The 714,948-nt window shown below is 67.2% G+C and carries 628 protein-coding genes, 3 tRNA genes, 3 pseudogenes and 2 riboswitches; of the genes and pseudogenes, 328 read left to right on the top strand and 306 right to left on the bottom strand.

All coding sequences use genetic code 11. The features are described from left to right. Positions 1-404 precede the first annotated feature (404 nt). The 6 genes from ACSYDW_RS06705 to ACSYDW_RS06680 all read left to right on the top strand — a co-directional run bounded on the left by ACSYDW_RS06705 (position 405) and on the right by ACSYDW_RS06680 (position 6,651). Positions 405-839 (top strand): YybH family protein, encoded by a 435-nt coding sequence (locus ACSYDW_RS06705; protein WP_438337935.1) that lies wholly within the window; start codon positions 405-407, stop codon positions 837-839. Further along, entirely contained in the window at positions 836-2,206 is a 1,371-nt protein-coding gene (locus tag ACSYDW_RS06700; RefSeq protein WP_438337934.1) for a purine-cytosine permease family protein, read from the top strand. Before ACSYDW_RS06705 ends, ACSYDW_RS06700 begins: the two co-directional genes overlap by 4 nt. Positions 2,207-3,165: 959 nt before the next feature. Further along, positions 3,166-3,672, top strand: a complete 507-nt coding sequence (gene uraD / locus ACSYDW_RS06695) for a 2-oxo-4-hydroxy-4-carboxy-5-ureidoimidazoline decarboxylase (protein WP_438337933.1) — start codon at positions 3,166-3,168, stop codon at positions 3,670-3,672. Between the two features lie 45 nt (positions 3,673-3,717). After that, the gene (uraH, locus tag ACSYDW_RS06690) at positions 3,718-4,062 is read left to right on the top strand and encodes a hydroxyisourate hydrolase (protein ID WP_438337932.1); all 345 of its coding nucleotides are present in this window, start codon (positions 3,718-3,720) and stop codon (positions 4,060-4,062) included. A gap of 4 nt (positions 4,063-4,066) precedes the next feature. Then, positions 4,067-4,993, top strand: coding sequence for a factor-independent urate hydroxylase (gene pucL / locus ACSYDW_RS06685; RefSeq protein ID WP_438337931.1), 927 nt, complete (start codon positions 4,067-4,069; stop codon positions 4,991-4,993). Between the two features lie 77 nt (positions 4,994-5,070). Next, entirely contained in the window at positions 5,071-6,651 is a 1,581-nt protein-coding gene (locus tag ACSYDW_RS06680) for a nucleobase:cation symporter-2 family protein (protein WP_438337930.1), read from the top strand. Positions 6,652-6,897: 246 nt separating this feature from the next. Here ACSYDW_RS06680 and ACSYDW_RS06675 read toward each other — a convergent pair whose 3' ends face one another. Next, positions 6,898-7,662 carry an IclR family transcriptional regulator gene (locus tag ACSYDW_RS06675; RefSeq protein ID WP_438337929.1) on the bottom strand — a complete coding sequence of 255 codons (765 nt, stop codon included), beginning with the start codon at positions 7,660-7,662 and terminating at the stop codon, positions 6,898-6,900. A 191-nt stretch (positions 7,663-7,853) separates the two neighbouring features. Here ACSYDW_RS06675 and ACSYDW_RS06670 point away from each other — a divergent pair, with 191 nt between their 5' ends. Genes ACSYDW_RS06670 through ACSYDW_RS06655 form a run of 4 tightly spaced genes read left to right on the top strand, consistent with a single transcriptional unit; the run spans position 7,854 to position 12,991 of the window. After that, positions 7,854-9,242, top strand: a complete 1,389-nt coding sequence (locus ACSYDW_RS06670; RefSeq protein WP_438337928.1) for an NAD-dependent malic enzyme — start codon at positions 7,854-7,856, stop codon at positions 9,240-9,242. Between the two features lie 20 nt (positions 9,243-9,262). After that, complete coding sequence (gene aceB / locus ACSYDW_RS06665) at positions 9,263-10,888, top strand: malate synthase A (RefSeq protein ID WP_438337927.1); 1,626 nt, start codon at positions 9,263-9,265, stop codon at positions 10,886-10,888. Then, positions 10,885-12,162: a DUF6986 family protein gene (locus ACSYDW_RS06660; RefSeq protein WP_438337926.1), complete on the top strand. Its 1,278-nt coding sequence runs from the start codon at positions 10,885-10,887 to the stop codon at positions 12,160-12,162. The genes aceB and ACSYDW_RS06660 overlap by 4 nt, the downstream gene beginning before the upstream one ends. Then, positions 12,155-12,991: a bifunctional allantoicase/(S)-ureidoglycine aminohydrolase gene (locus tag ACSYDW_RS06655; RefSeq protein WP_438337925.1), complete on the top strand. Its 837-nt coding sequence runs from the start codon at positions 12,155-12,157 to the stop codon at positions 12,989-12,991. The genes ACSYDW_RS06660 and ACSYDW_RS06655 overlap by 8 nt, the downstream gene beginning before the upstream one ends. A gap of 330 nt (positions 12,992-13,321) precedes the next feature. Here the strand turns inward: ACSYDW_RS06655 and ctlX are convergent, their stop codons facing one another. The 5 genes from ctlX to ACSYDW_RS06630 form a co-directional block, all read right to left on the bottom strand. Beyond that, on the bottom strand, positions 13,322-14,308 hold the full coding sequence (gene ctlX, locus ACSYDW_RS06650) for a citrulline utilization hydrolase CtlX (protein WP_438337924.1): 987 nt from the start codon (positions 14,306-14,308) through the stop codon (positions 13,322-13,324). A gap of 7 nt (positions 14,309-14,315) precedes the next feature. Continuing rightward, a complete protein-coding gene (gene ocd, locus ACSYDW_RS06645; RefSeq protein WP_438337923.1) occupies positions 14,316-15,347 on the bottom strand; it encodes an ornithine cyclodeaminase in 1,032 nt (343 codons plus the stop codon). Between the two features lie 173 nt (positions 15,348-15,520). Then, positions 15,521-15,952 carry an Lrp/AsnC family transcriptional regulator gene (locus ACSYDW_RS06640; protein WP_438337922.1) on the bottom strand — a complete coding sequence of 144 codons (432 nt, stop codon included), beginning with the start codon at positions 15,950-15,952 and terminating at the stop codon, positions 15,521-15,523. A 607-nt stretch (positions 15,953-16,559) separates the two neighbouring features. Beyond that, positions 16,560-17,300 (bottom strand): aspartate/glutamate racemase family protein, encoded by a 741-nt coding sequence (locus ACSYDW_RS06635; RefSeq protein ID WP_438337921.1) that lies wholly within the window; start codon positions 17,298-17,300, stop codon positions 16,560-16,562. Between the two features lie 25 nt (positions 17,301-17,325). After that, entirely contained in the window at positions 17,326-18,810 is a 1,485-nt protein-coding gene (locus ACSYDW_RS06630) for an NCS1 family nucleobase:cation symporter-1 (RefSeq protein ID WP_438337956.1), read from the bottom strand. 334 nt (positions 18,811-19,144) lie between these two features. On the opposite strand from ACSYDW_RS06630, the gene ACSYDW_RS06625 reads away from it, so the two are divergent. The 7 genes from ACSYDW_RS06625 (at position 19,145) to ACSYDW_RS06595 (ending at position 27,546) form a co-directional block, all read left to right on the top strand. After that, complete coding sequence (locus tag ACSYDW_RS06625; protein ID WP_438337920.1) at positions 19,145-19,936, top strand: hydroxypyruvate isomerase family protein; 792 nt, start codon at positions 19,145-19,147, stop codon at positions 19,934-19,936. 42 nt (positions 19,937-19,978) lie between these two features. Further along, positions 19,979-20,890 carry a 2-hydroxy-3-oxopropionate reductase gene (locus ACSYDW_RS06620; RefSeq protein WP_438337919.1) on the top strand — a complete coding sequence of 304 codons (912 nt, stop codon included), beginning with the start codon at positions 19,979-19,981 and terminating at the stop codon, positions 20,888-20,890. A gap of 160 nt (positions 20,891-21,050) precedes the next feature. Continuing rightward, a complete protein-coding gene (gene gcl, locus ACSYDW_RS06615) occupies positions 21,051-22,850 on the top strand; it encodes a glyoxylate carboligase (RefSeq protein WP_438337918.1) in 1,800 nt (599 codons plus the stop codon). A gap of 12 nt (positions 22,851-22,862) precedes the next feature. Further along, positions 22,863-24,026 carry a glycerate kinase gene (locus tag ACSYDW_RS06610; RefSeq protein ID WP_438337917.1) on the top strand — a complete coding sequence of 388 codons (1,164 nt, stop codon included), beginning with the start codon at positions 22,863-22,865 and terminating at the stop codon, positions 24,024-24,026. Positions 24,027-24,092: 66 nt separating this feature from the next. Beyond that, positions 24,093-25,490 carry an allantoinase AllB gene (gene allB, locus ACSYDW_RS06605; RefSeq protein WP_438337916.1) on the top strand — a complete coding sequence of 466 codons (1,398 nt, stop codon included), beginning with the start codon at positions 24,093-24,095 and terminating at the stop codon, positions 25,488-25,490. A 347-nt stretch (positions 25,491-25,837) separates the two neighbouring features. After that, positions 25,838-26,824, top strand: coding sequence for an ornithine cyclodeaminase family protein (locus tag ACSYDW_RS06600; protein WP_438337915.1), 987 nt, complete (start codon positions 25,838-25,840; stop codon positions 26,822-26,824). Between the two features lie 68 nt (positions 26,825-26,892). Then, the gene (locus ACSYDW_RS06595; RefSeq protein ID WP_438337914.1) at positions 26,893-27,546 is read left to right on the top strand and encodes a GntR family transcriptional regulator; all 654 of its coding nucleotides are present in this window, start codon (positions 26,893-26,895) and stop codon (positions 27,544-27,546) included. A gap of 50 nt (positions 27,547-27,596) precedes the next feature. Here the strand turns inward: ACSYDW_RS06595 and ACSYDW_RS06590 are convergent, their stop codons facing one another. Beyond that, complete coding sequence (locus ACSYDW_RS06590) at positions 27,597-28,553, bottom strand: DUF389 domain-containing protein (RefSeq protein ID WP_438337913.1); 957 nt, start codon at positions 28,551-28,553, stop codon at positions 27,597-27,599. Here ACSYDW_RS06590 and ACSYDW_RS06585 point away from each other — a divergent pair. Continuing rightward, positions 28,552-29,394, top strand: coding sequence for a GAP family protein (locus ACSYDW_RS06585; RefSeq protein ID WP_438337912.1), 843 nt, complete (start codon positions 28,552-28,554; stop codon positions 29,392-29,394). The two genes, ACSYDW_RS06590 and ACSYDW_RS06585, sit on opposite strands and share 2 nt — an antisense overlap. 100 nt (positions 29,395-29,494) lie before the next feature. On the opposite strand, the gene ACSYDW_RS06580 is transcribed toward ACSYDW_RS06585, so the two are convergent. Both ACSYDW_RS06580 and ACSYDW_RS06575 read right to left on the bottom strand, forming a co-directional pair. Beyond that, the gene (locus tag ACSYDW_RS06580) at positions 29,495-31,129 is read right to left on the bottom strand and encodes a SulP family inorganic anion transporter (protein ID WP_438337911.1); all 1,635 of its coding nucleotides are present in this window, start codon (positions 31,127-31,129) and stop codon (positions 29,495-29,497) included. 353 nt (positions 31,130-31,482) lie between these two features. After that, positions 31,483-33,828 carry an arylsulfatase gene (locus ACSYDW_RS06575; RefSeq protein WP_438337910.1) on the bottom strand — a complete coding sequence of 782 codons (2,346 nt, stop codon included), beginning with the start codon at positions 33,826-33,828 and terminating at the stop codon, positions 31,483-31,485. Positions 33,829-34,092: 264 nt separating this feature from the next. On the opposite strand from ACSYDW_RS06575, the gene ACSYDW_RS06570 reads away from it, so the two are divergent. Next, positions 34,093-34,986, top strand: coding sequence for a formylglycine-generating enzyme family protein (locus ACSYDW_RS06570; RefSeq protein WP_438337909.1), 894 nt, complete (start codon positions 34,093-34,095; stop codon positions 34,984-34,986). 43 nt (positions 34,987-35,029) lie between these two features. On the opposite strand, the gene bcp is transcribed toward ACSYDW_RS06570, so the two are convergent. Continuing rightward, entirely contained in the window at positions 35,030-35,506 is a 477-nt protein-coding gene (gene bcp, locus ACSYDW_RS06565; RefSeq protein WP_438337908.1) for a thioredoxin-dependent thiol peroxidase, read from the bottom strand. Positions 35,507-35,859: 353 nt separating this feature from the next. Here bcp and ACSYDW_RS06560 point away from each other — a divergent pair, with 353 nt between their 5' ends. Together ACSYDW_RS06560 and ACSYDW_RS06555 are read left to right on the top strand one after the other, a co-directional pair. Then, positions 35,860-37,593: an ABC transporter ATP-binding protein gene (locus ACSYDW_RS06560; protein WP_438337907.1), complete on the top strand. Its 1,734-nt coding sequence runs from the start codon at positions 35,860-35,862 to the stop codon at positions 37,591-37,593. After that, positions 37,594-39,660, top strand: coding sequence for an ABC transporter ATP-binding protein (locus tag ACSYDW_RS06555; protein ID WP_438337906.1), 2,067 nt, complete (start codon positions 37,594-37,596; stop codon positions 39,658-39,660). 178 nt (positions 39,661-39,838) lie between these two features. Here ACSYDW_RS06555 and ACSYDW_RS06550 read toward each other — a convergent pair whose 3' ends face one another. The 3 genes from ACSYDW_RS06550 to ACSYDW_RS06540 all read right to left on the bottom strand — a co-directional run bounded on the left by ACSYDW_RS06550 (position 39,839) and on the right by ACSYDW_RS06540 (position 41,713). Further along, a complete protein-coding gene (locus ACSYDW_RS06550) occupies positions 39,839-40,225 on the bottom strand; it encodes a phage holin family protein (RefSeq protein ID WP_438337905.1) in 387 nt (128 codons plus the stop codon). A gap of 144 nt (positions 40,226-40,369) precedes the next feature. Further along, the gene (locus ACSYDW_RS06545; protein ID WP_438337904.1) at positions 40,370-40,714 is read right to left on the bottom strand and encodes an SHOCT domain-containing protein; all 345 of its coding nucleotides are present in this window, start codon (positions 40,712-40,714) and stop codon (positions 40,370-40,372) included. 354 nt (positions 40,715-41,068) lie between these two features. Next, the gene (locus tag ACSYDW_RS06540) at positions 41,069-41,713 is read right to left on the bottom strand and encodes a GAP family protein (RefSeq protein WP_438337903.1); all 645 of its coding nucleotides are present in this window, start codon (positions 41,711-41,713) and stop codon (positions 41,069-41,071) included. Between the two features lie 199 nt (positions 41,714-41,912). Here ACSYDW_RS06540 and ACSYDW_RS06535 point away from each other — a divergent pair, with 199 nt between their 5' ends. The 6 genes from ACSYDW_RS06535 to ACSYDW_RS06510 all read left to right on the top strand — a co-directional run bounded on the left by ACSYDW_RS06535 (position 41,913) and on the right by ACSYDW_RS06510 (position 47,981). Next, the gene (locus tag ACSYDW_RS06535; protein WP_438337902.1) at positions 41,913-43,028 is read left to right on the top strand and encodes an AI-2E family transporter; all 1,116 of its coding nucleotides are present in this window, start codon (positions 41,913-41,915) and stop codon (positions 43,026-43,028) included. A 244-nt stretch (positions 43,029-43,272) separates the two neighbouring features. Continuing rightward, positions 43,273-43,689, top strand: coding sequence for a hypothetical protein (locus ACSYDW_RS06530; protein WP_438337901.1), 417 nt, complete (start codon positions 43,273-43,275; stop codon positions 43,687-43,689). Positions 43,690-43,867: 178 nt separating this feature from the next. Next, positions 43,868-44,497, top strand: a complete 630-nt coding sequence (locus ACSYDW_RS06525) for a pentapeptide repeat-containing protein (protein WP_438337900.1) — start codon at positions 43,868-43,870, stop codon at positions 44,495-44,497. A gap of 53 nt (positions 44,498-44,550) precedes the next feature. Continuing rightward, positions 44,551-45,318 (top strand): CPBP family intramembrane glutamic endopeptidase, encoded by a 768-nt coding sequence (locus ACSYDW_RS06520; protein WP_438337899.1) that lies wholly within the window; start codon positions 44,551-44,553, stop codon positions 45,316-45,318. 91 nt (positions 45,319-45,409) lie between these two features. Continuing rightward, positions 45,410-46,570 carry an MFS transporter gene (locus tag ACSYDW_RS06515; protein WP_438337955.1) on the top strand — a complete coding sequence of 387 codons (1,161 nt, stop codon included), beginning with the start codon at positions 45,410-45,412 and terminating at the stop codon, positions 46,568-46,570. 55 nt (positions 46,571-46,625) lie between these two features. Next, positions 46,626-47,981 carry an MATE family efflux transporter gene (locus tag ACSYDW_RS06510; RefSeq protein ID WP_438337898.1) on the top strand — a complete coding sequence of 452 codons (1,356 nt, stop codon included), beginning with the start codon at positions 46,626-46,628 and terminating at the stop codon, positions 47,979-47,981. Positions 47,982-48,019: 38 nt separating this feature from the next. On the opposite strand, the gene ACSYDW_RS06505 is transcribed toward ACSYDW_RS06510, so the two are convergent. The 3 genes from ACSYDW_RS06505 to ACSYDW_RS06495 are packed head-to-tail and all read right to left on the bottom strand — an operon-like array spanning position 48,020 to position 50,640. Continuing rightward, entirely contained in the window at positions 48,020-49,300 is a 1,281-nt protein-coding gene (locus ACSYDW_RS06505) for a sensor histidine kinase (protein ID WP_438337897.1), read from the bottom strand. A gap of 6 nt (positions 49,301-49,306) precedes the next feature. Continuing rightward, a complete protein-coding gene (locus ACSYDW_RS06500) occupies positions 49,307-50,011 on the bottom strand; it encodes a response regulator transcription factor (protein ID WP_438337896.1) in 705 nt (234 codons plus the stop codon). Then, entirely contained in the window at positions 50,011-50,640 is a 630-nt protein-coding gene (locus ACSYDW_RS06495; protein ID WP_438337895.1) for a hypothetical protein, read from the bottom strand. Before ACSYDW_RS06495 ends, ACSYDW_RS06500 begins: the two co-directional genes overlap by 1 nt. Positions 50,641-50,826: 186 nt before the next feature. On the opposite strand from ACSYDW_RS06495, the gene ACSYDW_RS06490 reads away from it, so the two are divergent. Beyond that, on the top strand, positions 50,827-52,722 hold the full coding sequence (locus tag ACSYDW_RS06490; protein WP_438337894.1) for an acyltransferase family protein: 1,896 nt from the start codon (positions 50,827-50,829) through the stop codon (positions 52,720-52,722). A gap of 91 nt (positions 52,723-52,813) precedes the next feature. Beyond that, on the top strand, positions 52,814-54,364 hold the full coding sequence (locus ACSYDW_RS06485) for a polysaccharide deacetylase family protein (protein ID WP_438337893.1): 1,551 nt from the start codon (positions 52,814-52,816) through the stop codon (positions 54,362-54,364). Positions 54,365-54,398: 34 nt separating this feature from the next. Here ACSYDW_RS06485 and ACSYDW_RS06480 read toward each other — a convergent pair whose 3' ends face one another. Further along, positions 54,399-55,058 (bottom strand): GntR family transcriptional regulator, encoded by a 660-nt coding sequence (locus tag ACSYDW_RS06480; protein WP_438337892.1) that lies wholly within the window; start codon positions 55,056-55,058, stop codon positions 54,399-54,401. Between the two features lie 263 nt (positions 55,059-55,321). On the opposite strand from ACSYDW_RS06480, the gene ACSYDW_RS06475 reads away from it, so the two are divergent. The 3 genes from ACSYDW_RS06475 to ACSYDW_RS06465 are packed head-to-tail and all read left to right on the top strand — an operon-like array spanning position 55,322 to position 57,482. Next, positions 55,322-56,563, top strand: a complete 1,242-nt coding sequence (locus tag ACSYDW_RS06475) for an alpha-hydroxy acid oxidase (protein ID WP_438337891.1) — start codon at positions 55,322-55,324, stop codon at positions 56,561-56,563. A gap of 9 nt (positions 56,564-56,572) precedes the next feature. Beyond that, positions 56,573-57,145, top strand: a complete 573-nt coding sequence (locus ACSYDW_RS06470; protein WP_438337890.1) for a hypothetical protein — start codon at positions 56,573-56,575, stop codon at positions 57,143-57,145. A 37-nt stretch (positions 57,146-57,182) separates the two neighbouring features. Next, positions 57,183-57,482, top strand: a complete 300-nt coding sequence (locus tag ACSYDW_RS06465; RefSeq protein ID WP_438337889.1) for a hypothetical protein — start codon at positions 57,183-57,185, stop codon at positions 57,480-57,482. Positions 57,483-57,563: 81 nt separating this feature from the next. On the opposite strand, the gene ACSYDW_RS06460 is transcribed toward ACSYDW_RS06465, so the two are convergent. Further along, positions 57,564-57,893, bottom strand: a complete 330-nt coding sequence (locus tag ACSYDW_RS06460; RefSeq protein ID WP_438337888.1) for a hypothetical protein — start codon at positions 57,891-57,893, stop codon at positions 57,564-57,566. A gap of 63 nt (positions 57,894-57,956) precedes the next feature. Further along, positions 57,957-58,505: a CGNR zinc finger domain-containing protein gene (locus tag ACSYDW_RS06455; RefSeq protein ID WP_438337887.1), complete on the bottom strand. Its 549-nt coding sequence runs from the start codon at positions 58,503-58,505 to the stop codon at positions 57,957-57,959. 142 nt (positions 58,506-58,647) lie between these two features. Between ACSYDW_RS06455 and ACSYDW_RS06450 the strand changes: the two genes are divergently transcribed. After that, the gene (locus ACSYDW_RS06450; RefSeq protein WP_438337886.1) at positions 58,648-59,616 is read left to right on the top strand and encodes an EamA family transporter; all 969 of its coding nucleotides are present in this window, start codon (positions 58,648-58,650) and stop codon (positions 59,614-59,616) included. 102 nt (positions 59,617-59,718) lie between these two features. Here the strand turns inward: ACSYDW_RS06450 and ACSYDW_RS06445 are convergent, their stop codons facing one another. From ACSYDW_RS06445 to ACSYDW_RS06420, 6 genes are all read right to left on the bottom strand, one after another. After that, on the bottom strand, positions 59,719-60,084 hold the full coding sequence (locus ACSYDW_RS06445) for a cupin domain-containing protein (protein WP_438337885.1): 366 nt from the start codon (positions 60,082-60,084) through the stop codon (positions 59,719-59,721). Positions 60,085-60,138: 54 nt separating this feature from the next. Continuing rightward, a complete protein-coding gene (locus ACSYDW_RS06440; protein ID WP_438337884.1) occupies positions 60,139-61,512 on the bottom strand; it encodes an NAD(P)/FAD-dependent oxidoreductase in 1,374 nt (457 codons plus the stop codon). A gap of 56 nt (positions 61,513-61,568) precedes the next feature. Further along, a complete protein-coding gene (locus ACSYDW_RS06435; RefSeq protein WP_438337883.1) occupies positions 61,569-62,177 on the bottom strand; it encodes a helix-turn-helix domain-containing protein in 609 nt (202 codons plus the stop codon). A gap of 172 nt (positions 62,178-62,349) precedes the next feature. After that, on the bottom strand, positions 62,350-64,659 hold the full coding sequence (locus ACSYDW_RS06430; protein WP_438337882.1) for a heavy metal translocating P-type ATPase: 2,310 nt from the start codon (positions 64,657-64,659) through the stop codon (positions 62,350-62,352). Positions 64,660-64,735: 76 nt separating this feature from the next. Continuing rightward, complete coding sequence (locus ACSYDW_RS06425; RefSeq protein WP_438337881.1) at positions 64,736-65,059, bottom strand: heavy-metal-associated domain-containing protein; 324 nt, start codon at positions 65,057-65,059, stop codon at positions 64,736-64,738. Positions 65,060-65,109: 50 nt separating this feature from the next. Beyond that, the gene (locus tag ACSYDW_RS06420; RefSeq protein ID WP_438337880.1) at positions 65,110-65,439 is read right to left on the bottom strand and encodes a metal-sensitive transcriptional regulator; all 330 of its coding nucleotides are present in this window, start codon (positions 65,437-65,439) and stop codon (positions 65,110-65,112) included. 94 nt (positions 65,440-65,533) lie between these two features. Here ACSYDW_RS06420 and ACSYDW_RS06415 point away from each other — a divergent pair, with 94 nt between their 5' ends. Continuing rightward, positions 65,534-66,679, top strand: a complete 1,146-nt coding sequence (locus ACSYDW_RS06415; RefSeq protein ID WP_438337879.1) for a lipid II:glycine glycyltransferase FemX — start codon at positions 65,534-65,536, stop codon at positions 66,677-66,679. Between the two features lie 51 nt (positions 66,680-66,730). Then, positions 66,731-68,011, top strand: a complete 1,281-nt coding sequence (locus ACSYDW_RS06410) for a carboxylate--amine ligase (RefSeq protein ID WP_438337878.1) — start codon at positions 66,731-66,733, stop codon at positions 68,009-68,011. Positions 68,012-68,029: 18 nt separating this feature from the next. Here ACSYDW_RS06410 and ACSYDW_RS06405 read toward each other — a convergent pair whose 3' ends face one another. Further along, entirely contained in the window at positions 68,030-69,085 is a 1,056-nt protein-coding gene (locus tag ACSYDW_RS06405; RefSeq protein ID WP_438337877.1) for a LacI family DNA-binding transcriptional regulator, read from the bottom strand. A 110-nt stretch (positions 69,086-69,195) separates the two neighbouring features. Here ACSYDW_RS06405 and ACSYDW_RS06400 point away from each other — a divergent pair, with 110 nt between their 5' ends. The 5 genes from ACSYDW_RS06400 to ACSYDW_RS06380 all read left to right on the top strand — a co-directional run bounded on the left by ACSYDW_RS06400 (position 69,196) and on the right by ACSYDW_RS06380 (position 72,960). After that, on the top strand, positions 69,196-70,074 hold the full coding sequence (locus ACSYDW_RS06400; RefSeq protein WP_438337876.1) for an ABC transporter substrate-binding protein: 879 nt from the start codon (positions 69,196-69,198) through the stop codon (positions 70,072-70,074). Next, positions 70,074-71,192: an amino acid ABC transporter permease gene (locus ACSYDW_RS06395; RefSeq protein WP_438337875.1), complete on the top strand. Its 1,119-nt coding sequence runs from the start codon at positions 70,074-70,076 to the stop codon at positions 71,190-71,192. The genes ACSYDW_RS06400 and ACSYDW_RS06395 overlap by 1 nt, the downstream gene beginning before the upstream one ends. A gap of 3 nt (positions 71,193-71,195) precedes the next feature. Then, complete coding sequence (locus tag ACSYDW_RS06390) at positions 71,196-71,939, top strand: amino acid ABC transporter ATP-binding protein (protein ID WP_438337874.1); 744 nt, start codon at positions 71,196-71,198, stop codon at positions 71,937-71,939. A 1-nt stretch (position 71,940) separates the two neighbouring features. Then, complete coding sequence (locus ACSYDW_RS06385; RefSeq protein ID WP_438337873.1) at positions 71,941-72,696, top strand: type 1 glutamine amidotransferase; 756 nt, start codon at positions 71,941-71,943, stop codon at positions 72,694-72,696. A gap of 96 nt (positions 72,697-72,792) precedes the next feature. Continuing rightward, the gene (locus ACSYDW_RS06380; RefSeq protein ID WP_438337872.1) at positions 72,793-72,960 is read left to right on the top strand and encodes a hypothetical protein; all 168 of its coding nucleotides are present in this window, start codon (positions 72,793-72,795) and stop codon (positions 72,958-72,960) included. A 152-nt stretch (positions 72,961-73,112) separates the two neighbouring features. Here ACSYDW_RS06380 and ACSYDW_RS06375 read toward each other — a convergent pair whose 3' ends face one another. Beyond that, positions 73,113-73,535, bottom strand: coding sequence for a VOC family protein (locus tag ACSYDW_RS06375; protein WP_438337871.1), 423 nt, complete (start codon positions 73,533-73,535; stop codon positions 73,113-73,115). Between the two features lie 196 nt (positions 73,536-73,731). Here ACSYDW_RS06375 and ACSYDW_RS06370 point away from each other — a divergent pair, with 196 nt between their 5' ends. Continuing rightward, positions 73,732-75,060, top strand: a complete 1,329-nt coding sequence (locus tag ACSYDW_RS06370) for a GAF domain-containing protein (RefSeq protein ID WP_438337870.1) — start codon at positions 73,732-73,734, stop codon at positions 75,058-75,060. Between the two features lie 111 nt (positions 75,061-75,171). Here ACSYDW_RS06370 and ACSYDW_RS06365 read toward each other — a convergent pair whose 3' ends face one another. Then, positions 75,172-77,475, bottom strand: coding sequence for an arylsulfatase (locus ACSYDW_RS06365; RefSeq protein ID WP_438337869.1), 2,304 nt, complete (start codon positions 77,473-77,475; stop codon positions 75,172-75,174). 232 nt (positions 77,476-77,707) lie between these two features. Further along, positions 77,708-78,373 (bottom strand): GAP family protein, encoded by a 666-nt coding sequence (locus ACSYDW_RS06360; protein WP_438337868.1) that lies wholly within the window; start codon positions 78,371-78,373, stop codon positions 77,708-77,710. A 279-nt stretch (positions 78,374-78,652) separates the two neighbouring features. On the opposite strand from ACSYDW_RS06360, the gene adh reads away from it, so the two are divergent. The 3 genes from adh to ACSYDW_RS06345 all read left to right on the top strand — a co-directional run bounded on the left by adh (position 78,653) and on the right by ACSYDW_RS06345 (position 81,940). Continuing rightward, positions 78,653-80,176, top strand: a complete 1,524-nt coding sequence (gene adh / locus ACSYDW_RS06355; protein ID WP_438337867.1) for an aldehyde dehydrogenase — start codon at positions 78,653-78,655, stop codon at positions 80,174-80,176. Positions 80,177-80,355: 179 nt separating this feature from the next. Next, entirely contained in the window at positions 80,356-81,387 is a 1,032-nt protein-coding gene (gene adhP, locus ACSYDW_RS06350; RefSeq protein ID WP_438337866.1) for an alcohol dehydrogenase AdhP, read from the top strand. Positions 81,388-81,517: 130 nt separating this feature from the next. Next, complete coding sequence (locus tag ACSYDW_RS06345; protein WP_438337865.1) at positions 81,518-81,940, top strand: DUF779 domain-containing protein; 423 nt, start codon at positions 81,518-81,520, stop codon at positions 81,938-81,940. Here the strand turns inward: ACSYDW_RS06345 and ACSYDW_RS06340 are convergent. Then, on the bottom strand, positions 81,937-82,380 hold the full coding sequence (locus ACSYDW_RS06340) for a pyrimidine dimer DNA glycosylase/endonuclease V (RefSeq protein ID WP_438337864.1): 444 nt from the start codon (positions 82,378-82,380) through the stop codon (positions 81,937-81,939). The genes ACSYDW_RS06345 and ACSYDW_RS06340 overlap by 4 nt on opposite strands. Before the next feature lie 51 nt (positions 82,381-82,431). Beyond that, the gene (locus tag ACSYDW_RS06335) at positions 82,432-83,931 is read right to left on the bottom strand and encodes a SulP family inorganic anion transporter (RefSeq protein ID WP_438337863.1); all 1,500 of its coding nucleotides are present in this window, start codon (positions 83,929-83,931) and stop codon (positions 82,432-82,434) included. Positions 83,932-84,219: 288 nt separating this feature from the next. On the opposite strand from ACSYDW_RS06335, the gene ACSYDW_RS06330 reads away from it, so the two are divergent. Beyond that, entirely contained in the window at positions 84,220-86,538 is a 2,319-nt protein-coding gene (locus tag ACSYDW_RS06330) for a helix-turn-helix transcriptional regulator (protein WP_438337862.1), read from the top strand. Between the two features lie 22 nt (positions 86,539-86,560). Here the strand turns inward: ACSYDW_RS06330 and ACSYDW_RS06325 are convergent, their stop codons facing one another. Both ACSYDW_RS06325 and ACSYDW_RS06320 read right to left on the bottom strand, forming a co-directional pair. Continuing rightward, the gene (locus tag ACSYDW_RS06325; protein WP_438337861.1) at positions 86,561-87,154 is read right to left on the bottom strand and encodes a GNAT family N-acetyltransferase; all 594 of its coding nucleotides are present in this window, start codon (positions 87,152-87,154) and stop codon (positions 86,561-86,563) included. Between the two features lie 89 nt (positions 87,155-87,243). Next, positions 87,244-88,122 (bottom strand): SDR family oxidoreductase, encoded by an 879-nt coding sequence (locus ACSYDW_RS06320; protein WP_438337860.1) that lies wholly within the window; start codon positions 88,120-88,122, stop codon positions 87,244-87,246. A gap of 103 nt (positions 88,123-88,225) precedes the next feature. On the opposite strand from ACSYDW_RS06320, the gene ACSYDW_RS06315 reads away from it, so the two are divergent. Continuing rightward, on the top strand, positions 88,226-88,597 hold the full coding sequence (locus tag ACSYDW_RS06315) for a winged helix-turn-helix transcriptional regulator (protein WP_438337859.1): 372 nt from the start codon (positions 88,226-88,228) through the stop codon (positions 88,595-88,597). A gap of 20 nt (positions 88,598-88,617) precedes the next feature. Here the strand turns inward: ACSYDW_RS06315 and ACSYDW_RS06310 are convergent, their stop codons facing one another. The 9 genes from ACSYDW_RS06310 to ACSYDW_RS06270 form a co-directional block, all read right to left on the bottom strand. Then, positions 88,618-89,577 carry a D-2-hydroxyacid dehydrogenase family protein gene (locus ACSYDW_RS06310; RefSeq protein ID WP_438337858.1) on the bottom strand — a complete coding sequence of 320 codons (960 nt, stop codon included), beginning with the start codon at positions 89,575-89,577 and terminating at the stop codon, positions 88,618-88,620. A gap of 79 nt (positions 89,578-89,656) precedes the next feature. Further along, positions 89,657-90,463, bottom strand: a complete 807-nt coding sequence (locus ACSYDW_RS06305) for an ankyrin repeat domain-containing protein (RefSeq protein ID WP_438337857.1) — start codon at positions 90,461-90,463, stop codon at positions 89,657-89,659. A gap of 132 nt (positions 90,464-90,595) precedes the next feature. Then, the gene (locus tag ACSYDW_RS06300) at positions 90,596-91,126 is read right to left on the bottom strand and encodes a DUF4822 domain-containing protein (RefSeq protein ID WP_438337856.1); all 531 of its coding nucleotides are present in this window, start codon (positions 91,124-91,126) and stop codon (positions 90,596-90,598) included. A gap of 160 nt (positions 91,127-91,286) precedes the next feature. Further along, positions 91,287-91,685 carry a 4-carboxymuconolactone decarboxylase gene (gene pcaC / locus ACSYDW_RS06295; RefSeq protein ID WP_438337855.1) on the bottom strand — a complete coding sequence of 133 codons (399 nt, stop codon included), beginning with the start codon at positions 91,683-91,685 and terminating at the stop codon, positions 91,287-91,289. Further along, on the bottom strand, positions 91,682-92,521 hold the full coding sequence (locus ACSYDW_RS06290) for an alpha/beta fold hydrolase (RefSeq protein WP_438337854.1): 840 nt from the start codon (positions 92,519-92,521) through the stop codon (positions 91,682-91,684). The genes pcaC and ACSYDW_RS06290 overlap by 4 nt, the downstream gene beginning before the upstream one ends. Further along, the gene (locus ACSYDW_RS06285) at positions 92,518-93,915 is read right to left on the bottom strand and encodes a lyase family protein (RefSeq protein ID WP_438337853.1); all 1,398 of its coding nucleotides are present in this window, start codon (positions 93,913-93,915) and stop codon (positions 92,518-92,520) included. Before ACSYDW_RS06285 ends, ACSYDW_RS06290 begins: the two co-directional genes overlap by 4 nt. 63 nt (positions 93,916-93,978) lie before the next feature. Then, positions 93,979-94,557, bottom strand: a complete 579-nt coding sequence (gene pcaG, locus ACSYDW_RS06280; RefSeq protein WP_438337852.1) for a protocatechuate 3,4-dioxygenase subunit alpha — start codon at positions 94,555-94,557, stop codon at positions 93,979-93,981. Further along, positions 94,557-95,306 (bottom strand): protocatechuate 3,4-dioxygenase subunit beta, encoded by a 750-nt coding sequence (gene pcaH, locus ACSYDW_RS06275; protein ID WP_438337954.1) that lies wholly within the window; start codon positions 95,304-95,306, stop codon positions 94,557-94,559. Before pcaH ends, pcaG begins: the two co-directional genes overlap by 1 nt. Positions 95,307-95,470: 164 nt before the next feature. Further along, positions 95,471-96,667 (bottom strand): 4-hydroxybenzoate 3-monooxygenase, encoded by a 1,197-nt coding sequence (locus tag ACSYDW_RS06270; RefSeq protein ID WP_438337851.1) that lies wholly within the window; start codon positions 96,665-96,667, stop codon positions 95,471-95,473. 207 nt (positions 96,668-96,874) lie between these two features. Between ACSYDW_RS06270 and ACSYDW_RS06265 the strand changes: the two genes are divergently transcribed. After that, positions 96,875-97,984, top strand: a complete 1,110-nt coding sequence (locus ACSYDW_RS06265; RefSeq protein ID WP_438337850.1) for a PDDEXK nuclease domain-containing protein — start codon at positions 96,875-96,877, stop codon at positions 97,982-97,984. A gap of 214 nt (positions 97,985-98,198) precedes the next feature. On the opposite strand, the gene ACSYDW_RS06260 is transcribed toward ACSYDW_RS06265, so the two are convergent. Together ACSYDW_RS06260 and ACSYDW_RS06255 are read right to left on the bottom strand one after the other, a co-directional pair. Beyond that, on the bottom strand, positions 98,199-98,948 hold the full coding sequence (locus ACSYDW_RS06260; RefSeq protein ID WP_438337849.1) for an IclR family transcriptional regulator: 750 nt from the start codon (positions 98,946-98,948) through the stop codon (positions 98,199-98,201). A 47-nt stretch (positions 98,949-98,995) separates the two neighbouring features. Then, positions 98,996-99,550 carry a CGNR zinc finger domain-containing protein gene (locus ACSYDW_RS06255; protein ID WP_438337848.1) on the bottom strand — a complete coding sequence of 185 codons (555 nt, stop codon included), beginning with the start codon at positions 99,548-99,550 and terminating at the stop codon, positions 98,996-98,998. Between the two features lie 26 nt (positions 99,551-99,576). Here ACSYDW_RS06255 and ACSYDW_RS06250 point away from each other — a divergent pair, with 26 nt between their 5' ends. The 5 genes from ACSYDW_RS06250 to ACSYDW_RS06230 all read left to right on the top strand — a co-directional run bounded on the left by ACSYDW_RS06250 (position 99,577) and on the right by ACSYDW_RS06230 (position 103,497). Next, positions 99,577-99,843 (top strand): hypothetical protein, encoded by a 267-nt coding sequence (locus tag ACSYDW_RS06250; protein ID WP_438337847.1) that lies wholly within the window; start codon positions 99,577-99,579, stop codon positions 99,841-99,843. Between the two features lie 88 nt (positions 99,844-99,931). Next, a complete protein-coding gene (locus ACSYDW_RS06245) occupies positions 99,932-101,143 on the top strand; it encodes a thiolase family protein (RefSeq protein ID WP_438337846.1) in 1,212 nt (403 codons plus the stop codon). A gap of 85 nt (positions 101,144-101,228) precedes the next feature. Beyond that, on the top strand, positions 101,229-101,900 hold the full coding sequence (locus ACSYDW_RS06240; protein WP_438337845.1) for a 3-oxoacid CoA-transferase subunit A: 672 nt from the start codon (positions 101,229-101,231) through the stop codon (positions 101,898-101,900). Continuing rightward, complete coding sequence (locus tag ACSYDW_RS06235) at positions 101,900-102,592, top strand: CoA-transferase (RefSeq protein WP_438337844.1); 693 nt, start codon at positions 101,900-101,902, stop codon at positions 102,590-102,592. Before ACSYDW_RS06240 ends, ACSYDW_RS06235 begins: the two co-directional genes overlap by 1 nt. A 107-nt stretch (positions 102,593-102,699) precedes the next feature. Next, entirely contained in the window at positions 102,700-103,497 is a 798-nt protein-coding gene (locus ACSYDW_RS06230) for an IclR family transcriptional regulator domain-containing protein (protein ID WP_438337843.1), read from the top strand. Here the strand turns inward: ACSYDW_RS06230 and ACSYDW_RS06225 are convergent. Next, a complete protein-coding gene (locus tag ACSYDW_RS06225; RefSeq protein ID WP_438337842.1) occupies positions 103,494-104,675 on the bottom strand; it encodes an FAD-dependent oxidoreductase in 1,182 nt (393 codons plus the stop codon). The two genes, ACSYDW_RS06230 and ACSYDW_RS06225, sit on opposite strands and share 4 nt — an antisense overlap. Positions 104,676-104,892: 217 nt before the next feature. Here ACSYDW_RS06225 and ACSYDW_RS06220 point away from each other — a divergent pair, with 217 nt between their 5' ends. Both ACSYDW_RS06220 and ACSYDW_RS06215 read left to right on the top strand, forming a co-directional pair. Further along, positions 104,893-105,846: a formylglycine-generating enzyme family protein gene (locus ACSYDW_RS06220; protein ID WP_438337841.1), complete on the top strand. Its 954-nt coding sequence runs from the start codon at positions 104,893-104,895 to the stop codon at positions 105,844-105,846. A 103-nt stretch (positions 105,847-105,949) separates the two neighbouring features. Further along, positions 105,950-108,565 carry a LuxR C-terminal-related transcriptional regulator gene (locus ACSYDW_RS06215; RefSeq protein ID WP_438337840.1) on the top strand — a complete coding sequence of 872 codons (2,616 nt, stop codon included), beginning with the start codon at positions 105,950-105,952 and terminating at the stop codon, positions 108,563-108,565. A 36-nt stretch (positions 108,566-108,601) separates the two neighbouring features. Here the strand turns inward: ACSYDW_RS06215 and ACSYDW_RS06210 are convergent, their stop codons facing one another. Continuing rightward, positions 108,602-109,714 (bottom strand): ATP-binding protein, encoded by a 1,113-nt coding sequence (locus ACSYDW_RS06210; RefSeq protein ID WP_438337839.1) that lies wholly within the window; start codon positions 109,712-109,714, stop codon positions 108,602-108,604. A gap of 1 nt (position 109,715) precedes the next feature. Next, a complete protein-coding gene (locus ACSYDW_RS06205; protein ID WP_438337838.1) occupies positions 109,716-111,062 on the bottom strand; it encodes a DUF1254 domain-containing protein in 1,347 nt (448 codons plus the stop codon). 268 nt (positions 111,063-111,330) lie between these two features. On the opposite strand from ACSYDW_RS06205, the gene ACSYDW_RS06200 reads away from it, so the two are divergent. From ACSYDW_RS06200 to ACSYDW_RS06175, 6 genes are all read left to right on the top strand, one after another. Beyond that, complete coding sequence (locus ACSYDW_RS06200) at positions 111,331-112,215, top strand: DUF1214 domain-containing protein (protein WP_438337837.1); 885 nt, start codon at positions 111,331-111,333, stop codon at positions 112,213-112,215. Between the two features lie 40 nt (positions 112,216-112,255). Next, positions 112,256-112,690 (top strand): DUF6325 family protein, encoded by a 435-nt coding sequence (locus tag ACSYDW_RS06195; RefSeq protein WP_438337836.1) that lies wholly within the window; start codon positions 112,256-112,258, stop codon positions 112,688-112,690. Between the two features lie 17 nt (positions 112,691-112,707). Beyond that, on the top strand, positions 112,708-113,076 hold the full coding sequence (locus tag ACSYDW_RS06190) for an SHOCT domain-containing protein (RefSeq protein ID WP_438337835.1): 369 nt from the start codon (positions 112,708-112,710) through the stop codon (positions 113,074-113,076). Positions 113,077-113,123: 47 nt separating this feature from the next. Then, positions 113,124-113,540 carry a hypothetical protein gene (locus ACSYDW_RS06185; protein WP_438337834.1) on the top strand — a complete coding sequence of 139 codons (417 nt, stop codon included), beginning with the start codon at positions 113,124-113,126 and terminating at the stop codon, positions 113,538-113,540. Positions 113,541-113,657: 117 nt separating this feature from the next. Continuing rightward, the gene (locus ACSYDW_RS06180) at positions 113,658-114,332 is read left to right on the top strand and encodes a GAP family protein (RefSeq protein ID WP_438337833.1); all 675 of its coding nucleotides are present in this window, start codon (positions 113,658-113,660) and stop codon (positions 114,330-114,332) included. A 222-nt stretch (positions 114,333-114,554) separates the two neighbouring features. Further along, on the top strand, positions 114,555-115,772 hold the full coding sequence (locus ACSYDW_RS06175) for a glycerophosphodiester phosphodiesterase family protein (RefSeq protein WP_438337832.1): 1,218 nt from the start codon (positions 114,555-114,557) through the stop codon (positions 115,770-115,772). A 113-nt stretch (positions 115,773-115,885) separates the two neighbouring features. On the opposite strand, the gene dsdA is transcribed toward ACSYDW_RS06175, so the two are convergent. Then, positions 115,886-117,259 carry a D-serine ammonia-lyase gene (dsdA, locus tag ACSYDW_RS06170; RefSeq protein WP_438337831.1) on the bottom strand — a complete coding sequence of 458 codons (1,374 nt, stop codon included), beginning with the start codon at positions 117,257-117,259 and terminating at the stop codon, positions 115,886-115,888. 43 nt (positions 117,260-117,302) lie between these two features. Beyond that, entirely contained in the window at positions 117,303-117,617 is a 315-nt protein-coding gene (locus ACSYDW_RS06165) for a hypothetical protein (protein WP_438337830.1), read from the bottom strand. On the opposite strand from ACSYDW_RS06165, the gene ACSYDW_RS06160 reads away from it, so the two are divergent. The 3 genes from ACSYDW_RS06160 (at position 117,616) to ACSYDW_RS06150 (ending at position 120,550) form a co-directional block, all read left to right on the top strand. Further along, positions 117,616-117,963, top strand: coding sequence for a cupin (locus ACSYDW_RS06160; protein WP_438337953.1), 348 nt, complete (start codon positions 117,616-117,618; stop codon positions 117,961-117,963). The two genes, ACSYDW_RS06165 and ACSYDW_RS06160, sit on opposite strands and share 2 nt — an antisense overlap. 132 nt (positions 117,964-118,095) lie before the next feature. After that, entirely contained in the window at positions 118,096-119,097 is a 1,002-nt protein-coding gene (locus ACSYDW_RS06155) for a hypothetical protein (protein ID WP_438337829.1), read from the top strand. A 1-nt stretch (position 119,098) separates the two neighbouring features. After that, positions 119,099-120,550, top strand: a complete 1,452-nt coding sequence (locus tag ACSYDW_RS06150) for a hypothetical protein (protein ID WP_438337828.1) — start codon at positions 119,099-119,101, stop codon at positions 120,548-120,550. A 173-nt stretch (positions 120,551-120,723) separates the two neighbouring features. Here the strand turns inward: ACSYDW_RS06150 and ACSYDW_RS06145 are convergent, their stop codons facing one another. From ACSYDW_RS06145 to ACSYDW_RS06090, 12 genes are all read right to left on the bottom strand, one after another. After that, a complete protein-coding gene (locus ACSYDW_RS06145; RefSeq protein ID WP_438337827.1) occupies positions 120,724-122,520 on the bottom strand; it encodes an ATP-binding protein in 1,797 nt (598 codons plus the stop codon). 216 nt (positions 122,521-122,736) lie between these two features. Then, positions 122,737-123,399: a CoA transferase subunit B gene (locus tag ACSYDW_RS06140; RefSeq protein WP_438337826.1), complete on the bottom strand. Its 663-nt coding sequence runs from the start codon at positions 123,397-123,399 to the stop codon at positions 122,737-122,739. 52 nt (positions 123,400-123,451) lie between these two features. Continuing rightward, complete coding sequence (locus ACSYDW_RS06135; protein WP_438337825.1) at positions 123,452-124,177, bottom strand: CoA transferase subunit A; 726 nt, start codon at positions 124,175-124,177, stop codon at positions 123,452-123,454. A gap of 225 nt (positions 124,178-124,402) precedes the next feature. Continuing rightward, a complete protein-coding gene (locus tag ACSYDW_RS06130; RefSeq protein WP_438337824.1) occupies positions 124,403-124,813 on the bottom strand; it encodes an SHOCT domain-containing protein in 411 nt (136 codons plus the stop codon). Positions 124,814-125,008: 195 nt separating this feature from the next. Further along, positions 125,009-125,845, bottom strand: coding sequence for an HpcH/HpaI aldolase/citrate lyase family protein (locus tag ACSYDW_RS06125; protein ID WP_438337823.1), 837 nt, complete (start codon positions 125,843-125,845; stop codon positions 125,009-125,011). Continuing rightward, positions 125,842-127,995, bottom strand: a complete 2,154-nt coding sequence (locus ACSYDW_RS06120) for an acetyl/propionyl/methylcrotonyl-CoA carboxylase subunit alpha (RefSeq protein ID WP_438337822.1) — start codon at positions 127,993-127,995, stop codon at positions 125,842-125,844. The genes ACSYDW_RS06125 and ACSYDW_RS06120 overlap by 4 nt, the downstream gene beginning before the upstream one ends. A 6-nt stretch (positions 127,996-128,001) precedes the next feature. Further along, positions 128,002-129,603: a carboxyl transferase domain-containing protein gene (locus ACSYDW_RS06115; protein WP_438337952.1), complete on the bottom strand. Its 1,602-nt coding sequence runs from the start codon at positions 129,601-129,603 to the stop codon at positions 128,002-128,004. 64 nt (positions 129,604-129,667) lie between these two features. Next, positions 129,668-130,318 carry a TetR/AcrR family transcriptional regulator gene (locus ACSYDW_RS06110; RefSeq protein ID WP_438337821.1) on the bottom strand — a complete coding sequence of 217 codons (651 nt, stop codon included), beginning with the start codon at positions 130,316-130,318 and terminating at the stop codon, positions 129,668-129,670. A gap of 139 nt (positions 130,319-130,457) precedes the next feature. After that, positions 130,458-131,435: an Lrp/AsnC family transcriptional regulator gene (locus tag ACSYDW_RS06105; protein WP_438337820.1), complete on the bottom strand. Its 978-nt coding sequence runs from the start codon at positions 131,433-131,435 to the stop codon at positions 130,458-130,460. Positions 131,436-131,479: 44 nt separating this feature from the next. After that, on the bottom strand, positions 131,480-133,072 hold the full coding sequence (locus tag ACSYDW_RS06100; protein ID WP_438337819.1) for a carboxyl transferase domain-containing protein: 1,593 nt from the start codon (positions 133,070-133,072) through the stop codon (positions 131,480-131,482). Continuing rightward, entirely contained in the window at positions 133,072-134,295 is a 1,224-nt protein-coding gene (locus tag ACSYDW_RS06095; RefSeq protein WP_438337818.1) for a CaiB/BaiF CoA transferase family protein, read from the bottom strand. The genes ACSYDW_RS06100 and ACSYDW_RS06095 overlap by 1 nt, the downstream gene beginning before the upstream one ends. Next, positions 134,292-135,752, bottom strand: a complete 1,461-nt coding sequence (locus ACSYDW_RS06090; RefSeq protein WP_438337951.1) for an amidase — start codon at positions 135,750-135,752, stop codon at positions 134,292-134,294. The genes ACSYDW_RS06095 and ACSYDW_RS06090 overlap by 4 nt, the downstream gene beginning before the upstream one ends. A gap of 240 nt (positions 135,753-135,992) precedes the next feature. Here ACSYDW_RS06090 and ACSYDW_RS06085 point away from each other — a divergent pair, with 240 nt between their 5' ends. From ACSYDW_RS06085 to ACSYDW_RS06045, 9 genes are all read left to right on the top strand, one after another. Beyond that, positions 135,993-136,736 (top strand): DUF5058 family protein, encoded by a 744-nt coding sequence (locus ACSYDW_RS06085; RefSeq protein WP_438337817.1) that lies wholly within the window; start codon positions 135,993-135,995, stop codon positions 136,734-136,736. 34 nt (positions 136,737-136,770) lie between these two features. Then, entirely contained in the window at positions 136,771-137,493 is a 723-nt protein-coding gene (locus ACSYDW_RS06080) for a hypothetical protein (RefSeq protein ID WP_438337816.1), read from the top strand. 81 nt (positions 137,494-137,574) lie between these two features. After that, positions 137,575-138,783: an amidohydrolase gene (locus tag ACSYDW_RS06075; protein WP_438337815.1), complete on the top strand. Its 1,209-nt coding sequence runs from the start codon at positions 137,575-137,577 to the stop codon at positions 138,781-138,783. Between the two features lie 240 nt (positions 138,784-139,023). Further along, positions 139,024-139,095: transfer RNA gene (locus ACSYDW_RS06070), tRNA-Gln, on the top strand. Positions 139,096-140,134: 1,039 nt separating this feature from the next. Continuing rightward, positions 140,135-141,832: a zf-HC2 domain-containing protein gene (locus tag ACSYDW_RS06065; protein WP_438337814.1), complete on the top strand. Its 1,698-nt coding sequence runs from the start codon at positions 140,135-140,137 to the stop codon at positions 141,830-141,832. Positions 141,833-142,080: 248 nt separating this feature from the next. After that, positions 142,081-142,905, top strand: a complete 825-nt coding sequence (locus ACSYDW_RS06060; protein WP_438337813.1) for a ribose-phosphate diphosphokinase — start codon at positions 142,081-142,083, stop codon at positions 142,903-142,905. A gap of 39 nt (positions 142,906-142,944) precedes the next feature. After that, on the top strand, positions 142,945-144,486 hold the full coding sequence (locus ACSYDW_RS06055) for a nicotinate phosphoribosyltransferase (protein WP_438337812.1): 1,542 nt from the start codon (positions 142,945-142,947) through the stop codon (positions 144,484-144,486). Positions 144,487-144,492: 6 nt separating this feature from the next. After that, positions 144,493-144,651: a hypothetical protein gene (locus tag ACSYDW_RS06050; RefSeq protein ID WP_438337811.1), complete on the top strand. Its 159-nt coding sequence runs from the start codon at positions 144,493-144,495 to the stop codon at positions 144,649-144,651. A gap of 10 nt (positions 144,652-144,661) precedes the next feature. After that, on the top strand, positions 144,662-145,309 hold the full coding sequence (locus tag ACSYDW_RS06045) for an NUDIX hydrolase (RefSeq protein ID WP_438337810.1): 648 nt from the start codon (positions 144,662-144,664) through the stop codon (positions 145,307-145,309). Between the two features lie 115 nt (positions 145,310-145,424). On the opposite strand, the gene ACSYDW_RS06040 is transcribed toward ACSYDW_RS06045, so the two are convergent. After that, entirely contained in the window at positions 145,425-147,986 is a 2,562-nt protein-coding gene (locus ACSYDW_RS06040) for an MMPL family transporter (RefSeq protein ID WP_438337809.1), read from the bottom strand. Between the two features lie 45 nt (positions 147,987-148,031). After that, positions 148,032-148,700 (bottom strand): TetR/AcrR family transcriptional regulator, encoded by a 669-nt coding sequence (locus ACSYDW_RS06035; RefSeq protein ID WP_438337808.1) that lies wholly within the window; start codon positions 148,698-148,700, stop codon positions 148,032-148,034. A gap of 174 nt (positions 148,701-148,874) precedes the next feature. Here ACSYDW_RS06035 and ACSYDW_RS06030 point away from each other — a divergent pair, with 174 nt between their 5' ends. Further along, positions 148,875-150,284 (top strand): MFS transporter, encoded by a 1,410-nt coding sequence (locus tag ACSYDW_RS06030; RefSeq protein ID WP_438337807.1) that lies wholly within the window; start codon positions 148,875-148,877, stop codon positions 150,282-150,284. 984 nt (positions 150,285-151,268) lie between these two features. Here the strand turns inward: ACSYDW_RS06030 and ACSYDW_RS06025 are convergent. The 6 genes from ACSYDW_RS06025 to ACSYDW_RS06000 all read right to left on the bottom strand — a co-directional run bounded on the left by ACSYDW_RS06025 (position 151,269) and on the right by ACSYDW_RS06000 (position 160,764). Continuing rightward, a complete protein-coding gene (locus ACSYDW_RS06025; RefSeq protein ID WP_438337806.1) occupies positions 151,269-152,039 on the bottom strand; it encodes a hypothetical protein in 771 nt (256 codons plus the stop codon). 181 nt (positions 152,040-152,220) lie between these two features. Further along, positions 152,221-153,408 (bottom strand): AAA family ATPase, encoded by a 1,188-nt coding sequence (locus tag ACSYDW_RS06020; protein ID WP_438337805.1) that lies wholly within the window; start codon positions 153,406-153,408, stop codon positions 152,221-152,223. Positions 153,409-153,690: 282 nt separating this feature from the next. Further along, on the bottom strand, positions 153,691-156,774 hold the full coding sequence (locus ACSYDW_RS06015) for a type I restriction endonuclease subunit R (RefSeq protein ID WP_438337804.1): 3,084 nt from the start codon (positions 156,772-156,774) through the stop codon (positions 153,691-153,693). Then, positions 156,761-158,125, bottom strand: coding sequence for a restriction endonuclease subunit S (locus ACSYDW_RS06010; protein ID WP_438337803.1), 1,365 nt, complete (start codon positions 158,123-158,125; stop codon positions 156,761-156,763). Before ACSYDW_RS06010 ends, ACSYDW_RS06015 begins: the two co-directional genes overlap by 14 nt. Continuing rightward, a complete protein-coding gene (locus ACSYDW_RS06005) occupies positions 158,122-160,083 on the bottom strand; it encodes a type I restriction-modification system subunit M (protein WP_438337802.1) in 1,962 nt (653 codons plus the stop codon). The genes ACSYDW_RS06010 and ACSYDW_RS06005 overlap by 4 nt, the downstream gene beginning before the upstream one ends. A gap of 279 nt (positions 160,084-160,362) precedes the next feature. Continuing rightward, a complete protein-coding gene (locus ACSYDW_RS06000) occupies positions 160,363-160,764 on the bottom strand; it encodes a hypothetical protein (RefSeq protein WP_438337801.1) in 402 nt (133 codons plus the stop codon). 418 nt (positions 160,765-161,182) lie between these two features. Here ACSYDW_RS06000 and ACSYDW_RS05995 point away from each other — a divergent pair, with 418 nt between their 5' ends. Together ACSYDW_RS05995 and ACSYDW_RS05990 are read left to right on the top strand one after the other, a co-directional pair. Then, positions 161,183-164,335, top strand: a complete 3,153-nt coding sequence (locus ACSYDW_RS05995; protein WP_438337800.1) for a DEAD/DEAH box helicase — start codon at positions 161,183-161,185, stop codon at positions 164,333-164,335. A 136-nt stretch (positions 164,336-164,471) separates the two neighbouring features. Beyond that, positions 164,472-165,209, top strand: a complete 738-nt coding sequence (locus ACSYDW_RS05990; RefSeq protein ID WP_438337799.1) for a VOC family protein — start codon at positions 164,472-164,474, stop codon at positions 165,207-165,209. Between the two features lie 127 nt (positions 165,210-165,336). On the opposite strand, the gene ACSYDW_RS05985 is transcribed toward ACSYDW_RS05990, so the two are convergent. Next, positions 165,337-167,736 (bottom strand): choice-of-anchor A family protein, encoded by a 2,400-nt coding sequence (locus ACSYDW_RS05985; protein WP_438337798.1) that lies wholly within the window; start codon positions 167,734-167,736, stop codon positions 165,337-165,339. A gap of 394 nt (positions 167,737-168,130) precedes the next feature. Then, a complete protein-coding gene (locus tag ACSYDW_RS05980; RefSeq protein WP_438337797.1) occupies positions 168,131-168,826 on the bottom strand; it encodes an alpha/beta hydrolase in 696 nt (231 codons plus the stop codon). 114 nt (positions 168,827-168,940) lie between these two features. On the opposite strand from ACSYDW_RS05980, the gene ACSYDW_RS05975 reads away from it, so the two are divergent. The 4 genes from ACSYDW_RS05975 to ACSYDW_RS05960 all read left to right on the top strand — a co-directional run bounded on the left by ACSYDW_RS05975 (position 168,941) and on the right by ACSYDW_RS05960 (position 173,294). Next, on the top strand, positions 168,941-169,861 hold the full coding sequence (locus tag ACSYDW_RS05975) for an AraC family transcriptional regulator (RefSeq protein ID WP_438337796.1): 921 nt from the start codon (positions 168,941-168,943) through the stop codon (positions 169,859-169,861). Between the two features lie 338 nt (positions 169,862-170,199). Further along, positions 170,200-171,402 (top strand): SfnB family sulfur acquisition oxidoreductase, encoded by a 1,203-nt coding sequence (locus ACSYDW_RS05970; RefSeq protein ID WP_438337795.1) that lies wholly within the window; start codon positions 170,200-170,202, stop codon positions 171,400-171,402. 11 nt (positions 171,403-171,413) lie between these two features. Further along, positions 171,414-172,814: an LLM class flavin-dependent oxidoreductase gene (locus tag ACSYDW_RS05965; protein WP_438337794.1), complete on the top strand. Its 1,401-nt coding sequence runs from the start codon at positions 171,414-171,416 to the stop codon at positions 172,812-172,814. Between the two features lie 114 nt (positions 172,815-172,928). Then, positions 172,929-173,294 carry a nuclear transport factor 2 family protein gene (locus ACSYDW_RS05960; RefSeq protein WP_438337793.1) on the top strand — a complete coding sequence of 122 codons (366 nt, stop codon included), beginning with the start codon at positions 172,929-172,931 and terminating at the stop codon, positions 173,292-173,294. Between the two features lie 48 nt (positions 173,295-173,342). Here the strand turns inward: ACSYDW_RS05960 and ACSYDW_RS05955 are convergent, their stop codons facing one another. Together ACSYDW_RS05955 and ACSYDW_RS05950 are read right to left on the bottom strand one after the other, a co-directional pair. Next, the gene (locus tag ACSYDW_RS05955; RefSeq protein ID WP_438337792.1) at positions 173,343-173,849 is read right to left on the bottom strand and encodes an Lrp/AsnC family transcriptional regulator; all 507 of its coding nucleotides are present in this window, start codon (positions 173,847-173,849) and stop codon (positions 173,343-173,345) included. A 157-nt stretch (positions 173,850-174,006) separates the two neighbouring features. After that, a complete protein-coding gene (locus ACSYDW_RS05950) occupies positions 174,007-175,464 on the bottom strand; it encodes an aldehyde dehydrogenase family protein (protein ID WP_438337791.1) in 1,458 nt (485 codons plus the stop codon). A 196-nt stretch (positions 175,465-175,660) separates the two neighbouring features. Here ACSYDW_RS05950 and ACSYDW_RS05945 point away from each other — a divergent pair, with 196 nt between their 5' ends. From ACSYDW_RS05945 to ACSYDW_RS05930, 4 genes are all read left to right on the top strand, one after another. Then, positions 175,661-177,094 (top strand): APC family permease, encoded by a 1,434-nt coding sequence (locus tag ACSYDW_RS05945; protein ID WP_438337790.1) that lies wholly within the window; start codon positions 175,661-175,663, stop codon positions 177,092-177,094. A 26-nt stretch (positions 177,095-177,120) separates the two neighbouring features. Beyond that, positions 177,121-177,498: a DMT family transporter gene (locus ACSYDW_RS05940; protein WP_438337789.1), complete on the top strand. Its 378-nt coding sequence runs from the start codon at positions 177,121-177,123 to the stop codon at positions 177,496-177,498. A 96-nt stretch (positions 177,499-177,594) separates the two neighbouring features. Beyond that, complete coding sequence (locus tag ACSYDW_RS05935; RefSeq protein ID WP_438337788.1) at positions 177,595-179,028, top strand: NAD(P)/FAD-dependent oxidoreductase; 1,434 nt, start codon at positions 177,595-177,597, stop codon at positions 179,026-179,028. Beyond that, positions 179,025-179,471 carry a cupin domain-containing protein gene (locus tag ACSYDW_RS05930; RefSeq protein WP_438337787.1) on the top strand — a complete coding sequence of 149 codons (447 nt, stop codon included), beginning with the start codon at positions 179,025-179,027 and terminating at the stop codon, positions 179,469-179,471. Before ACSYDW_RS05935 ends, ACSYDW_RS05930 begins: the two co-directional genes overlap by 4 nt. 84 nt (positions 179,472-179,555) lie before the next feature. Here the strand turns inward: ACSYDW_RS05930 and ACSYDW_RS05925 are convergent, their stop codons facing one another. The 3 genes from ACSYDW_RS05925 to ACSYDW_RS05915 all read right to left on the bottom strand — a co-directional run bounded on the left by ACSYDW_RS05925 (position 179,556) and on the right by ACSYDW_RS05915 (position 182,731). Beyond that, positions 179,556-180,587, bottom strand: a complete 1,032-nt coding sequence (locus tag ACSYDW_RS05925; protein ID WP_438337786.1) for an agmatine deiminase family protein — start codon at positions 180,585-180,587, stop codon at positions 179,556-179,558. A gap of 75 nt (positions 180,588-180,662) precedes the next feature. Continuing rightward, positions 180,663-181,229, bottom strand: a complete 567-nt coding sequence (locus ACSYDW_RS05920; RefSeq protein ID WP_438337785.1) for a TetR/AcrR family transcriptional regulator — start codon at positions 181,227-181,229, stop codon at positions 180,663-180,665. Between the two features lie 2 nt (positions 181,230-181,231). Continuing rightward, a complete protein-coding gene (locus ACSYDW_RS05915; RefSeq protein ID WP_438337784.1) occupies positions 181,232-182,731 on the bottom strand; it encodes a purine-cytosine permease family protein in 1,500 nt (499 codons plus the stop codon). 161 nt (positions 182,732-182,892) lie between these two features. Between ACSYDW_RS05915 and ACSYDW_RS05910 the strand changes: the two are divergent. Beyond that, positions 182,893-184,557: pseudogene (locus tag ACSYDW_RS05910) on the top strand (amidase); the annotation flags it as partial. A gap of 438 nt (positions 184,558-184,995) precedes the next feature. On the opposite strand, the gene ACSYDW_RS05905 reads toward ACSYDW_RS05910, so the two are convergent. Both ACSYDW_RS05905 and ACSYDW_RS05900 read right to left on the bottom strand, forming a co-directional pair. After that, positions 184,996-185,604, bottom strand: a complete 609-nt coding sequence (locus ACSYDW_RS05905) for an NADPH-dependent FMN reductase (protein ID WP_438337783.1) — start codon at positions 185,602-185,604, stop codon at positions 184,996-184,998. 75 nt (positions 185,605-185,679) lie between these two features. Further along, positions 185,680-186,120 carry a UPF0158 family protein gene (locus ACSYDW_RS05900; RefSeq protein WP_438337782.1) on the bottom strand — a complete coding sequence of 147 codons (441 nt, stop codon included), beginning with the start codon at positions 186,118-186,120 and terminating at the stop codon, positions 185,680-185,682. Positions 186,121-186,369: 249 nt separating this feature from the next. On the opposite strand from ACSYDW_RS05900, the gene ACSYDW_RS05895 reads away from it, so the two are divergent. Together ACSYDW_RS05895 and ACSYDW_RS05890 are read left to right on the top strand one after the other, a co-directional pair. After that, positions 186,370-186,840 (top strand): MarR family winged helix-turn-helix transcriptional regulator, encoded by a 471-nt coding sequence (locus tag ACSYDW_RS05895; RefSeq protein ID WP_438337781.1) that lies wholly within the window; start codon positions 186,370-186,372, stop codon positions 186,838-186,840. Continuing rightward, the gene (locus ACSYDW_RS05890) at positions 186,833-188,221 is read left to right on the top strand and encodes an MFS transporter (RefSeq protein ID WP_438337780.1); all 1,389 of its coding nucleotides are present in this window, start codon (positions 186,833-186,835) and stop codon (positions 188,219-188,221) included. Before ACSYDW_RS05895 ends, ACSYDW_RS05890 begins: the two co-directional genes overlap by 8 nt. A gap of 51 nt (positions 188,222-188,272) precedes the next feature. Here ACSYDW_RS05890 and ACSYDW_RS05885 read toward each other — a convergent pair whose 3' ends face one another. The 6 genes from ACSYDW_RS05885 to ACSYDW_RS05860 form a co-directional block, all read right to left on the bottom strand. Next, complete coding sequence (locus ACSYDW_RS05885) at positions 188,273-189,130, bottom strand: DUF1684 domain-containing protein (RefSeq protein ID WP_438337779.1); 858 nt, start codon at positions 189,128-189,130, stop codon at positions 188,273-188,275. A 166-nt stretch (positions 189,131-189,296) separates the two neighbouring features. Continuing rightward, positions 189,297-189,893, bottom strand: coding sequence for a dihydrofolate reductase family protein (locus tag ACSYDW_RS05880; protein WP_438337778.1), 597 nt, complete (start codon positions 189,891-189,893; stop codon positions 189,297-189,299). A 60-nt stretch (positions 189,894-189,953) separates the two neighbouring features. Beyond that, positions 189,954-190,469 (bottom strand): very short patch repair endonuclease, encoded by a 516-nt coding sequence (locus tag ACSYDW_RS05875; RefSeq protein ID WP_438337777.1) that lies wholly within the window; start codon positions 190,467-190,469, stop codon positions 189,954-189,956. Positions 190,470-191,016: 547 nt separating this feature from the next. Next, a complete protein-coding gene (gene aztD, locus ACSYDW_RS05870; protein ID WP_438337776.1) occupies positions 191,017-192,285 on the bottom strand; it encodes a zinc metallochaperone AztD in 1,269 nt (422 codons plus the stop codon). Positions 192,286-192,600: 315 nt separating this feature from the next. Next, the gene (locus tag ACSYDW_RS05865) at positions 192,601-193,278 is read right to left on the bottom strand and encodes a GNAT family N-acetyltransferase (RefSeq protein ID WP_438337775.1); all 678 of its coding nucleotides are present in this window, start codon (positions 193,276-193,278) and stop codon (positions 192,601-192,603) included. Positions 193,279-193,420: 142 nt separating this feature from the next. Continuing rightward, on the bottom strand, positions 193,421-194,116 hold the full coding sequence (locus ACSYDW_RS05860) for an HAD family hydrolase (RefSeq protein WP_438337774.1): 696 nt from the start codon (positions 194,114-194,116) through the stop codon (positions 193,421-193,423). A 191-nt stretch (positions 194,117-194,307) separates the two neighbouring features. Here ACSYDW_RS05860 and ACSYDW_RS05855 point away from each other — a divergent pair, with 191 nt between their 5' ends. The 6 genes from ACSYDW_RS05855 to ACSYDW_RS05830 all read left to right on the top strand — a co-directional run bounded on the left by ACSYDW_RS05855 (position 194,308) and on the right by ACSYDW_RS05830 (position 200,099). Continuing rightward, positions 194,308-195,060 (top strand): GntR family transcriptional regulator, encoded by a 753-nt coding sequence (locus ACSYDW_RS05855; protein ID WP_438337773.1) that lies wholly within the window; start codon positions 194,308-194,310, stop codon positions 195,058-195,060. A gap of 153 nt (positions 195,061-195,213) precedes the next feature. Beyond that, positions 195,214-196,377: an ABC transporter substrate-binding protein gene (locus tag ACSYDW_RS05850; protein WP_438337772.1), complete on the top strand. Its 1,164-nt coding sequence runs from the start codon at positions 195,214-195,216 to the stop codon at positions 196,375-196,377. A gap of 77 nt (positions 196,378-196,454) precedes the next feature. Beyond that, entirely contained in the window at positions 196,455-197,330 is an 876-nt protein-coding gene (locus ACSYDW_RS05845) for an ABC transporter permease (protein ID WP_438337771.1), read from the top strand. Then, positions 197,318-198,178 (top strand): ABC transporter permease, encoded by an 861-nt coding sequence (locus ACSYDW_RS05840; RefSeq protein ID WP_438337770.1) that lies wholly within the window; start codon positions 197,318-197,320, stop codon positions 198,176-198,178. The genes ACSYDW_RS05845 and ACSYDW_RS05840 overlap by 13 nt, the downstream gene beginning before the upstream one ends. Further along, entirely contained in the window at positions 198,175-199,233 is a 1,059-nt protein-coding gene (locus tag ACSYDW_RS05835; RefSeq protein WP_438337769.1) for an ABC transporter ATP-binding protein, read from the top strand. The genes ACSYDW_RS05840 and ACSYDW_RS05835 overlap by 4 nt, the downstream gene beginning before the upstream one ends. Continuing rightward, positions 199,230-200,099: an alkaline phosphatase family protein gene (locus ACSYDW_RS05830; RefSeq protein ID WP_438337768.1), complete on the top strand. Its 870-nt coding sequence runs from the start codon at positions 199,230-199,232 to the stop codon at positions 200,097-200,099. Before ACSYDW_RS05835 ends, ACSYDW_RS05830 begins: the two co-directional genes overlap by 4 nt. A gap of 67 nt (positions 200,100-200,166) precedes the next feature. On the opposite strand, the gene ACSYDW_RS05825 is transcribed toward ACSYDW_RS05830, so the two are convergent. After that, entirely contained in the window at positions 200,167-201,402 is a 1,236-nt protein-coding gene (locus ACSYDW_RS05825) for an MFS transporter (RefSeq protein WP_438337767.1), read from the bottom strand. 133 nt (positions 201,403-201,535) lie between these two features. Further along, the gene (locus ACSYDW_RS05820; protein WP_438337766.1) at positions 201,536-202,276 is read right to left on the bottom strand and encodes a FadR/GntR family transcriptional regulator; all 741 of its coding nucleotides are present in this window, start codon (positions 202,274-202,276) and stop codon (positions 201,536-201,538) included. Positions 202,277-202,333: 57 nt separating this feature from the next. Here ACSYDW_RS05820 and ACSYDW_RS05815 point away from each other — a divergent pair, with 57 nt between their 5' ends. Genes ACSYDW_RS05815 through ACSYDW_RS05805 form a run of 3 tightly spaced genes read left to right on the top strand, consistent with a single transcriptional unit; the run spans position 202,334 to position 205,602 of the window. Beyond that, the gene (locus ACSYDW_RS05815; protein WP_438337765.1) at positions 202,334-203,059 is read left to right on the top strand and encodes a gamma-glutamyl-gamma-aminobutyrate hydrolase family protein; all 726 of its coding nucleotides are present in this window, start codon (positions 202,334-202,336) and stop codon (positions 203,057-203,059) included. After that, entirely contained in the window at positions 203,052-204,230 is a 1,179-nt protein-coding gene (locus tag ACSYDW_RS05810; RefSeq protein ID WP_438337764.1) for a M20 family metallopeptidase, read from the top strand. The genes ACSYDW_RS05815 and ACSYDW_RS05810 overlap by 8 nt, the downstream gene beginning before the upstream one ends. Next, positions 204,166-205,602 (top strand): MFS transporter, encoded by a 1,437-nt coding sequence (locus tag ACSYDW_RS05805; RefSeq protein WP_438337763.1) that lies wholly within the window; start codon positions 204,166-204,168, stop codon positions 205,600-205,602. Before ACSYDW_RS05810 ends, ACSYDW_RS05805 begins: the two co-directional genes overlap by 65 nt. A 225-nt stretch (positions 205,603-205,827) precedes the next feature. On the opposite strand, the gene ACSYDW_RS05800 is transcribed toward ACSYDW_RS05805, so the two are convergent. Continuing rightward, positions 205,828-206,496 carry a TetR/AcrR family transcriptional regulator gene (locus ACSYDW_RS05800; protein ID WP_438337762.1) on the bottom strand — a complete coding sequence of 223 codons (669 nt, stop codon included), beginning with the start codon at positions 206,494-206,496 and terminating at the stop codon, positions 205,828-205,830. Positions 206,497-206,859: 363 nt separating this feature from the next. On the opposite strand from ACSYDW_RS05800, the gene ACSYDW_RS05795 reads away from it, so the two are divergent. Further along, positions 206,860-208,485: an ABC transporter substrate-binding protein gene (locus tag ACSYDW_RS05795; protein WP_438337761.1), complete on the top strand. Its 1,626-nt coding sequence runs from the start codon at positions 206,860-206,862 to the stop codon at positions 208,483-208,485. 162 nt (positions 208,486-208,647) lie between these two features. Here ACSYDW_RS05795 and ACSYDW_RS05790 read toward each other — a convergent pair whose 3' ends face one another. Continuing rightward, positions 208,648-209,316 (bottom strand): TetR/AcrR family transcriptional regulator, encoded by a 669-nt coding sequence (locus ACSYDW_RS05790; RefSeq protein WP_438337760.1) that lies wholly within the window; start codon positions 209,314-209,316, stop codon positions 208,648-208,650. A gap of 152 nt (positions 209,317-209,468) precedes the next feature. Here ACSYDW_RS05790 and ACSYDW_RS05785 point away from each other — a divergent pair, with 152 nt between their 5' ends. The 8 genes from ACSYDW_RS05785 (at position 209,469) to ACSYDW_RS05750 (ending at position 218,744) form a co-directional block, all read left to right on the top strand. After that, positions 209,469-211,148, top strand: coding sequence for an amidohydrolase (locus ACSYDW_RS05785; protein WP_438337759.1), 1,680 nt, complete (start codon positions 209,469-209,471; stop codon positions 211,146-211,148). Between the two features lie 13 nt (positions 211,149-211,161). After that, entirely contained in the window at positions 211,162-212,793 is a 1,632-nt protein-coding gene (locus tag ACSYDW_RS05780; RefSeq protein WP_438337758.1) for an ABC transporter substrate-binding protein, read from the top strand. Next, the gene (locus ACSYDW_RS05775) at positions 212,780-213,811 is read left to right on the top strand and encodes an ABC transporter permease (RefSeq protein ID WP_438337757.1); all 1,032 of its coding nucleotides are present in this window, start codon (positions 212,780-212,782) and stop codon (positions 213,809-213,811) included. The genes ACSYDW_RS05780 and ACSYDW_RS05775 overlap by 14 nt, the downstream gene beginning before the upstream one ends. Then, on the top strand, positions 213,808-214,665 hold the full coding sequence (locus tag ACSYDW_RS05770; protein WP_438337756.1) for an ABC transporter permease: 858 nt from the start codon (positions 213,808-213,810) through the stop codon (positions 214,663-214,665). Before ACSYDW_RS05775 ends, ACSYDW_RS05770 begins: the two co-directional genes overlap by 4 nt. Further along, positions 214,662-216,338, top strand: a complete 1,677-nt coding sequence (locus tag ACSYDW_RS05765; RefSeq protein WP_438337755.1) for a dipeptide ABC transporter ATP-binding protein — start codon at positions 214,662-214,664, stop codon at positions 216,336-216,338. Before ACSYDW_RS05770 ends, ACSYDW_RS05765 begins: the two co-directional genes overlap by 4 nt. Before the next feature lie 11 nt (positions 216,339-216,349). Beyond that, entirely contained in the window at positions 216,350-217,795 is a 1,446-nt protein-coding gene (locus ACSYDW_RS05760) for an NAD(P)/FAD-dependent oxidoreductase (RefSeq protein ID WP_438337754.1), read from the top strand. Next, positions 217,792-218,175, top strand: coding sequence for a cupin domain-containing protein (locus ACSYDW_RS05755; RefSeq protein WP_438337753.1), 384 nt, complete (start codon positions 217,792-217,794; stop codon positions 218,173-218,175). The genes ACSYDW_RS05760 and ACSYDW_RS05755 overlap by 4 nt, the downstream gene beginning before the upstream one ends. Positions 218,176-218,396: 221 nt before the next feature. Further along, positions 218,397-218,744 (top strand): hypothetical protein, encoded by a 348-nt coding sequence (locus ACSYDW_RS05750; protein ID WP_438337752.1) that lies wholly within the window; start codon positions 218,397-218,399, stop codon positions 218,742-218,744. Between the two features lie 71 nt (positions 218,745-218,815). Here the strand turns inward: ACSYDW_RS05750 and ACSYDW_RS05745 are convergent, their stop codons facing one another. The 6 genes from ACSYDW_RS05745 to ACSYDW_RS05720 form a co-directional block, all read right to left on the bottom strand. Then, a complete protein-coding gene (locus ACSYDW_RS05745) occupies positions 218,816-219,994 on the bottom strand; it encodes a low temperature requirement protein A (protein WP_438337751.1) in 1,179 nt (392 codons plus the stop codon). A gap of 196 nt (positions 219,995-220,190) precedes the next feature. Then, a complete protein-coding gene (locus ACSYDW_RS05740; protein ID WP_438337750.1) occupies positions 220,191-221,627 on the bottom strand; it encodes an amidase in 1,437 nt (478 codons plus the stop codon). 246 nt (positions 221,628-221,873) lie between these two features. After that, positions 221,874-222,677: a histidine phosphatase family protein gene (locus ACSYDW_RS05735; RefSeq protein ID WP_438337749.1), complete on the bottom strand. Its 804-nt coding sequence runs from the start codon at positions 222,675-222,677 to the stop codon at positions 221,874-221,876. Between the two features lie 79 nt (positions 222,678-222,756). Continuing rightward, on the bottom strand, positions 222,757-224,271 hold the full coding sequence (locus ACSYDW_RS05730) for a carboxylesterase/lipase family protein (protein WP_438337748.1): 1,515 nt from the start codon (positions 224,269-224,271) through the stop codon (positions 222,757-222,759). A gap of 10 nt (positions 224,272-224,281) precedes the next feature. Further along, positions 224,282-225,595 (bottom strand): MFS transporter, encoded by a 1,314-nt coding sequence (locus tag ACSYDW_RS05725; RefSeq protein ID WP_438337747.1) that lies wholly within the window; start codon positions 225,593-225,595, stop codon positions 224,282-224,284. 159 nt (positions 225,596-225,754) lie between these two features. Beyond that, positions 225,755-226,336: a TetR/AcrR family transcriptional regulator gene (locus ACSYDW_RS05720; protein WP_438337746.1), complete on the bottom strand. Its 582-nt coding sequence runs from the start codon at positions 226,334-226,336 to the stop codon at positions 225,755-225,757. 104 nt (positions 226,337-226,440) lie between these two features. Between ACSYDW_RS05720 and ACSYDW_RS05715 the strand changes: the two genes are divergently transcribed. Continuing rightward, positions 226,441-228,699, top strand: coding sequence for a glycoside hydrolase family 3 C-terminal domain-containing protein (locus tag ACSYDW_RS05715; RefSeq protein WP_438337745.1), 2,259 nt, complete (start codon positions 226,441-226,443; stop codon positions 228,697-228,699). A gap of 101 nt (positions 228,700-228,800) precedes the next feature. Here ACSYDW_RS05715 and ACSYDW_RS05710 read toward each other — a convergent pair whose 3' ends face one another. From ACSYDW_RS05710 to ACSYDW_RS05665, 10 genes are all read right to left on the bottom strand, one after another. After that, positions 228,801-229,970 (bottom strand): zinc-binding dehydrogenase, encoded by a 1,170-nt coding sequence (locus ACSYDW_RS05710; protein ID WP_438337744.1) that lies wholly within the window; start codon positions 229,968-229,970, stop codon positions 228,801-228,803. A 97-nt stretch (positions 229,971-230,067) separates the two neighbouring features. Beyond that, a complete protein-coding gene (locus ACSYDW_RS05705; protein WP_438337743.1) occupies positions 230,068-231,777 on the bottom strand; it encodes a PhnE/PtxC family ABC transporter permease in 1,710 nt (569 codons plus the stop codon). Further along, positions 231,774-232,604 (bottom strand): phosphonate ABC transporter ATP-binding protein, encoded by an 831-nt coding sequence (gene phnC / locus ACSYDW_RS05700; RefSeq protein ID WP_438337742.1) that lies wholly within the window; start codon positions 232,602-232,604, stop codon positions 231,774-231,776. The genes ACSYDW_RS05705 and phnC (ACSYDW_RS05700) overlap by 4 nt, the downstream gene beginning before the upstream one ends. 38 nt (positions 232,605-232,642) lie before the next feature. Further along, positions 232,643-233,560 (bottom strand): phosphate/phosphite/phosphonate ABC transporter substrate-binding protein, encoded by a 918-nt coding sequence (locus ACSYDW_RS05695; protein WP_438337741.1) that lies wholly within the window; start codon positions 233,558-233,560, stop codon positions 232,643-232,645. A 372-nt stretch (positions 233,561-233,932) separates the two neighbouring features. Then, entirely contained in the window at positions 233,933-234,904 is a 972-nt protein-coding gene (locus ACSYDW_RS05690; RefSeq protein WP_438337740.1) for a DMT family transporter, read from the bottom strand. Further along, on the bottom strand, positions 234,901-235,497 hold the full coding sequence (locus ACSYDW_RS05685; protein WP_438337739.1) for a TetR/AcrR family transcriptional regulator: 597 nt from the start codon (positions 235,495-235,497) through the stop codon (positions 234,901-234,903). The genes ACSYDW_RS05690 and ACSYDW_RS05685 overlap by 4 nt, the downstream gene beginning before the upstream one ends. A 160-nt stretch (positions 235,498-235,657) precedes the next feature. Further along, a complete protein-coding gene (locus ACSYDW_RS05680) occupies positions 235,658-236,158 on the bottom strand; it encodes a DUF805 domain-containing protein (RefSeq protein ID WP_438337738.1) in 501 nt (166 codons plus the stop codon). Between the two features lie 188 nt (positions 236,159-236,346). Then, the gene (locus tag ACSYDW_RS05675) at positions 236,347-236,844 is read right to left on the bottom strand and encodes a DUF805 domain-containing protein (protein ID WP_438337737.1); all 498 of its coding nucleotides are present in this window, start codon (positions 236,842-236,844) and stop codon (positions 236,347-236,349) included. A 289-nt stretch (positions 236,845-237,133) separates the two neighbouring features. Beyond that, entirely contained in the window at positions 237,134-238,651 is a 1,518-nt protein-coding gene (locus ACSYDW_RS05670; RefSeq protein WP_438337736.1) for an APC family permease, read from the bottom strand. 135 nt (positions 238,652-238,786) lie between these two features. Next, positions 238,787-239,335: a TetR/AcrR family transcriptional regulator gene (locus ACSYDW_RS05665; protein ID WP_438337735.1), complete on the bottom strand. Its 549-nt coding sequence runs from the start codon at positions 239,333-239,335 to the stop codon at positions 238,787-238,789. A 50-nt stretch (positions 239,336-239,385) separates the two neighbouring features. Between ACSYDW_RS05665 and ACSYDW_RS05660 the strand changes: the two genes are divergently transcribed. Continuing rightward, complete coding sequence (locus tag ACSYDW_RS05660) at positions 239,386-240,186, top strand: alpha/beta fold hydrolase (protein ID WP_438337734.1); 801 nt, start codon at positions 239,386-239,388, stop codon at positions 240,184-240,186. 75 nt (positions 240,187-240,261) lie between these two features. Here ACSYDW_RS05660 and ACSYDW_RS05655 read toward each other — a convergent pair whose 3' ends face one another. The 8 genes from ACSYDW_RS05655 to ACSYDW_RS05620 all read right to left on the bottom strand — a co-directional run bounded on the left by ACSYDW_RS05655 (position 240,262) and on the right by ACSYDW_RS05620 (position 248,331). Continuing rightward, positions 240,262-241,878, bottom strand: coding sequence for an SPFH domain-containing protein (locus ACSYDW_RS05655; RefSeq protein WP_438337733.1), 1,617 nt, complete (start codon positions 241,876-241,878; stop codon positions 240,262-240,264). 3 nt (positions 241,879-241,881) lie between these two features. Next, entirely contained in the window at positions 241,882-242,358 is a 477-nt protein-coding gene (locus ACSYDW_RS05650; protein WP_438337732.1) for a hypothetical protein, read from the bottom strand. Between the two features lie 170 nt (positions 242,359-242,528). Further along, a complete protein-coding gene (locus tag ACSYDW_RS05645; RefSeq protein WP_438337731.1) occupies positions 242,529-242,843 on the bottom strand; it encodes a hypothetical protein in 315 nt (104 codons plus the stop codon). 282 nt (positions 242,844-243,125) lie between these two features. Next, positions 243,126-244,457, bottom strand: coding sequence for a flavin-containing monooxygenase (locus ACSYDW_RS05640; RefSeq protein WP_438337730.1), 1,332 nt, complete (start codon positions 244,455-244,457; stop codon positions 243,126-243,128). A gap of 173 nt (positions 244,458-244,630) precedes the next feature. Continuing rightward, entirely contained in the window at positions 244,631-246,061 is a 1,431-nt protein-coding gene (locus tag ACSYDW_RS05635; protein WP_438337729.1) for an aspartate ammonia-lyase, read from the bottom strand. After that, positions 246,058-247,254: a M20 family metallopeptidase gene (locus ACSYDW_RS05630; RefSeq protein WP_438337728.1), complete on the bottom strand. Its 1,197-nt coding sequence runs from the start codon at positions 247,252-247,254 to the stop codon at positions 246,058-246,060. Before ACSYDW_RS05630 ends, ACSYDW_RS05635 begins: the two co-directional genes overlap by 4 nt. Further along, positions 247,244-247,915, bottom strand: coding sequence for a DUF1028 domain-containing protein (locus ACSYDW_RS05625; protein WP_438337727.1), 672 nt, complete (start codon positions 247,913-247,915; stop codon positions 247,244-247,246). Before ACSYDW_RS05625 ends, ACSYDW_RS05630 begins: the two co-directional genes overlap by 11 nt. After that, the gene (locus ACSYDW_RS05620) at positions 247,912-248,331 is read right to left on the bottom strand and encodes a RidA family protein (protein WP_438337726.1); all 420 of its coding nucleotides are present in this window, start codon (positions 248,329-248,331) and stop codon (positions 247,912-247,914) included. The genes ACSYDW_RS05625 and ACSYDW_RS05620 overlap by 4 nt, the downstream gene beginning before the upstream one ends. Before the next feature lie 194 nt (positions 248,332-248,525). On the opposite strand from ACSYDW_RS05620, the gene ACSYDW_RS05615 reads away from it, so the two are divergent. After that, entirely contained in the window at positions 248,526-249,458 is a 933-nt protein-coding gene (locus tag ACSYDW_RS05615; protein ID WP_438337725.1) for a LysR substrate-binding domain-containing protein, read from the top strand. Here the strand turns inward: ACSYDW_RS05615 and ACSYDW_RS05610 are convergent. Both ACSYDW_RS05610 and ACSYDW_RS05605 read right to left on the bottom strand, forming a co-directional pair. Then, entirely contained in the window at positions 249,455-250,057 is a 603-nt protein-coding gene (locus tag ACSYDW_RS05610; protein WP_438337724.1) for a TetR/AcrR family transcriptional regulator, read from the bottom strand. The genes ACSYDW_RS05615 and ACSYDW_RS05610 overlap by 4 nt on opposite strands. Positions 250,058-250,165: 108 nt before the next feature. After that, positions 250,166-252,115, bottom strand: a complete 1,950-nt coding sequence (locus tag ACSYDW_RS05605; RefSeq protein ID WP_438337723.1) for a primary-amine oxidase — start codon at positions 252,113-252,115, stop codon at positions 250,166-250,168. 134 nt (positions 252,116-252,249) lie between these two features. Between ACSYDW_RS05605 and ACSYDW_RS05600 the strand changes: the two genes are divergently transcribed. From ACSYDW_RS05600 to ACSYDW_RS05575, 6 genes are all read left to right on the top strand, one after another. Continuing rightward, entirely contained in the window at positions 252,250-252,693 is a 444-nt protein-coding gene (locus ACSYDW_RS05600) for a hypothetical protein (protein WP_438337722.1), read from the top strand. Between the two features lie 29 nt (positions 252,694-252,722). Then, positions 252,723-254,210, top strand: coding sequence for an aldehyde dehydrogenase family protein (locus ACSYDW_RS05595; protein WP_438337721.1), 1,488 nt, complete (start codon positions 252,723-252,725; stop codon positions 254,208-254,210). A 178-nt stretch (positions 254,211-254,388) separates the two neighbouring features. Then, on the top strand, positions 254,389-255,807 hold the full coding sequence (locus tag ACSYDW_RS05590; protein ID WP_438337720.1) for a purine-cytosine permease family protein: 1,419 nt from the start codon (positions 254,389-254,391) through the stop codon (positions 255,805-255,807). A gap of 5 nt (positions 255,808-255,812) precedes the next feature. Next, positions 255,813-257,453 carry an amidohydrolase gene (locus ACSYDW_RS05585; RefSeq protein ID WP_438337719.1) on the top strand — a complete coding sequence of 547 codons (1,641 nt, stop codon included), beginning with the start codon at positions 255,813-255,815 and terminating at the stop codon, positions 257,451-257,453. A 184-nt stretch (positions 257,454-257,637) separates the two neighbouring features. Next, the gene (locus tag ACSYDW_RS05580; RefSeq protein ID WP_438337718.1) at positions 257,638-259,173 is read left to right on the top strand and encodes an APC family permease; all 1,536 of its coding nucleotides are present in this window, start codon (positions 257,638-257,640) and stop codon (positions 259,171-259,173) included. 144 nt (positions 259,174-259,317) lie between these two features. Then, positions 259,318-260,460 (top strand): hypothetical protein, encoded by a 1,143-nt coding sequence (locus ACSYDW_RS05575; protein ID WP_438337717.1) that lies wholly within the window; start codon positions 259,318-259,320, stop codon positions 260,458-260,460. A gap of 33 nt (positions 260,461-260,493) precedes the next feature. On the opposite strand, the gene ACSYDW_RS05570 is transcribed toward ACSYDW_RS05575, so the two are convergent. The 3 genes from ACSYDW_RS05570 to ACSYDW_RS05560 all read right to left on the bottom strand — a co-directional run bounded on the left by ACSYDW_RS05570 (position 260,494) and on the right by ACSYDW_RS05560 (position 262,892). Then, entirely contained in the window at positions 260,494-261,147 is a 654-nt protein-coding gene (locus ACSYDW_RS05570) for a VWA domain-containing protein (protein ID WP_438337716.1), read from the bottom strand. Between the two features lie 46 nt (positions 261,148-261,193). Further along, on the bottom strand, positions 261,194-261,556 hold the full coding sequence (locus ACSYDW_RS05565; RefSeq protein ID WP_438337715.1) for a hypothetical protein: 363 nt from the start codon (positions 261,554-261,556) through the stop codon (positions 261,194-261,196). Between the two features lie 166 nt (positions 261,557-261,722). Continuing rightward, positions 261,723-262,892: an acetyl-CoA C-acyltransferase gene (locus tag ACSYDW_RS05560; protein ID WP_438337714.1), complete on the bottom strand. Its 1,170-nt coding sequence runs from the start codon at positions 262,890-262,892 to the stop codon at positions 261,723-261,725. Positions 262,893-263,072: 180 nt separating this feature from the next. Between ACSYDW_RS05560 and ACSYDW_RS05555 the strand changes: the two genes are divergently transcribed. Then, positions 263,073-263,861 carry an IclR family transcriptional regulator gene (locus tag ACSYDW_RS05555; RefSeq protein ID WP_438337713.1) on the top strand — a complete coding sequence of 263 codons (789 nt, stop codon included), beginning with the start codon at positions 263,073-263,075 and terminating at the stop codon, positions 263,859-263,861. 24 nt (positions 263,862-263,885) lie between these two features. Here the strand turns inward: ACSYDW_RS05555 and ACSYDW_RS05550 are convergent, their stop codons facing one another. Further along, positions 263,886-265,430 carry an FAD-dependent oxidoreductase gene (locus ACSYDW_RS05550; RefSeq protein WP_438337712.1) on the bottom strand — a complete coding sequence of 515 codons (1,545 nt, stop codon included), beginning with the start codon at positions 265,428-265,430 and terminating at the stop codon, positions 263,886-263,888. Between the two features lie 115 nt (positions 265,431-265,545). Further along, positions 265,546-266,220: a TetR/AcrR family transcriptional regulator gene (locus ACSYDW_RS05545; protein WP_438337711.1), complete on the bottom strand. Its 675-nt coding sequence runs from the start codon at positions 266,218-266,220 to the stop codon at positions 265,546-265,548. Positions 266,221-266,331: 111 nt separating this feature from the next. Here ACSYDW_RS05545 and ACSYDW_RS05540 point away from each other — a divergent pair, with 111 nt between their 5' ends. Together ACSYDW_RS05540 and ACSYDW_RS05535 are read left to right on the top strand one after the other, a co-directional pair. Further along, the gene (locus tag ACSYDW_RS05540; protein WP_438337710.1) at positions 266,332-267,861 is read left to right on the top strand and encodes an APC family permease; all 1,530 of its coding nucleotides are present in this window, start codon (positions 266,332-266,334) and stop codon (positions 267,859-267,861) included. Between the two features lie 2 nt (positions 267,862-267,863). Further along, positions 267,864-268,784 carry a carbon-nitrogen hydrolase family protein gene (locus ACSYDW_RS05535; RefSeq protein WP_438337709.1) on the top strand — a complete coding sequence of 307 codons (921 nt, stop codon included), beginning with the start codon at positions 267,864-267,866 and terminating at the stop codon, positions 268,782-268,784. Here the strand turns inward: ACSYDW_RS05535 and ACSYDW_RS05530 are convergent. The 8 genes from ACSYDW_RS05530 to ACSYDW_RS05495 all read right to left on the bottom strand — a co-directional run bounded on the left by ACSYDW_RS05530 (position 268,767) and on the right by ACSYDW_RS05495 (position 275,910). After that, positions 268,767-270,236 carry a cryptochrome/photolyase family protein gene (locus tag ACSYDW_RS05530; RefSeq protein WP_438337708.1) on the bottom strand — a complete coding sequence of 490 codons (1,470 nt, stop codon included), beginning with the start codon at positions 270,234-270,236 and terminating at the stop codon, positions 268,767-268,769. The genes ACSYDW_RS05535 and ACSYDW_RS05530 overlap by 18 nt on opposite strands. Before the next feature lie 73 nt (positions 270,237-270,309). Continuing rightward, positions 270,310-271,164 (bottom strand): prenyltransferase, encoded by an 855-nt coding sequence (locus ACSYDW_RS05525; protein ID WP_438337707.1) that lies wholly within the window; start codon positions 271,162-271,164, stop codon positions 270,310-270,312. After that, positions 271,161-271,487 carry a lycopene cyclase domain-containing protein gene (locus ACSYDW_RS05520; RefSeq protein WP_438337706.1) on the bottom strand — a complete coding sequence of 109 codons (327 nt, stop codon included), beginning with the start codon at positions 271,485-271,487 and terminating at the stop codon, positions 271,161-271,163. Before ACSYDW_RS05520 ends, ACSYDW_RS05525 begins: the two co-directional genes overlap by 4 nt. Further along, the gene (locus tag ACSYDW_RS05515) at positions 271,484-271,822 is read right to left on the bottom strand and encodes a lycopene cyclase domain-containing protein (RefSeq protein ID WP_438337705.1); all 339 of its coding nucleotides are present in this window, start codon (positions 271,820-271,822) and stop codon (positions 271,484-271,486) included. Before ACSYDW_RS05515 ends, ACSYDW_RS05520 begins: the two co-directional genes overlap by 4 nt. Next, positions 271,819-273,444, bottom strand: a complete 1,626-nt coding sequence (gene crtI / locus ACSYDW_RS05510) for a phytoene desaturase family protein (RefSeq protein ID WP_438337704.1) — start codon at positions 273,442-273,444, stop codon at positions 271,819-271,821. The genes ACSYDW_RS05515 and crtI overlap by 4 nt, the downstream gene beginning before the upstream one ends. Then, on the bottom strand, positions 273,441-274,319 hold the full coding sequence (locus ACSYDW_RS05505; RefSeq protein ID WP_438337703.1) for a phytoene/squalene synthase family protein: 879 nt from the start codon (positions 274,317-274,319) through the stop codon (positions 273,441-273,443). The genes crtI and ACSYDW_RS05505 overlap by 4 nt, the downstream gene beginning before the upstream one ends. A 5-nt stretch (positions 274,320-274,324) precedes the next feature. Then, complete coding sequence (locus ACSYDW_RS05500; RefSeq protein WP_438337702.1) at positions 274,325-275,416, bottom strand: polyprenyl synthetase family protein; 1,092 nt, start codon at positions 275,414-275,416, stop codon at positions 274,325-274,327. A gap of 2 nt (positions 275,417-275,418) precedes the next feature. Then, positions 275,419-275,910, bottom strand: a complete 492-nt coding sequence (locus tag ACSYDW_RS05495; protein ID WP_438337701.1) for a MarR family winged helix-turn-helix transcriptional regulator — start codon at positions 275,908-275,910, stop codon at positions 275,419-275,421. A gap of 115 nt (positions 275,911-276,025) precedes the next feature. Here ACSYDW_RS05495 and ACSYDW_RS05490 point away from each other — a divergent pair, with 115 nt between their 5' ends. Next, positions 276,026-276,841 carry a TspO-related membrane protein gene (locus tag ACSYDW_RS05490; protein ID WP_438337700.1) on the top strand — a complete coding sequence of 272 codons (816 nt, stop codon included), beginning with the start codon at positions 276,026-276,028 and terminating at the stop codon, positions 276,839-276,841. Continuing rightward, positions 276,838-278,352 (top strand): SDR family oxidoreductase, encoded by a 1,515-nt coding sequence (locus tag ACSYDW_RS05485; RefSeq protein WP_438337699.1) that lies wholly within the window; start codon positions 276,838-276,840, stop codon positions 278,350-278,352. Before ACSYDW_RS05490 ends, ACSYDW_RS05485 begins: the two co-directional genes overlap by 4 nt. On the opposite strand, the gene ACSYDW_RS05480 is transcribed toward ACSYDW_RS05485, so the two are convergent. Then, complete coding sequence (locus tag ACSYDW_RS05480) at positions 278,349-278,915, bottom strand: MarR family winged helix-turn-helix transcriptional regulator (RefSeq protein WP_438337698.1); 567 nt, start codon at positions 278,913-278,915, stop codon at positions 278,349-278,351. The genes ACSYDW_RS05485 and ACSYDW_RS05480 overlap by 4 nt on opposite strands. 298 nt (positions 278,916-279,213) lie before the next feature. On the opposite strand from ACSYDW_RS05480, the gene rlmN reads away from it, so the two are divergent. The 4 genes from rlmN to ACSYDW_RS05460 all read left to right on the top strand — a co-directional run bounded on the left by rlmN (position 279,214) and on the right by ACSYDW_RS05460 (position 283,471). Next, complete coding sequence (gene rlmN / locus ACSYDW_RS05475) at positions 279,214-280,431, top strand: dual-specificity RNA methyltransferase RlmN (protein WP_497198334.1); 1,218 nt, start codon at positions 279,214-279,216, stop codon at positions 280,429-280,431. 45 nt (positions 280,432-280,476) lie between these two features. After that, positions 280,477-280,944 carry a carboxymuconolactone decarboxylase family protein gene (locus ACSYDW_RS05470; RefSeq protein WP_438337696.1) on the top strand — a complete coding sequence of 156 codons (468 nt, stop codon included), beginning with the start codon at positions 280,477-280,479 and terminating at the stop codon, positions 280,942-280,944. Positions 280,945-281,071: 127 nt separating this feature from the next. Next, the gene (locus ACSYDW_RS05465; RefSeq protein ID WP_438337695.1) at positions 281,072-282,412 is read left to right on the top strand and encodes an anaerobic C4-dicarboxylate transporter; all 1,341 of its coding nucleotides are present in this window, start codon (positions 281,072-281,074) and stop codon (positions 282,410-282,412) included. Positions 282,413-282,856: 444 nt separating this feature from the next. Beyond that, entirely contained in the window at positions 282,857-283,471 is a 615-nt protein-coding gene (locus ACSYDW_RS05460; RefSeq protein WP_438337694.1) for a CPBP family intramembrane glutamic endopeptidase, read from the top strand. 257 nt (positions 283,472-283,728) lie between these two features. Here the strand turns inward: ACSYDW_RS05460 and ACSYDW_RS05455 are convergent, their stop codons facing one another. Then, positions 283,729-284,895 carry an N-formylglutamate amidohydrolase gene (locus ACSYDW_RS05455; protein WP_438337693.1) on the bottom strand — a complete coding sequence of 389 codons (1,167 nt, stop codon included), beginning with the start codon at positions 284,893-284,895 and terminating at the stop codon, positions 283,729-283,731. Between the two features lie 226 nt (positions 284,896-285,121). Between ACSYDW_RS05455 and ACSYDW_RS05450 the strand changes: the two genes are divergently transcribed. The 5 genes from ACSYDW_RS05450 to ACSYDW_RS05430 all read left to right on the top strand — a co-directional run bounded on the left by ACSYDW_RS05450 (position 285,122) and on the right by ACSYDW_RS05430 (position 288,510). After that, a complete protein-coding gene (locus ACSYDW_RS05450; protein WP_438337692.1) occupies positions 285,122-285,949 on the top strand; it encodes an oxygenase MpaB family protein in 828 nt (275 codons plus the stop codon). 218 nt (positions 285,950-286,167) lie between these two features. Then, positions 286,168-286,755, top strand: coding sequence for a SipW-dependent-type signal peptide-containing protein (locus ACSYDW_RS05445; protein WP_438337691.1), 588 nt, complete (start codon positions 286,168-286,170; stop codon positions 286,753-286,755). 8 nt (positions 286,756-286,763) lie between these two features. After that, positions 286,764-287,360 (top strand): SipW-dependent-type signal peptide-containing protein, encoded by a 597-nt coding sequence (locus ACSYDW_RS05440; RefSeq protein WP_438337690.1) that lies wholly within the window; start codon positions 286,764-286,766, stop codon positions 287,358-287,360. A 146-nt stretch (positions 287,361-287,506) separates the two neighbouring features. Further along, positions 287,507-287,974, top strand: coding sequence for a signal peptidase I (locus ACSYDW_RS05435; protein ID WP_438337689.1), 468 nt, complete (start codon positions 287,507-287,509; stop codon positions 287,972-287,974). Continuing rightward, positions 287,971-288,510: a hypothetical protein gene (locus tag ACSYDW_RS05430; protein WP_438337688.1), complete on the top strand. Its 540-nt coding sequence runs from the start codon at positions 287,971-287,973 to the stop codon at positions 288,508-288,510. The genes ACSYDW_RS05435 and ACSYDW_RS05430 overlap by 4 nt, the downstream gene beginning before the upstream one ends. Positions 288,511-288,598: 88 nt before the next feature. On the opposite strand, the gene ACSYDW_RS18960 is transcribed toward ACSYDW_RS05430, so the two are convergent. Then, positions 288,599-288,715 (bottom strand): DUF8730 family Cys-rich protein, encoded by a 117-nt coding sequence (locus ACSYDW_RS18960; RefSeq protein WP_497198333.1) that lies wholly within the window; start codon positions 288,713-288,715, stop codon positions 288,599-288,601. Positions 288,716-288,839: 124 nt separating this feature from the next. Here ACSYDW_RS18960 and trxA point away from each other — a divergent pair, with 124 nt between their 5' ends. From trxA to ACSYDW_RS05415, 3 genes are all read left to right on the top strand, one after another. Next, positions 288,840-289,205, top strand: coding sequence for a thioredoxin (trxA, locus tag ACSYDW_RS05425; protein ID WP_438337687.1), 366 nt, complete (start codon positions 288,840-288,842; stop codon positions 289,203-289,205). Between the two features lie 120 nt (positions 289,206-289,325). Further along, complete coding sequence (locus tag ACSYDW_RS05420; RefSeq protein ID WP_438337686.1) at positions 289,326-290,531, top strand: pyridoxal phosphate-dependent aminotransferase; 1,206 nt, start codon at positions 289,326-289,328, stop codon at positions 290,529-290,531. Between the two features lie 161 nt (positions 290,532-290,692). Next, the gene (locus tag ACSYDW_RS05415; protein WP_438337685.1) at positions 290,693-291,103 is read left to right on the top strand and encodes a DUF2695 domain-containing protein; all 411 of its coding nucleotides are present in this window, start codon (positions 290,693-290,695) and stop codon (positions 291,101-291,103) included. Positions 291,104-291,136: 33 nt separating this feature from the next. Here the strand turns inward: ACSYDW_RS05415 and ACSYDW_RS05410 are convergent, their stop codons facing one another. The 3 genes from ACSYDW_RS05410 to ACSYDW_RS05400 form a co-directional block, all read right to left on the bottom strand. Further along, complete coding sequence (locus ACSYDW_RS05410; RefSeq protein ID WP_438337684.1) at positions 291,137-291,625, bottom strand: septum formation family protein; 489 nt, start codon at positions 291,623-291,625, stop codon at positions 291,137-291,139. Between the two features lie 92 nt (positions 291,626-291,717). Next, the gene (locus ACSYDW_RS05405) at positions 291,718-292,152 is read right to left on the bottom strand and encodes an acyl-CoA thioesterase (protein WP_438337683.1); all 435 of its coding nucleotides are present in this window, start codon (positions 292,150-292,152) and stop codon (positions 291,718-291,720) included. A 95-nt stretch (positions 292,153-292,247) separates the two neighbouring features. Then, positions 292,248-292,763 (bottom strand): MarR family winged helix-turn-helix transcriptional regulator, encoded by a 516-nt coding sequence (locus tag ACSYDW_RS05400; protein WP_438337682.1) that lies wholly within the window; start codon positions 292,761-292,763, stop codon positions 292,248-292,250. 91 nt (positions 292,764-292,854) lie between these two features. On the opposite strand from ACSYDW_RS05400, the gene ACSYDW_RS05395 reads away from it, so the two are divergent. The 8 genes from ACSYDW_RS05395 (at position 292,855) to ACSYDW_RS05360 (ending at position 299,553) form a co-directional block, all read left to right on the top strand. After that, positions 292,855-293,526 carry an NADPH-dependent F420 reductase gene (locus ACSYDW_RS05395; protein WP_438337681.1) on the top strand — a complete coding sequence of 224 codons (672 nt, stop codon included), beginning with the start codon at positions 292,855-292,857 and terminating at the stop codon, positions 293,524-293,526. A gap of 42 nt (positions 293,527-293,568) precedes the next feature. Further along, on the top strand, positions 293,569-294,621 hold the full coding sequence (locus ACSYDW_RS05390; protein ID WP_438337680.1) for an LLM class flavin-dependent oxidoreductase: 1,053 nt from the start codon (positions 293,569-293,571) through the stop codon (positions 294,619-294,621). Positions 294,622-294,691: 70 nt separating this feature from the next. Continuing rightward, complete coding sequence (locus tag ACSYDW_RS05385; RefSeq protein ID WP_438337679.1) at positions 294,692-294,898, top strand: hypothetical protein; 207 nt, start codon at positions 294,692-294,694, stop codon at positions 294,896-294,898. A gap of 119 nt (positions 294,899-295,017) precedes the next feature. Next, positions 295,018-295,602 (top strand): dihydrofolate reductase family protein, encoded by a 585-nt coding sequence (locus ACSYDW_RS05380; protein WP_438337678.1) that lies wholly within the window; start codon positions 295,018-295,020, stop codon positions 295,600-295,602. 231 nt (positions 295,603-295,833) lie between these two features. Continuing rightward, positions 295,834-297,282 carry an APC family permease gene (locus ACSYDW_RS05375; protein WP_438337677.1) on the top strand — a complete coding sequence of 483 codons (1,449 nt, stop codon included), beginning with the start codon at positions 295,834-295,836 and terminating at the stop codon, positions 297,280-297,282. A 49-nt stretch (positions 297,283-297,331) separates the two neighbouring features. Then, a complete protein-coding gene (locus ACSYDW_RS05370; RefSeq protein WP_438337676.1) occupies positions 297,332-298,567 on the top strand; it encodes an acyl-CoA dehydrogenase family protein in 1,236 nt (411 codons plus the stop codon). Between the two features lie 141 nt (positions 298,568-298,708). Continuing rightward, positions 298,709-299,059: an ArsR/SmtB family transcription factor gene (locus ACSYDW_RS05365; RefSeq protein ID WP_438337675.1), complete on the top strand. Its 351-nt coding sequence runs from the start codon at positions 298,709-298,711 to the stop codon at positions 299,057-299,059. Then, the gene (locus ACSYDW_RS05360; RefSeq protein WP_438337674.1) at positions 299,056-299,553 is read left to right on the top strand and encodes an SRPBCC family protein; all 498 of its coding nucleotides are present in this window, start codon (positions 299,056-299,058) and stop codon (positions 299,551-299,553) included. The genes ACSYDW_RS05365 and ACSYDW_RS05360 overlap by 4 nt, the downstream gene beginning before the upstream one ends. A 20-nt stretch (positions 299,554-299,573) precedes the next feature. Here the strand turns inward: ACSYDW_RS05360 and ACSYDW_RS05355 are convergent, their stop codons facing one another. Then, complete coding sequence (locus ACSYDW_RS05355; protein ID WP_438337673.1) at positions 299,574-300,434, bottom strand: helix-turn-helix transcriptional regulator; 861 nt, start codon at positions 300,432-300,434, stop codon at positions 299,574-299,576. Positions 300,435-300,512: 78 nt separating this feature from the next. Here ACSYDW_RS05355 and ilvD point away from each other — a divergent pair, with 78 nt between their 5' ends. The 4 genes from ilvD (at position 300,513) to ACSYDW_RS05335 (ending at position 305,526) form a co-directional block, all read left to right on the top strand. Beyond that, positions 300,513-302,405, top strand: a complete 1,893-nt coding sequence (gene ilvD, locus ACSYDW_RS05350) for a dihydroxy-acid dehydratase (RefSeq protein WP_438337672.1) — start codon at positions 300,513-300,515, stop codon at positions 302,403-302,405. 166 nt (positions 302,406-302,571) lie between these two features. Further along, positions 302,572-303,753, top strand: coding sequence for a LolA family protein (locus ACSYDW_RS05345; RefSeq protein WP_438337671.1), 1,182 nt, complete (start codon positions 302,572-302,574; stop codon positions 303,751-303,753). Further along, positions 303,750-304,721, top strand: a complete 972-nt coding sequence (locus tag ACSYDW_RS05340) for an ABC transporter ATP-binding protein (RefSeq protein WP_438337670.1) — start codon at positions 303,750-303,752, stop codon at positions 304,719-304,721. The genes ACSYDW_RS05345 and ACSYDW_RS05340 overlap by 4 nt, the downstream gene beginning before the upstream one ends. Before the next feature lie 7 nt (positions 304,722-304,728). Beyond that, positions 304,729-305,526 carry an ABC transporter permease gene (locus ACSYDW_RS05335; RefSeq protein WP_438337950.1) on the top strand — a complete coding sequence of 266 codons (798 nt, stop codon included), beginning with the start codon at positions 304,729-304,731 and terminating at the stop codon, positions 305,524-305,526. A 43-nt stretch (positions 305,527-305,569) separates the two neighbouring features. Here ACSYDW_RS05335 and ACSYDW_RS05330 read toward each other — a convergent pair whose 3' ends face one another. From ACSYDW_RS05330 to ACSYDW_RS05300, 7 genes are all read right to left on the bottom strand, one after another. Then, positions 305,570-305,839 (bottom strand): hypothetical protein, encoded by a 270-nt coding sequence (locus tag ACSYDW_RS05330; RefSeq protein ID WP_438337669.1) that lies wholly within the window; start codon positions 305,837-305,839, stop codon positions 305,570-305,572. A gap of 120 nt (positions 305,840-305,959) precedes the next feature. After that, positions 305,960-306,931, bottom strand: coding sequence for a hypothetical protein (locus ACSYDW_RS05325; protein ID WP_438337668.1), 972 nt, complete (start codon positions 306,929-306,931; stop codon positions 305,960-305,962). Positions 306,932-307,064: 133 nt separating this feature from the next. Beyond that, the gene (locus ACSYDW_RS05320; RefSeq protein WP_438337667.1) at positions 307,065-308,585 is read right to left on the bottom strand and encodes a GMC family oxidoreductase; all 1,521 of its coding nucleotides are present in this window, start codon (positions 308,583-308,585) and stop codon (positions 307,065-307,067) included. 18 nt (positions 308,586-308,603) lie between these two features. Further along, positions 308,604-310,031, bottom strand: a complete 1,428-nt coding sequence (locus tag ACSYDW_RS05315; protein WP_438337666.1) for an aldehyde dehydrogenase family protein — start codon at positions 310,029-310,031, stop codon at positions 308,604-308,606. A 146-nt stretch (positions 310,032-310,177) separates the two neighbouring features. Continuing rightward, positions 310,178-311,122, bottom strand: a complete 945-nt coding sequence (locus tag ACSYDW_RS05310; RefSeq protein WP_438337665.1) for an AraC-like ligand-binding domain-containing protein — start codon at positions 311,120-311,122, stop codon at positions 310,178-310,180. A gap of 132 nt (positions 311,123-311,254) precedes the next feature. Beyond that, positions 311,255-312,088 carry an aldo/keto reductase gene (locus tag ACSYDW_RS05305; protein ID WP_438337664.1) on the bottom strand — a complete coding sequence of 278 codons (834 nt, stop codon included), beginning with the start codon at positions 312,086-312,088 and terminating at the stop codon, positions 311,255-311,257. Between the two features lie 48 nt (positions 312,089-312,136). Further along, the gene (locus tag ACSYDW_RS05300; RefSeq protein WP_438337663.1) at positions 312,137-313,330 is read right to left on the bottom strand and encodes an MFS transporter; all 1,194 of its coding nucleotides are present in this window, start codon (positions 313,328-313,330) and stop codon (positions 312,137-312,139) included. 155 nt (positions 313,331-313,485) lie between these two features. Between ACSYDW_RS05300 and ACSYDW_RS05295 the strand changes: the two genes are divergently transcribed. Next, the gene (locus tag ACSYDW_RS05295) at positions 313,486-313,929 is read left to right on the top strand and encodes a MarR family winged helix-turn-helix transcriptional regulator (protein ID WP_438337662.1); all 444 of its coding nucleotides are present in this window, start codon (positions 313,486-313,488) and stop codon (positions 313,927-313,929) included. 221 nt (positions 313,930-314,150) lie between these two features. After that, the gene (locus ACSYDW_RS05290; protein ID WP_438337661.1) at positions 314,151-315,404 is read left to right on the top strand and encodes an acyl-CoA dehydrogenase family protein; all 1,254 of its coding nucleotides are present in this window, start codon (positions 314,151-314,153) and stop codon (positions 315,402-315,404) included. A 62-nt stretch (positions 315,405-315,466) separates the two neighbouring features. Here the strand turns inward: ACSYDW_RS05290 and ACSYDW_RS05285 are convergent, their stop codons facing one another. Genes ACSYDW_RS05285 through ACSYDW_RS05265 form a run of 5 tightly spaced genes read right to left on the bottom strand, consistent with a single transcriptional unit; the run spans position 315,467 to position 319,483 of the window. Beyond that, on the bottom strand, positions 315,467-316,123 hold the full coding sequence (locus ACSYDW_RS05285) for a TetR-like C-terminal domain-containing protein (protein ID WP_438337660.1): 657 nt from the start codon (positions 316,121-316,123) through the stop codon (positions 315,467-315,469). After that, positions 316,116-316,889 (bottom strand): tyrosine-protein phosphatase, encoded by a 774-nt coding sequence (locus ACSYDW_RS05280; protein ID WP_438337659.1) that lies wholly within the window; start codon positions 316,887-316,889, stop codon positions 316,116-316,118. Before ACSYDW_RS05280 ends, ACSYDW_RS05285 begins: the two co-directional genes overlap by 8 nt. Next, positions 316,889-317,746: a phosphonate ABC transporter, permease protein PhnE gene (phnE, locus tag ACSYDW_RS05275; protein WP_438337658.1), complete on the bottom strand. Its 858-nt coding sequence runs from the start codon at positions 317,744-317,746 to the stop codon at positions 316,889-316,891. The genes ACSYDW_RS05280 and phnE overlap by 1 nt, the downstream gene beginning before the upstream one ends. Then, on the bottom strand, positions 317,733-318,560 hold the full coding sequence (phnC, locus tag ACSYDW_RS05270; protein ID WP_438337657.1) for a phosphonate ABC transporter ATP-binding protein: 828 nt from the start codon (positions 318,558-318,560) through the stop codon (positions 317,733-317,735). Before phnC (ACSYDW_RS05270) ends, phnE begins: the two co-directional genes overlap by 14 nt. Beyond that, entirely contained in the window at positions 318,557-319,483 is a 927-nt protein-coding gene (locus tag ACSYDW_RS05265; protein WP_438337656.1) for a phosphate/phosphite/phosphonate ABC transporter substrate-binding protein, read from the bottom strand. The genes phnC (ACSYDW_RS05270) and ACSYDW_RS05265 overlap by 4 nt, the downstream gene beginning before the upstream one ends. 258 nt (positions 319,484-319,741) lie before the next feature. On the opposite strand from ACSYDW_RS05265, the gene ACSYDW_RS05260 reads away from it, so the two are divergent. The 3 genes from ACSYDW_RS05260 to ACSYDW_RS05250 all read left to right on the top strand — a co-directional run bounded on the left by ACSYDW_RS05260 (position 319,742) and on the right by ACSYDW_RS05250 (position 324,077). Further along, positions 319,742-320,788, top strand: coding sequence for an MBL fold metallo-hydrolase (locus tag ACSYDW_RS05260; RefSeq protein ID WP_438337655.1), 1,047 nt, complete (start codon positions 319,742-319,744; stop codon positions 320,786-320,788). After that, positions 320,785-322,125 (top strand): MFS transporter, encoded by a 1,341-nt coding sequence (locus tag ACSYDW_RS05255; protein ID WP_438337654.1) that lies wholly within the window; start codon positions 320,785-320,787, stop codon positions 322,123-322,125. The genes ACSYDW_RS05260 and ACSYDW_RS05255 overlap by 4 nt, the downstream gene beginning before the upstream one ends. A gap of 497 nt (positions 322,126-322,622) precedes the next feature. Next, positions 322,623-324,077: an amino acid permease gene (locus tag ACSYDW_RS05250; RefSeq protein WP_438337653.1), complete on the top strand. Its 1,455-nt coding sequence runs from the start codon at positions 322,623-322,625 to the stop codon at positions 324,075-324,077. A gap of 112 nt (positions 324,078-324,189) precedes the next feature. Here the strand turns inward: ACSYDW_RS05250 and ACSYDW_RS05245 are convergent, their stop codons facing one another. After that, a complete protein-coding gene (locus ACSYDW_RS05245; RefSeq protein WP_438337652.1) occupies positions 324,190-325,221 on the bottom strand; it encodes a LysR family transcriptional regulator in 1,032 nt (343 codons plus the stop codon). Positions 325,222-325,823: 602 nt separating this feature from the next. On the opposite strand from ACSYDW_RS05245, the gene gad reads away from it, so the two are divergent. The 3 genes from gad (at position 325,824) to ACSYDW_RS05230 (ending at position 329,723) form a co-directional block, all read left to right on the top strand. Further along, positions 325,824-327,146, top strand: coding sequence for a glutamate decarboxylase (gad, locus tag ACSYDW_RS05240; RefSeq protein ID WP_438337949.1), 1,323 nt, complete (start codon positions 325,824-325,826; stop codon positions 327,144-327,146). Positions 327,147-327,284: 138 nt separating this feature from the next. After that, entirely contained in the window at positions 327,285-328,973 is a 1,689-nt protein-coding gene (locus ACSYDW_RS05235; protein WP_438337651.1) for an amidohydrolase, read from the top strand. Between the two features lie 156 nt (positions 328,974-329,129). After that, positions 329,130-329,723 (top strand): TetR/AcrR family transcriptional regulator, encoded by a 594-nt coding sequence (locus tag ACSYDW_RS05230; RefSeq protein WP_438337650.1) that lies wholly within the window; start codon positions 329,130-329,132, stop codon positions 329,721-329,723. A gap of 76 nt (positions 329,724-329,799) precedes the next feature. Here ACSYDW_RS05230 and ACSYDW_RS05225 read toward each other — a convergent pair whose 3' ends face one another. Continuing rightward, positions 329,800-330,804 carry a dimerization domain-containing protein gene (locus ACSYDW_RS05225; RefSeq protein WP_438337649.1) on the bottom strand — a complete coding sequence of 335 codons (1,005 nt, stop codon included), beginning with the start codon at positions 330,802-330,804 and terminating at the stop codon, positions 329,800-329,802. Positions 330,805-330,994: 190 nt separating this feature from the next. Here ACSYDW_RS05225 and ACSYDW_RS05220 point away from each other — a divergent pair, with 190 nt between their 5' ends. Continuing rightward, positions 330,995-331,747 carry an alpha/beta fold hydrolase gene (locus ACSYDW_RS05220; RefSeq protein WP_438337648.1) on the top strand — a complete coding sequence of 251 codons (753 nt, stop codon included), beginning with the start codon at positions 330,995-330,997 and terminating at the stop codon, positions 331,745-331,747. 70 nt (positions 331,748-331,817) lie between these two features. On the opposite strand, the gene ACSYDW_RS05215 is transcribed toward ACSYDW_RS05220, so the two are convergent. Then, positions 331,818-332,795, bottom strand: coding sequence for an aldo/keto reductase (locus ACSYDW_RS05215; RefSeq protein WP_438337647.1), 978 nt, complete (start codon positions 332,793-332,795; stop codon positions 331,818-331,820). Between the two features lie 112 nt (positions 332,796-332,907). Between ACSYDW_RS05215 and ACSYDW_RS05210 the strand changes: the two genes are divergently transcribed. Continuing rightward, positions 332,908-333,648 (top strand): SDR family NAD(P)-dependent oxidoreductase, encoded by a 741-nt coding sequence (locus tag ACSYDW_RS05210; RefSeq protein WP_438337646.1) that lies wholly within the window; start codon positions 332,908-332,910, stop codon positions 333,646-333,648. A gap of 40 nt (positions 333,649-333,688) precedes the next feature. Here the strand turns inward: ACSYDW_RS05210 and ACSYDW_RS05205 are convergent, their stop codons facing one another. Beyond that, positions 333,689-335,092: an amidohydrolase gene (locus ACSYDW_RS05205; RefSeq protein ID WP_438337645.1), complete on the bottom strand. Its 1,404-nt coding sequence runs from the start codon at positions 335,090-335,092 to the stop codon at positions 333,689-333,691. A gap of 135 nt (positions 335,093-335,227) precedes the next feature. Between ACSYDW_RS05205 and ACSYDW_RS05200 the strand changes: the two genes are divergently transcribed. The 5 genes from ACSYDW_RS05200 to ACSYDW_RS05180 all read left to right on the top strand — a co-directional run bounded on the left by ACSYDW_RS05200 (position 335,228) and on the right by ACSYDW_RS05180 (position 340,697). Next, a complete protein-coding gene (locus tag ACSYDW_RS05200) occupies positions 335,228-336,334 on the top strand; it encodes a zinc-binding dehydrogenase (protein ID WP_438337644.1) in 1,107 nt (368 codons plus the stop codon). A gap of 89 nt (positions 336,335-336,423) precedes the next feature. After that, entirely contained in the window at positions 336,424-337,398 is a 975-nt protein-coding gene (locus tag ACSYDW_RS05195) for an aldo/keto reductase (RefSeq protein WP_438337643.1), read from the top strand. A 56-nt stretch (positions 337,399-337,454) separates the two neighbouring features. Beyond that, entirely contained in the window at positions 337,455-338,459 is a 1,005-nt protein-coding gene (locus ACSYDW_RS05190; protein ID WP_438337642.1) for an alpha/beta hydrolase, read from the top strand. Next, positions 338,452-339,444: an alpha/beta hydrolase fold domain-containing protein gene (locus tag ACSYDW_RS05185; protein ID WP_438337641.1), complete on the top strand. Its 993-nt coding sequence runs from the start codon at positions 338,452-338,454 to the stop codon at positions 339,442-339,444. The genes ACSYDW_RS05190 and ACSYDW_RS05185 overlap by 8 nt, the downstream gene beginning before the upstream one ends. Continuing rightward, positions 339,441-340,697 (top strand): multidrug effflux MFS transporter, encoded by a 1,257-nt coding sequence (locus tag ACSYDW_RS05180; protein ID WP_438337640.1) that lies wholly within the window; start codon positions 339,441-339,443, stop codon positions 340,695-340,697. Before ACSYDW_RS05185 ends, ACSYDW_RS05180 begins: the two co-directional genes overlap by 4 nt. A gap of 326 nt (positions 340,698-341,023) precedes the next feature. Here the strand turns inward: ACSYDW_RS05180 and ACSYDW_RS05175 are convergent, their stop codons facing one another. The 4 genes from ACSYDW_RS05175 to ACSYDW_RS05160 form a co-directional block, all read right to left on the bottom strand. Next, positions 341,024-341,899, bottom strand: a complete 876-nt coding sequence (locus tag ACSYDW_RS05175) for an ATP-binding cassette domain-containing protein (protein ID WP_438337639.1) — start codon at positions 341,897-341,899, stop codon at positions 341,024-341,026. Next, positions 341,896-343,719 (bottom strand): dipeptide/oligopeptide/nickel ABC transporter permease/ATP-binding protein, encoded by a 1,824-nt coding sequence (locus ACSYDW_RS05170; RefSeq protein ID WP_438337638.1) that lies wholly within the window; start codon positions 343,717-343,719, stop codon positions 341,896-341,898. Before ACSYDW_RS05170 ends, ACSYDW_RS05175 begins: the two co-directional genes overlap by 4 nt. Next, positions 343,716-344,657: an ABC transporter permease gene (locus ACSYDW_RS05165; protein ID WP_438337637.1), complete on the bottom strand. Its 942-nt coding sequence runs from the start codon at positions 344,655-344,657 to the stop codon at positions 343,716-343,718. Before ACSYDW_RS05165 ends, ACSYDW_RS05170 begins: the two co-directional genes overlap by 4 nt. 128 nt (positions 344,658-344,785) lie before the next feature. Beyond that, positions 344,786-346,327, bottom strand: coding sequence for an ABC transporter substrate-binding protein (locus tag ACSYDW_RS05160; RefSeq protein ID WP_438337636.1), 1,542 nt, complete (start codon positions 346,325-346,327; stop codon positions 344,786-344,788). A gap of 154 nt (positions 346,328-346,481) precedes the next feature. Between ACSYDW_RS05160 and ACSYDW_RS18955 the strand changes: the two genes are divergently transcribed. The 7 genes from ACSYDW_RS18955 (at position 346,482) to ACSYDW_RS05130 (ending at position 353,239) form a co-directional block, all read left to right on the top strand. After that, a complete protein-coding gene (locus ACSYDW_RS18955; protein ID WP_497198332.1) occupies positions 346,482-346,958 on the top strand; it encodes a DUF8730 family Cys-rich protein in 477 nt (158 codons plus the stop codon). 190 nt (positions 346,959-347,148) lie between these two features. Continuing rightward, on the top strand, positions 347,149-348,543 hold the full coding sequence (locus tag ACSYDW_RS05155; protein WP_438337635.1) for a rhodanese-like domain-containing protein: 1,395 nt from the start codon (positions 347,149-347,151) through the stop codon (positions 348,541-348,543). A 110-nt stretch (positions 348,544-348,653) separates the two neighbouring features. Further along, a complete protein-coding gene (locus tag ACSYDW_RS05150; protein ID WP_438337634.1) occupies positions 348,654-349,631 on the top strand; it encodes an ABC transporter ATP-binding protein in 978 nt (325 codons plus the stop codon). After that, positions 349,628-350,383 (top strand): ABC transporter permease, encoded by a 756-nt coding sequence (locus ACSYDW_RS05145; protein ID WP_438337633.1) that lies wholly within the window; start codon positions 349,628-349,630, stop codon positions 350,381-350,383. Before ACSYDW_RS05150 ends, ACSYDW_RS05145 begins: the two co-directional genes overlap by 4 nt. After that, a complete protein-coding gene (locus ACSYDW_RS05140) occupies positions 350,380-351,474 on the top strand; it encodes a sensor histidine kinase (protein WP_438337632.1) in 1,095 nt (364 codons plus the stop codon). The genes ACSYDW_RS05145 and ACSYDW_RS05140 overlap by 4 nt, the downstream gene beginning before the upstream one ends. After that, positions 351,465-352,112, top strand: a complete 648-nt coding sequence (locus tag ACSYDW_RS05135) for a response regulator transcription factor (RefSeq protein WP_438337631.1) — start codon at positions 351,465-351,467, stop codon at positions 352,110-352,112. Before ACSYDW_RS05140 ends, ACSYDW_RS05135 begins: the two co-directional genes overlap by 10 nt. A 347-nt stretch (positions 352,113-352,459) precedes the next feature. Then, positions 352,460-353,239 (top strand): VOC family protein, encoded by a 780-nt coding sequence (locus ACSYDW_RS05130; RefSeq protein ID WP_438337630.1) that lies wholly within the window; start codon positions 352,460-352,462, stop codon positions 353,237-353,239. A gap of 109 nt (positions 353,240-353,348) precedes the next feature. Here ACSYDW_RS05130 and ACSYDW_RS05125 read toward each other — a convergent pair whose 3' ends face one another. After that, on the bottom strand, positions 353,349-353,780 hold the full coding sequence (locus ACSYDW_RS05125) for a winged helix-turn-helix transcriptional regulator (protein ID WP_438337629.1): 432 nt from the start codon (positions 353,778-353,780) through the stop codon (positions 353,349-353,351). Positions 353,781-353,905: 125 nt separating this feature from the next. Between ACSYDW_RS05125 and ACSYDW_RS05120 the strand changes: the two genes are divergently transcribed. Both ACSYDW_RS05120 and ACSYDW_RS05115 read left to right on the top strand, forming a co-directional pair. Beyond that, on the top strand, positions 353,906-354,265 hold the full coding sequence (locus ACSYDW_RS05120) for a DoxX family protein (RefSeq protein WP_438337628.1): 360 nt from the start codon (positions 353,906-353,908) through the stop codon (positions 354,263-354,265). A 54-nt stretch (positions 354,266-354,319) separates the two neighbouring features. Continuing rightward, positions 354,320-354,910, top strand: coding sequence for an NADPH-dependent FMN reductase (locus ACSYDW_RS05115; RefSeq protein WP_438337627.1), 591 nt, complete (start codon positions 354,320-354,322; stop codon positions 354,908-354,910). A gap of 66 nt (positions 354,911-354,976) precedes the next feature. Here the strand turns inward: ACSYDW_RS05115 and ACSYDW_RS05110 are convergent, their stop codons facing one another. After that, the gene (locus ACSYDW_RS05110) at positions 354,977-355,906 is read right to left on the bottom strand and encodes a LysR family transcriptional regulator (RefSeq protein ID WP_438337626.1); all 930 of its coding nucleotides are present in this window, start codon (positions 355,904-355,906) and stop codon (positions 354,977-354,979) included. Between the two features lie 130 nt (positions 355,907-356,036). On the opposite strand from ACSYDW_RS05110, the gene ACSYDW_RS05105 reads away from it, so the two are divergent. From ACSYDW_RS05105 to ACSYDW_RS05090, 4 genes are all read left to right on the top strand, one after another. Beyond that, complete coding sequence (locus ACSYDW_RS05105; RefSeq protein ID WP_438337625.1) at positions 356,037-357,392, top strand: MFS transporter; 1,356 nt, start codon at positions 356,037-356,039, stop codon at positions 357,390-357,392. A gap of 78 nt (positions 357,393-357,470) precedes the next feature. After that, positions 357,471-359,150 carry an amidohydrolase gene (locus tag ACSYDW_RS05100; protein ID WP_438337624.1) on the top strand — a complete coding sequence of 560 codons (1,680 nt, stop codon included), beginning with the start codon at positions 357,471-357,473 and terminating at the stop codon, positions 359,148-359,150. Next, positions 359,147-360,130 (top strand): CobW family GTP-binding protein, encoded by a 984-nt coding sequence (locus ACSYDW_RS05095; RefSeq protein WP_438337623.1) that lies wholly within the window; start codon positions 359,147-359,149, stop codon positions 360,128-360,130. Before ACSYDW_RS05100 ends, ACSYDW_RS05095 begins: the two co-directional genes overlap by 4 nt. Positions 360,131-360,160: 30 nt before the next feature. Next, positions 360,161-361,621 carry an amidase gene (locus ACSYDW_RS05090; RefSeq protein WP_438337622.1) on the top strand — a complete coding sequence of 487 codons (1,461 nt, stop codon included), beginning with the start codon at positions 360,161-360,163 and terminating at the stop codon, positions 361,619-361,621. Between the two features lie 74 nt (positions 361,622-361,695). Here ACSYDW_RS05090 and ACSYDW_RS05085 read toward each other — a convergent pair whose 3' ends face one another. After that, the gene (locus ACSYDW_RS05085; RefSeq protein ID WP_438337621.1) at positions 361,696-363,045 is read right to left on the bottom strand and encodes a DUF8696 domain-containing protein; all 1,350 of its coding nucleotides are present in this window, start codon (positions 363,043-363,045) and stop codon (positions 361,696-361,698) included. Positions 363,046-363,246: 201 nt separating this feature from the next. Beyond that, positions 363,247-364,656, bottom strand: coding sequence for an adenylosuccinate lyase (gene purB, locus ACSYDW_RS05080; RefSeq protein ID WP_438337620.1), 1,410 nt, complete (start codon positions 364,654-364,656; stop codon positions 363,247-363,249). Between the two features lie 199 nt (positions 364,657-364,855). Here purB and ACSYDW_RS05075 point away from each other — a divergent pair, with 199 nt between their 5' ends. Beyond that, positions 364,856-365,197: a hypothetical protein gene (locus ACSYDW_RS05075; RefSeq protein ID WP_438337619.1), complete on the top strand. Its 342-nt coding sequence runs from the start codon at positions 364,856-364,858 to the stop codon at positions 365,195-365,197. Positions 365,198-365,226: 29 nt separating this feature from the next. After that, positions 365,227-366,675 (top strand): hypothetical protein, encoded by a 1,449-nt coding sequence (locus tag ACSYDW_RS05070; RefSeq protein ID WP_438337618.1) that lies wholly within the window; start codon positions 365,227-365,229, stop codon positions 366,673-366,675. Here ACSYDW_RS05070 and ACSYDW_RS05065 read toward each other — a convergent pair. After that, positions 366,656-367,048: a phage holin family protein gene (locus ACSYDW_RS05065; RefSeq protein WP_438337617.1), complete on the bottom strand. Its 393-nt coding sequence runs from the start codon at positions 367,046-367,048 to the stop codon at positions 366,656-366,658. The two genes, ACSYDW_RS05070 and ACSYDW_RS05065, sit on opposite strands and share 20 nt — an antisense overlap. Positions 367,049-367,140: 92 nt before the next feature. On the opposite strand from ACSYDW_RS05065, the gene ACSYDW_RS05060 reads away from it, so the two are divergent. The 6 genes from ACSYDW_RS05060 to ACSYDW_RS05035 all read left to right on the top strand — a co-directional run bounded on the left by ACSYDW_RS05060 (position 367,141) and on the right by ACSYDW_RS05035 (position 373,620). Next, positions 367,141-368,262, top strand: a complete 1,122-nt coding sequence (locus tag ACSYDW_RS05060; protein WP_438337616.1) for a histidinol-phosphate transaminase — start codon at positions 367,141-367,143, stop codon at positions 368,260-368,262. 120 nt (positions 368,263-368,382) lie between these two features. Continuing rightward, positions 368,383-369,531 (top strand): pyruvate dehydrogenase (acetyl-transferring) E1 component subunit alpha, encoded by a 1,149-nt coding sequence (gene pdhA, locus ACSYDW_RS05055; protein ID WP_438337615.1) that lies wholly within the window; start codon positions 368,383-368,385, stop codon positions 369,529-369,531. Continuing rightward, a complete protein-coding gene (locus ACSYDW_RS05050) occupies positions 369,528-370,505 on the top strand; it encodes an alpha-ketoacid dehydrogenase subunit beta (RefSeq protein ID WP_438337614.1) in 978 nt (325 codons plus the stop codon). Before pdhA ends, ACSYDW_RS05050 begins: the two co-directional genes overlap by 4 nt. 72 nt (positions 370,506-370,577) lie before the next feature. Beyond that, positions 370,578-372,008, top strand: a complete 1,431-nt coding sequence (locus ACSYDW_RS05045) for a dihydrolipoamide acetyltransferase family protein (RefSeq protein ID WP_438337613.1) — start codon at positions 370,578-370,580, stop codon at positions 372,006-372,008. A 160-nt stretch (positions 372,009-372,168) separates the two neighbouring features. Continuing rightward, entirely contained in the window at positions 372,169-372,918 is a 750-nt protein-coding gene (locus ACSYDW_RS05040) for a hypothetical protein (RefSeq protein WP_438337612.1), read from the top strand. Positions 372,919-372,996: 78 nt separating this feature from the next. Beyond that, positions 372,997-373,620 carry a phosphoribosylanthranilate isomerase gene (locus ACSYDW_RS05035; RefSeq protein ID WP_438337611.1) on the top strand — a complete coding sequence of 208 codons (624 nt, stop codon included), beginning with the start codon at positions 372,997-372,999 and terminating at the stop codon, positions 373,618-373,620. An 8-nt stretch (positions 373,621-373,628) separates the two neighbouring features. On the opposite strand, the gene ACSYDW_RS05030 is transcribed toward ACSYDW_RS05035, so the two are convergent. The 6 genes from ACSYDW_RS05030 to ACSYDW_RS05005 all read right to left on the bottom strand — a co-directional run bounded on the left by ACSYDW_RS05030 (position 373,629) and on the right by ACSYDW_RS05005 (position 380,210). Beyond that, complete coding sequence (locus ACSYDW_RS05030) at positions 373,629-373,889, bottom strand: hypothetical protein (protein ID WP_438337610.1); 261 nt, start codon at positions 373,887-373,889, stop codon at positions 373,629-373,631. Positions 373,890-374,146: 257 nt separating this feature from the next. Beyond that, positions 374,147-375,799 carry a dipeptide ABC transporter ATP-binding protein gene (locus tag ACSYDW_RS05025; RefSeq protein WP_438337609.1) on the bottom strand — a complete coding sequence of 551 codons (1,653 nt, stop codon included), beginning with the start codon at positions 375,797-375,799 and terminating at the stop codon, positions 374,147-374,149. Then, a complete protein-coding gene (locus ACSYDW_RS05020; protein ID WP_438337948.1) occupies positions 375,796-376,620 on the bottom strand; it encodes an ABC transporter permease in 825 nt (274 codons plus the stop codon). The genes ACSYDW_RS05025 and ACSYDW_RS05020 overlap by 4 nt, the downstream gene beginning before the upstream one ends. A gap of 95 nt (positions 376,621-376,715) precedes the next feature. Then, on the bottom strand, positions 376,716-377,681 hold the full coding sequence (locus ACSYDW_RS05015; protein ID WP_438337608.1) for an ABC transporter permease: 966 nt from the start codon (positions 377,679-377,681) through the stop codon (positions 376,716-376,718). A 37-nt stretch (positions 377,682-377,718) separates the two neighbouring features. After that, on the bottom strand, positions 377,719-379,386 hold the full coding sequence (locus tag ACSYDW_RS05010; RefSeq protein ID WP_438337607.1) for an ABC transporter substrate-binding protein: 1,668 nt from the start codon (positions 379,384-379,386) through the stop codon (positions 377,719-377,721). 218 nt (positions 379,387-379,604) lie between these two features. Next, on the bottom strand, positions 379,605-380,210 hold the full coding sequence (locus tag ACSYDW_RS05005) for an NAD(P)-dependent oxidoreductase (RefSeq protein ID WP_438337606.1): 606 nt from the start codon (positions 380,208-380,210) through the stop codon (positions 379,605-379,607). A 108-nt stretch (positions 380,211-380,318) separates the two neighbouring features. Here ACSYDW_RS05005 and ACSYDW_RS05000 point away from each other — a divergent pair, with 108 nt between their 5' ends. Then, a complete protein-coding gene (locus tag ACSYDW_RS05000) occupies positions 380,319-380,696 on the top strand; it encodes a winged helix-turn-helix transcriptional regulator (RefSeq protein WP_438337605.1) in 378 nt (125 codons plus the stop codon). Between the two features lie 72 nt (positions 380,697-380,768). On the opposite strand, the gene ACSYDW_RS04995 is transcribed toward ACSYDW_RS05000, so the two are convergent. Then, entirely contained in the window at positions 380,769-381,539 is a 771-nt protein-coding gene (locus ACSYDW_RS04995; RefSeq protein ID WP_438337604.1) for a DUF2182 domain-containing protein, read from the bottom strand. A gap of 28 nt (positions 381,540-381,567) precedes the next feature. Continuing rightward, a complete protein-coding gene (locus ACSYDW_RS04990) occupies positions 381,568-382,173 on the bottom strand; it encodes a DUF1326 domain-containing protein (RefSeq protein WP_438337603.1) in 606 nt (201 codons plus the stop codon). A 282-nt stretch (positions 382,174-382,455) separates the two neighbouring features. On the opposite strand from ACSYDW_RS04990, the gene ACSYDW_RS04985 reads away from it, so the two are divergent. The 4 genes from ACSYDW_RS04985 (at position 382,456) to ACSYDW_RS04970 (ending at position 387,659) form a co-directional block, all read left to right on the top strand. Then, positions 382,456-384,093, top strand: coding sequence for an FAD-dependent oxidoreductase (locus ACSYDW_RS04985; protein WP_438337947.1), 1,638 nt, complete (start codon positions 382,456-382,458; stop codon positions 384,091-384,093). A 49-nt stretch (positions 384,094-384,142) separates the two neighbouring features. After that, the gene (locus ACSYDW_RS04980) at positions 384,143-385,441 is read left to right on the top strand and encodes a cytochrome P450 (protein WP_438337602.1); all 1,299 of its coding nucleotides are present in this window, start codon (positions 384,143-384,145) and stop codon (positions 385,439-385,441) included. A 124-nt stretch (positions 385,442-385,565) separates the two neighbouring features. After that, the gene (locus ACSYDW_RS04975) at positions 385,566-386,018 is read left to right on the top strand and encodes a DUF4383 domain-containing protein (protein WP_438337601.1); all 453 of its coding nucleotides are present in this window, start codon (positions 385,566-385,568) and stop codon (positions 386,016-386,018) included. 183 nt (positions 386,019-386,201) lie between these two features. Next, positions 386,202-387,659 (top strand): L-lactate permease, encoded by a 1,458-nt coding sequence (locus tag ACSYDW_RS04970; RefSeq protein WP_438337600.1) that lies wholly within the window; start codon positions 386,202-386,204, stop codon positions 387,657-387,659. A gap of 40 nt (positions 387,660-387,699) precedes the next feature. Here the strand turns inward: ACSYDW_RS04970 and ACSYDW_RS04965 are convergent, their stop codons facing one another. From ACSYDW_RS04965 to ACSYDW_RS04955, 3 genes are all read right to left on the bottom strand, one after another. Further along, positions 387,700-388,956 (bottom strand): aminotransferase-like domain-containing protein, encoded by a 1,257-nt coding sequence (locus tag ACSYDW_RS04965; RefSeq protein WP_438337599.1) that lies wholly within the window; start codon positions 388,954-388,956, stop codon positions 387,700-387,702. Between the two features lie 67 nt (positions 388,957-389,023). Next, positions 389,024-389,659: a GerMN domain-containing protein gene (locus ACSYDW_RS04960; protein ID WP_438337598.1), complete on the bottom strand. Its 636-nt coding sequence runs from the start codon at positions 389,657-389,659 to the stop codon at positions 389,024-389,026. Between the two features lie 93 nt (positions 389,660-389,752). Next, a complete protein-coding gene (locus ACSYDW_RS04955) occupies positions 389,753-390,154 on the bottom strand; it encodes a helix-turn-helix domain-containing protein (protein WP_438337597.1) in 402 nt (133 codons plus the stop codon). Between the two features lie 122 nt (positions 390,155-390,276). Between ACSYDW_RS04955 and ACSYDW_RS04950 the strand changes: the two genes are divergently transcribed. The 5 genes from ACSYDW_RS04950 to ACSYDW_RS04930 all read left to right on the top strand — a co-directional run bounded on the left by ACSYDW_RS04950 (position 390,277) and on the right by ACSYDW_RS04930 (position 395,353). Continuing rightward, positions 390,277-391,101 (top strand): helix-turn-helix transcriptional regulator, encoded by an 825-nt coding sequence (locus ACSYDW_RS04950; RefSeq protein WP_438337596.1) that lies wholly within the window; start codon positions 390,277-390,279, stop codon positions 391,099-391,101. Positions 391,102-391,269: 168 nt separating this feature from the next. Continuing rightward, entirely contained in the window at positions 391,270-392,244 is a 975-nt protein-coding gene (locus tag ACSYDW_RS04945) for an ABC transporter substrate-binding protein (RefSeq protein ID WP_438337595.1), read from the top strand. Then, positions 392,241-393,152 (top strand): siderophore-interacting protein, encoded by a 912-nt coding sequence (locus ACSYDW_RS04940; protein ID WP_438337594.1) that lies wholly within the window; start codon positions 392,241-392,243, stop codon positions 393,150-393,152. The genes ACSYDW_RS04945 and ACSYDW_RS04940 overlap by 4 nt, the downstream gene beginning before the upstream one ends. After that, the gene (locus ACSYDW_RS04935; protein ID WP_438337593.1) at positions 393,127-394,200 is read left to right on the top strand and encodes a FecCD family ABC transporter permease; all 1,074 of its coding nucleotides are present in this window, start codon (positions 393,127-393,129) and stop codon (positions 394,198-394,200) included. The genes ACSYDW_RS04940 and ACSYDW_RS04935 overlap by 26 nt, the downstream gene beginning before the upstream one ends. 7 nt (positions 394,201-394,207) lie before the next feature. Continuing rightward, a complete protein-coding gene (locus tag ACSYDW_RS04930) occupies positions 394,208-395,353 on the top strand; it encodes a FecCD family ABC transporter permease (protein WP_438337592.1) in 1,146 nt (381 codons plus the stop codon). A 159-nt stretch (positions 395,354-395,512) separates the two neighbouring features. Here ACSYDW_RS04930 and ACSYDW_RS04925 read toward each other — a convergent pair whose 3' ends face one another. Together ACSYDW_RS04925 and ACSYDW_RS04920 are read right to left on the bottom strand one after the other, a co-directional pair. After that, positions 395,513-397,273, bottom strand: coding sequence for an ABC transporter ATP-binding protein (locus ACSYDW_RS04925; RefSeq protein ID WP_438337591.1), 1,761 nt, complete (start codon positions 397,271-397,273; stop codon positions 395,513-395,515). Continuing rightward, positions 397,270-398,949, bottom strand: a complete 1,680-nt coding sequence (locus tag ACSYDW_RS04920; RefSeq protein WP_438337590.1) for an ABC transporter transmembrane domain-containing protein — start codon at positions 398,947-398,949, stop codon at positions 397,270-397,272. The genes ACSYDW_RS04925 and ACSYDW_RS04920 overlap by 4 nt, the downstream gene beginning before the upstream one ends. A 195-nt stretch (positions 398,950-399,144) precedes the next feature. Between ACSYDW_RS04920 and ACSYDW_RS04915 the strand changes: the two genes are divergently transcribed. From ACSYDW_RS04915 to ACSYDW_RS04905, 3 genes are all read left to right on the top strand, one after another. After that, on the top strand, positions 399,145-399,930 hold the full coding sequence (locus ACSYDW_RS04915) for an ABC transporter ATP-binding protein (protein WP_438337589.1): 786 nt from the start codon (positions 399,145-399,147) through the stop codon (positions 399,928-399,930). A gap of 317 nt (positions 399,931-400,247) precedes the next feature. Further along, entirely contained in the window at positions 400,248-401,423 is a 1,176-nt protein-coding gene (locus ACSYDW_RS04910; RefSeq protein ID WP_438337588.1) for an NAD(P)-dependent malic enzyme, read from the top strand. A gap of 157 nt (positions 401,424-401,580) precedes the next feature. Next, positions 401,581-402,360: a Gmad2 immunoglobulin-like domain-containing protein gene (locus tag ACSYDW_RS04905; protein WP_438337587.1), complete on the top strand. Its 780-nt coding sequence runs from the start codon at positions 401,581-401,583 to the stop codon at positions 402,358-402,360. 94 nt (positions 402,361-402,454) lie between these two features. On the opposite strand, the gene ACSYDW_RS04900 is transcribed toward ACSYDW_RS04905, so the two are convergent. After that, the gene (locus tag ACSYDW_RS04900) at positions 402,455-403,882 is read right to left on the bottom strand and encodes an amino acid permease (protein WP_438337586.1); all 1,428 of its coding nucleotides are present in this window, start codon (positions 403,880-403,882) and stop codon (positions 402,455-402,457) included. Between the two features lie 234 nt (positions 403,883-404,116). Between ACSYDW_RS04900 and ACSYDW_RS04895 the strand changes: the two genes are divergently transcribed. The 3 genes from ACSYDW_RS04895 to ACSYDW_RS04885 all read left to right on the top strand — a co-directional run bounded on the left by ACSYDW_RS04895 (position 404,117) and on the right by ACSYDW_RS04885 (position 406,301). Continuing rightward, positions 404,117-404,962 carry an HpcH/HpaI aldolase/citrate lyase family protein gene (locus ACSYDW_RS04895; protein WP_438337585.1) on the top strand — a complete coding sequence of 282 codons (846 nt, stop codon included), beginning with the start codon at positions 404,117-404,119 and terminating at the stop codon, positions 404,960-404,962. Between the two features lie 177 nt (positions 404,963-405,139). Next, complete coding sequence (locus ACSYDW_RS04890) at positions 405,140-405,673, top strand: DUF2231 domain-containing protein (RefSeq protein ID WP_438337584.1); 534 nt, start codon at positions 405,140-405,142, stop codon at positions 405,671-405,673. Between the two features lie 7 nt (positions 405,674-405,680). After that, positions 405,681-406,301 (top strand): class I SAM-dependent methyltransferase, encoded by a 621-nt coding sequence (locus ACSYDW_RS04885; protein ID WP_438337583.1) that lies wholly within the window; start codon positions 405,681-405,683, stop codon positions 406,299-406,301. Between the two features lie 34 nt (positions 406,302-406,335). Here ACSYDW_RS04885 and ACSYDW_RS04880 read toward each other — a convergent pair whose 3' ends face one another. The 5 genes from ACSYDW_RS04880 to ACSYDW_RS04860 all read right to left on the bottom strand — a co-directional run bounded on the left by ACSYDW_RS04880 (position 406,336) and on the right by ACSYDW_RS04860 (position 410,725). Next, positions 406,336-407,889 carry a long-chain-fatty-acid--CoA ligase gene (locus ACSYDW_RS04880; RefSeq protein WP_438337582.1) on the bottom strand — a complete coding sequence of 518 codons (1,554 nt, stop codon included), beginning with the start codon at positions 407,887-407,889 and terminating at the stop codon, positions 406,336-406,338. A gap of 112 nt (positions 407,890-408,001) precedes the next feature. Then, positions 408,002-408,658: an SDR family oxidoreductase gene (locus ACSYDW_RS04875; protein WP_438337581.1), complete on the bottom strand. Its 657-nt coding sequence runs from the start codon at positions 408,656-408,658 to the stop codon at positions 408,002-408,004. Between the two features lie 87 nt (positions 408,659-408,745). Further along, on the bottom strand, positions 408,746-409,210 hold the full coding sequence (gene rraA, locus ACSYDW_RS04870) for a ribonuclease E activity regulator RraA (protein ID WP_438337580.1): 465 nt from the start codon (positions 409,208-409,210) through the stop codon (positions 408,746-408,748). Between the two features lie 228 nt (positions 409,211-409,438). Next, positions 409,439-409,699, bottom strand: a complete 261-nt coding sequence (locus ACSYDW_RS04865) for a GlsB/YeaQ/YmgE family stress response membrane protein (protein WP_438337946.1) — start codon at positions 409,697-409,699, stop codon at positions 409,439-409,441. A 177-nt stretch (positions 409,700-409,876) separates the two neighbouring features. Beyond that, complete coding sequence (locus ACSYDW_RS04860) at positions 409,877-410,725, bottom strand: fumarylacetoacetate hydrolase family protein (RefSeq protein WP_438337579.1); 849 nt, start codon at positions 410,723-410,725, stop codon at positions 409,877-409,879. Positions 410,726-411,354: 629 nt separating this feature from the next. Between ACSYDW_RS04860 and ACSYDW_RS04855 the strand changes: the two genes are divergently transcribed. The 5 genes from ACSYDW_RS04855 (at position 411,355) to ACSYDW_RS04835 (ending at position 415,731) form a co-directional block, all read left to right on the top strand. After that, a complete protein-coding gene (locus ACSYDW_RS04855) occupies positions 411,355-411,996 on the top strand; it encodes an ABC transporter permease (protein ID WP_438337578.1) in 642 nt (213 codons plus the stop codon). Continuing rightward, positions 411,989-413,275, top strand: a complete 1,287-nt coding sequence (locus ACSYDW_RS04850; RefSeq protein WP_438337577.1) for an ABC transporter ATP-binding protein — start codon at positions 411,989-411,991, stop codon at positions 413,273-413,275. Before ACSYDW_RS04855 ends, ACSYDW_RS04850 begins: the two co-directional genes overlap by 8 nt. Beyond that, positions 413,268-414,050: an ABC transporter permease gene (locus ACSYDW_RS04845; protein ID WP_438337576.1), complete on the top strand. Its 783-nt coding sequence runs from the start codon at positions 413,268-413,270 to the stop codon at positions 414,048-414,050. Before ACSYDW_RS04850 ends, ACSYDW_RS04845 begins: the two co-directional genes overlap by 8 nt. A 2-nt stretch (positions 414,051-414,052) precedes the next feature. Continuing rightward, positions 414,053-415,045: a glycine betaine ABC transporter substrate-binding protein gene (locus ACSYDW_RS04840; protein ID WP_438337575.1), complete on the top strand. Its 993-nt coding sequence runs from the start codon at positions 414,053-414,055 to the stop codon at positions 415,043-415,045. Between the two features lie 71 nt (positions 415,046-415,116). Further along, positions 415,117-415,731, top strand: a complete 615-nt coding sequence (locus ACSYDW_RS04835) for a nucleotidyltransferase family protein (RefSeq protein ID WP_438337574.1) — start codon at positions 415,117-415,119, stop codon at positions 415,729-415,731. Here the strand turns inward: ACSYDW_RS04835 and ACSYDW_RS04830 are convergent. The 6 genes from ACSYDW_RS04830 to ACSYDW_RS04805 form a co-directional block, all read right to left on the bottom strand. Next, positions 415,690-418,536, bottom strand: coding sequence for a molybdopterin-dependent oxidoreductase (locus tag ACSYDW_RS04830; protein ID WP_438337573.1), 2,847 nt, complete (start codon positions 418,534-418,536; stop codon positions 415,690-415,692). The genes ACSYDW_RS04835 and ACSYDW_RS04830 overlap by 42 nt on opposite strands. Positions 418,537-418,541: 5 nt before the next feature. After that, positions 418,542-419,390, bottom strand: a complete 849-nt coding sequence (locus tag ACSYDW_RS04825; RefSeq protein WP_438337572.1) for an FAD binding domain-containing protein — start codon at positions 419,388-419,390, stop codon at positions 418,542-418,544. Continuing rightward, on the bottom strand, positions 419,381-420,589 hold the full coding sequence (locus ACSYDW_RS04820) for an XdhC family protein (RefSeq protein ID WP_438337571.1): 1,209 nt from the start codon (positions 420,587-420,589) through the stop codon (positions 419,381-419,383). Before ACSYDW_RS04820 ends, ACSYDW_RS04825 begins: the two co-directional genes overlap by 10 nt. Before the next feature lie 45 nt (positions 420,590-420,634). Next, positions 420,635-422,131, bottom strand: coding sequence for an NCS2 family permease (locus tag ACSYDW_RS04815; RefSeq protein WP_438337570.1), 1,497 nt, complete (start codon positions 422,129-422,131; stop codon positions 420,635-420,637). A 14-nt stretch (positions 422,132-422,145) separates the two neighbouring features. Then, entirely contained in the window at positions 422,146-422,637 is a 492-nt protein-coding gene (locus ACSYDW_RS04810) for a nucleoside deaminase (protein WP_438337569.1), read from the bottom strand. A gap of 408 nt (positions 422,638-423,045) precedes the next feature. Continuing rightward, the gene (locus tag ACSYDW_RS04805; protein WP_438337568.1) at positions 423,046-423,867 is read right to left on the bottom strand and encodes a DUF4184 family protein; all 822 of its coding nucleotides are present in this window, start codon (positions 423,865-423,867) and stop codon (positions 423,046-423,048) included. Positions 423,868-424,151: 284 nt separating this feature from the next. Between ACSYDW_RS04805 and ACSYDW_RS04800 the strand changes: the two genes are divergently transcribed. Next, positions 424,152-425,639: an ABC transporter permease gene (locus ACSYDW_RS04800; RefSeq protein WP_438337567.1), complete on the top strand. Its 1,488-nt coding sequence runs from the start codon at positions 424,152-424,154 to the stop codon at positions 425,637-425,639. 79 nt (positions 425,640-425,718) lie between these two features. Then, positions 425,719-426,387: an ABC transporter ATP-binding protein gene (locus tag ACSYDW_RS04795; RefSeq protein ID WP_438337945.1), complete on the top strand. Its 669-nt coding sequence runs from the start codon at positions 425,719-425,721 to the stop codon at positions 426,385-426,387. A gap of 83 nt (positions 426,388-426,470) precedes the next feature. On the opposite strand, the gene ACSYDW_RS04790 is transcribed toward ACSYDW_RS04795, so the two are convergent. Beyond that, complete coding sequence (locus ACSYDW_RS04790) at positions 426,471-427,412, bottom strand: LysR family transcriptional regulator (RefSeq protein ID WP_438337566.1); 942 nt, start codon at positions 427,410-427,412, stop codon at positions 426,471-426,473. 78 nt (positions 427,413-427,490) lie between these two features. On the opposite strand from ACSYDW_RS04790, the gene ACSYDW_RS04785 reads away from it, so the two are divergent. The 3 genes from ACSYDW_RS04785 to ACSYDW_RS04775 all read left to right on the top strand — a co-directional run bounded on the left by ACSYDW_RS04785 (position 427,491) and on the right by ACSYDW_RS04775 (position 430,965). Continuing rightward, on the top strand, positions 427,491-429,230 hold the full coding sequence (locus ACSYDW_RS04785) for an L-aspartate oxidase (protein ID WP_438337565.1): 1,740 nt from the start codon (positions 427,491-427,493) through the stop codon (positions 429,228-429,230). Positions 429,231-429,517: 287 nt separating this feature from the next. Then, entirely contained in the window at positions 429,518-430,075 is a 558-nt protein-coding gene (locus ACSYDW_RS04780; protein ID WP_438337564.1) for a hypothetical protein, read from the top strand. Between the two features lie 293 nt (positions 430,076-430,368). Next, entirely contained in the window at positions 430,369-430,965 is a 597-nt protein-coding gene (locus tag ACSYDW_RS04775; protein WP_438337563.1) for a hypothetical protein, read from the top strand. 94 nt (positions 430,966-431,059) lie between these two features. On the opposite strand, the gene ACSYDW_RS04770 is transcribed toward ACSYDW_RS04775, so the two are convergent. From ACSYDW_RS04770 to ACSYDW_RS04760, 3 genes are read right to left on the bottom strand one after another with little or no spacing between them, the layout of a single operon-like run. Further along, positions 431,060-431,698, bottom strand: a complete 639-nt coding sequence (locus ACSYDW_RS04770; RefSeq protein ID WP_438337562.1) for a LutC/YkgG family protein — start codon at positions 431,696-431,698, stop codon at positions 431,060-431,062. 3 nt (positions 431,699-431,701) lie between these two features. Continuing rightward, on the bottom strand, positions 431,702-433,207 hold the full coding sequence (locus tag ACSYDW_RS04765) for a LutB/LldF family L-lactate oxidation iron-sulfur protein (protein ID WP_438337561.1): 1,506 nt from the start codon (positions 433,205-433,207) through the stop codon (positions 431,702-431,704). Beyond that, entirely contained in the window at positions 433,208-434,005 is a 798-nt protein-coding gene (locus ACSYDW_RS04760; protein WP_438337560.1) for a (Fe-S)-binding protein, read from the bottom strand. It lies immediately after the preceding gene. Positions 434,006-434,162: 157 nt separating this feature from the next. Between ACSYDW_RS04760 and ACSYDW_RS04755 the strand changes: the two genes are divergently transcribed. After that, a complete protein-coding gene (locus ACSYDW_RS04755) occupies positions 434,163-434,900 on the top strand; it encodes a FadR/GntR family transcriptional regulator (RefSeq protein ID WP_438337559.1) in 738 nt (245 codons plus the stop codon). 68 nt (positions 434,901-434,968) lie between these two features. On the opposite strand, the gene ACSYDW_RS04750 is transcribed toward ACSYDW_RS04755, so the two are convergent. After that, positions 434,969-435,979, bottom strand: coding sequence for an NADP-dependent oxidoreductase (locus ACSYDW_RS04750; protein WP_438337558.1), 1,011 nt, complete (start codon positions 435,977-435,979; stop codon positions 434,969-434,971). Positions 435,980-436,023: 44 nt separating this feature from the next. After that, positions 436,024-436,413: a DUF1304 domain-containing protein gene (locus ACSYDW_RS04745; protein WP_438337557.1), complete on the bottom strand. Its 390-nt coding sequence runs from the start codon at positions 436,411-436,413 to the stop codon at positions 436,024-436,026. A gap of 59 nt (positions 436,414-436,472) precedes the next feature. Between ACSYDW_RS04745 and ACSYDW_RS04740 the strand changes: the two genes are divergently transcribed. The 5 genes from ACSYDW_RS04740 (at position 436,473) to ACSYDW_RS04720 (ending at position 441,025) form a co-directional block, all read left to right on the top strand. Beyond that, positions 436,473-437,111 carry a TetR/AcrR family transcriptional regulator gene (locus tag ACSYDW_RS04740; protein ID WP_438337556.1) on the top strand — a complete coding sequence of 213 codons (639 nt, stop codon included), beginning with the start codon at positions 436,473-436,475 and terminating at the stop codon, positions 437,109-437,111. A 169-nt stretch (positions 437,112-437,280) separates the two neighbouring features. Next, on the top strand, positions 437,281-437,931 hold the full coding sequence (locus ACSYDW_RS04735; protein ID WP_438337555.1) for a TetR/AcrR family transcriptional regulator: 651 nt from the start codon (positions 437,281-437,283) through the stop codon (positions 437,929-437,931). Next, positions 437,932-438,894, top strand: coding sequence for an ABC transporter ATP-binding protein (locus ACSYDW_RS04730; RefSeq protein ID WP_438337554.1), 963 nt, complete (start codon positions 437,932-437,934; stop codon positions 438,892-438,894). Beyond that, on the top strand, positions 438,891-439,697 hold the full coding sequence (locus ACSYDW_RS04725) for an ABC transporter permease subunit (RefSeq protein WP_438337553.1): 807 nt from the start codon (positions 438,891-438,893) through the stop codon (positions 439,695-439,697). Before ACSYDW_RS04730 ends, ACSYDW_RS04725 begins: the two co-directional genes overlap by 4 nt. A 104-nt stretch (positions 439,698-439,801) precedes the next feature. Then, positions 439,802-441,025, top strand: a complete 1,224-nt coding sequence (locus ACSYDW_RS04720; RefSeq protein ID WP_438337552.1) for an MFS transporter — start codon at positions 439,802-439,804, stop codon at positions 441,023-441,025. Positions 441,026-441,133: 108 nt separating this feature from the next. Here ACSYDW_RS04720 and ACSYDW_RS04715 read toward each other — a convergent pair whose 3' ends face one another. From ACSYDW_RS04715 to ACSYDW_RS04685, 7 genes are all read right to left on the bottom strand, one after another. Continuing rightward, on the bottom strand, positions 441,134-442,681 hold the full coding sequence (locus ACSYDW_RS04715; RefSeq protein WP_438337551.1) for an amino acid permease: 1,548 nt from the start codon (positions 442,679-442,681) through the stop codon (positions 441,134-441,136). Positions 442,682-443,257: 576 nt separating this feature from the next. Beyond that, a complete protein-coding gene (locus ACSYDW_RS04710; RefSeq protein ID WP_438337550.1) occupies positions 443,258-443,803 on the bottom strand; it encodes an OsmC family protein in 546 nt (181 codons plus the stop codon). A gap of 39 nt (positions 443,804-443,842) precedes the next feature. Continuing rightward, positions 443,843-443,961, bottom strand: a riboswitch (SAM riboswitch). Positions 443,962-444,105: 144 nt separating this feature from the next. Continuing rightward, positions 444,106-444,444, bottom strand: coding sequence for a hypothetical protein (locus ACSYDW_RS04705; protein WP_438337549.1), 339 nt, complete (start codon positions 444,442-444,444; stop codon positions 444,106-444,108). 181 nt (positions 444,445-444,625) lie between these two features. Next, positions 444,626-444,883: a DUF4190 domain-containing protein gene (locus ACSYDW_RS04700; RefSeq protein WP_438337548.1), complete on the bottom strand. Its 258-nt coding sequence runs from the start codon at positions 444,881-444,883 to the stop codon at positions 444,626-444,628. Positions 444,884-444,925: 42 nt separating this feature from the next. Beyond that, positions 444,926-445,420, bottom strand: a complete 495-nt coding sequence (locus tag ACSYDW_RS04695; RefSeq protein WP_438337547.1) for a MarR family winged helix-turn-helix transcriptional regulator — start codon at positions 445,418-445,420, stop codon at positions 444,926-444,928. A 122-nt stretch (positions 445,421-445,542) separates the two neighbouring features. Next, complete coding sequence (locus ACSYDW_RS04690) at positions 445,543-446,055, bottom strand: MarR family winged helix-turn-helix transcriptional regulator (protein ID WP_438337546.1); 513 nt, start codon at positions 446,053-446,055, stop codon at positions 445,543-445,545. 1 nt (position 446,056) lies between these two features. Then, positions 446,057-447,718, bottom strand: a complete 1,662-nt coding sequence (locus ACSYDW_RS04685) for an MDR family MFS transporter (RefSeq protein WP_438337944.1) — start codon at positions 447,716-447,718, stop codon at positions 446,057-446,059. 257 nt (positions 447,719-447,975) lie between these two features. On the opposite strand from ACSYDW_RS04685, the gene ACSYDW_RS04680 reads away from it, so the two are divergent. After that, on the top strand, positions 447,976-448,407 hold the full coding sequence (locus tag ACSYDW_RS04680) for a VOC family protein (protein ID WP_438337545.1): 432 nt from the start codon (positions 447,976-447,978) through the stop codon (positions 448,405-448,407). Positions 448,408-448,443: 36 nt separating this feature from the next. Here the strand turns inward: ACSYDW_RS04680 and ACSYDW_RS04675 are convergent, their stop codons facing one another. From ACSYDW_RS04675 to ACSYDW_RS04665, 3 genes are all read right to left on the bottom strand, one after another. After that, on the bottom strand, positions 448,444-449,274 hold the full coding sequence (locus tag ACSYDW_RS04675) for an SDR family NAD(P)-dependent oxidoreductase (protein ID WP_438337544.1): 831 nt from the start codon (positions 449,272-449,274) through the stop codon (positions 448,444-448,446). Positions 449,275-449,320: 46 nt separating this feature from the next. Next, complete coding sequence (locus ACSYDW_RS04670) at positions 449,321-450,037, bottom strand: helix-turn-helix transcriptional regulator (protein WP_438337543.1); 717 nt, start codon at positions 450,035-450,037, stop codon at positions 449,321-449,323. Between the two features lie 65 nt (positions 450,038-450,102). Next, positions 450,103-451,263, bottom strand: a complete 1,161-nt coding sequence (locus tag ACSYDW_RS04665) for a proline racemase family protein (RefSeq protein ID WP_438337943.1) — start codon at positions 451,261-451,263, stop codon at positions 450,103-450,105. 457 nt (positions 451,264-451,720) lie between these two features. Here ACSYDW_RS04665 and ACSYDW_RS04660 point away from each other — a divergent pair, with 457 nt between their 5' ends. From ACSYDW_RS04660 to ACSYDW_RS04635, 6 genes are read left to right on the top strand one after another with little or no spacing between them, the layout of a single operon-like run. Continuing rightward, positions 451,721-453,415, top strand: a complete 1,695-nt coding sequence (locus ACSYDW_RS04660) for an ABC transporter substrate-binding protein (RefSeq protein ID WP_438337542.1) — start codon at positions 451,721-451,723, stop codon at positions 453,413-453,415. Positions 453,416-453,425: 10 nt separating this feature from the next. Further along, entirely contained in the window at positions 453,426-454,406 is a 981-nt protein-coding gene (locus ACSYDW_RS04655) for an ABC transporter permease (protein WP_438337541.1), read from the top strand. Further along, positions 454,403-455,398, top strand: coding sequence for an ABC transporter permease (locus ACSYDW_RS04650; protein WP_438337540.1), 996 nt, complete (start codon positions 454,403-454,405; stop codon positions 455,396-455,398). Before ACSYDW_RS04655 ends, ACSYDW_RS04650 begins: the two co-directional genes overlap by 4 nt. Next, positions 455,395-456,255 carry an ABC transporter ATP-binding protein gene (locus tag ACSYDW_RS04645; RefSeq protein ID WP_438337539.1) on the top strand — a complete coding sequence of 287 codons (861 nt, stop codon included), beginning with the start codon at positions 455,395-455,397 and terminating at the stop codon, positions 456,253-456,255. The genes ACSYDW_RS04650 and ACSYDW_RS04645 overlap by 4 nt, the downstream gene beginning before the upstream one ends. Beyond that, entirely contained in the window at positions 456,252-457,112 is an 861-nt protein-coding gene (locus ACSYDW_RS04640) for an ABC transporter ATP-binding protein (RefSeq protein ID WP_438337538.1), read from the top strand. Before ACSYDW_RS04645 ends, ACSYDW_RS04640 begins: the two co-directional genes overlap by 4 nt. Beyond that, positions 457,109-458,398 (top strand): alpha/beta fold hydrolase, encoded by a 1,290-nt coding sequence (locus ACSYDW_RS04635; RefSeq protein WP_438337537.1) that lies wholly within the window; start codon positions 457,109-457,111, stop codon positions 458,396-458,398. Before ACSYDW_RS04640 ends, ACSYDW_RS04635 begins: the two co-directional genes overlap by 4 nt. Positions 458,399-458,685: 287 nt before the next feature. Here ACSYDW_RS04635 and ACSYDW_RS04630 read toward each other — a convergent pair whose 3' ends face one another. The 8 genes from ACSYDW_RS04630 to ACSYDW_RS04595 all read right to left on the bottom strand — a co-directional run bounded on the left by ACSYDW_RS04630 (position 458,686) and on the right by ACSYDW_RS04595 (position 465,390). Next, positions 458,686-459,006: a hypothetical protein gene (locus ACSYDW_RS04630; RefSeq protein ID WP_438337536.1), complete on the bottom strand. Its 321-nt coding sequence runs from the start codon at positions 459,004-459,006 to the stop codon at positions 458,686-458,688. A 249-nt stretch (positions 459,007-459,255) separates the two neighbouring features. Next, positions 459,256-459,942 (bottom strand): hypothetical protein, encoded by a 687-nt coding sequence (locus tag ACSYDW_RS04625; protein ID WP_438337535.1) that lies wholly within the window; start codon positions 459,940-459,942, stop codon positions 459,256-459,258. A 414-nt stretch (positions 459,943-460,356) separates the two neighbouring features. After that, positions 460,357-460,998: an NAD(P)-dependent oxidoreductase gene (locus ACSYDW_RS04620; protein WP_438337534.1), complete on the bottom strand. Its 642-nt coding sequence runs from the start codon at positions 460,996-460,998 to the stop codon at positions 460,357-460,359. 49 nt (positions 460,999-461,047) lie between these two features. Then, positions 461,048-461,617 carry a TetR/AcrR family transcriptional regulator gene (locus ACSYDW_RS04615; RefSeq protein WP_438337533.1) on the bottom strand — a complete coding sequence of 190 codons (570 nt, stop codon included), beginning with the start codon at positions 461,615-461,617 and terminating at the stop codon, positions 461,048-461,050. Between the two features lie 764 nt (positions 461,618-462,381). Then, on the bottom strand, positions 462,382-463,257 hold the full coding sequence (locus tag ACSYDW_RS04610) for a substrate-binding periplasmic protein (RefSeq protein ID WP_438337532.1): 876 nt from the start codon (positions 463,255-463,257) through the stop codon (positions 462,382-462,384). A gap of 51 nt (positions 463,258-463,308) precedes the next feature. Then, positions 463,309-463,962 carry an amino acid ABC transporter permease gene (locus tag ACSYDW_RS04605; RefSeq protein WP_438337531.1) on the bottom strand — a complete coding sequence of 218 codons (654 nt, stop codon included), beginning with the start codon at positions 463,960-463,962 and terminating at the stop codon, positions 463,309-463,311. Beyond that, entirely contained in the window at positions 463,959-464,603 is a 645-nt protein-coding gene (locus ACSYDW_RS04600) for an amino acid ABC transporter permease (RefSeq protein WP_438337530.1), read from the bottom strand. The genes ACSYDW_RS04605 and ACSYDW_RS04600 overlap by 4 nt, the downstream gene beginning before the upstream one ends. A gap of 1 nt (position 464,604) precedes the next feature. After that, complete coding sequence (locus tag ACSYDW_RS04595; RefSeq protein ID WP_438337529.1) at positions 464,605-465,390, bottom strand: amino acid ABC transporter ATP-binding protein; 786 nt, start codon at positions 465,388-465,390, stop codon at positions 464,605-464,607. A gap of 430 nt (positions 465,391-465,820) precedes the next feature. Here ACSYDW_RS04595 and ACSYDW_RS04590 point away from each other — a divergent pair, with 430 nt between their 5' ends. The 9 genes from ACSYDW_RS04590 to ACSYDW_RS04550 all read left to right on the top strand — a co-directional run bounded on the left by ACSYDW_RS04590 (position 465,821) and on the right by ACSYDW_RS04550 (position 474,436). Beyond that, positions 465,821-466,726, top strand: coding sequence for a dihydrodipicolinate synthase family protein (locus tag ACSYDW_RS04590; RefSeq protein WP_438337528.1), 906 nt, complete (start codon positions 465,821-465,823; stop codon positions 466,724-466,726). 95 nt (positions 466,727-466,821) lie between these two features. Further along, positions 466,822-467,823, top strand: coding sequence for a proline racemase family protein (locus tag ACSYDW_RS04585; protein WP_438337527.1), 1,002 nt, complete (start codon positions 466,822-466,824; stop codon positions 467,821-467,823). Continuing rightward, positions 467,820-468,773: an ornithine cyclodeaminase family protein gene (locus ACSYDW_RS04580; RefSeq protein ID WP_438337526.1), complete on the top strand. Its 954-nt coding sequence runs from the start codon at positions 467,820-467,822 to the stop codon at positions 468,771-468,773. Before ACSYDW_RS04585 ends, ACSYDW_RS04580 begins: the two co-directional genes overlap by 4 nt. Then, positions 468,770-469,516 (top strand): GntR family transcriptional regulator, encoded by a 747-nt coding sequence (locus tag ACSYDW_RS04575; RefSeq protein ID WP_438337525.1) that lies wholly within the window; start codon positions 468,770-468,772, stop codon positions 469,514-469,516. Before ACSYDW_RS04580 ends, ACSYDW_RS04575 begins: the two co-directional genes overlap by 4 nt. 12 nt (positions 469,517-469,528) lie before the next feature. Next, positions 469,529-470,710, top strand: coding sequence for an NAD(P)/FAD-dependent oxidoreductase (locus ACSYDW_RS04570; protein ID WP_438337524.1), 1,182 nt, complete (start codon positions 469,529-469,531; stop codon positions 470,708-470,710). Further along, entirely contained in the window at positions 470,707-470,985 is a 279-nt protein-coding gene (locus ACSYDW_RS04565) for a (2Fe-2S)-binding protein (RefSeq protein ID WP_438337523.1), read from the top strand. Before ACSYDW_RS04570 ends, ACSYDW_RS04565 begins: the two co-directional genes overlap by 4 nt. Continuing rightward, on the top strand, positions 470,982-472,433 hold the full coding sequence (locus ACSYDW_RS04560; RefSeq protein ID WP_438337522.1) for an FAD-dependent oxidoreductase: 1,452 nt from the start codon (positions 470,982-470,984) through the stop codon (positions 472,431-472,433). Before ACSYDW_RS04565 ends, ACSYDW_RS04560 begins: the two co-directional genes overlap by 4 nt. A 79-nt stretch (positions 472,434-472,512) precedes the next feature. After that, entirely contained in the window at positions 472,513-473,976 is a 1,464-nt protein-coding gene (locus tag ACSYDW_RS04555) for an aldehyde dehydrogenase (NADP(+)) (RefSeq protein ID WP_438337521.1), read from the top strand. A gap of 49 nt (positions 473,977-474,025) precedes the next feature. Continuing rightward, entirely contained in the window at positions 474,026-474,436 is a 411-nt protein-coding gene (locus tag ACSYDW_RS04550; RefSeq protein ID WP_438337520.1) for a hypothetical protein, read from the top strand. Here the strand turns inward: ACSYDW_RS04550 and ACSYDW_RS04545 are convergent. Beyond that, the gene (locus ACSYDW_RS04545; RefSeq protein ID WP_438337519.1) at positions 474,433-475,533 is read right to left on the bottom strand and encodes a PQQ-dependent sugar dehydrogenase; all 1,101 of its coding nucleotides are present in this window, start codon (positions 475,531-475,533) and stop codon (positions 474,433-474,435) included. The genes ACSYDW_RS04550 and ACSYDW_RS04545 overlap by 4 nt on opposite strands. Before the next feature lie 177 nt (positions 475,534-475,710). Between ACSYDW_RS04545 and ACSYDW_RS04540 the strand changes: the two genes are divergently transcribed. Beyond that, positions 475,711-476,049: a bifunctional 3-phenylpropionate/cinnamic acid dioxygenase ferredoxin subunit gene (locus tag ACSYDW_RS04540; protein WP_438337518.1), complete on the top strand. Its 339-nt coding sequence runs from the start codon at positions 475,711-475,713 to the stop codon at positions 476,047-476,049. A gap of 55 nt (positions 476,050-476,104) precedes the next feature. Further along, positions 476,105-477,328 (top strand): NAD(P)/FAD-dependent oxidoreductase, encoded by a 1,224-nt coding sequence (locus ACSYDW_RS04535; protein ID WP_438337517.1) that lies wholly within the window; start codon positions 476,105-476,107, stop codon positions 477,326-477,328. On the opposite strand, the gene ACSYDW_RS04530 is transcribed toward ACSYDW_RS04535, so the two are convergent. Continuing rightward, complete coding sequence (locus tag ACSYDW_RS04530) at positions 477,325-478,200, bottom strand: hypothetical protein (RefSeq protein WP_438337516.1); 876 nt, start codon at positions 478,198-478,200, stop codon at positions 477,325-477,327. The genes ACSYDW_RS04535 and ACSYDW_RS04530 overlap by 4 nt on opposite strands. A 200-nt stretch (positions 478,201-478,400) precedes the next feature. Here ACSYDW_RS04530 and ACSYDW_RS04525 point away from each other — a divergent pair, with 200 nt between their 5' ends. The 3 genes from ACSYDW_RS04525 to ACSYDW_RS04515 all read left to right on the top strand — a co-directional run bounded on the left by ACSYDW_RS04525 (position 478,401) and on the right by ACSYDW_RS04515 (position 480,854). Further along, positions 478,401-479,663, top strand: a complete 1,263-nt coding sequence (locus ACSYDW_RS04525) for an MFS transporter (RefSeq protein ID WP_438337515.1) — start codon at positions 478,401-478,403, stop codon at positions 479,661-479,663. A gap of 140 nt (positions 479,664-479,803) precedes the next feature. After that, positions 479,804-480,256 carry a DedA family protein gene (locus ACSYDW_RS04520; protein WP_438337514.1) on the top strand — a complete coding sequence of 151 codons (453 nt, stop codon included), beginning with the start codon at positions 479,804-479,806 and terminating at the stop codon, positions 480,254-480,256. 103 nt (positions 480,257-480,359) lie between these two features. Then, a complete protein-coding gene (locus ACSYDW_RS04515; protein WP_438337513.1) occupies positions 480,360-480,854 on the top strand; it encodes an Lrp/AsnC family transcriptional regulator in 495 nt (164 codons plus the stop codon). Positions 480,855-480,874: 20 nt separating this feature from the next. On the opposite strand, the gene ACSYDW_RS04510 is transcribed toward ACSYDW_RS04515, so the two are convergent. Beyond that, the gene (locus ACSYDW_RS04510) at positions 480,875-482,332 is read right to left on the bottom strand and encodes a GuaB1 family IMP dehydrogenase-related protein (protein WP_438337512.1); all 1,458 of its coding nucleotides are present in this window, start codon (positions 482,330-482,332) and stop codon (positions 480,875-480,877) included. 198 nt (positions 482,333-482,530) lie between these two features. Between ACSYDW_RS04510 and ACSYDW_RS04505 the strand changes: the two genes are divergently transcribed. The 3 genes from ACSYDW_RS04505 (at position 482,531) to ACSYDW_RS04495 (ending at position 485,213) form a co-directional block, all read left to right on the top strand. Next, positions 482,531-482,824, top strand: a complete 294-nt coding sequence (locus ACSYDW_RS04505; protein ID WP_438337511.1) for a DUF1540 domain-containing protein — start codon at positions 482,531-482,533, stop codon at positions 482,822-482,824. Between the two features lie 321 nt (positions 482,825-483,145). After that, the gene (locus ACSYDW_RS04500) at positions 483,146-484,363 is read left to right on the top strand and encodes an NRAMP family divalent metal transporter (RefSeq protein ID WP_438337510.1); all 1,218 of its coding nucleotides are present in this window, start codon (positions 483,146-483,148) and stop codon (positions 484,361-484,363) included. Positions 484,364-484,403: 40 nt separating this feature from the next. Next, positions 484,404-485,213 carry a putative hydro-lyase gene (locus ACSYDW_RS04495; RefSeq protein ID WP_438337509.1) on the top strand — a complete coding sequence of 270 codons (810 nt, stop codon included), beginning with the start codon at positions 484,404-484,406 and terminating at the stop codon, positions 485,211-485,213. Positions 485,214-485,306: 93 nt separating this feature from the next. Here the strand turns inward: ACSYDW_RS04495 and ACSYDW_RS04490 are convergent, their stop codons facing one another. Together ACSYDW_RS04490 and ACSYDW_RS04485 are read right to left on the bottom strand one after the other, a co-directional pair. Next, on the bottom strand, positions 485,307-486,299 hold the full coding sequence (locus ACSYDW_RS04490) for an adenosine deaminase (RefSeq protein WP_438337508.1): 993 nt from the start codon (positions 486,297-486,299) through the stop codon (positions 485,307-485,309). After that, the gene (locus tag ACSYDW_RS04485) at positions 486,296-487,285 is read right to left on the bottom strand and encodes a nucleoside hydrolase (RefSeq protein WP_438337507.1); all 990 of its coding nucleotides are present in this window, start codon (positions 487,283-487,285) and stop codon (positions 486,296-486,298) included. The genes ACSYDW_RS04490 and ACSYDW_RS04485 overlap by 4 nt, the downstream gene beginning before the upstream one ends. A gap of 137 nt (positions 487,286-487,422) precedes the next feature. On the opposite strand from ACSYDW_RS04485, the pseudogene ACSYDW_RS04480 reads away from it, so the two are divergent. Then, positions 487,423-488,697, top strand: a pseudogene (locus tag ACSYDW_RS04480) (MFS transporter); the annotation flags it as partial. Here ACSYDW_RS04480 and ACSYDW_RS04475 read toward each other — a convergent pair. The 8 genes from ACSYDW_RS04475 to ACSYDW_RS04440 all read right to left on the bottom strand — a co-directional run bounded on the left by ACSYDW_RS04475 (position 488,649) and on the right by ACSYDW_RS04440 (position 497,196). Then, on the bottom strand, positions 488,649-489,356 hold the full coding sequence (locus ACSYDW_RS04475; RefSeq protein ID WP_438337506.1) for a response regulator: 708 nt from the start codon (positions 489,354-489,356) through the stop codon (positions 488,649-488,651). The pseudogene ACSYDW_RS04480 and the gene ACSYDW_RS04475 sit on opposite strands and share 49 nt — an antisense overlap. After that, positions 489,353-491,857 carry a DUF4118 domain-containing protein gene (locus ACSYDW_RS04470; RefSeq protein ID WP_438337505.1) on the bottom strand — a complete coding sequence of 835 codons (2,505 nt, stop codon included), beginning with the start codon at positions 491,855-491,857 and terminating at the stop codon, positions 489,353-489,355. The genes ACSYDW_RS04475 and ACSYDW_RS04470 overlap by 4 nt, the downstream gene beginning before the upstream one ends. A 3-nt stretch (positions 491,858-491,860) precedes the next feature. Then, on the bottom strand, positions 491,861-492,472 hold the full coding sequence (kdpC, locus tag ACSYDW_RS04465; protein ID WP_438337504.1) for a K(+)-transporting ATPase subunit C: 612 nt from the start codon (positions 492,470-492,472) through the stop codon (positions 491,861-491,863). 58 nt (positions 492,473-492,530) lie between these two features. Continuing rightward, positions 492,531-494,684, bottom strand: a complete 2,154-nt coding sequence (gene kdpB, locus ACSYDW_RS04460) for a potassium-transporting ATPase subunit KdpB (RefSeq protein ID WP_438337503.1) — start codon at positions 494,682-494,684, stop codon at positions 492,531-492,533. Between the two features lie 6 nt (positions 494,685-494,690). Next, a complete protein-coding gene (kdpA, locus tag ACSYDW_RS04455; protein ID WP_438337502.1) occupies positions 494,691-496,358 on the bottom strand; it encodes a potassium-transporting ATPase subunit KdpA in 1,668 nt (555 codons plus the stop codon). Then, positions 496,358-496,447, bottom strand: coding sequence for a K(+)-transporting ATPase subunit F (gene kdpF, locus ACSYDW_RS04450; protein ID WP_438337501.1), 90 nt, complete (start codon positions 496,445-496,447; stop codon positions 496,358-496,360). The genes kdpA and kdpF overlap by 1 nt, the downstream gene beginning before the upstream one ends. Next, positions 496,444-496,572, bottom strand: a complete 129-nt coding sequence (locus ACSYDW_RS04445; RefSeq protein ID WP_438337500.1) for a hypothetical protein — start codon at positions 496,570-496,572, stop codon at positions 496,444-496,446. Before ACSYDW_RS04445 ends, kdpF begins: the two co-directional genes overlap by 4 nt. 111 nt (positions 496,573-496,683) lie before the next feature. Then, a complete protein-coding gene (locus ACSYDW_RS04440) occupies positions 496,684-497,196 on the bottom strand; it encodes a hypothetical protein (RefSeq protein ID WP_438337499.1) in 513 nt (170 codons plus the stop codon). A gap of 170 nt (positions 497,197-497,366) precedes the next feature. On the opposite strand from ACSYDW_RS04440, the gene ACSYDW_RS04435 reads away from it, so the two are divergent. Further along, positions 497,367-498,122 (top strand): SurA N-terminal domain-containing protein, encoded by a 756-nt coding sequence (locus ACSYDW_RS04435; protein WP_438337498.1) that lies wholly within the window; start codon positions 497,367-497,369, stop codon positions 498,120-498,122. Positions 498,123-498,130: 8 nt separating this feature from the next. Here the strand turns inward: ACSYDW_RS04435 and ACSYDW_RS04430 are convergent, their stop codons facing one another. The 4 genes from ACSYDW_RS04430 to ACSYDW_RS04415 are packed head-to-tail and all read right to left on the bottom strand — an operon-like array spanning position 498,131 to position 502,988. Then, entirely contained in the window at positions 498,131-498,811 is a 681-nt protein-coding gene (locus tag ACSYDW_RS04430) for a GntR family transcriptional regulator (protein ID WP_438337497.1), read from the bottom strand. A gap of 41 nt (positions 498,812-498,852) precedes the next feature. Beyond that, a complete protein-coding gene (locus tag ACSYDW_RS04425) occupies positions 498,853-500,595 on the bottom strand; it encodes an acetyl/propionyl/methylcrotonyl-CoA carboxylase subunit alpha (RefSeq protein ID WP_438337496.1) in 1,743 nt (580 codons plus the stop codon). A 12-nt stretch (positions 500,596-500,607) separates the two neighbouring features. Further along, positions 500,608-502,233, bottom strand: coding sequence for a 5-oxoprolinase subunit B/C family protein (locus ACSYDW_RS04420; protein WP_438337495.1), 1,626 nt, complete (start codon positions 502,231-502,233; stop codon positions 500,608-500,610). Further along, positions 502,230-502,988: a LamB/YcsF family protein gene (locus ACSYDW_RS04415; RefSeq protein ID WP_438337494.1), complete on the bottom strand. Its 759-nt coding sequence runs from the start codon at positions 502,986-502,988 to the stop codon at positions 502,230-502,232. The genes ACSYDW_RS04420 and ACSYDW_RS04415 overlap by 4 nt, the downstream gene beginning before the upstream one ends. A 202-nt stretch (positions 502,989-503,190) precedes the next feature. Between ACSYDW_RS04415 and ACSYDW_RS04410 the strand changes: the two genes are divergently transcribed. Then, positions 503,191-503,379, top strand: coding sequence for a hypothetical protein (locus tag ACSYDW_RS04410; RefSeq protein ID WP_438337493.1), 189 nt, complete (start codon positions 503,191-503,193; stop codon positions 503,377-503,379). 35 nt (positions 503,380-503,414) lie between these two features. Here the strand turns inward: ACSYDW_RS04410 and ACSYDW_RS04405 are convergent, their stop codons facing one another. Beyond that, positions 503,415-504,557: a D-alanyl-D-alanine carboxypeptidase family protein gene (locus ACSYDW_RS04405; protein ID WP_438337492.1), complete on the bottom strand. Its 1,143-nt coding sequence runs from the start codon at positions 504,555-504,557 to the stop codon at positions 503,415-503,417. Positions 504,558-504,953: 396 nt separating this feature from the next. On the opposite strand from ACSYDW_RS04405, the gene ACSYDW_RS04400 reads away from it, so the two are divergent. Together ACSYDW_RS04400 and ACSYDW_RS04395 are read left to right on the top strand one after the other, a co-directional pair. Then, complete coding sequence (locus ACSYDW_RS04400; RefSeq protein ID WP_438337491.1) at positions 504,954-505,454, top strand: DUF456 domain-containing protein; 501 nt, start codon at positions 504,954-504,956, stop codon at positions 505,452-505,454. A 184-nt stretch (positions 505,455-505,638) separates the two neighbouring features. Further along, complete coding sequence (locus ACSYDW_RS04395) at positions 505,639-506,022, top strand: hypothetical protein (RefSeq protein ID WP_438337490.1); 384 nt, start codon at positions 505,639-505,641, stop codon at positions 506,020-506,022. Between the two features lie 27 nt (positions 506,023-506,049). Here the strand turns inward: ACSYDW_RS04395 and ACSYDW_RS04390 are convergent, their stop codons facing one another. Together ACSYDW_RS04390 and ACSYDW_RS04385 are read right to left on the bottom strand one after the other, a co-directional pair. Beyond that, positions 506,050-506,289: a LapA family protein gene (locus tag ACSYDW_RS04390; RefSeq protein WP_438337489.1), complete on the bottom strand. Its 240-nt coding sequence runs from the start codon at positions 506,287-506,289 to the stop codon at positions 506,050-506,052. A 73-nt stretch (positions 506,290-506,362) separates the two neighbouring features. Further along, positions 506,363-507,034, bottom strand: a complete 672-nt coding sequence (locus tag ACSYDW_RS04385; RefSeq protein ID WP_438337488.1) for a TetR/AcrR family transcriptional regulator — start codon at positions 507,032-507,034, stop codon at positions 506,363-506,365. A gap of 109 nt (positions 507,035-507,143) precedes the next feature. On the opposite strand from ACSYDW_RS04385, the gene ACSYDW_RS04380 reads away from it, so the two are divergent. The 8 genes from ACSYDW_RS04380 to ACSYDW_RS04345 all read left to right on the top strand — a co-directional run bounded on the left by ACSYDW_RS04380 (position 507,144) and on the right by ACSYDW_RS04345 (position 515,798). Further along, positions 507,144-508,568: a flavin monoamine oxidase family protein gene (locus ACSYDW_RS04380; protein ID WP_438337487.1), complete on the top strand. Its 1,425-nt coding sequence runs from the start codon at positions 507,144-507,146 to the stop codon at positions 508,566-508,568. A gap of 4 nt (positions 508,569-508,572) precedes the next feature. After that, a complete protein-coding gene (locus ACSYDW_RS04375; protein WP_438337486.1) occupies positions 508,573-509,451 on the top strand; it encodes a universal stress protein in 879 nt (292 codons plus the stop codon). A 92-nt stretch (positions 509,452-509,543) separates the two neighbouring features. Further along, complete coding sequence (locus ACSYDW_RS04370; RefSeq protein ID WP_438337485.1) at positions 509,544-511,073, top strand: APC family permease; 1,530 nt, start codon at positions 509,544-509,546, stop codon at positions 511,071-511,073. Between the two features lie 175 nt (positions 511,074-511,248). Next, positions 511,249-511,773 (top strand): isopentenyl-diphosphate Delta-isomerase, encoded by a 525-nt coding sequence (gene idi / locus ACSYDW_RS04365; RefSeq protein ID WP_438337484.1) that lies wholly within the window; start codon positions 511,249-511,251, stop codon positions 511,771-511,773. 112 nt (positions 511,774-511,885) lie between these two features. Next, the gene (locus ACSYDW_RS04360) at positions 511,886-512,650 is read left to right on the top strand and encodes an electron transfer flavoprotein subunit beta/FixA family protein (RefSeq protein ID WP_438337483.1); all 765 of its coding nucleotides are present in this window, start codon (positions 511,886-511,888) and stop codon (positions 512,648-512,650) included. A 13-nt stretch (positions 512,651-512,663) separates the two neighbouring features. Continuing rightward, on the top strand, positions 512,664-513,632 hold the full coding sequence (locus ACSYDW_RS04355; RefSeq protein WP_438337482.1) for an electron transfer flavoprotein subunit alpha/FixB family protein: 969 nt from the start codon (positions 512,664-512,666) through the stop codon (positions 513,630-513,632). 36 nt (positions 513,633-513,668) lie between these two features. Continuing rightward, entirely contained in the window at positions 513,669-514,613 is a 945-nt protein-coding gene (locus ACSYDW_RS04350) for a cytochrome b/b6 domain-containing protein (protein WP_438337942.1), read from the top strand. A gap of 48 nt (positions 514,614-514,661) precedes the next feature. Next, positions 514,662-515,798 carry an acyl-CoA dehydrogenase family protein gene (locus ACSYDW_RS04345; RefSeq protein ID WP_438337481.1) on the top strand — a complete coding sequence of 379 codons (1,137 nt, stop codon included), beginning with the start codon at positions 514,662-514,664 and terminating at the stop codon, positions 515,796-515,798. Positions 515,799-515,848: 50 nt separating this feature from the next. On the opposite strand, the gene ACSYDW_RS04340 is transcribed toward ACSYDW_RS04345, so the two are convergent. Genes ACSYDW_RS04340 through ACSYDW_RS04320 form a run of 5 tightly spaced genes read right to left on the bottom strand, consistent with a single transcriptional unit; the run spans position 515,849 to position 520,264 of the window. Continuing rightward, the gene (locus tag ACSYDW_RS04340) at positions 515,849-516,265 is read right to left on the bottom strand and encodes a RidA family protein (RefSeq protein ID WP_438337480.1); all 417 of its coding nucleotides are present in this window, start codon (positions 516,263-516,265) and stop codon (positions 515,849-515,851) included. A 60-nt stretch (positions 516,266-516,325) separates the two neighbouring features. After that, on the bottom strand, positions 516,326-517,090 hold the full coding sequence (locus ACSYDW_RS04335; RefSeq protein ID WP_438337479.1) for an amino acid ABC transporter ATP-binding protein: 765 nt from the start codon (positions 517,088-517,090) through the stop codon (positions 516,326-516,328). After that, positions 517,087-518,007, bottom strand: a complete 921-nt coding sequence (locus ACSYDW_RS04330) for an amino acid ABC transporter permease (protein ID WP_438337478.1) — start codon at positions 518,005-518,007, stop codon at positions 517,087-517,089. The genes ACSYDW_RS04335 and ACSYDW_RS04330 overlap by 4 nt, the downstream gene beginning before the upstream one ends. 17 nt (positions 518,008-518,024) lie before the next feature. After that, positions 518,025-518,966 carry an ABC transporter substrate-binding protein gene (locus ACSYDW_RS04325; RefSeq protein WP_438337477.1) on the bottom strand — a complete coding sequence of 314 codons (942 nt, stop codon included), beginning with the start codon at positions 518,964-518,966 and terminating at the stop codon, positions 518,025-518,027. Positions 518,967-518,968: 2 nt separating this feature from the next. Continuing rightward, on the bottom strand, positions 518,969-520,264 hold the full coding sequence (locus ACSYDW_RS04320) for an alpha-hydroxy acid oxidase (RefSeq protein ID WP_438337476.1): 1,296 nt from the start codon (positions 520,262-520,264) through the stop codon (positions 518,969-518,971). 128 nt (positions 520,265-520,392) lie between these two features. On the opposite strand from ACSYDW_RS04320, the gene ACSYDW_RS04315 reads away from it, so the two are divergent. After that, positions 520,393-522,093, top strand: coding sequence for a PucR family transcriptional regulator (locus ACSYDW_RS04315; RefSeq protein WP_438337475.1), 1,701 nt, complete (start codon positions 520,393-520,395; stop codon positions 522,091-522,093). 89 nt (positions 522,094-522,182) lie between these two features. Here the strand turns inward: ACSYDW_RS04315 and ACSYDW_RS04310 are convergent, their stop codons facing one another. Together ACSYDW_RS04310 and ACSYDW_RS04305 are read right to left on the bottom strand one after the other, a co-directional pair. Beyond that, a complete protein-coding gene (locus tag ACSYDW_RS04310; protein WP_438337474.1) occupies positions 522,183-522,581 on the bottom strand; it encodes a RidA family protein in 399 nt (132 codons plus the stop codon). A 130-nt stretch (positions 522,582-522,711) separates the two neighbouring features. Beyond that, positions 522,712-523,188: an Lrp/AsnC family transcriptional regulator gene (locus ACSYDW_RS04305; RefSeq protein WP_438337473.1), complete on the bottom strand. Its 477-nt coding sequence runs from the start codon at positions 523,186-523,188 to the stop codon at positions 522,712-522,714. Positions 523,189-523,567: 379 nt separating this feature from the next. Between ACSYDW_RS04305 and ACSYDW_RS04300 the strand changes: the two genes are divergently transcribed. Beyond that, on the top strand, positions 523,568-523,780 hold the full coding sequence (locus ACSYDW_RS04300) for a helix-turn-helix domain-containing protein (RefSeq protein ID WP_438337472.1): 213 nt from the start codon (positions 523,568-523,570) through the stop codon (positions 523,778-523,780). A gap of 81 nt (positions 523,781-523,861) precedes the next feature. Beyond that, a tRNA-Ala gene (locus ACSYDW_RS04295) sits at positions 523,862-523,934 on the top strand. Between the two features lie 219 nt (positions 523,935-524,153). On the opposite strand, the gene ACSYDW_RS04290 is transcribed toward ACSYDW_RS04295, so the two are convergent. After that, the gene (locus tag ACSYDW_RS04290) at positions 524,154-525,404 is read right to left on the bottom strand and encodes an amidohydrolase (protein WP_438337471.1); all 1,251 of its coding nucleotides are present in this window, start codon (positions 525,402-525,404) and stop codon (positions 524,154-524,156) included. Positions 525,405-525,446: 42 nt separating this feature from the next. Then, the gene (locus tag ACSYDW_RS04285) at positions 525,447-526,880 is read right to left on the bottom strand and encodes an MFS transporter (RefSeq protein ID WP_438337470.1); all 1,434 of its coding nucleotides are present in this window, start codon (positions 526,878-526,880) and stop codon (positions 525,447-525,449) included. A 163-nt stretch (positions 526,881-527,043) separates the two neighbouring features. On the opposite strand from ACSYDW_RS04285, the gene ACSYDW_RS04280 reads away from it, so the two are divergent. Together ACSYDW_RS04280 and ACSYDW_RS04275 are read left to right on the top strand one after the other, a co-directional pair. Further along, complete coding sequence (locus tag ACSYDW_RS04280) at positions 527,044-528,075, top strand: Lrp/AsnC family transcriptional regulator (protein WP_438337469.1); 1,032 nt, start codon at positions 527,044-527,046, stop codon at positions 528,073-528,075. 687 nt (positions 528,076-528,762) lie between these two features. After that, entirely contained in the window at positions 528,763-531,975 is a 3,213-nt protein-coding gene (locus tag ACSYDW_RS04275) for a glycosyl hydrolase family 95 catalytic domain-containing protein (RefSeq protein WP_438337468.1), read from the top strand. Between the two features lie 70 nt (positions 531,976-532,045). Here ACSYDW_RS04275 and ACSYDW_RS04270 read toward each other — a convergent pair whose 3' ends face one another. Beyond that, positions 532,046-533,275, bottom strand: a complete 1,230-nt coding sequence (locus ACSYDW_RS04270; RefSeq protein ID WP_438337467.1) for a cobalamin-independent methionine synthase II family protein — start codon at positions 533,273-533,275, stop codon at positions 532,046-532,048. Between the two features lie 14 nt (positions 533,276-533,289). Next, a riboswitch (SAM riboswitch) is annotated at positions 533,290-533,397 on the bottom strand. Between the two features lie 146 nt (positions 533,398-533,543). Between ACSYDW_RS04270 and ACSYDW_RS04265 the strand changes: the two genes are divergently transcribed. Beyond that, complete coding sequence (locus tag ACSYDW_RS04265; RefSeq protein WP_438337466.1) at positions 533,544-534,215, top strand: alpha-ketoglutarate-dependent dioxygenase AlkB family protein; 672 nt, start codon at positions 533,544-533,546, stop codon at positions 534,213-534,215. A gap of 2 nt (positions 534,216-534,217) precedes the next feature. Here ACSYDW_RS04265 and ACSYDW_RS04260 read toward each other — a convergent pair whose 3' ends face one another. Beyond that, a complete protein-coding gene (locus ACSYDW_RS04260; protein WP_438337465.1) occupies positions 534,218-535,204 on the bottom strand; it encodes an endonuclease/exonuclease/phosphatase family protein in 987 nt (328 codons plus the stop codon). A 204-nt stretch (positions 535,205-535,408) separates the two neighbouring features. Here ACSYDW_RS04260 and ACSYDW_RS04255 point away from each other — a divergent pair, with 204 nt between their 5' ends. Beyond that, positions 535,409-536,662: an NAD(P)/FAD-dependent oxidoreductase gene (locus tag ACSYDW_RS04255; RefSeq protein ID WP_438337464.1), complete on the top strand. Its 1,254-nt coding sequence runs from the start codon at positions 535,409-535,411 to the stop codon at positions 536,660-536,662. A gap of 843 nt (positions 536,663-537,505) precedes the next feature. Continuing rightward, positions 537,506-538,645, top strand: coding sequence for an MFS transporter (locus tag ACSYDW_RS04250; protein ID WP_438337941.1), 1,140 nt, complete (start codon positions 537,506-537,508; stop codon positions 538,643-538,645). 13 nt (positions 538,646-538,658) lie between these two features. Here ACSYDW_RS04250 and ACSYDW_RS04245 read toward each other — a convergent pair whose 3' ends face one another. Continuing rightward, positions 538,659-539,264: a TetR/AcrR family transcriptional regulator gene (locus ACSYDW_RS04245; RefSeq protein WP_438337463.1), complete on the bottom strand. Its 606-nt coding sequence runs from the start codon at positions 539,262-539,264 to the stop codon at positions 538,659-538,661. Positions 539,265-539,760: 496 nt separating this feature from the next. Here ACSYDW_RS04245 and ACSYDW_RS04240 point away from each other — a divergent pair. Beyond that, a tRNA-Ala gene (locus ACSYDW_RS04240) sits at positions 539,761-539,833 on the top strand. Between the two features lie 65 nt (positions 539,834-539,898). Here the strand turns inward: ACSYDW_RS04240 and ACSYDW_RS04235 are convergent. From ACSYDW_RS04235 to ACSYDW_RS04225, 3 genes are all read right to left on the bottom strand, one after another. Further along, complete coding sequence (locus ACSYDW_RS04235; RefSeq protein ID WP_438337462.1) at positions 539,899-540,258, bottom strand: VOC family protein; 360 nt, start codon at positions 540,256-540,258, stop codon at positions 539,899-539,901. A gap of 96 nt (positions 540,259-540,354) precedes the next feature. Beyond that, positions 540,355-541,272, bottom strand: coding sequence for an N-acetylglucosamine kinase (locus ACSYDW_RS04230; protein WP_438337461.1), 918 nt, complete (start codon positions 541,270-541,272; stop codon positions 540,355-540,357). Then, positions 541,269-544,295, bottom strand: a complete 3,027-nt coding sequence (locus tag ACSYDW_RS04225) for an alpha-mannosidase (RefSeq protein WP_438337460.1) — start codon at positions 544,293-544,295, stop codon at positions 541,269-541,271. Before ACSYDW_RS04225 ends, ACSYDW_RS04230 begins: the two co-directional genes overlap by 4 nt. 130 nt (positions 544,296-544,425) lie before the next feature. Between ACSYDW_RS04225 and ACSYDW_RS04220 the strand changes: the two genes are divergently transcribed. Then, positions 544,426-545,238 (top strand): aminoglycoside 3'-phosphotransferase, encoded by an 813-nt coding sequence (locus tag ACSYDW_RS04220; protein ID WP_438337459.1) that lies wholly within the window; start codon positions 544,426-544,428, stop codon positions 545,236-545,238. A gap of 13 nt (positions 545,239-545,251) precedes the next feature. Here ACSYDW_RS04220 and ACSYDW_RS04215 read toward each other — a convergent pair whose 3' ends face one another. Beyond that, positions 545,252-545,668, bottom strand: coding sequence for a hypothetical protein (locus tag ACSYDW_RS04215; protein ID WP_438337458.1), 417 nt, complete (start codon positions 545,666-545,668; stop codon positions 545,252-545,254). 271 nt (positions 545,669-545,939) lie between these two features. Between ACSYDW_RS04215 and ACSYDW_RS04210 the strand changes: the two genes are divergently transcribed. Then, positions 545,940-546,950, top strand: coding sequence for an SH3 domain-containing protein (locus tag ACSYDW_RS04210; RefSeq protein ID WP_438337457.1), 1,011 nt, complete (start codon positions 545,940-545,942; stop codon positions 546,948-546,950). 17 nt (positions 546,951-546,967) lie between these two features. Here ACSYDW_RS04210 and galK read toward each other — a convergent pair whose 3' ends face one another. Next, positions 546,968-548,140: a galactokinase gene (gene galK / locus ACSYDW_RS04205; protein ID WP_438337456.1), complete on the bottom strand. Its 1,173-nt coding sequence runs from the start codon at positions 548,138-548,140 to the stop codon at positions 546,968-546,970. Then, the gene (gene galT / locus ACSYDW_RS04200; protein ID WP_438337455.1) at positions 548,137-549,264 is read right to left on the bottom strand and encodes a galactose-1-phosphate uridylyltransferase; all 1,128 of its coding nucleotides are present in this window, start codon (positions 549,262-549,264) and stop codon (positions 548,137-548,139) included. Before galT ends, galK begins: the two co-directional genes overlap by 4 nt. A 212-nt stretch (positions 549,265-549,476) precedes the next feature. Here galT and ACSYDW_RS04195 point away from each other — a divergent pair, with 212 nt between their 5' ends. After that, positions 549,477-550,253: a DeoR/GlpR family DNA-binding transcription regulator gene (locus ACSYDW_RS04195; protein ID WP_438337454.1), complete on the top strand. Its 777-nt coding sequence runs from the start codon at positions 549,477-549,479 to the stop codon at positions 550,251-550,253. 1 nt (position 550,254) lies between these two features. Here ACSYDW_RS04195 and ACSYDW_RS04190 read toward each other — a convergent pair whose 3' ends face one another. The 6 genes from ACSYDW_RS04190 to ACSYDW_RS04165 all read right to left on the bottom strand — a co-directional run bounded on the left by ACSYDW_RS04190 (position 550,255) and on the right by ACSYDW_RS04165 (position 557,070). Further along, entirely contained in the window at positions 550,255-550,782 is a 528-nt protein-coding gene (locus ACSYDW_RS04190) for a methylated-DNA--[protein]-cysteine S-methyltransferase (RefSeq protein ID WP_438337453.1), read from the bottom strand. Then, positions 550,775-552,175: a DUF1731 domain-containing protein gene (locus ACSYDW_RS04185; protein WP_438337452.1), complete on the bottom strand. Its 1,401-nt coding sequence runs from the start codon at positions 552,173-552,175 to the stop codon at positions 550,775-550,777. The genes ACSYDW_RS04190 and ACSYDW_RS04185 overlap by 8 nt, the downstream gene beginning before the upstream one ends. Before the next feature lie 23 nt (positions 552,176-552,198). Next, positions 552,199-553,722, bottom strand: a complete 1,524-nt coding sequence (locus ACSYDW_RS04180; protein WP_438337451.1) for a S10 family peptidase — start codon at positions 553,720-553,722, stop codon at positions 552,199-552,201. A 158-nt stretch (positions 553,723-553,880) separates the two neighbouring features. Next, the gene (locus ACSYDW_RS04175) at positions 553,881-554,270 is read right to left on the bottom strand and encodes a DUF4282 domain-containing protein (RefSeq protein WP_438337450.1); all 390 of its coding nucleotides are present in this window, start codon (positions 554,268-554,270) and stop codon (positions 553,881-553,883) included. 169 nt (positions 554,271-554,439) lie between these two features. Beyond that, the gene (putP, locus tag ACSYDW_RS04170) at positions 554,440-555,963 is read right to left on the bottom strand and encodes a sodium/proline symporter PutP (protein WP_438337449.1); all 1,524 of its coding nucleotides are present in this window, start codon (positions 555,961-555,963) and stop codon (positions 554,440-554,442) included. A gap of 165 nt (positions 555,964-556,128) precedes the next feature. Continuing rightward, positions 556,129-557,070, bottom strand: coding sequence for a LysR substrate-binding domain-containing protein (locus tag ACSYDW_RS04165; protein ID WP_438337448.1), 942 nt, complete (start codon positions 557,068-557,070; stop codon positions 556,129-556,131). Positions 557,071-557,283: 213 nt separating this feature from the next. Here ACSYDW_RS04165 and ACSYDW_RS04160 point away from each other — a divergent pair, with 213 nt between their 5' ends. The 3 genes from ACSYDW_RS04160 to ACSYDW_RS04150 all read left to right on the top strand — a co-directional run bounded on the left by ACSYDW_RS04160 (position 557,284) and on the right by ACSYDW_RS04150 (position 563,144). Next, positions 557,284-560,820 (top strand): proline dehydrogenase family protein, encoded by a 3,537-nt coding sequence (locus ACSYDW_RS04160; RefSeq protein WP_438337447.1) that lies wholly within the window; start codon positions 557,284-557,286, stop codon positions 560,818-560,820. 105 nt (positions 560,821-560,925) lie between these two features. Further along, positions 560,926-562,758, top strand: coding sequence for a glycoside hydrolase family 15 protein (locus tag ACSYDW_RS04155; RefSeq protein ID WP_438337446.1), 1,833 nt, complete (start codon positions 560,926-560,928; stop codon positions 562,756-562,758). A gap of 11 nt (positions 562,759-562,769) precedes the next feature. Further along, positions 562,770-563,144 carry a VOC family protein gene (locus ACSYDW_RS04150; RefSeq protein WP_438337445.1) on the top strand — a complete coding sequence of 125 codons (375 nt, stop codon included), beginning with the start codon at positions 562,770-562,772 and terminating at the stop codon, positions 563,142-563,144. Here ACSYDW_RS04150 and ACSYDW_RS04145 read toward each other — a convergent pair. After that, positions 563,141-564,430, bottom strand: coding sequence for an MFS transporter (locus ACSYDW_RS04145; RefSeq protein WP_438337940.1), 1,290 nt, complete (start codon positions 564,428-564,430; stop codon positions 563,141-563,143). The genes ACSYDW_RS04150 and ACSYDW_RS04145 overlap by 4 nt on opposite strands. A gap of 142 nt (positions 564,431-564,572) precedes the next feature. Between ACSYDW_RS04145 and ACSYDW_RS04140 the strand changes: the two genes are divergently transcribed. Beyond that, positions 564,573-565,121 carry an acyl-CoA thioesterase gene (locus tag ACSYDW_RS04140; RefSeq protein WP_438337444.1) on the top strand — a complete coding sequence of 183 codons (549 nt, stop codon included), beginning with the start codon at positions 564,573-564,575 and terminating at the stop codon, positions 565,119-565,121. A gap of 183 nt (positions 565,122-565,304) precedes the next feature. Next, a complete protein-coding gene (locus ACSYDW_RS04135) occupies positions 565,305-566,969 on the top strand; it encodes an ATP-binding cassette domain-containing protein (protein ID WP_438337443.1) in 1,665 nt (554 codons plus the stop codon). On the opposite strand, the gene ACSYDW_RS04130 is transcribed toward ACSYDW_RS04135, so the two are convergent. From ACSYDW_RS04130 to ACSYDW_RS04095, 8 genes are all read right to left on the bottom strand, one after another. Next, the gene (locus ACSYDW_RS04130; protein WP_438337442.1) at positions 566,966-567,334 is read right to left on the bottom strand and encodes an antitoxin Xre/MbcA/ParS toxin-binding domain-containing protein; all 369 of its coding nucleotides are present in this window, start codon (positions 567,332-567,334) and stop codon (positions 566,966-566,968) included. The genes ACSYDW_RS04135 and ACSYDW_RS04130 overlap by 4 nt on opposite strands. 40 nt (positions 567,335-567,374) lie before the next feature. Beyond that, complete coding sequence (locus ACSYDW_RS04125; protein WP_438337441.1) at positions 567,375-568,073, bottom strand: potassium channel family protein; 699 nt, start codon at positions 568,071-568,073, stop codon at positions 567,375-567,377. After that, entirely contained in the window at positions 568,066-569,433 is a 1,368-nt protein-coding gene (locus ACSYDW_RS04120; RefSeq protein WP_438337440.1) for a TrkH family potassium uptake protein, read from the bottom strand. Before ACSYDW_RS04120 ends, ACSYDW_RS04125 begins: the two co-directional genes overlap by 8 nt. Before the next feature lie 35 nt (positions 569,434-569,468). Next, entirely contained in the window at positions 569,469-569,933 is a 465-nt protein-coding gene (locus tag ACSYDW_RS04115) for a mycothiol transferase (protein ID WP_438337439.1), read from the bottom strand. Between the two features lie 10 nt (positions 569,934-569,943). After that, positions 569,944-571,230, bottom strand: coding sequence for a M20 family metallo-hydrolase (locus ACSYDW_RS04110; RefSeq protein WP_438337438.1), 1,287 nt, complete (start codon positions 571,228-571,230; stop codon positions 569,944-569,946). 24 nt (positions 571,231-571,254) lie between these two features. Next, positions 571,255-572,922 carry an amidohydrolase gene (locus tag ACSYDW_RS04105; RefSeq protein ID WP_438337437.1) on the bottom strand — a complete coding sequence of 556 codons (1,668 nt, stop codon included), beginning with the start codon at positions 572,920-572,922 and terminating at the stop codon, positions 571,255-571,257. Then, positions 572,919-574,559, bottom strand: coding sequence for a thiamine pyrophosphate-dependent enzyme (locus ACSYDW_RS04100; RefSeq protein ID WP_438337436.1), 1,641 nt, complete (start codon positions 574,557-574,559; stop codon positions 572,919-572,921). Before ACSYDW_RS04100 ends, ACSYDW_RS04105 begins: the two co-directional genes overlap by 4 nt. Before the next feature lie 104 nt (positions 574,560-574,663). Further along, entirely contained in the window at positions 574,664-575,986 is a 1,323-nt protein-coding gene (locus tag ACSYDW_RS04095; RefSeq protein WP_438337435.1) for an MFS transporter, read from the bottom strand. 195 nt (positions 575,987-576,181) lie between these two features. Between ACSYDW_RS04095 and ACSYDW_RS04090 the strand changes: the two genes are divergently transcribed. The 5 genes from ACSYDW_RS04090 to cydC all read left to right on the top strand — a co-directional run bounded on the left by ACSYDW_RS04090 (position 576,182) and on the right by cydC (position 583,212). Next, complete coding sequence (locus tag ACSYDW_RS04090) at positions 576,182-577,330, top strand: RsbRD N-terminal domain-containing protein (RefSeq protein WP_438337434.1); 1,149 nt, start codon at positions 576,182-576,184, stop codon at positions 577,328-577,330. Between the two features lie 27 nt (positions 577,331-577,357). Continuing rightward, a complete protein-coding gene (locus ACSYDW_RS04085) occupies positions 577,358-577,930 on the top strand; it encodes an antibiotic biosynthesis monooxygenase (RefSeq protein ID WP_438337433.1) in 573 nt (190 codons plus the stop codon). A gap of 127 nt (positions 577,931-578,057) precedes the next feature. Further along, positions 578,058-579,497, top strand: coding sequence for an HNH endonuclease (locus ACSYDW_RS04080; protein WP_438337432.1), 1,440 nt, complete (start codon positions 578,058-578,060; stop codon positions 579,495-579,497). Positions 579,498-579,733: 236 nt separating this feature from the next. Further along, a complete protein-coding gene (locus ACSYDW_RS04075) occupies positions 579,734-581,443 on the top strand; it encodes an ABC transporter ATP-binding protein/permease (protein ID WP_438337431.1) in 1,710 nt (569 codons plus the stop codon). Further along, complete coding sequence (gene cydC / locus ACSYDW_RS04070) at positions 581,440-583,212, top strand: thiol reductant ABC exporter subunit CydC (protein ID WP_438337430.1); 1,773 nt, start codon at positions 581,440-581,442, stop codon at positions 583,210-583,212. The genes ACSYDW_RS04075 and cydC overlap by 4 nt, the downstream gene beginning before the upstream one ends. A gap of 37 nt (positions 583,213-583,249) precedes the next feature. On the opposite strand, the gene ACSYDW_RS04065 is transcribed toward cydC, so the two are convergent. After that, positions 583,250-585,658, bottom strand: a complete 2,409-nt coding sequence (locus ACSYDW_RS04065) for a hypothetical protein (RefSeq protein ID WP_438337429.1) — start codon at positions 585,656-585,658, stop codon at positions 583,250-583,252. A gap of 337 nt (positions 585,659-585,995) precedes the next feature. On the opposite strand from ACSYDW_RS04065, the gene ACSYDW_RS04060 reads away from it, so the two are divergent. Further along, on the top strand, positions 585,996-586,787 hold the full coding sequence (locus ACSYDW_RS04060; protein WP_438337428.1) for a carbon-nitrogen hydrolase family protein: 792 nt from the start codon (positions 585,996-585,998) through the stop codon (positions 586,785-586,787). Positions 586,788-586,799: 12 nt separating this feature from the next. Here the strand turns inward: ACSYDW_RS04060 and ACSYDW_RS04055 are convergent, their stop codons facing one another. Next, positions 586,800-588,407: a PucR family transcriptional regulator gene (locus ACSYDW_RS04055; RefSeq protein ID WP_438337427.1), complete on the bottom strand. Its 1,608-nt coding sequence runs from the start codon at positions 588,405-588,407 to the stop codon at positions 586,800-586,802. Between the two features lie 103 nt (positions 588,408-588,510). On the opposite strand from ACSYDW_RS04055, the gene ACSYDW_RS04050 reads away from it, so the two are divergent. The 4 genes from ACSYDW_RS04050 to ACSYDW_RS04035 are packed head-to-tail and all read left to right on the top strand — an operon-like array spanning position 588,511 to position 594,737. Next, a complete protein-coding gene (locus tag ACSYDW_RS04050) occupies positions 588,511-589,992 on the top strand; it encodes an APC family permease (protein ID WP_438337426.1) in 1,482 nt (493 codons plus the stop codon). Positions 589,993-590,025: 33 nt separating this feature from the next. Next, positions 590,026-591,729, top strand: coding sequence for a flavin monoamine oxidase family protein (locus tag ACSYDW_RS04045; protein WP_438337425.1), 1,704 nt, complete (start codon positions 590,026-590,028; stop codon positions 591,727-591,729). A gap of 9 nt (positions 591,730-591,738) precedes the next feature. After that, positions 591,739-593,490: an FMN-binding glutamate synthase family protein gene (locus ACSYDW_RS04040; protein WP_438337424.1), complete on the top strand. Its 1,752-nt coding sequence runs from the start codon at positions 591,739-591,741 to the stop codon at positions 593,488-593,490. A 53-nt stretch (positions 593,491-593,543) separates the two neighbouring features. Then, a complete protein-coding gene (locus ACSYDW_RS04035) occupies positions 593,544-594,737 on the top strand; it encodes an MFS transporter (protein ID WP_438337423.1) in 1,194 nt (397 codons plus the stop codon). Here the strand turns inward: ACSYDW_RS04035 and ACSYDW_RS04030 are convergent. Beyond that, positions 594,734-595,756, bottom strand: coding sequence for an enoyl-CoA hydratase/isomerase family protein (locus tag ACSYDW_RS04030; RefSeq protein WP_438337939.1), 1,023 nt, complete (start codon positions 595,754-595,756; stop codon positions 594,734-594,736). The two genes, ACSYDW_RS04035 and ACSYDW_RS04030, sit on opposite strands and share 4 nt — an antisense overlap. Before the next feature lie 175 nt (positions 595,757-595,931). Between ACSYDW_RS04030 and ACSYDW_RS04025 the strand changes: the two genes are divergently transcribed. The 3 genes from ACSYDW_RS04025 to ACSYDW_RS04015 all read left to right on the top strand — a co-directional run bounded on the left by ACSYDW_RS04025 (position 595,932) and on the right by ACSYDW_RS04015 (position 599,284). Continuing rightward, on the top strand, positions 595,932-596,321 hold the full coding sequence (locus ACSYDW_RS04025) for a YidH family protein (RefSeq protein WP_438337422.1): 390 nt from the start codon (positions 595,932-595,934) through the stop codon (positions 596,319-596,321). Beyond that, positions 596,318-596,644, top strand: a complete 327-nt coding sequence (locus tag ACSYDW_RS04020) for a DUF202 domain-containing protein (protein WP_438337421.1) — start codon at positions 596,318-596,320, stop codon at positions 596,642-596,644. Before ACSYDW_RS04025 ends, ACSYDW_RS04020 begins: the two co-directional genes overlap by 4 nt. 123 nt (positions 596,645-596,767) lie before the next feature. Continuing rightward, positions 596,768-599,284: a SpoIID/LytB domain-containing protein gene (locus ACSYDW_RS04015; RefSeq protein ID WP_438337420.1), complete on the top strand. Its 2,517-nt coding sequence runs from the start codon at positions 596,768-596,770 to the stop codon at positions 599,282-599,284. Positions 599,285-599,288: 4 nt separating this feature from the next. Here ACSYDW_RS04015 and ACSYDW_RS04010 read toward each other — a convergent pair whose 3' ends face one another. The 3 genes from ACSYDW_RS04010 to ACSYDW_RS04000 form a co-directional block, all read right to left on the bottom strand. Continuing rightward, positions 599,289-600,224, bottom strand: coding sequence for a LysR family transcriptional regulator (locus ACSYDW_RS04010; RefSeq protein ID WP_438337419.1), 936 nt, complete (start codon positions 600,222-600,224; stop codon positions 599,289-599,291). A gap of 55 nt (positions 600,225-600,279) precedes the next feature. Then, entirely contained in the window at positions 600,280-600,549 is a 270-nt protein-coding gene (locus tag ACSYDW_RS04005; protein WP_438337418.1) for a hypothetical protein, read from the bottom strand. Positions 600,550-600,729: 180 nt separating this feature from the next. Next, on the bottom strand, positions 600,730-601,722 hold the full coding sequence (locus ACSYDW_RS04000) for an LLM class flavin-dependent oxidoreductase (RefSeq protein ID WP_438337417.1): 993 nt from the start codon (positions 601,720-601,722) through the stop codon (positions 600,730-600,732). Between the two features lie 148 nt (positions 601,723-601,870). Here ACSYDW_RS04000 and ACSYDW_RS03995 point away from each other — a divergent pair, with 148 nt between their 5' ends. Next, entirely contained in the window at positions 601,871-602,467 is a 597-nt protein-coding gene (locus ACSYDW_RS03995; protein ID WP_438337416.1) for a hypothetical protein, read from the top strand. A 107-nt stretch (positions 602,468-602,574) separates the two neighbouring features. Here ACSYDW_RS03995 and cspE read toward each other — a convergent pair whose 3' ends face one another. After that, the gene (gene cspE / locus ACSYDW_RS03990; RefSeq protein ID WP_007271190.1) at positions 602,575-602,778 is read right to left on the bottom strand and encodes a transcription antiterminator/RNA stability regulator CspE; all 204 of its coding nucleotides are present in this window, start codon (positions 602,776-602,778) and stop codon (positions 602,575-602,577) included. Between the two features lie 354 nt (positions 602,779-603,132). Then, positions 603,133-604,716, bottom strand: a complete 1,584-nt coding sequence (locus ACSYDW_RS03985) for an MFS transporter (RefSeq protein WP_438337415.1) — start codon at positions 604,714-604,716, stop codon at positions 603,133-603,135. A 109-nt stretch (positions 604,717-604,825) separates the two neighbouring features. On the opposite strand from ACSYDW_RS03985, the gene ACSYDW_RS03980 reads away from it, so the two are divergent. Together ACSYDW_RS03980 and ACSYDW_RS03975 are read left to right on the top strand one after the other, a co-directional pair. After that, positions 604,826-605,368 (top strand): TetR/AcrR family transcriptional regulator, encoded by a 543-nt coding sequence (locus tag ACSYDW_RS03980; protein WP_438337414.1) that lies wholly within the window; start codon positions 604,826-604,828, stop codon positions 605,366-605,368. Between the two features lie 5 nt (positions 605,369-605,373). Beyond that, positions 605,374-606,633, top strand: a complete 1,260-nt coding sequence (locus tag ACSYDW_RS03975; protein ID WP_438337413.1) for an MFS transporter — start codon at positions 605,374-605,376, stop codon at positions 606,631-606,633. A gap of 7 nt (positions 606,634-606,640) precedes the next feature. Here ACSYDW_RS03975 and ACSYDW_RS03970 read toward each other — a convergent pair whose 3' ends face one another. Beyond that, complete coding sequence (locus tag ACSYDW_RS03970; protein ID WP_438337938.1) at positions 606,641-607,264, bottom strand: trimeric intracellular cation channel family protein; 624 nt, start codon at positions 607,262-607,264, stop codon at positions 606,641-606,643. A 94-nt stretch (positions 607,265-607,358) separates the two neighbouring features. Continuing rightward, positions 607,359-607,913 (bottom strand): DUF1697 domain-containing protein, encoded by a 555-nt coding sequence (locus ACSYDW_RS03965; RefSeq protein ID WP_438337412.1) that lies wholly within the window; start codon positions 607,911-607,913, stop codon positions 607,359-607,361. Positions 607,914-608,003: 90 nt separating this feature from the next. On the opposite strand from ACSYDW_RS03965, the gene ACSYDW_RS03960 reads away from it, so the two are divergent. Further along, on the top strand, positions 608,004-609,965 hold the full coding sequence (locus ACSYDW_RS03960) for a S9 family peptidase (protein ID WP_438337411.1): 1,962 nt from the start codon (positions 608,004-608,006) through the stop codon (positions 609,963-609,965). A 62-nt stretch (positions 609,966-610,027) separates the two neighbouring features. Here the strand turns inward: ACSYDW_RS03960 and ACSYDW_RS03955 are convergent, their stop codons facing one another. Next, positions 610,028-611,371: an MFS transporter gene (locus ACSYDW_RS03955; protein WP_438337410.1), complete on the bottom strand. Its 1,344-nt coding sequence runs from the start codon at positions 611,369-611,371 to the stop codon at positions 610,028-610,030. Positions 611,372-611,482: 111 nt separating this feature from the next. Between ACSYDW_RS03955 and ACSYDW_RS03950 the strand changes: the two genes are divergently transcribed. Then, a complete protein-coding gene (locus tag ACSYDW_RS03950; protein ID WP_438337409.1) occupies positions 611,483-611,962 on the top strand; it encodes an acyl-CoA thioesterase in 480 nt (159 codons plus the stop codon). Positions 611,963-611,966: 4 nt separating this feature from the next. On the opposite strand, the gene ACSYDW_RS03945 is transcribed toward ACSYDW_RS03950, so the two are convergent. After that, positions 611,967-612,986 carry an AraC family transcriptional regulator gene (locus ACSYDW_RS03945; protein WP_438337408.1) on the bottom strand — a complete coding sequence of 340 codons (1,020 nt, stop codon included), beginning with the start codon at positions 612,984-612,986 and terminating at the stop codon, positions 611,967-611,969. Positions 612,987-613,136: 150 nt separating this feature from the next. Here ACSYDW_RS03945 and ACSYDW_RS03940 point away from each other — a divergent pair, with 150 nt between their 5' ends. The 6 genes from ACSYDW_RS03940 (at position 613,137) to ACSYDW_RS03915 (ending at position 621,193) form a co-directional block, all read left to right on the top strand. Then, entirely contained in the window at positions 613,137-613,925 is a 789-nt protein-coding gene (locus ACSYDW_RS03940) for an SDR family oxidoreductase (protein WP_438337407.1), read from the top strand. Between the two features lie 49 nt (positions 613,926-613,974). Further along, complete coding sequence (locus ACSYDW_RS03935; protein ID WP_438337406.1) at positions 613,975-615,210, top strand: styrene monooxygenase/indole monooxygenase family protein; 1,236 nt, start codon at positions 613,975-613,977, stop codon at positions 615,208-615,210. A gap of 39 nt (positions 615,211-615,249) precedes the next feature. Beyond that, entirely contained in the window at positions 615,250-616,983 is a 1,734-nt protein-coding gene (locus tag ACSYDW_RS03930) for a flavin reductase (protein ID WP_438337405.1), read from the top strand. Positions 616,984-616,998: 15 nt separating this feature from the next. Next, positions 616,999-618,609, top strand: coding sequence for a phytoene desaturase family protein (locus tag ACSYDW_RS03925; protein ID WP_438337404.1), 1,611 nt, complete (start codon positions 616,999-617,001; stop codon positions 618,607-618,609). Between the two features lie 146 nt (positions 618,610-618,755). Next, the gene (locus ACSYDW_RS03920) at positions 618,756-619,532 is read left to right on the top strand and encodes a cyclase family protein (protein ID WP_438337403.1); all 777 of its coding nucleotides are present in this window, start codon (positions 618,756-618,758) and stop codon (positions 619,530-619,532) included. 2 nt (positions 619,533-619,534) lie between these two features. Then, on the top strand, positions 619,535-621,193 hold the full coding sequence (locus ACSYDW_RS03915; RefSeq protein ID WP_438337402.1) for a thiamine pyrophosphate-binding protein: 1,659 nt from the start codon (positions 619,535-619,537) through the stop codon (positions 621,191-621,193). Positions 621,194-621,257: 64 nt separating this feature from the next. Here the strand turns inward: ACSYDW_RS03915 and ACSYDW_RS03910 are convergent, their stop codons facing one another. Then, entirely contained in the window at positions 621,258-622,136 is an 879-nt protein-coding gene (locus tag ACSYDW_RS03910; RefSeq protein WP_438337401.1) for an ArsR/SmtB family transcription factor, read from the bottom strand. 248 nt (positions 622,137-622,384) lie between these two features. On the opposite strand from ACSYDW_RS03910, the gene ACSYDW_RS03905 reads away from it, so the two are divergent. Both ACSYDW_RS03905 and ACSYDW_RS03900 read left to right on the top strand, forming a co-directional pair. Then, positions 622,385-623,647 carry an MFS transporter gene (locus ACSYDW_RS03905; RefSeq protein ID WP_438337400.1) on the top strand — a complete coding sequence of 421 codons (1,263 nt, stop codon included), beginning with the start codon at positions 622,385-622,387 and terminating at the stop codon, positions 623,645-623,647. A 208-nt stretch (positions 623,648-623,855) separates the two neighbouring features. Further along, a complete protein-coding gene (locus tag ACSYDW_RS03900) occupies positions 623,856-624,845 on the top strand; it encodes a hypothetical protein (protein ID WP_438337399.1) in 990 nt (329 codons plus the stop codon). Between the two features lie 100 nt (positions 624,846-624,945). Here the strand turns inward: ACSYDW_RS03900 and ACSYDW_RS03895 are convergent, their stop codons facing one another. Genes ACSYDW_RS03895 through ACSYDW_RS03875 form a run of 5 tightly spaced genes read right to left on the bottom strand, consistent with a single transcriptional unit; the run spans position 624,946 to position 631,309 of the window. Beyond that, positions 624,946-627,342 carry a bifunctional salicylyl-CoA 5-hydroxylase/oxidoreductase gene (locus ACSYDW_RS03895; protein ID WP_438337398.1) on the bottom strand — a complete coding sequence of 799 codons (2,397 nt, stop codon included), beginning with the start codon at positions 627,340-627,342 and terminating at the stop codon, positions 624,946-624,948. A 44-nt stretch (positions 627,343-627,386) separates the two neighbouring features. Then, positions 627,387-629,018 (bottom strand): AMP-binding protein, encoded by a 1,632-nt coding sequence (locus ACSYDW_RS03890; protein ID WP_438337397.1) that lies wholly within the window; start codon positions 629,016-629,018, stop codon positions 627,387-627,389. A 51-nt stretch (positions 629,019-629,069) separates the two neighbouring features. Further along, a complete protein-coding gene (locus tag ACSYDW_RS03885; RefSeq protein WP_438337396.1) occupies positions 629,070-629,939 on the bottom strand; it encodes an acyl-CoA thioesterase in 870 nt (289 codons plus the stop codon). Then, on the bottom strand, positions 629,936-630,418 hold the full coding sequence (locus ACSYDW_RS03880; protein ID WP_438337395.1) for a cupin domain-containing protein: 483 nt from the start codon (positions 630,416-630,418) through the stop codon (positions 629,936-629,938). The genes ACSYDW_RS03885 and ACSYDW_RS03880 overlap by 4 nt, the downstream gene beginning before the upstream one ends. Positions 630,419-630,457: 39 nt before the next feature. Further along, positions 630,458-631,309 (bottom strand): fumarylacetoacetate hydrolase family protein, encoded by an 852-nt coding sequence (locus ACSYDW_RS03875; RefSeq protein ID WP_438337394.1) that lies wholly within the window; start codon positions 631,307-631,309, stop codon positions 630,458-630,460. Between the two features lie 142 nt (positions 631,310-631,451). Here ACSYDW_RS03875 and ACSYDW_RS03870 point away from each other — a divergent pair, with 142 nt between their 5' ends. After that, positions 631,452-631,874 carry a RidA family protein gene (locus tag ACSYDW_RS03870; RefSeq protein WP_438337393.1) on the top strand — a complete coding sequence of 141 codons (423 nt, stop codon included), beginning with the start codon at positions 631,452-631,454 and terminating at the stop codon, positions 631,872-631,874. A gap of 91 nt (positions 631,875-631,965) precedes the next feature. Here ACSYDW_RS03870 and ACSYDW_RS03865 read toward each other — a convergent pair whose 3' ends face one another. After that, positions 631,966-632,847, bottom strand: coding sequence for a PaaX family transcriptional regulator (locus ACSYDW_RS03865; RefSeq protein ID WP_438337392.1), 882 nt, complete (start codon positions 632,845-632,847; stop codon positions 631,966-631,968). Positions 632,848-632,989: 142 nt separating this feature from the next. Here ACSYDW_RS03865 and ACSYDW_RS03860 point away from each other — a divergent pair, with 142 nt between their 5' ends. Beyond that, the gene (locus tag ACSYDW_RS03860; protein WP_438337391.1) at positions 632,990-634,006 is read left to right on the top strand and encodes a D-2-hydroxyacid dehydrogenase; all 1,017 of its coding nucleotides are present in this window, start codon (positions 632,990-632,992) and stop codon (positions 634,004-634,006) included. Positions 634,007-634,029: 23 nt separating this feature from the next. Here ACSYDW_RS03860 and ACSYDW_RS03855 read toward each other — a convergent pair whose 3' ends face one another. Further along, positions 634,030-634,263, bottom strand: a complete 234-nt coding sequence (locus ACSYDW_RS03855) for a PLD nuclease N-terminal domain-containing protein (protein ID WP_438337390.1) — start codon at positions 634,261-634,263, stop codon at positions 634,030-634,032. Positions 634,264-634,345: 82 nt separating this feature from the next. Beyond that, positions 634,346-634,732 carry an RNA-binding S4 domain-containing protein gene (locus ACSYDW_RS03850; protein ID WP_438337937.1) on the bottom strand — a complete coding sequence of 129 codons (387 nt, stop codon included), beginning with the start codon at positions 634,730-634,732 and terminating at the stop codon, positions 634,346-634,348. A 294-nt stretch (positions 634,733-635,026) separates the two neighbouring features. Here ACSYDW_RS03850 and ACSYDW_RS03845 point away from each other — a divergent pair, with 294 nt between their 5' ends. From ACSYDW_RS03845 to ACSYDW_RS03835, 3 genes are all read left to right on the top strand, one after another. Continuing rightward, entirely contained in the window at positions 635,027-635,977 is a 951-nt protein-coding gene (locus ACSYDW_RS03845; protein ID WP_438337389.1) for a helix-turn-helix domain-containing protein, read from the top strand. A gap of 393 nt (positions 635,978-636,370) precedes the next feature. Continuing rightward, a complete protein-coding gene (locus ACSYDW_RS03840) occupies positions 636,371-642,775 on the top strand; it encodes a DUF5979 domain-containing protein (RefSeq protein WP_438337388.1) in 6,405 nt (2,134 codons plus the stop codon). 315 nt (positions 642,776-643,090) lie between these two features. Further along, on the top strand, positions 643,091-650,602 hold the full coding sequence (locus ACSYDW_RS03835; RefSeq protein ID WP_438337387.1) for an SdrD B-like domain-containing protein: 7,512 nt from the start codon (positions 643,091-643,093) through the stop codon (positions 650,600-650,602). Positions 650,603-651,019: 417 nt separating this feature from the next. Here the strand turns inward: ACSYDW_RS03835 and ACSYDW_RS03830 are convergent, their stop codons facing one another. Next, positions 651,020-651,733 carry a LuxR C-terminal-related transcriptional regulator gene (locus ACSYDW_RS03830; RefSeq protein WP_438337386.1) on the bottom strand — a complete coding sequence of 238 codons (714 nt, stop codon included), beginning with the start codon at positions 651,731-651,733 and terminating at the stop codon, positions 651,020-651,022. Positions 651,734-652,110: 377 nt separating this feature from the next. On the opposite strand from ACSYDW_RS03830, the gene ACSYDW_RS03825 reads away from it, so the two are divergent. The 3 genes from ACSYDW_RS03825 (at position 652,111) to ACSYDW_RS03815 (ending at position 657,479) form a co-directional block, all read left to right on the top strand. Continuing rightward, positions 652,111-655,521, top strand: coding sequence for a choice-of-anchor G family protein (locus ACSYDW_RS03825; RefSeq protein ID WP_438337385.1), 3,411 nt, complete (start codon positions 652,111-652,113; stop codon positions 655,519-655,521). A 108-nt stretch (positions 655,522-655,629) separates the two neighbouring features. Then, positions 655,630-656,385: a DUF5819 family protein gene (locus ACSYDW_RS03820; RefSeq protein WP_438337384.1), complete on the top strand. Its 756-nt coding sequence runs from the start codon at positions 655,630-655,632 to the stop codon at positions 656,383-656,385. A gap of 89 nt (positions 656,386-656,474) precedes the next feature. Next, positions 656,475-657,479 carry an HTTM domain-containing protein gene (locus ACSYDW_RS03815; protein WP_438337383.1) on the top strand — a complete coding sequence of 335 codons (1,005 nt, stop codon included), beginning with the start codon at positions 656,475-656,477 and terminating at the stop codon, positions 657,477-657,479. Between the two features lie 154 nt (positions 657,480-657,633). Here ACSYDW_RS03815 and ACSYDW_RS03810 read toward each other — a convergent pair whose 3' ends face one another. The 4 genes from ACSYDW_RS03810 to ACSYDW_RS03795 form a co-directional block, all read right to left on the bottom strand. Beyond that, entirely contained in the window at positions 657,634-658,164 is a 531-nt protein-coding gene (locus ACSYDW_RS03810) for a thermonuclease family protein (RefSeq protein ID WP_438337382.1), read from the bottom strand. Between the two features lie 14 nt (positions 658,165-658,178). Beyond that, on the bottom strand, positions 658,179-658,538 hold the full coding sequence (locus tag ACSYDW_RS03805; protein WP_438337381.1) for a hypothetical protein: 360 nt from the start codon (positions 658,536-658,538) through the stop codon (positions 658,179-658,181). Positions 658,539-658,635: 97 nt separating this feature from the next. Next, complete coding sequence (locus ACSYDW_RS03800) at positions 658,636-659,835, bottom strand: metal-dependent hydrolase family protein (RefSeq protein ID WP_438337380.1); 1,200 nt, start codon at positions 659,833-659,835, stop codon at positions 658,636-658,638. Further along, the gene (locus ACSYDW_RS03795; protein ID WP_438337379.1) at positions 659,832-661,289 is read right to left on the bottom strand and encodes an aminopeptidase P family protein; all 1,458 of its coding nucleotides are present in this window, start codon (positions 661,287-661,289) and stop codon (positions 659,832-659,834) included. Before ACSYDW_RS03795 ends, ACSYDW_RS03800 begins: the two co-directional genes overlap by 4 nt. 84 nt (positions 661,290-661,373) lie before the next feature. Between ACSYDW_RS03795 and ACSYDW_RS03790 the strand changes: the two genes are divergently transcribed. The 4 genes from ACSYDW_RS03790 (at position 661,374) to ACSYDW_RS03775 (ending at position 666,318) form a co-directional block, all read left to right on the top strand. Next, entirely contained in the window at positions 661,374-663,800 is a 2,427-nt protein-coding gene (locus ACSYDW_RS03790) for a Tex family protein (RefSeq protein WP_438337378.1), read from the top strand. A gap of 78 nt (positions 663,801-663,878) precedes the next feature. Further along, positions 663,879-664,262: an SdpI family protein gene (locus tag ACSYDW_RS03785; protein WP_438337377.1), complete on the top strand. Its 384-nt coding sequence runs from the start codon at positions 663,879-663,881 to the stop codon at positions 664,260-664,262. Between the two features lie 111 nt (positions 664,263-664,373). Further along, a complete protein-coding gene (locus tag ACSYDW_RS03780; protein ID WP_438337376.1) occupies positions 664,374-664,868 on the top strand; it encodes a ferritin in 495 nt (164 codons plus the stop codon). Positions 664,869-665,364: 496 nt separating this feature from the next. Next, complete coding sequence (locus tag ACSYDW_RS03775) at positions 665,365-666,318, top strand: SH3 domain-containing protein (protein WP_438337375.1); 954 nt, start codon at positions 665,365-665,367, stop codon at positions 666,316-666,318. A gap of 167 nt (positions 666,319-666,485) precedes the next feature. Here ACSYDW_RS03775 and ACSYDW_RS03770 read toward each other — a convergent pair whose 3' ends face one another. Next, positions 666,486-667,655 carry an AI-2E family transporter gene (locus tag ACSYDW_RS03770; protein ID WP_438337374.1) on the bottom strand — a complete coding sequence of 390 codons (1,170 nt, stop codon included), beginning with the start codon at positions 667,653-667,655 and terminating at the stop codon, positions 666,486-666,488. A 418-nt stretch (positions 667,656-668,073) separates the two neighbouring features. On the opposite strand from ACSYDW_RS03770, the gene ACSYDW_RS03765 reads away from it, so the two are divergent. Continuing rightward, complete coding sequence (locus ACSYDW_RS03765; protein WP_438337373.1) at positions 668,074-668,436, top strand: META domain-containing protein; 363 nt, start codon at positions 668,074-668,076, stop codon at positions 668,434-668,436. Positions 668,437-668,654: 218 nt separating this feature from the next. Here the strand turns inward: ACSYDW_RS03765 and ACSYDW_RS03760 are convergent, their stop codons facing one another. From ACSYDW_RS03760 to ACSYDW_RS03745, 4 genes are all read right to left on the bottom strand, one after another. Beyond that, positions 668,655-670,064 (bottom strand): NAD-dependent succinate-semialdehyde dehydrogenase, encoded by a 1,410-nt coding sequence (locus tag ACSYDW_RS03760; protein WP_438337372.1) that lies wholly within the window; start codon positions 670,062-670,064, stop codon positions 668,655-668,657. A 212-nt stretch (positions 670,065-670,276) separates the two neighbouring features. After that, entirely contained in the window at positions 670,277-671,341 is a 1,065-nt protein-coding gene (locus ACSYDW_RS03755; RefSeq protein WP_438337936.1) for an aldo/keto reductase, read from the bottom strand. A 339-nt stretch (positions 671,342-671,680) separates the two neighbouring features. Then, a complete protein-coding gene (locus tag ACSYDW_RS03750) occupies positions 671,681-671,815 on the bottom strand; it encodes a hypothetical protein (RefSeq protein WP_438337371.1) in 135 nt (44 codons plus the stop codon). 259 nt (positions 671,816-672,074) lie between these two features. Further along, the gene (locus ACSYDW_RS03745) at positions 672,075-673,262 is read right to left on the bottom strand and encodes an acetyl-CoA C-acyltransferase (RefSeq protein WP_438337370.1); all 1,188 of its coding nucleotides are present in this window, start codon (positions 673,260-673,262) and stop codon (positions 672,075-672,077) included. Between the two features lie 108 nt (positions 673,263-673,370). Between ACSYDW_RS03745 and ACSYDW_RS03740 the strand changes: the two genes are divergently transcribed. The 7 genes from ACSYDW_RS03740 (at position 673,371) to ACSYDW_RS03710 (ending at position 681,189) form a co-directional block, all read left to right on the top strand. Beyond that, positions 673,371-674,111, top strand: a complete 741-nt coding sequence (locus tag ACSYDW_RS03740) for an alpha/beta fold hydrolase (RefSeq protein ID WP_438337369.1) — start codon at positions 673,371-673,373, stop codon at positions 674,109-674,111. 66 nt (positions 674,112-674,177) lie between these two features. Then, on the top strand, positions 674,178-674,951 hold the full coding sequence (locus ACSYDW_RS03735; RefSeq protein ID WP_438337368.1) for an ABC transporter ATP-binding protein: 774 nt from the start codon (positions 674,178-674,180) through the stop codon (positions 674,949-674,951). Next, positions 674,948-675,682, top strand: coding sequence for an ABC transporter permease (locus ACSYDW_RS03730; protein ID WP_438337367.1), 735 nt, complete (start codon positions 674,948-674,950; stop codon positions 675,680-675,682). The genes ACSYDW_RS03735 and ACSYDW_RS03730 overlap by 4 nt, the downstream gene beginning before the upstream one ends. Before the next feature lie 26 nt (positions 675,683-675,708). After that, positions 675,709-678,363 carry an ATP-dependent helicase HrpB gene (gene hrpB / locus ACSYDW_RS03725; protein ID WP_438337366.1) on the top strand — a complete coding sequence of 885 codons (2,655 nt, stop codon included), beginning with the start codon at positions 675,709-675,711 and terminating at the stop codon, positions 678,361-678,363. A gap of 84 nt (positions 678,364-678,447) precedes the next feature. After that, positions 678,448-679,056, top strand: a complete 609-nt coding sequence (locus tag ACSYDW_RS03720) for an RNA polymerase sigma factor (RefSeq protein ID WP_438337365.1) — start codon at positions 678,448-678,450, stop codon at positions 679,054-679,056. After that, entirely contained in the window at positions 679,053-679,997 is a 945-nt protein-coding gene (locus ACSYDW_RS03715; protein WP_438337364.1) for a CU044_5270 family protein, read from the top strand. The genes ACSYDW_RS03720 and ACSYDW_RS03715 overlap by 4 nt, the downstream gene beginning before the upstream one ends. Positions 679,998-680,211: 214 nt before the next feature. Continuing rightward, positions 680,212-681,189: an intradiol ring-cleavage dioxygenase gene (locus tag ACSYDW_RS03710; protein ID WP_438337363.1), complete on the top strand. Its 978-nt coding sequence runs from the start codon at positions 680,212-680,214 to the stop codon at positions 681,187-681,189. A gap of 69 nt (positions 681,190-681,258) precedes the next feature. On the opposite strand, the gene ACSYDW_RS03705 is transcribed toward ACSYDW_RS03710, so the two are convergent. The 3 genes from ACSYDW_RS03705 to ACSYDW_RS03695 all read right to left on the bottom strand — a co-directional run bounded on the left by ACSYDW_RS03705 (position 681,259) and on the right by ACSYDW_RS03695 (position 683,924). Further along, entirely contained in the window at positions 681,259-681,780 is a 522-nt protein-coding gene (locus tag ACSYDW_RS03705; RefSeq protein WP_438337362.1) for an NINE protein, read from the bottom strand. A 158-nt stretch (positions 681,781-681,938) separates the two neighbouring features. Then, positions 681,939-683,171: an acyl-CoA dehydrogenase family protein gene (locus ACSYDW_RS03700; RefSeq protein ID WP_438337361.1), complete on the bottom strand. Its 1,233-nt coding sequence runs from the start codon at positions 683,169-683,171 to the stop codon at positions 681,939-681,941. 66 nt (positions 683,172-683,237) lie between these two features. Continuing rightward, positions 683,238-683,924 (bottom strand): TetR/AcrR family transcriptional regulator, encoded by a 687-nt coding sequence (locus ACSYDW_RS03695; protein WP_438337360.1) that lies wholly within the window; start codon positions 683,922-683,924, stop codon positions 683,238-683,240. A 187-nt stretch (positions 683,925-684,111) separates the two neighbouring features. Here ACSYDW_RS03695 and ACSYDW_RS03690 point away from each other — a divergent pair, with 187 nt between their 5' ends. Beyond that, the gene (locus ACSYDW_RS03690) at positions 684,112-684,570 is read left to right on the top strand and encodes a hypothetical protein (protein ID WP_438337359.1); all 459 of its coding nucleotides are present in this window, start codon (positions 684,112-684,114) and stop codon (positions 684,568-684,570) included. A 78-nt stretch (positions 684,571-684,648) separates the two neighbouring features. Here ACSYDW_RS03690 and ACSYDW_RS03685 read toward each other — a convergent pair whose 3' ends face one another. The 3 genes from ACSYDW_RS03685 to ACSYDW_RS03675 form a co-directional block, all read right to left on the bottom strand. Further along, entirely contained in the window at positions 684,649-686,190 is a 1,542-nt protein-coding gene (locus tag ACSYDW_RS03685) for a DHA2 family efflux MFS transporter permease subunit (RefSeq protein WP_438337358.1), read from the bottom strand. A 101-nt stretch (positions 686,191-686,291) separates the two neighbouring features. Next, entirely contained in the window at positions 686,292-687,287 is a 996-nt protein-coding gene (locus ACSYDW_RS03680) for a PhzF family phenazine biosynthesis protein (protein ID WP_438337357.1), read from the bottom strand. A 60-nt stretch (positions 687,288-687,347) separates the two neighbouring features. Then, positions 687,348-687,905 (bottom strand): AMIN-like domain-containing (lipo)protein, encoded by a 558-nt coding sequence (locus ACSYDW_RS03675; RefSeq protein WP_438337356.1) that lies wholly within the window; start codon positions 687,903-687,905, stop codon positions 687,348-687,350. Positions 687,906-688,080: 175 nt separating this feature from the next. Between ACSYDW_RS03675 and ACSYDW_RS03670 the strand changes: the two genes are divergently transcribed. The 4 genes from ACSYDW_RS03670 to ACSYDW_RS03655 all read left to right on the top strand — a co-directional run bounded on the left by ACSYDW_RS03670 (position 688,081) and on the right by ACSYDW_RS03655 (position 691,834). Further along, complete coding sequence (locus ACSYDW_RS03670; RefSeq protein WP_438337355.1) at positions 688,081-689,187, top strand: mechanosensitive ion channel family protein; 1,107 nt, start codon at positions 688,081-688,083, stop codon at positions 689,185-689,187. Positions 689,188-689,310: 123 nt separating this feature from the next. Beyond that, entirely contained in the window at positions 689,311-689,832 is a 522-nt protein-coding gene (locus ACSYDW_RS03665) for a hypothetical protein (protein ID WP_438337354.1), read from the top strand. Beyond that, the gene (locus ACSYDW_RS03660; RefSeq protein ID WP_438337353.1) at positions 689,829-690,539 is read left to right on the top strand and encodes a response regulator transcription factor; all 711 of its coding nucleotides are present in this window, start codon (positions 689,829-689,831) and stop codon (positions 690,537-690,539) included. Before ACSYDW_RS03665 ends, ACSYDW_RS03660 begins: the two co-directional genes overlap by 4 nt. Then, positions 690,536-691,834, top strand: a complete 1,299-nt coding sequence (locus tag ACSYDW_RS03655; protein WP_438337352.1) for an ATP-binding protein — start codon at positions 690,536-690,538, stop codon at positions 691,832-691,834. The genes ACSYDW_RS03660 and ACSYDW_RS03655 overlap by 4 nt, the downstream gene beginning before the upstream one ends. A gap of 5 nt (positions 691,835-691,839) precedes the next feature. Here ACSYDW_RS03655 and ACSYDW_RS03650 read toward each other — a convergent pair whose 3' ends face one another. After that, positions 691,840-692,490: a YqaJ viral recombinase family protein gene (locus tag ACSYDW_RS03650; protein WP_438337351.1), complete on the bottom strand. Its 651-nt coding sequence runs from the start codon at positions 692,488-692,490 to the stop codon at positions 691,840-691,842. Positions 692,491-692,694: 204 nt separating this feature from the next. Here ACSYDW_RS03650 and ACSYDW_RS03645 point away from each other — a divergent pair, with 204 nt between their 5' ends. From ACSYDW_RS03645 to ACSYDW_RS03615, 7 genes are all read left to right on the top strand, one after another. Continuing rightward, entirely contained in the window at positions 692,695-693,561 is an 867-nt protein-coding gene (locus ACSYDW_RS03645) for a sugar phosphate isomerase/epimerase family protein (RefSeq protein WP_438337350.1), read from the top strand. Between the two features lie 107 nt (positions 693,562-693,668). Next, entirely contained in the window at positions 693,669-694,442 is a 774-nt protein-coding gene (locus tag ACSYDW_RS03640) for an ABC transporter ATP-binding protein (protein WP_438337349.1), read from the top strand. Further along, positions 694,442-695,770, top strand: a complete 1,329-nt coding sequence (locus tag ACSYDW_RS03635; RefSeq protein ID WP_438337348.1) for a permease — start codon at positions 694,442-694,444, stop codon at positions 695,768-695,770. Before ACSYDW_RS03640 ends, ACSYDW_RS03635 begins: the two co-directional genes overlap by 1 nt. 202 nt (positions 695,771-695,972) lie before the next feature. Then, positions 695,973-696,956: a siderophore ABC transporter substrate-binding protein gene (locus ACSYDW_RS03630; protein ID WP_438337347.1), complete on the top strand. Its 984-nt coding sequence runs from the start codon at positions 695,973-695,975 to the stop codon at positions 696,954-696,956. A 103-nt stretch (positions 696,957-697,059) separates the two neighbouring features. Continuing rightward, positions 697,060-698,040 (top strand): ABC transporter permease, encoded by a 981-nt coding sequence (locus ACSYDW_RS03625; protein WP_438337346.1) that lies wholly within the window; start codon positions 697,060-697,062, stop codon positions 698,038-698,040. Further along, positions 698,033-699,106, top strand: a complete 1,074-nt coding sequence (locus ACSYDW_RS03620; protein WP_438337345.1) for an iron chelate uptake ABC transporter family permease subunit — start codon at positions 698,033-698,035, stop codon at positions 699,104-699,106. Before ACSYDW_RS03625 ends, ACSYDW_RS03620 begins: the two co-directional genes overlap by 8 nt. Beyond that, positions 699,103-699,858 (top strand): iron ABC transporter ATP-binding protein, encoded by a 756-nt coding sequence (locus tag ACSYDW_RS03615; protein ID WP_438337344.1) that lies wholly within the window; start codon positions 699,103-699,105, stop codon positions 699,856-699,858. The genes ACSYDW_RS03620 and ACSYDW_RS03615 overlap by 4 nt, the downstream gene beginning before the upstream one ends. A 172-nt stretch (positions 699,859-700,030) precedes the next feature. Here the strand turns inward: ACSYDW_RS03615 and ACSYDW_RS03610 are convergent, their stop codons facing one another. The 3 genes from ACSYDW_RS03610 to ACSYDW_RS03600 all read right to left on the bottom strand — a co-directional run bounded on the left by ACSYDW_RS03610 (position 700,031) and on the right by ACSYDW_RS03600 (position 702,336). Next, a complete protein-coding gene (locus ACSYDW_RS03610; RefSeq protein WP_438337343.1) occupies positions 700,031-701,497 on the bottom strand; it encodes an amino acid permease in 1,467 nt (488 codons plus the stop codon). Positions 701,498-701,826: 329 nt separating this feature from the next. After that, positions 701,827-702,153 (bottom strand): hypothetical protein, encoded by a 327-nt coding sequence (locus ACSYDW_RS03605; RefSeq protein ID WP_438337342.1) that lies wholly within the window; start codon positions 702,151-702,153, stop codon positions 701,827-701,829. Further along, positions 702,154-702,336 (bottom strand): hypothetical protein, encoded by a 183-nt coding sequence (locus ACSYDW_RS03600; protein WP_438337341.1) that lies wholly within the window; start codon positions 702,334-702,336, stop codon positions 702,154-702,156. A 641-nt stretch (positions 702,337-702,977) separates the two neighbouring features. Between ACSYDW_RS03600 and ACSYDW_RS03595 the strand changes: the two genes are divergently transcribed. After that, complete coding sequence (locus tag ACSYDW_RS03595; RefSeq protein WP_438337340.1) at positions 702,978-704,024, top strand: ABC transporter substrate-binding protein; 1,047 nt, start codon at positions 702,978-702,980, stop codon at positions 704,022-704,024. A 98-nt stretch (positions 704,025-704,122) separates the two neighbouring features. Here ACSYDW_RS03595 and ACSYDW_RS03590 read toward each other — a convergent pair whose 3' ends face one another. Continuing rightward, positions 704,123-704,974 carry an MBL fold metallo-hydrolase gene (locus tag ACSYDW_RS03590; protein WP_438337339.1) on the bottom strand — a complete coding sequence of 284 codons (852 nt, stop codon included), beginning with the start codon at positions 704,972-704,974 and terminating at the stop codon, positions 704,123-704,125. 113 nt (positions 704,975-705,087) lie between these two features. Here ACSYDW_RS03590 and ACSYDW_RS03585 point away from each other — a divergent pair, with 113 nt between their 5' ends. Genes ACSYDW_RS03585 through ACSYDW_RS03575 form a run of 3 tightly spaced genes read left to right on the top strand, consistent with a single transcriptional unit; the run spans position 705,088 to position 709,279 of the window. Further along, on the top strand, positions 705,088-706,152 hold the full coding sequence (locus tag ACSYDW_RS03585) for a FecCD family ABC transporter permease (RefSeq protein WP_438337338.1): 1,065 nt from the start codon (positions 705,088-705,090) through the stop codon (positions 706,150-706,152). Continuing rightward, on the top strand, positions 706,149-707,261 hold the full coding sequence (locus ACSYDW_RS03580) for a FecCD family ABC transporter permease (protein ID WP_438337337.1): 1,113 nt from the start codon (positions 706,149-706,151) through the stop codon (positions 707,259-707,261). The genes ACSYDW_RS03585 and ACSYDW_RS03580 overlap by 4 nt, the downstream gene beginning before the upstream one ends. Before the next feature lie 8 nt (positions 707,262-707,269). Continuing rightward, positions 707,270-709,279: an SIP domain-containing protein gene (locus tag ACSYDW_RS03575; RefSeq protein ID WP_438337336.1), complete on the top strand. Its 2,010-nt coding sequence runs from the start codon at positions 707,270-707,272 to the stop codon at positions 709,277-709,279. A 191-nt stretch (positions 709,280-709,470) separates the two neighbouring features. Here the strand turns inward: ACSYDW_RS03575 and ACSYDW_RS03570 are convergent, their stop codons facing one another. Next, positions 709,471-709,923, bottom strand: a complete 453-nt coding sequence (locus ACSYDW_RS03570) for a MarR family winged helix-turn-helix transcriptional regulator (protein WP_438337335.1) — start codon at positions 709,921-709,923, stop codon at positions 709,471-709,473. A 106-nt stretch (positions 709,924-710,029) separates the two neighbouring features. On the opposite strand from ACSYDW_RS03570, the pseudogene ACSYDW_RS03565 reads away from it, so the two are divergent. Continuing rightward, positions 710,030-712,012: pseudogene (locus ACSYDW_RS03565) on the top strand (ABC transporter ATP-binding protein). A gap of 4 nt (positions 712,013-712,016) precedes the next feature. Here ACSYDW_RS03565 and ACSYDW_RS03560 read toward each other — a convergent pair. Beyond that, positions 712,017-713,627, bottom strand: coding sequence for an HNH endonuclease signature motif containing protein (locus tag ACSYDW_RS03560; RefSeq protein WP_438337334.1), 1,611 nt, complete (start codon positions 713,625-713,627; stop codon positions 712,017-712,019). A 99-nt stretch (positions 713,628-713,726) separates the two neighbouring features. Beyond that, the gene (locus ACSYDW_RS03555; protein ID WP_438337333.1) at positions 713,727-714,194 is read right to left on the bottom strand and encodes a MarR family winged helix-turn-helix transcriptional regulator; all 468 of its coding nucleotides are present in this window, start codon (positions 714,192-714,194) and stop codon (positions 713,727-713,729) included. A 127-nt stretch (positions 714,195-714,321) separates the two neighbouring features. Here ACSYDW_RS03555 and ACSYDW_RS03550 point away from each other — a divergent pair, with 127 nt between their 5' ends. Continuing rightward, positions 714,322-714,897 carry an NADPH-dependent FMN reductase gene (locus tag ACSYDW_RS03550; RefSeq protein WP_438337332.1) on the top strand — a complete coding sequence of 192 codons (576 nt, stop codon included), beginning with the start codon at positions 714,322-714,324 and terminating at the stop codon, positions 714,895-714,897. The last annotated feature ends 51 nt before the right edge of the window (positions 714,898-714,948 follow it).

Below are 714,948 nucleotides of genomic sequence, written 5' to 3'. Positions count from 1 at the left end.
AGGCGGCGACGCCTAGCCCGGTAGGGTTTGGGCGGCCGCCGCAGGTGGCTGGCAGGCAGCGGCTGTAAGCCAGACGCTCGGCAGGGATGTCCCTGCCGAGCGTCTTGCGTTAACGTGGATGCAGTTTTCCCGTGGAAGGGACCATTTGAAGTTGGCCGGAGGTTTCCCGGCGGGTGGGACCTTTCCCCCTGGGGGTAGATGCTGAGCCCTGAAGTTCCTACCGGGTAGGGCATTGGCCAAAAAACGAACCAGGCATTGGATTTCCGACCGTGCGGATGGATTCGACCCATCATCAAGATCACCATGAGTAAACAGTTGTTGCCTAGGGGTAATCTTATGATATACATCTATGTGCGTCACTTCACAGTGTCCGGGTCCGGATGCTCAGCCCACGGAGATTCCCCATGAATACAGTTACCCCGCTCGAGCACGAGGTCCTCGCGGCCGCAGCCAGGATCGTCGATGCGTTCACCGCGACCGACACCGAGCGATACTTCGGGGCCTTTGCTCCGGATGCGTCGTTCATTTTCCATACGGAACCCAACAGGCTGGAAGACCGTGCCAGCTACGAGGTGCTGTGGGCCGGCTGGATCGCCGATGGATGGCGCGTCACGAGCTGCATCTCGAGCAACCAGCAGGTCAACCTCTTTCCTGGGGGCGCAGTCTTTGCCCACGACGTCTCCACGAGCATCGAAGTGGGAACCGAACCCGGCGAGATCACCACGGATTCATACATGGAGCGGGAAACCATAGTCTTCAGCAGGGCTGCGGACGGCACCCTGGTAGCGGTTCACGAACACCTGTCGCCAGCACCGGCAGCTGTAGCGAGCGCCCAGTGAACGTCTATCGGAGGCTTGAGCAGCGGCTTGAGGGCGATTCAGAAGGTTTCGGCGCCATCAAGGGCACCCTTGGCGCCCGCCGGATCGGCATGATCTGGCTTGCGGCAAACCTCGTCGTGACGACGATGCTGACCGGCACATTTTTCATCCCGGGTCTGTCGTTCGGCCCCGTGCTGGGGCTGATTCTGGCCGGCACGATCCTGGGCTCCGTGGTCCTGGTCCTGATTGGCAACATCGGCACGCGCACCGGACTGCCAACCATGGCCATCACCCGAGGCGCATTCGGCATTCGAGGGAGCCTGTTGCCGGTGGCGGCGAACGTCGTCGTGCTGATGGGCTGGAGCTGGGTGCAGGCCATGCTGGCCGGCGTCACGGTCAACTACCTCGTCGAATCGCTCACGGGATTCTCGAATCCGATCCTCTTCGCAGTGCTCTGCCAGACGCTGGTGGTCGCACTCGCCATGTTCGGACATTCCGGGATCGCCCGCGTGGAGCCGTGGCTGGCTGTGCTCATCCTGGGCATCATGGCCTACGTCTTCTTCGTGGCTTTCGGGGCCTACAGCCCTGCCGAATTCAACGCGATTCCAGTTGACGCTTCGCTCGGGTACACGCCAATCACCGTTCTGGATATCGTGATCTCCACGGCCATTTCCTGGACCGTTCTGTCTGCGGATTTCAACCGCCTGGCCCGCGACGGTCGTTCCGGAATGCTGGGTTCAGGCATTGGGTACACGATTTCCACAGTGTTGTCGATGGCCCTCGGCGCCACCGCCATCGGCTACGTGATTCTCACCGGGGGAGAAGCAGCTGAGTTCGATCCCACCGTTGTTGTCGCCGCGTTCGGGGCTCCACTGGCGATCGTGATCTTCCTGTCGGTCATGGCCACGAACTCGATGGTCGTCTATGGCATGGTCACCTCGGTCGTCAACGCCCAGTCGCGGCGGAAACTGCCGTTCCTGGGAACGGCGCTTGTCGTGGGGGCGGTGTCGATCATCGGTGCCACGTGGCTGGCACTCCTGGACCAGTTCACCGACTTCCTGGTCCTGATCGGCGCCTTCTTTGTCCCGGTCTTCGCGATCATGATCGTCGACTACTACCTGCTCAAGCGCCGCAACTACACGAGCGACATCCTTCGGCAAGACGGCGGATCGTACTGGTACGTCGCCGGTGTCAACTGGCTGGCCGTGGCCGTGTGGGTTGTCGGGGCGGGAGTCTCCTATGCGCTGACGTACCTGGTCCCAAGCCCGCTCGGGGCAACGATCCCGGCGTTTGCTGCGAGTTTCCTTTTGTACCTCGGGCTGTCGTGGAGGCAGCGGGGACGGATTGCGGCTGCCCCGCAAATCCACCTGGCGGACGCACAGTCCTGACCCCAACACCCCGCCCGCCCAGCGCACCTGCCGCTGGGCGGGTTTTTGGCATCCACGAACCATGCGTGGTCATGGGCGTGGTACTGCGGCGGATAGCCGTTGGCACAGGTGCCGAGCGCAGGCGGGCCGGCCATCCGCTGGACCTTAAGATGCCCGGGATCGCCCCGGGGCCATTGGATGTGACGGAGGCTCGTGCCGGAAGCGGCCGGTCGTTGGATCCAGGAGGGCGCTTTCCGGCGGTTTCCCACCGTCGCCCGGCGGCAAACCGCCCTTCGACTGTCGATTGCCGATCACGAAGCGCCACTGCCAGGGCCATCATGGAGCATCTGCCACCCGGGCGAGCAGCGCTGTTTTCGGGCAGCAAAACGAGGGGATGTCATGGCGCCTCCAATGACATCCCCTCGTGGTCTTGTGGGGCGGTGGTGCTGGCCAACCGCTTGAGGGCCCTAGCTGCGTGCCTTGTTCCGGTGCAACCACGACCACCATGGCCCGGGTTCCCGGGGCGTTGTCTTTCGTGGGCCGAAATCGGGGTCCAAGCCCTGGATGGGGTCGAACATGCCCGTGCAGGGGGCGGCGGGCGATTTCGTGTCCAGTGGCACGCCATGCCCCTTGGGTGATTCGGCTGCCGAGCGAACGGTGTTCATGCTACCCCCTTCGGGTCTAAGTTTTCATATTGCGGAATCTAACTTTTGTAGTACGGAATAATTATCATCACACTCGAGTCCCGTCCGCAAGGGTTTCGGCGAAACTCCTCGGGTGCACGAGGCGTGCTTTCGGGCATCTGCGACGCAATGAAACTTTTTTGGTTCAACCCTTGACGCGGACACTGTGATGCCGCTTACATTGAACGAAAGAAAGTTTCCACGATTCAAAAACATCGAGTCGAAGCCGGCCCCGCCGGTGGTAAGGGTGTTCAGCGTTTGGGCGTGGCAAGAATGATTCGAAAGAGCTGATCACCCATGGATTTGTCGATTTTCAACACCCTCGACGCACCGGCCGCGGCCGGCGTCCTGCGACCGTGCCTGGACGTTGAGCGATGGATCGATTCCATCGTCGAAAACAGGCCGTTCAGCTCCGTTGAAGACCTCGCAACCCATGCGGAAAACGCCGCGTTTCCATTCGCGGAAACCGAAATCGCGTCGGCCCTGGCGCACCATCCTCGCATCGGAGAACGCGCCGAAGGCGGGTCCACTGAGGCAACGCTGAGCCGTGGCGAACAAGCGGCGCTCAACCTCGACGACGACATCAAGTCGGCGCTGCTCGCGGGAAACCAAGCCTACGAACGGCGTTTTGACCGGGTGTTCCTGATCCGCGCCGCGGGCCGGAGCAGCGAAGAAATCCTGGCCGAGCTGAACCGCCGCATGTCGAACGATGCCGGCACCGAAGTCCGCGAGGTGGGCCAGCAGCTGCGCGAGATCGCCTTGCTTCGCCTGGAAGCCCTTTTCGAACCAGTACACGCGCGCTAGGCGCATCCACCACATTCCTTCTCGAGGAGCTCTGAGAGCACAGCTATGACCACTCGTAGCCACATCACAACCCACGTTCTCGACACCGGGACCGGGAGGCCTTCCTCCGGTGTCAAGGCCACGCTGGAAGCCAAGACGGCATCCGGTTGGCAAGAAATCGGATCCGGGGTGACCGACAGTGATGGTCGGATCGCAAACCTTGGACCGGTGCAGGTTGAGGCAGGTGAATACCGCGTTTCGTTTGAGACCGGTGCCTACTTCGGGTCGAAGGGTACGGAAACCTTCTTCCCCGGGGTGACGATCAATTTCCTGGTGAGCAACACCGCTGATCATTACCACGTACCCCTTCTTATCAGCCCGTTTGCATTTTCCACGTACCGAGGGAGCTAATACAATGACTGCCACAACTACCGATACCGCGGTTTCGACCAAGATCGTTCTGGGCAAGAACCAGTACGGCAAGGCCGAAGTCCGACTGGTGAAGATCACCCGCGACACCGACCGCCACGAGATCGAAGACCTCAACGTGACGTCCCAGTTGCACGGCGACTTCACCAAGGCCCACATCGATGGCGACAACGGCCTGGTGGTCCCGACCGATACGCAGAAGAACACCGTTTACGGCCTGGCGCGTGATGGCGTCGGTGCTGTCGAGGATTTCCTGGTTCGGCTCGGAAGCCACTTCACCGGCGAGTTCGACTGGATCACCGGCGGGCGCTGGGCTGCCGAGCAGTACTTCTGGGACCGCATCAACGACCACGACCACGCGTTCTCCCGCAACAAGTCCGAGGTTCGTACCGCGGTCCTGGAGATCGTCAACGGTGAAAAGAACCTGCTGGCCGGGATCCAGGACCTGACGGTCCTGAAGTCCACGGGCAGCGAGTTCAACGGTTTCCCGGTTGACCGTTTCACCACCCTGCAGGAAACCTCGGACCGCATCCTGGCGACCGACGTGACTGCCCGCTGGCGCTACAACACGGCGGCTGTCAACGCCGGCGGCCTCGACTTCGACGCCATCTACGCCTCGGTTCGTTCGCACCTTCTGTCGGAGTTCGCAAACAACCACTCGTACGCACTGCAGCAGACCATGTTTGAAATGGGCCGCGCGGTACTCGAAGCGCATCCCGAGATCGACGAGATCAAGATGTCGCTGCCAAACAAGCACCACTTCCTGGTCGACCTCACTCCGTTCGGCCAAGACAACCCGAATGAAGTCTTCTTCGCGGCCGACCGCCCGTACGGACTCATTGAAGCAACCATCACGCGTGAGGGAGTCCCCTCCACGCATTCGATCTGGGAAAACACGCCCGGCTTTTGCTAAGCGATGAATAACAAGGGTGTGCCGGTGTAGTAGCACCGGCACACCCTCCATCGCAGCAACCGACTAGGAGGTCAGTTGTGAACGCTACGCAAGTCAAAAATACCAAACTTCGGCCGGAGGACGAGCGTCTTCCGTTGGGGCGGACCGTCGCCTACGGCCTGCAGCACGTGCTGACCATGTACGGCGGCATCATTGCGCCGCCGTTGATCATCGGCGGTGCCGCGGGCCTGTCTTCCGAGGAGGTCGGCGTGCTGATTGCCAGCTGCCTCTTCGTCGGCGGCCTGGCCACCATCCTGCAAACCGTCGGCATTCCGTTCTTCGGGTGCCAGCTCCCGCTGGTGCAGGGCACCTCGTTCGCCTCAGTGGCCACCATGGTGGCGATCGTTAACGGCGGCGGAGGGATCCAGGCGGTCTTCGGGGCCGTGCTTGCGGCCTCGGTCATCGGATTCCTGATAGCTCCCTTCTTTGCCCGCATCGTGCGGTTCTTCCCGCCGGTGGTCACCGGCGTGGTCATCACCATGATCGGCATTTCGCTCACGCCCGTTGCGGCGAACTGGGCCATGGGCGGCAACGCCAAGGCCGAAAACTACGGAAGCCTGCAGAACATCGGACTTGCCGGCGCCACGCTCCTGATTGCGTTGCTGCTCTCCAAGCTGGGGAATGCCGCAATCTCACGACTTTCCATCCTCCTGGCGATGGTGCTGGGTACCGTGCTGGCCGTGCTGTTGGGCATGGCAGACTTCTCCAAGGTGGGCCAAGGTGCGATCTTCGCCTTCCCGCAGCCGTTGGCCTTCGGCTGGCCGGTCTTCGAACTGGGCGGCATCATCTCCATGGTGATCGTGGTCCTGGTGATCCTCACCGAAACCACCGCAGACATCCTGGCCGTGGGCGAAATCGCGGGCACGAAGGTCGACTCGCGGCGCATCGCCGACGGCCTGCGCGCCGACATGGCCTCCAGCATCGTAGCTCCGTTCCTTAACACCTTCACCCAGAGCGCCTTCGCGCAGAACGTCGGGCTGGTCGCGATCACGGGCGTCAAGAGCCGCTTCGTGGTGACCGCCGGCGGCGCAATCCTGGTGATCCTCGGCCTGTTGCCGGTCCTCGGCCGCGTCGTGGCAGCGGTTCCCACCGCGGTTTTGGGCGGCGCCGGGATCGTCCTGTTCGGCACCGTCGCCGCATCGGGCATCCGGACACTGAGCAAGGTGAAGTACGAAGGCAACCTCAACCTGGTCATTGTTGCCACCTCGATCGCCTTCGGCTGCCTCCCGATCGTCAAGCCGGACTTCTACGACGCGTTCCCGACGTGGTTCGGCACGATCTTCCACTCGGGCATCAGCTCCTCGGCCGTCATGGCAATCCTGCTCAACCTGCTGTTCAACGAGCTGAAGTTCGGCACCCCGAAGAAGAACGCGTCGGTGTTTGTTGCGGCCCCGCCGCGCATGGTACGCGAGGAAGAAATCCGCGGCCTGCTGGACGGCGACCACTACGAGGCAGGCAAGCTCATCGACGCCGACGGCGAGGAAGTGCCGGTGGTGAGCGAGGAGGAATACAAGCAGGTGATCGAGCAACACCACCAAGAACTTGCGAAGCCCGGGGCGAAGCTGCCCGGGGAGTCCATCGGCCGGCGAACAAAGGGGAGCGAATTCAAACACGCATAAAGTGATGGGATAGGACTGCTGTCCGCCGTTTGCGGCGGGCCGGCGGGTGATCGGTGTGATGGGCACTGAGATCACCCGCCTTTCCCTGTTTGAGCGGCAAACGAGTGCCGCTGCCTGGGTTGCGTCGGGTGGGGCGGTGGACACGCGTCGCCCGGTTCCGCACGGGGCACCTTAAAAACCCGGGCGCCGGGATCCATGCGGAGTGCAAGGATCCCGGCGCCCGTTTCTGGGGGTGCGCGTTCTTCCCTAGTCCACGCGCACCGCAAGCGAATCAGAGAGCTGCTGGGCCGCGCTGCGCAGCTGCGGGACGGCACGCTCGGCGAACTCGTCGGTCACCCGGGTGACGGGCCCGGAAATGGAGATGGCCATCGGGGTGGGGGCCCCGGGAACGGCCATGGCCAGGCAGCGCACACCGAGCTCCTGCTCCTCTTCGTCGATCGCGTAGCCGCGGCCGCGAATGAGTTCCAGCTCGGAGAACAGGCGGCTCATGGTGACGATGGTGTTGGGGGTGGCCACGGCCATGCCGGCCTGGTCGACCAGCCTGCGCACGCGGTCGTCGTCCAGGACGGAGAGGATGGCCTTGCCAACGCCCGTGCCGTGAAGGGTCGACCGGCGCCCCACTTCGGTGATCATGCGCATCGAGTGCGGCGACTGCGCCTGGGCGATGTAGGTGACCATGTCGCCGTCGAGCACCGCGATGTTCGCCGATTCGCCAAGGCTGTTCACCAGGGACTTGAGGACCGGGGTGGCCAGCGCGCCAAGCTGGCGGTTTGCGACTTCGCCGAGGCGAATCAGGCGCGGGCCCAGGGAATAGCGGCGGTTCGAGAGCTGACGCACGTATCCGATGCCGACCAGGGTGCGCAGCAGCCGGTGGATCGTGGGCAGGGGCAGGGGAGTGTCTGCCGCAAGTTCGCTGAGCGCCGCCTCGCCGCCGGCGCGAGCTATGACTTCCAGCAGCTCAAAGGCGCGCTCAACGGATTGGACGCCGGATGACGCTTTGGGCTCGGGCATGGCGAGGCTCCTTGTAGTGGGGGCAGCGATGAATCGTTCTGCTACATAACTTACCGGAGCGTGCCGGAATTTTTCCGCGATCCGGAACCCGCGACCGGGATTCTATGAGCCAGGCCACAAAATAGGCTTGTATTTTCATCCTGTAGATAATAGTATCCACTATACGGAAAACTTTTCTCGAGGAGGAACTCATGGCTGTCCCTAGCCCCGGTTATTCATTGACCCTGCGGGTCGAAACCCCAGCAACGATTACTGCAACGAGTGAACTCGCCGTTGCCGTGGGTAATGCCGGCGGTTCCATCACCGCTCTGGACGTCGCCGAATCCGGCCACGAAACCGTCGTCGTCGACGTCAGCTGCAACACCACCGACGCGGCCCACGGCCAGCTCATCCGCGAAGCGCTCGAGGCCCTCGAAGGCGTCAGCGTGCGCAACGTTTCGGACCGCACCTTCCTCATGCACCTCGGCGGCAAGCTCGAGGTAGTGCCCAAGGTGGCGCTGCGCAACCGCGACGACCTCTCCCGCGCCTACACCCCGGGCGTCGCCCGTGTCTGCATGGCGATCGCCGAGAACCCGGCGGACGCACGCAACCTCACCATCAAGCGCAACACCATCGCCGTGGTCACCGACGGTTCGGCCGTCCTGGGCCTGGGCAACATCGGCCCGGCCGCCGCACTTCCCGTCATGGAAGGCAAGGCCGCGCTGTTCAAGCAGTTCGCCAACGTCGACGCGTGGCCGGTCTGCCTGGACACCCAGGACACCGAGGAAATCATCAAGATCGTCAAGGCCCTCGCCCCGGTCTACGGTGGCGTCAACCTCGAAGACATCGCGGCTCCGCGTTGCTTCGAGATCGAGGCCCGCCTGCGCGAGGAACTCGACATCCCCGTCTTCCACGACGACCAGCACGGCACGGCAATCGTGACCCTGGCCGCCCTCACCAACGCGCTGCTGGTGGTCGGCAAGCAGATCGACGACGTGAAGATCGTCATCTCCGGCGTCGGCGCTGCCGGCAACGCCATCATCCAGCTGCTTGCCGCACGCGGGGCCAAGAACATCATTGCCTGCGGACGCAACGGCGCCATCAGCAGTGCCGATGTCTCCAGCGACCCGCACCGCAACTGGCTGGCGGAGAACACCAACCCGGAGAACTTCACCGGCACCCTCCACGAGGCGATCGCCGGCGCCGACGTCTTCATCGGCGTCTCGGCACCGAACATCCTGGCCGAGGATCACATCGCCTCCATGAACAAGGACGCCATCGTCTTCGCCATGGCGAACCCGGACCCGGAGGTGGACCCGGTGGCTGCCGGCCGCCACGCGGCAATCGTCGCCACGGGCCGCTCCGACTTCCCCAACCAGATCAACAACGTGCTGGCCTTCCCCGGGTTCTTCCGCGGCCTGCTCGACGCCCGCGTCTCGGACATCACCGATGCCATGCTGCTTGCCGCAGCCGACGCCATCTCGGCCCGCGTCAGCCAGGACGAGCTGAACCCCGGATTCATCATCCCCTCGGTCTTCGACCCGCACGTGGCCGGCGACGTCGCCGAGGCCGTCGCCAACGCGGCCACCAAGAACAAGTAGCAAGAAGGAACACGCCGATCATGACCATCACCGTGACCCACTACCCGGCCGTCGCACAGGCCGAAACCATCCTGTCCGCCGAGGCGCTGGAATTCGTGCGGAAGCTGCACGCGAACTTCGCGGCGACCCGCAACACGTTGCTCGAGGCGCGCACCGTTGCGCGCGCGCAGGCTGCCAAGACCGGGCGCCTGGAATTCGACCCGGCCACCGAAGGGATCCGCAACGGCGACTGGACCGTCGCACCGGCCCCGGCGGCACTGCAGGACCGCCGCGTGGAAATCACCGGCCCCGCCACCCCGGCGAAAATGGCCATCAACGCCCTGAACTCCGGCGCCAAGGTCTGGCTCGCCGACCTCGAGGACGCCTCCACCCCCACCTGGCACAACGTCATCGATGCGCTGGCCAACCTCGGCGCCGCGGCACGCGGCACCCTGAAGTTCGTCTCGCCCGAGGGCAAGGCCTACAAGCTGCGCACCGACGCACCGCTGGCCACCGTGGTGGTCCGCCCGCGCGGCTGGCACCTCCCGGAGGCCAACGTGCTGATCGACGGGGAGTCCGCCGTGGGCGCGCTCGTCGACTTCGGCCTGCACTTCTTCCACAACGCCAAGGTGCTCAGCGAATCCGGACAGGGCCCGTTTTACTACCTGCCCAAGATGGAGTCCCACCTCGAGTCGCGCCTGTGGAACGAGGTCTTCTCGTTCGCCGAGGCCGAACTGGGGATCGAGCACGGCACGATCCGCGCCACCATGCTCATCGAGACCATCCCGGCCGCCTTCCAGATGGACGAGATGCTCTACGAGCTGCGCGACTACGCCTCCGGGCTGAACGCGGGACGCTGGGACTACCTCTTCTCCATCATCAAGTACTTCCGCGAGGCCGGGGACAAGTTCATCATGCCGGACCGCGCCGACGTGGCGATGACCGCCCCGATGATGCGCGCCTACACCGAGCTGCTGGTGCAGACCTGCCACAAGCGCGGGGCCTTCGCGATGGGCGGCATGGCTGCTGTCATCCCGAACCGCCGCGAACCCGAGGTCACCGCCGCGGCCTTCGAGAAGGTCCGCAACGACAAGACCCGCGAGGCCAACGACGGATTCGACGGCTCCTGGGTGGCACACCCGGACCTCGTCGCAGTCTGCCGCCAGGTCTTCGACACGGTGCTCGGCCAGAAGCCCAACCAGCTCGACCGCCAGCGCCCCGAGGTCGCCGTCACCGCGGACCAGCTGCTCGACGTGGCCTCCGCGCCCGGCTCCGTCACCGAGGCCGGCGTCAACGCCAACCTCTACGTCGCCGTCGCCTACACCGCGGTGTGGCTCTCCGGCTCCGGCGCCGTGGCGATCCACAACCTCATGGAGGACGCCGCCACCGCGGAGATCTCCCGCTCACAGATCTGGCAGCAGATCAACAACAAGGTGGTGGCCGCCGACTCGGGCAACACCATCACCGCCGAGCTTGTCGCCGCCGCCCTGGAAACCCAGGTGGAGAAGCTGCGCGGCGAGATCAACGACGAGGCGCTCTTCGAGGCCTACTACGTCCCGGCCGCGGAACTCATCGGCCGCCTGGTGTCCGGCCGCGAGGAGGACTTCGAGGACTTCCTCACGCTCCCGGCCTACCGCTTGCTGAGCACCGAGCTGGTGGCCCAGTGAGTGCCTTCCCGGCGCTCGGGCCGGTGGCCCTGGCCGCCATCGACGCGCAGCTTGCCGGCACCGACGCGCTGCTGGCCAACGGGTACCCGGGCGACGACGGACGACGCCAGCCGGTCCACACCGCCTACGTGGCGGCGGACAGGTTCACCACCACCCTTGCAGCAAGCTGGGGCGCCGAGGCGCTCGAGGCAGCCGGCGGGGTGGCCGGGCTGGCGACCCTTGCCGGGTCGCTCGGGCTGCAGGATCCCGGCGCGCTGGCCGAGCTGGTGGCGGCGAAGCTGCGCACCGAACCCATCGAGGACCTCCGGCTGGACTTCGAGGACGGGTTCGGGGACCGAGGCGACGACGAGGAGGACGCGGCGGTGCTCGTCGCAGCGCGGCGCGTCCAGGCTGCGGTTGCCGACGGCACGGCACCTCCGTTCATCGGCATCCGCTTCAAGTGCTTCGAGGCGCCCACCCGCGCCCGGGCCCTGCGCACCCTCGACCTGTTCATCGCCGAGCTGCTGGAGCACGGGCCGCTGCCCGAGGGCCTGGTGCTGACCCTCCCGAAGGTCACCACCATCGACCAGGTGAAGGCCATGGTCTCGGTGTGCGAGAAGCTCGAGGAGGCGCATTCGCTGCCCGCCGGGCGGCTGCGCTTCGAGGTCCAGATGGAGACCCCGCAGCTGATCCTCTCCCACGAGGGCACTGTCCCCTCCGCCGGGCTGATCCACGCGGGCCGCGGCAGGGTTTCCTCCCTGCACTACGGCACCTACGACTACTCGGCCTCGCTGGGGATCGCCGCCGCCTACCAGTCGATGGAGCACCCGGCCGCCGACTACGCGAAGAACGTCATGCAGGTGGCCGTCGCCGGCACCGGCGTGCACCTCTCCGACGGCTCGACGAACATCCTGCCGCTGGGCGATCCCGAGGCAAGGCACGCGGCCTGGGCGCTGCACGCGCGGCTGGTGCGCCGGCACCTGGAACGCGGCATCTACCAGGGCTGGGACCTGCACCAGAACCAGCTCGCGACCCGCTACCTGGCCACCTACGCGTTCTACCGCGAGGGCTTCGACGCGGCGGCCGCGCGCCTGCGAAACTATGTGCACCGGATCGAGTCCTCGATCATGGACGAGCCGGCCACCGCCAAGGCGCTGGCCAACTTCATCCGCCGCGGCCTGGTCTGCGGCGCGATCACCCCGGCCGAGGTCACCGCCGCCGCGGAGATCTCCCTGAACACCCTTGAATCGATCGCCCTGGCGCGAGCAAACCAGACGGAGGAATCACATGCCTGACATCCGGACCCGTGCCGATGCCAACTACTACGCCAACTACGGCGGGCACCCGCCGCAGACCGACCTGCTGACGGACCGCGCCATCGTCACCGAGGCCTACACCGTGATCCCGCGCGGCGTGCTGCGCGACATTGTGACCTCGGTGTTCCCGGAGTGGAGCGGAACCCGCGCCTGGGTGCTGAACCGCCCGGTGGCCGGCGGTTCCACCACCTTCGCCCAGTCGATCGTCGAGGTAGCCCCCGGCGGCGGCTCGCAGCACCCCGAGCCGCAGGCGGAGGTGCAGTCCTTCATCTTCGTCGTCTCCGGCGTGCTGAGCCTGAACATCAACGCGACGGCCCACACCCTGGAGGAGGGCGGGTTCGCCTACGTCCCGGCCGGCGCGGACTGGTCGGCGCTGAACAACGGCGTGGACACCGCGACGTTCCACTGGATCCGCAAGCGCTACGAGCCGCTGGCCGGGGTCGCGGCCCCGGAGCCGGTGGTCGGCAACGAGAAGGACATCGTCCCGGGCGCCATGCCGGACACCGAGGGCAAGTGGCGCACCACGCGCATGCTTGACCCGGAGGACGTGGCATTCGACTTCGGCGTGAACATCGTGACGTTCGAACCCGGCGCCTCGATCCCGTTCGCCGAGACTCACGTGATGGAGCACGGCCTGTACGTGCTCGAGGGCAAGGCCGTCTACCGGCTGAACGCCGACTGGGTCGAGGTGGAGGCCGGCGACTACATGTCGCTGCGCGCCTTCTGCCCGCAGGCCTGCTACGCCGGCGGACCGTCGAACTTCCGCTACCTGCTGTACAAGGACCAGAACCGCCAGATCGCCTTGTAGGCACCCCGAGCCAAGCCGGGTGTGCGCGGACCCAATCTTCCTGGGTCAGCGCACACCCGGCTTTTTGCGTCGCGACCGATCACTGCCGTCGGGTGCCGTCGCCGAGCACCCACTCGCCGCCTTCCCCGGCCGCCGGGGCCATGCCCGGGTCGCCCGTGGCTCGCATGATGCGCACCGCAGCCACCACGGCGTTGAGCGGCGACTCCTGGCCGGTCTCCGTGGCGGCCAGGTCGATGGGCTGGGCCGGCGCGCGGTCGGTGGAGGTGGGCTGCCGATGACGCAGACACGGCTCCGTCCCGCGCGCAGGGACGGAGACCGCTCCCCACGTTGTCAGGCAGGCACGGCTTCGGACCCGAGCGCCGGAGTCCCGTTCACGGTGGGCAACGTGGGGCCCAGGGTTCCCCGGGGGTTCAGATGGACGCCGGCGATCATGCACCGGACCGAGCCGCCGGCGAGTTCAATCGTCGGCACGTCGACGGGAAGCAGCGTGCAGCTGCGTTGCATGATCTCCTTCTGGGCGTGGGTAAGGCTCCGGTATGCCCGTTGGGACAGCGCCAGCACGAGACCGCGACTGCCTCGCAACTCCATCGCATTCCCCGCAAATTCCCGGATCTGGGACGGGGCCAGGTCGATGACGGTGCGTCCCGATGAAACCAGACGTTGCACCACCTCCCGGCGGCGGGCCTGTGACCTGATCAGATCCAGCCCCACCAGCGCAAACTCGGTCGCCACGCACATCATGACATTCGTGTGGTAGATGGCAGTACCGTCCGAGTCGGTCGCGTCGAACAGCATGGGTTCGTAACCGAAGTTCGTGCAAAACCGTTCCAGGGCCACCGGGTCCGCCCGGTGGGACCTGGCGACGTAAGCCACTCGCTCCTGGTGGTCCAGGACCATGGCGCCGGTGCCTTCCAGGAACAGGCCGTCCGGCTCCAGCCCCGAATAGTCGATGACGTCCTGCACCCGATAGCGGCTTTTCAGGAGTTCGATGATGTCCGACCGGCGCTCGTGCCGACGGTTCGGGGTGTACATCGGGAAGAGTGCGACGTGGCCGCCGGAATGCGTGGACAGCCAGTTGTTCGGGAACACACTGTCCGGGCGGGTGTGGTCGGGATCGTCGAACAGGTGCACCGTGACGCCGGCGGCCTCAAGTGCCTGGGCCAAACGGGTTACCTCTTCATATGCGGCAGTTGCAAGCCTGCCGGTGTCCAAGTGCTCACCGGAGGCCTGGAAGGCATTGTCTGCTCCGGTGTCCGGGTTGGGCGTAAACCTGTGGGGCCGGACGAGGATCGCGGCGGAAGGGGCCTGGACCGACAATGCGGGCCTAGGATTCGACCGGAGAGAGCGAACCCACAAGACCGAAGAGGTTCTTCGGGTCCTCCGGGTTTGCGACGAGGTCGATCTCAACAAAGAAGTCGGAATCTTCCACGGCATCACGGACGTAGCGAAGGGCGGAGAAGTCCTCGATGGCGAAGCCAACGGAGTCGAAGATGGTGACCTGCTCGGACGTGGTGCGCCCCGGCATCCGGTTGTCCAAGACCTGCCAAAACTCGGTCACCGAGAAATCTGCCGGCATCTGCTGGATCTCACCTTCGATCCGTGTCTGCGGGGTGTACTCCACGAAAACATCGCCCAGTTCCAGGATGGCGGCGTCAAGTTCGGTCTTCCCGGGGCAATCCCCGCCGATGGCGTTGATGTGTACGCCGGGGGCGATGAGGTCCGCCGTGAGGATCGTGGCATTGGTCTTGTCCGCGGTGCATGTGGTGATGACATCCGCGCCGCGGACGGCGTCGGCCGCCGAGGTCGCAACGGTGATGTCAAAGCCCAGCTGCGCGATGTTGCGTACAAACTTCTCCATCGCGGCCGGGTCGGTGTCCCAGACCCGGAGCGTGGTGATCCCGAGGGCCGCTTTGAACGCCAGTGCCTGGAACTCAGACTGGCTACCCGTTCCAATCATGGCCATCACGGCGGAATCGGGCCGGGCAAGCTTCTTCGCGACCATCCCGGAGGTCGCCGCAGTCCGTAGGGCTGTCAGCAAGGTCATCTCGCTCAGGAATGTTGGGTATCCATTGTGGACATTGGCCAGAACGCCGAACGCAGTCACCGTCTGGAAACCACGGGCGGGGTTCGACGGATGCCCATTGACGTACTTGAATCCGTAGGTCTCTTGATCGCTGGTGGGCATCAGTTCGATGACACCGAACGGGGTGTGGCTGGCCACCCGGGGCGTTTTATCGAAGAGTTCCCAGCGGCGGAAGTCATCCTCCAGGTAGGCCATCATCCGGGAGATGATGGATTCGGCTCCCTGGCGGCCGACCCATCGCACCATGTTCTGAACATCGACAAAACGCGTCATTGGCGTCTCTCTTTCCATCTAAGAAGGTTGATGTCCCCAAGGTATGTCGCCCCGATATTCGTGCACAATGAACGAAGAGATTACTTTTTGACGAGAATCTGATCAAAATGATGCGCCCGCCTTAGCATTTCGCTATATCGGCCTCCCCAAGCGCTGCAGGCGGATCCCGGCAATTACCTCAGTACCGAGCTGAGCAGGAGGCTCGTTTCGCTGTTGACGACGCCTTCCACGGATCGGATCCTGCCCAGCACATTGTCGAAGCCGCTGAGGTTTTCGGTGGCCAGTTCGGCCACGAGGTCCCAGCCGCCGTTGGTGGTGTGGAGTGCCCGGATTTCAGGAAAGCCCCTGAGCTCCCGAATTACCTTGTTGGCCGATCTGCCCTCAACTCCGATGAGGGTGATGGCTCGAATGGCCAGCGGATCCACCTCGTCACGGACCCTGACCGTGAAGCCCACGATGGTTCCGGATGCGAGAAGGCGGTCGAGCCGGCTGTTCACTGTTGCCCGGGCAACACCTAGTTTGCGCGCAAGACTGGCCACTGAGGCGCGGCCATCCTCGCGGAGGGCCGAGAGGAGCTGACGGTCAAGATCTGTGAGGTCGGTCATGTGCATAATGTACAACTTGCTTCGGTGATCTGTGCATTCTTTGAAGAAGAAGCGAGCGTTTTGACAGTTGAGCTGGCAGATCACTCACCCGCTCCGTGAATACACCAGTGGCGGCCAACGGCAATCCGGCGGCGCGAGTACGTGCGGCCGCCACTGTTGCACCTCTGCCTCAAGGACCGGTGCCGCGCCCCCGGGCGAGACCACGGGTCTTCGCCCTTCAACCATCGCGATCTACGTGCCGCAGTTGCGTGCATTGGATGGGTTCACGGTCCAGGTCGAGGAGTTCGTCGGGCATATGAAAAATACCTAGCTCGGGGCCGGGACAGAAACCATTTCGCGTCCCTGGAGAAGAAGCATCGCTGCGGACAAGTACCCCGCGGACCGTCCCATCTCGGAGAACCCGGCACCAAGGGAAGCACCGGCACGAATTGCGGCCAAGCCGAAGCCGGACATGCCGACAGGCGCATCGTAGGCCGGAGGCGCGGTACGGCAGGGGCCCGTCCACACGAAACCGTAGGACTCCGACGAAAGGGCAGGGGGTGGTCGCCGGCTTTCAAACCGGCAACCACCCCCTGCCCTCTAGTGGAATTGCACGTTGTCGCCCGCGTCAGCCGGCGTTGACCGAAGCCTTGGTGATCGGCCAGCCGGTCACGACCTTGGGGCGCGGCGTCGCATAGGTGCGCACCTTGGAGGTTTTCAGGCCCATGCGGACCAGGGACTCTGCGATCGTGACGGCGGCGCGTACCCCGTCCACGATGGGCACGCCGGTGGCCGCGGCGACCTTCGACTCGAGTTCGGCCATGCCGCCGCAGCCGAGCACTATGACCTCGGCCTTGTCGTGTTCCACGGCCTGGCGGGACTGCTCGACGATGGCGGCGACGGCACGCCCGGGGTCCGACTCGAGCTCGAGCACCCCCAGGCCGCTGGCGCGCACCGAGGCGCAGCGGTCGGTGAGCCCGGCCAGTTTCAGCCGGTCCTCGATCAGCGGGACGGCGCGGTCCAGCGTTGTCACCACGGAGTACTTGTGGCCCAGGAACTGGGCCGTGGAGGCCGCTGCCTCGGTGATGTCCACGACCGGCACGTCGAGCAGTTCCTGCAGCCCCTCGCGGCCGTGCTCGCCGTACCCGGCCTGGATGACGGCGTCGAAGGGCTCGGGGTAGTTCACTACCTTGTCCATCACGGCGATGGCGGCCAGGTAGCTCTCGAAGTTCCCCTCGCAGGAATCGGCGCCGAAGTTCGGCGTGAGCTCGATGATCTCGGTGCCGGGGGAGGCCACCGAGCGGGCCGAGTCGCCGATGGCACGGGTCATGGAGGCGGTGGTGTTGACGTTGAGGACCAGAATGCGCATGGTCGTTCTCCTGGGGTTGGGGGCGTTAGTGGGTCGGGGCGACGGCGATGTCCTCGCCGCTGACGTCCGCGTAACCGGTTCCGCGCTTGGCGACGGCCAGGTAGACGACGGCGCCGAGGCCGGAGCCGATGAACCATGCGAACGACGAGAGGTGCGCAAAGGCCGGCGAGAAGGCAAGGAACAGGGCCGCGACGGAGGACACGGCAAGTGCCGTGACGGCGCGCAGGTTCACGCCGCGGGTGAAGAAGTAGGTGCCGTTCGGATCGATGCGGTACAGGTCCGGCACGTTCACCTTTGAGCGGCGCAGGATCCAGTAGTCGGCCATGATGATGCCGAAGAGCGGGCCCAGCAGGGCGCCCAGGCCGCCGAGGAAGTAGGTGATCACGGCGGGGGAGTTGTAGAGGTTCCAGGGCAGGATCAGCAGGCCTATCACCCCGGAGATCAGCCCGGCGCTGCGGAAGTTCAGGCGCTTCGGGAACAGGTTGGTCAGTGCGTAGATCGGTGCCACGAAGTTGGCCATGAGGTTCACCGCGATCGTGAGCACCAGCAGCGCCAGCGAGGCCATGATCAGCAGGAAGGTGTTGGGGATCGCCTCGACGACGTCGGAGGGGCTCTGGATGACTGTCCCGTCGATCTTGAACTGCGCGCCTGTCATCACCACGACGATGACGCCGAAGAGCAGCATGTTCAGGGGGATGCCGTAGAAGTTGCCGCGCACGATGGCCCGCTTGGACACGGCGCTGCGGGTGAAGTCGCAGAAGTTCAGGACGAAGGTGCCGTAGATGGAGACCCACAACGCGCCGCCGCCGAGGATTCCCAGCCACATGTCAATGCCGGTCTTCGTCTCGCCCGTCGACCAGGCGATGGACCCGCCGGCCTGGATGAACATCCACAGCGCGAGTGCGCCCATGGTGAAGAGGATGACGGGGCCGGCGAAGGCCTCGTACTTGCGGATCATTTCCATGCCGTAGCTGACGATGACCAGCTGGATGGCCCAGAGGGACACGAAGCAGATCCAGCCCAGGGTGGAGAGCCCCAGGATGTCGTTCCCGTTGATGGCCGCGGCCGACGGCACCAGGGCCAGGACCATGACCACCAGGACCACGGAGGCCAGGTAGGTCTGGATGCCGAACCAGGCGATGGCCACGGCGCCGCGCAGCAGTGCGGGGATCTGGGCGCCGCGGATGCCGAAGGCGATGCGGCTCATGACGGGGAACGGGACACCTGTCTTTTCGCCCATGAACCCAGAGAAGTTCAGGAGCGCGAAGAGCAGGACGGCGCCGAAGCCGAGGGCAAGCAGGATCTGCCAGCCACCGAGGCCGAGGGCGAACAGGCCGATCGCGAAGGCGTAGTTGCCCAGGGAGTGTACGTCGTTGGCCCACAGGGTGAAGATGCTGTAGCTGGACCAGGTCCGGCCCTTCTTGGTGGTGGGAGCCAGGTCGTTGTTGTAGAGCGTGGGGCTCAGGCCATGGGGGTTCAGGTCGGCGGCGGAGTGGCCCGCCGGTGTCATGGATTGTTGCGTGCTCACGTCGGGAGAGGTCATGGGAGTGCGCCTTTCGGCCAAGCGGTGTGATGGGGGTTACAGCTGCTGGAAATGATGATGGCATGATTCCACAAAAAAGAAAAGCATTATCGTATCGTGGAAAACTGATGAAAATCGGTGATGCTCGAAGTGCGCGCCGAGCCCTTGGTGGCCGCAGTATCGGCTGGCGCAATTGCCCGCCCCGCCGCCGTGCCGGGTGGCGCGTAAGGCTCTTGACAGTGACCGAAGCCACTCACTAGAGTTCTCGTAAAGCAAAAATCATATTTCGCTCTGCGGAAATTATCCTGTGAGGGAGTCGAAGATGTCCTACACCGTTAACTGCTCGATCCTGCTGACCGAACTTCCCGTGCTCGAGCGTGCGGAAGCCGCCAAGGCCGCAGGGTTCGACAGCGTCGAATTCTGGTGGCCGTTCGCCACCGCCGTGCCCGCGGACTCCGAGGTCGACGCCTTCGTCGCCTCCATCAAGAACGCCGGCGTGCAGCTCGCGGGACTGAACTTCTTCGCCGGTGACATGCCCGCCGGCGACCGCGGCCTCGTCTCCTGGAAGGGCCGCTGCTCAGAGTTCAAGGACAACGTGGCCGTCGTGGCCGCCATCGGCGAGGCAACCGGCTGCAAGGCCTTCAACGCGCTCTACGGAAACCGCCAGGAGGAATTCACCCCGGAGGAGCAGGACGAACTGGCCCTCAAGAACCTGCTGGCGGCAACCGCCGGCGTGGCGTCCATCGGCGGCACGGTGCTCATCGAACCCGTCTCCGGCACCCCCGCCTACCCCCTGAAGACCGCCGCGGACGCGCTGGGCGTCGTCAACAAGGTCAAGGCCGCCGGGGGATCGAACATCGCCCTGCTGGCCGACTTCTACCACCTGGCGGTCAACGGCGAGGACGTCGCGGCGGTCATCGAGCAGCACGCCCACGAGTTCGGCCACGTGCAGATCGCCGACGCACCGGGCCGCGGCGCACCGGGCACCGGCGAGCTTCCGCTGGGCGAATGGATCACCCGCTCGCGGGAGCTCGGCTACACCGGCGGCATCGCCCTGGAATACAAGCAGGAACGCGAAACCGCATTCAACTGGCTCATCCGCCAGAACGCCTAAGCCGCACCGCCCCACATCCCACGAACTCCCCAGGAGCACACCATGCCTAACAACCACAAGATCGCCTTCATCGGACTGGGCATCATGGGCCTTCCCATGGCCATCAACCTCACCAAGGCCGGCTTCGATGTCACAGGCTACAACCGCAGCCCCGAAAAGGTCGCGGCACTCGTCGCCGCCGGAGGCACCGGAGCGGCAAACATCGCCGAGGCCGTGACGGGCGCCGACGTCATCATCACCATGGTTCCGGACTCCGCCGACGTCGAGGGCGTCGTCACCGGCGAACAGGGTGCCTTCAAGCACGCCACCCCGGGTGCCCTCTGGATCGATGCCTCCTCCATCCGCCCCGACGTCGCAGCACGCCTGGCCGTCGAGGCCCGTGCCGCAGGCGTCCGCCCGCTGGATGCCCCGGTCTCCGGCGGTGAGGCCGGCGCCATCGACGCGGTGCTCTCCATCATGGTCGGCGGCGACAGCGCAGACTTCGCCGACGCCGAAGCAGTGCTCGGCGCGGTGGGCAAGACCATCGTGCACGTGGGTCCCTCGGGCTCGGGCCAGACCGTCAAGGCCGCCAACCAGCTGATCGTCGCCGCAAACATCCAGGCACTCAGCGAGGCAGTGGTCTTCCTTGAGGCCTACGGCGTGGACACCGACGCGGCGCTGAAGGTACTCGGCGGCGGCCTGGCCGGTTCCAAGGTGCTGGACCAGAAGGGCCAGAAGATCCTGGACCGCAACTTCGACCCCGGCTTCCGCCTGGCCCTGCACCACAAGGACATGGGCATCGTCACCTCGGCGGCCCGCGAGGCCGGCGTGATCCTCCCGCTGGGCGCCGTCGTGGCCCAGCTGGTGGCCTCCACCGTCGCCAGCGGCGACGGATCGCTCGACCACTCAGGCCTCTTCCGCGGCGTCGAGCGCCTCTCGGGCAAGGCCGAGGTCGCGGCACTCGCGGCCTCCTAAAGACTCGGGTCCCCGCGCGCCCTCGCCAACCTCCTGGAGAAGAACGCGGGGACCCGGCACGAATCGGTCGCCGGCATGCGTTCCCTGACGTCCACCGGCGACCGTACACACTTCCACCCCCGTCTCCCGCACGGATGACACACCAAGAACGAGGACCACCATGCCAAAGATGCGCGCAGTAGACGCCATTGCCCTGATCCTGGAGAAGGAAGGCGCCACCGAAGCCTTCGGCCTCCCGGGTGCCGCCATCAACCCGCTGTACTCGGCCATGAAGGCCCACGGCGGAATCCGCCACACGCTGGCCCGCCACGTCGAAGGCGCAAGCCACATGGCCGACGGGTACTCCCGCGCCACAGGCAAGATCGGCCTGTGCCTGGGCACCTCCGGCCCCGCCGGCACCGACATGATCACCGGGCTGTACGCGGCCATCGCCGACTCCATCCCGATGCTGTGCATCACCGGCCAGGCGCCCACGGACAAGCTGCACAAGGAAGACTTCCAGGCAGTGGACATCGAGTCCATCGCCAAGCCCGTCACCAAGTTCGCCTCGACGATCCTGGAGCCGGGACTGGTCCCGGGCACCTTCGCCAAGGCCTTCCAGGTCATGCGCTCCGCACGCCCGGGCCCGGTCCTGCTGGATTTGCCGATCAACGTGCAGCTGGCCGAGATCGAATTCGACATCGACGCCTACGAGCCGCTAACCCCGGACAAGCCCGCGGCAACCCGCGGCCAGGCCGAGAAGGCCCTGGACCTGCTTGTCGCGTCCGAGCGCCCGATCATCATCTCCGGCGGCGGCGTCATCAACGCCAACGCCTCCGCACAGCTGGTGGAACTCGCCGAGCTGCTGAACATCCCGGTCTCCCCGACCCTGATGGGCTGGGGCTCGATCCCGGACGACCACCGCCTGCAGTCGGGCATGGTCGGCATCCAGACCCACACCCGCTACGGCAACGTCTCCTTCCTGGCCTCCGACTTCGTGCTGGGCATCGGCAACCGCTGGGCCAACCGCCACACCGGCGGCCTGGACACCTACCGCAAGGGCCGCACGTTCGTGCACATCGACATCGAGGGCACCCAGATCGGCCGCGTCTTCTCGCCGGACTTGGGCATCATCTCCGATGCCGGGGCAGCGCTGGAGCAGCTGCTGGCCGTCGCTCGCGAGCGCAAGGCCGCCGGCACCCTGCCGGACTACTCGGCCTGGGCCGACGAGTGCACCGCCCGCAAGGGCACGCTGCACCGCAAGACCAACTTCGAGAACGTGCCGATCAAGCCGCAGCGCGTCTACCAGGAGATGAACGAGGCCTTCGGCCGCGACACCACCTACGTCTCCACCATCGGCCTCTCGCAGATCGCCGGCGCGCAGATGCTGCACGTCTACGGCCCGCGCCAGTGGATCAACGCCGGCCAGGCAGGACCGCTGGGCTGGACCGGCCCGGCTGCCCTGGGCGTGGCCCGCGCCAAGCCCGGGTCGACTGTCGTTGCGCTCTCCGGCGACTACGACTTCCAGTTCATGATCGAGGAACTGGCCGTCGGCGCGCAGTTCAAGCTGCCCTACATCCACGTCGTGGTGAACAACTCCTACCTGGGCCTGATCCGCCAGTCGCAGCGCCCGTTCGAGATGGACTACCACGTGTCGCTGGGCTTCGACAACATCAACTCCCCGGAGACCAACGGCTACGGCGTGGACCACGTCAAGGTTGCCGAGGGCCTGGGTTGCAAGGCAGTTCGCGTGGAGGACCCGGCCAAGCTGGCCGAGGGCTTCGCCGAGGCCGGGCGCCTTGCCGCGGAGTTCCAGGTGCCGGTCGTCGTCGAGGTTATCCTTGAAAAGGTGACGAACATCGCCATGGGCGCCGAGCTGGACGCCGTCAACGAGTTCGAGGACCTGGCCGAAGCCGCCGAGGACGCCCCGAGCGCGCTGGTGCCGCTGGGTGCCGCAGTGGCCGTCGGCGCCTCCGCCTAAAGGAAAGCCATCATGCTGGTAGTCATCGCCTCAGACAAATTCAAGGGTTCCCTGACCGGGGCCGAGGTGGCCCGCGCCGTGGCCACCGGCCTGGGACGGCACATCCCCGAGCTGCTCACCCGCGTGGTGCCGGTCGCCGACGGGGGAGAGGGCACGCTCAACGCGGCCCTGGAGGCCGGGTTCCGTGCCCGCGAGGTGGAGGTCTCCGGCCCCACAGGGGCGCGGGTGCGCGGCTCGATCGGGTTGCGCGGGGACACCGCGGTTGTCGAGTTGGCGACCTCCTCGGGCCTTGACCTGCTGCCCGGGGGCCTGAAGGACCCGCTGGGGGCTACCAGCCTTGGCACCGGTGAACTCATCGGTGCGGCACTCGACGCCGGGGCACGCGAGATCGTGCTGGGTGTCGGTGGAAGTGCCTGCACCGATGGCGGAGCAGGAATGCTCCAGGCTCTGGGGGCCCGCTTCCTGGATGCGGCGGGCCACGAGCTGCCACTCGGCGGCGGGGCACTCGAGCGGTTGGCCGGCGTGGATTTGAACGGGCTTGATCCACGCCTGGCCGGCTGCACGGTGGTCCTCGCCGCCGATGTGGACAACCCGCTGACCGGTCCCAACGGCGCCGCAGCGGTGTTCGGGCCGCAGAAAGGCGCCACCGCGGCACAGGTCGAACACCTCGACGCGGCCCTGGGCACCTTCGCCCGGGTGCTCGGCGACGCGCTCGACGCGGATGCCGTTGCGGCCCAGGCCGTGGCACCGGGCGCCGGAGCCGCGGGCGGGGTGGGTTTCGCGGCCCTCGCCGTGCTCGGCGCGACCCGCCGCCGCGGCATCGACGTGGTGCTTGAACTCACCGGCCTGGCCGACGCGCTGGTCGGAGCGGACGCCGTTGTCACAGGGGAGGGAAGCCTCGATTCGCAATCCCTCGAGGGCAAGACCCCGATCGGCGTGGCGGAGCTGGCCCGGGCCCACGGGGTGCCGGTGTTTGCCGTCTGCGGGCGCACCTTGCTGGATGCGCAGACGCTCAGGACCGCTGGCTTCGAGAAAGTCGTGGCACTGCAGGACCTCGAACCCGACGCCAACCGCAGCATGAAGAACGCCGCGGCCCTGGTACAGCAGGCGGCAGAATCCCTGGCGCCGCTGCTGCTGGGGGTCGCCGGAACGGGCGTACCGTCCCCCGTCGCCTAGCGGCCGCCACGGCCGCCACAGCCCCCTCATTCTCTTTCCCCCATCACAACGTTAGGAACGAATCCCATGAGCAACACCGAGCTCGCCGAGGCAACGACGCCTCGCGAAGAATCCCACCCGGCCGCGGGAAGCGACTACGACCTGGTCATCCGCGGTGCGCAGGTCCTCACCACCGCGGGCACCGTCGCCCGCGAGGTGGGCGTGCGCAACGGCAAGATCGTGGCGATCGAACCGCTGGGCAACAACCTCTCCGGCGCCCAGGTGATCGAGCTCGACGAGTCCGAGGTGCTGATTCCGGGCCTCGTGGACACCCACGTGCACGTGAACGAGCCGGGGCGCACCGAATGGGAGGGCTTCGAGTCCGCCACCAAGGCCGCCGCGGCCGGCGGCGTGACAACCATCGTCGACATGCCGCTGAACTCCATCCCGCCCACCGTGAACCTCGAGGCGCTGGAGATCAAGCAGGACGCCGCGCGCCGCAAGGCCTTCGTGGACGTCGGTTTCTGGGGCGGAGCCGTGCCGGGCAACAAGGCCGACCTGCGCACCCTGCACGATGCCGGCGTGTTCGGCTTCAAGTGTTTCCTGCTGCACTCGGGCGTCGAGGAATTCCCGTACCTGGAGCCGGACGAGATGGAGGAGGACATGGCCGAGCTGGCCTCGTTCGACTCGCTGATGCTGGTCCACGCGGAGGACTCGCGAGCCATCGACCGCGCCCCGAACGCCGAGGGCGACCACTACGACCGCTTCCTGGCCTCCCGCCCGCGCGGCGCCGAAAACGTCGCCGTCGCCGAGGTCATCGAGCGCGCCCGCTGGACCGGGGCCCGCGCGCACATCCTGCACCTGTCCTCCTCCGACGCGCTGGCCATGATCGCCAGCGCCAAGCGCGACGGGGTGAAGCTGACTGTCGAGACGTGCCCGCACTACCTCACGCTGCTCGCCGAGGAGATCCCCAACGGCGCCACCGCCTACAAGTGCTGCCCGCCGATCCGCGAGGCCTCGAACCGCGAACTGCTCTGGAAGGGGCTCGAGGACGGCGTCATCGACTGCATCGTCTCGGACCACTCACCGTCGACGCTGGACCTGAAGGACCTGGAGAACGGGGACTTCGGCGTGGCCTGGGGCGGTGTCGCCTCCCTGCAGCTGGGGCTTTCGCTGGTTTGGACCGAGGCCCAGCGCCGCGGCATCAAGCTCGAGACGGTGCTGAACTGGATGTCCAAGCGTCCGGCGGAGATCGCCGGGCTGCACCACAAGGGCGCCATCGCGCTGGGCAACGACGCCGACTTCGCGTTCTTCGCCCCGGGCGACAGCTACGTGGTCGATGTGAACAAGCTGCACCACAAGAACCCGATCTCCCCGTACCAGGGCAAGGCGCTGGCCGGCCGGGTCCGCCGCACCTTCGTGCGCGGCACCGAGGTCGACTTCCAGACCCCGAAGGGCCAGCTGATCCGCCGCGGCGAAATCTAGGCCCGCGGCACCCCGGAAAAACAACTTCCCCCGAGACGGCGCCAACCTCTCATTCCAGTAATCACCGGCGCCGGCTCGGGGGTTTTCCCATGCCCGGGGAATGCCGCGGCGAACCGGTTGCCGGAAATTTGGTATACCTATCGACCATCGACGGGCGGCTGCGGCCTGGCGGGCTGCGTGGCTCGCGGGATGCGCAAAATTCCGTTCTTCGTCGTCGAATCGAAGGTCTTGCGGGGGCGGAAAAGGCTTCACGTGCTCCGCTTGGGTGGCGAGTCCTATTGCTTTTGGGATACCAAAGTAGAATACTCGGAGGAAAGCAGCCATCTGATACCGGAAAGAAGCCGAACATGACGATCATCTTGAATGCCTCCAGCCTGGAGAATGTCCTGGACATGCCCTCAACCGTTGAAGCGGTCGAAGGCATCTTCCGGGAAGCCGGACTGGGCACCGCGGTGCAGCCCAGCCCGATCGCCATGGGCGTTGAACCCGCCGATTCCAGCTTCATCATCATGCCGGGCGTATCCTCCGGCACGGCGTTGGCTTCCGTCAAGCTGCTGGCGGACATCCCCTCCAACGCCGGGCGCAGCCTGCCGACGCAGCGGTCGCTGATCCTGCTCTCCGACCAGGTCACCGGCGAACCCCTGGCCATCCTCGACGGCAGGGTGCCCACCCGGATCCGCACGGCGGCGGCCAGCGCGGTGGCCAGCCGCCACCTGGCCCGCCCGGAATCCTCCACCCTGGGGCTGGTGGGGGCCGGGGCCCTTGCCGTCGCGCACGTCCACGCCCTGCTCTGTGTGCTGCCTATCAAGCGCGTGGTGGTGTGGTCGCGGACCGCGAAGCGCACCGACGCGTTCCTGGAAGCCGTCGCGGATCTCGGGTTGCAGGTCGAGGTGGCCGGCAGCATCGAGGAGGTATTCGCCGAAAGCGACGTCGTATGCACCTTGACCCCGTCGGTCGAGCCGCTGGTGCGGGGCGAGTGGTTCCGCCCCGGACAGCACATCAATGCCGTCGGGTCCAGGCCGCGCCCGGGCGAGCGGGAAATCGACTCCGCCGGGATGGCGCGGGCCACCCTCGTCGTGGATCACCGGGGCACGGCCGAGGCGAAGTCCGGCGAGTACCTCCTGGCCCTTGCGGAGGGCGCGATCACGCCGGAAGACATCGCCGCGGAACTCGGCGAGGTTGTTGCCGGACGCGTTCCGGGCCGAGTATCGGCCGAGGACATCACGCTCTTCAATTCCGTGGGCGTGGGCCTGCAGGACCTGGCCATCGGGCGCCTGGCCTACGACCGTGCGGTGGCACAAGGCCAGGGCCAGCGGGTCGACCTGGCGTTGTAGCCCGGGCAAGCGCATAGAATCAAAGCGCAAAACAAAACTTCATGAGGCACGACGGGAAGGCCTGACAGGTGTCAGAAAAGCCAGGGTTCGAACCGGAATCGGTTCGCGTAACCGACCAGCTCCGCGATCAGATCATCGACGGCGTCCGCCTGCCGGGCAGCAAGCTGGTCGAACGTGACCTCGCGGAGGAGCTGGGTGTCAGCCGCCTGCCCATCCGGGACGCGCTCAAGACGCTGGTGACCGAGGGAATGGTGACGCCCCGTCCGCGCACCTGGGCGGTGGTTCGCGAATTCACCGCATCGGACATCGCGGACCTGAGCGAGGTGCGTGCTTCCCTGGAGTTGCTGACGTTCAAGCTTGCCGCGCAGCGAAACACTCGTGAAGGGCTGGCCGAGCTGCGCCGGGTGCTGGACGAGGAGCATGCCGGGGCGGCTGCGGGGGACGCCGTCGGCGCCCGCCGTGCCGGGGCACGCTTCCACGAAACCGTCACCAAGCTCGCCGGAAACGACCTGCTGGTCGAGCTGCAGGGCACGCTTTCATCGAGGATGCGCTGGCTGCTGTCCCAGCACGACGACCTCGAGGCCATGGCCGCCGAACACGAGCTCTTGTTCGACGCGATCGCCCGGCGCGACGTGGAAAGCATGGACGAACTCGTGCTGGGCCACCTCGAAACCAGCAAGCTCCGCGCCGCAGCCAAGGCCGGCCAGGAGTCCGACCTGTAGCAGGCTGCCGTGTCGGTGCGGCGGGCGTCCCGGCCTGGTCCGGGAATGCCCTATTCGTCCCCGAGGTGGGCCGTGTAGGAGGGCACCATGTCGACCTCGATCAGCTTCGGGTCGAGGCCCGCCTCGCTGATCAGCTTCTCGAGGTCTCCGGTTTCCGGCAGCGGCATCGGCCCGGTGACCCGAACCACCACCTCTCCCTGGACCGTGTCGACTTCCAGCAGGTCCCACCCGGACTTCTTCGCCCAGGCTTCCGCGGCATCCCGGACGTGGCTTTCCCGAAGCGCCTCCGAGCTGGTCTTGTAGCTGGAGATCGACAGCGGTGCGCCGACCACCAGGACCATGGCGACGATGACCAGGATGGCATGGCGCTTGTTCACAGGCCGCCCCGCAACCTCGCCGTAGATCGCGGGAATGCGGTGCACGCCGTAGACCGCCATCACCACGATGCCGGTGGCCAGGATGGCCGTCACGTTCGTGACAAAGAGCAGCAGCGCCCCCATCGACTGCCCCACCTCGCCGGCTTCCAGCGTCAGGCCGGCGACCACCAGGGGAGGGACAAGCGAGATGGCGATGGCTACCCCGGGAAGCGTGTCGGAGATGTCCTTGCGGATCAGGGCGATGGCGCCGACGACGCCCGTTCCGAGGGCGGCCAACAGGTCGATGAGACCGGGATGTACGCGGCTTGCGACCTGTGTCCGGGTTTCGGCGACGATGTCGTTGACGATCACCAAGCCCACCAGATATCCGATGATGATGGCGGCCGCGGCCCCGGCGACGACCAGGGCGACGGAACGGACCAGGTTCTTGCGATCTCCCAGGACGGTGGCCAGCACCGTTCCCTGGATGGGCATCAGCATCGGGGCGACGATCATCGCCCCGATCACTGTCGCGGTGGAGTCGGCAACCACACCCGCCGTGGCAATGATGGCCGAAAGCGTCAGGAGGATCCAAAAGCGGCTCAGGCGTTGGCCGCTCGCGGGTCCCTCAAAGAACACCGCATCGCGCATGACGGAAACATCATTCCGGATCGACGTGCTGCTTTTTTCCATGGGTCCTCCTGCGAAGGGTCAACTGGCCATTATCGGGCGGGAGACCTGCCCTAAAGATTGCTTCGGCGCGTTTGGATCGAACTCCAATGACGCTCCGACCAGTTGCGATAGCATCCAAGTTATGTTCTGGGAATCATTAGGGGAAATCATTCCGTTGGCTTTTGGCATCATCGTATCGCCAATGCCTATTGTGGCCGTCATTGCGCTGCTATTGGGCAGCAAAGGAAAAGTCAATGCGGTGATTTTCACTGCGGTATTCACCGCCACAACGCTGCTGTTGACCCTGGTCTTCGCTTCGGGTGCCAAGAACACCGCACCTTCGGGATCGCTGTTTGCCACGGTCTTGCACATTGTCTTGGGCCTGGCATTCGCGGGGCTGTTCTTCTTCCTCGCCTGGAAAAGCTGGAAGGGGCGCCCCCGCAACGGGCATAGTGCGGCCGAGCCGAAGTGGCTGGCGGCCATCGATTCGTTTGGCCCGGGCAAAGCCGTGGGTCTTGCCTTGTTCATGACGGTGGCCAACCTCAAGAACATTCCGATCATGATCGCCGCCGGGGCTTCGATCGGTACCGCCCAACTCACGTGGCCGCTGGTGTTTGTCGCGGCGCTGATCTTCACACTCATTTCATGCCTCGGGCTCATAGTTCCGACAGTCATCGGCGGCAGCGGTTCAGCGCAGGTCAAGGACTTCCTTACCTCGACCAAGGCAACGCTCACCGAGCACAATGCCATGATCATGACGGTGCTCTTCTTCATCCTTGGTGCCATGCAGCTGGGGAAGGCCATCGGTTCGTTCTCGTAGACGACGAAACGTCAGGGTCGCCAGCCGACTGCTGCAAGAGCATGGTTCCGGGATGGCGGGAGACCGGCGGTTACCGGTTCTGCCGACGGCTGAGCAGTGCCTAGCCGAGATCGTCCAAGGCGCTGCGGTTGCTTGTGTGCACGCGTGCATTGCTTAACAACCCCAGCGTCTCAAGCCGCTCGCGCAATGGTTGTCGAACACGGCTGAATCCCAGCTCTACCTGTCGTCCTGTCAACCATGCGTGGAGCGACTCAATCGTCTCGGCGGCCGTCACGTCGACATCCGTGACAGCACGTAGGTCTATGACCACGTGGCGTATCGGTTCGGTTGATTCGGCGACAGCCCGGCGAACCGCCGCGTCGAGGGCTGCGGCGTTGGCGAAGAACAAGGGGGCGGAGAACCTCACGACGAGGATTCCGGGAGCCGTTTCCTTGATGGGCAGCTCGGGATCGAGGAGGGAAACAGTAGCCTCGCCGTCAGCGCCAACAATGTCGATCGATGGAGTCGAGGCGCTGCGCGCCAAATTCACCAAGGCCAGCGTAAAGGCGATGAGAATTCCGGGGATGGCACCGATGAAGAGGGTGCCCAAGAAGCAGGCCGCCCCGATGACAAACTCAAAGCGGTCCTTGTCCCAAATTTGCCGAAGCTCAACGAATCCCAACAGGGGCATGATGGCTACCGCGACGATCGCCCCGATTGCAGGGGCGGGGATGTTCTCAAGCAATCCAGTGCCGAACAACAGCAACGCCAAGGTTCCCACTGCTGCAACAATCGCCGGCCATTGCGTGCGTGAGCCAGCTTGGTCCATTGCCGCGGTGCGGGAAGTGGAGGAACCAACTGCAAAGCCGCCGGTGACGCCCGATGAGATATTGGCCAGCCCAAAGGCCATCAGGTCGCGATTGGGGCGGGTGCCGTACCCGTGCTTCTCTGCATAGCTCCTGGAAACGAGCAGCCCCTCGGCGGTGGTGACCATGGTGAGGGCAATGGCCGAGGGAACAAGCGCGAGCCACGTGCGGAGGTCGAGGTCTGGCCACCCGATAGCGGGGGCTCCGGACTCGACATGTCCCAGGACCGAAACGCCTGAACTCTCCAGCCCGCTGAGGACCAGGAGAATGGTGGTCACGATGAGGACGAGCAATGCCCACGGTACATAGGGGGCCAATCGTTTGCCGATGACCAGAATGGAAACGGACAGGGCGGCGATGAGGATCGACCACGGATTTGCGGTGCCGAGCCCGGACACCAGACCGACAAGTTTGGTCGTGAACTCTCCACCTGACTCGATGGAGACACCAAGCATCTTGGCGATCTGGCTGACCATGATGTCCAGGGCCAGACCTCCTACAAACCCGATCAAGATGGGTTTGGAGAGGAAATTCGCCAGAAAGCCGAGCCTGAAATACGAAGCAAGCAGGAAAAGCACACCGGAGATGATGGCCTGGGCCACGGCCATGGTGGCGTAGGCCCCGGAGCCGGCAACGGCAAGGCCCCCCACCGAGGAAGCAACGAGTGCCGCGGCGGCCGCATCCGGGGAGGCCACCACCTGACGGGATGAGACTGTCAGTGCATAGATGATTGACGGCAGGATCATCGCGTACAGGCCTGCGGTAGGTGGCAGGCCCGCGATCTGGGCGTACCCGATGTTCAGCGGTACCGCGATGGCCAGCAAGGTAACCCCGGCAAGTGATTCGCGGATGATGTTCTGGCGCGACAGGCCACTCAGAGGTTTGTACATGGCAGGTGCCTTCCCGGCCACGTGCTCCGGGGCCAAATCCTGGGTGGACGGGGTGCAGTCAGGCACGCTCGCCCAGAATCACTATCTACTCTTTCTTAAATGCATTCTTGAAGTCGGGCAATCGGAACATTTTCCGAATATCGTTTCGTATGTCCTCGTCGAGCGCTTCCACGGAGAATGCCGCAAAACTCGGTTTGTGGTGAGGAAGGAAAGCCTGAATGAATCTCTGAACCGAGCCTTCTTCAATAGGTTGGCAACCGGTGTTGCTTTTCAATAGGTTGGCAACCGGTGTTGCTTGCCAACCGTGTAGGTGGGGCGGTTCCGAGACACGACCCACCTACACGATGTAGGACCTACTGGCGGCGGTACTTCGCCTGAAGCACCAGATCTTCGTCGTGGAATGATTCCGGTGCGATGTTCAACGTGACGTATTCAATGGCTCCGTTGAACGTTCCCTTCGGGGTTTTGTAGTCGGGAACCACAGGGTCGAGGCTGTCCAAACCGACATCAAGCCCTTCGTCGAAGGAGAACAAGGCGGGGACGGTTTTTTCAATTCGGCCGGAGCCAACCACCTGGCCGTCGCAGCGCAACTGCACGTTGCCGCCCCTGCCTGCTCCGCCTCCGTCGTACTCGAAGGTCATCTCCACGACGTGGTTTCCACGCTCAATCGGGGTATCGGACCGAACGCTCATGATCTCCATCCCGACGAAGTTGTGCGCATAGGTGAGCAAACCGTCCACGAAGTAGAAGGACCACCCTCCGAATCCGCCGCCTTGGGCGATGATGGCGCCTTGTGCCGACTCGTCCGCCACTGTCACGCCGGCAGTCACGCTGAAGGAGGTGTTCTTTACGTTGAGCACTGTGTTTTCGTTGAGTCGGGTCATGCCTGGGCGCAGCGTCAGGCTTGTCCTTCCCTGCATGAGATCCGGCCGGCCCGCGATCTTGGGGTCGAAGCGTTCTCGCTGCCTATCGTCCAAGGGGAGGACCTTGTACTTGGTGGCCTCTATGAGGAACCGACCCTTGAGCTCTTCAAGCTTTTCTGGCATTTCGGTGGCCAGGTCATTGGCCTGGGTCCAGTCATCCGGGCCGTAAAGCTCCCACTTGTCCTTGTCGAGGGGCGGGATGTGGTCGTTGGGATCCGGCCAGGGCAGCAGATGCTTCGTAACGGCAGTCCATCCCTCGTGATAGATGCCGCGGTTTCCAGCGATCTCGAAGTACTGCGTGAAGTGTTGCTCTTCGGCATCTGCCGCGTCTTCGCCAAAGGTGTAGGCAAAGCTTGTTCCATCAAGCGGTTTCTGTTCCACGCCGTTGACCTGCTGCGGGGCGGGGAGCCCCGTCATCTCGAGGATTGTCGGTACGATGTCGATCACGTGGGTGAACTGCGGGCGAATCGCACCTGCCGCAACGTGTCCCGGGTACCTGGTAATCATGCCGGTCCTTGTACCGCCCCAGTGCGAGGCGACGATCTTGCTCCACTGGTACGGGGCGTTCATCGCATGCGCCCAGCCCGAAGGCATGTGGCTGAAGGACTTGGGTCCGCCCACTTCGTCCAGATGGGGCTTGATGTCCTCGGTGGTCATGAGGACATTGTTTTGGTAGGCCATTTCATTGAACGTCCCAAACGGGCCGGCCTCGGCCGACGCTCCGTTGTCGCCCAGGATGTAGAAAACAAGCGTGTCGTCCAGGACTTCGATTTCCTCCAGGAAATCCATCAACCGCGTCACTTGGTCGTCAGTGTGGGCCGCCATGGCGGCATAAGCCTCAAAGAGGCGCGTCCCGACCATTCGGTCGTCGTCGCCGAGCTCGTCCCACGACGGGATCAGCGAATTGGGTTCGGTCAGAACCGCTTCTTCAGGGAGGATCCCAAGCTCTTTTTGCCTCTTGAACGTACGTTCGCGCTGTTCGTCGTAGCCGTAGTCGAACGTGCCGCGAACGGCATCAAGATACTGTTGCGGAACGTGATGCGGTGCATGCGTTGCGCCGAATGACAGGTAGGTGAACCACGGCTTGTCCGGAGTCAAGGAATTGAGGTTGCCGAGCCAGGAAATGGCCTGATCGACGAGGTCCTCCGAGAGGTGGTACCCCTCCTCGGGCGTTTTTGGGGGCTCGATATGCTTCGTGCCCTCCACAAGTGCCGGCACCCACTGGCTGGTGTCGCCGCCGAGGAACCCGTAGAACTTCTCGAATCCTTCCCCGGTGGGCCAGCGGTCGAAAGGCCCCGACGGGCTGGTTTCCCACGGCGGGGTTTGATGCATCTTGCCGAACATTCCGGTGGAGTAGCCGTTGAGCCGCAGGGTCTGCGCAATTGTTCCGCAGTCGTCAGGGAGTATCCCGGTGTAGCCGGGGAACGAGGTGGCAACTTCGGCCAGTGCACCCATCTCGGCGTTGTGGTGGTTGCGGCCGGTCATCAGTGCCTGGCGGGTCGGGGAGCACAGCGCCGTCGTGTGGAAACGTGTGTAACTGGTGCCTTCGGCCGCCATCCGTTCGGCCTGAGGCATTCTTGCAGGACCGCCAAATGCGCTGCTTACGCCGAATCCCATGTCATCAACCAAGATCAGCAGCACATTGGGTGCTCCCTTGGGCGGACGCAGCGCGGCTTTGATTGCAGGTTTGCGAGCATGGCGGGCGTCCATTGGCGTGTCTGCGCGAACAGCAGGTTCGACGATCGGCAAACGGAAACGATTGATTGATTCAGCCATGGCACATCCTGTTGGTGGTATTAGTTTCTGCGCTGATATGGGAAGTTGTCATCGTGTGACGGAGTGAGCTACTCGTTTTCACCCTAGCTCCCGGGTGCCGACGGCGGCCAGCAAATTCTCCGTGTCGTTGCCGTGATTCTCTCTACATGGCCTGGAAACAGGCAGATCAGGATTTCGCCGTGAGCGCGGAAGGCCATGAGGGCGAGTTCTGATGCGTACGGGTAGGCTGCCGTGCCGCAGTGGGGCAGTTGTTAGAGTTCAGGTATGCAGATGGTTCGGATTGACGGCGGCGAATTTTCCATGGGTGATGCCCGTTTCTACCGCGACGAACAACCGATCCATCGAAGAACAGTCGAGTCATTTGAACTTGATGTCCACCCGGTAACAGTGGCCCAGTTTGCAGAATTTGTCCGGGAGGCCGGATACGTGACGGTCGCCGAACGCGAAATGGACCCGACTCTCTTCCCCGGGGCGAATCCGGCAGACCTGGTTCCCGGTTCCATGGTTTTCACCCCCACCTCGGGCCCTGTGAACCTTGCTGACTGGCGCGCCTGGTGGCGCTGGGTTCCCGGAGCCTCGTGGCGGAACCCGTGGGGCCCCGGTACTGGAATCGACGGCCTGTTGGAACACCCGGTGACCCAGGTTTCGTTCGAGGACGCAAATGCCTATGCAGCGTGGGCGGGAAAGCGGCTGCCGACGGAAGCCGAATTCGAATACGCTGCCCGCGGGGGCTTGGATGGAACACGCTACGCATGGGGCGATGAACTCACCCCCGGCGGCCGGTTGATGGCCAATACCTGGCAAGGCCGTTTCCCGTATCAAAACACCGGGGCGGCCGGCTGGGTGGGAACCTCGCCCGTCGGCTCGTTCCCAGCCAACGGATATGGGCTGCGGGATGTCATCGGAAATGTCTGGGAGTGGACGAGCGATGAGTACCACCCGTTCCACATTGATCCGGAAGCAGCCTTCGCCGAAGCGGGGGGACGGCCCAACCTGCTGGGGGACCCCGAACCCGCACCGCAACGTCGCGTGCTCAAGGGTGGCTCCCACCTATGCTCCCCGGACTATTGCCTGCGCTATCGCCCAGCCGCCAGGTCGCCGCAAAGCGACGATTCGGCAACGACGCACATCGGTTTCAGGTGTGCCAAGGACCTGTAGGGCATCGCAAGGGCGGATGCCCCTGCGATGCCCTACAGGCGTGCTAGATGCCTAGTTCGTCACGCAGCCGTGCAACGTGGCCGCTGGCGTCCACGTTGTATTCCGCCAGCGAGATGTTTCCCTGGGTGTCCACAACCACCGTGCTGCGCAGGGTTCCGTTGAAGCGTTGGCCGTTGATTTCCTTGGGCCCGAAGGCGCCAAAGCTGATGGCGACTGAATGGTCCGGATCGGAAAGCAGCGGGAAGTTCAGGGATTCTGCTTCTGAGAAGGCAGCCAGCGCCTCGTTCCCGTCGGGGGATATGCCGAGGACTTCGTAGCCGGCCGCACGCAGCGAGTTCAGGTTGTCGCGGAAGTCGCATGCTTCGGTTGTGCATCCTGGCGTTGCCGCCTTCGGGTAGAAGTAGACGACAACGTTCTTTCCGGCGTAGTCGGCCAAGGCGATCGAACGCCCCTGGGAGTCGTTGAGCGTAAACTGCGGTGCTTGCTCTCCGACGGCCAGCTTGGTTGAGAGATCAGGCATGGGCACTCCTTTAATTTCGTATTGTGGTAATTGAATTTCATTCTAGGGCAGCCGAATCAATTGCAACAGGGGGCCGGCGCCTGTCTGCGAACATTGCCGGCGAACCGACCGTCGAAGGTGCTTCAAGACCGCGCGGATATCGCCCCCTGCCGCACCGCTTCGTGGTGCGCCCGCACCCCCTGATATGCGAGCTTTTCGCCCTCCGGGGAAGGGCAAAAATACTCCTGTGGGAGGGTCAAAGTGTCGGCGATCGAGTGTAAAGTGACCAATGCTTCCGCCGAAAACCATCGTCGAGCCATTCCCTCAAAGGCGCCATCAGGCGCCTTGTGGGGCATACACCGAGGACTCCCTAGATGCTCTTAAAACTCATTCTCCGATACTCAAAGCCCTACAAGTGGTGGATCCTGGCCGTGCTGTTCTTCCAGCTGGCAACCACGATCGCCACGTTGTACCTTCCAAGCCTCAACGCACGCATCATTGACACCGGCGTGGTTAAAGGGGACACGGACTTCATCTGGCGCACCGGCGCGGTCATGCTCGCAGTCGCCTTCGTGCAGGTCCTCACCGCCATCGCCGCAGTCTACTTCGGGGCCAAGACGGCCATGGCGATCGGCCGGGACCTGCGTCATTCGGTCTTCGACTCCGTCACCTCCTTCTCCGCACAGGACGTCAACAAATTTGGTGCCGCAACGTTGATCACGCGCGGCACCAACGACGTGCAGCAAGTGCAGATGCTCGTTCTCATGGGACTGAACTTCATGGTCTCGGCACCAATCATGTGCATTGGCGGCATCATCATGGCACTGCGCGAAGACGCCGGACTGTCGTGGCTGGTGTGGGTCTCCGTGCCCGTGCTCATTGCCGTGGTCGGCGTGCTGGTGTTCTTCCTGATGCCGCTCTTCCGCCAGATGCAGGACCGAATCGATGGGATCAACGGGGTGCTGCGCGAGCAGATTACCGGCATCCGGGTCGTTCGCGCCTTCGTGCGCGAGCCGCATGAAACCGAGCGCTTCGAGGACGCCAACGCCAAGCTGACCCGCGTGGGCGTCAGGGTCGGCAACCTCTTTGTCTTGATGTTCCCGTTGATCGGCATGATCCTGCACATCGCCACGGCTTCCGTGCTCTGGTTCGGCGGTGCCCGCGTTGAATCCGGCGACATGCAGATCGGCGCACTCACCGCATTCCTGCAGTACCTGCTGCAGATCCTCATGGCTGTCATGATGGGAACCTTCATGGCCATGATGATCCCGCGCGCCATCGTCTGTGCCGAGCGCATCACCGAGGTCATCACCCTGGAGCCGACGCTCGTCGACCAAACGGAGCGCACTGTCGAGATGACGGAGCCCGGCACCGTCGAGTTCCGCAATGTCACCTTCGGTTACCCCGGTGCCGAGGCCCCGGTGCTCAACGACGTGTCCTTCACCGCCAAGCGCAGTGAAACCACTGCCATCATCGGATCGACGGGTGCGGGAAAGTCCACACTGTTGAACCTGATCCCGCGTCTCTACGACGCAGGGGAGGGCCAGGTACTGGTCGGTGGGGCACCGGTCACGGACCTGACCCGCGCGCAGCTTTCCGCAAGCGTTGCCACGGTCCCGCAGCGGCCCTACCTGTTCTCCGGAACGGTGGCCAGCAACCTGCGCTTCGGCGCCGATGGGGCCACCGACGAGGAGCTCTGGGAAGCGCTCGATGTGGCACAGGCCCATGAATTCGTCACGGCACGCGAGGACGGCCTTGAGGGTCGCATCTCGCAGGGCGGCACCAACGTCTCCGGCGGCCAGCGCCAACGCCTGTGTATTGCCCGCGCGCTCGCGGCCAAGCCGGAGATCTACCTGTTCGACGATTCCTTCTCGGCGCTCGACGTCGCCACCGACGCCCGTTTGCGCTCCGCGCTCAGGGAACCGACCCGGGACGCGGCGGTCATCATCGTCGCCCAGCGTGTCTCGACCATCACCGGTGCCGACCAGATCCTGGTGCTCGACCACGGCGAAATCGTTGCCCGGGGAACCCACGAGGAACTGCTTGAATCCTCGGAGACCTACCAAGAAATCGTGACATCGCAGCTGGCAGCGGAGGAGGTGGCCTAAATGGCGAAACGTACCAAGGAAAACACCGCACCAGCGGTCGAGGTGAACGATGACATCGACGAGTTCGACACCGCCGGGTCATCCGACATGTTCGGCGACTCGGTGCCCGTGCGCAAGGCCAAGCACTTCTGGCCGTCGGCCAAGCGCCTGATCGGCCTGCTGGCCCCCCAAAAGGTCGGCATGAGCCTGGTCCTGCTCCTCGTCACGGCCGGCGTGGTGCTCTCGGTCATTGCCCCGAAGATCCTGGGCAAGGCCATGGACGTCATCTTCGCCGGCTTCTTCAGCAAGCAGATGCCGACGGACGTCCCGGTCGAGCAGATCATCGAGGGACTGCGCGCATCCGGCCAAACCGACCAGGCCGACATGATGGCCACCATGAACCTGGTGCCCGGACAGGGGATCGACTTCCCGCTGCTGAGCCGCTACATCCTGATCGTGCTTGCCATGTACTTCGTGGCATCGCTGTTCATGTGGGCGCAGGGCTGGCTGCTGAACCGGCTGGTCATGAAGGTCGTCTACAAGTTGCGCAAGGACGTCGAGGACAAGCTCAACAAACTCCCGTTGAACTACTTCGACACCCGCCAGCGCGGCGACCTGCTCTCCCGCGTGACGAACGACGTGGACAACATCCAGAACGCGTTGCAGCAGGCTGTCAGCCAGCTGGTCCAGTCGCTGCTCACTGTCATCGGCATCGTGATCATGATGTTCATCGTCTCGTGGCAAATGGCGCTCATCGCGTTGATCGCGTTGCCGCTCTCCGCCGTTGCCGCGGGCGTCATCGGATCACGTGCACAAGGACTGTTCACCGCACAGTGGAAGAACACCGGTGCGCTGAACGGGCAGATCGAGGAATCCTTCTCCGGCCACGACCTGATGAAGGTCTTCGGGCGTGAGAAAGACATGCTCGATCGCTTCCACGAGAAGAACGACGAGCTCTACAAGGCGTCCTTCGGTGCCCAGTTCGTGTCGGGCATGATCTTCCCGGTCATGACCTTCGTTTCCTACCTGGCCTATGTGGGGATTGCCGTCGTCGGCGGTCTGCGCGTGGCATCGGGCCAGATGAGCCTGGGCGACGCGACGGCGTTCATCCAGTACTCACGCGAATTCACGCAACCGCTCGGACAGATGGCCGGCATGGCCAACATGTTGCAGTCGGGCGTGGCTTCCGCGGAGCGGACCTTCGAGCTTCTTGACGCCGAGGAGCAGGACGCCGACACCGTCACCGACAAGCTGCCGGCACGCACGGACGGGCACGTCGAGTTCGAGAACGTCAGCTTCTCCTACTCCCCGGACAAGCCGCTGATCGAGAACCTTTCCTTCGAGGCGCACCCGGGCCACACCGTGGCCATCGTCGGTCCCACCGGCGCGGGCAAGACCACGCTAGTCAACCTGGTGATGCGCTTCTACGAGCTCAACTCCGGCCGCATCACCCTCGACGGGGTCGACATCACCGCCATCTCGCGGGCCGACCTGCGCTCGAAGGTCGGAATGGTGTTGCAGGACGCCTGGCTGTTCGGCGGGTCCATCATGGAAAACATCCGCTACGGACGGCTCGAGGCTACCGACGAGGAGGTCATGGCCGCGGCCAAGGCCACCTTCGTCGACAGGTTCGTCCGCGCCCTGCCCGACGGCTACGAGACGGTCATCGACGAGGAAGGCACCAACGTGTCGGCCGGTGAGAAGCAGCTGATCACGATCGCCCGCGCGTTCGTGGCCAACCCCTCGTTGCTGATCCTGGACGAGGCAACCTCGAGCGTCGACACGCGCACCGAGCTGTTGGTGCAGCACGCCATGGCGGCGCTGCGCAGCGACAGGACCAGCTTCGTGATTGCGCACCGACTCTCAACGATCCGCGATGCCGACACCATCCTGGTGATGGAGGAAGGCAAGATCGTCGAACAGGGCAGCCACCACGAACTGCTCGAAGTTCGCGGTGCCTACTACCGCCTGTACCAGTCCCAGTTCGCCGGACCGGTGGAGGACGACGCGGTGTCGGCAGGTGGGGGAGCACCCCTGGAGGGAGTGCCTGCGCCGGAGGACGAACCGGAGTCCGGAGCCACAAGCTAGCGCCAGCTGGTCTGCCCGAAGAAGGAGGGGCCGAACGCCGGCGGTACATGGGACAGTGTCCCGCATACCGCAAGCGTTCGGCCCCTTTCTTTGGAGTCGGTTTGCCCACTGACGCATCCAGTGGCGTACGGCGGTTCGGCCGTGCCCGGCGGGTTGGCTGGCTGTGCGTGCCGGCCGATTATCGTTTTGTCGCCTTCACGCGCTTTTTGAGAAACACGAGTGGCAGCAACCATGCGCCAAGCGTTGTGGTTGCCAACACCACGAGCGGGGCAAGAAGCCAGGTCTCGAGCCCATGGATCCGCAGGCCGCCATGGAAGAGCTGGGCGATAAAGAGCGCAGCAAACGTGGAGAACAGGCCGACGCCCGCGGAAGCCAGCGGCGCGAACCTTGAGGTTGTCCATGACCCCACGTGCGCCAGCACCGAGTGGGTCACGGCGAACACCGTGACGGCGACGAGGAACCCGCCGGCCGTGAGCGTGAACCCTGGCAGCACCCAGGAGGTAATCAGCAAGCCCAGCGCCGAGGTTCCGAGGTAGATGCAGATTCGAATCAGGAAAGTTTTCATGGTGCCGATCGTTTGGTGCTGGCTGGGCCGCGTGGGGGAGCCGGCGGCTCGGGTTGAGAGAGGTGTCGCTGGAACCCCGCGACCCAAAAAGGCTGGCCGGATGCCTGGGGCATCCGGCCAGCCGGAGTGGCAACGATACTTCCGCTATGCCTGTGGCTGCGTCGTGTGGAGGTTGCCGAGGGCACGCACCTTGAGGTGCTCGTATTCCTCCGCGGTGATGGTTCCGCTGTCGAGAAGCGCCTTGGCCTTGGCGATTTCGTCGCTCGGGCTGACCTGCGCCACGTTGCGGATGTAGTCCTCGGCGGCGACGGTGCTGTCGACGGCGGCCTTGTGGCTGCGTTCGGCCATGTTCTTGCCGCGGAAAATCAGGTAGGCAAGGGCCGTAAGGAACGGGACGAAGATCAAGGCAACGAGCCACAATGCCTTCCACCACCCATTGAGTTCACGATCGCGGAACAGGTCGGTGACGATCGAGAAGATCGCGATCAAGTAGGCAATGAAAACAAAAGACCAAACGAAAAACCAGATTATGTTCCAAAATGATGACCAAAATTCCACGGTCGTTCTCCTAATGGCTGTGGAGCTTTCGACAGCCCCGAGAATGGAAATACTGCATGGTTGCAAATATTGCAGTTTCAGTCTTGGACATTGGATTCGATCTTGTCAACATGCACTTAATATGGGTATGCAATTCCAATGCCGGTGCTTCCCAAACCAACTGCCCGCATGTGGGTACCGGGATTGGGAAGCGGCCCGCTAAGGTCTGATCGGTGCACAGAATGACCCGGTCCGGGCAGTTCGGGCCAAGACATGATCGGGGACCGTCCCGTCCGGGACCCGCGATTAGAGGAGGGTCAAGCCGTTGCCAAGGATGACGAACCCAATGACGACCATGACCAAGATCGTGATGATGCGGTTGTTCTGGAGAATCCAATCCCGCACCACTTCCAGCCGGGGCTGGGCGCTCGCGGGATTCACTATCGCATAGAGCACGGGAATACCGATCGTTGATGCGGAAATCACCGTGTACACGACCAGCGCAACGGCCCAGCTTCCTGCAGTGAGTGGCTGGGCAGTCAGTACCACGCCCGCCGCGGCGCTGAGCAGCAGTGCCTTGGGCCGCAGGTTCAGGGCAAAGGCGAAACCAAAGGCCTGCCACGGCCGTACGGCGCCGACGACCCGCAACCACTTGGGCATTTCCTGGGTGGCGTTGCGGTCCGATCGCCGCCACAGCGCCAGCGCGAACGCCTCGAGGGAAATGCCGATGACGATTTGGGCGAGAGCGAAGGTGAAATCGGGATGGCGCTTTTCGGTCGCGGGGAAGGCGGCCGCGCCGGCCGAGAAGGCCACCGCCAGCGCGGCGATGCCGAGAACCCAGCCTGCCAGGTAGGCGATGGACGAATTACGTGGTGTCGGGGAAAGCAGGATCAGCAGAACCGCCATGATGGGCACCGAACTGATCGCCACTGCCACGGCCAGGGGCAGCAAATGCCCAATGGCTTGGAGAATCATGCAGGTGTACCCTCTCGTGCGCCGACAAACATGCAACAATCATATGAGCGTCCTCCCGGTGCCTCCCCACCCGGAGACGATGACGTCGGGGACCAATCGTCCCAAAACCTGAACGACACCCCCTTCCCGGTCTTTCCGGAGGGGGCGGTGCATCATCGGCCGAAAGGGACGGACCGTGAAAGGCTCCCATCGAGGGACAATGATCCTGGTGGCGCTGGCCGCCGCAACCGTAGCTGCCATGGGAATGCATGCGATCGGCGGCATCCTGGCCCCGGTCCTGCTCACCCTGGTCCTGACGATCTGCGCGCACCCAGTGCGGGTGGCGCTGGAGCGCTGGGGAGTGCCGCACGGGCTGGCGACGGGTTCCGTGATCCTGGTGGTGTTCCTGCTGCTGGCGGGATTCATCTTCACACTCATCATCGCCTTCGCACAGTTCGCCACGATGCTCCCGCAATATTCCGGGCAGCTCGCCCAGCTCGGCACGGTGATCGGGCAGTGGCTGGCCTCCATCGGGATCGGACCCGAGCAGATCCAGGGCATCCTCAAGGGGATTAACCCGGGCAGCATCGTGGGCTTCGTGACGGGCTTCTTCGGAAGCCTGCTCGGGATCACCGGATCCCTGGTGGTCATCCTGACGATGCTGATCCTGATGGCCGCCGACGCCATGTACGTCCCGACGATCCTGCGCCAACTGCGTGCCAAGCAGCCTGACCTGGTAGTCGCGCTAACCGACTACGCCACGGGCGTGCGCCGCTACATGGTTGTCACCACGGCGCTGGGCATCGCCCAGGGCGTCCTCAACAGCCTCGTGCTCTTCATCCTGCATGTTCCGGCCGCGATCCTGTGGGGGTTGCTGGCGTTCCTGTGCAGCTTCATTCCGAACGTCGGATATTTCCTTGCGATAATTCCGCCGCTGGCATTCGGGTACTTCGTGGGCGGGTGGCCCACCGTGATCGCCGTGGTGATCACGTACGGTCTGATCAACGCTGTTGTGCAGTCCATCATCCAGCCCCGCGTCGTCGGAAACGCCGTGGCGCTGAGCCAGACCCTGACGTTCTTCTCGGTGTTGTTCTGGGCGCTCGTGCTCGGGCCCGTGGGTGCCATCCTGGCCATCCCGTTGACGTTGTTCGTCCGCGCCCTGCTGGTGGACTCCAACCCGAACGCGCGGCACTGGCGTCCGGCCCTGGGAGACGTCACCGAAACCCGCCAACTGCTCCTTAAGGACGACGCCGAGGCGAAGGCGGCGCGGCGCTCGAAGCGCGGGCAACACGGCGAGCACGCCGCAACCTGAACCGGCGGAACGCCGTGCCGCGACCAGTGGCCGCAAAGCTGGTCCGCTCTCGCGGCGGGACACCCCGAAAAACCTCTAAGCGCCAAGGATCCGGACCCGACTCGGTAATGTAGGGTTCGCATTAGCTGGGTGGTGCCTGCACGGTTCCTGACCCGGAACCGGGCGGGAAACAGCGCCTGGCCCGGGCGGCGCCGGAGCGGTCGCCGCCGGAAGACATCAACGCCACCTTCACAAGGAAACAATCATGCGCAAGACCGCAAAGCTTTTCACCTCGCTCACCTTGACCGCCGTGCTGGGCGCCTCCCTGGCCGCATGCAGCTCCACCCCGGAGGAAAACACCGCCGCGGCGTGCGACTCCTACGCGGCATTCGTCGGTGCCGTCGCCGAAGTGAAGACCTCGCTGACCAGCGCCCCGACCGTCGGCGAAATCAAGGAAGCCCGCGACAAGGTCGCCTCCAGCTACGCAGATCTGCAGAAGTCGCTGGAAAAGGTCGAGGCGGACCGCAAGGATGCCCTTGACGCCGCCTGGAAGAACCTCGACAAGGCCGTTTCCGACGTGGATTCGGACATGACGGTCCCGCAGGCCAAGGACTCTGTCTCGGACGACATCGCCGGCGTCGAGACCGCACAGAAGGGCATCAGCGAAGCACTCAAGTGCTAACGCTGTAGCCGGGCGGCGCCCGGACGCGGAAACACCTCCGCAGCCGTGCGCCGGCGTGACGCGGCACAGCCGCGTCAAGCCGGGACCGGGTGAGAATGCCAACGCGTTGCGCCGTCGGTGCGCGGTCCCAATGCGGCATAAACTATTGGCCATGTCTTCACCGGTTAAAGCCCCCCGCATGCCTGCCTTCACGGAACCCACCACCCAAGGCTCGGGGGACCTGACCGGGCTCGATCTCGACGGCCGGGCCGAGGGGCTGCTCTTTGAATCCGACGACGCCGACGGCGTCGACCTGGAGGACGCGGTCTTCACCGAGTGCATCTTCCGTTCGGTCGCGCTGCAGGGCGCCCCGATGGCCAGGGTGACCTTCGGGGACTGCCGCCTCGAGGAGGTCAACGCCCCGGTGCTCGAGGCCCCGGATTCGGGATGGTGGAACACCGCCGTTGTCGGCGGGCGCATCGGGTCGGCCGAACTCTACGGGGCGACGTTCCGCTCGGTGCTTTTCGAGCGCGCGAAGCTCGGCTACCTGAACCTGCGCCGCGCCAAGATCAAGGACGTGGTCTTCCGCGACGTGCACATCGAGGAACTCGACGCCGGCACCGCAAACCTGGAGCGCGTCTCCTTCATCGACTGCACCGTCGACACGCTGGTGCTCAACGGCGCCAAGCTCAAGGACGTGGACCTGCGCGGGGCCCGGCTGCGCGCGATCTCGGGCATCTCCTCGTTGAAGGGCGCCACCGTCACCTACGAGCAGCTCATGGACCTGGCCCCGATCCTGGCCGCCGAACTGGGCCTGCGCGTCGAATAGAACCGCGGCGCCGGTGGAGCACCCGCCCAGCTTGGCTCGATAGGGTAGGGGTTATGCAGCAACCGCACCCCCAGCAGTACTACGTGCCGCCCCTGCCGCGGCCGCGCCAGCCAGTCTTCGACCCCGGCCGGATGCGCCGTGGGGACTGGGTGGTCCTCGGGCTCTACCTGGGGCTTTTCATCCTGGGCGGGGCAGGACTGATCACCCTGGTCCCGGGGTTCACCGGGGCCTTCAAGGACCAGGAATCGGCGGCCTTCGCGGTGAACCTCATCGCCTACGTCGTGCTCTTCACCGGCGCCATGATCATGGGTTTCGACGCCTTGCGCAGCTCCTTTGCGACATTCAGGCACCAACCGTGGGTCAAGGTCCCGATGATCCCCGGGGCCTGGTTCGCCACGCTGGTGGTCGGGGCGATTGCCATGGCGCTGGTCGGCAACCCGGTGAAGAGCGAGAACCAGCTGGCCCTCGAGGGCATGACGCGATCGGTGCCGTTCGCGACGATGTACGTTGTCACGGCGCTGCTGGGGCCGTTCGTGGAGGAGTACGTCTTCCGGCACCTGCTGATCGGCAAACTGAGCCGCAGGATCAACGTGTGGGTGTGCGTGGCGCTGTCCGCCGTCCTGTTCACCGGCCTGCACTTCGTCGGCGCCGGGTCCTTCGACGTCACCTCGGCGATCCCCTACACGACGCTGGGCATCATGATGTCCGTGGCCTATGTCCTCACCGGCAAGTCGCTGGCCTACTCCTACATCCTGCACGTCTTCAACAACTCGGTGGCGCTTGTCATTTCCTACACGCTGCTGCCGCTTTTCCAGCAGTAGGCCGGAGGCACCGGAACACGTGACGGGCATCCAGGGGGACGGAGGGACTCCGTGGCAGGGGCACCTGCACGGCAGCAGCGGCTACAGGCGCATGATCCTGGCGCTCTTCGCCGCCGGCGTTGCCACGTTCTCGCAGCTGTACTCGGTCCAGGGCGTGCTGCCCGAGCTCTCGCGCGACCTGGGCATCGGCCAGTCGCAGGCGGCCCTCGCCGTTTCCGCGGCAACCCTGGGCCTTGCCTGCTCGGTGCTGGGGTGGTCGCTGCTGGCCGACCGCATGGGCCGGCTGCGCACCATGACGATCGCCGTGGTGTGCGCGGTGGTGCTGGGGCTGGCGGTGCCGTTCTCCCCGGGCTTCGAATGGCTGCTGGCCCTGCGCTTCGTCGAGGGTCTGGCGCTGGGCGGCATCCCGGCCGTCGCGCTGGCCTACCTGGCCGAGGAGGTCTCCCACCTGCATGCGGCGGTGGCCGCCGGGACCTACATTTCCGGCACGAGCCTCGGAGGGCTCTCCGGCCGCCTTGTCGCAGGTCCGCTGAGCGAGTTCTGGAACTGGCGGGTGGGCACGCTGGTGGTCAGCGTGCTGGCGGCCATCGCCGCGACGGTGTTCATTGCCGTGGCCCCGAAGCCGAGGGGTTTCACCCCGGTTCCCTGGTCCAGCCCGCACGCTGTCCCGCTGTGGAAAAAGCTGTGGATGAACCTGCGCGGGGGCAAGCTGCCGGTGCTCTACGCCCAGGGTTTCCTGCTCATGGGCGGGTTCGTGGCGGTGTTCAACTACCTGGGCTTCCGGCTGGAGGCGCCGCCGTTCCTGATCCCCGCGTCGCTGGCCTCGCTGGTGTTCATTGCCTACCTCTCCGGCACCTGGTCCTCGCGTGCCTCCGGGGCGCTCGTGGGGCGCTTCGCCCGGCTGCCGGTGCTGCTCGGGTCCACCGGGGTGATGCTCGCCGGGCTGCTTGTCACGCTCGTCGACTGGCTCCCGACGGTGGTGGCCGGCATGCTGCTGTTCACCGCAGGGTTCTTTGCCGCCCACGCGGTCGCCAGCGGGTGGATCCCGCTGGTGGCGGTCGGCGGGCGGGCGCAGGCCGCAAGCCTGTACAACCTTGCCTACTACGGCGGTTCCTCGCTCTTCGGCTGGGCCATAGGCCTGGCCTTCGACGCCGGAGGATGGCCCGCGCTGTGCCTTGCCGTCTCCGCGCTGCTGGTGGCGGCGGCGGCGCTGGCGCTGCTGGGGTTGCGGCACGCGGAACCCGTGGCCTAGCGGGCGGGGCCCGGGCCGTACGCGTTCCGACGGGGTACGCCGGTAGGCTTGGCCCGTGAGTTCAGCAGCTGGAAACAAGGTTTCACCGCACGAGTCGTCCCGGGGACTGGGCCGCACCATCCTGGCGCTCGCCGTTCCGGCGCTGGGCGCGCTGATCGCCGAACCGCTCTTCCTGCTGGCCGACACCGCCATCATCGGGCACCTGGGCATCAACGAACTGGCCGGCGCGGGCCTGGGGACCACGGTGCTGCAGACGGCGGTGGGCCTCATGGTCTTCCTGGCCTATTCGACAACCCCGGCGGTGGCCCGCTCGATAGGTGCCGGGGAGACCGGCAAGGCCATGGCGGCGGGCCGCGACGGCATCTGGCTGGCGCTGGGCCTGGGCGTGATCCTTGCGGTGGCGGGTTTCCTGGGTGCCGAGCCGCTGGCCGCGGCCATGGGTGCCGAGGGCCCCGTGCTCGGCTTCGCCGTCGACTACATCAGGTACTCGACCTTCGGGATCCCGGCGATGCTGCTGGTGCTCGCCGCGACGGGCGTGCTGCGAGGCATGCAGGACACCAAGACCCCGCTCTACGTTGCCGGCATCGGGTTCGGCGTCAACGTCGTGCTGAACTTCGTCCTGGTGTACCCGCTGGGAATGTCCGTGGCCGGTGCGGCGCTGGGCACCTCGATCGCCCAGTGGGGCATGGCCGCGGTGTACCTGTGGATGCTGGTGCCGCGGATCCGCGCGGCCGGCCAGTCGCTGGCCCCGCACGGGCGCGGGGTGCTGGGCACCGGGCAGGTGGGCTCTTGGCTCATGCTGCGCACGCTGAGCCTGCGTCTGGCCCTGATTGCGACGGTGTGGGTGGCCACCGGGCAGGGGGCGCTCACGCTCGCGGCGCACCAGCTGGTGTTCACGGTCTTCACGTTCATGGCCTTCGCCCTCGACGCGCTGGCGATCGCCGCCCAGGCGCTGATCGGCAAGGAGCTCGGCGCCGCCAACGAACAGCGGGCGCGGCTGCTGACGCGGACCATGTGCCGCTGGGGCGTGTACTTCGGGCTGGCCACCGGCGCGGTGCTGGCCGTGGCCGCGCCGTTTGCCGGGGCGCTGTTCACCACCGACGACTCGGTGCACCAGGCGACGATGGCGGGGATCTGGGTGCTTGCCGCCGCGCAGCCGCTGTGCGGGCTGGTCTTCGTGCTCGACGGGGTGCTGATCGGCGCCGGGGACGCCCGCTACCTGGCAGTTGTCGGGATGGTGAACCTGGTGGTGTACCTTCCCATGCTCTACGCCGTCACGCGCTTCGAGCACCACGGGGTTTCGGCAGTGGTGTGGATCTGGGTGGCCTTCGGGCTCGGCTTCATGGCCTCGCGCGCGGCGACGCTCTCCTGGAGAGTGCGCAACGACGCCTGGATGCGGCTGGGCGTTTGAACTTCACGGGCCCGGCACAGCGCGTCTGAACCCCGAACCTACGCCATTGACGCCGGGTGGCCCGGCCGGGGGACAGGGCGCGGGCGTGCCGCGTCGGCGAAGTCCAGTGTGATCCGGGCGCCGGGGCCGTTGGAGAGCTGTACCCGGGCACCCATGGCCGCGGCCTGGCCGCAGGCGATGGTCAGGCCCAGCCCGATCCCGCCGCCCTTTGACACGTAGCGCTCCGGGCCCGTCGCCAGGATGAAGGAGGGGAAGCCGGGGCCCTGGTCGAAGACCTCAAGGCGCCCCGGGGAGCTGCGCAGCACCACCGGCCCGGCGCCGTGGGTGAGCGCGTTGCGGACCAGGTTCTCCAGGATCCGCTCCAGGCGGCGCGGCTCCAGCCACACGGTGGAATCCGGTGCCTCGAGCTCCAGCACCAGCGACGTCCCCTGGTTCGGGCAGTGGTCCCTGACGCGGGAGACGATGCCGCCGACGCAGGCATCCAGCCCGGTGGCCACCAGGTCGATGGCCTCGGTGCCGGATTCGAGCCGCGAGACCTCCAGCAGGTCCTCGATCAGCGTGCGCAGCTTGGCCACCCGGTCCTGGACCAGTTCGGTGGGCCGGGAGTCCGGAAGCAGGCTGGCCGCCGTGACAAGGCCCGTCAGGGGGGTGCGCAGCTCGTGGGCCAGGTCGGCGGTGAAGCGCTGCTCCGCGGCGATCTTCGCTGTGAGCTCCGCCGCCATGACGTCCACCGCCGCGGCGAACTCGTCGACCTCGTCCCGGCCGACGAAGGGCGGGCCGATGGCCTCTTCCACGACGATCTGCCGCTGCCCGGCGGCGATGGCCCGGGCCGCGTGCGCCCCGTGCGCCAGGCGCCGCACCAGGCTGGAGGCGACAAGGATGCCCAGCGCGGAGACGACGAAGAGCGTGGCGATGCCGGCCCAGAACAACGCGGTGTCCATCTGCGTGCGCACCTGCAGGCTTCCGGCCTGGGAGACGGAGAGCGAGAGGATCGCGGGCTGGGAGCCGAGCTCCACGGGGGCGGCGGCGAAGATCACCGGCATCCCCTCCAGCGTGCCCCGGTAGGTCACCAGGTCCCCGGCGCGTGCCGCCTCCCGGGCCTGTTGCGGCAGGGCCGGGTCGTTGACGGTGGCGCCCAGCACGCTGATGCCAGTCTCGCCCAGGATCTTCACCGCCTGCTGCAGCGAGGCGGTGGCCTCCTCGCGCAGCCGCTGTTCCTCGGAGGTGTTGATCATCTGGCGCACCAGCAGTGCGGAGACCAGCAGCGCCATGAACACCGACACCGTTGTGACAAGCGTGATCTTCCAGCGCAGGCTCATGCGCGCTCACCCATGGAGGCGGTACCCGAAGCCGCGCACGGTCTCCACGCGCGCCGCCCCGATCTTGCGGCGCAGGCGCTGCACGTGGACGTCGATGACGCGGTGGTCGCTGTCCCAGCCGTGGCCCCAGACCTCCGTGAGGATCTCCGTGCGGGAGACCACCCCGCCCGGGTCCGCGCCCAGGACCAGCAGGATGCGCATCTCGGTGGGGGTCAGGTGCACTTCCTTCCCGTCCAGCGTGACGCTGAGCCGGTGCGGGTCGATGTCCAGCCCCGTCGCCGGGACCTGCGGCGCCTCGGCGGCGGCCACCGGTGCGGGAACGGGTTCGCGGGTGCGGCGCAGCACCGCGCGCAGCCGCGCATCGAGGACCTGCAGGTCGAAGGGCTTGGCCAGGTAGTCGTCGGCCCCGGCATCCAGTCCGTTGACCATGTCGATGCCGTCCCCGCGCGCGGAGACCATGATCACCGGGACGGTGCTGAACTCGCGCAGCGCGCGGCAAACCTGGGTGCCGTTCATGGTGGGCAGCATGACATCGAGCAGCACGGCATCCACCGGGTCGGTGGCCTGCTGCGCCTTAAGCCACTGGAGGCCCTCCAGCCCGTCGCCGATGCCCTCCACCCGGTAGCCGAGCCGGGAGAGCCCCAGTGTCGTGGCCTCGCGGATGACCTCGTCGTCCTCGATCATGAGCAACCGGATTCCCGGGGTCTGCATCACATCTCTCCTTCGGGGCCCGCGTAGTCGACGGGGCTCTTGAACGTGTCTCCCTCGATGAACCTGCCGTCCTGGTAGCGGAAGAGCCGCACCGACCAGCCCGAGGGGCAGCACATGGGGTCCTGCGGTTCGTAGATCGCTTCCTGCGCCACCAGGCTGCCGTCGCTGCCGGAGGTCAGGTAGATGTCCGAGCCGCCCACCGCCAGCACGATCCTCGGGGTCCCGGCGTCGTTGCGGATGACGAAGGACGCGAAGCTGTAGCTGTCCCCGGCGGTGCTCACCGAATAGACCTGGAAGCGCTCGCCGGCGGCCTCGTGGCTGGGCAGGGCTATCACGCAGCGGGCGCAGGTGCTGAGGTATTCGTGGATCTCGGCCGGATCCGCTCCGTCGGCGCGCAGGCCGCTGAGGTCGGTTTCCAGCAGCAGGCTGCGGACCTGCGCGGGGGTGAACGGCTTTTCCCAGGCCGCGGGCTCCTCGGGGTTGGGGGTCTGCCGTGTTGCCGCCGACTCCGGGGACGAGGCACCGGCGGAGGGCACCTCCACGCGCAAGGCGCTGCCCGTGGAACAGGCACCAAGCATCACGCAGATGACCATGGCCAGGACAATGCCCGGGCCGCGGCGCAGTGCCATGGCGTTCCTTTCGGAGGGAGTGCGGACCCCGGCGCATTTTCGGGGGTCAGTGCCATTATGCCCGGTTGCCTGCGAAGGAATCGTGAAGAAATGCGGTTCCCACCTGTCGATTGCGTAACAACTTCGTGTGTTGTTCGAGACGTCCCCGGCCGGGAACCGTTGCGGGCTTGCGGAAACATGGGGGCAGTGAAATCCAGCACCGCCCCGCTCGCAGATCCCGCACCGACGGCTGCCGCAGTCGCTGCCCCGGTCCGCAATCCGGCCCTTGACGGCCTGCGCGGCATCGCCGTGGTGGCGGTCGTCGCCTACCACCTGTGGCCGCAGGTGCTGCCCGGGGGATTCCTCGGCGTCGACCTGTTCTTTGTGCTCAGCGGCTACCTGATCACCGGCGGGCTGCTGCGGCGCATCGACGGCGGGTTGTCCGTGGGCCTGGGCGGATTCTGGATCCGCAGGGCCCGGCGGCTGCTGCCGGCCATGCTCCTGATGCTGCTGGGCGCCACGGCGTTGGCGGTCCTTGCCGGCGGCGCGATGCCCGCGAACCTGCGTGCGCAGTGGCTGGGGGCGCTGACCTACACCAGCAACTGGATGCAGGTCGCGGCGGGGGACAGCTACTTCGCCGCCGCCGAACCACCCTATTTCCAGCACCTGTGGTCGCTGGCCATCGAGGAGCAGTTCTACCTGCTCTGGCCGGTGTTGCTGGTCCTGCTGGCGGTGGTGCTGCGCACGAAGAAGCGGCTGCTGGCCGCAGTGGCCATCTTGGGGGTTGCCGCTGCGGCAAGCATGGCGTGGGCCTTCGTCCCGGGCCAGGATGCGAGCGCGCTCTACTTCGGCACCTGGACCCACGGATTCGGGCTGCTGATCGGCGCCGCCGCGGCAATCCACGCAAGCTCCCGCACGAGTCCGCTCGCGGCAGGGGTCCTGCCGCTGGCAGGCCGCGCCGGGAACCTGTCGATCGGTGCGCTGCTCGCTGCAATGCTGGCTGCCATGTTCCTGCTGCCCGACACCTCGGCTGCGACCTACCGCGGGGGCATGGCCCTGTTCTGCGTGGCAGCCGCCGGGCTGGTGCTGTCCCTCGGACAGCGGCACACGCTGGTGCGCGGGTTGCTGACCCAGCAGCACCTGCGGTGGATGGGCAACCGCAGCTACGGGCTCTACCTGTGGCACTGGCCACTGCTGGTGCTGGCCGGGCTGCTCTTCCCCCCGGAGGCAGCCACCGCCGCGGACCTCTGCGTCCTCGCCGCCACCTTCCTTGCCGCAGCCGCATCGTGGCACCTGGTGGAACGCCCGGTCATGCGCGACGGTTTCAGGGCAACCCTGGGTGCCTGGCGGACGGGTATTGCCGGGCGGATCGCTGCGCTGAAGTCGGGCGCCGCCGGACGGCGCGCCCGGATCCTTCCGCTGGCGGGGTTGCTGCTTGTCGCGGTGTGCGCCGCCACCGCGCTGGTGGCCTCGCCGGCGCAGAGCAGCCTGGAACGCCAGCTGGCGGAGGCCCAGGAGATGCTCGGACGGCAGGCGGAGGCCCCCGGCACCGCGCCGGCGGCCGACCCGCAGGCCGCACCGGCCACAGGCAAGGAATCCGGGAAGGCACAGGGGTCGGCCAAGGGGCGCCGTGCCGCGGGCTCCGAGGTCACGGCGCTGGGCGACTCGGTCATGCTCGCCTCCTCGCAGGCCCTGTTGAAGGAACTGCCCGGCATCTCCATCCACGCGACGGTGGGCGCCCAGGTCTGGGAAGCCCCGGAGAAGCTCCAGCGGCTGGGGGATGAAAACCGGTTGCGCAGGGTCGTCGTGCTGGGCCTGGGAACCAACGGGGACCTTCCGGCCGGAACCATCGAGAAGGTGCGCGGCATCATCGGCCCGGACCGTGAGCTGGTGCTTGTCACAGTGCACGCCCCGCGACCGTGGGCCGGCTCGGTCAACGAGAAGTACCGCAGCGCCGCCGGGAAATACCCGAACGTGCACCTTGCCGACTGGGCCTCGGTGGCGCCGGAACTCGACGACTTCGCGCGGGACGGCATCCACCCCGGAGTCGACGGGGCCCGCGCATACGCGCAGCTTGTCTCTGGCGCGCTGCGGCGTTCCTGAACCCGCGGTGTCCGCCGCTTTCCCCTCCGGACCGTCACAACCCACACACCCCGGGCCGCCGCTTCGCGGCCACAGACTGAAAGGCAACATCTTGTCCATCGCGCATCCGCAATCCCGCCGCAGGGTCCTGGTCCACCGCATCACGGGGCTGGTGGTGGCGGCCGCCCTGTTGAGCGGGTGCGCGCCGGCGGGCGCGCCGGGGACGCCCGTCCCCGGGAGTGTCGAGACCTCCGCACCGGAACCGTCCGCCGTCAGATACTCCCCGCGCCAGGGGCTCTCCCTCGAGCTTGTCCCGGGAATCCACCAGCAGGCGCGCACCGACGAGGTGAACCGTGTCTTCGCGCAGTGGCTGGAGGTTCCGGGCCATCAGGAGGTGGGGGACGCGCAACGGGCGGCCGTCGATGCACAGGTCGCCGCCTACCTTGCGGCGCTGGGCGGGCAGACCGCCGGGGAGGCACCGGCCCACGAACTGGGCATCGACCCGGAACTGACGGCATCATCGCGCACGATGCTCGGCATCAGGTCGAGCACCACCACGGTGCTCGGCGGCGAGGCCTCCAGGGGCTACCTGACGCAGTGGTTCGACCTGGAGGCGGGACGGAAGCTGGACACCAAGGAGCTCTTTGCCGGTGCTGCGGCCCTCGAACGCCTTGCCGAGCTCGTGGACGAGGGCCTGGGCCGGCACCCTGGATTCGATGAAGCCGCCGCCTCCACGCCCGACCCGCGGCAGCCGGCCTCGATCAACTTCGACGCCAGCGGCGACATGCTCGTGGAATTCGGCGAGAACACCGTTGCGGCGCACGGCGAGGGCGACGTGGTCCTCAAGCTGTCCGGCGGCGAGGTCTCGCCACTGCTCAGCGCCCGCGGCCGGCGGGCCCGGGAGGCCGGCATGCGGCCCACCGGCCTGCCGGCGCCGGAACCCTCGCCCTCGCCCTCTCCGACGGAAGCGGGCGGCAACGCCGGAGCCAAGGAGCCCGGTGGGGGAACCGTCGATGCTTCAGGGCCGGCAACTGACTGCCGCAAGGTCAAGTGCGTGGCCCTGACCTTTGACGACGGCCCGGGGCCCAAGACGGGTCAGTTGCTGGATGCGCTGAAGCAGGCGGACGCCGCGGCAACGTTCTTCGTGGTCGGCCCCAACGCCGAGGCCCGGCCGCAGATGCTGGCGCGCATGCTGGCCGAGGGGCACGAAATCGGGAACCACACCTGGAACCACCGCGTGCTCACCTCGCTGTCCCCGGGCAGCGTGTCCCGGGAGATCGGAACGGTCTCCGAGGTGGTCGAGGACGCGACGGGCGTGGCGCCGACTCTCCTGCGCCCGCCGTACGGTGCGACAAACAAGACGGTCAAGAAGGTTGCCGGGGCTCCGGTCATCCTCTGGGACGTCGACACGCTGGACTGGAAGGTGCGTGATGCGAAGAAGGTCGTGTCCAACACGCTGCGCGACACCAAACCCGGATCGATAGTGCTGATGCACGACATCCATTCCAGCACCGTAGAGGCAGTTCCGGCGATCCTGAAGGGACTCGCGGCCAAGGGATACCACTTTGTCACGGTCTCCGAGCTGCTGGCCTCGGTCAACCCGCAGGACGGAGCCGTCTACGGCCGGGGCCCGGCCCCGGTCAAGGCGAAGCCGAAGGGCTAGGCGAACCGGATCACCTGCCCGGCCTCCAGGGATCTCAGGCCCAGAGGCTTCCGGGGTCGTTGAACTGCTGGGCCATCGTGGCGCGGATGGACCGCAGGTGGACCCGCATGGCGTCCTCGGCGGCGTGCGCATCGGCACCGGCAATGGCCTCATAGATCGCCTCGTGTTCGGCCTGCTCCGCTGGCGCACTCATGTAGCGCTGGAGGCCCGGAAGGACGTGGTGCGCGCGCGCCGTCTCGTTGAAACAATGGCGCAGGGTGTCCGCCAGCCGTGTGTTGCGCGAGGCATCCGCGATGCACTGGTGGAAGCGCTGCGCTGCCTCCATGGCGGCCAGCGGGCTTTGGGCGGATGCCTCGGCCTGCGCATCGAGGTTCTGGCGCAATTGCGCGACGAGCGCCGGGGAGAGGAAACCCGCAGCGGATGCCGCTGCGTGGGGTTCCAACAGCATCCGGAGGTCAAGTGTTTCCTGGACGTCGTTGAGCCCCATGGTCCTGACCAGGTAGCCCTTCTTGGGAAGCACGGTGAGCAGTCCCTGCGTGGTCAGGATCCGGAGGGCCTCGCGCACGGGCGTCTTCGAGACCGAGTATTCCTCGGCCAGGCGCGGTTCGACCACGATGCTTCCGGGTGCCAGTTCGCCGGTGAGGATCGCCGAGCGTAACTGGACGACCAAGCCGTCCGTCAGCGATGTTCCCATGCAGCCTCCTGGGGGTGGGCGCCCGCGGGGGGAGCGTCATATTGGTCAAGTGCGGACCGATTTCTTGTAAAAGATCTTACCCGTCCGATAGAAATATATTTCAGGGATTTTTCACCGTCGAACTCCTGGGAGATGACGGGGCCCGGCCGTTCCGGGTGGTGAACCCCTGGCATGCCTTACCTGGCCTCGGTGATCGCCGGGGCCGCATCCACCGACACCCCAGCCCTGTTTCCGGCAGGCGAACCACGTGAAGGAACCCAACGATGAAGCGACACCTCCCACAGATCTCAGAACTGCGTTCGCTGATGAAGTTCGAGCCGATCAACCTTGACCGCCGCGCTGCACGTCTGGCCAAGGCCGCCGACGTGTGGGACATCCGCGCCATCGCCAAACGGCGCACCCCGACGCCCGCCTTCGACTACGTCGACGGGGCAGCCCAGCGCGAACTGACCTACCGCCGCGCTCGCGAGGTCTTCGACTCCGTCGAGCTGATCCCCCGGATCCTGCACGGAACCGCCACCGCCGACCTCTCCACGGACATCGCCGGGGAACGCTCCGCGCTGCCCTTCGGCATCGCCCCGACGGGTTTCACGCGTTTCATGCACGCCGAAGGGGAAACCGGCGCCGTCCGGGCCGCGGCCCGCGCCGGGATCCCGTTCTCACTCTCGACAATGGGCACCCGTTCCCTGGAGGAGGTCGCCGAGGCCGCGCCCGATTCCCGCCGCTGGTTCCAGCTCTACCTGTGGAAGGACCGCGAGAAGTCGCGGGAGCTGCTGCAGCGCGCCCGCGACTCTGGCTACGACACGTTGCTCGTCACCGTCGACACGCCCGTTGCCGGACAGCGCCTGCGCGACGCCCGCAACGGCATGGTGATCCCGCCGAAGCTGAACCTCAAGACGGTGCTCGACGCCTCCTACCGCCCCGAATGGTGGTTCAACTTCCTCACCACGGATTCGCTGAAGTTCGCATCGCTGTCCAACACCAGCACCGACCTGCCGACGCTTATCAACTCGATGTTCGACCCGACGCTTTCCTTCGCCGACCTGGAGTGGATCCGTTCGATCTGGCCCGGGAAGCTCTTCGTCAAGGGCGTACTGACTGCCGAGGACGCCCGCAAGTCGGTCGACGCCGGCGCCGACGGGCTGGTCGTCTCCAACCACGGCGGCCGCCAGCTCGACCGCGCCCCGGTCTCCTTCGAGGCGCTGGCCGAGGTCCGTGCGGAAGTCGGCAGCGAGGTGGAGATCATCTTGGACTCGGGCATCATGTCCGGGGCAGACATCGTCGCATCGCTCTGTGCGGGCGCCGACTTCGTGCTGATCGGTCGCGCCTACCTCTACGGGCTCATGGCTGGCGGCGAGGCCGGAGTGGAACGCGTCATCGAACTGCTGGCAGAGGAGATCCGCGTCAACATGCAGTTGATGGGTGCCGCTAGCATCGCCGACCTCGGTCCGGAGCTCATGCGCCGCAGGGTCCCCGAATTCAGGGGACAGCTGGAGCGCCGTTAGACTCGAAGGGTGCCTGCCGTAAAAATCCCCGCCGCCATTGCCGCCGAAGCTGCGACCCCCGTCATGGGACGTGCCATCACGGCTGCCGGCTTCGCGCTCCTTTCGATCTTCTGGCCCAGTGCCAGCAACCAGTTCCTCGCCTACGGCCTTGCCGCGTTCATGGTGGCCAGTGCCAAGTTCATGTGGGACTACGCCAAGGCACCCAGCGCGCCGAAGGCTGCGCAGGGCTACTACGCCGGTGCCGCTGTGTCGATGATCCTGGCCGGCGTGGTCATGGCACTACGTCCCGAGGTGCTGGTCATCGGCATTGCCGGGGCCGTCGCCTTCATGATTGCCGGCATCCTGGAAATCGTGGTCTTTTTCCGCCTCCGCGCCGACTTCGTGCCCTTCAAGGACCAGCTGGTCACGGGCTTTGTCGGGCTGGGTGTTGGTGCAGCGCTGTTGATGGGCCTGAACATGGATGCCCACGCGTTGCTTGGCCTGGCAGGTGGCGGTGCGATCATCCTTGCCGTCTTCGAACTGATCTCGGCCTTCGGGTTGCGGCATGATGCCAAGGAAAGCCAAGCCGGCCTTTGGGGCTAGACTGGACGTTGAACCAAACCTGTAGGAGGGCCTTAACGTGGGCAACAACCCTGTTGAGAAGAAAAAATCCTGGCAGCAGAGCATCAAGGCGCCACTGTCCTTCTCGCTTGTCATGGCATTGATCGCTGGCGTCGTAGCCACGATTTCGGCGACCGGCGGCTCGGAGAATCCGCTGCGTTTGGACATCGGGCTTGTGGCCTTCGGTGTCGCGTTCGTGGCCTGCCTGCTGGTCATCTCCGTGATGACCATGGCCGGCAAGGAAAACCCCGAGGACCTTGGCACCGGATCCGGCGTCAACCGCTCCTCGGCGAACCCGGACAAGAAGCCGGGACACTAAGGGAACTTAAACGAAAGCCACCGAGATTCGAATCTCGGTGGCTTTCGTTTTTCCGTTTCCGGGACCCGGCCGGAAGGTGTCCTAGGAGGCGTGTTCTTCGTTGTCCGCGGCGCTCCAGCGGTCCAGGAATTCCTCGGCGGTGAGCTCTTCCAGGTCCGAGCGAACCATGGCCACGAGGGATTCCGCCTCTTCGATGCTGCCGGTGTTGATGCGGATGACCTCGGAGTGGTCCTCGAGTTTGTGGACAACAACTGCTGCGCCCACGACATCGGAGCCGTCTCCGCCGAAGAAACCTTCAACGAGGCCCGCGGCCCAGCGGGTGGCAGCGCGAAGGGGGCTTTCGTTGGCCTTTTCCAGGTCCACGTCGAAATCGTCAGAAGCGTGCTTCTGGGGTGCCTGTTCGTTGCTCACTGCTGCTCCTCGAGTCGAATGATCGGAGGTATCTCCGCCATGAGTCCATTCTAATGGTGGGGACTACAGTTTTTGCGCTGATTGGCGTTGGCGGTAGGCGCGGACGTGTTCGCGGTTCGCACAGTTGCCGGTGTCGCAATAGCGCTTGGAGCGGTTCTTTGACGAATCCAGCAGGACCGCGTCGCAGTCGGATGCTGCGCAGGTGCGCAGCCTGTCGCATTCACCGGAACGTATGACATCGACCAGCGCCATGGCTGCCTCCACGGCCATGCGCTCGCTCAACGGTGCCTGCTGGGTAGTGGCGTGGATGTGGTAGCCGTAGCCGTCGTGCTTGACCAGCTGCGGAAGGGCCCTGGCGTTGCGGAGGATGAAGTTGACCTGCTCGACGGCCTCGTCCTCGGCGGCCAGCCAGATCTCACGCAATTGGGTACGCAGCTGGCGCACCGAGCGAAGCTCGGCATCACTGTGGGTGCGCGAACCGGAATAGCGCTGCTCGGTGATGAACTGGTCGAGATCCGCCAGGGTCAGCAGGGCGTCGGGCTCCCCGGATGTGGTGTTGAGGAGGTCGACAACCGACGCCAGAGCCGCTTCTGTGTCAGGGGCAAAGATCATTATGACTCCTGTGGTGCCTTGTGGATTGACGGAATATCGCCTCGGGATCTAGTGTCATGAGCATACATTCATTTACCCCTGACAGTCGATCTGGTGGTGCGAGAGCACCACTACGACTGAATCCCGATGCCGAGGAGTGAGCATGCCGTTGGAGAAGGTTTCATCCGAGTTGGCCGGCGCGCCGGCGCCCACGATCCAGCAAGGACGACACCGCATCGGCGGGGTAGGTATTGCGCTGTTTTCCTCGGCGCTCTTTGGGCTTTCAGGGTCGTTCGCCAAGTCCCTGCTCGACGCCGGCTGGTCGCCGGCCGCGGCCGTGACTGTGCGGATGTCCGTTGCCGCGCTGGTGCTCACCATCCCCACGCTGGTGGTGATGCGAGGGAAATGGAGCCTTGCCGCGCACAACTGGAAATCGATAGTGCTCTTCGGGCTCTTTGGCGTGGCGGCGTGCCAGTTCTTCTACTTCCAGGCCGTCGAGCGGCTCGATGTAGGCGTGGCGTTGCTCCTCGAGTACCTGGCTCCGGTGCTCATCGTGTTCTTCCTGTGGATTCGGCACCGCAAGCGCCCGACGATGCTCACCATCGGCGGGACAGTGCTTTCCCTGATCGGCCTGGTCGCGGTGCTCGACTTGACCGGCAGCAACCGGGTTGACCCTATCGGCGTGCTGTGGGGCCTCGGCGCGGCGGTCGGCCTGGTCGTCTACTTCTTTGTCAGTGCACGTGCGGACGGGGCCCTTCCGCCCCTGGTGCTTGCCACCGGCGGCTTGTACGTGGGCTCCGCGACCATGGGTCTGGTTGCCGCGTTCGGGCTCCTGGAGCTGCGCGTGGCGTTCGTGCCGGTTCAACTTGCCCAGTGGGAAACCCAGTGGTGGGTGGCGCTGGGCGGGTTGATTCTCTGCTCCACCGTCATCTCCTACGTCACCGGCATCATGGCTGCCCGCGAACTGGGATCCAAGCTTGCCTCCTTCATTTCCTTGACGGAGGTGCTCTTTGCCGTGGTGTGGGCGTGGCTGCTGCTCGGGCAGCTCCCGGCCGGCATCCAGCTCTTCGGCGGCGCGTTGATCGTCGGCGGTGTGCTGCTGGTGCGGGCCGATGAAATGCGCAGCCCGTAGGCACACGAGCACGCCGATCCGAGGTCTTGGCCCAGGGGGTGCGGCAGTGCCGGGCAGGCGTTGCCCCACCCCCTGTGTTGCATTGGTTGGCGGCCGATCCGGCTACGCGGGGTTGCCCACGCCGGAAAGGACCACGTAGGTTTTCCTGACGGTTTCGTGGATCTCCCACAACCCCATCCAGCCCGCAGGCATCACCACCGTGTCGCCGGCCCCGACCCGCACGGCGCTGCCACCCTCCGGGGTGATCGTCACCGACCCGGAGAGGATCTGGCAGACCTCGTGGTAGCCGTCGCGGACGGCGGAGAATGTGCCAGGCGTTGCTTCCCACACCCCCACCTCAAGGGAGTCGGCGGACCAGAGCTCCAGCGTGGCTTCCGCCATGCCCTCGGTGAGGGCCGTGGCCTTGGGGGCGAATGCGCCCAGCCCGGCATGGCCGGCGGCGGGCAAGTGTATCAACGATGGTGCCATGTCTTGCACGGGCCTTTCGGTCGAGGTGTTGGTCTGGGCGGGCTCCGGAACGGATCAGGCGCGGCCGGAAACGAGGTCGGCGATGTGTGCGATCTTCGACGTCGCCGAACGCCCGGTCTTCTCCGCCTGGTCGGCAATGCCGTACGCCTTGTAAAGCGACTGGACGGCGATCCACCGGGCCGGCTCGACCTCCCAGCGCCGCACCTTGCGGTTCACCCACGGCATCCGCACCAGTTCACTGCCCGGATCCAGGATCAGGTCCCGCAGGGTGCGCCCGGCAAGGTTGGTGGCGGTGACGCCGGTGCCGACGTAGCCGCCGGCCCAGCCGATGCCCGTTTCCTTGTCCAGGCCCACCGTGGCCTTCCAGTCGCGGGGCACGCCCAGCACCCCTGCCCAGGCGTGGTCGATCGCCGCGCCGCGGGTTGCCGGGAACATGTCGTGCAGGATGTCGGTGAGCAGCTTGATGGTGGCGGGCTGGGTGGCCCCGTCGGTGTCGGTCCTGGAACCGTAGCGGTAGGGCACCCCGCGCCCGCCCAGGGCGATGCGCCCGTCCTCGGTGCGCTGCGCGTACATGTAGGCGTGGGCCATGTCCCCGACGGTGTCGCGCTCGTTCCACCCGATTTCCTCCCAGACCGAATCCGGCAGGGGGGCGGTGGCGATCATCGAGGAGTTCATCGGCAGCCACTCGCGGTGCGATCCCTTGAGGTTCGCGGTGAAACCCTCGGTGGCGCGCAGGACATAGGTCGCCTCGACCGTCCCGTAGGCGGTGACGGCCTTGCGCGGGAGGATCTCGGTGACGGCGGTGCCCTCGTAGATCCTCACGCCCAGGCGTTCGCACGCCTCGGCCAGTCCACGCACCAGCCTGGCCGGGTGGATGCGTGCCGCGTGCGGCTGGTGGATCGATCCAAGCGCACCGGCGATGTTGACCCGTTCGGCGGTCTGGCGTGCGTCGAGAAGCCGGGCGCCCGCCTCAGGCCACGCTTCCTCGGCCGCGGCGGCCTCCTTGAGGCGGGCCAGCTGCGCCTCGTTGCGGGCGACGTTCAACTCCCCGCCCTTGTGGAAATGCGCGTCGATGCCCTCCGCGCCCGCGGTGGCGATGACCTCGTCGACCGTCTCGTTCAGCAATTCCTGGAAGCGGCCGACCACCTGGCGCCCGTGGGTCTTGACGTACTGGCCGCGGCCGCCGGTGATCGAATTGGTCAGCCAGCCGCCGTTGCGCCCGGAGGCGCCGAACCCGGCGAAGCGGCTCTCGAGCACCACGACATCCAGCGACGGGTCGGCCTTCTTCAGGTAGTACGCGGTCCACAGCCCGGTGTAGCCCGCGCCGACGATCGCCACGTCGGCCGTGGTGTCCCCGGTCAGGGGTGTCCGCTGGCCGGGAATGCCGTCGGCGGCGTACCAGAACGAAACATTGCCGTTCACTGTCATGGGGTTGCTCCTGGTTGTTCTTCGTGGTGGATGTGACGGGTTGGTCGGAGGGCGGGTCAGGTGGTGGGCGGGGAGATGACCCAGAGGACCTCGGCGTCGGTGTCCCCGATGTTGCGCAGTCCGTGCTCGACGCTGGTGCGGTACTCGATGCTGTCGCCGGCGTCGAGGATGTGGATTTCCTCCCCGACGGACAGCTCGATCCGGCCCTCGAGGCACATCACGAACTCCTGCGCGTTTCCGTGGCTGTAGTGCCCTTCCCCGGTGCTGCCGCCGGGTTCGAGGCGGCCCGAGTAGATTTCGAGGTTGCGCAGCGGGGCCCGGCTCAGGCTGAACTTGGTCAGCCCGTCGGCCATGTGGATGCGCGGGCGCCGGGCCTTGCGCAGCACGCCCTGCGATTCCCGCGGTGTCCCGTCGATCAGTTCGGCGGCGCTCACGCCCAGTGCCGAGGCGATGTTCCTGAGGCTTGCGACGCTCGCGTTGGACCTGTCGTTCTCCAGCTGGCTGATGAACCCGGGGCTCAGGCCGGTGGTGGAGGCCAGTCGGCGCAGGGTGAGTCCGCGCAGTTCCCGCGCTGAACGCACACGGGCACCGAGGGTCCCTGCGTCGTCCGTTGCCGTCACGGTTGCACCCTGCTTCCCGGAATCAAGCATTCCGTTTTGAGCCACTAAACACTTTGTTCACTACAGACTGTAGGTGCATGTGACGCGCGGCACAATGAAAACCGTTGTGTGACAGGTGTGTGGGGGGGTGGAGCGGTGGCGGGTGCCCGCAGCACGACGAAGGCCCGGCATTCCCCTGCGGGAACGCCGGGCCTTCGTGCCGGGCCGGGTCGATGGATCAGCCGCGTCTGCCGAAACCGCGCAGGCGCAGGGAGTTCGCGACAACCAGCACCGAGCTGGCGGCCATGGCGGCGCCGGCGATCATCGGGTTCAGGAACCCGAGGGCCGCGATCGGGATGCCCGCGGTGTTGTAGGCGAAGGCCCAGAACAGGTTCATCTTGATGGTGCCCAGGGTCTTGCGGGAGAGCTCGATGGACTGCGCCACCTGGTTCAGGTCGTTGCCCATGATGGTCAGGTCCGCCGCCTCGATGGCGACGTCGGTGCCCGAGCCCATGGCGATGCCGAGGTCGGCCTGGGCGAGCGCCGGGGCGTCGTTCACGCCGTCGCCGACCATGGCCACGACCCGCCCACTGCCCTGGAGTTCGCGCACGGCCTGCGCCTTGCCGTCGGGGAAGACGTCGGCGTAGACATCCTCGGGGGCGATGCCCACCGCGGCGGCGACCTGCGTGGCCACGGCCTTGTTGTCGCCGGTGAGCAGCACCGGGCGCAGCCCCAGTTCCTTCAGCCGGGCTATCGCGGCCGCCGAGGATTCCTTGATGGTGTCGCCCAGGTTCACCAGTCCCGCGAAGGTCCCGTCGATGCCCACCATGATGGAGGTTGCCCCGGACTGCTGCGCCCGGGCCAGCGCCGCGCGGTGCCCGTCGCGCAGCTCGATCCCGTTCTCACGGAGCCAGCTTTCCCGTCCCACGACGACCGTGCGGCTGCCCACGGTGGCACGGACGCCGCCGCCGGGGGCGGAGGTGAAGGCCGCGGCCGGGGCCAGCGGGGCGATGGCCCGTGCGGCCCTGACGATGGCGTGGGCGATCGGGTGCTCGGAGCCGGATTCGGCGGCACCGGCCAGGGCCAGCAGCCCGGCCTCGTCGAAGCCGGGTTCCGGGGTGGCCGAGGTGACGGCGAGGTTGCCCTCGGTGATGGTGCCGGTCTTGTCCAGCAGCACCGTGTCGATCTTCCGGGTGTCCTCGAGCACCTGCGGCCCGCGGATCAGGATGCCCAACTGGGCGCCGCGGCCCGTGCCGACCAGCAGGCCGATGGGGGTTGCAAGGCCCAGGGCGCACGGGCAGGCGATGACCAGCACCGCGACGGCCGCTGCGAACGCCGAGTCCAGGTCCCCGGTGGACACCAGCCACAGCACGAAGGTGAGCACCGCGATGGCCAGCACGATCGGCACGAACACGGCAGAGATGCGGTCGGCCAGCCGGGCTATGGGCGCTTTGCCGGTCTGCGCCTCGGAGACCAGGCGGCCCATCTGGGCCAGCGTGGTGTCTGCCCCGACGCGCGTGGCGCGCACCAGCAGGGCCCCGGAGGTGTTGATGGTGGCGCCTGTGACGGTGTCGTCCGGGCCCACCTCGACGGGCACGGATTCACCTGTGACAAGTGCTGTGTCGATGGCGGAGTGGCCCGTGACAACGAATCCGTCGGTGGCGATCTTCTCGCCGGGGCGGACCACGAACTCGTCGCCCGGGGCCAGCTCGGAGGCTGCGATCTTGGTTTCGACGCCGTCGCGCAGCACCGTCGCGTCCTTGGCGCCGAGATCCAGCAGGGTCTTCAACGCGTCCCCGGCCCGGGACTTGGCCCGTGCCTCCAGGTAGCGGCCGAGCAGCAGGAACGTCGCCACGACGCCGGCCGTCTCGAAGTACAGTGCGTGGTCGCTCATCGACATGCCGACGTGGGCCGTGATGTTGGGGTCCGTGACGAGCTGCCAGAGGGAGAAGAAGTATGCCGCGAGCACGCCGATCGAGACCAGCGTGTCCATGGTCGAGGCGAAGTGGCGGGCGTTGATGGCCGCGGCGCGGTGGAACGGCCATGCGGACCAGAACACCACGGGAGTTGCCAGTGCCAGTGCGACCCATCCCCAGTGCGGGAATTGCGCGGCGGGAACCATGGAAATGACGAACAGCGGCGCGGTGAAGATCGCGGCGACGACCAGGCGCTTCTTGAGGTCGTTGCCCGTGGGTTCACCGGCGTGGTTCATGCCCGGCATCGAGTGCGGTTCGTCGGCGCCGGGGGCGTCGACGTTGGGTCCTGCCGCGGCGTGGGCGTGTGCCGCAGGGGCCGCGGGGGCGTACCGGTCGGCCTTCACGTTGGCCTGGTACCCGGCGGACTGGACGGTGGCGATGAGTTGCTCGTCGCTGACGTCTTCGGGGACCGTGATGCGTGCCGATTCCAGCGGGAGGTTCACCGAGGCCTCGACGCCCTCGATCTTTCCAAGTTTGCGTTCGACCCGGCCGACACACGATGCGCAGGTCATGCCCTGGATGTCCAGTTCGACGATGCGTTGGTTGGCGGGGAACGGGATGTCGTTGCTCATGGTTCCATTCTTTTCTCAAGCCTCGCGGTGTGTCCGGGCGCCGGGCCCGGACACACCGCGGGCGAGTGGTGGATGCCTAGTCGTCCACGGAAACCAGCGTGTAGCCGGCCTCCGTGACCGCTGCGTCGAGAACGGCGTTCTCCAGCGGTGCGTTGGTGGTGAGGGTGGCGGTTGAGGTGCCGCCGGCGGAGAGGAAGACCTCGACGTTGCTGACGCCGGGAACCGCGGTGAGTTCCTCGGTGACCGAGGAAACGCAGTGGCCGCAGGTCATGCCGTCGATCTTCAGCGTGATGTTGGTGCTCATGGTGTCCTCGGTGGGTCGTGAAGTGATGGTCAGTCCTTCGTTGGAGCTGCTTCCGCAGCCGCAACCGCCGCAACCGCAGCTTGATTCGTTGCCCATGTTTCTCCTTGGGTGGTGATTGGGGGTGCTGGAAAATGGGTGTGCCGCGCCTAGCGCAGCAGCCGGCCAATGGCGGTGGTGACCTCTGCGACCTTGTCGGCCACGATGGAATCGTCGCCGGTCTCGATGGACTGCGCCGCGGCGTTGACCACGCAGTGGGAAACGTGGTCCTCCACCAGGCCGAGGCTGACCTTGTGCAAGGCCGCGTTGATGGCCGAGATCTGGGTGAGGATGTCGATGCAGTATTTTTCCTCGTCAACCATGCGGGTGACGCCGCGCACCTGGCCTTCGATGCGGCGTAGCCGCTTCAGCAGGGCCTCCTTGTTGGCGGTGTAGGCATGGTTTACATGTTCATCGACGGGAGCTGCAACGTTTTCCATAGTGCCAATAATACCCCCAAGGGGTATGTTGTCAAGTACCCCCTGGGGGTATCTTGAATGGGGTGTGTCAAGGCATCGTTGCTATGCTGGCTCGGTGCCACAGACCCAGCTTTCGATTGCCCCCATCACCTCAACCGAGCATTCTTCGTTCCTTAACGCACGCAACGGCGTCAGTTTCCTGCAACGCCCGGAATGGGCCAAGGTCAAGGGCGGCTGGGCACCGGAATCCATCGGATGGTTCGCCGGGGGCGAGATTGTGGGAGTCGCCTTGGTGCTGCACCGCGCGGCCCCGGTCGTTGGGCGAACCCTCGCCTACCTGCCCGACGGTCCCGTCATCGACTGGGCAAATTACTCCCTGGATGCGGTGCTGGACCCGATGGTCAAGCACTTCCGCTCCAAAAAGGTGTTCCTGGTGCGCATGGGCCCGGGACTGATGCGCAACACCTGGGCGGCAAACGATGTCCGCAGGGCACTTTCCGGCGGCACGAACAAACTCATGCCGGAACTGGAAGTTTCCCGGCATGGTGAGGCCGCCGAGGTGCTGGCCGCCGGTCTGTCCAGCGCGGGGTGGACCAAGCAGGAGGTCAGCGAGGACTTCGCTGCCGGACAGCCGGAATTCGTGGCACGTATTCCGTTGGTCGATGCGCAGGGCGCACCCCTCGACATCGACGGGGTGCTGGCCCAGTTTGCGCAGACCGCGCGCAACGAAACCCGCAAGGGGGCCCGCGGTCCGCTGGATATCCAGCTGGGTACCGCCAACGACATGGACCGTTTCCACGCCCTGTACAAGGAAACCGCGGACCGCAACGAATTCTCGGGTCGCCCCTCCAGCTACTTCACCACCATGTTCACGGAACTCAATGCCGCGGTCCCGGGATCCTGCACCCTGTACTTCGCCTCCCACGAGGGGCAGGACCTGGCATCGGCAATTCGCGTGCGCAGCGGGAACCTCGCCTGGTACGTCTACGGCGCCTCCAGCTCGGCCGAACGCAAGCTCTTTGCGCCAAAGGCGCTGGTGCACCGCATGATCACCGATTCCCTCGAGGAAGGGTGCATCTACCTGGACCAGGGCGGTGTTTCGGCAACCCTCGACAAGGGCCACCACCTGTCGGGGCTCACCCACTTCAAGACATCCATGGGCTGTGACATCGTGCAAACCCTTGGCGAATGGGACCTGCCGTTGAACAAGCCGCTGGCCTGGGGCTTCAACAAATACATGGCGATGCGCGACCGCCACTGACCATACGGCCCGAGACCCGCGCGGCATGGCCGGTGCGATAGGTTTGGACTCATGAGTATTCCCGTTTCACAGTCCTTCGTCCCGGTCATCCTTGGAGGGGACATCGGAACGTACTCGTTGGCCCGCGAATTCCACGAGGCCTACGGGGTCACCAGCGTCGGCGTGCCGGCCGGCGGCAACGGCATCATCGAGAACTCCGTGGCCCTGGACTTGCGCCCGGCCGGCAGCATCCTCGACGAGGACAACGTCGTCGCGCACCTGCTGGCCCTGGGGCGGGAACTGACCTCCGAGGGCCGGAACCCGCGCCCGCTGCTGCTGTGCGGATCCCTTGACCTGCACGTCATGCTGATCACCCGGCGCCGCGAAGAACTCGAGGCCTACTTCACGATTCCCTACGTGGAGCTCGAGACCATGGAATCCGCGGCGCTGAAGGAGAACTTCTACGCACTGTGCCAGCAGCTGGGGATCCCGCACCCGGTGACGGTGGCCTACGATCCGGCTACCGACCCGGCGTCGCTGCCCGGGGACCTGCCCTTCCCGCTGATCGGCAAGCCCTCGGATTCCTCGGCGTGGATCAGCGCGAAATTTGAGGGCAAGCAAAAAATCCACACCATCAACAGCCGCGCCGAGCTTGACGACCTGCTGGGCAAGATCCAGGCCAGCGGCTACGGCGAAAGCTACGTCCTGCAGGAGCTGATCGCCGGCGGCGACAGCAACATGCGCCTGTGCACCTTCTTCAGCTCCCAGGAGGGCCGTGTCGAGTTCGCCGGATATGGGGAGGTCGTCGTTGAGGAGCACTCTCCGCTGGTGCTGGGCAATTCGGCCGCCATCGTTACGGCCGTCGATGACACAGTCATCGAGCACGGTCGCCGCCTGCTCGAACACCTGGGCTGGACGGGCTTCTCGATGTTCGATGCGAAACTCGACCCGCGGGACGGGGTCATCAAGTTCTTCGAGCTCAACCCGCGCCTGGGACGCAACCACTACTACCTCACCGCCGCGGGCGCCAACGCCGCGCGCTTCTACGTGCGCGAATACCTGGGTGCCGAATTCGACAACACTGTCCTTGATCCGAGCATCGTCGACACGAACGAGCACGGGGTCAAGGTCCTGAACGTCGAACACCTCTACACGGTGCTCCCGCATGCGCTGCTGCGCCGTTTCCTCGGAACTGAGGTCGGCGCCAAGGCCGCGGCGCTCCTCAAGGCGGGCAAGGTATCCAACCCACTGCGCTACAGGGCCGAGAAGCACCCCAAGCGCCAACTCTTCCTTCTGCTCAACGCGGTGAACCACTACCGCAAGTACAAGGCGTTCCCGCCGCGCCAGCCCTAGGGGCGCAGGTTCCCCCGGCTACATTTCCCGCCCGGCCGCGCCCAGGCGGGCCGGGCGCAGCCGGTATTCCGTGGTCGAATCCTCTGCCGACCCTGTCTCCAGGAAGTTGACGAGCGTCCTGACCGCCAACTTTCCGGGGCTGGCTTCATCCGTGGACTCGACGTAGTTCACGCGCGGATCCTGCTTGGCCTGTGTGGAGGTGGCCGCCGAGGAGAGGACCACGTCCTCGGGGATCCGCAGTCCCAGCGCGGCCGCGGCGTCGATGACCGCTGTCGAATAGCTCTCGTTGAGGCAGTAGAGCGCCTCGGGCCGGTCTTCGGCAAGAATGCGCCGGGCGATGTCGTTGACGTCGTCCCCCGGGGTGACCGCGGTGGAACGCGGGATGACCCGGTTTTCCCCGCACCACTCGGTGAAAACCCTGCCGGTGTCCGCGGTGTACCTGTCGATGACGGAGCCGGTGAACAACCGGATGTCCGAAAGGTTCCGACCCGTGCGTGCCTGGAACTGGCGTGCCGTCTCGTCGAGGATCTCCCGGAGGTAGACCTCGACGTTGCCGCGGATGGAGATCTGCTTCTCGCCGCGCTTCTCGCCGACAAACCCGCCGTCGGCGACCAGCGGGACACCCCGGGCCGCGCAATATTCGACGATGGCGTCGTCTTGAACCGGGTCGACTACGATCGCCCCGTCGAGGTTGGCGAAGGCCCCTTCGAGGTCGCGCTTGCCGGGGGCGGCGGCGGCCACGGAGTACCCGTGTTCCATGGCTTCGATGGCCGCGTCGGCGATGATCTCGCGGTAGTAGGGGAGGTAGGTTTCCTGCCACACGGGGGAGTCGCGGTAGCTGACAAGGACGCCAAGAATCCGACTCTGACCTGTGCGAAGTGCTCGGCCAAGCGGGTTGGCCCGGTAGCCGAGATTCCGCCCGGTCTCCAGGACCTTCTTGCGCGTTTCCTGGGCAACTTCGCCCTTGTTGTTGTAGACGAGAGACACCGTCGCCGGCGAAACCCCTGCCGCCGAAGCCACGTCCTTGATGCGGACAACCTGGTTCCGCGGGGGTGAGTCTTTTGTATCCGGCATGTGCTCGAGGTCTCTCCCTTGTGTGACGTACTTGACACAATCCTAGCGATGCATCGTACAATTCCATCCTAGTCGCCTAAATCGATTTAGGTAATGTTGAAAGGATCCACATGCGCCACACTCGCTTTGTCGCCACTGCCGGAGTACTTGCCCTGGCCATGGGTTTGACCGCCTGCGGTTCGGGCGGCACCGAAGCCCCCGCCGCGAAGGCCCAGGCCGCACCCTTCGGGGACTGCGAGATCACGGGTGCAGCAGGCAGCCACCCGCTGGAACTCATCAAGGACGGGGTCGTCACGGTCAAGGCCGACCTCCCGTCCCCGGGCTGGTACAACGGCGACACCGTCGAGAGCATCAAGAGCGGATTCGACTACTGCCTGCTGGCCAACATTGCCCACCGCGGTGGGGCCAAGGGCCTGGAGCTGCAGAACTCCTCCTTTGACGGCCTGGTCGCCGGCAAGGCCGGGTCCTTCGACCTCACCCTGAACCAAATCACCATCACCCCCGAGCGCACAAAGGTGATGGACTTCTCGAAGCCGTACTACGAGTCGACGGCGGGAGTCATGGTCAAGAAGGGCACCGCGCTGGCCCAGGCCGACCTCGTCAATGCGCACCTTGGCGTGAAGCAGGGAACCGTGGGCCAGATGCTTGTGGCGGATACCCTCAAGCCGGCCCAGGCGCCGTCGGTGTTCCCGGGGGACCCCGAGCAGCAGGCCGCCGTGGCGGCCGGCCGCATCGATGCAGGAATCCAGGACCTGAGCATCGTGCTCGGTGCCGCGGCCAAGTCGAAGGGTGCACTTGAGGTGGTCGGCCAGATTCCCACCGACGAATCCTATGGCGTCATGATGCCCAAGGGGTCGGCCAACCTCGAGGCCGTCAACGCGATGCTTGACGAAATGAAGAAGGACGGCACCCTGGAGAAGCTCGGCTCGACCTACCTGACGGACGCCTACGGCATCGACCCGACCACCATCCCGGTGTGGAACTTCTGATGGCGGACCTTCTCACCACCCGCCCGCCTCGGCCGGTCAGCGGCAAGCCGAACGCCGGCGAACATGCCGACGCAACCAAGACGGTGCTCCTTGCCGCAACCATCGTCTTCGCCCTCACCCTGGGCCTGACGAGCTACACCGGCGCCCTGCTCATCGCCGCGGCCAACCCCGGCGTGTGGACCATCGTGCTGGGCGCCGTGGCCGTGGTGCTGGTGCTCCTGTCGCTGGGCACGGCCGTTCCGCTCGCCAAGGGATTCAAGAACGCCCGCGCGGGGGAGGAGGCGCTCAAGGCAGGAGACACCGTCGGAAGCCGACGCCTGCGCTTCCGCGCCGCGAACTCCGGTTGGGTCACGCTGGGCTCCTCGCTGCCGATCACCATCCTCGCGGTGTTCGTCCTCTTCCTGCTGGCCAACAACCACGCGGTGCAGACCACGTTCTTCGACGTGTCCTTCATGGCCCAGAGCCTGGGGGATGTGGCGAAGGCCTTCACCAACAACATCATCATCGCCGTCACGGCGGAGCTCTTCGTGCTGGTGTTCGGCCTGGTCATTGCGATTGCACGCATGGCGCCGGGCGCCGCCGGCAGGCCGATCCGCTGGCTTGCCACGACCTACGTGGACATCTTCCGCGCGGTTCCCTCGATCATCGTGATCTACCTGGTGGGCTTTGGCCTGCCGCTGGCAAACGTGCCTGTCCTCAGCGAGATGAGCCCGATGTGGGCGGCCATCTTCGCCCTGACGCTGACCTACAGCGCCTATGTCGCGGAGGTCTACCGGGCCGGGATCTCCAGCATCCACTGGTCCCAGGTCTCGGCCGCACGCTCCCTGGGGCTCAGCTACGGCAAGACGATGCGCTACGTGGTGGTGCCACAGGCGTTCCGCCGTGTTTCCCCGCCCCTGCTCAACGACTTCATCGGCCTGCAAAAGGACACCGCACTGGTGACCATCATCGGAACCGTCGACGCATTCACGCAAGCCAAGACGTACGCGAGCAACTACTTCAACCTCTCCTCGGTTACCGTCGTGGCACTCCTGTTCATCCTGATCACGATTCCGCAGACCAGGTTCGTGGACCGGCTGCTGGAGAACGACGAGAAGAAGCAAAGGCTACAAGGCTAAAACATGTCATTTCTTGAACTGAACAACGTGACAAAGTCCTACGGATCGAACACTGTCCTGCGCGGCATCGACTTGCACGTTGAAAAGCACGAGGTTCTCTGCCTCATCGGGGCCTCCGGCTGCGGCAAGTCGACGCTGCTGCGCACCGTCAACGCACTGGAGCCGATAAACGGCGGGGACATCCGTCTGGAGGGCGACGTCGTTTCCGGCGAGGGCGTCAACGTCAACGCGTTGAGGCAAAAGGTCGGGATCGTTTTCCAGAGCTTCAACCTCTTCCCCCACATGACGGTCCTCCAGAACGTCACCCTCTCGCCCACGAAGGTCCTCGGCGTTGCCCCGGCCGAGGCAGAGGAACGCGCGATGGCGTTGCTCAGGCGGGTGGGACTCGACCACAAGGCCGGTGCATTCCCCGACCAGCTCTCCGGCGGGCAGCAGCAGCGCGTGGCAATCGTGCGCGCTTTGGCCATGAACCCCGAGGTGCTGCTGCTGGACGAGATCACCTCCGCGCTTGACCCGGAACTGGTGGCCGAGGTCCTGAACATCGTGCGCGAGCTGGCGCAGGAGGGCCTGACCATCCTCATGGCCACCCACGAAATGTCCTTTGCACGCGAGGTCTCGAACCGCGTCGCGTTCCTCCACGAGGGCCGCGTGCTGGAAATCGGTGCGCCGGAGCAGATCTTCGGCGACCCGCAGGAGGAACGAACCCAAGAGTTTCTCCAGAAGATCGTCGCGGCGGGAAGGCTCTGAGGTGGAACCGAACAACGAAGATGCAGGATTGCGGGTCCTCGTCGTCGAGCACGAACGCACGGCCGACGCCGCGCTGGTCGGAGAGCAGCTTACGGCAGCAGGCGTCGATTACACCGTGGTCGGGCCGGAGATCGGCGTCCGGGTACCTGGCTCTCTCGACGGGTTCGACGGGCTGGTGGTGCTTGGCGGGTCGCCCGGGCCCATGGAAGACGAACTGGCCCCGTGGCTGCCCGGGGTGCGGGAACTTATTGCACAGGCACTGGAGGAACGGACGCCGTACCTCGGGATCTGCCTGGGGGCCCAGATGCTGGCACATGTCGCGGGCGGAAACGTGGAAACCATGGAGTCCGGCCCGGAGGTCGGTGTGGTGGAAATGCAGCTGACCGAGGCGGGGCGCCGGGACGAACTGCTCGGCGGGCTGGACGGGGACCTGTCGGCGCTCCAGTGGCACTGGCTTGAGGTGGTCTCCCTTCCCGCTGGCTCCGTGTCCCTGTGTTCCAGCGAGGCTTGCGCAAACCAGGCGTTCAAGGTCGGTCCGAATGCCTGGGGCGTGCAGTTCCACATGGAAGCGGTGACCCGCACCGCGCGGCAGTGGTGCGACGAGAGCGTCGAACGGCTTGCCGAGCTGCAGATCGATCCCGAAACGGAGATCATCGAGCGCTTCGAAGACCTGGAGCCCAGCCTGAAGAGCCGCTGGTCGCTTGTCACGAACCGCTGGATCGACGTGGTCAGGGAAAACTCCCGGGTCCTTGCCTAGCTGAACTGCTCCCCGGAGCCGGACGGGACCCTAGAGTTCGCCCGATGCCCCGGCGTAGAGTGTTGCTACCGCACTCGGGAACCCGAAGGAGACGCCATGGGCGAGTACAAGCTGTACACGGATGCACAGAAGGCCACCTACATGGCCCCTGCCTGCGAAAGCTGCGGACAGCACCGGCATATTGTGTGGGAGGACCGCGGCGAGGGCGAGGCCCACTGGTCTCCGCGGGACGCGGGTTGCTCCAACGAAGCCTGCGATTTCTGAGGGCGCCGAAAGCCTCGGACGCCAGGGTGCGCCGGTGGGATCCTAAGTCATGGATCCCACCGGCGCACCGTTGCTTCACGGGTGCTTCACCGTTGTCTCACGGGCAGGCAGCACGAACCATTTCTGCCGCGCGGGGATGGGTTCCCCTTGCGCTACTCCTTGTCGGCGCCTAGGGCCGACATGTCCATCCATCCGACTTCCCACTCGTGGCCGTCAGGATCCAGGAACGCCACCGAGTACATGCCCGGGAACTCCTCGGCGGCTTCCCGGTAGATTGTGCCCCCGTGTGCCAAGGCAAGCCTGGCGAATTCGTCGACCTCGGCGCGGCTCTCGCCGCTCAGCGCATTGAGCACTTCGCGCCCTCCGGCCCCGTAGGCGGGCTTGTCGCCGTTGCGCAGGAAGGATTCGTAGAACTCGGTCTTAAGCACCATGATCCAGCTGGTTTCCGTGATCATCCACGCGCTGGCCACCTCGTTGGAAAAATCGTCGTTCTTCTTGAAGCCCAACCCTGAATAGAAGGCATCCGAAGCTTCAAGATCCTTTGTCGGTAGATTGATGAAAACCATGCGGTCCATGCGGCGCGTCCTTTTCTTCGGGTGTTTGCCGGGCCGGGCATCTGTCGGCCCGAGACCAACTGTTGCATGCGGGGACACAGGTGCAAAGGGTTCAAAAGGATTTGGATCTCGCCTAAGCTGAATTAAGCATTTCGATGGAGACGTGCAGCCCGCCTCTCTTAGTCACCGCCATGAGCCCTGCCTCGAAAGGTAGAGAATGCCTCTGACTTCACCGGCTTCGCCGTCGCACCAGCGGCGGGCGCTAAAGGCCCATGAGATCCTCGGTGCGACTGACCTTCGAAGCTCGGTGCTCCAGCTGCGCGACGTCGTCCGCGATTCCTGGCTCCGGTCGATCGGGTTCCAGGCCAACGCCATCTCCAACGAGCACACCGTCCTGCCGGATGCGGAACTGCACCAACTGCGCAGCGATTCGCCGTTGCGGCTGGTGCTCCCGGTCTTCGACAAGCTGCTCCTGGATCCCGCCCGCGACACCGGGCTGATCCTGGCCATCGGTGACAGGTCCGGCCGCCTGCTCTGGGTTAAGGGTGACCAGCAGGTGCTGCGGCAGGCCGAGGCCATGGCCTTTGTCCCGGGCGCAGATTGGTCCGAACGGACTGTGGGAACCTCGGCCCCCGGCACGGCCTTGGCCACCGGCGCCGGGGTGCAGGTCTCGGGCGCCGAGCACTTCAACTCGATAGCACACCAATGGAGCTGTTCGGCGGTGCCGATCCACGCGCCGGGAACGGGTGAAGTCATCGGCGTGGTCGACCTGACCGGCGGAGAAAGCGCCGTGGCCCCGTATTCGTTGGCCCTGCTCAAGGCGGCTGTCGCCGCAGCCGAATCCGAGCTGCGCTGGCAATACAACGACGGGAAAGTAAACCCACGCGCAACCTTCCCCGTACCCGAACGGCGCCAAACGCCGGGGATCGAATCGTCGCTCAGGTTGATGCCGCCGAACGGACCCGTCCTGGTGCGCGGGGGGCAACGGCTTGAACTCAGCACGCGGCACGCAGAATTGCTCACGCTGCTGAGTTGGCATCCACGTGGACTCAACGGCGAAGAAATGGTGGACCTGCTCCACGCAAATCCGGATGCCGCGGACCTGGGCACTCTTCGCGCCGAACTTGTTCGGCTGCGCAAGGTCTTGGCGGGGTTCGATTCCTCCTTGATACCGCTGTCGCGGCCATACCGGTTGGCGCAAACGCCGCCGAACGATGCACGCGAGATGCTCGATGCGATCGAGGCCGGAGATCTCGATGCGGCATTGGAGCACTACGGCGGGCCGGTGCTTGAACGCTCGAACGCCCCAGGCGTCGAGGAGATCCGTGCCGAAGTTTATGGAGTCTTGCGACAGGCCATGTTGCAAGACGGTACCGAGACGCAACTCATGCGTTTCCTGCAGTCGCCCGAAACGCATGACGATGAGGAATTGCTGGGCACAACACTGCAGGTACTGGCTGCCCGATCGCCTCACCGGGCAGGGATAGTCGCCGCACTGGAACGTATCGAATTGGCCGGGCGACCGGCAGCCCTGCGGGCCAGATAGGCGCAGAACCGGATTCGCTTGCGGGTGGACACTCCTTGCGGCAAGAGGAAAGGTGGTTCTCGCGGTAAAACCCGCGACAACCACCTTTCCTGTTGACTGATCCAGCCTCCGTTATTGCTGGACTCGGTTGAATGCGTCGACGAGCGGGCTGCCGACCAGATCCACCGTCAGGTGCCGCAGCGTTCCAGTGAACTCGAAGGGGAGCTCGTAGGTGAAATCAACGGGCGACCCGCGGTCTATGCCCACATCGATGCCGTCGAAGGAAGAGTAGGCCACGGGGACCGTGCGTTCCAGGCGTCCACCGCCGACCTGATGTCCATCGCAGTACAACCGAACTTCGGCGCCCTTCCCGATTCCGCCGCCGTCGTAGTCAAACTCGGCACGGAGTACACGGTCCCCCAGCGGGAGCAGATCTTCGGTGACGAAACGGGTGCGAGTCGTGAAGAAGTTGTAGCTGAAAACCAGCCTTCCATCTTGGACGTACAACGCCAGTCCCGCGGTGTATCCACCGATCGTGAAGAGCATTCCCTCGGTTTTGGCGTCGTTCAGGACAACGTTGGCAGTGAGCGCAAAAGATGTATTGGTCATCGTCGGCGCTGCACCTTCCGTAATGCCACCGGCGCCGGCCCGGTAAGTGATGGAGCTGTGGCCCTTCGATGGATTTGGGAATTGTTCTGGAACGATTCGTTCGACCATGGAACGGGCATCTACCGGAAGTACGTTGTTTCGTTTGGCTTCCGACCACCACAGATCCTGCAGTTCCTTCAACTTCTCAGGGAACTGCTCGGCAAGGTTGTTTGCCTCGGAAAAGTCCTCGTCGATGTTGTAGAGTTCCCACGGAATTTCATCCACATCGACCGTCTCGGCATGTTGAACCCACGGTACGTTGGCTATTGCGGCCGCCACCCAACCTTCGTGGTAAATTGCCCGATTCGCGTAGATTTCAAAGTACTGGGTCTTTCGACGTTCGGCAGCTTCGATGTCGTCGAAGCTATAGAGCATGCTCATACCTTCGATGGGTTCTTGTTCAACGCCATTGAGAGTATCTGGTGGTGTGATTCCGGTGGCCTCGTAGATAGTCGGCGCGATGTCGACCACGTGGTGGAATTGCTGGCGCAAGGCACCGCTGTCGCTGATGCGTGCTGGCCAAGAGACGACCATTGGATTGCGGGTACCACCGAAGTGGGACGCAACCTGTTTGGTCCACTGGAAAGGCGTGTTCATAGCCCATGCCCAAGCCACCGGATAGTGGTTGTGAAGCGTGCGAGTGCCCAGCTCATCGAGGTGTTCAAGGGTGGTTTCCAAAGGCAAACCGATGCCGTTGTAGTAGCTAACTTCGTCGATGGTACCTTCGAGGCCGCCCTCAGCGCTGGCTCCGTTGTCGCCTACAAGGTAGAAGACCAAGGTGTTGTCCCAGCCCGGACGCTCGCGAAGGGCATCGAGGAAGCGGCCCACCTCGTGGTCGGTGTGAGCCGTGAACCCGGCGAAGGTTTCCATCATCCGGGTCGCGACCAATTTCTGGTCTTCCGACAGTGAATCCCATGCCGGGACTTCGTCCGGACGTGGGGTAAGCAAGGCGTCTTGAGGAATAACGCCGAGATTCTTCTGCCGTTCAAACGTCTGTTCGCGATAGACATCCCAACCCTCATCGAACTGCCCGCGGAATGGCTCGATCCACTCAGGCGGAGCCTGGTGAGGTGCATGAGTGGCGCCGGGCGCGAGGTAGAGGAAGTACGGGCTATCCGGGATTGCCTGTACGTCGTCAACCCACGAAATCGCATGGTCCACAAGATCGGAAGTGAGGTGGTAGTCGGGGTCGCTTGAACGCGGGACGAGGCTGTGGTTCTCAAAGAGCATCGGGTCAAACTGGCTGGTCTGGCCACCGTTAAAGCCATAGAAGTAGTCGAATCCCCAGGCGCTGGGCCAGTTGCCGAACGGCCCGCGCGGAGTCAGCTCCCACGGGGGCGTGTTGTGGTTCTTACCGAACCACGAGGTTGCATAGCCGTTCTGCCGCAGGACCTCGGCGACCATGCCGGTTCGTTTGGGGATCGTCGCAATGTAGCCGTCGTATCCGGATGCGGATTCTGCGACACCACCAAAGCCGGCAACATGGTGGTTCCGCCCTGTGAGCAGGGCCGCCCGCGTAGGGGAACAGATGGCTGTGGTGTGGAAGCGGTTGTAGCGAAGCCCCTGCTCCGCCAAGGTATCGAGGGCAGGGGTAGGAACAGCGCCGCCGAAGGTGCCGAACTGGCCGAATCCTACGTCGTCGAGGATCACCACCACGATGTTCGGAGAGTCGGCGGGTGCCCGTACAGGTTGAGGAAGGGTGGCCGGATCCGAGTCAGCCACTGTGCGACCGACTTTCCCCTGGAAGTGGTAGTCGGGGCGCGGCAGTACTCGGTCGGTTGAGGTCATGATCTTCCTTTCCCAAAGATACTCACAAGTTATCCCGTGAGTTTGGATTTACTCAAGTCTGGTCAGCGACCACTCGGTTGTGAGCGGGGGCAATTGCCAGGGGTGGTGGACGGTGCGAATCATTCCATGTCAGAGCCTGGTCGGTGAGCTTCGAAGAGGACAGCCCTGCAGGGCTCCCTGGCCGTGAGTGCGGTAACCGCGGCGGGCAGCTGCCAGGTTGCGGAGAATGGGGTCATAGGTAGCTCAGGCCGTCGCTGACCAGGACGACGCCCAGTGCCAGCAGAACCGCGCCAACCAGCGTCGACTGGTGTCGCAACAGCCACGCCTGAATCGAACCCAAGGTGCTCCGGGCGCGGCCGGGGGAGACCAGGTGCAAAATGACAGGGGCCATGACGCTGGTACCGGACAGTGCCGTGTAAATCAGTGCGAGGGCGACGATGGCCCCCGGTTGTTGGTGGGCGGCGCCGATGGAGATCGCGGCACCCAGGGTGAAGGCCAATTCCTTCGGGTTCAGGGCGGTCACCATGAGGGCCATGCCGAAGGCGCGCGGTGCGGATGCTGTCTCCAGGCTCGACATCCAGCCGGGCGATTGGGGTTCGGTATCCCCCGTGGGCCGCTTGCGCCACTTCAGCAGGGCCACAAGGACGAGCCCCAGGCCGAGTCCGATTTTCAACAGGCCTCCAAACACCGTGGCCTCCCGCGACTCCGGCAGGGCCTCTGCCGCGACCGTCATGACGGTGAGCACCAGTGCTATCCCGAAAAGCCGCCCTGCCATGAATCCCAGGCTGCGTGCCGTCCCGTTGGGTGAGAGCACCAGAAAGACGATGGCGATCAGCGGTAGCGGGCTGAGCGCCATGCCCAGGGCGAGGGGCAGGAATTCGCCGATTGCGGTGAGCATGCGCGGCACTTCGCTTTCGATGGTTGTCGTGACGTGGGCTCTTCTGAAGGACTCCCAAGGGAATTTGAACACAATCTGCACGTTAAAGCGGCTTTGGACGACGGGAAGAACTCGGGGCAATGACGCCCGCCGGGACCGCCGGTGCCCTGCTCCGGGACCGCCAAACACTGTCCGTGGGGGTTGCAACGTTGCCCAGGGGCGCATGCAACGTTGCCGCAACCTTGGTGTGAGTAGGCTCACATATGGTAGCGAAAAACCCTCGAAATCCAAGGAGACACCATGACTGTCTACGCAAGCCCGAACACCGAAGGATCCCTCGTAAACTTCAAGACCCGCTATGACCACTACATCGGCGGGCAGTGGGTAGCCCCGATCAAGGGGCAGTATTTCGAAAACGTCACCCCGGTCACCGGCAAGGGGTTCTGCGAGGTGGGCCGCGGCACCGCCGAGGACATCGAGGCCGCACTCGACGCCGCCGAGGCAGCCGCGGGCCCGTGGGGCAAGACCAGTCCGGCCGCCCGCGCGGTGATCCTGAACAAGATCGCGGACCGCATCGAGGAAAACCTCGAAATGCTCGCCGTCGCCGAAACCTGGGACAACGGCAAGGCGGTACGCGAGACCATCAACGCCGACCTCCCGCTGGCCATCGACCACTTCCGCTACTTCGCCGGTGCGATCCGCGCCCAGGAGGGCGGCCTCTCGCAGCTGGACGACAACACCACCTCGTACCACTTCCACGAGCCGCTCGGCGTGGTCGGGCAGATCATCCCGTGGAACTTCCCGATCCTGATGGCCGTGTGGAAGCTCGCCCCGGCCCTCGCGGCGGGAAACGCCGTCGTCCTGAAGCCGGCCGAGCAGACCCCGGTCTCCATCCTGGTGCTCTTCGAGCTCATCGGGGACCTGCTGCCTGCCGGCGTCGTCAACATCGTCAACGGCTTTGGTGTGGAGGCCGGCAAGCCGCTGGCCTCCAACAAGCGCATCCGCAAGATCGCTTTCACCGGCGAAACCACCACCGGCCGCCTGATCATGCAGTACGCCTCCGAGAACCTCATCCCCGTCACCCTGGAGCTCGGCGGAAAGTCCCCGAACATCTTCTTCGAGGACATCGCCGCCAAGGACGACGCCTTCTACGACAAGGCCCAGGAGGGCTTCACCATGTTCGCGCTGAACCAGGGCGAGGTCTGCACCTGCCCCTCGCGCGCCCTGGTGCAGGACTCCATCTACGACACCTTCCTGCCGGATGTCATCAAGCGCACCGAGGCCATCAAGCAGGGCAACCCGCTGGACACCGACACCATGATGGGCGCGCAGGCCTCCAACGACCAGCTGGAGAAGATCCTCTCCTACCTGGACATCGGCAAGGCCGAGGGCGCCAAGGTGCTCACCGGCGGCGGCCGCGCGGAGCTCGGCGGGGACCTCGAGGGCGGCTTCTACGTGCAGCCGACCATCTTCGAGGGCCACAACAAGATGCGCATCTTCCAGGAGGAGATCTTCGGCCCCGTCGTCTCGGTGGCGCGCTTCTCCGACTACGCCGATGCCATCGAGATCGCCAACGACACCCTCTACGGGCTGGGCTCGGGCGTGTGGAGCCGCAACGGCAACACCGCCTACCGCGCGGGCCGCGACATCCAGGCCGGCCGCGTCTGGGTCAACCAGTACCACGCCTACCCGGCGCACTCCGCGTTCGGCGGCTACAAGTCCTCGGGCATCGGACGCGAGAACCACAAGATGATGCTGGACCACTACCAGCAGACAAAGAACCTGCTGGTCTCCTACTCCGAGGACAAGCTCGGTTTCTTCTAACCCGAAATTTTCCCCGGGGCGCAGGCCGTCAACCTCATCCCTTGCTTGTCGGCGTCCCGGGGGAGCACCACCCACTTTCCACCAACACCCCCATGCACCACCGGGCGCGCCGCAGGCGCGACGACGCTTCCTCCGGCGCGCCCGCAAACCGACAACGACTCGAGCAAAGGAACATCCATATGGGCACCATGCGAGCAGCCATCGTCAACACGTTCGGCGAAGACCTTGAAATCGGCACCGCGCCGATCCCGGAGCCGGGCCCCGGCCAGGCACTGGTCAAGGTCATCGCCTCCGGCGTCTGCCACACGGACCTGCACGCCGCGCACGGCGACTGGCCGGTCAAGCCGACCCTCCCGCTGATCCCGGGCCACGAGGGCGTGGGCCACGTGGTAAAGGTCGGGGAGGGCGTCACCGAGGTGGGAATCGGCGACCTGGTGGGCAACGCCTGGCTGGCCAGCGCCTGCGGCAACTGCGAATTCTGCCGCACCGGCTGGGAAACCCTCTGCGAATCCCAGCAGAACGGCGGCTACTCGGTCAACGGCTCCTTCGGCGAGTACATGCTTGTCGACGCGAAGTTCGCCGCCCACATCCCCGAGGGGGCGGACCCGTACGAGATAGCCCCGGTGCTCTGCGCCGGCGTGACGGTCTACAAGGGGCTGAAGCAGACGGAGGTGAAGCCGGGCCAGTGGGTCGTCATCTCCGGCATCGGCGGCCTGGGCCACATCGCCGTGCAGTATGCGGTGGCGATGGGCATGCGCGTCGCTGCCGTCGACGTCGCCGACGAGAAACTGGACCTGGCCCGCACCCACGGCGCCGAGGTCACTGTCAACGCCTTCGCCGAGGACCCCGCACAGGCCATCCAGGAGGCTACGGGCGGCGCCCACGGCGTGCTTGTCACGGCCGTGCACCCGGCGGCGTTCGGGCAGGCCATCGGCATGACCCGGCGCGGCGGGACCATTGTGTTCAACGGCCTGCCCCCGGGCGAGTTCCCGGCGCCGATCTTCGACATCGTGCTCAAGGGCCTGACCATCCGCGGCTCGATCGTCGGCACCCGCCAGGACATGATCGAGGCGCTGGACTTCTACGCGGTGGGCAAGATCAAGCCGACCTTCCACACCCGCCCGCTGGAGGACATGAACGCCGTCTTCGACGAGATGGCCCACGCGAAGATCGACGGCCGCGTGGTCATCGACTACGTCGGGCAAAAGTAGGACACTTGGCCTGAATGCGGGCCAGGCCAACCAGGCCGGCAGCGGGGCCCGGCACCACCGTCATGGAGCGGTGCCGGGCCCCGCTGCCCCGGCCGGACGTTCCGCCGCGGCGGACGGAAGGGAACATGCGATGGACACCGTCATCGAATCCAGGGCGGCCATTGCGGGGGAGAACTTCTCCCGGGTGGCGATGACCGAGGAAGCCGCGGACCTGCTGCGCCTGCTGTGGCACCGGCACGGGCCGCTGATGTTCCACCAGTCCGGCGGCTGCTGCGACGGATCGTCGCCCATGTGCTTCCCGGCCGGCGAATTCAGGACCGGGGACTCGGACATCCTGCTGGGCGTCTTCACGCTGCCCGACGCCGGTTCCGGCACCCTGGGAACCCTGGATTTCTGGATGAGCAAGGAGCAGTTCGAGTACTGGAAGCACACCAAGCTGACCATCGACGTGGTTACCGGGCGCGGGTCGGGTTTCTCCGTGGAGGCCCCGGAGGGCAAGCGCTTCCTGATCCGCAGCGAGATCATCGAGTTCCCGTCGGCCGGCCGTAGCTAGCCGGCGGGCCGCTCCCAGGACTCGATGCCGCCGGGAACCGCCACGAAGAGCGGATGCAGGTTCGGCGGGTCCGCGGCGGCCAGCAGTCCACGGCGTTGCGGGTCGCGCACGGCCAGCTTGGCCAGCAGGTGTTCGCGCTCGTAGGCCACCTGTCCGGCGGCCACGGTCCGCGGGGGCACCTCGCTCCCGGCCGGCGGGCGCAGGATGAGGCCCCGGTTGAAGTTGTAGCCGCGCGCATCGGCTTCGAGCGCCAGCTGGTCCAGGTAGCTGCCGACGCTCGCGAGCGGGTCGTCGGCGGACCTGAAGCGTTCAAGTTGCGGGTGGTTCCTGTAGCCGGAGGTCTTCCCGTCCAGCACCTTCTGGGCCAGCAGCGTCTCGCGCCAGCAGGCCAGCAGGCCCTTGGTGTCCAGGTATCGCGGGTGCAGGCTCCACAGTCGCATGCCACCCAGCCTAGCGGGACGGCCCGGAACGCCCGGACGTCCGCGGCCGGATCAGCCCAGGTGCCCGGCGATGCGTTCGTGCATGGCGGCACTTGCCTCGTTCAGCCCGACGATCTCGACCTTCGCGCCGCGGCCCTCGTACTTCGCCGTGACGGCCTCCAGCGCGGCGATCGCCGAGACGTCCCACAGGTGGGAGGCACCCATGTCGATCACCACGTGTGCCGGGTCCAGCGCGTACTCGAACTGCGTGTAGAGGTCGTTGGAGGAGGCGAAGAACAGCTCGCCGTGGATCGTGTAGGTGACGTAGTCCCCGTCCGGATCCACCCGGCGCTCCACCGTGGCCACGTGGGCGACCCGCCGGGCGAAGAGCACCATCGCGGACAGCACGCCCAGGCCCACGCCGACCGCCAGGTTGTGGGAGAGGACGGTTGCCACCACGGTGATGACCATGACCGCTGTTTCGCTCTTGGGCATGCGGCGCAGCGTGGAGGGTCGGATGCCGTGCCAGTCGAAGGTCGCCACCGACACGAAGATCATCACTGCCACTAGCGCGGCCATCGGGATCAGCGAGACGACGTCGCCGAACACCACCACGAGCACCAGCAGGAAGACGCCGGCCAGGAACGTGGAGATGCGCGTCCGGGCGCCCGAGCCCTTCACGTTCACCATGGTCTGGCCGATCATCGCGCAACCGCCCATGCCGCCGAAGAGCCCCGTGACAAGGTTCGCGATGCCCTGGCCCCAGGCCTCGCGGGTCTTGTTCGAGCGGGTGTCCGTCACGTCGTCCACGAGCTTTGCCGTCATCAGGGATTCCAGCAGCCCCACGAACGCCACGGCCAGCGCATAGGGGGCGATGACCCGGAGGGTCTCGAGGTTGAGCGGGACCTGCGGCAGGAACAGCGTGGGCAGGCTGTCCGGCAGCGCCCCCTTGTCCCCGACGGTGGGGACCACGGCGCCGCTGAGCACCGTGAGGAGCGTGAGCACCACGATCGCCACCAGCGGCGCGGGGACAGCGGTGGTGAGCCTCGGCAGCCCGAAGATGATGGCCAACGCCAGGGCCAGCAGCGGGTAGACAAGCCACGGGACCCCCACCAGCTCGGGCAGCTGGGCGATGAACACCAGGATCGCCAGCGCGTTCACGAACCCGACCATGACCTGGCGCGGGATGAAGCGCATGAGCCTGGCGACGCCGAGCACCGCCAGCAGCACCTGGAACACCCCGGCCAGCAGGATGGCGGCCACCAGGTAGTGGATGCCGTGGCTTGCCACCAGCGGGGCGATGACCAGGGCGACGGCGCCGGTGGCGGCGGAGATCATCGCGGGGCGCCCGCCGGTGAACGCAATGGTCACGGCCATGGTGAACGCGGAGAACAGGCCCACCCGGGGGTCCACCCCGGCGATGACGGAAAACGCAATGGCCTCCGGGATCAGCGCGAGCGCCACCACCAGGCCGCCCAGGACCTCGATGCCCAGCAGCCGGGGCCGGCGCAGCGTGAGCAGCACCGACTGGCGCTGCTCGGGGGTCGGTGCTGTGGTGCTCGGGGAAGGCATGGGGGCGTCCGTTCGGGATTCGGTGCGGCACGGGGGAGGGGCCCGGAACGGGGCCGGGAGGAGCCGCGGGGACCACGCCCAGTCTACGGGGAACGGGTTGCCCCGCGGGTGGTTCCGCATGCCGGACGGAACCCGCCGAACCATGTTGAAACGCCGGCGTGTCGCTTAGGATGGGGGTGCAATTCGCCCGATGCCGCATGGTGCGGGCGCAGTCCCCGCGGGATGCCGGAACGCATCCGGGTTCCCGCACGGGGGGAACGTGCATCGGCACCAGGAGAAGGGGGCGGCGTGGGGGACGCATCCGGCCGGCAGGCCAACCACCCGGCCGTGGCACGATTCCTGGCGTGGGACGACGGAAGCAGCCGGCTGCTGTTCATCCGCTCCGCGGCCGGCACCGGCCGCACCAGCTTTGCCCGCTCGTGGATCGGCGACAGGCCGGGGGAGGTGCTCGACTGGTCCGGCAACGGAATCGACGCACCGGCCGAGGTCGAGCTGCTGTTGGGCCGGCTGCGCGCCGATGCCGGGTTGCACCTGGCCGTCATCCTGGCGCCGGATGCCGCCCTCTGGGACCTGGCCTCCCGCACCCCCTGCCTGGTGGCCCGCCACCGCGACCTCTTGCTGGATGCCGGGGAGACCGCCGGCCTGCTCGGATCCCCGACGCGCCCGAACCAGGAGGAGGCCCGCCGCATCCACGAGCTCTCCGGCGGCTGGCTCGATGCCGCCCGGGCGCTGGCCGCGGACCCCGGCACCCACACCCAGGCCCAGCACATCATCCGCACCGGCCTGGCGGTCTGGCTGGCCCACCGCGACCCCGACGGCTCGCTCTCCCGGGCCGGCTTCCTGCCGGTGTTCGACGCGCGCACGGTGGAGTCCTTCTACGGCGAGGTCTCGCCCGTGGCGCACACCCTGGAGGAACTCGCGGAGGCGGGCCTGGTGCGTGAGGACGGCCTGGGCGGCTGGATGATGCCGGCGATGGTGCGGCGGGTGCTGGTGGAACGGACCACCATGCGCGGGCCCGAATCCGTCGCGGCCCTGGAACAGGCAGCCATCAACGCCGTGGCCGCGACCCACGGGGTGCGCGAGGCAGTGGACTCGGCCGTGGCGCGCCGCAGCTGGCCCGCGCTGCTGAACCTGCTGCTCGAGCACTGGGCGGACATCTTCCTCGACGGCCCGCGCCAACTGGGCGCGCTGGTGGCCAGGGTCCCGCGTTTCCTGGCCCGGCAGACCGAGTACATGGGCATCGGGATGCAGCTGCTCGGGCAGGTGGATGCGCAGGGCGTGGCCCTGCAGCTGCCGGGGTTCGAGCCGGAGTACGCCACAAACCAGACGGCGCTGCGCCTGCACCGCGACGCGGAGCGCCTTTACGCCAGGCCCAACACCCACGCCCTGACCGTGGGCGTGCTCCAGGTGCTCCACCTGCGCACCGCCGGGCTCTACCCGGAGGCCGCGGCAGCCGCCGAACGACTCCGCGGGGTGCTGCACCGCGCCCTGGACGCCCAGCGGATCAACCCGACCCTTGCGGCGCTTGTCGAATTGCAAGCCGGCATTTCCCTGTACCTGGCAGGGCACGACGACGCGGCCCGCCGTGCCTGCGAACGGGGCTTCCACTGGGCGCAGGTCTCCGGCCGCCCGTTCCTGCTCGCGGACACGGCCGGCAAGCTGGCCCTCATGGAGATCCTGGACGGCGACGCCGTCGCGGCGCGGCACTGGCTGCGGGCGCACGATGCGGCGATCGGCGAGGTCGGCTGGGGAAAGGCCATGGTGGGGCGCTGCGTGCTGATGGCCAAGGCCTACCTGGCGCTCTCCGGGCTCGACTACCCCGCGTTCGACGAGGCAGTGGCGGCGCTGCCGCCCCAGCCCGACAACGACGAGTTCTGGTCCGTGCATGCGCACCTGCTGGTGCTGCGGGCCGTCAACGCCGGGAACTTCGACGCGGCGCGGGCCCAGGTCGCCGCGCTGCGCCGGGAGCGCCGGCACGCGGCAGCCGCACCCCTGGCCCGGCGGATGCTCGATGACATCCTGCTCTTCGCCGAGATCCTCGAACGCGGCAGCCTGCAGACAGGGGCCGGGGACGACGCCCGGGACCCGATGGTGCTGGCGCTCGGGCACCTGCTCAACGGCGCACCCGACGCGGCGCTTGCCGCCCTGCAGGACCTCGGGCACACCGGGGGCCTGCGGCGCGGGGGCAACGTGGCGCTGTACCTGGAGCTTGCCGCACGCAACCCGCAGGGCCCGACGCCGGAGATCCTGCGGCGCATGCGGGTGCTGCACCGGGACACCGGGGTGCTCTACGACCTCGCGATCCTGGGCATGGTGCCGGGATGGTCACAGGTGGGCGGGTCCCTGGACCTGGCGCCGGAGGAGCTCCGGCTGCTCGGCATCGTGCTGGACCAGGCACCCGCGACGCTGCCGCGGCGCCCGGTGCTCAGCGTGCGCGAGCAGGAGGTGCTGCGGCAACTGCGCGAGGGCATGACCCGGCGCCAGATCGCCGAGGCCGGGTTCCGCTCGGAGAACACCGTGAAGTCCCAGATGCGCAGCCTCTACCGGAAGCTGGAGGCCTCGGACATGGAGCAGGCGCTGGAGAACGCGCGGTCCTGGGGGCTCTGACCCCGGGGGCGGGTAACCCGGGTCAGAGCTCGCGGCGCATGGCTAGCCGGGGCATCCGGCTTGCCACCGCGTCGGTCGTCCCGATGACGCGGAACCCGGCGCGCTCGAACATGGCGCGGGTTCCGACGAACGCCATCGTGGTGTCCATGCGCCCCTCCGGGTCCACGGGGTGTGCCTCGACGGCCGGCGCCCCGCGGGATGCCGCATAGCGGACGGCCCCCTCGAGCAGTTGGTCGGTGACGCCCTGCCTGCGGTGCCCGCTGCGCACCACCACGCAGATGATGCTCCACACCGGCACCTCGTCCACCGGCCTGATGAGTTTCGAGGCCGCCAGGCGCGGGATCTCGGAGCGCGGGCCGATGCTGCACCATCCCAGAGGAACACCGTCGTGGTAGGTGATAACCCCGGGAGGGTTGTCGCGCTCGCAGAGCCTGCGCATGGCTTCCTCGCGGATGCCGTGGCCGAGTTCCTCGATGTCGCTGGCGCCCAGGCGGTGGGACAGGCACCAGCAATGGGTGTCCCGCCGCGTCGGGTTGACGACGTCCGCGAAGTCCTCGAACCGGTCCGGGGTGACGGGGTGGGTCTGCCATGTGGCGCCCGGGGCGTTCTGGGTCATTGACCCATTCTGCCTCCGGGCGCCGGTGCGGGCCAGCATCGGTGCGGGCCAGTGTCGGGGCCGGCCCGCGCCGAGCGCGGCAGCGGCGCTCAGGCGTCCTGCGGAGCCAGCTTGCCCGCTGCCGCCCGGACGGCCTCGGCAAGCGTTGTCGCGGGGCGCCCGAGGGCATCCGCCAGGTCGTTGCCCTGCACCAGGAGTTCGCCGCGGGAGATGCCGCGGTCGCTGTCGGCAAGGATCCGGGCGAAGGGTTCGGGCATCCCGGCTCCCGCCAGCAGCCGGGCGAAGTCCTCCTCCGCCAGGTCCTGGTAGGTCACCTGCTGGCCTGTCGCGGCGCCGACCTCGCGGGCCAGGTCCTCCAGGGACATCGCCTCGCCACCCAGCTCGTGGACGGTGCCTGCCTGGCCGTCGGCCAGCAGGATCGCCGCGGCCGCCTCGGCCAGGTCCGCCCGGGTCGCGGCGCTGAGCCGCCCCTCGCCCGCGCTGCCGAAGACCGAACCGTGCTTCAGGTAGCTTCCGAGCTGGTCCGTGTAGTTTTCCAGGTACCAGCCGTTGCGCAGCATGGTGAAGGGGACGCCGGAGTCGCGCAGCGCATGCTCCGTCGCCTGGTGGTCGACGGCCAGGGCCAGCGTGCTGGTGTCCGCGTTGGCGATGCTGGTGTAGGCCAGCAACTCGACGCCGGCATCCTTGGCGGCCTCGATGACGTTCAGATGCTGGGGCAACCGCTGCGGGCCCGGTTCGTTGCCGGAGACCAGCAGCACCTTTTCGACGCCGGCCATCGCCTCGCGCAGGGAGACCGGGTCGGAGAAGTCGATCGCACGGATCTGGACGCCCAGCCCGGCAAGTTCCTTGAGCTTGGCGGTGTTTCGGCCCGCCGCCACGATCTGCCCTGCGGGGACGTTGCGCTCCAGCAGGGATTCGACGACGAGTCGGCCGAGCTGGCCGGTGGCACCTGTCACGAGGATGGTCATGGGTATTCCTTTCGAGGATGAACTGAACTTCTTCCCATCACAACCGGGCATCGATTCGATTACTTCCCAAAAGAGAGTACGCACTTTAAAGTAAGCTACTTCCATGTCGCCAGCACCCAGCCCCCAGGCCCCGGAACGCCAGGCCCCGCCAGCGGTTTTCGAGGCCGGTTGCCCGAGCCGGGTCGTCCTCGACCACGTCACAAGCAAGTGGGGTGTCCTGATCCTCGTGTCGCTGGAGAAAGGTCCGCTGCGCTGGAGCGAATTGCGGCGCCGGGCCGAGGGAATCAGCGAAAAGATGCTTGCGCAGACGCTGAAGACCTTGGAATCCGACGGTTTCATCCACCGCGAGGCCCAGCCCGTGATTCCGCCGCGCGTCGACTACAGCCTCACTGAGCTGGGACAAGGATTGGTGCAACAACTGCTGCCGTTGGTCCGCTGGATCAGCGAGCACGCCGACGACATCGTCAACGGGTAGGTCCGCTCCGGAACGCCGGCTCAGGCCAAGACGTTCACCGGTGTCCCGGCCGACCACGCGGCGATGTCCTCGACCGCACCGGTGTAGAAAACCCGGAACTGGTCCTCGGTGACGTAGCCCAAGTGCGGGGTGGCAATCACCCCGGGGACCTGCAACAGGCGGTGGTCCTCCGGCAGCGGCTCGACGTCGAAGACGTCAAGGGCTGCCAGCAACGGGGCACCGGTGCCGAGGGCAGCCACCAGCGCATCCTCGTCGATGATCGCGCTGCGCGAGGTGTTGACCAGGATCGAGCCGGGTTTCATCAATGCCAGCTGGCCGGCGCCGACAACTTGGGTAGTGCGTTCGGAGAGTTTCAGGTGGATGGAGAGCACGTCGCTCTCGGCGAAAAGCCTGTCACGGTCCACCCGTTCGACGCCGACCTCGGCGGCGCGCTCCGGCGTCAGGTTCCGGCTGTGGGCGATGACCCGCATGCCGAAGGCCTGCCCGATGCGGGCTACCTGGCTGCCGAGGTTGCCCAGGCCGTAGACGCCGAGCGTCTTTCCCGAGAGCCCGGTGCCGAGGGTCTGCTGCCACGGCCGGGAGGCGGTACGCGGCCGGGAGGATGCGAAAAGTTCAACGTCGAGGCGTCGGGCAGCTGCCAGGATCAGCGCCCAGGTGTGTTCGGCGGCGGCCGTCGGGCTTCCCGCGGTGCCGCACACGGTGATGCCCAACTCCCGCGCCGCGGCCAGGTCGATCGACGCGTTGCGCATGCCGGTTGTGACAAGCAGCTTGAGGTTCGGCAGGTTCCGCAGCCTGCGGGCGGTGAACGGCGTGCGTTCGCGCATTGCCACGATGACGTCGAAGTCCTGCAGGGCGCGGCAGACGGCGTCGTCGTCATGCCCGAGGAAGTCCGTGAAGAACGTTGCCTGCCCGGGCAGCGAGTCCCAGTCGGCCAGGGAGCGGGCGGCCTGCTGGTAGTCGTCGAGGATCGCTGTGCGCATTGCTTCATCCTAGGAGCTTGGCCGCGTACGGTTCGGGATCGGGCCGTTTCATGACGGCCCGGCGGATGCCGTTGCCGGGCTACAGGTATGAATCCAGTACCTCGACGATGCGGGTGTAGCCGTGGCCCTCGGCGAGTTCGCGCGGGGAGGTGCCGTTGCCGTCGGGGATCGTGGGGTCGGCGCCGCCCTCGAGCAGGAGCCGGACCGCCTCGACCTGGTCCGGCCCGCCGTCGCCCAGGGTGATGGCCTCGTGCAGGGCCGTCCAGCCGAGGTTGTTGATGTGGTCGACGGGAACCCCGGCGGCCAGCAGCAGCTTGATGGTTTCGGTGTGGCCGTGTTCGCTGGCCGGGATCAGCGCCGTCCCTCCGTAGCGGTTGGTGCTGCGCACGTCGGCGCCGTGGGACAGGGTTGCCTTGAGGATCCCGTTGAGTCCCTCGGCCCCGGCGTAGAGGTAGGCCGAGTCCTCGATGTTGTCCTTGGCGTTGACGTCTGCCCCGGCGTCGATGAGCAGCAGGGCCACGGCGGTGTCCTGGTTCTTGGTGGCCCTCACCAGCGCCGTGGCGCCGGCGGCGTCCCGGACCTCGAGGTCGGCGCCGGCGGCCACGGCCCGGGCTGCGGCGTCCGGGTCCCGGGAGTCGATCGCGGCGGACAATGCCTCGGTGGCCTGGGCGTTGGTCATGATGGTTCCTTCCGGCGTTGATGCGGTCGGGGACGATGCTACAGGCGGCGAGGCCACCGATGACGATGCCGCCGCGGCCGAGGTGGTTGGCGTGGGGCCGGTCGGGGGCGCTGCGGTACATCCGGTGAGGACCAGCCCGGCCGTCAACGCCATGAGGAGCGCAGCGCGGGAGGTGCTGGGGATGCGTGCCGTGGTGCGGGGGATCATGGGGTTCCTTGGGCGTGCCGGTGAGGTTTTCGGTGCTGCTTGTCCGTGCGCTGTCTCGATCGTCGCACGGAAGGCCCGATCGTGCCGGGCGGCGGCCCCGGATGGGCAGGGCCGCCGTCCGGACGGCGGGTGCTACTTGGCGGGTTCGGCGTGGGTGGTGGGGGTGTGGATGATGTCCACGTAGTTGCCCTCGGTGTCCTGCGACGGCACGCGGTAGGTGAACTCCGCGCCGGTCAGCGTGGTGATCTGCGAGTCGCGCTGGAAGAGTTCCTTGCCTGCATCGTCCTTGGCGACGATGTGGCGGGTCTTGCCGTCAGGGGTCACGCTCCAGTCGCCCTGCATCTTGGGGTTGTCATCCACGGTGTACATGGTGAAGGTGCCGTTGTCCTTGAAGTAGGCGAAGCCGACGAAGTTCGCGGCGCGCTCGTCGGCCAGTTCGACCTTGTTGCCGTCCTGGTCCACGGCGCCGGTGGTCTCCCACGCTGTCGAGGAAAGCACCTGGGATGGGGGCTGCGCGGCGGATTCGGTGGCCGCGGACCCTGTGGCGGCCGCGGAGGAATTGGTAGTGGTCGCCGGGCTGCTGCAGGCTGCCAGCAGGCCCACGGCCAGGGCGGCTGAGCCGATGGCGGTCAGGGTGCGGGTGAACGTGGAACGGTGCGTCATGGTGTTTCCTCTGGGCTGTGTGGAACATGGATTGCCTTCCCCCGAAGGGGATGGTTCCATCCTTCCCGCCGGCCCGTGACGCGGGCATCGGGTGGGCGGCCACCAAAAAATAGCCGATTGGGGGAGTGCCGGTTCGTGCGCCCGCCCCTGCCGCCCGGTTCTAGGCGGCGTCGTATTCGGCGAGCACCTTCTGTCCGATCTTGAACGCGGTGTTTGCCGCGGGCACCGAGCAGTAGATGGCCGACTGCAGGAAGACCTCCTTGATCTCCTCCGCGCTCATGCCGTTGCGCAGGGCTGCGTGCACGTGCATTTCCAGCTCCTCCCAGTAGCCGCCGGCGATCAGCGCGGTCAGCGTGATGGCGCTGCGGGTGCTGCGCGGCAGCCCGTCGCGGGTCCAGATGGTGCCCCAGGCGAAGCGGGTGATCATTTCCTGGAACTCGTCGGTGAAGTCGGTGGAGTTCGCGGTGGCGCGGGCGACGTGGTCGGTGCCGAGGACCTGTTTGCGGACCTCGAGTCCGGCATCGTACGTGTCGCCGGGCCGGCGCGGGGAATCGGTCATGCGGGGTTCTCCTGGGAAAAGTGGGCGGCGGGTGAAGGTGAAACGGCGGTGAAGAATTCAACGAGCAGGGCGGCGGTTGCCGCGGGGTCCTCGGCAGGGGCCAGGTGCGCGACGGATTCGATGACCGCGGCACGGGCGCCGGGTGCGTGCGCGGCGATGAACGCTGCATCGGCCGGCGGGCACACCGCATCATGGGCCCCGGCGATCGCCAGGATCGGGTCGTTCATGCCGCCGAGGGCCTCGCGCACGTCGAAGCCTCCCAGCGCGCCGCAGGCGTGGACGTAGGAGAAGCGGTCGGCGTCCTGCAAGTTGTGCAGCAGGTTGGTGGCGGCCACCGGGTGTGCCTCGATGAAGCCGGGGGCGAACCAGCGCTCGGCCGAGCCGGTCATCACCACGGGGGTGCCGGCCCTGGCGACGAGTTCGGCGCGCTCGGCCCAGCCCTCCGGGGTGCCGATCTTGGCCGCCGAGCAGATGACCGCCAGCCCGGCGAAGTTGCCCGGGAAGTCCGTGGCCAGCTGCAGCGCCGTGGCGCCGCCGATGGAAACGCCGGCATAGAGGAATGTTGAATCATCCGCGATGACGCCGTCGACGCGCAGTGCCCGGATCATCGAGATGACACCCGCGGCCAGCTCTCCCATGGAGAAGGGCTCGGTGGACGGCGCGGATTCCCCGTGGCCGGGCAGGTCCCAGGCCACGAGCTGGAAGTGGTCCCTGAGGTGGGGGACCGCCGGGCCCCAGAGCGCCAGGGCCGCGGTGCCCAGTGAGGGGCCCAGAATGAGCGTCGGCAATTGCGGTGCGGCGTGGAACAGGGACGGGGTCAGCACGGGGATGCTCATGATTCCTTCCAGGTGGTGAAGTCGGCGCAGATGCGGTTGATGATGCTGCCCGTGGCACCCAGGTATTCGCCGGGGTCAAGCAGCGAGTCCAGGCCGGCGTCGTAGAAGTCCCCGGCGGGCAGCGCGGCGCGCAACAGGGATCGCAGTGGTTCCCCGGTCTCCAGCGAGGAGCGCACCAGCGATTGGATCCGCTCCTTGCCCAGGCGTGGGGCCAGCACCGCAGAGATGCGTTCGGAGAGCAGCAGGTCCCCGGACAGTGACGTGTTCCGGGCCAGCGCGTCCGGGTGGACCCGCAGGCCCTCGGTGAGCGTTGCCGCGTGTGCGGTGGCGCCCCCGGCAAGCCGGAGCAGTTCGCGCAGGGCGGCCCATTCGGTGTGCCAGCCGCCGTCCGGGCGTTCGTCCACGGCGGTGCCGGCCGCCAGGAAGAGGGAAGACACCTGCGCCGGTGCGGCGAGTGCGGCGTTGCGCAGCAGCACCGAGAGCACGGGGTTCTGTTTCTGCGGCATGGCCGAGGAAACGCCGGTGCCCTCGCTTCGCGGTTCGGAGACCTCCGCGATCTCCGGGCGGGAGGCGGTGAGCACGTCGGCGCCCATGGAACCGAGTGCCGCGACGAGCGCGCCGAGCGTGGAACCGAGTTCCACCACAGGGGTGCGGTTGGTATGCCACGGTGCGACGGGGTCCGCGAGCCCGAGTTCTGCGGCAAGGTCCGTGGTGAGCGCGTGGACTTTCGCGTCGAGTTCGGCGCCCGTGGCCCGCGGGTGCAGTTCGCCGAGGTGCTGCTTCAGGGATGCCAGGGTGCCGGCGGCGCCGCCCCACTGCACGGGCAGGGAGAGCTGTTCGAGCCGGCGGGCGGATGCGGTGAGCGCGGCAAGCCAGTTCGCCGCACGCAGCCCGAACGTTGTGGGCAGCGCATGCTGGGTCAACGAGCGTGCGACGGCCGGGGTCATGGCGTGTTCTGTGGCCAGCCGGGCGAGCGCGGTGCCGGTGCGGCGCGCATCGGCTAGGACCAGCGTGCGGGTTCGGGCAGCCATCAGCTGCAGGGCACTGTCTATCACGTCCTGGCTGGTGGCCCCCCGGTGAAGTGCCGCGCTCGCCGAGGTCGGTGCTCCGGAAGGGGCAAGCTGCGTGCGCACCATGCCCAGCAGCGGGATCAGTGCGTTGGCGCCGTCAGGTACGCGTCGGGCCAGCGCGGCCGGGTCGTAGAGTTCGGCACGCGCGATCGCGGTGATGGCCGCGGCGTCCTGGCCGGTGCAGAGGCCGGCATTGGCCTGGACGCGCGCCCACGCGGCCTCGACATCCAGCATGGCCTGCACGAAGGCCGCGTCGGAGGCGGCTTCCGCGGCGGGCGTCGCGGACCAGACGGGGTTCAGGAGGCCGAAGTCGGGCTGCTGCATGGGGTGGGGTTGTCCCTTCGGTGGGGAGTGAGGTGGGGAACGTGTGGGGGATTGATGGGGTGGCTACGATTCTCGGGGGTAGGAGAGGAAGACCGTCTCGTGCTCTCCCTGCAGCGACACATCGAAGCGCAGCGACCCGTCGGACTCGCGGGTGGCGACCAGCGTCCGGCGTCGGTCCGCCGGCAGTGAGGCCAGCAGCGGGTCGTTGGCCAGCGCTTGCGTGTCCTCCGGCAGGTAGATGCGGGTGAACAGCCGGTTCAGCAGCCCGCGGGCGAAGACCGTGAGCATGATGAACGGGGCCTTGCCGGGCTCGGCGGCCCCGGGGTTCAGCGTGGTGAAGGTGTAGTGCCCGACGTTGTCCACCGCGGTGCGGCCCCAGCCGGTGAAGGTGTAGCCGTCGCGATCCAGCGAACCGTCCTGGGAGACGACGTTGCCGGCCTCGTCGGCCTGCCAGATTTCCACCAGGGCGTCGGGGATGACCGCGCCGTTCCCGTCTGTGACGACCCCGTGCAGGCGGATGGAACCGGGGCGGGCCTGGTTGACCAGCTCGTTGTCCTTCTCGAAGGGCAGCGCGTAGCCGTAGAACGGGCCGATGGTCTGCCCAGGGGTCGGGGTGAGCTTCAGTGCTGGGGCATTCGACATTAGTTCTCTCCCTCTTCGTCTTCCATCCAGGTGCGGTTGGACCCGGTGAGCACGATGTCCCAGTTGTAGCCGGTGGCCCATTCGTGGCTGGTGATTGAGTGGTCGTAGGTGGCCACCAAGCGGTCGCGGGCTTCCTGGTCCGTGATCGCCTGGTAGATGGGGTCCAGGGAGAACAGCGGGTCGCCCGGGAAGTACATCTGGGTGATCATGCGCTGGGTGAAGTCGGTGCCGAAGAGCGAGAAGTGGATGTGCGCCGGGCGCCAGGCGTTGTGGTGGTTCTTCCACGGGTACGGCGCCGGCTTGATGGTGGTGAAGCGGTACTCGCCGTTCGGCCCGGTGATGGCGCGGCCCACCCCGGTGAAGTTCGGGTCGATCGGTGCCGGGTGCTGGTCGCGTTTGTGGATGTAGCGGCCGGCGGCGTTGGCCTGCCAGATCTCGACCAGCTGCCCGGCGACCGGGCGGCCGTCGCCGTCGAGTACGCGCCCGGCCACCACGATGCGCTCGCCGATCGGGTCGCCGTGGTGCTGGATGGTCAAATCCGATTCCAGGGCGTGCACGTCGCGCTCGCCGAAGGCGGGGGAGTGCAGCTCGATGGTTTCCGGGTCCGTGTGGTGCAGCGACTTGGTGGGGTGGCGCAGCAGCGAGGAACGGTACGGTGCGAAGTCGATGCGCGGCTGCGTCTCGGCGCGCTTGCCGTCGATGACCGACTGGCGGTAGGCGGTGTGGATGTCGGCGATCTCGGCGCTGATGGACTCCTGCGAGTCGGCGGTTGCCGCGGGGTCAAGCGCGTGGGTGGTTTCGCGCGACTCGGGTGCGGCGCCGGCGGCCGTTTCGAGGGCGGTGTCGGTGTTCACGGACGGCTCCTTTCGGTGAAGTGTGTGGTGGGGCGGATGCGGTGCGGGGCCGGCGGGCCTCAGGAGTGCGGCCAGCCGGTGTAGGACTCGGCCAGGTATTGCTGCCCGAAGCGCGAGGAGGTCACTGTCTCAAGTTCGCCCAGCGCGCGCTTGGCCATGAACGGGTCCCCGCCCACCGGGGTGTGCAGCATGGAGGTCATCCAGTAGGAGAAGTTCTGTGCCTTCCACACGCGCTTGAGTGCGGTGTCCGAGTAGCCGTGCAACAGCGCGTCGTTCCGGGTGGCGTAGAAGGAGTCGATTGCCTCGAAGAGGACCTTGACGTCGGCGAAGGCGAGGTTCAGACCCTTGGCGCCGGTGGGCGGGACGGTGTGCCCGGCGTCGCCGACCAGGAAGAGCCGGCCGTGGGAGAGCGGTTCGCGCACGAACGAGCGGAACTTCAGCACGCTCTTGTCGAAGATCGGGCCGGTCTTGAGCTCGAAGCCGTCGGGCCCGTCGACGCGGCGCTGTAGTTCGGTCCAGATGCGGTCCTCGGACCAGTTGTTGGTGTCCTCGTTGGGGTCGCACTGGAAGTACATGCGCTGGACGGTTTCGGAACGCTGGGAGATCAGCGCGAATCCGTGCGGGGAGTTCGCGTAGATGAGTTCGGGTGCGGACTTCGGGGCCTCGGTGAGTATGCCGAACCAGGCGAACGGGTACTCGATGGTGAAGTCCTGCCGGTTGGTCTCCGGGATCTGCCGGCGGCAGGAGGAACGCGATCCGTCGGCGCCCACGAGCACGTCGCAGTGCACCTCGAACTCGGTGCCCGCGGCGTCGGTGAAGCGGAATTTCGGGGTGTCGGTCTCAAGGTCCAGCAGCTCGGTGACCTCTGCGGAGAAACGCACGTCGCCGCCGTCGCGCTCGCGGGCCGCGGCCAGGTCGACGAAGACCTCGTTCTGGGCGTAGAGCGTGACGGTGGCGTCCACCAGTTCGGTGAAGTCCAGCGGGTGCGATTCGCCGTTGAAGCGAAGGTCGATCCCGGCGTGCTCGTCGCCGTGGGAGAGCACGCGGCCGTTGACATCGGATCCGGCCAGCATCTGCACGGCCTGCGCTTCGAGGATGCCGGCCCGGTGGGTGTTGCGGATCGTCTCGTGGTCGCGCATTTCCACGACCAGGTTCTCGATCCCGGTCTTGGCGAGCAGGTGGGAGAGCATCAGGCCGGCGGGGCCGCCGCCGACGATGCCGACCTGGGTCTTGAGGATGGTGCGGGCAGCGGTCATGGAGGGCCGGTCCTTGGTTCTGGGCGGGAATCGGAAATCTCGAACCAGTGTGTGGTGGCGACCACCTCGAACGCGCGCAGGTTCTTATTGATTGATAATTCCGTGAATGGATGGTGCTTGGGGTCGCAACCTGAGCCCGGCAACGTTCTCCACAGGATCGCGGGCCGCGCCATCCTGCGGGACGTGAGGGAGGATAGGCTGGCGGCCATGTCAACAAACGGTTCCCCCGTTCCCGACGGCTACGCCCAATTCCTCACCGACCTGAAGCACCACGTCCGCTCGGCGCGCGTGCAGGCCCAACGGATCGTGAACACCGCCCTCATCGACCTGTACTGGAATATTGGGAACCGGATCCTGGCAGAGCAGGAACGCCAAGGGTGGGGAAGTTCCGTCATCACCAGACTCGCGGAGGACCTGCGTCGGGAGTTTCCGGAGATGACAGGGCTGTCCCGCAGCAACCTGCAGTACATGCGCGCGTTTGCAGCCGCCTGGCCGGACTGGGACCCAAATGTCCCACAGCCTGTGGGACATTTGCCGTGGGGACACATCCGGGTCCTGCTGGACAAGAACCTCGCCCTGAGTTCCCGCGATTGGTACGCCGGTGCGGCCGTGGAACACGGCTGGTCCCGGAACGTCCTGATGAACATGATCATGAACAACACGCTCGAACGGACCGGTGCTGCGCCGTCCAACTTCGAGCGACACCTCGCAAGACCGGAGCCGGAACTGGTGCAGCAAATGGCCAAGGACCCCTATGCCCTGGAATTTTTGGGCCTCGCCGGGGCGGTTGACGAGCGGGACCTCGAGCAAGCCCTCATGGACCGCATCGTGGAGACCCTGCGCGAACTCGGCCCCGGATTCGCGTTCGTCGGCCGGCAGGTCCATTTCGAGGTGGACGGTGATGACTTCCATCTCGACTTGCTGTTCTTCCACGTGGAGCAGCTGCGCTATGTGGTCATCGAGCTCAAGACCGGGAAGTTCCAACCCGAGTTCGCAGGCAAGCTCCAGTTCTACATCGCCCTGGTCGATGACCAGCTGCGCCGGGCTGCCCATGCGCCAACCGTGGGTATCCTGATCTGCGGCAGCCGCAACGAGCGCACGGTCAGGTATGCGCTGAACCAGTCCAACACCCCATGGCCGTTTCCACCTATACCTACGAGACGCTGCCTGCCGCGGAGCAACAGGCACTCCCCGACGCCGAGGATCTCGCCGCAGCCTTGGACGGGACGGAAGCGACTCCGGGTTCCGCCACGAATCCAACATCGACTCAGTAGGAAACGCTGCAACTCGACGGAACTCGCGCTGGGAGCTTTTTAGGGCTTGAAGAATCATGCACCGCTACACAAGAGTTGAATGTACGATCCGGACATTTGCCCACTTCATGGGCGTTTTTCCTTTGTGGTCAAGATGCCGGCCTATGTAAGTTGACGAATGCCTGAACCTCGAAAGTGCGGTTTCGAAAGCTCCACCAGGTCGTTGCGCCGGTACATGGTCTCTATTGGTTGTGGTGCGGCGGGCTGTGCCCCGCGAATTAGTTGCCCGTGCCCTGGCCCAGCGCGCGTGCGATGCCGCGGGCCGCTGTGCGCAGCGCCATGACCGCCGCAGGCAGGATTTCCGAACCGCGAGGAACCACCACGGACAACACCGCGATCGCGTGGCCGCGGGAATCGAGGATCGGAACGGCCGCGCCCGTCGATTCCGTGTCGATGAATCCGTCGAACGTCGCATAGCCATGCCGGCGGATCTCGGCCAATTCGTGGCGCAGCTGCGGGTGGGTGGCGTTCATTGTCGCGGCATGCCGCTCGAGGAAGCCCTCGAGCACCGGTGCGGGGGAGAACGCCAGCAGGGCCATGCCCATGGAGGTGCGGTGCACCGGCATGCGGCCCGCCACGTTGGCCTGGTTGACCACGGCGCCGGGACGGGAAAGCCGCTCGATGACCAGGACCTCATCCTCGTGCAGCAACGCCAGCTGGGTGTTGTGGCCCACCAGTTGGTTCACATCCTCCATGAAGGGCAGTGCCGCCCGGCGCAGGTCCAGAGTTGCCGCGCTGCGGTTCGCCAGTTCCCACAACCGCACGCCCAGCCGCACCTGCCGGTCGGCGTCGCGGGCCAGCAGGCCGTGGGCCACGAGGTCATCGACGAGTCGGTAGGCGGTGGCCTGCGGGACATCCGCACGGTGCGCGAGGTCGCCCACCGACAGGGTCGGGTTGCGGGCGTCGAAGGAGTCGAGGATCCGCACCAGGCGGTCAAGCATCGAGTCCCCGCTGGGGGAATTGGCCATGGATCCACTGTAGGGCAAGCGAAAATGCGGTCGGGGAATGCGGGGGTTCAGCGCCTGGGGATGCCGTCCCGACCGGTTCGTGAGCGGTGCCGCCGGACGGCTGCGCGGTTGGCGCAACGCACCGAGCAATAGCGTTGCCGGCCGTTGCGGGTGACGTCGACGACGACGGCCCTGCAGGGATCGCCGGGTTCCTCTCCGGCCGCGCAGCGGCCCAGCCGGTGCATGCCCCGGGTGGTCAGGTGCAGGGCGGTGCCGACGCTGAAGATGGCGCGGAAAACGTGCGACAAGCTTTGGTTTGTGTCGCGGTAGTGCAGGTGCCATCCCTCGTCGTCGTGGTCGACCAGACGGGGGTAGGCCGCGGCAGCGGCCATCTGTTGGTTCAGGAGGGCCGCGCGCTCCTGCGGGTCCGTGGCGTCGACGACGCGCAGCCAGTCCTCGAGCACGAGGCGGACCAGTTCATGGTCATCGGGGGCGGGGACGAAGTCCATGGTCATCCCGAAGTCGCGCGCCCGTTCCTCGATGCCGTCGCGGTCCGCGGGCATGTCGTTGGCCAGCGATGCCGCGAGCAGCACCGCGTACTCTCCGTAAGGGTTGAGATGCATAAGGCCATTACAGCAGAGTGGGTCGCATGATGCATACAACCACCGGAAACACCGTCCAGCCCGCCGCGGAACAGGCCCTCCATGAGCACGCCTGGGTGCTCGAATCCGCGCACAACACTTCCGAGGGGCGAGTGCTCTACGTGCGCTGCGCCAGGGAATGCGGGGCCCGCCGCATCGACCTGCAGGGCGTGCGGGACATCGTGCCGAGTGCCGCGAGCATCGCGCTCCCGAGCCGGCGGGGCGTGCCCGGGGGAGTCCGGGCCGTCGAGGGCGGCCTCCCGGGAAACCCTTGAATCCCCTTCGCTCCTGCTGATAAAGTTCATTCAGTGAACGCAAGTTCACGATGCGAACACTTTTGATCAGGAAGTCGGACCCCACACCATGCAGCAGGCGTACCTCTACGACGCGATCCGCACGCCCTTCGGCAAGATCGGCGGAAGCCTCTCCGCGCATCGCCCCGACGACCTTGCGGCCCACGTGGTCCGCGAACTCGTGGCCCGCGCCCCGGAGCTGGACCCGGCCACCATCGACGAATCGATCTTCGGCAACGCCAACGGTGCCGGCGAGGAAAACCGCAACGTCGCCCGCATGGCCACCCTGCTGGCCGGCCTGCCGACCTCGCTCCCCGGCACCACCATGAACCGCCTGTGCGGCTCCTCGCTGGATGCCGCCATCGCCGCCGCCCGCCAGGTCAACGTGCGGGACGCGGACCTGGTGCTTGTCGGCGGAGTCGAATCCATGAGCCGCGCCCCGTGGGTGCTGCCCAAGACCGACCGTCCCTTCCCGATGGCCAACCTGGAGCTGGCGAACACCACACTGGGGTGGCGCCTGGTCAACCCCGCAATGCCTGCGCAGTGGACGGTGTCCCTGGGCGAAGCCACCGAACAGCTGCGCGAGAAATACGGGATCAACCGCGAGGACCAGGACCGGTTCGCCGCGTTGTCGCACCGCCTGGCGGCGGAGGCTTGGGACAATGACAAGTACAACGACCTCGTGGTCGCCGTGCCGCCGTCCGGCAAGCGCGGCGCCGAGACCGCCAGGGACGAGACAATCCGCCCCGATTCCACGGCCGGAACGCTGGCCGGCTTGCGCACCGTCTTCCGCGACGCGGCCACCGGAACCGTGACGGCAGGCAACGCCTCGCCGATGTCCGACGGTGCCTCGGCGGCCTTCATCGGTTCCGAGCGAGGGGGCGAGCTGCTGGGTGCTGCGCCGATTGCGCGCATCGCGGGCCGGGCCGCATCGGCCCTGGACCCACAGTTCTTCGGCTTCGCCCCGGTGGACGCCGCAAACAAGGCGCTGGCCAAGGCCGGAATTGGCTGGTCCGACGTTGCGGCGGTGGAGCTCAACGAGGCCTTCGCCGCACAATCACTGGCCTGCATCCGCGCCTGGGACATCGACCCGGCCATCGTCAACGCCTGGGGCGGTGCCATCGCCATCGGCCACCCGCTGGGGGCCTCCGGGCTGCGCATCCTGGGCACACTGGCCCGCCGGCTGCAGGAAGGCAACCAGCGTTGGGGCGTCGCGGCGATCTGCATCGGCGTCGGCCAGGGCCTGGCCGTCGTGCTGGAAAACCCGAACGCCACCCACTGACCTGCAAGCCATAAGAGGCATGGGGGATTTGAACCCCCGAGGGAGCACAGGACGAGACTTCAGAAAACTTAGGAGAGCACCCATTATGGCACCACGCATTGCCGCCACCGCCGCCGAGGCTGTGGAGAACATCCACGACGGCGCGACAGTCCTGATCGGCGGGTTCGGCAACGCCGGCCAGCCGATGGAGCTCATCGACGCGCTGCTGGCCCACGGCGCCACGGACCTCACGGTCGTGAACAACAACGCCGGCCAAGCGGACGCCGGGCTTGCCCTGCTGATCAAGGAACGCCGCGTCAAGAAGGTCATCTGCTCCTTCCCTCGCCAGTCCGATTCCTGGCACTTCGATACGGCCTACCGCGCCGGGGAGATCGAGCTCGAGCTGGTCCCGCAGGGCAACTTGGCCGAACGCATCCGTGCCGCCGGTGCCGGCATCGGCGGGTTCTTCACGCCCACCGGGTACGGGACCGAGCTGGCCCGGGGCAAGGAAACCCGCGTGATCGACGGGCGCGGCTACGTGCTCGAACCCCCCCTCCACGCCGACTTCGCGCTCATCAAGGCGCTGCGCGCCGACACCCGCGGCAACCTTGAATACCGCAAGACCGCCCGCAACTTCGGCCCCATCATGGCCGCCGCCGCCCGGCAGGCAATCGTCCAGGTCGACGACGTCGTTCCCGCCGGCGGCATCGACCCGGAGGTCGTGGTGACCCCCGGCATCTACGTCAACACCCTCGTCGCACTCGGAGGCAACAACTGATGGACACCGAAACCACCACCTTCACCGCCACGGCATTCACCACGACGGCCGCGCCACTGACCCGCGACGAACTTGCCGCGATGGTCGCCGCCGACATCCCGGTCGGCGCTTTCGTGAACCTGGGCATCGGGCAGCCGACGAACGTCTCCAACTTCCTGGATGCCGGGCAGGACGTCACCCTGCATACCGAGAACGGCATGCTGGGCATGGGCCCGGTGGCCTCGGGGGACGAGGTCGACGGAGACCTGATCAATGCCGGAAAGATCCCCGTCACCGAGCTGCCCGGCGCCAGCTACTTCCACCATGCCGATTCCTTCGCGATGATGCGCGGCGGCCACCTTGATGTCTGCGTGCTCGGCGCGTTCCAGGTCTCGGGATCCGGCGACCTGGCCAACTGGCACACCGGGGCACCCGGGGCCATCCCGGCCGTGGGCGGGGCCATGGACCTGGCCATCGGCGCCAAGGCCACCTGGGTCATGATGTCGCTGTTCACCCGGGACGGCGCGTCGAAGCTGGTCGGGGAGCTCAGCTACCCGGTCACCGGCCTGGGCTGCGTCTCGCGCATCTACACCGAGTCGGCGGTCTTCGAACTCGCCGACGGTACGGTGTTCGTGCGTTCCGCCCACGGGATCCCCTTCGAGGAGCTGGCAGCCCGCCTGCCGGTTGACCTCGTTCGCGGCATCCGGCGGTAGATTTGATGGGGTGCGGCAGCCGCGGGACACCCGGCCCGCCGCCCGCCCGCACCACGGAGCCGTCCGCGGGCCAAGCCAACACGACACATACAGGGGAGCCGCACGCGATGAGCCAGGATGCAGGAACCACAGCCGCCGGCGGCTCCACCTCGGTCCAGTCCCTGGCCCGCGGGCTCGAGGTGATCACCTCGTTCGACGCCGAGCACCCCTCCATGACGCTCTCCGAGGTCGCCAAGCGCACCGGGCTCTCGCGCGCCACGGCCCGCCGCTTCCTGCTCACCCTGCAGGAGCTCGGCTACGTGCGCGGCGACGGCAAGTTCTTCGAGCTCACCAGCAAGGTCCTGCAGCTGGGGTACTCGTACCTTTCCAGCGCCACGCTGCCCCAGTTGATGGAACCGGTGCTCGAGGACCTCTCCACGGAAGTGCACGAGTCGGCTTCCGCGTCGGTCCTGGACGGGCGAGACATCCTCTACATTGCCCGCGTCCACACCCGCTCGATCATGCGCGTGGGCATCTCGGTGGGCACCCGCTTCCCGGCCGCGAACACGTCCATGGGGCGGGTGTTGCTGGCCTACCAGGCGCCCGGGGTGCTTGATGCCCTGCTGGCCGACGGGGTGCACCCGGCCACCGGCCTGGGCATCGACAACGTGGCGGACCTGCGCGCGGAGCTGGAAAAGGTCCGCGCGCTGGGCCATGCGATAGTCGACCAGGAACTGGAGATCGGCCTGCGCTCGGTCGCGGTGCCGGTGTTCAACGCGGACGGCAGCATCGCCGCGGCCATGAATGTGTCCATGGGCGTGCGCCAGCAGGCCCCGGTCGGTGCCGAGGAAGCCGCACGGGAAGTGCTTCCGGCGCTCCTGCGCGCCGCCGCCCAGGTGCAGGAAGCGCTGGCCGCGAGCCGTTAGGCGCTGCCCAGCGGCAGTCGCGCGCGCCGGTCGGAGAACGGGGTGCCGGTGATCTTCCGCGCGGCCGCGAACCGTGCCGGTGCCGGCCGGCTGCCGTCGACGAGGTCGGCGAGGATCCGCCCGACCACCGGCGTGAACTTGAAGCCATGCCCGGAGAAACCGGCGCCGAAGACCACCGGGCCCACGCGGTCCAGGATGAAGTCCTCGTCCTCGGTGTTGGTGTAGGTGCAGCTGATTTCCGTGAAGGAATCGGCGTCCACACCCGGCAGCCAGGTGCGCGCGTAGTCCTGCAGCGCGCGGCGTTGGGCCGGCTCGGAGGCGAAGCTTCGCCGGTCGGGGTCGGTAACGGCGCCGGTTCCGTGCCAGCCGGCCTTGATGCCCTCGCCCGGGGTGAGCATTCCGTAGACGGGGGAGTAGGCGTTCTCGAATCCCGGGGAGCCGGGAACCAGCGTGTGGTTGAAGCCGGGCCACACGGCGCCGGGATCCGCCGGGGCGAAGTGCAGCGGCTGCTCCTGTGTGACGGTCAGCGACGGCATGGATATGAAATCTCCTAGTAGATTTGTCGTCCATGCGCCTGCCGTGACGACAACGCGCCGCGCGTCGACGGTCTCGGTCCCCGCCGCGGATTCAAGCACCAACCGGACCTCGTCGTCGCCGCGGACCTGGAGCTCCACCAGCCGGACGCCGTGCCTGATCTCCGCCCCGGCCCCGTGCGCCACCTGCTGGAAGCCCGGCAGCGCCAGCTCGGGGTTCAGCTGCCCGCCGTCGGGCAGGTGCAGTGCCGGGCCATCGAACCTGATGCCGCGCCAGCGCTCGGAAGCCTCCGCCGCGGAAACCTCCTCCGCGCGGATGCCCACCGCAGCCAGTGCGCGCAGCGTACGGGTCTGGGCCGCGGGGTCGCCGTGGTTGACGGTTCCGGTGCGGGCCACCTGCTCGGTGCCGCTCTGTTCGCCCAGCAGCGCCCACAGCTCCAGCGCCTCGGCCAGCATCGCCACGTAGGTGGGCTCCGCATAGCCGAGGTTCAGGTTGCGCGTGGTGCCATGGGAGGCACCGAGTGCGTGCCCGGGTTCGAACTGCTCCAGCAGCATGACCTCGCGACCTCGCCCCGCCAGCGCCCAGGCTGCCGCCGAACCCATCGCCCCGCCGCCGACGACGACCGTATCCATCCGTGCAACCATGATCCGTTTGCCCCTTCACCGCGTTTCCGACGAGTCTATCCGGGGCCCTCCGGGCACGGGCGGCGTGTGACGCTTCGTATTACGGGCCCTTCGGACCTGCGGTGGTTGCGGGTCTCGCCGTGGACTTTCGGGGCGCAATTCATCAGTTGGTGATGATCCGTCCAGGCGTGTGACAAGGCAGGCTCGAATGCAGCGGCCGCAACGTAGGAGTGGAACGATGACCAGCAACGGGATCCGGGGCGCGTCACCCGAACAATTGTGGGTGCGCCTGCCGGGAGGGCGTTTTTCAATGGGCTCCTACGACTTCTACCCTGACGAAGCCCCGGTGCACCAGCGAACGCTCGCGCCGTTCGATATGATGCGCGGGCCGGTGACGAACGCCCAGTATGGCGTCTTTGTCGGGGAAACCGGCTACGTGACACTCGCCGAGCGTGGGCTCGACGAGGCTGCCTTTGCGCACCTGCCTGCAGAGGAACGTGGTCCCGGGTCGTTGGTCTTCGTGCCAACCGGAGGCCCCGTGGACCTCCGTGACTGGCGCGCCTGGTGGGCATGGGTCCCCGGTGCGCAATGGCGGCATCCGCTCGGTCCCGACAGCGATCTGACCGGCAAGGAGAACCACCCGGTGGTGCAGATCGCCCACGGGGACGCGCTCGCCTACGCGCGGTGGCTCGGTGCCCGGCTTCCCACCGAGGCGGAACACGAATTCGCGGCAGGCGGTGGGCTTGCGCCGAATCCCTATGCCTGGGGCAGGGACCGGGACCCCGCGGGGGTGGCGATGGCCAACACCTGGCACGGGCGGTTTCCCTACCTGAACTCGGGGGCCGGGGGTTGGGTCGGCACCTCCCCGGTGGGGGCGTTTCCGCCGAACGGGTTCGGCCTTGAGGACTGCATCGGAAACGTGTGGGAGTGGACCGGCGACCACTACACCGAATCGCATGCGCTGGCAGCGGGTGTCGAATGGTCGCGGGGAGTCGAACCCGGAGGTGTCCACGGCGGCCTGGGGGCGGAAGACAACGCCGGAAGCGGTGTTCCCCGGCGTGTCCTCAAGGGCGGATCGCACCTTTCCGCCCCGGAGTATTGCCTGCGCTACCGGCCCGCGGCGCGCTGGGCCCAGGCGGAGGACTCCGCCACGAACCACATAGGGTTTCGCTGCGTTCGGGACCTCTGCTGACGTGGCGGCCCGGGACCGGGTAAAAGTACATATTCTGGAGAAAGTCGGAGTGTTTGCTGGGTAGCTCCCACTCAACCGGCTTTTTCCTTGTAGGCTCTGCCTCATGGACGCATCCCCCATCACGGACTGGGCCCCACAACCCTGGTTCCTGGTCTCGGCGCCGCGCACCAGTGCCATGATGCCGAGGCGAGCGCGGATTGAGGCGTTGCTCGACGATTTGTCGTCCCGCCATCCCGTCACCCTCGTGGCAGCGCCATCCGGGTACGCAAAGACCTCGGCGCTTGCCGCGTGGGCGCAGCATGGTGCCTCGCCCAAGGCGTGGCTGACGCTGACCCCTGCCAGCGGGGCCGGCGACGAGCAACTGCTCCATGGGCTGATCAGCGCCCTTCACAGGATCGCCCCGGACACCGATGTCCGCGACTCGATGGCCATCGGAGCGCTTCGTCCCGACCCGGCCGGAACCGAGGCCACTGTCGAACGGATCGCCGTGATGGCCATGTCACTGACGGAACCGTTGGTGGTGGTCATTGACGACGCGCACCACGGCGGGCAGGGATTGGCCGAAGGGCCGTTGGGCATCCTTGCCGAGCACTGCGGCGGGATGCTGCGTTTCGTGCTCTCCGGCGCCGTTGACCTGGCAACCTGGTTCAACCGATTCCTTGCAGCGGGCATTGCCGGGCGCCTGGGTCCCGCGGAGCTCGCACTCACTGCCGAAGACATCGCAGCCGAAATGGCCGAGGGGCGGAAACCAACCGCTGCCGAGTACGAAGCATCCGAGAAGATCCACGCCGACACCGGAGGATGGCCGGTCGCCGTCCAAGTGACGCGGATGGGATCCGGCCACGGGAGCCTGGCGAATGCCGAGGCCGGCGAGGTGCTGACCGAGTATGTGGAATCCTCTGTGTTGGGCCGGCTGCGGCCCGAACTTGCAGATTTCATCCTTGCCGCGACCACCTGCCAACACCTCGACAGCAACCTGGCCATGGCCCTGACCGGGAACCGGGACAGCGCCGCATTGCTTGAGGAATGCGCGCGACAGGGCATCTTCGTTGACCGCTACGTACGGGAGGACGCCACCACCGTTTACCGGTGGCAACACCGTTTCGCCAAGCAATGCCGCATCCTGCTGGGCCGGACCGACGCCGCGCGTGCGCGCACCCTGAACCGCGCGGCGGCCGCGGCACTTGCCGAAAGCTACCCACTGGAGGCGATCAAGCACGCCATGGCCGGTGGGGAGCGCGAGTTGGCGATGGGCATCCTGCGGGGCGCCTGGCTGAGGATCGTTATCGAATCCGGGGCGGCGGCGCTGCATGCGCTGTGCCTGCGCCTGGACACCGAAATGGGTCCCTGCCCCGAGGTGCTTCTGGTGCGCGCCTGCTGCCTCGACGCGATGGGCGACACCCAGGGTTCCGCGCTGCTGCTGGAGCGGGCGCGCACTGCCGACCGGGAAGCGGATCCGGGCAAACGCGCACCGGCGGGGACATGGGCCTTCGCCGAACTGTTTCTGTCGCACGACCAGCAGGAACTTGCCGCGGCATCCGACGCCGCGCAGACTGCCATGCGGGAGGAACACGTTGATTCCGTCTCGCACGCCTACCGGCAGTTCTACGTTGGTTGGACGGAGCTGCGCCTGCGGCGCAATCCCGCGGAGGCCGTCAGGCAGCTGCGCACGGCCCTGCGCGACTCGGAGAACGCCGGGCTGAAGACCCTGGCTTCCCGGGTCCGGGCAAACCTCGTCTTTGCGCTGGCCTTCGGCGGAAACCTGACGGCGGCCCGGACGTTGATGGACTCCTCCGGCGATGCCCTGCCGCAGGAACCGGGCACCGAGTGGACCCACTACGACGGCGGGATCGAGATCTTCGCGCGCGGCTACACGGACTACTGGCAGGACCGGATCCCCGAAGCCAAACGCTCTTTCCAGGAACTGGCCCGGCGCGGTGGGCACCGGAATTCCTATACCGCGCTGGCCCGCGTGTACCTGGCCCTGTGCGCCGCGGCCACCGGGAACGCGCTCGAGATCAGTGAGGCGGAGACGCACCTGGACGGCATCGGCCGGTGCACGGTGCACGGGGTGCCCTGGGACATCTACGGAACGCTGGCCGCGGCGAGCCTGCGCGTCGCGGCGGGGGACGAAGCGGCCGGGCTGGCCCTGCTGGCCGGGATCCACGCGCACCTGAACATCCCGGTGGTCCTTGTCCACAGCGCCGAGCTCCACCGGCTGGCCGGGAAGCACACCGAGGCCATGGCGATGCTCGCCGGCATTGAACAGCCGGCCATGGTCTCCTACGTGGCAGCCAGCGCCCTGGTGACCTCCGCCGTCATCCTGCGCGAGAGCGGGGACCGCGAGGAAGCGCACCGCCGCCTGGAAAAGGCCCTTGACGTGGCAGTCCCGCAATCGATAGGCAGGCCGTTCGCCGGAACCGACGAGGGCCTTGCCGGGTTGCTGACAGAGCACGCGGCGTGGGGCACGGCGCACGAGGGGTTCCTGGCGGCGCGGATCGCCCACGCCGACGAGGGCGTCTCCCGGCACTCGATCCTCGGCTCCCGGCTGACCTCCCGCGAACTGGAGATCTTCGGCTACCTGCGCACCACCATGACGGCCGAGGAGATCGCCGCGGCGCTGTTCGTCTCGGTGAACACCGTGCGGACCCACCAGCGCTCGATCTACCGCAAGCTGGGGGTCGGCACCCGCCGCGAGGCCATCAAGTTCAGGCCCTGAGCAACGGCGCCGGCCACCGGCGGCCCGGCGGGGGCCTCAGCTTCCGCCGCGGAGCGGGACCTTGACGTCGGAGCCGCCCTCGAGGGTTACCCGGTTGCGCATCTGCGCCAGCGTGGCCTGCTCGATGAACCCGCCGGCGAACAACCCCTGGCCCTGCACGAAGTCCTTGGAACGGTTGACAAGTTCCCGGGGCACATAGCCGAAGACGCCGGCAAGTTCCTCGAGTTCGCGCGGCGAGTTGATGCGCATGAGCCCCAGGTTGTCGCATTGCGAGAGCACGTTGGGGTGGATCTTTCCGGGGCGCTGGGTCGAGAGGAAAAGCCACAGCCCGAACTTCCGGCCCTCGGCCGCGATCTGGATGAGCTGCTCGGTCAGGGCCCGCTCCACCGGGGTTGCAGGGTTCGGGGAGCACAGGTTGTGCGCCTCGTCGATCACTATCAACACCGGGCGGCGTTCGGCGCGGGTGGCCCACAGGTGCTCGAGCACCGCCAGGGCCGCGACCTTCGGCTCGGCCGGGTCGTTGAACCCGCCCAGCTCCATGACCGTGGCACGCGGCCTGCCGTCGATGATGTCCGTGACCGATTCGCCGCCGCGGGACCAGAGGTCCCAGTCGAGCACCTGCAGGTTCTCGATCCGGGTGGCCAACTGTGCCTGCCCCGGGTTCCCCGAGGAACGCAGCGAGGCGATGTAGTTGGCGCCGTCGAAGGTGCTGCCGTCGAAGGTCCCGCCGTCGGCGCCCGTGTCGAAGTTCAGCAGCACGTTGAATTCCCCGGCGTCACGCACCGGATCCAGTTGCAGCACCGCGGCCTTGGAGGCCACCGAGAGGTCGGTGAACCGGGTGCGCACGCGGTTGTCCGACCCGGGCCCGGAGTGCAGGATGCGCATGTCCGTTCCGCCGATCCCGGTGCCCTCGGCCGGGTCCGCCTCCGGGCGCGGTTCGTTGAGGTGGACGAAGTCGGCGTTCGGGTCAAGCACCAGCAGCGGCAGCTCGGTGTGCAGCAGCAACTGTTCCAGCAGCACGCCCAGCGCGTAGGTCTTGCCGGACCCGCTTTGCCCGCACCAGAAGGTGTGGCGGTTGAACTTGGAAGCCAGCAACTCGACGCTCCCGCCCGGGGCATCGACCCGGGAACCGATGGACAGGTAGGTCACCTCAGGCTCGCTTTCCTTCAAGGCGCACGATGGCGGGGATCTCGTAGCTGCCGTCGATGACCTCGGGGCCGGGTTCGTACATGCGCATCATCGGGCGGAAATCGCCACGGGGCGCCGGCAGCCAGTTCGCGGCCCGGTGCGGATCGGCCGGGGGCGTGGCTCCCAGGTAGATGTTCAGCGACCCGTCGGCCTCGTACACCAGCCCCGGGGTCCTGTCTCCCAGCGAGAACCTGCCGATTTCGTTCTCGACAAGGTGGAAATCGGGGACCGAGTACATGGTCAGCGACCAGAACGCCTTCACCGGCGGGACGGGGGAGAGTCGCAGCACGTAGTCGTTCGCGCCGTTGAGTTGCCGGCCCTCGGAATCCACGTAGACCGGGGCGTAGGCGGCCTCGTAGGCGTGGTTTCCCCACAGGCCGCCCAGGGCCGCGGCGGCCCGGCGCACGTAGCGTTCGGTGGGTTCCATGCCGGTGTAGGCGGGTTCGTTGAGCGTCCCGACCTCGAAGAAGTCCTGGTTGTAGTCGAATGCGTGGAACGGCAGCTGCCAGCCGTTGGACATCGGCACCTCGCCCTCGCGCAGGAACCTCACGAGCTTTTCCTGCGCCGCGGCGATCGCGGCACCCAGGGACCGGGCCTGCTCCGGATCCATCGAGCCGTACCGTCCGGCGCCCGCGTCCCTGAGACCCAGCGGGGCCAGTGCCTCGAGGGCGGGCAGGTCCCGTGCCGCCGGCGGGTAGGCCCGGGAGTAGAGGCGCAGCTTTTCCAGGAACTGCAGTTCGGGGGCGATGCCGGAATCGATCGCCGGCAGGCCGCGGGGAACCGCCGCGGCGTCGAGCTGGGCCAGGTAGGTGGCGTCCTGCAGCGCATGGACGGCCGGCAGGTCCTCCGGGCCGCTGCAGGCCCAGCGGCCCACTATCGAGACGACAAGCGTGGGCGCGGTGATGAGCGTGGTGCCCTCCGGGACCTCGCCGCCCCATCCGGGGGGAACAATGAGGAAACTGCCCGCCGCCGTGCCCGTGGCGCGGTGCCCCACGTAGGCAAAGTTGTTGGTCCATGCGTCGACGAACTGCAGGACATAGTAGCGCCCGCCGGTGTCCGGGACTTCGAGCAGCACCGGGCCGACGCCCAGGTCCAGCTGGGCCATCGAGTACAGGGTGTCGTTGTTGATCGACACGAAGGTGTCGGCCGGGCCGGCCAGCGTGCGCGCATGGCTGAAGGTGTTGAAGGCTGCCGCGGGGTTCGCGCCGATGCCGTGCTCGACGTAGCGCTGCACCTGGTCGAGGTTGAAGGTCAGGGGGATGCCGTAGGCAAATGCCGCATCCGCCAGGGCGGAAGGTTCTGGGTTCACGGAGGGAGCCTCATTTCATGTGGGAGCGCCGGCAGGACCCCCGGCGGGGGCGTCCACAAGCGACGATTCCACAAGAACGCCGGGTACTCCATGGTTCGCCCCGCATTGGTGCAGGTGGTGGGTGCTAAATCATCAACCATGGATGATGCACCAGCCGTCGAACCTGCAGAGGATTGATCCTGAAACCGAGTGACTAGGGAAAGCTGGTTCCGCAGTGACCGCAATACATGTAAATGCCGACAATTTTGTCCGCGCCGAATCCGACCGCATGTTCGCAGCCATTGCGCAGCAAGTCGGTGGCACCGGGGTGTGGAGCCACGGCAGGGTCCCCACGGCCATCGACAACCAGCCCATCATCCGCATGAACCGGGACACGCTCTACAGCGCCGCGGTCGTGGACATCAGCGAGGGCGCGGTGCTGGGCATCCCGGAGGTGGGGGACCGCTACGTTTCGGTGATGGTCGTCAACCAGGACCACTACATCAACCGGGTCTTCCACACGCCCGGGGACCACAAACTCACCGTCGAGGAATTCGGCACCGGCTTTGCCATGGTCGCCGCCCGGATCCTGGTGGACCCGGAAGACCCGGCTGACGTGGCCGAGGTCAACGCGCTGCAGGATGCGCTGCGCATCTCCTCGACAAGCACCCGGCAGTTCCGGCTTCCCCCTTACGACGAGGCTTCCGTCACCGCCACGCGAAACGCGTTGCTCGAACTGGCCAAGGGGCTGGGCGGGCTCGAGCGCTGCTTCGGCACCAAGCAGGAGGTAGACCCGGTGCGCCACCTGATCGGCGCCGCCGTGGGATGGGGCGGTTTGCCGGAATCCGAGGCCTCCTACATCAACGTTGCCCCGGATCTGCCGGCCGACAGGTACTCGCTGACCGTCAAGGAGGTGCCGGTTGACGGTTTCTGGTCGTTGTCGCTCTACAACGCCGAGGGTTACTTCGAGGAAAACCCGGAGGCCGCCTACAGCGTCAACAACATCACCGGGGTGCCGAACGCCGACGGGTCCATCACCATCAACTTCGGCGGTTCCGCGGACGAACCCAATGCCCTGCCGATCATGGAGGGCTGGAACTACCTGGTCCGCCTGTACCGCCCGCGGGCCGAAGTACGTGAGGGACGCTGGTCGTTCCCCGGGATCACCAACTAGACAACCGTTGAGGCAAGGACCGGAAGGAGCGGGGTTACCCATGGAAGGTTTTGAATACGGGCCGGTGGAGATTTTCGTTGTCGAGTTCGAGGGGGCCGGCCTCGACGCCGCCGTCCTGGATTCGGTGCTCGCCGCAACCGCAACAGGAGCGGTGCGCCTGCTGGACCTGGTCGTCGCCGCGCGTGCCGCGGACGGCACCGTCAGCTACACCGAGGTCGTCGGGGATGACGACGGCCTCGGGGTCGAGCCACTGGCCCTCGAGGTGCAGGGACTGCTGGGCGAGGACGACCTGGCCGAGGCGGCGGCCTCGATAGCACCGGGTTTCGGTGTCGCACTGGTGGCCCTGGAAATGTGCTGGGCGACCGAACTGGCCGGGCGCCTCGCCGCAGCCCGCGGCACTGTAGTGCGCTCCGAACGCATTCCCGCAGCAGCCGTCAACCAGCTCGTCGCCGAACAAGCAGTTCTCGAAGCCTAGGAAAGGAAGAAACCACCATGCCTCTACTCAGACGAGCAGGTCGGCCCGGACTCCTTGGCATGGCTGCGCGCACCGCAGTCGTTGCCGGAACAGCCACGGCAGTCAGCGGGGCCGTCCAGCGGCACCAGGTCAACAAGGCCGAGGCGGCGCAGCAGGAAGCCATGCTGCAGCGCCAGGCCATCGAGGAAACCGCCATCGCCGCAGTCTCCGGGTATGCGGCTCCTGCCGCCGTTCAGCAGCCGGCGGCTCCCGTCCCGCCGGCCCCCTCCGCGGCACCGGCGACGGACCTGGTGTCACAGCTGCAGCGGCTCGGGGAACTCAAACAGCAGGGTCTGCTCACCGACGCGGAATTCGACCAGGCCAAGAAGCAACTCATGGGCCTCTAGGCCCGCCCTGCACGCTGCACGAAACCACAGATTCTTAGGAGCACCACATGCGCAAGAGCACCAAACTATTCACCTCCATGGCGGTGATAGCTGCCCTCGGCCTCCCACTGTCCGCCTGCAGCTCCTCTCCCCAGGAAAACGCCTCGGCCGCCTGCGATTCCTATGCGGCGCTGGTGGGCGCGGTTGCCGAGGTCAAGACCACGCTGAGCAGCGGATCCTCGATCGGCGAGATCCAGGCAGCCCGCGACAAGGTCAAGGCGGCCTACACGGACCTGGAGAAGTCGTTGGACAAGGTCGGCGCCGACCGGAAGGAAGCCGTCGACGCTGCAGTGAAGGACTTTGACAAGGCCGTCTCCGACGTCGACAAGAACCTGACGGTGCCACAGGCCAAGGAAGCACTGTCCGACGATATTGCCAAGGTCGAGGCCGCGCAGGCGGACCTCAAGAAGGACCTTGCCTGCTAGCCACGCCATGGTCAGCTGCGTCGGGGTTCCCCTGCGGAACCCCGACGCATTTCAGCGTCACCCCCCTGCAGGCTTCCCGGCCGGGAAGCCCGCGTTCCACCAGCGGAGAACAAACACATGATCCACGTCCTGGGTGAAACCCTGCCCTATGCCATCACCATAGCCATCAGCCCGGTGCCCATCATCGCGACAATCCTGATGCTCATGTCCCCGCGTCCGAAGCCGCTGGGCCTCGGGTTCCTGCTCGGGTGGGTGGTGGGAATCTGCGTGGCCACGGGCATCTTTACGCTTCTTGCAGGGGTGATCCCGGAACCCGGCGACAGCACCGGCCCGCAGCCTGTCGCGGGGACCATCCAGCTTCTGTTCGGCGTGGCGTTGCTGGCGATGTCGCTGAAGCAATGGCGCTCGCGCCCGAAGCCCGGCGAGGAAACCTCGCTGCCCAAGTGGATGGCGGCGATCGACACCATGAAGCCGCCGGCGGCGCTCGGCCTCGGTTTCCTGCTCGCCGCGGTCAACCCGAAAAACATGCTCGTGGCTGCCGCGGCGGGCATGGCCTTCGGCCGTGCCGCGTTGGGTGCCGGGCAGGTCGTGGCGGCAGTCGTTGTCTTCACCGCGATCGCCGCGCTCAGCGTGCTGCTGCCGGTGCTGCTCTACCTCGTGGCCCCGGCCAAAGCCGCAGGTCTCCTGGACAACATCAGGACCTGGCTGACCGCGAACAACGCCACCATCATGATGGTTGTGCTTCTGGTGCTCGGTACCCAACTGCTGGGCAAGGGCCTGGGCAGCTTCTGAAACCAGCTCCCTCGGGAATCGTGGCCCCGGAACCGTCCCGGTTCCGGGGCCACCTCGTGTCACGGGCGCTGGTTCCCCGGGCTTCGAGCGCACCCTGCCACCGTGCCGGGTTCGGCCGCGGTGGAGATCTTAAGGCCCGGTTCATGTCCTCTTTCCCGGGAGGCCGCCTGGCCGCGGCAACGTGTGCGGTGTGTTCACCCCCGAGACCGAAAGCAGCCACACATGAAGCTTCGCACCATCGCCCTGGGAACGCTGACCGCCTGCATGCTCGCCGGATTGGCGGCACCGGCCGTTGCCGCGCCGGCGGCCCCTGCCGTGGCAAAGAAGTACGACGCGCCGATCCTGGTCGGGCACCGCGGTGCCGCGGGCGTCGCCCCGGAAAACACCGTGGCAGCCGTCAAGGCCGGCAGCCGCTCCGGCGCCGACTTCATCGAGATCGACGTGCAGCTCAGCCGCGACGGAGTCCCGTTCATCTTCCACGACGACACCCCGGCACGCACCACCAACGTCGAGGAGGTGTTCCCGGAGCGCGCGAACGACCCGATCACGTCCTTCACCTGGAAGGAACTGCGCCGCATCGACGCTGGGTCCTACTTTTCCGCCGGGTATGCAGGAGAGAAGATCCCGCACTTCGACGAGGTCGCCGCGGCCCTGACCGGCACCACGGGGGTGTTCATCGAGATCAAGTCCCCGGCCAAGTCCCCGGGCGTGGAGAAGGTCGTCGCCGATGCCCTGGCCAACGACGCCGCGTGGAGCGCGCTGAACCGCGCCGGGCGGATCGAGGTGCTCGGCTTCGACGTCGCCTCGAACAAGAAGTTCGCGGCGCTGGCGCCGGAGGTGCCGCTGCAGCAGCTCACCGGCAGCGTGCCGGGTGCCGCGGTGCTGGCCGACTACGCACGCTACGCCGATTCCTTCGGCACCAGCTACAGGAGCCTGGATGCCGCGGGTGCGGCCCGCGTCAAGGAGGCGGGACTGGAGCTGGGCGTCTACACCGTGAACTCCACCGGGGCCGTCGACGAGTCGCTGGCCCTGGGCGCCGGGCGCATCACCGGCGATTTCCCGCAGCAGATGGACCGGCACCTCACGGGCCGCAAGCCCTTCCCGTCCAACGAGGGGGTGGCCATCTCCGGAGCGGTCAACGACGTGCCGGGCGACGACCTGCAGCCGGAAACCGGGGAACACGTCATCCTCGCCAACACCGGCAAGCGCACCATCGACGTCGGAGGGTACCTGCTGCGCGACGCGGCGAACAACGTGATGCGCATCGGGGAGGGCTACACGCTGAAGCCGGGTGCCGAGCTGCGCATCTACCCAGGTCCGGGCACCAACCACGCCGGGGCGTACTACCTGGGCGGCAGCGTCGGGATCCTGAACAACGGGGGCGATTCGCTGGGCCTCTGGAACGCCAAGGGCAAGCTCATGGACACCTTCGCGAACTGACAGGCTTCCCGGACCGACCGTGTTCGATGGCCGACCGGGGATCCTTCCCCCGAAGCCGCCGATGGCGGTGCCCCACGTGTGGGGCACCGCCATCGGCGTTCCGGTTGGTCGGGCTAAACCCAGTCGACCTCGCCGGCCAGGCGTCGGCCCTCGGCCACGTAGCCGGCCATCTCCTGGGCGGGGACCATGGACCCGCCGGTCGCCCAGACGACATGCGTCGCATGGGCCAGGCGGTCCTCGTCCAGCCCGAACGCCGCGCGGTAGGCCGGGTCCCCGAGGATGCGCCACGGGCCGGCGAAGCCCGCCGCCGCGGAGGGTTCGATGTCGATGCCCTCGGTCTCGTGCAGCAGGCCCTGGAACGCCTTCATGCGCTCGTCGGTGACCGTCACGAAGCCGTCGATGAGCTGCTGCAGGTGCTCGCCGACCAGGCGCGAGGGGCGTCCCACGGCCAGGCCGTCGGCGGCGGTCAGCCCGTCGAGCCCGATGTCCTGCACGCTTATCGCATCGTGCAGGCCGGTGCGCACGCCCAGGGACATGCAGGGGGAGTGGGTCGGCTCGGCGAAGACGCAGTGCACGGCGTCGCCGAAGGCCAGTTTGAGCCCGAACGTCACGCCGCCCGGGCCGCCGCCCACGCCGCATGGCAGGTGCACGATGAGCGGGTGCTCCGCATCGACGAGGACGTCCATCGCCTTCAGCTGCCCGGCCAGCCGCGCGCCGGCCACGGCGTAGCCGGAGAAGAGCATGAGCGACGCCTCGTCGTCGACGAACCACACACTGGGGTCCTCCTGCGCGCTGCGGCGCCCGGCCTCGACAGCGTCGGAGAAGTTGCCGGCGTGCTCCACCACCTCGACGCCGCGGGAGCGCAGCAGGTCCTTCTTCCAGGCGCGCGCGTCGAGCGACATGTGCACGGTGGTCCGGAAGCCGAGCTCGGAGGCGACGATCCCGATCGACAGCCCCAGGTTGCCGGTGGAGCCCACGGCGATGCCGTGCTTCGAGAGCACCTCCTGCACGGCGGGGGTCATCAGCACGCGCGCGTCGTCCTCGGGCGCCATGAGCCCGGCCTCGACGGCCAGGCGCTCGGCGACCTGCAGCACCTCGTGGATGCCACCGCGGGCCTTGATCGAGCCGCTGACCGGAAGCAAGTCGTCACGCTTGACCCACAGCTTGCCCGGCAGCTGGGCAGCGAAGCGCCTGCCCAGTTCCGCCTGCATGTCCGGGACGCCGACCAGCGGGGACTCGAGGATGCCGTGCGTGGCGCGGGTGTCCGCAAAACGCTCGGCGAACCACGGCGCAAAGCGCCGGAAGCGTGCCTGTGCGTCGGCGACGATGGCGGGATCGATGCCCGAGGCCTCGATGCCGGCAGCCGTTTCCGTGGGGGACGCGGTGAACCATGCGTTTTCCTCGGCGCGGGCCAGGGCCGTGACGACCGGATCGGTGAGGAGCTGCTCGAGGTCGATGGTCTGGTTCGTCACTGCGGGGTTCTCCATGCTGTCGGGTCTGTCTTGCCTCCTAATCTAGGGCAACGAATTCCTACCGGCGAGTCGGTGGCCACAGCCGCGCCCCGGGATTCGGCAGATGCGGCACACCGGAAGACAGTGCCAAGCTTCCGGCTGACCCCGGGTCCGCGACCTTGCCGCCGACGTTGCGATCCAGCATGTCTTGCTTGATCGTCGGCGGAAACAGGCCTTTGTAGGCCAGTGCCCGATCGGATCGGTCAGCCACCTGAAACTTGGACTCCTCTCGGGTCGAAGCCAGCCGTGTGAGTGCCGGCAGCGCGAAACTGGCGAGCGCGATGGTCAAAGGAGAGTCAGTACCTAAGACGAAGGGCGTCACGGTGGAGATCATGGTTACCGTCGACCTCGGCCCCGAGACCCAGGGCATGGCGGGGAGCCAGCATCGGATGCGCAGGGTGACCCTCGAGCCCGAGGGCCGCCTCGGCCCGATCCACGGCCACATGGACGGGCCGGGTCTCGTCCACATCCTGCAGGAAGCGATCACCGACCACCGGGACGGGGTCGCTACTGACTACGGGCCGGGCGTGGGCTGGCCCGAGGACCGGAATACCCTGCGTTGGCTGGAGAGCCGGGGGACGGTTCTTGCGGTGGAGATATCTGTCGATATCGTGATGCTGGAGTGGCGACCAGTTAGCTTGAGCTTTAACTGCTTCCTAGCTCACCTAGGTACTGCTTGACTTGAAAGATTCCGATTCAACGGGCTGCCACTGGCGCCAACAGAATGACTGTGGTCTCCGATAATGTTTCTTCACAGACAGCGCCCAACCTCAATATGGCTGGGCTTGAACCCACGAGGTTTGGAGATCGCGATGGTTGGACCTCTCAATAGCGATAATGCCAAAGAGGGCACCGGTAAGACTACTGAAGGGCGTGGCAGGGTCACCGAGAATATCCGTAAGGTCACCCGAGCTGCGTCGACGCATGTTGCTGGCCAGGCGAGCAGCGCCAAAAAGAAGATGGAGGAGCTTACCGTAAAAGCACCTGATCTTTACGATGAAGCTGTAGCCGAATACAACGGTGTGTTTACAGAGATGAACGATAAGGGTGTGTCACTCTTACGCCAACGAGATCGTTCAACAGATTTGATTGAACTAGTCGAAATGCTGGTGAACAGTATTGCGAACGCTCCAAAGTCTTTCGAGACCGACTTCGGCGAAATTTCCTTGCTTAAGAAGGAATTTTTGCAATCTGAGGAGTTCGCTCAGAAGGACCTCGAGGCAGCACGGCAATCTGCTGCGGGGGCTGGGGTCGGTTTCACCACAGGTGCTGCTGTTGCCAGCATGGCGCCGACGGCAGCAATATGGGTCGCGACCACCTTTGGTACCGCTTCCACCGGTACTGCTATCTCTACCCTTTCTGGAGCAGCGGCCACCAACGCCACCCTGGCATGGCTCGGCGGCGGAGCACTTGCCGCTGGCGGAGGTGGTACCGCTGCTGGGAGTGCATTGCTCGCGCTGGCTGGCCCCATCGGGTGGACGATCGCCGGTGCAACCCTGCTGACGTCAATCGTGCTATTTACCAAAAAGAAATTTGAGAACAGAGAGGCAAAAGAGGAGGCGCTAACTGCAGTGAAACAAAACACCGCTGTCATTAAGCGCATGGATGCCCAGATTGCTACTCTCTTAAAAGAAACCACCTCACTTCGTGAATCGCTGGTGCCTCTCTATGGCGAGTGCATCATGTACTTCAACGCTGATTTCACGTCGCTACCTGATTCTCATCAATCAAAACTTGCAACGTTGGTCAACAACACGAAGTCGTGTGCTGCGTTGCTGCGCAAACGCATCATGCAGGACGCCGCAGGTGAGTGACATGGAGAAACTCGTCAAGTCGAATCAGGAGCAGGCAGTTGCTTCCTGGGTGAACTACCTCAACCAACTCCGGATTGATACCCTCCTGAGCACATTCTCGAGTCAGGATGTGAACCTCCGGAATGCAATCACCAGTATCGATGAAGCCCTTCGGAAGATTGACCTCGAAATCGTCGCAACAAATCGTGGCGGTTCAAAGGGAATGCACGGTTTCATCGCTGAGGTCGCCGAAGTCGGGATTGGTAACGCTAGAGAGCAGATTATTGGTCAGGAAGCCGTCTATGAATGGGTGAACGACAACGGACCGGTGGACATGGTGCGCAACGGAATAGACATCCAACAGAAATTTGTCGCTGCCGGGGGCCGCTTTTCGCTGGCCGCCGTGGCAGAACATCTTCGAAAGTATCCCGACTATGTCGAGAACGGCGGAAGGTATCAGATTCCCCGTGACCATTTGGAGACGATTCAAATGCTGCGTTCCATGTCTCCGGAGGAAGCCGGAATACGGCTATCCCGAAGCGGGGAGAGTGCGTCGTATAAAGACTGGCAGCGCGTCGACAAGTTCTTCAGTGAGGGGTCGATCGGAATGGAATCGCTCGAACCCTCGAAACTCGAGTATCACGAAGTGCAGAAAGGCCTGTATGAGTTGACCTTAGAGGCAGAGAAGGACTCGCTTAGGTCCACCGATCAGTCGGTGCGCGACACGGCCTACCAGAGGAGCCGCCCGAAATTCCAGGAAGGCGCAGAAGCCACCGTGGTTGCCGCCGTCATTGAAGGTGGAACCACTTTTGTTCTGGGGGTAACTGCCAAACGCAGGGAAGGCAAGCGATTCAAAGAGTTCAGTGACGAAGACTGGTCCGAGATCCTTGGGGAGACCGGCATTGGGATCGCCAAAGGCGGGGTCAGAGGCTTGAGCATTTACTCGCTCACGAACTTCACCGCTACATCTGCGGCAGTTGCAAGTTCAATCGTCACCGCCGCATTCAGTATCGCGGCACAAGCACACAAGTTCCGCAATGGCGAGATTGGTGAGCTCGAATTCATTGAGAATGCCGAGATTGCTTGCTTGGAAGCCGCCGTGGGTGCTTTGTCATCTTTCATCGGACAAGCATTGATTCCGGTGCCCGTTCTCGGCGCTGTTATTGGTAACACGGTTGGCGCCGTCATGTATCAGGCCGTTGCTTCCTCCCTCTCTACGACGGAAGCGGAACTGATCAATCGCTACCTCGCGGATCAGCATGTGCTCGATGAAGCGCTTGCCGCTAAGTACAACGATCTCATCGAGAAGCTAGACGTGAGTATGTCTCGCTACCTCACAGTGCTAGAACGAGCGTTCTCTCCCGACCTGAACGTCGCGCTGCTTGGCTCGGTTGAACTTGCACGAGACCTGGGTGTGACTACCGAGGAGATACTCGACACCAAGGACAAGGTTCGCTCCTACTTTCTCGACTAGCTTGCCATTACAAACCGCAAATCGCGCCACTCAAAGACCGATTGAGTGACACCCAAACGATCACATATCACCGCTACGAAGCGCTGAACTGCATAGCCCGGAGCCTCAAGAGCGTAAATCATTACGCGACTTAGTGTGGTGGGAGACCGACTAGCCTCGCAATTTCTTGCGGGCTACGAACCTGCCCGGCTGTAAGTGGTCACCTTATGTCCCTGTCCGCCCTCACGGACGACGACTCCCGAGGTCAGCAGCGGGGAGAGCGCGTAGCGGATCTGATTCGCGGTCAGTCCCGTCTTCGCGGAAATGTCTGCAACCTCCACGGGAACCGAGCCAAGTTCCCGCAGAATCGCCGCGGCATTCTTCGATGTTTTCATCGGCTCGGGGGCGCGCAGTGCGGGTGCCGCAGTCGAGACAGAGGTGTCATGCTCAATCGGCTCGCCGACGGACAAACCGGTAGTAGGGGAGCGATCGATAGGACTTGCCGCAACCGCAACGCCTGCCGGAACCAGTGTCGGCGCAATGGCAAACGAGTTGCCCTTGCCGGTTGCCGCGGCCAGGCCGGCGGCGACAATTCCCCGCAACGCCGCCACTGCCACGGCGGGGTCGACGAGGCCGAACTCGTCGTTGACCATTTGGCCGGTCCACGTCTGGCCATGGTGCATCGAAACCAGCAGCTGCTTCTGAAGTTCGGAAAGTTCCGAATCGGTGCGCAGTTCGCCCAGCCATTGGCGGTCCGCAGAAGTTAGCGGTGTGCCGCGCGGAATCGACGCGGTGAACCTGACTCCGTTGTCGTTGAACCCCGGGCGGCGCAGCCCGGCATCCCGGAGGGCCAGCCGGACCTCGCGCAGGCCCCCGCCCTCACCCTCGACCACGCGGTGGGAGGATGCGGTGCGCGTGAGCTTGCAGATTTCGTAGAGGAACTCGTTGACCGAGGACTTGGCGCCGGGCCAGCCCAGCTGGTCTTGGCTCAGCCCCCAGAGGCCGCCGGGGCTGGAAACCACCAGTTGGTCGCCGGTCAACCGGATCTGGACGTTCTTGCCTGTGGTGTGTGGCCCCAGGTCGCGGTGGACCAGGGCATTGGCGAGGAGCTCGCGCACTGCGACCATCGGCATTTCGGTTTCGTCCTGCCCGTGCCCGTTGGAACCGAAGCGGACCTCGGTGCGGGTGTTGCGCTGGACCCACTCGACGGCGCGGTCCAGCAGCTCGGGCAGCGGGCCGTCGAACTCGACGCGGGCGAGGTTGCGGACCTCGCCGCGCGTGGCGGGCTCCGCAACGGCGGTGATGGAAAGGTGCGGTTCGAACTGCTGCGGGTACCGTCCCAGCGCGTAGAGGCCGGCCAACGTCAACCTGTTGCCCTGCGGTTCGACCACACGCTTGAAGCGCAGCACCTCCTCGTCGGACACCTCGCTCAGGCGGCGGGACGTGGACCGGGCCACGGCAATGAAGTTCTCGCGCAGCGCGGGGTCCAGGTCCGCGATCGACGTCTCGTCGACCGGGCGGGTGTCGTGGCGGGGGCGGGTGCCTGCGGCCACGAGCTGCTGGACCTCCTGATCCGAGATCCGGTACTGGCCGTCGGGCTGGCGGAGGTAGGCGAGGTTGCCCTGCACGGTGCGGCAGGGGCGTGCCTCAGGGGCAAGGCCTGCGACCTTGGCCATGACCACTGTTTCGCCGTCGAGGACCACGCGTTCGAAGGAAACCTGGACCTCGGGCGACACGGCGGTGCGTGCCTGCGAAGCGACGAGTGTCTCGAGTGCGGCAGGGTCCTCGATGCCTGTCGGGGTGTACCCGTTCGAGGCATCCAGGCCGAGGATGACGGTGCCGCCACCGGGCATGTTGCCGAAGGCGCTGAGCGTCTCCTTGAGATCCGGGCACCCCTTGGAGGCCCCTCGGACTTCGGTGTCGGTGAAGTCCCCGGCGTTCGAGCGACGTCGGGCCAGGAGGAGCTGAAGGTTCTCGGGAGTCCATGCCATGTCCTCAGCTTAGGCAGTAATGTCTAAACATTCAATATGTGGACGCCAACCTTCAAAGTTAGATCTGCGCCACACTGTCAATCTATACGCACTAGTCAACTGTCATTTAAAATGTTGAACAATCCTGGGCGCCCCTCGTTTCCCCGAGGTTCACGTGGATGTTTCAAACATTAATGTTTGAAACATCCAAACTTTGCCTGACGGTTGCAGGGAAGATCAATGTTTGGTTGCCGCGTCGTGGACTGCGAACTCGGCCTCGGTTTTCCCGCGCAGCTCCTCGACGGTGACACCGGGTGCCATCTGCGCCAGGACCAGTCCCGGGCCTGCTTCGCCGTCGACGATGTCGAAGACCGCGAGGTCGCTGATGATCTTGTTGACCACCCTGACGCCCGTCAGCGGGAGGGTGCATTCGCGCAGGATCTTCGGCGAGCCGTCCTTGGCCACGTGCTCGGTCAGCACGATCACGTGCGGGGTTCCAGCGACCAGGTCCATGGCCCCTCCCATGCCCTTGACCATCTTGCCGGGGATCGTCCAGTTGGCCAGGTCGCCGGCGCCGGAGACCTGCATGGCGCCCAGGATGGCCACCTTCACGTGGCCGCCGCGGATCATGCCGAAGGAGGTTGCCGAATCGAAAACGCTGGCCCCGGGCAGCATGGTGACGGTCTGCTTGCCGGCGTTGATCAGGTCCGCATCCTCCTCTCCCTCGTAGGGGAACGGGCCCATGCCCAGCAACCCGTTTTCGCTCTGCAGCACCACGCGCACGCCCTCCGGGAGGTGGTTGGCGACAAGCGTGGGGATGCCGATGCCGAGGTTGACATAGTCCCCGTCGTTCAGTTCCGCCGCCGCGATCGAGGCCATCTCGTCCCTGCTCCAGCCCATGGTGGATGCTCCTTGCTCTAGGTTCCGCTTGTGGTGGTTGCCGGTGGTGGAATCAGCGGTCGGCGGGCCGCGGGCGGACCGTGCGCTGCTCGATGTCCTTGGTCTTTTCGATGGCGCGCACCACGTGCTGGACATAGACGCCCGGGGTGACGACGTGGTTCGGGTCGATGCCGCCGAGCGGGACGATCACCTCGGCCTCCGCGATGGTGACCTTCCCGGCGGTGGCCACGACCGGGTTGAAGTTCCGTGCGGTGTGCCGGTAGACAAGGTTCCCGTCGGTGTCCGAGGTGTGTGCGTGGACCAGGGCGAGGTCGGCGACGATGCCGCGCTCGCGCACGTAGGTCTCGCCGTCGAACTCCTCGAGGGGCTTGCCCTCGGCCACCAGGGTCCCGACCCCGGTCTTGGTGTAGAAGGCGGGGATGCCGGCGCCGCCGGCCCGGAGCCGCTCGGCGAGCGTGCCCTGCGGGACGAACTCGACCTCGAGCTGCCCGGAGAGGTATTCCTCGGCGAAGCGCTTGTTCTCGCCCACGTAGGAGGCCAGCACCTTGCGCACCTGGCCGGAGTCGATGAGGATGCCCAGCCCCTTGCCGTCGACGCCCATGTTGTTCGAGACGATCGTCAGGTCCGTGGCCCCTGAATCGCGCACCGCATGGATCAGGTCGACGGGGATTCCGCTGAGCCCGAAGCCGCCCACCGCGATGGTGATGCCGTCGGCGAGCACCCCCGCCATGGCTTCGGCGGCGCTGTTGCGCAGCTTTCCCTGGGGCATTGCTTCCATGTGCACGTCCTCGCTGAATCACGGGCGGATCCCAGCGGCTGTGCCGGAGCCCGTGCTGGTCTCCTGCCCTGTACGCTATGGGGTTGGACCGCACCGCGCAAGCCCCCGGCGTCGCGGCGCATTGCGCCAACGGAATCGGATGATGCCTTGTCGGAGGCACAAAAAACGCCGGTTCCCGTGAAGGGAACCGGCGCCATGTGGCGTCTGCGCCGAGGGCGCGGATCGTTAGGCCGAGGCCGGGGCCTCGGTGGTGCCCAGCGCGCGGCGCTTGAGGTGCTCGTACTCCTCGGCCGTGATGGAGCCGGCATCCAGGAGCGACTTGGCCTTGGCGATCTCGTCGCTGGGGCTCACGTGGGCCACGGTGCGGATGTAGTCCTCGGTGGCGCGTGCGGAGGCTTCGATGTTCTTGCGGCCGCGTTCGGCCATGCCCCGTCCGCGCACGATCAGGTAGACAAGTGCCGCGGGCAGCGAGACGAAGATCAGTGCGACGAACCAGAGGGCCTTCCACCAGCCGTTGAGCTCGCGGTCGCGGAACAGGTCGGTGATGATGCTGAACAGTGCGATCAGGTACGCGATGAAGACGAAAGCCGATACGAAGTACCAGATGATGTTCCAAAATTCTGACCAGAATTCCATGAGTGTCCCTCCTTGTGGCCGGATCGACCCTCATGGGGCGGTCGGGCCAGGTCCATTACGCGCCACCGGTTGGTGACAGTTACATTCTCGGTGATCAGGCTCTGCTTTTCCCGGCTTTTGTGTAGAATGCGGCGCGTCTCACGAGGGTGCCGTCACGGCGGGCAACATCCGCGGGCGGCGGGGTTGGCGGTGGGGTCACCCCGGCGGCTGTGCCCCCTGTTGCGGATCCAGCGACCCGGCGATGACCGATCGCGCGTGCCGCAGCAGCGGCTCGTCCACCATCTGCCCCTCGAAGGCGAAGACTCCGGGCTGCCCGGCAGCGGCCTCCAGCAGCCGCTGCGCGCGTTCCACCTGCGCTGGGGTGGGGGCGAAGCCCCTGCGGATGACCGGCATCTGCCCGGGGTGGATGGAGGCCTTGGCGCCGAAGCCCGAGGCCCGGGCGTCGAGCGACTCGGCCAGCAGCCCGTCGTGGTCGCCGATATCCAGGTATACCGAATCGATGGCAACCTTCCCGTGGGCCCCGGCGGCGAGCAGCACCCGCGAGCGGGCATGGAGGGCCACGTCCCGGTAGCCGCCGGAATCATGGCGCGAGGACGAGCCGCCCAAGGATGCGACAAGGTCCTCGGCGCCCCACATCAGGGCCGCCACGTTGGGTGCCGCCGCGATCTCCGGGGCATTGAGCACCCCGAGCGCCGTCTCGCAGAGGGCCACGACCGAGAACCCGGACAGCTGTGCGGCGTGGGCCGCGGATTCGGTCTTGGCCAGCATGAGCGTGCGGTAGTTGGTGTGGCCCAGGGCGGCCAGGTCCGCCGCGAAGTCGGCGCTTCCCACGGGGTTGACCCGCACGATGGTGCGCTCGGGATCCTGCGGGTTGGCCACGAGGGCCGCGCGGGCCGCCTCCCGGTTCGCCGGGGCCACGGCGTCCTCGAGGTCGATGATGACTGCGTCGGCCCGTTCGAGCGCCTTGGCGTAGCGCTCGGGCCGGTCCGCCGGGCAGAACAGGATAGCGGGACCCAGGGTGAAGTCGTTCACGAGGGCATCCTCGCTTCCTCGGCGGCTGCGGGATTCACGGTCCCGGCCGGCTCCTCCTGGTCGGGGTGCTCCGGCATGGCATCTGCGGTGACGGTGGCAACCACTTGCCGGGCCTTGACCAGGTCGCCGACCTTCAGCCGGCCGATCCGCACGATGCCGTCCCCCGGGGAGCGCATGGGGTGTTCCATCTTCATGGCCTCGATGGTCACCAGCACCTCGCCCTCGGCCACCCGCTGGCCGTCGACGACACCGACCGCGATCACGGTACCGGGCATAGGGGACTTTACATCGGGTGACTTGTCTCCCTCTTTGACCTGCCGCGATGCCAGGGCCCGCTCCAGCTCCTCGGCCCGGTCGACGACCCTCAGGCAGGAGACCCAGCCGTCGCGGCTGAGCCACAGCGTGGAATCCTCCCCGAATGCCGTGGCCATGCGCTGCCGGATCCCGTCGACGGCATGGCCGCCGGAACCCAGCGCCGTGAAGGCATGGAACGCCTCCCCGAGGGTGAAGATGCGGGAACCGCCCTCCGGGGACGAGGCATCGGGGACCGAGTGCAGGACGCGCAGCTGCCCGTCGACCTCCAGCACGCTCCGGGTGCGCGCCGGCCCGCCGATGCGCCATGAATCGCGCGCCCGCCAGGTCCCGCCGGAGCCCGGGCGCCGGTCCAGGGCCAGTCCGGCGGCGAGCACCAGCTCCGTGTCATCGAGCTGGTGGAACGCCATGGCGGGCATCTTGCGTTCGATCAGCGTTGTATCAAGGTGCCCGGCGCGGACGTCTGGATCGGCCAGCAGCAGCCGCAGGTACTCGATGTTTGTCAGCACGCCCAGGACCACCGTCCTGCCCAATGCGGCATCCAGCCGGTGCAGCGCCGCGGCCCGCTCCGGGCCCCAGGCGATGACCTTGGCCAGCATTGGGTCGTAGTGCGGGGACACCGCAAGGCCCTCCACCAGGCAGGAATCCACCCGCACGTTCTCGCCCGCGGGCTCCTCCACCGCCAGCAGCGTTCCGGTCGAGGGCAGAAAGTCGCGGGCCGGGTCCTCCGCGTAGACGCGCGCCTCCACTGCGTGGCCCACCAGCGTGACGTCCTCCTGGGTGAAGCCCAGCGGCTGGCCCGCGGCGATGCGCACCTGCGCCTCCACCAGGTCGATCCGTCCACCGCGGATCCGCACGACCTCCTCGGTGACCGGGTGCTCGACCTGCAGCCGGGTGTTCATCTCCATGAAGAAGAACTCGCCCGGCGACTCGTCGGAGACCAGGAACTCGACGGTACCGGCCCCCACGTAGTTCACCGACTTCGCCGCGGACACAGCGGCGGCCCCGAGCTCCGCGCGGATGCGCGCGCCGTCGGCCTGCTGCTCCAGCAGCGGGGAGGGGGCCTCCTCGATGACTTTCTGGTGGCGGCGCTGCAGCGAGCATTCCCGCTCGCCCAGGTGCACGGTGTTGCCGTGGGTGTCGGCGAGCACCTGCACCTCGATGTGCCGGGGGCTGCGCACCAGGCGCTCCAGGAAGAGCGTGTCGTCCCCGAAGGCGGCCAGCGCGGTGCGGCGGGCGCTGGCCAGTGCGGCGGGCAGCGCCTCGGGGGAGTCCACCGCCACCATGCCCTTGCCGCCGCCCCCGGCCGAGGGCTTGATCAGCACCGGGAAGCCGATCTCCGCCGCGGCGTCGACGAGTTCCTCGTCGCCGAGCTCGGGTTCGGCGATGCCCGGGGTGACCGGGACGTCGTGGGCTGCGACGTGGTTCTTCGAGCGGATCTTGTCGCCCATCAGCAGCAGCGCGTCGATGCCGGGCCCGATGAACACGACCCCTGCGTTCTTCAGCTCCCGGGCAAAGCCGACGTTCTCGGAGAGGAAGCCGTAGCCGGGGTGCACGGCCTGCGCGCCGCTGCGCCGGCAGGCCTCGATGACCGCGGCGGCGTCCAGGTAGCTTTCGGCGGCGGGAGCGGTGCCCACGTGGACTGCAACATCGGCCTCGCGCACGTGCAGGGCCCCGGCGTCGGCATCGGAGTAGATGGCCACCGAGCGGATGCCCAGGCGCTTGAGCGTGCGGATGACGCGCACGGCGATCTCCCCGCGGTTTGCCACAAGCACGGTGTCAAAAAGGGATGTGTCATGGAGCGCGGCGTTGTTCGTGGTCATGTTCTGGGTGTACATGGTGCATCACATCCTGAAGAGGCCGAAGGAGGTTTCGGGCAGTGGCTGGGAGGCGCAGACATCCAGCGCCAGGCCCAGGACCCGCCGGGTGTCCAGCGGGTCGATGACCCCGTCGTCCCAGAGCCGGGCCGTGGAATAGTACGGGTTGCCCTGGTCCTCATATTGCCGCCGGAGCGGTTCCTTGAAGGCGGCCTCCTCCTCGGCGCTCCAGGTGGAACCCGCCGCCTCGAGCGCATCGCGCTTGACGGTGGCGAGCACGCTGGAGGCCTGCGCCCCGCCCATCACGGAGATCCGCGCGGCGGGCCACATCCACAGGAAGCGCGGGCCGTAGGCCCTCCCGCACATCGAGTAGTTGCCGGCCCCGAAGGAGCCGCCGATGATGACCGTCAGCTTGGGTACGCGCGCGGTGGCCACGGCGGTGACCATCTTGGCCCCGTGCTTGGCGATGCCGCCGGCCTCGTAGTCGCGGCCCACCATGAAGCCGGAGAGGTTCTGCAGGAAGATGAGCGGGATGCCGCGCTGGTCGCAGAGCTCGATGAAGTGCGCACCCTTGAGCGCGGACTCGGAGAAGAGCACCCCGTTGTTGGCGACGATGCCCACGCGGTGCCCGTGCAGGCGCGCGAACCCCGTGACAAGCGTGGTGCCGTAGCCGGCCTTGAACTCGTGGAACTCGCTGGAATCGACGATGCGGGCTATCACCTCGCGCACGTCGTAGGGTGCGTTGACGTCCACCGGCACCGCGCCGTAGATCCCCTCCGGGTCCTCTGCGGGGTCGGCCGGTTCCGGGAGGATGTCCCAGGCGGGCTCGGGGGCGGGCGGCAGGGACTGGACGATGTCGCGCAGGATGCGGATCGCGTGGGCGTCGTTTTCCGCCAGGTGGTCCACGACGCCGGAGACGCCCGCGTGCAGCTCGCCGCCGCCGAGTTCCTCCGCCGTGACCACCTCGCCGATCGCGGCCTTCACCAGCGGCGGGCCGCCCAGGAAGATGGTCCCCTGGTTGCGCACTATCACCGTCTCGTCGCTCATCGCCGGGACGTAGGCGCCGCCGGCCGTGCAGGAGCCGAGCACCGCGGCGAGCTGCGGGATCTTGGCGGCGGAGAGGTTCGCTTGGTTGTAGAAGATGCGCCCGAAGTGCTCGCGGTCCGGGAACACCTCGTCCTGCAGGGGCAGGAAGGCGCCGCCGGAGTCGACGAGGTAGATGCAGGGCAGGGAGTTCTCCAGCGCGATTTCCTGGGCGCGCAGGTGCTTCTTGACCGTCATCGGGAAGTAGGTGCCGCCCTTGACCGTGGGGTCGTTGCACACCACCATCACGTGCCGCCCGTGGACCAGTCCGATCCCGGTGACCATCCCGGCCCCGGGGGAGTCCCCGCCGTACATTCCCTCCGCCGCCAGCGGTGCGATCTCCAGGAAGGGCGAGCCCTCATCCAACAGCGCATCGACGCGGTCCCGGGGCAGCAGCTTGCCGCGCTCCACGTGGCGGGCCCGGGATTTCTCCGGGCCGCCCAGTGCCGCGGCGGCCAGGCGCCGGCGCAGCTCGGCGACAAGTTCCCGCTGTTCGGCAGCGTTCCTGAGGAAGCCGGGGTCTGCGGTGTCGATGCTGCTTGTCAGTCGTTGCACGTGTCCTCGTTTCTGGCGGGCGGGAAGCTTTCCGGGGAAGTCCGGGCGGGTGGAGCTAGGCAGGGAGCCTGGCGGGACCCGGGGGTGGTTCGCTGCCCAGCAGTTCGGGTGGGCGGATGTATTCGGCGCCCTCGAGCGGGGCGGGGTCGGCCGCGAGGATCCTGCAGGCCATGTTCACGAAGTTGTGCTGCACCTGCGCGAGCGTGAGGCGGCCGTCGGGCCTGTACCAGTGGGCCACGCCGGTTCCCATTTCCATCAGGGCGAGCCGCGCCATGGTGGCGTCGTCGGCCGTGAATTCCCCGACGCGCAGCCCCCGCTGGACCACCTGGGCGAAGAGGGACTCGTACTCGTCGCGCAGGTGCTGCATGGCGCGGCGGTTTTCGGTTCCCAGTGCGCGCATCTCGTGCTCGGCGACGCGCGAGGTGAGCGGGTTGGTGGCGGTGAAGCCCACATGCGAGGAGACGAGTGCCGCCAGCTGGAGGGTGGGTTCGGGGCTGGTGCGCAGTGCCGCGGAGCCGGAGTCGATCATGGCGTCCAGGCAGGAGCGCATGATGCCGACGAGCAGCTCTTCCTTGCTGCCGGCGTAGTGGTAGAGCGTGGCGGAGTTGATGCCGGCCGCGGCGCCGAGCTCGCGGATACCCGTGGCGGCGAACCCGCGCGCGGCAAAACACGCCACCGCCGCCTGCTGCACCCTGCCACGATCCATGCGTTCTCCCCGGAGAAGGCCAAGCGTGATTCCCGATCGGTTGATCGGGATCCTGCCACCAGCCAACACCGTGATGCCCGTCACTGTCAATCAATTGATTGGGTGAGGGGCGGGGAGTCCCGGCCGCCGGGGCGGGGCGCTAGATCAATTGCCCGCCGCGTTTGCGGGCCTGCATCACCATGGTGGTCTGCATGTTGGTCATCGACGTGCTCCAGGAGGAGTCTGCCAGGAACTGGTAGAGCTGGGCCGGGTTGGCCACCGTCACGTCCACCACCAGCTGGCAGTCCCCGGCGACGGCCGCCGCGTAGCGGACCTCCGGCCGCTTGGCCAGGGCCGTGCCGAGGGCCTCCACGTTGTTCGGTGCCGTGTGGATCCACAGCAGCGCCTCGGTGCGCAGGCCCAGCGCGTCGGGCTCCACCAGGGTGCGGATGGCCAGGTGCGAGTTGCGGATCAGCCAGTCGATGCGGCGGGACACCGTCGATTCGGAGAGCCGCACCTGCCGGGCGATGGCCTCAACGCTCGCCCGGCCGTCGCGCTGCAGGGCCTGGGCAATCAACTCGTCGTTCTCCGTCAGGCGCCCGCCGCCCTCGCGCACGTTCCCTTCGCGCACCCCCTGCTGGCGGGTGTCGTCCCGGGTGAGCTCGGTGGACATGGCAAGTTCCTCGGCGGCCGTGAGGACACCGACCCGCCAGCCCCTGATGGTGCGGAAGTACTTCAGCACCGGGTAGGTGGCGCAGGAGGTCAGCCCGGGGGTGGAGGGAAGCTGCAGGTTGAGGATCTCGTTGAGCTCGTTCCCCTCGTAGGCGACCTCCGAGACCACGTCGCCCACGCCCGTGACAAGGTAGCTGAAGGAGGTGTCCTGCCGCTGGGCCATGGATTCGCAGGCCAGCCGGGCCGTGCCCGGGTTGCAGGTCATGCGCATGATGACCGCCGATTCCCGGGTGCGGATCGCGGCCACCGTGATGGTCTTGGCGGCCAGCATCTCCGCGCCCTGCCGCGCCACGGTGCGCTCGTGCTCGTCCAGGACCTGGGCGATCTTGCGCCAGGTGGCGCGTCCGTCGACCTGCAGCGCACCGATGATGCGCCGCTGCAACGTCGTGAGCCCGTCCTGGGCCATGAAGCACCACCTCTTTCCCTGTCCGTGGACGCGCTCGCCGGTGATCAGCCGATCGCCGCGTACTTGGCGACCCTCGCCGGCACCAGCGTATCCAACCCGGCACCGGCCAGCTCCTCCAGCGCGTTCTCCAGCGCGGCGGCGATCGAGGCGATGAACTCGCGCGGCTGCCGCTCGCTGTGCTCGGGTTCGGGAACCAGCACGTCCACGATGCCGCGCCGGCGCAGCGAGTAGGCGTCGACGCCCTGGGCGTGGGCCAGTTCCGCGGCCCGGTCCGTGGTGCGGTGCATGATGGCGCTGGCCCCTTCCGGGGGAAGCGGGCTCAGCCACGCGCGCGAGGCGGCAATGGTGCGGTCCGCCGGGACAAGTGCCAGCGCCCCGCCGCCGGTGCCCTGGCCCAGCAGCACCGAGACGGTGGGGGTGCGCAGCCCGATCAGCCCGGAGATGGACCTGGCGATCTCCGCGGCCATGCCGCCCTCCTCCGCCGCCCGGGACAGGGCCGCGCCCTCGGTGTCGATGACACTGACCAGGGGGATGCCCAGGGACTCGGCAAGCGCCATGCCGCGCTGGGCCTCGCGCAGGAAGGCCGGGCCCAGCGGTTCGGCGTCCCCGGCGGCCCGGTCCTGGCCCACGAGGACGCAGGCCGAGTTCCCGAACCTTGCCAGCGCCAGGTAGGTGCGCGCGTCGCGCTGGCCGCCGCCGGTGCCCGAGAGCTGCAGGACATCCGCAGCCCCGTACTTGATCAGGTGCCGCACCGTGGGCCGGCGCGGGTGGCGGGTCGCCAGGATGGAGGCCCACACCTGCTCGCGGTCCAGCACCCGGTCCTCCACCTCGGCGGCCGGAACGCCTTCCGCCGCTGCCCCGGTCTCCGGGTCCGTCGACGGGAAGCGGGGCCCGCCTCCGTGGCCCAGGATGTCCAACGCGCGGGTGAGCACCCCGGCAAGTTCCTCGACAGGGACCACGGCATCGATCAGCCCGAGCCGGTGCAGGTTCTCCGCGACCTGCACCCCCGCGGGGAACGGTTCGCCGTAGATGGCCTGGTAGACCCGGGGGCCCAGGAAGCCCAGCAGCGCCCCGGGCTCGGCCACCGTGATGTGGCCCAGCGAGCCCCAGGAGGCCATGACGCCACCGGTGGTGGGGTGGCGCAGGTACACCAGGTAGGGCTGGCGGGTGGCGCGATGGGCCCGGACGGCCGCGGCGATCTTCACCATTCCCACGAACGCCGGGGTGCCCTCCTGCATGCGGGTCCCGCCGGAGGCCGGGCTGGCGAGCACCGGCAGCCCCTCGGCGGTGGCGCGCTCGAAGGCGCGCACCAGCCGGTCCGCGGCGAAACGGCCGATCGACCCGCCCAGGAACGCGAACTCGTTGGCTATCACCGCCACGCGCCGCCCGTTGATCAGGCCCTCGCCGGTGATGATCGACTCGTCGACGCCGCTGCGTTCGGCGGCGGCCAGCAATTCCTCCCGGTAGCCGGGCTCCGCGGCGGCATAGTCGGCCGGAACGTCCCAGGATCTGAAGGAGCCGGGGTCAAGGACGGTGTCCACCAGGTCGCGGGCGTTGCGGCGCACGGGGCGGCCCGGTGGCGGCGCCGCCTCGGCTGCCGAGGCGGGAGCCAGCGCGACAGCCGCGGTTCCCGTCATCACCGCTCCTCCAGCCAGGACCTGATGGCGTTGCCGTGCTGGTTCAGCAGGGGAGGCGCCTGGTGGTTGGTGTTGGTGTGCTCGGTGCCGTCCGGGGCGAAGAAGCGCAGCGGCGCCCCGGGAAGGGTGATCGAACCCAGCAATGGGTGCTCGACGTCAATCAGCAGCCCCTGGGAGGCCACTTGGTCCCAGGCGTAGACCTCGTCAAGGGTGCGCACGATGCCCGCGGGAACCCCGGCGCCCTCCAGCTTGGCCAGCAATTCCGACGTGGTGAAGCGGCCGAAGCGCTCCTCGATGATCTCGATCAGTTCGGTGCGGCGGCGCACCCGGTCGGCGTTCGCTTCGAAACCCTCCAACCCCTCCAGTCCGAATTCGGCGGCGAAGGACTGCCACAGCTTGGCGCTTCCCACGGAGATCTGCACGAAGCCGTCTTTGCTGCGGAACAGTCCGTAGGGGGCGATCGAGGGGTGGTGGTTTCCCTGGGCGCGCGGCGTTTCGGCGGCCACGGTGCTGCGGGTTCCCTGGAAGGCGTGGACGCCGATGACAGCTGCAAGCAGCGAGGTGCGGACCACCTGGCCGGTGCCCGTGAGCTCGCGTTCGCGCAGGGCAGCCAGCACGCCGTAGGCGCCGTACATCCCGGAGAGCAGGTCGGCGATCGGCACTCCCACCCGCTGCGGGTCCTCGGGGGAGGAACCGGTCAGCGACATCAGCCCGGCCTCTCCCTGCAGGATCTGGTCGTAGCCGCTGCGTTGGGCCTCGGGCCCGTCGTGGCCGAACCCGCTGATGGACAGCACCACCAGGCGCGGGTTGAGGGAGGCCATGGTCTCGGTGTCGAAGCCCAGCCGGTCAAGCACGCCGGGGCGGAAGTTCTCGATCAGCACGTCCGCGTTGGCGATCAGCGCGCGCAGCGTTTCCACGCCGTCGTGGCTCTTCAAATCCAGGCCTATCGATTCCTTGTTGCGGTTGCAGGAGAGGAAATAGGTGGATTGGCTATCGTCCTCCGGGCCGACGAAGGGCGGGCCCCAGGAGCGGGTGTCGTCCCCGGCTGCGGCGTTCTCCACCTTGATGACCCGTGCCCCGAGGTCCCCGAGCATCATGCCCGCGTGCGGGCCGGCCAGAGCGCGGCTGAGGTCCACGACGGTGATCCCGCGCAGCGGGCCACCGGCGGATGCCGCGGGGGCTGGAACCGAGGTCGGTGCGGGGGTTGTCGTGGTGGTGCTCATCGGATGTCCTGTGGGGTCTTGGCGGCGGCGACGGGGGATGCCGTGGCCAGGGCGGGCGCCTGCTCGGCGTAGCGGGTGCGCCGCTCGAAGTCCTGGGCGAAGGCCAGCAGGGAGGCGTCCGAGTAGTGGTTGCTCGCCATCTGCAGGCCGACCGGCACGCCGGACGTGGTGAAGCCGGCGGGCATCGAGAGCACCGGCAGGGAAGTGGCCGAAAGCAGGCAGGCCGAGCGCATCCAATCCAGGTACGTGGTGGAGGGGACCCCGGCGATCTCCCGGGGGTAGCGCCAGCCGGCGTCGAAGGGCAGCACCTGGGTGGCCGGGCTCAGGAAGAGGTCGTAGCGGGCGAAGAACGCCTGGACTGCGATCTCCAGGCGGGTGCGCGCTGCAGTGGTGTCTATCAAATCCTGCGCGCCCAGTGCCCAGCCCTTCTCGACGTTCCAGATCACCTCGGGTTTGATCAGCTCCCGCTGGGTGCGCACCAGGTCCCCGAGCCCGGTGGCGAAGTCGTAGGCGCGGGTGTTGCCGAAGACCAGGTCGGCGTCGCGCAGGTCGATGCTTGCCTCCTCCACGTGCGCGCCGGCGGCCTCGAAGTGGGCGATCTGGGCGTCAAGCACGGCAAGGATTTCCGGTTCGACAGGCACGCCGATCCCGAAGTCCCTGCTGTAGCCGATGCGGATCCCGCGCAGCGCGTTCTCCGGCAGGTTCTTGAAGTCGTTCCCTGTGAGCGTGTTGGGGGTAGCGACCCGCGGGCTGTCCCCGGCGGTGGCGCCCATGAACAGCGCGATGTCATCGACGCTGCGGGCCATCGGGCCGCCGCGGGCCAGCCAGGCCCACGAGTTGGAGGCGGCGGGCATGGGGATCACGCCGTAGGAGGGACGGAACCCCACCACATTGCAGAACGCGGCCGGGATGCGCAGCGAGCCGCCCATGTCCGACCCGTCGCCGAGGGGCTGGATGTGCGAGGCGATGGCTGCGGCGACCCCGCCCGAGGATCCGCCGGCGCTCAACGTGGTGTCGTACGGGTTGGTGGTGGTGCCGAAGAGTTCGTTGAAGGTGTGGGAGCCGGCGCCGAATTCGGGGACGTTGGTCTTGCCGGTGCGGATGACCCCGGCCTCGGTGAGGCGGCCGATCAGCAGGTCGTCGGTGGCGGGCACGTGGTCGCGCAGCGTCAGCGAGCCCTGGGTGCTGCGCAGCCCGGCGGTGTTGTAGGTGTCCTTGTGGGTCATGGGCAGTCCGTGCAGCGCCCCGGTGGCGGTGCCACGTGAAGTGGCCTCGTCGGCCGCAGCGGCAAGGGTTTCAGCGCGTTCGAAGTCGGTGGTGATGACCGCATTGATGGGCTCGTTGACCCGGTGGATCTGGTCGATGTGGCTCTGCAGCGCCTCGCGTGCCGAGAGTTCGCGTCGCCGGATGGCCTCGGTCATCTCCCGGGCCCCCATGTTCTGGATGCCGTCCATGATTCACGTCCTTTGGTGGTTGCTCGGTCAGGCGCCGAGGGGTGGTGGTGATCACAGTGTGTCGATTTCCGCCACGCGCTGGGAAGTGTGGACGAATAATTTGTGCCAAATGGGGGATATGGACAAATTTCTGACGAATTCCTCCATTGGTTGCCAAGCGCGCGGGCGAGGCGGAACGTTGGTGAAAAGAGACGCGGCTCACACCGGTGGGGTGGCGTCCCCGAACCCCCGAGGAGTTCTCCCGTGACACACATCAGCCCGACCCTGGCCAACCCCGCATCGACGGATATCTGGGCGGTGGCGAATTCACCGTTCCTCTGGATTTGCGCACTCGGCGTCTTCGCCGTGATCTTCGTGCAGACCTTCCTCTACATCAAGGCCGCCCGCCGGGCGGCCCCACACATCGACATGCCCGTGCAGGAACTGAAGGAGTCCTTCCGGGCCGGCGCCGTGGCGTCGATCGGTCCCTCGCTGGCCGTGGTCCTGGTGGCCATCGCGTTGCTGGCGCTCTTCGGCACCCCCGCGGTGCTGGTGCGCATCGGGCTGATCGGCTCGGCCTCCACGGAAACCGCCTCCGCGTCGCTTGCCGCCACCTCCATGGGGTCGATGCTCGGCGGGCCGGAATACACGCAACAGGTCTTCGCTGTCGCCTTCATGGCGATGTCGCTTTCGGGCGGCATGTGGATGCTCTCGACGCTGATCCTCACCCCGATCCTCAAGCGCGGCGGCAAGAAGCTCGCCAAGACCAATCCGGCGATCATGGCACTGATCCCTTCGGCCGCCCTGCTCGGTGCCTTCTCGATGCTGGCCATCGCCGAACTCCCGAAATCAAACGTCCACGCCATCACGCTGCTCATTTCCGCGGCCACCATGGCACTGTGCCTCTTTGTTGCCAAGAAGCTGGAACTGAGGTGGCTCAAGGAATGGGCCCTGGGTTTTGCAATCATGGTGGCGATCGTCGCCGCCTACCTCACGCACACGGCCTGACTCGAAACGCACCCCGAGAAAGAAAGCGAAAACGATGACTACTACAGTGACCTCCCACGCCGACGCCTCCATGGCCCGCTTCGAATCCGAAACAACCCGCTACGGCTCGCTCACCATGATCGCCGGGCTGATCTTCTCCCTCCTGGGCCCCATCTACCTGGTCTTCTTCTCGGGCCTGGAAATCACGGCATCCATGATCTGGATTTCGTTCGTGGCGGTGGCCGCGACGTTCGGGATCTTCTGGTTCGTCGAGCCCCTGACATACTTCCCGATCCTCGGCTCGGCCGCCATGTACCAGGCCTTCATGATCGGCAACATTTCCAACAAGCTGCTCCCGGCGGCCATCGTCGCCCAGTCCAGCATCAACGCCAAGCCCGGAACCCGGCGCGGTGACCTGGCGGCCGTCATGGCCATCGGCGGCGCCGCCACCGTCCACCTGACCAGCCTGCTCGTCTTCGTGGGGCTGCTGGGAACCTGGCTGGTCTCCCTGGTGCCCGCCGAGGTCATCGAGGTGGCCCGCCTCTACATCCTCCCCTCGCTCATGGGTGCCGTCCTGGTCCAGGCGATCGTGAGCATGCGGCGCCTGCGTTCCACTGTCATTGCCGTGGCCCTCGCGCTGCTTTTCCAGTTCATCGTCATCCCCGCCGCCCCCAAGGTGGCGCTGTTCTCCACGGCGCTCGTGGTGGTCCTCTCGATCGTCTTGTCCTGGGTCCTCCGGGACCGCAAGGAAGTCCACACCGCGGCCGAGGTCGACTGACCTCCGCCAATTCGCCACACCGGTACCACCACCACGACGACGCGCACCAAGACTCCACACGACAGGAAGGCAACACCCCTCATGACCACCGAATCCCCAAGCCTCACCCAGCTGGACACCGACTGGCTGAACGAAACCTACCTGCACCTGCACCGCAACCCCGAACTTTCCATGCAGGAACACGCCACCGCGGCGTTCATCGAGGAACAGCTCACGGCGCTGGGCATCGAAAACTTCCGCTGCGGCGGCACAGGGGTGGTCGGCCTCATGCGCAACGGCGAGGGCCCCACCATTGCCTTCCGTGCCGACACCGACGGACTACCCATCAAGGAGGACACGGGGGCCGACTATGCCTCGCAGGCCACGGGGCACCTGCCCGACGGCACCGAGGTCCCGGTGATGCATGGCTGCGGCCACGACACCCACGTGGCCGTGCTCCTGGCCGCCGCACGCGTGCTGTGGGAAAACAGGCAGGGCTGGGCCGGCACGCTGGTGCTGCTCTTCCAGCCGGGGGAGGAGACCGGTGCGGGGGCCCGGGCCATGGTCGCCGACGGGCTCTGGGGCCGCGCGCCGCGGCCCGAGGTTGTACTGGGACAACACGTGTTCCCCTACGCCGCCGGAACCGTTCATATCTCCTCGGGAACCGCGATGGCGCTGGCCGACGCCCTGAAGGTGACCCTGCACGGGCGCCAGTCCCACGGTTCGCAGCCGCAGGATTCGGTGGACCCGATCGTGCTCGGCGCGCACATCATCACCCGGCTGCAGGGCATCGTGTCCCGCGAACTCGCACCGACCACGCCCGCGGTTGTCACGGCGGGAACGTTCCATGCCGGCCTGAAGGAAAACATCATTCCCGACCGCGCCGAGTTCACGCTGAACATCCGGACCCTGACCCCGGAGGTGCGCGCCACGGTACTTGACGCCGTCACCCGGATTGTCAACGCCGAAGCCCAGGCCTCCCGCGCTCCGCAGCCGGAGATCGAGCACATCTACGACTTCCCGCGCTGCTACAACGACCCGGACCACACGCGTTCGGTGGTTGCCGCGTTGCGAGCCGAACTGGGGGAGGAGCAAGTCGTGCTGGCGCCGCCGGTCATGGGCAGCGAGGATGTCGGCTGGCTCGGCGACTCGATCGGAGTCCCCACGGTGTACTGGTTCTTCGGCGGATTCCCCGCGGATGAGGAGAACCCGCCCGTGAACCATTCGCCGTACTTCCTGCCCATCATGGAACCCACGCTCACCAGCGGCGTGCGCGCCGCGCTGGCGGCAATTTCAAGGTACCTGGCCTAGGCTTTTCGGGTGCGGGTCACCGGCCAAGTAACCCGCACCCGTGACCTATTGCTCCGGAACAATCGCGTGGCAGTCCTAGTCCCGCTGTGTACAGCTCGTTCCCGGGTGCAGCCAGGGAGCTCCGGCAGTGGGATGGCCAAAATTGCGATTCACGTCGGAGTTGGGTACTGTTTGTGCTCGAGTTGCGCTTCTAATTCATGCCTTTGGCAAGCCGTCGAATCATGAATTCATCGCAATTTTTGGGATATGGTGTAATTGGCAACACAACGGTTTCTGGTACCGTCATTCTAGGTTCGAGTCCTGGTATCCCAGCTCCTTTTATTGATGCAATCTTCATGATTATTTCGGTGGATTCACCCCTCTGGAGAAATTGCGTCTTTTCCTGCGCGGACGATACGGTCCGTGAATCATAATCAATCCAAATGCCAGCGGCTTAGGTATTGAACCCTCCGGTAGCTGCTCCGAGATCCAACTTTCTCTTCGGGCCGTGGCATTTATCTGCCGGTCGCTGCCGCGGTGGCCAAAACCATGGTGGGGGAGTAAATCTCCAAGCCGTCGTGGTTCAGCAGGAGGAAGTGTAGGGCGTCCTTCGATACGGGGAACTACAAGCGGCGCGTTGCAGATCTTCCCTTGAGTCCTTGCTGGATCCCGAAACGTCGAGGGACCCTGCGGTAAATCCGCCGGGTCCCTAAAACGCTGCCGCCATGCCGACTAGCGAAAGCCGATGTGGACAGCGGTCTACCGCGTCCACTCCCCCAAGAAGGGACGCGATATCTAGTGGCCGGTGTCTCGAAAGTGACAGCACGATGGAGCGCGGCCGTACGGAGAGGACTGCTTTCGTCCTCTGCGCTTCACAAGTACAGAGAGCCACGGCCAGGTTTCGTGACGGCAAAACGCCAAAAGAATTTCCTTGATCGGCAAATCCACCAAAATCACCCGATTCATGGCGATGTGTCAATGACGCGTCTTTCCCCGCGTGTAGCCTGCTGTGCTTGGGCCGTGACCCAAGTTGCAACCGAGTATCTCGCGCGGTGCAGGGGATTCGGGGTACCTCCAACCGATGGCTCTCACCAAGGTTCCCAAGCTTGGTGAAGACTCGTCGGAGTCCTGCCTCCACCCAGCCAAGGGAAGCGTTCCCGCCACAGGGCAAGCACGGTACTGATCCCGGGATCGCGATCAGGGGATCGTAGGAGCCGGCTCGTGGCAACCTTGATGATCGTCGTTAAAGGGGGGACCCAACTTCTCCATTCAAAAAAGTCATTGCTTGTTGGGCCATACTTAGATCTGTCTCTGCTCGTTGCCATGTGGGCGGGACTTTTCGCGAACGCGAAGAGCAAGCTAGGGGGATAGCATGAAAACGCTCCACGATTCGGATGAAGCATCGGCAGGGCTTGACGATGCGAATCTCATCGCCATGGTTCGCATGGGGGATGCCCAGGCGCAAGAGATTCTCTATGCCCGGCACTACAGTGCGGCGCTGGCGACCGCGTACCGCCACTCGAACAGTGTTTCCGAGGTTGAGGACTTGGTGGCTGGCGGCTTTGAGAAAGTCTTTGCGATCATCAGTTCCGGAGGGGGCCCCGATGTCTTCTTCCGCGCCTATCTCTGCAAGGCAGTCTCGAACCTCGCTTTCGCATACAACGCCCATGAGAAGCGACAGTCCCTGACGGACGAGTTCGAAGTTTTTGACCAAGCGCACGAACACGCCGATCCCGTCATGAGCCAGTTTGAATCCGGCGTCGTTGCTGATGCCTTCCGTTCCCTGCCCGAACGGTGGCAAGCGGTTCTCTGGTACCTCGAAGTCGATGACATGAAGCCGGCGGACGTGGCTCCACTGCTTGGATTGGCCCCCAACGGCGTTTCCGCGTTGGGTGTGCGCGCCCGTGAGGGTCTGCGGCAGGCCTACCTGCAGTGCCATCTCCGCAATGGTTCCGAAGAAGCGTGCACGTTTGCCTCGTCGCACTTGGGCGCCTATATCCGTGGCAGGCTCTCGTCGCGTGGTGAAGCAAAAGTGGAGCGTCACCTTTCGGAATGTTCCGATTGCACGGCGGCGCTGCTCCAGCTTGATGAAGTCAACTCTTCCATGCGCGGCATCGTTGCGCCGCTCTTCCTGGGCGGAATCACCGCATTGGGGATTCCGGCAGCAGCCACGTCGGGCGCGATCCCGGCGGTCGTCGCTGCCGCATATTCGGGCGGGCTCGCCACGGGGTTGGGTGGTGCCAAGGCTGCGACAGTCCTGGGCAAGGCCGGAGGATCGGCTGTTGCCGTTCCCACGACCGTTTTGGCCGGGGGCACCGCTATCGCGCTCACTGTCGTGGCCACCATCGCAGTCGCCGCCAGCACCATCGTCGGCAATGCATCGAACGACATCGGCGCGTTGCCCGAGAGTGCCGTCGAGAGCCCGCAGGGGTTCCCCGGCATGACGGGCCAATCCCGGGCGCCGGAAACCAGTGGAACTGACTTGACCGAAACGGGATCGGGCACGCCAGCGGTGGACGGGAAGACTGAACCAAGTCAGCCGGTGAGGCTTTATGGTTCCTTGGAATCCCCGGTTTCTGGCGGGGTCAAGCCATGGATGGTGGATGTAAATCGCCTGCCGGTAGCAGCTCCGCAGGTTTCTCAGGAACACGATCCGACGCCGCCGTCGGATGAAGAACTCCGGGTACCTGAACCCAAGCCTACGGCCACGGTTCCCGTGGCGACCGCGCCGTCGGGGGAGAAGGAATCGCCGGAGGCAACCGCACCGCCAGAAGAGACTGTTCCGCCAGTGGAGAGCGCACCGCCCATGGAATCTGGTACGCCGGAAGAGTCCGAGCCGCCGCTCGAATCTGTTCCGCCGGCGGAGTCTGAGTCGCCTGGGGGATCTTTGCCTCCTGAGGAATCCGAATCACCCGAGGAATCTGTCCCGCCGGAGGAGACCACACCGCCAGAAAGTACCGGGCCCTCGAGGCCGCCAGGGTGGGAGTGGTGCTGGATCATCTTGGAGATTGGTGGCCCCGATGCCGAGCATCTGTATGAAATGTGCTTGGCGGAATTTGCACGCCCCTAGCCATCGAGAAGAAGCCAGCTTGCCTGTAGGCGGCGCTCTGCCGTGCCCGTCAGCTTCAAGCTGCCAAGGGGTGACCAGATGACGGTAGGTGGCTGAGCGGCAACGACCGACGCGGCGCTTCACTGCAAACCTGTGACGTTGCCGGAGGGTAGTTGATCAGGCGGGATGTGAGCGTCGCTTTGGAGTTTCCTCTCGACGGGATTCACAAATAAACATCACATGATGTTTATTTGTGTTACTGTGGATCCATGATCAAGGCATTCGCAACCGTCCCGGCAGGATTCACCGTTTTCTCCAACGCAACGAACATGATGTTCCCGGCGGGGGAGCAGCACCTCAAGACCTCAGAGAACAGCACGCAGACACCATCGCACGTGCTGGTCTCGGGTGCGGATGCCAACGATTTCATCTCCGCGGCGATGTGGATCGACCATGCCCACCAGGGCGGCCACAAGGTCACCGCGCAGGTGCCGTATCTCCCCGGCGCGCGCCAGGACCGCGGCACCCCGTTCGGCGCGAAGGTCTACGCAAACCTGATCAACGCCATGGGCGCCGACCGCGTGGTTTGCTTCGACCCGCACTCTCCCGTGATGCCGGAGCTGGTGGAGAACCTCACGGTGGTCCACTCTGACTCCGTCATCGCGGCCAGCCTTCCGGCACATGAGCGCGGCTACGTCGGGGTGATCGCCCCCGACGCGGGCGCGGTCGACCGCGCCCGCCGCGCAGCCGAGGCCTTGGGGCTGCCGCTGTACAGGGCCACCAAGGTGCGGGACTTCGAAACCGGCAAGCTTTCCTCGTTCCAGTGTGAGGACCTCCCGGATACTGGCAGGCTGCTGGTCGTCGACGACATCTGCGACGGGGGAGGCACGTTCATGGGCCTGGCCCAGTCAACCGGCCTCACCAAGGAACGCCTCGACCTGTGGGTAAGCCACGGCGTGTTCTCCGGACGCACCGCACAACTCACGCAAGCCTACGGCCGGATCTTCACCACCGACTCGCACCCCGGCCACCGAAACCCGGACGTCGCGGCCACTGTCATTCCCCTGGCGGCCTTCCTCGCCCCCACCAACTAACACCGCCAACCAACACCGCCACCGAAAGGGACAAAGACCATGAGCACGCACACGAACACCCTCACCCAGGCCGCTGTTACCGCACCTCTCTTCGAGACCGACGCCTACAAGCTCGGCCACCGCGGGCTGTACCCGGCCGGAACCACGCAGGTGCTGGTTAACTTCACCAACCGCGCCTCGCGCATCGACGGTGTGGACAAGGTGGTCCACTTCGGCCTCCAGGCCTTCCTGCAGTCCTACTGCATCGAGGCATTCGCGCCGTTCTTCGCCGCGGACGAGGATGCGGCGGTGAACGAGTACCTGGACACGCTCACCGGTGTCCTTGGTCCGAACCACGGCATCGATGCCGACCACATTCGTGCCCTGCACCGCCGTGGCTACCTGCCGCTGATGGTCCGTGCCCTGCCGGAAGGCACCCGCGTTCCGTTGCGGGTTCCGTCCATCACCATCGAGAACACCGAACCCGAGTTCTTCTGGCTTCCCAACTACATCGAGACGGTCCTCTCGGCGGCGATCTGGCAGCCCTCCACCTCGGCAACGATCGCCAACGAGTTCCGCACCATCCTCGATGACGCGGCGGAGCGGACCGGCGGGGACGCTGCCTTCGTGAACTGGCAGCTGCACGACTTCTCCTTCCGCGGCATGGCGGGCACCGCGGCGGCTGCCGCATCCGGTGCCGGCCACCTGCTCAGCTTCACCGGCTCCGACTCGTTGGCCACCATCGACTGGGTCCGCCGCTACTACCCCTCGGACTTCGGCACCGACAACGGCCAGGTGCTCGGCTCCATCCCTGCCACCGAGCACTCGGTGATGTGCGCGGGCATCAGCGAATCCTCGGAACTCGAGACCTTCAAGCGCATCCTGGACGTGCACCCGAACGGCAACGTCTCGATCGTCGCCGACACCTTCGACTTCTGGAACGTGCTGCTGGAAATCCTCCCGGCGCTCAAGGGACAGATCATGACGCGCGACGGCAAGGTCGTCATCCGCCCGGATTCCGGGGATCCCGCCGACATCCTGTGCGGCACCCGGAGCAACCCGGGGATCGTCCACGGCACCGCTCCCGCCACCGTCGCCGAGGACCCCGCCTACTTCGGCGCCGTGCAGATCCTCTGGGAACTGGCCGGCGGCACCGTGAACGAGGCCGGCTACAAGGTCATCGACGGGCACTTCGGGCTGATCTACGGTGACTCGATCACCATGGACCGCGCCCGCGACATCACCGGGCGCCTCGAGGCCCTGGGCTTCGCCGCGGAAAACGTGGTCTTCGGCGTGGGCTCCTACACCTACCAGTACGTCACCCGCGACACCTTCTCCTCGGCCATCAAGGCCACCTGGGCAATGATCAACGGGGAGGAACACAACCTGCTCAAGGACCCCGTCACGGACAGCGGCATGAAGAAGTCGGCAACCGGACGCCTCGCGGTGGCCCGGGACGCCTTCGGTGAGCTGGTGCTCATCGAGAAGGCGACGCCGCAGCAGGAAGCCGACTCCCTGCTGGAGCCCGTCTGGGCCGACGGCCGGTTCCTGCGCACCCAGTCCTTCAACGACGTCCGTGCGGTACTCGGGAACCTGCGGTGATGCGCCATGGGGAAACGAACCCTTGAGGAACGGCTCGAGGCCGCGGAGCGGGAGCTGGCGGACTTCGAGCACCAACCGCCGCTGGGGTGGCGCGCCTACCAACGCGGCCGCAACGAGCGGATGGGCATCATCCTGGAACTGAGGCGGCAGCTTGAAGATGGGTAGTATCGATTCCATGCCTACCCAGCCCCTGGTCTCCATCGACGCCGTGCCCCTGATCCTGCGCGGGGGATCGTTGCACCTGGTGCTCGGTGTCCGTGCCCTCGACCCGTTCGCCGGGCGTGCGGCACTGCCGGGGGTCCTGCTCAACGCCCACGAGCGCCTGGCCGAGGCCGTTGAGCGGGCCCTGTTGAGCAAGGTTGGGGTGGAGGCAGACGCCATCCTGGCCAGCGTCGAGGCCGGGGTGTTCGACGATTTCGAGCGTGACGAGCGCGGCCCGACGCTCTCGATCGCCCGCGCGGTCATCCTGGATGAAAAGACCCCAATGGTCGATGAGCGGGTCAGGCTCGAACCCCTGGCGGACCTTCCGGAGCTTCCCTTCGACCACCGGGCGATCGTGGCCAAGGCCGCCACGGTGCTTCTCGATTCGCTGTGGATCAACCCGGGCACCACCCGGGCGCTGCTCGGGGACACCTTCGACACCGCCGAGCTGATCTCCCGCATGAAGGAACTCGCCGCGGCCGCGGGGCTGCCGGTTCCCGAGACCGCGAACCTCGGCCGCGCCCTGGGCTCGAACAAGCTGCTCGAGCGGGCCGCCCCGGAGGCTGCAGCGTCCCCTGCCGCGGGCCGCGGCAGGCCGCCCGCCCGCTGGAGATGGGTCTAGCGGTGCCGGTCCGGGGCAGGACCACGGCGCTTAAAAGCCTGCGGGTGCGGCCACCGCATCGGTGGCCGCACCCGCAGGCTTCAGGCATTGCGCAGGCTTCAAGCGTTGCGCAGGGTCAGCCGCGCGCTGCCGGCTCCGTGGCGAGGGTGCCCTCGGCGGCCTGATCCTCGGCGTGCGGGTGGCGGCGCTCCAGCGAGGCCCCCTCGACGTCGATGTCCGGAAGGATCCGGTTCAGCCACTTCGGCAGCCACCAGGCCTTGTCGCCGGCCAGGTGCATCAGCGCCGGGATCAGCAGCATGCGCACCACAAAGGCATCCACCAGCACGCCGAAGGCCAGGGCAAAGCCGATGGGCCGGATCATCGCGCTGTGCGAGAACACGAACCCGCCGAACACCGAGATCATGATGATGGCGGCCGCGGAAACCACGGCGCGTCCCGCGCGCACGCCCTTGACCACGGCCAGCCGCGCCGGGGCCCCGTGCACATACGCCTCGCGCATGCCCGAGCCGATGAACAGCTGGTAGTCCATGGCCAACCCGAAGAGGATGCCGACCAGCAGCGTGGGCAGGAAGTTCAGGATCGGGCCCGGGGTGTCCACGCCGAAGACCGGGGCCAGCCAGCCCCACTGGTAGATCGCCACGACGCCGCCCAGTGCCGCGTAGTAGGACAGGATGAAGCCCAGCGTGGCCACCACCGGCACGAAGATCGAGCGGAACACCAGGATGAGGATCAGCATGGACAGGCCCACCACCACGCCCAGGTAGATCGGCAGGGCCTGGGCAAGCTTCTCGGAGATGTCGACGTTGCCGCTGGCCGCGCCGGCCACGCCGATCTCGAAGGTGCCATCCAGCGGGGAGAGCCCGCGCAGGTGGTGGACGAGTTCCTCGGTGGAAACACTCGTGGGCCCCTCGGCGGGGATGACCTGGAAGGCCGCCACGGAGCGGTCCGCGGAGGTGCCCGCCGGGGCCACTGCCACCACGTCCTCCTGGGCGAAGAGGGCCTCGGCGATCGTGCGCTGGTGGGCCAGCGCCGCGTCGTCGTCGGCCGTGGGCGGCAGGTCGGCAACCACCAGCAGCGGCCCGTTCATGCCCTCGCCGAAGCGCTCGGAGATCGTGGAGTAGGCCCGGTACTGGGTGGTGTCGTGCGCCTCGGAGGAGCCGTCGGGCAGGTTCAGGCGCAGGTCGAGCGCCGGGACCGCCAGCACCAGCAGCACGGCGATCGATGCGACGGCGGTGCCCACCGCGCCGCGGGTGGACATGGCCCGGGGCGCCCGCGCCGCGGGGGCCGAGGTGCTGCGCACCGGTGCGTCGCCGGCCAGGGCGGCGCGCTCCTTGCGGGAAAGGATCCGCGTGCCCACCAGGGAAAGCAGGGCGGGGGTCAGGGTGATGGCCACCAGCACGGCAATCAGCACGCTGGCCGCACCCACGCTGCCCATGAGTCCCAGGAACGGGATGCGGGTGACATTCAGGGCCAGCAACGCAATGAAGACCGTGGCGCCGGCGAAGACGACGGCGTTGCCGGAGGTCCCGTTGGCCAGCGCTATCGACTCGCGCACCGTGTACCCTTCCTTGAGCTGGTGGCGGTGGCGGTTGATGATGAACAGCGAGTAGTCGATGCCCACGGCCAGGCCGAGCATCAGGCCGAGCATCGGGGTCACCGAGGACATCTCAAGCACGCTCGAGAGCGACATGGCCCCCAGGGCGCCGATGGCCACGCCCACCAGGGCGGTCAGCAGCGGCAGCCCGGCGCCGATGAGGGTCCCGAGCATCACGACCAGCACGATGCCGGCCACGACCAGGCCTATCACCTCGCCGAGCCCGAATACGCTCGGGATGCCCTGGGAGACCTCGGAGGAGTAGTCCACGGCAACGCCCTGGACGGGGTGGTCCTCGAAGGCCGCCACCAGGGCGTCCTTGGTTTCCTGGGCGATGTCCATCTGCGCCTCGGTGAAGACCACCGTGGCCACGGCGGCGGCCCCGTCCGCGGAAACGGTGCGGATTTCCCGGGCCATCTGCAGCAGCGAGGCACCCTGTTCGCGGATGGCGTCCTGTTCCTCGAGCGTGGCGGTGTTCTCCTGGATCACCGTGCGCTGCTTGTCCAGTTCGGCGGCGCCGGCCTCCAGCTGGGCTTCCTGCGCGTCGAACTGGGCCTTGGCCGCGTCGTAGGCGCCAGCGGCCTTCGCCTGGGCAATGGCCGACTCCAGCTGGGTGCGTCCTGCCTCGAGCTTGGCCTCCGCGGCGTCAAGCTGCGCGGTCCCGTCCTTGAGCTTGGTGCGGGCGTCGGCGATTTGTTCCTTGCCGTCCTCGAGGGCCTTGGCCTGCTTGGCGCGCTCGGCCTCCGTGGCGAACGGGTCAACCACGGTTTCCACGCCGTCGATGGTGCCGGCCTGCTCGATGATGGCGCTGAGCGCGTCTTCCTGGGCCGGGGTGAAGGCCTTGCCGTCGCGTGTCTGCACCACGATGCTTCCGGTGCCGCCGGAGGCCTCGGGGAACTTCTCGGCCAGCTTCTCGGTGACTTGCGCCGTGGGGGTGCCGGGGATGGACATGGCATTGGACAGCGTTCCGCCACCCAGGGCAAAGGCCACGCCCACGGCCAGGAGCACCGCAAACCAGGCGGCGAGGATTATTCGTGCATGGCGGGCCGAGCCGCGTCCAAGACGATACAGAAATTCAGCCATTGTTCCTTCGCATTGCGTGTTGAAAATCGGTGGGGTGCCCCGGCGCTAGCTGGCGCCGAAACCGGTACGGAGGGTCGCGATGAGGCGCTCGAGCAGCTGGGCCCAGAGTTCCCGCGACCCGGGTGAATCGGTCAGGCCGGTGGCGGTGACCCAGTGGGTGTACATGACGAACAACCCGTTGGTCATGGTGCTCACCAGCAGGCCGACGGCCAGGGCATCGGCCCCGGGATGCCGCTGGTGCATCTCGTGGCCCAGGCGGGTGTTGATCTCGGAGAACGCGCGCATTGACAGGCGCGACTGGCGGGAGGTGGGTTGCGGGTCATCGCTGCCCAGCACCCGGGTCAGGTAGACCATGGGGGAGATGAGGTCGGTCCTCCGGAAGGCGTCGGCCAGCTCGTCGAACATGGAGCCGGTCCCGGGTGCTGTCGGCTGTTCGGTCGGCTGCCCGGTGGGTACTGCAGGCGGCACGGAGGTGAGCTGCTCGAGCAGGATCCCCAGTTCGTTGGCAAACACCTCGATCACCACGTCGTCCATCGAGGCGAAGTGGTTGAAGACTGTGCGGCGCGAGACATCCGCCTGGCGGGCCAACTCGTCAACCGAGAATTCGCTGCTCATGGTGCTGCGCATGATGGATGCCGCGGCATCGATGATGGATCGACGGTGCCTGGCCTTGATCTCTGTGCGGCGGTCCGGCGCCGGGCGAGAAGTGTTCATCTCTTTACACTAAGTGCATCGTTGCATTCAGTGCAATTTGATGACCAGGAATGTGTCGGGGTTCTCGTGCGGGAAGGCTGGATGGTCCGGGCCTACGTTGCAAGCGGCTGCAGACTGAGGAGGGTCGGGGCCTTCCCCTACCGAAGGGTGGGGACCTGGATCTAGGCTTGAAGCATGCCACGGGAAGGCAAACCCCCAGTTGGAGACGAGACGACAGGCGTTGAACCTGCCGCAGGCACGGGGGTGCCCGATACCGGGCACCGTGCCTTCCTGCATGTGCTGGTCAATACGGCCGTCGCGAACGTTGTCACAAGCTTCCTCTGGTTCGCCCTGACCTTCTGGGTGTACCTGGAAACACGGTCCGTGCTGGCCACCGGGCTTATCGGCGGCGCCTACATGCTGCTGGTTTCGGTCTTCGGCCTGTTCTTCGGCGTGATCGTGGACCGGTACCGCAAGCACGCAGTCATGCTCGGTTCAACGCTGTTCACCCTGCTGTTCTTCGGGCTCGCCGGCACGATGTTCCTGCTGGTCCCGGAAGCGGAATTGCTTGATATCTCACAGGTCTGGTTCTGGCTCTTTGCCGTGGTGATGCTGATCGGCGCCGTCGTGGAACAGCTGCGCAACATCGCACTCTCCACCACCGTGACCTTGCTGGTTCCTGCGGAGAAGCGGGCGAATGCCAACGGGTTGGTGGGTGCGGTGCAGGGCATCGCATTCCTGGTGACCAGCGTCTTCAGCGGCCTGGCCATCGGCATGCTCGGCATGGGCGGCACCATCATCATCGCGCTGGTCGCGATCGTGGCGGTGCTGGTTCACCTGCTGACCATTCGCATTCCCGAACCGCGGATCCTGAGGGAGGGCGGGCACACGGGCCTGTCCGAAATGAAGGCAGGCATCGCGGCGGTCAGGGCCACGCAGGGCCTCTTCGCGCTGATCCTCTTCACCACGTTCAACAACCTCACCGGCGGGGTGTTCATGGCGCTCATGGACCCTTACGGCCTGACACTCTTCCCGGTGGAGATCTGGGGTGTTGTGCTGGGTGTGACGGCCACCGGCTTCATCATCGGCGGAGGATTGGTGGCCAAGTTCGGCCTCGGCAAGAACCCGATCCGCACCATGCTGATCCTGGTGGCCATCACCGGAGTGCTGGGTGCCACCTTCACGATCCGCGAGTGGTGGTGGCTCTACCTGGTGGGGATCTGGTTGTTCATGATCCTGATGCCCGCAGTGGAAGCCGCGGAGCAGACGGTGATCCAGCGGGTCGTACCGTTCGAGACCCAGGGGAGGGTCTTCGGGTTCGCCATGACGTTCGAGGCGGCGGCGGCCCCGATCACCGCGTTCATCATTGCGCCGCTGGCGGAGTTCTGGATCATCCCATATATGGATTCCCGGACAGGTCAGGACGACTGGGGCTGGCTGCTCGGAGAAGGGGATGCGCGCGGGATCGCGCTGGTGTTCCTGGCGTCCGGGATAGTCTCACTGCTGCTGGCGCTCGGGGCGCTGTGTACGCGGTCCTACCGACGGCTATCACTCGCCTATGCTTTGGCGCCGAGGAGGGCGCCAACAACCGAGGAGGGCATCTAGCCCGACGTTTTCATTGAAGCGGATCGCCTACGAAAAGCCGCACTACCAGTTGGATACGGTCGGCTGACAGGCTCGAAGCCCTGGGTGCACACGGTGTCATCGATGTCGTGAGTTTTGGTGTCAACGATGTGCTGACACCGTGTGTAAAGGAAGTGCCCAGCGTGTGTGTATACGATGTGGTGAGTTAGGTTGTAAACAAAGAAGCGAGTGTTCACATAGCGTCTCTGGGTAGTGGCGTTCTGGCGACTTGGTGTGGCGACTTGGTAGCACTCCCGCCGGGCAGCCGGTGTGGCGACTTGGAACGGAAGTACCAACAAGCCGGAACAGGATACCTCCTAACGCTATTTATCAGCTTAGGAAGAAAAGGCCTTCGTTGCACGATAGCAAGCACAGGCCCACAAATGGGAAAAGTCGTCAAGCGCCCCCGTCCCACCTGGCAGTCGGCCAGTTTTGACAGACTCCAGGTGGAAAACGGCAGGTACTAATCGGCCGGGCCTCAGGACGATCTTGCTAACTTCATCTTGTTGCCGGTCACTGACGTCGCAGGACGCAGATCGGCATCCCTGGGAGACAACGAGTCGAATCGGTGGTTGTTGAAGATGTGCAGCGCTGGCGGTGCCCGACACCAGATCACCATCGAACCCAACCCACGCCACACGATTTACAGCAACCGGGCGTCCTCACCCTATTTAGTTTTCTCATGCCACTACGGAGGGTGACAGTGCAACTCACTCGGAATAGCGGAAACCCGCCTGTCCTGCCTGAGAACAAAGCACGACGCACGCAACCAGAAATGGCCCGACCCGTCAGCTGACACAAGCAAACTTTGCAATCCGTGGCACTATCTCTAGCACTACCAGCTGGTTGAATCGAAAACCACTGGTGGGTAGCATCTATCGAGAATGCCGAGACCAACAAACCAGACTATCGGAGCCCCTCAGGAATACGTGCCAACCGGTAGAAGAACTTGCTATGATAGCAATTTTAATTAAGAAAAGGTTTTTCAAATTTTATTTTATAATACTTGGACCAGTCGGCATCGTAAGTTAAAGCAGACGAAAACGCCGTAAGGCAATTTGATTGAACTCGAGAAGTTTTGACATTACAGAGGTTTGGAAGGACGTACCCAAAGTACTTCGGATACCATTTACCCTTCACCAATGACGACCTACCATGATCTTCAACGAGCTTCGATAGACGCGCTCGAGCTTCTCGCTTCTTTATCTCAAGTTGATTTCTAGAACCAAGTTTTTCAATAAGTTTCGATTCAAATAATGATTTTTTATCAGATTCGACTCTGCCAAACGCATTTTCGTTTATTAGCGATAGTTCCGACCAGGTGACGCCAGGTGGTGCGGACGGTAGATTGACCGCAACCATACTAAGAACCATCCAGTCTTTCCAACGCTTTGTCAGATCGATCCGCCAATCACCCAAACCATTCACGATTTTTGTTGCATCGACCGAGTCTTTCGAGACCAAGTGTTGAATTGCGAGGACAGTGTCAGCATTATGAATGATTTCTGCTTCGACGTCTCGCTGCTGAGTAACTACAAAGTGATCGTCATGTTCGAACGGCAGATGTGTGTCCGTAAAATCTCTGTCCACGCAAAACATGATGGACTTCTTGCTTGACGCCTGACCGTACGAGAAAGCATGAAAGTTCTTTGTGGCCTCATAGGCGCGAATAACTGAAACCTTTCCAGGGTTTCCTTTCAAGCTCTTGTCATGCTCTGGGCGGGTAATTTGGCCCACAGGGTAGACCTTTACTGATTGAACTAATGGATTCGAGCTCGACTTCGCAATTCTATCGTAGAAGTAAGAGTCTCCATCTGTGCCTTCAGTTATGACAAAGAGATTAAATTTATTTGATGTCTTTACTCGACCGTGAAATCCTGTCAGGGTCCAGCTAGGGGGAATAGACGCAGTGGTCGCACTAGGCTTCAATCAAGCGCCCTTCATTACCCAGGGCACCAACAATTTCCGGGGAATGGGATGCTATCACAAGCTGCGCGTCGGGGTTGATATAATGCATTTTTTCCAACAAATAGCCGTGCCAGTCGACATGAAGGGAGATCTCTGGTTCATCCACAATAACGGGGGAAGAGCCGGCAACGAGCGTTTCAAGCAGAATTCGCATGACTTGTTTTTCGCCGCTGGAAAGACCTTCGATGGGTATCGGACGCTTAGTTCTTCCCAGTGTCACGGATAAGCGTCTTGGCCCCGAAGTGTCCACGGCTTTATTTGGAGCGTACAATTCATTTAGCACTTCAGTAAATCTTTTTTCTGGAGCAAGCTCAAATTCAATTTGTTTTTGTACTTCACTGACCGTTCTGACAACTCTATTCATTAACGGATTCACTTCATAATCGCTGATGACTTTATCAACTTTAACGTGTCTGCCGAGACTCCTGTTGGCCCTGAAGAACTCCTCGACCAATCGCCGGGCGTCTTCAATCGGCACTTGGGCGGTCTCTGACTCAGCGACTCTGCCGTCATCTCCCGCAAGAACCGCCCCTAGGATGCGATTGATGGCATCTTGCTGAGCAAATCTCGTATGCGATAGAGCCATCGAGCGGAACTCGCTCCAAAGCGATTGAATTTGCTCGGCAAAGACGCGGTCATATTCCACCTCGTCAAGGACCTCGCCAAGGCCGCCTCTATTGCGTCGTCCCTGACGGTTTCGAAAATCGAATATTCGTGAAATTGGTAGATATCGATGTGACAGGTACCCCTCTTCATCGATACCACCATCAGAATGCCAGCGAAGCGTGCGAGCATCCTCAATGAGTTCATATCGCTCGAGATCCGGATCCCTTGTGAAATTCTCGAAAACGGGAGAGTCTGTGAAATCGAACAAAGCTGCCCGGTGTGATTCGCGTCGACTGAGTGTTCGAATGATTCTTCGACCGCGCCCGTCGGTGAACTCGACTTTGGCGGAGGTGAAACTAAGCCTAAGTAGCGGCGCCGTTTCACCTGTCATGGCGCTGTGGATGATTTTTAGAACTGTTGTCTTTCCAGAACCGTTCGATCCCCAGATCACATTGATGTTGTCATCGAAAGATGCTTTAAATTTCTTCCTTCTCCCGGTTAGTCCGTCGATTTCAATAGAAGATATTCTCATGTGCGACTCCAATGTGAATTGTTGTTAAAGTTTATATTTTGTGAATGTAAGTATTATCATGTCCAACTGCAGACTGTGGTGGAATCACCGCGACTGCATATCCATTCTTGACGGCATGGAACAGCCTTGTCCTTCTCCGTGTCGAGGTAGGATCACGAATGCGCAACCTTAATCTAAGGGTAGTAGCTCGGATTTTTCATGAGGCTCCTGAACCCGGGGCGTGATTTATCGGGGTCGATGTCTACATGTCTACATGTCCAGCTCCTACGGGAGACCCTGTGCCTAGTTATTCAGCATGGCGTCTATCTGGGCTCGTTGCCGCAATCTGTCCTGCAGTCCGGCCGCGAGGAGGACCTCGACGATCTTCTCGGGTCCGCCCAGTTCAAGGAGTACGTTGATGGCCTTCTGGTGACCCTCGCCCGCGGTGTAGATGATTTCCTCTACAGTTTCCGACAGCGTGGGGGAGGAATTGAAGTCCGCGGTGCCGTTGGCGACCGCCTCGCGCTGCAGCTGCTCATGGGATTCGGCGTGGCGCAAGACCGACTCGAACACGTTGATCTGGTCCTCGTCGCTGATGCCGGTGCCTTCGAAGAGCTTGTTGATCTGCTCGATCAGCCCCTCGAACGTACCCAGGGTTTTCTCACGCACCACCCCGGAGCCCACGGCCGTCACGCCCTTGAGCCCCTTGCCCTGCCCGTCGACCAGCTTGAGGTCCTTGGCTTCCTGCTTTTTCAGCGCGTAGTGGGTGAGCACCACATCGCTGAGGTCCAGGGAGTTACCCGTGGCGCTGGTTTGCAATGCCTTGGCCAGCAGCTTCAGATAGATCGCGAGTTTCTCGATGCGGGTGTTCCCGTAGTCGATGATCTGCGAGAAGAAGTCGTAGGACTTGTTGAACGCCCCGGCCGTCTTCCGGAACTCGTCGAGCTGCTCGAGTTCCAGCGTGTTGTAGGTCAATGTGGCTTGCTTGCGACGGTCGTGGAACAAGTCGATGGCCGGCTGCAGGTGAGAGACCAGCCCATTGTGGTTGCGTTGTTCCACCCACTTCGCGGCGACCAGGTCGACGTCCCGGTCGTTGTAGATCCCCGTCGAGTCCAGCTTCATGATCATGTCGTGGATGATGTCCGGGTTGGACGCCTCCTGGATGGACGCGTCCTCGTAATAGGTCTGGAACGCCTCGAGGATGGTGTTCGTGTCGTTGGCGAAATCCAGGACAAAAGTCTTGTCCTTGCCGGGGATCACCCGGTTGAGCCGGGACAGTGTTTGCACCGCGGCGATGCCCGAGAGCTTCTTGTCCACGTACATGCCCACCAGCAGCGGCTGGTCGAACCCGGTCTGGAACTTGTTGGCCACCAGCATGATTTGGAATTCGTCCGTGCCGAACGCTTTGGTCAGCGAGCGGCCTTTCAGCCCCGGGTTCATAGTGTGTTCGGTGAACGCATCCGGCCCGGATGCGGAATCGGTCACCTCGCCGGAGAACGCGACCAGGGCCGCGAGCTCGGTCTGGTATCCCTTGAGCTGCAGGTACTTGTCGATCGCCAGCTTGTAGCGGACCGCTTCCTTGCGCGACGAAGTGACGATCATGGCCTTGGCTCGGCCGGCCAGATGGTGGGCGACGTTTTCGCGGAAGTGCTCCACGATGATCGCGACCTTCTGGGCGATGTTGTGCGGGTGCAGCCTCACCCATTGCATCAGCTGCTTGGCGCCTTGGTCGCGGTCCACCTCAAGCTCGGCGGCGTCCTGGTCGGCCTGGGCGATCCTGGCGGCCATCTCGTAGGTGGTGTAGTTCTGCAGCACGTCGAGGATGAAACCCTCCTCGATGGCCTGCTTCATCGAGTAGAGGTCGAAGACCTCCATGTTCCCGTTCGCGTCCGGTCGACCGAAGAGCTCGATGGTCTTCGCCTTTGGGGTGGCAGTGAACGCGAAGAACGACAGGTTCATGGTGCCGCCGGCGCGGGCAGCCATTTCGGCGGCCAGCACGTCCTCGGTGCTGATGTCCTCGCCTTCCTCCAGGCCGATGGCGGTGAGGACCTTCTTCAGCGACTTGGCTGCGTCCCCGGACTGCGAGGAGTGGGCCTCGTCGGCAATGATCGCATAGTTGCGCCCCTTCAGGCCCTTGTTCTTGCGGATTTCCTCCATGGCGTGCGGGAAAGTCTGGAGGGTCACGCCGATGATCTGCCGTCCCTTGAGCAGCGCCTCGGCCAGCTGCTTGGACTTGGAGCCCTCGGAGCCGTGGGTGATCGGGGCGAACACCCCGGCGACGGTCTCGAGCTGCTCAATGGCCTTTTGAAGTTGCCCGTCCAAGACGGTTCGGTCGCTGATGACGATGACCCCGTCGAAGAGCTTGGACCCGTCGTTGCGGTGCAGGGAGGCCAGCCGGTAGGCGATCCAAGCGATCGAATCGGTCTTCCCGGAACCGGCCGAATGCTGGATCAGGTAGGTGTGTCCCGGGCCCTCGGACAGGGCCGTGCCTGCCAGGGCGTTGACGGCACGCCACTGGTGGTAGCGAGGGAACCGGGTCGAAGCCTTGAAGGATTTCTTTCCGGTGATCGGGTGGGTGTCTTCCTCGAAGCGGTAGTGGATGAACTTGCCCAGGATGGTCAGCCACGCCTCGGGCTCCAGCAGGTCTTCCCAGAAGTACGCGGTCGGGGAGGTGCCTTCCCGGGGCGTATTACCGGCACCGTTGTTCCTGCCGGCGTTGAACGGCAGGAACCGGGTCGAGGGTCCTTCCAGCTTCGTGGTCATGTGCACTTCCTGGTTGGACACCACAAAGTGCACCAGCGCCCCGCGGCCATAGGACAGCAGAGGCTCGCCCTTGGGGTTGCGGTCCTGCTTGTACTGCTTCAGTGCGGCCTCGGCGTCCTGTGTCAGGTCCGTCTTCAGCTCGACCGTTGCCACCGGGATCCCGTTGAGGAAGAAGACCAAATCCAAGGACTTGTTGCTGGTCTTGGAGTAGTGGACCTGCCGCATGACCCGCAACCGGTTGAGCCCGTAGCGTTTCACGGTGGCCGAGTTCAGCCCGTCAGCAGGCTTGGGCTGGAACATCCGCAACGACGCCGGGGTCACCCCGATCGGCTTCTTGATGGCGTTCAGCGTTCCGCCGCCATTGGACGGATCGGCAACCATCACCGACACCAGGCGATTGAGCACCCGGAGCTTCGCCTTCGCCCTCATCGTCGGGTTCAAGCCTGGCTTGAGGACCTTCGCCAGCTCGTCCGGCGCGGTGTCTTCCAGCCAACCGAAAACGTCCTCCGGGAAGAGGCCCCGCTCGCGGTCGTAGCCATCATCGGTGGGGGAATAGAGCCAACCATGGGTGGCCAGGTGGTTGCAGATGCTGTTCTCGAACTCGATCTCGTTATGCAACGCCAACGGTATCAACCCCCACCATATTTGCCGCCGTGGCCAAGGCTCTGCGGACATCAATTTTCCCTGTCACCGCGGCACTAATCACTGCGGCACGACGCTCCTTCGAGAAGGTAATAGCCTCTCGCGCTTCCGCGATCGTCGCGTCAATCTCTGCTATCTCGTGGTCGATGAATTCGGCGATCGACCGCTGCTCGCCGATGTCGGGGAGCGGGATCGTGAGTGCCCGCAGTTTCTCCGCGGTCAGATGCATGATCGTAGAACCGTTACAGATGACCTCAAACACCTCCGCATCTCTGAACATGCGGATCAGGTGCCCCAAATACTTGGTATCTGCTGATCCTAGGGATCTAACGCGATTCACGGTCTTCTGGAAGCTCCAGCCATCCATGGCGGAGTCCAGATAATGTACGGTGCCGACCGAACCGCCTTCTACTACAAGGAGATCTTTAGCAATGAGGTTCAAACGTTCGGCTTCGTAGGAGGTAAATGCCATTTCATTCACGTCGGATAGATCAAGTCCTGTGTCTTGAATGTTGCCGGCGCGAACGTAAGGGAGTTTTCGCGCCCCCAAAGGTGGTTCTTTGGCTCCATCGAGCATCTTACCGAGCACGACCTCATAGTGGTGTCCAAGTTTTGAGAGGCGCCAGTGCTCTGGCACTTCACCAATCCATGTCAGGCCGCTGTCCTTCATCGCTGCGTTCGGATCGAGGCCCTTAGTGACAGCTCGGGTGAGAGTTGCCGTACGACGTTCTCCTAAAAGCTTGATGAGCTTTTCCTGGTCGACGATGAACGCATCAATCTCTGCTGTCTCAAAATCCAGATAGGCAGAAATCTTGCGTTGAAGTTCGATTGGGGGGACGGGTATCTGAATACTCATCAGTGTGCTGGTGCTTAGCTCCAGAAACGTGGTCCCTTGACCACGTGAAGTCAATTCAATCTTGGCCGACAGAAGTACATACACAAGAAATTTAGAATCGATAGTACCAATATGTGGAATCAACCCTTTGCACCCCTGATTAAAAGCTGTCGCTGAGGCTGCCCGGGCGACATATCCGATAGGAGCTCGTGTAGAGAGAACGACACTTCCTTCTGGAACAATCGAAGATCCGCTCAAAAGACCCTGAGATGTCAGTGTCCTCAGGGTGGAAGTAATCTGCTTTCCATCGAAGTGGTTTAGGTCCACCGGAGTCGCCCAGGGAACAGTCCCTCCCCAATTTTCCTCGTGAGGAGTTGGCGTCCCGCCATTTACGACAGACGCAATTCGCCTTAGCGGTAGGACAGGCCATTCCGCAGGAACAGCATCGATCCACTCAACGCCGCTTTTTCTGTATTCGGGGTAGGGCTTCAGGCTCATGCTTTGACCTGCTCGAGTCGTACGCGGATGCGGCCGAGGACGGCGTCGAGGTCCGCGTCGATATCTTCCAACGGCCGCGGAGGGACGTACTGGTAGAAGTAGCGGGTGAAGGGGATGTCGCAGCCGACCTTGGTTTTGTCTTCGTCGATCCATGCGTCGGGGACGAAGGGTTTCACTTCGCGTTCGAAGTAGGCATGGATGGCTTCGTTCCAGGGAACGTTTTCGGAGTCGCGCAGTTCGGCGTCGGCTTCGATCTTGCCTTTGGTGCTGGTGCACACGTCGGCTGTATCGTCGCGCTCGGACAATCCGGCGATGAGAGCCTTCAGCTGGGTCGCGCTCAGCTCGGTGCCGGCGACTTTGAGCTGTTTCTTCAGGATCTTGGCGAACTCGTCGCGGTTCTTCCACAGCATTCTTGCATCGATGGTCTCCAACGCCGTGCGCAGGCCAGCCAATATATCGGCAGTGAGCTTGCCGAGGGCCTTGGCTGCCAGAGCGGCCTCGATGCGGTCGCTGGTGGTGGCAAAGTTCAGCTTCAGCGGGCGTTCGACGGTGATGGTGCGGTAAAAGAAATCGGTGGTGTTGAAGATCTTCGATTGGTCGTTCGCCGCGAATTCGCCGTAGAGCTTCACGATTGCCTGGATGTCCTCGGGGCCGAGTTCGTTGCGCTTGGATCCCAGTCCCTTGCGCATCTTGCGGAACAGCTTGGAACCGTCAACCAGCTGCACCTTGTTGCGGCGCTCCGGGGACTTCTCCTTGGAGAGCACCCAGACGTAGGTGCTGATGCCGGTGTTGTAGAACATGTCGGTCGGCAGGGCGATGATCGCTTCGAGGTAATCGCGTTCCATCACCCACTGGCGGATATTCGATTCGCCGGACCCGGCGCCGCCGGTGAACAAGGGGGAGCCGTTCAGGACGATGGCCGCGCGTCCGCCGGTGGAGTCCTTGGCCGGTTCGCGCATCTTGGAGATCAGGTGCAGCAGGAAAAGCATGGAGCCGTCGGAGACGCGGGGCAGGCCCGGGCCGAAGCGGCCGGCGAAGCCCCTCTCCGCGTGTTCTTCCCGGACGGCCTTTTCCTGCTTCTTCCAGTCCACGCCGAAGGGCGGGTTGGACAAGCAGTAGTTGAACGTGGTGCCGGCGTGCCCGTCATACAGCAGGGTGTCGTCGTTGACGATGGAGTCGACGGACTGGCCCTTGATGACCATGTCGGCCTTGCAGATGGCGTACGACTGGGCGTTGAGTTCCTGGCCGGCGAGGGTGAGCCGGGCCTTGGGGTTCATGTCGGTGAGGTGGTCCTCGGCGACCGAGAGCATGCCGCCGGTGCCGGCCGTGGGGTCGTACACCGACCGGACAATGTCGCCGTCGCGCAGGGCCTCATCGTCATTCTCGAACAGCAGGTCGACCATGAGTTCGATGACTTCGCGCGGGGTGAAGTGCTCACCGGCGGTTTCGTTGGAGGCTTCGGCGAACTTGCGGATGAGTTCCTCGAAGATGTGGCCCATCTCTGCGTTGGAGACATGCTCCGGGTGCAGGTCGACCTCGGCGAAGCGCTGAACGACCAGCAGAAGCAGGTTGTTGTCCTCGAGTTCCCCGATGCGATCCTCGATCTTGTACTTCACGAAGATGTCACGCACGTTCTCGGAGAACGCGTTCAGGTAGGCCAGCAGGTTCTCACGGAGGTTCTCCGCATCCCCGACGAGGGTGCCCAAGTCGTAGCGGCTGGTGTTGTAGAACGAGTGCTGGTGGCCCGCCTTGGTCTTCAGGAGCACCGGGCGGACTGGTAGGCCCTTGGCCTCTGCCTCGGCAACGACCTCCAGCACCTTCGACTTGGTGTCGGCCAGGACCGAGTCCAGCCGGCGCAGGACGGTGAACGGGAGGATGAAGTCGCCGTACTGGTGGGCCTTGAAGTTGCCCCGCAGCAGGTCGGCGATACCCCAAATGAATGTTGCGTGGTTGCTCAAGTCGTCTCAAACCCCTACTAGATGTTCCTCACCAGCTCGCTAACGATGTAGAACCGGTATGTCTTGCCTTCTATTCAACCCCGAGTAAGCGACTATTCGGTTCACTTTGAAGACGCCTGACGTTGTGTCACTGTCAGTTGCTGGCAGCCAACCCATGTCTCGCGGCTCTGCACCGTGCCAGATCCAGCGAACTGGAGCGCGGTGTTTGCATTTAGAGCAATTGCAATCAGAGTTGGCATGGCGGGGTCGCCCGGACTGATGCGGCGATCAAGGGGCCGGTTATAGGCCAGAATTTGCGGAGCGGCGGTGTTGAAGGCAGGGAGCGGGGCGGTTGTTTACCAGTAATTCGTATCCTGCGTGGTCAACGATACAAATATGGTTTCCCTGAGCTGCTTGTTTGTCGATATTGATCAGCGTCTGACTACGTACATTCGCTTTGTCGACGACGACATCTGGATGCAGACCTCCGAGGATTAGTAGCGTCGTCCGTCTGTTACTTTTACCTTTTTGTGGGAAGCCGCCGCGAAAGCGAATGTCATGCATTACGTCGTCGCGTTGTCGGTGTTCGCCTCTGTAGAACGTCTTGCCGGTGAACGAGACTACTTGTCCGCGCAACGATTTCACGGTTCCATCACAATCATGGTTGTTTTCCACGATGTAAGGTCTCGAGCTAATCGACATGTGGTGCTGCCTTTCTCCAGGACGAAACTAACCGCAGACTACCGGTGATATGGACTAGTTGCTCTGGATCTAATAATTATGACGAAGCAGTAGCTGACTGCTATCGGTATGAACCGGTTGACTCTTTTGGGATGTCTTTCTCAGACAATGGCGACGTGGACGGAACGCTCGAGTGCTCCCGTAGGTTCTTCGCTTCACGCAATGGTGGTCACGACGAGTCCAAGAAGTGCGACATCGCAAGCGATCGCACCCGCTCATGTAGTTTGGTAATCGTCTAAGTGTGGAGCGGGCCTGTCGGCCATGAGGTAAACAATAACGTTGAGGCGCAGATCAGCGACACCGGAATCAATGCGCTCTGGCGTCCTTCAAGTACCGTTATGATCCCGAAGTGATGACCCCATTCGAGTAGCCTGTCCAGATGGACAACCATGGCGTAAAAAGCACTTTCGACTTGGGCGTAGGAATCTTCGAGAGTCTGATCACCGATCATCTGGCTGGGCGACTGCAGTCATTGACTGGCTACAAGCTGTCGGTAGAAGCAATCGCGGTCGAGAACGCCCCGGGGGAGCTGGCGGGATTCCTGGGACGGGCGATTGAGGCACGGTTGGGTGCGCTGGATGCGGGACAGATGATCACACTTACAAACCAGCTCCTTGATCTTGTTGGGCACACCGAAGGTGTGCTTCCAGGGCCCCAAAAACTCATCGAACTGCAACGCGACAACAGCATTCGTACTCGGTCATTCAAGCGTCCGCAAACATCATTGAGCGCAGCAGCCTTGCTCACGAACAGCCGAGAAGACCCGCAGCTGGCCGCCGAGCTAAGAGCCGAACTTTCCTCAGCGGATCGTGTTGACCTGTTGTGCGCCTTCATCAAGTGGGAAGGTTTGAGGCTTCTTTCTGAATCCCTCGAAGCGCTCAAAGACCACGGCATCCCGATACGCGTCATCACCACGACCTACATGGGCGCCACCCAACGTCACGCCATCGATGAATTGGTTCGCCGTTTCGGTGCCGAAGTCCGTATCAACTACGAGACCAACGCGACGAGGCTTCATGCGAAGGCCTGGATGTTCCACCGAAATTCGGGATTTGACACTGCGTACGTTGGAAGCTCCAACCTCAGCAGGCCGGCACTGCTTGACGGGCTCGAATGGAATGTCCGGCTTTCGGGTGTGGCAACCCCCGGGCTTTTGCAAAAGTTCGCGTTGACCTTTGACAGTTATTGGGAAGACGATGCCTTTGTTCCCTACGATCCCGATACGGATGCCGAGCGACTTGATGCGGCGTTAAAACGTGCCGGAGGAACAACGGCGGAACGCATGCTCGGATCCACAGGTTTGGAAGTGCATCCGTTGCTGCACCAGAAGGAAATGCTTGAAGAACTCGATGCGGCCCGTACCAACCGCAACGAGCATCAAAACCTGGTGGTTGCCGCGACAGGGACCGGCAAGACCGTCCTGGCAGCCCTGGACTACAAGCTGCTCTGCGAAGCTGCAGGTCGGGAACTCACACTATTGTTCGTGGCACACCGCAAGGAAATTCTTGAGCAATCGCTGACAACGTATCGCAAGGTCCTGGGCAAGGGTGTCTATGGCGAATTGTTTGTCGATGGGCAAAAGCCAGTCGCATGGAAACACGTGTTTGCCAGTGTCCAGTCTCTGGCTGCCTTTGGGCTCGACAAGATCGACCCACGCGCATTTGACGTCATGGTGATCGACGAATTCCACCATGCCGAGGCAACCTCGTACCGCAGGCTCATTGAACACCTGAAACCCAACGAATTACTGGGACTCACCGCAACACCCGAACGCAGTGACGGCGTCAATGTCGCAGACACATACTTCGATGGACGGATTGCCTCTGAGCTGCGGTTGTGGGATGCCCTGGACGCAGACTTGTTGGTTCCCTTCCACTACTTCGGGGTGGCGGATGACGTCGATCTCAGCGCTATCGAATGGAAGCGAGGGTCCTACGACCTGGAACAGCTGAGCAACGTATACACCGGCAACGACATGCGTGCCCTGAAGATCATTAACGAACTGCGGGACAAGGTGCTCAGCACGTCCATGATGCGTGCGCTGGGATTCTGTGTCTCAGTCCAGCACGCGAACTACATGGCCAAAGTATTCAACGAGGCTGGCATCCCTTCGGTTGCGGTATCGGGAAATTCAAGCACCGAGGAACGTGAGGGGGCGCTGGACAAGCTGCGTGCCCGCGAACTGAACTGCATCTTCGCCGTCGACCTCTTTAACGAGGGACTCGACGTGCCGGAGATCGACACGATCCTCCTGCTGCGTCCCACCCAGAGTTCGACCATCTTCCTCCAGCAACTTGGACGTGGACTGCGTCGTGCCGACGACAAGGCGGTGCTCACCGTGCTGGACTTCATTGGCCAGCAACGCCGGGAATTCCGCTTCGACGTCAAGTACCGCGCCCTGCTGGATGTTCCGCGCAAGAAGCTGGAACGGATCATTGACGACGGCGCACCGGGACTGCCTTCGGGCTGCCAGCTCATGCTGGACCGAGTGGCGCGCACCATCGTGCTGGATAACGTTCGCTCCCAACTCAAACTCAACAAGCCGGCACTGGTTCGTGAAATTAGGTCCCATGGGTTGCTTGGGCTGGATGACTATCTCGAAGAGTCGGGCCGGGACGTTAGGGACATCTACCGCAAGACGGGGGATTCATGGACGGACCTGATCCGCCGGGCAGGGCTGATCTCAGCGCGTTCTCCATGGGAGGAAAGCCTGGTTGAGTTTGACGTCGCTCAGCAGGATGAAGAGCGGGAGTTGCTCAAACGGGTGACGCGATTCCTCCACGTTGATGATGCCGAGCGCGCCGAAGCGTATTCCGAACTGCTTTCCATGGACGCTCCACGCTATGCGGAACTGGGGGAGCGAAATCAGATATTTGCCCGCATGCTGTTCTTCACGTTCTGGGACAACGGCGGTGGGTTTGCCACCTACGACGATGGGCTGGATCGTATCCGTGCCAACGGCTTCCTGGTTCAGGAGCTGCTGGCTGCATTCGCTCGTGGCGTGGCTCGAAGCCCACATGCGCCGAAGGGTCTGCCGCTGGAACTCCAGCAGATTCCTCTCTACTCCCACGCCACGTATTGGCGATCCGAGGTGCTCGCGGCCCTTGATTATGGTTCCTTGGAACATGGCAAGGGCGTAAACCACCGCGAGGGCGTTGCTTGGTGCCCACAGACAGATGCCGATGCCCTCTTCGTGACGCTGGACAAGGACGAGGCCGTCCACAATCCCAACACGCTCTACAAGGACTACGCGATCAGCCCACGTCTTTTCCATTGGGAGTCGCAGAACGCAACGGCGCCAACCAGCCCGACGGGTCGGCGCTACCTAAACCGCAAGGATCATGGATCGCACATCCTGCTTTTCACCCGCGACGTCGCAAAAGATATAGACGGGATGGTCGTGCCGTTCACTTGCTTGGGCGCCGTCGACTACGTCAAGCACCAAGGTTCCAAACCGATCGCCATCACGTGGAAGCTACAGCGTGAGATGCCGGTGAGTGTCTTTACGTCGGCGAATGCAGTAGCGCGCTAACGCATGCTTCATAAGCTTGGTAATCAAATCTTCGGGGCTAGTGCCACGCCGTCCCGCTTACTTTAGGAAATACGACGGGCGAACCACCGCAAGGTGTCCCCAAGTCGTTTGCCTCCCAGGTATAAGATCTGGCGGTATGGCACTGCGACTTGTACAGGTGAATTTCAAGGCCCATGACGATGCGGCGCTCGGCCAATTCTGGGCTGATGCGCTCGGCTGGGGCGTTTCCAGCGAGGGGCCCGGCGTGACCAACGTCGAGCCTCCGGACTTCACCTGGCCGGACCCGACCGCCGTGTGCATTGACGTCGTCACCGTCCCGGATCCAGAGACGGTCAAATACCGCACGCACATTGACCTGGCCACCACCTCGCTGGCCCACCAAGAGGAACTGGTCGCGCACCTTCTGGAACTCGGTGCGACGCAGGCCGACATTGGCCAAGGCGACGTGCCGTGGGTCGTTCTGGCTGACCCGGAGGGCAACCTGTTCTGCGTGCTGGAACCGCGGGAGCTTTATGCGGACACCGGGCCGATCGCCACGGTGGTGGTCAACTGCACGGATCCGCGGGCCATGGCAGCGTTCTGGAACGATGCGATGGACTGGACCCTGGGCGAGGTGACCGATGACCATGCGAGGCTACGTTCATCGGCAGGTGTGGGGCCGTATCTGGAATTCCTTCGCACGCTCGATCCGGACAGTGCCTGCGGCCGCGTCCACCTCGACGTGTTGCCTTACGGCGGAGATGACCATGCGGCGGAAATCGAACGGTTGCGGGCCCTGGGTGCCACCGATGTCGACCTCGGCCAGGGTGACGTGCCATGGGCGTGCCTCGCAGACCCGGAAGGCAACGACTTCTGCGTACTGGCGCCGCGCTGAACCTGGGGACGACGTATCTGACGCAACAACCCCGGTTCGCGGGGGCCGTGGCTCGGGAGGGCAAAAGCGGTGGCCGGGCTTCGCAACAAGCCCGGCCGCCGTTCAATTCCTGGTTCGATCCGTCGAACTAGGCGTTGTTGCCTCGCCGACGGAAGACGACAAGTCCCGTGCCGATCAGCAGCAGGATCAAGCCGCCGGCAACCAGCGGAATCGCCGAGGCGCCCGTTGCGGCCAAGACGTTCTCCTTGGTTTCCGTGGTGCTTTCGGCCTGCTCGCCCGAAGCTCCCTCGGACGATTCTCCCGAGGCTTCCCCGGATTCATCGACGGATCCGCCCGGCACCGTGGTGGGCTCGATCGGGGTCGACGGCTCGGTTGGCTCCGTGGGATCGACCGGAGTGGTCGGTTCCGTGGGTTCCACCGGGGTGGTGGTTTCGCACTCGGGGGTCGCGAGGACAATCTCCCGGGTTGCCGTTGCCCGGTCTTCGGAGATTACCCAGCCGTCAACCTTGGCAGGGAAGCTGGTTGCCTCGTCAGCGGTTGCGGTGACCGTCACGGTGTTTCCGGCGGCTACGGTACCCGACACGGAGTAGCTGATGCCCTCGGTGACAGCTGGTGTCACGGTCGGATCCGTGGTGCCATCGCTGGAGCAGGTGGCCTGCTCCACGACAGGTGCCACCGGGGTGACGATTGCCGGTTCCACGGGCTCGGGTTCGCACTCGACGCTCGTGAGTACGATCTCCTGGGTGGCGGTTGCGCGGTCCTCGGAGACAGTCCAGCCCTCAACGGTTACCGGGAAGACATAACCGTCCTGAGCGGTTGCGGTGACGGTGACCGTCTTGCCTGATGCGACTTCACCTTCGAGAACGTACGTCATGCCGTCGGTCTCAGGCAGGTCGATCGTTGGGACCGTGGTTTCGCCATCGAGGCAGGTTGCCTGTGCCACTGACGGGGCGACGGGGGTGACTTCCACCGTCTCCTCGGGGGTGGTTTCGCACTCGGGAGTGGTGAGCAAGATGTCCTTGGTGGCGGTCGTCCGGTCCTCGGAGATCGTCCAGTCCTCAAGGGAGGCTGGGAAGAGGTGGTCCTTGTCGGCGGTTGCTGTGACGGTGACGGTGTTTCCGGCGACGATGTCACCGGTGATCTTGACGGTGATGCCCTCGGCCTCGATCGCCTCGACGATCGGACGGGTCGCTTCGCCGTCAAGGCAGGTTGCCTGGGAAACTTCGGGGGCCACCGGGGTGACAACGAGCGGTTCCACCGGCTCGGGTTCACACTCCGGGGTGGTGAGCACGATGTCCTTGGTGGCGCTCAGACGGTCTTCGGAGACCACCCAACCGTCAATGGTTGCCGGGAAGATGGTGCCCGCATCGGCCGTGGCCTTGACGGTGACGGTGCTGCCCGCTGCGATGTCGCCCTCGACGGTGTAGGTGATTCCCTCGGTGAGGTCAGTCTCCACCGTCGGCTCGGTGGGCTCACCGAGATCGCACGTCGCCTGGACGACGTGCGGTTCCACGGGAGTGACGAGCATCGGCTCCGTTGGATCGACCGGGTCGGTAGGCGTGGGTGGTTCCTCGCAGCCGGCCTCGGGATCACCGATGAACGGGAAGTTGTGGAACTCCGATCCGGCGCGGTCCTGGGTGAGGTCACCCGCTACCCAGATGCGGCCGTTGGTGCCCGCTGCGGCGTTCGTGGTCTTCGAGCCCGCGGTGGGAACCACCACCGTGCCGGGGAACTGCGCGCCGGCGAGCGTCACGTCCGTGGCGTCCGGGAAGGTCCAGAGGATCTGCGAGGCCATCTGGCCGAAGCGCTCGCTCTGCATGAGCACCGGAGTATTCGCGGCGAGGGTGTCCTGGATTTCGACCTTTGCCGTCGAGCCTGTCATACGAATGACGACTGGCTCGGTCGGGTCGATGTTGGCACCCAGGTTCAAGACGAAGGGCTTGTTCAGGGTTGCGGCATCAAACTCGAACAGGTGGCGGCTTGCCCCGGGGTCGCCGGTCAACGTCAGTGTTCCCCACTCGAGGGCGTGGGAGCCCTTCACCGTTCCGGCGGCAGTCTCGTTGCGCTCGGCGACATCGCGAAGTATCGAGAAGTCGTTCGCCGGCCAGTCAGAGAACGACGGCGATCCCAGGGCCGCCGTGCGGCCGATCCCTGATTTGACGGTTCCGTCGTTCCCGACATCGAAGGTGCCGGTGCCGGTCTGCGCCCCACCGATCTTCACGTGTCCGGGAAGCACGGTTCCTGCGTCGTCCCTGGTGGCAACGACAATCCGCGATACGTCGCCGATTTCCAGGTCGCCACCAACCATGATCATGTCTGTGCCGCCCACGGGGTTGATTCCCGAACCGGCGCCCACCGAACCCATGCTGTACCCGTTGCCGCCTGAGAAGGAAGCATTGCCGTCCACAACCAGCCGGCCTTCGAGCTCGGAACCCACAGTGCGGGTAAAGTTGCCGCCGACGTAGACGCTGACGTTCTTGTCCGTGGCCTGTGGTTTCTCCGGATTTGCCGGGTCAACGACACCCACGCCATTCGAAGGTGCGCATTTCCCGATGGTTGGTGTTGCCGGTGCGGCCGCGACGGCGGGTGCAATTGGTGCAGTGAGCCCGCCGACGGCAACCAGTGCCGCGAGCGTACAGCCCACCCAATTTCTAAGTCTCAAGTTTCCCCCAAGTTGGAATTTTGTGGCTTTGACCGTGCCGAATCGCGGCACGCAATTTTCAACCCTAACAAGAATCGAGCTGGGTTAGTAAGGATTGCTAACTATTAATTTCGACACGTCAAAAGGGGGAATGAGGGAGAGTCTGGCGGGAAGGCGCCCGGGCTTGATGTTGCGGGGACGCACAAAAGGTCGCTGCCGCGCACAATGTGCGCGGCAGCGACCCCATGTTCTTGGCCCGAGAGCCGGTGCGTGGTTTTCCTTAGGTGGCGAGCGCGTTCACGGCATCGTCGATCAGGTCGCAGATGGCGCCCGGTTGCGAGGCCAGGGATGCGTGGCTTGCGTCAAGTTCGATGGTCTTGCGCGCTTCCATGCGCTCGGCCATGCGGCGCTGGTTGTCCGGGTGGATCATGTGGTCCTGCGTGGAGACCTGGTACCAGCTCGGCTTCACACGCCAGGCCGGTGCCGTCACGTTGTCACCGAAGGTGGATGCCAGCGGCGCCTTCTGGGCCACCGCCATGACCAGTGCCTCGTCGGCGCCGAGGTCCTGGCAGAAGCTCTCGTGGTACTTGTCCTGCTTGACCCACAGGTACCCGTCGGAGTCCGGCGCGAGGTTCTCGATGGCCGCCGGCGGATGTTCCTGGCTGATGCCGCCCGGGCTTTCCCCGGCATCGGGTGCGAAGGCCGCAACAAAGACCAGCCCCACCACGTTGGGCAGGTCGCCGGCCTCGCTCAGCACGGCACCACCGTAGGAGTGGCCCACCAACAGCACCGGACCATCAACCTGCTTCACCATCTTGCGCGTGCGCTCGGCGTCATCGGCAAGCGACGTCAGCGGGTTCTCGACGGCAAGGAGCGAGTCATAGCCGCGGTTGCGCAGCTCCACGATGACCTTGGCCCAGTGGGCGGCACCGCCCCAGAATCCGTGCACCAGAACGATCGTTGGTTTTTCGCCCATTTCAGTCTCCGTATCTGTCGAGGAAATCGATCCGACCCGCAGAAGGTTCCCTCTTTACAAGCGAGGTCCGCTGAGTCAGGCTTTGAGCCTATTGAAGATAAAGGGTCAAAAACCATGACCGTAGAACCTACAAACTTTGCCCAAACGCCATACTTGACCGGGCCGGGGCATGAGCTTGGCGCGGACCTTGACGCACTGTCCGAAATACTCGACGTGATCCACCTGCGCGGGGACAATGTGCGTCACCGTCGCAGTGAGGAAGCGGAACGTGTCGGGTATCCGGGCGGGACGCGGCTGCTCCACCTGGTGGAACAGGGGAGCCTGCGACTGAGCCGGGGCAACGATACGGATCCACACGTGCTGTCCGCGGGTGACCTCGTCTTGGTGCCGCACGGCGAGGCCCATCAACTGGAATCCAACGATGCCGCATCCTGGGTGACGGGGACATTCCTTGTCGATGACACGGTGGCCGACCCGCTGCTTTCGGTGCTGCCGGCAACGATCGTGGTGCACGGATCGGGGAACGGCAACGGGTGGCTGCGGTTGAGCCTGGACCTGTTGCTTGCCGAGGTGGCCGAGGGACGGCCCGGCGCCCAGGTGATGGTCTCCCGCATCCTGGACTTGTTGTTCATCCATGCGCTGCGGGCGTGGGCCACCGAGGGCAAGGCGCCGCCCGGGTGGCTGACCGCGGCCATGGACAGTTCGCTGGGGCCGGTGCTGAGCGCCATTCACCGGGATCCCGGGCAGGAATGGCGCGTGGAGGATCTCGCCCGGAGGGCGAACCTCTCGCGCTCGGCCTTCGCCGGCAGATTCACCCGGCTCCTGGGGACCACTCCGGCCGCCTACATCACCGAACGCAGGCTGGGCCGTGCCGCCTACCTGCTGAAATCAACCGCCGATCCGGTGGGCCAGATCGCCGCCCAAGTGGGATACACCTCGGAGGCCGCGTTCAGCCGCGCGTTCCGACGCCGCTTCGGCGTTCCGCCACGGCGCTGGGGCGCCTCTGCATTGTCCGGCCATGACGGGTCCCCGTAGGCCGAAGGCCACGCGATATGGCGGATGCGGATTCCGGACCCGACCTCGGAGAATGGCCCTGGTCGGGTACTGTCTTGCGACCTGGCCAATTGTGGGAAAAGGACGAAAACGCGGCGTTCCGAGGACCGAAAGCGCCCAGTTGTGTGACGACATCATGACGCGGGCGAGCCGCCCGAGGGCGTCACGAACCGTCATGAAGCGGGCCTATATGACGCCGCGTTTCCCCGCGCGACAGCCAGGCGGGGATTGTGACGCGCGGGATGCCGCCGCATGACGGAAACGGGGAAAATTTCCACAGTCGATTCCCCCGACGCCCGTCACGAAAGGTCCGAGTCACCATGAACGCCTTGTCCGTCTCCCATACTGCCAGAACACTGGCCAGTGAAGCCGAAGCCCTGGAAATCGCCGCCGAACTCGCCGAGGAATTCGGTGCCCACGGCGCCGCGATCGATGCCGCCGCGAAGATTCCCGACGAGGTCGTGGACAGGTTCTCCGGCAGCGGGCTCTGGGCCGTGACAGTGCCGCAGGAATTCGGCGGCCTCGGAGCCTCCACCTCCACCCTGGTGGAAATCATCGCCCGCATCTCCGCGGCCGAACCATCCGTGGGGCAGATCCCGCAGAACCACTTCTGCCTGGTCGAAGACATCCGCCTGTCAGGAACCGCGGAGCAACAGAAGTTCTTCTTCGACCTCGCGCTCTCCGGCGCCCGCTTTGCCAACGCCTTCTCCGAGGCCGGAGGCAAGACCGCCGCGGAGATCTCCACGCGCATCGAACCCACCGAGTCCGGCGACTACCTGGTGAACGGACGCAAGTTCTACGCCACCGGCACCGCCTACGCCCACTGGATCCCGGTGCTGGCCGTGGACCCGGATGGCAAGGAATTGCTCGCCTTCGTGCCGCGCGATGCCGAGGGCCTGCACGTGGTGGGGGACTGGGACGCCTTCGGGCAGCGTGCCACGGCTTCCGGCTCCGTGGTGCTCACCGACCTGAGGGTTCCCGCGGACCGCGTCTTCCCGATGTACCGCGAATACGAGAACCCCACGATCGCCGGCCCGCTGGCCCAGATCACCACCGCCGCCATCGACCTTGGCATCGCCCGCGGCGCCTTCGCCGCGACGCTTGAAGCGGTGCGCGCCTCGCGCCCGTGGATCGACTCCGGCCTCTCCAGCGCCACCGAGGACCCGCTGACCCTGCACGAGCTCGGCCGGCTGGACACCGACATCCACGCGGCAAACGCCCTGCTGCAGCTGGCCGCGCAGAGCGTCGATGCGGCAAAGGCCGCCCAGAACGCCGAGAGTGTCGCCGCGGCCTCCGTGGCCGTGGCGCGCGCCAAGATCCTCACCACCGAGGTTGCCCTGGCCGCCTCCTCCAAGCTGAATGAGCTCGGCGGCACCCGTTCGGTGGTCGGCGGCAAGCGTCTTGACCGCTTCTGGCGCAACGCGCGCGTCCACACGCTGCACGATCCGGTGCGCTGGAAGTTCCACCTGATCGGCAACTACGCGCTCAACGGCGTGCTGCCGGCCCGCCACTCCTGGAACTAGGCGGCACGGGAATGAACAGCACACCCGCGGGCAGGGAACTGATCCTCAACGCGTTCACCATGAACACGCCAAACCACCTCTCCCCGGGGCAGTGGCGCCACCCGCGCGACGAGTCGCGCCGTTACCTGGACATCGACTACTGGGTGGATCTGGCCCGGACCGCGGAGGCAGGGTTCCTGGACGCCGTCTTCCTGGCCGACGTGCTCGGCGTGTACGACGTATACGGCGGCGGTCCCGATGCGGCGCTCACCGGCGGCATCCAGTTCCCGGTGAACGACCCCATGCAGGTGGTGCCGCTGATGGCGGCCGCCACCGAGCACCTCGGGTTCGGCATCACCGCCTCGGTCTCCTTTGAGCACCCGTTCCCGTTTGCCCGCCGCATGTCCACCCTTGACCACCTCACCAAGGGGCGCATCGGCTGGAACGTGGTCACCAGCTACCTTTCCTCCGGCGCCCTGAACCTGGGCCTCGACGGACAGGAGGCGCACGGGCGCCGCTACGACATCGCCGACGAGTACCTTGAGGTCTGCTACAAGCTCTGGGAAACCAGCTGGGAGGACGGGGCCCTGGCCCTGGATGCCGCCGGCGGCACCTACCTCGATCCCTCCAAGGTGCACGACATCGGGCACCGCGGCGAGTTCTTCAACGTGCCGGGCAAGCACCTGGCCGAACCCTCGGCCCAGCGCACCCCCTACATCTTCCAGGCCGGCGCCTCGCCGCGCGGGCTGAAGTTTGCCGCACGGCATGCCGAATCGGTGTTTGTCGCAGCGCCCAGCAAGCGGGTGCTGGCCAAGCAGGTGCGCGCCCTGCGCGAGGCAGTGGGCGCGGCGGGCCGCGACGGCTCGGCAGTGTCGATCCTGAACCAGCAATTGGTGATCGTGGGGGAGACCGACGCGCAGGCCAAGGCCATGCTCGATTCCCACTTGGAGGTCGCCGACCCGACGGGCGCGCTGGTGCTGATGTCCGGCTGGACCGGAATCGACTTCAGCGCCCTGGATCCCGACGAGGTCCTGACCTTCCAGGAATCCAACGCGCTCTCCTCCGTGGTCTCCGCCTTCACCGAGGCGGACCCGGAGCGGGACTGGACCATCCGTGAGATCGCCGAGTACGCCAAGCTCGGCGGTGACGGACCGGTGATCTGGGGTTCGGCGGAGAAGGTCGCCGACGAACTCGAGGCCTGGGTGGAGGAGACGGGCGTGGACGGCTTCAACCTTGCCGCGGCCACGGTGCCCGACACCTTTGCCAACATCTCCCACCTGCTGGTGCCGGAGCTGCAGAAGCGCGGCCGCTTCAAGAAGCAGTACCGCGAGGGGACCCTGCGCGAGAAGCTCGGCCAGGGTTCGGCGCGCGTGGATCCCGCCCACGCCGCCGGGCTGGTCCGCGATGCCGCGGCACCGGTGCGCCTGGGCTAGACGCGGGTTTTCCCGGGCAACGGCCCGCGGGCACCGACAGGCCTTCTGTTGGCGCCCGCGGGCCGTTAGCCTTTCAGGCAGTGTTCGGTTTGTCGAAGCGCCGGGAGGGTGGCCATGTCCGCAAACAAGGAGACCGTCAGGAAGTACATCGACGGGTTCAACAGGAACGACCATGCCCAAATATTGTCCTGCCTGACCGAGGACATCGAATGGACGGTGTTCGGGTACTTCCACCTGGTGGGGAAGGAAGCCTACGACCAGGCGATCGACGGCCCGGCCTTCGCTGGCCCGCCGGTGCTGGAAATCGTCCGGCTGGTCGAGGAGGGTGACCAGGTGATGGCCGAGATCGCGGGGCAGGTGCCCCGGCCCGACGGCGGAACCACGCGCATGGTCATGGCCGAGGTGTTCGTGATGCGCGACGCCCTGATCTGCGAGCGGCGGGCCTTCGTGATCGAACTCAAGGAGAACGAGTACAAGTAGGGGAAGTCCCCTCGGCGCGACGTTTGCCGCGGGATCGGGTGCGGGCGATCAGGATTCTTCGCCCGGCTTGATCCCCATATGGTGCCGGCTCAGCTCCGCCGGGGTTCCCACGCCCCACCCGTAGGCGAGCTTGTGCGCCTCGAGGACAAAGAAGGTCTCGGTGGCCACGACGCCGTCGATGAGTTGAAGCCTGTCGTAGAGCAGCTCGGTGTAGTGCTCGAGGTCCCGGCAGACAACCTCGACCATGACGTCGTAGCTGCCGGTGGTCAGCACCACGTAGCTGGATTCGGTGAGCTCGGCCATGTCCTTGCAGACGCTCCTGGCCTTGCCCGGCGCGCAGCGCACCCCGATCAGCGCAAGCCTGTCGAAACCGATCGAGAGCGGGTTGGCGATGCCCACGATCTGCAGCGTCCCGGAATCCTCGAGGCGCTGCACGCGGTAGCGCACGGAGGAGGCGGGGATGCCGGTTTCCTCGGCGATTTCCTTGAAGGACTTTCGGCCGTTGAGCTGCAGCGCGGCAATGAGCTGGCGGTCAATGTCATCGAGTTCGGTCATCGGGTTCCTTCGCTGCAACGTCCACCGGCGCCGTTCGGGGTGAATATCGGTCAGGCGCCCGGAGGGGCGGGACTGCCGCGGCGCCGTTGGCTCCTTGTTAAGTGCGTACGGCTGTGGCGATACTTCCGTATCGCCACAGCCGTACCTGTCTTTTACCTTAGCCGAGGTGGATGACGCCCGTGCGGAGGTCGGTCATGTCCAGCAGCGTGTGCACGCCGCCGATGCGGCCCCAGCCGGTGCCCTTGCCGCCGGCGCCGCCGAACGGCATGTTGATGTCCCACCAGCCGTTGGAGTCGTTGACGACGACCTGGCCGGTCTGCATCTCCTCCATGAAGCGGAAGGCAGTCTTCATGTTCTGCGTGAAGACCGCGGACTGCAGGCCCAGCGCGTCGGAGTTGGCGATGCGCAGGATGTCGTCGTCGTCCTGGCCCACGATGATCGGCAGTACCGGGCCGAAGGACTCCTCGCGGCTGAGCAGGCTGTCCTCGCTCACGTTGTCCACCACGGTGAATTCGTAGTAGAGGTCGGTGGGGAAGTCGGTGCTGCGCTTCCCGCCCAGCAGGATGTCGAGGCCACGCTCGCGGGCGTCGGCCATGTGCGCATCCATCTTGACGGCGACCGTCTCGTTGTTCAGCGGGCCCAGGTTGGTGCCCTCGGCGAACGGGTCGCCGAGCTTCACGGTGGCCTTGGCGTACTCCAGGACCTCCTTGACGAAGGCCTCGTGGATGTCCTTGTGGACGATCACGCGCTCGGTGGCGCAGCAGACCTGGCCGGCGCAGAAGAATGCGCCGTCCACAGCGGCCTTGGCGGCGCGCTTGAGGTCGGCGTCGGCCAGCACGACGACCGGGCCGTTGCCGGAGGCCTCCATGATGGAGCGCTTGAAGCCCGCGGTCTTCTGGATCTTGGCGGCGGTGGCCGAGGAGCCGATGAAGCCGATCGCGTCGATGCCCTCGTGGGAGACCAGCTTGGCGCCGAAGTCGCCCTCGCCCGGAAGGATGGAGACCAGGCCGGCGGGGACGCCCGCCTCGATCAGGCACTCCATGGCCGCGAGCACGGTCAGCGAGGTGTTGGACGGCGGCTTCACCACGTGGGCGTTGCCGGTGGCGAGGCCCGGTGCGACGAACTCCGCGAACATCAGCAGCGGGAAGTTCCATGGGGTGATGATGCCCCAGACGCCCACGGCGGCGCGGAAGGTGAACATGCGCTTGTCGGTGTCGGAGGACGGGATGGTTTCGCCGTTGAGGCGGATGGCGTCCTCGGCGTGCAGGTGGAAGAGCTGGGCGGCTTCGGTGATGTCGGCGATGGACTCGGCAAGCGGCTTGCCCTGCTCCATGGACTGCAGGCGGGCGAGCTCGTCGATGCGTGCCTCGAGTGCGTTGCCGATCTTGTGGCAGATCTCGGCGCGCTTGAAGACGCCGAGCTTCTGCCAGGCGCCCTTGGCCTCGTGGGCCTTGGCAACGGCCAACTCCAGGTCTGCCTCGGTCGGCACGGGAATCGAGGCGATGAATTCACCGGTGGAGGGGCTGAGGACATCGTAGCGATCCTCGCCACTTCCATCGGAGTACTCGCCGGCGATAAAGAGTTGCGTGCGTGTCGGCACGGAGACAGCAGTCATGGGATCCGTTTTCCTTTCGAGGGGAAACCTCGGTTGATGATGTAGATCACTATAGTCCTCTGAGAATTGCCGTCAAGAGCAGTTTTCAATGCGCGTTTGTTGTGAGAGCAATTTAGTGTCCAGCTATTGACTTTCCCGCTAACTTTGACAAGCTTCTGTTTGTCCTACTGACGGTGACCGATTTGGAGAAGCACTAATGGCCGAGCAGACAGCGCTCCCCGAGAGCGACGAGCAACTACCCAAGAAGATGCGATGGTTCGACGGGTTCGCAATGTCCATGACCATGCCGGCCGCGCTGATCGCGACCCTCGGTGCCACCATCGCGGACCTCGGCGGCTGGGGCGCTGCCTTCCTGTGGGCCGTGTCGATGGTCATCGCCATGGGCGTGAACTGGATCTACACCGAACTTGCGACGATGTTCCCGGATTCCTCCGGCGGCATCACGCACTACGCCGCCGAGGCGTGGAAGAAGCGGGCCCCGTGGGTCGCACCGCTGGCGAGCGTCGGCTACTGGTTCCCCTGGGGCACCAACCTCGCCACCTACGGCGCGGTGACCGGCGCCCTGATCACGGCGCAGTGGTTCCCGGACTCCGCCTGGTCCCTGAACATCGGGCCCATTGAAATCACCCTGCCGATCCTGATCGGCATTGGCGTCATCCTCTTCATGTACCTGATCAACGTGGTCGGTGTCCGCCTGACCATGGCCTTCGTGTATATCACCGCGGGCATCCTGATGATCCCGCTCTTCGCCTTCATCGTCCTGCCGCTCTTCAGCGGCCAGTGGGCACCGGGCGAACTGACCTGGAACCTGCACGGTCTGGACGGCCTGCACCGGGCACTGGTCTGGCTCTACATCATGGCCTGGACGACGTTCGGCATCGAGGTGTGCGCAACGTTCGCCCCCGAATACCGCGACTCGGTCAAGGACACCACCAAGGCCATCAAAGCAGCAGTGCTCTTCTGCATGGGCGTCTTCTTCCTCATCCCGATCACCCTGGGCGGCTACGCCGGCGAGGCCGCCATCCAGGAGGACCCTGCAACCTTCTTCATCTCCAGCTTCGCGTCCCTGGTGGGCGGCGCTTCCGACCTCATGGTCCTGTGCCTGATCGCCTCGCTGCTGCTGATCATGACCACCTCCGTGGCCGACGCCTCCCGCGTGCTGTTCAACATGGGCAAGTCGGGCATCACCGTGCGGGCCGTGGGCAAGCTGAACAAGCGCGGCATCCCGTTGCGCGCACTGAACGTCATGCTTGTCATGAACATCCTGGTGCTGGTGGTCCTGCAGTCCCCGCTGGCCATCATCGTGACGGGCAACCTCGGCTACATCCTCACCCACATCTTCGCGGTCTCCGGCTTCTTCCTGCTGCGCAAGGACCGCCCTGACGCCGCGCGCCCGATCAAGCTCGCCCCGTTCTTCGTCCCGCTCTCGATCGTGCTGACGGTGTTCATGGTGCTGATCCTTGTCGTCGGCGCCACCGGCTTCTCGGTCACCGGATACGGCGGGTTCAAGGAACTGGCCATCGCCCTGGGCGTGCTCGCTTCCGGCGTGGTGATCTGGGTGTTCGTGCAGAAGAACGATGCACGCAAGCGGGTCGCGGAGTCCGTCTCCGAACCCACGAACGCCAGCTAGCCGCCCGAGAAGGGAGTGTCGCGACCATGCACTGGTTCCTCCTGGCGGTGGCCATCGCCGCGGAAATCCTCGCCACCTCGCTGCTGAAGCTCTCGGCGGGATTCACCAAACCCCTGGCGAGCATCGGCACGGTGCTGTGCTACGCGGCCTCCTTCTACACGCTGAGCCTCGTGCTGCGGTACGTCCCGCTGAGCGTGGCCTATGCGATCTGGTCCGCCGCGGGCACCATGGCGATCGCCCTGATCGGTGTGGTCTTCTTCGCCGAACGGCTCACCGCCCTCCAAATCGCAGGCATCCTCCTGGCCGTCGCCGGGGTGGCCATGATCAACGTGGGCGCCGCCCCTGCGGCATCCGCGTCCTTCGCCCCCGCAGGCCTGACCGGGACCGAACACCAACAACACTGAGGTCCCCTGCACCAAGGTGCCGCGGGAGCGCCGTGGCCGGCTTCGCCGCCGGCCACGGCCCTCCCGCGGCACGAAAACCGGAAATGAAAGTACAACATGAGCATCTACGAAAACGTGGCCGAATCCTACGAGGCATCGGCGATCGATGCCGCCCTGCACGGGGTCAGCCACGTGCCCTACTGGCTTGACGACCCGGAACGTCCCGCGGCCCTGCCCGCCCTGGAGGGGACAGTGGAAACCGACCTGTTGGTGGTCGGCGGCGGGTACTCGGGCCTCTGGACGGCGCTGATGGCCAAGGAACGCGATCCCGGGCGCAGCGTCACGCTGATCGAAGGCCAGCGCATCGGCTGGGCGGCGTCGGGGCGCAACGGCGGGTTCTGCGAGGCCTCGCTGGTGCACGGAGATTCCAACGGCCGCCAGCACCTGCCGCAGGAAAACGACCTGCTGCGCGAGCTTGGCCTGGAGAACCTGCGCGAACTTGCCGATGCCGTGGAGCGCTACGGCATCGACTGCGAGTTCACCTTCTCCGGCGTCCTCAAGCTGGCCACCGAGGACCACCAGGTGCAGTGGCTGCGCGATGAAACCAAACGCTACCCGGAACTCGAGTTCCTGGACCGCGACGAGGTCCGGGCCAGCGTGCACTCGCCGGTCTACAAGGCGGGCCTGTGGGACAAGGAGGGGACGGCGATGGTCAACCCGGCCAAGCTGGCCTGGGGTCTGCGGCGCGCCTGCCTGGAATTGGGCGTGCAGATTTTCGAGAACACGCAGGCAACCTCGATCGACGACACCCCGGAATCGGTCGTTGTGGCAACGAGTGCAGGGATTGTCTCCGCGCAGCGCGTCGCACTGGCCACCAACGTGTTCCCGTCGCTGCTCAAGCGCCACCGCCTGCACATCATCCCGGTCTACGACTACGCGCTGATGACCGAACCGCTCACGGAGGAACAGTTCGATTCGCTGGGGTGGAAGGACAAGCAGGGACTTGCGGACCTGAACAACAGGTTCCACTACTACCGGATGACCCGCGACGCCAACGGCGCCGTGCGCATCCTCTTCGGCGGCTACGACGCCGAGTACTACTTCGGCGGCAAGGTCAGCCCCGAATACGACCAGAACACCGAGACCTTCCGCAAGCTCGTCACCCACTTCTACTTCACCTTCCCGCAGCTCGAGGGCGTGAAGTTCTCCCACGCCTGGGGCGGCGCCATCGACTCCTGCAGCAGGTTCTTCGCCTTCTTCGACACCTCGCACAACGGGCGCGTCGCCTACACCGCCGGGTTCACCGGCCTGGGCGTGGGGGCAACCCGCTTCGCCGCAAACGTCATGCTCGACCTGCTCTCCGGGGAAAAGACGCAGCGCACGGAACTGGACATGGTGAAGAAGAAGCCGATCCCGTTCCCGCCCGAGCCGGTGGCCTGGATGGGCGTCAAGCTCATGACCGGGGAACTGGCCCGCGCGGACCGCAACCAGGGCAAGCGGGGACTCTTCCTGAAGACCATGGACGCACTGGGAATGGGGTTTGATTCATGAGCAACGCAGCACGCGGCACGGCCGGGGAAAACACCGCAACGTCAACCGATTTCCGGCTGGAAGCCCTGCGCGGAGGCGAGAGCGTCGAGGTTTCGGCCTTGGAGCTTGTCCACGAGGCCGTGGCACCCGAGCAGGACGGCGGGGACAGTCCCACGACCGGCTCCATCGGGTTGGGTTCGCTGGCCGGGGTCGAATTCGGTGTCTGGGAAATGAGCACCGGGAACATGTTCGACGTCGAAGCCGAGGAAATCTTCGTTGTCACCGCCGGGCGCGGCACCGTGGTGATCGGGCCCTTCGAGGGACGGCCGGCACGGAGCGTCGAGCTGTCCCCGGGATCGTTCATGCGCCTGAGCGCGGGCATGAAGACCATCTGGACAGTGACCGAGACCCTGCGCAAGGTCTACGTGACACCGGGTGCCTCGGTGCCGGAAGGCAACGGGTAGCGGGCCGCCGGCCGCTTTCCGGCGCGACAAAACGCGCGGGTGGTTCGCATTCCCGAGGGATGCGAACCACCCGCTTCTGTGTGCCTACTTCCTGACGGCCTTCGGCTGGTGCTGGGTGATGCAGTGGATGCCGCCGCCGTAGGCGAAGATGTTGCGGGCATCGACGCTGACGACCTTGCGGCCCGGGTAGACCTTGGCCAGGACCTCTGCCGCCGCGGCGTCGTTCTCGTCGTTGAAGGAGCAGGCGATCACCCCGCCGTTGACCACCAGGTGGTTGACGTAGCTGTAGTCGACCCAGCCCTCCTCGTCCGTGAGCGTGGCCGGTGCGTGGATGTCCACGATGTTCCACGGGTTTCCGTCGGGGGCGCTGGATTCCTCGAGGGCGGCGCGGTGCACGTCGTAGAGGAAGTAGTCCGGGTGCGTGGGGTCCATCTGGCGGTGCAACAGGATGGTGCCGGAGCTGGGGATTGTCGCAACGATGTCGACGTGGCCGCGGGTGCCGAAGCGCTGGGAGTCGCGGTACAAGCCGCGCGGCAGCCAGACGGCGCGCTGGGCGCCGATGGTGCGCTTGAGTTCCGCCTCGATCTGGTTGCGCGACATGTCCGGGTTGCGGAAGCGGTCGAGCTGGACGGTGTCGGTCAGCAGGACGGTGCCCTCGCCGTCGACGTGGATGCCGCCGCCCTCGTTAACCATGTCGGAGTCGATGAGCTGCGCGCCGGCGAGGTTGGCGACGAAGGCGCCGAGCTTGGCGTCCTTCTCCCAGCGGGCCCATTCCTGCTGGCCCCAGCCGTTGAACACCCAGTCGACGGCGCCGAGTTCGCCGGCCTCGTTAAGCACGAAGGTCGGCCCGGAGTCGCGCAGCCAGGCGTCATCCAGCGAGGCGGTGATCACCTCGATGTCGGGGTGCAGCATCTGGCGGGCCAGCGCGGCGTCGCTCGGGTCGGCGATCACCGTGACGGGCTCGAACTCGAGGATCGCGTGGGCGACGGCCACCCAGGCGGCGCGCGCGTCGGCACTGGCTTCCGCGCTTTCCCCGAAGCTCTCGCCGTGCGGCGGGAAGCTCATCCAGATCTTTTCCTGCGGGTCGCATTCGCTGGGCATCGTCCAGGTGCTCATGAGGGGGTGTTCTCCTTTAGGTTGCCGGTGGAACCCTTCCACCGGGAAACAGGTTTTCTTTCATGTTCGCGCTGCTCAGTGCCGGGGGACCAGTGCTTCGATCCCGGCATCGAGGGCGGCCTGCGCTTGTTCCGTCGTGATCTGGCCCGAGAGCCAGCGTCCCGACAACCCCTCGACGAGGGTGGTCAGCAGCAGGGAGATTTGTTGTGCGGCGGGTTCGTCCATGGGCCGGTGTGCCCGGACCAGGTCCGCGACGAAGCTCTGCCACGCAGCGGTCGAGGCTTCGAGGTGCTCGGCCAGCGCGGGTTCGAAGACGGCTATCGCACGGATCTCGTTCCAGACGATCGAGTTGGCCTTGACCGTATCCACGTCCTCGATCTCGGCCAGCAGGTGCCTGCGGATTTCGGCGTAGCTTTCGTCGGTCCTGGCCTCGAGGCCGTGGCGCCGGCTCAGCGAGGAATCGTTGACATACCGCAGGGTTGCCGCCAGCAGCCCGTCGCGATCGGTGAAGTGGTAGTAGAGGAGCCCCGAGGAAACCCCCGCTTCCTTTGCCACGTCCTGCACCCGCATTCCCCGCACGCCGTTCTCCGATATGCGCCTGGCGCATGCCTCGAGAATGCGTGTTTGGTTGTCAACCGCCATGCCTACCCCTTCAGGTGTTGTTGTCGTGGCACCGTTCCCGATGCCACGTGCTCCGGCCACAACCGTAGCGAGAGGGCATAGAGTGCGCCAGTCACCAGTGCGGCGGCGGGCAGGCTGATGTCGATTCCGCCGGCGATGTTTGCCCAGGGTGCCGCGTAGAACTTGTTGGAGACGATCATGAGTCCGACGAGCGAGCCGATGGCGAAGGGGATGACCGCCCGCAGGTTCCAGCCGCCGGTGAACCAGTACTTGCCGCCGGTCTTGCCGTCCCCGAAGCGCTGCAGGTCCTCCGGGTCGTAGATGCCCTTGCGTGCCACGAGGAAGCCGACGATGTTCACTGCCAGCCAGGAACCGGCGACGGCGTTGAGCACCACCGTCATCCCGGTGATCGAGTCGATGGCGTTCACCGAGACCACCCCGATGTACATGACGACCACGGCGATTCCGGAGGTGATCAGCGTGGTTTGCGTGCGGGTCAGGCGCGGGATGATGGATTCGAGGTCCAGCCCGCTGGCGTAGATGTTGATGACGCCCTGGCCCAGGCCGCCGGCCAGGGCAATGAGGATGATCGGGACGACGTACCAGGACGGTGCGTAGTTGATCAGGTCCGCCACGTAGGAGGGTGAAAGCTCGACGAAGGAGGAGGCGGTGAAGGCGCCGAAGACCGCTGCGGCGAACAGGCCCAGGAAGATCCCGGCGCAGGAGGCCAGCGCGATGTGCCTGTCGCTGAAGCGCTTGCGGGAGATCCGGCGCGTGTAGTCGCCGACCGCCGGGGCGTAGGAGATCGGGCCGCCCATGGAGATGGTGACGGCGAAGAGCCAGGTCGGCCAGAAGTCGCCCATCAGGTACTCGGCCCGCACCGCCGTGGGGTCGAAACCCGGGGCGAAGGCGAAGACACCGATCAGCAGGAGGACGAGCGCCACGGGGATCACGTACTTCTGCATTGTCACGACGGTCCCGTGGCCGAAGAGGGCGATCAGGATGATCTCGGCCGCGATGATCGCGTAGCCGACCATCATGGCGTTCTGCCCGTCGGGTGTCCCGAACAGGCGGTTGAGTCCGACCACAAGGGCCTCGCCCGAGGTCCAGACGGCGATTGCCGCGTAGGCGATGGCGAACATGAGCGTCACGGCGGAGCCGATGAGCCGTCCGCGGACCCCGAAGTGGGCGCCGCTGGAGACGGGGTTGTTCGTTCCGGTCCGGGGTCCGAGCAGCGTCATCGGGTAGACCATCAGCAACCCGAGGACCAGCCCGACGAGGCTTGCCGAAACGGCCTGGAACCAGTTCAACCCGAAGGTGATGGGCAGCCAGCCGAAAATGATGACGGAGAACGCGAGGTTTCCGCCCACGAAGACGGCGAAGACGTTCCGGGGCGTCGAGTCGCGCTGCTCTTCGGGAATCAGTTCGACGCCGGCGCGTTCGACGCGGCCGAACTTGTCCGGACGTGCCGCTATCAGTTCGTCCCGGCTTGGTGCTTGCATCTGTTGCTGTCCGCTCTCCATGGGCTTGCCCGCCTCGTTTTTTGCTGGTTCAGGGTTGTTGTGCGGATCACAAACTAGCATTAACTGAAAATCCAGTCAATAATGTTTGAAGGCCCGCATTCCGCACCGTGGAACCCGCCGGATGGGGCGCGATCCGCCAGCAAAACAAAGGAAAAGACCCCATGGGAACACCGTTTACCCTCATTGAAGCCAGCGTCGATGAGATCCTCGAAGCGCTCGAAAACGGCTCGACAACCTCCGTCGAACTGGTCGGGGCGTACCTGGCGCGCATCGGTGGCTACGACCGCTCGGGAGTCCGCCTGAACGCCGTGCCGATCCTGAACCCCGAGGCCTTTGCCGAGGCCGAGGCCTCGGACGAGCGCCGCCGCAGCGGTGTGGCCGGGCCGCTGGAGGGAGTGCCCTTCACCGTCAAGGACAGCTACATGGTGAAAGGCCTGACGGTGGCCGGTGGCTCGCCGGCATTCAAGGACCTCGTCGCCCAGGACGACGCCTTCACCGTGGCCCGCATCCGCGAGGCCGGCGGGGTCCTGCTGGGCAAGACCAACATGCCGCCCATGGCCGACGGCGGTATGCAGCGCGGGGTCTACGGGCGCGCGGAAAGCCCCTACAACACCACCTACCTGGCCGCGGCCTACGCCTCGGGCTCCTCCAACGGGTCGGCGGTTGCCACAGCCGCGAACCTCTGCGCCTTCGGGATGGGGGAGGAGACCGTGTCCTCGGGCCGCAGCCCGGCCTCCAACAATGCGATCTGCGCCTACACCCCCTCGCGCGGGGTCATCTCCATCCGCGGCAACTGGCCGCTGTTCCCCACCCGCGACGTGGTGGTCCCGCACACCCGGAGCGTCGCGGACATGCTGCGCGTCCTGGACGTCATTGTCGCCGAGGATGCGAACACCACAGGGGATTTCTGGCGAGACCAGGTTGCCGTCGCGCTGCCGTCCGTCGCCGAGGTCCGCCCCGCGAGCTACAGGTCCCTGGAAAACCCCAACGCGCTGGAGGGCAAGCGCTTCGGCGTGCCGGCGATGTACCTGGGCCAGGATCCGTCCTTCCCGATCGAGGTCCGCCCGTCCATCCTCGCTCTGTGGGCGGATGCCCGGGCGAAGCTTGAGGCCCTGGGTGCCACGGTCATCGAGGTCGGCCTGCCGGTGGTGGAGAAGTACGAGGGCGATACCCCGGGCGGGGAGCGGCTCGACGCGCTCGGCATCCTGCCAGCGGGGTGGATGGATACGGAGTTCACCGAGTTGATCGCCCACGGCTGGGACACGTTCCTGCGCGCCAACAACGACCCGGCACTCAACCTGCTGGCCGACGTCGACCACACGCAGATCTTCCCGACGCCCGCCGGGTCGCTGCCGGACCGCTACATCGAGGTCGAGGACTACGAGAACCGCTACCGCGATGTGGTGCGCCTTGCGGCGGACGGCATGGGCGACGTCGCCTCCCTGTCCGGGTTCCACGATGCCCTGAGCGCCCTCGAAACCATGCGCAAGGAACACTTCGAGGACTGGCTTGCCGCGGAGGGTCTCGACGGCATCGTCTTCCCGGCCAACTCCGACGTGGCCCTCGCGGATGCCGACCTCAATGTGGCCTCCGCCGACGAGGCCTGGAAGAACGGCGTGTTCTACTCCAACGGCAACTACGTCCTGCGCCACCTGGGCATCCCCAGCGTCACGGTGCCCATGGGCACCATGGAGGACACGGGCATGCCGGTGGGCATGACCTTTGCCGGAGCCGCCTACGACGACGACAACCTGCTGGCCTTCGGCTACGCCTTCGAAGTGGCCGCCGCGCTGCGCACCGCGCCGCAGCTGGCCCCGGCGCTCACCGGGGACACGATCGCCCGGACTGCGCCCGCGGTCTTTGGTTCCGCGCACGGGCAGCCGGCCATCACGGTGCGGGCCGCTATCGACCCGACGAGCTACCACGAGGGTGCACGGCGGATTCAGGTCAGCGGCACCATTGACGCGCAGACCGGGGACGCTATCACCCTGACCGTCAACGGTGCCCCGGCGGCGGTCCGCCGCACGGGTGGCACCTGGGAGGCCACAGCCATGCTGCCCGCCGAGGTCATCCCGGCAGCTGTCGGTGGCAACCCCGTCCCGAGCCAGGCGCTGGTTGTTGCCCACGTGGTGAGCGCCGACGGCCTTGCGGCGGGGGCCTTCGTCGAGATTTAGGCCCCGGGCAAACGGCATCGAACCCTGCGTGCAGCCTCACCTGGCGGCACGCAGAGTTCGAGGTGGTTGAAACGGGGGCTGTGCGCGCGGCTACTTCTCGACCTTCACCACCGGGTCGGGGTCGCCGATGTGCCCCTCGGCGTTGGCGTCCAGCACGCGCTGGACGAACGCGGCATACTCGCGCATGTAGTGGGCCAGGAAGTCGGCCGTCGACTCGTCCTTGATGGTGCCGTCTTCACCGAAGACGTTGGGCTTGAAGTTGATGTAGGCCTCGGGGGAGTTCAGCTGCGGGGCGTCAAGGAAGCTGAGCACGCTGCGCATGGAGGACTGCATGACGGCGGTGCCGATGGCGCCCACGGAGGCGCCGATGATGCCGGTGGGCTTGCGGGCGAAGGAGTTGGTGCCCCACGGGCGCGAACCCCAGTCGATGGCGTTCTTCAGCGCGCCCGGGATGGAGCGGTTGTACTCGGGGGAGATGAAGAGCAGGCCGTCGGACGCGGCGATCGACTCCTTCAGGGCCAGCCCCGCGGGCGGGTAGTCGGCGTCGTAGTCGTAGCTGTAGAGCGGGAGGTCCTTGATGGGGATCTCGGTGAACTGCAGGCACTCGGGTGCCACGCTGATCAGTGCCTTGGAGAGGATGCGGTTGATGGAGCCGGTGGCCAGGGACCCGACGAAGTAGCCGATGTTGTAGGTAGACATGGGGCCAGTCCAGCACGGCGGCCGCGGCACCGTCCAGAGGTTTTGGCTGCGTTTTTGGTGAACTCCGCGGGCGGTCTACATGTCTCCGGATTCGAAGCCGGGCCCGGGGTCTTCGATCGCCTCGATGTGGACCAGCCACCGCACGATGACCACGCGCATTGCCGCGTCCTTGAACCCGAACCAGGCCTCGCGTTCATCGGGGAAATTCTCAAGGACGTCCGTGAAGTGCCGGAAGGGTGTGCTGCGGATCAGCGTTTGCTCGAGTGCCCTGCGTGCCGGCCCGTCGGGCAGTGCGACGGTGAAATCCTCCATGTGCTGGTAGGACTCGTAGGCTTCGATGCGGTCGATGTAGGCGTAGTTGCCGGCCTCGATGTCCTCCATGCCCAGGTCTTCCTCGAAACCGGGAACCACCACATCGCCGGTGTCCAGGTCCAGGTAGAACTCGGTTCCCAGGGAGCCGTCGTCCTGCATGGCCCTGCCGATCCGTTTCAGGTCGAGGTCTTCAAGTTTCAGCATTCTGTGTCCTTGCCGCGGGTCGGTGCGCTGTCACCTCCAGCCTTGCGCCCTCTGGCTCGTTGCGCAAGCGAGGGACGGCGTCGAGTCATCGTGCGAAAACGCGCACGCCCCGGGTGGGCGGGATGCCCCGGTGTATCCATTGTTGACATGGGGTCTTGTCAGGGTGTGTTCGATGGTCGCGTGCAGGGTGTCGTCATGGACGGAAATAATGATCAATTAACTTGATCAAGTTGGTTGTATGATTTGTGGATGACCTCCCAGCACCCAACCTCCGAACGCACAACCTCCGAACGCACCGTCGACCCCGAATCCGCTAGGGAACTACTGGATGCCCTGCAGCCCCTCGCGCGCAGGATGCGCGCCGAACGCGGCCTCTCCCCGGGCAAGATGGGCATCCTGCAGCACCTCGCGCAGCACGGCCGGGCGACGGGCAAGGAACTGGCGGCGGCAATACGGGTCAGCCCGCAGGCCATCTCCCTGGCCACGCCGGAACTCGAATCCCTGGGATACATCGAACGGGTACCCGATGCCGGGGACCGCCGCAGGACCTGGATCGAGCTCACCGAGGCGGGACGCACCAAACTTGCGGACGAGGTCCGCGCCGGGGAGCGCTGGATTGCCCAGTCAATCCTCGACCGGCTGACCGAAGGCGAACGCGCGATCCTCAAGGCGGCCATCCCGGTGCTTCGGAAGATCGGTACGGAGGAACCGCGTGGCTGAAACCCGCTCCGCCATGGTGCCCGCGCTGATCTACGCGGCACTCTCCACCGCCATCGTCAGCTCGCTGGGCATGCTGCTGGTGCCCTCGATCTCCCAGGAGATGGGGGTACCGGTCAGCACCGCGCAATGGATGCTGACCCTGAACTTGCTGGCCGGGGCCATCGCCACCCCGGTGATGGGCCGGCTCAGCGACGGCCCGCACAAGAAGAAGCTGCTGCTGGTGTCCCTGGCGATCATCCTCGCCGGGTCCGTCATTGCCGCACTGGCCCCGAACTTCACGGTGTTCCTGATCGGGCGCACGCTCCAGGGACTGACCTACGGGGTTGTCGCTGTGACGATCTCGCTGGCCCGGCGCTACGTGGAGGCAGACAAGGTGCGCGCGGCCATTTCCGGCCTTTCGGTCACCGTGGCCACGGGCATCGGGATCGGCTACCCGCTGACCGGGATCATCGCCGGGTTCGCCGGCTTCCGGTGGGCCTTCTGGTTCGCCGCGCTCTTTGTGCTCAGCGCGATCGTCGTTGTCATCCGCGTGATTCCCGACGGCCCCGACGAGCAGGCGGCGAAGCTCCCCTTCGACACCCTGGGTGCGACGCTGCTGGGCTTGGGGCTCGGCACCTTGCTGCTGGGGATCAGCGAGGGTCCGCGTTGGGGTTGGGGCTCGCCGTGGACGCTGGGCGCGCTGGCTGTTGCCGCGGTGCTGCTGTCCCTGTGGGTGTGGACCGAGCTGCGCAGCGACCACCCGCTGATCAACCTGCACGTCTTCAGGAACGGGGAGGTGCTGCTGGCCAACCTCACGGCGATCGGGCTGGGCGCCGCTCTGTACATCGGGTTGTCGATGGGCAGCCTCGTGGCGCAGGCGCCGGAGAGCACCGGCTACGGCCTGGCGCTGCCCGTGGTCTGGGCCGGGTTCGTGATGTTCCCGCTGTCCGTGGGAAGCTTCGTGGCAAACCGGCTGGTGCACCGGCTGGTGCGCAGGTTCTCCCTGGCCACGCTGCTGCCGATCGGGGCCGCACTGATGGCAGTCGCCGGCTCCCTGCTGTGGCTGGCGCACTCCGAGCTCTGGGAAATCCTGCTGGGCATGCTGCTCTTCGGGCTGGGCCTGGGTTCCGCCTACGCGGCAATGCCGGCGCTGATCGCCCGCAGCGTGGCGAGTGAGGAACTGGGCAGCTCGGTGAGCTTCAACCAGGTCCTGCGCACCATCGGCAGTTCCTTCGGCACCGCGATCTCCGGTGCCGTCATCGCGGCGCACACTTCCGCCGACCACCACGCCACCGCCGTCGGAATCAACCTCACGTTCGAGGTCGGGGCGCTGCTCTGCCTGCTGGTGTTCGTGTCCCTGGCCGTCCACGGGTTCGCCACGCGCTTCCGCTCCGCGACGTAGCGGCCGGGCCCGGCGTTCGCCCGGCGCATCGCGCTCGCCGGGCGAACCGGGTCAGCGGGTGGCGCGTTCGAAAGGGATCCGTTCCCCGGCCTCGATGGCCACGGCCAGGCGGTTCTCGGCGGGAGGCAGCGGGCAGGTGGCAAGGTCCGTGAAGGCGCACGGCAGGTTCACAGCCCTGTTGAAGTCCAGCACGACGGTGCCGTCCGGGGCCGGGGCGGCCACGGTGAGCGACCGGTTCGCCGCATAGGTGGTTTTTCCCGAGGTCTCGTCGGTGAACAGGATGTTCAAGGTCCCCTCGGCGTGGCCGTTGAAGGCGGTGAGGGTGTGGGTTGCCCCGTCGATTTCGAACACGACTTCGCCCGGTGCTTCGTAGACGTGCTCGATGCCCTCCACCGCTGCACCGACCGTTGTTTCACGTGGTGTTCCGAAGCTGCGGTAGGAGCCCGTGAGTCGCCAGCGCGCATCGGGTGCGTAGGCCGGAACGCCGTTGAAGTCCTGCAGCAGCGGGTTCTGCGGATGGCGCGGGCGCAGGAGGTACCTGCCGCCGCGCTTGGCAGCCTCGATCACGGTTTCCCCGTAGCCCAGGTCGAACCCCTCGCGCTCGGGGATGCTGCCCAGCTTCCGCAGCCCCGACACCGTGTGGCCGTTGAGCTGCAGGCTTTCGCCGTCGGCCAGCTCCACGTAGAGCCAGTCGTCGGCGACCCACCACTGTCCGGGGATGCCCTCGAAGTGTGTCGGGTCTTCCGTGAGCCAGTGCAGGTCGGTGACAGCGAGGAACCCGTGCGGTGCGGAGAGCGCCTGCAGGCGATGCTGGTGCCAGCTGCGCCACTCGGCGGCGAAGTCCGCGGCGTCGCTCCGGCCGGCGTTGGTCCCTTCGGTGGCGTTCGTGGCTGGCGCGGGTGCTGGCATGGGATCCTCGTTTCCGTCGCGTGCAGGGGCCCGTGGGTGTCCGGGATTGCGCGCGGCTGCTTGGCGGTTCTGGGTGCGTGGGCGCACCGTGCGGCGCCCACCGGCATCAATATATGCAGGGGGTTCGCGGGATTTCGAGCATGCCGAAACGCTGGGTCATCCGCCTTTACATGGGGTCATCTACGAATCCCGGCGTCGGCTTGAAACTCGTGATCGAGTTTCCTCGCCCAAAGACGATGCTGTCGTCCATGGTGAACTGCCTGGGCTCGAAGTCCGTGCCGAACGGGCGGATGCCATCGCCAATGAACACCGGGTACCGCTTGATGATGATCTCGTCGATCTCCGGCAGCAAGGCACCGGCCAGCTGTCCGCCGCCGGCCAGGTAGATGTCCAGTTGGGAGTCCGCCTGCTTCAGTGCGCGGATGGTGGCGACGGGGTCCGCATCGGTGACCAGGACCGCGGGATCCGTTGCGGGGAGGCTTCGTGAAAAGACGATCTGGCGCAGGTGCGGGTACGGGCTGGTGATGCCGATCTGCAAGGCCGGATCGTAGGTGCGCCGACCCATCACCACGGTGTCGAACCGGGTCAGCGGCGCCTTCCCGATGCCCAGGTGCTCGCGTCCGTGCTGGGGCAGGGTGTCGGAGTATTTCTCGATCATGTGCTGCGTGTAGTCTTCGGAGCCTTCGAAGAAGTCGACCTCGTCCCCCGGGCCGGCAATGAAGCCGTCGAGGGTGAGGGCAATGTAGTAGACCAAGTGGCGCATGTAGGGTCCTCCCGTAGTCGACTGGTTCGACCCCACGCTATGTGGAAGTGCGTCCGTTGGCTAGGTGCGTTGGACGGATGCCGGCGCCGCATTCGTGGCTTCCACCCGCGGCCCCAGGAATCCCGAGAGGCGGTCGAGGACCGTGGGCGGGTCGCCGAGCTCGCACTCCCACAGCACCAGGGATTCCCAGCCGAGTTCCGCGAGGGCTGCCAGCGTGCGCCTGTCGCGTTCGCGCGTCGCGGTGCGTTTGGCTTCCCAGAATTCCGCATTGGTCTGGGGAGCGTGTTGCCCGGTGGGGCATTCGTGCAGGTGCCAGAAGCACCCGTTGACAAAGACCACCTTTCGGCGCGCTGAAAAGACGATGTCGGGACGTCCCGGGAGCTTGCCGCCGGGCAGGTGCGCTTGCGGGTGGTCCCGGGGAATCTGCACCATCGTTGAACGCGGGATGCTGCCCTGAAGTCGGTAGCGGTACCCGGCGGCGTGCAGCAACCTGCGCACGATCAGTTCGGGCTTGGTGTCCTTGCCCCTGATCTTCGACATGAGCGCGGAACGCTGCTGGGCGGACAGGGTGTCCATGTTTCGATTGTGCACCCTCGGCACGTGGCGGGCGCCCGTCCCCCGACTGGGTCGGTCCGGGGCGGAAAAATCTGGTTAAAAATTCGAGCACCGGCCGGAACCAAGAAGCGGGGGAATGCAACTTGGATCCAGCCGGTGCTCTCATCACTCGCACCTTCATGAGGTACTTACGACTCTAGGAGAAGAGTCTATGGATTTCATGTGTCGGGGCATCACGTTGCATGTGAAACAGGCATTGAGTGCCCGGGGTGAGCCACAGGGGTGGTGGTCAGATGGCCTCATCCTGCCCGGAATCCGCAGCCCCGGCCATGTTGATGCCGGTCCGCCGGTTAACGAGTCGAGCACCGGCCAGAACCAAGAAATGGGGGAAAGTTCTTGGTTCCGGCCGGTGCTCTCATCACTCGCACCTCCATGAGGTACTAATGACTTTAGGCGGTGAGTCTATGGATTCCATGTGCCAGGGCAAGGGGTTCCATGTGTATGTAAGTGCTCCGGTGCAACCATGCGGTCCGGACCCGTTTGCGGGGTATTGACGCTCGGTGCCCTCTTAGTTGGATGCAGCTGCCAGTTCGTTCGGGGTTTCGGGCAGGGCGATGCTCCGGGTGACCTTGCCCTGTGTGAGGTCGACGGTGTGCAGTTCCTTGCTGGCCGGATCCGTGACAAAGGCCGTGCTGCCTTCCACCAGCAATGCGGGCCGGGGTTCCTGCCAATCCAGCGGTTCCTCCCATGCGCCGACAACCTCGACGGCGGATTTTTCCTTGCCCGTCGACGGGTCGTAGACATGGAGTTTGCCGTCCGTGCCGAGCACGAGGGCATCACCCGACGCGCTGCGCCCCAGCGAGCGGAAAGAGTACGAATAGTCGGTCTCGACCAACCGAATCTTGTTGGTTGCGGTGTCCGTGAGTGAGAACGTCGTGGGGCGTTCCAGCTCTGCGTCCTTGTCCTTCTTGTAGTCGCCCAGGACCACGGAGGATTCCTCGCTGCCCGACTGGTTGCCGATCCGCCCGTAGGTGTCGGGCGACGGAACCTTGGTGATCTTTCCGTCCTTCACCACGAGCAAACCGTCTTGGCACCCGACCACGATGGACTCGTCACGGGCCGTGGCTTCACCGTGCACCCCGGGGCAGTCCTTGCTCGTGGTGATGGTGCTTCTGGTGCCGCCGGCTTGCGGCCTATCCAGCAGGCTGATGCCGGAACGGGATTCGCTGTCTCCCTCCGTGACAAGCAGGCGCCCGCCATCAAGCGCCACTGCGACGCCGTGGTGCGCGTGCGGCGTCGTGTGGTTTTCGGTTTGAGGCAAGGTTCCCTTGGACAGGTCCTTGGGGTCGAAGAGCTGGATGGTTCCCGTTGCGTCGTCAAAGAGCGCGGTTTGTCCCGCGTGGTGGACCGCATGTCCGGGTTTCTCCGCCGGGAATTTTTGGTCCTTGAGCATCGGGTCGGAGACGAAGTGGTGGGAATGGTCGCCGTGGGCTTCGGACCACGATCCGGTGTCCAAGACCTGGAATCCGCCGGCGGTGGACACCAGGACGTGCCGCCCATCGCCGGCGGGGTTCACGCGGTTGAAGCCGTCCAGCGGGAAGTCGGCGACGACTTTCCCGTCGGTGGCGCCCAGTACGAGGACGCCGCCGTCGTAGGTGACGGCCAGGCGGGGCTGGGCCTTCCGGGATTCGGTGGCGGGGGAAGCCTCGGCCGTGTCCGCGCCGTGTTCGGGATGCTGACTTGGGGACGTCGGAGTTCCCGGGGCGGCGCCGGGCGTCGGGGAAACCGCGCACGATGCGAGCAGCAACATCGAAGCGAAAGCGGTGGTCGTCGCCAAGGTCCGGCGTGCCCGGCGATCCGGATGGCACGTTTTGACATGGGTTTTTTCGGAGTGGATGGGTTTCATGATCGACAGCGTATTCTAAATAAGAATCATTCGCAATAATGAGGAAGAGGTGGGCCGTTACCTTCCGCGGCGCTGTTCCACTGATCGAACGGGCCGGCATGACCACGCGATCTGCAAGCGCGGGCGGCATCGCGGAACCGGGGAATTTGGTGTCAAACGTTCACGCCGACGTGCGGACGAAGGGGGCGTGGGGTAGGGAGCCGCGGGCATCCACGTGGCGTTGTCCCGCGAAGCGGCGGTGCATCCTCAGCGCGCCCTGCCGGCCTGCGGCTCGGGCGTGAAGTTGATGCGCATGACCATCCGCCGCGGGGTGGGGTGGCTGACCTCGGTGAAGCCGGCGTCGGCGAAGATGTTGCGGCTGCCGACAAACATTTCACCCCAGACCGCCTGCTTTCCCGGCGGCAGCACCATCGGGTAGCCCTCCAGTGCACGGGCACCCCGTTCCCGGGCGAAATCCACAGCGGCTGCCGCCAGCGCGCGCGAAACGCCTTGGCGGCGGAATCCGGTGCGCGTGACAAAACAGACCAACGCCCAGACCCCGGAATCCTCGCGGTCCTCGTCGCGCCCGCTCCAGGGAACCCGGTTTCCGAGAAGGCGCGGATAGGCGGTGCGCGGTTCAACGGCGCACCAACCCACCGCGGTGTCGCCCAGGTAGGCAACGAGTCCGCTGGTTCGCCCGGCGCCGGGGTTGCCACAGGCCGTCTGGTCTTGCAGGCGACTCTCGCGAACCTCGTCGGAGAGCTCGCGGAAGCTGCGGCCCGGATTCTGGAACCACTGGCATTGGCACGTGGAGGGATCGCCACGCGTGCCGAAAACCTCCCGAAGGTCCTCCCAGCTGGCCTCGTTGGCCGGAACCACGCGGAGGACGCCCGCCCGGGGTGATGCTGGCACACCGTTGCCCGTGGCGCCCGCAAGCTGTTCCATCAACACCCTCCGATCCGCCGGCGGCCCGGTTCCGCGCCGACCCGTGTGGACACGAGACTGCCAGCGTCGACCGCGGGGGTCAAGGAAGCTCGCCTGTCCCGCCCCGCAGCAGCGGGGCGGGACAGGCCTGGCGCGTCCGCTCCTAGCTGAGGTCCAGGTCCAGGCAGGCGGTGCTGATCTCCGGAACGATGATCAGCGCGTGCCGTTCCAACTCCTCGGTCGGGTGGGTGCCTTCGACGCAGATGGCGATCATGCCGGCCGCGGCGACGGCGCCAAGACCCGGGACGGAATCCTCGAACGCGGCAACCCGTGTGGGGTCGTTCAGCCCGAGCTCGGCGGCCGCGCGCTGGAAGCCCTCCGGGTGGGGCTTGCCGTTGACGACGTCCTCGTCGGTGACGACCACGCCGAAGAGGTCCAGCAGTCCCGCGCGCTCCAGCGCGGGGACAACCTGCAACCGGCTCGCGCCGGTGACGACGCCCAGCTTGAGGCCCGCCGCGTGCAGAGCGCGGACCAGGTCCCGGGTGGCCGGGCGGATCAGGTCCTCGCGTTCGATGCGTGCCGCGTATTCGGCGTCGATCAGCGGCAGGTACTTTTCCACGGGTCCGGCATCGACAGGGGCCAGGGCGAGGATGTCGGTCATGATCTCGCGGTCGCTGCGGCCGGCCAGGATCTCCTGGTACTGCCGGGCGGTTAGTGTCACCGAGCAGTGCTCTGCGGCCAGGTCGATGAACAAGTCCCGCAGGATGCCCTCGTCGTCGGAAAGGGTTCCGTTGAAATCGAAGAGTACGCCGTCAAGGTCCGTGAGCGTCAGGGTGGCATTGGTGGAGGAGGCGCGCATGGTGCGTATCCCATCTTGTAGTGTTGAGTGATGACACCCATAGGTCTAGACCCATGGGTGAGCGAGAGACCAAACTAGCGAGCCGACATGTCCCCGACCGCCGCTTTGGGTGGACCGCAGCAGGGCTGCGGGTTAACGGAACGTGAATCCGGCGGGCCAACGAGAGCGAGCCGAACATCAATACCGACGAATTGCTTGACCACGTCCGGACGCTTGTCCTTGACCCGGGCCTGCCGGCCCACCAGTCGATCAGCCGGTGGCTGGAGGGAATCATTGCCGACGGAGTGCTTCCGGCCGGCACCAAGCTTCCGGCCGAGCGGCAGTTTGCCCAGGGCATGGGTGTAAGCCGCATGACCCTGCGCCAGGCCCTCGACACCCTGGTCCACGAGGGGAGGATCGTGCGCGCGGTGGGTAGTCGTGGCGGTTCGTTCGTGGCCGAACCGCGGGTTCCCGTCGACATTTCCAATCTGATGGGACTCAGTGCACAGCTGCTCAAAAGCGTGCATAGTGCCTCGTCAAGTGTCCTTTCTGCGGCAACTATCCCGGCGGACAGGGCCGTGGCGGAGGCCTTGCAACTCCCGGTGGGCGATCCCGTGCACCGGATCCACCGGATCCGCTTTGCCGCCTCGACGCCCGTGGTGCTTGAAGAGACGTTCCTGCCCGCGGAGCTGTTTCCCGGGCTGCCGGAGCGCGACCTGACGGGATCGATCTACGCGGTGATGGGGGAGGGGTACGGCCTGGCGCCGTTCTCCTCGATCGAGGAACTGAATCCCGCTGTGGCGGGCGAGGAGAATGCCGGGCACCTGGAAATCGGGCCAACGACAGCCGTGCTTGGCATCAAGCGCACCGGCCTGTCCCGTGACGGGCGTCCTGTCGAGTACTCGGAGGACCTGGTGCGGACCGACCGGTTGAAGATCGTGGTTTCGGGGCGCGCGGACGGGTGAGGTGGCGCGCCGGGGAATGGTTCATTCGGTCTAGACCATTGTTCATCTCCGGGACACCTTGACGTCGCTGCGCGTCAAACTGGCGTCATTAGGTTTGTCTCTGCAAGCAGGCCTTCCCGGGCCTCCTCACTCACACGGAGAGCAACCCCCGCCATGAATCCTTCATTCGTCCCGGCAGCCATGCGTTCGATGAAAACCACCCGCCGCACCGTGCTCCGCTCGGTCGCCGGAATCGCCCTGCTGGCCACCGTCGGCGGTTCGCTCGCCGGCTGCAGCCAGGAGCCAACCGCAGCTGCAACGATCGGAACCACCACCAGCGAGCTCGCCGAGCTGGCCAAGGCAGAGGGCACGGTCCAGCTGATCGCGGTTCCGGCCGACTGGGCCAACTACGGTGGCCAGTTCGCCGCCTTCAAGGAAAAGTACGGGGTGGACACCCCCGTGGCGACACCTGATGCCTCGAGCGCGGATGAGATCACCGCGGTGAAGAACCTGCGCGGCCAGAAGACGCAGCCGGATGTGATCGACATCGGCTACTCCTTCACCAAGAAGGCGGGCGACGAGAAGCTGATCGCCCCCTACAAGCCGAGCAACTTCGATGCCATCCCTGCCGACTTGAAGGACCCGAACGGCATGTGGGTGGGCGCCTACTACGGCGTGGTCCAGGTGGGCACCAACACCTCGGTGGTCGAGGCCCCGAAGACCTGGGACGACCTGTTGGACCCGAAGTACAAGGGCAAGGTGGCCCTGCCGGGCGACCCGCGCAAGGGCGCCTCCTCGATCGCGGCTGTCTTCGCCGCGTCGCTGGCCCACGGCGGTTCCCTGGACAACATCCAGCCCGGCATCGACTTCTTCGAGAAGCTCGCCAAGTCCGGAAACCTGGTTTCCATCACCTCCCCGGTCTCCGCACTGAGCACCGGCCAGGCCGCTGTGGTTCTCGACTGGAACTACAACTTCCTGGGCATGGAAGAGGAACTGAAGAAGTCCAACGTCACCCTGGAAACCAAGACCTTCGACGAAGGCGTCTTCGGCAACTACTACGCGCAGCCGGTGGTTGCGGACTCGCCGCACCCCAACAGCGCGCGACTCTGGGTCGACTGGCTCACCAGCGACGAGGGCTCCGAGCTCTTCGCACGCGGCGGCGGCATCCCGGCACGCTACCTGGAGCTGAAGGAAGCAGGCAAGCTCTCCGAGGAAGCCCTCTCCAAGCTGCCTGAGGCCGAGGTGATCGAGAAGATCAAGTTCCCGACCGTCGAGCAGGGTGAAATCGCCGGCAAGATGATCGTCGACCAGTGGGGCCAGAAGGTCGCCGCGCAGTGACGAGCGAGCTCAAGGCGCAGGCCAAGCGGCGGGGGCCGGTGCAGGCACCGGCCCCGCGCAAGGTCCCAACCAAGACAATGACTACTACAAAACGCGGGAAAACCCGCAAGGCGCCGGGCACGGTGGCCGGTTGGCTCGGAGCGTTGCCGCTGCTGGCCTTCCTCTCGGTGTTCCTGATCGCCCCCATCGCGACGAACGTCGCCACCAGCTTCACGGTCGACGGACAGTTCTCCCTGGAATCCATGGCGAAGCTTTTCGAACCGCAGTACCGCGACGCGTTCCTGCAGACCACCAACCTGTCCCTGTTGACGGCGGCGGTCGGCGGGGTGCTCGGATTCATCCTGGCCTGGGCGCTGGCCACCGGCGAAAAGCCGGGCTGGCTGCGGAACCTCGTGCTTTCCTTCTCCGCGGTGGCCTCGCAGATGGGCGGCGTGGCCCTGGCCTTCGCGTTCATCGCGACCCTCGGCGTGCAGGGCCTGGCCACCCGCATCATCCTGTCCCTGACGGGCTGGGACCTCAGCGGGGACATCCAGCTGGCGTCGTTCGCGGGCCTGGCCCTGGTGTACCTGTACTTCCAGGTCCCGCTGATGGCCATCCTCATGCTGCCGGCCTTCGGCTCGCTGAAGAAGCAGTGGCCCGAGGCCGCCTACTCGCTGGGCGCCAGCCGCTTCCGCTACCTCAAGGACGTGGCCTTGCCCATCATGTGGCCGCCGATCGTCGGGGCCCTGCTGCTGCTCTTCGCCAACTCGTTCAGCGCCTACGCCACCGCCTACGCGCTGGCCGGCGGCCGGGTGAACCTGGTGCCGATACTTATCGGCTTCTTCATCTCGGGGGACGTCATGGCGGACGAAAGCTTCGCGGCGGCACTTGTCACAGGAATGATCGTGGTCGTGGTCGCGGCCATGGGCCTGCGCACCCTGCTTGAAAGAAGGACAAACAAATGGCTGCGCTAGACACCGCACCCCACAGTCTCCGGGGCGGCGGCACGGCGCCGCGGCCACGTGCCGCCGGGCCGAAGCTGCAGGAAGCGGCGCGGACCGCGGTCTTCGTTGCGGCGCTCATCCTGTTCTTTATCCCGCTGGTGGCCTCGGCCGCCTTCGGCTTCACACTGCCGGGCACCGGCTTCACGCTCGAGCCGCTCACCGATGCCCTGGAAGGTACCGACTTTGCCGCGCAGCTGCTGACCACCCTGAAACTGGCGGTGCTCAGCACGCTGGGATCCCTGGTGCTGCTGGTGCCGACGCTGCTCTTCCTGCACGTGAAGGCGCCGCGGATGCTGAAGCTGACCGAATGGCTCTCGGTAGTGCCCTACGTGGTGCCGGCCATCGCGCTGGTGGGCGGGGCCAACCTGTTCTTCCGCAACGTGGCGCCCGGTTTCCTGGTCAGCACGTACTCGCTGGTGCCCTTCTACATGGTGCTCACGCTGCCGCTGGTGTATCGGAGCCTGGACGCGGGAATCCGCGCCCTGGATGTGCGGACGCTGTTCGCCGCGAGCGCCAGCCTGGGCGCCAACCCCTGGCAGACGCTGCTGCACGTGGTGCTGCCGAACATGCGGCCGGCCCTGTTGGGTTCCGCGCTGCTCTCCAGCGCCATGGTGCTGGGGGAGTACGCACTGGCCAGCCTGCTGCTGCACTCGACCTTCCCGGTCTTCATGGTGCAGGTCGGCATGAACCAGCCGCGCGCCGCCGCGGCCCTGTCCTTCCTCACCATCCTTGCCACCTGGCTGCTGCTGGCCTCCCTGTCCGGGGTGACGGCGCGGCGCGCCACCAAGAAAACCACCACGAAAGGGGGATCCCGATGAAACGGGATTCTGCTGAAGTATCATTGACCGGCATCACCAAGGCCTTCGGCGGCCGCACGGTGCTTGACGGCCTCGACCTGGATCTCTCCGGCGGCGAATTGCTGGCCCTGCTGGGCCCCTCGGGCTGCGGCAAGACCACCATCCTGCGCGTGCTGGCCGGCCTGGAAACCCCGGACGCCGGCGCCGTGTCCATCGCCGGGCAGGACATGACCCGGGTCCCGGTGCGCGGGCGCGGCATAGGGATCGTCTTCCAGGCCTACAGCCTCTTCCCGCACATGAGTGCCGCGGAAAACGTCGCCTACGGGCTGAAGATCGCCGGGACGAGCGCCTCCAAGCGCACCGCCCGGGCCAAGGAACTGCTGGAAACCGTGGGTCTGGGCGAGCACGGCGCCAAGTTCCCGGCCCAGCTTTCCGGCGGCCAGGCCCAGCGCGTGGCGCTGGCCCGCGCGCTGGCGATCGAGCCGCGCGTGCTGCTGCTCGACGAGCCGCTGTCCGCCCTCGATGCGCAGGTGCGCGTGCACCTGCGCGAGGAGATCCGGCGCATCCAGACGCAGTCCGGGACCACCACGCTGCTTGTCACCCACGACCAGGAGGAAGCGCTGACCGTCGCTGACCGGGTGGGCGTGATGCTCAACGGGCGGATCGAACAACTCGGTTCCCCGCAGGAGATCTACCAGCGCCCGCGCACGGCCTTCATCTCCGAGTTTGTCGGGGCCGTGAACCGGATCCCCGCGACGGCAACCAGCGGCGGGGTCTCGGTGCTGGGCCGCATCCTGCCGATCTCCAACCCGGCCTCCGCGCCGGTGGCGGCCTCGGGCCTCGAGGCGCTGATCCGGCCGGAGGACCTGAGCCTGCAGGCGCACGAGGGTGGCGAGGGGACTGTGAGTTCCATGGTGCTGCGCGGACCGACGACCAGCGTTGTCGTCGAGCACGCCGGCTCCAGCCTGCGCGTGGATATGCCCTCGCACGAGGCCGCCGGGTTCGCCCTGGCCCAGCGCGTCGAGGTCCGCACCCGCCGCTCCTCCGTGCTCGTGGATGCGGAGCGTGCGGCATGAGCGCGCCGAGCCCAACACCACTGAACCCAATCCCGCAGGACCCAAGCCCGGGGGCCACACGGCCGAAGATCGCGCTGGTGGGGATCGACGGGCTGCGCATCGACCTGGCGCGCGGCACCGGAAGGATGCCGACGCTCGACGCCGTGGCGGAGGAGGGAGTGTTCAACGACCTGGTCATGGAGGTGCCCACGCTCTCCGGGCCCGGCTGGTCCACGCTGCTCACCGGCAGCACCCACGCCGAGCACGGGGTCAAGGACAACAAGTTCATCGGCCACACGCTGCTGCACCGGCCGGACCTGTTGAGCCGGGCCTACTTCGCCGACCAGTCGACAACCACCATGGCCGCGGCCGGCTGGCCGCCGCTGGTCGACCCGGCCGACGCCGGACCGGTGCTCTGGGAGCGGCGCGAACAGCAGCGCTCCGGGCACCACCGGGTGATTTCCCGCGACGGGGAAACCTACGGCTACCAGAAGGTCGACGCGCAGATCGCAGACCACGCCATCGACGCCATTGCCTCCAAGGGGCCCGATGTTTCCTTCATCTACTTCTGCGACGCCGACGACGAGGGTCACGTCTACGGTCCGCACAGCCCCCAGTACGCCGCGGCAATGGATCGTGTCGAAGGGCACCTGGCCCGCATCAAGCAGGCCATCGCCCGCCGCGTGGAAGAACTCGGGGAGGACTGGTACCTGGTGCTGACCACCGACCACGGGCACGTCGACGCCGGCGGCCACGGGGCCGGCAGCGCCGTGGAACGTGCCTCGTTCGTTGCGGCAACCCGCTTCGGCGCCTCGCTGGAGCACTGGCCGGAAGACCTCGCACCGGAAGAGCTCACCCCGCTGCTGCTCGAGTGCCGCAACGGCTGACCGGCGTTCCCGCCAAGCCCCGGGCAGGATTTTCCTGTCCGGGGCTTGGTGTTTCCGGCGGTGCGTCCTAACGGTGCGCGAAGCGCAAACCCAGCCGCCGCTCGCTCAGGGCGAGCGAGAGCAGGATGCCGAGGGCTGCAAAGCCGCAGGTCATCCACCAGGTGGAGGACCAGCCGCCGGTGGCCGTCGCCAGCGCCGCCACGATCATCGGGCCGGCGAAGTTCCCGGTGTTGAAGATCTGCTGCATCAGGCCCATGGCCGCGGGCGCCGATCCGCCCTCGGGGGCCAGATCGACGGCCATGCGGGTCAGTGTCGTGGGGACCATCGCGCCGGTCAGCGAAAAGAGCGCCACGCACGCCACCTGCCACCCCAGGCCGTGGGGGACCGCGGACCAGTCGACGGCGAAGGTCGCGACGCTCGTGGCACCCATCAACATGAAGGCCAGGTTCAGCAGCAGGCGGGGAGGCGCCCCGCGCTGCAGCAACGCACCGGTGGCCAGCGCGCCCGCCGCGTTCAGGCCGCCGACCAGGCCGGTGAGCACGCCGGGACCCACCCCGGTGAGGCCGGCGTCCGCATAGACGGTGGGCAGGAACCCGACCACCGCCATCCACTGGATGGTGTAGCAGCCAAAGACGATGCCGGCGATCCACACCCGGGCCGAGCGCGCGGTGATGCCGATCCGGGCCATCGCCGGGCGCACCCCGCCGCGGCCCGCCCCGTGGTCGGCCGGAACGAAGCGCGCAACCAGCGGGATCGGCAGCAGGCTGAGCCCGGCCATCATCCACCACAGGGCCTGCCAGGTTCCCACCTGCAGGAAGAACGCGCTGGCCAGCAGGCCCAGCAGGGTTGCCGTGCCCTGGTAGGCGCTCCAGCAACCCACCGCCAGGTTGACCCGCGGCGCGGGCGCGTGGAACCGGATCAATCCGGGTCCCACCACCGTTGCCACAATGAAGCCGATGCCCTCGATGGCGCGGGAAGACAGCAGCATCCCGGCCCCGGGGGAGAGCGCGCCCAGCACCGAGCCCAGGCTGAGGAACAGCAGGCCCAGCAGCAGGGTCCGGCGTGCGCCGATGACCTCGGCCAACAGCGAGACCGCCAGCCCGCCCACCATGCCGGCCAGCTGGACGATGCCCAGCAGCACGCCGGCCGTTAGCAGCGAGATCCCCAGGTCATCCTGGATCAGCGGCAGCGCGGCCGGCAGCTTCCAGATGTGCAGCGCCGCGGTGATTCCCGCGATGACCACCGTGATCCATGCGGCGTTCCCGCCCCGGGTCTTGGGGAGGCGTACTTGGGCTGTGGTCACCGGGTCGGTCCTTCGTTTGGAGGTTCCTCGCATTCTGCCACGGCCCCGGCGGCCGGTTCCACGATGTGTCGGCGGCTGCCCGGCGGCTGCCCGGCGGGTGGCCGGCACGGCGCTGGCCCGGTGTCGGAACGGGTCAGTTGGGGCGTAGCGCGTGCAGTCCAACCATGAGGTCAAGTGTCGATTGAACATGGTGGGACAGCTGCCTGCGGGCTTCCTCCGCATCGCCGCCGACAATGGCGAGAACCAGGGGCGCGTGCGACTGTCCCGTGAGCGTGTCGACGTTCGGGGGATGGACCATGTGGCGCAAGGTCCGGGTGAGCTGCCACTGGATCGAGCGTTCTGCCTCGAGGAGCATCGTCGAGCCGGACAGCTCGGCAATGTACAGGTGCAATTCGGCGTCGGCGAAGCGGAATGTTTCGGGGGAGAGCCCGTGGGCGTGGCTGGCATCCGCAAGTTCCAGGAGCCGCAGGCGTTCGGTATCCGTGATGGTTCCATCGGCGAAGCGCCGGGCAAGCCTGGCGGAAGCCTCTCCCGAGACGGCGCTGCGCCAGATGGTGAAGTCCTCGAATTCACCCAGCGTGGGGAGCTCTGCGTCCAAAAAATAGGGGGCCCGCACGGCGTCGGCGCGTACGAAGGTGCCCCCGCCGCGGCCGCGGCGGGTTTCGATCATGTCGTGCTCTCGCAGAGCCTGCAAGGCTGCACGCACCGTCATTGGTGCGACGCTGAAGGCCGTAGCGAGTTCCGTCTCCGTGGGAAGGCGGTCGCCGGGCCGCAACTCGCCCGAACCGATCAGCTCGCCGATGCGGCGAACGATGGCCTCGCTGACACCTGCTGCCACCACAGGCGAAAAAAGTTCCGTCAGGGTCTTGCGCAATGAAAACTCTATTCTCTATAGTTCATAACATTCTAGCTCAACAACGGAGGAAAACCCATGCCGATCCCAGCTATCGCGATTGCTGGCAGACTTTCAGAAGGTGCCGACACCGACCCCAGAGTAGTCGGTGCGAACCGCATTTTCCATGATGTGGTTGCGCTGGTAGCGGCAAGCGGACTCAGCCCGGTCGTTGTCACCGATCCCGGCGTCGACCTGGCGGAATTTGCCGGATTGGTGCTTCCCGGGGGCGGTGACCTGGACCCCGCGCTGTATGGCGGGGAGTCGTCACCGGCGGTGTATGACATCAACCCGGTCCAAGACGAGCTCGATCTGGGCCTGGCCAAGCTGGCCCTGGATCTTGGCATCCCGGTCCTGGGCATTTGCCGGGGTGCGCAAGTGCTGAATGTCGCGTGCGGCGGCACCCTGGTTGCCGACCTTGAACCGAGCTGCGTGGAGCACTACCACCAGCCCGGGCCTGGTGAGGACCTTGAATTCCTGTGGCACCCGGTGCGGCTTGCGGAAGGCTCAGCGATTCGCGCGGAGTTCGGCGCGGCCGAGATGAACGTTGCCTCGGGACACCACCAGGGTATCGACCGTCTGGGGGAGGGGCTGAGGGCCGTTGCCGTGGCGGCGGACGGGCTGGTCGAAGCGTTCGAAGACGAATCCGGGCGGTTCCTCGGCGTCCAATGGCACCCCGAAGCCGTTGATACGCCGAGCGCCGTGCAAAACGTGCCGTTCAAGATCTTTGCCCGCCACGTATCGGGGAGTGTCGTCCGTGCCTGAACTCGACATGCGGGGGGCGAAGCGCGCGGCCGGTGGAAACCTCGCCGCCATCAAGGACGAAGTGGTTGGAGTCTCCAGGCATCTGCATGCCAACCCGGAGACGGGTCTGGCGGAAGTGCGCTCGGCCGGATACCTGCTCGAGTCGGTGGAAAGGCTGACCGGGATTGGCGGCACCTTGGGATTGGGCAGCCTGCCGACGGCATTCCGCGTCGAAGCGGGAAACGGCGACTTGGTCATCACGCTGTGTGCCGAATACGACGCACTGCCGGACATCGGCCATGGTTGCGGCCACAACATCATCGCCGCCGCCGCAGTGGGTGCTTTCGCCGCCTTGGCGCCGATTGCCGATTCCTTGGGCATGACGGTGCGACTTCTGGGAACGCCGGCCGAGGAGAACGCGGGCGGAAAGGTGACGCTGCTCGAGGAAGGCTACTTTGACGGAACCCACGCAGCACTGATGGTCCACCCGGGGCCGTTCGACTCCGTCCGGATGGATCCGCTGGCGTCCGGTGCCATCGAAGTCGAGTTCTCGGGCCGTCCGGCCCACGCCAGCGCCTCACCCCATGAGGGGGTCAACGCACTGGACGCCTTGACCATCATGCTGACGGCCATCGGGTTGGCGCGCCAACAGCTCGAGCCGTTCCAGCAAATCCATGGGTTTGTCCGGCACGCCGGTACGGCACCCAACGTGATTCCCGGTGCGGCGGGCGGGACCTGGATGGCCCGGGGTGCCACGGCAGAGTCCCTGGGTCGCGTCATGGAGGTCATCCGCCGTTGTGCGGAGGCCGGCGCGCATGCCACGCAGGCCACCGTCACCTTCAGGGAAGGGTCGTTCCAGTACCACGATCTGATTCCGCATGACGCGCTTGATGGCGCCTATGAGGCAAACCTGAACGACCTTGGCCGTACGAGTTCGCCTTTCCCGAAGGGCGGGTCAACGGACATGGGCAACGTCTCTCACCGCTTCCCCAGCATTCACCCCATGATCGGTCTCGGGCAACCAGCGGCGGTCATCCACACCGAGGAGTTTGCCCGCCTGGCAGGATCCGAGACGGGCGACCAGGCGGCCATTGACGGCGCATTCCTGCTGGCAATGACTGCCGTCGATGCGGCATTGGATCCCGCATTGCGGGCTCGGCTTTTGTCTGAAACTTCAACCAGCGTCGATTGACGTTTTCGAAAGGTCCCACATGACACACGAACAAACGCAACTACCAAGAACAGCCAACACCAAGCCGCCTGTCCGACAGGTAGTCGTCGGCGTTGTCGGTATGATGCTTGAGATGTACGACTGGCAGGTCTATGGCTTCATGGCTGTCTACCTTGGTGCGCAGATATTCAACCCCCACGATCCGTTTGCCGGCCTCCTGAGCGCGCTGCTCACCTACGCCGTTGGGTTCTTCGTCCGACCCATTGGTGGTGCACTCATTGGTGCGTACACCGACCGCTTCGGGCGCAAGGCGGGAATGATCGTCGGCATGCTCATGCTTGGATTCGGCTCGCTCGTCATAGCGCTCATGCCCACCTACGCCCAAGTCGGTGTGTGGGCCGGAATCATTCTTGTCGTGGCACGCCTGATTCAGGGACTTGGCACCGGCGGCGAACAAGGGGCAGCGGTTTCGTACCTCAGTGAAATCGCGCCCGAGGGCAAGCGCGCCCTGTACAACGCGTTCGGCTACATCGCGAGCTCGGTTTCTGTCATTTTTGCGCTCCTGCTGGCGGCATTGCTGCCAAGGATCCTGGGGACCGAAGCGATGTCCGCTTGGGGATGGCGCATTCCGTTCATCCTCGGGGCCCTATTCACGGTCTTTGCCGTGGTGATGCGCCGTACGATGAACGAAACAACACATTTTACCGAGGCAAAGCAGGCCCGGTCGGGCCGGCGGAGTCCCCTGCGGGACCTGCTGACGACGTACCGCAAGCAGTCCCTGCTGGCGGCCTTGTTCATCGCCGGGGGCACGTTTGTGTACTACGTATTCGTGCTGCAGTACTCGACCTTCGTCAACCTGGTCACGGACATCGAGCTTTCCCAAGCCCAGCTTTTGACGACGGTCGTGATCATCGTGTTCGCGGCCTTGCAACCCGTTTTCGGCTGGCTTTCAGACCGAATCGGGCGCAAACGCATTCTCCTGGCGTCATCGTTCGGCATGCTCGTGACGATCTGGCCCGGTTTTTTGTCGGTCACCGACAATCCAGCCGTGGTTATCTCGCTGCAGATGCTGGCAGTGGTCCCCGCGGCGGCGTCGGCTTCCGTGGGAAACACCGCGCTGGCCGAGTTGTTCCCCACCGAGGTCCGGGCCATCGGGGTTGCCTTTCCGTATGCAATCTCCGTGGCGCTATTCGGTGGAACGGCGCCATACATCATGGCAGCCGCGGCCGGGAGCGGAAACGTTGTATGGCTGGCTGTCTACGGCTCGGTGCTCGTCCTTGGCACGCTCGTCGCCGTGATTCTCATGCCGGATCGGGCCAATGAACCGCTGCATTCGGCACCGATTGCCGCCGGCGCACAGGCGCACCGGATCCACCACGCACCCAGCGAATAGGGGGTTTCGGCGCAAGGCAAAGTTTGTGCCACACGGGTGGCAACGAATGCAAAGGCCTCCGGGCGAGGTGGATCCGAATTGATGATCACCATGCCCGGGGGCATTGCCGTGGTTGCTGCGTGCAAGGCTCCCGGAAACGGCAATCCCCGTGTTTCGGCGTGCATGGCGCGGTCCGGATGTCGTCATTGCCCGGAGCCAGAAACCGTTGTGGGTGCACGCGGGCCTTTAGGGGGCGGCCTTGGCCTTTGACGCTTCGATGATTTGCTTGACGCCGGCCAGGAATATTTCCCGGTGGTCCAGGGCGAGGATCTCTTCGCGGAGCGATGAGACCAGCGGATTGCGCGACGGGTCGGCCAGCAACGGGCCTGTGAACCACTCCTGGGAGTCCTGGTCTTCGGACTCGGCCAGGTCGCGGGCCAGCCCGGCCGCACCGGCCAGCACGTAGGCGCCGAAAATCGCGTACTGCTCGGCCAACTCGCGCCCGCGCAGGCCCGCTTCCGAGAAGCACTCGAGCATGTGCTCGATGCTGTCTAGTTCACCCTGCCCGCCGGTCGTCAGCGAGGTGGCAGTCACCGCGATGGCCGGGTACTCCAGGAACGTGTCAAGGGTCAAGGATGCAAACTCGGCCAGCGAGTCTTCCCACTGGGCCGTCGGGATGGTCCGCCTGGCGTGGGCCATCTTGAAGAGCCTGTCCAGCAGCTCCTGCATGAGGCTTTCCTTGCTCTGGAAGTGTCGGTAGATCGCCGTGGGGTCGACCCCCACTTCCTTGCCGAGGTCGCGGTAGGTCATGGTCAGCGTGTGGGGACGCGAAGCCAGGCGAAAAGCGGCTTCGACAAAGACTTCGCGATCCAGCGGCACCTTGGTGGATCTGCCGGTGGATGATTTGCCTGACACGCGGGCCTCCGTTCTGCCCGCCGGTGAGGGGGCTGTTGGTTTCTCCGATCATCCTACATTCGAGGCTGACAACATCTTTGTCAACATCATTGACAGCTACATTGACGACACCTATGGTCATAGCTAGCACTCCAAGGAGACGGGGGTCACACATGTCGGGGGTCTTGGCGGGTGGAGTTTTCAGCGGGGAATTTTCGGGGAAAGCGCCCTGTCATGGTGCCGACCCGGCCGGAACCGCGCCCGCGCGCATCGGGTTTCCCGCCAAGGAATGACGACCCCGTCGCGGTCCCGCGCCTCCGGGAACCAGCCGAGGTGATCGCACGCATCCCACTGAACCGTTCCACCCGAGCAAGGAGCCCGAAAATGATGAGAAAACCCCTCAAACTTGCGATAGCCACCGGTGCCGTGCTGGCATTGGCGGCCTGCTCGGCTTCCCCTGGCGGCGGCGAAGCCGTCAAGCCGAATTTCGAACTGACGGCCGAGACCCCGGCGCCGGCCGGCGAGCTCGGGAAGCTGGTTTGGTCCACGTACGCCGAACCGTACTCGCTGGACTACGTCTACGCCTTTGACTACGCGGACAACCAAATCCTGTCGAACGTCTGCGAATCGCTGGTCCGCCTGAATGAGGACATGTCGATCTCGCCGGGCCTGGCCACGAAGTACGAGAACCGGACGCCAACGACCTGGGTCTACACCATCCGCGAGGGCGTGAAATTCCATGACGGAACCACGCTCACCGCCGACGACGTGGTTGCCTCCATGAAGCGGCACCTCGATCCCAAGATCGGTTCCTTCTGGTTCACCGCCTATGACAAGGTCGCGAGCATCGAGAAAACCGGTGCCAACGAAGTCACCGTGACCACCAAGGTTCCGGATGCCCTCTTCAACGAATCGATGTCCGGTGCCGCCGGTGTCATCGGCTCGGCCGCGACCTTCAAGAAGCTCGGGGCCGACTACGGAAATTCCACCGGCGGCGTGAACTGCACCGGGCCGTTCGAGCTCAAGAAGTGGCAGAGCGGCGAGAAGCTCAGCCTCTCGCGTTTCGACGGGTACTGGGACGCCGACCTGAAGGCCAAGGCCAAGGAACTCGACTTCGTGATCATGACCGATCCCGTGGCGCGCGTCAACGCCATGAAGTCCGGCGAGGTGGACGGCGGCTGGCTGGTCCCCACCAATGCCGTGGGCGAGCTCAACGCCTCGGGCGCCGGGGACGTCTTCTTCGGCCTGAACACCGGCGTGAACTCGCTGGTGGTCTCCAACCTCGAGGGCCCGCTGGGCAACCCCGAGGTCCGGAAGGCGCTGTTGATGGCCATCGACCGCACGGGGCTGGCGCAGGCCGCCGAGGCCGGGTTCGCCAACCGCACCAATTCGCTGACCACCGAATCGGTGTGGAGCCGGGCGGACGGGGCAACCAAGGAAGCGGCGTTCAATGGCCTGGTCGACTACCCCTACGATGTCGAGGCTGCCGCCAAGATCATCAAGGAGCAGGGCATGGAGGGCAAGGAACTCACGCTGACCACGGCCCCCATGGGAGTCAACTTCTCCGTCGTGGCCCAGGCCACCGCGGCCGCCGCCGAGTCGATCGGCCTGAAGATGAAGATCAACACCGTGACCCCGAACGCCTACACCACCCTCTTCTCCGACCCGGAGGCGCGCAAGGGCACGGACCTGTACATGACCAGCTGGTACCTGTCGATCGGCGACCCCCTGGAAATGTTCAGCGTCCTGCGCACCGGCGACTTCTCCAACTACGGCAACTGGTCCAACCCCGAGTACGACAAGATCGTCAACGAGGCCATGGAAACGATGGATGCGACAGAGCGGTTCACCAAGTCCCTGGAGGCGCAGAAGATCGTCAATGCCGAACTGCCGTGGCTGCCACTGTACGCGGGCCCGAACGTCTTGTGGATGAACAAGAAGATCACCGGGGCCTCGCCGTCGGTCAACTTCATGTACTTCCCCTGGGCTGCGAAGATCGGCGCCAAGTAGCAGCGGCCGGCTGCCCCGGAAGGTATGCCCTGCATGATGGGAGGATGCCCCGCGACCCGAAGTTCGTTTCGGGTCGCGGGGCATTTTTCGGTGTCCATGGCGGGTGCCCGCTGCGGTGCCCGCTGCGGTGCCCGTGCGGCACTGCGGCACTGCGGCTCGAACCTACGCCGCGGCCGCTTGCCTTGCCGCGGTGATGAATTGCTCGACCCCGGAGAGGAAGAGGGCCCGCTGTTCCAGGGCCAGGATGTCTTCGCGGCTCGAGACGGCCAGGGGGTGGCGTTCGGGCTCGGCCACCATCGGCCCGGCGAACCACTCGTAGGATGCCGTGCCTTCTGGGTCTGCTTGGTCCCTGGCCAATCCCGCGGCCCCGGCCAACACGTAGGAACCGAAGACCGCGTATTGTTCGGCCAGCTGCCGGCCGCGCAGTCCTGCCTCGGCGAAGCAGCCGAGCATGAGCTCCATGCTGTCCATTTCGCCTTGCCCGTTGGTGGTCAGGGATGTTGCCGTCACCGCGATGGCGGGGTATTCCAGGAATGTGTCGAGGGTTGCCGTCGCGAATTCTACAAGCCGCCTGTCCCAGTCCTCCGGCGGGTTTTGCACCCGCGAGATGGCGATGCGGAGCAGCCGGTCCAGCAGCTCCTGCATGAGGTTTTCCTTGCTTTGGAAATGCCGGTAGATCGCCGTGGGGTCCACCTCGAGCTCCTGACCCAGGTCGCGGTAGGTCAGTGACAGGGTGCGCGGGCGCGCCGCGATGCGCAGGGCTGCCTCGATGAAGACGTCGCGGTCAAGGGGTGCCTTGGAAGGTCTTGACCTTGGCGGTGCGCCTGCCACGTGGGCCTCCGTTCTCCCCGCTGCGGCGGGCCTTGGTGGTTTCTCCAACAAGCCTACAATCAACGATGACAACAGATCTGTCAACATCATTGACAGGCTAGTTGACCTCCCTTAGTGTTCTACCCAACAGACTATGGAGATGAGGGTCACACATGCAGGAGATTGCGGAGATCGCATTTCGCGGGGGCAGCGTTTTTACAGGCTCCGGCGCACCCGTCACGGGGCAGGCAGTACTGGTTCGTGACGGCCGCATCGCGGCGCTCGTGCCCGAGGACGAGGCCGGGGCATACATCGGTCCCGACACCGAAGTAGTGGACCTGGGCGGAGCACTGCTGCTGCCCGGTTTCCAAGACGCCCACATCCACCCGACCGGCGGCGGAACCGAGCTGCTCCAGTGCAACCTGTCCGAAGCCGAAAGCGCCGAGGAAGCCGTGGCGGCCATCGCCGCCTACGCCGCGGCCAACCCCGAGGTCCCCTGGATCCAGGGCGGCGGCTGGTCGATGGACCACTACGAGGGCGGCGCGCCACTGGCCTCGCTCATCGACGCCGTTGTCCCCGACCGCCCGGTCTCGCTGGCCAGCCGCGACCACCACTCCATGTGGGCCAACACCGCGGCATTCCGCGCGGCGGGACTGGACGCCAGCACCCCCGACCCCTCCGACGGACGCATCGAGCGGCTGGCCGACGGCACTCCGGCGGGCACCCTGCACGAGGGTGCCATGGGCCTTGTCGAGGAGCACGCACCGGCGGCAACCCTCGACCTCCTGGTCGCTGGGCTCGCGCGGGCGCAGGACGAACTGATCGCCCAGGGCATCACCGGATGGCAGGACGCCATGGTCGGGACGGGATCCGGCATCGCGGATCCCACGGACGCCTACTACCGCCTGATCTCCGACGGCAAGCTGAAGGTCCGCGTCCGCGGCTCGCAGTGGTGGAAGCGCGACGCCGGCCTGGAACAGGTCGAGGCGATGGTCGCAGCGCGCGCCGAAGCCGAAGCCCTGGGCTTGCCCGAACGTTTCAGCCTGGGCACCGTGAAGATCATGGTGGACGGCATCGCCGAGAACTTCACCGCCTCCATGATCGATTCCTACCGGGACAAGTGCGGGCACAGCACGCACAACAACGGCCTGTCCTTCATCTCCGCCGAGGACCTCGCCGTCTACGTGACGGCGCTGGACGCCGCGGGGTTCCAGTGCCACTTCCATGCCCTGGGCGACCGCGCGGTGCGCGATGCCCTGGATGCCCTCGAAGCGGCACGCGCGGCCAACGGACCCAGCAACCTGCGCCACCACCTGGCGCACCTGCAGGTCGTCTCGGAGGCCGACGCCGCACGCTTCGCCTCACTCGGCGCCACCGCAAACCTGCAGCCGCTCTGGGCCTGCCACGAGGACCAGCTCGATGAACTGACGCTGCCGTTCATGCCCGAATCCGCGCAGGACCGCCAGTACCCGTTCGGGGACCTGTTCAACGGGGGCGCCAGGCTGGCCGCCGGCAGCGACTGGCCCGTCTCCAGCGCCGACCCGATCGCCGGGGCGCACATCGCGGTGAACCGCATTTCACCCGAGAACGACAGCCGGCCGCTCGGCGGCGAACACCAGCGCCTGGACCTGGCAGTGATCCTTGCCGCCTACACCTCCGGCACCGCCTACGTGAACCACCGCGACGATTCCACCGGCAGCATCGCGCCGGGGTACTTCGCGGATCTTGCGGTGGTGTCCCCGAACCCGTTCGAGGTAGCCCCGGAAGACATCTTCCGCAGCCGCGTCGTTTCCACCTGGATCGATGGCACGTGCGTCTACTCCGCCGCCAACGTCTCCGCTACGTCCAAGTAAGGCCCCGAGGAACATGTTCACCAAGTCACTGAAAACCGCACTGGCGGCCGGAGCCGTGCTGGCCCTTGCCGCATGCTCGGCCGGCCCCGGCGGCGACAGCGCGACTGCCGCGAAGCCCGCCTACGAGCTCACCGATAAGACCCCGGCCCCGTCGGGCGAGATCGACAAGCTCACCTGGTCCACCTACGCCGAACCCTACTCGCTGGACTACGCCTACGCCTTCGACTACGCGGACAACCAGGTACTGGCCAACGTGTGCGAGTCCCTGCTGCGGCTCAACCCTGACATGAGCGTTTCCCCGGGGCTCGCCTCCGCGTTCGAGAACCCGACACCGAGAACCTGGGTCTACACGATCCGCGAGGGTGTCAGCTTCCACGACGGAACCACGCTCACCGCCGACGACGTTGTCGCATCCATGAACCGCCACCTCGACCCCGCTGTCGGGTCCTTCTGGTTCTCCGCCTACGCGAACGTCGAGAGCATCAAGAAGACGGGCCCCAACCAGGTCACCGTGACCACCAAGATCCCCGACGCGCTCTTCAACGACTCGATGTCCGGTGCGGCCGGCGTCATCGAGTCCGCGGCAACCCTGGCCAAGGCCGGTGGCGACTACGGAAACCCCACGGGCGGAGTGAACTGCACCGGTCCGTTCGAGTTCAAGGGCTGGCGGAGCGGCGAGACGATCAACCTCGCACGTTTCGACGGGTACTGGGACGCCGAGCTGAAGGCCAAGGCGAAGGAGCTCGAATTCGTCATCCAGACCGACCCCGTGGCACGCGTCAACGCCCTGAAGTCCGGCGAGATCGACGGCGGTTGGATGCTGCCGGCCAACGCCATCGGGGACCTCAACGCCTCGGGCGCCGGCCAGGTCTTCTTCGGGCTGAACTCCTCGGTGAACTCGCTTGTCGTCTCCAATGGCAAGGGCCCGCTGGGCAACGCCGAGGTGCGCAAGGCCCTGCTGATGGCCATCGACCGCAACGGCCTGGTGCAGGCGGCGGAGGCCGGCTACGCCACCAGGACCAACGCGCTGACGACCGCATCGGTCTGGGGGTCGGCCGATGCCGCAACCAAGGAAGCCGCGTTCAAGGACCTCGCCGACTACCCCTACGACCTGGAGGCAGCCAGCAGGATCATCCAGGAGCAGGGCGTCGCGGGCCAGGAAATCACCATCACCACCGCGCCCATGGGCAACAACTTCACGGTGACCGCCCAGGCCACCGCGGCCGCGGCGGAGTCGATCGGCCTGAAGGCCAAGATCAACACCGTCACCCCGAACGCCTACACCGCGCTCTTCTCCGACCCCGCGGCCCGCGAGGGAACCGACCTGTTCTTCACCAACTGGTACCTCTCCGTGGGCAACCCGCTGGAAATGTTCGGCATCCTGCGCACCGGGGACTTCTCCAACTACGGCGAATGGTCAAACAAGGACTTCGACAAGGTTGTCAACGAGGCCCTCGAGGAGACCGACCCGGAGAAGAGCCTCGCCACGTCGCTTGAGGCGCAGAGGATCCTCAACGCCGAGCTTCCCTGGCTGCCGCTGTACGAAACCCCCACCACGCTGTGGATGAACAACAAGATCACGGGTGCCTCACCGTCGGTGAACTACCTGTACTACCCCTGGGCGGCCCACATTGGCTCAAAGTAACCCCGCAACCGCAACCGCGACCCCGCAGGCACCCGGGGGCAGCGGCCCCCGGCGCCCCGGCGCCGCCGGGTTGAAGCTCGCCGCCGGCAAGATCGGCGCGTTCCTCTTCACCGTGTTCGTCTCCTCGGTGATCGTCTTCTTCTCCCGCTGGCTGGTGCCAGGGGACCCGATCAGCTTCCTGCTGCGCGGGCGCAGCCCCAACCCGGAGGCCATCGCGGAAGTCACGGCGATCTACGGCCTGGACAAGCCGCCGCTGGAACAGTACTGGCACTGGATCACCGGCGTCGTCCAGGGCGACTTCGGCCGCTCCTTGCAGTACCGGCAGGACGTCACCGAGGTGATCCTCGGCCGCCTGCCCGTCACGCTGGGCCTGGTGGTCATGGCCGGGCTGATGATCGCTGTGCTCGGGCTTGCCGCGGGCATTGCCGCCTCGCTGTTGCGCGGTACCTGGGCCGACCGGGCGATCGTCGCCTCCATGTCCGCGCTCGCGGCCATCCCGTCGTTCGTCGGGTCGATAGTCCTGATCGCGGTCTTCGCCGTGCAGCTGGGCATGTTCCCGTCCTTCGGCTCCGGCACGGGGTTCTGGGACACGGTCTACCACCTGGTCCTGCCGTCGCTGGCGCTGGCGATCTCGTTCATCGCCGTCGTCGGACGGGTGACCCGCTCGGCCATGGTGGAGCAGTTCGCCCGCGAACACGTCGAGGTGGCACGCTCCCGCGGCGTCACCCCGGTGGCCGTTGTCGTCCGCCACGTGCTGCGCAACGCCACGGCCCCGATCCTCACGGTCAGCGGCCTGCTGGTGGCCGGGCTGCTGGTGTCCTCCTCGATCGTGGAGCAGGCCTTCGGCCTGGCCGGCCTGGGCTCGCTGCTTGTCTCCTCCGTGGACCGGCTCGACTTCCCCGTGGTGCAGGCGATAGTGCTGATCGTCGTCACCGCCTTCGTCGCCATCAACACCCTGGTTGACCTCCTGGGTCCCGTCATCGATCCGCGCCTCAAGGCCGGGGAGGGAGCACGATGAGCATCCAAGCTGCTCCGCGTTTGCCCATCAAACACCTGAGCCTGAAGAACCGACGCTGGGGGCTGGCCCTGGCCGCGGCCTTCCTGGTGGTCGTGCTGCTCGCGGCGGTGTTCGCGCCCCTGGTGGCACCGTACCCGCCGGCGGCCGTGGACCTGCTGCGCGTGAATTCCGGGCCGACGCCCGCGCACCTGTTGGGTACCGACGCCTTGGGCCGCGACATCCTCTCCCGCATGGTCCACGGCGCGCGCACCGCGCTGGCCGGCCCGGCGTTCGTGGTGTTGCTCTCCACCGTCCTGGGCCTGCTGCTGGGCCTGTGGGCCGGGTGGGCCGGCGGCAAGGTCGACGCCGTGATGAGCCGCGTCTTCGACATCGTGCTGGCCTTCCCCGCACTGCTGCTGGCGATCCTCGCCGTGGCGCTCTTCGGCAAGGGGCTGGTGGCCCCGGTGCTCGCCATGTCTATTGCCTACACCCCGTACATCGGGCGGCTGACCCGCCAGCTGGTGGCCACGGAGAAGAACCGGCAGTACGTCTCCGCCTACAAGGTGCAGGGCTTCTCGGCGCCGTGGATCGCCACGCGCGCGGTGATGCCCAACGTGCTGGGCGTCGTCGGCTCGCAGGCCACGCAGAACTTCGGGTACGTGCTCGTGGAACTCGCCGCCCTGTCCTTCCTGGGGCTGGGCATCCAGGCCCCGCAGGCCGACTGGGGCAGCATGATCAACGAGGGCCAGGCCGCCCTGGTCAGCGGCAACTTCCTGCCGGCATTGATCCCGTCGGTGGCCGTGGTGCTCGTGGTCGTGGCCGTGAACACCGTCGGCGGCTGGCTTTCCGACAAACTGGGAGATCCGTTCGCATGAACCTCTTGAACATCAACGACCTGAGCATCGAGATCAACCAGCCGGGGGGTTCCAGCCTGCTGCTGGATGCGGTGTCCCTGCACATCGCCGCCGGCGAGACGGTGGCCCTAGTGGGCGAGTCGGGATCCGGCAAGTCGCTCACGGCCCGCGCCGTGCTGGGCCTGCTGCCCTCCTCGGCCGAGGTGAGCGGGACCATCGAACTCGGGGGCGTCCAGGTGCTCGGCGCCTCGCCGGCGGAACTGCGCGCCCTGCGCCGCACCCGCGCGGCAATGGTCTTCCAGGACCCGCGCTCGTCGATCAACCCGGTGCGCACGCTCGGTGCGCACCTCATCGAACCGATGATGCAGGTGCCCGGCGCCAACAAGGCGGCACTCGAGGCCCGCGCCAGGGAACTGCTCGGATCCATGGGGCTGAGCAACCCCGAAGCCCGCATGAAGCAGTACCCGCACGAGCTCTCCGGCGGCATGCTGCAGCGCGTGATGATCGCCGGTGCCCTGATGAACGACCCGGAGCTGCTGATCTGCGACGAGTCGACGACGGCACTTGACGTGACAACCCAGGCCGCGGTGATCCAGCTGCTCTCCGACGCGGTGCGCGAACGCTCCATGGGCATGCTCTTCATCACCCACGACCTGGCGCTTGCCGCATCGATAGCGGACCGCACCTACGTGCTGCGCCACGGCGTGGTGCAGGAGCACGGCGAGACCCGACAGGTCTTCGAACGCCCCGCCGCGGAGTACACCCGGAAGCTTGTCGCGGCGACGCCCAGCATGCAGGGTGCCCCGAAAACCGGTGCCCGCCGGGCCGAATCCACCGAAGCCCCGGTGCTGAGCGTGGAAAGCGTCTCAAAGACCTACCACCTGCACGGGCAGCCGCCGGTCCAGGCGCTGAAGTCCGTCTCGCTGGCCATCCCGGCCGGAGGCGGCCTGGCGGTCGTCGGCGAGTCCGGCTCCGGCAAGTCGACGCTCGGCCGCATCGTCGCCGGCCTCGAACACGCGGATGCCGGCGAGCTGGCCATGGCCGGCGGCGAGGTCGCGGGGACCAGCGCCAAGGAACGCCGGCTGAAGACGGCATCGCGCGTCCAGATGGTGTTCCAGGATCCGTACCAGTCCCTGGACTCCCGGCTCACCCCGGCCAGGGCGCTGGAAACGGTCCTGAAGCTGCACTACAAGCTCGATGCCAAGGCCATGAAGGCGCGCATCAAGGAGCTCCTCGAGTCCGTGGGCCTCGAGGAAAAGCACGCGAACCTCTACCCGCGCAAGCTTTCCGGCGGCCAGCGACAGCGGGTGGCCATCGCCAAGGCCATGGCGTTGGAACCGCGGCTGCTGGTGCTTGACGAGGCCACCAGTGCGCTCGATGTCTCGGTCCAGGCGCAGGTGCTGGAACTTGTCAACAAGCTGCGCAGGGAAAGCGGCGTCTCGGTGCTGTTCATCAGCCACGACCTGGCCATCGTCGGCGAAATCTGCGAGGAACTGCTCGTGGTCCAGTCCGGCGAGATCGTGGAAAGCGGGCCCACCAAGGACGTGCTGGGCAACCCGCAGCACCCCTACACCCAGACGCTGCTGGCCTCGGTGCCGCGCCCGCGCTGGGAAACCACCGGCGGCGCCGGCGCTCCGGAGGACCCGGGTTCCCTCGACGGGAACCTGGAACCTGCGCAGAACAACCGCCACTAGGGAAAAAGACAATGACTACATCAACTCCGACATTCTTCGAGAATGCCGAAAAAACCATCGACCCCGCGCTGTGTGCGGCCTCCCTGCGCGACACCAAGCGTGCCGTGTACTGGCTCGATTCCCCGCAGCGCCCGGGCGTGCGCGAACCGCTGCGCACCTCCACCACCTGCGACCTGCTGGTGGTCGGCGGCGGCTACACCGGGTTGTGGACCGCGCTGCAGGCCAAGGAACGCAACCCGGAAACCGACGTGGTTCTCCTTGAGGCCGGCTGGATCGGCTCCGAGGCCTCGGGCCGCAACGGCGGTTTCTGCGAGGCATCGCTGGTCCACGGCGAATCCAACGGCGAGGCGCACCTGCCCAAGGAAAACGCGCGGCTGACCGAGCTCGGCAACGAGAACCTCGCCGGGCTGATCGAGACCATCGAACGCTACGGCATCGACTGCGACCTGCTGCGCGAGGGTGCCCTGGCGGTGGCCACCGAACCGCACCAGGACGCCTGGCTGCGCGAGGAGGCCGACGGGGAGGAAACCCTCTACCTGGACCGCGAGGAGACCTCGAAGATGATCGCCTCCGATGCGTTCATTTCCGGGGCCTGGAGCAAGACCGACACCGTGCTGGTGAACCCCGCGAAGCTGGCCTGGGGCCTGCTGGCGGCCTGCGAGAAGCTCGGCGTGCGGGTCTTCGAGCAGTCAAGGGTCACCGAACTGGAGGATGCCAACGGCACTGTCGTCGCGAAGACGGCCGCCGGACAGGTCGCCGCCTCCAGGGTCGCACTGGCCACCAATGTCTTCCCCTCCCTGCTCAAGCGCAACGCACTGATGACCGTCCCGGTCTACGACTACGTGCTTGTCACCGAGCCGCTGACGGAGGTGCAGCGCAAGGCCATCGGCTGGGAAACCCTGCACGGGCTGGTGGACCTGAACAACCGCTTCCACTACTCGCGCCCGATCATCGATGCGAACGGGGACTTCCGCATCCTCTACGGCGGCTACGACGCGATCTACCGCTTCGGCGGCAAGGTCAACCCGGAGTTCTACGACAGCGAAACCACCTACCGGAAGCTCGCCGCGCACTTCTTCGCCACCTTCCCGGAACTGCAGGAGCTGAAGTTCTCGCATGCCTGGGGCGGGGCCATCGACTCCTGCAGCCGTTTCTTCTCCTTCTTCGACCTGGCTTACAAGGGCAAGGTCGCCTCATGCGCCGGCTTCACCGGCCTGGGTGTGGGTGCCTCGCGCTTCGGTGCGCGCGTCATGCTCGATTTGCTCGAGGGCAAGGACAACGAGATCACCAACCTGGAGATGGTCAGGAAGAAGCCGCTGCCGTTCCCGCCGGAACCGGCGGCCTGGATCGGCGTGAAGATGATGACAGCGGCCCTGGCCCGCGCCGACCGCCACGAGGGCGAGCGCGGGCTGTTCCTGAAGACCATGGATGCCGTGGGCATGGGGTTCGACTCGTGAGTATCATCGAAAACATGAACATGACAAGCATCAACAACCCCACGGTCCATGCCCCCTCCGCGGCGCTGGAACACGAGCTGGTTCCGGCCGACCAGTCGGTGGCGGGGGATCCCACCACCGCCGCAGAGCGGCTCGGTGAGGTCTTCGGCGTGGAGTTCGGCCTCTGGGAAATGAGCGCCGGGATCATGACCGACGTCGAGGCCGAGGAACTCTTCGTGGTGCTCAGCGGGAAGGCCACCGTGCAGGTCCACGAGGCCAACGGCTACGCCGCGGAGGTGTTGCAGTTGGAACCGGGCACCGTCTGCCGCCTGGGCGAGGGCATGCGCACCACCTGGATCCTGGACGAGCCGCTGCGCAAGTTGTACCTGACGCAGTCCTAACGGATCGGCATCCGAATGCACAAGGCACAGGCCGAGGGAACGGGACCCTCGGCCTGTGCCGTGTGAGTTCCTTCCACCGGCTTCCGCGACCGGCCCGGTGCACTCCGGCTGGCCGTTGAATGCCGTAGCTCGCGGATTTATGCTGGTCGGGTCAATCACACTGGCGGCACGGCGTCCCGACCCTGCATCGAGTTTGGCGTGCCCGAAGAATGGAGCAAGCCATGAGCGATGACCAGGTGGACCGCAACCTCAAGGGTATGGATGACCTCGACTTCGACGGGTGGAACAACGCCGACTGGAACGGCGTGTTCGCCCACCACCACACCGAGGACGTGCTCGTGGACTGGAAGGGCCAGGCCCCCACGAACGGCGTTGGCGAGCACATCGACGCGATGAGGGCATTCGTCGATTCGGTCGGGGGAACCCCGCCGCAGATCACCTCCCACCCGATCGCCTTCGGCTCCGGCGAGTGGACCTGTGTCATCGGCGAGTTCGAGGACGGCAGCCGCATGGTGACCGTCGCGAAGTGGCGGGATGGGGCGATCGCCGAGGAATACATCTGGGCCTAGGACGCATCGGACCGCTCGAAGGCCGTTCCCCGCGGGGGAGCGGCCTTCATGCCGCCGGGGCACCTCCCCGGTCAGTCGAGCAGCTGGACGGGTTCTTCCGCGTCGGCCGGTTGCCGCCAGACAAGCACCGTGACGACTCCGACGAGGATCACCGTGGTGAGCGCGAACGGCACCGGGATCAGTGGATCGAGAAGGACGAGCAGGCTCGCCAAAGGAACCACGGTGTTGACCAGCCGGTCGGCGTACGGCCTGATCGCCAGCGCCCAGACCCCCATGATGAAAACGGCAATGGGAATGGTGAACGCGAACGACGCGAACGGCGCGGTGAGCTCGCTGTGGTGGGTGATGACGTCGATCTCCGCTTCGATGCCCGCGGACAGGGCCCCGGCTGCCGCGAAGATGAAGAAGTGCCCGTACCCGTAGGCGAGGGACTTGCCCAGGCCCTGGATGGCGCGGTGGTGCGGCGGCCAGAAGTAGATCCACCACAGGCCGGCGGTGGCCACCAGGGTCAGCACGGCGATGGCAATCAGCGGGCCCAGTGATTCGGCGTCGTGCAGTGCCTCGATGATGGCGTTGGCGGAGGCGAGCAGGCTTTCACCGAGCAGGATCAGCGCGAACAGCCCGTAGCGCTCGGTGATGTGGTGCGGGTGCCACGGGGTGTTTCCGTGGCGCTCGGCGATGATCGGTACCGCCAATTCGGCGATGATCAGGGCGATCAGCGCGCCGGTAAACCACTGGGCGGGAAGCATCAGGGCGCCCAGCCAGAGCACCTGGACAAGCGTGATGCCGGCGGCGTACAGGATCGTCGAGCGCCTGGTGGCGCCTCCCGAGCGCGAGGCGCGCAGCCACTGGGCGACCAGCGCCAGACGGATGACGATGTAGGCGAGGATCAGCACCGTGTAGTCGTGCTTCTCGAAGGCCGGGGCGATGCCGGAGGCGAGCACCAGCACGCCGCTCATCTGGATGATGGTCAGCACCCGGTACAGCCAGTCGTCGGTGTCGAAGGAGGTGGCGAACCACGTGAAGTTCATCCAGGCCCACCAGATCCCGAAGAACACGATTCCGTAGCTGGCGATCCCGTCAAGCACGTGGCCCTCGGACAGGGAATGGTGCAGCTGGGCCGCGGCAATGCCCACGGCGATCACGAAGACCAGGTCGAAGAACAGTTCCAGCGAGGACGCGCTGCGCCCGGACTCCTGGGGGTCGCGCGGCCGCATGGGCACGAGCCTGAAGCGGGAGGCATCTGTCATGTCGTCATGTCCTTCTGTGCAGGTTGCGGTGCATGAGGTGACGAAAGTATAGGTCAGGGGGAGCGCATGTGGGGCCGGAATGCACGGAGAACCGCCGGTGCCCGACCCCCGGTTGCCCCGTGCACACCGTATGCCCTGCCGACGGCCGGCAGGGCATACGGTGTGGCGTGCTGTTGCTCCGGGTCCGGATCCGGGACTAGACGGCTGCTTCCGCGGTGTTCATGGCCGGCCACCAGCTCGACCGGGTCCACAGGTCAAGGGCTTCCTCGAGCGCCTGGCCCAGGGTGAAGACCGTCGCGTCGTCGTAGGTGCGCCCGACGATCTGCACGCCGGTGGGCAGGCCGTTGGGTGCCACGCCGGAGGGCAGCGCCAGGACCGGAACGCGGCCGATCACGTTGAACGGCACGGTCAGGGCCGCCTCGATCCAGGACACGGAGGCCCCTCCCACGTCGATGAGCCCGGCCGGGTCGGCGAAGTCGGCGGCCATGCCCTGGGTGGCAAGGGTCGGGCAGAGCAGTGCGTCGTAGGTTTCGAAGACCTTGCCCAGCGGCTCGTAGACGGCGGCCTCGGCCACCAGACCCTCTGCGAAGGAACCGGCCTGCGCGGCGCGCTTGGCGAAGTCCAATGTGTAGGGCATCAGCAGGTCCGAATCGGCACCGGCTACCTCGGTGATGAAGGGCCCCATGATGCCGCCGAAGTGCGCCCAGGCGGCCTCGACGATCTGCTTGCGGGTCCACGGCAGGGAGATCTCCTCGACGATGACGCCGGCGCCGCGCAGGGCCTCGGCGGCGGCGCGGGTGTTGGCCTCGATGACCGGGTCCACGATGTAGTCGCCGAGGTTCACGCACAGCGCCACGCGCATGCCCGCGGCCGCCGCGGCGTTCGGTGTCGGCAGCGTGTATGCGGGGCGCAGCGACGCCTGGTCGACGCGGTGCGGCCCGGCGATCACGTTCTGCAGCATCGCGACGTCGGCGACGCTGCGGCCCATGGGGCCGTCGGCGCAGTAAGTGTCCTGGTTGAAGGGCGGCAGGCCCGGGACGCGGCCGAACGGCGGCTTGAACCCGACGATGCCGGAGAAGGAGGACGGGATGCGGATGGAGCCGCCGATGTCCGACCCGGTGGCCAGGATGGATTCGCCCGCGGCCAGTGCGGCGCCCGAACCTCCCGAGGATCCGCCCGGGGTCAGCTCCGTGTTCCAGGGGTTGCGGGTGACGCCCCACAGCTTGGAGTGCGTGTACGGGGCGCAGCAGAACTCCGGGGTGGTGGTGCGGCCGTGGACCACGGCGCCCGCGTTGAAGATCCGGTCGACGATCGGGTGGCTGACCTCGGCGATGGTGCCTTTCTCGGTCAGCGAGCCTTCCTCGGCCAGACGGCCGGCGATCGGCTGCTCCTCCTTGAGCAGCAGCGGGATGCCCTCCAGGGCGCCGAGCCGCGTGCCGCCGGCCGCGAAGCGTTCCTGCGAGGTGCGGGCCGCGGCGTAGGCGTCGTCGAGCATCTCCTCGGTCAGCGCGTTGATGCCCGGTTCGACCGCGGCGGTGCGGGCCACCACCGCGTCGAGCAGCTCGACGGGGGAGAGCTCCTTGCGCTCGAAAAGTTCGTGGGCCTTGGTGGCGGTCAGGTGGTGTAGCTCCATGCGGGGATTGCTCCAATCGGTTCGAATCCCGGTGCCGCGCGCAGGGTCGGGCCGGCGGTGGACGGGGTCGGGAAAGTCATTGCTGGAATTGAGACTAGGCTCACAACGGCAGGAAGTCAACGGCGCTGTCATCAATGTTGACAGGAAGTTTCGGGCCGCCCGGTCGTGGGCGTGCAAACGGCGCCCGGAACGTCGGTGCGGTGTCCCGCTCCGACGTTCCGGGCGCCGTTTCCCTTTGCTCCCCGGCTAGTGGGCGTAGCTGGTGTCGTTGACCGACTTCACCGTCCACGTCCCGTTCCTGTACTGCAATTCGTTCACCGCGCCGTTTTCGATGGGCCCGTCCGGCAGGGTGCCGCCGAGCTCGTCGATGACGCAGGAGATCGACATGCCGCTGCTGACGGCCAGCACCTTGGTCTGCCCCGACCGCGTGGCCTTCCGCGCGATCTCGTCCAGGGACTCCTGCATGCGCGGCCCCGCGACCGAGCAACCTTCGGCCGGCAGCTCCGGGTTCGGGTTGGCGGCGGCGATCGCGTCGGTGATTTCCGGAAGGGTGTAGTTCATCAGCAGCTCGTCCATGGACCCGACGTTCAACTGCCTGGCCGCGGCGGCAAACAGGTCCTTCCCCGGGCCGCCCTCGAACCCGCCGAAGGCAAGTTCGCGCAGGCGCCGGTCCCGGGTCACCTCGAGGCGCGGGCTGATCTGTTTGGCCATCAGGGACGCCGTCTCGAAATGCCGGACCATGTCCGCCGAATACACGGCATCCACCGTGCCGACCTTCTTTTTCAGCCCCTTGCCGACGGCCGTGGCGATCTCCCGGCCCTCCTCCGTCAACGGGGAATCGCTCCAGCCCTGGGCGCGACCCAGGGCGTTGAGCATCGTCTCCCCGTGCCGGGTCAGATAGACGGTCACCGAGCGGTTCGAGGCCGTCACCGCGGTCATGCCGGTCCCCGCGGCGGCCTGCGGTGCGGGGGACTGGGCGCACCCGGATGTGCCGATGGCGGCGAGGGCCAGGATCGATGCTGCCACGTAACGCTTGGGTGTTGCTTTCATGACGACTCCTCAGGTCAGGCAGGGGTAAGGGCGGGTGGTGCGGTTGACAAGCCGGGCGCGGGTGCCCGGAGTCGGGTTCCTAGCGTGTCGCTGCGGCCAGCGCTGCCGGCCGCAGCGCCGCCACGCCGGCATACCCGTCGTGCACGGGTTCCGAGCGCGGGTGGTCGAAGACCATGGTGGTCTTCCCTGGCAGGTAGGGCTCCCAGCCGGGATCCCCGGTGGTGATGAAGCGCAGGGCGGCGGCGTGGACCGTGTCCGCCAGTTCCTGGGGTGGGTTCTCCCCGGCCAGCGGGGCCACTTTTTCGGAGTCAAGGCAGTCGAAGAAGAACGGCACGTCGATGCAGTGCACGGCGGCGTTGAAGACGGGCGAGCGCCAGCTGAAGCGGGAGACCCAGGTCGGCGCGTCTCCGCGGTGGGCGACGGCCTCCGCCAGGCCGACCTTGAAGAACTTGTCGCTGATGTAGCGGCCCAGCACCGACTTGGTGCCGCGTCCGTGTGCATCAGGGTTTGCCGCCAACCAGTCGCGGCGCGTCCTGCGTCCCGCGCCCATGCGCGCGAGCATGAACCCCGCGGGGAGCACGTTCAGGAAGCCCGGCGCTTCGGCAAAGACCATGCCGAACTCGTCGTCCGCCGCATTGATCAGCAGCGGGACGTCGGATTTTTCCCCGGCCGCCAGCGACTCCAAGGTGGGGCGCGGGATCAGGTCCCCGTCGATCGTGGGGCCCAGTGCCAGCCCGTCGTCCATCATCTTGAGCATGGCCTTGGACGAAGCAATGTCGGTGGCCTCCTTCTGGAACCCGAGCAGTGCCTCCTCGGTGAGCGAGGAGAAGCCCGCCCTGTCGCAACTGACGCCCGCCGCGGCGGCGATCTTCCGCGACAGTTCCGCGGCGCGGTCGGGGCCCACGTCCCCGACCGCGCTGGAGAGCGCTATTGCCTGCTGGAAAAGACCGCGTGCCGCGGGCATCCCCAGCAGCGTGAGCACAGCGCCGCCGCCGGCGGACTGCCCGGCAAGGGTGACGCGGTTCGGGTCCCCGCCGAAGGAAGCGACGTGCTCGCGCACCCATTCCAGGGCGCACAGCCAGTCGCGGACGCCGCGGTTGGAGGGGGCGCCGGGGATGTGGCCGAACCCGTCAAAGCCCAGGCGGTAGGAAACCACCACCGTGACGACGCCGTCCCGGGCAAAGGCGGGGCTGGAATACCAGGGGCTCGCGGGAGAGCCGGCAAAGTAGCCGCCGCCGTGGATCCACACGAGCACCGGCAGCCCCGCGCCGGGGTCGCCGGCCGCGGGGGTGACCACGTTGACGTTCAGCGTGGCCTCGCCGGGAATGCTGGGTTCGGGGATCAGGGTGACGCCGGGGTCCCCGCGCTGTGCGGTGGGCCCGAAGTCCAGGGCGTCCAGCACCCCGGCCCACGGCTCGACGGGCGCCGGTGCGGCGAAACGCAATTCGCCGACCGGCGCCTGGGCGAAGGGGATTCCCTTGAAGGTGGCAACAGCTTTCGACGCGCCCGCCGGGACGGCGAACCTTCCGCGGACCTTTCCCGAGGGGGTGTCGATGACGACGGTGTCGTCCAAGGTGATGTCGGGGGATGGCATGGGGACGGTCCTATCTGACGTTCTTGATGGGTGCAACGGCGATGGCCGCGAGGACCACAACGATCATGCCAAAGACGAAGAGCGCCGGGTATCCTCCCGCTGTGGCGATGATGAGTCCGGCAATGGCCGGGCTCATGGCCTGGGGGATGTTGGTGGCGACGTTCAGGATGCCCAGGTCCTTGCCGGCGGCTATGCCCTGACCCGGGAGCACCTCGTTCATCAACGCGGTGTCCGCCGACATGTAGAAACCGAAACCGATGCCGTTGACGACGGCGGAGGCGACCATGCCTCCCAGCGTCGGGCTGGCCAGCGGGATCGCCAGGGAGGCGACCATGATGAGCGTCGCCGCGTAGATGAAGACCTTGCGCCTGCCGATCTTGTCGCTCCACCAGCCGGCCAGCATGATTGTCGCGAGCGTCGGAACCGTGGCGGCCAGGGCGATGGTGCCGATCGCGACCTGCGCCTCGACGAGCGACATCTTGATGTAGTCGGTGAGGATGTAGAGCTGGAAGGCGGCGACAACGAAATAGCCGAGGATGAAGAGGAACCTGGCCGTGAACGCCCAGGCGAAGTCGGGGTTCTTGCGGGGGTCGATCCAGAAGTCCTTGAGGAACCTGCCCCAGCTCCACGCCGGGACGACGGAGTCCTTGGAGGACCAGTCGCGGTTCGCCAGGACAAAGAGCAGGGTGGTGGCGATGACGGCGACGCCGAAAACCGAGTAGGCGACACCCAGCGTCCCGGCCAGGGCGCCGGCACCGATGACGCCGAGCGTGCCGCCGATCTGCATGCCGACGCCGGACATGGCGCTGGCCATGCCGAGCTTGTTCTTCGGGAAGCGGTCCGGGGTGATGGCGCTGAGCGGGCCCTGCAGGGCGTTTAGTGCCACCTGGATCAGCACCCAGAACACCGTGATCCACAGCAGGGACGTGAAGGACCCGAGTCCGAGCATCAGGATCCCGCCGACGAGTGCGCCGAGGATCATCCAGGGCGCGCGCCGGCCGAGCCTCGAGCGGGTGCGGTCGCTGAGGGCGCCGACGATCGGCTGGGCAAAGAGCGTGAAGACGAATGACACGGTGGTGACGATCGCGAAGTTCGCGACCTTGTTTTCCTCGTCGATCAGTGCGATCTGGGACGGGAGCAGCACGGCGATCAGGCCCGCGTAGGTGGCGAAGAGCGTCATGGAGGCGACAAGGATGCCGGGCAGCAGTCGCTTGGTCGGCGGCGGGCTCGCCGGGGCGCTACCCGCCGGTGGCTGGGTGGTGGCGGGCGGTGTCTCGAGCGGCACGGCAAGTGCGGGATGGGTGCCTGAAGGCTCTTGGCTCACGGGTTGTCCTCGACGTTGAGTGTGTGCGGCCGGCGCGCTCGACCGAATACCGAGCGGTATTCGGTATAAGTGTGCAAGCTCACGTCGGGCCCGTCAAGGGTGTTTGTGGATTGGTTTGAGCGCCCCCGGCAGGGTGCCCGGGGTTGCCCCGGGGAGGCTTCAGGCGTTGCTGCGCCAGGCGTCGATGGCCTCGACGATGTGCGCCGCCATGTCGAAGTCGGGATCCAGGAGCCACTGGGTCTGCAGGCCATCGGCCAGCGCCAGCAGGGCGCGGGCGGCGGAGTCGGGGTGGACCGAGGCCATCATCTCGCCGCTCTCCTGGCCCTGGCGGATCTCCGCGGCGATCTCCCGGCGGAAGCGTTCGAAGCGTTCGGTGAAGAAGTCCCGGGCGAAGTGTCCGGGGGCCGTGGCCTCGGCGGAGAAGCTCACGTAGAGCTGGACGAGTCCGGGGACCTCGGCATTGTGCCTGACCACCTGTGGGAAGATTTCGAGGATGCCGGCCTCGGGGCTGCTTGCGGCGAGGGCAGTGTCCACCTCGTCGCGCAGGCGCAGGATTTCGGTGAACAATTCGTCCTTGGAGGCGAAGTGGTGCATGAGCCCGGCTTGGCTCAGTCCCGCGGCGGCGGCGATTTCCTTGACCGACGTCCCCCGGCACCCCTCGCGGGCCACCACCTCCAGGGCTGCGGTGAGGATCTCCTCGCGCTTGGCGACACCCTTTGCATACGATCCTCGACGAGCCATGTGGCAAGTGTATCCGGTGGCGGATTGCCTCTTGCCATGCAATACCGAGTGACATACGGTATTGGCGGGTGGATCAACCCGCAGAGCCGTCCAAGGGAGAAGCCATGACCGATTACGCGCCAGCCGACCTGGGCGTTGAAGAACGCGCACGGCTCGTCACGGGCAAGAATTTCTGGAGCACCAGCGGGGTGGAGCGCGCCGGGATCCCTCCGGTGACCATGACCGACGGGCCGCACGGGCTGCGCCTGCAGACCGGGGACGCCGACCACCTGGGCCTCGCGGATTCCGTCCCGGCCACCTGCTTCCCGCCCGCCGTCACCCTGGGGTCCACCTTCGACACGGACCTGGCCGGACGGATCGGGGCCGCGATTGCGCGGGAGGCGTTGGCCCACCACGTGGGCGTGGTGCTGGGCCCGGGCATCAACGTCAAGCGCTCGCCGTTGTGCGGGCGCAACTTCGAGTACTTCTCCGAGGACCCGCTGGTTTCCGGCATGCTCGGAGCCTCGCTGGTACGCGGCCTGCAGTCGCAGGGGGTGGGTGCCTCGGTCAAGCACTTCGCGGTGAACAACCAGGAACACGACCGCATGCGCGTCTCCGCCGACGTCGCGGCCCGCCCGCTGCGCGAGATCTACCTGCGCGGATTCGAACGCGTGGTGCGCACCGCCGCCCCGTGGACCGTCATGTGCTCCTACAACAAGGTCAACGGCGTGCTGGCCTCCGAAAACCACTGGCTGCTCACCGAGGTGCTGCGCGGGGAGTGGGGATTCGACGGGATCGTCGTCTCCGACTGGGGCGCCGTCGCCGACCGGGTGCGCGCCCTGCAGGCCGGGCTGGACCTGGAAATGCCGGGCAACCCGGGCCACTCCATCCCGCGAGTCACCCGGGCGCTGGAATCCGGCGAACTCGACAGGGCGGTGCTGGATGCCAGCACCGAACGCCTGGCCGACTTCGCGCGGCGCACGCTCAACCCGGAGTCCGGCACCCCTGCCGACCTGGATGCCAACCACGCCCTGGCCCGCGAGGCGGCGGGGCGCGGGGTGGTGCTGCTGAAGAACGAGGGGGACCTGCTGCCGGTCCGCGCGGGCCAACGACTGGCCGTCATCGGCGAATTCGCCAGGACCCCGCGCTACCAGGGGGCCGGATCCTCGCTGGTGAACCCGACCCGCGTGGAAAACTTGCTCGATGAGCTGCGCGCTATCCACGGCGGGGAGCTGGTGGACTTCGCGGCGGGCTACGGGCTTGACGCCGACTCGGCACAGGACGCCGCCCTTTCAGCCGAGGCCGTCGCCGCCGCGGCTGCCGCCCAGACGGTGCTGGTGGTGCTCGGCCTGCCGAACTCCGCCGAATCCGAGGGCTTCGACCGAACCCACCTGAAGCTGCCGGCCGCGCAACTGGCCCTGCTGGAAGAGGTGCGCACCGCCAACGCCAACGTGGTGGTGGCCGTGGTGGGCGGCGGCGTGGTGGAGCTGCCCTTCGCCGATGATGTTCCGGCGCTGCTCTCCGCCTGGCTGGGTGGCCAGGGTGGTGGTGGCGGGTTGGCCGACGTCGTCACGGGCCGGGTCAACCCCTCGGGCCGGTTGGCGGAGACGATTCCGCTGCGCCTGGCGGACACCCCCGCGGCGCTGGATTTCCCCGGCGAGCACGGACACGTGGTCTACGGGGAGGGCATCCACGTGGGGTACCGCTGGTACGACGCGCGCGAGATGGCGGTGCGCTACCCGTTCGGGCACGGGCTGTCCTACACCGGCTTCGCCTACTCCGACCTGGTGGTGGCCGAGCACGGCGACGGACTGCGGGCCACGCTGAGGGTCACCAACACCGGGGACGTGGCGGGCCGCGAGATCGTGCAGCTCTATGTGGGCCGGGCGGACTCCGCGGTGGCCCGCCCTCCGCTCGGCCTTGCCGCGTTCGCCGCCACGCCGGAGCTCGAGCCGGGGGAGGGGTGCGAGGTGGAACTTCTGGTTGACCGCAGCGAACTTGCCTACTGGGACGTGCGCGTCGATGAATGGGCGCTGGAACCGGGGTGCTACGGGCTCTCCGTCGGCGCCTCCAGCCGCGACGTGCGCGCCACCGCCGCGATCGAGCTGGCCGGCGACGCGGTGGAAATCCCGCTGACCGCGGAGTCGACAGTGGGCGAGGTGATGGCCCACCCGGCGGCGGCCGGGCTGCTGGGCGAGGCGCTTGCCGCGTTGGTGCCCGCCTCCTCCGGGGACGCGCCCGGCGCCGCGGATGACACGATGTCCGCCATGATGGCTTCCTTCCCGATCGGCCGGCTGCCGAACTTCCCGGATGTGCCGCTCACCCACGAACAGCTGGCCGGGTTGCTGGCCAGGCTTGGGGCATCGGCAGACGTGCCCGGCTAGGGCCGAACCCGGATCTACGCCGACGGCGGCGCGCCGCGCATTTCCCGTGGGGGATGAATGCGCGGGGCGCCGCCGCCTGGGCGATGCAACCTGTCGCGGAGCTAGCCGGCGGCTCCGCCGGGCTGGATCCCCACGCGGACATCGGCGCCGGTCCGTGCCGCGTCGAGCGCCGCGTCGAGTTCGTGCAGGAAGTACCGCGGGCCCACGAGCTCGGCGAAGGGCATGGTGTCCCAGGTGGCGGAGATGAAAGCCACTGCCGTTTCCAGGTCCTCCGCCGCGTAGTTGTGCACGCCGGTGATCGTCTTCAGCCCCCGCACGATGGCCTCCGGGTCGATCCCCACCGCCGGGCCGGGCGAGACGCTGCCCACCAGCACCGCGATCCCGCCGATGCCCAGCGCGTCGATGGCGGTTCCCACGGCGGCCGGGGCACCGGAGGCCTCGAAGCAGGCCAGCGGTGCGGGAAGGTGCGCCGCGGTGAGCGCGTCGCCCAGGGCCGTCCGGCCCGGTGCCGGAGCCTCCGGCGCCGCCGGGACCACGGCCCGGGGATCCAGCGCCCGGGGATCCAGTGCCAGCACGGCGCCGAACTTCAGGGCCATGGCGCGGCGTTCCGCGGCCGGGTCCAGCACCACCACGTTGGCGCCGGCGGTCACCGCCATCGCGGTGATGCTCAGGCCCACCATGCCGGCCCCCGAGACAAGGACCGTGGTCCCGGCGAGCGGGTGGTGGCCGGCGGCCGCGCGCAGGGCCGCCGCGGCCGTGGCCGTCGCGCAGGAGACCGGTGCCAGGATGGCCGCGGGGACCTCCTCGGGCACCCGGGTGATCCCGGACCCGGCCTTCACGTGCACGTGGGTGGCAAACCCCCCGTTGAGTTCCCAGCCGCGGACGATGCGCTCGTGCCCGTACTTGAGGATCGCCTCGCACTTCTGCCCCAGTCCGCGTGCGCAGGTGGCGCAGCGCCCGCAGCTGACGGTGACGGTCCAGACCACCCTGTCCCCGGGGGCCAGCGGCGTGCCGTCGTGCAGCACGGCCTCCGGCGTCGCGGCCACCACGCGGCCCACCTGCTCGTGGCCCAGCACCAGGGGCGGGGCGGCGCTGCGGTGGCCGGAGACGGTGTGGATGTCCGACCCGCAGATCGTCGCGTACTCGATTTCCACCAGGGCGTCGCCCGCGCCCAGGTCGATGTGCGGAACCGCGATGGTCTCGTGCGGCAGTCCCGGTCCCTTCCACGCCATGGCGGTGGGTGCGGGGGTGCGGCTGGTTGTCGGTGGCATGGGGCTCCTGGGCTCTGTTCTGTCTGGGTCTTGTCGGGTGGGTGTGCCGGCGGGCGGTGCCGGCGGCGGGGCAGGTGCTGTCGGCGCCGCGGCGGGGCTAGCGCAGGACCTTGCGGACCCACATAGCCAGGCCCTCGACGGCGAGCACCGTCACCAGGATCATCAGCACAATGGAGGTGACAAGCGGGTAGTTGGACCCCTGCCCGGCATTGAGCAGGTAGTAGCCGATGCCGCCGCCGCCGACGATGCCCAGGATCGTTGCCGCACGGATGTTGGTGTCCAGCAGGTAGAAGCTGTGGCCGATGATGGCGCGGGCGCCCTGCGGCAGCGTCGCCGAGGCGTAGGTCTGCAGGCGGGTGGCGCCGCTGGCCGTGAGGGCGCGCTGCGGTCCGGTCTGCACCTCCTCGAGGGAGTCGGCGATCAGCTTGCCCAGCAGGCCCACGCCGCCGAAGGCCAGGGCGATGATGCCGGCCTGGCTGCCCAGCCCGGTGACGACGATCAGCAGGATCGCCAGGATGACCTCGGGGACGCCGCGGATGACCACCAGGGCCAGCCGCGAGCCGGTGCGCACCGAGTCGTTGGGCGCCACGTTTCGCGCCGCGAAGGAGCCGAGCAGCAGGGAGAAGGCCAGCGCCAGGATCACCGCGGCCAGCGCGATGGACAGCGTCTTGCCCATCGCCGAGGCCATCGTCGCGAAGTCGTAGGAGCCGAAGTTCGGCGGCCAGAACTGGGCCATGATGGCCGGGAGCTTGGGCCAGACCTCGACCAGGTCCATCCACTTGATGTCGCAGACCCACACGCCAGCCAGCGCAACGGCCACGGCGCCCCAGCCCCAGAGGAGGTTGCGCACGCGTGCCGGGGTCCACGGCCGCGGCGAGTGCGGCGTCAACGGGGCTGCCGAGTGTGCGGCGGTGCGCGCGGCACGGCGGGCCGCCGCGCCCCGGCCACCGCGCGGGGATGCCGCTGCATGGCCCAGCAGCACCTTGCGGATGGCGCCGGAGACAAGTTCCATGGCCACGCAGAGCACGAACATCACCAGCGCGATGCCCACGCCAAGCGAGTAGTTCAGCGACTTGAACGCGTGGGACATTTCCAGCCCCAGGCCCACCACTCCCACGTAGCCCAGGATGACCGAGCCGCGCAGGTTGATGTCGTTGCGGTGCAGCACCGTGGCGATCCACGAGGGCAGCACCTGCGGCAGCACCCCGGAGATGAACTCCTGGGTCCGGGACCCGCCGGAGGCCCGGATGGCCAGCCGCGGCCCCTCGTCGATCTGCTCGATGGCGTCGGCGAAGAGCTTGGAGATCATGCCGATCGAGTGCAGCCCGATGGCCAGGATGCCCGGCAGCGCCCCGATCGAGAACACCAGGATGAAGACCATGGCGAAGACGACGTCGGGGATGGCGCGGGTGAAGACGGTGATGAAGCGGCCGACGGCCTGGAAGGCGGGGCCGGGGGTGGTGTTTGCTGCGGCGATGTAGGCCACCGGCACGGAGAGTGCGGCGGCCAGCAGCGTGCCGGTCAGCACCAGGCCCAGGGTCAGTGCCGTGAGTTCGAGCAGTTCCGCCATGGGCGGGAACTTCACGGTGCCGACGCGGGCCAGGAAACGTTCGGCGTTCTCGATGCTCCCGAGCATGTTGGCGATCGAGATCTCGGCCTGCGCCAGCGAGTAGAGGGACACTCCCACCAGGGCCAGCAGGGTCAGTACCACCGCTGTGCGTTCGGGGGTCGGCCGCGGCAGGGCGCCGGGCCAGCCCGCTGCCGCCGCCGGGGAGGGTCGTGCGGGGATCCGGGTGTCGAGGCTCATCGGGCGGATGCCCCGCTGACGGCCAGGGATGCTGCGTGCACCGGGTGCTGCGGCGCCTCGGGCGCCGCGGCGGCCTCGACGGAGACCTTCCCGTAGATTTCCATGACCTCGGCGCGGCCCAGCCCGGCGGTCGGGGTGTCCAGGACCACTGCGCCCTCGCGCAGCCCGATGATCCGGTCGGCCCAGGAGAGGGCCAGGTCCACTTGGTGCAGCGAGCACAGTACCGTGAGGTTGCGTTCGCGGGCGATGTCGCGGATCAGCGACATGACCACCCGGCTCGATTCGGGGTCAAGCGAGGCGACGGGTTCGTCGGCCAGCAGGATCTCGGGTTCCTGCATGAGGGCGCGGGCGATCGCGACGCGCTGCTGCTGCCCGCCGGAGAGGGTGTCGGCGCGGGCGTAGGCACGCTCCAGCAGGCCCACCCGCTCGAGGGTTTCAAGCGCCTTCACGCGCAGGCGGCGCGGGTAGGTGGCAAGGCCCAGGCGCGGGCCGCGGAGCGTGGCCAGGGTGCCGGTCAGCACGTTTTCGAGTGCCGTCAGGGATGGAACAAGCTCGAACTGCTGGAACACGAAGCCGACCCGGGAGCGCAGCTGGCGCATCTCCCGGCCCGAGAGCGTGGAGAGGTCCCGGCCCAGCACGTTCAGCGTGCCGCTGGTCGGGGTTTCCAGCCCGTCCACGTGGCGCAGGAAGGTCGACTTCCCGGAACCCGAAAGGCCCAGCAGCACCACCATTTCCCCGGGCTCCACGGCGAGGTCGACGCCCTTGAGGGCCGTCTTGTCGCCGAAGACCTTGACCACGTTCGTGGCCGTGATTGCGTGTCCAGTCATCTTCTCCACCTGTTCCATCCCTTCGATCTACGTGTTGGCTACTGGCACTGCGAGGCGTTGGTGCTCTTGCAGATGTCGCGGATGGTGTTGTAGTAGGCGTCGTCCACCGGCTTGGTCTCGAAGAAGACGGCCTTGAAGCCCTCGGAGTCGGCGCCCTTGATGCCGGCCGCGGCGATCTCGTCGATGCTCAGTTCCTTCATCAGCCCTGCGACCTCGGTGCGCAGGTCCTCCGGCAGGTTGTTGGAGACAACGATCGGTGCACCGGGAACCATGGTCTGGTCGATGACCTTGACCTTGTCGCTCTTGGCCACCTCGCTGTCCTCGGCGAAGCCTGCCTCGCACTCCTTGCCCTCGCCGACCTTCGTCACGGAGACGTCGTGCTTTCCGGCGAAGACCTTCTCGATGTCCGCCTCGACGTTGATGCCGGCCTTGCCCAGGTTGTAGGACGGGAAGAGGTAGCCGGAGGTGGAGGACGGGTCCACGAAGCAGACCTTCTTGCCCTTCATGTCGGCGATGGTCTTGATGTCGCTGTCCACCGGCACGATGGCCTGGGAGTAGTAGCCCGGCTCCTGGCCCTCGGCGGTGACGATGGAGGACACCGGGGTGAGCTTGGCGCCGTTGTTGGTGGCCGTCACGTACGTGAAGCCGGAGAAGGAGGCGACGTCGATCTTGCCGGCGATGGAGGCCTCGATGAGCGCTGCGTAGTCGGTGGACTCGTGGTACTCGACGGTCTTGCCGGTTTCCTTGGCCAGGTAGTCCATCAGCGGCTGGTAGTTGGTCTCGGTGTCGACGGAGTCCGGGACGACGCCGAACACCAGGGTGTTGGCGTCCTTGGCGAAGCCGGCTGCGGCTTCCGGGGTCTGTGCGTTGCCCGCGGGGGTGGACGAGCAGGCCGCCAGGGAGACGCTGGCGAGCAGGGCGAGGGTGAGGGCCGAAATCTTGGTGCGAGTAGACACGGTGCTGGTTCCTTCGGAAGTCATCATCTTGTGTGCACAGGATCCTGTGCCGAACGACGACGCTATGCACCGACTTCAACCACAAACCACCAAATCCGTGAACTGACGGTGAACGGACACTGCATTTCTGGTGTTGGGATTCCGGCGCGCGTTGAACCGCTGACCTGTAGCGGTGCGGTTAACGGGAGGTGAGCCGCCTGTCGCGTGGCCCGCGGTGCGGGAGCCGGGGCCGGTTGTGCAGGTGCGGGGGGAGTTGACCAGACAACTCGGCTGCCGCCCCGGTCCGCGGGCGCTGAAATGCTGCGCCGAAGAGCCCCGGCGAGGTCCTGTGGCGGCCGCCGCAAAGGGTGCAAGGAAGGCAGCGACCGGCGGTCAGCTACCGAGGGTGCGGCTTCCGGTGGGAGCGACGGAAACCGGCTGGACCCCGCGCCGCCGGGGCATCGCTTCGGGCGCGGCGGCTTGGGCCGGGGCCAGGGCGAGCACCGCAAGGGCCGCGCCGATGACGGCCAGCCCGACCCAGCCAAGGGGGCCAAGGGTTTCCCCGACAACGAGCACCGCAAGCAGCGCTGCAACGGCCGGCTCGCTCAGAGTGATGGTGGTGGCCGTGCCGGCGCCCAGGCGCGCCAGGCCGTACCCGAACAGCACGTAGCCCAGGAACATCGGAACCAGGGCCATGTAGGTGGCCACGGCGAACGCCTGCTGGCTGGCGAGCAGCGGTGCGCCGGTCACCACGAGCACCGGAAGCAGCAGGAGGCCTCCGGCGCCGAACACCGCGCCCATCGAGGCGGAGCGTTCGACGCCCCGGTCCATAAGTCGGCGGGCGCACCACGAATAGCAGGCGTAGGTGGCGCCGGCGACGAGCCCGAGCGCCATCCCGGCCAGGGTGTTTCCGGCATCGCCGGACCCGCCGCCCATCTTGGACAGGCAGAGCAGGACGCTGCCGGTGATGCCGAGCCCCGCCGCAACCATCCACCAGGTGCCCAGCGGTGTGCGCTGCACGAACCGCTCGAGCAGCCCGGAGGCAAGCGGTGCGGAGGCCAGCGACACCACGGTGCCCAGCGCCACCCCGGCCAGGTGCATGGAGCTGTAGAACGCCAGGGGGTAGATCGCCACGGCCAGCGCGCCCAGGGCCACCAGCGGCAGGTTGGCGCGCAACAGGGATCGGTGGGCCAGCAGAGCGGGGACCGCGATCAGGGCCTGCAGGATGCCGCCGATCCCCAGGGCTGCTGCACCGATCGCCAGCGGCCCGGCGGCCGGTGCGAAGGTTGCCGCGGTTCCCGTGGTGCCCCACAGGACCGAGGTCACGGTGACGGCCCCGATGGCCAGCAACCGCCCGCGGTTCATGCGGCGCCCGCCAGCGCACCGTCCACGAGCGCCGCGGCCATGGTACGGGCGCGGACCAGGCGTTCGGCAGTGCCTTCCAGGCCGGCGCGGGCCACGGCCCCTTCGAGCAGGAACGAGAGCTGCTCGGCCGTTTCGGCAGCTCGTTCGGCGCCGAGGTCCTCGGCCAGTGCCGCGGCAAGGAGGGACTCGACCTCTTCCTTGTGCTCGCGCACCGACTCCCGCCCGGGCGCACCGGCGGGCAGCTCGGCCGCGGCGTTGAGCAGGCCGCACCCGCGGAAGCCGTGGGAGTATGCGGATTCGGCGTGGTCGATGTAGGCGTCGAATACCGCGAGCACCAGCTCCCGTGCCGTGCGCGCGCCGGCTGCGCGTTGCCGGTGGAGCTCCAGCCACTCGAGGTGCCGCTCGGTGAGGTAGGTGAGTACCAGCTCGTCCTTGGACGCGAAGTTGTTGTAGAGGCTCTTGCGCGCGACGCCGGCCTGAGCCGTGACGGCGTCGATTCCCGTCGCGGCGATTCCCTGCGCGTAGAACAAGTCGGCCGCGGCCCTGAGCAACCGTTCCCGCGCCGGGCGCTGCCGGCCTGCCGATTCACCCATTGCATCCCAACTTTCAGTAGGTAGACCAGTCTACCTACTGAAAGTGAATGCTGTCACGGATTGGTTTGGCACGGTTCCCGGCGGCCACGGTGTCGCACCATGAACAATGCCCCTGCCACCGGATCCGGTGGCAGGGGCATTGTTTGCTCAAGTGGCGAGGTCAGGGCGCGGGGTAACCCGCCGGCCAGGCCTGGCCCTTGTCGAAGCGCGCACCTGCCGGGTTCGAGGGCATCAGCACGAAGACCAGGACGACGATCGACCCGAAGAAGGGGACGAATGCGAGCAGGTAGAGCCAGCCGCTGAAGTTGGCGTCGTGGAAGCGGCGCACCACCAGTGCCAGGCTGGGGATGAATGTGGCAAGGCCGTAGAGGCTCAGCAGCAGGACGCCGGGGATGGCGCCCGGAGGCATCTCGCCGGCAGTGGCCGGTTCGTTGAAGCCGCCGCCGATGGCCACGATGGCCAGTGCCGCGAACCCGACCAGCGCGTTGAACAGCTGGACCCACCAGTATTCGCTGCGGCTGGCGCGGCCGCTGAATGTCGCGTACTTGGTGAAGTACCGCTTGACGGCCTGGCCCAAGCTGGCCCCATACAGGGGAAGGTCCAGGCTGTCCTGGGGAGTCGAAGGGGCTGGGGCCCCATAGGGGTTTGGCGGGTATGACATGGTGTGTTCCTCCATCGAAGTGATCGTTCGCCATACTACTCGACGCACCGCCCGGGATTCGCGGGCCGTTGGATGCCGGACGACGGATCCGCCGGGTGCTGAGTCGCGCACGCGGCCTGATATGTGCTCGGAGGTCGTAAGGACGCACTGCTGTCACACATGTGTTGCCGACGTCGTTTGCCTCGTGGCTACTGCTCCGGCTGCTCCGTTGGCGGGACCCAGCCTTTGTCGAATCGTACGCCCGCCGAGTCGGACGGCTTCAGGGCAAGGAATAGGGCGATGGGCAACCCGACGTACGGCGTCATGCAGATCAGGTAGGGCACGTCGATGTTGGCGTCGTGGAAGCGGCGGGTTCCCAGGGCCCAATTCGGGAACAGCGTGGCGAGGTAGTAGGCCAGCCACAGCAGCAGCCAGAAAGTCGCAACATCAGGCATCTCGGTGGATGTCCGGTCGAAGATGTTCTTGCCGCCCGCCACCATGAGGGCAAGGCAAGCGACCGTGACGAGGGTATTGAGCAACATGATCCACCAGTACTCGCTGCGGCTGGCACGGCCCTCGAAGGTTCCGTATTTCTTGAAGAACAGTGCGACGGCTTCGCCGAACGTGGCTCCGTAGCGGGGCAGGTCCAGGTCATCCGGTGCGGGGAGTGCTGAGGGGGACTGGTTGGGGCCCACGGGGTGTGGCATCGAGCTTGTTCCTCCATGGAAGTGATCTTCCGCCATGCTACTCGAACTTCTTTCCGGTGCAATGGCGGGGTTTCGTGACCTTGGAGGACGGCCGCGCGTCCGGTGGCGGCGGAATCCGTGCGCCAGCTGAACGGGAAACCCCAGCGGGCGCCGGCCTTGGAAAGGGTCCTCTACCAAGCGTTTGGGTGCACCAAGCGATGGAGGGCCCGCCGTACGGCGGGCCCTCCATCGGTTCTCATGCTTCGGCGGCCGGGTTCGCGGGTGCGTTCCCGGCGGCAGGAGTCAGGGCCTACTCGGGGGCTAGGACCGAGGAGTCCTTGTTGATGGTTTCCCGGCGGAAGAACGGCTTGGACTCGGGGAACATCGACCAGAGGAACATTGCCACCAGGCCCAGCGCCAGTGAGCCGAAGCCGATCACGAAGGTCGAGCCGATCCCGGCGATGGTTGCGTACCCGTAGTCCGGGTCGGCCATGTCGAACGCCGACTGGATGAATGCCCAGGCCATGAAGACGCCGCCCAGCAGCGGGAAGAAGAAGCGGTAGAAGAAGTTCCGGGCCGAGGTGAAGAGGGTGGCGCGGAAGAACCAGATGCAGGCGAAGGATGCGATCCCGTAGAACAGTGCGATCGCCAGGCCGATCGAAAGGATCGAGTCCTGCAGCAGGTTGTTGCTGACCATGCTCATGCCCACGAAGTAGGCGATGGAGATGATGCCCATCAACATGGTGGAGAACGTCGGTGTCTGGGACTTCTCGCTGACCTTGGCGAAGCGGGCCGGCAGGGCCTTGTAGATGCCCATGGCGAAGGTGCCGCGAGCCGTGGGAAGGATGGTGGTCTGCGAGGAGGACAGTGCGGAGATTGCCACGGCGATGACCAGGAACCAGCCCAGCGGGCCCATGGCCTGGGATGCCAGGCCGAAGAAGACGTCGTCGGCGTTCTCCGCGTTGGCCAGGCCCGTGCCTTCCTCGCCGATGCCCGCGTACATCATGACCGCGATGGTGATGCCGACGTATGTGACAAGCAGCAGCAGGGTGGAGAGCAGGGCCGCGCGGCCAGGGGTCTTCTGCGGGTCCTTGGTTTCCTCGCTCAGGGCCAGGCAGGTGTCCCAGCCCCAGTAGATGAACAGGGCAAGCATGACGGCCTGGACCATGCCGGACTTGTCGGCAAGCATCGGGTTGAACCAGTCGATGGACATCGGCGTGGCATCCGGGGCGTTGCCGCTGAAGAAGCCGATGAGGCAGCCGATGACGAACGCGGCCATGGCGGCGTATTGGATGGCCAACAGTGCCACCTGGACCTTTTCGCCCAGTTCCACACCGCGCATCGACACGTAGGTCATGGCGGCGATGGTGGCGGCGCCAAGGGACACGACAACGACGCGGTTTTCGGCCAACGAGCCGTCGCCGACCAGGTGCAGGACGTAGACGGCGGAGATCTCGGCGAGGTTCGCCATGACGAAGATGCCTGCCACCGCCAGCGCCCAACCGGAGAACCAGCCGGTGCGCGGGCCGAAGGCCTTCGCGGCCCAGGTGAAGACCGTACCGCAGTCGGGGATCGCGCTGTTGAGCTCGCGGTAGGCGAAGGCCGTGAACATCATGGGGACGAACGCAATGATGAAGGCGATGGGAGCCTGTGCCCCGACGGCCAGCACCACGTAGCCCAGGGTCGCGGCAAGCGAGAAGAGGGGGGCCGTGGAGGCGAGGCCGATCACGGTGGAGCCGGCGATGCCGAGCTTGCCCGTGGCAAGGCCCTTGCCCTGGGCGACCGGTGGTGCTTGCTGAATGACGGGGCTTTGCGTTGCGGTGTCCATTCGTGCCCTTCCACGGACGTGTGATCCACCTCACGGGTGGCTAGGGGCAAAAACCTACCACCTGGTTGGTAGGTCGACAAGTGGTTCGCGACACATTCGCGTGGGGCGTGTCATGTCCCCACGTCAGGAGGCTTGTCAGGCCGCGGCGCGGATTCGCTCGACGAGGCCGAGCATGTCGGTGGCGGTCGAGGCGTCAAGGAACGACTCCGGCTCGCCGTCCACGCTGAGCAGCACGTTGTGGGTGATGCCGTAGCCGGTGAAAAGGACCAGCTTGGCTAAGGTTGCATCTCCCAGCGCCAGCAGCAGGGCCTCGTACCAGCCCTTGCGGCAGGTGCGCAGCACGGCGCCGGCGACCTCGTCGCCGGTCTGCGCGAGCCGGTGCACCGCCTCGATCAGGCGCTCCAGCAGACTGTCGTGGTCAAGGGATGAGACCAGGTAGTAGGTGGTGGCGTTCGGCAGGTCGGCAAGCATCTTGTTGGCATCCTCCGCGGCCTGCGCCTCGAGTTCGGCGAAGATCGCCTGCCGGAGGGCGCCCATGGAGGAAAAGTGGTGCAGCACCCCGGCCTTCGACAGCCGGCATGCGGAGCCGACGGCATCGAGGGTCGCAGCGCGGGTCCCCTGGTCCACGAGCAGGTTCAGGTATGCGGTGAGGATGGTCTCCCGCTTTCCGTCTTGGGTCAGCATGCGCTCAATCCTACGCAGGCACCGGGTCCCCGCGGGGTTAAGGTTGCACCGTGAACGCGGAAAAGACGTTGCGGGCCGTGTTGCCCGACGGCACCGGGCTCTCCTATGCGATGGCCGGCCCGGAGGGAGGCAGGCCCGTCCTGTTGCTGCACGCCTGGGGCGAAACACGCCGATCCTTTGACAGGCTCCTGCCGTTGCTTCCCGCCTCGGTGCGTGTGGCGGCCGTCGACCAGCGGGGCCACGGGCAGTCGGAGAAGCCGTCGGCGGGGTACTCGCTGGGCGCGATGGCCGCGGACGTCGTGGGGTTCATCGATGCCATCGGATTCGAATCGGCAGTCGTGGTGGGATCGTCGAGCGGGGGCTACGTCGCCCAGCAGGTTGCGGTTGCCGCGCCGGATCGAGTGGCTGCCCTGGTGCTGGTCGGTTCCCCGCTCAGCCTGCGGGGCCGGCCGGACTTTGCCGGCGAGGTCGAGTCCCTCGGTGATCCCGTGGATCCCGGATGGGTTCGCAAGTCCCTTTCCTGGTTCCCCTGTGCCACCCCGGTTCCGCAGTGGTACCTCGAGGACCGGATCCGGGACGGTGCCAACATCCCCGCCCAGGTCTGGGGCGGGACCCTCGACGGGCTCTGCGGCGCGATGCCGCCGACAGAAGCCGGGAGCATCGAGTGCCCCACGCTCATCCTGTGGGGCGAGCGGGACGGAGTCCTGCCGCGGGCCCAGCAGGACGGGCTGGCGGCGGCGATCCCCGGTTCGCGGCTCGTGGTCTACGCGAACACCGGACACCTGGTCCTCTGGGAACAGCCCGGGCGTGTCGCCGAGGACATTGCGGCGTTCCTGCAGACCCTGGGCTAGCTTGCGGCCGGCTCCGGGTCCGCAGGAACACACGACGCCCGGCCGGAAACCCGGCCGGGCGTCGTGTATTGCCGGCTAGTTCTGCTCGAAGACAGGGGTTTCGAGCTTGGTGTCGCCCTGGGGCTCTGCTGCGGCAACCGGCGTGTCGTTCGCCGGGGCGACGGGCTTCGCTCCGCCGCCGAGCAGACCCGACAGCATCTCGCCGAGGTCCACGCCGGAGCCGGCCTTGATCATGGCCAGGCCTTCGGTGACGACGCGGTTCGCCTGTTTGACGGCATCCGAGGCGCCGTCCGAGCTGATGACCGTGTAGTTGTCGATGCCCGACATCGCATCCGAGCTGGCCTTGACGACCTCCGGGAGTGCGCTGATCGCCAGGAACGCCAGGCTGGCCTGGGTGTGGCCGGTCAGTGCCGTGGCCTTTGCATCCTCCGCCGAGGCGGTTGCCGCGCCGATGGCGGCGATGGACGCGCCCTCGGCCTCGCCGCGCAGGCGGATGGCGTCGGCCTCGGCCTTGGCGTTGTACTCAACGGCCGTCGCTTCGGCCTTGGCGTTCAGTTCCACGGCGGTGGCCTGGCCCTGGGCGCGGAACACCTCGGCGTTCTTCGAGGCTTCTGCCTCCACCGTCTGGGCTGCCGCGCGGGCCTCGGCATCGGCGATGGATGCGCGCTTGGCGCCGTCGGCCTCGATGGCCTTGGACTCGGAACGGGCCGTTGCGTTGAAGACGTCGGCATCGCGCTTGGCCTGCGCCTCGGTGCGCAGCTTGTACGCCTGGGCGTCGGCCGGCTTGTGGACCTCGATGTCCAGGCGTTCCTGCTCCACGAGGGCCTTTTCGGCCAGTGCCTTGCGTTCGAGCTCCGCCACCAGGACGTCCTGCTCCGCCTTGGCCAGCTCGTGGGCCGAGCTGGCGATGGCCGCGGCGCGGTCCTCCTCGGCCTTGAACTCGGACTTCTTGATGGCGAGGTCGCGGGCCAGGGCGGCCGTTGCGGCTTCCTGCTCGATGCGGGCGGCTTCGGATTCCTGGAAGGCCTTGGACGTGGCGATGCGGGCCTCGCGCTTGGCGCGCTCCAGGCCCGGCTTGCCGACTTCCTCCAGGTAGTCGATGGTGGTCGGCTTGTTGTCCGGGCCGACCACGGTGCGCGACGGGGTGCTGACCGAAGAGATGTTGAAGGCATCGATCTGGATGCCCTGCTCGGCGAACTGGGTGACGGCGGACTCCAGGGACTGGTCCTGGAATTCCTTGCGGTTGTTGTTTGCGTCCTCGACCGACATGGCCGAGACGATGCCGCGCAGCACGCCTTCGGCAGACTTCGTCACCGAGGCGTTCAGGTCCTCCTTGGAGTGAGTGAGGAAGCGCTGGACGGCCTTGCTCATGCCCTCGACCGAGTCGTCGAACTTGAAGTTCAGGCTGGCCGTCACCGAGGTGGTGATGAAGTTCTTGTCAACGCCTTCCACGGCGAGTTCAACCTGGCGCTGTTCAAGGGACATCACGTACTTCTGGTGGATGACCGGCAGGAAAAGCACAATGCCCTTGGTGAAGATCTGCACCTGGCCCTTCGCGCCCTTGCCCGCGCGAATGACCGCCTGGTTGGGGGCCACCGTGACAAGGCGGGTGGTGGCGTACCAGACGAGGGCAATGAGGACGGCGAGGATCGCTGCGACGGCGATGACCGTTCCGTTTGCGGCAAAATCCATGGGTTAGGCTCCGTTCAGTTCAGAGGTGGATGCGACCCTGATGCGGTCCCCGACAATGGCGACGACGGCAATGGGTGTGCCCCGCTCGATGGGGCTGGTTGAGAATGCGAGGCGCTGGTTGATTTCATCGGGGTGGTTCAGCTGGACCTTTCCGATGACGTCGTTGATGTCCGTGGTGGCGACGCCCAGGAGCCCGATGACCTCGTGGGGCTGCGCGTTCGAAATGCTGGCCATCTTCCGGGCAAGCAGTGCCACGCACACGATGGCGATGGCCCCCAGGACGGAGCCGGCGATGTAGGCCAGGAACAGGGGGCCGTCGTTGAGCAGCACTATCGCGCCCGCGGCCCCGAAGAGCGTGGCGGCCGCACCGACCGCGGTGGTGGAGATGAACCCGTCGAAGAGGTCGAACATCTCTCCCAGGGTCATGGAAAGGATCAGGAGCAGGAGGCCGATGCCTCCGATCACTGCGAATGCGAGCATCGGGCTTTCTTTCCGTCGAAGGGATTAACTATTCAGCCTACTGGGGAAAGTGAGGGGTGCACGGCATTTGCTGTTCCCGCAATGTTCCACGTCGACCCGCGGAAGCACTGTTGGTCAAGGCCTTTGAGTTAGCGCCGGGCCGCAGCATGGTCGTACCGGCGGCGGCCCGCCTACGCGTAGAACGGGGAGCTGTGGCCGGGGCAGGTGCAGTGGATTTCGTACATGGGCAGGCCCGCGGGGGCCCCTCCGTGCCCGGTGGAAACCAGGTGCTCCTCGGCGAACATGAACATCGGGTACTCGTGGCTGGCGTGGGGGTTGTAGGGGGTCGGGTAGACCCAGTGCCCGACGATTTCGTAGCTGGGCAGCGCGTACGGGTCGCGCTGGTTGTGTGCGCTCGGGTAGAACTCGGTGCCGACCAGGTAGTGGCTGGCCACGCCATACTCGTGTTCCTGGTTGATGTGCGTCGGGAACAAGATGGCTTCCATCGGGTACTTCCTGATCTAGTGAGGAGGCCGGCGGAGGGACCACTGCGAAAGCCCCGTCCGCCGGCCTAACGCCAGCAAAGCGATGAAGTAAGGCTAACCTAAGATATTTACCTTGTCGATCGGTTACGTTATTTGAATCGCCCGGTGCTTCGTGTGCGACGGAAACGTTGGCCTGTGTGTTCGAGGCCGAAACGCAGAAGCACCACGCCGCAGGGCTGCCCCCGGCGGGGGTGCGCTGTGGCGTGGTGCCTCGGGCGGGACGTTGACGGCGCCGCCGGATCCTCAGACCGCCTGGGGTACCGCGGCGCCCTCATCGAGGGGGTCGGCGGCGGGGCCGGAGGCGAGCTGTCCGGGACGCAGCGGCTCATCGGCCAGGTGTTTCAGATAGCCGCGCTGGATGGTGATCTGCTCGGCCAGGTACTTGGCGTCGTGCCAGACTCCCCAGATGAAGCTCGATCCGCGGTGTGACTGCCAGGGCAGGCCCAGGAAGTAGATCCCGGTTTCCGTGGACACCCCGCGCTGGTGCCTGGGCCGCCCGTTGGCGTCGACGGCGTCGGCCGGCAACCAGCCGTAGTCGAGGGCGAATCCGGTGGCCCAGACGATGGAGGTGATTCCGGCTTCCGCAAGGTCGAGCGCAAGGGTGGGGTCCGTCAGGTCGGCCGGGTCGTCGGCCAGGATCCTGGCCTCCGGTTCCTCCGGGAAGTCCAGGCCGTTGCGGAGGATGTAGGCGTCAGCCTCGTCCAGCACCGAAAGGTAGTTGGCGTCGCCGTTGGCGATGTTCCGCGCCAGGTCCGGCGCGAAGGCCATGGTTCCGTCCGCGTACGACTCGGTGCGGCCGACCAGCTTGATGCCGCGCGCGGCGAGGGCCCGGAAATCCACGGTGTGCCCGCCGTTGGCGCCGCTGACGGCGATGGTGACGTGTTCGGCTCCCTTGGGAGGCGCCGAGGCCGACCACTTGTCCAGGACCCCGAGCCACCAGCAGAAGTCCTTGCCGCGGTACTGGCGCGGCGGGCGGTCGTGCGGCCCGACCGAGAGGACGACGGGCCGGCCCGAGCGGCGAAGTTCCTCGGCGATCTGCACCCCGGAGGATCCGGCGCCGACCACCATGACACCGCCCTCCGGCAGCTGCTGCGGATTGCGGTAGGAGCTGGAGTGCAGCTGCACCAACCCGGAGTCGTCCGGGACGACCGCGGGAACCAGCGGCCGCTGGAAGGGACCCGTCGCGGCCACCACGTAGCGGGCGTTGATGGTTCCGTCGGTGGTTTCGACGTGGAAACCGGGCTTTCCGGTGTTCCGGCGCACGTTTGTCACCTCGACGCCGCAACGGATGGGGGCATCGAACTTCGCGGCGTAGGCCTCGAAGTACTCCGCGACGCGGTCCTTGGGGGCGAACCCGTCGGGGGACACGTCGTCGAACTCCATGCCGGGGAAGCGGTCGTGCCAGGCAGGCCCGTTGGCCACCAGGGAGTCCCATCGCCCGGTGCGCCAGCGTTCGGCGATGCGGTCCCGTTCCAGGACGAGGTGCGGGATGCCTCGCGCGCCCAGGTGCTCGCTCATGGCCACTCCGGCCTGGCCTGCGCCGACAATCAAGACCTCGGTCTCTTGGTTCGACATGCCAACCTCCATTGTTCTAGGTAGTCTTGTCCGCTGCGATGCGGCAGGTGTTTTGTCCATCGGAATACATTCACGAAACCGCATTTCGCGGCATCGTTCAAACATTTGTTCTCGTTCGATTGCATCGATTTTTTAGATATGAATCGGCAGGGCACGGTGGGTCCCGCCGCAGGCTACGGGGATGCGGGGGCGGGCAGTCCCGCCAGCACCGCGGGGGAGAGCAGGGCGTCCAGCCTGTCTGCCCCGAGGAGCCCGCGGTCGAGAACGAGCTCCCTGACGCTGCGCCCGGTGGCCAGGGATTCCTTGGCCAGCATGGCGGCCGCGGCGTAGCCGATGAGCGGCGCCATGCCCGTGACGACGCTGACCGATTCCTCCATGCGCCTGGCCAGCACGGGCTCGTTGGCCTCGATGCCGTCGACGCACCTGGTGCGCAGCGTGTGGCAGGCCGCGGTGAGCCACTGCATGGATTCGAGCAGGCAATCGGCCATCACCGGTTCGAAGGCATTGAGTTGCAGCTGCCCCGCCTCGGCCGCCATGGTGACGGTTGCATCGGCACCGACGACCCGGAACGCCACTTGGTTCACGACCTCCGGGATCACCGGGTTGACCTTCCCGGGCATGATCGAGGAGCCGGCCTGGACCGCGGGCAGGATGATCTCGTTGAAACCGGCCTGCGGCCCCGAGGACAGCAGCCTCAGGTCGTTGCAGATCTTCGAGAGCTTGATGGCCGAGCGTTTCAGCACGCCGGAAAGGAGCATGAACACACCGGTGTCGGAGGTTGCCTCGATCAGGTCCTTCGCGGAGACCAGTTCCAGCCCCGTCAGCCGGCCCAGCTCCCGGACGGCAAGCGCGCGGTACTCCGGGTGGGCGGTGATGCCGGTGCCGATGGCCGTGGCGCCGAGGTTGATTTCCAGCAGGTGCGGCACGAGTTCGGCCAGCCGCTGCAGGTCCTCGCGCAGCGTCTCGGCGAACGCCGCGAACTCCTGGCCCAGCGTCATCGGCACGGCATCCTGCAGTTGGGTCCGCCCGACCTTCACGATCCCCGCGAAGCGGGTTCCCCGGGCGGCGAAGGAGTCCGCCAGGAGCCGGTGCTCGGTGCGGTAGTCCTCCAGCGCCGAGAGCAGGGAGATCTTCACGGCTGTCGGGTAGGTGTCGTTGGTGCTTTGGCTGCGGTTGACGTGGTCGATCGGGTCCAGCTCGCGGTAGTCGCCCTTGGCGAAGCCGAGGATCTCCAGGGCCCGGTTGGCAATGACCTCGTTGACGTTCATGTTGGTGCTGGTGCCGGCCCCGCCCTGGATGCGGTCGACGGGGAAATGCTCGTCCAGCGCGCCGTCGCGCACCTCCAGGGCCGCCAGTTCGATGGCGGCCGCCCGTGGCGGATCAAGCAGGCCCAGGGCGGCGTTGGCCCTGGCCGCGGCGCACTTGAGGGCGCCGAAGGCGCTGACCAGCGAGCGCAGGCTGCCCACCGGGCGGCCGCTGACCGGGAAGTTCTCGATGGCCCGGAGCGTGCTGATGCCCCAGTAGGCGTCGGCCGGAACCTCCCGTTCGCCCAGGGAATCGCGCTCCAGGCGGGTGCCGGCGGTGCCTTTCGGGTGCTGGTTCATGGCGTGTCCACTCGTTTCCTGGGGTCTTCCGGGGCCCCGACGTAGTCCAACGCGGTCAGCGCGAGGGCCGCGGCGCCGTCGTGGATGGCGAGGTTTGCTGCGTCCCCGACGCAGTGTGCGGCGAATTCGGGTTGGTGGTTGGCCGCGGGGAAGCAGCCGAGCCCGATGTAGGGGTGGATCGCGGGGACCACCTGGGACACGTTGCCCATGTCGGTCGAGGCGCGGTTCATGGTGGCCTGTTCGGGCGGGGCATCGAAGGTGCGGCCCAGTGCGAGGGCGTGGCGCCGGTAGATCCCCAGCGCGCGTTCGTCGGTCCGGAACTCCGAGTAGGGCTCGGACTCGGCGGTGATCTCCAACTCGCAGCCCGTGGCCAGGGCGCCGGCCTCGAAGCACCTGTTGACCCGCTCGTTCAGCGGGCCCAGTTCGGCAAGCGTCTCGGCGCGGACGTACCAGCGGCCCCGGGTGGTTTCCGGGATGGCGTTGGGTGCCTCCCCGCCGCGGGTCTGCACCCCGTGGACCCGGCTTTCGGCGGGAAGCTGCTGGCGCAGCATGCCGAGGGCCACCTGGGCGATGACGAAGGCGTCGTTGGCGTTGATTCCCTGCTCCGGGTAGGCGGCGGCGTGCGCCGACTTCCCGCGGTACTCCACGTGCTGGTGCGCGACGGCGAACGGGTTTGCCTCCGCGGAGTCGACGGGGCTGGGGTGGACCATCATCGCGAGGTCCAGGCCGGCGAAGGCACCGCGCTTGAGCATCTCGATCTTGCCGCCGCCGCCCTCCTCCGCGGGCGTCCCGTAGAGCTCGATGGACAGGTCGTACTCCCGGGCGAAGCCGGCCAGGGCGCAGGCCGCACCCACGGAGGCGGCGGCAATGATGTTGTGGCCGCAGGCGTGCCCGAGCCCGGGCAGCGCGTCGTACTCCGCCATCAGCCCGATGCGCCGGCGGCCGGTGCCCAGCACGGCGCGCAGCGCCGTGGGGAACCCGAGGTACCCGCGTTCGACGGCGAACCCGCGGGCCTCGAGGTAGTTGGCGGTCCAGGCCGCGGCGCGGTGTTCCTCCCAGCCTGTTTCCGGGTTGGCATGGATGGTTTCGGAGAGCTCCACCAGCGCGCGGTGCTCAGCGCGGACGGCCTCGAGGACCCGCCCGCGGGCGGTGCCCGCCGTGCGTGCCGGGGGCAGCAGGGTGCTATCTGTCATCGCCGGGCACCCCGTAACCCTCGGACGCGACGGGGTCCAGCCCCCGGGTCACATAGGCCTGGCGCTGCGGCAGCCAGATCCCCAGCAGCCTGCCCAGCTCGGCGACGGGGTCCCCGTGCCAGTCAACGCGCAGGTCGGTGTCCCTCCAGCCGTGGCCCGAGACGACGGACAGGCCTGCCGAGTGCACGGGGCCCGCTTCGCCACCGGCGGCCAGGGCCCCGCGCAACCCGGCCAGCAGCCGTTCCTCGAGCTCGCCGCCGGCCGACTCGAAAGCGTCGCAGGCCGCCTGCGCCACCGAGGCGGAGGCCAGCATGTTGCCGGCCCCCGCGCTGGCCGGCCCGCGGCCGTGGCCGTGGATCCCCAGGGTCCGGGCGCCGCTGTAAAGGGCGGATCCGCCGTGCGAATCCAGGACCACGAGCTGCCGGAAGTCGATGTCCGGCGCCGCGGCGACGACGGCGTCAAGTGCCTGCCGGGCATCCTCGCCGGCCTCGAGGCGGTCGAGCAGCGCCGGGCCCAGCCGCGGGTCAGTGATGTTCTGGGAGCTGACGGCGCCCACGCCGTCGCGCAGGTGGATGCAGCGTGCCGCAACCGCGGGGGAGGAGGAGGCGACGGCCAGGCCGAACCGACCGTTGCCGTCCGTGCCGGCGATGCTGAAGGTCATTTCGCGTCCCCCGACAGCACTGCTGTGGCATCGATCTCCACGAGCCATTCGGGGCGGGCCAGGGCAGAGACGACGAGCCCGGTGGAGACGGGGAAGACGCCCTTGAGCCAGCGGCCCATGGTGCGGTACACGGTTTCGCGGTAGCGCGGGTCGATCAGGTAGACGGTCACCTTGACGATGTCCTCCAGGGTGCCCCCGGCCTCCTCCAGCAGCATCTTGATGTTGGCCATGGCCTTCTCCGTCTGGGCCTCCACGTCGCCGATGCCCACAGATTCGCGGGTGTCCAGGTCCTGGCCGATCTGCCCGCGCAGGTAGACGACGCCGCCGGCGACAACCGCCTGGCAGAGGTCGTTGTCCAGGTTTTGCTCCGGGTAGGTGTCCTTGGTGTTGAAGGTGCGGATGCGGGTGTGTTTCACGGTCCTGCCGCCTTTCCTGTGGCCGGGCCTGCCGGCGGTCGGTCTGTTCTGGGGGTGGGCCGCCATCCCGGGCGGGTGCCCGCTCCGGGACGCGGGTGCGTGAGTCAAGCATTCAACGCACCAGCACATCTGTCTAACAGTTTTTTTAGAGAAGATGCATCTGAATTTCAGATGCAATGGTCTATGCTCGGGGGATGGACGTGACGTTGACGCAAATGAGGTACTTCGCCGAGGCCGCCGCGCGGCTGTCGATGACGGGGGCCGCCGAGCGGCTGAACGTCGCGCAGTCCGCGGTGTCAAGTGCCGTGGCCCAGCTCGAGCGCCAGATCGGCTCGCAGTTCTTCATCCGCCAGCGTTCCAAGGGGCTGGTGCTCACCCCCGCGGGCGAGCTGTTCCTGCGCGACGCGCTGGCCGTGCTGGCCCACGTCGAGGAGGCCGTCGACCACGCCCGCGGCGAGCAGGCCAGCCTCGCCGGGCGCGTGCGGCTTGCCTGCTTCAGCACGCTGGCCCCGTTCCTGCTTCCCGGACTGCTCAGCCGGATGCGCCTGGAGCACCCGGACCTCGAACTGGAGGTGGTGGAGGCCGACGCGGCGGGCTGTTCCGCGGCCCTGCTCAACGGCCAGGTGGACCTGGCGCTCTGCTACGACCTGGGACTGCCCGAGGAGGTCGCCGCCACGGCGGTGCACGGCGCCCGCCCGTACCTCGCGCTGCCGCCCGAACACCGTTTCGCCCAGCGCGCGGAGGTGGACCTGGCGGAGATGCGGGACGAGCCGTTCGTGCTGCTGGACCTGCCGCACACCCGCGAGCTGATGCTCTCGATCCTCTCCGAGGCCGGTCTGGAGCCCAACGTGCGTTTCCGCTCCGGCAGCTACGAGACGGTGCGCACCTTCGTGGCCAACGGGCACGGGTATTCGATCCTGCACCAGCGTCCGCAGCATGATTTCACGTACGACGGCGGGCGCGTGGTGCCCGTGGCGATCAAGGGACGCGTCCCGGAACTGCAGACGGTGATCGCCCGGCTGCGCATCCAGCGCCCCACCGCCAGGACGCGCGCCGTGGCGCAGGCGGTGCGCATGCAGGTGGAGGGGCTCGCGGCGCGGTCGCGGGACCGGGAGGCCCGGGGCTAGACCAGGGCCAGCGAGATCCGCTCGAGCATGCCGTCGAGCAGCCGGCGCTGGCGCGAGCCGGTCATGGCCCCGGGGTCGAGCATCGCGGTGATGTGCAGCCCCATCATGGTGTTCAGCAGCTCGTCGGCCACCAGGTCCGGGTCCGCGGGTCCGTGCGCCCCGGTGTCGGCGCGTTCCTGCGCGAGGCACGACATGATCGCCGCGTGCCAGAATGCGAGGGCGTCGCGCCCCACCCGGCGCAGCTCGGTGTCGCTTTGCGCCCGCTGCCAGAAGGACACCGCGACCCGCGCCTCCACGGCGGTCAGGTCCTCCGCCGGGATGATCTCCAGGCAGAGGGTGCGCAGCGCGGCGAGCCCCCGCTTGCCCGCGGTGGAGGCGGCGATGCGCTCGTTGGTCCGTTGGCAGATCAGTTCGTAGGAGGCCAGCAGCAGGGCGTCCTTGTTGGGGAAGTAGTGCGCCAGGATCCCGGGGGCCGCGTAGCCGCACTCGCGGGCGATGTCGCGCATGCTGGCATTCTCGATGCCGCGCTCGGCAATGACCTTCCAGGTGGTTTCGATGATGGCGCTGCGGCGTTCGGCGTGGTCGACCAACCGGGGCATGGGGGTTCTTCCTCCTGGAAAGACGGGTGACGGGCGGGGTCCCGCGGGAGCCCGCCCGTCGTCACTGTACCACCGCGGCCGGATCGCCGCGGCGGGGTCCGGAGCCGGCTACTTGCCGCCCTCGCAGCCGCCGGGCGCGCAGTGGCCGGCGGTCGACGCGGGCAGGTTCAGCGTCGGGTTCTGGTCGAAGAAACCGTGCGGCTTGAGCTTGAATCCGGTGGTGTCCACCGGCATGATCGGCCAGTCCTCCGGGCGCGGGAAGTGGGTGAGCCCGAAGGAGTGCCAGAGCACCAGGTCCTCGCCGTCGAGCCCGCGGTCCCGGGCGACGAAGGCCGGCAGGCCGGCGCCGCCGGGGTGCTGGTTGACGAAGTCGCCCGCGGCGTAGAGCTCGTCCGCGGCGAACCGGGTCACCCACAGGTGGTGCCGGGCGAAGGCGGCCCGGGAGGCGATGGAGGAGTCGTCGGCCATCGCCAGGGTGGGGGCGGCCTCCGGGTAGAGCGTGTAGCCGACGGGCTCGCCCATCTTGTTCAGCGACCCCGGGTTGCTGATGTGCCAGACCCGGCCCACGGTGCCGTCGGCGTCGCGGACGGCCTGAGCCTCGGAGGCCAGGACGGTGCGCTGCTGCGTGAAGGCGTTTCCGTGGGGGTTGCCCTCTCCCTTGGGCAGGCGCTTGAGGTCCAGTTCCTCGACGCGGTTGGTGCTGCCGTCGACCATCATGTCCATGCGGGCGCTGAAGAGGTGCTGGTGGTACGGGGCGCCCAGGCCCGGGGCGATCTCCGAGGCGTAGGCGTAGCCCTTGTGCGGCAGGGCCGCGGTGAAGACGATGCCGGTCGCTTTGGCCTCGAACTCGATGGTGCCGTCCAGGTAGAGGTACCAGTAGAAGCCGTAGTCGTAGTTGCCGACGGTCGTGAAGAAGGAGACGACGAGCCGGCGGTTGCGGCGGACCTCGTTGGACCCCGCCCATTCGTCGGTGTGCTTCCAGGCGATCCCGGCGTCCTCCTCGTGGATGCAGATGCCATTGGGGATGGTGCGCGGGTTGCCGAAGTCGTCGGCCACCACGGGGGAGAGATAGGTGATCTCGCCCAGGCAGTCGCACCCGAGTTTCAGCGAGTTCGCATCCCGGCCCACCAGGTATTCCCCGGAGTCGAAGTAGTTCTGCCAGCTGCGGTAGGGGGCGGGGTCGCCGTAGGGGACGACCATTTCCGAGATCGCGGCGCGGTGGATGACGGGGCGCCGCCGACCGTCGAGCGTGTGGTGCAGCTGGTGCAGGACGAGTCCCTCCCGGGCGTCGAAGCCAACGCGCAGGTCCCAGCCCAGCCAGGACAGGTGGTTGCCCTCGAGGGTGAAGCTGGCTCCCTCGGGCTGGATGACCTCGATCGGCTTGAGGTCGGTGCGCAGCTCCCCGTGGATGGCCGGGTCCGTGTAGTTGCCGTTGACGTCCGGGACGGGGACCGGGCCGTCGTCGATGAGGTGGTTGACGCGCCGCTTCTCCACATCCACGAAGGCCACGAGCCCGTCGATCGGGTGCGCCCAGGCGTGGTCTGCCGGGTGGTCCTGGCGGAAACCGAGCCCGCGAAGCAGGCGCTTGCCCGTCTCGTCCTCGTAGTCGAAGACCCCCGCCGAGAGCGGGGCGACGCGGACCTGGGCGGTGGTCAGCCCGCGGGATGCCAGCGCGGCGATCCACTGTTCGTCCGCCGCCAGGATTTGTTCGATGATCTCGAATTCCTCGAGCAGCACCGGAAGTTGTCCGTCGACCGCCGGGTCCAGCTCGCGCAGGCTGAGCACGCTGCGGCTGGCGAGGGACACCGTGAGGTCCAGGGAGCGGGAGAGCGCCGCGTCCCAGAGCATGACCCGCACACGCCGGTCGGTGCCCGGGGAAACCTCCGGGTAGAGCTCGTCCTTGGACGGCTCCAGCAGGCCGACGTAGGCAAACCGGGTGGTCTCCGGCACGAGCCCGGCGGTGTCCAGGATGGAGCGCACGGCACTGAATTCGTCGGTGGTCAGCTGGTCCAGGGGGTGCGCGGTCTGCGTGGCCCGGCGGTCGGTTTGGAGAGTCATGGGTCTTCCTCAAGCTGGGGTTTTGGTGATACAACTGTTCAATCAACAATTCGATGTTACCCACATCACCGGCGCCCGTAAAGGGTGTTTTGGCGGGGCATCGTTCCAAGCACCGGTGGAAGGGCTGCAAAGCGATGGAAGAGGAACCGGGTTTCCCCGAGGCCGGCGCACGCGCCATGTCGTGGCTGCTGCGCGGTGTCGTGCTGCTGGTTTCGGCCGCCCACCTGCTGGCCGCGCTCGGATCCGAGGGCGTATCGGCGCTGGCCATGGGAGCCATGGGCGCGCTCTGCCTCACTTGCCTGCCCCACCTGCGGGCGGCCCGCTGCAACCTCGGGAAATCCGCGCTCCAGCTCATGCTGATGTCTGCGGCCATGGCGGTCATCCACTTGCTGTGGATCGGCATGCCCGGGATGGAAGGGCATGGGCACGGGGCACACGCGGGCCGCGGGCCCGCCGGCGAGCACGGCGCCGCCATGCTCGGCCTTGTTGCCCTCGAACTCCTGGCGCTGGCGACGGCCTCGGCCGTCCTGCGCCACAGCCATCCGGCGCGCCGGGAACCTGCCGCGGTGCGCGCCTGAGAACCACCTGCAACCAATGGAGAACACACATGACAAACCAGACCTTGGCCACATGGGATACCCTGGCCGATGCCCTGCGGATCGACGGCCGCGCCATCATCAACGGCCAACGTCGCGACGCGGCCTCCGGCCGCAGGCGCCCGACCACCAGCCCGATCGACAACCGCGAACTAGCTCTGCTCAGCGGCTGCGGCTCGGACGACGTCGATGCGGCGGTGGCCGCAGCCCGGAGGGCCTTCCCTGCATGGTCGCGCTCCGGCCCTGAGGTGCGGAAATCGGTGCTCCTGGCCTGGGCCGCCCTGATGGAAAAGCACGCCGAGGAACTGGCACTGCTGGAGAGCCTCGACAGCGGAAAGCCGATCCTGCAGGCGAGCACCGTCGATGTCCCGGGCGCCATTTCCACGCTGCGCTGGTATGCGGAGGCCATCGACAAGCAATCGGGAGAACTTCCGGCAGTGCCACCGGGTGCCACGGCGCTGGTGACCCGCGAGCCGCTGGGCGTCGTGGCTGCCATCGTGCCGTGGAACTTCCCGTTGGAGATCGCAGTCTGGAAGCTTGCCCCCGCTCTGGCTGCCGGGAACTCGGTGGTGCTGAAACCGGCCGAGCAGACCTCGCTGAGCATCCTGCGCGCCGCAGAGCTGGCGGCAGAGGCCGGAATGCCGGACGGGGTGCTCAACGTCGTGACCGGTTCCGGGCGCGAGGTCGGATCGGCGTTGGCGTTGCACATGGACGTGGATGCGTTGGCCTTCACAGGATCGACGGCCGTCTCGCGTACCTTGCTCGAAGCCTCGGGACGCAGCAACCTCAAGCGCCTGAGCCTCGAAGCCGGCGGCAAGAGCTCGAACCTGGTCTTCGCCGACACCACGGACCTGGCACTGGCCGCGGACAAGGCTGCCTTCGGGGCGTTCTACAACCAGGGGCAGGTGTGCTCCGCCAACTCGCGCATCCTGGTCCAGCGCTCCATCCACGACGAGTTCCTTTCACTGCTGGAGCGTGCGGCCGCGGCGTACGCGCCCGCCGATCCGCTGGCGGGGCTCTCCGGCAACGGGGCGCTGGTCTCTGGCGGCCACACCGATTCCGTGGAGACATGGGTCCACCGCGGACGCCGCGAGGGTGCCGTTCTCTTCGGCGGCGAACGTCTCGAGATCCGTGGGTCGAATGCCTACCTGGAACCCACGCTGCTTGGCGGACTTGATGCTGGGCACGAGGTGCACCGGGAGGAGATCTTCGGGCCCGTGGCCGTGCTGCAGCCCTTCGACACCGAGGAGGAGGCCGTTGCCATGGCCAACGCCACGGACTACGGGTTGGCGGCCTCGCTGTGGACCTCGGACCTGGGCCGCGCCCATCGCGTTGCAGCGGAGCTGGTCGCCGGTACCGTGTCGGTGAATACCGTCGATGCCCTGGGCAACACGACGCCGTTCGGCGGGTTCAAGCAGTCGGGCTTCGGGCGCGACCTCTCGCTGCAGGCTTTCGACAACTACACGGCCTCCAAGACCACGTGGATCCAGTTCGGCTAAATGGGCCGATTCACGGCGTGGCCTCCCCGGTGTGTTCGGGGAGGCCGCATCTGTTTGAGCGATGAACTGCATCGATTGAAACTTCTTTACGTGATGCGACTCACCGACCTAGCGTTGGGCACAGTCCACCGCCCGACGCCACCTCCAGCGAGGGCTTCCTCTCCCAGTCAGGAACGACATGAGCACCAACCAAAGATCCAGGCTCTTTGAAATCGAGCAGGAATCCATTGCGCCCATTCCCGAGGACGCCAGACACGGAAAAGCCACGGAACTGTTCACCATTTGGTTCGGGATGAACATGACGCCGCTGACCGTTGTTACCGGAGCCACTGCCACGACCTTGTTGGAACTTCCGTTGGTTGCCTCCATCGTCGCGATCCTTGTGGGCCACGCGTTGGGCGGGATCGGGATGGCATTGCATGCGGCGCAGGGGCCCGCGCTCGGCGTCCCGCAGATGCTGCAGGCCCGAGGGCAATTCGGATCCAAGGGTGCCAGCCTCATCGTGGCAGTGGCGATCCTGATGTTCATTGGCTACTTTTCCTCCAACCTCATCGTGTCCGCCGACTCGATCACCACCCTGGTTCCCGGCGCCAGCGGTTCCGTCCTGATCGTCGCCTGCGCCGTCCTGAGTTTCGTGATTGCCGCCTTTGGCTACAACCTGGTTCGCAAGGTCACCCAGCTCGGGGCGTACATCGTCGGAGGCCTCGTCTTGGTCTCGTTCGTGGCACTGTTCGCCAACGGGGATTTCTGGGGCAACGTTTCGGCCGGCACATTTTCCTGGCCCGGGTTCTTTGCCATGCTTGCCATCGGCATCGTGTGGCAGCTGACCTACGCCCCCTACGTTTCGGACTACTCCCGCTACATGCCGGCGAAGTCTGGCACGAAGGGCGCCTTCTGGGGGACCTACCTTGGGTGCGTCACCTCCAGCGCGCTGCTGATGGTTCTCGGCGCGGGAATCGGACTTGCCGTGACAGGGGTCGACACCATGACGGGACTGCACGGCATCCTTGGTCCGGTGATCGGATTCCTGGTGCTGACCGGTTTCGCGCTCGTTGCGGCTGCGGGGAACTCCGTGAACGCCTACTGCAGCGCTCTGTGCGCACTGACCCTTCTCGAAACCTTCCGCAGCGGATGGCGCCCCGGGGCCAAGGCCCGCTTGGCCACGTCGTTGGTGTTGCATGCTGTCGGCATCGCCCTGGCGCTGGCGGCGGCCACTAATTTTGCCTCGTCCTACTTCAGCTTCCTCAGCGTCCTGCTCTACGTGCTGATCCCGTGGTCGGCCGTGAACCTGGTGGACTACTACGTCATCCGTCACGGATCGTACGCGGTGTCAGAGTTCTACGCTGCCGACGGAGGACGCTACGGCCGCTGGAACACCGGTGCCTTGTTGGTCTTCGGCATCGGGGTCGCTGCCCAGGTCCCGTTCATGGCGACCACGTTCTACACAGGTCCGCTGGCCAGTGCCATGAACGGCGTCGACATCGCATGGTTCATCGGTCTGGCGGTCAGTGCCGTTGCCTACATCGTCATTGCCCGGGTCGCGCCGACACTTGTTCGCTTGGACCCCGCCGTTTCCCTGCCGGCTTCCGGGAAGTAGGTTCCATGTCCAGCGCAGACCTCCTGTTCAGCAACGGCCCCATCCACACCATGGACGCCTCCAACCCCCGCAGCCACGCCCTGGCGGTAAGCGACGGCAAGGTCGTGGCGCTCGGCGACGAGGCGCTCCGAATGCGCGGCGCCGCAACCGAGGTAGTCGACCTCGCCGGCAAAGCGCTGCTCCCGGGGTTCCAGGACGCCCATGTCCACCCGCTCATGGGAGGCCTCCAGATGGTGTCCTGCGATCTTTCCGAGGTCCATGCGTGGGACGACTACCGGCGCCTCATCTCCGGATATTCCCGGGCGAACCCCGGCAACGAGTGGGTGGAAGGCGGTGGTTGGTACGGGGATGTCTTCGACGGCGGTTTCCCCCACCGGGACCTGCTCGATGAATTGGTTCCGGATCGGCCGGCCTACTTCCTGAGCCATGACGCCCATGGGGCGTGGGTGAACACGCGAGCCCTGGAGCTGGCCGGCATCACGGATACGACGCCCGATCCCGACGGGGGCATCATTGCCAGGGATTCCGAGGGCCACGCGACGGGCATGCTCATCGAGCACGCCGCCGAACTCGTGTCCAGGCTCATCCCCGCACCCGGGGAAAACCACATCCGCCGCGCACTGCTGGCGGCACAGGCCTTCATGAATTCCAAGGGAATCACCGCGTGGCAGGATGCGGCCGTGGGGGATGCCCTCGGAGCCCCCGACGTCTTCGAGCACTACCTGGCCCTGGAGGAGCAGGGTTTGCTGACCGCGACGGTGACAGGCGCCCTGTGGTGGCAGCGGGACCAGGGGCTCGAGCAACTTGACCTGTTCCGCGACAGGCGTGCCCGTGCCCGGGGGCGGTTCCGGGCCACGGCCGTTAAGCTCATGCTGGACGGGGTGTGCGAGAACCTCACGGCGGCGTTGACCCGCCCCTACCGGGGACACCCGCATGAGAGGGGCATGACGCTCATCGAGCCCGAAGCCTTGGCGTTGATCACCCGAGCCCTTGACGCAGCAGGGTTCGACCTGCACCTGCATGCCGTGGGCGACCGAGCCGTCGGCGACGGTTTGGCAGCGCTGGATCTTCCGGGTCGTCCGGGATGGGATCCCCGTCACCAGCTGGCGCACCTCGACATCATTGACGGTCGTGATCTCTCGGCATTCGCCCGGATCGGTGCGATCGCAAACATCCAGCCGCTGTGGGCCCGGCAGGACCCCGTGCTGGTCGAAACCAAATTGCCGTACCTGGACGCCGGACACCGGGGGATGCACTTTGCCTTCGAATCCCTGCGCGTCGCCGGTGTCCCGCTGGCCATGGGAAGTGATTGGCCGGTTTCGAGTCCCGACCCGATGTGGGGCGTACACGTGGCGGTGAACCGCACGGCGCCCCCGGCGGACCCGCACGCCGCCGATCGGAGGTCCCAGCATGATCCCTTGCTGGCGCACGAGGGGATTGTCGTGGATGCCGCACTCCACGCGGCGACGATCGGTGCGGCACGAGCCAACCGGCTTGAGGCCGAACGGGGATTGCTTCGTGCCGGCATGGTTGCCGATCTCGTGGTCCTTGAGGCGGACCCATACGCGGTGCGGGTGGGCGAACTGGGCACGATAGGAACTGAGCAAACCTATGTGGATGGATCGTTGGTTTACCAACGCAACTAGGAGCGGGCCGCTACGCGGATATTCGCCATTAGTTGCATCTGAATATCCGATGTGGATGATCGAAAAGTATTTCTTTCCGTGATTCAGGTCACGATCTAGGGTTGGGTCTACGGCGCTACCGAGACCGTTTCCGGCCCAGGCGCTCACAACTCCCCCTCAAAGGGGCAATGACAGAGGACTGATCATGGAACACCCCGCATCATCAACGCGTCTCGCGCAGGAACAGACCAAGCATCTGCAGAAATCGCTGGGACGCATGGACATCCTCCTCTTGGTTGTCGCAGCCGTTGTCTCAATCGAGGTCCTGGGCCAGGTGTCCGGCTTCGGCGGAGAGACCTTTACCTGGACGCTCATCCTGGCCGTGACGTTCATGATTCCCTACGGGCTGATCTTCGCCGAGACCGGTGGAACGTTTATCGAAGAGGGCGGTGTCTACGTGTGGACGAAGATGGCTTTCGGCCGCGTGGTCGCCGCCATCGCGGCGCTGTTCACATGGGTGACCCAGCCGGTCTGGGTCGGCGGCGCCATGGCATTCGTCGCCGTTGAAACCTGGTCCGAGTACGTGGGCCACATCGAAGCCGGCGGGGTGGCGGACTACCTCTTCAAGCTGGGCTTCATCTGGATCACCGTCACCTCGGCGATCATCAGCCTGAAGCACGGCAAGTGGCTGCCGTCCCTCGGCGCCATCCTGAAGGTCCTGTTCCTCGGTTTCTTCCTGGTTGTCACGGTCGTCTACGGATTCCAGCACGGATTCAACGGCCTGAACCTGGAATTCTTCTCGCCCACCATGGCCGGTTTCCTCGGTGTCACCCCGCTGCTGCTCTTTTCCTTCCTGGGCTTCGAGTCCGGGAACAGTGCGGCAGGGGAGATGAAGAACCCGGCAAAGGACGTCCCGATCTCCATCGCCCGCACCTCGATGCTGGCCGCGGCGAGCTACCTCCTGCCGATCCTGGCGATCCTGCTGGTGGTTCCGCTGGACGAGATCACCGGCATCGGAGGCCTCTTCGGGGCGGTGGCCACCGTCTACACCGTCTTTGGCCCCGCCGCCGAAGCAATGCTTGCCATCTCCGCTGTGGTCTTCTGCTTCGTCCTGGTGTCCCAGGGCGCCGCGTGGATGATCATCAGCGACCGCATGCAGGCCATGGCGGCGGCCGATGGATCGTTCTTCGGAGGGTTCTTCGGGCGCTTCCACCCGAAACTCGGCACTCCGATCCGCGTGAACACCCTCTCCGGCATCGTGGCCACGGTCTTCATGCTGGCTGCCATGCAACTGACGGGGTCCAGCAGCGCCCTGTTCGGGGTTGTCCTGACAATCTCGATCTCCACTTTCCTGCTCAGCTACCTGATCGCGATCCCGGCCGCCGTCAGGCTGCGCACCAAGTACCCCTCGGTGGAGCGCCCGTTCAAGGTGCCGGTGTCGGACACGGGGTTCAAGGTCCTGGGCTGGATCTGCCTGGCCTGGATCGCCGTAGGTTCCTGGGTCGCGGTGTTCCCGGGAACCCTTGAACGGGTCTTCGGGCTCGAGTACGACTTCGACGCGATCTGGGGGCTTTCACAGGCCGCCTTCACTTCGTTCGCGCTGGGAACGCTCGGAAGCATCCTGGCCCTGGGAATCGTGGGCTACGTCTTCGGCCGAAAGGTTCGGGAGGAAACGCACCCTGGCGGCGCGATGGCCCCGCAGCCTCCCGTGGCACTGTCGGTCCGCGACGGGCAGGACTGATTCCCGCAGCGCGAAGCTGAACAGATTCCCCGCAGATGCCGTGCCGGCAGCAAGGATCCCCCGGGTCCCGCCGGCGCGGCATCTGCGCGTTCGGCGGTGGTTCTCCGTCCCGAAACGCGGGGGACCGGTGGCAGAATCGACAACATGGAGATCCAACCGGAAGGCCACCGTCCGCCGGAGCCGGCGGAGACCCGGCTGCGCGTTGAAAGCTGGGCGCTGTGGATGGGCTTGGGGTGGACCCTGGCGGGAACGGGCATCGGCCTCATTGCGTTCTCCAACTACCGCCCGAACCTGGCAGGCACCGGCTCGGTGGCCGTCTATGCGGCAGCGGTCTCGGCCTGTGCCGCGACGGCCGGAAGCCTGGCGGGCTACCTCAGGATCCTTGTCCTCACCCAACCGTGGTTGAGGGGATTCCCGCTCTACCGGCAGGTCACCAATGCCGTGGCACTGGTGATCATCCACGCGGCGATCTCCGTCATGGCCGCACTCGTCTCCTTCCGGATCTTCCAGGATTCCTTCCTGGGCCTCACCGTCGACCGCTATGCCGGAGGGCTCATGGTGGGGGTGTGCGCGGGCATCGCCGGGTATGTCGCGCTGACTTCCGCAGCGCGCCTGACGGCCCAAAGCCTTGCCACGCTCCTGGCGGTGTTCCTGGCCACCGGGGTCTTCATCAGCATGCTTGCGGCGGAGAACCCCCTGTGGTGGACCGGCATGTTCTCAACCCTGGGGACCTGGCAATCGGGGCAGACGTCCTTCTGGACATTCAACGTGACCCTGGTCGTGTCCGGGCTGGTGTTGAGCACGCTGACCGCGTTCATCGTGCGCGACCTGAGCCTCATGGCCCGCCTGCACGACGACTTCGCCAAGGTGGCGGGCCGACCGCCCGCGCGCTTCATGCGTCCCCGCCCCGCGGTGGTCAGGGTCTGCCTGCTCGGTGTGGGGATCTGCACCACGGGCATCGGGCTCGTCCCCCTGGACGTGGCCGAACCCGTGCATTCCTGGCTGGCACGGCTGGCCGTGGGGTTCATAGCGGTGCTGCTGCTGGGTGCGGCGGTGTGGCTGCCGGGATTCCCCGTGGCCTTCCACCTGTTCACCGTGGCCTGCCTGCTGGGCATCGTCGGCGCCGGGCTGTTGTGGCGCCCGCTGCGCTACTACGACCTGACGGCCTTTGAGCTGGCCATCGTGGGAACCATGATCGGCTGGCTTGCGGTCTTCGTCCGCACGACCTCCGCGGCGCTCGCCGTCGACGAGCGGGCCCTGGAACGGGCCATGGCCGGCAACGGGTAGGCGGGTGCCGCCCGTTGCCGGCGGGAACCCGGGCTAGCGGCCCGTGTCCTTGCGCTGCTCCTCCGTGAAGACCGACCCGATGAGGACCTCGTCCAGGTCCGCCCCGCGGCTGCGGGCTCGCCGGGCCGTGCTGGTCAGCGCGCTGTAGGCGTCCATGGCCTCGGCGGCGGTTTCACGCGTGTAGGTCAGCGAACGCTCCGGGGCGATCCCCAGGCTCGTGCCGACCTCCACCGCGTCCTGGTCGCAACCCATGTAGGAAATGATCCACTTGTCGACCTCCTGCTGGGTCTGGACCAAGTCGCGGATGGCGTTGCGGGAGTACTTCGTGGAGGCGTTTTCCAGCCCGTCGGTGGCGATGTTCAGGTGCACGATTCCCGGACGCTTGGCCTCTGGCATCGCGGCAATCCGCTTGCGGGTCTCGGTGATGGTCCGGGCAATCGAATCGAAAAGGGCCGTGGAGCCGCGCGGTTCCAGGGTGAAACGCGGGACCTCGTCCAGCGGCTTGTCCAGGTAGACGTCCTCGTAGACGTTGTCGAACTGGTGGAGCGAGGCCAGGGCGGTGCCCGCCTCGGCGCGCTGCTGGTCGAGGTAGGCGTTCAGGCCGCCTTCGATGTCCTCCTTGATGTCGTACATGGAGCCGGAACGGTCAAGCAGGAAGACGAGCAGGGCGGTGTCTTTGTCGGTCATGGCTGGTGCCTTTCGGGACGTGGTGCGTGGGGACCTGGGACGGCGGCTAGTTGGGGCGGCGGGGTTTGAAGGTCATGGGCTCCTTGGGTGCCGGGCGCCCGGTTTCCGAGTCGTAGCGGGCCCGCTCGATGGAGGAGCTCGACACCTTGCCCACGGCATCGGTGTAGCCGGAGAGCTGCGCGGTGCGGGCCAGCCGTGGCGGGACGGCGTTGGGCGAGAGCCCGGCGCGGACGGCCACCGAACGGATCGATGCGCCGTCGAGGGTGGCCTCGGCCATTGCCTCGTTAAGTGCCGCATCGATGAGTTCGCGGGCCTCTCCCAGCCGTTCGACGGCCGCCAGCGGGTCGGACGGTATGTCCGAGAGCATCCGGCGGGCGTCGTCGATCGGTGTCCGCTTCTTGTTGTTCATAAACACATCATGCGCAGTTTCTGCGCATGAGTCAATAGTGAGTATCAAGATATTTTGCGCATCTCTATGGCGGCCGTGGCCACTGCCCCGGCCAGGCGATGCAAAAGAGCACGTGGCCTGCATGTTCGATGCAGGCCACGTGCTCTTTTGGAGGTGGGTCGGAGTCCTAGAGTGCCCGGAGGACGATGGCGCTGCCCTGACCGCCGCCGCCGCAGATGCCCGTCGCACCGAGGGATCCGGTGCCGAGCTCGGCCAGCTGGCGGGCGAGCGTTCCGACAATGCGGGCACCGGAGGCCCCGATCGGGTGACCCAGGGCGATGGCGCCTCCCTTGGCGTTCACGATGTCCGGGTCGATGCCCAGCTTCTCGGTTGAGCGCACGCCGACAGCGGCGAAGGCTTCGTTGATTTCCACGGCCAACAGGTCTGCCGGTGCAATGCCCGTGCCCTCCAGCGCAGCGAGGATGGCGTTGGCTGGCTGCTCATGCAGCCGTACGTCCGGACCGGCGACGAGTGAGTGGGAGACGATTTCCGCCAGCGGCGTGAGCCCCAGGCGTTCTGCCGCCGCCGGGCTGACCAGCACCACTGCCGCAGCGCCGTCGGTGATTTGCGATGCGTTGCCCGCGGTGATGGTGCCTTCCTTGCTGAATGCCGGGCGCAGCTTGCCCAGGGATTCCGCTGTGGTTTCCGGGCGCACACCGTCGTCGAGCGAGACGACGGTGTCCCCGCGCCGGGAACTGATGGTGAAGGGGGCGATCTCCGCGGCATGGAACGCGGCGGATTCGGCGGCCAGGCGGTGGGAACGGGCCGAGAACTCGTCCTGCTCGGCGCGGTTGATGCCCAGGTCGCTGTTGCCGTCCTCCGTGGAGGAGCCCATCGAACGGGCCTCGAACGCATCGGTGAGGCCGTCGAACTCGAGGGTGTCGAGCAGTTCGATCGCGCCGTACTTGGTCCCGGCGCGTGCCCGCTGCACGTGCGGGGCCAGCGACATGGACTCCTGTCCGATGGCCACCACGATCTCCGCCTCGCCGGCGGCGATCATCCGCGCGCCGGCAACCACGGCCTCGGTGCCCGAGAGGCACACGGCGTTCAGGGTCAGCGCCGGGACGTTCAGGCCGATTCCGGCCCCGACCGCCGACTGCCGGGCCGGGTTCTGGCCGGCGCCCGCCTGAAGCACCTGCCCGGCGAAGACGCGCTGCACGTCCGCGGCCTGGATGCCGGCACGCTCGAGGGCGGCGGCCGCGGCATGGGCTCCGAGGTCGGTGGCGGGGACGCTGGAAAATGCACCGTTGAATCGTGCGAAGGGGGTGCGGGCGTACCCGGCGATCAATGCGTTCATGTTGTTTCCTCAAAAACCTTGTTTGCCATGCTCTTCGCAACATCGTCCATGATGTGGAATGCACGGAATTCTCCCTTCGACCGTAGTGACGCGTTGCATTGGCGGTCAACGAATCGGCAAAAGTTACAGGGCATTGCTCGACTTGTGGTGAGGTGGCGTCAAATCGACCATAATGTGGACATGAGTTCTTCGTTCCCCGGTGCCCAGATGGTCGGCAGGATGGCGGCGGTGCTGCGCGCCGTGAGCACCGCGATGCCCCGTGGCATCTCCACCTCCGAGGTGGCCAGGAGCACCGGGCTCGCGCGGCCCACGGTGCACCGGCTGCTGGGGGCCATGGCGGCCGAGGGGTTCTGCGACCACGACCACCAGGAGGGGCTCTGGATGCTGGGCCCGGAAATGTACATCATGGGCACCGTGGCAGCCGAGCGCTACGACATCACCGAGATCGCCCGGGAGCACGTTGCAGCGCTGGCCGATGCCACGGGCGAAAGCGCTTTCCTTTCGGTGCGGCGGGGCGAGGAAACGGTGTGCCTGCTGCGTGCCGACGGCGCGTTCCCGATCCGTTCCTTCGTCCTCTACGAGGGCAAGAGGTTCCCGCTCGGCGTGGCCTCCGCAGGCCTGGCCATCCTCTCGTTCCTGCCCGAGCACGCCATCGAACGCTACCTGGACGGCCACGACCTGGAACCCGGGTACGGCAGCGACCACGCACGCGAGGCCCTGGCCCTGCGCATCGCCGAAACCCGGGAACGCGGCTGGGCCGAGAACCCCGCACTGATCGTTGAGGGCAGCTGGGGGATGGGGGCCGCTGTTTTCGACGCGGCGGGCCAACCTGCCTGGGCGCTGAGCCTGACGGGGGTCGAATCCCGTTTCCTGCCCGAACGGCGTCCCGAGCTGGGCCGGCTGCTGATGCACCACGCCCACGAGCTTTCCAAGAAGCTGCGCAGCGACAAGGCCCTCACCGCCCGCTGAGGCTCACCGGGAAGGCCTGCCGGCCTACCCGGGGACCTGCTCGAAGTGCGCCACGAACATGTCAGGGCGCACCAGGACCACCGAACCCTCCGCCAGCAGGTGTTTGGGGGCTGCCGGGAAAACGTGGCAGGGCATCCCGAGTTCCCCGGCAAGCTGGTTGGCCCTCTCCGAGGCGCTGGCCCCGTATCCGTGGACCTGCCAGGTGGCGTCGTTGAGTACCTCGAAATTGTCCGGGTACTCTCCGGTCCGGAAGGGAACCCATGGCAGCCGACGACCCATCACGTCCCCGCGGCGCCGGGCCTTGGCAAAGCCGCGCGCCAGGGACGCCCTGTCGCGGGCGTGCTCGGTCATCCAGTAGTGGATCCGTATCTGGGACAGGTAGCCGAAGAAGCGCCGGCCCGAGGGGACGCGGCCGATCACGCGGATGGCCACCGGCCAGATAACCGGAAGCAGGCGGATCCGCACCGTGCGTGCGAGCCGTGAACTTGAGGTCACGGCGCTGAAGACGCGGTCCGTGGTCGAAACAAGGCGCAGGGCCACGGGGCGGCGCTCGGCCTCGTAGCGCTGCAGGTAGTCCTCGCTCATCCGCCCCGACAGCACGTCGTTGAGCTTGCACACCAGGTTGTGCACGTCCTGCAGGCCGGTGTTCATGCCCTGCGCGCCGACGGGGGAGTGGATGTGTGCGGCATCCCCGGCCAGGAAGACCCTGCCGCGGGCAAAGGAATCCGCCACGCGGTGGTGCACCCTGTAGCGGGAGAACCACTGGGCGTCGGTGTACCGGACACCGAATTCCTGGCGCAGCGCGGTGCGGGCCTGCGCCTCGTCCATCCCGATGGCATCGCTCCCGGCGGTTTCCGGCTCGCTCACGATGCCCAGCAGCCTGCGGCGTTCCCCGCCGTGGGCATCGGTGCCCATGGGGAAACCGAGCATGAAGTTGTCCTCGGCGAAACGCACGTTGATTCCCGATCCCATGCCGCTCACGCCGTTGGCGTCAAGCACGTAGAACACCTGGTCCGCGGTCTGGCCCTCGAACCGGATGCCCAGTTGCTCGCGGACGCCGGATGATGCCCCGTCGGCGGCGATCACGTAGCGCGCAGAGATCTCCAGGGGTCCGTCGGGGCCGGTGCAGCGGACCTCGACGCGTTCGCCGGCCTCCCGCAGCGAGTCGAAGCCGTGCTCCCAGAGCACCGGGCGCCCGGCCTCCCGGAGCGCGTCGGAAAGGATTTCCTCGTTGGCGCTCTGCTCCAACATGGTCAGGCCCGCGTACCGGGTCTGGGCGTACCCCAGCCGGTTGAGCTTGATGCTCGTGAAGCTCGTGGCGCCGATGCCCGGGCGCAGCTCGCCGGTGGGGATGGCGCGGCGCAGGACCTCCTCGACGAGGCCGAGCTGGCGGTAGATCTCCATGCTGCGCGCCTGCAGGGCCAGTGCGCGCGACTCCCGGGTGGGTCCCGGCTTCGCGTCGACGACCTGCGCGTCGATCCCGAACTTGTGCAGCCACGCTGCGGCCATAAGCCCGGTGGGACCTGCGCCGATGACCAACACGTCCGTCTGAAGCTGCTTGGAATCCATGGTTCTCACGCTACGCCCGAATCCTGTGCAAATCACCAGTGCCGCAGCGGCACGCCGCGTGTCCGCCCGGCGTCGGCGCGGTGCCACAGGGGAGGCCGTGGCCCGCCCGGTCAGGCTAGGGTCTGCGGGTTTCCCCGGCCGCGGCTGCTGGGTCCCGGCGGCTCGGTGCGGGAGCGGCGCTGCCCGGGCCGTCGTCCGTGAGCCTGGTTCCGACCAAGTGCTCCGCGACGCTGCAGATCAGGTTGACCACGTCCTGGCGTGCCTTGGCGCCGGTGAGGATGTCCATCACCAGCCCGTCCTCCAACGCCACCAAGGTCCATGCGAGCGCATCGGCGTCCAGCGTCGGCCGAAACGCCCCCGAGGCGGTCCCGTCCCGGATGATGCGTCCGTAGATCGCCACTTCGCGCTGGTCCAGCACCCGGTCGGCGTCGTTCATTCCTGCATCACGCAGCCCGGTGGGCCAGAACTCGTAGAGAATGCGGGAATCGTTGCTGTCCAGGCCGCCGGTCGTGCCGGCCACGATGGCGGCCCGCAGGCGGGCCTCGGGTGTTGCGGCCGTCTTGACGGCCGCTTCGATGTGCTCGATGAAGGCATCGGACGACGCAAAAACGAGTTCACGGAAGATTTCGGCCAGCCCGCCGAAATAGTAGAGCACGGCCGGCGGTTCCATCCCCGCCTGGGCGGCGATCGCCCGCAGCGTGGTGCCGGCGGCGCCGTCGCGCACCGCAACGGTCTTGGCGGCGGCGAGGATCTCGGCGCGCCGTTCGGTCTGTCGATTGGGTCGTCCCATCCTGCCATTCTGCCTTAAGCGGGCGCGGACCTTGACAGCTGCCCCGGGTGTTGTTTGAATGACGTTCAGTAATCTGAATCACATTCAGACAAAATCGAAGGAGCATCCGCCATGAACGAATCCGCCCCGCCGAGTGCCCCGCCGACGTCCGCTGCCGACAAGGGCCTCCGCCGCGATGCCATCGGGATGGTGCGGATCGTGGCCGTCGGCCTGGCCGCAGTGGCACCCGCCTACAGCCTGGCGGTGACCCTCGGATTCGTCGCCGATTCCGTGGGCGTCCACGCCCCCGCAGCCTTCCTTGTCGGGTTCCTTCCGATCCTCTGCACCGCCTTTGCCTTCCGCGACCTCAACCGCGTGATGCCCGATTGCGGCGGCGTGTTCGTCTGGATTTCCCGCGTGCTGGGCCCCGTCGCCGGATGGTTCTTCGGAGGGTGGGTTCCCCAGGTGGCAACGTTTATCGCGACGGCGGCCCTGGCGCAGGTGGCCACGGTCTACCTCCTGGACTCCGTGGGGCTGGACGCACTCGCGGCGAACCCCGTGGCCACCGTTCCGCTGGCGATCGCCCTGATCGTGGCCAGCGCCGTGGTTGCGATCCGCGGGATCGAGCTCGCGGCCTGGGTCCAGTACGCCCTCATCGGCCTCCAGGTCTTGGCCATCGGCGGGTTCTGCGTCGGAGCGTTTCTGGCGATCGGACGCGGCACCGTTCCGGCGGGCGCCGAACCGGTCAGCCTGGATTGGTTCAACCCGTTTGCCGCGGACCCCTCGGGCCTTGTCGCGGGAGTGATCCTGGCGCTGTTCATCTATTGGGGGTGGGACTCGTTGATTGCCGTCAACGAGGAAACCACCCACCGCTCCCGCACCCCGGGCCGCGCCGCCATCGTCTCGACGGTGATCCTCTTGGTCCTCTACGTCATGGCCTCCGTGGCAGCGCTGGGATTCGGCGGCGTCGACCTGCTGACCTCGGACGAGGCGATCGGCGATGTCCTCTCGGTGATCGGCCCCCTGGCGACCGGCGAGTTCTTTGGCCGAATCATCACGTTGGCGATCGGCTTCTCCGCGCTGTCCGCGCTCTTCACGGTGGCCGTCGCGTCCCCGCGTTCCTGGCTGAGCATGGCAACCTACCGGGCACTTCCCCGATCGATCGGCACCGTGGACCCCAAGAGCCGCACGCCCAAGACCGCGACGCTGTGGTGGGCGGGGCTGAGCGTACTCACCATCGTGGTGCTGTCCCTGGTCTCCCCGGACTTCGTCGGCCTGGCCATCTTGTCCATCGGTTTGCTCGTCGCCGTGTACTACGCGGCCACGGCGATCGCGGCCATTGTCTTCTTCGCTCCCCGGATGGGGGACCCGAAGACCCTCGTCCTGGCCGGCATCCTGCCGGGGCTCGGGGCCCTGATGATGGCCATCGCGTTCGTCGCAAGCGCCATCGACATGGCCCGCCCCGAGTACGCCGGAGTTTCCTGGCTCGGCATCGGGGCGGTCTTCTGGATCGGCGTCGGGACGCTGGCCATCGGACTGGTTGTCGTGTTTGCGGTCCGGCCCCTCTGGCCCGAATTTTTCAGCCGCTCCACGATTCCCGTGGGCAATGCGGACAGTACCGATTTCCAGATCATGGATCCAACCGAAGAAATGAGCCACTGACCATGCGCATCCTCAACCTCGCAGCCATCCAGACCGCCCCGGTGCCCGGCGACCTTGAAGCCACGTACGAACGGTTCCAGGCGCAGGTGCGCGCCGTGACCGCCATGCGTCCGAACCTGGACCTGGTGGTCGTCCCCGAACTGCTGCTTGCCGCGCCGAAGGCAATGCTGGATCCCGACCCCGACTTCGACGAGCGCGCGGCAACCACCGTGCCGGGTCCTCTCACCGACCGGCTGTCCGCCCTGGCCCGGGAACTGGGGATCTGGCTTGTTCCAGGGTCGCTGGTCGAGCGTTCGGGGGAACACCTCTACAACACCGCCATTGCGATAAGCCCCGACGGGGAGGTCGTTGCCCGGTACCGCAAGATCTTCCCGTGGCGGCCCTACGAGACCCTCGAACCGGGCACCGGGTTCACGACGTTCGACATCCCGGGCGTCGGGCGCATCGGCCTGGCGATCTGCTACGACGGAAGCTTCCCGGAAGTGGCCCGCCAGCTGGCCTGGCTCGGTGCCGAGGTGATCATCCAGCCCACGCTCACCACCACCCGGGACCGCGAGATGGAGCTGGTCATGGCCAGGGCCAATGCATTCACCAACCAGGTCTTCGTCGTGAACGTCAATGGATCGGGTGCTGCGGGCGTTGGTGAGAGCGTGCTCGTCGACCCCGAAGGAACCATCATGCAGCAGGCAGGTCCCGGCGAGGAAACCCTCTTCGGGGTCCTGGACCTGGACAGGGTGTCACTGGTTCGCACCCATGGAACCCACGGCATCAACAAGCCCTGGGACGAGCTGGAAAGCAAGTGCGCCAGCCTTTCCTTCCCGATGTACGGAGGGGCGCGCATGCTGCCTCCGGTCTTCCGCACCGACCCCTCACAGGAGGATGCGCACCTGCACGATGAGGTTGCCTCAGTGGTTCTCCGTTAGGTCCCCCGGCGGCGGGCGCATACCCGCACCCGCCGCCGGGGTGCCGTGCATGTGCTCCTTCATGCGGGCATAGGCCTCAAGTGCACGGGCGCGGGATTCCTTCAGGTCGATGATCGGCCCGGCTGCCACCGGGGCGAACCTGGCGACGTAGGAGCCGCGCGGATCGAACTTCCTGGCCTGCAATTCCGGATTGAAGACCCTGAAGTAGGGGGACGCGTCGGCGCCGCAGCCGGCCACCCACTGCCAGTTGGCGGGGTTTGCCGCGGCGTCGGCGTCCACGAGCGTGTCCCAGAACCACTGTTCGCCGGCCCGCCAGTGGATGCCGAGGTTCTTCACCAGCAGGCTCGCGGTGACCATGCGGACCCGGTTGTGCATCCACCCGGTGTCCCAGAGCTGTTTCATGCCGGCATCCACCAGCCCGAAGCCAGTCTCGCCGCGGCACCACGCCCGGAAGTCGCCGGTGACAGCTGCCTCGCCGGCGTCCCGGGTGTCCCCGGGAACACCGTCGGAGGGCCATGCCCACTCGAACGCGTCGAACTCCTGGCGCAGGTTTTGCTCGGCCATCCCCGGCTGGTGGTAGAGCAGGTTCCAGCAGAAGTCGCGCCAGGCCAGCTGGCGCATCATGGCGCGTGCACCCGCGGCGGCCCCGGGGTTCGCGCCGATGAGCGTGCCGAGCGACTCCCACACCTGGACGGGGCTCAGGTGGCCCCAGCGCAGGGCCGGCGACAGCCGGGCGGTGCCGTCCAGGTCCGGCCGGTCGCGGGTTTCCGCGTACCCGGCGGCAACCTCGTCCAGGACCAGCTGCAGCCGCTCGCGCGCGCCAGCTTCCCCGGGAACCCATGCCCGGGCCAACCCGTGGGACCAGTCGGGGGACACGGGCAGCAGCGCCCAGTCGGCCAGCTCGTCGCCGGCTACCGGCGGGATCCCGGCAGGTTCCCGCGGTTGCGGTTCGCCCAGTGCCGGGCGCAGCGGCAGCCGTTGCAGGGCATTGAAGAACGGCGTGAAGACCTTGAACGGCCTGCCGTCCTGGGTCAGCGGCACCCACGGTTCCTGCAGCAGCATGCCCGAAAAGCTCGTGGCAGTGGTTCCCGATGCCCGCAGGATTTCCTTGACCCGGGTGTCCACCGCGCGTTCGGGGCCGCCGTAGCGGCGGTTCCAGAAGGCGGTCCCGACGCCGGCGGCGGAAACAATGCCGGGCAGGATGCTGTCCGCCGCGCCGCGCCGCAGGAACAGGGGAACCCCGAGTGCCTCGAGGCTTGCCCGGAGCTCGACCAGCGCATGGTGCAGCCACCAGCGGGCGGCCCCGCCCAACGGGCGGATCCCCGGGGATTCCTCGTCGAGGATGTACACGGCCAGCGTGGGGCCCGCGGCCAGGGCGGCGTCGAGCGCCGGATTGTCGGCGACCCGCAGGTCGTCGCGGAACCACACCAGGTTCGTGGTGCGTGGGGCCATCGGTGCGCCTTTCAGGGAATGCGTTCGAAGGACACCGGGTTGCCGGCAGGGCCCGGTACCCGGGGAAGCGGTGTCAGCGGTCAAGGGCGTACCGGATGAGCAGCATCGTGACGAAGAACCCGGTGACGTAGTTCAGCCAGAGGAACCTGGTCCACCCCGCGTGGGCACGCTCCGACTCGGCATCCTCCAGGTTGGCGTAGGGCAGCACGTTGGCCAGGTAGGGCAGCGCGAGCAACCCGGCCACGGGTCCGGGCCAGTCGGTGGACAGCAGCAGGCCGGAGAGCAGGTAGGTGAACGCTGCACCGCGCACCGTCCATTTGGCGCCGAGCACCGTTCCGATGGAACCCAGGGATGCGGCACGGTCCGGAATGATGTCCTGCACGGCGCCGAAGGCGTGGGAGGCCATGCCCCACAGGAAGAACGCTGCAAGAACCGCCAGCAACTGCCCGTCGAAAGGCGCGCCGGCAAGCACCAGCCCGTAGAGCGCGGGGGATACGAAGTGGGTGCTGGAGGTCAGCGAATCCAGGAAGGGGCGTTCCTTGAAACGCAGCCCCGGTGCGCTGTAGGCCAGCAACGCGAACATCGACACCAGCAGCACCAGGTTCGCCGACCACGACCCGGCCAGCAGCAGGACCGCCAGGAACGGCACCGTCGCGACGGCGCAGGCCACCAGGACGCCGCGGTGCCGGGTGCGCTCCAGCACGGCGCCCTCGGCCCCGCCCTTGCGCGGGTTGAGCAGGTCCGACTCGTGGTCGAACACGTCGTTCACGCCGTACATGGCCAGGTTGTAGGGGACCAGGAAGAAGAACGTGCCAACCACCCAGAGCCAATCGATCCGCCCCGCCGCCAACAGGTAGGCGGCGGCAAAGGGGTAGGCGGTGTTCACCCAGGAAAGGGGTCGGCTTGTCAGGAGCAGTGCGCGGATCATGTGCCGTCCCTTCCCGCCGGGACGGTGCCGCCGCCCAGCCACCACAGTGCCGGCATGAACAGCACTGCCGCGAGCGGATAGCTGAAGTCCTCGATCGGGGCCAGCCCCACGCGGATCCCCAGCAGTGAAGCCTGCCCGTAGTCGAAAAGCCCGGAGGCGATCATGAGGTTGTCGAAGACCGCTGTCAGCACCAGCAGGACGGCGGCGGTCGCCCCGAGGGCCGGCGCAACGGCCCCCAGCGGGATGCGGCGCAGCCGCAGGGCCACCACGAAGAGGGCCAGGGAGCCGAGCAGGAACCATCCGGAAAGAAGTGCGAAACTCACGGGGCATCGACCCCCGCCCGCGTGGTGGCCCGGTGCGCGCGCCAGGCGAGCGCCCCGTTGAGCAGCAGCATGGTTTGGTAGCAGAGGAAGAACAGGAAGAAGGCCTCCTCCAGGGGAAGCTGCTCGCCGAGCATCGCCCCCGTCATGAGCGGGGACTCGCGGTGCAGGAAGATCCCCTGGTCGATCGCCACGACGTCCCAGGCCAGGAAGATGCAGGTGCCCAGGGTCAGCGAGGCGAGGGCAGGGAGCGGCCGGGCGAAGACGAAAAGCCGGTACCGGGCATCGAGCAGCACCAGGCACCCGATCAGGGCCAGCAGCAGGAGCAGGTAGGTCACGTGGCCACCCGTTCTTCCGGCGCATCGCCCGCCGGTTCGCCCGGGCTTCGGCACGGGGCGGGCAGGGACAAGGGGCCGGGATCCTTGATCCCGTTCACGGCCTTTGCCACGATTTCCGCGCTGATCAGGCACATGGGCACCCCGATGCCCGGACGGACCGAACTCCCGGCATAGTGCAGGCCTTCCACCCGTTGGTTCCGGTTGGAGGGCCGGAAGAAAGCACTCTGCCCCAGGGTGTGCGCCAGCCCCAGCGCACTTCCGCGCCAGGCGTTCACATTCTCCACGAAGTCCCCGGGGCCATAGCTTTGCCGGACCACAACACGTTCCGCCAAATCCGCGATGCCCGCCCAGGCCGCGAGCTGGGCCAGGGCCGCGTCCGCGACGGCTTCCACCGGCGCGCTGCCGTGCCCGTCGGCCCCGCCGGTTCCCCACTCCGGCAGCGCCGGGGCGGGGACGAGGATGAAGAGGTTCTCGTGCCCGGCCGGGGCGACCCCCGGGTCCGTGGCGCTGGGCATGCACACGTAGATGCTGGTTTCGCGTTCCAGTGCCTCCCCGCGGTGGATGCGGCCGAAGTTCTCGTCCCAGTCCCGGGTGAAGAAGAGGTTGTGGTGCAGCAGCTTCGGCAGTTTGCCGCGGATGCCCAGGCAGAGCAGCACGGCGCTGGGGCCCGGGTCGCGGCGTTTCCACGACGACTCGGAGCGGGAGCGCAGGTGCGGGGGCAGCAGCCGCGTTTCGAGGTGGTGAAGGTCGGCGGCGCCGACCACGACGTCGGCCGCGAGGCGGTGCTCCGCGCCCGCGGCGTCGCGCCAGCGCACAGACTCCACGCGGGTCCTCCTGCCGCGGCGCACGGTGCCGATGCCCTCCGCCGTGGCGCCGGTAAGGATCTCGACCCCGGCCCCCGTGCAGACCTCCGCCATGGCGTCCACGAGCCCGGCGAAGCCGCCGAGCGGGTACTTCACGCCCTGGGTCAGGTCAAGGTGGCTCATCAGGTGGTAGAGGGCGGGGATGCGCCCGGGGCTGCCGCCCAGGAAGACCGCCGGGTAGCCCAGGAGCTGGCGCAGGCGCGGGTCCTCGAAGCGCTGCGCGATGAACGATTCCAGCGGGCGGGCCAGCAGCGGGGCCATCCCGGCGGCCAGCATCGGCAGCCGGGGGTTGAGCAGGGACCTGGCGGAGGTGAAGCCGTCGTAGAGGAAGTGCCCAAGCGCCTGCCGGTGGCCGCCGGCCGCGGAGGCCAGGTACTTGTCCAGGGCGGCTCCAGCCCCGGGTTCCAGGGACTCGAAGGCCTGAACGGCGCCGCGCCCCGCGGGAATGTCCAGCGGTTCGTCGTGGCCCTCGAACCAGGTGCGGTACCCGGGGTCCAGGTCCACCAGGTCCAGTTCCGCCGCCGTGGAGGTGCCCATGAGCCCGAACCAGTGCTCGAAGACCTCCGGCATGAGGTACCAGGAGGGTCCGGTGTCGAAGCGGAAGCCGGCGCGGTCCAGTCGGCCGGCCCGGCCCCCGAGGGTGTCCTGCTTTTCCAGCAGCGTGACCCGGTGCCCGGAGGCCGCCAGCAACCCGGCGGTGGCCAGCCCGGAGAACCCGCCGCCGATGACCACGACGCTTTCGGTGGGCGGGTGCGTCATGCCGCTGCCTTCCTGCGGGTGCCGATCGCCGAGCGCAGGGCGACGAGGGCCTTGCGCCGCGCGGGGACGGAAATCCGGCGGTGCACCAGCTGTTCGGCGCCGGTGCGGTCCAGCTCGTTCACCAGCGCGCCGAAGAGCCCGTGGGCCATGCGCACCGCGCGGGCCGCGCGCGGTGCCAGGTGCGGGATGCCAAGCTCCGCCGCGTCGAGGTCGGCGCGGATATCGGCGACAAGGGCGTCCTTGTGGGCGTCGGTGAACGCGGCGGGATCCAGCCCGGGGAAGTAGCTGCGGCCCAGCTGGCCGGTGTCCTCGGCGAGGTCGCGCAGGAAGTTGACCTTCTGGAAGGCGGAGCCCAGGTGCCGGGCCGCTCTCTCCAGCTCCGCCGCGTGGCCGGCGGGGGCCTGCGGCATGGATCGGAACACCCGCAGGCACATCAGCCCCACGACCTCGGCCGACCCGTAGATGTACTGCTCGAGGGTCTCGGCGTCGTGGGTGGCCACGGAAAGGTCCGCCCGCATGGAGGCGAAGAACGGCCGGGTCAGTGCCGGGCCGATGCCCTGGTCCCGGGCCGTGCAGGCGAAGGCGTGGACTATCAGGTTGGTGCTGTAGCCGGTGCGCAGCGCCGCCTCGGTTTCGGCCTCGAGCCGGGCCAGGGCCTCGGCGACGGCGTGCGGGTCGAGTCCCGCCTCCCGGGCCACCCCGTCCACGACCTCGTCGGCCAGGCGGACCAGTGCATAGATGTTCGAGATGTGCCGGCGGGAGGCGTGGTCGAGCATCCTGCAGGCCAGCGAGAACGACGTCGAGTACCGCCTGATGACCACGCCGGCGCTGCTGCTCGCGGCCTCCGTGTAACGCTCCAATGCCGTGTGTTCCATGGTGGCTAAGCCTCCCGGTGCATGATCAGCGAGGCGAAGTCCTCCAGCGCGGCACCCACGTGCGCCGGCAGCCTCAACTGGTGGGCCGCAGCGGTGGCGCCGTGGCAGAGTTCCCCGGCAAGCTGCCGGGCGAAGGACTCGGCGCCGGTGCGCCGCAGGCTCTCGCGCAGTGCCTCCAGGTCGATCCGGTGTTCGCGGTAGAGCTGCAGGTCCCGCGCGAACCCCGGCGCCGCGGAGGCCATGGCTGTGAGGATGGTGCTCTTGCCTTCGCGCAGGTCCGACTCGATGGATTTTCCCGTGGCCCGCGGGTCCCCGAAGGTTCCGAGCACGTCGTCGATGACCTGGTAGGCAACGCCGAGCTGGCTGCCGATGTCCCCGAGCGCGGCGGCCTGGTCGGTGTCGGCCCCGGCGAGCAGCGCCCCGGCGTGCAGCGGCACCCGGAAGGAGTACGCGGCGGTCTTCAGTTCCTCCATGCGCAGCACCTCCTGGACCGTGGCCGGGGAACCGGCGAGGGAGAACAAGAGGTCCTCCAGCTCCCCGGCCCCAGCGTGGTGGATGCCCTGGTGGAACGCGTTTTCGATGGCGTCCGCCGCAGGCAGGGAAGCGGCGGCCTTGAGGGCCAACTTGATGGATGCGGCGAGCAGCAGGTCCCCGGCGATGATCGCCGCGGCGTGGCCGGCATGCTCGGCATCGGCCCGGGACTTGCCCGCGGCGAGTGCCTCGTCGCGGTAGTGCGCCGAGAGTGTGGGCCGGCCGCGGCGCGCGAAGTCCCTGTCGATCACGTCGTCGTGCATCAGCAGCGAGCCGTGGAGCAGCTCGAAGGCGCAGCCGAGCGTCACGGCGCGTGCGGTGTCCCGGCCGCCGAAGGCCTCGTGGCCCAGCATGGCCAGGCGCGGCCGGGTGAGCTTTCCGCCCGCGAGTGCCGCACCGATGCGGTCCCAGAGGAGCGCCGTCGCGGGCGAGTACCCGGCGGCGGCCCGCCGGTACCCGGCGATGACCGCATCAAGTTCGCGGCGCACCGGGTGGTTCGGGGGCGGGGTGCCGTCGATCGTCGGTGCGGCGCCGGTCCGTGTGGTGCTGTGGGTTGGCAGGCTCATCGTCATCCCTTTCGATTCCCGGTGGTGGCGTTCTCCATGGCTTCGATCTGCCCATGCATGGCCCCGCGCACCCCGTCGAGGTAGCGCACGACGGCCCGCTCATCCTCGGGGGACATGGCCAGGGTGAGTTGCTCGGCGGCGTTGAAGAGCGGGTCCAGGGCCGCAAGCGTCTGGGCCAGGGCGGCGGGGCTGGGGGAGAGCAGGAAGCTGCGGCGGTCGCTCGGGTGGGGTGTGCGCAGCACATGGCCGCGCTTTGTCATCCTGTCGATGACCGCGGTGGTTGCCGCGGTGGAAATGCGCAGGTGCGCGGCCAATTCGCTGGGGGTCAGGGAGAGCAGGCGGATGAGGTGCCGCAGGGCCTGGAAGTCTGTCGCGTTGATGTCCAGATGGCGGCATATCGCGTGTTCGAGGGCGTCGTTGAGCACCAGTACCTCTTGCAGCAACCTCGAGGCGGGGTGTGGCGCAAAGCCGTCGTCCGGTGGTACCCGAGTCATCTTTACCCCTCAAGGTTGATTGCTAGCCTGTCTAGATACATGATGGGTTAACAAGTTGCTGCTTGTCGAGTGGAACGGGCAAGTACGTGGAAAATCCCCCTGGCAGGAGGCCCGGATGAGCGCCGAAGGAAAGACCCCGTTGACGATTCCGCTGGTTGTCGCGTTGGCCGTGTTCGCGGCGATCGGCGGGGCATTCGTGGCCAGCGGTGCGCTGGGCGGAACACCAATCAAGGATGCCGCGGACGGGTGGCTGGGGGCGGATTCGACGCTGCTGGCACCCGGCACCGGCGCCTTTGCGATATGGAGCGTGATCTACCTGGGGCTGGCCGTCTATGCGGTGTGGCAGCTGGGCGCGACGGCACGCATGTCGCCGACCCAGCGGGCCCTGCGGCCGCTGGCTGCCGCCTCGGCGCTCCTGAACGCGCTCTGGCTCGCCGCGGCGCAGCTCGGCTGGCTGGGAGCCACGGTGCTGGTGATGGCGGCATTGCTTGCGGTGCTGATCTGGATCTTCATGTTTCTGGTCAGGGAACCGCTGGAGAACCCCACCGAACGCTGGATCATGTGGCTGGTCTTCGGACCCTACCTGGGGTGGGTCAGCGTTGCGACGGTGGCCAACATCGCCGCATGGCTGGCCTCGCTCGGTGTAGGCCGCGATTCCGGGTGGGTGCAGCCGCTGGCGGTGGTGCTTGTCGTTGTCGCGGCGCTTATCGGCGCGGCGACAGTGCTGTATTCGAACGGACGGGTGTCAGCTGCCTTGGCCATGGCGTGGGGCGTTGCATGGATCGGGGTGGGCCGCAGTGACGGAGGAACCACTTCGAGTGTTGTTGCCGTGGGTGCGTTTGCCTGCGCCGGCGCCCTGTTGCTTTTCACGGTGATTGCCGGGGCAGTGCTCACTTCCCGCCGGAAGCGGTTGCAGGGGGCACGGCCATGAGCATCATCGCCGTGACGGGTGCCTCGGGCTACATCGGCGGGCGGCTGGTCCCGTTGCTGCTGGAGGAAGGCCACCGGGTACGGGTGCTGACACGCCGGAAGGACGCACTGCGCGATGTTCCCTGGAGGGCTCAGGTGGACGAGGTCCACGGCGACCTCACCGACTTGCGCGCCGCACGGGAACTCTGCCGCGGGGCATCGGTCCTCTACTACCTGGTGCACTCGATGGGCGGTACCTCGGACTTCGCCCCGCTGGAGGAACGCTGCGCCAGGACCATGGTGCAGGCGGCGAGAGACGAGGGAATCGAACGCATCGTATACCTGTCGGGGCTGCATCCCGACGGGGAGCTCAGCCGCCACCTGTCCTCGCGGGTCAGGGTGGGGGAGATCCTCGAGGCCAGCGGCATCCCCGTCCTCACCCTGCAGGCGGGGCTGATCATCGGCTCCGGCTCCGCAAGCTTCGAAATGGTCAGGCACCTCACGGACGTGTTGCCGGTGATGCCCGCACCGCGCTGGGTGCTCAACAAGGTCCAACCCATCGCCGTGCGCGACGCCCTGCACTACCTCGCCCGTGCCGCGGGACTCCCGCCGGAGACCCGTGGCGCCTTCGACATCGGCGGCCCGGACGCGCACAGCTACGGCGATTTGATGCGCCTCTATGCGGAGGCGGCGCACATCCGCCGACCCGTCATCTGGCCGCTGCCGGTGCTGACCCCGTGGCTGGCGGCCCAGTGGGTCAACCTCGTGACCCCGATTCCACGCTCCCTCGCGGTACCGCTGGTGGAATCCCTGCAGCACGACTGCGTGATGCGCAACAGGGACATCGACACGGTCATTGCATCTCCGGACGGGGGACTGACGGACTACCGCAGGGCGGTGGAACTGGCGCTTGCCAAGATGGAAGCCGACACCGTCGAAACGACGTGGGCCACCGCCCACGCGCTCGAGTCCCCGGCCGAACCGCTGCCCTCCGACCCCCAATGGGCCGGGCAAACCGTCTACACTGATGTGCGCGAACGCACGACGACAGCGACGCCGGGCCAGGTCTTCGCCGTTGTCCAGGGGATCGGCGGGGAAGCGGGATACTACTCGCTTCCCGGGGCCTGGGCAGTGCGCGGATTCCTGGACAAGCTCGCCGGCGGGGTCGGCTTGCGCCGGGGCCGCCGCAACCGCAGCTCCCTGGCGCTGGGCGACGCGTTGGACTGGTGGCGCGTCGAGGAAATCGTCCCGGACGAACTGCTGCGCCTGAGGGCGGAGATGCGGGTCCCGGGCCGCGCCTGGCTGGAGCTGTCGGTCATGCCCGTTCCGGGCGGGAGCCGCTATCGGCAGCGGGCCGTCTTCTTTCCCCGCGGGCTGGCGGGCCGCCTCTACTGGTTGTCCATCCTGCCGTTCCACGGGGTGATCTTCTCCTCGATGGCGCGCCGGATCACCAAGGCTGCGGAAAATCTCGGCGGCTCGAAGGACCGGGACCGACCCGGCAGATCCGGCACGGAGCCGGGTGTGGAGGGCTAGGCGTTATTGTCCTGGCGCTCGCCGACCGAGTCGATGCTGTCCTCCAGGTCGTGCGCGGTCTCGGCCAGGAAGCGGATGACGATGTCCCGCTCCGCTGCGCTGAGCCGTGCGGCGGCGCCGAAACGGGCGGCATGGTGGCGGCCGACCTGTTCGCGGGCCGCCATATGGGTTTCCGCGGTCACCGTGACGCGAAGCGAGCGGCGGTCCGTCGGGTGGGAGGTGCGCACCACGTGGCCGGCCTGCTCGAGGCGGTCGATCAGCTTGGTCACCGAGGCGGTGGTGATCGACAGATGCTTGGCCAGCATGCCCGGCGTGACGGACCTCGAGGTGTTCTTGGCAGAGATCAGGTAGCGGATGGCCCGCATGTCCGTCTCGTTCAGGTTCATGTAGCGCTGGGAGGCACGCGAGATCTTGCGCTCGACCGCCCGCAACCGGCCCATCTCCGCCATGATGCGGTCGATCTGCGCCAGTGTTTCGCCGTCCAGCCCGGACCTGTCGATCAGTTCGCTGCGGGGGTCGCTCGCATCGAGGTTGAAGATGGTGGGAAGCTCTTCGCGTTCCATTGGCTTCCCCGCCTTCCTCGATTCACGCCGATGTAGTTGACCAATTCATGATACGGCTCTCGGGTGGCGGCCAGCCCAACCCACCGTTCGGTGTCGGCAGCACACCTCCGTCGGCTCCGGCCGCGGGCGCAAACGCGTGCCCAATCTCACCGTCGCGGTGCTGGACATGCGTGGGACAATGGTAAGGATGACTTCCCCCATTGAAACCCCAGAGACCGTGCCTGCCGAAACTGCGCCCAGCGCGCAGGACGTGGCCGAGCGCCGTGCCGCCCAGGCAAAAGCCCAAGCCGCCCAGCAAATGCGCATCTCCGAATCCCGCGCCAAGGCCGAAGGCCGCGCGCAGGTACGCCCGACCGCCGAAGGCTGGAAGCAGGCGATGGGTGAGGACGGTCGTCCGCAGCTCCAGTTCACCGCCAAGAAGCGCGTCTCGCAGCCGCCGGTGCACCTGGCCGACCTGACGCTGGCCGAGCGTGCCGAGAAGCTCAAGGAAATGGGCCTGCCCGGATTCCGCGCCAAGCAGTTGTCCGTGCACTACTTCCAGCACTACACGACCGACCCCGAGCTGATGAGCGATCTCCCCAAGGACCGCCGCGCCGAGCTGGCCGAAGCCATGTTCCCGAAGCTGCTCACCGAGGTCAAGCGACTGACCACCGACAACGGCGACACCGTGAAGTTCCTCTGGCGCCTGTTCGACGGTTCGCTGGTCGAGTCTGTGCTCATGCGCTACCCGGGCCGAGTCACCCTGTGCGTGTCCAGCCAGTGCGGCTGCGGCATGAACTGCCCGTTCTGCGCCACCGGCCAGGCCGGGCTGACCCGCAACATGTCCACCGCCGAAATCCTGGACCAGATCGTCCAGGCCAACCGTGTGATCGCGGAGGGCGGCCTGGGCGGCAAGCGCCGCGACGGGGGCCACGACGCCGAGCGCGTCACCAACATCGTCTTCATGGGCATGGGCGAACCGCTGGCCAACTACAAGCGTGTCATGGCGGCCGTGCACCGCATGGCCGCCGAGGCTCCCGAGGGCCTGGGCATGAGCGCCCGTGGCATCACCGTCTCCACCGTGGGCCTGGTCCCGGCGATCAACAAGCTGGCCGAGGAGAACATCCCTGTCACCTTCGCACTTTCGCTGCATGCCCCGGACGATGAGCTGCGCGACGAAATGATCCCGGTCAACGGGCGCTGGAAGGTCGACGAGGCCCTGGACGCCGCATTCAACTACTACGTGAAGACCGGCCGCCGCGTCTCCATCGAGTACGCGTTGATCAAGGACATGAACGACCACGGCTGGCGGGCGGACCTGCTGGCCCGCAAGCTCAACGCCCGCGGCCGCGGCTGGGTCCACGTGAACCCGATCCCGCTGAACCCGACCCCTGGCTCGGTGTGGACCGCATCGGAAAAGGACGTCACCGAGGAGTTCATCGACCGCCTCGAGTCCGCAGGCGTGCCGACCACGCTGCGCGACACACGCGGCAAGGAAATCGACGGTGCCTGCGGCCAGCTGGCCGCCGCCGAGTAGTGTTCTAGGCAAGGTAACACGCAGCGTTTTTCTGGAGGCCACACCATGTCACTGTCGGATCCGTTCTTCCTCGACAAGTCGGATCCCGACAGCTGGAAGGCGCTGAATGCCTTCGCTCTGAAGGTGAAGGCGGCGGGTGAGGCGGCGGGGCTCGAGCACCGGCTCATCGAGCTGCTGAACGTCCGCATCTCGCAGATCAACGGCTGCGCCTTCTGCCTGGACATGCATGTGCGCCAGGCACTTGAAGCGGGGGAGAGCACGCAGCGCCTGGCCGTGCTCCCCAGCTGGCGGGAAACCACGCTCTTCAGCGACCTCGAAGCCGCAGCGCTGTCCGTGGCGGAGGCGGCGACGATCCTGCCTGACACAGAATCCCGGGTTGCAGAGCTCGCCGCGGCACGCCTGGTGCTCACCGACGGGCAGTTCGCCGCCGTCCAGTGGGCAGCCATCGCGATGAACGCCTTCAACCGCGTGTCGATCCTCTCGCAGCATCCGGTGCGGGCCCGCCGGGACTGAGCCAGGGGTGGCCGCTGCGCCCGCGGACCCACAGGTTTCCGCCGCGTTTGGCTGACGTTCCTCGTCAGCGTGTTTTTTCTCGGGTATTCTTCGGCTGTTAGACAAAAGAATCCGAGGGGAACGTCTTATGGAGACAGCACGGTTCATCATCGAGTTGCTCATCGTCCTGGGTGCCATCATCATGGGTACGCGATCCAGCGGCGTGGGCCTTGGCCTGTGGGGCGGTGCAGGCGTGGTCCTGCTCGTCTTCGTCATGGGACTGCCGGTGGGGTCCCCGCCGGTTGACGCACTGCTCATTGTGCTGGCAGTGATTGTCGCCAGCTCCATGATGCAAGTCGCCGGAGGCATCGACTGGATGGTCTCGATCGCCGCCAACCTGATTTCGAAGAACCCGAAGGCCATCACCTTTGTCGCACCGGTTGTGTCATTCCTGTTTGCCGCCGGCGCCGGAACCTCCAACATCCTCTATCCGCTGCTGCCGGTGATCCAGGACCTTTCCTACCGCAACGGCGTGCGCCCTTCGCGCCCGCTCTCGCTGTCCGTGGTGGCCACCGGCGTCGCGCTTGCATGTTCGCCGGTATCCGCTGCGATGGCGGCCATGGTCACGCTGACGGCCGTGAACCCGTACAACTTCGAGCTGATCGACATCATCAAGATCACCTTCCCGGCGGCCCTGATCGGCATCGTCGCAGCGGCGTTCTTCGTCAACAAGCTCGGCAAGGAGATCGCCGACGACCCGGAGATCCAGGCAAAGATCGCCGCCGGCGAGATCCCGGCACCCGATGCCGGGGGAGCCGCAACCCAGGTCCAGGTGACTGTCACAGCGGCCGGCCGGAACGCCGCACTGGTCTTCTTTGCGGGCGTTGCGGCCATCGTGGTCTTCGGCCTGTTCAAGGACCTGCGCCCACAGGATGCCGCGGGCGAGCCGATTTCGATGACCCCGCTGATCCAGATGATCATGCTGCTGGTCGGCACGGTGATCTGGCTGGTGGCCCGCCCCGACGTCAAGGAAGTACCCGGGACCACCGTCTTCAAGGCCGGCATGGTCTCCGCGATCGCGCTCTTTGGCCTGGCCTGGCTGACCGACACGTTCCTGGGCGCCCACACCGAAATGATCGCGAACGGGGTGGGTGCCATGGTGCAGAGTGCCCCGTGGATCTTCGCGCTGGGTGTGTTCCTGGTCTGCGTGCTCACCACCAGCCAGTCGACCGCGACCCGGACCGTGGTGCCGATCGGCCTGGCCGCGGGCATGGCGCCCGGACTGCTCTCCGGTATGTGGGCGGCGGCCTTCGCCGGCATCTACCTGCTGCCGACCAACGGCTCGCAGATCGCCGCGGCGAACTTCGATTCCTCCGGTTCCACGAAGCTGGGCAGCAAGCTCTACGACCACTCGTTCTTCGTTCCGACGTTGATCCTCACGGTGACCACGATCGTGCCCGGCGCGATCCTGGGCCTGGCCCTGGGCTGATTCCGCAGTCCTCAGAAGACAGCAATGCGGGGTGCTACCCGATGCCCCTTCGGGCGACAGGTGGCACCCCGTTGGCGTGTGTCCGGTAGTTCGTCGGACCAGCTCCGGGCGGGCTGCTTGAAGCTTGGTGCAGGATCAGGGCGTGCTGGATGGAAGACCTGTCCCGCAGCAGGAACAAGACCGCATATTCCATCGACCACTAGGCATAACGTCAGGTGATCTAGTAATTTGGCTGGCAGGGTGCCGAGCGCGATGTTCGGACATATGCGTGGAGGAGACACCGTGGCGTCAGGAACCAGGCAACAAAAGAACCAGCGATTCGGTCGATTGGTCGAGCGGGCAGATGGCCGAGACTTCCCTTACTACAACGGCGAACCCATTGAAGTCGCCGGGTGGAAATGGGCAGTGATTGTCCTCGCCTGTGCTGTTGGCATTGCAACCTTAATGTTCTTTCCGGCTGCAAACGACCTTCAGTCGCTCATTCCCCGGTTCTTGTTCACCGCGATTCCCCTCGCGGTATTCATCGGCTTCACCGGACGCTACTGGAAGTCGCTGTTCAAGAAGCTGACGGGCGTCGACTACTTGAACATGGTCGTATTTTGGCTTTTGAACCTCGCCGTCACGGGTGTTGTCGGAATCTTTGTTGCTGCTGTCTTCGGTGCCAACAGCAACCCCGCCACAGGCGGCGTCCTCGAAGGTGGAGTAGCCAACACTGCCGCCTTCTACGTGGGAACAGGCATCCAGCTTCTAGGTGAAGAAATCTTTACCATCCTGCCGTTCCTGGCTGTCATGTACCTGCTCTTCACCAAGGCCAAGCTCTCAAGGAACACGTCGGTGATCCTTGCCTGGCTAATCACGGCACTGTGGTTCGGGGCCGCGCACCTGCCCACCTACGGCTGGAACTTCGCCCAGGCGTTCCTGATCATCGGGGTCGCCAGGCTCGTCCTCACCCTCGCCTACATGAGGACGAAGAACATCCTTGTCTCAACGGGTGCCCATGTGCTCAACGACTGGACGATCTTCACCTTCGCCCTCATCGCTGCCGGGGCCTCGGGCTAGTACGGATCACCAACCGGCGGAAACGGATCTGGCGACAGGTCGCACTCTTCGGCCCCCGGATTCACTGCTGGGCAGAGCCGCGTCCGGCGAGGACACCGCGAATGGCTGAAAGACAGAGGGAAGACCTCCGGGATGTCGCGTTTGCCGGAGCATTCACGACATCCGAGAGGTCTTTCCCATGTCCATGGCCCCACGCGGAGCATCCGCGGTCCCTGCATCATTGACGGGCAGCACCGGAACGGAGCCGGCGCGCCCGGCTAATCCTCCTGCGAGGTGAACCAGGCGCGGAATTCGTCCCAGCTGGCCATGCAGTGCCGACCCAGCGTCGCAGTCCACTCGGTGTCCTCCTCCGGCCATCCGGTACCCGGACGCTGCAGCGCCGCCGTTGCCGCAGGTCCCAGCAGGTATTCGCGCAGGAACTCGGCTTGCACCGCACCGAGCTGCACGGTACCCTCACCGGAGGGCAGGGCGAATGTCGAGTCGGTGAGGTTCCTGAAGCGTTCCCCCGAGGCGATGATTTCCTGGCTGCCGAGGTAGGGGGAGTTCAGGGCGACGTCGGCGTCGAAGGCCACGTCGAATCCGGTTCGGTGGCAGTCCGCCAGCGCACGCAGCGCCTCCGGGTCCATGGTGATGACGTCATCGCCGCGCCGCTCACCCCGGGCATCTCCGCGGTTCGAGAGGGCGACGACGTCGGGCAGCTGGTCGGCCGGGGCCCGCAGCACGTTCACCGCTCCGTCACGCGTCGTGGTGTGGTTCATGGTGTCGTGGAAGGAGAGGGTGGTGACCTGTGCCCGGCCTCCGTTCTTCACACGCTCGGAGGCCGCGGCGATCATGGCGTTGCGGATCGAGTTCCGCGTCGACTCGTACACGCCCAGCCCACGCTCGGCCACCGATTCGAAGGCCTTGACCATGGTCTCCAGCTCGGCCTCGGAGTCTGGCACCCGCAGCAGCGGGAAGAAGGAGAAAGTGACGGGGCGGATGGTGTCTACGCCCGTGAGATCGACCTTGTTCCAGGCGCCTGCCTCGCGCACGCGGTTGAAGGCCTCGCGCAGCTGCGCCCCGAGGTTCGCCGGCCGCGGCCGGTTCGGGTCGCGCAGCAGCCGTGGGTGCGGGTTCTCGACGTAGATGATGCGCGGATCAACCTGCGCCCAGGCGCGCACCACGGGACCGGTGGTGCGGTCGGAGTAGTCGAACTGCAGCCGCTGGGTGAACTCGGGGGCGAGGAACCCCGCAAGTTCCTCGGGCACGGCATCCCCGGAGTGCGGGCAGCTGACCAGTACGTCGGCCTCGGCGATGGCTTGTTCCAGGGTGCGCGTGCCCTGGTCCTTGAAGAACGTGATGTCCTCCGGCCTGAAGGTTGTCCCGGCAGGTATGAGCACCGGCGCGCCGGTGCGGTCCTGCGTGCTCTGATCCGACTGCGACATGCGGTTTCTCCTGTGTCGGCCCGTTCGTCCCGGGCGCTGGGCGGCTTGCTCCCGAGCATACGGCAAACGCATCGTGCGGGGTACAAACGATGTGCAAATGGCGGTTCGAGAGCCCGGAAGCTTCCGCGTGGGGCAATCGTTCAGGGTGGCCCGGCAGAATGGGAAGGCGGATGCTGGGCAGTTCCCTCACCGCATCCAGTGCAGGCGAGGCAGGGAGAAAATACGGGTGTTCGGTAAGAAGGGCGCGGCTCAGGCAGCCACGGTGATGGGCCGATATGCACCGGAAAGCGTCTACCTGCTCGGCGGTGGCCGGGCGATACTCCTGCAATTGGCGATGCCCCAGGTGGGCCACGGCGTGGCCCGGCACTCGGATTTCGCCAACAACCCGATGGGCCGTTTGCACGGAACCCTGACCTACATCTACGCGCTGAGCAACGGAACCGAGGCACAGCGTGACGCGGTGCGCGGCATCGTGCACAGGGCCCACGCCCCGGTGCGCGGATCGGCCGCAGCTGACGGATCACACCCGGCCTACTCGGCCAGGGACCCCAAACTCCAGCTCTGGGTGGCCGCCACACTCTATGACTCGGCCATGCAGATCCACGAGGCCGTCCTTCCCGCCCTTGACGACGCCACCGCCGAACAGCTGTACCGGGAATACGCCCGGCTGGGCACCGAGCTCGGCATGCCCGACGCGTACTGGCCCGCCGACCGCGCGGCATTCGCGGAGTACTGGCAGCGCACCTGCACCGATCTCGAGGTGGACCAGCGGGTTCGCGAGGTGGCGGCGGAACTCCTCGCCGCGCGAAACGCGCCGGTGTGGGTGCGCGCCGTGATGCCGCTGGCCAGGCTGGCGTCGGTTGGGCTGCTCCCGCCGGAGGTCCGCACCATGTTCGGGTTCGAGTGGAACCGTCGCCGGCAACGCCGCTTCGACCTGTTCATGGGAGCCGTCCGGGTTGCCGTCCGGCTCCTGCCACGTCAGGTCCGGCACTTCCCCATGCACTTCTACCTGCGGCGCCTCGACGCGGCGATGCGACAGGGAGCCTCCTCCTAGCCTGCCGGCGAATCCGTGTGGCCGGATGGCCAGTACGGGGGAACCCCTCGGCCAGTGGGCCCGCATCAAGGGGCCAGACATCGCTTCATGATGTTCAAGTGAACGGTTTTTGGAGGCGAACACTGCTAGCTTTCGAGTATCCGCTCCAGGGCCGTGGCCCCGGGAAGGATGCAGTGTCTGCAGTTCCACATCATTTCATCGCTACTGAGGGGGAGCGCATGGCTGGGAAAGAGACGAACCGCAAGATCAGGGCCGTCATGGCCGGCGGGCTGGTGCTGGGCGTGGGTGCAGTGGTGACGCTGGCCGCCTGGAACAGTTCCGACTTTGCCGCCGGGGTGTTTGGCACCGGCGCACTTGTCTTGGAAGGCAGCACCAACGGCACGGACTTCGCCCACCACGACGAGGCCGGCGCTGCCGTACTGGACTTCGGGTTGAGTGCGGCGAACCTCAGCCCCGGCGAAAGCGTCAGCGCGCCCTACGCCGTGCACCTGGATGCCACGAGCACCTACGACTCCACGGTGGAGATGAGCACGTCCTTCGGGAACGGCCTGTCCGGACTCAGTTACAGGGTCTATTCGACGGCGGCCTTCGGCTGCGCCGAGGCGAGCACGGGCGACGTGGTTGCCAGCACGCCACTGGTCCCGGGCACCGGCGTTGCAACATTCGACCTGGCCAAGGGCAGCTCCGGCGCAGACGGGGCCGCGAAGAACCTGTGCTTCGTCGTCACGGCCGGCGACGAAGCGACGTTGAGCAAGGGCGCGACCTCCACCGCGGTGTGGGAGTTCGCAGGAACCCAGAAGAACTAGGCAGGACCATGACCAAGCAGCGGGCGGGGACCAAGCGGAAGGTGGCCGCGGTGCTCGCCGGCGGCTTGGTGCTGGGCACCGGCGCGGTCACGACCCTTGCCGCCTGGACCGATTCCCAGAGTGCGACGGCCTCGTTCACCGCCGGGGTCTTCAAGCTCGAGAGCAGCGTCAACGGAACCAGCTGGAGCGACCACACCTCCGCAGCCCCGGCCCAGCTCGCGCTGGGCACCACGGGCATGTCACCGGGCGTCTCGAGCTTCGGCTACCTCGACGTGCGCACCACGGATGCCTCCACCTTGGGTGGCACGGTGCTGCTGCAGGCGGCCACGAAGGGGGCCTCCGATCCGCAGGACATGGTCGACTCCCTGGAGTTCCGGGCCAAGGCCCTGCCGTCCGGGCAGGCGTGCGATGCGGCGGCCCTTTCGTCCGTGGCCTTTGCCGAAATCACGTCCGTGCCGGTGGTTTCGGGAAGCCAAAGCCTGTCGCCCAACAAGGCGAACACTGTCCGCTACTGCCTTCAGGCGCGCATGAAGTCCACGGCGCCGAGCAGTGTCCAGGGCAAGAGTGCAAACCTGACCTGGACGGTCCAGGGAACCAGCACATGAGCATCCAACGATCTTCCGAACCCGTCAGCGGTTCGGGCAGCAGACGGCCGGACATCCCCAATGTCCGGCCTCCCCGCGCCGCGGGTCATGGGATCCCCCAAGTCCATGACCCGCGGCGCACCTTAGGCGTGATAGGGGGCGCTTTCATGTGGGCTGCGGCCCTCGGGGGCCTGCTCTGCATGGCGCTCGTCGTTGCAGCCCTGGTTTTCCACATCTCACTCATCATGTTCAAGACGGGGTCGATGTCCCCGACCATCCCGGCCGGTTCCGTGGCACTGGTCCGTGAAATCCCCGCAAGCGAGGCCGGGATCGGTGACGTGGTTACCGTGGACCGGCCGGGGAACCTGCCCGTGACCCACCGGGTGACGGCCGTCGAGGCCATGGACGGTGAACAGCGGCGCCTGTTCCTGAAAGGCGACGCCAACGCGCAGCCGGATCCGCTGCCGTACGAGGTCGTGACGGTGCGCCAGACGCTGGGCCACCTGCCGGGGCTGGCGCCGGTCATCGTCTGGCTGGGTTCCCCTGCCGTCATGGGTTCGTTGACCCTGGGCGCCGCGGCACTTGTCACCTGGGCTTTTTGGCCGCGCCGCACGGGACGGCACGCGGCGGCATGAACACCTCGTGGTTGGTGCGCGCGGCAGCGATCGGGATCGCCGGGATGCTGGTGGCCGGTGTTGCCGTTACCGGGGCGACTGCCGAGACCGAGGCTTCCTGGATGCACCCGCAGGCCGCCCAGGCAACCGTCGCGGCGGCGGTGGCTCCTGCTCCAGTGGGTGTCAACTGCACGTCGTCCGATTCTGCGCTCGGGGGACCGGTGGCGACGATCCGCTGGAGCGCACCGGCATCGGTCAACGGCGCAACCATCACCTATGTCGTCGCGGGCAAGCGGAATGCGGGCGATGCCGCGTGGACGAAGATCGCCGATGCTTCGGGGAATTCCTACGCCTTCGGCAATGGCCTGCTGGGCGGCCTGGTGGGCGGCATCCTGAATCTGCTCTTTGGTGGCGGAAGCGAAATCACCGTGGGGGTCATCGCCCTGCACACGTTTTCCGGTGGAGCCGTCTGGGAGTCCGTCCCGGGGCAAACCGTGAAGGTTTCAAAGGCCCAAGGGGGAGCGCTGGGGCTCCTGGACGGCTTCAAGTGCGGGTGATTCCACCTGCACAGGGGGCAGCCGCCCGGCCTGCGAAACAAGTTGGGGGCCCGGCAATATGCCGGGCCCCCAACCGGGGAAAAGCCGCTTACTTGCAGGTGCAGCGGTCGGCAACTGCGACGTCGCCGAGTGCGGCTTCGATGTGTTCGCCGCAGCCTTCCCAGGTTGGCTTGGCGCAGGTGTTGCAGGTGACCTTCTTGCACATGTGGTGACTCCTCGTTGACGGTGAAGAAACGTTCTCTCGGAATAATACCCCTGTGGGTATGGTTAGGCTATTCGAGGGCCTGTTTGGGGTCCGCCTCCGCACCTCCCGAAGGGATGAAGCACCCATGGCTTCCGTTGAACTTAATGCAGCAAACTTTGAATCGATCATCTCGGCACCGGGCACGGTACTGGTGGACTTCTGGGCGGCCTGGTGCGGACCGTGCCGCCAGTTTGCCCCCGTTTTCGAAGCCGCGAGCGAGAAGCACGGGGATATTGTCTTCGGCAAGATCGACACCGAGGCCGAGCAACAGCTGGCCGCCGCCGCAAACATCACCTCCATCCCGACGCTGATGGCATTCCGCGACGGGATCCTCGTGTTCTCCCAGCCCGGTGCGCTTCCGGGCGAGGCGCTCGAGGATCTGATCGGCCAGATCAAGGGCCTGGACATGGAAGCCATCAAGAAGGACATCGCCGAGCGCGCCGACGCCTGATCCATGCGGCTTGTGCCGCCGTGGCCCTGACCGGATCGACATCCGGGCGGGGCCACGGCCGTTTTGTGCCCGGCCTGTGACAGGGTGGGAGGGAGCAATGACGCAACGGTTGGAGGAAACATGCAGCGCAGCCTCAAGGTCGCCGCACGGGCGAAGGTTCCGGCCTTCGAAGTCATGAGCATTCTCGACAGGGTCGCCGCCCTGCGTGCGGCAGGGCGGGACGTGGTGTCGCTGTGTGCGGGGGAGCCCGGCGAGGGGGCCCCATCGGCGGTGTCAAAGCGCGCCGCGGAGATCCACCTGGTCGGCACCCCGATGACCTACACGCCTCCCCTCGGAATCCGCGAGTTGCGCGAAGCGATCTCCGGGCACTACAAGCGTTGGTACAACATCGAGGTTCCCGCGGCCAACGTCGCCGTCACCACCGGCAGCTCAGGGGCGTTCATGCTGTTGTTCCTGGCCGCTTTCAACGCGGGGGACAAAGTCGCGCTGGCGCGTCCGGGCTACCCGGCGTACGCGAACATCCTTCGCACCCTCGGCATCGAGGTGGTGGAATTGGCCGCAGGTCCGGATTCCCGCTACCAGCCGAGCATCGACCTGCTCGAGGCCGCGTGGCAGGAACACGGAGCCCTCGACGGGCTGGTGCTGGCCTCCCCTGCCAACCCGACAGGCACCATGGTCTCCGGGACCGAGCTGGCCGAACTCGCCGCCTGGTGCCGTGAGCGCGGCGTGCGGCTGGTCAGCGACGAGATCTACCACGGAATCGACTACCCGGAATCCGGGGCCGGTTCCCGAAGGTCGGTCAGCTCGTGGGAGATCGACACCGACACCATCGTGGTTTCGAGCTTCTCCAAGTACTGGGGCATGACAGGGTGGAGGCTGGGCTGGGCACTGGTGCCCGACGACCTGATCGGCACCGTCGACGCGCTGGCCGGGAACCTCGCGCTCTGCCCGCCGGCTCCGGCGCAGTATGCGGCGCTTGCGGCGTTCGGCGAGGAGTCCTACCGGGAGGCCGAGGCCAGGGTTGACGAGTTCGCCAGGGCTCGGGGCGCACTCCTGGAGGCGTTGCCGCGCCTGGGGTGGGGGGAATGCGCCCCTGCCGACGGTGCCTTCTACCTCTACGCCGACCTGGGTGAGAAGCTCGGTTCCTTCGCGACGTCCAGCGACTACTGTGCCGCGCTTCTGGAGGCTGAGGGCGTGGCCATCGTTCCGGGCTCAGATTTCGACAAGGTCGACGGGGGACGTCGCGTCAGGTTGAGCTTTGCCGCGGGACTTGGCCCGGTCTCCGAGGCCATCGAGCGCATCGTCCGGTTCCAGTCGGGACCCTGACGCCCGCGCGTCCTGCGGGCCCGGGTCCTGTGCGGCACTTTCCCGCACCGGTTGCATCGGTGCGGTATCCGGTGCCGTTGCGTCCACAGGTTCCCCGCGGCCGGGTTCGCTCCGGGTGATGCCGGTCCATCCTTGAGGCACACCAAGCCCGGGAGGAACCGATGGAACAGTACCCCGACAAGCAGCTCGAAGACGCGTTGAAGACCGTTCGGACGCTGCTGCCCTTCCGCCACGAATGCCTGGCCTGCTACGTTTTTCGAATGCTCGCGCAGGGGTGCGACGGGCTGAAGTGGTCGCGGACATACCGTGACATGCGCGCGCCGCGGGCCACCGCGCTGGAAAGGAAGTTCCCCGAACTCGGCGGGTATTGCGACTGCGAGGTCATGGTGAACGTCTTCCATCCCATCGAGGCGATGTGGGAGCTTGACGAGGCGGGGGAGATCGACGAGACGCGCGTCCCGCAGTGCCGCGAGGTCCGGCTCGGGACCATCCGGCCGTGTGCGTTGTGGGCCATGCGCAGGGGCGTCCAATGGGGCGGCGGGGTCTACCGGAGACCGGCGAAGGCGTCCTGAGGGATGCCGCGATCCGGCGGTGCCCCGCCGGTCCTAGAGGTTGGCCCCGGCCAATGATCCGGTGGTCTTCCCTTTTTCCGGGTCACCGATCAGGCACTGCACGGTTCGGTCGCCGTCTTTCCAGCTGAGCTCGGAGGGCTCTAGCGTGGTGAAGTCCAACCGCGAGTCATCGATGTCGCGTCCGACGAAGCCCTGGAACGCTGTTTCACACTTTGGGCCGACGATCTCCAGCATGGCGTCGTCGGTCTTCGGGTATGTGGCTTCCTTGAGGGTGAATTCGTGGAATACTTCGAACTCGTGCGGCGTCGAACACGGGACCACGGGCACGCTCTCGATGTCGCCTTCCCCGGGGTCATTGAGGCAGTCGCCGTTGCGGATGGTGAAGGCGTCGGCGTCGGCTTCCTTGTTGATGGTACCGTCCTCATCCCGCGGGGCCCGTTCGGGGCCGAAGAGTGCTCCGCAGCCGCTCAGGGCCAGGGTGGCCGAGAGCAGCAGGGCCGTGGCGAGTGCAGGACGTTTCATGTTTTTCCCCCGGGATTCAGATGCGCGAATTGTCGGACAAGCGTAGCGGCATTCCACGCCGGGTCGTTAGTTGCCACGGCGGCGCCTGGGACTTAGTCCTCGGGGTGCTTGATCTTCAGGTGTTCGCCCGGGATGCGGTCCCGGTCGTAGGTGATTTCCGTGAAGCCGTGGGGAGCTGGCTGTCCGTCCTTGCCGATGTTCACGAACACGATCTTCTCGATGGTGAGGATCGACTGGCGGGTGAACATGTTGCGCACCTCGGCGCGCATGGTCAGCGAGGTGCGGCCGAAAGCCGTTGCCGTCAGCCCCATTTCGATCAGGTCGCCCTGCTGTGCGGAAGAGACGAAGTTGATTTCCGACATGTATTTGGTGACGGCGAAGCCGTTGCCCAACTGGACGATCGCGTAGATCGCCGCCTCCTCGTCGATCCAGCGCAACAGCGACCCGCCAAAGAGGGTGCCGTTGGCGTTGAGGTCTTCGGGGCGGACCCACTTGCGGGTGTGGAACGTGATATCACCGTCAGTCATGCCTCGATTCTAGGGGGCTGGCGTGCCTGGCAGCGAGAATCGGGACCAGAGGCCCTACAGGACAGGGCCGGGGGAAGAGTGAATCGGGGTGGTCGTCAGCCCAGGTGGTCCATGGCCTCGCACGGGTTGGCACCTGGCTGGGCTCGGTGAACCGACATCGAGAGCTTGCCCAGCAGGCCCGCCAGCCGTGCACTTTCGTCGGCGTCAAGGCCGGTGAGCAGCGTCTGCTCGGCGTCTGCGACGCGCTTTTCCAGCCGCTCCAGCAATTCGGTGCCCTTGTCCGTCGCGACGATCTTGCGGGCGCGGCGGTCCGTGGGTGCCGGGACCCGCTCGACAAGTTCCGCGGCGACGAGGTCGTCGATCAGGTAGGTCAGTACCGTGCGGTCGATGCCCAGATGGGCGCCGAGCGCCTGCTGGTTCGCCGGATCGTGGTGGACCACCGTGGAAAGCATCTGGTAGCCGCGCACCGAACAGGGCATCTCCTCGACCGCCTGGGCAAAGAGTGTCTGGTGGCCGCGCAGGATCATGCCCAGGTGCCAGGCAAGGTCGCCGGGGATGAATCCGGGAAGTGGCTTGTCCAGGGAAAGCTGTGTGCGCGGTGAGTTTGCCATGGCTCCATCATAGCCGAAAGCATGGTGTTGCACAGATGTTCTGTTTGGAATATGGTCTGTCTTACAACATATATTTTAGGGAGAAGGAACGATGGACATCGGCGCACAACAGCAGGTGGCAACCCGCGGGACACTTGGTGTCCTGGGTGCGGGCCGCGTGGGCACGGCCATTGCCCGGCTGGCCCTCGCCGCCGGCTACCGCGTGAAGATCGCGACCTCGAAGCCGGCGGCCGAAAATGCGCTGATCATCGAGATCGTCACCCCAGGTGCCGAAGCCGTCGACGCGGCAGAGGCCGCCGACTCCGACCTGGTCCTCGTCGCGATCCCGCTGCACAAGTACAAGGGGCTCGCCGCCGAGGCACTGGCCGGCAAGGTCGTCATCGACGCGATGAACTACTGGTCCGTCACCGACGGGGACATCGCCGACTTCGAGGCCGACAACCGTTCCTCGTCCGAGGTCGTCGCCGCCCACCTCTCCGGCTCCCGCGTGGTGAAGTCCTTCAACCACATCGGCTACCACGAGATGGAACCCGACGCCTCGGCGCCCGGAACCGCCGACCGCCGCGCGTTGGCCGTGGCCGGAGACGACGCCGAAGCCAAGGAGCTGGTTGCGGGATTCATCGACGCGCTCGGCTTCGATGCCGTCGACGCCGGCGAGCTGGCTGCGGGCAGGGCCTACGAGCCCGGAACCGACGTCTTCAACGGCCGCTTCACCTCCGGGGAGCTCTCCGCGAAACTGCGCGCCAGCCTCGTCTCCGCCTGAGCATTCCCGCATACCCACCCCAGCCTCTCGACCCAAAGAACAATGCACACCATGGAAATCGGCGCCTACAGCTTTGGCGATTCGCAGCGCAACGAGGACGGGTCGCTCCGCTCGACCACCGAGGCGGTGCAGAACCTCTTCGCCGCCATCAAGCACGCCGACGCCGTCGGCCTTGACTACTTCGGCGTCGGTGAGCACCACACCGCCACCATGCCCGCGTCCTCGCCTGGCGCCATGATCGCGGCCGCCGCGGCCGCCACCACACAGATCAAGCTGGGCAGCGCGGCAAGCATCATCGGCACGGACGACCCGGTACGCATCTTCCAGCAGTTCGCCACCGCCGACGCCATCTCCGGCGGCGGGCGCGTGGAGATCACTGCCGGCCGCGGATCCTCGGTGGAGACGTTCCCGCTTTTTGGCTACAGCCTCGAGGACTACGACGACCTCTACGCCCAGAAGCTCGACCTGCTGATGACCATCAACCGGGCACCGGCCGAGGAAGTCACCTGGTCGGGCACCGTGCGTCCGTCCATCGAGAACCTGGCCGTGGTCCCGCGCCCGGCCTCGGGCAGCCTGCCGATCTGGCTGGCCACCGGCGGCAATGCCAGCTCCTCCGCCCGCGCGGGCCAGCTCGGCCTGCCGGTGTCCTACGGTATCATCGGCGGGGCCCCGCAACGCTTCGCCCCGCTGGCCGACCTCTACCGCAAGGCCGGCGCCGCCTCGGGCCACACGCCGGATTCCCTCAAGGTCTCCGTCGGGGCACTGGGCTTCATCGCCCCGACCAAGCAGGAAGCGCTCGACCGCTTCTACCCGGGCTGGCACAACCTGAACGTGGAAATGGGCCGGCTGCGCGGCTGGCCGGCGCCCGACAAGCGCGCCTACCTGGCCCAGGCCGACGCCCCGGGAGCCTACTACGTGGGATCTCCCGACGAGGTTGCCGAGCGCATCGTGCACCTGCACGGCTACCTGGGGCACATGCGCCATTTCCTGCAGATGGACATTGGCGGCATCCCCCAGGAACAGCTGCTCGAGTCGATCACGCTGCTGGCCACCGAGGTCAAGCCGCGCGTCGAACGCCTTCTCGCACAGAAGTAGCGGGGCGCCGGTGGCGGGCGTTGGGCCCGGCCCCGGGCGCCTGTTGCCAAGGGCCGCAAGCGGTGCCACCGTGGAAGCACCAGCAACAACAGGGGAGGGTGTCGTGGGCAACCACCACCATGAGGACGAACGCTACAAGAAGTTCTACGACAGGACCCCGCACGGGGAGGTACCCGCCGACGAGCGCGTGCGCCGGGCCCGGGAAGACGGCGCCGATCCGGTCGAGGCCGACGAACAGGCCCCCTCGCCGGAACCGTCCGGGGAAGCGAAGGCCTAGCCGGACCGCATGCGGGGTACCAGGCCGTTGCCCGGCGGCCGGGCCCGGGGCTACCCTCGAGCCATGACGGCGGTGCCGGCGCCTGCCGGGCACGTGCACGACGGGAGAGGCGGCCGGACATGCGGCAACTGGCGGTTCTGGACAACCTGACCCTCGACGGGGTCATGCAGGGCCCGGGGCGCGGTGACGAGGACACCCGCCACGGGTTCCGCCACGGTGGCTGGGCTCAGCCTTATGCGGACCCGGTGCTAGGCGAGTACCTGGGCAGCGGCATGGGCGAGGCGCACGAGCTCGTGATGGGTCGGCGCACCTGGCAGGATTTCGCGGGCTTCTGGCCCACACAGCTGGGCAACCCGTTCACCGAGCTGCTGAACTCGATCACCAAGCACGTCGCCTCGCGCACGCTGCACGAACCGCTGGCCTGGGCGAACTCGAAGCTGCTGCCCGGTGACGCCGTCGAGGCCGTGGCACAGTTGCTGGAGCGGCCGGGCCCGGACCTGTTGTGCATGGGAAGTGGCAACCTGGTGCAGTCACTCATCGCCTCGGGGCTGGTGGGCGAATACACGCTCCTCATCCACCCGCTGGTGCTCGGCACAGGCGACCGCCTGTTCGCCCCCGGGCTGCCGCGCACCGAACTGAAACTTGTCGAGGCGGTCACCACGACCACCGGCGTGATTATCGCTGTGTACCGGCCGCAGGACTGAAACGCGCCGGCGTTGACAGGCGCAAGTTTGTGTCGAAGAACGTCCCGGACCGGACAAAAAATGGCGCGTTCATGTAGTTGTATGACGCGCAGGGCCGTTCCGGGGCGGTCAGGCCGCGTCATCCTCCGTCGTCAAAGGCAATGCCCGTACATGTGACGGGTCCCCGACACGAAGCGAACCTAATCTGGATCCAATTCCCATTAAGTGATCTTCCGTTCGGAGCAACCCATCATGTCCCAGCAACAGACCCTAGCACCAGCGCCCGCCGGCGCGCCGGATGCCGCAACCGCCCGTCCCCGGTTGCGCGGCAACCTCGGCGTCGCCTCCATCGTCTTCATCGTCGTCGCCGCGGCCTCGCCCCTGGGGGTCATCGGCGGCCCGGTTCCGCTCGGCATCGCCTTCGGCAACGGCGCGGGCTTCCCCTTCTCCTTCGTCATCGCCACCGTGGTGCTGCTGCTCTTCTCCGTGGGCTTCACCCAGATGACCCGCTTCGTGCCGACCGCCGGGGCGTTCTACTCCTACGTCAGCAAGGGGCTGGGTCGCGGGTTCGGCCTGGGCGCCGCCTTCGTGGCGCTGCTGGCCTACCTGGCACTCGAGGCAGGGGTCTTCGGGCTCTTCGGCCCCGGGCTGGCCGAGCTGGTCAAGTCCTACGGCGGGCCCGATCTGCCGTGGTGGGCATGGGCGGCCGTCGGCTTCGTGGCCGTGACGGCGCTGGGCTACCGGAACATCGAGCTCTCCGGAAAGCTGCTGGCCGTGCTGCTCATTGCCGAGGTAGCGATCGTGCTCGTCCTCGACGCAGTCGTGGTGTTCTCCGGCGGCGGGCCCGAGGGCTTCGCCACCGGCATCGTGACCCCCTCGGAAATCGTCTCCGGGGCACCGGGCATGGGCATCCTCTTCGCCATCCTCAGCTTCGTGGGCTTCGAGGCCACCGCGGTCTTCCGCGACGAGGCCAGGGACCCGGACCGCACCATCCCGCGGGCCACGTACATCTCGCTGATCTCCATCGGCATCTTCTACACCATCTCCAGCTGGGTGTTGATCAGCGCCAACGGCGAGAGCGACATCGTCGCCAACGCGACCGAGAACCCGGGCACCATCCTGCAGACCACCACCCAGGCCTACCTGGGCGCCGCCGGCGGACACATCGTGCAGCTGCTCTTCGTCACGAGCCTTTTCGCCTGCATCCTCTCCTTCCACAACATCGCCTCCCGCTACCTGTTCCAGCTCGGCGCCCGCGGCGTGCTGCCCGCACCGCTGGGCAGCGCCCACCGGGTCCACGGTGCACCGTCGGCCGCCTCGCTGGCGGCCTCCGGCACCGTCGCCGTGCTGGTGCTCGTCGCCGCTGTGCTCGGGCTCGACCCGATTGCCCAGTTCTACACCTGGCTCGGCGGGATTTCCTCGGTCGGCATCGTCCTGCTGCTGGCGCTGACCTCTGTCGCAGTGCTGGTCTTCTTCGGGCGCAAGGAACGCGGCGGCCCGGTCTGGCAGCGCCGCATCGCCCCGGCACTGGGGCTTGTCGGGCTGCTGGCCTTCCTTGCCATCATCCTGGTGAACCTCCCGGTGCTGGTCGGTGAGAGCAGCTACGGCCCGTTCTCCATCGGCGTGCTGGTCCTGCTGGGTGCGGCCCTTGTCGCCGGCCCCGTGGTGGCCGCGGGCCGCCGCACCGTGGTCCTCGACTAGCACCGGCACCGCCTCACCCCTTCAACCGCACGTCTTTCCAGGAGCACCCATGAGCACCGTCCTTTCACCGCAGGCCCCGGCCTCCACGAACCTCTGGTCCGGCCACGCCGACGCCGCCGAGCTGGAGCAGTGGAGCGCCGTGGCGCAGACCGTCGCCACCGAACTGGCCCGTGGCGCCCTGGAGCGCGACCGCGAAGGAACCGACCCGCTGGACGCGCTGGAACTGCTGCGCACCCACGGGCTGGCGGGCCTGGTGGTCCCGGCCGTCCACGGCGGCGCCGGTGCGCACTGGGAAACGGCCTTCCGGGTGATCCGGATCCTGGCGCGGGCCGATGCCTCGGTGGCGCAGATCCTGGGCTACCACTACCTGAACTCCTCGTGCCTCGGTTTCTACGGGGCGGGCCGCGACCAGTCGGCGTGGTTCCTGAACATCGCCGAACGGAAGGAGCTCTGGAGCGACGCGCTGAACCCCGTCGACCCGGACCTCGAACTTGTCGCAGACGGAACGGGTTACCTGTTGACCGGGCTCAAGCGTTTTGCCACGGGGGCATCGGCCACCGACGTGATCATCTCCGCGGCGCAGGCCAGCGGCGGCGTACACGACGGCCGCGTGGTCATCTTCGCCGTGGAGCGAGGGCGTGCGGGCATCGGTTTCCCGGGGGACTGGGACCACCTGGGCCAGCGCGCCTCGGCCAGTGGTTCCGTGCGCTTCGAGGCGGTCCGCGTGGAGGAGGCGGATATCGTGGGGTTCGATGACGGCAGCGCGTTCTCCACCGTGGTGACCCCGGGCGTTCAACTGCTCTTCGGGAACATCTACCTGGCTGCCGCCGAGGGCGCGCTGGACCAGGCCCGGGACCTGACACTGGCACGCCCCAACTCCTGGTTCCTCTCCGGGGTGCAGGCCTACGCCGAGGACCCGCTGGTGCACCGCACCTTCGGTGAGCTCGTGGCCAGGACCCAGGCCGTTGAGGCCCTCGCGGACAAGCTGAACCGCCGCTACGACGAGGTCATCGGCCTGGGCGGCGCTGTGACCGAAGCGGACCGCGCACGCCTCGAGGTGGAGGTGGCCGGGCTTAAGGTCGTCTCCACGGAGACGGCGCTCGAGGTCACCAGCCGCGTGTTCGAGGTGACGGGTGCGAGTTCGACAAAGCGCTCGGTGGGCCTTGACCTGTACTGGCGCAACATCCGCACCCACTCGTTGCACGATCCCGTGGACTACAAGAAGATCGAGGTCGGTGCGTACTTCCTCAACGGAACGGTGCAGCCGATCTCGCTCTACACCTAAGGATCTGTTGCCCGGTCCGGCCCGTCCCCGCACCCGGGGGCGGGCCGTCGTGCTTTGCGGGGAAAGGCAGGGGCGCACGCGGGCAAAGAGGTTCGTGAAACCCCTTGCCCAGCGGCCGGCCCCGGCGTAACCTACAACCAAATGGTTGTATATGAATTGAGCGAAACCGAGATCGACCGCATCTTCCAGGCCATGGCGGATGCGACCCGGCGCGACATCATCAAGCAGGCGATGCAACGGGAACAATCGGTCTCCGAACTGGCGAGGCACTACCGGATGAGTTTCGCGGCCGTGCAAAAGCACGTCGCGGTCCTGGAAAAGGCCTCGCTGATCACCAAGGAAAAGCGCGGAAGGGAGCAGATCGTGCACGGAAACCCGGACATGCTGCGCCGCGCGGCGCAACTGCTCGACGCCTACGGGGAGATCTGGCGGCAGCGCGCGAACCGCATCGGGGAGATCCTCTCCGAACCAGACAAGGGAACGGAACCATGACCGTCATCAGTTCACACCAGGACACCGAAAACCTCTCGCTCACCTTCGTCGCGGAATTCGCGGCGGACCTCGAGCGCGTCTGGCAGGTCTGGGAGGACCCGCGGCAGCTCGAGCGCTGGTGGGGCCCGCCGACGTGGCCCGCCACGTTCGTCCGCCACGAACTCGTCGCCGGCGGCGAATCCCGCTACTACATGACGGGCCCGGAGGGCGAGAAGTCCCGCGGCTGGTGGAAGACCACAGCCGTCCAGGCCCCCTCGTCACTCGAGTTCGACGACGGCTTCGCCGGGGACGACGGCGAGCCCAGCGGGTTCCTCGGCACCACGCACTGCACGGTGACCCTCGAGGGCGACGGCGCCACCACCCGGATGACCACCCGGAGCACCTTCGAGAGCCTGGAACAGCTCGAGGAAATGCTCAAGATGGGCATGGAGGAGGGCATGCGTGAGGCCATGGGCCAGATCGACGGGCTGTTGGCGCTGCGTTCGGGCGCCTAAGCGGCGCCGCCCCGCGCGGCTCAGCCCGCGGGGACCGTGTCCTCGTGGGGGGCGGTCCCCGCGACCAGCTCGCGGATCCGCTCCCTGGTCGGGGTACCGGCCACCGGTGCATACATGACAAGGTGCAGGTCCGGTGCGTCGGAGGGCACCAGCCGGTGTTGTTCGAAGACCAGCTCGCCGGCGAGCGGGTGCAGGAAGACCCGCTGCCGGGAGGCGAAACGCTCCACCCCGCGGTCCGCCCACAGCTTGGCGAATTGCGGGTTGGCTTCGCCCAGCCGCTTGATGAGCGCCTTGTGGGCCGCCGACCCCAGGCGGGCGCCGGCCTCGGCGCGGAACTCGGCCACGAAGTGCCGGGAGGTTTCCTCCCAGTCGGGCAGCATCTCGCGCAGGTGCGGGTCGGTGAAGATCAGCCAGAGCAGGTTCCGCTCCTGCGGCTGCGCCGTGGCGATTCGCGCATAGAGGCCCTCGTAGGCGCGGTTCCATCCGGCGATTCCCCAGTCCGGCGCGACGGCAAAGGCCGGGAAGTCGAAGGTCTCGAGCAGCCGCTGCAGGTGGTCCGGCGCCTGCTCGATCGGCACGGCCTCGGTGGCCGGAGCCGGCGTGTAGCCGCCCATGGCCAGCAGGTACGAGGTCTCCGCCGGGGTCAGGGCGAGCACCCGCGCGATCGATTCAAAGACCTGCCGCGAGGCATTGATGTCCCGGCCCTGTTCAAGCCAGGTGTACCAGGTGACGCTGACGGCGGCAAAGGAGGCAATTTCCTCCCGGCGCAGGCCCAGCGTGCGGTTGCGACCGATCGGCGGCAGTCCCAATTCGGCGCGGACCAGGTTGCCGCGCCTGTCGCGCAGGAACTGCCCCAGTTCCCGCCTGCGTTCATCGCTCATTGACCTAAATCTATCACTGCCACTACTAGTATTGGCACCGTCTTCCGGCCCGCTCGCGTTCTTTGGTTAGATGGTTCCATGCCTGAATTACGTTCACGAACAGTCACCCACGGCCGCAACATGGTCGGCGCCCGCGCCCTGCTCCGCGCCGCCGGAGTCAAGGGCTCCGACTTCGGAAAGCCGATCATCGCCGTCGCCAACAGCTTCACAGAGTTCGTGCCCGGGCACACCCACCTCCAGCCCGTGGGCCGGATCGTCTCCGACGCCATCATCGAGGCCGGCGGCATCCCGCGCGAATTCAACACCATCGCCGTCGACGACGGCATCGCCATGGGCCACGGCGGCATGCTCTACTCGCTGCCCTCCCGCGACCTGATCGCCGACTCCGTCGAGTACATGGTCAACGCCCACTGCGCCGACGCACTGATCTGCATCTCCAACTGCGACAAGATCACCCCGGGCATGATGATGGCCGCCATGCGCCTGAACATCCCCACGGTGTTCGTCTCCGGCGGCCCGATGGAGGGCGGCACCGCCGTGCTGGTGGACGGCACCGTGCGCAAGCGCCTGAACCTGATCTCCGCGATCGCCGACGCCGTCAACGACTCGGTCTCCGACGAGGACCTGCTGAACGTCGAGGAAAATGCCTGCCCCACGTGCGGTTCCTGCTCCGGCATGTTCACCGCCAACTCGATGAACTGCCTCACCGAGGCCCTGGGCCTCTCGCTGCCGGGCAACGGAACCACGCTGGCAACGCACACCGCCCGCAAGGACCTCTACGAGGACGCCGGCCGCGCGGTCGTGGAGATCACCAAGTCCTACTACTTCGACGGCGACGAGTCGGTGCTGCCGCGCGCCATCGCGGACCGCCCCGCCTTCGAGAACGCCATGACCATGGACATCGCCATGGGCGGCTCCTCCAACACCATCCTGCACCTGCTGGCCGCGGCGCAGGAGGCCGAGCTGGACTTCACGCTCGACGACATCGACGAAATCTCCCGCCGCACCCCCTGCCTGACCAAGGTCGCCCCCAACGGCGACTACCTGGTCGAGGACGTCCACCGTGCCGGCGGAATCCCCGCCATCCTGGGCGAGCTGGACCGCGGAGGCCGCCTGAACCACAACGTCCGCTCCGTGCACAGCACCGACCTGCGCAGCTGGCTCGACGACTGGGACATCCGCGGCGGCAAGGCCACCGAGACGGCGATCGAGCTGTTCCACGCGGCCCCCGGCTGCGTGCGCTCCGCCGAGGCGTTCTCCCAGTCCGAGCGCTGGGACACCCTGGACCTGGATGCCAAGAACGGCTGCATCCGCTCCATGGAACACGCCCACTCCGTCGAGGGCGGCCTGGCCGTGCTGCGCGGCAACATCTCCGCCGACGGCTGCGTGGTCAAGACCGCCGGCGTCGACGAATCGATCCTCACGTTCTCCGGCCCGGCCGTGGTCTTCGAGTCCCAGGACGACGCCGTCACCGCGATCCTGAGCAAGGAAATCGTTGCCGGCGACGTCGTGGTGATCCGCTACGAGGGCCCGCGCGGCGGCCCGGGCATGCAGGAAATGCTCTACCCGACCTCCTTCCTCAAGGGCCTGGGCCTGGGCGCCAAGTGCGCGCTGATCACCGACGGCCGCTTCTCCGGCGGCACCTCGGGACTCTCGATCGGCCACATCTCCCCGGAGGCAGCGGCCGGCGGGGCCATCGCGCTGGTGGAGAACGGGGACACCGTCTCCATCGACATCCCCTCGCGCTCCATCACCCTTGAGGTCTCGGAGGACGAGTTGGAGCGCCGCCGCGCGGTGCTCGAATCCACCATCGGCTACCAGCCGCGCGACCGCGACCGCGTGGTCTCGCCGGCGCTGCGTGCCTACGCGGCCTTCGCGCAGTCCGCTGACAAGGGTGCCGTGCGGTACGTGCCGCCGATCGGCCAGCCCATCGGCCAGCCTGCTGCCCAGCCGGTGGCAACCCTGGCCTAAGGGCCGCCGGACGCACCAGTGGCGCCTCACGGAGGACGGGATTACCCCGCCTTCCGTGCGGCGCTTTGTGCTGTTTGTGCCGGGGCGTCGCCATCGGTGTCCCGGCGGCGTACCGTGGAAGTACATGCGCGCACGTGCGCACGTACCGATGTCGGGATTGATGGCCATGAAACCCGTAGCAGCCAAGAAATGGATACCAGCGGCGGCGGCGCCCGTGCTTGTCGCCGCGATCGCCGTGGGGGCCGGTACCTCCGCCCGGGCGGAGACGGCGCTGGAGCCCAAGTCACCGCAGGAAGTCCTGGAGATGATCGCGAACTCCAAGGACACCGACTTTTCCGGGAACCTCACCGCGGCCTTCGACCTGGGCCTGCCGCAGCTGCCCGACGGAGAGGGGTTCGGCCCCTCCGATCCGGGCGCGTCCGGGGACCTGGGGGAGTCCGGCCCCGGGGAATCCGGCGCCGACAAGCTGGCCCACATGCTTTCCGCGCTGTCCGGAACCCACGAGGCACGCATCTACGCGGACAAGCCGGACAAGCTCCGGCTGCAGGTCATGGACGGCATGGACGAGCAGGACTTCATCCGCAACGGCACCGAACTGTGGCACTGGGACTCGGCGACAAACACCGCGGAGCGGGCCACCCTGCCCGAGGATGGCATGGGGCACTGGGAAGGCGGCGGCAACGGGGAATCGATGACACCGGGCGAACTTGCGCAGAAGTTCCTGGCCGACATCGACCCGAGCACCATGGTGGAGGTCAACGGGGACGTGAGGATCGCGGGCCGCGATGCCTACAGTCTGGAACTGACCCCGCGCACCGAGGACACCCTGGTGGCCGGTGTCGGCATCGACGTCGATGCCGATACCGGCGTGCCGCTGGGCGTCACCGTGGACGCGGTGGGCCAGGAGGAACCTGCCATCTCCATCGAGTTCAGCTCCTTCACCCCCGAAACCCCTGACGCGGCCCGGTTCGACTTCACCCCGCCGGAGGGCGCCACGATCCGCGAACACGACATGTCCGAACACATGCGGCAGCGGGACATGGGCCACATGGGCATGAACAACGAGGACATGAACCACAAGGACATGGGCGATGGCATGGCCAAGGACGGCATGCGCGGAAAGCCGGAAACCGTGGGAACGGGTTGGGAAACCGTGGCTGTGCTTTCCGGTGAACAGGTGCCACCGGACCTGCTGGACTCCGCAATGCTGGACCAGCTCGCCGTACCCGTCGAGGGCGGTCGGCTCCTGCACACCGCGCTGCTGAACGTCCTTGTCACAGACGACGGGGAAGTGCTCGTCGGTGCCGTACCCGAGGCCCGGCTGCAGGCCGTGGCCGACGGCCGGTGAGCGACCCGCCCCGCGACGGGGAACCCGCCATCCAGACCTTCGGGCTGGGCAAGAGCTTCGGCAAGCGCCGGGCCGTCAACAACCTCGACCTCGAGGTGCCGCACGGATCGGTCTTCGGGTTCCTGGGCCCCAACGGGTCCGGGAAGACCACCACCATCCGGATGCTGCTCGGGCTCGCCACGCCCGGCAGCGGCAGCATCAACCTGCTCTCGCGACCCATGCCCGCGGCCGCGGCCCAGGTGCTTCCCCGCGTCGGCGCCCTGATCGAGGGGCCCGCCTTCCACCCCTACCTCTCCGGGCGGGCCAACCTGGTCCGCATGGATTGCGCCGACACCACCTCGGACCCGGCGACCCGGCGTGGGCGCGTGGACTTGGCGCTGGAGAAGGTCGGCTTGTCCAAGGCCGCCAAGCTGGCCGTGCACGCCTACTCCCTGGGCATGAAACAACGCCTGGGTATCGCCAATGCGCTGTTGCGCGAACGCGACCTGCTGGTTCTCGACGAACCGACGAACGGCCTTGACCCGCAGGGCACCCGCGAGGTCAGGCACCTGATCGGGGCACTCGCGGCCGAAGGGACAACCATCTTCGTCTCCAGCCACCTGCTCAGCGAGATCGAGCAGATGTGCACCCATGTGGCGGTGATGAGCACCGGAAACCTGCTGGCCCAGGGGACGCTGGCGCAGTTGCGGTCCGGCGGGCGCAACCGGCTGGCGCTGCGCACCCCGGATGCCGCGCTCGCCTTGGGCGTGCTGGCGGGGCTGGGGCTCGAGGCAACGCTCGACCCGCAGGACCACGGCACCGATGCCATGCTGGGTTCGGTGCTTGCCGAAGGGGCTCCGGAGGCCGAGCGGATCGTGGCAGAGCTGGTGGCCGCCGGCGTGCGCGTGCGCGGCTTCGGCGTGGAACCGGCCAGCCTGGAGGAACGCTTTGTGGAGATGACGGGGGAGGGGTTCGACCTTGCTCAGTAGCGGATTGATGCGCTCGGAACTCGCGCTGCTCTTCAGGCGCCGCCGCACTTGGGCCATGCTGCTGGCGCTGGGGGCGGTGCCGGTGCTCATCGCCGTGGCCGTCAGGCTCACCTCCGGTCCGCCGTCCGGGCGCGGCCCCGCGTTCCTGGACAGGGTGGCGGGCAACGGATTGTTCGTCGCCGTCACCGGTCTGCTGGTGTGCATCCCGCTCTTCCTGCCGCTGACCGTCTCGGTGGTTGCGGGGGATTCGATCGCCGGGGAGGCTGGTGCCGGGACGCTGCGCTACCTGCTCACGGCCCCCGTTTCGCGCCCGCGGCTGCTGCTTGTCAAGTACGTGGCAGCGGTGGTCTTCTGCCTGGCCGCGGCACTCATGGTGGCGCTGTGCGGGGTGCTGGTTGGCTGGCTGCTTTTCCCCGTGGGACCGGTGACCCTGCTCTCGGGGGACACGATCGGCACCGCCGGCGCGTTGGGGCGGGTGGGTCTCATCGCCGCCTATGTGGCGCTCTCGCTGCTGGGGCTGGCGGCCGTCGGCCTGTTCATCTCCACACTCACGGACGTGCCTGTCGGTGCCATGGCGGCCACGGCGGTGCTTGCCGTCACCGCGCAGATCCTGAACCAGCTGCCGCAGCTGGACTGGTTGCACCCGTGGCTGTTCCCGCACCACTGGATGGGCTTCGCGGACATGCTCCGCGAGCCCATCCTGTGGACGTCGTTCGGCGAGAATGCCGTGCTGCAGGGCGGCTACGTGTTGGTCTTCGGGGCGCTGGCCTGGGCCAGGTTCGCCACCAAGGACGTCTTGTCCTGAGCCGCCGCCGGCATCCCGAGGGAGGCCCGGCTGTCGCTTGGGACTACTTCGTGGACATGCCCGGGCGGATCGGCACGAACTCGACGACCTTGTTGCGTGCCAGCGGCTTGCCCTTGTTGCGGTCGAAGCCCTTGGCATCCAGGTCGTTGGCCAGGCGGAATGCCTTGTTGGCTTCGGTGCGCAGTTCGTTCAGGCGTTTGCCGCTGTATTCCTCGGTGCTGCCATCGGTGAATTCGACGGTGACGCGGACGCCGGCCGGATAGATGGCGCGCATGCGGATGTTGCCGTCGGAGTCCTGCTTGAGAGTCAACATATGGGGTTTCGCCTTTGTGGGAGTGCGGTTCGGTTCCCAGCCATTTTACTGCCGGCTGCAACGCGACACCGGAAGGCCGGGGAGACGCGCCGGTCCGATCGCAGGCAGGGGGCCGTTTGGTCAGAGCCGGTTGAATGTTTGGCGCAGCAATTCATCGTACTGCTGCAGATCGAAACGATAGGACAGCCCGTGCGGGAAGAGGTGGAATGGCTCGGCGAACCCGGTGTCATGTGCCTGGAACCCGTCCCAGAGGACAGTGCGCTCAAGCCGCCTGACCCGGGCAGTGATAGCACCGCGATCGACCTTGAGGTGCTCACCGACCAACAGCGGAACCCTGCCCGGATATTCGGCAAAAGCGCGCTGGCCCAGGAGCATCTCCAGGATCTCGCCACCCGCCGGGCCGTAGGGGGTTCCGCGTTCGTGGACGGGCGAATGCACCAGGCCGGAAAGCCTTCTGCGCTCTTGCTTCGATTTCACCCGTCCCAGGGATTTCTGCAGGATCCGGGCCAGCGGCAAGCCGTCGACCGTCCATTGCAGCCCTTCCCTGGGATCGTGGAGCCGAAGGCTGCGCCGGGATACCCCGGCCCCGATGCCCAGTGCCGCGGGCTTGGGGAACGCCGTGAGGGAGTGTGCCTCGGCGAAGACCGCGCGCAGGTACACTCCGAGGTCGTCGAGGGCCTTCTTGTACGCGGCCCGCTCAAAGGTGAAGGGGCCGATGTCATCCAGCGGGTCGGGTTCGTTGTCTTCTTCGGGGTCGGGTTCGGAATCGGGGTCGTTAGTGAAGTCCGACCACACCACGACGTTCGCCGATACTGTGACCCTGACGTTGACTCCGCCGCATCCCTCGTCCAAGCACGAGGAGCAGAAATACAGCCACACGCGGTCCCCGTCCAGGTCGGCTGGGGCCTCGCCCTTGAGCCGCCGGATCTGTTCCAGCGCCGCATCGAGGTATGAGCCGCGCCGCAGCAAGGTCAGGGGGTCATGCGCGGGATTCGACGGGGCAAATACCAGCCCGCGCAGGAAACGGCCGTCGATGACGAAGTCGAAGCCACCCGTGGGGTCGGGACGAAGTTCAAACGTGTTGACGTGCACGACGCGCCTTCCTCGGGATCCGGTGGCTCGGGGTCGGGACCTTCCCCGCGGCTTCCACGATAGATCACCGGTTCGGGTGCGTCGGTGCACGTCGCGGGACCTCCAAAGGCCCGCGCCGTGCACCGAGGTTGGTTCAGGAACCGATGAGCACCGCGGCGGCGCGTTCCCCGATCATCACCGAGGGCGCATTGGTGTTTCCGGTGGGAACCAGCGGCATGATCGAGGCATCCGCGATCCGCAGGCCCGAGAGCCCGTGGACCCGGAAGGTGCCCGGGTCCACGACAGCCAGCTCGTCGACACCCATCTTGCAGGTGCCAACCTGGTGGTGGTACGTCACCACGGATTCGCGCACATACTGTTCAAGGTCGTCGTCGGAAACCTCGGGACCGGGGTAGATTTCCCGGGGCTCCCAGCCGGCCAGCGCCTGGGTGCGGCCGATCTCGCGGCATTGGCGCACCGAGGCCACCAGCGCATCGACATCGGCCTGCTCCGAGAGGGCGCCGAGGTCGATCAGGAGCGGGTCCTGCTCGCCGGGGCCGCTGAGCGTGATCTCGCCGCGGCTTTGCGGGCGGACCAGGCCGCCGAGCATCGAAAAGGCGTTGTCCGGCCCGGTCATTTCGCCCGGCCCGAATCCCTGCGAATACATCGGGACCGAGAAGAAGATCGGCTGCGTGTCGGCCACGGGAAGCCCGGGCCGGCTCTTGGCAAAGAAGTGGACCTCCGCTGGGGCCACGTCGCCCATCGGAACCGGCTTGGCGTCGGTGGCGAAGATGACGGGGGAGAGCAGATGGTCCTGGAGGTTCTTGCCGACACCGGGCAGGTCGTGCACCGGCTCGATGCCTGCCTCGCGCAGTTCGCCGGCCGGGCCGATGCCCGAGCGCAGCAGGATCTCCGGGGAGTTGATGGCCCCGGCGGCCAGCACGGTTTCCCCGGCGCGCAGCGTCTTCCGTTCGCCGTCGTGGTCGAACTCGACGCCCACCACGTGCCCGTCCTCGACGAGAAGGCGCCGCACGTGGGCGCCGGTGAGGATCGTCAGGTTGGGGTGCCCGGCCACCGGCTTGAGGTAGGCGTGCCAGGTGTTGAACCGCTTGCCGTCGCGCACGTTGAGCTGCATCCGGGAGACACCCTCCACGTCACCTGAGTTGTAGTCATCGTTCAGCGGGATCCCGGCCTCCACGGCGCCCGCCAACATGTCTTCCTGGATGGGGTTGCGTGCGAAGTCCTGCACGACGTCGAGCAGCCCGGCATCGCCGCGGGTCTGCGAGGAACCGCCGTCGAAGTTCTCGATGGCCTTGTACACGGGCAAGACATCGTCCCAGCCCCAACCGGCGCACCCCTCCTTCTCCCAGGCTTCGTAGTCCCGGCGGTCCCCGCGCACCCAAATCGTCGCGTTCAACGCGTGCGAGCCGCCCATGACCTTGCCGCGCGGCAGGTGGATGCGGCGGCCCGCGGCCCCGGCCTGTGCGGTGGTGTAGTAGTCCCAGTCCTGTTCGCTGTGCCAGAGCAGGCCGAGGGTGTAGAGCTGGGCGATGTTCGGGTTGGTGTCCGCCTCGCCTGCTTCCAGCACAGCCACGCGCTTCCCGGCATCCACCAGGCGTCGGGCTATGACGTTGCCGGCCGAGCCGGCGCCAACCACGAGGTAATCGAATTCCATGTCTGTAGTCCTGTCGTCTTAGTAGCTGATGACCTGGGGCTGGCCCAGGTGCTTGAGGCCTTCGGAGCCGAACTCCAGTCCGTATCCGGACTGCTTGGCCCCGCCGAACGGGACCCGCGGGTCAACGGCGCCGTGCTTGTTGATCCACACCGTGCCGGCCTCGATGCGGGCGGCCACCTCGCGGGCGGCATCCTTGTCGCCGGACCAGACCGAGGCGCCGAGGCCCACCTCGAGCCCGTTGGCCATCTCGATGGCCTCATCCAGGTTCGAGTACTTGATGATCGGCAGGGCCGGGCCGAACTGCTCCTGGGCGACCAGCGGGTTCGAGTTCTCGATGTCCGCGACAAGCGTCGTCGGGTAGAAGAAGCCGGGCTGGCCGGCCTCCGGGTTTCCGCCCAGCAGGATCCGGGCGCCCGCGTCCTTGGCCTGCTGCACGAGCGAGGAAACGATGTCGAACTGCGCCTTGTTCTGCAGCGGACCCAGCACGTTGTTCTCGTCCAGCCCCACGCCCATGGGCATCTGCGAGGCGACTTCCGCCAGTGCCTCGCACACCTGCTCGTAGAGGTCTTCGTGCACGTAGAGGCGCTTCAGGGCCGCGCAGGTCTGGCCGGTGTTGATGAAGGCGCCCCAGAACAGGTCCATGGCGATGGCCTTCGGGTCCGCGTCGGGCAGCACGATGCCGGCGTCGTTGCCGCCGAGCTCCAGGGTGACGCGCTTGACCGTGTCCGCGCTGGAGCGGATGATGGCCTTGCCCGTCGCTGTGGACCCGGTGAACATGATCTTGTCGATCCCCCGGTGGGTGGACAGCGCCTCGCCGACGTCGCGGCCGCCGGAGACCACCTGCAGCAGGTCCTGCGGCAGTGCGGAGTTGATGACGCGGGCGAGGGCGAGCACCGAAAGCGGGGTGTATTCGGAGGGCTTGAGCACCACGGTGTTGCCCATGCGCAGGGCCGGGGCCAGCTGCCAGACGGAGATCATCATGGGCCAGTTCCAGGGGCCGATGGCGCCGACCACGCCCAGCGGGCGGTAGTGGAGTTCGGCGCGGCCGCCCTCGTCATCCACCAGCACCTCCGGATCCAGGGCGAAGGCGGCCGTGGCACGCAGCCATGCGGCGCAGGCGCCGACCTCGAACCGGGCATTGGGCCCGTTCAGCGGCTTGCCTTGTTCGCGGGAAAGCAGCACGGCCAGTGCCTCGGCGTTGGCCTCGACGGCATCGGCGGCGCGGTTCAGCGCCTCGCTGCGTGCGGCGTGGCCCTGGGCGGCCCAGGCCGGTTGCGCCGCGCGGGCGGCGGCGACGGCCGAATCGAGGTCGGCGACGGTGTGCTCCGGTGCGCGGCCCACGGGTTCGCCGGTGGCCGGGTCGAGGATGGTCCGTCCGCCGGTTGCCGGTTCGATGGCGGCCAGCAACTCCGCGTCGGTGGCGAATACTGTAGCTTCGGTGGTCATGGCGCACTCCTTGGGGTGAAGGTCGGCCGTTGGCGTCGGCCTGAACGGTTCTCACTCCCAGTGTGTCGCGTGCCACATGTTTGTGGCTTGGCTTTCCCCGTACACTTCTTGGCTTCCCGCGCCCCGGGGCGCCCGCGGCGGGAACGCTAGTGCTGGAGGGCCGCGGGATTCCGCCGGTACTGGCTTGGCGGGAGCCCGTAGGTGGCGCGGAAGACCCGGCTGAAGTGCGCGCCGTCGGCAAGGCCCCAGCGGGCCCCGATCTCTCCCACGGAAACGTCTTCGCACAGCGGGTCGGCCAGGTCCCTGCGGCATTGCTCCATCCGGCGTTCCCGGATCCACCCCGCCACCGTGAGGCCGGCGGCGGAGAAGACCTTTTGCAGGGTCCTTGTGGCGATGTGGTGCGCCCGCGCAATGGACTCCGGGCCCAGCAGCGGGTCCGCAATGTTCGCCTCGATGTGGTGCTGGACCCGGCGCAGCATGCGTGCGTTGGTGTCCGTGGCCTGGTCGGGCCGCGAGTAGATCTCGTCGGCAAGCATGGTGGAGAGCAGGTCGACGATGTTCAACGCCAGACGGTGGCCGATGGGGCTCTTCAACCGGGGCAGTTGCGCCGCGATGTTGGCCACGAACGGCGTGACGGCCTCTGCGAGGTGGTTGCCCTTGCCCATGCGAACCGCTGTGAGCTCGGAGACGTCATCGACCGAGAGCCCGAGCAGGTGCCGGGGAAACATCAGCACCAGGGTCTCGAACGGGTCGTCGAAGGTGAGGGTGTAGGGGCGTTGGGTGTCGTAGATCGCGACGTCGCCTGGCTGCAGCACCGCTTCCCTGCCGTCCTGCAGGAGCTGTGCGTGTCCGGAGAGCTGCAGGCTCAATTTGTAGTGCCCCGTCCCGCCGCGGGCAAGGAGTTCGGGGGAGCGGAGCACCGTTTGCGGCCCGGCCTCCAGGCGCATGATGCCCACGTCGTGCATCGTGCGGCCGCTGAGTTGGCCGCTGAACGGCCCCCTGCGCACGGGTTCGGCTTCCAGCGGCACGAACGTGTTCGAGATCATCGTCTTCCACGCCGAAAACGAATCTGCCTGCTGGACCTGATACATGGAAACCCTTTCATGCGGCACTCTTCTGTAGCCTACGCCACACGGGTGCCGCCGGGCTCGGGGCGCTTCATGCGCCGGGGTCCCGCGACATGGCGATGCCCCGGCGCATGAAGCGGGCCGGCGCGTTGTCGGTCAGCCGTTGAAGGTGCCGGGGTGCGGACCGGTGCGCCCGTCGCGCTCGAGTGCATCAAGGGCCGCGACTTCCCCGCCACTGAGCTCGAACCCGAAGACGTCGAAGTTCGAGGCCATGCGCGAGGCCGTGACGGACTTGGGGATCACCACGTTGCCGCCTTGCAGGTGCCAGCGCAGGACCACCTGGGCCGGGGTCACCCCGTGCGCAGCTGCGGCATCGAGCACCGCGGGTTCGCCCAGTGCCGCGCCCTGGGCCAGCGGGCTCCACGCCTCGGTGGCGATCCCGTGGGCGCGGTTCACCGCGGAGGTTTCCCTGTTCTGCAACAGGGGGTGGAGTTCGACCTGGTTCACCGCGGGGACCGTCCCGCCCAGGGCGATGATCCGTTCGAGCTGCTCGGGAAGGAAGTTGGAGACGCCGATCGCGCGGGTCAGCCCCTCGGCCTGCAATTCCTCAAGCACCTGCCACGATTCGAGGTAGGCGTCGGTGTCGGTGCCCGGCCAGTGGATGAGGTAGAGGTCCACGTAGTCGAGCCCGAGCTTCTCCAGGCTGGCGAGCAGCGCCGCGCGGGTCTTCCCGCGGCCCAGGTCCGCGAGCCACAACTTGGTGGTCACGAACAGCTCCGCGCGGGGGATGCCGGATTCGGCCAGTGCGCGTCCTACGCCGGCCTCGTTTCCGTAGATCGCTGCGGTGTCGATGCTTCGGTACCCGGTTTCCAGGGCCTTGGCTACTGCGGCGGTGGTTTCCTCGTCGGAGACCTGGAAGACCCCGAAGCCTAGCTGGGGCATGGTGATCCCGTTGTTGAGCGTGATCGTGGGGACGGTGGTGGTGTTCATAGCGTTGGTTCCTTGGGTTGATGGTGTTTGGTGGTGGGGAACAGGTGGCTAGGGGGCCGGTACGGAAACCGGTGCCGGTTCCGGGGTGGGGGCTAATTCGCCGCCGCGCACCCGGACGGCAAGCAGCAGGACCATCAGCCCCGCGACGGTGATCGCGGCACCGGCCCACAGCGGGGACGTGTAGCCGAGTCCTGCGGCAATGGCCAGGCCGCCGACCCACGCCCCGAAGGCGTTGCCGATGTTGAAGGCAGCGATGTTGGCGCCCGAGGCCAGGGTGGGTGCGTGTGCGGCATGGTTCATGATGCGCATCTGCATCCCGGGAACCGTGGCGAACCCGACCCCGCCCATGAGCACCAGGGCGATGACGGTGGCGACCTGGTTTTCGGCGGTGAGTGCGAAGCCGGCCAGGACCACCGTGAGGACCACCAGCAGGGTGATGAGGGTTTTCGGCAGGTTCCTGTCCGCCGCGCGGCCGCCGAGGATGTTGCCGACGAACAACCCGACCCCGAAGAGGATCAGCAGCCACGGCACAGCGCCCGGGGCGAATCCGCCGACGCCGGTGAGCGTGAAGGCGATGTAGGTGAAGGCGCCGAACATGCCGCCGTAGCCCAGGATCGTGATGAGCATCGACAGCCAGACCTGCGGGTTGCGGAAGATGGTGAATTCGCCAAGGACCCCGGTGTTGGTGGAGCGGGCGAGGTTGCCCGGCACCAACAGCACGATGCCGGTCAGTGCGACGACGCCGATGGCCGTGATGGCCCAAAAGGTGGCGCGCCATCCGGCGGCCTGGCCGAGCATGGTGCCCAGGGGCACGCCCAGCACGTTGGCGATGGTGAGTCCCGCGAACATGAATGCGATGGCCCCGGCGCGCTTGGTGGCCGGCACCAGGTCGGCGGCGACGACCGAGCCGATGCCGAAGAACGCCCCGTGGCACAGTGCGGCGACGATGCGTCCGAGCATGACCAGCTCGTAGCTCGGGCCTGTGGCCGAGAGCAGGTTGCCGACGATGAACAGCACCATCAGGAACAACAGGGATTTCTTGCGGTCGAAGCGCCCCAGCAGGGCGGTGAAGATGATGGCGCCGATGGCCACGGCGAGGGCGTACCCGGAAATCAGGTACCCGGCGACGGTTTCGGTAACCCCGAAGTCGGCCGCCACCTCGGGCAGCAAGCCCATGATGACGAATTCCGTGAGGCCGATGCCGAAGCCGCCAAGGGCCAGGGCGTAAAGAGCAACAGGCATGAGAACCTTCTGTGTGGATGGGGGGAGGCGGGTGCAGCTGCGTACCGGCCGGATACGTTCGTTGCGTGTGCAACTACTGCATGAGCAATGATTGCACGCGCGGCATATCCGCGCAAGGTGGTAGTCTTGTGGTGTAGAGAACGGAAGGTTCGACCATGGGAATCAAGGACGACGCTGTACAGGTTCGCGCGCAGGGCTGGCGTACGCTTGCCGCGCTGCACAACCTCATTGAAGGCGAGCTGGAACGCGCGCTGCAGGCCAAGCACGGCCTGTCGGTGGTTGAGTTCACGGTGCTCGATGCCTTGGGGCGGCAGGACGGCTGGCACATGCGCATGGCGCAGCTCGCCCGCGCCGCGGCACTCTCCAGCAGTGCCATCACCCGCCTGGTCACGCGCCTCGAAGACCGTGGCCTGCTCACCCGCATCCTCTGCATGGACGACCGCCGCGGTATCTACACCGAACTCACTGCGGCCGGCGAGAAGCTGCTGAACGAGGCGCACCCGACCCACGACGCGGTGTTGCGCGAGGCGCTCGAAAGCGCCGCCCGGGTGCCCGAACTCCAGGACCTTGTCACCGCCGTCGCGCCCGGCGACGACTGAGGCCCGGCGCGGGTCGCGGTGCACCCGGCACGCCCGTCCGTGACGGAACAAGACCTTGCATGACGGGACGTGACATGGAAACCCGCGGAACACGACGGCCAACGGGCCGGTCCTTACCCCGCGTGAAGCGGGCGGTGTACAGCGCTTCCGCGGGTTCCTAGGGTTGCATGTATTCGTGCGAACGAAAACATGCAAACCACGCCCGGAAGGAACCGCCCAGCATGACAAGCACCGACCTCGAGGCACCGCCACGCACCCGGATCGAACGGCTCGAGGAGCGGTTCGCACCGTTGTTTGCCGCCATCGCGGCGGGGGCCGCGGAACGCGATGCCTCCCGCAGCCTGCCCCGTGAGTCGATCAGGGAACTTGCCGCCGCCGGGTTCGGTGCCCTGCGGGTGCCCGAATCCCACGGAGGCGCCGGAGCCACCCTGCCCGAGCTCTTTTCCCTGCTGACGTCCCTGGCCGCCGCCGATCCGAACATCGCCCAGGCACTGCGCGGGCACTTTGCGTTCGTGGAGGACCGGCTCGTCGCGCAGGAAGGTTCCGAGCGAGACGCTTGGCTTGAACGCTTCGCGGCCGGGGACCTCGTGGGAAACTCCTGGACCGAGGTCGGCGCCGTGGCCCTGGGCGAGGTGAACACCAAGGTGTCCCCGGACGGCAACGGCGGTTTCAGCGTGACAGGGACCAAGTACTATTCCACCGGCAGCATCTTCGCCGACTGGATCGACACCTACGCGGAGCGCACCGACACCGGGCAACGCGTCATTGCCGTCGTCAAGGCCCACCAACCGGGGGTCGCCCTGGGGGACGACTGGGACGGGTTCGGGCAACGCACCACAGGCACCGGCACCGCGACCTTTGCCGCGGCGTCGGTGGAACCGGGGAACCTCATCGACTTCGACACCCGCTTCAAGTACCAGACAGCGTTCTACCAGGTCGTGCTGCTCGCGGTGCTGGCCGGCACGGCCAAGGCCGCGGAACGCGATTTCGCCTCCGAGCTCGGTGCCCGCAAGCGCACCTTCAGCCACGGCGCAGCGGCCCTGGCCAACGAGGATCCGCAGCTGTTGCAGGTCATCGGCGAGGTGTCGTCCGCCGCGTTCGTGGCGGCCGCGGCCGTCGATTCCGCCGCAGTGGCACTGGAGGGCGCCTACCGGGCGGCGGTGGCCGTGCGTGCGGGGGAGCTGGGCGTCGATGACGAGGAAGCCGCGAACGACGCGGCCGAGCTCGCCTCGGCCCAGGCACAGGTCGCGCTGACCCCGTTGGTCACCAACGCCCTGTCGCACGCCTTCGACGCGCTGGCTGCCTCCGCCACGAGCACCTCGAAGAACCTGGACCGGCACTGGCGCAATGCGCGCACCGCCGGAAACCACAACCCCTGGGTGTTCAAGGCCCGGCTGGTCGGGGAAAACGCCGTCCACGGTTGGGCCTTGCCGCGCGTCTGGGCCATCGGGGCCTCGGGCGGCAAGCGGGCCTGAGTGCCTGAACGCCGCGGGGCGGGTGCGCGCCCGCGCACCCGCCCCGCCATGTCTGCCGCGCGTCAACGCGGGGTGGCCGGGCCCCCGGTGGCCGGCGGGCAGCCGATGCCGTCGCAGACCAGCTCGATGCCCGCGATGACCCTGTCGCGGGCGGCCTCGGACCGCCATTCGCCGCGCACCACACCCTGGTAGTAGCCGAGCCCGTTGATCAAATCCAGCACCACCTCGGGGTCCACGTCGGGGCGGATCCGCCCCTCGTCCCGGGCCTGGTGCAGCAGCCGGGCAAAGCCCTCGCGGCGCCGGCTGACGTGCCGTTCCCAGTAGGAACGCTGCAGGGAGGGGTCCCGCAGGCCCAGGATCAGCCGCTTGATGACCATGGCCAGCGTGGGTTCGTCGATGTCCGCGATGCCGGCGGAGTATCCGCGGATGAGGGTTTCGCGCAGCGACGCCGCGGCGGGCAGCGGGATCGGCTTGCGGTCCGCGTCCAGTGCCGCCACAGAGACCGCGCGCACCGAATCCCAGCGCCGGTAGATCGCGGCGCGGCTCACCCCGCTGCGTTCCACCAGCTGCGCCAGCGTGTAGTCGCCGGAGTCGTTGCTCTCGCGGATCAGGTCCCGCGCCGCGGCGACAACCTTCGCCTCGATGGCCCTGTCGCGCGGCCGCCCGGGCCGGGCGGCGGGCCGCTGCGTCCCGGGCGCCGGGGCGGAGGCGTCAGGCACCCGCGACAAGCTTCTCCCGCAGCCGCTGCTCCAGCTTAGGATCCAGCCCGGCGGCGCGCAGCACCTCCAGCGGCCCGCCGGAGTCCCCGAGCACGGCGAGCATCGATTCCATGGCCGTGGCCTCGGCGCGCAGCAGCGGGTGCGCCGGGTCGATCTCCGGGTGGTCGCTGCGCCGGCCGGTGGCCGCCAGGGAGGCGGCGATGCGCTCCATGACCGCCGGGACGTTGGCATCGGTGAGCGCGTAGTCGACAACGATGTCCGACTCCCGGGCGCCCAGCACGCTGAGCACCGCGGCGGCGAGCATGCCCGTGCGGTCCTTGCCCGCGGCGCAGTGGAAGAGCACGCCGCCGTCGGTGTCGGCGATGATCCCCAGCGCCCGCACGAACACCTCGGCCCGGGTGGCGAAGGTGTGCGCGTACCAGGCGCCGACCTTCGCGGGGGAGTCGATGGCAGCCATCGAGGCGCCGAGGGCCTGCGGGTCAGACACGTCGGGGATCACCGCGAGGTGTTCGTGCGCGATCCCCGCGTCGGCCAGGAACGGCGAGGTCGAGGTCTCCAGCTCCGCCGCCGAGCGCAGGTCGATCACCGTGCGCAGGCCGCGGACCGCCAGCTCGTCGACCTGGGCGGCGGGGCTCAGCGACACGTCGTCGCCGCGCCACAGCAGTCCCGGGGCGACGGTGCCGCCGGCCACCGGGATGCCGCCGAGGTCGCGCAGGTTGGCCAGCGGCGAGAAGGCCGCCTCGGGGAGGAAGACGGGTGTTGTCATCAGGAGAGCTTCTTTCGGATCAGTGCGCTGGCACGGTCGATGACCGTCACCAGGACGACGATGGAGATGATGATGGCGAACATGTGCCCGTAATCGTACAGGCGCATGGCGTTTGTCAGTTCGAGGCCGATGCCGCCGGCCCCGACCAGCCCGAGCACCGAGGCGCCGCGGACGTTGCCCTCGAAGAGCATCAGGGTGTAGCTGACAAGCAGCGGGGAGGCCTGCGGCAGCACGCCGTAGGCGATGACCTGGCGGCGGTTGGCTCCGGTGGATTCCAGGGCCAGCAGCGGGGCGGGTTTCACCGACTCCATGGACTCGGCGTACATCTTGCCGATCGAGCCGATGGAGCCGAGCACAATCGCCAGGATGCCGGCGAAGGGGCCCAGTCCGACGGCCGAAACGAACATCAGCGCGAAGACCAGTTCGGGGATCGAACGCAGCACGTTCAGCACCGCTCGGGTGGCGGTGTATAGCCAGCGCGGGGCGATGTTCGAGGCCGCGCCGAACGCGATGACCAGCGAGAGCAGCGCGCCGACCAGCGTGCCGACGACCGCCATCTGCAGCGTCTCGACGAGCAGCTCGATGACCACGCCGATCTTCTCGAAGTTCGGCGGCCACATGCGAGCCAGGTAGTCGCCCATCTTCGGGAGGCCCTCGAGCAGCTTCTCGAGGCTGAAGCCGGCACCCGCCATGGACCACGCGACGGCAGCGGCGGCCACCGCCAGGCCGATGACGCCGCCGGCGCCGGGTGCCTGGAAGGGGCGCGAAAGCCGGAGCCTGTCGCGCTCGTCGAGTGCCGGCGCGGCGGGTGCCGGCGCCTCCAGCAGGGTACCGCCGGGGTTCTCATGCGCGGACATTGATCGGGTCCTCTCCGTAGATGCCGGCGACCATCTCGTCGTCCAGGTCGCCGATGGCCCCGCGGTGGGTGGCCGTACCGGCGTCGAGGGCCACGAAGCGGTCGGTGTAGCGGCGAGCGAGCTCGACAACGTGAAGGCTCACCACCACGGGGATGGAATCCTCGTGGGCGATCTGCCGCATCAGCGAGAGCACCGAGCCGGCCAGCCGCGGGTCCAGCGAGGCGACGGGCTCGTCGGCCAGGATGACCTTGGGGTCCTGCATCAGGGCGCGGGCGATCGCCACGCGCTGCTGCTGGCCGCCGGAGAGCGAGTCGGCCCGGTGGGCGGCCTTGTCCGCCAAGCCCACGCGGTCCAGCAGTTCCAGGGCGCGCACGCGCTGGGCGCGCGGGAAGAGCCCGATGCGGTTCAGCGGCCCGGCCTCGTACAGCCCGCCGGTGAGCACGTTTGTCAGTGCGCTGAGCCGGGGCACCAGGTTGAAGTGCTGGAACACGTAGCCGATCTCGGAGCGGACGGCGCGCAGCCGGGCACCGGTGGCACCGGTGACCTCGGCGCCGGCCACCGAGAGCTGCGTGGCCGTGGCCGGGGCCATGCCGGTGACGGCCTTCATGAACGTCGACTTGCCGCTGCCGGAGTGTCCCAGCAGCGAGACGATTTCGCCGGGGCGCACATCAAGGGTGAAGTCCCTCAGCGCGGTGAACCCGTTGGGGTAGGTCACCGTGAGGTCCTTGACCGCCAGCACTGCCGGTTCCAGGTCCACGAGCGTTCCCGGGCCAGCGTCGCGCGCGGAGGCCAGGGGGAGTCCCGGCCGGCTCACCGCATGTCCTCAAGGTCCACGCCGACGTTCTGCGCGACCTCGAGCAGCGGCTGGTAGACCTCGATGCCCGGGTTCAGCGTGTAGCTGCCGGTCAGCGAGAGGTCCTTGAGCTTTTCGTTGCCCGTCAGCTTCTTCGGCAGTTCCTCGAGCAGCTTGGCGCGCACCGCGGGGTCCATGTCCTTGGCGACGACGATGCCCACGCCCACCGGCAGCGGCTTGGTGGCGGCGACCTGCTTGATGTCGTCGGCCTCGAAGGTTCCCGCCTCGATGAGGCGTTCGGCGATCGAGCTGCAGGCCACGTCGACGGATCCGTTGACCAGGGCCAGCATGGCGGTGTCGTGCCCGCCGGCGAAGGTCGAGGTGTAGTCGGTGCCGTCGACCATGCCGGCCTCGGTGAGCATCGACTTGGGCATGAAGTAGCCGGTGGCCGATCCCGGGTCGACGAAGGCCACCTGCTTGCCCTTGATGTCCTCGAGCGTTTCGATCCCGGAGTCGGGGCGTGAGTAGCAGTAGGACGCTGGTTTCTGTGCGTCGGCCTCCCAGACCACCAGCGGGTCGACTGAGCCGTTCTTGACGGCCAGCGCCGTGGAGAAGGGACTCATGAAGGCGACGTCGACGTGTCCCTGGCGGACGGCCTCGACCACGCCGAGGTAGTCGGCCGGCATCTCCTGCTCCACGGCCAGGCCGGTTGCGGCGGAGATGATGTTCTTGAGTTCGGTGGCAGATTCCTTGATGTCGCCGTCCTCGGGGGCCGGCGGCATGGCGAAGACCAGTGCCTCGCCTGCGGGTTCGGCCTTGGCCGGGGACTCCGCGGAGGAGCAGCCCGCCAGGGCGAGGGCGCCGATGCCGAGCAGGGCGGCCACGGCCAACGGGCGGTGGGCCGGGTGGGTGGTGCGGTGCGAGCGTGAGGTGCGGGAGAACATGTCAGGCCCTTTCGTGTGGGGTCGATGTGATGACTCCACCCTGACGTGGGTACATGACGGGCAATTTCGAGACTGACGGACTCTGAATGTCGTTTGGGTGAACAGTGGGTGTCCCGGAACGCGAAAGCGCATGTCCCCACGGCAAAACATAAGAAAAACCGGTTAAGAAGAGAGATAAAAACAGTTTTACGGATGTGATGCGGGGCACCATCCTTGAAATGGAAGACCAATAGATACCGAGCCCAAGGAGCCGTTCGCGTGAGCAGCACACCACTGAACCCCCATGTCGTGACGCTGGGGACCGCCGGCGGTCCCCGCTGGTGGACCGGCGAGAATGCCGGCAAGCGCGCGGGCATCTGCACGGCGGTGGTCGTCGGGGAGTCCGTGTACCTGGTGGACGCCGGAACGGGCGTCGGCAACCAGCTCATGAAGGCGGGGTTGGAGATGGCCAACCTGCGCGGGATCTTCCTGACCCACCTGCATTCGGACCACACCATCGACCTTGCATCGCTGGCGATCTTCGGGATGTTCACTCTCGCCCCGGGGCAGGCCCCCATCCACGTCATCGGGCCCGGCGACAGGGGCATGCTGCCCCCGGCCTCACCGCGTGCCGCGGTGCCGCCGGTTCCGCTCTACCCGGCCAACCCGACCCCGGGAACGGCGGCCATGTTCGGCCACCTCATGCAGGCGTACGCCACGGACCTGAACGACCGCGTGATCGACGCGCTGCGACCCTCCCCGCTCGAGCACTTCGCAGCCTCCGACATCCGGATCCCCGAAGGGACCGGGTACCACCCGAACGGGAACCCGACCCCGGAGGGCTTCGCCCCGTTCGAGATCTACCGCGACGAACTTGTCACCGTCACGGCGACCCTGGTCAAGCACCCCCCGATCGCCCCGGCCTTTGCCTTCCGCTTCGACACCGCCGAGGGTTCGGTGACCCTCTCCGGGGACACCGCACCGTGCGACAACCTTGTCACGCTGGCCCGCGGCACCGACCTGCTGCTGCACGAGGCCATCGACTTCGACTGGGTCGAGCGTTCCTACGGCGCCATCGACACCGAGGCGGCACGGGCCTCCATGGACCACCACCGCGCTTCCCACACCTCCGCGGCCCAGGCCATCGACCTGGCCGAGCGGGCCGGGGCCCGAACCCTGGCCCTGCACCACCTGGTTCCCGGAACGACCCCCGTCCCGGTGTGGCTGTCCCACGCCGAGGACTTCCCCGGTACCTTCCTGGTGCCGGATGACCTGGACGCGATTTCCTTCGCCACCGAACGAGCAGAAATGGTAGTCTCCCGATGACACACAACCCGGCTATCGACAAGGCCCCCGAGAAGTTGGACGTCCCGTCGCTGAACTCGCCACAGATGAGGCGCATCCTGGCCTCGTCCTTCATTGGAAGCGCCATCGAGTTCTACGACTTCATCCTCTACGCCACGGCCGCCTCGCTGGTCTTCAACAAGGTGTTCTTCGTGAACCTTGAACCCACGGTGGCGATCTTCGCCTCCTTCGCGACACTCGCGGTCGGCTACCTGGCCCGCCCGCTGGGCGGCATCGTCTTTGGCCACTTCGGCGACAAGCTCGGGCGCAAGGGCGTGCTGATCACCTCGATGGTGATGATGGGTGCCGCGTCGACCATCATCGGGCTGCTCCCGCCCACCGCGCAGGTGGGCATGGTCGCCCCTGTCGCGCTGATCGTCCTGCGCATTGTGCAGGGCCTGGCCGTGGGCGGGGAATGGGGCGGGGCCATGCTGATGGCCCTCGAGCACGCACCCAAGGAACGCCGCGGATTCGCCGCGAGCTTCGCGAACATGGGCGGCCCCGCAGGCGCCGTCCTGGCGACCCTGGCCGTCTCCGCGGTCTCGACGCTCCCCAACGACCAGTTCCTGGCCTGGGGCTGGCGCATCCCCTTCATCGCGAGCCTGGGCCTGGTGGCCATCGGCCTGGTCATCCGGCTGAAGGTCTCCGAGTCCCCGCTCTTCCTGGCCCTTGAGCACGAGGCCGAGGACAAGAAGATCCCGCTGATGCAGGTGCTGACCAAGTACCCGAAGTCGGTTCTCATGGGAACGCTGGTCGGGATGAGCTCCTACACCGTGCAGGGCATCATGACAGTCTGGGCCATCTCCTACGTGGTGGAGGCCGGTGGCATGGACCGTACCTCGGTGCTGAACATCAAGGCCGTGGGTGCCACGCTGACAGTGGTGTTCGTCTGGATCGCGGCACGCTACTCGGACCGGATCGGGCGCCGTCCGGTGATGATGGTTGGCATCCTGGCCGGGGCCGTGCTCGCGCTGCCGATCATGTGGAGCCTCCAGCTGGGGCAGCTGTGGCTCTTCGCCATCGCGTTGTTCCTGGCCAACGGCCTGATCCAGGGCATCATCTTCGGTCCATTCGGTGCCTTCACCGCGGAGTTGTTCCCCACCCGGATCCGCTACACCGGAGCCTCGCTGGTCTACCAACTGTCCTCGACGCTCGGCGCCGGATTCACGCCGATGATCGTCACGGGCCTGGTGCTCCTCGGTGGCGGATCGCTGTGGATCGCCGGGGTGGTGTGGGCCCTGACCTTCGTGGTCGCCGCACTGGCGATGCGCAGCGTGAAGGAAGGAAAGGACGCCGACTTGAGCGCCGAAAGGATGTAGCTCCCGGGGTGCTTGGCGGGGCGGGTGGTTTCTCCGGAAACCGCCCGCCCTTTCATTGTCCATCGACATCGGCCCGGTCGGGGAGCCTTGCGAAGCCAGCCGGGTGCATATCCCCTTGTCATGGCTGCTTCGGGGCTTGTCGCCGGTGGGTTTGGGGTCTTCCGGGGCCGCCGGGAGGTACGTGTTGCCCGGTGCTAGGCCGCCGGGAGGCCCTACCCCTGCCCGCGCGCGCCGGGTGGGTGCGCACCGCCGCCGGAACCTATGATCCCCATCACGGGGGTGTGGTGCCAGTGACACCCGGATGGGGTGCCGCAGCGCCCGGAAACTGGCATTTTTCCGGTTCCCCGGGGCTGGCTCCCGAGAGACCCCCGGCACACAGGGGTGCCGCGCGGAGGGGTATTGTCTCCAAGGGCGTTCCTCGCCCATGCACCAGAGCGCACTTCTGGCAGGCGGCCGAGTCGCCCAAACATCCTTGGCAAGACCCCGGAAAGTTTCACATGGCTATTAGCACTTCATCGACGGCAACGGAGCCGTCCGCCCCGGACGAGGCAGGCACCAAGCTTCGCTCGCGGCACGTCACCATGATCACCCTCGGCGGCATCATCGGCGCCAGCCTCTTCGTCGGTTCGGGCAACGTCATCCGTTCGGTCGGCCCGGCCGCCGTCATTTCCTACCTCATCGGCGGGCTCCTGGTCTTTCTGGCCATGCGCATGCTCGGCGAGATGGCCGCGGCACGCCCGGCCGTCGGTTCGTTCATGGAGTACGCCCGCCAGGGCCTGGGCAACTGGGCCGCCTACCTCGTGGGCTGGCTCTACTGGTACTTCTGGGTCGGCGTGCTGGCCTACGAATCGGTGCTCGGCGGCGAGATGCTCAACGGCTGGTTCCCCCAGCTGCCGTCGTGGCTGTTCTCCGCAGCGCTGCTTGTCCTCTTCATCTGCACCAACATCATTTCGGTGCGCACCTTCGGTGAGGTCGAGTTCTGGCTGGCCAGCATCAAGGTAGTCGCAATTGTCGTCTTCCTGGGCGTCGGCGTGCTCTTCGCGCTGGGCCTGTGGCCCGAATCCACCTTCTCCGTCGGAAACCTCTGGCAGCACGGCGGGTTCGCCCCGAATGGCGTATGGATCTCCATCACCGGCGTGGCCATCGTGATCTTCTCCTACTTCGGCACCGAGATCGCCGTCATGGCGGCCGCCGAGTCCGAGGACCCGGCCAAGGGCATCCGCCAGGCCAGCAGCACCATCATCTGGCGCATCCTGCTCTTCTTCGTGGGTGCCGTGCTGGTGATCGTGACCATCGTGCCGTGGAACCAGCTCCCGGATCCGGCCGAGATCGCGCCGTTCACCTACGTGTTCTCGCTCTTCGGCATGCCGGGCGCGGAATTGGTGATGAGCCTGATCATCTTCACCGCCGTCTGCTCGGTGCTGAACTCCGGCCTGTATTCCGCTTCGCGCATGTTTGCCGCGCTGGCAGACCAGGGCTTCGCCCCGAAGGTCATGACCAAGCGCTCGAAGAACGGCGTGCCGCTGGCCGCCCTGATCGCCTCGACCGTCGGCGGGTTCGCCGCGACGATCGTGAACTTCGCGCTGCCGGAGTCGGGCATCTTCGACTTCATCATGAACTCCGCCGGCCTGGTGGCACTGTTCGTCTACGTCTTCATCGCCGTGACCCAGATGCGTCTGCGCTCGCGCATGTCGCCGGAGGAAGTCGCCGGCCTGAAGCTGAAGATGTGGCTCTTCCCCTGGCTGAACTACCTGCTGATCGCCGGTGTTGTGGGTGTCCTGGTGATCATGCTGACCACCGAATCGGGCCGGACCCAGGTCTGGACCAGCCTGCTGGCCACGCTGGTGCTTGTCGCCTTCTGGCCGCTGGTGCGCAAGAAGCTTGCCGCCCGCGACAGCGAGGCAGGCTCCAAGGAAACCACCTCGGAGGAAACCACCCCGGTGGCTTCCTGACCCGAAAACGCATGACCCCACCCCGCCGCCCGGCCAGAACCGGAGCGCGGGGCGAGGTCACGCCAGCAGTGCCCGTCCCCGGGTTCTTCCCCGGGGACGGGCACTGCCTGCGTTAACGGGCGGAGCCGGGGCCCGGTCGGCCAGTCTCGGAATCGTCCGGGATCCCGTCCTGTTCCGCCTCCCGTTCGGCACCGGTCCGCTGGCAGAACTCGATGAAGGCGCGCAGCCGCAGGCTCGGTCGTTCCGAGGCCGTGTAGGCGACGCAGATGTCGCTGCGGCCCACCGGCCCCTCGATTTCCAGCGTCGCCAGCGGCAGGCCGTCGTAGCTCACGTTCACCGGGGGCCGCTGGACCAGCACCGTGTAGCCCAGGCCGCGGGCCACCATCCCGCGGACCGCCTCGAAGTTCGTGCTGCTCCAGGCGACCTTGGGATCGAGCCCCGACATGCGCAGGTTCACCAGCTGGTTGTCGCGCACCGAGGGGATGTCCAGGGATACGAAGTCCTCGTCGGCCAGTTCGGCCAGCCTGATGCTGCGCCGGCCGGCCATCGGGTGGCTCGCGGCCAGCAGCACGTAGGGGCTGCCGGTCATCACGGGGGTGTGCTTGACGGTGGGCAGCAGGTGCCGGGTGTGAGTGAGCACCGCGTCCAGGTATCCGTCGAGCATCCGTTCCTGCAGGGCGGCACCGTCGCCCTCGACGATCCGCACCTCAAGGCCCGGGTTCGGCTTGGTGAACTGCTCGCAGATGACCGGCAGCCAGAACGCCGAAAGGCCCGTGTAGCAGCCGATGACCAGTGGGCCGGAAAGGGTGCTTTGGCGGTCCCCGATGTTGCCCTGGACTTCCTCGGCATGGCGCACCAGGTCCTTGGCATCGCGCAGGAACTGGGCTCCCACCGCGGTGAGCGCCACTCCGCGGGCCCGTTGCCGCACCAACAGCTGCGACCCCACGATGCGTTCGAGTTCGTTGATCGCCTGCGACATGGCTGCCTGCGAAATGTGGCACGTGGCGGCGGCGCCGGAAATGGACCGGGCGTCGGCCACCGCGATGAAATACTGCAGCTGCTTGAGGGTGTAGTTGACCACACCCTCAGCGTAGGTGATGCCGCGGACGATGAAACGATCGAAGTCCCCGGAATGACGCGGCAACGGGTCGTTTCGGGTGCCGGCCGGCCGGAATCCAAGAGGCAGGACTAGAGTCCGCCCATGAGCGAGCAGACGTAGGTGCCGTTCGTGGCCTTCACCCCGATGGTGATCCCGGCCTCGGGTGAGGGCGCGAGGATCTGTGCTCCGCCGGCCGTCATCCCCTGGACACCCATCCCCGCAACAAGGTGTTCCTCTTCGGGTGAAACGGGGTGCGCCCGGTCGCCGCAGTTGTAGTCCCGCCCGGCGAACTGGACCTTTCCCGGAACCTCGCGCGGCTACAGCCTCCAGTCCCATGTCTGCTCATGCACGAACCACATCCGCAACCCCAGGGCCGCGGCCACGAGCACCAGCGCCCCCGCGCACACGACCCGCCCCGTTGTCTTCATGGACCAAGTATCCACAGGTGGCCTTCGGATATCCGCCCGCCGTGCCGTGCCGCCGGTTCCTTGCCTTCGGGTGGGCCCCGTGCCTAGGCTCGGTCATGCCGGGACAGGTCGTCGTGCACGGTCAGGCGTCCCGGCCCGAATCCACCAGGGAAGGTCCAGATCCACGTGAGCGAGAACAACATCTACGGCCCCGAAGCGCCAGCCTTCACCAGGCCGGGTATGGCAACGGCACTGAACCGGCACCGGATCCCGCAAGGTGAAATGCTTCCGGAAACCGCCTACCAAATCGTCCACGACGAAACCATGCTCGACGGAAACTCCCGTCTGAATCTTGCGACGTTTGTCAGCACCTGGATGGACGAGCACGCGAACCGCCTGTATGCGGAGTCGTTCGACAAGAACATGATCGACAAGGACGAGTACCCGGAAACAGCAGCGATCGAGGACAACTGCTGGCGCATCCTGGCGAACCTGTGGAACGCCCCGGACACTGACAACGCCATAGGGACCTCGACCATCGGCTCGTCCGAGGCCTGCATGCTCGGCGGGCTGGCCCTGAAGCGGCGCTGGCAGCACGCCCGCCGGGCCCAGGGGAAGTCCACGGAGACCCCGAACCTGGTCATGAGCAGCGCGGTGCAGGTCTGCTGGGAAAAGTTCTGCAACTACTTCGACATCGAGGCGCGCTACGTGCCGATCAGCCTGGAGCACAAGACGCTCGACGGCCACGAGATCGGGAAGTACGTCGATGAGAACACCATCGGGGTCGTCGCCATCATGGGAGTCACCTACACCGGCATGTATGAACCGGTGGACTTGATCGCCAAGGCGCTGGACGAGTTGCAGGCAACCACGGGGCTGGATGTCCCCATCCATGTCGACGGGGCCTCCGGGGCCATGGTCGCCCCGTTCCTGCAGCCGGACACCGTCTGGGACTTCCGCCTGGAGCGCGTGCATTCCATCAGCACCTCCGGGCACAAGTACGGGCTCGTGTACCCGGGGCTCGGCTGGGTGATCTGGCGCGAGAAGAAGTGGCTGCCCGAGGAGCTGGTCTTCCGGGTCAGCTACCTGGGCGGAAGCATGCCCACCTTCGCCCTGAACTTTTCCCGCCCCGGGGCGCAGGTCCTGCTGCAGTACTACCTGTTCCTGCGGCTCGGGTTCGACGGATACCGGGCGGTGCACCAGGCCTCGCAGGACGTCGCCAAGTACCTGGCCCGGGGGATTTCGGAGATCGGTGCGTTCGAGCTCTGGAACGACGGTTCCGACATCCCCGTCTTTGCGTGGCAGCTGAAGGCCGGGCACACGGAAAACTGGAACCTCTACCACCTCTCGGACAGGCTGCGGATGCGGGGCTGGCAGGTGCCGGCCTACCCGCTTCCGGACAACCTCGCGGACCGGACCGTCCAGCGCATTGTGGTGCGCGACGGGCTCAGCATGGACATCGCCGAAGACCTGCTGGGGCACATCAGGACCGAGACCGCCTACCTCGATTCGCTGCAGAGCCCCATGCCTGTCGTGGCCCCGCAGAAAGGGTTCCACCACTAGCCCGGGCATGGGCCGGAGGACCGCTCGGGTGCCGGTGTACCTGCCTCGTCAAGTCCCGTGCGCGCATAGCCAAGTCGGATGAATGTCGACGAACGTAGACTTATCAAACCCCTGTCGTCGACCAAAGGAAACAGTGCCGTGAAACCCGACCGAGCCGACCTTGTGCTGCTTAACGGCACCATCGAAACCATGGACGGCGAGGGCGGCCGCACCCATGCGCTGGCCGTCAAGGGCGGGAGGGTCCTCGCGCTCGGCGACCCCGCGCTGGAGAGCGCCGGGACCGGGACGCACGTCGTGGACCTGGAGGGCGCCTGCGTCATGCCGGGACTGCAGGACGTGCACAACCACCACATGCTTGCCGGGCAGCTGGATTTGTTCGAACTCGACGCTTCGCCGACCCTGGACCTGGACGGGTTCCTGGCCGCCGTCGCCGAGTACTCGCGGGGAATCCCGGCGGACTCCTGGGTCGTGGGCGGCAGCTGGGGATCGGGCCTGATGAACGAGCTCAATTCCGTCGATGCCCGCCGCCGGCTCGACGCCGCAACGGAGGGTCGGCCCGCGCTGTTCAAGGACGACAGCAAGCACAACAGGTGGGCGAACACCCGGGCGCTGGAACTTGCGGGGATCACCGCGGGCACCCCCGACCCCGAGGGTGGCCGGATCCTGCGCGACGGTTCCGGCCGGGCCACCGGGGTGCTGATCGAGGCCGGCGGGGTGATCGTGGAAAAGACGCTGGCAGCCATGCAGCCGACCACCACCGCGGACCTTGCAAGGGCCGCGGCGCGGGGCATCGAGATCCTTCACTCCCACGGCATCACGGCATTCCAGGACGCCGCCAGCTCGCTGCAATTGATGCAGGCCCTGAAGGAGCTGGACCGGCGGGGGGAGCTGAAGGCGTGGGTTGTCAGTTCCATGGCCGCCAACGACTTCATCTTCGGGACCAGCCCGCTGGGCGAGGGCATCATTGCCCGCCGCGAGGAAACCCGGAGCACGCACCACCGCCCCGACTTCATCAAGATCTTCCTGGACGGGGTGCCGCCGGCCGGGACGGCGGCCTTCATCGAACCGTACCTGGCCGGGGCCGGCTTCGGCGACTGCCATTGCGGCGGGACAACGATGCCCGCCGCCGAGCTGGAATCCTGGCTGTTTTCCACGGCCGAGCGGGGGATCTCGGCCAAGATCCACTGCACCGGGGACGCCTCGGTGCGCCTGGTGCTCGACACGGTGGCGAAGGTGCGCGCGGCCGGCCACCACGCCGTGCGCTACCACGTGGCCCACGGGCAGTTCGTGCACCCCGATGACGTCGCCCGCTTCGCGGCGCTTGATGTCACGGCCGACATTTCTCCGACCTTGTGGTTCCCCGGAGTCATCTCCGAGGCCATCGCGAAGGTCCTGCCGGGCGATCGTGCCCGGCGCATGCAGCCCAACCGCGACCTGCTGGATGCCGGGGCCCGGATCGCCGGCGGGTCGGACTGGCCGGTGAGCGAGTCTCCGAACGTATGGGAAGGGGTCTACGGGTTGGTCACCCGTGCCGATCCGAGCGGGCGGTTCCCCGGCACGCTGTGGCCGGAACAGGCCATCACCCTCGATGAGGCGCTGCGCATCTACACTGTCGACGCCGCCGAGGCCATGGGGCAGGCGGCGCACACCGGTTCCCTGGAGCCGGGCAAGTCGGCGGACTTCGTGGTGCTCAGCGATGATCCGCGGCAGGTCCCGGTGGACCGGATCCGTTTCATCACCGCTCGACAGACGTGGTTCGCGGGCGAGCTGGTGTTCGATGCGGCAGGGCTGCCACGGCCGGAGGAGTTGGCGGGGCCCGGTTTCTAGCTGTCCGGGTTCCGCGGTGCGCGCGGCGGGACAGGGTGGCCGGCCTCGTGTGTCGCGGGGCTCCGGGTGCCAGACAAAACGCGCCAACAATCGTAGACTCATACCTATATCTACTTGTAAGCGTTTGCTGACGTGCGCCAATTGATGGAGAGCGTAGTGCCAAGAAAAATCGACCACGAACAACGCCGAAGCGACGTCATCGCCGTGACCCGCCAGCTGATCGTCGACGGCGGCATCGAGGCCGCCACCATGCGCGAGATTGCCGCCAAGGCCGGCTTTGCCAACGGTGCCCTCAAACACTACTTCGACGGCAAGGACGACATCATCCAGGCGACCTACCAGGAGGCCTTGGGGCAGATGGCGGAGTTCCTGGGCACCGACATGGCCGGCAGGCGTGGGCTGGATGCCCTGGAAACCATGTGCCAGGCCATCATGCCCGGCGACGAGGAGCGCATCACCGCGGGCCGGGTCCTGATTTCCTTCTGGGAGAGGGCCGTCAACAAGGAGCCCATGCGTCAGACCTACCTCAAGCATCTCGAAGCCTGGCGGGGTGCCATGGCGGGCTACCTGGCAGAGGGTCGCGCGGACGGGGACGTCCTGACCGGCACTCCCGACGAGCAGCTGGTGGACGAGCTGGTCCTCCTCAACGTGGGGGCGAACGTCATGGTCCTGATGGCGCCGGAGACCTCCACCGTGGCCCTGCAGAAGGCGCACCTGGCATCGTTCTTCGAGCGGCTCGGTCGCCCGTAGATCCCCGATTTGCCGCTGAAACGAGTGTGGCCGGCCGCAATCCCGGGATCGCGGCCGGCCATGCTGCCTGCGGGAACTACACCGCCTTGGCAACAAGCAGGCGCGGGCTGCCCGGGAGGTCGATGAGCTCCATCGGCTCGAACCCTGCCCCGCGCAACCACTGGTTGACCGTTGAGGATGGGTAGACGACGGTTCCGTCGATGTTGTAGTACTCCCCGGCGTGCAGGGCGTCGATCTTGCGCTGCAGCGGGCTGTCGTCGAGGTAGAAGTCGAGCATCACCAGGGTCGCGCCCGGGGCGGCCGCGGCGCGGGCCGCGGCAATGATCGAACGGTTGGCCGCCTCGTCGAAGCGGTGCGCCACGTGGTTGAGCATCACGAGGTCGTAGTCCCCGGACGGTGCCGCCTGCTCGGTGGCGACGCCCTCGACCGAGCTGCGTCCGGCCAGGCCGGCCGCCTCAAGCGCGTCCGCGACGCTCCCGGCGAAGCCCGGGTCGACCAGGAAATCCGTGCGCAGGTTTTCATTGGCCTGCATGGCCCCGATGGCGAAGGCGGGGGAGAGGCCGCCGAAGTCCAGCGCCTTGGTGAAGGCGGAGGAATCAAAATGCCGGTTGAACATTGCCGCGTGCAGCTCGTTGTAGCGCATCACGCCGGCCATGAAGTCGGACCAGCCGGACTCGTCGAGTTCCAGGGTTCCCGCGTCGTTGGTGTCAACGGTGCTGTCGTACCCGCGCCACTGGTCGTAGCTGATCGAACCGAGGAACGCGAGGAACGGCGCAAGGTCCAGCTCCGAGCGTTCGCCGGTCAGGAATGCCGCGGCGTCCCCGCGGAGGGAGTAGTTTCCGTCCACGCGCTCCAGCAGCCCTTGGGCGCTCATGGAGTCGGCCAGGATGCGCACCTGCGCTTGCGGGGTGTTGGTGGCCAGTGCCAGCGCTTCAATCGCCAGCGGTCCATCGGAGAGCGCCGCGAACAGGCCGATGCGGCTGGCGGCAAAGAGCTGCTTGGCACCCATGAATCCGATGGCGATGTCGATGATGGCCTCGGGGGTTGCGGTGGTGGTTGCCGGGGCGGCGGAAGTTGTCATTTGCGGCTGTACCTTCTGTGGGTTCGGGAACGTGCTCCATGGTGGCGCCCAGCCCCGGAATGAAGTGGCGGGGGCCTGTGAAATCAGAGTCTACAGACGTAGACTAAAAGTGTCTAGGGTCCCATTTCCGCTTGCGGGCGGGGTGGCCGGCCCGATCCGGAACCAGCCATTTACCTGAGGGAAGATCTTCATGCCACGAGAAAACGACATTGCCGTTGTCCACCATTCGCCGGCAGGAGCGACGGGCAGGCCCGTGCTCCTGATCCACGGATTTGCCTCCGACTGGGAGTCGGACTTCGGGGCAAACGGTTGGGTGGAGGCGTTGGCCGGCTCCGGTGCCAGGGTGTCCACCGTCGACCTCCCGGGCCATGCCCGGGGTCCGGCGGTCGGGAGCGTTGAGGCCGGGGCGACCTCGAGGGTCCTCGAGTACCTGGTGGCGGCGGTGGAGGAAGTTGCCGACCACTACGGTGCCGGCGCCGTGGACGTCCTGGGCTATTCCCTGGGGGCGAGGTTGGCCTGGGAGCTTCCGGCCGCCGGTGCCCGGGTGGGCAGGTTGGTGTTGGGAGGGCTTGGCGTCCGGGAACCGTTCGCGGCTGTCGACGTGCAGGAACTGCGCAACGCCGTCGCGGGGTCGGGCGAAGTGGCCGACCCGCTGGTGGGCATGTTGTCTGCGCTGGTCGGTGCGCCGGGGAAGGACTCGGAATCCCTTGTCAACCTCGTTGGCGGACTGGGTAGCGAGCCCTTCGACCCCGATTCCGCGGCTCCCGCCACCGAGGTGCTGTTCATCGCCGGCGAGGAGGACTTCATGACAGCCGGGATCGAGGGGATCGTCGGCCTGGTGGGGTCCGGCGAGCTCCGCAAGGTGCCAGGCGACCACCATGGCGCCTTGGCGGCGCCGGAGTTCCGCGACCTGGCCACGGCGTTCCTGGGTCGGGCCGGGTAGCCGGCGGTGCGCGCGGCGCGGGCCTGTTCCCGCGCCGCGCGCATCCGCTTCCGGCGGGCGGGGAGCCCCCTCAGCCGGCCGGCCAGGTTCCGTCCGGATTCACCGCAGTGTCCAGCCACAGGCCCCTGGTGTCCTCGCGGATGCGTTCGGCCCCGATCCGCTCGAGGACCTCGAGTGCGCCGATGTTCTCCTCCAGCTGGGCAATGCTGCTCGCCCCGAAAAGCACGTTCGAGGTCGCCGGGTTCGACAGCGTGAAGGCCAGTGCCAGCTGGGTGGGGGTGGCTCCGTAACCCTCGGCCACCCGGGCCGCCTCGGGGTAGGCGGCGACGATCCCGGCGCGGATGTCACCGACGTCCGCGCCGATCTTGCGCGTGGGGAAGAGCTTCCCGGCCAGGATGCCGCCCTCAAGGACGTCCGAGGCCTGCAGTCCCAGGATTCCCTGCTCGAAGAGCGGGCCGTAGAAATCCCCCTCGGCCATGCTTCGGCGCACCAGGGAGTACTTCAGCTGGGCGAAGGTCGGCGGCGTGAGGTTGTGCTTGGCGGCGTGGTCAAGCGCCGTGCGCAGCTCCTCGATTCCCCAGTTGTTCACGCCCCACGAATCAAAGCGGCCGGCCTCGATTTCCGCTGCCGCGTCCTCGACGATGCGCCGGGCGTCGACCTGGCCGAAGTAGTCCCCGACCACCACGTGGTCGGCCTTTGCGACGTCCATGCGCTCGAGGGAGCGTTGCATCTGTTCCGCGAAGCTGGTCTGCGGGTATTCCCAGAGCCAGAGCTTGCCGCACAGCGTGTAGTCCTCGCGGCGCAGCCCTGCCTCCGCGACGGCGCGCCCGAAGATGAGGTCCGTTGTGGCGTTTTCGGCGTGCGGGCCCATGTTGTAGTGGGCGACGTCGAAGAACGCGGCCCCCAGCTCGGCGGCGCGGGCGACGAGTGCGGTGGAGGCCTCCAACCCGATCCTGTCCCAGATGTTCCAGGATCCGAGCGAAAAGACCGGAACCGCGGGGCTGTTGGGCCCCAGTGGGCGCGTGGGGACGGGACTTGTCTGGTTCATCGTTGCTCCTGGGTTCGACGTGGCGGGCATCACTGTTTTTTGTCTACAACCGTATACTATAACGCGTAGGTGGCCACCTGGAGGGTGGCCCGACGACCCCAAGGGAGAACAAATGGCTAGGCAGCGAATCGTCGTGGTGACCGGCGGTGCGGGCGGAATCGGGCGCAGCATCGGCATGGGTTTTGCGGCGCAGGGGGACAGGGTGGTGCTGGTGGACCGCGATGCCGAGGCCGTCGCGCTGGCGGCCGCGGACATCGGTGCCGGCTTCCGCGTGCTGGATTTGACCGATGCGCGGGCGGTGGAGGCGGTGTTCGAGGAGATTGCCGAGGCCGAGGGCGGCATCGACGTCCTGGTCAACAACGCGGGGCTGCTCTCGGTGCACGGGACGCTCACCGAACTGCGCCCCGAGGACTACGAGGCCATCTTGCGGGTCAACGTGCTGGGGACCTTCATGGCGACCCAGGCCGTCGCCCGCGGCATGATTGCCCGCGAAACCGCGGGGGCGATCGTCAACATCTCCTCGATCGGCTCGCGCCAGCCGACGTTCGGGATGGGCGGGTACGAGTCCTCCAAGGCCGCAGTGGACTCGCTCACCCGGTGGGCCTCGCTGGAGCTTTCGGGGCACTCGATCCGGGTCAACGCGGTGGCGCCCGGCCCCGTGCTGACCCCGATGCTGGCCCAGGGCATGCCCGAGGGCTCGGAAGCGCGGGCGGCCTGGGAATCGCGGATTCCGTTGCGCGCGCTTGCCGAAACCTCCGACGTGGCGGAGGCGGTGCTCTTCCTGGCCTCGGAGCGGGCCCGGCACATCACCGGGGTCAGCCTGCCCGTGGACGGCGGCCAGCTGCTGACCTAGGACACGCGAACGGGCCTGGGGATTCCAGGCCCGTTCGGGATCAGCCGGCGGTTTCCGTGCGGTGGTGCGGCGGGCGCGAGTAGACGACCCGTCCGTCGAAAATGGTGTGTTCGACCTCCACCGACGGCATCTGCCGGGGTTCCAGGTCGTAGGGGTTGGTGTCCAGCACGACGATGTCGGCGAGCATCCCGGGTGCGAGGGTCCCCTTGTAGTGTTCCGCGTGGTCTTGCCAGGCGGGGGTCGTGGTGTAGCAATGCAGCAGGGCGCCCATCCGCGCCCGGGGGTCGTCGGTGGGGCCCATCCAGCGGTCGGCCGCCGCAATGCCCTCCCGCCAGTCCGGCGGCAGGATCGGTGCGTCGGAGCTCAGGGCAAGCCGCACCCCGGCGCCCAGCGCTGCCTCCAGCGGCCAGGCCTGGTCGGCGCGCTCGGGTCCAAGGACCCCGGCCAGCCACTGGCTGGTGTGGGTGGCGATTCCGCTTTGGACGTTGATGCCCATGCCCAGCTCGGCGAGCCGGCCCAGGGCCTCGGTGCTCACCAGGTCCCCGTGGATCACGTAGTGGCGGTTCTCCCGCGGGTTTTCGGTGGAGGCGACGGCGTCGATGAAGGCGTCGATGCTGCGGTCCCCGGTGGCGTGCACCCCCACCTGCAGGCCGGCCTCGTGGGCCAGGGTGATCATCCGGTGCAGGGTCTCGGCCCTGGCTGCCTCGGTGGGTTCGTCGATGAGCAGCCCGCCGCGCGAGCCGTCGGGGTAGCAGTCGTGGATCCAGGCGTTCTGCATGGGGGGAATGCCGTCCGCGAAGACCTTTACCCCGGCAACGCGCAGGTGCCGGGGGTTTTCGGCGGCGCGGTCGATGGAGGCCAGCCCCGCGCGGAAATCCGCAAGCCGGCTTTCCCCGTCCAACAGCCCGTAGAGCATCAGGACGTTGACGCGCGCTGTCAGCAGGTTCTCGCGGGCCAGTGCCCGGTAGGTTGCCAGGACGTCCTGGTCGAAGCAGCCCGTGGGTCCGGCGTTTTCGCCGGGCCCCAGGCCAGGTTCGGTGTAGCTGGTGATGCCCAGCGAAGCGGCAATCCCGGCGGTGTGGAGGATCGCCGCGCGCCGGTCCGCCTCCGAATCGAGAAGCCTCGGCGTCTCCCCGTGCCCGGCCAGCGGTTCGGCGGAGCCGAAAACCGTGTGCGGCCACAGTACGCCAAGCCAGGCGCCGTGCAGGTGGGAGTCGTTGATGCCCGGCATCGCCGTTGCGCCGCAAAGGTCGATGGTTTCCGTGGCGGGCCCGCGCAGGGCCGGGTCCAGTGCCGCATCGCCCAGGGCCGTGACGGTGTTGCCGGTGATGGCCAGCGCATGGTGGACGGAGTCGTCCCCGTCCAGGGTGAGGATGGTGCCGTTGTGCAGGATGAGGTCTGCCGGCCGGTCCGCGGACCGTGCTGAATTCGGGGTGGGGACCATGGAAGCTCCTTGGCGGTGGGGGTTCTCAATTTATGTCAACGTCTGTAGACTATCCCACAATAGTGCTGCGAATCACAGCGGGCCACGGTTGCCCGGCTGCCGCCCCGTCCCGAAGAACACCACCAGGAGACCCCGATGCCACTGCCCACCTCCACCCGCGCCGCCGTGCTGACCGAGTTCGGCGGGGACCTGGAAATCCAGGACCTGCCCCTGCCCGAAACGCTGGAACCCGGTGCGGTGCTGGTGCGCATCAAGCGCACCACGCTCTGCGGCACCGACATCGAAATCTGGCAGGGGAAGATGGGATTCCCGGGCATGCTGCCGATGGTCCTCGGCCACGAAATGGTCGGAGAGGTCGTTGCCGCCGGAGAAGCGGCCCGCGACGTGCTGGGCCGCGGCCTGAACGTGGGTGACCGCATCGGCTGGTCCGAATCGACCTGCGGGGAATGCCACGGCTGCCGTGTCCTGCGCCAGCCCGTCGCCTGCTCGAAGCGCGGCTACGGTTTCCTGCAACGCAGCGACACCCCGCCCTACGCCACCGGCGGTCTGGTGGAGCTGTGCTACGTGACCCCGCGCGCGGAAAAGCTCCTGCTTCCCGAGGGCGTCGACGACACGCTCGCCGCCATGGCCGGCTGCGCGGCCAAGACCGTGCTGCGGGCCTTCGACCGCGCCGGGGCCATCCGGCCGGGGGCCTCCGTGGTCATCCAGGGTTCCGGGGCACTGGGGATCTTCGCGACGGCCGTGGCGCGCATCGCCGGGGCGGGAACCGTCATCACCATCGGGTCCCCGGCGGCCAGGCTGGCGATGGCCAAGCGCTTCGGGGCCGACCTGGTGCTCGACATCGTCGAGGGCAGCGAGGCCAACCTGGCCGCGGTGCTCGAGGCCACGGCGGGACGCGGGGCGGACTTCGTCTTCGACTTCGCCGGGGCCTCCTCCGTGGGCGCCGAGGCGGTCGCCATGGCGGCCCAGCGAGGCACGTTCGTCGTTGTCGGTTCCACTTCGCCGCATTCCGACGCGTTCGCCCTGGGCACCGTGATGGGCAAGGAACTTTCGATCGTGGGGTCCCTGAACGGGGATGTCTCCGACTACCACCACGCCATCGAGTTCTTTGCCGCCTTCGCCGACCGCATGCCGTGGCACGAGCTCTTCGATGCGCCCCTTCCGCTCTCCGGGGCAGGGGCTGCCATCCGCGCGATGGCGGCCCACGGGTCCATCAAGGCCGTCATCGACCCCTCCGCCTGACCACCCTCCGCCTGACCCCCACACCGTCCACCACCAGCGGCCCCGCCCCGGCCGGCCGCACCCACCGCACAGAGCAGGGAGAAATCACCATGAGCGCACCAACCCAAACCCGCGTCCCGCACCACCGGATCGGCGACAGCGAGCTGCGTGCATCAGCGCTGTCGCTCGGCTCCTGGCACACCTACGACCGCATGGACTTCGTCGATGCCGTCGCCATGCTGCGGCTGGCCCATGAATCGGGCATCAACCTTTTCGACGTGGGGGTCTACGGGCTCCCCGGCGTCCAGCCGCCGGTGTTCACCGACGTGATCTTCTCTGCCATGGTCCGGGCCGCAGGGCTGCGCCGGGAGGACTACCTGCTCTCCTCCAAGCTGTGGCTGGAGGGCTACGACGACGCCGGGTTCAGGCCGCAGCTGGAGAACGCGCTCTTCCGCTGCGGCGTCGAGCACGCGGACCTGGTGATCCTCGGCGACCTGCGCCGCGACGACCTCGAGCTGCGCGACCTGGTGCTGGACCTGGCAGGCCTCGAGAAGGCCGGGCTTATCCGCGCCTGGGGCGTGAACAACTGGTCCGCCCCCAACATCGCCGAGCTGCGGCGCATTGCCGCCGCCGAGGGCGTTGCGGGGCCGCAGATCGCCCAGCTGAAGTACTCGGTCTCCCGCCGCTCCATCCCCGACGGGGAACCGTTCGCGGAGCTGTTCGCCGAGGGGCTTTCCATGCAGGCCTCCGACGTGATGGAGGGCGGCATCCTGGCCGGGAACACCAACCCCGCGCGCGAGGTGGGCCGCGACCCGGGGGCCATCCGCCAGCGCATCACCGACTCCGCGGCCGAGGTCGCGGAGCTGGCCCGCGGCTTCGGGGCGACCCCGGCCCAGCTGCTCATCGCCTTCACGCTCACCCACCCGGCCACGGCCACCACGCTCTTCGGTTCCAGCCGGATCCCGCAGCTGGTGGAAAACCTCGGAGCCATCGAACTGCTCGAACGCGTGGGGGCGGCAGCACTCCGCGAGGCCTGCGCCGGGCTCTGGGCCGACCGCGAGGTCATCGACCCGGCAGGGCCCTGAGCCGGCCCGGTCCACCGCCGCAGGAAACCACAAACACCAGCCCACAGGAGCACACCATGAACACCGAAACACTCTGCCCGGTTCCCTTCGCACCGGAGATCCAGCCGGTCGTCGACGCGATGGCGCAGGCGGAACCCATGACCCTGCAGACGGTGCTGGCCATGCGCGGGGGCATGGCCAACGCCTTCCCCGCGCCGGACGCCGTCATCGGGGACCGCGCGGTGGAAAGCATCGAAGGCATCATCCCGGGCCCGGCCGGGGCCCCTGATCTGGAGATCACGATCCTGCGCCCCCGGGGGCTGGATCTTTCAACGCCGGTCCCGGGCCTCTACAACATCCACGGCGGCGGCATGGTCGTGGGCCACCGCAACTGGGAAACCGGCCGCCTGGTGGACCTCGTGGAGCGGCTGGGCGTCGTGGCGGTCAACGTGGAATACCGGCTGGCGCCGGAAAACCCGTACCCGGCAGGAGCGGAGGACTGCTACGCGGGATTCGTGTGGATGAGCGAGAACGCCGCCGAGCTCGGCGTCGACCCCGAACGGATCGTGGTCATGGGCGGCAGCGCCGGCGGCGCGTTCAGCGCGGCCGTTGCCTTGATGGCGCGGGACCGCCGCGGGCCGGCGATGGCCGGGCAGCTGCTGCTGTGCCCGATGGTGGACAACACCAACACCACCGTCTCCTCGCACCAGTACCGGTCGCTGGGCACCTGGACCCGCGAGGCCAACGAGCTGGCCTGGCCGCTGGTGCTGGGCGAGGACCTCGCCTTCAGTGCCGACGCCCCGGCCTACGCCGCGCCCGCGCGCGCCAAGGACCTTTCCGGGCTGCCCCCTGCCTTCATCGAGGTCGGGTCGGCCGAGCTCTTCCGCGACGAAGACGTCGAGTTCGCCTCCCGCATCTGGGCCGTCGGAGGCGAGGCGGAATTGCACGTCTTCTCCGGCGGTTGCCACGGCTTCGACATGTACGCACCGCAGAGCGAACTGACCCGTGCCGCGTTGGCCACCCGGGAATCCTGGCTTTGCCGCGTCCTTGACCTGCCGCTTCCGGCGACCCGCGATGTCTAGGCCCGCCCCGGTTCCCTACGACCCCGAACTGCTCGCGGGAATGGAAGGGTTCCGGGAGCTCTTTGAACCCTTCCCGCTGCGCGGGGAGACCATCCTGGCCAGCCGCGAACACGTCGAGTCGATCATTCCGCCCCTTGAAACCCAGGTGCGGGGGCGTGCGGTACTGGCCACCGAAATCACCATCCCGGCGGGCGCCGGGAACCCGGAAATCGCGGCGACCCTGGTGCGGCCCGCCACCCCGGCGGCCGGGCCGGTTCCCGGTGTGCTGGCCATCCACGGCGGCGGGATGGTGCTGGGCAACAGGTTCTTCGCCACGCCCGAGTTGATCGGGCTGGCCGAACGGTACTCGATGGTGGGGCTCTCCGTGGAGTACCGGCTCTCGCCCGAACACCCGGGGACCGCCGCCACCGAGGACTGCCACGCGGCCCTGGTGTGGCTGGCCGAGCATGCGGACGAACTGGGCGTGGACCTGGGGCGCCTGCTGGTCTCCGGTGCCAGCGCCGGCGGGGGCCTTGCCGCGGCCGTGGCCCTGATGGCCCGCGACCGATCCGGCCCCGCGATCGCCGGGCAGCTGCTGAACACCCCGATGCTTGATGACCGCAACAACACGGTCTCCAGCCACCAATACGACGGAATCGGCATCTGGGACAGGAACAACAACCACACGGGTTGGGCGGCACGGCTGGGCGCCGAACGCGGAGGAGACACGGTGAGCGCCTATTGCGCGCCGGCCCGTGCCGCAAGCCTCGCCGGCCTGCCCCCGGCCTTCATCGAGGTCGGCGCGGCCGAGGTGTTCCGCGACGAAGCCATCGACTACGCCTCGCGGATCTGGGCCGCCGGCGGCAGCGCCGAACTGCACGTCTACGCGGGTGCCTACCACGGGTTCTCGGGCTCCAGCCCGGAGGCGCTGGTGTCGCGGCGGGCCAACGCGCTGAGGGATTCCTGGATCCGCCGCACGCTCGGCGTGGAGGCCCCGGCGCCATGACGGATGCAGCCGTGCGCCCGGGAACGGCCGGGCGGTTGAAGCTCATCCTGTTGCTGGGCATGCTCGAGGCCTTCGGCCCGCTGTCCATGGACCTGTACATGCCGGTGCTTCCGGAACTGGCGCGCTCGCTGGAGACCAGCGACACCCTGGCGCAGGCGAGCATGAGCGTGTGCATGATGGGGCTGGGTTTGGGGCAATTGCTCATGGGGCCGCTCAGCGACAGGTACGGCCGGAAGAAACCGCTCTTGGTCGGCGTGGCCCTCTTTGCGGTGTTCTCCCTTGCCTGTGCGCTGGCGCCGGGCATCGAGCTGCTGCTGGTGGCCAGGGCCCTGCAGGGGCTGGCCGGCGCGGCAGGGGTGGTGATAGCGCTGGCCATCGCCCGCGACCTGTTCAGCGGCATTGAGCTTTCCAAGATGCTCTCCATGCTGGCGTTGGTGGGAGCCTCGGCGCCGGTCATCGCACCGGTGCTGGGCGGGCAACTGGCAAGGTTCATGGACTGGCGCGGCATTTTCGCCGTGCTCGCCGGGATCGGGGTCCTGCTGCTGCTCGCGGCCATGGCGCTTGGCGAAACGCTGGCCCCGGAACGGCGTTCACGCGGCGGTGCGGCCTCGACAGTGGGGGACTACGCCCGCGTCGCCAAGGACCGGCTGTTCATCGCGCTGCTGCTCACCAGCACGCTGGGCGGCATCGGGTTCTTCAGCTACCTCTCCATGTCCAGTTTCGTGGTGCAGAACCAGTTCGGCCTCACCCCGCAGGTGTTCAGCGTCGTGTTTGCCGCAAACGCCTTGGCAAACATGGGAGGGGCACAGGTCAGCCGCCTGTTGGTGGGCCGCTTCGGCCCCGCAGCAACCTACCTGGCCGGCTACGGCGCCACGGGGTTCATGGCGGTCGCACTGCTGGCGGCGGCGCTGCTGGGTACTGCCCCCGGCGTTTTTCTGGGGCTGCTTGCCGGCTACCTGATGGCCGCGGGCATCAGCGGCCCGAACACCACGACGCTGGCGTTGGACGGCCACGGGCAGCGGGCGGGAACCGCCGCGGCGCTCTTTGGCATGGGTTCCTTTGCCGTGGGTCCAGTGGTTGCCCCGCTGGCGGCCTGGGGCGGTGCCACCACCATGTCCATGGCGATTGCCATCGCCTCGGCGGTGGGCCTGGCGACGATCCTGGCGTTCTGCCTCGTGCGCCCGCGCCTCGTCGCACGCGGACTTCTTGATTCCCGTGCGCCGCGGGAGGCGAAGGAGAAGCAAACCACGTAGGACCGGGCGGCATCGCCCACGGCGCAGGGCCCCCGCAGTTCCACGTTGGTGGACGGGCGGGGGCCTTTCGCATGCCTGCGGAGTGCGGGGGAAAAGGCCGGCGGCGCTGTGCCCGGTCGACGACACGTTCGGTGAGGGCCGGGCTTTCCCTGTCCGGGGACCTTGCCACGGGACCTGTTCACGATCGTGCCCCGTGTGTCCCGTTCCCACGACCCTGCCGCGGGAAACAAGAAGGCCGGCGGCCCCGCCGGGCTTCGCCGCGGTGGAATACACCGCAGCGTGAACCCGAGGGGGACGCCGGCCCGACACCTCAAACCCGTGGATGCTCAGACTGCCACGCCGGTCCCGTCCGCGGCCTGCGCGCGCAGCTTCAGCCAGGTGGCCCTGCGTTCGGCCTGGGCCTGCGGGTGGGCGATCGGGGACGCCGCGAGAAGCCGCTTGGTGTACGGGTGGGAGGGGTTGTCGCTGACCTGTTCCCCGGTCCCGGTTTCGACGATCTCCCCGTGGTACATCACGGCGACCCTGTGGCAGACCCGTCGCACCACGCCCAGGTCGTGGGTGATGAACAGGTAGGAAACCCCGGTGTCGCGCTGCAGCTCGATGAACAGGTCCAGGATGGAGGCCTGCGTGGTCAGGTCCAGTGCGGAGACGGGCTCGTCGCAGATCACCAGGCGTGGCTTGCGCACGAGGGCCCGGGCGATGGCGATCCGCTGCCGCTGCCCGCCGGAAAACTCGTGGGGGTAGCGGTTGACCGAATCGGCGGGCAGCTTCACCCGTTCGAGCATTTCCCGGGCACGGCCCATGGCCTCGGGGTGGGAGAGCCCGGAGGTGATGAGCGGTTCGGTGAGGATCTGGCCGATCGGCATCGACGGGTTCAGGGAGCCGTAGGGGTCCTGGAACACGACCTGCAGGGAATCCGCGAGTGCCCGGCGCTTCGAACGGGCCAGCCCGGTGAGGTCCCGGCCATCGAAGTGGATCGAGCCTCCGCTGCTCTCCACGAGCCCGAGGACCGCCTTGCCGAGCGTCGATTTCCCGGAACCGGACTCGCCCACCAGCCCGACGCATTCGCCGGGGGCAATCTCCAGGTCAACCCCCTTCAGTGCCTTGAATGTCTTGCGGCGCCCTGCCATGCGGTAGTCGACGGAGAGTCCCGTGACGCTCAACAGCGGCTGCGGCCCTGTTGCCTGCTCGGTGGTGCTCATACGCTCACGCTCCTTGTGTCCCTGTCTTCGTCGAGTTCGTCCTTGCCGGCGGCCGCGATGGCCGCGGCGTCCAGTTCCGCGCGGGATTCCACGTCATCCAGGCAAGCGGCGATCAGCTCGGCCGTGTAGGGGCTGGCGGGCGCGCTGAAGACCTCCGCGACGGATCCGGCCTCTTCGACGCGTCCGTGGCGCATCACCACCACCTTGTCGCAGATGTCCGCGACGACACCGAAGTTGTGGGTCACCATGACCAGCGCCATCCCGTACTCGGCCTGGAGTTCGCGCAGCAGTTCGAGCACCTCGGCCTGGACCGTCACATCCAGCGCGGTGGTCGGTTCGTCGGCCACCAGGATGCGGGGCTTGGCTGCAATGGCCCCGGCGATCAGCACGCGTTGGGCCATGCCCCCGGAGAGCTGGTGGGGGTAGGAACCCATGACGCGTTCGGGGTCCGTGATCCCGACCCGGGCGAGCACCTCCAGGGCCCGTTGGCGCGCCTGCGACTTGGACATCTTGCTGACCGAGCGCAGCGGCTCCATGAGCTGGTAGCCCACCGTGTAGGACGGGTCCAGATTGGTCATGGGTTCCTGCGGCACGTAGCCCAGCGTGGTGCCCAGAAGCGCGCGGCGTTCCCTCGGCGCCAGGGTGTCGGCGCGGGATCCGTTGATCCACAACTCGTCGAAGCTCGCCGTGCCGGCGGCAGGCAGCAGGTCGAGGACCGAGAAAACGGTCTGCGACTTCCCCGAACCGGATTCGCCCACGATGCCCAGGACTTCGCCCGGTGCAACATCCAGGTCGATGCCGTGGACCACCTCGACGGGCGTGCCGTTGCCCGGGTAGCCGACCCTGAGGTTGCGCAGCGACACGGCGGCCAGTGCGGGTTCGAGGTCCAGGGTTCCGGTGCGTGGTTCGCCGGAGTCCGGGGCGGCCGAGCCGCGCTTGCTGCGTGCCGGGGCCGCGCTGCGCACGGCCAGGGCGTCGCCGAGGGTGGAACCCATGATGGCAAGCACAGCAATGGTGATCCCCAGTGCCAGGGAGGGCCAGAGCAGCAGCAGCGGGTCGGTGAGCATGGCCCGGAAACCCTCGTTCATCATCGCGCCCCAGCCCGGGTCCTTGGCCCCGCCGATGCCCAGGAACTGCAGGCCCGCCTGCATGCCCATGGCCATGCCGGCGGTCAGCGCCGTTTGGATGGTGATCGGTGCGTAGACGGCCTTGATGACGTGCCGGCCCAGGATGCGGGCGTCAGAGAGCCCGGAGACTATCGCGGCGTCGATGTAGGCCTCGTTGCGCACGGTCAGCACCGTGGAACGGGTCAGCCTGAAGTAGCCGGGAGCCATGAAGACGCCGACGGTGAGCATGATGACGGTGAAGTTGTTGCCGCTGCCCGCCGCCACGATCAGCAAGATGATCATGCCGGGCACGGCCTGCAGCGCGTCGGAAACCCAGGTGCAGACGCGGTCCGCCACGCCGCCGAAGTAGCCGGCGGCCAGGCCTGCCGGCACGCCGACGGCCAGGGAACACAGGATGGCGATAGCTGCGCCGACCATGGTGGAGCGCGCCCCGAAGAGCAGCCGGGAAAGGATGTCGCGGCCGTTGGAATCCCCGCCCAGCCAGTGTTCGGCACTCGGCGGGGACTTGGCGATGGACAGGTCCACGAGGTTCGGGTCGTGCGGGGCCAACAACGGTGCGAAGACCGCGGCGAGGACGATCAGCAGGAAGATGCCCAGCGAGATGGCCCCTGCGGGGCGGCGGATGAAGCGGGAGAAGACGCTGCCGTGATTCACGGCGCGGGGGTCGGGGTTTCCAGTCAACGGGGTGCTCATTTCACACGCGCCTTCGGGTTGATCCAGCCGAGCACCACGTCGAGGGCGAAGTTGACGGCGACGACGAAGATGACGGAAATGACGGTGATGCCCAGCAGGACCGGGATGTCGCCGTTCTGCGAGGAGCCGTTGGTCATGGCCCCGATGCCCGGCAGGGCGAAGACCTGTTCCACGACGATCGCCCCGCCGAGCAGGCCGACAAACATCAGGGCGAGGACCGTCAGCGAGGACGGGGCGGCATTGCGCAGCATGTGCACGACGACCCGTCCCCGACCCAGGCCGCGGCTGCGCAGCGTGCGCACGTAGTCCTGGGTGCCGACATTGATCAGCGCGTTGCGCAGTTGTTCGGCGATCATGACCACTGCCCCCAGCGCGAGGGACACCGCCGGAAGCGTGATCGAGCGTATCCAGCCGCCGGGGGAGACCGACGGTTGGATGTAGCCGACGGCCGGGAACCACTTGAGGTTGACGGCGAACCAGATCACCAGCACCAGGGAGACCCAGAACCCCGGAAGGGCGAAGAGCACGACGGAGGCGCCCTTGACGGTCCTGTCGATCGCCGAGCCGGGGTTCAGGCCCGCCAGGATGCCGAAGAGCGCGCCGAAGACTGCCGAGAGGACGATGGCGAAGGTGACCACCGAAAGGGTCACCGGCAGCTTGAGCATGATCTGCTCGTTGACCGGCTGGAAGTTTCGCCAGGAGACACCGAAGTCCCCGGTGAGTGCGTGGATGCCCCAGTCGAGGAACTGGGCGGGAAGCGGGCGGTCGATGCCGATCTTGTGGGCGAGGGCTTCCTGCTGGGCGGCCGTTGCGCTGTTGCCCAAGAGCCCCACGGTCGGGTCGCCGATGGCCAGGTGGGCCAGGAAAAAGGTCCCGGTCGACACAATGAGCAGCAGGACGATGCCCGAGAGGAGTCTCTTGAGAGTAAACCTGAGCATGGTTGGATCTTTCTGGTGTCGCACGCGCCTGGTGCCAAGCAGGCGGGGCAGGGAAACCGGCAGCGTGCCGGATCCCGTACCCCGCCGTGCGGGTGGCGCACCATCAAGGTGCGTGCGGTGGGTGGGGACTAGTTCTTTACGGAAATCTGGCGCAGCGTCGGGTACATCATGCCGGTCACCGGGGTGACCTCGATGTTCTTGGCGCTGACGTAGGCGTTGTTGGCCTGGTACCAGACGGAGAACCACGCCTTTTCGGTGACCAGCTTGTTCAGGGCCTCGATCTCGGCCAGCTGGGCATCCGGGGCAGCGGTGAGCACCTTCTCGACCTGCGCCTGAACCTCGGGGAACTTGTCCACCTGCGGGTTCGGGTTGTACCACTGCGGGGTCGACACCTGGCGAAGCACCGTGGCGACCGGGTTCGAATCCATCGAGAGGAAGGACACGAACATCGGGTAGGTCGCGGCCTTGGCCTGGTAGTCCATGTACTGCATGTCCTTCCAGGCGACCTTGATGCCGAGCTGGCCGAAGACCTGGTCGACGGAGGGCTGCCAGACCTGGAAGACCTGGCTCATGGGCATCTCGACCTCGAAGCCTTCTGCGTAGCCGGCCTCGGCCATGAGCTGCTTTGCCGTGTCGATGTTGGTGGCGTAGCGGGAGTTCAGGTCCGCCAGGTTGCCCGGCATTCCGGCGGGGAAGACCTGGTTGGTGGCCTCGCCGGCGCCCGAACCGAGGGCACCGAGGATTTCGGCGCCGTTGAACGCGTAGTTCAGGGCCTGGCGGACGCGTTCGTCGCCCAGCGGCTTGAACTTTTCGCCGGCACGGTCGGTGAACTGCAGCCCGACCCAGCCCGATACCTTCTTGGCGACGTTCCAGCCCTGTGCCGGGGCCTGGTCGATGGCCGCCTGGTCCGCATAGTTGAGGTTGACCTGGCCCGAGAGCATGGCGTTGTTGCGAGCCGTCCCGTCCTGGATCGGGAAGATGGCCAGCGGGTCGAACGCGAACTGGTCCGCGGCCCAGTGGTCGGCGACCTTGGTGAAGTGGTATTCGGCACCGGGCACGGAGTTCGCAGCCAGGGTGTAGGGGCCCGAACCGACCGGCGCGGTTGCCAGCGAGCCGGCATCGATGGCCTTGGGCGACATCATGTAGCTGCGGCCAAGACCCATGAAGTAGAGCAGGGTGTCGTCGCGTTCCTTGAGGTGGATTTCGATGGTGTCATCGTCAACCTTGGTGAAGTCCTTGACCTTCAGGTACGCCTCCTGGGAGCGCGCACCGTCCTTGAGGTAGTTCAGGGACTTGACCGCGGCGTCCGGGCCGAACGCCTCGCCGTCGCTGAACTTCGCATCGGTGCGCAGGTCCATGGTCACGGTCAGGAAGTCGTCGGAGACCTTCCATGTGGTGGCCAACGCCGGAGTGGGCTTGCCCTCCCCGTCCACGCCAAGCAGCGGGTCGTAGATGGCCGAGAGGTAGGGGCCGTCAAAGCCGATGTCGGCCAGGGACGGGTCCCAGGACGTGACGTCCGCGAATTGCCCGATGTTCAGTGCCCCGCCGGCCGCTGCGGCGCCGTCGCCACCGGTCGCGCCGGGGTTGGCGTTGGCGTTTCCCCCGCCGCCGCAGGCCGAGAGCGTCATGGCCGCGATGGCCATGACTGCGAGTGCCGAAACCTTTTTCATCTAGTGTCTCTCCGTTGCAAATCGTCGGTTGCCCGTGAAGCAAGCTTTGCGGGCGTGTAAATGCGTGAACGGTGCGCCCGAACGTGGAATCGCGAGAGTGTTTGAAGTCACATTCGCAATGTCGCTGCGGTAAGTCTACAGACGTTGACAAGAAATGCCAATGGATTTTCTACGCATGAAGATCAATGCGCCGGAAGTGGTTCGCCAAGGGGGATGGGGCCGCGAAACGCCGCGTGATTCGCGCGCCGGGTCCCGCCGTGCGGAGGGGGTTGGGCGAAAGTCTTTCGTCGGCGGGCGGGCGCCCGGACGCCTTGCGGTTCCAGCGGCCTGGCTGCGGGCGAAGGGGAATTGTGGGTGTTGGTTTTATACCCCCTGGGGTATGTGTCATACTCGAAGGCGAGGGGGTTTTGAGTATCCCCGGAATCCATTGCCGCCAATCACGAGGAGCAATCACATGTGCCGTGCAGTCAAGTGCCGCAAGTGCCAGAAAACCACCTGGGCCGGTTGCGGCCAACACGTCAAGCAGGTGATGGCCCACGTTCCGCGCACGGAGCAATGCTCCTGTGATCCGAACGCGCCGAAGGCCCCCAAGGAGTCCGGGGGATGGTTGGCACGGCTTCTGGGTCGGTAGGCCTGCTGGCGCCGGGGTTTTGCGTGGCCGTGGCCCGGTCCGACGTTCCGGTCACCGTCCTGCCTGGTCCGCTTGGCGGACCTGTTTGAAGTGTCCGCGATCTTGATTTACGACCCCAGGGGAATATCGTTGGATTCAGGCACCATACCCCCAGGGGCATCACGGGTTGATGATGCAACCAAGGAGAGACATGCTTCTAGAACGTATCTATGACGAAGACCTGGCACAGGCCAGCTACCTCGTTGGCTGCCAAGCAAAGGGCGAAGCAATCGTCGTTGACGCGCGTCGCGACATCGAGGTGTACCGAATACTCGCCGCGGCGCACGGGATGAAGATCGTGGCCGTCACCGAAACGCACATCCATGCCGACTACCTTTCCGGCACCAGGGAACTGGCGGCGGCAACAGGCGCAACGATCCACGTCTCGGGCGAAGGCGGTCCCGACTGGCAATACGGTTTCGCGGGCGAACGCCTCCACGACGGGGACACCATCACCCTGGGGAACATCACCGTCAAGGCTCTCCACACCCCGGGACATACCCCCGAGCACCTGTCGTTCCTGATCACCGACGGCGCGTTCAGCGACCAGCCCGGTTTCCTGCTTTCGGGAGATTTCGTGTTCTCCGGCGACCTGGGCCGCCCGGACCTGCTCGACGAGGCGGCGGGCGGAATCGACACACGCTTCGACGGCGCACGGGACCTGTTCGCCTCCCTGCAGCACACGTTCCTGGCGCTGCCCGACTACATCCAGGTCTACCCGGGGCACGGTGCCGGGAGTGCCTGCGGCAAGGCCTTGGGCGCGATCCCTTCCACGACGGTGGGGTACGAGCGCAACTTCGCCTGGTGGGGCGTCTACCTTGAAGCGAACGACGAAGCCGGATTCATCGAGGCTCTGCTTGACGGGCAGCCCGATGCCCATGCCTACTTCGGCCGCATGAAACGCCAGAACCGCGAAGGGCCCGCCATCATGGGCGAACGGGAACCCCTGGCCGAACTCTCACCGCAGGCCGTCGCCGATGCCCTGGCCGCCGACGAAATCGGCGTCGTCGACACCCGCCACCATTCGAAGGTCCACGCCGGCACCGTGGCCGGAGCGCTGAACATCCCCGCCGGGAGGAAGACGGCCAGCTACGGGGCCTGGGCCGTGGACCCGGAAACGGACAAGCGCCCGCTGGTGCTTCTGGCACCGGACAGCGAGAGCGCCACGGAGATGTGGGACCATCTGGTCCGCGTGGGAATCGACGCCGTGGCCGGCTACGTGAGGACGCTCGACGGCCTGCCAAGCTACACCCCGGAAACCGTGGACCCCGCAGACCTGGCCGGGTTCGGCGCGGCCATGTTGCTCGATGTGCGCAACAAGACCGAGCACGCGGCCGGGCACATCCCCGGTTCCGTCCAGCTCAATGCCGGGCGGGTGCTCTGGCACACCGACCTCCTTCCGGCCGGAGGCGCGGTCGTCAGCTACTGCCAGTCGGGGGTGCGCAATTCCGTGGCGGCCTCGGCCCTCCGCCGGGCCGGGCACCGGGTGGTCGAGCTCGAGGGCAGCTATGCGGGCTGGGAAGCCTGGAGGGGCCGCGCAGGCTAGGTTCGCCGGACAGGATCCATCCACCTCACGGGTTGGCCATGACAAGTGTCATGGCCAACCCGTGAGCTTTTGTTCTTCTGCCAGGGGCCCAAAACCAGAAGACTATGGATATGAGTGAAAGAACCGACTTGAAGACCGTGGCGGAATCCGGTCGTTCCGGCACAGCGCACGCCGGCGCAGGCCAGGCACTGGATATGCGTCAGGTACGCAAGACGTTCCGCACCGCCCACGGCCCGGTGGAGGCCGTCGCTGGAATCGACCTGAGCGTCGGCACCGGAGAGATCGTTGCCTTCCTCGGGCCCAATGGGGCAGGAAAAACCACCAGCATCGACATGATGTTGGGGTTGACGGAACCGACCTTCGGGAATATCACCGTCTTTGGCAGGAATCCACGGGTGGCCGTGGAAGCGGGCGATGTTTCCGCGGTGCTGCAAACCGGGGGCCTGTTGCGCGACCTCACAGTTCGCGAGACGGTCACCGCCATCGCCGCCCTGCACGGGGCCAAGGACCGCATCGAGGAAGTCATGGAGCGGACAAACATCGTCTCCCTGGCCCGCCGCAAGGTCTCCAAATGCTCGGGCGGCGAACAGCAACGCCTGAAATTTGCGCTTGCCCTGCTGCCCGATCCGCGCTTGCTGATCCTCGACGAACCAACGGCGGGAATGGATGTTTCCGCGCGCCGCGCGTTCTGGGACACCATGCGCCAGGACGCCCTGCAGGGACGAACCGTCCTCTTCGCCACGCACTACCTCGAGGAAGCCCAAGACTTCGCCGAACGAACAGTGCTCATCGGCGGCGGGCGGATCCTTGCGGACGGACCGACAAGTGAGCTGCGCGCCATGACCGGCGGCCGTACGGTCAGTGCCACGCTGCCGGCGGGGCACTCCCTGGACAGTGTGCGCTTGGCGCTCGAGGCCCTGCCGCACACCGGGTCGGTCCAGCTTCGGGGACGCCGGGTCGCAGTAACGGGGCCGGCATCGGATGCCGCGGCCTTGGTGCTTCTCACCAGGTTCGACGCCCAAGACCTCGAAATCACCGCACCCACGCTCGAATCCGCCTTCATGGCACTGACGGAAGCACCCTCATGAACCCCACCTATGTACGCATCGAACTGTTCCGCCAATCCCGGGACATCGGCAACATCATGTTTACTATCTGCATGCCCGCGGTCATGTACCTTCTTTTCGGCAACATGTTCGGTGGCGGGGACCAGCCGGCAGGAAACGGCAACGTGAAGTTCTACGTGATGGCATCCATGGCCGCCTACGGCGCGGCGGTGGCGACCACCTCGGTCGCAGGAACCGCCGCCACCGAATCCATGCTCGGCTGGGGAAGGCAGATTGCCTTGACTCCCATGAAGCCCTCGGGGTTCGTCGCATGCAAGCTCACCGTCTCGCTGATCGTTGCCGGAGTGAGCGCCGCGGCGGTATTCGTGATCGGCGCCGCCACGGGGGCCCGGGCCGACGAACCGTGGATCTGGGTGGCCAGCTTCCTGGCCGTCGTGCTGGGTTCCGGGGTATTCGCCCTCTACGGGATGGGCGTCGGACTCAGCTTCAAATCGGAAACGGCCATCGGCGTGGCCAGCGGCGGCATCGTGTTCTTCTCCTTCTTCGGGAACGTTTTCATGCCGCTGAGCGGCACCATGCTCGACATTGCGCGGTTCACCCCCATGTACGGGTACGCCGGACTGGTGCGGTACCCACTCACCGAGGGCACCAGCGCCTCGGCTGGCGGGGCAACAGATTCCGTGGGGCTGCTTGTCGCTAACCTTGTGGCATGGACTCTGATCTTCGCGGGCCTGGCGCTCTGGGCGGTGCGCCGTTCCCGGGCACGCCGGTGAGAAGCCCGCGCGCCGAACCCGATTCGTTCTGGCCACGCTACGGATGGCTGCTGGCAGCCGTTTGGGTGCTCTTCCTGGTCTTCCCGGTCCTCTCGATCGCCAGGTCCGATGCGCCGGTGTCCACCCAGGTGGCCGGCTACGTGTTGATAGCGGCCTTTGCCGCGGTCTACCTGTGGTCCTTCCGCACCCACAGTGCGGAACTCGGCGTCAGCGCCGAGGGGATAGCTGCCGCTCGGCTTCCCTTCGTTGTCCTGGCGCTGCTGGTGGCCGGCCTCGTCCCGGTGATCGGGCCGAACGTGCTCAGTTTCGGGCCGTTCATCGTTTCCTACGCGGCCTACCTGCTTTCGGCGCGAGCCATGTGGATCGTGAATGCCGTGGTCCTCGCGCTGTCTGTGGGAACCGCTGTGGCTTTCGGGGAATCGGGCTCCTTCATTTTCCTGCTCATCCTGCTGCCGGTCCTGATCGTGGTCAATGCCGTGGAAACCGTGCTGATCAGGCGCAGCATCGCGGCGGACGAGCTGCGACTGGACTATGCGGTGCTGGCCGAACAGGACAGGATGGCCCGGGACGTGCACGACGTGCTGGGCCATTCACTGACGGCGGTAGGGCTGAAGGCCGAGCTCGCCGAACGCCTGCTGGAATCGGACGTGGACGCGGCCCGCGCCGAACTGCGGCAGATCCGGGCGCTGACTGCCGAGGCCATGGACTCCATCCGCGCCACCGTGGGAGGTCTGCGCCGCACCCCCTTGGCCGAGGAACTCTCCTCCGTGCGCACGGCGCTGGATGACGCGCAGGTGAGGACCGTGCTGGTCGGCAACGCCCACAGCGTGGATCCGGTGCGCTCCACAGTGCTGTCCTGGATCCTGCGCGAGGCCGTCACCAACGTGCTGCGGCACGCACACGCAACCACCTGCTGGATCCGCATCTCCGCGGATGTGCTGAGCATCGAGGACGACGGGGACTCCCTGGCCGGACACCACGAGGGCCACGGCATGCGGGGCATGAGGGAAAGGGCCAGGTTGGCGGGCGCCATGTGCGAGACAGGTGTCTCCGAACACGGGGGAGCCAGGGTGGTGGTGTCATGGACATGACCGAGACCGCAACGGGCTCCCGCGTCGGCTCCCCGATCCGCGTGCTGGTGGCCGACGACCAGGCCCTGGTGCGCGGGGCGCTCGCGGCCCTGCTGAACCTGGAACCGGACATCGAGGTCGTCGCGGAGGCCGGCGACGGCACCACCGTGGTGGCCCTCGCCGAGGAACATCGCGTCCAGGTCGCACTGCTCGACATCCAGATGCCGCTCATGGGCGGGCTCGAGGCGGCCACGCGGCTCCGGGCCCGGCTGCCGGAGTGCAAGGTGCTTATGGTGACGACCTTCGACCGCCCCGGCCACCTGCGCGCGGCCTTCGATGCAGGGGCCAGCGGGTTCCTGGTCAAGGACACCCCGTCCTCCGAGCTTGCCGCGGCGGTGCGCCGGGTGCATGCTGGCGGGCGCGTGGTGGACCCGGCGCTTGCCGCCGAATCTCTGGTGGGCGGGGTGAATCCGCTCACGGACAGGGAACGCGAGGTGCTCGCGCACGCGCAGTCGGGGATGCCCGTCGCCAGGATTGCTGCGGAGCTCTGCCTGAGCGCCGGAACCGTGCGCAACCATCTCTCCGGCGCCATCGGCAAGACCGGGGCCGCGAACCGGATCGAGGCCGCGCACCTGGCCCGCGCGCAGGGCTGGATCTAGGCCGCCGGGCATGCAGCGGCAGGTCCGCTGCCGGGGCTACTGAACGCCGAGCTCCGGCGGCTTCCGGGTGAAACCCTTGGTCAGGAACGCCAGGTAGACGGCTCCGAGCACCACCCAGGCCACGCTGACGGCCAGTGCCGGTAATTGTCGGGTCTGACGGTTACGCTCGGGCCCAAGTCGCAATGTCGTCGGATCGTCAGGGAAATGGTGTGTCCGGTGACCAGGTGGCCCGCCGATTCCCGGGGCGAGAAGTTCACGGGAATGTGCACCAAAGTTCATTGCCTCGTGCCAGCCCCGGACATAGACTCGCCACTGGAGCTGACCCCCACTCATGGAACGGAATTCACATGCCCAAGCCAGACATCACTGCCGGATCGCCATGCTGGATCGACCTGATGACCGCTGATCCCCAGCGTTCGATGGATTTCTATTCGGAGCTCTTCGGGTGGACCTACGAGGTGGGGGACCAGGAGAAGTACGGCGGCTACACCATGGCGTTCAAGGACGGCCAGCCCGTCGCCGGTCTCATGAAGAACGACGGTGAGTCCGGGTACCCGGACGTTTGGTCGACCTACCTGCGCGTGGATGATATCGATGCCACGGTGGCGGCGGCCGCTGCCAACGGCGGCGCCGTCTACATGCCGCCGATGGAGGTGCCCGAGCAGGGCAAGATGGCGATGATCGGCGATGCGGGAGGCGCCAGCGTCGGCCTCTGGGAATTCGGAGGACACACGGGCTACCAGCTCGTTGCCGAATCCGGGGCGCCGGCATGGCACGAGCTTTTCACCCGCGACTTCCCGTCCGCCGTGAAGTTCTACCAGGACGTCTTTGGCTGGGACATCAACGTCGTGGGGGACACCGACGAGTTCCGCTATTCCACCCTGGGCGCCAACGAGGAGGCCAAGGCCGGAATCATGGATGCCAGTTCGTTCCTCCCGGCCGAGGCGCCGGCCAACTGGCATGTCTACTTCGCTGTCGACAGCGCGGATGAAACCATTGAAAAGACCCTGGCCCGCGGTGGCACCGTCATCCAGCCGGCCGAGGACACCCCGTTCGGGCGCAATGCGGCGCTCAGCGACGCAACAGGTGCGCCGTTCTGGATCACCCAGGAAATCAAGCAGGGCTAACCACTGGCTGACGCGGGGCCGGCCGCTTCCCGAGCAGGGGGTGCGGCCGGCCTTGTTTGTCCCAGGAACACCGGATGTTGGCTGCCGCTGCCCGCATCCGGGCTTCGGTTTAGAGCTCGGGCCCGTCGTACTCCGAGCGTGCATCGAGGATCGCGCGGTGGTTGGTTGCAGCCCAGCCCACCAGGCCAATCACCGGTTCGCTCAGGGAGCGGCCGAGCGCCGTCGTGGCGTACTCGACGCGGGGCGGGATCTCCGGGTAGCTCTTCCGGGTGACGAGACCGTCGCGCTCTAGGCTGCGCAGGGTCTGCGTGAGCATCCGGTGGGAGATCCCGTCGACGCTGCGCTGGATTTCCGTGAAGCGGCGCGGGCCGTCGTGCAGGAGCCCGATCACCAGCAGGCTCCACTTGTCGCCGACGCGGGAGAGCACCTCGCGGATCACGCGGCTGGCCCGGTTGTCGGTGCTGCACATCTCGGCGCCCTCGGTGGCGCCTGCCACGTGGACGAATCCCTGCGCCGGAGCATGCTGCGGATCGGTGTCCATGTATCTTCCCTCCCAATAGGCACCTGAAGGTGCGTAACGAACGTAAAAGTGCGGCTGTCGCTTGGGGAATATCCTAACAGTTGGTGCGTTATGCACTATCAGTAACTAATGGGATAGGAGCCCCGATGTACATCGCACTTTGGGTAATAACAGGTATCTTTGCAGCACTCTTCGCCATGGCGGGGACCATGAAGGCCGTCACGCCGTACGGCCAGGTGCGCGAGAAGATGGCGTGGGTTGAAGACGTGACCCCCGCACAGTTGAAGGGGATCGGCATCGTCGAACTGCTCGGCGCCATCGGGCTGATCCTGCCGGCCGCCACGGGCATCGCCCCGTGGCTCACCCCGGTTGCGGCACTCGGCCTGCTGGTCACGATGGTCGTTGCGACGGCCCTGCACGTGCGCCGCAAGGAACCCCTCGTTCCGAGCCTCGTACTCGGCATTGTCGCGCTGGTTGTCGCAATCGGTTGGATCGTCGTCCGCTAACACGGGCAGCAACCCGCACTCAGTACTCCAATCCGCCGAAAGGAACCACCCCGCATGTCATTCCCCACCGACCGCCCGCTCATCAAGATCGTCATCGGCAGCGTGCGTCCCGTGCGCGTCGGCGACCAGCTCGCCGCGGCACTCACTCCGCTGCTCGCCGAGGCCACGGGAGCACGCGTCGAAATCATCGACCTGGCCGAGCTGGCCCTGCCGATGCTCGACGAGCCGTTGATGCCAGCCATGGGCAACTACCAAAACGCCCACACCATCGCCTGGAGCGAGATGGTCAAGGACAGCGACGGCGTGGTCTTCCTGACCCCGCAGTACAACGGCGGCTACCCGGCGGCGCTGAAGAACGCCATCGACTACTTGCACCACGAGTGGTCCGCCAAGCCCGCGCTGATTGTCAGTTACGGCGGCCATGGGGGCTCCCAGTCGGGGGCACAGCTGCGCTCGGTGCTCGAGTTCGTCGGGCTCGACCTGGTGGATGGCAACGTTGAACTCACCCTGCCGCGCGACTCCTACGGCCCGGACTGGCGCCTGGTGGATGCGGCGCCGGTCATCGCGTCCCGCGAAACCGAGATCCGCGCCGCGGCCGGCGCGCTTGCCGAGCGGCTGCGCAGCACCGCCGACGCCACCGTCTAGGAGCCCGGCCGGGCCGCCGGATGGCCAGGCGGCCGGGGCCGGCTGTCCCACGCGGCGCGAAGGGCGCTAGCGAGGGGCGCGCGCGGCGAACTGGTCCACCACCCCGGCGAGCACCTTGAGCATGTGTTCCGTGCGGGGCAGCTGCCGGCCGGCGGTGGACGTGACGGCTGAGAGCAGCGACGGGGTCACGTCTTCCTCGATGCGCAGCGGGACCAGCCGGCGGCCGCAATGCGTTTCCTGCGTCAGGTGCTGGTGGTGCAGCAGGGAATACCCCAATCCCGAGGCGACGTACGACCGGATGACCTCGTAGCTGGGCGAGGTGTGCTTGATGTTCGGCTCGATGCCAAGCGCGCGGAAGTAGCTCATGTAGCGGTTGAATGACTGCGGGATCGAGAGGAACACTGCCGGTTCGTCAACCAATTCATGCAGCGACACCGAGGTGCGTCCCTCCCGGACCAGCCGGTGCCCCTCCGCGACAACGACGTGGGGCGAAATGGGGAGCAGCCGGACGATGCCGAATTCGGGGGTCAGTTCGTCCGCGTACATCAAGGCCACGTCGAGCTGCCGGCGGCGCAGTGCCTCGGGCAGCTCGTCCAGGTCGCCCTCGGACATCGTGAGGGTGACCCCGGGCATGAGTCTCGCCGCCTCCAGCACGATCGTTGGCGAGTAGAACGGGGCCAGGGGGGAGTAGACACCCACGCTCAGCTCGCCCCGCAAGGGGTCGTCGGTGCCGCGTGCGATGGAGCCCAGGCGCCCCACGGTGTCGAGCAAGGGTTCGACCGTCTCCAGCAGCCGGCTTCCGGCCAGTGTCGGCTCGACCCCCTTGCGGGGGATGCGCGCAAGCAGCTGGACGCGGTACTGCCGTTCCAGGCGGGCGATGGCCGTGGACAGTGTCGGCTGGGTGACGCTCAGCGACTCGGCGGCACGGGTCAGGCTTCCCAGCCGGACCACGCTGCGGAAATACTCAAGCTGGACGATGGTTGCCTCATCGAGCACCGGCGGACTCTCCTTAGTATTGATTTTGGCAATGCTAGCGCGAAAAAGCATTGATTGGACACCCTTTTTGGGATCGGCGCACACTGTGAGTGTCATCACAGCGATAGACCGAGATTCCTTGGAGGCTTTAGTGGGTCAATCACCCTCACCGCAGGCAGGCACCCGGACCGGGCGGCCCGGATCGATGCAGAAGCGGGTCCTGGCGGGCGGCGCCGTCGGCCAGTTCATCGAGTTTTACGATTTCAGCCTGTACGGGCTCAGCGCCCTGATCCTGGCGACGCACTTCTTCCCCGCCGGCTCGACGTTCACCGCCATGCTGGCAACCTTCGCGACCTTCGGCGTGGCCTTCCTGATCCGCCCGCTCGGCGGCCTGTTCTTCGGCGCGCTGGGTGACCGCATCGGCCGCCGGCCGGTACTGTTCATCACCCTGATGGGCATCGGCCTGGCGACGGTCGGCATCGGACTCATGCCGTCCTATGCCGCGATAGGTCTCGCCGCGCCGATCCTGTTGGTGTTCTTCCGGCTCGTCCAGGGCTTCTCGGCCGGCGGGGAATCCGTAGGAGCGCCGGCCTTCGTGCTGGAGCACGCACCGCTGGAACGGCGCGGCCTCTGGCTGTGCATCACCATCGCCGCTACGGCGCTTCCCGGCGTCTTCGCCGGCGGGTTGATCCTGGGCCTGAACATGGTGTTCGGCCCGGACGGCTACGAAGAGTGGGCCTGGCGTATCCCGTTCCTGCTGGCGCTGCCGCTGTCCGTGTTCGGCTTCTGGATCCGCAGCCGCACCGAGGAATCGCCGGAGTTCCAGAAAGTCCTGAAGGCCGCCGAGACCAAGGAATACAGCCCCATCCGCGAAGCCTTCAAGACAAACGGCGTGCGCATGGCACAGGTGGCACTGGTATGCGGCCTGACGGCGCTGTCCTTCTACTACCTGGCGGGCTACTTCGTCTCCTTCCTGCAGACGGCCGGCGGACTGAGCCGTGCGCAGTCGTTGGGGCTGAACGCGGTGATCATGGCGATCATGGCGGTCTCGACCCCGTTCTCCGGGTTGCTCAGCGACAAGGTGGGACGCCGGCCGATGCTGCTGGCGGGCTCCGCCGGCGTGGCCATCCTGGTGATTCCCGCGTTCCTCATGATCACCAGCGGGAACGTCTGGATCGCGCTGCTTGGCCAGCTGGTCTACATCGTGCCGCTGCTGGTCTACAGCGCGGGCAGCGCCACGATCTTCGTGGAGATCTTCCAGACCAAGACCCGCTTCACCTCCGCGGCCGTGAGCTACAACGTCGGCTACGCTCTGCTCGGCGGAACCGCCCCGCTGGTCGGCACCTGGCTGGTGGAAACCACCGGATCCGTGATCTCCCCGGGCGTGTACCTGGGCATCTACGCGGTCATCGTCTTCCTGGTGGTCCGCTTCGGCGGTGTGCCGGAAACGCACCCGCTGCTCAAGGACCGGTCCACCGCCGATCCAGTGCCGGCGGGCAGCCGGTAGCCGCGCCACACCCTCCGTCCGACCCGGCGGCTCCGCACACGCCGCAACCCCCACCCCGTGAAAGGCACGTGACCCTTGATGGAAGCGACAATTGTCTACCCCGCCCGCATGATCCGGACCATGGACCCGGCCCGGCCCGTTGCACAGGCCATCGCCGTGCGCGGGGACAGGATCCGTGCCGTGGGTACCGTGGACGAACTGGTGTCCTACCCCGGGGCCGTGGTCGACGAACGCTACGCCGACGCTGTCCTGCTTCCCGGATTCGTCGAGGCCCACGGGCACGCGGGAACCGGGAACATGTGGAACGGGACCTACGTGGGGCTGGTGGACCGCACCGACCCCCGCGGCCGCCGCTGGCCGGGCTGCCGCAGCCTCGAGGACGTGGTGGCCCGGCTCGCGGAGGCCGACGCGGAACTGGAGGACCCGGACACGCCGCTGGTTGCGTGGGGGCTCGACCCGATCTTCTTCCCCGGACAACGGCTCTCCGCCCGGGAACTGGACAGGGTGCCGGGCAAACGCCCCATCCACATCACGCACACCAGCGGCCACTCGGTCTCGGTGAACACCGCGGCGATGGAGCTCTTCGGCATCGACGCCTCGACGGCGGTGGTGGGCGTCGTCAAGGACGCCGACGGCGTTCCCACCGGCGAGCTGCAGGAGTTCGCCGCCATGGCGCTGGTCTCCCGGCTGGTGGAGGGCCGCGGGCTGATGAACATCAACGTCGACTCCATCCGCGCCTACGCCTGGGACGGGGTGAACAACGGCTCCACCACCCTCACGGACCTGGGCTCCTCGTTCGTGATGGACGACGCCGGCATCGGGATCTACAGGGAGGCCGTGGCGGGGGACTTCCCGGCCCGGCTCAACGTGTTCCACTTCGGGCTCGGCGTGGGCAAGGTGCCGGTCTCGCTGGAGGAGGCCGCCCGGCGCCTGGTGGAACTGCGCGGATGCCCGGAGGACAAGCTCCGTTTCGGCAACGTGAAGCTCATGCTCGACGGCACGGTCCAGGGCTTCACCGCCCGGCTGCTGGAACCCGGCTACTACGGGGGAGAACCGAACGGCATCTGGGCGGCCAGCCCGGAGGAGGTACATGCCGCGTTCGAGACCTTCCACAAGGCCGGGCTGCTGGTCCACGTCCACTGCAACGGCGACCAGGCCACCCAGCTCTTCCTCGACACGCTCGAATCCATCCTGGCCAAGCACCCGCGGCCCGACCACCGGCACACCGTCACGCACTCGCAGCTGAGCACCGCCGCCCAATACCGCCGCATGGCAGCGCTGGGCGTGTGCGCGAACGTCTTCGCCAACCACATCTGGGGTTGGGGCGACCAGCACATGGACCTCACCGTGGGCCCCGACCGGGCCTCGCGGATGAACGCCGCGGCCACGGCGCTGCGCCACCGGGTGCCGATCTCGCTGCATTCGGATACCCCCGTGACACCGCTCGGTGCGCTGCGGACCGTCAAGCACGCCGTCACCCGGTTGACGATGTCGGGCCGGGTCATGGGCGAGCACGAGCGGATCGGCGTGCAGCAGGCGCTGGAGGCCGTCACGATCGGGGCCGCCTACATGCTGAAGATGGACCACGAGGTCGGGTCGCTCGAGGCGGGGAAGTTCGCCGACCTCGCCGTTCTGGCCGAGGACCCGCTGGAGGTCCCGGAGCACAGCATCGGGGATATCCACGTCCTGGGCACGGTGGTCGGCGGGGTGCACCACGCCAGCCGCGTTGCGGCCCCCGTCGCGGCGAGCGCACGGTGAACGCGCGCCTGTCGATCATCGGCGGCTACCTGGGGTCCGGGAAGTCGACGATGGTCAACCGGTTGCTCGCCGGCGCGCTGCCCGGGCGCACCGCCGTGGTGGTCAACGACTTCGGCAGCGTCAACATCGACGCGGACCTGGTGGCGGCGGCGGACGGGGACACCATCGAGCTGAGCAACGGGTGCATCTGCTGCCAGCTGGGCGACGACGTCTCGCGCACCATGGCCGCGCTCGCCGAGCGGGAGGACCTGGAACACGTCATCTGCGAGGTCAGCGGCGTGGGCGACCCCGGCGAGCTCGCCGCCTGGCGCAGCTACCCCGGCTTCACCCCGGGTCCCGTGGTGGTGTGCGCCGACGCGACGGCGATCGTGCGGCGCCTGCGCGACGAATACGTCGCGGACACGGTGCGCCGGCAACTCGAGTCGGCCGGCATCGTGGTTCTGACAAAGACGGACCTGGCCTCACCCGCGGAGACCGCCGGCGCGCTGGAAGCCTGCTGGGCCGCGGCCCCGCAGGCCCTGGTCATCGAGCAGGACCCGCTGGATCCCGCCGCCACCGCGGCCAGGGTCTTTGCCGCCGGGGCGCCGGCGTCCCCGTGGGCCTGCGCGGCGGGGACACCGGCACCAGCCGGCAATCTCGCTGACCCGCGCATGGTTTCCCACACCGAGGCCCATGCCACCTGCACTGTCGACTTCGACGGACCGCTCCCGGTGGGCGCGTTGGCCCGGGTGTTGGAAGGCCACGCGGACCAGCTGGTCCGCGCCAAGGGCATCGTGCAGGATGCCGGGGCCCGCTGGCAGGAGGTGCAGTTGGCCGCGGGCCGGGTCGAGGTGCGCGAACGAGCGCCAGGTGCCCCGGAACCCGCCGGCGCCCGGCTGGTGCTCATCGCCGCGGGAGCCCTCCGGGAGGAGCACCTGGAGGCGGCACGCGCCGAACTCCTGTGCACCGCGCGCCGCCCGCACCTCGCCGCAGCTTCCTGATCCCGTTACCTCCCGAAAGGACCCACCACCATGAACCACCCACGCACCGAGACCTCGCTGTGCTTCGCCACGGCCGGAGAACTGCTGGAAGGGTACCGGCGTCGCGAGTTCAAGCCCTCCGAGGTGCTCTGCGGGCATTTCGCGCAGATCGACGACACCAACCCCGTCGACGCGCTGGGGGTCAATGCGCTCAGCGGCCAGATGCGCGAATCGGCCCTCGCCGCGGCCCTGGCCGCGGACGAGGCCTACGCCCGCGGCGGGGACCTGCCGCCGCTGCTGGGTGTCCCGCTGGTGAGCAAGGAGAAGCACGCGATCGCCGGCCTGCCCGTGACCCAGGGGCTCGGGGCATCCCGCGCGGTGGTTCCGGAGGCCAACCAGCCGATCATCCAGCGCGTGCTGGATGCAGGCGTGCTGCTGCATGCCCGGACCACCACCCCGGAATTCTCCTGCGCCTCGGTCACCCACTCGAAGCAGTGGGGAGTGACCCGCAATCCGTGGAACCTCGATGCGGGCCCGGGCGGTTCCTCGGGCGGTGCCGGTGCCGCATTGGCTGCCGGCATGAGCACGCTGGCCACCGCCAGCGACATCGGCGGGTCCACCCGCATCCCCGCCGGGTTCAACGGAGTCGTCGGCTACAAGGCACCCTACGGGCGGGTACCCGGCGCCGCGCCGCTGAGCGCCGACTGGTACCGCAGTGACGGGCCCATGGGCCGCAGCGTCGCCGACGTCGCACTCCTGCAATCGGTCATGGCAGGGCGCCACGGATCGGACCACACCTCGTGGGGCGAACACGGAAGCGACTACCTGCAGCATGTTGTGGCGGGAACCCCGGACTCCCTGCGCGGGGTGCGCATCGCCTACAGCCCCACGCTTGGCGGGTTCCCGGTGGCGGCAAGCATCACGGCGAACACGGAATTGTTGGTCTCGCGCCTGATCGCGGCCGGCGCAATCGTGGAAGTCGTCGAACCCCGCTGGAACGTCGACCAAGTGCTCGACACGATCTTCTCCCACTTTGGTTCAATCATGGGCAAGGCACTGCTGGGGCAGGTCGAGGGGGATCGGGGCCAGCTCTCGGAGTACGCACAGGTGTTCGTGGCCCAGGCGGCGGAGGCGGCGGGGCGCGGAACCCTGGTGGATTCGCTGGCCAAGGACCAGGCCATGCAGCAGGAGTTGGCACGCCTGATGGAAGGGTTCGACGTGTTGCTGACCTCGACGCAGGCCGCGGAGATGCTCCCGGCCGAGGGCAACTTCGCGGACGGCATCGACCTGGAGGGGCGCCACTTCGCGAACTACATGGCAGCGCACATGACGATGCCGTTCAACGTCGCCAACCGGTGCCCGGTGATGGCGCTCCCGACGGGGCTCTCCAGCGTGGGTGTCCCCACCAGCGTCCAGGTCGTCGGGCACCCCTTCGACGAGGCGACGGTCTTCAAGGTCTCGGCCGCGGTCGAGTCGCTGGCCGATCCGTTGGGTCGCCCCGCCGGGTGCTGAAGTGAAGAACCCCCTGGGTATCAGGCCGGTACCGGACACGGCGCCGGTCTGATACCCAGGGGCCATTGACCGGGCTAGAAACCCCTGACGTACTGGACTTCGCCGAATTCCGAATCAGTGATGCGCCACACGCCGCCCGGGACGGCATCCGCGGGAACATCCGAGAACACGACGCCGTAGCCGATGGCGTCGGTGAAGTCGTTCGTAGTCGGATCGAGGGCGCCGATGTTCAGGTAGGAATCCTCGACGTAGTACTCATCGCCGTTGTACGTGAATCCGTCGTTTCCGATGTAGTCGACGGTGAGCCATGCCCCCGGCACGAGCACCTCGTTGGAGATGTTGCCAACTGTCATGTCTGCGTAAAGGTCGACCATGCCGGCCTCGGTATCGCTGACCTGCTGGTGGGGGGAATCAAGCAGCAACAACCACGTCGACAAAGTGAATAGCTGGTCGAGCGCCATGGGATCCTGCCGCGTTGAATCAACGTAAAGGGTTGAGTCGTTGGAAGCCGTCTTGCCGGCCTTGTTGCTTGCAACCAACCGGTACGATTCCATCTCGTTCTTCGAGCGCGCCGTGAACGTATAGTTCACTTGCGTCGCGCCGGGAATCTTGGCCCAGTAGCCGCTGGTGGTTCCCTCTACCCAACGTTCCCATTGGTAGCTCAGGGAGCCACCCGTTGCAGTTCCCTTGAATGTCACCGAGCGGCCTGCATTTGCTATGACCGAACCGGGAATTGTCACTTTCGGCTTGGCGATGACTACGAGCCGCGCAGTAGTGGACATTGCTTTGCCAGCCTTGTTGCTCGCGACAACACGGAAATCAGTGGTTGACGCTCCGGACGAAGCAGTGAAAGTGTGGGTCGACTTCGTGGCCTTCGAGATGTTCGACCAGGTCGAACCCTTTTTGCTTTGCCACTGGTAGGAGATCGAGCCTCCGCTTGCCTTTGAAGAAAGGGTGACCTTCGACTTCGCCACGACGGTGTGCCCCTTGGGCTGGGTGGCGATCTTCGGCTTGGTGACAACCGTCAGCTTGGCTGACTTCGACGTCGACTTGGCCCGGGAATTTGAGGCCACCACGCGGTACTGCATCCCGTTGAGTTTTGTGCTTGCTTTGACCTTCAGCGACTTTGTCTTGGCGGAATCCCCGGAGGCCTTGACCCACTTGCTGGACTTCGGCTTCTTTGCGTACCACTGGTACTTGAGTTTGCTTCCGCTGGCCTTGACGCTGAACGTGTGGGTCTTGCCACTGGCCACCGTGGCAGACTTGGGCTGCGTCGTGATCTTGGCCTTTGACACTGCGGCGGCGATGGAGACAGCTCCAGGGACAGGCACCGAGGACGCCGCCGTGGCCGGTGTGAGCGCCGGAGCGGTCATCAAAATTGCGGCCACCGCCAGGGTTGTGGCCCGCCGTGTTATTGCTTTCAATGTTTCCCCCAAGAAATTGATACAACTAAATGTGACGTACGAATCATGAGCGTACCAGCGGCGTCGGACAGAATGAGGGCTGCCGTCGAAACCTGCGAAATACTACGGATGTAGAGGTCGAACGGCAAAAACGGATCGCCCCGACCAGATGGTCGGGGCGATCCGTTTTTGCTACAGGAGACGGAGCAATCCGCCGGACGGCTACTTCTTCAGGTGGTCGACCAGCTGCGAGGCGATGCCGTTGTAGGTGCCCGGGGTCAGCGCCAGCAGGCGTGCCTCGGCTTCTGCGGACAGACCCAGCTCGGAGACGAACTCCTGCATGCGGGCGGAGTCAACGCGCTGGCCGCGGGTCAGGTCCTTCAGGCGCTCGTACGGGTTCTCCATGCCGGCGACGCCGGCGATGGCCTCGGCGCGCATGACCATCTGGATGGCCTCGCCGAGCACCTCCCAGTTGTGGTCGAGGTCGTCGGCAAGTACGGCCTCGGCAACGTCAAGGCGGTCAAGGCCCTTGGCGACGTTGGAGATCGCCAGCAGCGAGTGGCCGAAGGCGGTGCCGATGTTGCGCTGCGAGGAGGAGTCCGTGAGGTCGCGCTGCCAGCGGCTGGTCACCAGGGTCGCGCCCAGGGTGTCGAGCAGGCCGTTGGAGATCTCCAAGTTCGCCTCGGCGTTCTCGAAGCGGATCGGGTTGACCTTGTGCGGCATGGTCGAGGATCCGGTGGCACCTGCGACGGGGATCTGCGCGAAGTAGCCGATGGAGATGTAGCTCCACACGTCGGTGCACAGGTTGTGCAGAATGCGGTTGAAGCGGGCGATGTCCGCATACAGCTCCGCCTGCCAGTCGTGCGACTCGATCTGGGTGGTCAGCGGGTTCCAGGTCAGGCCGAGGCCTTCGACGAACGTGCGCGAGACTTCCTGCCAGTCGGCGGCCGGGACCGAGGCGTAGTGGGCGGCGTAGGTGCCGGTGGCGCCGTTGATCTTGCCCAGGAACTCGGTCTTCTCGATGCGGTCCAGTTGGCGGGTCAGGCGCCAGGCCAGAACTGCAAGTTCCTTGCCCAGGGTGGTGGGGGTTGCCGGCTGGCCGTGGGTGCGCGAGAGCATCGGCACGTCGCGGGATTCCTCGGCCATGGCGGTGATCTGTGCGACAAGTGCGCGTGCGGCGGGCAGCCACACGTTCACGACGGCATCCTTCACGCCCAGGGCGTAGGAGAGGTTGTTGATGTCCTCGGAGGTGCAGCCGAAGTGCACCAGCGCGGTCAGGTCGGCGATGCCGATGGCCTCGAGGCGGCGGCCGATGTAGTATTCGACGGCCTTGACGTCGTGCACGGTGACGGCTTCGATCTCTGCCAGCTCGTTGACCGAGTCGGCGTTGAAGCCGGTGACGATGGCGCGCAACGCTGCACGCTGTTCCTCGCTCAGCGGTGCGGTGCCCGGGAGCACCGAGTTGTCGGTCAGGTGGATCAGCCACTCGACCTCCACGTGAACGCGGTCGCGGTTCAGTGCCGCTTCGGAGAGGTGGTCGACCAGCGGTGCAACGGCTGCACGGTAACGACCGTCCAGGGCACCAAGGGCGAGGGGTTCGGATGCAAGTGAAATGCGCGCGGAATCAGCCATGATGCCCATTCTTTCATGTTTTGCCTCACAGCGTCCGGGGGAGTGACGCCGCACACGCCAGCCGTCGGGCCGCCGCACCGCATCGATATCCACAATCCGGGACCCATCGCGCTTCATACGGTTTTCGTGCTTCTACCGTTGCACGCAATGGTGGCGTAACAAGGCATGCGCCGTAGGCCGAAGGGAGCGTGATCCGGGGATGTTGGAGGCGATTGCCGACGAGATGCTCATGCGCGTGGTGGCGACCCAGGCGGTGGTGTACCGGGCGAGGGAGCAGCTGGCCGAGGTGCTCAACTTGCAATGGGAGTCCCCGGCCGGAAGGGCCTTCAGGGACCGTGCGGCGGAGCTGGCGTCCAAGGTCGCGGACCTTGATGCGCGGCTGGAAACTGCGCGCGGGGAAATCTGGGCGGCCCGCGCCGATCTCGCCGCGCTGGATGCCTCCATGCTTTCCGGCCTGACAACCCTGGGACCCGTCTCGATCCCGGGCGGACTGCCAGCGGGGTTGCTGGGCGGGCCCGGACTGACCGGCGGGGGCCGGTGAGCGGGGTGGGCCATGAAAGCCGAGGGGGAGTGGCGGGGACGGAATTCTCCCTCGAGGAACTGGAACGGAGCTCTTCCATGCTGGCCGGTGCCGGGACGGACTTGCTCGAGGGGGCCGCGAAGCTGGCGCTCTCGCCGCAACCGCCCGCGGCCATGCTGCTCCTGGGGGCCGTCCTGGTGCGACAGCGAACGCTCGCCGCAGCCAACGGCGTGCTGGAGCTGGCCGCCCTCTGCTCGGCCCGGGCCGCGGAGGCCGGCGTCCTGGCGCTCAAGGTCGGTGCCGCGCGCGCGACCTATGAATACGCTGAATCGCAGGCGACCAGGCAGGTCAACGAAGCGAGGGGCACGCTCCTGCCATTGATCCTGATGTGGGACCTGGCCACGAACAAGGGCCGCCCGCGTACCGACACCATGGAGGACCTCATCAACCAGGCTCCTGCCCTGCTCGGTTCCTTGCTGCCCGGGCCGGCCGGCAGTCTTGCCTTGCTGCGGGACAAGGATCATGGCGGCCTCTTTGACACCACTGTGGCGCAGCGGCTGTATCCGCTCCTGGGGCCGGGGCTAGCCGGGCTGGGGCTGGCGCCTACCGGTCCCGTCGAGGTTGCGGCGCTGAACGGGACCCGCACCGTGGAAACGCGGGGAGCCCTGGAAACCATGCTGGACCTGCAGTCCATCGCCGAACGGGAGCCCCCGGGCAGCATCCTTGTCAGCACCGTTCAGGGCGGCGGGACTCCGGTACACATAGTCACGGTTCCCGGGACCCAGTCGGATCCGCTGCGCGAGGGCATCGAATCGGTGAAGGGCCGTGCAGGGATCCAACAGGGTGCAACGGGGATGAACCCCTGGGACACGGCCGGCATCGTCGAGGCGATGGGGTTCGGGTCGCAGCATGTCTCGGTGGCGGTCGGCGAGGCGCTGGAGCAGGCCGGGGCCAAGCCCGGCGACAAAGTGGTACTCAGCGGATACAGCCAGGGAGGGATCCACGCGGCAAACCTGGCCGGGGATACCAGGTTCACTGAAGCGTTCGACGTGTCCTACGTCTTGACGGCGGGATCGCCTGTTGGGTTGGCGGCGCTGCCGAAAACGACGAGGGCGCTTCATCTGGAAGACCGCAGGGACATGGTGCCGGGGACCGATGGTGCGCCGAACCCTGCCGGTCGCAACCGGGTGACCGTGTACTTCGACGGGCCACCGCCGTCCACGGAGCTGTCGAACTCCGGGTTCGGGCAGGCCCACAAGCTGGCCAACTACCGCGAAAACATCCGCGAACTCAAGGGCACCCCGGATCCAGGCGTTGCCGAATCGACGGGACGGCTGGCGGCCTTGCTGACCGGCAGCGGGACGCTGACCGTGCGCTCCTACCAGTTGCGGCGGTTGGTGCCTTCCGACAGCGGAACGGCCCGGACGCCCGCGGGCAGGGGGAGGCCCTTGAAGGAACAGCTCAAGGGCGCCCCATCCGTTACTTCCGGCTGGGGGTGACCCATCCGATCAACGCGGAGACCAGCGAAATGATCAGCGAGGCGATGATCGCGTCCCAGAAGAACTCGTGCACCTCCAGCCCGAACGGCATGTAGGTGGTGATCCACGAGGTCAGCATGAGCATGCCGGCGTTGATCACGATTGCAAAAAGCCCCAGCGTCAGGCAGGTGATGGGCAGCGAAAGGATCTGCACGATCGGCCGGATCAGCGCGTTGACCAAGCCGAAGATCAAGCCAATGGTGAGGTAGGCCAGAACGATGCCGAGGGTCTTGTCATGGGTGGGTGCCGGGGTGACCTCGATGCCGGGGACAATCCACGCGGCAGCGGCCAAACCAAGGGCATTGATAACCACACGGAGGAGAATCGCAGTCATGGCCCCATAATTCCACACCTTTATGTGAGTAGTCGTTGTACACGCGCACTTGCCGTCGGCTTCCCGGCTGCCCCATTCGATAGGCTGTGACCATGACCACGCAAAACCCTGTGCCCCACGATCCGGTCCAGCCCCGAACCATCATTGGGCGGATGCCGAAATACGCAGCCGGGAAGCCGCCGACCGCAGTCCCGGGGCTGGAGGCCTTCAAGCTCTCCTCCAACGAGAACCCGTTGCCCCCGATCCCCGCGGTGCTTGATGCAATCCGCGAACAGGTGTCGATCAACCGCTACCCGGACCCGCTCTCGACCAAGCTGCGCAACGCGTTGGGGGAGTTCCTTGACGTCCCGGCCGACGACATCGTCACCGGCGCAGGTTCGCTCGGTGCCTTGACACAGATCCTTGCCACCTTCGCCGGCGAGGACATCGACGGGGTCCAGGATGAAGTGGTGTATGCCTGGCGCTCCTTCGAGGCCTACCCGATCGTGGTCCAGACCGCCGGCGCCCTGCCTGTTGAGGTGCCGCTGCTGGCGGACGGACGCCACGACCTTGACGCCATGGCGGAAGCAGTCAACGAACGCACCTCGGTCATCCTGCTCTGCACCCCGAACAACCCGACAGGCCCGATCCTCACCCAGGACGAGGTGGACGCCTTCATTGCCAGGGTTCCGTCGAACGTGCTGATCGTGATCGACGAGGCCTACCAGGAATTCGTGCGTGACGAGAACGCCGTGGACGGCATCAAGACCTACCGGGAGAACCAAAACGTCGTGGTGCTGCGGACCTTCTCCAAGGCGCACGGGTTGGCCAACCTTCGGGTCGGCTACTCGGTGTCGCACCCGGAGGTCACCAACTTCCTGCGTGTCGGTGCAACCATGTTCGCGGTGTCCTCGCTGGCCGAGGACGCGGCGGTGGCCTCGTTGGCCAACTATGGGCAGGTTGTCGAAAGGGTACAAAAGATCGTCGACGAACGGACGCGCGTCGTTGCCGCGCTCAAGGACCTGGGATGGGAGATTCCACAGGCGGAGGGCAACTTCGTTTGGCTCCCGTTGGGGGCCGACACCGCCGAGTTCGTCGAGCTTGCGCAGGCGCAGGCACTTTCGGTGCGTGGATTCGCCGGTGAAGGCGTGCGGGTGAGTATCGGCGAGGTCGAAGCAAACACCCGCTTCGTGGATCTTTGTCGGAACTATCCAAAAGGTTCTTCGCTTTCCTAGGGCGAATAAGTCGTAATCAACGACCTTTCACCGATAGGCTTGAACTAATAAACCCGCTATATGCCCCATGCGGAATGCATTCCAATTGGGGCATATTTCATTTATGTAAGGACCCTCGGTATGACCCAAACCGTGCACGAGCCCTCGGACGAAACGCTGATCCAGCTGCTGACCCCCGAAGGTGAGCGTCGCTCGCATGCCGAGTTCGACAGCTACATCCAGGATGTGGACGCCGCCATGCTCCGCGACTTCTACCGCGACATGGCTCTGACCCGCCGCTTCGACCAGGAGTCCACCGCGCTTCAGCGCCAGGGCCAGCTGGCACTGTGGGTTCCGTTGCGCGGCCAAGAAGCCGCCCAGATCGGGTCCGGCCGGGCCACCCGCCCCAACGACTACATCTTCCCCACCTATAGGGAACACGGGGTCGCACTGACCCGCAACGTCGACTTCCCGCAGATGCTGCGCATCTTCCGCGGCATCTCCAACGGCGGGTGGGACCCTCGCGAAAACAACTTCCACATGTACACCATGGTGCTCGCGGCACAGATGCCGCACGCCACCGGGTACGCGATGGGTGTCCAGCGCGACCAGGCCGGCTGGGACGCCGAGCGCCTCGAAAAGGAGGGCACCGCAGTCGTGGCCTACTTCGGCGACGGTTCCTCCACCGAGGGCGAGGTGCACGAGTCCATGGTCTTCGCCGCGAGCTTCAAGGCGCCGGTGGTCTTCTTCTGCCAGAACAACCAGTGGGCGATCTCCGTGCCGTTCCACGTCCAGTCCAAGGTTCCGCTGGCCGAACGCGCCGCGGGCTACGGCTTCCCGGGCATCCGCGTGGACGGAAACGACGTCCTGGCGGTCCTCGCCGTCACCCGCTGGGCCCTGGAACGCGCCCGCCGCGGCGAGGGCCCGGCCCTGATCGAGGCGGTCACCTACCGCATGAGCGCACACACCACGGCCGACGATCCCACGAAGTACCGCATGAGCGCCGACGAGGAAGCCTGGGTCGGACGCGACCCGCTGGCTCGCCTCGAGAAGTACCTGCGCGAGAACAACCTGGCCGACGAGGCCTTCTTTGAACAGGTCATTGCCGACGGCCACGAGATGGCCAACCGGGTCCGCGAGGAAGCCATGGCGTTCCCGGAACCGGAGCTGGCACAGTCCTTCGCCAACGTGTATGCCGAGGCACACCCGCTGATCCAGGAGGAGCTCAAGTGGCACCTGGAGTACGAGGCAGGTTTCGCAGAGAACACCGAGGAAGGGGCCACCCGATGAGCACCACCATGACCCTGGCCAAGGCCATCACCGCCGGACTGGACAAGGTCCTGGCCGATAACCCGAAGTCCCTGCTGATCGGCGAGGACATCGGACGCCTCGGCGGCGTGTACCGCGTCACCGACGGGCTGATCGATACCTACGGTGCGGACCGCGTCATCGACTCCCCGCTGGGCGAGGCCGGAATCATCGGCACCTCCATCGGCATGGCAATCCGCGGCTACACCCCGATCGCCGAAATCCAGTTCGACGGCTTCGTGTTCCCGGCGTTCAACCAGATCACCACGCAGCTGGCCAAGATGCGCGCCCGCTCCGAGGGACGCTTCGGCGCCCCGGTGGTGATCCGCATCCCTTACGGCGGTGGCATCGGCTCCATCGAGCACCACTCCGAATCCCCGGAGGCGCTCTTCGCGCACACCGCAGGCCTGCGCATCATGGCGCCGTCCAACGCCCACGACGCCTACTGGATGATCCAGCAGGCCGCCGCGTGCCAGGACCCGGTGATCTTCTTCGAACCCAAGCGCCGCTACTGGCTCAAGGGCGAGGTCGACACCGAGAACCCTGCCGCGGACGCCTTCAAGGCCCAGGTCATCAGGCCCGGCGAGGACGCCACCATCGCCACTTACGGCCCGCTGGTCCCCGTGGCGCTCGCCGCGGCCGAGGCGGCACGCGAGGACGGGCGCTCCGTCGAGGTCATCGACCTGCGCTCGGTGTCCCCGATCGACTTCGACACCATCACCGAATCGGTGGAGAAGACCGGAAGGCTCATTGTCACCCACGAGGCCCCGACCTTCGGCGGCATCGGCGGCGAGATCGCGGCCCGCATCACCGAGCGCGCCTTCCTGTCGCTGGAGGCCCCGGTCATCCGCGTGGGCGGTTTCCACATGCCCTACCCTGTGGCCAAGGTCGAGGAACAGTACCTGCCGGACATCGACAAGGTCCTCGAGGCCCTCGACCGTTCCTTCGCCTACTGACCTCCGGTCGCCCACCCCACCCGGTGCGTCAATGCGCCACAGACCCATCAACGTCCCCCTAGGAGTCAGACGATGAGCACCTTCAATCTTCCCGACGTCGGCGAAGGCCTCACCGAGGCGGAAATCGTCAGCTGGAAAGTCAAGCCCGGGGACACCGTGGCCATCAACCAGGTCTTTGCCGAGATCGAGACCGCCAAGTCGCTCGTTGAGCTGCCCAGCCCCTACGCCGGCGTGGTCAAGGCGCTGCACGCGGCCGAGGGCGAGACCCTGGCCGTCGGTGCCCCGCTGTTCACCGTGGACGAGGCCGGAAGCCAGCCCGAGCCGCTGACCAACGTGCCGGACGTCGCCGACATCGCCGAGGCCGACACCCCCGTGGCCAGCGAGGAACCCGGCCCGCTGGTAGGCTCCGGCCCGAAGGCCGACGCCGTGAAGCGCCGGGCCCGCGTCTCACGCCCCGCGCCGGCCGCCTCGGGCCGCCAGACCCCGGCTGCCGCACCGGCACCGACCACCCCGGCCGCGCTGGCCGACACCATTTCCCGCCGCGCCGCCGAGATCGGCCAGGCCTCCACCCGGCTGACAGCCGCCGCAAAGCCGGCAGTCGCAGCGCTGGTGAACCGCGTGCTGGCCAAGCCGCCGGTCCGCAAGGTCGCCAAGGAACTGGGCATCGACCTGACCGAGGTCATCGGCACCGGCGGACAGGGGGAGATCACCCGCGAGGACGTGCTCTCCTACAAGGCACAGCGCGAGGCCGAACGCGACGCGGCCCCCATGTTCTGGTCCCCGAAGGACGTCGAGCTGGACCACCGCATCATCCGCACCCCGGTGCGCGGGGTCCGCAAGGCCACGGCCAAGGCCATGGTCGACTCGGCATTCACCGCACCGCATGTCTCGATCTTCGTCGACGTGGATGCCAGCCGCACCATGGAGTACGTGGCGCGCCTGAAGAAGAGCCGCGACTTCGAGGGCATCAAGGTCTCCCCGCTGCTGGTGCTGGCCAAGGCCGTCATCTGGGCCGCCGCCCGCAACCCCTCCGTCAACGCCTCCTGGGTGGAGACCGAGAACGGCGCGGAGATCCAGGTCAAGCACTTCATGAACCTGGGCATTGCCGCGGCCACCCCGCGCGGCCTGATGGTTCCGAACATCAAGGAAGCCCAGGACCTGTCCATGCGCGAGCTGGCCATCGCCCTGAACGACCTGGCCGAGACGGCCCGCGCCGGCAAGACCAGCCCGGCCGCCATGACCGGCGGAACGCTGACCGTCACCAACATCGGCGTGCTGGGCATCGACACCGGAACCCCGATCATCAACCCCGGCGAGGTGGCGATCGTCGCCTTCGGCACCATCCGCCAGAAGCCGTGGGTCGTCGACGGCCAGGTGGTCCCGCGCTGGATCACCACCCTGGGTGGTTCCTTCGACCACCGCGTGGTGGACGGGGACCTCTCGGCCCGTTTCATGGCCGACGTCGCCTCCATCATGCAGGAACCGGCGCTGCTGCTCGACTAAGGCTGCTGCCCGGCCGCGACCGTGGCGAACCCGGAGGCCGGATCCCCCCCTCCCTGGAAACAGGGAGAAGGGTCCGGTCTCTTGGCTTTAACGGGCCGATCGGGCACATTTGTGGCACACAGGTTTTCACCCACGGCATCCATGCTCTAGGAGAACGCCCATGCACGCCACCAACCACGTTCCACCCCGCCGCCGGTGCCTGGCCTGCGGCCTCGGCGCGGCCGCCGTCCTGGCCCTCGTGGCCGGCTGCGCGGCCCCGCTGGAGCCGGGATCCACCCCGGCGACTGCCAGCCAGAAGACAACGGCAGCCAACCCCGCAACCTCGCAGGCGCCGCGCGTGGACACGTCCGGGTGGAAATCGTTCGAAACCTTCGGGGTGGGGTTCAGGTACCCGGCCCATTGGAGCGTGGTGCCCAAGATGGCCTGCGAGGGATGCGAACCTTCAGGGGATCCCCGGCAGGACCCGTACGCCAAGTGGAACATCCTTGACGCGAACGGCATCCCGATCGCCGAGTTCGGCGCCAACTCGGCCGAGGACAACGCCGGGGACGCGACCTACGTGCGTACGCGGCTTGAGACCATCGAGCTGGACTCCAACATGGCCACCCCCACCGTTGTCCTCTTCGAGCATTCGCTGGCCAACACTCCCACCCGGGAGAACAACCGGACCGCGGCCCTCATGGTGGACGAGGCGGCGTTGGCCGCCGAGCGCGACGAGTTCCCGCAGCTGGCCTATTTCCGCCCGCGCAAGGACGCGGCAGCGATGCTGGAGACCACCAACGGCTTCGCCAAGAGCCTCGGGTTCACGGCGCAGGATGTCAGCCTCGGCGATGCCGTGGAGATGATGGACACCGAGGGATACAGGGACATGGTGGCGCTGATGCTCAGCGTCAGGGCGGTGGCGCAGTAGCCGACGCGGGGCACCCCGGCCGGCGCGGCTCGATACCATGGAGGTGCCAACCATGGACCTGCGACGGGACGAACACCAATGCCACAGCTGTACATCAAGATCTGCGGGCTGAGCACGCCGGATTCGGTGGCCGCCGCAGTAGCCGCCGGCGCCGACGCCGTCGGCTTCGTCTTCGCCCCGGGCAGCCCGCGCACCGTGGACGCAGAGTCGGCACGCACGCTCGGCGAGGCGGTTCCCTCGGCAATCGAGACGGTGGGCGTCTTCCGCAACCAGCCGCTGGCCGAAGTCCTGGACATCGCGACGCGCGCGGGGGTCAGCACCGTGCAGCTGCACGGGGACGAGCCGCTCGGGGACATCCTGGCGCTGCAGGACGCGGGGTTCAGGACGCTGCGCGCCTTCTCTGTGGACGCCTTCGAGGCGCTGGGGCCGGAGGAACGCGCACTGTGGGATACCGAGCGCATCCTGCTCGACGCGGTCGAGCCCGGAGCTGGAGTCACCTTCGACGCCTCCGACGTGCTGGCCCGTCCGCCGGCCGGGATGTGGCTGCTGGCCGGCGGGTTGAACCCCGGAAACGTCGCAGCGTTGGTCAAGACGCTCAATCCCGGCGGTGTCGATGTCTCAAGCGGCGTCGAATCCAGCCGCGGGGTCAAGGACAACGGGCTGATCGCCGAGTTCATCCGTGCGGCGCGCTCGGCCGAATAGCCTGCCGCTCAGCTGAAGATGAATGAGACGGCCGCGCTGAACGGCTTGATTTCGTAGTACCGCACTGCCGGCACCACGGCCGGGGCATGGTCCTCCAGGAACCTGCGCAGGTGCCACATGGCCCAGCCCAGCCGGTCCGCGGGCGGGACGGCGTTGGGGACGGTGACCACGAAGTGCGTCGCCACGGGGTCGCCCGCCAGGGTGTGCTCCGTGATGGTGGCTGTCACGTTGCCGATGGACAGGATTTCGGAAGCTGCTGGGGTGCGCATGGTGGAGTCCTTTGGGATCCTGCGGCTTATGGGGGATTCGGCCGGCGGGCCGGTGTGGCGGGTCCTGGGCTTGCTTCAAGCATCCCTTGGGGCACCGACAGTTTGCGCCCCGATCCGCCGGTTTGGAGCATCGTTTTTTGCTGGGTCGTAACGGTATTCGTAGCCGTCCGGTGCCTTGGATTGCCGCGCCGGGGAACGGTGGCAAACCGTCGCCGGGGACGCAAGGGGCCACGCAACGAGTCGGGTGCGCGGCAGGTTCAGCCGCCGGAAACGATCCGCGGTGCGGCGCTGAGCAGCGCCCGCGTGTAGGGGTGCTGCGGGTCGGCGAACAGGGCCTCGGTGTCTCCGGACTCCACCACGGTGCCGCCGCGCATGACCAGCACGTGGTCGCTCATGTGCCTGATCACGGACAGGTCGTGCGAGATGAACAGGTAGGAGAGCCCGAGCTTCCGCTGCAGGTCATCGAGAAGGTCCAGCACCTGCGCCTGGATCGAGACGTCGAGTGCGGAGACCGGCTCGTCGCAGATCAGCACGCGGGGCTCCGGGGCCAGCGCCCGGGCGATGGCCAGCCGCTGGCGTTGCCCGCCCGAGAGCGTGGCGGGGTTCCGTGGTGCCAGCGAGGCCTCCAGCCCCACCAGCCCGAGCAGCTCGTCGATGCGCGCGCTGTAACGCCGCGGGTTGCGGGTGGCCCCGGCACTCAGGGCGTCGGCCAGCAGCTTCTCCACGCTCAGGCGCGGGTCGAAGGAGGAGAGCGGGTCCTGGTAGATGGCCCCGAGCTGGGGGCGGATGGCCCGTCGCCGGGATTCGGGCAGGGAACTCCACGGCTTGCCGAAGAGTTCGACGGAGCCCGCGTCCGGGGCCAGCAGACCCAGCACCATGCGCGCGGTGGTGGTCTTGCCGGAGCCCGATTCGCCGACCACGCCCAGCGTCCGGCCGGGCAGCAGCTCGAAGCCGGCCCCGGACACCGCGATGAAGTCGGGGCGGCCGGGGGTCCTGAACGTCTTGGACAGCGCGCGGGCACTGAGCACCGGGGCGGCGGCTTCCGCGCGGGGAGGCACGGGTGCAGCCGGTGCCTCCGGGGGAGCACCGGGGGCGGTTCCCGTGGCGGGGGAGAGCCGGGTGTGGCGGGGCTTGCCGGCCGGCACCGCGCGCAGCAGCCTCCGGGTGTATTCGTGCCGCGGGTCCCCGAGGACCTGCCCGGCGGGGCCGGATTCCACGATGCGCCCGTCGCGCATGACGGCGATCGTGTCCGCCACCCGGGAGACGGCGGCCAGGTCGTGGCTGATCATCAGCATCGCCGAGCCCTGCCGGCGCAGCTCGCCCAGCAGGTCAAGCACCTGCGCGGCGATCGTGGCATCCAGCGCCGTGGTGGGTTCGTCGGCGATCACCAGCGCCGGGTCCAGGGCGATGGCGGAGGCAATGAGCGCTCGCTGGCGCATGCCGCCGGAGAGTTCCCCCGAGAGCTGCCCGGCCCGCAGCGCCGGGTCGTCGAGCCCCACGGACTCCAGCAGTTCCAGCACGCGGGCACCGCGCCGGGCGGGGGACAGCGCGGTGTGCAGGCGCAGCGCGTCGTCGATTTCCCGGCCGATCCTGCGCAGCGGGTCCAGCGAGGTCAGCGCATCCTGCAGGATGAAGCCGATGTCCTTGCCGCGCAGCCGCCGCCAGGCCCGCTGGCCCAGGGAGCGGACGTCGCGGCCGGCCAGCGCCAGGGCCTCGGCGCGCACCTCCGAGCGCGGCCCGGCCAGCCCGATCAGCGAGCGCGCCGTGACGGACTTCCCGGAGCCGGACTCGCCGACCAGCGCCAGGCAGGAGCCCCGGGCCAGGGAGAAGGACACGTCGCGCACCACGTGGCGGGTGCCGAAGGAGACGTTGAGGTTGCGCACCTCCAACGCGGGGGCGGGCCCTGTCATCGCGCACCGCCGTCCCGCTTGGGCACCCGTGAGAGCACCGTGGCGGCCGCCGCGACAAGCACTATCGCCAGTCCCGGGAAGAACGTCATCCACCAGGCCAGCGACAGGTAGGTGCGCCCGGCCGAGAGCATGGCACCCCATTCGGGGGCAGGTGGCGGGGCCCCGAGGCCCAGGAAGCTCAGCGACGCGGCCCAGAGCACCGCCTGGCCCAGGCCCAGGGTGCCGAGCACCGCGATCGGGGCCAGCGCGTTGGGCAGCAGGTGCGTGGTGAGGATCCGCGCCCGGCTGCGTCCCAGCACCGTGGCGGCCTCCACCATGGGGGAGTTGCGCAGCGCGATGAGCTGCCCGCGGATCAGCCGGGCGTAGCCGGGGGCGGTGGTCAGCCCGACGGCCACCACCGTGGTGCCGACGCCGGGACCGGCCAGCGCGATGAACACCAGCGCCAGCAGCAGTCCGGGCAGCGCGAAGAGCACCTCGAGGATGCGCCCCACCCCGGCGTCCAGCCAGCGCCCGCCGAACCCGGCCAGCGTGCCCAGCACCAGCGCCAGACCCAGCCCGATCGCCGTTGCCGCCGCGCCGATCAGCAGCGAGGGCCGGGCCCCGTGGATGATGCGTGCGTAGATGTCGCGCCCCGATTCGTCGGTGCCCAGCAGGTGGCCGGGGCCGGGGGGCGAGAACGCGTCGGCGGGGTTGATGGCCAACGGGTCGACGGGGGCCAGCCAGGAGGGGAAGGCAGCGGCCAGCACGAAGAAGCCGAGCACCAGGACCGGGAAGGCCAGCTGCAGCCAGCTGCGCCACGGGAGGGCACCGGGGCGCGGCATCCTGCGCCCGGGCACGGAAAGCACGGGGTCCCCGGGCGGGAGTTCGTGGGCCGGGCCTGCGGCGGAAGCGGCGCCCGGATCGTGGTGCGGAAGGCTCATGCGGCACGCAACCTGGGGTCGGCGAGGCGTTCGGCGGCATCGGAGCACGCCATGATCACCACGTAGGCGGCGGCCGAGAGCAGCGCGACGCCGGTGACCATGGGGATGTCGCGCGCGCTCACCGCGGAGAGCAGGCTGCGGCCCAGGCCCGGGCGGGCGAAGATCGATTCGACAACCACGGCGCCGGAGAGCAGCGAGCCGAACGCCCAGCCGGAGAGGGCGATGCCGGGAAGTGCCGCGTGGCGCAGGGCGTGGCGCAGCAGCACCCCGTTCTCGCTTTCGCCGCGCGCCCGCGCGGAAAGCGCAAAGGAGGAGGTGTGCGCGTCGAGCATCGAGTCGCGCATGACCTGGCCCAGGAAGCCGGCCAGCGGCAGGGCCAGGGTGGCCACCGGCAGGACCAGCCCGGCGGGGGTCTGCGTGCTCACCGGCGGCAGCCAGTCCAGCGTGGTGGAGAAGAGCAGGATCAGCACGCTGGCCAGCCAGAAGTGCGGGACGGCGGCGGAGACGATCTCCAGCCCGGAGGCCAGCGCGCGTCCCACCGCCCCGCTGCGGATGGAGGCGGTGGCCACGGCCAGCGCCAGCACCCAGGCCACCAACAGGGAGAGCACCGCGAGGGTGAGCGTGGGCGGCACCAGTTCGCCGAGCACCTCTGCCACAGGGACCTTCAGCGAATAGGAGGTGCCCAGGTCGCCGGTGGCCAGCTTCCACAGCTGGCCGAAGTACTGGACGGCCAGTGGTTGGTCGAGCCCGTATTCGGCACGGGCCAGGGCAAGTGCCTCGGCGGAGGCCTGGGAACCGGGGCCGCCCATGATCGCCTCGGCCGGGTCGCCCGGGATCATCCGGATCCCGAAGAAGATCGCCGTGGCAACGGCCCACAGCACAAAGATCCCGCCACCGATTTTGCCCAGCGCCCAGCCGGCGACTTTCCCAAGTCGCCGGCCGGGTCGCGGTGGCGGATTCATCGGTGGGCGGGACCTTCTCAGGGGCGTGCGGGACGTCCTACTTGCCGAGCCAGGTGTCGAAGAACGTCGGGGTGGCCACCGCGGTGGTGGTCCCCACGCCCTGGGTCTTGGCCGAGTACAGGAAGTGGTTCTGCTGATCGTACAACGGCAGCAGGTAGTAGCCCTCGAGCACCAGCTTCTGTGCCTGGGCGTAGAGGTCCTTGCGCTCGGCCTCGTCCTTGGTGGAGCCGGCGGTTTCCAGCAGCTTGTCCAGCTCCGGGTTCTTCACCTGGGAAAGGTTGGCGAAGTAGCCCGACGGGGCCGGGATCGTGGAGTCCGAGTGGAAGAGGATGCTCAGCACGCTCGGGCCCACCTTGGTGTACGGGGCGGAGACCAGGTTGTAGTTGTGCTGGAAGAGCTCGCCGTACCAGCTGGAGAGGTCCAGCAGGTTGATCTTGACCTCGATGCCCGATTCCTTGGCGGTGGCCTGCAGCTGCTCGAAGAGCGACTGCTCGGCCGGGATCGACTGGCTGGTGCTCACCGGGAAGGTGAGCGAGAGGCGCTTGCCGTCCTTCACGCGGTAGCCCTCGGCGTCGCGCTGCGTGTAGCCGGCGGCATCCAGCAGTTCGCCGGCCTTGGCCGGGTCGTAGGCGAAGAGCGATTCCTCGCTGAAGCCCAGCGGCTCGACGCTGGAGAGCGGGGAGTAGGAGCGCTTCGCGGTGCCGAAGAAGAGCGAGTCGATGCCGGCGTTGACGTTGACCGCGTGGATGAAGGCCTCGCGCACGCGCACGTCGTCGAACGGCGCCTTGGAGGAGTTCAGCTCGATGCGGTTGGAGGCGCCGGGGCGCGGGGCGTCGAGGTGCTTGAGCGTGTCGTTCTTCGCGGCGGCGGCAATGGTGTCCGGCTGCGCGTTGTCGATGATGTGGACCTCGCCGGCCTGCAGGGCGGCGTAGCGGGTTGCGGCCTCGGGGATGAAGCGCCAGGTGATTCCGTCCAGGTAGGCGGCGCCCGCGTGCGACGGGGCATCGGTCGGCTGGACGTAGCCGTCGTTGCGGACCAGGCTCACCGAGTCCTGCTTCTTCCAGGATTCGACCTTGAACGGGCCGGTGCCCACAGGGGCTGCGCAGTTCTCTTCCTGGGAGCGCTTCAGCGCGGTGGGGGACTCGATGGCAACCCACGGCATGGAGAAGGACTCGAGCAGCGAGTTGTCCGGCGTCGAGAGCTTCAGTTCCAGGGTCGAGGCGTCGAGCGCCTTCATGGTCTTGATCTTGCCCAGCGCCAGGTAGCCGGTGGAGGAGGCGGTCTTCGGGTCCAGCAAGTGCTCGAAGTTGGCCTTGACCGCGGCGGCGTCGAGCGCGGTGCCGTCGGTGAACGTGATGCCTTCGCGGATCTTCACGGTGCGGGTGAGTCCGTCCTCGGACACCGTGGAGCCGGAGGCCAGCCACGGGACGAGTTCGCCCTGGGAGTCCTTGCTGTAGAGGGTCTCCAGGTACTGGGAGGAGATGAGAGCCTGCGGGTAGTTGCCGCCGACGTGCGGGTCGAGGCAGCTGGGCTCGGCGTCGCCGGAGGCGTAGACCAGGGTGCCGCCGGTGACCGGGGTTCCGGCGTCGTTGCCGGCTCCCGGGGCGGGTGCGGGGGTGGAGGTGCAGCCGGCCAGGAGGAGGGCCGTGGCCAGCATGGCGCTCGTGGTCAGAACGCGGGGTGCCAAGGTGCGGGCGTGAATCATGGAACAACTTCCTGCATGCCGATGAGGTTGGGGTGGAGTGGGTGCGGCGCGCCGAGGTGCGCGCACCGCATCCACCTTAGAACAGTCGCCGGATGAGGGACCGGTACTGTGCGCGAGGTCATAGTCGCCCGGGCATGTCCGCGGGAGGGTTAAATGCAAGGTGCGTGTGTCGGGCCCCGTGAGCGGGCCCCGACACACGCACCTGAACCGGGTTCCGGTTAGACGCTGGCCACGGTGAAGCGGCGGTGCAGGTGCTTCGGGTCCTCGAGCTCGTCGAGGGCGGCCACGGCGAAGTCGCCGGTGCTCACCTGATCGCCGGCCGGCGAGTCGTTGCCCAGGGCGATCGAGCCGGTGGCCGGGCCCGGTGCGATGGCCGGTGCCGGTGCCAGCATGGTCCAGTCCAGACCCGAGGCGGAGGTGTAGAAGTCGAGGATGGACCCCATGGCGAGGGCCTCCGCCTTGTAGGCCTCGGGGAAGCCCGGGGCGTCAACCAGGCGCACGCCGTTGACCTCGGTGGCGCCCGCGCCGCCGACGATGAAAAGTCGTGCCGGGACGAGGGTCTCGGAGATTTCCTCGTGGGCGTCGATGAAGGCCTGGTGGTCCTCACCGGTGCGCGACGGCGGGACGGACAGGACCACGACGTCGTTCTCTGTGGCAAGCTTGCGGTAGGCGGCGATGTCGCCCAGCCCGGCGGTGGCCGCGGTGGTTCCCTCGACGGTCTTGCCGGAGTGCGAGACTGCTGTGACCTCGTGGCCACGGGTCAGTGCTTCGGCAACGATCTGGCTGCCAACCATGCCGGTTGCTCCGTATACGGCGATCTTCATGATGCGTTCCCTTCGGGTTGCTGGTGCGGGTTCTGGGGCTCCGCACTGGTTCAATGATTCCATGGTATCCACTTGATACCAAGTACCTCAACGTAATATGGTTACCACATGGATACTGAAGCCAAGGACTTCGACGTGATGACGTTCGGGTGCCCGTCGCGCGTCATCATGCAGCGGCTTGGCGACAAGTGGGCGCCCCTGGTGTTCCTGGCCCTGAAAGACGGACCGCGCCGCTTCTCCCAGTTGCGCACCGACATCGGCGGCGTCACCCCCAAGGTTCTCACCCAAACCTTGCGCACCCTGGAACGTGACGGATTGTTGAAACGGACCGTCTACCCCGAGGTGCCGGTGCGCGTGGAGTACGAACTTACCGAACTGGGCCACACGGTGCTCGGCCCGATGGACGTCCTCAGGGCCTGGGCCCAGGACCACGCAGCCCTGGTGCTGGAGGCACGCGACGCCTACGACGAACTCAACGACGCCTAGAACATTCGCGGGCACGTGCGCCCGTTGCCGGAAAACGGCAGGACTGGACAGTTGATTGATTCGGGTTAGCTGTCACATGCCCGTTCCCGGGCCCATGCCGGGATCCATGCCCGGCCCCGTGTACAGCCCCGGCAACAGTTCGGGGAAGAACGGAACCATGACGGCGAAGACGATCAGGCAGGCTCCGACGACGCGGCTGAACGCGATCCCGTGCCGCCAGGTCTTCTCCAGGAGGACCACCGCCGCAATAACGGCCATCCACGCCAGGTTCATGGTGCCGACGATGACCAGCACGAGCATCAGGCCCCAGCAACATCCGGTGCAGTAGGCCCCGTGGTAGATGCCGGCCCGCACATCCCGCAGCGGGCCCTTGTAGCCCGAAACGTGCAAAAGCAGCGTCACCGGAGACCGGCAGTGCCTCAGGCAGAAGTTCTTCAGGGGCGTGAGTTGGTAGGCGCCGGCTGCCGCCAGCAGGCCGGCACCCACCCAGGGTGCGGCCGTCGGGGCCAGAGCGGCAAGGGCGCCGCCGAGTATCGAGGCCCCGTAGGCCAGGATGCCGAACACGGCCCAGGCGGCCAGGTAGCCGACGACGAGGGCCGCGGTGCGGGCCGCCCTGACCCATGGGTTGGGCACCGACCGGAGCGAGCGGAGGTATATGCCCAGGAGCGGCGCCAGCGCCGGCAACATCATCGCCGCCATCATCAGTTCCCAGCCGGCGAGGTACCCGGCCACACCCAGGCCCATCGCGCCGGGACCCGAGGGCATGCCGGAAACAGCCAAGATCGTGAAAAACCAGGCAACGAGGGCACATGCCAGCAAGGCGAGCAGGCCGGGAAGCGGCATGGCCGCCGGGACTGCCCGCCCGGCCGTGTCAGGCTGCCCAGGCGAAGGGTGCCGAGAAGGAGTTCTTGCCGGCATTGTCCCATTCCATTCCGAAGACATCGACGGTGCCGGTGCTGCCGGTGCCTGCTGCCAAGGTGTCCGCGGGGAATCCGACGCCGCTGACCCGGACCCCGGATCCGGTGGGATCGAGCGGGGACACGAAGTCTTCGACCTCGACGTTGACGGCATCGCCGACCTGGACCCGGTGGCGGCGTCCGTCGTCGGAATAGTTGATCTCGAGTGACTGCATGCCGGCCATCTCGCCGATCAGCGGAACAAGACCCGCCATCGGCCCGCCGGCTTGGCCGCCGAACACGGAGCCGAGGGCCTCTGCCTGGCCGGGGGAGGCGTTTGCGTCCATCAGGACACCGACCTTCCAGCCGCCCTCGCTCATCATCTGCGGGGCGTCGCCGACCAGGCAAACCGTCAGCCCGCCGACGTCGATGCCGTTGATCTCCCCGGCGTCCAGGTGGAACGCCAATGCCACTTGGCAACGTGCGTAGTCGGCCGGTGCGGTAAACCCCGAGGTGGCGCAGGGGCAGATGGAATCGCAGTTGCAGTTTTCGAAGTATGTGCCTTCAATTTGCCAGCCCATGATGGGCTCCTTCCGGGTTTTCCCCCAGGTTCGCCTTCAGTTTCCTCCCGCCGGGAGGGCCGGTCAAGACGCGGAAGACCGCAGTATCCGCCGGGTTTCCGCACCCTCCTCCGGCGGCAGGGAACCGCGGCTGACAAGCTGCTTTCCGAACAGTTTTTGCCCGCCCGGGCGAGCCCGGCAGAGCCCCGGCACGGTGCTGCCGGACGGTTCCCTTTCCCCGCCGGGGTGCCGGGCTTAACATCGAGGTGATGCCCCGGGGCCGGAGCAGGGAAAGAGTTCGTGATGCGGCTCGTCGTCGACCTCACCAAATGCCAAGGCTATGCACAATGCGCGTTCCTCGCGCCCGATGTCTTCTCCATCCAGGGCGACGAAGCGCTCGTCCATGACCCGAACCCCTCCGAGGACCAGCGCCGCCGCGTGCTGCGTGCCGCTGCCGCATGCCCGGTCCAGGCCATCATGCTGGACGCGCGGGAGGGCCCGGCGGATGCGGCAGGGCCGGGTCCCCAGACCGCGGAAGAAGCCGCGGAAAATGCCGCAGACGTCAGTGACACGTTCATGCGCACCGGGCGCATCGTCATCGTCGGGGCCTCGCTGGCCGGGCTGCGGGCCGCCGAGAAGCTGCGCGGGGAGGGGTTTGCCGGTTCGCTGACCCTGGTGGGTGACGAGCCGCACGAGCCCTATGACAGACCGCCGCTGTCCAAGCAAGTCCCGGCCGGCACGGTTTCCCCCGAACACACGAAGCTGCCCCGGCAGCGCGGGATCGACGCGGACTGGAAACTGGGGGTCGCCGCCACCGGGCTGGACCTGCGGGGCAAACGGGTGTTCCTTGCCGACGGCACGGCGCTGGACTTCGACAAGCTGCTGATCGCCACGGGGGTGCGGGCCCGGCCCTGGCCCAACCCCCAGGAGGCAGCGCTGGAGGGCGTGCTGACCTTGCGCACCCGCGAGGACGGCGCCCGCCTGCGGGAGCAGCTTGCCGCATGCCCCCGCCGGGTGCTGGTCATCGGGGCCGGGTTCATCGGCTCGGAGATCGCCTCGGTGTGCGTCGAACTGGGCCTGGACGTGACGGTTGCGGAGGCCGGGCCCGCCCCGCTCGGGGCAGCACTGGGCGGGGTGGTCGGGGCCATCGCGGGGGAGATCCAGAGGGAGAACGGGGTGGACCTGCGCTGCGGGGTCAGGGTCGCGGCGCTGGAGGGCGACGATGCCGGGCACCTGCGAGCCGCCAGGCTCTCCGACGGCACAACTCTCGAGGTGGACGTCGCCGTCGCCGCCCTGGGCGTGCTGCGCAACGTCGACTGGCTGGAGGGCTCCGGGCTGGCCAGCGGCCCCTGGGGCGTCGCCTGCGACGCCGGCTGCCGCGTCATCGACGTGAACGGGCTTGTCACAGACGACGTGTTCGTCGCCGGGGACGTGGCGCGGGCCCCGCAGCCGATGTTCGGCTACCAGTTCCTGGCCATCGAACACTGGGGCAACGTGGTCACCCAGGCGGAGGTCGCGGCCCACAACATGCTCAGCGGCCAGGCGAACCGGTGGCCGCACCTGGCCGTCCCGAAGTTCTGGTCCGTCCAGTTCGGCCACGACATCAAGAGCGTGGGTGTGCCGTCGGTCGCCGACCAGGTGGTCATCACGCAGGGCTCGGTGGAGCAGCGCCGTTTCCTGGCCGTCTACGGCTACAAGGGGCGGATCGTCGCGGCCGTCGCGTTCAACCAGAACAAGTGGGTGGAGTTCTACGAACCGCTGATCGAACGGGCCGCGCCCTTCCCGCCGCCGCCCGCCCCCGTCGACGAACCCGTGCATGCGGAGCCGGTCCCCGCCGGGTTCCACGCACTGGCCAGCCCCACCCAAGACGCGACGGTCGTGGTGACCGGGCACGACCCCGCGGAGCGCCACGCCACGCTGAGGCCAGCGTCCCCGCGCTGACCTCCCCGCCCATCACGAACCACCAACCACGGACCAAGGAGTGTGCACCATGGCCGAGCCAAGCATCTGGGACCGGGTCCTGGACTACGCCAACCGGCCCGACCCGTATCCGCTGTACCGGGAAATGCGCAGGACACCGGTGAGCAGGATGCCCGACGGGGCCTACCTGGTGAGCACCTACGCGGAGATCGTTGCGCTGCTGCACGACCCGAGGGTCAGCTCCGACCTGTCCCGGAACCCCCACGCGTTGGCCATGGCCGCCGAGGCCGCGGGGGTCCGCGGTGCCGAGGAACGCCTCGAAGCCGCCGCCGCGGAACGCACGGCGGCCGAGGGTGACGGCGAAGGGCAGCAGGGCGTCTCCAAGACCTTCCTGCTGATGGACCCGCCCGAGCACGACCGGATGAGGCGGTTGGCCATGCGGCATTTCGGGCCCCCGAATTCCCCGCGGAGGATCGCGGACCTGGAACCCAAGATGCTGGAGCTTGTCACCAGGTTGATCGATGCCATGGCGGGCAAGGACCGCATCGACTTCGTCGAGGACCTTGCCTACCCCTTCCCGGTGTCGGTGATCTGCGAGCTGCTGGGGGTCCCCGATCAGGACAAGGCCCGCTTCCGCGTCTGGGTGGACATGGCCCTGCAATCCACAGACCCCGCTCTGGACCCCGAAACGCAGAAGGCCCGCGGCGAGGAGGCGGGTCGGGAACTGAACGCCTTCATGTCCGAACTCGTCGCGGCGCACCAGGAAAACCCGGGAAACGACATGCTCTCCGCCATGGCCGCCGACGACGGACCGGAGGGCCGGATGACCACCGAGGAGCTGGTCGGCGTCGGGTTGCTGCTGCTCATCGCCGGCCACGAAACCACCGTCAACCTGATCTCCAACGGCGCGCTGACCCTGCTGCGCCACCCGGAGGTGCTGCAGCGGCTGCGCCAGGACCCGGACCTAGCCATCCCCATGGTCGAGGAACTGCTGCGCTACGAACCCCCGGTGCACTTCGTGCCGTTCCGCACCGCGCTCGCCGACCTCGAGGTCGCCGGCACCACGATCCCGGAGGGCTCCGCCATCACCCTGGTCCTGGGCGCAGGGAACCGCGACCCCGCCCACATCGCGGACCCGGACAGCTTTGTCCCGGACCGCGGGAACAACCAGCACCTGGGCTTCGGCGGCGGCATCCACCTGTGCTTCGGGGCACCGCTGGCCCGGCTGGAGGCGCAGATCGCGCTCGCCGAGATGGCCCGGCGTCTGCGGAACCCGCGCCTTGTCACCGACCCGCCGCCGTACCGGGTCAGCCCGATCCTGCGCGGCCCGCTGCACCTGGCGATGGACATCGACGGCATCGACCCCTGAGGCTTCCGACCGTGCCGCCCCGGAATTCCCCGCCACCGGCCAATCCGGCGTACCGGTGGCTCCGAACACCCAGTGTCAGCAACGCAGCAAGCGTTGGAGCACCAGGCGGTTCAAGGAGTTCATCATGGTCTCAACACACGACACCGGTCACCGATCCCCGGTGCAGTACGCGGCACTGGCCGTGGGAGCGGTCTTCCTGCTGGTCGGGATCCTGGGATTCATCCCGGGGATCACCAGCAACACCGAGCACCTGGGCATGGCCGGGCACCATTCGGATTCCATGCTGCTGGGGATCTTCCAGGTTTCCGTGCTGCACAACGTCGTCCACCTGCTCTTCGGTTTTGCGGGCCTGATCCTTTGGCGCAACCCGGTGGCCGCCAAGCGTTTCCTCGTGCTCGGCGGGGTCATCTACCTGCTCCTGGCCTTCTACGGAATCTTCATCGACCAGGCAAGCGCGGCAAACTTCGTTCCGGTGAACACGGCGGACAACGTGTTGCACTTCGGCCTCGGGGTGGGCATGGCCGGTCTCGGGCTGGTCCTGGGCAGGAGTTCAACCCCCGTCCATCGCATGGCCTAGGGGATCCCCGGATCCGGGCCCGGAACCCGCAGCCTGTTCCCCGTGGACAGGCCCGAGGGTCCCGGGCACGTTGCATGGATGTGAAGCCCGCCGGAGCCCTGGAATCGGCGGGCGTCCTGGCGCACGGGTAGTCTCGGCCTCGAAGGAATCCGAACAAGCGCAACCCAAGGGGACCACCGGGACATGTTGGCCATCGCCGCAGCACTGCCGATCGCGGTGGCCCTGGTGCTGTTCCTGGCCCGCGCGAAGGCCACCACCATGGCGCTCTGTTCCCTGGCCACCGGGCTGGCCGTCGCACTGCTCTTCTTTCCCGCCGGCCCCGCCGCTTGGCTTGGCGCCGGCATGCTCTTTGGCCCGACGGTCCTGGAGGTCATGCTGATCCTTTTCGGAGGGGTGCTGCTTTCCCGCATCACCACGGAGACCGGAGCGATGTCCGCCATCTCAGGCTGGCTGGGACGCAGCGCATCAAACCCGCAGGCAGGCACGGTGCTGGTGGTGTTCGGGCTGGTGCCCTTCGCCGAATCGGTGACCGGCTTCGGGATCGGCGTGACGGTGGGAGTGCCGTTGCTGCTGCGGCTGGGCCACGACGTGCGGAGCGCCGCGCTGCTGAGCCTGCTGGGGTTGGTGGCAGTTCCCTGGGGAGCCCTGGGCCCGGGCACGCTGGTGGCCGCGGACCTGGCCGGGCTGGGCCTGCAGGAGGTCGGTGTCCGCTCCGCGTTGCTGAGCGTACCGGTCATGCTGGGGTCGGCCGTGACCTGCTGGCTGGTGTTGCGCCGGGATGCCGAACGGCCCGGCCGGATGCTGGCCCACCTGGTGGCCGCCGCACTGCTGCTCAACGGCGGAATCCTCGCCGCTAACCTGCTCATGGGAACCCCGCCGGCGGGCATTCTCGGCTCGCTGCTGGTCATCGTGGTGCACTTGGCGGTGTTCAGGTCCGCCGGCAGCCTGGCACCGGCCGGGCCGCGGGTGCTGCGCGCGCTGCTGCCCTACGGCGTGCTTGCCGCTGGCCTGTTGCTGGCCCGGCTGGCGACCTCGGGGCTTGAACCGTCGTTGGCCACGCGGGCACTGGCCAGCGGAGGTATGTGGCTGTTGGTTGCGTGCCTTGTTGCCCAGCGCGTCGCCCCGGAACCGGGTGCCGCCTCCCGGAATGCGGGCGGGCGGTTGCGGGCCGCCTACTCATCGTGGGTCCCTGTCGGGGTGACAACGGGAGCGTTCACGGTGCTCGGCGCCGTCCTGGCAGTGTCCGGCATGGGCCGCGCGCTGGGGGAGGCGTTGGCCTCGGTGGGTCCGGCATACCTGGTGCTGGGACCTGTGGCCGGAGGGTTCGCGGGTTTCATCTCCGGGTCCAACACCGGGGCGAACTCGATGCTCGCGGCCACGCAGGCGCAGGCGGCGGCGGCCATGGGGTCCTCGGTGCTGCAGCTGGTTGCCGTCACCAACGTGGCAGCCTCCATGGCCACCATGCTGGCCCCCTCGCGGATCGTCTTGGCGTACGAGATGGCCGTCATGGATCCCGGCTCCGGGCCGGATGCCGGGAGTCCCGGCGAACGTGAGGTCAGCGCGTGGGTCGCCCCGAGGATCGCTGCGTTGCTTGCGGCGGTGTGCCTTGCGCTGGGCGTGCTGACGTGGCTGGTCCACTAGCGGTGCCGGCCCCGGGAGGGACCGGCACCGCGGAAGCCTGCTAGGCGTTGGCCTCGATGGCCGCGGCGAGCACCGGCGCCAGGCGCTTGACTCCCTCGCGGATCTTCTCCTCCGGCACGGCACTGAAGGCCAGGCGCAGCCTGTGGCTCGGGGCATCGTGCGGGCTGAACGCGGCGCCCGGGATGAACACCACCCCGGCCTCGATGCCCTTGGCCAGCAGTTCGTAGGTGTCGATGCCTTCGGGCAGCGTCACCCAGATGAAGAAGCCGCCCTCCGGGCGGGTGTACTGGACTCCGGCCGGCATGTGCTCGTCGAGCGCCTCGAGCATCGCCGAGCAGCGTGCCGAGTACAGCGAGCGGTACTCGTCGATCTGTCCGCGCCAGTCGTGGCCCTTGAGGTACTCGCTGATCAGCATCTGGTTCAGCGTTGCCGGGCAGAGGGAGACGGCCTCGGCGGCAAGGTAGAAGCGGCGGAAGAGGTGCTCCGGAACCAGTGCCCAGCCGATCCGCAACCCCGGGGCCAGGATCTTGGAGAACGAACCCATGTAGATCACGTGGTCCGGGTTGCCGGCACGCAGCGGCTTGATGGGCTCGCCGGAGTAGCGCAGCATGCCGTACGGGTTGTCCTCCAGCACCAGGATGTTCTCGGCGGCGCAGATGTCCACGATTTCCTGGCGGCGCTCGGCGGCCAGCGTGATGCCGGAGGGGTTGTTGAAGTTCGGGATGGTGTAGAGGAACTTGATGTTCGCCCCGGCCGACCGGAGCTCGGCGATGCGCTGCGAGAGTGCCGCGGGGATCAGTCCGTGTTCGTCGGTGGCGACGGGTTCGGCCTGGACCTGGTAGGCCTCGAAGGTGTTCAACGCGCCCACGTAGGTGGGGTCTTCGCAGAGCACCGTGTCCCCGGGGTTGCAGAAGACCTTGCAGGCCACGTCCTGGGCGGACTGGGAACCGGTGGTGATGACGATGTTGTCCGGGTTGGCGTCGGTGATGCCTTCCTCGGCCATGACCTCGCAGATCTGCGCGCGCAGTTCCTCGGTGCCCTGGCCGCTGCCGTACTGCAGGGCGCTCATGCCCTCCTCGACGATCAGCCGGTTGGCCATCTCGCCGAGCTTCGCCAGGGGCAGCGACTGCAGGTACGGGTTGCCGCCGGCCAGTGAGACCAGCGTCGGGTCGAGCGAGAGCTCGAAGACGTCGCGCACCGCCGATTGCTTGATGTGCGACGCGCGTTCGGAGAGCAGGGTTTCGTGTCGCGACAGCGACTCTGCTCGTGCCAGTGCCAGCTCGGATTCGCTGCTCATGTCCGCTTCAGTTTGTGATCTCACACACGCACCTTATCAACATTTGTTGCCTATGAGTCAACACTTTTTACTTTTGGCTCAGGAAATCCTCGATGTCGGTTCCCTCGATGAGGATCCTCGCATTGCCGACGCCGGCTGCGACCTTGGCCGTGTATTTCAGCTGCTCGATGATGCGCGGGTCGTCGCAGGTGCCGCTCGACATGGGAACTCCGGTGAGCTTCACGGTGACCGTGTCGCCGCTGACGGTTGAGGACTGGTAGCCCAGGGTGGAATTGGCCAGGGCGTTCCTGAGCCCGGATTCTCCGTGCGTTTCCGACTTGTCCTCCAGCAATGCCTCGAGTGCGGCTTCGACCTGGTTGGTGAACGTGACGGGGCCGGTTTCGGTGGCAACCAGGGCATCACCGCAGCCGATCTTCGGGCCCGATGTGCCCTCCGGGTCGTCAACGGCCACATAGAAGAGCGTGAGCTTGGCCGTCCGGGTGCCGGTCGAGGCGGAGGCGCCGGATGAACCCGTTGGTGCCGGGGGCGCCGAAGGGCTCGGGCTGGCGGCCGGTGATGCGCTGGCGGTGGCGGCCGGCGACTGGGTGGCAGGGGCGCTTGCCGGTGACGGGGGCTCCGAGGGCGAGCATCCGCCCAGGGCCAGTCCGAGCAAGCCCGTTAGCAGGACCGCCACATGGCGTGCGGGCTTCTGGCGGATGGACATCGTGGCCTCCCGGATCGGTGGTTCGCTGGCGCTTGTGTCCACCGTAGTGACGTGCCGCCGGTGAAGTGAAGCGCAAGCAGGTTGCACTTTGGCCTACTCCGCGTTGTCTTCCCGGGGGTTGTCGCGGGTCGCCAGCCATGCCTCGACGGCCGCGGGGCGGATGCGGCGGTGCGTGCCGCGGTACTCAACCGGAATGATGCCCGAGTCGGTGAGCTTGCGCAGGTAGCTCGGCGAGATGCCGGCCAGCTGGGCCGCCTGGGACGTGTTCAGCAGCGACTCGACGGTACTGATGCTCACCTCGTCCCCGCGTGCCATCCGGTGGAGCACTTCGATGAGCGCCTCGTGGGCGCTGTCCGGCAGCTGCAACGCTGTGCCGTTGACGAAAATCGTCGTGTCTGCGGATTCGTCGAGGGCCGCCGCCAGCTTGGTGGCGAGCTTCGGTTCCAGGGCCGGGAACGATGCGGCCTTGGCGAGTGACGTGGTCGGGGATGCCATGTCTCCATCGTATCCGCCGTCGGCGGGCAAGCGCCGGACCGACGTCACCCAAGCAGTTAGGCAAACCTGCTGCTGTTAGTATCAATAACGCAACATTGTCCTTACTAAATTGGCGGTTTCCAATGGCATCAACGGCCCAGGTCGTCTTGGTCGAGCGTCAAGAACCCACCGACGCCACGCCGTCCTGCAGCGATGTCTCCTGCCCGCGGTTCTACCGCGTGCATACCAGCCTCATCACCACGCCTTCCGGGCAGGCCTGGGACTCCCATTGGCACCGGCATTCCCACGAGGTGTTGTGGGGAAGCCGGGGCGTATTGACGGTGGAGACCGGCCACGGCGTGTTCATGGTCCCCCCTGGGCTGGGCCTGCTCGTGCCGGCGGGCGAGGACCATGCCGTCCTGGCCGGGCCGCGGGCCGAGTTCCGCTGCACCTTCTTCCACGCCCAGCTCGGTGCCGCGCCCGGATCCGGGCCGACGGCGATAGCCATGCCGAGCGTCTTGCAGGAGCTCCTGCTGCACTTCGAGCGCAGCGACGACGACCTTGCGTTGCGGCGCGATGCCGAAAGCGTTGCCTTCCGCATGCTGCGCCCGACGGACCTGCGCGTGGTGGACATCGTGCTGCCGGAGGACGACCGGTTGCGGACCGTGGCCCGCGGCATCCTCGACGACCCCGCGGAGGATTGCACGCTCGAGCTGTGGGGCTTCAGGGTCGGGGCCAGCCCCCGGAACCTCTCGCGCCTCTTCATTAAGGAGACGGGCATGACCTTTGCCCAGTGGCGGCTCCAGGCCAGGCTGCGCATCGCGTTGAACCTGCTGCTCGACGGGCTTCCCGTTGGGCAGGTGGCCAGGAGGGTCGGGTACCTGTCGGTGAGTGCCTTCGTCGCGGCGTTCCGCAAGGAAGTGGGCCAGACGCCTGGCGTCGTGCGGGGCGGGCTGCTCGAAGCCTAGGTTCGGCGGAGGATGTCGGCTGCGAGCAACCGGCTGTCCGGTTCGCGATACGGCGGCGATTTACTGTGGAATCACAAGATAGGTAACCCTAACTTCCTGGTGGGCATTTTGAGTCGCCGGGGTTGCCGAATGTCTTCCCTCCAGCCTCCTCGCAGAATCGGATTCTCCATGAAAACCATCTCGACCAAGTACCTCGGTGTCGTCGCCGCCCTCGGCGCTTCGCTCCTGCTCACATCCTGCGGTGCCTCCGGCGCAGCCCAGGGCCAGACGCCGTCCCCGTCCCAGGCCCAGACGATTTCGGTCAGCAATGAACACGGCACGGCGGAGGTTCCCGCGGACCCGCAGCGGGCCCTCGGTTTCTACACCACCGACACCGACATCCTGATCACCCTGGGCATCAAGCTTGCAGACCAGCAGCCCATCCGCGGGGACTCGGGATTCACCACGTTCCCGGACTTCTTCTCGCAGGAAGCGCTGGCGAACGTGAAGCCGTTCGCGAACTACCCGGAGTTCAACTACGAGAAGGTTCTCGAAGCCAACCCCGACTTCATCCTCAACGGACTGGCCTACGACACCGAGATCCCCAAGAAGCTGAACCCGATCGCGCCGACCTACAACTACAACGGGTTCGACGGCGCGGATTGGCGTACCCACTTCAAGAAGACGGCCGAGGTGCTCAACCGCACCGAGCAGTACCAGGCCTGGGTGGACAAATACCAGGCACGCATCGACGAGGTTAAAGCCAAGATCAAGGCCGCCGGAATCGACCCGGTCGTTGCCAACATGTCCTTCTACGACGGCAAGGTCGGTGTTGACTGCTACGGCATCGCTTGCCTGGTGTTCGACGACCTCGGGCTGAAGATCACCCCGCTGGCGCGCGACAACGACGGTGCCGGAACCCAGCTGAGCCTCGAGCAGCTGGACAAGCTCGAGGGCATCGACGAGGTCTTCACCTCGATGGGCGTGGACGAGCAGCAGCCGCTGCTCCAGACCTCCGACAAGCTCAACGCCAGCAGCGTCTGGAAGGACCTGAGCTTCGTGAAGGACGGGCAGATCGCCGGCTTCAACATGGAAATGGTCTACGGCTCGCCCAGCGGCCAGATGGCCCTGGTGGACGTAGTTGAAAAGGCGCTGCTGCCATGAGCGAGGCGACGCTGAGCGAAACCAAGCTGGAGAACCGCATCTACCGTGCAGTGGTGGTGCGCACCGAGCGCCTCACCGAGGGCATGATGCGCATCGTGCTGGGCGGCCCGGACCTCGAGACCTTCATCTCCACGGGCGTCGGCGACGAATACATCAGGCTGTTCCTTCCCGAACGCGGGCAGAGCGTTCCCGTCTACCCGCACCCGGAGGGAGACTACTGGGAATACACGGAGGACCAGGTCGCGGGCCCCATGCGCACCTACACGATCCGCTCCGTCGACGAGGCGGCCGGCGAGATCGGCGTCGACTTCGTGGTTCACCCCGGCGGCATCGCCGCGGACTGGGCGCTTGCGGTCCAGGCCGGGTCCGAGGTCGGATTCAACACCCCGACGGGGCTCTACGAGCTTCCCGCGGACGCCGGGTGGCAGGTGCTGCTGGCCGATGCCACGGGCCTTCCCGCCGCGGCACGCCTGCTGGAAAACACCCCGGAGGGCCTGCACACCACGGCCATCCTGGAGGTCGCGGGCCCGGCCCACGAACAGCCGCTGGAACTGGGGGACCGGACGCAGGTCCGTTGGCTCCACGGCGGCAACGGGAACTCGCCGAGCCGGCTCGCCGAGGTGCTGCGCGGCATGGACCTCCCGGACGGGCCCGGCTACATCTGGGTTGCCGGTGAGGCCCGGGTGACCCGCGAGGCCCGCAAGTACCTGCGCCGCGAGCGCATGCTCCCGGTCACCAGCTTCAAGGTCGTCGGCTACTGGACCGACAAGTCCGAGGAGTGGAACGAACGCTACGAGGCCCTCGGCGATGACTTCAAGAAGTGGCTCGAGGAACTCTGGTCCACGGACAAGGACCCGGAAACCATCCAGGACGAAGTGGCAGATGCCTTCGACGCCCACGGTCTCTGAGGTTCCACCCCGCACCGCGCAGGAGCAGGCCGCCGCACCGGGGCTGATGCGCGTGAACTCGCGCCGCAGCGCCGGGGCGGTGGCCGCCCTTGTCCTGCTGGTCCTCGTCATGGCCGCCAGCCTGCTGCTCGGATCGCGCGAGGTCAACCCCGTGATCATCATCGAGGCGCTGGCCGGCCACGGCACCACGCCGGACCACGCGGCGATCATCGATTTCCGGGCACCGCGCACCCTGGCCGGGCTGCTGGTGGGCATCGCTCTGGGCGTCTCCGGCGCACTGATCCAAGCGCTGACCCGCAACCCGCTGGCGGACCCCGGCATCCTGGGCGTCAACTCGGGCGCGGCCTTTGCCGTGGTCATGGGCGTGGCGTTCTTCGGCGCCCGGGAGATGGGCGAGTTCGTCTTCTTCTCCTTCGCCGGTGCGCTGCTTGCCGTTTCCGTCGTCTACTTCCTGGGGTCGCGGGGACGTTCCGGCGGAACGCCGATCAAGCTCACGCTGGCGGGTATCGCCTTCGGCGCTGTGCTCTCCGGCATCACCCAGGGGTTCATCCTGCTTGACGAGTCGACCTTCAACGCCATGCGTTTCTGGGGTGCCGGGTCGCTGGCCGCGACCCCGGCGGGGGCGCTGGGCTGGCTCTCCTGGTGCGTGGTGGCCGGGGTGGCGATCTCGCTGCTGGTGTCAAGGTCGCTGAATGCCACGGCCCTGGGCGACGACCAGGCCGCGGCCATGGGCGCGAGCCTGGGCCGCACCCGCGTGCTCGTGGTCCTCGCCGTCACCCTGCTGTGCGGGGCGGCGACGGCCGCCGCCGGGCCCATCGGCTTCGTCGGGTTGATGGTCCCGCACGTCGCACGCTGGATCACCGGCCCGGACCAGCGCTGGATCCTGCTCTACACCATCCTGCTGGCCCCGTCCCTGCTGCTCGGCGCGGACATCATGGGCCGGCTGGTCATCAGCCCCGACGAGTTGCAGGTCGGCATCGTCACGGCCTTCGTCGGAGCCCCCGTGCTCATCTGGCTGGTACGCCGGAAGTCGGCGAGCACGCTGTGAACACGCAATGAAAAGGGAGAACACGCTCATGCTCACGGACCTGGCTGCGGATCCCGCCACGCGGGAGGAACGGCGGGAAGCGCCGCACCCGCCCGCGCAGGCTGCGCGGATCGACTTCGGCGAACGCGTCTGGCGGCTGCGACTGGGGGCGCACGGACCCTCACTGATGGTCCGCGCGCGGCCGGCCCTGACCGGTGCCGCCGCGGTGCTGCTCATCGGGGCGCTGGCGGTAGCCGGAATGTCCATGGGCAGCTTCGTGCTCAGCCCCTCCGAGGTCCTGCAGACGCTGCTGGGGCAGGGCACGGCCAAGACGGAGCTGGTGGTCATCGAGTGGCGACTGCCGCGCGTGCTCATGGCGATAGTGATCGGCGGGGCCCTGGGCATCAGCGGGGCGATCTTCCAGTCGCTGACCCGCAACCCGCTGGGCAGCCCCGACATCATCGGATTCAACGCCGGCGCCTACACCGGCGCGCTGGTCTCCATGCTGCTGCTCGGCGGCGGTTTCGTGTCCACCACCATCGGCGCCTTTGCCGGAGGGCTGGCCACGGCAGCTGTGGTGTACCTGCTGGCGTTCAAGCGCGGGGTGCAGGGCTTCCGGTTGATCATCGTCGGCATCGGCGTCAGTGCGATGCTCGGCTCCATCAACACGTGGCTGCTGATCAAGGCGGAACTGCACCTGGCCATGATGGCGGCGATCTGGGGATCCGGCTCGCTGAACACCGCGGGCTGGGAACGCGCTGTGCCGCTGCTGCTTGTCGCGGTGGCGCTGGTGCCGGTGCTGATGCTGCTCTCGCGGCCTCTGCAGGGCCTGGAAATGGGCGACGACGCGGCCGCTGCACAGGGCATCGGCACGGAGCCGGCCAAGCTGTGGCTGCTGGTGGTCGGCGTGTGCCTGACGGCGATCTGCACCGCCGCGGCCGGGCCCATCGCGTTCGTGGCGCTTGCGGCCCCGCAGATCGCCCGGCGCATGACCGGCAGCGGCCGCGTGTCCATGCTGTCTGCGGGTGTCTTCGGTGCCCTGCTGCTGCTGGCCAGCGACCTGATTGCCCAGCACGCGCTCTCGCCCATCCAGATGCCGGTCGGCGTTGTCACGGTGGCCTTGGGCGGGTTGTACCTGGTGTGGCTGCTCTTCCGCGAGGCCAAGCGCAGCTGACCTGAACCCGGGCCGCCACGCGGCGGCGCGATGCGGGGAACAACACGAGGGGACGCCCACCGGATGGTGGGCGTCCCCTCGTTCCTGTGTGCGTCGTGCGTGGTGGCGCCGTGTCTTTGTGTGGTGTCCTTGTGCCGTCTCCTCTGGCGCGGGGGAGGGCTAGCTTCGGGCGCTCCAGGCGGCCCACAGCGCGGCGTAGGTTCCGTCCGACTCCAGCAGTTCCGCGTGGCTGCCCTGCTCCACGATCCGCCCGTCCTCCATGACCAGGATGCGGTCCGCCCGGGCCGCCTGGGAGAGCCGGTGCGCCACCACCACGCCGGTGCGTCCGCAGGTGATGCGCGTGGCAACGCGTTCCATCAGGGCGGCGTTCGCCGACCCCGCCTCCGCCGTCGCCTCGTCGAGCACCACCAGGCCCGCCCGGTTCAGCAGCGCCCGGACCAGGGCCAGGTGCTGCGTTTGTTCCCCGGTCAGCTGCAGACCGCCGTGTCCCACCACTGTCTCCAGCCCCTCGGGCAGGGCCAGGACCCAGTGGGCCTCGGCCGCGTTCACGGCGTGGACCAGCTCCCCGGTGGTGCTGGCGGGGGCGGCCAGCAGCAGGTTCTCGGCAATCGTGCCGCTGAAGACGTGCACCTCCTGGCTGACCAGCAGGGTGCTGTGGCCCAGCCGGGGGGCGTCCCCGGCATCGAGCAGCACGGTTCCGGCGCTCGGTTCCAGGCTTCCGGCCAGCACGCGTGCCAGCGTGGTTTTCCCGGCGCCGCTCGAGCCCACCAGGGCCACCAGCTCACCCGGGGCGATGACCAGCTCGAAGTCGGTGATCACGGCCGGGGAGTCCTGGTAGCCGGCGGACAGGCCGCTGACCACCACGCCCGGTGCGGTCTGCCGCGCGGTACCCGGCACGGGGCCCTGCAGCCCGCGGTCCGAGTCGATCAGCCCGACCAGGCGGGCGAGCCCGGCCCCGGCCTTCTGCAGCTCGTCGACGTTGGCCAGCAGGGCGCCGATCGGGCCGAACAGCCGGTGGAAGAACAGTGCCGCAGCGGTCGCCGCACCAATGGTGACGGCATCGGCGCGCACCAGGAAGAACCCGGTGGTCAGGATCGCGGCCATCCCCAGCAGTTCGGCCATGTTCAGCCACCCGTAGAAACGCGTGGAAACCAGTACCGCCTTCAGCATCAGGGACACGGCGCCGCGGCTTGAGTCGGCAACCGCGGATTCGTGGTGCCGCTCGGCGCCCAGGGACCTGATGGTGTCCGCGCCGCCGGTGGCCTCGAGCAGGTGCTGGCCGCGTTCGGCCTCCGCCACGCGCATGGCCCGGTAGAGCGGGCCGCTGCGGCGCAGGAAGGTGCGCAGCGCCAACACGTGGATGGGCACACACAACAGGGTGACGGCGGCGAACCGCCAGTCGAGCACGCCCAGGCCCAGCAGCGTGAGGGCGATGGTGAACAGCGCGGAAATGAAGGTCGGCAGGATCCCGCCGATGGCCTCGTTGGTGGCGTCCACGTCGCCGGACACCCGGGACACCAGGTCGCCGCTGCCGGCGCGTTCCAGGCGTTCCTGGGGCAGCTCCATGGCGGATTCGAAGACCTCCTCGCGCAGCTGGGCCAGGCCGCTTTGGCCCAGCCGGGCCAGCAGGACCCGGGAGATGCCGGTCAGGATCCCGGTGGCTAGCGCCGCAACGAACAGCAGCCCCAGCGAATTGAGCAGCGCCTGCGAGCCGCGCCGGGCGGAGACGACGTCCACTATCACGCCCAGCAGCGCGGGAATCGCCAGCCCCGTCAGGGCAACGCACAACAGCGTGAATGCCGTCAGTGCCACCAGCCAGCGCCTGGCCCCGAAGATCCGGATGACATGTCGCCAGGTGGTCCGACCGTCGGCGATCGGCAGCCTGTCTGACGCGGGGACAAGCGTGGTGGGCTCGCTCATGGGTTTACTCCGGCCGTGTGCAGGGATGTGGTGTCGATGACGGTGTCGCAGGCCCCCAGCAGCAGCGGGGAATCCGAGATGACAAGCAGTGCCGCGTTCCGCAGGGTTCCGAGTGCCGCGGCGATGCGCGCCTCGCTGACGGAGTCCAGGGCCGTGGTCGGGTCGGTGAGTACGATGACGGGCTGGGGCTGGTGCAGGGCGCGGGCCAGCAGCAGCCGCTGGCGCTGGCCGCCGGAGAGCGCACTTCCCTGCTCGCCGACGCGTGAGTCCAGGCCCTGTGGGAGCCGGGCACAGATCCCGGCCAGGCCCGTGGCGTCCAGCACGGCGTCCAGTGGCTGGGCCGCGTGAAGGTTTTCGCGGATCGACCCGGTGAAGATCGCCGCGCCGTGGTCGGCAACGAACACCGTGGAGCGCAGCGCCGCACGGCCGCCGGCGGAAACGCCGTTGACCAGTAGCCGGGCGTCGGAGTCGTTGGTGCGACCGGCCAGCAGCCCGGTCAGCTCGCGCGCGGTGCGCGCATCGGTGCGCAGGCCCGTGATGCTTCCGGGCAGCAGCCGGATATCGGGGTGGTTCCCCCCGCCGCGGACCAGCAGCTCGCCGAAGGGCGCCGTCCCGGCGGCAGTCGGATCGGTGGACGCCGGCTGCGCGTCGGCACCGACCTCGGTGGTCAACAGCGCGGCAATGCGCTTGGCCGCGGCGCGTTTCTGGGCGAGCGCTGCCGGGTAGTAGGCCAGGGAGCTGAGTGGCTCCTGGATGAACTGGGCCAGCCCCACCACGGTGACCAGCTGGCCGATGCTGATCCCGCCGGCCAGCGTCATGGATGCGGCAACCCAGGTGATCGCGGCCAGGAACAAGGCCCCCATGCCCAGGGTGACGGTGGAGAAGAGCGCCTCGGATTTCGCCGTGCCCAGGGCCGCCTGCAGCGAGGCCCTGCTGGTTTCCTTGTAGCGTTCGGTGGCGGTGCGGGTGGCGCCCAGTCCCTGGAGCACACGCAACCCCGTGACAAGGTCGGTGGCAAGTCCCGTGGCCTCGGCGGCGCGTTCCTGTTGCAGGTGCGTGCGGCGCTCCAGCGGGGCGGTGATGAAGTGCATGAGGACCAGGAACACCACGGTGGCGACCAGCACCAACAAGCCCAGCTGCCAGGAGATCAGCAGCAGCGAGGCCGCCGCAGTGGCGAGCGCCGCGAGGCTCGCGCTCATCTGGGAGATGGTCCAGCTCAGGCCGGCGGTGATGGAGGTGTCCGAGGTGGCGATGTTCAACGTCCGCCCGGCACCGAACTGCTTTCCGGTGGCCCGCGGATCGAGCACCTTGGCGATGACCATTTGGCGCAGCGAGTGGTCGCCGAAACCGTAGACGCGGTTGGTCAGCCGGTAGCCGTGCCGCCAGCTGTAGGTCAGCGCCAAGAAGAGGCCAACCAGTCCGCCGAGGGTCCAGAACAGGGCGCCGAGGTCCGAGGGCCCGATCGCCTTGTCGATGCCCACGCCGATCAGCACCGGCACCAGGGCCTCGCAGACCTGGTGGACCATCAGCAGGACCGTGGAGGCCCCCAGTCGAAGGCCGCGGCCTTCGGCGAATGCACCATGGCGCAGGGCGTGCTTGCCTTGCGTGATGGACGAGAAATCCGGGGACACATCCGACCCGGCGGGGCGGTTTTTGTTGTTTTTTGTTGGGGCCACCCCAAGAGCCTATGCAATGCCCGTGGGCCGGGCTGGACATGCTGTGTCGCCAGACGGACACATCGGCGGAAAACGGCATGGATCGGCGGTTTTTCCTGCTTTGCTTGTGCTGTACGCAACGCCGGAAACCACAGCACGCCGGCTTCGAGCAGTCGCCCCGCAGGGGGAGTCGACCACACGTGAAAGTAACGTTCCATGGCACTTGCAGCAGAGACCATCACCCTGGGTTACGACGACCGGGTGATCTCCCGGGACCTGAGCGTCGAGATTCCCGAGGGCGCCTTCACCGTGATCGTCGGACCCAACGCGTGCGGCAAGTCGACGCTGCTGCGGGCCCTCTCGCGGCTGCTCAAGCCCCGGAACGGTTCGATAGTCCTTGACGGGCGCACGATCCATTCCTACAAGGCCAAAGAGGTCGCCCGGAAACTGGGCCTTCTCCCGCAGACTTCCACGGCACCGGACGGGATCTCGGTCGCGGACCTCGTGGCCCGCGGCCGCTACCCGCACCAGTCGATGATTCGCCAATGGTCGCGGCACGACGAGGCAGCGGTGGTGGAGGCCATGGCCGCCACGAACGTCACGGCGCTGTCCGGGCGGCAGGTCGACGAGCTCTCCGGCGGCCAACGCCAACGCGTCTGGGTTGCCATGGCGCTGGCCCAGCAGACCCCGACGCTGCTGCTTGACGAGCCGACGACCTACCTGGACATCGCCCACCAGATCGAGTTGATGGAACTCTTCAGCCGGCTCAACCGCGAAAACAACCAAACCATGGTCGCCGTCCTGCACGACCTGAACCACGCCTGCCGCTACGCCACCCACCTGATCGCGATGAAGGACGGAAATGTTGTCGCGGCGGGCAACCCCTCAGAGATCGTGACGGCGGACCTTGTCGAGGAGGTCTTCGGCCTGCCCTGCATGATCATCCCCGATCCGGTGACCCACACGCCCCTGGTGATCCCGCTGGGATCCGCAAAAAGCTAGGCCAGGTACGCCCGGAATCCGGCCGCATCCGGCGGGGGATGGCCGGCCGGCCGCCACCGGCCGCGGGCGCGCTGGAAGGCGTTGGTGAAATCTCTGGCCAACGGATGCGGCCGTGCACTAGTGTGTACGTCAAGGTCTAAAGAAAGTACTGACCAGTGCGGCACTGCCGTCAGCCCCCACCCCGGGCCGGCACACGCACAGCGAGGCGAAGAAAGAGCGTTCGGCACAACGACGTGCGGACCAGGCTCTCCAAGCCCGACGACCCAGTGGTTCGTTTCCTCGCATCCCCAACATTCAGAACTTTCAAGGAGACTTCCATGTCTGTCGACACCCCCGTTAACGCCGCCGCCACCATCACCGACGCCGAAATCTTCGACGCCCACCTCGGCGGCAAGCTGACCATCCAGAGCACCATGCCCCTGGCATCCAAGCGCGACCTTTCCATCGCCTACACCCCGGGCGTCGCCCAGGTTTCCCGCGCCATCGCGGCGGACCCTGGCATGCATGCCACCCACACCTGGGCCTCGCGGCTGGTGGTCGTCGTCTCCGACGGCACCGCGGTGCTGGGACTCGGCGACATCGGCGCCGCGGCCTCGCTGCCCGTCATGGAAGGCAAAAGCGCGCTCTTCAAGGAATTCGGCGGGCTCGACTCGATCCCGCTGGTCCTGGACACCACCAACGTGGACGAGATCATCGAGACCCTGGTGCGCCTGCGCCCCAGCTTCGGTGCCGTGAACCTCGAAGACGTCTCGGCCCCGCGCTGCTTCGAACTGGAGGAACGCCTCATCGAGGCCCTGGACTGCCCGGTCATGCATGATGACCAGCACGGCACCGCTGTCGTGGTCCTGGCCGCGCTCATCAACGCGGCGAAGGTCGCGGGCAAGACCTTCGGGCAGATGCGCGTCGTGGTCTCGGGCGCCGGTGCCGCGGGCATCGCCGTGGCCGAGATCCTCATCCGTGCCGGGGTGGGCGATGTCGTCCTTGTCGATTCCAAGGGCACCATCCACCGCGACCGCGACGACCTGAACACCATCAAGGCCAAGTACGCGTCGCTGACCAACCGGGACGGGATCATCGGCGGCATCCGCGAGGCCCTCGAAGGCGCCGACGCCGTGGTCGGGGTTTCCTCCTCCAAGTTCGCCGAGGAGGACCTGGCCCGGATGAACGAAAACGCGATAATCTTCGCCCTGTCCAACCCGGACCCGGAAGTCATGCCGGAGACCGCACGCAAGTACGCGGCTGTCGTCGCGACGGGGCGTTCGGACTTCCCGAACCAGATCAACAACGTGCTGGCGTTCCCCGGCATCTTCCGCGGCGCCCTCGATGCCGGTGCCCGCCGCATCACCCCGGAAATGAAGATCGCAGCGGCCCACGCCATCGCAGCACTGGCGCAGGACAAGCTCTCGGTGGACTACATCGTCCCCTCGCCGCTGGATCCGCGCGTCATGCCGGCCGTCGCCGCGGCGGTCGGCCAGGCCTCACGGGAGCAGTAGGCGGCACCCCGGCCTCGCGGACGGCTCCGTGCCCGGACCACCCCCAAGCGGTGTCCGGGTACGGAGCCGTCCGCGTCCAGGGCACGCCCCGAAACCACCACCGACCCGCGGCCGCCCGGGATTGTTGGAGGGCCCCGCACGGCGTTACGGTGCACCCATGAACCAAGACCCAGCACCCGTGGCCCGGGGCAGGAAAACCGTCCTGGTGCTGCTGGCCACGGCGCTCGCGGCGGTTGGTACCTGGTTCGCTATCGTGTCGATGAACAGGGACGGCGGCCCCGGCGCTGGCGGCACGGAAACCCCGGTGCCGCCCCTTGCTTCCACGGCATCACCGGGCCCCTCCGCCACCTCGGAGTCCCCGGCGCTTCCGGTGCTTCCGTCTGCCGAGGCGGCGACGGTCGTTTGGCCGGATCCCGGGGGCACGCTGCGCTACGGGACCCCGGAGTCCGCGGCCGCAGGTTTCGCGAAGGAGCTGGCCGGGTTCGCCGAGCCGGTCTATGGCACATTCATGCAGGGGGACGCCCGTTCCGGCGAGCTGGAAGTCCGCTCCAGCGAGGGCGGGGCGGTGACCACCGTGATGTTGCGGCAACTCTCCGACGGCACGTGGTACGCCATCGGGGCAACCAGCAGCGAGATCAGGCTGGATGCGCCCGCGGCCGGTGCCGTCGTCGGCTCCCCGCTGGAACTCTCCGGATCCTCGCGCGCCTTCGAAGCTGCCGTGGGGGTCGAGGTCCGTGCCCACGGGCGGCCGGTGCCGCTGGGAACCGGACTGGTGATGGGCGGGGCAGGACCGGACCTGGAGCCGTTCAGCGGGAGCCTCGAGTGGGAGAATCCCGGCAGTGGCGGCGGCACGTTGTTGCTGTTCATCGCCAGTGCCGCGGACGGAAGCGCCTGGACGGCCGCTGCGGTGCCTGTCTCGTTCGCCGCGCAACCCTGACCCTGCCCGCGGCACTCGACGGAAAGGTCCCGGCACGCAAAACGGCGGGCGGGACCCCCGTGCCGGGGTCCCGCCCGCCGTGGGGCATTGGGGGTTATGCGTCGATGCGTTCCTTCGGTGCCGCCTGCTCCGAGGCAACCTTGGTGCGGTGCTCCTCACGCAGGAGCCGGTGTGCCGGGGTGCGGCGCACCGCCAGGTAGCCGATTCCCACCAGGGCGAACCAGGCGGGGGTGATGAGCAGCGCCTGCAGCGTATCGGCCTGGGTCGTCAGCGACCACAGCACAAAGCCGAAGAACGCCAGCACCACGTACGGCATGAAGGAGCCCCCGGGAACCTTGAAGGTGCTCGCCCGGTGCAGCTCGGGGCGGCGGCGCCGGAAGACGATGTAGCTGATGAGGATGATCGACCACACGAACATGAAACACAGTGCGGAAACCGTTGTGACAAGCGTGAACGCCTGCGAGACCGAGCCTCCCGCATACAGCAGCGCCACGGCCGCCAGCAGGAACATGCAGGAGAACACCAGCGCATTGCGCGGGACCCGGCTCGCCGAGAGCTTCCGGAACGCCTTCGGGGCCGAGCCCTCGCCCGCCAGCCCGTAGACCATGCGGGAGGTCGAGTAGATGCCGGAGTTCGCGCTCGAGGCGGCGGAGGTGAGCACCACGAAGTTCACGATTCCGGCGGCCCCCGCCAGCCCGGCCAGGGCGAACATCCCCACGAACGGGGAGTTCTCCGCATCGAACCTGTCCCACGGCTGCACGGCCATGAGGATGAGAAGGGAACCCACGTAGAAGAGCAGGACCCGCACGGGGATCGAGTTGATGGCCTTGGGCAGGGTCGTTGTCGGGTCCTTGGTTTCGGCGGCGGTGGTGCCGACAAGCTCGATTCCCACGAAGGCGAAGACGGCAATCTGGAAGCCGGCAATGAAGCCCGTGACCCCTGTGGGGAACATCCCCCCGTGCTCCCACAGGTTGGCGAAGGAGGCCTGGGTGCCGTTGTGCTCGAAGCCGGTGAGGATCAGCGCCAGGCCGATGACGATCAGCGCGGCGATCGCCACGATCTTGACCAGCGAGAACCAGAACTCCGTCTCGCCGAAGGCCTTGACCGTCGGCAGGTTCAGCGCGAGCAGCAGGGCGATGGCGACAAGCGCCGGGATCCAGAGGGAGAGCCCGCCCCACCAGAAGGTGACGTAGTGGGCGATCGCGACGACGTCGGCGATGCCCGTGACGACCCAGCAGAACCAGTAGGTCCAGCCGGTGAAGAAGGCCGCCCAGGGGCCCAGGAGGTCGCCGGCGAAGTCGGAGAAGTTCTTGTAGTCGAGGTTGCTCAGGAGCAATTCACCCATCGCCCGCATGACGAAGAACAACATGAAGCCGATGATGGCGTAGACAAATATCACAGAGGGGCCGGCCACGGAAATGGTTTTTCCCGACCCCATGAACAGTCCGGTGCCGATGGCACCGCCGATGGCAATGAGCTGGATATGGCGGTTCGTAAGCCCGCGTTCTAGGTGCGGAGACATGGGCTCCGCCGTACGTGTTTCGGGCATGGTGATCGAGCTTCCTGCTGGCGGGCCGTGCTCAGATGTCCACTCTGCGGCCCTGCGGTTGGTGCACGCAATCAGCCACCGATGTGGCGTCCTGCACCAAAAGGTTACGCCCGCCGGGGATGGCGCCGGTCCCGCGGGCCCCCGGGAGCGGTCACGGAGACGCCGCCGGGTGGAAGGTTGGGCGGTGAACTCGGTAGGCTATCTGATATGGCATTCCGTAACCGTCGCGCAGCTTCCCTTCCCGCCAAACTTTCGCGCTCTTGGCTGCTCGTCAATGCCGCGAAGCCGGAAGACTTCGCGCCGGCGCTTGCCTCCGAGGCCGACTCCGTCATTTTCGACATGGAGGCGGCGGTTCCGGACGACCAGAAGGACGCGGCCCGCGAGAGCGTCGTGGAGGCCCTCTCCACCGGCATGACCGCATGGGTCCGTGTCAACGGCATCGACACCGACTTCTGGGCCAAGGACCTTGCCGCCCTCTCGAAGACCCCGGGCCTGCGTGGCGTCATGCTGGCCATGACCGAGAAGCCCGAGCAGGTCACCTACACCGCGATGCGCCTGCAGGCCGGCACCCCCGTGCTCGCACTTATCGAATCCGCCGTCGGCATCGAAAACGCGACGGCCATCGCCTCGGCCCCGGGAACCTTCCGCCTGGCCTTCGGCGTCAACGACTTCCGCAAGGACACCGGCGTCTCCGGCGACCCGCTGGCCCTGGCCTATGCGCGCGGCAAGCTGGTTGTCGCCTCCCGCGTCGGCAAGCTGCCGGGCGCCATCGACGGCCCGCCGGCACCGGGTGCCGGTGCAGAAGAGGTCCTGTCGGATGCGGCGGTCACCGCCTCCATGGGCATGACCGGAAAGCTGGCACTGTCCCGCACCCAGGTCGACGAGATCAACCTGGGCCTCTCGCCGAGCGCCGACGAGCTGCACTGGGCCCACGACCTGCTGGACGCCCACGCGGCCGGCGCCTCCGTGGGCGACGGTTCCTACCTGCCGCGCCTGGCACGTGCGCAGAAGATCGCGGACCTGGCCGACTCCTACGGACTGTGGAACGCCTAGAAAGCCACTTCGGCCCGGCTCCGGGCCACCTGCCGCGGCCTCCGCTCCGACTTTCCCCCTCCAACGGGGGCGGGCCCGGGACGGGGGCCGCGGTTTTTGCCTATCGGGGGAACCTGCCGCACGGTCAGCCGCGGTTTCCCTGTACTGGGATGGCGCACCGGCGTAGCGTACGGAAGCATGAACAACCTGTCGCTGCCGCAACGGGCGGCCCGGGCGGTGGGGGAGAACCAGTTCTCCGAGAGGGTGGCCGTCGCCCAGGAAAAAATCTACGCACCGCTGCTCGGCTGGGCCCGGCGCAGCGTGCTCCACACCGGGGTCCTGGGCCACTCGGTGCATCCCGCACTCACCGACGTGACGCTGGGGTGCTGGGTTTCCGCCTCGATCCTCGATGTGGCAGGGGGTGCGGCGTCGCGCCGGGGAGCCACGCTCCTGGTCGGGGCCGGGTTGCTGGCGGCAGGGCCGACGGCACTTGCGGGTGCCGGCGATTGGGCAGGAATGTCGGGTGACGAGCGGCGGATCGGCGCCGTGCACGCGCTCGGCACCGACGCCGCAGTTTTCTTGTTCCTGGGATCGCTGCTCGCGCGCCTGCGGGGCCGCCATGGGCTGGGTGTGCGGCTGGGCCTTGCGGGAAACGCCGTCGCCGCCGGAGCCGGGTTCCTGGGCGGGCACCTGGCGCTGAACCGTGGAACCGCACGCCGGGGCACGGGATAGCGGGCCCATGTCAACCCTTTACGAACGCCACGTGCTGCCGCGGCTCATCGCGTTTTCCTGCGGTGCCAAGACGTTGGTGCCGCTGCGCGAGCGGGTGTGCGCTTCTCTGCGCGGAAACGTGGTGGAGATCGGGTTCGGCTCGGGCAGCAACCTGGGCCGCTACCCGGAGGCGGTCCAGCGCGTGGTGGCCGTCGAACCCTCGGACGCCGCCTGGAGGATGTCGGCCCGGGCCCGCGAGGCATCGCCGGTCCCGGTGGTGCGCGGCTCGCTGGACGGACAGCACCTGGCGGAGGCCGACGGGAGCTTCGATGCCGCGCTGAGTACCTTCACGCTGTGCACGATCCCGGACCCGCTGGCGGCGCTGGCCGAGCTGCGCCGGGTGCTGAAGCCCGGCGGGGAGCTGCACTTCCTGGAGCACGGGCTGGCCCCGGACGCGGGGGTTGCGCGCTGGCAGCACCGGATCGAACCCGTGCAGCAGGCGCTGGCCGGCGGCTGCCACCTGACCCGGTCGAATGCCGAAATGCTACGCGAGGCCGGTTTCCGCATCACGAAGCTGGAAACCTTCTACCAGCCCGGCGTTCCGCGCATCGAGGGCGCTTTCAGCCTGGGCACTGCCGCGCGCGACTGAATGCGCTGCGCGCGGATTCCCGCCGGGCGGGGGCCTACGACTCCTGGTACCTGGCGACGAGCTCGCGCTTGAGGATCTTGCCGCTGGGGCCCAGCGGGAACTCGGCGAGGATCTCCACGCGGCGGGGGAACTTGTAGGCCGCGAGCCGCGATTCGCCGTAGGCGCTGATCTCCTGCCCGCTCAGCGTGCTGCCTGCCACGAGGGTCACCGCTGCGGCAACTTCCTGGCCGTGCTTCTCGTCCGGGACGCCGAAGACCGCGACGTTGACGATCTCCGGATGGGTGATGAGGGCTTCCTCGACCTCGCGCGGGTAGACGTTGTAGCCGTTGCGCAGGATCATGTCCTTCTTGCGGTCCACGATGGTGAGGTAGTCGTCCGCGTCCTTGGTGCCCAGGTCGCCGGTGCGGAACCAGCCGTCCACGACGGCCTCCGCGCTGGCCTCCGGGCGGTTGAGGTAGCCGGAGAAGAGCAGGTGCCCGCGCACCACCAATTCGCCGAGTTCCCCGCGCGGCAGCAGTTCGATGGAATCGTGCACCTCGGCGCGGGCGATCTCCACCTCGACGCCCCAGATCGGCTGGCCGATGGTGCCGGGGCGCGGGTCCTTGCCCACGTGGTTGAAGCTGGCCACAGGGGAGGTCTCGGTCAGCCCGTAGCCCTCGTGGATGAGCGCGCCGAAGCGGGCCTTGAACCCCTCGAGAACCGTCAGCGGGAGCGAGGCGCCGCCGGAGACGGCGTAGCGCAGTGCCGGGGAGGCCTCGGGGCGGGACTTTGCCGCCTCCAGGAGCCCCACGTACATGGTGGGGACGCCGGCGAAGATGTGCACGCCCTCGTCGAGCACCATGGACAGCGCGGCCTCGCCGGTGAACTTGGGCATCAGCAGCAGCTCGGCGCCGGCGCGCAGCCCCGCGTTGAGCACCACGGTCTGCCCGAAGGTGTGGAAGAGCGGCAGGCCGCCGAAGATCTTGTCGCCCACCCGGATGTCCAGGGTGTTGAGCAGGATGACGTTGACCTGTTCCACCAGCGCCAGGTGCGTGCCCAGGGCGCCCTTGGGCTTGCCGGTGGTGCCGGAGGTGTAGAGGATGGTGGCGATGTCCAGCGGGTTGCGCGGCAGGTAGGTGTCGACCGGCGTGGTGGTCGCGGCCAGGTCCTCGAGGCGCGGGAAGTCGCCCGGCTCCGGGGACAGCACCGTGAGCACCGCGGCCCCGGCGGCCTTGGCTCCGGGTGCGCCCTCGCCCAGCAGCGGGGCGGCGCAGACCATCAGCTTCACCTCGGCGTCGGTGAGCATGTACTGGATCTCGTGGCGCTTGAGCAGCGCGTGGATCGGCACTGCGACGGCCCCCAGGGACAGGACGGCGTAGTAGACGCGGGCGAAGTCGGTGACGTTGGGAATCAGCACCGCCACCCTGTCGCCCTCGCCGATCCCGGCGTCGCGCAGGACGCCCGCGTAGGCGCGCGTCTGGTCCCACAACTCCCCGTAGCTGGTGCTCACGCCGCCCAGGGTGATGGCCGGGCGGTCGGTGTGGCGACGTGCCGATTCGGCCAGGATGGCTGCGACTGACAGGGTTGCGTTTGCGGTGGGGGTGTTCACTGCTGCGACTCCAGGAGGTTGGTATGAGCTGAGTCACACCAGTCTTTCGTGGCACTCGAGTTCATGTCAAGGAACTGGGTTTCATTTCGGCGGGGCCGCGCGCCTCCCGCGCTCAGCCGCCCGTGGCGGCGAGGGCGCGGGCTACGGGAACCGTGCCGTCTGTGAAGTTGATGGTGCGCCCGACCGTCGATGGGTCATCGAGCGCCGCCACGATCGCCAGTGCGACGTTGCCCCGCGAAGTCGAGGTGTCCCCGGCGGTGTCCGGCTCCGGGTCCAGAAGCCCGCTGGGCTCGTCCAGGGTCAGCGCCCCGGGGCCCAGGATCGTGTAGTCCAGCCCGCTGGCGCGCAGGTGCTCGTCGGCGGCGATCTTGGCTGCCATGTATGGGTGGAAGGGGTCATCCAGCGGCACCAGGTACTCGAGGTCCGCCGTCAGGAACGAGACCATCACGTAGCGCCGGGTGCCAGCCAACTCGGCCGCGTTCATGGAACGGATCGCCGCGTCGCGGTCCACCGCGTAGGTGCGATCCGGGTTCCCGCCGCCGGCCCCTGCGGACCAGACGACCGCGTCGGCGCCGCCGAGGGCTTCCGCCAGCTCGGTGGCGGTGGCGCTTTCCACATCCAGTACCAGGGCAAGCGCGCCGGTGTCCGCGATGTCCGGAACATGGTCCGGGTTGCGGACGATCGAGGTGACCTCGTCCCCGCGGTCCGCCAGGATTCGTGCTGCGAGCAGGGCGATCTTGCCGTGTCCGCCGATGATCGTGACCTTCATGGTGCTGCCTGCTTTCGTTGGGGAAACCCGTTGGTCGTGCGGCGCGGAAGCCGTTGTCCGCGAAACCGCCCGCGAGATGATGACTGGTCAGGAGGTGACGAGGATTCCGTCCTCGTCGCTCCACAGCGTTGCGCCGGGGGTGAAGACGACCCCTCCGAAGTCCACGACGACGTCGACGGCGCCGACCGAGTCCTTGGCGCTCTTGCGCGGGTTGGACCCCAGGGCCTTGATGCCAAGGCTAGTTTCCGCCAGCGCCACGCGGTCCCGGATGGCCCCGTTGATGACGACCCCCGCCCAGCCATTCGCGACCGCCGCGGCGGCGATCATGTCACCCATGAGGGCAGACTCCACGGACCCTGCCCCGTCGACCACCAGGACCGCACCGGCGCCGGGGGAGTTCAAAAGGGACTTGACCAGGCCGTTGTCGCGGTAGCAACGCACCGTACGGATGGGGCCGGAGAACCGGGGATGTGCGCCGAAGTTCGAGAGCTGCAGCGAGAGCGACTGCAGTGTTTCGTCGGCATCGAGAAGATCGCAAGTAGTGAAGCTCATGAGCCCAGCCTACGATTCGGGCATCGAAAAATCCCGGGGTGTTACGCAGGATGCGCATCGCCGAGGACCCGCCGGGCGGATGCCCGCCTGGCACCGGCTCGATCGGAAATGCCGTTCCCGGGCGGACCGCGCGGTGGGACGGGGCGTCTCCGAACCGGGAACCGCCGCCGGGGGAACGCGAAGGAGGCCCCAGCCCCGAAAGGTTGAAGCCCCCTTCTCATGCATGGACTACGCCTTTTTGCGCGTCAACAATCCCCAGACCACGAGAACGATCAATGACCCACCGATGGCCAGAAGCCACGTGGAAAGGGACCAGAATTCGCTGATGTTCACGTCGAAGATCATTGAGCCGAGCCAACCACCCAGCACCGCGCCGACCACGCCCAGCAGCATCGTGGCGATCAGGCCGCCACCTTGGTCGCCCGGCTTGATGGCCTTCGCAATAGCGCCGGCAATGAGGCCCAGAACAATCCAGCCAATGAATCCCATGACTTGTCTCCGTTCGGATGAAGTTACGTCGTTCAGTTTCGGCATCGCGATCCGCGTGGAGAGCCCCGGTGGGGGCGTCTTGCCTGCGGTCCGCGACACGCCTTGGTACTGGAGAGAGTACACCTGGATGTTTCCAAAGGGCAGGTGGCGAGGTGTTCTGTCTTCCCGGGCCCGGCGCTAGAGGAAGGTGTTGCGGCTGGTGCCCAGGGATTCGATCTCCGTTTCCAGGACGTCGCCGGGCTTGAGCCACGGGTGGCGGCCCGCGTCGTTGCGGCGGCCCAGCGCCACGCCCGCGGGAGTGCCGGTGAGGATGACGTCGCCCGGGCGCAGCTCGTTGGGCACGGACAGGTATGCCACGAGCGCTGCGGGGGAGAAGACGAGGTCCGATGTCGAGTCTTCCTGGACGACCTCGCCGTTGACGCGGGTGGTGATCCTGGCACCCGGGGTGAAGTCCTCGACGCTGACAAGCCATGGGCCCAGTGGTGATGCCGCGTCCCAGCACTTTCCCTGCGTCCATTCGGTGCTGCGGCCCTGGTAGCCGCGCATCGACACGTCGTTGGACACCGCGTAGCCGGCGATGTGGTTGGCGGCCTCCGACTCGGGGATGCGGCGGCCCGCGGTGCCGATGATGATCGCCAGTTCGCCTTCCCAATCGATCCTGTGGTCCTCGGCGGGGATTTCGATGTCGTCGTTGGCGCCGGTAAGCGAGGATGCGAACTTCGTGAAAACCGTCGGGAAAGAAGGCTCCTGCTTGCCGACCTCGGCAATGTGGTTCCTGTAGTTCAGCCCGATGCAGTAGACCTTGGCGGGGTTCAGGATCAGCGGGGCGTAGTCGGCCGAGTCGAGCGGAACCGCGGTGTCGAGGGAGACCGCTGCATCGAGTGCGTCCATGCGGTCCGCTTCGGATGCGGCAAGGAACGCACCGACGTCGGCAAAACCGGCGAGTTCGAAAGCGGAATCGCCTTCGACGAGGGCGGCAAAGGTCATCTCCGTGGCACCGGCCCGGCGCAGCGTTGCAAGTTTCATGGATTCATCACATCACAGGTGTGCCGGCGCCGGGTTGAACACGGCCCGCCGTGCCACTCCGGCGTCGAGGGGCCTTCGGGGCGGGAAGGTGCGTGGCCTTCCGTCCCTGCCGGGATCCGTGGGCCTTTTCCCGCCAGTGCGGAGGAGGCGTTCCCCAGGATATTTGCAGGGTTTCAAGGTTCGATTTTGTCTCTCATGCTGAACTATTTCAAGGAAATATTAAATCAATATTTGTCTCGATTTCGAGGATTAATTCGGAAAGATTCGAGGTGTTCCACGAGGCTCTCCGCACGCTGGTGGCGGTGGGGGCGGAGGAATCCATTTCGGCACATTTGACCGGCTCCCAGGGTGCCCGGGAAGCCGTCATCCTTGCGGTTCCAGACTGCGGAATCGTGTGCCTTTTCAAGGTTTTCTTGGTGCCTTCGGCGGTGGACCCCCGATGTCCTCCCGGCCAGTGGTCAAGCAGCATCTTTTGAGAAGGCGCGGCTAAGGATTTTCATTCGTTGCGGCCGCCCGAGCGCGACCCCGGGTGGATATCTGACCTTGAATCAGGCTATGTTTGCTCAGTATCGAAGGGCCCTTGGGCCCGCGAGAGCGTGCTACGTAACCAAAGTGAAACAGGTCTTGATGTGTATGAATTTATTGGCGAAAGATATCGCCAAATACTGTTTGCCTCCTGGCAACATTTCTCCCTCGTTGTGCAGTGCCTGATCCTCGCAACGATCATCGCCGTGGGAATCGCGGCACTGGTTTACCGCAGTAAGCCCCTTTCATCCCTGGCCAACGGGGTGTCGGCCATCGGCCTGACCATTCCGTCCTTTGCGGCCATCGGCCTGCTGATCGTGCCGTTCGGATTCGGCGTGACCCCGGCGGTCATCGTCGTGGCCTTTTTCGCTGCGCTTCCCATCCTCCGCAACGCCATTGTCGGACTGGCCGGGATCTCTCCGGCGACGGTGGAATCGGCGCGCGGCATCGGCATGAGCCGCATGCGCACCCTGGCCACCGTCGAGCTGCCCATGGCCTGGCCCATCATCCTTTCGGGAATCCGGGTATCGGCCCAGATGGTCATGGGTGTCGCGGCCATTGCCGCCTACGCACTGGGCCCCGGACTCGGCGGTTTCATATTCTCGGGCCTTTCACGGCTGGGTGGAGCCAACTCGCTTGAATCCGTCCTGGTCGGAGTCGTCGGAGTCATCATTCTGGCGGTTGTCCTTGATCTCATCCTGGTCGGCATCGGCCGACTGACTACCCCGCGAGGTATCCGTGTCTGAAAACAACGGCGCCGTCACCGGCGCATCCATCCTGCTTGACGAAGTCACCAAGCAGTACCCGGGACAGGCCAAGCCGGCCGTCGGCGGGTTGACCCTGGAAATCCCCGCCGGAAGCATCGTCATGTTCGTGGGCCCCTCCGGGTGCGGCAAGACCACGACCCTGAAGATGATCAACCGCCTGATCGAACCGACGGGCGGCAAGATCGTGATCAACGGCGACGACGTCACGAAGATGGACGGCGACACGCTGCGCCGGCGCATCGGGTACGTGATCCAGGCCGGCGGCCTCTTCCCGCACATGAGCGTGGCCACCAACATCGGGATCGTTCCCAAGATGCTGGGGTGGGACAAGGCCAGGATCGCGGCCCGCGTCGACGAACTGCTCGAGCTGGTCTCCCTGGACCCCTCGGTCTACCGCGACAGGTTCCCCGGGGAGCTCTCCGGCGGCCAGCAGCAACGCGTGGGGGTGGCCCGCGCACTGGCCGCCGATCCTCCGGTGCTGCTGATGGACGAGCCCTTCGGTGCGGTGGACCCGATCACCCGCCAACGCCTGCAAGACGAGTTGCTGAACATCCAGTCCGAGGTGCAGAAGACCATCGTCATGGTCACCCACGACTTCGACGAGGCGGTGAAGCTCGGAGACTGGATCGCCGTATTCGACGAGGGGGCCCAGCTGGTCCAGTACGATTCCCCGGAACGGATCCTGGCCAACCCCGCCAACGAGTTCGTCGAGAACTTCATCGGCTCCGGCGCCGGGCTCAAGCAGCTGACGCTCACCCGGGTGAACGAGGTCGAGTTGCGCGACGCCGTGACCGCGCAACCCGGCGAGCTGGCCAGCGACGTGCTCTCGCGGGTGCAGGGGGCCGGCGCATCCCAGGCCGTGGTCCTGGACCCGCGCCGCCGCCCGATGCGGCTGCTCACCCGCCGGCAGCTCTCCCGCCTGGCGATCATCGACGAGACCCGCGATGCGGGGGTCCCGACGGTCGGCGACCAGGCGACCCTGAACGACGCCCTGGACACCATGCTGGTGGCCAGCTCCGAAATCGCTGTGGTGACGGGCCGGCGCGATGCCTACCTCGGCGTCATCAACGTGCAGACCGTCATGGCGGCGATCTCCGCGGCCCACGCCTCGGCCGAGGCGGGCGCCGGCGACGCACCGGTGGGCCTGAACTCAGGGGCCATCCCGTCAATAGCGGCGGAAAACGTCATGGCACCGCAGAACCAGGCGGCCAGGAACGCGGGCGAGGACCTGCTGCGCCCGGGGGCCAGTCATGAGTAGCACTGCGGCGGCCATCCTGCAGACCACGTCAAACGCCTCGGCGCAGCGTGCGGCACGGCCCTGGCGGGTGCTGGGCCTGCAGCTCCTGGGGATCGCTGCGGCACTCGCCGCGGTGCTGCTGTGGCTGGCGAACGCGGAGCTGAGCGACACCGAGCGGATGACCCTGGACCCGGCAACGCTCTGGGGCTACACGCTCGAACACCTGAAACTGACAATCGTCGCGGCGCTGATCGTCCTGGCCATCGCGATCCCGCTGGGCATCGTGCTGACCCGGCCCTCGATGCGCCGCTTCAGCGGACCCGTGATGGTCGTGGCGAACATGGGCCAGGCGGCGCCGGCCATCGGCCTGGTGGTCCTCCTGGCGTTTTGGCTGGGCTTCGGCTTCTGGGCGGCCATCGTCTCGCTGGTGCTCTACGCGATCCTGCCGGTGCTCTCCAACACCATGGTGGGCCTGCGGCAGGTCGACGAACGGCTGGTGGAGGCGGGCCGCGGCATGGGCATGGGCTCCCTCGCGGTGCTCTTCAAGGTCGAGTTGCCGCTGGCGGTCCCGGTGATGCTTTCGGGCATCCGCACCGCGCTGGTGCTGCTGGTCGGCACGGCAACCCTTGCCTCATTCATCAACGGCGGCGGCCTGGGCATCCTGATCACGACCGGGGTGAACCTTAACCTCACCACGGTGTTGGTCGCGGGCTCCCTGCTGGTGGCGCTGCTGGCACTGCTCGTCGACTGGCTGGGCCGCGTCGTCGAGCATGTGGCCCGACCGAAAGGACTCTGAACATGATCGCCAGGAAATTGATGGCGTCCGTTGCGCTCACGCTTTCCGCGGGCCTCCTGCTGGCCGGGTGCGGCCTGTCTCCCGCCGCCTCCTACGTCCCGGCGGCCGGCCCGGGCAGCATCCAACCCCTGCCCGGCGTGGAGGAGAACGCCTCCATGACGGTGACCAGCAAGGCATTCACCGAGCAGCTGATCCTTGGCAAGATCGCGGTGCTGGCCGGGAGGGCCGCGGGCTTCAAGGTCGAGGACCTCACCAACGTCCCCGGCAGCCAGCCGGCCCGGGAGCTGCTGCGCTCCGGCCAGGCCGGGATGATGTGGGAGTACACGGGGACCGCGTGGATGACCTACCTGGGCCACGAGGAAGGCATCGCCGACCAGAAGGAACAGTGGCAGAAGGTCCACGACCAGGACAAGGGCAACGGCGTTCTCTGGGGCGGGCCCGCACCCATGAACAACACCTACGCCATGGCGGTCCGCAGCGAGGCGGTGGAGGAGCTGGACGGCATCACCAAGCTCTCCGAGCTGAAGAAGCTGGACCCCAAGGACCTGACCTTCTGCGTCGACGCGGAGTTCAATTCGCGCCTCGACGGGCTGAACCCCATGCTGGAGCTCTACGGGCTCGAGCGCGGATCCGCCGACTCGGTCCCCGAATCGAATGTGGGTGTCTACGACACCGGTGCGATCTACAGCGCCACCGATGCCGGGGACTGCAACTTCGGCGAGGTCTTCACCACCGACGGGCGCATCCAGGCGCTGGACCTGACGGTGCTGGAGGACGACCTGGGCTACTTCCCCGCCTACAACGTGGCACCGGCCTTCAACCAGGAGTTCCTGGACAAGTACCCGGGCCTGGTGGAGGTCTTTGCACAGATCTCGCCGCTGCTCACGGACACCGAATTGCAGGCCATGAACCTGGAAGTGGACGTCAACGGCCGCGAACCGGCCGATGTGGCCTTCGACTGGATGGTCAAGCAGGGCTTCATCTCCGAGCCGTAGCGGGGATCCGCGGCCGCGTGCCGTGGCGGGGTCGCATGCACATCCCCGAAGCTGCGCCCTAGGATGGGCAGATGACCATCCCCGCCACCCGGACACCCTTCCACGGGCTCGTGCTTGCCGCGGGCTCCGGCTCCCGGCTGGGCCGCGGACCCAAGGCGCTGCTGCGCAAGGGCACCGGCGAAACGCTGCTGGACTCGGCCATCCGGGCCCTGCGTCTGGGCGGATGCGACAACGTCGCGGTGGTGCTCGGTGCCGAGGCCGAACGCGTGGCGGCGCACGTGGGTGATGCCGGGGTGAAGGTCCTTGTCAACGGGCAGTGGCCCACCGGGATGGGCTCCTCGTTCGCGCTGGGGATGGCCGCGGTCCCGCCCGGCGCCGGAGTGCTGGTGGCCCTGGTGGACCAGCCCGGTCTGGATTCCGCACTGGTCCGGAGGCTGCTGCTGGAGCACCGGGACGGCCGGATCACCGCCGCCGGCTACCGGGAGGGACACGGTCCCCTGAAGCGCGGGCACCCGGTGCTCTTCGCCGCCGAACACGTCTTGCCGGCGGCGGAATCCGCCGCCGGCGATGCGGGTGCCCGGGCCTACCTGGCGGCACACCGGGAGCTCGTGGACCTCGTCGATTGCTCGGACCTGGACACGGGCTCAGACGTTGACACCGTCCTGGACCTCCACCTGCTCGGCTAGGAGCAGCGGCGGTACCTTGCCCGCGGCCCGCAGCGCCAGGTAGATGTCGTCGCGGCGGATCGGGGTCCGGGTGAACCTGATCCCCGTGGCGTCGCGCACCGCGTTGGCGAGCGCCGGCGCCACCGGGTTGAAGGGGCTTTCGCTCATGGACTTGGCCCCGCGCGGGCCCAGCGCATCGGAGGTCGCCGCAAAGTAAACCTCGCTGCGCGGCACGTCGGCGAAGGTCGGGATGTGGTACTGCCGCAGTACCTCGGTTTCCACCCGTCCGCCCTCGTCGATGAGCACTTCCTCGTAGAGGGCGGCCCCGAGCGCCTGGGCGATGCCGCCCTCGATCTGGCCGCGGCACTGCCGGGGGTTGAGCACGACTCCCGCGTCCGCCGCCTGTACGCTCTGCAGGATGCGCAGTTCCCCGGTGCGCGCATCGATTGCCACCCGGAAGCCGTGGACGTTGAAGGCCACCGAGCGCGGCGTGCCGCCCCAGCGTCCCTCGGCCCGGTGCCGGCCCGTGGGCCCCGCCGCGGCCAGCAGCTCCGCGTGGGGAACCAGCGTTCCGGCGCAGGACACACCCGCCGGGACAAGCCTGCACTGCGCCACGGGCACCCCGGCGATGTCCGCAGCTACCTCACGCAGCTGCAGGGCCAGGGCCTGCGCCGCGGCAAAGGTCGCCTTGCCGGCCACCACCGTCCCGGCCGAGCCGAAGGCACCGGTGTCGTGCTCGGTGAGCCCGGTGTCCGACTGCCGCAGGAGCATCGATTCCGCGGCGGTGCCCAGGGCATCCGCGGCCAGCTGGGTGTGCACGGTGGAGGTCCCGTTGCCGAACTCGGCGGTGCCGACCTGCAACAGGAAACGGCCGTCGCCCAGGGACTCGACGGTCGAATGCGAATAATGCCCGCGCGGGGGAACCGTGGCGATCATGGACAGCGCGGTGCCCTCGCCGACCAGCCAGTTCCCGTCCAGCTCCCGCCCGTCGGCACCGCGTGCGGCACCGCGGGCCAGGGCGTTGCGGGCCAGCTCGACGCACTGGTCGAGCCCGTAGGACCCGTACAGCAGGTCCTCCTCCGGCTCGTCGTGGAGCGAGAGGATCGGGTCCCCCTCGCGCAGCATGGCATTGGCCCGGAACTCGAGGGGGTCAAGGCCCAGGCGCCGGGCGAGCTCGTCCAGGGCGGACTCCACGGCGAAGATCGTCTGGCTCAGGCCGTAGCCGCGGAAGGCCCCGGCCGGCACCGTGTTGGTGTACACGGCCGCGGCATCCACCTTCTTGTTGGCGGCCTTGTACACGGCGATGGACTCGGAGCAGCCGTGGAACATGACCCCGGGCGCGTGGTTGCCGTAGGCGCCGGTGTCCGTGAGGACCTCGATGGCCAGGGCCGTCAGCTCCCCGTCCCGGTTTCCACCCACGCTGACCTTGACGTTGAAGGCGTGGCGGGTGGTGGTGGCGGTCAGCACCTCCGGGCGGGTGAGCTCGAGCTGCACCGGGCGGCGCAGCCGCGCCACGGCCAGGGCGACGACGTCCTCCACCAGGACCTCCTGCTTGCCGCCGAAGCCGCCGCCGACGCGGCCCGCGACGACGCGCACCGCACCGGGGGCCAGCCCGAGGATCCGCTCGAGCGTGCGCTTGACAAGGAACGGGACCTGCGTGGAGGTGCGCACCGTGAGGACCCCCGCCTCGTCGAACCACCCGGTGGCGGCGTGCGTCTCCAGCGAGACGTGCTGCACGCGCTGGGTGTTGAAGGTTTCGGTGTAGCTGGCGTCGCTGCCGGCCAGCGCGGCCTCCACGTCGCCCATCTCGTGGTGCACCTCGGCCACGATGTTGCGCGTCGCATCGGCGATGCGCGAGGCGGCGGGCTTGTCCCCGTGGATCGCCGGGGCACCCTCGGCGATGGCCTCGAACGGGGAAAAGACCGCGGGAAGGACCTCGTAGTCGACCCGCAGCGCCTCCACCCCGGCCTCGGCGAGGGCCACGGAATCGGCAACGACGGCCGCGACGCGCTGGCCCTTGAAGCGGACCACGGAATCGAAGACGAACGAGTCGTCGGGGTCGTCCTCGATGAGCTCGTGCTGCGCTGCCGAGTAGGCAACGCCCGGGTCGTCCACGTGGCTCAGCACCGCCCGGACCCCGGGGATGGCCAGCGCCGCTGTCGCGTCGACGTGCAGGATGCGCGCGTGGGCGTGAGGGGAGCGGGCAAGTTTCATGTGCAACAGGCCCGGAAGCTCCCCGGCGGGGATGTCCAGGGCGTAGCGGGCCCGGCCCGTCACGATCGCCTGGGCGGCGGGTGCCGGGACATTGCTCCCCACGGTGCCCGCCGCGGCGGGAGTGGCGCCGTCCAGGGCGCAGCGTTCCTCCGGCGGGTGCGAACAGCCGTCCCCGTCGCGTCCCAGCACGGCGTCCTCGATGGCGCGGTAGCCGGTGCAGCGGCAGAGGTTTCCCTTGAGGTTCCGGGGCAAATCCTCCAGTTGCTGCTCGTCGAAGGTGGAGGCCGTCATGATCAGCCCGGCGGTGCAGAAGCCGCACTGGAACCCCTGGGCCCTGGCGACCTGCTCCTGCAGGGGAGCCAGCGACCCGTCGGTTCCCTGGAGGGCTGCAAGGCCCTCGATGGTGGTGACCTCGCGGCCCTCGGCGCGCACCGCGGGGTAGATGCACGAGTGCACCGGGAGTGCGTCGACGTGGACGGTGCAGGCGCCGCAGTCCCCGCCGTCGCAGCCCTTCTTCACGCCCAGTGCGCCCTCGGAGCGCAGGAAGGTGCGCAGGCACTGGCCCGGTTCGGGGATGCCGGCGGCGGGTTTCCCGTTGATGTTGATGGACATGGGACTCAACCTTCGATCGGGGTGCGGGGAACGGGCAGCAGTTCGGCCAGGACTTCCAGGCCCAGCCGGTGGGTCATCTCCTCGCGCCAGGGCGGGCGGCCGTGGATGTCGTCGTGGTAGGCCTCCGGGGCAATGCGGGACTTCAGCGCGGCCAGCAGCTCCGCCGGGCCCGGGTGCTGCCCTGCGGCAAAGCGCAGCTGGACGGGGTGCGTGGTGGAGCCGCTGACGGTGAGCGTGAAGAGCCCGTCGTCATCGACGCGTCCGATGACCATCACCCCGGTGCGGCCCAGGTTGGTCAGCGAGAGCCTGCGGAACGCCGTGCGGGCGCGCAGCGCGTGTGCCGGCACGTGCAGGGAGCGGATCAGCTCCCCGGGTGCCAGGGTGTTGGTGCCGTTTCCCGTGACAAGCTCCGCCACGGGCTGCCGGCGCACCGTGCCTGCGGGCCCGTGGATCTCCGCCACGGCGTCAAGCGCCGAGCACAGGGAAATGACGGGCCCGGCGGGCAGCGAGGTGGCGATGTTGCCGCCCATGGTGGAGAGGTTCCAGATCTTGAAGGAGGCGACGAACGAGTCGCAGGCGGGCCGCACCAGATCCAGCGCCTTCCAGTCGCCGGGCAGTGCGGGGTCTTCCGGCAGGGCATGGAGCTCGGCGATGGTGCAGGTTGCGGCGAACTCGATGCCGGACTCGGACACTGTGACGGCCTTCCACCCGGCGGCGGTGATGTCCAGCAGCCGGGTCAGTGTCCGGGAGCCGTAGGAGAAGAGCACCGTGCCGCCGGCGAGCCAGGCGTCCCCGTCGCGGTACTGGTCGGGGTCGGCGGTGGGGACCAGGGCCTCGATGGTGTTCATGTCCATGCCGGTTCCTCCTGCGTCGTGGTGTGGTGGGGGTTGCCCGCGGCCGCCTCGGGGGCGGTGCGGGTGTGGATGGACCCGGAACGGGTGTTCAGCGGGGCTGCCGTGGCGTGCGCGGAGCGGGCGGCGATGATTTCCGCGGCGATGCTGATGGCCACCTCCGCGGCGCTTGCCGCCTGCAGGTCAAGCCCGATCGGCGAATGCAGGCGGGCCAGCTCCGGTTCGGGAACCCGTTCCGCGCGCAGCGCCTCCATGCGGGCCTCGTGGCTGCTGCGCGAGCCCATGGCGCCGAGGTATGCCACGGGGTGGCGCAGGGCCAGCGACAGCAGCGGCACGTCGAATTTGGGGTCGTGCGTGAGGACGCACAGCACCGTGCGCGCATCGATGCGCCCCGCGGCGATCTCGCCCGCCAGGTACTCGTGCGGCCACAGGGTGGACACCTGGTCGGCGGTGTTGAAGCGCGGCTGCAGGGTGAACGCAGCCCGCGCGTCGCACAGCGTGCTCCGGTAGCCCAGCATCGGTGCGAGCTTGAGCAGTTCCTCCGCGAAGGTGTTGGCGCCGAAGACGACCAGGCGCGGCGGGCTGAGCCGGGACTCCACCAGCAACTCGATGGCGGTGCCGGCGCAGGAGGCCCCCTCGTTCTCCAGGCCCACGATGCCGGTGCGTCCGCCGGCCACCAGCTGGAAGCAGAGCGTGGCGGCCAGCGAGCTGGCGCCGGGGCCCACCAGCGGTACCAGGAGCCCGGCAAGGTCCTGGATGCCCAGCTGCCCCGGGTGGGGGACCAGCACGGATCCGCTGGATCCGGCATCGATGCGGCGGATCAGCGCCACGGGGTCGGTGGCGTTGAATGCCGCCAAGTGGTCCAGCACGTCGTGCATGGACGATTGGGGCGCACAGGGCGTGATGTGCACGTCGATTTCGCCTCCACAGGTCAGGCCGACGGCGAAGGCGTCGGCGGGTGAGTAGCCGTAATGTTCGCGGCGGGGGGTGCCGTCCTCGAGGGCCTCGAGCGCCGCGGCATGCACGGCGCCCTCGATGCATCCGCCCGAGAGGGAGGACGTCGTGGATCCGTCGGCATGGACCAGCATCGAGGTGCCGATGGGGTGCGGGGTGGAACCGGTGGTGCCCACGATGGTGGCCACGGCGAATGAACCGCCGGTGGCCACCCTCGCGGTGTCCAACCCCGAATGGAGATTGAGCATTGAACAGTTTCCTTTGGTGCGCTGTTGTCCTTCGGTGGCAGCCGGCTAGGCGCCCAGGAGCTGGGAGATCGGCCCGCGGGCGAAGTAGACCAGGAAGCCCGCGGAAACCACCCACATCAACGGGTGGATCTTCGACCCGCGACCGGCCAGCGTGTTGATCAGCACCCAGGAGATGAACCCGACGCCGATGCCGTTGGCTATCGAGTAGGTCAGCGGCATCGTGACAAGGGTGAGGAATGCCGGCATGCCCACGGAGAAGCGCTTGAAGTTGATGGTGCGAATCTGCCCGGCCATCATGGTGCCGACCACCACCAGGGCGGATGCTGCCACCTCGATGGGGACCACCGAGGTCAGCGGGGTCAGGAACATGGCCCCCAGGAACAGCGTGCCGGTGACCACGGAGGCCAGCCCCGTGCGTGCGCCTTCCCCGATGCCCGCCGCCGAATCGACGTAGACGGTGTTGGAGGAGGTGCTTGTCATGCCGCCGAACACGGCGCCCATTCCCTCGACGACGAAGGCCGACTTGATGCGCGGGAACGTTCCGTCCTTGCGGGCCACGTTGGCGCTCTTGGCCAGGCCGGTCATGGTGCCCATGGCGTCGAAGAAGTTGGTGAAGACCAGCGTGAAGACCAGCATTGTCGCGGCCAGCGGGCCGATCCGCGAGAACGCCCCGAAGAGGTCGAATTGCCCGACGATCGAGAAATCGGGGACGGAGAGGATCTGTCCCGAAAGCTCGGGCACGTTCAGGTGCCAGCCGCCGGGGTTCGACTCGCTGGCAGCCCCGATCTGCAGGACCTTCTCGGCGACGACGGCCAGGACAGTGGTGGCGATGATGCCGATCAGCAACCCGCCCTGCACCTTGCGGGCCACCAGCCCGCCCATGAGCACCACGCCCAGGACGAAAACGATGGTGGGGAACGCGGAGATGGATCCGTCGGTGCCCAGCTGGACCGGCGGCCCGGCCGGGGTGCGGGTGACGAAGCCGGAATCGACGAAACCGATGAAGGTGATGAACAGGCCGATGCCGACGGTGATTGCCGCCTTCAGGTCCTTGGGGATGGCCCGGAAGATGGCCGTCCGGGCACCGGTCAATGCGAAGATGACGATGGCGATGCCGTTGAGCAGGACCAGTCCCATGGCCTCGGGCCAGGTGACGTCCCCGATCACGGAGACCGCCAGGAAGGAGTTGATGCCCAGCCCGGCGGCGATCCCGAAGGGCAGGTTTGCGACAATCCCGAAGACGATGGTCAGCAGGCCCGCGGCAAGGCCGGTGGCCGCGCCGACCGCGGCGGCGGGAAGGAAGTTCCCCGCAACGTCCACGGGGGCGGCATCGGGGCTGAACCCGCCCAGGATCAGCGGGTTGAGCACCACGATGTAGGCCATGGTGAAGAAGGTGACGATGCCGCCCCTGATTTCCCGCTTGACCGTGGAGCCCCGCTGGGCGATCTTGAAGGTGCGTTCCAGCACCGAGTTGCCGTTCCGGACCGGAGGTTCGGGTGTGGCGGGCCGGGTCTGCTCGTGGTTCGAGTTGGTGATGGTCATCTGGCTCGCCCTGCCTAGTACTCGATGCGGGTGTCGAGCGTGGACCACAGCGTGAACGGTTCCAGGCGGTCGAAACCGTGCTCCGGGATGCGTTCCACCGGCATGAGCGAGGTGCGGACTGCCGGGTCCGCCTCGAAGAACTCGTAGAAGGCGGCGTCGTCGAATCCGGCGTCTGCCGCATCGTGCCGGTTTGCCGCAAAGACCACGCGCGAGACGCGCGCCCAGAGGGCGGATGCCAGACACATCGGGCATGGCTCGCAGCTCGTGTACAGGACCGCTCCGCTCAGGTCGAAGGTGCCCAGGGACGAGCAGGCATTGCGGATGGCGGTGACTTCGGCGTGGGCCGTGGGGTCGTTGTTTGCGGTGACCCGGTTGACTCCCTCGAAGCGCGATCCGTCGGCGGTGACGATCAGTGCCCCGAAGGGCCCGCCGGCATTGCGGACATTTTCCGCGGCAATGGCGATGGCTTCGGCGAGGCGTTCGGTTGAAACGGTGGTGCTGGACATGGTGGCGACTTCCTTATGCTCCAGACGAAGTGCCGGACCGGTGTCGCCAGTGGTTCGTTTCCCGAGGCGACCGTCCGCAGCTTCGAATTGGCTGATGGATGAGTAGCGCCTGGTAGATAGCTTCCCGATCGGGAGGCCCGCCTTTGGCAAGCAACAACATAGCAACATGTTGTGACCCGCACCACCATTATTGTGGAAGTTTTTATCTGCCTAGTGAAATTTCTTGGGTCGTTTCCGGCCCGTTGCGGAAGGCCCCGCGCCCGTTCGGGCGCGGGTTCCTGGCTGCCGGGCCACGTTCCCCGGGCGGGGCGCCGGCCGCGGAAGCGCCTTCTGATGTGAAGGTATGCAAAACGCCGTCGTCCCCGGATCGTGGATCCGGGGACGACGGCGAAGCGGTTTCTGCGGCGCTCAGGCCTGCTTTTCGACCTGTGCGGAAGAGCGAAGCTTTTTGGCCAGCATGACGGCGTGCCACGCGAATGCGTAGCCCGCCAGCGACACCACCGCTGCGGCTCCGCCGTGCGTGATGGTGGTCCACAGGAATGTCTCGGGCGTGAATGCCGTCCCGCTGGAAACCTCGTTCGCCACCGCAAAACCGGCGACAGCAAGGGCCGGCACGGCCAGCACGGAGAGCAACAATGCCAGGCGCGGGCCGGTGCCCTTGGCGCGCCCGTCGCGCCCGGTGGCAGCGGAGGCCTTGACGCGTTTGAGGTACCAAAGCGCCAGGATCACCGCCCCGGCGAGGGTGCTGCCGTGCTGCAGGATCCGGTAGATCGGCACGCCGGCGAACGGCTCGGACGCCAGGAACGGGAGCCGGCTGACCGTCCAGCCGTAGGAGTGGGTAAAGGAATCCCAGACGAGGTGCGTGAGGATGCCCAGGATCAGCGAGTAGAACGTCCACAGGGCAATGCGCGCGCTGCTTGGCCGGCGACCGCGCGCCGCTTCCCTCGCGGGGACCCATGCATCCGGAACCGCCCAGCGCACCGGGCGCGACACCAGCCACAAGACAGCCGCGAGCAGCAATGCCAAGGGAAACCCCACGGTCAGGATCTGCGAGAGGTCGTGCGAGTTGCTGCCGTTGACCAGCGGTTCGTACCACGCGCCGCTGCTGGTGGGGACCTTCAGGAAGTAGGGGACATCCGGGGCCATGGAACCGGCGACCAACGCGATCGGGACGAACGGCTGGCGCAGGAACGGCAGGACGGCGGCCGGGTGGGCCAGTGTGAATGGCAAGGGAAATCCTTGTGGGTCGTGCGGAGCCCACGCTGCAGGTAGGACTCGGTGCGAATGGGTTCACCGTCAAGCCTAGTGGCAGCCGCCGATGCGAGGGGCCGCATTGCCTGTTGGCAGCGCCACGTCCGCCCGCCGGCCCCCGGATCATGCAGGCACAGCCCCGGCACAGCGACGGCACAGCCCGTGCTTACCAGGGCCACAGGCCGGCCCAAGTCAGGACACAGATGCAGGCCATACCTTGAACTTCGAGCGCGGCGAGGGCCCGCGCATTGAAGGGAACAGGAATGTTCACACGCTATCTAAGACGCGAGCTTTCGGGGCGGCGGAAACAAACGGCCATCATTGCGATAGCAATGGCCCTGGCCATCGGGCTGGTGGTCATCGTCAACTCCCTGTCCGCGGGCGTCAGGGACGCGCAGGGCGCGGCACTGGCTTCGGTGTACGGGGTCGGCACCGACATCACCGTGAAGGCAACACCGACCCCGCCGGCGGAGGGCGAGGGCCGCGGCGGGCCGCGCTTCGAGTTCGACGCCGACGAGGGAACCGAAACCTCCGACGGAACCACCGAGGTGTCACAGTCGGTGCTGACGAGCGGTCGCGGATCGGCGACCTTCGACGCCTCGGCCGTTGGCACCGTCGGCGGGCAGGAGGGGGTCAAGGCAGCCTCTGGCGTGCTGGCGTTGACCAACTCCACGTTCGACGGCGAGCTGCCGCAGCGGGGCACCACCGGCTCCACCCCAGGGGAGACGGGATCCGCCCCTCCGCAGGGTGCGGGCCCGGGTGGCGGAGGGCAGTTCGACGTCAACTCCTTCAGCGTCATGGGCGTCGATTCCATGGCCTCCACGATCGGCCCACTGGCCTCCGCAACGCTGCAGGAGGGCAGGCTGCTGTCCGCAGAGGACGCGGGAAAGAACAACCTGGTGCTGGATGCGGCCTACGCGGCCACCGAGGAGCTGAAGCTCAAGGACACCGTGGAGATCGCCGGCACCAAGTTCACCGTCGTCGGCATTGTTGCCGGCTCGGGCTCCGAGGCCGAAACAGCGTCCAACACCTACATCCCGCTGGATGTGGCCCAGAAGCTCTCCGACAACGCGAAGAAGGTCAGCACGATCCACGTGCAGGCAGCCTCCGCCTCGCAGATCCCCGCCGTCAAGGCGGGGCTGCAGGCGGCCCTGCCGGAGAACACCGTCAATACCCAGGAGGACCTGGCCGCCAACGTGTCGGGCTCGTTGTCCACCGCGTCGGGACTGGTGTCCTCGCTGGGCACGTGGTTGTCGGTCGCGGTGTTGGCCGTGGCGTTCCTGCTGGCCATCCTGCTCACACTCTCCGGCGTGGCTCGCCGCACCCGCGAGTTCGGGACCCTGAAGGCCATCGGGTGGCGCAACTCGAGCATCGTGCGCCAGGTGGCCGGCGAATCGCTGGTGCAGTCGTTGCTTGGCGGGGCGCTGGGCATCCTGATCGGACTCGGCGGGATCCTCGCAGTGAACGTCATTGCCCCGACGCTCAGCGCCTCGGCTGCGGCCGCGGGACCCATGGGAGGCGGCGCAGGTGGGCCGGGAACCGGCGGGCCCGGTGCCATGCCGGGTGGTCCGGACGCGGTGGGCAACGCCGTGGGAAGCGCCGCTGACGTGGTGCTGAACCTGCCCATCACCCCGATGGTCGGGGCGCTCGCCGTGGCCATCGCCATCGCCGGCGGCCTGCTGGCGGGAATTCTCGGCGGGTGGCGCGCCGCGCGACTGCGCCCGGCCGAAGCCCTGCGCTCGGTTGCCTAGGAAACACAAGGAGCTTAAGCACATGAGTGAACAGACATTGGCCCACGAAACGAAGACCGATCTCGCATCCGAACAAACCATGTTCCGGCTCGACAAGGTGGAAAAGAAGTATGTGCAGAAATCGCGTACGGTACATGCCCTCAACGGCGTGGACCTGGTGATCCCCGCCGGGCAGCTGGTGGCCATCCAGGGGCCGACTGGCGGCGGCAAATCGACGCTGCTGCAGATGCTCGGGGCGCTTGACCGGCCCTCGGGCGGGAGCGTGGTCCTTGCAGGCAGGCCCATCTCCACACTGGGCGACGGCGCGCTGGCCGACATCAGGGCACGGGACATCGGGTTTGTCTTCCAGCACTACAACCTGATCCCCACCCTGACGGCGCAGGAAAACGTCGAGATGGGGTTGGCGCCCCTGAAACTGCCGGCGGCGGAACGCGCGGCCCGCGCGGCCGCCGCACTGGCCTCGGTGGGGCTCGGGGAGCGCGGCACCCACCTGCCCGGGGAACTCTCCGGAGGCCAGCAGCAACGCGTCGCCATCGCACGCGCCCTGGCCAAGGAACCCAAGGTGCTGCTGGCAGACGAGCCCACGGGCAACCTGGACGAGACGACCCGCGACGACATCATGGAGCTCTTCGAAAGCCTCTGGCGCGACGGGCTGACCATCGTGTTGGTCACGCACGATTCGGCCGTGGCTGCACGTGCCGAACGCCGGTTGCTCATCAAGGCCGGAAAGGTCACCGAGGCGGACTGATGCATGAGGCCCGCGGCCCCCTGGATTCCTGAGGCAGGGGGCCGCGGGCCATGGGGAAGGATTCCTGCGCGCCGCGGCCGGTGCTAGTTGGCGCGGGTGATCAGCGCGTCGGCGGCGGCGTTGGGGGTCGAGAGGACATTGGCCGTGTCGATGACCATGCGCTGCATGGCCTGGGCCGCCCGTGTCAGGGCCACGTCGTTGCGGTGCGCGAGGCTGATGGTGCGCGCCAGCCGGGGGTCGGTGAGTCGGACCGAGCGAAGCCCGGGACGATCCACCAGGACCATGGCAGGAACCACCGCGACCCCGAGCCCGCGTTCCACGCACCTGAGCACGGCATCCATTTCCGCGCCCTCGAGGACTACCCTCGGGACCAGCCTCGCATCGTGGAAGGCCTGCATGGTGGCCGCCCGCAGGTCGTAACTTTCGTGGAACGTGATCTGTGGCAGGGCCGCCAGTTCCGCAAGCGTGAGCGATTGGACGCCGTCGAGCACGGGGCTGTTGGCGGAGGAGACGACCACCAATTCCTCGGTCAGCAGCGGGAGTCGTTGCAGGCTTGCCGAGGTGGCGGCCCCGTCCTCCGAGGTGGTGATGAGCGCGAGGTCCAAGGCGCCGCCGGCCAGTTCCTCGAGCAGGCCGCGGGACCCGCGTTCTGTCAGGTGCAGGTCGATGCCGGGGTACTTCGCGTGGAACGGGATCAGGACCTCGGCTACCAGGCTGATGCACAGTGTCGGGGTGGCGCCCAGGCGAACCCGCCCCTTGTTCAGGCCGGCGAGTTCCTGCATCTCGTAGCGAACGGTTTCCGCGTCGGCGAGCATGCGCTTGGCCAGCGGGAGCAGCGCTTCCCCGGCGTGGGTCAATGTGATATTGCCCCGTGCGCGGTGGAAAAGTTCGGCACCAAGGTCCGATTCCAGCGTGGAAATCTGCCGACTGAGGGACGGCTGGGCCAGGTGGAGATGCGCGGCGGCCCGCGTGAAATGGCCGATTCGGGCGACTTCCACGAAGCTCTGGAGCTGTTCGAGGTTCATGTTCAATAGCATATCCGCATCGAAACGACTCGAATGATTCATTGGACTAATCATAGGGCCGTTCCTAGCGTTGAATGTATGAGCGAATCAAGCAAGAACGAACGACAGATTTCCACCACCGTCCTGGTGATCGGCACCGGTGGATCGGGCCTCCGGGCCGCGATCGAGCTGGCCGAAATGGGCGTCGATGTGCTCGCCGTGGGCAAGCGCCCGCGCAACGACGCACACACCTCGCTCGCCGCCGGCGGCATCAACGCCGCACTCGGCACCATGGACGAGGAAGACAGCTGGCAGCAGCACGCCGCCGACACCATCAAGGAAAGCTACTACCTGGCCAACCCCCACACCGTGGAGATCGTCGCCCGCGGAGCGGCGCAGGGAATCGCCGACCTGGAACGCTACGGGATGGGCTTTGCCCGCGAGGAAGACGGACGCATCTCCCAGCGCTTCTTCGGTGCGCACACTTTCCGCCGCACCGCCTTTGCCGGTGACTACACCGGCCTGGAAATCCAGCGCAGCCTGGTGAACCGCGCCCAGCAGCTGGACATCCCGATCCTCGACGAGGTCTACATCACCAGGCTGCTGGTGCGCGGGAACCAGGTGTTCGGCGCCTACGGCTTCGACATCAACAGCGGCCAGCGCTACCTCATCCATGCCGACTCCGTCGTCCTGGCCGCCGGCGGACACAACCGCATCTGGCGCCGCACCTCCTCGCGCCGCGACGAGAACACCGGCGACTCGTTCCGCCTGGCCGTCGACGCCGGCGCGCGACTGCGCGACCCGGAGCTCGTGCAGTTCCACCCCTCGGGCATCATCGAACCGGAAAACGCTGCCGGCACACTCGTCTCCGAGGCGGCCCGCGGCGAGGGAGGCATCCTGCGCAACGGGTTGGGGGAGCGGTTCATGGAGCGCTACGACCCGATCCGCAAGGAACTCTCGACCCGGGACCGCGTGGCGCTGGCCGCCTACACCGAGATCAAGGAAGGGCGCGGCACCGCGAACGGCGGTGTTTGGCTGGATGTCTCCCACCTGCCGCGCGAAACCATCATGTACCGGTTGCCGCGCGTCTACCAGACAATGCTGGAACTGCAGATGCTGGACATCACGCAGGAACCGATCGAGATCGCACCGACCGCGCACTACTCGATGGGCGGGGTCTGGGTTCGCCCGGAGGACCACGGGACCGACGTCGAGGGCCTCTACGCCATCGGCGAGGCCTCAAGCGGCCTGCACGGCGCGAACCGTCTGGGCGGCAACTCGCTGATCGAATTGCTGGTCTTCGGGCGCATCGTGGCGCGGGCGGCTGCCAAGTACTCGTCCTCGCTGGAATCCCAGCCGCGTTCGGCCGAGGCGCTTGCCACAGCCCGCGCGGAGCTTGACGACCTGCTGGCCGCCGACGGACATGAAAACGTCAGGGCCTTGCAGCGCGCCATCCGGAACATGATGACCGAGCACGCCGGCGTGGTGCGCGACGAGGCCGGCCTGAAGGCGGGGCTCGCCAAGCTCGACGAGATCGAGGAGCGGATGGGCAACGTGGGCATCCACCCGGACATCGCCGGCTACCAGGACCTGGCGCACGCCTTCGACCTGAAGGCCTCCGCCCTGGCGGCCCGGGCAACCCTCGAGGCGGCGATCGAACGCCGCGAGACCCGAGGCTGCCACAACCGCAGCGACTTCCCGGAGATGGATTCGTCGTTGCAGGTCAACCTGGTGTGGTCGCCAAGCGCGGGCGTGGTCCGCGAGGAGATCCCGGGGATCCCTGAGGAGATCGCGGAGCTGATCAAGGAAGTCTCGACGGCCGGCAAGCTGGTCGAGTAGCCGCACGAAGCATGGAACGGGTGTGGCCCGGCCGGGAAACCGGCCGGGCCACACTTCAGTTTTCCGCGTGTGCCTGTCTCCGGGCGAGTGGCCACAGGAACGTTCCTATGGCAGCCTCCGGCCCGGTTTCCTGTGAATGGCGGCGTTTGGGGCCGGATTGTCACAGCCCGTTGATAGCTCCCGAACAGTCCCGGCATAAAGGCGTCGCCCACTGTTGGTAGTGAGCCGGCGAGGAATGCCGGACCACCAACTGGTACCGCTCCGGGCGGCCACTGAAGGGAACACTCATGGCAATGAAGAAGAAGATGGCATTGGGAACTTCCGCCGCGGGGCTGGCGTTGGTCGCCGGGCTCGGCTTTGCGGGCGTCGCCTCCGCAGCGGACTCCGGCTCGTCCAGTTCCGCCGACTCGACCACGGGCACCACTCAGTCCGCACCGGCCGAACGCGGCGGGCCCGGCGGCCACCACGGCGGGGGCATGGACATGGCTTCCGGCCTGGCCGAGAAGCTGGGCGTCGATGAAAGCAAGCTCAGCGACGCACTGGACACGTTCAGGAAGGCCAACAAGCCGACCGAACGCCCGGAGGGCGGGGTAAAGCAGGACGGCACCAAGCCGGACCGCACCGCCATGGATTCCGCGCTCGCCAAGTCCTTGGCCGAGTCGCTGGGCATCGAGGAATCCAAGGTCACCACGGCACTGGAGGAGCTCAGGACGGAGGCCCAGGCCGAACGGGCCACCGCACTGAAGTCGAGGCTCGATGACGCAGTGGGCGACGGAACCCTCACCCAGGCCGAGGCTGACGCCGTCACCAAGGCCGTCGAGAAGGGAGTGATCGGCGGGCGATAGCCCGAAGTCACGACGCGGCATGAAAAGGAAGTGGCACCTGCGAACAACGGGTGCCACTTCCTTGCCCTCGAGTTCGACGCCACTGGTGGCGCTGGGCCTGGAGGCCAAGGTCAGCGGGCTGCGTCCACAACCGGTCGTCTGGAGCCTCGGCACACGAGTCACTGAGACTATCGTCGAAATCTGCCAGTCCCAGGGTTTTGTTGGCCGACATCAGGAGGTTAAAAGCGTAACCCCGGCGATATGGCGAACCAGTGATCTCTCCGGGGTCTTCCTTCTTAGTATAGGTGATGAAAGTGAGCAATCACCAGTTCGGGGGTCAACCGGACCTTGAAGTACTCAAACGCCTGCTAACAGCTGAACGTTTGAGTTCATACGACCCGGGTCACGGCGAAGACCTCGTCCGGATCCTTCATTTGTATGAATCAAACATGCGCGCTGCTGCTGCGGTCATGCACACCATGGGCATGATTGAAGTGCTGGTTCGGAATGCTTTGGACATGGCACTGGCTCGATGGTGGGAGCAGGAGGAGCCGACCCAGGATTGGTTGCGGTCGCGGCACTTGGATGGCAAAGCCATGCTGGACGTGAGCAAAGCGGTCTCTCGTCACAAGCCAGCATCGACAAATCCATCACACGGGCAAATCATCGCGGAGCTGCCCTTTGGGTTCTGGAGATTCCTGGTTTCCAAACGCTACCTGACCACGTTGTGGATCCCTGCAGCACATCGGGGCTTTCCTTACCTCGAGGGCAGAATGCACGAGCGTCGGGCTGCGTTGGAAGCAGCCTTGAAATCGCTGAACCTCGTCAGGAATCGTGCGGCCCACAACGAGCCAATTCACCGACGCAACCTCATGGATGACTTGGAAACGGCAATCGAGGTTGCGAACTGAATTCACCCCGTGGCGGGTGCCTGGGTTGCCACGCGGTCCATGATTCCCCATACGGAACTGGGCAGTCGATCGGCTTCATCCCAAGCACGGAATCCTACAGCCCCCTGACGATGATCACATCCAGCCGGCGCGGGCCGTGCACGCCCTCGACGCGCTCGAGCTCGATGTCGCTGGTGGCACTGGGTCCCGAGATCCAGGTCAGCGGCCGGGTGATGTCCATGCGAGGAAGTGCCTCCGGCAGCAGACGCACGATGGTGGATACGGGAACCACGCACACGTGGTGGTCCGGGACCAGGGAAATCGCACGGCGTCCCTGATCGGCGCTGCCGTCGAGCACGATGGTGCCCGACTCCGCGATCGACACCGCCGAGGAGGTCAGCACTGCGCTTGTCGCATCAAGCTCGGCAACGCCCAGCACCGAGCCCGGTGCGTCGACGCGGCGGCGGGCATCATGGACCAGTGCCGCATCCGCCAGCCATGCCTCGTCGATGCCGTGGGGAACGACGTAGCTCGCCGCGTCCCTGAGCCGTTCGGCAATGGCCGCCGAAAGACCCGCCTGCTCCACGACGTCCACATGGGCCTTGTAGTCCTCGAGGCGGTCGACCAGTAGGTCGACGAGCCCCTCCGGCGGCATGTCAGAGGTTTTCCGGTACGCGCGGGGGACCTGTTCCGGGGCAGGTGCGTCCTGCAGTGCGGAGGCGAGACGGGAGAGGATTTCTTCCTTGGCGCTCATGGTCTACTTCTCCTGCTCGTTCGTCGGGGCGAGGGGCACATGGTCCTTCTTCCACCAGTCGCGGAAGGACTGCGCGGGAGGTGCGGGAATGTCGCGGGACTGCGTCCAGCCGGCGGCGATGCCGGGCAGGGCCTTGATCTTCTTGTCGCGCCCCGCCACCAGCTTGCCCAACGGCAACCCCTTTTCCAGCAGGGCCAGGTGCTTGCCGGAGGAGAACGCCCAACCGGCGCCCTTCATCATCAGGTCCATCTGGCTCGGTAGCTTCTTCTGGCCGCGCTTGGAATCCACGTCCTCGCCGCGCAGGTGCACCAGGATCTCCGGGATGTTGATCTTCACCGGGCAGGCGTCGTAGCAGGCTCCGCACAGGGAGGAGGCGTAGGGCAGCGAGCTGTTCTCCTCAGATGTGATGCCGGTGAGCAGCGGGGTGAGGATCGCGCCGATCGGTCCCGGGTAGGTGGACCCGTAGGCGTGGCCGCCGGTGCGCTCGTACACAGGGCACACGTTCATGCATGCCGAGCAACGGATGCAGTTCAGCGCGGTGCGCCCGTACTTGTCCGCCAGCGCGGCGGTGCGCCCGTTATCCAGCAGGACCAGGTGCACGTTCTGCGGACCGTCGCCCTCGGTGACTCCGGTCCACAGGGAGGTGTAGGGGTTCATGCGCTCGCCGGTGGAGGACCGCGGCAGCAGCTGCATGAAGACCTCCAAGTCCTCCTTGCCGGGCAGCAGCTTCTCGATGCCCATCACGGTGATCAGGGTTTCGGGAAGCGTCAGGCACATGCGGCCGTTGCCCTCGGACTCGACAACGGCCAGCGTGCCGGAATCGGCGAGGGCGAAGTTGGCGCCGGAGATGGCGACCTTCGCGGAGAGGAACTTGCGGCGCAGGTGGGCGCGGGCTGCCATGGCCAGCTGGCGCGGTTCGTCGGTGAGGTCCGGGTCAACGTTTGGCATCTCCGCCAGGAAGATGTCGCGGACCTCGGATCGGTTCTTGTGGATGGCCGGGACCAGGATGTGGCTGGGCTTGTCGTGTCCCAGCTGGACGATCAGTTCCGCGAGGTCTGTCTCGAAGGCACGGATGCCGTGGTCCTCGAGGTACTCGTTGAGCCCGATCTCCTGGGTGGCCATGGACTTCACCTTGACGACCTCGGTGGCGTCCTGCTCGCGGATGAGCCCGGCGACAATGCGGTTGGCCTCCTGGGCGTCGCGCGCCCAGTGGATGGTACCGCCGCGGGCCGTGAAGTTCGTTTCGAACTCCCCAAGCAGCGCTGGCAGGTTCGCCATCACGTGGTTCTTGGTGGCGGAACCGGCATCCCGCAGGTCCTCCCAGTCGGGAAGCTCGGAAACCACCTTCAGCCGCTTGTCGCGGATGGTGTGGGTGGCGTGGCGCAGGTTGGAGCGCATCTGGGTGTTGCCCAGTTCACGGTGCGCGGCGGCCGGGAAAGGCTCGTCGATGTGCAGGTTGCCGTTCCCGAACGCGGGAAGGGCCGGCATTCCCATGAAGACGTTTCCCATTTACTTGCCGCCCTTTCCGACGAAGACCTCGCCGGTCACGGAGACCGGCTCGTCGAGGGTGCTGGCCAGGATCTCGGCGAAGTGCAGGGTTGTTGCCGCGGACTTGGTGCGCGAGAGCCCGCCGCCGATGTGCATCAGGCAGGAGGCGTCCCCGCCGGAGCACAGGGAAGCGCCGGTGGAGTTCACGTTGTTCGTCTTGTCCTCGAGCATGGCCGAGGAGACATCGGCGTTCTTCATGGAGAAGGTGCCTCCGAAGCCGCAGCACTGGTCGGCCTCGGGAAGCTCGGCCACCTCGATGCCGCCCACGGACCTGAGCAGGTCCAGCTGGCGGTCGCCCAGGCGCAGCGAACGCATGCCGTGGCAGGAGGGGTGGTAGGTGATCCTGTGAGGGAAGTGGGATCCGAGCTGTTCGGCGGCGTCGGTGACACCCAGGACGTCGACCAGCAGCTGGGACAGCTCGTACGTCTTCGCGCCAACGGCCTCCGCGCGTTCCTTGAGGGCGGAATCGCCGCAGCGCTTGGCAAGCACCGGGTGCTGGTGCTTGACGGAGGCGACGCAGGAACCGGAAGGTGCCACGGCAACGTCGTAGGTCTCTGCCTCGAAGGCCGCGACGTGGTTGGCGACCACCGGGAGGGCCTCGTCCATGTAGCCGGAGTTGATGTGCATCTGCCCGCAGCAGGCCTGGCCGGCGGGGAAGACGACCTCGTGGCCCAGGCGCTCGAGGATCTTGACCGTGGCACGCGCGGTTTGCGGATACATGGCATCGACGATGCATGTGGCGAAAAGTGCGATCTTCATTCCGGGCCCTTCCGGCGTGAACTGCCGAGGAAACGATGTGGTCTGACCATACTAGGTCCAGGGTGCCGAACCGTCCAGTGCACGGCTCCGAACATGCATCCGCGCGCGGGCGGCGGGCGTTCCCGGACCTTCGGGTGAAGCGTGGGAAACTTGTCTGGTGACCAGCAAATCAAGCGCCGCCCCGACGCCCGCCCGCGCCTACGAAACGGTGCTGCGCAGCATCGAGGCCGACCTGCGCGCCGGACGCCTCAAGCTAGGGGACCAGCTGCCGGGGGAACGGTCGCTGGCCGAAACCCACGGGATCTCCCGCGCCTCGGTGCGCGACGCGATACGCGTCCTGGACGTCATGGGCGTCGTGCGCACCTCCACCGGGTCGGGGCCCAATTCCGGCGCCGTGGTGATCTCCGAACCCGCGGCCGGGCTGTCGGCGGCACTGCGCCTGCACGTTGCCTCGCGCCAGCTCACCGTGGAAGACATTGTCGAGAGCCGCATCCTGCTCGAAACCTGGGCAGCGGAATCGGCGGGGCGCAACACCGACGCCGAACGCCGGGCCCGGGTGCTTGAGGAAACCGCCGCACTGCTGGAGGCCATGGACGCGCCGGGACTGGCACGCGAGGAATTCCATGACCTTGACGCACGCTTCCACGTGCTGTTGACCTCGCTGGCGGGCAACGCGGTGATTGAGGCGATGATGGAGTCCATGCGGCTCTCGATCAGCGACTACGTCGGCCTGTCGGTGTCCGGCGAGGAGCATTGGGACGGGCTTTCGTTGGTGCTGCGCGCCCAGCACCGCCGCATCCATGAGGCTTTCCAGATGGGGGACGGCGGTCGCGCGGCCGTGCTGTTGCGCGAACACATCGAGTGGTTCTACGCAGAAACCCAGCGGCAGCCCTAGACACCGAACTGTGGATGCGCAAGGACCCCGCGTCCCGGATGGGGAAGCGGGGTCCATGCGAGCACACGCTAGAGCTTGATGACCATCTTGCCGGTGTTTGCCCCGCGCATCAGGTCCAGGAAGCCGCCCACCGAGTTCTCCAGTCCTTCCACGACTGTCTCGTCAAAGACGATCTTGCCTTCCGTGAGCCACGCGGACATCTCGGCCTTGAATGCCGGCAGGTGCTCGACGTAGTTGCCCACGGTGAAGCCCTTCAGGTTCAGCCCGCGGGTGACCATGTTGACCATATTGTTCGGGCCCGCCGCGCGCTCCGTCGAGTTGTACGAGGAAATGGCCCCGCACAGTGCGCCGCGGCCACCGGCGTTGAATGAATCCAGCGCAGCCTCCAGGTGGTCCCCGCCGACGTTGTCGAAGTAGACATCGATGCCTTCGGGGGCCGCCTCACGCAGCTGCCCCATGACCGGGGCGTCCTTGTAGTTGAAGGCGGCGTCGTAACCGTACTTGGAGGTCAGCAGCTCGACCTTCTCGGCGCTGCCGGCCGAGCCGATGACGCGCTTGGCGCCCTTGAGCCGTGCGATCTGGCCCGCAACGCTGCCCACGGCGCCGGCGGCACCCGAGATGAAGACGGTGTCGCCCTCCGTGAGCTTGGCGATCTCCATCAGCCCTACGTAGGCGGTGAAGGCGGTCATGCCCAGGACGCCAAGGTAGACCGACAGCGGCAGCCCCGGGATCCGTTCCACCTTGGTGAACGTGGCGGCCGGTCCCTGGGCCACATCGCGCCAGCCCATCTGGTGCAGGACCGCGTCACCCTCTGCAAAGCCCTCGGCACGCGAGGCGAGCACCCGGCCGACGGACCCGCCGGTCATGACCTCGCCCAGGCCGTAGGGCGCGGCGTAGGATTTGCCGTCGTTCATGCGTCCGCGCATGTAGGGGTCGACGGAGATGAACTCGTTGGCAACGCGGATCTCGCCCGCGGCGAGCTCCGGAAGCTCGGCATTCACGGTTGAGAAGTTCTCCGCGGTCGGCCAACCCGTGGGGCGGCTGGCGAGGTGGATCTGGGTGCTGGAAACGGTTGTCATGAAGAAAGGTTCTCCTGGGGACTGGTGTTGAAGGGGGAATGTGGTTAGCCGGCCAGGGCGAGGATCCCGAAGATGATCGCCATTGCCGGGGGTGAAAACTGGATGAACGCGGCCTTGGCCAGCGTGGGGGAGGAGAGTAGCAGCACGAATCCCGCGGCAACCATGGATCCGGCCCCGGCGAAGAGCAGTGTGGCGCCGACGGTGGTGTTGCCGAGGAGGCTGAATGCCATGCCGCCGACGACCATGATGGCGAGGAACAGGTTGTAGAAGCCCTGGTTGAAGGCCATCGGCTTGGTTGACGCGGCCTCCGCGTCGCTCTCGATGCCGAACGCCTTCCGGGTCGCAGGAAGATCCCAGCGCAGGGATTCGAGGATGAAGATGTACACGTGGATTGCGGCGGCAAGGCCGGCGAAAATCATGGTGATTGGCAGCATCTGGTGTCTCCCTGGCTCGGTGCGGTGATTGTGTAACGACCGTTCCAATATATACTGGAATGACCGTTACACAAAACGAGGGGATTTCGGGACTCATGGCCAGAACGCAGGAATTCGACACCGGCAAGGCGCTCTCCGATGCCCGCCGGGTCTTTTGGGACAAGGGGTTCGAATCCACGTCCATCACCGACCTGGAAACGGCCACCGGGCTGGGTCGCTCCAGCATCTACAACGGATTCGGCTCCAAGCGGGGACTCTTCGACGCGGTGATCCAGGACTACATGGACACTGTCCTGCGTCCACGGCTGGCCCAGCTTGACGGTTCGTCACCCGCCCACGACGGCATATCGACCTATCTCCGTTCGCTGTCCACGGACCTGGCGAGGGCCTCGGTGGAGGCCGCAAGTCGCGGATGCCTGTTGATGAACACGGCCGCGGGCATCGCGGGCCACGACGAGGCCCTGAGGTTGCTGATCGACGGCTACCAGATCGAGCTGCGCGACGGCGTTGCCGCGGCCCTGGGTGCCATGGACCCGGAGCAACCCGGGGAAACTGTCCTGGCCCGGGCGCGCATCGTGGCCGGCCTGGCCATGAGCGCGCTGCTTCTGGCGCGGCTGAACCTGGCCGAGGCGCTGGCGACGCTGGAAGCGGCCGAATGGCAGGTCCGCGAGTGGATCCCGGGGATCCCTCGGGCCTGACCCGTTGCGCGAACCTCGGCGGCTCGAACGAATCCGCTTTGCCGTGGCTCGCGCCGGTCAGCCCCCGGTTGTGCCAAACCGCTGCAGGCGGCGCCCGCGGGAGAAATGATCCGCTTGTTGTTACCTTTGGCCCTTACCAAAGATTGAACAAGCGTTTAGCATCTTGAACATGCGTACAGTCAGCGAAGACCTGACCACGAGGTCCCGGATCAGGGACGCGGCCATCGGCCTTTTTAGCCGGCAGGGCTTTGCGCCCACCACCATCCGCGACATCGCCGCGGCAGCCGAGGTCAGCCCGGGGCTGGTGATCCACCACTTCGCCTCGAAGTCGGGCCTGCGGGAAGCCTGCGACAAACACATCCTGGGTACCAGCTCGCGGCGGGCCACCGACAAGGCGGACGTCGCCTCCCTGCGCGCGCTGATGGCCGAATACCTCGCCAAGCCCGACACCTACCTGGCCGAGACCGCCTACATCCGCCAGTCCATCCTTGACGACTCGGAGCTGGGCGACGCCTTCTTCGACGCGCTGGTCGGAATGACGCAGGACATGCTTGAGGCAGGAGCCGCGAACGGAAGCATGCGCCGGCTGGAGGATGCCCGGGCCGCCGCAGTGGTGCTTGCGGCAAACTCCCTGGGCATGCTGGTACTCGGCCGGCACGTGGCCCGCAGCCTCGGGCAGCAGGAATTCGGCGTCGACACTCTCAACCTCCTCGGCGTCCCCGTGATCGACCTGTACACACACCCGCTGTACACGGACGAGCGCTTCCTTGACGCCGCCCGCGATGCCATCCGCACCGCCGAGAACCCCGAGGAGCACTGAATGGATCCCGCCATCGACGTCACGGGCCTGCGCAAGAAGTTCGGCGGCAGGGAGGTTCTGCACTCCATCGATTTCAGCGTGCGCGCCGGCAGCATCTTCGGGGTCATCGGCCCCAACGGCGCCGGCAAGACCACCACCATGCGTTGCCTGCTGGACATCATCCGGCCCAGCGGCGGGCACATCGCGGTCCTCGGGCAGGACCCTGTCGCAGGAGGCCCCGGGCTGCGCCGGCGGATCGGCTACCTGCCCGGCGAGCTGGTGCTCGAAGGCCGGACCACCGGGCGGAAGATCCTCGAGCACTTTGCGGCAATCAGCGGTCCGGTGAAGCCCGGGGCCATCGAGGAGCTGGCCGGGCGGTTGGGCCTGGACCTGGACAACCAGGCCCGCCGGCTGTCCAAGGGCAACAAGCAGAAACTCGGAATCGTCCAGGCCTTCATGCACGAACCGGAGCTGCTGGTCCTGGACGAACCGACAAGCGGCCTGGACCCCCTGATGCAGCGTGAGTTCCTGGCGCTGGTCAGGGAGGCCAAGGACAGGGGCCAGACGGTGTTCCTCTCCTCGCACGTGCTCAGCGAGATCCAGCAGGCGGCCGACGAAGTGGCGATCCTGCGCGAGGGGTCGATCGCCACGGTGTCCACCGTCGAGGACCTGCGTGAAAGTGCCATCCGCCGCGTGCGGGTGCTCTTCCCGGGACACGACCCGGCCGGTGTGCGCGAGCTGTGCGCCGGCATCCCCGGGCTCCACGGGCTCGAGGTCCGGCAGGTCCACGACGGCGGGCAGCGCGGGGTCATCGAGGCGCGGGCAACCATCGCCGGCACCGTCGAACCGCTGATCTACGTGCTCTCCCGCACCAGGGTCCTGGACCTGGTCATCGAGGAACCTGACCTGGAGGAAGCGGTGCTGAAGCTGTACTCACCCGATCCCGGAACCGGTCCCGACACTGCCCGGGCGGTGCGGCCATGAAGGCCCCGCGCTTCCCGGTGCTGCGCAAGGCACTGGCGGATTCGTGGCGCTCGAGCCTCGTCTGGGGGCTGGGGCTGCTGGCCGTCATGCTGCTCTACCTGCCCCTGTACCCGAGCATCGGGGGCAACGAGCAGATGCGCGGGCTGATTGATTCCCTGCCGCAGGAAATGGTCAAGGCGCTGAACTACGACCAGATCGCCTCCGGCCCCGGCTACACCCAGGCCACGTTCTTCGGGCTCACCGGTTTCCTGCTCATGTCCATCGCCGCCATCTCCTGGGGAGCCGCGGCGATCGGCGGGGACGAGGAGGCCGGGCTGCTGGAACTCACGCTCGCCCACGGGGTGACCCGGACCCAGGTGGTGCTGGAACGGGCCGCGGCGCTGGTGATCCGGCTGCTCGCGCTGGCGCTGCTGGTGCTGGTGGTGATCCTGGCGCTCAACGGGCCCGCGCAGCTGGGCATCGAGCCGGCGAAGGTGTTCGCCGGGGTCCTGATGTTCGTGCTGCTGACGCTGCTGGCCGGAACCGGGGCGCTGCTGGCCGGTGCGCTGGGCGGGCGCAAGGTGTACGGCACCATTGCCGGTGCCGGGATCGCGGTGCTCGGATACGTCTTCAACGCGTTGGGCAACCAGGGGGAGGACCTGCGGTGGCTGCACGGACTCTCGCCCTACCACTGGGCGTACGGAAGGCCGCCGCTTCTCGAGGGGGTTCCGTGGGACGCCGCCGCGGGCCTGGCGGGGTTAAGCCTGGCGTTCGTCCTTGCCGGGGTGCTGGCGCTGCGGCACCGGGACCTCGGGGCCGCCTAGCCCCCGGTGCCCGCGGGACGCCGCATGTCACGGGGGAGAAGGCCCGTTGGCTCCCGGTCATCCCCGGCACGTAACCTGTGAACATGCCCAACAAGGAATCACCAGTGGAAGACCGCCCGATCCAGCAACCCGTTCCCGGCCCGGTGCCGCGCGGATTCATGGTGCTCTCCTTGCTGGCCGTGGTCCTGGTGGGGTTGAACCTGCGGGCCGGCATCACCAGCGCCTCGGCGCTCTACCACGACCTGCAGCAGTTCCTGGGCTACGGCCCGTTCGTCGCGGCGCTGCTTCCCTCCATCCCCACCCTGGTCTTCGCCGCGGCGGGAACCGCGACCGCGTGGGTGGCCCGCCGCCTGGGCCTGAGCGGAACCATCATGCTGGCGCTGTGCATTCTGGCCGCCGGCCTGGGGATCCGAGGCATCCCCGCCACCTGGGCGCTGCTGGCCGGAACCGTCGCCGCGATGTGCGGCATCGCGCTGTGCAACGTGGCAATGCCGTCGTTCATCCGCGAGAACTTCGCGGGGAAGACCTCGATGATGACCGGGGTCTACACCATCACCATGTCCATCGGGGCCACCGCAGCTTCCTCGCTGAGCGTGCCGCTGGCCATGGCCGCGGGGTCGCCCACGCTGGGCCTTGCCGCCTGGAGCGTGCTGGCCCTCGCGGGCGCGCTGGCCTTCATCCCGTTCATCCTGATGGCGCGCAGCGGGAAGCCGGCACCCGATGCAGGCCCGCGGGCCAGCGTGCTGGGCCTGCTGCGCACCAAGCGCGGCCTGGTGATCACCGGGCTGTTCACCGTCCAGGGCATCCTGGCCTACGCGATCATGAGCTGGCTGCCGACGATCCTGGTCTTCCGCGGCATGTCGACGGCGCAGGCCGGCATCATGCTCGGCATCCTGCAGATCACCTCGATTCCGGCGACGATGTTCGTGCTGTGGATGGCGAACCGGCTCAACAGGTTGCGCTCGGCCATGGTGGCCTGCTCGGTGGCCGCGGGAACCGGCGTGGCGGGCCTGTTGCTGTTGCCGCTGGGCCTGGCCTGGATCAGCGCGCTCGCGCTGGGCTTCGGCTTCGCGATCTTCCCGCTGGTGCTGGTGGTGATCTCCCACAGCGGGGAAACGCCGGAGGAAACCACAGCCATGAGCACGCTGGCGCAGTCGATCGGCTACCTGGTGGCCACCAGCGGCCCGTTCGGCATGGGCCTGCTCTTCGCGCTCACCGGCGCCTGGACCGTTCCCCTGGTGCTGTTGCTGGGCGTGGCAGTGCTCCAGCTGCTGCTGGGCATCGCCGCCAGCGCCAACCGGAAACCGGCCCTGAAGCGCGTGCCGTAGCGGTTTCCACGCCACGCACACGGCAGGCCGCGGCCGCGCAGCCCCCAAGGGTCGTGCGCGGCCGCGGCCTGCTGTGCAAACTGCCGTTCCGGGTATCCCTTGTGGGGGCTAGCCGACCTTGGCGGCGGCTTCCTCCTCCTCGACGTCCTCGGGGCCGGAGAGGTCCATCTCCAGCAGAGGCACGACGCGCGAGTTGGTGACCTTGCGGTGGATGATCCACAGCGCCAGGAAGATCGGCAGGCCGATGTAGGAGGAAAGGACCTCCATGCCGCGCCCTGCCAGCACCGCCTCGTAGTTCTGGCCCGCGATCACCACGATCAGCACGGCGAAGGCCAGCAGCGGGCCGATGGGGAAGAACGACGCCTTGTACGGCAGGTCGCTGACCTTGTTGCCCTGCGCCAGGAATCCACGGCGGAACCTGTAGTGGGACAGGGCGATGCCCGCCCAGACAATGAACCCGCACAGGCCCGAGACGTTCAGCAGCCAGGCGTACGCGGCACCCTGGCCGACGATGGCGCTGAGGAAGCCGAAGAGGCCGACGGCCGCGGTGGCCAGCAGTGCGTTGATCGGCACGCCGCGCGAGTTGGTGCGGCCGAAGAGCTTCGGTGCCTTGCCGTCGTGCGCCATGGCGTAGAGCATGCGGGTGGAGGCGTAGAGGCCGGAGTTGCCTGCGGAGAGGATGGCCGTGAGGATCACTGCGTTCATCAGGGCCGCGGCGAAGGCGATGCCGGCACGCTCGAACACCAGGGTGAACGGCGAGGCGGCGATGTCCGCTTCGCCGGAGGAGAGCAGGCTCGGGTCGGTGAACGGGATGAGGCAACCGATCACGAAGATGGCACCGATGTAGAAGATCATGATGCGCCAGAAGACCGAGCGGATGGCCTTGGGGACTTCCTTGCGCGGGTTCTTGGCCTCACCGGCGGCAACGCCGACCAGCTCGGTTCCCTGGAAGGAGAACCCGGCGATCATGAAGACGGAAATGATCGAGACCCAACCGCCGTGGAAGACGTCCTCGCGGTTCTGCCAGTTGCTCAGGCCCGGGGAGGTGTCACCGAGGATGCCGACGATCATCAGCACGCCGGCGATCAGGAAGACCACGACTGCCGCGACCTTGATCATCGAGAGCCAGAATTCGCTTTCGCCGAAGGCCTTGGCCGAGAGGGCGTTCACGCCGGTGAGCAGCACCAGGAACGAGCCGGCCCAGATCCAGCCGGGAACCCCCGGGAACCAGAAGTCCATGATGATGCCGGCGGCCACGAGCTCGGCGGCCACGGTGATGGCCCAGTTGAACCAGTAGTTCCAGCCGATCGCGAACCCGAAGGACGGGGAGACGAACCGCGTGGCGTAGGTCTGGAAGGAGCCCGCCACCGGGATCTTCGCGGACATCTCGCCGAGGGACTGCATCAGCAGGAAGACCATCAGGCCGACCAGCGCGTAGGCGACAAGGGCGCCGCCGGGGCCGGCCTGTGCGATGGTGCCGCCGGATGCGACGAACAGGCCGGTGCCGATGGCACCGCCGATGGCGATCATCTGGAGGTGGCGGCTGCTTAGCCCGCGCTTGAGTTCGTTGTCGTTCTTGCCGGCGCCCGCGCCGGGATCGACGGTGCCACGCTGCACCGGCGATTCATTTTCAAGTGTCACGGAAGTTCTGCTCATGGGTGTCATGCAACACCACCGAGGGGCATCGAAGCGACTTTGCTCACAAGGCCGTCGTGTGCTGCTGTCGCAACCCGGCGGGTGTCTGCTTTCTCACATGGCGCGCATCCCTGTATTTGTGCGGTTTTTTGGGAGGGAAACCGGGCCGGTGAAATATACAGAGCGTCGCCCGTGGTGGCCAATCCGAAGGCTCGAGCCACAGATGATCGAATGGATAACCTGGCCCTTGTTCGCCCCGAGGCACAGTATTGCTGATGCATTGCTAGCTTTCCGGCAGTGGTCTATCTGGATCACGACCATGCCGAAGTCGGTGATCTGGGCCCCCGGGGCCCGGAATTCTCGCTCGTTGATACCGTCCGGATGCCCGGATCCAACGACGCGACACTAACTATTATGACGGGCGTTCGTCACAAAAAGTGAATCGGGGCACCCTGTGGGGGCGCCTGAGGGATGCCCCGGCCGCGGCGGCCGGGAAGCACTGTGGTATAGGGACAAGCCGCCCGGATGCCGCACGAACAACGAAAAAGGGGGCCACCCGCAGTGTCGGCGGATGGCCCCCGGGGTGCCTGCCGGGCCCTAGCCGGCGACGACCAGCTCGACGGAGATCGGCGTGGGGTTCGCGACGATGTCGAAGACCGGGCAGTGCGCGTCGACCGCGGCCTGCAGCTCCTCGTAGCGTTCGCGGGTTTCGGGACCCGAGACCTTCACCGTGAGCCGGACAGCGCCGAAGCCGGGGCGCACGGATTCGTCGATGCCGAAGAGCCCGCGCACATCGAGGTCCGCCGCGGCGTCGATCTCCAGCGAATCGATCTTGAGCCCCAGCTGGTGGGCGTAGAGGCGGTAGACGACCACCTGGCAGGCGATCAGCGCGCCGAGCGCGTACTCGACGGGGCTCGCAGCCGCGTCGTCCCCGGCCAGGCCGACGGGCTCGTCGACCAGGAAGCGGTGCTTGCCCGCCGTCACCTCGGTGGCCACCGAGCCGACGGCCGTGCCATTCGCCGTGAACGTCAGCGACGCGTTGGCGGTGTTTGCGGCGATGCGCCCACCCCACGCGTTTCCGGCGGCATTGAGCTTCTCGGCGCGCAGGAGGTCCGGGGTGGTTTCGAGCAGGGTCTCTGACATGGGGGATCGATCCTTCCGTGGTGGCGCGTGCCAATCACGTCGCCATACTTACGCCGGTCCGGTTGGACGGCGTCGAATCTTCACCTGGAGCACCCCGCTATGACGAAGGGGGTTGCCGTCCAACCGACCAGGGTCGTGAATGGTTGGAACTCGTGATTCTGGTGTCGAGTCTTCCCGATGCCCCGCCGCGGGGCAAGCGCCCGCTTCACGGGGCGTCATGCACCGCAGGCATGCCGGTTAACGGGAAACGGCGGCCAACCAGTGAAGCACTGGGTGAACCGCCGGATCGATGCAGCAGGGGGTTACGAGAAGCTCGCGGCGCCTGCAGCGGTGGTGGTTGCGACGACCATGAGGATGATGAACCCGACGATGGAGAGCAGGGACAGGATCGTGCCGATCCAGCCCGTCACCTTGCCAACGGTGGCCGCCACGTTGAGCTGTTCGGCCTGCTTGGCCTTCGAGATCGCGATCGGGCCGAGGATGATGCCGACGACGAAGAGCGAGAGGATGCCCAGGATCATCGAGGTCTGGGCGAGCTGGGAGCCGCGCAGCTGCTCCGGGCTGTTCTGGGTGTAGGCGGGTGCACCCTGGTACGGGTTTGCACCGTTGTACTGCGGGGTGTTGTCTGCTGGCTGGGTCATATTTCCTCCATGCGAAAGAATCTGGCACAAGTGATTGGTTTCCGGGAACGGTGTCCCCGGCTCTCGAGCGTACCGGGGTTTGACCACGAACTGGGGAAAACCGCGGGTGTGTACCCTAACGAAAAGGTCACATGTTCACCGTGCGGGCCCCTCGCTGCGGCCGCCCGGCGGCCGGGCCGGCCTAGAAGGCGGCGATGAAAATGAAGGGGATCAGCAGCAGGAGCGGGATCACGGAGAGGATCCACAGGATGGTCCCGACCCAGCCCGTTACCCTGCCGACGGTGGCGTCGGCGTTGAGCTGTTCCGCCTCGTTGGCCTTGTTGATGGCGATGATGCCCAGGACGATGCCGACCAGGGGGACGAAAATGGAGAGGATGCCCAGGATCATCGAGGTCTGGGCGAGCTGCTGGCCGCGCATCGGGTCGGGGTACTGGGTCATGGGTCCTCCTGTGCTGGGACCGGGGTGTCCGGCAGGTGTGGATCAGGCGTTGGCGTCGTTGGAATTCAGGCGGGCGAGCAGGTCGGCGAAGCGCTCGATTTCCTCGGGGTCCCAGGTGGACAGCCGTTCGCGCATGAGGTCCCGGGCCCGTGCCCCGGAGGCGACCCATGATTCGCGGGCGGTTTCGGTGACGCTGACCAGCATGGCGCGCCCGTCGCTTGGGTCGGGTTCCCGTGTCACCAGCCCCTGGGCCTGCAACTGCTTGATGGTCCGGCTCATGGTTGCCTTGTCAACGTGCAGCTCCGAGGCCAGCACGATTTGCTGCTGGGCTTCCTCCCTGACCAGGATCGAGAGCACGCGGTAGCCCAGCGGCTGCAGGTCCGGGTGGATCTCCAGGGCGCGCTTCCGGATCGCGGTGCGGGCCTTGACTGCCATGATCGAAAACTGCTTCTCGACCTCTTGCATCAGCGGTTCCAGCACCTGCTGGTCGGCGGTTCGCTCGGCGTCGGGGGTCCGCTCGGGGCTGGGGGGTTCCATGTAGTCAATGATAGTGCGTTTCCCGCGGTCAGCCGGAGGAAAACCGGTGGACGACGATGGCCCCGCACCCGGTTCCCCGAAGGGGAGCGAATGCGGGGCCGGGCGCGCGGTCCTGTGCCGGGTCAGTCTTCCTGCCGCAGCACGTCGCTGACGTTGAGCCGCGAGAGCAGCTCGGAGAAAAGCTTGATTTCCTCCGGGTCCCAGGTGGCGAGGCGTTCGCGAAGCATCGAACGGGACCGCGAACCCGAGGCGGAGAAACGACTCCGCGCGGGCTCGGTGATGCTGACCAGCATGGCCCGGCCATCGGCAGGGTCGGAGACCCTTTCGACAAGGCCCTGGCACTCCAGTTGTTTGATGGTCCGGCTCATGGTCGCCTTGTCGACCTCCAGCTCCTCGGCCAGCCCGACCTGGTGTCGGGAATGCTCCCGGACCAGGATCGAGAGGACCTTGAAGCCCAGCGGCTGCAAGTCCGGGTGGATGGACAGCGCCCGCTTGCGTATTGCCGTGCGGGCCCTGATCACCAGGGTCGAGAATTCCTTTTCAACCTCGTGGATCAGGCCAACGGAATCCGGATCCGAGCCCGGCGGTTCTTGGGAGGGAACCGCCGGGAGACAGGAGGAAGACTGGCTATCCATGTCAGCGCCCGGGAGCCGACTCGGCCTTGGCCGCATCGGCGGTGGAATCCGTCGCGATGGCCTCGGCTGCGTCGGCACCTGCGGGCTGTTCCCCGGCTTCGGCGCCGGCGGTTGCCTCGGCCTCCTCGACCTTGCTGCGTTCGGTGCGGGTCATCCGGCTCAGCGGCAGGTTCGGCAGGAACGCCACGGCGAGGATGGTCAGGAAGCCCAACGGCGCGGCAATGGCGAAGACGTGGGCCACGGCATCGCCGTAGACGGATTCGATGATCTGGCGGATCGACTCTGGCAGCTGGTTCATGGCGGGCATGGTGCCCGAGGCCAGCGCCTGGCCGACGTCCTTGCCTGCGGCGCCCAGGTGGGCCAGTGCGGCGGCCATCTCGTCCTTGCGTTCGGCGAGCATCTCGGGGATCCGCAGGGCCAGGATCGAGCCGAGCGCTGCAACGCCGACGGTGCCGCCGAGCGAGCGGAAGAACGTCACGGCCGAGCTGGCCACGCCGAGTTCCTTCTGCGGAACGGCGTTCTGCACCACCAGCACCATGTTCTGCATGACCATGCCGACGCCGGAGCCCAGCAGGAACATGTAGCCGGAGAGCACCAGGAAGTTCGTGTCGTAGTGGATGGTTCCCAGGGCGAAAAGGCCCACGGTCTGCATGACCGAACCGGCGACCACGAAGGCCTTCCACTTGCCGAAGCGCGAGATCATCGCGCCGGCGATGGTGGAGATGACCAGGACGCCGGCCATCATGGGCAGGGTCATCAGCCCGGCGCTGGTGGCCGTGGCGCCGCGGGCCATGATCATGTACTGCGAAAGGAAAACGGAGGTGCCGAACATCGTCACGCCGACCGAGAGGGAGGCGATGACGGCCAGCGTGAACGTGGCGTTCTTGAAAAGGTCGAGGTTGATCAGCGGCTCGGAGGCGCGCAGTTCAACGACCACGAAGGCGATCAGCGCGAGGACCGCGCCGCCGACCATCCATGCGGTGGTGGGGGAGGCCCACTCGAAGTTGGTTCCGGCCATCGAAACCCAGATGAGCAGCAGGGAAACGCCCGCCGACAGCAGGACGATGCCGAGGTAGTCGATCTTGACCTTGCGCTTGGCAAGCTCGGGCAGGTGCAGGGTGCGCTGGATCAGCCAGATGGCCACCACGGCGATCGGCAGGGCGACGAAGAAGTTCCAGCGCCAGTTGATGGTGTCGGTGATGAAGCCGCCGATCAGCGGCCCTGCCACGGTGCCCACGGCCATGATGGCGCCGAAGAGGCCCATGTACTTGCCGCGTTCGCGCGGGGAAATGATGTCCGCCATGACGACTTGGCTCAGCGCGGCCATGCCGCCGCCGCCCAGGCCCTGGAGCACACGCATGGTGATGAGCATGTTGGTGTCCTGCGAGAAGCCGGCGATTGCCGAGGCGATCACGAAGATCGCGAGCGAGAGTTGCAGCAGGAGCTTGCGGTCGACGAGGTCGGCAAGCTTGCCCCAGATCGGGGTCGAAATGGTTGTCGCAAGCAGGGTCGCGGTGACGACCCAGGTGTAGGAGGTCTGGCTGCCGCCGAGGTCGGAAACGATGATCGGAAGCGAGCTGGCGACGACGGTGCCGGCGAGGATGGACACGAACATGCCCATCAGCAGCCCGGTCAGGGACTGCATGACCTGGCGGTGCGACATCTGCGCCGGTTCGCCGGGGTGAAGCGTGGGGGTTTTTGACACGGAGGGTCCTCAAAAGAGCCATGAATGGTTGATTTGAGTCAACTATAAAATTATTGGTTGCTGTATGTCAACCAAATTGGCGTCCGTGTGACAGAGCGCACTGCGGTGAACCCTGGGCAAACATTGCCGCCGGCTCTTCCGCGAGGCCCGGCACACACGGCAGAATGGCAACTTGTTCCACTTCTTGCCCCACTTCAACGCGTCAGGAGAACAACATGGCCACGATCCTCAACCCCTACATCAGCTTCCGCGGGGACGCCCGGGCGGCGCTGGAGTTCTACCAGTCGGTGTTCGGCGGTGAACTGGACCTGCGCCCCTTTGCCGACTTCGAATTCGCCAAGACCGACAACCCGGCCGACGACGCGAAAATCATGCACGGCCACCTGCGCGGCTTGAATGGCCTGAACATCATGGCGGCGGACACCCCGGAATCCATGGAGTGGAAGGGCGGCACCTCCATCTCGATCACGCTGAGCGGCGAGGACAAGCAGGAACTGCAGGGCTACTGGGAAAAGCTGTCCGAGGGTGCGGCCATCGGCGAGCCGCTGTCGCAGGCACCGTGGGGCGACTGGTTCGGGATGCTCACCGACAAGTTCGGGATCGACTGGATGGTCAACATCGCGGGAGCTCCGGGCGCCGGGGCATAGTCCCAACCGCATGGACCTCCGCGTGTGCATGCACTCTCAGTCCGCGCCGAGCAGTTCCTCGCTGCGGTCCCAGAGGGAGGCCGCAAGCGCGGGGTCCGTGGCCTGCCGGTTGGCGCGCGCGACCTTGCGGCGCGTGAAGTACTCGCCCGCGGGCCAGTCGGCGCGGGCCGTTCCGTGGGCCAGCCAGACCAGGGTGTCCGCGCCCTTCGCGGGTGTGGCCAGGAACCGGGAAAGCAGTTTGTTGCCGTAGACGGCTTCCATGGAGGAGCCCGGGGCGCTCGAAAAGCCCGTGGCGACCACTCCGGGGTGGAATGCCGCGGCGGAAAGGCCCTGTGCGCCGTGGCGCTTCTGCAGTTCCCGGGTGAAGAGGATCTGGGCCAGCTTGGCGTTCCCATAGGCGCGGTTGGCGCTGTAGAAGCGTTCGGCGTTGAGGTCGTGCATGTCGAGCCTTGCGTACAGGCGGTTTGCCACGCTTGAGGTGTTGAGGACGCTCGCCCGCGATTCGAGCAGCCTGTCCAGCAGGAGCCGGGTCAGCAGGAACGGTGCAAGGTAGTTGACCTGAAAGGTGAGCTCGAAGCCGTCGTCCGTCGTTTCCCGAACCGGGGAGAAGATACCGCCGGCGTTGTTGGCCAGGACGTCGATGCGCCGATGCGTCGCAAGGAGCTCGGAGGCGAGGGCACGTACCTGGGAGAGGTCCGCGAAGTCGGTGACGTGGAACTCCGCGCCCAGCGGCGCTGCGACGGCGGCGGTCTTTCCCGGGTTCCGCCCGACGACCACTACCCGGTGGCCGTGTTCCGTGAGTTGCCGTGCGGCTGCGGCACCGATGCCGTCGCTGGCCCCGGTGATGACTATGGTCTTTCCTGGCATGTGGATCCCCTTGTGGCTGAAGAATTCCCGGCTCGTGCCTGCCAGCCTACGCCGCGCTCATGACCCCGAGCTGGAAGCGGCTCGTGGCCCCGAAGCTTCTTTGGATGGCCTGGACCTTGCGCTGGACCGTCCGCAGGCTGACGCCCAGGAATCGCGCTATCGACTCGTCGGTGAGGCCTGTTGCCAGCAAACGCAGGATCTCCCGCTCCTCGGTGTCCGGCAGGTCGGGGGCTGCCACGCGTTCGGCGGGCAAGGGGAATGCGGATCCCCAGACGACCTCGAACGTGTCCTTGAGCAGGGCGGCGATCCAGGGGCTGCGGATCAGGACGCCTTGGACCTCGCTCGAGTGGTCGGCGCTGAATATGAGCGCCTCCTCCCCGTCGCGGATGACCATGCGGGCTGGAATGCTCGACGAGACGCGTGCGCAGGACGGAGGCAGCGCGGGGGCGTGTGGCCCGAGCTTGAGTGCCGGGGGGTCGTAGACCACCCGGTAGTCGATGCCGCGTTCCAGCGCGTCCCGCCTGGCCCGCCCGATGTCCGCGGCACCGGGTGCGTGGTGCGTCCCCTCGCATGCCTCGATGGACCGGCGGGCCCGGTCGTGGAGCTCCGAGAACGCGGTGGCCAGGTCGTTCTTGGTGGTGAGGGGATCGATGCCCGGGTGGGGCAACGACCGGCGGGCCGCCGGGTTGCCGGCCGGTGCCGGCGGTTCGAAGGCCAGCGCATCGAATTGCCGGGACAGTTCGTGCAGTCCGTATCCGATCATCGGAATGTCTCCATTTCGTGTAAGCGGGTCCGGGGGCCGGCGCCGCCGGCGGGAGTCCTGCGGGTCTAGAACAGGGTGAAGCCGGTTCCCAGTTCATCGTCCGGGTTGAGGTCAAACTGGTGGCGCCCCGTCCGGTGGGCCATGCCGGTGACCACCGGGATGACGGCGGGGAACCCCGATCCGGACACGCCGTGCGGGCGAACCATGCCGATGAAGGTGGAGCCCACGATCGAGTCGTGTTTCAGGGAATTGTCCTTGAGTTCGCCGGTGGCGGCCAGGCAGGCCAGTCGTGCCGAGGTGCCGGAGCCGCAGGGGGAGCGGTCGACCTCGCCGTCGGCGAAGACCGTCATGTTGACCTGGTGCGGGCCCGTCGGGAGGTCCTTGAGCTTCTGGAACAGGATCGTTCCGTAGACGCCGCTCTGTCGCGCGTCGGGGTGCTGGGCTTCGGGCAGGTCGTTGCAGGCCCATTTGACGGCGCGGCCGATCGCACGCAGTTCGGAGTAGTTCTCCTTGGTGATCGCCAGGTCCAGCTGGGCCACGTCGAGGCAGGCATAGATGGCCCCGCCGTAGGCCAGATCGACGGTGTACCTGCGGCCGTCGACCTCGACCTTGAGGTCCTGTGCCACAAGGTAGGAAGGGACGTTCTCGAAGGTGACGCCCCGGACGATGCCGTCACTGGACTCGACGTGTGCTGCGACGCGGCCCGAGGGCACGTCGATCACGACGACGGTGGTGCCGTTGGGGTCGGAATCCACGATCCCCTCCTCGACGGCCCAGACACCCAGTGCCATGGTGCCGTGCCCGCATGCCGTCGAGTACCCGTCCTTGTGCCAGAAGACCGCGCCGAAGCTTGCGGCCGGGTCGTCCGGCTCGGTGATGAAGCACCCGTACATGTCGGTGTGGCCGCGAGGTTCCTGGACCAGCAGCTGGCGGACTTTTTCGGCCATCGAGCTGTTCTGTGCCGAGACCCGACGCTCCGCGACGGTCCCGCCGGCCAGCTCGCCGTAGCCGTCGGTGACGATCCGGAAAGGCTCGCCGCCGGTGTGGTAGTCGATGCTGCTGATCTGGATGGGTGCTGCCGTCATCGTGTCGAATCCGTTCTCATGCGTGCTCGTTCGGGTGGCCGTGTTCGCGGCGCGTTTGCCGGGGAACGGGGTGGAGCGGATGGGGCGGAAACCGCCGTCGCCCAAGGCTCCGGGTGCTGCGACGCCGGTCCCGGCGACCATGGTCACAACGCCATCTATGCAATATTACATTGCACTGATGGTTGAGTGTCAATGCCCCGCTTGGAGCTCGGGCGTCGCCGAATTGTTACTTGCGTCACGTCGATCCAGCGCCTAGGCTTCTATGCAATATCACATGACACATGGTTTTTGGCGTGGATGCGGCATCGCGCAGGGCCTGCCACCGGCATCCGCAATGACGCGGCGCCGGAAACCTGCACAGGCGCCGCGGCCGCATCCGACCTTGTGTATTGCCCTGCCTCGGGCCCGCGGCGAGCCGTGCCCGGCAGGCCGTGGACGCACCGCTCTTGCGGTGCCGTGTGATGGGTGGGCCGCAGGCGTGCGGCCCACGAATCTGGGATTCAGTTCCCGGGAAGCCCGCTTCACATCCAGCACCATCAATGACCGGTTCGTTGTGGCATCGACGCTGCCCCAACTTGCCCAACCATGGAGGAAACGCATGAAAAGCAAGAAACTCGTCCTGGGCCTTGCCCTGGCCTCGGCACTGCTGTTGAGCGCTTGCGGCGGCGGCAGCGGAAACACACCCGCGCCCGCACCAGGCTCCGGCGCGGAGGGAACCTCCGGAGGCACCGTCAGGATCATCGGCCCCGACTACTCGCACCTCGACCCCGCGATGGGCTTCGACGGTGGCGTCACCAACTTCTACCGCCTGATCTACCGCACGCTGACCACCAACTCGACCGAGGAAGGCAAGGCCGGGGAAATGAAGCCGGACCTTGCCACCGACCTGGGAACCCCGTCGGACGGCGGCAAGACCTGGACGTTCACGCTCAAGGACGGCATCTTCTTCGAGGACGGCACACCGATCACCAGCGCCGAGGTCAAGTTCGGTGTTTCCCGGGTCTTCGACCCGGAGATCGGCATCGGCTCGCCGTGGGCCAAGCAGCTGCTGGATGACGGCTCCGGCTACCAGGGCCCGTACATCGACAAGGGCAAGGACTTCAAGGCCATCGAAACGCCCGATGCCAAGACCGTCGTCTTCCACCTCAACAAGCCCTTCGCCGACTTCGGTTCCGTGGTCGGACAGAACAACTTCGCGCCGTTCCCCGTGGGCACCGGCGCCGGCGGTGCCTTCGACGACAAGCCCATCGCCTCAGGCCCCTACAAGGTCGATTCCTACACCCGCGGCGGCGACATGAAGCTCTCGCGCAACGAGAAGTGGGACGCGAAAACCGACACCATCCGTCCGGCCAAGCCCGACGCCTTTGAATTCCTGTTCGGGCTCGACATGGCAACCATCGATGAGCGACTGCTTGCCGGCCAGGGGGACGACAAGAACGCCTACCAGAGCGGGGCGATCCAGCCGGCCAACGTTTCCCGGCTGGTCGACCCGAGCGTCAAGGACCGTGCCGTCCGCGCCGAACCGGTCTGCACCATCTACATGACCATGAACACCACCAAGAAGCCGCTCGATGACCTGTTGGTGCGCCAGGCGATCAACGTCGCGATCGACAAGTCCAGCCTGCAGACCGCCGGTGGCGGCTCCCAGCTGGCCAAGGTGTCCAACACCATCATGCCGCCGACGCTCCTGGGCTGGCAGGACTACAACGCCTACCCGACCCCGGAGAACAAGGGGGATGCGGCAAAGGCCAAGTCCATGTTGGCGGAGGCCGGCTACCCGGACGGCATCGAACTGACCCTCGACACCCGGACCAACCCAAAGACCCAGGCCTACTCCGAGGCCCTGCAGCAGTCGCTGGCCCAGGCCGGAATCAAGGTCAACCTCAACGTCATCGACACGGCAACCTTCTACGAGGTCATCGGCACCACCAGCCAGCAGCACGACCTGGCCATCACCGGCTGGTGCCCGGACTGGGCCTCGGGACAGACTTTCCTGCCGCCGATCCTTGACGGCCGGAACATCCTGCCCAAGGGCAACTCCAACCACGCGCAGCTCGATGACCCGGCGATCAACAAGCGCATGGACGAGATCGCCGCCATGACCGATGTCGCAGCGGCCAACAAGGCCTACGGCGAACTGGACAAGCAGATCATGGAATCAGCGGCGCCCATGGTGCCGCTGGTCTACGAAAACAACGTCCAGTTGCACGGCAGCAACGTCGATCCCGGCGTTGTCGGGTTCAACGCGGGCGCCGACCTCGTCACGCTCAGCCTGATCGACCCGGGCAAGTAAAGGTTCCACCATGTCAATGCTTCCCGCCGGCCTGCTGGCCGAGCCCGGTGAAGCGGCGCCCGAGCAGCGCGGAGGACCGGCCCCGTCACCGGGTCGGTCCTCCGCGCTCCGGCGCGTCACTTCTGCCATGCTCGCTTCACCCGCCGCTGTGCTCAGCGCAGCCTTCATCATCCTGATCGTGCTCGTGGCGATCGCCGCACCCCTGCTGACGGCGTGGAGCGGCTGGGACCCGCTCGCGTACGACGACACGGCCGTCAACCCGGATCTGGGTGGCCTGCCCGTTGCCCCGTGGGGCGGCATCAGCGCGGAGCACTGGTTCGGCGTCGAACCGCAAAGCGGCCGCGACATCTTCGCCCGCATCCTCTACGGTGCCCGCGTCTCGCTCTCGATTGCCTTCGCCGGGGCGGCCATCACCACGGTCCTCGGCGTGGTGCTCGGCATGCTCGCCGGGTTCTTCGGCGGCTGGGTCGACCAGGCCATCTCGCGGGTCATGGACTTCCTGATGGCCTTCCCCTCGCTGATCTTCATGATCGCACTGCTTTCCGCGTTGCCTGCCGGCAACCGGCCGGTCCTGCTTGTCACGGTCCTGTGCCTCTTCGGCTGGCCCTACACCGCGCGGGTCATCCGCGGGCAGACCATGTCCCTGGCCAGGCGTGAATTCGTCGAGGCCGCGCAGGCCTCCGGCGCGAGCAAGCGGGCCATCGTGTTCAGGGAGATCCTGCCCAACCTCACGGGGACCATCATCGTCCTTGTGACCATCGCCATCCCGGGGTACATCGGCACCGAGGCAGCGCTGTCCTTCCTGGGCGTCGGTGTGGTGCCGCCGACCCCGTCCTGGGGCCAGATGATCGCCACGGCCGTGCCGTGGTACGCCACGGACCCGATGTTCTTCTTCGTCCCCGGCTTGTTCCTCTTCCTGACGGTCCTGTCATTCACCGTCTTCGGGGACCACCTCAGCCGTGCCATCGATACGGGGGAAACCCACAAATGACCACGTACCTGACCCGTCGGCTGCTGGCGGCCGCCGGCGTGCTGCTCCTGGTGGCCCTGATGACCTACTGGATCTTCTTTGCGCTGTCCCCGGACCCGGCCGTGATGATCTGCGGCAAGACTTGCACCCCCGAACGAATCGACCAGATCCGGGCGACCCTCGGCGTCGACCAGCCGTTCGCGACGCAGTTCCTGACCTTCCTGGGCGGCATCTTCATGGGCCGCACCTACGGCAGCGGGGCGAACGCCGTCGAATGCGCCGCCCCCTGCCTGGGCTTCAGCTTCCAGACCAACCAGCCGGTGCTGGAAATGATCGGCGAGCGCATGCCCGTCTCCATCACCATCGCGGTGGGCGCCGCTGTCCTCTGGCTGCTCATCGGCGTCAGTGCCGGGGTGCTCAGTGCGGTGAAGCAGGGAACCTGGTGGGACAAGGCCGCCATGATGGTCGCGTTGAGCGGCATCAGCCTGCCCAACTACTTCATCGCGCTGGTGCTGCAGTACGTGCTGGTGGTCGAACTGCAGATCCTGCCTTTCCCCTCCACACCCGCCTTCGGCGAGGACCCGCTGTTCTGGTTCAAGTCCTACCTGATGCCATGGACGGTGCTGGCCTTCGGGTACGCCTCCATGTATGCGCGGCTCACCCGGGCGAACATGCTCGACACGCTGGGGGAGAACTTCATGAGGACCGCCCGCGCCAAGGGAATCGCCCCGGGGCTGGTGCTGGGCCGGCACGCCCTGCGCCCCTCGCTGACGCCGATCGTGACGCTCTTCGGCATGGACTTCGCCGGGTTGCTCGGCGGGGCGCTGATCACCGAGACGGTCTTCGGGCTCAACGGCGTGGGCAAGCTGACCTCGGATGCGATTGCCAAGAACGACCAGCCGGTCATCATGGGCGTGACGTTGATGGCGGCGCTGTTCGTCGTCGTCGCCAACATCGTCGTCGACGTCCTGTACACAACACTGGATCCGCGCGTGAGGACGAAGACAGCATGAGACACACCGAACCGGCGGGCGCCGCCCCGCTGCTGGACGTCGAGGACCTCACGGTGTCCTTCGGCTCGCGCGCCGGAGGCACCACGGTGCTTCACGGGATCAGCCTGAGCGTGGAAGCGAACCAGACGGTAGGGATCGTGGGGGAGTCGGGTTCCGGCAAATCCATGACGAGCCTCGCCATCATGGGGCTGCTGCCGCCGCGGGCCTCGAGCACCGGCAGCATCAGGCTGCAGGGCCGGGAGATCCTGGGCAGCCCTGAACGGCAGCTGCGCAGGCTGCGCGGGGACCGCATGGCCATGGTCTTCCAGGACCCGCTTTCCTCGCTGAATCCCTACTACACCGTCGGCCTGCAGATCGCCGAGGCGTACAGGGCGCACCGCGGCGGCTCCAGGCGCGCGGCCCTGGCCGTGGCCGTCGATGCCATGGGCCGGGTCGGGATCGCGGACCCCCGCCGCCGGGCGGGGAACTACCCGCACCAGTTCTCCGGCGGCATGCGCCAGCGCATCATGATCGCGATGGCCATGTGCTGCGAGCCGGACCTGCTGATCGCCGACGAGCCGACCACGGCGCTGGATGTCACCGTGCAGGCGCAGATCCTGGAGCTGATGTCCGCGCTGCAGGCGGAATCGGGCACCGGGATGGTGTTCATCACCCACGACCTGGCCGTCGTCTCGCAGGTCTCCCAGCGGGTGCTGGTGATGAACAAGGGCCGCGTCGTGGAAAGCGGGAGCACCGAAGAGGTGTTCTCCAACCCGCAGGACCCCTACACGCAGGCCCTGCTCGATGCCATCCCGCGGATCGACGACCCGATCCGGGCCATGAGGAAAGTGGAGGCAGGACTGGTGAAGGAGGCATGAGCACCACCATGGAACGAACAGTGAGCGAACCGTTGCTTGAGGCGCGGAACCTGGTGCGCGAGTTCCAGGTCGGCACGGGCGGCGCCTTTGCCGGGACCGAGACCTTCCGCGCGGTCGACGACGTCTCGCTGTCCCTGCACGCCGGGAGGACCACGGCGCTTGTCGGCGAATCGGGCTCGGGCAAGTCGACGACGGCGCGCATGGTCGCCAAGCTGCTGGAGGCCACCTCCGGGTCGATGCACTTCGAGGGGCAGGACGTGACCCGGGCCGGAGACGCGGTGCTGCGCCGCTTCCGGGCCAACGTGCAGGTCGTCTTCCAGGACCCGTTCTCCTCGCTGAACCCCAAGCACACCGTGGAACGCATCATCACCGCGCCGCTTGACTACCAGGGGATCAAGGGCGTGGACCGCCGGCAGCTGGTCAAGTCGCTGCTGGAGCGGGTCGGGCTGAACCCCGACCACAGCACCCGCTACCCCCACCAGTTCTCCGGCGGGCAGGCCCAGCGCATCGGCATCGCCCGCGCCCTCGCGGTGGAACCCAAGCTGGTGATCTGCGACGAGGCTGTTTCCGCCCTTGACGTCTCCGTCCAGGCGCAGGTCATCAATCTGTTGCGCGACCTGCAGCGGGAATCGGGCTACTCCTACCTCTTCATCGCCCACGACCTGGCGGTGGTGCGGCAAATCGCCGACGACGTGGCCGTCATGAACAAGGGCCGGATCGTGGAGCAGGGCACCACGGAGCAGGTCTTCGGGAACCCCGTGGAAGAATACACCCGGGCGCTGCTGAAGGCGGTTCCCGTCATCAATCCCGCATGGGAAATCCGTAGACAGCACAACATGGGGAGAATCGCACTGTGATCACCGCGGACTACACGGCAGCCGGCATGAGGATCCGCGACCACGTGGTCACGGTTCCGTTGGACTGGGCCCGGCCCGACGAACGGACCCTTCAGGTGTTCGCCCGCGAGCTGTGCTCGGCGGACAAGGCCGGCGAAGACCTGCCGGTGCTGCTGTTCCTGCAGGGCGGCCCGGGCGGCAAGGGCCCGCGCCCGGTGGACACGTCAGGCTGGATCGGCGAGGCGCTCAAGACCCACCGCGTGCTCCTGCTCGACCAGCGCGGCACCGGGCGCAGCAGCCGGATCACCGCTGCCACCATGGAACGCTTCGACAGCGCGGAGGCCGGCGCCCGGTACCTGGGCCAATTCCGTGCCGACTCGATAGTTGCCGACGCCGAATTCCTGCGCAAGACCGCTTTCGGCGGACGAAAGTGGTCGACGCTGGGGCAGAGCTATGGCGGGTTCCTCACGCTGACCTACCTCAGCCAGGCGCCCGAGGCCCTTGACGCCTGCTACATCGCCGGCGGCCTGCCGGCGCTGGTGCCCGACGCCTCTGAGGTCTACCGCCGGACCTACCGGCGCACCCGGGAGAAGAACCGGGAGTTCTACGCGCGCTACGGCCACCACGTGGACACCATGGCCAGGATCGCCGACCGGCTCGCGGCCGGCGACGTGCTGCTGCCCGACGGCGACGTGCTGACGGTGCGCCGATTCCAGTCGCTGGGCATCGACTACGGCATGAAGCCGGGGTTCGAGCGGATGGCGTGGCTCATCGACGAGGCGCTTGACGAATCGGGCGAGCCGACGGACACCTTCCTGGCCCAGGTGCTGGGGCGCAGCAGCTATGCGGAGAACCCGTTGTTCGCGGTCATGCAGGAGAGCATCTTCGCCGACGGCGCCAGCGGTGCCACGGCGTGGGCCGCGCAGCAGGAGATTGAGCTGCACCCGGAGTTCTCCGAGTCCGCACGCCCGCTGCTGATGACCGGCGAAATGATGTTCCCGTGGATGTTCGAGGAGATCCGGCTGCTGCGGCCCTTCGCCGCAGCGGTGCACGAGATGGCTCGCCGGGACGACTGGGGCCCGCTCTACGATGCGCGGAAGCTGGCGGAGAACCAGGTTCCGGTCGCAGCGGTCGTCTACCACGACGACATGTACGTGGATGCGCAGCTGTCGCTGGACACCGCGGCGCGGGTCGGGAACCTGCAGGCCTGGGTCACCAACGAGTTCGAGCATGACGGGATCTCGGCCCCGACCGTGTTCCCGCGGCTGGTGTCGATGGTCGCCTCTGCCGGCGGCCCGCTGGGGTAGCAAACGGCTTTTGGTGCAGGGGCCCGGTCCGTGGATCTTCTTTCCGCGGGCCGGGCCCCTTGTGCGTGTGCGCCTGGCCACGGGCGGCCACGGGTGTGGTTTTCAACGCTGAATGTCGCAACCCCAAAAGCGATGGCTCCCGGTGCACACCGTTCCGCAAGCCGTATGGTTATGGCTGCATTTACACCGCGGGTGCGGCGGACAAAAACCTGGCCCAGTCAGGCTTCCCTTCTCGGCTCCCGATCTTCAAGGCCCACGATCCCGGCCATGAATCCGATGCCTGCCAGCTACTCGCAGGACCCGCCAGAGGCACAGGCGCTGCCTGAACCACTGCCCGCGCCCTCCGGGACGAGCAGGCCAAGCAGGATGTAGATCGCCGTGCCGGCGACGACCGCGATGCCGAACACCAGAAGGACCCGGCTCCATCGGCCACCGCGCAGTGATCCGAGCATTCCGACTATTGCCAGGGCCGCACCCAGCACCAGCGCGTAGTACGGCCCGAAAATTGACCCGAAAAGTCCGAGCGGCAGCCCGATGATCGCAACCAACACCATGGCGACGACGAGCGGCGCCGTGGCATGCTGAGGATGTTCTTCAAGGGCAGTCATGCATTCATGATGCACGCCGCGGGTTCCAAGTAGTAGTGCATGGGCTGTCAGGGGCTCTCGCCGGCCACATGGCCTGTGGCTTTTGGTGCGAAGTGCTGCATCGCCAAACGCCAAGGTTTGCACTGCCCGCCGTTTCCCACGTGAACGCTCTGTGGGACATTGCAGGTTGAGCGCCGCCATAGAACTGCGGCTCGACGGATTGGGCAAGGCTTGTTGATCTAAGACGTGCTGCCCTCTACCTATCGGCAATCAAGCTGAATTTGCTTCGCCTCTGCCCTTCGCAATCCTTGACCCACGCAACTTACGAACCAGCGCCCTCAACTCCGGGTACAGGAAGAACAGAACAACGAGGTAGGCCCCGGCGAGCAACACCAGGAACACACAGACCGCCCAAACAAAGACAAAGATGTGGTCGATGGGTTCAACCGGCACGGAGGTATCGTCAAAGTTCGCGGCCACAACGCGCGATTCGTCCTGCGGGTCAACGACAACCCTAACAATGTCTCCCACGTGCTGATCCGAAAACATCGGAGGGTTGCGGTCGAGTGCCACGCGCTGACCTGCAACTTCAACGTAGATGGTGTTGCTCTTGCCGCTCTTCCACCAGGGGCTTTCCACCCAGAGCGCGTCTTGGGCTTCGACGGTTTGAACCAGCATCTTGTCCGCTTCGTATTGCTGTTCCTCAACTGCGCTACCCACCGAGAACAAAACGATTCCCAAAACGGCAAAGATCGCAAGGAGGGACCCCCGAACAGCCACAGGCCATGAATGGACGACACCCAGCATTCGTTCGAAGATTCCTGGTTTGTGGCGCTTGCGATACGAGGCACGTTGCCGGCGAAGCCGTTCGGCCGTTCGCCGAGCCTCCCGCAGTTCCGCACCCGCCTTGCGCTGGGCACGGGTCGTCTTTGGCGAAGCCAAGGAGGTGCCTTTCACGAGAAATCCAGTACAGCTCCAGCCTACCGAACGCCCTTCATTTGTGCGCTGCTGAATACCGCACCCGCAGATGAGGAACGGTATATGGGACAGTACATCGATGGTGACGAACAGGAATGCTCAGTCTTTATTGTCGGGGCAAAGGGACCGCCCCCGGCTTTGCTTGGGAGTCAACTAACCCCGGGGCAAACCCAAGCATGACATCGAGAATGATCCGAGATGCCCCTTCGGGAATTGATGGAGGTTTGGCTGGGTGGCCGAAATGGCATTGTGCGGCCTCCTTTTGTCAAGCTCGCTGCTAGTGTTGTCCGATCTTTGACTACCCACGTGTTGAATGAAATGCCGGAGCATCAACGGGGCGGTGTCAGGATTCGCTGACACCGCCCCGATGTGTGTGGAGTTCGCTGGCCACACCTAGATTCCGCGCCAGCCCCTATCTGTTGAGACCAGGATCCGCTTCTTGTCCAGTGAATTGTTGGCGGCAATTTCGACAAGTGCGGCACCAATGCTGGCATATGCAAGCGTGGGCAGGCCGGGAACTTTGGCAACGTCCTCCAAGTCCTTGATCGTGGTTGGTGACTTAGCGCCGGACTTCAAGTTCACCGGGTAGACCGCAGTCCAGTTCAGATTCAATGAAGGCAGTACTGCGGCTTCAGCGATGGCTTTGTCGGTGAATAGCTTCTTCACCATGGTGCGGTAGATGAGCCGAGCGAACCAGGAAGCCTTGTTTTTGGAGTCTCCTACACCGAAGCCCGACACAAGTACGAAGCGCTCCACATTTGCCTGGCGTGCTGCGGTGGTGATGATTGGCAGTGTCAGCTGCGCGAATCTGTCTGTCGCTGCTCCGGCGGCATGGATGATGGCATCAGCGCCGGAAAAGGCCTCAACCATGCCGGGCAGGTCTTCCAGCGATCCGCCGATGGCAGTGAGCCCTGGAACGGCGGGGACAGCTTCCGGGCGTCGTACATAGGCGGTTACGGTGTGGCCGGTGTCTAGTGCGGCATTAACGGTGGCCTGGCCAACATTTCCCGTTGCGCCGAGGATTACTATTTTCATGAGGTTTCCTTAGATGTGTATTACTCGAGTGTCCGGTTGCTTGCGGCCCTTAGGTGACGGCGGCCATGAGTGCGGCGCGGCACATTCCAAGGACCTCAGATCGTTCAATCTCCGGATTGAACGATGATTCCTTGGCGGCTTCGACTACGAACATGAGCCACGCGGCGATAGCGATCCGATTGCGCGGCGAGTCTGGAATTTCCAATGCCGCAGCAATTCGATCTACCTGGATTTTGTGCGCATCGGCCATCGGTCCCTGGTTCGCGTGGGCGGACGGGGCAGTTGTGAAAAACCGGCGCAGCTCCCCGGTGCTTGCGGCAAAGAAATCAATGTAGGCACCCAACGCTTGGTTCAGTTGTTCCTCGGCTGAAAGCCTCGGGTCTGGCGAGGTGGCTTCAAGAAGGCGTTCAATTTCCCGCTGGACGACGGCCTGGAACAAGGCGTCTTTGCCGCCAAAGTAGTGGTGGACCAGAGCCCTAGTCACGCCGGCAGCGACCGCCACCTCCTGGACCGACAAGGCTTCGTAACTACCGTGTGCGAGATGAAGGGCGGCCACATCAATAATGTGTTCTCGCCGTTGCGTGGGTGATAGACGGGGGCCGTGGCCACTATTGGACATGAGTCAAACAGTATTCCCTTGTTTGACAGTAGTCAAACAAATGGCCGCTGCTCCTGCAGCATGAAGGGAAGCGCGTCGTCTTTGGACCTGCCGTATCAGCTGCGACCATTGCCGAAGCAGAAATGTACGACGGGTCCTGGACGGCGGAGCGGCCAATTCCTCCTGCCATTCTTCCGAGGACGACCGCAGCGAGTAATCGAAGTCATCTGTACTGCGTCGTGCTGCGCCATCCATAAGCGGAGCGACAGCGGCGTACCTGGCTCGCTGGCCACAGCTTTACCGACGCAGAAGACGTATGTCCGGAATATCGTTTTGGCCCGTCGCGTAAGACGGTCCTTCCACCGGACTCACATGCCTCTGACATGCGTCGTTGCGAGCGTGGGTCGTCGACAGTCCCGTATGGGGTGTTCGGTGAACTGACCGGTGGCGCGCCCCCCAATGCGCAGCACTCATCCACTTGTCGTAAATTCTGGTCGGCTGCGCACGCGTATCCACTAACGGTCAAGGCTCCTCCGGACAGAAAGATGACTTGCTTGCCCTCGGGGTGTCGCCGGAGAAGGCCTTCGCCGACTCGGGTCTGACAGGTGTCACCGGGGCGCATGGTGATGCAGCATTTGTCTTTGAAGGCCGCAGGCGGAGGGCCAGTAACGGTGTGGCGTCTGCGGTTCGTCGGGGAAACACCGTGAAACGCAGAAGCCCCCGCGGGCCGCCAGTTGCCTGACGGGCCGCGGGAGCTTGATGGTAGGGAAAACCCGGGCCGCGGGTCAGCTCGCGGGGACCACGTACTGCTCGGCGGCAACCTTGCCCAGGCCCTCGGCGAGGCCCGCGTCGGTGAGCAGCTTGGTGATGGTGCCGTCCTCGCGTTGGGTGGCGATTCCGGCGTCGAGCGCCTGCTTGAGGCTGGTGTTGCCCTTGGTGATCGGGAACGCCGCCTCGGGGGCCTGGTTGATGGCGCCGACACGCGGATCCGGGTTGTCGTTGGCCAGGGCGATCTTCACTCCCTCCACGTCCTTGAACTGGACGACCTGGACGCCGTAGGCATCGATGTCGGCGTCGAGTCGGCCCGCATCGAAGTCGGCCTTGAGCTCGACGCTGCTCGGGTAGGTGACGAGCTTGTCGCCCAGGATTTCCTGGAGGTCCTCGACCCAGAGGTAGCCGCCGATCGTGCCGACCTTGTTCATCTTCTCGAGGTCGGCGATCGTCGTGGCTCCGGTCTTGGAGGCGATGCCCATGCCGTCGAGGTAGGTGGAGGCTGAGAAGTCGACTGCCTTGAGCCGCTTCTCGGTTGCGTCGATGGTGCCGACGGCCAGGTCGATGTTGCTGCCGGAGATGGACTGGATGGCGTCCGCGTAGGTGGCCGGCTGGTAGACCGGTTCGAGGCACTCGTCCTTGGCGATCTTGCTGGCGATCGCGATGTCGATGCCGTTGGGCGTCCCGCCGTTGTAGCTGCTGAACGGCGGGATGTCGATGACGCCGATCGTGAGCTTGCCCGGGGACACCGTCTGGATGCCCTCGTGCTTGGGGGTGCACGAGGAGGCGACCCCGGCTTCCGAGGGGGCGCTGCAGGCCGAGAGGCCGAAACCGAGGGCGACGGCTACGAGCACGAGTGCACCGGCACTCTTGGAACGGTGGATGTTCATGGTTTCTCCTGGTGGTGTGTGGATGGTGCGTGGGTCAAGGGAACGGGATTCTCAGGCGTTGCGGGCAAGGCGCTTCTCGAAGTGGACGGTGATCCAGGTGGCAGGCATCGAGACGGCGGCGTAGCAGAGGCCCGCGAGGGTGAAGATCTGCAGGTAGTTGAAGTCCTGGCTGCCAATGTCGTAGGCCGTCTTCATCAATTCCGGGACGGCGATGACGTAGGCCAGCGACGTGCCCTGGAACATCTGGATGCCGACACCCATGAGCCCGGGGATCGCCGACTTCATGCCCTGGGGCATGACGATGCGCAGGAAGGTGGCGCTGCGCGAGAGGCCCAGGGCGCTGGATGCCTCGAGCTGGCCGCGGGCCACGGACTGGAGCCCGGCCCGCATGATTTCACTCGAGTAGGCTGCGGAGTTCCAGATGAGTGCCAGGCAGGCGGCCGTGATGCTTTCGAAGGCGATGCCGAACTTCGGCAGCCCGTAGTAGAAGAGGTAGAGGATGACCAGGGCGGGGGCCCCTCGGCCGATTTCGACGACGGCGAGGCCGACGGCGCGGACAGCCAGGTTCCTGGCGGTCACCATGATGCTGAGTCCGAGCCCCAGCGGGTACCCGAAGGCTATCGAAACCGCGGCGATCGAGAGGCTGACACCGAGGCCGCCCATCATCTGGGGGAGGTAGCCCACCCATTCTGCGAGCCATGTCATGCGTAGACAGCCTTCCTCATGCGGGAATCGAGGCGCCGGGACAGGTATGCGACCGGGATGCTCAGCGCGATGTACAGCAGGCCGACGAAGAGGTAGGGAAGGATCCCCTCGACGGTGGGGTGCTGGCGGGCGAAGGCCTGGGAGAAGAACACCATTTCCATGACGATGATCGTCGAGGCGATCGAGGAGTCCTTGAGCAGGCCGGTGAAGTAGGTGGCGATGGAGGGGGAGACGATGCGGAAGGCCTGCGGGGCCACCACGCCGTAGAACGAGGTCCGACGGGCCAGGCCCAGGGCGTGGCTGGCCTCGAGCTGCCCGCGCGGGACGGCCTGCAGCCCCCCGCGGTAGATCTCGGCGAGGTAGGCGATCGATACGACGCCCAGGCCAACGATTGCCGCACCCACCGGGTTGAACTTGAAGGTGCCGATCTGAATCCCGAACTTGAGCAGGAACAGCCACACGATGATCGGGACCCCGCGGACGAGGTCGACGAAGAACCGGGAGGCCAGCCGCAGCGGCATGTTGGTCGAGGACAGCCCGAGCGCCACGGGGACGGCGCCGGTCACGCCTATCGCAAACGCGGAAAGCGTCAGTCCGATGGTCATGGGAAGCCCCTGGAGAACCGCGAAGAACGCCTCCACCTCAGCGCTCCAGCACGGCGCGCAGGAAGCGCCGGGTGCGGGCCTCCTGCGGGTCGGTCATGATGGCGTTCGGGTCGCCCTGTTCGATGACCTTGCAGTCGGCCATCACCACGAGCGTGTCCGAGACGTCCCGGGCGAACTGCATCTCGTGGGTCACAACGATCATCGTCATTCCCTCGTCCGCCAGTTCGCGCATGACGGCCAGGACCTCGAGCCCGACCTCGGGGTCGAGCGCCGAGGTCGGTTCGTCGAAGAGCATGATGCTCGGGTCAAGGGCCAGTGCCCGGGCGATCGCGATGCGCTGCTGCTGTCCGCCGGAGCACCGCCCGGGGTGCTGGCCCGCTTTCTCCTTGAGGCCAACCCGCTCGAGCAACTGCATCGAGCGTTCGTCCGCCTCTTCCTTGCTGCGTCCAAGGACCTTCTGCTGCGGGAAGCTGATGTTCTTCAGCGCGGACATGTGGGGGAACAAGTTGAAGGACTGGAACACCATGCCGACGGTCTGCCGCAGGGCGGCGAGGTCGCGGGCATTGACGGCCTTGCCGGGTTCGATGGTGTGCCGGCCCACGCGGATGGTCCCTGAATCGGGCCGTTCCAGCAGGTTGATGCACCGCAGGAACGTGCTCTTGCCGGCGCCCGAAGGGCCGATGAGTGCTGTAACGGTCCCAGGTTCCACGTGCAGCGAGACGTCGTCCAGGACGACGTGATCCCCGTAGCGCTTCGAAATATGGTCAAGCTGGATGCCGACGCGGGGTGCGAGTTTGTCGTCGACGGTTTCTGAAAGGGTCATAACAATCTTCCATGTATGGGCCGGGTGGAACCTCTCCGGGAGTGCTCGAGGTCACATCGTATGTGACATAGTACATTGCACGAAGGGGCGGCGATAGCCCCTTCGTGCAAGTGGCCGCGGGGGAGTTGCGGGCCGTGTGTTTGCGGCGTTTTGGTGCGGATCGGAGCGGTTGTCGACCATGGGGCCCGGCGCGGACGGGGCGATGGGGGGATGCGGGCGTGAGGTGTTCGCGCCGGGAATTCGGCCCGGATCGAGTCCCTTCGCAGCCTCACCCTGGCCCGCGAGGCCGTGCGGGAAAATCGACCCCTCAACCCCTTCCATCTGTAAAATGTCACATGATACTATCGAGTCGTGATGTACGGCCCGGAGCCGGAAACATCGCCCACGACGTTGCAGAGAACCGAACAGCCCCCTTGAAAGGAACCCCCACATGAGCACCACCAAGAAGCCCTGGCACGGAGTCATCGTCGCATCGGCGCTGCAGTTCAAGGACGACTACTCGGTCGACTACGAGGCATTCGCCGACCACGTGCGTTTCCTGGCCAACAGCGGCTGCGACGGCATCGCCCCGAACGGCTCGCTTGGCGAATACCAGACCCTCTCCGACGAGGAACGCGCCAAGGTCATCGAGACCGCTGTCGCAGCGGCACCGGAGGGCTTCGTCGTCATGGCCGGCGTCGGCGCCTACGGCGGCCTGCAGACCCAGAAGTGGGCCCAGCAGGCCAAGGACGCCGGCGCGCACGCCATCATGTGCCTGCCGCCGAACACCTACCGCGCCACCGACGACGAGGTCGTCGAGCACTTCCGCCTCGCCGCCTCCGCCGGCCTGCCGGTCGTCGCCTACAACAACCCGATCGACACCAAGGTCGACCTGACCCCGGCCCTTGTCGCACGCCTCTTCAACGAGGGCCTGATCGTCGGCATCAAGGAATTCACCGGCGACCCGCGCCGCGCCTACGAGATCAAGGAATTGGCTCCGGGCATGGACATCCTCATCGGCACCGATGACACCGTCCTGGAAATGGGCCTCGCCGGCGCCGTCGGCTGGGTTGCCGGCTACCCGAACGCCATCCCGCACGCCACCGTCGAGCTCTACCGCCTGGCCACCTCCGGCAACCTCGCGGACCTGGAGCGCGCCCGCGAGATCTACCGCGACCTGCACTCGCTGCTGCGCTGGGACACCAAGACCGAGTTCGTCCAGTCGATCAAGCTCTCGATGGACGTCGTCGGCCTCAACGGCGGCGTCTGCCGCCCGCCGCGCGGACCGCTGACCGACGCCGTGCGCGCCGCTGTCATCGCCGACACCGAGGCCGCAGTGGCCAAGGGTTACAAGTAACCTCGAAACTGCATTGCCGTGGGCCGGCCCCGCACGCACGGGCCGGCCCACGGCGGCACAGCAATCAACGACGATTCACCAGGGAGTTTGCCCCCATGCGCACCAACAGGATCTTCCACGCAGTGGATTCCCACACCGAAGGCATGCCGACCCGCGTCATCACCGGCGGCATCGGCACCATTCCCGGGGCCACCATGGCCGAGCGGCGCCTCTGGTTCATGGAACACAGCGACTGGATCCGCACCCTGCTGATGTGCGAGCCGCGCGGGCACGCCTCGATGAGCGGCGCGATCCTGCAGCCACCCACGCGCCCCGACGCCGACTACGGCGTGCTCTACATCGAGGTCTCCGGCCTGCTGCCGATGTGCGGGCACGGCACCATTGGCGTCGCCACGGTCCTTGTGGAAACCGGCATGGTGGAGGTCCACGAACCCGTCACCACCGTGCGCCTCGACACCCCGGCGGGCCTGGTCATTGCCGAGGTCGCCGTGAAGGACGGCGCCGCCGAATCCGTGACAATCCGCAACGTGCCCTCCTACAGCGACCGGCTCGACGCCTCCGTCGAGGTCCCGGGCTACGGCACCGTGAACTACGACCTGGCCTTCGGCGGCAACTTCTACGCCGTCGTCGAGCTCGAGGACCTGGGCCTGCCCTTCGAGCGCGAACGCAAGGACGACCTGCTCGCCGCCGGCCTGGCCATCATGGAGGCCATCAACGCGCACGACGAGCCGGTGCACCGCGAACGGGAGGACATCCGCGGCGTCCACCACGTCTACCTCAAGGCCCCCGGCTCCACCGCCGAGCACTCCCGCCACGCCATGGCCATCCACCCGGGCTGGTTCGACCGCTCACCGTGCGGCACCGGCACCAGCGCCCGCATGGCCCAGCTGCACGCCCGCGGCGAACTGGCCCTGGACACCGACTTCACCAACGAGTCATACATCGGCTCGCAATTCACCGGCCGCCTGGTGGAGGAAACCACCGTCGGCGGCCTGCCGGCCGTCATCCCGACCGTCACCGGGCGCGCCTGGCTTACCGGCACCGCCCAGTACTTCCTTGACCCGACCGACCCGTTCCCGGAGGGATTCCTGCTGTGAACCTGCCATATTTCGATGCCGCCGCGGTGCGCGCCGCACTGCCCTTCGACCGTGCCATCGCCGCCCTCGAGGAGGCGCTGCGCGGAGCCACCGACCCGGAGGTCGACTCCCCGCGCCTCTTCGCCCCGGCACCCCAGGGCGAGTTCCTGCTGATGCCGGCCATCGGCCAGGGCTACACGGGGCTCAAGGTCGCGACCATCGCCCCGGGCAACCCGGCCAAGGGCGAGGAAAAGATCCAGGGCGTCTACCTGCTCTTCGACTCGGGGAACCTGACCCCCATCGCCTCCATGGACGGCGCCGAACTCACGGCCATCCGCACCCCGGCGGCGACGCTCACCGCCGTCAAGAACATCGCCGAGGCCCCGGGCGAGGCCCCGTTCACCACGACGCCGAAGGTGCTGGTCTTCGGGGCGGGCATCCAGGCCCTGAACCACATCCGCGCGGCCAAGGCCGTGTTCCCCGAAGGCACCTTCGCCGTGGTGGGCCAGCGCGCCGCACGCGTCGACGCCCTCATCGAACAGCTTGCCGCCGAGGGAACCACCGTCACCCGCGGCAGCGTGGAGGACGTGCCGGAAGCGGACGTGATCCTGTGTGTGACCTCCTCGCCTGACCCGCTCTTCGACGGGGCCCTGCCGAATCAGAACGCCATCATCGCCTCGGTGGGCCAGCACGGGCTCGACGCCCGCGAGGTCGACGCGACGCTCGTGCTGCGTTCGGAGGTCGTCGTCGAGGGACGCGGCTCCTCCTGGCGCGAAAGCGGGGACCTGATCCCGGCGCGCAGCGTCGGGGAATGGAAGGAGCTGAACCCGCCGAACCTCAAGGACCTGGTGAACGGGCGCTTCACGCGGGCCGCCGGAAAGCCCACGCTGTACACGGGAGTGGGCATGGCCTGGGAAGACTTGGTGTCGGCGGCCGTGGTGTACGAAGATCACAGGAGTAGAAACGCGTGAGCGCACCTGTGGAAATCGGAGAAGACACCATGACCGGCAATGCAAGATTCACCCCCGAGAAGCTCGACCGCCAGATGAGCCTGCGCGAGACAGTGATCGAACGACTGCGCACCTCGATCATTTCCGGCGACCTGGTGGAGGGCGAGCTGTACTCGGCCCCGAGCCTCGGGGCGGCGTTCGGCGTCTCGGCCACCCCGGTGCGCGAGGCCATGATGGACCTGGTCCGCGAGGGTCTTGTGGAAACCGTCAAGAACAAGGGCTTCCGCATCACCGGCATGACCGACGCCGAGCTGGAGGAGATCGCCGAGATCCGCCTGCTCATCGAACCGGAGGCGACAAAGCGCGCCCTGGCCTCGGTTCCCGCCGAAAGCATCCCCGAGCTGCGCGCCCTGGCCGACGCCATCGTGCGCACCGCCCGGGACAAGGACACCGACGGGTACCTGGCAGCCGACCGCGAGTTCCACTCCCGGCTGCTGGGCTTCGCGGGAAACCGGCAACTCGTCGAGCTCGCCACCTCGCTGCGCCTGCGCACCCGCATGTACGGGCTGAAGTCCCTCATGGACAACGACCAGCTCGACGGCTCCGCCCAGGAACACCACGAAATGATCGACTGCGTGGAACGCGGCGACGGCGAGGGCATCCGCGAGCTGATGGTCCGCCACATCAGCCATGCCCGCGGCATGTGGAATTCCGGCAGCCCGGAGGACGAGTCCGCCCAGCCGCAGCAACAGAATCCACACTAACCAGGAGAAAACATGAATGCGCCCAGCGACGTCATCGTCATCGGTGCCGGGGTCATCGGTTCGGCGATCGCCTACTTCGCCACCCGGCAGGGACTCGCCGTCACGGTGCTGGAGCGCGGACTGCCCGCCAGCGGAACCAGTTCCGCCTGCGAGGGCAACATCCTTGTCTCCGACAAGGAACTGGGCCCCGAGCTCGAGCTGACAAAGTTCTCCCTTGACACCTGGCGCGGGGACCTGGCAGAGCACGCGGCGCACTGGGAATTCGAGTCCAAGGGCGGGATCATCGTCGCTTCCCGGGAGTCCTCCCTGGCCTCGCTGGAACGCCTCACCGCGGCCCAGGCCGGCTACGGGATCGAGGTCCAACGGCTCGATGTCGCGCGCCTGCGCGAGCTGGAGCCAAACATTTCCCCCGGGGCCCTGGGCGCCGCACTGTACCCGGACGACTGCCAGGTCCAGCCGATGCTCGTCGCCGCGCACCTGCTCAAGCTGGCCCGCGCCGCCGGTGCCCGGGTGCAGACCCACACCACCGTCACCGGGTTCGTGCGCCACGGGGAAACCGTCGCCGGGGTCACGACCGACCGCGGCGAATTCCACGCACCGGCCATCGTCAACGCCGCCGGCAGCTGGGCCCAGGACCTCGCGGCGCTGGCCGGGGTCAACGTGCCTGTCAAGCCCCGCAAGGGGTTCGTCATGGTCACCGAACCGCTGCCGCCCATGGTCCACCACAAGGTGTACGCCGCCGAATACGTCGACAACGTGGGCAGCTCCGACGCCGGGCTGCAGTCCTCGCCCGTCGTGGAGGGAACCCCCGCCGGTTCCATCCTGATCGGCTCCTCCCGCGAGCGCGTCGGGTTCGACCGCAGCGTCAACACCGAGGCCCTGCGCCAGATGGCGGCCAACGCCGTGGCGCTCTTCCCGTTCCTGGAAAAAACGCGCATCATCCGCCACTACCACGGCTTCCGCCCCTACTGCCCGGACCACCTGCCGGTCATCGGGCACGACCCGCGCGCCCCGGGCCTCTGGCACGCCAGCGGCTACGAGGGCGCCGGCATCGGCCTGTCCGCCGGCACCGGGAAGCTCGTGGCCCAGGCGCTGGCCGGCCTCGACCCGGAGATGTCCCTGGCGCCCTTCGCCCCCGAACGCTTCGGCGAATTCACCCCTGCAACCAAAGCCCCACAGGAGTCCGCAGCATGAGCAAGGGCAGCAACACCCCGCCGCGGCGGATCACCGTGAGCCTCAACGCCACGCCGGTCGCCGCCGAGGCCGGCCAGAGCGTCGGCGCGGTCCTGATGGGCGAGGGCATCAAGGCCTGGCGCACCACCCGGAACCAGGGGAAGCCCCGCGGCCTCTTCTGCGGCATCGGCGCCTGCTACGACTGCCTGATCACCATCGACGGGCAACCCAACCAGCGCGCCTGCATTATCGAGGCGCGCGACTCCATGACCATCGAGGGGGACTTCGACGCATGAGCTCCCACGATGAACTTGCCTTCGATGTAGCCGTCATCGGCGCGGGCCCGGCCGGCCTGGCCGCCGCCGTTGCCGCGGCCGAACGCGGCGCCCGGGTCGTGGTGCTGGATGCCGGCGCCCAGCCCGGCGGCCAGTTCTGGCGCCACCGCCCAGAGTCCGTCGTTCCCGAGCCCGACGGCCACGGCCACCACGGTTGGAAGACCTACCTGGACCTGCGTTCGCGCTTCGACGCCGCAATCTCCCGCGGCCTGCTGCGCTACCTGCCGGGCACCCAGGTGTGGATGGTCGAACGAGAGGACGCCGGCCGCTTCGTGCTGCGCCTGACCCCCGCGACAGGCACCGCGATCGAGGCCGCAACCGTCCGCGCCGACAGGCTTGTCTCCTGCACCGGCGGCTACGACCGCCAGCTGCCGGTCCCCGGCTGGGAACTGCCCGGCGTCATGGCGGCCGGCGGAATCCAGGCGTTCATCAAGGCCAACGGCACCCTGCCGGGCAGGCGCTTCGTGGTGGCCGGCACCGGGCCCTTCCTGCTGCCGGTGGCCGCAAACATCGCCGAGGCCGGCGGCAAGGTTCTCGCCGTGTGCGAATCCGCCTCGCTGGCCAACTGGCTCCCGCACCTGGGCGCCGCGAGCGGCGTCCCGGGCAAGGCGCTCGAGGGCGCGGAATACGCGGGCGTCTTCGCCAAGCACCGCATCCGCTACCGCACCCGCACGGTGGTCACCGAGGTGCTGGGGGAGACCAGCGCATCCTCGGTGCGCATCGCCAAGGTCGACGCGGACGGCGCCGTCATCGCCGGGACCGAACAGCTGCTTCAGGACGTGGACGTCGTCGGCTTCGGCTGGGGCTTCACCCCGCAGATCGAACTCGCCGTGGCCCTGGGCGCCGCAACCCGCGTGGATGCCGACGGTTCGCTGGTCTGCACCGTTGACGCACAGCAGGCCTCCACCGTGCCCGGCCTCTACCTGGCCGGTGAAGTGACGGGCGTCGGCGGGGCCGTGCTGGCCGTGGCCGAGGGCCTCGTCGCCGGGGCCGCGGCGGCCACCGGCGAGAAGCCAAGGCCCGGAACCGCACGGCAGATCCACCGCCACCGGAAGTTCGCCGGGGCCATGCACCTGGCGCACCCGGTCCCCGAAAAGTGGGACGACCTGCTCACCGAGGACACCCTGGTGTGCCGGTGCGAGGAGGTCAGCCACGGCGAGCTCGTGCATGCCCGGGACGCCCTGGGCGCCACGGACGCGCGCACCATGAAGTCCTTCACCCGCACCGGCATGGGTTGGTGCCAGGGCAGGGTCTGCGGCTTCGCCGTCTCCTGCCTCTCCACGCAGGGGAACGACGACGCCGGTGCCGAACAAGCCTCGCTGGCGGCCTTCGCCAAGCGCCCCGTCGCCGCCCCGCCGACCCTGGGCGAGATCAGCGCGCTGGATCCCCGCCAACCCGCCGACTCCTGAAACCCCCCTCCAGGCTTTCGACCCGCGGACCACCAGCCGCGTCACCACCGACTTCCCCCGTGAAAGGACAACATCCACCATGACGACCACCACCAGCGTCACCCCGACCACCGCCACCGAGCTCGAGGAAATCCTCGTCGCCGCCCAGCAGGCAGCAGCCCCGTGGGCGGCGCTGCGCCCCTCCGAGCGCGCCGACGTGCTGGACACCGTCGCGGACGCCCTCGATGCGGCCGCCGGCACCCTCATCCCGATCGCCATGGCGGAAACCAACCTGCCGCAGGCCCGCCTCACCGGCGAGCTCAAGCGCACCACCTTCCAGCTGCGCCTCTTCGGCGAGGTGCTGCGCGACGGAGCCTACCTGGACGCACGCATCGACCACGCCGACGCGCAGTGGCCCATGGGCGCCCCGCGCCCGGACCTGCGCCGCGTGCTCGAGCCGATCGGCCCGGTGCTCGTTTTCGCGGCCAGCAACTTCCCGTTCGCCTTCTCCGTGGCAGGCGGGGACACCGCCTCCGCCTGGGCCGCGGGCAACCCCGTCATCCTCAAGGCACACTCCGGCCACCCGGAACTCTCGATCGCCACGGCCAACGCCATCGCCGGCGCGCTGGCCGCAGCAGGCATGCCGGCCGGCGTCTTCGCCCTGGTCACGGGCACGGCCGCCGGCGCCGCCGCGCTGAAGGACTCGCGCGTCAAGGCCGCGGGCTTCACCGGCTCCATCCCCGGCGGCCGCGCCCTCTTCGACATGGCCAACGCCCGCCCCGAACCGATCCCGTTCTACGGCGAGCTCGGCTCCAACAACCCCGTCTTCGTCACCGCCGCCGCTGCGGCCGAGCGCAGCGCCGCGATCGCCGCCGAGTTCGTCGCCTCCTTCACCCTGGGCGCCGGCCAGTTCTGCACCAAGCCCGGAACGATCTTCGTCCCGCGCGGTTCGGGGATCGTCGAGAGCCTGCGCGCCACGCAGCTCCCGGCCGCGACCGCGCTGCTCAACGGCCGCATCCAGGCCGGCTATGTCGAGGTGCTCCAGACCCTGCAGGGCCACGAGAAGGTCCAGGTCCTGGCCCAGGGCTCGGACCCGCTGGCCGACCCGCCGAGCCCCACCCTGCTGCTCACCGGCGCCGAGGACCTGCTGGCCCACCCCGAGTCCCTGCAGACCGAATGCTTCGGCCCGACGGCGCTGGTCGTCGAGTACACCGACGAGTCGGAACTTGTCGCCCTGGCCGAAAGCTTCGAGGGCCAGCTGACCGCCACCCTCGTGGGCACCGAGGATTGCGAGGTCGCCGAGCTGATCGAGGTGCTCTCGCGCAAGGCCGGCCGCGTGCTGTGGAACCAGTGGCCCACCGGCGTCTCCGTCACCTACGCGCAGCAGCACGGCGGCCCGTACCCGGCCACCACCTCCGTGGGCAGCACCTCGGTGGGCACGGCGGCGATCTCCCGCTTCCTGCGCCCCGTGGCCTACCAGGGCTTCCCGCAGTCACTGCTTCCCGAGGCGCTGCAGGACGCCAACCCACTGAACGTGCCGCAGCTGGTCAACGGCAAGCGCTAGCCACGGCGGTGCGCCCCGGTGCGGCGGGGCGAAGCCATATCATGTAGCTGTGCGCGAAATCCTTGAGGCCACCGGGCCTGCACTCGAACTCTTTGGCTGGATCGCCCTGGCGGGCGCCATCGCGTTCTTCGTGGTGGCGCGGGTTTCCCGCCGCGGCCTGGCCGACTGGCTGGAGGCACCCTGCGAGGTCACCGTGCTCGAGGGCCAGCCGTGCCTGGTCTGGACGAGCAGCGACGGCACGGCACACAGCCGCGCACTCGATGAGCTGGAATCCGTGCCCGGGCGAACCCCGGAGCACGTGTACTACAAGGCCGCGGCCCCGCAGCGCATCCAGCTCGAGCAGCCGCGTTCCCACGCGCGGTTCATGCTGGTGCTGGCCTGGACCATGCTCGGCCTGTGGGCACTGTGCAACGTCGTGCCGCTGGTGCTGCACCAGCTGACGATTTCCGAGCCTTCCTAGTCCTGGCGCACGGGCAGCGCGAGCGAAATGATGCGCGATCCCTCGCCCTCGTTGGTGGCGACCCACAGCTCGGTGTCCGAGACCGCAAGCACGTCGCGCAGGCGTCCCTGTCCGTCGAGGACCCGGTGGGCCTCGGGCAGCGCGCCCCGGGCGGCGGGTTCGCCGGCCGGCAGGCCCAACATCCAGAGCCGTTCCCCGCGCAGGCACGCCACGTAGGCGGCGCCCCCGGCGATCGCCACGGCGCTCGGGGAGGCCTCGGCCGTCGACTTCCACACGTGCACGGCGTCGATGAACCCCTCGAGGTGCGGTGCACCCGTTACCTGCGGCCACCCGTAGTTGCCGCCGGACTCCACCAGGTTCACCTCGTCGTTGCGGTCCGGGCCCAGCTCGCTGGCCCACAGCCGGCGTGTCGCATCCCAGGCCAGGCCCTGCACGTTGCGGTGCCCGTAGGAATAGACGGGGGACCCCGGGAACGGGTTTCCGGCCGGGATGCCCCCGTCGGGAGCCAGGCGCAGGATCTTGCCGTTCAGCCGGGCAGGGTCCTGCGCCGCCGCCGCCTCCGTGGCATCCCCGGTACCCACGTACAGCAGCCTGTCGGGGCCGAACTTGATCCGCCCGCCGTTGTGGATGTTGGCCCGGGGGATGCCGTCGATGACGGTTTCCGGCGTCCCGAGCCCGCCGCCGCCCAACTCGAAGCGGAGCACCCGGTTGTCATCCGCCGTGCTGGTGTAGGCATAGAGCCATTCCCGGCTGCCCTCCCGCAGCGTTTCGATTCCCAGCAGGCCGCCCTCGCCGCCGGGCAGCACCCCGGGGACGGTGCCAAGGGTTTCCATGGTGCCGTCGGGGGAGAGGAGCTTGACCCGGGCCGTGTCGCGTTCGGAGACCAGCGTGGAGCCATCCGCCAGCCGGGCCATCGACCACGGGGTGTCCAGTCCGCTGGCGACGACCACCGGGCGGCTCACGGGTTCCGGGGTGTTCGGTTGGGGTTTGAGCGGGTCGGAGCACGAGGAAAGCGCGGCGATCGTTCCCGCTCCGGCCAAGAGCAGGAAGGAGCGGCGCCCAACACCGATCGGCACCCCGGGCTTCACCTGCGTCATCCCCAAAGTGTAGGACGAAGCGGCACGCCCTTCCAGAGCGGGGGCGCCCTCCGGCACCCGGGCATGGACGGGCTTTGGGTCTGGCGGGCATTGCACGGGATGATGGAGTCACAAGTATCGAGTCCCCATCACCCCGTGCGGTCGGCGGCGGCGATGACACCACCAGGAGGCACCCCCGTGAGCGAAGCCATCAACATCGGTTCGGTCGACAGCATCGACGAAGGCGAAGCCATCGTCATCCCCGCCGAGGAGAACGGCACGAAGGACGACATCGCCGTCTTCCACGCCGAGGACGGGAACTTCTACGCCATCAACGACGAGTGCACGCACGAGACGGCATCGCTGGCCGACGGCTGGATCGAAGGCACCGAGGTCGAGTGCCCGGTGCACGCGGCAAAGTTCTGCCTGAAGTCCGGCGAGGCGCTGTGCCTGCCCGCCACGGTTGCCGCGCGCACGCACAAGATCCAGGTCGAGGACGGCGAACTGCTGCTCTACCCGGACACCCCGGCCGTCTAGGGCCGCGCCGCCCGCACAGGACCCAGGGCCACCACGACCAGCAGCAGAAGGACACATGCCGCACACCACGAACGTCGAATCGATCCTCATCATTGGCGGGGGACTGGCGGGCTTTGCCGTGGCCCGGAACCTGCGCACGCGCGGCTTCGAGGGAAGCCTCGACATCATCGACCCGGCGGGGATCCCCTACGACCGCCCGCCGCTGAGCAAGGCCTACCTGCTGGGCAGCACGGACGGGCCGGGCCTCGAACTGGCCCCGCGCTCGTGGTTCGCCGAGCAGCGGGTGGGGCTTGTGGCGGGAAGCGTTGCGGGCCTCCTGCTTGACCCCCTCGGGGTGCAGCTGGAGGACGGCCGCCGGATGCACGCCGACCGCCTGGTGCTGGCCACGGGGGGATCGGCACGGATGCTGCCCATCGAGGGCGGCGACCTGGGCTCGGTGCTGGCGCTGCGCACCCGCCGCGATGCCGACCTGCTGCGGGCCAGGCTCCGTCCCGGTGTCCACCTGGCCATCGTGGGTGCGGGGCTCATCGGTGCGGAGGTCGCCTCGGCCGCCGTCGAACTCGGTGCCCGCGTGACCCTTGTCGACCCTGTGGATCCGCCGCTCGTGCCGGCCGTCGGCCCCGAACTGGCCCGCCGCCTGCATGCGATGCATGCCGTGGCCGGGATCGAGACCGTCCAGGGCACGCCGGTGCGCATCACCCGGACCGGGGCCACGCACCTTGTCGAGCTATCCGACGGCCGGAGCATCGCCGGCGACGAGGTGCTCGTGGGTATCGGCATCGTGCCCAACGACGCCCTCGCTGCCGCCGCCGGCCTGCGCACGGACAACGGCGTGGTGGTGGACGGGAACCAGCAAACCAGCCACCCCGGCATCTACGCCGTGGGCGACGTGGCCCGCACGCAGACCGCGTCCGGGGACCTGTTGCGCCGCGGGGAGCACTGGGAAAACGCGTTGAACACCGGCGCGACGGCGGCCGCGGCGCTGCTCGGGGAGGAACTCCCGGTGCACGGCGCCCCGTGGTTCTGGTCGGACCGGCACGGGGTCCACGTCGAGGGCGCGGGGGACATGGGTGCCGAAGGCAGCACGGTGCTGCGCCTCGTGGACGGCGAGCCTGTTGCGGCGTTCCGCCTTGATGCCGGGGGGCGCATGCTCGGTGCCGCTGCCATCGACGGGGGCCTGACCATCCGGGCGGCCCGCCGCATCATCGACAAGGGTGTCATTGTGGATCCCGCGGCCCTCGCGGATCCCGAGGTGCCCTTGAAGAAGCTGGCCCGTTAGGCCGAACGGCCCGTGCGCCGCGGGCCCAGCCCGGACACCGTCGCCACCGAGGCGTCGGTGCCCAGCTCGGCGCGTTTCCCGGGGTTTTGCAGGTAGTGGGCCAGCGTGCGGAGCAGGGCGTCGGGATTCGACGCGAGTTCGTGGACCTGGATCAGCAACCCGCGTTCCCCCTTGGAGGCACCTGCCAGCGGAACGCCGCCGGCGCTTTCGCGCGTGCATGTCACCAGGATCCACGCCGGCCCGCGCTTGCCCAGGGGCTGCTGCCGCGGGGGATCAGCGGCTTCGACGGAAGACACGTCATTCCAGTAGACCTCGTGCATGCCCCGCGAACCGTACACCACGATGCGGCTGCGCGTGAGGTAGACCCCGGGATCCTGGGAGGTTGCGGCAATCCGGGCCATCCGCAGCCCGCGGAACATCAGCAGGACACCGCAACCGATCAAGGCGATGGCCAGCAGGATGACAAGGATCAACGGGTTGAACTTGTGCAGGAACAGGAGCCTGGCGCTGAGCGCGACGCTTGCCACCAGCACCACGACCGAGAGCCCGACCACCAGCGCGGCAAGGATCGCGGAGCTCCTGAAGATCGGGAACCAGGTCGCCGCCCGCTGTCCGGTGCTTGTCTCCACGGCCGCGGTGGTGACGGCGCTGTCGCCGGCGGGCCGCCGGAACGCGGAAACCAGGCCGATCAGCAGGCCCGCAGCGCTTGCAAGCAGGGCCGTCGAGAGCGCCACCTTTCCATGGACGGTGGCGTAGGCCCCGGCCCCGCCGAGGAAGATGACCAGCAGGAACGTGGGCAGCAGATGGTGTGCAAGATCCCAGCCGTGGTGTCTTGGAAGCCACACCAAAGGCTCGATTCCCGAATCGCTCATGTCATTAGCCTAATCCGGTGGTCCTCCAAAAGGATGAACCTTCCCTTGTCCCCGCATTGCAAGTCGCTAGTTCAATTGGAACTCGTTTAAGATGAACGCATTATGGAAACAATGCGTAAACGTGCAAAATTGCTCACCTGGCTGCTGATCGGCGCCCTGGTGCTCGGCACAGGAGCCGGCTTGCTTTCGGGGCTGGTGTGGTGAAGCCGGACGAAAGTCTGGCCGGCACCCTGCCCGAAGCCCTGCAGAACCCCACGAAGCAGGTTTCCCGAGGCTGGATCGCCTCGGTTGTGCTCGTGAACGTCGGCATCAACATTGTCATCTTCGCGCCGCTGAACGTCCTGCTGGGCCTGCAGGCGACGGCCATCGACGCAGGCAGCAAGCAGGCGATCCTGTCGCTTGTCACGGCGTGCGGCGCGGCGGTGGCGCTGGTGTCGAACCCGCTCTTCGGGGCGTTGTCGGACCGCACGGTTTCCCGGATGGGACGCCGTTCCCCGTGGATCCTTGCCGGCGCCATCCTGGGGGCGGCATCGTTGCTCCTGCTTTCGGGGGCCACGACCGTGGCCATGATGCTTGTGGGATGGTGCGCCTTGCAGGCCACCGTCAACGCGGCCTATGCGTCGGTGACGGCCGCCGTTCCGGACCGCGTCCCGTTGGCCAAGCGTGGTTCCGTCGGTGGCATGGCTGCCATGGGGCAGACCGCCGGCATCCTGCTCGGAGCGGTTGTCGGGTTCGTGATCTCGGGAAACATCGCCGTCGGCTACATCATCTGCGCCGCGGCGTTGCTGGTCTCGGTGGTTCCATACGTCATTCGGCCCAACGATCCGCAGCTGCCCAAGGACTACAGGACGCCGTTCAAGCTTGGCGAGTTCCTCAAGGGCTTCTGGGTCAACCCGGTCAAGCACCCGGACTTCGGGTGGGCCTGGCTGACCCGCCTCATGATGAACGTCGGCAACCAGATGACGATCGTCTACCTGCTGTTCTACCTCACGGATGTCATCCACCACCCGGACCCTGCCGGAGGTGTCCTCGTGCTGACCGGTACATATGCCGTCATGGTGATCATCAGCGCCGTGATCTTCGGCCCTTTGAGCGACAAGAGCGGCAAGCGCAAGATCTACGTCATCCTCGCATCGATGACAGTGGCCAGCTCGGCGCTTGTCATTGCCGTCTTCCAGACCTTCCCGGGCGCGATCGCGGGGGCCGCGGTCCTCGGCTTCGGCTTCGGCGCGTACCTGGCCGTCGACTTCGCGCTGCTGACCCAGGTCCTGCCGTCCTCCCGCGCCAGGGCCAAGGACATGGGCGTCATCAACATCGCGAACTCGCTGCCCCAGGTCATCGCCCCGGCACTGGCGTTCTTCGCCGTGACAGTCATCGGAAGCTACACGGCACTGTTCGTCGTGGCGGCGTGCATCGGCATCGCCGGCGCGCTGCTGGTTCGCAATATCCGGTCGGTTCCCTGACCCCTGCACCCCTGACCCCCGGGCGTCGACCCGAAGGCCGTCGGGCATCCGCCATGCAACCCCGTCCACCGGGTGCGCGGCGGATGTCAGATCGCTCACCAAACCACCCGATAGATTCAGCACACCGATAGGCTTTGACCATGGACTGGTTACGCGATGCACCCTTTGGCTGGGCATACGCATTCCTGTTTCTGCTGGCCATGGCGAGGGCCAACACCACGTACTGGCTCGGCCGCGGCATCGCCGCCGGCGTCAAACACACGCGGTTCCAGCATGTGCTCACCGGTTCGATCTACCAGCGCGCCGAACGGTTCATCCAGCGATGGGGGATCTTCGCGGTTCCGCTCTCCTTCATGACCGTTGGCATCCAGACCGCCGTCAACGCCAGCGCCGGGGTCGCACGCATGCCCCTGTCCAGGTACATCCCCTCGGTCATCGCCGGCTGCCTGATCTGGGCCACCATCTATTCCACAGTGGGCATGGCCGTCGTCTATGCATGGATCGCCCTGGGCTGGCAGTGGATCGTCGCCGGCGCGCTGATCGTGGCCGTGGCGACCTTCGCCTGGATCCGCTACCGCCGGCGGGACGGCTAGCCGGCACCCAAACCGCCGTTGCAACGGCGCGTTGGGGTATTTTGCGAATCTTCATCGGTACTATCGATGAAAACGGAAAATACTTGCGAAAGTCGGTAGCTCGGTGGCCATCACAGCAAAGAACTTCGGGCCGACGAATCCGGTGGAACTGGACGACATCGACCGCGGATTGCTGCGCATGCTCACCGAGAATGCGCGCCGCACCAACAACTCCCTGGCCGAGGAACTGGGCATAGCCCCCTCGACCTGCCTGGCCCGGCTCAATGCCCTGCGCGCGGCCGGAGTCATCCGCCGCTTCACCCTGGACATCGACCCCGTCGTGCTGGGCCATGCGCTCGAGGCCCTGATCTTCGTCAAGATCCGGCCCGGCGCCCGGCACCTGATGTCGAGCTTTGCCGAGGAGATGCGGGCCAAACCCGGTGTCACCCAGCTATTCTTCCTGGGCGGTGCCGACGACTTTCTGATCCACGTGGCGGTGCGGGACTCGAACGACGTGCGCCAGTTCGTCCTGGACAACCTTTCGGCGAACCCCGCAGTGGCCACCACCCAGACATCCCTGGTGTTCGAGCACAGCCAGGGCGCGGTGCCCTGGCTGTGACACGTCCGCGCGCGGCGGCCTCACCAGGAGGTGTCGCGCGCGCGTCCCTCGTCGTAGCCGGCGGCCGACTGGATGCCCACTATCGCACGGTCGCGGAACTCGGCAATGGACGAGGCCCCGGCGTAGCTGAAGGACGAGCGCACCCCGGAAATGATCGAATCGATGAGGTCCTCAACGCCGGGACGCTGCGGATCCAGGTACATCCGCGAATGCGAGATGCCTTCCTCGAACAACGCCGCCCGCGCCCGCTCGTAGGCCGACTGGTGGCGGGTGCGCTGCTGGACGGCACGCGCCGAGGCCATGCCGAAGCTTTCCTTGTAGAGCCGGCCCTGCCCGTCGCTGGCGAGGTCGCCCGCCGATTCGTAGGTCCCCGCGAACCAGGAACCGATCATCACCGAGCCGGCGCCCGCGGCCAGGGCCAGCGCGACATCGCGCGGGTACTTCACCCCGCCGTCGGCCCAGACCTCGACGCCCAGCTCCTGCGCCGCGGCGGCGCACTCGAGCACGGCCGAGAACTGCGGCCTTCCCACGCCGGTCATCATGCGCGTGGTGCACATCGCGCCGGGGCCCACCCCGACCTTCAGGATGTCCGCCCCGGCGGCCGCCAGGTCGCGGGTACCCGCGGCGGAGACCACGTTGCCGGCGGCCACGGGGATCCTGCGCCCGGTCCGCCGCGCGTGCTCGTCGCGTGCCGCAACCACGAGGGGCAGGGCCTCGACCATTTTTTCCTGGTGCCCGTGGGCGGTGTCGACGACGATGACGTCGACGCCGGCCTCGAGCAGCGCCGTGGTCTTGGCTGCCACGTCCCCGTTGATGCCCACCGCGGCGCCGACCATGAGCCGGCCTTCCGGGTCCAGGGCGGGCGAGTACATGGAGGAACGCAGCACGCCCTTGCGCGTGAGCACCCCGGCCAGGTTGTCCCCGTCGAGCACAGGCACCATGGCCAGGTGCCTGGAGGAAAGCGTCTCGAACACGGTGTCCAGGTCCGTGTCGTGGGAAACCGTGACGATTTCGGAGGTCATCACCTGGTGGACCGGGGTGAACCTGTCGACCTCCAGGCAGTCCTTCTCGGTGACGATGCCCACGGGTCGCTGCCCGTCCAGCACGACGGCGGCGCCGTGCGAGCGCTTGCCGAGCAGCGCCAGGGCGCTGGATACGCTGTCACCGGGGTTGAGGGTGATCGGGGTTTCGAACACCGGGTGTGCGCCCTTGACGCGGGAGACCATGTCCCGGAGTGCCTCCAGGGGGATGTCCTGGGGAAGGATGGTGATTCCGCCGCGGCGTGCCACGGTTTCGGCCATGCGCTTGCCGGCCACCGCCGTCATGTTGGAGACCACGAGGGGGATGGAGGTTCCCACCCGGTCCGGGGTTGTCAGGTCTACCGAGGTGCGCGATGCCACGGCGGAGCGTGAAGGCACCATGAAGGTGTCGTTGTAGGTGAGGTCGTGCGCGGGCTGGACGTCATTGAGGAATTTCACTCGATCAGGCTACAGGCACCGTGGCCCGAACGCGTGACACGCGTCACGCGGCGGACTTGCGCGACGCAGGAGCCGGACGCCGGGTGCGGGATGAATTAGGGCCGAAAACCGGCACTAATTTGTTTGGCCCCACCGGGCGTATCGTGGGTTCACGAGCGGCTCGAATTCCGCGTGGCTGCCAACCCCAGGGAGAGCATCATGACCGTTTCTGTCCCCGTCGCCGCGTGCGCCGTAGAGAATTGTTCGTTCAACGACCATTCGCATTGCGGTGCAGCGGGAATCACCATCGGCGGCAATGCCGACCATGCGCAGTGCGCAACGTTCATCGACACCGGGGTGCACGGCGGCCTGCCCAAGGTTCTGGCCTCGGTCGGTGCCTGCCAGCGCACCGAGTGCTCCCACAATGAACACCTGATGTGTGCGGCAGCGGAGGTTCGGGTCGGCCCCGGGGCCGACAACGCCGACTGCCTGACCTACGAGCACAAGTTCTAGGCCCCGCGCCACCGAAAGTCGCCGGCGTGAACCTCTGATCAGGGTGTTCACGCCGGCGACTTGCTGCGGTTCCGGGAAAGCCCGCCAGACGCGCGCCACGACGTGGCGGGCTTTTTTCGTGCCGTTGGTGCGGTGTTGCCAGCTCCGGTGCCTGGGGATTCAATGGGAGGGAGGGCGGCATCCGGCCCCGATGGGCGTGCCCCCGGTGCGCGTCAATTGTTGAACAACTCTCTTGCCATGATTGTTCAACAACATGTAATGTACCTTTCATTGCTCCCCACCGTGTGACAGCTGTCACCCGCACTCTTGATGGATGGAATCATGGCTACTCCCAGCACAAAGACGAAGCTCAGTGCTTCAGCCCGGCGCACGGCACTGCTCGGTGCCATGTTCCTCATGGCCACCAGCGCCATCGGCCCGGGCTTCATCACCCAGACCACGGAATTCACCGTCAAGATCGGGGCATCGTTCGCCTTCGCGATCGTGGTGTCGATCCTCGTGGACATCGCGGTGCAGCTCAATGTCTGGCGCATCATCGGCGTCTCGGGCCTGCGCGCCCAGGAGCTGAGCAACAAGGTCCTGCCGGGTGCCGGCTGGGTCCTGGCGGCGCTGGTCTTCATCGGCGGCATCGTCTTCAACATCGGCAACATCGCGGGCACCGGCCTGGGCATGAACGCCATGATGGGCATCGACCCCAAGATCGGCGGCGCGATTTCCGCGGCTGTGGCAATCCTGATCTTCCTCTCCAAGCGCGCCGGCATGGCCCTGGACAAGATCGTCGTCATGCTCGGCGCCATCATGATCCTGCTGATGCTCTACGTGGCAATCGTTGCCGCACCGCCGGTGGGCGAGGCGCTGAAGAACGCGGTGCTGCCGGAACAGATCGACTTCCTGATCATCACCACCCTGATCGGCGGCACCGTCGGCGGCTACATCACCTACGCCGGGGCACACCGCATGCTCGACTCGGGCGCCACGGGCATCGAGAACGTCGGGGACATCACCAAGAGCTCGATCCTGGGCATCATCGTCACCGGCATCATGCGCGTCCTGCTCTTCCTGGCCATCCTCGGCGTTGTCGCCGGCGGCGCCGTGCTGACGACCAACAACAAGGCCGCCGAGGCCTTCGGGATCGCCGCGGGCGAGATCGGCATGCGCTCCTTCGGCGTGGTGCTCTGGGCCGCCGCACTGACCTCCGTGATCGGCGCCGCGTACACCTCGGTCTCCTTCATCACCAAGTCCACGACCCCCGAGCGCACCCGCAACCTGATCACCGTCGGCTTCATCGGCGTCTGCGCCGTGATCTACCTCTTCCTGGGCCAGGCCCCGCAGACCCTGCTGATCTTCGCCGGCGCGTTCAACGGCCTGATCCTGCCCTTCGGCTTCGCGATCCTGCTCTGGGCCGCCTGGCGCCGCCGCGACCTGCTGCAGGGCTACGCCTACCCGAAGTGGCTGCTGGCCGTCGGCTTCCTGACCTGGCTGCTGACCCTGTTCCTGGGCTGGAACTCCCTGGCGGGCCTCTCCAAGCTCTGGGCCTAGCATCCCCCCGGCCCCGACCAGAACCGTGAAAGGCACCCCGATGACGCACGAAACCCCGAACGCCGTAGCGGACCGCGCCGGACTGTCCCCGGCCCGGGCCCGGGCGTTGTTCCGCGACGGGCTGGCGGTTCCGACCGCCGGGTTCTCGCGGGGCTACGCGCAGGCGAACCTGATCATCGTGCCGAGGGACCAGGCGTTCGACGTCCTGCTCTTTGCCCAGCGCAACCCCAAGTCCTGCCCGATCCTGGGCGTGCTCGACGCGGGGGAGACCAGCGGGGAGCTGCTGGCCGGCGGGGACATCCGCACCGATGTCCCGCGCTACGTGGTCTACGAGAACGGCGTGAAGGTCGCCGAACCCACCGACATTTCGGGGTACTGGCGCGATGACCTTGTCACGTTCATCGTGGGCTGCTCGTTCACTTTCGAGTCGGCGCTGATGGAGGGCGGGATCGCGGTGGCCCACATCGACCAGGGCGTGAACGTGCCCATGTTCAGGACGAACATCCGCAGCGCGTCGGCCGGCTCCATGTCCGGGCCCATGGTGGTTTCGATGCGCCCGGTCCCCGCCTCGCAGGTGGCCGACGCGGTGCGCATCACCTCCCGCTACCCGGCGGTCCACGGGGCGCCGGTGCACATCGGCAACCCGGGGGAGCTGGGCATCGCCGACCTTTCCACGCCCGACTTCGGGGACCCGGTGGAGATCCCGGAGGGCCACATCCCGGTCTTCTGGGCCTGCGGGGTCACCCCGCAGGCGGCCGTCATGGAGTCCCGCCCGGCATTGGCGATAGGCCACGCGCCCGGGCACATGCTCATCACCGACGCCCGCGACAGCAGCTACCTGGTGCCGTAGTCCAGGCCGTTTCCCGACGGGTCCCGCGACAGGCGGAAACCACCCTTGATGCGGCGGTGCCCGCCCGGCTCGACCGGGCGGGCACCGCCGTTCCTAGGCCTCCGAGGCCAGCCAGGCATCGACCTCGGCCAGCAGCGAGGCCTTCTCCGGGGCCCCGAGGAACGTGGCCTCGATCGAGTTCCGCGCCAGCACCGCCTGCTCCCCGCGGGTGAGGCCGAACTCGCCGATGACGGCGTCGAGGTTCGCATCCAGGTAGCCGCCGAAGTAGGCGGGGTCGTCCGAGTGGATGGAAACCTTCAGCCCCAGTTCCAGCATGCGCCTCAGCGGGTGGTCGGCCATGGTGTCCACGGTGCGCAGGCGGACGTTCGAGAGCGGGCAGACGGTCAGCGGCATCCGCTCCTCGACAAGGCGCTGCACCAGGCCCGCATCCTCCAGGCAGCGGATCCCGTGGTCCACGCGCTCCACCTTCAGCAGGTCCAGGGCCTGGACGATGTAGTCCGACGGGCCCTCCTCGCCGGCGTGCGCCACGACGTGCAGGCCGTTGGCGCGGGCGTAGGCGAAGACCTCCTCGAAGAGCGCCGGCGGGTAGCCGAGCTCGGAGGAGTCAAGGCCGATGCCGTCGATGGCGTGGTTCTCCAGCACCAGGGCGCGCAGGACCTCCAGGGCGGAGTCGGCCGGCGCATGGCGCCAGAAGCAGGCGATGAGCCGGTGCGTGATGCCCCAGCGCTCCTGCCCGTCCGCCAGGCCGGCACGGATCCCGGAAATGACCTCGCCCAGGCCCAGGCCGCGCTCCAGGTGGGCCTGCGGGTCGAAGAAGAGCTCGACGTGCCGCACCCCGGAGTCGTGGGCGCGCTGCAGGTAGGCGGTGGTGATGGCGCGGAAGTCCGCGGGGGTGCGCAGCACCGCCAGGTTCGCGTAGAACAGGTCCAGGAACGACTGCAGGTTGCTGAACTCGTATTGGGCCCGCAGCTCCTCCAGGGACGCCCAGGGGACCTCGACGTTGTTCTGCCGCGCCAGCTCCAGGATGGTCTCCGGCTCCAGCGTCCCTTCCAGGTGGATGTGCAATTCGGCGACGGGCAGTTTCACGCTCGTGCTCCTTCCGGTTCGGTGGCCAACGCCAGCGTGCCACGCAGGATCTCCTCGACGGCGCCCTCCTGCGCCCGGAGCACCACGCGGCAGCGCGCGCCCTCCGGCTTGGGGTGGCCCTTGTAGAGTCCGCGCAGGTCGCAAATGGTTTGCCCGCGCCCGGGCCCGTCGGTGTCGTCCACCACCACGCGCGCGTACGGTGCGCTTGTCGCCTGCACCCTGCCGATCGCGAGGGCAGCGGCCAGCGGGTCGTGCATGACCGAGCAGCGGCGGCCGAACACGCTGCGGTAGAAGTCGAAGTAGTAGCCGAGCATGTCCCCGACGGCGCGCACCGCGGGGGACCCGGAGGCGGCGAGGCGCTCCAGGTCCGCTTCCTCGAGCACGTGCTCCATCGTCACGTCCAGCGGCACCAGGACGATCTCCCAGTCCGCGGCGAAGACCTCCGCCGCCGCTTCCGGGTCGTTGTGGATGTTCGCCTCCGCGGCCGGGGTGATGTTGCCCGGGGCCAGGGCCGCGCCGCCCATGATGGTCAGCTCGCGGACCATCCCCGGCAGTTCCGGGTCAAGGCGCAGCGCCGCGGCGAGGTTGGTCAGCGGGCCTATCGCAATGACGCGCAGCCGGCCGGGGTTGGCCCGGGCCAGGCGGACCAGCATCTCGGGGGCGGATTCGGCGGCAAGCTCAGGGCCCGCGTCGGGCAGCTGGACCTCGCCGATCCCGTTGTGCCCGTGCACGTGGGGTGCGCCGCCGCCGTACGGGCGGGCCAGCGGGTCGTGGCATCCCACGGCCACCGGGATGTGCCCGTGGCTGGCCAGGGCCAGCAGGTTCCGGGTGTTGCGTGCGCCCTGCAGCGCATCGGTGTTGCCGCTGACCGAGCCGATGCCCACCAGGTTCGCCCCGGATCCGAGCAGGTAGGCCAGGGCCAGGGCATCGTCGATCCCGGTGTCGCAATCCAGGAAGACGGGGTCGTGGTCGGGGGTGGTGTTCATGCGTCGGATCCTTGGCTTGGACGTGGATATCGGCTCCAAGGATACCCGCCGTCATCAACCCGGCGGGGACCGTCCCGGCATGAAACACTGGCCCGAGATGTCCATGCGCGGCACCCGCCGCGTCCCGCCGCAGTGAAAGCCGAGTCCCCGCCGTCGTGTCCCGCCCCGCAAGAACCTGGTTCCCCGCAGCGCTGTCCCTGACCATGGTCGGCTGGGGTGCCAACCAATTCGTGTCGCTGCTTGTCCACTACCGGCAGCAGCACGGCTTCTCCGAGGTGCTTGTCACCTCGATGCTTGGCATCTATGTGGCGGGCCTTGTCCCGGCGTTGCTGGTGGGCGGCCGCTATTCGGACAGGACCGGGCGCAAGCGCGTGACAATGGCCGCCGTGGTGCTCTCGATGCTCGCGAGCGTTGCCATGATGGGCGCGGTCTTCGGGGCGGCCCCGCTGTTCATCGGCCGGCTCATGGCCGGAACCGCCACGGGCCTGGCCATGGCGGCAGCCACCAGCTGGGTCAAGGAGCTGTCCCAGGCCCCCTGGGACCTAGCCTCCGCCCCGGGAGCGGGGGCACGGCGGGCTTCGCTGATGACGGCGGCAGGATTCTGGCTGGGCCCCGTGGCCGGCGGCCTGCTTGCCGCGTGGGCCCCGGCCCCGGAGATCCTGCCCTACGCCGTGCACATCCTGCTCTGCGTTCCGCTGCTGGTGGTCCTCTCACGCATGCCGGAAACCCGGGCCGGGAACCGGCCGCAGGCCACGCCCGCCGCGCGTGGAGCCCACCATGGCGAGGGACGCAAGCGGTTCCGGCTGGTGGTTGCCCCGGCGGCGCCCTGGGTGTTCGCGGCCGGAACCACGGGATTCGCCGTCGTCCCGGCGGTGGTTCCCGGCCTGGGGGAGGGGCGCCTTGCCTACGCGACGGCGGCCGTTGCGATCACCCTGGGCTGCAGTGTGCTGATCCAGCCGCTGGCCCGCCGCGTCGATACCGTCCGCAACGCCCGGTCCCTGCTGACGGGCCTCGTTGTGGTGCTGCTGGGGCTGGCCCTGGTGCTGCTCGCCGTCCTCGCGGCTGCCCCGGCGCTGGGCCTGGTGGCCTCGGCGGTCCTTGGCTGCGGAAACGGCCTGCTCATGGTCGGGGGCTTGCTGGAAATCCAGCGTGCGGCCGAGCCGGGCGAGCTCGGTGCCCTCACCGGCTTCTTCTACATGCTGGCCTACGCCGGATTCCTGGCCCCGACCATCGTGGCCTTCCTGGCCCAGTGGGTCGGCGCCGCCTGGATCCTTGCGGGAATGCTCCTGCTGTGTGCCGCGTCGCTGGCCGCCGTCGCCGTGAACTCGCGCAGGCACCTGCCGCACGCACTGGAACGGGTCTTTCAGGCTCCGGCGCCCGGTTCGCCGGCCGGGTCCGGGACGAACCTGTAGCCCATGCCGGGCTCCGTGAGCAGGTAGCGGGGCTCGGCCGGGGCCGGCTCCAGCTTCTTGCGCAGCTGCCCCAGGTAGAGGCGCAGGTACCCTGTCTCCTTGAGCAGGTGGGGACCCCAAACCTCGGTCAGCAGGGTCTGCTGGGTGACAAGGCGGCCCGGGTTGTTCAGCAGCACCTCCAGCACGCGCCACTCGGTGGGCGTCAGCCGGACGGGTTTCCCGGGGTGTCCCCGGGTGACCTGCTTGGCGGCCAGGTCCACCGTAACGTCCCCGAAGCGGATGGCCGGGACCTCGGGTGCGCCGGGGGTGCGCCGGGAGAGCGCACGGATGCGGGCCAGCAGCTCCTCGGTGGAGAACGGCTTGGTGACGTAGTCGTCGGCCCCCGCATCCAGCGCCGCGACCTTGTCCGAGGAGTCGCTGCGCCCGGAGATCACCAGGATGGGGACCGAGGACCAGCCGCGCAGCGCGGAGATTACCTCCAGGCCGTCCAGCTTGGGCATTCCGAGGTCCAGCAGTACCAGGTCCGGGTGGGTCTCAACGGCCAGCCGCACCGCTGCCGCCCCGTCCGCGGCGGGGACCACGTCATGGTCGTAGGCGCCCAGCGTGATGCGCAGGGCGCGCAGGATCTGCGGGTCGTCGTCGGCGATCAAGATCTTCATGCGTGGGGTCCTGGGTCCTCGGGTTCGCGTGCAGCCGGCAGCGACAGCACCATGGTCAATCCTCCGCCGGGGGTGTCCTCCACGGCCAGCGACCCGCCCATGCCCTCGGCGAACCCGCGCGAGAGCGCGAGTCCCAGGCCCAGCCCCGTCAGGTTGTCGGTGTCCCCGTGGCGCTGGAACGGAACGAAGACCGCTTCCCTTTCCGCGGCGGGGATGCCCGGGCCGAAGTCGATGACCCGGACCTCGGTGCGGCCGGCGAACTGGCTGGCGGCAAGGATGGGGCGCCGGGTACCGGCCCCGTGGCGCTGCGCATTCAGCAGCAGGTTCACCACGATGCGCTGGGCCAGGACAGGGTCCGCGGCCAGCGGGTCCAAGTCCTGCGGCACGTCCACCTCGAGGTCGGCGGGGCCCAGCCCGGCCTCCTCGAGCGCGGGCAGCAGCACGTCCTCGACGGAGACCAGCGCCATGTTCACGCCCAGCATTCCGGCCTGCAGGCGCGAGACATCCAGCAGGTCGGTGACCAGGAGCGAGAGCCGGTGCAGGGATTCGTCGGCCGTCTCCAGCAGTTCGGCCCGGTCCTGCTCGCCGTAGGCGACTTCGGTGGAACGCAGCGAGGTCACCGCGGTGGTCGCCGCGGCGAGTGGTCGGCGCAGGTCGTGGCCGAGGGCCTGCAGCAGCGCGCTGCGGACCCGGTCCGCCTCCGCCAGCGGGGCCAGTTCGCTGGCCGCGGCGGAAACGGCCCGGAAATCCAGAACCGCCTCCAGCTGGGAGACTATCGCGGCCAGTGCGCGCCGGTCCGAGGCCGGAAGGTCCCGCCCGTGGAGTTCGAGCCGCGCGTTCCCGCCGACCTGCAGCACGGTGTCCGCCGGGCCCGGCCCCGGGTCCCCGGAACCGTGGACCTCGCCGGTGCCCTCCACGAGTCGCACGCCGCGCAGCGAGAACGCCTCGCGGGTTTGGTCGAGCAGTGCCTCCAGCGCGTCGGCGCCGCGCAGCACGGACCCGGAGACGGTGGCCAGCAGCGCGGATTCCGCGGCGGACCGGGTGGCGGCGCGGTGCCGCCGGGCGGCCTGGTCCACCACCACGGAAACCAGGATGGCGATCACGATGTAGAGGATGAGCACCACCAGGTGCGTGGGCTCGGCGATGGTGACGGTGTAGAGCGGGGCGATGAAGAAGTAGTCGAGGGTCAGCCCGGAGAGCAGCGCGGCGAAGACCGCGGGGAAGATCCCGCCGACCAGCGCCACGACGACCACCAGCAGCTGGTAGGCGAGCACGTCAACGGTGATGGAGTCCGCCGAGGCCGGGAACCCCTTCAGGAACCAGGTCAGCAGCGGGCCGCCGAGCAGCGCCAGCACGAACCCGGCAAGCGTCCGTCCCCGGGTCAGCGCCCCGCGCGAGCGCGGCAGCCGGTGCCCGGTGGCGGCGGCCGCGTGGTTGACCATGTGAACGTCGATGTCCCCGCTCAGCCGCACGATGCCCGCCCCGATCCCGGGCCCCGTCAGTGCGGTGGCCAGCTTGGAGCGGCGCGAGGCGCCGATGACCAGCTGGGTGGCGTTGGAGGCCCTCGCGAACTCCACCAGCGCGGCCGGCACGTCCTCGCCGATCACCTGGTGGTAGGTGCCGCCGAGCCGTTCGACGAGCAGCCGCTGGTCCGCCAGCACCTCGGGGTGCGCGGCAAGCAGCCCGTCGGGTGCGCTGACGTGCACCGCGGAGAGTTCCCCGCCGCTGGACCGCGCGGCGATGCGTGCCCCGCGGCGCAGCAGCGTCTCTCCCTCCGGCCCGCCGGTCAGCGCGACCATGACGCGTTCGCGGGTGTCCCAGCGCGTGGAGATCCCGTGCTCGGCCCTGTACTTCTCCAGTGCCGAGTCGACCTCGTCGGCCAGCCAGAGCAACGCTATCTCGCGCAGCGCCGTCAGGTTGCCCAGCCTGAAGTAGTTGGACAGCGCCGCATCGATGCGCCCGGGCGGGTAGACCAGGCCCTCGCCCAGCCGGGCGCGCAGGCCCTGGGGGGTCAGGTCCACCAGTTCGATGGCGTCGGCGGCGCGCAGCACGGCATCGGGGATTGTCTCGCGCTGGGCGGCCCCGGTGATCTCGCGGACCACGTCGGCGAGCGACTCGATGTGCTGCACGTTCACCGTGGAGACCACGTCGATCCCTGCCTCGAGCAGCTCGTGCACGTCCTGCCAGCGTTTCTCGTTGCCGCCGGTGCCCACGTTGGTGTGCGCCAGCTCGTCCACCAGGGCGATCTCCGGCGCCCGGGCCAGCACCGCGGCCAGGTCCATGTCGCCCAGCTGCACCCCGCGGTGGGTGACCACCCGGCGCGGCACAAGTTCCAGGCCCTCCACCAGGGCGGCGGTGGGTTCCCGGCCGTGGGTTTCCACCAGCGCCAGGACCACGTCGCGGCCCTCGGCCGCCAGCTGGTGTCCCTCCTGGAGCATGGCGTAGGTCTTGCCGACGCCGGGGGCGGCACCCAGCAATACCCGCAGCGTTCCGCGTGTCATGCGTTAATTCTCCAGCCCGGCCAGGGCAATGTTCAGTTTCAACACGTTTACCCGGGGTTCGCCGAGGAACCCGAGGTCCCGGCCCGCTGCCTGCCCGCGGACCAGCGCCTCCACCGAGGCCGGGTCCAGGGAACGCGCCCCGGCCACGCGGGGCGCCTGGGCCAGGGCGTTGGCTACGGAGATGTCCGGGTCGAGCCCCGACGCGGAGGCGGTCAGCGCGTCGGCCGGAACCACGGCGGTTCCGGGGTTCGCTGCAAGGTAGGCGGCCTTGCGCTCCGCGATGGCCGTGGCGAGCTTCGGGTTCTCCGGGCCCAGGTTGGAGCCGGAGGACGCGGCACCGTCGTAGCCGTCGCCCGCGGACGAGGGGCGCGGCTGGAAGAAAGCCGGGTCGGGGTCCCCGGAGGCGTCGTTGAACGCCTGCCCGAGCAGTGCCGAGCCCACGGGGCCGGCATGTCCGGGTGCCCCGAGCATCGAGCCGTTGGCCTGGGCGGGGAGGGCGAGTTGGCCCGCTCCCAGGATGGCGGCGGGATAGAGCACCCCGAGCGCGAGGGTCAGGATGAGCATGGTGCGCACCGACACCCAGAGGGTGCGGGGCCAGGATCGTACGGTGGCCATGGTGTGGGTCATTCCTTGTCGAAGGGCGGGACGGGGGACGGGGTGCCAACGGTGTTCATCAGAACCCCGGTATCAGCGAGACAAGCATGTCGATCAGCTTGATGCCGATGAACGGGACGAGCACCCCGCCGGCCCCGTAGACCAGCAGGTTGCGGTTCAGCGTTGCGGCCGCCGAGCGCGGGCGGTACTTCACCCCGCGCAGGGCCAGCGGGATCAGGAACACGATCACCACGGCGTTGAAGACCACCGCGGAGAGGATCGCCGAGGCCGGGCTGGAAAGGCCCATGATGTTCAGGACCGACAGGCCCGGGAACGCCACGGAGAACATCGCCGGGATGATCGCGAAGTACTTCGCCACGTCGTTGGCGATGGAGAAGGTGGTCAGCGCGCCGCGGGTGATCAGCAGCTGCTTGCCGATCCCCACCACGTCGATCAGCTTGGTGGGGTCCGAATCCAGGTCCACCATGTTCCCCGCCTCCTTGGCCGCGGAGGTGCCTGAGTTCATGGCCATGCCCACGTCGGCCTGTGCCAGCGCGGGGGCGTCGTTGGTGCCGTCGCCGGTCATGGCCACCAGGTTGCCGCCGGCCTGCTCGCGCTTGATCAGCTCCATCTTGTCCTCGGGGGTGGCTTCGGCCAGGTAGTCGTCGAGCCCCGCCTCGGCGGCGATCGCCGCGGCAGTGCGCGGGTTGTCGCCGGTGACCATGACGGTGCGGATGCCCATGGCGCGCAGCTGCGCGAAGCGGTCCTTGAGCCCCTCCTTGACCACATCCTTGAGATGGACCACGCCCAGCACCGAGGCGGCGTCAGCGGTGCGGGTTGCCACAACCAGCGGCGTTCCGCCGGCGTCCGAGATCTTCCCGACGACAGCGTCGAGCTCCTGCCGCCGTGCGGCATCCAGCGGTGCGACCTCGGCCACCCACGCAAGCACCGCGGAACCGGCTCCCTTGCGCAGCGAATGCCCGTCGGCAAAGTCGATGCCGCTCATGCGCGTCTGTGCGGTGAACTCGACGGGCACGCCGTCGGGCCGTTGTTCGCCGGCCACACCCAGGGCCGCGGCGAGCGCGAGGATCGACTTGCCCTCGGGTGTTGCGTCGGCCCCCGAGGCGTCGGACGCCGCACGCGCCAGATCCTGCTCGGTGCGGCCGGTTAGCGGGTGGAACTCGGCGGCCTGCCGGTTGCCGTACGTGATGGTGCCGGTCTTGTCCAGCAGCAGCGTCGTCACGTCGCCCGCGGCCTCCACCGCTCGCCCGGAGAGGGCCAGCACGTTGTGCTGGATGAGCCGGTCCATGCCGGCGATGCCGATCGCCGAGAGCAGCGCGCCGATGGTGGTGGGGATCAGGCAGACCAGCAGGGCCACGAGCACCGGCAGGCCCACCTGGGCGTTGGAGTAGGCGGCCATCGGGTTCAGCGCGAGGACCACCACCAGGAAGATGATCGAGAGCGTGGCCAGCAGGATGTTCAGCGCCACCTCGTTGGGGGTCTTTTGGCGCGAGGCGCCTTCGACAAGCCGGATCATCCTGTCCACCAGCGAATCTCCCACGGCCGTGGTGATCCGCACGACCACCGCATCGGAGAGCAGCCGGGTGCCGCCGGTCACGGCCGAGCGGTCGCCGCCGGATTCGCGGATGACGGGGGCCGATTCGCCGGTGATTGCCGACTCGTCGACGGCGGCGATGCCGTGCACGACTTCCCCGTCACCGGGCACCAGCTCGCCGGCGACGACCCGAACGTGGTCGCCGATGCGCAGGTCGGTGGAGGGAACCAGCGTGGTCGGCTGGTTGGTGCCGGAGGGGTCCGCCGCCGCGTCGTAGCCCTCGAGGCGCGCCGCCATGGTGGAGGTGCGCGAGGCGCGCAGCGACGCAGCCTGGGCCTTGCCGCGGCCCTCGGCCACTGCCTCGGCCAGGTTGGCGAAGAGCACCGTGAGCCACAGCCACAAGGCCACGGAGGCGGTGAAGCCGGCGGGGATGCCGGCGCTTCCCGCGGACGGGGGCAGGAAGGGCTCGGCAATGGCCAGCGCGGTGGTGAGCATCGCGCCGATGAGCACGATGAACATCACCGGCGAGCGCCACATCTGCCGCGGATCCAGCTTCCTGAAGGCGCCCGGGAGGGCGGCGCGGACCTGGGCGAGGCTCAGCGCATTGGAGTGCGGGGTGTGCGGATGGTCGTGGATTTCGACCGGCGGTTCTGTCGGGGGCTTGGTGAGAGTTGACATGGGAAGTTAGAGCAATCCTTCGGCTAGGGGGCCCAGAACAAGGACCGGGAAGAACGTCAACGCCGTGACGACGAGGGTGATGCTGCCCAGCAGGACCGAGAACTGCGGCCTGTGCGTGGGAAGGGTTCCGGCGGTGACCGGGAGGCGGTCCTGGGCCGCCAGGGCGCCGGCCAGGGCAAGCACCCAGAGGATGGGCAGGAAGCGGCCGAGCAGCATGGCGATGCCCAGGGTCGTGTTCAGCCACGGGGTGTTGGCTGTGAGCCCGGCGAAGGCGGAGCCGTTGTTGTTCGCCGCGGAGGTGAAGGCGTAAAGCACCTCGGTGAAGCCGTGCGGGCCGGGGTTCAGGATGGAGACCGACTCCATCTCGGCACGGACCCCCGGGATGGCGAAGCCGATGGCGGTGAAGGAGAGGATCAGCGTGGGCACCGTGAGCAGGTAGAGCGAGGCGAGCTTGATCTCCCGCGCGCCGATCTTCTTGCCCAGGTACTCGGGGGTGCGGCCCACCAGGAGGCCGGCGATGAACACCGTGACGATCGCCAGGACCAGCATGCCGTAGAGGCCCGATCCGACGCCACCGGGCGCCACCTCGCCGAGCATCATGTTCAGCAGCGGCAGCATCCCGCCCAGTGCGGTGAAGGAATCGTGCATGGAGTTCACCGCCCCGGTGGAGGTCAGCGTGCTGGTGGTGCCGAAGAGCGTGGACCCGCCGACGCCGAAGCGCTGTTCCTTGCCCTCGAGTGCGGCTCCCGCGGCCTGCGGGCCGGTTCCGGCCCCCGCGTACTCGAGCAGCGTCAACGCCGTGAGCGAGATCAGGAACAGCCCGGCCATGACGGCAAGGATCGCGTAGCCCTGCTTCCGGTGACCCACCATGGTGCCGAAGGTCCGGGTCAGCGCGAAGGGGATGGCCAGCATCAGGACGCACTGGAACAGGTTGGTCAACGGGGAGGGGTTCTCGAAGGGGTGGGCGGAGTTGGCGTTGAAGAACCCGCCGCCGTTGGTTCCCAGCAGCTTGATGGCCTCCTGCGAGGCCACGGGGCCGCCGGGGACGGACTGCACCGAGCCGTTGAGCGTTGCCACGTCGGTGAACCCGTTGAGGTTCTGGATGACCCCGCCCGCCAGCAGCAGGAGCGCCGAGACTGCGGCCAGGGGCAGCAACAGCCGTACGATCCCCCGGACCAGATCAACCCAGAAGTTGCCCAGGGTGGAGGCGCGGCGTGCGGCAAGGCCGCGGACGAGGGCGACGGCGACGGCCAGGCCCACCGCGGCGGAGGCGAAGTTCTGTACGCCCAGGCCGGCGGCCTGCACCAGGTAGCCCATTGTCGATTCGCCGGAGTAGGACTGCCAGTTCGTGTTCGTCACGAACGACGCGGCAGTGTTGAAAGCGATTCCCTCCGGGACCGCAGGCAGCCCGAGGGCCAGCGGCAGCCAGGCCTGCAGCCGCTGCAGCGCGTAGAGCAGGAGAACGCCGATGAGCGAGAAGGCCAGGACCGAGCGGGCGTAGGCCTGCCAGGTTTGCGCGGCGGCGGGGTTCACGCCCATCACGCGGTAGAGGCCGCGTTCGACCTTCGTGTCCTTCGTCGAGGTGTAAACATGGGCCATGTAGTCGCCCAGCGGGCGGTAGAGAACCGCGAGGACAAGTGCCAGGGCTGCGGCCTGGGCGATGGTGAACCACATCAGAAGCGCTCCGGCTTCAACAGGGCAACCAACAGGTAGACGACGCCGGCGATGCCGAGTGCGGCGGCGACGAGCTCGAAAACGATCAAGGTTTCTCCACCGCCCTCACGACGAGGCCCAGCGCGCCGAACAGCGCGAGGGTGGTGAACAGGTACAGGATGTCGGGCATGATGGGCGACGGCCTTCCGGAGGGATTCGGTGGTGACAGTCCCATCAGATACCCGCCGGCGTGCCGCGAACCCGATCCTCACGAAATCCTTACGCCCCGGACCCAAAGCCCTACGCCGCGCTGACGCCGGGCCCGGAACAAGCGGCTGTCAGCGCGCTATTCGACGACCTCGATCGCCACGTACGGGGTAGCGCAGGCAACGCGCACGACGGCCGGGCCGCGCCGGCCGGGACCCGGGTCTCCCACACGGTTGTTGCGGCCGGTGTCGTCGCACCAGTCGAGGTCGTGGGGCGTGGCGGAGATGCCGTAGCTCCCGGGCTTCGTGCCGGCCGGAATGAGCAGGGTGTGTTCGAAGGCCCCGGCATCGCCCATGGGAGCCAGCTCGGTGAGAAGCACCTCGTTCCGTGCGTCCAGCAGTTCGATCCGGATGCGGGCGCGCTCGCCGTAGCGCGGATCGCAGGTGGCGTCCGGCGCCGACACGGTGAGCGGTTCGCCCGCCTGCAGCCTTGCGGGATCAACGACGTACGCCGGAGGCCTGCACGGGGGTGCCCCGGAGAACGGCGGCTGGCACCCGGTGGCCAGCACGCCGAGGGCGCAGGCCAGCACCACCGCGGATGCCATGCGGATCAGGCGTTTTCCGGTGCGGGCCGAAGCCGGGTGGCGGTCCATGGGCTTCATCCTCGGCCACCGGGAGGAAAGTTTCCATGCGGCAGGGGCATCGTGAGGAACATGTTGTGTTTCCCCTCCCTGCACCGGGTCCACTTCGTGCATCCGGATCCAGCCCGGTGCCAGCTGCACCTGTTAGTGTTCCAAGGGTTGTCTAACACCTGGAGTGAAGCGTGAAGAAGAAGTTGGCGGCCGCCCTGGTCCTGGTTGCCTCGTTGTCGTTTGTGACTGCGTGCAGTGCTTCGGCCGAGCCGGAAGCCGGCCCGTCTGCCAGTGCCTCGGCACCGGCTTCACCCGGCGCCGAGGCAGATGCCCCAACGCCCGACCTGTCGGGTGTTCCCGACGTGGTGGCCACGGTGAACGGCGAAAAGATCCCGAAGGCCGACTTCATCCGCATCTACGAGGGCCAGTTCCAGCAGGTGGTGCTGCAGGCGCAGATGTCTGGCCAGGAGCTGGACCAGGCGCAGTTGCGCAAGCAGACGGCCGAGGGCCTGGTGAGCACCGAGCTGCTGATCCAGGAGGCGGCACGGAAGAAGATCTTTGCCACGCAGAAGGACCAGGAGCGGGCCCTGGCGGACGTCGCCAAGGGCAACAACATGGACAGCGACGAGTTCCTGAAGTCCATGGAAGCCCAGGGCGTCGACGAGGAATCGGTCCGCGCCCAGCTGCGCACGCAGCTGGAGGTCGAACGCCTGATCGCCAACGAGCTGGGGGACTTCACGCCCACCGAGGCCGAACTCAAGGCGGCGTACGACGTCTTCCTGCAGCGGCAGAAGGCCAAGGGCACACCCGCCAACACGGAAATCCCGAAGTTCGACCAGGTCAAGGACGAGCTTTCCGGGCAGCTGGAACTGCAGAAGGAAGCCGCAGCGGTCAAGACCTACGTGGGAAAGCTCCGCAAGGACGCAGACGTCACGATGAACATGTAGCGGGGCCGCTAGCTGCCCTCGCCCAGGTGCTCGAGCAGTTCGGCCTCGGCCCGGTCCAGGTAGCCGCGCAGCGCGTCGGCGGCCTCGGCCCGCTTCCCGTCGACCAGCAACTCCACCAGCGAGGCGTTGAGCTCCACGTAGTGCGAGTGGAAGTCCGGGGCGTCGCTCATGGCGTGGAAGACCAGGCGCATCTGCGCCAGCACCCGGGTCATGAGTTCCTGCAGCCGTTCGCTGCCGGTGGCCCGCACCAGCTGCTCGTGGAAGCACTGGTTGGCATCCGCCATCTGGGCGATGTCCCCGGCGGCAAGCGCCGCCCGGGCGTCGATGATGATCGCGGACAGCGCGTCGGTGTCCAGCTCCGGGCCCCACAGCACCGCCGCGGGTTCGATCGAGCGCCGCACCCCGTAGATTTCCCGCACGCCCTCCGGGCCCGGGGAGGCGACGAAGACCCCGCGGTTCGGGATGCGGGTGATGACCAGCTCATGGTCAAGCACCGCGAAGGCCTCGCGCAGGGTGTTGCGCGAAACGCCCAGGGCCGCGGAGAGCGCCTGCTCGGAGAGCTTGGCGCCGGGCAGCAGCTGCCCCTCGGCGATGCGCGCGCGCAGCACCGCGGCCACCCACTCGCCGGTGTGCGCGTGGGTGGAACCCTCGGCCAGGGGCAACGACGAAAGTACGGAATTCACCTGCATCTTCCCAATCTAGTTGATACCCGCCGCGGGGCCGCGCTGCGTTAAGCGATGCTCCCGAGTGCTTCGCCGCGGGTTATGGCGGCCCCCGGTTCCTGGGCGCCGCGGGCGAAGGTGCCGGCGCGGTGCGCGGCGATCGCCGATTCCATCTTCATGGCCTCGAGCACCGCCACGGTGTCGCCCTCGGCGACGGTGGCGCCGTCCTCGACCGCCCACTTGACGAGGTTGCCGTTCATCGGGGCGGCAAGCGTCGACTCGTCGGCCGCCGCGGCCACGTTCTCGGCAGCCAGCTCGGCGGCAATCCCGGTGCCGCCGTGGCGGATGGATTCCACGAGCGAGGCGGGAAGGCCGATGTTCATGGCCTTGCCGTCGACCTCGATGGTCAGGGTCTCGCGCGCCGACCCCGGCTCAGCCGCGGCGATCTCCGGGCTTGCGGCAAGGTCCTCGGCGAACTCGGCCTCGATCCAGGTGGTGTACACGCCGTAGCGCTCGTTGTTCGCGAACTCCGCGTTGCGCACCACGGCACGGTGGAAGGGCAGCACGGAGGGCACGCCGGAGATGGACATCTCGTCGAGTGCGACCTTGGCGCGGCGCAGCGCCTGGGCGCGGGTGGCACCGGTGACCACCAGCTTGGCCATCAGCGAGTCGTAGTACGGGGGCACCGTCGAGCCGGCGCGCACGCCCGAGTCGACGCGGATGCCCGAGCCGGTGGGGATTTCCAGGGCGGTGATGCGGCCCGGGCCCGGCAGGAAGCCGCGTGCCGGGTCCTCGGCATTGATGCGGAACTCGAAGGAGTGCCCGCGCGGGGCCGGGTCCTCGGTGAGCGAGATGGCCTGGCCGGCGGCGATGCGGAACTGCTCGGCGACGAGGTCCACGCCGGTGGTTTCCTCGGTGATCGGGTGCTCGACCTGCAGGCGGGTGTTGACCTCCAGGAAGGAGATCAGCCCGTCCGGGGCCACCAGGTACTCGACGGTTCCGGCGCCGTGGTAGCCGGCCTCGCGGCAGATGGCCTTGGCCGAGGAGTGGATGGATTCGCGTTGCGCCTCGGTGAGGAACGGCGCGGGGGCCTCCTCCACGAGCTTCTGGTGGCGGCGCTGCAGCGAGCAGTCGCGGGTGCCGACCACCACGATGTTGCCCAGCGTGTCGGCAAGCACCTGGGCCTCGACATGGCGGGGCCTCTCCAGGAAACGCTCGACGTAGCATTCGCCGCGGCCGAAGGCCACCGTGGCCTCGCGCACCGCGGAATCGAAGGCGTCGTCGATGTCCTCGAAGCGGCGCACGATCTTGATGCCGCGCCCGCCGCCGCCGAAGGCCGCCTTGATGGCCACCGGCATGCCGAATTCCTCGGCGAAGGCGCGGACCTCGGCGCCGGAGGCGACGGGGCCGTCGGTGCCCGGGACCAGCGGGGCGTTGGCACGCACCGCGATCTCGCGGGCCGTGACCTTGTTGCCCAGCGCGCGGATCGCCGCGGGGGAGGGGCCGATCCAGGTCAGCCCGGCGTCCAGGACGGCCTGGGCGAAGTCGGCGTTCTCGGCCAGGAAGCCGTAGCCCGGGTGCACGGCGTCGGCGCCGGATCGGGCCGCCGCCTCCAGGATCTTGGCGATGTCCAGGTAGGTTTCGGCGCCGGTGGCGCCGTTCAGCGCGTAGGCCTCGTCGGCGCGGCGCACGTGCAGCGCATCGGCGTCGGGGTCCGAGTACACGGCCACGGACACCAGGGATGCGTCGGCGCAGGCCCGGGCGATGCGGACGGCGATTTCGCCGCGGTTGGCGATCAGGACTTTCTTCATGCGGGGGATTCCTTAGTTGGTGCCGGAGCCGGCGGGCCGGGCTGCGTGCGGTGCGTTCGGGTCGATCAAGACGAAGCGGATGGCGGCCCCGGGCGGGAGCTGCGCCGCGGCCCCGAGGTCTTCCGCGACGACCCCGGCGATGACCGGGTAGCCGCCGGTGACGGGGTGGTCGGCGAGGAAGAGCACGGGCAGGCCCGACGGGGGGACCTGCAGCGAGCCCAGGGCGACGCCCTCGCTGGCCAGTTCGCCGGTGCGGACCCGTTCCAGGGCCTCGGCGCCCTCGCCCAGGGCCAGCCGGACGCCGACGCGGTTGGATTCGGCCGAGACCTTCCAGAGCTGCCCGGTGAGCCGGGCAAGCCCCGCCTCCCCGAACCAGTCCGCGCGCGGCCCGGCGCTGATGCGCAGCGTGTACACGCCCTCGGCGTCGGGCACCGGAAGCGTGGAGGGCTCCGGGTTGCCGACCACGTGGGCGCCGTGGACGACGCCCACCGGCAGCACCGAGCCTCGGGTGAGCGGGGCCGGGCCGATGCCGGACATCGAGTCGGTGGAGCGCGAGCCCAGCACCGGGGGCACGTCGATGCCGCCGCGCACCGCCACGTAGCTGCGCAGGCCCCGCCCGCGCGGGGTCAGCGTGAGCGTCTCGCCGTGCAGCAGGGCGAAGGGGGTGTCCATGGGGATCGTGCGTTCCTCGTGGAAGTCGTCGTCCTCCACCGGCACGACCACGATCTCCGCCTCGGCGCCGGAGACAGCCAGCACCTGGTCGCCCTCGGCGCGCAGGGTCAGGGTGGCCACGAGGTTTTCGATGAGCGCCGCAGACCCGGCATTGCCGACCAGGCGGTTGGCCTGGGCCGCGGAGCCGGTGTCCGCGGAACCCGCGGCGGAGACGCCGAGGTTGCCGTAGCCGGGGCGCCCGAGGTCCTGGACGAGGGACTGCAGCCCGGGGTCAACGACGTGCAGCGCGCCCTGGGCGGTGGCGGTGGCCGGCGCGGCCACGGCGGGGGCCGCAGCCAGCCGCAGGGAAGTACGCGAGGGGATGAAGCGGACGCGGTCCTGCGGGCGGATCAGCGCCGGGTTCTCGCGGTCCAGGTCCCAGAGCACCGCGTCGGTGTGGCCGATCAGCTGCCAGCCGCCGGGGGACTGGCGCGGGTAGACGGCCGAGTAGTCCCCGGCCAGCGCGACGGCGCCGGCGGGGACCACGGTGCGCGGGGTGTCGCGGCGCGGCACGTTCAGCACCCGGTTCTCGCCCAGCAGGTAGGCGAAGCCCGGGGCGAAGCCGCCGAAGGCCGCGCGCCAGGTCTGCTGCGTGTGTGCGTTGACGACTCCCTCGAGGCTCAGGCCGGTCAGCCGCGCGACCTCGGCGAGGTCCTCGCCGTCGTAGTGCACCGGGACCTGGACCAGGGAGCCGGCGTCCGCCGGGGCCGAGCCCAGCTCCATGGCCAGGACGGCGTCGGAGATCCGGCGGGCGCTGGCCCAGCCGTCGGTCTTGATGAACAGGGTTCCGGCGGCGGCCAGCACGTCGACCTGGCCGGGCAGCGGGTCGGCCTCCAGCAGTGCGCCGAGTGCCAGCACGGAGTCGAGGTCCGAGAGCTCGACGAGCACCCCGCGGGTGCCGGCGAAACGGGTGGAGAGGATGCTCATGCGAAGCTCTTGATGGTGACGCCGGCGTTTTCCAGGCCGGTGCGCACCGCGGCGGCCATGGCCACGGCCCCGGCGGTGTCGCCGTGCACGCAGATGCTCTCGGCGTTCATCGGGATGACGGTGCCGTCGACGGTGACGATGGTGCCCTCGGTGGCCAGGCGGATCATGTTTGCCGTGACCTGTGCCGGGTCGTGGAGCACGGCGTTGGCCTCGCGGCGGGAGACCAGCGTGCCCTCGGGGGTGTAGTTGCGGTCCGCGAAGGCCTCTGCCACCGGGCGCAGGCCGGCGGCCTCGGCCTTGGCCAGTGCGACGGAGCCCGGAAGCAGCAGCACCGGGAGGTCGGAACCGAATGCGCGGATGGCGTCGACGACGGCCTGGGCGTGGGCCTCGTGGTGCACGATGGTGTTGTACAGGGCGCCGTGCGGCTTGACGTACTTGATGGTGGTGCCCGCGGCGCGGGTCAGCGCCTCGAGTGCACCGAGCTGGTAGAGCACGTCGTCGGCGAGTTCGGTGGGGGAGCAGTCGAGGAAGCGGCGCCCGAAGCCTGCAAGGTCCCGGTATCCGACGTGGGCACCGATGGTCACCGAGGCGGCGACGGCGTCGCGGCAGGTCTGCGCGATGACGCTGGGGTCGCCCGCGTGGAATCCGCAGGCAACGTTTGCCGAGGAGACGGATGTGAAGATTGCGGCGTCGTCGCCCATGGTCCAGTTGCCGAAGGATTCCCCGACGTCGGAATTAAGGTCGATGTATGGCATGTGTGACCCCCGTCTCGTGATGTGGTTCCTTAAAGGATGCACCAATTTCACAGATTGTTCAACAATTTTTCGAGAGGTTGTTTCCCTCGAATCCTTGGGGACCCATGTAGCGGAATCATGGCATAGCGGGTTGCCGGTGCCTAGGATAAGGAAACAGGACGTGGCGCCGCCGGGCATCACCCAACCGAGGGGCGGGCAGGACATGAAATTTGTTTTCGAGATCGACATGAACACCGATGCGGTCAAGCTGGACCCCGAGGCCGAGATTGCCCGGGCCTTGCGGTACTGGGCCGGGAACCTGAAGAACTACCCGATGGAGCAGGGTGCGGAGGAGGATGTCTACGACAGCTCCTACGAGCGCGTCGGCAGCTGGTGCATCATCGACGACTGACGCGTCCCGGCGGGGTGGCCGGGACGCGCCGGTGATCAGCCGTAGTACTCGAAGTGCCAGGCCTCGGCGTACGGGCTGCCCTCCTCGAGGTTCTTGCGGTGGATCCAGCCGTACTTGCTCGAATTCTTCTTGAGCCACTTGTAGTACTTGCCGCGGAACGAGTAGTCGTAGGTTTCCGGGAAGTCCACGGCGGTGCCCCAGCCGTGGTTCGAGGTGCCCGGGCGCGCGGCGACGTAGGGTCCGAGTTCCTGCCAGTAGTAGTCCTGGGTCGAGCGGGTGCGATAAGACAGGTCGATGGTGAGGTTCTTGCCGAACTTCTTCTTGAACGCGGTGTTCATCCTGGTCAGCGACGCTGCCGCAGGTGCGGCCAACAGGGTCTTTTCGGGGTCCCACGGGACGGTGGACAGCGCGCGCTGGTCGATCTTGCCGTTGGCCATGCGCTTGACGTCCGCGTAGCTGTACTTCCCGGGATTGCCGGTCGGGGCGCTCGAGCTGCGCTTCAGGCCCGAGGACTTGACCCAGCCGGAAGAACCTTGGGTGCGGACGAAGAACCAGCCGGCGCGCTGCCCGCCCTTCTTTTCCAGTTTCAGGTCGCGGTACACCACCGAATTGCGGGGGATGTCCTTGATGCGCACCGAGCCGCCGACGCTGCGGTAGAGGGCGGTTGCCTTGTGCTTGGTCCAGTACCTGTCGGTCAGTCCCGCGCGGTTGGTGCTGTAGTTGCCGGTCTCGACGGGCCGCCCTCCGGAGGCCTTCGCCGCCTTCTTCTTCGCGACAGCCTGGGTGGCGTGGGCGTTGGAGATGTATCCCGAGGCGCCCTTGTAGCTCACCTTGTACCAGCCGTTGCTTGCCTGCCCGGTGGACTTCAGCGTGGTCCTGGCCGGGATGACCTTCAGCGACTTCTTCTTGGTCGACGCGCCCATGCGCAGGTGGACGTTCGCCGTGGTCCTGACGGTGACTACGGAATTCTTGGCGGCAGGCGGAGCTGCCGGTGTGAATGTGCCGTGGGCGGAGGGCGATGCGGTGCCGGCGGCTGCCGGTGTCGCGGCGTGTGCCGGCGCCGCTGCGATCGGCGCGAGGGCGACGCCGGCGCAAAGGCCCAGCGCCAGCCCCGCCTTCAGGAACCGGCGACCTGCCGGGTTCCCGGACGCACCTGAGAAAATCGAGTATTTCGACATACTTGAGAGAGGCCCCCCTGTAAATGATTGCCCGCTGCGACAAGGGAACTCGTGGAAACTCCGCGCCGGGCCCCCTTGTCGTGGGTGCGATGATGTGGAAAGCCTAGCAATCCACAAGCAAGATTTTTTCAGAAAAGTCCATATCAAGAGCGATTATTAACAAACCATCCGCTGTTTGGACGGCGTTGTGGATGAGCGTGGGGCCCTTCACTTAGGGCCCGGGTGTGAATGGCGCCGACCGGTGTAAACAACTTGGAAGAATGGGGCGCCGCGCGTGTCGGCCCGGAACGGCTGGCTGGATTCCCGGCACCCGAAGTCGGGTCGGGAACCGCTGCGGCCTGGTGCTGTGCGGTGCCGGCGCACGGCACGCGGGTGCGGGGCTGACAGACTTGGAGGGTGGACATACAAATCGTTGCAACAGTCATTGCCGGAATCCTCTTGGCCGTTGCGGCACTGGGAACCATCATCCCGGTGCTGCCCGGAAGCCTGCTGACCATTGGCACGCTTCTGGCCTGGGGGTGGACCATCGGCAGCGCCGCCTCGTGGTGGGCCGCGGGAATCGGGATGGCCATCGCGCTGGTCGGCTGGAGCGCCTCGACGGTCCTCACTGGCCGGAACCTCAAGCAGCAGATGATCCCGCGCGGGTCCATCGTCCTGGCAATCGTCCTGGGCATCGTCGGCATGTTCGTCATCCCGGTTCTCGGGCTGTTCCTTGGCTTCGGCATCGGGTTGCTCGCCGGCGAGTTCGTGCGCCGCAAGGACCTGTCCGAGGCGCTGCGGGCCTCGGGATCCGCGCTGAAGGCCATGGGTGTGGGAATCCTGGTGGAATTCGGATGTGCGGCGCTGGCCTCCTCGGTGTGGATGATTGGCGTCATCGTGCACTTCTCCACGCGCTGAGACCGGTGCCCACGGGGTCGTGCGGACACGGCGTCGTGGGCCACACACCCTTGTGAGTTTGCCAACCGTTCCCCCGGCATTCGGGGGTTGCCGCGCCCTCGGCCAGTACCCTCGAAAGTGAGAGAACCGATGAACCGCGCGGGTGTTGCCTCCCCGCGACACAACGACCTTGAAGGGGACTGCCATGCGGCTGGCGCAACGATCGATGCCACTGGGCGAGGACATCCTGCTGGCCCGCCACGGCGACCGCATCGTGAAGATGACGGTGGACCGCAAGCACAACCTGACCCGCGCCCTGCTGGCCGACGGCACCAACGACACGGCCTCGAACTTCCTGGTGAACCTCAACGCGATCGCGGCCGTCACCCCGGCCGAGCGCTTGGGGAAGGTTGCCGGCGACTACTCGGCGGACCGCTTGCCGGTCAGCCGCAGGGACATCCGCCTGATGGTGAGGCTCTCGGCGGCCTGGGCGGTGGTTTCCACGGCGCTCATCGGCGGACTGACCTGGGCCGTCTACAACTACGGCGACCCGGAGCTGTTGGCCCAGGTCATGGGCAACTCGTTCTGACCCGGAACCGGATCCCCCGGATTCGGTCTAGCGTTTCCTGATCGAGAAACGCCCGACGAGCCAGCCGGTCAGCATGACCACGCCGAGTGCAATCCACAGTGGCGCGTTCAGGCTCAGGAAGAAGAGCTCGACGCGGACATGCTGTCTGTTCTGCACGATGAAGACCACTGCCAGGATGGCGCCGGCAATGGCGATCCAGTTCTTGGCCGTGAGTTTGGACAGGAAACCCGTGACCTTGTTCCTGCCGCTGCTGGGTGTTTGGCTCATAGCCCCAACTTTATGTTGCTCGAGGCACGTGTGGCCCGGATCGCCACGGATTGCCGTCCCTTGTCGCTGCGTATTACTCCTGGTTGCCTGGACCCTTTGCCAGAAGCCCCGCGATGATGGCCGACAGGCCAGTGAGGAACGCGGTTTCGGAGTTGTTCTTCCCTGTGGCCCGCTGGGCATCGAGGGCGCCCTCGAACTGGGGCAGCTTTCCGGCGTACTGGCCGGGGTTGAAGATGTCCAGCGGGGCCGTGGCGTCCAGCGCGGATCCGAAGATGAACGACTCGATGGCCACGATGGAGGGGATGATCTCTTCCCGCTTCCAGCCAGCGCGCGTGAAACCCCCGGCCACGGCCTCGTACATTTCCAAAGTCCGCGGCGAACCCGACACCGGCAGCACGGCGATCATCGGGATCAGCGGGGAATGCTCGGCAAAGACGTCCCGATACGACTGCGCCCAGCGGAAGAGCGCCTCGTCCAGCTCGAGCGTCGCGAACACCGTGGAGTCGACCTCGTCCATGACGATTTCCTGGATCCACTGCATGAGCTCCTGCTTGGACTCCACGTGGTTGTAGAGGGCGGACGGCGAAACGCCGAGCGACTTGGCCACGGCCGACATGGTAAGTGTTGGGTAGCCGTGCGTCGAAACCAGCTTCAGGGCGGCACGTGCAATGAGCTCCCGGCCCAGCACCACCGAACGTGGACGGCCTGCCCTGCGGCGCTGCGTCGGCGCCGTTTCCTCTGACACAACGGGCTCCTCACGTGGTTCACTTCACATTGCTTAACTTCTGCCTTACTATTAAAGCAGTCAAGTAAATGAACGTCATTCATTTAGCGCAACGAAAGAAGTGGAAATCATGGCAATTCTGGATCGTGACGTCGTCATCATCGGCGCTGGCCCGTCGGGTCTGACCGCAGCCTACGAGCTGCGCAAGGCGGGCAAGACCGTTGCAGTGCTCGAAGCCCGCGACCGCGTCGGCGGCCGTACCTGGAGCCAGAACATGGACGGAGCCACCATTGAAATCGGTGGCCAGTGGATCTCCCCGGACCAGACCGGCCTGTACTCGCTGATCGAGGAACTGGGCATCGAGACCTTCGAGCGCTACAAGGAAGGCAAGTCCGTCTACATCGCCGAAGACGGTACCCGCACCGTGTACGAGGGCGAAGACTTCCCGGTCGGCGAAGCCACCGTTGCGGCAATGAACAAGCTCATCGCCGAGATGGACCGCCTCACCGCCCAGGTCAACCCGGACGCCCCGTGGGAGCACCCGCAGGCCGAGGAACTCGACAAGATCTCGTTCCACCACTGGCTGCGCACCATCTCCGACGACGAGGTTGCGTGCAACAACGTCGGCCTGTTCATCGCCGGCGGCATGCTCACCAAGCCTGCCCACACCTTCTCCGCCCTGCAGGCACTGCTGATGTCCTCCTCCGCAGGTTCCTTCTCCAACCTTGTCGACGAGGACTTCATCCTCGACCGCCGCATGGTCGGCACCATGCAGGGTGTCTCCATCGCCGTGGCCGAGCGCCTGGGCGAGGACGTCTTCCTGAACAACCCGGTGCTGAAGCTGGACTGGTCCGAAGAGGGCGTCACCGCCTACGGCGCCGACGTCACCGTCAACGCCAAGAAGGTTATCGTCGCTGTTCCGCCGAACCTGTACTCGCGCATCTCCTACAACCCGCCGATGCCGCGCCGCCAGCACGTGACGCACCAGCACCAGTCGATGGGCCTTGTCATCAAGGTGCACGCCGTGTACTCCACCCCGTTCTGGCGCGAGGAGGGCCTCTCGGCCACCTGCTTCGGCCCGAACCGCCTGGTCCAGGAAATCTACGACAACACCTACCACGGCGAGTCCACCGGCACCCTGGTCGGCTTCATCTCCGACCTCAACGCCGATGCCATGTTCGAGCTTTCCGAAGCGGAGCGCAAGGAAGCCATCCTCAAGGGCATCTCCGAGTACCTGGGCGAAAAGGCGCTGACCCCCGAGGTCTTCTACCTTTCCGACTTCGCTGCCGAGGAATGGACCCGCGGCGCCTACGCCACCAGCTACGACCTGGGCGGCCTCTTCCGCTTCGGACCGGACCAGAACAAGAACGTCGGCCCGATCTACTTCTCGTCCTCGGACCTGGCAGGCGAAGGCTACCAGCACGTTGACGGCGCAGTCCGCATGGGCCGCCGCACCGCTGCCCGCATCGTCGCGGCCGTCGATGGCACCGACTACGACCTGAACTACGACGGCGTGGTGTCCAAGTACAACGCCGCGCAGGAACAGAACGCCTAATTCCATGCGCTACCTCGTCGGATACACGGCCGATGCCCGCGGTGCCGAAGCCATCGCCCTGGCCTCGACCATGGGCGGAGCCAAGGCGCACTTGGACATCGCCATCATCCTGCCCGAGAACACCCCGTTTTCCGCGGTGTACCCTGGCAGCGACCACGGCTATTCCTCGATCCTGGCCGACAAGGTCGACGACTGGGCACAGCAGGCCCTTGCGCTGGTGCCCCAGGGCATCAGCGCACGGGTCATCGCCCGCTCGGTGTCGTCGCCGGCCGAGGGCCTGATCCTCGTGGCCCGGGAAACCGGGGCACAGGTGATAGTGCTCGGCGGGCGCCGCCGCCACATGGCGGGGTTCTTCGCCCCGGGCTCTGTGGCCAGCGCGCTGTTGCACGCCTCGCCGCTTCCGGTGGCCATGGGTTCGCCCGAGGCCGTTGCCTCCATGGAAAAGGCCAACGGACGGCTCAGCCGCGTCACCGCTTTCGTGGGGACAAAGCCGGGCCTGAAGGGCGTCATTGCGGCGGCCGCCTCCGCCGCAAGGGCCCAGGGGCTGCCACTTCGCGTGGTCTCCCTGGTGGCCCAGGACGAGCTGGAGGCAGACGCCGCCACCCTCGAGGAATCGATCGCCGCCACGCGCGAGAAGATCGGCGAGATCGTCAGCTCCCTGGAGCTGGACGCCGAGGTGCTGGTAGCATCCGGACTCAGCATCGATGACGCAATTGCGGATTTGAGCTGGGAAGACGGAGAAATTGCCGTCGTCGGTTCGAGCCGCCTGGCTCGCAAGCGGCGACTTTTCATGGGCCCCACGGTCCAGCGCATGCTGCGGACCCTGCCGGTTCCGCTGGTTGTCGTTCCCAAGAACTTCAAACCCGGGACGGCGCAGTCCTAGCTTTACTCCCCACTCGATGCCGCTTCATCCACCCCCCCACCCGTTTCAGGGGAACAGTGGATGAAGCGGCATCCGGATGAAAGAATTACAACATGAGTCGTCAAGAAGCGACCGGCGCGATATCGCCGGCGCTCGAGACCGAATCGGGTCTCGGCGAAAAGGGACTGAACAAGGGCGTCGTCGGCGTCCTTGGCGCGGTCGTCATCGGGATTTCCTGCATTGCCCCCGCCTATACCCTGACGGCGGCCCTCGGCCCGACCGTCGCCGAAGTCGGTACCCAGCTTCCTGCCATCTTCCTGGCCGGCTTCCTCCCCATGCTTTTGGTGGCCCTCGGCTACCGTGAACTCAACAGCGCGATGCCCGACTCCGGCACCTCGTTCACGTGGGCCACCCGTGCCTTCGGTCCGTGGATCGGTTGGATGGGCGGTTGGGGCCTGATCGCCGCAACGGTCATCGTGCTCTCCAACCTTGCTGCAGTCGCCGTCGACTTCTTCTACATCCTCTTGGCCCAGCTCACAGGCAACGACGCCATCGCCGAGCTGACCAAGAACCTGTGGATCAACATCCCCACCACCCTGGTCTTCATCGCGGTTGCCTGCTGGATCTCCTACCGCGGCATGCAGACCACCAAGGTCTTCCAGTACGTGCTCGTGGCCTTCCAGCTGATCGTCCTGGGCTGGTTCGCCATCGCCGCGTTCATCCACGTGGGCAACGGCACCGCGTTCGACCCCACACCGATCACCCTCGACTGGTTCAACCCGATGGCCGTCGAGTCGTTCTCGGCCTTCGCCGCCGGCGTCTCCCTGTCGATCTTCATCTTCTGGGGCTGGGACGTCACCCTGACCATGAACGAGGAAACCAAGGACCCGGACAAGGTCCCGGGCCGCGCGGCAACGCTGACGGTGCTGATCATCATGGCGATCTACATGGTCGTGGCACTGGCAGTGATCTCCTACGCCGGCATCGGCGACACCGGCCTGGGTGCCGGCAACCCGGAGAACCAGGAATCGATCTTCGCGGTCCTCTCCGGCCCGATCATGGGGCCGTTCGCGATCCTCATGTCCCTGGCGATCCTCTCCTCCTCGGCGGCCTCCCTGCAGTCGACGATGGTTTCCCCGGCCCGCACCATCCTGGCCATGGGCTACTACCGGGCGCTGCCGGCCCGCTTCGGCAACGTCTCCCCGCGCTTCATGTCCCCGTCGGTGGCCACCATCACCGCCGGTGCCGCGGCCGCGGTGTTCTACGTCGTCACCCGGCTGCTGAGCGAAAACGCGCTGTGGGACACCATCACGGCCCTGGGCATGATGATCTGCTTCTACTACGGCGTCACCGCGCTGGCCTGTGTCTGGTACTTCCGCCGTGAGCTGTTCTCCTCGGCCCGGAACATCGTCTTCAAGTTCCTCGCCCCGCTGGTCGGCGGCGTGATCCTGCTTGTCATGTTCTTCAGCACGGCCCGCGACTCAATGAGCCCGGACTACGGATCGGGATCCAACATCGGCGGCCTCGGCATGGTGTTCATCCTGGGCATGGGCGTGCTCCTGCTCGGCGTGGTCATCATGGTCGTGATGCGCGTGCGCAACCCCGGCTTCTTCAAGGGCGAGACCCTCAAGCGCCTGAAGTAGGCCTGTGCCGCAACGGCACACACAAACCAGCTACCCCGCACCGTCCTTGACGCCTCTTCGACGGTGCGGGGTAGCTTTATGTCCGCACGGGGTTCCCGGGCCCGAATGGCCCCGGGATTCCGGGCATGGGATGATCGAATCTGACGTCCCTGCAAACCCCCGACGGAAGAGTCTGATGAGCGAGGAACTGGTGGTGCTGCTCGATGCGACAGGCACCCGCATCGGAACCGCAGCCAAGGCCCGCGTGCACACCGAGAGCACCCCGCTGCACCTGGCCTTCTCCTGCTACCTGTTCGACGCCTCCGGCCGGCTGCTGATGACACGCCGCGCGCTGTCCAAGAAGACCTGGGCGGGGGTCTGGACCAATTCCTTCTGCGGCCACCCCGGCCCCGGGGAAGCCTTCGAGGACGCGATCGAGCGCCGGGCGGAGCAGGAACTCGGTGCGCGCATCACCTCGATCCGCAGCCTGCTTCCCGACTTCCGGTACCGCGCAGTGGACGCGTCGGGCATCGTCGAGAACGAGGTGTGCCCGGTCTTTTCCGCAGTCATCGACGGGGACCTGGACCCCAACCCCGACGAGGTCGCCGAACACGCCTGGGTGGAACCCGCAGCCCTGCGCACCGCGGCCGCGGCGGCGCCGTTCGCGTTCTCACCCTGGCTCCTGGAACAGATCGACCAGGGTTCGCTCGACGCCCGGTAGCCCCGCAACCGGCTCCCACGCCCGGCAAATTGCTAGGAAGACCTAGTAAATCCCTGTGCTTCAACGTAGTCTCACGATGAAGCCAACAGCGCAGCAGCGAGGGAGCACTTGGATGAAAATCGTGGTCTTGATCAAGCAGGTTCCGGACACGGCGGAGGAACGCAGGCTGGAGCCGGACACCGGCAGGCTGGACCGCGACGCCAACGAACCCGTCATCGACGAAATCACCGAACGCGCCCTGGAACTGGCGCTCTCGGTGAAGGACCGCGACAAGTCCACAGAGGTTCTCGTGCTCTCCATGGGCCCGGCCGAGACACTCAAGGCCATCCGCAAGGCGCTGTCGATGGGTGCCGACTCCGGGATCCACGTGCTCGACGATGCCCTGGCCGGAGCGGACCTCGCCGTCACGGCCGCGGTGCTGGCTGCCGCGCTGCGCGGCACCGACGCGGACCTTGTCATCGCCGGCAACGAATCCACCGACGGCCGCGCGGGGGTCGTCCCGGCGATGGTCGCCGAGCACCTGGGGCTGCCGCTGCTCGGGTCGCTGGTCTCCGCCGACATCACCACCGCCGGCCTGAGCGGCGAACGCCAGAGCGAGGCCGGAACCCAGCGGGTCAGCGCCGCGTTCCCCGCCATGCTGAGCGTCACCGAACGCTTCGACGAGGCCCGCTTCCCGAACTTCAAGGGCATCATGGGCGCCAAGCGCAAGCCCGTCGCCACGCTGTCCGCCGCCGAGCTCGGCGTGGCCACGGCCCCGCGCACCGGCGTACTTGACCTGGCCGAACGTCCCGCGCGGGCCGCCGGACGCAAGATCGTCGACGAGGGCGCCGCCGCCGCGGAACTCGTCGACTTCCTGACCGCCCAACGGCTGATCTAGCAAGGGAGCGACAATGCCGAACATCCTGGTGCTCATCGAACTCACCCACGCCGGACACGTTCCCGCGGCGGCCCGCGGCCTGCTGGCCGTCGCGGCGCGCCTGGGCACGCCCGTTGCCGTCACGGTGTCCGCCGCTCCGCCCGCCCCGGAAACGGCCGCCGCACTGGGCGCCTGGGGCGCCACACGGGTGCACGCCGCACTGTCCGACACCGCGCAGAGCGTGCTTGTCACGCCGCTTGTCGACGCGCTGGACGACGCCGTCGCCACGTATTCCCCGGCCGCGGTGCTCGCCTCGGCCTCGGTGGACGGGCGCGAGGCCGCCGGCCGGCTGGCCGTGCGCACCGGCGGGGGAGTGCTCGCCGACGTCGTGGATGCCGCGTGGGCGGACGGGAGGCTGGTGACGGAGCACTCGGTCTTCGGCGGGAGCTACACGGTCCACGCCACGGTGGGGGATGCCCTGCCGATCATCACCCTGCGCCCCGGCGCCATCGACGAGCAGGCGCCCGCGGCGGTCCCGGAGATCGCCACGGTGCGGACCGCGCCGGCTTCCGGACGGCAGGCAACCATCGATTCGCGCAACGATGCCCCGGAGAACCCCTCGCGCCCCGAACTGCGCGGCGCGGCCACCGTGGTTTCCGGCGGGCGCGGCCTGGGCTCGGAGGAGAACTTCGTGCTTGTCGAACAACTCGCCGATGCGCTGGGCGCCGCCGTCGGCGCCTCCCGGGCGGCCGTCGACGCGGGGTTCGTCGCGCAGACGGCCCAGGTCGGCCAGACCGGCGTCAGCGTTTCCCCGCAGCTCTACGTGGCGCTGGGAATCTCCGGCGCCATCCAGCACCGGGCAGGCATGCAGACGGCCAAGACCATCGTGGCGATCAACCGGGACGAGGACGCCCCGATCTTCGAGATCGCGGACCTGGGCATCGTGGGCGACGTCTTCACCGTGGTGCCGCAGGTCATCGAGCTGCTCAAGAGCCGTTCCTGAGGCCGGAACCATGGATGCGAATGCGAGGTGGCTGCGATGATGGCCCGCCCCACGGCGAAAATGCCCTGGCAACAACAGGCCGGCAACCGGTGGGCGCGCGCCGGGATCGTGGCCGGGGCCCTGGTCCTGCTGCTGGTGCTGGCGGTGCTCGGCGCCCGTTGGCTGACCGGGCTTGAGGGGGTCAAGGCGTGGATGTCCAGCTACCCCGGGCAGTCGGAACTGCCTTCCGGCGCACCGGTGGGACTGCCGGCCTGGCTGGGCTGGCAGCACTTCCTGAACATGTTCTTCCTGGTGCTGATAGTGCGCACCGGCTGGCAGGTGCGCACCGTGAAGCGGCCCGCGGCGCACTGGGTGCGCAACAACAAGGGGTTGATCCGCACGAAGGGGGCCCCGAACCGGATCAGCCTCGAGCTGTGGTTCCACCTGAGCCTCGACGCCCTGTGGGTGCTCAACGGCATCGTCTTCGTCGTCGTGCTGCTGGCCACCGGGCAGTGGATGCGCATCGTGCCAACCAGCTGGGACGTCTTCCCCAACGCGGCCTCCGCGGCGCTGCAGTACCTGTCCCTGGACTGGCCCACCGAGGACGGCTGGGTGAACTACAACTCCCTGCAGCTGCTGGCCTACTTCACCACGGTCTTCATCGCCGCGCCGCTGGCCATCCTCACCGGCCTGCGGATGTCAGGGGCCTGGCCCAGGAAGGCCCCGCGCCTGAACAAGGCCTACCCCATCGAGCTGGCCCGCACGCTGCACTTCCCGGTGATGCTCTACTTCGTGGCCTTCACCGTCGTCCACGTGGCACTGGTGTTCGCCACCGGGGCCCTGCGCAACCTCAACCACATGTACGCGGCCAGCGACTCGGACAACTGGACGGGGCTGGCCATCTTCGCCGCCTCGATCGTCGTGGTCGTCGGCTTCTGGTTCCTGGCCCAACCGGTCTTCCTGCGGCCCGTGGCCGCACTGACCGGGAAGGTCGGCAAGTAGGTCCCCGGCCCCCACACCGTTCACCATGACCCACAGACAGGAGCCAGGATGTTCGACTTGACCGAGGAACAACAAGCCATCATCGAGATGGTGCGGGACTTCGCCGCGGAAAGCATCGCCCCGCAGGCGATCGAGTGGGACCAGGCCAAGCACTTCCCTGTCGACGTGCTGGCGCAGGCCGGGGAGCTGGGCATGGGCGGGATCTACGTGCGGGAGGACTTCGGCGGCTCGGGGATGGGCCGGCTGGATGCCGCGCTCATCTTCGAGGAACTGGCCAAGGCCGACCCGACCATCGCCGCCTACATCTCCATCCACAACATGGTCGCCTGGATGGTCGACGAGTTCGGCAATGACGAGCAGCGGGCCACCTGGCTGCCGGGTTTGTGCAGCATGCAGACGCTGGCCAGCTACGCGCTGACCGAGCCGGGGGTCGGCTCCGACGCCGCGGCGCTGAGCACGCGGGCGGTCCGCGACGGGGAGGAGTATGTGCTCAACGGGACCAAGCAGTTCATCTCCGGTGCCGGCAGCTCGGGTCTCTACGTAGTCATGGCCCGCACCGCGGACACCGGCGGCGCCGGGATCACCGCGTTCATCGTCCAGGACGGCGTCGAGGGACTTTCATTCGGTGCGCTGGAAAAGAAGATGGGCTGGAACGCGCAGCCCACCCGGCAGGTGGTGTTCGAGAACGTGCGGATCCCGGCGGGCAACAGGCTGGGGGCCGAGGGTGCCGGGTTCGGCATCGCCATGAAGGGGTTGAACGGGGGCCGGGTCAACATCGGTGCCTGCTCGCTGGGCGGCGGGCAGGCGGCCCTGGACAAGTCGGTGGCCTACCTGAAGGAACGATCCGCCTTCGGTGCCCCGCTGATCGGGCAGCAGGCGCTGCTCTTCCAGGTCGCGGACATGCAGACCGAGCTGGAGGGCGCGCGCACCCTGGTCTGGCGGGCGGCCGACGCGTTGGAGCGCGGCACCAAGGACACCGTGCGGCTGTGCGCCATGGCCAAGCTGGCGGCCACCGATGCCGGGTTCAACGCGGCGAACACCGCGCTGCAGCTGCACGGCGGCTACGGCTACCTCTCCGACTACGGGATCGAGAAGATCGTGCGGGATTTGCGCGTGCACCAGATCCTGGAGGGCAGCAACGAGATCATGCGCCTGATCATCGGCCGTCTGGCGGTGGAGCCCTGACGCCTTGACGCAGGGCGGGCGCGCACCGGTGCGCGCCCGCCGCGGCGGGGTCAGTCGCCGGAAGCGGCAGGCGGGACGACTGCCACGACGTCGATCTCCACGAGGAAGTCCCCGAGGAACGAACCCACGGTGGTGCGCACCGGGTAGGGCTTGACCATGAACCGCTCGTACACCGCGTTGAACCCGGCGGCATCGCGGCCCGGGTGGTGCAGGTGCACGGTGGCCTTCACCACGTGGGAGAAGTCCAGTCCGTGGGCGGCCAGCACCGCGGCAACGTTCTGCATGGTCCGGGTGGTTTGCTCCTCGATCGAGATGCCGACGGTTTCATCGGTGACGGGGTCGTGCGGCGTCTGCCCGGCGGTGAAGAGGAACCCGTTGGCGACGATGCCCTGGGAGTAGGCCCACGAGGGCGGCGGTGCATCCTGGGTGGTGACCTCGTGGCGGAGCGAAGGGGTGGTTTCCTGCATGGCGATCTTTCCTAGCGTGTTTTGGGGTCTTGGGTCGGGGCGTCCGGGCGGGCGGGACGCCTAGAGCACCTTGGAGAGGAACGCCCGGGTGCGCTCGTTCTGCGGGTTGTCCAGTACCTCCGAGGGGGGACCGGACTCGACAACGACGCCTCCGTCCATGAAGACCACGTGGTCGGCGACCTGCCGGGCGAAGCCCAGCTCGTGGGTCACCACGACCATGGTCATGCCCTCCTCGGCCAGGTCCTTCATGACGTCCAGGACCTCGCCGACAAGCTCCGGGTCGAGGGCGCTGGTCGGCTCGTCGAAGAGCATCAGCTGCGGCTTCATGGCCAGCGCGCGGGCGATGGCCACGCGCTGTTGCTGGCCGCCGGAAAGTTCCTGCGGGTAGGAGCGCCCGCGGTCGCCGAGGCCCACGCGGTCCAGCAGGATCTGGGCCTCCGCGGTGATCTCCCGGCGCTTGCGGCCCTGCACCTGGATGGGCGCCTCGATGATGTTCTCCATGATGGTCATGTGCGGGAACAGGTTGAAGCGCTGGAACACCATGCCGGAGGCGCGGCGGGAGATCGCCGTCTGCTTGTCCTTCATCTCGTGCAGCCGGCCGTTGCGCTCGGTGTAGCCGACCAGGGAGCCGTCGACGTAGATGCGGCCCGCATTGATCTTCTCCAGGTGGTTGATGCACCGCAGGAAGGTCGTCTTGCCCGAGCCCGAGGGGCCGATCAGGCAGGTGACGGAACCGCGTTGGACCTGCAGGTCGATTCCCTTGAGGATTTCGAGGTGCCCGTAGCTCTTGCGGACTCCCTGGGCCTCAACCATGACGTTGCTCATTTTGCGCTCCCGGCTTTGCGTGGACGCTTGCGCTTGATGACCGAGTCAAAGCCGCGTCCGTAGTGACGTTCGAGTTTTTCCTGGAAGAAGCTCAGGACGGTGGTCATGAGCAGGTACCAAAGGCTGGCGACGATCAGCAGCGGGATCGTCTGGTAGTTCTCCGAGTAGATGATCTGCGCGGAGTACAGCAGGTCGGAGATCGCCAGCACGGAGACCAGCGAGGTGCCCTTGAGCATCGAGATGACCTGGTTGCCGGTGGGCGGCAGCACCACGCGCATGGCCTGCGGAAGAATGATGCGGCGCATCAGCTTGGAACCGTTCATGCCCAGGGCCTTCGATGCGTCGTACTGTCCGCGGTCCACCGAGCCGATGCCGCCTCGGATGATCTCGGCCATGTAGGCGGCCTCGTTCAGCGACAGCCCCAGCAGCGCCGCACCCAGCGGGGTGACCAGCACGTTTGCCGAACCCAGGACGATCGAGGGGCCGCCGAAGGGAAGGCCCAGGGCGATGACCGGGTAGAGCGCGGCAATGTTGTACCAAAAGATCAGCTGCACCAGCAGCGGGGTGCCGCGGAAGAACCAGATGTAGCCGCGGGCGATCAGGCTCAGGATCGGGTTATCCGAGAGCCGCATGATGGCCAGCACCGCGCCGAGCGAGATGCCGACGCTCATGGAGACCACGGTGAGCACCAGGGTCAGCGCGGCCCCGGCGAGGATGCGCGGGGCGAAGAGGTAGTCGACGACGACGTCCCAGTGGTAGCGCTCGTTGAGCGCCACGTCGATTGCGGCGAGGGCCGCCACCACGACCAGGACAACGGCGATGGCGTTGCGCACCGGGTGCTTCAGGGGAATGACCGGGGCCGAATCATCCGCGGCGGTCACCTGCCGTGCAGGGGACGGGGCGTTGTGGGTTTGCATGGTTTTCACTTCCATTGCTACTGGGCGACGTTGACGCGGGCGTCGGTGATCGCGCTGGACTCCAGCCCGTACTTGGCCAGGACCTGCTTGTACGCGTCGGACTTGATGATCTCGGCCAGTGCGGCGGCGACGGGGTCCTTGAGCCCCGATTCGATGGGGACGCCGGTGGCGACGGGCGTGAAGTCGTAGGCCGAGGCGATCTCGAGGGCAGGGTTCTTCGAGGCCGCAAAGTCCAAGATCGGCGAGTCGGCGAGCACCGCATCCTGGCGTCCGCTGGTGAGCGCGGAAATGGCTTGGCGGGTGTCCTGGTACTGGTTGGCGATGATTTCCGGCTTGCCCGCCGCGGCGCAGTCCTTGTTGTACTCGGGGATGTTCACCGTCAACTGGTAGGAGCCGGTGAGCAGCCCGACCTTCTTGCCGCAGAGGTCCTGGTACTTGGTGATCCCCGTGGGGTTGCCCTGGGCCACGGCGATGGAGTTGCCCATCGCCATGTAGTCGACGAAGTCCAGTACCTTCATGCGTTCGGTGGTCGGGGTCATCGAGGAAACCGTCATGTCGTAGCGGCCGGCGGCCATGCCCGGAATGATGGAGTCGAAGTTTGCCACCTGGATTTCCACCTTCAGGCCCAGCGAGGCACCGATCAGGCGGGCGATGTCCGGGTTGACGCCGGTGAGCTCCTGGGTTCCCTCCAGGAAGAACTGGGTCGGCTGCTCGTTGGTGGGGATGCCCACGCGCAGCACCTTGGAGGCCTTGACCGATTCGGGCAGCAGCTTCACGGCCGCCTCGTTCAGGGCGATGTCCGGGACGGCGGTTCCCTCGGCACCGGCTGCCGCGGACGTGGCAGCCTGGGGGGTGGACCCGCCGCAGGCGGTCAGTGCCAGCAGGGCCGTGGCCGCCGTAGCGGTTGCCGCGGCAAAGCGGATGCGCCGTGAACGGAGGCGGGGTGTCTCGTTTTTCATGGTTACAGGCTCGTTTCTGCGTAGCTGTTCGTGGGATCCGCCGGCTTCCTTGCCGGGGCGGAGGGGAAAGACTCGGATTTGTGGCGGAGCAGTTCGCGGCCATTGGCCCGGAGTTCCGCAATGCTGGTGACGCCGAGCATCATCATGGCGCGCATCATCTCGTCCCTCAGCAGGTTGATGACGTGCCCGACCCCGACTTCGCCCGCGGCGGCGAGGCCGTAGAGGTATGGGCGTCCGATGGAGCATGCCGTCGCTCCCAGGGCGATGGCCTTGATGATGTCCGAACCTCGCCGGATCCCGCCGTCGACGATGATCTCCAGGCGGCCGTCCACGGCCGCCGCAATGTCCTCCAGCACGTCCAGCGGGGACGCCATGTGGTCAAGCTGGCGCCCACCGTGGTTGCTGACCTGGATGGCGTCGAAGCCGTAGTCGGCGGCGAGGGCCGCGTCCTTCGGGTTGACCACGCCCTTGAGGATGATCGGGCCGCTCCAGCGCATGCGGATCTCGCGCAGGTCGTCCCAGTCGGTGGGTTCGTAGGCGCCGGCAAGCAGGGTGCGCCACATGTCGGGGCTGGAGGCCAGCGGGCCGGTGGGTTCCTCGGCGTCGAGGTTCGGGAAGGCGATGGCGTCGTTGGCGAGGAAGCCGAGCGCCCAGCGCGGGTGCAGTGCGCCTTCGACGACGGTCTTGGGCTTGATGGTCGGCGGGGCCGTGAAGCCGTTTCGGTAGTCGCGTTCGCGGTGGCCGATCGACCGGCAGTCGACGTTCACGATCAGCGCCTCGTAGCCGGCGCGGGAGACACGGTCCAGCACGGCCTGCAGCTCGACCTTGTCGGCGATCGGTTCGAGGTTGAACCAGCGGCGCAGGGTCGGGGCGGCGGCGCTGACCTCTTCCATGGTGGTGGTGCTCAGGTGGGCCAGCCCGTAGGGGATGCCGTGGTCCAGCGCCGCACGGGCCACTGCGGTTTCGCCCTTGGGGTTGAAGAGGCGGGTGCCGCCGGTGGGTGAGAGGTAGAACGGCAGGGAGGTGGGCCCTCCGAGCAGGGTGGAGCCCAGGTCCATGTTGTCCACGGAACCCCACGTGGGCATGAATGCCCAGTCGTCGAAGGACGCACGGTTCCTGCGCATCGAGAACTCGTCCTCCCCGCCGCCTTCGATGTAGTCGAAGATCGACTTGGGGAGGCGCTTGGATGCGAGCTTTCGCATGTCTTCCACGCTGTGGCAGCTCCGCTTGAGTCGTTCGGCCGGAGTGCGGGCCGGTCCCTGGATGGAAGCCAGGGCCAAGATGTCTTTCAGTCGCATTGCTTTTCCTCAAATTCCTGACGTGGAAGTCCGTTCCACCTGCTTCATCAATAGTGATCCAAATCTCCCCCCATCTTCATGTGAGAACATCTATAAGATGATTCGGTCCTTTGTGATATCTTCCAAAGATGGATGCACAGAGCTATGCAGGTCAGGTCCCTGGCGCGGAATCCGGGAAGGTGCGCCTCTCCGATTGCATCGAGTTCATGCAGGCGGACCTGGTGCACGTCAATCCCACGCCCGAGAACCTTGGGCACACGGTTTCCGACGTGCTGATGTACGACCCCCTGGACGAGTGGACAAACGTCGACGACCGGATCATCCTCGCCGTCGGGATCACCTACGGCTCCGCCGACTTCGAACAACTGCTGCACAGGGCTTCGAACAGCAACGCGGCCGCGGTGGTCGTCAAGGTCCGGGGGGTCCACATGGATCAGCTGCGGGCCGCCGCGATCCGCAATTCCCTGGCCGTCTTGGTGGCGCCCCGCAACGCGGACTGGACCCGGTTGGTGGCCTTGGCCCGGGCATCGGTCATGGGTGCCGCCGCGGACTCGGTCTCCGGTGTCCGTCTCGGTGACCTGTATGCCTTCGCCAATGCGGTGGCCTCGATCACCGATGGGGCGGCCAGCATCGTGGACCCCCTGGGACGGGTGCTGGGCTATTCGACGTTGCCCGGCCAGCCCATCGACGAGCTGCGGCGCGTCACGACCCTCGCCTTGCAGGAATCCAAGCCGCCGGCCTTCGATGCGGATTTCAAGGCCGTCTATGCGGCCCCAGGGGCCCTGTACATTCCTTCAACCGATGAGGGCGTTGGCCGGCTGGCACTGGCGGTGCGGGCCGGCGGCGAATTGCTCGGTTCCATTTGGGTCATCGACCCGGGGGCCGGAGCGGCAGAAGCGGCGTTGGAATCACTCGACCGAATGGCTCCGCTGGCCGGCCTGCACATGTTGCACGCGCGTTCTGCCTCTGACTTCGGCGAACGGCGCAACGGAGACCTGATCCGCACGCTCATCGACGACCCCGCCCATGCCTCCTTTGCGGCTGCCCAGCTGGGCCTCGACGTGACCCGGGGATTGGCCGTTGCGGCGCTGACGATCGCGAGGCCGGAGTCTGGTTCCCTGGATTCCGTGCGCGAAATCCAGAGGCTGCTGCACCTGGTGACGACGGTGTCGAACGTGCAGTTCAAGACCAGCCACAGCGCGCTGATCGGTTCGGTCATCTATGCGGTGTTTCCCTGCCCGGGCAACGATGCCCGCGCCCTGCACCGGAGGGTTGTCCAGGAGATCGGGGCCTACGCCCACACCATCAGTCCGCACCCGCTCATCGCAACGGTGGGTGGCATCGCCCGGCGAATCGAGGACCTGCCGGATTCCCGGACCGAGGCGTTGGCGGCCCTCGAATACCTGTTGAACCGTGAAGCCGCCGCCCGAAGCGCGGTGCGTTCCGGGGGCAAGGCGGTGCCCGCGGTGGCACTCTACGAGGACCACAGGATCCCGCTGAACCTCATGAAAATCGGTAGGTTCATGGCGGACCAGGGCCTGGGCGCGAGCGATCACATCGAGGTGATTCGCGCCTACGACGAGGAACACCAGTCGGACTACATGGACACGTTGCGGGCCTATCTCGAATCCAATGGAAGCATCTCGGCCATGGCGGCGAACCTGCATGTCCACAACAACACCGTCCGCTACCGCATGGCGCAGATGACCAAGACCTTCGGCCTGGATTTGGAGGATCCGCAAGAACGGCTCTGGCTGTGGTTGCGACTGACCACCACCGACCTCAGCACCCAAACCACGCTGCGCAACCTGACGCTGCAGGAACCCTGAGGGCGATCGGCGGACAGCAGTATGCCCCGTACGGGTGTTCGGCCCGGGGCTCGGACCGAACACACGCACGGGGCACTGGGAACTCGGGGCTACTTGCCGGCCCAGGCAGTGGCCTGGACCTCGACGAGCAGCTTGTCGTTGAGCAGCGGTGCCACGATGGTTGCCCGCGACGGGCGGTGTCCCGCGAAGGTGTCCACCCAGGCGCGGTTGTATTCGCCGGCCAGCGCTGCATCGTTGATGTACACGGTGGTCGTTGCCACGGAGGCGAGGGTCAGGTCGTAGGCGGCGAGCACCTTCTCCAGGTTCTTCAGGGTCTGGACGGTCTGCGCGTAGATGTCGCCCTCGCCCACCAGGACCTTGTTCTCGTCCTTCGAGACCTGGCCCGAAACGAAAATGAAGTCACCCGCGCGCGTGGCGCTGGGGAACGGGCTCTGCTCGGTGGTCATGCCTTCGACGTCGATGTTGCTCAGGCCTGTTGAAGTGCTCATGGTGCTCCTGGATTGGCTGGTGCGAAAGCCGGTCATGCTTCCTTGAAAAGCCTATGGCATCGGCTGGGGCACAGGAACAGGTTCGGACGATCCCGGGGGCCCGGCTGGAGAACGGTGCGGGAGCGGGCACCTAGCCCAGGTTCTTGAGAAGCTCTGTGGTCCGGTAGGGGATGACATCGCGCAGGATCATGGACGTCGAGGTGCGGGTGATGCCCGGGCACAGCCGGATTTCTTCGCTCACGCGATACAGGTCGTCCGGGTCCACCGCCACGGCGCGGATCAACAGGTCGGTGTCGCCGGCGGGTGCAACGCATTCAAGGACTTCGGGGATTTTCCGCAGCGCCTCGATCGCCTCGTTGAGGTGCGACTGGTCGAGCTCCGCGCTCACCATCGCCGAGACACCCCGGCCGACGGAGGCTGGCTTGACGCGGCTGGAATTCGGACGCAACGCGCCGGAGGAGGCCAGCCGTTCCATGCGGGTTTGCACAGTGCCGCGGGCCAGACCCAGTCGCTGTGCGAGCATCATGGTCGGGACGCGGGGGTCTTCATCCAGGGCCAAGAGAATGCGCCTGTCCGTATCATCCAGTTGGTACGATTCCGGCGTCATTCCGACTCCTTCGGGTTGGTGCGGTCAAATTGACCAAGATGTGCGGTCGCTACCGCTCCATGTTAGTCAAAATGATCAGCGATTCCCAACTGTGTTGCACGGTATGACCGATCGTTGCTTTAGTGGTTGTTAGCAGCTCAACCAAGGCCACAAGCCGCGGCGAGCAGACCCCCGTTTCGGGAACCTACCAGGTTTCGTGCACGGGTTGACCCACAAGGTTTCAGGTCGAATTCAAAGGTGGTCCGCAACGATTCCAACCACGTGGAGTTGTCGCGGACCACCTTTTGGTTGGTGCCGGAATTGCGCGGGTGTATCCACAAAAACGGGTTGGGCGGGTTTCGTGCCCGGCAGGGGGAGTAACGTACTTTGTATGAGATTCATGCGCCTTGAAGATGTCGCCGACGAGTTGAACGTCAACCTGCCACAGGTGCGATCGCTGGTGCGCAGCGGTGATCTCCCGGCCATCAAGATCGGCGGACGGGGCGTGTGGCGCGTGGAGCGCAGCGAGCTCGAGGCCTACATCCAACGGCAGTACACCGTTGCCAGGGAATCCATCGAAGCCGGATCCATCGAGAGTGAATCCGCCGAATAGGGCACTTGGCGTCACCGTATTTTGTTCCTGCGGTTTTGTGGGTTTAGGCTATGAATCGTTGAGGGCATAGGTCCGAAACCCGGGGCATTAGCTCAGTTGGTAGAGCGCTTCGTTCGCATCGAAGAGGTCAGCGGTTCGATTCCGCTATGCTCCACAAGCCCGGAGGCTTGGGCAATTCCCACCCAGGCCAATCAGCCGCACCCCGTTCGCAATCGGAAGTCCAACGGTCTGGCGAAGCCACCTTGCCTGTCTCGGGCAACCAAGGCTCCGGATGCACTCCCACGGGCGTTGGGCATCGCAAACGAATCCCGCAAATGGCGCCCAGGCATACGAAAGTCCCCAGCTTTTTGACCGGGGACTTTCGCCTTGGTTGCTAGGCTCGGGCTGCAACGCCACTCAGGGCCGGTACCTCGGCCGGTGTGCGCAGGGTGTTGGCTGCCCGCCCAATCTTCAGTTCACGCAGACGGGCGACCAGTTCCCGGTCGTCGGCAACGTCGGCAACGGTCAATGCCATGGCCAAGGCGCCCTTGATGACTGCTTCGTCACCTGCCGGCGAAACGGCTGCCGCGGCGAACTCGACAGTGTGCGGAACAGCGTTGCTGTCCTTGAACACCACGCATGGATGGATTGAGGGCAGGAACTGGGAGACGTTGCCCATGTCGGTTGAGCCGCCGCCGTCCGACCCCACGGGGGCCTCGATCCGGTAGCCGAGATCGGCAATATTGTTGTCCCAGTAATGCGCAATCCCCGGGTGGTGAAGCATTGGGGCATAGGGCTTTTCCGATTGGCGAATCTCCACTTGGCAGCCTGTTGCCAAGGCAGCGCCTTCAAGGCATGCCCGCACACGGGCACTCGTGTCGGTCCAGTCGTTTTCATTGGAAGCGCGTACTTCAACCTGGAGATCGGTCCGCTCGGGAATGATGTTGGTGGCAGCGCCGCCGTTTTCAACGAACGAGGCAACAACGATTCCCGGCTTGAGCTGCTGGCGGAGCAATCCCAAAGCCACCTGGGCCAAGGTAGCCGCATCGGCGGCATTGATTCCTTCATGCGGAGCCGCGGCGGCATGTGCGGGACGTCCGGTGAATGTCACGTTGAGATGCTCGAGCGACTGCGCTGTGAAGGCCTCGCACGGAAGCTGCGGGCCGGTGAAGCCATGCACCATGAGGGAGAAGTCGGCGTCGTCCCACGCGCCGCGTTCGAGCATGAGGATCTTTCCGCCGCCCTTCTCTTCCGCCGGCGAGCCAAGCAGCTTCACCCGCAAGTTCAGGGCGTCGGCAACGTCCCGGAGCGCGACGGCTGCGCCAACCGCGGCAGCCGCAATCACGTTGTGCCCACAGCCGTGGCCAATTCCCGGGAGCGCGTCGTACTCGGCAACGATTGCCACGGTACAGTCACCGCTTCCGTAGACGGCTTCCAGCGCGGTGGGCAGTTCGTAGGCGCCCCGGGATACCTCAAATCCCGCCAGTTCAAGCATCTCGGCCACACCTTCGGCTGCTTTGAACTCCTCAAAGGCAAGCTCGGGGCATGCCGCGATGCTGTGGCTCAGCCGCAGCAGGTCATCCCGTTGTCCCTCGACAGCTTCGGCGATGGCAGCCGGGGTGCTGGTGGATGGTTTTGAAGTCATTGGGGGTGTTCCTAACTGTTGTCTACTTCGTCAAGGCCGTTGTCACGGTTGGGCGATGACCGGGGACTGTGCGGAGTCCGCGGAAGCCGCCGCTTGCCCGCGGGAGGCGTTGCTGCGAAAGAGGAAACCGGAGGCAACGGCGGCTACGACGTTCAGTGCGGCAAAGATCGTCCAGATGAGCTGGAATGCCCCATGCGACGGTGCAGCTTCGGCGGCCCCCGAACCTCCATCGGAGATCACCAGGAAGGTTGTCACCGAAGCGACGAATGCCCCGGCAAGCGAGCCGCCGATGGTGCGGGCCGTGTTGAAAACGCCGGAGGCCGAGGCCGGTGCGGAGACGGGCGCCCGCTCGATCACGACGGCCGGCAGTGCACTGAGCACTATTCCGTTTCCGAATCCAGCGATTGCCAGCCAGAGGATCAACATGCCGTTCGATGACGGCACGTAGGCGAGGCAGAGCAGTGCCGCGGCCGCCGTCAGGCATGCGAAGACCAGTGCCCGGGCCCGGCCAACCAGCCGGCCGAGTAGAGCGGCGGAGAAGGATCCCAAGGTGCTGCTGACTGCCCCTATGGCGAGGACGATGCCGACAGCCGAAATCGACATGCCGGCACCGTAGCCGAGCTTCCCCGGATCCGCGCTCAGGAAGAGCACCGACGGGGCCTGGTTCCCGAACATGGTCACAGCGACGAGGAAACCGATGCCGATCGGGTTGCCCAACTTCGAGGCACGGATGACCCCGAGGTCCACGAGCGGGTACTCGGCGCGCTTCTCCACCTGGAAGAAGAGCACCAAGGCAACGATGCCTACGATCAGTGGAACTGCGGCATTCGGCGATGTCCACCCCACGTGCGGGGCCTCGGCCAGCCCGTACATGATTCCGACCAGGCCGACTCCGAGGAGCACTGCGCCCTTCCAGTCGATGCGTCGGCTGGCGTCGGGACCCGTCTCGGGGACCAGTAGCCAGATGGCCGGGACCAGGAGCGCAATGGCAAGCGCCGGAATCATCTGGACCACGGCGAGGTTGCCAATGGCATCCAGGGCAATGCCGGACACCAGCATGCCTGTGGCCAGCCCAATGGTGAGCGCACCGACTATCAGGCCGATGTCGCGGTTGGCCGATTTCAGGCGGTGGGCCTTGAGCAAGGCCATGTCGAGCGGCAAGAACACTGCCACCGGACCTTGAATCACCGTACCGAGCAGAACGAGGGGGAAGGACGGGGCGAATGCAATGAGCAGCGAGCCGACAGCCACCAGGGCCACCGAGACAACAAGGAGCCGTTGGTGTCCGAAGCGGTCAGCCAGCATGGCAATCAGTGGCACGGACACCGCCGAGGAGAGCAGTCCCGCGGCAAGTACCCAGCTTGTCGCGCCGGCGGGAACGCCGTATACGCGGCCGATCTCTCCCAGCAACGGAACGATCCATCCCTGGGCAAGTCCGGAGAGGAATTCGAGGGCGATGAGGGCAGGTACGAACAATCTGAGCTTTGTGGCTGAAATACCGCGGGGCCCTCGTTGGGCTGTGTCCATGGTGACGTCCTTTCTGGCGAGCAAGCCGGTGTGGCAGCTACGTGGAATACTGTGACATCAGTAACGTTGGCGCAGTCCAATTTGCAGGATATTAACGAAACTTGGAGTTTCTTTGAACAAAGACCAGCTTGACGAGTTGGATTTGCAGATTATTAATGCACTGCAGGTTGAGCCGAGGGCTCCGTGGACGGCTCTCGCGAAGGTCATTGGCACCGATGCGGTCACCCTTGCGCGCCGCTGGGAACGAATCGCCGGCCGAGGCCTGGCGTGGGTCAGTGCCGTGCATGAAGGGCATGTTCCGTACCGCATCGCCATCGTGGAAATCCAGTGCGAATCCGGCCATGCCCTCAGGACCGCTGCTGAGGCGAGCCTCGACCCGGCGATCTACTCGATCGACCTGACCAGCGGGTTCCGTGACATCGTGTTGACCCTGTTTGCCAGAAACGAAGAAGAGCTGGCCGAGTACATCCTCGTCAAGCTAGGGAAGCTTCCCGCCGTACGACTGATCAGAACACATATCGTCAACGTGCGGGTCAAGACCGGCGAGCAGTGGACGTTGCGGGCCCTGAGCGCCCGACAGGTGGAACAGATACCCCGTTACAGGCCGCCACGCGTCGGGGCCGCGCGGGTCGTTCCGCAACAGACCATGTCGAAGATTGTTGTTGCGCTGGAACGGAACCCGCGGGCCAGCAATGTGGAGTTGTCACAAGCCCTCGGCATGAGCCCGCAGCGAGTTGGTGACGCAATCGCGACGATGCGTCAGCAAGGCAGCTTGGACTTGCGGGTGGACATTGCCCAGCCGTACTCCAATTGGCCGACGGTGCTGTGGTACTTCATCCAGGCGCCAAGTTCGTCCATCGGCGCTGCCCAGCAGACGTTGTCCGGCATGCCCGAGGTGCAGTTCGCCTGCGTGTCCACGGGGCAGTGGAATTTGATCGTGGCGATGAGCGCCCGCAGTGTGGCCGACGCGCCGCGCCTGGAGGCCGAACTCGAAAAGCGGCTGCCGAACGCCACGATCATGGACCGTTCCATGGTCATCCGTGTCTTCAAGCACCTGGGGCGCCTCCTGGACGGGACAGGTCGAGCCACCGGGGAATTCGTCAGCCTGGCTGAAGGGCGACACGTCGAAGCCGAAGTGCAGTAGCCCGGACACGCCAAAACGGTTCCCGTTCGTTGAAACGGGAACCTCGTGCGTGCTGGGCCATGGGACAAGCAGCGCCACGAATACACTGGCGCCGGACTCCGTTCGGTGCGGAGTCTGCAGCCGCCGGTGCGGGTGGTGTTCCGCCATGGGCCAGGGCGAACGCGGTGTTGCCGCCGACGAACCCGGTGTTACGGCCAGACGGTACGCGGAAAGGGCCATGCCGGTAGCTGGTGTCCAGGGTGGCCACGCGTCCATCGCGCGTGCCCGCGAGTTCTGAGGCCGTCTGTGGTGCAGGCGGTGCGCCATTGTTCGCGCGGCAACAGGACAATGCGGATCGGGGTCTGGCTGGCCCCCCCGGTGCAGGAACGCGGCCCAGGGATTCATCCTGCATGTCGGAGACTCCGCCGGGTAGTCGCTCGCTGGCCCGGACTTGGTGGACGGTCGCAAGGGGTTGCTCCCGGAACCGTCGGCGAGTACTTGGCATCAAACCGTGAACCCGGCCGGCGCCGGTATCCGGGAAGACCCTGCCGCAGTCGGCGGCGGAGGGGCGACACGCGCATTTATGCGAGCCCAGGGTCTATACATCGGATGTCTGTCGTGTAAAACTGTCATGCGAGGCGGCCGGACTTGGGGATGTCTCGAATTCAGGAGCTAAACAACCGATCAATGAAGCATTGGAGATTGTCCATGGTCTACGCATCACCCAGCCGACGCCAGATACTCAAGATGGGCGGGTTGCTGGCGCTGACCCCACTCGTGACCCAAGTCATCGCGCAGTCGGCCAACGCCTCCACGGCCGCTGTCCTGCCTCCCGCAGTGGGGCTCCTGAAGCACCCGGCGCTTTCCCGGCACACCCTCTGGTACCAGCGGCCCGCCACGGACTGGCAGTCGGGCGCACTGCCCATCGGAAACGGCCGTTTGGGTGCGATGTTCTTTGGCGATCCGGACCGCGAACGCATCCAGTTCAACGAACAGAGCCTGTGGGGCGGGCTGAACGACTACGACAACGCCCTCGCGGGCCAGCCGGACGGCGCGTTCGACACGAGTGTGACGGGGTTCGGCTCCTACCGGAACTTCGGGGACGTGGTGGTGACCTTTGCCGAACAGGCAACCGTAACCTCCCCCGGGGGGCCGTACAACACCTCCGGCTCCGAGACCGTAGCCTCCACGATCGACGGGAACAGCGCCACGAAGTGGTGCATCGACGGGCCGCCCTCCAAGGTGCAATGGGAGGTCAAGCTGCCAAGCCCGGTAAGCGTTGCCCGCTACACGCTCACCAGCGCCAACGACGTGCCCGCCCGCGACCCCCGCACCTGGACCCTGTCCGGCTCGAATGACGGCGAGACCTGGACGGTCGTCGACACGCAGGCGTTGGCGGGTCCGTTCGAATCCCGCCGCCAGGCCAAGGACTTCGAGGTAGCCCACCCGGGGGCGTTCGGCCGGTACCGGTTCGACTTCACCACCGTCCCGGGTGTCAGCCACTTCCAGGTTTCCGAGATCGCGCTCGCCGGCGTCTCCTTCGGCAGCGGAGCCAAGCTGTTCGTTTCCTCGCCCACCGGGCAAGCCGACGGCGAAGGCCCCGGATCCGACATCCTGCGCACGCTCGACGGAGCGGCGTCGACAGCGTGGGTGGTTGCCCGGCCCGGCGCTGACGTCATCTGGCAGGCGGAACTGGCCCAGGCGGTGACGCTCAACGAGTACTCACTGACCTCCGCGGCAGACAGCCCCTCGGCGGATCCGCGGGAGTGGACGCTGGAAGGTTCCTCGGACGGCCGGACCTGGGCCGTGCTTGACACGCAGTCGCCCGGCACCCCTTTTGCCTCGCGCGGCCTGGAGAGGTCGTTCACTATCGCCGGCGGGCGGAGCTTCAGCACCTACCGTCTCACGCTGCGCGGCAGGCCCGGCGCGGACCGGCTCCAGCTTGCCGGGGTCTCGCTCTCGGGGCCGGCGTTCAATTCGCGCAGGTCCTCGGCAGTGGCGGAGTACAGGCGTGCCCTGGATCCCGATGTCGGCATCCACGTGACCCAGTTCGGCACCAGCGGAGACCGCGTGCAGCGCGAGGCATTCGCCAGCAGGGACTCCGACGTCTTGGTCCTGCGCTACGAGACGGACCGGCCGCTGGGACTCAATGCGGGCATTGCCATGGACTCGGCACAGAGCGGGGCCCCGACTTCCGCTGATGCCGGTGCCCGTTCGCTCTCCTTCTCCGGGGAAATGGCCAACCGGCTCAAGTTCGCCGCAACCCTTTCCGTCACCGAAACCGACGGTACGGTCAGCGCCGCCGGTGGCTCGTTGAGGGTCGCGGGTGCCCGCAGCCTGACGATGGTCCTGGATGCACGTACCAACTACAAGCTCGACGCCAAGGCGGGTTGGCGCGGTGCCGATCCGGCCGCCACCGTGGCCCGCGGCATCGCCAGGGCCTCCGCCCGCCGCTACCAGGACCTGCGTGCGGCCCACCGGGCGGACATCGAAAGCATCATGGGGCGAGTCGACGTCGACTGGGGGGCCTCCGAGCCCGCGGTATCCGGCGTTGCCACGAACATCCGCCTCGGTGCCTACTCCGCGGGCCAGGACGACCCGAGCCTGGAACAGACGATGTTCGCCTTCGGCCGCTACCTGCTGCTGAGCTCCTCGCGGCCCGGCGGCCTCCCGGCAAACCTGCAGGGCCTGTGGAACGACAGCAACTCCCCGGCATGGGCCTCGGACTACCACACGAACATCAACGTGCAGATGAACTACTGGGGTGCCGAGACAGCCAACCTCAGCGAGAGCCACGAGCCGCTCATCGACTTCGTCCGGCAGGTTGCCGTGCCAAGCCGCGTCGCGACCCGCAACGCGTTCGGGAAGGACACGCGCGGCTGGACCGCCCGCACCAGCCAGAGCATCTTCGGCGGCAACTCCTGGGAGTGGAACACCGTGGCCAGTGCCTGGTACGGCCAGCACATCTACGAGCACTGGGCCTTCAGCCAGGACCGGGCCTACCTGCGCGACACCGCGCTGCCGATGCTCAAGGAAATCTGCGAGTTCTGGGAGGACCGGCTTGTCGAGGACGCAAACGGCAAGCTGGTGGCCCCGGACGGGTGGTCGCCGGAGCACGGCCCGCGCGAGGACGGCGTCATGTACGACCAACAGATCATCTGGGACCTTTTCCAGAACTACCTGGACTGCGAAGCCGCCATGGGGTTCGATTCGGTGTTCCGCGACAGGGTGGCCGCCATGCAAGGGCGCCTTGCGCCAAACAAGATCGGAAGCTGGGGCCAGCTGCAGGAATGGCAGACGGACAGGGACGACCCCCGGAACATCCACCGCCACACCTCGCACCTGTTCGCGGTGTATCCGGGCCGCCAGATCACCCTGGACGGCACCCCGGAATTGGCCGCGGCCGCCCTGGTGTCGCTGAAGGCCCGCTGCGGCGAGGTCGCGGGCGTGCCGTTCACCGAGGCATCGGTCTCCGGCGACAGCCGCAGGTCGTGGACCTGGCCGTGGCGCGTGGCGCTCTTCGCCCGACTGGGGGAGGCCGACCACGCCCGCCTGATGCTGCGCGGCCTGCTGCGCTTCAACACCCTGTCGAACCTGTTCTGCAACCACCCGCCCTTCCAGATGGACGGGAACTTCGGCATCACCGGGGCGGTGGCGGAAATGCTCATCCAAAGCCATGGGGAGAAGATCCACGTGTTGCCCGCCGTGCCATCGGCCTGGCCGGAGGGCTCATTCACCGGCCTGCGGGCCCGCGGAGGCTACGAGGTCAACGCAACATGGAAGGACGGCTTGGTCACCGAGGTGTCGGTGATCGGCGACAGGGCCCCGAACCAGGGCACCATCACGATGTTGATCAACGGGAAGGACTGCAAGGTCAAGCCCACCAAGCGGGGCCACAAGCCCAAGCCGTTCCGCCCGTAGCTCCGGCGCCCCGGCGCCCCGGGGGCCCGGTGCACCCTGCCGTTGCGGCGGGGAGCGCCGGGCATTGCGGTCAGGCGATGACCGCGGCGCCCTTCCACAGGCGCCGGGTGGCCAGTGCCGCGCCGGCGCCGAGTGCCTCGAGCTTGGCCATGGCGATCTGCGGATGCACGCGGCCGCCCAGGCCGCAGTCGGTGGATGCGATGACGTTCTCGCGGCCCACGAGGTTCGCGAATCGCTCGATGCGGTCCGCGACAAGTTCCGGGTGCTCGACCACGTTCGTGGCATGCGAGAGGACGCCCGGGACCAGGATCTTGCCTTCGGGCAGCGCACGGTCCTCCCAGATGCGCCATTCGTGCTCGTGGCGCACATTGCCCGCCTCGAAGGAGACCATGCCGGCGTTGATGCGCAGCACCGGGTCGAGGATGTCGGCGAACGGGATGTCGGTGGTGTGCGGACCATGCCAGGAACCCCAGCACACGTGCAGCCGGATCCGTTCGGCGGGGAGTCCGCGCAGCGCATGGTTGGTTGCCTCCACGCGCAGCTCCAGGAACTTCAGGTAGTCCTCGAGGCTCGGCTCGGGGTTGACCTGGTCCCAGGACTCGGCCAGCGACGGGTCGTCGATCTGGAGGGTGAGCCCGGCGTCGAGGATCGCCTTGTATTCCTCGCGCATCGCATCCGCGGCGGCGAAGAGGTATTCCTCGTCGTTCGTGTAGTAGTCGTTGGCCAGCCGCGCGCAGGACGCGGGGGAGAGCGCCGCGAGGAAGCCCTCGTCGGTGCCGGTCGCGGCCATGGCGGTCTTCAGGTTCTTGATATCCGATGCCACGAGATCGTGCCCCGTGTAGGTCAGCGGCCCGACGACCTTCGGCTGCGTTGTCGCCTTGCGGTGGGCCAGGATGCCCGAGGTCGGGTCCGCATAGGCCTCGGCGAAGGCCTGGCGGTCGCGGCGGTCCGGGAACGAGGTGAGCACGACGTTGCCGGGGCTTGAGCGCTTGACAGCGGTCTCGGCCCAGCGGTCGACGGTGGTTTCCTCGAGGCCGCCGAGGCGGGCGAAGGAATAGTTCCACCAGGCCCCGTAGTCCACGGCGGAGGACATGGTGTGCCCGAACTCGCCGTCGTTGGGGATGTCGATGCCCAGCTCGCGCTGCTTGGCGACGATGCCGGTCACCGAGGCTTCGAGGAGCTCGTGGAACTCGGCGGTGATCCCGTCACGTTCCTTGGCCGCGTTGGCTGCCAGAAGCTCGTCGGTTCGGGGCAATGAACCTGCGTGGGTGGTGCGGATGTGGCTGGTGCCAAAGGACATGGGCGGTTGCCTACTTTCCATCGAACCTGGCAGTAGCACCGTTACCGTTTCAGAGGCCTCTTCGGCGGGGTCGGTTGCTGCGGCTTCATCGATCCAGGTCTCTCGGCCGCTCCGGATGGTTACGTACTAATACCTATCATGGAACTGTTTGTTGCGGTTCGTCGGTGCCTCTGTGTGACGCCGGCGCGACAGCGGTTCCCGGGCCCGCATAATGGACTCCTGGGAACCTGGGTTCCCTTGCTTGCCGGACCATTTTCCAGGAGTACATGTGAGCACGCTCTTTTCGGAGAGTTTCCTTGACCGGCCCCGGCGGGAGCTTGCCCCGGGCGCCGTGTGGGTTCCCGATTGGCTCGGCCCGGCGGAACAACGCTGGCTCGTGGACAGGTTCCGCGAGTGGGGGCACGGGCCCGTGCCGCCGCGCGCGGCCAAGATCGGTGCCGGGGAGATGTCGGTCCGGACAGTGTGCCTGGGCTGGCACTGGCAGCCATACTCCTATTCACGCAGGGCAACCGACGTCAACGGAAACAGGGTGCTGGATTTCCCGGACTGGATGGTCAGGCTGGGCAGGAAAGCGATCCATGAGGCAACCGGGGATGCGGGGGTGGCGGCGAACTACACGCCGGACACCGCACTGGTGAACTACTACTCCGACGATTCCAGGATGGGGATGCACCAGGACCGGGATGAGCAATCGACCCAGCCGGTGGTCTCGATTTCCATCGGAGACACCTGCCTGTTCCGGTTCGGAAACACCGCCAACCGTAGCAAGCCCTACGAGGACATCGCCTTGGCGTCCGGTGACCTCTTCGTGTTCGGGGGTCCGGCGCGGTTGGCATACCACGGAGTGACAAGAATCCTGCCCGGCACCGCGCCCGCCGACTGCGGGCTGGCGTCGGGACGAATCAACATCACCCTGCGGGTTACAGGGCTGGTGGGCTAGGTTTAGGACCCCGGGAGATTCACTGTGGCACGCACTGCCAGGTGGTCGCTGTCGCCCGCTGGGACGGTGCTGTTGGAGGTGACCTCGAGGCCGCGCTGCAGCACATGGTCCAAGCGCATGAAACCGAACGGTTCGCGTGGCCAGGTGAAACCGAACATGCCGCGGTCCTGGTTCGGTTCATCCAGGGTTTCCGTCAGCGCGGCGAAGGACCTGTCGGTCGAGGTGGCGTTGAAGTCGCCGACGGCCATGACCGCGGGGCTCTTGTCGGCGCGCAGGATTGCCGCCAGCTGGGACAGCATTTCGTCGCGGTTGCCATGGTCGTTCTGCCTCGCGGAAGCGGCGTGGACCACGTACAACTTGATGCTGCCCGACTCCGTCTCAACCTGGGTGCTCAGGGCGCGCTTCCACCCGAGTCCCAGGTCAAGCGGCTGCGAGCGGGTGAGCGGGTACTTGCTCCACACTCCCACCGTGCCCACCACAAAGTGGTGCGGGTAGCTCGAATGCAGGGCCGCCGTGACGTCCTCGCCGCTGCCGGCATCGAGTTCCTGCAACGCGATGACATCGCTGCCCTCGCTGGCCAGGACGCGCGCCGATTCAACGGCGGCGCCCGTTCCCGCCTTGATGTTCTGGCTGCTGACCGTGAGTGCGCCGGCCTTTTCCGCAGGCGCCGTCCAGGCCAAGGGGACGATGGACGGGCCGAACGCGACGAGCCAGGCCAGGGCCGGGACCAGTACGAAAGCCAGCGCGCTCCTGCTCCTGGAAACGAGGGCCACCAGCAGCAGGACGGGCACCGCCAGTCCGAACCACGGGGCGGCGTTGTCCACCAGCAGGGCCAGTCCGAAGACATCGGGGACCCGGCGGTAGAAGACAATCAACAGGGTGCCGAGCAGTGCCCCGAGAAGCACCAAGGCACGCAACCGGCGCTGCCAGCGAAGCAGGCGTTGCGGCCGGCGTTGCCGGGGCTGGGTGGAAATGGTTTGAAGAGACATCGTTATCTAGGGTCGCATATCGAACTGGTACATCCATGGGATAAATCTGTGAGCGGACCGGGTGCCGGGATGCCGCACCGGTGCAACCCTCGACTGGCCACCGGCAAAGTGCCATTCTGTGGTGAGGCGTACCCGCTGCCACCATGGCCCCGGCCTCGAGGAGTCCGGCAGGGCCGGTGGCCCACGACGTAGGAGATGGTAGCTGTGCCGGGAGTCGACGACAGGAAAACCGCGGAAGCCGATGATGCGGGAATCGTGGTGATCGGCGGGGGATTGGCTGCCGCGCACTGCGTCCACGAACTCCGCGAGGGAGGGTACGGCAAACCCATCACCGTCATCGCCGACGAGGACGCCGTTCCTTACGAGCGGCCACCGCTTTCCAAGGAATTCCTGCAGGGGAAGAAATCGCCGCCCGAGTTCCAGCCGTTCCCCGCTGACTGGTACGACGGGGCGTCCGTCAAGCTTCGCCTGGGCGTTCGGGCGACCGCCATAGATACCTCGAACAAGGTGGTGGACCTCTCCGACTCGACATCGATCGGCTACGAAAACCTTGTCATTGCCACGGGATGCCGCTCACGGCTGGGCGGTCGCACCTCGAACATGCCCGGCTGGGACCTGCCCGGAGTCCACACCTTGCGCTCCCTCTCAGATGCACAGGCCCTGAAGGAGGAATTGGTCAACGACAAGCGGCTGGTGGTCATCGGTGCGGGATGGATCGGCATGGAGGTGGCGGCATCGGCGAGGGTGGCGGGCATGCGCGTCACCGTGTTGACCCCGGACGAGGTGCCGCTCGCCGCCGCCATGGGCACGGAATTCGGGTCGCATGTGGCCAGGCTGCATATCAGGAACGGTGTCCATTGCCGCTTCGGAACAACGGTTGACGGGATCTCACTCGACCGGGAATCCGGGCTGAAGGTCATGACGTCCACCGGTGAGGTTGCCGCAGACACGGTGCTGCTGGCCATCGGTGCCGTGCCGAACAACGAACTGGCTGTGGCGGCCGGGCTGGACGTCGGAACCGGGGTGGTCGTTGACGCCCGGCTGCGCAGCAGCGATCCGAACATCCTGGCGGCCGGAGACATCGCGGAGGCCTTCAACACCACGCTGGGTCGTTCCCTGCGGGTCGAGCATTGGGACAACGCCATCCGCCAGGGGAAGCTGGCCGCGGCAACCATCCTGGGGCGGGAGGAATCCTACGACTGGCTCCCGTACTTCTTCACCGACCAATTCGACCTCGGCATGGAATACGTCGGCGACCGGGCAGCGGACGACGACGTGGTGCTTCGCGGGGATCCCGGCAGCGGCGAGTTCATCGTTTTCTGGATGCGCAAGGGGACCGTCTCCGCGGCCATGAACGTGAACGTCTGGGACGTGAACGACCACTTGCGAAACCTCATTGGCAGGAGCATTCCCGCAGACCGGCTCGCGGACACCGAAGTGGACCTGCTGTCGTTGTAGGCCGCGGAATCCTGCCGCAGGACGCATCCTGCGGCAGACGCGGTGGATCCGGGTGCCTGGATTCCTGGGCCGTGCCGCGGGCCCCGAATCGTGCAGTGGCGGGGACCCGCTGAAGAGGCAACCGAGCCGCGCCCTTCCCAAATCCCCGGGTTCGCAACAGTGCCATGCCATACTGTTTCATAGTCGGCGGGGGGCCGGCTCCGGCATGGCCGTTCAGGAATGGAAGTGGACTCAATTCTACGGAAACGCACGCAGGCCAAGGCCTGCATCGGGACACGGGGCACCGAGGGCACTTCGATGCCGGCACCGGTCAAACATGCGATCCCGAACGTGCGGACCATCCCGCAGGGCGCGGTTTTCACTGCGGAGCATCCGCGGCCATCCAGCACCGGCGCACCGATCAATCGATCGGCACGCCTCCACAATCTGAGCTAAACGCTCACTCGCGGGTTCGTGGATATTCCCCAGTCCACGAACCAACATGCCGGATGTTCAATGCGTGCCCCAACACGCGAACGCCTGGTGCATGGCCGTCGAGGATCCTGTTTCCCCAACCGGGATCGGACGGCTTGGCAACGGGAGGTGGGTTTCGTTTCACGTAAACGAAACCCACCTCCCGATTGTCTTTGCTGTGGTGGGGATTCTCACGTGGGGCATCGCGGGCATGGATCCTGCCCTTAGGCTGTTACACGTGTCGAACCGCAGACCCGGCACCACCCGAACCAGCTGAACCTTGAAAAGGCACCCGTGACTCCTGACGCCAGCGCACATGGCAAGACCCCGGCCATCCACTCCACGCAGCTCACCGGCAAGGCACTGTTCCTTGCCGTGGTGGCCTTGGCGATGGGTGGCTTCGGCATCGGCACCACGGAATTCACCATCATGGGGTTGATGCAGGAAGGCGCCGCGGATCTCGGGGTATCGAACCCGCAGATGGGTTTGTTGATTTCCGCCTACGCCCTCGGCGTCGTTGTCGGAGCGCCGGTACTCACGGCACTCGGGGCCAAGGTTGCCCGCAAGACGATGGTCCTGTGGCTGATGGCCTTCTTCACGATTGCCAACCTCAGCTCGCTCCTGGCGCCCAACTACGAATCCATGCTCGTCTCGAGATTCCTGGCGGGCCTTCCCCACGGCGCCTACTTCGGCATTGCTGCGATCCTTGCCGGGACGCTGGTGCCCGCTTCCATGCGCGGCCGGGCCATCGCCTGGGTCATGATGGGACTTGCCGTTGCCAACGTGCTCGGCGTCCCGTTCGTGACCTTCCTGGGGCAGAGCTACGGCTGGCGCTGGATGTTCGGGATCGTCGGGATCGTCGGCGCACTGACCTGGATTTCCATCCGACTGTTCGTTCCCTACGCACCGGCCCACGAAGGCGCGAGCATCCGCAGGGAACTTTCCGCCCTGCGCAGCGGACAGGTCTGGATGGCCATGCTGACCGGGATCGTCGGCTTCGGCGGATTCTTTGCCGTGTACTCCTACATCAGCCCGATCCTGACCGACGTGACGGGCCTGGACCTCAAGATGATCCCCGTGGTGCTGGGCATCTACGGCACCGGCATGGTGGCCGGATCGCTGATCGGCGGCCGGCTCGCCGACTGGTCGGTGCATGGTGCGATCTTCGTTTCCATGTCCGCCATGGTGGTGTTCATGGTGCTTTTCGGGGCGCTGGCCAGCTACCTGGTGCCCACCGTGATCCTCATGTTCGTCCTTGGAGCCACCGGATCCGTCCTGGTTCCGGGACTCCAGGCGCTGCTGATGGATTCAGCGCCGCATGCCCAGTCGCTGGCGGCTTCCTTGAACCACTCGGCCCTGAACGTGGCCAATGCCCTGGGTGCGGCGCTGGGCGCCGCCGTCATCGCCTCGGGACTCGGCTACCGGGCCCCGGCATTCCTGGGCGCCGGGCTCGCCGCGCTTGGACTGCTGCTGGCCCTGACGACGAGTTGGCGCGCGAACAAGATCGAGGCCCGGTCGGCGCTTCGCTAGCGAACGAACCTGGTCAGTGCCCGGTGCCGGGTGCCTCCTGGTCGCCATCGACCGGGGTGCGCACCTGCCGCAGGAAGGCCTCCATCGTCCCCGCGACATCGACGCTGCGGTCGGCGAGCCACTGCTGCTGCAGGCCGTCGGCAAGCGCCAGGGACGCGCGTGTCATCGTGCGGAAGAACGCGAGTTCCTCCGGCGTCGGGTTCGGGCGGTCCTGGTAGTAGGAGTCCTCGGCGAGCTTCATCAGCCGCTCGTAGCGTTCCTTGAAGTACGCGGCCGCGGGATGCGCCGGATCAGAGGCCGCGGCGGCCATCGTCACATACAGGGCAACGAGTCCGGGCTCCTGGGTGCTCCTGTTGAGTACCGTGGAGAGGTTGCCCAACTGCTCGACGTCGTTGCCGACAATCTCGTCACGTTGGTCCTTGGTGCGCAGGATCTGGACCAGCAAGTCTTCCTTGGACTCGAAGTAGTGCATGACGCCCGCCAACGAGAGATTGCAAAGATGCGCCACCTTGCGAAGGGACGTTCCCCGGTAGCCCTCTTTCGCGAAGACCTCCAGGGCAACGTCGAGAATTTCGGCTCGCTTGACGATGCCTTTTGCGTATGAACCACGTGTTGCCATGTTGATAGAGTAGCGAGGTTTTTTCCCTTCGTTTACACACCGGACACTCAAAGGTTTTGGTACCAATCGGTAACCAAATTGGTACCAAACGGTAGGTTTGCCGCCGCCCCAAGGGGCGTCTCCTCGTGCCGCGATCGTGGTTGGCTTCCCGCTTTCCCCGCCGAGCCCCGCGGGCAATGCGATGCAGGTCCCGAACGGGCCGGTGGCCATCAACGGTTCGAGCCCGATTTCACCCTTTGGGCCCTCGGCCGTGGGCCGACGATGCGTCCTGGCCGGTACCGGCCCACCCTTCCCGCCGATTCGTGACGGAAGTCACAATCGCGGGTTCCCGCCCGCGGAAACCCCGGAATCAAGGGGGATTTCCGACTCCGGCGACCGTCCCCGTGCCGCGACGGGCGGTGCTCCGGGTTCTCGATTGGCGCTCGGGGCCAATCGTGCTGTAGATTCTTATCTCGGTTCGGCGGTCCTTCGGGAAAGCAAGGAACCAACCCAATTCGGGGGTATGGCGCAGTTGGTAGCGCGTCTGCATGGCATGCAGAAGGTCAGGGGTTCGAATCCCCTTACCTCCACCGAAGAAGAACCCGCGCGGTCATCGAGACCGGGCGGGTTCTTTCGTTTTAGCTGCGGTTCCGGATCAGTGGGGATCGGAAACACAGAAGACGTTCCCGTGCGGATCGCTCAGCACGTCCCACGCGAAGCCCTCCATCCGCTGCTGGTCAACCAGCGAGGCACCGCCTGACACAAGCCGTGCGACAACAGGTTCCCGACCGCCTGCGGCTTCCGTAGCGGCCAAATCCAGGTGGATGCGGTTCTTCCCGGCGGCGGGTTCCTCGACGAGCTGGAAGGCCAACGGCACCGGAAGCAGGGGCGTCTTGACGATGCAGAAGTACCCGTCGTTTTCCTCGACGACCTCGCCCTCCAGCTGGCCTGCCCACCAGCTGGAAAGCTCGAGCGCGTCGTGTGTGTCAAAGGTGATCATTCCCAGCGTGAGCATGCCGTTTTCCTTCGGGTGGGTCCAAGTTGCGGCAGGGGTGCCGCGTGTCACGACGCTATGGCCCGGTGCGGTTCCGGGTCAAGGAAGCGCGCGCTCCTATGCGTGGGAAATGCTCGAGAACAGCGGGTGGCCGGAGGCGAGGACACCCAGACGCTCCGCGCCGTCCAGCGGGTCGCCCAGGGCCTGAAGCAGCCGGGCCGTGGGCCGTTGCACGGCGAACCGCCGGCCCAGGGCCTGGGCCAGCACCTGGCTGCGCACCACCCCTCCGGTCCAGCAGGCCACGGGGGAATCCCCGGCAGCGAAGCCCGCCTGCCGGAGGGCTGCATCCATGGAGGCGTAGAGTTCGTCGGCGGCATGCATCGCCACCGCCAGCGCGGCGGCGTCCCCGGCCTCCGCCGCATCCAGCACCACCCGCGCGAAGGACGCGACGGAGCGGACCCGGTCCGGGTCGGCCTGGATGCGCAGGTACGCCCCTGCGGGGTCCCCGAACAGGGCCTTGAGGTCATCGAGCAGGACTGTGGGTTCCCCGCGGCCGTCGTGGGCCCGCATGGCGGCCTCCAGCCCGGCACGTCCGATCCAGAAGCCGCTGCCGCTGTCGCCCAGCAGGTAGCCCCAGCCGTCGACCCGGTGCACGCCGGCGGCGCCAACGCCCAAGGTCACCACCCCGGTGCCCACGGCCGTCGCCACGCCCAGCTCCGTGCCGGCCGCGCCGAGGTACCCGGTGACCGAGTCGTGGGCGACCCGCACCGGGGCCCCGCCCAGCGCGGGCACGAGGTCCTTGAGCCGCCCGGCGAGTCCCGGGTGGAAGTCGACGCCGGAGGTGCCGACGTTCGCCGCAGCCAGGTCCGTGCCCGCCCCCGCGGCAATGTCCCCGATGGCGGCCGCCAGCTGGGCGATGACGTCGCTGTCCGTGCGCACGCCTGGCCCGGAGGACTCCCGCACGCTGCCGTCCGCCAGGCGCAGGCGCACCCGCATGCCGCTTTGGCCGGCGTCGATGGACAGCGTCGCGGTCATGAGCCGGCGCCCGGGGTGAAGCGAAGCGTCAGCACCTCGAACGGCTTGAGCTCCAGCGGGATGGTTGCACCGCTTCCGCCGGGCTCGCCGCCGAGCACGTCCTCGATCAGGCTTGCCGTGGCCCACCCCTGCAGGGGCGCGTTGACCTGCAGCGACCCGGAGGCTCGGCGGCCCAGGGACTCGTGGAGGCGCACGATGACATCGCCCGAACGGTCGGCCGCGAGTTTCACGCAGGAGAGCAGCAGCCCGTGGCCGGAAAGTTCCACGAGCGGTTCGAATCCGCTGCCGCCGGCCACCGTGCGGCCCGGGGAGTTCAGGGCGATGCCCGCGGCGGTGGTCTGCGCGAGGTCCGCGCCGATCACCATGCCGTACCGGTGCTCGTGCAGGCCCTGGTCCGCTTCCGGATCCGGGAACCGCGGGGCGCGCAGCAGCGAGAGGCGGGCCGTGGTGCTCACGTTGGCCCGGTCGTCGACCTGGCGGGTCACGTCGTAGCCGTAGCTGGAGTCGTTGACCAGGCCGACGCCGAAGCCCGGCTCCTCCACGTGGATGAAGCGGTGCATGGAGGTCTCGAACTTCGCCGCCTCCCAGCTGGTGTTGGCGTGGGTGACACGCTTGAAGTGCCCGAACTGGGTCTCCGCGATGGTGTGCTCCGCCCGGATGTCCAGGGCGAAGGCCACCTTGAGGAACTTCTCGGTCTCGTGCCAGTCGGTGACCTGGTGGAAATGCAGCGTGCGCGATCCCGGTTCCAGCACGATTGTCTGGCGCACCGTCGAATCCGCGGACACCGGGCGGAGGATTTCCAGCACGGCGCTGCCATCCTCGTTCGCCGTGGCGTGCATCGAGGTCACCTCGCGCAGGTCGGTGACCCGGTTCCTGTAGAACTTGTCGACGTCCCAGGCATCCCACTGGTTGGGGAAGTCCTGGTGCAGCTGCAGCAGGTTTGCCACCTGGCCCGGCGCGATGGCCTCGCGCCCGCTGGCCAGGTCGATCGCCGAGACGATGAGCCCCTCGGGGGAGAAACGGATGTCGACGAGGTCGTTGAGCAGCCGGGTACCGGAGGCATCGGAGCTCACCCGCACGGCCGGCAGCCCGTGCGGCACGGCCTCGCGGCCGGATCCCGCCGGGACCGCCCCGGCCACGGGTGCCGGGTTCACGGCGATCTGCCTGCTGCCGGGCCCGGTGAGCGCGCCCAGGGCGCGTTCGATGAGCTCCTGCACCGCGGCGGCGATGCGTTCGTATTCGGTGACGGCCTCGCGGTGGACCCAGGCGATGGAGGTCCCGGGCAGGATGTCGTGGAACTGGTGCAGCAGCACCGATTCCCACAGTGCGTCGAGCTCGTCGTGCGGGTACTCGAAGTCCCCGCGCAGCGCTGCCGTGGCGCACCACAGTTCCGCCTCCACCAGCAGGTGTTCGCTGCGGCGGTTGCCGGCCTTCATCCGGTGCTGCGAGGTGAGCGTTGCGCGGTGCAGCTCCAGGTACAACTCGCCGACCCAGACCGGCGGCTGCACGTACTCCTCGCGGGTGCGTTCGAAGAAGTCGTTGGGGTGTTCCCAGCGGACCGTCGGGTTGCCCTCGAGGTCGGCCATGCGGGAGGCCCGGCCCGCCATTTCGCGGGTGGTTCCGCCGCCGCCGTCGCCCCAGCCCACCGGGGCGATCGACCCGGAGGCGGCCCGGGCGTCGCGGAACTGGCGTTCGGCCAGCGCGACCTCTGCCCCGGAGAGCTGTGCGTTGTAGGTGTCCATGGGCGGGAAGTGCGTGAAGATGCGCGACCCGTCGATCCCCTCCCAGGCGAAGCTGTGGTGCGGGAAGCGGTTGACCTGGTTCCAGGAGATCTTCTGGGTGAAGAACCACTCGAAGCCCGCCTTGCGGATGAGCTGGGGCAGTGCCGGGGAGTAGCCGAAGCTGTCCGGAAGCCAGACGCCCTCGCTGCCGATCCCGAATTCCCGCCGGAAGAACCCCTGCCCGTGGAGGAACTGCCGCACCAGGGACTCGCCGGAGGGCATGACGGTGTCCGATTCCACCCACATCCCGCCCAGCGGCAGGAAGCGGCCGTCGGCGACGGCCTTCTTGATCCGCGCGAAGATCTCCGGGTACTGCACCTTCAGCCATTTGTACTGCTGGGCGCTGGACATGCCGTAGAGGAAGTCGGGGTCCTCGTCGATGAGCTCGAGCATCGAGGAGCAGGTGCGGGCCACCTTGCGCATCGTCTCGCGCACGGGCCACAGCCAGGCCGAGTCGATGTGGGCGTGGCCGACCGCCGACAGCGCGTGGGCGGTGGACGACGCCGGGGCGGCAAGCACCGGGGCCAGCCGCGCCCGGGTGGCTGCGGCGGTCCCGGCAATGTCCTGCAGGTCCAGTTCGTCCAGGGCGTCGTCCAGGGACCGGAGGATCTGCGCGCGGCGGGCGCCCTCGGGCAGTTCGGCCTGCAGCTCGAGCAGCACGTCCAGGTCCAGCGCAAGCTCGTAGACCTCGCGCTCCAGCACGGCGAGGTCGAAGCGGCGCGTGCGGTACAGCGGCTCGCGCGAGGAGGTGAGGATGTCGCCTTCCCGGGTGGGCAGGAACGGGTGGTCCTGAAGCAGCACCGGGTTGGACGCCGCCTCGATGTACAGCAGGACCTCCTCGCCGCCGGAGGCCGACTCCGCGACGGGCACCCACTGGTTGCGCGGGTTCAGCGACTTGATGCTCGATCCGTCGGGCCGGTACACCAGGCCCTCGCACTGGAACCCGGTCTTGGAGATATCGAACCCGAGATCCACCAGGAGCTCGACGCGCTTGCCGCTCCAGGCGGCGGGGACATCGGCACGGACCTTGAACCAGGTGGTTCCCCAGGCCGCGCCCCAGGTGCTGCCCACCCGGAAGGGCGCGTAGTCCAGGGCGAGTCCCTCATGCGCGGGGATGGGTTCGGAGGGCAGTTCATGGAATGAGACGTCCGCCGGCAGGTGGTTCGAGTGGATGGCCGGGCGGATTCGTTCCTCCAGCACGCGCCGGGCGCGGCCGATCGTGAGGGACGTTTGTTCATGCATGGAAAAGCCTCTCAGCCCTAAACGGATACGTCACCTCATTGTTACAGCAATTTCGGTCGAGTGGAGATATTCGCCGCAGCGGCCGCGCGGCACAGTGGAACGCACCGGGTGGGCGGGGGATCATTGGGTCATGAGTGTGAAACCGCTGGCCCGGGTTCCCGGGAGCGATGTGCCGTTGCCGGCCCGGGTCCGGGTCCTGGCCGGTGCCGATTCCATCCGGCCCGTCTGGGTCAACGGCGTGGGAGGGCTGACGTTCCGGCTGGGGGAGGGCACCGTGCGGGACCGCTACGTGAAGTATGCTGCGGCGGGGACGCCCGAGAGCGATTTCGCCGGCGAGGCCGAACGGATGGCCTGGGCCGGGCGGTTCAGTCCCGTCCCCGAGGTGCTGGATCAGGGCTCCGACGACGTGGGCAGCTGGCTGGTGACGCGGGCAATGGCCGGGCGCTCGGCGGTGGACCCCGTGTGGGTTGCCCGCCCCGAACGCGCGGCCCGGGCACTGGGGGCCGGACTGCGGGCGCTGCACGATGCCCTTCCGGTGGAGCGGTGCCCGTATTCCTGGTCGGTCGGCGACCGCATGGCCGGCTTCGAGGCCCGCATCGCCTCGGGGGAGTCCCCGGGCGACTGGGGCAACGGCCACGGGCGGTTCACCGTGGAGCAGGCGCGCGGCATGCTGGGCAACCCGCCGCCGATCGACAGGCTGGTGGTCTGCCACGGGGACCCATGCGCACCGAACACGCTGCTGGATGCGGACGGCACCGTCGCGGGCCACGTCGACCTCGGCGAGATCGGCGTGGCCGACCGCTGGGCCGACCTGGCCGTCGCTGCCTGGAGCACGGAGTGGAACTACGGCCCCGGGTACGACCGGCTGGTCTACGCTGCCTACGGCGTGGAGCCCGATGCGGAACGCATCGCCTACTACCGGATGCTCTGGGACCTTTCCTGAGCTCCGGCTGCGCTCAGCCCGTCCACCGGTAGCCGGTCGTGCCCACCACGCTGCGCAACCAGGCGACCAGCGGGTCGAGCCTCGTAGGCGTCGGCTGCCTGGGATCCACGGCAAACACCGGGACCTCGCCGCGCATGTGTTTGGGCAGCAGGCGCAGGACCCGGTCGTCGTCCCCGACGCCGGTCAGCAGCAGGGCTGTCGGTTTGTAGCCAAAGGAGGCCTTGACCAATGACAGCCCGTGCATGCGGGAAAAATGCAGCGGGCCGGCCAGCACCACGGCGTCGAAGTAGATCAGTTCGTGGGCCGAGGCATGTGCGACGTCGCGCAGTTCCCCGCGCAGTTCGTGGGCACGCAATTTGTCAGCCAGTTCCACGGCCAAGACCTTTGAGTTGGCATCGCGCTGGTAGTGGACGATTGCTACGTTGTCCATCAGGATCCCTCCCGCGCCGAAGGGGTTGCCCTGCCGTCGAAGCGTCCCTTCGCGGTCCGAACCCGTTCGATTCAACGCTAGACGCGGTGCCGGTGAATTGGCTGTGAACACCGGGGCCCGGCCCCCGAAATCGTTAGCCCCCGGTGATGCGGCGAGGGCAATTCCAACGATTGCCGCACGAACCGGAACCACCATTGTTTGGTGTCGCGGCGAGGCGGAAACTGAAGGCTCATAGTCCTCACAATGCACGACTCGCGAAGGGTGCAGGATCATGTTGAACAAACCAAATCGCCACGGGACGGTGCGCGGAATCCTGGGGATTTCCCTGGCGGCTGCCCTGGTGGCCACGTCGGCTGCCGTGGCGGCTCAGGCGTCCGAACCGCTTTACCGGACCCACACCGTTGTCCTGCCGCGCACCGTGGCCGCGGCAGCGCTGCCGGCGAAGGTGCGCACCACGGCAAACGTCAACCTCCGCAGCGGCTCCTCGACAGGCCACAAGATCCTGCTCACCATCCCCGCGGGAAAGACCGTCCCCGTTTCCGCCAGGGCATCCAACGGGTGGTACAAAGTCAGCTATTCGGGCCGCGCCGGATGGGTGAGCAACGGCTACGTCACGACGAACACCAAGACCCCCGCGGCGCCGCGGGCACCCCGGTTGACCGGTCCGAACCGGACCTCGCGGGTGGTGCTGACCTTTGACGACTGCCCCCGCACGCTCAACGCCTTCACGAGCGCCATCAACTACGCATCGGCGAACAACATCGGACTGGTTGTCGCGCCCACCGGCGACTGCATCACCAAGTTCAAGGCGCGCTACGGGGTGGACATCGCAGCCCGGGCCCGCGCCAAGGGGCAATGGGTGATCAACCATTCCGTCAGCCACCCGGACCTGCGCGCCCTGAGCTGCGCGGCGGCGGCCAGGCAGCTGGGCGGGAGCGGCGTCCACACCAACTTCGGACGGCCCCCCTACGGGGCCATCGACGCCAGCGTGCTGTGCGCCTACGCCAGGGTCGGCATGGCCATCTGGACCTGGTCGCGCGACACCCTGGACTGGAGCGTGAAATCCAAGGCGATCACCGTGGCCCGGGCCTCCGCGGCGAAGCCCGGGGACACCGTGCTGATGCACATGCAGTGGCACGGATTTGCGCCGGATTCCCTGCGACAGATCAACAAGAACCTCGGCAAGCGGGGCGTGAAGCTGTGCCGGGCCTACCGCGGATCGGACGGCACGGGTGCCGTGGCCAAGACCCCCGTGCGCCTGCCGGGTTCGCTGCCGTGCTGAGTCGCGTGGGGCCGAACCTATAGCCGCCGGGCCCCGGGCCCCGGCGCCACGGTGAAGAGGTCCGGGGTGGCGTGGCCGGCCGCCGCGAAGTCGCTCAGCACGCGCTCGGACACGGCGTCCACGCGCGATGCTTCGACCAGCGCGATGGCCGATCCGCCGAACCCGCCGCCGGTCATGCGGGCGCCCAATGCCCCTGCCGCCATGGCGGCATCGACGGCGAGGTCGAGTTCCTCGCTGGAGATCCCGAAGTCGTCGCGCATCGAGGCGTGGCTTTCCAGCAGCAGGTCCCCGATCTCTGCGGGGCCGTGGGCCTCGAGCCGCGCGACGGTGTCCAGCACGCGCCGGTTCTCGGTGACGATGTGGCGCACGCGGCGGTAGATGCCCGGGTGCAGGGTTTGCCGGGCCTCGGGCAGCCGTTCCGGGGGGACATCGCGCAGCGCCGGGACACCGAGCTCCCGCGCCCCGCGGGTGCAGGCCTCCACCAGTTCCTTGTAGCCGCCCGAGTCGTGGGCGTGGCTCACGCGCGTGTCGATCACCAGGATCCGCAGGCCCGCGGCCTCCAGCGGCAGCTCCACCTGCCGGGAGGCGCGGGTCCGGCAGTCGAGGAAGAGCGCGTGCTCGGCGGTGGAAAGCAGCGACGCGGACTGGTCGAGGATGCCGGTGGGGGCGCCGACGAAGTTGTTTTCCGCGTCCTGGCACAGCAGCACCAGCTCCTGGCGGCCAAGGCCCAGGTCCAGCAAGTCGTTAAGTGCGAGGGCGACGGCGCATTCGATGGCCGCCGAGGAGGACAGCCCCGCGCCGATCGGGACGCTCGAGTCCAGCAGGATCTCGGCCCCGGGCAGGGTGAAGCCGCGCCGGCCGTAGGCCCAGAACACCCCTGCGACGTAGCGCGCCCACGGGGTGGTATCCCGCGCAGCAAGCGCTCCCAGGTCCGCCTCGACGAGGTCCCCGCCCCTGGTGGAGGCCACGCGCAGCAGCCGCGGTTCGCCGGCCGGGCGGATCCGCACCGCGACCCGGGCCTCCCTGTCGATGGCGAAGGGCAGCACGTAGCCGTCGTTGTAGTCGGTGTGCTCGCCGATCAGGTTCACCCGGCCCGGTGCGGCGAAGTGGGCGTCGGGGGCGTGGCCGAAGAGTTCGGTGAAGGATGCGGTCAGGGTGCCCATGGCCTCGGCTTTCGTGGGGGTGCTCATGCGTCGGTGCGGGCGACGGCGTCGCGCAGGGCCGCTGCGGAGGACTCGGGGATGACGTCGCCGATGAACGCGCCCATGGCCGCCTCGGAGCCGGCCAGGTACTTCAGCTTGTCCTCGGCGCGCCGAGGGGATGTCACTTGCAAGTGTAGCCACGCCTCGTCGCGGTCCGGGTGCGTGCGCGGGGCCTGGAACCAGGCGGCGATGTAGGGGGTCGGGGTGGAGTACAGCGCGTCGATGCCGCGCAGCAGCCGGTGGTAGAGGTCCGCCAGCTCGTCGCGTTCCTCCGTGGTGAGCTCGCCGAGCATCCCGACGCGGCGGTTGGGCACCAGGTGGACCTCGAGGGGCATGCGTGCCGCGTAGGGGACGAAGGCCGTCCAGTGGGTGCCGCGCTCCACGATGCGCTCGCCGGCGGCCAGCTCGAACTCCAGGATGTCTGCCATGAGGTTGCGGCCGGTGCGTTCCCGGTGGGCCGCGGCCCGGGCCAGCTGGGTGGCGGTGCGCGGGGTGGTGAACGGGTAGGCGTAGATCTGCCCGTGCGGGTGGTGCAGTGTCACGCCGATGTCCGCGCCGCGGTTCTCGAAGGCGAAGACCTGCTCCACGCCCGGCATTTCGCCCAGTTCGGTGCTGCGGTGCGCCCAGGCGTCGACGACGGTGCGGATCCGCGCGGCGCCCAGGGAGGAGAGTGAATCCGTGTGCCCGGGGCCGAAGGCGACGACCTCGCAGCGCCCGTGGGACGGGGCGGCGGCGCCGATCGCCGCCTTCGCGTCGGTGGCGTGCTGCTCGGGGCCGAAGGACGGGAATCGGTTCTCGAAGACCGCGACGTCGTAGTCCGCGGCAGGGATTTCGGTGGCTGCCCCGGGGCGGCTTGGGCACAGCGGGCAGTCGTCGGCGGCCGGCAGGTGGGTCCGGGCCTGGCGGTGCGCGGCAAAGGAAACCCATTCCCCGCCCAGGGCGTCGTAGCGCAGCTCGGAGACGGGTGGTCGCGGAGGCAGGGCGCGGGTGTCCGCCGGTGCGGCGAACGCGTCGGCGCGTGCGGGGGAGTCGAAGAAGTAGAGCAGCTCCCGGCCGTCGGCCATCGCCGCACGGACCGGGGCCTGTTGCGTGTTCACGTGCTGCCTGCTCATGGTCGTCTCCTGGGCTGTTCCGGCATCGACTGTAGATCTATCAAAATATAACAAAACCGATCATAATCGATCGGGCGGTCGGAGCGCCAGAGCCGGTGGGCCGCGGCGCCGCGTCCGTGGGGGTGCGGAAACCCGAACATGCAAGTGCGTTTGGTGTTCGGTTGTCGCTAGGATGTTGGTGACCCACCCGACACCCCGACGACTGGACGCCCATGACCGAGATGCTTGCCACGGCGCGACACCAACTGATCCTCGACCTCCTGCAACGCCAGGGGCAGGTGCGGGTGGCCTCGCTGGCCCGCGAGCTGGGCGTCTCCGAGATGACAGTGCGCCGCGACCTGGGCCTGCTGGCCGCCGGCGGTGCCCTGGTCAAGGTCCATGGCGGGGCGACCACCGCCGCGGCGCCCACCAGCCGCGAGCCGGGGTTCGTCAACAAGCTCTCCCTGGAGGCCGCGGAGAAGCAGTCGATAGCCGTCGCGGCGGCCGGGATGGTCAAGCCTGGCATGTCGATCGCCCTGAACTCGGGCACCACCACCTTCGCGCTGGCGGCCCGGTGCACGGGCATCAACGACCTGACCGTCGTGACGAACTCGCCGCGCATCGCCGAGGCCTTCTACGCGGCGGACAACGCGAGCCAGACCGTCATCCTCACCGGCGGCATCAGGACCGTGTCCGACGCGCTGGTGGGACCGCTGGCGCTCTCGGCGCTCGCCCAGCTCCACGTCGACGTGCTCTTCCTGGGTGTGCACGGAATGACCGCCGAGGACGGGTTCACCACCCCCAACATGCTCGAGGCGCAGACCAACCAGGCGTTCATGCGGGCGGCCGCCCGCCAGGTCGTGGTGGCCGACCACACCAAGTGGGGGATCACCGGGCTGTGCCAGATTGCGCCGCTGGGCAGCGTCGACGCACTTGTCACGGGGGAAGCCCTGGACCCGGACACCGCGGCGTTGCTGGGCCAGTCGATCGACACCGTGGTGCTGGCCTGAGCTAGAAGAGCGTGTCCTGGGCCTCCGGGAGGATTCCCTCGAGGCGCAGCAGGAAGAGCTTGCGCTCCAGGCCGCCGGCGTACCCCGTCAGCGAGCCGTCGGCGCCGATCACGCGGTGGCACGGAACGATGATCGAGACCGGGTTGCGGCCGTTGGCCGTGCCCACGGCGCGCGTCAGCTTCGGGTCGCCGAGTTCGGCAGCGAGCTCGCCGTAGCTGCGGGTGTGGCCGAACGGGATGGCCGCCAGCAGGGCCCAGACTCGCTTCTGGAACTCGGTTCCGGACGGGTCAAGCGGGATATCGAACGCCGTGCGCTTCCCGGCGAAGTACCCGCCGAGCTCCTCCGCCGCCCGGGCCGTGAACGGGTCCTCGCCGGCATCTGCCAGCCTCTCGCCGAGGACCTCGGGCGCCGGTGGGTGCGCGTGGTTTTCCATGTAGATCCCGCTCACGCCACGCGCTGTCGCGGCGATCGTCAGCGGCCCGAGGGGCGAGTCGATGACCGCATGGCGGGATCCCGGATGCTCAGCCAAAGATGCCCCGCAGGGCGCCGGCGAAGTCGGGGTGCGCGAACTCGAAGCCGGCGGCCTCCAGCACCTCGGAGGTCACATGGCGGCCCGTGGTGCCCAGCGCCGGGTCGGTGCGCAGCAGCACGGCGCCGGCGGCCAGCACCGGCTTGGGGGTGGGCAGGCCGACCTTCTTCAGCACCCCGGGGGCCACGCGGGCCCGCAGCAGCGCCATCATCTCCGCGTTGCGCACCGGGTGCGGCGCGGCGAGGTTGATCACGCCTTCGGGCAGGTTGGTCCCGTCCTCCAGGCCGAGGCAGGCGCGCACGATGCGCAGCCAGTCGGCGAGGTGGATCCAGCTCACCCACTGTTGGCCTCCGGCCACGGCCCCGCCGAGCCCGGCCTGCGCCAGCAGGCTGAGCCGGTCCACGAGCGGGCTTTCCTGCTCGAAGACCAGCGAGGTGCGCAGGATGTTCACCCGTTCGGCGTTGGCGCCGGCCACGGCCTCCTCCCAGGGCCGGCCCACGCCGGTCATCTGGGGCAGCGCGCGGGTGCCGGTGGGCAGTGGCGAGGATTCGGTGAGCCGCTCCTCCCCGGCGTCGGCAAAGATTGCGGTGGTGCTCGACTGCAGGAAGGCGGCCAGCGGGCGGGGCAGGCCGGCGCTTGCCTCCACCAGGGCGCGGGTCGATTCCACCCGGGAGGAGCGCAGCTTCCCGATGTTCTCCGGGGTCGGCGGCAGATCCACCAGCTCGCCGGCCAGGTTCAACACCGCGGTCCGCCGCCCGTCGGCGTACAGGGTGCCGGCCCACGGGCCCTGGCTCCGCCCGTCCCACGGCAGCTGCCGGTAGGGGCTGTCGGTGCGCAGGCTGCGGGTGAGGATGGTGACCTCGTGCCCGCGGCAGTGCAGGTCCGCTGCCGCGCGGCTGCCCAGGAAGCCGTGGCCGCCGGCGATCACCACGCGCAGCTCCCGCGTCGGCGTGCCGCCGGCCAGCGTGTGGAGCCGGGCGCAGTTCTGCGCGAAGTGCGCGGCGATCGGCTTGGCTGCGGTCTGCGCGAAGAGCGGCGAGGCGAGCCCGGAGACGGAGACCAGCTGGGTCAGTTCGCAGCCGCCGGGGACCTCGGCCAGCGACCAGCGCACCAGCAGGTAGCCGCCGGGCTGGGGTTGGCGCCAGGTCAGGCTGGAGCCCTCGTCGATCCGCGTCACCACCGCCGGCGGGGCGGTCCTGGCGTGGATGGTGCCGATCGGTTCCCCGGCGGGCACCAGGTCCAGCTCGGTGCCGGCCGCGGCGGGCCGCGTGCGCGGATCCAGCCGGGCAATGGCGCGGTTCCACTCGGGAACCCGGGCGGGGTCCCTCAGCACCTCCCACAGTGCGGAGACGGGGAGGGCGAAGAACTGGGTCTGTGTGCGCTGCCAAGCCATGGGTTCAGCTTAGCGACTTCCGCTCAGGCCTTGGTGACGAACCCGGACAGGGCGTCGAGCTGTGCCACGCGCACTTGGGGATCCACGTACATCATGTGCCCGGCGGCGTAGTAGTAGTGGCTGAAGCGGGCGCGGGCGGCGGGCGGGATCTCCAGGTGGGCCCACACATACTCGGCGGCGAAGTGCGGGGTGGCGCCGTCGTGGTAGCCGTAGTCCACGTGTACGCGCAGCTCCGGGATGTCGATGAGCAGGCGCTCCAGGTCCCGGGTGACGTCGATCGGCTTGCCCTCGAAGGTCTCGTAGCTCCACGGGTGCACACGGCCGGTGAGCACCTCGTAGGGCAGGTCCGATTCGTAGCCGAGTTCGGCGCGCACGTAGTGGTTGATCGCCGCCGCGTAGGGCGGGGTGATGGCGCGCAGCGACGGGTCGTCCCAGGTGTGGGATTCCTGCAGGCGCGGCGGGACCCCGGTGAAGCGGCCGTCGATGCGGCCCACCATCAGGCCCTTCTCGCGCAGCAGCTCGGTGGCGAACTCCATGTAGTCCCAGCGCAGGTTGGTGCGGCGGATGAAGGCCTCGGAGAGCGTGGTGAGCTCGGCCAGGTGCTTGACGGCCCCGTCGAACTTCCGCTTGGAGAGCCGGCTGCCCAGGTGCAGGGCCACCACGTAGTCGCCCGCCGCGTAGTCCTCGGCGTCCCGGATGACTTCCTCCAGCGGGCGGTTTCCGTGCCGGCCGTGGTAGTGGGCGATCGCGGCGTAGGTGGGCAGGTGCAGCGCGTAGGGGGTGTCGTTGCCCGGCGCGAAGTCCAGGGTGGACATGTTCAGCACCGTGGAGATCAGGCCCAGGCCGTTCACTGCCATGCCGTGCGCCTCGTGCAGGCGGCGGGCCACCGCCACGGCGCGCATGGTGCCGTACGATTCGCCGACGAGGTACTTGGGCGAGAGCCAGCGCTGGTTGCGGGTGACCCAGAGGCGGATGGCCTCGGCGATCAGGTCGCGGTCGGCGATGAAGGCGTGGAACTCGTCGGTCTTGCCGCCCTCGACGACGCGCGAGAAGCCCGTGTTCACCGGGTCGATCATCACCACGTCGGCGTGCTCCAGCAGGGACTCGGGGTTGTCGATGATCCCGTACGGTGCCGGGGTCATGTTCCCGACGTCGCCCGAGTCGACGATGCGCGGGCCCAGCAGGCCCATGTGCAGCCAGAGGCTGGCCGACCCGGGTCCGCCGTTGAAGGCGAAGACCACCGGGCGGCGGTTGATGCTGGGCGGGCCGCTGGGCTTCTTGGCCCGGGCCTTGGCGGCCGATGTCGCGGGGGCCGGGGACTCGGGCTCGTCGGCGGTGTAGGCGACCATGAAGATCTCTGCCTTGGGCTTGAATCCCTCGGTCTTGCCGTCGGCATCCTCCTCGCGCCGCAGCACCATCCTGCCCGTGGTGCTGGTGTACCGCAGGCCCGAGGGAGTGCGGTGCTGGCGGGTGACGAAATCATCCGAAACCTCGGGCGTGGCGGAGGTCGTGGAGGCGGCGGGGGATGGGGCAGGAACATCAGGCATGGGAAGAGCCTACAGCCTGCGGGCGGCAAATCCTGACTCGGGGAATTCCCGGGAAACCCGGGGCAAAAACACAATTCGGTGGCTTAAAACCGACCGCTGTGCGGTGCCGTCCAGGGCGCCCCGAAACGCCGACGGGTTCCGGGTCTTCCGGGGGCCGTTCAGCCCTGCGGCCGACCGTCGTCGAAGGGGGTGGCGGGAGGTGCCGGGGGAGTGCCCGTCGGCGCCCCGGGGTACGGATTCTGCACCGAGCTGGGGCCCGGTGCGCTGCCCCCGGCCAGGCGCACCAGCTCGCCGGTGTGTTCCGCGGTGCGGATCGTTGCGACAAGCGACTCGAGGCCCATGCGGGCCAACGCCAGGTAGATGATGGTGACAAGCGGGCCGACGACGAGCAGGACCAGGATCCCGAGCAGGGCGTTCTCGGAGACGAACGCACTGACCACCATGCCCACGTACAGCACGGCCAGGCCCACGGTGATCAGGATGTATACGATCTTCACGATCCTGGGTGTCACGAAGCTGTCGAAGTTGAAGTCAAAAAGCTGTTTCACGGCTGTCCCTCATTTCATTTCGAGCACCGGTGCAGTGTGCGGTGGTTGCCCGGCCAGTCAAACACGGCGGGGACACCCGCGTGAAGGCCTGCGCGGGGACCGGAAACCGAAAAGCGGGGCGGCCCATCCGGTGGATGGACCGCCCCGCCTGGTGCTGCAGGGAGTGCTTCTAGCGGACCGGTTCGACGTACGGCGCGTTCTCTGCGACTTCCTTCTCCATGGCGGAGAACTCGGCATCGATCTCGTCGTTGCGCTTGTAGGTCATGCGGGAGACGACGACGGCGACCAGCAGGTTCAGCAGGAAGCCCGGGACGATCTCGTACATGGCATCGTGCAGGACGGCGATGTTGCCCCAGACGAAGACGGCGACGGCACCGGTGACCATGCCGGCCAGCGCGCCGGTCGCGGTGAGCTTGCGCCAGTAGAGGCTCAGCAGCACGATCGGGCCGAAGGCCGCGCCGAAGCCGGCCCAGGCGAAGCCAACAAGGTCAAGGATGCTGGAGTCGCGGTTCAGTGCCAGCGCCGCGGCGACGACGGCGACGACGAGCACGCCGGAGCGGCCCAGGGCCACTTCCTTCTTGGGGGTCAGCTTCTTGCCGGCGATGTTGTAGAGGTCCTCCACCAGGGCGGAGGAGCACACGATCAGCTGCGAGGACATGGTGGACATGATGGCCGCCAGCACCGCGGCCAGCACCAGGCCGGCGACGAACGGGTGGAAGAAGATCTGGCTCAGCAGCAGGAAGACGGTTTCCGGGTCGTTGATCTCCTTGGCCGGGTTCCCGGCGAAGTAGACGATGCCCACCAGTGCCGTGACGATTGCGCCGAGGGCGGTGAGCGCCATCCAGCCGATGCCGATGCGGCGGGCGGTCTTGGCCTCGCTGGGGGTGCGCAGCGCCATGAAGCGCACGATGATGTGCGGCTGGCCGAAGTAGCCAAGGCCCCAGGCGGCGGTGGAGAAGATCGCCACGGCGGCAAGGAACCCGTTGGTTCCGTCGAAGCTGGAGAACAGGTTCAGCGCATCGGGGTTGACGGCGTTCAGCTGGTTGGTGAAATCGCCGAGGCTGCCCATCTGGATGACGGCAACGATCGGCACGGCAATCAGGGCCGCGAACATCAGCAGGCCCTGGGCCACGTCGGTGAGCGTTGCGCCGAGGAATCCGCCGAAGAGCGTGTAGAGCAGGGTGATGCCGACGACGATGAACATGCCGGTGAAGTAGTTCCAGCCGAACGATGACTCGAAGAACTTGCCCGCGGCGACCATGCCGGAGGAGACGTAGAAGGTGAAGAACGCCAGGATGATCACCGAGGCGGCGATGCGCAGGAAGTGGCTGTTGTCCTTGAGGCGCTTCTCGAAGAAGCTCGGGATGGTGATCGCGTTCTGCGCCACCTCCGTGTAGGAACGCAGGCGCGGTGCCACGAACTTCCAGTTCAGCCACGCGCCGAGGGTCAGGCCGATCGCGATCCAGGCCTCGATCAGGCCGTTGAGGTAGATGGCGCCGGGCAGGCCCATGAGCAGCCAGCCGGACATGTCGGAGGCGCCGGCGGACAGGGCGGCGACGCCGGGCTTCAGCCCGCGGCCCGCGAGCATGTAGTCGTCGATGTTGTTGGTGCGTTTGTAGGCGAAGTAGCCGATGGCCAACATCGCCGCCAGGTACACGGCAATGGCTATCAGCTGGAAGGCTTGTTCAGACATGGTGGGACCTCGTGGGTGTGGAGCGTACCGGGAAAGGGATGTTCCCCGGGGCTGGTTGCACTGCGACGTAGCACTCACTGGCGCGCACAACGGAAACGAGTATGACACCAACGGCACCGGCGCCGCGACGCCTCACGCGCCCGCGTTATCTTCCTGTGACACGGATTACAGGACTGAGCGGGCTCCGTCCTGCGTCGCGGGAAGGCCGCCCGCCTGCCCGTGCAACGCCCGGCGCACGGCGATCAAACCGGGGTGCTGCGCGGAGGAGTGGCGCATGGCCGTGAAGATCGTTCGCTGGGGTGCGCCGGGCAGGTCGACGATGCGCAAATCCAGGGTGCGCGACGCCCACACGAGGTCCGGAAGCAGGGCCACCGCGTTGCCGGATTCCACAAGCCTCACGTGCGCCTGGAGGTCGGCGGTTTCGTAGCGGACGTCGGGTTCGAAACCGGCCGAGCGGCATACCTGTTCGGCCCAGTGCCGGGAGGCCGCGCCGTGCGGTTCCATGACCCAGGGCAGGCCCGCGGCGGCCTCGATGGAGGTGACGTGGTGGAACTCCTCGGGCATCGCGTCGGTGCGCGCGGGCAGGGCCAGTCGGATGGCGTCGTGGGCCAGGGTCTTGCGGTCCAGCTCGGCGTAGTGCGGGGCCGCGTGCCCCGGGTATTGTTCCGCGACGACTAGGTCGAAGTCGCGCGCCCAGGTTTCGTGAAGGGCCGTCTCCGGCTCGTGCTGGACCATCTCCACACGCAGGTGCGGGTAGTCCTGGCGCAGTTGCCGGAGCATCGAGGGGATCAGCGAAAGCACCGCTGTTTGGAACACCGCCATGCGCACCGTACCGGCGATCTCGGGCTGGGTCGAGGCGAGGTCCGCCTCGGCCCGTTCCATGGAGTCCAGCAGCTCGTCGGTGTGGGCCACCAGGACCTCGGCCTGCGGGGTGAGCTGGAGGCGCCGGCCGACCTTGCGCAGCAGCTGCACCCCCGTCTCCTTTTCGAGCAGCGAGAGCTGCTGGGAGATCGAGGAGGGACTGTAGCTCAGGGCGTCGGAGACCTCGGCGATGGTGCCTCGGATGCTCAGCTCCCGCAGCAGGCGCAGACGGCGGATTTCAAGCATTGCGGCTCCTTGGATGTGGGGAAGATCTCGGTGGCGGGAACACCCCAACAATACATCGGAAAAGCCGAAGGAAAACCTTCGGGTTTGTTCACTTTCGCTGAAGGTATGGTTGGGGTCATACTGGCTTGTGAACCAGTCCACCCGCGCGCCCACAGGTGTGCCTGCGGGCGACTCATCATCGATAAACATCTCATCTTCCAAGGAGAAGCAGCCGTGTCCCTCGAGACCTCGCACGTGCGCATCGTGCCCCCGGCACTAGCCGCCGATGGCACCCCCCTGGCCCGTCCCCAGGACCTGGCCGATGAAACCATCAAGCTGGTGCGCCACTGGCTCACCGAGGGCTCGAAGGTTCCGGTTGACGCTTCCGCCGCACAGCTCGCCGGCGTGCTGAAGGACCCCAACGGCCTGGACTTCACCGTCGGCTTCGTCGACGGCGTCATCCGCCCCGAGGACCTCAAGGTCGCCGCGGCGAACCTCAAGGCCCTGGCCCCTAAGGTCCCCTCCTTCCTGCCGTGGTACATGAAGTCGGCGGTGGCACTGGGTGGCTTCATGGCCCCGATCATGCCGGGCGTCGTCGTCCCGATCTCCCGCAAGGTCCTGCGCGAGATGGTCGGCCACCTGATCATCGACGCCACCGACGCCAAGCTCGGTGCCTCGATCTCCAAGATCAAGAAGGAGGGCATCGACCTCAACGTCAACCTCCTGGGCGAAGCGATCCTCGGCCAGGGCGAGGCCGCCCGCCGCCTCGAGGGCACCCGCAAGCTGCTGGCTCGCGACGACGTCGACTACGTCTCCATCAAGGTGTCCTCCACCGTGGCCCCGCACAACCACTGGGCCTTCGACGAGGCCGTCGAGCACATCATCGAAAAGCTCGTCCCGCTCTACCGCTTGGCCGCCACCTCGGCACCCAAGAAGAAGTTCATCAACCTGGACATGGAAGAGTACAAGGACCTCGACCTGACCATCGCGGTCTTCACCAAGATCCTTGACATGGACGAGTTCCGCGACCTGGAGGCCGGCATCGTGCTGCAGGCCTACCTGCCGGACGCCCTCTCCGCCATGATCCACCTGCAGGAATGGTCCGCCAAGCGCACCGCCCGCGGCGGCGCCTCGATCAAGGTCCGCGTCGTCAAGGGCGCAAACCTCCCGATGGAGCAGGTCGAGGCCGACCTCCACGGCTGGCCGGTTGCCACCTGGAACACCAAGCAGGACTCGGACACCTCCTACAAGTCCGTGCTGGACTACGCGCTGCGCCCGGGCCACATCGAGAACGTGCGCATCGGCATCGCCGGCCACAACCTCTTCGACGTGGCACTGGCCTGGCTGCTGGCCCAGGCCCGCGGCGTCACCGCCGGCATCGAGTTCGAGATGCTGCTGGGCATGGCCACCGGCCAGGCCGAGGCCGTCCGCAAGGACGTCGGCTCGCTGCTGCTCTACACCCCGGTGGTACACCCGGGCGAGTTCGACGTGGCCATCGCCTACCTGATCCGCCGCCTCGAAGAAGGTGCGAGCCAGGAGAACTTCATGTCCGCCGTGTTCGAGTTGGACAAAAACGAGGCACTCTTCGAGCGCGAGAAGAACCGCTTCCTCGCCTCGCTGGGCGACCTCGACGACAAGGTCCCGGGCCCGCACCGCGTGCAGGACCGCAGCATCGTCGACGAGGCAGAGGTCGGCGCCAAGCTGGCAGGCCTGGCCAACGGCACCCGCGACTTCGAGAACACCCCGGACACCGACCCGGACCTCCCGGGCAACCGTGCCTGGGGCCGGAAGATCGTTGACAAGATGGCCGCCTCCACCCTGGGTGCCGAGTCCGTGGCCAACGCCATGGTCAACACCGAGGAAGAGCTGAACAAGGTCGTCGAGACCGCCGTTGCGGCCTCCGAATCGTGGGTTGCCATGGGCGCCGCCGCCCGTGCCGCCATCCTGCACCGCGCCGGCGCAACCCTTGAGGCCCGCCGCGCCGAACTGCTCGAGGTCATGGGCTCCGAATGCGGCAAGACCCTGGACCAGGGCGACCCCGAGGTCTCCGAGGCCATCGACTTCGCCCACTACTACGCACAGCGTGGCCTGGAGCTGGAGAACGTCGCCGGCGCCACCTTCGTGCCCTCGAAGCTGACCGTCGTCACCCCGCCGTGGAACTTCCCCGTCGCCATCCCGGCCGGCTCCACCCTCTCGGCCCTGGCCGCGGGTTCGTCGGTCATCATCAAGCCCGCCGGCCAGGCGGCACGCTCCGGCGCCATGATGGTCGAGGCCCTCTGGGAAGCAGGCGTCCCGCGCGACGTGCTGCAGATGGTCCAGCTCTCCGAGCGCGAGCTGGGCACCGAGCTGGTCAGCCACCCGGCCGTCGACCGCCTGATCCTCACCGGCGGCTACGAGACCGCGCAGCTCTTCCGTTCCTTCCGCAAGGACCTGCCGATGCTGGCGGAAACCTCCGGCAAGAACGCGCTGATCGTCACCCCGAACGCGGACCTCGACCTGGCTGCCAAGGACCTGGCGGCATCGGCCTTCGGCCACGCCGGCCAGAAGTGCTCCGCCGCCTCGCTGGTCGTGCTCGTTGGTTCGGCTGCCGAATCCAAGCGCTTCCACAACCAGCTCATCGACGCCGCCCGCTCGCTGAAGGTCGGCTACCCGCAGGACCCGCAGACCCAGATGGGCCCGGTCATCGAACCGGCCCAGGGCAAGCTGCTGCGCGGCCTGACCGTGCTGGGCGAGGGCGAGAAGTGGGTCCTCGAGCCCCAGCAGCTCGATGACTCCGGCAAGCTCTGGAGCCCGGGCGTGCGCTCCGGCGTCAAGCGCGGCTCCGAGTTCCACCTGACCGAGTACTTCGGCCCGATCCTCGGCGTCATGACCGCGGAGACCCTCGAAGAGGCAGTGGCGATCGTCAACGACATCGACTACGGCCTGACCTCCGGCCTGCACTCGCTGGATTCCGACGAGATGGCGTACTGGCTGGAGAACATCCAGGCCGGCAACCTCTACATCAACCGCGGCACCACCGGCGCCATCGTGCAGCGCCAGCCGTTCGGCGGCTGGAAGAAGTCGGCCATCGGCGCGGGCACCAAGGCCGGCGGACCGAACTACCTGGTGGGCATGGGCGCCTGGGAAGACGCCCCGCTTGCCAAGTCCGGCATCCTCTCCGCGACGGCCTCGACGCTTGTCAACGCCGCACGCACCGCCGGCCTCGAGGCAGCGGACCTGACCTGGCTCGAAGCCGCCCTGGCCTCGGACAACGACGCCTGGATCAACGAGTTCAACACCGCCAAGGACGTTTCCGGCCTGCACGCAGAGCGCAACGTCTTCCGCTACCGCGCCCTTCCGGTGACCGTGCGCTTCGAGGGCGAGACCTCGGGCCACGGCATCGCCGAGCTGGTTCGCGTGGTTGCCGCCGGCATCGCCGCCGGTTCCCGCGTGACGGTTTCCTCCGCAGTGGAGATCCCGGCCGCGATCCGCACCGTGCTGACCGAGTCCTCGGCCACCGTCGTTGTCGAGGACACCCAGGCCTTCGGCGCCCGCGCCGCCCGCCTGGCCGCCAAGACCGGCCCGGACTCCGCAGCCCGCATCCGCCTCATCGGCGGCAACATCATGGACGTCGCCGAGGCAACCAACGGCAAGCCGGATGTCGCGATCTACGCCAACAACGTGGTCTCCGCCGGCCGCGTGGAAATGCTGACCTTCCTGCACGAGCAGGCAGTCTCCATCACCGCGCACCGCTTCGGCACCCCGAACCACCTGAGCGACTCGGTGATCTAACCACCGGCGGTTCAAACCGACGAAGGCCCGCTGCGTTCCCTCCCGGGGGAATGCGGCGGGCCTTCGCCGTATGCGCGGAAACACCTTGTCTGCCGCTGAAAAAGGGTGTTGTGTGGGGCCATGAGTACGCCCATCGAAGACTACGCATTGCTATCCGACCAGCGGACAGCGGCGCTGGTCTCACGCAACGGCTCGGTCGACTGGCTGTGTTTCCCGCGCTACGACTCCGGCAGCGTCTTTGCCGCGCTGCTCGGGACCCGGGAGCACGGGCGCTGGCTGCTGGCCCCGCGCGACGGGCAGGTCATCGGCCGGAACTACCTGGATTCCTCCTTTGTCCTGCGCACCCTGTGGGGGAGCGGGACCGGGCAGGTGCTTGTCACGGATTTCATGCCGCTGGGCAACGGCCACTCCAGCGTGGTCCGCCGGGTGGAGGGGCTGAGCGGCTCCATGGTGATGGAACACGAGCTTCTCATGCGCTACGACTACGGCAAGGTGCTGCCGTGGGTGCGGCGCAGCTTTGACACCGTGCATGGCACCGAGTCGCTGCTTGCCGTGGCGGGCCCGCACGCCGCCGTCCTGCATGCCACCCGGCTGCCCCAGGCGTACCACCACACGCACCGCGACGAGTTCGTGGTCAACGCCGGGGACGTCTTCGATTTCGAGCTCGCCTGCCACCGGGGCCACGAGGAAACCCCGGGGCCCAGCGACGTGGGCATGAGCATGACGCGGACGGCGAAGCAGTGGCGCGACTGGGCCAGCGACATCACGCCGCACGGCGACTACGAGGCCCTTGTCAGGCGTTCGTTGCTGGTGCTCAAGGCGCTGACCCACGGGGCCACCGGCGGCATCGTGGCGGCTCCCACCACCTCGCTGCCGGAGTCGCTGGGCGGGGAACGGAACTGGGACTACAGGTTCTGCTGGCTGCGCGATGCCGCGCTGACCCTGCAGGTCATGATGACCCACGGCTACAGCACCGAGGCCCTGCAGTGGCGGGACTGGCTGCTGCGCGCCATCGCCGGGGACCACCGCGGGTTGCAGGTCATGTACGGGATCGACGGCACGCGGGAGCTGCCCGAGCGCATCCTGCACCACCTGCCCGGCTACGCCGGATCCGTCCCGGTGCGCATCGGCAACGGGGCCGTGAACCAGTACCAGGGCGACGTGATAGGCGAGGTGCTGGTGGCCCTCGAGGAACTGCGGACCCTGGGCGGGCACGAGGACCACTTCTCCTGGCCGTTGCAGCGGGCGCTTGTCGACCAGGTGCTGGACAACCTCCCCCGCAAGGACCGCGGCCTGTGGGAAATGCGCGGGGAGCCACAGCACTTCACGCATTCGCGGGCCATGATGTGGGCCGCGCTGGACAGCGGGGTGCGGGCCGTGAAGCTCCACGGGCTGCCCGGCGAGGCCGAAGCCTGGGCCGAGGCCCGCGACAAGCTGGGCGAGGAGATCCTTGCGAGGGGCTACAACGCCGACCTGGGGTGCTTCACCCAGGCCTACGACGGCACCGAGGTCGATGCCTCGCTGCTGGTGCTGGCGCAGGTCGGGTTCGTCGAGCACAACGACCCGCGGATGCTCGGCACCGTGAAACGCATCGAGCAGGACCTTCTCGACGGGCACGGGTTCGTCAGGCGCTATCGGACCGAAGCGGGCACCGACGGGCTGCCGCCGGGGGAGGCCGCTTTCCTTGTCTGCTCCTGCTGGCTGGTGGAGCAGTACGCCCACTCCGGGCGGCCGGCGGACGCGCGCCGGCTCATGGACCGCATCGCGGGCGCCGCCAACGACCTGGGCCTTGTCGCGGAGGAATACGACGCCGCCACCGGCCACCAGGCCGGGAACTTCCCGCAGGCGCTCTCCCACCTGGGGCTGATCCGCGCCGCGGACGCCATCGAGGAGGCTGAGGGCAACAGGCCGGCCCACCCGCGCCGGGCCTACACCTAGGAGCGCCGCCCATGGGCATTTCCCTTGACCACGTGGTCATCCAGGCCCGGGACCGCGAGGCCTCGGCGCGCTTCTACCTCGAGCTGGCCGAGGCCCGCAGCGTCGAGGCTGCCGGGCCGTACGGGGCCGTCGTGCTGGATGACGGCCTGGTGCTGCAATTCGCCGAATCCCCGGCCGAGTTCCCGCCGCAGCACTACGCCTTCCGTGTGGACGACGCGCACTTCGAACGCGTCATGCGGCGCATCCGCGAAGGCGGCCTGGAACACTGGGCCGACCCGGAGCTGACCCAGCCCGGGCTCACCCGCGAGGACCCCGGCGGCCGCGGCGTGTACCTCATGGACCCGGCCGGGCACTTCGTCGAGTTCATCACCCGGGGAGAGGCCTAGGGTTCCCCCGCCGCGGCCGTCTCGCGCGGGCCGACGGCTCGGTCCAGCGGATGCCCGATCTCGTCCCGGTACATCCGCCCGGCCAGCCAGGCCACGACCCCGATGACGGGTGAGGCGACACCGGCGACAACGAAGATCGCCCAGATCGGCATGATGGAGGCCAGCGGCCCGGCCAGCGCCATGGACACCGGCATCAGTGCCAGCGAGACGAAGAAGTCCAGTGAGGACACCCGTCCGAGCATGTGCTGCGGCACCCGGCGCTGCAGCAGCGTACCCCAGATGACCTGGCCCAGGCCGCCGGTGATGCCCACGACGACCAGCAGGATGGCCAGCTGCCACGGGGCGGTGGCCAGGCCGATGAAGGCCAGCGGCACCGTGCCGAAGCCCCAGAACCCGATCATGAACGTGAGGTAGCGGCGCGGCAGCGGGAAGGAGGCCGTCAGCAGCGAGCCGACGGCCGAACCGACACCGAAGGCCGCAAGCATGAAGCCGAAGGTCCGGGCGTCCCCGCCCAGCTGGTCGGCGACGACGAACGGCAACAGCACCTCGATGGGCCCGATGAAGCTGAGCACCGAGACCACGGCAAAGAGCAGTGTCCACAGCAGCCAGGGCGTGCCCAGCGTGTAGCCGACGGCCTCGCGCAGGTCGGCCAGGGCGCTGGGCCGCTTCTGCCCGGGTTCCAGGTGCTCGTCGTAGGCCTTGTGGTGGCCCAGCGCGTTGAGCACGATGAACGCCGCCAGGTGGCAGGCCGCGATCCCGACGACGGCCATGGGCGGGTTGAACGATGCGACAAGCACGCCGGCGATGGCCGGGCCCGCTGCCTGCTGCAGCACCGGCCGGAACATTCCCTCCATGCCGTTGGCGGCCAGCAGGTCGTCGGCCGGCAGGATCCGGGGCAGCAGCGCCGAGTAGGCGGGGAAGAAGAACGCCGCCCCGGCGCCCTGGATGAACCCGGCGGCGGCAAGGTGCCAGAGCTGGATGGCCCCGGTCGTGGCCAGCAGCGCCACGGTGCCCATCACCAGCAGGGAGAGCGCCTCGACGGCGATGATGATCCTCCGGCAGCTGATCCGGTCCGCGGCGATGCCGCCGACCAGCACGAACCCCAGCAGGCCTATCGAGGTCGCGGTGGCCACGACGGAGAGCTGGGCCGGTCCGCCGCCCAGGTGCTTGACCTGGTAGACCATGGCCACGGCCCACATGCCGTGGGCGAAGACGCTGATGGCCATGGCAATCAGCAGGATGCGGTAGTCGCGGTGGGCGAAGGGTCGAAGGGCGCGCGGGGCCATGGTGTGGATCCTGAAGCTGGTGAATTTCGCGGCGTACGGTGGTGCGCCAAGGTCAATCTTCACCCAACTCATTGGCTTAAGTCAATCAGTTGCCGCCGACACATGGGTGACGAATAAGTTACCGACGAGTAGGCTGTGCTTCATGCATGTACTCTTTCGCCTCCTCGCCCTGATGGTGACGGTCCGCAAACGACCGCCCGTGTCGATCTTCGAGCCGATCTCGACGCCGATGCGCGCGCTGCCGACCGACATCGACATCGCCCTGCACATCAACAACGGCATGTACTTCTCGCTCTTCGACCTCGGGCGCTTCGAGCTCATGATGCGCTCCGGCGCCTGGGGCGTGATCCGGCGGAACAAGTGGACCCCGGTGGTCCAGGCCGAGACCATCACCTTCCGCAAGTCGATAGTGCTGAACCAGAAGTTCACCCAGGAAACCCGGCTCATCGGCATGGACGAGCGCTGCATCTACTTCGAGCAGCGCATGGTTGTCGACGGCGAGGTCTGCGTGCAGGCCACCATCGCGACCCGGATGGTCTCGCCGAAGGGCCCGGTCCCCAACGAGGAGATCATCCGCGAAGTGGGCGAGGAAGTGCCCGCCGACCTGGTGCTGCCGGAATGGATCGGACAGTGGCGCGCCGACACGGCACTGCCCGGCGCCCGCAGGCCGGCGCCGCACCGCTGGGTCTAGACAGCGCCGCTACCATGGAACGCATGGGTACGTTGTTTCTTTAGGACGGGACGCCGCGTCGAGCATGCTCCGCGGCGGGTCCCAGGCACGCCTGCCGACCAGGTGTCGAGCCGTGCGTGAGCCGTCCCCGTTTCCCCGCGTCCGTCCCCGAAGGTCGATGGCGCGCCGACGAAAGACAGCAACGTGTCCCCTGCAACCCACCGCAGCGCCCTGATCCGCGGGGCAACCGTCCGCTTCGCCGAACGGACGGTGCTGCGCGATGCCACACTTGCCATCGGCCCGCACGACGCCATCGCGGTGGTCGGCGACAACGGCGCGGGAAAATCCACACTGCTCGGTGCCCTGGCGGGAACCGTCCGGCTCGCCGCGGGCCTGCGGGAGTTCGAGCTGCCCGGAGGCTTGGCCCACGCGCAGCAGCACCCCGAGTTCCCGGCAGCGGCGTCGGTGGCCCGGGCCCTTGACCTGCTCCTGGCCGACCTGCGCAACCTGGGTGCACGGGTGCAGGCCGGCGCCGAGGCGGTGGCCGCGGCCGCGGAGGGCGAGCGCGCCGCCCTGCTGGAGCAGTGGGGCGCCCTGACCGAGCGGTTCGAGGCGCGCGGGGGCTACACCGTGGACCGGCGGGTCGATGCCGCGCTCGGCGAACTGGGGCTCGGGGGCCTGGACCGGACGCGGCCGGTGTCCTCGCTCTCCGGCGGCGAACGCGCGCGGCTCGGCCTTGCCGCGGCACTGTCGCTGAATGCGGAGCTGCTGCTGCTCGACGAACCGACGAACCACCTTGATGCGGCGGGGCTCGCCTGGCTCGAGGGCCGGCTGCGGGAGCACCGCGGGGCCATGGTGGTTGTCACCCACGACCGCAGCTTCCTCGACAGCTTTGCCAGGGACATCATCCAGGTCCGGGACGGCACCCTGCGCCGCTTCGGCAACGGCTATGCCGGATACCTGCAGGCCAGGACCGCCGAAAGGGCACGGCTGCTGGGGCTGCACGAGGCATGGCTCGCAGAGGTCGAACGCCAGCGGCGGCTCCTTGCGGCGAACACCTTCGCGCTGGGGAACATACCGCGCAAGATGGACAAGCCGGGATTCGGGCACGGGGCCTTCAGCCCCCGCGGCCGCGACCACGGTGCCGCGGGCAGGATCTCGATGGCCAGGCAGCGCCTCGAACGGCTGCTGGCCGACCCGGTCCCGCGCCCCGCCGAACCGCTGCGCTTCGTGCACGACTTCGGGCCGGTGGGCCCAAACCTGCCGCTGCTGGGCACCGGCGGCTTCGGGATAGGGCGCGCCGGCGGCCCCGCAGCGCTTCGGGCGGGGAAGCTGGAGATCCTCCCGGGGCAGCGCTGGCTGGTCGACGGCGTCAACGGTGCGGGGAAAACCACACTGCTGCGGGTGCTGGCCGGGGAGCTGGCCCCGGACACCGGGACACTCTGGCGGCGGGCTGGGCTCGGGGTTGCCTACCTGCGCCAGGAAGTCTCCCCGGGAACCGGCACCCGCGTGCTTGGCGAGTTCGCCAGGGCGACGGGCACCGGGCTCGACGAGGCCGCCGCGCGGCTGCTGGGATTCGGGCTCTTTCGCGCGGCCGACCTCTCCCGCCGGCTGTGCGAGCTCTCGGTCGGGCAGCGCCGTCGCCTCGACGTCGCGCTGGTGCTGGGGATCCCGAGCGACCTGCTGCTGCTCGACGAGCCGGCAAACCACCTGGCGCCGGAACTTGTGGAGGAACTCGAGGACGCGTTGGAGCACTATCCGGGGGCCGTTGTCACAGTCACCCACGAGCGGCGGTGGCTCGACCGTGCCGCACGTGCCGGGAAGGTGCATCGCCTCTCGGTTTCACCCGACGGGACGGTGGCCGCCTAGGGCAGCACCAGCGACTCGGCCAGAGCGACGACCTCGCGGGTGTGCAGCTGCGCGATGAACTCCACGGGCGTCGCCCCGCCCAGTTCCGGGTTCCCCTCCAGCAGCCAGGCGGCGGCGGCCTCCCGGTCGCCGAGGGCCTCCAGGGTCTTCCACACCCGGTAGCCCAGGCGGACCCGTTGCTCCTCGGCGGGCCCGGGGCCGGTTCCCTGCGGGTGCGCCCACCGGTGGGGCGCCGTGTTGTCGTGGCTGCCGGCCATGGCCTGGACGGTGGGCCCGCCGAGGTCGACAAGGAGCCGCCGGGTGAGCTCGCGGACGTCGGACTCCGTCGATTCCACGTACACGGCGCTGTGGTTTGTTGGTTTCATGACACCAGCATCGCGCCGCGGGGCGCGAAAATCCACAGGATCAGAGCAGCGTGGCGAACCGCTCCGCCGCGGCGGTGGCCCCGGCAACGATGATCTCGTCGTCGGGGTGCAGGACGGTCTGCGGCGTCGCGTAGTCCCACTCGCCGCTCTGCCGCTTGATGGCGACGACCGTGACCTGGTGCTTGGCCCTGACGCCGGCTTCGCCCAGCGGCCGGTGCTGTGCCTCGCGCGGCGGGCGGGTCTTGACCATCGCGAAGCCGTCCTCGAACTCCACGTAGTCGAGCATGGCGCCGCGGACCAGGTGGGCGACGCGGCGGCCCATGTCCTGCTCGGGGTGGATGACGTGCTTGACGCCGAGCTGCTCGAGGATCTGCCCGTGCGCGGTGCTCACGGCCTTGGCCCAGATCTCGGGGATCTTGAAGCGCAGCAGCGTGGAGGTGGTCAGGATGCTCGCCTCGAGGTCGCTGCCGATGCCCACCACGGCCCTGTCGAACTCGTGCACGGAGAGCTGGCGCAGCACCTCCTCCTTGGTGGTATCGGCGCGCACCACGTGGGTGAGCAGGCCGTTGAAGGACTGGACGACGTCGGCGTCGGCATCGATGCCCAGGACCTCGGTGCCCGCCGCCGCGAGCTCCAGGGCCAGTGAGCCGCCGAAGCGGCCCAGGCCAATCACGACCACCGAGTCGGCCTCGGAAATGCGCTCGAGCGACTTGGGGGAGAACAGCGGGTGCTTAGCCAATGAGTGGCCTCTCTTTCGGGAATTCGTACAGCATGGGGCGCGAGCGCAGGGCCAGCGCGGAGGCCAGGGTCACCGGGCCCAGGCGCCCGACGAACATGATGAACACCAGCAGGAGTTGTCCGGCCGGCGGCAGTGCCGGGGTGATGCCCGTGGAAAGGCCCACCGTCGCGAAGGCGGAGATCGTTTCGAAGAGCAGCCGGTCGAAGTCGATGTCGGTGATCAGCATCAGCGCCATGGTCGAGCCGATGACCAGGGCGACGGCCAGCAGCACGATCGTGATGGCCTGGCGGTGGATCGAGCGCGAAAGCCGCTTGCCGAACACGTTCACGGCCGTGCCGCCCTGGATCTCGGTGAGCAGGATGAAGAAGAGCACGGCGAACGTGGTGATCTTCAGGCCGCCCGCGGTGCCGGCGGGGCCGCCGCCGATGAACATCAGGATGTCCATGCCCAGCCACGTGGCGGGGTCCATCTGGCCCAGGTCCAGCGAGTTGAAGCCCGCGGTGCGGGTCATCACCGACTGGAAGAAGCCGGCCAGCAGCTTGTCGGCCGTGGAGAGCATGCCCAGGGTCTTGGGGTTGTTCCACTCCACCGCGCAGATGAAGGCGGTGCCCCCGGCCAGCAGCACCGCGGTTCCGCTGAGCACCAGCTTGGTGTTCATCGACCAGTGCAGCGGCCTGCGGTAGCGGCGGGCCAGCTCGAAGAGCACGGGGAAGCCCAGGCCGCCCACGATGATGGCCCCGGCGATCGGCAGGCAGATCCACGGATCCCCGACGAAGCCGATGAGGTTGTCGCTGAACAGCGCGAACCCGGCGTTGTTGAACGAGGAGACCGAGTGGAAGACGCCCATCCAGATCGCCTGCCCCGGCGACTGCCCGTAGCCGAGCCCGAAGCGCAGGGCCAGCATCGCCGCCACGACCACCTCGGTGGCGATGCTGACGCGCAGGATGCCCAGCAGCACGGACTTCACGTCGCCGAATCCGGTGCTCTTGGTCTCCGCCGCGGTCTGGATGCGGGACTTCAGGCCCAGCCGGCGGGCCATCAGCACGCCCAGCAGCGCGGCGAAGGACATGATGCCGAAGCCGCCGAGCTGGATCATGACGAGGATCGAGACCTGCCCGAACGTCGTCCAGTAGACGGCGGTGTCGACCACCGCCAGCCCCGTGACGCACACGGCGGAGGTCGCCGTGAACAGCGCCTCCAGGAAGGTTGCGCCGCCGGGACCCACCTTCGAGATCGGCAGCATGAGCACCGCGGTTCCGGCGAGGATGGCCAGGCCGAAACCCAGCGCGATGCCCTGGGCCGGGTGCCGCGGCAGCACCGCCCGGGCGGCGGCCCGGAGGCTTTGTGCACTAAGACGCATGAGGTACAGGATAGGCCTATTTTGCCGATCCGGAGTCATCGGCGGTCAAGGATGTCCCGGGTGATCTCCAGCTGCCCCAGGTGCTGGCATAGCTCCTCGAACACATGCAGCAGGACACCGTGCGTGCTCGCCGTCCAAAAGGCCGCCCGTCCCTCGGGCACGCTGGCCGGTGCCGCCGCCGGGTCCACGGCACGGACGTCGGCAACGAATTGCCCCCGCACCACGGCGGCCCGCTCCAGCAGCTCCCGCACCGTGCCGGTGTCGGTGAACTCGGCATCGCGGTCGCGCGGCACCTCGATCCCGCGGTTGACGCTGCTGCTCCAGCGCCGCATCATGCCCAGGCAGTGGTTGAGGATGCCGTAGGGGGTGTTGGCCCCCGGCAGCGCCGGGGGCCGCACGGCGCGCTCGTCGTCGAATGCCGCGACGATCCGGGTCATCTCGTCGAACTTCAACAGCGAGAATTCCAGGAGCAGGTGGTCTTTGGGAGGAGACTGCGGCATGGGCGGGTCCTTAGCTCGAAACTGGTGCATCCATTTCAAGCCCAGCGTAGTCCCCGCCCCGGGAAACGAATTCGCCGCGCGCCACGCGCAGCAGCACCTCGCCGAGCAGGTCGACGCCGGCGAGCATGTCCGCGTCGCTCGTCAGCTCGCGTTCGTTGTGGCTGATGCCCTCGACGCTCGGGACGAAGAGCATGATGGTCGGGACGATGTCCTTCATGTTCGTCGAGTCGTGGCCGGCGAGCGTGCGCACCACGCCGTGGCTCAGCCCCAGGCTCCGGGCGGCATCCGCGGCCAGCTCCAGGCCCGCCTTGTCGTAGGCCTTGGCGCCCCACACGTGCTCGGCGCCGCGCTCGATCCGCACGTTGGCCAGCGTCTCGATCGCCGCGACGCGTGCATGCAGGTCGGCGTCGGCGGCCGCCAGCACGTCCGGGTCCGTGGAGCGGACGTCGACCAGCAGGTTCACGCGGCTCGCCACGACGACCGGCGAGTTCGGGAACACGTTGAACTCGCCGCAGGAGGTGATGACCATGTGCTCCTCGGTGGAGTGCTCCAGCGCGATCTCGCGCGCGGCAACCACCAGCGCCGAGGCGCCCAGCAGCGCGTCCCGGCGGTCGGCGATGACCGTGGCGCCGGTGTGGGCCTGGTCGCCGTGCACCACGAACTCGTACTTGTTGGCGCCCCAGGTCGACTCGACGAGGCCGATGGCCAGGCCGCGGTCCTCGAGGGAGCGGCCCTGCTCGATGTGGATCTCCACGTAGGCGGACACCGGCAGCTCGAAGTCGCCGATGGTGCCGATCGATTCCAGGGCCTCGCGCACCGTGACGCCGGCGGGGTCCGTGGTGTCCAGGACCTGCGCGGCGGAGAGCTTGCCCGTGTACACGGAGCTGCCCATCATGGAGGGCTTGAAGCGGCAGCCCTCCTCGTTGAACCAGTTGATGACGACGATGTTGAATGCGGCGGCGGAGTCCCCGAGGGCCTCCCGCACGCGCAGGGCGGCGTGGGCTCCGGCGAGCACGCCGTAAGCCCCGTCGAAGCGCCCGCCCAGCGGCTGCGAATCCAGGTGCGAGCCGACGGCGATCCACGGGGCGCCGGGGGAAAGCTCGAGCAGCGCGTACTGGTTTCCGACGGCGTCGTACCGGACGGTGAAGCCGTGGCCCTCGACCAGGCCGCGGAACCAGTTGCGGTTCTGCCCGTCGGCGACGGTTGCGGCCTGGCGGTCGACGCCGCCGCCGGCGGTGGCGCCGTTGCAGCTCATCGAGGCGAAATCGGCGAGGAACGAAGCGTGCTGTGAAGTCATGGGGGATTCCTTGGGTTCGGTGGGTCAGGCGAGGGCCGGTGCGTCGGCAGTCAGCGGCGAGTAGCTCTGCCGGCCGCCGACGAAGGTGCCGAGGATGCGCAGGCCGGCGATGTCGTCGGTTTCCAGCGGGGAGTCGGAGAGCACCACGAAGTCGGCCAGCTTGCCGCGGCACAGGCTGCCGCGGTCCCCGAACTGGCCCGTGGCACGCGCGGCGTTGACGGTGTAGAGGCGCAGGGCCTCGAGCGGGGAGAGGCATTCGGAGGCCCCGCCGAGCACGTGGCCCTTCTCGGTGCGGCGGTCCACCGCCGAGGCCATGGCACGGCGCACGTTGTTGTCCGCCACGGGCAGGTCGGAGCTGCCCGCGGCCAGCACGCCGGCCTCCAGCAGCGAGGCGCCGCGGTAGAGCCAGCCCTCGCGTTCGGGGCCCACGAGCGCCGCGAACTGGTCGCCCAGCGGGCCGATGAAGGAGGCCTGCGGGGTCACCGCGATGCCGTGCCGGGCCACCGCCGCCACCTGGTCCGGGCGGGCGATGCCGAAGTGCTCGATCCGGTTGGGCAGCGCGTTGGGGCCGTGGCGCTCCTGCAGCCCGGAAATGATCTCGATGGCCAGGTCGATGGCGGCGTCGCCGATGGCGTGCAGGGCCACCGGCCAGCCGGAACGGTAGGCAGCGGACACCCGCTCGAGGTACTGCTCCGGGGTGTCGAGCAGGTAGCCGGTGTTGTGCTGGTGCCCGCAGTAGTCCTCCGTCACCGCGGCCGTGGCGCCCAGCAGCGAGCCGTCCATGAACACCTTCACGGGGCCCAGCGACAGGTGCTCATTGCCGAAGCCCGCCCGGATGCCCAGGGCCAGGCCGCGTCCGCCGCCGGTGCCGTGGGCGTCCGCTGCATGCGATTCCTGCTCCGCGAGGGCGTCGAGCGCCGGCATGAGCTGCGCGCGGGCGTGCAGGCGGCCGGACTCCAGGGCCTGCTGGTAGGCGGTGATTTCAACGGGGGAGTGCCCGATCCAGCCGCCGCCCACGCCGGCCTCGGTGAAGGAGGTGATGCCCTCCGCCGCGTAGCGGGCCGTGGCGGCGTCCAGCGCCCCGGCGACCTGCTCCACGGAGTAGGGCAGCAGCAGCTTCTGGACGAGCCCCTGCGCCGCCTCCTCGACAAGTCCCGTGGGCTCACCGTGGGCGTCGCGGACCACGGCGCCGCCCACGGGGTTGGCGAAGCCCGCCTCCAGGGCCCCGGCCAGCCGCAGCGTGGCGGTGTTGGTGATCGAGGCGTGCCCGGAGACGTGGCGCAGGTACAGCGGTCGCTCCCCGGTGATCGCATCCAGCCGCTTGATGTCCGGGAACAGGCCATCGTGGTGCTTGTTGTTGAACCCGGTGCCGTTGAGCCAGACGCCGGGCCTGTCCTCCAGGCGCAGCATCTCCGCCTCGAGCAGCGCGTAGAGCTCCTCGAGCCCGCGCGCCCCGGAGAGGTCGACGGCGCCCAGCCCCAGGCCCCACCAGGCGGTGTGGCAGTGGGCGTCGATGAAGCCGGGGGTGATTGCGGCGTCGCCGAAGTCCTCGGTGCGCTCGGCGGTGCAGCCGGCGAGTTCCTCGTCGAATCCGACGATCCTCCCGCCGATCACGCCCATCTCGCGGGCGGTCGGGCGGGAGTCGTCAAGGGTCAGGATGGTGCCGGCACGCACCAGCAGATCGAGTCTCATGCCGAGACCTCCGTGCGGTGTGCCACGGTGCCGGGCCCCATGGTGGCCGGGTCGGTCTTCAGGTGCAGCACCGCCGGCAGCCCGCTGGCCAGCGCGCGTTCGAGCGCCGGGGCAAAGCCCTCCGTGGTCTCGACGAACTCACCGTGCCCGCCGAAGGCGGCGATCCACTGCGCGAAGTCCGGGTTGCTCATGGAGGTGCCGGAGGGGCGCTGCGGGTAGTGCCGGCGCTGGTGGTCGACGATGGTGCCGTAGATGCCGTTGTCCACCACGATGACCAGCGGGGTCCCGCCGTGGGCGAAGGAGACGGCGAGTTCCTGGGCGTTCATGAAGAAGTCGCCGTCACCGCAGACCGCCACCACGTGGCGTCCCGGGTGCATGATGCTTGCCGCCACGGCGGCCGGGACCGCGAGCCCCATGGCGCCGTTGCGTGGGCCGACCAGGGAGTTCGGGCCGTGGTGGCTGAGGTAGCGGTGGCCCCACAGCGTGGCGTTCCCCGCGCCGTAGGAGATGATCCGGTCGGCATCCAGCGCCTCCTCGAGGGCGCCGAACACCAGCCCCAGGTCCACGCCGGTGCCGCCGTCGGCTCCGGGGACGGTGAACTCCAGCTGTTCGGTGCGCAGCCGCTGCATCCAGGTGGCATCGCGCCCGCCGCGCACCTCGTCGCCGGCGGGAAGTGCCGCGATCAGCTGCGCCGGGCCGATGCCCAGGTGCGCGTCGATGCGCCCGGCGTGGCCGGTGAGTCCGGAGTCGGCGGACACCACGACCGTCGGGGTGTCCAGCGCGGCCGTGTAGCCCTCGGAGAGCACGTCGCCGCGGGTGCAGCCGATGAAGACCAGCAGGTCGGCGTCGTGGAGTGCCTGCACCGTGCGTTCGGCCCGGCCGTAGCCCAGCCAGCCGGCGTAGGCGTCGGAAGCATGGTCGATCGCGTCGTAGGCGCGCCAGTCGGCGAGCACCGGCATGTGGGCGTCGGCGGCGAACCCGGCGAGCACCCTGGAGGTCTCCGCGTCCCAGCCGTCCCCGCCCACGATGATCGCCGGGCGTGCCGCCTCGCGCAGCATGCCGCACAGGGCTTCGAGGCCTGCGGCGCTCGGCGCGGCCTCGGGCAGCGGCAGCACGGAGGGGACGGGGGAAGCCGTCACGCGGACCAGCACGTCCTCGGGCAGCCCCACCACCACCGGACCCGGGCGCCCTGTGGCGGCCAAACGCAGGGCCCGGGCCACGAGGTCCCCGGCCTGGTGCTCGTCGTCGAGCACCAACACGGCCTTGGCGGTGGTGGAGAACCAGCCCTCGAGGCTGAACTCCTGGAAGGAATCGCGCCCGCGGTCGGCCAGCGGGATGAGCCCGACGAAGAGCACCATCGCTGTCGCGTCCTGCCAAGCGGTGTGGATCGAGATCATCGCGTTCGCCGCTCCGGGGCCGCGGGTGACCATGGCGATGCCGGGGGTCTTGCCCAGCCGGCCCTCGGCCAGGGCCATGAACCCCGCGCCGCCCTCGTGGCGGGTGACAACGGTGTGGATGGGGGAGTCATGCAGCCCGTCGAGGACGTCGAGGTAGCTTTCGCCCGGCACCGCGTAGATGCGCTGGACGCCGTGGGCTTCGAGGGTTTTGACGATGAGGTGGCCGGCTGACATGGACATGGGCTGTCGTGGTCCTTCGTGGTGGAGCGTGGAAAAGGAGGATCTGGATTCCCGGCGTGCGCCGCGGGATTTGGGGGGATCCCGCGGCGCACGCCGGACGGTGGCTAGTGCTTGAAGCCGGGAAGGTCGACGCTGAGCTTCGGGGCGATCACGCCGGCGACGGCGGTGAACAGCGAGAGGAAGACCAGCATCGCGGCGGCCGGCCACCAGTGGTTGGAGGCGGAGGCGACAAGAGCCGTGGCGGCCAGCGGGATGAACCCGGAGATCATGCCTGCGGTGTTCTGCGCGAAGCCGACGCCGGTGTAGCGGGTCTTGGCCGGGAACAGGCCGGTGAGCACCGTGCCGGAGGCCGCGTACGGCAGGGACAGCGCCGCGACGGCAAGGGTCATGCCGAAGATGACAAGGAAGTCGTTGCCGGACTCGATGAGCAGGAAGGAAGGCCAGGCGATGACCGCGGAGAAGATGCCGCCGTAGGTGATGACCTTCGAGGAACCGAAGCGCTCGCCGAGGCGGCCGCCGAGGATCAGCACGGGGATTTCAACGACGGCGGCAATGATGCCGCCCAGCAGCATCAGCGAGCGCTCGTACTCCAGCACGTTGACGCCGTACCAAACCACGAATGCCGTGACAAGGTAGAAGCCGCCGATGCCGAGCAGGCCCGCGGCCATGCCGATGATGATCTGCTTCCAGGATTCCTTCAGCGTGGCGCGGATCGGGGCCTTTTCGGTCTCGCCCTTCTCCATGAGCTCCTTGAACACCGGGGATTCGTCGAGGCGGCTGCGGATGTACAGGGCCACCAGCAGCATCGGGATGGCGGCGAGGAACGGGATGCGCCAGCCCCAGGCATCGAAGCTGTCCTTGGTGAAGAACACGGTCATGAGGAAGAACCCGCCGGAGGAGAGGATCGTGCCGATCGGCGAACCGATCTGCGGCAGGGCCGCGTAGCGGGCGCGGCGGTGCAGCGGGGCGTTCTCCACCACGATGGTCATGGCGCCGGACCACTCGCCGCCCACGAACAGGCCCTGGGCGATGCGCAGGAACACCAGCAGGATCGGTGCGGCGATGCCGATGGCGGCGTAGGTCGGCAGCAAGCCGATCAGGCCGGTGATGATGCCGATGCCGACGATGGTGACCATGAGCGTCTTGCGGCGCCCGATCTTGTCGCCCATCACGCCGAAGATCATTCCGCCGATCGGGCGGGCCACGAGCCCGACGCCGAACGTGGCGAAGGCGGCCATCGCGGCGGCCGTCGCATTCTGGCTGGCGAAGAATTGGACATTGAACACCAGTGCCGCGGCGGCGCTGAAGAGGAAGAAGTCGTACCATTCCATGGCGGTGCCGATGAGGGCCCCGACGGCGACCTTGGTGGCCTCCTTGTCGGAGATCTGCCTCGTGGCGCCTGCTTCGAATGTTGCAGTGTGGGTCATGGGAATTTTCTGCCTGATCTCAAGGGCGGGATTTGCTGCACGCATGGCCGCCGGTACTTGGGGACACCATTCATCTTGCCAAGGAAGCGGTGTGTCCGGGCGCACGATTCACAACGAGTTCCACGCCACAAACGGTGCAAAAGCACATAATATGGAACGATGTTAACTCCAGGTTTCCAAAAGAGCACGCAAAACGTGCAAACCGACGATGCCCGGCGGTGGGCGGACCTGCTGGCGAAGCTGGACGTCGGGGAGTTGACCGACGAGTTCATCGCCCGCGTGACAGGCATTCCCATCTACGCCGAGGCGCCGCTGCCGCTGAGCGAGATCAGGCGCACCGGGCGTGCGTCCTTCGAGGCGCTGATCAAGGCCATGAAGGATGCAGACGACGCGCCCGACTTCCTGCGCGCCCGCAAGGCCATCGCCATGGACGTGGGTGTGTCCCGGGCACGCGCCGGGGTGCCGATCGAGGCGCTCATGACGGCCATCAGGCTCGACTTCTCGATCATCTGGGCGGCCATCACTTCGATTGCCGGGCCGCAGGATGCCTTGCTGCTGGTGGGCCACACCGCACGCGTCTGGGAGGTCGTGGACGGTTACGCGGGCGAAACCCAGCAGGCCTACGTGGCGGAGCTGGCCCGCATCCAGGCCGAGGCCGCAAGCATGCGCCAGGGGTACCTGGCAACGCTGTTCAGTGAAAAGGACCTGGCGGAGGACACCCTCGAGCGGATCGCCGGGGAGCTGGGGCGGCCGCTGCAGGCAGAGTACGTGGTGGTTGCCGCCATGGGAGACCAGATCCCGGCCCTGCGGCTGGCACTTGCCACCGAACGCGCCACCACCGGGGTGTACACGCATTCGCTGTCCGACGCACTGATCGTCTTCTACCCCTTCGATGCCCGGGCCGGATCGGAATGCCAGCGGTTGGGGGCGCGCCTGGAAGGAACCAGCTGCGGCATGGTCGCCGAACCGCGCACACTTGCTGCGGTTCCCAGGGCCTCGCTGGTGGCCCGGTCGCTGGCGCAATTGCTGGAACCGGGGGAACGCGGGGCGATGACCTGGGCGCGGGGTTGGGCGCGGATGGCCAGGCTTGAACTTGCCGCCGCAGGGGCCCCGGGCCTCGAGGAGGTCGAGCGGGCACTGGCGGGTTGCGGTGTCACCGAACGCCGGCGGCTGGGCGAATCGGCGCGGGCCTACCTGCGGACTGGCAGCATCGCTGCGGCCGCGGAGGAGCTGTTCTGCCATCGAAACACGCTGATGAACAGGCTCAAGCGGTTCGCCCAGCTCACCGGCGTCGACCCCACGATTCCCGAGCAGGCCGCCCGCCTGGTTGTCGGGTGGTCGTAGTCGTCCCGCGGGGTCTACATTGTAGGAATGCCACAAGCTGAACCCATTACCGTTTCGATCACCCGAACGGTGCTCCCCGAACACCACCGTCGTTTCAATGCCTGGGTGCAGGCCGGCCAGGAACTGGCCCGCGAATGGAACGGCTACCTCGGATCCGGGTGGATCCGCACCGCACCCGATTCCAACGAATGGCACGTGCTCTACCGCTTTGCCGACGCCAAATCGCTGCGCGCCTGGGATGAATCCGACGAGCGCCGTTGGTGGGTGGAAAGCGCTGCGGAGCTCGTGGAGACCACCCGGGTCGAGCACCGGACAGGGATCGAGGGTTGGTTCGAGCCGCCGGGAGAACAGAACATCACCATTCCCGAGACGGTGGTTCCGCCGCGCTGGAAACAAGCCGTGAGCATCTTCCTGCCGTTCTTCCCACTGAGCCTGCTTTCCAACTTCCTGCTGGTGCCGTTGCTGAAGGATTGGCCACTGGTGTTCGCCGTGCTGCTGAACATCTGCATCCTGACCCCGTTGATGACCTACATCTTCTTGCCGGCCACCACTCGGTTGCTGCGTCCCTGGCTGCAGAAGCCGCGTCGCCGGAAACAGTAGCCCCACATTCCATGGGCTGGTCCGTTGTGGACGGCCGCCCCGATGGTCGTGGACGGTATCGAATATTTTTACTAGAAAATGTTCAGGATGTATTTCATGGGTAGAACTTAAGTTCTATAATTGCAGTATGGCAACGGCGGCATCGGATGGTCCCCTTTCTGCCGGCAACACCGAGGGTGTTGCCGGGGAGGACCTTGGCTATGAGGCTCTCGTTGCCCGCGGTGTGGACATGGATGAGCTCGTCGCCGAGCACCTGATTCAGTGCGGCGCTCCCGGGGTACGGGGCGTGACTGAAGCGGTGAATCGGTTGCCGGTACCGGCAGACCACCACAGCATGGTCGCCTCGGTAGCCGCCTTGGAAGGGTTGAAGAGCGCCCTCCATGCCAAGCAAGCCGACCTGGCTGTTGGATACGAGGATTCCTTGGCTGTTGAGCGCTTGGCCCACAAAGTCATGGTGGCGAATCCCGGGTGGGGAGCATCAAAGGACGTCGCCATCGCGATGCACCTTTCCCCGAAGCAAGGAACCATATTCACCAATCATTCCCGGATCCTCATTGAAGACCTGCCCCGGACGCTGCAGGGCTTGCGGGATGGCGTGCTCACCTGGGCTCAAGTGCGCGTCATTGCCAGTGGCAGCAGGCACCTTCAGGCGGTCAACAGGAAAATGATCGACAACCTCCTGTGGGAGGAAGCGCATACTTGCTTCGAGTCCGGGGACAAGAAGCTTGAGGAGGCGGTTGCCTACTGGGCCCTGATCCTTGAACCCAAGACAGAAGAAGATCTCGAAGCGAAGGCCGTTAAGGAGCGGTACTTGAGCGCCTATCAGATCGATGCACACCGGGTGAAGTTCTCGGGGATACTCCCGCTGGAATGTGGAATCCCCATCATGCAGGCCATGGCCCGAGAGACTGAGCACGCCCAAATGACCGCGGGGGATGACCGAAACCCCGGACAAGTTGGTGCTGATACGTTCTATGAATCGATGACGGGTCTGAAAGCGGGCGGGTCGATCCCTTTGGAACTTCTGCTCGTGGTGGACCCTGCCACATTGATCGGCAATGGAAATGAGCCGATGTTGATTCCTGGGTTCGGATTTGTGAGTGCCGGCAAAGGGCGGGACCTGATTGCGGGGGATCCCGATGATGAGCTCACGACCTGGTACCGGAACATCTATATGGCTCCCAAGACCGGACGACTCGTCGCGATGGACTCGAAGGCCCGGCGATTTACCGGGAACCTGAAAAAGCTCATCGCCGTACGCGACCAGTACTGCAGGACACCCTACTGCAATGGAAAGATCCAGGCCTCGGATCATGTGGTGCAAGTCCGCAAGAACGGCAAGACCACAGCCGAGAATGCGGCGGGTCGCTGCCATAGCTGCAACCAAACGAAGGAAGCGCCCGAATGGGACGAGCTTCCCGTGCCGGGGGACAGGCACAAGTTCATGATCACGACTCCGAGCGGCCATTCCTACATCTCCAAGGCCCCGCCGATATTGGGCCTAGGCGCAGCGTCGTCATCCCAGCTCCAACGGGATCTGGCCGACGAGAATCCGCCCCGCGAATAGAGCAAGATCCAAGCACCAGCGGCAGTTCATGGCCAGTGCCTGAAAAGGAATCCTGGCTGTGCACTGCCGCTGCACCGCGTGCGGGCGAACCCAGGGGCTTAGTCATCACGCCTGAAGCAACACCTAAGTTTCACCACTCCTATTCAATGTCTACGTTCCCGGTTCAAGGCATTCGAGAACCATGAAGTCCCACGGCTGATGGGCATAACGTGGCCCCCTTGCCTAGGATTGATGGGGTGTCTGTGAAAAAGAACCCGGCTGCCCGTGCACTGCCGGTCATCGTCCTGTGTGCCGTACTCGGCACCGCCTCGCTGTCAGCCCTCGCAGTTCTGTTGGGGGTTGCCATCGACCGGTCCCTGGGTGGTGGTCCGAGTGTTTCCACTTCCTGGGGTGCCGGTGTAGCTGCATCGCTGTTTGTCGCGGGAGTCACGGCCGTGGCGACCCCAAGGCTCGTCGCGCGTGCCACCGCGGAGCAGGAATCCGGTGACCGGCAGGCAGTGATGCTGAAGTACTTCGCTTTGGGCCGGGGATACACCGGTGCCAGGGCTGGCGGGGAGCTGGTTTCCCTTGCCACGGATGCGGTGGAAAAACGCGCTCGCTTCCGGGCTGGGTTCAGCGGCCCGGCACTGGCAGCAGTACTCGCCCCGATCCTGGTGGTGCTGGTCATCGGGGTCTTTATCGATCCGGTGGCGGCATTGCTGCTGGCCATCGCGTTGCCAGTGATCCCGCTGCTTGTGACGGGGTTTCAAAAGCTCTTCAGGAACTCGAGCGCCAACTACCGGCGCAGCCAGGGGATGCTTGCCGCTTCCTTCCTGGACGCCCTCAACGGGTTGGGGATGCTGCGGCTGAACAATGCCGAAGGTGCCGCCGGGGCCAGGATCGCCGCGGCCAGCGAGCGCGTTCGGCAGCAGGTCATGAAACTCCTTGCCGGCAACCAGCTGGTGCTGCTGGTCATCGACGCGACATTCGCGCTTGGGCTGATCACCGGCTCGGTGGTGCTGGCGGGCTGGCGGATGGGCGGCGGGCACATCAGCCCCGGCCATGCGGTGTCAATGGTCCTGTTGAGCACCCTGATGCTCCAACCCGTCGCATTCGTGGGCGGCTTCTTCTACATCGGCATGACCGGCCGGGCAGCCGAAAAGGAGATCACCGGGCTGCTGGACACGCCTTCGGCCACAGAGTCCGAAGCCGAAGGCGAGAAGGGAAAACAGCATGGCGTCGGCGGCCTTGCGGTCGGGAAGCTCAGTGCCGGGTACGACGGGCGGCCGGTGCTGCACGAGGTGACGCTGGAATTCCCGGAAGGGACCCACACCGCGGTGATAGGCCCCTCCGGATCGGGAAAGACAACATTGGGCAGGATCCTTCAGGGGCAACTGCTGCCTTCTGCCGGAACCATCAGCGACGGGGCAGGAAACACGCTCGCCCCGCAACGGCTGCGGGCGGATAGCGCGGTGCTTGAGCAAGGCACAGGCTTGCTGGGCGGCACCGTTGCCTACAACCTGCGTGTGGGGGCTCCGGGGGCAAGCGACGAGGAGCTGCACGAGGCCTTGGGACGCGTGGGGCTTGGAACCCTGGGGCTGGAGACCCCCGTGGGTGAAGCGGGACATGGGCTCTCGGGCGGCCAGGCCCAGCGGTTGGGGCTGGCCCGCGCGCTGCTGGCCGACCGGCCCGTGCTGATTTTCGACGAACCAACCTCGGACCTCGACCCGGACACCGAGGCACGGGTGCTGGAAACCCTTGCCTCGGTGGCGCGCGGGAAGACCGCCATCACCATCACGCACCGGTTGGGGCTGCTTTCGGGGTGCGACAGGGTCGCTGTGCTGGAGCACGGGCGGGTCATCGAGGCGGGCCCGTTGGAGGAGGTGCTGGCGGCAGGCGGATACCTGGCCGCCGCGCTGGCTGCCTCCCGGGAAGGAACCGGATCGAACGGCGAGGGGGAAGCATGAAACGGCGGACACTTGTGGCATGGCTCGTGCAGACCTGCCGCTCCGTGATGGGGCCGCTGGGGCTTGCCAGCCTGCTGGGCGTGGCCCACAAGCTGAGCAACCTCGGCCTCTACCTGGTGGCGGGCCTGGCCCTGGGCCGCGGTGCAGAGGCGCTGCTGTCCGGCGGGCAGCCGCCGTCGCTGTGGCCGGCGGCGGCCTGGCTGGCGGGCCTCTCGCTGGCGAAGGGCATGCTGCGCTACGGCGAGCAATATGTCGGCCACAAGGTCGCGTTCAAGGCGCTGGCGTTGTTGCGCGGGGAGCTCTATGCGGCCCTTGCCCCGCAGGCGCCGTTCAACGCCCGCACCCGGGACAGCGGCGACATGCTGACCCGTGCCACCCGCGACATCGACAGGGTGGAGGTCTTCTTCGCCCACACGATCCCGCCGCTGGTGGCCGCGCTGGTGGTCCCGGTGGCGGTTGTGGTGCCGGCATGGCTGCTGGCCGGCGGGGAACTTGCCGCGATCCTGGCAGCGGGGCTGGCGCTCGCCGGCCTGGCGGTGCCGTGGATGGGGCTGCGGGCCACTCGCACCGCGGCACGGGAGGCTACGGCAATCCGCGCACGCATCGCAAGGCATGTGGGCGAATCCGTGGGGTCCGCGGGGACCATCGTGGCGTTCGGCCACGAGGCGCGGCGGGCGATCGAGCTCGCTGAGCTGGATGACGCACTGGGTGCGGCGCTGGCACGGGGTGCCGCCGCGGCGTCATGGCGCGCGGGATTGAAGGCCGTGGTGCCGTGGGGCACCGCCGCGGTGCTGTGCCTGGCCGGGCTCGGGCAGGTGGCGGACGGGAGACTGGACCTGGCCGGGTTCCTGTGCCTGCTGCTGGTGGCGGTTCCGGCCTTCGGGCCGGTGCTTGAGGTCGATGGATTTGTCTCCGGGCTGCAGGATTCCTTCGCCTCCGCCGAACGGCTGCATGCCCTGATACACCGGGCCCCGCAGGTCCCCGACGCGGAACATCCGGTGGCGCTGCCCGAGGGGCCGCTGAGCCTGGAGGTGCGGGGTGCCGGCTTGGTGCTGGAGGGGGAGTCGGGGCCGGTGGCCGTGCTCGATTCCCTGGACCTGGAGGTCCCCGCCGGAAGATCGCTGGCCGTGGTGGGCGGTTCCGGCTCCGGGAAGTCGACGCTGGCGGCCCTGCTGGTGCGTGCCCTGGACCCAGACACCGGAACGGTATGGCTGGGGCGGCGCAATGTGCGCGATGCGGCGCTGAAGGACGTCCGCGGGGCGATCGCCATGGTCTCCCAGCGGGAGCACCTCATGCGCGGCACGCTGCGTTCGAACCTGTTGGTTGCCAACCCGCGGGCCGGGGAGGACGAGATGCTCGCCGCCTGCCGGCGGGCGGGGCTGGGGGAGTGGCTCGCGGCGGCGCCGAAAGGCCTGGATACCCCGCTGGGCGAACGCGGCGGCAGGATCTCCGGCGGGCAGGCCCAGCGCGTGGCCCTGGCCCGCGCCTTCGTGAAGGATGCCCGGGTGCTGGTGCTCGACGAGGCATCGAGCGCGCTTGACGTGCACACCGAGGCGCTCGTGATGGATTCCGTGCGGCAGCTGGCGGCCGAGGGCCGCACCGTGGTGGTCATCGCCCACCGCATGCGTACCGTCTTGTGGGTCGACGAGGTGGCGGTGCTTGAGGCGGGGCGGTTGGTGGAGAAGGACTCGCCGGCCCGGCTGGCGGGGCGCCGGCACGGTCGCTTTGCCGCGCTGCTGCGCCGCGAACGCGAGTCCCTCGGCGAATAGGCAGTGCCCCCGCCGGGGCGGGGGCACTGCGGGTTTGCTAGCCGCGCAGGTGGCGTCGGTTGCGGATCATGAGCACCGCGGGAACCAGCAGCAGCCCCAGCGGGATCAGCAGCAATGCGGCGCTGGGCCCCGTGCTGATGCTCGTCGCCGAAACCGCCTGGGTGCTGTTCTCCAGCTTGGTGGTGCCCGCGGCAAGCTGCGTCGAGCCGGTGGAGAGCGTTGCCAGGCCCTCGGCCAGCCGGCCGTTGCCGTCGGCCAGTTCCCCGGCCCCGGCGTCGAGCTTCCCCGCACCGTCTGACAGGTCGCTGGCACCGCGGGAGAGATTTTCCAGCCCCAGCCCGAGGGTGCCGCTGCCGGCGGCCAGCTTGGAGGCCCCTGCGTCGAGCTTTTCGGCGCCGCGGTTCAGCTTGGCGTTGCCCGCGGCGAGGTCCGCGGCCCCGTTCTTGAGCTTGGTGGCGCCCGCGGAGGCGGAGCCGGCACCCGCGGCAAGCGCCGGGGTCTTGGAAGCGAGGGTTCCGGTGCCGTCCTTGAGCGTTCCGGTTCCCTCCAGCAGGTCGCCGGTGCCTTCGGCAAGCTTCCTGCTGCCGGCAGCGAGAGTGCCCGCGCCCTCGTCCAGCGCCCGGGCACCGTCGGAGAGCGACGAGGTTCCGGCGGCGAGCTTCCCGCCGCCTTCGGCGAGCCGTGCCCCGCCGTCCTCGAGCTGCCGGGCGCCGTCCAGGAGGCTTCCGGTTCCGGCGGCGAGCTTGCCCGCGCCGTCGCTCAGGTCCGAGGATCCCGTGGCCAGCGCCTCGGTGCCGCGTGACAGGGCGCCCGCGCCGTCGCCGAGCGCGCCGAGTCCGGTGAGCAGGCCCTTGGACGGGTCGCTGAACCCGGCGTCGAGCCGGCCGAGGCCCTCGTTCAGGTTCCGGGCGCCGGCATCCAGCGCCGTCGCTCCGGCGGTCAGGGTGTCGATGCCGCCGGTCAGCCGCTTGCCGCTGTCGCCGAGCTGCGCCAGTCCGCCGTCGATCTTCTGCGCCCCGGTGTTCAGCGCCTTGGCGCCGTCGTCAAGGGCCGTGGCCTGGGCCGGGAGGGACTTCGTTTTGGTCTTCAGCTCGGCCAGGCCGTCATGGAGACCGGCGCTGCCGGTGCCCAGCCGGTCGGCGCCGGCAACCAGACGGCCGGTGCCGGTCTTGAGCTGCCCCAGGCCGGCCGTGATGCGCGTGGCCCCGGTTTGCAGACCCTCGACCTTGGCCTGCAGGTCCGCGGCGGTGAGGCCGGGGTTGGCCTTCATGAAGGCGACGAGGCCGTCGAGGTTTCCGGCAAGGTCTGTAGCGCCGTCCTTCAACGTGCCGACGCTGAGTTCGGCCTCCGCGAGCCCGGCGAGCAGGCCGCTTGCGCCGGTAGCCACGTCGGCTGCCCCGCCGGCGGCATCGGAGATGCCCTGCTTGAGCGCGGGGGCCGACGCAGCAAGTGCGGAGGTTCCTGCCTGCAGCCCTGCGGTGCCCCCGACCAGCTCCGCGGAGCCCTTCTTGAGTGCGTCGACGCCGGCGACGAGGGCCGGTGCCTTGGCGGCCAGGTCGCCCAGGCCGGCGGCCAACTTGCCGCTGCCGGAGGCAAGGTCGGAGGATCCTGCGGCGGCCGAGGATGTGCCGGCGGCCAGCTGTTTGGCACCCATCACGGCGGCCTGCGTGCCGGTGGACAGCTGGCGGGCTCCGTCGTTCGCGGCTGCTGCGCCGGCGGCTAGCCGCTGGGAGCCGCCGCTGAGGGTTTGTGCGCCGGCATCGAGGTTTTCGGTTCCGGCGCTGAATGTGGTGAGGCCCGCGGAGAGGTCGGCGGCTCCGTCCTTGAGCCCCTGTGCCCCGTCATCCAGTGCCGCTGCCCCTCCGGAGAGCGTCCGGGTTCCGTCGCGCAGCAAGGAGGCGCCGGAGCTGAGGGCGCCGGCACCGTCGTTGGCGGCTGATGCCCCGGCCTGCAGCCGGCCGGCTCCCGCATCGAGCTTTCCTGCGGCGGCATCGACCTTGTCCGTGCCGGCGACGAGCTTGCGCACGCCGGCGGAGAGGTCCGCCGCGCCGTTGCTGAGCTTGTTCGATCCCGAGGCCGCACTGTGCGTTCCGTCGACAAGCTTGCCGGTGCCTTCCTGCAGGGTGCCTGCGCCCTCGGCGAGTTTCCCGGCACCGGAGTTGGCCTTCCCGGCACCTTCGGCAAGCTTGGTTGCGCCGGCCGAGAGTTCACCGGTGCCATCCGCCAGGGCAGCTGCGCCGTCGGCCGCGCTCTTTGACCCGTCGACCAGCTTGGCGACACCGTCGTTGGCCTTGCCCATTCCCTCGTTCAGGTCCGAGGCGCCGGTGGCGACTTGGGAGGAGAACATGGCGTAGAACGCGACGAAGGCGATGAGGAACAGGCCAAGCAGGGCGGTGATGACGGCATGCATGAGGGTATGCCGTTTGGCTGCAGCATGTGCGTTCAACTGGACTCCTTGTGGTGTGGGGGCGGTGGGGATCCGCGGGTTTTTGGGCGCACCGAAGTACGCCGTGCCGCGCGGGCGGGTGGAGCAGGTGGATGTGATCGAGGTTACAAATTCGGGCTAGCTACATTGAACTTACTCGCGGGTAGGTTGGCAAGGGTTTTGGGACAAAAACTTACCCGTGGGTAAGTTTTTGTCGGGACGGGCCGGGTTCCCGTCGGCCGCCCGATGGTGCGAATTGCCCCGCAAATGCCCGTGGGAGGTGCTAAATGGCCCGTGTACTCCCCGGTGTTGTGACCATAGGCTGTTATCGAGAGGCGACCGAGACTTGGAGGAACGCATGCTTTTGGCCCTATTGCAGGCTCAGGCGCAGGTGCTGGACGCAGAGGCGAACCTGGCCGCCATCGAGAATGCCGCCGAACGCGCGGCCGAGGCGGGTGCTGCGGTGCTACTGACCCCGGAGCTGTTTGTGGTGGGTTACGCACCCCAGCGGCTGCGCGGTGAACTGGATCCGGCATCGCTGCCCGCACTTCACGACCGGTTGGCCCGGATCGCTGCGCGGCACTCGGTGGCCATCGTCTACTCGCTCCCGGAGGTCCGGGGGGAAGACTGGATGATCACCGCGACGTTCGTTGATGCCGCCGGCGCCGTGCGGGGCAGCTATGTCAAGGTCCACCTTTTTGGGGAAGGCGAAAGATCCGTCTTCAGTCCCGGAGACCGCCCCGCAACCGTAGTCGAGTACCAGGGTCTGAAGCTGGGCATGGTCATCTGCTTCGATGTGGAGTTCCCCGAGGCGGTTCGTGCCGCGGCGTTGCAGGGCGTGCAGCTGTTGCTGGTTCCCACGGCCCTGGGGCGCGGGTACGAATCGGTGAGTACCACGCTGGTGCCGGCGCGTGCACTGGAAAACCAGCTGTACGTCGCCTATGCCAACCACACGGGCGTCGAGGACGGGTTCGAACTCGGCGGCGTGAGCGTCGTCGCCGATCCCTTCGGCCGGCTGGTGGCCCGGGGTGGCCGCGACGAGCAGCTGCTCCTTGCCGACATCGAACCGCCGGAACTGGAGAAGGCCCGTGCGGAGATTCCCTACCTCACCGAGCGACGCACGGACCTCTACCGCAACTGGGGCCTGTAGGGCTTCTGCGCCTCAGGGAAGGAATCGAAGCGCCAGGAACAGTTCCTGGCGCACTTCGGCGCGGGACAGGTCCATGTCCAGGATCTCGGTGATCGAGGCGAGGTGCCGGCGCACCGAATTGCGGTGCAAGTCCAGGGCCGTGGCTGTTGCATCCCACGAGCCATTGGCGTCCAGCCACGCCTGCAGGACCTGCAGGTAGAGTTCCCGGCGCTTGGCCGGCAGCTCCAGGAGGTTCCCGAGGATTTGCTCCGCCAGCTGCCTGCCGGCCTCCCGCGGCAACAGTGCGGCGAACGACTGGGGAAGTTCCTCGGCGCCGAGGCTGTGTCCTTGGTCAAGCAGGCGGGGCACCAGGCCGCGGGCCTGCCGGGCGAGCTCGTGCAGGTTTGCCGCCAACGGGGCTCCCTGTGCCACAGGGTGGCTGAAGGCGGCCAGGTAGCCGGCCGACTCGATGAGCTCGAACAACTCCTGGCGGGGGTCGCTGCGCGTGATGGCGGTGAACCGGCCCTCGGCGTGGGCAACCAGCTTGGTGTCCAGCAACGACCGAATGCGGGTGAGGCCGTGGCCGGGATCCTGGGACGGCGCCTGGGCTCGGGGGATGAGCACAACCACACGCGGGGCCTTGCGCCGCCCGCCGCCCAGTGAACTGTTGAACAGGTCCATGGCGTCGGCCTCCATCGCCTCGGTGCCCTCCAGCAGCAGCATCGTGGCCAACTGCGTCGGGGCGAACGACCCCAGGACACGCTGGCGGGCCACCACCTCCAGCAACCCCAGGGCCGTGGACATGAGGTTGTGTTCGGCCGCCCCGGGCCGGTGTTCGAAACTCAGCTGCAGGACGCCGAGCAGCGGCGGCACCCGGGTACCCGAGGTGGCCGCCGGCCTGATCGGGAACGCCAGGTGGTGCTGTCCTGCGGACTCGCCCACCACCAGTTTTGGTCCCTGTGCCGCAGAGGCTTCGGCCAACAGCGTCTCGAGTTCGTGGCCCTGGGCGGGCTGCAGGCCTGCGGGGGCGGCGTAGTGGCGCAAGCGCCCGCCCTGGTCCAGCAGCTGGACCGCGGCCTTGGCGCGGTGCGCCAGAACCGAGACGATCTCCGCTTCGGGGTGTTCGCTTGCCACGCAACGCATCAGGTGCCGGTTGGCCTCGGCGTTCTCGCGCAGCAGCCTGGCATTGTCGGCCTCCATGAGCTTGGCGAAGGCCAGGCCGATGGCCGCGAATGGGATGGGTGCCGGAATCTGCCACAGCGGCAGGTCCAGCTCGCGGCAGGCGTCGATGACGGTTTGCGGGACGGCGGAAAAGTAGGGGTCAAGGCCGAATCCCAGGGCCGAAACGCGGGCATCGACCAGCCGAGCGATGAACCCGCGAACCGTCGCGGCGTTGTCTGCGTGGTCCACCAACGGAAAGCCGCTGGTGAGGATCAGTTCATGGTCGACGAGGTAGGGTGTGGGGTCGTCGATGTCGCTGGGTTCGACCCACCGCAGGGGCCGGTCGCCGGCGTCGTGCAGGACCTCGATCCCCTCGGGGAGCTGGCGCAGGAAACGGGCCAGGGTGATTGAATCCCAGGACCGCGTGAACTCTTGGCCTGTCGACGGCGCGGATTCGTTTTCCGGTGCAATTTGTCCCATGATGGTTAATTTTAGTTCAAATCGGCACGGCATGAGAGCGATGTCACAAGCTTAGGCTTGGTACCGGCAAACTCCGAGAGACCGTTCAAACGAGGATTCGCAAATGCACACCACCACCACGACAGGGCACCGGGCACCGGTCCGTCTGGGCCAGCAGCTCAAGCGGCGCAAGTCGATCAATTCCATGCTTCGCGAAGCCGAGGACAACGCCGGCGGCGGCAAGATGCGCCGCAACCTGGGGCTCCTGCAGCTGACCATGATCAGCGTGGGTGCCACGATGGGCACCGGCATCCTGGTGGTCTTGGGTGCCACGGTCCCCGTGGCCGGCCCGGCGATCTGGATCTCCTTCGTCCTGGCCGGCATCACCGCGCTCTTCTCCGCCATTTCCTACGCCGAAATGGCGGGCATGGTGCCGGTCTCCGGGTCCAGCTACTCCTACTCCTACGCGACAATGGGCGAGGGCATCGCCTGGGTCTGCGGCTGGTGCCTGGTCCTGGAATACGCGGTGTCCGTGGCCGCAGTGGCCGTGGGCGCCGGTGAGTACGTCAACGAGGCGCTGCGCACCTTCGGGATGGACCTGCCCACCGCACTGGCCGGAGGTCCCAGCGAGGGCGGCGTCGTGAACCTCCCGGCGCTCGTGGTCGTCGTGCTGGCAACGTTGCTGCTGGCCCGCGGCTCGCGCGAATCGGCGGTCGTGAACACCGTCGTCGTCGTCATCAAGGCCGGCATCCTGGTCTTCTTCTCGATCGTTGCCTTCACCGCCTTCGACGCGGGGAACTTCGAACCGCTGCTGCCGATGGGCGCCGCGGGCGTCACGGGCGCCGCCTCGATAGTGTTCTTCTCCTACATCGGCTTCGACGCCGCATCGACGGCGGGCGAGGAAGCCATCAACCCCAAGCGGGACATGCCGCGCGCGATCATGCTCTCGATGGCGATCGTGACGGCGACCTACGTGCTCGTGGCGGTTTCCGCCATCGGCGCCCGGGACTGGACGTGGTTCGTGGGCACCGAGGCGGCCCTGGTGCAGATCATCGGGGAACTCACCGGGCAGGCCTGGATCGTGCTGCTCTTCGCCGTCGCCTCCGTCCTGGCCATCGCCTCCGTGGTGCTCACCGTCCTCTACGGCCAGACCCGCATCCTGCTGACCATGTCCCGCGACGGACTGGTGCCACCGGTCTTCTCCCGCGTCTCGAACCGCACCGGAACCCCGGTGGCCGGCACCTTCATCACCGGCGGCCTCGTGGCCGTGACGGCCGGGTTCATTCCGCTCGGTGCGCTGGCCGAGGCGACGAGCATCGGCACGCTGTTCGCCTTCGCGCTGGTCGGCGTCTCGGTGATCTACCTGCGCCGCAAGCAGCCGCTGGCCGAACGCACGTTCAAAGCGCCGCTGTACCCGCTCACCCCGCTGCTGGGCATCGCGGCCTGCCTCTTCCTGATGGCCAACCTCTCCTGGCACACCTGGCTGGTCTTCGGCATCTGGATGCTGGTCGGCGTGGCCCTGTACCTGGGCTATGGACGACGCCGCTCCCGGCTCGGGGCATTGAGCAAGCAGCAGTACATCGACAGCCACCTCGGCAAGCACTAACCCACCGCCAGAGAACACCGAAGGACCACAAACATGACCCAGCTTCCGCAGGCCGATGGCACGATCAACATGCTCAACCCCGACTTCCCGTTCAACTACGACCTGTACCTGCAACACCCCGCGGGCCTCGGGCAGGTCCCCGAGGAGCTGCACGGCACCGAGGTCGCCGTGATCGGTGCCGGCCTCTCCGGCCTGGTGACCGCGTACGAGCTGATGAAGCTGGGCCTCAAGCCGGTCATCTACGAGGCGGACCAGATCGGCGGGCGCCTGCGCACCGCCAGCTTCCCCTCCGCCCCCGAGGTCACCTGCGACCTGGGCGGCATGCGCTTCCCGGTGTCCAGCAAGGCGCTCTACCACTACATCGACCTGCTGGGGCTTCAGACCTTCGACTTCCCGAACCCGCTGGCCGCGCCGACCGACTCCACGGTCATCGAGCTCAAGGGCGAGAAGGTCTACGTCGAGCACGAGGGCGACCTGCCGCAGTTCTTCCACGAGGTGGCCGACGCCTGGAAGCAGGCGCTGCGCGAGGACGCACACTTCGAGCAGATGCAGCAGGCCATCAAGTCCCGCGACGCGCACGAGGTGAAGCGGATCTGGAACTCCCTGCTGGAGGAGTTCGACGAGGAGAGCTTCTACGGCTTCATCGCCAACTCGCGCGCCTTCAAGGAAGCGGGCTTCGAGCACCGCGAGGCGTTCGGGCAGGTGGGCTTCGGCTCCGGCGGCTGGGACACGGACTTCTCCAACTCCATCCTGGAGATCCTGCGCGTGGTGTACACCGACGCCGACGACAACCACCGCGGCATCGCCGGCGGCGCGGCGCGGCTGCCCCACGCCCTGTGGAACCACGCGCCCGAGGGGGCCGCGCACTGGCCGGCGGGCACCAGCCTGGCTTCGCTGCACTCCGGCGCCCCGCGTGGCGCCGTGGCGGCGATCCGCCGCTCGGCGGCCCCGGGCTTCGGCGGCGCCGGCGCCATCGACATCACCGACAGGTTCGGGCGCACCGAGACCTACGCGGCGGTTGTCTCCTCGGTGCAGTCGTGGCTGCTCTCCACGGGCATCGATACCCAGGAGTCGCTCTTCCCGGCGGACCTGTGGACGGCCATCGAACGCTCGCACTACATGCAGTCCTCGAAGACCTTCGTGATGGTGGACCGGCCGTTCTGGAAGGACCGCGACCCGGTGACCGGCGAGTACCTGATGTCGATGACGCTGACCGACAGGCTCAACCGCGCCACCTACCTGCTGGAGAACGGCGAGGACCAGCCGGCCGTGATCCTGCTGTCCTACACGTGGAACGACGACGCGCTAAAGTGGCTGGCGCTCTCCGCCGAGAGGCGCATGGAGCTGATGCTGCACTCGCTGGAGAAGATCTACCCGGGGCTGGACATCCGCAGCCACATCGTCGGCTCGCCGATCACCGTGTCCTGGGAGGCCGAGCCGCACTTCATGGGCGCGTTCAAGGCCAACCTGCCGGGCCACTACCGCTACCAGGAACGCCTGTACACGCACTTCGACCAGGAAAAGTTCGACGCCGGGCACCGCGGGATCTTCCTGACGGGCGACGACGTGTCCTGGACCGCGGGCTGGGCCGAGGGCGCGGTGACCACCGGCCTGAACGCCGTGTGGGGCGTGGTGAAGCACCTGGGCGGCGGCGACGCGGCGGGGAACCCGGGCCCGGGGCAGTTCCTGGCGGAGCTGGGCCCGCTCAAGCTCGAGGATTCCGTTCCGTCGCTGTAGGCTCGCCCCATGGTGAGATTCCTGATCCTGGCAGTGCTCTCGCTGGCCGGGTTCGCCACGGTGGTTGCAGCCTCCCTCGGCTCGACGGGGTGGTGGGTCCTCGCCGCCCTGGCGCTGGCGCTGCTGGGCCTTGGCATCCACGACGTGCTGCAGACCAGGCATGCGATCCTGCGCAACTACCCGGTGCTGGGGCGCATGCGTTTCCTGCTCGAGTCGATCCGCCCGGAGATCCAGCAGTACTTCATCGAGCGCAACACCGACGGACGCCCCTTCGACAGGGACACCCGGTCGCTCGTGTACGCGCGGGCCAAGGGCGCCGACAGCCACAAGGCGTTCGGCACCGAGCGCGACGTGAACGAGCCCGGCTACGAGTACCTGCTGCATTCCACGATGCCCGTCAACGCCCCGGCGGAGCAGCACCGGGTGCGGATCGGCGGGCCCGACTGCCTGCAGCCCTACGACATCTCGCTGATGAACGTGTCCTCGATGAGCTTCGGGGCGCTGTCGAGGAACGCGGTGCTCGCCATGAACAAGGGCGCGGCCATGGGCGGGTTCGTCCAGGAGACGGGCGAGGGCGGGCTGACGAAGCACCACCTGGAATACGGGGCGGACCTGTTCTGGGAGATCGGGTCCGGGTACTTCGGCTGCCGCGACGCGGAGGGCAACTTCGATGCGGGGCGCTTCGCCGCGACGGCAGCGCACGAGCGCGTCAAGGGCATCACGCTCAAGCTCTCGCAGGGCGCCAAGCCGGGTCTCGGCGGGGTGCTGCCCGCGGCAAAGATCACCCCGGAGATCGCCGAGGCCCGCGGGGTACCGCTGGGTGTCGACTGCATCTCGCCGGCATCGCACTCCGCCTTCTCCACGCCGCTGGAGCTCATGGGGTTCATCGGGCACCTGCGCGGGCTCTCCGGCGGCAAGCCCGTGGGCCTCAAGTTCTGCGTGGGGTCGCGCACCGACGTGCTGGCGATGTGCAAGGCCATGCTCGAGACGGGCATCGCCCCCGACTTCATCACCGTCGACGGGGCCGAGGGCGGTACCGGCGCGGCGCCGCTGGAGTACGAGGACCACATGGGCACGCCGCTGACCGAGGGGCTCATGCTGGTGCACAACGCGCTCGTCGGCTGCGGGCTGCGCGAGAGGATCCGGCTGGGCGCCGCGGGCAAGGTCGCCACCGGATCCGACATCGTCAAGCGACTCATCCAGGGCGCCGACTTCACCTTCAGCGCCCGCGCGATGATGATGGCCACCGGCTGCATCCAGGCGCAGAAATGCCACACCAACGAATGCCCCGTGGGGGTGGCCACCCAGAACCCGCACCTGGTGCGCGCGCTCGACGTGCAGGACAAGGGCAACCGCGTCTACAACTACCACCGGCTCACGGTCCGGGAGGCGGCACAGCTGATGGCCTCCATGGGCGTGGGCCACCCCTCGCAGCTGAACCCGCGCATGCTGCGCCGCCGCGTGGAACACCTGAGCACGCGCAGCTACGCGTCGCTGCACCACTGGGTGGCACCCGGGGAGCTGCTCACGGCGCCCCCGCGCGGCTGGCTGGCCGACTGGGAGGAGGCAGACTCCGGGACCTTCGGAGAGCACGCGCCGCTTCCGTGGCCGACGCCGCGCGAACCGGCCCCGGAGGGCACCGTGGCGCCCCGGCGCGTGGAACCCAAGGACTCGACGCACCAGGCGGTGGCCCCGGTCAACCCGCACGCCAAGCGCCCCGAGGGCCTGCTGGCCCCGAAGCACCCCTCGCCCGGGCGCTGAACCGGCCGTCATCAACTCCGGGCCGGGGGTCCCCGCACGGAATAATGGCGAGCATGCCAGCCTCCGCCCCGGCCCGCTCCCTCGGGTTCCCCTCGATCCTCGCGCATGCCTTCTTCCTGCAGGCCTCGGTCTACCTGGTGCGCCCGGCGACTTCCTACCGCGCCCTGGAGCTCGGCGTGGACCCCGGGCTGCTGGGCCTGGTGGTGGCGAGCTTCTCCATTCTGCCGGTGTTCCTGGCCGTGGCCATCGGGCGCGCCACGGACCGCGGGCGCGAACGCGGGGTGCTGGTGGCCGGCGCCGGGCTGATGATCGCCTCCGGGCTGGGGCTGTTGTTTGCCGCCGGTTCGCTGCCGGCGCTGCTGGGCTGGAACCTGCTGCTGGGCGTCGGGCACCTGATGAGCCTGCTCGGCGAGCAGAGCCGGCTGGCCTCGGCGAAGAACCGCAACATGGACAAGGTCTTCGGGCTCTACACCACCGTCACCGCCGTTGCCCAGGCGGCGGCCCCGCTGCTGCTGGGTGTGTTGGGCGGGGCGAGCGTCCACCCGGACACCGCCCTGCTGCTGCTGGCCTACCTGGGCTGCGCGCTGGCGATGGCCGTCGCGACACTGTTCATGGTGCGCCACGGGGCCGGGCAGCGCGAGGCGAAGGCCCGGGAACAGCCGCGGCTCTCGAGCGCATTGAACGTCGAACCGGCCACCCGCAACACGCTGCTGGCCTCGATCGGGCTGAGCATGATGGTGCTGTGCACCATCGACCTGCTGCAGGTCTACCTCCCGGCGCTCGCCGTGGAGCGAGGGATCCCCGTGCAGACCGTCGGCATCCTGCTGGCCCTGCGTGCCGGGGCGACGGTGCTTTCGCGGCTGGGTCTCGGGAAGCTGGTGCGCGCCGTCGGCCGGGCCCGCCTGCTGCTGGCCTCCACCGGGGTGTCCGCGGTGCTCGTCGCGCTGCTGGTGCTTGACACGGGTGTTTTGTGGACCGGCGTGCTGCTGGTGCTGGCCGGGCTGGGCCTGGGTATCGGGCAGCCGCTGAGCATGAGCGTGGTCTCCGCCGCGGCCGCCGATGGTACCCGCGGAACCTGGATGTCCATCCGGCTGCTGGGCAACCGGCTGGGCCAGGCCGTGATCCCGGTGGGCGTCGGGATCTTCGCCACGGGTCTCGGCGCCGGCGGCGTGTTTGCTGTGCTGGGTGCGACGATGGCCGCTGCGACGCTCGGCTCGGTCATCCCGCTGCGCTCGCTGGAGGACTAGCTCGGTTCGGCCACCACCGCGGCCACCGCTGCGACGTCGACCTCTCCGATGCTTGCCGGTTCCCAGGCCGGGCTGCGGTCCTTGTCGATGACCTGCGCGCGGATGCCCTCGGCCAGGTCGCCGCGGTGCATGAGGTACTTGGCCAGGCGGAGCTCGCGGTCCAGCGCCGAACGCAGGTGTTCCTCGGCGCGTGCCGCACGGACGGACTGCAGGGCGCACTCCAGGGAAGTCGGGCAGTTGGCGCGCATCCGCTCGGCTGCCTCGGCGGCCGCGGAGTGGGACATGGCATCGAGCCGCTCCAGGATCCCGGCGAGCGTCGGGGCGCCGAAGGCCTCGTCGATCCACGGCTGCGCGGCGGCCAGCGGGGAGGGGGCGAAGGACCCGAAGAGCACCTCCAGCGCGGCGGCGATGTCCGCGGCGTCCATGCCCTCGAAGTCCGGCAACGCGTCGAGCACGTCGTCGAACCTTTCCTCCTCCACCAGCATGTCCGCGAAGCCGAGTTCCACCGCGTCCGCGCCGGAGAAGGTGGAGGCTGTCAGCGCCAGGTACTCGCCGAGGAAGCCGGGTGCCAGCGCCATCAGGTGCGTGCCGCCGACGTCCGGGGTGTAGCCGATGCGCGCCTCCGGCATGGCGAAGCTGGAACCGGGGGTCGCGATCCGGATGGCAGCGTGCGAGGCCAGGCCGATGCCCCCGCCCATGCACAGCCCGTGCGCCAGGGTGATGACGGGCTTGGGGTAGCCGGCGATCATGGCGTCGAGGTCGAACTCCAAGGCCAGTAGGTCCGCGAAGTCCCCGTGCGCGTCGTTGGTGACGGCCCTGTGGAAGTCCTTGATGTCCCCGCCGGCGCAGAAACCGCGTTCCCCCGCACCGCGCAGCACCACCAGGGAGACCGACGGATCATCCTTCCAGAGCGCCAGCGTGTCGGTGAGGGACCGGAGCATGCCGCGGGTCAGCGCGTTGATCTTCGACGGGCGGTCGAGCGTGAGGATTCCCAGCGGTCCGGTGACGGTGGCGCGGATGTGCGAAGTGATGGTCGGGGTCCTTTCCGGGACGAATCAGGTGCTGCCTGAAACGCTACAGGCAGTCATGCCCAAGTGCAGATTCCGCCGCCCGCGCGCGGCCGCGGTAGGCTTCAAGTGAATTTCGGGCCGGGCGACGCCCCGGCCGCACGGTGTCTGGGAGGGGTGCTGTCCGATGGGCGGATACGACGGGGACGACGACCGCGGGGCCCTGGCCCGGCGCATGCTGCCCGGGGGGCAGGAGCCCGACCCGCGTTTCACCCTGGCCAACGAGCGGACTTTCCTCGCCTGGATCCGCACCTCGCTCGCGTTGCTGGCCGGCGGCATAGCCCTCGAGGCCTTCGCCGTCCAGGAGTTCCCTGCACCGCTGCGCACCGGCATCGCCGTGTTCCTCATCCTGGCGGGCATGCTGGTCAGCGGCGGCGCCGTGCTGCGCTGGCGGCGGGTCGAGATGTCGATGCGCCACGGCAGGCCGCTGCCGCTGCCGCTGCTCGTTCCCCTGCTGGGCCTGGGCGGGGCGATCGCGGCGGCAGTCGTCGCGGTCCTGATCGCCACAAACCTGTGAACAAGCTGCCCTCCCACGAGGACCCGGGGCTGCAGCCGGAACGGACGGTGATGTCCTGGGGCCGGACCACGATGTCGCTGTGCGTGGCGGGACTCGTGTTCCTGAAGTGGTACCCGCACTACGGCACCGGGATCCTGGTGATGGTTGTGCTGAGCCTGCTGGCGGCCGCCGGCATCTATGCCACGCAGCGCAGGCGCTACGCGTTGGCCTCCCGCGGGATTGCGAGCGAGCGCATCCACGCCGATGCCGTGGCCGTGCTGGCGATGGGCGTCGCAGTGCTGGGCCTCGGGGCGCTGGGCCTGCTCCTCGTGCTGACCGACTGAGCGCGGGCCTCCGTAACTTAACGGCAATTCGGCGGTTGACGTGAGCCCTCCGGGCATCCGGGTGGGTCCTGTGCGTATGATCGGGGATCATCGCCCCGCTCGCAGCATCGCCCAAGGATGTCCATGAGAAGAACAGCAATTGCCTTGTCCGTGGCCCTCGTGGCCGCCCTGCTGGTGCCGGCCGCGGCCGCGACTGCCGCGCAGGACAACACCGCCTACCTGGCCCGGGCTGCCAAGACCCTGGGCGGCACCGACGCGGCCACCGGAAGGCTCGAGGACGGAAGCTCCTGGCGTTCCTACCGCGACGGAATCGTCGTCTACTCGGACAAGCGCCGGGCCCTGACGGTGCGCAACGCCCTGGCGAAGGCCTGGGCCGACACCGGGTGGGAAAACGGCAGGTTCGGCTACCCCACGGGGGAGCAGTACACCTCCGGGAGCGACATCCGGCAGAACTTCAGCGGCGGCGTCCTCGGGGTGCGCAGCAACGGAACCTCCTACTGGCTGCCCGGAGTCCCGAAGCTGCCGGACTTCACCGTCACGGGCGCCGGGTGGGGCCACGGGGTGGGCATGAGCCAGTACGGGGCCCGGGCGATGGCCAGCGAGGGCAAGAAGAATGCCACGCAAATCCTTGAGTACTACTACAACCCGGCCAAGGTCACCTCCACGGCCAAGGCGGCGGCCCAGGACATCCGCGTGCAGGTGCTCAAATCAGGGACCTCCTCGGTGGGCGTCGCCGGCGGCGCGATGCGGATCAAGGACCCCACCGCCAAGAAGACCCACACGGCCCCGGCCGGATCCACCTTGGTCCTGGGCCGCTCGGGCACCCAGCTGTCGTACACGCTGAAGAACGGTGCAGGCCAAGGCATCGCCTCGGGCAAGGTCACGGGCAAGCTGCGCGTCGAATGGGAGGGCACCAGGGCCTGGCCCTCGGCCAAGCGGGCCACGCTGTCCATCCCGAAGGCCAACGCCGAATCGACCGTCGCCGGCAGCTACAGGCACGGCATCCTCAAGGCCGGGATCCTGGACAACCAGGTCAACCTGGTGACCTCGCTGCGGCTGAACGACGAATACCTCTACGGCCTGGCCGAGGTGCCGTCCTCCTGGCCCGGCGCGGTGCTTCAGGCCCAGGCGATCGCCGGGCGCACCTACGCCATGCGCAAGATCGACAAGGTCAGGGCCTCCTGCGACTGCAACGTGACGGACGAGGTGCAGGACCAGAAGTTCACCGGGTGGCGCAAGGAGAACGAACAGCCGGGGTACGGCGCCAAGTGGAAGGCCGCGGTGGACGCGACGCTGTCGCGCTCAGGCGGCACTCCGGCCTCGGGCAAGGTCGTCACTTACGCGGGGCGGCTGGCCGAAACGCTCTACTCCTCCTCCACCGGCGGGGCAACCCGCAACAGCGAGGACGTGTGGGGCGGTGCGGCGCTTCCGTACCTGCGCTCCCGGGAAGACCCCTGGTCGCTGATGGCCAGCGCACACAACCCCTACGACTCGTGGACCCAGGGCGTCAGCCAGTCCAGGATGGCCAGGGTCTTCGGGCTGTCCGACGTTGTCTCGGTGAGGACCACCCGGGCCAAGGACCTGACGATCGCTTCGGCGATCGCCACGTCCTCGGCGGGGGTCTCCAAGACCCTTTCGGGTCCCGCCTTCAGGGGCTCGGCGCAGGGCATTGGCGCCCGGGCGGCGTGGATCTCCGGCGTGAAGGCCTCGGCGGCGGCCGCACCGGCCACGACCATCGACCCGAACAATTTCTGTTCCGTGAGCGTGGGGACGGGGTCGAGCATTCCGAAGGCGATCGCAGCCCAGCCGGAGGGGGCCGTCATCTGCCTGAAGGCCGGAACGCACAAGCCGGCGAACCTGGTGCTCAAGGCACGCCAGACACTGGTGGGGCAGGGAACCAGCACGACGCGTCTCGATGGAACCATCGCGGTGAAAACCAAGAAGTCGGGCAAGCTCCACAAGATCTCATCGAACAGGATTCCGTCCAAGGCGCCCGGCACGCTCAAATGTGCCGTCGGATACCAGTGCAACAGCGCCCAAGTGCTCTTTGCCAACGGTACCCAGCTCAAGCGTGTGGCCTCCAAATCGAAGGTCAAGGCCGGCACCTACTGGATCGACCACAAGCAGCGCGCCATTTACACGGGGAAAGCCGGAAGCAGCAAATACGGGTACGCGCTGGCGGTGCAGCCGCGTGCCGCAACCCTGGGTACCTGGTCGCGGCTGGGCAAGGTGAATATCGTCGGGTTCGCCAACCCGGGCAACACGGGCGCCGTGCGTCTCGCCGGAGCCCATTCGGGACTGTTTTCCTCACGGGTGGCTGTGAACCACGGCCTCGGCGTGCAGGTCAACGGGGCATCCGCGGAGATCCTGAACTCGACGATCCGGCTCAACGGGCAGGCGGGCATCAGCCTCTCCGGGGGCAGGAACGTGGTGGTTCGCGGAACCGAGATCAGCGGCAACGGCTGGGCCGGCTACAAGCCGGCTGCCTTCACCGGAGGCGTTGCCGCGGCCAACAAGGCCACGGCCAAGGTCACCGGATCAAAGATCCTGGACAACAGCGGGGCGGGGAAGTCCGGGGTCCGCAGGAGCTCGGGCGCCGCCGTCTCGGTGTCGTCGACCACGGTGCGCGGGAACCGGTAGGTTCCTAGCGCCGTTTGGGCGCGATGCTCAGTTCGCCGAGCACCGTGGTGAGCCGGTCCATGAAGACCCGCACCTTCGGGTTGTGGTTGTCGGGGGACTGCAGGGCGAAGATGCTGCGCGCCAACCTGATTTCCGGCGCGTCGATGACACGGATTCCTTCCGGCGCCTGCAGCATGGCAAGCTCGGGAACCAGCGCGGCGCCGAGGCCCGCGGCGGCCATGTGCAGCGAGGCGTTGAAGTCGTCGCTGTATGCCACGATCCGGGGGTGGATGTTGAACGCGGAGAAGAGCCGGGAAATGACTGTCGCATCGCTGGTGCCCGGGTGGTGCATGATCCACGGCATGTTGGCGAGCTGTTCGGCGCTCACCGTCGAGGAGCTGGAGAGCTTCCACGAGGCCGGGACCACGACCCTGAACGGGTCGTCTCCCAGCCACTGGCGTTCCAGTTGGGCCGGCCAGGCGAGGCCGGCCTGCCCGACCTGGAAGATCAAGGCCAGGTCGAGTTCGCCGTCCTGGCGCAGTCCGGAAACCGTCTGGTGCGGTTCCCCGACATGCACGCGCAGGGCAATGCCGAGCTGGTCCCAATCGGGGGATCCCAGGAGACGGGGCAGGGCATAGGTGGCCAGCGACGGGAAAATGCCGAGCCGCAATTCCTGGAGCGGCTTGCCGCTGGGGTCGAGGTCGGGGGTCGATGTCGCGGCAAGCAGGGCGTCGATGTCCGTCAGCACCCGTTGCGCGTGGCGGACCATGGTCATCGCCGCCGGGGTGGGTTCTATGCTCTTCGCGCCCCGTGCGAAGAGTGTGGTGCCCGTGGTGCGTTCAAGTGCGGTCATTTGCTGGGATACTGCCGAGGGCGTGTACCCGAGCCGGGTTGCCGCCACCGCAAACGACTTGTGGTTGACGACTTCGATCAGAGTGCGCAGGTGCACCGGATTGACCACTGATTCTCCCGAGCCTCAAGATGATGGGGTTGGCAAGAAGTTGCCAACCCCAATCCTATGGTGCGGAGGCGAAGCCCTCGGACTCTTCCTCGGAAATCTCTTCAACCCATTCCGCTTCGACGGTGTCCTCGTCTTCGATTGCGTCCTCGGCCGTCAGGTCGTCGTCAAGCAGGTAGAGGTGCCTGCGCAGCGGATCAAGCGCCCTCATGGTTTCAGGGCTGTCCGATGAACCCTCGTAGGGCTGCCCGTCGCGTCCGTCTCCGGGCTCGTACATGTCGTCGTCGATCGGCTCGTCAAAGACCGTGTCGTCAAAGATGTCGCTCATCGTGTCCCTCCATTCACCAAACGCGGTGTTCGTGGCTGATCCGCGATTGAGTACAGCCTATGTCCCATCCATGGTTATGGGAATGGCCTCCTGCGGGCACGGGAAAGCCGGGCCCCGGCACCCCCGGGGGCGGCAAAGCCCCACGTGGATCGGTGCCCGGCATCCGGGTCTGCGGAACCCTCAGGCGGTGAGGTTCATGGCCTGCGCGGTGATTTCCACCGAGGCCAGCCGCTGGGCAGCACTGCTGGAATTATGCACGGTGATCAGCTCGTCCGCCTGCGCGGTGCGCGCGAATTCCTCGAGGTACGCCGCGACGGTGGCACCGTCACCCACAGCGGTGTACTTGAGCATGTTCATGATCGAATCCCCGTGCGGAGAATCCAGGAGCATGTCGATCTCGTCCTCAGTGAACGGTGCAGGACGGTTCCGGCCCAGGAAGAGCTGGATGCGGTCGCGGCGCACCTGTTCCATGATCTTGTGGGCCTCCGCGTTGCTGTCCGCGGCAACGACCCCCACGCCGGCAATGACGTGCGGTTCGGCAAGGTGCTCCGAGGGGCGGAATTCGTTCCGGTAGGCGGTGACGGCCTGCACCAGGGCATCGGGGGCGAAATGCGAGGCGAACGAGTATGGAAGCCCCAACTGGGCCGCCAGCCGTGCGCCGAAGAGGCTTGACCCCAGGATGTACAGCGGCACGTGGGTGTTGTGTCCCGGGTAGGCGTTCACGCCCTCGATGCGGGAGGTCCCGCCGAGATAGGCCTGCAGTTCGAGCACGTCATGGGGGAAGGCGTCGGATGCCGCGGGGTCGCGTCGCAGGGCCTGGAAGGTGAGCCCGTCGGTGCCCGGGGCGCGGCCGAGGCCAAGGTCGATGCGTCCGGGGAACAAGGTCTCGAGGGTGCCGAACTGCTCGGCAATCACCAAGGGGGAGTGGTTGGGCAGCATGATGCCGCCGGCACCCAGCCGAATGGTCTTGGTGTGGTGGGCCACGTGTCCGATCAGCACGGATGTCGCACTCGAGGCGATCGAGGCCATGTTGTGGTGTTCGGCGTACCAGACACGGGTGTAGCCGTTGGCTTCGGCGGTTTGCGCCAATCGGACGCTGTCGGCAAAGGTTTCGGCGGCGGAACCGCCGCTGCGGATGGGGGCAAGATCAAGGATCGACAAGGGAATGCTCACATGGAGTGGCAACCGACTCCGTTCCTGTTTCATTCCCCGGCCGGCGCCCACGGGTCGTTTTGTGTCGAAGGGAACGTATGATCTGGGCATGAGGCGGATGCTGCTCGTTCCGGTGTGCGGATTATTGCTGGGAATGCTCAGTGGGTGCATGATCCTGGTTCCCGACGAAACGGCGTCGCCTTCGGCATCGACCCGGGCACACGTGCGGCTGCAGGAACTTCCTGCCGGCTGCCCGCCCACGGACGGATTCGTGGTTCCCGACCGCCTGGAAGCGGGAGACCCTGAAACCGTCGCGGAAAAGCTGTTGGCTCGGCTGAGTGACTGGGCCAATGCGGGGACCGCCGTGGTTTCCCAAGACCCGGGCTGGGAGGTCGAACCCGCCACCGGGGGATGTTTCGAGGCCTTCGCCAATGCGATTGCCCATGTCTATGTCCAGGTGCTCTATTCCCGGGAGGGCGATGAGACGCTGGGGGAACTGCGCCGGGCCATGGTTGACGAGAACCTGGGAAACCTGCGCCGGGCCCGGGCCCAAGGACAGTCGTCAACTGCCGAGTATTGGCTTGCCGGCCTTGGCGGCACCTCTGCATCCGGCGATGGCCGGTTCCTGGAGCTGGGGGTGAACGTGCAACCGGGGGATTCCACGAAGCCACGGCGGGGAGAGGAATGGATAGTGCTCCTGAAGATGCAGGATTCCCGGCCCGCCCTTGCCCACGTCGGTGGCTTCCGGGGCAAGGGGCAGGGGTAGGCGGTTTTTGTTGTCGTTCGCCTGGTTAAAGCAATGCGGGTGTCACCTCCGTCAGGAGGTGACACCCACATTGAATCAGCTAGTTAGCCGAAGTCGATGATCCGAACTTAGACAGCGCGGATATCGGTGGCCTGCAGGCCCTTCTGGCCCTGGGTAACTTCGAACTCTACGCGCTGGCCTTCTTCGAGCGAACGGAAGCCGTTCGACTGGATGGCGGAGTAGTGTGCGAAGACGTCATCGGAGTTGTCGTCCGGAGCAATGAAGCCGAAGCCCTTTTCGGCGTTGAACCACTTTACGGTACCGGTTGCCATGATGGTGTGTCCTTTCGAGACTGTCCTGAAATGGGACGTAGGGGAGAAAAATCCACTGTGGACTTAACTTGCAGCTACGTGATTCACCGCGGGTCAGAAAGGTACACACCCCGGGAACGGGGCGATGGTACTGAAATTGCTGCGAGAAAAACTAGAACTACAACATCTACGGTACGCGACTATCGACGCAGTTACTACCTTTTGGCACACAAATATAGAAAGTTTGCCGATTATGGGCCCGCAATTCACCGCGATTTTACGATTGCGGGCCGCTGGATGGTTCGTGAAAGCGCAATGGAGCGGGGTACCGAGGGGCTGTGATTCCCCGGCGCCCCGCTCCATTGGCGGCCTCCGTCAGGCGGAGGGTTCCGCTTCGGGGGCGGAAGCGTGCTCCGGCATGCGCGCCCCCCGGATGGTTTTTGAAATTACAAGAATCGTAATTACCGTCAGGGCAACTGCAATTCCCGAAGTGATAACCACGCCAGCATCAAATGCGTGAGCTGCCGAATCCAGGAGCTGCTGGGCAAGCGTGGCCTGGGAGTCGGGGAGGCCTGCGGCAACTTCGTGGGCGCCGCCGAGTGTCTGCCGTGCGGCCTCGGCCTGTTCGGCGTCCAGTGCAGCCGGGACCTGCAGGTTCCGGGAATAGACGGCATTGAGGATCGAACCCAGTACTGCGGTGCCGAGCACCGAGCCGACCTCGTAGGATGTCTCGGAAATGGCGGAGGCTGCACCGGCCTTGGAAGCCGGTACCGCAGAGAGCGCCAGGTCGTTCGACAGCGTCTCGGCCATGCCGACGCCGGCGCCCAGGACGCCGAAGGCCAGCATCAGGGCCACAACGGAGCCGGACTGCCCGAAGGCCAGGACGATGCCGTAGGCGATGGCGCTCAGCGACAGGCCGGCAATCATCACGGTGGAGACCTTGAACCTGCGCACCAGCGGGACCGCCAGAAGGCCGAATGCCACGGTCAGGGCCAGGCCCGGCAGCATCAGGACGCCGGCCATCATCGGGGTGTTGCCTGCGACAAGCTGCAAGTGCTGGGAGAGGAAGTAGATGAACCCGACGAACCCGAAGATGCTGAGCAGGTTGACGGTCAGTGCCCCGGAGAACACCGGGTTGGTGAACAAACGGACATCGAGCATCGGGTTCGAGCGCTTGAGCTGGCGGAACACGAAGAGCGTGCCGCACGAGACGCCGACGGCAATGGACGCGATGCCGAGCCACGGTGAAGCGGAGTGGGTCAGGTCCTTGACGCCGAACACGATGGGCAGCAGCGTCATGATGACCAGGGCGATGGAGACGGGGTCGATGGCGCCGGGCTTGGGGTCGCGGGACTCGGGGATGAGGACCGGGCCCAGGAAGAGCAGCGGCAACAGCATCGGCACGGCCAGCAGGAACACCGAACCCCACCAGAAATGCTCGAGCAGGAAGCCGCCGACGATCGGGCCAAGTGCCGCGCCGCCGGAGAATGCCGCTGCCCAGATGGCGATTGCCTTGCGGCGTTCATGCGCATCCGTGAAGATGTTGCGGATCAGCGACAGCGTGGCCGGCATCAGCATGGCGCCGAAGACGCCGAGCAGGGCGCGGGCGGCGATGAGCTGCTCGGCGCTTGTGGCGAACGCCGCAGCCGCGGACACCGCGGCGAAACCTGTCGAACCGATGAGGAGCATGCGTCGTCGGCCGAAGCGGTCGCCGAGCGATCCCATGGGAACCAGGAGGCCTGCCAGCACCAGGGGGTAGATGTCGATGATCCACAGCAGCTGGTTGCCCGAGGGCGCCAGTGCGGCGGAGAGCGATGGCACGGCAAAGCTGAGCACGGTGTTGTCCACCGAGATCAGGAGGACGGGGAACATCAGCACGACAAGGGCGGCCCAGCGCTTGCGGTTCATCGGGCCGGTCTGCTCTTGCGGTGATCGGGTCGAGAGGTTCGGGGTGCTCATGATGAAGGTTTTCCTGGTGGAGTAGGTGCGTGAACAGGAATAACTGTACCGTCTGGACGGTATAGTTACAATGTGACGACGCCTACGAGAAAGGGATATGGTTCACTACATGTCTCGCCCGCCATTAGCCAAGGAAAAGATCATCGAAGCCTATGTCTCGATGCTCTGCGACGAAGGGGAGCGTGCGGCCACCATGGAAGCGACGGCCGCAAAGGCCGGGGTGTCCAAGGGCGGGCTGCTCTACCACTTCGCTTCCAAGGAAATGCTGGCCCAGGGGGCCATCGACGGACTGCTCAGGACCTTTGCCGAAGACCTGCGGCGCATGGAGGAAGCCCCGGAAGGGCCGTCCATCTACTTCGTGCGCACCAGCACGGTCATCGGCAGCGAGCTTGACCGGTACTTCCTGGCAGTGCTCCGGCTGGCCCAGGGAGGGCACGAGCCGTCGGTCAAGGCGCTCGACGACATCCAGGAGGGATGGCTGGACTTGATCCGGCGCGAGGTCAAGGACAGGCACGCAGCCGAAGCCATCATGCTCATCGGCGAGGGCCTGTACTACCAGACCTCCATGCCGGGGTCCTGGTCGACGGGAACGTTCGGCAAGGACCTCGAGCACCTGTTGAAACAGGTCGAGCGGCTCAAGGACGGCAACTAGCTCCCATGACCTTGACACCACCACGGCGGAAGCTGGCGGGCCGCCTGGGCGCGCTGGCCGGGATCATGCTCATGGCCTTGTCCCTGCGTGCCGCGGTGGTTTCGGTCCCGCCCCTGCTGGGAAGCATCGGCCCGGAACTCGGTTTCGACTCGTTCGGCACGGGGCTGCTGGCCATGCTGGCACCCATCGTCTTTGCCGCATCCGGACTGCTGACACCCCGGCTGATCCGCTGGTGGGGCCTTGAAAAGGTGTTGGTCGCCGCGGTCCTGCTCGCGGTTGCGGGCCAACTGCTCAGGGCGCTGGTGGGCGAGGCCGGAAGCTTCCTGCTGCTTTCGGCCATTGCACTCGCGGGCTACGGAATGGGCAACGTCGTGCTGCCCCCGCTGGTCAAGAAGTACTTCCCGGACCGGTTGGCCGTCGTCACCGCCGGCTATGTGACGATGCTGTCCGTGGGCACCTGGATGGCACCCCAATTCTCGGTTCCGATGGCGCACGCCACCGGGGACTGGCGCATCTCGATCGCCGCCTGGGCACTGCTCTCGGCCATCGTCCTGGTGCCGTGGGCCATCCAGCTCATCCGGGACCGCAAGCACCCGCGCCCCGATGCGGCAACCGCCAACGGCGTGCCTCCCGTTCCGCCGGCCAGGATCAATCCCTGGCGGTCGCCCGTCGCCTGGGGTTTGGCGATCTTCCTGGCGGGCAACTCCGCGCAGACCTACGTGTACTTCACGTGGCTGCCGCCGTACCTTGCCGCGCAGGGCCTTGATACCGCGACGGCAGGATCCATGCTGGCACTGTTCGCCATCCTGGGACTGCCGGTCAGCCTGCTGGTGCCGTTGTGGGTTCCGCGGCTGCGCCACCCGATCGTTGCCGTGCTGGTCTTCACCGCGTGCTGGATCACCGGCCACGTCGGCATGTACCTTTCACCGACGCAGGGCACGGCCCTCTGGGTGGTTTGTGCGGGGCTGGGGCAGGGGACGTTCGCCATCGCGTTGCTGATGATGAATCTGCGCTCGCGCACCACTTACGGCTCGGGAGTGCTTTCGGGCTTCAGCCAGGGCCTGGGCTACGCCGGGGCGGCGGTCGTGCCGCTGCTCTTCGGCATGGTCAAGGACGCCACCGGCGGGTGGGGCGCTTCCTTCGCGATGCTTGGCGCATGCATCGCCGTCATGCTCACCGGGGCCGTGATGATCAACGGCCCGCGCAAGATCGAGGACGCCCCCGGCGAGGCCGGTGTCCGGCGCCCCCTGGAGCGCGTGGGCTAGGAGCCGGCTACAGCTTCGCTTCCCGGTGCCAGGGTCCGACGGCGCGGGGCACGCGCCAGTGGAACGTCAGGGCCAACACGCGCAGCAGGAACACCGCCGCCGCCACGGCCAGCTGCCAGGCACCGCCGGTCAGCCCCATGCCCCAGAATCCGGCGATCAGGCCGGCACCCAGCATTGCCGGGACGGCATAGATGTCCCGCGGGTTGAAGAGCTCCGGGGTCTTGTTGGCCACGACGTCGCGCAGCAATCCGCCGCCGACCGCCGAGGTGACGCCCAGGAGTGTCGAGGCAAAGGGGTTCATGCCCGATTCCAGGGCCTTGATGGTGCCCGTGATGCAAAACAGGGCAAGGCCCGCGGCATCGAAGACCAGCAGCGGGCGCATCATCCGCTGGACCCCGGGTGCCAGGAAGAACACGAGCAACGCCGCCATCACCGGGGGAATGAAATAGAACGGGTTCGCGAAGGCCGTCGGTGTCTGCCCGAGGATGACGTCGCGGATGATGCCGCCACCGATTCCGGTCAGACCCGCCAGAAGCAGGGAACCGACGATGTCGAATCCACGCCGTGCGGCCAGCAGTGCCCCGGAAAGCCCGAAAAAGAAGACCCCGAAGAGGTCTAGCGCCAGTGGCATTGTCAACTCGGGCGGTCCTTGTCGTCTGCGGTGGATCGGTCAATCACGCAGGTTACAGCATCGGGTATTGGTGCAGTTAATCACGTTTCGTTGCTTACGCCCGGGACAGCGTCGTGAGTGCCGTGAGCATCTTGTGGATGGTGTTCATGTTCCTTGTCGTGACAAGGGTCTTCGAGGCCACCTTGGTGAAGTGCTTGGCCAGCGGGCTGTCCAGGCTCTGTCCGCGCGGAACCTCCCAGCAGATTCCGTGCCCGAGTTGGGCCACGCGTTCGTCCCCGGAAGGCTCGGGGGCAGTGCCGAGGATGAGCGCCGCATCGTCCGCGGACTCCGTCAGGACCAGGTACTCGTGGCGCTGTATTCCGTCGTCCGGCGCCGTGAAGGGGAAATTCGTTGCCAGGTGTTCGAGCTGGTCGATGTCCTGGACGATCACACGGATCCCGTAGCCGTAGGCGGCATCGATGGCGGCCTCGCAGGCTGCCTTCACCGCCGCTGGATCGGCCAGGTCGCTGGCGAGCACCACGTTGCCGCTGGCCAGCAGCGTGCGGATGCGGGAAAAGCCCGCCTGTTCCAGCAGGACCGTGAGGTCCTTCATGAGGATCTTGACACCGCCGACGTTGATGCCGCGCAGGAAAACCGCGTAGAAATTCATGGTGCCAAGTCTGCTCCCCGCGGTGCGGGATCGGCAAGCCGGCCCGCGGTGGCGCGTGAAAGCGCACGTCAGGCGGTCTAAGATCTCCTCATGACTACCCCCTCGCCCTATGGCTCCTGGCCCTCCCCGATCACCGCCGCACACGTCGCCGCCGGAACCACCCCGGTGGGTGGCGGCACCTTCGTGGGGGACGAGGTGTGGTGGCTCGAGGGCCGCCCCGCGGAGGGCGGGCGCCTGACGGTCGTGGCGCGCGGGGCGGACGCCGACGGCGAGCCGCGTGAACTCGTCGGGGCCCCCTTCAACGTGCGGAGCAGGGTCAACGAATACGGCGGCTCCGCCTGGGCGGCGATCCCCTTGGCCGGCACCCCGCGGCCGGTTTTCGTGAACTTCGCCGACCAGCGGCTCTACCTGGCCGGCGCGCCGGGCGAGGCCCCGGTGCCGCTGACCCCGGAAAGCGCGGGCGAGGACGGGGACCCGCGGCTGCGTTTCGCCGAGATCATCCCGGGCGCCGAGCCGGGCACCGTGCTGGCGGTCTGCGAGGACCACCGCAGGGACCTGCGCCGCTACATCGCCTCGGTCCCGCTTGACGGTTCGGCAGCGCACGATGCGGCGGCACTGCGCGAGGCAAGCCCGTCCTCCCGGTTCGTCGCGGCCCCGCGGCTGAGCCCCGACGGCACCAGGCTCAGCTGGATTTCCTGGGAGCACCCGCAGATGCCGTGGGACGGAACCGAGCTGCACGTCGCCGACCTGGTCGACGGCATCGCGGCAAACGACTCGGTGCTGGCCGGCTCCGCCGCCGAATCGGTGCTGCAGCCCGAATGGCTCTCCGACGGCGAGCTGGTTTTCGCCTCGGACCGCAGCGGCTGGTGGAACCTCTACTCACACGTGCTGGAAACCGGCGAACAGCGCGCGCTGTGCCCCCGCGAGGAGGAATTCGCCGGCCCGCTGTGGGCGCTGGGGCAGAACTGGTACAAGGTCGAAAACGGGCGCAGCCTGCTGGTGACCCACGGGACCCACGGCACAGCGCTGGCCCGGCTCGACCTGGACACCGGGGAACTTGCCGAACTGGAGCTCCCGTTCACCCGGATCTCACCCTCGGCCCTTGACGGGCACCGCCTGCTCGCCACCGCCACCTCGCTCGCGGAGGGCGACGGGCTGCGGCTGGTGGACCTCGAAACGCTCAAGGCGCGGAACATCGCCCTCTCGCTGGCCGGGCTGCCGGATGCCGAGGCGCTGCCGCACGCCCGCGCCATGGAATTCGCCACCGCCGACGGGTCGCCGGTCTACGCCCACGTGTACTCGCCGCGGCTGGGGGACCACACCGGGCCCGACGGGGAGAAACCCCCGTTCGTCGCGTTCGTCCACGGCGGGCCGACCTCGCAGGCCTTTGCCCAGCTCTCGCTGTCCATCGCCTACTACACCTCGCGCGGCATCGGGGTGGTCGACGTGAACTACGGCGGCTCGACGGGCTTCGGCCGCGCCTACCGGGAACGGCTGCGCGGGCAGTGGGGCATCGTCGACGTGCAGGACACCGTGGCCGTGATGGAGGGGCTCGTTGCGGCGGGGCTTGCCGACGGCAACCGGCTGGCCATCGAGGGCGGGTCCGCCGGCGGCTGGACGGTGCTCAACGCCCTGACCACCACCGAGGCCTTCGCCGCCGGGATCTCCCGCTACGGCGTCTCGGACCTCGTCGGCCTTGTCACCGACACGCACGACTTCGAGTCGCGCTACATGGAATCCCTCGTCGGGCCGTACCCCCAGGCCGCGGACCTCTACGCGGAGCGCGCCCCCATCAACCACGTCGATGACATCTCCTGCCCGGTGCTGCTGCTGCAGGGCGACGAGGACCGGGTCGTCCCGCCGGCCCAGTCGCAGGTCGTCGCCGACGCGCTCGTGGCCAACGGGGTGCCGCACGCCTACGTGCTTTACGCCGGGGAACAGCACGGCTTCCGCCGCATGGAAAACATCGTCAACGCGCTGGAGACCTCGCTCGGCTTCTATGCGACGGTGTTCGGGTTCGACGCCGACGTGCCGAAGCTGGAACTGCGTTAAGGACCCGAGGCGCCGGCCCCCTTGCGGGAACCGGCGCCTCGGGCATTTCTCCTCAGGATCGGCTAGTCGAGCACTGCCTCGCGCTCGACTGCGGGTGCCGCCGCCGCTGCAGGAGTGACGCGCGGCGGGATCATCGCCACGGCCAGTGCGGCAACCACGCCGACGATGGCGAAGAAAATGAAGTTGAACTGGAAGTTCATGCCGGTGGAGGCGATCCAGCCGCCGATGATCGGGCCGGAGATGGCGCCGAGCCGGGCGAAGGACAGGGCCCAGCCGGTGGCGGTGCCGCGCTGGGCTGCCGGGTAGTAGTCGGCGATGTAGCCGGTGAGCACCAGCGAGGTGGAGATCGAGCCGATGCCGGCAAAGGCCACGAAGCACAGGTTGATGAACATGGTGTTCGGGAACATCAGCAGCAGGATGCCGCCGGCGCCCAGCAGGTAGAAGACCACCAGGATGGTCTTTTGCCCGTACTTGTCGGCCAGCCAGCCCAGCACCAGGCCGCCCGCGGCGGAGGCCAGCGAGAACACCAGCAGGAAGGTGAGCGAGGTGCCGAGGTCGTACCCGGCCTTGCGCATGATCTGCGGCAGCCAGGTGTTCAGGCCGTAGACCAGGACCATGCCGCAGAAGAGCGAGATCCAGAAGAACACCGTCGAGCGCAGGTACGTGCGGGAGAACATGGAAGCCATGACCTCGCGCCACGGGACCTTGGCGCCCGGCTTGGCGGGGGCCACCGGCTCGTAGTCGCGCACGTTCAGCTTTGCGGCAAGCGCCTTGGCTTCGGCGATCTTGCCCTTGGAGACCAGGTACTCGAGCGATTCGGGGAGCAGCCAGGCGACCAGCGGCAGGATCAGCACCGGCAGCGCACCCACGGCAATGACCCAGCGCCAGCCCAGGGTGGGCAGCAGGGCCATGGCGACTAGCGCGGAGACCACGATACCCAGGGAGTAGCCGGAATACATGATGCCGTAGTTCAGCGAGCGCTTCCTGGGGGCGGAATACTCGATGGTCAGTGCCGCGGCAACGGGGATGATGCCGCCCATGCCCAGGCCGCCGAGGAAGCGGAAGAGGCCGAATAATTCGGGGGTCGGGGCCAGTGCGGCACCGGCCTGCGTGATGGTGAAGATGAGCATTGCCAGCAGCAGCATCTTGCGGCGGCCGATCACGTCGCTGAGGGTGCCGATGAACAGCGCGCCGAAGAGCATGCCGGCCAGTGCATAGGCGCCGAGGCCGCCAAGCTGCAGCGGGGTCAGCGACCATTCCTTGTACTCGGCCAGTGCCGGCAGCACCGCACCGAGCACTCCGACGTCGTAGCCTTCGGCCAGGATGGCCAGCCAGCAGGCGAAAAGCACCACGGCGGTGGTGCGCTTGGGGATGTTCCAGTCCGAAACCGTGGATGGGGGCGCCACGTGGTTCTCCTTATGTGGAAGGGAAGAAAATGGGTGGTGGTGCGGACGATCCCTAGTAGTATGTCGTTAAGGTGACGTACGTAACAATAGCTGGATGGAGTTTTGTTCACGATGGACACAAATGCGCCTGACGTCGTGCTGGATGCCGACGACTCGATCGACGGCCTGGTGTCGGGCTTTCTGGCTGGCGGGCTGGCGGGGAGCTCCCTGCGGCGCACCATCGAATGGGTGGACACCGACGCGGCCGGGCACCAGCACAACTCCGTGATACTGCGCTTCGTCGAGGCCGCCGAGGCAAGGCTCTTCCGCGACCTGGGACAGAACTCGTACTTCGGTATTGCGCCGCGTGTGCGCCATGAGACCGACTACCGGGCCAAGCTCTACTTCGGCCAGGCGGTCACCACGGCGGTGCGGATCGAGCGGATCGGGACCAGCTCGATGGACTTCGCCTTCCGGGTGTGGGGGCATCCCCACGAGGGGCGAGGTGCGGTGCTTGCCGCCGAGGGGCGCTTCGTGACGGTGTGCGTGCCGCTGGGAGCCGAATCCTCGGCGCCGTGGCCCGAAGCCATCCGCGCCGCCCTGGGCGCGTAGGGGATCACCGGGGCGAGGGGCTGCGCAGGGTCTGCGAGGGTGCAACCCCGAAGTGCCGCTTGTAGGCCTGCGCGAACCGGCCCAGATGCCCGAAGCCGCATCGTTCGGCAATGCCCGTCACGCTGTCGAGCCCCGGGTCCGCAGTGCTGAGCATGTCGTGGGCGCGGCGCAGTCGCGCCTCGTGCAGCATCCGGGACGGCGTCGAACCCAACTCCCGGGCCAGGGCGACCTGGAGTGTGCGGATCGAGACGCCGAGGGCCTCGGCCAGGTCGCCGACACTGAGGTCCTCTCCGCTGTGCACCTCCAAGAGCCTGGAGAACGCCGAAACCAGGGCCGAATTCCTCGCGCCCGCGGCAGGGGCTTCCCATTGGGCAAGGGATGCCGAAAAGTTGGACTTCACAGCCATGAGCCACCGGGCCAGGACCATTTCCTCGTGCAGCCGCCGGGCGTACGGCGTCGGCGCGGCACCGGGTGCATTGACAAGGTCGTGGTACTCGAAGACCGCGCGCATGAAGGACTGGCCCTCCGGGCCCGAGGTGTCCATGCTGCTCGCCATCCTCAGCGGTCCCTCGAGGCTGGCTCCGTAAAGCGCCGCTGCCGCATCGTTGAGCAGCCCGCGCGGGGCGGTGACGATCAGTTGCGGGGTCCCGGCCTGCCAGGTCATCGAGAAGTCGTGGTCGATCGGGGGGATCGTGGCCAGGTTGGGCGTCGACTCGATGGTCGAGCCCCCACTGCGCATCTGGGCGCTCCCCGAAAGCGGCACCTGGACCATGTAGAAGGTCTCAAGGGCACCTGGGTCGATTCGCACGGCCGTCCCGTAGTCCAGCAGGTGGACGCCGAAGCCCGCACCGGATGTGCGCAGGTTCAGCTTGACGTTTCCGCGCCCCGAAAGCGGCTTCAGCGTGTGTTCGCAAAAGAGCTCGCTGATGCGTTGTTGGGCTTCGTGCGGGTCGGGGGTTTGCAGCGTCGGCAAGGCATCGAGCACGCGGCCGGGGGATGGCATGGCGGACTGCTGCGTCAGCATCCAGAATGCTCCTTTGCTGTGCTCACCGCCTGCGCGCATCGGATGAAAGTTGCGCAAAGCGGATAGAGGCGGCTGCGCCCCGGGGAGTAGTTTCTTCTCAGGCCACCCATTATGACATGGGTCACAGGAAGCTTGAGGGAAAGGAAAACCATGAAGTTGCTTCAGGATCGCGTCGTACTGCTCACCGGAGGGGCCACCAAGGTGGGTGCCGGTGTGGTGGGTTCGCTCATCGAGGCCGGTGCACAGGTGGTCGTCGTCGACATCGACGTCGCCGGCGGCGCCGAATTGCAGGCGCAGCACCCGGGCGTCGAGTTCCATGCCGTGGACATCACCGACGATGCCGCCCTGGAAACCCTGGTCTCCGGCATCGAGGCACGGCACGGCCGCCTCGACGGCCTGGTCAACCTCGCCTGCAGCTACCTGGACGAGGGCATCGAATCGAACCGCAGCGACTGGCTCACCGCACTGGATGTCAATGTGGTTTCCGCGGTCATGCTCGCCAAGCTGGCCCGCCCGCTGCTGGCCGCCTCCGGGCACGGGGCCATCGTCAACTTCACCTCGATCTCCTCGGGTGTCTCGCAGACCGGCCGCTGGCTCTACCCGGCCAGCAAGGCGACGCTGGTTCAGGTCACCCGCTCCATGGCAGCGGACCTCGCGGCCGACGGCATCCGGGTGAACTCGGTCAGCCCGGGTTGGACCTGGTCCAAGATCATGGACACGCTCTCCGGAGGGGATCTCGCCAAGACCGACTCCGTGGCGGCTCCCTTCCACCTGCTGGGCCGTGTCGGCCGCCCCGGGGAGGTCGGCGACGTCGTGGCGTTCCTGCTCTCCGACCAGACCTCGTTCGTGACAGGCGCCGACTGGGCCGTCGACGGCGGCTACTCGGCCATGGGGCCCGAACGCAACGAACCGGCCATCCCGCTGCTGGCAGCGAACTAGTCTCTACCCACTCCCACACCACATCCAGCGAGAACAAGGAACCAGGACCATGACCCCACGCACCATCACCATCGTCGGCGCCGGACAGTCGGGCCTCCAGCTGGGCATCGGCCTGCTGGATGCCGGCTACGACGTCACGCTCATCTCCAACCGCACCCCCGAGCAGATCCGCACGGGCTCCATCGCCTCCAGCCAGTGCATGTTCGATGCGGCGCTCGGGCACGAACGCGACCTGGGCCTGGACCTGTGGCCCGACGCCCCGGTGGTCGAGGGGATCGCCTTCACCGTGGCCCCGCCCGAGGCGCCCGGGGTCAAGGCCATGAGCTGGGCCCACCGGCTCGACGCCCCGGCCCAGTCGATCGACCAGCGCGTCAAGTTCCCCGCATTCATGGAGGTCTTCGAGGCCCGCGGAGGGACCTTGGTCTTCGAGGAAGCCGGCGTCGAGGACCTCGAGCGCTACGCCGCGGCGAGCGACCTGGTCCTGGTGGCGGCGGGCAAGGGCGAGATCGCCGGCCTGTTCGAGCGCGACGCCGAGCGTAGCCAGTATGCGGCACCGCAACGGGCACTGGCCCTGACCTACGTGAACGGCATGAAGCCGCGCGAGGAATTCTCCGCCGTGAACTTCAACCTCATCCCGGGCGTCGGAGAGTACTTCGTCTTCCCGGCCCTGACCACCACAGGTCCCTGCGACATCATGGTGTTCGAGGGCCTCCCCGGCTCCGACATGGACTCCTGGAAGGGTCTGACCCCCGAGGAACACCTGGAGAACTCGCTGCGCATCCTGCGCACCTACCTGCCGTGGGAAGCCGAGCGCTGCACCGAGGTGACGCTCACCGACCCCAACGGCGTGCTTCAGGGACGTTTCCCGCCGACCGTGCGCCACCCGCTGGCCACGCTGCCCTCCGGAAAGACGGTGCTGGGCATGGCCGACGTGGTGGTGCTCAACGACCCGATCACCGGGCAGGGCTCCAACAACGCAGCAAAGTGCGCAGCCGCCTACCTGGAGGGAATCCTCGAGCACGGGGACGGCGAGTACGACGATGCGTTCAAGCAGGGCCTTTTCGAAAGCTACTGGGAATACGCGCAGCACGTCGCTGCCTGGACCAACACCATGCTGGCCCCGCCGGCCCCGCACGCGCTGCAGCTGCTGGGCACCGCCCAGGGCAACCCGGAGATCGCCAAGCGCTTCGCCAACGGCTTCGACTACCCGCCGGACTTCGCCGAATGGTTCATGAGCGAGGACGCCGCGAACGACTACCTGGGCTCCTTCGACCCGGTGCACTAAGCGCAGCCACAGACCCTTCCCACACCACTGGAGTATTCAATGCGTACCATCGCCATCGTCGGGGCCGGGGAATCCGGTGCCCAGCTAGCGCTCGCCCTGCAACGCGCCGGCCACGGCGTCACCCTCTTCTCCGACCGTTCGGCCCAGCAGATCCGCACCGGGTCGATCACCTCCAGCCAATGCGTCTTCTCCTCCTCCCTGAGGGTCCAGCAGCCGCTGGACATCCCCGGGGCGAACACCGCGGACATGGGCATCACCGGGGTGCACATGAACATTGCCGGCGGTGAGGGCCGGAAGGCGATCGATTGGCAGGGGTCGCTTGAACGCCCGGCGCTGTCGGTGGACCAGCGGGTCAAGTGCGCGCACTGGATCGAAACGTTCATCGGCCGCGGCGGGGACTTCCGCATCGAGAAGCTCTCGGTGCGCAGGCTCGAGGAGCTCGCCGGGCTCTTCGAGCTGGTGGTGGTGGGAACCGGGAAGGGCGAGCTGGGGCAGGTCTTTGCCACGGATCGGGCCAAGTCGCCGTTCGACCGCCCGCAGCGTGCCGTGGCCGTCACCTACGTGGTGCCCGCACAGGGCGGCGGGGAGGACGGGGACGAGTCAAGGATCAGGATGAACATCGTGCCCGGGGTCGGGGAGTTCTTCACCTTCCCGGGGCTCGGCACCGAGGGCCCGTGCCAGATGATGGTCTTCGAGGGCGTGCCCGGCGGCCCCATGGACTGCTGGGACGCCGTCAACACCGCCCAGGAGCACCTTGCCGTGTCGCTGGACATCCTGCGCGAGCATTTCCCGCACGAACACCGGCGCTTCGCCGGATCGGAACTGAGCGACCCCGGCGCCGTGCTGCGCGGCCGGATCACCCCGGTGGTCCGTTCAGCGGTGGGTGTGCTGCCCGGCGGCCGGGTGGTCATGGGCATGGGGGACGCCATCATGCTCAACGACCCGCTCACCGGGCAGGGCTCCAACAACGCGACGCTGGCCGCGGACCACTATGCCCGGGCCATCGATGCGCGCGGCGACGCGGACTTCGACTCCGAGTGGATGCTGCGCACCTTCGACGAGTTCTGGCGGGGCTGGGGGCAGTTCTCCACGGTGTGGACCAACTCCATGCTGCGCGAGCGCAAGTCCTGGCAACTGGAGGTACTCGCGGCCGCCGAAGAACACCAGTCCCTGGCCGGCGCCTTGGCCAACGGGTTCGACGACCCGCGTACGCTCTTCCCCTGGTGGTTCGAGGCGGACGAGGCAGCCGCCTTCATGGAGCGCGCGGTGGCCGAGGAGGCGGCGGCCTTCGACCTGCGCGACTTCCGCTCCACGCTGGGCCAGTTCGCCACGGGAGTCACCGTGGTGACAACCCGCACGCCGCAGGGTGCCAAGGTCGGCATGACGGCCAACTCCTTCACCTCGGTCTCCATGGATCCGCCGCTGGTGCTCTGGTGCCCCAGCAAGTTCGCCCCGTCGCTGGGCGACTTCGAGGCCTCCACGCACTTCGCCATCAACGTCCTCGAATCCTCCCAGCACGTGCTCTCGCGCCAATTCGCCACCCCCGCCGAGGACAAGTTCGCCGGGGTGGACTGCGCCGAGGGGATCGCCGGTGTCCCGCTGCTCGAGGGGGCCGTCGCCACCTTCCAGTGCCGGACCGTGGCCCGGCACGAGGCAGGCGACCACGTGATCTACGTGGGCGAGGTGGAAAAGTACTCACGGGTCGAGGGCGACCCGCTGGTCTTCCACGCCGGGGCCTACCACCGCACGGCCCTGCATCCCGACTTCAGCTAGGCGAGAGAGGAACACATGGAAACCGACTACGTCGTGATCGGCTCGGGCATCAACTCGCTGGTGGCCGCCGCTGAGCTGGCGCGCAGCGGGGCAGGGGTGGTGCTGCTGGAGGAACAGGGGAGGATCGGCGGGTTCATCGACTCCGGGGAGTTGACGGTCCCGGGGTTCACCCACGACACCTTCTCCTCCTGGCACCCGCTCTTCGTCTCCGGGGGCGCCTACGCCGAGCTGGGCCGCGAGCTGCACGCCCGGGGCCTGCGCTACCGCAACACCGAGGACGCGGGCACGCCCTGGGTCTGTGCGAGCATCGGCACCGACGCCCGCGGGCGGACCGCGGCTGTCTTCGCGCAGCGCGACCCCGCGGCCACTGCCGAGGCCTTCGCCCATGCCGCGGACCGCGAGGCCTATGCGCGCCTGCTTGAGGAATTCGGGGACCAGGCCCCGGTCGTCTTCGGGGCGCTGGGCAGCGAGATGTCCCTGTCCAATGCGGCGAAGCTCGGCTACAAGAGCGTCCGGATGGGAATCGGCAAGGCCCAGCGGCTCATCCGCCAGGGACTGATGAGCGGCCGCAACCTGACCCGCAGCACCTTCGCCGGGAACGAGGTGGACCAGTTGTGGGCGCCCTGGCTGCTGCATGCGGGGATCGGCCCGGAACAGGCCAGCGGCGGGGTCATGCTCCCGGTCATGGCCGCGAGCATGCACCAGTTCGGGCTGCCCGTGGTCCAGGGCGGGGCCGCGCGGTTCATAGCGGCCTTCGAGTCGCTGCTCACCGACCACGGGGTTCAGATCCGCACGGGGACCCGCGCCCAGGGCATCGTCGTCGCCGGAGGACGGGCGGCGGCAGTGAAAACCACAGCCGGGACCTTTACCGCGCGCCGGGGGATCCTCGCCTCCGTCTCGGTGCCGCAGCTCTACGAGGAGCTGCTCGAGCCCGCCGCGGTGCCGGAGCAAACCCGTGCCGAGGTCCGCGCCCACCGGCCGGGCCGCGCGGCAATGCAGGTCCACGTGGCGCTCGCCGGACCCGTGCCGTGGAGCGACGCGCGGCTGGCGAGCACCCCGCTGATCCACATCTCCACGGGCTCGGATTCGACGGCCATCGCGTGCGCCCAGGCCGAGGCCGGGCTGCTGCCGGCGGACCCGACCATCGTGGTGGGCCAGCAATGCGTGCTCGACCCCTCGCGCGCGCCGGAGGGCCGGGCGACACTGTGGCTGCAGCTGCAGGAACTGCCGTTCGAACCCGTCGGGGATGCCGCAGGGGAACTGGACACCAGCGCCGGCTGGGACGAGCAGCTCACCGACGAATACGTCCAACGGGTGCTGGGCAGGATCGAGCGGTACGCACCCGGCCTCGGGGACCTGGTGCTTGGCACCAAGGCCTTCAATCCCCGGCAGCTGGCCGGGGCCAACCGGAACGCCGTGGCGGGCGACCCGTACGGGGGAGCCGCCGAACTGCACCAGAACCTGATGTGGCGCCCGCTGCCGCGCCTGGGCAAGGGGCGCTCGCCGGTCAAGGACCTCTGGCACATCGGGGCGGCAACGCATCCGGGCCCGGGCCTGGGCGGCGGCTCCGGGCACCTGGTGGCCCAGCAGCTCATCCGGAGGAAGCGCAAGCCCACACGGAAGTGACCGGGATGCGGGACGGGTCTTTTGCCGGTGCCGCTGCACTGGTACATTGACACTGAATTCAACAAATCTGACGATCGTCACAATATTTCGATAACAAATTCCCCGGCGGACGCGAAGGCGCCCCCTAACCGAACACTGGAGATTCGATGAGTCCTGTACACAATGTCCTGGCGTCGCTGGCCACCGGTGCCGTTGAAGTCCTCGATCTGACGGCCCCGCTCTCGTCTGACACCCCGACGCTGGTGTTGCCGGAGCCCTTCTCCAACCTCATCGACTTCCGGCTCGACGAGGTCTCCGCCTACAACGAGCCAGGCCCGTTCTGGAAGCACCACAACATCCACACCGGCGAGCACATCGGCACGCACATCGACGCCCCGATCCACTGGATCTCCGGGCGCGAGGGCAAGGACGTCTCGCAGTTGGACCCCGCCCGCCTGGTGGGCCCGGCCGTGGTGCTCGACTTCAGCGCCGAGGCCGCGGCGGACCCGGACTTCCTCATCGACATCGAGCACCTGGTGGACTGGCAGGAGGAACACGGTGCCTTCCCCGCCAACTCGTGGCTGCTCTTCCGCACCGGGTGGGACAAGTACGGGCATGACAAGCAGGCCTTCCTGAACCTCGACGAAAACGGCTCCCACACCCCGGGCTTCACCGCCGAGTGCGCCAGGTGGATCGCCGAGGAACTCGAGATCTCCGGCATCGGCGTGGAAACCGTGGGCATCGACGCCGGCAACGCCGGCGCACTGAACCCGCCGTTCCCGATGCACTACTTCCTGCTGGGGGCCGACAAGTACGGGATCACCTCGCTGAAGAACCTGGACAAGCTGCCCACGCACGGGGCGATGGTCGTGGTGGCCCCGCTGCCGATCGTCGGCGGCACCGGGGCACCGACCCGCGTGCTGGCCATGGTCGGAAAGAGCTGAACGTGAACGTCGCGCAACTTGTGGGCAAGACACTTGCCGAACTCGGCGTCGGCCACTGCTTCGGCGTGGTGGGCTCCGGGAACTTCACCATCACCAACACCCTGATCGAACAGGGCGTCCCGTTCACCGCGGCCCGCCATGAGGGCGGCGCCGCGACAATGGCCGACGCCTTCGCACGCACCAGCGGCAAGGTCGCGCTGCTCTCGGTGCACCAGGGCTGCGGGCTGACCAACGCCGCGACCGGCATCGGCGAGGCGGCCAAGTCCCGCACCCCGATGATCGTACTGGCCGCCGAGGCAGCACCCTCGGCCGTGTACTCGAACTTCGCGATGGACCAGGACGGATTCGCCGCCTCCGTCTACGCGGTGCCCGAGCGCGTGCACTCCGCGGCCAGCGCCGTGGCCGACACCGTGAGGGCCTACCGCCGTGCCGTGAACGACCGCCGCACGGTGGTGTTGAACCTTCCGCTGAACGTCCAGGCGCAGGAGGTCACCGAGGCGCAGGCCCACCTGCCGGCGTCCATCGCCCTCGCCGAACCGATCCGCCCCTCGCGCGCCTCCGTGCAGCAGCTGGCCGGGCTGCTCGCCGCGGCGCAGCGCCCGGTGTTCGTCGCGGGCCGCGGCGGCCGCGGGGCCCGGGCGGAGATCCTGGCCCTCGCCGAGCACGCCGGCGCCCTGGTGGCGACCTCCGCGGTGGCCAAGGGACTTTTCAACGAGGACGAGTTCAACCTGGGCATTTCCGGCGGGTTCTCCTCCCCGCTGGCCGCGGAGCTGATCACCGGGGCGGACCTGGTCGTCGGGTTCGGCTGCGCATTGAACATGTGGACCATGCGCCACGGCCACCTGATCGGTGCCGGGGCCAAGGTAGTCCAGGTGGACCTCGAGGAACAGGCCCTGGGCGCCAACCGGCCCATCGACCTGGGCCTGGTGGGGGACTCGGCGCAGTGCGCCGCCGACGTCCTCGAGGCCCTGGTGTCCAGGGGCATCCAGACCCGCGAGGGCTACCGCAGCGCCGCCGTGGCCACCCGGATCAAGGAGTCCATCGACTGGAACCAGGTCGACTACGTGGATCTCTCCGGCGCGGGTTTCATCGACCCCCGCACGCTGACCAAGCGGCTGGACGAGCTGCTGCCGGCCGAGCGCATCGTCAGTGTCGACTCGGGCAACTTCATGGGCTACCCCAGCCAGTTCCTTTCGGTGCCCGACGAGTTCGGCTTCTGCTTCACGCAGGCCTTCCAGTCCATCGGCCTGGGCCTGTACACGGCCATCGGCGCCGGTTTGGCGCAGCCCGGGCGCATCCCGGTGCTGGGCACCGGGGACGGCGGCTTCCACATGGCGATCGCCGAGCTGGACACCGCGGTGCGGTTGGGCATGGCGCTGGTGTGCATCGTCTACAACGACGCCGCCTACGGGGCCGAGGTGCACCACTTCGGGATCGAGAACCCGGACGCGGACATGGCCTCGGTGAAGTTCCCCGACACCGATTTCGCGGCGATCGGCCGCGGCTTCGGCGCCGACGGCATCACGGTGCGCACGCTCGCGGACCTGGAGGCCGTGGGGGACTGGGTTGCTTCCAACCCGTCCCGGCCGCTGGTCATCGACGCGAAGATCGCCTCCGACTCGGGCTCCTGGTGGCTCGCGGAGGCCTTCAAGGGGCACTGAGCCGGGCTGCGGCGCCGGCCTCCGAAGCTCATGGGGGCCGGGTAGTACGGCATGCGATGCCGTGCTACCCGGACGTGGCTGCCCCCAGCAACGCCGTTCCCAACGGGCTTTGGAAGTAGAGCATGCTATGTCCGTACCTGGTCGAGGTGAGCAGACCGACCTTCCGGAGCGCGCGCAGGTGTTGGTTCACCGCAGATGCGCTCATCCCGAACCGGATCCCGAGTTCCGTTGACGACGCCGGGGTTGCCAAGGCCGTGAGCAGGCTTGCCCGTGTCCGGCCCAGAACCTCCGCAACCGCTGGGGGGTTGTCGACGCGCTCCGATTCCCACATGGCGCCCTGTCCTCGAGCCGGGTACAAGACCATGGGGGCCTCGTCCAGGCTGATGGGCGCCGAGGCCCGCCTCGTGAACATTGTGGGAACGAGCATGACGCCGCGGCCGTCGATGCCCACCGATCGCTCGGTGCGAATCGTCGCCAGGTGGATGCTCAACCTTGACTTGTCGAACGACATGGCCGCAGAGACGTCGTTCAGCATCGCTGCCAGGCCCGCCCGGGCAGCGACCCTGCCCCTGTGGGTGATGTCGGCTTCCAGGATGGTACGCATGCGAGGCCAGTGCGGGGCGAAGCATGCGTCCCAGTATTCGCGCAGGGCCGCCACCATGCGGCCGATCGCCGATTGCGGGGACCCGCGGAAAACACGGGGCACATGCCCATGGATGCTTTCCAGCTGTTCGATGAAGAGGTCCGGGGAGATCTTGGCCAACTCGCCGAGCTCATCCTCAATGCGCGTCAGCGGCGAGGTGGGGTGCGGGTTGAGGAAATCCGGTGTCCACAGCCGGTCGTTGACCAGTCCGAGCAGGAGGTCGAGGTTGAGATTCTCTCTCGCCTCCCGGGTGCGCGACAGCCAGGGAAGCTGGAGCGGGTAGCGGCTTGGGTCTTTCACCGCACGCAGCGAAAGACCCAACTCACAAAGCGGTGAGATCCCGAAACGGATGATACCGAGGCCGGCATCCCCAAGCTCGTAGTGCAACATGAAGCCATACGCTACATCAATTCCGGCGTGCGACGTGGTCGTGGGAAAAATGTTCCATGTCAACAACACGCACCCCAGGCCAGGAATCGGATTTCCTTCCACAGCGGAAACCCGGGAAAAAACCGCCCCGGGGATTCCTCCGACGCCTGGGCGACCCCATGTCCGACCCCGTGCTGCGGATCCTTGTGGTGACCACGCTGATCAGCCGTGTGGGGCGCGGGGTGTTCCTCGCGGTCACGGTTTTGTACATGACGTTCGTCATCGGTCTTTCGGCGGGTGAAGCTGCGACGGTTCTCGCTATCTCGAGTGGGGTGGGAGTGGGGACGTCGTATCTCGGGGGCCGTCTTGCGGACAGGCTCAGCGCCAGGCGCTTGTTGTTCACCCTCATGGGCGTCGAGGGCCTGGCCTTGCTTTGCTACCCGCTTGCGGCGGATTTCACCGGCATCCTGGTAGTTGCCTCGGTGGTATCGGCCGTGGGAAGTGCGTCGAACGCCACGCGCATGGCGATAGTTGCGCGTGCCTTCGAGGGGCCGGCGAGGGTTGACACCCGCGCCATCCTGCGGACTGTGACGAACGTGTCGATAGCACTCGGCGCCGCCATTGCCGGGGTGGCGCTTCTGGCCGACAGCGCGGCGGCCTACCGCATTGTGATGATTGGTGCGGGGGCCGTGCAGCTGGCGGGCATCGTTCCCGTGTGGAAGCTGCCGCGACGCGTTGATGCGCCGGCACCGGTGCTTGTGGCAGGGGTTTCCGTTGCGGGCGGGCCGCCGGAACGGGTTCGCTCACCGTTCAGGGACCGGCGATACCTGCTATTGACGGCGCTGTCCGCCGTCTTTGGAATGCAGTTCGGCCTCGCCGAGGTCGGCGTTCCGTTGTGGATTGCCCACCACACCCATGCCCCGACTGCTGTTGTTTCGGTCCTGCTGATTCTCAACACCGTGGTGGTGATTCTGTTCCAGGTACCGCTCTCCCGCGGTACCGATGATGTGCGAAAGGCAGGCAAAGTCGTGGCCCTGGCCGGGGTCTTGATAGCAGGGGCTTGCCTTGCCTACGGGCTGTCCGCCGGTGTTTCGGTGGGCCCGGCCGTCGTGCTGCTGCTGGTGGCTGCTACGGCCCACGCATTCGCCGAAGTCTGGTCGCAGGCCGGAACATGGGGGCTCTCCTTCGAATTCGCCAACCCGTTGAACCCCGGCGCCTACCAGGGCGTATTTGCCATGGGCGCCGGGCTGGGGTCGATGTGTGCCCCGCTTGTCATCGCCGGGACGGCGCTCAGGTTCGGGCTCGTCGGATGGGCTGCGCTTGCCGTGGTGCTCCTGGCTTCGGCCCTGGGCATCTCGGCCATGGCCCGGCGCGAATCGCGGAGCCGTGTCGCAGTGGAACCACAGGTGGAGGGCCCGAAGGGCACAGCCCTCCACGGCTGAGTGGCCACTGGCGCCGGATGGAGGGCGTGGATGCCCCGCCTGCCCGCGACGTTGCCCCGGCCGTCAACATCGGTTCCGGAAGGGGCGTCGGACGGGCACCGCGGCAATGCTCCCCGAGGCCACGTACCATCTAGTCATGGCGTTAATCGACGTTCCTGGGGGAGCAGGCCGATTCCGCCTGGTAGGCCCCGAACAGAGAGACCCGATGGTGACAGACGACGATTTCGACTTCAGCGAACTGGCCCTGGCCTTCACGGGGCGGGTGCCCGACGCCGTGGAGCGCGTCCGGCAGGCGCTGGCCCCGCTGCGGGTCCTGGGGCTCGTCGAAGCCCCGCAGTACATGGACCGCACGACGGTGGTGAACGTCATCCTGGCCGGCGACGAAGGCGACACCGTGGAGGTCGTCGACGCGCACGGGAATGTGGAAACGCGGCCGCTGGGACAGGTGGTCGACGGCCGATTGATCGCCGCGCTCCGCCCCGAAGTGGCCTTCCTGAACGACGAATGCGTGTACGGTACGCCCGCACCCGGGGGAGACCGCGAGGAGCCCGCTCCGTCGTGGGCGGTCTTTGCCGGGCCCGGCCTGCGTGCCGAACACCTGGTCATCGCCTCGGCCAAGGACAAGAGCGCCCGGTGGCGGTACTGGGAAGAGGGCGGCTGCGGGTTTGCGCACTACTCCGGTGAACGGCGCTACCACCTGTTCACCTTTCCCGCGGAGGCGGGAACGGTCGTGCAGCTGTTGCCCGACGGGCAAGACCTGGATGCGACGCTCTTCGCCGACGCCAGGCGGCTGGACATGGTCTTCAGCGAAGGCGCCGTCCCGATCACCGGGTTCCCCGAGGGCAGCGCCGCGGCGCAGCGGCTTGCGGCGTTGTGCGCCGAGTGGTCGGGCTTCACCCGGGAGACCTTCGACGAGCTCGCGGAGCTCACCGGCAACCCGCGGGCGGCAGCAGCCCTCGAACGCACGCTGCGCAACGGCACGGCCCGGCAGGCCCTGGGTGAGTTGCTCGGGAACGTGGGCATCGGCCGCGGCGCGCTTGACTACGGACTGCAGGGCAACGTCCCGGATGCGGCACGGAGCATCGACCCCCGGGGCATCCTGGAGCGGGTAAAGGTGGTGCGCGCGGAAATCGAGGCACGGACCGGGACCCGGCCCTCGTTCTTCACCGCCCTGAAACGGCTGCGCACCGGCACCTAGCGAAGGAACCGCAGCGGGGCCGGCATTGAGGAACGCAGGAAGGGAGTGTCCCGACCCGCCGACGGCGGACCGGGACACTCCCTTCCTCATGTGCCCGGAGCTAGACGCTCGGCACCAGGTCGCCGGCGGCGGAGTCCTTGGCCGGGATCCAGCGCAGGTGCACCTGCTCGTCGACCTGTTCCTCCTTCAGCAGCGAGAGGCGCGGGCGGACAGCGTCGGTGCGCGCGCTCGGCGGCTTGCGGCGCCCGGCCTTGAAGGGCAGCGGCCAGCTGGCGCCGGCCCCCGCGTAGTCCTGCTCGGCGGCGGCCTGCAGCGTCCACTGCGGGTTGTACAGGTGAGTGCGGCCCAGGGCCACCAGGTCCGCGCGGCCGGCCAGCAGGATCGAGTTCACGTCGTCGTGGGAGGAGATGGCTCCCACGGCGATGACGGCGACGCCGGCCGCGGCGGCCACCTGGTTGCGGATCTTGTCGGCGAACGGGGTCTGGTAGCTGCGGCCGAAGGCCGGGCGCTCGTCGCGCACGATCTGCCCGGAGGACACGTCGATCGATTCGATTCCGTGGTCGATGAACGCCTGGGCTATCGCCAGCGCGTCCTCCTCGGTGTTTCCGCCCTCGACCCAGTCGGTGGCGGAGATGCGGGCGCCGAGCGGCTTGTGCGCCGGCCAGGCGGCACGCACCGCGTCGAGCACCTCCAGCGGGTAGCGCAGTCGGTTCTGAAGCGATCCGCCGTACTCGTCGGTGCGCCGGTTCGAGAGCGGGGAGAGGAACGAGGAGAGCAGGTAGCCGTGGGCGGCGTGCAGCTCCAGCAGGTCGAAACCGGCCTCATCCGCGCGGCGGGCGGCGGCCACGAACTGCTCGCGGACCGTATCCATCTGCTCGCGGGTGATCTCCGCCGGGACGTGGCAGCCCTCGCCGTAGGGGATCGCGCTGGGGGCCAGCACTTCCCAGTTGCCGGTCTCCAGGGGTTCGTCGATGCCCTCCCACATGAGCTTCGTGGAGCCCTTGCGTCCCGAGTGGCCGATCTGCGCGCCGATCTTGGCGTTCGAGTTGGCGTGCACGTAGTCGGTGATGCGCTTCCAGGCGGATCCCTGCCCGTCGGTGTACAGGCCCGTGCAGCCGGGGGTGATGCGGCCGGTGTCCGAGACGCAGACCATTTCCGTCATGACCAGGCCGGCGCCGCCCATGGCCTTGGAGCCCAGGTGCACCAGGTGGAAGTCGCCGGGCACCCCGTCGACGGCCGAGTACATGTCCATGGGGGAGACCACCACGCGATTGGCAAGTTCCAGCTGCCCGATCCGGTACGGCTGGAACATTGCCGGGGCGATCTCCGCGGCGCCCGCGCGTCGGGCGAAGTCGGCGTCGACGGTGTCCGCGAAGGCGGTGTCGCGCAGCTTCAGGTTTTCGTGGGTGATGCGGCGGGAACGGGTGAGCAGGTTGAAGCAGAACTGCACCGGGTCCTGGTCCTTGTACTGGCCGATGTTCTCGAACCACTCCATGGACGCCTGGGCGGCGCGCTGGGTGGATTCGACCACCGGGCGGCGCTCGCTCTCGTAGGCCTCCAATGCGGCCTCGACGGAGGAGTGCTCGTGCAGGCAGGCGGCCAGGGCCAGCGAGTCCTCCATGGCCAGCTTGGTGCCGGAGCCGATGGAGAAGTGCGCGGTGTGCGCGGCGTCGCCCAGCAGCACGATGTTCTCGTGGCGCCAGTGCTTGTTGCGCACCGTGGTGAAGTTGATCCACTTGGAGTTGTTGGTCAGCACCCGGTGCCCGGCGAGTTCCTCGGAGAAGATCGCGGTGATCTTCTCGACGGCCTTCGTATCGCTGACGCCCGGGGCGAAGACCTCGTGCTCGGTCTCGTCGAAGCCGGCGGCGCGCCAGACATCCTCGTGCATCTCCACGATGAAGGTCGATCCCTCGTCGGAGTACGGGTAGCCGTGGATCTGCATGGTGCCGGCGTCGGTCTCCTTGACGAAGAACTTGAACGCCTCGAAGACCTGGTCGGTGCCCAGCCACATGTACTTCGACACGCGCGGGTCCAGCGAGGGCTTGAAGGAGTCGGCATAGCGGGCGCGGATGGCAGAGTTCAGCCCGTCCGCGGCGAGTACCAGGTCGTAGCCGGCGGAGAGTTCCTCCACGTCCGGGGCCATGGTGGAGAAGCGCACGTCCACGCCGAGCTCCAGGCAGCGGCGCTGGAGCAGTTCGAGCAGTTCCTTGCGGCTCATGGCCGCGAAGCCCTGGCCGCCGACGGTGTGCATTTCGCCGCGGAAGTGGATGTCGATGTCGCTCCAGCGGGCGAAGCGGCGGGACATGTACTCGGCGACCACGGGGTCCGCGTTGCCGATGCCGCCGAGGGTCTCGTCGGAGAAGACCACGCCGAAGCCGAAGGTGTCCGATGCCGCATTGCGTTCCCAGACGGTGACCTCGTGGGCCGGGTCGAGTTGCTTCATGAGGGCCGCGAAGTACAGGCCGCCGGGGCCGCCGCCAACAATTGCGATTTTCATGGTCAAGTCCTTTCGTTGGTCCCTCGCGGGGACCGGGGGGGAAATCAGGAGGCGTGGGTCTCGGTGAACGATTCACGCAGCTTGAAGTGCTGCAGCTTGCCGCTGGGGTTGCGGGGCAGCTCGTCGACGAAGCGGATGTCGCGCGGGTACTTGTACGGGGCGATGGTGGCCTTGACGAAGTCCTGGAGTTCCTTGACCTTGTCCGCGTCGCCCCGGGCGCCCTCGACGAGCACCACGAACGCGCAGACCACCGATCCGCGGCTTGCATCCGGGCGGGCAACCACGGCGTTTTCCAGCACGTCGGGGTGCTCGTTGAGCGCCGCCTCGACCTCCGGGCCGCCGATGTTGTAGCCGGAGGAGACGATCATGTTGTCGCTGCGGGCCTGGTAGACGAAGTAGCCTTCGTCGTCCCTGAGGAAGGTGTCCCCGGTGATGTTCCAGCCGTTGGCGACGTAGTTGAGCTGGCGCTCGTCGTCGAGGTAGCGGCAGCCGGTGGGGCCGATGACGGCCAGCCGGCCCACCTCGTTGGCGCCCAGTTCATTGCCCTCCGCGTCGAGGATCGTCGCGCGGTAGCCGGGGATCGCGGTGCCCGTGGCGCCGGGGCGGATGTCGTCTCCCGCCGCCGAGATGAACACGTGCAGCAGCTCGGTGGAGCCAATCCCGTTGACCAGGCGCAGCCCCGTTTCCTCGTGGACGTGCTGCCAGGTCTCGGCGGGCAGGTGCTCGCCGGCGGAGACCGCGACGCGCAGCCCGCGCAGCAGGTCGGCCTTGCCCTCCTTGAGGATGGCGCGGTACGCGGTGGGCGCCGTGAAGAGGATCGTGGCCCCGGCGTCCCGGGAGAGCTGGGCCAGCTCCACGGGGGTGGTGCGTTCGGTCAGCAGCGAGCTGGCGCCGAAGCGCAGGGGGAAGACCACCAGGCCGCCCAGGCCGAAGGTGAACGCCAGCGGCGGCGAGCCGGCGAAGACGTCGTCCGGGGACGGCTGCAGGATGTGCCGGGCAAACGTGTCGGCGTTGGCCAGGATGTCCCGGTGGAAGTGCATGGTGATCTTGGGGGTGCCGGTGGTTCCGGAGGTCGGCCCCAGCAGGGCGACGTCGTCCGCGGCGGTGTCCACGTTGGTGAACTCCCCGGACTTGGCGGCGGCCCGCGCCACCAGGTCGTCGGGAGCGCCGGAGCCGACGGGGATGACGGGGTAGGCGCCGGCGGCGGCGGTGGCCGCGTCGTCGGTGAAACGGTGGTCGCTGAGCATCAGCGAGGGCTTGGTGAGCGCCGCGAGCTTGGCGATCTCCTGGGCGCGCAGCGCCGGCATGGTGGTGACGACCACGGCGCCGGCCTTGATGACGCCGAGCCAGCAGGCCACCAGCCAGGCGTTGTTCGGGGCGCGCAGCATCACGCGGTTGCCCGGGACGATCCCGAGGTCCTCGGTGAGGACCTGCGCGACCTGGTTGGCCCGGGTGAGCAGCTCGCCGTAGCTCAGCGAGGATCCGTCCGGCGCCAGCAACGCCGGGCGGTCGGCGCCGAACGCCGCCACCGCGTCGTCGATCAGGACCGTTGCGGCATTGAGCCGTTCGGGGTACTGCAGTTCCGGAAGCGTGAACTCCAGCGTCGGCCAGAGCTCGTGCGGCGGCAGGTGGTCGCGGGTGAAGGTGTCCTGGTGCGCCGTAAGGGATAGTTCCATGTCGTCTCTTTCCAAGAGTCGGTTCTCAATGGTTCTGTGGAGCTGGTGGGGCTAGCCGCGCGGTCCGCGGATCATGCCCTCCTGGGCGACGGTGGCCAGCAGCCGGCCGTCGCGGGTGTAGAAGCGGCCCAGGGCCAGTCCGCGGTTGTTCTGGCTGGAGACGGCCTCCTGGACGTAGAGCACCCAGTCGTCGACGCGGCCCTCGCGGTGGAACCACATGGCGTGGTCGAGGCTGGCCGTGACAAGGCCCTCGGTGCTCCAGGACAGGTTCCGGGTCCGCAGCAGCGGTTCCAGGATGGTGTAGTCGCAGACGTAGGCCAGTGCCGCACGCTGGGTTATCGCATCGTCGGGAAGCTCGGTGAATGCCTTCACCCAGACCGCCTGGTGGGCGGTGTTCGCGCCGCCGACCTCGAGGTACATGGCACCCGGGACGTGGCGCATGTCGAAGCTGCGCCCGTGCGACCAGTACTCCGCCGCTGCGCCCTCGGCCCCGGTGAGGACCTCGGAGGCGCTGGCCAGGGTATCCGGGTCCAGATCCAGGTATTCGGCCGGTGCCGTGGAGGCCTGCTCCGGGCCGGACTCCGGCACGTGGAAGGAACCCAGCGCGGTGTAGACGGCCTTGCCGTTCTGGAAGCCGCGGACCTGGCGGGTCGAGTAGCCGCGGCCGTCGCGCATGAGCTCGACCTCGTAGCGGACCGGCACGTGCATGTCGACGGGGCGCAGGAAGTAGGAGTGCATCGAGTGCAGCTCACGGTCCTCGCCCACCGAGCGCATCATCGCCGCCGCGCCCTGGGCCACCATGTCCCCGCCGTAGGCCTTGGGCCAGGGGACGTATTGCGGGACGGCGGTGAACGCCTGGTCGAAGACCTCGGCGTCGCACGCCGTCAGGTCGATGGCGTCGAGGAAGATCTGCGAGCTCATGCCCGGCGGTATCCTTCCAGGGATTCGTCCGCGACGTCCTCGAGGTTCACGACGATGTTCTCCGGGGTGCGGGCCGTGAGCCAGACCAGGTCCTCGGTGATCGACATGTTTGCCTCGACGTGCGGCATGAACGGCGGGACGAAGACCCAGTCGCCGGCGGTCATGTCCAGGTACTGCTCGTAGTTCTCGCCGAAGTAGATGCGTCCGTGGCCGCGCAGCACGTAGCCGCCGGTCTCGGCCTCGCCGTGGTGGTGCGGCAGCGAGCGGTAGCCGGGGGTGTTCGAGACCTGGCCGAACCAGATCTTGGTGGCCGGGGTGTGTTGGATGCTGACGCCCGAGACGCGGATGCAGTCGCCGGACTGCGCGGTGTTGGTGTCCTCGGCGCCCGCCCGGGTCACCACGGGAACGACGATGCCGTCGGCTCCCGCGTAGATCGAGTTGTCGCCTTCGGTGCGGTAGATCACGGGGGTGCTGCTCATGGGATTCTCTCCTGCGGGTTGGTGCGGATGGGGGGTGGTTCAGACGGTGGATGCGACGCGCGCGCGGTAGGTGTTGGACAGCGTGCCGATGCCGGGGATCTCGGTGCGCAGCTGGTCCCCGTCGGCGAGGAAGCGCGGCGGGACCATGCCCATGCCGACCCCGCCGGGGGTGCCGGTGAGGACCACGTCGCCCGGGCGCAGCACGGTGAAGGTGGAGATGTAGGAGAGCAGCGCGGCCGGGGAGAAGACAAGGGTCCGGGTGTTTCCGCGCTGGACCTCCTCGCCGTTGAGCGTGCAGATGACCTCAAGCCCGGCGTCCGGGTCGAGTTCGTCGGGGGTCACGACGACTGGGCCCAGGGGGGTGGTGCCGTCGAAGGCCTTGCCCTGGAACCACTGCAGCGTGCGCCGCTGCCAGTCCCGCATGGAAATGTCGTTGGCGACGGTGTAGCCGGCGATGGCCGCGGCGGCTTCCTTCTCGTCGGCGTTGCTGAGCACCGAGCCGACGACGACGGCGAGTTCGGCCTCCCAGTCGACGTTCTCCGAGGGGCCGCCGGGGATCTCGGCGTCGGGGTCGGTGAGCGTGTCGGCGAACTTGGCGAAAAGGGTCGGGTACTGCGGCAGTTCGCGGCCCATCTCCAGGATGTGGTCGGAGTAGTTCAGGCCGCAGCAGATGACTTTGCGGGGATTCGGCACGGGGTTCAGGACGGTGGCTGCCTCGCGGGTGACCACGTCCTCGGCACGGTGGCCTTTCAGGGTGTCGCCGGCCTGCGTTTTCCAGTCGGTGCGGCCCAGCAGGGCGCTGAGGTCGTCCGCGGGGAGGGGCAGGTAGCCGCCTTCGACCTCGAGGGCCGCTGTGGTGCGGCCGCCGTGGCGAATTGTCGCGAGTTTCATCGATGTTCCTTCTCTGTCCGCCGATTTGCCTTGTGTCGACTTTTTGACTGCCGTCACGTATCGTCAATGTAACACGCGTCACTCGTGTGGCGCTAGGGCGGATTCGCCGCGAAAACCATCAGAGTTCACGAAGGAGCGAGAAATGACCGAGACAACGGTTCACGAAAACCTCACGATCAATCCCGGTTCGTTGCCAAAGCCCTCCGGATACGCGCACGGGATGCTGGCGGGGGACACGGTGTACCTCGGCGGCCAGACGGCGTTGGATGCGAACATGCAGATTGTCCCGGGCGGCATCGTCGAGCAGTTCAAGCAGGCGTTCTCGAACGTCCTGACCACACTGGGGGAGGCCGGTGGACGTCCCGAGGACCTCGTGTCGGTGACGATCTACCTCACCGACGTCGAGGACTACATGGCCAACGGCCGCGAGATCGGCCGCCTCTGGCGTGAAATGGCGGGGTCGAAGTACCCGGCGATGGCCGGCATCGGTGTCAGCCGTCTGTGGCAGAAGGAAGCGCTCATCGAGATCCAGGGCGTTGCCGTCATCCAGGACCGGGAAAGCTAGAGGGAAAATGAAGGTGCCGTGCGGCGGCCCAGTGAATCGGTGATTCGCCGGGTCGGTCGCACGGCACCTTTTTCGTGCCGGCGCAGAGTCGTCAGGCGCGGGCCAGGTCGTCGTCGATCACCCGGGTCGCGTGCCGCTCGGCACGGGCGGCCAGCAGGGTGTGCAGTTCCTGGAAGAGCTCCTCGGCGCGCAGGGCATTCCAGTTTTCCGGAAGGAACTCCGTGGGCAGTCCCGGGTCGAGGTAGGGCAGCTTGCGCCACTGGGTGATGAGCACCAGATAGTCGGCGAAGGCCCGTGCATCCGTCTCGCTGCCGGGAACCAGCTCGTCCTGGCGCTTCCAGGCCGCGAGGAGCCCCTCGTTGTTCTCCAGGAAGTCCGAATACAGTGCGTCGAGTGCGGGCAGGTCCCACCACAGGGCCACGTTCTCACGCAGGTCATCCCCGCCGACATGTTCGGCAACGAAGAACTCGAGGTAGTCGCCCAGTCCGCGGCGTTCGAAGTACGCGAGCACCTCGTTGCGCAGGTGCCCGGGCGCGATCCACAGCCCCGGGGTCACGGAGCCGAAGCCCATGCGGACCAGGGACGAGCGGATCTTGTGCCGGATGTTGCGCTGGGATTCCGGGACGGTGAAGGTTGCCAGCAGCCAGCGGTCCTGCGCGCCGGCCCGCCGGGGGTGGAAGATGCGTTCGTCGCCCTCGATGAACGTCTCGATGACAGAGGGGGCCAGGGCATAGCCGCTTCGGTTGTTCACCTGGACGCTGTCGATGATGCCGCGCTTCTTCAGCCGCGAAATGGAGGAGCGGGTCCCGGCGGATTCCACTCCGATGTCCCTCATCAGGGAGATGATTGCAGCGACCTGCAGGGCCCCGCCATGCCGGCGGGCATAGAGCCCGAAGAGCGAGACGATGAGTTGGTGGTGCCGGGGCACCGGTGCCTCGGCCGGTGCCTTCGGCTCTCCTGCGGGGGATGTCATGCGCCCACCTTATCCAACGGGCAACGGTATTCTTGGCGATGCAACTGCTTTTTGCACGTGTCGTACTTGTGACGACCGGCCGAAAAGCGAATTGAAGGCTCTGCTTCCTCAGGACGGCGGTGCCTCGCCGAGAAGGGGGAACATGCGCCCGCAACTGCTGATCTGTTCATACGTGCAGGAAGACTTGGTGGACAGGCTGGTCCGCGAGGTCCCCGAGGTCCAGGTCGTGTACCGCCCGGACCTGCTGCCGGTGCCGCACTTCGACTGCGACCACTGGGGCAGCGTCAGGGACCTTTCGCCCGAACAGGTCGATGAATGGCGGACACTGCTTTCAACGGCCCGCATCGCCTTGGACTTCGACTGGCTCGAACCTGAAAAATGGCGTGAGAACAGCCCCAACCTCCGGTGGGTCCAGGCGACGCAGGCCGGCGTCGGCGCACGGGCCGAGTCCTACGGGCACGGTTCCGGCGAGGTGGGGATCACCACGGCGGCCGGAGTCCATGCGAAGCCGTTGGCCGAATTCGCGTTGGCGGGACTGCTGTACCTCGTGCGCCGGCTTCCGGAACTTGAACAGCACAAGCAGCGGGGCGAATGGACAACAGGGGGATCAAGGACGCTTTCGGGGCAGAGGGCACTCGTGGTGGGTGCCGGAAGCATCGGCAGGGAGATTGCGGCTACCCTCGCATTCATGGGCGTCCGCTGCGACGGAACCACCCGCAGTGGAAAGCAGTTGGGCGAACCGTTCGGGCGTTCCGTGCCGCTCGAGGAGTGCGACCTGGGCGGCTACGACATCGTCGTGCTGGCCTGCCCGCTGACAAGCGAAACGCGCGGGCTCTTCACAAGGGAACGGGTATTCGCCATGAAGCCCGGCGCCTACTTGGTCAACGTGGCCCGCGGCCCGGTCATCGACCAGGATGCCCTGATCGAGGCACTGGAAACGGGGCATCTGGGCGGCGCCGTCCTGGACGTTGCGGACCCGGAACCGCTGCCGGCCGGACACCCCTTGTGGAAGGCGCCGAACCTGGTCCTGTCACCGCACACCGCGGCCAACGTCTCGGCCGAGAATTCCCGAATCATCGACCTGTTCATCGGAAACCTGCGTCGGCACCTGGCCGGCGAGCGACTCGTGAACCTGTACGACCCGGAGCGTGGATACTGATCGTTCGGACCGGGCCGTGAGACCTACTTCTTGGGCTTGAGTGGCGTCCGGCCGAAGACCAGGTAGGCGGCAGGCCCGACAAAGTTCACGAAGGAAGCCACCGCCCAGAAACCCTTGGAACCCCGGACATGGTCCGACGGGCGCTTCACCAGGTCCCGCAGGGCAACAAACTGGATGGCCAGCTGCGTCACGGCCAGGATGGCGATCCGCCAGCGCGCAACCACGGAGAGGTCGTTCCAACGTTTCTTCTGGGCCATTGCTTCTCCTCAAGTACGGATTGCCGGTGCACCCCCATGCATGGCGCGCGAAGGTTCCTGGTCACCATCGTAGCCTTTGGGGCTAGTGGAAATTCTCCCGGAGCCGGTCCATCTCGCGGCGGTCCTTTTTCGTGGGGCGGCCGGCTCCCCGGTCCCGAACCGGGACCTGGGGGATGAATTCCTTGGGTCTCACCGGAGTGTGGTCGATGTAGCAGCGGGCGGCGATATCCGCGCCGACCCTCTTGGCGATGACCGCCGTCACCTCGAGAATCCTGTCGAAACCAGACTGCCTGACCCGGACGGTGTCGCCCGGCACCACGATCTGGGCGGCCTTTGCCGGTTTGTCATTCAGGCGCACGTGACCGGCACGGCAGGCGGCTGTGGCAGCCGACCGGGTCTTGTAGACACGGATCGACCACAGCCACGCATCGATTCTTACGGCATTGGATTCCTGCTTCACACTGGCCAGTTTAGCGACAACACGCCGAGCGGACCCATGGCCTTCCGGGCGTTCGTGTTTTCCATGCCGCCTCGGCCGGGAGCCGGCGATTCAGGGGGTTCTGGATCCTTGAACACCTGATCAACACTCGTTTCTGATTCGAATGAAGTAATCTCGTGATAAGTACGCCCGATTGCCGAACCATTCCCTTGGGGGGAACTTCCCGGATTTTCGACAGGATCACGTGGTCGACCGCAGTCCGGTGCAGCACCTTCCGAGCGAAGCGGACTGCCCGGCGGGCCATGCGAAAACGGAAGGGATCTCGTGACCGAAAAACGCTCATTGCTGTCCACCGTGGCCGAAACGTTTGCCCGGGAGGTGCATCTGACGCCCGGGCCCGGCTTGCGCAGCCTCCAGGGCCAGTGGGTCGTCCACCCCGGTTCCCCGACCTTCAGTTCGAAATTGATGGTGTGGAAACACGAACACCTGGTCATTACCCGGGTGCTCGGGGACGCAGCACGACTTGAGCGAGACGAAGAACAGATCCGCGACGAGCTGAGCGGATTCGTCGACATCACGATCCTGGTGAGCGGAAGCCTGAAGTGTTTCCAACGCGATCGGGAAATCACTGTGACGGCGGGTCTTGTCCTCGCCCTGGCCTGCGACGAACCATACGTTGCCCATTCCACGGATGGGACGGAGAGCTTTACCTACTATGTCTCGCGTGCGTTCCTTGCCTCCCGGGGAGTGGATTCGAAGTCCTTGGCCGCTGTCTCATGGGATCTTCCCCCGGTTTCAAAGGCACTGCACTACGTGTCGCTGTGGGCGCTCAGCGCCAACGCCAGCGATATCCCGCACGACAAGGGAGCCATCGAACGGGCCATGTTGGAGCTGGTCTTGGACGTGGTCGCCGGCTTCAACAAGGGATTCGTTCTGGGAAACGCCACTGCCGCCCAGAGTCGCGAGCAGGCCTTGGCCGCCATCGAAGCCCGGTACAAGGAACCCGACTTCGACGTAGAGGTGCTCGCGGCCGAGATCAACCTGAGCAAGCGCCAGCTGTACAGGTTGTTCGAGGGCAGGGACATGACCATCGCCAAGTTCATTCGTTCCAAACGGCTGGATCACGCGGAATTGCTCATGGGAACGTCACCGCATTTAACGGTTCAGGAAATCGGCAAGCTCTCGGGGTTCGCGAGTACCGCCCAATTCTCGAGGGCATTCAAGGAACGGAACGGAGCCACGCCTTCGGAAACCCGGAAGGGCATTTCGGACTGACGCCGGAGCAGCCGGTACCCGGACCCGGGATATGGGGAATCCGCGCCGGTTCGAACGGCATGCTTCGGCGCATGTACCTCCCGCCCCGGCTCGCGATGGTCCCGTTGCCGACTGCCGGCAGAGTGCCGACGCCGACCAAGCGCCATCCCCGTTCCAGTGGCCCCGCATGTGCCGATTCGTGACGGGTTCACCTCGATGCAGTGCCATAGATGCGTTCGCCCGACGGCTCCGTCGCACGTCAACCCTAGGATGGTAATCAATTCACTCTGGGACCGATGGGCCCCGTTGTGTCCTCTTCGGGCAACGCAACGGAGCCATTCACAATGCACATTCATGAGGGGACGGATACGGGGAATGAAGCGCACGGGGTTTGGAAAGGTGGCCCACATACTTGTGGCAACCGCTCTAGTCATGACGGGGGCGGGAGTCCTGCCGGCATCCGCCCAGTCGATCGCGGACGAGTCTCCGGCCACCGCGGAGGCTTCGCCCTCAAGCGAACCGGCGGAGGAAACCCCGGCGGAAGAAACACCCGCGAGCGAAGCCCCTGCTTCGGGAACCGAAGAAGCCCCCGCGAGCGAAAGCCCGGCGCCGAGCACGGAAAAGGGTTCCCAGCCTTCCGCGGAACCAACGACAGAGGCCTCCGAAACCCCTCAGCCCTCCCCGAAAAAGCAGGCGAAAAGTGTCGCGCCGAACGCCGACGAATTGCCGCCATCGAAGATCCTTGTCACAAAGAACAACAACCTCAACGGCAACCCGGTCCAGCCCGGTGATACTTTCACCTACACGTTGACGATCACCTGCTCGTCGCTGACCACCGACTGCGTCGGAGCAACGCTCGTCGATGTGCTGCCCGAGGAATTCGACGTCACGATGCTCCCGAAGTCGACGAACGACTACGACGTGATCTACGACGAGGCCACCAGGGAACTGCGGGTGGTCTTCAAGAAGCCACTGCAAAACCCTGCGGGAACCACGGGCCTGACGGCCGGGTCCACGGTGACGATCGAGGTCGGCATGCGCCTGCCCGATGACACCGACGAAACGGACGGGACGATCGTCCCGAACCACGTGACCGGAACCTCGGACAACACCGAGGACTCCACCGACGATTCCAACGTCGAGATCGACATCCCCGCCGTGGTCAAGCCCGTGGCAACCAAGGACTGGCCAGGCAGCGCCGTGGCCGGCATGGACGAGAAGAGCACTATCACCCTCGGCGTCAGCAACGGGTCCTCGAACACCGCCGAGGTCGACGAACTCGTGCTGAGCGAAACCGACGAGGACGTGTTCAACTACTTCAACTTCGACGGAGCCACCGTCACTTCCTTCCCCGAAGGGGCCGACACCGCGGTGTTCCGGGTGCAGTTGGCCGACGGCACGTGGGTTGAGGCAAACACCCTCACCGGCCCGGGCGACCTGGTGCTTCCTCCCGGGGTCGACCCCGAGGACGTCGTCGGCGTCGAGACGACCTTCAGCGATTCCTCCGGTGCGGTCCTGCCGTCGTCCAAGACCGCCGGCACCGTGGAAATCGACGTTGTCGCTCGCAACTTCGAGCGCGAAGGCGGCGCGGAAATCCTTCCGGACAAGACCATCACCGTGAACAACTGCGTGCAGGTCGCTGCGGGGGACAAGACCCAGGGTGAAGTCGCCGGCAAGGATGCCTGCGACGACTACTCGATCTTCCCGAACACGCTGATCCTGGATGCGCAAAAGAAGTTCTACGCGGACTCCAACGGAAACTTCCAGACGGACAACGGCGAGCATGCAGTCATCGGCCAGGATTCCGGGGTGTCGATCGGCCTTTCGGTCACGAACGCCTCCGACTTCCCGGTCAAGGAGATTGTCATCTACGAGCCGGGCGACCCGGCGAGCGGTCCCAGCGAGTTCGACAAGTTCGACGCCTCGAAGTTCAAGGTCACCTACCCGGAGGGCGCCACGTCCGGAACCGTCGTGGCCACCATGTCCGACGGGACCACCCGGACCTTCGACGTTGTCGACGGCGAGGTCGTCGACCTTCCCTCCGATCCGCGGGTCGAGAGCCTGAAGCTGACGTTCACCGGCGTTGACGCCGACGGCAACCCGTCAATCGCACCCGGAGCCACGGCAGGGTTCGACATCCACGGAAACCTCAACGACAAGGCCAACGAGGATGACCTCAGCGGCGGCTCCAGCCCGCAGATCCAGAACTGCGCGCACTTCACCGGAGACGCCGGACGCACCAACGGCACCGGAACGGCCGCCAACGATGCCTGCCAGAGCCTCGAGCTGGAGGGCGTCGACGGGCAGGGCACCGGCTCCAAGGACGTAGGCCAGATCTCGGTTCCCGAAGGCCAGCCGATTCCGTTCAACCTGAACTTCACCAACAACGGCAACGTCCCGCTCAACGGCGTCACGATCACGGACCCGCGTTTCGAGGCCGACGGCACCCCGATGGACCCGAACCCGTTCGACCAGCTGCGCATCACCTCCGCCAGCGTCTCGGGCGTCACCGACGGTGCCGTCATTGAACTGTTCATCCCGGGGACACCGGTCCCCGGGACCTGGGTTCCCTACGAGGGTGCATCTGCAGGTGAGCTGGAAGCCGCCCGCGGCATCCGCGCCACCCTGCCCGGCGCCCTCCTGCCGACCCAGGGCTTCAATCTCCACCTCGTGACCGAGAGGCGCGAGGGCGTCGAGGACGGCGTGGAGATCCTCAACTGCTTCGACGCCGTGGGCACAGACCCGGACGCCGGACAGGTCCCCGTCAGCAACAAGTGCTCACCGGCCATCACCACCGGTCCGGTGGACGGCGGCGCGGGCATGGACAAGGTCATCGAACCGAAGCTCCTGCCCGAATTCATCCCGGGCATGGAAGACCCCACCGCCTCGGTCAAGCTGATGATCAGCAACGAGGGCAACCTCTCCGCCAAGCGCCTGGTCGTGGAGGACCACGACGAGGACTTCTTCAACGCCTTCGACTTCAACGGCTTCACCGGGCTGAAGTTCCCCGTGGGTGCCGACCGGGTGCAGATCGACGCCTACGCCGGCGGCGCCTGGGTCACCGGAAACCCGGCCACCGTGGCGGAACTGCCGGCGGGCGTGGCAAACGACCAGGTCCGCGGCATCCGCGCGACCTTCAGCTCGACGAACACGGCTAACAACGGCTTCGTCCTTACTCCGTGCGGTTCCCTGGAGGACGGCCAGACCGGGGGCAACTGCCACGGCGAGGTGGTCTTCTCCGTCAAGCTCCTGCCCGAGCTGCGGGTCCCCGATGCGGGGGGAAGCTCCACCGTGGGCGTCCATGAGAACACGCTCGAAGGCGGCTACCAGACGATCGTCCAGGGCCCCGACGGCATCGAGGAGATCCCGCCCACCACCGAAGACGTGGAAGTGGTTCCGGGTGAGTCGTCGCTGAACGTCCAGAAGACCCCGGACAGCACCGTTTCCCCGGGCCAGACGGCACCGTTCGTGCTGAAGGTGACGAACACCGGCGATACGAACCTCGAACATGTCGAGGTCGTGGACCGGCTCGACGAGCACATGCAGCTCAACGAGCAGTTCTCCGGTGACGGCATCGCGGGGCACCCCTACAAGCTGACCTTCGGCAACCTTCCCGACGGTGCCGCCGGGCCGCCGCAGCCGGAGTATTCCGTGCAGCGCGACGGCGACGGCAAGGTCACCGAAATCACCTGGGACTTCGGCGATGACTGGGTGCTGCCGCCCAACGCATGGGTGGCCCTGGAGATCGAGGTCAAGCTGGCCCCCGGCGTTGTGGCCGGCGAGGTCGTCCCCAACACCGTCGGCTCCACCGTCGACAACGAGGACTTCACCTGCACGGACCCGACAGGCCTGAACCCGGGCACCAGCGAGGAATGGGATGGCGAGCAGTACTGCACCGATTCCGCCGAGCTGAAGACCTCTGCCGGCGCCGCCTTCGATTCACGCAAGTGGGTCGCCGGCAACCCCGACCTGGGTTGGTACAACACCGTGACCGGGAAACCCGTCCCGGTGGGTGACGCGACGTGCCCGAGGACCACCGACGCGCAGGGCGTTGCGTACACCGAGTACCCCTGCATCGCCCTGGTGAATCCGGGCGACAACTACAAGTACATGTTGCGCGTCGTCAACGCCGGCACCGAGCCGGCCAAGCAGATGCGCCTCATCGACCAGTTGCCCGTCGAGGGTGACACCGGCGTGTACCTGGACGAGGACCGCGGCACCGAGTGGAACAACCGACCGGTCCTAGCCTCGGAGCCGCGACTGACCTACAAGTCGGTTGGCGGCACCTCCAGCGGCACGCTCACCAACCTCTACACCGACGAGCCAAGCTACGACACGGTGTGCACCAAGGACCTTGACATGGCCCCGGGTGCCGAGCAATGCGCCCCTGGCGATTGGGACGACTCGTTCTCCGCGCAGGTGACTGCCGCGCAGTTCAGGATCGCGTTCGAGGAGGCGATGCTTCCCGGCGACACGGTGCAGGTCAACTTCGAGATGAAGGCCCCGCTGACGGTGCGCGTCGTCAATTCGCCGACGATCGCCTGGAACTCCTTCGCGCACGCGGAAACCACCGAGCGGTCCGACGGCACCGAGCACGTGATGACCCCGAGCGAACCCATCAAGGTCGGTGTGGGCCTTTCCTACGGCAACCTCGAACTGAAGAAGTCAATCGGTGAGAACCCCGGGAACCTCCCGCTGGCGGAGAAGGACTTCCAGTTCCAGGTCACCTGCACCATCATGCCGGTGGGGGCAAGCGGACCCACCACGGTGCTCGACGAGGTCTTTGACGTCTCGGCTTCTTCCCCGGAGCACATCGAGGGCCTTCCGGCCGGCGCCAGCTGTGAGATCTACGAGGTCGATTCCGCCGGGGGCACCAGCTCCGCGACCCAGGACGACCCGGTGGTCGTGGTGATCGAATCCAGCCTCGGCGAGGATGGCGACGACGAGCCGGTCTACCAGACGGCAACCATCACCAACGACTTCCCGCTCTCCGGACTGGCCATCGGGAAGAAGGTCGACGGCGACGCCGCGGACTTCGCGCCGACCGACTTCGAAGTCTCGGTGACCTGCACCTTCGACGGCCAGCCGCTGCCGGACTTCACTGGCAAGACGGTGACCGTCACCGCCGGCGAGCGGACAAGCGTCACGGGCATCCCCGTGGGCGCCTCATGCGTGGTCAGTGAAACCGACTCGCACGGTGCCACCGGCATCACCTGGGACCCGGCGGGCGAGAGCGCGAACACCTCGGCACCGCTCGTCATCGGAAAGGACACGGAGGTCGACGTCTCTGTGACAAACACCTTCAACGGCGGAACCCTCTCAATCCGCAAGGGCACCGTCGGAAGCGGCGCCGACGAGGAATTCGCCACAGGGCCATTCGAGTTCCAGCTGGTCTGCACCTACGAAGGCAAGCAGCTGGACCTGGGCGACGACGCAACCATCTCCCTGGGAGGCGACGCCTCCGCCGAGGACCTGGGCTCCTACGTGGTCGGCCCGCTGCCTGCCGGGACCGAATGCACCGTGACCGAGACGGACAACGGCGGCGCCGACGGCACACCCGACCCCGTGACCGTGACAATCGTCGAGGGCGAGCACACGGTGGCCGGCTTCGTCGGCCAGGACGCCAACGTGTTCTCTTCCGGTACCGTGTCGCTGACCAAGGACCTTGCCGGTGCGGCAGCCGGGGAAGACTGGGCCACCGACGCGCGGTTCAAGGTGCGGGTGACCTGCCAGGTCCAGCTGCAGGACGGCGGATCCGACCCCGTGCTTGCGGATATCTACTCGAAGGTCGTGACCATCAAGGGAGGGGAGAGCATCACGCTCAGCGAACCCGACCTCGACGGCAACGAGGTACCTGTCGAGCTTCCCGTGGGGGCCCACTGCTTCGGCGAGGAAATCGTCACCGGCGGTGCCACGGGCCACAGCGTGGACTTCGACAGCTACGGGAACGCAGTGGTCGTCACGGCGCAGGAGGACCCGGATACCGTCCAGGAACTCACGATCAGCGCCACGAACACCTTCGAGTACGGTGCCCTGAACGTGTCGAAGGTCGTTGACGGCGCCGCCGCCGGATACATCGGGGACCGCGAGTTCACCGTGGAACTGACCTGCTCCCTGCCCAACGGCACGGATACACCCACCACGCTGGAACCGCGCACCCTGACGATCTCCGGCGGGGAAACCGTGACGGTGGACAAGCTCCCGGTCGGAGCCGAGTGTTTCGCCACGGAGACCGAAACCGGCGGGGCCGACGACGTCGAGGTTTCCCACGACGACGCCTCCGACCCGGCCATTGTCACCGCCGACGCGGAAACGCCGGTGGAGATCACGGCCGTCAACACCTTCGACGCCGGGCAGCTGACGGTCAAGAAGACCGTCGTGGACGGGGACGCCGGTCCGTACGAGTTCTCACTGACCTGCACCACGGACTTCGGCCCGGTGGAGCTCGACGGGGACGACGCCAACTTCAGCCTCCAGGATGGAGAGGAAAAGGTGGTGTCGGTTCCGGCCGGCGCGGAATGCGAGGTCGAGGAGTTGGACAGCAAGGGCGCGGAAGTCTCCTTCGTGGAGGCCGACGGCAGCGACGACGGCCAGGCCACGGTGGACGGCGACGTATGGATCGAGGTTGTGAACACCTTCGACAAGCCGGTGGAGCCGGGCGACGGCGACGAGGACGGCAACGGCAACGGCAACGGCAATGAGGACGGGAGCGGTGACGGGTTGGCCAGCACCGGTTTCCAAGCCCTCGGGTTGGCCGTCGCCGGGTTGCTGGCACTCGGTGCCGGCATCTTCCTGGTGCGCCGCCGCCGCACCAGCTAGGAGCGGCATCCCGCCGGGCAGAGGTCCGGCGTACGGCGGAGGCCGGGTCCATTTCCACGGAAACGGGCCCGGCCTCCGCCGTGCCGTGTTGAGACGGGGTCGCCGATTGCCCCCACGGGGTGGTCCTGTGCAGGCAGTGCATGGTTTCCACCACGTTGACAGGTGAGTTTAATCACCTTGAACTGCATTTCCCCAAGTGAAGTGCCATTTTTTGCTAGCCTGCTTGGAGTGCTGCAACGCGCGCGACCCCCGGGGGAGGGGGCTCGCAGGCGAGGTGTGCGGCGAAAATTTCAAACTATTGGGGATGGGGAAATCTTGCGAAAGCAATACAACTCCGGCGCGCCAAAGCGCTGGAGATCACCGCTGGCTGCCCTTCTGGCACTGACCTTGGGACTTGGCATGGCGGGCATGGCGCCCGCAGTGGCAGCGCCCGTGGCCGAGTCTTCACCCGCGGAAGCACCCGCCGGGACTCGAGCGTCGGACGGCACCGAAGCGGATGAAAGCAGCGTAAAAACCGGGCAGGCCACACCGGGGGCCGAGGCACCCGAAACCAAGGCTCCCGCTGCCAAACGCAGCAGTGACGTGGCTTCACGGGCCGACGGCGGAGGAATGAACCTCAGCAAGGTGCTCGTTGGCCCGGACACCGTGGCGCCGGGCGGATTCGTCACCTACGAGATGACGCTTGGCTGCTCTTCGAACACCGATCCGTGCACGAATGCCTTCCTGGAAGACACCCTTCCGGAACCGCTGGTGTTCAAGTCGCTTCAGTACAGCGGGTTCGCCAAGCCCGTTTCCGAGAAGATCTCGGGAAGAAACATCAGGCTGGACTTCAACGAGCCCACCGAAGGTCGCGACGGGGTGGGAATCAACGACGGTTCCACCTACACTGTGACACTCGTTGCACAGCTTCCTGCCGACGCATCGCCGGAATTCGGTGGCCAGTCGCTGGTGAACAGCGCAACGCTGACGTCCGACGCGGGAACCCTGACGGATTCCGCCAAGGCCGTCACTCCCGTCATCGACGCGGCACCCCGGGCGGCAATCACCAAGAACTGGGCCAAGGACAGCGTCCTGGAAAAGTCGGGGGCGGAGAACCTCCTGACCCTCGGCGGCATCAAGAACACCTCCAAGGTGGGCGCAACGTCGCTCACCATCAAGGAACCGTCGGGCAACTCGGAGCCCTTCGCCGCTGTGGAGTTCGCCGGTTTCGGCGAGATCGTCTTCCCCGAAGGCGCCGACACACTGGAGGTGACCTACCTCGTTGGTTCCGACAAGCACACGGCAACCCCGGGCAACGCGAATGCACCACCAAGCTTCCCGAAGGGTCTTGACCTTTCGACCATCACCGGCCTGGAATTCACCTTCAAGTCCTCGGCATCCACCACTGAACGCGGCGGCATCGTCGCCAACGGCAAGGCCGGTTCCCTTGAGCTGAAGACCACGTTGCGCGCCGGTGCGCCGGCCGGAACCGTGGCCAACGAAGTGAGCATCACCGCCGAGACGCCCAAGGGCAACTCGAAGCCCGTCACGGCGACGGACGCTTTCGTCGTAGACGCCACCTCCTACGCCGTTTCGGCCACCAAGTCCTTCTCACCGGCACAGGTCGTTGCCGGCGACGGGACCGTCATCGGTGAGGGCAAGAACCGCTCCACGGTGAGCATCGGGGCTGCGAACGCCTCGAACCAGCCGCTGACGACTCTGGGCATCAAGGAGCCCGGGGACGGAACCTCCCCGTTCGGCGAGGGCATCGACTTCGAGAAGTTCGTCTCGGGCACCTGGCCGACCGGCGCAACCTCCGGCGTCATCATCATCGACACCACCCCCTACAAGCTGGGCAACGCCAATGGCCAGCTGGTGTTCCCGGGAAACCTTCCCTCGGGCCGGGACATCAAGGCCTTCGAGATCACCTTTGCCGGCGAATTCGCGCCAGGTTCCGGCTTCACGCTGGACTTCGACGTGCTCGGAACCGCAACGGGCAACCACGCCAACACCATCGAGGCCAGCGGAACACCGAAGGCCGGTGGCAACAAGGTCACCGACGAGGCGACTTCGACGCTGACCGTCGTGGACCAGGAACGGTCGCTGACGGGGCTGAAGTACTTCACACCCAACCGCGTTGAAGGCATCCCCGGCGACAGGACCCAGGCGATCCTGAGAACCCACGTTGACAGTGCAAAAACAAACGTCGATGTGCGGAAAATCGTCCAAACCGACGATTTCGAGTCCATGACGCCGACGTGGAAGCCCTTGGCAGTATCGGTGAGGCAGCTCCAAGGTGCCACCCACGTGGTCGTCGAGACCAAGACCGCCGGAGGCGAATGGCGCAGCATCGTCGTTTCGACCGACGGCCAGGGGCTCGAAGGAATCGCGCTTCCCGCAGGCACCACCGGCGTCCGGATCACCTACGAACGCGAAACCGGCAGCTTCCCCGCCGGTGAGGATGTCGCGGCCATCGTCGACTTCGAACTTACCGAACTCATCGAACACGGGAAGTCGTTCTCCAACATCCTGACCTTGAACCACGGCAAGCCTGCCGAGGGCGCGGTAACCGCGGACAAGGAAATGAAGCTGGCCAGTGAGAAGTCCTGGACGCCAAGCACCATCGTGCAGAAGCCGAGCGACCTCAACCCCCGGAGCACGTTGCAGCTCAGCGCAGTGAACACCTCGGCGTTCGGCGTCGATTCGTTGACGATGGTCGACCCGAAGGCAGGCGAAACCAACCCGTTCGACTACGTGGACATCACCGGTTTCAAGGGCACCGTAGCCCCCGCCGAGGCTGCAAACCTGGCCCGGGCCACGTTCACTTTTGCCGACGGAACGACGTCGGAAACCTTCCAGGGGCAGGCTGCCTTGAACCCCGTCCTGCCCGAGGGCCGGACCTGGGCGGACGTCACGGGCTTCGCCTTCGGACTGGAGAAGCAGGGAACCACGTCGGTACCGCGCGATGCCAGGTTCGATCTGGCCGTGGGCACCGCGCTGCGCTCCACGCTGCGCACCGACGGAACCACGTCGATCGACGCGGCCCTTGCCGCACTGGAACCGAAGCACACCGGCAAGGGCTACATCCTGCCGAACACTGCGGAGGCGACCATCAAACGGGCCGGCGACCCCACCGTGGTCAGGCACCCGAGCGCAAACCTGGAGATCGTGACCAAGGAATCGGTCGACATCTCCTCGACGCTGACCAAGGAGTTCTCCCCGGCTGGACCGGCAACGTTCTTCACTCCGAACGGCGTCCCGGCACCGATCGATGTCACGTTGAAGGTCGACACGGGCCGGCATGAGGCCGACCGCGTGGTCTTCGAGGACAAGGACGCGACGTTCTGGAACGCCTTCGACTTCGCCGGATGGGCCCCGCTCCCGACCAGCAATGTCCAAGTCACGATCGAGTACCTGACCGGCGGCAGCTACGCCCGCGGCGAGGGAAACACGCTGGAGCACGTTGAGGGAACCTGGAGCACCACGGAGCCGTCCAACGGCGCGGTGCAGGGCATCCGCGTCACCATGCAGGGCCGGGACTACACCGAGCTGGACAAGACCGTCAACAAGGTCAAGTTCAAGGTCGTTCCGCGCTACACGTTGCGCAGCGGAGAACCGAACGCCATCGACGGCACCTCGTCCAACCCCGGGGAAACCACGGCCTCGACGGTCTCAAACACCGCCACCGCAACGGTTGACCGCCTGGGCAAGGCGCACAACCCCGCCGACGCAACGGACAACCACACGTTCGTACAGGGCAAGAACGTGCCTGGCGTGGCCAAGACCTCGGACGCAGCCAACGGACTTGTTGCCGCAGGTCGCGAGCTGAACTACACGATCACCGTGAAGAACACCGGCACCGAGGTCATCACCGACCCCGTGGTCACCGACAAGCTTCCGGTCGACGCCAAGGGCGCGCTGCTGGATCTTGAACCCGAATGGAAATCGCAGGTCAAGCTGTCCTTCGCGAAGAAGTTCGAGCAGGCGCCGGAAGGCACGTCCATGACGACGGACCGTGCGCAGGTGGGAATCGAGCGCACCGGCGACACGCTGTCCTTCACGTTCCCGGCCGGAACCAGGCTCTACCCGGGCGAGTCGTACACCATCGAGATCCCCACCACGGTCCGTCCCGGGGTTGCCGCGCGGACCAAGCTCCTGAACACCGCGGAGTTCACCGGCACGGATTCAAAGAAGACCGAGGCCACGCACGAGGTCGGCATCATCGAGGGACAGGCCTACGCCTCGCGCAAGCTGGTCCGTGAAGTCCCTTCGGCCGGCCAGACCGCACCGACCGGCGTGCACAACGCGCTGAGCGGCGTGCAGAACGACGCCTCGTGCTACAAGTTCGAGGGCGGCTTCTACCGCTACCCGTGCATCGTTGAAACCAAGCCCGGCGGCATCGCCGAGTGGAAGCTCAGCGTGACGAACACCGGCAACGTCCCGGCGCAGCACCTGGAGATCCTCGATGTCTTCCCGTTCGTCGGCGACACGGGTGTCACCTCGTCGCAGGCGGGCAAGTCCCGTGGCTCGATGTGGTCCCCAACCCTCCTGGACATCACGCTTCCCGCGGTGCCGGAGGGGGCGACCTCGGAAATCCACTACCTGACCGGCGACCCCGCACAGTGCAAGCCGACGGGCCAGGAAAAGACGAACCCGTGGGCCGGATGCAACAGCAAGGACATCTGGACCACGGTGCGGCCGGCCAACCCACGCGAAATCCACGGCCTGAAGCTGGTCGTCGATTTCCCGGAAGGGACGGACGGCATCCTGCCGGGCGAGGGAATCTCCCTGTCCTTCAAGACGCAGTCGGACACCGAACTGCCTTCGGGTGCCGGTGAGCTGGCCCCGGCCTGGAACTCCTTCGGCTACGCGGCCGAGGCCCAGGTCAACGGGAAGACCGACCACCGCGGCCAGGAACCCATCAAGACGGGCATCACCTTCCGCCCGCTCGAGAAGGAGAAGGTGTCGGTCGGCGACTACGTCTGGGTCGATACCAATCGTGACGGACGCCAGGACGAGGGCGAACCCGGCATCAAGGACGTCGTTCTGAAACTCGTGGGGCCGGACGGCACCAGCGGGGTCACCGACGTCTACGGCAACGAGGTGCTGCCGGCCATGACCGACGGCAGCGGAAAGTACTCCTTCGAGCACCTGCCGGTGCTCGAGGACGGCCAGAGCTACACGGTGGTTATCGACCAGGCGGCTTCCAGGAAACCGCTGGCACCCTTCGCACCGACCGAAGCGGGCCAGGGCAACCGCGAGGGCGATTCGTCCCTGTGGAGCGCCACGACGGACAACAAGTCCGTGGACCTGACCACGAACGGCGCCAACGACCCGACGCTTGACTTCGGCTTCGTGCCGGCAACTGTCTCCGTGGGCGACTTCGTGTGGGTCGATACGAACCGCGACGGCCGCCAGGACGCGGGCGAGCCGGGCATCGAGGGTGTAGTCCTCGAACTGCGCGGGCCCGACGGCACGGTGCTTGCCACCATGAGCACCGACAAAGACGGCCGGTACCTCTTCGAGAACCTGCCGGTCCTGCGCGACGGTGAAACCTACACCGTTGACATCGACCGCGAGGCCTCGGCCGAAGCGTTGAAGCCCTACGTCCCGGCCACGGCCGGCGTGGGCGAGCGTGAAGGCGACTCCTCGCTGTGGACCGCCTCCACCGACCCGTCTTCGGACGTGTTGACCAAGGACGCGGGCGTCGACCCCACGCTCGACTTCGGTTTTGTCCGCAAGTCGGTGTCCGTGGGCGACTTCGTCTGGCTGGACAGCGATCTTGATGGTCGCCAGGGCAAGGGAGAGCCGGGCATCCCCGGGGTTGTCCTTGACCTGTTCGGGCCTGACGGCAGCTTCATCCGTTCCACGACCACCGATGAGCACGGCAAGTACTCCTTCGATTTCCTGCCGGTCTTGCTTGACGGGCAGAAGTACACGGTGAGGATCGACAAGGACAAGGATGAGAACCGACTGGCGCTGAAGGCGTACGTTCCGACGACGCCGGGATCCGGCGACCGGGAGGGCGACTCTTCCTCGTGGGAGGCCTCGACCGATCCGGACGAGATCGCGTTGACCGAGAACGAGCAGCGTGACCCGACCCTGGACTTCGGTTTTGTCCCGGGCAAGGTTTCGGTTGGCGACAAGGTCTGGGTCGACACCAACAAGGACGGCATCCAGGACGAGGGCGAGCCGGGCGAGCTGGGCATCCCGGGCGTCGTGCTCGACCTCTACGGACCGGATGGCAAGAAGATCGGGTCGACGACCACCGATAAGGACGGCAACTACCTGTTCAAGGACCTGCCGGTCTTGGCCGAAGGGGAGTCCTACACGGTGAAGATCGTGAAGGACGAGTCGAAGGACGCGTTGTGGCCGTACATCCCGACCACTCCGGGAGCCACCGAACGTGAGAAGGACTCCTCGGACTGGGAGACCGCGTCAGAGGGCCTGAACACGGCCGGCGACCATGACGGATCCCTCGACTTCGGCTTCGTTGAGGCGAAGGTCTCGGTCGGCGACTACGTCTGGGTTGACGAGAACCGCGACGGACGCCAGGACGAGGGCGAACCGGGCATCGAGGGTGTAGTCCTCGAACTGCGCGGGCCCGATGGCACGGTGCTTGCCACCATGAGCACCGACAAGGACGGCTGGTACCTCTTCAAGAACCTGCCGGTCCTGCGCGATGGTGAAACCTACACCGTTGACATCGACCGCGAGGCCTCGGCCGAAGCGTTGAAGCCCTACGTCCCGGCCACGGCCGGCGTGGGCGAGCGTGACGGCGACTCCTCGCTGTGGACAGCCTCCACCGACCCGTCTTCGGACGTGTTGACCAAGGACGCGGGCGTCGACCCCACGCTCGACTTCGGTTTTGTCCGCAAGTCGGTGTCCGTGGGCGACTTCGTCTGGCTGGACAGCGATCTTGATGGTCGCCAGGGCAAGGGAGAGCCGGGCATCCCCGGGGTTGTCCTTGACCTGTTCGGACCGGACGGCAGCTTCATCCGTTCCACGACCACCGATGAGCACGGCAAGTACTCCTTCGACTTCCTGCCGGTCTTGCTTGACGGGCAGAAGTACACGGTGAAGGTCGACAAGGACAAGGACGAGAACCAACTGGCGCTGAAGGCGTACGTTCCGACGACGCCGGGATCCGGCGACCGGGAGGGCGACTCTTCCTCGTGGGAGGCTTCCTCAAAGGGCTTGACCGAGAACGGCGACCGTGACCCGACCCTGGACTTCGGTTTTGTCCCGGGCAAGGTTTCGGTCGGCGACAAGGTCTGGGTCGACACCAACAAGGACGGCATCCAAGACGAGGGCGAGCCGGGCATCCCGGGCGTCGTGCTCGACCTCTACGGACCGGATGGCAAGAAGATCGGGTCGACGACCACCGATAAGGACGGCAAGTACCTGTTCAAGGACCTGCCGGTCTTGACGGAAGGGGAGTCCTACGTCGTGAAAATCAACCGCGAGAAGTCAAAGGATGCCCTGGAACCCTATGTTCCGACGGTTGAAACCGGCGGCGACCGTGGGAATGATTCCTCGAGCTGGGAATCCGTTTCGGAGGGCCTGAACTCCGACGGCGAATCGGATCTGACCTTGGACTTCGGCTTTGTGCTGCAGGACGATGTGGAGCTCCCGACCACCGACGGAAACAACGGCAACAACGGCAACGGTGATGCCGGGCAGCAACGCCCTGGCAACGGTTCCGGAAACACCGAGAAGCCAGAGACGGGTGATGGCGATCTTGCCAAGACTGGGTTCACGGTGCTGGGGATCGCCCTCGGTGGCCTGCTGTTGATTCTCGGTGGACTGGCGCTCAAGCGCCGACGCGTTGGAGGCAATGAAAGCTAGAACGTAGCGAAGAATGGCGAGGGTGCCCGTGTACCGATCCAAGGATTGGTGGACGGGCATCCTTGTCGCTTTCCGGATCCGAACGAGGTGCCGCCGGGCAGAGCAGGGTTGGAGCGGGCTTCCAGTAATCGTGCGAAGGCTCAGCGCAAGGCCCGCTGCGGTGCGAATCCACCACTCGGCCAATCCGAAAAGATCGCATGGCCTAAACGCCTGACCAGGTCACCATGGATCGAGCTTTTCGTTTTGACCGCCGTATGTCTGCTTCCAACTCCCTGGCTAGCAAGCACCAAACCCTGTGTTCGCCAGAATAGAGGAAGCGGTTACCTCACCGGGTTGAAGTTTCCTGTGGGCTGCCACCCCGAGAATCAAACGACGGCTAGGCAGTTCCATTCACGTTCCCAGTCAACGGGAAAAGGGCTATGCCCGGGGTGTGGCATGTCTCATGAGGCCAGCGGTGAGTGGAAAGGAAGGGCGAGTCGACTCAAACAATCCTGCCCGCACGACTAAAACGGCTAGCTGGACCCGATTGCTCACATTAAGGGGCTCCATGATCTTGGCCAATTGGGCCTTGACTGTTCCTTCACTGACATGCAGAAGCGCTGCGATCTGTAGATTCGTATACCCCTGGGCGAGAGCGTTGAGCAAGCGCCGGTCGCGTGGACTGGTTTGTCGGAGGAACCGGGCTTGCAAGTCGTAGTCGCTCTCGGAATGCACGGGGAAACGTTCGGCATCTGCCGGCTTTGAGAAGATCATGTTTCCGGAGTGAATCATCAGAAGCGCAGCCCCAAGATCTGCCGATATCGAGTTCTTCGCCAGATAACTGCAGGCCCCGGCCGAGTGGGCACGGCTCATGGTTTCAAGGTCATGGGTCGCAGATAACATGACCACTTTTGTGGATGGGGAGTTTGCGACTATGCGTCTTGTTGCTTCCATACTGCAAACGTTGGTGATGCTGGACTCCATGAGGACAAGGTCAGGCTTCGTATCGAGAGCAGCCTTGATTGCCTCGTTGCCATTGCCCGAAACCGCTTCAAGCTCGACCTGGTGGCTCGAAGCCAGCAGGCTCTCTAAACCGATGCGGAGAAAATAGTCTCCATCGGCAAGGTGCACGCGAATACGACGTTCATTCATTTTTCACCTTCAAGAAGCCTGAATTCGATCACAGAATTTTTGGACTAGCGAATGTCTACACGTTGCGCAGAGTTCAAAATTATGGTCCCAGATGATAACGCTTCCCATACTAGCTAGATTGATTAGCTAGTTGGTGAAGTTTAACGCGGAAGCCACACGCAATAAGGATTGATGGCTATCATTCGTAGCCGAACGGCCAAAACCAGTTAGTCATGTGGGGCGCTCGCGATAGTCGAAAAGGGGAGAATCCATGACCTGGCAGCGTCGTGGTTATACCTAGAAGGTCGAAGGAAAACAGCCATTTGCTTTCCTAAGGTCGGTGTTGGGGCATCTGAAATGGGCCCCTGTCTAATGCCGGAATAGCCTTGGAGGACGCCTTGACACGTGAAAAACACCCGCCCGGGAACGGGAAGCAGCGCTTCTCGATTGCCCGCAAACTACTGGCTGGCGCAGTAGCGTCCAGCCTCCTTGTAGTGCCGACCACCTCGGCCTACGCTGCTCCGGCTGACTTGTCGACGGATCAGTCCGAAGCGCTGGGTCAAGTGATCTCATCCGAGCTCTTATCGCTTGACCTCTTGGAAACCGCCATTAGCCAGGCCGGTTACCCCACTTTGGTCGGTCCAAATTCCGACCCGATCAACCTTTCGCTGCTCGAATTGCTCGGCATCAACGTCGGAACGCTTGCGCTTCCCGTCATCGACAACGGGACAAACAACGGCCTCCTGAACCTCGGGTCATTGGGCACATTGAACAGCTTCGGCGCGTCCCCCAGCGGAACTCAAGCCAAATCCGCGGCTGGCGCGGTGACAAGCGACGGCGCCGTTGCTGTTGATCCGGATAACGAGGGAGGCGGCGCGAACAGCGCGACGATAGATCTCACCGCCCTTCTCGACCAACTGAATGTCTCGGGGCTGACCGACCAGATTGTCGACGAAGTGGCGTTGAAACTTGGCGCAGTTGCCTCGACAGCCGAGAAGACAAACGGAAACGTCACCTCCGAGTACGTTGTTGCCGACGCCAAGGCAGTTGTCAGCAGTCCGCTCGTTGGAAACATTGCAACGCAGCTAGGTGGCGTCGTAGATGGCGCAGATACGACAGTCAATGGTCTTGTCGGGAGCGGCGGCGTCATCGACACCATTGTGTCCGGCGTTCCCACGATTGATATTGGTCTTGGCGTCGTTGATGTCAACGTCGGGAACACGACGGCCACGATTGACAACCTGGACTTGGCTTCAATAAAGACCGGACTGTTGCAGTCAACGATCACGGCCAGCAATGGCGTCGTTTCGCTTGACCTTGGAACTGGCCTGGTAACGATTGACCTCGAACAGGCTGTCAATCCGGGCGCCACGAACGGGCTGAACGGGTTGGCCCCCAACACCGACGTGATTGATACGGCTACCTTGCAGCTCATCACGACCGGTCTTGAGAATGTCGTCTCACAACTCGTCGACCAGCTGACCCAAGCCATTACAGACGCCATTTATGCAGCAACCCTTAACATCGAAATTGATCTGTCGGTGAACGCTTTGGCTGGGGTTGTCAGCGCCGATGACGGCAGCATCACGATCTCTGGTTCACTCGGCGATTTCCTTGGAATCAACGGAGGCACCCCTGACATCACGGTAGATCTGGTTGTCGCGTTGCTGTCGATTCCCCTGATCAACGTCGGAGCGCTGACAACGTTCTTGGTAGATGCCCTGGTAACACCAATTCTCTCCGGAGTTGGAGGCACACTGAATTCCTTGATCTCGAATCTCGATGGAACCATCACCCCGATCACAGACCAGCTGCTGGATGATCTGTCCCCGGTCATTAATGGCGTGCTGAATGAGATTGTCCAGCTGACGATCAACGACCAACCGACGGTAGATACGCCCGCACGAGCTGGGGCACTGGGTGCCGGCTCGTTCAGCGTCAGTGCATTGACCTTGACCCTGCTGCCCCAAGCATCAGCGGCGAAGGTCAGCCTGGCCACATCCTCTGTACGCGCATTGGATGCTGTCGCTCCGGCGATTCTTGCCAACCCGGCTTCAGTCGTGTCGGGTCAGTCAACGACGATTACGGGTGAAGGTTACCCGGCGACGACCAGTGTTGCTGTCCAGTTGACGGATGCAAGCGATAATCCGGTAGGTTCCAGCGTGAACGTTACGACGGATGGCGATGGGAAGTTCTCGACTCCGTTGACGGTTCCGGCCGGTACACCTGCAGGAACGGACTACAAAGTTGTTGGTTCGGTAACTGCGGGTCCATCGGCATCGACTCCGCTGACAGTCACGGACCCAAGCGCTGCCGATAACACCGCGGACAACACTGCTGTGAACACTGCGGACAATGCGGCGGTGAATACCGCAGACAATTCGGCGGACAACACTGCGGACAACACTGCGGTGAACACGGCTGATAACGCGGCCGTGAATACTGCTGACAATGCTGCTGTGAACACTGCGGATAACACGGCGGTGAACACTGCTGTGAACACTGCGGATAACGCGGCGGTGAACACTGCGGATAACGCGGCCGTGAATACTGCTGACAACGCTGCTGTGAACACAGCGGACAACACGGCTGTAAATACGGCTGATAACGCTGCCGTGAACACTGCGGATAACGCGGCTGTGAACACTGCTGATAACGCGGCCGTGAATACTGCTGACAACGCTGCTGTGAACACAGCGGACAACACGGCTGTAAATACGGCTGATAACGCTGCCGTGAACACTGCTGATAACGCGGCTGTGAACACTGCTGACAATGCTGCTGTGAATACGGCTGATAACGCTGCCGTGAATACTGCGGACAACGCTGCCGTGAATACTGCGGACAACACGGCTGTGAACACTGCGGATAACACGGCTGACAACACCGAACATGCGAATCTCACCGTTATCCCGGGTGAAGTTGAGCAAGGTGACTCCGCAAAGGTCATTGGAGACCAGTTCACCGGCGGCAGCACTGTCACGATTGAAATCGAGAATGTTGACGGTTCCGGCGAGAAGGAAGTGCTGAGCAACGACGTGGTAGTCGGTGACAACGGAACGTTCGTCTTCGACCTCGATTCAAGCGACATCCCACCAGGGGTCTACGAAGTGACCGCCACTGACACTGACGGCAAGACTTCATCGTCGTTCCTTGTAGTCCGCGATAAGAACGCTTCCGTCAACGTCAGTGTTGATGTCACACCGAAACGTGTCGTCAAGGGCGAACCGACCCTACTGAACGGATGGGGCTTTACCGCGGATGGCACCGCCGAAGTCTCACTGATCGCGCTGACGGGCGATCGTCAAGAAGCCGGTGCCGAAGTTCTCGAATCCGATCTCGTCGTCGACGCAGACGGGAAGCTCTCTCTTCGGGTCGATACGGAAAGCCTTGAATTGGGGGACTACCTCCTGACAGCCAAGGACAACTCATCTGAGGACAAGGACTTCGCCGCCTTCACCGTTGTGGCCAAGGATGATTCAACCGCGGAAAACACTGCGGACAACACCGATGCCAATACGGATGACAACACGGACGAGAACACCGATGCCAATATGGATGACAATTCGGATGACAACACCGATGAAAATACCGATGAGAATTCCTCGACCAATGTCGACGACAACTCTTCTGTAAATTCCGGGGCCAATAACGGTGACAACACCGGGGCCTCCGGCCCAGTGCGGCCCAACAATTCCCTCGCAAAGACTGGTGCGGAAGAAACCATGATTGTCACCGGAATTGCTGTGCTGTTACTGCTGGGTGGTGTCGCAACGCTTATGGCTTCACGTAAGCGCCGCGCACTTTAGGCAGTCGGATTGTGAGGGATCGGGATATTCAGTGATGAATATCCCGATCCCTCACACCCTCGTTTCGACCACCTCAAATGGTCTCCACGTCTCACACGAAGAAGATCAATGGAAAAGACTCGACGCATCGGGCTTCCGGCAAGAATTGTGCTGGTGCTTGGCGGAATTTTCGTCATAATTCATATCGCAGCTACGCTCGCTTTTACGGGTCCCCAAACACCGCTAAAAGCATCCTTGCAGCCGGCATTGAATAAATACTTCCTGGGTCCGTTGGACCAAGGATGGAGCCTGTTTGCGCCGGGACCGTATTCCCAAGACGAATATTTCCTGGTGAGAGCATGCCTCAGCCCCATAGATGTGTGCGCCGGAGGTGTCGCAGCTGGTGCTGAATTCACGGAATGGCGCAACCTTACGGAAGAAGAACAGACGTCATCGGCCGGTCGCATCCTCTCAAACCGAAGCGCGAAACAATCCCGGGCCATCCATGGGCGCTATTGGACGGCAGCACATAAATTGAGCGACAAGCAACTTCAGGACGTTGAAGCAAACCATGTCCAGGGGCAGGCTGTATTCGGCGTCGCACTGAATTCAGCGGAAGCCCGGAACAAGTTCACGGTTTCGCAGCTCGAGAACCTACGGGCCTATGAACGGATGGAAGAAGTCGCCGTGGGATTTGCAACACTCAATGCCAAAAGCCTATGGGGTGATGGCGTTTCAATCGTCGAAGTCCAGATGCGTCGGGACGCCATTACGCCTTTCGCAGAGAGGCGCGAACCCTCGGGGACACCGTCACAGTCATTCACGAAGATCGGCTGGCGGGATGCAATTGCGTTTGACGAGGAGGTTCTCGCCGCATGGAACTAGATGCCGCAGCAACCCCCAGTGTCCGGGCTTGGCTTTCAAAGCACAAAGGCGCGCCCGCAGACCTCAGCGCAAGAATCGTTGAGTGGTTCGTGCTGAGCAGGAATGCGGACTACGGGTTGGCCGTGATGCGCATGGCCTCGGGCACGCTCATCCTCGGTTGGCTCCTGCTGAACATCCCGGTCGCCAACCGTATCTGGGGTCCAGGCTCGGCATACTGGGATCCCTACCGCGAGGTATTGGGCTACAAGTGGCCGTTGGACGTTTTGAGGGAAGCCGGCACCGGCTTCTTCTGGGGCTGGTACATCGTGGCCATCTTGTTGGCCGTTGCCTTCACCATCGGCTGGCGAACGCGAGTCATCACGCCGCTCTTCTTCGTTTTCTACACGGCAATCAACGCCCAAAACACCCCCATTGCCGATGGCGGAAACTACTTCATCCGGATCATGCTGATTTACATGATCTTCGCCGACATTTCAGGTCGCTGGTCGCTGGATGCCCTGCGCCGGTCCAGAACCGGACGGGACTCAACGACGCAGATCGGGACCGTACTGCACAACCTTGCCTTGTGCTTGATCGTCGCACAGTTGTGCCTCGTCTACTTTGAAGCGGGCATGTACAAGGTCCAAGGCAGCCTGTGGCAAAGCGGCGAAGCCATGTACTATCCCATCAGCTCCAAGGCGTACGGAACCTTCCCGTGGCTCTCGGAACTGCTGACGGCAAACACCTGGATGGTGGTGCTGCTGACGTACTTCACCGTGGTGGTCCAAATCGCGTTCCCGTTCCTGCTCTTCAACCGCATCACCAGGCGTTTGGCGCTGCTTGCCATCCTGGGCATGCACGTGGGGATCGCCGTTGTCATGGGGTTGCCGTTCTTCTCGGGAATCATGGCCTCGGCCGACGCGGTCCTGGTTTCGTCTGCAACCTGGCTGACGATTGCAGCCTGGCTGCGCGTCCAGGGCCGCAAGGTGTTCAGGCTGTTGCCCGCCGTGAATCGGAGGAAGGCGACACAGCCCGAACCGGCAGGCGCCCCGGCCCCGGTTCCCGCACCGGCGGTGAATGCCGAATCGCCGGAAAAGGACCCGTCATTGGTTTAGGCCTTTCACCTGGATCCGGAAACCGTGTTGGTCCGTCCGCACATTCCGCGGGCGGACCAACACCGTGTGGAGATCGGGTCGCGATCCCGGTGCAGAACGCACGACCGGGACGTGGCGGAGGTTCACCTGCGCGGCCACGTTGAAACGGCGACTCCTACCGGCAGCCGTTCGCCGGGTCGAACATGCCGGCGTTGGCGCGTTCGGCCTTCTTCTGCGCAGCACGCATCGCGCCGTAGAACTTGTCGTTGGGCTCGACCTTCATGGCCGTGGCGTGGCCGGAGGCCACGAGGGTCTCGTTGACGAACTCACCCTTGTAGGTGACTCCCGCGAGGGTGCGGTCGTAGCGGTCGAAACGCTCGACGTCGAACTCCAGCTCGACCTCGCTGCCTGCGGGGAGCTTCTGCGCAAGGTACGCCGCAGCTTCCTGGCCGTAGCATTCGCCGGGCTTGCCGGGGTGCGGGATCTCCGGGGCGTCGACGTTGAGCAGGCGGACCTTGGTGCGCTGTCCGTCCAGGAGCACGTAGACGGTATCGCCGTCGACCACATGCTGGATGGTGGCCCGCTCGCCCCCGGAAGCGGTGCCGGAGCGGTCCGGGGCGGAAAGGACAAGCCAAACGCCGGCCACTGCGGCGAGGCAGACCCCGGCGGCCACGATTCCCGGGCCGAGGCGCTTGGCTTGTCCCACGGATTCCGTCCGGGTTAGCTGTTCAGGGCGTTGTCGCAGGCCGTGACCAGGCGGGCCTGGGCATCGGCCGGGACGTTGTCGCCTGCCGCGGCGACGTCGTCGAGGGCATTGACGATTTCCTGGGGCAGGCCGCCCTCGCGGACCGCGTCGACCATGGAGTTGAGGACCTTCAGGTCGCCGGCGTTGATGGTGCCGTCCTTGATGGGGGCGCAGACCGACTTGACGAGTTCCTTCTTCGCGCCCTCCGCCACCTGGGATGCGGCGGAGGAAGCCGCCGACGATGCGGTGTCGGCCAGCTCCGCGCAACCGGTCAGGGAAACCAGTAGCACGGCGGCCGCGGCGAACATGGGTGTCTTGGGGTGCAAAATTCTCATGCGTTCCATCTTAGGCGTTGGCTTTGGATGGGAGCTGGGAGTGCGGCCGGAGGCGTGGACGCGCCTCGGGCCGCACTCCCGCCGTGGCGGGCGGGGCCTATGCCGTGGCGAAGTCCACGACGGCGCCGCCCTGGATGACGGTGCGTGGGCGCGATTCGTCGAAGAGCACGGCCGGGTCCTCGAACGGGTTCCCGTCCAGGATGAGCGCATCGGCGGCCATGCCCGGGGCCAGGCGGCCCAGCGTTGGTTCCTGCAGCAGCGCGGCATTCACGCTGGTGGCCGAGCGCAGTGTCTCGAAGACGCCCGCGGCGCGGACCTGCAGGGCCAGGCCGTTGAGCTGTTCGTCGGCGAGGTCGCCCATCAAGTCGGAACCGAAGCCCACCGGGATGCCGGCTGCCAGCGCCAGCTTGATGGCCTCGCCGCCGGCGTTGAGCACCTCGAGGTTCTTGGCCCGGGACACCTCCGGCAGGCCGACCTCGTCGCCGCGCCGGTCCATGGCGGCGTAGGCGGCAAGCGTGGGCACCAGGAAAGCGCCGTGCTCCGCCATGAGGGCGGCGGTGGGAGCGTCGAGCAGGTTGCCGTGCTCGATCGAGCGCACGCCGTTGCGCACCGCGTGGGAGATGGCCTCCGGGGAGTAGGCATGCGCCGCGACGTAGGAGCCGCGGCGGGTGGCCTCGGCCACGACGACGGCGATCTCCTCGTCCGAATACTGCGGAACGGCCAGCGGGTCGGTCAGCGAGACCACCCCGCCGCTGGCCATGATCTTGATGGCGTGGGCGCCGGTGCGCAGGCGTTCGCGCACCGCGACACGCAGCGGCTCGATGCCGTCGACGACCTCGCACATGTGGCCGTGGCCGAAGCAGACATCGACGTCCGCCTCGCGCGGGTCGCCGTGCCCGCCGGTCTGGCTCAGTGCCGGGCCGGTGTAGAAGTAGCGGGGGGAAGGCAGCAGGCCCGCCTTGATGGCGGAGGAGAGGCCGATGTCTCCGCCTGCCACGTCGCGCACCGTGGTGAAGCCGCGGGAGAGGGCCTCGCGCAGGCGCTTGGCCCCGGCCAGCGCGGCGAAGGACAGCGGGCCGCGTTCGTTGCGCATGCCCTCCAGCGAGATGGCATAGGCATGGAAATGGGCGTCGATGAGGCCCGGTACGACGACCCTGCCGCCGGCGTCGAGAAGTTCGCCCTCGCGCTGGTCGCCGACGGCGGAGACCAGCCCGTCCGTGAACGTCACGTTGCCGCGGAGCAGTTCCGGGTTCTCGCCGTCGAAGATGAGCGCGTTGGTGATGGTCAGGACGCTCATGCGTTCTTTCCCGCCTGCGCGGCCATCCAGGCCTCGATTCCCGCGGCATCGATCGGCAGCGGGTCCGAGAGGTTCTCGTAGCCGTCGGCGGTGATCAGCAGGTCGTCCTCGAGCCGCACGCCCATGCCGCGCAGTTCCGGCGGGACCATCTGGTCGTGCTTGTGGAAGTAGAGGCCCGGTTCCACGGTCAGGACCATGTTCTCCTGCAGCGTGGCGCCCTGGTATTCCTCGTATGAGGCGGAGGAGCAGTCGTGAACGTCGAGGCCCAGGTGGTGGCCGACGCCGCAGACCAGCCAGCGGCGGTGGTGCTGGCCGGCGGGGGAGAGGGCCTCGTCGACGGAGACCGGGAGCATTCCCCAGTCGCTCAGGCCGTTGGCGATGACCTCCATGATGGAGGTGTGGAAGGCGGTGAAGTCCTTGCCGGGGGCCAGCTCGGCCAGGCCGGCGCGGTGCGCCTTCTCGACAAGGTCGTGGACCTCGCGCTGGGCCGCGGTGAAGCGGCCGTTGGCCGGGAAGGTGCGGGTGACGTCCGCGGTGTAGAAGCTGCTTTCCTCCACGCCCATGTCCAGCAGGAGCAGTTCGGACTCCAGGACCGGCCCGTCGCAGCGCACCCAGTGCAGGGTGGGGGCGTGGTGGCCGGAGCCGATGATCGTGGCGTAGCCCGGGCCGTGGCCGTGGGTGCGGGCCACGCGGTCGAAGGTGCCCTGCAGCCAGCGTTCGCCGCCGCCGGCGATGGCCGCAGGGATCTCGTTGATGACCTGGGAGAAGCCCTCGACGGTGTGGATGACCGAGTTGCGCAGTTCGTTGATTTCCCAGGCGTCCTTGAGCAGGCGCAGCTCGCCCAGGGTGCGGCGCAGGGTGGCCGAGGGATTCAGCCCGTGCGTGGCGACCATCGAGGCATCCAGGTTGCCCGCGGCCTCGGCGCCGGAGAGGCGGGAGAGTGCGGCATCGAGCTCGCCCAGCGGGGACACCGGCAGGCCCAGGGCCTGTTCCCAGTGGGTGGGTCCGTGCGCGGCGCCGACCCACAGCTCGCCGTGGGCGGCGCTGGTGAAGAACTCGGGGTTCCCCGGCAGGGCCGGGGCCGGGACGAAGAGGCGGTAGTCGTGGCCGCCGGGGCGCGGGGTGCCGACCAGCACGGCGCCCTCGGCGGTGCAGTTGGTCAGCCAGAGGAAGTCCGAGTGCGGGCGGAAGTCGTAGAAGCAGTCGTTGCTGCGCACCGGGGCCCAGCCGGCGGCCACCACGACGGTCGATCCGGGAAGGGCGGCGGAGAGCTTGTTGCGGTGGGCGGCGGCGGCGGCCGCGGCGTCCGGGGTCGCGGCCGGGGTGCGCTCCGGGTCCGCCCAGCCTTGCGCCATCCACTGCGTGAATGCGGGGACCTCGGCCAGCCGGGGCAGCTTCGGGTCGGCCTGCTTGGGCGCCGGCATGGATGCGGTCTTTGGTTCGGAGGTGTTCACTGCTCGCGCTTCCTTCGCTGGGTTCTGGGACGGCCTGGGCGCGGCAACCGCGAGGCTCCCGGCACAGTCGAGATCAAGCATCGCATGTTTGGGGTGCGTCCCGCTGGGCCGGTGCTGTCGTATTTACGACAGCACCGGCCCAGCGGATGCGGCAGACTAGTACGGGTGAGCCAGAAGCGAATCATTGACACCCTTGCCGCCGAGCTGTCCGCCGGGACCGCCCCCGTTGCCGTCTGGCAGGTGAAGGCCGCCGTCGAACTGCTCGACGCCGGTTCCACCGTGCCGTTCATCGCCAGGTACCGCAAGGAAGCCACCGGCACCCTCGACGACGCCCAGCTGCGCCTGCTCGAGGAACGGCTGCGCTACCTGCGCGAGCTCGAGGAGCGCCGCGCCGCGATCCTGAAGTCGATCGACGAGGCCGGGAAGCTGGATCCGGCGCTTGCTGCGGCAATCGAGGCAGCGGCCACCAAGTCGGAGCTCGAGGACCTGTACCTGCCCTACAAGTCCAAGCGGCGTACCCGTGCACAGATCGCCCGGGAGGCCGGGCTGGAGCCGCTGGCCGATTCGCTCATTGCCGACCCCGGCCAGGACCCGGAGACGGTGGCCGCCGGCTTCCTGAACACCGAGCACGAGATCAACGCGGCTGCCGACGCCCTCTCCGGCGCCCGCGCGATCCTGACCGAGCGTGCTTCCCAGGACGCGGTGCTGGTCAGCGAACTGCGCGAGCGGCTGTGGGCCCGCGGCAAGATCGCCTCCCGGACGGCACCGGGTGTCGCCGCGGCGGACGCGGCGAAGTTCTCCGACTACGAGGACTTCGTCCAGCCGGTCGCCACCCAGCCCTCCCACCGGGTGCTGGCCCTGTTGCGCGGGGAGCGCGACGGCGCGCTGACCCTGGAGCTGGCCGAGGCCGACCCGCGCGACGACGCGGCGCTCGCCGAGGCACGCGCCGGCTACGAGGCGGCCGTCGCGAAATCACTGGGCATCACGGCGGGTGCCGACGCCCCTGCCGGCAAGTGGCTCGGCCAGACCGTGCGCCTGGCCTGGCGCGGGCGCCTGCTCACCCGGCTCGAGTCCGACCTGCGCACCCGCCTCTTCGAGGCGGCGGAGGAAGCCAGCGTGAAGGTGTTCGCCGCGAACCTGCGCGATGTGCTGCTTGCCGCACCCGCGGGCAACCGCGCGGTCCTCGGGCTCGATCCGGGCCTGCGCACCGGCGTGAAGGTCGCCGTCGTGGATGCCACAGGCAAGGTCGTCGACACCGCCACCATCTACCCGCACGCCCCGGCCAACAAGTGGGACCAATCCGTGGCAACGCTTGTCGCACTGGCGCAGAAGTACGGCACCGAACTCATTGCGGTGGGCAACGGCACCGCCAGCCGGGAAACGGACAAGCTCGCCGGCGAGGTCATCGCGAAGCTGACCAACAAGCCCGCTAAGGTCATCGTCTCCGAGGCCGGCGCCTCCGTGTACTCCGCCTCGGCCTTGGCCAGCGCAGAGCTGCCCGACCTGGACGTTTCGATCCGCGGGGCAGTGTCCATCGCCCGCCGACTGCAGGACCCACTGGCGGAGCTGGTGAAGATCGAACCCAAGTCGATCGGCGTGGGCCAGTACCAGCACGACCTGACCCCCGCGAAGCTGGACCGCTCGCTTGACGCCGTGGTGGAGGACTGCGTGAACGCCGTCGGCGTCGACGTGAACACCGCCTCCCCGGCGCTGCTCGCCCGGGTGGCCGGCGTCGGACCCCTGCTCAGCCGCAACATCGTGGAGCACCGCAACGCCAACGGTCCTTTCGCCACCCGCAAGGCGCTGCTGAAGGTGCCGCGCCTGGGTGCCAAGGCCTTCGAGCAGTGCGCCGGCTTCCTGCGTGTCACCGGCGGCAAGCAGCCGCTTGACGCCTCGGCCGTGCACCCGGAGGCCTACGGGCTCGCCGAGACGCTGCTGGGCGCCGCCAAGGCCTCGAACCAATCGGTCGCCGCGCTCAACGCCGCAGACTTCGTCACGGAGCAGTTCGGCTTGCCCACGGTCCGGGACGTCATCTCCGAACTGGTCCGCCCGGCACGCGACCCGCGCCCGGACTTCAAGACCGCCAACCTCAAGGAGGGCGTGGAGAAGATCGGCGACCTTCAGGTCGGCATGGTCCTGGAGGGCACCGTCTCCAACGTCGCCGCCTTCGGTGCCTTCGTCGACGTGGGCGTCCACCAGGACGGCCTGGTCCACGTCTCGGCGATGAGCAACAAGTTCATTTCCGACCCGCGCGAGGTCGTCACCTCCGGGCAGGTCGTCAAGGTCAAGGTGCTGGAGGTCGACCCGGCCCGCAAGCGCATCTCGCTCACGCTTCGCCTTGACGACGAGCCGGGTGCCCCGGCAGGGAAGCCGGAACGCGGCCCGCGCGGCCCGCGCCAGCACTCCAGCGGAACCCGGGGCACCAAGCCTGCGGGGAACCGGGACGCGAAGCCGGCCGGTGCCAACACCGCCATGGCCGAGGCCCTGCGCCGCGCGGGGCTCGGCGGCTAGCTTCCGGCCCGTCGGTGGCCGGTGGTGACGTAGGGTTGAAGGCATTGTCCGACGACTTCCCAGGAGACTCCACAGCACATGGACGGCGAAACACTTGCCCTATTTGTTGCCACAGTGCTGATGATTCTGCTGCTGGCAGGATTGTCATGGGCCATGAAGGCGGCAGCCACAGGGCAGATCAAACGCAACGCGTGGGTCGGGATCCGCACCCGCGCGCTGATGCACTGCGACGAGTGCTGGGTGCTCGGCCACCACGCCGCAGCCCACAAGGGCACCCTCGGTTGCTGGGCCGCGGCCTCGATCCTGGTGCTCGGGGGAGTTGTGGCGCTCCTGGTTCCGGCGCTGCAGGCCTACCTGCCCGGTGCGATGCTTGCCGCAGTCATCGTCATGCTTGGCGGGGTGCTGCTGGGTGTGCGCGACGCGAACACCATGCTTGCCAAAATGCACCCCGGTGATAGGTGAGCATCACCTACCACCGGGGTGCGGCAGTGGCAAAACGTGCCATATTTCCACTGTGGTAAGCATGGCCAAACTTCGGTGACAAGGCACGACGGAGTCGGTAGCGTAGGTGCCATGGAACTTACAGGAAAGCTTGCAGACGCATTCAACGACCAGATCACCCTCGAACTCCAGGCGGCCACGGTGTACCGACAGCTCGCCATCGAGATGGATGTGCTGAGCCTGCCCGGCATTGCCGGCTGGTTCCGTGCCCAGGCCTCCGAAGAGCTGGAACACGCCGAGAAGTTCACCACGCACATGGTTGACCGCGCGGCCCACCCGCGCATCGGCACGCTGACCGCACCGGAGGTTTCGGTTGCATCGGTGCAGGACGCATTCGTTGCGTCGCTGGCGCACGAGAAGAAGGTCTCCGAGTCCATCCGCGACCTGTACCGCCTTGCCCAGAACGAGGGCGACATCGACTCGGTGCCGCTGCTGAACTGGTTCATTGAAGAGCAGGTCGAAGAGGAAGCAACGGTCGGAGGCATCCTCGACCGCGTGCGGATGATCGGCAACGACGGCAACGGCCTGCTGCGGCTCGACGCCGAACTGGCGACCCGCGGGGAGTAGCACCCCGGAGCACGAACGATGCCGTGGGCCCGGAACGCGAAGAGCGTCCGGGCCCACGGTGTTCCGCGTGCAGGGGATCGGGGTCCGGATCATGCGTTCTTGGGGGATGCAGGAGCCGGTTGCGCCGGATCCCGCCAGGTAACACCGTCCGCCGACGGGCAAGGGCCCGGCCGGCGGCGCGGGGCCGCGCGAAGCCGGATCGCCGCGGCGGATTGAGTGATTCCCCTGGTGCGCGTCCGACTTGATGACATCGCCTCGGTGGGTGTGACAAAGGCCCCCGGTCTCTGACTGGGGGCCTTTGGCGTGTGTGCAATAACATGTAGGTACGTACACGCATTTTTCGGGCATTTTCGCGTGTCCCCGCCAGCACCGCGGTTCCAGGCGCCACCCAGGTTTTTCAATTCACTCAGTGAGGTCATCGGAACGTGTTTCACGTATGTGCAATCCTCACTGTCGGGATATGCTTCCCGGCGGCCGCCGGAACGGCGGAAAGCCCATGAAGAAGGCGGATTTCGCGCGCACCAACCCGATTCCCGTGACTGTTGCCGTTGCCGGGCCCACCCACCGGACAACAACGGAGCTCAAGCTCCGCAAGGGAGCCGGGCGACACTACGCCACCCAGAGCATCCTGGCCGAAGGGTCGGAAGTCTATTTGCTGCGGATCAGCGGGTTGTGGGCCAGCGTGCAACACCGGCAGAATTTCGGCTGGTTGCCGGCCCAGTGCCTCGAACGGCTTTCCGTGCCCCAGACAGTGGTGCCGACCGTTGCCCGCGCTCCACGAACCAGCCCCGCGATTGCCCGGGGCTTCACCCCGCGCACCGCGGCAAGCCCCGCCGAGCCTGCCGGTGAGGACTTCATTCCCACACACCGTAGTACGGCGGACCTGAACTTGCGCAAGGGGTCGGGAACCAATTACCCGGTGCAGAGGGTCCTCGCCGCGGACGTCCTCGTCCGCAAACTCGACGAGGCCGGCACCTGGACCAAGGTTGCCACGGGCCATGACACGGGTTGGGTTCCGGGCGCGTACCTCGAACAGGTCAGGATCCAGCGCCCCGCCACCGGTATCCAGTCGCTCGCCCCCGTGGAGTTCACGACGACCGTCAGGCTCAACGTGAGGACCGGTTCGGGGGACCAGCACCCCGTGTTGCGGATCCTCCAGGCCGGAACCACTGTCCGGGTCAACGGGGCGCTGGGTGCTTGGCGACGGATCGCCATCGACCAAACACAGGGCTGGGTACCGGCCAGCCAGCTGCAACCGAAGCACTTTTCCTCGACCACCCCGGTGACGACGGTTCGAACGACCCTTTATCAGGGCGCCTCCGCCAACTACCGCGCGCTGACGCACATCGAGGCGGGGGAAGAGCTGCTCGCCCTTGCCAATCGCGGGCCATGGACCAAGGTCCAGTACGGTCGTTTCAGCGGATGGGTGAATACGTCACACCTGCGTTAACCCCTATTCGCAGGGCCCTTCTCCTCGGAAGTCCATGCCGCGGGAGTGGAAAAGCCCGCTGACGACGAAGGGTGGTGGATCCACCCATGGATCCACCACCCTTTCACTTTCCGGACTCCCGGCGGCCGCCCAGCGGGCCTTGCCCTCCGGGAGACCGCCGGTTGCGGCTAGCCCGTTTGGGGCTGTTCCGAGGGGTTCAACGGTGTCGCTGCAGTATCGGATCCGGCCACGGCACCCCGGGCTGAAACGGCCTCCGGGGACTGCATGCCGGGTTCGTCTGCGTCGTCCCCGACGGAGGGTTCGCCAGTGTCTTCGGGAGAGTCTGTCGAGCCGTCTCGACCGGCCCAGATCTTGGTGATCGACCACGCCACCGCGGTCAGCGGAACGGCGAGCACTGCACCGACCAGCCCGCCAAGCACGGTTCCTGCGGCCAAGGCCAGCAAGATCACCAGTGCATGGAGGTTCAAGGCATGGGCCATGACCACCGGCTGCAGGAAGTTGCCTTCGAGCTGCTGGATCACGATCACTGCGCCGACCACCACGAGGGCGACAACCGGCCCGTTGGTCACCAGGGCGATCAAGGTGGCGAGGGCCCCCGCGAAGGTGGCACCGACCATGGGAATGAACGAAGCCATGAACGTGACAACACCAAGCGGGATCGCCAGCGGCACTCTCAGGAGCAGCAAGGCGATGGTGATGCAGATGGCATCCACTGCCGCGATGGTTGCGGTGCCGCGCATGTATCCGCCGAGGGTTTCAACGGTTCGCGCGCCGGAATCCTGCCACCTCTTCATCTGGTGGCGGGGCATCCAGGATATGAAGAACGACCAGATCTTGTCCCCGTCCTTGAGGAAGAAGAACAGGATCACCAGAAGCAGCACGAGGCCCGTAAAGAAGTTGCCGGCGGCAGAGAGGCCGTTGAGTGCCCCGGCGCCGAACTGGGAGCTGGTGAGGAAGCCGGCGACCTGCTTGATTGCCTGGTTGATCTGGTCCTGGGAGAAGGTCCAGGGCAGTTGGTTGAGCATGCCTTGGACCTTGTTGAATCCTTCGACGCCCTTGGCAACAAGGGTGGGCCATTCGGCGACCACCGAGTAGACCAGCGCGGTGCCGATTCCGCCCAGCACCAGCAGCGAGCCCAGGAAGACCACCCATGCGGCGAGGAGTGAGGACATGACCTTGCGCAGCATCCGAACCAGCGGCCACAGGGCGCTGGAAATGATCAAGGCGAGCAGCACCGGCAGCGCGATGAGGTTCAGTCGCAGCAGGACGTAGACGGCGGCTGCAACCAGGCACACGATGACGAGGATCTGGACGGCGCGTATGGCCGAACGTCCCAAGCCATCGGTCCACAGGCCGGAGATCGTGTACTGCGGAGGATGTACCTCCGCGATTGCTGCGGACGGCGTCTCGGATGTGTTTAGGCGGGGGCCCACCCTCCGATTGCGCTTCACTGACATAACCTGACTCCTTGCGATGGGCAATGCCACCACTCTATGCAGTAACCCGCGCCCGCGCGTAGTTCGCAATGCGCGCGGCGTTGTGAAATTGCGCCCACTAAAGCACTGTGTGATTCGGGTTTTACCAGTGAAGAAGGGATTGGTGAATGATCCAACGGGGTATTGCAGAATGGATACCGCGCGCCGAATCCAACCATTTCCAAATTGCAAGGCATGGATTCCCGGCAAACGGCACGCGAATCGCATCATCGCAGTTCAGATGCTGTAAATGGCGCTGGGTGCGTCGTAAGCTGGGCAGATGAAGAAGATCGCTTTGGCCGCTGCCATGGGTGCTGCAATGCTCTTGTCCGGCTGTGCCTCCGGAACAGCCGAGGCGCCGGACCCGGTCGGCACCTGGGGCACGGCGGAGGAAGGGAAGCCGCAGCTCGTCCTGGAAGAGGGCGGTACCCTGCACGGCACCGATGGCTGCAACCGCTTGGTCGGCACCTGGTCCGAGGCCGACGGGAAAGTTGTCTTCGGTCCGCTGGCCGGGACGCGGATGTTCTGTGAGGGCGTTGACACGTGGCTCTCGGACGCCAAGTCCGCAAAGGTCGTTTCGGATTCGCTGGAGATCTTTGATGTCAAGGAAGCGACCATCGGTACGCTCAAGCACGCCGGGTAGGCACCGGAACGTTTCCACCGTGCCTGGGACCCGGCGCCGTGGTTGAACGGCTCAGCTGAAATTCACAGCTGAAGACCACCGCTGAACCGGGCCGGTGTTGCCCTGCATCCTTCCTTCAGCGCGGCAGGAACCCGGGGGCCTTGCCCGGGCTTTAAAGATTCTTGGCCGGGTAGTCCCCATATGGGGTCCACCCGGCCAAGGCTCTTGCAGCTACGAGACTAGTCGGCTACGTAGAAGAGGCGCTTGTTGACGAACTCTTCCATGCCCAGCGGGCCGAGTTCGCGGCCGAAGCCCGAGCGCTTGACGCCACCGAAAGGCATGTCGGCGCCTTCGGCAGCCGGGGTGTTGACGTTGGCCATGCCGGTCACCAGACCCGAAGCAACCTTTGCCGCGCGATCCGCGTCGGTGGAGAAGACAGCGCCGCCCAGACCGTACTGGGAGTCGTTGGCCAGCTCGAGTGCTTCCTCGTCGGAGGTCACCTTGTAGACAACGGCAACCGGGCCGAAGAGCTCTTCGGAGTAGGCGCGCATTTCCTTGGTGATGCCCGAAAGGACGGTCGGGGCAAGGAATGCGCCCGGGCCTTCGTGCAGCACGCCGCCGGCGTGCAGGGTTGCGCCCTTGTCGACGGCGTCCTGGACCTGTGCGGCCAGGGCTTCTGCTGCACCGCGGGTGGACAGCGGGGCGAAGGTGCCCTCTGCCTCTTCCGCCGGATCGCCCGGGACGAGGCCGGTGGCGAGCTTGGTCAGTTCGCCCACGAAGTCATCGAAGATGTCTTCCATGACGATCATGCGCTTGTTGGAGTTGCAGGCCTGGCCGGTGTTCTCCATGCGGGTGCCCCACGCGGTTGCTGCATCCTGCGCGATGTCTGCCGAGTCGAGGATCACGTACGGGTCCGAGCCGCCCAGTTCGAGGACGGCCTTCTTCAGGTTGCGTCCGGCCTGTTCGCCGATGATCGCGCCGGCACGCTCGGAACCGGTCAGTGAGACACCCTGGATGCGGTCGTCGGCAATGATCGTGGAGATCTGCTCGTGGCTTGCGAAGACGTTGTTGTAAACGCCTGCCGGAACGCCTGCGTCATCCATGATCTTCTGGATGGCGAGGGCCGAACGCGGGCAGGTTTCGGCGTGCTTGAGAACGATGGTGTTGCCGAGCATCAGGTTCGGCGCCGCGAAGCGTGCAACCTGGTAGTACGGGTAGTTCCAGGGCATGATGCCCAGCAGCGGACCGACCGGGAGACGCTCGATAACGGCCTTGCCGCCGCCGATGGTCTTGATTTCCTGGTTCGCGGCAAGGGTCGGGCCCTCGGTGGCGAAGTACTCGAAGATGTCCTTGCAGAATTCTGCTTCACCCTTGGACTGCGAGAGCGGCTTGCCCATTTCCTCGGTGATGATGGCAGCAAGTTCGTCGGCTCGTTCTGCGAAGAGTTCACCCACGCGTGCGACGATCTTGGCGCGCTCGTTGATGTCGACGTTCTTCCAGGACTGGAAGCCGGACTCTGCCGCTGCGAGAGCGTCCTGGATCTCGGCATCGGTTGCGGTTGCGAATTCTTCAACCACGGCACCGGTGGCGGGGTTGAGAACTCGGTAGCCTGGGGCTGTCGTCGTCTGGGCGTTGGCGGTCACTGCCATGCTCCTTCTGTAGTCACTGGGCGGCGGAATTCCTGGTCGCTCGCCACGTACGGTTCTATCATGTCTTGAAAACCGCGATTTGTGAACCCCATCACGGGTCACATACGAGCATATCCGCAGTCACAGAATTCGCCTACTTCGGTATCCGTTGTTAAGGACTCAAAACCCTACGAAATACGCGATTCGTAGGGTTTTGAGTGGTCACGCAGGATTTAGCTGGTGGCTGCAGTTCGCCAGTGGTCGATCCCCGCCTCGCCCAGAGTGATCCTGTCGATCAGGTCCAGCTCCTCGGCGGTGAATGCCGTGTTCCCCAAGGCGCCCAGATTTTCGTCGAGTTGGGTGGTGGAGGAGGCTCCCATCAGGACGGAGGTCACGCCGCCGTCGCGCAGCAGCCAGGCGATGGCCATCTGGGCCAGGGACTGTCCGCGCTCGGAGGCAACGCGTGCCAGGTTGCGGATCTTTTCCAGGTTTTCCGGCGTGAGGTGTCCCTGGACCGAGTTGCGTCCGCCCGCCGGGACGGCGTTTTCATCGGTGAGGTACTTGTTCGTCAGCAGGCCCTGTGCCAGCGGGGTGAACGCGATCGAACCCATGCCGTGTTCCTCGAGAGTGCCGAGCAGCCCGTCCTCGACCCAGCGGTTGAGCATGGAGTAGGACGGCTGGTGGATGACCAGCGGGGTTCCCATGTCCTTGGCGACGCGGGCCGCTTCGGCGGTGCGTTCCGGGGAGTAGGAAGAGATGCCGACGTAGAGGGCCTTGCCCTGACGTACCAGCGTGTCGAGGGCCCCGATGGTTTCCTCGATCGGCGTTTCCGGGTCCGGGCGGTGCGAGTAGAAGATGTCCACGTAGTCCAGGCCCATGCGCGCCAGCGACTCGTCGGCCGAGGACAGGATGTACTTGCGCGATCCCAGGTTCCCGTAGGGTCCGGGCCACATGTCCCAGCCGGCCTTCGAGGAAATGACGAGTTCGTTGCGGTAGGCCTTGAAGTCCCCGCGCATCATGCGGCCGAAGTTCTCCTCGGCCGACCCGTACGGCGGACCGTAGTTGTTGGCCAGGTCGAAGTGGATGATGCCGTTGTCAAAGGCGTGGCGCAACACCTCGCGCTGGGTGTCGAAGGGGCGGTTGTCGCCGAAATTCCACCACAGGCCGAGGCTGATCGGCGGCAGGACGAGGCCGGAGTTTCCCGCCCGGCGGTAGCCGGTCGATGCGTAGCGGTCCGCCGCGGCAACGTACGGCTGGTGGGTTTCGGGAACGGGGGAGTAGCGGAGCTCTTCGGCCATGGTGGGGGTGTTCTCCTGCATCTAGCGATCATGAGGGGCATTTTGCCCTCGTCCATTCTTGTCGCCCCTGCTCGCGGCGTCCACATCAAAACGGCAGTTTGTGCTAAATCGTGTGTTAACTTGTTCGATCGTGACAGTTTGGCCTGGGTGCGTTCAGGCGGCGCACCCACGGTAAGCCGGGCGGTGCGGCGTTAAAAGTGAAGAACCGGCCGTGACGGCTAAGGAGGTAAAACTCCGCCGCGACCGGTTCTTCTGATCACTCGCACCTTGAGAAGGTAGCTTCAGCCTATTTTGCAAATCTGTGTGGTGGCTGAGTATTCCTTGGCAGAATGCAAAGAACTAATAGTTCGAGGGTGGGTCCGATGCCGGGAAGGATTCGTCTTCCCATTCCTCCACCAGGGCCTCGTCGTGCTCGCTGGCGTGGTGCTCAGGCTCTTCCTCGGCTTCGACGTCGTCGATTGGTTCTTCACTCATCACACGCGCTCCTTGGTCTGTAGTGCGAGGTGGCCTTCGATTCGGAAGGATCCGCCAGCTCCAGTCTGGTCCCACCGGGTGGCAATGTCGAGGGCGGGGCCCCGGGGCTTAAAAGGTTGAGCACCGGCCGGAAAGGTTTGGGGGAATAAACCTGAAATCCAACCGGTGCTCTCATCACTCGCACCTTCATGAGGTAGTTACAACTCTAGGAAACCAAGCTATGCATTCGCTGTATAAGCCCCGACAGCCGCGTGTGAAATCATGCGCGCAGGATCAAGGCGTCGCCTTGCCCACCGCCGCCGCAGAGTGCCACCACACCGACGCCCTCTCCGCGTCGGGCCAATTCCATGGCCTGGTGCAGCACCAGCCGGGCGCCGGATGCGCCGACAGGGTGACCCAGTGCGATGGCCCCGCCTTCGCGATTGATGGCTGCGGGGTCGAGTCCCAGGTCCCGGGCCGACTGCAGCACTACCGAGGCAAAGGCCTCGTTGACCTCGATAAGGTCCAGGTCCGCCGCGGTCAGCCCCTCCTTGGCCAGCGCCGCACGGATCGAATCGCTCGGCTGCGAGTGCAGGGAACCATCGGGCCCGGCAGTCTGCCCGTGGGCCCCGATCTCGCACAGCCACCCCAAGCCAGCCCGGCGGGCGGCACCTTTTGAGGCAACGACAAGTGCAGCCGCCCCGTCGGAGAGCGGCGAGGAGGAACCGGCCGTGATCGTCGCGGCGGGATCCTTGGAGAACGCCGGGCGCAGTGCGGCGAGCTGCTCCACCGTGGTGTCCGGCCTGATTCCCTCGTCGCGGGAGACCACCAGGTCGGCACCGCGGCGCTGCGGAACGGCGATCGGGGCGATCTCCGCAGCCAGCGTTTCGGAGGCAGCTGCAGCGCGCTGGTGGGATGCCGCGGCAAAGGCGTCCTGCTCGGCCCGCGGGATGCCACGCTCGATGTTGCCGCGGTCGGTGGCCGAACCCATGAGCTCGCCGGAGAACGGGTCGGCGAGCCCGTCGTGGTTCAGCGAGTCCTCCATGCCGCGGTCGCCGATGGCCAGGCCCGAGCGCATTCCGCGCACCAGGTGCGGGGCGTTGGACATGGATTCCTGGCCGGCTGCGACGATGAAGTCCGCCTCGCCGCATCGGATCATGCGGGCCGCGTCGATCACCGCGGTCAGGCCCGAGAGGCAGAGCTTGTTCACCGTCACCGTCGGGACGTTCCACCCGATGCCGGCCTTGATGGCTGCCTGGCGGGCCGGCCCCTGGCCGGCGCCGGCGAGGATGACCTGGCCGACGATCACGTGGCCGATGCCCGAGGCAGGCACGCCGCTGCGTTCGAGCGCCGCGGCGATGGCGTGGGCGCCCAGGTCGTTGACCGGCACCGAGGACAGCGCACCGCGGAACTTCCCGAAGGGGGTGCGCGCCCCGGCAATGATCACGGGGGTCAGGTCGTCATTCATCACAGCTGTCCTTGTCTCGGGGAGGAGCGTCGTTGCCATAAGCTCGAGGGCATGCCCCATGCAGTAAATCCGGTTGATGCCCACACTATCCATTTCGATGCGAGCGACGTGCAAGCCCCGCCGGTGCTGTTGCTGCACGGCTCGGCGCTCTCGCGATCGATCTGGCGGGGACTTGGCTACGTGAGGGCACTGGAACCGGAATTCTCCACCGTCCGCATGGACCTGCGCGGGCACGGACGCTCCGGCAAGCCGCACGAGGCGTCGGCCTACTCCATGGATGCGATGCTCGGCGACGTGGAGGCCGTCCTCGAGGCAACCGGCCACGGGTCCGTGCACATCGTGGGCTACTCGTTCGGGGCCCGTGTGGGTCTTGCCCTGGCGGCACGGTCCCCGCACCGAGTGCGATCCCTGGCGATGCTCGGGGGAACCCACGCGATCGAGGCCGGGCAGCTGGCAGCGCTCTTCTTCGACGGGTACCTGGAGGCGCTCAAGGCCGGGGACATGGACGGCTTCATCGCGGGCATGGAAGCCGGCGGGGGAAAGCTGGACCCGGCCACCCGGCTGGCCTTTGCCTCAAACGACCCCCTGGCGCTCGCGGCCTACTTCGAGGCCACCGAAGCCGGCCCGGGCATCAGCGAGATGCTGCTGCAGCAGATCCATACCCCCACGCTGCTGATGACTGGTACGCGGGACTCGCCGCGCATCGAACACTCGCGCACCATGGCGTCCCTGATGCCCGATACACGGCTCGTCGAGCTACCCGGGCGCACCCATGGCGGAACCCTGTTCCCGACCGAACCGATCCTGGACTGGCTGCTGCCCTTCCTGCGCCGGCACGAAGGGTCCTGAAACCCGTCCACCCGGGGCCGGCAACTGCCACTTGACCGGCGGTGACCCAGGGTCGAGACTCAACCCATGGATGCACAGGCAGCGGTGTCGATCACCGGTTTGAGCGTGACGCGCGGGAAAAGGCCCGTGCTGCGGGACCTCGACCTGGAGGTCCCGCGCGGGGAAGTGGTGGGGCTGCTGGGCCCGAGCGGCTGCGGGAAGTCCACGCTGCTGCGCTCGATCGTCGGCACCCAGGTCATCGACGGCGGCCGGGTCCGGGTGCTCGGGGACACAGCGGGGTCGGCGGGGCTGCGGCACCGGGTCGGGTACATGACCCAGGATGCGGCGGTGTACGACGACCTGCCGGTGGCGGCGAACCTGCGCTACTTTGCCCGGGTCGTCGGTGCCGGCAACGACATGGTGCAACGCGTCATCGAACGCACCGACCTGGGTTCCGTGGCCCGCTCGATGGCGGGGGAGCTTTCCGGCGGGCAGCGCAGCCGGCTGTCGCTGGCAATTGCGCTGCTCGGGGAGCCCGAGTTGCTGGTGCTTGACGAGCCGACCGTCGGCCTGGATCCGGTGCTGCGCGTGGAATTGTGGGGGCTCTTCGCCGAGCTGGCGGCATCCGGCGCGACGCTGCTGGTCTCCAGCCACGTGATGGACGAGGCGACGCGCTGCGATTCGCTGGTGCTGATGCGCGAAGGGCGGATCATCGCCCGGGACACTCCGGCGGGCCTGCTGGCACGCACCGGGACGGCCACCGCCGAGGACGCGTTCCTGGCGCTGATCAAGGCCGACGGCACGGCCGGAAGGGACGCAGCGGGACAGGGCAGGCACCGGGCGACGGGGGAGGGGCAGTGAAGCCGGCCCGGGTCCTGGCCACGGCCGGGCGGGTGCTGGCCCAGGTCCGCCACGACCACCGCACGCTGGCCCTGCTCCTGCTGGTGCCCGCGCTGCTGATCGGGCTGGTGGCCTGGATCTTCACCGACACCCCGGTGTTCGGGACGATCGGCCCGGCGATGATCGCGCTCTTCCCCTTCATCGTGATGTTCCTCGTGGCAAGCATCGCCACGCTGCGCGAGCGGCGCAGCGGCACCCTGGAGCGGCTGCTCTCGCTGCCGCTGGGCAAGGCCGAATTCATCCTGGGGTACGCGCTCGCCTTCGGGCTGCTGGCGCTGCTTCAAACGGGCATCGCCGTGGGGTTCGCGGTGTGGGTCTGCGGGCTGGAGGTCTCCGGCGCACCGTCGCTGCTCTTCGCCGTGGCCCTGGCCGACGCACTGCTGGGCACCTCGTTGGGGTTGCTGGCCAGCGCCTTCGCGCGCAGCGAGTTCCAGGTGGTGCAGTTCATGCCGGCGTTCGTCTTCCCGCAGATCCTGCTGGGCGGGATCTTCCTGCCGCGTGAGGAACTGCCCGCGGCGCTGGAAGCGATCGGCGACTGGCTTCCGCTGAGCCACGCGATCGACGCGCTGACCGCTGTGGCCCGCGGCGACCAGGACGCGGGGTACATCTGGCTGCGGCTCGGGTTCATTGCCGCCTGGATCGCCGTGGCCATCGCGCTGGGCTCGGTGACGCTGCGCCGCCGGACCCCCTGAAGGGGGCACCGGGGATAATGGTGCGGGTGAATGGGCAGCAGACGGCGGGCAACCGCGCAGGAACCGGCACCGGCATCGACTTCGACCTGGGGGCGATCGGCCGCGGCCTGGTCTTCGCGCACTCGCTGCCCGGGCTGGCCCGGGTGCTGGAGGACGGGGGGCCCGCGGGGACGGCCGTCATCCAGGCGCCGCCGGGCACCGGCAAGACCACGCTGGTGCCGCCGCTGGTGGCTAACCTGGTGCTGCGGCACGCCGCCGGCGAGGGCCGCGGCCGCGTGCTTGTCACCCAGCCACGCCGGGTCGCCGCACGCTCCGCGGCACGGCGGCTGGCCTCGCTGGACGGCACCCCGCTGGGAACCCGCGTCGGGTTCAGCGTGCGCGGGGAACGCCAGGCGGGGGAAGACACGCTCGTGGAATTCGTGACCCCCGGCATCCTGCTGCGGCGGCTGCTGGCCGATCCCGGGTTGGAGGGAATCGATGCCGTGGTCATCGACGAGGTGCACGAACGCGGCCTGGAAACCGACCTGCTGGTGGGAATGCTGCGCGAGGTCCACGAACTGCGCGGGGACCTGATGCTGCTGGCCATGTCCGCGACCCTCGACGCCCCGCGCTTCGCCGCGCTGATTGGCGACGCCGCCGGCGAGGGCCCGGCCGCGGTGGTCGACTGCCCCTCCGCGCTGCACCCGCTCACCGTGGACTGGGCTCCGGGCATCGGCCCACGGCTGACCGACCGCGGGGTCTCCCGCACCTTCCTCGCCCACGTCGCGGCCACCGCGGCGCGCGCCCACGCCGACGCACTGGACCGCGATGCCGGGATCGACGCCCTGGTCTTCCTGCCCGGCGCCTGGGAGGTCGCCGAGGTTGCCGCGCAACTGCGCACCCTGGCCCCGGGCACCGAGGTGCTGGAACTGCACGGGCAAATCCCGCCCGCCCTTCAGGACCGCGCGGTCTCCGGGCGCGAGGCCGGTGAGGCCCCGCGCATCGTGGTCTCCACCGCGCTGGCCGAATCCTCGCTGACGGTGCCCGGCGTCAGGCTGGTCGTGGACTCCGGGCTGGCCCGCGAACCGCGGCGGGACGCCGTCCGCGGCATGAGCGGGCTTGTCACCGTCTCCGCGTCGAGGGCCTCCTGCGTGCAGCGTGCCGGACGCGCCGCCCGCCAGGGGCCCGGAACCGTGGTGCGCTGCTTCGAGGAAAAGAGCTTCGCCGCCGCCCCGGCGCACCCGCGGGCAGAGATCACCGTCGCCGACCTGGCCAACGCGGCCCTGGTGCTTGCCTGCTGGGGAGCACCGGGCGGGGAGGGTCTCCAGCTGCCGGAGGCGCCGCCGGCCGCCAGCCTTGCCGACGCACTCACGGTGCTGGGCCAGCTGGGCGCCATCGACCAGGCAGGGCACGCCACGGCGCTGGGCCGCAGGCTTGCCTCCATCCCGGCGGACCCGCGGCTCGGGCGTGCGCTGCTGGACGGCGCCCCGCTGGCCGGTTCCGCCCGGGTCGCCGAGGTGGTTGCGATGCTCGCCGGCGACTACCGGGCGCAGGCCGCGGACCTCGGGGAACTGCTCACCGCCCTGAAACGCGGCACCCACCCGCAAGCCAAGGCCTGGAAGCAGGAAGCTGCACGGCTGCAGCGGCTGGCCGACCGCGCCGGGGGCACCGGGAGCACGGGTGCGCCGGTGGCGGGAGAGGACGCCACAGGGCTCGTGGTGGCACTCGCCCACCCCGCCCAGGTGGCCCGACGCGTGCCGGGCGCCTCGGGCACCACCTACCTGCTGGCGTCGGGAACCCGCGCCGGGTTGCCGGCTGGAAGCGCGCTGGCGCACCACGAATGGCTGGCCGTCGCGGAGGTCGCCCGGGCGGCAGGGCGCGACGCCGCGGGCACCGGCGCGCTCATCCGCGCCGCGGCGCCGCTGGACGCGGACACCGCAGCCCGGGCCGCCTCCCACCTGCTCGGGGAGGAAACCCGCACGCGCTTCGCCGCAGGGAAGCTTGGCGCCCGCCGGGTGCGCACCCTGGGCGCCATCGAACTGGAGAACACGCCCGTGACACCCACCCGCGAACAGGGCAGGGACGCGGTGCTGGCGGCCCTGCGCGAGAACGGGCTCGGCATGCTCACCTTCTCCTCCTCCGCCGACGCCCTGCGCCGACGGCTGGCACTGGTGCACCGCGAACTGGGCGACCCCTGGCCGGCCATGGACGACGAATCCCTGATCGCGAACGCCGCCGACTGGCTCGCGCCGGAGCTGGAAGCGCTCGCCGGCGGCAAGCCCGCCTCCGCACTGGACCTCACCGATGCGCTGCGCCGCCTGCTGCCCTGGCCCGAGGCCTCCAAGCTCGGCGAGCTGGCCCCCGAGCACCTCGCGGTGCCGAGCGGGTCGAACATCCGCATCGAGTACCCGCCGGTCGATGATCCCGCTTCCAGGCCCGTGGTGTCGGTGAAGCTGCAGGAGTGCTTCGGCCTGGCCGACACCCCGCGGCTGGTGAAAGGCCGCGTCCCCGTGCTCTTCCACCTGCTCTCCCCGGCACGGCGCCCGCTGGCCGTCACCGACGACCTGGCGTCGTTCTGGTCCGGCCCCTACTCCCAGGTGCGTGCCGAGAACCGCGGCCGCTACCCCAAGCACCCGTGGCCCGAGGACCCGTGGACAGCCCCGGCCACCCGGCACGTCAAGCGCCGCATGGGGGAGCCATAGCGCACTGACTGCGGCGGTCCCTCGGTTTTGTGGAAAACGCGTCCGGAAAATGGAACCTTTGCGGTTGAGCGGACATTAATGGGTATGAGCTGGGAAATTGACGCTTCCGACGAGGAGCTTTGGCGCATGGTGGCCACCGGCGACGGCGACGCCTTCGGCGTTCTTTTTGACAGGCACCGGAAGCGGGTTCTTGGACACGCTTTGCGCATCGTCGCTTCGGCGCACGTTGCCGAGGACGTTGTAGCCATGGTCTTCTACGAGGCTTGGCGACGCCGCGCGGATGTCCGCGTTGTCAATGGTTCGATGGCTCCGTGGCTGTTGGTTGTCGCCAACAATACGATCCGAAACCAGACACGTCAGCAGCGCAGGTACCGTGCCCTACTCAGCCGGCTACCGCCGCCGGACGATTCAACTGACATCGCCGAGGACTTCCTGGAGGCGGCCCAGCGCGACATCGAGTCGACCTCGTTGCGCAACGCCTTCACGCAACTCAAACCACTGGACCGGGACGTCCTGACGCTCTGCGTCGTGGAAGAGTTCAGCACCAGAGACGCTGCGGCGGCTCTGGGCATTGCTGAAGGCACCGTGAAATCGAGGCTGCACCGAGCCAAAACCAGGCTCGGAAACCTATACCAACAGACCAGCAACACTTGCGAGCCTATGGCCGCGCTGCCAGGAAGGAACGCACGATGAATACGAACGAGTTCCAAACGGACAGGACCAAGGCTCTTCGCCGCCAACTGGTCGAGATGCCAGTGGCCCACGAAGCCGCAAGGTTCTTGCGCAAGAAGAACCACGGAGAAGTCGGCAGCGGTAAACCGAAGCGTCCTCACCGAAGGGGCAAGGTGGTCTTCGCCCTGGCTGCCGTAGGTGTAGGGCTCATGGTGCTTGGCCAAATCAACGTCACCGCGCAAAGCGCGCAGGCAGCGGGACTGCTGCGCGCCACGGCGGAACAAGCCAAGAAGTTCATAGACCCTGTTCCGGGCCCCAGCCAATACTTGCTGGTGAGCACGCACGCGAATTGGATGGTTTCGGGGGAAGGCTTCGACTCATACATGGAACAACAAATGATCGATGTCTATGTTCCGGCCGAGGCGAAGAAGGATTGGGTGCTGGACCGCGACTGGGGAGGCCAGCAAGCGCGGGAAATCATCCATGCCGCGGACGGAAGATTCTATGGGTCCGCATGGGTTTCCCAAGAGTTCCCGGATCTGGATACCCTGCCACGAGACGGAGAGGCGCTCTACAAACTCATCGACGACAGCTATACCGGTGGCTCGGCGTCCCGCGCAGAGGACAATTTCGTCCGCATCACCGACCTCTTGCGGTCGGGGTTGGTCCCGGCCGACCTTCGCGCTGGCCTCTACGAGGCACTGGCATTGGTTCCGGGCGTGACCAGCCAAGAGAACCAGAAGAACTTTGACGGAAAGTCAGGAACGGCCATCGGCCGAACGGAGCTGTTGCGCGGGGGTGAGCGCGCGGAAATCATTATCGACCCTAACACCGGGCTTGTAATCGGTGAACGGAGCATCGCGACGATCGCGGCCTTCGGATTCGGCCTCAACGAGGTCACCGGCCACACGGCAATCGACTACAAGATCGTCGACTCGGCGCCTGCGGCAACTTCCAAGTAGACTTCGCCTCGTCCCGCCCGGGTACCGCAATGGCCTGGCGCTTCTTGCCTGTTGGGAACTGGGTCGTACCGGCCACCCCGAACAACAATCGAAGCGCGGACGACGCATAGCAGGCGCCGGGGCATGTCACAGCCGCGCCATAGACACCGTCAGTAGCGTGGGGATCCGACGAGAACCTGCTCCGCCGGAGCAACGAAGAAACGAGGACCCCACCATGGAACCGATCCAAGGCCACGACCCCTCGGGTGCCGCGCACCCGCGTTTCGAGGGACGGGTGCTGCCGCGGCCGAAGGAGGACCTGGAAGACCAGGGGCTCGGCTTCGACGTCCAGACGTTGCTGGGGCGCCGGAGCGCGCTCAAGGCCTTCGGTGCCGGGGCGCTCGCCCTCGGGCTGGCGGCATGCTCGGCGACAGGCAAGACCGCGGCGTCCTCGGGCACCGCGGGCACCTCCGCCGGGGAGATCCCCGACGAGACCGCCGGACCCTACCCGGGCGACGGGTCCAACGGGCCGGACGTGCTGGAACAGAGCGGGATCGTGCGCAGCGACATCCGCTCCAGCTTCGGAGACTCGACAACCACGGCGCAGGGCGTGCCCATGACCCTCGAGCTGAACATCAAGGACCTGGCCAACGGCGGGGCCGCGTTCGCCGGGGTGGCTGTGTACGTGTGGCATTGCGACCGCGAGGGCAACTACTCCATGTACTCCCCGGCCGTGGAGCAGGAGAACTACCTGCGCGGCGTGCAGATCGCCGACGCCGCGGGAACCGTGCGCTACACCAGCATCTTCCCCGCCTGCTACACGGGCCGATGGCCGCACATCCATTTCGAGGTGTACCCGGACGAGGCCTCGATCACCGACGTCTCCAAGGCGATCGCCACCTCGCAGGTGGCCCTGCCACAGGACGTTTCCGAGGCGGTCTTCGCCACCGACGGCTATTCGGCGTCTGTCGCGAACATGGCCCGGCTGTCGCTGGCCACCGACAACGTCTTCGGCGACGACGCCGGCGCCAGCCAGCTCGCCACAGTCACCGGGAGCGTCTCGCAGGGATACAAGGTGGTGCTCGACGTCGGGGTGGACACCCGCACCACGCCGAGCGGCGGGTCGATGCCCGGCGGAGGCGGACCTGGCGGCGGGAACGGCGGTGGCCCCGGTGGCACCCCGCCATCGGCTCCTCCGGGAGCCAACAGCTAGTCGGGGTGCCCCGGGGCGGGAGCGCCGTCCCGTGTCCCGGATGCGCGCCGGCACCCGGGAGGACCGGTGCTATTCCTTGAGCGGAACGCCGCGGGCGTCGGTGCGGAACGTGGAAGACCCCGCGATGATCATGATGCCTTCGATCAGGCCCCAGAGTCCGCCGATGCCGCCGGTCAACACAGTGACAACGATCTGCAGGATGCCGATGGCGGTGTAGCCAAGGTAGAAGCGGTGGACGCCCAACCCGCCGAGCAGGATCCCGAACAGCCCGGCGGCCACCCGCGACTTCGGCACGGCTCCCGGGTATCCGTACGGCTGCTGCCCGTATTGCTGCGGGTAGCCCGGCTGGCCATGCTGTTGCGTGTAGGGCTGTTGCTGCATCGGGGGCTGCTGGGCCTGCGGCCAACCCTGCTGTCCGGGCTGCTGCTGGTACGGGTTGCCGGCCGGCTGCTGGTACGCCGGGTAGGGCTGCTGCTGCATGTGGGGCTGCTGGCCCGGCTGCTGTTGGGGTGGGTTCACCGGCTTCTGCAAGTACGGGTTGGCTGGTTGCTGCGGATTCGAATCCGGCTGCTCGGGGACGGTATCACTCATGGGGGGCTCCTGGGTTGTGCGGTGTCACAGCCATTGTATGTACTGGCTGCGCCGGCGCGGCGCAGGGCACGCACGGGGAACGGGCACGTCAAACGGACGCCGCCCGTGCCCCGGGGTGGGGCGCACGGGCGGTGCCGGACGGGAAGCGGATCCGCGGCCTAGGCGAAGGCGGAGATCCCGGTGATGGAGCGGCCGATGATCAGCGCCTGCACCGTCTCGGTGCCCTCGTAGGTGTGGATCGCCTCGATGTCGGCGATGTGCCGGGCCACGCGGTTCTTGAGCAGGATGCCGTTGCCGCCGAGCAGGTCGCGGGCGTTGGAGGCGATGGCGCGGGCGATGCGCGTGCAGGTGAACTTCGCCAGCGAGGCCTGCACCGGGCTCAGCGTCCCGGCCTCCTCGCGGCGGGTGGCCTGCATGACCGTCAACTGCATGGTGGCCAACTCCGAGTGCATGCGGGTCAGGCGTTCCTGGACGATCTGGCTGGCGGCCAGCGGGCGCCCGAACTGGATGCGCTGGGCGGCGTACTGCACGGCGGTCTCGTAGCAGGCGGTGGCGTGGCCGACGGCGGACCAGGCGACGCCCAGCCGCGTCGCGAAGAGCACCCCGGCGGTGTCCTTGAAGCTGTTGGCGCCGGGCAGCACGTGGGAGTCGGGGACAAACACGTTCTCCAGGCGGATGTGCGCCTGCCAGATGGCGCGCAGGGACAGCTTGCCCTCGATGGTGGTGCCGGTGTAGCCCTCCCATTCCTGCTGGACGATGAAGCCGCGCACGCTTCCCTGCTCGTCGCGGGCCCACACGACCGTGATGCCGCCGACCGAGCCGTTGCCGATCCACTTCTTCTCCCCGTTGAGCACGTAGCCGCCGGAAACGCGCACCGCGCTGGTTTCCAGCGAGACTGAATCCGAGCCGTGCGTCGGCTCGGTCAGCGCGAACGCGCCGAGCACCTCGGCCGTGGCAAGCTTCGGCGCCCAGTCGGCGATCTGCCCGGGGGAGCCGCAGTCAATGATCGAGCGCAGAGCCAGGCCGGACTGCACGGCGGCAATGGTGCCCACCGAGCCGTCGGCGCGGGAGAGTTCCATGTTCACCAGCCCGGCGGCGAGCACGCTCATCTCCGGGTAGCCCTCGACGGCCAGGCCGTCGCGCAGCAGGTCCAGTTCGCCCATCCGGGTGGCAAGACCCAGCGGGTATTCGGCCCTGTCCCAGTGGCCGTCGATGACCGGGCGGACCTCCTGGAGGCCGAACGCCCGGGCGCGGTCCCAGTAGGCGCGGTCGGCGTCCGGCACGTCCTCGAAGACGCCCGCGGGGTCGACGTCGACCTCGCCCCAGAGCTCGTAGTCCGGTTCGACGACGCCGGTGGGGAACTCCGCGGTGGGGGTGGTTTCGATGCTCATGAGCCGGGTCCGGCCTTCCTGGTGCGTTGGTCAAGTCGTTTCGCACCAGCATACTGGAACTGAGTGTCAGGTCAAGGCACTGCGGTTCAGTGCCTCGCGGACCTGCTCGACGACGGCCTCGGTGTCAGGGGCGCCGCCGGCGACAGTGATGACCACCGTTGTCTGCTGGCTGGGCTCCGGCTCGCCGGTGGATTCGAGCGCCGGGGTGAACAGTGCGGCCAGGGCCACCAGCTCGCGCTCCAGCTCGGGGCGGCGGGTGGCTTCGGGGTGCTTGAGCCAGCGCCGCAGGTGGTCGTTGTGCACCGAGACCACGCCGGAGGCGAAGGCGATGCACAGGGCGCGCCCGTGCTGCAGGTCGTACAGGCCGCGGTCGCGCAGGTGGTTGCGGAAGGCGCGCTCGTAGCGGTGCGTGGAGACCAGTTCGCGGTCGCGCAGCGAGGGCACGTCCTGCAGCAGCCGGTGGCGCAGGCTTGCCGCCTCGGGCCGGGCGGTGTGTTGGTCGAAGACCACCAGGCCGGCGTTCACCAGGGTCTGCACCGGCCCCAGCGAGGAGGTGGCGAGCATGGTCTCCAGGTGGTGGATGATCATTTCCTGGTCCGCGAAGACCATCTCCTCCTTGGACCCGAACCGCCTGAAGAAGGTGGAGCGCGAGATCCCCGCGGCGGCGGCCAGGGCGTCGACGCTTGTGGCGTCGAATCCGTTTTCAACAAGGAGGCGCAACGCCGCGTCGGGCACGGCGGAAGAGGTGATCATGCACGCGAATGTAGCACGATGCGCCGGCCGCACCCCTGTTCCGCCGCTTCAAGTCCCGGCGATGTGGGCAACCCGATAGGCCCGGCGGCGAATCGCCGAGCGACGCACAAACCTAGCCGTGCCCCGCCGGGAAACCATAGGGTGGGAACGGAACCATCAGGCACCCCAACGACCAGGAGAATTCCCCATGGGCTTGAACATCGCCAATGCCGCGCTGCGGCTGACCGCCGGCGCCTACATCCTCAACAGCGGCGTCGGGAAGCTGCGCCTGCCCGCGGAGGCCGCGCAGGGCCTGCAGTCGATGACCGCGAACGCGATCCCGCAGGCGGGGAAGGTGGAGCCCGCTGTCTTCGGCAAGGCCGTGGCCGCCGGCGAGATCACCCTGGGCGCGATCCTGCTGACCCCGTTCATCCCCTCGCGGCTGGCAGGGCTGGGCCTTGGCGCCTTTGCCGGGACGCTGCTCGCGGTCTACCTGAAGACCCCGGGCATGACCGAGTCCGACGGCGTGCGCCCCTCGCCCGCCGGCGGGGCCATGGCCAAGGACTTCTGGCTGGCCGGCATGGCAGTGGCCCTGGTCTGCGGCCGCGGCAAGGCCAAGACGAAGGTCAAGGAAGTCGCAAAGCCGGCGAAGCCCGCCAAGGCGTAGCGCAACAAAAGCGCCGGCGGGGTGCGCAGCCACATGGCTGCGGACCCCGCCGGCGCTTTCGCGTTTCGGGTCGCCGGTTTAGTTGGCCCGGGGCTTGGAGCCCTTGCGGAACATCAGCGCCACCACGGAGGCGGCGATCGCCACCAGGCCCGGCAGCAGCAGCGACTGGCCCAGCGCCATCGAGAACGCGTGGTGCAGGAATTCGGGGACGGCGTCGCCCATCCCCGGTTCGCCGCCGGCGCCCAGTGCGATCGAGGAAGCACCGTCGGAGCCGGCCTTGGCGACTGCCGCCACGGCCTTCTGCGACTCGGCGGAGATGCGCGATTCCATCACCAGGGCGATCAGCGCCGATCCGAGCACCGCACCGACCTGGCGGGTGGTGTTGTAGATGCCCGAGCCGGCACCGGCGTCGGCCTGGCCCAGGTCGCGCGTGGCGGTCAGCGAGACCGAGGGCCAGATCATTGCCGAGCCCAGGCCCATGAACACCGGAGGGAGCAGCAGCAGCCAGAACGGGGTGTCCTCACGCAGGATCAGGCCGTAGGCGGTGATCGAGGCGCCGAAGAGGAAGAAACCCGGGACGGCGAAGTACTTGGCCTCCACGCGGGAGACGCGCTTGCCGATGACCGGGGCCAGCACACCGGCCACCACGGCCATGGGCGCGAGCATCAGGGCCGAGAGCGTCGGGGTGAGCCCGCGCACCGACTGCAGGTAGAGGATCATCGGGAAGCTCATCGCGGTGATCGAGAGCCCCATGAACGCGATGGCGACATTGGCCAGCGAGAAGTTGCGGTCCGTGAACAGGCCCAGCGGCACCAGCGGCTCGGCCTTCGTCTTGGCCTGCCACCAGATGAACAGCCCCAGCAGGGCGACGCCGGCGATGATCAGGTGCCAGGAACCGATGGGTCCCAGGAACGGGCCCCACTGGTGCCCGTTGCCCTCCTGGATGCCGAAGACCAGCAGGAACATCGCCGCAGCGCTCAGCCCCACGCCCAGCCAGTCGAAGGAGTGCGAGTGGCGCTCCAGTTCCGGAACCTTCAGCAGCACGCGCCAGATGGCGAACACGCCCACCGGGACGTTGACGAAGAAGATCCATTCCCAGCCCAGGGTGTCAACGAACACGCCGCCGAGGATCGGGCCGACAAGCGTCGCGATGCCGGCGACGGCGCCCCACAGGCCCATCGCCGCGCCGCGGCGGGCGTAGGGGAACATGCGGGTAATGAACGTCATGGTCTGCGGGCTCATCAGGGAGGCGCCCAGCCCCTGGACCACGCGTGCGGCGATCAGCGTCTCGATGTTGGGGGAGAGCCCGCACCACAGCGAGGACAACGTGAAGACCGCGAGGCCGATCAGGAAGATGTTGCGCGGGCCGAACCTGTCGCCCAGGCGCCCGGTGATCAGCAGCGGCACCGCAAAGGCCAACAGGTAGGCGCTGTTGACCCAGATCACCCCGTTGATGTCGGTGTCCAGGCCGTTCATGATCGCCGGCATGGCGGTGGAGACGATGGTGGAGTCCACCAGGATCATGAAGAACCCGATGACCAGGGCCCACAGGGCACCCCACGCCACCTTGTCTTCGGCGGCCTGTGCCGCTGCTTCTGCTTCGGTCTTGTTCTCGTTCACCGCACGAGCCTACGCCTCCGGGCGGTGCCGCGACAGGGTGTTGAGCCGCAGCTCACACCGCGCCGGGGCCACGCCCATAGGGACGCGGGGCGGCCCTGCGACTAGGGAAGATGGACGACACCCTCGATGCAGGTCACGGCGTTCCCGGAAATCCAGACGCCCGCGGAGGTGCGGTCCACGTGCAGGATCGCCGAGCGCCCCAGGCGGGTGCCCTGGCGCACCGTGTAGTTCTCCGGGGCCAGCCCGGTGCCGGTGAGCCAGATGCCGAAACCGGCGTTCAGCGAACCCGTGGCCGGGTCCTCCGGCAGGCCCTCGCCGGGGATGAAGGCGCGGACCTCGTAGTCGGCGGGCGCCCCCGTGACAACGTTGCGGAAGCGCTGGCGGGAGCGGCGTTCGTCGGCCTCGGAGACCGGGCGCAGTTCCTCGCGGGTGCCGGCCGGACGCTCGTCGGTGGCCTGCGGGTCGTAGGAGGCCGTGGGGATCCCGGCGTTGGTGTAGGGGCCGATGACCCCGACCTCCAGCCCGTTCAGGGTCTGGTAGTCGGGTTCGAGGCCCAGCACCAGGTCGGCGTCGCGCAGCAGCAGCCCGGCGAAGTTCGGGCCGTTGACCAGCCACTGGTGGGCCAGCACGTCCTCGCGGCGCAGGCCCAGCCCGGTCAGCGCCCATTCGAGCACATCGTCCTCGAGTTCCCCCGAGCGCACCAGCGGAGGTGCCTTGAAGGCCAGCCGCTCCGGGTCCGTCGGCTCCTCGCCCGGCACCCGGCGGACCTCGATCAGCCCGGCCCCGCACTGCTGGATGACGGCCGCGGGGTCCTTGGGAATCCCGCCGGCCTCGAGCCAGGCGTGCGCGGCACCCAGGGTGGGGTGGCCGGCGAAGGGCAGCTCGGTCGTGGTGGTGAAGATCCGCACGCGGTAGTCGGCGGTGGGCTCCGTGGCCGGGAGCAGGAACGCGGTTTCGGCGAGGTTTGTCCAGTTTGCGAAGTTCAGCATTTGCTCGTCGGTGAGGTCTTCACCGTTCAGGACAATTGCCAATCCGTTGCCCCTGTAGGGTGCGGAGGAAAATACGTCGACTTGCTTGTAGGGTCGGGCGATACTCATAAGAGAATCGTGGCACATGGGAGCCGGGGGCGCGCGGGCATGACGCGCGGGCGTCATGTCCTACCAGCGGTGGGTCACGTCGATCACCAGCATGGAGGTGTTGCCGGGACCGGCGAGCACGAAGGTGCGGAACGGCAGCCGTGCCCGGACGCCCAGGCCGAACGAGGTCTGGCCCTCGAAGCTGCCCAGGAACGCCACCTGCCGGAACGTGGTGTAGCCGGAGACGTTCTTCGCATGTGTCCGGTTCGACGGGTTGTAGGTCGGGGTGCCCGAGGAGTTGTAGGCCGGTGCCCGGACGATGATCCGCAGGTCGGCGGCCCCGGCGAGCGGAACCCGCCGTCCCTGGCCCTCGGTGTGGACGGCGGAGACATAACGGACGTCGTAACCGACGGCCTTGCCCCTGAAGTCGACCACCAGCCTGTCGAAACAGGCATGCCTGCCGGTGCGGAGGTTGGTGATGTGGCCGGTGCTGTGGCGGGCCGCCGATTCCGCCGAGGAACCCCAAGCGATTCCGCAATACGGGGCGGTCGATGCTGTGGCCGGTGGTGCCGCGGGTGAGATGCCGAGGCCTGCTGCGACGAGGACGGCGGCGAGCCCGGCAGCGAATTTCTTGTTCATTTCTTGCACGCTTTGAAGGGTGGAACGGATGGTGCACGCACAGGATGCGCGCATGTCCGATGCCACGCAAGGGGGTATGCCGAATTCGCGCGGCACTGCAACCTGCACGAGATATTCGCTACGCGGACGCCGGATTTTCAGGATTCACCCACGGGCATGTGACAACCTAGTGCATATGCTGCCTTTTGCCACAGGTTCCCAGGACAACACCCTCGAGGGCACTGTCGACGGCGTCCTCGACAACACCGCCGCCCTGCCCGAGCCCATCCGTCCCTGGATCGTCATCGGGATAGGCCTGGTGGCCGCCGCTGTGATCGCGATAGTGGTGTCCTACGTGGTGGCACGGGCCCTGCGGAGCAAGCCCGAGCTGGCCAAGGACGCGGCCCGCGGCCGCCAGCCCCTGTGGTGGGCACTGAACTTCGCCTTCACCAAGGTCGCCCTCGCCGTCACCGTCAGGGACAGCGAGTGGATCAGGCTCTGGCACTTCCTGCTGCTGCTGGGGCTCGTGTTGAGTCTGGCGTGGCTTGTCGTGGTGCTGCTGGGCCTGCTCGAGGACGTGGTGCTGGCCAAGTACCGGATGGACCTGGGCAACCCGCGCCGGCTGGCCAAGATGGAAACGCAGGTCGGGCTGCTGCGGCGCGTGGCCACAGCCCTGATCATGTTGCTGGCGGTCGCCGGCACGCTGCTGACCATCCCCGAGGTCCGGGCACTCGGCGCCGGCCTGCTGGCCTCGGCCGGCCTGGTCTCGGTCATCGCGGCCCTCGCCGTGCAGTCCTCGCTGGCCAACGTATTCGCCGGCCTGCAGATCGCGTTCACCGACGCCATCCGAGTCAACGACACCGTAGTGGTGGAAACCCAGCGCGGCAACATCGAGGAAATCACCCTCACCTACGTGGTGGTAGTGCTGCTGGACGGGCGGCGCATGATCATCCCCTCCACCTACTTCACGACGACGCCGTTCGAGAACTGGTCGCGCCGCAGCACCGAGATCAACGGGACGGTGCTGCTGGACCTGGGCTGGAACGCCCCCATCGAACACCTGCGCACCCGCACCGAGCAGCTGCTTGCAGCAACCGACCTGTGGGACGGCCGCGTGGGGACGCTGAACGTGACGGATGCCATCGGCGGCATCCTGAAGGTCACGATCGCCGTCAGCGCCCGCAACCCCGGGGACCTGTTCGACCTGAAGAACTACGTGCGCGAGCACCTGATCGCCGAGCTGCACCGGGACTACCCGGATGTGCTGCCCAACCCGATGGTCCCGGGCACCCCCGCGGTCTAGCACCGCACGCGTGCCCCTGCCCGGGCTGCGGCAGCATTCCGTGTCTGGTTCGTGATCTGAAGGATGCCGGACCGTGTCTTTGGACTGGAACGATTGAAGCTCCAGTCTTCCCAAGGAGTTGATATGGGTTCTAGCCCTTCCCCGAAGTCCGGCCGATGGCGGGCCATCACCGCCGGATCGCTTGTGACGGTTGCCGCGGTGTGTTTCGCCGGCTGGCAACTTTCAAGCATCGCCGTTGCCGATTCCGCGCCGCAGGCTGCCCGGCCCGCAGGCGATGCCGCGTACCTCCTGGATTGCAGCCTGAACGCGGTCAGCCAGCCCAGCACGTATTCCCTCCTGTGCGGCAACGGCACCTACGCCCTGGATGACCTTCGGTGGGAATCCTGGGGTTCGGAGGGGGCCCGGGCCACCGGGACCTACTTCGAGAAGGAGTGCGACCCCAACTGTGCCCAGGGCATGCTGAAGGGCTACCCGGTGCGGGTCGAGGCCGACGAGGCCCGGAACGCGGGAACCGCGGTGGTCTACGGGCGGCTGACCGTCCGTTTCGAGGGTGCCCGCCCGGAATGGCTGGAGGGCGGCGACAGCATCAGCTACGACGTCAGCAGCGCCGAGCGTCCGGAGACCCTGGGGTCCCCGGCCACGTGAGCAAGGCATTCATCGACCGCACGTCCCCGTCGGCCCCCGGCTCCGGGGCGCGTGTGCTGCTCGTCGAGGACGACGCGGACGTGCGCGAATCCACCCGGATGATTCTCGAACGGCACGGTTTCTCGGTGCGCACTGCCGACGACGGCCGCACCGGTTTTGCGGCGTTGAAGGCCGAAACCCCCGATGTCGCCGTCATCGACATCGGCATGCCGGAGGTGGACGGCCTCACCTTGACCCGCATGGTCCGCAGCTCGGATGCGTCGTTGCCGATCATCCTCCTGACAGCCAGGGACCTGACCTCCGACATGGTGCGGGGCCTGTCGATGGGAGCGGACGACTACATCACCAAGCCATTCGACGGTGCGGCACTCGTGGCGCGCATCCATGCCCTGCTTCGCCGCACCAGGCCGGAGGTGCGCGAGATCGAGCGGATCGGACGGATCCAGGTCGACCGCGCGGCCATGGTGGTTCGCAACGGCACCGAGGAGATCGCCCTGACCGCGACGGAATTCCGGATCCTGGAACTTTTTCTCGACCACCGGGGCCGGGTCCTGAGCCGTCGGCAGATTCTCGAGCATGTGTGGGGTGGCCAGGGGTGGACGGAGGAGAGGGTTGTCAACGTGCATATCCAACGACTGCGCGCCAAGCTTTCCGAGGACGTGATCCTCACCGTGCGCGGCACCGGATACCGGGCGATCGGCACATGAGGGACCACCAGTGGCGCACGCCCGTGCCGGCCAACAGGGGAGCGGAGCCGGTGAGATGGTGGGCCTCCCTGCGGTTCCGCACCGGGATCCTGATGAGCGTGACGTCGCTCCTGATCGTGCTGGTCTTCGGTTCGTTTGCCGTCCATTCCACGGGGGCCGGCGCCCTAGAACGCCTGCGTTCGGAGGCCGTGGCCGTGCTTACCGCCTCGGCCGCCACCTATTCCTCCACCGGCACCGTCCCGACCTCCATGTCGCTGGACAGCAAGTCCCTGCCGGCCGGCCTGGCCGAGGCCGCGCGGCCGGATACGGTAGTGACCTACTACGACGGCCACGATGTCTGGGCCGTCCAGAGCCATAACGGGCACCTGCTGTCACTGTCGATTTCCGACGAGGGCATGCGGCAGGAACTGGGAAACCTCTTCAAGGTCCTGCTCTGGGGCGCCCTGGCGGTGACCGCCCTGGCCACCATCACCGGGTGGGTGGCCGCCAGCCAGCTGACCCGCCGCATACGAACCGCGGCCCGTGCTGCCGGGCGCATCGGCCAGGGGGAACTTGGAACGCCGATCGGGGTCGACGGACGGGACGAGGTGGCGACCATGAGCCTTGCCATGGAGCAGATGGCGTCCTCGCTGGCCGCGATGATCGAGCGGGAACGGGCCCAGACGGCCGACGCCGCACATGAGCTGCGCACGCCGCTGACGGCCCTTGTCTGCTCCGCCGAACTGCTCGAGGAGAGCCGCGCGGCAACCCTGGTGCGCTCCCAGGTCACGCGCCTGCGCACCCTCATCGAGGAATTGCTTGAACTGGCCCGCCTGACGTCCGCCGACGAAGCCGCGACCCTGGTCCCGGCGGACCTGGGGTTGGTTGTCACCCGGATTGTCGCAGGCCTGCCGGAGGACAAGCCCTGCGAACTGAAGCTTGTGGAGCCGGTCTGCGTCCTGGTCGAGGAACGCCGGTTGGAGCGGGTGTTGTCCAACCTCGTCCTGAATTCCCACCGCCACGGAAGCGGGACCGTGAGCGTCACGGTGGAGGGAGCATCAGTCAGCGTCGCAGACCAAGGACCCGGCTACCCCGAGGGACTCCTGCGCGAGGGCCCGCGGCGATTCAGCAGCAGCGGCAGGTACGCGGGGTCGGGGCTCGGCCTGGTGATCGCCAGCCACTACGCCCAGTCGATGTCGGCGATCCTGACCCTGGGGAACCTGGCGCCGCGGGGTGCGCTCTCCAGCGTGGCGCTGCAGCCGTCCCCGCCGCACGGCGCGGACCCGCGTCCTCCGGTTGGATTCCGCGCGTACTGACGGGGCTACAGGCGCAGTGCGGCCGGCCCGTAGTCCTCGCGGCGGCGGGCCGCCGCGGTGCGTTGCTGCAGCAGGGCCACCAGCTGGTCGACCTTGCCGATCAGGTCCCCGATCTCCGCATCGTCGCGGTCGACCCAGCGGGTGAGCGGCTCCTCGTGCGTCGGGACGAAGTCCACGTGCGGTTCCCAGACGAAGAGCGTGCGTTCGGCACCCAGCACGTACTGCTGCCAGAAGATCTGGCGCAGGTAGCTGCGCGGGATCGACTTGAAGGGCTTGTTGGTGGTCTTGATTTCCGAGAGTTCGACGGCGCCGCCGTCCCGGATGCCCAACCCGTCGGGGGTGGCAAGGTGGATGCGGTTCTCCGCCGCGTGGAAGAGCTGCGTGGAGGGTGCGATCCCGAAGTTTTCCTGCACCCAGGCGGCGATCACCGGTTCGCGGTTCCGCCCGTGCTCGGTGTAAGGGTTCCCGCCGAAGCTCGACCCGTTGAGTTTGTCCCAGGCCGCGGACTGGATGCTGCGCGGGGTCGAGAGCTTCGCAGCGTCGGTGGCGGTGATGCCCTGGGAACGGGCCCTCAGCCAACCGATCCGGTCGGCGGAGTCCGCGACGATCCGGCCCAGGCAGGGCGCGGCGGGGGCATCAATCGGCAGGGAAGTCACCCGCCCATTCTTCCCAACAATGGCGCAATCGACCAACCGGGGCCGTGGCGCGGGGTGTTGCCGCAGCTGGCGGGCACTCTCCCGCGGGAAAGGCGCGGGGCGAACGCCGCCGGGAATGCTGCCCGGGCGTAGTGTGAAACCACAAGCGGGAGGCCGTTCCGGGTCTTGCGCGACCGCCAGGCCACAGGAGGGGAGCCACTCGCCATGGAACGCCTGATCGGTGTCAACACCTGGATGTGGACGGCCCGGTTGGGGAACGCCTCCCTACGGGAAACCGCTGCGCATGTCGCGGACCTGGGGTTCGACGCCATCGAGCTGCCGCTGGCGCAGCTCGGCGACTGGAACCCGGCGGCGGCCCGCCGGATCCTCGAGGAGTACGCGCTGACCCCCGTCCTCGTCGGCACGATGTCACCGGGGCGCAGCCTTGCCGACGCCCCGCCCGGGGAAATATCCCTCACGCAGGACTACCTGCGCGGGGCCATCGACGCGGCCGTGGAACTCGGTGCGGCCACCGTGGCCGGCCCGTTCCACGTCGAAACGGGCCGCACCCGGGCCACGGGCTACCCGGATCGGGAAACCACCTACCTGCAGCTGCGCTCCAGCCTGGCACCGCTGGTCGACCATGCAGCAGCACGCGGTGTCACGCTGGCCGTCGGGCCGCTGAACCGCTACATGACCTCGTTGCTGAACACCGTCGAGCAGGCCTTCGACGCGCTCGAGCCGCTGCTGGGCCCGGGACTCGGCCTGGCCCTGGACACCTTCCACCTGAACATCGAGGAGCGCGACATCGCCGCGGCCGTCGCCCGGGCAGTGGGGCACATCGCCCACGTGCAGGTCAGCGGCACCGACCGCGGTGCCGTCGGTGCCGACCACTTCGACTGGCCCGCGTTCCTGCACGCCCTGGACGTGGCACGGTATGCCGGACCGCTGTGCGTGAAGAGTTTCACCGGCGAGAACGCATCCTTGGCCGCGGCCGCAGCCATCTGGCGCCCGCTGGCCAGCACCCAGGACGCGCTGGCGGCCGACTCGCTGGGCTTCCTCCGGAACCTGCAGGCCGGGGGATCGCGCTGAGTGCCCTGCGGCGGGCCTGCTTCTCCACCCTAGGTAGGAGGGACGCCCCCGCACATCTCATCATCCGCTCCGATGCCCGGCGGCACGGATCCTGAAATGCTTGTGGCATGATCGACGCAAACCTCGCACCCGAAAACCCGCCGAACCCGGCAGCGACCGCTTCAACGACCCCGTCCCCGCATCCCGTGCTGATTGCCCGGGCCCTGCGCCGCGCCTACGGATCGACCTTGGCGCTGGACGGCGTGGACCTGCAGATCCAGGCCGGGGAATCGGTGGCCATCATGGGCCCGTCGGGCTCGGGCAAGTCCACTCTGCTGCACACCCTGGCCGGCATCGAGCGCCCCGATGCGGGCTCCGTGCTGCTGGCCGGCTCCGGCGGTGCCCCGCAGGACATCACCACGCTGGGGGAGGGGGAGCGTTCCCGGCTGCGCCGCGAGTCCTTCGGCTTCGTCTTCCAGTCCGGGCTGCTGATCCCGGAACTCACCGCCGTGGAGAACGTCGCGATGGCGCTCATGATCAACGGCGTGCCCCGGGCCGCAGCCCTGCCGCGCGCCACGCAATGGCTGGCGGCCCTGGGCCTGGCGGGGATGGAGGAACGGCGCATCGGCCAGCTCTCCGGCGGCCAGGCGCAGCGCGTGGCGATCGCCCGCGCCCAGGTCACCGGTGCGCGGGTGACCTTCGCCGACGAACCCACCGGCGCGCTGGACTCGGCCACCGGTGCCGAGGTGCTGGGTGTGCTCATGGACTCCACCGTGGGCCGCGGCAACACGTTGGTCATGGTGACCCACGATGCCGACGTCGCGGCCCGCTGCGACAGGATCGTGCGCCTGCGCGACGGGCGCATCATCGCCGAGCACAGCGCCGCGGGTGGTGCGAAGTGATGCGCGCCCTGTCCCTGGCCTGGCTGCTGGGCAAGCCGAGCCGCGAACGCCGCGCGCCGATGCTGCTCACCATGGGCGCCTACGCGCTGGTCTCCGCCCTGGTGCTCACCGTCACCGCCGGTGCGCTCTCCTTCACCCGCGTGCAGAACGAGACGACCGGAATGTACCTGATGCTCGCCGGGCTGGCCGTGGTCCTGCTGGTCGTGCCGCTGGCGGTACTGGGCGCCGCAGCCGCGCGACTCTCGGCCCGCAGCCAGGACCGCCGGCTCTCCACGGTGCGCCTGCTCGGCGGCACCCCCGGGCTGGTCGTGGCCATCACCGTGGTCGAGTCCGCTGCCGTTGCCCTGGCCGGGGCACTGGCGGGCACCGTGCTCTATGCGGGCGCCGCGCCGTTCGTCGGGCTTGTCCACTTCCAGGGGTCGGCGATCGGCACGGCCATGTGGCTGGCGCCGGGCGCGATGGCGCTGGTCATCGCCGGCGTCGTGCTCACCGCGGCGCTTGCCGCGGGCTTCGGGCTGCGCAGGATCATCGTCTCCCCGCTGGGCGTGCGCAACCGCACGCAGGTGCCGGCGCCACGCTGGATCCGCGCGCTGGTCGTCGGGGTGCTGGTTCTTGCCATCTACCAGGCGTTCTCGATGATGGCGGCGTTCCAGTCCCTGGCGATCATGGTGGCGGTGCTGCTGGGCGGCTTCGCGCTCGGTCTCGGCGCACTGAACCTGGTGGGCCCGTGGGCGGTGGGGCTGATCGGCAAGGCCAAGCTCAAGCGTGCCGAAAGGCCGGAGCAGTTGCTGGCCGCCCGCATGGTCCTGGAGAACCCGGCGCAGGCCTGGCGCCAGGTCTCCGGCGTCGCGATGACCTGCTTCGTCGCAGTGGTCGGCGGCAGCGGGGCGGCGCTGATGCATGCCGCAGCGGGCGAGTCCGACCCCGGCAGCCCCGACGCGCTCATCGGCGCGGACGTGATGACCGGAGTGCTGATCACCATCGCCGTCTCCTTCCTGTCGGTGGCCTGCTCCACGGCGATCACCCAGGCCGCGGCAACCCTTGACCGGGCCGACCTCTACGCCGGCCTGCACATGCTCGGCGTCGAACGCGCCACCATGGAGAAGGCCCGCACGGGCTCGGTCATGGCGCCGGTCATCGGCGTCGGGGTCGGCTCGATGGTTGTCAGCGGCGTGTTGGTGATGCCGCTGGCGGGCCTGGCGATGATCATGGCACCGCTCTCCGTGGCCGTCATCCTGGGCACGCTGGTGGCGGGCACCCTGGCCGTGCGCGGCGCCGTCGCGCTGACCTCGGCCGGCGGCATGCTCAAGGTCGGACGCGCCGGCTAGCCGCGGGGTCGTGCGGATTCAGGCCCGTTGACTTGGTCGGATGCGACGGCCGCGAGCGCGGCGCCGGGAACCGTCGGCCGGGCGGTGTGAGCCGAATAACATCACCGCCGCTGCTCGGAATCAAGTGAGGCTAGGCTAAGCTGAAACGCGAACCAGTTCAGTTGAGCGGCTGCCCCGCGGCCGCAGGATCGTGAAGGAAGTTATGTCCTCCCTGAAATTGCGCCTCGGCGCCCTCCTTGGTGTCGCCGCCCTGGCACTGACCGCCTGCGCCCCCTCGACCGAGGCCCCGGCCGCCGGCGCCACCGGCTCGGGCAGCACCGTCACCATCGAGGACAACAACGGCTCGCAGACCATCAAGCTGCCGCTGAAGTCGGTCGTGGCGACGGACAACCGCACCTTCGAGACCCTGGATTCCTGGGGCGTGAAGCTCACCGCCGGCGCCGTGTCGCTGATGCCGGGCACCATCGGCTACAAGACCGACTCCTCGATCGTGGACCTGGGCAACCACCGCGAACCGAACCTCGAGGCCGTCGTCGCCGTGGAACCGGACCTGATCGTCAACGGCCAGCGCTTCGCCGACCACGCCGAGAAGCTCGGCACCCTGGCACCGAACGCCACCATCCTGAACCTGGATCCGCGCGAGGGCCAGCCACTGGATGCCGAGCTCAAGCGCCAGACCACCGCGCTGGGCGAGGTCTTCGGCAAGCAGGCCGAGGCCAAGAAGCTCAACGAGGACCTCGATGCGGCCATCGCCCGCGCCAAGGCAGCCTACAAGCCGGGCGAAAAGGTCATGGCAGTGATCACCTCCGGCGGCGAGATCGGCTACGCGGCACCGGGCAACGGCCGCACGCTCGGCCCCGTCTTCGACATCCTGGGCCTGACCCCGGCACTCGAGGTCAAGGACTCCAGCACCGACCACCAGGGCGACGACATCTCGGTCGAGGCCATCGCGGCCTCCAACCCGGACTGGATCCTGGCCATGGACCGCGACGCAGCCGTCGCCGCCGACGACCCGGCCTACAAGCCGGCCAGCGAAATCCTGGACAGCTCCGAGGCGCTGAAGAACGTCTCGGCCTCCAAGGACGGCCACATCGTCTACATGCCGGCCGACACCTACACCAACGAGGGCATCCAGACCTACACCGAGTACTTCAACTCGCTGGCCGACGCCTTCGAAGGCAAGTAACAATTACATCCCCCAAGGCACCTGGATGGTGGCGGCCCGGCCGTGAGGCCCGGCCCGCCGCTGTCCGGGTGTTTGGCGTAAGGACCGGAACGGCTGCAGCCTGATGACATCCACAACAACCCGCGCCGGCTCCAAGGGGCGGCTCTTTGAACCCAAGCTCCTGATCGGCATCGCCGTGGTGGGCCTGCTGCTGGTGTTCTCCCTCTTCACCGGGGTCTACGACATTTTCGGGGCCGACGACGGCGGGGAGATGTTCGCCATCACCCGCATCCCGCGCACCATCGCCCTGGTGCTGGCCGGGGCGGCCATGGCCATGTGCGGCCTGGTCATGCAGCTGCTGACGCAGAACCGCTTCGTCGAACCCACCACCACCGGGACCACCGAATGGGCGGGCCTCGGCCTGCTGCTGATCATGATCGTGAACCCCGAGGCCAGCATCATGGCCAAGATGGTGGCCGCAGTGGTGGCCGCGTTCATCGGCACCATGATCTTCTTCCTCTTCCTGCGCAGGGTCTCGCTCAAGGCATCGCTCACGGTACCGATCGTGGGCATCATGCTCGGCGCGGTGGTCGGCGCGATCTCCACCTTCATCGCCCTGCAGACCAACATGCTCCAGTCCCTGGGCATCTGGTTCGCCGGCTCCTTCACCTCGGTGCTGCGCGGGCAGTACGAGGTCCTCTGGATCGTCGCCCTGGTGGGTGTCGCCGTCTTCGTGGTGGCCGACAGGTTCACAGTGGCCGGCCTGGGGGAGGAGATCGCCACCAACGTCGGGCTGAACTACCGCCAGGTGATGCTGCTGGGCACCGGGCTGATCGCCATCGCCACCGGCATTGTCACGGTGGTGGTGGGCAACCTGCCGTTCCTGGGGTTGATCGTCCCCAACGTCGTCTCCATGTTCCGGGGCGACGACCTGCGCGGCAACCTGCCCTGGGTGTGCCTGCTGGGCATCGGGATCGTGACGGTCTGCGACCTGGTGGGCCGCACCATCATCATGCCCTTCGAGATCCCGGTCTCGCTGATCCTCGGCGTCGTGGGCTCCGTCGTCTTCATCGCACTACTTCTGAGGCAGCGGAAAAATGCCTGAAACAACACTTACCGAAGCAACCCACGCCGCACCGCGCAGCACGCCCCCCGTGACGGGGTCCGTACGGCGCAGCTCCGGCCCGCTGCCCACCCGGGCCGTGGGACGGCGCTACTGGATCGTGCTGGGCATCCTGGTTCTCCTCTCCCTGGGCTTCGGCTACGGGTTGCTGGCCTGGGAGAACCCCATGCCGCCGGGGTCCCGCGGGTTCTGGCTGATCGCAGAAATGCGCGGCACCAGCATCCTGGTGATGCTGGTCGTCGCGTTCTGCCAGGCCATCGCCACCGTCAGCTTCCAGACTGTGACAAACAACCGCATCATCACCCCCTCGATCATGGGCTTCGAGTCCCTCTACGTGGCCGTGCAGACCACCGCCGTGTTCCTGCTGGGCGCGGCCGGGGTCACCGCGGTGCGGGGGCTTCCGCAGTTCGTGCTGCAGGTGGCAGTGATGGTGGGCCTGTCGGTGGCGCTCTACGGCTGGCTGCTCTCGGGCAAGTACGGGAACCTGCAGATCATGCTGCTGGTCGGCATCGTGATCGGCGGCGGGCTGGGCTCCATCTCGGCCTTCATGCAGCGCCTGCTGACCCCCAGCGAGTTCGACATCCTCACGGCCCGCCTGTTCGGCTCGGTGACAAATGCCGACCCCGCCTACTTCCCCGTGGCGATCCCGCTGTGCGTGGTCGCGGGAACGCTGCTCATCCTGGGATCCAAGCGGCTGAACGTCGTCTCCCTGGGCCGCGAGGCCAGCATCAACCTGGGCCTGAACCACAAGGCGGAGGTCATGCGCGCGCTGCTGCTGGTCTCCATCCTGATGGCCGTCTCCACGGCGCTCGTCGGCCCGATGACCTTCCTCGGCTTCCTGGTGGCGACGCTGGCCTACCAGCTGGCCGACACCTACGACCACCGCTACATCTTCCCCGTGGCCGTGCTGACCGGCTTCGTCGTGCTCTCCGGCGCCTACTTCATCATGAAGAACGTGTTCTACGCCCAGGGCGTTGTCTCGATCATCATCGAGGTCGTGGGCGGATCGGTCTTCCTCTTCTTCATCCTCCGAAAGGGCCGCTTGTGATCTCCCTCGCCGACGTCACCAAGAACTACAGCACCGAGGTGGCCATCGGCCCCGTCGATATCCGGATCCCGGCCGGCGGCATCACCGCGCTGGTGGGCCCCAACGGCGCGGGGAAGTCCACGCTGCTGACCATGGTCGGGCGCCTGATGGGCATCGACGAGGGCTCCATCGAGATCGGCGGGTTCGACGTGGCCTCCACCTCCTCGAAGGACCTCGCCAAGATCGTCTCGATCCTGCGCCAGGAGAACCACTTCGTGACCCGGTTGACAGTGCGCCAGCTGGTGGGCTTCGGCCGCTTCCCGCACTCCAAAGGCAGGCTGACGGCGGCCGACGAGGAGATCATCTCCCGCTCGATCGACTTCCTGAACCTGGGCGAGCTGGAGAACCGCTACCTGGACCAGCTCTCCGGCGGCCAGCGCCAGCGCGCCTACGTGGCGATGGTGCTGGCCCAGGACACCGACTACGTGCTGCTGGACGAGCCGCTGAACAACCTGGACATGCAGCACTCGGTGCAAATGATGCAGCACCTGCGCCGCGCGGCCGAGGAGTTGGGGCGCACCATCGTGATAGTCCTGCACGACATCAACTTCGCGGGCCACTACGCCGACCGCATCTGCGCGGTGAAGAAGGGCAAGGTCGTGGAGTTCGGGACCCCCGAGGAGATCATGACCGACGAGATCCTCACCCGCGTCTTCGAGACCCCGGTGAGCGTTGTCGAGGGCCCTCGCGGCCCGCTGGCCGTCTACTACTAGGCCCTCGCGGCCCGCTGGCCGTCTACTACTAGGCCCTCGCGGCCCGCTGGCCGTCTACTACTAGGCCCTCGCGGCCCGCTGGCCGTCTACTACTAGGCCCTGCAGGCCCGTCCGGGTCCGGGTACCCAAGCCCCGGCACCCAAATGCCGGGCATCGTGCGTAGGCGGGACGCTCAGGCCCGGGCCGGGTCCCACGTGGCGGCAAGCTTCGACTTGTGGCGGCCGTAGCCCAGGTAGATGGCAGCGCCGACGGCCATCCAGATGGCGAACACCACCCAGGTGGTCACGCCGAGGTTCAGCATCAGGTAGCCGCAGAAGGCGATGGCAAGGATCGGGGTCAGCGGGTAGAGCGGGACCTTGAAGGTGCGCGGCAACTCCGGCTGCGTGCGGCGCAGCACGATGACGGCAAGGGAGACCAGCGAGAACGCGAAAAGCGTGCCGATGCTCGTCGCGTCGGCCAGCTGCCCCAGCGGCACCAGGCCCGCCACCAGCGCCACCGAGCCGCCGGTGATCCAGGTGCCGGCCACCGGTGCGCCGTTGCGCTTGGAAATGCGCCCGAATACCGCCGGAACCATGCCGTCGCGGCTCATCGCCACCAGGATGCGCGTCTGCCCGTAGAGCACGGTGATGACGATGGAGACGATGGACAGCACGGCACCCGCGGCGAAGAGCAGCGACACCCAGCCCTGGCCGGTGACCTCCTCAAGCAGCTGCGCCAGCGCTGCCTCCTTGCCCTCGAACCAGTTCCACTGACGCGCGCCGATCGCGGAAACCGCCACCAGGATGTAGAGCGCGGTGATGATCGCCATCGAGAGCACTATCGCCCGCGGCAGGTCTCGCTGCGGGTTCTTCGCCTCCTCGCCGGCCGTGGAGGCGGCGTCGAAGCCGATGTAGGAGAAGAACAGGCGCGCCGCCGCGGCGGAGACGCCCGCGGTGCCCATCGGCAGCAGCGGATCGAAGTTCCCGGAGGTGAATGCGCTGAAGGCGATGACGATGAAGAAGAGCAACACGGCGATCTTGATGAACACCAGCACCGTGTTGACCACAGCGGATTCGCGGGTTCCGCGCACCAGCAGCACCGTGGCGAACAGGACGATCGCCAGCGCGGGGATGTTGAACACGCCGCCGTCGGTGCCCGGGGGATTGGTCAGCGCCGCGGGCAGGTCGATGCCCATGGTGCGGGCCATCTCGTTGAGGTACTCGCCGGCCCCCACGGCGATGGCGGCGACCGACACCGCGTATTCGAGCACCAGGCACCATCCGCAGATCCAGGCCAGGCCCTCGCCCATGGTCGCGTAGGTATAGGTGTAGCTCGACCCGGACACCGGCACGGCACCGGCCATTTCCGCATAGGAAAGCGCGGCGAACAGCGCCGCCAGCCCGGCGATTGCAAAGGAGATCCACACCGCGGGGCCCGCCATCGGCACCGAGGAAGAAAGCACCACGAAGATGCCGGTGCCCAGCGTGGCGCCGACGCTGATCATGGTCAGGTGCAGCAATCCGAGCGTGCGGCGCAGCTTGGGCCCCTCGCCGGTTCCGTTACCGGCCTCGGCGATAAAGGCCTCGATCGGCTTGCGCGCGCCGAGTTGTTGGCGCAGCGTGGGCCTGCTCGTGCCCTGTGCAGTGTTTCGCGTGGTCATGCAGAGAATCTTCGCATCCCCCGGAGCCGGCGGTTTCGGGGTTGGACCAACCCGAAACCACGAAAAGACCCGCAATATGCAGGTCAATGAATAGTTATTAGCAGTGGACCGAGGTTCAAGATGTGGGCAAACTTACCCTCAATTCACGGATAAGTATGAGTTTTGGTGTGGAACGGGTGCCGTGGATTGAAAATTCGGAAATCATGTCATACAAATTCATTCACTCCGGTGATGATCTTTATGCAACCTTTCCAAGGCCGTGATGCCCGCCAGGGCGGCACCGACCCGGTGGGGTCGAGGCGGTGCGAATCGGCAGATCCGGAGCCGTGTCATGAAAGGAATGGTTCTTGGTTCACCGGAGTGAATCCCTTGTGCCGGTTCGGGCGCCGTGAACGTCTAGGTTTCCTGCGGAAGTCCGCCGGATCGTATTCGAAGAATCCTTGCAGGTATCCGCTGGAAAGGCCCATGATTTCTACTTCGACACGTACTCTTCCGGCACTTTGGCCGTTGAGCTTCCGTAGCTGAAGGAGCGCCTTGTCGGCCGCGTCCCGCGTGGTGAACACGCCATGGAGCAGGTCGGCATGCCCTGCGCGTTCGTTGCGTTCGTTCTGCCATCGATAGATCCCCCAAAGGGGGCGGCTCGCCGGTTCGCCCATCTAGATCGTCACGGGTTCGTCAAGCAAAACATCCAGGGGCAGTTCGCGAATGTCCCAGCCGTCGGGGTAGTCCGTAAAGCCTTCGGCATCGCGATGGAGGGCTATGGCTTCGCGCGCCGCTTCTTCTGAGTCGAAGAGCCCGATCGTAATGATGCTCTGCGTGTCCTTGCGGACGTTGGGCAAATTGCTGATCCTGCAGTGGCGCAAAAGCCACACGGTCCCTGCCATAGGTTCCCCCCTGGTTCTGATCGTGGTCGCCTGTTGATCGGATCCTAGCCGATGTGGATCCGGCTCGGAACAACGTAGAAGAGCCTGTGCACAGGGAGAACGCGCATGTGTGTCGTTCCGAATTGATTCCTGGGCGACAAGCGTGGTGCCGGTGCTGCCCCGTCGGCGGTAAGGTTTTCGGGCAGTTCCCCGGGAATGCCATGGCCGTGTGGCATTTGGGTGGCATCGAGGAAGCCGTTTCACCGGCCGTTCACGGGAGCGCTCCGAGGTGACGGTCATGGCCGGCGCGGCTGGCGTCGTGGTTTGACTGGATCTGGGGCGGAGGCGGAACTGTGCGGGACTCGTTTCGTCAACCGATTCATTCGGCACCGTCCGAGCGCAGTGATTGATATGAGCTTCGTCACTATTGGCTTGCGCGAATGCGCCACTTCTCGCGGATTCCCCTCCGAGACCCCATCCCGGGCCTCGATTACGCCAATCTTGCTTTGCGTAATTGGATTTAGCAAGGTTAGCCTTACTTGTCACCTGCTTGCGTAACGTTGCGTTCCCCATGGCTTGCGCGGGCATCTTGTATGAGTCACCGAAGGATCTATTTCATGGAGTTCTCCCGACGCACCGGCCTCTTCGCCGCAGCCGCTGCCGCCATTGCCCTGAGCCTGACCGCATGCGGTAGCGCCGCCCCGGAAGCCTCGAGCACCTCGCCTGCCGCAACGGAGTCAGCGTTCCCCGTCACCGTCGAGCACATCTACGGCACCACCGAGATCCCCAAGAAGCCCGAGCGCGTGGCAACGGTTTCCTGGGTGAACGCCGATGCCGTGTTGGCCTTGGGCGTCGTGCCCGTCGGCATGGCCACAGATGTCTGGGGCAACAACGACAAGAACTCCACCGACTGGAAGGACGCCAAGCTCGAAGAGCTCGGCGCGCCGATCGGCAGCGAGAAGGCGCCGGTCCAGTACGCGGAAGCGGACGGCGTGAACTTCACCGCCATCGCCGAGACCCAGCCGGACCTGATCGTCGCCGGATACTCGGGCCTCACGAAGGACGAGTACGACAAGCTCTCCAAGATCGCTCCGGTCATCGGCCCGGTGGCACCGAACTACACAGCAAAGTGGCAGGACGTCACCACCGCGGTCGGCAAGGCACTCGGCAAGGATGCCGAAGCCAAGGCACTGGTGACGGAGCTCGAAGGCAACATCGCTGCAGCAGGCGCAGCCCACCCGGTCTTCAAGGACACCACGTTCATCGCGGGCAACCTCGAACCAGCAGACGGCGGCATCAACCTCTACGCCTCGGGCGACAACCGTCCGCGATTCCTCTCCGCGCTGGGCATGACCCAGGCGCCGATCGTTGACGAGAACGTCAAGGAAGGCGAGTTCTACCTGCCGTGGTCGGCGGAGCGCGGAAACGAGCTTGAATCCGACATCTTCTTCACCTGGATCCCGGCCGGCTCGAACATCGAGGACGTCACCAAGAACAAGCTCTTCGCCCAGATCCCGGCCGTCGCCAAGGGCGGACTGGTTGCCGTGGACAACGACATGGACGTGCTTGCCGTATCGGCAACCTCGCCGCTCTCCATCCAGTGGGCCATCGACAAGGTGGTTCCGAAGCTGGCGGCCGGCGCCGAGGCGGTCGCAGGAAAGTAGCAGCCAACCGGCGATGCCTTGCCCCGGGTCACCATCCCGGGGCAAGGCGGACCCTGGGAAGCACGGGCATGCTCCACAACCACCGACGCCGCGAGCCGCTAGAGCTCGCCACGATCTCCGAGGTAGCGCAGTTGCGCAGCCACGGAGATTTCTGCTGCCCGGCGCACCGAGGGATCCACATCCGCGTAGACCGCATCCGTGACCTGGGCGATGCCGGGTTGGACGGTGCCGGAGGCACGCAGCCCCGCGACGGCCGCGCGGATCTGGTCCAGACGCTGCAGGCGATGTGCACGGTACTGGCCAACGACACGGTGCAGCGAGGCCAGCACGGGACCGTGTGCCGGCAGCACCAGGGCATCGGGCGCCGAGGCCAGGCGCTCCAGGGTTGCGAGGTAGTCGCCCAGCGTGCCGTCGGGTGCATCGAGGACGGTGGTGCCGCGGCCCAGGATGGTGTCGCCGGTGAGCATGGACCCGTGGCGCCCGCCGTCGGGTGGGAAATCGGGCAGGAAGCCGGGCCGGAAATCGTCGGGCAGGTGGAAGCACAGCGAGTCCGAGGTGTGGCCCGGGGTGGCGAGTACCTGGAGGCGCAGTCCGGCGGCCTCGATCCATTCGCCGTCGCGCAGCGGATCCGCCCCGCGGCAATGCTCCGGCAGCAACGCACGCACGGGCGCGCCGGTGAGCCGGTGCAGGGTGTCGATTCCCTCGGTGTGGTCGTGGTGCCGGTGGGTGACAAGGACCAGCTCCACCGACTCGGCGGCCAACGCCGCCAGGTGGCCGGCATGCTCCGGGCCCGGGTCCACGACCACCGAGGCCCGGCTGCCGGCACCGCGCAGGATATAGGAATTGGTTCCCTCCAGCGACATCGGACCCGGGTTGGGGGCCAGGCGGACCGCGGCCAGGGAAGAGACCTGCGCGGCGGGGACGGAATCCGGGTGGGGCTGCATGCTCATGGGGCCAGTCTAGGGCGCGACCCCGGGGCCGCCTCCGGGAAGCACGGCACCACGCGGCGGGCGCCTGCGGCGGCACACAGACAGAACACAGGGACAAACACGGGGACAGAGGGATGAGACAGAATCTACCCACCGCGGTGGCCGCAGCGACGGTTTCCGCCGAGGCGCGACCCGCGCGGCGGCGGGGCCCGCACCCGGCCGCGATCGTCCTGGTGCTGCTCGGAGCGCTGCTTGCCGCAGTGTTCCTCTCGCTGCTTGTCGGAGCCCGCGGCATCGCCCCGCACACCGTGTGGGAGGCGCTGACGGCCTTCGACCCGGCCAACGGCGACCACGCGGTGGTCCAGTCCCGCGTCCCGCGCACCGTCGCTGGACTGCTCATCGGTGCGGCACTGGGCCTGGCCGGTGCCGGCATGCAGGGCATCGCCCGCAATCCGCTTGCCGACCCGGGCATCCTGGGCGTGAATGCCGGGGCCGCGCTGGCCGTGGTGCTGGGCATCCACTTCTTCGCGGTAAGCACCCTGCAGGGCTACATCCTGTGGGCGTTCGCCGGGGCCGCAGCCGCCGCGGTGCTTGTCTACCTCGTCGCGAGCCTCGGCCGCGAGGGTGCCACGCCGATGAAGCTGGCGCTCGCCGGCGCCGCGATGGCGGCGGGCATGGGCTCGCTCACCAGCGCCGTGCTGATGGTGGGCCAGGAGGCGCTGGAGCGCTTCAGGTTCTGGCAGGTCGGCACGCTGGGCGCCCGGGAGGTCCCGGAAATGCTCTCGGTGCTGCCCTTCCTGGCGCTGGGCGCGCTGCTGGTGCTCTCCGGTGCCCGGCTCTTCAACGCGCTCTCGCTCGGCGACGATTCCGCGCGCGGGCTCGGCTTCCGGGTGGGGCGCGGGAGGGCCATCTCCGCCCTGGGCGTGGTGCTGCTCTGCGGTGCCGCCACGGCGCTGGCCGGGCCCATCGGGTTCGTCGGGTTGATTGTGCCCCACGCGGTGCGCGCGCTCGTCGGCTCCGACTACCGGTGGCTGCTGCCGCTGTCCATGCTGGCCGGGCCGGTGCTGCTGTTGGCGGCCGACGTGCTGGGCCGCGTCATCGCCCCGCCCGCCGAGGTGCAGGTCGGCGTCATGACCGCCGTGATCGGCGCCCCGGTCTTCCTGCTGTTGCTGCGCCGCGGACGGAAGGTGTCCCTGTGAGTGTCCGACCCGACGTGGAGCGCGCCGCAGCCCCCGAAAACCGCACACCTGTGGAACCCCCCGGTTCCCGAACCGGTGGCCCGCGCGGGTCCAAGCGCCGGAACAAGCCCGGGGCCAAGCGCGTCCGGCGTGGTTCCGTGGCCGTGTTCAACGTGCTGGCCGCGGCCGGCATCCTGGCCGCCATCGCCCTGGACCTGCTGGCCGGACGCAGCCCCATCGAGCTGCCGGACCTCCTGGCGGCCCTGGGCGGGGAGCGCGTGCCGGGTGTCTCCTTCATGCTGTGGGAGGACAGGCTGCCGCAGGCGGCGGTCGGCGTGCTGGCCGGAGCCGCATTCGGCGCCTCCGGGGCGATCTTCCAGCGCATGCTGCGCAACCCGCTGGCCAGCCCCGACGTGATAGGCGTCGGCTACGGGGCGTCCGCCGCGGCGGTGACAGGCATGCTGCTCTTCGGAGCGCAGGGGATCGGGCTCTCGCTCATCGCCTGCGCCGGGGCGCTGGCCGTGGCGTTGTTCATCTACGCGATGGCCGACGCCGGCAAGCACACCGGGCCGCGGCTGGTCCTCGCGGGCATTGCGGTGGCGGCGCTGCTGCAGGCGCTGATCCAGTACCTGCTCACGCGCACCGATGTGCGCACGGCGTCGGACGCCCTGCGCTGGCTCACCGGGTCCCTCTCGGCGAGCACCTGGGAACGCGCCGGCCTGCTGGCCGCGGCGCTGGCCGTCCTGCTGCCGTTGCTGGTCCCGGCCGCCGGCAAGCTGCGCATCCTGGAACTGGGCGACGACTCCGCCGCGGGGCTCGGCCTGGCCGTGCGCCCGGCCCGGCTCTCACTGATCCTGCTGGGCGTCGGGCTGACCGCCGTGGCCACCGCGGTGACCGGGCCGCTGGCGTTCGTCTCCTTCCTGGCCGGGCCGCTGGCGATCCGCCTGTGCGCCGGTCGCAGCAACCTGGGATCGGCTGCGCTGATGGGCGCGCTGCTGGTGGTGGGCGCGAACTTCATCGCCTCCAACATCGTTCCCGACATAGAATTGCCAGTCGGCGTCGTCACCGGCGCGCTGGGAGCACCGTTCCTGATCTGGGTCCTGGTGCGCACCAACAAGGAAGGAACCTGAGGCCACACATGGCACTTCTTGAAGCACAGGACCTGACGCTCGCCTACGACGCGGTGAGCATTGTCGACGAGCTGTCGCTGCAGCTGCCCAAAGGTGAGGTGACGATCATCGTGGGCGCCAACGGCTGCGGCAAGTCGACGCTGCTGCGCGGGCTGGCCCGGCTGCTCAAGCCCGCCGGCGGCAAGGTGCTGCTGGACGGGCAGGACATCCACACTCGCCCGGCGCGCGAGGTCGCCAAGCTGCTGGGCCTGCTGCCGCAGACCCCCACCGCCCCCGACGGCATCACCGTGCGCGAGCTGGTGGGCCGCGGACGCTACCCGCACCAGGGCTGGTTCAAGCGCTGGAACGCGGAGGACGAGGCCGCCGTGGAGCGCGCCATGAATCTCACCGGCACCGCCGATTTGGCCGAGCGCCCCATCGACGAGCTCTCCGGTGGCCAGCGCCAGCGCGTCTGGATCGCGATGGCACTGGCGCAGGAAACCGAGCTGCTGCTGCTCGACGAACCGACCACCTACCTGGACGTGGCCCACCAGCTGGAGGTGCTCGATGTCATCTCCGAGCTCAACCGCACCCGCGGCACCACCGTGGTGATAGTGCTGCACGACCTGAACCTCGCCGCCCGCTACGCCGACCACCTGGTGGCGCTGAAGCACGGCAAGATCGTCGCTGCCGGGCACCCGGCCGCGGTGGTCACCGAGGACCTTGTCAAGAGCGTGTTCGGCATGCCCTGCCGGGTCATCCCGGACCCCGTCGCCGGAACCCCGCTGGTGCTGCCGATCGGCAGGCACCGCGTGCTGCGCGCCGAGTCCGTGCTGGCCGCCAGCGGCATCTACCGCACGCGGCCCCCGGAGGTGGAGCCGGAAACCGGCATCGGAGCACCCTCGCCGGCGCCCGCCGAAGCCCAGGAGCCGGACGACGCCGGGGCGCCGGATGAACCCCTTGTTGAAGCCACGGTCGAAGCGGCAGCCGAAGCCGGTGTGCCGGAGGCCGCGCCGTTGCGCCGGGCCGAGGAGGTCAGCGAGATGCTGGCCTTCGCCACCCGCGTCGTCGCTGTGGAAAACGTCGGGAAGAACTTCCGACGCGTCACCTTCGCCGGTGCGGACCTGGCCCACTTCGGTGCCGGGGACGCGCCGCTGGACCTGCGCATCAAGCTGATGATCCCGCCGGTGCCCGTGGACGACGCCGGGGCGCCCGGGAACACCCGGGGCCTCGGGCTGCCCGGGGAATTCTCCTCGCTGCGCCCCGGTGCCCTGCTGGCAGAGGACGAGGCCGCGGGGTGGTACCGGCGCTGGCTGGCGCTGCCGGAGGCGGAACGCGGATCCATGCGCACCTACACGGCGCGGGCGTTGCGCCCGGCCGGGCACCGCGACAACCGCGGCGCCGAGCCGGAGCTGGACATCGACTTCGTGCTGCACCTGCGCACGGAGGGAGGCAAGCTCACCGGCGGGCCGGCCACGGTCTGGGCCGCGCAGGCCCAGCCGGGCGACGAGCTGCTGGTCCTGGGCCCGAACGCCGCGCTCTGCGACGCCGGCTACGGCGGCATCGAGTTCCGCCCCGGGACCGCCACCCGCATCCTGCTGGCCGGCGACGAGACGGCGGCCCCGGCGATCTGCTCGATCCTCGAGTCGCTGCCGGCGGGCATCACCGGGCACGCGCTGATCGAGGTCCCGACCACCGAGGACATCCAGGGCTCGTCCACCCGCTCGGGCGTTTCGGTGCAGTGGCTGCCGCGCGGGTCCCACCCGCACGGCGAGCTGCTCGCCTCGGCGGTGCGCGCCGCCGTGGCGATCCCCGCCGCCGGTGCCGTGGTCACCGGCGCGGAACCCGAGGACGTCGACGTCGACGAAACGATCCTGTGGGAAACCGCGACCGCCTCCACCCAGCCGTTCTACGCCTGGCTGGCCGGGGAGGCCGGCATGATCAAGGAGTTGCGCCGCTACCTGGTGCGCGATGCCGGAATGGACCGCAAGCAGGTCGCGTTCATGGGGTACTGGCGCCGCGGCAAGTCCGAGGGCTAGCAGCGGGTCGACGGCGCTGGATCGACGGCGCTGGGTCAACGACACCAAGGGCATGACACCAGGGCGCGCTGCCCGTTCCGCACGATGCGGAACGGGTGGCGCGCCCTGTGGCGTGTCAAGGGGTCCCCGATCTCGCCGCGGGACCGGGGCTGCCCTGTGCCATGCCGGGGCAGCGCAGGGCGGAGTGGAGGCTACATCGGGCCGAGCTGGGTCAGGATGCGGGCCAGCTCGGCGCGGTCCCGGGCGTTGAGTCGGCCGAAGTACTGCTCGGTGTGCCCGCGCCGCGCGGCACGCACCCTCTCGGAGAGCCGCTGCCCCGAGTCGGTGAGCCTGACCAGCGTGGCGCGCCGGTCCACGGGATCCGCCGTGCGACGCACCAGCTCCTTGGCCTCGAGCTGGTCGATGACCTCGGTGGCCGAGCGCGGTGCGATGTGCAGGCGTTCGGCAACGTCCTTGAGCCGCAGCCCCTCGCCGGCGGTGGAATCCGCGGCGCTGCGGGCCAGCGCCTGCATGGCGCGGAACTGGTGCGGGGTCAGTTCGAAGGGCGCCAGCTGCTCCACCCACGAGTGCCGCAGGGACCGGAACGCGCGGTGGAAGAGTTCGGAGAGGTCGCCCTGGGCGGGGGAGTCGGCGCTGGTTGGCATGCCATCAACTCTACTTCACGTTTGACCGGCAGCCACATAGTGAGGTAACCTCAACAATGACGCGGTGCGACTCCCGCACCCACGACCACCACGAAAGGTGGTGCCCATGGTGGAACCGACTTCCGTTTCCGGTGCGGCCCGTCCGGGTGGCACGGCGCCCGGCGCCCACGGGGTGCGCGGCGGAGGCCCGGGCGGCCCCGTCGCCCGCCTGAACCCCGCCGACAGCAGGCAGCTCAAGCTCCACCCGGTGAAACCCTCGCGGATCGCCGCCCTGTTCAAGTCCCACCGGCTCACCATCGCCGTGGTGGTGCTGCTCATATCCGCCGCCTCGGTGATCGGGCTGGCCCAGCCGTTCCTGATCCGCGCCATCATCGACGACGCGCTGCCGCACGGCAACACCGCCCTGCTGGCCTGGCTCGCCGGCGGGCTCGTCGCCGTGGCGGCGGCCACCGCGGCGATCGGCGTCGTGCAAACCTGGATGGCCACGAAGATGGGCCAGCAGGTCATGCACGACCTGCGGACCAGGCTGTTCACGCACCTGCAGGCCCAGTCGCTGGGGTTCTTCACGCGCACCCGCGGCGGAGAGGTGCAGTCGCGGCTGACCAACGACATCGCCGGGATGCAGAACGTGGTGACCTCCACCGCCACCTCCATCGCCTCCAACCTGACGACGGCCGTGGCCACCGCCATCGCGATGGCCGCGCTGTCCTGGCGGATGAGCCTGCTCTCGCTGGTGGTGCTGCCGCCTGCCATCTGGCTATCGCGCAAGGTCGCGCTCATGCGCCGTGACGTGACAACCGCCCGGCAGCGGGAACTGGCCGCCATGTACACGCAGATCGAGGAGGGGCTCTCCGTCTCCGGCATCCGCCTGGCCAAGACCCTGGGCACCACGGGCCGCGACGTGCAGCGTTTCTCCGCCTCCTCGCACCGGCTCATCGACCTGGAAATGCGCAGCCAGCTGGCCGGGCGCTGGCGCATGGCCACCATGGGCATCGTGTTCGCCGCGATCCCCGCGGCCATCTACCTCGCGGCCGGCTTCCCGGCGACCTCCGGGGGCATGAGCATCGGAACGCTCGTGGCGTTCACCGCGCTGCAGGGCGCGATCTTCCGGCCCGTCATGGGCTTGCTAAACGTGGGCGTCCAGTGGGTCACGGCGATGGCGCTCTTCAGCCGCATCTTCGAGTACCTGGACCTGTAGCCGGAGATCAAGGCGCCGGCGAACCCGGCGGAGCTGGACCCGGCGCGCGTGCAGGGACGCGTGCGCTTCGAGGGCGTCGGCTTCTCCTACTGCGACGGCGACGGCGGCACGCAGGTGCTGCACGGGGTGGACCTGGAACTGGAACCGGGCACCGCCACGGCGGTGGTGGGGCCCACCGGATCGGGCAAGTCCACGCTGGGCTCCCTGCTGCCGCGCCTGCACGATCCGAGCTCCGGGCGCATCACCATCGACGGCGTTGACGTGCGGGACATCGCCCCCCAGGTGCTGGGCCGGATCGTCGGAGTGGTCTCCCAGGAGACCTACCTGCTGCACGCCTCGATCCGCGAGAACCTGCTGCTGGCGGACCCCGACGCCGACGACGCGACGCTGTGGAAGGCGCTGGCCTCCGCACAGATCGCCGACCTGGTCGCCGGGTTGCCCGACGGGCTGGACACCCTGGTGGGTGCCCGCGGCCACCGCTTCTCCGGCGGCGAGCAGCAGCGTCTGGCCATCGCCAGGACCATCCTGCGCAACCCGCGGGTGCTGGTGCTTGACGAGGCGACAAGCGCGCTGGACAACGCCACCGAGGCGCTGGTGCAACAGGCGCTCGACCGCCTGGCGGTCGGCCGCACCACGCTGATGATCGCCCATCGGCTCTCCACGGTGGAGAACGCCGACCAGCTGGTGGTGCTTTCCGGCGGCAGGATCCTGGAGCGCGGGACCCCGGGGCGGCTGCGGGTCGCCGGCGGCGCGTATGCGCGCTTGGTTGCGGCCGGCGCTGAAGGTGCCGAGGACGTCGACGGCGTGGACGGCGGCGCGGACCCCGGGGACGGGGTGGGCCATCCGGCAGGCAGTTCCGACGGCTGGGCCGCGCTGCAGCGCACCGGATGAGCGGCTAGAAAAGCGTGGGCTTGGCCGGCTGCCAGTGGGTGTTGCGGCGGGGCACCTGCTCCGGGTCCAGGTAGCGGGGCAGCACCACGTGCGGCAGTCCGTCGTGGATCACGACCCGCAACTCGCCGTTGTCGATCATGTGGTGGTGGGCGGTGCACGCCGGATGGCAGTTGGCCACGCTCGTCGCCCCGCCGTCCTGCCACTGCACGATGTGGTTGAACTCGCACAGTTCCGGCGGGACGGTGCACCCGGGGTAGAGGCAGCCGCCGTCGCGGGCCAGCACGGCGTGCTTCAGGGGTCCGGGCAACAACCGTTTTTCCCGTCCGACGTCCAGGACCTCGCCCCGGCCGCCGAGCACCACGGGGATCACCCCGTCGTTGGCGAGCATCCGCCGCACCCGGCCGACGGGGATCTCCAGCCCGTGGGCAGAGTATCCCGCGCCGCGGGCCAGTCCCATGAGGACATCGAGCTGGATGAGGACCACCAGGCGGGCGGCGGGCGGGGCGCCGGTGGGGCCCGCGCCTTGGCCCCGGGTGCCTTGGCCGCGGGAATCGGTGCCTCCGGCCGGCTGGCCGGGCCACCGCATCGCGTTGACCAGACCCTGCAGGTGCCGCTGCGGGGCGCTCAGCCCGTCGGCGCCGGGGATCGTGGAGTTGAAGCGGTTCTTGAAGGCGTCGGAAAAGTCGAAGTCCGGCAGCTGCGGCAGGGTTTCGCCGGTGCCGGTGCCCGTCCGGGTGCGCGGATTGTCGGACCGGGCGAAGAACGACAGGAGGATCTCGGCGTCGTCGTTGGCCAGGCATACGTTCAGGTAGGTGAAGTGGCGGGTGCGGCGGGTGATGAAGACGCCGGTCTTCGTGCGGACCTCCTCCGGCGTCGGCTGCTCGGCGGCGGCGTCCAGCCCGTCGGCGATGGCGTCGAACAGCTTGCCGGTCTCCCGCGCGGTGCCCTCGGCCACGGAGCGTGCCACCTGTTCCTCGACGCGGCCGGCCAGCTCGCGGGCATCGGGCCGGGCCTCGATGCCGGGTCGCAGCCGGTCCAGCTTGCGGGCCGCGGCGGCAACATCCTTCACGCGGGCGGCGCCCGCGTCCAGCTGCCCGGCCAGGACCGGGAAGCGCGGTCCCTGCGGGATCCCGTTGACGTCGGTCCCCGGCAGCAGCAACCAGGCGGCGTGCAGCCGGTCGCGGGCCTCGAAGTAGGTGATGCCCAGCATGCGCTGCAGGGCCTCGGGGGTGTTCCTGAACTCGAGCCGCCCGGTCGGGACGGTGCGCGGGTCCTCCGGCAACGGGCAGCGCCCCAGCATGTAGTCGCCGGGGTCCTCGGCCACGGTGCGCAGCGCGGTCAGGGTTTCCGGCGGCAGCTCGTGGATGAGCGTGCGTTGTGCCGTCCCCGCGGCCCGGATCTGGGCGAGCTCCATGCGCTGGGTGTGCCGCTCGAGGACCGTGGCGTGGAATGCCGCGCGGGTGGGCGATCCGGTGTCCCGGGAGATTTCCTCGCAGAGTGCCTCGCACATCCGCATCGCGACAAGCAGGGCGCGCAGCGTGTCGTCCGGGGCCGCCCGGTGGCCCGGGCCGGCGGGGTGACCCGCGACGGATTCGACGAATTGCGCTGTTTCCATGCACCCAGCATGCGCACGGCGCGCCACGGCAGGTCCGGACGGTGCGCGGGTTGTGGAAAAGTGCCGGCGGCCGGCGGCCGGCGGGCAGCGGCCGGCGGGCTACCAGAGATCGCGTTCGACGACGGCGGCGCGGACCTTCGTGAGGATGGAACGCAGCTGCTCCTGCTCGCCGGCATCGAGCGGGTCGAAAAGGGACCGGCGCACGAACTCGACGTGGTCGGGGGCCGCCGCGCGGATGGTGTCCCACCCGGCGTCGGTCAGCTTGATCTCCTGGCCACGCCCGTCGGTGCTTGCCGCGCAGCGTTCAACGAGCCCCTTGGCCTCCATGCGGCGCAGCAGGTGCGAGAGCCGGGAACGTTCCCACTGCAGCGTGCTGGCCAGGTCCCCGGAGCGCAGCCGGCCCGGGGCGGCCTCGGAGACGGCGGCAAGCACCGAGTACTCGCCGGTTGACAGCCCGGCATCGCGGTTGAGCTGGCGGTCCATCGCGCTGGGGTAGCCCCAGAGGAACTCGCGGAACTCGAGCCAGAGTTCCTGCTCGTGGCTGCTGAGCCAGCGGGGCTCGTCCATGGTGCTCCTCACAATTCCTCACAGTTGTTGACACGTCAATTGTTTCGCATCATGATTGAAACATCAAGTTTTTGGTTGACGTGTCAGTCGGTTCGCCGGCGCGTCGCACAGTACAAGGAGATCACGCATGACCAAGATTGCCATCATCACCGGTTCGACCCGCCCCGGACGCAACAATGCAGGCGTTGCGCAGTGGGTCCTGGAGCAGGCGCAGCTGCGCGGCGACGCAGACTACGAACTGGTGGACATCGCGGACTTCAAGCTGCCGCTGCTGGACGAGGCCTACCCGGCCGCCTACCAGAACTACCAGAACGACGCCACCAAGGCCTGGGCAGCAAAGATCGCCGAGTTCGATGGTTTCGTGTTCGTGACCCCCGAGTACAACCACTCGGTCGCCCCGGCCCTGGCCAACGCGCTGTCCTACCTGAACGCCGAGTTCGCCAACAAGGCCGCCGGCATCGTCTCCTACGGCTCGGCCTACGGCGTGCGCGCCGTCGAGCACCTGCGCGGCATCCTCTCCGAGCTGCAGGTCGCGCACGTGCAGAAGACCGGCATGTTCTCCCTGTTCACCGACTTCGAGAACTTCTCCGTCTTCAAGCCGACCGAGCTGCAGGCCGCCTCGCTGGCACCGGTGCTTGACCAGCTGGTTCCGTGGACCGTGGCCATGAAGTCGGTGCGCGACGCCGCACTGGTTTCCGCCTAGCAGGCGGACCCCGGGCGGGGGGGGGGGGCCCCGGGGGGGGGGGGGCCCCCC

The sequence above is a fragment of the Paeniglutamicibacter selenitireducens genome (assembly GCF_051550675.1).
Lineage (GTDB): Bacteria > Actinomycetota > Actinomycetes > Actinomycetales > Micrococcaceae > Paeniglutamicibacter.
This window is presented reverse-complemented; position numbering and strand designations above follow the sequence as displayed.

Bases quoted from the DNA above. Each gene is read 5' to 3' on its own strand.
- ACSYDW_RS06705 (WP_438337935.1), top strand. From the start codon at position 405: ATGAATACAGTTACCCCGCTCGAGCACGAGGTCCTCGCGGCCGCAGCC.
- uraD (WP_438337933.1), top strand. From the start codon at position 3,166: ATGGATTTGTCGATTTTCAACACCCTCGACGCACCGGCCGCGGCCGGC.
- uraH (WP_438337932.1), top strand. From the start codon at position 3,718: ATGACCACTCGTAGCCACATCACAACCCACGTTCTCGACACCGGGACC.
- pucL (WP_438337931.1), top strand. From the start codon at position 4,067: ATGACTGCCACAACTACCGATACCGCGGTTTCGACCAAGATCGTTCTG.
- ACSYDW_RS06675 (WP_438337929.1), bottom strand. From the start codon at position 7,662: ATGCCCGAGCCCAAAGCGTCATCCGGCGTCCAATCCGTTGAGCGCGCC.
- ACSYDW_RS06670 (WP_438337928.1), top strand. From the start codon at position 7,854: ATGGCTGTCCCTAGCCCCGGTTATTCATTGACCCTGCGGGTCGAAACC.
- aceB (WP_438337927.1), top strand. From the start codon at position 9,263: ATGACCATCACCGTGACCCACTACCCGGCCGTCGCACAGGCCGAAACC.
- ACSYDW_RS06655 (WP_438337925.1), top strand. From the start codon at position 12,155: ATGCCTGACATCCGGACCCGTGCCGATGCCAACTACTACGCCAACTAC.
- ocd (WP_438337923.1), bottom strand. From the start codon at position 15,347: ATGACGCGTTTTGTCGATGTTCAGAACATGGTGCGATGGGTCGGCCGC.
- ACSYDW_RS06640 (WP_438337922.1), bottom strand. From the start codon at position 15,952: ATGACCGACCTCACAGATCTTGACCGTCAGCTCCTCTCGGCCCTCCGC.
- ACSYDW_RS06635 (WP_438337921.1), bottom strand. From the start codon at position 17,300: ATGCGCATTCTGGTCCTCAACGTCAACACCACCGCCTCCATGACCCGT.
- ACSYDW_RS06630 (WP_438337956.1), bottom strand. From the start codon at position 18,810: ATGACACCGGCGGGCCACTCCGCCGCCGACCTGAACCCCCATGGCCTG.
- ACSYDW_RS06625 (WP_438337920.1), top strand. From the start codon at position 19,145: ATGTCCTACACCGTTAACTGCTCGATCCTGCTGACCGAACTTCCCGTG.
- ACSYDW_RS06620 (WP_438337919.1), top strand. From the start codon at position 19,979: ATGCCTAACAACCACAAGATCGCCTTCATCGGACTGGGCATCATGGGC.
- gcl (WP_438337918.1), top strand. From the start codon at position 21,051: ATGCCAAAGATGCGCGCAGTAGACGCCATTGCCCTGATCCTGGAGAAG.
- ACSYDW_RS06610 (WP_438337917.1), top strand. From the start codon at position 22,863: ATGCTGGTAGTCATCGCCTCAGACAAATTCAAGGGTTCCCTGACCGGG.
- allB (WP_438337916.1), top strand. From the start codon at position 24,093: ATGAGCAACACCGAGCTCGCCGAGGCAACGACGCCTCGCGAAGAATCC.
- ACSYDW_RS06600 (WP_438337915.1), top strand. From the start codon at position 25,838: ATGACGATCATCTTGAATGCCTCCAGCCTGGAGAATGTCCTGGACATG.
- ACSYDW_RS06585 (WP_438337912.1), top strand. From the start codon at position 28,552: ATGACGGAAACATCATTCCGGATCGACGTGCTGCTTTTTTCCATGGGT.
- ACSYDW_RS06590 (WP_438337913.1), bottom strand. From the start codon at position 28,553: ATGCGCGATGCGGTGTTCTTTGAGGGACCCGCGAGCGGCCAACGCCTG.
- ACSYDW_RS06580 (WP_438337911.1), bottom strand. From the start codon at position 31,129: ATGTACAAACCTCTGAGTGGCCTGTCGCGCCAGAACATCATCCGCGAA.
- ACSYDW_RS06575 (WP_438337910.1), bottom strand. From the start codon at position 33,828: ATGGCTGAATCAATCAATCGTTTCCGTTTGCCGATCGTCGAACCTGCT.
- ACSYDW_RS06570 (WP_438337909.1), top strand. From the start codon at position 34,093: ATGCAGATGGTTCGGATTGACGGCGGCGAATTTTCCATGGGTGATGCC.
- bcp (WP_438337908.1), bottom strand. From the start codon at position 35,506: ATGCCTGATCTCTCAACCAAGCTGGCCGTCGGAGAGCAAGCACCGCAG.
- ACSYDW_RS06560 (WP_438337907.1), top strand. From the start codon at position 35,860: ATGCTCTTAAAACTCATTCTCCGATACTCAAAGCCCTACAAGTGGTGG.
- ACSYDW_RS06555 (WP_438337906.1), top strand. From the start codon at position 37,594: ATGGCGAAACGTACCAAGGAAAACACCGCACCAGCGGTCGAGGTGAAC.
- ACSYDW_RS06550 (WP_438337905.1), bottom strand. From the start codon at position 40,225: ATGAAAACTTTCCTGATTCGAATCTGCATCTACCTCGGAACCTCGGCG.
- ACSYDW_RS06530 (WP_438337901.1), top strand. From the start codon at position 43,273: ATGCGCAAGACCGCAAAGCTTTTCACCTCGCTCACCTTGACCGCCGTG.
- ACSYDW_RS06525 (WP_438337900.1), top strand. From the start codon at position 43,868: ATGCCTGCCTTCACGGAACCCACCACCCAAGGCTCGGGGGACCTGACC.
- ACSYDW_RS06520 (WP_438337899.1), top strand. From the start codon at position 44,551: ATGCAGCAACCGCACCCCCAGCAGTACTACGTGCCGCCCCTGCCGCGG.
- ACSYDW_RS06515 (WP_438337955.1), top strand. From the start codon at position 45,410: ATGATCCTGGCGCTCTTCGCCGCCGGCGTTGCCACGTTCTCGCAGCTG.
- ACSYDW_RS06505 (WP_438337897.1), bottom strand. From the start codon at position 49,300: ATGAGCCTGCGCTGGAAGATCACGCTTGTCACAACGGTGTCGGTGTTC.
- ACSYDW_RS06500 (WP_438337896.1), bottom strand. From the start codon at position 50,011: ATGCAGACCCCGGGAATCCGGTTGCTCATGATCGAGGACGACGAGGTC.
- ACSYDW_RS06495 (WP_438337895.1), bottom strand. From the start codon at position 50,640: ATGGCACTGCGCCGCGGCCCGGGCATTGTCCTGGCCATGGTCATCTGC.
- ACSYDW_RS06480 (WP_438337892.1), bottom strand. From the start codon at position 55,058: ATGGGAACATCGCTGACGGACGGCTTGGTCGTCCAGTTACGCTCGGCG.
- ACSYDW_RS06475 (WP_438337891.1), top strand. From the start codon at position 55,322: ATGAAGCGACACCTCCCACAGATCTCAGAACTGCGTTCGCTGATGAAG.
- ACSYDW_RS06455 (WP_438337887.1), bottom strand. From the start codon at position 58,505: ATGATCTTTGCCCCTGACACAGAAGCGGCTCTGGCGTCGGTTGTCGAC.
- ACSYDW_RS06450 (WP_438337886.1), top strand. From the start codon at position 58,648: ATGCCGTTGGAGAAGGTTTCATCCGAGTTGGCCGGCGCGCCGGCGCCC.
- ACSYDW_RS06445 (WP_438337885.1), bottom strand. From the start codon at position 60,084: ATGGCACCATCGTTGATACACTTGCCCGCCGCCGGCCATGCCGGGCTG.
- ACSYDW_RS06440 (WP_438337884.1), bottom strand. From the start codon at position 61,512: ATGACAGTGAACGGCAATGTTTCGTTCTGGTACGCCGCCGACGGCATT.
- ACSYDW_RS06430 (WP_438337882.1), bottom strand. From the start codon at position 64,659: ATGAGCAACGACATCCCGTTCCCCGCCAACCAACGCATCGTCGAACTG.
- ACSYDW_RS06425 (WP_438337881.1), bottom strand. From the start codon at position 65,059: ATGGGCAACGAATCAAGCTGCGGTTGCGGCGGTTGCGGCTGCGGAAGC.
- ACSYDW_RS06420 (WP_438337880.1), bottom strand. From the start codon at position 65,439: ATGGAAAACGTTGCAGCTCCCGTCGATGAACATGTAAACCATGCCTAC.
- ACSYDW_RS06410 (WP_438337878.1), top strand. From the start codon at position 66,731: ATGAGTATTCCCGTTTCACAGTCCTTCGTCCCGGTCATCCTTGGAGGG.
- ACSYDW_RS06405 (WP_438337877.1), bottom strand. From the start codon at position 69,085: ATGCCGGATACAAAAGACTCACCCCCGCGGAACCAGGTTGTCCGCATC.
- ACSYDW_RS06400 (WP_438337876.1), top strand. From the start codon at position 69,196: ATGCGCCACACTCGCTTTGTCGCCACTGCCGGAGTACTTGCCCTGGCC.
- ACSYDW_RS06395 (WP_438337875.1), top strand. From the start codon at position 70,074: ATGGCGGACCTTCTCACCACCCGCCCGCCTCGGCCGGTCAGCGGCAAG.
- ACSYDW_RS06390 (WP_438337874.1), top strand. From the start codon at position 71,196: ATGTCATTTCTTGAACTGAACAACGTGACAAAGTCCTACGGATCGAAC.
- ACSYDW_RS06380 (WP_438337872.1), top strand. From the start codon at position 72,793: ATGGGCGAGTACAAGCTGTACACGGATGCACAGAAGGCCACCTACATG.
- ACSYDW_RS06375 (WP_438337871.1), bottom strand. From the start codon at position 73,535: ATGGACCGCATGGTTTTCATCAATCTACCGACAAAGGATCTTGAAGCT.
- ACSYDW_RS06370 (WP_438337870.1), top strand. From the start codon at position 73,732: ATGCCTCTGACTTCACCGGCTTCGCCGTCGCACCAGCGGCGGGCGCTA.
- ACSYDW_RS06365 (WP_438337869.1), bottom strand. From the start codon at position 77,475: ATGACCTCAACCGACCGAGTACTGCCGCGCCCCGACTACCACTTCCAG.
- ACSYDW_RS06360 (WP_438337868.1), bottom strand. From the start codon at position 78,373: ATGCTCACCGCAATCGGCGAATTCCTGCCCCTCGCCCTGGGCATGGCG.
- adh (WP_438337867.1), top strand. From the start codon at position 78,653: ATGACTGTCTACGCAAGCCCGAACACCGAAGGATCCCTCGTAAACTTC.
- adhP (WP_438337866.1), top strand. From the start codon at position 80,356: ATGGGCACCATGCGAGCAGCCATCGTCAACACGTTCGGCGAAGACCTT.
- ACSYDW_RS06345 (WP_438337865.1), top strand. From the start codon at position 81,518: ATGGACACCGTCATCGAATCCAGGGCGGCCATTGCGGGGGAGAACTTC.
- ACSYDW_RS06340 (WP_438337864.1), bottom strand. From the start codon at position 82,380: ATGCGACTGTGGAGCCTGCACCCGCGATACCTGGACACCAAGGGCCTG.
- ACSYDW_RS06335 (WP_438337863.1), bottom strand. From the start codon at position 83,931: ATGCCTTCCCCGAGCACCACAGCACCGACCCCCGAGCAGCGCCAGTCG.
- ACSYDW_RS06325 (WP_438337861.1), bottom strand. From the start codon at position 87,154: ATGACCCAGAACGCCCCGGGCGCCACATGGCAGACCCACCCCGTCACC.
- ACSYDW_RS06320 (WP_438337860.1), bottom strand. From the start codon at position 88,122: ATGACCATCCTCGTGACAGGTGCCACCGGCCAGCTCGGCCGACTCGTC.
- ACSYDW_RS06315 (WP_438337859.1), top strand. From the start codon at position 88,226: ATGTCGCCAGCACCCAGCCCCCAGGCCCCGGAACGCCAGGCCCCGCCA.
- ACSYDW_RS06310 (WP_438337858.1), bottom strand. From the start codon at position 89,577: ATGCGCACAGCGATCCTCGACGACTACCAGCAGGCCGCCCGCTCCCTG.
- ACSYDW_RS06305 (WP_438337857.1), bottom strand. From the start codon at position 90,463: ATGATCCCCCGCACCACGGCACGCATCCCCAGCACCTCCCGCGCTGCG.
- ACSYDW_RS06300 (WP_438337856.1), bottom strand. From the start codon at position 91,126: ATGACGCACCGTTCCACGTTCACCCGCACCCTGACCGCCATCGGCTCA.
- pcaC (WP_438337855.1), bottom strand. From the start codon at position 91,685: ATGACCGATTCCCCGCGCCGGCCCGGCGACACGTACGATGCCGGACTC.
- ACSYDW_RS06290 (WP_438337854.1), bottom strand. From the start codon at position 92,521: ATGAGCATCCCCGTGCTGACCCCGTCCCTGTTCCACGCCGCACCGCAA.
- ACSYDW_RS06285 (WP_438337853.1), bottom strand. From the start codon at position 93,915: ATGCAGCAGCCCGACTTCGGCCTCCTGAACCCCGTCTGGTCCGCGACG.
- pcaG (WP_438337852.1), bottom strand. From the start codon at position 94,557: ATGTCGAATGCCCCAGCACTGAAGCTCACCCCGACCCCTGGGCAGACC.
- ACSYDW_RS06270 (WP_438337851.1), bottom strand. From the start codon at position 96,667: ATGACCGCTGCCCGCACCATCCTCAAGACCCAGGTCGGCATCGTCGGC.
- ACSYDW_RS06265 (WP_438337850.1), top strand. From the start codon at position 96,875: ATGTCAACAAACGGTTCCCCCGTTCCCGACGGCTACGCCCAATTCCTC.
- ACSYDW_RS06260 (WP_438337849.1), bottom strand. From the start codon at position 98,948: ATGGCCAATTCCCCCAGCGGGGACTCGATGCTTGACCGCCTGGTGCGG.
- ACSYDW_RS06255 (WP_438337848.1), bottom strand. From the start codon at position 99,550: ATGCATCTCAACCCTTACGGAGAGTACGCGGTGCTGCTCGCGGCATCG.
- ACSYDW_RS06250 (WP_438337847.1), top strand. From the start codon at position 99,577: ATGATGCATACAACCACCGGAAACACCGTCCAGCCCGCCGCGGAACAG.
- ACSYDW_RS06245 (WP_438337846.1), top strand. From the start codon at position 99,932: ATGCAGCAGGCGTACCTCTACGACGCGATCCGCACGCCCTTCGGCAAG.
- ACSYDW_RS06240 (WP_438337845.1), top strand. From the start codon at position 101,229: ATGGCACCACGCATTGCCGCCACCGCCGCCGAGGCTGTGGAGAACATC.
- ACSYDW_RS06235 (WP_438337844.1), top strand. From the start codon at position 101,900: ATGGACACCGAAACCACCACCTTCACCGCCACGGCATTCACCACGACG.
- ACSYDW_RS06230 (WP_438337843.1), top strand. From the start codon at position 102,700: ATGAGCCAGGATGCAGGAACCACAGCCGCCGGCGGCTCCACCTCGGTC.
- ACSYDW_RS06225 (WP_438337842.1), bottom strand. From the start codon at position 104,675: ATGGTTGCACGGATGGATACGGTCGTCGTCGGCGGCGGGGCGATGGGT.
- ACSYDW_RS06220 (WP_438337841.1), top strand. From the start codon at position 104,893: ATGACCAGCAACGGGATCCGGGGCGCGTCACCCGAACAATTGTGGGTG.
- ACSYDW_RS06215 (WP_438337840.1), top strand. From the start codon at position 105,950: ATGGACGCATCCCCCATCACGGACTGGGCCCCACAACCCTGGTTCCTG.
- ACSYDW_RS06200 (WP_438337837.1), top strand. From the start codon at position 111,331: ATGTTCGCAGCCATTGCGCAGCAAGTCGGTGGCACCGGGGTGTGGAGC.
- ACSYDW_RS06195 (WP_438337836.1), top strand. From the start codon at position 112,256: ATGGAAGGTTTTGAATACGGGCCGGTGGAGATTTTCGTTGTCGAGTTC.
- ACSYDW_RS06190 (WP_438337835.1), top strand. From the start codon at position 112,708: ATGCCTCTACTCAGACGAGCAGGTCGGCCCGGACTCCTTGGCATGGCT.
- ACSYDW_RS06185 (WP_438337834.1), top strand. From the start codon at position 113,124: ATGCGCAAGAGCACCAAACTATTCACCTCCATGGCGGTGATAGCTGCC.
- ACSYDW_RS06180 (WP_438337833.1), top strand. From the start codon at position 113,658: ATGATCCACGTCCTGGGTGAAACCCTGCCCTATGCCATCACCATAGCC.
- ACSYDW_RS06175 (WP_438337832.1), top strand. From the start codon at position 114,555: ATGAAGCTTCGCACCATCGCCCTGGGAACGCTGACCGCCTGCATGCTC.
- dsdA (WP_438337831.1), bottom strand. From the start codon at position 117,259: ATGGAGAACCCCGCAGTGACGAACCAGACCATCGACCTCGAGCAGCTC.
- ACSYDW_RS06160 (WP_438337953.1), top strand. From the start codon at position 117,616: ATGGTTACCGTCGACCTCGGCCCCGAGACCCAGGGCATGGCGGGGAGC.
- ACSYDW_RS06165 (WP_438337830.1), bottom strand. From the start codon at position 117,617: ATGATCTCCACCGTGACGCCCTTCGTCTTAGGTACTGACTCTCCTTTG.
- ACSYDW_RS06155 (WP_438337829.1), top strand. From the start codon at position 118,096: ATGGTTGGACCTCTCAATAGCGATAATGCCAAAGAGGGCACCGGTAAG.
- ACSYDW_RS06150 (WP_438337828.1), top strand. From the start codon at position 119,099: ATGGAGAAACTCGTCAAGTCGAATCAGGAGCAGGCAGTTGCTTCCTGG.
- ACSYDW_RS06145 (WP_438337827.1), bottom strand. From the start codon at position 122,520: ATGGCATGGACTCCCGAGAACCTTCAGCTCCTCCTGGCCCGACGTCGC.
- ACSYDW_RS06140 (WP_438337826.1), bottom strand. From the start codon at position 123,399: ATGGGCTGGAGCAGGGACGAGATGGCCTCGATCGCGGCGGCGGAACTG.
- ACSYDW_RS06135 (WP_438337825.1), bottom strand. From the start codon at position 124,177: ATGGAAGCAATGCCCCAGGGAAAGCTGCGCAACAGCGCCGCCGAAGCC.
- ACSYDW_RS06130 (WP_438337824.1), bottom strand. From the start codon at position 124,813: ATGGAATTCTGGTCAGAATTTTGGAACATCATCTGGTACTTCGTATCG.
- ACSYDW_RS06120 (WP_438337822.1), bottom strand. From the start codon at position 127,995: ATGTACACCCAGAACATGACCACGAACAACGCCGCGCTCCATGACACA.
- ACSYDW_RS06110 (WP_438337821.1), bottom strand. From the start codon at position 130,318: ATGGATCGTGGCAGGGTGCAGCAGGCGGCGGTGGCGTGTTTTGCCGCG.
- ACSYDW_RS06105 (WP_438337820.1), bottom strand. From the start codon at position 131,435: ATGGCCCAGGACGGGCTCACGACGTTGCAGCGGCGCATCATCGGTGCG.
- ACSYDW_RS06100 (WP_438337819.1), bottom strand. From the start codon at position 133,072: ATGACGGGAACCGCGGCTGTCGCGCTGGCTCCCGCCTCGGCAGCCGAG.
- ACSYDW_RS06095 (WP_438337818.1), bottom strand. From the start codon at position 134,295: ATGAGCACCACCACGACAACCCCCGCACCGACCTCGGTTCCAGCCCCC.
- ACSYDW_RS06080 (WP_438337816.1), top strand. From the start codon at position 136,771: ATGACTACTACAGTGACCTCCCACGCCGACGCCTCCATGGCCCGCTTC.
- ACSYDW_RS06075 (WP_438337815.1), top strand. From the start codon at position 137,575: ATGACCACCGAATCCCCAAGCCTCACCCAGCTGGACACCGACTGGCTG.
- ACSYDW_RS06065 (WP_438337814.1), top strand. From the start codon at position 140,135: ATGAAAACGCTCCACGATTCGGATGAAGCATCGGCAGGGCTTGACGAT.
- ACSYDW_RS06060 (WP_438337813.1), top strand. From the start codon at position 142,081: ATGATCAAGGCATTCGCAACCGTCCCGGCAGGATTCACCGTTTTCTCC.
- ACSYDW_RS06055 (WP_438337812.1), top strand. From the start codon at position 142,945: ATGAGCACGCACACGAACACCCTCACCCAGGCCGCTGTTACCGCACCT.
- ACSYDW_RS06050 (WP_438337811.1), top strand. From the start codon at position 144,493: ATGGGGAAACGAACCCTTGAGGAACGGCTCGAGGCCGCGGAGCGGGAG.
- ACSYDW_RS06045 (WP_438337810.1), top strand. From the start codon at position 144,662: ATGCCTACCCAGCCCCTGGTCTCCATCGACGCCGTGCCCCTGATCCTG.
- ACSYDW_RS06040 (WP_438337809.1), bottom strand. From the start codon at position 147,986: ATGGCTGAATTTCTGTATCGTCTTGGACGCGGCTCGGCCCGCCATGCA.
- ACSYDW_RS06035 (WP_438337808.1), bottom strand. From the start codon at position 148,700: ATGAACACTTCTCGCCCGGCGCCGGACCGCCGCACAGAGATCAAGGCC.
- ACSYDW_RS06030 (WP_438337807.1), top strand. From the start codon at position 148,875: ATGCCACGGGAAGGCAAACCCCCAGTTGGAGACGAGACGACAGGCGTT.
- ACSYDW_RS06020 (WP_438337805.1), bottom strand. From the start codon at position 153,408: ATGAGAATATCTTCTATTGAAATCGACGGACTAACCGGGAGAAGGAAG.
- ACSYDW_RS06010 (WP_438337803.1), bottom strand. From the start codon at position 158,125: ATGAGCCTGAAGCCCTACCCCGAATACAGAAAAAGCGGCGTTGAGTGG.
- ACSYDW_RS06000 (WP_438337801.1), bottom strand. From the start codon at position 160,764: ATGTCGATTAGCTCGAGACCTTACATCGTGGAAAACAACCATGATTGT.
- ACSYDW_RS05995 (WP_438337800.1), top strand. From the start codon at position 161,183: ATGGACAACCATGGCGTAAAAAGCACTTTCGACTTGGGCGTAGGAATC.
- ACSYDW_RS05990 (WP_438337799.1), top strand. From the start codon at position 164,472: ATGGCACTGCGACTTGTACAGGTGAATTTCAAGGCCCATGACGATGCG.
- ACSYDW_RS05980 (WP_438337797.1), bottom strand. From the start codon at position 168,826: ATGGGCGAAAAACCAACGATCGTTCTGGTGCACGGATTCTGGGGCGGT.
- ACSYDW_RS05975 (WP_438337796.1), top strand. From the start codon at position 168,941: ATGACCGTAGAACCTACAAACTTTGCCCAAACGCCATACTTGACCGGG.
- ACSYDW_RS05970 (WP_438337795.1), top strand. From the start codon at position 170,200: ATGAACGCCTTGTCCGTCTCCCATACTGCCAGAACACTGGCCAGTGAA.
- ACSYDW_RS05965 (WP_438337794.1), top strand. From the start codon at position 171,414: ATGAACAGCACACCCGCGGGCAGGGAACTGATCCTCAACGCGTTCACC.
- ACSYDW_RS05960 (WP_438337793.1), top strand. From the start codon at position 172,929: ATGTCCGCAAACAAGGAGACCGTCAGGAAGTACATCGACGGGTTCAAC.
- ACSYDW_RS05955 (WP_438337792.1), bottom strand. From the start codon at position 173,849: ATGACCGAACTCGATGACATTGACCGCCAGCTCATTGCCGCGCTGCAG.
- ACSYDW_RS05950 (WP_438337791.1), bottom strand. From the start codon at position 175,464: ATGACTGCTGTCTCCGTGCCGACACGCACGCAACTCTTTATCGCCGGC.
- ACSYDW_RS05945 (WP_438337790.1), top strand. From the start codon at position 175,661: ATGGCCGAGCAGACAGCGCTCCCCGAGAGCGACGAGCAACTACCCAAG.
- ACSYDW_RS05940 (WP_438337789.1), top strand. From the start codon at position 177,121: ATGCACTGGTTCCTCCTGGCGGTGGCCATCGCCGCGGAAATCCTCGCC.
- ACSYDW_RS05935 (WP_438337788.1), top strand. From the start codon at position 177,595: ATGAGCATCTACGAAAACGTGGCCGAATCCTACGAGGCATCGGCGATC.
- ACSYDW_RS05930 (WP_438337787.1), top strand. From the start codon at position 179,025: ATGAGCAACGCAGCACGCGGCACGGCCGGGGAAAACACCGCAACGTCA.
- ACSYDW_RS05925 (WP_438337786.1), bottom strand. From the start codon at position 180,587: ATGAGCACCTGGACGATGCCCAGCGAATGCGACCCGCAGGAAAAGATC.
- ACSYDW_RS05920 (WP_438337785.1), bottom strand. From the start codon at position 181,229: ATGGCGGTTGACAACCAAACACGCATTCTCGAGGCATGCGCCAGGCGC.
- ACSYDW_RS05915 (WP_438337784.1), bottom strand. From the start codon at position 182,731: ATGGAGAGCGGACAGCAACAGATGCAAGCACCAAGCCGGGACGAACTG.
- ACSYDW_RS05905 (WP_438337783.1), bottom strand. From the start codon at position 185,604: ATGTCTACCTACAACATCGGCTACTTCGTCGGGTCCCTGGCCACCGGC.
- ACSYDW_RS05900 (WP_438337782.1), bottom strand. From the start codon at position 186,120: ATGCTGAAACTTGAAGACCTCGACCTGAAACGGATCGGCAGGGCCATG.
- ACSYDW_RS05895 (WP_438337781.1), top strand. From the start codon at position 186,370: ATGACCTCCCAGCACCCAACCTCCGAACGCACAACCTCCGAACGCACC.
- ACSYDW_RS05885 (WP_438337779.1), bottom strand. From the start codon at position 189,130: ATGCCAGCACCCGCGCCAGCCACGAACGCCACCGAAGGGACCAACGCC.
- ACSYDW_RS05880 (WP_438337778.1), bottom strand. From the start codon at position 189,893: ATGCGCCACTTGGTCTACTACATTGCCCTCACCCTCGACGGCTTCATT.
- ACSYDW_RS05875 (WP_438337777.1), bottom strand. From the start codon at position 190,469: ATGGACACCCTGTCCGCCCAGCAGCGTTCCGCGCTCATGTCGAAGATC.
- ACSYDW_RS05865 (WP_438337775.1), bottom strand. From the start codon at position 193,278: ATGGAACAGCTTGCGGGCGCCACGGGCAACGGTGTGCCAGCATCACCC.
- ACSYDW_RS05860 (WP_438337774.1), bottom strand. From the start codon at position 194,116: ATGCGCGCCTCCTCCACCAATGCCACCCTGACGCTCACGGACCTTGAC.
- ACSYDW_RS05850 (WP_438337772.1), top strand. From the start codon at position 195,214: ATGAATCCTTCATTCGTCCCGGCAGCCATGCGTTCGATGAAAACCACC.
- ACSYDW_RS05845 (WP_438337771.1), top strand. From the start codon at position 196,455: ATGACTACTACAAAACGCGGGAAAACCCGCAAGGCGCCGGGCACGGTG.
- ACSYDW_RS05840 (WP_438337770.1), top strand. From the start codon at position 197,318: ATGGCTGCGCTAGACACCGCACCCCACAGTCTCCGGGGCGGCGGCACG.
- ACSYDW_RS05835 (WP_438337769.1), top strand. From the start codon at position 198,175: ATGAAACGGGATTCTGCTGAAGTATCATTGACCGGCATCACCAAGGCC.
- ACSYDW_RS05830 (WP_438337768.1), top strand. From the start codon at position 199,230: ATGAGCGCGCCGAGCCCAACACCACTGAACCCAATCCCGCAGGACCCA.
- ACSYDW_RS05815 (WP_438337765.1), top strand. From the start codon at position 202,334: ATGCCGATCCCAGCTATCGCGATTGCTGGCAGACTTTCAGAAGGTGCC.
- ACSYDW_RS05805 (WP_438337763.1), top strand. From the start codon at position 204,166: ATGCGGCATTGGATCCCGCATTGCGGGCTCGGCTTTTGTCTGAAACTT.
- ACSYDW_RS05795 (WP_438337761.1), top strand. From the start codon at position 206,860: ATGATGAGAAAACCCCTCAAACTTGCGATAGCCACCGGTGCCGTGCTG.
- ACSYDW_RS05785 (WP_438337759.1), top strand. From the start codon at position 209,469: ATGCAGGAGATTGCGGAGATCGCATTTCGCGGGGGCAGCGTTTTTACA.
- ACSYDW_RS05780 (WP_438337758.1), top strand. From the start codon at position 211,162: ATGTTCACCAAGTCACTGAAAACCGCACTGGCGGCCGGAGCCGTGCTG.
- ACSYDW_RS05770 (WP_438337756.1), top strand. From the start codon at position 213,808: ATGAGCATCCAAGCTGCTCCGCGTTTGCCCATCAAACACCTGAGCCTG.
- ACSYDW_RS05765 (WP_438337755.1), top strand. From the start codon at position 214,662: ATGAACCTCTTGAACATCAACGACCTGAGCATCGAGATCAACCAGCCG.
- ACSYDW_RS05760 (WP_438337754.1), top strand. From the start codon at position 216,350: ATGACTACATCAACTCCGACATTCTTCGAGAATGCCGAAAAAACCATC.
- ACSYDW_RS05750 (WP_438337752.1), top strand. From the start codon at position 218,397: ATGAGCGATGACCAGGTGGACCGCAACCTCAAGGGTATGGATGACCTC.
- ACSYDW_RS05745 (WP_438337751.1), bottom strand. From the start codon at position 219,994: ATGACAGATGCCTCCCGCTTCAGGCTCGTGCCCATGCGGCCGCGCGAC.
- ACSYDW_RS05740 (WP_438337750.1), bottom strand. From the start codon at position 221,627: ATGGAGCTACACCACCTGACCGCCACCAAGGCCCACGAACTTTTCGAG.
- ACSYDW_RS05735 (WP_438337749.1), bottom strand. From the start codon at position 222,677: ATGAAAGCAACACCCAAGCGTTACGTGGCAGCATCGATCCTGGCCCTC.
- ACSYDW_RS05730 (WP_438337748.1), bottom strand. From the start codon at position 224,271: ATGCCATCCCCCGACATCACCTTGGACGACACCGTCGTCATCGACACC.
- ACSYDW_RS05720 (WP_438337746.1), bottom strand. From the start codon at position 226,336: ATGGCTCGTCGAGGATCGTATGCAAAGGGTGTCGCCAAGCGCGAGGAG.
- ACSYDW_RS05715 (WP_438337745.1), top strand. From the start codon at position 226,441: ATGACCGATTACGCGCCAGCCGACCTGGGCGTTGAAGAACGCGCACGG.
- ACSYDW_RS05710 (WP_438337744.1), bottom strand. From the start codon at position 229,970: ATGCCACCGACAACCAGCCGCACCCCCGCACCCACCGCCATGGCGTGG.
- ACSYDW_RS05705 (WP_438337743.1), bottom strand. From the start codon at position 231,777: ATGAGCCTCGACACCCGGATCCCCGCACGACCCTCCCCGGCGGCGGCA.
- phnC (WP_438337742.1), bottom strand. From the start codon at position 232,604: ATGACTGGACACGCAATCACGGCCACGAACGTGGTCAAGGTCTTCGGC.
- ACSYDW_RS05690 (WP_438337740.1), bottom strand. From the start codon at position 234,904: ATGAACCGCGGGCGGTTGCTGGCCATCGGGGCCGTCACCGTGACCTCG.
- ACSYDW_RS05685 (WP_438337739.1), bottom strand. From the start codon at position 235,497: ATGGGTGAATCGGCAGGCCGGCAGCGCCCGGCGCGGGAACGGTTGCTC.
- ACSYDW_RS05680 (WP_438337738.1), bottom strand. From the start codon at position 236,158: ATGTCATACCCGCCAAACCCCTATGGGGCCCCAGCCCCTTCGACTCCC.
- ACSYDW_RS05675 (WP_438337737.1), bottom strand. From the start codon at position 236,844: ATGCCACACCCCGTGGGCCCCAACCAGTCCCCCTCAGCACTCCCCGCA.
- ACSYDW_RS05670 (WP_438337736.1), bottom strand. From the start codon at position 238,651: ATGGACACCGCAACGCAAAGCCCCGTCATTCAGCAAGCACCACCGGTC.
- ACSYDW_RS05665 (WP_438337735.1), bottom strand. From the start codon at position 239,335: ATGCTGACCCAAGACGGAAAGCGGGAGACCATCCTCACCGCATACCTG.
- ACSYDW_RS05655 (WP_438337733.1), bottom strand. From the start codon at position 241,878: ATGGATTTTGCCGCAAACGGAACGGTCATCGCCGTCGCAGCGATCCTC.
- ACSYDW_RS05650 (WP_438337732.1), bottom strand. From the start codon at position 242,358: ATGCTCGCATTCGCAGTGATCGGAGGCATCGGCCTCCTGCTCCTGATC.
- ACSYDW_RS05645 (WP_438337731.1), bottom strand. From the start codon at position 242,843: ATGGAAGCCATCTTGTTCCCGACGCACATCAACCAGGAACACGAGTAT.
- ACSYDW_RS05640 (WP_438337730.1), bottom strand. From the start codon at position 244,457: ATGTCGAACCAAGAGACCGAGGTCTTGATTGTCGGCGCAGGCCAGGCC.
- ACSYDW_RS05635 (WP_438337729.1), bottom strand. From the start codon at position 246,061: ATGAACCAGCACCCGAAAGGCACCGCCGGCACCCGCCTGGAGCGCGAT.
- ACSYDW_RS05630 (WP_438337728.1), bottom strand. From the start codon at position 247,254: ATGACAGATAGCACCCTGCTGCCCCCGGCACGCACGGCGGGCACCGCC.
- ACSYDW_RS05625 (WP_438337727.1), bottom strand. From the start codon at position 247,915: ATGACCTTCAGCATCGCCGGCACGGACGGCAACGGTCGGTTCGGCCTG.
- ACSYDW_RS05615 (WP_438337725.1), top strand. From the start codon at position 248,526: ATGGACGTGACGTTGACGCAAATGAGGTACTTCGCCGAGGCCGCCGCG.
- ACSYDW_RS05610 (WP_438337724.1), bottom strand. From the start codon at position 250,057: ATGCCCCGGTTGGTCGACCACGCCGAACGCCGCAGCGCCATCATCGAA.
- ACSYDW_RS05605 (WP_438337723.1), bottom strand. From the start codon at position 252,115: ATGACTCTCCAAACCGACCGCCGGGCCACGCAGACCGCGCACCCCCTG.
- ACSYDW_RS05600 (WP_438337722.1), top strand. From the start codon at position 252,250: ATGGAAGAGGAACCGGGTTTCCCCGAGGCCGGCGCACGCGCCATGTCG.
- ACSYDW_RS05595 (WP_438337721.1), top strand. From the start codon at position 252,723: ATGACAAACCAGACCTTGGCCACATGGGATACCCTGGCCGATGCCCTG.
- ACSYDW_RS05590 (WP_438337720.1), top strand. From the start codon at position 254,389: ATGAGCACCAACCAAAGATCCAGGCTCTTTGAAATCGAGCAGGAATCC.
- ACSYDW_RS05585 (WP_438337719.1), top strand. From the start codon at position 255,813: ATGTCCAGCGCAGACCTCCTGTTCAGCAACGGCCCCATCCACACCATG.
- ACSYDW_RS05580 (WP_438337718.1), top strand. From the start codon at position 257,638: ATGGAACACCCCGCATCATCAACGCGTCTCGCGCAGGAACAGACCAAG.
- ACSYDW_RS05575 (WP_438337717.1), top strand. From the start codon at position 259,318: ATGGAGATCCAACCGGAAGGCCACCGTCCGCCGGAGCCGGCGGAGACC.
- ACSYDW_RS05570 (WP_438337716.1), bottom strand. From the start codon at position 261,147: ATGACCGACAAAGACACCGCCCTGCTCGTCTTCCTGCTTGACCGTTCC.
- ACSYDW_RS05565 (WP_438337715.1), bottom strand. From the start codon at position 261,556: ATGAACAACAAGAAGCGGACACCGATCGACGACGCCCGCCGGATGCTC.
- ACSYDW_RS05560 (WP_438337714.1), bottom strand. From the start codon at position 262,892: ATGAACGCATTGATCGCCGGGTACGCCCGCACCCCCTTCGCACGATTC.
- ACSYDW_RS05555 (WP_438337713.1), top strand. From the start codon at position 263,073: ATGAGTTCTTCGTTCCCCGGTGCCCAGATGGTCGGCAGGATGGCGGCG.
- ACSYDW_RS05550 (WP_438337712.1), bottom strand. From the start codon at position 265,430: ATGGATTCCAAGCAGCTTCAGACGGACGTGTTGGTCATCGGCGCAGGT.
- ACSYDW_RS05545 (WP_438337711.1), bottom strand. From the start codon at position 266,220: ATGGGACGACCCAATCGACAGACCGAACGGCGCGCCGAGATCCTCGCC.
- ACSYDW_RS05540 (WP_438337710.1), top strand. From the start codon at position 266,332: ATGAACGAATCCGCCCCGCCGAGTGCCCCGCCGACGTCCGCTGCCGAC.
- ACSYDW_RS05535 (WP_438337709.1), top strand. From the start codon at position 267,864: ATGCGCATCCTCAACCTCGCAGCCATCCAGACCGCCCCGGTGCCCGGC.
- ACSYDW_RS05530 (WP_438337708.1), bottom strand. From the start codon at position 270,236: ATGGCCCCACGCACCACGAACCTGGTGTGGTTCCGCGACGACCTGCGG.
- ACSYDW_RS05525 (WP_438337707.1), bottom strand. From the start codon at position 271,164: ATGATCCGCGCACTGCTCCTGACAAGCCGACCCCTTTCCTGGGTGAAC.
- crtI (WP_438337704.1), bottom strand. From the start codon at position 273,444: ATGACGCACCCGCCCACCGAAAGCGTCGTGGTCATCGGCGGCGGGTTC.
- ACSYDW_RS05505 (WP_438337703.1), bottom strand. From the start codon at position 274,319: ATGGAACACACGGCATTGGAGCGTTACACGGAGGCCGCGAGCAGCAGC.
- ACSYDW_RS05500 (WP_438337702.1), bottom strand. From the start codon at position 275,416: ATGAGCCTGCCAACCCACAGCACCACACGGACCGGCGCCGCACCGACG.
- ACSYDW_RS05495 (WP_438337701.1), bottom strand. From the start codon at position 275,910: ATGACTCGGGTACCACCGGACGACGGCTTTGCGCCACACCCCGCCTCG.
- ACSYDW_RS05490 (WP_438337700.1), top strand. From the start codon at position 276,026: ATGAGCGCCGAAGGAAAGACCCCGTTGACGATTCCGCTGGTTGTCGCG.
- ACSYDW_RS05485 (WP_438337699.1), top strand. From the start codon at position 276,838: ATGAGCATCATCGCCGTGACGGGTGCCTCGGGCTACATCGGCGGGCGG.
- ACSYDW_RS05480 (WP_438337698.1), bottom strand. From the start codon at position 278,915: ATGGAACGCGAAGAGCTTCCCACCATCTTCAACCTCGATGCGAGCGAC.
- rlmN (WP_497198334.1), top strand. From the start codon at position 279,214: ATGCGCATCTCCGAATCCCGCGCCAAGGCCGAAGGCCGCGCGCAGGTA.
- ACSYDW_RS05470 (WP_438337696.1), top strand. From the start codon at position 280,477: ATGTCACTGTCGGATCCGTTCTTCCTCGACAAGTCGGATCCCGACAGC.
- ACSYDW_RS05465 (WP_438337695.1), top strand. From the start codon at position 281,072: ATGGAGACAGCACGGTTCATCATCGAGTTGCTCATCGTCCTGGGTGCC.
- ACSYDW_RS05460 (WP_438337694.1), top strand. From the start codon at position 282,857: ATGTTCTTTCCGGCTGCAAACGACCTTCAGTCGCTCATTCCCCGGTTC.
- ACSYDW_RS05455 (WP_438337693.1), bottom strand. From the start codon at position 284,895: ATGTCGCAGTCGGATCAGAGCACGCAGGACCGCACCGGCGCGCCGGTG.
- ACSYDW_RS05445 (WP_438337691.1), top strand. From the start codon at position 286,168: ATGGCTGGGAAAGAGACGAACCGCAAGATCAGGGCCGTCATGGCCGGC.
- ACSYDW_RS05440 (WP_438337690.1), top strand. From the start codon at position 286,764: ATGACCAAGCAGCGGGCGGGGACCAAGCGGAAGGTGGCCGCGGTGCTC.
- ACSYDW_RS05435 (WP_438337689.1), top strand. From the start codon at position 287,507: ATGTGGGCTGCGGCCCTCGGGGGCCTGCTCTGCATGGCGCTCGTCGTT.
- ACSYDW_RS05430 (WP_438337688.1), top strand. From the start codon at position 287,971: ATGAACACCTCGTGGTTGGTGCGCGCGGCAGCGATCGGGATCGCCGGG.
- ACSYDW_RS18960 (WP_497198333.1), bottom strand. From the start codon at position 288,715: ATGTGCAAGAAGGTCACCTGCAACACCTGCGCCAAGCCAACCTGGGAA.
- trxA (WP_438337687.1), top strand. From the start codon at position 288,840: ATGGCTTCCGTTGAACTTAATGCAGCAAACTTTGAATCGATCATCTCG.
- ACSYDW_RS05420 (WP_438337686.1), top strand. From the start codon at position 289,326: ATGCAGCGCAGCCTCAAGGTCGCCGCACGGGCGAAGGTTCCGGCCTTC.
- ACSYDW_RS05415 (WP_438337685.1), top strand. From the start codon at position 290,693: ATGGAACAGTACCCCGACAAGCAGCTCGAAGACGCGTTGAAGACCGTT.
- ACSYDW_RS05410 (WP_438337684.1), bottom strand. From the start codon at position 291,625: ATGAAACGTCCTGCACTCGCCACGGCCCTGCTGCTCTCGGCCACCCTG.
- ACSYDW_RS05405 (WP_438337683.1), bottom strand. From the start codon at position 292,152: ATGACTGACGGTGATATCACGTTCCACACCCGCAAGTGGGTCCGCCCC.
- ACSYDW_RS05400 (WP_438337682.1), bottom strand. From the start codon at position 292,763: ATGGCAAACTCACCGCGCACACAGCTTTCCCTGGACAAGCCACTTCCC.
- ACSYDW_RS05395 (WP_438337681.1), top strand. From the start codon at position 292,855: ATGGACATCGGCGCACAACAGCAGGTGGCAACCCGCGGGACACTTGGT.
- ACSYDW_RS05390 (WP_438337680.1), top strand. From the start codon at position 293,569: ATGCACACCATGGAAATCGGCGCCTACAGCTTTGGCGATTCGCAGCGC.
- ACSYDW_RS05380 (WP_438337678.1), top strand. From the start codon at position 295,018: ATGCGGCAACTGGCGGTTCTGGACAACCTGACCCTCGACGGGGTCATG.
- ACSYDW_RS05375 (WP_438337677.1), top strand. From the start codon at position 295,834: ATGTCCCAGCAACAGACCCTAGCACCAGCGCCCGCCGGCGCGCCGGAT.
- ACSYDW_RS05370 (WP_438337676.1), top strand. From the start codon at position 297,332: ATGAGCACCGTCCTTTCACCGCAGGCCCCGGCCTCCACGAACCTCTGG.
- ACSYDW_RS05365 (WP_438337675.1), top strand. From the start codon at position 298,709: ATGGTTGTATATGAATTGAGCGAAACCGAGATCGACCGCATCTTCCAG.
- ACSYDW_RS05360 (WP_438337674.1), top strand. From the start codon at position 299,056: ATGACCGTCATCAGTTCACACCAGGACACCGAAAACCTCTCGCTCACC.
- ACSYDW_RS05355 (WP_438337673.1), bottom strand. From the start codon at position 300,434: ATGAGCGATGAACGCAGGCGGGAACTGGGGCAGTTCCTGCGCGACAGG.
- ilvD (WP_438337672.1), top strand. From the start codon at position 300,513: ATGCCTGAATTACGTTCACGAACAGTCACCCACGGCCGCAACATGGTC.
- ACSYDW_RS05345 (WP_438337671.1), top strand. From the start codon at position 302,572: ATGAAACCCGTAGCAGCCAAGAAATGGATACCAGCGGCGGCGGCGCCC.
- ACSYDW_RS05335 (WP_438337950.1), top strand. From the start codon at position 304,729: ATGCGCTCGGAACTCGCGCTGCTCTTCAGGCGCCGCCGCACTTGGGCC.
- ACSYDW_RS05330 (WP_438337669.1), bottom strand. From the start codon at position 305,839: ATGTTGACTCTCAAGCAGGACTCCGACGGCAACATCCGCATGCGCGCC.
- ACSYDW_RS05320 (WP_438337667.1), bottom strand. From the start codon at position 308,585: ATGGAATTCGATTACCTCGTGGTTGGCGCCGGCTCGGCCGGCAACGTC.
- ACSYDW_RS05315 (WP_438337666.1), bottom strand. From the start codon at position 310,031: ATGACCACCGAAGCTACAGTATTCGCCACCGACGCGGAGTTGCTGGCC.
- ACSYDW_RS05310 (WP_438337665.1), bottom strand. From the start codon at position 311,122: ATGTATCAGGTCCAGCAGGCAGATTCGTTTTCGGCGTGGAAGACGATG.
- ACSYDW_RS05305 (WP_438337664.1), bottom strand. From the start codon at position 312,088: ATGAACACCACCACCGTCCCCACGATCACGCTCAACAACGGGATCACC.
- ACSYDW_RS05300 (WP_438337663.1), bottom strand. From the start codon at position 313,330: ATGCCTGTTGCTCTTTACGCCCTGGCCCTTGGCGGCTTCGGCATCGGC.
- ACSYDW_RS05295 (WP_438337662.1), top strand. From the start codon at position 313,486: ATGGGAATCAAGGACGACGCTGTACAGGTTCGCGCGCAGGGCTGGCGT.
- ACSYDW_RS05290 (WP_438337661.1), top strand. From the start codon at position 314,151: ATGACAAGCACCGACCTCGAGGCACCGCCACGCACCCGGATCGAACGG.
- ACSYDW_RS05280 (WP_438337659.1), bottom strand. From the start codon at position 316,889: ATGACAACACCCGTCTTCCTCCCCGAGGCGGCCTTCTCGCCGCTGGCC.
- phnE (WP_438337658.1), bottom strand. From the start codon at position 317,746: ATGTCCGCGCATGAGAACCCCGGCGGTACCCTGCTGGAGGCGCCGGCA.
- ACSYDW_RS05265 (WP_438337656.1), bottom strand. From the start codon at position 319,483: ATGTTCTCCCGCACCTCACGCTCGCACCGCACCACCCACCCGGCCCAC.
- ACSYDW_RS05255 (WP_438337654.1), top strand. From the start codon at position 320,785: ATGACACACAACCCGGCTATCGACAAGGCCCCCGAGAAGTTGGACGTC.
- ACSYDW_RS05250 (WP_438337653.1), top strand. From the start codon at position 322,623: ATGGCTATTAGCACTTCATCGACGGCAACGGAGCCGTCCGCCCCGGAC.
- gad (WP_438337949.1), top strand. From the start codon at position 325,824: ATGGCAACGGCACTGAACCGGCACCGGATCCCGCAAGGTGAAATGCTT.
- ACSYDW_RS05225 (WP_438337649.1), bottom strand. From the start codon at position 330,804: ATGACAACTTCCGCCGCCCCGGCAACCACCACCGCAACCCCCGAGGCC.
- ACSYDW_RS05220 (WP_438337648.1), top strand. From the start codon at position 330,995: ATGCCACGAGAAAACGACATTGCCGTTGTCCACCATTCGCCGGCAGGA.
- ACSYDW_RS05215 (WP_438337647.1), bottom strand. From the start codon at position 332,795: ATGAACCAGACAAGTCCCGTCCCCACGCGCCCACTGGGGCCCAACAGC.
- ACSYDW_RS05210 (WP_438337646.1), top strand. From the start codon at position 332,908: ATGGCTAGGCAGCGAATCGTCGTGGTGACCGGCGGTGCGGGCGGAATC.
- ACSYDW_RS05205 (WP_438337645.1), bottom strand. From the start codon at position 335,092: ATGGTCCCCACCCCGAATTCAGCACGGTCCGCGGACCGGCCGGCAGAC.
- ACSYDW_RS05200 (WP_438337644.1), top strand. From the start codon at position 335,228: ATGCCACTGCCCACCTCCACCCGCGCCGCCGTGCTGACCGAGTTCGGC.
- ACSYDW_RS05195 (WP_438337643.1), top strand. From the start codon at position 336,424: ATGAGCGCACCAACCCAAACCCGCGTCCCGCACCACCGGATCGGCGAC.
- ACSYDW_RS05190 (WP_438337642.1), top strand. From the start codon at position 337,455: ATGAACACCGAAACACTCTGCCCGGTTCCCTTCGCACCGGAGATCCAG.
- ACSYDW_RS05185 (WP_438337641.1), top strand. From the start codon at position 338,452: ATGTCTAGGCCCGCCCCGGTTCCCTACGACCCCGAACTGCTCGCGGGA.
- ACSYDW_RS05180 (WP_438337640.1), top strand. From the start codon at position 339,441: ATGACGGATGCAGCCGTGCGCCCGGGAACGGCCGGGCGGTTGAAGCTC.
- ACSYDW_RS05175 (WP_438337639.1), bottom strand. From the start codon at position 341,899: ATGAGCACCACCGAGCAGGCAACAGGGCCGCAGCCGCTGTTGAGCGTC.
- ACSYDW_RS05170 (WP_438337638.1), bottom strand. From the start codon at position 343,719: ATGAGCACCCCGTTGACTGGAAACCCCGACCCCCGCGCCGTGAATCAC.
- ACSYDW_RS05165 (WP_438337637.1), bottom strand. From the start codon at position 344,657: ATGCTCAGGTTTACTCTCAAGAGACTCCTCTCGGGCATCGTCCTGCTG.
- ACSYDW_RS05160 (WP_438337636.1), bottom strand. From the start codon at position 346,327: ATGAAAAAGGTTTCGGCACTCGCAGTCATGGCCATCGCGGCCATGACG.
- ACSYDW_RS18955 (WP_497198332.1), top strand. From the start codon at position 346,482: ATGCCAATGGATTTTCTACGCATGAAGATCAATGCGCCGGAAGTGGTT.
- ACSYDW_RS05155 (WP_438337635.1), top strand. From the start codon at position 347,149: ATGCTTCTAGAACGTATCTATGACGAAGACCTGGCACAGGCCAGCTAC.
- ACSYDW_RS05150 (WP_438337634.1), top strand. From the start codon at position 348,654: ATGAGTGAAAGAACCGACTTGAAGACCGTGGCGGAATCCGGTCGTTCC.
- ACSYDW_RS05145 (WP_438337633.1), top strand. From the start codon at position 349,628: ATGAACCCCACCTATGTACGCATCGAACTGTTCCGCCAATCCCGGGAC.
- ACSYDW_RS05135 (WP_438337631.1), top strand. From the start codon at position 351,465: ATGGACATGACCGAGACCGCAACGGGCTCCCGCGTCGGCTCCCCGATC.
- ACSYDW_RS05130 (WP_438337630.1), top strand. From the start codon at position 352,460: ATGCCCAAGCCAGACATCACTGCCGGATCGCCATGCTGGATCGACCTG.
- ACSYDW_RS05125 (WP_438337629.1), bottom strand. From the start codon at position 353,780: ATGGACACCGATCCGCAGCATGCTCCGGCGCAGGGATTCGTCCACGTG.
- ACSYDW_RS05120 (WP_438337628.1), top strand. From the start codon at position 353,906: ATGTACATCGCACTTTGGGTAATAACAGGTATCTTTGCAGCACTCTTC.
- ACSYDW_RS05115 (WP_438337627.1), top strand. From the start codon at position 354,320: ATGTCATTCCCCACCGACCGCCCGCTCATCAAGATCGTCATCGGCAGC.
- ACSYDW_RS05100 (WP_438337624.1), top strand. From the start codon at position 357,471: ATGGAAGCGACAATTGTCTACCCCGCCCGCATGATCCGGACCATGGAC.
- ACSYDW_RS05090 (WP_438337622.1), top strand. From the start codon at position 360,161: ATGAACCACCCACGCACCGAGACCTCGCTGTGCTTCGCCACGGCCGGA.
- purB (WP_438337620.1), bottom strand. From the start codon at position 364,656: ATGGCTGATTCCGCGCGCATTTCACTTGCATCCGAACCCCTCGCCCTT.
- ACSYDW_RS05075 (WP_438337619.1), top strand. From the start codon at position 364,856: ATGTTGGAGGCGATTGCCGACGAGATGCTCATGCGCGTGGTGGCGACC.
- ACSYDW_RS05065 (WP_438337617.1), bottom strand. From the start codon at position 367,048: ATGACTGCGATTCTCCTCCGTGTGGTTATCAATGCCCTTGGTTTGGCC.
- ACSYDW_RS05060 (WP_438337616.1), top strand. From the start codon at position 367,141: ATGACCACGCAAAACCCTGTGCCCCACGATCCGGTCCAGCCCCGAACC.
- pdhA (WP_438337615.1), top strand. From the start codon at position 368,383: ATGACCCAAACCGTGCACGAGCCCTCGGACGAAACGCTGATCCAGCTG.
- ACSYDW_RS05050 (WP_438337614.1), top strand. From the start codon at position 369,528: ATGAGCACCACCATGACCCTGGCCAAGGCCATCACCGCCGGACTGGAC.
- ACSYDW_RS05045 (WP_438337613.1), top strand. From the start codon at position 370,578: ATGAGCACCTTCAATCTTCCCGACGTCGGCGAAGGCCTCACCGAGGCG.
- ACSYDW_RS05040 (WP_438337612.1), top strand. From the start codon at position 372,169: ATGCACGCCACCAACCACGTTCCACCCCGCCGCCGGTGCCTGGCCTGC.
- ACSYDW_RS05035 (WP_438337611.1), top strand. From the start codon at position 372,997: ATGCCACAGCTGTACATCAAGATCTGCGGGCTGAGCACGCCGGATTCG.
- ACSYDW_RS05030 (WP_438337610.1), bottom strand. From the start codon at position 373,889: ATGCGCACCCCAGCAGCTTCCGAAATCCTGTCCATCGGCAACGTGACA.
- ACSYDW_RS05025 (WP_438337609.1), bottom strand. From the start codon at position 375,799: ATGACAGGGCCCGCCCCCGCGTTGGAGGTGCGCAACCTCAACGTCTCC.
- ACSYDW_RS05020 (WP_438337948.1), bottom strand. From the start codon at position 376,620: ATGCCGCGCCCCGGTGCCCTCCCGTGGCGCAGCTGGCTGCAGCTGGCC.
- ACSYDW_RS05015 (WP_438337608.1), bottom strand. From the start codon at position 377,681: ATGAATCCGCCACCGCGACCCGGCCGGCGACTTGGGAAAGTCGCCGGC.
- ACSYDW_RS05010 (WP_438337607.1), bottom strand. From the start codon at position 379,386: ATGATTCACGCCCGCACCTTGGCACCCCGCGTTCTGACCACGAGCGCC.
- ACSYDW_RS05005 (WP_438337606.1), bottom strand. From the start codon at position 380,210: ATGAAGATCGCCGTATACGGAGCAACCGGCATGGTTGGCAGCCAGATC.
- ACSYDW_RS05000 (WP_438337605.1), top strand. From the start codon at position 380,319: ATGGATACTGAAGCCAAGGACTTCGACGTGATGACGTTCGGGTGCCCG.
- ACSYDW_RS04995 (WP_438337604.1), bottom strand. From the start codon at position 381,539: ATGCCGCTTCCCGGCCTGCTCGCCTTGCTGGCATGTGCCCTCGTTGCC.
- ACSYDW_RS04990 (WP_438337603.1), bottom strand. From the start codon at position 382,173: ATGGGCTGGCAAATTGAAGGCACATACTTCGAAAACTGCAACTGCGAT.
- ACSYDW_RS04985 (WP_438337947.1), top strand. From the start codon at position 382,456: ATGCGGCTCGTCGTCGACCTCACCAAATGCCAAGGCTATGCACAATGC.
- ACSYDW_RS04980 (WP_438337602.1), top strand. From the start codon at position 384,143: ATGGCCGAGCCAAGCATCTGGGACCGGGTCCTGGACTACGCCAACCGG.
- ACSYDW_RS04975 (WP_438337601.1), top strand. From the start codon at position 385,566: ATGGTCTCAACACACGACACCGGTCACCGATCCCCGGTGCAGTACGCG.
- ACSYDW_RS04970 (WP_438337600.1), top strand. From the start codon at position 386,202: ATGTTGGCCATCGCCGCAGCACTGCCGATCGCGGTGGCCCTGGTGCTG.
- ACSYDW_RS04965 (WP_438337599.1), bottom strand. From the start codon at position 388,956: ATGAGCAGCGAATCCGAGCTGGCACTGGCACGAGCAGAGTCGCTGTCG.
- ACSYDW_RS04960 (WP_438337598.1), bottom strand. From the start codon at position 389,659: ATGTCCATCCGCCAGAAGCCCGCACGCCATGTGGCGGTCCTGCTAACG.
- ACSYDW_RS04955 (WP_438337597.1), bottom strand. From the start codon at position 390,154: ATGGCATCCCCGACCACGTCACTCGCCAAGGCCGCATCGTTCCCGGCC.
- ACSYDW_RS04950 (WP_438337596.1), top strand. From the start codon at position 390,277: ATGGCATCAACGGCCCAGGTCGTCTTGGTCGAGCGTCAAGAACCCACC.
- ACSYDW_RS04945 (WP_438337595.1), top strand. From the start codon at position 391,270: ATGAAAACCATCTCGACCAAGTACCTCGGTGTCGTCGCCGCCCTCGGC.
- ACSYDW_RS04940 (WP_438337594.1), top strand. From the start codon at position 392,241: ATGAGCGAGGCGACGCTGAGCGAAACCAAGCTGGAGAACCGCATCTAC.
- ACSYDW_RS04935 (WP_438337593.1), top strand. From the start codon at position 393,127: ATGCCTTCGACGCCCACGGTCTCTGAGGTTCCACCCCGCACCGCGCAG.
- ACSYDW_RS04930 (WP_438337592.1), top strand. From the start codon at position 394,208: ATGAAAAGGGAGAACACGCTCATGCTCACGGACCTGGCTGCGGATCCC.
- ACSYDW_RS04925 (WP_438337591.1), bottom strand. From the start codon at position 397,273: ATGAGCGAGCCCACCACGCTTGTCCCCGCGTCAGACAGGCTGCCGATC.
- ACSYDW_RS04915 (WP_438337589.1), top strand. From the start codon at position 399,145: ATGGCACTTGCAGCAGAGACCATCACCCTGGGTTACGACGACCGGGTG.
- ACSYDW_RS04910 (WP_438337588.1), top strand. From the start codon at position 400,248: ATGTCTGTCGACACCCCCGTTAACGCCGCCGCCACCATCACCGACGCC.
- ACSYDW_RS04905 (WP_438337587.1), top strand. From the start codon at position 401,581: ATGAACCAAGACCCAGCACCCGTGGCCCGGGGCAGGAAAACCGTCCTG.
- ACSYDW_RS04900 (WP_438337586.1), bottom strand. From the start codon at position 403,882: ATGTCTCCGCACCTAGAACGCGGGCTTACGAACCGCCATATCCAGCTC.
- ACSYDW_RS04895 (WP_438337585.1), top strand. From the start codon at position 404,117: ATGGCATTCCGTAACCGTCGCGCAGCTTCCCTTCCCGCCAAACTTTCG.
- ACSYDW_RS04890 (WP_438337584.1), top strand. From the start codon at position 405,140: ATGAACAACCTGTCGCTGCCGCAACGGGCGGCCCGGGCGGTGGGGGAG.
- ACSYDW_RS04885 (WP_438337583.1), top strand. From the start codon at position 405,681: ATGTCAACCCTTTACGAACGCCACGTGCTGCCGCGGCTCATCGCGTTT.
- ACSYDW_RS04875 (WP_438337581.1), bottom strand. From the start codon at position 408,658: ATGAAGGTCACGATCATCGGCGGACACGGCAAGATCGCCCTGCTCGCA.
- rraA (WP_438337580.1), bottom strand. From the start codon at position 409,210: ATGAGCTTCACTACTTGCGATCTTCTCGATGCCGACGAAACACTGCAG.
- ACSYDW_RS04865 (WP_438337946.1), bottom strand. From the start codon at position 409,699: ATGGGATTCATTGGCTGGATTGTTCTGGGCCTCATTGCCGGCGCTATT.
- ACSYDW_RS04860 (WP_438337579.1), bottom strand. From the start codon at position 410,725: ATGAAACTTGCAACGCTGCGCCGGGCCGGTGCCACGGAGATGACCTTT.
- ACSYDW_RS04845 (WP_438337576.1), top strand. From the start codon at position 413,268: ATGAGTAGCACTGCGGCGGCCATCCTGCAGACCACGTCAAACGCCTCG.
- ACSYDW_RS04840 (WP_438337575.1), top strand. From the start codon at position 414,053: ATGATCGCCAGGAAATTGATGGCGTCCGTTGCGCTCACGCTTTCCGCG.
- ACSYDW_RS04835 (WP_438337574.1), top strand. From the start codon at position 415,117: ATGACCATCCCCGCCACCCGGACACCCTTCCACGGGCTCGTGCTTGCC.
- ACSYDW_RS04830 (WP_438337573.1), bottom strand. From the start codon at position 418,536: ATGTCCATCAACATCAACGGGAAACCCGCCGCCGGCATCCCCGAACCG.
- ACSYDW_RS04825 (WP_438337572.1), bottom strand. From the start codon at position 419,390: ATGGACATGAACACCATCGAGGCCCTGGTCCCCACCGCCGACCCCGAC.
- ACSYDW_RS04820 (WP_438337571.1), bottom strand. From the start codon at position 420,589: ATGCTCAATCTCCATTCGGGGTTGGACACCGCGAGGGTGGCCACCGGC.
- ACSYDW_RS04815 (WP_438337570.1), bottom strand. From the start codon at position 422,131: ATGACCATCACCAACTCGAACCACGAGCAGACCCGGCCCGCCACACCC.
- ACSYDW_RS04810 (WP_438337569.1), bottom strand. From the start codon at position 422,637: ATGTCCAGCACCACCGTTTCAACCGAACGCCTCGCCGAAGCCATCGCC.
- ACSYDW_RS04800 (WP_438337567.1), top strand. From the start codon at position 424,152: ATGTTCACACGCTATCTAAGACGCGAGCTTTCGGGGCGGCGGAAACAA.
- ACSYDW_RS04795 (WP_438337945.1), top strand. From the start codon at position 425,719: ATGTTCCGGCTCGACAAGGTGGAAAAGAAGTATGTGCAGAAATCGCGT.
- ACSYDW_RS04790 (WP_438337566.1), bottom strand. From the start codon at position 427,412: ATGAACCTCGAACAGCTCCAGAGCTTCGTGGAAGTCGCCCGAATCGGC.
- ACSYDW_RS04785 (WP_438337565.1), top strand. From the start codon at position 427,491: ATGAGCGAATCAAGCAAGAACGAACGACAGATTTCCACCACCGTCCTG.
- ACSYDW_RS04780 (WP_438337564.1), top strand. From the start codon at position 429,518: ATGGCAATGAAGAAGAAGATGGCATTGGGAACTTCCGCCGCGGGGCTG.
- ACSYDW_RS04770 (WP_438337562.1), bottom strand. From the start codon at position 431,698: ATGAGCGCCAAGGAAGAAATCCTCTCCCGTCTCGCCTCCGCACTGCAG.
- ACSYDW_RS04765 (WP_438337561.1), bottom strand. From the start codon at position 433,207: ATGGGAAACGTCTTCATGGGAATGCCGGCCCTTCCCGCGTTCGGGAAC.
- ACSYDW_RS04760 (WP_438337560.1), bottom strand. From the start codon at position 434,005: ATGAAGATCGCACTTTTCGCCACATGCATCGTCGATGCCATGTATCCG.
- ACSYDW_RS04750 (WP_438337558.1), bottom strand. From the start codon at position 435,979: ATGACAACCGTTTCCAGCACCCAGATCCACCTCGCCAGCCGCCCCACG.
- ACSYDW_RS04745 (WP_438337557.1), bottom strand. From the start codon at position 436,413: ATGCTGCCAATCACCATGATTTTCGCCGGCCTTGCCGCCGCAATCCAC.
- ACSYDW_RS04740 (WP_438337556.1), top strand. From the start codon at position 436,473: ATGACCGTTACACAAAACGAGGGGATTTCGGGACTCATGGCCAGAACG.
- ACSYDW_RS04735 (WP_438337555.1), top strand. From the start codon at position 437,281: ATGCGTACAGTCAGCGAAGACCTGACCACGAGGTCCCGGATCAGGGAC.
- ACSYDW_RS04730 (WP_438337554.1), top strand. From the start codon at position 437,932: ATGGATCCCGCCATCGACGTCACGGGCCTGCGCAAGAAGTTCGGCGGC.
- ACSYDW_RS04725 (WP_438337553.1), top strand. From the start codon at position 438,891: ATGAAGGCCCCGCGCTTCCCGGTGCTGCGCAAGGCACTGGCGGATTCG.
- ACSYDW_RS04715 (WP_438337551.1), bottom strand. From the start codon at position 442,681: ATGAGCAGAACTTCCGTGACACTTGAAAATGAATCGCCGGTGCAGCGT.
- ACSYDW_RS04710 (WP_438337550.1), bottom strand. From the start codon at position 443,803: ATGTCAGAGACCCTGCTCGAAACCACCCCGGACCTCCTGCGCGCCGAG.
- ACSYDW_RS04705 (WP_438337549.1), bottom strand. From the start codon at position 444,444: ATGACCCAGCCAGCAGACAACACCCCGCAGTACAACGGTGCAAACCCG.
- ACSYDW_RS04700 (WP_438337548.1), bottom strand. From the start codon at position 444,883: ATGACCCAGTACCCCGACCCGATGCGCGGCCAGCAGCTCGCCCAGACC.
- ACSYDW_RS04695 (WP_438337547.1), bottom strand. From the start codon at position 445,420: ATGGAACCCCCCAGCCCCGAGCGGACCCCCGACGCCGAGCGAACCGCC.
- ACSYDW_RS04690 (WP_438337546.1), bottom strand. From the start codon at position 446,055: ATGGATAGCCAGTCTTCCTCCTGTCTCCCGGCGGTTCCCTCCCAAGAA.
- ACSYDW_RS04685 (WP_438337944.1), bottom strand. From the start codon at position 447,718: ATGTCGCACCGCCAGGTCATGCAGTCCCTGACCGGGCTGCTGATGGGC.
- ACSYDW_RS04680 (WP_438337545.1), top strand. From the start codon at position 447,976: ATGGCCACGATCCTCAACCCCTACATCAGCTTCCGCGGGGACGCCCGG.
- ACSYDW_RS04675 (WP_438337544.1), bottom strand. From the start codon at position 449,274: ATGCCAGGAAAGACCATAGTCATCACCGGGGCCAGCGACGGCATCGGT.
- ACSYDW_RS04670 (WP_438337543.1), bottom strand. From the start codon at position 450,037: ATGATCGGATACGGACTGCACGAACTGTCCCGGCAATTCGATGCGCTG.
- ACSYDW_RS04665 (WP_438337943.1), bottom strand. From the start codon at position 451,263: ATGGTCGCCGGGACCGGCGTCGCAGCACCCGGAGCCTTGGGCGACGGC.
- ACSYDW_RS04660 (WP_438337542.1), top strand. From the start codon at position 451,721: ATGAAAAGCAAGAAACTCGTCCTGGGCCTTGCCCTGGCCTCGGCACTG.
- ACSYDW_RS04655 (WP_438337541.1), top strand. From the start codon at position 453,426: ATGTCAATGCTTCCCGCCGGCCTGCTGGCCGAGCCCGGTGAAGCGGCG.
- ACSYDW_RS04650 (WP_438337540.1), top strand. From the start codon at position 454,403: ATGACCACGTACCTGACCCGTCGGCTGCTGGCGGCCGCCGGCGTGCTG.
- ACSYDW_RS04645 (WP_438337539.1), top strand. From the start codon at position 455,395: ATGAGACACACCGAACCGGCGGGCGCCGCCCCGCTGCTGGACGTCGAG.
- ACSYDW_RS04640 (WP_438337538.1), top strand. From the start codon at position 456,252: ATGAGCACCACCATGGAACGAACAGTGAGCGAACCGTTGCTTGAGGCG.
- ACSYDW_RS04630 (WP_438337536.1), bottom strand. From the start codon at position 459,006: ATGACTGCCCTTGAAGAACATCCTCAGCATGCCACGGCGCCGCTCGTC.
- ACSYDW_RS04620 (WP_438337534.1), bottom strand. From the start codon at position 460,998: ATGAAAATAGTAATCCTCGGCGCAACGGGAAATGTTGGCCAGGCCACC.
- ACSYDW_RS04615 (WP_438337533.1), bottom strand. From the start codon at position 461,617: ATGTCCAATAGTGGCCACGGCCCCCGTCTATCACCCACGCAACGGCGA.
- ACSYDW_RS04610 (WP_438337532.1), bottom strand. From the start codon at position 463,257: ATGAACATCCACCGTTCCAAGAGTGCCGGTGCACTCGTGCTCGTAGCC.
- ACSYDW_RS04605 (WP_438337531.1), bottom strand. From the start codon at position 463,962: ATGACATGGCTCGCAGAATGGGTGGGCTACCTCCCCCAGATGATGGGC.
- ACSYDW_RS04595 (WP_438337529.1), bottom strand. From the start codon at position 465,390: ATGACCCTTTCAGAAACCGTCGACGACAAACTCGCACCCCGCGTCGGC.
- ACSYDW_RS04590 (WP_438337528.1), top strand. From the start codon at position 465,821: ATGAGCACCACCAAGAAGCCCTGGCACGGAGTCATCGTCGCATCGGCG.
- ACSYDW_RS04585 (WP_438337527.1), top strand. From the start codon at position 466,822: ATGCGCACCAACAGGATCTTCCACGCAGTGGATTCCCACACCGAAGGC.
- ACSYDW_RS04570 (WP_438337524.1), top strand. From the start codon at position 469,529: ATGAATGCGCCCAGCGACGTCATCGTCATCGGTGCCGGGGTCATCGGT.
- ACSYDW_RS04565 (WP_438337523.1), top strand. From the start codon at position 470,707: ATGAGCAAGGGCAGCAACACCCCGCCGCGGCGGATCACCGTGAGCCTC.
- ACSYDW_RS04560 (WP_438337522.1), top strand. From the start codon at position 470,982: ATGAGCTCCCACGATGAACTTGCCTTCGATGTAGCCGTCATCGGCGCG.
- ACSYDW_RS04555 (WP_438337521.1), top strand. From the start codon at position 472,513: ATGACGACCACCACCAGCGTCACCCCGACCACCGCCACCGAGCTCGAG.
- ACSYDW_RS04545 (WP_438337519.1), bottom strand. From the start codon at position 475,533: ATGACGCAGGTGAAGCCCGGGGTGCCGATCGGTGTTGGGCGCCGCTCC.
- ACSYDW_RS04535 (WP_438337517.1), top strand. From the start codon at position 476,105: ATGCCGCACACCACGAACGTCGAATCGATCCTCATCATTGGCGGGGGA.
- ACSYDW_RS04530 (WP_438337516.1), bottom strand. From the start codon at position 478,200: ATGAGCGATTCGGGAATCGAGCCTTTGGTGTGGCTTCCAAGACACCAC.
- ACSYDW_RS04520 (WP_438337514.1), top strand. From the start codon at position 479,804: ATGGACTGGTTACGCGATGCACCCTTTGGCTGGGCATACGCATTCCTG.
- ACSYDW_RS04505 (WP_438337511.1), top strand. From the start codon at position 482,531: ATGACCGTTTCTGTCCCCGTCGCCGCGTGCGCCGTAGAGAATTGTTCG.
- ACSYDW_RS04500 (WP_438337510.1), top strand. From the start codon at position 483,146: ATGGCTACTCCCAGCACAAAGACGAAGCTCAGTGCTTCAGCCCGGCGC.
- ACSYDW_RS04495 (WP_438337509.1), top strand. From the start codon at position 484,404: ATGACGCACGAAACCCCGAACGCCGTAGCGGACCGCGCCGGACTGTCC.
- ACSYDW_RS04485 (WP_438337507.1), bottom strand. From the start codon at position 487,285: ATGAACACCACCCCCGACCACGACCCCGTCTTCCTGGATTGCGACACC.
- ACSYDW_RS04475 (WP_438337506.1), bottom strand. From the start codon at position 489,356: ATGAAGATCTTGATCGCCGACGACGACCCGCAGATCCTGCGCGCCCTG.
- ACSYDW_RS04470 (WP_438337505.1), bottom strand. From the start codon at position 491,857: ATGACACGCGGAACGCTGCGGGTATTGCTGGGTGCCGCCCCCGGCGTC.
- kdpC (WP_438337504.1), bottom strand. From the start codon at position 492,472: ATGGCCACCGTACGATCCTGGCCCCGCACCCTCTGGGTGTCGGTGCGC.
- kdpB (WP_438337503.1), bottom strand. From the start codon at position 494,684: ATGTCAACTCTCACCAAGCCCCCGACAGAACCGCCGGTCGAAATCCAC.
- kdpA (WP_438337502.1), bottom strand. From the start codon at position 496,358: ATGTGGTTCACCATCGCCCAGGCCGCAGCCCTGGCACTTGTCCTCGCG.
- ACSYDW_RS04445 (WP_438337500.1), bottom strand. From the start codon at position 496,572: ATGGGACTGTCACCACCGAATCCCTCCGGAAGGCCGTCGCCCATCATG.
- ACSYDW_RS04440 (WP_438337499.1), bottom strand. From the start codon at position 497,196: ATGGACCGCCACCCGGCTTCGGCCCGCACCGGAAAACGCCTGATCCGC.
- ACSYDW_RS04430 (WP_438337497.1), bottom strand. From the start codon at position 498,811: ATGCAGGTGAATTCCGTACTTTCGTCGTTGCCCCTGGCCGAGGGTTCC.
- ACSYDW_RS04425 (WP_438337496.1), bottom strand. From the start codon at position 500,595: ATGAAGAAAGTCCTGATCGCCAACCGCGGCGAAATCGCCGTCCGCATC.
- ACSYDW_RS04420 (WP_438337495.1), bottom strand. From the start codon at position 502,233: ATGAGCATCCTCTCCACCCGTTTCGCCGGCACCCGCGGGGTGCTCGTC.
- ACSYDW_RS04415 (WP_438337494.1), bottom strand. From the start codon at position 502,988: ATGCCATACATCGACCTTAATTCCGACGTCGGGGAATCCTTCGGCAAC.
- ACSYDW_RS04410 (WP_438337493.1), top strand. From the start codon at position 503,191: ATGAAATTTGTTTTCGAGATCGACATGAACACCGATGCGGTCAAGCTG.
- ACSYDW_RS04405 (WP_438337492.1), bottom strand. From the start codon at position 504,557: ATGTCGAAATACTCGATTTTCTCAGGTGCGTCCGGGAACCCGGCAGGT.
- ACSYDW_RS04395 (WP_438337490.1), top strand. From the start codon at position 505,639: ATGCGGCTGGCGCAACGATCGATGCCACTGGGCGAGGACATCCTGCTG.
- ACSYDW_RS04390 (WP_438337489.1), bottom strand. From the start codon at position 506,289: ATGAGCCAAACACCCAGCAGCGGCAGGAACAAGGTCACGGGTTTCCTG.
- ACSYDW_RS04380 (WP_438337487.1), top strand. From the start codon at position 507,144: ATGGCAATTCTGGATCGTGACGTCGTCATCATCGGCGCTGGCCCGTCG.
- ACSYDW_RS04375 (WP_438337486.1), top strand. From the start codon at position 508,573: ATGCGCTACCTCGTCGGATACACGGCCGATGCCCGCGGTGCCGAAGCC.
- ACSYDW_RS04370 (WP_438337485.1), top strand. From the start codon at position 509,544: ATGAGTCGTCAAGAAGCGACCGGCGCGATATCGCCGGCGCTCGAGACC.
- idi (WP_438337484.1), top strand. From the start codon at position 511,249: ATGAGCGAGGAACTGGTGGTGCTGCTCGATGCGACAGGCACCCGCATC.
- ACSYDW_RS04360 (WP_438337483.1), top strand. From the start codon at position 511,886: ATGAAAATCGTGGTCTTGATCAAGCAGGTTCCGGACACGGCGGAGGAA.
- ACSYDW_RS04355 (WP_438337482.1), top strand. From the start codon at position 512,664: ATGCCGAACATCCTGGTGCTCATCGAACTCACCCACGCCGGACACGTT.
- ACSYDW_RS04350 (WP_438337942.1), top strand. From the start codon at position 513,669: ATGATGGCCCGCCCCACGGCGAAAATGCCCTGGCAACAACAGGCCGGC.
- ACSYDW_RS04345 (WP_438337481.1), top strand. From the start codon at position 514,662: ATGTTCGACTTGACCGAGGAACAACAAGCCATCATCGAGATGGTGCGG.
- ACSYDW_RS04340 (WP_438337480.1), bottom strand. From the start codon at position 516,265: ATGCAGGAAACCACCCCTTCGCTCCGCCACGAGGTCACCACCCAGGAT.
- ACSYDW_RS04335 (WP_438337479.1), bottom strand. From the start codon at position 517,090: ATGAGCAACGTCATGGTTGAGGCCCAGGGAGTCCGCAAGAGCTACGGG.
- ACSYDW_RS04330 (WP_438337478.1), bottom strand. From the start codon at position 518,007: ATGCAAACCCACAACGCCCCGTCCCCTGCACGGCAGGTGACCGCCGCG.
- ACSYDW_RS04325 (WP_438337477.1), bottom strand. From the start codon at position 518,966: ATGAAAAACGAGACACCCCGCCTCCGTTCACGGCGCATCCGCTTTGCC.
- ACSYDW_RS04320 (WP_438337476.1), bottom strand. From the start codon at position 520,264: ATGCGACTGAAAGACATCTTGGCCCTGGCTTCCATCCAGGGACCGGCC.
- ACSYDW_RS04315 (WP_438337475.1), top strand. From the start codon at position 520,393: ATGGATGCACAGAGCTATGCAGGTCAGGTCCCTGGCGCGGAATCCGGG.
- ACSYDW_RS04310 (WP_438337474.1), bottom strand. From the start codon at position 522,581: ATGAGCACTTCAACAGGCCTGAGCAACATCGACGTCGAAGGCATGACC.
- ACSYDW_RS04305 (WP_438337473.1), bottom strand. From the start codon at position 523,188: ATGACGCCGGAATCGTACCAACTGGATGATACGGACAGGCGCATTCTC.
- ACSYDW_RS04300 (WP_438337472.1), top strand. From the start codon at position 523,568: ATGCGCCTTGAAGATGTCGCCGACGAGTTGAACGTCAACCTGCCACAG.
- ACSYDW_RS04290 (WP_438337471.1), bottom strand. From the start codon at position 525,404: ATGACTTCAAAACCATCCACCAGCACCCCGGCTGCCATCGCCGAAGCT.
- ACSYDW_RS04275 (WP_438337468.1), top strand. From the start codon at position 528,763: ATGGTCTACGCATCACCCAGCCGACGCCAGATACTCAAGATGGGCGGG.
- ACSYDW_RS04270 (WP_438337467.1), bottom strand. From the start codon at position 533,275: ATGTCCTTTGGCACCAGCCACATCCGCACCACCCACGCAGGTTCATTG.
- ACSYDW_RS04260 (WP_438337465.1), bottom strand. From the start codon at position 535,204: ATGTCTCTTCAAACCATTTCCACCCAGCCCCGGCAACGCCGGCCGCAA.
- ACSYDW_RS04250 (WP_438337941.1), top strand. From the start codon at position 537,506: ATGGGTGGCTTCGGCATCGGCACCACGGAATTCACCATCATGGGGTTG.
- ACSYDW_RS04245 (WP_438337463.1), bottom strand. From the start codon at position 539,264: ATGGCAACACGTGGTTCATACGCAAAAGGCATCGTCAAGCGAGCCGAA.
- ACSYDW_RS04235 (WP_438337462.1), bottom strand. From the start codon at position 540,258: ATGCTCACGCTGGGAATGATCACCTTTGACACACACGACGCGCTCGAG.
- ACSYDW_RS04230 (WP_438337461.1), bottom strand. From the start codon at position 541,272: ATGACCGCGACGCTGTCCATCGACGCCGGCCAAAGCGGCATGCGGGTG.
- ACSYDW_RS04225 (WP_438337460.1), bottom strand. From the start codon at position 544,295: ATGCATGAACAAACGTCCCTCACGATCGGCCGCGCCCGGCGCGTGCTG.
- ACSYDW_RS04220 (WP_438337459.1), top strand. From the start codon at position 544,426: ATGAGTGTGAAACCGCTGGCCCGGGTTCCCGGGAGCGATGTGCCGTTG.
- ACSYDW_RS04215 (WP_438337458.1), bottom strand. From the start codon at position 545,668: ATGGACAACGTAGCAATCGTCCACTACCAGCGCGATGCCAACTCAAAG.
- ACSYDW_RS04210 (WP_438337457.1), top strand. From the start codon at position 545,940: ATGTTGAACAAACCAAATCGCCACGGGACGGTGCGCGGAATCCTGGGG.
- galK (WP_438337456.1), bottom strand. From the start codon at position 548,140: ATGAGCACCCCCACGAAAGCCGAGGCCATGGGCACCCTGACCGCATCC.
- galT (WP_438337455.1), bottom strand. From the start codon at position 549,264: ATGAGCAGGCAGCACGTGAACACGCAACAGGCCCCGGTCCGTGCGGCG.
- ACSYDW_RS04195 (WP_438337454.1), top strand. From the start codon at position 549,477: ATGACCGAGATGCTTGCCACGGCGCGACACCAACTGATCCTCGACCTC.
- ACSYDW_RS04185 (WP_438337452.1), bottom strand. From the start codon at position 552,175: ATGGCTTGGCAGCGCACACAGACCCAGTTCTTCGCCCTCCCCGTCTCC.
- ACSYDW_RS04180 (WP_438337451.1), bottom strand. From the start codon at position 553,722: ATGCCTGATGTTCCTGCCCCATCCCCCGCCGCCTCCACGACCTCCGCC.
- putP (WP_438337449.1), bottom strand. From the start codon at position 555,963: ATGTCTGAACAAGCCTTCCAGCTGATAGCCATTGCCGTGTACCTGGCG.
- ACSYDW_RS04165 (WP_438337448.1), bottom strand. From the start codon at position 557,070: ATGCTTGAAATCCGCCGTCTGCGCCTGCTGCGGGAGCTGAGCATCCGA.
- ACSYDW_RS04150 (WP_438337445.1), top strand. From the start codon at position 562,770: ATGGGCATTTCCCTTGACCACGTGGTCATCCAGGCCCGGGACCGCGAG.
- ACSYDW_RS04145 (WP_438337940.1), bottom strand. From the start codon at position 564,430: ATGGCCCCGCGCGCCCTTCGACCCTTCGCCCACCGCGACTACCGCATC.
- ACSYDW_RS04140 (WP_438337444.1), top strand. From the start codon at position 564,573: ATGCATGTACTCTTTCGCCTCCTCGCCCTGATGGTGACGGTCCGCAAA.
- ACSYDW_RS04130 (WP_438337442.1), bottom strand. From the start codon at position 567,334: ATGAAACCAACAAACCACAGCGCCGTGTACGTGGAATCGACGGAGTCC.
- ACSYDW_RS04120 (WP_438337440.1), bottom strand. From the start codon at position 569,433: ATGCGTCTTAGTGCACAAAGCCTCCGGGCCGCCGCCCGGGCGGTGCTG.
- ACSYDW_RS04115 (WP_438337439.1), bottom strand. From the start codon at position 569,933: ATGCCGCAGTCTCCTCCCAAAGACCACCTGCTCCTGGAATTCTCGCTG.
- ACSYDW_RS04110 (WP_438337438.1), bottom strand. From the start codon at position 571,230: ATGACTTCACAGCACGCTTCGTTCCTCGCCGATTTCGCCTCGATGAGC.
- ACSYDW_RS04105 (WP_438337437.1), bottom strand. From the start codon at position 572,922: ATGAGACTCGATCTGCTGGTGCGTGCCGGCACCATCCTGACCCTTGAC.
- ACSYDW_RS04100 (WP_438337436.1), bottom strand. From the start codon at position 574,559: ATGTCCATGTCAGCCGGCCACCTCATCGTCAAAACCCTCGAAGCCCAC.
- ACSYDW_RS04095 (WP_438337435.1), bottom strand. From the start codon at position 575,986: ATGACCCACACTGCAACATTCGAAGCAGGCGCCACGAGGCAGATCTCC.
- ACSYDW_RS04085 (WP_438337433.1), top strand. From the start codon at position 577,358: ATGCCACAAGCTGAACCCATTACCGTTTCGATCACCCGAACGGTGCTC.
- ACSYDW_RS04080 (WP_438337432.1), top strand. From the start codon at position 578,058: ATGGCAACGGCGGCATCGGATGGTCCCCTTTCTGCCGGCAACACCGAG.
- cydC (WP_438337430.1), top strand. From the start codon at position 581,440: ATGAAACGGCGGACACTTGTGGCATGGCTCGTGCAGACCTGCCGCTCC.
- ACSYDW_RS04060 (WP_438337428.1), top strand. From the start codon at position 585,996: ATGCTTTTGGCCCTATTGCAGGCTCAGGCGCAGGTGCTGGACGCAGAG.
- ACSYDW_RS04055 (WP_438337427.1), bottom strand. From the start codon at position 588,407: ATGGGACAAATTGCACCGGAAAACGAATCCGCGCCGTCGACAGGCCAA.
- ACSYDW_RS04050 (WP_438337426.1), top strand. From the start codon at position 588,511: ATGCACACCACCACCACGACAGGGCACCGGGCACCGGTCCGTCTGGGC.
- ACSYDW_RS04045 (WP_438337425.1), top strand. From the start codon at position 590,026: ATGACCCAGCTTCCGCAGGCCGATGGCACGATCAACATGCTCAACCCC.
- ACSYDW_RS04040 (WP_438337424.1), top strand. From the start codon at position 591,739: ATGGTGAGATTCCTGATCCTGGCAGTGCTCTCGCTGGCCGGGTTCGCC.
- ACSYDW_RS04035 (WP_438337423.1), top strand. From the start codon at position 593,544: ATGCCAGCCTCCGCCCCGGCCCGCTCCCTCGGGTTCCCCTCGATCCTC.
- ACSYDW_RS04025 (WP_438337422.1), top strand. From the start codon at position 595,932: ATGGGCGGATACGACGGGGACGACGACCGCGGGGCCCTGGCCCGGCGC.
- ACSYDW_RS04015 (WP_438337420.1), top strand. From the start codon at position 596,768: ATGAGAAGAACAGCAATTGCCTTGTCCGTGGCCCTCGTGGCCGCCCTG.
- ACSYDW_RS04005 (WP_438337418.1), bottom strand. From the start codon at position 600,549: ATGAGCGACATCTTTGACGACACGGTCTTTGACGAGCCGATCGACGAC.
- ACSYDW_RS03995 (WP_438337416.1), top strand. From the start codon at position 601,871: ATGATCCTGGTTCCCGACGAAACGGCGTCGCCTTCGGCATCGACCCGG.
- cspE (WP_007271190.1), bottom strand. From the start codon at position 602,778: ATGGCAACCGGTACCGTAAAGTGGTTCAACGCCGAAAAGGGCTTCGGC.
- ACSYDW_RS03985 (WP_438337415.1), bottom strand. From the start codon at position 604,716: ATGAGCACCCCGAACCTCTCGACCCGATCACCGCAAGAGCAGACCGGC.
- ACSYDW_RS03980 (WP_438337414.1), top strand. From the start codon at position 604,826: ATGTCTCGCCCGCCATTAGCCAAGGAAAAGATCATCGAAGCCTATGTC.
- ACSYDW_RS03975 (WP_438337413.1), top strand. From the start codon at position 605,374: ATGACCTTGACACCACCACGGCGGAAGCTGGCGGGCCGCCTGGGCGCG.
- ACSYDW_RS03970 (WP_438337938.1), bottom strand. From the start codon at position 607,264: ATGCCACTGGCGCTAGACCTCTTCGGGGTCTTCTTTTTCGGGCTTTCC.
- ACSYDW_RS03965 (WP_438337412.1), bottom strand. From the start codon at position 607,913: ATGAATTTCTACGCGGTTTTCCTGCGCGGCATCAACGTCGGCGGTGTC.
- ACSYDW_RS03960 (WP_438337411.1), top strand. From the start codon at position 608,004: ATGACTACCCCCTCGCCCTATGGCTCCTGGCCCTCCCCGATCACCGCC.
- ACSYDW_RS03950 (WP_438337409.1), top strand. From the start codon at position 611,483: ATGGACACAAATGCGCCTGACGTCGTGCTGGATGCCGACGACTCGATC.
- ACSYDW_RS03945 (WP_438337408.1), bottom strand. From the start codon at position 612,986: ATGCTGACGCAGCAGTCCGCCATGCCATCCCCCGGCCGCGTGCTCGAT.
- ACSYDW_RS03940 (WP_438337407.1), top strand. From the start codon at position 613,137: ATGAAGTTGCTTCAGGATCGCGTCGTACTGCTCACCGGAGGGGCCACC.
- ACSYDW_RS03935 (WP_438337406.1), top strand. From the start codon at position 613,975: ATGACCCCACGCACCATCACCATCGTCGGCGCCGGACAGTCGGGCCTC.
- ACSYDW_RS03930 (WP_438337405.1), top strand. From the start codon at position 615,250: ATGCGTACCATCGCCATCGTCGGGGCCGGGGAATCCGGTGCCCAGCTA.
- ACSYDW_RS03925 (WP_438337404.1), top strand. From the start codon at position 616,999: ATGGAAACCGACTACGTCGTGATCGGCTCGGGCATCAACTCGCTGGTG.
- ACSYDW_RS03920 (WP_438337403.1), top strand. From the start codon at position 618,756: ATGAGTCCTGTACACAATGTCCTGGCGTCGCTGGCCACCGGTGCCGTT.
- ACSYDW_RS03905 (WP_438337400.1), top strand. From the start codon at position 622,385: ATGTCCGACCCCGTGCTGCGGATCCTTGTGGTGACCACGCTGATCAGC.
- ACSYDW_RS03895 (WP_438337398.1), bottom strand. From the start codon at position 627,342: ATGAAAATCGCAATTGTTGGCGGCGGCCCCGGCGGCCTGTACTTCGCG.
- ACSYDW_RS03890 (WP_438337397.1), bottom strand. From the start codon at position 629,018: ATGGAACTATCCCTTACGGCGCACCAGGACACCTTCACCCGCGACCAC.
- ACSYDW_RS03885 (WP_438337396.1), bottom strand. From the start codon at position 629,939: ATGAGCTCGCAGATCTTCCTCGACGCCATCGACCTGACGGCGTGCGAC.
- ACSYDW_RS03880 (WP_438337395.1), bottom strand. From the start codon at position 630,418: ATGAGCAGCACCCCCGTGATCTACCGCACCGAAGGCGACAACTCGATC.
- ACSYDW_RS03875 (WP_438337394.1), bottom strand. From the start codon at position 631,309: ATGAAACTCGCGACAATTCGCCACGGCGGCCGCACCACAGCGGCCCTC.
- ACSYDW_RS03870 (WP_438337393.1), top strand. From the start codon at position 631,452: ATGACCGAGACAACGGTTCACGAAAACCTCACGATCAATCCCGGTTCG.
- ACSYDW_RS03865 (WP_438337392.1), bottom strand. From the start codon at position 632,847: ATGACATCCCCCGCAGGAGAGCCGAAGGCACCGGCCGAGGCACCGGTG.
- ACSYDW_RS03860 (WP_438337391.1), top strand. From the start codon at position 632,990: ATGCGCCCGCAACTGCTGATCTGTTCATACGTGCAGGAAGACTTGGTG.
- ACSYDW_RS03855 (WP_438337390.1), bottom strand. From the start codon at position 634,263: ATGGCCCAGAAGAAACGTTGGAACGACCTCTCCGTGGTTGCGCGCTGG.
- ACSYDW_RS03830 (WP_438337386.1), bottom strand. From the start codon at position 651,733: ATGAATGAACGTCGTATTCGCGTGCACCTTGCCGATGGAGACTATTTT.
- ACSYDW_RS03820 (WP_438337384.1), top strand. From the start codon at position 655,630: ATGGAAAAGACTCGACGCATCGGGCTTCCGGCAAGAATTGTGCTGGTG.
- ACSYDW_RS03805 (WP_438337381.1), bottom strand. From the start codon at position 658,538: ATGAGAATTTTGCACCCCAAGACACCCATGTTCGCCGCGGCCGCCGTG.
- ACSYDW_RS03800 (WP_438337380.1), bottom strand. From the start codon at position 659,835: ATGAGCGTCCTGACCATCACCAACGCGCTCATCTTCGACGGCGAGAAC.
- ACSYDW_RS03790 (WP_438337378.1), top strand. From the start codon at position 661,374: ATGTTTGGGGTGCGTCCCGCTGGGCCGGTGCTGTCGTATTTACGACAG.
- ACSYDW_RS03785 (WP_438337377.1), top strand. From the start codon at position 663,879: ATGGACGGCGAAACACTTGCCCTATTTGTTGCCACAGTGCTGATGATT.
- ACSYDW_RS03780 (WP_438337376.1), top strand. From the start codon at position 664,374: ATGGAACTTACAGGAAAGCTTGCAGACGCATTCAACGACCAGATCACC.
- ACSYDW_RS03775 (WP_438337375.1), top strand. From the start codon at position 665,365: ATGAAGAAGGCGGATTTCGCGCGCACCAACCCGATTCCCGTGACTGTT.
- ACSYDW_RS03765 (WP_438337373.1), top strand. From the start codon at position 668,074: ATGAAGAAGATCGCTTTGGCCGCTGCCATGGGTGCTGCAATGCTCTTG.
- ACSYDW_RS03760 (WP_438337372.1), bottom strand. From the start codon at position 670,064: ATGGCAGTGACCGCCAACGCCCAGACGACGACAGCCCCAGGCTACCGA.
- ACSYDW_RS03755 (WP_438337936.1), bottom strand. From the start codon at position 671,341: ATGGCCGAAGAGCTCCGCTACTCCCCCGTTCCCGAAACCCACCAGCCG.
- ACSYDW_RS03750 (WP_438337371.1), bottom strand. From the start codon at position 671,815: ATGAGTGAAGAACCAATCGACGACGTCGAAGCCGAGGAAGAGCCTGAG.
- ACSYDW_RS03745 (WP_438337370.1), bottom strand. From the start codon at position 673,262: ATGAATGACGACCTGACCCCCGTGATCATTGCCGGGGCGCGCACCCCC.
- ACSYDW_RS03735 (WP_438337368.1), top strand. From the start codon at position 674,178: ATGGATGCACAGGCAGCGGTGTCGATCACCGGTTTGAGCGTGACGCGC.
- ACSYDW_RS03720 (WP_438337365.1), top strand. From the start codon at position 678,448: ATGAGCTGGGAAATTGACGCTTCCGACGAGGAGCTTTGGCGCATGGTG.
- ACSYDW_RS03715 (WP_438337364.1), top strand. From the start codon at position 679,053: ATGAATACGAACGAGTTCCAAACGGACAGGACCAAGGCTCTTCGCCGC.
- ACSYDW_RS03710 (WP_438337363.1), top strand. From the start codon at position 680,212: ATGGAACCGATCCAAGGCCACGACCCCTCGGGTGCCGCGCACCCGCGT.
- ACSYDW_RS03705 (WP_438337362.1), bottom strand. From the start codon at position 681,780: ATGAGTGATACCGTCCCCGAGCAGCCGGATTCGAATCCGCAGCAACCA.
- ACSYDW_RS03700 (WP_438337361.1), bottom strand. From the start codon at position 683,171: ATGAGCATCGAAACCACCCCCACCGCGGAGTTCCCCACCGGCGTCGTC.
- ACSYDW_RS03695 (WP_438337360.1), bottom strand. From the start codon at position 683,924: ATGATCACCTCTTCCGCCGTGCCCGACGCGGCGTTGCGCCTCCTTGTT.
- ACSYDW_RS03690 (WP_438337359.1), top strand. From the start codon at position 684,112: ATGGGCTTGAACATCGCCAATGCCGCGCTGCGGCTGACCGCCGGCGCC.
- ACSYDW_RS03680 (WP_438337357.1), bottom strand. From the start codon at position 687,287: ATGAGTATCGCCCGACCCTACAAGCAAGTCGACGTATTTTCCTCCGCA.
- ACSYDW_RS03675 (WP_438337356.1), bottom strand. From the start codon at position 687,905: ATGAACAAGAAATTCGCTGCCGGGCTCGCCGCCGTCCTCGTCGCAGCA.
- ACSYDW_RS03670 (WP_438337355.1), top strand. From the start codon at position 688,081: ATGCTGCCTTTTGCCACAGGTTCCCAGGACAACACCCTCGAGGGCACT.
- ACSYDW_RS03665 (WP_438337354.1), top strand. From the start codon at position 689,311: ATGGGTTCTAGCCCTTCCCCGAAGTCCGGCCGATGGCGGGCCATCACC.
- ACSYDW_RS03655 (WP_438337352.1), top strand. From the start codon at position 690,536: ATGAGGGACCACCAGTGGCGCACGCCCGTGCCGGCCAACAGGGGAGCG.
- ACSYDW_RS03645 (WP_438337350.1), top strand. From the start codon at position 692,695: ATGGAACGCCTGATCGGTGTCAACACCTGGATGTGGACGGCCCGGTTG.
- ACSYDW_RS03640 (WP_438337349.1), top strand. From the start codon at position 693,669: ATGATCGACGCAAACCTCGCACCCGAAAACCCGCCGAACCCGGCAGCG.
- ACSYDW_RS03635 (WP_438337348.1), top strand. From the start codon at position 694,442: ATGCGCGCCCTGTCCCTGGCCTGGCTGCTGGGCAAGCCGAGCCGCGAA.
- ACSYDW_RS03630 (WP_438337347.1), top strand. From the start codon at position 695,973: ATGTCCTCCCTGAAATTGCGCCTCGGCGCCCTCCTTGGTGTCGCCGCC.
- ACSYDW_RS03625 (WP_438337346.1), top strand. From the start codon at position 697,060: ATGACATCCACAACAACCCGCGCCGGCTCCAAGGGGCGGCTCTTTGAA.
- ACSYDW_RS03620 (WP_438337345.1), top strand. From the start codon at position 698,033: ATGCCTGAAACAACACTTACCGAAGCAACCCACGCCGCACCGCGCAGC.
- ACSYDW_RS03610 (WP_438337343.1), bottom strand. From the start codon at position 701,497: ATGACCACGCGAAACACTGCACAGGGCACGAGCAGGCCCACGCTGCGC.
- ACSYDW_RS03605 (WP_438337342.1), bottom strand. From the start codon at position 702,153: ATGGGCGAACCGGCGAGCCGCCCCCTTTGGGGGATCTATCGATGGCAG.
- ACSYDW_RS03595 (WP_438337340.1), top strand. From the start codon at position 702,978: ATGGAGTTCTCCCGACGCACCGGCCTCTTCGCCGCAGCCGCTGCCGCC.
- ACSYDW_RS03590 (WP_438337339.1), bottom strand. From the start codon at position 704,974: ATGAGCATGCAGCCCCACCCGGATTCCGTCCCCGCCGCGCAGGTCTCT.
- ACSYDW_RS03585 (WP_438337338.1), top strand. From the start codon at position 705,088: ATGAGACAGAATCTACCCACCGCGGTGGCCGCAGCGACGGTTTCCGCC.
- ACSYDW_RS03575 (WP_438337336.1), top strand. From the start codon at position 707,270: ATGGCACTTCTTGAAGCACAGGACCTGACGCTCGCCTACGACGCGGTG.
- ACSYDW_RS03570 (WP_438337335.1), bottom strand. From the start codon at position 709,923: ATGCCAACCAGCGCCGACTCCCCCGCCCAGGGCGACCTCTCCGAACTC.
- ACSYDW_RS03560 (WP_438337334.1), bottom strand. From the start codon at position 713,627: ATGGAAACAGCGCAATTCGTCGAATCCGTCGCGGGTCACCCCGCCGGC.
- ACSYDW_RS03555 (WP_438337333.1), bottom strand. From the start codon at position 714,194: ATGGACGAGCCCCGCTGGCTCAGCAGCCACGAGCAGGAACTCTGGCTC.
- ACSYDW_RS03550 (WP_438337332.1), top strand. From the start codon at position 714,322: ATGACCAAGATTGCCATCATCACCGGTTCGACCCGCCCCGGACGCAAC.